Below are 922,746 nucleotides of genomic sequence, written 5' to 3' on the forward strand. Positions count from 1 at the left end.
CCACTGGGGGTACTTCTCCACCCACGGGTGGTCCGGGGAGCACTGCAACGCGAAGTCCAGGGCCACCTCCAGGCCCAACTCCCGTGCCCGGTCCACGAAGTGCTCGAAGTCGTCCAGGGTGCCGAGATCCGGGTGGACGGCGTCGTGGCCGCCCTCCGGGGAGCCGATCGCCCACGGCACGCCGACGTCGTCCGGGGTCGCGGTCAGGGTGTTGTTGCGGCCCTTTCGGTGCGTGGTCCCGATCGGGTGGATCGGCGGGAGGTACACCACGTCGAAGCCCATCTCCGCGATGGCCTCCAGACGCTTCTCCGCCGTCCGGAAGGTGCCGTGCGGCTGGTCGACCGTGCCCTCGGAGCGTGGGAAGAACTCGTACCAGGAGCCGTACAGCGCCCGCTGGCGCTCCACCAGCAGGGGGAGCGGGTCGGAGGCCGTGACCAGTTCGCGCAGGGGGTGGCGGGACAGCACCTCGGAGACCTCCGGGGCCAGGGCCGAGGCCAGCCGCCAGGCGGCCGGGCGGTCCTCGTCGCGCAGGGCCGTGACCACGTCCAGCACGGTGGCCCGGTGCTCCGCCGGGACCCCGGCCGCCGCACGCTCGTACAGCAGCGCGCCCTCCTCCAGCACCGCCTCGGTGTCGATGCCGGCCGGGATCTTGATCTCGGCGGTGTGGCGCCAGGTGGCGACCGGGTCGGACCACGCCTCCACCGAGTAGGTCCAGTTTCCGGGCCGGTCCGCGCTGACCGTGGCGCCCCAGCGGTCGGTGCCGGGGGCGAGTTCGCGCATCGGGGTGAAGGGGCCGGGGCGGCCCTCCGGGTCGCGCAGCACGACATCGGCGGCGACCGCGTCGTGCCCCTCGCGGAACACCGTGGCCGACACCTCGAAGACCTCGCCGGCCACCGCCTTCGCGGGCCTGCGCCCGCCCTGGACCACCGGCCGCACGTCCAGGACCGGGATACGGCCCGTCACGGGCCGGTCTCCTTCCGGCCCGGCGGTCCGGGGCGGGTCCGGGGGTGGCGCCTTGCGGGCCGGCCGGGCCGGTTTTCTGCCGGCCGCCTTGCCGGGGGTCACCGGTGCTGACGAGTGGTGCGTGGCGGGCATGACCGCTCCTGTCCGCGTCGACATGGGTGTGGGCCGGGTGTGCGGGCGACGGTTCCTGCTGCGGTGCTGTGGTGCCTGGTGCGTCGTACCGGGGGAGCCTTCCCACCCGGTTCGGGTGGGCAATCCGGAACTTTGGTTAACTACTCGCGCGTACAGCTGTGTACGAGCCCGGCCTTACGTCTCCCGGATTCCCGCCCGGCGTGCCTTGACTCCCCCCGGTACGGCGGGGTTCGGCCAAATCCCGGTGCTTCTCGGTGCCTCTCGGTGTCTCTTGGTGCTTCCCGGCGCTTGCGCCCCCCGCGCCCCTCGTCCGCGCTCCTTTCCCCTGCGTACCGGATGTGCCGTATTCGGGCCGCTTCACCCGGATGCGTCCTCGGTGACGCCTCGGTAACCACTACCGTCGACAATGACGACGAGACGTACAGCGCCGTGCGTCTCACCATGCGACGCGTCCGAGGTGGAATGTGAAGGCGATCCGTCGGTTCACCGTCCGTCCAGTTCTCCCCGAACCCCTCCGGCCGCTCAGCGACCTGGCGCGCAACCTGCGCTGGTCCTGGCATGCGGAGACGCGCGACCTGTTCCAGTCCGTCGACCCCGGGCACTGGGCCGCCGCCGAGGGCGACCCGGTGCGGCTGCTGGGCCGGGTGAGCCCCGCCCGGCTCGCCGAACTGGCGGAGGACCGGCGCTTCCTGCGCCGCCTGACCGCGGTCGCCGACGACCTGAACGACTACGTGACCGGCGACCGCTGGTACCAGCAGCAGGGCGACGGGCTGCCCGCGGCGGTCGCGTACTTCTCGCCCGAGTTCGGCATCACCGCGGCCCTGCCCCAGTACTCCGGCGGCCTCGGCATCCTGGCCGGCGACCACCTCAAGGCCGCCAGCGACCTGGGCGCCCCGCTGATCGGCGTCGGGCTGCTCTACCGGCACGGCTACTTCCGCCAGACCCTCTCGCGCGATGGCTGGCAGCAGGAGCACTACCCCGTCCTCGACCCCAACGAGCTGCCCCTCACCCAGCTCAAGGAGGACGACGGCACCCCCGCCCGCGTCTCCCTCGCCCTGCCCGGCGGCCGCGCCCTGCACGCCCGGATCTGGGTGGCGCAGGTGGGCCGGGTCCCGCTGCTGCTGCTCGACTCCGACGTGGAGGAGAACGACCCCGCCGAACGCGGCGTCACCGACCGGCTCTACGGCGGCGGCAGCGAACACCGGCTGCTCCAGGAGATGCTGCTCGGCATAGGAGGTGTCCGCGCGGTGCGCGCCTACTGCCGGCTCACCGGGCACGCCGAGCCGGAGGTGTTCCACACCAACGAGGGGCACGCCGGGTTCCTCGGTCTTGAGCGGATCGCCGAACTGGGCAGGCCGGACAAGGGGAGCCTGGACTTCGACGCCGCGCTGGAGACCGTACGGGCCGGGACGGTGTTCACCACGCACACCCCCGTGCCCGCGGGGATCGACCGCTTCGACCGGGAGCTGGTCGCCCGGCACTTCGGGCCCGACGCCGAGCTGTCCGGGCTCGACCCGCGCCGGGTGCTGGGGCTGGGCACGGAGACGTACCCCGGCGGCGAGCCGGGCCTGTTCAACATGGCCGTGATGGGCCTGCGCCTGGCCCAGCGGGCCAACGGGGTGTCCCTGCTGCACGGCCAGGTCAGCCGGGAGATGTTCGCCGGGCTCTGGCCGGGGTTCGACGCCGAGGAGGTGCCGATCACCTCGGTCACCAACGGCGTGCACGCCCCGACCTGGGTCGCCCCCGAGGTGCTGCGGCTCGGCTCCCGGCAGCTCGGTGTGCAGCGGGCCGAGGACGCGCTGACCGTCGGCGGCTCCGAGCGCTGGGACGCGGTCGCGGAGATCCCGGACCAGGAGATCTGGGAGCTGCGCCGCACCCTGCGCGAACAGCTCGTGCTGGAGGTACGGTCCCGGCTGCGCGCCTCCTGGCGGCAGCGCGGGGCGGCCGACGCCGAGCTGGGCTGGATCGACGGGGTGCTCGACCCGGACGTGCTCACCATCGGGTTCGCCCGGCGCGTGCCGTCGTACAAGCGGCTGACGCTGATGCTGCGGGACAAGGAGCGGCTGACCGAGCTGCTGCTGCATCCGCAGCGGCCGGTGCAGATCGTGGTGGCGGGCAAGGCGCACCCGGCGGACGACGGCGGCAAGAAGCTCGTCCAGGAACTGGTGCGGTTCGCGGACGACCCGCGCGTGCGGCACCGGATCGTGTTCCTGCCCGACTACGGCATGGGGATGGCGCAGAAGCTCTACCCCGGCTGCGACATCTGGCTGAACAACCCGCTGCGCCCGCTGGAAGCCTGCGGCACCTCCGGGATGAAGGCCGCGCTCAACGGCTGTCTCAACCTCTCGGTGCTGGACGGCTGGTGGGACGAGTGGTTCCAGCCCGACTTCGGCTGGGCCATCCCCACGGCGGACGGCGCGTCCACCGACCACGAGCGCCGGGACGACATCGAGGCCGCCGCGCTGTACGAACTGCTGGAGGGCCGGGTCACCGCCCGTTTCTACGAGCGCGGCCGGGCCTCGCTGCCCGACCGGTGGATCGAGATGGTCCGCCAGACCCTCACCCTGCTCGGCCCGAAGGTGCTGGCCGGCCGCATGGTCCGCGAGTACGTCGAGCGGCTCTACGCCCCGGCCGCCCAGGCCCACCGCGCCCTCGCCCCGGACACCGCGCGCGAACTGGCGGGCTGGAAGGCGCGGGTGCGTTCCGCCTGGCCGGGGGTGAGCGTGGACCACGTGGAGACCACCGCGCCCACCGCCACGGCGGAGCTGGGCTCCAGTGTCGTGCTCCGCGTGCGGGTGGGGCTCGGCGAGCTGACCCCGGACGACGTGGAGGTCCAGGTGGTGTCCGGCCGGGTCGACTCCGGCGACCGCATCACCGACGCGAGCACGGTCCCGCTGAAGCCGGTCGGCAACCCCGACCTGGAGGGCCGCTGGCTCTACGAGGGCCCCCTCTTCCTCGACCGCACCGGCCCCTTCGGCTACACCGTCCGCATCCTCCCCACCCACCGCCTCCTCGCCTCCACAGCGGAAACCGGCCTCGTGACCGCACCGCCGGAGGAGGCGGTGGAATCGGCGGGGGTGCTGTTGCGCTGAGGGTCCGCCGTCGGAGGGTGGGCCGTACCGTTCACCCTCCGACACTCTCCGACAGCCTCCGACGACGGAGACGGACTCGCAAGCCCTCATGTCCAGCTACTGGTTCGCGGCCGTCCGCCGGCTCTCCGTCGCCCTGGTCGCCGTGGTGCTCATCGTCGGCGGTGCCGCCGTCGTGCCGAGTACCGGGCGGGTCGAGGTGCCCAAACGGCCCGGGACCACGGCGTACGAGGTGACGGACACCGTGCTGCACACGCTCAAGGGGGTGCCCGCGCCCCGGGTGGGGGAGGTCGTGGAGTTCACGCACGGCAGGCTGGCCGTGCGGTACGGCGGGCCCGGTGGCATCGACGTGGCGCTGGGGGTCACCGTCACGACGGACCGGGACCGCGCCACCGTGGAGATGACGGCCGGCCCCGTCGGCGCCCGGAAGAAGCTGGACGGCGGGGGCTCCTGGAGCGTGCTGACCGCCGTCGAGCCCGCGGTGCGGGACGCGCCGGCCGCAGAGGTCTAGCTCTCGTCCTCGTCCGCGCACAGCCGCTTCAGGGTGGCGCCGCAGCGGCGGGCGTAGGCGTGCTGGAGGGCTCGGGCCACAGGGCCGGCGGTGCGGGTGTACCACTTGGCGGGGCGGCTGTAGGCGGCGACCGTGAGCCAGACGGTGCCGTCGCCGGTGCGCTCGACGACGAAGGCTTCCTCGCCGTCCTCCGGGTGGCCGGGCAGCGTGCCGTAGGCCCAGCCCGCGCGGCGGGGCTCGTCCGCGGTCCAGACGACCCGGCAGGGGGCCTTGATCAGGCCCGCGAGGCTGACCATGACCTCGGCTCCGGGGGCCGCGCGCTCGGCGGTGGTCTCGATGCCGACGCCCATCGCCCGGTGCATCTCCCAGGTGAGGACCGCCTCCGTGGCCCGGCGGAAGACACCCGGACCCTCGCCGATGCGGGTGCGGGAGAAGAGGTGGTGGAAGCCGGGCGGGCAGACGGCGAGATCGTCGCGGGTCGCGCCGACCGGCTCGTAGGTGAAGGGCGCCGAGGACATGGGCACCAGACTAGGGCGCCCCCCGGAAGATCACCTTCCCAGGGGGCGCCCAGTCTCAACTACTGATACTTCAGCTGACGTTGACGCCGGACCAGGCCGCTGCCACCGCGTTGTACTCGGCGCTGCCGGAGCCGTAGAGCGCGGAGGCCGCGTTCAGCGTCGCCGTGCGGGCCGCCTTGTAGTTGGTGGTGGAGGTCATGTACGTGGTCAGCGCCTTGTACCAGATCTGGAGCGCCTTGGCGCGCCCGATGCCGGTGACCGTGGAGCCGTTGTAGGTCGGGGAGTTGTACGAGACCCCGTTGATCGTCTTCGCGCCGCTGCCCTCGGACAGCAGGTAGAAGAAGTGGTTGGCGACGCCGGACGAGTAGTGCACGTCCTTGTTGCCGACCGAGGAGGACCAGTAGTCGGCCGAGCCGCCGTCCTTGCTGGGCTTGTCCATGTAGCGCAGCGGGGTGCCGTCGCCGTTGATGTCGATCTTCTCGCCGATGAGGTAGTCACCGGGGTCGGAGGCGTTGTTGGCGTAGAACTCCACGCCGGTGCCGAAGATGTCCGAGGTGGCCTCGTTCAGGCCGCCGGACTCGCCCGAGTAGTTCAGGCCGGCGGTGTTGGAGGTGACACCGTGGCTCATCTCGTGGCCCGCGACGTCCAGCGAGGTCAGCGGGTCGACGTTGCCGGAGCCGTCGCCGTAGGTCATGCAGAAGCAGGAGTCGTCCCAGAACGCGTTCACGTAGGCGTTGCCGTAGTGGACGCGGGAGTAGGCGCCGACGCCGTTGTTCTTGATGCCGTTGCGGCCGAACGTGTTCTTGTAGAAGTCCCAGGTCTCCGCCGCGCCGTAGGCGGCGTCGGCGGCCGCGGTCTGGTCGGAGGAGGAGCTGGAGGCGGTGCCGGTGCCGAAGACGTTGGTGGTGCTGGACACCAGGGTGCCCGTGCCGGACGTCTTGCGGGCCAGGTTGTAGGTCTTGTGGTTGCCCCGGGCGCTGTCGGTGAGCTGGTACGTCGAGCCCGACTGCACGGAGTTGAGGGTGACCGTGCCGGAGTACAGCGTCTTGCCGGTCGCGTTCTCGACGCCCTGGTACTCGAAGAGCTTCTTGCCGGTGGCGGCGTCGGTGATGACGTGCAGCTGGTTCGGGGTGCCGTCGTCCTGGAGGCCGCCGACGACCGTCTCGTAGGCGAGGACGGGCTTGCCGGAGCCGGCCCAGATGACCTTGCGGGCACCGTCCGAGGCGGACTTGGCGGAGCCGAGGGTCTTCGCGGCGCCGACGGCCTGCTTCTCCGCCTTGGCCGCGGTGATCTGCGGCTTCAGCGAGGCCACCTTGATGGCCGCCTTGGTGGCCTTGGTGACGCCCTCGGCCTTGCCGGACTTGGCGGTGTGCACCACGAGGTCGCCGCCGAGGACCGGCAGGCCCGCGTAGGTGCGCTCGTAACGGGTGTGCACGGTGCCGTCGACGTCCTTGACGACGTCTCTGACCACCAGCTTCTCCTTGGCGCCGAGACCTATGCGCTGGGCGGTCTCCGGGGCGTCGGACTGCGCCTGCTGGATCAGCGTGGTGCGTGCCGAGGCCGACAGCAGCGTCGGGGCACCGGCCAGGGTCTTGTTCTCGGCGCTCGCGCTGGAGGACATGCCCGTGGAGAGAAGGGCACCGGCGGCGACGGCGGTGGCGATGACGAGCGTGGTGCGCTTGTGACGCGCGTAGAGAGGGCTCACAGTAGCTCCTTGACGTGGGGGCGTCGGCCAGCGTGGGGTCACTGGCCGGGTGGTGCGTACTGAAGTCGCTGTGCTGCGGCGGGTGGGGAGAGCGTGGCACCAGGGACGCGTACATGTCATGACCCTGTGGTGATGTTGGCTGAAACACTGCGTCTTGATGTTGTTGCGGGCGTGTGAACGGGGGCCGTCCGGAGGGCTGTTCACCCTCCGGACGGCACCCGTTCACCGGCCGCGAGGGGCGGCGGAGGGTGGTCTACGGGAAGGTGACCTTCCATGAGTTGAGGGTGCCCTTGTCCTGCGCAGCCTGGTCCTGCACCTTCAATTTCCAGGTTCCGTCGGCGGGTTCGGCCGATGCATCGACGGTGTAGGTCTCGTCCACGTCGTCCCCGGAGTCCGAGGAACTGAAGTTCTTCAGCCGGTACGAGGTGCCCGACGGGCCGACCAGGTCGATCACCAGGTCACCCCGCCAGGTGTGGGTGATGTTCACGGCCACGCGCAAGTTGCTTGGCGCGTTTCCGCTCCTGCCGGTGACCGTGATGTCCGAGGTGATCGCGGGACCGTTGTCCGGGATCGCCACCGGCGTGGTGGATTCGTACGAGGTGCCCGTGTCGCCGCCGGGCCGGGTGCCGACCCCGACGCCCGCCCAGGCGTCCTGCACGGCCGCGTACTCGGCGCTCGTGGTGCCGTACAGCTCACCGGCGGCGGCCAGGGTGCCGGTGCGGGCGCCGGAGTAGTTGGTGGTGGAGGTCCACTTGGTGGTGAGCGCCCGGTACCAGATCTGGAGGGCCTTGTCCCGGCCGATGCCGGTGACCGGGAGACCGTCGGCGGTGGGGGAGTCGTAGGAGACCCCGTCGATCACCTTGGCGCCGCTGCCCTCGCTCAGCAGATAGAAGAAGTGGTTCGCCGGGCCGGACGAGTAGTGCACGTCCACCCCGCCGATACCGGAGTACCAACTGTCCTTGGACGCGCCGTCCTTGCTCGGCTTGTCCATGTAACGCAGCGGGGTGCCGTCGCCGTTGATGTCGATCTTCTCGCCGATGAGGTAGTCACCGGGGTCGGCGGCACTGTTGGCGAAGAACTCCACGCCGGTGCCGAAGATGTCGGAGGTCGCCTCGTTCAACCCGCCCGACTCACCGCTGTAGTTGAGCCCGGCCGTGTTGGAGGTGACGCCGTGGCTCATCTCGTGCCCGGCCACGTCCAGCGCGGTCAGCGGGTCCGCGTTGCCCGAGCCGTCGCCGTAGGTCATGCAGAAGCAGGAGTCGCTCCAGAAGGCGTTCACATACGAATTCCCGTAGTGCACACGGGAGTAGGCGCCCACCCCGTTGTTCTTGATACCGCTGCGGCCGAACGTGTCCTGGTAGAAGTCCCAGGTGACCGCCGCCCCGTAGTGCGCGTCCGCGCCCGCCGTCGCCGGGTCGGAGACGGTGCCGTTGCCCCAGGTGTCCGTGGACTGCGAGAACAGGGTGCCGGTGCCGGAGGTGCCCCGGTTGAGGTTGTACGTCTTGTGGCCGCCCCGGTCGCCGTCGGTCAGGGTGTACGTGGAGCCGGACTGGGTGGTGGTGAGCGGGACCTGGCCGCTGTACTGGGTGTTGCCGACGCCGGTGCGGACGCCCTGGTACTCGTAGAGCTTCTTGCCGGTGGTGGCGTCGGTGATGACGTGCAGCTCGTTCGGGGTGCCGTCGTCCTGGAGGCCGCCGACCACCGTCTCGTGGGCGAGGACCGGCTTGCCGGTGGCGGCCCAGATGACCGTGCGCACGCTGTCGGCGGCCGGCCTGGTGCCACCGAGCGCCTTGGCGCGGGCCACCGCCTGCCGCTCCGCCGTGGCCTTCGGTACGGCCGGGGTGAGACCGGTGACCTTCAGGGCGGCACCGGACGCCTTCACCACGCGCCTGGTCGCGCCCGAGGGTGCGGTGTCCACGATCAGGTCGCCGCCGAGCACGGGCAGGCCCGCGTAGGTGCGCTCGTAGCGGGTGTGCAGGGTGCCGTCGCCGTCCTTGACGACATCGCGGGCGACGAGCTTCTCCCGGGCGCCGAGCCCGATCGAGCGGGCCGTGTCGGTCCGGCCGGCGTCGGCGTCCCGGATCAGTCCGGCGCGCTGGGCGGCGGTGAGGCGTACGGAGGTGTGGGCGGGGTCGGCCTTGCCCGGCCGGGGTGCGGCCGAGGCCGCGGTCGCCGCGCCGGACTGGACGGCGGCGGCGATGAGCGCGGCGACACCGGCCAGGGCGACGGTGGCGGTACGGCGGCGCGGGGAGACACGTCTGAGGGCGGGGGTGCTGGAGGGGCTGCTGCTCAACACTGACTCCTTCTGCGTGGCCGCCGGTCGCGCGGCCGAGGGAGACCGGACGGGGGGATGGGGCGTCCGGGGCAGAACAGGGCGGTGCGGGGCGCGCGTCGGGGCGCGGGGTGGCGCGGGACGCGTGAGCGCTGTGCGGTCGCTGTGAGTCGGTCGTGGGAAGAGTGACAGGGGAGCGGGGGGCCTGTCAGGAGCGCGTCGGGAAGTTGGCCGGAAGGCGTGCCTCCCGTACCAACTCCCTTTTATTACACGCGTGTTGAGGATGTGTGTGGCGGGCTCTCAGGCCGCGTCGTCGTCCCCGTGCCAGGTGCGCCACAGCGCCGCGTACGCGCCGTTCGCCGCCACCAGTTCGTCGTGCGTGCCCAGTTCGGTGACGAGACCGTCCTCCATCACCGCGACCCGGTCCGCGTCGTGCGCGGTGTGCAGCCGGTGCGCGACGGCGATCACCGTGCGGCCCGCGAGCACCGCGGCCAGACCCCGCTCGGTGTGCCGGGCGGTGGCCGGGTCGAGCAGGGCGGTCGCCTCGTCCAGGATCAGTGTGTGCGGGTCGGCCAGCACCACGCGGGCCAGCGCGAGCTGCTGCGCCTGGGAGCCGTCGGTCACTGTGCCGCCCTGGCCGAGCCCGGTGTCGAGCCCCTCGGGCAGCTCCCGCACCCAGCCGTCCGCGCCCACGGCCGCCAGTGCCCGCCACAACTCCTCGTCCGATGCGCCGGGTTCGGCGATCAGCAGGTTGTCCCGGACCGAGCCGAGGAACACATGGTGCTCCTGGGTCACCAGCACCACCTGGCGGCGCAGCCGCGCGGGCGTCAGCTCCGCGACCGGCACCCCGCCCACCGTGACCGAGCCCGAGGCGGGGGCGTCGATGCCGGCCAGCAGCCGGCTCAGCGTGGTCTTGCCCGCGCCGGACGCCCCCACCACGGCCAGCCGCTCACCGGGCCGGACCGTCAGGTCCACCCCGCGCAGCACCTCACCGCCCCGCTCGTACGCGTACCGCACCCCGCGCACCTCGATCCGGTCGTCGGCCGGAGTCCGCGTGGTGTCCACCGGGGCGCGCGGGGCCTCGGCGATGCCCTCCACCCGGGCGAACGATGCCCCGCTGGACTGGAGTTGCTCCAGCCGGATGAGCACCATGTCCAGCGGGTCGGTGAACTGCCGCAGGTACAGCGCCCCGGCCACCACCGCGCCGAGCCCGATCAGCCCGCGCCCGTGCAGCCACCCCCCGACCAGCAGCACCCCGGCCACCGGGATCGTGTACGAGATCTCGACGGACGGGAAGAACACCGTCCGCAGGCCCAGCGTGCGGTAGCGGCTGCGCCGGGACCGCTCCAGCGCCTCCCGGCTCGCCGCCGTACGTGTCCTCTCCAGCCGGAACGCCTCCACCGTGCGGGCGCCCGCCGCCGTGGCCGCCACGATCTCCGCGACCGCCGAGGTCGCCGCGCCCTCGGCCAGATAGGCGTCCCGCGCCCGCCGCAGATACCAGCGCACCGCCAGCCACACCGGGGTCAGCCCGAGCAGCCCGAACAGGCCCAGCCACGGGCTGAGCGCGAACACCGCGCCCAGCACGAACAGCGCCTGCACCGCGTACACCAGCAGCTCCGGGCCGATGTCCCGCAGCGTGGTGCCGACCGTCGCCACGTCCGCCGTGCCGCGCGCCGTCAGGTCACCGGTGCCGGCCCGCTCGACCACCGAGGCGGGCAGCCCCAGCAGCCGTTCCACGAAGGTCTCGCGCACCCGCGCCAGCGTCCGCTCCCCGAACCGGTGCGCCACGTACCGCGCCCAGCGGGCCAGCACCAGCTGGGCCAGCGCGCACAGCAGAATCCACAGCGCGAGCCGGTCCACCGCACCTACCCCGCGCCCGGCACGTACGTCGTCCACGATCCGGCCGACCAGCCAGGGGCCGACGATGCCCGCACCGGCCGCCAGCGCGTTCAGCGCCAGCGCGCCCGCGAAGGCCCGCCCGTCGGCGCGCACCAGCCGCGCGGCCGCCCGCCGTACCGTGCCCCGGTCCGCGACCGGCAGCGCTCCCGTGTCCGTCGTCACCGTGAGACCTCCCCGTCGGTCAAGTCCCTTGCCACCAGCGCCCGGTAGCCCTTCTCGCGGTCCAGCAGCAGCCGGTGCGGGCCGCTCGCGGCCACCTTGCCGTCGACCAGGAACAGCACCGTGTCCGCCACGTCCAGCAGCAGCGGCGAGGTCGAGGTCACCACCGTCGTACGGCCCTCCCGCGCCTCGCGCAGCCGGTGCGCGACCGCCGACTCGGTGTGCGCGTCCAGCGCCGAGGTCGGCTCCACGGCGAGCAGCACCTCGGGGTCGGCCAGCAGCGCCCGCGCCAGCCGGACCCGCTGCCGCTGGCCCCCGGAGAGGCTGCGGCCCTGCCCGGACACCACCGTGTCCAGCCCCTCGGGCAGCCCCCGTACGACGTCCTCGGCGACCGCCGCCCGCACCGCGCGGCGCACCGCCGCCTCGTCCGCCTCGCGCCCGGCGGACACCGTGTCCAGCAGGGGCCCGGCGAACAGGTCGGCCTCGTTGTCCGCGACCAGCACCCGCGCGCGCACCTCGGCAAGCGGCACCGCGTCCAGGCGTACGCCGCCCCACAGCGCCTCGGTCGGCCCGTACCGGCCGAGCCGGTCGACGACGGCGGCGGTGTCGGCGGAGCGGGCCGCGACCAGCGCTGTCAGCCGGCCCGGCGCCACCCGGACGCCCGAGGCGGGGTCGTGCAGCTCGGCCGGGTGCTCCGGGGCGGTCAGCGTGCCGTCGTCCGGTTCGGGCGCCAGCCGGAGCAGGGCGACCACGCGGCGGGCGGCGACCACCGCGCGGTTCAGGTCGTAGTTCATCTCCACGAAGAAGGCGACCGGGCCGATCAGCACGGCCGCGTACCCGTACACCGACACCAGCTCGCCCACCGTGATCGCGCCCTCGGCGGCCAGCCGGGCCGCCAGCCAGGTCACCGCCGCCAGGAACAGCGTCGGCAGGCCGAGCCCGAGCGCCTGCACCCAGCTGGTCACCGCGCCCACCCGGTAGCCCTGCTCCCGCAGCCGCCCGGAGTCCTTGGCGAAGGCGTCCGCGAACAGCGACTTGCCGCCGAGGCCGCCCAGCACCCTGAGGCCGCCCGCGAGGTCGCCGATGCGCGCCGTGAGGATGCCCTGGCGCTCCCGGTACTCGGTCTCGGTGCCCTGGAGGCGCCGGGTCAGCGGGCCGGTGAGCAGCGCGATGACCGGCACGCCCAGCAGCACCACGGCGGCCACCGAGCCGGAGATCGTGAGGAGTTGCGCGGCCACCACCGAGTAGACGACGACCGAGCCGACGCCCGGCCCCATCACGGTCAGCGCCTGCGCCAGGGTCTGCACATCGCCCACCCCGACGGTGACGACCTCACCGGCCCCCACCCGGCGCGGCAGCGCGGCACCCAGCCGGGCCGCGTGCTCCACCACCAGCTTCACCGTGCGGAAGTTGGCGTCCATCCGGACCCGCGTCATGGTGCGGTGCCGCATGATGCTCAGCCACGCGCACCCCACCCCGGTCACGAACATCGCGCCGGTCCAGGCGGCCAGCACCCCGAGCCGTCCCGGCACCAGCCCGTCGTCCACCGCCCGCGAGAGCAGATACGGCTGGGCCGCCATCAGCACCAGCCACGCCGAGCCGAACACCGCGCCGGCCAGCGAGCGCCCCGGCTGGCGCAGCGCCAGCCACCACAGGTAGCGCCAGCCGCCGCGCGTATCAGGTATGCCGGGATCTCCGTACGCGTCGATCATCCTGCCCCCGTTCCACCGGCCGTCACTGAGCCAGACTGTCCCGCCACGCCTTGTGCAGCTCGGAGAACCTACCGGAACCGGCGGTCAGTAGGTCCGGGCGGCCGTCCTCCACGATCCGGCCGTGCTCCATCACCAGCACCCGGTCGGCGATCTCCACCGTGGACAGCCGGTGCGCGATCACCACCGCCGTACGGCCGCGCAGCACGGTCGTCATCGCCCGCTGCACCGCCCGTTCACCGGGCACGTCCAGCGAGCTGGTCGCCTCGTCCAGGATCAGCACCGCCGGGTCGGCGAGCAACGCCCGCGCGAACGCCACCAGTTGGCGCTGACCGGCGGAGATACGGCCACCGCGCTTGCGTACGTCGGTGTCGTAGCCGTCGGGCAGGGCGCTGATGAACTCGTGCGCGCCGATGGCCTTCGCCGCCTGCTCGATCTCCTCCCGGGTGGCCTCGGGGCGGCCGATGGCGATGTTGTCCGCGACCGTGCCGGAGAACAGGAACGCCTCCTGCGTCACCATCACCACCCCGCGCCGCAGCTCCGGCAGCGCCAGCTCGCGCAGGTCCACCCCGTCCAGCAGGACGGCGCCCTCGGTCGGGTCGTAGAAGCGGGCCAGCAGCTTGGCCAGCGTCGACTTGCCCGCGCCCGTGGAGCCGACCACGGCGACCGTCTGCCCGGCCGGCAGCGTCAGGCCGAAGCGGGGCAGCACCTCGCCGCCGGTGCGGTAGGCGAACCGCACCCCGTCGAAGACGACCTCGCGGCCGGGGAAGTCGCTTTTCAGTGCCGGGAGTTCGCGGGACTCGGCGGGCTCCGGGACGGACGGCACCTGGGCCAGCAGCCCGGCGATCTTCCCCAGCGAGGCGGCCGCCGACTGGTAGGAGTTGAGGAACATCCCCAGCCGGTCGATCGGGTCGTACAGCCGCCGCAGATACAGCACCGCCGCCGCCAGCACACCCAGCGCCAGGGTGCCGGAGGCCACCCGGTGGGCGCCCCACAGCACGATCCCGGCGACCGCCGTGTTGGCGACCAACCGGGAGCCGACCACGTACCGCGCCATCTCCAGCAGCGAGTCGCCGTTGCTGCGCTCGTGGTGCCGGTTGAGCGTGGCGAACTCGGCGTCGTTGGCCGCCTCGCGGCGGAACGCGCGCACCGGGCGGATGCCGTTCATCGTCTCCACGAACTTCACGATCAGCGCCGCGATCGCCGTGGAGCGGGCGGCGAACACCTGCTGCGCGCGCCGCTGATAGCGCCGCACCAGCAGGTACAGCGGCACGAACGAGGCGACCGCGACCGCGCCGAGCCCCAGGTCCAGCCAGAGCAGCAGGGCGGAGATGTACACGAAGGACAGCACCACCGTGACCAGCTCCTGGAGCCCCTCGTCGAGGAGTTCGCGCAGCGCCTCCACGTCCGTGGTGGAGCGGGAGATCAGCCGGCCGGAGGTGTAGCGCTCGTGGAAGTCGACGCTGAGCGCCTGCGCGTGCCGGAAGATCCGCCCGCGCAGGTCCAGCAGTACGTCCTGGTTCACCCACGCGGACGCCCGGATGAACGCGTACTGCAGCCCGCCGGACGCCAGCGCGCACAGGGCGTACCCCGCCGCCACCGCGAGCAGCGGCCCGTGGTCGTGCCGGCGCACGGCCGGTACGGCGGTGTCGATGGCGTACGCCACCAGCAGCGGGCCGGTCTGCGCCGCCGCCTGCTGGAGCAGCAGCAGGAGCACGGTGAGCGCCACCCGCGCCCGGTGCGGGGCGAGCAGCGAGCGCAGCAGGGCGGCGGTGGCGCCGGGCGGGACGGGCAGCACGTCCCGGTCGAAGGGGTCTTCGGCGGCCGGTGGGAGGCCGGGGAGGTCGTCGTCCGTGGTGGGGGCGGCGGACGTCGTGGTGGTCATCGGGGTTCCTCGGGTTCCTCGCGTGGGCCGCCGGACATCAGGTGGGCGTACTCGGCGTTGGTGCGCAGCAGTTCGTGATGGGTGCCCACCGCCGTGATCCGGCCTCCGGAGAGCAGGGCGACCCGGTCGGCCAGCAGCACGGTGGAGGGACGGTGGGCCACGATCAGCGCGGTGGTGTCGGCCAGCACCCGGCGCAGCGCCGCCTCCACGGCCGCCTCGGTGTGCACGTCGAGCGCGGACAGCGGGTCGTCCAGCACCAGGAACTCCGGCCGCCCCGCCACCGCGCGGGCCAGCGCGAGCCGCTGCCGCTGGCCCCCGGAGAGGCTCAGCCCCTGTTCGCCGACCCGGGTGTCCGGGCCCTCGGGCAGGGCGTGCGCGAAGTCGGCGTGCGCCACGGCGAGCGCCCGGTCCAGCTCCTCCCGGCCCGCGCCCGCACCGGCGCCCATGAGGACGTTCTCCGCCACGCTGGTGGAGAACAGGGTGGGCTCCTCGAAGGCGACGGCGACCCGGGTGCGCAGCTCCTCGCGGGGCAGGGCGGTGATGTCGACGCCGTTGAGCGTGATGCGGCCCGAGGTGGCGTCGTGCAGGCGGGGGACCAGCGAGGTCAGGGTGGTCTTGCCGCTGCCGGTCGCGCCGACCAGCGCCATCGACTCACCGGGGCGGATGTGCAGGTCGACCCCCTCCAGCACCGGGCGGGCGTCCGGGGCCGCGTCTGCGTGGCGGAAACCCACCCCCTCGAAGCGGAGGCCGGGCTCGCCGGGCCCGGGGACGGGCACGTCCCCGGCGTCGGCATGACCCTCCGGACGCTCGTCCAGCGCCTCGAAGTACCGTTCCGTGGCCGTCGCCGCCTCCTGGCACATCGCCAGCAGGAAGCCGATGGACTCCACCGGCCAGCGCAGCGCCAGCGCCGTGCTCAGGAACGCGACCAGCGTGCCCGCCGACAGCGAGCCGTCCCCCACCCGCAGCACGCCCAGCACCAGCGCGGCCCCGATCGCCACCTCGGGCAGCGCCACGATGACGGCCCAGATGACCGCCAGAATCCCTGCCTTGCGGACCTCGGTGTCCCGCAGCGCCAGCGCCGTACGCCGGAACGCGCGCGCCTGGCTGCGGTGGCGCCCGAAGCCCTTGACGACCCGGATGCCGAGCACGCTCTCCTCGACCAGCGTGGTCAGGTCGCCGACCTGGTCCTGCGCCTGCCGGGCCGCGTGCGCGTACCGCTGCTCCACGATCACGCAGACCCACAGCAGCGGCACGGCGGGCCCGAGCACGACCAGGCCGAGCACCCAGTCCTGCACCAGCATGATGCCGATACCAACGATGATCGTCACGCCGTTGACCAGCAGGAACGTCAGCGGGAAGGCGAGGAACATCCGCACCAGCATCAGATCGCCGGTGCCCCGCGAGAGTAACTGGCCCGAGGGCCAGCGGTCGTGGAAGGCCACCGGGAGCCGCTGGAGGCGCCGGTAGAGGTCGGCGCGCATGCCCGCCTCCACGCTCGCCAGCGGACGGGCCACCAGCCAGCGCCGCAGGCCGAACAGCAGCGCCTCCGCCACCCCGATCAGCAGCAGGTACAGCGCGCCCAGCCAGACCCCGGCCGGATCGCGCGCGGCCACCGGGCCGTCGACCATCCACTTCAGCACGAGCGGGATCAGCAGACCGAGGCAGGAGGCGACGACCGCGACGGCGGCGGCCGCGAACCAGCGTGCGCGCACCGGGCGTACGTAGGGCCACAGCCGCAGCAGGACACGGGCGGTGGAACGGCGCCGGGTGGGGGGAGAATTGGTGGACACCGGTGTCAGCCTACGGACCGCCCCCCGTCCCGCCCACCGAGTTTTCCGCCCCTCCGCGCGGCCGCCGACGGCGCCCCGCCCACCTCAGAGGACCCGCAGCAGCAGTACCGTCCGGGCCGGCACGGTGATGTCGGTGTCCGCGTCGAGCACCGTGCCCGGCGCCCGGAGCTGGTCCTCGCCGGAGGTGTCCACCACCACCTCGTACCCGGTCGCCCAGGGTGCCCCCGGAAGGGTGAAACCGGTCGGCTCGTGCCCGGCGTGCAGCACCGCGAGGAAGCTGTCGTCCACCACCGCCGCGCCCCGCTCGTCCCGCCCCGGGATGTCCCGGCCGGACAGATACATGCCCAGCGTGGCGGCGGGCGCGTACCAGTCGCGCTCGGTCATCTCCGCGCCCCGCGCGGTGAACCAGGCCAGGTCCCTGAGGCCGTCCGCCGAGTGCGCGCGGCCGGAGAAGAAGGCGCGGCGGCGCAGCACCGGGTGCGCGTGGCGCAGCGCGATCAGCCGGCAGGTCAGGTCGAACAGGGGCCGCCAGTCCGGGTCGTCCAGCAGCGACCAGTCGAGCCAGCTCAGTTCGCCGTCCTGGCAGTAGGCGTTGTTGTTGCCGCCCTGGGTGCGGCCCAGCTCGTCACCGGCGACCAGCATCGGCACCCCGGTGGACAGCAGCAGCGTGGTCAGCAGGTTCCGCAACTGCCTTCTGCGCAGGGCGCGTACCCCCTCGTCGTCCGTCTCGCCCTCGGCGCCGCAGTTCCAGGAGCGGTTGTCGTCGGTGCCGTCCCGGTTGTCCTCGCCGTTCGCCTCGTTGTGCTTGCCGTGGTACGAGACGAGGTCGCGCAGGGTGAACCCGTCGTGCGCGGTGACGAAGTTGACCGAGGCGTACGGGCGGCGGCCGCCCCAGGCGTACAGGTCGCTGGAGCCGGACAGCCGGTAGCCCATCTCCCGGACGTCGGGCAGCGCGTGCCGCCAGAAGTCGCGCACGGTGTCGCGGTAGCGGTCGTTCCACTCCGTCCACAGTGGCGGGAAGGCGCCCACCTGATAGCCGCCTGAGCCGATGTCCCACGGCTCGGCGATCAGCTTCACCCGGCGCAGCACCGGGTCCTGGGCGATGACGGCCAGAAAGGGCGAGAGCATGTCGACGTCGTGCATCGAGCGGGCCAGCGCCGCCGCCAGGTCGAAGCGGAAGCCGTCCACGCCCATCTCGGTCACCCAGTACCGCAGCGAGTCCGTGATCAGCCGGAGCACCTGGGGCTGCACCACGTGCAGGGTGTTGCCGCAGCCGGTGTAGTCGGCGTAGCGGCGGGCGTCGGGCTGGAGGCGGTAGTAGCCCCGGTTGTCGATGCCCTTCAGGGAGAGCGTGGGGCCGAGTTCGCCCGCCTCGGCGGTGTGGTTGTAGACCACGTCGAGGATCACCTCGATGCCGGCCGCGTGCAGCGCGCGCACCATCCGCTTGAACTCGCCGACCTGCTCACCCGTGGTGCCGGAGGCCGCGTAGGCCGCGTGCGGGGCGAAGTAGCCGATGGAGTTGTAGCCCCAGTAGTTCTTCAGGCCCCGGCGCAGCAGATGGTCCTCGTGCGCGAACTGGTGGACGGGGAGCAGTTCCACCGCCGTGACGCCCAGCTTCACCAGATGCTCGATCGCCGCCGGGTGCGTGAGACCCGCGTAGGTGCCGCGCAGCTCCTCGGGGATGCCCGGGTGCAGCTTGGTGAAGCCCTTGACGTGCAGCTCGTAGATGACCGAGTCCGCCCACGGCGTCTTGGGGCGGCGGTCGTCGGACCAGTCGTCGTCGTCATGGACCACCACGCCCTTGGGCACGAAGGGCGCCGAGTCCCGCTCGTCCCGCACGGTGTCCGCGTAAGCCTGCTCCGGCCAGTCCCGCACATGCCCGTACACCTCCGGCGGCAGCGCGAACTCGCCGTCCACCGCGCGGGCGTACGGGTCGAGCAGCAGCTTCGCCGGGTTCCAGCGGGCACCGGTCCACGGGTCCCAGCGGCCCTCCACCCGGTAGCCGTAGCGCCGGCCGGGCAGCACACCCGGCACGAAGCCGTGCCAGATCTCGTGCGTCAGCTCGGTCAGGCGGACCTGGGACTCCCGGCCCCGCTCGTCGAACAGGCACAGCCGCACCGCCTCGGCGCCGCCCGCCCACAGCGCGAAGTTGGTGCCCGCCACCCCGTCCGGGCCCGTGCGGAACCGGGCCCCCAGCGGGGTCGGCGTCCCCGGCCAGACGGGCGGCGCGGCGCGCCGGGCACCGCGCACCGGGGACGCCGACCCCGCTGGGGTCCCGCTCTGGGCGGCCGGTTCCCCGGCCCGTGCCCGCTGCTCGGCTGCGCTCGTCACCAGTCGGCCCCTCTTTCAGTGGCTCGGCCTTCCGGGGCACGGCCGCCCGCGCCGAACGGCCGACCGCACCCACGGGCTTTCCAGGGCCCCGGGCACGCTCGGCCGGCCGGTACGGCAGCGCCACGACGGCTCCGGCGTGGGCGCGGCGGCTCCCCTTCGCGTCGTCCTTCCCTCTGTTCTGCCCATCCACGGGGTCGCACTCACGTTTCCCCGGAGCGTGCCACGTCGTTGTGTCGGCGTGAGGCACCAACAAGGACGCGCGCGGCGCGCGCTGGCCGCACTGGCCACGGCACTTTCATGGGCGGGACTGCTGGCCGGGGCCGCCGGCTGCACCGCCGACGGCTCAGGGCCCCTCGGCATCGGCGGCCCGCCGGGCAGACCCACGGCGGTCGAGGACGCCATCCGGGTGACCCCGGACGACGGCGGTAAGGGGGTGCGCCCCGGCGAGCGGCTGCGGGTGAAGGTGCCCGACGGGCGGCTGGAGAAGGTCACGGTGACCCGCTCCCAGGACGCCCAGGACACCACCGTCGCCGGGCACATCGCGGGGGACGGCCGCACCTGGAAACCGGACGACGACAAGCTGGCCCTCGCCGCCCGCTACACCGTGGACGCGGTCGCCGTGGACGGCGACGGCCGCCGCTCGGCCCGGCACACCACCTTCACCACCTACGTCCCCGACCAGCGGTTCATCGGCTACGTCACCCCGGAGAACCGTGCCACGGTCGGCACCGGGATGATCGTCTCCCTCGCCTTCAACCGGGACATCACCGACCGGGCCGCCGTGGAGAGGGCCGTACGCGTCACCGCGAAGCCGGCCGTCGACATCCGCGCCCACTGGTTCGGCAAGAACCGGCTGGACTTCCGTCCCGAGCGCTACTGGAAGCCCGGCACCGAGGTCACCGTCGACCTCGCGCTGCGCGACGTGGAGGGGGCCCCCGGCGTCTACGGGCTCCAGCGCAAGACCATCGCCTTCACCGTCGGCCGCAGCCAGGTCTCCCTGGTCGACGCGGCCGCGCACACCATGGAGGTGCGCCGGGACGGCGAACTCCTGGCCACCGTGCCGATCACCGCGGGCGCCCCCAAGACGCCCACGTACAACGGCAAGATGGTGGTGATGGACATGCTGGAGGTGACCCGCATGAACAGCCAGACGGTCGGCTTCGGCGGGGAGTACGACATCCCGGACGTGCCGCACGCCATGAAGCTCACCGACTCCGGCACCTTCCTGCACGGCAACTACTGGTCGCCCGAGTCGCCCGGCGAGGTCAACGTCAGCCATGGATGCGTGGGGCTGCGGGACGTCAAGGGCGGCGGCGCGGACACCCCGGCGGGCTGGTTCTTCGACCGCAGCCTCGTCGGGGACGTCATCGAGGTCACCCACAGCAAGGACAAGACGGTCTCCCCGGACAACGGCCTCAGCGGGTGGAACATGGCATGGAAGCAGTGGAAGGCGGGCAGCGTGCTCAAGTGACCCGGTGAGCTGCGAAGTTCCGGGTCCCGGTGACTGGTTGAAGTTGCGACTGAACGGTGACATTCGACGGACACCGAGCCCGGAACCCGGCGGCTAGCATTCCCGGATGAGCGCGGGACGCGCCGGGGTGTGGACCTGTGACCAGGTCCGGGAGGGGAGAACGACTTGAACGTGCGGCCGATATCGGGGGCTTCGGCAGGAACTCGGCGCAGGGGTCGTAAGGGACTGGCGCTCATGGCGGGGGCGCTCGTGCTGTCGCTGGCCGCCTGCGGCGGCGGTGAGACGACCGGGAGCGGGTCGGACAACGCCAAGAACAAGCAGGCGGAGGACAAGCAGTCCTCGGCCTCCGTCACCATCGCGCCCAAGTCCGGCGCCAAGGCCGTGGACACCAGCGGCGCGCTGAACGTGAAGGTCGCCGGGGGCCGGCTGACCAGCGTGGTCGTCAAGGACAGCAAGGGCACCGAGGTCGACGGCAAGCTCGCCGCGGGCGGCGCCGCCTGGACGCCGTCCAAGCACCTGGCCGCCGCCACCAAGTACACGGTGCACGCGGTGGCCGAGGACTCGCGGGGCCGCAAGGCCGCCGAGGACTCCAGCTTCACCACGCTGACGCCCGAGAACACCTTCATGGGCACCTTCACCCCGGAGGACGGCTCCACCGTCGGCGTCGGGATGCCGTTCTCGCTGCGCTTCACGCGGGGCATCACCGACCCGGCCGCCGTGGAGAAGGCCATCCGGATCAAGACCGAGCCCGCGGTGGACGTCGCCGGCCACTGGTTCGGCAACGACCGCCTGGACTTCCGCCCGGAGAGCTACTGGAAGCCCGGCACCAAGGTCACCGTCGACCTCGACCTGGACGGCGTCGAGGGCCGCGACGGGGTGTACGGCAAGCAGCGCAAGACGGTGAAGTTCATCATCGGCCGCAGCCAGATCTCCTACGTCGACGCCAAGAAGCACACCATGAAGGTCGTGCGGGACGGCAAGACCCTGAAGACCCTCCCGGTCACCACCGGCAAGCCCGGTTACGAGACCTGGAACGGCAAGATGGTCATGACCGAGAAGCTCGCCGTGACCCGGATGAACGGCGAGACGGTCGGCTACGGCGGCGAGTACGACATCAAGGACGTGCCGCACGCCATCCGGCTCACCGACTCGGGCACCTTCATCCACGGCAACTACTGGGGCGGCGGCGCCTTCGGCAACTACAACGCCAGCCACGGCTGCGTGGGCCTGCGCGATGTGCGCGGCGGCTACGACGGCGGGGTCCCGGCGGCCTGGTTCTTCAACAAGTCCATGGTCGGTGACGTGGTGATCGTGAAGAACTCGCACGACCGCACGGTCGCCCCGGACAACGGCCTCAACGGCTGGAACATGAGCTGGGCCGACTGGCAGAAGTAGGCATTCCGCGAGGCGGGCCCGGTGCTGTGAGGAACGGCACCGGGCCCGTCGGCGTTAGTGGCCGTTAACCTGCTGCGCATGACCGTGAATCTCGAAGTAGCCGAAGGCGTCGGCACGATCCGCCTCGACCGGCCGCCGATGAACGCGCTGGACGTCGCCACCCAGGACCGGCTGAGGGAACTCGCCGAGGAGGCCACGCGCCGCGAGGACGTACGCGCCGTGGTGATCTACGGCGGCGAGAAGGTGTTCGCGGCGGGCGCGGACATCAAGGAGATGCAGGCGATGGACCACACCGCGATGGTCCTGCGCGCCCGCGGCCTCCAGGACGCCTTCACCGCCGTCGCCCGCATCCCCAAGCCCGTCGTCGCCGCCGTCACCGGGTACGCGCTCGGCGGGGGCTGCGAACTGGCGCTGTGCGCGGACTACCGGATCGCCGGGGAGAACGCCAAGCTGGGCCAGCCCGAGATCCTGCTCGGCCTGATCCCGGGCGCGGGCGGCACCCAGCGGCTGCCCCGGCTGATCGGCCCGTCCAAGGCGAAGGACCTCATCTTCACCGGCCGCATGGTCAAGGCCGACGAGGCCCTCGCCCTCGGCCTGGTGGACCGGGTCGTCCCGGCCGGCGAGGTGTACGAGCAGGCGCACGCCTGGGCCGCCCGGCTCGCCCAGGGGCCGGCGCTCGCGCTGCGCGCCGCGAAGGAAGCGGTCGACGCCGGTCTGGAGACCGACATCGAGACCGGGCTCACGGTGGAACGGAACTGGTTCGCCGGGCTGTTCGCCACCGAGGACCGCGAGCGGGGGATGCGCAGCTTCGTGGAGGAGGGGCCGGGGAAGGCCAAGTTCCTCTGAAAGGCGGCAAGTCGGCCCCCTGTGGCCCTTGCAATTGACGCGTCGTCTGATTCGGCTCTCCCGGCGGGCCGGTTTATGGCAGCCTTAACCGCACCTTAAGCCTGCCTCGCCGAGGGAGCCGCACGATTGCCCGGAACCGAGCCGTCGCCGCAGGTCGACCGGGCCACCGCCGACCCCGACCTGCCGTTGGCATATGCCGAGAGACTGGGGCAGACCGGGGGCGCATGGGGGGCGTATTCCTCCGGATCGGCCCCGGAGGGCCCCGGTGACGGCCATCATGGGGGCATGGCGGGGCTGGATGGCATCGATCAGCCACGGGGACAGAGCCGTGCCGGCGCGGCGCGATGGTCGCCCGCGGTCGAGGACGAACAAGGGCTCAGAGCGCTCGAGTTGTTCGGCAACCCCGCGGAGGCGGAGGTTCCGCTCCCGTCGCGCCCCGAGTCCGCCGCCACCGCGCGCAGGCTCGCCCAGATCGTCATCCTGCGGCACTGGGGTCTGACCCCCAAGCTCACCGAGGACGCGGTCCTACTCGTCTCCGAACTCGTGGGCAACGCCGTACGGCACACCGGCGCCCGCGTGTTCGGCTTACGGCTGCGGCGCCGGCGCGGCTGGGTCCGCGTGGAGGTGCGCGACCCCTCGCGGGGGCTGCCCTGTCTGATGCCGGTCCAGGCGATGGACGTCAGCGGGCGGGGGCTGTTCCTCGTCGACAAGCTCGCGGACCGCTGGGGCGTGGACCTGCTGCCCCGGGGCAAGACCACCTGGTTCGAGATGCGGGTCTCCGACCGCTAGACCCGGCCGACCTGGAGCCGGCGGACACGCCCCCGATGGGGTGACGATCCACCGTTCGCCCCGGCCGTACCGCCATCGTGCGGGGCATGATCACAACTCGCCTGCGCAGCACCGTCACCGCTGCCGCCCTCTCCCTCGGCGCCGTCCTCGCCACCACGGCCGCCACCCCCGCCGCCGCTCCCGCGGACCTCAAGTCCCGTGCCGCCGCACCCTCCTGTCCGCAGTTCCAGGACAAGGTGTACGCCGCCGCCGACCACCGCGTGGACGTCGACCGGATCACCCCGGACCCGGTGTGGCGCACCAGCTGCGGCACCCTCTACCGCAGCGACAGCCGTGGCCCGGCCGTCGTCTTCGAGGAGGGCTTCCTGCCCAAGGACACGGTGAACGGGCAGTACGACATCGAGAGTTACGTCCTCGTCAACCAGCCCTCGCCGTACGTCTCCACGACCTACGACCACGACCTGTACAAGACCTGGTACAAGTCGGGTTACAACTACTACATCGACGCCCCCGGCGGGGTGGACGTCAACAAGACCATCGGCGACACCCACAAGTGGGCCGACCAGGTCGAGGTCGCCTTCCCCGGGGGCATCCAGCGGCAGTACGTCATCGGTGTCTGCCCGGTCGACAAGACCACCAAGACCGAGATCATGAGCGACTGCCGGAGCAACCCGTACTACCGTCCCTGGCACTGAGCAGCAGCTCGGCGCCGACGGGCCGGTACCCCGCCGCGAGGAACGCCCGCGCGCTCCGGGCGTTCCCCGGCGAGACCTGAGCCCACACGGGTCCGCCCGCCAACTGCCGTGCCGCCACGGCCAGTCCACGTCCCAGCCCGGCACCCCCACCCGTCACCTCCAGCGCCACTTCCCACCGCCCGGCCACCCCGCGCCCGACGGCCAACAGCCCGCCGTCGACCGCCCACACGCGCACCGAGTCCCGTCGGCCCCGCGCGCGGACCACGCGGGGGTGCCCGGCGTCCGCGATCTCCCGCAAGGGCAGTGCGGGCGGCCCCGGCAGGGGAGCGCCGGCCCACAGCGAGTCGACGGTCTCCGCCGTGCGGCCGGTGCGGTCCATCAGGGCGGTGAGGAAGCGGGGGTGCATCGGGGCGGCGAGGGGGTCGCAGTCCACGGCGGCCAGGGTGGCGCGTACCCAGGCCGGGTCCTCGTCGGTGAGGACGAGGGTGTGCCCGGTGAACGCCAGGACCCCGGCGTCCCGCCGGCAGGGCTGGGGAAGGACGGTCACCGTGCCGTCCGGGGGCGGGAAGCGGTCGTGGGCCACCGCGTCGATCAGTTCCGGCAACGTCTCCATCGTGTCCGCCTCCCGGTCCGGGGCGACCGCCGCTCGGGTGGAGCGTTAATCTGACCAGCGGCAGCTTGCCGACACGGTATGAGAAGTACGAGCACAGAGGGGCGGATCGGTGGCGGACATCGAGGAAGCACGCAAGCAGTTCCAGCGGATCGACGCGGACGGCGACGGGTTCATCACCGCGGCCGAGTTCAAGTCCGCGCTCGCCCAGCAGGGGGACTTCAACGTCACCGAGACGGTCGCCGAGGCGGTCATCAAGACCCGTGACATCGACGGCGACAAGGTGCTGTCGTTCGACGAGTTCTGGGCCTACCTGAACAAGTGACGTACCCGGCAGGGGTGTCCGCGCCGCGCGGACACCCCTCCCGTCACCGGCCGGTCGCCCACTCCTTGAGCGCGGCCTTGCTGGAGAAGTCCGCCACGTTCTTGTCGTGCGGCTCCGCGGTGTACTGGTGGAACTTCCAGTCCGCCTTGATCCGGGGCTTGCCCGCGCTCACGTAATCGGCGATCCACAGGCCGTCGCCCGCGTACGACGTGGTGTCGATGTTCAGCCAGTAATCACGGTTGGTGTACAGCACCACCCGGTTGTCCGGCCGCAGACCGCGCAGCTTGCGGATGAAGCTGTCCTTCTCCGCGTTGCTCGCGTGCGTGCCGTCACCGGTCACCTCCCAGTCCACGGCCAGGATGTCGCCCGGCCGGTCGGGGGCGTGGCTGAGGAAGTACTCGGCCTGGTCGGTAAGGTTGCCCGGCCACAGGAAGTGGTAGAAGCCCGTGACCAGACCCGCGTCCCGCGCCGTCTTCGTCTGGGCCGCGAGTCTGGAGTTGGCGTACGAACGGCCCTCCGTCGCCTTGATGAAGGCGAACGAGAGTCCGTCGGTCTCGTACGACGAGGACTGATACGCGCTGACGTCGATGCCATGGAGCATGAAGGTCTTGTGCCCCCACGGCCCCCGCTCGGAACATCCCGCTCCGCACCCGATGGAGGAACCTTCATGCACCGCACCGTCCCGACCTCGGAGGGCCCGGTCAGCGTGCCGTCCCCCCACCACGAGTGGACCGTGCTGTTCTTCATCACCGAGCCCGGCATCGGCGAACGCGTGCCCGAACTCGGCGGCTGCACCACGGGGTTGTGCTCCGCGCGGGACGCGGCGGCGCGGTTCGCCCGTGCCGGGGCCCGCGTGCTCGGGGTCAGCGCGCACGCCCCCGGACACCTGGCTGAGTTCGCGGCCGGCCGCGCTCTCGGCTACCCCCTGATCGGGGACGAGGACCTCTCCCTCGGCCGCGAGCTGGGCGTCCCCGAGGTACGCGCCGAAGGCCGCGCGCTGTTCGAGCGGGCCGGGGTCGTCCTCGACCGCACCGGTGCCGTGCGGTCCCTGATCCACCCCGTCCATGACCCGGACCGGCACGCGGAGTCGGTGCTCGCCGAGCTGGACCGGCTCGCTAGCGCGACCTGAGCACGTACGCCGCCAGGCCGGCGGCCAGGGCGGCGGCGGCCAGGGCGTACAGCGGGCGCTTGTCGCGGTGCGGGGTCTGGCGGGGGGTGCGGGAGACGATCGGACGCGCGGGGGCCTCGCCCTGGACGACGTCGGCGACGACGACGGAGATGTTGTCCCGGCCGCCCGCCGCCAGGGCCAGCTCCACCAGCCGGTCGGCGGCCTCCTCGCGGCCGGACAGTCCGAGCGCGGCGGCGAGTTGGGCCTCGGGGACGAGGTCGGAGAGGCCGTCGGAGCAGAGCAGGAAGCGGTCGCCGGGCAGGGTCCGCAGGCGGAACAGGGTGGGGCTGAGCGACTCCCCGCCGACCAGCGCCTTGGTCACCATGGACCGCTGGGGATGCGCGAGCGCCTCGGCGGCGGTGATCCGGCCGTCGTCCAGCAGGGTCTGCACCAGGGAGTCGTCCCGGGTGAGCAGCACCAGCTCACCGTCGCGCATCAGATACGTACGGGAGTCCCCGACGTTGGCCACCACGAACTGGTCGCTGTCGGCCTCCATCAGCACCGCCGTGAGCGTGGTCCCCATCCCCTCCAGCTCGGGCGAGGTCCGCACCGCGTCGGCGATGGCACGGTTGCCGGCGAGTATCGCCCCGCGCAGCGCCTCCATGGGCTCCGCCCGCGTCCGCTCGGGACCCAGCTCGGCCATGTGCGAGATCACCACGGAGCTGGCCACCTCGCCCGCGGCGTGCCCGCCCATCCCGTCCGCCACCACCAGCAGATGCGGCGCCGCGTACACGGAGTCCTCATTGACTTCCCGGACCAGCCCCTTGTCACTGCGGACCGTGAACCGAAGACTCAGAGACATGCTTTCTCCTGGCAGGCGAACCCGCCCCGGCGAGGACGTCACCATCGCTGCGGGACGGAAAAACAGGGGGAGTTGGAACTACAGACACCATGCCCGGACACACCGCGCCGGACGCCTGTGACTTTCCCCCGCCCCGCCGGCTCTGTTTGCGGGCCCGTCCCGCCTGTGAAACGTTCGCCGATAGGCACTCCGTTCCCGATGATTGTGGCGCCGACATGACTACTCCGCGCGTTCCGCTGTCGATCCTCGACCTCGTCCCCGTGGCCTCCGGTACGGACACGGCCACCGCGCTGGACCAGTCCGTGGAGCTGGTGCGGCTGGCGGACACGCTCGGTTACCGCCGCTACTGGTACGCCGAGCACCACAACGTGGTCACCTTCGCGTCCTCCGCGACGTCCCTGCTCATCGGCCGGGCCGCCGAGCACAGCGAACGCATCCGGCTCGGCTCGGGCGGTGTCATGCTGCCCAACCACAGCCCGCTGATGGTCGCGGAGTACTACGGCACCCTCGCCGAGATGTACGGCGACCGCATCGACCTCGGCCTCGGCCGCGCACCCGGCACCGACCCGACCACGGCCGCCGCGCTGCGCCGGGGCGGGGCGGCCACCGACACGTTCGTCCAGGACGTCGTCGACCTGCACCGCTACCTCGGCCCCCGCGACGGCGAGGGACGAGGGGTGCGGGCGGTGCCGGGTGAGGGCACGCGGGTCCCGCTGTGGATGCTGGGCTCCAGCCTCGACGGCGCGGCCGTGGCCGCCTACCTCGGGCTGCCGTACGCCTTCGCCTCGCACTTCGCCCCGCAGATGCGGCACGAGGCGCTGGAGCTGTACCGCTCGAGCTTCTCCTCGGAGTTCGGCACCGCCGAGATCAGGCGGCCGTACGCGATGGTCGGCGTGAACGTCCTGGTCGCGCCGACCGACGAGGAGGCGCACTACCTGTTCACCACCGCCCAGCAGATGGCCGCCGGCATCTACACCGGCAGGCGCGGGCCGCTGCGGCCCCCGGCCCGGGACCTGGCGACCGTGATCGGCCCCGAGGTCGCCCGGTTCGTCGACGACTTCCAGCAGGTACGCGCGGTGGGCTCCCCGGAGACGGTGGTCTCCGAGCTGGAGGCGCTGGTGGCGGACCTGCGGGCCGACGAACTGATCATCACGACCTACACCTACGACCCAGCGCACCGGGCCCGCTCTTTCTCCCTGCTGGCCGAGGCATGGGGGCTGGACACGGCCTGAGGCCGCACGGCTCAGCTGCGCTCGCCCCGCTGCCAGTCGCGCCAGCGGATGCGGGGCTTCTCCAGCACCTTGCCGAGCGTGCCCCACTCGTCGCGGCCCAGCCGGGACAGCGGGCGCAGCCGCTCGATGTCCGGGAGCCCGTCCTTCGCGAGCGCCTCCTCGCTGACCACCGCGTGGACCACCCGGCCGAACACCACCGTGGAGTCGCCCAGCGTCAGCAGGCTGTGCAGCTCGCACTCCAGCGCCGCCGGGGAGGCCGCGACCCGGGGCGGCTTCACCCGCAGCGAGGGCTCGGGCTCCAGCCCCACCGCCCCGAACTCACTGACGTCGGACGGGAAGTCCGTCCCGGTGTCGTTGATCTCCTTGAACAGCCCCTCGGGCGCGAGGTTGACCACGAACTGCCCGGTCTCCTCCACGTTCCGCAGCGAGTCCTTGCGGGTCACCGAGGTGAACTGCACGATCGGCGGCTGCACACAGGACACCGAGAAGAACGAGTGCGGCGCCAGGTTCGGCCGGTCCGGACGGTCCTTCGGCACGGTGGACACCCACGCGATCGGCCGCGGCACCACCACCGAGGTGAGCAGCCGGTAGAACGCGTGCGGGGCCATGGCCGAGGGATCGAAGTCGGTACGCATGAGCCCCAGTATCCAGCCGTCAGGCGGCTAGCACTCGATGATGTTCACCGCGAGCCCGCCCCGCGCCGTCTCCTTGTACTTCACGGACATGTCCGCGCCCGTCTCCTTCATGGTCTTGATGACCTTGTCGAGGGAGACCTTGTGGGAGCCGTCGCCGCGCATGGCCATCTTGGCGGCGGTGACGGCCTTGACGGAGGCCATGCCGTTGCGCTCGATGCACGGGATCTGGACGAGGCCGCCGACGGGGTCGCAGGTCAGGCCCAGGTTGTGTTCCATGCCGATCTCGGCGGCGTTCTCCACCTGCTCGGGGGAGCCGCCGAGCACCTCGGCGAGCGCGCCCGCCGCCATGGAGCAGGCGGAGCCCACCTCGCCCTGGCAGCCGACCTCGGCGCCGGAGATGGAGGCGTTCTCCTTGAAGAGCATCCCTATCGCGCCGGCCGCCAGCAGGAAGCGGACCACGCCCTCCTCGTCCGCGCCGGGCACGAAGTCCATGTAGTAGTGCAGCACCGCCGGGATGATGCCGGCCGCGCCGTTGGTGGGCGCGGTGACCACGCGGCCGCCCGCCGCGTTCTCCTCGTTCACCGCCATCGCGTAGAGGGTGATCCACTCCATGGCGTGCGCCAGCGCGTTGCCCTCGGCGCGGAGCTGGCGGGCGGACATGGCGGCGCGGCGGCGGACCTTCAGGCCGCCCGGCAGGATGCCCTCGCGGGACATGCCCCGGGCCACGCACTCGCGCATCACCCGCCAGATCTCCAGCAGACCGGTGCGGATCTCGTCCTCGGTGCGCCAGGCCCGCTCGTTCTCCAGCATCAGCGCGGAGATCGACAGGCCGGTCTCCTTGGTGAGGCGGAGCAGCTCGTCACCGGTGCGGAAGGGGTACTTCAGCACCGTGTCGTCCAGCTTGATCCGGTCCGCGCCGACCGCTTCCTCGTCCACGACGAAGCCGCCGCCGACCGAGTAGTACGTCTTGGTCAGCAGCTCCGCGCCCGAGGCGTCGTACGCCCAGAGCGTCATGCCGTTGGCGTGGTACGGCAGGGTCTCGCGGCGGTGCAGGACCAGATCGTCGTCGTAGGAGAAGGGGATCTCGTGCTCGCCGAGCAGGCTGAGCCGGCCCGCCGCGCGGATCGCCTCGACGCGGGCGTCGGCGCCCTCCACGTCCACCGTGCGCGGGGAGGCGCCCTCCAGGCCGAGCAGCACCGCCTTGGGGGTGCCGTGGCCGTGGCCGGTGGCGCCGAGCGAGCCGTACAGCTCGCAGCGGACGGCGGCGACGGGGTCCAGCAGGCCCTCGTTGCGCAGCCGGCGGGCGAACATGCGCGCCGCGCGCATCGGGCCGACCGTGTGGGAGCTGGACGGGCCGATGCCGATCGAGAACAGGTCGAAGACCGAGACGGCCACGGTGACTCCTCAATACGAACAGGTACAAAAGGTGATGCGGACACAGCACGGGTGCCCCGCCCACCGGCAGGGGGCGGGGCACCCGGATGCTGACTACGGGGTACTACTCGCCCAGCGCCGGATACAGCGGGTGCTTGTCCGCCAGCACCCGCACCCGGGCCGCGAGCGCCGAGGCGTCGTAGGACGGCTTCAGCGTCTCGGCGATCACGTCCGCGACCTCGGCGAAGTCCTCGGCGGTGAAGCCGCGGGTGGCGAGGGCGGGCGTACCGACCCGCAGGCCCGAGGTGACCATCGGCGGGCGCGGGTCGTTCGGGACCGCGTTGCGGTTGACCGTGATGCCGACCTCGTGGAGCCGGTCCTCGGCCTGCTGCCCGTCCAGCTCCGACTCACGCAGGTCCACCAGGATCAGGTGCACGTCCGTGCCGCCGGAGAGCACGTTCACCCCGGCCTCGCGGGCGTCCGGCGCGGTCAGCCGCTCGGCGAGGATACGGGCACCCTCCACGGTACGACGCTGGCGCTCCTTGAAGCCCTCCGAGGCCGCGACCTTGAAGGAGACCGCCTTGGCGGCGATCACGTGCTCCAGCGGGCCGCCCTGGAAACCGGGGAAGACCGAGGAGTTCAGCTTCTTGGCGAAGTCCTTCTTGGCCAGGATGATGCCGCCGCGCGGGCCGCCGAGCGTCTTGTGCGTGGTGGAGGTCACCACGTCCGCGTGCTCGACCGGGTTCGGGTGCAGCCCCGCCGCGACCAGACCGGCGAAGTGCGCCATGTCCACCCACAGGTAGGCACCGGCCTCGTCCGCGATCCGCCGGAACTCGGCGAAGTCGAGCTGCCGGGGGTACGCCGACCAGCCCGCGATGATCACCTTCGGGCGGTGCTCCTTGGCGAGGCGCTCGACCTCGGCCATGTCGACCAGACCGGTCTCGCCGTCCACGTGGTACGCGACCACGTCGAACTGCTTGCCCGAGAAGTTCAGCCGCATCCCGTGGGTGAGGTGGCCGCCGTGCGCCAGGTCGAGCCCGAGGATGGTGTCGCCGGGCTGGGCCAGCGCGAACAGCGCCGCCTGGTTCGCGGAGGCGCCCGAGTGCGGCTGGACGTTGGCGTACTCGGCGCCGAACAGCTCCTTGAGCCGGTCGATGGCGATCTGCTCGGCCACGTCGACGTGCTCGCAGCCGCCGTAGTAGCGGCGGCCCGGGTAGCCCTCGGCATACTTGTTGGTCAGGACCGACCCCTGCGCCTCCATCACCGCGAGCGGTGCGAAGTTCTCGGAGGCGATCATCTCCAGGGTCGACTGCTGGCGGCGCAGCTCGGCGTCGACCGCGGCGGCGATCTCCGGGTCCAGCTCGTGCAGGGGCGTGTTCAGGACGTCAGTCATACGGCTTCCGGCTCCTCAGCCTGCGATGTAGGCGGTGTACTCGTCGGCGGTCAGCAGGTCGGCGGGCTGTCCGGCGACGCGCACCTTGAACAGCCAGCCCCCCTCGAAGGGCTCGGAGTTCACCAGCGACGGGTCGTCCACGACGTCCTGGTTGACCTCGGTGATCTCACCGGAGACGGGGGAGTACAGCTCGGAGACCGACTTGGTGGACTCCAGCTCGCCGCACGACTCGCCCGCGGTGACCTCGGCGCCGACCTCGGGAAGCTGCACGAAGACCACATCGCCGAGCGCGTTGGCCGCGTGCTCGGTGATGCCGACCGTCGACGCGCCGCCCTCGGCGGCCGACAGCCACTCGTGCTCCTTGCTGTAGCTCAACTGCTGCGGGTTGCTCATGACCTGAATTCTCCTGTACGCGAGGACGTGCTCGTCGGGGGAAAAGGGCTCGAACCGCTGAAGAGCGGGTGAAATGTGCGCAGGGTCACGCCCGGGACCGGCCGGACCCGGGGCCAGTGTCTACTTGGCGCGCTTGTAGAAGGGCAGCGCCACGACCTCGTACGGCTCGTGGCTGCCCCGAATGTCCACGCCCACACCGGTGCTGCCCGGGGCGGCGTGCGCGGCGTCGACGTAGGCGATGGCCAGCGGCCTGCCGAGGGTGGGCGAGGGGGCACCGGAGGTGACCTCGCCGATCACCTTGCCGTCCGCGACGACGGCGTACCCGGCGCGGGGCACCCGGCGGCCCTCGGCGATCAGGCCGACCAGGACGCGCGGCGGCTGGGCCTCGGCGCGCTCGGCGGCCTTGGTGAGCGCCTCGCGGCCGACGAAGTCGCCCTCCTTGCCGAACTTCACCACGCGGCCGAGACCGGCGTCGAACGGGGTCAGCTCGGTGGTCAGCTCGTGCCCGTACAGCGGCATGCCCGCCTCCAGGCGGAGGGTGTCCCGGCAGGACAGCCCGCACGGCACCAGACCGGCGTCGGCGCCTGCCGCCATCAGCGCCTCCCAGAGCTGCGGCGCGTGCTCGGGCTTCACGAACAGCTCGAAGCCGTCCTCGCCGGTGTAGCCGGTACGGGCGATCAGCGCGGGGACGCCCGCGACCGTGCCGGGCAGCCCGGCGTAGTACTTCAGACCGTCGAGGTCGGCGTCGGTGACGGCCTTGAGGATGCCGGGGGACTCCGGGCCCTGGACGGCGAGCAGCGCGTAGGCGTCGCGGTCGTCGCGGACCTCGGCGTCGAAGCCGGCCGCGCGCTCGGTCAGCGCGTCCAGCACGACCTGGGCGTTGGAGGCGTTGGCCACCACCATGTACTCGTGCTCGGCGAGCCGGTACACGATCAGGTCGTCCAGGATGCCGCCGTCGGCGCGGCAGATCATGGTGTAGCGGGCGCGGCCGACGCCGACCGAGGCGAGGTCGCCGACCAGGGCGTGGTTGAGCAGGGCGGCCGCGTCGGGGCCGGTCACCGTGATCTCACCCATGTGCGAGAGGTCGAACAGCCCGGCCCGGGTGCGCACCGCCTGGTGCTCGTCCCGCTCGGAGCCGTAGCGCAGGGGCATGTCCCAGCCGGCGAAGTCGGTCATCGTCGCGCCGAGCGAGCGGTGCAGGGCGTCGAGGGCGGTACGGCGCGGGGTGGGGGCGTCGGTGCTGCTCATCGGTCGTCTCCCAGGGCAACGGGGGATGGGGTGAGGAACGTTCCTCCCCATCTGTCATCGGAACCTGAGAGGTTCGCCATGACCGGCCCCCTGGGGGGTGTCACTGGCTTGCACCTTGGGTGGGGCCACTTGCGACAGCGGCCCGCTTTTCAGATGTGCCTCGCCCGCGCGGTAACGGTGCCTGAGAGATTCAAGGGAGGGACTTGCTCCTTCGGCGCCCCGGATGGGGACTCTCCCGCGCGGATTCAAACGGCCGGTATGCAGTTGGCGGCCACATCATCGCACGGGAGCGCCCGGCCCTGAAGGGGCCACCGGCTGTGACATGCCCGTAGCCGTTCCGGGACCCGTACGGCGACCTCCCGCATTACCTTCTCTTTACATTGGTTGGGCAGGGGATGACCCAGGCCCACTGGGGGAGGGACGATCACGGTGAACAGAACCACGGTGTACGCCACGACCACCGGCATCCCGGTGCGGCAGGGGCCCTGCGCGGGCTCCCGGGAGCAGGCGAAGCACCCCGCTCCGGTCGTCCGCGACCTGCGCGACCGCCCCGGCGGCGGCCCCCGCGCCCTGCGCTTCGGCTCCCGGGACCTCGCCGTCGTCACCGGGCTGCCCGGCAGCGGCAAGTCCACCCTGATGCGCCGTGCGGTCCCCGGCCGCCGCGTCGACTCCCAGGACGCCCGCGACCGCTGGGCCGCCCGGCTGCCCGCCGCACTGCCCTACGCGCTCTACCGCCCGCTGGTCCGCCTCGCCCACTACGCGGGGCTGCGCCGCGCGCTGGCCTCCGGCGAGGGCGTCGTGGTGCACGACTGCGGCACCCAGCCCTGGGTGCGCGCCTGGCTAGCCCGCGAGGCCCGCCGCAGGGGCGGCACCCTGCACCTGATCCTGCTCGACGTGCCCCCCGGCACCGCCCGGCACGGCCAGCGCGAGCGCGGCCGAGGCGTCTCCCGGTACGCCTTCCGCCGCCACCGCGGCACCACCGCCCGCCTGTTGGACGCCGTCGAGCGCGGCGAGAGCCCCGCCGGCTGCGGCTCGGTCGTCCTGCTGGACCGCGCCTCGGCGGACGGCATCGAGCGGATCGAGTTCGCCACGTGAGCGCTCGCGGGCGTACCGGATAGCCTTCTGCACCACAGCATGACTCCCAGCAGGCGGTAGGCACATGGACTTCCCGGCGGACCTTCCCGCGGACTTCCCGGCACAGGCACACCCCCACCCGCACGGCGGTTGGCCCGGCAACGAACTGGAGGAGGTCCTCTCGGCCTCCCTCGGCATACCCGCGGCCGGCGCCCGGGTCATCGAGGTGCTGGCCCGCGCCTTCGTCTGGATACCCCTGCCCAACGGCGGCGGCCCGCACAGCGGTCCGCTCGACCTGCCCACCGTCGAACTCGACGGCCAGGTGTACGTCCCGGTGTTCAGCTCCGAGGAGCAGTTCCGGCAGTCGCCCGGCGGACACCTCCCGCACACCGTCGCCCCCGCCGTGGAGTTCGCGCGCGGACTGCCGCCGCAGGCGGGCATCGTCATCAACCCCGGCGGCGTGGTCGGACTCCCGCTGCCGCCCGACGCGGTGGCCGCGCTGTGCCGGGCCGGGGGCTCCCCGCTGGACGGCCCGGCCTCCGGCGGCCGGGTGCGGCTCTTCGAGCCCGACTGGCAGGAGGACCCGGTGGACTTCCTGGCCGCCGCCTCCGCCGAGTTCGCCGCGACCGGCGCGGTCGTCAGCGCCCGGCGCTGCCTCGCCGTCATCGAGACCGCGGACCCGGTGCTCTTCGTCGGCGTCGAACTCGCCCACCTCGAGGGCGACGCGCGGGCGCTCCCGCTGGACGCCCTCGGCAAGGCACTCGGCCGCGCCCCGGCCCCCTGGCCCGTCAACCTCGTCCTCCTGGACGCCACCCAGGACCCGGTGGCCGACTGGCTGAGGATGAACGTGCGCCCCTTCTACCAGTTCGGTCACTGAGGCACCGAGGCTCGCGGGGCCCGCGCCGGTAGGCGCTTAAGCTGTCCCCACACGTGGGGAACTTGCAATGAAGGGGCGGTAGGACAGGTGAGCGCGAGCCCAAGCGGCAGCGTCGAGCACATGCTGCGCCAGGTCACTCCCGGACGCTACGACGCCTACGAGGCACTGCTCCGCGCCCTCGCCACCCCTTCGTCCGGCCAGATCTGGATGCTGCTGTGGCACGGCCAGTCCGGCTCCCCGGACGCGCAGTACGGGCGGATGGAGGTCGACGACTTCGGCTACGCGCCCTGCGTGACCTCCGCCCAGGAGCTCTCCGCCAGCGGCTGGAGCCGGTCCTACGAGGTGGTCGACAGCCTCGACGTCGCCCGCACCCTGTACCCGGAGCGGTACGGCCTCTGGCTCAACCCGCACGCCCCCGGCGGCGGCGTCGGCATCCCCTGGCTGGACCTGCGCCGCATCGCCACCGGCCTCGACCGCCAGCCCGCAGGACCCCTGCGGCTGTCCGAACCAGCCATCGAGGTACCGCAGTTCTACGCCGTGCTCGCGCAGAACGCCCACCGCACCCCGGCCCTGCGCTCCCTGCGCCGCGCCTGGGTCCAGCCCGCCCTCGGCGCCCCCTACCTCGCCCTCGGCCTCGACGTGTACGACTCGACCCCGGCCGCGGTGGACTCCGTCCGCGCGATGATGCAGCAGTCGGTCGGCGCGGTCCCCGAGGGCCTGCCCGTCTCCACGGTCGCCATGACCGACGACTTCGACCCCGTCGTCCTCTGGATGCGCGCCAACTCCCGCCCGTTCTACGACCGCGAGGCCCACGGGGCGGTGGCGCCGGTGGGCGGGGCGTACTGACCCCCGCTCCCGGCGGGCGTGTTCGCGCCCGCCACCGAGCAACACAAGGCGTGTGAAGCAAATGTGGTGGCCCGCGTCCGCCCGCGAGTGTGCACGGCACCTCTGCGCGCGTAGACGAGCGCCGCTACGAGACCATCCGCGTGGAATGGCCGGTGTGTCCCAACTGGCCACTATTCGATAATAGTTACCCGCGGATCGGATAACGGAATCCCCTGCAACGCATCACAGTTGCGCATACTTTCGCGGTCAGCTCTGGCGGGTGATCGCGACCAGGTTGAAGACTCCCGGTTCAGAGCACGAAGTGAAGACTTCGTGATCGAGGCAAAGCGACAAAGCCGCGATCAGCGGCAGGCACAGGCCGGTCACCACCGGCGAGAGGGGTCAGGTCACTGTGACCGCACCGATCGAGACCACCGGAGCCGAAGCCGAGGTACAGCCCGAGGCTGTGCTCGACGGCGCCGGCAAGGGACGGATCGAGGGTCGTTCTCTCGGGCAGATCGCCTGGTCCCGTTTCAAGAAGGACAAGGCGGCCGTCGCCGGAGGTGTCATCGTCATCCTCCTGGTCCTGATGGCGGTCCTCGCCCGGCCGATCCAGGCCGCCTTCGGGCTCGACCCCAACGCGTTCCACCAGGACCTGATCGACCCCAACACCTCTCTGCCCAAGGGTGCTTGGGGCGGTATGAGCCTCGACCACCCGCTCGGCGTGGACCCGAAGTTCGGCCGTGACACCGCCACCCGCATCCTCGAGGGCTCCTGGGTGTCGCTGGTGGTCGCCTTCGGCGCCACCATCCTGTCCAACGTGATCGGCGCGATCCTCGGTGTGGTCGCGGGCTACTACGGCGGCCGGGTCGACTCGGTCATCAGCCGCCTGATGGACACCTTCCTCGCCTTCCCGCTGCTTCTCTTCGCCATCGCGATCTCGGCCACCCTCCAGGGCGGCGCGTTCGGCCTCACCGGCCTGCCGCTGCACCTGAGCGTGCTGATCTTCGTCATCGGCTTCTTCAACTGGCCCTACCTGGGCCGGATCGTGCGCGGTCAGACCCTCGCCCTCCGGGAGCGCGAGTTCGTCGACGCCTCGCGCGGCATGGGCGCCAAGGGCCCGTACATCCTCTTCCGCGAGCTGATGCCGAACCTGGTCGGCCCGATCATCGTCTACTCGACGCTGCTGATCCCGACCAACATCCTCTTCGAGGCGTCCCTGAGCTTCCTCGGCGTCGGCATCCAGCCCCCGCAGGCATCCTGGGGCGGCATGCTCCGCGACGCGGTGAACTTCTACCAGGTCGATCCGCAGTACATGATCGTTCCCGGTCTCGCCATCTTCCTGACCGTCCTGGCGTTCAACCTGCTGGGCGACGGTCTCCGCGATGCTCTCGACCCGCGCAGCCGCTGACGTCTGCCGCGACGAGTCCACCCAGATTTCCGACAGTGAAGGGGAAAGCGCCCATCATGCGAAGGTCAGCGCTGGCCGCGATAGCGGCCATTGGCTCCGCGAGTCTGCTCGTTGCAGGCTGCAGCAAGGCCGATGACAACAAGAACGACGCCAAGTCGGCCGGGGCCAACGCCGCGACCAAGGGTGTCGTCAACGCCTCGGACAAGAAGGGCGGGACGGTCACCTACGAACTGTCCGACGTCCCGGACTCGTTCGACCCCGGCAACACGTACTACGCGTACATGTACAACCTCAGCCGGCTGTGGGCCCGCCCGCTCATGACCTTCGAGCCCGCGCCGGGCGAGAAGGGCAACACCCTGGTCCCCGACCTCGCGGCCGGCAAGGGCACCCCGAGCGACGGCGGCAAGACCTGGACGTACAAGCTCCGTGCGGGCCTGAAGTACCAGGACGGCACGCCGATCACCTCGAAGGACGTCAAGTACGCCGTCGAGCGCTCCAACTTCGCGCGTGACGTGCTCTCCCTCGGCCCGAACTACTTCCAGCAGCTCCTGGCCGGCGGCGACAAGTACAAGGGCCCCTACAAGGACAAGAGCGACAAGGGCCTGTCCTCCATCGCCACGCCGGACGACACCACGATCGTCTTCCACCTGAAGCAGGCGTTCCAGGAGTTCGACTACCTGGTCGCCGCGCCGCAGACCGCGCCGGTGCCGAAGGCCAAGGACAACGGCGTCGACTACGTCAAGAACATCGTCTCCTCGGGCTCCTACCAGTTCCAGAGCTACGACGACGGCAAGCAGGCCGTCCTCGTCCGCAACAAGAACTGGGACGCGAAGAACGACACCCTGCGCAAGCAGCTGCCGGACAAGATCGTCGTCAAGCTGAAGGTCAACTCCGAGACGATCGACAAGGACGTCCTCGCGGGCAACGCGATCGACCTCGCCGGCACCGGTGTCCAGTCCTCGACCCAGGCCCAGGTCCTCGCCGACCAGAACAAGAAGGCCGGCACGGACAACACCTTCGGTGGCCGTCTCGTCTACATGGCGATCAACACCAAGGTGAAGCCGTTCGACAAGGTCGAGTGCCGCAAGGCCGTGCAGTACGCGATCGACAAGGTCTCGGTGCAGACCGCCGAGGGCGGCCCGATCCGCGGTGAGATCGCCTCCACCGTCCTGCCGCCCGACATCACGGGCTACAAGAAGGCCGACACCTACGCCACCGCCGGCAACAAGGGCGACGTCGCGAAGGCCAAGGAGCAGCTCAAGGCCTGCGGCAAGTCGAGCATCTCGACCAACATCTCGGCCCGTTCCGACCGTCAGCCGGAGATCGACGCCGCCACGGCGATCATCAACTCGCTGAAGAAGGTCGGCATCAACGCCACCCTCAAGCAGTACCCGTCGGGCAAGTACTTCACCGACTACGCGGGCGTGCCGAAGTTCACCGAGAAGCAGAACATCGGCCTGGAGATGATGCAGTGGGGTGCCGACTGGCCCTCCGGCTACGGCTTCCTGCAGCAGATCCTGAACGGCAAGGCGATCAGCCAGTCCGGCAACACGAACCTGTCGCAGTACGACAACAAGGACGTCAACACGCTGCTGGGCAAGTCCATCGCGACCCAGAGCGAGTCCGAGCGCAACGCGCTGTACGCGCAGATCGACCAGAAGACCATGGATGACGCGGTCATCGTGCCGCTGACCTACTTCAAGGTCCTGCTGGCCCGCCCGGCCAACTACACCAACCTGGTCTCCACGGCTGCCTTCAGCGGTCAGTACGACTACCTCAACATCGGCTCCACCCAGAAGTAGCAGCCCCGGAAGGCAGGTGAAGGCATTGGTGCCCGCAGGTCATCCGACCCGCGGGCACCAGCGCCGGTCCCCGTGATCTCGTACATCCTCCGCCGGACGTTCGCGGCAGTGATCCTGCTGCTGGTCGTCTCCGCGGTCACCTTCGCCATCTTCTTCCTGCTGCCACGGCTGGCCGGACAGACAGCGGATCAGCTGGCGCAGCAGTACATCGGCAAGAGCCCGTCCAAGGCGGACATCGCCGCGGTCAAGCACAACCTCGGTCTGGATCAGCCGATCTACGCGCAGTACTGGCATTTCATCAAGGGGATCGTGTCCGGCGCGACCTACGACCTCGGCCCGACGACGGTGCACTGTGACGCGCCGTGCTTCGGTTACTCCTTCAAGAACCACCAGGCGGTGTGGCCCGAGCTGACCTCCCGCCTTCCGATCACCCTCTCGCTGGCGCTGGGCGCCGCCGTGCTGTGGCTGATCTCGGGTGTGATCGCCGGTGTCATCTCGGCACTGAAGCCCCGCTCGTTCCTCGACCGCACCTTCATGGGTGTGGCCCTGGCCGGCGTCTCGCTGCCCATGTTCTTCACGGGCAACCTCGCGATCCTGCTCTTCGTGTACCAGTGGCCGATCTTCGGCAGCACCTACGTCCCCTTCACCGAGAACCCCGGACAGTGGGCCAACACCCTGTTCCCCGCGTGGTGTTCGCTGGCGCTGCTGTACTCGGCCATCTATGCGCGCCTGACCCGGTCGGGCATGCTGGAGACGATGAACGAGGACTTCATCCGCACCGCCCGCGCCAAGGGCCTGCGGGAGAAGCGGGTCGTGTTCCGGCACGGCCTGCGTGCCGCCCTCACCCCGATCATCACGGTCTTCGGCATGGACATCGGTCTGCTGCTCGGCGGCGCGGTGATCACGGAGTCGGTGTTCTCGCTGCCCGGTATCGGCCAGTACGCGGTGCAGGGCATCACCGACAACGACCTGCCCAAGATCCTCGGCGTGACCATGCTCGCCGCCTTCTTCGTCGTGATCGCAAATCTCCTGGTGGACGTGGTGTACGCGGCCGCCGACCCGCGCGTGAGGCTCTCGTGACCGAACTTTCCAAGACCGGCGCCGCCGTGGGGGAGAAGGGTTCTCCCGGTTCCCCCGCCACGGCTTCCGAGGCGTTCCTGGAGGTCCGCGACCTCAAGGTGCACTTCCCGACCGACGACGGCCTCGTCAAGTCCGTCGACGGGCTCAACTTCTCGCTGGAGAAGGGCAAGACGCTCGCCGTCGTCGGCGAGTCCGGCTCCGGCAAGTCCGTCACCTCGCTGGCGATCATGGGCCTGCACCGGCTGGGCGCGCGCGGCAAGAACGTCCAGATGTCCGGCGAGATCCGTCTGGCCGGCCAGGAACTGGTCTCCGCCTCCCCGGACGAGGTGCGCAAGCTCCGCGGCCGCGAGATGGCGATGATCTTCCAGGACCCGCTGTCCGCGATGCACCCGTACTACACGATCGGCAACCAGATCGTGGAGGCGTACCGGGTCCACAACAAGGTGAGCCGCAAGGTGGCGCGCAAGCGGGCCATCGAGATGCTCGACCGGGTCGGCATCCCCGAGCCCGGCAAGCGGGTGGACAGCTACCCGCACGAGTTCTCCGGCGGTATGCGCCAGCGCGCCATGATCGCCATGGCCCTGGTCAACGACCCCGAGCTGCTCATCGCGGACGAGCCGACCACAGCGCTCGACGTGACCGTGCAGGCGCAGATCCTGGACCTGATCCGGGACCTGCAGAAGGAGTTCGGCTCCGCGGTCATGATGATCACCCACGACCTCGGTGTGGTCGCCGAGATCGCCGACGACGTGCTGGTGATGTACGGCGGCCGGTGCGTGGAGCGCGGCCCGGTCGACGAGATCTTCGACAAGCCGCAGCACCCCTACACCTGGGGTCTGCTCGGCTCGATGCCCCGCATCGACCGGGTGACCGAGGAACGGCTGATCCCTGTCAAGGGCCAGCCGCCGAGCCTCATCAACGTCCCCTCGGGCTGTGCGTTCAACCCGCGCTGCCCCTACGCGGACATCCCCAAGGGGAACGTCACCCGCACCGTGCGCCCCGAGCTGGAGCTGGTGGACGCCGGGCGGCACTGGACCGCCTGCCACCTCTCGGCCGAGGACCGCGAGCGGATCTGGACCGAAGAGATTGCGCCGAAGCTGTGACTGAGACCAACAAGACCGACGAGGCCGTGATCCCGCAGCAGGCGCCGGCCCCCGAGACCGGCGGGGACGACCGGGAGGTGCTGCTCCGCGTCGAGGGGCTGACCAAGCACTTCCCGATCAAGAAGGGCATCCTGCAGCGTCAGGTCGGTGCGGTGAAGGCCGTCGACGGCATCGACTTCGAGGTGCGCAAGGGCGAGACCCTGGGCGTGGTCGGCGAGTCGGGCTGCGGCAAGTCCACGATGGGCCGGGTCATCACCCGCCTCCAGGACCCGACCGGCGGCAAGATCACCTTCGACGGCCAGGACATCACCCGGCTGGGCACCGGCCGGATGCGTCCGCTCCGGCGCGACATCCAGATGATCTTCCAGGACCCGTACGGCTCCTTGAACCCCCGGCACACCATCGGCTCGATCGTCTCGGCGCCCTTCCGGCTCCAGGGCGTGGAGCCCGAGGGCGGGGTGAAGAAGGAGGTCCAGCGGCTGCTGGAGCTGGTCGGTCTGAGCCCCGAGCACTACAACCGCTACCCCCACGAGTTCTCCGGCGGCCAGCGTCAGCGCATCGGTATCGCCCGTGCGCTCGCGCTGAAGCCGAAGCTGGTCGTGGCGGACGAGCCGGTGTCCGCGCTGGACGTGTCGATCCAGGCCCAGGTCGTCAACCTCATGGACGACCTCCAGGAGGAACTGGGCCTGACGTACGTGATCATCGCGCACGACCTCTCGGTGGTCCGGCACGTGTCGGACCGGATCGCGGTGATGTACCTCGGCAAGATGGTCGAGATCGCGGACCGCACCTCGCTGTACGAGGCGCCGATGCACCCGTACACCAAGGCGCTGATGTCGGCCGTGCCGGTGCCGGACCCCAAGCGCCGGGGTGCCAAGAGCGAGCGCATCCTGCTCCGCGGTGACGTGCCCTCGCCGATCTCACCGCCGTCGGGCTGCCGGTTCCACACCCGGTGCTGGAAGGCGACGGAGATCTGCAAGACCACCGAGCCCCTGCTCCTGGAGCTGCGCCCGGGTCAGCGGGTCGCCTGTCACCACCCGGAGAACTTCGCCGACCAGGCCCCGCAGGACACCGTCCTGCTGACGGCCGCGAAGGAAGCCTCCGAGCTGGTGCCGGACGCGGTGCTGGAGGAGTCGGCGGAGACGTCGGCCGCCGTCGCGGCGGAGGTCGCGGAGACCGTCGCGCCCAAGGAGCCGGCGGCGCCGACGCCTGCGGCCACCGAGCCGGCCGAGCCGGTCGAGGCCGGGAAGGTCGAGGCCGGGAAGGTGGAGACGCCGACGGTCACCGAGCCGGTAGTGGCTGAGAAGCCCGCGACGCCTCCGGTCGCCGAGGTCGAGAAGCCCGCGGTCACAGAGGCTGCCGAGGCCGAGAAGCCGGTGACGCCTTCGGTCGCCGAGGTCGAGAAGCCCGCGGTCACAGAGGCCGCCGAGGTCGAGAAGACCGACACGGCCGCGAAGGTCGAGAAGACCGCCGAGGTCGACACCGCGAAGGCCGACGCGCCGGAGGCCGAGGACAAGTGAGCCGGCGGCCGCCGTTCGACCGGCGGCCGCCCCTCCCGCCTTGCTTCGCAAGGTCCGCACCCCGTGACAGGTCAGAATGTGCGGGTGCAGCTCGATCAGATCTTCAGTCCCTCCGTCCAGCACACGCTCGATGTCATCGGCATCTTCGTGTTCGCCATCTCCGGCGCCCTGCTGGCCGTCCGCAAGAACTTCGACGTCTTCGGCATGGCCGTGCTCGCCGAGGTGACCGCGCTGGGCGGAGGGCTCTTCCGTGACCTGATCATCGGGGCCGTCCCGCCGGCGGCCTTCACCGACCTCGGGTTCTTCGTCACCCCGCTGCTCGCCACGATCGTGGTCTTCTTCCTCCACCCGCACGTGGAGCGCATCCAGGCGGCGGTGCTCGTCTTCGACGCGGCCGGACTCGGCCTGTTCTGCGTCACCGGCACCACCAAGGCGTACAGCCACGGGCTCGGTCTGACCGCCTCCGCCACCCTGGGCCTGGCCACCGCCGTCGGCGGCGGTGTGCTGCGCGACGTGCTCGCCAACGAGGTGCCCTCGCTGCTGCGCTGGGACCGCGACCTGTACGCGGTGCCGGCGATCGCCGGCGCCACCATGGTGGTGCTGTGCATCCGCTTCGACGCGCTGACCTCCGTGACCAGCGGCCTCGCAGCGGCCTCGGCGTTCATCCTGCGGCTGCTGGCCATGAAGTTCCACTGGCGGGCGCCGCGCGCCTGGAACCGGCGCTCCACGGTCATGGAGGAGTGAGATCCACTGTTCACACCCGCGCAATCCAGAAAGCTACCGCTTAGTAATTAGCTGTTGTACCGTTCACCCATGCCAGAAGCAGCCTCCGCCCCCGCCACGCGAGCCGTGATCGGCGACAGCGAGTTCGACCGCGACACCGAGGTCGTCCGGCGCGCGCCCGGCGTCTACGACATCGACCTCTCGGCCGGCTGGACCATCATCAGCGCCGTCAACGGCGGCTATCTGCTGGCCGTGCTCGGCCGGGCCCTCGCGGACACCCTCCCGCATCCGGACCCGTTCACCGTCTCCGCGCACTACCTGACGGCGTCCCAGCCCGGCCCCGCGGTCATCCGCACCGAGACCGTGCGCACCGGCCGCACCCTCTCCACCGGCCAGGCGTCGCTGTTCCAGTACGACGCCGAGGGCAACGAGGTGGAGCGCATCCGCGTCCTCGCCTCGTACGGCGACCTCGCGGCGCTCCCCGACGACGTGCGGACGAGTGCGGTACCGCCCGCGATGCCGCCCCTGGAGCGCTGCCTCGGCCCCGCCGACGGTCCGGCGCCGGTGGACGGCAGTTCGGCCATCACCGAGCGGCTGATGCTGAAGCTGGACCCGGCCACCGTCGGCTGGGCGGTCGGCGCGCCCTCCGGCAAGGGGGAGATGCGGGCCTGGTTCGGGCTGGCCGACGGGCGGGACGCGGACCCCTTCTCGCTGCTGCTCGCGGTGGACGCGCTGCCGCCGACCGCGTTCGAGATCGGGCTGACCGGCTGGGTGCCGACCGTCGAACTGACCGTGCACGTACGGCACCGGCCCGCGCCGGGTCCGCTGCGGGTGTCCATCACCACGCGCAATCTGGCCGGCGGCTTCCTGGAGGAGGACGCCGAGGTCTGGGACAGCGAGGACCGGCTGGTCGCCCAGTCCCGCCAGCTGGCCCGGGTCCGCCTGGGCTGAACCGGCCCTCGCCTACGGCCCGGAGGGCGTCTCCTGGTCCAGCCAGTGCCTGCTGCCGAGCGTGATCAGGCGCAGTTGCCGGATGGCCAGGTGGGTCACCCGCTCCCACTCGCCCTGCGGGGCCTCCAGCGCCTCCAGGAAGAGCTGGGCTGTGATGAGCATCTGGTCGACGTAGAGATGCGCGAGCATCGTCAGGTCGTCGTCGCCCCAGCCCTCCGACTCGCGGTCCTCGGCCAGTTCGGCCTTCACCTCCTCGGTGAAGCGCGCGAGCTGGTCCCGGATCGCCTCGCGCACCGGCTGCACCCCGCCGTGCCGCTCGCGGGCGATGAAGCGGACGTGCGCCGGGAAGGCCCGTACGAGCTGGTCGATCAACTCGACCGCGCGGCCGATGCGTTCCTCCGAGTCGTTGGCCGCCGAGACCGTCGGGCCCACCATCGGGTGCAGGCTGCTCAGCGCCTCGTCGACCAGCGCCACGCCGAGTTCCGCGATCGAGGGGAAGTGCCGGTAGAACGCGGTCGGCGCCACCCCCACGGCACGGGTCACCTCGCGCAGCCCCAGACTGCTCAGGCTCTGCTCCTCCAGCAGCACCAGGGCCGCGTCCAGGAACGCCTGACGGGTCTTCTGCTTCTGGGCCTGCCGGATGCCGAGGGTGTGACTCATGTCATCCAGTTAACAACTGTTCTCCGGAATTGGAAAGCCGTGCGGAGGGTTAGACTCGGAGTCAGTGAACAAGTGTTACTACAACTGTTCACCGAGACGACCCTGAGGGGGGATCGAAACCATGCTGTTCCTCGTCGCCGCGCTCATGCTGCTCGGTGTCGCACTCGGCACCGTGGCGCACGTACCGGTGGGCGTCAGCTTCGCCGTCGCCGCCTTCATCGGTGTCTGGCTCGTGATCTTCGCCGTCCGTGAGCGCCACGGCCGACGCCGCACCCCCAGCCACTGACCCGCCCGCACCGACCATCAGGAGCTGAGCACCATGCATCTCACCGCACCTGCCACCGGTCAGGTCGAGGCGAAGCCCCGGCCGCGCGACGCCGACGGCATGGCCGTCGCGTCCTTCATCCTCGGACTGCTCGGACTGCTCGTCCTCAACCTCTTCCTGGGCCCGGTCGCCATCGTCCTCGCGGGTGTCTCGCTGTGGCGTGGCACGAGCCGCCGGGGCCGTGCCTACCTCGGCATGGCGCTGGGTGTGGCCGACCTCGTGGTCCTGTTCGCCGCCATGCAGTTCACCGACACGGTGTCCTGGAGCCTGTGAGCCACCCGCGCCGGGCCGATGGCGGCTCCGCGCGGCCCGTAGAATCGGCGTCACCATGGCTTACCTCGACCACGCGGCCACCACGCCGATGCTTCCCGAGGCCGCGCGGGAGCTGACCGACCGGCTCGGCGTCACCGGCAACGCGTCCTCCCTGCACGCCTCCGGCCGCAAGGCGCGCCGTACCGTCGAGGAGTCCCGCGAAGCCCTCGCCGACGCCCTCGGCGCCCGCCCCAGCGAGGTGGTCTTCACCTCCGGCGGCACCGAGGCCGACAACCTCGCCGTCAAGGGCCTGTACTGGGCCCGCCGCGCCGCCGACCCGAACCGGGTCCGGGTGCTGGCCAGCCCCGTCGAGCACCACGCGGTGCTGGACGCCGTGCACTGGCTGGGCGAGCACGAGGGCGCCACCGTCGAGTACCTCCCCGTCGACGCGTACGGCCGCGTCCACCCCGAGGTGCTGCGCGAGGCCATCGCCCGCAACCCCGACGATGTCGCTCTGGCCACCGTGATGTGGGCCAACAACGAGATCGGCACCCTGATGCCGGTCCGCGAACTGGCCGATGTCGCCGCCGAGTTCGGGGTGCCGCTGCATGCCGACGCGGTGCAGGCGTTCGGCCAGGTGCCGGTCGGCTTCGCCGGCTCCGGGCTCGCCGCGATGACCGTCTCCGGCCACAAGATCGGCGGCCCCTACGGCATCGGCGCCCTGCTGCTCGGCCGCGAGTACAGCCCCGTACCCGTGCTGCACGGCGGCGGCCAGGAGCGCCATGTCCGCTCCGGCACGCTGGACGTGCCCGCCATCGCCTCCTTCGCGGTCGCCGGACGCCTCGCCGCCGAACGGCAGGAGTGGTTCGCCCGCGAGATCGGCACCCTGCGCGACCGCCTGGTGGAGTCCGTACGGACCGCCGTCCCGGACGCGCTGCTCGGCGGCGACCCGGCGCCCGGCGGCCGGCTGCCCGCCAACGCGCACTTCACCTTCCCCGGCTGCGAGGGCGACTCCCTGCTCCTGCTGCTGGACGCCCAGGGCATCGAGTGCTCCACCGGCTCCGCCTGCACCGCGGGCGTCGCCCAGCCCAGCCACGTCCTCCTCGCCACCGGCACCGACCCCGACCTGGCACGTGGCACCCTGCGCTTCTCGCTGGGCCACACCTCCACCCAGGACGACGTGGACGCCGTGGCCAAGACCATCGGGCCCGCCGTGGAACGCGCCCGCGCGGCCGGACTCGTCTAGGACCTCTGGGCCGGGGTCTTCCCCAGCGTGGTACGGGCCCTGCGTGCCAGCCGTATGTACCGGTCCCAGTCCCAGTGCGGGCCGGGGTCCGTGTGGTCCGTGCCCGGCACCTCGACATGGCCGACGACGTGCTCCCGGTCCACCGGCATGCCGTACCGGGCGCATATCGCGGCCGTCAGCCGGGCCGAGGAGGCGTACATCGCGTCCGTGAAGGACTTCGGGTCGTCCACGAAGCCGACGTGCTCGATGCCGACACTGCGCTCGTTGAAGGACCGGTTGCCCGCGTGGAAGGCCACGTCCAGCTCGCGGATGAGCTGGGTGACGCGGCCGTCCGCGCGGACGATGTAGTGCGCCGCCGCCTGGTGCGCCGGATCCTGGAACACCTTCACCGCCGACGCGTAACCGCCCTGGGTGACGTGGACCACCACCCGGTCCACCGGGTAGTCGTCCGGGCGGTCCGCGTGCCGGTAGTTGGCCGGCGAGGCCGCCACCCAGCGGGCGCCCGCGAAGTCCACCGCGCCCGGCACCCGCTGCCGCTCCACCCCCGGCAGCCGCCAGTACAGCCGCGACAGCTCGTCGTGCGCCAGCAGCGCCGCCCCCGCGGCGGCCACCGCACCGCCGATGAGCAGCGCGCGCCGGCCCGGTCTGCGATCCCCGTCGTCCATCTCCACCCCGTACGCCCCGATTCCGCCGTACCCCTCCTGATCACCAACGCACACCCGGCGTCCCCGGTTCCCGTCGCCCCGTACCCTGGAAGGGCTATGACTGAGACCTCGCCGCGCCCCCTCCGCGTCCTCGCCGCCATGTCCGGTGGCGTGGACTCCGCCGTCGCCGCCGCGCGTGCCGCGGAAGCCGGTCACGACGTGACCGGTGTCCACCTCGCGCTCTCCGCGAACCCGCAATCGTTCCGGACCGGCGCGCGGGGCTGCTGCACCATCGAGGACTCCCGCGACGCCCGCCGCGCCGCCGACGTCATCGGCATCCCGTTCTACGTCTGGGACCTCGCCGACCGCTTCCGCGAGGACGTGGTGGAGGACTTCGTCGCCGAGTACGAGGCCGGCCGCACCCCCAACCCCTGCCTGCGCTGCAACGAGAAGATCAAGTTCGCCGCGCTGCTGGACAAGGCGCTCGCGCTCGGCTTCGACGCCGTCTGCACCGGCCACTACGCCAAGGTGCTGGTGGACGAGGACGGCAACCGCGAGCTGCACCGCGCCTCCGACATGGCCAAGGACCAGTCCTACGTGCTCGGCGTGCTGGACGACCGCCAGCTCGCGCACGCCCTGTTCCCGCTCGGGGACACCGTCACCACCAAGGACGAGATCCGCGCCGAGGCGGAGCGCCGGGGCCTGGCCGTCGCCAAGAAGCCCGACTCGCACGACATCTGCTTCATCGCCGACGGCGACACCCAGGGCTTCCTCGCCGACCGGCTCGGCAAGGCCGAGGGCGACATCGTGGACGAGGACGGCAACCGCCTCGGCACCCACGAGGGCGCCTACGGCTACACCATCGGCCAGCGCAAGGGCCTGCGTCTGGGCACCCCTGCCCCCGACGGCAAGCCGCGCTACGTCCTGGACATCTCCCCGGTCACCAACACCGTCACGGTCGGCCCGGCCGCCGCCCTCGACGTCACCGCGCTGACCGCGATCAAGCCCCGCTGGTGCGGCACCGCGCCCGAGGGCCCCGGCACCTACACCGCCCAGCTCCGCGCGCACGGCGGCGAGACCGAGGTCGACGCCGAGCTGGTCGACGGCGAACTCCGCGTCACCTTCACCGAGCCCGTCCGGGGCGTCGCCCCCGGCCAGGCGATCGTGCTGTACGACGGCACGCGCGTGGTCGGCTCGGCGACCATCGCCACCACCACGCGGGCCACGGCCGCCGCGGTCTGAGCCCGGCTCAGCCGGTGACGAAGTCGGCCAGTACCGGCGCGAGGAACGCCGGCTCGACCGCGTGCGTCTGCCCCTCCAGCACCGCGTACGCGCCGTCCGGCACCGCCTCCGCGACCGCCTGGGCGCCCGCCCGCAGCCACTCCGGGCTCAGGCTGCCCGCCGCCGACAGCACCGGCACCGGGACGTGGGAGAGCGGCTCCGCCGGGAGCAGCCCGTCGCCCATCAGGGCGGCGTCGTACGCCAGGCTCGGCGCGACCTGCTCCAGGCCGGGCCACATCGGGGACTGGCGGGCCCGCTGGATCATCTCCTCGCCCAGCCCGGTCAGCCGCAGGAACAGCTCCGCCGCCCCGCCCCGGTCGCCCGCCGCGAGGGCCACGTCCAGGGCGGCCGCGTAGGACAGCTGCCGTTCCGGGCCCTCGGGCAGGAAGTCGTTGAAGGGCACCTCGTAGACCGCCGCCCGGGTCACCGGCAGGCCGCTCGCGGCCGCCAGCAGCGCCAGCGCGCCGCCCGAGGACAGCCCGAAGAGGGCCGCCTCGCCGCCCACGGCCGCCATCAGCGCGGCCAGGTCCTCCACCTCGCGCTCGACCGCGTACGGCGCCGTGTCGCCGCTCGCACCCCGGCCCCGGCGGTCGTAGACGACGGCCCGGCAGCGGTCCGCGAGCGCCGCCGCCAGCGGCGCGAGCGTCAGCCCGGTGGACATCGCGCCACTGACCAGGATGACCGTGGGCCCCTCACCGGTCACGCGGTACGCGAGCGAGGTCCCGTCGACGGAAGTCGTCTTCTTGTCCATGTCCGTGGACACTGCCGTACGGGTGCCGGAGTCACCGGTCACGACACGGCGCGCCGCGCGGTCAGGCCACTTCGGGGGAGTAGAAGCAGTAGTGGTCCTTGATCCGGGCCACCTCCGGCTTCGGGTCCGGGTACGCCCACACCAGATCGGGCGCGTCCGGCAGCGACCAGTAGGACGCCGTGCCCTTGAAGGGGCAGTCGGTGTGGGTGTCCGAGGGAGTCAGCAGATCGAGCCGGACGTCCTTCGCGGGGAGGTAGTACCGGGGCGGACAGCCCGTCTCGTGCAGCACGAGGGGCCGGTCGGTCTCCGCGAGCACCTGGCCGTCGTGCACGACGCGCACGCGCTGCTCGCCCTCTTCGATGGTGATCGTGTGTCCGTGTGCCATACCCGGACAGCACGGGCGGGGGCGCGGATGTTCCCGCGTACCGTGGGCGGCATGAACATCTGCGTCTTCCTCTCCGCCGCCGACCTCGACGAGCGCTACACGCGCCCCGCGCGGGAGTTCGGGGAACTGCTCGGCAAGGGCGGCCACACGCTCGTCTGGGGCGGTTCGGACTCCGGCCTGATGAAGGTGGTCGCGGACGGCGTGCAGGAGGCCGGAGGCAGGCTTGTGGGCGTCTCCGTGGAGTTCCTGTCGGCGGTCGCCCGGCCCGGCGCGGACGAGATGGTGATCGCCGCCGACCTCGCCGAGCGCAAGCGGCTGCTGCTTCAGAAGGCCGACGCCGTGGTGATCATGGTCGGCGGCACCGGCACCCTGGACGAGGCCACCGAGATCCTGGAACTGAAGAAGCACGGCCGCACCACCAAGCCCGTGGTGCTGCTCAACACCGCCGGCTTCTACGACGGCCTGGAGCAGCAGTTCCGCCGCATGGAGGCCGAGGGCTTCCTGCCGCGCCCGCTGTCGGAGCTGATGCACTTCGCCGACGGGCCGGCCGCCGCCCTGGCCCACCTGGAGGAGTCCCTCGCCGCGGGCTGATGCGACCATGGCGGGCATGGCTACTCATGTGATCACCGGCGCCGGTTCCGGCATCGGCGCCGCCGTCGCCCGCAGGCTGCACGCGCGCGGGGACGACCTCGTGCTGCACGCGCGCGACGCGGGCCGCGCCAAGGAACTGGCTGCCGAGTTCCCCGGCGCCACCACCCTGGTGGGCGACCTCGCCGACCCCGACAAGCTGTCCTGGGCCTTCTCCCACCAGTCCCTGCCGGACCGGGTGGACTCGCTGCTGCACATCGCCGGGGTCGTCGACCTCGGCGACGTCGGGGACCTCACCCCCAAGTCCTGGCGCCACCAGCTGGGCGTCAACCTGATCGCGCCCGCCGAGCTGACCCGGCACTTCCTGCCCCAGCTCCGCACCGCCCGCGGCCAGGTGGTCTTCGTCAACTCCGGCGCCGGACTCAACGCGCACGCCGGCTGGTCCGCGTACGCCGCCTCCAAGCACGGGCTGAAGGCGCTCGCGGACTCGCTGCGCCAGGAGGAGCACGGCAACGGGGTCCGGGTCAGCTCGGTCTACCCCGGCCGCACCGCCAGCCCCATGCAGGCCAAGGTGCACCAGCAGGAGGGCAAGGAGTACGACCCCGCGCGGTTCATCGACCCCGAGTCGGTCGCGGACACGATCCTGCTCGCCCTGGACCTGCCCCGGGACGCCGAGATCAACGACCTGACCGTGCGCCCCGGCCGCTGACGCGCCCGTCCGCCGTACGGCATACCCTGCCGGGGTGAGTGAGAACACCCAGGTCACCTTCCCCGCGGCCACCGGCGTCGGCTCGATGCCCGGCGGGGACGCGCGCGAGACCGCCAAGACCGTCACCGGCAGCCTGGAGGACTTCCCGTACCTCGCCGAGCTGCCCGCGCGCGGCCCCGGCGCCGACATGATCGGCCGCACCGCCGGGATGCTGGTCGAGCTGTACGCGCGCGTGGAGCCCAGCGGCTGGCGGCTGTCCGACCGGCCCGGCCGCGACACCCGGCGCGCGCACGCGTGGCTGCGCCAGGACCTCGACGCCCTGGAGGAGTTCACCCAGGGCTACGAGGGCGACGTCAAGGTGCAGGCGGTCGGCCCCTGGACGCTCGCCGCCGCGCTGGAGCTGCGCAACGGCGAGGCGGTGCTGTCCGACCCCGGCGCCTGCCGCGACCTCACCGCCTCGCTCGCCGAGGGCCTGCGCCTGCACCTGGCCGACGTCCGCCGCCGCATCCCCGGCGCCCGCGTGGTGCTCCAGCTCGACGAGCCCTCCCTCACCGCCGTGCTGCGCGGCCAGATCCGCACCGCCAGCGGCTACCGCACCCACCGCGCCGTGGACCGGCAGGTCGTGGAGTCCGGGCTGCGCGAGGTGCTCGGCGCGAGCGGCCCCGGCCCCACCGTCGTCCACTCCTGCGCCCCCGACGTGCCGTTCGCGCTGCTGCGGCGCGCGGGCACCGACGCCGTCTCCTTCGACTTCGGCCTGCTCACCGAGCGTGACGACGACGCGATCGGGGAGGCCGTCGAGGGCGGCACCCGGCTGTTCGCCGGTGTCGTCCCCGGCACGGATGCCGCATTGTCAGACCCTGCCGGTAGCGTCATGGGTGTCAGGACGCTGTGGCGCAGGCTGGGGCTGCGGCCGGGGCTGCTCGCGGAGGCGGTCACGGTCACGCCCACGTGCGGTCTCGCGGGTGCTTCCCCCGCCTACGCCCGCCAGGCGCTCGCCCACTGCGTCCGGGCGGCGAGATCCCTCGCGGACAACCCTGAGTAACGGGAGGACACTACGGTGGCCGGCGACAAGCAAGCGGCGACGACGGCGGTGCCCGCCGAGGCGCGCGAGAGGCACGGGCGGCTCGCGGAGCAGGTCGAGGAACACCGCTTCCGGTACTACGTGAAGGACGCTCCCGTCGTCAGCGACGCGGAGTTCGACCAGCTGCTGAAGTCCCTGGAGGCCCTGGAGGAGGAGTTCCCGGAGCTGCGCACCCCGGACTCGCCCACCCAGAAGGTCGCCGGGTCCTACGAGACGGAGTTCACCGCGGTCGCGCACCGCGAGCGGATGCTGTCCCTGGACAACACCTTCAACGACGAGGAACTCGCCGCCTGGGCCGACCGCATCGCCCGCGAACTGGGCGACCAGACCTACCACTTCCTGTGCGAGCTGAAGGTCGACGGACTCGCCGTCAACCTCACCTACGAGCACGGCCGCCTCACCCGCGCCGCGACCAGGGGCGACGGCCGCACCGGTGAGGACATCACGCCCAACGTCCGCACCATCACCGACATCCCCGAGCGTCTGCACGGCGACAGGGTGCCCGACCTCGTGGAGATCCGCGGCGAGGTCTACTTCCCGATGGAAAAGTTCCTGGAGCTGAACGAGCGTCTGGTCGCCGCCGGGGACAAGCCCTTCGCCAACCCCCGTAACGCGGCCGCCGGTTCGCTCCGTCAGAAGGACCCCCGCGTCACCGCGAGCCGCCCGCTGCACATGGTCGTCCACGGCATCGGCGCCCACGAGGGCTTCGAGGGCCTGACCCGGCTCTCCGAGGCGTACGACCTGCTGAAGACCTGGGGCCTGCCCACCTCCCCGCACAACCGCGTGGTCGACGGCCTCGACGGCGTACGGGAGTTCATCGCGTACTACGGCGAGCACCGGCACTCCGTGGACCACGAGATCGACGGGGTCGTCGTCAAGCTCGACGAGATCCGCCTCCAGGGCCGGCTCGGCTCCACCGCGCGCGCCCCGCGCTGGGCCATCGCGTACAAGTACGCGCCGGAGGAGGTCAACACCAAGCTGATCGACATCAAGGTGGGCGTCGGCCGCACCGGCCGCGTCACCCCGTACGCCCAGGTCGAGCCGGTCACGGTGGCGGGCAGCGAGGTCGAGTTCGCCACCCTGCACAACCAGGAGGTCGTCAAGGCCAAGGGCGTGCTCATCGGGGACACCGTGGTGCTGCGCAAGGCCGGTGACGTCATCCCGGAGATCCTCGGGCCGGTCGCCGACCTCCGGGACGGCAGCGAGCGGGAGTTCGTGATGCCCAGCGAGTGCCCCGAGTGCGGGACGCCGCTGCGGCCCATGAAGGAGGGCGACATCGACCTCCGCTGCCCCAACGCCCGTGCCTGCCCGGCCCAGTTGCGGGAGCGGGTCGCCTATCTCGCGGGCCGCGAGTGCCTGGACATCGAGCACTTCGGCGGGGTCGCGGCCGCCGCGCTCACCCGGCCGCTGGAGCCCGCCGACCCGCCGCTGGTGGACGAGGGCGACCTGTTCGACCTCACGGTGGAGAAGCTGCTGCCCATCAAGGCGCATGTGCTGGACCCGGACAGCGGGCTGCCCAAGCGCGACCCGAAGACCGGCGAGGAGAAGGTCGTCACCGTCTTCGCCAACCAGAAGGGCGAGCCGAAGAAGAACACCCTCTCCCTGCTGGAGCACATCGAGGCCGCCAAGCAGCGCCCGCTGGCCCGGTTCATCAACGGCCTCTCCATCCGGCACGTCGGCCCCGTCGCCGCCCAGGCGCTCGCCCGCGAGTTCCGGTCGGTCGACCGCATCGAAGCGGCCACCGAGGAGGAGCTGGCCGCCACCGACGGAGTCGGCCCGATCATCGCGGCCGCGCTCAAGGAGTGGTTCGCCGAGGACTGGCACCGCGAGATCGTGCGCAAGTGGAAGGCGGCCGGGGTCCCGCTGGAGGAGGCCGCCGGGGACGAGGACGAGGGGCCCCGCCCGCTGGAGGGGATGACCGTCGTCGTCACCGGCACGCTGGAGAACTTCACCCGGGACGGCGCCAAGGACGCACTCCAGAGCCGGGGCGCGAAAGTGACCGGTTCCGTCTCCAAGAAGACCTCCTTCGTGGTCGTCGGCGACAACCCCGGCTCCAAGTACGACAAGGCGATGCAGCTCAAGGTGCCGGTGCTCGACGAGGACGGATTCACCGTCCTGCTGGAGCGCGGACCCGAGGCGGCGGCCGAAGTCGCGCTTCCGACCGGGGAGTAGCGGTTGAAGGCCACCCGTACGGCGCATATCAGATGCATACGGGTGGCCCGTACGCATTCGGGCGACCGTCCACGACCGCTGCCCCAGGAGGCCCTCCGCGGCCTACTGTTGAGGGGTGCGCCCGCCGTGCCCAGCCGCGGCCGGTGCATCCCCGTGCCCGACAGCCGGCACGGGGAAGGCTTTCCACCGCCGAGCCGCTGAGGGTCCTCGGGGCCAGGGTCGCGTGGCGTGGGCACCGCCGGCTGTGAGAGGGACGGGAATGGAACCGACCGAGAGCGCCGCCCCCGGCTCACGACTGCGCCTGCGCCGCCGCGCGGGCGCGTGGCGGGGGAACCGGTGGACCGGGCACGGCAAGGACCGCGCGGCACCCGACTCCCGCGCCGACGGCGTCGATCCGCACGCGGCGTTGGTGCTCGCCGCCGACCTCGGGCCGCCGCTGGGCGGCGGGCGGCGCGCGTGGATACCCACCCTGCCCGCCGCCCTCACCGGAGCGGCCGGGCTCGCCCTCGGCGCCGGGCTCTACGGCGCCTTCAGCGGCGGCCACGCGCTCTTCCCCGCCGGTACGGCCGGGTGGGCGCTGGCGCTGCTCACCGGCCTCGTCGTCGGCCATCTCGTGATGCTGGGCCGGGCCCGCTGGAGCGGCGGCACCGCGTCCGGCGCCGCCCTCACCCTGGCCACCCTGCTGCTGTACGGCTGGGTCCCGGCCGGGCTGGTCAGCCTCACCGTCGTCGTCCTTGTCGGCGCCGCCCGGCGCAACTGCCGCCGCGAGGGTCTGCTGCACGGCGCGGTGGACATCCTCGCCATCGGCGCCGGCGCCCTGGTCCTCGGCGCCTTCGGCCGGGTCGGTACCGTCGAGGAGCCCTGGCGGCCCGCCAGTTGGGGACTCGGCACCGTCCCCGAGGTGATGCTCGCGGCGGGCGCCTACCTCGTCGTCGGCCGGGGACTGCTCTGGTACCTGCACGCCCCGCGCGCGGGCGGGGTGCCCACCATCGCCCGGACCGCGCTGGTCCGGCAGGGCCTGGTCGCCGTCGCCCTGCTCGGCATCGCGCCGCTGGTGTGCGTGGTCGCCGACGCCCGGCCGGCGCTGCTGCCGCTGTTCGTCATCCCGCTGATCGCCCTGGACTCCACCCTGTGGATGGCGCGGGCCCGTGCGGAGGAGCAGTTGCGCGACCCGCTCACCGGGCTGCCCAACCGGCAGTGGCTGCTGGAGCGGATCTGGACCGCGCTGGACGACGCCGAACGCATCGGCGCGCGCTCGGCGTTGATGCTGATCGACCTCGACCGCTTCCGGTCGGTCAACGACACCCTGGGCCATCTCGCCGGTGACCGGCTGCTGTTGCAGATCGCCGACCGGCTGAAGAAGGCCCTGCCGGACGGGGCGGAGGCCGCGCGCCTCGGCGGGGACGAGTTCGCCGTCTTACTGCCGGTGGCCGACTCCACCACGTCGGCCACCCGCATCGCGCGCGCACTGGTCACCGCGCTCGGCTCACCGCTCGACCTGGACGGACTCACGCTCGTGCTGGAGGCCAGCGCGGGTGTCGCCGTCTTCCCCGACCACGCGCTGGACGCCGAGGGCATGCTGCGCCGCGCGGACGTGGCGATGTACCAGGCCAAGCGGGACCGCTCCGGCGTGGAGGCGTACGAGTCCAAGCGGGACTCCAACACCCCCGACCGGCTCGCCCTGCTGGGCGATCTGCGCCGGGCGCTGGACGCGCGCGAGGTCCAGCTGCACTACCAGCCCAAGGTCCGCTTCGACGGCCAGGTGGCCGGCCTGGAGGCCCTGGTGCGCTGGGTGCACCCGGAGCGGGGCAAGGTCCCGCCGGACGAGTTCATCGCGATAGCCGAGTCCTCCGGGCTGATGCCGCACCTCACCGAGTACGTGCTGGAGACCGCCCTCGCGCAGGTCGCCCGCTGGCGCGAGCAGGGGCTCCGGGTGCCGGTGGCGGTGAACGTCTCCCCCCGCGACGTGCACACCCCCGGCTTCGCCGGCTCCGTCGCCGCCCGGCTGGCCCGGCACGGGGTCCCGGCGGGGGCGCTCCAGCTGGAGATCACCGAGCACGTGTTGCTGGAGGACCCGCAGCGGGCCGCCGACACCCTGGCCGCGCTCGCCGGACACGGCGTGAAGATGTCCCTGGACGACTTCGGCACCGGCTACTCGTCCCTGGTCCACCTGCGGCGGCTGCCGGTCAGCGAACTGAAGATCGACCGTTCCTTCGTGGCCCGGCTCGCGGTGGACGCCGAGGACGCGGCGATCGTGCGCTGCACGGTCGACCTCGCGCACTCGCTCGGCCTGGTGGTCGTCGCCGAGGGCGTGGAGGACGACGAGACCTGGGAACACCTGCGCGACCTGCGCTGTGACGCCGTACAGGGGTGGCTGGTGGCCGCCGCGATGCCGCCCGAGGAGACCACGGCCTGGCTCCAGGCCCGCGGCTCCCGTGGCTGGCAGCGCCCCCGCGCGGCGCTCCCGGCGGGGGAGTAGCCCCCGGCTCCGGCCGGGGGAACGTTTCCCCTGACAGGCGCCCCGGGGAAACCGTTTAACGGTGACGGGCCCACGCCCCATAGGATTGGGGCTAGTCGTCCCCTTTCCGTCTGTCACGCGACGCCCGGCACGCACGCTCGCCGCGTTGCCGAATCGCCCACGTGGCTCCGCCACGAGGGCGCTCCGGCGCCTTGCGATCGCACGCACCGGACGCCGCGTGACCCGCCCTTCGGGCGGACGACGGAAAGAGGACGACCAGCCCCGGCCCAACCACACTCACTCACCCCAGAGGATCGCTGCATGCCTGGCATCACGCGCGAGGAGGTCGCCCACCTCGCCCGGCTGGCGCGTCTGGAGCTGAAGCCCGAAGAGCTCGACCACTTCGCCGGCCAGCTCGACGACATCATCGGCGCGGTCGCCCGCGTCAGCGAGGTCGCCGACCAAGACGTACCGCCGACCTCGCACCCGCTCCCGCTGACGAACGTCATGCGGGCGGACGAGGTCCGTCCCTCGCTCACCCCCGCGCAGGCGCTCTCCGGCGCCCCCGCCCAGGAGCAGCAGCGTTTCAAGGTGCCGCAGATCCTGGGGGAGGACTAAGAAGTCATGACCGACATCATCAAGCTCACGGCCGCCCAGACCGCCGAGAAGATCGCCTCCGGCGAGCTGACGGCCGTCGAGGTCGCCGAGGCACACCTGGCGCGCATCGAGGCCGTCGACGAGAAGGTGCACGCCTTCCTGCACGTCGACCGCGAGGGCGCCCTCGCCCAGGCGCGCGCCGTGGACGCCAAGCGAGCCCGTGGCGAGCAGCTCGGCCCGCTGGCCGGCGTCCCGCTCGCGCTGAAGGACATCTTCACCACCGAGGGCGTGCCGACCACGGTCGGCTCGAAGATCCTCGAGGGCTGGCTCCCGCCGTACGACGCGACGCTCACCAAGCGGCTCAAGGCCGCCGACGTGGTCATCCTCGGCAAGACCAACATGGACGAGTTCGCCATGGGGTCCTCCACCGAGAGCAGCGCCTACGGCCCGACCGGCAACCCGTGGGACCTCACCAAGATCCCCGGCGGCTCCGGAGGCGGCTCCGCCGCCGCGCTCGCCGCCTTCGAGGCCCCGCTCGCCATCGGCACCGACACCGGCGGCTCCATCCGCCAGCCGGCCGCCGTCACCGGCACCGTCGGCGTCAAGCCGACCTACGGCTCGGTCTCCCGCTACGGCATGGTCGCCTTCTCCTCCTCCCTGGACCAGGGCGGCCCCTGCGCCCGCACGGTGCTGGACACGGCGCTGCTGCACGAGGTCATCGCGGGCCACGACCCGCTGGACTCCACCTCCATCGACGCCCCCGTACCGCCGGTCGTCGAGGCCGCGCGCAACGGCTCGGTGGCGGGCATGCGGGTCGGCGTCGTCAAGCAGTTCCGGGGCGAGGGCTACCAGGCCGGTGTCCTCCAGCGCTTCGACGAGTCCGTCGAACTGCTCAAGGAGCTGGGCGCCGAGATCGTCGAGCTGGACTGCCCGTCCTTCGACCTGGCGCTGTCGGCGTACTACCTGATCGCGCCGTCCGAGTGCTCGTCCAACCTCGCCCGCTTCGACGGCCTGCGCTACGGCCGCCGCGTCGGCGACGACGGCACCCACTCGGCCGAGGAGGTCACCTCGCTCACCCGCGAGGCCGGCTTCGGCGACGAGGTCAAGCGCCGCATCATGCTCGGCACGTACGCCCTCTCCAGCGGCTACTACGACGCCTACTACGGCTCCGCGCAGAAGGTCCGCACCCTCATCACGCAGGACTTCGAGAAGGCGTTCGAGAAGGTCGACGTGATCGTCTCCCCGACGACGCCGACCACCGCCTTCCCGATCGGTGAGCGCGCCGACGACCCGATCGCGATGTACCTCGCGGACCTGTGCACCATCCCGACGAACCTCGCGGGCAACGCGGCCATGTCGCTGCCGTGCGGTCTCGCCCCGGAGGACAACCTCCCCGTCGGCCTCCAGATCATCGCCCCGGCGCTGAAGGACGACAGGCTGTACAAGGTCGGCGCCGCCGTCGAGGCCGCCTTCGTGGAAAGGTGGGGTCACCCGTTGATCGAGGAGGCACCGTCGCTGTGAGCGCACTGAACAAGGCCAAGGGCTTCAAGCAGTCGAGGTCCGGCACGTACCTGTCCATGGCCGGCACCGCGTTCAGCGCGGTCGGCGTGGCCAAGCAGATCAAGAAGGCGCGCTCCGAGCAGGACACCCTGCGCCTGGTCGACGCCGCCGTGTCCGCCGTCGCCATCGTCACCGGCCTCGCCATCCTCTACCGCGAGCTGAAGCGGCTGGGCGACGACGACGTCCTGCTGGGCTGAGAGGGAAGTTTTCACCGTGACCACCACGACCGACCTGGTGTCGTACGAGGACGCGCTGTCGTCGTACGACCCCGTCATGGGCCTTGAGGTCCATGTCGAACTCGGCACCCACACCAAGATGTTCTGCGGCTGTTCGACCGAGCTGGGCGCCGAGCCCAACTCGCAGACCTGCCCGGTCTGCCTCGGCCTGCCCGGCGCGCTCCCGGTCGTCAACGCGACCGGCGTCGAGTCCGCGATCAAGATCGGCCTCGCGCTGAACTGCTCGATCGCCGAATGGTGCCGCTTCGCCCGGAAGAACTACTTCTATCCGGACATGCCGAAGAACTTCCAGACCTCCCAGTACGACGAGCCGATCGCCTTCGACGGTTACCTCGACGTGCAGCTGGAGGACGGTGAGACCTTCCGCGTGGAGATCGAGCGCGCCCACATGGAGGAGGACACCGGCAAGTCGACGCACGTCGGCGGTGCCACCGGCCGTATCCACGGCGCGTCCCACTCGCTGCTGGACTACAACCGCGCGGGCATCCCGCTCATCGAGATCGTCACCAAGCCCATCGAGGGCGCGGGCGAGCGGGCCCCCGAGGTCGCGCGCGCCTACGTCCGCGAGCTGCGCGAGGTCATCCGGGCCCTCGGTGTCTCCGAGGCGCGGATGGAGATGGGCCAGATGCGCTGCGACGTGAACCTGTCGCTGCGCCCGCACGGCCGCGAGAAGTTCGGTACGCGCTCGGAGACGAAGAACGTCAACTCGCTGCGCTCGGTCGAGCGCGCCGCCCGTTTCGAGATCATGCGCCACGCGGCCGTGCTCGACGGCGGCGGCACGATCATCCAGGAGACCCGCCACTTCCACGAGGACACCGGGTCGACGACCTCGGGCCGCGTGAAGGAGGAGGCCGAGGACTACCGGTACTTCCCGGAGCCCGACCTCGTCCCGGTGGCGCCCTCGCGCGAGTGGGTCGAGAAGATCCGCGCCGCGCTGCCCGAGCTGCCGCTGGCCCGCCGTACCCGCCTGCTGGCGGAGTGGGGCATCTCGGCCACCGACATGCAGTCGATCACCAACGCCGGTGCGCTGGACCTGATCGTCGCCACCATCGACGCCGGTGCCGACGCGGCCTCCGCCCGCAAGTGGTGGATGGGCGAGCTGGCGCGCAGCGCCAACGAGTCCCAGAAGGCGCTGGACGAGCTGGCGATCACGCCGGTGCAGGTCGCGCGGGTCACCGAGCTGGTGAACTCCGGCGACCTGAACGACAAGCTGGCCCGCCAGGTCATCGAGGGCGTCCTCGCCGGTGAGGGCACGCCGGACGAGGTCGTGGAGAAGCGCGGCCTCAAGGTCGTCTCCGACGAGGGTGCGCTGACCACCGCCGTCGACGAGGCCATCGCCGGCAACCCGGCCATCGCGGACAAGATCCGCGGCGGCAAGGTGGCGGCGGCCGGCGCGCTGGTCGGCGCGGTCATGAAGGCCACCCGTGGCCAGGCCGACGCCGCCCGCGTCAAGGAGCTGATCCTGGACCGGCTGGGTGTGAGCGAGGGCTGAGTCCCGCGCCGAGACGTGGCCCCGGAGGTGCATCCTCCGGGGCCACGCCCGTTTTCCGGGGGTCGCGAGGAGGCACCCGGGGCGAAGGCGCTACGCTCGCCCGCCATGAGTGGACGTACCGATTCCGTCGCCGGACCCGCCGAGGCAGAGGCCGAGGAGGAGGCGGCGGAACTGGCGGAACGGGCGGAGCCCGTCGTCCAGGACGAAGCGGAGACCGACGGCCACGACGAGGCCCGCCGCGCCCGCTGGCTCGCCACCGGCACCGGCGCCCTCCTCACCCTCGCCGGGACCGCCGCCGCCCTGCTCCGCCTGACCGGCACCGCCCCCGCCCTGGTCCCCGCCGCGTACGCCACCGGCGCCGCCGTCTGCGCGGCCGCCGCCCTCCTCGGCACCCGGGGCCGCACCCGCCGGGCCCTCTGGCTGCTGATAGCCGGGACGATGATCATGGCCCTCGGCGACCAGTTCGACTGAGGCGTCCGCACCGGCACCGAGGGCTGGGCGGCGCCGGCCACCCGAGTGGCGCGCGGCCCGGGAAACCGCAGCGCACAGCGGGCGTTAAGACGCCTCTCAGACTCCGTCCGTACGGTGCCGGGCATGGCTACGAAGACAGCGGAAGGCGCCGGGACCGAGACCGGCGCACAGCACGACGAGACGGTGGCGGAGACCGCCGTGACCGAGGAAGCCCAGGCAGCCGAACAGCCGGAGAGCGGCGAGGAGACGGCCGCCGAGCCGCGCCGCGCGTCCGGGGTCGGCCAGGGCGCCGGTGCCGTGGTGTCCGCCGCGCTCGGCCTGGTCTCGCTCAACGGCGGCTGGGTCGGCACCGTCGCCTCGGCCCGCGCCCAGCTCATGGGCCAGCTCAAGACGTCCTCCCAGGCGGGGGTCGCCCAGCAGATCAAGGCGGTCTACGGCGACGCCTGGCACGCCACCGCCCTGTGGGCCGGCCTCTTCGCCGTGGCCGCGCTGGTCGTGGGCGTCGCGGTGCTCGCCCGCCCCGCGTTCGGCGCGCCGGGCCGGCCGCAGGCCCCGTGGATCAAGTCGGTCGCGTGGGGCGGTGTCGCGCTCGGCGTCATCGGCCTGCTGCTGGCCGCGCTGAAGTACTCCGACGCGCTGCTCGGTCTGCCCTCGGCGGGCTGACCCGCGCGCGAGCGGGGGCGGTGTGCCGCACCGCCCCCGTCAGCGGACCCGCAGCTCCAGCAGCCGGTCGTCGCCCTTCTTGGGGTCGCCCCGGCCGTCGGTGTTGCTGGTCAGCAGCCACAGCCGGTCCTGCCCGGCCGGGGCCACCGTGCGCAGCCGGCCGTACGTCCCGTCCAGGAACGCCTGCGGCGGGGCCGACGCCGAGGTGGAGCGCAACGGGACGCGCCACAGGCGCTCGCCCCGGAGGCCGGCCATCCAGATCACCCCGTCCACTTGGGCGATACCGCTCGGGGACGCGTCGTCGGTGTGCCACTGGGCCAGCGGATTCTGGAAGCGCGGATCGGAGCCCTTGCCCTCGGCGGCGGGCCAGCCGTAGTCGCCGCCCGGCTTGATCGCGTTCAGCTCGTCCCAGGTGTCCTGCCCGAACTCCGAGGCGAACAGCCGCTGTTGCCGGTCCCAGGCCAGACCCTGCACATTGCGGTGGCCGTAGGAGTACACCGGGGAGCGGCCGAGGGGGTTGCCCGGCGCGGGCTCGCCCTCCGGGGTGATCCGCAGGATCTTGCCGCCCAGCGACTTCTTGTCGGGGGCCAGCCCGCTGTCGCCGCTCTCGCCGGTACCGATGTACAGCATGCCGTCCGGGCCGAAGGCGATCCGGCCGCCGTTGTGGATGTGGCCCTTGGGGATGCCCTTGAACACCGTGTCCGGGGCGCCCAGTTGGTCACCGGGGGCGCGCTTCTCGTCGTACCGGACGCGGACCACACGGTTGTCGGAGGCGGAGGTGAAGCAGGCGTAGACCATGTGGTCCGAGGCGAAGCCGGGGGAGAGGGCGATGCCCAGCAGGCCGCCCTCGCCGGCGGGCTCGACCCCGGAGATCCGGCCGGTCACCGTCTTCTTGCCGGTCCTGGCGTCGATCCGGGTGAGGGTGGCGTCGTCGCGGGAGGAGACCAGCAGGTTCCCGTCGGGCAGCGGGGCCAGCCCCCACGGGCTCTTGAGCCCCTCGGCCACCGTCCGCAGCACCTTCACCGAGCCCTTGGCGGGCGGCGCGGTCTCCGACGGCACGCTGACCGTCACCGTGTTCTCGTCGGGCGATCCCCGCCCGTCACCCCCGCCCGAGGAGCAGCCCGCGCCCAGCAGCAGCGTGGTCGCGGCGAGTACGGCGGGCACGGTTCGGCTTCGCACGGTCAAGGTCCCTTCGAAGGGGTCGCACCGACACCGCTACCCCACCAGACGCACACCGTGCGCGTCAGCGGTTCCGCGACAGACCTAGTCCCACGATCCCAGCGCCGGAGGCAGTGCGGCCACCTCGGCGAGGTCCTCCGGGGTCAGCCGCAGCGCGGCCGCCGCCGCGTTCTCCCGGGCCCAGCGCTCCCGCTTGGTGCCGGGCAGCGCGATGACCTGCGGTCCCTGTGCCAGCACCCAGGCCAGCGCGACCTGTGCCGGGGTGACGTCCGCGCCGTGCCGGCGCGCGATACGCCGGAGCCCGGCCACGAGAGGCTGGTTGGACGCCATCATCTCGGCCGTGAAACGGGGGTGGCGGGCGCGCGGGTCGTCCGGTTCGAAACCCTCGCCCGGGGTGAGCGTCCCGGTGAGGAAACCATTCCCCAGGGGCATCGCCGCGAGGAAGCCGATGCCCCGCTCCGCACACCAGGGCAGCAGCGCGGTCAGCGCCTCCGGCGACCACACCGACAGCTCCGCCTGCACCGCGCTCACCGGGAACACCTGCTGCACCCGCTGCAACTGGCGCAGCGTGCCGTCGTACAGCCCGGACCCGGGGCGGCGGCCGCCGCGCGCGCCGACCGCGCACAGGCCGAGCGCCCGGACCTTCCCGGCCCGCACCAGCTCCGCCATCGCGCCCCAGGTCTCCTCGACCGGGACCTCGGGGTCGGCGCGGTGCAGCTGGTACAGGTCGATGACGTCGGTCTGCAGGCGGCGCAGCGAGGCGTCGCAGGCCCGCTTCACATAGCCGGGGCGCCCGTTGGCCACGATGTGCTGATCACCCACCAGCAGCCCGGCCTTGGTCGACACGAACGCGTCCGCGCGCCGCTCCCTCAGCACCCGGCCGAGCAGCAGCTCATTGGTGAACGGGCCGTACATGTCGGCGGTGTCCAGCAGGTCCGACCCGAGGTCCAGCGCCCGGTGCACGGCCCTGACCGACTCCTCGCCCCGCCGCCGCGACCCGCTGTACGCCCAGCTCATCGGCATGCACCCGAGCCCCACGGCCCCCACAGAGAGCGCCCCCGTGCCGATCCTCCTGCGCTCCACCTGCCGCGAACCTCCCTCGAAGAGACCCCCAACCTAACGTCTGGTCCCACCCGCCCTGAACTAGCCTCCTGACCATGACCCAAGACGTCTGGATGCCGATCCCGCCCGAGGAGATCAAGGGACTGCCCGAGGGGCTCGACTACTCGTTCTGGGACGGTGGGGCGTTCCCCGGTGACCCCGCCGACTGCGCGGTGTACGTGGTCCCGTACATGAAGCCGCTGGAGGTGCGGACGCGTCCGCTGGAGCGGATGACCGGCCTGCGCGTGATCCAGACCCTCACCGCGGGCGTGGACGACATCACCGCGAACCTCTCCCTGGTCGCCCCCGGCGTCCAGCTCTGCAACGCCCGGGGCGTCCACGACACCAGTACCGCCGAGCTGGCTCTCACCCTCACACTGGCCTCGCTGCGCGGGATCCCGGGGTTCGTGCGGGCGCAGGAAGAGGGGCGCTGGCAAGGGGAGTTCCGGCCCGCTCTGGCCGACCGGAACGTGCTCATCCTCGGCTACGGGGCGATCGGTTCGGCCATCGAGGACCGGCTCGCGCCCTTCGAGGTGGAGCGCGTGACCCGGGTGGCGCGCTCCGGGCGCACCACCGCGCGCGGGGTCGTGCATCCGCTCACAGAACTTCCCCAACTGCTCCCGGAAGCCGACGTGGTGATCCTCGCGACGCCCCTCACCGACGAGACACGGGGCCTGGTGGACGCCGCCTTCCTGGCCCGCATGAAGGACGGCGCCCTGCTGGTGAACATCGCGCGCGGGCCCGTGGTCGACACCGACGCCCTGCTCAGCGAGGTGGAGAGCGGGCGCCTGACCGCCGCGCTGGACGTCACCGACCCGGAACCGCTGCCGCCGGGGCACCCGTTGTGGCGGGCGCCGGGCGTACTGATCACCCCGCATGTGGGCGGCCCGAGTTCGGCGTTCCGGCCGCGCGCGGAGCGGCTCCTGGTGGACCAGTTGACCCGGTTCGTGAACCATGAGCCACTGCGCCACGTGGTCCTCACCACCGGGGCGTGAGCCGTGCGTCGGCACCCTCCGCGACCCTTCAAGCGCGGTGTGTGCCCGCATAGTCGCTGGTCGTCACGGAGAGTAGAGAAGCTATGTCCCTGAGTGACGATCCTGGTGTATCGTCCCGACAGGGGTGCGCCGCCGACCGATCGGCGCCGGGGACGAACATTTCAGCTCTGTGAGGGGGGCGACGGGCGATGCACGGCCTATGGACGAACGATCCGACGCGGCGGAGCCGCCGATGGCGACCCTGGCGTACGACCGCGCGCAGGCGCGAGCGGCCGATGAGCCGGCTCGCCCTGCACCCCCGGCCGGGCGCCCGGCGGAGGCATCCGCACCGGCCCCCGAGGGTCACTGGCGCGAGCCGCACCGGGAGGGCGCGGTGAGCGCGCCGCCGGTGACCACGACCGCGCTCGACGGGGCGCCCCGCGCGCCACAGCAGCCCGTCCGCACGCCCCCCACCCGGCCACCGGCAGCGGCCGGCGGCGGATCGCGGCTCACCCAGCAGCTCGCCCTCGCGGTGATCTGCGCGGCCTACGCGGTCGGCTCCGCCTTCGACTGGGGCAACGAACAACTCGCGCTGTTCATGGGCGACTTCGGGCTCAGCGCGGCGGCCGGCACCGCCGCCGTCTCCTGCTTCCTCTACGCCCGCACCCGCCGGGTCCGCTTCCGCCCCGCCTGGCTGCTCTTCGCCCTCTCCTCCGCGATGGCCGCCCTGGGCAACGCGGTCTGGGGGTGGTACGAGGTCGTCCTCGAACGCCCCGTGCCGAGCCCCAGCTACGCCGATCTGTTCTTCCTCTGCTTCGCGCCGCCCGCCATCGTGGGCCTGCTGGTCCTCGCCAAACGCCCGGTGAGCCGGGCCGGCTGGATCTGTCTCACGCTGGACGCCTGGCTCATCGGCGGCTCGCTGCTCACCCTCTCCTGGAGCCTGGCACTCGCCCAGACCGCCCGGATCGACGGCCCGAGCGTCGAGCACACCGCCCTCTCGCTGGCCTACCCGCTGCTGGACATCGTGCTGGTCAGCATGGTGCTCGCGCTGCACTTCCGGCGCAGCCCCGGCAACCGCACCGCCGTCAACACCGCGATCGGCGCCCTGGCGCTCACCGTGATGTGCGACGCGCTGTTCACCTCCCCGCTGCTGCACAGCAGTTACCGCTCCGGGCAGCTGCTGGACGCGGGCTGGTTCGCGGGCTCCCTGCTGCTCGCCTACGCCCCCTGGGCCGCACCCCGGGGGCGCGAGGGCGAGCGGGGCACGGCCGAGACCCGGGTCGTGCACGAGCACGTGCCGGGCCGGCGCGGCCCCTCCGCCGCGCAGGCGCACCCGCCCGGCACCGAGGGCCAGGGCCACCGGTACCCGTCCGGCAGGCCGCTCACCGGCTCGCTGGCCGCCCTCACCCCGTACCTCGCCGCCGCCGTCTGCACACTGGGCATCCTGTACAACGTGCTCAACGGACGCCGGCCCGACCACGTGGTGCTGATCACCGCGGGCGCCGTGGTGCTGGCCCTGGTGATCCGCCAGGGCATCATGCTGCTGGACAACATCACCCTCACCCAGGAACTGGCGCAGAAGGAGAACCACTTCCGCTCCCTGGTGCAGGGCTCCAGCGACGTCATCATGATCGCCGCCCCCAACGGCGTGCTGCGCTACGTCTCCCCGGCCGCCGCCGGGGTCTACGGCAGCAGCGCCGAGGCCCTGATCGGCACCGAACTGGCCGCGCTGATCCACCCCGAGGACCTGGGCTGCGTGGTGCACGAGGTGCGCCGCTTCCTGGCCGCCGACCCGCTGGCCGAACCCACCACCCGTATCGAGTGCCGCTTCCGCTCCGGCCGGGGAGGCTGGCTCAACGTGGAGTCCACCGTCAACCGGCACCACGGCGGGCTGATCTTCAACAGCCGGGACGTAACCGAGCGGGTCCGGCTCCAGGCCCAGCTCCAGCACAACGCCGAGCACGACCCGCTCACCGACCTGCCCAACCGCGCCCTGTTCACCCGGCGCGTCCAGCAGGCCCTGTCCGGGCGCCGGGCCACCGACCGGGGCGCCGCCCTGCGCGGCACCGCCGTGCTCTTCATCGACCTCGACGGCTTCAAGGCCGTCAACGACACCATCGGCCACCAGGCCGGGGACGAGCTGCTGATCCAGGCCGCGCGCCGCCTCCAGGACTCCGTACGGCAGGGGGACACCGCCTCCCGGCTCGGCGGGGACGAGTTCGCGGCCCTGATCACCGGCGACGGCACCCGCGACCGCGCCGCCCGCGAGCGGCACATCCTGGAGCTGGCCGACCGGCTGCGGCTCACCCTCTCCCAGCCGTACGCCATCGACGGCAACGATGTCCGGGTGAACGCCTCCATCGGCGTCGCCTTCGCCGAACCCGGCCTCGGCGCGGGCGAACTGCTGCGCAACGCCGACCTGGCGATGTACCGGGCCAAGGCCGGCGGCAAGGGCCGGGTGGAGCTGTACAAGCCGCAGATGCAGCAGGACGTGGTCCGCAAGGCCGAGCTGGCCGGGCGGCTGCGCGCCGCACTGCACGAGGGCGAGTTCGCGCTGCTGCACCAGCCGGTGGTGTGCCTCAACGGCGGCCGGATCGCCTCGGTCGCCACCCACGCGCGCTGGCGCTCCGCCCAGGGGGTGCTGTTCACCCCGGCCGAGTTCCTGCGGGTGGCCGAGGACGGCGACCGTACGGCCGAGCTGGAGCGCTGGATACTCCAGGAAGCCGTCGAGCAGGCCGCCGAGCGGGCGGCCGGCGGCCTCGTCGTCCCGGTGTCGGTACGGATGAGCGCCCGGCGGCTGCTGGACCGCTCACTGCCGCTCGGCTCCATCGAGGCGCTGCTGACCCGCCACGGACTGCCGCCCGGCGCGCTGATCATCGAACTGTCCGGCACCGACCCGAGGATCTCCCTGGACGAGCTGGAGCGCCGCCTGACCGGGCTCAGCCGCCTCGGGGTGCGGATCGCGCTCGACGGCTTCGGCTCCGGCCACGCGGCCATCACGGCGCTGCGCAGGCTCCCCGTGGACATCCTCAAGCTCGACCGGGGGCTGATCGAGGGCGTGGTGGAGTCCGCCCGGCTGCACAAGATCACCAGCGGGCTGCTGCGCATCGCGGGCGACCTCGGGCTCCAGACCGTCGCCGAGGGCGTGGACCTGCCGGAGCAGGTGGTCGCACTGCGCGCCATGGGCTGTACGCACGGCCAGGGCATGGCGTTCGCCGGGCCGGTGGACGAGTACCGGCTGCGCCGGGCGCTCGCCTCCGGCCGCTTCCCGCTGCCGCACGCGCCCGCCGAACCGGTCTTCGCGGGCAAGGGCGCCGGGCTCTACTCCGGGTCCATGTCCACCGTCTTCGGCGGGACGGCGCTCCGCTCACATGATGAGACGGCTGTCCCACCCACTTGACACACGGTGCGCGCCGGGGGGAGGGTCAATGCCATGCGCACCCGAATTCTCGTACTTGGAAAGCGCGTCGGCTGAGCTGGGGCTTCGTCGGACACCGTCCGGAAATCCCAGCACCCCTCACCGACGCGCCCCCCTCGCCTGCCTTACGGCACGGGGGGTTTTTTGTTGCACGAGTGACCCTCGTGCGGCCCCCCGCTCCGCACCCAGACCGCCCGAACCTCGCAAACCCTCAAGCTCGAGAAGAGAATGACGATGACCGAGCAGGCCACCGGGGCCCACCATCCGCAGCCGCGGCCCCGATCCGGAGGACAGCACTCCGCCCCCGTCGAGCACGTCACGGGAGCGCAGTCCCTCATCCGCTCGCTCGAGGAGGTCGGGGTCGACACCGTATTCGGCATTCCCGGGGGCACGATCCTTCCCGCGTACGACCCGCTGATGGACTCCCGGCGGGTGCGCCACGTGCTGGTCCGCCACGAGCAGGGCGCGGGTCACGCGGCCACCGGATACGCGCAGGCCACCGGCAAGGTCGGCGTCTGCATGGCGACTTCGGGCCCCGGCGCCACCAACCTGGTCACCCCGATCGCCGACGCCAACATGGACTCGGTGCCGCTGGTCGCGATCACCGGCCAGGTCGTCTCCAAGGCGATCGGCACGGACGCCTTCCAGGAGGCGGACATCGTCGGCATCTCCATGCCGATCACCAAGCACAGCTTCCTGGTGACCAGGGCCGAGGACATCCCGAGGACGATCGCCGAGGCGTTCCACATCGCCTCGACCGGCCGTCCGGGGCCGGTCCTGGTCGACATCCCCAAGGACATCCTCCAGGCCCGGACGACCTTCTCCTGGCCGCCCGTGACCGACCTGCCCGGCTACCGCCCGGTGACCAAGCCGCACGCCAAGCAGATCCGCGAGGCCGCCCGGCTCATCACCAGCGCCCGCCGGCCCGTCCTCTACGTCGGCGGCGGTGTGCTCAAGGCCGGCGCCACCGCCGAGCTGAAGGTGCTCGCCGAGCTGACCGGCGCCCCCGTCACCACCACCCTGATGGCGCTGGGCGCCTTCCCCGACAGCCACCCGCAGCACGTCGGCATGCCCGGCATGCACGGCTCGGTCACCGCCGTCACCGCGCTGCAGAAGGCCGACCTGATCGTCGCCCTCGGCGCCCGCTTCGACGACCGCGTCACCGGCAAGCTGGACAGCTTCGCGCCGTACGCCAAGATCGTGCACGCCGACATCGACCCGGCCGAGATCGGCAAGAACCGCGAGGCGGACGTGCCGATCGTGGGCGACGCCCGCGAGGTGCTCGCCGACCTGATCCAGGCCGTGCAGAAGGAGCACGACGAGGGCCACCGGGGCGACCACAGCGCCTGGTGGAGCGACCTGAACCGCTGGCGCGAGACCTACCCGCTCGGCTACGAGACCCCCGAGGACGGCTCGCTCTCCCCGCAGGCGGTCATCGAGCGCATCGGGCAGCTCGCCCCGGACGACACGATCTTCGCGGCGGGCGTCGGCCAGCACCAGATGTGGGCCGCCCACTTCATCCAGTACGAGAAGCCCGCGACCTGGCTCAACTCCGGCGGCGCCGGAACCATGGGGTACGCGGTCCCGGCCGCGATGGGCGCCAAGGCCGGACAGCCCGGCCGTACGGTCTGGGCGATCGACGGCGACGGCTGCTTCCAGATGACCAATCAGGAACTGACCACCTGCGCCCTGAACAACATCCCGATCAAGGTCGCCATCATCAACAACGGCGCCCTCGGCATGGTCCGCCAGTGGCAGACGCTGTTCTACAACCAGCGCTACTCCAACACCGTGCTCCACTCCGGTCCCGACGGACCCACCGGTCCCAGCGCCGGCACCCGCGTCCCCGACTTCGTGAAGCTGGCCGAGGCGATGGGCTGCCACTCGATCCGCTGCGAGCGCCCCGAGGACCTGGACAAGGTCATCGAGGAGGCCAACGCGATCAACGACCGCCCGGTCGTCGTCGACTTCATCGTCCACGAGGACGCGATGGTGTGGCCCATGGTCGCCGCCGGGACCTCCAACGACGAGGTCATGGCCGCGCGGGGCGTCCGTCCCGACTTCGGCGACGGCGACCAGGACTGACCGAGGACCCGAGCGAGAGAGACCGAGAGAGACCACGACATGTCCAAGCACACGCTCTCCGTCCTGGTGGAGAACACACCGGGCATCCTCGCCCGCATCGCCGCCCTCTTCTCCCGGCGCGGCTTCAACATCGACTCCCTCGCGGTGGGTGTCACCGAGCACGCCGACATCTCCCGCATCACCATCGTGGTGAACGTCGAGGACCTGCCGCTGGAGCAGGTGACCAAGCAGCTCAACAAGCTCGTCAACGTGCTGAAGATCGTCGAACTGGAACCCGGACAGGCCGTCCAGCGTGAACTCGTTCTGGTGAAGGTCCGCGCGGACAACGAGACCCGGTCGCAGATCGTGGAGATCGTCCAGCTGTTCCGCGCCAAGACCGTCGACGTCTCCCCGGAGGCCGTCACCATCGAGGCCACCGGCTCCGGCGACAAGCTGTCCGCGATGCTGAAGATGCTGGAGCCCTTCGGCATCAAGGAGCTGGTGCAGTCCGGCACCATCGCCATCGGACGCGGCGCCCGCTCCATCACCGACCGCTCCCTGCGCGCCCTCGACCGCAGCGCGTGACCCCCGGCCCGGCCGCCCTCTCGTGGCGACCGGATGCCGAGACCCCGAAACCTTCCGTCCCCCCACCGCAATACGGTGGGCGCAGCACCCGCACCTCAAGGAGAGAACCAGTGGCCGAGCTGTTCTACGACGCCGACGCCGACCTGTCCATCATCCAGGGCCGCAAGGTCGCGGTCATCGGCTACGGCAGCCAGGGCCACGCCCACGCCCTGTCGCTGCGGGACTCGGGCGTCGACGTCCGCGTCGGTCTGCCCGAGACCTCCAAGTCCCGTGCCAAGGCCGAGGAGCAGGGCCTGCGCGTGGTCACCGCGGCCGAGGCCGCCGCCGAGGCCGACGTCATCATGATCCTGGTCCCGGACCCGCTCCAGGGACAGATCTACGAGGAGTCCATCGCCCCGAACCTGAAGGACGGCGACGCGCTGTTCTTCGGCCACGGCTTCAACATCCGGTTCGGCTTCATCAAGCCCCCGGCCGAGGTCGACGTCTGCATGGTCGCCCCCAAGGGCCCGGGCCACCTGGTCCGCCGCCAGTACGAGGAGGGGCGCGGCGTGCCCTGCATCGTCGCGGTCGAGCAGGACCCCACCGGTAACGCCTTCCCGCTGGCCCTGTCGTACGCCAAGGCCATCGGCGGCACCCGGGCCGGCGTCATCAAGACGACCTTCACCGAGGAGACCGAGACCGACCTGTTCGGTGAGCAGGCCGTGCTCTGCGGCGGCACCGCCGCCCTGGTCAAGGCGGGCTTCGAGACGCTGACCGAGGCGGGCTACCAGCCGGAGATCGCCTACTTCGAGTGCCTGCACGAGCTGAAGCTGATCGTCGACCTCATGTACGAGGGCGGCCTGGAGAAGATGCGCTGGTCCATCTCCGAGACCGCCGAGTGGGGCGACTACGTCACCGGCCCGCGCATCATCACCGACGCCACCAAGGCCGAGATGAAGAAGGTCCTCGCCGAGATCCAGGACGGCTCCTTCGCCAAGAACTGGATGGACGAGTACCACGGCGGCCTGAAGAAGTACGACGAGTACAAGAAGCAGGACTCCGAGCACCTGCTGGAGACCACCGGCAAGAAGCTGCGCAAGCTGATGTCCTGGGTCGACGAAGAGGCGTGACCCTCTGAGGCGGCCGGCGGCGGCACCCCCTGGCGGGGTGCCGCCCGCCCGGCCGCCGCGCCACTACACTGCTGCACAACCAACGCGTCAGGCCCACAGTGTCGTGCGTCTTCCACGCGGCTAGCACCCCTCCACCGCCAGCGGCCGTCGGGACGGCCGTCCGCTATGGACTTGTGAGGACTCACGTGAGCTCGTACCCCAGTCGAAAAGCCACGGTACTCATCGCTGAAGAGCTGTCGCCCGCGACCGTGGACGCACTCGGGCCGGACTTCGAGATCCGGCACTGCAACGGAGCCGACCGCGCCGAACTGCTGCCCGCCATCGCCGACGTGGACGCCATCCTCGTCCGCTCCGCGACCAAGGTCGACGCCGAGGCGATCGCCGCGGCCAAGAGGCTGAAGGTCGTCGCACGGGCCGGCGTCGGCCTGGACAACGTCGACGTCTCCGCCGCCACCAAGGCCGGCGTGATGGTCGTCAACGCCCCCACCTCCAACATCGTCACCGCCGCCGAGCTGGCGTGCGGTCTGCTCGTGGCCAGCGCGCGCAACATTCCGCAGGCCAACACCGCCCTGAAGAACGGCGAGTGGAAGCGCAGCAAGTACACCGGCGTCGAGCTGGCCGAGAAGACCCTCGGCGTGGTCGGCCTCGGCCGCATCGGTGCCCTGGTCGCCCAGCGGATGTCCGCCTTCGGCATGAAGGTCGTCGCCTACGACCCCTACGTACAGCCCGCGCGGGCCGCGCAGATGGGCGTCAAGGTGCTGTCGCTGGACGAGCTGCTGGAGGTCTCCGACTTCATCACCGTCCACCTGCCCAAGACCCCCGAGACGCTCGGCCTGATCGGTGACGAGGCGCTGCGCAAGGTCAAGCCGACCGTGCGCATCGTCAACGCCGCGCGCGGCGGCATCGTCGACGAGGCCGCGCTGTACGCGGCGCTGAAGGAGGGCCGGGTCGCCGGCGCCGGGCTCGACGTGTACGCGAAGGAGCCGTGCACCGACTCCCCGCTGTTCGAGCTGGACCAGGTGGTCTGCACCCCGCACCTCGGTGCCTCCACCGACGAGGCCCAGGAGAAGGCCGGTATCGCGGTGGCCCGCTCGGTGCGGCTCGCCCTCGCCGGTGAGCTGGTGCCGGACGCGGTCAACGTCCAGGGCGGTGTCATCGCCGAGGACGTGAAGCCCGGTCTGCCGCTGGCCGAGCGCCTCGGCCGCATCTTCACCGCGCTCGCGGGCGAGGTCGCGGTCCGCCTCGACGTCGAGGTGTACGGCGAGATCACCCAGCACGATGTGAAGGTGCTCGAACTCTCCGCGCTCAAGGGCGTGTTCGAGGACGTGGTGGACGAGACCGTCTCCTACGTCAACGCCCCGCTGTTCGCGCAGGAGCGCGGTGTCGAGGTCCGCCTCACCACCAGCTCCGAGTCGGCCGACCACCGCAACGTGGTCACCGTGCGCGGCACCCTCGCGGGCGGCGAGGAGGTGTCGGTCTCCGGCACGCTGGCCGGCCCCAAGCACGTCCAGAAGATCGTCGCGGTCGGCGACTACGACGTGGACCTCGCGCTCACCGAGCACATGGTCGTCCTCAGCTACGAGGACCGTCCCGGTGTCGTCGGCACCGTCGGCCGGGTCCTCGGCGAGGCGGGCATCAACATCGCCGGTATGCAGGTGGCCCGTTCCACCGCCGGCGGCGAGGCGCTGGCCGTCCTGACGGTGGACGACACGGTCACCCCGGCCGCGCTGGCCGAGCTGGCCGAGGAGATCGGGGCGACCTCCGCCCGGTCGGTCAACCTGGACTAGGAAGCAGGACATACCGGAGCGCCGGGCGGCCCCCCTCGCGGGCCGCCCGGCGCTCCGGCGTTTCTACGGCCGCTTCGCGTCCCGTCCGCGCAGGGTCAGCGCGGCGCCGACCGCGGCCAGCACCAGCACGCCCGCCCCGGCGAGGGCCGCCGTGTGCATCCCGGCGGTGAACGCCTCCCGCGCCGAGTCCAGCAGCGCCTGACCGGACCGGCCGGGCAGCCGGGCCGCGCCGGCCAGCGCGCCGCCGAGCGTCTCGCGGGCCTCCGCCGGGGCGCCGGACGGCATCCGGTGCCGGTAGACGGCCGCGCCGACCGAGCCCAGGACCGCCATGCCGAGCGCGCCGCCGAACTCCGTGGCCGTCTCCAGCAGGGACGAGGCGGTGCCCGCGCGCTCCGCCGGGGCGCTGCCCATCGCCAGGTCGGTGAGCTGGGACAGCACCATCACCGCGCCGCAGGCCAGCACCCCGGCCCCGGCCAGGGCGAGCCAGAGCGAGTCGGTGCCGGTCAGCGCGAGCAGCCCGTACCCGGCGGCCGAGACCGCGAACCCGGCGGCGACCACTCGGCCCCGGTCCACGCCCCGGGCGACCAACGCGGCGGTGGAGGGCCCCGCGACCCCGATCAGCACCGAGGGCACCAGGCTCCACAGCGCCGCCGACAGCGGGCTCTTGCCCAGCACCGACTGGAGGTACTGCGTGGTGAAGATCGCCGAGCCCAGCATGCCGAAGGCGGACAGCAGGGTCAGCACCACGGCCGGGGTGAAGCCCCGGTTCCGCAGCAGCGCGGGCGGCACCAGCGGGCAGGCGGCGGTGCGCTGGCGGTGCACGAAGAGGGCGGCGAAGAGCAGGCCGACCGTCACCGACATCACGTACCGCACGTGCCAGCCCTCGGAGGGGATCTCCTTCAGGCCGTAGATCACCGGGAGCACGGCGGCCAGCGAGAGCGGGACGCTGATCCAGTCGAAGCGGCCGGAGGCGGGGTCGCGGGACTCGGGGAGCAGGAACGGGCCGAAGGCCAGCAGCAGGAGCATCGCGGGCAGGTTGACCAGGAACACCGAGCCCCACCAGAAGTGCTCCACCAGCACCCCGCTCATCACCGAGCCCAGCGCGATGCCGCCGGTCATCACCCCGGACCACAGTCCGATCGCCTTCGCCCGCTCGGCGGGGTCGGTGAACATCGTGCGCAGCAGCGCCATGGTGGACGGCATCAGGGTGGCGCCGCCGACGCCGAGGACCGCGCGGGCCGCGATCAGGGTGGTGGCGCTGTCGGCGTAGGCGGCGAGGACCGAGGCGGCGCCGAAGGCGGCGGCCCCCGCCAGCAGGAGCCGACGGCTGCCGACGCGGTCGCCGAGCGCGCCCATCGTCATCAGCAGGCCGGCCAGGACGAAGCCGTAGATGTCGAAGATCCAGAGCTGCTGGGTGCCGGTCGGGCGGAGGTCCGCGCTGATCGCCGGGGTGGCGAAGTACAGCACGGACACGTCCATCGAGACCAGCAGCAGCGGCAGCATCAGCACGCCCAGTGCGGTCCATTCGCGCCGACCGGCACGAACGGGGCTGTCCTGGAAGGGAGTCGGGGCGGTGGGCGTCGTGCTCTCCGGGTTCACCATGCCGAGGAATGTACGCACGTATTAAACGCCTGTCTAGAACGAATGTATAAGTCACTCGTATAGGACGTGTGTATAGGACGCTTGTATGGACCGGGGTACGCTGGCCGGCATGGGACACCGTGAGGATCTGCTCGAAGGCGCCAAGCGTTGCCTGCTGGCGAAGGGGTTCGCCCGTACCACCGCGCGCGACGTCGTGAAGGAGTCCGGCACCAACCTGGCCTCCATCGGCTACCACTACGGCTCCAAGGACGCCCTGCTCGCGCAGGCGTACGTGGCGCTGGTGGAGGAGGCGGGGGACACCTTCGGCGGGGCCGAGCCGGCGGGGGAGCCCGGCTCGCTGGAGCGCTTCCACTGGGTGTGGTCGAACGTCATCGCCGCGATGCGCGAGCCCGGTTCGGTCTTCCGGCTCAGCATGGAGGTCATGACCATCGAACTGCCCGAGGTGCGCGCCTACCTGGGCCGCGAGCAGCGCGAGGGCGGACGCGGCCTGGTCGCGCTGCTCACCGGCGTACCCGAGGACGAGGTCACCGACGAGAGCGCCGACACCCTCGGCGCCTTCTACCTCACCCTGATGACCGGCCTCATCGGCCAGTGGACCTTCGACCCGGAGACGGCCCCGGACGCGGACGCCCTCACGGCGGGACTGCGCCAGATCGTGGAGGGCGTCCGCAGGAGCTGACCGCTCAGCCCAGCCGCGCCCGCTTCAGGGCCATGTGGAGCAGCAGGCGGTCCTCGCCGTCGTCCAGGTCCAGGCCGGTCAGGCGTTCCACGCGGCCCAGGCGGTAGTAGAGGGTCTGGCGGTGGATGCCGAGTTCGGCCGCCGCCCGGCCGGCCTGGCCCGCGCAGTCGAGGTAGACCTCGGCGGTGCGCGCCAGCTCCTGGTGGGCGGGGGAGAGCAGCGGCGCAGCCACCGGGTCCTGCACCGACCTCGGCGGCAGCGCGGACAGCAGCCGGTACGGGCCGATGCCCCGCCACTCGGCCACCGGCGCGAACCTCGGCTCGGCCAGCGCGGCCCGCGCCGCCGCCGACGCCTCCTGCCACACCGTGCCCAACTCGGCCAGCCCGAGCCGGGGTTCACCCACGCCCACCCCGACAACGGCGCCCTCCGCCTCCTTGATCAGCCGCGCGGCCGCCACCAGCGCCGGGGCCGTCACCTCCGCGCTGCGCAGCCGCACCAGCACCGCGAGGCTCTGCGCGGTCGCGCCCCACGGCACCGTGCACAGCGCGGTGGCGTGCGGGACGGTACGCGCCGAGGGGGCGTCGTCGGGGTCGGCGGAGAACCAGGGGGCGACGCAGACCACGGTGTGCGGGCCGTCCGCGCGCGGGCCGAGAGCGGTGCGCAGGTCGGTGACGGCCATGTCCCGCTGCCAGCCGTCCTCCGCCGTGAGCACCGCCCGCAGCTCCCGGCCGAGCCCCGCCCCCGCCCGCGCCTCGTCGGCGAGCAGCGCACCGATCCGCCCGGTCACCGGCATGGCGGCGGCGAGCTGGGCGTCGGTCGGGCCGGGGTCGTCGTCCAGCAGCCAGACGTAGCCGAGCACGACACCCCGATGGCGTACCGGCAGGCAGATCCGGCCCCGGTAGACGCCCGCCTCCGGGGTGGGCGGGATGCGCACCGGGTCCGTCGCGCGGGTGATGCCGAAGCCCTCGAACCAGGCCCGGACCGCCGAGGTGGAGCGCCGGGTCAGGATCGAGCGGGCCCGCACCGGGTCCAGCGCGGTGGGGTCCAGCTCGCCCTCGCTGTCGTACGCGCCGAAGGCGATCAGCCCGAAGTCCCGGTTCTCCAGGGTCGCCGGGGCGCCCAGCAGCTCGGAGATCTCGTCCACCAGCTCCTGGTAGTCATCTCTGTAATCGGCCGCCACCCGGGCATTCTGCCGCATATCCGAGCCCGCTTCATACATCTGTCTGAGAATCGGTGATCGGATGCGTGGCGTCTGTCGATGGCTCACCATCGAAGAGATCCCTAGGTTTCACGGTGGTTCTCCGTGCCGTCCCCGAATCGTCGGGTCCCGGCCGTTTCGGTGCTTTTGTTGTGGAGGTGCCCCGTGCTGGGTCCCGTGATTCTCGCCGCCTCGCGCAGCGACCGGATGCGTCGCCTGATCTCGGCCGCCCCGGTGACCAAGCAGGTCGTCGACCGGTTCATCCCCGGCGAGACCGTGGACGACATCGTCCCGGTCATCGCGAAGCTGACCGCCAGGGGCCTCCAGCTCACCATGGACGTCGTCGGCGAGGACATCACCACCCCCGAGCAGGCCACCGCCGCCCGGGACGCCTACCTCGCGCTGGTCGACCACCTGAAGGACCTCGGCCTCGGCGAGCGGGTCGAGATGTCGGTGAAGCTCTCCATGTTCGGCCAGTCCCTCCCGTCGCCCACCACCGCCCTCAACGGAGGGCCTTCCGGGCCCGCAGCCGCATTCCAGGGCGGCCACGAGCTGGCCCTCGCCAACGTCCGCCCGGTCGTCGAGGCCGCCGCCGCCATCGGCACCACGGTCACCCTGGACGCCGAGGACCACACCACCCTCGACTCGATGTTCGCCATCCACGAGGAACTGCGGAAGGACTTCCCGCAGACCGGCTGTGTCATCCAGGCGTACCTGTTCCGCACCGAGGCCGACGCCCGCCGCCTGGCCGCCGCCGGCAGCCGGGTCCGGCTGGTCAAGGGCGCCTACAAGGAGCCCGCCGAGGTCGCGTACCAGCAGAAGCACGAGATCGACAAGGCGTACGTGCGCGTCCTGAAGACGCTGATGGAGGGCGACGGGTACCCGATGATCGGGTCCCACGACCCCCGCCTCATCTCCATCGCCCAGGAACTCGCGCACCGCGCCGGCCGTAAGCTCGACGAGTACGAGTTCCAGATGCTCTACGGCATCCGGAGCGACGAGCACCTGCGGCTGGCCGCCGAGGGACACCGCATGCGTGTCTACACCGCCTACGGCACCGACTGGTACGGCTACTTCATGCGCCGTCTCGCCGAGAAGCCGGCGAACCTCCAGTTCTTCGTACGCAGCATGATCACCAAGGGCTGAGCCCGAACAACCCGCTCAACGTAAAGGAGTTACGGTTCTCATGGACGCTGTGACCCAGGTCCCCACCCCCGTCAACGAGCCGGTGCACGGCTACGCCCCCGGCAGCCCCGAGCGGGTCCGCCTGGAGGCCAAGCTCAAGGAGCTGGCCGAGAACCCCGTCGACCTGCCGATGACCATCGGCGGCGAGAAGCGGATGGGCGGCGGCGAGCCCTTCCAGGTGGTCCAGCCGCACAACCACAAGGCCGTCCTCGGCACCCTGCGCAGCGCCACCCGCGAGGACGCCCAGGACGCGATCGACGCCGCCCTGGCCGCCGCCCCGGCCTGGCGCGCGATGTCCTTCGACGACCGTGCCGCGATCATCCTGCGCGCCGCCGAGCTGCTCTCCGGCCCCTGGCGCGAGACCATCGCCGCCTCCACCATGCTGGGCCAGTCCAAGACCGCCCAGCAGGCCGAGATCGACAGCCCCTGCGAGCTGGTCGACTTCTGGCGCTTCAACGTGCACTACGCCCGCCAGATCCTGGCCGAGCAGCCCCCGGCCAACTCCCCGGGCGTGTGGAACCGCATGGACCACCGCCCGCTGGAGGGCTTCGTCTACGCGATCACGCCGTTCAACTTCTCGGCCATCGCCGCCAACCTGCCCACCGCGCCCGCCCTCATGGGCAACGTGGTGGTCTGGAAGCCGTCCCCGACGCAGACCCACGCCGCCGTGCTGCTGATGCAGCTGCTGGAGGAGGCCGGGCTGCCCAAGGGCGTCATCAACCTGGTCACCGGCGACGGCATCGCGGTCTCCGAGGTCGCGCTGGAGCACCGTGACCTCGCGGGCATCCACTTCACCGGCTCGACCAAGACCTTCCAGTACCTGTGGAAGACGGTCGGCAACAACATCGAGAAGTACCGCGCCTACCCGCGCCTGGTCGGCGAGACCGGCGGCAAGGACTTCGTGGTCGCGCACCCCTCCGCCGACCGCGCCGTGCTCAAGACCGCGCTGACCCGCGGCTCCTTCGAGTACCAGGGCCAGAAGTGCTCGGCCACCTCCCGCGCCTACGTCCCGGCCTCCATCTGGAACTCCGGTTTCAAGGAGGAGTTCGCGGCCGAGATCGACGGCATCACCATGGGTGACGTCACCGACCTGTCGAACTTCATCGGCGCGGTCATCGACGAGCGCTCCTTCGCCAAGAACAAGGCCGCGATCGACCGCGCCGCCGAGGACCCCACCTGCACCATCGTCGCGGGCGGCTCCTACGACGACTCGGTGGGCTACTTCGTCCGCCCGACCGTCATCGAGTGCTCCGACCCCGACAACGAGGTCTTCCGCACCGAGTACTTCGGCCCGATCCTCGCCGTGCACGTCTACGAGGACGACCGTTACGACGAGATGCTGACCCAGATGGAGTCGGTCTCGGACTACGCGCTCACCGGCTCGGTCATTTCCAACGACCGCGCGGCGGCCGCGTACACGATGGAGAAGCTCCGCTACGCGGCGGGCAACTTCTACATCAACGACAAGTCCACCGGCGCCGTCGTCGGCCAGCAGCCCTTCGGCGGCGGCCGCGCCTCCGGCACGGACGACAAGGCCGGCGCCCCGCAGAACCTGATGCGCTGGACGCTGACCCGCGCCATCAAGGAGACGCTGGTCCCGCCGACCGAGTACGGCTACCCGCACATGGGCTGACCGCCCCCGGGCTGAGTGCCCTCACGATCCGGCCCGGCGAACCCGCCCCGAACGGGTTCGCCGGGCCGTCGTGCTGTCCGGCCGCTGCTAGCGTCCGCCCATGGACGACAGCTTCTCCGCATCCTGGTCGGCTCTGCCGGCGGCGGTCGCGGGCCTCGCCGACGACGACTTCGGCCGGCCCTCCGGCTGCGTGGGCTGGCTGGTCCGGGACCTGGTGTGCCACCTCGTCATCGACGCCCAGGACGTCCTGATCACCCTCGCCACCCCGGCCGGCACCGCGCCGACCCGCGACGCGGCGACGTACTGGACCGTCGGCCACACCCCGCCCACCGGCGACGACCCCCTGGACGCCCTCACCGTCCGGCTGGCGGCGGCCTACCAGGACCCGGCCCTGCTGCGGTTCCACCTGGACGACGTGGGCTCCGCCGCCGGCCGCGCGGCCCGCCTCGCCGACCCGGCCGCCCGCGTCGGCACCCAGGGCGAGGTCCTCACCGCCGGGGACTACCTCTCCGCGTACGTCCTGGAGTGGACCCTCCACCACCTGGACCTGACCGCCCACCTGCCGGACGCCCCGCCCCCGCCCCCGCCCCCGGAGACCCTGGCCGAGGCCCGCGCGCTGCTGGAGCGCGTGACCGGCGAGCACTTCCCCGCCGCACTGTCCGACCCGGACGCCCTCCTCGTCGCCACCGGCCGCCGGGCCCCGACGCCCGCCGAGCGGACCGCCCTCGGCCCCCTGGCCGCCCGCCTGCCGTTCGTCATCGGCTGAGCCCCCGCCGGAAAACCGCAGGTGAGGCGAGGCGCCGTCTCAGATAGTAGGAAGTCCGAGTAACCATGCAGACAGGCGCGGCCCGGTCCCTTAGCTTGGGATGAGCCGAACGAATCGCTCCATCCAGCGAACGGCGGTAGCGAGCCGCGCCCCGCGCAGGCAACCCCTGCGGCGTGTGCTCCCCGCCCCTTCCGGCGTCTCACAGCTCACCGCTGCCGTGCAACCACTCTGTCGAAGGAGTCGATTTCCCATGGCCGAGACGACCGTCCGCCGCCGCGTGCGCCACGCCTCCCGCTCGAACGACACCGACCGCGCCCAGGCCGCCGCCGCCCTCCAGCGCGCCCTCGACCGCCGGGACAACGGCGGCGAGACCGGCCACTGAGCCGTACCGGCCGCCACCGCTGTCCGTATCGCGGACAGTCCGTGTCATCACCTGGGACGCCGGAGTAGGGTGCCGACATGTCTCGCAGCATCGATCTCGCAGTGATCCCGGGTGACGGCATCGGCCAGGAGGTCGTGGCCGAAGGTCTCAAGGTCCTCTCCGCCGTCCTTCCTCAGGACGTGAAGCTGGAGACCAAGGAGTACGACTTCGGCGCCCGGCGCTACCGCGCCACGGGGGAGACCCTCACCGACGCCGACCTCGACTCCCTCAAGGCCCACGACGCCATCCTGCTCGGCGCCATCGGCGACCCGTCGGTGCCGTCCGGCGTGCTGGAGCGCGGCTTCCTGCTGAAGCTCCGGTTCGCCTTCGACCACCACGTCAACCTGCGCCCCTCCAAGCTGCTCCCCGGCGTCGCCACCCCGCTCGCCGGCCAGCCGGAGATCGACTTCGTGGTGGTCCGCGAGGGCACCGAGGGCCCCTACACGGGCAACGGCGGCACCATCCGCACCGGCACCGAGCACGAGGTCGCCACCGAGGTCTCGGTGAACACCGCCTACGGAGTCGAGCGTGTCGTCCGGGACGCCTTCGCCCGCGCCCAGGCCCGCCCGCGCAAGAAGCTCACCCTGGTCCACAAGAACAACGTGCTCACCTTCGCCGGGCACCTGTGGACCAACATCTTCAACAAGGTGGCCGAGGAATTCCCCGAGGTCACCACCGAGTACATCCACGTGGACGCGGCCACCATCTACCTGGTGACCGACCCCGCGCGCTTCGACGTGATCGTCACCGACAACCTCTTCGGCGACATCATCACCGACCTCGCCGCGGCCGTCTCCGGCGGCATCGGCGTGGCCGCGTCGGGCAACATCAACCCGGCCCGCACGTACCCGTCCATGTTCGAGCCGGTGCACGGCTCCGCCCCGGACATCGCCGGACAGGGCAAGGCCGACCCCACCGCCACGGTCCTCTCCGTCGCCCTGCTGCTGCGCCACCTCGGGTACGACACGGAGGCCGACCGCGTCGACACGGCCGTGGCCGCCGACCTCACCGAGCGCGTGGACCTGCCGCCGCGCACCACCGCCGAGATCGGCGACGCGCTCGTAGGCCGGGTAACCGGCTGACCCGCAAGGCCCCCTGAAAGGGCCGCCGGGTCGCCTCAGGCGCCCGGCGGCCCTTTGTCGTACCCGCGCCGGATGCCACCATCGAGCACCGGGTCGTATTCACCCCGATTCCTTCCGGGGCCCCCGCCGCGCGATAATCGAACGCGGAGCCGCGATATGAGGGAATGCCCGGACGGCGTGAGCGCGGCCCGCCACCACCGGTGCCGCGCCCTGCCGGGGGTGACCCGAGGCACCGGCCGCCCCGCCGGAACCGCCCGTCCCACGCCAGGAAGAGAAGGTCTGCCGCCCATGACGACGCCCACGATCGAGCTCAAGCCCTCCGCCCACCCGCTCGCCGCCGCGGAGCGCGAGGCGATCCTGACCAGCCCCGGCTTCGGCCGCAGCTTCACCGACCACATGGTGACGATCAAGTGGACCGAGGGCCGCGGCTGGCACGACGGCCAGCTCGTCCCGTACGCGCCGATCCCGCTCGACCCGGCCACCAACGTCCTGCACTACGCCCAGGAGATCTTCGAGGGCCTCAAGGCGTACCGGCAGCCCGACGGCACGGTCGCCACCTTCCGGCCCGAGCAGAACGCCCTGCGCTTCCAGCGTTCCGCGCACCGTCTGGGCATGCCCGAGCTGCCGGTGGAGACCTTCCTCGAGGCGTGCGACGCGCTGATCGCCCAGGACATCGACTGGGTGCCCGCGCACGGCGGCGAGGAGTCCCTCTACCTGCGCCCCTTCATGATCGGCACCGAGGTCGGCCTGGGCGTGAAGCCGTCCAACGAGTACCTCTTCCTCGTCATCGCCTCCCCGGCCGGCGCCTACTTCCCGGGCGGCGTGAAGCCGGTGTCCATCTGGGTCTCCGAGGAGCGCGTCCGCGCCGTCCCCGGCGGCATGGGCGACGCCAAGACCGGCGGCAACTACGCGGCCTCCCTGCTCGCCCAGGCCGAGGCGGCCGCCAGGGGCTGCGACCAGGTCTGCTACCTCGACGCCGTCGAGCACGAGTGGGTCGAGGAACTGGGCGGCATGAACCTGTTCTTCGTGTACGGCAACAAGATCGTCACCCCCACCCTGACCGGCTCCATCCTGGAGGGCGTCACCCGTGACTCCCTGCTGGCCGTCGCCCGCGACCTCGGTTACGAGGCCGAGGAGGGCCGCATCTCCCTCGACCAGTGGCAGCGCGACACCGAGAACGGCACCCTCACCGAGGTCTTCGCCTGCGGCACCGCCGCCGTGATCACCCCGGTCGGCACCGTCAAGCGGTCCGGCGCCGAGTGGCGGCAGAGCGACGGCGAGCCCGGTGAGGTCACCCTCCGCCTCCGCGAGGCCCTGCTCGACATCCAGCGCGGCAAGAGCGAGGACCGGCACGGCTGGATGCACCGCATCGGCTAGTCACCCTTCGGCGGGACCGCCCCGGAGGCTCCTGGGCGGTCCCTTTCCGGACCACGCGGGCCCGCATGGTGAGACACCCCGTGGGACGGCGGGGTTCTGTGCCAGACTTTCCCCGTGCTCTCGCTCACCATGATTATGGGCAGCAGGCGCGCCGGTCCGCAGTGACCACCTCGCACGACCACATGCGGGTGGCACCGTCGTCCTCGACCCGCGCGCAGACCTCTCGCACCCGCGAGGGGTTTTTTCGTTTTCCGGCCCAACCGCAGCCGGGGGCGGAGCGCGAGGGACCATGGGGGGAACGGTGGAGCCGGTCATTTCCGGTAAGACCGACATTCACAACAGGAGCCTTCAGACCATGACCGCAACCAGCGAGCTCGACGATTCGTTCCACGTCTTCGACACCACGCTGCGCGACGGCGCGCAGCGCGAGGGCATCAACCTCACCGTCGCGGACAAGCTGGCCATCGCACGGCACCTGGACGACTTCGGCGTGGGCTTCATCGAGGGCGGCTGGCCCGGCGCCAACCCGCGCGACACCGAGTTCTTCGCCCGCGCCCGCGAGGAGCTGCGCCTGAAGCACGCGGTACTCGTGGCCTTCGGCGCCACCCGCCGCCCCGGCGCCAAAGCCGCCGACGATCCGCAGGTCAGAGCGCTGCTGGAATCCGGCGCCCCCGTCGTCACGCTGGTCGCCAAGGCCCACGACCGGCATGTGGAGCTGGCGCTGCGCACCACCCTCGACGAGAACCTGGAGATGATCCGGGACACCGTCGCCCACCTGCGCGCCGAGGGCCGCCGGGTCTTCGTCGACTGCGAGCACTTCTTCGACGGCTACCGCGCCAACCCCGCCTATGCCAAGGCGGTCGTCCGCACCGCCTCCGAGGCCGGCGCCGACGTGGTCGTCCTGTGCGACACCAACGGCGGGATGCTCCCGGCGCAGATCAGCGCCGTGGTCGGCACCGTCCTCGCCGACACCGGCGCCCGGCTCGGCATCCACGCCCAGGACGACACCGGCTGCGCCGTCGCCAACACCCTCGCCGCCGTGGACGCGGGCGCCACCCACGTCCAGTGCACGGCCAACGGCTACGGCGAACGCGTCGGCAATGCCAACCTCTTCCCCGTGGTCGCCGCGCTGGAGCTGAAGTACGGCAAGAAGGTCCTGCCCGACGGCCATCTGCGCGAGACCACCCGGATCTCGCACGCCATCGCCGAGGTCGTCAACCTCACGCCCTCCACCCACCAGCCCTACGTGGGTGTCTCCGCCTTCGCCCACAAGGCCGGCCTGCACGCCTCCGCGATCAAGGTCGACCCGGACCTCTACCAGCACATCGACCCCGAGCGGGTCGGCAACACCATGCGGATGCTCGTCTCCGACATGGCCGGACGCGCCTCGATCGAGCTGAAGGGCCGGGAACTCGGCGTCGACCTCGGCGGCGACCGCGCCCTGGTCGGCCGGGTCGTCGAGCGCGTCAAGGAACGCGAGCTGAAGGGCTACACGTACGAGGCCGCCGACGCCTCCTTCGAGCTGCTGCTGCGCGCCGAGGCCCAGGGCGCTCCGCTGAAGTACTTCGAGGTGGAGTCCTGGCGGGCCATCACGGAGGACCGCCCCGACGGCACCCACGCCAACGAGGCCACGGTGAAGCTGTGGGCCAAGGGCGAGCGGATCGTCGCCACCGCCGAGGGCAACGGCCCGGTCAACGCCCTCGACCAGGCGCTCCGGGTCGCGCTGGAGAAGATCTACCCGCAGCTCGCCAAGCTGGAGCTGGTGGACTACAAGGTCCGCATCCTGGAGGGCGCCTCCGGCACCCGGTCCATCACCCGCGTGCTGATCTCCACCAGCGACGGCGCGGGGGAGTGGTCCACGGTCGGCGTGGCGGAGAACGTCATCGCCGCCTCCTGGCAGGCGCTGGAGGACGCCTGCACCTACGGGCTGCTGCGCGCGGGCGTCGAACCGGCCGAGTAGCGGGCGCCGGCGGCGGTCAGGGGGCGCGCCAGACGTTGTCGAACGCGTCCTCCTCGATCCGCCGCCGCTGCCGTACCCCCTCCAGCTCGGTCAGCGCCTCGCCGAGGGCGGCGAGGACGACCGCCACCCGGTCGTCCACCGTGTCGGCCTTGTCCTTCTCGGCATTCTCGGCGCTCTCGGCGTGCTCGGCCGTGGTGGCCGTCTCCTCGTGGTCCGGTTCCTCGATGCCGAGGGCGGCGGCGAGGCCCACCAGGAGCGGCTCGTGCCGGGCCCACCGGTCGGCCGCGTGCCGCCGGGCCTCGGAGTCGATCCGGTCCACCGAACGGTCGGCGCGCCGGAACAGCTGGCGCAGGCCCGAGCCCGAGGGCTCGGTGTGCTCCAGCTCGTCGCGGTAGGCGGCGGACAGCCCGTCCCCGCGCCGCCACAGCCAGTCCTCGGCGCTCTCGTACGGCTCCGTCCGGATCAGCGAGGCGGCCGCCTTGTCCAGCATCGGGTCGCCGGTGAGATGACCGGAGACGGGGACGACCTGCTCGTCCCGCAGGGTGACGACCTGGGCGAAGAGCAGGTCCAGCAGCTCCGCCGCGGCCAGCGCCAGCGACAGATCCCCCTGCTCCACGGGCCGGTCGGCGGGTACGTCCAGCGCGACGAACAGCAGATCCTGCGGTGTGGTCATCTCGGGCTCCCCGGTCACGGTCGGTACGGCGCGGGTACCACCATCGCCCGCGCCGGAAACCCGGGACCGCCCGCCTCGGCTACCTCAGCGTCCACTTCTGGTTGGCCGCCCCGGTGCACGACCATATCTGGGCCCGTGCCCCGTTCGCCGAGGAGTTGTCCGTGACGTCCAGGCACTTGTCCGCGGCGGTGTTCACCACGTCCCCGGTGGCCGTGTTGTACGACCAGCGCTGGGCGCCGGTGCCGTTGCAGTCGTAGAGCTGGACCTTGGCGCCGTTCGCGGTCGACGCGGAGACCACGTCCAGGCACTTGCCGAGCGCCCGGACCGAGCCGTCGGCGGCGACCGTCCACTGCTGGGCGGTGCTGCCGTTGCAGTCGTAGAGCTGGACCGCCGTGCCGTTGGCGCTCGAACCGCCCGCCACGTCCAGGCACTTGCCCGTGAGCCCGGCGAAGGCGCCGGTGCGGGAGCTGTCGCCGGACTGGCCGCCGGCCCAGGTGAAGGTGGCCGAGGTGCGCGCGGGCAGCGTGTAAGTGGCGTGCTGTGCGCCCCAGTTGATGGTCACCTGCTTGGCCGAGCCGGCCCCGTTGTACGCGATCAGCGCCTTGCTGCCGTCCGGGTTGCGCCAGGCCACGTTGGGCACGGCGGAGGACGCGGTGGAGGCGATGCGCTGGGCGCCGGGGCGGACGAACTTGGTGAGGTGGCCCATGTCGTAGTACTCGACGGTGTAGTCCACGCTCCCGCTGCGGCCGTCGCCGTTGTGCACGGTGACCAGGCCGGTGCAGGTACCGCAGCCGCCGTTGTGCGGGCCCATGTTCTGGTCCACCGCGAGGGACCACTTGGTCACCGACTTCGCCCAGTTGCGGGTGTAGTTGATGATGTCGGAGAGGTCCTCGCGCTGCTGGTCGGCGATCCAGGTGCCGCCGGAGTGCTCGGTGGCGAAGGCGTCCAGCGCGGGGTACTGGTTGTGTACGGCCGTCTGCTTGGTGACGTCACCGCCGTAGCCGTGCCAGGCGATGCCGCCGAAGTTGGGGTGGCTGCGCACGGCCGCGTCGTCCACGGTCTGGGCCGCGTAGGAGTCGTAGGTGTCCCAGTTCCAGTCGTGCGCGAGCACCTTGGTGGAGAGCCCGGCCTGCTGGAGCTTGGGCAGCAGCTCGCTCTTGGTGAAGTAGGCGAGCCCGCTGGCGTTCCAGCTCATCGAGGGGTAGCCCGAGCAGCAGGTCGGCTCGTTCTGCGCGGTGACGTAGGAGACGGGCACGCCCTGGTCCCGGTAGCCCTGGAGGTACTTCACGAAGTACGAGGCGTAGGCGCCGTAGTCCTCCGCCTTCAGCCAGCCGCCGTTGAGCGAGCCGCTGTCCTTCATCCACGCCGGGGCGGTCCAAGGGGACGCCATCACGGTGAGGTCCGGGTTGAGCTGGCGGGCCTGTTTGGTGAGCGGGAGGACGTCCGCCAGGTCGTGGGCCAGGGAGAACTTGGCGAGCGAGGGGTCGGTCTGGCCGGCCGGCACGTCGTCGTAGGTGTAGCCGGAGCGGGCCAGGTCGGAGGCGCCCATCGGGTTGCGCAGGAAGGACAGGCCGATGCCGTCCGTGGGGGAGAACAGCTTGCGCATGGTGGCGTCCCGGGTCGCCTGGGACAGGGCGCCGCTGCTGTTCATCAGCCAGGCGGCGGTGTCGGTGAAGGAGGCCCCGCCGCCGGTGAAGGTCTGGTAGCGGGTGTTCTCGTCCACCGTGATGTTCTCGCCGCCGCCTCCGGCGCCGGCCGAGAAGGCGAACGGCGTCTGCGGCTCCAGACCGCGTACGACATGCCGTCCGGCGGAGTCGTCGGTGGTGGTCAGCCAGGCCGTGACCGGCTCACCGGCCGCGTGCGCGGCGGGGGTGGCCAGCGTGGTGATCCCGGCCGTCGTCAGCAGCGCGGCCAGCAGCAGCCGGGCCGGACGCAGGGGTCGTCTCATGGGGCGCCGCCCTTCGAAGAGGTGGGGGGAGGGGGCAACAGCGGCGTGCGAGCCGTGAGTAAATGACGGCTCCGGGGCCGCGTCAAGGGGTCGCGCATTCAGAAGCCGAACGCACAACTCAGATGAATCTTGAGCGAGTTGACGCAGCGTCACGTCACGTGCGAAGGGTTGACGGGGATCAGGGGACCCCAGTTCACTCAAGCCGTGAGCTAAGTCATGAGTGATCCCAGAGCCGAGGGAAGGTCCATGCGCAGAACCGCCCTGCTCGTCTCCACCGCTCTGCTGACCGCACTGCTCCCGCTGGCCGGAGGCATCGCCACCGCCTCCGGCGCCGACGGTCCCGACCCGGCACCCGTGCCGGTCGACCGCTTCGAGGGCGAGGTGCCCTTCGCCGCCCAGCCCGCCGAGGGCATCTTCACCTGGGGCGGCGACAGCGACGACCCGCCCACCCTGGCGCTGACCGCCCGCCCGGATGCCCCCGAGGGCGCCAAGGTGCTGAGCGGAAGCTACGACATCAGCGGCTACGGCGGCTTCACCCACGACTACGCCGCCACCGCCCCCGCCCACGACTGGTCCGCCCACCGGGGCATCCGCCTGTGGTGGGAGGGACATAACAGCGGCAAGAAGATCACCTTCGAGATCAAGGACGGCGGTGCGCACGGCGAGGCGTCCGAGCTGTGGACGACCTCCTTCGCCGACGACTTCACCGGCTGGAAGCGGATCGAGCTGCCGTTCTCCGCGTTCACCTATCGCACGGACTACCAGCCCGTCGGCGGCATCGACCACGTCCTCGGCCTCACCCGGATGTGGGGCTACGCGGTCACGCTGCCCACCGGCGTCAAGGGCCGCTTCGCCATGGACGGCGTCGAGCTGTACGGCGCCGCCGACCCGGCGCTGCGCGCCTCCGTCACCACCGACGCGGCCGTCCGTCCGGTCGAGGAGGGCGGTACGGCGAGCGTCCGCGTCACCCTGGCCACCACCGACGCGGCTCCCGTCACCTCGCCGGTCACCGTCGCGTACGCCACCGGCGAGGGCACCGCCCGCCCCGGCAAGGACTACACCCCCGTCTCCGGCACCCTCACCTTCCCGGCCGGCACCCCCTCCGGGACCTCCCGGACGGTGAGGGTCACCACCCTGAAGGACCGCACCGCCGAGTCCGCCGAGACCATCCCGCTCGGGCTCACCGTCACCGGCGCCAAAGCCCCGGCGGAGAACCCGAAGATCGTCATCGACGCCCACGGACTGCCGTACCTGGACGGCAAGTTGCCGGTGCGCAAGCGGGTCGCCGACCTGCTCGGGCGGATGTCGCTCGCGGAGAAGGCCGGGCAGATGACCCAGGCCGAGCGCGGCGCGGTCTCCGACCAGAACGACATCGCCGCCTACGACCTGGGCTCACTGCTCTCCGGCGGCGGCTCCACGCCCACCCCGAACACCCCGGCCGCGTGGGCGAAGATGATCGACGGCTTCCAGCTGCGCGCCCAGGCCACCCGGTTCCAGATCCCGCTGATCTACGGCGTCGACGCGGTCCACGGCCACAACAACCTCACCGGCGCCACCGTCCTGCCGCACAACATCGGCATCGGCGCCACCCGCGACCCCGAACTCGCCCAGCGCGCGGGTGCGGTGACCGCCTCCGAGGTCCGCGCCACCGGCATTCCCTGGGACTTCGCGCCCTGCCTGTGCGTCAGCCGCGACGAACGCTGGGGCCGCTCCTACGAGTCCTTCGGTGAGGACCCGGCGCTGGTGAAGTCGATGGAGACCGTGATCCAGGGCCTCCAGGGCCGCGCCGACGGCCGCGACCTGGCCCGCGCCGACAAGGTGCTGGCCACCGCCAAGCACTTCGTCGCCGACGGCGGCACCGCCTACGGCTCCTCCACCACCGGCACCTACACCGTCGACCAGGGCGTCTCCACCCTCACCCGGCAGCAGCTGGAGGCCGTCCACCTCGCGCCCTACCAGGACGCGGTCGACCGGGGGGTGGGCACCGTGATGCCCTCGTACTCCTCGCTCGACGTGGTCGGCGACGGACGCGGCCCGGTCAAGATGCACGCCCGCGCCGACATGATCAACGGCGTGCTCAAGGGCCGCATGGGCTTCGACGGGTTCGTCATCAGCGACTGGAACGCCGTCGACCAGCTCCCCGGCGACTACCCGACCCAGGTCCGCACCTCGGTCAACGCGGGCGTCGACATGATGATGGTCCCCTATACCTATAAGGAGTTCACCGCGGCCCTGACCGCCGAGGTGAAGGCCGGCCGGATCAGCGAGCGGCGGATCGACGACGCCGTCTCCCGCATCCTCACCCAGAAGTTCCGCCTCGGACTCTTCGAGCACCCCTACGCCGACACCTCCGGCGCCGCCGCCATCGGCTCCCCGGCGCACCGGGCCGTCGCCCGCGAGGCCGTCGCCGAGTCCCAGGTGCTGCTGAAGAACTCCGGCGACCTGCTGCCGCTGCGCAAGAGCCAGAAGGTGTACGTCGCCGGGTCCAACGCCGACGACATCGGCAACCAGTCCGGCGGCTGGACCATCACCTGGCAGGGCTCCTCCGGCGACATCACCAAGGGCACCACCATCCTGGCCGGCATCCGCGAGGCCGGCGGGAAGGTCACCTACTCCAAGGACGCCTCCGCGCCGACGGCCGGGAACGACGTGGGCGTGGTCGTCGTGGGGGAGACCCCCTACGCCGAGGGTGTCGGGGACGTGGGCAACGGCCATGAGCTGACCCTGTCCGCCGCCGACCGGGCCACCGTGGACAAGGTGTGCGGCGCCATGAAGTGCGTGGTCCTCACCGTCTCCGGCCGCCCGCTGCTCATCGGCGACCGGCTCGGGAAGATCGACGCCCTGGTGGCGTCCTGGCTGCCGGGCACCGAGGGCGCCGGCGTGGCCGACGTGCTCTACGGCAAGCGGCCCTTCACCGGCCGGCTCCCCGTGACCTGGCCGCGCGGCGTGGCCCAGCTGCCGATCAACGTCGGCGACAAGGCGTACGACCCGCAGTACCCCTACGGATGGGGCCTGACCACACGGGCCGCGTCCAAGGCCAGTGCGCTGGCCACACTCGGCAAGGCGGCCGCCACCGCCGAGCGCCGGCACGACGACCGCCGGGGGCGTGACCTTGTGAACCAGGCCCGGCTGATCGTCCAGCAGAAGGTGGGCCAGCGGATCACGGCGGCCGTGTCGAAGCCCTTCGCCGAGGCCGACCACGCGCTGGTGACCGGACGGTACGGAGAGGCACTGATCAAGCTGCTCCAGGCGTACCGGGCGGCCCGCTGACCAGCACGACAAGTCCGTACATCTGACCGAACAGGGGAGGCTTCGGGTAGCGTCGGGAGCATGAAGGCCGTGCTCCCGCCCCGCGCCCGAAGCCTCCCCGCGCTCGTCCTCGCGGCGCTGGCGCTGGCCCTGGTGCCCCTGTTCGCGTTCGCACCCGCCGCCAGTGCCGTCACCAGCGCCTCCACCATCGGCCAGGCCCTGCGCAAGAGCCCGGTCTACGTCGACCCGGCCGCCTCCGGGCAGCTCTCCCGTGCCGACGCCGACGCCCTCGCCAAGAAGATCAAGGACGCCGGCAAGCCGGTGTTCGTCGTGGTCCTCCCCGCCGATTACCCGACCCGGAGCGTCCTGCGCGACGTGCGTGCGGCCACCGGCATCACCGGTCTGTACGGCATCCGGGTCGGCGACCGCTTCGCCGCCGGAGCCGACCCCTCGGTCATCTCCGCCACCGCCCGGCAGAACCTGGTCTCCAGCGTGCAGGGTGAGGGCGCCAAGGCCCAGCTCACCGACTTCACCGACCGCGCACTGGACACCGTGCGCGGCCACGCCCCCTCCACCTGGGGCTCCTCCGACAACGGCGGCGGGGTCTCCACCACCGCGCTGATCGTCGCCGGGGCGGTCGTGGTGGCGGGCGGCGCCGGGGTCTACACCCTCAGCCGTCGCAACCGCCGCCGCCGCGAGGCGGAGCAGCAGGCCGCGCTGGAGCGGCTGCGGGTCGTCGTGGACGAGGACATCACCGCCTTCGGCGAGGAACTCGACCGCCTCGACTTCCAGCCCGGCGAACCCGGCGCCGACGACGCGATGCGCACCGACTACGAGAACGCGCTCAACGCCTACGACGACGCCAAGCGCCGCATGGCCGAGGCCCGCAAGCCGGAGGACGTCCGCGGGGTCACCGAGGCGCTGGAGGACGGCCGGTACTCGCTGGCCGTGCTCGCCGCCCGCCGGGAGAAGCGGCCGCTGCCCGACCGGCGCCCGCCCTGCTTCTTCGACCCCCGGCACGGCCCCTCCGTCACCGACGCCGCCTGGACCCCGGCCGGCGGCAGCACCCGTGAGGTGCCGGTGTGCGCGGCCGACGCCAACCGGCTCGCCGACGGCCACGAACCGGCCGCGCGCGAGGTGGAGACCGAGTACGGCCGCCGCCCCTACTGGGACGCGGGTCCCGCCTACGGCCCCTGGGCGGGCGGCTACTTCGGCGGCGGCCTGCTGCCCGGCCTGCTCGCGGGCACCCTGCTCGGCGGCATGATGTCCACCCCGTCCTACGCGGCCGACTTCGGCGGCGGATACGGCGACTTCGGGGACCAGGGCGGTTTCCAGGGCGGCGACATGTCCGGTACCGACTTCGACCCCAGCGGGTTCGGCGACGGCTTCGGCGGCGGGGACTTCGGCGGGGGCGGCGACTTCGGGGGCGGCGGGGACTTCGGCGGCGGAGGCTTCTGAGCCCTGCGGAGTCCTGACGCGCGTGAGCGCCCCGTTCCCTCCCGTCAGGGAGGAGCGGGGCGCTCGTGCGTGGTGCGGCCGGACCGCCGTCGGCTCACGCGTTCTTGATGGCCGACACGTCGAAGTTGAGCTTGATCTTGTCGGAGATCAGCACGCCGCCCGTCTCCAGGGCCGCGTTCCAGGTCAGGCCCCACTCCGAGCGCAGCAGCTCGGCCTTGCCCTCGAAGCCGACGCGCTCGTTGCCGAACGGGTCGGTGGCCGCGCCGTTGAACTCCAGGTCGATGGTGATCGGCCGGGTCACGCCGAGGATGGAGAGGTCACCGGTGACGCGGTAGTCGTCGCCGCCGAGGGACTCCGCGCCCGTGGAGCGGAAGGTCATCGTCGGGAACTCGTCCGTCTTGAAGAAGTCGGCGGACTTCAGGTGGGTGTCGCGGTCGGCGTTGCCGGTGTCGATGCTGTCCATCACCACGTCGAGCGTCGCGGTGGACTTGGCCGGGTTCTCGCCGTCCAGGTGCAGCGCGCCGGTGAACTCCGTGAAGCTGCCCTTGACGTTGGTGACCATGGCGTGCCGCGCGGTGAAGCCGATCGAGGTGTGCGCGGGGTCGATGGTGTAGTCGCCGGTCAGCGTGGCGAGGCCGCTGCCCGCGGCGGCGGTGGTCTCGGGGGTGCTGTCCTTGCGGCCGAAGATACCCATGGTGTGCTCCTTGAGAGTCGTAGCGGGGAGTCGGCGAGGAGTCTGTTTAACGTTCAACAAACTCGACGTGTGCCACCGTAGACCCATTCAGTTCGGTTTTCAACCATCATCCGATGCGTGTTTTCAGTCTCGCGCGGAGTCACCGCCGACGCCCTCTGGCGGACGCGCGTAGAACTCAGGCACCATCTGTCTGCACCACCTGCACAGCCGCCCCACAGCAAGCACGGCCAACCGCAGGAAGGGTCAATTCATGAAGGTCCGCTCCGTCCTGACCGCGCTCGCCCTCGTCGTCGCCCCGGGCGTCGCCGTGGTCGGCACCGCATCCGACGCCTTCGCCGTCTCCAAGATCAGCCACGCCACCGCCACCCAGATGTTCCGCGACGTCGGCCTGACCTGGTCGTCCTCCGGCGGCTGCTCCGACCGGCAGAACTCCACCTGTACGTCGTTCGACCAGCTCAACCTCTCCACCGCCCAGGGGGCCCAGACCCTGAAGCGGTCCAGCGGCTGCGCGCTCAACATCACCGGCGGTACCGAGGTGGGCCACGCCTCCGGCACCTACTCGCACTACAACGGCTACAAGCTGGACTTCGGCAAGGTCTCCTGCATGACCTCGTACATCAAGAACAACTTCAGCTACATCGGGCTGCGCGGGGACGGTGCGCCGCAGTACCAGTCCGGGTCGGGCAACATCTACGCCGACGAGGGCAACCACTGGGACGTCCTCTACTACAACTGCGGCGGCTGCTGAGCCGACGCGCGCCGGACGGCGGAAGGTAGGGTGGCGAAGGCGCCCCGTTCCGCCGTCCGGGTGTCTCCGTGTCACTCCGGGGATGGCATGTCCCACCCAGGAATCCGAGGGGCTGTGACACCCCCCACTTTGTGGCAGCCCTACAAAGACGGCGCCCTCTGAGCAGTCGGAACGCCTGCATCGCGGCCCGGTTCTGTTCGGTCGTACCAGGAAAACGCTCCGGAGACTGTACGGAGTCGACGGCCTGGTTTTCGCGTGGTCCTTCGTATGGTCACTACATGACCGTTTTGGAAGAGACGACGGGTGAGCCGGCGGACGCGCGCGGGCGGGTCGCCGAGCTGCACGTGATCCGGGCGCAGGCCATGGCGGGCCCGAGCGAGAAGGCGACCGAGGCGCAGCACGCCAAGGGCAAGCTGACCGCCCGGGAGCGCATCGAGCTGCTGCTGGACCCGGGCTCCTTCCAGGAGGTCGAGCAGCTGCGCCGGCACCGCGCCACCGGCTTCGGCCTGGAGGCCAAGAAGCCGTACACCGACGGTGTCATCACCGGCTGGGGCACGGTGGAGGGCCGCACGGTCTTCGTCTACGCCCATGACTTCCGCATCTTCGGCGGCGCGCTGGGCGAGGCCCACGCCACCAAGATCCACAAGATCATGGACATGGCCATCGCGGCCGGTGCCCCGCTGGTCTCGCTCAACGACGGTGCCGGCGCCCGTATCCAGGAGGGCGTCTCCGCGCTCGCCGGGTACGGCGGCATCTTCCAGCGCAACACCAAGGCGTCCGGCGTCATCCCGCAGATCTCCGTGATGCTCGGCCCCTGCGCGGGCGGCGCGGCCTACAGCCCCGCCCTCACCGACTTCGTCTTCATGGTCCGCGAGACCTCGCAGATGTTCATCACCGGCCCGGACGTCGTCAAGGCGGTCACCGGCGAGGAGATCACCCAGAACGGCCTCGGTGGCGCCGACGTGCACGCCGAGACCTCCGGCGTCTGCCACTTCGCGTACGACGACGAGGAGACCTGCATCGCGGAGGTGCGCTACCTCCTCTCGCTGCTCCCGCAGAACAACCGCGAGAACCCGCCGCGCGTGGAGTCCTCCGACCCCGCCGACCGGCGCGGCGACGTGCTGCTCGACCTGGTCCCGGCCGACGGCAACCGGCCCTACGACATGACCAAGGTCATCGAGGAGCTCGTCGACGACGGCGACTACCTGGAGGTCCACGAGCGCTGGGCCCGCAACATCCTGTGCGCCCTGGGCCGCCTCGACGGCCAGGTGGTCGGCATCATCGCCAACCAGCCGCAGGTGCTGGCCGGCGTGCTGGACATCGAGGCGAGTGAAAAAGCTGCGCGCTTCGTGCAGATGTGTGACGCTTTCAATATCCCGATCATCACGCTGCTGGACGTGCCGGGCTTCCTCCCCGGTGTCGACCAGGAGCACGGCGGGATCATCCGGCACGGCGCGAAGCTGCTGTACGCCTACTGCAACGCGACCGTGCCGAGGATCTCGCTCATCCTGCGCAAGGCGTACGGCGGCGCCTACATCGTGATGGACAGCCAGTCCATCGGCGCCGACCTCACCTACGCCTGGCCCACCAACGAGATCGCCGTGATGGGCGCCGAGGGCGCGGCCAACGTCATCTTCCGCCGCCAGATCGCCGACGCCGAGGACCCCGAGGCGATGCGGCAGAAGATGGTCAAGGAGTACAAGGCCGAGCTGATGCACCCGTACTACGCGGCGGAGCGCGGCCTGGTCGACGACGTGATCGACCCCGCCGAGACCCGCGAGGTGCTGATCAGGTCCCTGGCGATGCTGCAGTCCAAGCACGCCGACCTGCCCTCCCGCAAGCACGGCAACCCCCCGCAGTGACCGAGACCCCGGAGACCACCGCCATGACCAGTGCCGACATCCGCGTCGAAAAGGGCCTCGCCGACCCCGAGGAAGTGGCCGCCATAACGGCCGTCCTCCTCGCCCGCGCCGCCGCCCGCCCCGCCGAGGCCCCGTCCCACCGCCCCCGCCCCCGCGCGGGCTGGCGCCGCCTGGAGCGAGAAGGCGGCTTCCGAGCCCCGCACAGCTGGCACTGAGCCCCACCACACCCCACAGGGCCCCGTCTCTCCCCTCGGAGAGGCGGGGCCTCGGCGTTCGTCCGTCAGCGGATGAGTACTCGGAGGTCCGGCGCCCGCAGCGGCTCCATGTCGGCAGGGAGAACGCAGTGGCTCAGGCCCACGATCCCTTGCCGGAGCGGGAACCGCTGGAGGCTGGACACGTCGATGTTGGCGAGATCCAGATAATTGAGCTCGGGCAGCGTAGCCAGAGTGTGGAATCCGGAGGGTAGGCACGGTTCGTCGGCGTTCAGATACACGTACTCAATGCACGGGTGATCGGCGACAAAGGAGATGTCTGTACCGGGCAACGCTCCGAACATGGACAGTGCGTGCAGCGTTGGGGCCAGAGGCAGACCTTCGAGGACAGGAATGTCTTCGAGAACGAACCTCAGACTGACGAGCCCGTTCATACGCTCCAGGATGGCTTGCCCCTTCAGGGGGCCGACGGACATGAGACTGAGTATGGACAGGGTGTCATGCGAGGCCAACGGGGAAAGATCAGCACCGCTCTGCACCTCCTCCACATCGAGTTCGGTGAGCGGGGGAAGCCGTTCCAACTCCATGAACTCCGCGAAGGGATAAGTGATCCTCAGCCTGGAGACCGGCAGCCGGGACGCCGCGCGCACCTGTCCGGAGTGCGAAATGCCGAGCACATGCTCCTCAAGGGGCAACGCTGAGAGGATCGCGTCGGCGTACGCGTCGGCATCGAAGTAACGCCACGCTGAAATCAGTGCCCTGGTGACCTCATGGCGCTCGTCGCCGGAGTACTCGGTCAGCAGTCCCAGCGCCTCGGGACCGCCGATCAGCGATGTCGTCCGGATCGTCTGGATGGCCTGATTGTCCGTCAACCCCGCAAGTGAGCGCGGTAGCTTGCGCAGCAGGCTCGTTCCTACCGCCGCCAGCCCGGCCGGGTCCGTGGTCCGGCGAGGCGGCAGCAGTGCGCGCACCGCCGCGTCCACGCGCCCCGCCAGCTCCTGGGACAGCTGCGGCACCGTCTCCTGGCAGGATGCCGCCAGCAGGCGCAGCTTTCGCGCGTACCGGGGTTCGGCGGTGGCCCGGTCCAGGATGCCTCCCAGCAGCTCCTCCCGCTGCGGCCGATTCGCGTGGCCCGCCGCCATGATGATCGTCTCGCGCCACAGGTCCAGGTGGGCTCGCTCGACCAGGTTGCCGATGCGGTCCTCTTCGGCGGCCTCCTCCGCCGCCAGGTACTCCTGGAAGGTGCGGTGGACGAAGTCCAGGCGGCCGAGGGTGGGGGAGCGGAGGATGCCGGAGCGGGCGCGGAGGCTTTCCAGGACCGCTCTGCCGTCCTCCTCGTCCAGGTGCCGCATCCCCGCCAGCTTCCGGCCGACGTGGACCGCGGCCTGGTCCAGGGAGATCTCGCTGCGGTTGTTGTCCGAGAGGCGCCACGCGAGGTCCCGCAGCAGGACCACCTTGTCGCCCAGGCTCAGCCCGCTGTCCACCGCGCTCGGCACATTCCGGTCCGCGTCCCGCTCGTGGACCAGCGTGTGGAGGGCGTTGCGGTACAGCTCCATACGGTCGCGCGGAAGCTGACTGCCCCGGTTGAGGTGCATCGCGCACAGCATGGCCGCCAGCAGCGGAGTCCCCGCCAGGGATTGGAGGTGCGGCCGGTCCTTCAGGCTGTTCAGCAACGACTGCTCGTACCGCGGAAGTTCGTCCACCGGGCACGGCAGCTCCTCGCCCAGCTCACGCACCGCCTGATGCCACTGCCGGACGAATGCCGCCAGGTCGGGCGGCGTCATCCGGTCCAGGTGCAGCGCGGTGAACTTCTCCCGGCGCAGCCAGTCCGCGCCCGCCGCCGCCGGACGCGAGGTCACCACCATCCGCACGTCGGGATACGCGGCCAGCAGCTTGCGCAGCCACTCCCTTACGCCTCGCCGCTCGGCGTCGAGGAGCTCGTCCACCCCGTCGATCAGCAGCAGCGCCCGCCCGTCGGTCAACTGGCGCTCCACCCACGCCTTCGGCATCACCCCGGTGATCTGCCCGGCCACCGAGTCGAGCATCGCCTCCGGCGCTGGCAGCGCCCGCCCGCTGTACTCCCGCAGCTTCACGAAGACCGGCGTCAGACCGTTCCAGCCGGCCAGCTCCCCGGTGAACGCGCCCCGCGCCGCCGTGACCGCCAGCCACTGCAGCAGCGTGGTCTTGCCGGACCCCGCCTCACCCCGGAGCAGCACTCGTGTAGGCCCGCCGAGCGCGGCCTCCACCCGCATCCCGGCGCCCTCGCCCCCGGAGTTCTCCCAGTCGCTCATGTCCGGCCGGAGCAGCGGCAGCGCACGCCGCGCCCCCTCGCGCCGCCCCCGTATCTCGTCCCCCGTCGCCCGCAGGCTGACGTACGCCACCGAGAGCCGCACTTGCGCCCCCGCCTGGTCCGAGGTGCGCCGGAACAGCTCCACCTCGTCCAGGGTCGTGCTGACCAGCTCCAGATACCGGCGCCGGAACTCGCCGTCCCGGTCCGTGCCCTCGGGTGCGAACAGCGACCGGTCGGGCAGCCGTTGCAGCACCCGCGCGATCTCCGCGCCCAACGACGTAGTCCGCGCCAGCAGTTCACTGAGCGCCCGCTCCTCGAAGACGGGCAGCCCCCGCACGATGCGCACGTAGTACTCGACGCACTCCGCGAACAGCATCTCGTACAGCCGGGTCTCCGCCTCGCCGAGGCCGACCGGCGGACGTGCCGCCCCCGTGAGCCGCCGCACGATCTCCGCGGGCCTCGCGTCCGCCGCCAGGATCGCCTCGTCGGAGAGGTCCGCCGCCGCGAAGGTGTCGCACACCGCGTCGATCGCGGCCTGGCGGCTGTTCTCCTCCATGCCGGGGAACTCGCGCTCCAGGAACGGGGCCAGCCGGTCGTAGACCGCGTCGGCCATCTCGTCGAACTGCCGCTCCACACCCCGCTGGAAGCGCAACCCGGACACCCGCACCCGGATCAGCTCGGACATGTCCATCCGGCGCTCCTGCTCACGGCGCTTGCCCCCGAGCCACATCTGGGCGGCCGCCTTCGCCACGGTCGAACCCAGCCGCAGCGCCGCTGTCTCCCCCACCATCGCATCCCCCTCCATGCCACAGGAGGACCAGTGTGGCAGCGGGGTACGACAAAGGGGCCCCTTCCGGTGTGGAAAGGGGCCCCTTGACGTGGAGCGGCTACCGCAGGCGGGCCATCAGCGCGTGTTCGACCAGGGTGATCAGGGCGCTCTTGGCGTCCGCGCGGTGGCGGGCGTCCGTGGTGATGATGGGGGCGTCCGGGCCGATCTGGAGGGCCTCGCGGACCTCGTCGGGGTTGTAGGGCTGGTTGCCGTCGAAGCCGTTGAGGGCGATGACGAACGGCAGGCCCGAGTTCTCGAAGTAGTCGACCGCGGGGAAGCAGTCGGCCAGGCGCCGGGTGTCGACCAGCACGATGGCGCCGATGGCACCGCGTACGAGGTCGTCCCACATGAACCAGAAGCGGTCCTGACCGGGCGTACCGAAGAGGTACAGGATCAGGTCCTGGTCCAGGGTGATGCGGCCGAAGTCCATGGCCACCGTGGTGGTGGTCTTGTCCCCGGTGTGGGTGAGGTCGTCGATGCCCGCCGACGCGGACGTCATGACGGCCTCGGTACGCAGCGGGTTGATCTCCGAGACGGCCCCCACGAACGTGGTCTTGCCCACGCCGAAGCCGCCCGCCACCACGATCTTCGCGGAGGTGGTGGAGCGGGAAGGACCGCCGCTAGAGCTTGCGAAGTCCACTGAGCACCCTTTCGAGCAGTGTCACGTCTGGCTGGCCGCCGGCGTTCTCGTCGCCGCCGGGCTGATGGATGGCGACCAGGCCCGCCTCCGCCAAGTCGGCGACGAGAATCCTGGCCACGCCGAGGGGGATCGTGAGCAGGGCCGAGATCTCGGCCACCGACTTGATCTCCCGGCACAGGTTGCAGATCCGCTGATGCTCGGGCAACTGCCCCTGCATCTGGTGCGGTGCTGCGGTGGTGTGCACCAGCGCCTCGATGGCGAGCTGGTAGCGCGGGCGGGTCCGGCCGCCGGTCATGGCGTACGGACGCACCAAGGGGTTGCTGGCGCCGGTCGAGGCGGCCGCGGGCTCCTGGCGCCGCGGCGGCTGTACCGGCTGGATGCGCGGGGCCGACGGCTGGTCGTACGGCGAAGGGCCGGGGCCCTGCGGCGCGTACGGCTGCCTGCGGTCCGGGACGGAGGGAAAGTCGTATCCGTTCGCCGAGCCGCCGTCCTGTCCCTGTGCGGGACCGTACGACCAGTTGCCCGAAGACGGACCGCCTGGGGGTGTTGCCACTTTCTCCTCCTCCGACTGTGCCGGGCACCATCGCTGTGGAGCCGCGTCCCAAGACCTTACGGCCCCGGGACGCGAACGCGCACCGTCCGCTTGTTAGTTGAGAAGGCTGCCCTGGAGTTCCGCCCGGAGATCCGGGGTCAGGACCGTGCCCGCACGGTCCACCAGAAGGGCCATCTCGTACCCGATGAGGCCGATGTCCGCCTCCGGGTGGGCCAGGACCGCGAGCGACGAACCGTCGGATACGGACATGATGAACAGGAATCCCCGCTCCATCTCCACAACCGTCTGGTTCACGCTGCCCCCCTCGAAGATGCGGGAGGCGCCTGCCGTCAGGGACGTCAGACCGGATGCGACGGCCGCGAGCTGGTCGGCGCGGTCGCGGGGGAAGCCTTCGGACATCGCCAGAAGGAGTCCGTCGGCGGAGACCACCACGGTGTGGGACACACCCGGAGTGTTGTCCACGAAGTTGGTGATCAACCAGTTAAGGTTCTGTGCCGCCTGGCTCATCGGGCTCACACTAACGCTCCTGGTCGTAGGTGCTGTCAGGCCCACCGTGCTGATGGTTGGTGGCCTGGCCGTTCGTTTCACTGCCTGCGCTGCGTCCGCGCTGGACGCCTCGACGCAGGTTGCTCAGCCTGCCCCGGACATCCTCCGGGGCGCGGGAGACCTGTGGGCCCCCCTGAGGGGTGCTCTCGGCGGTGCCCTCGACCAGATTGGCCTTGGGTACCCGCCGCGGCAGGCCGGAGGACGTGACCCCGCCCGCCTTGGGCTTGCGCAGCTGCGAAGCCTGCTGCCAGCGCTCGTCGTTCGCCGAGCGCCAGTCGTCGGGGCCGGTGCCCGCCGCGGCCGGAGCCTCCTGGCCGCCGTGCGACGCGCCGCCTGCTCCGGCGGAGCCGTTCAGCCCGCCCGAACCGTTCAGCCCGCCCGAACCGTTCAGTCCGCCCGAGCCGTTCGACCCGTTCGGGCCGTGCAGCCCGTTGGAGGCGAGGCCGCTGGAGCCCAGTCCGCCCGAACCGTTCACGTTCAGGCCGCCGGAGCCGCCCTGCGGGGCCGAGCCGCCCGCACCACCGCGGCGGGGCAGACCCGCGTTGGTGACACCGCCCGCGGCCGGACCGCCCGGCGCCGGACGCTCGAAGCCTCCGTGGCCGTTGGACCCCAGGTCACCGGGGTCGGCGGCCTGCTCCTGCTCCGGCTCGCCAGCGTACTGGGCGGGGTAGCCGTTCTGGAAACCGTTCTGCTGGGGCCAGTCGTCCTGGAAGGACTGCTGCCGGTTGTCGTACGAGCCGCCGAAGGCGTCACCGGCAGGCGTGTTCTGGCCCTGCTGGGGGTAACCCGACTGCGGGAAGCCACCGTTGGCGGAGAAACCGTCGTTCTGCGGGACGGAGCCGTCCTGCCCGAAGTACTGCTCGTCGTAGGCGGGCTGCTGCTGCTCCTGGTACGCCTGCTGGTCCTGGTAGGCGTCCGGCCGGCGCTGCTCGGGGAAGCCGGAGCCGTTCTCGGCGTAACCGCCGGGCGTCTGGCCGAAGCCGTCCTGGTAGCCAGGGCGGCCGCCCTCGGCGCCGTCCTGCTGGCCGGGGTGCGCCTGGGCCTCCAGGGCCGCCCGGCGCTCCTCGCGCTCCAGGGAACGGCCGACCGGGTCCAGACCGCGCAGGTCGTCGGGCACCTCGGTGTAGCGGCTGTCGTCGAAGCCCAGCTCCGCCGCCGTGCGCATCGGCTGGGCCGGCGCCTGCGGCTGGGGGCTGAAGCTCTCGCCGCCGAACTGCTGCTCCGGGATGATCTGCGAGACCGTGAACTCCTCGCGGTCCAGCTGCGTCTCGCCGCCACCACCGTGGGTGATCGCGTCGGGCAGCATGACCAGGGAGGTCGTACCGGCCTGCTCGCCCGAGGGGCGGAGCTGGACGCGGATGCCGTGCCGGTCGGACAGCCGGCCGACCACGAACAGACCCATGCGCTGCGAGATCGCGGCGTCCACGGTCGGCGGGTTGGCCAGCTTGTGGTTGATGTCCGCGAAGTCCTCGGCGGTGAGGCCGATGCCCTTGTCGTGGATCTCGATCATCACGCGGCCGTCGGGGAGACGGGTCGCGGTGACGCGGACCTTGGTCTGCGGGGAGGAGAACGTGGTGGCGTTCTCCAGCAGCTCGGCGAGCAGGTGCACGAGGTCGGTGACCGCGCGGCCGTGGATCTCGGCCTCCGGGACGCCGGACAGCTCGATGCGCTCGTACTGCTCCACCTCGGAGGAGGCGGCGCGCAGCACGTCGACCAGCGGGACCGGCTGGTCCCAGCGGCGGCCGGGCTCCTCGCCGGCGAGGACCAGCAGGTTCTCGCCGTTGCGGCGCATACGGGTGGCCAGGTGGTCCAGCTTGAAGAGGTTCTCGAGCTGGTCCGGGTCGGCCTCGTTGTTCTCCAGGTCGGTGATGAGGGTCAGCTGGCCCTCGATCAGCGACTGGTTGCGGCGCGACAGGTTGGTGAAGATCGCGTTGATGTTGCCCCGCAGCAGCGCCTGCTCGGAGGCGAGCCGCACCGCCTCGCGGTGGACCTGGTCGAAGGCGCGGGCGACCTCGCCGATCTCGTCCTTGGTGTGGATCGGGATCGGGGCGACCCGGGTGTCGACCCGGCCGGGGTCGGTACGGGAGAGCTGGTCGACCAGCATCGGCAGCCGCTGCTCGGCGATGCCGAAGGCGGCGTTGCGCAGCTGGCGCATCGCGCGGCTCATCTGACGGGCGACCGTACCGGCCAGGATGAAGGCCAGCAGCAGGACCAGGATGACGGCGACACCGGTGATGATCGCGGAGTTGCGCGCGTCGTCGGCGATGGCGGAGGCGTCGCTCACCGCGCGGCCGGCCATGTCGGACTCGATGGAGCGGTACGCCTTGAACTTCAGCGTGTTGACCGCCCACCAGTTGGCCGGGGTGATGCCCTGCACGGCGAGCTGCTGCCGCTCCACCGGGTCGGTCGAGCTGAGCTGGACCACCGCGGCGACCATCTTGGTCGGGTCCGACGGCGGCGCCTTGTAGGAGGGGTCCTTGGCCTTGGCCTCGGCGACCATCGCGGCACCCTGGTTCTGGATGTCGCGCTTCTCCTGCTCCAGCCGGTCGGCGTCGGCCTGGGTGCCACCGCCGATGTACTCACCGGAGGCGATGCCCTCCAGGTAGGCGTAGGAGGAGAGGGCCACGCGCTGGCTCGCCAGGTTCGGCGCGTCCGGGCCCGGCTTGATCAGCATGTGCATGCCGATCGCGCGCTCCAGGGACAGCGCCGACTTCGTCAGGGAGACCGCGTAGACGGTACGGCCGTAGGACGTGATGTTCCCGGTGCCCAGGCCCAGCTCGTTGGCGAACTCCATGAGCGGGTGGGCGACCTTGACGTAGCCCTCCTCGGTCTGGACGCCGGTGAACTTCGGGCCGTAGGCGCCCGCGCGCAGCGTCTGGAGGAAGGGCTCGGACTCGCGGAAGAGCTTGAGGCGGCGCTCCAGACCGGGCTTGGCCGGCATGTTCTGGGCCGCCCGGTTGAAGGCGGCGGCGGCCTGGTCGGTGTTCTTGCGGGCCGCGTCGACCGTCGCCTTGTCCTGCGCGGTGGCCGCCTTGCCCTTGAGCAGGGGAGCGGCGCTGCTGTCACGTTCGTTGTAGAGCGCGTCGGCGTAGGAGAGGGACGCCTGCACCAGGACCGCGGTGTTCTCCGCGTCCTGGGCGTCCTGCCAGGTGTCGATCGAGTGCTTCACCTGGAAGCCGCCCATGACGAGGGCGACCAGCACGGGTATGAGCAGGATCGCGTTCAGCCTGGTCGGCACACGCCAGTTGCGCGGGGAGAAGCGGCCCCCGCTGGACCCGGAAGCGGCCTCCGGCTCCGGTCCGGCCACCACGGGGGTGGGCGCCGCAGCGCGCGGCGGCGGGGTGAAGTTGCCCCGTGCCGACGGCTCGGGACCGTTCTTGCTTCGCCTCACTCGACCAACAACCTCTCGGCGGGTCGGCACCTGTCGTGCCGCAGTCTCTCAGAGCCCGGTTCCTCTTCGACCACTCAGTACGTCTTTGACCCCTGGGCAGTTCAGGCATTCCAGCATGTCGACCTGGGCAGTAACAAACGGAGGTGGCGCCGTTGTAAGCAGCAGATAAAACGGGTCATTACCGAGCGAGCCCCGCAAAAGGCAAGGGCTTTGTGAGCGCAGCGGTACCGGTCGACCGCGTCGCGTGGCGAACTACGGCATTTCCTCTGCCGAACTGTTATGAACACCGGAGCCGACCGTGTCAAAGGCCACAGCCGGCTCCGGGTGAGCTACGACAACTGCCTTACGGCAGATCGCACTTGGGCCCTACCGCAGGCGGGCCATCAGGGCGTGCTCGACCAGGGTGATCAGCGCGCTCTTGGCGTCCGAACGGTGCCGGGCGTCGGTCGTGATGATCGGCGCGTCGGGTCCGATCTGGAGGGCCTCGCGGACCTCGTCGGGGTTGTAGGGCTGCTGGCCGTCGAAGCCGTTGAGGGCGACGACGAACGGCAGACCCGAGTTCTCGAAGTAGTCCACGGCCGGGAAGCAGTCCGCGAGCCGGCGCGTGTCGACCAGCACCACCGCGCCGATGGCGCCGCGCACGAGGTCGTCCCACATGAACCAGAAGCGGTCCTGACCGGGCGTACCGAAGAGGTACAGGATCAGGTCCTGGTCGAGGGTGATGCGGCCGAAGTCCATGGCGACGGTGGTCGTCGTCTTGTCCCCGGTGTGGGTGAGGTCGTCGATGCCCGCGGACGCGGACGTCATGACGGCCTCGGTGCGCAGCGGGTTGATCTCCGAGACGGCGCCCACGAACGTGGTCTTGCCCACGCCGAAGCCGCCCGCCACCACGATCTTGGCGGAGGTCGTGGCCCGCCCCGAGTCAGAGCTTGCGAAGTCCACTGAGCACCCTTTCGAGCAGCGTCACATCGGGAGCGCCGCCGTTGTTCTCGTCGCCGCCCGGCTGGTGAACGGCGACCATGCCGGCCTCGGCGAGGTCGGCCACCAGAATGCGGGCCACGCCGAGGGGCATGGCCAGGAGCGCGGAGACCTCCGCGACCGACTTGACCTCCCGGCAGAGGTGGCAGATGCGCTGGTGCTCAGGGAGCATTCCCATCAGCGCTGCCGGGTCGGCCGTGGTGCTGATCAGCGCCTCGATGGCGAGCTGGTAGCGCGGCCGGGTCCGGCCACCGGTCATCGCGTAAGGACGTACCAGTGGCTGGTCGCCCTCGTCGCCGTACGGTTCCGCGTACGGATCATGAGAGGCGTTGGGCGGGGTCATGAATCCTCCGGGCGGGACAGCAAGTTGGTCAGTCGTGCCGTCTGACGGGGCCGGTGGGGGGATTGTGGCGGCCGGACGGTTGTTTCGTGTGCTGGGTGGTGCCGGGGTGGGTCAGTGGAGCAGACTGCCTTGTAGTTCGGCGCGCAGGTCCGGGGTGAGTACCGCACCCGCGCGGTCGACGAGCAGCGTCATCTCGTAGCCGACGAGGCCGATGTCGCACTCGGGGTGCGCGAGCACGGCGAGGGACGACCCGTCCGAGACGGACATGAGGAACAGGAAGCCGCGTTCCATCTCGACGACGGTCTGCGCCACGCTGCCACCCTCGAAGATCCGGGACGCCCCGGCCGTGAGAGAGGTCAGGCCGGACGCGACGGCCGCCAACTGGTCGGCTCGGTCCCTCGGGAAGCCCTCGGACATCGCCAGCAGAAGGCCGTCGGCGGAGACCACCACCGTGTGCGACACCCCTGGGGTGTTGTCCACGAAGTTGGTGATCAACCAGTTCAGGTTCTGTGCCGCCTGGCTCATCGGACTCAACTAACGCTCCTGCTGGTGAGTGGGGCTCGGGAAGCTGCCGGTCTGGCCGCCCCCGGCCTGACGGCCCTGAGCGATACCCCGACGGAGATTGGTCAGCCGGCCGCGTACGTCGTCAGGCGCACGGGAGACCTGCGGACCGCTGTGGTGCTGTTGCTGCTGTGCCGTGCCCGGGACGAGGTTCGCCTTGGGCACACGGCGCGGCAGACCGGAGGTGGTGACACCGCCCGCCGCGGGCTGCCGTACGCGCTCCGCCTGCCGGACGAGTTCGTCGTTCGGAGAGGTGCGCCAGGAGCCGGTGGTGGACGACGACTGCTGCGGGGCGGGCGCGGGGGCCTGCGCCTGCGGCTGCTGAGGGGCGGCCGGAGCGGACTCCGACTGCTGCTGCTGTTCCTGCTGGAACCAGTTGGTCTCCAGCGTGTCGTACAGCGGGGTACGGCCGTCACCGGAGTTGCCGGCCGGGGCCGGGGGCAGCGCCCAGTTGTCGGCCGGCGCCTGACGCGCCGGACGCTGCGGGGCGGCGGGCCGCTGCTGCTCGAACTGGCCGGTGTTCGCGGCCTGGTTCGGGTTCTGCGCGGCCTGCCCGCCGTTCTGGTGCTGCGCCTGCCGGGCGGGCAGCGCGTGCTGGCCGGTGTTGCCGGCCTGGTACGCGTCATAGCCCTGCTGGACCGGGAACTGGCCGGTGTGCTGCGGGGCCTGGGGATTCTGCTGGCCCTGCTGCTGACCCTGGGGGCCGCCGAACAGGTCGGGGCGGGTGTACTCGTCGCCGCCCTGCTGCCGTCCGTAGCCGCCCGCCTGCGGGGCGCCCGGCTGCTGGTACTGGCCCATGTTCTGCGGGTCGCCCGCACCCGGACGCTGGAACTGGCCCGTGTGCTGGGCCCCGTTGGCGCCGGGCCGGGCGAACTGCCCGGTGTGCTGCTGCTGGTCGCCCGCGCCGTAGAGGTCCTGGCGGGGGAAGCCGCCGGTCTGCGAGGGGTCCTGCGCGTCGATGCGGGGCATCTCGGCGGTGCCGCCCATGCCGTGGCGGTCGTCGATGCGCGGCATGCGCGCGGTCTGCGACGGGTCCTGCTCGTCATGGCCGCGCGGCACGTCCAGCGAGGCACGCGAGGCGGGGTTGCCGCCGGGCAGCTCGGCACGCGGGCCGCCACGCGGCGGCAGCTGCGGCTGACGTCCCTGCTCGGCACCGGCACCGGCGCCACCGCGCTGCTGCTGGGCCGGGCCGCGCCCGCCGAAGGGGTCCTGCTGCTGGCCGCCGGGGTTCGCGGTGTGCATGCCCTGCGGGGCACCCGGCGCCTGGCCGGCCGGGGCCGGACGGTTCTGCTGGCTCTGCTGGTTCTGCTGGCCGGGCTGGTTCTGCTGGAAGGCACCGGGACCCTGCGGGCCACGGGCGCCACCGGGACCGCCGGGGCGGCCGCCGTTCTGGCCGTTGCCGGGCAGCGCCGCACGCGGGCCCTGGCCCGCGCCGACCTGGCCGCGCTGGCCGGGGCCGCCGGCCAGGAGTCCACCGGCCGCCGGGGCGCCGCCGAGGGCACCGCCACCGCCACCGCCGTTGTTCCGGCGCGCCGCCGCGGCACCGGCCGCGGCCTGCGCGGCGGCGGGACCGCCGCCGGAGCCGCCGCCGGCCTTGCCCGGAGCGGGCTTCTTGCCGCCCTGGGCGACGTCGACGGGCAGCATGACCAGCGCGGTCGTACCACCGGAGTCGGACGGGCGGAGCTGGATGCGGATGCCGTGGCGCTGCGACAGCCGGCCGACCACGAACAGACCCATGCGGCGGGAGACCGACACGTCCACGGTGGGCGGCGCGGCGAGGCGCTCGTTGATCGCGGCGAGGTCCTCGGGGGAGAGGCCGATGCCGGTGTCGTGGATCTCGATCAGCACGCGGCCGTCGGGCAGCGCGTGACCGGTGACCTTGACCTTGGTCTGCGGGGAGGAGAACGAGGTGGCGTTCTCCAGCAGCTCGGCCAGGAGGTGCACGAGGTCGTTGACGACGCGGCCGGCGACCTCGGTGCCCGGCACCGACGCCAGCTCGATGCGCTCGTACTGCTCCACCTCGGAGGCGGCGGCGCGGAGCACGTCGACCAGCGGGACCGGGCGGGTCCAGCGGCGGCCGGGCTCCTCACCGGCGAGGACGAGGAGGTTCTCGCCGTTACGGCGCATGCGGGTCGCGAGGTGGTCGAGCTTGAACAGCGAGGAGAGCTGGTCCGGGTCGGCCTCGCGGGACTCCAGCTCGGAGATGAGCGAGAGCTGACGCTGGATCAGGCCCTGGGAGCGGCGCGAGAGGTTGGTGAACATCGCGTTGACGTTGCCTCGCAGCAGCGCCTGCTCGGCGGCGAGCCGGACCGCCTCGTGGTGCACCTCGTCGAAGGCCGCGGCCACCTGGCCGATCTCGTCCCGCGAGTGCACACCGACCGACTCCACGGACGTGTCGACGTCCTGCGGGTCGGACTCGGAGAGCTGCTTGACCAGCTCGGGCAGACGGTCCTGGGCGACCTTGGTGGCGGTGTCCTGGAGGCGGCGCAGCGAGCGGATCATGGACCGGGCCACGACGAACGCGCCGACCAGCGAGACGCCGAGCACGAGCAGGATCAGCACACCCGAGAGGATCGCCTCCTGCTCGGAGGTCGCCTTCAGCTGGCGGGCCTTCTGCTCCATGCTGTCGAGCAGCTCGTGCTCGATCTTCTTCATCTGCTGGATCTTGGTGGAGCTGTCGTCCATCCAGTCCAGGTACGAGCGGGCGGGCTGTCCGGCCACGCCGTCGCGGGAGTCGAAGACCCGCTTGGCGTAGAGGTCGGCCGCCTGGATCGTCGGGTTGTTCTCGTCGATGGGCTTGAGGATCTCCTCGGCGCCCTGGCTCGCGTAGACCTTGCGGAAGATGTTGAGCTCGGAGCTCTCGCTGTCGTACGCGGCCTCGCCGTAGAGGCGGTCGTTGGTCGACAGGTCGCCCTTGGTGGCGTTGCTGGCGGGCAGGGCGGCCGCGATGACGGCTCGCTGCACCGACGCGTACTCCTTGGCCGAGGAGAACGCGGCCAGGGCGCGGGTGCGCTGGATCATCTCCGGGTTGCTCGACGCCTCGGCCATGTCCTGGGAGAGGTCGATGAGCTGGCTGATCAGCCGGTGGTACGCCTCGACGGTCTGGGTCGAGTTGCCCTCGGAGGTGTACGCGTCCCGGCGGATCTTGCCGAGCGCGTCGAGCTGGGAGACCAGGCCGACCAGGGTGTCGCGGACGCCCTGGAGGTTGCCGTCCTTGCTCGCCGCGTCGATGTCCTCGGCGGAGTCCTCGAAGGTCTTCTTGGCGTTGTCCGTCTTGTCGCGGAAACCCTTGACCGTGTAGTCGGACGACTTGAGACCGTGCGTCAGGGGACCGGCGGACTGGTCGCGCTCCTCCTGGAGCGCGGCGGCCAGCTCGGTCGCGCGCTGGGTCATCTCGGTCAGCAGCTTCATGTTGTCGAGCTGCTTGATGTCGTCCATCGAGTCGCCGATGCGCAGACCACCGAGGGTGGTGGCCGCGACCACCGGCAGCGCGAGCAGCGACACCAGGCGCGTGGAGATGCGCCAGTTGCGCAGCGCCATACGGGAGCCGGTGCTGGGCGTGGTCTTGGTCGTCTTCGCGGCGGGCGCCGCCGCGGGCTTGGCGCCGGGCGCGCCGGCCGGGGCGGACGCGCCGGGGCGTCCCCCGCGCTCACCCTTGTCGCCGGACGGTGCCTTGCCGGCGCCCTGGGCGTGCTGGTGCGAGGAGCCGCCGGTCATGGGGGCAGTCCCGCCCTGCGGCTCCGGCTCGGCCGAACCGCTGCCATCCCTCTTGAAACGTCCCTGCACTAGCGTCGCAACCTCTGGACCAGGCGCCCCTCCGCGCGAACGGCGGGACACGGTGTCGGCGTCATGAAGGGCGCCCTGAATACGCCCCCCGTGTGGTCTTGAGTGACCGGCGCTGGATTCCCCCCTTGCTCACCGCCACTCGGCGCGGCGTCGCGCCCCCTGCGCCGGCTCGTTCCTGCGGCGGTCCGTGGCATTCCAGCACAGTGCCGGATCTCCAACAAGGGACGCACCCCGAGCTGTGACCTACGTGACGGCGCGTGATCCGGGGATCACGACCGGTGGAACCGGATCACCCGTATAGGCGGGCAATTCCGGCGAGTCGAGCGCCCGTACGGGAGGCTCGAACGGTGTCCCAGTCGCCATGATCAGGAGCGGAATGATGGGTTCGGATGAGCAATGTCCGTTTCATCGCACCCGGCCGCGGGTCTGAATTGACCTATTTATGTGGCTCGTAGTGAGCAAACTCACACGCCCATCACGGGTGGTTCACGTGAGTGACGGGGATTCGCATGTTTAGCCTGACGCTTTACAGGATGAGCTGCTCTGCCCATTCCCACCCGATCACGCCCCCCGATCCCGAGGCCACAGGACGACAACGGTGAAGACGACGATGATGTTCCAGACGACGGCGAACCCGCGACGCACGACGCTGGCGCACCTGGACGACGCCGGCGACCTGCGGATCGCCGAGCTGCCCGAGCACCCCACCGACCTCCCCGACCGGACCGCCAACCCCCGGCGCACCATTCTGATGGAGCTGCCCGCCTCCGCCGTGGTCGAGGCCGGCGTCTGAGCGCACCCGCTCCGCCCGAGCGCGGCCCGGCGGCCCGTCCACCGTGACGGCCCACCGGGCCGCGCTCGCTTTTCCGGTCCGGCGGCGTCCGGCGGATTTAACCGCGCGCACGCGATATCCGCCCCGGCTAATCCCGTCCCGCGCATTTCCCGCCCCCTCCGGTGGCATTCCCCGTAATACGCCCGCACCCCGGCCCCGTGCCCGGCGGACCGCGCCACCAACGGGCCGCCGCCCCGCCGGACGTCACCCCGAGCCTCCCCGGATATCCGGAATTAATCCGCCCCGGTTTCCGCGCCGTATAACCACCGCCCGCCGCACCGGCCGAACGCCGGACGCGCGGACCGGTTAACCTGGGACGTCAGTACGCCGGATCTCAGTGAGAGGCGCCAGAATCCCGTGCGCATCGCCAGGTTCTCCATCGACGGGAACGTAGCCTTCGGCGCGGTCGAGGGCGACAAGCAGGACGAGCTCGTCCTCGACATCATCAAGGGCATCCCCTTCGCCGACCACGAGCTGTCCGGCACCAAGGTGCCCCTCAGCAAGGTCAGGCTGCTCCCGCCGGTGCTCCCCAACAAGGTCGTGGCCTTCGGCCGCAACTACGCCGAGCACGCCAGGGAACTGGGCAGCGACGTGCCCGACGTCCCGTTCGCCTTCTTCAAGCCCTCCACCTCGGTGATCGGCCCCGGCGACGGCATCCAGTACCCGCCCTTCACCGAGGAACTGCACTACGAGGCCGAGCTGGCCGTGGTCATCGGCCGCATGTGCCGCGAGGTCCCGCGCGAGCGCGTCAAGGACGTCATCTTCGGCTACACCTGCGCCAACGACGTCACCGCCCGCGACGTGCAGCGCCGGGAGAAGCAGTGGGCCCGCGCCAAGGGCTTCGACTCCTCCTGCCCGCTCGGCCCCTGGGTGGAGACGGACATCGACCTCGCCCGCGCGAACGACCTCACCGTCCAGCTCACCCTCAACGGCGAGCAGCGCCAGCTCGGGCGCACCAGCGAGATGGTCCACCCCATCGAGGACCTGATCGTCAACATCTCCGAGGCCATGACGCTGCTCCCCGGCGACGTGATCCTCACCGGCACCCCCGCGGGCGTCGGCTCCATGAGCGTCGGCGACGAGGTCGCCGTCACCATCGAAGGCATCGGCACTCTCACCAACAAGGTTGTCAAGCGTGGCTAGCGCAGCAGGCTCCCCCGTACGCGTCCGTTTCTGTCCCTCGCCCACCGGTAACCCCCACGTGGGCCTGGTGCGCACCGCCCTGTTCAACTGGGCGTTCGCCCGCCACCACGAGGGCACCCTGGTCTTCCGGATCGAGGACACCGACGCGGCCCGCGACTCCGAGGAGTCCTACAACCAGCTCCTGGACTCCATGCGCTGGCTCGGCTTCGACTGGGACGAGGGCCCCGAGGTCGGCGGCCCGCACGCGCCGTACCGCCAGTCCGAGCGCATGGACATCTACAAGGACGTCGCGGCCAAGCTCCTGGACGGCGGCTACGCCTACCGCTGCTACTGCTCCCAGGACGAGCTGGACACCCGCCGTGAGGCCGCCCGCGCCGCCGGCAAGCCCTCGGGCTACGACGGCCACTGCCGCGAGCTGAGCGAGGCGCAGGTCGAGGAGTACACGGCCCAGGGCCGCGAGCCGATCGTCCGCTTCCGGATGCCGGACGAGGCGATCACCTTCGACGACCTGGTGCGCGGCGAGATCACTTATCTCCCGGAGAACGTCCCGGACTACGGCATCGTGCGCGCCAACGGCGCCCCGCTGTACACCCTGGTGAATCCGGTCGACGACGCGCTGATGGACATCACCCACGTCCTGCGCGGCGAGGACCTGCTCTCCTCCACCCCGCGCCAGATCGCCCTGTACAAGGCGCTGATGGAGCTGGGCATCGCGAAGCAGATCCCGGCCTTCGGTCACCTGCCGTACGTGATGGGCGAGGGCAACAAGAAGCTCTCCAAGCGCGACCCGCAGTCCTCGCTCAACCTCTACCGCGAGCGCGGCTTCCTGCCCGAGGGCCTGCTCAACTACCTGTCCCTGCTGGGCTGGTCGCTCTCGGCGGCCCAGGACATCTTCTCCATCGCGGAGATGGTGGCCGCCTTCGAGATCTCGGACGTGAACCCCAACCCGGCGCGCTTCGACCTGAAGAAGTGCGAGGCGATCAACGCCGACCACATCCGGCTGCTCGACGTGAAGGACTTCACCGAGCGATGCGACCCGTGGCTGAGGGCCCCCTTCGCCCCCTGGGCGCCGGAGGACTTCGACGAGGCCAAGTGGCAGGCGATCGCCCCGCACGCCCAGACCCGGCTCAAGGTGCTCTCCGAGATCACCGACAACGTCGACTTCCTCTTCCTGCCCGAGCCCGTCTTCGACGAGGCGAGCTGGACCAAGGCCATGAAGGAAGGCTCGGACGCGCTGCTGCGCACCGCCCGGGAGAAGCTGGAGTCCGCCGACTGGACCTCGGCCGAATCCCTCAAGGAGGCCGTGCTGGCCGCCGGCGAGGCCCACGGCCTCAAGCTCGGCAAGGCCCAGGCCCCGGTCCGTGTGGCCGTCACCGGCCGCACGGTCGGCCTTCCCCTGTTCGAGTCCCTGGAGGTGCTCGGCAAGGAGACGACGCTGGCCCGCATCGACGCGGCGCTGGAGCGGCTCGCGGCGTAACGAACGCCACACCGCCAGGGGCGGCATCCGGCCACCGGATGCCGCCCCTCGGCGTTCCGGCGCGCTGCCGCGGGGGCGGGTGCCCGTTACCGTCGCCCCATGAGCATCCGAGCCGTGGTCTGGGACGTGGACGACACCCTTTTCGACTACACCACCGCCGACCGTGAGGGCATGCGGGCGCACCTCCTGGCGGAGGGGCTGCTCGCCCGGTTCGACACGCCTGAGCAGGCCCTCGCGGCGTGGCGGTCGGCGACCGAGGCCCACTGGGCGCGGCACGCGGCGGGGGAGGCCACGTTCGAGGGGCAGCGGCTGGACCGCGTACGGGCGTTCCTGGGGGCGGAACTCAGCGACGCCGAAGCTGAGGAATGGTTTCTGCGCTACGTCGGGCACTACCAGGCGGCCTGGCAGGTCTTCCCGGACGTGCTCCCCGCCCTGGACGCCCTCCCGGAGCACCGGCACGCGGTGCTGTCCAACTCCAGCCTGACCGTCCAGGAGCACAAGCTGCGCGTCCTGGGCCTGCGGGACCGGTTCGAGTCCGTGCTCTGCGCCGTGGAGCTGGGGGTGTCCAAGCCGGCCGCCGGGGCCTTCCTGGCGGCCTGCGAGGGGCTGGGGCTGCCTCCGCACGAGGTGGCGTACGTCGGGGACCATCCGGAGATCGACGGGCGGGGCGCGGCGGAGGCCGGGATGCTGTCCGTGTGGATCGACCGGGGCGGCCCGCACGCGCGGACGGCCGGGACGGCGCCGGCGCACCGGATCACCAGCCTCGCCGAACTCCCGGCGCTGGTCCGCGCGGATACCCGTTTTGGAGCCCCGTCCACCTTCGGGTAATGTTCTTCCTGCGCCGAGGGGAACGGGCCGAAAGGCCGGGCCCCAGGCGCATCTGCTAGAACAAGATCCCCACTCGGGGCTTGCGTTCCAGTGGCCTATGGTGTAATTGGCAGCACGACTGATTCTGGTTCAGTTAGTCTTGGTTCGAGTCCAGGTAGGCCAGCTCGCAGAGCTCATCTGCACCCGCGGATCTTGTCCGCGAGCCCCCGTTGTGTAGCGGCCTAGCACGCTGCCCTCTCAAGGCAGTAGCGCCGGTTCGAATCCGGTCGGGGGTACTGGTTCCGATCACTCGGAATCGCTAGGGCCCCCGTTGTGTAGCGGCCTAGCACGCCGCCCTCTCAAGGCGGTAGCGCCGGTTCGAATCCGGTCGGGGGTACTGACTGGTCTAAACCATCATTGGTCTATGGTGTAATTGGCAGCACGACTGATTCTGGTTCAGTTAGTCTTGGTTCGAGTCCAGGTAGACCAGCTCGGACCTGCGGAAACGCAGTGTCCAGGCCCCCGTTGTGTAGCGGCCTAGCACGCCGCCCTCTCAAGGCGGTAGCGCCGGTTCGAATCCGGTCGGGGGTACAGAAAGAAGGCTCCTCGCGCAGGCGAGGGGCCTTCGCTGTTTTCTGGGGCCGCTCCCAACAGCCGTACGCCGAAGCCCCGTTGAGCGAGACAGATCGGGCGGGAGCGGGCCGCGGCGTTGGGGCCCGCTCCCGCCCGGGGGAAGCGTGGAAGCGTCGGGGGAGTGCTCAGCCGGAGCGGCGCAGCGCCTCGGACAGCCGGGAGGCCGCGTCGATCACCGCCTGGGCGTGCATCCGGCCGGGATGCCTGGTCAGCCGCTCGATCGGTCCGGAGACCGAGACGGCAGCCACCACACGGTTGGACGGCCCGCGCACCGGCGCCGAGACCGAGGCCACGCCCGGCTCCCGCTCGCCGATCGACTGTGCCCAGCCCCGGCGGCGCACCCCGGACAGCGCCGTCGCCGTGAAGCGTGCCCCCTGAAGACCCCGGTGCAGCCGCTCGGGCTCCTCCCAGGCCATGAGGATCTGCGCCGAGGAACCCGCCTTCATCGTGAGCGTCGAGCCCACCGGCACCGTGTCCCGCAGTCCGGACAGCCGCTCCGCGGCCGCCACGCAGATCCGCATGTCGCCCTGGCGCCGGTAGAGCTGCGCGCTCTCGCCCGTCACGTCCCGCAGATGCGTGAGCACCGGGCCGGCCGTCGCCAGCAGCCGGTCCTCGCCGGCCGCCGCGGCCAGCTCCGACAGCCTCGGGCCCAGGATGAACCGGCCCTGCATGTCCCGCGCCACCAGCCGGTGGTGCTCCAGAGCCACGGCCAGCCGGTGGGCCGTGGGTCGTGCCAGTCCGGTGGCCCCGACCAGACCCGCGAGGGTGGCCGGACCGGACTCCAGAGCGCTCAGGACAAGGGCCGCCTTGTCCAGAACGCCGACGCCGCTACTGTTGTCCATGCAGCGATACTCCCGTCTCACTCTGTGAAACGCAAGTTCAATTTTCTCCGGAACGCGCCACTCTGGAAGCACACGGCGGCCCGCGTACGGCGGGCGCGGTGCCGGGCGCCCGTACGACCGAGATCACGGCGCGGGCGTCCCTTCCTCAGGTTCTCTAGATGCGTCGGCGGAACCGTGGCCGGCCGGAGGGAAAGCGATGGGTAGGACACTCGCGGAGAAGGTCTGGGACGACCATGTCGTCCGGCGCGCCGAGGGCGAGCCCGACCTCCTCTACATCGATCTGCACCTGCTGCACGAGGTGACCAGCCCGCAGGCGTTCGACGGCCTGCGCAAGAGCGGCCGTACGGTCCGTCGCCTCGACCTGACCATCGCCACCGAGGACCACAACACCCCGACCCTCGACATCGACAAGCCGATCGCCGATCCGGTCTCCCGCGCCCAGCTGGAGACGCTGCGCGCGAACTGCGCCGAGTTCGGGGTGCGGCTGCACCCGCTGGGCGACGTCGAGCAGGGCGTGGTCCACGTGGTGGGCCCGCAGCTCGGACTGACCCAGCCCGGCACCACCGTGGTCTGCGGCGACTCCCACACCTCCACGCACGGCGCGTTCGGCGCGCTGGCGTTCGGTATCGGCACCTCGCAGGTCGAGCACGTGCTGGCCACCCAGACGCTGCCGATGGCCCGCCCGAGGACCATGGCGATCACCGTCGAGGGCGAACTGCCCGAGGGTGTCACCGCCAAGGACCTGATCCTGGCGATCATCGCCCGGATCGGCACCGGCGGCGGCCAGGGCTACATCCTGGAGTACCGGGGCTCCGCCATCGAGAAGCTGTCGATGGAGGCGCGGATGACCATCTGCAACATGTCCATCGAGGCCGGCGCCCGCGCGGGCATGATCGCCCCCGACGAGACCACCTTCGCCTATCTGAAGGACCGCCCGCACGCCCCCGAGGGCGCCGACTGGGACGCGGCCGTCGCGTACTGGGAGACGCTGCGCACCGACGACGACGCGGTCTTCGACGCCGAGGTCGTCATCGACGCCGCCGGACTCTCCCCGTTCGTCACCTGGGGCACCAACCCCGGCCAGGGAGCGCCGCTTTCGGCACACGTCCCCGACCCGGCTTCGTACGAAGACGCATCGGAGCGGTTCGCCGCCGAAAAGGCCCTGGAATACATGGGGTTGACCGCCGGGCAGCCGCTGCGCGACATCGCCGTGGACACCGTCTTCGTAGGCTCCTGCACCAACGGCCGCATCGAGGACCTGCGCTCCGTCGCCGAGATCCTCCGGGACCGCAAAATCGCCGACGGCGTACGGATGCTGGTCGTCCCCGGCTCCGCGCGGGTCGGCCTCCAGGCCGTCTCCGAGGGGCTGGACGTGGTCTTCAAGGAGGCCGGCGCCGAATGGCGGTACGCGGGCTGCTCGATGTGCCTGGGCATGAACCCCGACCAGCTCGCGCCGGGGGAGCGCTCCGCCTCCACCTCCAACCGCAACTTCGAGGGCAGGCAGGGCAAGGGCGGCCGCACCCACCTGGTGTCGCCGCAGGTCGCCGCCGCCACCGCCGTCCTCGGCCACCTCGGCTCGCCCGCCGACCTGTCCGACACCCCCGTGCCCGCTGGAGTGCGATAACGATGGAAGCCTTCACCACCCACACCGGCCGGGCCGTGCCGCTGCGCCGCAGCAACGTCGACACCGACCAGATCATCCCCGCCCACTGGCTCAAGAAGGTCACCCGCGACGGCTTCGAGGACGGTCTCTTCGAGGCGTGGCGCAAGGACGACACCTTCGTCCTCAACCGCCCCGAGCGGCAGGGCGCCACGGTCCTGGTCGCCGGCCCCGACTTCGGCACCGGCTCCTCCCGGGAGCACGCCGTCTGGGCGCTGCAGAACTACGGCTTCAAGGCCGTGATCTCCGCCCGCTTCGCCGACATCTTCCGGGGCAACTCGCTGAAGAACGGCCTGCTCACGGTGGTGCTGGAGCAGAAGGTCGTGGACGCGCTCTGGGAGCTGACCGAACGCGACCCCGAGGCCGCGGTCACGGTCGACCTCGAAGCCCGCGAGGTGCGCGCCGAGGGCATCACCGCCCCCTTCGAGCTGGACGAGAACTCCCGCTGGCGGCTGCTGAACGGCCTGGACGACATCTCCCTCACCCTGCGCCACGAGGACGACATCGCCGCCTTCGAGAGCGCCCGCCCGGCGCACAAGCCCCGCACGCTGACGAGCTGAGCAACCGCTCGCACGCATAAGGTTTCGGCCACCTCGACGGCCGCCGCGTACCCCCGATCGCCACGATTGGGGGTACGCGCATGTCCGGGTCCGGACGCCTCCGAGCGCACCCGTCCCGCCCGCCAACTCCCCCTCATCACAACGAAGTTGCAGGTCCGGGCGGTCTCCGGCGGCACCCCCTCGCCGAGCCCCGAAACGGCGCGCGGAGGCGGCAGTTGCCCCCTGCGCAGGCGACAACTCGCCCCAGATGGCACAATCTGTGCATGGAACACGACGGCCAACTCCAGCTCTATGCGGCGGTCGCGGATCAACTCAAACAAGCGCACGCAACCGTGCGCACACTGCAAGTCCCGGAGGGCGTACGGATGGCGCTGACCCGGAAGCTGCTGGTCATTACGGCCGCGGCCAAACACGATCTCGCCGGCGCGGCAACGCGTCTCGAACGATTCACCGCGGACCTCGAAGCGGGCCGGATGCCCGAAGAGGACCGCTGAATCCGTCCGGGACCGCCGAACCCGATGCGGCACAAGGGTGAGAAGCCCGTTTCGTGTTTGATTTGCGGTATATATCTGCCTAACGTGCGAAAAAGCTTGAACACTTTCGTTCTGGCGATGTCTCCGAAGGGGAAGACGTGAACAAGGCGCAGCTCGTAGAAGCGATTGCCGACAAGATGGGTGGCCGCCAGCAGGCCGCCGATGCTGTCGACGCGGTCCTGGACGCCATCGTCCGCGCCGTCGTCGCGGGGGACCGGGTCTCGGTCACCGGCTTCGGGTCCTTCGAGAAGGTGGACCGCCCCGCCCGCTACGCCCGTAACCCCCAGACGGGCGAGCGTGTTCGGGTCAAGAAGACCTCGGTCCCGCGCTTCCGCGCCGGCCAGGGCTTCAAGGACCTGGTGAGCGGTTCCAAGAAGCTTCCCCGTGGTGGCGAGGTCTCCGTGAAGAAGGCGCCCAAGGGCAGCCTGACCGGCGGCGCTTCCGCGACCGTGAAGAAGGCCGCGGCGAAGAAGGCCACCAAGGCCGCCGCGAAGAAGACCACCGCCAAGAAGGCGGCGCCGGCGAAGAAGACGACGGCCACCGCCAAGAAGGCCGCCGCGAAGAAGGCCCCGGCCAAGAAGGCCACCGGCACCACCGCGGCCGCCAAGAAGACCACCGCGAAGAAGGCTCCCGCGAAGAAGGTCACCGCCAAGAAGGCGCCCGCCAAGAAGTCGACGGCACGCAAGACCACCGCCAAGAAGACCACCGCCCGCTAGAGGCACGGCCTTCCACGGCACCCGGTCCCACCAGGGCTCACACGCGCCGGGCCGGACTCCCCAGGGGAGTCCGGCCCGCGGTGCGTTCCTGCGGTCGCTCAGCGCCCGTTCAGAAGGTCTGGAGGGTCACCAGGGTGATCCGCAGCCCCTCGCCCCGCCCCTCGGTCTCGATCCGCACCCGCTGACCGGGCCGCAGCAGCCGCAGCCCGCCCGCGTCGAAGGCGGCCGCGTCGAAGGGCACCGGGGTGCCGTCGTCGAGCAGCACCTGCCCGCTGCGGCTCTCGGGGTCGTAGGTGTAAGCGGTGGCCTGCATGTCCGCAGCCTACTGCCCGGCCAGCGGCACCGGAGCGGTCCACGAGGCGCACGCCGCCGCCGTGTACGGGCCCACGCCCAGCTCCAGCGCCACCCGCAGATCCTCGCCCGTGTCCACGTCCCGCCGTACCGATTCCACGCTCCCCGGCGCCAGTTCCGCCGCGCCCGAGGCGCGGTGCCGGGCGCGCGAGGCACCGCCGAAGGCCGGGGCCAGTTGCCGGCCGGGCGCCGCCGCGAGCAGGGTCGTGCCCAGGGCGGCCGCGTCGGCAAGGAAGGCGCGCGGGAATTCGGCGGCCGCCGTGAGCACCCGCGCCAGTTCGGCCGGGCGCAGGGCGGGCAGATCGGCGTTGAGCGCGGCCACGGCCGCCTCCGGGCGGGCAGCGCGCACCGCCGAGGCGCCATGCGCCAGCGCGGCGTTCAGCCCGCCCGCCGGCTCGTCCGGCACGATCCGGGCGCCGAGCGCGGCCAGCGCCCGCCCGGCCACCGGGTCGTCCGTGACGACCGCCACATCCGCGACCCCGGGACACTCCAGTGCGGCCGCCACCGTGTCCCGCGCGAACGCCAGCACCAGCCCGGGGCGGGCCCCTTCGGCAATCGCGTCCGCGAGCCTGCTTTTCGCCCGTGCCAAGGGCTTCAGGGGGATGACCAAGCTCCACTGCACCGGCGTACCGTCCCTCTCTGTCCGCGCTCATTGTCACCCGCTCCCACCAGGCGTACCGAGCCGCCCCGGGGTGTGGGGGAATGCTGTGAAGGCCAGTCCGGGGGCGGTCGCCCGGGACATGCGGGCGTACGGTGTTCTCGACAGACCGGCGGCCCGGAGTCACACTTGTGCGGCCCCCGGCCGAGGTGAAGGCCCTCAGAGGCCATGGAGGAAGGTGTCCGCGTGTCCCGCCGCAGAATCGGCTTCTGGTACCGCTTCGCCGCGGTGATCTGCAAACCGCCGCTGGCGGTTCTGATCAAGCGGGACTGGCGAGGAATGGAGCACATTCCGGCCGACGGCGGATTTATCACCGCGGTGAACCACAATTCCCACGTGGACCCCTTCGCGTACGCGCACTATCAGTACAACACCGGACGGGTTCCGCGATTCCTGGCGAAGAGCGGCCTTTTCAAGAAGGGATTCGTCGGCGCCGCGATGCGCGGTACCGGACAGATCCCCGTCTACCGCGAGAGCACCGACGCGCTGAGCGCATTCCGCGCCGCGATCGAGGCGGTGGAGAAGGGCGAGTGCGTCGCCTTCTACCCCGAGGGCACCCTGACCCGCGACCCCGACGGCTGGCCCATGACCGCCAAGACCGGTGCCGCCCGCGTCGCCCTGCAGACCAAGTGCCCGGTCGTGCCGGTCGCCCAGTGGGGCGTCAACGAACTCCTGCCGCCCTACGCGAAGAAGCCGCACCTCTTCCCGCGCAAGACCCACCATGTGCTGGCCGGCCCGCCGGTGGACCTCTCCCGGTTCTACGACCGGGAGATGACCGCCGATGTCCTCAGGGAGGCCACCGAGGTCATCATGGCGGCCGTCACCCGCCAGCTGGAGGAGATCCGCGGCGAGAAGGCCCCGGCCGTGCCCTACGACCCGCGCCGCGAGCGGATCGAGCAGCGCCGCCGCACCCGCGCCCAGTCCGCCCCGGCAGCCCAGTCCGCCGAGGCCAAGGTCCAGGACACCGTGCCCGCGCCCGCCGCCGAGGCCACGCCCACCGTCACCGAAGGGGGAAGCGGCAAGTGAGCACGCCTGTCCGGGTCGCCGTCATGGGCACCGGCTCCTGGGGCACGGCCTTCGCCGTGGTCCTCGCCGACGCCGGCTGCGAGGTCACCCTCTGGGCCCGCCGCGCCGAGGTGGCCGACGCGGTCAACTCCACGCGCACCAACCCCGGCTACCTGCCCGGCGTCGAGCTTCCGCCGGGCGTGCGCGCCACCTCCGACGCCGCCGAGGCCCTCGGGGACGCCGACTTCGTCGTGCTGGCGATCCCCTCGCAGACCCTGCGCGACAACCTCGCCGACTGGGCCCCGCTGCTCGCCCCGCACTCCGTGCTCGTCTCCCTGATGAAGGGCGTCGAACTCGGCTCCGCCATGCGGATGAGCGAGGTCATCGAGGACGTCGCCAAGGTCGGCCCCGAGCGGATCGCCGTGGTCACCGGGCCCAACCTGGCCCGTGAGATCGCCGCGCGGATGCCCGCCGCCGCCGTGGTCGCCTGCACCGACGAGGAGGTCGCCCGGCGGCTCCAGGCGGCCTGCCACACCCCGTACTTCCGGCCGTACACCAACACCGACGTCATCGGCTGCGAACTCGGCGGCGCGGTCAAGAACGTCATCGGTCTCGCCGTCGGCATCGCGGACGGCATGGGACTCGGCGACAACGCCAAGGGCTCGCTCATCACGCGCGGCCTCGCCGAGACCACCCGGCTCGGCATGGCGCTCGGCGCCGACCCGCTGACGTTCTCCGGACTCGCCGGGCTCGGGGACCTGGTGGCGACCTGCTCCTCACCGCTGTCCCGCAACCACACCTTCGGCACCAACCTCGGCAAGGGCATGACCCTCGAGGAGACCATCGCCGTCACCAAGCAGACCGCCGAGGGCGTCAAGTCCAGCGAGTCCGTGCTGGATCTGGCCCGCAGGCACGGTGTCGACATGCCGATCACCGAGACGGTCGTCGGAATCGTGCACGACGCCAAGCCGCCGGTGGTCGCTCTCAAGGAGCTCATGTCGCGCAGCGCGAAGCCCGAACGACGCTGAGCGAAAGCGCCGGGTCGACGCTGTCCGGGTGCCTTACCAACGGGTACTCTCAACGCGATATGAGCACCGAGAACCTCCCCCAGAACCCTGCAGCGCAGCCCCGTAAGCCGCGGGTGGCCGTCGTGTTCGGCGGCCGCTCCTCCGAACACGGGATCTCCACGGTCACCGCGGGTGCCGTGCTGGGCGCCATCGACCGGACCAAGTACGACGTCCTGCCGATCGGCATCACCCGTGACGGCCGCTGGGTGCTGACGGCCGACGAGCCGCAGCGGATGGCCATCACGGACCGCCGCACCCCGGAGGTGCTGGACGTGGCGGAGTCCACCGAGGGCGGAGTGGTGCTCCCGGTCGACCCGGCCAACCGCGAGGTCGTCTACAGCGAGCCCGGCGCGGTGCCCAAGGCGCTCGGCGAGGTCGACGTGGTCTTCCCGGTGCTGCACGGCCCCTTCGGGGAGGACGGCACCCTCCAGGGTCTGCTGGAGCTGTCCGGTGTGCCCTACGTCGGCTCGGGCGTGCTCGCCTCGGCCGTCGGCCAGGACAAGGACTACATGAAGCGGGTGTTCACCTCCTTCGGGCTCAAGGTCGGCCCGTACGTGGTGATCCGGCCCCGCGAGTGGCAGCAGGACCAGTCCGCCGCCCGCAAGCGGATCGTGGACTTCGCCGGTGAGCACGGCTGGCCGCTGTTCGTGAAGCCCGCCCGCGCCGGCTCCTCCATCGGCATCACCAAGGTCGACGGCCTCGCCGGGCTCGACGAGGCCATCGCCGAGGCCCAGCGCCACGACCCGAAGATCATCGTGGAGGCCGCGCTGACCGGCCGCGAGATCGAGTGCGGGGTCCTGGAGTTCGAGGACGGCCCGCGCGCCTCGGTCCCCGCCGAGATCCCGCCGCCGAGCGCGCACGCGTACTACGACTTCGACGCCAAGTACATCGACTCCACGCCCGGTGTCGTCCCGGCCCCGCTCACCGACGAGCAGACCGCCGAGCTCCAGCGGCTCGCGGTCGAGGCGTTCGACGCGGCGTCCTGCGAGGGCCTGGTCCGCGCGGACTTCTTCCTCACCGAGGACGGCGAGTTCGTCATCAACGAGATCAACACCCTGCCCGGCTTCACCCCCATCTCGATGTACCCCAAGATGTGGGAGGCGTCCGGCGTGGGTTACGCGGAGCTGGTGGACCGCCTGATCCAGGCGGCACTGCGCCGCCCGACCGGGCTGCGCTAGTCGCTCACCGCGTCACCGCATGGAGGCGATCCCCTCGGGGATCGCCTTCTTCACGGCCGGGGCCAGGTCGACCAGGACGGCCGTCGAGTCGTCCGGGCCGGACAGCTCCTCGGGCAGTGTGACCTCCACATAGGCGCGGCGGTTGGCGGTGGTGAAGCGGGAGGAACCGTCGTCCCGCTTCTCCATCAGCCAGTCCACGCCGTCCACCCCGCCGGCCAGCGCGGCGGGGTCGTGACCCTGGGCGACCTTGGGGTCGGTCATCTTCGGCGGCCGGACCACCCCGCAGCGCAGTATGATCGCCGGGCCCGACCAGCCCGCCGTATAGGCGGAAGCGGGCCGTGGGTCGTCGCGGTGCCGGCCGTCCACCTTCCCGGGCAGCGCCTCGTCCAGACGCCGGCACAGGGGGGCGGTGCGTGCGTCGGGACGGGGAGCCGCGGCCGTGGTGCCGTCGTCCGCCGTGGAACAGCCCGCGACCGCGATCAGCAGCGCGGGCGCGAGCAGGCCGAGGGGCCGGTGACGGAAGAAGTTCACCGGCCAAGCGTAGACGGGGGCTACAGATGCACGACCGGGCAGGTCAGGGTGCGTGTGATGCCGTCCACCTGCTGGACCTTGGCGACCACCATGCGACCCAGCTCGTCGACGGTGTCGGACTGCGCGCGGACGATGACGTCATAGGGACCCGTCACGTCCTCGGCCTGGATCACTCCGGGAATCTGGCCGATCGTGTCGGCGACGGTCGACGCCTTGCCGACCTCGGTCTGGATCAGGATGTACGCCTGTACCACGGAACCTCCAGGGCGGCCACGAGGATCATGTGGGGAAGAGGAACGCCACGGTATCGCGTCGCCGCTCTCCGAGGGGAGACCCTGGGGAACGGGGCACGCGCGCCGGGGTGCGGGCACGACGGAAGTTGACGGCCACCTCGACCGTATCGGGGACACTGATGACGCGCGACCGGGCACGGGACAGGTACAGAAGGGGCTTGCAGCCATGAAGGGCACAGTGGGTGAGCTTGGTGAGTTCGGGCTCATCCGGGAGCTGACCTCCCGTCTCACCACCACCCCGGCGGTCCGGGTCGGCCCCGGTGACGACGCCGCCGTGGTCGCCGCCCCGGACCGCCGGGTGGTGGCGAGCACCGACATCCTGCTGGAGGGCCGGCACTTCCGCCGTGACTGGTCCACGGCGTACGACGTGGGCCGCAAGGCCGCCGCCCAGAACCTCGCCGACATCGCCGCGATGGGCGCCGTGCCCACCGCGCTGCTGCTCGGCCTGGTCGTGCCCGCCGAACTTCCGGTGACCTGGCCGACCGAGATGATGGACGGCCTGCGCGACGAATGCCAGGTCGCGGGCGCCTCCGTGGTCGGCGGCGATGTCGTACGCGGGGACACGATCATGGTGTCGATCACCGCGCTCGGCGATCTGCGCAACCAGGAGCCGGTGACCCGCTCCGGCGCGCAGCCCGGCGACCTGGTCGCCGTCACGGGCTGGCTGGGCTGGTCCGCCGCCGGGTACGCGGTGCTCTCGCGAGGCTTCCGCTCGCCGCGTGCCTTCGTGGAGGCCCACCGCCGCCCCGAGCCGCCGTACCACGCGGGCCCGGCCGCCGCCGCGCTCGGCGCGACCGCGATGTGCGACGTCAGCGACGGACTGATCGCGGACCTCGGGCACATCGCGGACGCCAGCAAGGTGCGGATCGACATCCGCTCCGGCGCGATCGACATCCCCACCCAGATGAACGACATCGGCCAGGCGGTCGGGGTGGACCCGTTGCAGTGGGTGCTCACCGGGGGAGAGGACCACGCGATCGTGGCGACCTTCCCGCCCGACACCAAGCTCCCGGCCCGCTGGAAGGTGATCGGCGAGGTGCTCAACCCCTCGGCGCTGCCCCAGGTGACCGTGGACGGGGCGCCCTGGACCGCCACGGGCGGCTGGGACCACTTCGGGGACCCCGAGTGAGGCCCGCCGGGCAGGCGCCGCCGCGCGTCCTGACCGTGGCCGGCTCGGACTCCGGCGGCGGGGCGGGCATCCAGGCCGACCTGAAGACGATGCTGGCGCTGGGTGTGCACGGGATGAGCGTGATCACCGCCGTGACCGCGCAGAACTCGCTCGGGGTGCAGGGCGCCTGGGAGCTGCCGGTGGAGGCGGTGCGTGCGCAGTACCGCAGCGTGGTGGACGACATCGGCGTCCAGGCCGTGAAGACCGGGATGCTGGCCTCGGCGGAACTGGTCGAGGCGGTCGCGGAGTTGATCTCCACCACCGACGCCCCCGTGGTGGTGGACCCGGTGGGCGTCTCCAAGCACGGCGACCCCCTGCTCGCCGCCTCCGCGCTGGACTCGGTGCGCACCCGGCTCCTCCCGGTGGCGACCGTGGCCACCCCGAACCTGGACGAAGTGGTCCAACTCACAGGATTCGAGGTCGCCTCGGAGGCCGATCTGCGCCCGGCGGCGGAGGCCGTACTGGCCTACGGGCCCCGATGGGTGCTGATCAAGGGCGGGCATCTCCCCGGCGAGGCCGTGGACCTGCTCACCGACGGTGACCAGGAGTTCCGGCTGCGCGCCCCGCGCCACGACAACCGGCACACCCACGGCACCGGCTGCACGCTGGCCTCCGCCGTCGCCTCAGGGCTGGCGAAGGGCCTGCCCGTCCCGGAGGCGGTCACGGCGGCCAAGGAGTACGTCACCGGGGCGATCGCCCATGGATTCGCGCTGGGCGCCGGGATCGGGCCCGTCGACCACGGATGGCGCTCTTGAGGGGCAGGCGGGAACAGCAAAGAGCCGGTCCACCCGAGGGTGGACCGGCTCTTCACAGCAACCGACTATGGCCGCGCGCTTAGCGGTGCGTCAGCGCGAGACCTTGCCGGCCTTGATGCACGAGGTGCAAGCGTTCACGCGCTTCGGCGTCCCGCCGACCACAGTACGAACGCGCTGGATGTTCGGGTTCCAGCGACGGGGCGTACGGCGGTGCGAGTGCGAGATGTTGTTGCCGAAGCCCGGCCCCTTGCCGCAGACGTCGCAGTTGGCAGCCACGGGTCACTCCAAAGACTTCAGATGCACTTACGGTTGATCCCGGCATGCCGGGATCGAGATCAGGAAAACCTGAGATCTTTCAGTGGCGCTGCCGGGGGGAATGGCCCGACCGGGATCGGGCAACCGGAGCAGCATACAACGACTGCTTCCGTACAACGAAACTACCATGGCGGCCCGGCACCCGGTGCCCGGCCCTCCCGTGATGGACGCCGCCCCACGGTCTACGCTGCGTCCCACGTCCAGCCACAGGGAGGCGCAGGTGGCGCAGGTGCCGCAGACATTCCTCGATGCTCTCGCGGTGCGCACCTGGTGCGGTCTGGCGCTGCGCTCGCTGGGGCGGGCGCGCGAGGAGATCGACGCGATCAACGTCTATCCCGTCGCCGACGGGGACACCGGCACCAACCTCTATCTGACCCTGGAATCCGCGACGGCGGCCGTCGAAGCGGTGTTCGCCGGGCACGAGGAGGGCGGGCGCGAGCAGAGCGGTCCCTCCTTCGCGGACGCCCTGCGCGCGATGGCCCACGGCGCCCTGATCGGGGCGCGGGGCAACTCCGGCACGATCCTCGCCCAGCTCCTGCGGGGCATGTCCCAGGTGCTCACCGCGGGTGACGTGTCTCACGTCGACGGCACCGCGCTGCGCCGGGCGCTGCGCCGGGCCGCCGACGCAGCCCGCGAGGCCGTCGCCCACCCGGTCGAGGGCACCGTGCTCACCGTCGCGTCGGCCGCCGCCGACGCCGCCGACGGAGCCGAGGGCGACTGCGGGACCGTCGTCGTGGCCGCCTACGAGGGAGCGCGCGCCGCCCTGGCCGTCACCCCCCGGCAGCTGGCCGTGCTCGGCCGCGCCGGGGTCGTGGACGCGGGCGGGCGGGGCCTGGTGACCGTGCTGGCCTCGCTGGTGGAGGCGGTCACCGGGGAGGCGGTGCCCGAGCGGACCCATGACGGGTCCGCCGGGGCCGACGTCTGCCCGGACGTCCCGGAGCACGCGGGGGAGGGCGGGCCCGCCTACGAGGTCATCTACCTGCTGGAGGCCGGTGACGCGGCCGTGGCCCGGCTCCGGGAGCGGCTCGACGCCCTCGGTGACTCCCTGGTCGTGGTCGGCGGCGACGGGCTGTGGAACGTCCATGTGCACGTCGACGACGCCGGTGCCGCCGTGGAGGCGGGGGTCGAGGCCGGGCGGCCGTACCGGATCAGGATCACCCACTTCGCCCTCGACGACGTGCACACGGGCGGGGAGCGGCCGCCGCGCGAGCCGGTGCAGCGGGCCGTCGTCGCCGTGGTGCCCGGCGAGGGGCTGGCCGGGCTCTACGCGGAGGCCGGCGCCACCACCGTCCTCGCCCGCCCCGGTGAGCCGCCCGCCAGCGGCGAGCTGGCCCAGGCCCTCCGGCGCGCGCACGCCCGCGAGGTCGTCCTGCTGCCCAACGACGCCGAGCTGCGCCACACCGCCGCGGCTGCCGCCGAGCAGGTACGCGCCGAGGGCGTCCGGGTCGCCCTGATCCCGACCCGCTCGGCGGTCCAGGGCATCGCCGCGCTCGCCGTGCACGAACCGGAGCGCCGGTTCGACGAGGACGTGGTCCAGATGACCTCGGCCGCCGGAGCCACCCGGTACGCCGAGCTGCTCGTCGCCGAGCACCGGTCGTGGACCACGGCCGGGATCTGCCAGGCCGGGGACGTGCTCGGGCTGATCGACGGCGACGTGGCCGTGATCGGCCCCGACCTCACCGGCACCGCCGAGACCGTCCTCGACCGCATGCTCCAGGCGGGCGGCGAGCTGGTCACCCTGGTCGTCGGCGACGACGCCCCCGAAGCCGTCGCCGACCGCCTCGAAGCCCGCGTCCGCGAGTCCTACCTTGCCGTCGACACCGTGGTCTACCGGGGCGGCCGGCAGGGCGCGCCGCTGCTCATCGGCGTGGAGTGAGCGGCGAGGGTCAGTCCCCGTCCAGCAGACGGGACGCCGTCTCACGCCGGAGGCGGACCGTGTCGTCCGTGGCGTCGGCGCCCTCGTAGGCCGCGAGGACCGCGCGCGCGCGTGCCCGTGCCTCGGCCGTGCGGCCCAGCTCGGCCTCCAGCGCGGCGGCGGCCAGTTCGGCGCCGGTGCGGCCGTGCAGACCGTCCGCGCCGAGGCCGGCGAACAGCGCGGCCGACCGCTCCAGCTCCGCCAGCGCCTCCACCCGCTCCTCGGCCACCGCGGCCAGCAGCTCCCCGAACTGGCGGTGCGTGTGCGCGAGTTCGGTGGTCAGCCGGGCCTCCTCCAGCGGGTCGTCCGCCTCCGCCAGCGCCTCCCCGCACACCTCCACCGCCCGTACCATCAGCTCCCGCGCCCCCGGCACCCCCGCCGCCAGCCGGGGCGCCAGCCAGGCACGGGCCCGCAGCGCGCGCACGGTGAAGTACGGGTTGCCCAGCGCCTCCCACAGCTCGCCCGCCCGTACATAAGCCCGGTCCGCCTCCTCGGGCAGCTGCGCCTCGGCCAGGGACTCGCCGGCCAGGTGGGCCAGCGTGGCGTGGTCCTGCTGCTCCGGCCAGTGCTCGGCGATACCGGCCGCCAGCAGCCGGTGCTCGGCCGCCTGGCGGTGCTCGCCCAGCTCGCTCAGGCAGTCCCCGAGCCACCAGCGGGTCTGCACCAGCGCCCCGTCCCCGTGCACCTCGGCCGACAGCTCCGCGAGCGCCGACTCCAGCACCTCGGCCGCCTCCGTCCAGCGCCCCTGGCGCAGCAGCAGCCCGCCCAGCAGATGCCGGCCCCAGGCGCCGAAGGTGCCGCTCTCGCCCGCCTCATCGGCCCAGTGCGCGGCCTGGAGGGCGTGCCCGGCCGCCTCCTCGGTGCCGCCCCGCGCCCCGATCAGCTCGGCGAGCTGAAGGTGCAGCTGGGCCCGCCCGGTCGGCTCCAGATACGCCCCGCCGTGCTCCAGCGCCGCCCGCAGCGCCCGCTCTGCCTCGGCCGGCTCCCCGAGGTGCTGGGACAGCGCGCCCACCCGCGCCTCGTACTCCACGGCGAACCAGGGCAGCCCCGCGCCGGTGTACTCGGTCACCGCCCGCCGGAACAGCTCGGCCGCGCGGGGCAGGTCCCCGGCCAGCTCGGCCAGTTCCGCCAGCATGGCCCGCGCCTCGGCCCCGCGCGCCACCAGCCGTACGTCGTCCCCGGTGCGGCCGCCGACGAACGCCAGCACCTCCCGCGCGGCCCGCTCCGCCTCCCCGGCCGGGGCGCCCCCGTGCACGCACCGCATCAGTACCCGGGCCCGGCTGATCAGCACCCCCGCCGTCTGCCGGGGGCCGGTCGCCCCCTCCGCGTACCGCGCGAGCACCTCGTCGTACAGCCCGTCGACCGTCTCGCGCGCCGCCTCCGTCTCGCCGGTCAGGGCGCGTACGTACGCTCCACGCGCGCGTGCCGCCAGGGCCTCGCCGGGGTCGCCCGCCTCGGCGTACAGGGCGGCGGCCTTCTCGAAGAGCGGGATGCCGTCGGGGCCCTGGGCCATCGCCTCGTTGTCGGCCAGCTCGGCACGCGCGCGTGCGTCGAGCCCGGCGCCGTCGGCGGCCCGCGCGAGGGCCGCCCACGCCTCGGGGGCGTCCGGCTGAAGGGCCTCCGAGAGCCGCCGTGCCCGCGCCAGCAGCTCGGGCACGTCCGGCTCCTCGGCCGACGCCTCCTCGGCCGCCGGGGGCGGCGCTGGAGCCGTCCGGACGCCCAGCGGCAGGCGCTCGACCAGCGGCTTCGCCGACATCGTGGCGCGGGTCAGGTCACCGACGGACGAGCTGCCGTTGCGCGCGTCGAACCGCGCGGCCAGCGCCAGCGCCTCCCCGCGCGCGTGGACGGCCAGCTCCCGCGCGGTCCACGTCCGCCCGGCCGGACCCGGCACCTCCCGGGCGCCCTGCCCGAGCGCGGTCAGCCGGTCCATCAGCAGCGTCACCACGGCCAGGTACTCCAGCAGACTGCGCGGATGCCCGGTGTCCGTGAAGTACGCGGGCCGCTCCGCCAGCAGCTCCAGCCCGCGCCCCTCGTTCCCGCTCAGCGCGCAGAACTCCACATGCGCGGCGTACGCGTCCCGCATGCTCTCCATCGGCCGCACCAGTCGGATGCCCCGCAGATGATGGGCGCGCGCCTCCTCCACCCGGCCCAGCCGCAGCAGCGGCACCAGCGAGCGGGCCAGCACCCCGTGCGGCTCGTGCGCACAGGCGAACTCGCCCTCCAGCACCGGCGCCCACAGCTCCAGGGCCTCCGCGTCCCGGCCCGACCGCGCCTGCCAGCCGCCCTGCCCGCGCAGCTCGCAGGCGTGGCAGTCGGCCATGTCGTCCCGGTCGGCCGCCAGCCACGCCGTGTACGCCCGCTCCGCCCGCGCCCGGTCCCCGACGTGCGCGGCGATGCCGAACTCGGCCGCGCGCACGGCCCGTTCGGAGTACCCCGCGACCCGGTAGCGGCGCTCCATCTCACCGAGCCAGTTCTCCACCGACGCCAACGGGACGTGCGGCTGGGCCAGCATGCCCCCGGTCATCCACTTGAACGTCCAGTGCAGCGCGTGCGCCTCGTACGCGTCGAAGTCCTCCGGACGCTCGTCCCACATCCGCAGCAGCCGCGCGAACGGCACGAACACCCGGTCCTTCTCCGAGCTGTAGCTGTAGACCTTCACCTGATGGCCGAGCGCCTCGATCACCGCGAGCGGGATGTCCAGCTTCTCGGCCTCGGCGAGGAGTTCCTCCGCACGCGCGTTGCGTGCCGGGCCCTCCGGCCGCTCCGCGTTCTCCGCCATGGCCCGGCGCAGCGCCTCGAAGTCCATGATCCGGCTCATCGTCCCTCACCCTCCCCGAGCGTCGCCCGGTCCAGCAGCCCGGCGAACGCCCGGTTCACCAACGCCGAGTCGGCCGGCCGCAGCGGGCGGTGCGCCAGCAGCAGCGCCTGCCCGTACAGCGCCTCGGCCGCCGTGCCCGTCAGCTCCGGGTCGGTCAGCGAACCGACGCGCCGGATCAGCGGGTTGAGATGGTTCAGCACCAGCCGGGCGCGTGGCGCGGTGCCGCGCAGCGAGCCCAGGATGCCCGCCCACAGGTCGTCCGCCCGCTCCTCCGCCTCGGCCCGCGCCCGCTCGTGCCGCGCCGACCGGTCGTCCAGATGCAGCGCGGGCACCGACACCGGGTGGAAGGCACGCAGCACCACATCGCAGTCCAGCGGATCGAGCGCGGCCCGCGCGGCCGCCAGGAAGCCGGACAGCGCCAGCTCCGCCGCCGGGTCCACCGAGTCCAGGTGCGCGGTCACCGTGTCCGCGTCCAGCTCCGCCACCACCGTGCCCGGCCGCACCGACGGCAGCGCCTCCACCAGCTCGCTGTCGTAGGTGTAACCCCCGTTCACCACCCCGACGCCCTGCGCGGCGGCGATCGGCGCGACCTGCCGGAACTCCTCGACGCTCCGGGTGAAGTGCACCACCGGGTGCCGCCGCGCGAACTCCTCCAGCGACAGCTCCCCGTCACTGGTCTCGAACGGCAGCCACGGCAGCATGACCCGCAGCATCTCCGTGTCGTGCCGGGCCAGCGCCCGCACCCCGAGATGGTGCACCGCCAGGAACGCCGACAGCCGCTCCGGGTCACCCGCCGCGAGCCCCGTCAGCCAGTCCCGCACCCGCTCGCCCAGCGTCTCGCGCACCCCGGCCAGCGTCTCGTCCTCGTACAGCGCCTCGCGCGACGCGGTGGGCCGCAGGGTGTCCGTGTCCAGCACGCAGCGCACGAAGAACGCCCAGTCCGGCAGGAGCTGTTCGGCGCGCTCGGTGAGCAGCATGCCCTTCAGATGCACCCGGTGCGTGGCCCGCTGCGCCGGGCTCACCGCCGAGGGGAGCACGTACGCCACCCCGCGCACCCCGGCCAGCGGCACGTCCAGGGGGATCGCGTCCAGCGGGGTGAAGCCGAACAGCTCCCGGCAGTGCGCCTCCAGCCCCGCCCGCCGCTCCACCGGGCCCGGCCAGGGGCGGTCCCAGGGCGCCGGGAGATCGGTGACGGGCTCGTCGTCCACCCGTACGTCGTACGGCAGCAGCGAGCCGAAGTCCCGCGCCAGGGTGCGCACCCGCGCGGGCGCCAGCCACTCGCCGGCCCCCGGCCGCGCCACCAGGTGCACGGTCGTACCCGGCTCCGGGTGCGCCGCCTCGGGGAGGACGCGGACGGTGTACGAGCCGTCGTCGGCGGCCGTCCACTCCACCGGCGGGGCGCCGGGCGTACGGGCGCTGCGGCTGACCACGCGGATGCGCTCGGCGACCACGAAGCAGGCCAGCAGGCCGATGCCGAACCGGCCGAGGAACCCCGAGCGGGTCTCCTCCAGCCCCTCCGCCCGCTTGGAGCTGCGGCCGATGGTCGCCAGCAGGGTGTGCACGTCCGCCTCGGTGAGCCCGATCCCGCTGTCCTCCACCCTCAGCCCGCCCCGCCCGTCCGGGAAGAGCCGCACCCGCGCCGGGGCGCCGGGCTCCTCCGCCCTGCGGGCGGTGACGGCGTCCACGGCGTTCTGGAGCAGCTCGCGCAGATAGACCTTGGGGCTGGAGTACAGGTGCTGGGAGAGCAGGTCCACCAGACCGCGCAGGTCGACCTGGAAGGTGTGCGGAGGGGACGGCTCGAAGGCCGGGGATGACTGGGAGTTCTGGGAGTCCATCGTCACGGCGCCGGTGGAGGGAGCTTCGCGCGGCGCGGGGTCGGGCGGTCGGGTGCCGTGGGGGCGATGACCGCGGGGGGATGGCCGGAGGCGCGTCATCCTAGGCCCGAAGGCCCGAGCTGACCAGGGACTTCGGGGATATCGCCAGGACCGGGCGGAGCCACCTGTACGGCGATGTCGGTGGTGTGGTGTGCAATGGATCTCGTGCCCGCACTGCGAGAACCCCTGAAGAAGGTGCTCGGTCCCGCCACCGCGAAGGTGATGGCCGAGAACCTCGGCCTGCACACCGTCGGCGACCTCCTGCACCACTACCCCCGCCGGTACGAGGAGCGCGGCCAGCTCACCCACCTCGCCGACCTGCCCATGGACGAGCACGTCACCGTGGTCGCCCAGGTCGCCGACGCCCGGCTGCACAGCTTCGCCTCCTCGCGCGCCCCGCGCGGCAAGGGCCAGCGGCTGGAGGTCACCATCACCGACGGCAGCGGCCGACTCCAACTGGTCTTCTTCGGCAACGGCGTGCACAAGCCGCACAAGGAACTGCTGCCCGGCACCCGCGCGATGTTCTCCGGCAAGGTCTCCGTCTTCAACCGCCGCCTCCAACTCGCGCACCCCGCCTACGAATTGCTGGACAAGGACGCCGAGGACGGCGACGAGGCCGTGGAGAGCTGGGCCGGCTCCCTCATCCCGATCTACCCCGCCACCGCCAAGCTGGAGTCCTGGAAGATCGGCAAGGCGGTGCAGACCGTGCTGCCCAGCGTCCAGGAGGCCGTCGACCCGCTCCCCGGCTCGCTGCGCGAGGGACGCGGCCTGGTCGAGCTGCCCGAGGCCCTGATCAAGATCCACCGCCCCGCCACCAAGGCCGACATCGCCGACGCCCGCGCCCGCCTCAAGTGGGACGAGGCGTTCGTCCTGCAGGTCGCCCTCGCCCGCCGCCGCTACGCCGACACCCAGCTCCCCGCCGTCCCGCGCCGCCCCCTCGCCGACGGCCTCCTCACCGCCTTCGACGCCCGCCTCCCCTTCACCCTCACCGAAGGCCAGCAACGCGTCACCGCCGAGATCTTCGCCGACCTCGCCACCTCACACCCGATGCACCGGCTGCTCCAGGGAGAGGTGGGGTCGGGCAAGACGATGGTGGCGCTGCGGGCCATGCTCGCCGTCGTCGACGCCGGGGGGCAGGCGGCGATGCTCGCGCCGACCGAGGTGCTCGCCCAGCAGCATCACCGGTCCGTCACCGAGATGATGGGGGAGCTGGCCGAGGGGGGCATGCTGGGCGGGTCGGAGCACGGGACCAAGGTGGTGCTGCTGACCGGGTCGATGGGCGCGGCCGCGCGCAGGCAGGCGCTCCTGGACATCGTCACCGGTGAGGCGGGGATCGTCATCGGCACCCATGCCCTCATCGAGGACAAGGTCCAGTTCCACGACCTCGGCCTGGTCGTCGTGGACGAACAGCACCGCTTCGGCGTCGAGCAGCGCGACGCCCTGCGCGGCAAGGGCAAGCAGCCCCCGCACCTGCTCGTCATGACGGCCACCCCGATCCCGCGCACGGTCGCGATGACGGTCTTCGGCGACCTGGAGACCTCGGTCCTGGACCAGCTCCCGGCCGGCCGCTCCCCGATCGCCACCCATGTCGTCCCGGCCGCCGACAAGCCCCACTTCCTCGCCCGCGCCTGGGAACGCGTCCGCGAGGAGGTGGAGAACGGCCACCAGGCGTACGTCGTCTGCCCCCGCATCGGCGACGAGGACGAGAGCGCCGCCGAGAAGAAGGCCACCGAGGGCGACAAACGGCCCCCGCTCGCCGTCCTCGACATCGCCGACCAGCTCGCCCGGGGCCCGCTGAAGGGCCTCAAGGTCGAGGTGCTGCACGGCAGGATGCACCCCGACGACAAGGACGCCGTGATGCGCCGCTTCGCCGCCGGGGAGACGGACGTCCTGGTCGCCACCACGGTCATCGAGGTCGGCGTCAACGTCCCCAACGCCACCGCGATGGTCATCATGGACGCCGACCGCTTCGGCGTCTCCCAGCTCCACCAGCTGCGCGGCCGCGTCGGCCGTGGCTCCGCCCCCGGCCTCTGCCTGCTGGTCAGCGAGATGCCCGAGGCCAGCCCCGCCCGCCAGCGCCTGAACGCCGTCGCCTCCACCCTCGACGGCTTCGAACTCTCCCGCATCGACCTCGAACAACGCCGCGAGGGCGACGTCCTCGGCCAGGCCCAGTCCGGCGCCCGCACCAGCCTCCGCGTCCTGGAGGTCATCGAGGACGAGGAAATCATCGCGGAGGCAAGAGAAGAAGCGACGGCGGTGGTAGCGGCGGACCCGGAGCTGGCCCAGCTCCCGGGCCTACGCACAGCCCTGGAAGCCCTCTTGGACGAGGAGAGAGAGCAGTACCTGGAAAAGGGCTGAGGTGTGTGCCTTCAGGGGCGCGGGGCTGTGTCCATATGCGGCTCCGCCGCGTGGGCGCGACCAGCCCCAACGGACCCGCACCCGCCAACGCACCACAAGACCCCCCACCACCTGCGAAAATAAAAGAACGCCCCCGCAGAAGAAGGACCCCTCACATGACCCGCGTGATCGCCGGCACAGCAGGCGGACGGCGCCTCTCCGTGCCACCCGGCACAGGAACCCGGCCCACATCCGACCGCGCACGCGAAGCCCTCTTCTCCACCTGGCAGTCCCTCCTCGGCGCCCCCCTCAACGGCGAACGAGTCCTCGACCTCTACGCCGGCTCAGGCGCCGTCGGCCTGGAGGCACTGAGCCGCGGCGCCGCCCACGCCCTCCTCGTGGAGGCCGACGCCCGCGCCGCGCGAACCGTCCGCGACAACGTCCGCACCCTCGGCCTCCCCGGCGCCGAAGTGCGGGCGGGCAAAGCGGAACAAGTCATCCGTACCGCACCCCCCGCCACCCCCTACGACCTGGCCTTCCTCGACCCCCCGTACGCCGTCTCCGACGACGATCTCCGCGAGATCCTCCTCACACTCCGCTCCGGGGGCTGGCTGACCGAAGAAGCCCTCGTCACCGTGGAGCGCAGCACCCGAGGGGGCGAATTCCACTGGCCGGAGGGGTTCGAGCCGATCCGGTCCCGTCGTTACGGCGAGGGAACGTTTTGGTACGGTCGCGCCGCCTCACCGTGCGAAGACGCACGATGACCGGACCCGAGAGCGAGGGATCTCCCGTGCGCCGCGCCGTCTGTCCCGGATCGTTCGACCCGATCACCAACGGACATCTCGACATCATCGCCCGCGCCTCCCGCCTGTACGACGAGGTGTTCGTCGCGGTGATGATCAACACCTCCAAGAAGGGCCTGTTCGACGTGGACGAGCGGATCGGCCTGATCCGCGAGGTCACCGCCGAGTACGCCAACGTCCGCGTCGAGGCCCACCACGGCCTCCTCGTCGACTTCTGCAAGGACCGCGACATCCCCGCCATCGTCAAGGGCCTGCGCGCGGTGAGCGACTTCGACTACGAGCTGCAGATGGCCCAGATGAACAACGGCCTCACCGGCGTCGAGACGCTGTTCGTGCCCACCAACCCCACCTACAGCTTCCTCTCCTCCTCCCTGGTCAAGGAGGTCGCGGCCTGGGGCGGCGACGTCTCCCACCTGGTGCCCCCGCAGGTGCTCGCGGCGCTCGGCGACCGGCTCCGCAAGGACTGACGTCCCGGGGAGGCGACCGGGCGAGGTGACAACCCGTCACCCGGTGTCGGGCGGCCGCCCCATGGCCGTACAGTCGTCCCGTCCGTCTCCAACACAGCAGTAGAGAGTGGCGAGCCAGGTGGACGTCCAGAACAAGCTCGACGAGATCGTCTCGGCGGTCTCCGGTGCCCGGTCCATGCCGATGTCGGCCTCCTGCGTGGTCAACCGCGCGGAACTGCTCGCGCTGCTGGAAGAGGTCCGCCAGGCGCTGCCCGGCTCCCTCGAACAGGCCCAGGAGCTGATCGGGGGCCGCGAGCAGATGGTCGAGCAGGCCCGCCAGGAGGCCGAGCGGATCATCGAGACCGCGCACGCCGAGCGCGGCAGCCTGATCGCCGGCACCGAGGTCGCCCGCCACTCCCAGGCCGAGGCCGACCGCATCCTGGCCGAGGCCCGCGCCGAGGCCGAGCAGGTCCGCGCGGACGCCGACGACTACGTCGACTCCAAGCTCGCCAACTTCGAGGTCGTCCTCACCAAGACCCTCGGCTCGGTCGGCCGCGGCCGCGAGAAGCTGCTCGGCACCGGCCCCGGCCTGGACGAGCACGGCTACGAGGACGAGGACGCCCCCGAGCGCAGCCAGGACCCGGAGACCCTGCGCCACGACGCGGACGCCTACGTCGACGTCAAGCTCGGCGCCTTCGAGGCGGTGCTCGCCAAGACGCTGGAGGCCGTCCACCGCGGCCGGCAGAAGCTGCACGGCCGGATCGCCACCGACGACCTCGGCGCCCTCGCGGACGACACCACGACCTTCCAGCACTCCAGCGACGCCGACTACCTGGCCGACCTCGCCGCCCTCGCCGACACCCCGCCCACCCCGGCCCAGCGCACCCCGGCCCCGGCCCCGGCCCCGGAACCCTTCCAGGAACCGGCGTACGAGCAGCAGGAGGCGTACGGCTACCAGCAGCCCGACGCCTACCCGGCGGCCTACCCCGCGCAGCCCGGCTACGCCCCGCAGGAGGCGTACGGCTACCAGCAGGACCCGTACGCGGCCCCCAACGGCTACGCCCCGCAGGCAGAGGGCGCCTTCCACGGCTACGACGCCCAGCAGGCGCTGTACGACCCGAACCAGCAGCAGGGGCAGCAGCAGGGCCAGGCTCAGCAGGACTACGCCCTGGACGAGACCAGCCTCTTCGACACGGGCATGATCAGCGCGGAGCAGCTCCGCGCGTACGAACAGGGCCGCGGGCTGTAGTCGCGCGGGACCCGATTGGGCCCTGAGCGAAAGGTCCAGTATCCTGGCTGTTCGGTCGCGTGTATCCCCGCGATCAGCGCTGCCCGGAACACCGTCGGGCCGCGTCCCTCCTAACTCGGACCGAAAGCAGGAATGGCTTCCAACGCACGTCTCGACCACCGCAACCCTCTCGTGATCGACACCCACGAGCTGGGCCGGCGGCCTGGTGCGATGCAGCGCCTGACCCGTGAGGTCGACGCCCCCCGGGACCTCGGTATCGAGGGCGTCGTCGGAGTGCCGGAAGGCGCCCCGCTCGAGCTGGACCTCCGTCTGGAGTCGGTCATGGAAGGGGTGCTTGTCACAGGCACCGCCCGTGCATCGGCGAAGGGGGAGTGCGTAAGGTGTCTGGAGCCGGTCGGGCTGGAGCTCGAAGCGGACTTCCAGGAAATGTTCTCGTACCCTGACGCCGACGACCGTGGCCGCGTGATCGCGGAACCGGGCGACGACGCCGAGGACGACGAGGACAGGCAGTACATCGAGGACGGCTTGATCGACCTCGAACCTCTGCTGCGGGATGCGGTGGTGCTCGCACTGCCGATGCAGCCGGTGTGCCAGGACGACTGTCAGGGCCTGTGTTCCGCGTGCGGAGCACGGCTCACGGACGACCCGGACCACCATCACGACGCCGTCGACATTCGTTGGGCGGCATTGCAGGGACTCGCCGACACCATGTCGGACGGCGAGAAGGACGAGATGAGCGGCGACGTGCCTCGATCAGCACGTGCCGACGAGAAGCAGGAGAAGTAGCCGTGGCTGTTCCGAAGCGGAAGATGTCGCGCAGCAACACGCGCCACCGCCGGTCGCAGTGGAAGGCTGCGGTCCCCACCCTGGTTGCGTGCGAGCGCTGCCACGAGCCCAAGCAGCAGCACATCGCGTGCCCGTCTTGCGGCACCTACAACAAGCGCCAGGTCCTCGAGGTCTGAGCGGCCGGTGAGAGGCACTGTGTCCACTGCCAAGAAGGTGGAAGACGCCGAAGCCAACGCTTCCCGCCGACGCGGGAACGGCAAGGCGGAGAACATGGCCTCGTCCCACACGCTTCTGGAAGGGCGGCTCGGCTATCACGTCGAGTCCGCCCTTCTGGTGCGTGCGCTGACCCACCGTTCCTACGCGTACGAGAACGGCGGTCTGCCGACGAACGAGCGGCTGGAGTTCCTCGGGGACTCCGTGCTCGGTCTCGTCGTCACGGACACGCTGTACCGCATCCACCCCGACCTGCCCGAAGGCCAGCTGGCCAAGTTGCGGGCCGCGGTGGTCAACTCGCGTGCGCTGGCGGAGGTCGGCCGTGGCCTCGACCTGGGTTCCTTCATCCGGCTCGGCCGTGGTGAAGAGGGCACGGGCGGCCGGGACAAGGCGTCCATCCTCGCCGACACCCTGGAAGCGGTGATCGGCGCGGTCTATCTCGATCAGGGCCTCGACGCGGCGTCCGAGCTGGTCCACCGGCTCTTCGACCCGCTGATCGAGAAGTCCTCGAACCTCGGAGCCGGCCTGGACTGGAAGACCAGTCTCCAGGAGCTCACCGCGATGGAGGGGCTCGGCGTGCCCGAGTACCTGGTCACGGAGACCGGTCCCGACCACGAGAAGACCTTCACTGCTGCTGCCCGCGTCGGGGGCGTCTCGTACGGCACCGGCACCGGCCGCAGCAAGAAGGAGGCGGAGCAACAGGCCGCCGAGTCCGCCTGGCGGGCCATCAAGGCCGCCGCGGACGAGCGCGCCAAGACGGCGAAGGCCGTCGAGGCCGAGGCCGCCCCGGACGACGCACCGTCGTCCGCCACCGCCTGACCGAGCACATCCCGAGCGCCCGTCCCCGTCCGTCGGGGGCGGGCGCTCGGTTCTTTCCCAACGGTTTTCCACAGGGGGTTTTGGATGCCCGAGTTGCCCGAGGTCGAGGTCGTCCGGCGGGGTCTTGAGCGGTGGGTCGGCGGGCGTACCGTCGCCGAGGCCGAGGTGCTGCATCCGCGTGCGGTGCGGCGGCATCTCGCGGGGGCCGACGACTTCGCGCACCGGCTGAAGGGGCACCGGTTCGGGACGCCCAGCCGGCGCGGCAAGTACCTGTGGCTGCCGCTCGCCGACACCGGGCAGTCCGTCCTCGCCCACCTCGGGATGAGCGGCCAGCTGCTGGTGCAGCCGCACGCGGCGCCGGACGAGAAGCATCTGCGGGTACGGGTCCGGTTCGCCGACGAGCTGGGCACCGAGCTGCGTTTCGTGGACCAGCGCACCTTCGGCGGGCTCTCGCTGCACGACAACACCCCCGAGGGCCTGCCGGACGTGATCGCGCACATCGCCCGCGACCCGCTGGACCCGGTCTTCGACGACGAGGTGTTCCACCAGGCCCTGCGGCGCAAGCGCACCACGATCAAGCGGGCCCTGCTGGACCAGTCCCTGATCAGCGGCGTCGGCAACATCTACGCGGACGAGGCGCTCTGGCGCTCCCGCCTGCACTACGAGCGCCCCACGGCCACCTTCACCCGCCCGGTCACCGCCGAACTCCTCGGCCACGTACGGGACGTGATGAACGCGGCCCTGGACGTCGGCGGCACCAGCTTCGACAGCCTGTACGTCAACGTCAACGGCGAGTCCGGCTACTTCGACCGCTCCCTGGACGCCTACGGCCGCGAGGGCCTGCCCTGCCGCCGCTGCGGTACGCCGATGCTGCGGCGCCCGTGGATGAACCGGTCCAGCTACTTCTGCCCGAAGTGTCAGCGGGCGCCGCGCGTCTCGTCGTAGCGGGCGCGGGCGGCGAGGACCTCGTCCATGGCGCCCTCCACGCAGTCGATGAGGGCGAGCAGGCGCTCGGCGACCCGGCGGCCGAGGTCGGTGAGCTGGTAGTCCACGCGGGGCGGGTTGACCGGCTGCGCCTCCCGGTGCACCAGCCCGTCCCGCTCCAGCGCCTGGAGTGTCTGGGACAGCATCTTCTCGCTCACCCCGTCCACCCGCCGCCGCAACTCGTTGAACCGCAACGACCCCTCGTACAACGCCCCCAACGCGAGCCCACCCCACCGCCCGGTGACATGTTCCAACGTCCCCCGCGACGGACACGCCCTGGCGAACACGTCGAAACCACACTCCGCGCCCGGCTGCCCCTGAATACTCCCGCTCATGCGGCAAGGGTAGGCGAGCGGGACGCTAACCGCCAGGTTGCACTAACCTCTGGTTAGCGTTGGGTCCCCGCTATGAGAGATGCGGCAGACTGGCTCGACGAAGAGGACGGACGTACGCGATGTCGCGTTCGCCGGAGACCGTTGCCGTCAGCCGTTGGTGCGGAGATCACGCTCTCGAAGCATCCAGAAGGCCAAGAGCGCCACGGTGAATATCAGCACGAAGTTGACTGCGTCCACGATCATGGCGACGGAGTATGGCGCGTGCAGCAGGTGCGGCACCTTGGCGCCGATCGACTCCACGCCCATGAGCAGGGGGAGCCAGGCCGCGAAGAAGCGCCTGCTCCGGTCGGGACTTGCCCCCTTTCGGACCTTGGTCCGCTCCCACCACCAGCCGCCGAGACTCATGAGGACCAGCGCACACCCCAGCGCCAATACGGACCAGTCCATAAAGCCGAGCATCACATCAGTAGCCGAAGTCCTGGGTCCACCAAGGGCCGCCCGTGGCCATGTGGACTCCTACGCCGAGGGTTTTGAAGTCGCAGTTGAGGATGTTGGCGCGGTGGCCGGGGCTGTTCATCCAGGCTTCCATGACGGCGGCGGCGTCGGACTGGCCGCGGGCTATGTTCTCGCCGCCGAGGCCCGTTATGCCGGCCTTCGCGGCGCGGTCCCAGGGGGTGGCGCCGTCGGGGTCGGTGTGGTCGAAGAAGTCGCGGGCGGCCATGTCGCCGCTGAACGCCTCGGCCAGCCCGGTGAGGGCCGAGTTGGCCGCGACCGGGGTACAGCCGACCTTCGCCCGCTCGACGTTGACCAGTCGCAGCACCTCCGCCTCGGCCGCCGCCTGCGCGGACACGGTGACCGGAGCGGAGGCCTGGGGGGCCTTCGGCTCGGGGGCCGGGGCCTTGGTCTGGGACTCGCTCGGCTCCGGGTCGGGCTTGGGGTCGGCGGCCGGCTTGGAGGGGGCCGGTTTGGCGGGCGCCGGGGCCTGGGAGGTGGGGGCCGACGCCGGGGCGGACGGGGCCGGGGACGCCGGGGCGGTGCGCTGCCCGCCGCCCGTGGCGGGGGAGCCGGGGGTGCTCGGGGTGTCCGCGCTGCCGGAGGCACCGCCCTGCTCGCTGGCCGCGTTGCCCGGGGCGCCCACCGCCTGCACGGTCTCGCCAGGGCCGCTGCTGGTGCCGCCGAGCCGGTAGTTCTGCAGACCGGGCACCGCACCGGTGGCGACCGCCGCCGTGCCGAGGGCGACGGCGGCGGAGACACCCAGCAGGCCCGTACGCACCGGGGTCGCGGCCTTCTTGGCGCGCCGGTGGCCGCGCTGCTTCGAGCCGGCCGTCGCGGCGAAGTCGGCCTCCAGGGCGCGGCGCTCGTCGTCGGTGGCGTACAGATAGTCCGTGCTGCGGGCTGCGGTCGCCGCGTACGCCTGCGGCCGCTGGTACGACGCGGTGCCCCTGGGTTCGTACGACTCCGGCTCCGTGATCGTGGTGCCGGATCGTCGATGGCGTCCCATGCCCTGCCCCATTCCTCGTTCTCGCGGTCGGCCGACGCCGGGTTGCGGCGGTTTCCCCCCGGCCGATCCAACTCACTCGATCGAGTGAGTTTTAGATGAGAGTCATTGGACCGGGACGGTACCGCATGCCACTGGGGCAGGGTGTGCCTCGCGGGACATCCGGCGGTTAGGTTGCAGCCATGAGTGAGGAAGTACGGCTGGTGGCCTGGGTACGCGGACGGGTCCAGGGAGTGGGTTTCCGCTGGTTCACGCGTGCCAGGGCGCTGGAGATCGGCGGGCTGAGTGGTTTTGCTCTCAATCTGGCCGATGGACGGGTCCAAGTGGTCGCCGAGGGTCCCCGCGAGGGCTGCGAGGGGCTGCTCGACTGGCTCCAGGGTGACGACACGCCCGGACGTGTCGACGGCGTCACCGAGATCTGGGACACACCCCGGGGCGGATACGACAGCTTCGCCATCCGCTGACCCGGCACCCGCGAGACCCCTCGGAGCCCCCTCCGGAGGGGTCCCGCGCAGGGGCCCCGGGAGCGGAAAGAGGCTGGTGGTTGCCAAGAACGGCCGTACGTGGCAGGCTCCCGAGGTACACCTGATCGTCACGCCCCGAGGGCCCCGTACCAGCAGCCGCGCCGCCGTCCACCGGCCGCGCGCGACGGGTTCGCCCCCCAATACGGGGTGTGATCGTGTTGACCGTCAAACTTTTTGGTGAGACGCTGAAAGCCCCGCGCATCTTGGCTGTTTGGCATGGCGAACGGCAGTGCAACACCAGCGTGTGCCAGGCATGCCGGGTGCGAATCCCTCACGACCCAACCGCTTCGGTCGGTCACTCAGTGTGGAGGACCATCCATCATGGCAAAGGCGCTTCTCGGTTACGTCGGCGGCTCCGACCCGCGACTCCTCGCCGAGATGCGACGGCTCCAGCAGCGCGTACAGGATCTGGAGTCCGAGCTCACTCGGATTCAGTCGGAGAACGACGCGCTCACGGCTGCCGCTTCTCAGGACAGGATCATGGAGAGCATCGACGCACACCAGGCGGAGCCTGCGCTCACCTGATCACCGCATCGCTCCACGACAGCAGTCGCTTCAAGCAGACCCGGACGGCGAAGCCCGCACGTCCGAGTCCACAGGGACGCCTCGGCGTCCCTCAGTTCTTTCCCCCGCGCATCCTTTCAGGCTCTTCAACACTTGGTGTGCCCTTCGTGCACTTGGGCGAAACCGTGGGGTTGCGAGTGTTCATGGAGTGAGATACCACCTGCCCGGTAAAGTCCGGATGCGTGCATCTCAAGGCCCTGACCCTCCGCGGCTTCAAGTCGTTCGCCTCCGCGACCACGCTCCGCTTCGAGCCGGGCATCACGTGCGTCGTCGGCCCCAACGGCTCGGGCAAGTCCAACGTGGTGGACGCGCTGAGCTGGGTCATGGGCGAGCAGGGCGCCAAGTCGCTGCGCGGCGGCAAGATGGAGGACGTCATCTTCGCCGGTACCACCGGCCGTCCGCCGCTGGGCCGCGCCGAGGTGTCCCTCACCATCGACAACTCCGACCGCGCGCTGCCCATCGAGTACGCCGAGGTCACCATCACGCGGACGATGTTCCGCAACGGCGGCAGCGAGTACCGGATCAACGGCGACACCTGCCGCCTGCTGGACATCCAGGAACTCCTCTCCGACTCCGGCATCGGCCGCGAGATGCACGTCATCGTCGGCCAGGGCCGGCTCGACTCCGTCCTGCACGCCGACCCCATGGGCCGCCGTGCCTTCATCGAGGAGGCCGCCGGAGTCCTCAAGCACCGCAAGCGCAAGGAGAAGGCGCTGCGGAAGCTGGAGGCGATGAAGGCCAACCTCGCGCGCGTGCAGGACCTCACCGACGAACTCCGCCGCCAGCTCAAGCCTCTCGGCCGCCAGGCCGCCGTCGCCCGCCGCGCCGCCGTCATCCAGGCCGACCTGCGCGACGCCCGCCTCCGCCTCCTCGCCGACGACCTCGTACGGCTCCGCCAGGCACTCGGCGCCGAGATCGCCGACGAGGCCGCGCTGAAGGAACGCAAGGACACCGCCGAACGCGAACTCCGCCAGGCCCTCCAGCGGGAGGCCCAGCTGGAGGACGAGGTACGCCGGCTCGCGCCCCGCCTCCAGCGCGCCCAGCAGACCTTCTACGAGCTGTCCCAGCTGGCCGAGCGGGTACGCGGCACCGTCTCGCTCGCCGAGGCCCGCGTCCGCAGCGCCACCTCCGCGCCCCCCGAGGAACGGCGCGGCCGCGACCCCGAGGATCTGGAGCGCGAGGCCGCCCGGGTGCGCGAACAGGAGGCCGAGCTGGAAGCCGCCCTGGAGGCCGCCCGGCACGCCCTCGACGACACCGTGGCCCACCGCGCCGAGCTGGAGAGCGCGCTCACCGCCGAGGAACGGCGCCTCAAGGACGTCGCGCGGGCCATCGCCGACCGCCGCGAGGGACTCGCCCGGCTGTCCGGCAAGGTCGGTGCCGCCCGCTCCCGCGCCGCCTCCGCCCAGGCCGAGATCGACCGCCTCGCCGCCGGCCGCGACGAGGCCCAGGAACGCGCGGTCCACGCGCAGGAGGAGTACGAGACCCTCAAGGCCGAGGTCGAGGGCCTCGACGCGGACGACGCCGACCTCGCGGAACGGTACGAGGCGGCCCGGCTCCGGCTCGCCGACGCGGAGCACGCGCTCGCCGCCGCCCGCGACGCGGTCACCGGTGCCGAGCGCGAACGGGCCGCCCTGCGCGCCCGGCACGACGCCCTCGCCCTGGGCCTGCGCCGCAAGGACGGCACCGGCGCCCTCCTCGCCGCCCGCGACCGGCTCACCGGCATCCTCGGCCCCGCCGCCGAACTCCTCACCGTCACCCCCGGCCACGAAACGGCCCTCGCCGCAGCCCTCGCCACCTCCGCCGACGCCCTCGCCGTCACGACCCCCGCCGCGGCCGCCGAAGCGATCCGCCACCTCCACAAGGAGGATGCGGGCCGAGCGTCGCTGCTGGTGGCCGGAGGCCCGCCCCCCGTTCCCGGCACCACCGAACGCGGCGGCCTGATCGCGGGCCAGCGACGGCCGGACCTCGCCGTGGGCGCCGTCCGGCCGGGCGAGACTTCGGCTTCGGTCGAGCGCGATGCGGGCCTCCCCGGTCCCACCTTGGGCGAGGACGCGCGCGGGTTCGGGGACGGGTCGGGTGCGGTAGGAGAGAGGCTTGCTGCGGGGGGCGGCCGGTCGGCCGAGTCTTCGGCTTCGGTCGAGCGCGCCGCAGGCGTCCCCGCTCCCGCCTCCGGCGCGGCGGGGGACGGTGGCTCGGCCGGGTGGGACGCGGGTGGTTTCGGTGACGGGCCGCAGGACGGGTTGCCGGTCGGGTCTTCGGACCCCGTCGGTGGCTCCGTCGGGACTGCCCCCGCCGATCCCCGTACCCCGGCCCCCGCCCCCGGCGGCCACTCCTTCGCGGCCGATCTCGTGCGCGCGCCCGTCGAGCTGATGGGTGCCGTGCGGAGGTTGCTGCGGGGGGTCGTCGTGGTGGGGACGCTGGAGGAGGCGGAGGGGGTGGTGTACGCGCGGCCCGAGCTGGTGGCGGTGACCGCCGAGGGGGATCTGCTCGGTGCCCACTTCGCGCAGGGCGGTTCGGCCGGGGCGCCCAGTCTGCTGGAGGTGCAGGCGTCCGTGGACGAGGCGGCCGGCGCCCTGACGGAGCTGGCCGTGCGCTGCGAGGAGCTGGCGCGGGCGCACGAGGAGGCGGCCGGGACGCGGGCCGAGGTGGCGGCGCTCGTGGAGGAAGTGGGGGAGCGGCGGCGGGCCGCCGACCGGGAGAAGTCGCACGTCGCCCAGCAGCTCGGGCGGCTCGCCGGGCAGGCGCGCGGCGCCGCGGGGGAGGCCGAGCGGTCGGTGGCGGCCGCCGCGCGGGCGCAGGAGGCGCTGGAGCGGGCCGTCGCCGAGGCGGAGGAGCTGGCCGAGCGGCTGGCCGTCGCCGAGGAGATGCCGGCCGAGGAGGAGCCCGACACCTCCGTACGCGACCGCCTCTCCGCCGACGGGGCCAACGCGCGGCAGACCGAGATGGAGGCGCGCCTCCAGGTCCGTACGCACGAGGAGCGGGTCAAGGGGCTCGCCGGGCGGGCCGACTCGCTGGACCGGGCGGCCCGCGCGGAGCGCGAGGCACGCGCGCGTGCGGAGCGGCGGCGGGCCCGGCTGCGGCACGAGGCGGCGGTCGCCGGGGCGGTCGCGGACGGCGCCCGGCAGTTGCTGGCCCACATCGAGGTCTCCCTCGCCCGCTCCCGGCGCGAGCGCGACGCCGCCGAGGCCGCGAAGGGCGTCCGCGAACGCGAGCTGTCCGACGCACGCGGTACGGGACGTGAACTCAAGGCCGAACTGGACAAGTTGACGGACTCGGTGCACCGGGGCGAGGTGCTCGGCGCGGAGAAGCGGCTGCGGATCGAGCAGCTGGAGGCCAGGGCGCTGGACGAGCTCGGGGTCGAGCCGGAGGGGCTCGTCGCGGAGTACGGCCCGCTTCAGCCGGTGCCGCCCTCGCTCCCGGCGGACGGTGAGGAGCTGCCGGAGGACCCCGGGCACCCCCGTAACCAGCCGCGTCCTTTCCACCGTGCGGAGCAGGAGAAGCGGCTGAAGGCGGCCGAGCGGGCCTACCAGCAGCTCGGCAAGGTGAATCCGCTGGCGCTGGAGGAGTTTGCGGCGCTGGAAGAGCGGCACAAGTTCCTCAGTGAGCAACTGGAGGACCTGAAGAAGACGCGGACGGATCTGCTGCGGGTGGTGAAGGAGGTCGATGAGCGGGTCGAGCAGGTCTTCACCGAGGCGTTCCGGGACACCGCGCGCGAGTTCGAGGGCGTCTTCTCCCGGCTCTTCCCCGGCGGCGAGGGCCGGCTGGTGCTGACCGACCCGGACGACATGCTGGCCACCGGTGTGGACGTGGAGGCACGGCCGCCCGGGAAGAAGGTCAAGCGGCTGAGCCTGCTGTCCGGCGGGGAGCGGTCGCTGACGGCCGTCGCCATGCTGGTGGCGATCTTCAAGGCCCGCCCCAGCCCGTTCTACGTCATGGACGAGGTCGAGGCGGCCCTGGACGACACCAACCTCCAGCGGCTGATCGGGATCATGCGGGAGCTGCAGGAGAGTTCGCAGCTGGTGGTGATCACGCACCAGAAGCGCACGATGGAGGTGGCCGACGCGTTGTACGGCGTCTCGATGCAGGGTGACGGTGTGTCCAAGGTCATCTCGCAGCGGCTGCGCTAGCCGGCCTTTCAAGATCAAATAGGCGCGCGTTTACTTCTTGAACAACTTCAGCGCTTGCGTATCTCTTAAGTCACAGCCATCCAAGTATTGACTTCGGAACTTGAAGGCATAGTCTCTGCAGCGTTGCTTTTACCTTCAGGTGTAAGTGGCGCCAAGTTGTGCGCCACTGGAACCTGGAAGGGCTCGCCCCCACCCGGCAGCGTTGCCGTGGCCCGAGGAGTTACACGTGACCAGCACAGCGCAGGCACCCCAGCCAGGAGCCAGGTCGGCTCATCCCGAACATCTCGGGCACGTCATCTTCATCGCGGCCGCGGCCGCGATGGGTGGTTTCCTGTTCGGCTACGACAGCTCCGTGATCAACGGTGCCGTCGAGGCCATCCGGGACCGTTACGACGTGGGCTCGGCCGCCCTCGCCCAGGTCATCGCCATCGCGCTGATCGGCTGCGCCATCGGCGCCGCCACCGCCGGCCGCATAGCCGACCGGATCGGCCGTATCCGCTGCATGCAGATCGCCGCCGTCCTCTTCACCATCAGCGCGGTGGGCTCCGCCCTTCCGTTCGCGCTGTGGGACCTCGCCTTCTGGCGCATCATCGGCGGTTTCGCCATCGGTATGGCCTCGGTCATCGGCCCGGCCTACATCGCCGAGGTCGCCCCGCCGGCGTACCGCGGCCGGCTCGGTTCCTTCCAGCAGGCCGCGATCGTCATCGGCATCGCCATCTCCCAGCTGGTCAACTGGGGCCTGCTGAACGCCGCCGGCGGCGACCAGCGCGGCAAGCTGATGGGTCTCGAGGTCTGGCAGGTCATGCTGGGCGTCATGGTCATCCCGGCCGTCCTCTACGGCCTGCTCTCCTTCGCGATCCCCGAGTCCCCGCGCTTCCTGCTCTCCGTCGGCCGCCGCGAGCGCGCCCGCGAGATCCTGGCCGAGGTCGAGGGGAAGGGTGTCGACCTCGACGCGCGCGTGAACGAGATCGAGCACGCGATGAAGTCCGAGCACAAGTCGTCCTTCAAGGACCTGCTCGGCGGCAGCTTCTTCTTCAAGCCGATCGTCTGGGTCGGTATCGGCCTCTCGGTCTTCCAGCAGTTCGTCGGCATCAACGTCGCGTTCTACTACTCCTCCACGCTGTGGCAGTCGGTCGGTGTCGACCCGACGGACTCGTTCCTGTACTCCTTCACGACGTCGATCATCAACATCATCGGCACCGTGATCGCCATGATCTTCGTGGACCGGATCGGCCGTAAGCCGCTGGCCCTCATCGGCTCGGTCGGCATGGTCATCGGTCTCGCGCTGGAAGCCTGGGCGTTCTCGTACCACCTCGTCGACGGCAAGCTGCCCGCCACGCAGGGCTGGGTCGCGCTGGTCGCCGCCCACGTCTTCGTCCTCTTCTTCGCGCTCTCCTGGGGCGTCGTGGTCTGGGTCTTCCTCGGCGAGATGTTCCCGAACCGGATCCGCGCCGCCGCGCTCGGTGTCGCCGCGTCCGCGCAGTGGATCGCCAACTGGGCCATCACCGCGAGCTTCCCGTCGCTGGCCGACTGGAACCTCTCCGGTACGTACGTGATCTACACGGTCTTCGCCGCGCTCTCCATCCCGTTCGTCCTGAAGTTCGTCAAGGAGACGAAGGGCAAGACCCTGGAAGAGATGGGCTGACCGCCCCCCTGATCCGAGGAGAGGGGCCAAGTCCCCGCTGCCCCTCCCCTCGCACCCCCACCGCCCCCACCCCGGCCACTGCCGGGGGTGGGGGCGGTGTTGTGTCTCGCGCTCGTGTCTCGCGGCGCCGGGCAGAACGGCTCAGCCAGTCGCGCGCGGTGGAGGCGGTCAGCCCCCAGATCCCGTCGGAGAGCAGCTGCGGCAGGGCGCCGGCCAGGCCGAGCAGCAGCATCTGGATGCCGACGCGACCGGCCTCGCGGTCGGCGAACCGTGGCAGCACCGAGGTCGGGAAGACCACGCTCTTCGGGTTCGTCACCCCGGCCCGGACCGAACCCCCGACGCCCCCGGCGGACAACGGTGCGCCGAGGGCCGTCGTCACCGCCCGCCCGGAGCGCCTTCACCCCGAGGCGGACCAGACAGGCGGCGCCGGCCGGCTTGACGGCGTCGAACAGCGGCACCGACCTCGCGACCACGCCCCCGACTCCGATGCCGGGGCCGGCGAGGGGACCCGGGGGCTAACCGGCCAGAAATTCCTCCAGCACCGCGCTCAGCTCGGCGGGCGCGTCCAGCGCGACCAGATGGGCGGCCGAGGCGAACTCGGTCAGGGTGGCGCCGGTTATCTCCGCGGCGTAGCGGCGGGCGATGTCCTGGAAGTCGGCGACGTCGAGCTTGCCGACGCCCACCAGCACGGGGACGGAGACGGCGGCGAGATCGCCGGAGCCGGGGCCCTCGGAGTACCGGCCCACGGCGTCCTGGTTCACCAGCGACGTCCGCAGCGGGCCGCGGAGCTGGTCGGCCAGTCCGTCGGCCACGTCGTCCCAGCCGCGAGCCGGACCGCGCAGCCACATATCCAGATTGACCGCCACGGCCGCGTCGAAGTCGCCCGCCTCCAGGGCCGCCGTCTCGGCCTCGTCGTACGCGATCATCTCCGCGGACCAGGAGTAGCGCGGCCACGGCGCCGAGAACATCGCCAGTGAGCGCACCCGCTCCGGGTGGGCGAGTGTGAAGTCCAGGGCCACGCGACCGCCCCAGGACGCGCCCACGAGCCGTACCCGCTCGTGCCCGAGGTGGTCCAGGAGACGGCACAGGTCGTCGGCCTCGCGGAACGGCCCCGTCGGGAGCCCGGACGCGCCGAAGCCGCGCAGGTCGTACCGGATCACGGTGTGCCGGGCGGCGAGAGCGGGCACGACCGCGTCCCACATGCGGTGATCGGCGACACCGGCGTGCACGAGCACGACGGGCGGGCCGTCACCGGCGATGTCGTAGGAAAGATGGCCGAGATCATCATTGAGCGTGAGCATGCGCGGATGATCGCAGTGAACCGGGCGCGCGGGCCATCGGTATACGGGCGGAAGCCCCCTCCGGCACGGCTCGTCCGGAGGGGGCTTCGGAGGCTGTCGGTCAGACCGCGGCCGGGACGCGCTCCTCGGTGGGAGCCGCCTCGGGCTCGGCGGGCGCCGGCATCGCGGGCTTCGGCAGCAGCAGGTACAGCGCGGCCGAGATGACGATCGCCGCGATCCAGCCCAGGCCGTACTCGCCGACGGGGTTGTTCGTCGCGAGGGGGCCGGTGAACCAGTCCGAGGTGGTGAAGAGGAGGCCGGAGATCAGGCCGATGGCCCAGGAGGACACCGCGGCGGGGGAGAAGCCGCGCCGGTACCAGTAGGCGCTGGTGCGGGTCGTGTCGGCGAGGGCGCGGGGGTCGTACTCCTTGCGGCGGAGCATGTCCGCGCCGAAGACGCCGGTCCAGGCGGAGAAGGCGACCGCGAGCATGGAGAGGAAGGCGATGAAGGAGCCCATGAAGCTGGACGCCACCAGCATCAGCACCCCGCCCAGCGCCAGCGAGATCACCGCGTTGACGGAGACCGCCCAGTGGCGCGGAATCCGGAAGCCGAGGGTCTGTGCGGTGAAGCCGGCCGAGTACATGGACATCGAGTTGATCAGCAGCATGCCGATGACCGCGATCAGCAGATACGGCACGGCGAGCCACAGCGGCAGGATCGTGCCGAGGAAGGACACCGGGTCGGACGCCGAGGCCAGGTCGGGGGTGCCCACCGCCATCACCGCGCCCATGAGGACCAGGGGCAGTACGACGATGCCCGCCCCGCCGACCGTCTGCCCGACGATCGCCCGCGAGGACGCCGTACGCGGCAGATAGCGGGTGAAGTCCGGCGCGGACGGAATCCAGCTCACCCCGCCCGCGGCGATCATGCCGACCGCGGTGATCAGCGAAGCCGTCGACCCGGCGCCCCCGTGCATGACGCGCGACCAGTCGGTGTGCACGGCGAGATACCCCAGCACCAGCACCGAGAAGACGCCGAAGAGGTACGTCGCGTACTTGCTGCACTTCTGCACCGCGCTGATCCCCAGCCCGGAGATCACGAACGTGGCGATCACGAAGAGCAGCAGCGTCACCAGGTCCAGCACGCCGCTGGCCTTGATGCCCAGAGCGACGTCCAGGATGGTGAGCAGCGCGTACGCGCCGGTCACCGCGTTGATCGTCTCCCAGCCCCAGCGCGCGACCCAGATCAGCGACCCGGGCAGCAGGTTGCCGCGCTGGCCGAACACCGCCCGCGACAGCGCCATCCCCGGCGCGGCCCCCCGCTTGCCGGCGATCCCGATCAGCCCGACCAGACCGTAGGAGACGACGGGCGCGACGGCCGCGACGACGAGGGCCTGCCAGAAGTTCAGGTGGTACGCCACGATCAGGCTCGCGCCCATCGTGAGCAGCAGGACGCTGATGTTGGCCCCCACCCAGGTGGGGAAGAGCCCGCGGGTGCGCGCGGTGCGTTCATGATCGGGGACCGGCTCGATGCCACGGGTTTCCAGCGCGCCCTCGCGCGCGGCCGTCTTGCTCATGGAGGGGGAGTGTCCTAGCGGTGGGGGACGAGGACGACGGGCTCGACGCGCGGAGCGGAGCCGAAAGTCATCGTAGTTTAATCCGACTCCACCGCTCCTGTGGCATTTGTCTCCTGGGGGAAATGCCAGGGGCGCGGAAGCCCTTTCGTGGGATACACCATGGCCGATACTGGTCGGGTTATGGAAACCATCATCCTTGCTGTAGTCATCGCCGTGGTCGTGCTCGGCGCTCTCGGCGGGCTCCTCTACACCAGCAGGCTCAAGAAGCCGCTGCCGCCGCCCCCGCCGAGCAAGCCCGACCTGACCGCGCCCCCGGCCGAACCGCACGTAGGCGACGAGGCCGAGACCCCGCGCGACGAACAACGCCGGACCATCGAGGAGGTGGACCTGCCGGGCGGCGGCGCCCCCACCACCGTCGAGGAACCCCCCGCCGCCGAGACCGCTCCCGAGATCGAGATCCCGGAGCCCAGCGCCGGACGCCTCATCCGGCTGCGCACCCGCCTCTCCCGTTCCCAGAACGCCCTCGGCAAGGGCCTGCTCACGCTGCTCTCGCGCGAGCACCTGGACGAGGAGACCTGGGAGGAGATCGAGGACACCCTCCTCACCGCCGACGTCGGCGTCCAGCCGACCCAGGAACTGGTCGAGCGGCTGCGCGAGCGCGTCAAGGTGCTCGGCACCCGCACCCCCGAGGAACTGCGCGGCCTGCTCCGCGAGGAGCTGCTGAAGCTCGTCGGCACCGACATGGACCGCGAGGTCAAGACCGAGCCGGAGAGCCGTAAGCCCGGCATCGTGATGGTCGTCGGCGTCAACGGCACCGGCAAGACCACCACCACCGGCAAGCTCGCCCGTGTCCTGGTCGCCGACGGCCGCACCGTCGTCCTCGGCGCCGCCGACACCTTCCGCGCCGCCGCCGCCGACCAGCTCCAGACCTGGGGCGAGCGCGTCGGCGCCCACACCGTGCGTGGCCCGGAGGCCGGCGACCCCGCCTCCGTCGCCTTCGACTCGGTGAAGGAGGGCAAGGAGATGGGCGTCGACGTGGTGCTCATCGACACCGCCGGCCGCCTGCACACCAAGACCGGCCTCATGGACGAGCTGGGCAAGGTCAAGCGCGTCGTGGAGAAGCACGCCCCGCTGGACGAGGTGCTGCTGGTGCTCGACGCCACCACCGGCCAGAACGGCCTGGTGCAGGCCCGCGTCTTCTCCGAGGTCGTGGACATCACCGGCATCGTGCTCACCAAGCTCGACGGCACCGCCAAGGGCGGCATCGTCATCGCCGTGCAGAACGAGCTGGGCGTGCCCGTCAAGCTCATCGGCCTCGGCGAGGGCCCCGACGACCTGGCGCCGTTCGACCCGGAGGCGTTCGTCGACGCGCTCCTCGGTGACTGACCCCCGCCATCCCGACCACGACCACGGCGAAGCGCCCGCCCCCAGCAGAACCGGGGGACGGGCGCTTCGCCGTGAAGGGAGCCTGCGCTACGCCGGGGCGGCCGAGCGGTGCGCCACATAGGCCAGCGTGCCCAGCAGCAGCCGGGCCGCCGGCGGACGCGCCGCCCCGTCCAGCACCGGCGGCCGGAGCCAGCGCACCGGGCCGAGGCCGCCCCGGTCCGAGGGCGGGGCGGTGATGTACGTACCCGGGCCGAGGCCGCGCAGGTCCAGCGCCCCGGGGTCGTCCCAGCCCATGCGGTACAGCAGGTGGGGCAGCTCGGCGGCGGTGCCGGGGGAGACCAGGAAGTGCGCGCGGCCCTCCGGGGTCGCGGCGACCGGACCGAGGGGCAGCCCCATCCGCTCCAGCCGCACCAGCGCCCGGCGCCCCGCTGCCTCCGCCACCTCGATCACGTCGAACGCCCGGCCCACCGGCAGCATCACCGAGGCGCCCGGCACCTCGGCCCACGCCCGGCTCGCCTCGTCCAGCGTGGCGCCCGCGGGCACCCGGGGCGCGAAGTCCAGCGGATGCGCGCCCGGCTGGCGGCAGTCGGCACGCCCGCAGGAGCAGGCGCCGTGCGAGGCGCGCGCCCCCGGCACCACGTCCCAGCCCCACAGGCCGGTGAACTCGGCGGCCGTGGTGCATTCCGGCGTGCGGCCGCGCCGACGCGTGCCGGAGCGGATCTCCCGGATGCCGCCGATCGTGAAGCCCATGCCCCCTCCAACGGGTCAGCGCGCCGGTGGTTACGAAACGGAGCGAGAGGGATGCGGAACGTGACTCCTCGACTCCCGCTTTCCCTCACCTCTACCGGGACAAGGCGGCGCATCGCGGCACGAACGGTGGTGAACGGGACTTCGCGCGCCCCCACGCGCTTCCTTCCGCCCACTGTCGGTCGTCCGGTGTCAAGTGAAGCGCGCGGCGGTCATCGTGAGTTCATTCGAAGGGGTGGCGAATGGTGGCGTTTCAAGGATCGCCGTGGCTGGAAGGGTGATCGTGGGATTACTGTGAGTGTGCGAGTCCCGGGGGCACATGCACTCATGGGTATGCCGGAGGCAAGCCGTCAGCTCGTTCGAAGGGTGAGAACCACCGGACGAGCGGCCCCGTCCACCGGCATTCTGATAGGGCTTGGCGCATCCGGCGACAGGTGGATTCAGGGAATGGGGGCGTTCCAGTGGGCGGCAACGGCGGTGGCGGGACGAACGCTGACAAGCGCCCCAACGACCTGCTCGGCTCGTGGTTCGTGCGCAGCGGATGGTCCAAGGGGGAGCTGGCCCGCCAGGTGAACCGCCGGGCCCGGCAGCTCGGCGCCAACCACATCTCCACCGACACCTCCCGCGTCCGCCGCTGGCTGGACGGCGAGAACCCGCGCGAACCGATCCCGCGCATCCTCTCCGAGCTGTTCTCCGAGCGGTTCGGCTGCGTCGTCTCCGTCGAGGACCTCGGCCTGCGCGTCGCCCGCCAGTCGCCCTCCGCGTCCGGCGTCGACCTGCCCTGGACCGGCCCGCAGACCGTCGCCCTGCTCAGCGAGTTCTCCCGCAGCGACCTGATGCTCGCCCGGCGCGGCTTCCTCGGCACCTCCCTCGGCCTCTCGGCGGGCCCCGCGCTCATCGAGCCCATGCAGCGCTGGCTGGTGCCCACCCCCGCCGCGCAGGCCCCGCCCGAGCCCGACCCGCTGCACGAACCCCGCAGGCCCGGCCGGCTCTCCCGCCCCGAGCTGGAGCTGCTGGAGTCCACCACCAAGATGTTCCGCCAGTGGGACGCCCAGTGCGGCGGCGGCCTGCGCCGCAAGGCGGTCGTCGGCCAGCTGCACGAGGTCACCGACCTCCTCCAGGAACCCCAGCCCGAGGCCACCACCCGCAAGCTGTTCAAGGTCGCCGCCGAACTCGCCGAACTCGCCGGCTGGATGTCGTACGACGTGGGGCTCCAGCCCACCGCGCAGAAGTACTTCGTGCTCGCCCTGCACGCGGCCAAGGAGGCCGGGGACAAGCCGCTCGGCTCCTATGTGCTCTCCAGCATGAGCCGCCAGATGATCCACCTCGGCCGCCCCGACGACGCCCTCGAACTCATCCACCTCGCCCAGTACGGCAGCCGGGACTGCGCCAGTCCGCGCACCCAGTCCATGCTGTATGCGATGGAGGCCCGCGCCTACGCCAACATGGGCCAGCCCGGCAAGTGCAAGCGCGCCGTCCGCATGGCCGAGGACACCTTCGCCGACGCCGACGACTGGGACGACCCGGACCCCGACTGGATCCGCTTCTTCTCCGAGGCCGAACTGCACGGCGAGAACTCGCACTCCTTCCGCGACCTCGCCTATGTCGCCGGCCGCAGCCCCACCTACGCCTCGCTCGCCGAGCCGCTGATGGAGCGCGCCGTCGACCTGTTCGCCAAGGACGGCGAACACCAGCGGTCCTACGCGCTCAACCTGATCGGCATGGCCACCGTGCACCTGCTCCAGCGCGACCCCGAGCGGGGCAGCGCCTACGCCTCCCAGGCCATGGAGACCGCCCGCAAGGTCCGCTCGGAGCGGGTCAACACCCGTATCCGCAAGACGGTCGGCGCGGCCGTGCGGGACTTCGGGGACCTCTCCGCCGTCGTCGACCTCACCGAACAGCTCGCCGTCGACCTCCCGGAGAGCGCCGACGCGGGCTGAGAGGCCCGCACCACCTCATGCCCCGGCCGCGGCCGGTCCTCCCGAACTGCCCGACTCGGCTCCCCCATGCCAGGTCATCGAGAGGCCGGACGCGGCCGGCTCACGTATGCCCCCGCCCGCCTGTCGCTCCGGCGGACCCGGCGCCGGTTGCGCCACGATAACGACCGGTGTGCCCGGCAGCGGGCAGTTCATGGAGGCGTAACACACCAGGTGCCTTCGTCACCCCCGTGAAACAGGCGGGCGCCCCGGTCGAAACCGCGCTGCGTCAGTCTCTGGCGCATAACCGGCCCACCCCTCACTTGACCGGACCGCTCAGGCACCGCCCGCACGGGGCCGTACAACCGATGAGGAGACGCCGATGGCAGCAGCCATCACGCTTGCCGCGGAGGCACCCAGACTGTCCTCCGCGAACACAGGCTTCATGCTGATCTGTTCCGCCCTGGTGCTGCTCATGACACCGGGCTTGGCCTTCTTCTACGGAGGCATGGTCCGCGTCAAGAGCACCCTGAACATGCTGATGATGAGCTTCATCAGCATCGGGATCGTCACCCTCCTCTGGGTGCTCTACGGCTTCTCCCTGGCCTTCGGCTCCGGGTCGGCCTTCATCGGCTGGAACGCCGACTGGCTCGGACTGAGCCACATCGGGCTGACGGAACTCTGGCCGGGCTACACCATCCCGGTGTTCGTCTTCATGGTCTTCCAGATGATGTTCGCCATCATCACCCCGGCCCTGATCAGCGGAGCCCTCGCCGACCGGGTCAAGTTCTCGGCCTGGGCCCTGTTCGTCGCCCTGTGGGCCACGGTCGTCTACATCCCGGTCGCCCACTGGGTCTGGGCCTCCGACGGCTGGGCCTTCAAGCTCGGCGTGATCGACTTCGCGGGCGGCACCGCCGTCCACATCAACGCCGGTGCCGCCGCCCTCGGCGTCATCCTGGTCATCGGCAAGCGCGTCGGCTTCAAGAAGGACCCGATGCGCCCGCACAGCCTGCCGCTGGTCATGCTCGGCGCCGGACTGCTGTGGTTCGGCTGGTTCGGCTTCAACGCCGGCTCCTGGCTGGGCAACGACGACGGCGTGGGCGCGCTGATGTTCGTCAACACCCAGGTCGCCACCGCCGCCGCCATGCTGGCCTGGCTCGCCTACGAGAAGATCCGCCACGGCGCCTGCACCACCCTCGGCGCGGCCTCCGGCGCCGTCGCCGGACTCGTCGCGATCACCCCGTCGGGTGGCGCCGTCTCCCCGCTCGGCGCGATCGCCGTCGGCGTCATCGCCGGAGTCGCCTGCGCCGCCGCCGTCGGCCTGAAGTTCAAGTTCGGGTACGACGACTCCCTCGACGTCGTCGGCGTCCACATGGTCGGCGGCATCGTCGGCTCCCTGCTCATCGGCTTCTTCGCCACCGGCAAGGGCCAGTCCGACGCTGCCGGCGTCTTCTACGGCGACCACTCCTTCGACCAGCTCTGGAAGCAGTGCGCCGGCGTCTTCGCCGTCCTCGCCTACTCCCTGCTGGCCTCCGCCGTCCTCGCCTTCCTCCTCGACAAGACCCTCGGCATGCGGGTCCCCGAGGACGAGGAGGTCTCCGGCATCGACCAGTCCCAGCACGCCGAGACCGCGTACGACTTCAGCGGCACCGGTGGCGGAGTCGTCGGCGGCTCCACGGCCCAGGCGCTCGCCGCCGCGAAGATCAAGAAGGTGGACGCATGAGGCTCATCACGGCGGTCGTCAAGCCGCACCGGCTCGACGAGATCAAGGAGGCCCTCCAGGCGTTCGGTGTACACGGACTCACCGTCACCGAGGCCAGCGGTTACGGCCGCCAGCGCGGGCACACCGAGGTCTACCGGGGCGCCGAGTACACCGTCGACCTCGTCCCCAAGATCCGCATCGAGGTGCTCGCCGAGGACGAGGACGCCGAGCAGCTGATCGACGTCATCGTCAAGGCCGCCCGAACCGGCAAGATCGGGGACGGCAAGGTCTGGTCCCTGCCGGTCGAGACCGCCGTCCGCGTCCGCACCGGTGAGCGCGGCCCGGACGCGCTCTGAGCACGAGGAAAGACAGGAGTCGCTGGGTGACGCGCACGGATGACCGTAAAGAAGCCGACGACACGGGACCCAGCGGCTACGCGGCGGCCCGGCTGCACCTCCTCTCCGAGGGGGTGCAGTCCGGGCCGCCGCGCCGTACCGCCCTCGCCGGACTCACCGACGACTGGCTGACCGGCCTCTTCACCGCCGCCGCCCCCGCCGCCAAGGGCGTCTCCCTGGTCGCCGTCGGCGGCTACGGACGCGGTGAACTCTCCCCCCGCAGCGACCTCGACCTGCTGCTTCTGCACGACGGCGCGGACCCCGCCGCCGTCGCCGCCCTCGCCGACCGGCTCTGGTACCCCGTCTGGGACCTCGGCATCAGCCTCGACCACTCCGTACGCACCCCCGCCGAAGCCCGGAAGACCGCGGGCGAGGACCTCAAGGTCCAGCTCGGCCTGCTCGACGCCCGCCACCTCGCCGGCGACCTCGGCCTCACCGCCGGACTGCGCACCGCGATCCTCGCCGACTGGCGCAACCAGGCCCCCAAACGCCTCCCCGAACTCCAGGAACTCTGCGCCGAGCGCGCCGAACGCCACGGCGAACTCCGCTTCCTCCTCGAACCCGACCTCAAGGAGGCCCGCGGCGGACTCCGTGACGCCACAGCCCTGCGCGCCGTCGCCGCCTCCTGGCTCGCCGACGCGCCCCGCGAGGGCCTCGCCGACGCCCGCCGCCGCCTCCTCGACGCCCGCGACGCCCTCCACCTCGTCACCGGCCGCGCCACCGACCGCCTCGCCCTCCAGGAACAGGACCAGGTCGCCGCCGAAATCGGCCTCCTCGACGCCGACACCCTGCTCCGCCAGGTCTACGAGGCCGCCCGCGTGATCTCGTACGCCGGTGACGTCACCTGGCGCGAGGTCGGTCGCGTGCTGCGCGCCCGCGCGGTGCGGCCCCGGCTGCGCGCCATGCTCGGCGGCGGCAAGCCCGTCGCCGAACGCTCGCCCCTCGCCGAGGGCGTCGTCGAGCAGGACGGCGAGGCCGTCCTCGCCCGCACCGCACGGCCCGAACGCGACCCCGTGCTGCCCCTGCGCGCGGCGGCCGCCGCCGCGCAGGCCGCCCTCCCGCTCTCCCCGCACGCCGTACGGCGCATGGCCGCCACCGCGCGCCCCCTGCCCACGCCCTGGCCCGCCGAGGCGCGCGAGCAGCTGATCACCCTGCTCGGCTCCGGGCGCCCCACCGTCGACGTCTGGGAAGCGCTGGAGGCCGAGGGCCTGATCAGCAGGCTGCTCCCGGACTGGGAACGCGTCCGCTGCCGGCCCCAGCGCAACGCCGTCCACCTCTGGACCGTCGACCGGCACCTCATCGAGACCGCCGTCCGCGCCTCCGCCCTCACCCGCCGCGTCAGCCGCCCCGACCTGCTCCTCGTCGCGGCCCTGCTGCACGACATCGGCAAGGGCTGGCCCGGCGACCACTCGGTGGCAGGCGAGATCATCGCCAAGGACGTCGCCGCCCGGCTCGGCTTCGACCGCGCCGACGTCACCGTCCTCGCCACCCTCGTCCGGCACCACCTGCTGCTGGTCGAGACCGCCACTCGGCGCGACCTCGACGACCCCGCCACCGTCCGGGCCGTCGCCGACGCCGTCGGCAGCGAGAGCACCCTGGAACTCCTGCACGCCCTCACCGAGGCAGACGCCCTCGCCACCGGCCCCGCCGCGTGGTCCACCTGGCGCGCCTCCCTCGTCACCGACCTCGTCCGCCGCGCCGCCGCCGTGCTCGCGGGCGAGCACCCCGGTACCGAACCCGAGCCGGGCGCACCCACCGCCGAGCAGGAACGCCTCGCCATCGAGGCGCACCGCACCGGCGGACCCGTCTTCGCCCTGCGCGCCCAGGCCGAACCAGGCCCGCCGGAGGAATCCGCCGAGACGGGCGAGCCGCTCGGCGTCGAGCTGCTCATCGCCGTCCCCGACCAGCCCGGCGTCCTGCCCGCCCTGGCCGGGGTCCTCGCCCTGCACCGGCTCACCGTCCGCACGGGCGGGCTGCGCACGCTGCGGCTGCCCGACGACGTCGACGCCTCCGGCGACGGCTCCGTCCTGCTGCTGGACTGGCGGGTCGCCGCCGAGTACGGCTCGCTGCCACAGGCCACCCGGCTCCGCGCCGATCTCGTCCGCGCTCTCGACGGCTCCCTGGACATCGCGAGCCGCCTCGCCGAACGCGACGCCGCCTACCCCCGCCGCCGCGGCCGCACCGCCCCGCCCCCGCGCGTCACCGTCGCCCCCGCCGCCTCCCGCCACGCCACGGTCATGGAGGTCCGCGCCCAGGACGCCCCCGGCCTCCTCTTCCGCATCGGCACGGCCCTGGAGAAGGCGGCGGTCCGGGTACGGAGCATGCACGTCAGCACGCTGGGGGCCAACGCGGTCGACGCCTTCTACGTCACCAGCGGCACCGGCGCCCCCCTGCCCCCGGAGGACGCCACGGCGACGGCCCGCGCGCTGGAGGAGGCGCTGCGCGCCTGAGAGACAGGTGCCGGAACTCCCCGCCCGCCGGGTGCGACGGGCGGGGACGAATCGCTTGCGCGGCCGGATACCCTGGAGGGCAGCCCAAAACGACTCCAACCCCGAGGACCGACGCCGCCGTGTTCGATACTCTCTCCGACCGCCTGTCAGCGACTTTCAAGTCTCTCCGGGGCAAGGGTCTGCTGACCGAGGCGGACGTCGACGCCACGGCACGCGAGATCCGCATCGCGCTCCTCGAAGCGGACGTGGCCCTGCCTGTAGTCCGGTCGTTCATCAAGAACGTCAAGGAACGCGCGCTCGGCGCCGAGGTCTCCCGGGCGCTGAACCCGGCCCAGCAGGTGCTCAAGATCGTCAATGACGAGCTGGTCACCATCCTGGGCGGCGAGACCCGCCGCCTGCGCTTCGCCAAGCAGCCGCCGACCGTGATCATGCTGGCCGGTCTCCAGGGTGCCGGTAAGACCACGCTCGCGGGCAAGCTCGGCCGCTGGCTGAAGGAGCAGGGCCACTCCCCGCTCCTCGTCGCCTGCGACCTCCAGCGCCCCAACGCCGTCAACCAGCTCAGCGTCGTCGCCGAGCGCGCCGGTGTCGCGGTGTACGCCCCCGAGCCGGGCAACGGCGTCGGCGACCCGGTCAAGGTCGCCAAGGACTCCATCGAGTTCGCCAAGGCCAAGGTCCACGACATCGTGATCGTGGACACCGCCGGCCGCCTGGGCATCGACCAGGAGATGATGGCGCAGGCCGCGGACATCCGCGACGCCGTCTCCCCGGACGAGATCCTCTTCGTCGTCGACGCCATGATCGGCCAGGACGCGGTCAACACCGCCGAGGCGTTCCGCGACGGCGTCGGCTTCGACGGCGTGGTGCTCTCCAAGCTCGACGGTGACGCCCGTGGTGGTGCCGCCCTGTCGATCCGGCAGATCACCGGCAAGCCGATCATGTTCGCCTCCAACGGCGAGAAGCTGGACGAGTTCGACGCGTTCCACCCCGACCGGATGGCCTCCCGCATCCTCGACATGGGTGACCTGCTCACCCTGATCGAGCAGGCGGAGAAGACGTTCAGTCAGGAAGAGGCCGAGAAGATGGCCTCGAAGCTGGCGTCGAAGAAGGGCCAGGACTTCACCCTGGACGACTTCCTGTCCCAGATGGAGCAGGTCAGGAAGATGGGCAGCATCAGCAAGCTGCTCGGCATGCTCCCGGGCATGGGTCAGATCAAGGACCAGATCAACAACATCGACGAGCGGGACGTGGACCGCACGGCCGCCATCATCAAGTCGATGACCCCGGCCGAGCGCACCGACCCGAACATCATCAACGGCTCCCGCCGGGCCCGTATCGCCAAGGGTTCCGGTGTCGAGGTCAGCGCGGTGAAGAGCCTGGTCGAGCGGTTCTTCGAGGCGCGCAAGATGATGTCCCGCATGGCCCAGGGCGGCGGGATGCCGGGCATGCCGGGGATGCCGGGCATGGGCGGCGGCCCCGGCCGCACCAAGAAGCAGCCCAAGAAGGCCAAGGGCAAGCAGCGTTCGGGCAACCCGATGAAGCGCAAGCAGCAGGAGCTGGAGGAGGCCCAGCGCCGCGAGGCCGCCGCGCAGGGCGGCAACGCGCTCGGTCTGCCCCAGCAGGGCGGCCAGGACTTCGAACTCCCCGACGAGTTCAAGAAGTTCATGGGCTGACAAAGGTCGCTGACACCGGTCCCGTACGTGCCGAGGGCGCCCCTTCTCCGTGAGGGGGCGCCCTCGGCACGTCGGGGTGTGCCCGTTGGGGCCTGTCTTCCGGATCTTGCCGGGGTCGCGGGCCCTGGCACGCACATCTGCCGCGTTGTCGTCGGTCGCCGACACCCCCACGCTCGGCTGCGCTCGCGCGGGGGGACCCCCATCGCGTCGACGCCCTCCTCCGCCTTGCAGCTGCACGCACCAGACCCCGCTCGGGTCGGCCGAGAAGCACCCTCGGCCCGAGCCGGCCTGATCCGGAAGACACCCCCTAGGCCGTGTCCGGAAAGTGGCGCCTGGCTCGCGACGCCTGGCACGTTGCCCCAAGCTCTGCGAGCAGGGGGGACCCCCAGCGGCGTTGTCGGGATCGTCCTCGTACGCCCAGTACGAGGGCGACCCTCCGCCTTGCGGGCGCACGCACCAGACGCCGCGAGCCCTGCCCTCCGGGCAGACGGCGCCACTTTCCGGACACGACCTAGGTGTATTGATCACGAGCGTTGTTAACGCAGGCAGGGCTTGATCATGGCGAAGGCCCCCGTGTGTGGTGGAGGTGTCGAATCTTCACCGCACGGAGGCCTTCGTGTCCCACCGTAATGCCCGGCTGACCGTTCACGGCAGGCGACTGCTCGTCGAACGTGTCCGCTCCGGCCGTCCCGTCGCGCATGTCGCCGCCGAGATGGGCATCTCCCGTCCCACAGCCCACAAGTGGATCCGGCGCTGGCACTCAGAGGGCGAGAGCGGACTCCTCGACCGCTCCAGCCGTCCCCGCACGACACCGCACCGGACCGCAGCCGCCACCGAGGCGCAGGTCTGCAGGCTGCGACAAGAGCGCAAGCTGGGCCCGGCACGCATCGGGCCGGTCCTGGGCCTGCCCGCCTCCACCGTGCACCGCATCCTGCTCCGGCACGGCCTGAACCGCCTGGCGTTCATCGACCGCCCCACCGGGCAGGTCATCCGCCGCTACGAACGCGCCCGTCCCGGCGAGCTGGTCCACGTCGACGTCAAGAAGCTCGGCCGCATCCCCGACGGCGGCGGCCACAAGGTGCTGGGCCGGCAGGCCGGCCGGGCCCGGCGCAACAGCGTGGGCTTCGACTACATCCATTCCGCCGTCGACGATCACTCCCGCCTGGCCTACAGCGAGGTCCACGCGGACGAGAAGGCCCTCACCTGCGCCGACTTCCTACGGCGGGCCGCAGCCTTCTTCGCCGAGCACGGCATCACCCGCATCGAGCGGGTCCTGACCGACAACGCCTGGCCCTACCGCAAGAGCTTCGCCTGGCAACAGGCACTGGCCGACCTCGGCGCGGCCGGCAAACTCACCCGCATCTACCGGCCGCAGACCAACGGCAAGGTCGAACGCTTCAACCGCACCCTGCTCGACGAATGGGCCTACCAGCGGCTCTACACCACCAACACCGAACGCACCGAAGCTCTGACAGACTTCCTCCACACCTACAACCACCACCGCTGCCACACCGCACTCGGCGGCCACCCACCCATCAACCGTGTGAACAACCCTGCGGGTCAATACACCTAGGGCACGCGGGCGATCAGGTAGCGGAAGACGTTCGGCATCCAGACCGTGCCGTCCGGGCGCCGGTAGGGGTGCAGGGACTCGGTCAGTTCCTTGCCGACCTGCTTGCGGTCGGTCGCCGCGATCGCCGCGTCGAACAGCCCGGTCGACACCAGCCCGCGTACCGCGCTGTCGGTGTCGGCGTAGCCGAAGGGGCAGGCCACCCGGCCGGAGCCGTCGGGCCGCAGCCCCGCGCCCCGGGCGACCTCCTCCAAGTCGTCCCGGCGGGCCGGGCGCCAGGCGCCGCGCAGCGGTTCGGCCAGCTTGGCGGCGACCCGGAGCACGGTGGAGGTGGCGCACCGCTCGGGCGGGCCCCAGCCGGCCAGCACCACGGCGGCCCCGCGCGCGGCCAGCGGCAGCGCGGCGGCGAGGGTGTCACCGAGGTCACCGGAGTCGTCGAGGGCGCCGACCGTCTCGTAGGCGGTCACGAGGGTGTACGGGGATGAGTCGTCGTCGGCCGCGTCGGCGGGGGAGTCCCCCTGCACGAGCCGGGCGTCCAGGGGTCCGTCCGGGTCAAGGCGTTCCCGGGCGAGGGCGAGGTGTTCGGGGCGGGAGTCGACGCCGGTGACGGCCGCGCCCTTGGCCGCCGCCAGCAGCAGGGCGAGCCCGGAGCCGCAGGCCAGGCCCAGCAGGCGGGTGCCCGGTCCCACTTCGAGGCGCTCGTGGACGGTCTCGTGGAGCGGCAGAAGCATCCGCTCCTGGATCTCCGACCAGTCGCGCGCGCGTTTGCGGGGGTTCACGCGGGGTGGTGCGGAACCCGCGTGGGCCAGGTGCTCCCGCACGAGCGTAGGTGTCATAGGTAGCGCCCCAATCCGCCGGCTGTCCGTCGCTGTGCCCGGTCTGTGGCCCCCGTGTGCCGTGCGTGCGCACTTTCCACGTATGCCAGGTAACTCCCGGCTCGCCGAGTCGTCCAGTGGGTGTGGGGCCCTGCTTGCCGCCGGTTGGCGCGTGTGGCTCGAATTCACGCCCCCGCAACGCTGCCGCGCACCACCGGGTGCGGGGCGGCTCGGGGCACCCGGTAACGTGCGGGTTCCGGCGGTGGCAGTAGCCCCCCGGACGCCGGTGGCCGTACGTGTGGCTACGCACCGGCTTGTGGGGGCTTGCGAGGCTTCTCCGTGAAACGGCGGACCCGCCCTCGTCAGGACGCATCAGCGACAACTGACGGGTAGGTGCAAATTATTTGAGATGCCCCGGAATAGGAACACAGCGGTACCCCCGCTCGTTGTCATTACGTGAGCACGACACAGACACCACCTGTTCTCGCCGCGGAGCTGGCGCAGGCGTGGGCCGACATTCAGCGGTACCACCCCGAGCTGCCCGACCTCGCCGCACCGGAATCACTGATCGGGGAGTCGTCGTCCGCGTGCGGGCACGAGCTCTCCTTCGAGCGGCTGCTGCACGAGGCGGTGCACGGCATCGCCGCCTCCCGCGGGGTGCGTGACACCTCGCGGGCCGGCCGCTACCACAACCGCCGTTTCCTCGCCGTCGCCGAGGAGCTGGGCCTGGACCACCCCGAGGAGCCGCATCCCAGCAGCGGGTTCTCGCTGGTCACGCTCAACCCCGAGGCCAAGCGGCGCTACCGTCCGACCATCGACCGGCTGCAGCGGGCGCTGAAGGCGCACACGGTGGCCACCTCCGCCGACACCTCGCGCACCTTCCGGGGTCCGGCCGCCCGGCACGGCTCCTCCGGAGGCGGGGTCCGGGTCAAGGCGGTCTGCGACTGCGGGCGCAACGTCCGGGTGGTCCCCTCGGTCCTGGCGCAGGCGCCGATCATGTGCGGCGGCTGCGGCAAACCGTTCCGCATCCCGGAGGCCGTGGCGGCGGCGAGCTGACAAGACGGCTGCTCGTGGCAGCCGTACGGATCAGCTTTCCTCCGTCGTGCGGGTGGGCGCCGACGTGGCGCCGGGCCTCACTCAGGCATGCCCAGGATCGCCGACCCCGTCCCGGAGTGCCCCGCAGGGTGTGGCACAATGGCTAGCTGTACTCGACAGTCGCACAGGACCCCTCTCTCCTCCGGCTGACGCGTCCATCGGGCACTCGGGTACCGCAACCCCACGCGGCAACTCCGCCGTGCCCAACACGTCAATCCAGGAGAACTCACTCCCGTGGCAGTCAAGATCAAGCTGAAGCGTCTGGGCAAGATCCGTTCGCCTCACTACCGCATCGTCGTCGCCGACTCCCGTACCCGCCGTGACGGCCGGGCCATCGAGGAGATCGGCAAGTACCACCCGACGTACAACCCCTCGGTCATGGAGGTGGACGCCGACCGCGTCGCCTACTGGCTGGGTGTCGGTGCGCAGCCGACCGAGCCGGTGCTCGCCATTCTGAAGAAGACCGGCGACTGGCAGAAGTTCAAGGGCGAGCCGGCCCCCGCGCCGCTCCTCGTGGCCGCGCCGAAGGCCGAGCGTCCGTCGTTCGAGGGCCTCGGCTCCGACGACGACAACAAGGGTGAGGCCATCACCCAGAAGAAGAAGGCTGAGAAGAAGGACGAGGCGGCCGCTGAGTCCGCCGAGTCGACCGAGGCCTGAGCAGCATGCTCGAAGAGGCGCTTGAGCACCTCGTGAAGGGCATCGTCGACAACCCCGACGATGTGCAGGTCGCCTCGCGTGACCTGCGCCGCGGGCGCGTGCTGGAGGTCCGGGTGCATCCCGACGACCTCGGTAAGGTGATCGGCCGTAACGGCCGCACCGCGCGCGCTCTGCGTACCGTCGTGGGCGCCATCGGCGGCCGCGGTGTCCGTGTCGACCTCGTCGACGTGGACCACGTCCGCTGACGCTTCATAGCAACCGGCTCGGGCCGGGGAGGGCCACTGGGCCGTCCCCGGCCCGCAGTCGTATGACAGGAGATCTGTACTCGTGCAGTTGGTAGTCGCACGCATCGGCCGTGCTCATGGCATCAAGGGTGAGGTCACCGTCGAGGTGCGGACCGACGAGCCGGAGTCCCGGCTCGCGCCGGGCGCCGTCCTGGCCACCGACCCGGCGTCCAGTGGGCCGCTCACCATCGCCACCGGCCGCGTGCACAGCGGCCGTCTCCTCCTGCGTTTCGAGGGCGTCAACGACCGCACCGGCGCCGAGGCGCTGCGCAACACGCTGCTGATCGCCGACGTCGATCCGGAGGAGATGCCGGAGGACGAGGACGAGTACTACGACCATCAGCTCATCGACCTCGACGTGGTCACCGAGGACGGCACGGAGGTGGGCCGGATCACGGAGATCTCCCACCTGCCCTCCCAGGACCTCTTCATCGTGGAGCGCCCGGACGGCAGCGAGGTACTGATCCCGTTCGTGGAGGAGATCGTCAGCGAGATCGACCTGGACGAGCAGCGCGCGGTCATCACGCCGCCGCCCGGCCTGATCGACGACCGCGCCGAGATCGCTTCCGCGCGCGACGAGGACGAGGGCGCATGAGGCTCGACGTCGTCACGATCTTCCCGGAGTACCTGGAACCGCTGAACGTCTCCCTGGTCGGCAAGGCCCGCGCGCGCGGCCGGCTCGACGTGAACGTCCACGACCTGCGCTCCTGGACCTACGACCGGCACAACACGGTCGACGACACCCCCTACGGCGGCGGCCCCGGCATGGTCATGAAGACCGAGCCCTGGGGCGACGCCCTGGACAGCGCGCTGGCGGACGGCTACGAGGTGGGCGCGCACAGCCCCGCCCTGATCGTGCCGACCCCGAGCGGCCGTCCCTTCACCCAGGAACTCGCCGTCGAGCTGTCGGAACGCCCCTGGCTGGTCTTCACCCCGGCCCGCTACGAGGGCATCGACCGCCGGGTCATGGACGAGTACGCGACCCGGATGCCGGTCTACGAGGTGTCCATCGGGGACTACGTCCTCGCGGGCGGCGAGGCGGCCGTCCTGGTGATCACCGAGGCGGTGGCGCGGCTGCTGCCCGGCGTGCTCGGCAACGCCGAGTCGCACCGGGACGACTCCTTCGCGCCCGGCGCGATGGCCAACCTCCTGGAGGGCCCGGTCTACACCAAGCCGCCCGAGTGGCGGGGCCACGGCATCCCGGACGTGCTGCTCAGCGGCCACCATGGCAAGATCGCCCGCTGGCGGCGGGACGAGGCGATGCGCCGCACCACCGCCAACCGGCCCGACCTGATCGAGCGCTGCGACCCCGCGACGCTCGACAAGAAGGACCGGGAGATGCTCTCCATCCTGGGCTGGTCCCCGGACCCGGAGGGCCACTCGTCCGGGCGATTTTGGCGCAGGAGCGAGGGCGTGGAACAATAGGGCGCTGTTGTGCGTCCGTCCGGCGTGCGCCCCTGCCACAGGGGGACACGACGCCCGTTCCGACCCGCACGGCCGACCTCTTCGAACATCTAGTTCCGTTGATGACCTGTGGCATCAGCGAAGAAAGCAGACGAAATGTCTCACCTGCTCGACACCGTCGACTCCGCGTCGCTGCGCACCGACGTCCCGGCCTTCCGCCCGGGTGACACCGTCAACGTGCACGTCCGCGTCATCGAGGGCAACCGCTCGCGTGTGCAGCAGTTCAAGGGCGTCGTGATCCGCCGCCAGGGTGCGGGCGTCCGCGAGACCTTCACGGTCCGCAAGGTCTCCTTCTCCGTCGGCGTGGAGCGTACCTTCCCGGTGCACACCCCGATCGTCGAGAAGATCGAGCTCGTCACCCGCGGTGACGTGCGCCGCGCCAAGCTGTACTACCTCCGTGAGCTGCGCGGCAAGGCCGCGAAGATCAAGGAGAAGCGCGACAACTGAGCGCCTGTCCTTCAGTCCGACGGGGCCGGATAGCATCTGGCCCCGATGGACACCGAAGCACAGCCCGCCGAACGCGACCGTTCCCGCCCACCCGGTACACCGGGTACGCGGGGCCGGTCGCGTTTCGCGTTGGCCCCGCTCGCCGAGCGCGTGCCGGGCGGCCGGTTCACCCTGGCCCTCCTCACCTGCCTCGTCTTCCTGCTGCTCCTGAGCACGTTCGTGGTGCGGCCGTTCGAGATTCCGAGCGGTTCCATGGAGCCCGGATTGAGGGTCGGGGACCGCGTACTCGTAAACAAGTTGGCGTACCGTTTCGGTGCCCGTCCGCGCCGCGGTGACGTGGTGGTGTTCGACGGGACCGACTACTTCGGGCACGCCGACTACGTCAAGCGCGTTGTAGGGGTGGGAGGCGACCATGTGGTCTGCTGCGACAGGGAGGGGAGGACCGAGGTGAACGGCCGCCCGGTCGACGAGACGGGATTCCTCCACCCGGGGGACAGCCCGTCCGACGTGCCCTATGACGTGGTGGTGCCCGACGGCCGCCTCTTCCTGCTCGGTGACCACCGTGCCCGCTCCAGCGACTCCCGTGACCACCTCGGCTCGCCCGGCGGCGGCATGGTCCCGGTGAAGGACGTGGTGGGCCGCGCCGACTGGATCGCCTGGCCGTACGGCCACTGGACGCGCATCGAGCGCCCCCGCGCCTACGCGCACGTACCTGCCGCGGAGGCCGCGCATGGGTAACCGGGCTAGGCCGCGCGGAGTCACCGGCGCGGCCGCCGACAATCCGCTGCCCACCGGCGCCCGCCGCACGTCCCGGCCGAGCGCCGGCCGTTCGCGGGCGGAGCGGCGCAAGCTCCAGCGCAAGGTGAAGCGCAAACGCAGACGTTCGGCGGTACGGGAGATCCCGCTGCTGCTAGGGGTCGCGGTGCTGATCGCGCTGGTGCTGAAGACCTTCCTGGTGCAGGCGTTCGTGATCCCGTCGGGCTCGATGGAGCAGACGATCCGGATCGGCGACCGGGTCCTGGTCGACAAGTTCACCCCCTGGTTCGGCTCCCGGCCGGCCCGTGGTGACGTGGTGGTGTTCCACGATCCGGGCGGCTGGCTGACCGGCGAGGAGACGCCGAAGAAGAACGACCCGGTCGTGGTCAAGCAGGTGAAGGAGGGGCTGACCTTCATCGGCCTGCTCCCCTCGGACAACGAGAAGGACCTGATCAAGCGGGTCATCGGGGTCGGCGGCGACCGGGTGAAGTGCTGCGACGCCGAGGGCCGGGTCACGGTCAACGGCGTCCCGCTCACCGAGGGCGCCTACATCTATCCCGGCAACGCCCCCTCCGCGACCTCCTTCGACATCACGGTGCCCAAGGGCCGCCTGTGGGTGATGGGCGACCACCGGGGCAACTCGGCCGACTCCCGCTATCACCAGAACCTCGCCTACGGCGGGACCGTCTCCGAGGAGTCGGTCGTCGGCCGGGCGATGTTCATCGGCTGGCCCTTCGCGCACTGGACGCGCCTGGAGCAACCTAAAACCTTCGCAAGCGTCACCGACGCGGCGTCCGGGGCGAGTGCGGCCGGTGCCCCGTCGCATAGGGTTGCCCCCTACGATCCGAACGGACTGACCCAGCTCCCGACCCCTGCGGAACTCCCGCTCGTTATGGGAGTGGTGGGCCTGCACCGTGCATGGGGCAGGCGGCGGCACAGAGTAAGGAGTTGGCGTGGGGGATGTGGCGGTTGGCGCACGGTCGGGGCACGACGGCGAGGAGCACCGCGGGCACCCCGTGGGGTCCGACGCCTCGGCCCCGGACGGCGCCGTGCACTCCGGGAACGGCTTCGCGGCGGCCGGTGACGGCACCCCGCCCGGGCAGCCCCCCCGGACCGACGAGGGCGGCGGCAGCGGCGGTGCCGCGCGCCGGCCGGAGAAGCAGCGCTCGTTCTGGAAGGAACTGCCGATCCTGGTCGGCATCGCGCTGGTGCTGGCCCTGCTGATCAAGACGTTCCTGGTGCAGGCGTTCTCGATCCCCTCCGACTCGATGCAGAACACCCTCCAGCAGGGTGACCGCGTCCTGGTGGACAAGCTCACCCCCTGGTTCGGCTCGAAGCCCGAGCGCGGCGAGGTCGTCGTCTTCCACGACCCCGGCCAGTGGCTGGCGGGCGAGCCGACGCCGGAGCAGAACGCGGTGCAGAAGGGGCTGAGCTGGATCGGCCTGATGCCGTCCGCCGAGGAGAAGGACCTGATCAAGCGTGTGATCGGGGTCGGCGGCGACACGGTCGAGTGCGAGGGCAGCGCCCCGCTGAAGGTCAACGGCAAGGCGCTGGACGAGCCGTACGTCTACCCCGGCAACACGCCGTGCAGCGTGGACGACCAGGGCGGCCAGTTCAAGGTCAAGGTGCCCAAGGGCTACATCTGGGTGATGGGCGACCACCGCCAGAACTCGCGGGACTCGCGGTACAACCAGACCGACGAGAACCACGGCATGGTGCCGGTCAAGGACGTCGTGGGACGCGCGATCGTGAAGGCGTGGCCCATCAACCGCTGGGGCACCCTGCCGATCCCGGACACCTTCGACCAGCCGGGCCTGGACAAGCAGAGCTCCGCCGCCGCCTCGCTGCCGTACGCGCCGGGCGCCGGAGCGGTCGCGCTCGTGGTGCCGGTCGCGGTGTGGCGTCGCCGCAGGGCGGCTCGTCCCGCCGCCGCGGAGGCCGCGCGCGAGGCGTGAGCCACGCTGAGGTGTGAGTCGCGCTTTCACGCGCGAGGTACGGATGCCGCCGAGGGCGGTGTTTCCCGAAGACCCGGTGAAGAACCGGTCACCGGGGGACACCGCCCTCGCGGCTTTCCGGCCCGGTGTGCTACCAAAGGCGGATCGTGGCAGGCCGGGTGATCCCGGCGGAGGGGACCGGGAGACGACATGGCAAGTGCCCACGGCGTGGAGTCCGCGGGGTCCAGGGGTGGCCTCGGCGGGAAACTGTCCGGCGTGGCGGTGGCCCTGGGCCTGCTGCTCTTCCTGGCCGGCTTCGGCTGGGCCGCGGTGACCTACCGGCCCTACACGGTGCCGACCAGCTCGATGACCCCGACCATCGACGCCGGGGACCGGGTGCTGGCCCAGCGGGTCGACGGCGCGGACGTGCGCCGGGGTGACGTGGTGGTGTTCAGCGACAAGACCTGGGTGACCGGTGCCGACGTGGTCAAGCGGGTGGTCGCGGTCGGTGGGGACACCGTCGCCTGCTGCACCGACGGCAAGCTGAGCGTCAACGGCAAGCCGGTCGACGAGCCCTATCTGCCCAAGGGCACCCCGGCCGAGGTCAAGGGCTTCCCGACGGTGACCGTGCCCAAGGGCCGCCTCTTCCTGCTCGGCGACGAACGCCAGGGCTCGCTGGACTCCACCGCCCACCTCACCGACGCCGCCGAGGGCACGGTGAGCAGCGGTGCGGTGCACGCCCGCGTGGACTCCGTGGTCTGGCCGATGCGGGGCATGCTGGCCCGGCCGGCCGGGTTCGAGGCGCTGGGCACGCTGTCGGAGCCGGGTCCGCTGCCGCTGATCGAGGTGATGATCGTCGCCGGCGCGGTGCTGGTCCTGGGAGGTGCCGCCTACGGTCCGATCGCGGCGCGCGTGGGCCGTTCCCGCGCCCGGGGCAGCGCGGAGCCCGTCCATGCGGGATGAGGACACCTACACGGGCGGGCTGCGGAAGGTCGCCCGTGTGGTGCTGCTCGACCCCGCCGACCGCGTCCTGCTGCTGCACGGGCACGAGCCGGACAACCCGGCCGACGACTGGTGGTTCACCCCCGGCGGCGGGCTGGAGGGCGCCGAGACCCGTGAGGAGGCCGCGCTCCGCGAACTGGCCGAGGAGACCGGCATCACCGAGGTCGACCTGGGCCCGGTGCTGTGGCGCCGCCGGTGCTCCTTCCCGTTCGCCGGGCGCCGCTGGGACCAGGACGAGTGGTACTACCTGGCCCGTACGAGCCAGACGGCGACGGCCGCTCTGGGGCTGACCGAGCTGGAGCGGCGCAGCGTGTCCGGAGCGCGCTGGTGGACGTGCCGGGAACTAGAGCGGGCGCATGAGACGGTGTATCCGACCAGGCTCGCCGGGCTGCTGCGCACGCTGCTCGACGAGGGTCCCCCGGCCACACCCGTGACCCTCGACACGGAAATCGTCTGAGGGTTCGCCGGACTGGCGCACAATGGGGGGATCGCACGGCTGAAGGGGAAGCTGCCATGAGCGCCGAGGACCTCGAGAAGTACGAGACCGAGATGGAGCTGAAGCTCTACCGGGAGTACCGAGACGTCGTCGGTCTGTTCAAATACGTGATCGAGACGGAACGGCGCTTCTACCTCACCAACGACTACGAGATGCAGGTGCACTCGGTCCAGGGTGAGGTGTTCTTCGAGGTGTCGATGGCCGACGCCTGGGTGTGGGACATGTACCGCCCGGCACGGTTCGTCAAGCAGGTTCGGGTGTTGACGTTCAAGGACGTGAACATCGAGGAGCTGAACAAGAGCGATCTGGAGTTGCCGAGCGGGTGATTCCCGCTGGTGGCGGCTGGTCCCGGCTGGTGAGCGGGGGGTAGGTCACTCACACGGGTGGCGGAGATATCCACAAACCCGTCTCCGTCCACCAAGATCCACTTCTTCCTGCGCGCCCCGTCACCGTGGGTGCCGGAGGTGGTGCCGACATGGACAAGGCACGCAGTGGACTGGGCAGGTACGGCGAGGATCTGGCCGCGCGGCGGCTGACCGAGGCCGGGATGAGCATCCTGGAGCGCAACTGGCGCTGCGGACGCTCGGGAGAGATCGACATCGTGGCGTGGGACGGCGGCACGCTGGTCGTCTGCGAGGTGAAGACCCGGCGGGGCGGGGAGTTCCAGCACCCGATGGCCGCCGTCACGCCCGAGAAGGCCCGGCGGCTGCTGGACCTGGCCGAGCGATGGGCGCATACGCACGGCGGAGCGCCGCCGGACGGGGTCCGGGTCGATCTGGTCGGGGTGCTGCTGCCCCGGCGCGGGGCGCCCACCGTGGAGCATGCGCGGGGGGTGGCCTAGATGGGATTCGCCCGTACCTGCTCGGTGGCCCTGGTCGGAGTCGAGGGTGTCCTCGTCGAGGTCCAGGCCGACCTGGAGCCCGGAGTGGCCGCCTTCACCCTGGTGGGGCTGCCGGACAAGAGCCTGACGGAGAGCCGGGACCGGGTCCGGGCCGCCGTGGTGAACTCCGGCGGCGAGTGGCCGCAGAAGAAGCTCACCGTGGGACTGAGCCCCGCCTCGGTACCCAAGGCCGGCTCTGGATTTGATCTCGCGGTAGCGAGCGCCGTCCTCGGCGCGGCCGAACGCATCGACCCCCGGGTGCTCGCCGACATCGTCATGATCGGCGAACTCGGCCTCGACGGCCGGGTCCGCCCGGTCCGGGGCATCCTGCCCGCCGTGCTGGCCGCCGCCGACGCCGGGTACACCCAGGTCGTCGTCCCGGAGTGCGCCGCGGCCGAGGCCGCGCTGGTGCCCGGGGTGTCCGTACTGGGCGTACGCAGCCTGCGCCAGCTCATCGCCGTCCTCGCGGACGAGCCGGTGCCCGAGGAGGAGCCGGACGCGCCGGGGCGCCCCGATCCGCTCCTCGCCGGGCTCCGGATGCCCGGCACCGGCTCGGCCACCGGCATGCACAGCGCCGGGGCAGCCCAGCACGACCAGGGCCACGACCTGGCCGACGTGGTGGGCCAGACCTCGGCCCGCACCGCCGTGGAGGTGGCCGCGGCCGGCGGCCACCATCTCTTCCTGGAAGGCCCACCGGGCGCCGGCAAGACGATGCTCGCCGAACGGCTCCCCGCCGTACTGCCCCGGCTGACCCGGCAGGACTCCCTGGAGGTCACCGCCGTGCACTCGGTGGCCGGGCTGCTCCCACCGGGCAAGCCGCTCATCGACGTGGCGCCCTACTGCGCCCCGCACCACTCGGCCACCATGCAGTCCCTGGTCGGCGGCGGCCCCGGCATCGCCCGGCCCGGCGCCGTCTCCCTGGCCCACCGGGGCGTCCTCTTCCTGGACGAGGCGCCCGAGTTCCACAGCCAGACACTGGACGCGCTGCGCCAGCCGCTGGAGTCCGGGCACGTGGTGATCGCGCGCAGTGCTGGCGTGGTGCGGTTCCCGGCGCGGTTCCTGATGGTGCTCGCGGCCAACCCCTGCCCGTGCGGGCGTTTCTCCCAGCGCGACTCCCTGTGCGACTGCCCGCCCTCGGCGATCCGGCGCTACCAGTCCCGGCTCTCCGGCCCGCTGCTGGACCGGGTGGACCTGCGGGTCGAGGTCGATCCGGTGACCCGGGCCCAGCTGACCGACCCCGGTGCGCGCGGCGAGTCCACCGCGACCGTGGCCGACCGGGTGCGCGAGGCGCGGCAGCGGGCGGCGGCCCGGCTGGCCGGGACCCCGTGGGGCACCAACAGCGAGGTGTCAGGACGGGAGCTGCGCAGCCGCTTCCACGCCGTCACGGGGGCGATGGACGAGGCCGAGCGCAATCTGGAGCGGGGCGTGCTCACCGCGCGCGGTATCGACCGGGTGCTGCGGGTCGCGTGGACCGTCGCCGACCTCGTCGGACACGACCGCCCGGACGCCGGGGACGTGGCCCTCGCCCTGCAACTGCGCACCGGCGTCCCACGGGGCGTCCCCATGGCCATCGGAGCCCTGGCATGACGGGGGAGCGCCCGGAGGGGGAGCGGACCGGGCGGGTGTTCCTCACCCGGGTCATCGAGCCCGGGGACGACGTCGGCGGACGGTGGCTGCGGCTGTTCGGGGTGCCGGAGGTGGTGCGGCGGCTGAGGGAGGGCGGCGATCCCCTGCCGGGGGTGAGCGGCACCCGCTGGCGCGGACTGCTGGCACGGGCGGCGCGTGCCGATCCGGCGGCGGACCTGGCGGCCGCGCGGGAGACCGGGGCGCGGTTCGTGTGCCCGGGGGACGCGGAGTGGCCCGCCCAGCTCGACGACCTGGGCGACGGACGCCCGGTGGGCCTCTGGGTGCGCGGCCGGCCGGGGCTGCGGATGTGGGCGCTGCGGTCCGTGGCCGTCGTGGGCGCCCGCGCCTGCACCGAGTACGGCTCCCATGTGGCCGCCACTCTCGCCGCCGGGCTGGCCGAACAAGGGTGGGTGGTCGTCTCCGGCGGGGCCTACGGGGTCGACGGCGCCGCGCACCGGGGTGCCCTCGCGGCCGACGGGGCGACCGTCGCCGTGCTGGCCTCGGGGGTGGATCAGGCGTATCCGCGCGGACACGCCGCGCTGATCGACCGGATCGCCCAACAGGGTCTGGTGATCGGGGAGTTGCCGCCGGGAGATCATCCGACGTCCAGCCGCTTCATCGTCCGTAACCGGGTGATCGCGGCGCTCACCCGGGGCACGGTCGTGGTGGAGGCCGCCTGCCGCAGCGGCTCGCTGGTCACGGCCCGCGCCGCCCAGCGGCTCGGCAGGTTCACCATGGGTGTGCCCGGTCCGGTGACCAGCGGGCGCTCCGCCGGGGTGCACGAGCTGCTGCGCGGGGAGGCGGTGCTCGTCACCGACGCGGCGGACGTGATCGAACTCGTCGGAGGCATCGGTGAACTGGCCCCGCCCCGCCGCGGCCCGGTGCTCCCGCGCGACCTGCTCGACCCGGACGCGGCCACCGTCCTCGCCGCCCTGCCCGCCGCCCGCCCGGCCGGGCCCGAGGAGATCGCCCGTGAGGCCCGCACCACCCGCGAGGAGGCGGTCGCCCGGCTGTACGAGCTTCGAGCGCTTGGCTATGTCGAACGACACGACGACGGCTGGAAGTTGACACGCCAGGCGATGCTGCCGGTCGGGAAAGACCCGCAGCCGCCCTGACCGAGGGTGTTCGGCCGTCCGGGGGAATCCTCTACGCCCTTGGGATTTACCGGAGTTGACGCCCGTAACCGGTCACGCTGAGCGAACCGGGTGACGCGGGGGAGCGGGGTCGCACAGGGGTGCGCGCACGGGTGGCGCCCCACTGTTCGCACACCGCGACTCCTCAGTCACGCTACGCTCACGAAAGTTCGGGCGCGGACGGGCCGGCCCGCACCCTCTCGCGCGGCCCGCGCCCACCGACGACCCGGTATCCAGCACCTACCCCGCATCCCCCACCCACGGCACGGCAGTTCACGGCACTTCACGGCAGAACGGCACTAGGCGACGAATGCCCCAGCACACCTCCGGCTCCGACCGGGCGGCGGCCCCCCCAGCCGCCCGCGACGGCGGCAGCGTGCGGCCGCCCGCTCCCTCGACGCTCGACGAGCTGTGGCGGTCGTACAAGGCGACGGGGGACGAGCGCCTCCGGGAGCAGCTCATCCTGCATTACTCGCCGCTCGTGAAGTACGTGGCCGGCCGGGTGAGCGTCGGGCTGCCGCCCAACGTGGAGCAGGCCGACTTCGTCTCCTCCGGGGTGTTCGGGCTGATCGACGCGATCGAGAAGTTCGACATCGAGCGCGAGATCAAGTTCGAGACGTACGCGATCACCCGGATTCGCGGCGCCATGATCGACGAACTGCGGGCGCTGGACTGGATTCCCCGTTCGGTCCGGCAGAAGGCGCGCAACTACGAGCGGGCCTACGCGGCGCTGGAGGCCAAGCTGCGGCGGACCCCGAGCGAGCAGGAGGTCGCCACCGAGTTGGGCGTCGAGGTCGAGGAGCTGCACGCGGTCTTCAGCCAGTTGTCCCTGGCCAACGTGGTCGCGCTGGAGGAGCTGCTGCACGTCGGCGGTGAGGGCGGCGACCGGCTCAGCCTCATGGACACCCTGGAGGACACCGCCGCCGACAACCCCGTGGAGGTGGCCGAGGACCGGGAGCTGCGCCGCTTCCTGGCCCGGGCCATCAACACCCTGCCCGACCGTGAGAAGACCGTGGTCACGCTCTACTACTACGAGGGGCTGACCCTCGCCGAGATCGGCAACGTCCTCGGGGTCACCGAGAGCCGGGTCAGCCAGATCCACACCAAGTCGGTGCTCCAGCTCCGGGCCAAGCTGGCGAGCTTCGGACGCTGACTCCTGCCGTGTTCTCCGGCCGGTCCGTAAAGTGGGGGGCGTGCCAAGGATTCGAGCGGCCTCCGTGGCCGAGCACCGGTCGATGCAGCGAGCCGCCCTGCTGGACGCGGCCCGTTCCCTGCTGTCCGAGGGCGGGACGGACGCGCTGACCTTCCCCGCGCTCGCGGAGCGCACCGGTCTTGCCAGGTCGTCGGTGTACGAGTACTTCCGCTCGCGCGCCGCCGTGGTCGAGGAGCTGTGCGAGGTCGACTTCCCCGTCTGGGCGGCGGAGGTCGAGGCCGCGATGGCGGACGCGCCCACCGCCGAGGGCAAGGTCGAGGCGTATGTGCGCCGCCAGCTCGCCCTGGTCGGCGACCGACGCCACCGGGCCGTCGTGGCGATCTCCGCGAGCGAACTCGACGCGGGCGCGCGGGAGAAGATCCGCGCCGCGCACGGCGGGCTCGTGGCGATGATCGTCGAGGCGCTGGCCGGCCTCGGGCACGAGGAGCCCCGGCTCGCCGCGATGCTGCTCCAGGGCGTCGTCGACGCGGCCGTGCGCCGTATCGAACTCGGGGCGGCCGAACACCCCGACGCGATCACCGAGGCGGCGGTCGCCATGGCCCTGCGGGGCGTCCGGGGCTAGGCCGTGTCCGGAAAGTGGCGCCTGGCTCGCGGCGCCTGGCACGCTCCCCCAAGCTCTGCGAGCAGGGGGGACCCCCAGCGGCGTTGTCGGGATCGTCCTCGTACGCCCAGTACGAGGGCGACCCTCCGCCTTGCGAGCGCACGCACCAGACGCCGCGAGCCCTGCCCTCCGGGCAGACGGCGCCACTTTCCGGACACGACCTAGCCCGGCGGCACCGGGACCCCCAGTACCGGAAGCAGCCGGGACGGCCCCCTCTGCAGCAGCCACGGTGGCAGCAGGTCCAGCGGGTTCAGATAGGTCTCCCCGTCCAGCAGTCCCCAGTGCACACAAGCCTCGGGGCAGTGCGACCCGGTGCCCTCCACCGTCCCCACCACCTCCCCGGCCCGGACCTCCGCGCCCTGTTTCACCTCGGCCCGCACCGGCTCGTACGTCGTCCGCAGCGACGTGCCCGCCAGGGCCACCGCGACCACGCCCCGGCCCGCGACCCGTCCCGCGTACGACACCCGGCCCGCCGCCACCGCCCGCACCGGGGCGCCCGGCGCCGCCGCCAGGTCCACGCCCCGGTGCCCGGCGGCGTACACGGTGGCGGGCGGCTCCCAGCCCCGCAGCACCGCCGGACGCGTCCCCACCGGCCAGGTCCGGGGCGGCGCGGGCACCCGCTCACCAGGAGGCTTCTCCGGTGGTGGCGGCTCCGCCCACGCCAGGGGCGTGAGCACGGCGAAGGTCAACAGCATGGGCGGGACGGCCCAGTTGAGCAGGTGTCGCACCAGTGATCGCATGCGAGAACCCTGCCGTCCGCCGGCCGATCCTGGCGGGATCTGTGGACAACCTGCCGGTTGTGGACAGCGGCGTCACCCGGTGCCCTGGCCGTCACGTACACTTCTTCTGGCGATCCGGGTCACCGGGTCGACTTCGCACGCCCCGGTACGAAGCCCGTCACAGGGTTCGTACAAGCGCCCCTCGGTCCTTCGCGGCACGGCGCACCGCGGGCGTCAGGCGCGACCGCCGTCCGGCGGACGCGGCACAACCGAGAATCTCAAGGAGATGGCCATGGCCGTCGTCACGATGCGGGAGCTGCTGGAGAGCGGCGTCCACTTCGGTCACCAGACCCGTCGCTGGAACCCGAAGATGAAGCGCTTCATCTTCACCGAGCGCAACGGCATCTACATCATCGACCTGCTCCAGTCGCTGTCGTACATCGACCGCGCCTACGAGTTCGTCAAGGAGACCGTCGCCCACGGCGGCACGGTCATGTTCGTCGGCACGAAGAAGCAGGCGCAGGAGGCCATCGCCGAGCAGGCCACCCGCGTCGGCATGCCCTACGTCAACCAGCGCTGGCTGGGCGGCATGCTCACCAACTTCTCGACCGTCTACAAGCGTCTGCAGCGCCTCAAGGAGCTCGAGCAGATCGACTTCGACGACGTCGCCGCCTCCGGTCTGACCAAGAAGGAGCTGCTGGTCCTCTCCCGCGAGAAGGCCAAGCTCGAGAAGACCCTCGGTGGTATCCGCGAGATGTCCAAGGTGCCCAGCGCCGTCTGGATCGTGGACACCAAGAAGGAGCACATCGCGGTCGGCGAGGCCCGGAAGCTCAACATCCCGGTCGTCGCCATCCTCGACACCAACTGCGACCCCGACGAGGTCGACTACAAGATCCCGGGCAACGACGACGCGATCCGCTCCGTCACCCTGCTCACCCGCGTGATCGCCGACGCCGTCGCCGAGGGCCTCATCTCCCGCTCGCGCGTCGCCACCGGTGACAAGGGCGAGAAGGCCGCGGCCGAGCCGCTGGCCGAGTGGGAGCGCGACCTGCTCGAGGGTGAGAAGAAGGCCGACGAGGCCGCCGAGGCCGTCGAGATCGCCGCCGAGGCCCCCGCGCCCGACGCCCCGGTCTCCGAGGCCGTCGAAGAGGCTGCCGCCGAGGTCGAGGCCGAGGCCCCCAAGGCCGAGCAGGCCTGACACCGGCGCTGACGGCGGGGGCGGTATGAACCCCGGTCCCGCCTGTCATCCGTAGCCCGACACGAAGCCCGCGACCCGGCCACCCGCCGGTCGCGGGCCCGTGCGGATCTCCGATCTCCCAAGACTTCCAGAAAGACTCACTGACTCATGGCGAACTACACCGCCGCCGACGTCAAGAAGCTCCGTGAGCTCACCGGCGCCGGCATGATGGACTGCAAGAAGGCGCTGGACGAGGCCGAGGGCAACGTCGAGAAGGCCGTCGAGGCGCTGCGCATCAAGGGCCAGAAGGGCGTCGCCAAGCGCGAGGGCCGCTCCGCCGAGAACGGCGCCGTGGTCTCCATCATCGCCGACGACAACTCCGAGGGTGTCCTCGTCGAGCTGAAGTGCGAGACGGACTTCGTCGCCAAGGGTGACAAGTTCCAGGCCGTGGCCCACGCCATCGCCGAGCACGTCGCCAAGACCTCCCCGGCCGACATCGAGGCGCTCCTCGCCTCCGAGATCGAGCCCGGCAAGACCGTCCAGGCGTTCGTGGACGAGGCCAACGCCAACCTCGGCGAGAAGATCGTCCTGGACCGCTTCGCGCAGTTCACGGACGGCTACGTCACCGCGTACATGCACCGCACGATGCCCGACCTGCCCCCGCAGATCGGTGTCCTCGTCGAGCTGGACAAGCCCAACGCCGAGGTCGCCAAGGGCATCGCCCAGCACATCGCCGCGTTCGCGCCGAAGTACCTCTCCAAGGAGGACGTGCCGGCCGACGTCGTCGAGTCCGAGCGTCGCATCGCCGAGGAGACCACCCGCGCCGAGGGCAAGCCCGAGGCCGCGATCGCCAAGATCGTCGAGGGTCGCCTCAACGGCTTCTTCAAGGACGCCACGGTGCTCGGCCAGCCGTACGCCCTGGACAACAAGAAGTCCGTCCAGAAGGTGCTGGACGAGGCCGGTGTCACCCTGAAGCGCTTCTCGCGCATCAAGGTCGGCATCTGAGTCCGTACCGCGATCGACGCGCGACCCCGATAGGGTCGACAGCAGTCGTCCGCGCAGACCGCCGCCCGAGGCTGTGCGGCGGACGGCAGCAGATCTGACGAGGAGGCCATTGCCGCGCAAGGGAGCGAGAAGCGACCCACCGGCAATGGCCTTCTTCGTATGTGCAACACGTGAAAGAGGCGGGATCTCCATGACCACCAAGGCCCAGAAGAGCGACGACGGCAAAGTAAGCGGCCGGTTTCTGCTGAAGCTGTCCGGAGAGGCCTTCTCCGGCGGCGGTGGCCTCGGCGTCGACCCGGACGTGGTGCACAAGATCGCCCGTGAGATCGCCGCCGTCGTGCGTGACGGCGCCGAGATCGCGGTCGTGATCGGCGGCGGCAACTTCTTCCGCGGCGCGGAGCTGCAGCAGCGCGGCATGGACCGGGCCCGCTCCGACTACATGGGCATGCTCGGCACCGTGATGAACTGCCTCGCCCTCCAGGACTTCCTGGAGAAGGAGGGCATCGACAGCCGCGTGCAGACCGCCATCACCATGGGCCAGGTCGCCGAGCCGTACATCCCGCTGCGCGCCGTGCGCCACCTGGAGAAGGGCCGCGTGGTCATCTTCGGTGCCGGGATGGGCATGCCGTACTTCTCCACCGACACCACCGCCGCCCAGCGCGCCCTGGAGATCGACGCCGAGGCGCTGCTCATGGGCAAGAACGGGGTGGACGGGGTCTACGACGCCGACCCCAAGACCAACCCCGACGCCGTCAAGTTCGACGCGCTCGGCTACGGCGAGGTCATCACCCGCGACCTCAAGGTCGCCGACGCCACCGCCGTCACCCTGTGCCGGGACAACAGCCTGCCGATCCTCGTGTTCGAGCTGCTGGCCGAGGGCAATATCGCGCGGGCCGTCAAGGGTGAGAAGATCGGCACGCTCGTGGGTGACGAGGGCAGCCGGGACTGACCGGTGACCCCGCGCCACCGGCGCGACCCGTCCGGGGCAAGGACGGGACGCGCCCCGGCCGGGGGATGGACAATGTCCTGCCGGTCGGGAACCGTGCAGGAAGCAGACGCGACGCAGCCGGCCCGCCGCCCGAACGGGCATCGCGGCCGGGCCTTACTCAAGACACGCAGGAGCAAGTGGTGATCGAAGAGACCCTCCTCGAAGCCGAGGAGAAGATGGAGAAGGCCGTCGTGGTCGCCAAGGAGGACTTCGCCGCGATCCGCACCGGCCGTGCGCACCCCGCGATGTTCAACAAGATCGTGGCGGACTACTACGGTGCCCCGACGCCGATCAACCAGCTCGCCTCGTTCTCCGTGCCGGAGCCGCGCATGGCCGTGGTGACCCCGTTCGACAAGAGCGCGCTGCGCAACATCGAGCAGGCGATCCGGGACTCCGACCTGGGCGTCAACCCCAGCAACGACGGCAACATCATCCGTGTGGTGTTCCCCGAGCTGACCGAGGAGCGCCGCCGCGACTACATCAAGGTCGCCAAGCACAAGGCCGAGGACGCCAAGGTCTCGATCCGCTCCGTGCGCCGCAAGGCCAAGGACGCCATCGACAAGCTGATCAAGGACGGCGAGGTCGGCGAGGACGAGGGCCGCCGCGCCGAGAAGGAGCTCGACGACCTGACCGCCAAGTACGTGGCGCAGGTGGACGAGCTGCTCAAGCACAAGGAAGCGGAGCTGCTCGAAGTCTGATGAGCGACTCTTCCTGGGGGGCGCCGCCGCAGGCGGGGCAGGCCGGGTACTGGGGGCCCACCGCGGGTGGGCCACTCCAGGGGGCTGTCACGGCGGGTCCCGCATACGATGCGCCCGAGGCGCAGCAGACTCGCCCCATGCCCAGCGTGCCCGACGTACCCGCGTATGGCGGAGACCAGGACGACGACCCCATGCCCGACGCCCCTCAGCCGGTGCCCGTGCCGAAGAAGACCGCGGGCCGTGACCTGAGCGCGGCCATAGGCGTCGGCGTGGGGCTCGGCGTGGTCATCATCGCCTCGCTCTTCGTCGTCAAGGCCGTGTTCGTCGGTGTGGTCGCCGTCGCGGTGGTCGTCGGTCTGTGGGAGCTGACCAGCAGGCTCCAGGAGCGCAAGGGGATCAGGGCACCCCTGGTGCCGCTCGCGGTGGGCGGTGCGGCCATGGTGGTCGCCGGGTACGCGCGCGGTGCCGAGGGTGCCTGGGTCGCCATGGCGCTGACCGCGCTGGCGGTGCTGGTCTGGCGGATGACGCAGCCGCCGGAGGGCTACCTCAAGGACGTCACGGCCGGCGTCTTCGCCGCGTTCTACGTGCCGTTCCTGGCGACCTTCGTGGCGATGATGCTCACCGCCGACGACGGTGCCTGGCGGGTGCTGACGTTCCTGGTCCTCACCGTGGTCAGCGACACCGGCGCGTACGCGGTCGGCTGGCGCTTCGGCAAGAACAAGCTCGCTCCGCGCATCAGCCCCGGCAAGACGCGCGAGGGCCTGATGGGCGCGGTCGCCTTCGCCATGGTCGCGGGCGCGCTGTGCATGCAGTTCCTCATCGAGGACGGCGTCTGGTGGCAGGGCCTGATCCTCGGCCTCGCGGTCGCGGGCAGCGCCACGCTGGGCGACCTCGGCGAGTCCATGATCAAGCGCGACCTCGGCATCAAGGACATGGGCACCCTCCTCCCCGGCCACGGAGGAATCATGGACCGCCTGGACTCCTTGCTCCCGACGGCCCCTGTGGTCTGGCTGCTACTGGTGGCCTTCGTGGGCTCCTAGCCCGTATACGGCCCCGGGCCCCGCTCTCCCTCCGAGAGCGGGGCCCGCTGCGTCGTCCGGCCGGCGTCGGCGCGGCCGCCCGCGACCCCGACCCCCACGGCCCAGGCGACCCAGATCCGGCCGGACACCAGAAGGGGCGATCTCTGGTCCGTCGACGTGTGGTGACCACCCCCACCCCGCTCCGGCCAAGGCACCCCATGTCGATCTGAGACACTGGTACCACCATGCCCAAGCCCGGAGAACTTACTTTCGTTGCCCCCCGCGGAGCCAAGAAGCCGCCGCGGCATCTCGCTGATCTTTCGCCCGCTGAGCGGAAGGACGCTGTCGCGGAGGCGGGGGAGAAGCCGTTTCGTGCCAAGCAGCTGTCGCAGCACTACTTCGCGCGGTTCGCGCACGACCCGGAGGAGTGGACCGACATCCCCGCCGGTTCGCGCGCCAAGCTCCAGGAGGCGCTGTTCCCGGAGCTGATGTCGGTGGTCCGGCATCTGGCCACGGACCAGGGCACCACCCGTAAGACGCTGTGGAAGCTGTTCGACGGCACGCTCGTGGAGTCGGTGCTGATGCGGTACCCGGACCGGGTCACCATGTGCATCAGCAGCCAGGCCGGGTGCGGGATGAACTGCCCGTTCTGCGCGACCGGGCAGGCCGGGCTCGACCGGAACCTGTCCACCGCCGAGATCGTGCACCAGATCGTGGACGGTATGCGCGCGCTGAGGGACGGCGAGGTCCCCGGCGGGCCCGCGCGGCTCTCCAACATCGTCTTCATGGGCATGGGCGAGCCGCTCGCCAACTACAAGCGCGTGGTCGGCGCCATCCGGGCCCTCACCGACCCCGCCCCCGACGGCCTCGGGCTGTCCCAGCGCGGCATCACCGTGTCGACGGTCGGCCTCGTCCCCGCCATCCACCGCTTCGCCGACGAGGGCTTCAAGTGCCGGCTGGCGATCTCCCTGCACGCCCCCGACGACGAGCTGCGCGACACCCTCGTCCCCGTGAACACGCGGTGGAAGGTGCGCGAGGTGCTGGACGCCGGGTTCGAGTACGCGGAGAAGTCCGGCCGCCGGCTGTCCATCGAGTACGCGCTCATCCGGGACATCAACGACCAGGCGTGGCGCGGCGACCGGCTCGGCCGGATGCTCAAGGGCAGGCCCGTGCACGTCAACCTGATCCCGCTCAACCCCACCCCCGGCTCCAAGTGGACCGCCTCCCGGCCCGAGGACGAGAAGGCGTTCGTGGAGGCCATCGCCGCGCACGGCGTGCCGGTGACCGTCCGGGACACCCGCGGTCAGGAGATCGACGGGGCGTGTGGCCAGCTCGCGGCCACCGAGCGGTAACCTGGGCCGGTCAGTACAACGTCATACCAGTCATACATCTGCATATTCCGACAGGGGAGCGCCACAGCGCTGAGAGTGCGGCAACCAGGCCGCAGACCCTCTGAACCTCGCCCAGGTCATTCTGGGTAGGAAGTTCGGTCATCACTCAAGCTGTTGCGCCCTGCCCGGCCTCCCGCGCGGAGTCCGGGCAGGGCCGCGTCTCTTCCTGGCCCACCCAGGAGGACCACCAGTGCACACCAAGACCTTCGTGGCCGCGTCGGTCGGCCTCGGCCTGCTCACGCTCTCCGCGTGCGGGTCCACCGACACCAAGGGGAGCGCGGACACCAGGACCGTGACCCTCGTCAGCCACGACTCGTGGGCCGCGTCCAAGAACGTGATCGCGGACTTCGAGAAGCAGTCCGGCTACAAGGTGCGCGTCCTCAAGGACGGCGACGCCGGGCAGGCCGTCAACAAGGCGGTCCTCACCAAGGACAACCCCCAGGGCGACGTCTTCTTCGGCGTCGACAACACCCTGCTCTCCCGCGCCCTCGACAACGGCCTCTTCCAGCCGTACGCCGCCAAGGGCCTCGGCCAGGTCGACCCCGCCTTCCAGCTGGACGCGGACAAGCACCGCGTCACCCCGGTCGACCACGGCGACATCTGCGTCAACTACGACAAGGCGTACTTCACCGAGCACAAGCTGAAGCCGCCGCGCACCTTCGCCGACCTCGCGGACCCGAAGTACAAGAACCTCCTGGTCACCGAGAACGCCGCCACCTCCTCACCCGGCCTCGGCTTCCTGCTGGGCAGCGCCGCGCAATACGGCGACAAGGGCTGGGAGGGGTACTGGAAGAAGCTGAAGGCCAACGGCGTCAAGGTCGTCGACGGCTGGGAGCAGGCGTACTACCAGGAGTTCTCCGGCTCCTCCGAGGGCAGGAAGGCGGGCGGTGACCGGCCGCTCGTCGTGTCGTACGCCTCCTCGCCGCCCGCCGAGGTGATCTACGCCAAGAAGAAGCCGAAGACCGCCCCGACCGGCGTCTCGGACGGCACCTGCTTCCGGCAGGTCGAGTTCGCCGGCCTGCTGAACCACGCGAAGAACCCCAAGGGCGGCAAGGCGTTCCTCGACTTCCTGCTGTCGAAGCAGTTCCAGCAGGACATGCCGCTGAACATGTTCGTGTACCCGGTGATCAAGGACGCGAAGGTCCCCGCCGAGTTCACCGAGTACGGGCCCGCCGTGAAGGACCCGCAGACCATGGCGCCCGAGAAGATCGCCGCCAACCGCGACCAGTGGGTCAGCTCGTGGACGTCGCTCGTACTGAAGTGACGGAAGCAGCCGCAGCCGGCCGGCGCGGCCGCGGGAGCGTGGCGCGGCTCGGGCTCATGGCCCTGCCCGTCGCGTTCTTCGCGCTGTTCTTCGCGTGGCCCGTCGCCGCGATCACGGCGCGCGGGCTCAAGGCCGACGGCACCTGGCACCTCGGCCGGTTCGCCGAGGTGCTGGGCCGCTCCGACATCCGGCACGTGCTGTGGTTCACCACCTGGCAGGCGCTCGCCTCCACCGCGCTCACGCTGGTGATCGCGCTGCCGGCCGCCTGGGTCTTCGCCCGGCTGGAGTTCCCCGGCAAACAGGTGCTGCGGGCCGTGGTCACCGTGCCGTTCGTGCTGCCCACGGTGGTCGTCGGCACCGCGTTCCTCGCCCTGGTCGGCCACGGCGGACTGCTGGACGAGCTGTGGGGCGTCCGGCTGGACACCACGGTGTGGGCGATCCTGATCGCGCACGTCTTCTTCAACTACGCCGTCGTCGTCCGCACCGTCGGCGGGCTCTGGGGGCAGCTCGACCCCCGCCAGGAGGAGGCCGCCCGGATGCTCGGCGCCTCCCCGCTGCGCGCCTGGCGCCAGGTGACCCTGCCCGCGCTGGCGCCCGCCGTGGCCGCCGCCGCGCTGATGGTCTTCCTGTTCACCTTCACCTCCTTCGGCGTGGTCCAGATCCTCGGCGGGCCCACCTTCTCCACCCTGGAGGTGGAGATCTACCGCCAGACCTCCGAGGTCTTCGACCTCACCACGGCCGCCGTCCTCACCCTGGTCCAGTTCGCCGCGGTCGGCGCGATCCTCGCCGTGCACGCCTGGACCGTACGGCGGCGGGAGACCGCGCTGCGCCTGGTCGACGCCTCCGTCACCGCCCGCCGGCCGCGCGGCGCCGGCCAGTGGGCGGTGCTCGGCGGGGTGCTCGCCACCATCGCCGTCCTCCTGGTGCTGCCGCTCGGCGTGCTGGTCCGCCGCTCGCTGGACGCCCCCGGCCTCGGCTACTACCGGGCACTGACGGACGCCGACGGCGGTACGTTCCTGGTGGCGCCGCTCAACGCGGTGTGGACCTCGCTGGAGTACGCGGTCGCCGCCACCGGTATCGCCCTGGTGGTCGGCGCCCTGGCCGCCGCCGCGCTGGCCCGCCGGGACGCGGGCCGGCTGATGCGCGGGTTCGACGCGCTGCTGATGCTGCCGCTCGGTGTCTCCGCCGTGACGGTCGGCTTCGGCTTCCTGATCGCGCTGGACGAGCCCCCGCTGGACCTGCGCCAGTCCTGGTTCCTGGTCCCGCTCGCCCAGGCGCTGGTCGGCGCGCCCTTCGTCGTACGGACCATGCTGCCGGTGCTGCGGGCGGTGGACGGACGGCTCAGGGAGGCGGCGGCCGTGCTCGGGGCGTCGCCCTGGCGGGTGTGGCGGGAGGTCGATCTCCCGCTGGTGCGACGGGCGTTGCTGATCGCGGCCGGGTTCGCGTTCGCGGTGTCGCTCGGTGAGTTCGGGGCGACCGTGTTCATCGCCCGGCCCGACAACCCCACGCTGCCGGTCGCGGTGGCCCGGCTGCTGAGCCGGCCCGGAGAGCTGAACTACGGCCAGGCGATGGCCCTTTCGACGATTCTCATGGTGGTCTGCGCGGCCGCGCTGCTCGTGCTGGAGCGGCTGCGCACCGACCGGACGGGGGAGTTCTGATGCTGCTGAGCCTTGAGGAGGCGACCGTCCGTCTCGGCGGGCGGCCGGTGCTGGACACGGTGGACCTCGGGGTCGCCGAGCACGAGGTGGTGTGCGTGCTCGGGCCCAGCGGAAGCGGCAAGTCGACCCTGCTGCGCAGCGTGGCGGGACTCCAACCCCTGGACGGGGGGCGGGTGTTGCTTGACGGCCGCGACCAGGCGGGCGTGCCCGCGCACCGGCGCGGGGTCGGGCTGATGTTCCAGGACCATCAGCTCTTCCCGCAGCGGGACGTGGGCGGCAACGTCGCCTTCGGACTCCGCATGCACGGCATGCCGAAGGGTGAACGGGAGCTCCAGGTAAGGGAGTTGCTGGAGCTGGTCGGGCTGCCCGGGGCGGCCCGGCGGGCGGTGGCCGGACTTTCCGGCGGGGAGCAGCAGCGGGTGGCCCTCGCGCGGGCGCTCGCGCCCCGGCCGAGGCTGCTGATGCTGGACGAGCCGCTCGGACAGCTGGACCGCTCGCTGCGGGAGCGGCTGGTGGTCGAACTCCGCGAACTCTTCAGCCGGTTGGGCACCACCGTGCTGGCCGTCACCCACGACCAGGGCGAGGCGTTCGCGCTGGCCGACCGGGTGGTGGTGATGCGGGACGGGCGGATCGCGCAGTCCGGGACCCCGCTGGAGGTGTGGCGCAGGCCGGCCGACGCCTTCGTGGCCCGGTTCCTCGGCTTCGAGAACGTGGTCCCGGCGAGCGTGACCGGGGTGGCCGCCGACACCCCGTGGGGCAAGCTGCCCGTGCCCGAGGGGTCGCCGCAGGGTGCCGTGGAGCTGCTGGTGCGGCCCGCCGGGGTCCGGCTCGTGGCCGCCGGGGAGGGCCTCGCCTGCAGGGTGACCGCCCGCACCTTCAAGGGCACCCATGTGGCGCTCCGGCTCCAGCCTCGCGACGGCGGCCCGCATCTGGAGGCCGCCTGCCCGCTGCGCGAGGCACCGGAGACCGGCGACGCGACCGGCGTGGAGTTCGACGCGGCGGAGACCGTAGTGCTCGGCTGACCTGCGAAAAGACAGCGGCCCGCCCCCGTGCGAAACGGGGACGGGCCGCTGTCGGGGACGAATCCGAAGAGCGTCAGCTGCCGCTCTTCGCGCCACGACGGCGCATGCCGAAGTACACCGCGCCACCGCCGACCACGACGAGCGCACCGGCGACACCGGCGATCAGGCCGGTGTTGGAGTTCGCACCGGTCTCGGCGAGGTTGGAGTCACCGATCGCCGCGGAGGGGGCGTTGCTCGGCGCCTCGGAGACCGGGGCGGCCGCGCTGCTGCTCTCGCTCGCGGACGGGGTGGCGCTGTCCTCGGCGGGCGTCGACGCGGAGGCGGACGGCGCCGGGGACTCGGAGGCGGGCGGCGTGGGGGAGGGGGACTCCTCCTTCTTGCACGCCGTGGCCGGGGCGATCACGTTGGGCGTGATGCTCTTGTTGTCGATGAAGCGGGGCACGTTGACGTTGACGCGGTAGACCGCGCCGGGCGCCCAGTCCTCGTCGAAGACGATCGTGGCGCCTTCCTTGGTGCCGGTCACCACCTGCTCGCCGATCTTCTTCTCGTCGGCGCCGTTGTTCTCCAGGAACACCGAGACGGTGGCCTTCTGGCCGGAGAAGTCGCGGTCGGTGACGGTGATCTGGCCCTTCTCACCCTTGCACGTGGCCTCGGCCTTGAACTCGCTGATGTTGCACGCGAGCGCCTGGCCGGAGACACCGAGGACCAGGGCGGCCGACGCGGAGGCCAGGCCCAGGATGCGCACGGAGCGGCGCGCGTTACGGCGGGATATGGACAAGTCATGTCCTTTGCTGAGTGCAGAACTGCGGGGGGCAGGCGGGGAGTTGGAGCGGCGGACGGAGCGGAGCCCCAGCATCCCCACAAGACACACAGGTTTATAAGCGCGTCATAAACATGTCAATGCGTAGGCGGTCAACGGGCGTTGACTTTACCTTCTTATTGCTCAGCGAGACGTTTCAACGCGTCGGAAGCCAGCTCGATCCGGCCAACCAGGGCGATACGGGACTCCATCGGCCGTTCCCGTGCCAACGCGCGCAGCAGGGGCCAGGTGGGGAGCTTCTCGGTCCAGTGCTCCTCGTCCACCAGCACCATGGGCGTCGGATTGCCGCGCGAGCCGTAGTAGTTGGGCGTGGCGTTGTCGAAGATCTCCTGTACGGTCCCGGCCGCGCCCGGCAGGAACACCACCCCGGCGTTGGAGCGGGCCAGCAGGCCGTCCTCGCGCGTGGCGTTGGCGAAGTACTTGCCGAGGTGGGAGGCGAACGCGTTGGGCGGCTCGTGCCCGTAGAACCAGGTCGGGATGCCCACCGACTCGCCCCCGTCCGGCCAGCGTTCGCGGACCTCGAAGGCGGCATGTGCCCAGTCCGTCACGGACGGGGTGAACGAGGACGCCTTGGCCAGAATCCGCAGCGCCTCGGTCAGCATGCCGTCCTCGAACGGCGCCGCGTACGCGCCGAGGTTGGCCGCCTCCATCGCGCCCGGACCACCGCCCGTCGCCACCGTGAAGCCGGCGCGGGCCAGTTCGCGGCCGAGCCGGGCCGCGCCCGCGTACTCCTCGGTGCCACGGGCCATCGCGTGGCCGCCCATGACGCCCACCACCCTTGCGCCGATGAGGAGTTCGTCCAGCGCGTCGGAGACGGAGTCGTCGTGGATGGCCCGCAGCATCGAGGCGAGGATGTCGCCGTCGGACTTGGTCCGCTGGAACCACGCGTACGCCAGCGCGTCCGGCGTCGCCTCGTACCCGTCGGCCAGCGAGGCGAACAACTCCTCGGGTGTGTACGTGAATCCGCGGTACGGGTCGAAGGGCAGGCCCGGTACCGGCGGGAACACCAGGGCACCACGGGCGGCGACCTCGGCGGCCGCCTCGGCGTCCATCGGGCAGCCGAGGAAGACGGCGCCCTCGGTGTCCAGCCGCAGCAGGCCTTCCGTACGGCCGGTCAGGTCGACTGCCTGTACGCGGAACCGGGCGAGTGTCCCGTGCGCGGCGACGACGGCGTCGAACTCCGCCAGCGACTCGATCTCATGGTCCGGGGCGACCTCTTCGGGCCGGGCGGGTATCGGAGGCATCCGCACATGCTAGTGCCGGGCCCCTTCACCCCTCGATGGAGTACCGGGCCCGCAGCCGGCTGAAGGCGGTCGGGGTGGGCCGGTGCGGGAGGAAGTCCCGGATGCGCTCGGCGCAGGCGCGCGGGGAGGCGGTGCTCGTGTCGCACTCCAGGTCGTAGTCGCCGTGGGCGTGCACGAGGTCGTACTGCAGGGAGGCGAGGCCGGCCTCCCGGTCACCGCGCGCCCGCTCGCGCCGCTCCAGCTCGTCCAGCGGGCAGCGGACGCCGACGAAGAGGACGTCCTCGGGGCGCAGCACGGCCAGGCAGTCGGCCGGCCGCCACGGCTCGCTGAGCGCATATGGTCCACCACGAGATCGTTGCCCACCTCGGTCAAGAGGTGGGCGCACACACCGTCCAGTAGGCCGGGCAACTCCGGCCCGGTGTCATGCCGGCATGTTCACCCCTGGACGGCGGCCGGGTCCATCCACATGATCTCCCAGGTGTGGCCGTCGAGGTCGTCGAAGGCGCGGCCGTACATGAAGCCGTGGTCCTGGGTCTGGCCGTGCGAGGTGCCGCCCGCCGCGATGGCCTTCTCCACCAGCTCGTCGACCTTCTCCCGGCTCTCGGCGCTCAGGCAGAGCAGGGTCTCGCTGGAGGTGCGGGAGTCCACGATCGTCTTCTGGGTGAACTGGGAGTAGTGCGAGGGCGCCAGGAACATCGCCACGATGGTGTCGCTGATCATCACGCTGACCACTTCGTCCGTGCTGAACTGCTCGTTGATGCCGTATCCCAGGTCGCTGTAGAACTTCCGGGTGGCGGGCACGTCGGCGGTGGCCAGGTTCACGAAGATCATCTGCTGGTACATGTTCTGTCCCCTGCGATAGGTGTGCGACAAGCGTTCGCCGGTATAGACGACGGGCCGCCGGAAAACTCATCGGCGGCCCGTGAACTCGTCCCCGTCACTTCGTCGGCGGCAGCGCCGACAGGTAGGCGATCAGCAGGGTGAGCGGTACGAACAGGGCGATCAGCGCGGCGGCCCGCAGTGCGGCCGAGCCCCGCAGCATGGTGGCCGGGGCGCCGAGCCGGAGCAGTGCGGCCGTGGTGCCGGCGCGGGACTGGCGGGTCTCGATGGCCGACGTCAGCAGGGTGGCCAGGGCGCAGCCGCCCACCACCAGGGTGGCCACGGTGGACAGCGGACCGAACGCGGCGGCCGGCTGGTCGTACATCGCGGTCGTGGCGAGCGCCGCCGACGTCACCGCGCAGACCACCCCCAGCGGGCGCCCGATCCGCGTCGCCTCCGACATCAGCACCCGCCCCGCCAGCAGCCGCAGCGCGCCGGGCTGCGCCGACTGGAGCACCTTGCCGCACAGGTAGGTGAGGCCCGGCGCGGCCAGTACCAGCCCGAGGGCGGTGAGCAGCCAGCCGCCCAGCACCGCCGAGCCCTCCACGGGCAGCGCCAGCACGGACGCCGGGGCGGCCCGGTTCGCGTACGCCTGCACGGCGAGGCCCGCCGCCAGCGCGGCGACACCCCAGGGGAAGCCCGCCGGGGCCTCGCGGGGCGCCGGCGCGACGGTCAGCACGTCCGACCAGCCCTCGGCCTCGGTGTCCACCGGGGCTTCCGCGGAGGCGGGCGCCTCCGCCTTGTGCAGGATGGCGTGCCACCGGGCGCCGAAGGACGCCGTGCCCTTCACGGCCGGCCGGCGCGGGTCCCGGGGGCGCAGGCTGAGCGCCACCGCGCCCGACGCCGCCAGCGGCAGCACCGCCAGCAGGGTCAGCGTGGCCGGTACCGGGAGCGGCCGGTCGGCCGCGAGGAACTGGGCGCCCTTGCCGTCCAGTGGCAGCCCCGACAGGTCGCCGCGCAGATGCAGGAAGAACAGCAGGGCGACCGCGGAGCCCAGCGTGCAGGCGAGCAGCGTGGTCAGCGCGGAGACCACCATCAGCCGGCCCGGCCCGAGCCCCACCGCCGACAGCCCCGGCCGGGGCCGGGTGCCCGGGTCGGTACGGGCCACCGCGAGCGCCAGGTAGACCGTCGCGGCGAGCGGCACCACGCACCAGGCCAGGCGCAGCGCGGCCGCGCCCGGGGTCTGGGGGTGACCCATCGCGTAGCCGAGGGAGCCGAGCAGCAGGAAGCCGGTGCCCGCCGAGGCGGCCGCCACGAGCAGGCGGCGCAGCTGGACGGCGGGTCTGGCCGCGCGGGTCAGACGGAGAGCGAGCACGCCGCCCGGCCTTCCGTGTCCGGGGCGTCCGGGAGGTGCACGGTCTTCACCCGGCGCCCGTCCAGCAGCGAGACCGAGCGGTCGGCGAGGGCCGCCGTCTCCTGGTCGTGGGTGGCGAGGACCACCGTGATGCCGTGCGAGCGGGCCGCCGTGGTGAGGGTGCGCAGCACGTGCCCCCGGTCGGCGCGGTGCAGCGGCGCGGTCGGCTCGTCGGCGAACAGCACCGTCGGCCCGGGGGCCAGCGCGCGGGCGATGGCGACGCGCTGCCGCTCCGCCTGGAGCAGTTCGTGCGGGCGCTTCTTGGACTTGTCGCCCACGTCCAGCCGCTCCAGCCACTCCATCGCGGCCACCTTCGCCCGGCGGCGGCTGGTCCCGCGCAGCATCAGCGGCAGCGCCGCGTTCTCCCAGACGTTCAGCTCCGGCACCAGCGCCGGGGCCGGGTCGATCCAGCCGAACCGGTCGCGGCGCAGCTTCTCGCGTGCCAGCGGGCCCAGGGTGTGCACGGGGGAGCTGTTGAACCACACCTCGCCCCCGTCCACCCGGACCTGCCCGGACAGACAGCGCAGCAGGGTCGTTTTGCCACTGCCGCGCGGGCCGCCGACCGCGAGGATCTCGCTCTCCCGGACGCCCAGCGAGATGCCGGCGATGCCGGGGGAGCCGTCGGGATGCTTGAAGTGCAGGGAGCGTGCCCACAGCACGTCGTTGTCCGGCGGAGCCTCCATGGCGTACACCTCGGTTCTGATCCGTTTTCCCGTGTCCCTGTGCCCTGTTCGGGGGAACGAAGACCGGGCCGATCGGTCACTGGGCACGCTAGGCAGCACCGGGGAGGAGGCGGCACAGCACACGGCCCCGGGCCCCCGTTCTCACTCGAACGGGGGCCCGGGGCCGGGCAGCGGAGGGAGCGGAGCGGTCAGAGCTTCGCCCATGCCTCCGTCAGGGTCGCGCGCAGGATCTGCTCGATCTCGTCGAACGTCTCCTGGTTGGCGATCAGCGGCGGGGCCAGCTGGATCACCGGGTCACCGCGGTCGTCGGCGCGGCAGTACAGGCCGTTCTCGAACAGGGCCTTGGACAGGAAGCCGTAGAGGACGCGCTCGATCTCGTCGGCGTCGAAGGACTCCTTGGTGTTCTTGTCCTTCACCAGCTCGATGCCGTAGAAGAAGCCGTTGCCCCGGACGTCGCCGACGATGGGCAGGTCGTGCAGCTTCTGGAGGGTGCGCAGGAAGCCGCCCTCGTTGTCCAGCACGTGCTGGTTGAGGCCCTCGCGCTCGAACAGGTCGAGGTTGGCGAGGCCGACCGCGGCGGAGACCGGGTGGCCGCCGAAGGTGTAGCCGTGCAGGAAGACGTTGTCGCCCCGGTAGAAGGGCTCGGCGATGCGGTCGGAGACGATCGTCGCGCCGATCGGGGAGTAGCCCGAGGTCATGCCCTTGGCGCAGGTGATGATGTCAGGGACGTAGCCGAACTTGTCGCAGGCGAACATCGTGCCCAGCCGGCCGAAGGCGCAGATGACCTCGTCCGAGACGAGCAGTACGTCGTACTGGTCGCAGATCTCGCGCACCCGCTGGAAGTAGCCGGGCGGCGGCGGGAAGCAGCCGCCGGCGTTCTGCACCGGCTCCACGAAGACCGCGGCGACCGTGTCCGGGCCCTCGAAGAGGATCTGCTGCTCGATCTGGTCGGCGGCCCAGCGGCCGAACGCCTCCGGGTCCTCACCGTGGATCGGGGCGCGGTAGATGTTGGTGTTCGCCACCTTGTGCGCGCCCGGCACCAGCGGCTCGAACGGCGCCTTCAGCGCGGGCAGGCCGGTGATGGAAAGGGCGCCCTGCGGGGTGCCGTGGTAGGCCAGCGAGCGGGATATCACCTTGTGCTTGGCGGGCTTGCCGACCAGCTTGAAGTACTGCTTGGCCAGCTTCCACGCGGTCTCCACGGCCTCGCCGCCACCGGTGGTGAAGAAGACCTTGTTCAGGTCGCCGGGGGCGTACCCGGCCAGCCGCTCGGCCAGCTCGATCGCCTTCGGGTGGGCGTAGGACCACACCGGGAAGAAGGCCAGCTCCTGCGCCTGCTTCAGCGCGGTCTCGGCCAGTTCCACCCGGCCGTGCCCGGCCTGGACCACGAACAGGCCCGCCAGGCCGTCGAGGTACCGCTTGCCCTTGTCGTCGAAGACATGGGTGCCCTCGCCCCGCACGATGGTGGGGACGGGCGAGTTCTCGTACGACGACATGCGGGTGAAGTGCATCCACAGGTGGTCGTAGGCGGTGCGGCTGAGGTCCTTCTGGGTCATCGCGTTCCCCACATGTAGGTCTGCTTCTTGAGCTTGAGATAGACGAAGCTCTCGGTGGAGCGGACGCCGGGCAGGGCCCGGATACGCCGGTTGATCACGTCCAGCAGGTGATCGTCGTCCTCGCAGACGATCTCGGCGAGAACGTCGAAGGAGCCCGCGGTCATCACCACGTACTCGACCTCCGACATGGCGCTCAGCGCGTCCGCGACGCTCTCCACGTCGCCCTCCACGTGCACCCCGACCATCGCCTGGCGGCGGAAGCCCACGGTGAGCGGGTCGGTGACCGCCACGATCTGCATCACGCCCTGGTCGAGCAGCTTCTGCACCCGCTGGCGCACGGCCGCCTCGGAGAGGCCGACCGCCTTGCCGATCGCGGCGTAGGGCCTGCGGCCGTCCTCCTGGAGCTGCTCGATGATGGCGAGGGAGACGGCGTCCAACTGCGGGGTGCCGCTCCTGGACTCGCGGGCGGAGTCCCTGTGTTCTGTGCTTCGACTGGCCACGCCCTCACTGTGCACGACACCTCGACAGTTTCGCAAGGTTCGATCGATGAAATTCGTTGTTTACGAGCGCGCAGTGTGCGGATTTCGCAGGACGGGTGGCGGTGGGGGTGTTGAAAACGTGGGTGTCCCGACTAGGGTTGGGTTGTCTCAGCCACCGGACAGCCGTGCGGCACCTCCGGGGCGGGACAGCTCGAACCCTCGAACCAGATCAGGAGGCCGGCAGTGAGCACCGAGCCGCGTGGGCTGCGCAAACTCCGGAACTATGTCGCCGGTGAGTTCCGGGACGCCGCCGACGGACGGACCACCGAGGTGGTCAACCCCGCCACCGGTGAGGTGTACGCGACCGCGCCGCTGTCCGGGCAGGCGGACGTGGACGCCGCCATGGACGCGGCCGCCAAGGCGTTCCCGGCCTGGCGCGACAGCACCCCCGCCGAGCGGCAGAAGGCCCTGCTGAAGATCGCCGACGCGTTCGAGGAGCGGGCCGAGGAACTCATCGCGGCCGAGGTGGAGAACACGGGCAAGCCCGTCGGGCTCACCCGCTCCGAGGAGATCCCGCCGATGGTCGACCAGATCCGCTTCTTCGCGGGCGCGGCCCGGATGCTGGAGGGGCGCTCGGCCGGCGAGTACATGGACGGCCTGACCTCCATCATCCGCCGCGAGCCGATCGGTGTCTGCGCGCAGGTCGCGCCGTGGAACTACCCGATGATGATGGCCGTGTGGAAGTTCGCCCCGGCGCTCGCCGCGGGCAACACGGTCGTCCTCAAGCCCTCGGACACCACCCCCGCCTCCACCGTCCTCATCGCCGAGATCATCGGCTCGGTCCTCCCGGCCGGCGTCTTCAACGTCATCTGCGGCGACCGTGACACCGGCCGCATGATGGTCGAGCACCCCACCCCGGCCATGGCCTCCATCACCGGCTCGGTGCGCGCGGGCATGTCGGTCGCCGAGTCGGCCTCCAAGGATCTCAAGCGGGTCCACCTGGAACTGGGCGGCAAGGCGCCGGTCGTCGTCTTCGAGGACACCGACATCCCCAAGGCCGTCGAGGACATCTCGGTCGCGGGCTTCTTCAACGCCGGCCAGGACTGCACGGCCGCGACCCGCGTCCTCGTCCAGGAGTCCATCCACGACGAGTTCGTGGCCGCCCTCGCCAAGGCCGCGTCCGAGACGAAGACCGGGCAGCCGGACGACGAGGACGTGCTCTACGGCCCGCTGAACAACCCCAGCCAGCTCAAGCAGGTGGCCGGCTTCATCGAGCGGCTGCCCGCGCACGCCAAGGTCGAGTCCGGCGGCCACCAGGTCGGCGACAAGGGGTACTTCTACGCCCCGACCGTGGTCTCCGGCCTGAAGCAGGACGACGAGATCATCCAGAACGAGGTGTTCGGGCCGGTCATCACCGTCCAGTCCTTCACCGACGAGGACCAGGCCGTCGAGTGGGCCAACGGCGTCGACTACGCGCTGGCCTCCTCGGTGTGGACCAAGGACCACGGCCGCGCCATGCGCATGTCCAAGAAGCTGGACTTCGGCTGCGTGTGGATCAACACCCACATCCCGCTGGTCGCGGAGATGCCGCACGGCGGCTTCAAGAAGTCCGGCTACGGCAAGGACCTGTCGGCGTACGGCTTCGACGACTACACGCGGATCAAGCACGTCATGACGTCCCTGGAGTCCTGACCAGGTCCGATTGTCCGTGCGGGGTACGGGGCGGCACACTTTCGGGGTGCTTCACACCTCTGTTCGTGGTTCCGCCCCCTCCCGCCGGTCCGTGCTGCGGGCCCTCGGGGGCACCGCCGCGCTCGGCGCGCTCGCCGGGTGCGGGGTGCCCTCGGCTTACGTCCGTCCCGGCGACCGCTCCGCCCCCGACCGTTCCGCCGCCGACCACCGGCTGACCTGGTCGAACTGGCCGCTGTACATCGACACCGATGACGACGACCCGAACCGGCGGCCCACGCTGGACGCCTTCGAGAAGCGCACCGGGATCTCCGTCGACTACGTCGAGGAGATCAACGACAACGACGAGTTCTTCGGCAAGATCAGCCCCGCCCTGATGAACCACCGGCCCACCGGCCGGGACCTGATCGTCATCAGCGACTGGATGTGCGCGCGGTACGTCCGCCTCGGCTGGGTCCAGCGGATGGACCGCGCCGAGCAGCCGAACGTCGAGAAGTACCTGGACCCGCTGCTGCGCCGGCCCGCCTTCGACCCGGGCCGCATGTTCACCGTCCCCTGGCAGTCCGGCATCACCGGCATCGCGTACGACCGCCGCCGGCTCGGCCGCGAGATCCGGCACGTGAAGGACCTCTGGGCGAGCGACCTCAAGGGCCGGGTGACGCTGCTGTCCGGGCTTGACGAGGCGTTCGCGCTGCTGATGCAGGGCAACGGCGCGGACATCACCCGCTGGACGGCCGCCGACTTCCACACCATGTGCGACGAGGTGGAACGCGAGGTCCGCCGGGGCCAGATCCGCCGCTTCACCGGCAACGACTACACCAAGGACCTGATCAGCGGCGACGTCCTCGCCTGCCAGGCGTACTCCGGCGACGTCATCCAGCTCCAGGCCGACAACCCGCACATCCGCTTCGTCGTCCCCGAAGAGGGCGCCGAGCTGTGGTCGGACTCCCTGATGATCCCCGACCGGGCGGCCCACAAGGCCAACGCCGAGCGCCTGGTCGACTACTACTACACCCCGTCGGTGGCGGCCGAGCTGGCCACCTGGGTCAACTACGTCTGCCCGGTCCCCGCCGCCCGGCACATCCTGGCCGACAGCTCCGACAAGGACACCGCCGCCCTCGCCGCGAACCCCCTGATCTTCCCCGACGGCCCCGTGCGCGACCGCCTCGCCGTCGCCCGCGACATCAAGCCGGCGGAACGGCCGGAGTTCGCGCGGCGCTGGAACGCGATCGTGGGGTTGTAAGGGGGTCGCGCGGCGGCACCGGGGTCTGCTTCTCCGAGCCGGGCCGAATTCCGCCGAAAGCCGCCGTGACCGGGCGGCAGGGGTCTAGCGTGTCCTCCCTGCGATCAAGGGGGGGCATATGCGGACGACGTCGTTGCGCAAGGGGGAGAACGCGCCACTGCTGCCGGCGCCGGTACTGCTGTCGGTCGCGGTGCAGGGGCCCGCGACCGACGTCTCGGCGCTGCTGCTGGGGGCGGGGGGCAAGGTGCGGGGCGACCAGGACCTCGTCTTCTACAACCATCCGGCCCAGGACGGCGTATCGGTCGCGGGCTCCCTGGTGACGGCGGATCTCGGCCGCGTGCCCGCCGGCGTGGACCGGGTGGCCGTCGTCGTCAGCGTCGACCCGGGGCAGCCGGGCGGGGTCTTCACCCGCGCCCCCGTACTCACCGTCACCCAGCCGGGTTCCACCGAACTCACCTACACCGCACCGGACTTCAGCTCGGGGGAGACGGTCGTCGTCCTCGCCGAGCTGTACCGGCGCGACGGCGGCTGGAAGGTACGTGCCGTGGGCCAGGGGTACGCCTCCGGGCTTGCCGGTCTCGCCGCCGACTACGGCGTCGACGTGGAGCCGCCCGCGCCCGACCCCGTCCCGGCCCAGCGGACACGGGCACCCGGCGCCGTGGTCGACCTGGCGAAGGTCGAGCGGGTGGCGCCGGCCCTGGCCGCCCCGGCCCGCCAGGCGTCCCGCGCGCTGGCCGAGCGGGGCGTCGGGCAGCGCCGGGCGGCGGTGTACCTGCTGCTGGACCACGACTGGCACATGGAGGAGCTGTACGAGTCGTTCGCCGTACAGGCCTTCGCGGAACGGGTGCTGGCCCTCTCGGCCAACCTGGACGACGACGGCACCGTCCCCGTCCTCTTCTCCAGCGGGGACCAGCCGTTCCTGGAGGACATCCGGCTCGACAACTACCGTGGCCGCATCGACCAGTTGCACACCCAGGTCGACTGGGGATGGGGCAATGTCGCGGCGGCGATGCGGCACGCGGTCGGCCACTACCGGGAGTCCGGCGCGCGGGACCCGGCGTTCATGGTGACCCAGGTCGGCGACGAGCCCTGGGACAAGGCCGAGGTGCGGTCCCTCCTCCGGAACACCGCCTCCCTCGGCGTCTTCTGGCTCTTCGTCGGCTTCGGCCGCGGCAAGCTCGCCTTCTACAAGAACCTCAACGCCGCGACGGGGGCCCAGTTCCCCAACGTCGCGTTCTACGACGCCAGCAGGAATCCCGGGGCGGTACCGGACGAGCGGTTCTATGCGGGGCTGGTGGAGGGGTTCGCGACATGGATGCGGGGTTGAGGGACATCGTGCGGAGCCATGTGGGCTCCGAGGACGCTGTGGGTCATTTGCGGGAGTACTTCGGGCTGGACGGTGGCCGGCCTTACACGGGGGCGCGGTTCGAGGGTCTGGGGGGAGGGGGTGATCGGGTCGGGGTCGCGGATGTGGTGACGGCTGAGGATCTGGTGGCGGTGCAGATGTTGTCGGTGCGGGTGCCCGAGCGGGTCTCGCTCGACCTGCTCGAAGGCGACCTCGGTCAGCAGATGTCGAAGCTGTTGCGCGAGATACCGTGCGAGCTCGACATGGTGGACGCAGAAACCGGAGAACTGGAGAGCGGGTCCGCCGCCGAGTGGGCTTGGGATCTTCTCGATGCTCAGTACGGCGTCGGCTGGGTCATGGCCGGCAAACTGCTGGCCCGTAAGCGCCCCCGGCTGCTCCCCGTCTACGACAGGGTCGTGCGGTGTGTGCTCGGCACTCCGTCCTCCTTCTGGCTCGGTCTTCACCATGCGCTCCGAGTCGATGACCACGCCCTCCACCACGAGCTGCTCGACCTTCGGAAACGGGCGGGCATTCCCGAGACGGTCAGCGCCCTGCGCGTCTGCGACATCGTCCTCTGGATGGCCCACCACGAAGGTCATCGACCTCTGCGCTGCCCCGGCCATGGCACGCTTTCCCCATGACCACCTCCCCTGGAGACCCCCGCCGCCTGCGCGAGCTGGTGCTCCTGCGGCGGGTGCGGGACCGGATCGACCGGGAGTACGCGCGCCCGCTGGACGTGGAGGCGCTGGCCCGCGGGGTGAACATGTCGGCGGGGCATCTGAGCCGGCAGTTCCGGGCCGCGTACGGGGAGTCGCCGTACAGCTATCTCATGACCCGGCGGATCGAGCGGGCGATGGCACTGCTGCGGCGCGGGGACCTCAGCGTGACCGAGGTGTGCTTCGAGGTGGGGTGCTCGTCGCTGGGGACGTTCAGCACCCGGTTCAGCGAGCTGGTCGGGATGCCGCCGAGCGTGTACCGGATCGAGGCCGCGCGGGCGACGGAAGGGCTGCCGACCTGCGTGGTCAAGGTGGTCACCAGACCGGTCAGGAATCGAGAAGCGCGGTTTCCGGGCCACGGCTAGCGTGACGGCCATGGACATCAGCATTCACGCCAGCTTCCTCCCGCAGGACGACCCCGAGGCCGCCCTCGCCTTCTACCGCGACACCCTCGGCTTCGAGCTGCGCAACGACGTGGGCCACGACAAGATGCGCTGGCTCACCGTCGGCCCCAAGGGCCAGCCGGACACGAACATCGTGCTGAGCCCGCCCGCCATGGACCCCGGCATCACCGACGACGAGCGGCGCGTCATCACCGAGATGATGGCCAAGGGCACGTACGCGAGCCTGGTGCTGGCCACCCCTGACCTGGACGGTACCTTCGACCGGCTGGTGGCCGCCGGTGCCGACATCGTCCAGGAGCCCGCCGACCAGCCGTACGGCATCCGCGACTGCGCGGTGCGGGACCCCGCGGGCAACATGCTCCGCATCCAGGAACACCGCTGAGCGGTACGACGAGGGGCGGGCCGGTACGTGAAGAGGGAGACAGCATGAGCACGGGCACGGACGCGCACGCCGCCGACAGCCACGAGATGATCCGGGTGCACGGCGCGCGGGTGAACAACCTCAAGGACGTCAGCGTCGAGATCCCCAAGCGCCGGCTGACGGTGTTCACCGGTGTCTCCGGCTCCGGCAAGAGCTCGCTGGTGTTCGGCACGATCGCCGCCGAGTCGCAGCGGCTGATCAACGAGACGTACAGCGCGTTCGTCCAGGGCTTCATGCCGACGCTCGCCCGCCCCGAGGTCGACGTGCTCGACGGGCTGACCACCGCGATCATCGTGGACCAGCAGCGCCTGGGCGCCGACCCCCGATCCACCGTCGGCACGGCCACCGACGCCAACGCCATGCTGCGCATCCTGTTCAGCCGGCTCGCCGTGCCGCACATCGGCCCGCCCGGCGCGTACGCCTTCAACGTCGCGTCGGTGCAGGCCAGCGGGGCGATCAAGGTGGAGAAGGGGGCGCGCCGGGCGGAGAAGGTGACCTTCAGCCGTACCGGCGGGATGTGCCCGCGCTGCGAGGGCCGGGGCGCGGTCACCGACATCGACTTCACCCGGCTCTACGACGACTCCAAGTCGCTGCGCGAGGGCGCGCTCACCATCCCCGGGTACAGCGTGGACGGCTGGTACGGCCGTATCTACACCGGCTGCGGCTTCTTCGACCCGGACAAGCCGATCGCCAGGTTCACCAAGCGGGAGCTGCACGACCTGCTCCACAGGGAGCCCACCAAGATCAAGGTGGAGGGCGTCAACCTCACGTACGAGGGTCTGATCCCGAAGATCCAGAAGTCGTTCCTCGCCAAGGACGTCGACACGCTCCAGCCGCACGTGCGCGCCTTCGTGGAGCGGGCCGTCACCTTCACCGTCTGCCCCGAATGCGAGGGCACCCGGCTGAACGAGGGCGCCCGAACGTCGAAGATCGACGGCGTGAGCATCGCGGACGCCTGCGCGATGCAGATCACCGACCTGGCCGAGTGGGTACGCGGCCTGGACGACCCCTCGGTCGCCCCCCTGCTCACCGCGCTGGGCCACAGCCTCGACTCGTTCGTGGAGATCGGCCTCGGCTACCTCTCCCTGGACCGCCCCTCGGGCACGCTGTCCGGCGGTGAGGCGCAGCGGGTGAAGATGATCCGCCACCTCGGCTCCTCGCTCACCGACGTGACGTACGTCTTCGACGAGCCCACCACCGGACTGCACCCGCACGACATCCAGCGGATGAACGGCCTGCTGCTGCGGCTGCGCGACAAGGGCAACACCGTGCTGGTCGTGGAGCACAAGCCGGAGACGATCGCCATCGCCGACCATGTGGTGGACCTCGGTCCGGGCGCCGGTACGGGGGGCGGTGCCGTCTGCTTCGAGGGCACGGTCGAGGGGCTGCGGGCCTCGGACACCGTCACCGGGCGCCATCTGGACGACCGGGCCGCGCTGAAGAAGACCGTCCGCAAGGCCACCGGCGCGCTGGAGATCCGGGGCGCGGACGCCAACAACCTGCGCGGGGTCGACGTCGACATCCCGCTCGGGGTGCTGGTCGCGGTGACCGGGGTCGCCGGGTCCGGCAAGAGTTCGCTGGTGCACGGGTCGGTGCCCGAGGGGGAGGGGGTCGTCTCCGTCGACCAGGGGGCGATCAAGGGGTCCCGGCGGAGCAACCCGGCCACCTACACAGGGCTGTTGGACCCGATCCGCAAGGCGTTCGCCAAGGCCAACGGGGTCAAGCCCGCGCTGTTCAGCGCCAACTCCGAGGGTGCGTGCCCGACTTGCAACGGCGTCGGGGTCGTCTACACCGACCTCGCCATGATGGCGGGCGTCGCCACGACCTGCGAGGAGTGCGAGGGGCGGCGCTTCCAGGCCGCGGTGCTGGAGTACCGGCTCGGGGGCCGCGACATCAGCGAGGTGCTGGCGATGCCGGTCAGCGAGGCGGAGGCGTTCTTCGCGGAGGGCGAGGCTCGCATCCCGGCCGCGCACCGCATCCTGACCCGCCTCTCCGACGTGGGCCTCGGCTACCTTACCCTCGGCCAGCCGCTGACCACCCTCTCCGGCGGCGAACGCCAACGCCTCAAGCTGGCCACGCACATGGGGGACAAGGGCGGCATCTACGTCCTCGACGAGCCGACCGCCGGACTGCACCTCGCCGATGTCGCGCAACTCCTTGGTCTGCTCGACCGGTTGGTCGACTCCGGCAAGTCCGTCATCGTGGTGGAGCACCACCAGGCGGTGATGGCCCACGCGGACTGGATCATCGACCTGGGCCCCGGCGCGGGCCACGACGGCGGCCAGGTCGTCTTCGAGGGGACGCCGGCCGAGCTGGTGGCGGACCGGTCGACGCTCACCGGGCAGCACCTGGCGGAGTACGTGGGGGAGTGAGGCGTCACCGACCGGGGCGACAGGACCGTCGCCCCGGTCGGAGCAGGTCGCGCATCCGGACGATGACGTCGTCCACGTCTCCTCCGACCCGTGTCCGGCAGCGCCGGTGACTCATAGGGTCACCACGATCCAGACACTCAGAAGCAGCCCTCCGAGGGCGATGGCCGCGTGGAGCACCACCCAGAGCATCCAGATCTTGAGCTTGAGCACCTGAGGGAACTTCGCTCTGTGCACCGCCTGGTTGCCGGCGATGAGGTCGGGCAGCCCAAGTCCCGGGTGACGGACCCCGAGCTCGTGGCGCAGCCTGCCCGCAAGGCCGGAGTGGACGGCCCACCGCTCTCCGTACTTCGCGCTCGCCAACGCGCCGAACGTCCCCAACGCGCACAGGGGCACGGTCACGCCCAGCGAAGAGGCCCTGAGGCCGCCCTGCTGGGTGAGGAAGCCGAAAGCGGCGGCCGCCACGATGATCACGATGTTGGTGAGCGCTGCCCGCTGGTTCTCCATCTGCCGGGCTTCCTCGCGCTGTCCCTTCCACAGTTCGAGCAGGACGTCGGACTCGTTGGCCATACGCCATCCCTCCCCTGAGGACAGCAAACCTCGGCGGGGGCCTTCAGCCAAGGGGGCCTCTCGACGGGCGCTCACTGCTTGGACGTTCTGCCGGCCTGTGTCTACCCCGCCTGCTTTCGCAGCGCGGTCAGCGTGTCGATCCGGTTCGTCGTGATCGAGTCCGCGCCCAGGGACAGCAGCTTGCGCATCGAGCGGCCCGTGTCCGGGGTCCATACCGAGAGAAGGTAGCCCTCCTTGTGGACCCGGTGGGCCAGGTCGCGGTCGACGAGGGAGAAGCGGTAGTTGAGGTAGCGGGGGCGCAGGGCCGTGAGGACGGCCGGGCGGGGGCGGGCCGTGCTGGTCCAGGTGAGGGCCAGTTCGGCGGAGGGGGCCGCGGCGCGGAGGGTCAGGAGGGACTCGGCGCCTGCGGAGTAGTAGACCCGGTCCTCCGCGTCGGCCTCGCGGACCACGTCCAGGACGCGGTCCGCCGTGCGGGGGGTCACGCCGCCACACAGGTCCGCCATCACGCGGGTGCCCTCCGTGGCGGACAGGGCTTCCGCCAGGGTGGGGACGCCGCCCGCCGTCAGTTCCGTCACCTGGGCCGCCGTGAGGGATGACAGCGGGCGGTCGATCTCCCAGAGGCGCTTCAGCGAGGCGTCGTGCAGCAGGACGGGTACACCGTCGCGCGTCAGGCGTACGTCGATCTCGACCGCGTCCGCACCCCGATCGAGCGCGGAGCGCAGCGAGGCGAGGGTGTTCTCGCGGAAGCGGTAGGGGTCGCCCCGGTGTGCGACGGCGGTCCAGGTCTGCATGGGCGTCATTCTGGCAGCCGACGGTGCCTCAGCGGGCGAACCGGCCTGGTGGGCTGCGCCGCCAGGGCGCCGGGGTTGGTGCGAGGCCGCCCCGGCGCTGAAGCGGCGTCAGCCCGCCAGCCAGGATTCCGTGTACGCGTCGATCTCCGCCGCGATCCGCTCCTTGCCCGCCGCGTCCAGGAAGGACGCCTCGACCGCGTTCTTCGCCAGATCCGCGATGCCGCGCTCGTCCAGGTCGAGCAGGCGGGCCGCGATCGCGTACTCCTTGTTCAGGTCGGTACCGAACATCGGCGGGTCGTCGGAGTTGATCGTGACCAGGACGTCCGCGTCCACGAACTGCCTCAGCGGGTGCTCGTCCAGCGTCCGTACCGCGCGGGTGGCGATGTTCGAGGTCGGGCAGACCTCCAGGGCGATGCGGTGCTCGGCCAGGTGGGCGAGCAGCTTCGGGTCCTGGGCCGAGCTGGTGCCGTGGCCGATGCGTTCCGCGCCCAGCGCGGTCAGGGCGTCCCAGACCGTCTGCGGGCCCGTGGTCTCGCCCGCGTGCGGGACCGAGCGGAGGCCGGCGGCCCGCGCGCGGTCGAAGTACGGCTTGAACTGCGGGCGGGGGACGCCGATCTCCGGGCCGCCGAGGCCGAAGGAGATCAGGCCCTCGGGGCGGACGCGGTCGTCCGTCGCCAGCCGTGCCGTCTCCTCCGCCGCCTCCAGTCCGGCCTCGCCGGGGATGTCGAAGCACCAGCGCAGCACGGTCCCGAAGTCGGCCTCGGCGGACTTGCGGGCGTCCTCGATCGCGTCCATGAACGCCCGGTCCTCTATGCCGCGCCGCACCGAGGAGAACGGGGTGAGGGTCAGCTCGGCGTACCGCACCTGCTGCCGGGCCATGTCCCGCGCGATCTCGTACGTCAGCAGCCGGACGTCCTCCGGGGTGCGGATCAGGTCCACGACCGACAGGTACACCTGGATGAAGTGCGCGAAGTCGGTGAAGGAGAAGTACTCCGCCAGCGCCTCGGGGTCGGTGGGGACCTTGGAGTCGGCGTGCCGGGCGGCCAGTTCCGAGACGATGCGGGGGGAGGCGGAGCCCACGTGGTGCACGTGCAGTTCGGCCTTGGGCAGGCCGGCGATGAAGTCGTGCGGATCGCGGGCGGCGCTGCGCTCGGTCAAGGGAGCCTCCCCAGGCTGGTCGGACGGTGCGCAGACATCCTAGGACGGGAGTACGGGCGTACCGGTCGGACAGGGGCAGCTCCTTACGGCCCGTACGGCGCCTCTAACATGGGCTGACAAGCTACGTGGGGGGATGAGGACGTGACGGAGCAGAGGCAGCCCGACGGCGGACGAGGGGCGAGCGGTCAGGACCCGTGGGCACCGCCCCAGGGTCCCTCCCTCGACAAGAAGGACCGGACCCCGCCCTCGGTGCACGACCAGGCGACCATGGCCGCGATGCCCTCCGTCGGCTCCGGCCCCCAGCCAGGCCCCACCGTGCCCCCGCAGCACACCGGCCCCACCGTCCCGCCCCCGCCGATCGGCCCCAACGGCCCCGGCGTCCCGCCCTACACCCCGGCGCCCCCGGCCGGCTACGGCTACCCGACCCACCCCGGCCCCCAGGGCTACCCGGGCCCGCAGAGCTACCCCGGCTACCCCCAGCCCCCGGCCTACGGCTGGGGCGCCCCCATGGGACCGGTCCCGCAGAACAACGCCGGTACCGCCGCCCTGGTGCTCGGCATCCTCTCGATCGTCCTGTTCTGCCTCTACGGAGTCGCCTCGCTGATCCTCGGTGTCATCGCCGTGATCCTCGGTGTCCAGGGCCGCAGGCGTGCCGACCGGGGTGAGGCGACCAACCGGGGGCAGGCCCAGGCGGGCTTCGTGCTCGGCATCATCGGCATCATCGTGGGCGTGGTCACGCTGGCCCTCTTCATCGGCATCCTGGTGTTCGCCGCGCACAAGGAGGACAGCCGTCAGGACGACGAGCCCTTCGGCTCCTCCTACAACTCCGCGCCGCGACTCCCCGGCTCACCCGGCATCGGGACGCGACCGCTCCCCGCCTCACCCCGCATCTGACCGCAGCCGCTCCCGGGCCTCCATCAGCGCGAAGCCCAGCAGATTCGGCCCCCTCCACCGGGCCGGGTCCCAGGCGGCCTCGTCCCGGGCGCTGAGCCCGATCCCCCACATGCGGTCCACCGGGCTCGCCTCCACCAGCACCCGCTCACCCGTGCCCAGCAGGTACTCCCGCAGGCCGGGGTCGGCGGCGAACTTGTGCACGCTGCCCTCGACGACGATCCGGAACCGCTCCCGGCCCCATATCTTCTCGTCGAACCCCCGGACCAGCCGCCCCGCCTTCTTCGCCCCGGCCGGATGCCCCGCGGCCAGCACCAGCCGCTCGGCGTCCGGGTCGGCGAACAGGCGCGCCTTGGCGGCCATCATCCAGTGCTCGGCCGTCGCGTACCCGACCCCGTCCACCGTGAACGGCGCCGGCCACCACTGGCTCAGGCACCCCGCGCCCACGCTCCCGTCCCGCTGCGGGCGGTGCCCCCAGAAGTGCAGGTACTCCACGGGCTCCCCGGCCCGGACCGCGCCGATCAGCGCTTCCACCCCGTCGATCTTCCCCATGCATCGAAGTGTGGCAGCCGCCACTGACATTCCGTCCTGACCTAAATGCCCTGAGTAGACAGCTCGCCGACAGATTCCGTCGCGTAACCAAAAGGCAACAACGGAATCCCTTGTTGCGCTCCCACTCCTCTGTCAGGATCGGCACTCAAATCGAGCTGGAGCCACGCCACCCGGCCCCCCAAGGGGTGTCCGGCGGAGGAGAGCGACATGCACAAGCCGGGCACCGACACCCCGGAACGATTTCCCGCCCGCGACCGCTTCGCCGAGGGCGCGCAGTTCGTCGCGGGCCGCCCCGCGCCGGGCACCTCGGGCCGTACGCAGGCGGTGACCGACCCCGCGACCGGCGAGGAGGCGTACCGCTACGAACTCGCCGGGGAGAGCGACGTGGACGCGGCCGTGGCCGCCGCCCGCGCCGCCTTCCCCGGCTGGGCCGGGGCCACGCCGGGCGAGCGCTCCGACGCGCTGAACCGTTTCGCCTCCGTGCTCGCGGACCGCGCCGAGGACTTCGCCCGCGCCGAGTCGCTCCAGTGCGGCAAGCCGCTGAAGCTGACCCGCGAGTTCGACGTCCCCGGCACCATCGACAACACCGCCTTCTTCGCGGGCGCCGCCCGGCAGCTCCAGGGGCAGTCGGCGGGGGAGTACTCCGGGGACCACACCTCGTACGTCCGGCGCGAGCCCATCGGGGTGGTCGGGTCGATCGCGCCCTGGAACTACCCGCTCCAGATGGCCGCGTGGAAGGTGCTCCCGGCCGTCGCGGCGGGCAACACCATCGTGCTGAAGCCCGCCGAGCTGACCCCGCTCACCTCACTGCTGTTCGCACGGGCGGCCGTCGACGCGGGCATCCCGGACGGTGTGATCAACATCGTCAGCGGGACCGGGCCCGGCGCGGGGGAGCGGCTGGTCGGACACGGGGACGTGGCGATGACCTCGTTCACCGGGTCCACCGCCGTCGGCCGCAGGGTCGCGGAGATCGCCACGGCCACGGTCAAGCGGCTCCACCTGGAGCTGGGCGGCAAGGCGCCCTTCGTGGTGTTCGACGACGCCGACCTGGAGGCCGCCGCCAACGGCGCGGTCGCGGGCGCCCTGATCAACACCGGCCAGGACTGCACGGCCGCGACCCGCGCCTATGTGCAGCGCCCGCTGTACGAGGCGTTCGTGGAGCGGACCGCCGCGCTGATGGAGACCGTGCGGCTCGGCGACCCCTTCGCGCCCGGCACCGACCTCGGCCCGCTGGTCTCGCACGCCCACCGCGACCGCGTCGCCGGCTTCGTGGACCGGGCCCGCGCCTACGCGACCGTGGTCACCGGCGGCGAGGCCCCCGGCGGCGACCTCAAGAGGGGCGCCTACTACCGGCCGACCCTGGTCACCGGCGCCGCCCAGGACAGCGAGATCGTCCAGGCGGAGATCTTCGGTCCCGTCCTCGTCGTGCTCCCCTTCGACACCGACGACGAGGGCCTGCGGCTGGCCAACGACACCCCGTACGGGCTCGCCGCCTCCGCGTGGACCGGCAATGTCTACCGCGCCCAGCGGGCCACCCGCGAGCTGCGCGCCGGGTGCGTGTGGATCAACGACCACATCCCGATCATCAGCGAGATGCCGCACGGCGGATACAAGGCGTCCGGGTTCGGCAAGGACATGTCGGCGTACTCCTTCGAGGAGTACACGCAGGTCAAGCACGTCATGTTCGACAACACGGCAGCCGTCCGCAAGGACTGGCACCGCACGGTCTTCGGGGACCGCCCCTAGGGGGTGTCTTGTCGATCACGCCGGGCTCGCGACGCCTGGCACCGCACCTCGCCGCGTTGTCGTCGGTCCCCGATGCTCCGCATCGACTCCCTCCTCCGCCTTGCGATGCACGGCACCAGACGCCGCTCCCTCATCCGGCCTGACCGACAAGACACCCCCTAAGCGTCCCGTTCTCCGAAAGGGCACCACGCGTATGGATCAGTACGAGCCCGACCGCCTCACCCCGCCCCAGCTGGCCGCCGTGCGGCGCAGTCTGCGGAGCGGGCGGGCGGCCCTGACCCGCCGGTCGCTGCTGCGGGCGTCGGCCGGAGGCGTGCTCACGGCCGGCGCCCTGGGCGCGCTGAGCGCCTGCGGCATCCCGGCGGCCGGACGGACCCCGGGCGGCACCTCGGCGGACGACCGCTCGGCCCGGGAGAAGACGGTGAACTTCTCCAACTGGACCGAGTACATCGACGTGGACGACAGCGGCAAGCACCACCCCACGCTGGAGGCGTTCCGGAAGAAGACCGGGATCTCGGTCCGGTACACCGAGGACATCAACGACAACAACGAGTTCTTCGGCAAGATCAAGCCGCAGCTCGCCGCGGGCCAGGAGACCGGCCGCGACCTGATCGTCCTCACCGACTGGCTGGCCGCCCGGCTGATCCGGCTCGGCTGGGTGCAGAAGCTGGACCCGGCGAACCTCCCGCACGCCTTCGCCAATCTCTCGACCCAGTTCCGCACCCCCGACTGGGACCCCGGCCGCGCCTACTCCTACCCCTGGCAGGGCATCTCCACGGTCATCGCCTACAACAAGAAGGCGCTGGACGGCATCGAGGTGAGATCCGTCTCCGACCTGCTCGACAACCCCAAGCTGAAGGGCCGGGTCGGCTTCCTCTCCGAGATGCGGGACAGCGTCGGGATGACCCTGCTCGACATGGGCAAGGACCCGGCGGACTTCACCGACGACGACTACGACGCGGCGATCGCCCGTCTCCAGAAAGGCGTCGACAAGGGCCAGATACGCCGCTTCACCGGCAACGACTACACGTCCGACCTCGCCAAGGGCGACTTCGCGGCCTGTGTCGCGTGGGCCGGTGACGTGGTCCAGCTCAAGGCGGACAGCCCCGATGTGGACTTCGTCATTCCGGACAGCGGTTATGTGACGTCGACGGACAATATGCTGATCCCCAACAAGGCACGTCACAAGACGAACGCCGAGCGGCTGATCGACTTCTTCTACGAACCCGAGCAGGCCGCCGCGCTCGCCGCCTACATCAACTACGTCACTCCGGTCGAGAACGTGAAGCCCTGGCTTGCGAAGATCGACCGGGACGCGGCGGACAATCCGCTGATCGTCCCCGACAAGGCCATGCAGGCGAAGTCCCACGCCTTCCGCTCCCTGAGCCAGAAGGAAGAGACGGCCTACGAAGAGAAGTTCGCGAAGCTCACAGGGGCGTGACGAGGATGAAGACGACGACAGACGGCAGCGGCGACGTCCGCCTCTCCGGCATCGGCAAGACGTACGGCTCCTTCACCGCCGTGCACCCGCTGGACCTCACCGTGCCCCAGGGCTCCTTCTTCGCGCTGCTCGGCGCCTCCGGCTGCGGCAAGACCACCACCCTGCGCATGATCGCCGGGCTGGAGGAGCCGACCTGCGGGACCGTGCACCTCGGTGATCTCGACGTCACCGGGCTGCCCCCGTACAAGCGGCCGGTCAACACGGTGTTCCAGTCCTACGCGCTCTTCCCGCACCTCGACATCTTCGAGAACGTCGCCTTCGGTCTGCGCCGGCGCGGCATCAAGAGCGTGAAGAAGCAGGTGGAGGAGATGCTGGAGCTGGTCCAGCTCGGGGAGCAGGCGCGCAAGAAGCCGCACCAGCTCTCCGGCGGCCAGCAGCAGCGCGTCGCGGTCGCCCGCGCCCTGATCAACCACCCCAAGGTGCTGCTGCTGGACGAGCCCCTCGGCGCCCTCGACCTCAAGCTGCGCCGCCAGATGCAGCTGGAGCTCAAGCGCATCCAGACCGAGGTCGGCATCACCTTCGTCCATGTCACGCACGACCAGGAGGAGGCCATGACCATGGCCGACACGGTCGCCGTGATGAACGCGGGCCGCGTCGAGCAGCTCGGCTCGCCCGCCGAGCTGTACGAGAACCCGGGCACCACCTTCGTCGCCAACTTCCTCGGCACCTCCAACCTGATCGAGGCGGAGGTCGACTCCCGCGGCGGCGGTGACCTCGTGCTGCGTGCCGGGGACGGCAAGCTGCTGCTGCCCGAGGCGCGCTGTTCGGCGCCCGCCCCGGCCGGCGGCAAGCTGCTGGTCGGCATCCGCCCCGAGAAGATCGCGCTCACCCACGCCGACGACGCGGGCTCGGTCCCCGAGGGCCGCAACCGCCTCACCGGCACGGTCGCCGACGCCAGCTTCATCGGCGTCTCCACCCAGTACGTGATCGACAGCCCGGTGGCGGGCGCGCTCGCGGTGTACGCGCAGAACGTCGAGCGGGACACCCGGCTCGTGCCCGGCGCCGAGGTCGTCCTGCACTGGAACCCGGCGCACACGTTCGCGCTGGACGCGGCACAGGACATCGACGCCGGCACCGAGGAAGAGGCGGCCGTCTGATGCCGACCCTCGCCGAGGCGCCCCCGCCGCTCGCCCCGCCCGAGCCCGCGAAGCCGCCCCGCAAGCGCGGCCGCTTCACCCCGTACTGGCTGCTGCTGCCCGGCATCCTGTGGCTGGTCGTGTTCTTCGCGCTGCCGCTGGTCTACCAGGCGTCGACCTCGGTGCAGACCGGGTCGCTGGAACAGGGCTACAAGGTCACCTGGCACTTCGCCACCTACTGGCACGCGCTCGCCGAGTACTGGCCGCAGTTCGTCCGCTCGGTGCTCTACGCGGCCGCCGCGACCGTGCTCTGCCTGCTGCTGGGCTACCCGCTGGCGTATCTGATCGCGTTCCGCGCCGGGCGCTGGCGGAACCTGATCATGATCCTGGTGATCGCGCCGTTCTTCACCAGCTTCCTGATCCGCACCCTCGCCTGGAAGACGATCCTCGCGGACAACGGGCCCGTGGTGCACGCGCTGAACACCCTGCACGTGCTGGACGTGACCGGCTGGCTCGGCTGGACGGCCGGGGACCGGGTGCTGGCCACCCCGCTGGCGGTGGTGTGCGGGCTGACGTACAACTTCCTCCCCTTCATGATCCTGCCGCTGTACAGCTCGCTGGAGCGGATCGACGGGCGGCTGCACGAGGCGGCCGGGGACCTGTACGCCCGGCCCTGGACCACCTTCCGCAAGGTGACCTTCCCGCTGTCGATGCCCGGCGTGGTCTCCGGCACCCTGCTCACCTTCATCCCGGCGGCCGGCGACTACGTCAACGCCGAGCTGCTCGGCTCCACCGACACCCGCATGATCGGCAACGTCATCCAGACCCAGTTCCTGCGGGTGCTGGACTATCCGACGGCCGCCGCGCTCTCCTTCATCCTCATGGCCGCGATCCTGGCCATGGTCACGCTCTACATCCGCCGGGCCGGGACGGAGGACCTCGTCTGACATGGCCGTCTTCACCTGGCTCAAGCGCCGTCTCGTCGTCGTCGCGGGACTGCTGACGCTCGCCTACCTGCTGCTGCCGAACATCGTCGTGACGGTGTTCTCCTTCAACAAGCCCAAGGGCCGCTTCAACTACGAGTGGCAGCACTTCTCCACCGACGCCTGGCAGGACCCGTGCGGGGTCGCCGACATGTGCGGCTCGCTCGGGCTCAGCCTCCAGATCGCCCTGTGGGCCACCATCGGCGCCACCGCGCTCGGCACGATGATCGCGTTCGCCCTGGTCCGGTACCGGTTCCGGGCGCGCGGAGCGGTCAACTCGCTGATCTTCCTGCCGATGGCGATGCCCGAGGTCGTCATGGCCGCCTCGCTGCTCACCCTGTTCCTCAACATGGGCGCCCAGCTCGGCTTCTGGACGATCCTGATCGCCCACATCATGTTCTGTCTGAGCTTCGTCGTCACCGCGGTCAAGGCGCGCGTGATGTCGATGGACCCGCGCCTGGAGGAGGCCGCCCGCGATCTCTACGCGGGACCGGTGCAGACCTTCTGGCGGGTCACCCTGCCCATCGCGGCACCCGGGATCGCCGCGGGCGCGCTGCTGTCCTTCGCGCTCTCCTTCGACGATTTCATCATCACCAATTTCAACGCGGGCTCGACCGTCACCTTCCCCATGTTCGTCTGGGGCTCGGCACAGCGCGGAACGCCCGTTCAGATCAATGTCATCGGGACGGCCATGTTCCTCATCGCCGTACTGTTCGTGCTGGTCTCGATGCTCGTCACCCGTAGACGCGGTCACCAGAAGGCATAAAGCCCCGTAGGGAGTTGAAATCATGGCCCCTAGCGCCATGAGCCGTGGAAAAGACAACTGGGTCGCTTCCCTCTCCGAAGCCCAGCCGGTCCCCTACTGGCTGGAGGACCCCGGCAAGCCCCAGCCCGAGCCCGCCCTCACCGGCACCGAGACCTGCGACCTGCTCGTGGTCGGCGGCGGCTACAGCGGACTGTGGACCGCGCTCAACGCCAAGGAGCGCGACCCGGGCCGGGACGTGGTGCTGCTGGAGGGCCGCGAGGTGGGCTGGGCCGCCTCGGGCCGCAACGGCGGGTTCTGCGCCGCCTCCCTCACCCACGGCCTGGCCAACGGACTGGCCCGCTGGCCGGACGAGGTCGGCACGCTGCACGAACTCGGCGCCCGCAACCTGGACGGCATCGAGGACGCGCTCGCCCGGTACGGCATCGACTGCGACTTCGAGCGCACCGGCGAGATCGACGTGGCCACCGAGACCTACCAGGCGTGGGAACTGCGCGACTGGCACCGGGAACTCGAGGACAAGGGCCTCGCGGACGGCATGGAGTTCCTCGACCGGGACGCTCTGCGCGCCGAGGTCGGCTCGCCCACCTTCGAGGCCGGACTGTGGGACCGCAGAGGCGTGGCCCTGCTGCACCCCGCCAAGCTGGCCTGGGGCCTGAAGCGGGCCTGCCTCGCCCTGGGGGTCCGGGTGTACGAGCACACCCCGGCCCTGACCCTGAAGCAGTACGGCGCCGGGATGGAGGCCGGCACCCCGTACGGCACGGTCCGGGCCCGCAAGGTCGCGCTCGGCACCAACATCTTCCCCAGCCTCCTGCGCCGGGTCCGCTCCTACACGGTGCCGGTCTACGACTACGCGCTGACCACCGAGCCGCTCAGCGCCGGGCAGCTCGACTCGCTCGGCTGGAAGAACCGCCAGGGCCTCGGGGACGCGGCCAACCAGTTCCACTACTTCCGGCTGACCCCGGACAACCGGGTGCTGTGGGGCGGCTACGACGCGATCTACCCCTACGGCGGCCGGGTGCGCGCGGAGTACGACGACCGGCCGGAGACGTACGCCAAGCTGGCCGGGCACTTCTTCACCTGCTTCCCGCAGCTGGAGGGCGTCCGCTTCACCCACGCCTGGGGCGGCGCGATCGACACCTGCTCCCGCTTCTCGGCGTTCTTCGGCACCGGACATCAGGGCCGGGTCGCCTACGCGGCGGGCTACACGGGCCTCGGTGTGGGGGCCACCCGTTTCGGCGCCGACGTGATGCTGGATCTGCTGGACGGCGCGGACACCGAGCGCACCCGGCTGGAGATGGTCCGCAAGAAGCCGCTGCCGTTCCCGCCCGAGCCGTTCGCCTGGACCGGGATCGCGCTGACCCGCTGGTCGCTGGCGCGGGCCGACGCGCAGGGCGGCCGGCGGAACCTGTGGCTGCGGGCCATGGACCGGCTGGGACTCGGCTTCGACAGCTAGCCGCCCGGCCCGTGTGACCCAGGTCACTCGAAAGATCCCGGTGAACCCGCGTAATGCGGACCGCCCCACCTCCCTCTCCCTCGCAGACGCGCGTGTCCGCGAAGGAGAGGGAGGTCTTTTCATGACAGGGGCGAAGACTGCGGTGGAGTGGCTGGCGTCCGTGGCGCCGGACCCGGAAGCCTGCCGTTGGGAGTGGGAGCGCAGCCCGCTGGGGGTCGCGCTGCTGCCGGCCGGGAAAGCCTGGGACGTGCTCGTCCTGCCGGGGGAGCTGGGGTATCCGACGCTGGACGTGCTCACCCGGGTGCTCGATCAACTGGGCCCGGTGCTGGTCGACTTCGGGGACAACCGGGTGGGCTTCTTCGTGCCGCCGGGCACCGCCGCCCGCTGGCTGGGCACCGGCATCCGCACGGCCGGGTCCGGCACCTGGATCGTCGTACCGCACCCCGGTCGGGCCACCCAGGGGGTGCGCTGGCTGGTGCCGCCGGACGGGTCGGGCACGCTCACCGACCCGGCGCTGCTGGAGCTGGCGATGCACGAGGCGGCGGCCGCGCTGGCGAGCGAGGAGGACCGGCGCCGCTCGTGAGTGCTTGACAACTGAATTGGTCTGGACCAAGTTGGGTGCACCCTCGACCTCCAACTCCCCCATGCCTGGAGGCATTTGTGGACCGTTCCCGACCCCTGGTCGCATTCCTCACGGTCATGGCTCTCGCCGTGCCCGGCAGTGCCGCGCTCTCGTCGGCCGCCCGTGCGGCCGACGCGGACGCCGCGGTCAACGGCGGTTTCGAATCCGGGCTCTCCCCCTGGACCTGCACCGCCGGCACCACCGTCACCTCCCCGGTGCACAGCGGCTCCTCGGCGCTGCAAGCCACCCCGCAGGGCAGCGACAACGCCCAGTGCGCCCAGACGGTGTCCGTCAGACCCAACTCCCAGTACACGCTGGCCGGCTGGGTACGCGGCTCCTACGTCTACCTCGGCGCGAGCGGCACCGGCACCACCGACGTCTCCACCTGGACCCAGTCAGCGCCCGACTGGCAGAAGCTCGCCACCACCTTCACCACCGGCGCCAACACCACCAAGGTCACCCTCTACACCCACGGCTGGTACGGCACCGGCGCCTACTACGCCGACGACGTCTCCCTCGTGGGCCCCGGCGGCGGCACCACCACCCAGCCGCCCACCGTGCCGACCGGCCTGAAGACCGGCACCGTCACCGCCACCTCCGTCGGGCTGTCCTGGACCCCGGTCACGGGCGCGACCGGTTACGCGGTCTACCGGGACGGCGTCAAGGTCGCTTCGCCGACCGGCACTTCGGCCACCGTGAGCGGCCTGAACCCCTCGACCGCGTACTCCTTCCAGGTCACCGCCACCAACGACGCGGGGGAGTCCGCCCGCTCCGCCACGGTGACCGCGACCACCCCGGCCCGCAGCGACGGCGGGGGCTCCACGCAGCTGCCCGCGCACGCCCTGGTCGGCTATCTGCACGCCAGCTTCGCCAACGGCTCCGGGTACACGCGGATGGCCGACGTGCCCGACAGCTGGGACGTCATCGACCTGGCCTTCGGCGAGCCGACCGCGGTCACCTCGGGGGACATCCGGTTCAACCGCTGTCCCGTCTCGGAGTGCCCGAACGTGGAGAGCGACGCCGACTTCCAGGCGGCCATCAAGGCCAAGCAGGCCGCCGGCAAGAAGGTGCTGATCTCCATCGGCGGCCAGAACGGCCAGGTCCAGCTCACCACCACGGCCGCCCGTGACGCCTTCGTCTCCTCGGTCTCGAAGATCATCGACCAGTACGGTCTGGACGGCCTCGACATCGACTTCGAGGGCCACTCGCTCTCGCTGAACACCGGAGACACCGACTTCAAGAACCCGACCACCCCGGTGATCGTCAACCTGATCTCCGCGCTGAAGACCCTCAAGGCCAAGTACGGAACCAAGTTCGTGCTCACCATGGCCCCGGAGACGTTCTTCGTGCAGAACGGCTACCAGTTCTACGGCAGCGGCAAGTGGGGCGGGCAGGACCCGCGCTGCGGCGCCTACCTCCCGGTCATCCACGCCCTGCGCGACGACCTCACCCTGCTGCACGTCCAGGACTACAACTCGGGCCCGATCATGGGGCTGGACAACCAGTACCACTCCATGGGCGGCGCCGACTTCCACATCGCCATGACCGACATGCTGCTCACCGGCTTCCCGGTCGCCGGTGACGCGGGCAACGTCTTCCCGCCGCTGCGCCCCGACCAGGTCGCCATCGGCATGCCCGCCTCGGTCAACGCGGGCAACGGCTACGTCGCCCCGGCCGAGGTCACCAAGACCCTGGACTGCCTCACGAAGAAGACGAACTGCGGCTCGTACGCGACCCACGGAACGTGGCCCGCGCTACGGGGTCTGATGACCTGGTCGGTGAACTGGGACCGGTTCGCGGGCTGGGAGTTCCAGCGGACCTTCGACTCCTACTTCGGCTGAGCACCAGACCCAGGCAGGTCAGCAGCACCGCGCCCAGGCACCAGGACGCGAGCACGTCCAGGGGCCAGTGGAAGCCCCGCCGCACCAGCCCGTACGACACCGCGAGCACCAGCGCGGCCGGGACACCGGTCGCCGCCAGGCGTGCGGCGCGGGTGCGGCACCAGGGCAGCAGGAGCAGCGCCGAGGCGCCGTACGCCACGGCTGCCGTCGCGGTGTGGCCGGAGGGGAAGTAGCCGGTGGCCGGGGGCACCACGGGGGTCCCCGGCCGCGCGGTCCACAGCTTCAGCGGGACGACGATCGCCGGGAGCACCGCCATCAGGAGGGCGGCCGCGGCCGGCGGCAGCCACCAGTGGGGCGTCCCGGCGCTCCGGCCCCGCCAGGCCGCGTAGACGAGGGCGAGCACCAGCAGCGGGACGGCCACCGTGATGTTGCCGAGGTCGGAGAGGAGTTCGGAGAAACGGTCCGGGTGGACCAGGTCCCGGCTCAGCCGGGCGTCCAGCGCGAGCAGCGGGCCGTGTGCCAGCACCTGCCAGGTGAGCAGCGCGAACATCAGCGCCGGGAGGCACAGCAGGAGGACGGCCGGGGCGAGGCGGCGGGCGGGAGTGGACACCGGGCCAGCTTCGCATGCGCGCGTGCGGCGGGAAGCGAGTGGCGAGAAGGAGGTCGGCCGCCCCGGAACAGGGGGGGTGGTTCCGGGGCGGCCGACCGGACCGGGATGTCGCGCGCCCCGGGGGGTTTGGGGCGGCGACCGTCCGATCGGTGTGGAGATCCCGGAGCCCTCAGGCCCCGGTTGTGTGCGCGAGGGCACGACCAGGTCGAAGCTGGGGAGGCCCCGGCCTGAACTCGCCCGCAGTCCCCTGCGAGCGGGGTGTATCTCTCATCGGGACCGAACTTACGGCAGGCGGCGGCGGTCGGACAGACGCAATCGCGTCCTGTCATCCACCTCGCACACGTTCTTCACACGGCCTGCCGCAGTCGTCCGCTCAGATACGGGAGAAAGCCTGCTCGATGATGTCCAGGCCCTCGTTCAGCAGGTCCTCGCCGATGACCAGCGGCGGCAGGAAGCGCAGCACGTTGCCGTAGGTGCCACAGGTCAGGACCAGCAGGCCCTCCTGGTGGCACGCCTTGGCCAGCGCGGCGGCGGCCTCGGCGTTCGGCTCCTTGGTGTCGCGGTCCTTGACCAGCTCGATCGCGATCATCGCGCCGCGGCCCCGGATGTCACCGATGATGTCGAACTTCTCGGCCATGGTGGCCAGGCGGCCCTTCATGACCTGCTCGATGTGCTTGGCCTTGCCGTTGAGGTCCTGCTCCTTCATCGTCTCGATCGCGCCGAGCGCGGCGGCGCAGGCCACCGGGTTGCCGCCGTAGGTGCCGCCGAGGCCACCCGCGTGCGCGGCGTCCATGATCTCGGCGCGGCCCGTCACGGCGGCGAGCGGCAGACCGCCCGCGATGCCCTTGGCGGTGGTGATCAGGTCCGGGACGATGCCCTCGTCCTCGCACGCGAACCACTGGCCGGTGCGGCAGAAGCCGGACTGGATCTCGTCCGCGACGAAGACGATGCCGTTCTCGTTGGCGAACTTCACGATCTCCGGCAGGAAGCCCTTGGCCGGCTCGATGAAGCCGCCCTCGCCGAGCACCGGCTCGATGATGATCGCGGCCACGTTGTCCGCGCCGACCTGCTTGGTGATCTGGTCGATCGCCTGCTTGGCGGCCTCCGGACCCGCGTTCTCCGGGCCGGTGGGCCAGCGGTAGCCGTAGGCCACCGGCACCCGGTAGACCTCGGGCGCGAACGGGCCGAAGCCGTTCTTGTACGGCATGTTCTTCGCCGTCAGCGCCATCGTGAGGTTGGTGCGGCCGTGGTAGCCGTGGTCGAACACCACGACGGCCTGGCGCTTGGTGTGGGCGCGGGCGATCTTCACCGCGTTCTCGACCGCCTCGGCGCCCGAGTTGAACAGCGCCGACTTCTTCGCGTGGTCACCCGGGGTCAGCTCGGCGAGGGCCTCGGCGACCTCCACGTAGCCCTCGTAGGGGGTGACCATGAAACAGGTGTGGGTGAAGTCGGCGAGCTGGGCGCTCGCGCGGCGCACCACGGCCTCGGCGGAGGCGCCCACCGAGGTCACGGCGATGCCGGAGCCGAAGTCGATCAGGCTGTTGCCGTCGACGTCCTCGATCACGCCACCGCCCGCGCGCGTGACGAACACCGGCAGCGTGGACCCCACGCCCTGGGCGACGACCGCGGTGCGGCGGGCCTGAAGCTCCTGCGACTTCGGGCCGGGAATGGCGGTGACGACGCGGCGCTCCTGCGGAAGTGCGGTCATGCGGGGCTCCTGGGGGTGATTACGGACGCTTGTCTTCTTTTCTCGCAGGTTAGGACCGTTGCCGGGAGCCGGTCATGCTCCATGTGGGCGTTGTCCGGCATGGCGCTTGTCCGCCGTGGACATAGCAGTGGGTGACGGCCCCGGCCGACCGGTGCCGGACACCGGCCGCGTAACCGGTGAACTCCCCTTTCCAGGGCGTTAGATTGACTCGCTGACGGTGGACGGAGCGGCTGCTCAGGGGGCAACGGCGATGGAGAGCGACGGCATGCGGGACACACGCGGCACGGGGACCGGCCCGGTCCCACGCCCGGCAGTACCGCCCCAGGGGCCTGCCGTGCCGCCGCGTCCGCCCCGGGCGCCGGACGCCACCCCCGTGGGGGCGTCTCCCGGGTACCCACCGCAGTCCGGTCAGCCCGGTCAATCCGGTTCGCCGGTGGCCGACTGGCTGGACGACCCGCGCCCGGCCGCCGAGCCCGGCATCTGGCGCCACCGTTACCGGCTGCCCAAGGCCGCGCGCCAGGAACAGCGCCTCGCCCCCGTCACCGTCGTCGGCTTCCTCGTCCCGCTCGTGGCCGGACTGCTGCTCTGGTCGCTCTGGAAGCACGGCAGCATCCCCTACCAGTGGGCTGTTCTGCGGCTGCTCACCCCGAGCGACTGGTGGTGGGGCGGCACCACCAGCCCCAAGGGCTATCAGGGCGCCGAGGCCATCACGGTCGCGGGCGGGGTGTTCTTCGCGATCCTCGTCTACGCCATGGCCCGCCTCGGCAGCTGGGCCGACATCATCCGGCATCTCGTCACCGGCCGCCCTCAGCCCGGCCGGGCCCTGATCGCCGCCCTCGGCGCGCTCGCCACCCTCGTCCTCGTCTTTCCCAGCTCCTTCGGTCTCGGCTGGGACGCGCTGCCGGTGCAGGACCCTCTGTTCTCCCTCATCGTCCTGATCACCGGCGACTACACGGTCTTCGCCTCCCCGACGCTCACGTACGGTCTCTGCGTCCTCATCACCCTGCTGGTGCTGTGGCCGTTCGCGAGGGTCGGCGGCTGGTGGACCCTCGTGAAGGACGCGGTCGCCGCGCGGGAGCGGGCGAAGAGCGCGGACGACACCACGCGGCCGGTCACGGACCGCAAGCCCTCGCAGTGGCCCGACCTCCGCGAGGCCGGCCAGCACCAGGCCGCCGACGTGCTCACCGCCGCACTGCGCGCCGGGCAGATGAACGACGTGGACTGCGCCCGGATCGACGGCATGTGGACCGTGTCCCGCGCCGAGGCGCGCATCCCGTCGTTCACGGCCACCGTCCTGCGCGACGGCGCCGCCGCCTGGACCCACCCCTCGGGCCAGCGCGACCTGCCCGGCCGCGAGGGCCGGCACGACCTGCCGGCCGGACAGGTACGGATCGGCCGCTGGGCGCAGGGGGAACGCACTCCGCTCGCCTACGGCGGGGCGGGAGCCGCTCTCGGACCGGAGACCCTCGCCACCTCGCTGCTCGCCGTCGGGCCCTCGGGATCCGGCAAGACACGCCACCTCGTCCGGCCCGTCGTGGAGTCGCTGGGACTGCACGCCCTCGCGGGGCGCTGTGCGGTCGTGGTGGTCTGCGCGGCCGGGACGCAGCTCGGGCCCGACTCCGCCTACGACGTCGTCGTACGGCTCGGTGACCCGGCCTCCGTGTACGACCTCGACCCGTACGCGGAAACACAGGACCCGGACGAGGCGGCCACGCTGCTCGCGGAGGCCCTGGCCGGTGACCTAGGGACGCGGGGCGGGTCGCGTGCGGTCACGGCGCTCTCCCAGTTGCTCGGCCCGTACCGGGCCGCCTACGGCCGCTTCCCGACGCTGCCGGTGCTGCGGGAACTCCTGGAGGGTGAGCCCGCGGCCCTGAACGCGCTGCGCGCCGCCCTGGACTCGGAGGAGCACTCCGCGATGCGGCGCGAACTGGACGCGCGGGCCCGGCATGCGGGCGGTCGGGACGACCCGGGAACCCTGCTGGCGGACCGGCTTGCCGCGCTTGACCGCCCGGCGTTCGCGGGTTTCTTCGGCGCGGACGAGCGGCACGCCCGGCCCTTCTCGCTGCGGGCAGTCGTCAGCCACCCGGTGCGGGTACGCGTCGACCTTCCCGAGCGGGGTTATGAGGAGGCGGCGCGGATCGTCACGCGTCTGGTGCTCGCCCAGTTCGACGCCGTGGCGTCGGCAGGTGGCCGCTCACACTTCGCCTGCCTCGTCCTCGATGACGCGGCGGGCGCCGTGACGAGCGAGTCCGTCCGGCGCGTCCAGCGGCTTCGGTCCCGCAACGCGGGTGTGGTGCTCGCTCTGCGTACGGTGGGCGAGGTTCCTGAGGCGCTGCACGGCCCGCTGTACGCGGCAGTGGGCTGCCGCATGGCCTTCTCCGGAGTCACCACGTGGGACGGCGGCCGCTTCGCGGAGGCGTGGGGAACCCAGTGGGTGGAGACCAAGGACGTCGCGCAGCACACCGTGTTCGCCGACCAGCCGATGACGCGCCTGATCCACAGTCTGCGCAAGCTGGTGACCGGAAAGGCTGTGACGACGGAGGCGGTCACCGTCCGCCAGGTGGAACGTGAGCGCTGGTCCGCCTCCGAGCTCGCTCATGCCGTTCCGCCGGGTCACGCGGTCCTCTCGCTCACGACGGTACGCGGGGAGCACGCGCCGCCCCTGCTGGTGGACCTGCGGGGGTGAACGGAGGCCCGGCATCGTACGGTGAGGCAGAATCGGGGTGGGTCGTTCATACGTGGCGGCCAAGAGATGACTGCTCCCGGCCGGCGCGACGGCGCGCCGGCCGTCCCGACCTGAAGGTCCCATGCCGCCCACGCTCGCCTCGCTCGTCCACCACTCCGCGCTGAAGCTGACGGTCCGCGCGGGGGAGGACAAGCTCGACGTACCCGTGCGCTGGGCGCATGTCAGCGAGCTGGCCGACCCCGTGCCGTACATGGAGGGCGGGGAGCTGCTGCTGATCACCGCGCTCAAGCTCGACGCGGAGGACCCCGAGGCGATGCGGCGGTACGTGAAGCGGCTGGCCGGCGCGGGCGTCGTCGGCCTGGGCTTCGCGGTCGGCGTCAACTACGACGCGATCCCCGACGCGCTGGTGCAGGCCGCCCGGCAGGAGGGGCTGCCGCTGCTGGAGGTGCCCCGGCGCACCCCGTTCCTCGCCATCAGCAAGGCCGTCTCCGCCGCCATCGCCGCCGACCAGTACCGCGCCGTCACCGCCGGTTTCGCCGCGCAGCGCGAGCTGACCCGGCAGGCGCTCACCACCGGCCCGGAGGGCCTGCTCGCCGCGCTCGCCGTCCAGGTCGACGGCTGGGCCGCGCTGTACGACGCGTCCGGCGCGGTCGTCGCCGCCGCGCCCGAGTGGGCGGGCCGCCGGGCCGCCCGGCTCACCGCCGACGTCGAGCGGCTGCGGGAACGCCCCGCCCCCGCCTCCTCCGTGGTCGCCGCTCCGGACACCGAGGACCGGATCGAGCTGCACTCGCTCGGCACCGGCCGCCGCCCCCGCGCCGCGCTCGCCGTCGGCACCGCCGCCGCCCCCGGCACCGCCGAGCGCTACGCCGTGCACTCCGCGATCGCGCTGCTCACCCTCACCACCGAGCGCTCCCGCTCCCTGCACGCCGCCGAACAGCGGGTCGGCGCGGCGGTGCTGCGGATGCTGCTCGCGGGGGAGCCCGACCACGCCCGCGCGGTCGCCGGTGACCTGTACGGCGGTCTGCTGGACGCGCCGTTCCGGCTGCTCGTGGCCGAGGCCGCGCCGCGCCAGGGGACGGACGGCGATCCGCTGGACGCCCTCGCCGAGGCCGCCGAGTCCGCCGCCGCCCGCTCCGGCGAGGCCGTCCTGGTGGTGCCCGACCGGGAGCGGCTGGTGGTGCTGGCCACCGACGGCGGCGCGGCCGTCGCCGCCTGCACGGCGTACGCGGGCGCGCCGGAGGCCAAGGCCGACGAGGACGCGCTCGTCGTCGGCCTCTCCGCCCCGGCCGGCCCCATCGCGGCCGCCACCGCCTACCGCCAGGCCGAGCAGGCGCTCTCGGTGGCCCGGCGGCGCGGCCGGGTCCTGGTCGAGCACGAGCACGTCGCGGCCGGCTCGGTCCTCCCGCTGCTCGCCGACGACGCGGTACGGGCCTTCGCCGACGGCCTCCTTCGCGCCCTGCGCGACCACGACGCCACCGGACGCGGCGACCTCGTCGCCTCCCTGCGCGCCTGGCTCTCCCGCCACGGCCAATGGGACGCGGCCGCCGCCGACCTCGGCGTCCACCGCCACACCCTCCGCTACCGCATGCGCCGAGTAGAGGAAATCCTCGGCCGCTCCCTGGACGACCCGGACGTCCGAATGGAGCTGTGGCTGTCCCTGAAGGCAACGTCGGGGGAGTAGCCGCCCCCGAGGCTCGCGCCACCGAGCCCACTCCGGGCCCCGCGCCGGCCCCAGGCCCGCCCGCTTCGCACCCGCCTCCGGCCCACCCCGCGCCGGCCCCAGGCCCGCGCGCTCCACGCCCGCCTCCGGCCCACCCCGCGCCGGTCCCAGGCCCGCCCGCTCCGCGCCCGCCTCCGGCCCACCCCGCGCCGGTCCTAGGCCCGCGCGCTCCGCACCCGCCTCCGGCCCACCCCGCGCCGGTCCCAGGCCCGCCCGCTCCGCGCCCGCCTCCGGCCCACCCCGCGCCGGTCCTAGGCCCGCGCGCTCCGCACCCGCCTCCGGCCCACCCCGCGCCGGTCCCAGGCCCGCCCGCTCCGCACCCGCCTCCGGCCCACCCCGCGCCGGTCCCAGGCCCGCCCGCTCCGCGCCCGCCTCCGGCCCACCCCGCGCCGGTCCCAGGCCCGCCCGCTCCGCGCCCGCCTCCGGCCCACCCCGCCCGGCCGGGACCTGGGTCCGGCTCCGCCCCACCCCGCCCCGGCATCGCCCCGACTCCGGGTCTCGCGCTCACCCCGGGTCCTCCGCTGACTCCGCGACTCACGCTCACCCCGGCCCAAGCGCTCACCCCCCGTCCCGCGCCCACTCCCGACCCGGACGCGGGCCCACGCCGATCCCAGGCCCGCGCCCACCCCGCCGAACCGGCACATCGTCCGACCCGTTCCGTACGACTCGGACAAGCGCCCCCTGCGCCCGCCCGTCCTACCGTGGATCACGCAGAGACACACCCCCCGACGCGGAAGGGCCGGACCCGCACATGACCTCCACCCACGCCTTCTGGCTGGCCGGCCGCGAGGCCGCCGGCGAGGACAGCTTCGATGTCACCTCCCCGTGGGACGGCCGTGTCGTCGGCCGGGCGAGCGTGCCCAGTGACGCGCAGGTCGAAGAGGCCGTGGCCGCCGCGTACGCGGTGCGCGACGAGTTCGCCGCCGTCCCCGCGCACGTCCGCGCGACCGCACTCGACCACGTGGCCAAGCGGCTGACCGAGCGCACCGAGGAGATCGCCCAGCTGATCTCCGGCGAGAACGGCAAGCCCATCAAGTGGGCGCGCGGCGAGGTCGCCCGTGCCGTCTCCGTGTTCCGGCTCGCGGCCGAGGAGGCCCGGCGGTTCAACGGCGGCGAGGCCCAGCGGCTGGACACCGACGCGGGCGGCCAGGGCCGTATGGCGCTGATCCGCCGCTTCCCCAAGGGCGTCGTCCTCGGCATCGCGCCGTTCAACTTCCCGCTGAACCTGTGCGCGCACAAGGTCGCCCCGGCCATCGCCGCCGGTGTCCCGATCATCCTGAAGCCCGCCCCGGCCACCCCGCTGTCCGGCCTGGTCATCGGCGAGCTGCTGGCCGAGACCGACCTGCCTGCCGGGTCCTGGAGCGTCCTGCCGGTCGCCAACGACAAGATGCCCGCGCTGGTCCAGGACGAGCGCCTCCCGGTGATCTCCTTCACCGGCTCCGAGCAGGTCGGCTACGCGATCATGGACTCGGTGCCGCGCAAGCACTGCACGCTGGAGCTGGGCGGCAACGGCGCGGCCGTCGTCCTCGGCGACTGGGCGAGCGACGCCGACCTGGACTGGGCCGCGAACCGCATCGCCACCTTCTCCAACTACCAGGGCGGCCAGTCCTGCATCTCGGTGCAGCGGGTCATCGTGGACGGCGCCGTGTACGAGCGGCTGCTCCCGCGCATCGTCGCCGCCGTCGAGGCCCAGGTCACCGGTGACCCGGCGGACGACAAGACCGAGGTCGGCCCGCTGGTCAGCGAGGCCGCCGCGCAGCGCGTGGAGTCCTGGGTGAACGAGGCCGTCGAGCTGGGCGCCACCCTGCTCACCGGCGGCGAGCGGGACGGCGCCACCTACGCGCCGACCGTCCTCACCGACGTACCGGCCGGTGCCACCCTCGCCACCGAGGAGGTCTTCGGACCGGTCCTCACCGTCACCAAGGTCGACGGCGAGGCCGAGGCGTTCGCGGCCGTCAACGACTCCAAGTACGGCCTCCAGGCAGGCGTGTTCACCCACGACATCCAGGCCGCCTTCCGCGCCCACCGCGCCCTCGAGGTCGGCGGTGTCGTCATCGGCGACGTCCCCTCCTACCGCGCGGACCAGATGCCGTACGGCGGCGCCAAGCAGTCCGGCGTCGGCCGCGAGGGCGTCCGCTCCGCGATGGACGACTACACCTACGAGCGCGTCCTGGTCCTCACGGGCCTCGCACTCTGACCTGCCACGGACAGGTCACCACCGGAACGGCCGGAGCCCGCTGTGCGGGGGCTCCGGCCGTTCCTTTTGCGTGCGGTGATAAGCGCCGCCGATCGCGCGATCGGTTTCGCCTCTTAAGTCCGATAAACAACACCTATCGAGTCATTGATTGCGCTTTTGACTTTTTCGTGCGCGCGGGAGCACACTTCCCTCCGCATCGAGCCGCAATCGGAGCGGTCATTCGCGGAAAGTGAGAGGGCATCGTGCCGATACCCATGGAAGACGCCCTGGACGCGCAGGTCGCCACCGCCCGGAGCAAGGCGAAGCTGCTCCGTTCCCCCGGCCGCTATCTGGTCCTCTCGGCGCTCGCCGGGGCCTTCATCGGCATGGGCGTCGTCCTGATGGTCAGCGTGTCCGGCCCGCTCAGCGCCGCGCACTCGCCCTGGGTCAAGCTGGTCCAGGGCCTGGTCTTCGGTGTCGCGCTGACGCTGGTGATCTTCGCCGGCGGCGAGCTGGCCACCAGCAACATGATGACGATGGTCCAGGGCGCGGTCCGCCGGGCCCTGACGCCCCTCACCGCGCTCGCCGTGATCGTCGGCTCCCTCGTCGGCAACCTGATCGGCTCGGTCGCCCTCGCCGGACTGGTCCACGCCTCCGGAGTGCTGGGCGTCGCGCCCGCCCCCGGCGCCCCCGCCCCCGGCCTGGCCGCCCTGACCGGCATGCTCACCGCCAAGATGGCCGAGAGCGGCGAGGCGATGTTCTTCCGCGGTGTGCTCTGCAACTTCCTGGTCTGCCTGACCGTGTGGATGGGCATGCGGACCCGCTCGGACGCCGCCAGGATCCTGCTGATCTTCGCGGGCATCCTGGCCTTCGTCGCCTCCGGCTTCGAGCACGTCGTCGCCAACATGACGACCTTCTCGCTCGGCCTCTTCGAGGACGTCCCCGGCGTCACCGTGGGCGCCTTCGCCCACAACCTCCTCTTCGTCGGCCTCGGCAACCTCGTCGGCGGCGGCCTGCTGGTGGGCCTGGCCTACGCCGTCGCCGGCCGCCGCGGCACCCCGGCCGCGACCGGTGACGCCCCCGCCGAGGGCAGGAAGGCCCAGGTCCCGGCGCTCGAGACGGTCTGAGGCACCGCCGCTCCCTCGCACGTCCGTTCACCTGAACGGACGCGCAAGGGGTGGTGGGGCGCGCCCGATTCAGGTACCAACGATCCAGTAGCAACGGGTCGGTTACCCACGGTCCGCCAACATCCCTCTTCGCGGCGAGGTGAGCCTCATGTCCGCCCCCACCACTCAACGCACCAACGTCTCCGAGCGCGAGGCCCGGCAGGTGGCGGAGGCCGCCCGGGAGCAGAACTGGCGCAAGCCCAGCTTCGCCAAGGAGCTGTTCCTCGGGCGCTTCCGGCTCGACCTCATCCACCCCCACCCGCTCCCCGACGCGGAGAGCGTCCGGCGCGGCGAGACCTTCCTCGCCGAGCTGCGCGCCTTCTGCGAGACGGAGATCGACGCGGCCCGCATCGAGCGTGAGGCCCGTATCCCGGACGAGGTCGTGGCCGGCCTGAAGCGGCTCGGCGCCCTCGGCATGAAGATCGACACCAAGTACGGCGGCCTGGGCCTCTCCCAGCTCTACTACAACAAGGCCCTCGCCCTGGTCGGCTCGGTCAGCCCCGCCGTCGGCGCGCTGCTCTCCGCCCACCAGTCGATCGGCGTCCCGCAGCCGCTGAAGATCTTCGGCACCCAGGAGCAGAAGGACGCCTTCCTGCCCCGCTGCGCCACCGACGCCATCTCCGCCTTCCTGCTCACCGAGCCGGACGTCGGCTCCGACCCCGCCCGGCTGGCCACCTCGGCCGTGCCGGAAGGCGACGAGTACGTCCTGGACGGCGTGAAGCTGTGGACCACCAACGGGGTCGTCGCCGACCTGCTGGTCGTCATGGCCCGGGTGCCGAAGTCCGAGGGGCACCCCGGCGGGATCACCGCGTTCGTGGTGGAGGCCGACGCCGAGGGCATCACGGTGGAGCACCGCAACGCCTTCATGGGCCTGCGCGGCATCGAGAACGGCGTCACCCGCTTCCACCAGGTGCGGGTCCCGGCCGCCAACCGGATCGGCCCCGAGGGCGCCGGTCTGAAGATCGCGCTCACCACGCTGAACACCGGCCGGCTCTCGCTGCCCGCGATGTGCGCCGGGGCGGGCAAGTGGTGTCTGAAGATCGCCCGTCAGTGGGCCGCCGAGCGCGAGCAGTGGGGCAGGCCGGTCGCGCTGCACGAGGCCGTCGGCTCCAAGATCAGCTTCATCGCGGCCACCACCTTCGCGCTGGAGGCCGTCGTCGACCTCGCCTCCCAGATGGCCGACGAGGACCGCAACGACATCCGCATCGAGGCCGCGCTCGCCAAGCTGTACGGCTCGGAGATGGCCTGGCTGATGGCGGACGAGCTGGTCCAGATCCGGGGCGGCCGGGGCTACGAGACGGCCGAGTCGCTCGGCGCGCGCGGCGAGCGGGCCGTACCGGCCGAGCAGATGCTGCGGGACCTGCGGATCAACCGCATCTTCGAGGGCTCCACCGAGATCATGCACCTGCTGATCGCGCGTGAGGCCGTCGACGCCCACCTCTCGGTCGCCGGTGACCTCATCGATCCCGACAAGTCCCTCCAGGACAAGGCGAAGGCCGGTGCGGGCGCGGGCGTCTTCTACGCCAAGTGGCTGCCGAAGCTGGTCGCGGGCCCGGGGCAACTCCCGTCCTCGTACGCCGAGTTCAAGCACGGCATCGACCTGTCCGGGCATCTGCGGTTCGTCGAGCGGCATGCCCGCAAGCTGGCCCGCGCGACCTTCTACGGGATGTCCCGCTGGCAGGGTCGGATGGAGACCAAGCAGGGCTTCCTCGGCCGGATCGTGGACGTCGGCGCGGAACTGTTCGCCATGAGCGCGGCCTGCGTACGGGCCGAGCGGCTGCGGCGCGAGGGCGAGCACGGCCGTGAGGCGTACCAGCTCGCCGACGCCTTCTGCCGCCAGGCCCGCGTCCGCGTGGACGAGCTGTTCGCCCGTCTGTGGCACAACACCGACGGCGTCGACCGCAAGGTGGTCAAGGGCGTCCTCGGCGGTGCCTACGAGTGGCTGGAGGAGGGCGTCCTCGACCCCTCGGGCGACGGCGCCTGGATCGCGGACGCCACACCGGGGGCGAGCGAGCGCGTCAACGCCCGCCGCCCCTACGGCGGTTAGCAGTACTTGTCGCTGCCGTTCCGGGTCGTCCACGAGCAGGTGTCGACCTTGGAGCCGTTCGACTTGGTCAGGGTCGCCGTGTCGCTGGTGTTGTTCCAGACGTAGGCGCGGCGGCCCTGGTACTTGTCCGAGGTGGTGTCGCGGCCGCTGCCGGTGTGGATCTTCATGTACTTCCCGGCGCCGATCTTGACGTTCGGGAAGGAGTACTTGTGGTTCGAGGCGTCCTTCAGGACCCACCCCTTCAGCGAGAGCGCCGAGCGGCTGGTGTTCTTGAGCTGGACCCACTCGCCGTTGAGGCTGGAGTTGGACCGGGTGTCCTTGCCGGGGCTGTCGAAGTAGACCCGGTGGATCTGGACGGTGCCGGCCGCCTGGGCCGGGGTGCTCATGAGGGTGCCGGTGAGCAGGGCCGCGCCGGCGAGAGCGGGCAGGGCGGCGCGGAGGCGCACGGTACGCACGAAGAGATCCCCCCAAGGATGTCGTTCACAAAGACGCTGTACGGGCAAGAAGTTCACCCGTTCAACTGAATTGTTATCACAGGATCTTCACCCCGGATTCACAAAGGAAGAAACCTTCCCGCGACAGAGGGCCCCTTTCCGGCCACTCCGCCGGGGGACGCGCGGTCCGGGCCGCCGCCGGGTGCGGCCACAATGGGGGGATGACCGACAGCCCCGCCAGCCCCGCCCCGCTCGCCGACCCGCACCTCGTGTTCGACCCCGTCGCGGGCGACGGCCCGAAGGACGTGGTGATCCTCGGCTCCACCGGGTCCATCGGCACCCAGGCCATCGACCTGGTGCTGCGCAACCCCGACCGTTTCAAGGTCACCGCCCTCTCCGCGAACGGCGGCCGGGTGGACCTCCTGGCCGAGCAGGCGCGCAGGCTCGGGGTGCGCACCGTCGCGGTGGCCCGCGAGGAGGCCGCACCGGCGCTGCGCGAGGCCCTGGCCGGGCAGTACGGCACCGAGCCGCTCCCGGAGATCCTGGTGGGCCCGGACGCGGCCGCCCAGGTCGCCGCCTCCGACTGCCACACCGTGCTGAACGGCATCACCGGCTCCATCGGCCTCGCGCCGACGCTGGCCGCCCTGGAGGCCGGCCGCACCCTGGCCCTGGCCAACAAGGAGTCGCTGATCGTCGGCGGCCCGCTGGTCAAGGCGCTGGCCAAGCCCGGCCAGATCATCCCGGTGGACTCCGAGCACGCGGCCCTCTTCCAGGCCCTCGCCTCCGGCAACCGCGCCGACGTGCGCAAGCTGGTCGTCACCGCCTCGGGCGGGCCGTTCCGCGGCCGGACCAAGGCCGAGCTGGCGGACGTCACCGTCGCCGACGCCCTCGCGCACCCCACCTGGGCGATGGGCCCGGTGATCACGGTCAACTCCGCGACCCTGGTCAACAAGGGCCTGGAGGTCATCGAGGCCCACCTGCTCTACGACATTCCCTTCGACCGCATTGAGGTGGTCGTGCATCCGCAGTCGTATGTCCACTCGATGGTCGAGTTCACCGACGGTTCCACGATCGCCCAGGCGACGCCCCCCGACATGGGTGGGCCGATCGCCATCGGCCTGGGCTGGCCCGAGCGTGTCCCGGACGCCGCCCCGGCGTTCGACTGGAGCAAGGCGTCCACCTGGGAGTTCTTCCCGCTGGACGACGACGCCTTCCCCTCGGTGAACCTCGCCCGGCACGTGGGCCGGCTCGCGGGCACCGCCCCGGCGGTGTTCAATGCGGCCAACGAGGAGTGCGTCGAAGCCTTCCTGGGCGGCGCTCTGCCCTTCAACGGGATCATGGAGACCGTCATCCGGGTGGTCGAGGAACACGGCACCCCGGTCACGGGAACTTCGCTCACGGTGTCGGACGTCCTCGAAGCGGAGACCTGGGCCCGTGCCAGGGCCCGTGAACTGACCCACCGGACGGCTACCGCGGAGGCGCGTGCATGACGACCTTGATGTTCATCCTCGGCATAGTGGTCTTCGCGGTCGGTCTGCTGGTCTCGATCGCCTGGCACGAGCTGGGGCACCTGTCCACGGCCAAGCTCTTCGGCATCCGTGTCCCGCAGTACATGGTCGGATTCGGCCCGACCATCTGGTCACGGCACAAGGGCGAGACCGAGTACGGCATCAAGGCCGTCCCGCTGGGCGGCTACATCCGCATGATCGGCATGTTCCCGCCGGACGACGCGGGCCGGGTCTCCGCCCGCTCCACCTCCCCGTGGCGCGGCATGATCGAGGACGCCCGCTCGGCGGCGTACGAGGAGCTGAAGCCGGGCGACGAGACGCGGATGTTCTACACGCGCAAGCCGTGGAAGCGCGTCATCGTCATGTTCGCCGGGCCGTTCATGAACCTGATCCTGGCCGTCGGGCTCTTCCTCACCGTGCTGATGGGCTTCGGCGTCCAGCAGGAGACCAACACCGTCTCCTCGGTCTCCGCCTGCGTCATCGCGCAGAGCCAGAACCGCGACGACTGCAAGAAGTCCGACCCGGCCTCCCCGGCGGCCGCCGCCGGGATCAAGGCGGGCGACAAGATCGTCTCCTTCGACGGCAGGCCCACCGCGAAGTGGAACACGCTGTCCGACCTCATCCGGGACAGCGCGGGCCGCAATGTCCCGATCGTGGTCGAGCGGGACGGCAAGAAGGTCACGCTGCACGCCACCATCGCCACCAACCAGGTGGCGAAGAAGGACGCCAGCGGCACCTACGTCCAGGGTCAGTACGTGACGGCCGGCTTCCTCGGCTTCAGCCCGGCGCGCGGTGTGGTCAAGCTCGGCTTCGGCGACTCGGTGGTCTGGATGGGCGACCAGGTCGGCCACGCGGTCGAGTCCCTCGTCGACCTGCCCGGCAAGGTCCCGGCCCTGTGGAACGCCGCCTTCGGCGACGGCCCGCGCGAGCCGGACTCCCCGATGGGCATCGTCGGCGCGGCCCGCGTCACCGGTGAGATCGCCACGCTGGACATCCCGGCCTCCCAGCAGGTGGCCATGGCCGTCTTCGTGGTCGCCGGGTTCAACCTGTCGCTGTTCCTCTTCAACATGCTCCCGCTGCTCCCGCTCGACGGCGGGCACATCGCGGGCGCGCTGTGGGAGTCGCTGCGGCGCCAGGTGGCCCGGGTGCTGCGCCGTCCCGACCCCGGCCCGTTCGACGTGGCGAAGCTGATGCCGGTGGCCTATGTGGTGGCCGGGATCTTCGTCTGCTTCACCGTGCTCGTGCTCATCGCGGACGTGGTCAACCCGGTGCGGATCTCCTGACCTCGTACGACCAGGACGGTGGCCCGGAACCTGAGGTTCCGGGCCACCGCTCATTGGGTGGGTTTGCCGGGTGGGATGTGCTGGGGCCGGGCCCGGTGTCGTAATCTCAAAGCCTGGGTGCCCGCGGTTCACGGGACCGGATCTTGATCCACGACTTGGGGTTGCACAGCAGATGACTGCGATTTCTCTCGGCATGCCGTCCGTACCGACCAAGATCGCCGAGCGGCGCAAGAGCCGGCAGATCCAGGTCGGCACCGTCGCGGTCGGCGGCGATGCCCCCGTGTCGGTGCAGTCGATGACCACCACCCGCACCTCGGACATCGGGGCGACGCTCCAGCAGATCGCGGAGCTGACGGCGTCGGGCTGCCAGATCGTGCGGGTCGCCTGCCCGACCCAGGACGACGCGGACGCGCTGGCGACCATCGCGCGGAAGTCGCAAATTCCGGTGATCGCGGACATTCACTTCCAGCCGAAGTACGTGTTCGCCGCGATCGAGGCGGGCTGTGCGGCGGTCCGTGTGAACCCGGGCAACATCAAGCAGTTCGACGACAAGGTCCGGGAGATCGCCAAGGCGGCCAAGGACCACGGCACCCCGATCCGGATCGGCGTGAACGCGGGCTCGCTGGACCGCCGCCTGCTCCAGAAGTACGGCAAGGCCACCCCGGAGGCGCTGGTCGAGTCCGCCCTCTGGGAGGCGTCCCTCTTCGAGGAGCACGACTTCCGGGACATCAAGATCTCGGTGAAGCACAACGACCCGGTCGTGATGATCGAGGCGTACCGGCAGCTCGCCGCGCAGTGCGACTACCCCCTCCACCTCGGCGTGACCGAGGCGGGTCCGGCGTTCCAGGGCACGATCAAGTCCGCCGTCGCCTTCGGCGCGCTGCTCTCCGAGGGCATCGGTGACACCATCCGGGTCTCCCTGTCGGCGCCGCCGGTGGAGGAGGTCAAGGTCGGCAACCAGATCCTGGAGTCGCTCAACCTGAAGCAGCGCGGGCTGGAGATCGTGTCGTGTCCGTCGTGCGGGCGCGCGCAGGTGGACGTCTACAAGCTGGCCGAGGAAGTCACGGCGGGCCTGACCGGCATGGAGGTCCCGCTCCGCGTCGCCGTCATGGGCTGCGTCGTCAACGGCCCCGGCGAGGCCCGCGAGGCCGACCTCGGCGTGGCCTCCGGCAACGGCAAGGGGCAGATCTTCGTGAAGGGCGAGGTCATCAAGACCGTCCCCGAGTCGAAGATCGTGGAGACCCTCATCGAGGAGGCCATGAAGCTGGCCGAGAAGATGGAGGCCGAGGGCATCATGTCGGGCGAGCCGACGGTTGCCGTCGCGGGCTGACCCCGGTATCCGAGTCCCGTCACCCTTCGGTGGCGGGACTTTGCCGTACCTCCGCCCACACCGTCTTGCCGGGCTGCCTCGGCGCCACCCCCCACTTGTCCGCGAGCGCCTCGACCAGGATCAGCCCCCGTCCGGACTCCCCGCACGGCACCCGGATCTCGGGCAGCCGCTCGGTCAGCGTGTCCGAGACCTCCACGCGTACGACGCCCTCCTCTCCGGCGAGCCGCAGATGGAAGTCCCGGCCGGGTACGCGTCCGTGCCGTACGGCGTTGGCCGCCGGCTCGGCCGCGATCAGCGTGACGGCCTCATTGAGCCGGCCGTCGTACGGATGCCCCCACTCGTCCAGCCGGAGCGAGACCAGCCGCCGGGCGAGCCGTGCGCCCCTCGGGGTCGCGGTGAAGCGCATCGCGAATTCCTGGGCGGAGAATGGTCCAAGAGCAGCCACAGCACCGGCCAGGGCGGCGAATGCCTCGAAGCCGCCCTCCCGTGGCGGGGATCCAGCTACAGCAGCGGGGACGGCGGCCAGTGTGTCGAGATCGCCGCCTGCCCCGCCACCATCCACGTGCGCGACTCCAAGCAGAACCCCCTCACCGCCCTCACCCTCTCCCTGCCGACCATGGCATGGCGCGCGTTTCCGGGGCTTGTGCGGGGGTGAGGGGGTACGGCGGGCACGCCCCCGTGGGGACGCGCGGTTATAGTGCCAAGACCAGTGCAGACCCCAGGGTGAGGCCCCCGCACGTGTTGACCCAGACCACCTCACGGGTGCTCGAACCGAGCGACCTCGACGCAGCGCTCGCGGTCCTCGACCGCGAGCCCGTCGCCAACGCCTTCGTGACCGCCCGGGTCAAGGTGGCCGGACTCGACCCCTGGCGCCTCGGCGGCGAGATGTGGGGCTGGTACGAGGACGGCATGCTCACGTCCCTCTGCTACGCGGGCGCCAACCTCGTCCCCGTCTGCGCCACCCCGCGTGCGATCCGCGCCTTCGCCGACCGCGCACGCCGGGCCGGGCGCCGCTGCTCCTCCATCGTCGGCCCCGCCGGACCCACCTCGCAGCTGTGGCGCCTGCTGGAACCGCAGTGGGGCCCCGCCCGCGAGGTCCGCGCCCGCCAGCCCCTCATGATCACCGACCACATGCCCGAGGACATCCAGCCCGACCCCTACGTCCGGCGCGTCCGCAAGGACGAGATGGAAACGATCATGCCCGCGTGCGTGGCGATGTTCACCGAGGAGGTGGGCGTCTCGCCGATGGCCGGGGACGGCGGACTGCTCTACCAGGCCCGCGTCGCCGAACTGGTCGGCTCGGGCCGCTCATTCGCCCGTATCGACGGCGCCGGGAACGTGGTCTTCAAGGCCGAGATCGGTGCCGCCACCACCCAGGCGTGCCAGATCCAGGGCGTCTGGGTCGCCCCCGAGTACCGGGGCAAGGGCCTCGCCGCCCCCGGCATGGCCGCCGTACTGCGGTACGCGCTCGCCGACATCGCGCCCATCGCCAGCCTCTACGTCAACGACTTCAACACCGCCGCCCGTGCCACCTACCGCAGGGTCGGGTTCCAGGAGGTCGGCGAGTTCATGAGCATCCTCTTCTGACGGGCACTCCGGGCCGCCCCTGTACGCTCCCCGCATGGACCTCGTGATCGGCACCCTGGACCTCGAAGCGCACGTCGACGAGGCCCTCGCCGTCCAGGCCCTCGCCTTCGGCCTCGGCCCCGACGAGGTCGCCGTACGCCGTCAGATCGTCCAGCGCCACATGCACATGCCCGGCGCCCGCGCCCTCGGCGCCACCAGCCGGGGCGCGCTCGTCGGGTTCGTGTACGGGATGCCCAACTCCCGCGCCCACTGGTGGTCCACGATCGTGGAGCCGTACCTGCGCGCCGAGGGCAACGACGGCTGGCTCGACGACTCCTTCGTCATCACCGAGCTGCACGTCCACCCCGGCCACCAGAACCGGGGCGTCGGCCGCCGCCTGATCACCCGCATCACCGACAGCGCCGCCGAACCCCGCTCGATCCTCTCCGCGATCGACACCGACAGCCCCGCACGCGGCCTCTACCACGCCCTCGGCTACACCGACCTGGCCCGCCAGGTCCACTTCCCGAGCGCCCCCAAGCCGTACGCGGTGATGGGCGCCCCCCTCCCGCTGCGCCGCCGCTAGGGCCTGTCTTCCGGATCTTGCCGGAGTCGCGGGCCCTGGCACGCACATCTGCTGCGTTGTCGTCACTCGCCGACGCTCCGCGTCGACTCCCTCCTCCGCCTTGCATCTGCACGCACCAGACCCCGCTCGGGTCGGCCCGAAGGCGCCGTCGGCCCGAGCCGGCCAGATCCGGAAGACAGGCCCTAACCGATTTCCACCCGTGCGGGCGCCCCGGCTAACCTCCTAGCCATCACCTACATTTCCGGCAGGAGTACGAGAACAATGGCGAACGTACCGGTCCAGCGCATGTCCAAGTTGTTGGCGAAGACGCTGCGCGACGACCCGGCGGACGCCGAGGTCCTCAGCCACAAGCTCCTGGTCCGCGCCGGCTACGTCCGCCGCACCGCCGCCGGCATCTGGTCCTGGCTGCCGCTGGGCGCCAGGGTCCTCGCCAACGTCGAGCGGATCGTGCGCGAGGAGATGGACGCCATCGGCGCCCAGGAGGTCGTCCTCCCCGTCCTGCTCCCGCGCGAGCCCTACGAGGCCACCGGCCGCTGGAACGAGTACGGCGGCGAGCTGTTCCGCCTCCAGGACCGCAAGGGCGGCGACTACCTCCTCGGCCCGACCCACGAGGAGATCTTCACCCTGCTGGTGAAGGACCAGGCGTCCTCCTACAAGGACCTGCCGGTGATCCTGTACCAGATCCAGTCCAAGTTCCGGGACGAGGCGCGCCCCCGCGCGGGCATCCTGCGCGGCCGCGAGTTCCTGATGAAGGACTCGTACTCCTTCGACACCGAGGACGAGGGCCTGGCCTCCTCCTACGCCCTGCACCGCGCCGCCTACCAGCGGATCTACGAGCGCCTCGGCCTCGACTACCGCATCGTCGCGGCCACCGCCGGCGCCATGGGCGGCTCCCGGTCCGAGGAGTTCCTCGCCCCGGCCGAGGCCGGCGAGGACACCTTCGCCGACTGCCCCAACTGCGACTTCGCCGCCAACACCGAGGCCGTGCGCTACGAGCCCACCCCGGTCGACGGCTCGGCCGTGCCCGCGCTGGAGGAGATCCCCACCCCGGACACCCCGACCATCGAGACCCTCGCCGCCTCCCTCGGCGTCCCGGCCTCCGCCACCCTGAAGAACCTGCTGGTCAAGGTGGACGGCGAGATCGTCGCCGTCGGCGTGCCCGGTGACCGCGAGGTCGACATGGGCAAGGTCGAGGACCACTTCGCCCCGGCCGCCGTCGAGCTGGTCACCGCCGAGGACTTCGTCGGCCGCCCCGACCTGGTACGCGGCTACGTCGGCCCGCAGGGCCTCGGCGAGAAGGTCAAGTACATCGCCGACCCCCGCGTGGCCCCCGGCACCGGCTGGATCACCGGCGCCAACAAGGAGCACACGCACGCGAAGAACGTCGTCGCCGGGCGTGACTTCGAGGTGGACGAGTACGTGGACGTCGTCGTGGTCCAGGAGGGCGACCCCTGCCCCCAGTGCGGCGCCGGGCTGAAGCTGGACCGGGCCATCGAGATCGGCCACATCTTCCAGCTCGGCCGCAAGTACGCCGACGCCCTCAAGCTCGACGTGCTCGGCCAGAACGGCAAGCCCGTCCGCGTCACCATGGGCTCCTACGGCATCGGTGTCTCCCGCGCCGTCGCCGCCCTCGCCGAGCAGACCGCCGACGAGCACGGCCTGTGCTGGCCCAAGGAGATCGCCCCGGCCGACGTGCACGTGGTCGCCGCGGGCAAGGCGCTCCAGACCGAGCTGGCCCTCGACGTCGCCGAGAAGCTGTCCGCCGCGGGCGTCCGCGTCCTGGTCGACGACCGGGCCGGGGTCTCTCCGGGCGTGAAGTTCACCGACGCCGAGCTGATCGGTGTCCCGCAGATCCTGGTCGCCGGGCGGCGCTCCGCCGACGGTGTGCTGGAGCTGAAGGACCGCAAGACCGGTGAGCGCGAGGAGCTGACGGTCGAGGAGGCCATCGCCCGCCTCACCGCCTGAGCGGATATGTGAGAAGGCCCGGCCGCTCGGCCGGGCCTTCTTTGCTGTCCGCCAGGGGGTGTCTTGTCTATCACGCCGCTCCCTGATCCGGCCTGATCGGTACTTTCCGGACACGGCCTAGAGCCAGGTGGCGAATTCCAGCAGCAGGTCGGCGTCCTGTTCCCGGCCCACCCGGCGGGCCCGTACCCCGGACTCCACGGCGCGGAACAGCGTCCAGCCGCGCAGCCGCTCCTGGTCCACCTCCAGCGACTCCGCGAGCCGTTTGATCCGGCGCCGGGTCACCGAGGCGCCGGACGGCACCGCGATCAGGTCCTCCACCCGGTCCCGGACCAGTCGCGCCAGGTCGAACGCGGACTCGCCGACCACCGGGTCCGGGCCCACCGCCAGCCACGGCAGCCGCTCCCCGCCGAGCACCTTGCTCTGCCGGAACGTGCCGTGCAGCAGCCGGTGGTCCGGCGCCTCGGCCAGCAGCTCCTCGCGCACCGCGAGCGCCGCGTCCACCAGGGGCGCGGAGTCGGGGTCCTTCAGGGCGCTCGCGGCCATCGCCTCGGCCTGCCGTCCCGTACGCTCCGCCACCGTCTCGAACCGGTGCGCGCCCTCGCCGGCCGGCGGGTCCACCCACAGGCGGCGCAGCGTCCCGGCCGCCTCCAGCAGCGCCTTGGCCTCCGGCAGCGAGCGCACCGACACGTCCGGGTGCAGCCGCTCCAGCAGCAGCGCGCCCTCCGCCACGTCCTCGGGCCCGCCGTCCAGCAGCTGTACGGCACCCAGGCCGCCCCAGTGCGCCAGCGCGGCCCGCTCGCTCTCCGGCCGGGCCCGCGCGGGCGCCAGCTTCAGCACGGCGGGACCGCCGTCCGCGCGCCGCACCAGCAGCACCAGGCTGCTCCGGCCGCCCGGCACCTGCACCCGGTCCACGGTCAACTCACGCCCGGCGACAGCCCGTTCAGCCGCCTCCGGCAGCCCCGCCAGCCACTCGTCACCGGACGGCGCGGTCTCCCGGCTCGCCCGGACCAGTCGCCGGGGCGGTTCCAAAGCCATGCGCGAGTCGTTCCCCTTCTCCAACGTCCGTCTGCTGTTCGTCAACGGCACCCCCACATCCGAAGGCCCAGGGAAGGCTACGCCTTCCAGGTACCCGGTTCAGGCCGTGGGAGACGCGGAAGGCGCGGTGTCCGCTGCGCGAGCCGGGGTGCCGGTCAGGTCGTCGGGGACGCGGAGGGGGGCGAGTCCGTCGCGCCGGCGTGGCCCGTCGTGTCGGCGGTGCGTTCGGCGAGGCCGGGGAAGGCGGGGGCCCGGCCGGACCAGCGGGTCGCGCGTACCGCTGACTCGCGCAGGGAGGCGGTGGCTGTGGTGCGGCGGGGGCCGGTGGTGGCGCGGACGAGGTCGGCGTAGACCCCGGCGAGACGTTCCTCCAGCTGTGCGGCCAGGCGCAGTGCGGCCGAGGAGTCCGCCACCGAGAAGGGCAGCGCGTACGCCGGGCTCGCCGCGACCGGGTCTCCGCCCAGGTCGCGGACCGAGCGGGCCAGGGTGTCGCGGGCCGCGCGGTGGGCGTCGTACGCGGTGCGGGCCTCGCCCTGCCGGGGCGCGCCGATCCGGCCGCCGACCACCCCGTAGCCGTACACCGCCGCGTGCTCCGCCGCCAACGCGGCCTGGAGAGCGGTCAGTTCGGCCTGCTTCTGCTTGTCCGTCTTCTCGCCGTCGCTCACTTCGTTGCCTCCGTCAGCAGATACGCGTGCGCGGCCCCGGCCGCCGCCACCGATGCCATCAGCCGGGCCAGCTCGCCCGGCACCTCCAGCAGCGCCGCCGCGCGCCGGTCCGCCACGGTCCGCTCGGCGGACGCCAGCGAGGTCAGCGCCTCCTTGCGGTCGGCGGACGCGGAGGGCACGGGCGAGGGCGACTGCTGCGCGGTGGCGCTCTTCGTCGCCTTGGCGTCGGGCGTGCCGCCGAACGCGTCCCGGTGCGCGGCCACCGCGGCTCGCAGCGGGGACAGCCGGTCGGCGAGCGCCGGGTGCGCGTCGAGCACCGCGTCGTAGCGCGCCAGCAGCTCGGCGCTGTCCCGCGCCGCACGCGCGCGGGCGCGGGTGGCCGCCGAGGCCGCGCGCTCGGCGGGGCCCGCCCCGGAGGCGCAGCCCGTCAGCAGGGCGGTGGCGCCCGCCAGAGAGGCGAGCAGGGTTCTTCTGCGCGGCCCCGAGCGGGCGCGCGACGGAGGGGAGTACGGCACGGCAGACGTCCTCGGGGACTCGAACGGGGAGAGGCGGGGGAGACACGGCGGAGGGGCGGCGAAGATCAGGCGCGGGACGGACGAGGGCACCGGAGAGCGGGGCCCTTCGAACAGGCCGCCCACCCGTGATCACCGTACCCGCGCCCTGTCCCCGCACCACTCACCGGCACCGTTCCTCACCCCCGACCGCCCACCGGACGGACGCGCGCAGGGGGTGGTGACGCCGAGGGTGGACGGCAACACCCATCGCGACCGGATACCCTTTGACCAGACACGCGACCATCCCACAACAGCACACGCGGCCGAGGAGTCACCCGGATGAGCACCACCCAGAGCGAGAGGCTGCGAGAGCTGCTCGAACCGCTCGTCACCTCTGAGGGGCTGGATCTCGAGGAGATCGCCGTCGACTCCGTCGGACGCAAGCGTGTGCTGCGCGTGGTCGTCGACTCCGACACCGGGGCGGACCTGGACGCGATCGCCGATGTGAGCCGCGCGCTCTCGGCGAAGCTCGACGAGACCGACGCGATGGGCGACCAGGCGTACGACCTGGAGGTCGGCACCCCGGGCGCCGAGCGCCTCCTGACCGAACCCCGCCACTACCGGCGCGCCGTGGACCGGCTGGTCAAGTTCCAGCTCGCCGACGGCGAGGAACTCGTCGCGCGCATCCTGGGCGTCGACGACGAGGGTCTGGACCTGGAGGTCCCCGGTGTGAAGGGCCGCAAGGCCAAGGAGCGCCGGCTCGCCTTCCCGGAGATCGCCAAGGCGCGGGTGCAGGTCGAGTTCAACCGCAAGGACAAGAAGGACATGAAGGAAGAGGAGGAGGCGTAGCCGTGGACATCGACATGAGCGCCCTGCGGGGCTTGGTCAGGGAGAAGGAGATCTCCTTCGACCTGCTGGTCGAGGCGATCGAGTCGGCCCTCCTCATCGCGTACCACCGCACCGACGGCAGCCGCCGGCACGCGCGCGTGGAGCTGAACCGCCAGAGCGGTCACGTGACCGTGTGGGCGAAGGAGGACCCGGAGGACGTCGAGGAGGGGCAGGAGCGCCGCGAGTTCGACGACACCCCCTCCGGCTTCGGCCGGATCGCCGCCACCACCGCCAAGCAGGTCATCCTGCAGCGGCTGCGCGACGCGGAGGACGACGCCACGCTCGGCGAGTACGCCGGCCGTGAGGGCGACATCGTCACGGGCGTGGTCCAGCAGGGCCGTGACCCGAAGAACGTGCTGGTGGACATCGGCAAGCTGGAGGCCATCCTGCCAGTGCAGGAGCAGGTCCCGGGCGAGACCTACCAGCACGGCATGCGGCTGCGGTCCTACGTGGTCCGCGTCGCCAAGGGCGTACGCGGCCCCTCGGTCACGCTCTCGCGCACCCACCCCAACCTGGTGAAGAAGCTGTTCTCCCTGGAGGTGCCGGAGATCGCGGACGGCTCCGTGGAGATCGCCGCCATCGCCCGCGAGGCCGGCCACCGCACCAAGATCGCCGTACGGTCCACCCGTTCGGGTCTGAACGCCAAGGGCGCCTGCATCGGCCCGATGGGCGGCCGGGTGCGCAACGTGATGGGCGAGCTGAACGGCGAGAAGATCGACATCGTCGACTGGTCGGACGACCCGGCCGAGATGGTGGCGAACGCGCTGTCACCCGCCCGGGTGAGCAAGGTCGAGGTCGTGGACCTCGCCGCGCGCTCCGCGCGGGTCACCGTGCCGGACTACCAGCTCTCGCTGGCGATCGGCAAGGAGGGCCAGAACGCCCGCCTCGCCGCCCGCCTCACCGGCTGGCGCATCGACATCCGGCCGGACACCGAGCAGGTCGCCGACTAGCGGCCCGATTGGCGCCGACCGAACGTGACCGTTCACCACACTGCAACTGTTCGATCTCTGCCCCAAAGGGGTGAGGTCGGTACGGGGAGGTAGACTTAACCGTGTCTGGCCGGACGCACGACCGCGCATGCCCTGAACGCACCTGTGTGGGGTGCCGGAAGCGGGCGGCCAAGAACGATCTACTGCGGATCGTGATGATCGAGGACGCCTGCGTCCCCGATCCTCGCGGTACGCTGCCCGGCCGGGGTGCTTACGTACACCCGGCACCGGTCTGTCTGGACCAGGCGGTACGCCGCCGGGCGTTCACGCGGGCACTGCGCGCCCCGCGAGCGCTCGACACAAACGCGTTGCGCCGATACGTCGAGCAGGCAACTGTTGCCGAGCAGGCAACACCGTAAGAAGTGCCGTCCGGAACACCGTGGCGGCCTGGTACCTCGCGAGTCGAAAGCAGGTCGAGATTGCGATGAGCACTCGATGAGTACGCGATGAGTACGCCCATGAACTAGCGACGGTCCGGCATCACCCGGACCTCAAAGGAGCGAAGTGGCTAAGGTCCGGGTATACGAACTCGCCAAGGAGTTCGGTGTCGAGAGCAAGGTCGTCATGGCCAAGCTCCAAGAACTCGGTGAATTCGTCCGTTCGGCGTCTTCGACGATCGAAGCGCCTGTCGTACGCAAGCTGACCGACGCCTTCCAGGGCGGTGGCAACGGCAAGTCCGCCGGCAAGCCCGCCCCGCGCAAGGCGACCCCCAAGCCCGGCGCGCCCTCCCCGGCGCCGTCGGCACGTCCGGCCGCCCCCAAGCCGGGCGCCCCCAAGCCCGCCGCGCAGCAGCCCGCTGCCCCGGCGGCTCCCTCGGCTCCCGCGCCGGCCGCCTCCGGCCCGCGTCCGGTGCCGGGTCCCAAGCCCGCGCCGCGCCCGGCCCCGGCCGCCCCGGAGTTCACCGCTCCGCCGGCCGCCCAGGCCCCGCAGGCTCCCGCCGCGTCGCAGGGTCCCGCCACGCAGGCCCCGCGTCCCAGCGGTGCCCGTCCCGGCGCCCCCAAGCCCGGTGGCACCCGTCCGGCCGCTCCCGGCCAGGGCGGTCAGGGTCAGGGTCAGTCGGGCCGTCCCGGCCAGGGCGCCCCGCGCCCCGGTGGCCAGGGCCAGCGTCCCGGCGCCCGTCCGGCGGGTCCCCGTCCGGGCAACAACCCCTTCACGTCCGGTGGCTCCACCGGCATGGCGCGCCCGCAGGCGCCCCGTCCGCAGGGCGGTCCCCGTCCCGCAGGCGGTCCCGGTGCCCCCGGCGCCGGTCCCCGTCCGCAGGGTCCGGGCGCTCAGGGCGGCGGCCCGCGTCCGCAGGGTCCGGGCCGTCCCGGTCCCTCGCCCGCCGGCATGCCCCGCCCGCAGGGCGGCCCGCGTCCCGGCCCGGCCGGTCCGCGTCCCAACCCCGGCATGATGCCGCAGCGTCCCGCAGCGGGCCCGCGTCCCGGCGGCGGTGGCCCCGGTGGCCGCGGTCCCGGTGCCGGCGGTCGTCCCGGTGGCGGCGGCGGTCGTCCGGGCGGCGGCGGCTTCGCCGGTCGTCCGGGTGGCGGTGGCGGCGGTGGCTTCGCCGGCCGTCCCGGTGGTCCCGGTGGCGGTGGCGGCGGCTTCGCCGGCCGTCCCGGTGGTGGCGGCGGTGGCCGTCCCGGCTTCGGCGGTCGTCCCGGTGGTCCGGGTGGCCGTGGTGGCACGCAGGGCGCCTTCGGCCGTCCCGGCGGTCCCGCGCGTCGCGGTCGCAAGTCGAAGCGTCAGAGGCGCCAGGAGTACGAGGCCATGCAGGCCCCGTCGGTCGGCGGCGTGATGCTGCCTCGCGGCAACGGACAGACCGTCCGCCTGTCGCGCGGTGCGTCCCTCACCGACTTCGCGGAGAAGATCAACGCCAACCCGGCGTCGCTCGTCGCCGTGATGATGAACCTCGGCGAGATGGTCACTGCCACGCAGTCCGTCTCCGACGAGACGCTCCAGCTCCTCGCCGGCGAGATGAACTACGTCATCGAGATCGTCAGCCCGGAGGAGGAGGACCGCGAGCTGCTCGAGTCCTTCGACATCGAGTTCGGCGAGGACGAGGGTGGCGAGGAGTTCCTCGTCGCGCGTCCGCCGGTCGTGACCGTCATGGGTCACGTCGACCACGGTAAGACCCGACTGCTCGACACCATCCGCAAGACGAACGTCGTCGCGGGTGAGGCCGGCGGTATCACGCAGCACATCGGTGCGTACCAGGTCACGACCGAGGTCAACGACGAAGAGCGCAAGATCACCTTCATCGACACCCCGGGTCACGAGGCGTTCACCGCCATGCGTGCCCGTGGTGCGAAGTCGACCGACATCGCCATCCTGGTGGTCGCGGCCAACGACGGCGTCATGCCGCAGACGGTCGAGGCGCTGAACCACGCCAAGGCGGCCGACGTGCCGATCGTGGTCGCGGTCAACAAGATCGACGTCGAGGGTGCCGACCCGACCAAGGTGCGCGGTCAGCTCACCGAGTACGGTCTGGTGGCCGAGGAGTACGGCGGCGACACCATGTTCGTCGACATCTCCGCCAAGCAGGGCCTCAACATCGAGAGCCTGCTGGAGGCCGTGGTCCTGACCGCGGACGCCTCGCTCGACCTGCGGGCCAACCCGGAGCAGGACGCGCAGGGCATCGCGATCGAGTCCCACCTCGACCGCGGCCGCGGTGCCGTCGCGACCGTCCTGGTCCAGCGAGGCACCCTGCGGGTCGGCGACACCATGGTGGTCGGCGACGCGTACGGCCGTGTCCGCGCGATGCTCGACGACAAGGGCGAGAACGTGGAAGAGGCGGGTCCCTCGACCCCGGTCCTCGTCCTCGGTCTCACCAACGTCCCGGGCGCCGGCGACAACTTCCTCGTCGTCGACGAGGACCGTACGGCCCGGCAGATCGCGGAGAAGCGGGCGGCGCGCGAGCGCAACGCCAACTTCGCCCGGCGCGGTGTCCGGTTCTCCCTGGAGAACCTGGACGAGGCCCTCAAGGCCGGTCTGGTGCAGGAACTCAACCTCATCATCAAGGGCGACGCGTCCGGTTCGGTGGAGGCTCTCGAGTCCTCGCTGCTCCAGCTCGACGTCGGCGAAGAGGTCGACATCCGCATCCTGCACCGCGGTGTGGGTGCGGTCACCGAGTCCGACATCAACCTGGCGACCGGCTCCGACGCCATCGTCATCGGCTTCAACGTCCGCGCTGCGGGCCGCGCGGCGCAGATGGCGGAGCGCGAGGGTGTCGACGTCCGGTACTACTCGGTGATCTACCAGGCCATCGAGGAGATCGAGGCGGCCCTCAAGGGCATGCTCAAGCCGGAGTACGAGGAGGTCGAGCTCGGCACGGCGGAGATCCGCGAGGTCTTCAAGTCGTCCAAGCTGGGCAACATCGCCGGTGTCCTGGTCCGGTCGGGCGAGGTCAAGCGCAACACCAAGGCGCGCCTCCTCCGCGACGGCAAGGTCATCGCCGAGAACCTCAACATCTCCGGTCTGCGTCGCTTCAAGGACGACGTCACCGAGATCCGCGAAGGCTTCGAGGGTGGTATCAACCTCGGAAACTTCAACGACATCAAGGTCGACGACGTCATCGCGACGTACGAGATGCGCGAGAAGCCGCGAGCGTAACGCTGCGCTGTGCGTCGGCCGACGGGTCCTGTACCTGTCGGCCGACGCGCCGTCCCTGGGGGCTCCGCCCCCAGACCCCCGTTCAGGCATAGGCCGGGGGTCTGGGGGCGGAGCCCCCAGGTTGCGCGGAAACCCTGTCGAGCGGGCAGCTCGTACGGGGTACGGTGCTTAGACCACCGATCCCGGGCCGGCGGGTTAACCGGTTTCACATGTACGTGGGGACTCTGTCCTTCGACCTCCTCCTCGGCGACGTCCACTCGCTGAAGGAGAAGCGCTCCGTCGTCCGCCCGATCGTCGCCGAACTCCAGCGGAAGTACTCCGTGAGCGCGGCCGAGGTGGACCACATGGACCTGCACCGGCGGGCGCTCATCGGCCTCGCCACGGTGTCCGGCGACGCGGCGCACATCACCGACGTACTGGACCAGTGCGAACGGCTGGTCGCCGCCCGCCCGGAAGTGGAGCTGCTGTCCGTACGACGGCGCTTCCACGGCGACGACGACTGACCGAAGAAACGCGAAGAAACGCGAAGAACGCGAAGAAGAAAGAACGGGAGACGGACCAGTGGCCGACAACGCTCGGGCGAAAAGGCTGGCGGACCTCATCCGTGAGGTGGTGGCCCAGAAGCTGCAGCGGGGGATCAAGGACCCGCGGCTCGGCTCGCACGTCACCATCACGGACACGCGGGTCACGGGTGACCTGCGGGAGGCGACCGTCTTCTACACGGTCTACGGCGACGACGAGGAGCGGGCGGCCGTGGCCGCCGGCCTGGAGAGCGCCAAGGGCATCCTGCGCTCCGAGGTCGGCCGCGCGGCCGGGGTGAAGTTCACGCCGACGCTGACCTTCGTCGCGGACGCCCTGCCGGACACCGCCCGCAACATCGAGGACCTCCTCGACCGGGCCCGGCAGTCCGACGCCCAGGTGCGCGAGGCGTCCTCGGGCGCCGCGTACGCCGGTGGCGCGGACCCGTACCGCAAGCCGGAGTCCGACGACGAGACGGACGACGCCGCAGAATGACAGCCAAGCCCACCCCGCCCGACGGCCTTGTCATCGTGGACAAGCCGTCGGGCTTCACCTCGCACGACGTGGTCGCCAAGATGCGCGGGATCGCCCGGACCCGCCGCGTCGGCCACGCCGGCACCCTCGACCCCATGGCCACCGGGGTCCTCGTCCTCGGTCTGGAGCGCGCCACCAAGCTCCTCGGGCACCTCGCCCTGACCGAGAAGGAGTACCTGGGCACCGTCCGGCTCGGGCAGAACACCCTCACCGACGACGCCGAGGGCGAGATCTCCTCCTCCACGGACGCCTCCAAGGTGACCCGCGAGGCGATCGACGCCGGGATCGCCAAGCTCAGCGGCGACATCATGCAGGTGCCGTCCAAGGTCAGCGCCATCAAGATCGATGGCGTGCGCTCCTACAAGCGGGCCCGTGAGGGCGAGGACTTCGAGATCCCGGCCCGCCCGGTGACCGTCTCCTCCTTCACGGTGTACGACGTCCGGGACGCGGTCGCCGAGGACGGCACCCCCGTACTCGACCTCGTCGTCTCCGTGGTGTGCTCCTCCGGCACCTACATCCGCGCCCTCGCCCGCGACCTGGGCGCCGACCTGGGCGTCGGCGGCCACCTCACGGCGCTGCGCCGCACGCGGGTCGGCCCGTACAAGCTGGACTCCGCGCGGACCCTGGACCAGCTCCAGAGCGAGCTGACGGTGATGCCGGTCGCCGAGGCCGCCTCCGCCGCGTTCCCCCGCTGGGACGTGGACGCCAAGCGCGGCAGGCTGCTGCTCAACGGCGTCCGGCTGGAGATGCCCGAGGTGTACGCGGGCGCCGGTCCCGTCGCGGTGTTCGACCCCGAGGGCCGCTTCCTCGCCCTCGTCGAGGAGCAGAAGGGCAAGGCCAAGAGCCTCGCCGTCTTCGCCTGAGCGGGTCTTGTGCCCGTGGAGCGGCGGTCACGGGGTACGTGCCACATCCGCCGCTCCACGGTCCCCCCTCGGTTCCCCCACCCCTGACCTCTATCCACTCCGCACCGCGTATTCACCCGTCCGGCCGGGCGCTCGGAGTGAACCGGGGAGCGGAAGGGGGCGCTTTCTCCCCGCGCCCTGTTCCGGTGATCATCGCGCGCCTACCGTCGAGGTGAGACGCGGGTGCACGGCTGGGGAGGCAGGACCATGGCGGGAGAGGGGCCGCGAGCGGGGAGCGGCGTGGGGGACGGTACGGACGCCGTGGTGCGCATCCTCGACCTCTCCGGGCGCCCGCGCGGCGTCGGCTTCCTCGCCGACCACCGCGGCACCCTGCTCACCAGCCACGAGGCCGTCGAGGGCCTGGACCGGCTCGTGCTGCGCGCGGCCGACGACCGCACGCGCGTGGTCGACGCCGAGGCCGTCGTCCCCCTGCCCCGCCACGGCCTCGCCCTCGTCCGCACCGAGAACCTGGGCATCGCCCCGCTCCCGCTGACCGTCCGCGACCGGATCGAGGCGGGTACCTACGTACGGCTCGCCGCGGGCGGCTGGCGCGAGGCGCGGGTGCTCACCGCCGCCCCCGCCGCCTACCCGGCCGGTGGCGGCAGCCAGGTGCTGGGCGACGCGCTGGAACTCGCCCTCGGCACCGCCGCCCGCGACGCGCTCCGCCCCGGCGGCGGCACGACCGGCGGCCCCGTGCTCGACGCCCGTACCGGCGCGGTCCTCGGCGTCCTCGGCGCCACCCTGCGCTCCGCGGGCCGGGACTCCGGCTTCGCCGCCCCCGTACGCCCCGGCGGCGGGACGGACCCCGCGCTCACCGAACTGCTCGCCCGCAACGCGGCCACCGTCCCGGCCTACGGCACCGACCTCAACCTCGCCGGTGTCCTCCAGCTCTGCGCCGCCTCCGTCAGCCAGGACGGCCCGCCCGGCACCCTCACCGGGCTGCCCGGAATCGTGGAACGCCCTGCGGTGGAGCGGGAGTTGGCCGACTTCATGGCGGGCCCGCACCCCGTGCTCGCGCTCACCGGCGACCCCGGCAGCGGCCGTACGACCGAGCTGGCCGCGCTCACCGCACGGCGCCGCCGGGCTGACGCCCCGGCTCCCACGCTGTGGCTGCGCGGGGCCGACCTGCGCCCCACCGACGACTCCGTGGCCGACGCCGTCCGCCGCGCGCTGGAGCGGGCCGCGCCCGTCGCCGCCGCCTCCGGAGCGATCCGCACCGCCGACCTCGGCGACCTCGACCCCGAACCGCTCGCCGCGCTCGCCGCCCGCGAGGGACGCCCGCTGCTGCTCTGCCTCGACAATCCCGAGGAGATGCCGGCCACCCTGCTGACCGGCTGGGCCCGGGAGACCGACGCGTGGCTGCGCGCCACCGGGACCCGGCTGGTGCTGGCCTGCCGGGAGGAGTTCCGGGAACTCGTCGCCGACCGGTTCCCCGCGCGCCTGCCCCTGACCGGCCTCACCCGCCAGGAGGCCCGCACCGCCCGCTCCCGGTACGGCGTCCCCGACGGCGCCCTCACCGATGCCGACGCCCGGCACCCGCTCGCCCTGCGCCTGCTGTCCGAGCTGCCGGTCGACGCGCCCGTGCGCCCGCTGGACCGGCACGAGGTCTTCGCCGCCCACCTCGACCTGACATGCCTCCGCGTCGCCGAGCGCGTCGCCGCCGCCGACGGGCTGGACGACACCGCCGTACGGCGCCTCGCCACCCGGGTCGCCGGACAGGTGCACGAAGCCGCCCGGCGGTCCCTCGGGCACGGGCTGGGCCTGCTGGACCGGGAGGACTTCGCGGCCGTCTTCCCGCACGGGCGCGCCCCGGCCCGGCTCGGCGGCGGCACCGGGTGGGCGTCGGCCGTGCTGGACGAGGGGCTGCTCATCCGCTCCGGGGGCGGATACCGGTTCGCGCACCAGGAGTTCGCGGACTGGGTGCAGGGCACGCATCTCGACCTGGACGAGGCGCTGCACGTCCTGGTCCACCGCCCGCGCGCCGAGCGCCCGGCCGGGGTGATGCCGGTGCCGCACCACCGGATCGGGCCCGTCGTCCAGGCCCTGCTGCTCCTCGGGCGCCGCAGCGGACCCCGCCAACTCGCCTTCCGGCTGCGGGAGCTGGCCGACGCCCTCGATCTCGACCCCGGGTCCTGGTGGGCCGCCCGGCTGCTCTCCCGGACCCTGTCGCGCACCCCGGACGCGCTGCCCTATCGGGAGGAGCTGCGCTTCCTGGCCGACCGGATCGTGGCCTGGCGGCGCGCGGGGCAGGCGGTGCCGGAGGAGTTCGGGCCCGGCTTCTGGACCGCCCTCGCGCTGCCCGACGCCGAGCGGTTCGCCCTGCTGCGGCGGCTGGTGCCGGCCGACCCGGCGGTGGCCGAGGGGGCGGGGGAGCGGTACCTGGACGCGGCGGCCCGGCTGCTCGCCGCCGACCCGGCCGCGGCACAGCCGTACCTCACCCGCTGGTTCGAGGACGAGCGCCCGCTGCCCGCCACCCCGCACGCCACCGTGGCCACCGCCGCCCAGGCCCTCCTGCACACCCACCGCTACGGCGCGCTCGACCACCTCACCGAGGCCCTGATCGACAGCGGCCACCGCAGAGCCGTCGAACTCCTCGCCGTCCTCGCCGAGGACGAACCCTCAGCCGCCTGCCGCGCCGTCGTCCGCTGGGCCCGTGACGAGGACCCCGCCCGCCGGGCCACCGCCCTGGTCCTCGCCCGCCGCACCGCGCCCCACACCGGTACGGCCGCCGACCACACCCTGCTGCGCCGCGCCGCCCACGCCCTGCTGGCCCGCCCCGCCGACCGCGCCCTGCACGGTGGCGCACTGGCCCTGCTCACCGTCGACCCGGTCAGCCGCGACCAGCACCTGCCGAGGGCGCTGCGCCACTTCGCGGCCGGCGACCGCGGCCTGCCGCCCACCGCGCTCCTCCCCGCCCTGGCCACCCACCCCGACACCGTGCTCGACGCCTTCCGCGCCCGGCTGCGCGGCCCCGACCCCGCCCTCACCCTGCGCGCGCTGGCCGACGTCACCGACCCGGCGCTCGCCCGCCGTACCGCCGCCCTGGTCCGGGAGACGGTCGCGCCCCGCGCGGAGGCCGCTCCCTGCGTCGCCGAGTACGTCGACATGCGCCTCGGCCACGGACCCACCGCCCGTACCGAGCTGCTGCCGCTGCTCACCGGGCTGCTCGGCAAGGGCTTCGAGGCGGCCCGCGCCGCCCTGGCCGCCGTCCTCGTCGCCACCGGCACCCCGGCCACCACCCCGCTGCGCCGCGAACTCCTGGACCTGCTCCTCGCCCACGAACGGGACCCGGAGGTGCTGGTCGCGGTCCTGCGCGCGGCCGCCGCCCTCCTCGACGGCGACGACAGCGACGGCGCGGGGCCGGCCGTTGAGGAGGCCCGGGGGCTCGTCCACCGCACCGCCCGGCTGCTGGGCCGTAGCCCCGGGGGCGGCGAACACCGGCTGACCGGCCTGGTCCGCGAGCTGCCCGGCCTCGGCGCCCGGCTCGCCGGCTGGCTGGCGGAGGCGCCCGAGGAGTGGTCCGCCGTCGTCGGGCCCCGTGTCCGGCGCGCGATCGAGGAGCGTGCCGGGACACCCGTACCCGCGTGAGCAGGGGTTTTCGGCGTGCGCCCGGTCACAGGGGGCGTACCGATGCGGAGCCCGGTGACCCGGCATGGCACTCTTGGACCTGCACAAGAGTCAGACACGGACACGGGTTCGAGGAGCGGTCACAGTGCAGCGCTGGCGTGGCTTGGAGGACATCCCTCAGGACTGGGGGCGCAGCGTCGTCACCATCGGGTCCTACGACGGTGTCCACCGCGGCCACCAGTTGATCATCGAGCACGCAGTCGACCGCGCCCGCAAGCTGGGCGTCCCGGCCGTCGTGGTCACCTTCGACCCGCATCCCAGCGAGGTCGTGCGGCCCGGCAGCCACCCCCCGCTGCTCGCCCCGCACCCGCGCCGCTGCGAACTGATGGCGGACCTCGGGGTCGACGCGGTGCTCGTACTGCCCTTCACCACCGAGTTCTCGCAGCTCTCCCCGGCCGACTTCGTCGTCAAGGTGCTGGTCGACAAGCTGCACGCCAAGGCCGTCGTGGAGGGCCCGAACTTCCGCTTCGGGCACCGCGCGGCCGGCACGGTCGACTTCCTCGCCGAGCAGGGCCGGGTCTACGACTTCGAGGTGGAGATCGTCGATCTGTACGTCACCGGTGAGGCCGGCGGCGGCAAGCCGTTCTCGTCCACGCTGACCCGCAACCTGATCGCCGAGGGCGATGTCGCCGGGGCCCGCGAGATCCTGGGCCGCCCGCACCGGGTGGAGGGTGTGGTCGTCCGGGGCGCCCAGCGCGGCCGCGAACTCGGCTTCCCCACCGCCAACGTGGAGACCCTGCCGCACACCGCGATCCCCGCCGACGGCGTCTACGCCGGGTACCTGTACGCCCAGGGCGAGACGATGCCCGCCGCGATCTCGGTCGGCACCAACCCGCAGTTCGACGGCACCGAGCGCACGGTGGAGGCGTACGCGATCGACCGCGTCGGCCTCGACCTGTACGGGATGCACGTCGCCGTGGAGTTCCTCGCCTATGTGCGCGGCCAGGCCAAGTTCGAGTCGCTGGACGACCTGCTGGTGCAGATGGGCGCGGACGTGCAGCGGTGCCGGGAGATCGTGGCCGCGGACGCGTAGCGCTCGGTGGATGTGAAAGGGCGGCCGGTGCGCTGAGCACCGGCCGCCCTTCGTCGTGTGCGCCTACTGCTGCGGGGGCTGCGCCTGCGGCGGGCCGGGGTACGGGTACTGCTGCGCGCCGGGTTGCGGGGGGTACGGGTGACCCGGCTGCGGCTGCGGCTGCGGCTGTTGCGGCGGGTACGGGTACTGCTGCTGGCCCGGCACGAACGGCTGGGGCTGCTGCGGGTGCTGCTGCGGCGGGTACGGCTGGCCGGGAGCCTGCTGCCCCGGCATCGGCGGTGCGGCGACCGGCGGCGGGTTCCCGTCCCGGGTCCACAGCCCGTGCGCCTGCTGGTGCCGTACGAAGTCCTCCGCGACCATCGCCGCGAGCGTGAAGTACGCCTCGCGCACCTTCGGCCGCATCATGTCGAGGTTGACCTCGGCACCGGCCGACAGATGCTCGTCGAACGGCACCACGACCACTCCCCGGCAGCGCGTCTCGAAGTGCGACACTATGTCGTCGACCTTGATCATCTTGCCGGTCTCGCGGACCCCGGAGATGACGGTGATCGACCGGGAGACCAGATCGGCGTAGCCGTGCGCGGACAGCCAGTCCAGCGTGGTGCTGGCGCTGCTCGCGCCGTCCACCGAGGGCGTGGAGATGATGATGAGCTGGTCGGCGAGGTCCAGCACCCCGCGCATCGCGCTGTAGAGCAGGCCGGTGCCGGAGTCGGTAAGGATGACCGGGTACTGGCGGCCGAGCACGTCGATCGCGCGCCGGTAGTCCTCGTCGTTGAACGTGGTCGACACGGCCGGGTCCACGTCGTTGGCGATGATCTCCAGACCGGAGGGCGCCTGCGAGGTGAAGCGGCGGATGTCCATGTACGAGTGCAGATGCGGGATCGCCTGCACCAGGTCACGGATGGTCGCGCCGGTCTCCCGGCGCACCCGGCGGCCCAGCGTGCCGGCGTCCGGGTTGGCGTCGATGGCGAGGATCTTGTCCTGCCGCTCCGAGGCCAGTGTGGAACCCAGCGCGGTCGTCGTGGTCGTCTTGCCGACACCGCCCTTGAGGCTGATCACCGCTATCCGGTAGCAGGACAGCACCGGGGTACGGATCAGCTCCAGCTTGCGCTGCCGCTCCGCCTCCTCCTTCTTGCCGCCCAGCTTGAACCGGGACGCCGCCGCCGAGGGACGCCCGCTGCGCGTCTTCTGCCGCTTGTTGTTCAGCAGACGGTCGGAGGACAGCTCCACGGCCGCGGTGTAACCGAGCGGCGCGGCACCGGGGTGCGTGGGCTGCCGGTGGTCGTGCTGCACGGGCTGCGGCCATGCGGCACCGGCACGGGGGTCCACGGGCGCCTGACCCTCGGCCCCCTGCGGGAACCCGTAACCGGGCTGCGGGGCAGGGGGGTTGGGCTGCGGAGAGTCGGTCTGCTGCTGGGGGAAGCCGTAGCCGGGGGGCGGGGTGGGGACGGCCGGGGGCTGCTGCGGAGTGCCCTGCTGCGGGAAGCCGTAACCGGCGGGCGGGGCAGGGGGGTTGGGCGGCTGGGGGGAGTCGGCCTGCTGGCGGGGGAAGCCCGGGGTCGGGGCGGCCGGGGGCTGCTGGGGAGTGCCCTGCTGCGGGAAGCCGTAACCGGCGGGCGGAACAGGGGGGTTGGGCGTCTGCGGGGAGTCCGTCTGTTGCTGGGGGAAGCCGTGGCCCGGGGGCGGAGTGGTGGCTGCCGGGGGTTGCGGGAAGCCGTAACCGGCGGGCGCGGCAGGGCTGTTGGGAGGCTTCGGGGAGTCGGTCTGCTGGTGCGGGAAGGCGGGGCCGGGCGGCGGGGTGGGGGCCGTCGGCTGCTGTTGGGGCGAGCCGTAAGCGGGCTGCTGGGCTGGGGGGTTGGGCTGCGCGGGGAAGCCGTAGCCCGGCGCCGGGGGCGGCTGCGGGGCGTTCTGCTGCTGGGGCGGGAAGCCGTAACCGGGGGGCGGGGTCGGCTGGTTGGGGGCCGCCTGGTCCCACGCGGCCGGGGCGCCCTGCGGCGGGGCGGGCGGCTGCTGCGGGGGCGCGTGCGGCGGCTGACCCGGCATGGGACCGGCCTGCGCGGGCCACTGCGCCGCCGGGGCGGGCGCGGCGGGCTGGTACGACGGGGGCAGCGGGGGGACACCCTGCTGAGGGGCGGGCGGGGGAGTCCAGGCGGCGGCTTCGGAGGCGGGGGCCTCGGCGGCGGTGGGCTCGGCGGCCAGGGCGTTCTCGTGCTCGGCGTCGGCCTCCGGGGCCTCGGCCTCCTGCTCGGGCTCGTCCTCGGTGGGGTCGTCCTGGGCGGACTCCGGCTCGGCCGGGGCGTCCTCGTCCTCGGTCTCATCAGCGGCACTCGGCTCGTCGTCGCCGTCCTGGGCGGAGGCGGGGGCAGCACCGGCATCCGCGTCCGCGTCCGCGCCGACCGTACCCTCGGCGTCCTCGTCATCGGCGTCCGCCGCCCGGTCGTCGGCCGCCTCGCGCTCCGTGATCTCCCGCTTCAACGCGGCAGCTGAGAAGCGCATGGTCGCGCCCGACTCCAGATCCCCGTTCTCCGGCTCGGGTTCCGGTGCGGGCGAGGGGGTCTCCTCGGCCCGCTGCGCCTCGAATCCCGTCGGAAGCTGCGGCGGCACCGGCACCGGCACCGGAGCGCCGGCCGGCGGCGCGGGCGGAGCGGAGGGCGCGGGAGGGGCGTACGGCGCACCGGACGCCGGCGGCGCGGCCGGGAACGGCGGCACCGGAGCAGGCTCACCGGAACCGTGCGTGCCCCCACCGGCCGAACCGCCGGAGGCCGACGCGTTCTGCGTGTACCAGGCGGGCGGCGCGTAGTCGATGGTGAACTCGCCCGTGTTCTCGACGGCCGACTCCGCGTCGGGCTGGTCGTCGTCGGGTGTGGCCCAGCCCCCGCGCATACCGTCCCGATCGCTGCTCACAGTTCCTCCTGATGTGGTCGAGCACTTTCAACGCGTGCCGGGGCCGACCGGGCCGTACGACGGTCCGGTCCACCGGTGTTCCCCCCAGGGACGGCGCCCGTCCACAGGTTTCGGCATCGCGCCCGCTCCCAGCCTAATCACCACGAGCCTCACCCCGGCAGGCCCGGTTCACACCTGAAACGCTCACAACGCGAACAAAGCGGACGGGAAAGGTCGGTTCAGTCCATCCGGCGCGGGTTGCCCAGCAGCCCGACCTCCGCGTCGGTGGGCTGCGTCAGCACGTACTGCCGGTCCCGGTCGGTGCACCACAGGGTGACCCCGTCGGGCAGCCCCGGCAGCGACTCGACCTCGGTCCGCGACAGCCCCATGGTGCGCCCCAGCTCGGCCGCCTCGTCCGGCGAGACCCGCTGGATACCGGTGAGCCGCGCCTGGCGCAGCAACCGGGGCGCGACCGGGGAGAGATACGGCAGCAGCGTCACCACCGACTGCCAGGGCCCCGCCGCCACCCGCCCGCGCGGCGGCCGCATCCCGCAGTCCCGCACCACCAGCACCGGTGTGCCCGCGGACGCGCCCTGCGGAGGCACCCGGCCCACCTCGTACACCGACAGGCCGTTCTGCCCGCCGCCCATGGCGTGCACCATCTGCATCCACGCCTGCGGCCGGCCGGTCTCCACCGCGACCCGCGCCCCGGTGGCCGCCGTGCGCAGCGCCAGCACCTGCGCCGTCCACAGTCCGCCGATCAGCACCACGTCGTACGGGGTCGGCCGGTTGACGCCCAGCACCGCCGGACGCCCCTCGGTGTCCACACCGGCCACCACGCCGTCGTCGCCGATGGGCAGCGCGAGGGCGTCCAGTTCGGCGGCGGGCAGCAGGTGCCGGCCGTGCCGGGGGCCGAGCAGCCCGAACCCCTTCCGCAGCCGCTCCCCGGCCCGGCGCAACCCGCGCGGGGACGCCTCCGGAGCGGTGGTCGCCTGTGTGCTCGTCATCGCGCGCCTCCCAGCGGCAACGTGGCCAGCATGCCCGGCAGTTGCTCACGGTCCAGCCGGGCGAGCGCCGCCCCGGCGTGCCGGGCCGCGCCCTCCAGCGAGCGCCGCGCGGCCACGAGTTCGTCGTCACTGCGCCCCGTCACCCGCAGATGACCGGTCAGCGCGACCTCCTGCCGCTCCGCCCGCGCGAGCGTGAGACTGAACGTGGTGGCCAGCGCCGGGGTCGCCGTGACCAGCGCGACGAACTGCGGCAGCGTCTCGCCCCGCTCACCGCCCAGCCGGGGCCAGCGCCGTATCCAGTACGTGGTGTGCCGGCGGTTGTCGCAGCGCCAGCCGCGCCCGGACTCCTCGGTGCGCCGCTCGCGCCGCTCCCCGCGCCCGGCCTCGGCCGTGACCAGCGGGTTGGCGGAGGCGGAGGTGGCGAGCGCGCCGATCAGCTCCTCCTCGTCGAGGATGGTCGCCCGCATGCCCGCGCCCGTGAGCCGGCTCGCCAGATGGTCCGCGACCCGCGCCACGCACTTCTGCGCCCCCGCGAGCCCGCCCCCGCGCGCGGCCACCGCCTCCGCGCACAGCTCGGGGTCGAGCTTCAGCGCGATCCAGGTGATCCGGACCGCCGGAGCGCCCGTCTGCTCCTGAAGCGGCAGGTAGTTGGCGACGGCGACCGACTGCTGGGGGAGGTGCAGCGCGGGCGCGGGCTGGGTGTGCAGCACCACCTGGGCGGACTCCAGCCGGATGCCGTCGACCTCCAGCGCGTCCCGCACCAGGGCGAGGGGGAGCGGCTGGCGGTTGCGGTCCGCGCGCAGTGCCGTCGCGTCGGCCTCCACCTGGAGCACGGCGGTGAGGAACGTGCCGTCACCCACCAGACCTACCGGGCGCCGGTCGCGTCCCCCGTACGAGTAGGTCCGCAGCGCGGGCTCGCACTCGAGCGCGGGCACCAGGGCGGGCTCCGTGCCCGGCGGGACGGGGGTGTTCCGGGCGCGCTGTTGACGCGCCCTCAACGCCCGTGCGGTGACCAGCCATTCGGGGAGCGTGCGCCCCCGTCGGCGCACTACGGCCAGCAGCACCAGCGCCACCGCGACCAGCCCCGCGGGCATCAGCGCGAACGGCGAGATCATCCAGCCGACGACCAGGACGGCCACGGCCAGCTCCAGCAGTACGAGCCGTTGCAGGCGAAACGATCCGACCTGCCCACTCGTCGTACGGAAGTGGGTTCCGCCGGAGGCGGGCGGAGTCCCCGGCTCCGCCTGAGGGGCGCCCGGCTCCGGCTCGGGCGCGCGAGGAGCCCCGGCCCGCGCCCGGCCCCGCAAGCGCGACCGCGTAACGGAAGCCATCACCGAATCCCCCCGCATCACTCACAACTCACAGGTCCCGGTATCCCATTCGGGGCCCTCGAAGGCCCCGGTACCCTACCCGCGCCACCAGCACCGGCGGCCACCATGCATAGTAGAGGGCCGGTCTGACATCGCGGCGCGGGACCGGTGCCCGCCAGGGCGACAACGGGGAGAAGCAGGCACTTATGGCATCACGGCGGGATGAACTCAACGCCTACACGTTTGCGAAGAGGCGCACCCTCGCGGCCTTCCTCCAGCCGTCGCCGTCCGGGACCGAGGAAGGCGCCCCCAAGCCGCTGCGTGCCGTCGTACCGACCCTGGTCGCGGGCGCGTTGACGCTGGCCGTGTTCGGCGCCTGGGGCATGTTCCAGCCCACCGCCCCCTCCGGCTGGGACGAGCCCGGCACCCGGGTCATCGTCGGCAAGCAGTCCACCACCCGGTACGTCGTGCTCAAGACGGGCAGGACCACCCGCCTGCACCCGGTGCTGAACCTCGCCTCCGCCCGCCTGCTGATGAACGACGCCGGCTACCAGGTCATCCAGGTCAGCGACAAGATCCTCGACTCCGGCAAGCTGTCGCGCGGCCCCATCCTCGGCATCCCCTACGCCCCCGACCGGCTCCCCGCCGCCGACGACGCGGGCACCGCCAAGCGCTGGGCCGTGTGCGAACAGCCGGGCGGCAAGGGCGAGACCGTCCAGCAGGCCACCTTCGTCCTCGCCGCGCGCGACACCCCCAGGACGGACGGCGCGGGCCGCCTCCACGGCGGTGACGTGCTCTACGTCCGGACCCGCACCGGGGCCCGCTACCTCGTCGACGCCCACGGCACCGCGTACGCCCTCACCGGCACCGGGAACGACCCGCTGACCAACGCCCTCGTCGGCACCCGGCAGCCGCAGACCGTCACCAAGGAATGGCTCGCCACCCTCCACCAGGGCGCACCCATCCGCTTCCCCCGGCTCCCCGCCAACGTCGGCGCCCCCGCCGGGGTGCCCGGCCAGCTCTCCCCCCAGGAGAACCGGGTCGGAATGGTCCTGCGGACCGAGACCGGCGAGGGCACCAAGTACTACGTCGTGCTGCCCGGCAAGGTGCAGGCCGTCAGCGACTTCACCGCCTGGCTGCTCATCACCTCGCCCCAGACCGGCAGGCTGAACATGAACGGCGACGCGAGCACTGTCGGCCTCCAGGACTTCACCGCCGATCCCGCCCCGTTCGCCGAGCAGCCCGCCAACTGGCCCCAGCAGCGGGCCGGTCAGGTCAACGCCGTCGACTCCGGCTCCGGCCGCGACACCGTGTGCAGCGTGCTCCGCTCGGTCTCCGGGGACAACACCACCACCCTGAGCACCTGGGCCGGCCAGGACTACCCGGCCGAGATCACCGCCGACGGCACCAGCACCTACGTCACCCCCGGCACCGGCCTGCTCTACACCCAGAGCCAGGGCACCGCGACCACCGCGGGCGGCCTCTTCCTGGTCACCGACACCGGCCTGCGCTACGCCGTCCAGAACAACGGCGACAGCGACAGCCGCACCTCCGACATCGGCGCCCAGGCCAAGAAGTCCTCCGACGGTACCCCCGAGCCCAGCGAGGCCCAGGTCAAGCTCGGCTACGAGAACGTCCGGCCCGCCAAGGTGCCCGCCGACTGGTCCGAACTGCTCGCCAAGGGACCCCGCCTCGACACCAACGGCGCCCGCCAGCCGCAGGGTTCGTGAGCACGCACCTCCCACGCGACGACAACACGATGAGGAGCGCCGTAGGAGTGCTGCCCGCGAAGGCAACCCTGCTGACCGCCGCCGTACTGCTGACCACCCTCGGCACCGCCCCGCCCGCACCCGCCCTCCACCTGGACGGCAGCGGCGAGTGCACCTTCCCCGCCAAGACCGTCAAAGGCACCCCCTGGTCGCTCCAGCGTGTGCTGCTGGACGAGCTGTGGCGCGGCACCGACAAGGGCAAGGGCGTCCGGGTGGCCGTCATCGACACCGGCGTCGACACCAAGAACCCGCAGTTGGGACCGGCCGTCGACAAGGGCCTCGGCCGTGACTTCCTGACCAAGGGCAAGGGCGCCGACCCCACCGACGACCAGGTCGGCCACGGCACCAAGGTCGCCGGGATCATCGCGGCCCGCCCCCGCGCGGGCACCGGGTTCGTCGGGCTCGCCCCCAACGCCACCATCATCCCGATCCGGCAGAACGACGCGCGGAACAGCGGCGACTCCGACTCGATGGCCCAGGCGATCGACCACGCGGTGGCCAAGGGCGCCGGGGTCATCAACATCTCCCAGGACACCACCAAGCCGCTCTCCGGCACCTCCGCCCTCGCCGGGGCCGTCCGCCGGGCGCTCGCGCACGGGGTCGTGGTGGTCGCCTCCGCGGGCAACGACGGCCTGGACGGCAAGGTCAAGAACACCTACCCGGCAGCCTTCCCCGGTGTCCTCGCCGTCGCCTCCTCCGACCGCAACAACGAACGCGCCCCCTTCTCCCAGGCGGGCTCCTTCGTCGGCGTCGCCGCGCCCGGCGTGGACATCCTGTCCACCGTCCCCGGCGGCGGCCAGTGCACCGACAACGGCACCAGCTTCTCGGCGCCCTTCGTCGCGGGCGTCGCGGCCCTCCTCAAGGAGAAGCACCGCGACTGGAGCCCGGCCCAGATCGTCACCCGCATCGAGCAGACCGCCGAACGCTCGGTCAACGGCCACGACAACTTCGTCGGCTGGGGCGTGGTCGACCCGGTCCGGGCCGTCCAGGACTCCGACCTTGCGGCCGCACCGGCCAGCCCGACGCCCGACCCGGGTCTGTCGAAGGCTCCGGTGCCCGACGTGGCGCCCTTCTCGCTGGCCGAGTCGCCCGAGGAGCGCGACCGGCGCTACGCGACCTACGCGCTCGGCATCGCCGTCGTCCTCGTCGCGGTCATCGCGGGCACGGCCGTCGTCACGCGCGATCTGCGCCGCCGCCGGAAGCGTTGAGCGCAAGGGAGAAGGCGGGAGGAACTCGCCGTGGGGCCTCCCGCCTTCTCTCTGGCGCCCTACTCGGAAGCGGCCTTGCGCTCCTCCTCGGCCTCCTCGATGGCGATGAGGCCGCCGTTGCGCTCGGTGGGCGTCAGGTCGAACTCCCCGTCGCGGGCGCCGAGCACGAAGGCGTGCCACTCGGCGGCGGTGTAGCGCAGCACCGTCTCGGGTTCGAGCGAGGACCGCATGGCCACGGCTCCGTCGGGGAGATGGGCGATCTCCACCCGCTCCTCGTGCTCCTCGGCGCCGGGCGCGCAGTGCCAGGCGACGCCGGAGATGTCGAGGGCATACAGCTCGTCGCGCTCACGGTCCTTGCGCGCCTTCATCTCCTCAGCCGTCTCCGTCATGACGAGGCGACCCCTTTCCCACGTTTGAACGCTGTGTGCCGACAGTAGCCGTCACGGTACCGGTAGCCGGAACTCCCTTATGTTGACTTTGCAGTTGGAAGGGCCAGGAGGAATGACTAGAGTGGTTCCGGGTGCCACGACTGTGGTACCGCACGGGGGCGGTGCGACGCTGCGGCCACGCGGCGCGTGAACACGCAGCAGGGCTTGCCCGCCAGGAGGGCCGGGACGTTTGTTCCGGCGGACCCGTCGCGGTGGTGAAGGTCACCGTCGCAGCAAGAGGAGGGCAAGAACGTATGGCTTCGGGCGTTGACCTCAGCGCACACGCGCTCACCGGACTCGCGAACGACATCAGGGACTTCCACCACACGGTGAGCGAGCGCGTGACGTCCCTCAACCGGGTCGTCGACATGATCCAGGCCGGCTGGAAGGGCGCGGCGGGCAAGGAGTTCGACACCGTCCAGCAGGGTGTGAACAAGAACCTCAGGAAGCTCCAGGACGACCTCGTCGACCTGGAGGAGGCGATGCGGGCGAGCGTCGGCGGCTTCACCGACCAGGAGCAGGAGCGGATCTCCGACATCCGCAAGGTCGACAACTCCTACGAGGTCAAGAGCCGCATCACGGACCTCGCCTGATTTCCCGGCCGCACCCACGAGGGAGAAACGCATCATGAGCCACTCCGCAGACCGCACCGCAGTCAATTACGACACCGTCACCCAGGCCGCCAGCGACGTCCGCAACACGGCCAAGAACCTGTCCGAACAGCTCGAGACCCTCATGCGCCGCGTGAAGGCCGTCGCCGAGACCTGGGAGGGCGAGGCGAAGGTCGCCTACGCCGACATCCAGCGCGACAGCAGCGAGCAGATGGACCAGATGACCCACAAGCTCGCCCGCATCGCCAAGCTCCTCGACGACTCCGTCGTCGGCTACCAGGACACCGACCAGGGCAACGCGGCCCGCTTCCGCATGCTGATGGGCTGAACCGGGTTCGGTGAGGGGGCGCCACGCACGTGCGTGGCGCCCCTTCGCCGTTCCACTCGAACGAGCTACCTCAGCGGGGCCCGTAGACCCCGGAGACGGCCTTCGGCGCCCCCGCCGTTAGCCCGGTCCCCTGACATCCGAGCTGCTGGGCCACGCTCTGGGCGGCAGCGTTGGCGACGATCATCTGATTGTCAGCGGCTTCCTTGCCCGAGAGCTTGACCTTGCTCTCGCGCTCCAGCCGGGCGTTGACAATGATGTTCTTCTTCGGGTTCGCCATTCGGCAGTGGAAGTAGATCGAGGCCACTCGCTCTTCGGACGCCGCCGAGGCTCCCGTCCGGTAGTACGTCGACGTCTTCTCGGACTCGGAGTTCGCCTTCAGGATGACCATGGCCTCCCGGAAATAGATGGTGACGAACTGGTCCCCACCAGGCCGTCAGTCATTCACGGCGTCCTGCGTGCTGCCCAGGCGGACACCGAGGAGATGATCGAACGCGACCATGCTCGATTTTTCCTTACTTGGAATGCTTGTCGCTTTCCTCGATGTAAAGATGGGTCTTGAGGGTTTCCGTATAGTTCTTGTGCGTCCACACCGCGTCCTGCAAGAGGTTTTGGAGACGCGCACAAGCACCGAGCAGCGCCTCCGCCTGAGAACGTCACGAGTTCCACGCGAAGGACAACGCGGAGCCGGTCTTGAACCCGTTGTCGGTCAACTATGTCGAAGCGGTGCCAGTGGTGGCGCTGACGTGGAAGGCATCCGCTCGAGGTGGTGGCGAAGTGACGGTGCAGTCGGAGACACCCCCGCCCGCGTCGCACGCTGACACATGATTGAGCTGCATGCAGCTCTGCTGCCAGGCCACGGCGATGTTACGCGCCTGACTCCACATCGCGTCGAATGAAATGAAGTGTTTCTAGTCTTTCTTGAGCGGCAGGTACTTCATTGTTGCCGGGTCGGGGAACTTGATGTCGTTCTCGCATTTGAGTAGCTTCGCTACCTTCAGGGAGGAGCGGAATAGGGGGCGGAAGCGCGCTTCACTGCTCAAATCGAAGTCATTATGAAAAGTGCCGGTGACGGTGAGTGGGTGCAGCCTGTCCTTGGATGTGCACTCGAAGTAGACGTCGGCACCGCCTGCCTCGATCGTGGCTTGCATGCCATTCCCCAGCTTGTACGCTTTATAAGCACCGAAGCTACGGTTCTCATCCTCGGGGAATAGGGTTCTCATGCCTGGAGTGAACTTTATGGACAGAGCCCCCGCGTCGGAGTCGGGGGAATCCTTGTCATCCAGGATGCATGCGTAAGCTGCGTGATCCTCATTCAACATTGTCTTTACCGCAGAGGCGTGCGACCACGTTCCGCTAGCGACATGCAGATCATTGAAGTCATCGCTCTTCCGTGCTTCGTTGATCAACCCGTCGTCGAATACGCCCTCGCACGCATTTTTCAGTGCTGCCTCGCCGTGAGGTTTTTCGTTCCCGCCGCATCCTGCGCAGAGAACTACGACTAGTGCCGCACCTGCCGCGCGCAAACTGTATCGGCTCATCGGCTGCCTCCGTGCGTACGCTGCTGCCCGTTGGCGCCGCGGTCGTATGCGTTCAATACTTCTTCCGTCATGTCTTTTCCGTCATGCTGCTGCATGTAGAGCAGTGCAGGTTTCGTAGCCCGTAGAGTGCCGAGTTCGCTGAAACGCTGGGCCGTCATTCGGTTCTTGTCAGAAAGGTCCGCCTCCTTTTCCTTCGTCTCCCTGTCGATCTCTACCCCCCATTGAGTTTCCGCAGCACTGGCTGCTCCTTCGACCAAAGTGGGAACAACGAATGCTGCCGCTGCCGAGACCGCCGGCCCACCCACGGGGAGCAGGACGAGGCCAGTCGCCAGCCCTACTCCCTGACTGACGCCGAACTTCTTCCACTCCGCTGACTCGCCGAGCTTGTCGTTGATCTTTTCGGTAGCATCCTTGAACTGCTTGTCGACAGCCGAGATGCGTGCCTCGTCCAGCACGCCGTGAACGTAGCCACCGTTCATGATGACCTTCTGCGCATCTTCTGGCGCATCTCGATAGGCTTCCATGCCGCCCAGTGTGAATGCCTGCTGGGCGGACGAAAGAATCTTGTAGCCGTCCTCCTCTCGTGCGACGTTGTAAAGGAAGTTATTCGCGGTCGTGCTACGGAGATTGAGGTGATCGGTGCCGTCGTGGTGGAACAGTCGGTCGCGACCAAGAACTGAGCCTCGTCCGCCCTCGTCCATCGCAGACCAATTCAGGTCGTCCATGTAGCCGGCTCCCATGCGAGCCAGGCTGTCGCTGAGTCCAGGCTTGTGCTCGAGAAGATCGCTCTTCTCGCCAACAGAGCGCGCCACTTGCTCCATGATGTTCACTGTTTTGGCGTCCCTGTGCAGGGTTCCGTCCGAAGCGTCGTACGGAGTTCCCAGGGTCGCTGCTTCCAGGGCGTGCCCGAGTTCGTCGTACCCGTAACCCGCCTGATCCTTGGCAAAGGGATTGCCGTTAATCCATTCACGCTTCTCAAGCAGGTACTGCAGGTCGGGATCGACCTTCGTTTTGGCGTCCCACTCCTTCGAATAGAAAAGATCCTTCGCGGCGTCCGGGTTATGCCCCAGCGCCTCCATGTACCCCGCCATCGGGTCGACGCCCTGGTCGTTCTTGGAGTCGAAGTTGAGGTAGGGGGAAGGGTCGCCCTCGGCTCGCCACAGTTCGTTCGGCTTGTCGTCTTTGTGGGACTTTTCGTAGGCGATGAGTTTGTGGCCGTAGTCGTTGAGGAATTCGCGGTCGTAGGAGCCGTAGCGCATGAGGCTGCTCATGACCTGGAAGCCGAAGGGGCCCTTCTGGGTCGTGCCGCGGGCCATGTCGAGGTAGTCGATCTGGTGGGAGCCCTGGGCGAGGACGTCGCGTTTCCAGTGGTCCATGGCCGGGCTGTCGACGTGGGACGCGGTGGCGAGGGTGAAGCTCAGGGACTTCTGGATGTCGGCGGACGCCTTCGTCTGGGCATCGCCCGTCTGCACCCGGTCGGCGATCCGCGTCCAGAGTTCGAGCGTTCCCTTGCCGCCGAGGTGGGTGGCGAACTTCTCGGCGAAGTACGGATCGCCCTCGTGCTGGCTGAGCAGGGTGTTGATACGCCGCAGCTCGGCCGGATCGAGGGATTCCAGCGCGGACGCCATCCCCAGCTTGCTCCGCTTGCCGGTCAGCTTCTCCAGTTCCCGCAGGTCCCGGTCCGCCTGCTCGCGCCCCTTCTTGGCCGCGGCGATGCTGTCGTAGCTGTTCGGGTTGAAGCCCTTGCCACGGCCGTTGCGGTCCTGAGTGAGCGCCCAGTGCAACGTCTCGTCGGCCTCCGTTGCGGTGTCCAGCGCGGAGCGGATACCGCTGCGGTACGCCTGGAGCGACTCCTGGTAGCCCTTGTTCAGCGCGGCCAGGTTCTCGGTCGGGGTGTCCGCAGGCGGGTCGAAGTACACCTCACCGGACGGCTTGATCGAGAGGTACTTGTCGCTCTCGATGTCATGCGTGAGGTTCTTCAGCTTCCTCTGCGCGCCGGCGAGAACCTCGTGGGCGTCGTCCAGCAGCTTGTAGACGTCCTGCGCCTCGTCCGCCGCGGCGGTGATCTGCTTGCCGACGTACCGCACCTTGCCGAGCGCGGCGGTGGCGCCCGCGCCCTTCCAGTCCGAGCCCTCCAGGTCCTTCTCCACGGTGTTGGAGTACTGGGTGTGGACCTTCTTGAAGCCCTCGGGCAGCTTGCGCCACTTGTTCACCGCCTCGGACAACTCGGTGAAGTCGGCGTGGAGAAGGGTGTGATAGTCCAGCATGTGATCCCCGTTCGTGCCCGTTACTTCAGGCGTTCCCTGCTGTGGCGGGCCTTTTCCTGCTGCTCGCGCGCGGCGTACTCATTGGCGCTGGTGCGGAGGGCGCCGGCGACATCGTTCTTCAGCAGGTTCTCCACGTAGTCGACCTGGCCGCGCCACCTGGTCATGAACGTGGTGAACGCCGGGCCCGACTTGAAGCCCTTCAAACTGCCGGCCACCTGACCGGTCTCCTTGCTCGCGGCGTCGTCCGTCTTCACGAACTCGGTGCGGGCGGTGTCCGCGCTCTTCGCCCGGTGACGGAGGAAGCCGGCGTCCGCGACGAGCTTCTTGCCGTCCCCTCCCTCGCCCGGGTCCGTGGGGACGTGGTTCAACCGCATGCTGCTGTGCTGTCTGGCGGCCGCCGTGGTGCGCGCCTGACCCCACATCTCATCGAACGACATGTACGTCTTCTCTCTGCGCGGACGAGACGACTGAGGCGGTCGGTGACACCGGCCCGCTCACTGCCTCTGCTCCGGGTGGTGCTGCGGGTCCGCCGGGGGGTGGTTGTACGGGCCCTGGGCCGGGACGTACGGGGGATAGGCGGGAGGGGGCGGTGTCGCGGACGAGCGGCGGCGGGAGCGGAGTATGCCGGCGGTGACCACCGCGCCGATCAGCAGCGCGGCCGCTACGCCTACGCCGGTCCAGAGGAGGGCGTTTCCACCGTCACTCGACTTCGGCGCCGCCTTCTCGTGCTTGGCGGGAGCCGTGGGCTTGGGTGCCTCGGGGGAGGGGGACTTGGCGGCTGCTGCGGCCAGGTCGGGGAGGGGGTAGACGTCGGCTGGGCCGGGGTCCACGGGCTCGGTGAACGCGCGCCGGGGGCGTATAGCGCCGTAGCCGAGGAGGTCGGTCCTGTTCTCGCCGTTCGCGGGCTTGGCCAGCGTGCCCAGCATGACGCGCAGGACCTGGTTGTTGGTCCAGTCGGGGTGAGCCGACCATATGAGAGCGGCAGAGGCTGAGGCGATCGCGGTGGCGTCACTAGTACCTCGCGACTCGCAGAGCCGAGTCGCGGAAGTACAGGCGTGGAACATGTCCACGCCCGGAGCGACTATGTCGACCTCGGGTCCCCTTTGGGAAAACGCAGCCACCTTGACATCCCGATCCACCGCTCCGACTCCGACCACGCCAGGGGTTGAAGCCGGGTAAGAAGGCAGATTCTCCTTGTCGCCCCTGTTGCCGACCCCCGCGAAGAGCAGCTTCCCCTTGGACAAGGCGTATCGGACGGCAGCGGCCAGTTCGGGAGTGCCGACGTCGTGGCGATCACGTGAGTCGCTCAGCGCCAACGACATGTTGATGATCTGTGCCTTGGAGTCGGCGGCGTAGCGGATCGCCTGTGTCAACTTCTTCGAGTACTCCGTATTGGCATCCATCCGACCGACTACTTCTTGGCTGTCCAGCATCCGGATGGGCAGGATCTTTGCTCCCGGCGCGAGCCCGTACGAGGCGTTTGCCCCTCCGCGTGCTCCCGTGGCCGCGATTATCGCGGCCATCGACGTGCCGTGGCCCACGACGTCGGTGTGCTCGTCGCCGCGCAACGAGGAGAAGTCCTTCCCGTCCAGGACCTGGCCCTTGAGATCGGCGAGTGACCCGTCGACTCCGGAGTCAATGAGGGCAACCGTCATTCCGCGCCCTGTACTCGACTTCCAGATCTCGGGTGCGCGCATGGCATCGAGGTACCACTGCTGCGCCCGGATGGACTCCGCCTGCGCGGGACCTGTCGAGAGACCGACGAGTAGCAGGCCGAGAGCGGCCGCCGCCGTGGAGGTGACTCGACGGCGCTGCATGCCTCTGGTACGCATGTGCCTTCCTGGGGTTGATTGGGGCGGACTCAGTCGACAACGGGGGGCAGAGTCCGGCGCCCGTCTCTGGTCCAGGTCTCCTCGTCTTCCACGAGATAGTCCGGCCGCTTGTCGTGCTCCTGAGACTTGCGCGAGTCGGCGGGCCTGCCTGGGGCACCGGTGCGGCCGACCTGGGAGGTCTGTGCCTGGTTGCTGCCCTTGGCTGACGGGCGAACGAGTCCGGAGCCTCCCGAGGTGAAGGGACGACCGCCGGGCCGACCCGGCTGACCGGAACGCCCCCCGAGAACCCCTCCCGTCTCGGACGCGAGCCGACGGCCCGAGCCGCCCATGGCCCCTGCGGAGCGAGCTCCTTCCACGGAGCCGGGCGAGATGGCGCGACCGAGAGGGGTGCGCCCCTGCCCGTTCTCGCTTCCGATGACGGTTCCCCGTGGAATCCCGTTTGCCGACCGACCAGTTGCGCTGACCGGTCGGCCGCCGACGATGCCCGAGTCCCGAGGCATGCGTGTCATACCTTCGATCGGCTTCGCCAGACCGGGCACCTGCGGGAGCCGGCCGATGCCGGGCGTTCGGGACGGCAGCCCCGCTCCGGGGACGCGGCCACCTCCGGTGAAGGTCGACGGCAAGCCGACCGGCAGCCCCGGCGTCGCCACCTCACGCTGCGGCAGAGTCGGACCCACTGTCGTGGCGGGCGGCGCCGACGTGCGTGGGAGCGTATCGGCGCTGTCGATGTTCAGGGACACAGGCTCAGGGCGAACAGTGGTGTGGCCACTTGAACGTGTCGGCGCGTCGAGGACAGAGCCGGCGTGGTGTACGCCGGAAGACCGCGCGATTCCCCTGGAGCCGGCTGGAGAACTGGCCGCGTCTGAAGTGCGGTGCCCGGCGTACTCGGTGGACCTGCCGGGGACCACCCGCTCGTCACTGACCCACCACTCAGCATCTCCCGTTCGCCCCGACGCCGGCGCAAATGTAGGAGGCGTGATGCTGTTTATCTGCGCGGCTGAATGCTCATACGACTCCGCCAGCTTCCGCATCTGCTGGATGGCGTCCTGACGGGTCGCGTCGATATGGGTCTGGGCGGCGGTCGCGTCGGAATGGGCGGTCGCGGCTGCCTTACGGGCGTCAGGGTCGTTCCGCGCCCCCGGCAGCTTCGCCGCGTCGATCGTTTTGTGGGCGTCGGCCAGCACGGCCTTTGCCTTGGTCGTCTCCGATGTGGCCGGCATGGATGACTTCGCTTCGGCGATGGCCTGCGAGACCTCGCTCATCCACTGCGACGCCGCCCCCGCGTACTCGCCGAGCCGGAGGGTCGCGCTCGCGGTGTGGCCGCCCCAGTCCCTGAAGGAGTCGCCGGCCTTGCCCTGCCACTCCAGATCTTTGACGTGCTTCATCAGGTCGTCGCCGATCTTGCTGATCGTCGACGACGCCTTGTGCAGCTTGGAGGCGAGGTGGGCCGCCGACTCCCGGTCGGCGGAGTCGAGCATGGCCGCGAGCTGCTCATGCGTCATGGACTCGAAGTCCGTACGGCCGGGCTTCGGCTGCTTCTGCTCGCTCACGACAGTCCCTCCTTGGACTCTCCTGCGCCCGGCTTGGCCGCAGCCGAGCCCTTCGCGTGCCGCGCATAAGGATCCCGCGCCGAGTCGTAATACTTCTCCGCCTCCGCGTTCACCGCCCGCATCCGCGCCTTGATGTCCTCGTCGAGGTTCTCGTAGCCCACGCGGGAGGCGTGGACCGCGAGGCTCATGCTTTCGATCTGGGCGCTGAGTGCCTTGGAGAGGTTCTCCAACTCGTCGTGGACGATGGTGTACGAGTCGTGGAGGAACTGCGCCTCCTTGAAGGTGGACGCCCCGAGCCGGGCCCGCGGCAGCCGGTCCTCGCCGACCTTGCCCGGTGCCGCCTCCGACTTGTCCAGCTCGATCAGCAGCGCGTCGACCCGCTTCTTGAAGCTCTTCATGGCGTTGTGCTGGATGTCCAGCGCCATCGCCGGATTGACCCCCGCCAGGGTGTCGAAGCCGGTCCCCGTGTCAGGAACCTTGCCGCCCCCGTCCGAACTCACCTCGGCCGCCTCCCCGTTCTCCCCGTGTCATCCCCGTCCCTTCGCTCGTTCGAACGCAGGAACGGGGGGTGGTTTCCATCGATCACTCTAATGGCGTTGCGGAAGCAACCCCAGCTGAATAAGGGACGTTCCGCGCTTGCGGGAAACGAACACGCCACGCCCCGGCGGCATGGGACGCGCCCGTACCGTGCCGAGGATGTCGCCCTCGCTGGGGTCGCCCGAAAGGACGACGCCCTGTGCGCCGAGCTCCTTCACCCGCTGCATGAACGTCTCGTACATGGCCCGCGAGGCCCCCGCCTGGCTGCGGGCGATGATGAACTTCACGCCGACGTCCCGCGCGAACGGCAGATGCTCGACCAACTGACTCAGCGGGTTGCCGGAGTTGGTCGCCACCAGCTCGTAGTCGTCGATGATGACGAAGAGTTGCGGGCCGCTCCACCAGCTGCGGTCGCGCAACTGCTGCGGGGTGATGTCCGGCTTCGGCGCGCGCATCTCCATGAACTGCCGGATCGCGTCCATGTGGACCTGCATCGCCGAGGCCATCGGCGCGTACTCCAGCAGGTGCTCCTCGCCGACCGCCTCCAGCATGGTGCGCCGGTAGTCACCGACGACGATGCGGGCCTCCGCCGGGGTGTATCGCTCCGCGATCTGCTTGGCGATCAGCCGCAGCAGGTTGGTCTTGCCGGACTCGCTCTCCCCGAAGACCAGGAAGAACGGGTCGGTGTCCAGGTCGACGAAGACCGGCTCCAGGTTGGCCTCGTCGATGCCGATCGCGATGCCCGCCTGCGGGAACTCGAAGCCCTTGGGAAGCTGGCCGGCCGGCAGCTTGCGCGGCAGCAGCCGCACCGTCGGAGCGGCGGGGCCCTCCCAGCCGGCCTTGACCCGCTGGACCAACGCGGCCGTCGCCTCGGAGAGGTCGCCCGCCGACGAGGAACCGTCGACGCGGGGGAGCGCCGTCATGAAGTGCAGCTTCTCCGCGACCTGGCCGCGCCCCGGCACGCCCGCCGGGACGTTCACCGCCACCTTGCGGTCGAACTCGGAGTCCATCGGGTCACCCAGCCGCAGTTCGAGCCGGCTGAGGATCTGGTCCTTGAGGGCCGCGCGGACCTCCATGTAGCGCGACGCGGAGACGACGACATGGATGCCGTAGCCGAGACCCCGGCCCGCGATGTCGTTGACGACACCCTCCAGGCCCTCGTACTCCGTCTTGAAATTGCCCCAGCCGTCGATGACCAGGAACACGTCCCCCCATGCCTCGCCCGGCAGTTCACCCGCCGCGCGGCGCCTGCGGTAGGTGGCGACGGAGTCGATGCCGGCGGTGCGGAAGAACTGCTCGCGCCGGTTGAGGATGCCCGCGACCTCGGCGACCGTACGGCGCACCCGCTCCGGGTCCAGCCGGGACGCGACCCCGCCCACGTGCGGGAGGTCCGCCAGGGAGGAGAGACCGCCGCCACCGAAGTCCAGGCAGTAGAACTGCGTCTCCAGCGGGGTGTGGGTCAGCGCGAACGACGACACCAGTGAGCGCAGCAGCGTCGACTTGCCCGACTGAGGGCCGCCGACGACCATCATGTGGCCGGCCGCGCCGGAGAAGTCCCGGTACAGCACCTCGCGCTTCTGCTCGAAGGGCTTGTCGATCAGGCCCAGCGGCACGGTCAGCGCGCCCGCGCGCGGGTACTCCGGCGCGTGCAGACCCCGCTCGGGCGAGACCGACAGCGCGGGCAGCAGGTGGTCCAGCGCGGGCGCCTCGTCCAGCGGGGGCAGCCACACCTGGTGCGCGGGCACGCCCTGGCCGTCGAGGCGCTGCACGACCACGTCCAGCACCGTGTCCGCGAGCGCGTCGTCCTCCGCGCGCGCGGCCCGCGCCCGCTCCTCGGCCGGATCGGGCGCCGCGTACGCCATCGGCACCGGCAGCGCCGTGAACCGCGCGGGACGGCGCTCCACCGGCGCGCTGCCCTGGCTGACCTCGGCACCGCCCGCGCGGTACGTGCCCGAGACGTACGCCGCCTTGAAGCGGGTCATCTCGTCCGTACCGAACTTCAGATACCCGGAACCGGGCACCGACGGCAGGTGGTACGCGTCCGGCACCCCGAGCGCCGCCCGGGACTCGGCCGCGGAGAACGTCCGCAGACCGACCCGGTACGACAGATAGGTGTCCAGACCGCGCAGCCGCCCCTCCTCCAACCGCTGCGAGGCGAGCAGCAGATGCACGCCCAGGGAGCGGCCGATGCGGCCGATCTGGATGAACATGTCGATGAAGTCGGGCTTGGCGGTGAGGAGTTCGCTGAACTCGTCGATCACCAGGACCAGCGAGGCCAGCGGCTCCAGCGGGGCACCGGCCGCGCGCGCCTTCTCGTAGTCGTGGATGTTGGCGTAGTTGCCCGCCGCCCGCAGCAGCTCCTGACGGCGCTGGAGTTCGCCCCGGATCGCGTCGCCCATGCGGTCGACCAGGGTGAGGTCGTCGGAGAGGTTGGTGATCACGGCCGCGACGTGCGGCATCTGGGACATGCCCGCGAAAGTGGCGCCGCCCTTGAAGTCCGCGAGGACGAAGTTCAGCGTCTCCGAGGAGTGCGTGACCGCCAGGCCCAGCACCAGGGTGCGCAGCAGCTCCGACTTGCCGGAACCGGTCGCGCCCACGCACAGGCCGTGCGGGCCCATGCCGTCCTGCGCGGCCTCCTTCAGGTCCAGCATCACCGGCTGGCCGTCCTCGCCGACGCCGATCGGCACCCGCAGCCGCTCCGACATCGAGCGCGGCCGCCAGGTACGCCGCACGTCCACCGAGGCGGCGTCCCCGAGGCCGAGCAGATCGGTGAAGTCCAGGTTGGACAGCAGCGGTTCGTCGTCGTCCCCGCCGCCCATCCGCAACGGGGCGAGCTGCCGGGCCAGCGCCTCGGCGCCGGGCAGCGACAGCCCGTCCGGCGTGCCCTCGAAGGCCACGTCACCACCGGAGTCCAGCCGCAGCCGCTCCGGGCGCACCACGATGGAGAGGTCACCGCGCGGGATGTCCAGCTCGCCGGACACGACCTCCACGATCGTCACGCCCTGGAGGCCCTCGGCGGCCGCGAACACCGACGACGGCGGCACGATGCCGCCGTCGAGGACCACCAGGATGTGCGGCTGGTCCAGCAGCGGCTGCCCGCCCCGGCTGAACCGCGGCCGCTCCTCCAGTCGGCCGGCCAGCGACTGCTCCAGCTCACCGAGGTCGTCGCTGAACAGCCTGCGGGTGCCCGCGCCGTCGAACTGGCCCGGCAACTGGCAGTGCGGCAGCCACTTCGTCCAGTCCCAGCGCTCCGCCGCGCCCCGCGAGGCCACCACGGCCACGATCAGGTCGTCGGGGGAGTGCAGAGTCGTCGCCTGCGCGACCAGGGCGCGCGCGGCGGACTGCGCGCGCTCGGCGTCGCCGGAGACGGTCACGTGGTAGAAGGCGCGCAGCGACAGCGCGACCGGGAGGCCGTCCAACTGGCCGTGCACCGAAAGGAATCGCTGCATCGCGCCCGCGCACAGCGGCTCCAGCTCGTCCACCGGGGCGGTCTGCGGCGCCATCAGGGGAGTGGCCAGCTGCTGCGGGCCCAGGCCGATCCGGACCTGCCCGAAGTCCTCGTCCGCCACCCGCCGTTCCCACACCCGGCTGCCCTCGGCGACCAGCGACCACAACTGCTCGGGGGCGGGGTGCAGATAGAGCTGCGCGTCCCGCTGGCGCAGGGCGGTCTTGCGTACCGTGCGCCGCGTCTGGGCCAGGTAACGGAGGTAGTCGCGGCGAACGTCGGCCATTTGCCCTTGCGTACCGCGACGGTGCCGGACGATCTGCGAGACCACCATCGCGGCCGTGGACACGAGCATGACCACACCCATGATCCGCATGAACGGATGGGCGTTCGGGGATGCGAAGTAGAACACCACGGAGGAGCCCATGCCGAGGGTCGGCAGGACCTGCATCAGCATGCCCTCCTGCTGCCCGCGCGGCAGCTCGGGAGGAGCCTCCAATTGCACCTCTTCCGAAGCGACTTCGGGCGGCAGCGCACGAGGCGGGCGCTTGATGACGAGCTGGCTCACCGGAGCGTCAATCCTCCTGCGCGGACGATCGGTTGATCACCGGCACCCCCGTGGCGACGGTCGTCCTCCGCTTGCCGGCGATCCTACTGGTCACCACTGACACCGGGCCCCGGTAGGGTGACGCCCGCAGCGTGCGCATCCGCGAACAGGGGGTCTGTGAAGGTGACTACGACAGCGGCGACGGGATTCAGCAGGGTCACGGTCGTGGCACCCGACAGCCGCATCGACGTGGCGCTCCCGGTGGACATCGCCGTCGCCGACATCTACCCGGAGATACTGCGGCTGACCGGCCAGACCCAGGAGGTCGGCACCCCGGCCGGCTACCACCTGGTCCGCCGCGACGGCCGCGTCCTCGACAGCGCCCGCACCCTCGCCGACGAAGGCGTCCTGGACGGCGAGGTGCTGAGCCTGCGCCCCTTCGCCGAGTCCCTGCCGCCCGCCGTCTACGACGACGTCTCCGACGCCGTCGCCTCCGCCGTCGTCCGCGACCGGCACCTGTGGAGCGAGGACCTGCTGCGCGTCGCCGGACTCGCGGGCGGCGCCCTGCTGATCCTGCTGACCGGCTTCGTCCTCTGGTACGCCGACCCCGTCCGCCACGACATGCACGGCCTGCCCGGCGTCATCGCCGGCGGCCTCGGTGTGCTCCTCACCGCCTTCGCCGGAGTCCGCGCGCGGGTCTACGGCGACCGGGGCGCCGCCGTGGCCGTCGGCCTCGGCGCGCTGCCGCTGCTGATGATCGCCGGCTCCGGCGTCATCGGCGCACCGGCCGCGCAGGGGCCGGGCAAGCTCCAGTTCATGCTCGGCTGCGTGGCCGTACTGATCGCCTCGGTCGTCCTGGTGGCGCTCACCCCCGGCGGGGACGCCCCCTTCGTCGCCGCCTCCTTCCTGGCGGCCGTCGGCACCGTGGCCACCTTCGTGGCCCTGCTCACCGGCGCCTCCGCCACCGCGACCGCCGCCGTGTGCGCCCCCGTCGCCGTCGGCCTCGTCGCCTTCCTGCCCGGCCTCTCCGCCCGCTTCGCCCGGCTGCCCATCGGCTACGCCTCGCCGCACTCCGCCACCGACGACGCCTTCGACCCGGACACCGCGCAGGGCGCCGACGCCGAACCGCTCGACGCCGACCTCGTCGCCGCCCAGGCCCGGCGCGGCCACGAGATGCTGCTCGGCCTGGTCGGCGGCACGGCGGCCCTGGTCGTCGCCTCCGCCGCCGTCCTCGGCTTCTGCGACAACGTCTGGGGTCAGCTCCTCGCCCTCACCACCGGCCTCGCCATGCTGATCCGCGCGCGGCTGTTCCGCTACACCGCCCAGGTGTCCTGCGTGCTGGTCGCCGGCCTCGCCGCCATCGCCCTGCTGCTGCTCGGCCTCGCCCTGAACCCGCCGCACGCGGACCTCACCGACTTCGTGCTGCACCAGGACCGAGGCGCCCTCGACCTGCGCACCGCCTGGCTGACGGCGGCCGTCGCCGCGGGCGCCGTACTGATCACCGCGATCGGCCTGATCGTTCCCACCAAGGGCCTGTCCCCGTTCTGGGGCCGCTTCCTCGATCTCGCCGAGGGTGCCGTCCTGCTCGCCCTGGCCCCCCTGTGCCTCGCCACCCTCGGCGTCCTCGCGGACGTACGCTCGATGGTGGGCTAGGCCCCCTGAAGAAGGCCGGACAGGCGCAGTGAAGAGGCCCCGGACGGCCCTGGTACCCTGAGTGACGGCCGTTCGTGTACGCACCCCCGGAGCACCAGCCCCGGAGGCCGCGCTCAGCGAGTCCCCGCCTCCCGAGTAACGGAAGCTCCCCCGAGATTCAGACCGGGGGCACTCGGCGGCAACCACCATGAGGAGTACGCGTGTCTCTCGACGCCGCTACGAAGAAGCAGATCATCGCCGAGTTCGGCCAGAAGGAGGGCGACACCGGCTCCCCCGAGGTCCAGGTCGCCATGCTGTCGCGCCGGATCTCCGACCTGACCGAGCACCTCAAGGCCCACAAGCACGACCACCACTCCCGCCGTGGTCTGCTGATCCTGGTCGGCCAGCGTCGCCGCCTGCTGCAGTACCTGGCCAAGAAGGACATCCAGCGCTTCCGCGCCCTGGTCGACCGCCTCGGCATCCGCCGCGGTGCGGCCGGCGCCAAGTAAGTCGCCATGAGGGAGCGGTTCCCGGACCAGTTCGGGAGCCGCTCCCTTTTGCTTTTCCGCGGGTACGGACCCACCGTCCACCCCCGCCGCAGGTACGGAAACGTGCGGACTGTCACTCCCCCTTTGTAGGGTGTTGGCACAACGCATCACGTACGACACATAACGAGGAGACGCGCACCGCGCCGCCGCCGGTCCTCGGTAGTGGCCCCCAGGGGGGAAGAGAGCCCCTGGGTGCTTCGATCGAAGACCGGCCCGCACCAGACGGAGCGCTTCTCCCACCACCGTCCCTCCGCCACACGGGCGAGCGGGACGAAGACGAGGAGAGAACGCTAGTGGAGAACGAGACCCACTACGCCGAGGCCGTCATCGACAACGGTTCCTTCGGCACCCGCACCATCCGCTTCGAGACGGGCCGCCTGGCCAAGCAGGCCGCCGGCTCCGCCGTGGCGTACCTGGACGACGACACCATGGTGATGTCGGCCACCACCGCCTCCAAGGCCCCCAAGGACCAGCTCGACTTCTTCCCCCTCACGGTGGACGTCGAGGAGCGGATGTACGCGGCCGGCAAGATCCCCGGCAGCTTCTTCCGCCGTGAGGGCCGCCCCTCCGAGGACGCGATCCTCACCTGCCGCCTGATCGACCGCCCGCTGCGCCCGTCCTTCAAGAAGGGCCTGCGCAACGAGATCCAGGTCGTCGCCACGATCATGGCCCTCAACCCGGACCACCTGTACGACGTCGTGGCGATCAACGCCGCGTCCGCGTCGACGCAGCTCGCCGGCCTGCCCTTCTCCGGCCCGATCGGCGGCGTCCGCGTCGCGCTGATCCGCGGCCAGTGGGTCGCGTTCCCGACGCACACCGAGCTCGAGGACGCCGTCTTCGACATGGTGGTCGCCGGCCGCGTCCTGGAGGACGGCGACGTCGCGATCATGATGGTCGAGGCCGAGGCCACCGACCAGACGATCAAGCTGGTCGAGGGCGGCGCCGAGGCGCCCACCGAGGAGGTCGTGGCCGCCGGTCTCGAGGCCGCCAAGCCCTTCATCAAGGTCCTCTGCCGCGCGCAGGCCGACCTCGCCTCCAAGGCCGCCAAGCCCGAGGGCGAGTTCCCGATCTTCCTGGACTACCAGGACGACGTGTACCAGGCCCTGAAGAAGGCCGTGCAGCCCGAGCTGGCCCAGGCGCTCACCATCGCCGGCAAGCAGGAGCGCGAGGCCGAGCTTGACCGCGTCAAGGGTCTGGCCGCCGAGAAGCTCCTGCCGGAGTTCGAGGGCCGCGAGAAGGAGATCTCCGCCGCTTACCGCGCGCTGACCAAGCAGCTGGTCCGCGAGCGTGTGATCAAGGAGAAGAAGCGCATCGACGGCCGCGGCGTCACGGACATCCGTACGCTCGCCGCCGAGGTCGAGGCCATCCCGCGCGTGCACGGTTCGGCGCTGTTCGAGCGTGGCGAGACCCAGATCCTGGGCATCACCACCCTGAACATGCTCCGCATGGAGCAGCAGCTCGACACCCTCTCCCCGGTGACGCGCAAGCGCTACATGCACAACTACAACTTCCCGCCGTACTCCGTCGGCGAGACCGGCCGCGTCGGCTCCCCGAAGCGCCGCGAGATCGGCCACGGCGCCCTCGCCGAGCGCGCCCTCGTGCCGGTGCTGCCGACGCGCGAGGAGTTCCCCTACGCGATCCGCCAGGTGTCCGAGGCCCTCGGCTCCAACGGTTCGACGTCCATGGGCTCGGTCTGCGCCTCCACCATGTCGATGCTGAACGCCGGTGTGCCGCTCAAGGCCCCCGTCGCCGGTATCGCCATGGGCCTGATCTCCGAGCAGGCCGACGGCGAGACGCACTACGTCACCCTCACCGACATCCTCGGTGCGGAGGACGCCTTCGGCGACATGGACTTCAAGGTCGCCGGCACCAAGGACTTCGTGACCGCCCTCCAGCTCGACACCAAGCTGGACGGCATCCCGGCGTCTGTCCTGGCCGCGGCCCTCAAGCAGGCCCGCGACGCCCGTCTCCACATCCTCGACGTGATGATGGAGGCCATCGACCGGCCCGACGAGATGTCCCCGCACGCCCCGCGGATCATCACCGTCAAGATCCCGGTGGACAAGATCGGTGAGGTCATCGGCCCGAAGGGCAAGATGATCAACCAGATCCAGGAGGACACCGGCGCCGAGATCACGATCGAGGACGACGGCACCATCTACATCGGTGCCGCCGACGGCCCCTCCGCCGAGGCCGCCCGCGCCACGATCAACGGCATCGCCAACCCGACGATGCCCGAGGTCGGCGAGCGCTACCTGGGTACGGTCGTGAAGACCACCACCTTCGGCGCGTTCGTCTCCCTGCTCCCCGGCAAGGACGGTCTGCTGCACATCTCGCAGATCCGCAAGCTCGCCGGCGGCAAGCGCGTGGAGAACGTCGAGGACGTCCTCGGTGTGGGCCAGAAGGTCCAGGTCGAGATCGCCGAGATCGACTCCCGCGGCAAGCTCTCCCTCATCCCCGTGATCGAGGGCGAGGACGGCTCGGACGACAAGAAGGACGACGCCGACCAGTGACGTCCCGTAGCTTCAAGGCGACGGCCCGCACCTCCTCGGAGGCGCGGGCCGTCGCCCGTACCCAAACCCTCATCAAGGGCCAAGACGGCATCGGCACCGTCCGCCGGACCACCCTCCCCGGTGGCCTGCGCATCGTCACCGAGACCCTGCCCTCCGTGCGCTCGGCCACCTTCGGCATCTGGGCGCACGTCGGCTCCCGCGACGAGACCCCCGCGCTGAACGGCGCCACGCACTACCTGGAGCACCTGCTCTTCAAGGGCACCGACAAGCGCTCCGCCCTCGACATCTCCGCCGCCGTCGACGCCGTCGGCGGCGAGATGAACGCGTTCACGGCCAAGGAGTACACGTGCTACTACGCACGCGTACTCGACACCGACCTGCCGCTCGCCATCGACGTGGTGTGCGACATGCTGACCGGCTCGCTGATCCGCGAGGAGGACGTCGACGTCGAACGCGGCGCCATCCTCGAAGAGATCGCCATGACCGAGGACGACGCCGGCGACTGCGTGCACGACCTGTTCGCGCACACCATGTTCGGCGACAACGCGCTCGGCCGCCCGGTCCTCGGCACGGTCGACACCGTCAACGCCCTCACCGCCGACCGCATCCGCCGCTTCTACAAGAAGCACTACGACCCGACGCACCTCGTCGTCGCCGCCGCAGGCAACATCGACCACGCCACGGTCGTCCGCCAGGTCCGCGCCGCCTTCGAGAAGTCCGGCGCCCTGCGGGACAACGGTGCCCAGCCCATCGCCCCGCGCGAGGGCAGCCGCACCATCCGCACCGCGGGCCGTGTCGAACTGGTCGGCCGCAAGACCGAGCAGGCCCACGTCATCCTCGGCATGCCCGGCCTCGCCCGCACCGACGACCGCCGCTGGGCCATGAGCGTGCTCAACACCGCCCTCGGCGGCGGCATGTCCTCCCGGCTCTTCCAGGAGGTCCGCGAGAAGCGCGGCCTGGCCTACAGCGTGTACTCCTACACCTCCGGCTTCGCCGACTGCGGCCTCTTCGGGGTGTACGCGGGCTGCCGCCCGAGCCAGGTGCACGACGTGCTGAAGATCTGCCGCGACGAGCTGGACCAGGTCGCCGCGAACGGTCTCAGCGACGACGAGGTCAACCGGGCCATCGGCCAGCTGAAGGGCGGCACCGTCCTCGGCCTGGAGGACACCGGCGCGCTGATGAACCGTATCGGCAAGAGCGAGCTGTGCTGGGGCGACCACATGTCGGTGGACGACATGCTGGCCCGGATCACCGCGGTGACCCCGGACGAGGTCCGTTCCGTCGCCCGCGACATCCTGGGACAGCGCCCGTCGCTGTCGGTCATAGGCCCGCTGAAGGACAAGCAGGCCGCCCGGCTGAACGACGCGGTCGCCTGACCCCCCGGTCCCTCAACTGCGGTAAGGAAACGAAGAGATGAGCAAGCTGCGCGTGGCGGTCCTCGGCGGAGGCGGCCGTATCGGCTCCGAGGCGGTACGGGCCGTCGAGGCCGCCGAGGACATGGAGCTGGTGGCCTCCCTCGGCCGGGGCGACAAGCTGGAGACGCTGGTGGACGCCGGCGCCCAGGTCGCCGTCGACCTCACCACCCCGGCCTCGGTCATGGGCAACCTCGACTTCTGCGTGCGCCACGGCATCCACGCGGTCGTCGGCACCACCGGCTGGACCGACGAGCGCCTCGCGCAGCTGAAGGGCTGGCTCGGCCAGTCCCCGGAGGCGGGCGTGCTCATCGCCCCGAACTTCTCCATCGGCGCCGTCCTCACCATGAAGTTCGCGCAAGTAGCCGCACCGTACTTCGAGTCCGTCGAGGTCGTCGAGCTGCACCACCCGAACAAGGTGGACGCCCCCTCCGGCACCGCCACCCGCACCGCCCAGCTCATCGCCGAGGCCCGCCGCAAGGCCGGCACCGCCGAGGCCCCGGACGCCACGGCCACCGCGCTGGACGGCGCCCGGGGCGCGGACGTGGACGGGGTGCCCGTGCACGCGGTCCGGCTGCGCGGCCTCCTGGCCCACCAGGAGGTCCTCCTCGGCGGCGAGGGCGAGACCCTCACCCTCCGCCACGACTCGCTGCACCACAGCAGCTTCATGCCGGGCATCCTGCTCGGTGTGCGCCGGGTCGGGTCCGCTCCGGGCCTCACCTTCGGCCTCGAACACTTCCTGGACCTGGGCTGAGTACCCACACCTCATGCGCGCGAAGATCACCTACCTCGTCACGGCCGCCGTCCTGGTCTTCTACTTCGTCCTGGTCGGCAGCCGGGGCGTGATGCTCATCCAGTCCGGCACGCTCCTCACCGTCACCTTCGGCGTGGCCGTGCTGATCCTGCCGGTCATCGGCATCTGGTTCCTCTGGAAGAACACCCAGTTCGTCCGCCGGGCCAACCAGCTCGCCGCCGAACTGGAGGCCGAGGGCGGCCTGCCCGTCGACGAACTGCGCCGCACCCCGGACGGCCGGATCGACCGCGACTCGGCCGACGAGGTGTTCGCCCGGCGCCGGGCCGAGACCGAGGCCGCCCCGGACGACTGGCGGAGCTGGTTCCGGCTCGCCGTCGCCTATCACGACGCCCGCGACACCCCGCGCGCCCGTAAGACGATGCAGCGCGCCATCGCCCTGCACGACGGGCGGCACCTCCCCGCCTGACGGGCTCAGCCCCGCCGGTACTCCGCGGCCCACGCCTCGATCGTGTCCGAGGCCCGGTCGAACCCGGCGGGGCGGTTCAGGAAGTCCAGCGAGTGCGTGGTCAGCAGCGGGGGAGTGTCGTCGGGGGCGCGGTCGTTCCGGACCAGCGTCAGCGCCTGCCCCTGCACCGTGCGGGGCATGCCCAGCCAGCGCACCGGCTGCTGCGCGGTCCGCAGCGAGACCACACGCTCCCAGGGCACCGTGCGCGTCACCAGGAAGCAGACCTGGCGCAGGCCGCGCGGGCTGACCCACACGCCCATGCGCAGCACCCGCAGCGCGCAGACGACGATCGCCGCGGTGAGCACGAAGGTGATCCCGGCCGAGGTCGTGGTGCCGGTCAGGGCGGTGAGCACGGCCCCGAACAGCACGAACGAGGAGAGCAGCAGCCCCAGCGCCGCCCCGCCCACCCGCCACGGGCCGGGACGGTACGGGCGCCGCCAGCGGTCCCGGTCGTCGTAGGGCAGCGAGCTCTCGTCGGCCGCCTCGAAAGTGCGGTCGGCCGTCAGGAAGGGCAGGGGCACGGCTGTTCCTCGCAAGGTCCTCGCACGGGCTTGTGCCCGGTGAGGCTATCCGCCGGTGGCGGGACTCACCAGCCGTGGGCGGCCACTGGGGTCAGTGACCCTGCGCCGCCTGCGACTGACCGGCCGGCGGCGCGGACGGAGTGGACAGCGCGGGCATGCCCACCATCAGCGCGCCCACTATCCCGGCGACCAGGGTCAGCGCCAGCAGCGAACGCCCGGCCCGCTCGGCGCGCGAGGCGCGCTCACGGGGTGGGGGAGTGACATTGCCGCGGAACCTGTCGGCCTCGGCGACGAAGGCGAAGGGTACGGGCTCACGACGACGGAACATCTTGGGTGGGTCTCCTTCCGGGGGTCTGTGACCTCACCCCCTCAGACGACGGAGTGACCCGAAAGGTGCCCATGTCCGGAAAACCGCTGGATGCGATTTTTGAGGTGAGGTGTTGCTCTGACCGGTGCGCGTGCCCCGTATGGTGGCTGCAAACCGCAGAAGTGATGGAAGGACCTTTGTGACCACCCCCGAGCCGCTCACGCTCCGTAGCGACGTCACCGTCGAGCTGGTGAAATCCAGCGCCTCCGACAGCGACGTCCTCTTCGCCGCCCGTGTCTCCACCCTGGGCGAGCAGTCCCTGGACGAGCTCCAGAAGGACCCCGAGCGCTCCAAGGGCCTCATCAACTATCTGGTGCGAGACCGGCACGGCAGCCCGTTCGAGCACAACTCGATGACCTTCCTCATCAGCGCCCCGATCTTCGTCTTCCGCGAGTTCATGCGGCACCGCGTCGGCTGGTCCTACAACGAGGAATCGGGCCGCTACCGGGAGCTGCAGCCGGTCTTCTACGTCCCCGACACCTCCCGCAAGCTCGTCCAGGAGGGCCGTCCGGGCAAGTACGTCTTCGTCGAGGGCAGCCCCGCCCAGTACGACGCGGTGCGCGACACCCTGACGGAGTCCTACGAGCAGGCGTACTCCGCCTACCAGAAGCTGCTCGCCGAGGGCGTCGCCCGCGAGGTCGCCCGCGCGGCCCTCCCGGTGGGCCTGTACTCCTCGATGTACGCCACCTGCAACGCCCGCTCCCTGATGCACTTCCTGGGCCTGCGCACCCAGCACGAGCTGGCCAAGGTGCCGTCCTTCCCGCAGCGGGAGATCGAGATGGTGGGCGAGAAGATGGAGGCCGAGTGGGCCCGCCTGATGCCGCTCACCTACGCCGCCTTCAACGCCAACGGCCGGGTCGCCCCGTAACCCTGTTCCCCCGCGCGGAACGGATGTACGGATCAGCCAGCCGAAGTGTCCGTATTGCGGCATTTAGCGAAGTTCATCTAGCCTGATCAAACGGACCCGGCACTGCTTGAACCCCCGAGCAGGCAGTGCCGGGCTCCTTCTTGACCGAGAGCCGGCCGAGAGTTTGACCCGCGTTTGTCCTGACTTTCCCGACACCCCACGGGCAGACCATGGATCGAGTACCGAGTAGCGTGTCACCCATGGCTCCGACCTCGACTCCGCAGACCCCCTTCGGGCGGGTCCTCACCGCCATGGTCACGCCCTTCACGGCGGACGGCGCACTCGACCTCGACGGCGCGCAGCGGCTCGCCGCCCACCTGGTGGACGCAGGCAACGACGGCCTGATCGTCAACGGCACCACCGGCGAGTCACCCACCACCAGCGACGCGGAGAAATCGGACCTCGTACGAGCCGTCGTGGAAGCGGTCGGCGACCGCGCCCGCGTCGTGGCCGGAGTCGGCACCAACGACACCCACCACACCCTCGAACTGGCCCGCCAGGCCGAACGCGACGGCGCACACGGCCTGCTGGTCGTCACGCCGTACTACAACAAGCCCCCGCAGGAGGGTTTGTACCGCCACTTCACGGCCGTCGCCGACAACACCGGTCTCCCGGTGATGCTCTACGACATCCCCGGCCGCAGCGGCGTCCCGATCAGCACCGAGACCCTGGTCCGCCTCGCGGAGCACCCCCGGATCGTCGCCAACAAGGACGCCAAGGGCGACCTCGGCCGCGCGAGCTGGGCCATCGCCCGCTCCGGCCTCGCCTGGTACTCCGGCGACGACATGCTGAACCTCCCCCTGCTCTCCGTCGGCGCCGTCGGCTTCGTCTCCGTGGTCGGCCACCTCGTCGCCCCCGACCTGCGCGCCCTCGTGGACGCGTACACCTCGGGCGACGTCGTCAAGGCCGCCGAGATCCACCAGAAGCTGCTCCCGGTCTACACCGGCGTCTTCCGCACCCAGGGCGTCATGACCACCAAGGCCGCGCTCGCCCTGCTGGGTCTGCCCGCCGGTCCGCTGCGCGCCCCCATGGTCGAGTGCTCGCCGGAGGAGATCGCCCAGCTCAAGATCGATCTTGCTGCCGGCGGGGTACAGCTCTGACAACAGACTTCAGCACCATCCGAGCCACACAATCGCAGGACACAACAGCACAGCGGGCGCACCGGCGTCCCGCCCCCCTTACGACAACCGCACGCACTGAACGTCATGCGCGCCACGTGCCCACCGGTACGTGGCGCGTGTGGTCAGGAGAGTCTTTTGAGTCATCCGCACCCTGAACTGGCCCCGCCGCCGCCGCTCGCCAAGGGCGGCCTGCGCGTCACTCCTCTCGGCGGTCTCGGTGAGATCGGCCGGAACATGACGGTCTTCGAGTACGACGGCCGTCTGCTGATCGTCGACTGCGGCGTTCTCTTCCCCGAGGAGGAGCAGCCCGGAATCGACCTGATCCTGCCGGACTTCTCGTCCATCCGGGACCGCCTCGACGACATCGAGGGCATCGTCCTCACGCACGGCCACGAGGACCACATCGGCGCGGTCCCCTACCTGCTCCGCGAGAAGCCCGACATCCCGCTGATCGGCTCCAAGCTGACCCTCGCGCTGATCGAGGCCAAGCTCCAGGAGCACCGCATCCGCCCGTACACCCTGGAGGTGGAGGCGGGCGACCGTGAGCGGGTCGGCCCCTTCGACCTCGAGTTCGTCGCGGTCAACCACTCCATCCCGGACGCCCTCGCGGTCGCCATCCGCACCCCGGCCGGCATGGTCGTGCACACCGGCGACTTCAAGATGGACCAGCTCCCGCTGGACGGCCGGCTCACCGACCTGCACGCCTTCGCGCGGCTGAGCGAAGAGGGCATCGACCTCCTCCTCTCGGACTCGACGAACGCAGAGGTGCCCGGCTTCGTCCCGCCCGAGCGCGACATCTCCAACGTGCTGGACAACGTCTTCCAGGGCGCGCACAGCCGCATCATCGTGGCGAGCTTCGCCAGCCATGTGCACCGCATCCAGCAGATCCTGGACACCGCCCAGAAGTACGGCCGCAAGGTCGCCTTCGTCGGCCGCTCCATGGTCCGCAACATGGGCATCGCGCGGGACCTCGGCTACCTGAAGGTCCCGCCGGGCCTGGTCGTCGACGTCAAGCAGCTCGACGACCTGCCGGCCGACAAGGTCGTCCTGGTCTGCACGGGTTCCCAGGGTGAGCCGATGGCGGCCCTGTCCCGCATGGCCAACCGGGACCACCAGATCCGCATCGTCGAGGGCGACACGGTCATCCTGGCCTCGTCCCTCATCCCGGGCAACGAGAACGCGGTCTACCGCGTGATCAACGGCCTGACCCGCTGGGGCGCCAACGTCGTGCACAAGGGCAACGCCAAGGTGCACGTCTCGGGCCATGCGTCCGCGGGCGAGCTGCTGTACTTCTACAACATCTGCCGCCCGAAGAACCTCATGCCGGTCCACGGCGAATGGCGCCACCTGCGTGCCAACGCCGAACTGGGTGCCGCGACCGGCGTCCCGCACGACCGGATCGTCATCGCCGAGGACGGCGTCGTCGTCGACCTGGTCGAGGGCAAGGCGAAGATCGCGGGCAAGGTCCAGGCCGGTTACGTCTACGTCGACGGCCTCTCGGTCGGCGATGTGCGCGAGCCCGCGCTGAAGGACCGCAAGATCCTCGGCGACGAGGGCATCATCTCGGTCTTCGTGGTGATGGACGCGTCCACCGGCAAGATCACCGGTGGCCCGCACATCCAGGCCCGTGGCTCCGGTATCGACGACGGTGCCTTCGCGGAGGTGCTCCCGAAGATCACGGAGTCGCTGGAGCGGTCCGCCCAGGACGGAGTCGTGGAGCCCCACCAGCTCCAGCAGCTCATCCGCCGGACCCTCGGCAAGTGGGTCTCGGACACCTACCGCCGGCGCCCGATGATCCTCCCGGTCGTCGTCGAGGTCTGATCCACGACGCTCCGACCTGCACTGGGGCCCCTCGACACCGGTCGAGGGGCCCCAGTGCGTTGCAAGGGGAACACGCGCTCGAAAAAATCTTGACAGCACGGGTTGACACCCCCATGGCCGATCCGTATAGTTCTTGGTCTGCCCCGGAGCCGTAATGGTTCGGCGGCGGCACTCGTCGCGAGAGCGGCACTCCAACCTCCAGTACGACCATCCCCCTGGGACTGGCTTCGGCGCGTCCGAATTCAATTCGAATGGGAACCGGCGGCCCGATTAGGAACTGCCGGGGATGATCCGCTAAGGTTTGAGACGTCGGAACGGCCCAGCGGGCCAGGAAGACAACCCCCTCTGACTGGGAATCAGACACCGAAAGGATCTGATAGAGTCGGAACCGCCGGAAAGGGAAACGCGAAAGCGAAGAACTGGAAAGCACCGAGGAAATCGGATCGGAAAAAGATCTGATAGAGTCGGAAACACCGAAGGGAAGCCCGGAGGAAAGCCCGAGAGGGTAAGTACAAAGGAAGCGACCGTTCCTTGAGAACTCAACAGCGTGCTAAAAGTCAACGCCAGATATGTTGATAACCCCGTCTCCAGTCACTGACTGGGACGAGGTTCCTTTGAAAAAACACAGCGAGGACGCTGTGAACCATCGGACTATTCCTCCGATGGTTCCGCTCTCGTGTGTGTCGACCGGCTGTATTAATTTACTGGCCGAGTAAACATTCACGGAGAGTTTGATCCTGGCTCAGGACGAACGCTGGCGGCGTGCTTAACACATGCAAGTCGAACGATGAACCACTTCGGTGGGGATTAGTGGCGAACGGGTGAGTAACACGTGGGCAATCTGCCCTTCACTCTGGGACAAGCCCTGGAAACGGGGTCTAATACCGGATAACACTGCGGATCGCATGGTCTGCGGTTAAAAGCTCCGGCGGTGAAGGATGAGCCCGCGGCCTATCAGCTTGTTGGTGAGGTAATGGCTCACCAAGGCGACGACGGGTAGCCGGCCTGAGAGGGCGACCGGCCACACTGGGACTGAGACACGGCCCAGACTCCTACGGGAGGCAGCAGTGGGGAATATTGCACAATGGGCGAAAGCCTGATGCAGCGACGCCGCGTGAGGGATGACGGCCTTCGGGTTGTAAACCTCTTTCAGCAGGGAAGAAGCGAAAGTGACGGTACCTGCAGAAGAAGCGCCGGCTAACTACGTGCCAGCAGCCGCGGTAATACGTAGGGCGCAAGCGTTGTCCGGAATTATTGGGCGTAAAGAGCTCGTAGGCGGCTTGTCACGTCGATTGTGAAAGCCCGAGGCTTAACCTCGGGTCTGCAGTCGATACGGGCTAGCTAGAGTGTGGTAGGGGAGATCGGAATTCCTGGTGTAGCGGTGAAATGCGCAGATATCAGGAGGAACACCGGTGGCGAAGGCGGATCTCTGGGCCATTACTGACGCTGAGGAGCGAAAGCGTGGGGAGCGAACAGGATTAGATACCCTGGTAGTCCACGCCGTAAACGGTGGGCACTAGGTGTTGGCGACATTCCACGTCGTCGGTGCCGCAGCTAACGCATTAAGTGCCCCGCCTGGGGAGTACGGCCGCAAGGCTAAAACTCAAAGGAATTGACGGGGGCCCGCACAAGCAGCGGAGCATGTGGCTTAATTCGACGCAACGCGAAGAACCTTACCAAGGCTTGACATACACCGGAAAGCATCAGAGATGGTGCCCCCCTTGTGGTCGGTGTACAGGTGGTGCATGGCTGTCGTCAGCTCGTGTCGTGAGATGTTGGGTTAAGTCCCGCAACGAGCGCAACCCTTGTTCTGTGTTGCCAGCATGCCCTTCGGGGTGATGGGGACTCACAGGAGACTGCCGGGGTCAACTCGGAGGAAGGTGGGGACGACGTCAAGTCATCATGCCCCTTATGTCTTGGGCTGCACACGTGCTACAATGGCAGGTACAATGAGCTGCGAAACCGTGAGGTGGAGCGAATCTCAAAAAGCCTGTCTCAGTTCGGATTGGGGTCTGCAACTCGACCCCATGAAGTCGGAGTTGCTAGTAATCGCAGATCAGCATTGCTGCGGTGAATACGTTCCCGGGCCTTGTACACACCGCCCGTCACGTCACGAAAGTCGGTAACACCCGAAGCCGGTGGCCCAACCCCTTGTGGGAGGGAGCTGTCGAAGGTGGGACTGGCGATTGGGACGAAGTCGTAACAAGGTAGCCGTACCGGAAGGTGCGGCTGGATCACCTCCTTTCTAAGGAGCACTTCTTACCAACTTCGGTTGGTCAGGGGCCAGTACATCGGCGAATGTTCGATGCTGGTTGCTCATGGGTGGAACGTTGACTATTCGGCACACTTCACTGACTTTCTCCTAGTACTGCTTCGGCGTGGAACGGATGGAAGCGGAGAGGGGTGTCGGGCACGCTGTTGGGTGTCTGAGGGAATGAATCCCCTCATTCGCCGGCCCCAGTGCACTCGAACCGGTTGGTTCGGGGTGATGGGTGGCTGGTCGTTGTTTGAGAACTGCACAGTGGACGCGAGCATCTGTGGCCAAGTTTTTAAGGGCGCACGGTGGATGCCTTGGCACCAGGAACCGATGAAGGACGTGGGAGGCCACGATAGTCCCCGGGGAGCCGTCAACCAGGCTTTGATCCGGGGGTTTCCGAATGGGGAAACCCGGCAGTCGTCATGGGCTGTCACCCGCTGCTGAACACATAGGCAGTGTGGAGGGAACGAGGGGAAGTGAAACATCTCAGTACCCTCAGGAAGAGAAAACAACCGTGATTCCGGGAGTAGTGGCGAGCGAAACCGGATGAGGCCAAACCGTATACGTGTGAGACCCGGCAGGGGTTGCGTGTGCGGGGTTGTGGGATCTCTCTTCTGTCGTCTGCCGGCGACAGGACGAGTCAGAAACCGTTGATGTAGGCGAAGGACATGCGAAAGGTCCGGCGTAGAGGGTAAGACCCCCGTAGTCGAAACATCAGCGGCTCGTTTGAGAGACACCCAAGTAGCACGGGGCCCGAGAAATCCCGTGTGAATCTGGCGGGACCACCCGCTAAGCCTAAATATTCCCTGGTGACCGATAGCGGATAGTACCGTGAGGGAATGGTGAAAAGTACCGCGGGAGCGGAGTGAAATAGTACCTGAAACCGTGTGCCTACAAGCCGTGGGAGCGTCGCGCATTGAGTTTACTCAGTGCGTCGTGACTGCGTGCCTTTTGAAGAATGAGCCTGCGAGTTTGCGGTGTGTTGCGAGGTTAACCCGTGTGGGGAAGCCGTAGCGAAAGCGAGTCCGAATAGGGCGATTCAGTAGCGCGCTCAAGACCCGAAGCGGAGTGATCTAGCCATGGGCAGGTTGAAGCGGAGGTAAGACTTCGTGGAGGACCGAACCCACCAGGGTTGAAAACCTGGGGGATGACCTGTGGTTAGGGGTGAAAGGCCAATCAAACTCCGTGATAGCTGGTTCTCCCCGAAATGCATTTAGGTGCAGCGTCGTGTGTTTCTTGCCGGAGGTAGAGCACTGGATAGGCGATGGGCCCTACCGGGTTACTGACCTTAGCCAAACTCCGAATGCCGGTAAGTGAGAGCACGGCAGTGAGACTGTGGGGGATAAGCTCCATGGTCGAGAGGGAAACAGCCCAGAGCATCGACTAAGGCCCCTAAGCGTACGCTAAGTGGGAAAGGATGTGGAGTCGCAGAGACAACCAGGAGGTTGGCTTAGAAGCAGCCACCCTTGAAAGAGTGCGTAATAGCTCACTGGTCTAGTGATTCCGCGCCGACAATGTAGCGGGGCTCAAGCGTACCGCCGAAGTCGTGTCATTCATACAATAGGGCCAACGCCTGTATGGATGGGTAGGGGAGCGTCGTGTGCCGGGTGAAGCAGCCGCGGAAGCGAGTTGTGGACGGTTCACGAGTGAGAATGCAGGCATGAGTAGCGATACAAACGTGAGAAACGTTTGCGCCGATTGACTAAGGGTTCCTGGGTCAAGCTGATCTGCCCAGGGTAAGTCGGGACCTAAGGCGAGGCCGACAGGCGTAGTCGATGGATAACCGGTTGATATTCCGGTACCCGCTGTGAAGCGTCAAACATCGAGCATCGTGATGCTAAGGCCGTGAAGCCGTTCCGGACCCTTCGGGGAATGGAAAGTGGTGGAGCCGCCGGCCCAAGCGGTTAGTAGGTGAGTGATGGGGTGACGCAGGAAGGTAGTCCAGCCCAGGCGGTGGTTGTCCTGGGGTAAGGGTGTAGGACGCAAGGTAGGCAAATCCGCCTTGCACATAGTCTGAGACCTGATGCCGAGCCGATTGTGGTGAAGTGGATGATCCTATGCTGTCGAGAAAAGCCTCTAGCGAGTTTCATAGCGGCCCGTACCCTAAACCGACTCAGGTGGTCAGGTAGAGAATACCGAGGCGTTCGGGTGAACTATGGTTAAGGAACTCGGCAAAATGCCCCCGTAACTTCGGGAGAAGGGGGGCCATCACTGGTGATCGGATTTACTCCGTGAGCTGGGGGTGGCCGCAGAGACCAGCGAGAAGCGACTGTTTACTAAAAACACAGGTCCGTGCGAAGCCGTAAGGCGATGTATACGGACTGACGCCTGCCCGGTGCTGGAACGTTAAGGGGACCGGTTAGTCCTGTTTCGACAGGGCGAAGCTGAGAACTTAAGCGCCAGTAAACGGCGGTGGTAACTATAACCATCCTAAGGTAGCGAAATTCCTTGTCGGGTAAGTTCCGACCTGCACGAATGGCGTAACGACTTCTCGACTGTCTCAACCATAGGCCCGGTGAAATTGCACTACGAGTAAAGATGCTCGTTTCGCGCAGCAGGACGGAAAGACCCCGGGACCTTTACTACAGTTTGATATTGGTGTTCGGTTCGGCTTGTGTAGGATAGCTGGGAGACTTTGAAGCATGCACGCCAGTGTGTGTGGAGTCGTCGTTGAAATACCAGTCTGGTCGTGCTGGATGTCTAACCTGGGTCCGTGATCCGGATCAGGGACAGTGTCTGATGGGTAGTTTAACTGGGGCGGTTGCCTCCTAAAGAGTAACGGAGGCGCCCAAAGGTTCCCTCAGCCTGGTTGGCAATCAGGTGTTGAGTGTAAGTGCACAAGGGAGCTTGACTGTGAGACCGACGGGTCGAGCAGGGACGAAAGTCGGGACTAGTGATCCGGCGGTGGCTTGTGGAAGCGCCGTCGCTCAACGGATAAAAGGTACCCCGGGGATAACAGGCTGATCTTCCCCAAGAGTCCATATCGACGGGATGGTTTGGCACCTCGATGTCGGCTCGTCGCATCCTGGGGCTGGAGTCGGTCCCAAGGGTTGGGCTGTTCGCCCATTAAAGCGGTACGCGAGCTGGGTTTAGAACGTCGTGAGACAGTTCGGTCCCTATCCGCTGTGCGCGTAGGAATATTGAGAAGGGCTGTCCCTAGTACGAGAGGACCGGGACGGACGAACCTCTGGTGTGCCAGTTGTCCTGCCAAGGGCATGGCTGGTTGGCTACGTTCGGGAGGGATAACCGCTGAAAGCATCTAAGCGGGAAGCCTGCTTCGAGATGAGTATTCCCACCTCCTTGAGAGGGTAAGGCTCCCAGTAGACGACTGGGTTGATAGGCCAGATATGGAAGCCTGGTAACGGGTGGAGTTGACTGGTACTAATAGGCCGAGGGCTTGTCCTCAGTTGCTCGCGTCCACTGTGTTGGTTCTGAAACCACGAACAGCCTCATGTGCCACACATGACGGTTTGATTGTTTCATAGTGTTTCGGTGGTCATAGCGTGAGGGAAACGCCCGGTTACATTCCGAACCCGGAAGCTAAGCCTCACAGCGCCGATGGTACTGCAGGGGGGACCCTGTGGGAGAGTAGGACGCCGCCGAACTAAATTTGATAAAAGGGTTGGTCCCTGAACTTCGGTTCAGGGACCAACCCTTTTTTGTTGTCCTTAACCTGGTGTTCACGTCGTCCCCCGAACATGTGCCGCATGGGTACCGCAGCAATGCTCAGGGCCGCCGGCGTGGGAGCCGGGGACGAAGTCGTCGTACCTGCCTTCGGGAACGCCGAAGTCGCCGAGGCGGTCGCCCTGGTGGGCGCACAGCCGGTGTTCGCCGACATAGACCCGGTCACCTACTGCCTGGACGCGGACTCCGTCGCGGCCACCGTCACGGACCGGACCGCGGCCGTCGTCGTGGTCCACCGGTTCGGCCGGCGGGCCGATGTGCAGCCGCTGCGTGAACTGGGGAACCGGCGCGGGCTGTTGGTGCTGGAGCGGGGTGAAGCCGATGCTCCGGACGAGGAGTTGGTGCGGCGTCGGGAGCGGGCCGCCTATCTGGACGCCCGGCTCAGGGGAGTTGGGACACCGGACGGCGGCGAGGGGCACACCTACCAGCAGTACGTGGTGCGGGTGCCGGGCAACGGCCGGCCCGACCGGGACGCGTTCGCACGCGCCCTGCGGGCCAGGGGAGTCGCCTGCCGGATTCCGGTCCAGACCCCAGCGCACCGGCTGCCCGGCTTCCGGCGTTCCGGCTGGACGCTGCCGGAGACCGAGCGGGCCGCGGACGAGACGCTCGCGCTGCCTGTCGACCCGGCCCTGACGAAGCGGGAGATGCAGCGGATCGTCTCCGCCTGCAATGCCCTTGGCGGACTGCTCCAGCCCGCTTTCTGAACAAGCGGCGAACGGATTTGGGAAGCCGAGCCCGTTCAGGGTACGATCTTCTTGTTGCCGCGAGGGAAACCTCAAAAGCGACAAGGCCCCCATAGCTCAGTCGGCAGAGCGTCTCCATGGTAAGGAGAAGGTCAACGGTTCGATTCCGTTTGGGGGCTCAGCGATAAAGGCCCCACCCGTATCGGGTGGGGCCTTTCGCATGCCCGCACGCAGGCCCGCCCGGCGGGGCGGGCCAGGGGACTTCAGTCCTGCTGAAGTCCCGGAACCCGCATCGCCAGGATGGCCATGTCGTCCGAAGGCGCGTCGGAGGCGAACCGCTCCACCGCGCGCAGCACGCGCGCCGCGACCGCGCCGGCCGTGAGTCCCGTACAGGTCGTCAGGACGTCGGCGAGGCCGTCGTCGCCGAGCATGCGGGTGCCCTCGCGGCGTTCGGTGACGCCGTCCGTGACGCAGAGGAGGACGTCGCCGGGGTCGAGGGTGACCGTCTCCTCGTACAGCTCCAGGTCCTCGATGACGCCGAGGAGAGGCTGGGGTTCGGCGGCCGCGGTGACCGTGCCGTCCTGGCGCAGGCGCAGCGGGAGCGGGTGGCCGGCGCAGACCACCTTCAGCTCGGCGCCGCCGTTGTCCTGCGGGCGCAGCTCGCCGTAGAGCAGGGTCAGGAAGCGGCTGCGGTCGCCCTCGTCGAGGATGGCGGAGTTCAGGCGCTCCAGGACCGCCGGGCCGCTGAGGCCCTCGCGGGCGAGCAGGCGCAGGGCGTGCCGGGCGAGGCCGGTGACGGCGGCCGCGTTGGGGCCGGTGCCGCAGACGTCGCCGATGGCGAAGCCGTACGCGCCGTCGCCGATGGGGAAGAGGTCGTAGAAGTCGCCGCCGACCTCGTTGCCCTCGCCGGCCGCGCGGTAGATGACGTCGACCTCGACGCCGTCGATGGGCGGGAGGCCAGGGGGCAGGAGGCTGCGCTGGAGGGACTGGCTGATGGCCGTGCGCTCCGAGTACAGGCGGGCGTTGTCCAGGGCCAGGGCGGCCCGGCGGGACAGGTCCTCGGCCAGTTCCAGGATCTCCTGGCGGAAGTGTTCGTCGGTGGGCTTGCCGAGGGTCAGCATGCCGATGACGCGGTTGCGGGCCACCAGGGGCAGGACGACGGTCTCGCCGCCGACCGCCGAGGCCGTCGCCAGGGTCGGGCCGATGCTGGAGGCGAGCTGCTGGGTGGGGCCGCCGGAGAGGCCCAGGCTGCGCATGGAGCTGCGCAGGGCCGCCTGGTGGGCGACCTCGCCGGGCAGCGGCCAGACGCGGGCTCCGGGGGTCAGTACCGGGTCGGGCGGCGGGATCTTCGACAGCAAGGACTTGATGCCGTCGATGAACTCCTCGTCCTCGTGCAGCACATAGGACAGGTACGGGTCGGCGGACTGTTCGCTGATCGTGTAGACCGCGCACCAGGTGGCCAGGGTCGGCACGGTCATCTGGGCCATCAGGGCAAGGGTCTGGTCGCGGTCCAGGGTGCCGGCGAGCAGGTCGGACGCCTCGACCAGGAAGCTCAGTGAGCCTCTGCGCAGCCGCTCCAGCTCGCCGAGGCGGGCGGACTCCACAGCGAGCGCGATGCGGTCGGCGGCGAACTGCAGGCGCAGCGCCTCCTCGTTGGAGTAGCGGCCCGGTGCCTCGGCCGCGACGCCGAGGGAGCCGGTGAGGCGCCCTTCGACCTTGAGCGGCACGGTGACCACCGAGCGCATGCCGGTGCCCGCCAGGAGCGGCACGGCGGCGCTGGGGATGGCGTTCAGGTCGTCGTGGACGGCGGGCATGCGGGCGGAGCCGTAGCGGCCGGGGCCGGCCTCGACGGGGACGCGGGCGAAGCGCTGGCGGGTGGAGGGCAGGCCGGTGGAGGCGCGGACCTCTAGTTCGGTCTCGTCGTCGGTGGCGAGGAGCAGGAAGGCGGAGTCGCCGTCGAGCATGTCGCGGGCGCGCTCGACCGTGCGCTGGAGGAGTCCGTCCAGGTCGTCGGGGGCGGGGGAGCCGATGAAGACCTCGAAGGGGTCCGCGCTCGGGCCGTCGGAGCCGCCCTGGTCGCCGGTGGGGACGCGGGAGGGGGTCTGGAGGACGGCGCGCTCGTGGTCGCGGACCAGCAGGCAGACGGTGGAGGGCTCGCCGCCGGTGTCCCGGACGCGCAGGTGGGAGGCGTAGACGGGGGAGACGCGGCCGTCGGCGCCCCGGACTCCGTAGCTGCCCTCCCAGCGGGAGAGCTGGAGCGCCTCGGCGATGCCGGTGCCGGTGCCGGGGGTGTGCGGCCAGGCGGCGAGGTCGGTGAGGGGCTTGCCGACGACGTCGCTCGCCGGGTAGCCGAAGAGTTCCTCGGCGTCCTCGTTCCAGGCGCTGACGCAGCCCTTGCGGTCGATCTGGAGGACGGCCACCCGGACCCGGCTGTCGGCCAGCGGGAGCAGGTCGGGCGGGAGGGCCGGTCCGGCGGCGCGGGTGCCGACCGGGCGTTCGGGCAGGTCGAGCTGGAACCAGACGTTCTTGTGCGTGGGGGTGTACTCGACGCCCCAGCGGGTGGCGAGGGCCGCGCACAGTTGCAGGCCGCGGCCGCCCTCGCGGTCGGGGCTGCCCATGACGGCGTGCGCGCTCTGCAGCGGCACCTCGCGCTCGGGGTAGCGGTCGGAGACCTCGATGCGTACGCCCTGGTCGGTGCGCAGGCACAGGACCTCGGCCTCGGTGCCCGCGTGGACCACGGCGTTGGTGACCAGCTCGCTGGTGAGCACCACGGCGTCGTCGACGATGTCCGCGAACCCCCAGCCCTGGAGGGTGTCGCGGACGAAGGCGCGGGCGGTCGCGACCGAACGCCCGACGGGCTCGAAGCTGGCGGCCGCGCGGGCGGTGATCACGGAACTCCTTGCGTGGTCGTCGACGTGCGGGGCCGGCGGGCCGGCCGGTCCGGACCGCTGCTGCGGGGTCCGCTCGCCCTTCGGGCGTGGCTCCGGGGGAGGTCCCCCCGAGATCAGTCCGGTGGTCATCCTCTGCGGCCGCCCCTCCGATGCCCGTGTCCTTCTCGTGCCGCCGCCCAGGCCGGTCGGGCCGGTGCGGCTGGACAGCCGGATGCAAGGTTACTTACCTTCGCCGTCGCAGTGGATGCCGGTCGCCGGTGATTACCCCCCACGGTGTGCGAACCGTGTGCGAAGCTGCCGAACTGTTATGGCCTGGTTCGGCAGGGGTGAAACACTGGGCAGGATTTTGATGAAGGTCGGTTCGGGCTGCGTGCGTTCCGCGCACGAAGGGCAGCAGCCCCAGGACGCGGCCGGGCACGGCAGTGGCGGTCTACCCCTCCGGGAGGGACACAGTGGAGTCTGGCGCAGCGACGCGGGGCAATAAGACGCGCGCGAAGGGCCGGCCGTCCCCGCGCAGGAGCGGTGGCGTCACCGAGGTGGACACGGCCGCCCTGAACCGGTTGCTCTCCGCGCTGGAATCCATGCGCGACGGGAACTTCCGCAAGCGGCTCACGGTGTCCGGCGACGGTGTGATGTCGGAGATCGCGGCGGTCTTCAACGAGGTGGCCGACCGCAATCTGCACCTGACCGGTGAGCTGGCGCGGGTGCGGCGTACGGTCGGCCGGGAGGGCAAGCTCACCGAGCGGCTGGAGACGGGCGCCTGTGAGGGTTCCTGGGCGGCCGCGGTGGAGAACTCCAACGCGCTGGTCGACGATCTGGTGTGGCCGGTGTCCGAGGTCAGCAGGGTGCTGACGGCGGTCGCGGAGGGTGATCTGTCGCCGCGCATGGACCTGCGCACCGAGGCGCCGGACGGGACCGGGCATCCGCTGCGGGGCGAGTTCCTGAAGGTCGGCCGGACCGTCAACAACCTTGTCGACCAGCTCTCCACCTTCACCGACGAGGTCACGCGGGTGGCCATCGAGGTCGGCACCGACGGCAAGCTCGGCGGGCAGGCGAAGGTGCGGGGCATGTCGGGTTCCTGGAAGGACCTGACGGAGTCCGTCAACACGATGGCGAACCGGCTCACCGCGCAGGTGCGGGACATCGCACTGGTGACGACGGCGGTCGCGGGCGGTGATCTGTCGCGGAAGGTCACCGTGCAGGTGGCCGGCGAGATGCTGGAGCTGAAGAACACCGTCAACACGATGGTGGAGCAGCTCTCCTCGTTCTCCTCCGAGGTGACGCGGGTGGCCCGCGAGGTGGGCACCGAGGGCATCCTGGGCGGTCAGGCGCAGGTGCCGGGCGTGGCCGGGGTGTGGAAGGAGCTGACCGACTCCGTCAACACGATGGCCGGCAACCTGACCCTGCAGGTGCGCGGGATCTCCCAGGTGACGACGGCCGTGGCCAACGGTGACCTCTCGCAGAAGGTGACCGTGCCCGCGCGGGGCGAGGTGGCGCAGCTCGCCGAGACGATCAACCAGATGACCGAGACGCTGCGGATCTTCGCGGACGAGGTCACCCGGGTGGCCAACGAGGTCGGTGCCGAGGGCCGGCTCGGCGGGCAGGCGAACGTGCCGGGCGCGGCGGGTACCTGGAAGGACCTGACGGACTCCGTCAACACGGTGTTCCGGAACCTCACCACGCAGGTGCGGGACATCGCCGCCGTGACGACCGCCGTGGCCAGCGGTGACCTGTCGCAGAAGGTCACCGTCGACGTGGCGGGCGAGATGCTGGAGCTGAAGAACACGGTCAACGGGATGGTGGACCAGCTCTCGGCGTTCGGTGCCGAGGTGACGCGGGTCGCGCGGGAGATCGGTGTCGAGGGTGAGCTGGGCGGTCAGGCGCAGGTGTCCGGCGCGGCCGGCACCTGGAAGGACCTGACGGACTCGGTCAACACCGCGTTCCGCAACCTCACCGGTCAGGTGCGCAACATCGCCCAGGTGACGACGGCGGTGGCCAACGGCGATCTGTCGCAGAAGGTCACCGTGGACGTGTCCGGTGAGATGCTCCAGCTCAAGAACACCGTGAACACGATGGTGGACCAGCTCTCCAGCTTCGCCGACCAGGTGACGCGGATGGCCCGGGACGTGGGCACCGAGGGCCGGCTCGGCGGTCAGGCGCGGGTGGACGGGGTGTCGGGCACCTGGAAGGAGCTGACGGACTCCGTCAACTTCATGGCCGGGAACCTCACCTCCCAGGTGCGCAACATCGCCCAGGTGACGACGGCGGTGGCCAACGGCGACCTCTCGCAGAAGATCGACGTGGACGCGCGCGGCGAGATCCTGGAGCTGAAGAACACCATCAACACGATGGTGGACCAGCTCTCCGCCTTCGCCGACCAGGTGACCCGGGTGGCCCGGGACGTGGGCACCGAGGGCCGGCTCGGCGGTCAGGCGCAGGTGCCGGGCGTGGCCGGGGTGTGGCGGGACCTCACCGATTCGGTGAACGGCATGGCGGGGAACCTCACCGCCCAGGTCCGCAACATCGCCCAGGTCGCCACCGCGGTCGCGCGCGGTGACCTCTCCCAGAAGATCACCGTGGACGCGCGCGGGGAGATCCTGGAGCTGAAGAACACGCTGAACACGATGGTGGACCAGCTGTCGTCGTTCGCGCAGGAGGTCACCAGGGTGGCCCGTGAGGTGGGTACGGAGGGCATGCTCGGCGGCCAGGCCGAGGTGCAGGGTGTCTCCGGCACCTGGAAGGACCTCACCCAGTCGGTGAACTTCATGGCCAACAACCTGACGATCCAGGTGCGCAACATCGCCGAGGTCACGACGGCGGTGGCCAAGGGCGACCTGTCGAAGAAGATCACCGTCGACGCCAAGGGCGAGATCCTCGAACTGGTCACCACCGTCAACACGATGGTCGACCAGCTCTCCAGCTTCGCCGAGCAGGTGACCCGGGTGGCCCGTGAGGTGGGCACCGAGGGCATCCTGGGCGGGCAGGCGCACGTACCGGGTGTCACGGGCATCTGGAAGGACCTGAGCAACAACGTCAACCTGATGGCCAACAACCTGACCATGCAGGTGCGGAACATCTCGCAGGTGGCGTCGGCGGTGGCCAACGGTGACCTGACGCGGCAGGTCACCATCGAGGCGCGCGGTGAGGTGGCGCAGCTCGCCGACACCATCAACACGATGGTGAAGACGCTGAGTTCGTTCGCCGACCAGGTCACCAAGGTGGCCCGTGAGGTGGGTACGGACGGCATCCTGGGCGGCCAGGCGCACGTGCCCGGGGTGGCGGGCACCTGGAAGGACCTCACCGAGTCGGTGAACGGGATGGCGTCCAACCTGACCGGCCAGGTGCGCAACATCGCCATGGTCACGACGGCGATCGCCAAGGGCGACCTGACCAAGAAGATCGACATCGACGCGCGGGGCGAGATCCTGGAGCTGAAGACGACGATCAACACGATGGTCGACCAGCTCTCCAGCTTCGCCGAGGAGGTCACCCGCGTGGCCCGCGAGGTGGGCACCGAGGGCCAGCTCGGCGGCCAGGCACGGGTGCTGGACGTGGACGGCACCTGGCGGGATCTGACCGAGTCGGTGAACGAGATGGCCGGGAACCTGACCCGGCAGGTGCGTGCCATCGCCAAGGTGGCGACCGCGGTGACCCGTGGCGACCTGAACCTGAAGATCGACGTGGACGCGTCCGGGGAGATCCAGGAACTCCAGGACTACATCAACAAGATGATCGCCAACCTGCGTGACACCACGATCGCCAACAAGGAGCAGGACTGGCTCAAGGGCAACCTCGCCCGGATCTCGGCGCTGATGCAGGGCCGCCGGGACCTGGAGGACGTCGCCTCGCTGATCATGAGCGAGCTGACCCCGGTGGTGTCCGCGCAGCACGGCGCGTTCTTCCTGACCATGCCGCTGCTGGACGGCCAGGATCTCGCCGGGGACGGCGAGGAGAAGTACGAGCTGCGCATGCTCGGCTCCTACGGCTGCTCCACGGGCGCGATGCCGACCTCGTTCCGGCCCGGTGAGGGGCTGATCGGGACGGCCGCGCAGGAGAAGCGGACGATCCTGGTCAGGGATGTGCCGAGCGGCTATCTGAAGATCTCCTCGGGGCTGGGGGAGGCCCCGCCGGCGCAGGTCATCGTGCTGCCGGTGGTGTTCGAGGGCAATGTGCTCGGGGTGATCGAGCTGGCGTCGTTCACGCCGTTCACGCACATCCAGCGCGACTTCCTGAACCAGATCGCGGAGATGATCGCGACCAGCGTCAATACGATCTCCGTCAACACCAAGACCGAGCAGCTGCTCAAGCAGTCGCAGTTGCTGACCGAGCAGCTCCGGGAGCGGTCGGCGGAGCTGGAGAACCGGCAGAAGGCGCTGCAGTCCTCCAACGCCGAACTGGAGGAGAAGGCCGAGCTGCTGGCCCGGCAGAACCGGGACATCGAGGTGAAGAACACCGAGATCGAGGAGGCCCGGCAGGTCCTGGAGGAGCGCGCCGAGCAGCTCGCGGTGTCGATGCGCTACAAGAGCGAGTTCCTCGCCAACATGTCGCACGAGCTGCGTACGCCGCTCAACTCGCTGCTGATCCTGGCCAAGCTGCTCGCCGACAATGCGGAGAGCAACCTGTCCCCGAAGCAGGTCGAGTTCGCCGAGACCATCCACGGCGCCGGGTCCGACCTGCTCCAGCTCATCAACGACATCCTGGACCTGTCCAAGGTCGAGGCGGGCAAGATGGACGTCTCCCCGACGCGGATCGCGCTGGTCCAGCTGGTGGACTACGTGGAGGCGACCTTCCGCCCGCTGACCGCCGAGAAGGGCCTGGATCTTTCGGTGCGGGTCTCCCCGGAGCTGCCCGCCACCCTGCACACCGACGAACAGCGCCTGCTCCAGGTGCTGCGCAACCTGCTGTCCAACGCGGTGAAGTTCACCGACTCCGGCTCGGTGGAGCTGGTGATCCGGCCCGCCGGGGCGGACGTGCCCCAGGTCATCCGGGAGCAGTTGCTGGAGGCCGGGGCGCTCACCGACCCGGACGCCGATCTGATCGCGTTCTCGGTGACCGACACCGGTATCGGCATCGCGGCCAGCAAGATGCGGGTGATCTTCGAGGCGTTCAAGCAGGCCGACGGCACGACCAGCCGCAAGTACGGCGGCACCGGCCTCGGTCTGTCGATCTCGCGGGAGATCGCGCAACTGCTCGGCGGTGAGATCCACGCGCAGAGCGAGCCGGGACGCGGGTCCACGTTCACGCTGTACCTGCCGCTGCACCCCAGCCAGTTCCCGCCGCAGGGCTACCAGCAGTCCGTGCCCCCGCTGGAGGCCGGTGAGCTGGTCGCCTCGGAGGCGCATCTGTCGGCCAGGCTGACGGAGCCCCGGGCCGAGACGCCGGCCGAGGTGACGTCGTACCGGGAGACGCAGAACGGGCCCGCCGCGCTCTTCCGGCGGCGCCGCCGGAGCCTGCCGGAGGCCGAGGCGCGGCCGGAGCAGCCGATCACCGTGGAGCAGCCGGAGGACACCGAGCGGCCGGTGAGCGCGGTGCGGTTCGGCGGCGAGAAGGTGCTCATCGTCGACGACGACATCCGCAACGTCTTCGCGCTCACCAGCGTCCTGGAACAGCACGGCCTGTCGGTGCTGTACGCCGAGAACGGCCGCGAGGGCATCGAGGTCCTGGAGCAGCACGACGACGTGGCCGTGGTGCTGATGGACATCATGATGCCGGAGATGGACGGGTACGCAACCACGACGGCGATCCGCAGGATGCCGCAGTTCGCGGGGCTGCCGATCATCGCGCTGACGGCGAAGGCGATGAAGGGCGACCGGGAGAAGGCGCTGCAGTCCGGTGCCTCGGACTACGTCACCAAGCCGGTCGACCCGGACCATCTGCTGGGTGTCATGCGACAGTGGATGCGGCCGGAGTGACGGGTCGACAGGACCGGTCACGGGGGCGCGGTTCAAAGCGCGGGCCAGGTGTGGGAACCTCGGATTCCGGGAACCTTCCAGGCTCTGCCCGCGTTTGAACCGTGTGCACCGTGACATCGCGGTGACAGGGTGTGGCGACAGGCGGGGTGCGGCTACGATGACCGGCACAAGGACGGGCGGCGAAAGGGAGTCGTCCTCTGGGGCGGCGCCCGGTGTACCGCCGGGGCGAGGAGGGCGGGCCATGGTGCAGAAGGCCAAGATCCTCCTGGTCGATGACCGGCCGGAGAATCTGCTGGCGCTGGAGGCCATCCTCTCTGCGCTCGATCAGACGCTGGTGCGGGCATCGTCCGGGGAGGAAGCGCTCAAAGCACTGCTCACGGACGATTTCGCGGTCATCCTGCTGGATGTCCAGATGCCGGGTATGGACGGTTTCGAGACGGCCGCGCACATCAAGCGGCGGGAGCGGACCCGGGACATCCCGATCATCTTCCTCACCGCGATCAACCACGGCCCGCACCACACCTTCCGGGGTTACGCGGCGGGCGCGGTCGACTACATCTCCAAGCCGTTCGACCCGTGGGTGCTGCGCGCCAAGGTCTCGGTGTTCGTCGAGCTGTACATGAAGAACTGCCAGCTCCGGGAGCAGGCGGCGCTGCTGCGGCTCCAGTTGGAGGGCGGCCAGCAGGACACGGTCGACAACAAGGAGCCCGCCGGGCTGCTCGCGGAGCTGTCCGCGCGGCTCGCCGCCGTCGAGGAGCAGGCCGAGGCGCTCTCCAAGCAGCTGGACGACGAGTCCGCCGACGCGGCCGCGGTGGCCACGGCCGCGCATCTGGAGCGCAAACTCACCGGTCTGCGCCGGGCGCTGGACGCCCTGGAGCCCGGTGCGGACGGCTCCGCCCCTCTCCCGCCACCGAGTTGACGCCCCGCCGGATTTCCGCCACCCCATGAGCGGGCGTCAATTCGACGTCCTGCCAAGGGCGACACGAACGGGTGAAGCAGTGGGCACACGTGTCCGCTGTCGTCTCCCCCGGTAACCTCGGTCCCATGGCCTCACGTCCCTCCGCAGCCAAGAAGCCGCCCGCCAAGAAGGCGGCCGCTCCCGCGAAGGCTCCGGCGAGGAAGGCGGTCGCCAGGAAGGCCCCGGCCAAGAAGGCGCCGGCCCGCCGGGCTCCGGTCCGCAAGGCACCGCCCAAGCCCGCGCCGCGCCCGCCCGGTGGCCTGTACCGACTCGTCCGCGCCGTCTGGCTCGGCATGGCGCACGCCGTCGGCGCCGTGTTCCGGGGCATAGGGCAGGGCGCGCGCAACCTCGACCCGGCCCACCGCAAGGACGGCATCGCCCTGCTGCTGTTCGCCGTCGCGCTGATCGTCGCCGCCGGCACCTGGGCCGACCTGAGCGGACCCGTGGGCGACCTGGTGGAGATCCTGGTCACCGGCTCCTTCGGCCGCCTCGACCTGCTGGTGCCGATACTGTTCGCGGTCATCGCCGTCCGCTTCATCCGGCACCCCGAGCAGCCGGAGGCCAACGGCCGGATCGTCATCGGCCTGTCCGCGCTCGTCGTCGGCGTGCTCGGCCAGGTGCACATCGCCTGCGGCTCGCCCGCCCGGGACGACGGCATGCGGGCCATAAGGGACGCCGGCGGCCTCATCGGCTGGGCCGCCGCCACCCCGCTGACGTACACGATGAGCGAGGTGCTCGCCGTACCGCTGCTGGTGCTGCTGACCGTGTTCGGGCTGCTCGTGGTGACCGCCACCCCGGTCAACCACATCCCGCGCCGGCTGCGCGCCCTCGGCATCCGCCTGGGCGTGCTGCACGACTACGCGGCCGACCTGGACGACGTCGAGGGCGTCGAGGGCTACGATGAGCAGTGGCGCGACGAGCCGCCCGCGCGCCCCCGTACCCGCCGCGCGGGCCCGCAGGACCACGACCCCGGAACGGCCGAGGACGAGGCGCTCACCCGGCGCCGCCGCCCCCGCCGCTCCGCGCGCTCCGAGCCGCGCGAGATGGACGCGATCGACGTGGCCTCGGCGGCCAGCGCCGCGCTCGACGGCGCCGTGCAGCACGGCATGCCGCCGTCCCCGGTCGTCGCCGACCTCACCCAGGGCGTGAGCGTGGGGGACCGCGAGGAGACCACCCCGGTCCCCGTGCCCTCCCCGGCGCCGTCGTCCCGGCCGGTGCCGGGCAGGAAGAACACCGACTCGGGCGTCCTCGACCTCACCAAGGCGCCCCCGGAGCCGCCCCGCGAGATGCCCGCCCGCGCGGAGCAGCTCCAGCTCTCCGGGGACATCACCTACTCGCTGCCCTCGCTGGACCTGCTCACCCGGGGCGGCCCCGGCAAGGCGCGCAGCGCGGCCAACGACGCCGTCGTGGACTCCCTGCGCACGGTGTTCTCCGAGTTCAAGGTGGACGCGGCCGTCACCGGCTTCACCCGGGGTCCGACGGTCACCCGGTACGAGGTCCAGCTCGGCCCGGCCGTGAAGGTCGAGCGGATCACGGCGCTCGCCAAGAACATCGCGTACGCCGTCGCCAGCCCGGACGTGCGGATCATCAGCCCGATCCCCGGCAAGTCGGCCGTCGGCATCGAGATCCCCAACACCGACCGGGAGATGGTCAACCTCGGTGACGTGCTGCGGCTCGCGCAGTCCGCCGAGGACGACGATCCGATGCTGGTCGCCTTCGGCAAGGACGTCGAGGGCGGCTATGTGATGCACTCGCTGGCCAAGATGCCGCACATGCTGGTCGCCGGCGCCACCGGCTCCGGCAAGTCGTCCTGCATCAACTGCCTGATCACCTCGATCATGATGCGGGCGACCCCCGAGGACGTCCGGATGATCCTGGTCGACCCCAAGCGCGTCGAGCTGACCGCCTACGAGGGCATCCCGCACCTGATCACGCCGATCATCACCAACCCCAAGCGCGCCGCCGAGGCCCTGCAGTGGGTGGTGCGCGAGATGGACCTGCGCTACGACGACCTCGCCGCCTACGGCTTCCGGCACATCGACGACTTCAACCGCGCCGTGCGCGAGGGCAAGGTCACCCCGCCGCCGGGCAGCGAGCGCGAGCTCCAGCCGTACCCCTACCTGCTGGTGATCGTGGACGAGCTGGCCGACCTGATGATGGTCGCCCCGCGTGACGTCGAGGACGCGATCGTGCGCATCACCCAGCTCGCCCGCGCAGCCGGCATCCACCTGGTACTGGCCACCCAGCGGCCCTCGGTGGACGTGGTCACCGGTCTGATCAAGGCCAACGTGCCTTCCCGGCTGGCCTTCGCCACCTCCTCGCTGGCCGACTCCCGCGTCATCCTCGACCAGCCCGGCGCCGAGAAGCTGATCGGCAAGGGCGACGGGCTGTTCCTGCCCATGGGCGCCAGCAAGCCGACCCGGATGCAGGGCGCGTTCGTGACCGAGGAAGAGGTCGCGGTCGTCGTCCAGCACTGCAAGGACCAGATGGCGCCGGTCTTCCGGGAAGACGTCACCGTGGGCACCAAGCAGAAGAAGGAGATCGACGAGGACATCGGCGACGACCTCGACCTGCTCTGCCAGGCCGCCGAGCTGGTGGTCTCCACACAGTTCGGGTCGACGTCCATGCTCCAGCGCAAGCTGCGGGTCGGCTTCGCCAAGGCGGGCCGGCTGATGGACCTCATGGAGTCCCGGAACATCGTCGGACCGAGTGAGGGTTCCAAGGCTCGTGATGTTCTTGTGAAGCCTGACGAGCTGGACGGCGTGCTCGCCGTGATTCGCGGGGAGTCTGACGGATAGGGCTTCGGGCCACCCGGCGTGTCGGGACTGCGCCGGGTGGCGGCACCACCGTGATCCACCCGTTAAACATCGGCGGGCAACCGTTTCCCTTCGCAGTACGTCAAGTTGAGCGAGAGCAGGGGTACAGGTACCGGCCTGGGCCTCCCGCTCCCGTCCGCCGTCGGGCTGACCGGCCATCTCGATGGCGTACAAGTCCGTTCGCCCGCTTGCCCCACCCTTTCGTACCCCGCCTAGACTGAACGCTCAGCACAGGTGGCTCACACGCTCGAAAGGCGCCCCCGTGTCCATCGGCAGCAACTCCCCCGAAGACGAGCCCCCGTTCACCGACGACGCCCCCCGGGCCGACGGTCCTTCCGTCGGCACCGCCCTGCGCCAGGCCCGCGTCGCGGCCGGGCTGAGCGTGGCTGATGTCAGCAACGCCACCCGTATCCGCCTCGCCATGGTGCACGCCATCGAGGAGGACGACTTCTCCTCCTGCGGCGGCGACGTGTACGCGCGCGGCCACATCCGCAACCTGGCCAAGGCGGTCCACCTCGACCCCGTCCCGCTCATCGCGCGGTTCGACGCCGAGCACGGCGGCCGGCCCGCGCCCACCCCGGCGGCCCCCCTGTTCGAGGCGGAACGCATCCGTCCCGAGCGCCGGGGACCCAACTGGACCGCGGCCATGGTCGCGGCGATCGTCGTCGTCATCGGCTTCGTCGGCTTCACCGCCATCAAGTCCCAGACCGGCGGCGACACCGACACCCAGGCCGTCGAGGGCAACGCCACGCCGTCCGCCGGCAAGTCCGCCGCGCCCACTCCGAAGACGGGGCAGTCCGCCACGCCGAAGTCCGACCCGTCCGACAGCGCCATCGCGGCCGCCCCGCAGGACAAGGTGACCGTCCGGGTCACCGCGCCCAACGGGCGGAGCTGGATCTCCGCGAAGGACCACAACGGCCGCATGCTGTTCGACGGACTGCTCAACAAGGGCGAGTCCAAGACCTTCCAGGACAGCACCAAGATCAACCTGATTCTCGGTGACGCCGGGGCGATCGAGCTGTACGTCAACGGCAAGAAGATCGACGACGACTTCCGGCCCGGTGCCGTGGAGCGGCTCACGTACACCAAGGGCGATCCCGAGGTCGGGTGAAAGCCCTCCGGGCGCCAGAAGCGAGCGGACAGTGACGGGGTCGACGGGGTTGGTCAACAACGGCCAACCCCGTCGACATGGGGTGCGGGACAGACAAAGTAGTCTTGAGCCCATGCCTGAACGCCGTACCGTCGCACTAGTCACTCTCGGCTGCGCCCGTAACGAGGTGGACTCGGAGGAGCTCGCAGGCCGTTTGGAGGCGGACGGCTGGCAGCTCGTCGAGGACGCCGGGGACGCCGATGTCGCCGTGGTCAACACCTGTGGGTTCGTCGAAGCCGCCAAGAAGGACTCGGTCGACGCCCTTCTGGAGGCCAACGACCTCAAGGACCACGGCAGAACCCAGGCCGTCGTGGCGGTGGGCTGCATGGCCGAGCGGTACGGCAAGGAACTGGCCCAGGCGCTGCCCGAGGCCGACGGTGTGCTCGGCTTCGACGACTACGCCGACATCTCCGACCGCCTCCAGACCATCCTGTCCGGCGGGGTCCACGCCGCCCACACCCCGCGCGACCGCCGCAAGCTGCTGCCGATCAGCCCGGCCGAGCGCCAGGAGTCCGCGGCCGCCGTCGCCCTGCCCGGCCACGGCCCGACCGACCTCCCGGACGGCCTCGCGCCCGCCTCCGGTCCCCGCGCGCCCCTGCGCCGCCGGCTGGACGGCTCCCCGGTCGCCTCGGTCAAGCTCGCCTCCGGCTGCGACCGGCGCTGCTCCTTCTGCGCCATCCCGTCCTTCCGCGGCTCCTTCATCTCCCGCCGCCCCAGCGACGTCCTCAACGAGACGCGCTGGCTGGCCGAGCAGGGTGTGAAGGAGGTCATGCTCGTCTCCGAGAACAACACCTCCTACGGCAAGGACCTGGGCGACATCCGCCTGCTGGAGTCCCTGCTGCCCGAGCTGGCCGAGGTCGACGGCATCGAGCGGGTGCGGGTCAGCTACCTCCAGCCCGCCGAGATGCGTCCCGGCCTGATCGACGTGCTGACCTCCACCCCGAAGGTCGTTCCGTACTTCGACCTGTCCTTCCAGCACTCCGCGCCGAACGTGCTGCGCGCCATGCGCCGCTTCGGTGACACCGACCGCTTCCTGGAGCTGCTGGACACCATCCGGAACAAGGCCCCCGAGGCCGGCGTCCGCTCCAACTTCATCGTCGGCTTCCCCGGCGAGACCGAGGGCGACCTGGCCGAGCTGGAGCGCTTCCTGACCGGCGCCCGCCTGGACGCCATCGGCGTCTTCGGCTACTCCGACGAGGAGGGCACGGAGGCGGCGACCTACGACACCAAGCTCGACGAGGACGTGGTCGCGGAGCGCCTCGCCCACATCTCCCGGCTCGCCGAGGAACTCGTCTCGCAGCGCGCCGAGGAGCGGCTCGGGGAGACCGTGCGCGTCCTGGTGGAGTCCGTCGACGGCGAGGACGGGGTGTACGGCCGCGCCGCGCACCAGGCCCCGGAGACGGACGGCCAGGTGCTGCTCACGAGCGGCGAGGGCCTCGCCGTGGGACGTATGGTCGAGGCCAAGGTGGTCGGCACCGAGGGGGTCGATCTGGTGGCCGAGCCCCTCCCGGGCTCGTCGGTGTGCAGCGAGGAGACGGCCAGATGACCGGAGTCCCGGCATCCGCCTCGGGCGGCTCCTCCGGCGCGCGCGGCGCGACCGGACAGGCCGTCGACGGTGCTCCGGAGGTCTCCGACCCGGCCGTCGCGATGGAAGCGCGGCACCCGCGCGGCGGCAAGCTCGCCGCCGCGGCCGTCAACCAGGCCAGCGTCTGGAACGTCGCCAATCTGCTCACCATGCTCCGCCTGCTCCTGGTGCCGGGCTTCGTGGCGCTGATGCTGGCGGACGGCGGCTACGACCCCGCCTGGCGCTCGTTCGCCTGGGCGGCCTTCGCCGTTGCCATGATCACCGACCTCTTCGACGGGCACCTGGCGCGCACCTACAACCTGGTCACCGACTTCGGGAAGATCGCCGACCCGATAGCGGACAAGGCGATCATGGGCGCGGCGCTGATCTGCCTGTCCTACCTGGGCGATCTGCCCTGGTGGGTGACGGTGGTGATCCTGGGCCGGGAACTGGGCATCACCCTGCTGCGTTTCGTGGTCATTCGGTACGGCGTGATCCCAGCCAGCCGGGGCGGCAAGCTGAAGACGCTCACCCAGGGCATCGCCGTCGGCATGTACGTGCTCGCGCTGACCGGCTGGCTGGCCACCCTGCGGTTCTGGGTGATGGCCGCCGCGGTCCTCCTCACGGTCATCACCGGCCTCGACTATGTGAGACAGGCCATGGTGCTGCGCCGCCGGGGAATCGCGGAGCGGGCGGCGGCGTTGGAAGAGCGAGACGCGTGAACCCCACGGCCACCGAACTGGTGCGGCTACTCAGTGTGAACGGCGAGACGCTCGCCGTGGCCGAGTCGCTGACCGGTGGTCTGGTCGCCGCCGAGATCACCTCGGTCCCCGGCGCCTCCCGGGTGTTCCGGGGTTCGGTCACCGCCTACGCCACCGAGCTGAAGCACCGGCTGCTCGGCGTCGACGCCGCTCTGCTGGAGCGGTCGGGAGCGGTGGACCCGCAGGTCGCGGCCCAGATGGCGGCCGGTGTGCGGGAGGCGCTCGGCGCCGACTGGGGCATCGCCACCACCGGGGTGGCCGGCCCCAATCCGCAGGACGGCCAGCCGGTCGGCACGGTGTTCGTGGCCGTCGACGGCCCCCTCGGCAAGGGCTCGCCTTCCGCCTCCGGCGGAAAAGTGGAGGCCCTGCGGTTGAACGGCGGCCGTGCGGAAATTCGTATGGAGAGTGTACGGAGCGTACTCGCACTGCTTCTTACGGAGCTTGCGGGCGAACAGACCGGAAATGAGCGGGCACAGGATACGGAACGGAACGGGGGGTTTTGATGTTTGCAGCCCTGAGTGAACACGACATCGCTCCCCGCACGGCCGCGGCGCAAGGCGGTACGGTGGGGCGAGAAGGATGCGGCTACGCGGTCCGAGGAGGGAGCCACCGATGATTCTGCTCCGTCGCCTGCTGGGTGACGTGCTGCGTCGGCAGCGCCAGCGCCAGGGCCGTACTCTGCGCGAAGTCTCCTCGTCTGCCCGGGTCTCACTCGGCTATCTCTCCGAGGTGGAGCGGGGGCAGAAGGAGGCATCCTCCGAGCTGCTCTCCGCGATCTGCGACGCGCTGGACGTACGGATGTCGGAACTCATGCGTGAGGTGAGTGACGAACTCGCACTCGCCGAGCTGGCCCAGTCCGCCGCCGCCAACGACGGCGTACCGGCACCGGTCCGGCCGATGCTGGGTTCCGTCTCGGTGACCGGTGTGCCACCGGAACGGGTGACCATCAAGGCACCCGCCGAAGCGGTGGACGTGGTCGCCGCGTGACCTGCGCGCACGCGGCCTAGCGCCCGATACGTGTGAGCCCCGGCCGGGCCTCCCTGGATTTCTCAGGTGAGGCGCGGCCGGGGCTTTCTCATGCGCTTGTCCAGGTGCTTTGCGGAGGTTTGCTCCGTTTGCCCGGTCCGGGCACCCCGGTCATGGTGGGAGGGACCCAAGCCCGCCGAGGACCCGAGGACAGCGGATGTACGTGGTGAAGAGTTCCCTTCCCGAGGCCGAGCTGAAGACCGTCTCCGAGGCGCTGCAAGGGGCGCTCGTGGATCTGGTCGACCTCTCGCTGGTCGCCAAGCAGATCCACTGGAACGTGGTCGGGCCACGCTTCCGGTCCATCCACCTCCAGCTCGACGAGGTGGTCCTCTCCGCGCGCACCGCCTCCGACCTGGTGGCCGAACGCTCCTCCGCGCTGGGCGTGCCGCCGGACGGACGCGCGTCCACGGTCGCCTCCGGCACCGGCATCAAGGTCCCGCCGTCCGGCTGGATCAAGGACACGGACGCGGTCTCCGGCATGGTCGCCGCCCTCGGCGCGGTTATCGGCCGGATGCGGGAGCGGGTGAACGCCACCGGCGACGCCGACCCGGTGACCGAGGACATGTTCATCCAGATCACGGGCGACCTCGAGAAACACCATTGGATGTTTCAGGCCGAGAGCGCTTAGAAGCGCTTTGCGGGCGGGAGGGTTCCGGGCACGTCTGCCCGGCGCCGCTCCGGTGAGCCCTTTAGTGCGCCTTCCGCAGGTGGCAGGCGGTGTTCTAGCTTCTCCGGCTGGAGGTGGCGGGTCCATGAACGGGCGAATAGTGCGCTGGGGGGCAGGGCTGGGGTTCGGCGCGGTGTGGTGGTGGGCGGTGCTGCGGCTGACCCTGGGCGACGGGGCGGGGGTGCTGGAGGGGTCCGTGGTGCTCGGCGGGTGGGGGCTGGGGGTGCTGCCGGTGCACTGCGTCGCCAAGGACCGGGCCGAGGGGGCGGTGCGGACGGGGCGGTGGCGGGAGGCTTGGCGGGGCTCGGGGGAGGGCGGAGGCACCGGCGGAGGTGACGGTGGGGGCGCGGGAGCGGGTGCTGGGGCGGGCGCTGGGGTAACTCGTTCGGGTGAAGCGGGGGCGGGGTGAGCGGGGGGTGCTCCGGGTGGGTCCGGGGTCCGGGTTTGCGCGGCTCGGGTCAGCGCGCGGGGCGCGGGTAACGCTCCCGCCAGCGCTGGGCGGTGCCCGGTGCGGGGGTGGGGCCGCTCTGGCAGGTGGGGCACCAGTAGGTGGGGCGGTCCTGGACGCCGTCGCCCTGGTCGGCCACGCGTACCCGGGTGCGGCAGCGCAGGCAGGGGCGGGAGGCGCGGCCGTAGACGTACAGGTCGTTCCGGGGCAGGCCGGTGGTCTGGCGGACCGGGCGGGCCCGGTTGACCTCCAGCAGGCGCTGGGCGACGCCGGGGAGCTGGGCGGCGCGGTCCTCGGGGAGTGAGCCGACGGGGAGCCAGGGGGTCACGCCGAGCAGGAAGCACAGCTCGCTCTTGTAGACGTTGCCGATCCCGGCGAGGTTGCGCTGGTCGAGCAGGGCCTCGCCGAGGGGGCGCTCCGGGTCGGCGTACAGGTTGGCGAGGGCGCGCTTCGGGTCCCAGTCGGGGCCGAGGAGGTCGGGGCCCAGATGGCCTACGACGCGCTCCTCGTCCTCGGTGGGCAGCAGCTCCAGCACCGAGAGGCGGTACCCCACGGCCATGCGGTCCTCGGCGCCCAGGACGATTCGGATCTGGTGTCCGGCGCCGCCCCGCCAGCGTTCGCCGGTCCCGTACACCTTCCAGGCGCCCTCCATGCGCAGATGCGTGTGCAGGGTGATGCCGCCCTCGATCCGGGTGAGCAGGTGCTTGCCGCGCGGGGCTGTGTTCAGCACGGTGCGGCCGGTCAGGTCGACCGTCGCGTACTGCGGCACCCGGAAGTCGCTGTGGGTCAGCACCCTGCCCGCGAGCGCGTCGTGCAGCCGCTTCGCGGTCTGCCACACCGTGTCACCTTCGGGCATGCGTCCAGGGTGCCACGGCGCGCGGGCCTTCTCCGGGCGCCGGGCTCAGGCGCGCAGGCGCAGACCGCGCGGGGTCGCCACGAAGCCGGCGCCTTCCAGCAGGGGGCCCAGGGGCGAGGTCAGGGCCGCGGTGCCGTTGATCCGCTCCACGGTGACCGTGCCCAGGGAGCCCGCGCGGGCGGCCGCCGCCAGGGCCTCCGCCGCCGCGCGCAGGCGCGGGTCGTCGGCCGCCGTGGAGTCCGGGTCGGCGGGCCAGGCCAGCAGGGTCTTTCCGCCGCGCTCCATGTAGAGGGTCAGCTCGCCCTCCACCAGGACGACCAGCGAGCCCGCCTTGCGGCCCGGCTTGTGCCCGGCGCCGGTCGGGGGCTCCGGCCAGGGCAGGGCGGCGCCGTACGCGTTGGCGGGGTCGGCGGCGGCGAGGACCACCGCCTTGGAGTCGGGGGCGGTGTCCCGCACGCGCGGGCCGTAGCTCCGGCTCGCGGGGGAGCCGTAGCCCGAGCCGCCGCGCGGGCCGCCCTGGCCGGGGGAGGCGTACGGGTCGGGGATCGCCGCCGGGCCGAAGGGGCGCGGAACACCGCCGTCGTCCCCACCCTGGGGCGGCCACGCGAAGTCGCCCTCCAGGCTCGGGTGGCCGAAGCCTCCGGAGGAGGGGTCGGCGGCGTCGGACGCCGCGTGGACGTCACCGGGGAAGGGCGGGAGCGCGCCGTTGCCCGCAGGGGCCGGGGCGGGCACCACGCGCTCGCCCCGGTCGCGGGCGTTGGACACCGCGCGGAGCCGGTCCACGGCGCCGTCCATGGCGAACTGGGCCGCGCCGAGGCCCTCGACCACATAGCCGCGCCGGGCCTGGCCGCTCTCCTCGAACACCGACAGCACCCGGTACACCGCCGAGAAGCCGCCCTCGACGCCCTCCGCGCCCACCGCACCGCGCGTCACCACGCCATGCCGGTCCAGCAGGGCGCGGGCACGCGCGTGGGCGCGCACGGTGGCGTCCGGCTCGGGCACGGGCAGCAGCGACCAGCGGCCGCCCACGGTCGGCGGGCCCGAGCGACCGCCGGCGCGGGCGGCGGCGGTCAGGGAGCCGTAACGGCCGCGCGGGACATTGCGTTTGGCGCGGTGGGCCGTCGCCCCGGCCGTACGGCCCGAGCCCAGCAGGGCGCGCATCGGGGCCAGGGTGTCGTTGGTGAGCCGACCCGACCAGGCCAGGTCCCACAGGGCGTCGGCCAGGTGGGCGTCGCTCGCCTCGGGGTGCGTGGTGGCACGGACCTGGTCGGCGATCTGACGGAAGAACAGGCCGTACCCACCGGAGAGCGTGTCCAGGATCGACTGGTGGAGCGGGCTCAGCTCCAGGGGATGCGGGGCCGGCAGCAGCAGGGGGGCGGTGTCCGCGAGGTAGAGCGAGACCCAGCCGTCCTTGCCGGGCAGCGAGCCCGCCCCGGCCCACACGACCTCGCCCGCCGCGGTCAGTTCGTCCAGCATCGACGGCTTGTAGTCCGCCACGCGGGACGGCAGGACCAGCTTCTCCAGCGCGGACGCGGGCACCGAGGCGCCCTGCAACTGCTCGATGGCGCGCACCAGTCCGTCGGTGCCGCGCAGCGTGTGCCCCTTGCCGATGTGCTGCCACTGCGGGAGGAACTGCGCGAGCGCGGCGGGCGGCACCGGCTCCAGCTCGTGCCGCAGCGCGGCCAGCGAACGGCGGCGCAGCCTGCGCAGCACCGTGGCGTCGCACCACTCCTGGCCGATGCCCGCCGGATGGAACTCGCCCTGCACGACCCGGCCGCTCGCGGCCAGCCGCTGGAGGGCGCCCTCGGTGACCGCGACGCCCAGACCGAACCGCGCGGCGGCGGAGGCCGAGGTGAAGGGGCCGTGGGTACGGGCGTAGCGCGCGAGGAGGTCGCCGAGCGGGTCCTTCACCGGCTCGGTGAACGCCTCGGGGACGCCGACCGGCAGCGCGGTGCCCAGCGCGTCGCGCAGCCGTCCCGCGTCCTCGACGGCCGCCCAGTGGTCCTCACCCGCGACCCGCACCTTGATGACCCGCCGGGCGGCGGCCAGTTCACGCGCCCACTCCGGCTCGGCGCCCCGCTCGGCCAGCTCGGCGTCGGTCAGCGGGCCCAGCAGCCGGAGCAGGTCCGCGACGCTCTCCGGGTCCTTGGCGCGGCGGTCCTCGGTGAGCCACTGGAGTTCGCGCTCCAGCTCGGTCAGCACCTCGGCGTCGAGCAGCTCGCGCAGCTCCGCCTGGCCCAGCAGCTCGGCCAGCAGCCGGGAGTCCAGGGAGAGCGCGGCGGCACGGCGCTCGGCGAGCGGGGAGTCGCCCTCGTAGAGGAACTGGGCGACGTAACCGAACAGCAGGGAGCGGGCGAACGGGGAGGGCTCGGGGGTGGTGACCTCGACCAGGCTGACCTTGCGGGACTCGATGTCGCCCATCAGCTCGACCAGGCCGGGCACGTCGAACACGTCCTGGAGGCATTCGCGGATCGCCTCCAGGACGATCGGGAAGGACCCGAACTCGCTGGCCACCTCCAGCAGTTGCGCCGCACGCTGACGCTGCTGCCAGAGCGGGGTGCGCTTGCCGGGGTTGCGGCGCGGGAGCAGCAGCGCGCGGGCGGCGCACTCCCGGAAGCGGGAGGCGAACAGGGCCGAGCCGCCGACCTGGTCGGTGACGACCTGATCGACCTCGCCCTTGTCGAAGGTGACGTCCGCCGCGCCGACGGGGGCCTGCTCGCCGTCGTACTCCGTGCCGCCGGGGCTCTGGTCCATGAGGTCCAGGCCCATCAGGTCGGCGTCGGGCAGGCGCAGCACGATGCCGTCGTCGGCGTGCATGACCTGCGCGTCCATGCCGTACCGCTCGGAGAGGCGGGCGCCCAGCGCGAGGGCCCAGGGGGCGTGCACCTGGGCGCCGAAGGGGGAGTGGATCACGACCCGCCAGTCACCCAGCTCGTCCCGGAAGCGCTCCACGACGATGGTGCGGTCGTCCGGGACGTGCCCGCACGCCTCGCGCTGTTCGGCCAGGTAGGACAGGACGTTGTCCGCCGCCCACGCGTCCAGGCCCGCCGTGAGCAGGCGCAGCCGGGCGTCCTCCTCGGACAGCGCGCCGACCTCGCGCAGGAACGCGCCGAGCGCGCGGCCCAGTTCGAGCGGGCGGCCGAGCTGGTCGCCCTTCCAGAACGGCAGCCGGCCCGGCACCCCGGGCGCGGGGGAGACCAGCACCCGGTCGCGCGTGATGTCCTCGATGCGCCAGGAACTCGTGCCCAGCGTGAAGACGTCGCCCACGCGGGACTCGTACACCATCTCCTCGTCCAGCTCGCCGACCCGGCCGCCGCCCTTCTTGGGGTCGGAGCCGGCCAGGAACACGCCGAACAGGCCCCGGTCGGGGATGGTGCCGCCGGAGGTGACGGCGAGCCGCTGGGCGCCGGGGCGGCCGCTGATGGTGCCGGCCACGCGGTCCCACACCACGCGGGGGCGCAGTTCCGCGAAGGCGTCCGAGGGGTAGCGGCCCGCGAGCATGTCCAGGGTGGCGGTGAACGCGGACTCCGGGAGCGAGGCGAAGGGGGCCGCGCGGCGCACGGCGGCCAGCAGGTCGTCGAACTGCCAGGTGTCCAGCGCCGTCATGGCGACGATCTGCTGGGCCAGGACGTCCAGCGGGTTGGACGGCACCCGCAGCGACTCGATACCGCCCGAGCGCATCCGCTCGGTGACCACGGCCGCCTGCACCAGGTCACCCCGGTACTTGGGGAAGACCACGCCGGTGGAGACGGCGCCCACCTGGTGCCCGGCGCGGCCCACGCGCTGGAGGCCGGAGGCGACCGAGGGCGGGGACTCGACCTGGACGACCAGATCGACGGCGCCCATGTCGATGCCCAGCTCCAGGCTGGAGGTGGCCACCACGGCGGGCAGCCGCCCGGCCTTCAGGTCCTCCTCGACCAGCGACCGCTGCTCCTTGGAGACCGAGCCGTGGTGCGCGCGGGCGATCACCTGCGGGGCGCCCTGGGCCGCGCCCGAGCCGCCCATCAGCTCGGCCGGGGAATGGTTCTCGTCCAGCTTCTCGCCGGTGGCGCGCTCGTACGCGATTTCGTTGAGCCGGTTGCACAGCCGCTCCGCCAGGCGGCGGGAGTTGGCGAACACGATGGTCGAGCGGTGCGACTGCACCAGGTCGGCGATCTTCTCCTCGACATGCGGCCAGATCGAGGGCTTCTCCGCCTTGTCGTCGCCGTCGGCCGCGGGGGCGCCGCCCAGCTCGCCCATGTCCTCGACGGGCACGACCACGGAGAGGTCGAACTCCTTGCCCGACTCGGGCTGGACGATCTCCACCTTGCCCCGGGGCGAGAGATAGCGGGCCACCTCGTCCACCGGCCGCACGGTCGCCGACAGGCCGATCCGGCGGGCGGGCTTGGGCAGCAGCTCGTCCAGCCGCTCCAGGGACAGCGCGAGGTGCGCGCCGCGCTTGGTGCCCGCGACCGCGTGCACCTCGTCCAGGATCACGGTCTCGATGCCGGTGAGCGCGTCCCGCGCGGACGAGGTCAGCATCAGGAACAGCGACTCGGGGGTGGTGATCAGGATGTCCGGCGGGCGGGTGACCAGCGCGCGCCGCTCGGCGGGCGGGGTGTCGCCGGAGCGGATGCCGACCTTGACCTCGGGCTCGGGCAGGCCCAGGCGCACGGACTCCTGGCGGATGCCGGTCAGCGGGCTGCGGAGGTTGCGCTCCACGTCCACCGCGAGCGCCTTCAGCGGGGACACGTACAGCACCCGGCAGCGCTTCTTCGGGTCGGCCGGGGGCGGGGTGGAGGCCAGCTGGTCCAGGGCGGCGAGGAAGGCGGCCAGTGTCTTGCCGGAGCCGGTCGGCGCCACCACCAGCGCGTCCGACCCCTCGTTGATGGCCTTCCAGGCACCGGCCTGGGCCTCGGTGGGCGCGTGGAACGCCCCCGTGAACCACTCGCGGGTCGCGGGGGAGAAGCCTTCGAGGGCCGGGTGGGCGGAACTGACCATGCCTCCATCCTGCACCCGCCCACTGACAATCGGGCTGACCAGGGCAAACGGGACGGATCAGGGCGTGCCGCGACCGGCGGGCGTGGCCGACAATGGCCGTATGGCGGGTTCGGGCGAGCGGGCACGGCACTGGCGGTACGCGGAACTGCCCGGGGTCGACCTGCTCCGCGCCCGCTACATCCGCAAGACCTTCGTCCGCCACACCCACGAGAACTTCGTGATCGCGGCCATCGCGGACGGCGTCGAGGTCTTCCACCACCAGGGCGCCGACGTCTCCGTGGGCGCGGGCGCCCTCGCCCTGGTCAACCCCGACACCCCGCACACCGGCCGTGCGGGCGTCCCCGAGGGCTGGCGGTACGGCGCGGTCTACCCCTCGCCCGAGGTGGTGGCCCGGATAGCCGCAGAGACGACCACCATCCGGGGCACGCCCGGCTTCGCCGCGCCGATGGTGGACGACCCGTACACCGTCGGCCTCATCCACCAGGTGCTGCGCGCCGCCGAGGAGGGCAACGCGCTGGCCGCCGACACCCTGCTGAGCGTCGCGGTCACCCGGCTGCTGCGGCTCAACGGCGGCCCGCTGCCCGAGCGCCGCCCCCGCTCGGCCGGCGCCGGGATCGCCGCACGCGCGCGTGCCGTGCTGGAGGAGCGGATGACGGAGCCGCCCAGCCTGGAGCGGCTCGCCACCGACCTCGGCACCAGCCGCTTCGCCCTGCTGCGGGCCTTCCGCGACGCCTACGGCATGCCCCCGCACACCTGGCTCACCGACGCGCGCGTGCGCCGCGCCCGGCTCCTGCTGGACACCGGCACCGCGCCCGCCGAGGCCGCGGTGCTCGTCGGCTTCACCGACCAGCCTCACCTCAACCGCCACTTCGCCCACATCGTCGGCGTGCCTCCGGGCGCCTACCAGCGCGAACGCGAGAACCGCGAGACCCTGACCGGGCGCAACAACGTACAAGACTCCGCCGGTCGGGCGGCCGTAGCGTCCGGGGCGTGGCACAGCGACAGACAGCACTCGCGGACAGGGCCGCCGAAGACGTGGGAAAGCCGGACAGCGCCGTCGTACGGGACGCCCTCGGGGTCGGCGTCGCCGTAGGGCTCTCCGGCTTCGCCTTCGGCGTCACCTCGGCCGGCGGCGGACTCGGACTTCTCCAGACCTGCGCACTCAGCCTCCTGGTCTTCACCGGCGCCTCCCAGTTCGCCCTCGTAGGGGCGCTCGCGGCCGGCGGCAATCCGTTCACGGCCGCCGCGGGCGCGTTCTTCCTGGGCGTGCGCAACGCGTTCTACGGGCTGCGGCTCTCGCAGCTGCTGGCGCTCCCGCGCGCGGTGCGGCCGTTCGCCGCCCAATGGGTGATCGACGAGACCACCGCCGTCACCGTGGCCCAGCCCGACCGCCGCTCCGCGCGGCTCGGCTTCACCGTCACCGGGCTCAGCCTCTACGTGCTGTGGAACCTCACCACCCTGCTCGGCGCCCTCGGCGCGCGGGCCCTCGGGGACACCGACGCCTGGGGGCTGGACGCGGCCGGGCCCGCCGTCTTCCTGGCGCTGCTCGCGCCCATGCTGACCACGTTCACCGAACGGGCCGTCGCCGTCCTCGCGGTCGTCCTGGGCCTCGGCCTGCTGCCCGTCCTGCCCGCCGGGGCGCCCGTCCTGGTGGCGGCCCTGGCGGCGCCGCTCGCCCTGTTCGTCCAAGGTCTGCGGGCCCGCTCCGCCCGGCGGCCCGACGCCCCGGAGGAGGACCGTTGAACACCTGGCTCGCCATCGGCGTCACCGCGCTCGGCTGCTACGCCGTCAAGCTCGCCGGGCTGCTCGTCCCCGCGAGCGCCGTGGAACGGCCGCTGGTCAAGAAGCTCGCCGCGCTGCTGCCGGTCGCCCTGCTGGCCGCGCTGACCGCCCAGCAGACCTTCGCCGACGGCCACGCGCTCGTCCTGGACGCGCGGGCCGCGGGGGTGGCCGCGGCGGCCGTCGCGCTGCTGCTCCGGGCGCCGTTCCTGGTGGTCGTCGCGGTGGCCGTGGTGGTGACCGCCGGCGTACGCGCCCTGACCGGCTGAGCCGCCGGGTCAACCGACGTAGCGGCCGTACGCCCGGAGGGTGCGCAGCGCCTCGATCGTCACGCCGGCGCGCGCCTCCAGCGCCGGGGCGGGCGCCCATCGGCGCCATCGGACCGGCCAGCCGCCGTCCTCGTCCTGCTCGGCGGCGAGGAAGTCCAGCGACCGCGCCATCTCCTCGTCGGTGAACCACGCGCGCGCGAGCGAGTCGGGGGTGCGCGCGAAGTCGTGCGGGAAGTGGTGCTCACCGGGCGCGTAGCCGGGGGCGACGGGGTACGCGTCGAGCTGGTCCGGGTCCAGCGCCGCGAGCCGCCGCTCGCGCACCAGGCGGCCGAGCCGGTCGGCGGCCGCCTCCGCGCGGGCGCGGTCGGGAGCGGCGTCCAGGAAGGCCACGGCGGCCTCGACCTCGTAGGGATGCGACGCCTCCAGGGCGCCCACGGCCTGCCAGCAGAAGTCGGTGGCCCGGAACAGCCACGCGTGCCACACCTCGTTGCGGTGCAGCAGGCCCACCACCGGGCCCGTCGCCAGCAGCTCGCTCGGCGGGTCGTCGACCACCGGCACGAAGGGGGCCACCGGATAGCCGCGCTGGCTCGGACAGACCCCGGGCAGGGCGCCGTCGGCGGTGGACACCGAGGTCAGATAGCGGCACACCCGCTCCACCCGCTGCCCGCAGCACCGGCCGACCGCGTCCAGCACGTGCAGCGCGCGGGCGGTGTGCAGCGGCTGGCTCACCGGACCGCGCAGGTCGGGCTCCAGGGCGTGGCCGTAACCGCCGTCCTCGTTGCGATAGGCGTCCAGGGCCCGCTCCACCGGGTCCGCGCCGCCGTTCAGGAAGCGGTGCGCGAAGAGCCGTTGCTCCAGCACGCGCGCGGTGAGCCAGACGAAACGCTCCGCGCGGAGGAGCGGGGTGTGCGCCGGGCGCGCGTCGGGGAGTGAGGGACCACCTGATTCGGCCATGGACCAGACCGTAGGGCCCCCGGCCCCCACCGAGAACGGTCCCGGACACTCCCGCCCCCCGAGGCGGGATACTTGAGGCATGCGGTTGACGGTCTTCTGGCAGCGGACGGCCTGCCGACCTGCGGAGGTTCCGCGAGCCAGTGCTACGGCCAGCACTGATGTGCGAAATCGATAGCCGCCGCGTCTCAGCCTGTCCCGCGCTGAGACTCCCTGGATTGCATTCGAACTCCCCGGAGACCCCCCGGATCCCGCCCGGCGCGGTGGACCAGCGCAGGTGCTGCCATCCGCCAGAGAGCCGCGAAGACATCCGTGGGGCGAGCACATACGGCATGATCGGCCGTCGTGGAACCTGAAGTGACAGCAGCATGGATATCTGCCTTCGGAGCACTCGGCGGCGTCGCCTTCGGCACCGTCACCGCCATCGTCGCGGCCCGCATCCAAGCCAGACCCGCTCACCGGGCAGCCGAGGCAGCCCACGCACAGGCGGAGGCCGCCTACCGCGCCGCCCTTGACTCCGCTCGCGAGCAGATCAAGGGGGCGGCAGCCCAAAACACGGGCAGCGCGCGGCGCCAGGTATATGCGGCCTTCATCAACGAGGCACACAAGCTGCAGCTTGCCGTAGAGGTTTTCGACAAAGACTTTTACGGGGTAACCCACGATACGCGAGAGGCACGTGAAGCCCTCGACCGCGTGGAGAAAGCGGCTGCTCTTGTGTTCCTGGAAGGTCCACAGGAGGTTACCGATGCGGCCTGGGAGGTCTACAACGAAGGCAGCTCGGGCCTTGGTGACTACGAGTCCTCGGAGGCGGCACGTACCTCGTGGTCAGTGGTTGTCCGTGCCGGACTCGAAGAATCAGTTGCGACAGCTTTGGATCAAATACGCCACGGGGTGAGGGATCTGGTTTCTCATGCCTGGAGAGAGACAGCTGTCCATTGGGTAATGGAGGTGGCGCTGGGTTCGGAATCGCCATTCCCCCAGATGCCCACCCATTCGCGGTTGGGTGGTAGGACTGTTCCGTACTCGGTCGACCGAGAGGCGAGAATGGGAGGATACGGACTGGGTCGACTCGTGGCGCCCCGTGAGGGCACTTCCCCAGTGCCCTTCTACGAGACCGTCAGGCCGCAGTCCGACCTCGTGGCGCGCCTCCTCGCCAACGTCGAAACGCACCTGTGGTTCTGCGGCCCCCTGATTGAGGACGGTTCACTCACGCGCGAGCAGGCGTGTCAGATGCTCGAATACGCTCTACATGCCGAGCACGCGGTCTCTCCGGAGCGGGAGTTCTCCTGGACTGCAGGCGATGTGGCCAATGATCTCCTCAAGTTCGTCCAGCTTGCCCGTAATGTCCTTAACCCTCTGGAAGTAGATCAGGGGCGCTCCAGCGCCTGAGTCGGCTCGCCGATCAGTAATAGATGCACGAGCGCCGTGCCGCCAAGGTGTCCACCGTGTGAGATGGGCGGACTGGACCGCGTCGAGAAACCTCTTCGACCCCGCTGGGTGTATTTCGTGGGCGGTGTCAATCCAAACGCGCAGCGGAACTCTACTGCTCGGCGAGCCGGGCGTGCACGTGCTGTATCGGTTAGCTTCGTCAGGCTCACCGACGCCGAGCAGTGGCTCGCCCACGCTCCTGCAGCGACGGGACGGGACCGACCTCGCATGAGGCCTTCGAGCAGGTGAATCAGGTCCACGACGCCTTCGGCGTCTGCATGTACGTGAGGGCCGGCGACACGGAACTGCTGCGGTGTCTATGCCTCCGACACGCGGCTCAGGAGACGTCGCAGCTGTACCACCCAGACGACGACCGCAGCCAGAGCGATGGAGATCACCGCCATGCCCATGCCGGCCCGGATGCCGACCGACACGGTGATGCTGCTGGCGACCAGGGCGCCGAGCGGGACTCCCAGGCCAGACGAGAGCATGCGGCGGGTGGTATTGACCCTGCCCTGCAGCTCGGCGGGCGTGACCTCCTGGGAGTAGGTCATCGTGTTCACCAGTACGACCAGATAGGCAGTTCCCCATGCCGCCAGCGCCACCAGCGAGATCCGCCAGTCCGTGGTGAACACGACGAGGAGTCCGAGGAGCGCGCCGATCGGCAGCACCCCGAGGAGCAGCTGAAAGGCGTCGAAGTGTTCGCGCAGCCGGGGAAGCAGCAGGGAGCCGCCGATGCCGCCGGCGCTCCACGCCATGTAGAGCAGGCCGATACGCCCGTCGGAGCCGTGGATACCGAGGGCACGGTCCGCGAAGACGACCAGTTGACCGACGATGGCTCCGCCGGAAAACGACTGGAGCGTGCCGACCACCGTCATGGTCCGCAGCGTGCGGTGACCGGCCAGGAAACGGAGGCCCTCCGTCACCGACTCCCGGAAGCCGGGTCGCTTGCTGCCCGAATCGGCCGGGCGGGAGGCGACGTTGGTGACCGCCCTGATGAACAGGGCAGAGCACGCGAAGCTCAGGGCATCCAGGGCGAGCGTGCCCACGGGGCTCGTCAGCGCGATGAGAACGCCCGCGACGGCGTTGCCGGCGATGCGGACGACGGTCTCGGCGCCGTAGATCGCGCTGTTGGCCTGGGTGAGTTTGTCCTTGCCCACGATGTCGGGAACGAAGCCGTACACGCCGGCGTCGAAGAAGAGCGAGAGGCTGGAGGAGAGGAACGCGACCACTACGACCTGGGTGACCGTCAGGATGCCCAGGGCCCAGGCGGCCGGTATCGAAGCGAGACTCAAGGCGCTCAGGCAGTCGGTCACGATCATCAGGGTGCGTCGGTCCGTGCGGTCGGCGACGGCACCGGCGATCAGACCGAAAGCGAGATAGGGCAGTGTCCCGGCGGCCGCGACCAGGGAGACCAGGAGGGGGGAGCGACTCTCCTGGAAGACCAGGACGGGCAGCGCAACGGTGGTGATGGCGGATCCGAGGCCGGACACGGCACGGGAAAGCCAGAAGTTCCGGAACCCGCTGATCTGCCGCAGGGGCGAGGCTTGAATGGTCGACATGGTGTTGCCTGTTGGTCTTTCTGCTCGGTCTGATGAGAGAAGGTGCGGGAACAGCCGCCTCGGAGAGGCGGCGTGGGTCAGGAGGGGTCCTGTGTCAGGTGGGACAGGACCTCCGGCAGTGGGCCGGCATGGAACACGTGGAGGAACCGGCTTGCCCGGGTGAGCGCCACGTAGAGGTCGCTGAGGCCCCGGGTGGAGCCGTCCAGCATCCCCTGTGGGTCGGCCACGACCACCGAGTCGAACTCCAGCCCCTTGGCCTGGCGGACGCCGAGCACGACGACGTCCCTCTCCAGGTCGACGTCCGCGCCCCAGGAAGCGTCGGGGATCCTCGCGGAGACCGCGGCGGCGAGCCGTTCCAGGTCGGCGGTGGGTACGACGATCGCGGTGCGGCCGCCCGCCGCACGGCGGGCGGCACTGGCTGCGGCCTCGGCCAGTCCGGCGGGGAACTCCTCCGGCGTGGTGCCTGTGCAGCGCGGCGGTTCGGCGCCGTGCCGTACCGCACGTGCCGGCAGCAGTTCGGGCGAGATGGCCTTCAGTACTTGGCGGGACGCCTCCATGATCTCGCCGGGGGTGCGGTAGTTGACGGTGAGCTGCGACAGTCGCCAGCGCGTCCCGAAGAACGGTTCCAGAGCCTCTCGCCAGGACGTCGCTCCGGCCGCGTCACTCGACTGCGCCGCGTCACCGACGACGGTGAAGGAGCGGGTGGGGCAGCGGCGCACCAGGAGGCGCCAGGTCATCGGGGACAGATCCTGCGCCTCGTCGACGATGACATGGCCGAAGACCCAGGTTCGGTCGGCCGCTGCGCGCTCCGCGACGGTACGCAGGTCCGTCTGCGTGTGCCACCCGGCGAGCTGTTCGGCGGATACGAGGTCGGCGGCGTGCAGATGATCGTCCGCGTCGCGGGAGCCTCGCGCGATGTCCAGGACGCCTTGGGCGTAATCCCGTTGGGCGGCTCGGCGGGCGGCCTGCCGCTCGGTCTCGGCATGATCGTCGTATCCCAGTAGTTCGGCGGCTTCGTCCAGGAGGGGTACGTCGGACAGCGTCCAGGGCGCGCCCCGCTCCCGCACCAATAGGGCCCGGTCCTCCTCTTCCAGCTGAGGCGCGGCCTCGGCGAGGCGTGCGGGGTCGGCGTACAGGTCGTCCAGCAGCTGCTCCGGGGACAGGAGCGGCCATAGGGAGTCCAGCAGTCGTTGGGCGTCCCGGTCCCGGGGCAGTGCGTGCAGCCAATTGGCCTTGCGCTCGGTGAACTCGGCGGGTAGCTGTGCCCTGAAGTCGTAGGCCTTGGCGTCTTGTCCGAACACACCGGCCAGGTCTTCCTGCACAGCCAGATCGAGGGCCTGGACGTCCATCTCGCCGGCGAGGATCTCCTCGAAGCCGACCTCGATGTCGCCGATGACACGGGCCAGCCGGTCGGCCAGCTCCTCGAAAAGGATGTCGCGGAACTCCGGTCGGGCCAGGTTGTGCTGCCGGCCGCCCTCGGTGGCGCGGGCAGCCGCGTCGGCCAGGAAGTCCCGCGAGAGCCGGAAGTGTTCGCCGCCGATCAGCGCGTCGACCGACTCGGTGACGGCGGCCTGTCGCGCCCGTACGGCACGGTCGAGGACATCCGCCATGACCAGGCGCCCCTTGATCTCGGCGGAGGCCACCGGCTCCCCGGCCGACGCCGAGAGACCCGGATACAGGCTTCCGACGGAGGACAGCAGCACGCTGGTCTCGCCGAGACCGGGCAGCACTTGGCTGATGTACTCCAGGAAGACCGAGTTCGGGCCAACCACCAGGACGCCGCTTCGCTGCAGCCGTTCGTGGCTGTAGAGCAGGTAGGCGGCGCGGTGCAGTGCGACGACCGTCTTGCCGGTGCCGGGGCTGCCCTGGACCACCGTAACGCCCGCGTGCGGCGAGCGGATGATCTTGTCTTGCTCCGCCTGGAGAGTAGCGACCGCGTCGTGCATCCGGCCGGTCCTGCCATGCCGGAGGGCGGCCAACAGGGCGGCTTCGCCCGAGAGTTGGACGTCATCGGGCACACCCGCAGTGTCATCGAACAGTTCGTCGTCCACCCGCAGTACGCGACGGTTCCGTGTATGCAGGTGCCGACGTAGGCGTACGCCTTGCGCGGCCGCGGCCGTGGCGGTGTAGAAGGGGCGGGCGGCGGGGGCGCGCCAGTCGATGAGTAGGGGGTCATCGTCGCCAGCACCCGACACCCCAATACGGCCGATGTAAAGACGGTCGTCCTCGGCCCGGTCCAGTCGGCCGAAGCACAGTCTGTTCTCGGCGGCCTCCATCATGAGGAGTTTGCGGGCGAGCCGCTCGGCTACGACTCCGCGTTCCACTTGCCCCTGCGCCGTCCCGGACGACTCGCGCAGGGCGGTACGGAGATCACCTCTGATCTCCGTACACAGGGTGTCCAACCGATCGTGAAGCAGATCCAAGTAAGCCTGCTCGTGGGCATGTTCGGTTGACTGAGATGAAGGTGCGGTCATGGCAGACTCCGTGGCGAAGGGTCGGCGAGTGGCGTTGGCACGTGGGCTGGGTAGGGCGCAGTGAACTGCGGCGGGTGATGGGCAGGACCACCGTGTGTCGGGCGTGGAACAAAAAAATGGTCGACACCCGGTGGGTGTCGACCTGTAAAGACTGCGTTCTCGCGGGAAGATGACGTCCGCTGTACGAACTGGCTCTAGGCATGGATGCACTCAAGAGCCGAAGCTGATCATAGCAGGGGTGCGAGGGGCTTGTCGAGGTCGACCCTGTGGATCTTGGTCACGCCGTAACGGTGGGCGTGGTGAGGGCTCGGCGTGGTGGTACTGGTTTCCGGGCAGGCCGGCGCCGGGCGGTCCCGCCTGGCTTCGTATCCGTACTCTGGTGCAAGGCGCATCCTGCGGGCCAATCGCACCGGTTGGAGCCTACGGAGCGCAGGTCGCAGGAGCTTGTCAAACGGAAAATACTGCAGGGATCGAGCCTTTACCGGCCAGCATCACATCAAGCACGTCGCAAAGGCGACCGAGTTCCTCTGCAGAGTTGTAATAATGGGGCGAAATCCGCAGTAGGCTGCTAATGCCCCGATTTTCCATGTCGAGGCACGCGGAATTCTCAAGGCACACCCAGGTGTTGATCCCGGCACGGATCAAGTTGTCCCTGACCCACATTTCATCAAAATGATCAATGGAAACAGCAATGTTTCCGCTCCGGTCCCTACCTCGGTCCTCCACCCTGATATTCCGGATCCCACTAAGGTCCTTGCGCAACCCCTCAGCCAGAGATTGAACCCTGTTCGAAATCCGCTCTATGCCCCATTCGAGGGCGTACTCAACTGCCCTTCCGAGGCCGATTCGGGATACGCAGTTTGCTTCCCAGTTCTCGAATCGGCGAGCGCCTGGTGCCATTCGGTAACTTCCCGAAAGCCACTCCGCTCCATCGAGACCCAGTACGAAGGGGGTCAGCTTCTCTGCTACTTCCTGACGTGCATAGAGAAAGCCAGTCCCCCGTGGCCCCCGAAGAAACTTACGTCCGGCCCCCACCAGTAGATCGCAGTTTGCTTCATGGACATCCACAGTCAACTGGCCAACCGACTGACAAGCATCCACCAGGAAGAGAATCCCATTCTTCCGGGCGATACGCCCTATTTCTACCAGCGGATTGACCAGGCCGTCATGCATCGGTACGTGCGGCAGCGCAATGAGTCGCACGCGCTCATCCAAATAGTTTTCTATCCCCAGGTAATCAATGACGCCGTCGGAGTCGACCGGAAGTACTTCAACTGATACACCCATGCGCCGGCACATGTGTAGCAAGTTGATGTAGTTACTCCCATACTCCATCGACGAGACCAGGACTCGGTCCCCGGGATTCAGCGCTATGCTCGATACAGCCATGGCCCAGGCTCGGGAGGCGCTCTCAAAGATAGCGACCTCCTGGGGATTACAGTTGAGGAGCCCGGCAATTGCATCGTAGACGCCATTTATCGTCGCTTGTACCCGCTCCGCCGCCTCGTAGGCGCCTACCTCACTTTCCAACTCGAGGTGGCTCTTCATCGCGTGGACCACAGTCTGCGGCATAAGACCCGCGCCGGCATTATTCAGATGGATGACATGGTTGACGCCAGGTGTTTCGGCACGCGCCCTCTCGACATCAAAGCTAGCGTCAACTTGGTACATTCGGCGGCTCTCTCTACTAGTGACTCGTGATCCTATTCGTGGAAATGCTCGTTGAGTCTCATATTGATCTCGTCAATTGAAATCACCGCTGCGCAAAGGCTACGCTTCGATGGCCGTGGATACCCACGATGCCCTTCTGTCCAGGTGGGAGGTGACGTACCATGCACCCGCCAGGGCGATTACCGAATATGAAGGGGCTGAAAACAGGAAAGACTTCTTCCTCGAATGTAGCTTTGGCGGCACTGTCAGAGAAACTGATTCGGCAGGGGGTCGCCTCTACGTAATCTTGAGCGATGTAACCCTCGGTTGCCACCGCCGTGTCAACTGCACTTTCCCATAGTTTCGGCTCACAGTTTCGCCCAACGAACACATCCCGAGACATCATTCCGGCGGCCGGCTTGAGGATGAACTCTTCGCGATGCTCCACAAGCAACTCAGGGAGGGAATACGTTGCGCCCTTCCAGTGCGTCGGGCGGTCGCCTGCCACTCGAGTCCAAGGGATGTAACGATCGACTATTTCACGGTCGGAGTCCGTCATCCAAGGAAGGCCTTCCGAGAGCCATCCCAAGACCTTTTTGTTGGCGACGAGGTACGCGGTCTGAGTCGCGATGAGCAGGCATCCTCTATCGAGGGCCTCCTGAACAGGACTCAGATCTATTCCAAGATCACGCCAGTCCGGAACGGTGAAGTGTCGCAACCCCAGTTGATATCGGAGTGCTCCAGGCGAACCGATACCCTCCAGCAGCTCCTCGGGCTCGAAAAAGTCTGCCCGTATGCCTTTTTCTCTCAGTGAATCCACCTGTAGTCCGAAGTATCTGCCTGCGTCCCGTCCCTCCACGTCTCTGGCGGTTCCGACGACAGCGACCGCCGGCTCGACATCAAGCTCTTTTATAACCCGCTGGAACAGTGCATCGCGGACGGGCAGCGGATCAATACCACGAAATGGCGAGTGTTCCGGTCCGCCGAAAGCCGCATACCATGCTGCGGAATTGAGGGAGGTGTCAAGGACGCCACCGAACCCGGAACCGATATTAAATTCGAGGAATTTTGGTCCAGTGCTGGTTACTATGACATCCGGGCGAGTCATACACGTAGCAAACTTCTCTTCATGAGGCCCATCGGCGACCAGCGGATACATATTCTCGTCGGCGCCCAGCGCCGCTATTCGACCAGCCGCGGTGGGAGCGGACTCAAGAAGCGCTCTGCGCAGGAGTCGCAAGAGGGCAATCGCAGCGGTAAACAACTCGTCGTATGCGGCTCTTGTGAGAACCACCGGCTGCACAGCAATTTGCGACTTGCTCGCATAATGGCTGAAACCGCTTTTTTCCATTGCGCCTGTGACCTCCTCGACAACCTCCGGAAGTGGCCGCCGTGAATCGCGAGAAGGGGAGAAGCTGCTGTACCGGTGCCCGTCCATGTTGTACCTTCGTGTCTTGTATCAGTTTCCGGACTTTCGCTCTATCCATCCGAAAAATGCATCAGCGACCTGTGAGAGTTCAGGCTCGGGCATCATCGTGAACCCACCGTAAGCAGTGCACCATTCATTGAGCAGAGGACCCGACTCAGTCATGAGCCAGTCGATGCAAATCCATTCTGCGTGCAGGCTCGCTGCAATTTTTCTGCACGCGTCGATCACCTGTAGGTGATCTTCGTTTACTTCAATCGATCCCCCCTGGCTAACGCTTGCCAGGTAGCCATTGTGTTTGGGCCGCCGGCTCAGGGAAGACACCACCTCTCCGTCCGCCATGAAGACGCGCATGTCCGCATGATGCGGAATGAAAGGCTGGATTATGTATGCAGCACCAGTTTGTGCCGCGATATCGATCGCCGAGCTGAGTTGCTGGTCGGAATCGATCCGCAGTACGCCGGTACCGCTAGACATCTCTCGAGGCTTCAGAATGTAGGGACCGTCGCCAATGGCCTCCCGTACTTCTCTGATCGCTCGACGAGCGTACGCCCCGCGCGGAACCGAAATGGTTGCAGCAGTCGGAATGCCCAGCTTCGCTGCGTATTGCAGAATTCCGAGTTTGTCCCTCTCCAGATAGTCGGGCCCGTCGAAGGAACGGTTGAGCAGAACTGAGTCGCTCATGGCGATGGTCCGGTAGATGGCCTGCAGCGCTTGATGACTCTGCGAGTCTGGGCTCGTGTCTTCTACAATAAAACACTGCTTCTGGCTCAGTAGATCCTGCCCCTGATATCGAAGTACGGGTTTCCCGAGGCAGAGCGGAACAAGCTCCGATGCATTTACGGCGCGAAATTTGAATCCACGCGACTCGGATACTGCCGCATAGCGCTTCGTAATGCTCTGCTCAAACCCCGCCACCGCTGCCGGGTCTATGTCGTCGGATTGATAGATCCATGTGACCTGGGCGACCATTTTTATCCCTGTTTCTTTGCTCTACGCTTAATAAGCGTCGCAGTGAAGTCCTACGACAGAGGTGCGAGGAATTCATCGAGGTCGACGTGGCTGATCTTTTCGATACCTGGGACCTTCGCTGAGAAGTCGAGCCGCGCCGGCCGGTGATCGTCATGAAAGTAGACCGCCTCGAGCAGTCCGTCCGCAGTCTCGGCGAGGGTTGGGTTCGCGACGAGGTAGTCCCGAACAGCAGGGGTGTCCTGGCACACCTGAAGCCAGAGGCGCTTGTCGCCAAAGTGGTTCGGCGGCATGATCACCCGGGTGCTGAACCGGCGCTTCCACTGGAAGGTCCCCTTGCTCAAAAAGGGTTCGGTACCTTGGAAGTCGAGACACTTCACGCCGTTCTCCGCGGCCCAGCCGATGAGCAGGTGATAGATCGCCTTGAACGCGCCGCTCTCGTAATGCCGTTCGGCTCCGCCCTCCACGCCCAGCAGGCGCAGCGTGAGGACCTTCTGACGGGGCGCCCAGTGGCACAGGGCCCCGCCGACGGGCTTGCCGTTCTGCGTCAGCCGGAACAGTTTCCCGGTGCGGAAGAGGCACTCGTAGGCGGCGTTCCTGCCCTCGGTTCGCTCGCGGGTGCCGTGCCGCCGGAACATGGTGGGACGGTAGTGGTCGTCGTAGAAGGTGTTGAACCAGTCGGGCTCGCTGGTCACCTCCCATCCCCATTGGTGTCGGCGCATGCCGCTGTTGAACTGCGAACGCTCGCGCCTGGAGATGATTCGTCGCTCCGATTCCGGGTCGCCGTCGAAGTCGATGACGAAGTGCACGCGCATGGGTATGACCAGCGACGCCTCCTTCGGCATGCGGCGGGCCAGCGAGGCACTGGTGCCCACGATGCGGATGTCCGCCTCCGGCAGCGCCGCGGGATCGCGGAGCCGCGCCCCTGATACCAGGCTCGACGCCCGCACTGCCGGCGATTCCGCACCCTCTTCTCGGCGCAGCTCGGTGAACTCCAGGGTGTAGGCGAGACCTTCCCGCAGGCCTGTGTAGCCCACCGACAGGCCGGCGAGGTCCGAGCGGACGGACGGGAACACCGCGGTCCTGCGCGTGTCCCAGTTGTCCCGGAGGCGGGTCACGAACGGACTGCCGCTGTTGCGCCAGTGGTAGCCGACGTGCATGCGCGCCCGTTGCGGGAACGGGTCGCGCGAAGCGGGTTTCACTGCGGACAAGGGGAGGTCACCTCGGCGCTGACGGATGGCGGACTGGGAACCTGCGGAGAAGGCCGGTCGAGGTCACTGCTTGACGGCGGTGAGAACCAGCTGGTGCAGTGCCGCGACGTCCTCGACGCGGTGCGTGTCGTGGATGCCCACGCTGTCGAAGTCGGAAGCCGAGTAACTGCCCGAACCGTGCACCAAGATGTCCTGCTCGCCGATCAGGCCCCGGTCGATGCCATTGAGGACACCCGTCACAGCCATCACCAGCGACCATTCGCGCAGCGCCCGAGGGTCGGCGGGCAGGCGCATCTTCGCCTCGCCGAGGATGTTCCGGACTTGGGCATAGCGCTGGAGGCACTCAGCGAGCGAGACCACGAGCCCGCCTCCGCCCTGTCCCTGGATCAGCTCGTTCATGCGGGGAGAGGTCGGGGGGTTGCGGGTGTAGAAGGTGGGGTCGAGCGCTTCGTGCGGGTCGTATGTGAAGGCCGGGAAGTGCGGGTCCCGCTCCTGGGTGTAGAGCCCGGTCTCGGGCTGGAGGGAGTATGCCGGCATGTTCCCCGGGTCGGTCGAGCCGTCGTTGTACAGGCTCAGCACCATGTCCGGTGCGCCGAGGTGCTGGACGAGGAAGTACCGGGGGTCGGGCGTGCCGGCGCGGTCGGCCTCGGGCAGCCGGGTGCGGCCGTAGGCGTGTCCGAGAAGACCGTAGGCACTGGAGACGGCATGCGCGTGCAGTCTCGGCCGGTCAGCGGTCGCCGGGAAGAACTCGGCCTCCGACAGGGCTCGTACGATGTCAGCGGCCAGGTAGTTCTCCAGCTGGAGGGTGTACCACAGGTGGGTCTTGTGGTCTCTGGTCAGCTCTTCGCCGTGGGAGTCGACGAAACCCCGGGCGATGTCCTTCACGGCGCCGGGGGTGCGGTCGCGGCCCAGCACCGCGATCGGGTTGCGCGTGCGCAGGTAAGGATCGCTGTACAGCCCGGTGCGACGCAGCTTGGCGACGGAGCCCTCCGGGACGAGGACCACGATGTTGAGCTGGTCGGCGCCCACAAGGCCGCAGTTGACGGCCCGCAGCACCGCGTCCCGCAGCGCGATGGCCTTGTTCGCCGACGAGGGTGTGACTATGGTGATTCGCTCACCGGTGTCCTGGATGAAGCGCACGGCCCGGGCGACGATGACCAGCGAGGCGAAGGTCTTCGTCGTCATGGTGGCCGGGTTGCTCATCAGGTCGAGCAGTGCCAGGTTCCGGCCGTCGTAGGAAGGCAGCGGCGCGACGGACACATCGGAGACCGACAGAAATTCCTGAACGGCCGGCGTGAGGCGAGGCAGCTCGACGCCAGGCGTGAATTCGGTGGGATTACTGCTGGGAGTACTGCTCTGTCTACCACCGAGCAGGTCGCGGAGTGCCGCCTGGACCTGTTCGTAGTACCGGGACAGACTATTGTTCACGAACATGCTTAGCCCCCTTGAATGCCTCGTTAGCCAAGCGGCGGCACGGCTCGCCGGGGGATTGATTCATGGGAGCCGTACCGCACACGTAATTCTTGTCCGTCAGGGCTTGACGCCGATGTGGAACCCGTGCTCGTAGTCGAGTTCCGCAACGGTGCTGATGTTCTCGAAACCGGCCTCGGAGAGCCAGCTTTCGAAGTCCTCGGCCGGGTACGCCATACCGGTACCACTGGCAAGAATGTTGAAGTAGAGGCCGAGACGGGCGCCGTAAATGCCCTTGGTCTCATCCTCCGTGACGTTGTAGTCGTAGATGAAGATGCGTCCGCCGGAGGGCAGCACGTCGTACGCCTTCTTCAGCAGGGTGCCGATTTGCTCGGCGGAGAAGATGCCGAGGACGTGGCTGAAGAGCACCGCGTCGGCACCCTCGGGGAAGGGGGTGTCGAAGAAGTCACCGGTGACGAGATCGATCCGGTCGAGGAACTTCTGCGCCTCCTTGCCGTGGGCGAGCCCTGACACGCTCGGCTGGTCGAAGACGGTCGACCGCATCTGGGGGTAGCGGTCGAGCAGCCGCGCAGTGGTGGTGCTGTCGCCGCCGCCGATGTCCAGCAGATGCTTGACCGTGCCGAACTCCTCGCGCTCCACCAGATCATTGATCGAGGCCAGCGTGAAGGCGGCCATGGCCTTATGGAACACGCCCTCGAGCTCGGGGTTCCGGGTGAGCCGCTTGTACAGCGTGGACTCGTCGCCCGGGTAGCTCTCGAGCGCGGTGTTCGTACCCGCCTTCAGGGCCTTGGTCATCTGGCCGAAAGCGGGGTAGTAGATCTCCTTCCACCCGATGAGGGTGTGCGCCCAGCTGTCGGGCTCGTCGGAAGCCAGCAGGTCCTGAGCCACCGCGGAGTTGCGGTACTTGCCCTCGGACCTCTCCATCAGACCGGCCGCGCAGACGCCCTGGAGCAGGACCCGGAGCTGGTGCGACGGTACGCCTGTGAACTCGCGTATGGCTCCGAAATCGGAGCCCGGGTTCTCCGAAAGGAAGATGAAAATGCGCAGTTCCGCTGCGGTTGCGGCGGCATTGAACAGAGCCGGCGCATTCATGAGGAAGTCGAACTTCTGGTACTCCGGGCTATTCTTCTGCTGGCTTGGCATTACTTCCTGAGCCTCCGCGTCCCTGGAAACTGTGAGTTCCGGTCGATTCGGTACGTATCGGGCTGTCTCGTGCAGGAAAGCAGTTGGTGAGCCATGAAAGTATCGGCAGCCCCTGAGGAGCCAGTCAACAAGATCGCGATGTGACGCAGGTAACATTTGGGTAACTAAAAAATTTGATTGCGCCAGTTCGGAGGGTCATGTAAGCATGGCAACCGAATGCCAACTGCAACCAGTTTGTCCAGTTTACTCATTCATGTCGAGATATGTGTACGGGGATCGACAATGTCGCTGAATAGCTTTGATGAATGGTCGCCGCTCAGGGAAGTCATTGTCGGCTCGGCGAAAAACTATGTTTCGCATGAGCGTGAACTCTCTTTCGAGCTGTTTTTCCACGACAACATCGCCGGCGACAACGACGCTGCCCGGCTGGAGTGGTATTACCCGCGGCTCCGCTCGCGCGGCGAGGGCGAGGCCGCCGGCGGTACCCGGGTCCCGGTCAAGAGGCGTTACGTCGACGAGCTGAACGAGGACCTGCAGGGATTGGCCGACACCCTCGCCTCTCTCGGGGTCACGGTGCACCGCCCCACGGACGTCGCCCCGGAGACAGGCTCGGTGCACACTCCGGCCTGGTCCGCCTCGGTCGTGCCGCCGCTCAACATCCGCGACAACACCCTGATCGTCGGTGACGAGATCATCGAGACGTCGCCGATGATCCGGTCCCGGTACTTCGAGACCCAGTTGCTCAAGCCGGTCTTCCAGGAGTACTTCAGGCGCGGCGCTCGCTGGTCTGTCATGCCCAGGCCGTTGATGACCGACGCGTCCTTCGATCTGTCCTACGCGCGCTCCAGCTCGGCCGGCGGCCCTATGGAGCCGATCGAGGACCCGAAGCCGTCACGCTACGACGTCGGCCACGAGATGCTCTTCGACGCCGCGCAGTGTCTGCGCTTCGGCCGTGACATCGTGGCCAACGTCTCCACGCGCAACCACGAGCTGGGCGTCGACTGGCTGGAGCGGCACTTGGAGGGCCGCTTCCGCATCCACCGCGTCCACAAGCTCAGCGACAGCCACATCGACAGCATGGTGCTGGCGCTGCGCCCGGGAACGCTGCTGTGCCGTTCCGAGGCGGTGCTGGAATATCTGCCGGAGCCGCTGCGGAAGTGGGACGTCATCGTCCCGCCGACGCCGGAGAGCTACAACTTTCCGCAGTACGAGGACGACGACCTGATCCTCACCAGCCGGTACATCGACCTCAATGTGCTCTCGGTGAGCCCGGACACCGTACTGGTCAATGAGGCCTGTCCCGAGCTGATGCGTGAGCTGGAGCGGCATGGCTTCACCGCCGTCCCGGTCCGCCACCGCCACCGTCGGCTGTTCGGCGGCGGCTTCCACTGCTTCACCCTGGACACCGTGCGCGACGGCGGGATCGAGGACTACCTCGTCTGACCCTTCCGCAGCCCGCTCCCCACCTAAGGAGGTCTCACTTGTCCGCGGAACCGGTGCCCGCGCACCCCACCGAGCGTGGCCGACCGTTCGATCCGCCCCAGGAGCTGATGGAGTGGCAGGCCGGCGGGCCGTTGAGGAGCATGCGTTACCCCGACGGACATGTCGGCTGGGTGGTCACCAGCCACAAGCTGGCCCGCGCGATGCTCACCGACCCCCGGTTCAGCGCGCGTTCCGAGTTCAAGCGGGCGCCCGTGCACCGGCCGGGCACCGAGCCGTTCTTCGGCGTTCCGGCTGCCCCCGGATGGCTCGTCGACATGGACCCCCCGGAGCACACCCGGCTGCGGCAGCAGCTGGCGGGCCAGTTCACCGCGCGCCGGATGCGCGAGCTGCGGCCGCGACTGGCAGGGATCGTGGACGAGTTGCTGTCCGCCATGGAGTGCGGCGGGCCGGGTGCCGACCTCGTGGAGGCCTTCGCACTGCCCCTCGCCTCCCAGGTGATCTGCGAACTGCTCGGCGTCCCGTCCGGTGACCGCGCGGAGTTCCAGCGCAACAGCCGGACCCTGTTCAACCTCGGCTCGACCGCGGCGGACACCTCCGCGGCCCTGGACCGGCTGTACGCCACGATTCGCGAGATCGCCGCAGGTGGCGCGGAAGACGGCGAGACGCCCGGACTCCTTCAGGCGCTGGCCGAGGACGGGACCCTGGACGCGGAGGAGATCGCCGGGGTGGGCGTCCTGCTGCTGACCGCGGGACACGACTCGACCACGGGATCGCTTGCGCTGAGCGTGTTCGCGCTGCTGTCCCACCCTGACGAGCTCGCCCGGCTGACAGCCGATCCGTCCATCGTCGACAACGCCGTGGAGGAGCTGATCCGATATCTGACGGTATTTCATTTCGGAGTCCCGCGAACGCCGTTGGAAGACCTCGAGTTCGCGGGCCGGCGACTCAAGGCCGGTGACTCGATCACTGTCTCACTGTCTGCGGCCAACCGTGACCCGGACTGGTTCCAGGACGAGGCGGACCGGCTGGATCTCACGCGGCGCACCACCGGACATGTGGCCTTCGGCTACGGCATCCACCAGTGCCTCGGCCAGAATCTGGTCCGGATGGAGATGCGTACGGCGCTGCCCGCGCTCTTCCAACGGTTCTCCACGCTCGCCCTGGCCGTCCCAGCCGCGGACGTCCCGCTTTCCACCGACATGAGTGTGTACGGGGTGCACAGCCTGCCCGTCGTCTGGTGATCCACTACCCACAAGGGAGGACCAAAGTGCACGTGTCCGTGGACACGACTCTCTGTATCGGGTCGGGCCAGTGCGCCATGTCCCTGCCCGAAGTCTTCGACCAGGACCAGGCCGAGGGCCTGGTCGTCCTGCTTGACGCGAAACCGCCCCGCGAGTTGCACGACGACGTGGACGAAGCTGTCAACCGCTGCCCGGTGCAGGCGATCTCGACAACCGCCCCCTGACGCCCACCGTCCAGAAAGAAGCCTTCTGACATGCGACTGAACAGCTTTGACGACTTCACTCCGCTCAGGGAGATCATCGTCGGATCCGCAGACGGATACGTCGACCGGATCCTTGACCTCTCGTTCGACATGTTCATCAGCGATAACCTCTCGGGCACGCGTGGGTACTTCCCGAGCCTGTCGACGTGGCGCGAGAGCGAGGCTCGGTCCCGGCGCAACGACCCCGACCGCCTGGCCCTCAAGAAGCGCCTCCTCGACGAGCTCGTCGAGGACGTGGAGGGAGTGGCCCAGCAGCTCGAGGCTCTGTCGGTGAAGGTGCACCGCCCGGTCGAGCCGGCCCCCGACCTCACCAAGGTCACCACGCCGGCCTGGGACGCTACGGTGGTTCCGCCGCTCAACGTCCGCGACAACACACTCATCATGGGCGACGAGATCATCGAGACCCCGCCCACGCTGCGCGACCGGTACTTCGAGAACCAGTTCCTGAAGCCGGTGTTCATGGAGTACTTCAACCAGGGCGCGCGCTGGACGTCCATGCCCCGACCGGTGATGACGGACGCCTCGTTCGACCCGAACAACGAGAACGCCGCGCCCAACATCGAGGTGCCGGAGAACCCGCAGCCGTCTCCGTACGACGCGGGCGTGGAGCTGCTGATCGACGCCGCGAACTGCCTGCGGCTCGGCCGGGACCTGATCGTCAACATCTCCAATGCCAACCACGCCCTGGCTTGCGACTGGCTGGAGCGGCACCTCCAGGGCCGCTTCCGGGTGCACCGGATGCACAAGCTGACCCAGAGCCACATCGACAGCGTCGTCGTCCCCCTGCGGCCAGGCACCCTGCTGGTGCGCTCGGCGGACGTGGCGGACTTCCTGCCCGAACCACTGCGCAAGTGGGAGCTGATCGTGCCGCCGGCCCCGCAGATCAGTGACTACCCGCAGTACCCGGACGGCGACCCGATCCCGCCGAGCCCGTACATCGACCTCAACGTCCTCTCCATCGACGAGAACACCGTCATGGTCAACGACGCCTGCAAGACCCTCATCCGCACGCTCGAGGAGCACCACTTCACAGTGGTCCCGGTGCAGCACCGCCACCGTCGGCTCTTCGGCGGCGGCTTCCACTGCTTCACGCTCGACACAGTCCGCACCGGCGGCGCCGAAGACTACATCTGAGCCGCTCCAGCACGTCGTGAAGGTGCGTCCACTCGTGGCAAAGGGAGGCTGACGCATGCGCATAACCTCTGGCGGTCCGGCCGCGGAGAACGGTCCAGAACCAGATCTGTCCGACCCACACTTCTACGGCACCGGTGACCCGCACCCGGTATGGACGCGGTTGCGCGCCAAGGATCCCGTGCACCGGCAGTGTCCCTTCGGCGCGAAGCCGGAATTCTGGGCCGTCACGCGACACGCGGACGTGTCACGGGTGCTGGTCAGACACACCGAGTTCACGACATCGCGGGGCAACATCCTGACGACGCTCGGGCAGACCGACATCGCCGGCGGGAAAATGCTCGCGGTCACCGACCCGCCGGGGCACAAACGGCTCAAGGACCCGCTGGCCCCGCACGTGTCCCGGCAGGCGGTCCGCGACCACGAGCCCGCACTGCGGAAGTTCTCGCGGCGGCTGCTCTCCATCGGTGCCCGCGAAGAGACCTGGGACTTCGCGGCCCAGGCCGCGTACTACCCGATCGCCATCGCGGGTCTGCTGCTAGGGATCCCGGAGTCCTCCTGGGACCGGCTGAAGCACTTCACGTACGCGGCGGTGGCTGAGTCCGACCCGGATTACGCCCCGGCAGGTTCCTCGCGTTCCCAGGTGCTGAGCCGGGCGCACTCCGAGATCTTCCTCTACTTCGCCACCGAGGTGTCCCGGCCGGGACGGGCCGAGGCGGACGACCTGATCGGGGCGCTCCTGCGAGCCACGCCGGACGGTGAGCCGCTGAGCCGCGAGGAGGTCATCCTCAACGCCTACAGCCTCCTGATCGGTGCGACCGTCACCACGTCGCACGCGGCCAGCGGCGGCCTCCTGGCGCTGCTGGAGAACCCCGGCGAGTACGCCCGGTGGCGGGCCTCCGGGGACACGGCTTCCCTGGTTGAGGAGATCCTGCGCTGGACCTCGCCTGCCAACCACGCACTGCGCCACACCACCGACGAGGTGCGTCTGGGCGACGCCTGCATCGGCGCCGGACAGCCCGTCACCGCGTGGCTCGGCTCGGCCAACCGTGACGAGAGCGTGTTTCTGGAGCCGTTCCGCTTCGCGGTGGACCGGAAGCCGAACCGGCACATCGCGTTCGGCGTCGGGGCGCACCGCTGCATCGGCGCGCACGTGGCGAGGCTCGCCCTGACCGTGCTCTTCGAGGAGATCGCCGGAAACTTCGAGCGGATCGAACTCGCCGACGAGCCCCGCCACCTCCACTCCACGTTCATCGCGGGCATCAAGAGCCTGCCCGTTCGCACCGTCCTAGGGCCCGACGGGGTCGGCCTGCGAGACCTGAAGCCACTCGGCAACACCACTGAGGAAGCACTGTGACAACCCCGGCACACGCGATGACCGCGCCGAACGAGACCAATCCCGACCTCGGTTCGCACCCGTCCCACCACGTGGTCCGGTGCCTGCGGATCACGGGTGAGTTCGACGGCGAAGCCGCACGCGACGCCCTTCGCCCGGTCACGGTCCGTCCTGCGGCGTCTCACGACGCCCACGTCATGGCGGACGACAGTCCCGCGTCGCCGTCGGGCGCGACGCACGTCGACTTCGCCGAGTTGCGGGTGTCCGCCGACGAGGCGATCGAAGTGGCCGTAAGGGAAGCCGGCGCGCCGTTCGCGCTCCCGCACGGCCCCCTCCTGAGGATCCGCGTTCTGCGCGTCGCCGACCGTGAGTGCCTCCTGGTCGCTGTCGCCCACCGTTCGCTGCTGGACGCCGTCGGGCTGGACGCCTTCCTCATCGAGCACGCGCGCGCCTACAGCGCGGTCCGGCGGGGCGAATCCCTCGCCCACGCCGAGCCGCCGCAGCCGGCACGGCCCTCCGCCGGGCAAGCGGCTGCCGACCTCGCCTACTGGCAGGCGCAGCCGCCGCTCCCCGTGCTGGACCTGCCGACGGACCGGCCACGCCGCCTCCGGTCCGTCCGCAGCGGCGCGGTGGAGCGTTTCACCCTGCCGACCAGCCTGATGGGGAGCCTGAGCGAGCTGTCCGGGACCCCGGACGCCACCACCGCCGTATACGCGGCCGCCACTGTGCTCCTCTCCCGCCACACCGCGCAGCCGACGATCCCGCTCCTGGTGCCCGTGAGCCCGTTCCCGGCCGACCCGCACACGCGCGGTGGCCGGCCCGAGACCGATGTCGTGCTGACCCTGCGGCTGGACGGCGACCCGACGTTCCGTGAGCTGGTCGCTCAGACCGGTGCCGAGCTGGCCCGAGCACGAGCCCACTCCTCCGCCCTCCCGCCCGGCTCGCTCGCCGAGCTGGCCGGCGCGTGCGGGGACCCGGACCGCCAAGCGGCACCCGCGAAGTTCGCCGTCCGGAGACGGCCCGCCGGGCTGCCGGACTACGCGGAAGCCTCGTGCGACCCGGTCGGCCTGCACCTCGGCACGGCCGCCCGCGACCTGTCCTTCGCCCTCGACCTGCGCGACGACGAACTCCACGGGACGCTGGAGTACGACACCGACCTGTTCGCCCCGGTCACGGCGAAGCGGCTGGTGCGCCGCCTGGAGCACTTTCTCATCGCGGCCGCCCGGCAGCCCGACACCCGCGTCGCCGACCTGCCTGTGCTTCCGCCCGAGGAGCGCGAGCTGGTCATCTCTGTGTGGAACCGGACAGCGCGTGACTTCCCACGCGACCGCACCACCGCTGCCTTCTTCGAGGAGCAGGTACGACGGGACCCCTCGGCGATCGCCGTCGAGCACGAGGACGTGACGCTCACCTACGAGGAGCTCAACACACGGGCGAACCGTCTGGCCCACCAGCTGATCGGCCTGGGCGTGATTCCCGACCAGCCCGTCGGCCTGTGCCTGCCTCGGTCGGTCGACATGATCGTCTGCCTGCTCGGCATCCTCAAGGCAGGGGGCGCCTATCTCCCGCTCGATCCCGGCTACCCTGCCGAGCGGCTCGCCTACGTGGTCGATGACGCCGAGGCTCGCGTCGTGCTCACGGACAAAGAGCACGCGGCCGCGTTCGCCGGGACCGCGGCCCAGGTGCTCCTCCGCAACGAGTCGGAGTCCACGGGCGGGACGACCGAACCGCCCGTGACTGACCCGGAGGTTCCGGCCACGGCGGAACACCTCGCCTACGTCATCTACACCTCGGGTTCCACGGGCACCCCCAAAGGCGTCGCCGTCACGCACCGGGCTCTCGCCCGGCTCGTCAAGGGCGCAGACTACGTCGAGCTCGGCCCGGGAGAGGCCCATCTGCAACTCTCGCCGCTCTCCTTCGACGCGTCGCTGATCGAGCTGTGGGGATCGCTGCTCAACGGTGGCACGCTGGTGCTGCCGCCCTCCGGGCTTCCGTTTCCCGACCAGCTCAAGGCCGCACTCCAGCGCCACCGCATCACGACCCTCCTCCTCGTGTCACCCCAACTGCACGTGGCGGCCGAACAGTTCCCCGAGGAATTGGCGCGCGTCCGGCAGTTGCTCGTGGGCGGCGACGTGCTCTCGCCCGCCAGCGCGGCGTCCCTCTTGCCCTATCTGGACGACACCCGTTTCCTCCATGTCTACGGGCCGACGGAATGCACGCTCTTCGCGACCTGGAAGCCCATCGAGGCGGTCGACACCGGCCGTCCCACCATTCCCATCGGCCGGCCGATCGCCAACACCCAGGCATATGTCCTGGACGAGGATCTGAACCCGCTGCCCGCGGGAGTCGCCGGGCACCTCTGGCTCAGCGGCGACGGCCTGGCCCGCGAGTATCTGGGCCGCCCCGAGCTGACCCGGGAGTGCTTCCTGCCCGACCCGTTCGGCCCGCCGGGAAGCCGTATTTACCACACCGGTGACCTGGCACGCTGGCTCCCGGACGGCGACCTGGAGTTCCTTGGACGCAGCGACGACCAGGTCAAGATCCGCGGCTACCGCATAGAACTGGGCGAGATCGACGTCGCTCTCGCCGCGCACCCGGACATCCGGTCCGTGGCCACCGTCGCCCGTGACGACGCCCCCGGCGGACGGGCGCTGGCCGCCTATCTGGTGGGCGACCGGCACCCCGACGACGCTGAGCTGAGGGCACACCTCGGGTCCCGCATGCCCGCCTTCATGGTCCCGGCCGCCTTTGTCTGGCTCGACGCGATTCCCCTGACCGCGAATGGCAAGGTGGACCGCAAGGCCCTGCCCAAACCGGAGTTCGGTGGCGGAGGCGGCCTGGAGGACAGATCGCGCTCCTCGTTGGAGAAGCAGATCCTCGGCACGATCGCCGAGACCCTCGGGCTGCGCGCGGTGGGGGCCGAGGAGGACTTCTTCGATCTGGGCGGCAACTCTCTGCTGCTGGTCGACCTGTTCACCCACCTGGAAAAGCTGCTTCCGGACAGCGGGCTGAGCCTGCTGGACCTGCTGGAGAACCGCACGGGTGCCGGGATCGCCGCACTCATCGAGCGATCGCGAGAACGCGCGTGACCCACGGCACGACACCCTGGCTTCTCGGGCGTGTCGAGCCCGGTACCGAAGGCGAGCGCCTGTTCTGCTTTCCACACGCGGGAAGCGGCGCGAGCGCCTTCCGCCTCTGGCCGTCGCGGCTGCCCGCCTCGGTCCAGTGCTGCCCGGTTCAGCTCCCGGGCCGTGAGAACCGGGTCGCGGACCCCATGCCGGACACGATGGACGAACTGGCGGAGTGGACTGTCGAGGCCCTGCTGCCGATGCTGCGCCCGCCGTACGTCCTCTTCGGGCACAGCTTCGGCGGCCTGCTGGCGTACGCGGTGGCCCGGCACCTGCATGAGCGAGGACACCCGCTGCCGCGGGCGCTGCTGATCTCGGGCGCCCGCCCGCCGCACGTCGCGGCCGAGGAGTCGTACCACACGCTTCCGCACGACGAGCTCCTCAGCCATGTGCGCGCGACCAACGGCATCGCCGAACCCCTCTTGAAACACGAGGAATTCGTCCGTCTCCTCCTCAGTGTGCTGCGCAACGACCTGCGGATCGCCGCCGAGTACCGTCCCGCTGCCGACGTCCCACTGCGCTGCCCGATCCGGGTCTTCGCGGCGGACGACGACCCGGTGGTGGCGCCCTTGGTCATGGAGGGCTGGCGCGCTTATGCGGGCGGGGAGTTCGACGTCCGGCGGGGTCCTGGCGATCACTACGCGGTCTACGACGTGTCCGGCGGCCTTTTCGCCGAAGTCGCCCGCCATGGTCTGGCTGACCGCTGAGCGTGCGGGACAGGCGTGAGGCCCATCTCGCCGCGACGACAACGATGAGGAGACAACCCGGTATGGACACAGCCGTGTCAACCCGATCGCCCGAGGCGCCGCAGCTGTCCGGCGCGGTGGACAGCCGACTACCCGCGTCCCCCCTGTTCCGCGGTGGCGCCGCGGCGGACGCGCGCCTGCTGAGCACCTACACCGAAGGCTGCGCCGAATTGATTGCGGCTATGCCGCCCCGAGCCGAGCGCTCTGCCGCCGAGCGCGGCGACGCCGACCGGGTCGAGCAGGCCGCACGGCGTGCCCGAAACCAGTTCCTCAAGGTGCACGCCGGAGACCTCTACGACGAGCTCACCGACGGCCGCAACCGCCAGGTCCGCCTGGACGAACTGGCGTTCGCCGCGGCGGAGAACTACCCGGGCCTGGTCCCCACCCGCGCGCAGGTGTCCGCCGACCGGCAGCTGCCCCAGGCCGAGAAGTCGGACGGGGAAGTCGACCAGGGAATCCTCTTCGCGCACCTTCTCGACCGTCGTGAGACGGGCGAGCACCTCCTGCGGTCGATGTTGGCGCCGACTCAGCGCGCGCTCGATCTGCTCCCGGAATTCCGAAGGACCGGCCATGTGGACCTCGGCCAGGCGGTGATCCATCGCGACGGCTTCGTGGCCGTGGTGACCATCTGCAACCAGGACGTCCTCAACGCCGAGGACGACGCGGTGGTAGAGGCAATGGAGACGGCCGTCGACCTCGCCCTCCTCGACGACGCGGTGTCGGTGGGCATACTGCGCGGCAGCATCCTGTCCCATCCCCGGTACAGCGGCCGGCGCGCCTTCGGCGCCGGCATCAACCTCACCCACCTCTACACCGGGCAGATATCGTTCATCGACTTCATGCTCCGCCGTGAGCTGGGGTACATCCGCAAGCTGATCCACGGCCTGCACCACGGCCCGGCGGACGACCTGTTCCACCTCCCGGGCGGCAAGCCGTGGGTGGGTGCCGTCGACACCTTCGCCATCGGAGGTGCCACCCAGGTGGCGCTGGTCCTCGACCGGGTGGTCGCCGGGGCCGACGCCTACTTCTCGCTTCCCGCGCTTGCGGAGGGCATCATCCCCGGCGCGGCCAACCTGCGCCTCGGACGCGTGGTCGGGCGGCGCATGACGGAGCGGCTGGTCTTCTTCGGCGAGAAGGTCGCGGCGACCAGCCCCGAGGCCCGGGAGCTGTGCGACGAGGTCGTCGCGCCGGAAGCGGTCGATGGGGCCGTGGCAGCGTCGGCCGAGCGCCTCGCCGACCCCGCGGTTCCCGCCAACCGCCGCATGCTGCACCTGGCCGAGGAGTCCGACGACCTCTTCCGCACGTACATGAGCCGGTATGCGCTGGAGCAGTCGGCCCGGATGCACAGCCCCGACGTGGTGGCCAAGTTGAAGCGCACCTGGATCAACAGGAGGGCGGGCGGCGCGTCGTAGAGCGCGCGGTCCGGACGGGCCGGGGAAGTACCTGAGCCCGGCGTGGCCCGTCCGCAGGACAGTGCCCGGCCGCCCCTGAACCGTAGAGAAAGCGAGCATTCCCATGTCGATCACAGCCGACGGGTACCTCAACGGTACGCGGCCGGCGCCGGACGAACTGCTGCCCTCGGCCGTTCCGGTGCGGTTCGTCACCGAGGAGGGAACCGCGGCCGACGCGCCCTCGGAGTATGCCGCCTCCTCCGACGACAGGCTGGGTGAGGCATATCGCCGGATGGTCGTGGCACGGCGGTTCGACCAGCAGGCGAGTGCTCTGACCCGGCAGGGGCGGCTCGCCGTCTACCCGTCGAGCCGGGGGCAGGAAGCATGTCAGGTCGCCGGGGCCCTGGCGCTGCGGCAGCAGGACTGGCTCTTCCCCACCTACCGCGACACGGCGGCCGTGGTGTCGCGCGGTGTGGACCCGGTGGAGGTCCTGACCCTGCTGCGCGGTGACTGGCACTGCGGATACGACCCCGTGGCGACCCGGGTGGCGCCGCTGTGCACCCCGCTGGCCACGCAGTTGCTACACGCGGTCGGGATGGCGGACGCCCTGCGGCGCAGGGGCGAGGACGCCGTGGTGATGGCCTTCGTGGGGGACGGGGGAACGAGCGAGGGCGACTTCCACGAGGCGCTGAACTTCGCCGCGGTCTTCGGCGCCCCCGTGGTCTTCCTCATCCAGAACAACCAATACGCGATCTCCGTACCGCTCGCGGAGCAGACCGCGGCACCGGCTCTCGCGTACAAGGGAGTCGGATACGGGGTGCGCTCCGAACAGGTCGACGGCAACGATCTGGTGGCCGTGCTGGCAGTGCTGGACGAGGCAGTGGAACATGCGCGCTCCGGGCACGGCCCCTTCCTCGTCGAGGCCCACACCTATCGTCTGGACGGCCACACGAACGCCGACGACCCGGGCCGCTACCGAGACGAGGAAGAGGTACGCCGGTGGGCCGCCGCGGACCCGCTGCCCCGGCTCCAGGCGTGGCTGCGGACGCGCGGGACGCTGACCGATCAGGACATCGACGCAGCGCAGGCGGAAGCCGAGGCGCTGGCTGCGGACCTGCGGGCCAGGATCGAGCTGGACGGGCCGCCGGACGTGCTTGAGATGTTCGACCACGTCTATACCCACCCGACACCCCAGCTGAATGAGCAGCGGCGCTCGCTCGAGACCGAAGTAGAGGGCACGGAGGCCTGACGTGGGTACGGTGACGATGGCGCAGGCCCTCAACGCGGGGCTGCGGGATAGCCTGACCGAGGACGACCGCGTGCTGGTCTTCGGGGAGGACGTGGGCCGCCTCGGCGGAGTCTTCCGTATCACCGACGGACTACGGGACGAATTCGGTGAGCAGCGCTGCTTCGACACGCCGCTGGCCGAGTCAGGGCTCGTCGGATTCGCGGTCGGCTTGGCCATGGGCGGGTTCCGGCCCGTGGTGGAGCTCCAGTTCGACGCCTTCGCGTACCCGGCATTCGAGCAGATCGCCTCGCACGTGGCGAAGATGCGCAACCGCACCCGGGGTCGTGTGCCGCTACCCATGGTGATCCGCGTCCCTTACGGCGGAGGGATCGGCGGCGTCGAGCACCACAGCGACTCCAGCGAGGCGTACTACGCCCACACCCCCGGCCTGAAGGTGGTCACCCCGGCCACGGCCGAGGATGCCTACTGGCTCTTGCGGGACGCGGTGCGCGACCCGGACCCGGTGGTGTTCCTGGAACCGAAGAAGCTGTACTGGTCCAAGGAGGACGCCGGCCTGGCACGGCGAGGCGCTGCGCCGACCGGGCGGGCGGTGATCCGGCGCCCGGGCCTGGACGCCACCCTGCTCGCGTACGGCCCCTCGGTTCCGGTCGCGATCGACGCCGCGGTCGAGGCGGCACGGGACGGTATCGACGTCGAGGTGGTGGACCTGCGCACGCTCGTTCCTTTCGACGACGAGACGGTTACGGCGTCGGTACGGCGAACGGGGCGCTGCGTGGTGGTCCAGGAGGCGCACGGCTTTGCGGGCGTGGGTGCCGAGATCGTGGCGCGGGTGCAGGAGCGTTGCTTCCACTCGCTGGCGGCCCCGGTGATACGTGTCGCCGGCTTTGACGTCCCGTACCCGCCGCCGAAGCTGGAGCATGCGTACCTGCCGGGAGTGGACCGGGTGCTGGACGCGATCCACCGGCTGCAGTTCGACGACCAGCCCGACGTCCGGCACCTCGCACGGGAGGCCTCATGACAACCGTGCGCGAGGCCAGGGTGTTCCAACTGCCCGATCTCGGTGAGGGGCTGACCGAGGCGGAGATCGTCGCGTGGCGGGTGGCTCCGGGCGAACGCGTCGGAGTCGACCAGGTGGTCATCGAGGTCGAGACGGCCAAGGCTGTCGTCGAGGTGCCCGTGCCGTACGCCGGGACCGTCCTGGAATTGCACGCCGACATCGGTGCCGTGCTCCCCGTGGGAGCCCCGCTGATCTCCGTGAGCGGCGCCGCGGCCACCGAGCCGACTGCGGAACAGCACGGCGAAGACGCCCCGGGCGGGAGCGGCAACGTCCTTGTCGGCTACGGGACGAGTCCGGCCAGTGCCCGGCGCGGCCGTCGGGTCGGGGCATCGGCCGCATCGACGGTAACAACGTCCTCCCGGGACGAGGAGCGCGGCACCGATCCGGCGGCCGTGCCGTTGGTGATCTCCCCGCTGGTCCGCGTACTGGCACGGCGACACGGCGTGGACCTGAGCACGGTCGTACCGAGCGGGGCGCACGGAGTGATCCTGCGCCGTGACGTCGAGCAGGCCATGGCGGCGAACGCACGGCCCGCCGAACGGCGCGCGACGGAGGCGGGAGGGGCCGCTGCCGACGAGCGCGTACCGCTGCGGGGCCTGCGCAGGACCGTGGCGGACAAGCTGGCCCGCAGCAGCGCGATCCCGCACGCCACCACCTGGATCGACGTGGACGCCACCGTTCTGGTGGAGGCCAGAGAGGCCCTTCGGGCCGCCGATCCGACGCGGCGGATCGGATTGCTGGCATTGCTGGCCCGCTTCTGCGTCGCCGGGCTCCGCAAATACCCGGAGCTCAACTCGACGGTGGACGTCGAGCGCGGTGAGATTGTCCGCCTCTCCGCCATCCACCTGGGCTTCGCCGCGCAGACCGAACGCGGTCTGATGGTGCCCGTCGTGCGGGAAGCCCACCGGAAGACGACGGCCGAACTGGCCGGCGAACTCGCCACGCTGACCGGACTCGCACGCTCCGGCGGCCTACCGCCGACGGCTCTCACGGGCAGCACGTTCACGCTCAACAACTACGGCGTGTTCGGCGTCGACGGCTCGACGCCGCTCATCAACCACCCCGAGGCCGCGATCCTCGGCGTCGGCCGCATCGTCGACAAGCCCTGGGTGGTCGACGGCGCGCTCGCCGTGCGCAAGGTCACCCAGCTCTCCCTCACCTTCGATCACCGGGTCTGCGACGGAGGCGTCGCCGGCGGCTTCCTGCGTTACGTCGCGGACTGTGTGGAACGTCCCGCAGTGCTTCTGGCCGACGTCTGACCCGCCCTGCCACCGCCGCTTCCGACGTCCCAGGACAGGTCTCGGCGGCCTACCGACAAGAGGATTCGATCGTGATCTCATCGTTCCCACTGATGCGCACAGCCAGCCCGGTGCCCGATGACCAGCGTGCCGCGATCCTTGACGCACCCGGGTTCGGCCTGCACTTCACCGATCACATGGCCTTCGCCGACTGGACGGCGGAGGCCGGGTGGCACGATCGCAGGGTCCAGGCGCTCCAGCCGTTCTCCGTTCACCCCGGCGCGGCGGTGCTGCACTATGCCCAGGAAATCTTCGAGGGGTTGAAGGCGTACCGGCACGCTGACGGGAGCGTTTGGCTGTTCCGGCCCGAAATCAACGCACAACGCTTCAGGAGGTCCGCAGAGCGGATGAGGCTGCCGCAACTGCCGGAGCAGGACTTCCTCGCGAGTATCGAAGCACTCGTCCGAGCCGACAAGCCGTGGGTACCGGTGGCCGCGGGAGAGAGGAGTCTCTACCTCAGGCCGTTCATGTTCGCCGCAGAGGCCTTCCTCGGCGTGCGACCGTCCAGGCGGGTCGTGTACTCGGTCATCGCCTGTCCCTCGCAGCCGTATTTCGCCCCCGGTGGTGTGAGCCTGTGGGTGAGCACGTCCTACACCCGCGCGGCCGCCGGCGGCACTGGTGCCGCAAAGTGCGGGGGCAACTACGCCGCGAGCCTGGCGGCCCAGGCCGAGGCGGAGCGACACGGCTGCGATCAGGTTCTCTACCTGGACGGCGCGACTGAGGAGGCCTGCATCGAAGAGTCCGGCGCCATGAACCTCTTCCTCGTCACCGCCAGAGGCGAGCTGGTGACGCCGGCGCTCGGCACGATCCTCGCAGGGGTAACCCGGGACACCGTCCTGACACTGGCCTCCGAGTTGGGGCTGACGCCGGTCGAGCGGGCCGTTCCCCTCGCGGAACTGCGCGCCGGGCTCGCCGACGGGACTGTGACGGAGGTGTTCGCGGCGGGTACCGCTGCGGTCATCACGCCAGTCACGGGCATCAAGGCCGAAGGCTACGCGTTCACGATCGGCGGAGGGGAGCCCGGCAAGGTGACGTCGGCGCTTCGTGAGCTGATACTGAACATCCAGTACGGGCGGGTTGCCGACACACACGGCTGGCTGCGACATGTCGTCTGACGGTCGAAATCCGATGGCAGCGTTGGTGCTCATCGCGTTGGGGCTTCTCGCTTCGAACTTCGGAGTCTTGTGGGCCATGGACTACCGGGGGATGGTGACCCGCCTTCACCGTCTTCTGCGCGCGGAGCGCGAGCAGATGCCGCAGCGGCTGCGCCGGATGACACTGCCTCCGGCGCAGCCTGCCGCCCAACGCGTCACAGGAGCGCTACTCGCCGTCGTCGGTTTGGTCTTCGCCGTCACCGGCGTCTGGGCCCTCCTGTCGTAGCCGCGGACTCTGCAGAACCTCTGTCCAGCAAAATGCCTCCGCCAAGACCAGCTGTCGAGAGCTCCCAGCAAGCCCATAGTGGTGTACGGCCTCATGGTGGAAACGCACTCCACAACTCACCGTTCCGAGGCTTCTACCCCTACATCTCCTACGTCGGATCGACGCCGGCGTCCAGCTCGAAGCCGGCGAGTCGATGGTCTCCTCCGCCCGCTGGCTCGGGCACGCCGACCCTGGCTTTACTCTGCGTACATACACGCACTTCGTGCCCCACGCCGGCACGCGAGGCCGCGCCGCCATGGATGCTTGGTTCCGTGGGGAGGCGAACTCGCTGGAAACCCCCTGACGGTCACGCTCGGGTGCGAAAGGTGGGAAACATGCAGGTCATAGCGGTGGTGGAGTGGAACTCATGCGGTTGACGGTCTTCTGGCAGCGGATGGCTGAGCACTTCGGTGCGGGGTATGCCGATTCCTTCGCGCGCGATCACATCATGTCCGAGCTGGGCGGACGGACGGTGCACCAGGCGCTGGACGCCGGCTGGGACGCCAAGGACGTGTGGCGTGTGGTGTGCACGGTGATGGACGTGCCGGGGGACAAGCGCTGAGCCACGGTCGTCGCCCGTGCCGGGCGACGTCGGCCGAAAGGCGGGGGCGAAATACGCGGATCGCCGGTCCCCCGGTCGGCGGACGGTCCGGCGGGTGTGTTGACGGCCACATACCGAGTAGGTCACCCGGGCCCTCATACGGTCCGCGCTGTCGGTGGCGTGGGCGAGACTTGGCGCGTGGCACGCATCGACGACATCGAGCCGACCGACCCGCAGACGGCACCTCCGGCCGGGGCGGCGGCCACCGCTGAGGGCACGCCGCCGCGCGAGCCCGTGGCCGGTGCGCTCACCGGTGCCCGGATGCCGCGCTGGCTGCCGCGCGCCATGGTGCTCGCGCTCGCGCTGGTCGCCCTGTTCCAGCTGGGGAGCTGGGCCTTCCACGAGCTGACCGGGCTCCTCCTCAACATCCTGATCGCGTTCTTCCTGGCGCTCGCCATCGAGCCCGCCGTCAGCCGCATGTCCGCGCGCGGGATGCGCCGGGGGCTCGCCACCTTCCTGGTCTTCCTCGGCCTGGCCGTCGTCACGGCGGGCTTCTTCACCCTGCTCGGGTCGATGCTCGCGGGCCAGATCATCAAGATGATCGAGGGATTCCCCGAGTACCTCGACTCGGTCATCAACTGGGTCAACCAGACGTTCCACCTGGAGGTCCGCCGGGTCGACGTCCAGGAGGGCCTGCTCCACTCCGACTGGCTGCGCAAGTACGCGCAGAACAGCGCGGCCGGCGTCCTCGACGTGTCCGCGCAGGTGCTCGGCGGACTCTTCCAGCTCCTCACCGTCGGCCTGTTCTCGTTCTACTTCGCCGCCGACGGCCCCCGGCTGCGCCGCGCCCTGTGCTCGGTGCTGCCTCCCGCGCGGCAGGCCGAGGTGCTGCGCGCCTGGGAGATCGCCGTCGACAAGACCGGCGGCTACATCTACTCGCGCGGCCTGATGGCGCTCATCTCCGGCATCGCGCACTACATCCTGCTCCAGGCCCTCGGCGTGCCCTACGCGCCCGTGCTCGGCGTCTGGGTCGGCCTGGTCTCGCAGTTCATACCGACCATCGGCACCTACCTCGCGGGCGCGCTGCCGATGCTGATCGCGTTCACCGTGGCGCCCTGGTACGCGGTCTGGGTGCTGATCTTCGTCGTGGTCTACCAGCAGTTCGAGAACTACATGCTGCAGCCCAAGCTGACGTCCAAGACCGTCGACATCCACCCGGCCGTCGCCTTCGGCTCGGTCATCGTGGGCACCGCCCTGCTCGGCGCGGTGGGCGCCCTGATCGCCATCCCGGCGGTCGCCACGCTCCAGGCGTTCCTCGGGGCGTACGTCAAGCGGTACACCGTCACGGACGACCCGCGTGTGCACGGCCACCGACTGCGCCGGCAGGACCGCCCGGACACCTTCATCCGCCTCCGCCTGGGACGCCCACGGGCACCGGAGCCGGACTCCGAGGGCTAGAGACTCTCCCGCTTGGCGCGGCGATGGGCCGCCACGCGCTCGCGGGTGGCGCAGCGGCGTGAGCAGTAGCGGCGGGGCGGCCCGCTGCCCTGGGTGACGTAGACGTTGCCGCAGCTCGGGGAGGCGCAGGTGCCGCCCGGCGGCCGCCGGCGGTCCCAGAGCAGGACGGTCAGCGCCAGGCAGGACGAGGCGAGGAACCACTCGGCCCAGGGGGCGTCGTCCGCGCGGTCCAGGTGGGGGTGCCAGGGGGTGGTGCCGTCGTGCGAGGAGAGCCTGAGCCGGCCGGTGTGCGCGTGCAGCAGGCGGTTGAGGGTCGCGGCTGCCAACGCTGTGTTGGCCGTCTGGTGGTGGCGCCGGACGTGGTGATCCGGCTGGGCGCGCTGGTGCAGGCCGCCGGACTGGCGCTGGCGGCGACGGGGCGGCCGGCCGCGCTGATCGGGGCCGCGTTGCTGGTCGGCGCCGGGGAGGGGCCGCAGCTGACGGCGCTGTTCGCCGTGCGGCACCGGGAGTCCCCGGATCACCTGCGCGGTCAGGTCTTCGCCACGGGCGCCAGCCTGAAGATCACGGGCTTCGCCGTAGGGGCCGCTCTCGCGGGGCCGCTCGCGGCGCGTTCCTTGCCGGGGGCGCTGCTGCTGGGGGCCGGGGCTGCCGCTGTCGCGTGTGTCGGGGTAGGCGGGCTGGGTACCCGACCACGCCTGACCCGCCGGGGGACTGGAGATGCTTGACACAAAAATCGAACATCCATTCTCATGGAAGCTCAGGCGAGGCCGACGACAGGGATTTACGTACGGTTCGGGTAGGGATGTACCCCAGTTATCCACAGGCCGGACCGGCGTCGGGGCGCGTTGTCAGTGGCAGGCGTTAGCGTCTTTGACGTGAAGCGATCGACTCAAGCAAACCGGGTGGAACCCATGGCAGGAACCGACCGCGAGAAGGCGCTCGACGCCGCGCTCGCACAGATTGAACGACAATTCGGCAAGGGCGCAGTGATGCGCATGGGCGAGCGGTCGATGGAGCCCATCGAGGTCATCCCGACCGGCTCGACCGCCCTCGACGTGGCTCTCGGTGTCGGCGGTCTGCCGCGCGGCCGAGTCGTGGAGATCTACGGCCCGGAGTCCTCCGGTAAGACGACCCTCACCCTGCACGCCGTGGCCAACGCGCAGAAGGCCGGCGGCCAGGTCGCCTTCATCGACGCGGAGCACGCCCTCGACCCCGAGTACGCGAAGAAGCTCGGCGTCGACATCGACAACCTGATCCTCTCCCAGCCGGACAACGGCGAGCAGGCGCTGGAGATCGTGGACATGCTGGTCCGCTCCGGCGCCCTCGACCTCATCGTCATCGACTCCGTCGCCGCGCTCGTCCCGCGCGCGGAGATCGAGGGCGAGATGGGCGACAGTCACGTGGGTCTCCAGGCCCGTCTAATGAGCCAGGCCCTGCGGAAGATCACCAGCGCGCTCAACCAGTCCAAGACGACCGCGATCTTCATCAACCAGCTCCGCGAGAAGATCGGCGTCATGTTCGGCTCGCCGGAGACCACGACCGGTGGCCGCGCGCTGAAGTTCTACGCCTCGGTGCGTATCGACATCCGCCGCATCGAGACCCTGAAGGACGGCACGGACGCGGTCGGCAACCGCACTCGCTGCAAGGTCGTCAAGAACAAGGTCGCCCCGCCGTTCAAGCAGGCCGAGTTCGACATCCTCTACGGCCAGGGCATCAGCCGCGAGGGCGGTCTGATCGACATGGGCGTGGAGCACGGCTTCGTCCGCAAGGCCGGCGCCTGGTACACGTACGAGGGCGACCAGCTCGGTCAGGGCAAGGAGAACGCCCGCAACTTCCTCAAGGACAACCCCGACCTCGCCAACGAGATCGAGAAGAAGATTAAGGAGAAGCTGGGCGTCGGAGTGCGCCCCGAGAAGCCCGCCGCCGAGCCGGGCACCGACGCCGCCGCGGTCACCGCCCCGGGCGCCGACGCCAAGGCGGTCCCCGCCCCGGCCAAGGCCACCAAGCCCAAGGCCGCCGCAGCCAAGAGCTGACCCGTGACGCGACGAACCGACTGGGCCGAGTACGACCACTCCGCGTCCGGTGCCCCACGGGGGAGGGGCATCGGAGGCGACCCGGCCACGGCCGCGCCCGGTGACGACGCGGGCGGACCTGAGGACAGCCACCCGCCACGCCGGTCCGGGTGGGACGGCACACGCTCGGAGGGGTCCCACGGGGGCGGCTCCTCCCGGCGCGGCCGTCGTCGGCGCGGCTTCGGGGAGCCGGCCGGCACGGACGAGGACACCCCGCGCTCGTCGAGGGCCGGGCAAGGGGTGTCCTCCACGGAGGCGGACCCGGCCGAGAAGGCGCGGAACATCTGTCTGCGCCTGCTCACCGGAACCCCGCGCACCCGCAAGCAGCTCGCGGACGCCCTGCGCAAGCGGGAGATCCCGGACGAGGTCGCCGAGGAGGTGCTGTCACGGTTCGAGGAGGTCGGACTCATCAACGACGGTGCCTTCGCGGACGCATGGGTGGAGTCGCGGCACCACGGCCGGGGGTTGGCCCGCCGCGCCCTCGCCCGTGAACTGCGCACCAAGGGCGTCGACTCGGCGCTGATCGACGAGGCCGTGGGCCAGCTCGACTCCGAGCAGGAGGAGACGACCGCCCGCGAACTGGTGGACCGCAAGCTGCGCGCCACCCGTGGACTCGACCGGGACAAACGGCTTCGCCGCCTCGCCGGGATGCTCGCCCGCAAGGGGTATCCCGAGGGCATGGCCCTCCGCGTCGTCCGCCAGGCGCTGGAGGAAGAGGGCGAGGACACGGAGTTCCTGGCGGAGGACGGTTTCTGACGGGCGGACAGGATGGTCCGCTCCGGGCGCCTGACCCCGGGCGGACCTGGTCCTCAGGCTCCCGGCTCCACCGGAAGCCCCGCCGCGCGCCACGCCTGGAAGCCGCCCACCAGATCGGTCGCGCGACGCAGACCGAGCTGGTGCAGGGAAGCCGCCGCGAGGCTGGACGCGTAGCCCTCGTTGCAGATGATCACGACCCGCAGATCGTGCCCGGTGGCCTCCGGCACCCGGTGGCTGCCCTGCGGATCGAGCCGCCACTCCAGCTCGTTGCGCTCGATCACCAGGGCGCCGGGGATCAGCCCGTCCCGGTCGCGCAGGGCCGCGTACCGGATGTCGACCAGGAGGGCCCCGCCGTCGCGGGCCGCCTGGTGCGCCGCCCGTGGCTCGATGCGCCGGTAGCCGGAGCGGACCCGGTCCAGCAGCTCGTCGATCCCGACCGGACGCAGCGCGTCGCCGTCGCCGCTCACTGCCAGTCCTCCGGGCTCTCGACCTGCTCCAGCCGGAGCACCTGGCCGGTGCGGCTGTAGCGACGGATGCGCGGCAGCGGCGGGTAGTAGGCGTGGACCGAGACCGCGTGCCGGTCGGGGGAGTCGTTGAACACCTCGTGCACATGGTGCCGGCCGAAGGCGCGGCCCTGACCGGCGCCGAGGCGGCGTTCGCGGTCGACGTCCTCGGTGAGTTCCAGGGTCCGCCAGCCGTCCGTGGGCAGCCGGGCGGCCAGCGAGTTCTCGTGCAGCTCGCCGGAGGCGGTGAGGAAGGCGCCGACCGAGTCGGCGTGGTCGTGCCAGCCCGTGCCGGTGCCGGGCGGCCAGCCGATCAGCCACGCCTCGCTGCCCCCCGGACCCTCCAGCCGCAGCCAGGTGCGGCCCTCGGGGTCGAGCGGGAGGGAGGCGATCAGTTCCACGTCGGCGGCGGCGCGCCGGACGAAGTCGAGCAGGTCGACCTGGCTGGGAGCCGCGGATGGGGCGGGGGAGGTGAGGGGGGAGACAGACACGTGCACCGTCCTGAAGAGGGTTCGCCGAACGGGCGCGCGACGGCGCCCGGGAAAGGGATGCGAATTCAGCAGGACGGGCGACACACGCAGCCCGCGTAGCGGAGCAGGTCCATATGGACTCTCCGCCACAGGCGTACACGGGTGTCGGTCACGATCCGGAGTACAGCATGCCGCCGTACTCCGGTCAATCGGTCGTCATCATGTGGACAGCCAGGGGCGGCGCCCGAGGTCAGCGCGCCCCCGAACCGGCCTCCGCCTCTTCCTTCACGGCGTCCTCCAGCGGCACCGCGCCGCCGAGCGCGGCCTCCGCCGCCGCGTACAGATCGGCGGGGCGTACCCCGCTGAGCGCGGTGACCAGATGGCCGTCCGGACGGATCAGGAGCACGCTGTGCGCCGGGGCGCCGGGATAGTCCTCCGCGACCAGCAGCTCCGCCCGGTGCGGCAGCGCGGTCACCGCCGCCGCCAGCCGGGGCATGACCCCGGCGGACATCCAGTGCTTGCGGTCCCACACCCCCGTACCCGGCGCGATCAGGACGACGAGCAGCGCTCCCCGGCCCAGCCGGTCGCGCAGCCGTACGAAGGAGCCGTCCTCGGCGGTGACCCGCACATCGGTGACGGGGGCGCCCGGCGCGGTGTCGACCGGGATCTCGCCCTCCAGGTAGCGGGGCGCGAGCGGCGAGGTGGCGTACGCCCCCGGCTCGCCGAGCGCTCCCCGGCCCAGATGACCGTCCGTCATCAGGGTGTCCTGGTTGCGGGACGCGCCGGGGACGTAGCCGCGCAGTCCGCCGGTGCCGCGCAGTACCGGCAGCAGTTGGTCGGCGGCGCGCAGCCGGGCGGCGACCACCGCGCGCCGTTCGGCCTGGTAGCTGTCGAGCAGCGCCTCGTGCGCGCCGTGGTGCCAGGCGACGGCCAGCTTCCAGGCGAGGTTGTCGGCGTCCCGCAGCCCCTCGTCGAGGCCCTGTGTGCCGAGCGCGCCCAGCAGGTGGGCGGCGTCCCCGGCGAGGAACACCCGGCCGGAGCGCCAGCGGCGGGCGAGCCGGTGGTGGACGGCGTGCACCCCGGTGTCGAGGAGGTCGTAGGCCGGGACCGCGCCGCCGGTCCAGCCGGCCAGGGTCTTGCGGACGTTGCTCACCAGGAACTCGGGCGTGATCAGGTCCTTGCCGGCCGGCAGCAGCCAGTCCAGGCGCCAGGCGCTGTCCGGGAGCGGGCGGGCGCTGACCTCCGTGGAGGAGTGGCCGGACGACCGCCACGGCGGCATCCGGTGCAGCAACGCGCTGCCCTCCCAGGGGAGTTCGACACGCAGAGTGGCGACCGCGTGCCGCTCCACCGCTGTCCTGCCGGGAAAACGGATGTCCAGCAGCTTGCGGACGGTGGAGCGGGGGCCGTCGCAGCCGACCAGATGGCTGCCCCGCCACCAGGTGCCCCGGGGGCCTCGGGTGTGCGCGGTGACGCCGGAGCGTTCCTGTTCGAGGGAGTCGAGTCGGCTGTCCGGGGCGACCTCGATCAGCGGTTCGGCGTCGGCGGCCGCGCGCAGGGCGGCGGTGAGGACGTGCTGCTCGATGTGGAGCGGCGCGGGGTCACCGGCCGCGAAGGCGATCTCGCCCACCACCTGCCGGCGCCGCTGCGACCGCCAGCCGGTCCAGCGCAGCCCCAGGTCACCGGCCCGTACCCCGGTCAGCCGCGCCAGGAGAGCCGCGGTGTCCTCGCGCAGCACGACGGTGCGCGCCGGCCGGGGCTCGTCCTTGCCGCCGGTCTCGTCGAGGACGACGGACGGCACCTCCTGGCGGGCCAGCGCCAGGGCGAGCGTGAGCCCGACGGGCCCCGCTCCGACGATGATCACCGGGTCCACGGTGTGGCGCCCCCTGCCCATGACGATGCCTCGACGAACACGCGGGAACAGGAAGGTGAAGCGGGGTGCACGATCACAGAACGTATGCAACCCATTGGCAGAGTATGCGTCAAGTGACCGGGGCCCGTGGCGATCACCCCACCAGGATCGGGCACGGAGCCCAGGACCGCAATGGGGGGCCGGGACGGCGCGCGCACGCCGACCCGGCCCCCCAGGGGCTCATCTGAGCAGGTGTCAGGCGGACACCGCGCCGTGGGCGTCACCCGCGTTGAGGTCCTCGACCGTGCCGGCCCCGAGCACCGCGCCGGTGCCGCGCGTGCTGCGGCGCAGCCGGCCCTCCAGCCAGGAGGCGAAGGAGGTGAGCAGGAAGTTCAGCACGATGTAGAGGACCGCCACCACGGCGAAGCTCTGGATGACGTTGGCGTAGTTGGCCGCCAGGGTGCTGCGGGCGTTGAGCAGGTCGGGGAACTGGAGCATGACACCGCCGAGCGCCGTGTCCTTCACGATCACCACGAGCTGGCTGACGATGGCCGGGAGCATCGCGGTGACGGCCTGCGGCAGCAGGATGCCCGCCATCGTCTGGCCCTTGCGCAGCCCGATGGCGTACGCGGCCTCCGTCTGCCCCTTCGGCAGCGAGAGGATGCCCGCCCGGACGACCTCGGCGAGCACCGAGGCGTTGTACAGCACCAGGCCGGTGATGACGGCGTACAGCGGCCGGGAGTCGCTGGGGATGTCGGTGGAGCGGACGTAGAACTCACTGGCGAACAGCATCAGCAGCAGCACCGGGATGGCGCGGAAGAACTCCACGACCACACCGGCCGGTACGCGCACCCAGCGGTGGTCGGACATCCGGGCTATGCCGAATACCGCGCCGAGCGGCAGCGCGATCACCATGGACAGCGCGGCGGCCTTCAGGGTGTTGCCGAGGCCGGGCAGCAGATAGGTGGTCCATGCCTCGCTCGTGGTGAAGGGCTTCCACAGCGCCCCTGCCAGCTGGCCCTTGTCGTCCAGCTTCAGCACGGCCCACCACAGCACCAGCGCGAGCACGGCGAAGAAGACGACCGAGAGGACGACGTTGCGCGTCCGGGCGCGGGGGCCGGGCGTGTCGTAGAGGACGGAACTCATCGCTTCACCGCCAGTCGCTTGCCGAGCCAGCCCAGGAGGAGGCCGGTCGGCAGGGTCAGTACCACGAAGCCGAGGGCGAAGACGGTGCCGATGGCGAGGGTCTGGGCCTCGTTCTCGATCATCGACTTCATCAGGGTGGCGGCTTCGGCCACACCGATGGCGGCCGCCACCGTGGTGTTCTTGGTGAGGGCGATCAGGACGTTGGCCAGCGGGCCGATGACCGCGCGGAACGCCTGCGGGAGAACGATCAGCCGCAGTGTCTGCGAGAAGCTCAGCCCGATGGCGCGGGCTGCCTCGGCCTGCCCGAGCGGCACCGTGTTGATGCCGGAGCGGATCGCCTCGCACACGAACGCCGCCGTGTAGGCGATCAGCCCGAGCACCGCGAGCCGGAAGCCCTGGATCTTGAAGTCCTCGGCGCCCATGGTGACGCCGAAGATGTCGGCGAGGCCGAGCGAGGTGAACAGGATGATGATCGTCAGCGGGATGTTCCGCACGATGTTGACGTAGGCGGTGCCGAACCCGCGCATCAGCGGGACAGGGCTGACCCGCATGCCGGCCAGCAGGATGCCCCAGACGAGGGAGCCGACGCCGGAGAGAACGGTGAGCTGCACCGTCGTCCAGAACGCCCCCAGGACGTCGTAGCCTTCAAGAAAGTCGAACACGTTCTCCCGCGCTTCCGGGTGTGTGGCCTACGGGGTGGTCGGGGCGCGCCGCCGTCCGGGAAGCGGTGGACGGCGGCGCGGGCCGTGGGACCGTGCGGAGCCCGCCAGGTCCTCGCGTCGTGGTGCCAGGACTACTTGACGATGTCGCCGATCTTCGGGGCGGGCTCGTTCTTGTAGCGGGCCGGGCCGAAGTTGTCCTTCACGGCCTTGTCCCACGACTTGTCGGCGACCATCTTCTCGAGCGCCTTGTTGATCTTGTCGACGGTCGTGGAGTCGCCCTTCTTGACCCCGATGCCGTAGTTCTCGTTGCTGAGCTTCAGGCCGACGAGCTGGAACTGGCCCTTGTACTTGTCCTGCGCGGCGAAGCCCGCGAGGATCGAGTCGTCCGTGGTCAGCGCGTCCACGGCGCCGCTCTGGAGACCGGCGACGCACTCCGAGTAGCCGGACAGCGGGCGCAGGTTGGCCTTCGGGGCGATCGTCTTCTGGACGTTCTGCGCCGAGGTCGAACCGGTCACGGAACACAGTTTCTTGCTGTTGAGGTCCGTGCCCTTGGTGATGTTGGAGCCCTTCTTCACCAGCAGGTCCTGGTGGGCCAGCAGGTACGGGCCGGCGAAGTCCACCTTCTGCTTGCGCTCGTCCGTGATGGAGTAGGTGGCGGCGATGAACTTGACGTCGCCGCGCTGGAGGGCGTTCTCGCGGTCGGCGCTCTTGGTCTCGACCCACTCGATCTGGTTCGGCTGGTAGCCGAGCTGCTTGGCGACGTAGGTGGCCACGTCCACGTCGAAGCCGGAGAAGGAGCCGTCGGGCTGCTTCAGACCGAGACCCGGCTGGTCGAACTTGATGCCGATCTTGATCTTCTTGCCGCCCGAGGCGTCGTCCTTCTTGTCGCCACCGCACGCGGTGACGGACACGGCGAGCGCCAGCACGACGGCGGAGGCGGCGGTGACCTTGCGGAGCTTCATGGTGGACATCCTTTGCGTGATGCGTGACGGAGCGAACGTGAGGGAGAGCGCCAGGACGCTGGCCGCCGCGCGGACGGCTCCGGGCCGTCCGGAGATCCGGACGGCCGGGGCGGCACGGTCGGCGCGCGAGCCCGGTCGGCGGCTCAGTGGTGCAGGATCTTGGACAGGAAGTCCTTGGCCCGGTCGCTGCGCGGATTGCTGAAGAACTGCTCGGGGCTGGCCTGTTCGATGATCCGGCCGTCCGCCATGAAGACCACGCGGTTGGCGGCCGAGCGGGCGAAGCCCATCTCGTGGGTGACGACGACCATCGTCATGCCCTCGCGGGCCAACTGCTGCATGACTTCGAGGACTTCGTTGATCATCTCGGGGTCGAGGGCCGACGTGGGCTCGTCGAAGAGCATCACCTTCGGGCCCATCGCCAGCGCCCGCGCGATGGCCACGCGCTGCTGCTGGCCGCCGGACAACTGCGCCGGGTACTTGTCGGCCTGGCTGCCGACGCCGACCCGGTCGAGCAGGGCGCGCGCCTGCTCCTCGGCCTTCTTCTTGTCCGTCTTGCGGACCTTGAGCTGGCCCAGCATCACGTTCTCGAGCACGGTCTTGTGCGCGAAGAGGTTGAAGGACTGGAACACCATCCCGACGTCCGCCCGCAGCCGGGCCAGCGCCTTGCCCTCCTGGGGCAGCGGCTTGCCGTCGATGGTGATGCTGCCGGAGTCGATCGTCTCCAGCCGGTTGATGGTGCGGCACAGGGTCGACTTGCCGGACCCGGACGGGCCGATGACCACGACGACCTCGCCGCGGCCGATCGTCAGGTCGATCTCCTGGAGCACATGCAACGCGCCGAAGTGCTTGTTGACGCTCTTCAGGACGACCAGGTCGTCGGACGCGGCCACGTCTTCCTTGGCCACCGCTACTTCGGTCATCGCTCTCGGGCTCCGTCCTCCTCGGTTTCGGTGGACAGTAGTGACGACCCCGCACCGGCGTCATCACATCTGAGGTGAATCTGAGCATCACGATCCGATAGCAATCGGACACGTGTCGTAGCACTTGCGTTCTGTGCGCGTATCGGCCGGATAACGGAAGGCTTGGGCAACCGGAACGCTCTTGACGGCGTCGTCCTTCATCGGCGTCACTGCATGGTGCACACGCGCGCACCATCGGTACGCGCCCGAGAAGAACCCAGACCGTACGAACGCTGAACTGAAGGGGGCGGGGATGAGACTGCTGCTCGTCGAGGACGACAACCACGTCGCCGCTGCCCTCTCCGCGGTCCTCGCCCGGCACGGCTTCGACGTCACCCACGCCCGCAGCGGCGAGGAGGCGCTCCAGGCGCTCGTCCCCGAGGGCCCCGGCTTCGGCGTGATCCTGCTCGACCTCGGCCTGCCCGACCAGGACGGCTACGAGGTCTGCGGCAAGATCCGCAAGCGCACCGGCACCCCGGTCATCATGGTCACCGCCCGCTCCGACATCCGCTCCCGCATCCACGGGCTCAACCTGGGCGCCGACGACTACGTGGTGAAGCCGTACGACACCGGTGAACTCCTCGCCCGCATCCACGCGGTGAGCCGCCGCACCGTCCCCGAGGACGCCGTGCCCGGCGACGACGGCGCCGCCCTGCTGCTCGGCACGGTCCGCATCGAACTGCCCACCCGGCAGGTCAGCGTGGCCGGGACCACCGTGGCGCTCACCCGCAAGGAGTTCGACCTGCTCGCGCTGCTCGCCCAGCGGCCCGGGGTGGTGTTCCGGCGGGAGCAGATCATCAGCGAGGTGTGGCGCACCAGTTGGGAAGGGACCGGGCGCACGCTGGAGGTCCATGTGGCGTCGCTGCGCGCCAAGCTGCGCATGCCCGCGCTGATCGAGACCGTGCGCGGGGTCGGCTACCGGCTCGTCGCCCCGGCCGGATAGCGGGGCCGGGTGCGCACTCGGCTCCTGCCGCTGCTCATCGTGCTGATGGCGGCCGTGCTCCTCGCCCTCGGCGTACCGCTCGCCGTCAGCGTGGCCGCGGCCGAGCAGCAGCGCGTCATCGTGGACCGGATAGACGACACCGCGCGCTTCGCCGCGCTCGCCCAGTTCGTCACCGACACCCCGAGCGGCGGCCGCTCCACCGCCCCCGACGAGCGTCTCCAGACCCTCCGCCGCGAGCTGGACAGCTACCACGACGTCTACGACATCCGGGCCGGCGTCTTCTACAGCGACCGCTCCGCCATGGTCAACGCACCCGGCGACTGGCTCGTACCGCAGGAGGGGGCGGTCCGGGCGGCCTTCGAGGAGGCGCTGCTCAGCCGCCGCAGCCACGACCCCGGCCAGGTGTGGCCCTGGCAGCGGTCCCGGCTCGTGGTCGCCTCGCCGGTCATCCGGGACGGGGACGTGGTCGCCGTCGTCGTCACCGACTCGCCCACCGAGCAGATGCGGTGGCGGGTGCTGCGCGGCTGGGCGCTGATCGCGGCCGGGGAGATCGCGGCGATGCTGCTCGCGGTGGGCGCGGCGCTGCGGCTGACCGGCTGGGTGCTCAGACCGGTGCGCATCCTGGACGCCACCACCCACGACATCGCCACCGGACGCCTGAAGTCCCGGGTCGCGGTCGGCGGTGGGCCGCCCGAACTGCGGCGACTGGCACGCTCGTTCAACGAGATGGCGGACAACGTCGAGGACGTGCTGGAGCAGCAGCGCGCCTTTGTCGCGGATGCTTCCCATCAGTTGCGTAACCCCCTGTCGGCTCTGTTGCTGCGGATCGAACTGCTCTCTCTCGAACTCCCCGAGGGCAACGAGGAGATCGCCTCCGTGCGCACCGAGGGCAAGCGGCTGGCCCAGGTGCTGGACGACCTGCTCGACCTGGCCCTGGCCGAGCACGCCGAGGCCGAGTCCCGGCTGACCGACATCGGCGCGCTGGCCGAGGAACGGGTCGCCGCCTGGACACCGACCGCCGAAGCCAAGGGCGTCCGGCTGGTCGGTGACTGCCCGCCCACCACCGCCTGGGCCGACGCGATCTCCCTGTCCAGCGCGCTGGACGCGGTGATCGACAACGCGGTGAAGTTCACCCCCGAGCACGGCACGGTCCAGGTCGGTGTCCTCGCCGGCGGCGACACCACCACCGTCCAGGTCACCGACACCGGGCCGGGCCTGACCGACGAAGAACTCGAGCGCGTGGGCGACCGGTTCTGGCGCAGTGGCCGCCATCAGAACATCAAGGGCTCAGGGCTGGGCCTGTCCATCACCCGCGCCCTGCTCGCCGCGACGGGCTGCGCCATCTCCTACGGCCACCACGAGCCCGGGGGCCTGCGGGTCACCGTCACCCTGCCCCGGCACGCCCCCGTCCCCGGTCCCCGTCAGGGCTTGACGGAGCGGTAGTAGCGCCGGGCGCCGGTGTGCAGGGGGAGCGGGTCGGTGTAGATGGCGGTGCGCAGATCCACGCGCTGCGCGGAGTGCACGTGCTTGCCTATCTCGTCCCGGCTCTTGATCACGATGCGGGTTATCCACTCCGTGAGCCTCGGGTCCAGGTCCGAGCGCGTCATCAGCAGGTTGGACACGGCGATGGTGGCCACCGTGGAACCGCCCTGCACGAGCGGATACGCGGACTCGGGCATGTTGGTGGCGCGGTAGTAGCGCGCCGCCTCTCCCTCGGCGTGCAACCGGGAGACGAGCTTTCCCTCTATCGGTATGAACCGGAACCCCGACTTGTCCGCCAGCTCCGTCAGCCCCCCGGTGGGCAGCCCACCGGACCAGAAGAAGGCGTCGATGTCGTGGTCCGCCAGCATGTCCGGGCCGGTGTCGATCCCCGCGGACACCGGGACGATGTCCTTCTCCGGGTCGATCCCGGCGGCCTTCAGTACACCGTTCGCGATCAGCCGTACCCCGGAGTTGGGCAGCCCGGTGGCCACCCGCCTGTTCCGGAGGTCGGCGACGCTGTCGATCTTGGCGCCGGGCGCCACGATGAGCTGCACATAATCGTCGTAGAGCCGGGCCACGCCGCGCAGCCGGTGCTCGGCGGGGTGCGCCTGCTCGTACGTCTGTACCGCGTCGGCGGCCGCGATGGTGAAGTCGGCCTTGCCGGACGCCACCCGCTGCACGTTCTCCTGCGAGCCGGCGCTGCTCGTGAGCTTCACCGTCAGACCCGGCATGTCCTTCGCCAACTCGTTGCGCAGGCGGCGGCCGTACTCCTCGTACACCCCTCGGGTGCCGCCGGTGCTGAACACGATCGTCCCGCTCGGCGGCTTCTCGCCGAGCGGCGCCAGCCACCAGAGCAGCAGACCGAGCACCACGACTCCCACGCCCGACGCCCACAGCAAGCGGCGCCGGCCGGGCAGCCGGGCGGAGATCTCGGCGAACGGGAACACCTTGGACATGCGGGCGATCCTGCCAGGCCGGAAGCGGGCCGACCAGGGCTGTGGACAACCGGCCGGCCCGCTCTCCGACGGCCTGTGGACAACCGGCCGGGCTGTCGGAGGCGGCGGATACAGTCGCCGCATGAGCACTTCTCCCGCCCGTCTCGTCAGCGAGTTCCACCGCGCCTTCGGTCTCGACGCCCGCGCCATACCCACCGAGATCAGTCCCGAACTGGCCGCGCACCGACGGGAACTGCTCGCCGAGGAGGCCGCGGAGGTGGCCGAGGTCTCGGTCACCGGCCCGCTCGACCACCTCGCGCAGGAACTGGCGGACGTGGTCTACGTCGCCTACGGCACCGCCCTGGTCCACGGCATCGACCTGGACGAGGTCATCGCCGAGATCCACCGCGCCAACATGAGCAAGGTCGGGCCGTCCGGCGAGATCAGCCGCCGCGAGGACGGCAAGGTCCTGAAGGGCGACCACTACCGGGCGCCCGACGTGTCGGCGGTCCTGCGCCGCCAGGGATGGACCCCGGCCGAGGGCTGACGACCGGCTGTGTCCCCGGTCACGGGCCGCCGGGAGCGGGGCGGGAGCGGGGACCGAGGGCCTCCCCGGACCGCCTACCCTTGACCCATGACCATCAGCAGCGACCGGAGCCCGGCAGTGGACGTTCGAGAAGCCAAGACGTACGAGGTGCGCACCTACGGGTGCCAGATGAACGTCCACGACTCCGAGCGATTGTCCGGTCTGCTCGAGGACGCCGGTTACGTACGGGCGCCCGAGGGTTCCGACGGCGACGCCGACGTGGTCGTGTTCAACACCTGCGCCGTCCGCGAGAACGCGGACAACCGGCTCTACGGCAACCTCGGCCGGCTCGCGCCCCGGAAGGCTTCGCGGCCCGGGATGCAGATCGCGGTCGGCGGCTGCCTCGCGCAGAAGGACCGCGACACCATCGTGAAGCGCGCGCCCTGGGTCGACGTGGTCTTCGGCACGCACAACATCGGCAAGCTGCCCGTGCTGCTGGAGCGCGCCCGCGTCCAGGAGGAGGCGCAGGTCGAGATCGCCGAGTCGCTGGAGGCGTTCCCCTCCACCCTGCCGACCCGGCGCGAGAGCGCGTACGCGGCCTGGGTGTCGATCTCCGTCGGCTGCAACAACACCTGCACCTTCTGCATCGTCCCGGCGCTGCGCGGCAAGGAGAAGGACCGCCGGACCGGCGACATCCTCGCCGAGATCGAGGCGCTGGTCGCCGAGGGCGTCAGCGAGATCACGCTGCTCGGGCAGAACGTCAACGCCTACGGCTCCGACATCGGCGACCGCGAGGCGTTCAGCAAGCTGCTGCGGGCCTGCGGAAAGATCGAGGGCCTGGAGCGCGTCCGCTTCACCTCCCCGCACCCCCGCGACTTCACCGACGACGTGATCGCCGCCATGGCCGAGACGCCGAACGTGATGCCGCAGCTCCACATGCCGCTCCAGTCCGGCTCGGACACCGTGCTGAAGGCGATGCGCCGCTCGTACCGACAGGACCGCTACCTCGGCATCATCGAGAAGGTCCGCGCCGCCATCCCGCACGCGGCCATCACCACCGACATCATCGTGGGCTTCCCCGGCGAGACCGAGGAGGACTTCGAGCAGACCATGCAGGTGGCCCGCGAGGCCCGCTTCGCCCAGGCGTTCACCTTCCAGTACTCCAAGCGTCCCGGCACCCCCGCCGCGACCATGGACGGCCAGATCCCCAAGGAGGTCGTGCAGGCGCGCTACGAGCGTCTCGTCGCCCTCCAGGAGGAGATCTCCTGGGAGGAGAACAAGAAGCAGGTCGGCCGCACCCTGGAGCTGATGGTCGCCGAGGGCGAGGGCCGCAAGGACGGCGCCACCCACCGCCTCTCCGGCCGCGCCCCAGACAACCGCCTGGTCCACTTCACCAAGCCGGACGACGAGGTGCGTCCCGGCGACGTCGTCACCGTCGAGGTGACCTACGCGGCCCCGCACCACCTGCTCGCCGAGGGCCCCGTCCTCGCCGTGCGCCGCACGCGCGCGGGCGACGCCTGGGAGAAGCGCAACGCGGCCGAGACCGCCGAGAAGGCCGGCGTCATGCTCGGCCTGCCGAAGATCGGCGTCCCCGCGCCGCTTCCGGCCGCCACGAGCGGCTGCGGCTGCGACTGATCCTCGATCCGTCTCACCCCTGGTCCACGGTGCGCGCGGGCCGGGGTTGAGGCGGGTTACGCTGCCGATCATGCTTGTCGCAGCCGCCGTCTGCCCCTGCCCACCGCTGCTCGTCCCCGAGGTCGCCGCCGGTGCCGCGCCCGAACTGGACGCCGCCCGAGCCGCCTGCGCGGACGCGCTCGGTGTGCTCGCCGCCGCCCGCCCCGACCGCCTGCTGGTCATCGGCCCCGCCGAGCGAGGGGGACGCCACCCGCAGGGCACCCGGGGTTCCTTCCGGGGCTTCGGCGTCGGCCTCGACGTGACGCTCGGCCCCGGAGACGCGCCCGGTCCGGAGCTGCCCGCTTCCCTGGCCGTCGCCGCCTGGCTGCTGGAGCGGACCGGCTGGGCGGAGGTGCCGGTCGAGGGCGTGGCCGTGGACGCCGATCTCCCGGCCGGCCAGTGCGCCGCACTCGGCGCCGGGATCAGCGGCGGGAACGACCGGCTCGCCCTGCTCGTGATGGGCGACGGCAGCGCCTCCCGCACGCTCAAGGCCCCTGGCTACCTCGACGACCGCGCGGCCCCCTTCGACGCCGCGGCCGCCCGCGCCCTGGGCACCGCCGACCTCGCGGCCCTGGCCGCACTGGACGCGGGGCTCGCCCGCGAACTCCAGTCGTCCGGCCGCGCCCCCTGGCAGGTCCTCGCCGCCGCGGCCGAGGGCGCGGGCCTGGACGGCACCCTGCTGTACGACGAGGCGCCGTACGGCGTCGGCTATCTCGTCGCCGCCTGGAGCTAGCTCTTCGGCGGGGTGTGCGGCGGGGTCTGCGGGCCCTGTCCGGGCTTCTGACCCTCCTGGCCGAGGCGGTCCACCGCTTCCTTCGCCTTGTCCGTACCGGCGTGGATCTTGTCGGTGTACTTGCCCTTGGTCTGCTTGTCGACCACCTGCGCGGCCTTGTCGAGACCGTCCTGCACCTTGTCGCCGTGCTGCCGGGCCAGGTCCGTCACCTTGTCCTTGGCCGGGCCGAGCGCGGCCTTCACATTGTCGAACAGACCCATGATCCACCTTCCGGAACAACCCCGAATGCGCGTGATGCGGCGCTTGTGGGGCACGCTACCCCTCCCCCACGGGCGTCACACCACGCGATCACTCAGGCCACACCCGTAAACCCCGGCCCGTCCCGCCGCACGTCATCCACCGTCGGGCACCGGCGGGGCCGCGAGGTTTGCGAGACTGGTGCGGTGAGCAGTGCATCCCCCGCCCCCCGTGTCATCGCCGTCGTCGGCCCCACCGCGGCCGGAAAGTCCGACCTCGGTGTCTTCCTGGCCCAGCAGCTCGGCGGCGAGGTCATCAACGCCGACTCGATGCAGCTCTACCGGGGGATGGACATCGGCACCGCCAAGCTCACCCCCGAGGAACGCGGCGGAGTCCCGCACCACCTGCTCGACATCTGGGACGTGACGGTCGCCGCCTCCGTCGCCGAGTACCAGAAGCTGGCCCGCGCCCGCATCGACGCCCTGCTCGCCGAGGGCCGCTGGCCGATCCTGGTCGGCGGCTCCGGACTGTACGTACGCGGCGCCGTCGACCACCTGGAGTTCCCCGGCACCGACCCCGAGGTCCGGGCCCGCCTGGAGGACGAGCTGGCCCTGCGCGGCCCCGGCGCCCTGCACGCGCGCCTCGCCGCCGCCGACCCCGAGGCCGCCCGCGCCATCCTGCCCAGCAACGGGCGCCGCATCGTCCGCGCCCTGGAGGTCATCGAGATCACCGGGCGCCCCTTCACCGCCAACCTCCCCGGCCACGACTCGGTCTACGACACCCTCCAGATCGGCGTCGACGTCGCCCGCCCTGAGCTGGACGAGCGCATCGCGCGCCGGGTCGACGTCATGTGGGAGGCCGGGCTCGTGGACGAGGTGCGCGCGCTGGAGGCCCAGGGGCTGCGCGAGGGCCGTACCGCGTCCCGGGCGCTCGGGTACCAGCAGGTGCTCAACGCGTTCGCCGGGGAGTGCACCGAGGAGGAGGCGCGCGCGGAGACCGTGCGCACCACCAAGCGCTTCGCGCGCCGCCAGGACACCTGGTTCCGGCGGGACCCCAGGGTCCACTGGCTCAGCGGGGCCGCGGCGGACCGAGCGGAACTTCCGGGGCGGGCGCTGACGTTGGTCGAACGACCGGTCACAGCCTGATCACGTCCTGGCATCGGGATGCGCCACCGGTCGGCCCGGCCTCCGGCGCCGTGCCATCATCGAGCTTCGATCGACCAGTGAAGTCCTAGTTGGGAGGGCGCGTGGCGATGGAGGCCAGCCCTCGTGACACCGCAGCAGGCACCGAGCACCTCACCACCGACGGTGACGAGCCCGGCGTCGAGGACCGTCTGACCGACGACGGTCCCGACGACATCCCGCTCGTGGTCGTCGCCGACGGACCGACGCCCGAGGAGATGTTCGCGGGCGGCCCCGAGGTCGAGGTCGAACTGCGTCCCCAGCGGCGGCTGCGCATCTGGCAGCTCGCGCCCATCGTGGGCCTGGCCGCGCTCGGCTCGCTGATGTTCGCCTTCCCGCTCGCCTTCGACTTCGGCGACAGCGGCGCGGTCATCGCCATGCTGGGCCTGCTGATCTGCTCCTGCGCGGCCGGCTGGGGCATGATGGCCGCCCGCCGCGTCGGCTACACCTGGCCCGGCCTCCCCCCGCGCGGCTCCGGCCGCCGCGCCGACTGGCGCGTCGCCCTCACCTACGCCCTCCTCGTGGGCGTCGTCGCGGTCCTCGCCGTATGGCGGGTCGCCCGCCTGCGCTAGGGCCTGTCTTCCGGATCTGGCCGACTCGGGCCGAGGGTGCCTCTCGGCCGACCCGAGCGGGGTCTGGTGCGTGCAGCTGCAAGGCGGAGGAGGGAGTCGACGCGGCGCGTCGGCGACCGACGACAACGCCGCAGATGTGCGTGCCAGACCCCGCGACTCCGGCAAGATCCGGAAGACAGGCCCTAGGTGTATTGACTCGCAGCGTTGTTGACGCGGCTGATCGGTGGGTGGCCTCCGAGTGCGGTGTGGCAGCGGTGGTGGTTGTAGGTGTGGAGGAAGTCTGCCAGGGCGTCGGTGCGTTCGGTGTTGGTGGTGTAGGGCCGCTGGTAGGCCCATTCGTCGAGCAGGGTGCGGTTGAAGCGTTCGACCTTGCCGTTGGTCTGCGGCCGGTAGGGGCGAGTCAGCTTGCCGGCCGCACCGATCTCGGTGAGCACCTTTTTCCAGGCCAGGCCCTTGCGGTAGGCCCAGGCGTTGTCGGTCAGGACCCGCTCGATCCGGTCGATGCCCTGGGCGTGGAAGAAGGCGGCCGCGCGGGTCAGGAAGCCCGCGCAGGTCGCGGCTTTCTCGTCGGGGTGGATCTCGCTGTAGGCCAGGCGGGAGTGGTCGTCGACGGCGGAGTGGATGTAGTCGAAGCCCATGCCGCGGATCGGGCGGCCGGCCTCGCGGCCGTGGGTCTTGTGGCCGCCGCCGTCGGGGATCCGGCCCAGCTTCTTCACGTCCACGTGGATCAGCTCGCCGGGCCGGTCACGCTCGTAACGGCGGATGACGGTGCCGGTCGGCCGGTCGATCCAGGCCAACTGGTTGAGGCGGTGGCGGGTCAGGATCCGGTGCACGGTCGAGGTGGGAAGGCCCACGATCGGGCCGATCCGGGCCGGGCCCAGCTTGCGGCTCTGCCGCAGGTCGCAGACGCGGTCTTCCACCGCGGACGCGGTCCGGTGCGGCGTCGTGCGAGGTCGGCTGGAGCGGTCCTGCAGTCCCGCCTCGCCCTCGGTCCGCCACCGGCGGATCCATTTATGGGCGGTGGCGCGGGAGATACCCATCTCGGCGGCCACATGAGCGACCGGACGGCCTGAGCGGACACGTTCGACCAGCAGCCTCCTACCGAAGACGGTCAGCCGGGCATTACGGTGGGGCACGAAGACCTCCGTGCGGTGAGTTCCTAGACAGCTCCCACCACACCGGAGGTCTTCGCCATGTTCAAGACCACAGCCGTGTCAACAACGCTCGTGATCAATACACCTAGGCCCCGGCTGTCCTCGGACGGTGTCCCGCTCACCCCGTACGATCGAGGGATGAGCACGCGGATCGCATTCCTCAAGGGGCACGGCACCGAGAACGACTTCGTGATCGTGCCCGACCCCGAGAACGCCCTCGACCTGACGCCCGCCGCCGTCGCCGCGCTCTGCGACCGCCGGGCCGGCATCGGTGCCGACGGGGTGCTGCACGTGGTGCGCTCCGCCGCCCATCCCGAGGCCCGGGACATGGCCGGCGAGGCCGAGTGGTTCATGGACTACCGCAACGGGGACGGCTCGGTCGCCGAGATGTGCGGCAACGGGGTGCGTGTGTTCGCGCGCTACCTCCAGCACGCCGGACATGTGGGCGAAGGTGACCTGACCGTCGCCACGCGCGGAGGCGTGAAGCGGGTCCACATCGCCAAGCACGACTCCGGCGCCGGAGACGTCACCGTCGGCATGGGCCGGGCCCGGCTGCCCGAGGGCGAGGTCACGGTCGGTGTCGGCGCGCGGAGCTGGCCCGCGCGGAACGTGAACATGGGCAACCCGCACGCCGTCGCCTTCGTGGACGACCTCGCCCACGCCGGTGACCTGTACACCGCGCCGCCGGTCGGGCCGGAGGGCACCTACCCGGACGGCGTCAACGTGGAGTTCGTCGTCGACCGGGCCCCCGGGCACGTCGCCATGCGCGTGCACGAGCGCGGCTCCGGCGAGACCCGCTCGTGCGGCACGGGCGCGTGCGCCGTCGCCGTGGCCGCCGCCCGGCGCGACGGCGCCGACCCGGCCGCCACCGGCACCCCGGCGACGTACACCGTGGACGTGCCCGGCGGCCGGCTGGTCATCACCGAACGACCGGATGGTGAGATCGAGATGACCGGTCCCGCCGTGATCGTCGCCGAGGGCGAGATCGACGCCGAGTGGCTGGAAAGCGCGACCCGCTGACCTGGACGGACCGGCCCCCGGTGGCTCCGCGGGCCGGGGACCAGCCGTTCTCCGACAGCGAGGCCGTTCGAAACCGCGGCCGACTGGAGGGCACGTGGCGCAAACTCTAAACCTCCGTCCCGTCGCTCGAATGGGTGATCCGTTTCACGCTGGCCGAGAGGCGGTCGGTAGCACGTGATGGGGTCGATAGCATCAAGCACCGGCACGGACGGGGGAACGTCGCCAACCCTGAGCCGCGTATGCCCCTCGGGCCCCGTCCGCCGGTCCACGAGCCGGAGGTGCCCATGAGTGCGGAGGCCACGAACCCCGCGAGCCCAGGCCCGGTAGCGCCCACGGCGCCCACGGTGGCCCGCAGGAAGTCCCGGCCGCGGATCGACCTGCGCAGGCTGGGCCGGGCCGCGCTGCTCGGCCCCGCCGTCCGGAGCAAGCTGCCCGACGCCATCGGACACGTCGCCGAGGCCCACCGCGCCCACCACCCCGACGCCGACCTCGACCCGCTGCGCCGCGCCTACCTGCTGGCGGAGACCTCCCACCGGGGCCAGATGCGCAAGAGCGGCGAGCCGTACATCACCCACCCCCTCGCCGTCACCCTGATCCTCGCCGAACTGGGCGCCGAGACCACCACCCTGACCGCCTCCCTCCTGCACGACACCGTCGAGGACACCGAGGTGACGCTCGACCAGGTCGGCGAGGAGTTCGGGGAAGAGGTCCGCTACCTCGTCGACGGCGTCACCAAGCTGGAGAAGGTCGACTACGGCGCCGCCGCCGAGCCGGAGACCTTCCGCAAGATGCTCGTCGCCACCGGCAACGACGTGCGCGTGATGTCGATCAAACTCGCCGACCGGCTGCACAACATGCGCACCCTCGGCGTGATGCGCCCCGAGAAGCAGGCGCGGATCGCCAAGGTCACCCGCGACGTTCTCATCCCGCTCGCCGAACGCCTCGGTGTGCAGGCCCTCAAGACCGAGCTGGAAGACCTCGTCTTCGCCATCCTCCACCCCGAGGAATACGCACGCACCAGCGAACTCATCGCGGCGAACGCCGCAGGCGGGGACCCGCTCGCCGAGGTCGCCGACGAGGTGCGCGCGGTGCTGCGCGAGGCCGACATCCCGGCCGAAGTCCTCATCCGGCCCCGCCACTTTGTCTCCGTCCACCGCGTCTCCCGCAAGCGCGGCCCGCTGCGCGGCACCGACTTCGGCCGCCTGCTGGTGCTGGTGAACGAGGACGCGGACTGTTACGCCGTCCTCGGTGAACTGCACACCTGTCTCACCCCGGTGGTCTCGGAGTTCAAGGACTTCATCGCCGTACCGAAGTTCAACCTCTACCAGTCGCTGCACACCGCCGTGGCCCGGCCGGACGGCCAGGTCGTCGAGGTCCTCATCCGCACCCACCGCATGCACCAGGCCGCCGAGGCCGGGGTGATCGCGCTCGGCAACCCCTACACCCCGCCCGCCGAGGAGCAGACCGCCGGCCTCGACGGCGAGCGCGCCGACCCCACCCGCCCCGGCTGGCTCTCCCGCCTCCTCGAATGGCAGCGCGGCGCCTCCGACCCGGACACCTTCTGGTCCACCCTGCGCGACGACCTCGCCCAGGACCGCGAGATCACCGTGGTCCGGCCCGACGGCGGCACCCTGGGCCTCCCCGAGGGCGCCACCTGCGTCGACGCCGCCTACGCGCAGTACGGCGACGACGCCCACGCCTGCATCGGCGCCCGCGTCAACGGCCGCCTCGCCGCCCTCGGCACCGTGCTGCGCGACGGCGACACCGTGCAGCTCCTCATGGGCCAGGACCCTGCCTCCGAACCCTCCCGCGAATGGCTGGAGCACGCCCACACCCCGGCCGCGCGCATCGCCATCCAGCGCTGGCTCGCCGCCCATCCCGGCGCCGACGCCCGCCCCGCAGACACCACCGACACCACCGACACCACCGACGGCCCCGGCGGCAGCCGCCCCGTCGCCGGCGCCCCCGCCGCGCGCCCCCGGGGCGCCGACGTGCTGCTGGACCGGCCGGGCGGGCCGGTGCGCCTGGCCGGCTGCTGTACGCCCGTACCGCCGGACGACATCGTGGGCTTCGCCGTGCGCGGGGGAGCGGTGACCGTGCACCGGGTGGGGTGCTCCATGGTCGAGGACATGAAGGGCCGGGGGCGCGCGGAGATCGCCGTGCGCTGGGGGGACACCACCGCGTGCCGGGTCACCCTGGTCGCCGAATCGTTCAGCCGTCCCCATCTGCTCGCCGACCTCACCGAGGCGATCGCCGTGGAGGGCGCCGAGATCGTCTCCGCCACCGTGGAGTCCCCCAACCAGCAGCGGGTCCGCCACACCTACACGCTCCAGCTCCCCGACGCCGCCGAACTGCCGGCTCTGATGCGCGCGATGCGCGACGTGCCCGGCGTGTACGACGTCAGCCGGGCCCAGGCGCCCGCCGCCTGACCGACCCGAATGGGTGGGCCTGGCGCGCGCCGTCGCCACCCGGCGGCCGGGCGCTGGTAGCGGTGGGGCATGCTGCTCACTCGCCCCACGCGCCCGCACCCCGCACTCCGGTTCCTCCGGCGCCCGAAGGCGGCCCTGCTCGCCTCGGCCGTCACGGTCTGTCTCGTCGCCGCCGGAGCCCCCGCCGAACCGCTGGGCGTCGGCGACCGGATCTTCCCGGAGCTGGGCAACCCCGGCTACGACGTGGCCGCGTACGACCTCGCCCTCACCTACCCCGGCAGCAACGACAAGCCGCTGAAGGCCGTCACCACCATCGACGCCCGGCTCACCAGCTCCCTGAACCGGATCAACCTCGACTTCGCGCACGGCACCGTCGAGTCCGTCGACGTCGACGGCCGCAAGGCTGCCTTCACCAGCGCCGGCGAGGACCTCGTCGTCACCCCGGACCACGCGCTGCCGCTCGGCAGCGTCACCCGGATCACCGTGCGGCACACCAGCGACCCCCGCCCCGCCGACGACCAGGACGGCGGCTGGGTGCGGACCACCGACGGGCTCGCCATGGCCAACCAGGCCGACGCCGCGCACCTGGTCTTCCCGTGCAACGACCACCCGTCCGACAAGGCGATGTTCACCTTCCACGTCACCGCCCCGGACGGGTACACCGCCGTCGCCAACGGCCTGCCGACCGGCGCGGTCAAGGCGGGCGGCTCCACCACCTGGAGCTACCGCTCCCAGCACCCCATGGCCACCGAACTCGCCCAGGTGTCCATCGGCCGCTCCGCCGTCGTCCGGCGCACCGGACCGCACGGACTGCCGGTGCGCGACGTGGTGCCCGCCGCCGACAAGAAGGAACTGGAGCCCTGGCTCGCGAAGACGCCGGACCAGATCGCCTGGATGGAGAGCAAGATCGGCCCGTACCCGTTCGAGACCTACGGCGTGCTCATGGCGCAGGCCAGCACCGGGTTCGAGCTGGAGACGCAGACCCTGTCGCTGTTCGAGAAGGACATCTTCACCGAGCCCGCCTACCCCAAGTGGTACATCGAGTCGGTCATGGTGCACGAGCTGTCCCACCAGTGGTTCGGCGACAGCGTCAGCCCCCGCACCTGGTCCGACGTCTGGCTGAACGAGGGCCACGCCACCTGGTACGAGGCCCTCTACGCGGAGGAGAAGGGCGACCACCCGCTCCAGGACCGCATGAAGGCCGCGTACGGGGCGTCCGACCGCTGGCGCGCCGCCGGTGGCCCGCCCGCCAGGCCCAAGCCGCCGGCCCCCGGCCAGAAGATCGGCATCTTCCGTCCCAACATCTACGACGGCGCCGCCCTGGTCCTGTTCGCCCTGCGCCAGGAGATCGGCAAGGACGCCTTCGAGCGGCTGGAGAAGGTGTGGGTCCAGGAGAACCGGGACACCAGCGTCGGCACCGCCGACTTCGTCCGCCTCGCCTCCGCCATCGGCGGCCGTGACCTGACCGGCTTCTTCCAGGACTGGCTGTACGGCGAGAAGACCCCGCCCATGCCCGGCCACCCGGACTGGAAGCAGGTCCTGCCGCCCGCCGCCGCGGGCCCGGCCAGGAAGAGCTGACCCTCGGTGCCCGGGGGATAACCCGATGACGCGGTGCGCCGCGCCGTGCGACCATCGTCCGGTCGGCGCGGCGCGGCGCACGGGAATCTCCGGGGCCACGCGCGCGTTGTCCCTGTTACAACCCGGTATCTCGACGGCCCCTGGCCGCCGGACCGGTCCTCCCTCGACGTAAGCGACGTAAGGAACAAATGACCTCCTCTTCTTCCCCTTCACAGGACGCCAAGCGCCTGGCGCACGCCTATCCCGAAGGTCTTCGGGCCGATGCCCTGATGGAAGAGGACGTCGCCTGGAAGCACGACATCGACGGCGCGCGTGACGGCGACCAGTTCGACCGCTCCGAACGCGCGGCCCTGCGCCGCGTGGCGGGGCTGTCCACCGAGCTGGAGGACGTCACCGAGGTCGAGTACCGCCAGCTCCGCCTGGAGCGGGTCGTGCTCGTCGGGGTGTGGACCAGCGGCACCGCGCAGGACGCGGACAACTCCCTCGCGGAGCTGGCCGCCCTCGCGGAGACGGCGGGCGCCCTCGTGCTCGACGGCGTGATCCAGCGCCGCGACAAGCCCGACGCGGCCACCTACATCGGCTCCGGCAAGGCCCTGGAGCTGCGCGACGTGGTGATGGAGACCGGCGCGGACACCGTCATCTGCGACGGTGAGCTGAGCCCCGGCCAGCTCATCCAGCTGGAAGACGTCGTCAAGGTCAAGGTCATCGACCGCACGGCCCTGATCCTGGACATCTTCGCCCAGCACGCCAAGTCCCGTGAGGGCAAGGCGCAGGTCGCGCTCGCGCAGATGCAGTACATGCTGCCGCGACTGCGCGGCTGGGGTCAGTCGCTGTCCCGGCAGATGGGCGGTGGCCGCGGTGGCCTCGCCACCCGTGGTCCCGGTGAGACCAAGATCGAGACGGACCGGCGCCGCATCCGCGAGAAGATGGCGAAGATGCGCCGGGAGATCGCGGAGATGAAGACCGGCCGCGAGATCAAGCGCCAGGAGCGCCGCCGCAACAAGGTGCCCTCGGTCGCCATCGCCGGTTACACCAACGCGGGCAAGTCCTCCCTGCTCAACCGCCTCACGGGCGCCGGAGTCCTGGTGGAGAACGCCCTGTTCGCCACCCTGGACCCGACCGTCCGCCGCGCGGAGACCCCGAGCGGCCGGCTGTACACGCTGGCCGACACCGTGGGCTTCGTCCGGCACCTGCCGCACCACCTGGTCGAGGCGTTCCGCTCCACCATGGAGGAGGTCGGCGACTCCGACCTCATCCTGCACGTGGTGGACGGATCGCACCCGGTCCCGGAGGAGCAGCTCGCCGCCGTGCGTGAGGTGATCCGGGAGGTCGGCGCGACCGACGTGCCCGAGATCGTCGTCATCAACAAGGCGGACGCGGCCGACCCGCTGGTGCTCCAGCGGCTGCTGCGGGTCGAGAAGCGGTCCATCGCCGTCTCGGCGCGCACCGGTCAGGGCCTGGAGGAGCTGCTCGCCCTGATCGACGAGGAGCTGCCCCGCCCCTCGGTCGAGATCGAGGCGCTGGTGCCGTACACCCAGGGCAAGCTGGTCGCCCGCGCGCACACCGAGGGCGAGGTGCTCTCCGAGGAACACACCGCCGAGGGCACCCTGATCAAGGTCCGGGTGCACGCGGAGCTGGCGGCCGACCTGGCCCCGTACACGCCCACCGCGACCGCCTGACCGGCTCTTTTGCCGGAGCACGAAGAGGCCCGCCGCCCCCTCGCGAGAGGGAGCGGCGGGCCTTCGTCATGGGTGCGGGGCGGCTACCGGTTCGCGAACTTCGCGCTCACCGAGTCGTACACGCCCTTGGCGACCTCACCGAGCCGGGGACCGGCCAGCCAGCCCGAGGAGGCGGGGCCGATCGAGGTGTTGGAGACCAGCGCGGGCTTGCCGTTCGCGCCCTGCTCCACCCAGCCGCCGCCGGAGGAACCGCCGGTCATGGTGCAGCCGATGCGGTACATCGTCGGGTCCGCCTTGGCGATCGACAGCCGGCCCGGCTTGTCCTGGCACTGGTACAGCAACTGGCCGTTGTACGGCTCCGCCGCCGGGTAGCCGCTCGCGGTGACCGCGCTGACCTCGGTCGCGGCCGGCGCGGCGAAGTCCACCGGCAGCGCGCCGCCGACCGTCTCCTCCAGCGACTTGCCCCCGTTGCCCTGCTCCGGCGTCACATGGATCACCGCGAAGTCGTACGAGGCACCGTTGCCGCCCGTCTCGCCGCCCCCGTCGATCCACTGCTGCGAGGTCTTGGCCGCGTCGGCCCACCAGACACCGTACGGCGCGACCTGCGCGCGGGAGGCGCCCTCCATCTGGGAGGAGGACAGGCTCTGGTTGTTGTACGACGGCACGAAGGCGATGTTGCGGTACCAGCCGCCCTTCTTGCCCGCGTGCACGCAGTGGCCGGCCGTCCAGATCAGGTTGGACTTGCCGGGGTGCGCCGGGTCCTCGACCACGGTGGCCGAGCAGACCATCGTGCCCTTGGGGGAGTCGAAGAACACCTTGCCCGAAGTGGCCGCGTTGGTGTGGTACGGCGGGCGGACCGCCTTGGCCTGCACCGGCTGCGGCGTCGGGTCGGTCACGCCCTGGTCGCCGGAGAGGTCGTTGTTGTCGACCCGCTTGGCCGGGTCGTCGGCGCCCCGCATCCGGTCCTTGTCCCACAGACCGTTGATGATCGGGTTGATGAAGTCGTTGGCCTCGCGCAGCCAGTCGTCGCGGTCCCAGTTCTTCCAGGCGCCGCCCTTCCACTTGTCCATGTCGATGCCGTGCTGGCGGAGCTTGTCCTGGAGGTCCTGCGGGACCCGGACCTTCCCGTCCGAACCGTGGGCGCCGGAGGACGGGTTGCCGCCGGCGTTGTCGTCACCGTCTCCACCGCACGCGGTGGCGGTCAGCGCCAGCGCCGAGGCGAGCGCGACGGCCGCCAGCACGCGGGAGGTCCTGCGGGGCGTACCCCTTCCTCGGCGAGCGGTGGACGACGGCCGTATGGATCGCATGGTGGTGACTCTCCCTGTTGTGACGGAACGTGGCGCTTCGGCCCGGTACCGGCCCCCAACTCGCTGCGGAACGGCGCCGGTTCCCCGGACTTCCGGGACGGGACCACACACTATGCGTTCGCTGTAGGTGACTTCCGACGGAACCGCAACGGTTGCGTCACGGCAAGGATCTTGAGGCAACCCGTAACCAGGCGGCCGGTCGGCTGTTGGTAGCCGTGGGGGACCGCTGCCTGCGCCCGTCCCCGACGAGCAACTCGCCTCTGGACAGCGGGAGGACAGCGAGCCGTGGCCGTGACCGAGTCGGAGGCCGACAGCACCCACCGGGTGACTCCGGCCGTGCACGAGGGGATTCTCAGGCGCCAGTCGGCGCGCGAGTCCGCCGCGCGCACCTATGCCCGGGCCCTGCCCATCGTGCCCGTGCGGGCGCGTGGCCTCACCATCGAGGGCGCGGACGGCCGTCGTTACCTCGACTGCCTCTCCGGCGCCGGGGCGCTGGCGCTCGGGCACAACCACCCCGTGGTACTGGAGGCGATCCGCAAGGTCCTCGACTCCGGGGCGCCCCTCTCCGTGCTGGACCTGGCGACCCCGGTGAAGGACGCCTTCATCACCGAGCTGTTCCGCACCCTGCCGGCCGGGTTCGCCGACCGGGCCCGCGTGCAGTTCTGCGGCCCGGCCGGGACCGACGCCGTCGAGGCCGCGCTCAAGCTGGTCCGGGCCGCCACCGGTCGCAACGGCATCCTCGCCTTCACCGGCGCCTACCACGGCATGACCGCGGGCGCCCTGGCCGCGTCCGGCGGCGCCCCCGACCTCCAGGTGGGCCGCCTGCCCTATCCGCAGGACTACCGCTGCCCCTTCGGCGTCGGCGGCCCGCGCGGCGCCGAACTCGCCGCCCGCTGGACCGAGTCCGTCCTCGACGACCCCAAGTCGGGCGTGCCCCGGCCGGCCGGGATGATCCTCGAACCCGTGCAGGGCGAGGGCGGGGTGATCCCGGCGCCGGACGACTGGCTGCGCCGGCTGCGCCGGGTCACCGCCGACCGGTCGATCCCCCTGATCGCGGACGAGGTCCAGACCGGGGTCGGCCGTACCGGCGCCTTCTGGGCCGTGGACCACAGCGGGATCACCCCCGACGTGATGGTCCTGTCCAAGGCCATCGGCGGCAGCCTCCCGCTGGCCGTCGTCGTCTACCGCGAGGAACTCGACGTCTGGCAGCCCGGCGCCCACGCGGGCACCTTCCGCGGCAACCAGCTCGCCATGGCCGCGGGCACCGCCACCCTCGCCCACGTCCGCGAGAACGGCCTCGCCGAACGAGCCGCCACCCTCGGCGACCGCATGCTGAAGCAACTCCGCCAACTGCAGGACGAGTTCGCCTGTGTGGGAGACGTACGGGGGCGCGGGCTGATGATCGGGGTCGAGCTGGTCGACCCGGCGGGCGAGTCCGTACCGGAAGCGCGCCGCTCCGAGGCGGACGGCTGGGACTTCGCCCCGGCGCCCCACCCCGCCGACCCCGAACTCGCCGCCGCCGTCCAGCGCGAGTGCCTCGACCGGGGGCTCATCGTGGAACTCGGCGGCCGCCACAACAGCGTCGTACGGCTCCTGCCTCCGCTCACCATCAGCGACGAGCAGGCGTCGGCCGTACTGGACCGTCTCGCCGACGCGGTGACCGCCGCGAGCCGCGACCGCCGGCACACGGGCTAGCCACCGCCGGACCATCCCACCGCCGACGCGCACCATCCCCGCGCGTCGGCGGAGAGCGGCGAACCCGCCTCCAGGCATCGCCACCCTGCCGAACCCGCACACCAGCCGTCGTGCGTCGGCACCCCCTGCTCGCATCACCGCCCCGCCTCTCATCCGCCGTGCGGAACCCCTCCGCGACCGGACCCGCACCCGCTTCACCCCCGAGGACCTGTCATGAACGCCACCCCCGCACCCGACGGCCGTTCCGAGACCCCCGACGAACCGGCGGACCCCGGCAGCGCCCCCGTACCGCTCGCCGAGGCGGTGCCGCACCAGAAGCGGCGCACCCCGGCCGCCGGACGGCCCGGCGAGCCCGACGCCGACCCGCTGGAGGGCGCCGACCCGCACACCGCGGCCCAGGCGGCGGCGGTGGAGAACCTCCTGCGCTGCTGGGTACGCGAGACCGCCCTCACCGCACCGGACAACGGCACCCTGCACATCCCGCTCCCGGCCAGCGGCACCGCCCTCATCACCCCCGTCCGCCACTGGTCCCCGACCGGCTGGCACCGCTTCGGCCCGCCCCGGCTCGCCGCTGCCCCCGAGCACGCCCCCTCGGTCGACGCCGTCACCCTGGCCGCCCTCCTCACCCGCGAGCGCCCCGGCCGGGCGGACACCACCGAGCCGCACGGCACCGCTCCGGCGGACGGCGCCGAACTCGTCGCCCGGGTCGCCGACTCACAGCGCCGCACCGCCACCTTCCTGACCGACCGACGCGCCCACCCCGAGGACGGGCCCGACCTCTTCCTCAGCGCCGAACAGGCCCTCCTCCTCGGTCACCCCCTGCACCCCACCCCCAAGAGCCGCGAGGAACTCACAGACGCCGAAGCCCGGCAGTACGCACCGGAACTCCGTGGCTCCTTCCCCCTGCACTGGATGGCCGTCGCCCCCTCCCTGCTCGCCTCCGACTCGGCCTGGACCGAACGTGGCCGCGCCGTCCCCGCCGGTGGGCTCCTCCGTCAGCTCGCCGGAACCGACCTGCCCCTGCCCGACGGCTACAGCGCCCTGCCCCTGCACCCCTGGCAAGCCCGCGACGTACGCCACCGCGCCCCGGTCGCCGCTCTGCTGGACGCCGGCCTCCTGCGCGACCTCGGCCCCCTCGGTTCCCCCTGGCACCCCACCTCCTCCGTACGGACCGTGCACCGCTCGGACGCCCCGGCGATGCTCAAGCTGTCGCTCGGCCTGCGCATCACCAACTCCCGCCGGGAGAACCTGCGCAAGGAACTCCACCGGGGGGTCGAGGTGCACCGCCTGCTGCGCGCCGGGCTGGCGAAGCACTGGCAGGCCGTCCACCCCGGCTTCGACATCGTCCGCGACCCCGCCTGGCTCGCGGTGGACGGTCCGGACGGGCTGCCGGTGCCCGGCCTCGACGTGATGATCAGGCACAACCCCTTCGCTCCCACCGACGACATCGGCTGCGTCGCCGGACTCGTCTCCCCGCGCCCGGACTTCGAGCCGAGCGCGACGGCAGGGCCCAGGGGCCTCCGCTCCCGCCTGGCCCGGCTCGTCGGGCGGCTCGCCGCCCGCACCGGCCGTCCCGTGGGCGCGGTCGCCGCCGAGTGGTTCCTGCGCTACCTCGAACAGGCCGTCCGGCCCGTGCTCTGGCTGGACGGCGAGGCCGGGATCGCGCTGGAGGCGCACCAGCAGAACACCCTGCTCCGCCTCGACCAGGACGGCTGGCCCGCCGGCGGCCGCTACCGCGACAACCAGGGCTACTACTTCCGCGAGTCCCGCCGGGGCGAACTCGACGCCCTGCTGCCGGGCATCGGCGAGCGCAGCGACACCTTCGTCTCCGACGAGGTCACCGACGAACGCTTCGCCTACTACCTCGCCGTCAACAACGTGTTCGGCCTCATCGGCGCCTTCGGCTCCCAGCGCCTGGCCGACGAGCACCTCCTTCTCGCCGCGTTCCGCCGCTTCCTCACCGCCGCCGCCACCGGCCCCGCCGCCCTGAGCAGTTCCCTGCCGGGCAACCTGCTCGACTCACCCGTACTGCGCTGCAAGGCCAACCTGCTGACCCGGCTGCACGGCCTGGACGAACTCGTCGGACCCGTCGACACCCAGTCCGTCTACGTCACCATCGCCAACCCCCTCCATTCCTGAACCCCTTCTCACCCGCCCCCTGAGAGGAGCGCACGTGTCCGTCACCGAAACCGGCGCCGCCGAAGCCCTTCCCCTCCCGGCCGCCCCCGACCGCTCACCCGGCGCCGACACCGGGGCGAGCGCGCTCCTCTGGGACAACGAGGAGACACTGGATCTGCGCCTGCCTCCCGAATTCGCGGCGCTGCGAGCCGCGTTGCCCGGCCAGGCGGCATCACCACGCGACGCGGACCTGCTGGACGGCCTCCGCACCTGGGGCCCAACCCCCACGCCCGCGGGCACCTTTGAGCTGATCCCCGTCCACCCCGACCGCGATCTCCCCCTCATCCACGGGTGGATGAACGACCCCGCGGTCGCCCAGTACTGGGAACTGGCCGGAACACCGGACCTGACGGAGCGCCACCTCCGCGCCCAGCTGGACGGCGACGGACGCAGCGTGCCCTGCCTGGGCATGCTCGACGGCACCGCCATGAGCTACTGGGAGATCTACCGGGCCGACCTCGACCCGCTGGCCCGCTTCTACCAGGCGCGCCCGCACGACACGGGTATCCACCTGCTGATCGGGGACGCCGCGCACCGGGGGGGAGGGCTCGGCTCCGCCCTGCTCACGGCCGTGGCCGAGCTGGTCATGGAGCACCGCCGCACCTGCACACGCGTCGTCGCTGAACCTGACATGCGCAACACCCCCTCGGTGATCGCCTTCCGTAACGCCGGTTTCCAGTGCCGGGCGGAGATCGAGCTGCCCGGCAAGCGGGCCGCCCTCATGATCCGGGACCGGGTCCGGCCTGAACTCTCGTAGCACCACGTGACCGGGTGCTCACCTGTTGTACGTATGGCGGTTCCGGCGAGTTCCCGCTTTTCGGGAAAAAAGTTCAGGAGTTCGGACGTGTTCGCATCCCGCTCCGCCCGCCCCGGCGAGCGGGCACGATTGTCAGTGGGGGGCCGTAGGGTGGTCGGGCTATGACGAAGCCCTCACTCCCCGAACTCCTCCACGCCGCCGTCTCCGCCGTCGGCGGCACGGAGCGCCCCGGCCAGGTCACCATGGCCGAAGCGGTCGCCGAGGCGATCGACGACACCTCCCATCTGCTGGTCCAGGCCGGTACCGGCACCGGAAAGTCGCTCGGTTATCTCGTGCCCGCGCTCGCGCACGGGGAGCGGGTCGTCGTCGCCACCGCCACGCTCGCCCTCCAGCGCCAGCTCGTGGAGCGCGACCTGCCGCGCACGGTCGACGCCCTGCACCCGCTGCTGCGGCGCCGGCCCGAGTTCGCCATGCTCAAGGGCCGCTCCAACTATCTGTGTCTGCACCGGCTGCACGAGGGGATGCCGCAGGACGAGGAGGACGGCCTCTTCGACCAGTTCGAGGCGGCCGCCCCCACCAGCAAGCTCGGCCAGGACCTGCTCCGGCTGCGCGACTGGTCCGACGAGACGGAGAACGGCGACCGGGACGACCTCACACCGGGCGTCTCCGACCGGGCCTGGGCCCAGGTGTCGGTGTCGTCGCGCGAGTGCCTCGGCGCCTCGAAGTGCGCGTACGGGGCCGAGTGCTTCGCGGAGATGGCCCGGGAGCGCGCCAAGCTCGCGGACGTCGTGGTGACCAACCACGCGCTGCTGGCGATCGACGCCATCGAGGGTGCCCCGGTGCTGCCGCAGCACGAGGTGCTGATCGTGGACGAGGCGCACGACCTAGTCTCCCGGGTCACCGGCGCCGCCACCGGCGAACTCACCCCCGGCCAGGTCAACCGGGCGGTCCGCCGCTCGGCCAAGCTGGTCAACGAGAAGGCCGCCGACCAGCTCCAGACCGCCGCCGAGGGCTTCGAGCGGCTGATGGAGCTGGCCCTGCCGGGCCGCCTGGAGGAGATCCCCGAAGACCTCGGCTACGCCCTGGCCGCCCTCCGTGACGCGGCCCGCACGGTGATCACCGCGCTCGGCTCGACGCGCGACAAGTCCGTCCAGGACGAGGACGCCGTCCGCAAGCAGGCGGTCGCCTCCGTCGAGACGGTGTACGCCGTCGCCGAGCGGGTGCTGAACGGCTCGGAGTGGGACGTCGTCTGGTACGAGCGCCACGACCGCTTCGGCGCCTCCCTGCGGGTCGCCCCGATGTCGGTCTCCGGGCTGCTCCGGGAGAAACTCTTCACCGATCGCAGCGTGGTCCTGACCTCGGCGACCCTGAAGCTCGGCGGCGACTTCAACGGCGTCGGCGCCTCGCTGGGCCTGGCACCGGAGGGGACCGAGGGCGACGACCTGCCGCAGTGGAAGGGCATCGACGTCGGCTCGCCCTTCGACTACCGCAAGCAGGGCATCCTCTACATCGCCAAGCACCTCGCCCGCCCCGCCCGGGACGGCGACCGGGGCGACATGCTGGACGAGCTGACCGAGCTGATCCAGGCCGCCGGCGGCCGCACGCTGGGCCTGTTCTCCTCCATGCGCGCCGCACAGCTCGCGGCGGAGGAACTGCGGGTGCGCATCCCCGAGTTCCCCATCCTGCTCCAGGGCGAGGAGACGCTCGGCGAGCTGATCAAGAACTTCGCGGCCGACCCCCGCACGTGCCTGTTCGGCACGCTGTCGCTGTGGCAGGGCGTGGACGTGCCGGGGCCGAGCTGTCAGCTCGTGGTGATGGACAAGATCCCGTTCCCGCGCCCCGACGACCCGCTGATGAGCGCTCGCCAGAAGGCGGTGGAGGACGCGGGTGGCAACGGCTTCATGGCGGTGGCGGCCACCCATGCCGCGCTGCTGATGGCGCAGGGCGCCGGCCGGCTCGTCCGGGCGTCCGGGGACCGTGGCGTGGTCGCGGTCCTGGACCAGCGGCTGGCGACCGCCCGCTACGGGTCGTATCTGAAGGCGTCGCTGCCCGACTTCTGGACCACGACCGACCGCAATCAGGTGCGCAAGTCGCTCGCGGCGATCGACGCGATGGCGAAGCAGGCCGAGGGGGCCGAGGAGGAGTGAGCCGGAGCCGCAGGCAGGAGCGCTGCTGACGGCAATGGCAGGGCCCCGGAACCGGCGCAGGGGTTCCGGGGCCCGGTGCAGGGGGACGAGCCGGGGGCTTGTCCGGTGCGGGGCGTCACACGCGGCGGAGCACCGCGACGACCTTGCCGAGGATGGTGGCGTCGTCGCCGGGGATGGGCTCGTAGGCCGCGTTGTGCGGGAGGAGCCAGACATGGCCGTCCTCGCGCTTGAAGCGCTTGACCGTGGCCTCGCCGTCGAGCATGGCGGCCACGATGTCGCCGTTCTCCGCGACCGGCTGGCGGCGGACCGTGACCCAGTCGCCGTCACAGATCGCGGCCTCGATCATGGAGTCGCCGACGACCTTGAGGACGAACAGCTCACCGTCACCGACGAGCTGCCGGGGGAGAGGGAAGACGTCCTCGACGGACTCCTCGGCGAGGATCGGGCCACCGGCGGCGATGCGGCCGACCAGCGGGACGTACGACGCGGCGGGCTTGCCGGCGGTGTCCGTGGGCTGCACGCTGACCGCCTGGTCGGAGCCGCGGACCTCGTACGCGCGGGGCCGGTGCGGGTCGCGGCGCAGGAAGCCCTTGCGCTCGAGCGCCATGAGCTGGTGCGCGACCGAGGAGGTGCTGGAGAGGCCGACCGCCTGGCCGATCTCCCGCATGGACGGCGGGTATCCACGACGCTGCACGGAGTCCCGGATGACCTCGATCACCCGGCGCTGGCGGTCGGTGAGCCCCGAACTGTCCGCGCGAATGCCTGGAGGCCGGCCCGGCTGGGAGCGCTTGTGGCCCTCGGGCGTGGCTTCGTTCATCGCGTGCACCGGCTCCACCCGGCCCTGGGAGCGGTCCTGGGCGGTGATGGCGGCACTGTCTGCGGTCGTGGTCACGTCGGCCCCTCTCGATGGTCTCCCTGCTGCACAACGGTAGTAGCTTTCGAAAGGTTGCGCCAAACACACGTTCGAGTGAAAAAGTCCGATTCACCTGACGCGATCAAGTGTCCGGGTGTATGGCTCGCGCGGTGTCCAGCGGGCAAAAGCGCCCATTGTTGTACTCTTCACCGCCGGGGCGGATGGCCTCGCGGCCGTCGCCAGTGTGCCATTCGAACGGTGAACGACCGGTGGCCGGGTCCGTCCGCCGTGTGATCCCCGCCGTATCGCACCGAGGGCTCCGCGCGGCCTTCACGGTATCCCCGTGTCCCCGCCCGGCCGTGCGGGACGCTCGCGCGTGTCGCTCCGGCGCGCTCCAGGGCGGCTCCTGGCGCCTCTGTCCACAGCGACACGCGCGTCTGCCGCGAAATCTGGGTCATCCCTACATGTAGTGGTGAGGCGGCTACAGGGCCCCACAAGTTGTGGTTGATCTTGGACCCCGGGTCTTTCGGGCCTCCGCGATCGCCTATGCTTGGGGCTGCTTCGTGAGGCCCCTGAGGCCCGGCGAGGCCATCGAGTCTGCTGTGAGGAGGGTTGGAGAATCATGCACTGCCCCTTCTGCAGGCACCCCGACAGTCGGGTGGTCGACAGCCGTACGACCGACGACGGCACGTCGATCCGCAGGCGCCGCCAGTGCCCCGACTGCTCCCGTCGTTTCACGACCGTGGAGACGTGTTCGCTCATGGTGGTGAAGCGGTCCGGTGTCACCGAGCCGTTCAGCCGCACCAAGGTCATCAACGGTGTGCGCAAGGCGTGCCAGGGGCGTCCCGTGACCGAGGACGCGCTCGCCCAGCTCGGCCAGCGGGTCGAGGAGGCGGTGCGGGCCACCGGGAGTGCCGAGCTGACCACCCACGACGTGGGGCTGGCCATACTCGGCCCGCTGCAGGAACTCGACCTCGTCGCCTATCTGCGGTTCGCCTCGGTCTACCGGGCGTTCAACTCGCTGGAGGACTTCGAGGCCGCCATCGCCGAACTGCGCGAAGTGACGCCGGACCCCGCCGCGGACGACGGGCACGTCGAGGACGCGGCCGCGGGGAGCCAGGAAGACCAGAGCGGGACGGGACGGACCACCCAGGTCCCCGTGCCCGCGCGCGCCGCCGACTGACCGGCCGGCGCACCCAAGACCTGTCGCGGGGTCGCAGCTGAGGCTGCCCGCGGCACCAGACAGAACACATGCCCTGGGAACATCGGGGCATTTCAGGGCGTTTTCGCCCGTACATGGGAGGCGGCATGACAGAGACGGCGAGCGGTCCGGCGCGAGGTTCCCGCACCAAGGGCGCCAAGGCCGGCAAGGGGCTGCGCGTCGAGCGCGTCCACACCACCCCCGGCGTGCATCCGTACGACGAGGTGGCGTGGGAGCCCCGTGACGTCGTCATGACCAACTGGCGCGACGGCTCGATCAACTTCGAGCAGCGTGGCGTCGAGTTCCCCGACTTCTGGTCGGTGAACGCGGTCAACATCGTCACCAGCAAGTACTTCCGGGGCGCCGTGGGCACCCCGCAGCGCGAGACCGGGCTCAAGCAGCTCATCGACCGCATCGTGAAGACGTACCGCAAGGCCGGCGAGGACCACTCCTACTTCGCCTCGCCCGCCGATGCCGAGATCTTCGAGCACGAGCTGGCCTACGCCCTGCTGCACCAGATCTTCAGCTTCAACAGCCCGGTCTGGTTCAACGTCGGCACGCCGCAGCCCCAGCAGGTCTCCGCCTGCTTCATCCTGTCCGTCGACGACTCCATGGAGTCGATCCTCGACTGGTACAAGGAAGAGGGCATGATCTTCAAGGGCGGTTCGGGCGCCGGTCTGAACCTGTCCCGCATCCGCTCCTCCAAGGAGCTGCTCTCCTCCGGCGGCAACGCCTCCGGTCCCGTCTCCTTCATGCGGGGCGCCGACGCCTCCGCCGGAACCATCAAGTCCGGTGGCGCCACCCGCCGCGCGGCCAAGATGGTCGTCCTCGACGTCGATCACCCCGACATCGAGGACTTCATCCAGACGAAGGTCAGCGAGGAGGAGAAGATCCGCGTCCTGCGCGACGCGGGCTTCGACATGGACCTGGGCGGCGACGACATCACGTCCGTCCAGTACCAGAACGCCAACAACTCGGTCCGCGTGAACGACGAGTTCATGCGCGCGGTCGAGAACGGCACCGACTTCGGCCTGCGGGCCCGCATGACCGGTGAGGTCATCGAGGAGGTCGACGCCAAGGCGCTCTTCCGCAAGATTGCCGAGGCCGCCTGGGCCTGTGCCGACCCGGGCATCCAGTACGACGACATGATCAACAACTGGCACACCTGCCCCGAGTCCGGCCGCATCACCGCGTCGAACCCGTGCAGCGAGTACATGCACCTGGACAACACGTCCTGCAACCTCGCCTCGCTGAACCTGATGAAGTTCCTGAAGGACGACGGCAAGGGCAACCAGTCCTTCGAGACCGAGCGCTTCCAGAAGGTCGTCGAGCTGGTCATCACCGCGATGGACATCTCGATCTGCTTCGCGGACTTCCCGACCCAGAAGATCGGCGAGAACACCCGCGCCTTCCGTCAGCTCGGCATCGGCTACGCCAACCTCGGCGCCCTGCTGATGGCGACCGGCCACGCGTACGACTCCGACGGCGGCCGCGCCCTCGCCGGTGCCATCACCTCCCTGATGACCGGCACGGCCTACCGCCGCTCGGCCGAACTGGCCGCCGTGGTCGGCCCGTACGACGGCTACGCCCGTAACGCCGACGCCCACCGGCGCGTCATGAAGCAGCACGCCGACGCCAACGCCGTGGCCGTCCACATGGACGACCTGGACAACCCGGTGTGGGCCGCCGCCACCGAGGCGTGGCAGGACGTGGTGCGCCTGGGCGAGAAGAACGGTTTCCGTAACTCGCAGGCGTCCGTGCTCGCCCCGACCGGCACCATCGGTCTGGCGATGTCCTGCGACACCACCGGTGTCGAGCCGGACCTCGCGCTGGTGAAGTTCAAGAAGCTCGTCGGCGGCGGCTCGATGCAGATCGTCAACGGCACCGTGCCGCAGGCCCTGCGCCGCCTGGGCTACCAGGAGGAGCAGATCGAGGCGGTCGTCGCCCACATCGCCGAGAACGGCAATGTGATCGACGCCCCGGGTCTCAAGCCCGAGCACTACGAGGTGTTCGACTGCGCCATGGGCGAGCGCGCCATCTCCCCGATGGGCCACGTCCGCATGATGGCCGCGATCCAGCCCTGGATCTCCGGCGCCATCTCCAAGACGGTCAACATGCCGGAGACGGCGTCCGTCGAGGAGGTCGAGGAGATCTACTTCGAGGCGTGGAAGCTGGGCGTCAAGGCGCTCGCCATCTACCGTGACAACTGCAAGGTCGGCCAGCCCCTCTCCGCCAAGACGAAGGAGAAGGAGCAGGCCGAGGTCACCGAGAAGACCGAGGCGACGATCCGCGAGGCCGTCGAGAAGGTCATCGAGTACCGCCCGGTCCGCAGGCGTCTGCCCAAGGGCCGTCCCGGCATCACCACGTCCTTCACGGTCGGCGGCGCCGAGGGCTACATGACCGCCAACTCCTACCCGGACGACGGTCTCGGCGAGGTCTTCCTGAAGATGTCCAAGCAGGGCTCCACGCTCGCGGGCATGATGGACGCCTTCTCCATCGCCGTGTCGGTGGGCCTCCAGTACGGCGTGCCGCTGGAGACCTACGTCTCGAAGTTCACCAACATGCGCTTCGAGCCGGCCGGTATGACGGACGACCCGGACGTGCGGATGGCGCAGTCGATCGTCGACTACATCTTCCGCCGCCTGGCGCTGGACTTCCTGCCCTTCGAGACCCGCTCCGCGCTCGGCATCCACTCCGCCGAGGAGCGTCAGCGTCACCTGGAGACCGGTTCGTACGAGCCGTCCATCGAGGAGGACGAGGTCGACGTCGAGGGTCTGGCCCAGTCCGCCCCGCGCCACACCGAGCTGACGACGGTCGCCACGCCGAAGGCCGAGTCGGAGGCCGCCAGGCCGGCCCCCAAGCAGGCTCACACCAGCGCCGAGCTGGTCGAAATGCAGCTCGGCATCCAGGCCGACGCCCCGCTCTGCTTCTCCTGCGGCACCAAGATGCAGCGCGCCGGCTCCTGCTACATCTGCGAGGGCTGCGGCTCGACCAGCGGTTGCAGCTGATCAACGGCTGAGCCCGTGACACGGGCCCGGTGAAGGGGCGTCGGCCGATCGGCCGGCGCCCCTTTCGTGGCCGGAACGCTCACGTACGACGTTTGGAGCCCATCACGCGGGTAAAGGTCGCAGGGTCCTCGTCGAAGCCATGGACGCCCGGGTGGAAGGCCCATTCGCCGGAGGCGTCGCGGGTGAACTCGGCGACGACGGCCGCCGTGGCGTCCTGGGCGGTGGTGAAGTCGGCCTCGAAGTGGGTCGTGTAGCCCTCCGCGACGCGGACCGCCGGGCTCAGGACCGAGGCGAACGTGGTGCGGTTCTGGTTCTGCTGGATGACGACGCCGACCACCACGCGCGCGTAGCGGGCGTCCAGGCGGCCGAGTTCGAGCTTCATGACCTCGTCCCAGCCGAACCCCTTGCCGTCGGGGCTGTCCCGGTTGAGGAAGATCGTGCCGTCCGGGGAGCGGCTGTCGAAGTGCACCAGATAGGCCGGTTCCCCGTAAGCGTCCGCCGCCGTGAACGTCGCCGCGACGACATCCAGGTCGGAGGGCGGCCGCCCCGCCGGACTGGGGTCCCACTTGAGCGCGACCTCGACCTCGCGGATTCCCTTGCTGACCCCGGTCACCAGGTCTCCCCTTCCCCGTGAAGTTCCCCGTGAAGCGCCATCATCCCCAACTCCCTTGTCGCTGGGTCTTTTTCCCATCGTGTCACGCATGAGACGCCGGTGCGCGGACGAACTCCGCCAGAGCGTGACCGGCGCCACGCCGGGTGGCCTTACGATGGCGCGGTGCTGGTCAAGTGGATTCGCTGCACCGTGGTGGACCGTCGGGGGTTCGAGCGCGGGCAGCGGAAATGGGCGGGGCTTCTGGGGGAGCCGGGGTTTCGGGGACAGGGCGGAGGCTGGAGCCGGCACCGGCCGGGAGTGGCGCACATCTTCGCCTTCTGGGAGAGCCGCGCCTTCTACGACTCCTTCATGGCCCGCTCGTACGACCGGCTGGCCGCGTCCCAGTCCGGCACGTTCAAGGACTCCCAGGCCAGGCTGTTCGAGTACCGCTTCGACGTGAAGACCGGCTTCGAGCCCCGGTTCACCGACGCCGACCTGGTCCGCGTCGCCCTGTGCCGGGTCCACGAGGAGCGCGTCGAGCACTTCACGCTGATGCAGGAGAAGGTCTGGAACCCGGCGATGGCCGGCTCGCCCGGCATGATCCGGGGCATGTTCGGCGAGGGCGCCGAACACGACTTCCTGGTGCTGTCGATGTGGCGCGCGGCGGCCGAACACGGAAAGTACCGCACCGAACGCGTGGAGCGGCTGGCCCTGCGTGCCCAGACCGAGGCCGACATCGCCTCCCTCACCGGCGACATCGTGGAACTGGAGCCCTCCTGGACGGTCTGAGCCGGGCGAGCGGTGTGACCTACGCCGTATGCGGGCCGTACGAGTCCCCGGCCCCGCCCCGCTCCCCGTAGGGTTTCCGACATGGCACGACCACGGCGCATCGTCCTTGTCCGGCACGGGGAGTCAGTGGGCAACGTCGATGACTCCGTGTACGAGCGCGAGCCCGACCACGCCCTCGCGCTCACCGACCGGGGCCGGGAGCAGGCGGAGGAGAGCGGCAAGCACCTGCGGGAGATCTTCGGCGAGGAACGCGTGAGCGTCTACGTCTCCCCGTACCGCCGCACCCACGAGACCCTGGACGCCTTCCGGCTCGACCCGGACCTCATACGCGTGCGCGAGGAGCCCCGGCTGCGCGAGCAGGACTGGGGCAACTGGCAGGAACGCGACGACGTGAAGCTCCAGAAGGCGTACCGGGACGCGTACGGGCACTTCTTTTTCCGCTTCCCCCAGGGCGAGTCCGGCGCAGACGTGTACGACCGCGTCGGCGGCTTCCTGGAGAGCCTGTTCCGCAGTTTCGAGGAGCCCGACCACCCGCCGAACGTCCTGCTGGTGACGCACGGCCTGGCGATGCGGCTGTTCTGCATGCGGTGGTTCCACTGGACGGTGGCCGAATTCGAGTCCCTGTCCAATCCGGGCAACGCCGAGGTGCGCATGCTCGTTCTCGGGGAGGACGGCAAGTACGTCCTGGACAAGCCCTTCGAGCGCTGGCGGGACCCGGTCCCGCACTGGATCGACCGATAGGCTGGCGGGAAGATGACCTCTGAATCCTTCCCTCTTCCCGCCGGGCGCCTGGAGCGCGCCCTGGCCAGCCTGCGGGGCCTCGCGGTGGGCGACGCGCTCGGCTCCCAGTTCTTCGTCCCGGTCAACCACCCGCTGCTCAAGCGCCACGAACTGCCCGCCGGGCCCTGGCAGTGGACCGACGACACGGAGATGGCCTGCTCCGTCGTGTCGGTCCTGGCCGCGCACCGGATGGTCCACCAGGACGAACTGGCGCGGTCCTTCGCCGATCACCACGACTTCGACCGGGGCTACGGGCCGGCCGTGAACCGCCTGCTCCGGCTCGTCCGCGAGGGCGCCGACTGGCGCGAACTCGCCGCCCAGCTCTTCGACGGCCGGGGCTCCTGGGGCAACGGCGCCGCGATGCGCATCGCGCCCCTGGGCGCCTGGTACGCCGACGACCCCGAGCAGGCGACCCACCAGGCCGAGATCTCGGCCTACACCACCCACCAGCACCGCGAAGCGGTGGCCGGCGCCATGGCCGTGGCCGCCGCCGCCGCGCTGGCGGCCGCTCCGGGCGGCCCCCCGGCCCCCGAGGCGCTGCTGGACGGCGTGATCTCCCTGGTGCCCCGGAGCGCCGTGGGCGCCGGTCTGCGCCGCGCGCGGGACATGCTCGACTACGGGGACGCGGCCACCGTCGCGGCCGTCCTCGGCTGCGGGCGCCGGACCAGCGCGCACGACACCGTCCCGTTCGCCCTGTGGTCGGCCGCACGGGCCCTCGGTGACTTCGAGCACGCCTTCTGGACCACCGCGCAGGTCGGCGGCGACGTGGACACGACGTGCGCGATCGTCGGCGGCGTCCTGGCCTCAGGCGAGGCGGGAGCGCCGCCCGCGGCGTGGCTGGAGCGGACCGAGTCGCTGCCGGAGTGGGTGCCGGACCGCGTGTGACGCGTGTGATGTTTCCGGCGGGGAGGGGCCGGGGTGTCGGGGCGGTACGGGGGCGGCGTAGTCTGAGTGCGCCATGCCGTACGAACCACCCACTCATACCGTCGAGCGCTCCCTTCGCGCCACGACCGGGGCGAAGGTCATCGCCGGCGTCGACGAAGTGGGGCGGGGTGCCTGGGCCGGACCCGTCACCGTCTGCGCGGCGGTCACCGGACTGCGCCGCCCGCCCGAAGGGCTCACCGACTCCAAGCTCCTGACGGTCAAGCGCCGTGGGGAGCTGGACGGGATACTGCGGTCGTGGGTGACGGCCTTCGCCCTCGGTCACGCCTCCCCGGAGGAGATCGACGACCTGGGCATGACCGCCGCCCTGCGGCTGGCCGCCGTCCGTGCCCTGGAAGCCCTGCCGGTCCGCCCCGAGGCCGTCATCCTCGACGGCAAGCACGACTACCTCGGCGCTCCCTGGCGGGTGCGCACGGTGATCAAGGGCGACCAGTCCTGTGTGGCCGTCGCGGCCGCCTCGGTGATCGCCAAGGTGTACCGCGACAAAATGATGGCCGAACTCGGTGCCGGCCATGCAGACTTCGGATTCGCGGACAACGCCGGGTATCCGTCGCCGGTGCACAAGGCGGCACTGGAGGAGCGGGGCCCCACCCCGTACCACCGTCTGTCGTGGGCGTATCTTGATGCGCTGCCCCGGTGGCGGCACCTCAAGAAGGTCCGCAGCCTCGTGGACGGCGGCGTCCCGGTGATCGAGGGCCAGCTCGGCTTCGATTTCTGACGCTTCCGCCCGCCGCCGATGTGCCACCCGGCCGTCGGCGTCGTACCAACGTTTGATAAAAATCAGCTCATGCCTCTCCTTCCCGAGGAGCCTCAGATTCACGAGAGTGCCCAGGGTCCCGTCGCGACTCCGGCCAGCAGCCGCGTCGCACCGACCCCTCGTCCCGTACCCGGCCCCCGCCCCGCGGCTCCGGTCCGTCCCGGCCGGCCCGGCCCCCCGCGGCCCGCGCCGCCGGCGCAGCGCGCGCCGCGTGACGTGGCTCCGGCCAAGCCGAGCCCGTCGGGCCCGGCCGTTCCCGCCGCTCCCGCGGCCGGTCCTCAGATCCAGTTGATCCCGGCCTCGGCCGAGGGCGCGCTCGACGCCGCCGAGGAGGCGCTGGACCTGCTGCTCGACTCCGGCCGCGCCCCCGGCGATGTGCTGGTGCTCACCACGGGTGCCCGGCACCCGTGGGCCGAGCACGAGCTGTCCTTCGGCGAGGCGTCCTACTGGGCGCAGCAGGACGCCGGTGACGACGTCTTCTACGCCGACGGCGCCATGGCCGCCCGTGCCGCCACCCGGCCCGTGGTCATCGTCGCCGTCAACGGAGACGACGCCGACGCTGCCGCCACCGCCCTGCCGGTCGCCCACACGCGGGCCGGAACCCTGCTGATCGTCTGCGGTGACCCGCAGCGGATCAACGCGGTTCTGGGCGCCGGGGTCTGACCCCTCCGCACGACCGACGGCGCCGTGCGCGCCGGACAGCCGCTCTGCCACGACAAGGCAGCGGGCGGCTGCTCGGCCCGCACGGCGCCGCAGTGGTTTCCTTGGCCACGGCGCCGAAGTGACCGGCGCCGGAGCCCGGTTCGCTCAGCGGGCCGCGGCCCGGCGCATGACCTCCGAGACCGGCCCGCCGGTACGCGGCATCAGCGGCGGCGACTCGGACAGGGCGAAGGACTCCGGCGTGGAGTGCGCGTGCGGGTGGCGTCCGCCGCGTCCCTCGCCGAGCACCTGCCAGCCGTCGTGCGTCAGCGTGATGTACGCCCCGCAGCGCAGCCCGTGCAGCGTGCAGGCGTCGCGCAGCCCCCACATCCAGGCGCCGTCCTCCTCCGTCCAGCGTGCGTCCCCCTCGCGGCAGTACAGCAGCACGGCGGTGCGCACCGGGCAGCGGCGGCGCAGGTCGTGCGGGATGACCCGGCGCAACTGGTCCAGCAGCGCGTTGCGGAACATCCAGCCGTCCGCCGGGGCGGAGCGCCGGGTGAACGAGGCGCTGGCGAGCAGCCGTTCGTCCGGATCGAGGACGGCCACGATCGCGGTGGCCGGCCCGGGGCGGTGGCGGACGTGCAGGCCGCTGACGACCTCGCGCGGGTTGCGCAGCAGGGGGATTCCGGCGGCGGCCCACTCCGCGGGTTCGAGCAGGCGGCTGACGGAAGCGGCGGACGCGGACGTCGACAACGAGGCCGCCGAGGACGAGGCGAATCCGAAGGTCACGTTCCTCCCTTCGGCTACGCGCCCACACTGCGGGCGAGGTCGGAATTCGGGGGAGCGCGCACCGCAGTGAAGCCCAGCCGGAACACGGGCGAGCCGTGCGGGGAGCGGACTCCAATTCTTCCTGCCGAACTTCGATGCGGCAACGAGCAATTGAGGCCGCCGAGGCTTATCGGTTGGTCCGGGGCTTATATCCCTACCCACAGAGACCGGTGACGACGCCTGAGGCTGCCCGGGGACCCCGACGGCCCGGCTCGCCGGAGGAGGTTTCAGGCGCTGATGCGCGCAGAGGGCTCGCCCTCCTCGTCCCCGCCTTCGTCCGTCTCCGCCGGCCGCTGTGCCAGAAGGCGTTCGGCGCGGTCGGGGGCGAGGTCCAGAGTGGGCATGAGCTGGGGGAGGGTGACGCTGGGCAGGAGGTGTCTCAGCAGGACCGTCACCCGCTCGCTGAGGTCGGCGCGCTCGCACAGGATCTGCGACATCCACTGGATGCCGGTGAAGGAGCCCGCGAGCAGGTCGGCCGTCTCCGCCGGATCGACGTGCGGCAGCAACTCGCCGCGCTCCCGCGCCTCCACGAGCAACTGGGTCAGCCGGTTCGCCCAAGACTGGAAGGGCGTGCCATGGAACGGGTTGCTCCGATCCGGTCCCTCTCCCCACTGGTCCATCGCCAGCCCCACACTGGCCCGTGTCAACGGGTCGTGCCGCAGCTGGTGCGCGAACAGCAGCCCCTGATCGATGAGTTCCTGCATCTTGGTGCGCTGCGGGGGCAGCGGGCCCACTTCGAGCTGGGCCGCGATCACCCCGAGGGCCAGTTCCTCCTTGGAGGCGAAGTGGAAGTAGAGGCCACCCTTCGTGACCCCGGCGCGCGCGAGGATCTCGGTGATCGTGGCGGCGCTGTAACCGCGTTCGTCGAAGACGGCGGCCGCTGCCAGCAGGATCGTCTTGCGCGTCTGGATCGCGCGTGCTTGGCGTGCCATGGGCTGTCGCCCCTGTTTCTATGTCAGAGCTTGGTCAGGTTCGCACACGAAGAGAACCGGACTGTCAGTATTTTGTCGAGGGGGAACGAGCCTTGATCACACCGGACTCAAAGGGCAATCCATGTCTGAAGGCATAAGTTTCATAGCCGAACGCGCCGACATCGGCACCTCATCGGCCGTACGGACGGTCATGGCGCAGGCACCGGACCCCGCCGCACCGCCCGAAGACCAGACCGACCCGCTGGTTCTTGTACCCGAATCCGGCGACACCGGTCAACCTCCCGCACTGGGCCGCCGCGCCACCGGCGAACTCGTGCACCGGCTGGATGCCGACGACGCCTTTCCCGTGGAATGGACCAAGCTGGCGGACCACCGCTATCTGATAGCCGCCGACTGGCCCGCCGGCCACCGCTTCTTCGCCCCGCTCCCCGGTGGCGTCCAGGACCCGCTGCTGGTCACGGAGACCATGCGGCAGACCGCGATGATGCTGGCCCACGCCGAGTACGGCGTCCCGGCCGACCACCACTTCGTCATGTGGGACATGTCGTACGCCCTCGCCACGGCCGGCTTCGGCCTCGCGGACGCCTCCGGCCGCATCGACGTCCTGGTGGAGTGCTCGGAGGTCCAGATGCGGGCCAGGAGCCTGGCCGGGATGAGGGTGCGGCTCACCTTCGAACGCGGCGGAAGGCTGCTGGCCACGAGTACGGGCAGCCTGAGCGCCACCTCCGCGCGGGCCTACCGCAGGCTCCGTGGCGACAAGATGCCCGACGCCGCTGCCCCCGCACCGCTGCTGGACGGCATACCGGCCCAGCGGGTCGGCCGCCGTGACCCCAGGGACGTCGTCCTCGCGCCCTCCGAGGAGGGGCCCGGCTGGCGGCTCCGGCTGGACACCGCCAACCCCACCCTGTTCGCGCGGGCCAACGACCACGTCCCCGGCATGGTGCTGCTGGAGGCCGCCCGGCAGGCCGCCGTCGCGCTGGCTCCCGACGGCCGCTTCGTGCCCGCCTCGCTGGCGATCGCCTTCCACCGGTACGCCGAACTGAACGAGCCGTGTCTTGTCCTCGCCCGGCGTGAAACCTCCCGCGAGGGTGATGTCTCCGTCCACGTCGAAGGCGTCCAGAGCGGCGAGCCCGTCTTCACGGCCACCCTCGGTGACTCCCCGCAGGCGGTCCGGTGACCCGGCGCGTGCTCATCACCGGATCGAGCGGTTTCCTCGGCGGACACGTGCTGAGAGCCGCCCGCGCCGCCGAGGACGTACGGCTCCGGCTGCTCGTCCGCACCCCGCCGGCCGCGCCCCACCCGGGCGTCGAGTACGTGCACGGCGACCTCACCGACCCCGCGTCGCTGCGCGGTGTCTGCGCGGATGTCGACGCCGTCGTGCACTGCGCCGGGCTGATCGGCGGCGACGCGGAACTGCTCCACCGCGCCAACGACCTCGGCACCCGCGCCCTGGCCGACGAGGTGCGCAGGGCCGGAGTCACGCGGTTCGTCTACCTCAGCACCGCCGCCGTCCACGGACGCGGCCCCTTCCGCGACGCGCGGCCCGGCGATCCGCCCGTCGCCCCCGCCTCCGACACCAGCCGCACCCGCGCGGCCGCCGAGGAACACGTGCTCGCGACGGGCGGAACGGTTCTGCGCCCCCACCTCGTGTACGGCCGGGGCGACCGCTGGGTGATCCCCGGCATCCTGGCCCTGCTGCGCACCCTGGACGGCCTCCCGGACGGCTGGGCCGGAATCCAGTCGATGATCGACGCGGACACCCTGGGCCGGGTCGCCTTCGCGGCGGCCACGAGGGGCCCGGCGGACGGCGTGGGGCGCGTCCATTACGTCACCCATCCCGACCCCGTGCCGGGGGAGCTGCTGCTCTCCACCGTGGCGGAGACCTTCGGACTGTTCGCCGGGGACGCCCCGCGCGTCTCGGCCGAGACCGCGCGGGAGCGGGTGCTCGGCCACCCCGCCGCCCGCCACCACCTCGGCATGCTCGCCGTCGACCACTGGTTCACCGACGAGTCGCTGTGGAGCGGGCTCGGCGTCGAGCCGGGTGCCGGATTCGCCGTGCGCTTCCCGGAGTACGCCGACTGGTATCGCGGCCGGGCCGGGTTGCCGCCGCTAGAGGCCGGGCGCCGACCGGGGTTTGAACGGACGTACTGACGTAAGGCGGCGTTTCCCGGACCCCGGCCACGCGCGCGTAGGCCGGGATCCGGGTGGCGCGCGGCTCGGCCCACATCCGGGTGGCGCGCGGCGCGGCTCGGCCCACATCCGGACGTCCCTGGTAGGACCGGATCATGACGCCAGGAACCGGCCGCCACCTGCTCGCCACCAGCCTGCGCTCCCTCACGGTGCGCAACTTCCGGCTCTTCGCGGTGGGGCAGATCGCCTCCGCGACCGGCACCTGGACGATGGCCGTCGCCCAGGACTGGCTCGTACTGGAGCTGACCGGCGACTCCGGCGGAGCCCTCGCCACCGTCACCGCCCTCCAGTTCACCCCGGTGCTCCTGCTGACCCTCTACGGTGGCCGACTCGCGGACCGGTACGACAAACGCGCCCTCCTGACCGGCGCCAACATCGCCTCCGGAGTCTTCGCCCTGGCGCTCGGCCTGCTCGTGACGGCGGACGCGGCCCGGCTGTGGCACGTCTACGTGGCGGCCGCCGCGCTCGGCGTGGCCAACGCCGTGGAGGTACCGGCCCGGCTGTCCTTCATCACCGAACTCGTCGGCCCCGAACTGCTCCCCAACGCCTCGGCGCTGAGCGGCGCCTACTTCAACATCGCGCGCGTGCTGGGCCCTTCACTGGCCGGGCTGCTCATCCAGTGGTCGGGCACGGGGACCGTCATGCTGCTCAACGCCGTCAGCTACACGGCCACGGTCGCCGGACTGCGGGCCATGCGCCCGGCGGAGCTGCACCGCGAGCCCCGTACGGGCGCGCCCGCGCGTGTCACCGAGGGCCTGGCCCATCTGCGGACCCGGCCCGACCTGCTCACGACACTCGCCCTGGTCGCGGCGGTCGCCCTCTTCGGCCTCAACCTGCCCCTGACACTGCCGCTCATGGCCCGCGTCGTCTTCCACACCGAGGCCGCCTCCTTCGGCCTCCTCACGGCCGCGCTCGCCGGCGGCTCCCTGCTGGCCGCGCTGGTCGGCACCCTGCGCCGGACGCGCCCCTCGGCCCGGCTGGTGGCCACCTGGGGATGTGCCTTCGGGGCGCTGGAACTGATCACGGGATGGGCGCCGAACCTGCCCGTCGCGCTGGCGCTGCTGGTGCCGACCGGATTCGCCTCGCTGTACTTCGTCCAGGCGGCGAACCACCGCATCCAGCTGGGCGGCGACCCGGCGCACCGGGGCCGTGTGATGGCCCTCTACACCGTGATCCTGCAAGGCAGCACCCCGCTCGGCGCCCTCTTCGTCGCCGCCGCCACCCACACCCTCGGCGCCCGTGCGGGACTGTGGGCGGGAGGTCTCATCGCGCTGATCGCCGCCCTCGTGGCCTTGGCCGGGGCACGCGCGGACGCGCCGGTACCGGCCCCCGAGGAGGAGCGGGTCCGGCCGACGGGGAGCCGCCCGTAGGGCGAGTGGCCGGATGTCGGTGGGGTGCGGTTGCATGGGGGCATGAACGACCTGGAGCAGTTGCGTACCGAAGCCGACGCCGTCCTCGCCGAGCTGGTCGGCGCGCCGGAGGGTTCCGCGCGGCTGCGGGAGGACCAGTGGGAGGCGGTCAAGGCCCTGGTGGTGGACCGGCGCCGGGCCCTGGTCGTGCAGCGCACCGGCTGGGGCAAGTCGGCCGTGTACTTCGTGGCCACCGCCCTGCTCCGCCGTCGCGGCTCCGGCCCCACGGTGATCGTCTCGCCGCTGCTGGCGCTGATGCGCAACCAGGTCGAGTCGGCCGCACGGGCCGGTATCCAGGCCCGCACCATCAACTCGGCCAACCCCGAGGAGTGGGACGCGATCCACGAGGAGGTGGAGCGCGGCGAGGTCGACGTGCTGCTGGTGAGCCCGGAACGGCTCAACTCCGTCGACTTCCGCGACCGCATGCTGCCCAAGCTGGCGGCCACCACCGGTCTGCTGGTCGTGGACGAGGCCCACTGCATCTCCGACTGGGGGCACGACTTCCGCCCCGACTACCGCAGGCTGCGCACCATGCTCCAGGAGCTGGCGCCCGGAGTGCCCGTGCTCGCCACCACCGCCACGGCCAACGAGCGCGTCACGGCTGACGTGGCCGAGCAACTGGGCACCGGCGCCGGCGAGGCGCTCGTCCTGCGGGGGCGGCTGGACCGGGAGAGCCTGCGGCTCGGCGTGGTGCGGCTGCCGGACGCCGCGCACCGGCTGGCCTGGCTGGCCGAGCACCTTAACGATTTGCCGGGCTCCGGGATCATCTACACGCTGACCGTCTCGGCCGCCGAGGAGGTCACCGCCTACCTCCGCGCACGCGGCTTCGCCGTCGCCTCCTACACCGGCCGCACCGAGAACGCCGACCGCCAGCAGGCCGAGTCCGACCTGCTGGACAACCGGGTCAAGGCCCTGGTGGCGACCTCCGCGCTGGGGATGGGATTCGACAAGCCCGACCTGGGCTTCGTGGTCCACCTCGGCTCACCGTCCTCCCCGATCTCCTACTACCAGCAGGTGGGCCGCGCGGGCCGAGGCGTCGAGCACGCCGATGTGCTGCTGCTGCCGGGCAAGGAGGACGAGGCGATCTGGCGGTACTTCGCCGAGGTCGCCTTCCCGCCCGAGTCCCAGGTCCGCCAGACCCTGGCCGCCCTCGCCGACGCCGGACGCCCGCTGTCCGTACCCGCGCTGGAGTCGCTGGTGGACCTGCGGCGCACCCGGCTGGAACTGATGCTCAAGGTGCTCGACGTCGACGGCGCCGTGCACCGCGTGAAGGGCGGCTGGACGGCCACCGGCGCCGACTGGGTGTACGACGCCGAGCGGTACGCCTGGGTCGCCCGCCAGCGCGCTGCCGAACAGCAGGCCATGCGGGACTACGTCGGCACGGACGAGTGCCGGATGGCGTTCCTGCGCCGCCAGCTCGACGACGTGGAGATCACCCCGTGCGGGCGCTGCGACACCTGCGCGGGCGCCTGGATCGACACGGGCGTCTCCGCCGAGGCGCTGACGGCCGCCGCCGGTGAACTGGACCGGCCCGGCGTGGAGATCGAGCCGCGCCGCATGTGGCCCACGGGGATGCCCGCGCTGGGCATCGACCTCAAGGGTCGTATCCCGGCGAAGGAACAGTGCGCCACCGGGCGTGCCCTGGGCCGCCTCTCGGACATCGGCTGGGGCAACCGGCTCCGGCCGCTGCTCGCCGAGCAGACGCCTGACGGCCCGGTGCCGGAGGACGTGCTGAAGGCCGTGGTGGAGGTCCTCGCGGACTGGGCGCGCTCGTCCGGCGGGTGGGCGTCGAACACGCCGGACGCCATGGCCCGTCCGGTCGGTGTCGTCGCCATGCCCTCGCTGAGCCGGCCGCGACTCGTCGCCTCGCTCGCGGAGCGGGTGGCCGAGATCGGACGGCTGCCGTATCTGGGGGCGCTCGCGTACACGGGGGAGGCCGAGGCGCACCAGGCGCATCGCAGCAACTCCGCTCAGCGGCTCCAGGCGCTGGCTTCGGCGTTCACGGTGCCGGGGGAGCTGGCGGCGGCTCTGTCGGATACTCCAGGGCCTGTGCTGCTCGTGGATGACCGGACCGAGTCCGGGTGGAGTCTGGCGGTGGCGGCGCGGTTGTTGCGGCGGGCGGGGGCGGGGGAGGTTCTGCCGTTGGTGTTGGCTGCGGCGGGGTGAGAGTGGCTGTCCGCCCGGGGGCGGGCTCGTGGGGCGGGGGCGTGGGATTGTCGTGTCCCTGCTCCGAATTGTCCACAGGCTGGTTATCCACAGGGCCAGCGGGATTTCGTCATTCGCGGGATCGTCAGCGCATGACGAATCACGGCGAAACGACCGAACCCTTCGAAAACGGCGACATCACGGCGGGAATGTCCTTCGACGGGCAGCTCACGCCCGACACCCCGCTCGCTCTGCGCACCCCGGCCGAGCTGGCCGACGCGCTGCCCTACCTGCTGGGATACCGCCCGGAGGACAGCATGGTCCTGGTGAGTCTGCTCGACCGGGGAACCTTCGGCGGGCGGGCCCGCCTGGGCATTCCGGCCGGCACAGAGGACTGGCAGGCGGCGGCCCGGCAGATCGCCAGAGGGCTGGTGATCGGCACCCGACGGCGCGGCTCCCGGCCCGAGCGCATCGTGGCCTACGTCTGCCAGGAGCCACGGCCGGGGGAGACGGGGCGGGATGTGATGCTCCGGCTCGCCCCGCTCGCGCAGTTGCTGCGCACCGAGTGCGGCAGCCTCGACGTACCGGTGATCGAGGCGCTGTGCGTCTCGGACACCCGCTTCTGGTCCTACGTCTGCCCGGTGGAGAGCTGTTGCCCGCCCGAGGGCACGCCGATGGGCATGCCGGGCACCTCGGCCATGGCGGCCGCGGCCACCTACGCCGGCATCCAGGTACGGGGCTCGCTGCGGGAGCTGCACGCGAGGATGCAGCCCTGGGAGACCTCGGCCGCACTGGAACAGGAAGTCGCGCTGGACGCCGCCGGCATGTCCCTGGTGCCCCGCATCCTGGACGACGCGAGCCGCGCCGAGGTGGCCGAGGAGACGCTGGACCTGGCCGGACGGATCATCCGCCGGTTCGCCGAGGCCGCGCCGGTGTCCGGCATCCACCCGGCGGACGTCCGCGACGACACCCTCCTCGGCCACGACGAGGCGGCCGCCCTCATCCTCGGTCTTCAGGACCGGACGACCCGCGACCGGGCGGCCGCCTGGATGGAGGGCGACGAAGGCGCACCCGCCCTGCGGCTCTGGCGGGCACTGGCCCGCCGCTGCGTCGGCCCCTACCGCGAACACGCGGCGGCACCTCTGACCCTGGCCGGCTGGGTCGCCTGGTCGACCGGCGACGACATCGAGGCCCGGGAGGCCCTGGCCATGGCCCTCGGTGCCGACCCGCACTACCTCTTCGCCCAGCTCCTGCACCGGGCGTGCAACGAAGGCCTGGACCCGGAGTCCATCCGGCGGTGCCTCCGGCAGGAGCGTGCGGGGCGGCGGCCGGGGGAGGGGGCACCGTCCACGGAGCCGAACATTCCGGAGCAGAAATCCGGCTCCCAGCTTCCTCCGGACACCACCCTCCCGGCGCAGGATGCGACGGAGTCGGACCCAGCCACGCCGCCACGCCGTAAGCGTCGCCCCCGCTCCACCGGCCCCGGCGACACCGCTCCCGGTAACACTGGCCCTGGCAAGACCGGCCCCGGCAAGACCACCCCCGCTAAACCAGGCCCCTGCGCCCAGCGGCCGCAAGCCCAGACCCGGCGCCCGACCCGCTCACGCCCCACCCCCTCCGGAGCGGGCAAGACCTGCCACGACAGGGAGGACGGCTGAGCAGGCACCCCGGACCCCCTGATCCCACCCCCAACTCCCGGCGGATTCATCGATCCCCTTACGAACGGAGTGTTTATCGTCAGGGAGACGACTATGATCGCGGCATGCCCTACGACCCGTCAGCGTTCCCGCCCTTCGCCGTCACCGTGGACCTGGTCGTACTGACCGTGCGCCGCCACGCCCTGTGCGCGCTGGCGGTACGCCGGGGCGAGTCACCCTTCCAGGGGCGGTGGGCGCTCCCAGGCGGCTTCGTACGGGACGACGAGGACCTCGCCCAGGCGGCGGCGCGCGAGCTGGCGGAGGAGACGGGGCTCCGGGCCCACGATCCGGCGACACCGGCACAGGACAACGGCGCTCATCTGGAGCAGCTCGCCACGTACGGCGATCCGAAGCGTGACCCGCGTATGCGCGTGGTCAGCGTCGCTCACCTCGCCCTCGCGCCCGACCTCCCGGCGCCGCGCGCGGGCGGCGACGCGAGCAACGCGCGCTGGGCACCGGTGGAGGAACTGCTCCAGCAGGGAGGCTACGGCCGCGACGGCGAACCGATGGCGCCCCTGGCCTTCGATCACGCCCTGATCCTCTCGGACGGGGTGGAGCGGGCCCGCTCCAAGATCGAATACTCCTCGCTGGCCACGGCGTTCTGCCCGCCGGAATTCACCGTGGGTGAGCTGCGCCGGGTCTACGAGGCGGTCTGGGGCGTGGCACTCGACCCCCGCAACTTCCACCGCAAGGTCACCGGCACGCCCGGCTTCCTCGTCCCCGCCGGCGGCACCACCACACGCCAGGGCGGCCGGCCCGCGCAGCTTTTCCGGGCGGGCGGCGCCACTCTGCTCAACCCCCCGATGCTCCGCCCCGAGGTCTGAGGCCGGGCGTCGGACCGGCACGCGCAGGGCAGTTGGGGATCCCCGGCCTGCGCCCCCTCCTGCGGGACGCTCATCGGGCAAGTGAGCCATGCAGGTTGACCCTCCGCCGAACAACTGCCGGCCAGAAGGGGTGATACCTGGAAAACAGGACATAGCGCGCTATCTTCCGTCAGGTGATCCAGGCTGTCGGACTGACCAGTGACTCCCTCAAAGACCAGCCGCCCGCCGTCGAGGACGTCTCCTTCGAAGCGCGCGCCGGCCAGGTGACCGCCCTCCTCGGAGCGACGGGCGCGGGCAAGACGACGGTGCTCAGATTGATGCTCGAACTCCAGCGAGGGCGCGGCATCGCCTACTTCAGAGGGCGCCCCCTGCACTGTGTCGCCCACCCCTCGCGCGAAGTCGGCGTACTCCTCGGCGTTGTGCCGGGACACCCCTCACGCACGGTCCGCAACCACCTGCGCATGCTCTGCGCGGCGGCAGGCGTGCCGGCCCGGCGGGCCGACGAAGTGCTGGAAGAGGTCGGCCTCGTCAGCCTCCGTGAGGAACGGCTCGGCACGCTGTCCCTCGGCATGGACCGCCGGCTCGGCCTGGCCTGCGCCCTGCTGCCCGACCCGCACACCCTCGTGCTGGACGTACCGGCCGCCGGGCTCTCCGTACAGGAAGCACGTTGGCTGCACGCCACCCTGCGCGCGTACGCCGACCAGGGCGGTGCCGTGCTCCTCACGACCGCAGACCCCAAGGAGGCCGCCCGGCACGCCGATCACGTCGTCACCCTCGAAGGGGGCCGGGTCGCCGCCGACCTGGAGGCTGCGGAGTTCGCGCGTACCCGGCTCCGGCCGCGCGTCGCCGTACGCAGCCCCCACGCCGCCCGTCTGGCGAACCTGCTCACCAAGGAGGCCCGCACCGAACAGCGTTCTCTGGAGGTCGTCCGCGAGGAGGGCAACCGTCTCTCCGTGTACGGCAGCACGACCGCGGACGTCGGGGAGATCGCCTTCCGGAACGGCATCCTCATCCATCAACTCGCGGATGAGGTCGGTGACATGCGGCCGGAGTCACCAGAGGGAGATCAGCCGGTACCGACCGAAGCCGTCGCAGTCCCGGAGGGCGTCGCGGAGCCGGAGGAAGTCGAGATCGATGAAGCCCCCGAACCCCTCCCGCTCCCCATCGCCGTCCGCTCCGTGCACAGCCCCCTCCGTCCGCTGCGTTACGAACTCCGGCGCGCCACCGGGATCAGTACCGGGTTCGTCGTCTGCGGTGTCGCCCTCGTCGTGTCCGCGATCACCGCCGTGGTGCTGGCCCGTATCGGGCACACCCCGCAGGCGCGCCTGTTCGCCGCGTGGCCGCGCGAGGTGCCGTTGCCGCCGGTCGCCCTCGCGGCGGGGCTGCTCGGTGCGCTCGCGTTCGGGGGCGAGTTCCGGTATCCCGCGCTGGCGGCGGACCGGGGCACCGTTCCCCGTCGGCTGGGGCTGCTCACCGCGAAGCTTCTCGTCTCCGGAATCACCGCCGGAATGCTGGCCTTTCTCGCGCTGGGCTGTGACGCCGAGCTTCTCTATCTCGTATACGGGCGGGAATTGGTCCAGGTCCCGGGGGACTGGCTGCCACTGTGTGCGAGTTGGCTGGCGCTCGTGGTCGGCTGCGCGTGGGCCGGTGTGCTGGCGGCCGGGGTGTTCCGCTCCACGGCGGCGGGGCTGGCCGCGGTCCTCGCGGTGCCGGTGGCCGTCGTACCGCTCGTGCACCGGTTGTTCGAAGGCTCGTATGTGCGAGTCGCGGCCGGGATTCACGTGCGGATGCGGGAGGTTCTCCTGCTCCAGTGGCCCTTCGGAGGGGAGCGCTACCTGCTGGGACTTGCGCGCGTGATCGCCCAACCCGTGGGTGGCGCAATGACGTTGTCGCTCGCGGCCCTGCTGTGCGCGTACTTGATCACGACCCTGCGCGCCAGGGCGAGATGATCCCCTGAGGTGCGGTTTCCGAGCCGCTGTGCACACAACTCCCCACAGAAAGCCCGTTTATTTCCGATAAGGCGTCAATTGCGACGGGGTGAGCGATCACCCTTTCGTGTGCTTTTCACCAAAGCCCTCAAGGCAGTTGGAGGCAACGCCGACAAAAGATGCGTGAGTACCCTTGCGCACACCATGATGACCACCGCCCGCTCCGCCGACTCCGGCCTCGCCGGACCGGGCGAACTCGACCGCTACCCCTACGCCGAGGCCCCGATGGCCGACCGCGTGGCGGCGCCCGCCTGGGAGGGCGCCGATTCCGACCTGGGCCGCGTGGGCCGGCGCGCCGGGGGCAGCCGCGGGCGCGGACTGCACGGCCAGCTCGTCCAGCAGCTCGGTCAGATGATCGTCTCCGGCGACCTGGGTGCCGACCGCCCGCTGGTGCCCGAGGAGATCGGCCAGCGTTTCGAGGTCTCCCGCACCGTGGTGCGCGAGTCCCTCCGGGTCCTGGAGGCCAAGGGCCTCGTCAGTGCCCGGCCGAACGTGGGCACCCGCGTGCGCCCGGTGAGCGACTGGAACCTGCTCGACCCGGACATCATCGAATGGCGCGCCTTCGGCCCGCAGCGCGACGACCAGCGCCGCGAGCTGAACGAACTGCGCTGGACGATCGAGCCGCTCGCCGCCCGCCTCGCCGCCGGACACGGCCGTGAGGACGTGCAGCAGCGCCTCGTGGACCTGGTCGAGATCCTGAGCCACGCCCTCGCCCAGGGTGACGCGCTGACCTTCTCCCGCGCGGACGCCGAATTCCACGGGCTGCTCATCCAGGTCGCGGGCAACCGGATGCTGGACCACCTGTCCGGGATCGTCACCGCCGCCCTTCAGGTCTCCGGCGGCCCGGCCACGGGCTGCGAGCGGCCGACCGAGGCGTCCGTCGCGCAGCACGCGCGGATCGTGGACGGGCTCGGCAGCGGCGACGGCGCCGTGGCCGAGGGCGCGATGCGCCAGCTCCTCACCGTCCACCCCGAGGTGGAGCGCGTGGTCCCCGCGCCGCGCGAGCACTGACGGACAAGCGGACGGCGCGCCCGCTTGTGGCGCGCTCCAGTGATCGAGATGGCGGTACCGCGACCGGGTCCCGCCGTCGCCGGACTCGGCCGGACTCCCTGGATTCCGGCCGAGTCCGGCGGTACGACAGGCCGCCCGGACCGGCGAAGTGATCAGGACGGAGATCGGCAGCGGACCGCTTCGTTCACATCTGATCGCATTCGGCTCTCGGCAGGGTGTGACTCGGGCCACGCGGATTGGGCGTAACGCTCCCGGAAACAGCGCGATGACCTAAGAGGTGAACAGCCGCGAAGGGAATACGGACGCCTTGCCAGGCGCTGTGTCTCTCCCCGGCTCCGCCCGCGCCGTCGGCCCATCCCCAGGCCGGTGGTCGGCTCCTGTCCATGACGGACGGTGCCGGAAGCCGCTTTCTAACGTTCCGAGAGGTTGTTCGTGTCGGCCAGCACATCCCGTACGCTCCCGCCGGAGATCGCCGAGTCCGTCTCTGTCATGGCGCTCATTGAGCGGGGAAAGGCTGAGGGGCAGATCGCCGGCGACGATGTGCGTCGGGCCTTCGAAGCTGACCAGATTCCGGCCACTCAGTGGAAGAACGTACTGCGCAGCCTCAACCAGATCCTTGAGGAAGAGGGTGTGACGCTGATGGTCAGTGCCGCAGAGCCCAAGCGCACCCGCAAGAGCGTCGCAGCGAAGACCCCGGCCAAGCGCACCGCCACCAAGACGGTCGCGGCCAAGACGGTGACCACCCGCAGGGCCACGGCCGCCCCGGCCGCGTCCGCCGTCGCGGGCGAGGACACCGACGACGCCGCCTCCGCCACGAAGGCCACTGCCAAGAAGACCACCGCCAAGAAGACGGCGGCGAAGAAGACCACGGCGAAGAAGACGGCCGCCAAGAAGACCGGCGCCAAGAAGGACGACGCCGAGCTTCTCGAGGAAGAGGTCGTCGAGGAGACCAAGTCCTCCGACGAGCCCGAGGGCACCGAGGCCGCCGGCTTCGTGCTGTCCGACGAGGACGAGGACGACGCGCCCGCGCAGCAGGTCGCCGCGGCCGGCGCCACCGCCGACCCGGTCAAGGACTACCTGAAGCAGATCGGCAAGGTCCCCCTCCTCAACGCAGAGCAGGAAGTCGAGCTGGCCAAGCGCATCGAGGCCGGTCTGTTCGCCGAGGACAAGCTCGCCAACTCCGACAAGCTCGCCCCGAAGCTGAAGCGCGAGCTGGAGATCATCGCCGAGGACGGCCGCCGCGCCAAGAACCACCTGCTGGAGGCCAACCTCCGACTCGTGGTCTCCCTGGCCAAGCGCTACACCGGCCGCGGCATGCTCTTCCTGGACCTGATCCAGGAGGGCAACCTCGGTCTGATCCGCGCGGTCGAGAAGTTCGACTACACCAAGGGCTACAAGTTCTCCACGTACGCCACCTGGTGGATTCGTCAGGCGATCACCCGCGCGATGGCCGACCAGGCCCGCACCATCCGTATCCCGGTGCACATGGTCGAGGTCATCAACAAGCTCGCCCGTGTGCAGCGCCAGATGCTCCAGGACCTGGGCCGCGAGCCCACCCCGGAGGAGCTGGCCAAGGAACTCGACATGACCCCCGAGAAGGTCATCGAGGTCCAGAAGTACGGCCGCGAGCCCATCTCCCTGCACACCCCGCTGGGCGAGGACGGCGACAGCGAGTTCGGTGACCTCATCGAGGACTCCGAGGCCGTCGTCCCCGCCGACGCCGTCAGCTTCACGCTCCTCCAGGAGCAGCTCCACTCGGTGCTCGACACCCTGTCGGAGCGCGAGGCCGGTGTCGTCTCGATGCGCTTCGGCCTCACCGACGGCCAGCCGAAGACCCTCGACGAGATCGGCAAGGTCTACGGCGTGACGCGTGAGCGCATCCGCCAGATCGAGTCGAAGACCATGTCGAAGCTGCGCCACCCGTCGCGTTCGCAGGTGCTGCGCGACTACCTCGACTAGGTCGAGTCCGCTCGCACACCGAAGGCCCGGTTCCCCTCGTGGGGCCGGGCCTTCGTGCTGCGGGCCACCGTGTGCTGGATGACTCTGGGTGTTCCGGAACCACCCTGAGTGAGGAGTCCGCATGCGCCGTACCGTTGTCCGGGCACTGATCCGGCCGCTCTCCCTGGCGGCTGCGCTGACCGCGATACCCCTGATCGGCGCGGCTCCGGCCGTGGCCGACAGCGTCGTGGTGGGCGGCTTCCCGATAGACGTCTCCCAGGCCCCGTGGACGGTGGCGCTCTCCAGTCGTGACCGGTTCGGGGGTAGCCGTGCGGGCCAGTTCTGCGGCGGCGTGGCGATCGCGCCGACCACCGTCCTCACCGCCGCCCACTGTGTCGCCGACGACGTCATGGGCACGCCCCCGAACCGGGTGCGCGACCTCAAGGTCATCGCGGGCCGCACCGATCTGCTCGCCACCGACGGCCAGGAGACGGCCGTGCGGAACATCAAGGTGAACCCGCGATACGACCCCGCCACCAACGCCGGTGACTACGCCGTCCTCACCCTCGCCGAGCCCGTGCCGCAGAGCGCCGTCGTGCCCATGGCGGCGGCCGGTGACGAGGCGTACGCGGCCGGAACGGAGGCCCTGGTGTCGGGCTGGGGCGACACCAGCGGCGGCGGCGCTTATACGAACCGGCTGCGTGCCGCGCGGGTGCACGTGCTGGCCGACGACCTGTGCACGCGTGCCTATCCGGGCGGGCGGAACGGCACCTACGACGCCGCCTCCATGCTCTGCGCGGGAGAGGCCGCCGGAGGGCCGGACGCCTGCCAGGGCGACAGCGGCGGTCCGCTGGTCGCCGGGGGACGGCTGATCGGGCTGGTGTCGTGGGGGAGCGGGTGCGGTCAGGCGGGCAGTCCGGGTGTCTACACGCGGGTGTCCGAGGTGGTGCGCACGCTGGAGCCGGCCGAGGACGGGGCCGAGAAGGCCCCCAAGCGCTCCTGAGAGCGCCCGGGGTGCCCTTCCGGGCACGAGAACGGGCGGCTGCTCCGCTGGGGAAGCAGCCGCCCGTTCACCGGCCTATGCCGGGGCTGGCTCGTCGGGTGGGTGCGAGATTCAGCGCTCTTCGGTGGCAGAGGTGCCGGGAACGGCCGTGAGCCGCTCCGTCTCGTCCTGTATCTCAGCGGCGATCTTCTTGAGTTCCGGCTCGAACTTGCGCCCGTGGTGGGCGCAGAAGAGCAGTTCTCCGCCGCTCAGCAGGACGACGCGCAGGTATGCCTGGGCGCCGCAGCGGTCGCAGCGATCGGCGGCCGTCAGCGGGCTCGCGGGGGTCAGAACAGTAGTCACGTCGCCTCTTCTCTAGCTCGACGAGCTGTCGTACCAGGGTCAACATCCAACCAGGCCGAATTCGTTCCCGCTCGTGGCTTTCCGTCGAAAATTTCTTTCGGGATGGCTGGGTGTTGCCGGTTGGCGGCGAATGTGCCGTAGTGCGTGGTCTGGTGCGTACGGTTTCGCGCGGTCTTGGGGGTCGGTCCTCCCGGCTGGGTTGCCGGTTGTTGATGAGGACGTGCCCGGAGCCTAAATGGTTCATGCCTCGAAGGGAACGTGATGTGTGCTTCACTCCATCGAGGGATCGAACGTCCGTACGACCCTCGGCTAGTCTGAGTTCCCCGCCGAGGGTGGCGTTACACCGGCTCTACCAGGCATCGGTACCCTCTGAGCGGCGACCGAAGCCGGCCCCGTACCCACCAGGGGCCCATCTGAAATTCAGCGAGGAGCGAACCGCGTGACCGCCGATACGTCCGTGCCGTCCACAGCGCTGCTGGCAGGAGCAGACCGGGACGGCTCCAACTACACCGCGCGGCACCTCCTCGTCCTCGAGGGCCTCGAAGCCGTGCGCAAGCGTCCGGGCATGTACATCGGCTCGACCGACAGCCGCGGCCTGATGCACTGCCTCTGGGAGATCATCGACAACTCCGTGGACGAGGCCCTCGGCGGTTACTGCGACCGCATCGAGGTGATCCTCCACGACGACGGCTCGGTCGAGGTCCGGGACAACGGCCGCGGCATCCCCGTGGACGTCGAGCCCAAGACCGGCCTGTCCGGCGTCGAGGTCGTCATGACCAAGCTGCACGCCGGCGGCAAGTTCGGCGGCGGCTCCTACGCGGCCTCCGGCGGCCTGCACGGCGTCGGCGCCTCCGTGGTGAACGCGCTCTCCGCCCGGCTCGACGTCGAGGTGGACCGGAGCGGCAGCACCCACGCCATCAGCTTCCGCCGTGGTGTTCCGGGTGCCTTCGCCCGGGGTGGCGCGGAGGCCAAGTTCGAGGCCGGGACCGGCCTGGTCAAGACCAAGAAGATCCCGAAGAACCGCACCGGCACGCGCGTGCGCTACTGGGCCGACCGGCAGATCTTCCTCAAGGACGCCAAGCTCTCCCTGGACAACCTGCACCAGCGCGCCCGCCAGACCGCCTTCCTGGTGCCGGGCCTCACCATCGTCGTGCGCGACGAGATGGGCCTGGGCGACGGCGGCAGCAAGGGCGAGGAGTCCTTCCGCTTCGACGGCGGCATCAGCGAGTTCTGCGAGTACCTGGCCACCGACAAGCCGGTCTGCGACACGCTCCGCTTCTCGGGCCAGGGCACCTTCAAGGAGACCGTCCCGGTCCTCGACGACCATGGCCAGATGACGCCCACCGAGGTCACCCGGGAACTGGGTGTCGACGTGGCGATGCGCTGGGGCACCGGCTACGACACCAACCTCAAGTCCTTCGTCAACATCATCGCCACCCCCAAGGGCGGCACCCACGTGGCCGGCTTCGAGCAGGCGGTCACCAAGACGATGAACGAAGTACTGCGCGCCAAGAAGATGCTGCGCGTCGCAGAGGACGACGTGGTCAAGGACGACGCCCTGGAGGGCCTGACCGCGGTCGTCACCGTCCGCCTGGCCGAGCCGCAGTTCGAGGGCCAGACCAAGGAGGTGCTCGGCACCTCGGCGGCCCGCCGCATCGTCTCCACCGTGATCGCGCGGGAACTGAAGGCGTTCCTCACCTCCACCAAGCGGGACGACGCCGCACAGGCCCGCACGGTCATGGAGAAGGTGGTCGCCGCCGCCCGCACCCGCGTGGCCGCCCGCCAGCACAAGGACGCCCAGCGCCGCAAGACCGCCCTGGAGTCCTCGTCCCTGCCCGCCAAGCTCGCCGACTGCCGCAGCGACGACGTCGACCGCAGCGAGCTGTTCATCGTCGAGGGCGACTCCGCGCTCGGTACGGCCAAGCTGGCGCGCAACTCCGAGTTCCAGGCGCTGCTGCCCATCCGGGGCAAGATCCTCAACGTGCAGCGCTCGTCCGTGACCGACATGCTCAAGAACGTCGAGTGCGGCGCGATCATCCAGGTCATAGGAGCGGGCTCGGGCCGCACCTTCGACATCGACGCCGCCCGCTACGGCAAGATCATCATGATGACGGACGCCGATGTCGACGGCTCCCACATCCGCTGCCTGCTGCTCACGCTCTTCCAGCGCTACATGCGGCCCATGGTCGAGGCGGGCCGGGTCTTCGCCGCCGTGCCACCGCTGCACCGCATCGAGCTGATCCAGCCGAAGAAGGGCCAGGACAAGTACGTCTACACGTACTCCGACCGCGAGCTGCGGGACACGCTCATGGAGTTCCAGCGCAAGGGGGTCCGGTACAAGGACTCCATTCAGCGCTACAAGGGCCTCGGTGAGATGGACGCCGATCAGCTGGCCGAGACCACGATGGACCCGCGCCACCGCACCCTGCGCCGGATCAACCTCGCGGACCTCGAAGCCGCCGAACAGGTCTTCGACCTGCTGATGGGCAACGACGTGGCGCCGCGCAAGGAGTTCATCTCCAGCTCGGCGGCGACGCTGGACCGTTCGCGGATCGACGCGTAGCCGTGGGCACTCGGCTTTGACCGGGTGCGGGTGGGATGACGGGAGTACTGGCTTCGGCCGGTGCTCCCGTTTTCGTTGTGGTGCCGGTGCCGGTGCCGGTGCCTGCGTCTCTGCCCGGTCTGGTCGGGCCGGGGTGTGTCGGGGTGGGTCGGGTCCGGATCAGGGTTTCCCCCAAGACCTCTCCACCCGTGGGTGGAGAAGCCGGCCCTGCGGAGATCCACCCGCGATCCACCCCAGCTCCGATCCCGTGGCCTGCGGATTTCCGTAGTTTCGAGAGGGTCGGGAGCGACCGCCTCCGACACCCCCTCTCATACACGGAGGCTCGGATGTCCGGGTTCGTCGACGCGTTGGTGATCGTGGCCGTCGCCGTGCTGGTGATCGCCAGGCAGTTCCGCACCCACGCCGTCGATGCCGAGCGGCGCTGGTGGCTGGCGCCCGCGATTCTCGCGGTCCTGGCGCTGCGCGGGCCCGGCATAGTGGATGCCCACCACCGCGTCGAGTCGCTCGGACTGCTCGTCGCCGAAGTGGCCGTCGGTCTGGCCACCGGAGCGGGCTGGGCCTGGACCACCCGGATCTGGCGGACGCCGGACGGAGTCGTGTGGAGCCGCAGCAGCAAGGCCAGTGCCGCCGTGTGGGCGGGAGGGATAGCCCTGCGAGCCGGCCTCTTCGGCCTCGGGTACGCCCTCGGGGTCCGGCAGGACAGTGCCGCCCTGATGCTGGGCCTCGCCGCGACCCTGCTGGTCCGTGGCGCCATCACCACCAGGCGGGCACAGCTGCTGACCTCCTCGCCCGCCCCGCCGCCGACGTACGGTGACGGAACACCGTCGGCACCGGGCGCCCCGGCGGTACGGCCGCCCTGGAAGGAGCGGGTGTGAGCGAGAACCCCTGGACCCGCTGGCCCTCACGCGAGGCGCTGAGCAAAGTCGGCATCAGCCGCCCCCGGCGTCTGCTGGGCCGGGCCATCAGGGTGGTGCTGCTCGGGCTGCTGCTGTGGGCAGCACTCAGACAGAACGACGTACCCCTGTGGGGAGAGGCCGCCGCCGTGGCGGGCGTACTGCTGGCCTCCGGCGCGGCGTGGGGCTACTTCCGCACCACCTACGCGCACCGGCTGCTGCCCTCCCTGGCGCTGGTCTCCGTGCTCCTGGCTCTGGCGGTCGCCGCCCAGCTGACCGGTTTCGGGGGCCCCGCCCTGGTGCTCTGGTGCGGCTGCGGAATTCTCGCCCTGGAGCGGCTGCCCCTCGCGGCGGCGGTGCCGGTGACCTCGGTCGCCCTGGCCTCCTTCGCGATCTTCAACAAGGACGTGTGGCTCACCACCGCCTCCACCGTGGCCGGGCTGGCGCTGGCCGGCTACGTCGCGCGGCTGGACTCGGAGGCGCGGGGCAGCGCGCAGCGGCTGCTCGCCCAGGAGCGGGCCGCGCGGGAAGCGGAGGCGGAGTCGGCCGCGCTCAGCGAGCGGGCGCGGATAGCGCGGGAGATCCATGACGTGCTGGCCCACAGCCTCTCGGCGCAGATGGTGCACCTGGAGGCGGCCCGGCTGCTGCTGGAGCGCGACGCGAGCCGGGAGCAGGTGCTGGAGCGGGTGGTGGCCGCGCGGGGCATGGCCCGTGACGGACTCGCCGAGACCCGCCAGGCACTGTCGGCGCTCCGGGGTGAACTGACCCCGCTGGAAGAGTTCCTGACCGACCTCGTCAGCGTGACGGACGGGGGCGAGGTCACCGTCACGGGTGAGCGCCGGGCGCTGCCGGCCGAGGCGTCGCAGGCGGTGCGCCGGGTGGCGCAGGAGGCGATGACGAACGTCCGCAAGCACGCCCAGGGCGCGAAGGTGCGGGTCCGGCTCGACTACAGCGAGCATCAAGTGACCCTCGATGTGCGGGACAAGGGCGGACGTCCGGGCGAACTGGCCGCCTCCGGCGGCGGGTACGGTCTGCTGGGCATGCGGGAGCGCGCCGAACTGCTGGGCGGCTCGCTGGACGCCGGGCCGGACGAGGAGGGATTCGTGGTGACGTTGAAGGTGCCGGTATGACGGCGCCGGAGGGGGAGCTCAAGCCCGCGCGGGTGGTGGTGGCCGACGACCAGACGGTGGTGCGGGAAGGCATCGTGATGCTGCTCGGCCTGCTGCCCGGCCTCGAGGTGGTCGGCGCGGCCGGGGACGGCGAGGAGGCGGTGCGCCTGGTCGGTGAACTGGCGCCTGACGTGGTGCTGATGGACCTGCGGATGCCCCGCTGCGACGGGGTCGAGGCCACTCGCCGTATCCGGAGCGAGTACCCGGGCACCCAGGTGGTGGTGCTGACCACGTTCGCGGACGACGAGTCGCTGTTCGCCGCGCTGCGGGCCGGGGCGCGGGGATATCTGACCAAGGACGCGGGCGGGGAGGAGATCGTGCGCGCGGTGCAGAGCGTGCTGTCGGGGGAGGCGGCGCTGGCGCCGGGCATCCAACTCCGGCTGCTGGAGAAGCTGTCCCAGGCCGAGGTGCGGACGACCTCGGAGTCGGCGGAGCCGCCCGACGGGCTGACCACCCGCGAGAGCGAGGTGCTGGTGCTGATCGGCGAGGGGCTCAGCAACCAGGAGATCGCCCGCGCGTTGCACGTCTCCACCGCGACCGTGAAGACCCACATCAACAACCTCTTCGCCAAGACGGGCCTCAAGGACCGTGCGCAGGCGGTGCGTTACGCGTATGCGAAGGGTGTGGTCCGGCCGAGGGCGGAGTGACTCACCTGATGGGGTGAAGTGGTACGGGAAGGTGTGTCGCGGATCTTCCCGATCTGTCCATCCTTGGGTATGCAGTCAAGCAATGGTCGACACTTCGGTGCCGGGAACGGTCTCGGAAGTTCGGCCGACAACCAGGAAGAGCAGAGCGTGACTTCCCGCGACGTGCGGCAAGAGGACCCCTGGCACGACACGCTGGCCGCCGGCTGGGGTGAGCTGGACGGGGCGGGTATGCCCGCGCCGGCGGCCGTACCGCGTCCGCGCGGTGCCGCCGAGCGGGAGAGCGCGGAGGCTCGTGCCCGCGACGTGTATCTCGCGGTGCAGCAGAGCGAGGCGTTCCAGGAGGTGCGCAGCCGGTACCGGAGGTTCGTGGTGCCGGGAGCCGCCGCCTTCCTCGTCTGGTACGTGGGGTACGTGGTCACCGCGACGGCAGCGCCCGGTCTGATGGCGCGGCCCGTCATAGGGGCGGTGAACGTGGGGATGCTCGCCGGGCTGGGGCAGTTCGCCAGCACCTTCCTGCTCACCTGGGCCTACGCACGGCACGCGCGGCTGCGGCGTGACCGGCCCGCGATGGAGCTGCGCTGGGACACCCAGGAGCTGACCCGCGGCATCCAGGGAGGCTCCTCGTGACCAGCCACCACCAGATGCTGGCGCTGCTGCTGTTCAGCGCGTTCGTGGCCGTGACGCTCGGCATCACCACCTGGGTGAGCCGGCGCAGGCAGGGTTCGGCGGAGGAGTTCTACGCCGGGGGACGCCTCTTCACCCCGCTGGAGAACGGGTTCGCCATCTCCGGCGACTACCTCTCGGCGGCCTCCTTCCTCGGCGTGAGCGGACTCATCGCGCTGTACGGCTACGACGGGCTGCTGTACGGCGTCGGGTTCCTCGTGGCCTGGCTGGTCGTGCTGTTCGTCGCGGCCGAACTGGTCCGGAACTGCGGCCGGTTCACCCTCGCCGACGTGGTCGCCGCGCGGATGGCCGAGCGGCCGGTGCGGATCGCCACCGGCACCGCCTCGGTCACCGTCTCCGTCATGTATCTGGTCGCCCAGATGGTGGGCGCCGGAAGCCTGGTGGCGCTGCTGCTCGGCGGCTCCGGCGGGGCCGCGCAGGCGTGGACGGTCATCGGGGTCGGCGCGCTCATGGTGATCTACGTATCGCTGGGCGGGATGCGGGCGACGACCTGGATCCAGATCGTGAAGGCCGTCCTGATGCTGCTCGGGACGATCGTGATGACCGTGCTGGTCCTGGTGCGGTTCCACGGGGACGTCAACCAGTTGCTGCTGACGGCGGCCGAGCGCAGTGGGCACGGGGCGTCGTTCCTGGCGCCGGGGCTCAAGTACGGCGGTGACTGGACCGCGCGGATGGACTTCATCAGCCTCGGTCTGGCACTGGTGCTCGGCACCGCGGGCCTGCCGCACATCCTGTCCCGCTTCTACACCGTGCCGACCGCTCGGGCCGCGCGGCGTTCCACGGTGTGGTCGATCGGGCTGATCGGCAGTTTCTACCTGATGACGATCGTCCTCGGCTTCGGGGCGACCGCCGTGGTGGGCGCCGACGCGCTGCGCCGGTCCAACGCGGCCGGGAACACCGCGATCCCGCTGCTGGCGCTCGACCTGGGCGGCGGTGCCTCCTCCACCGGGGGAACCGTGCTGTTCGCCGTCGTGGCCGCCGTCGCCTTCGCCACCATCCTCGCGGTGGTCGCCGGGATCACCCTCGCCTCCTCGGCGTCGGTCGCCCACGATCTGTACGCGTCGCTGCGGCGCAGGCCCACCACCCCGCGTGGCGAGGTGGCGGTGGCGCGGATCTCTGCGGCCGCCATCGGTGTCGTGGCGATCGCGCTCGGGCTGCTGGCCCGGAACCTGAACGTGGCGTTCCTGGTCGGTCTCGCCTTCGCGGTGGCTGCCTCGGCGAACCTGCCGACGCTGCTGTACTCGCTGTTCTGGCGGAACTTCACCACGCGCGGGGCGGTCTGGGCCGTGTACGGCGGGCTGATCCCCGCGGTGATCCTGGTGCTGCTGTCGCCCGTGGTGTCGGGGAGCCCCGGCGCGCTCTTCCCCGGCGTCGACTTCCAGTACTTCCCGTTGCAGAACCCGGGCATCGTCTCCATCCCGCTCGGCTTCCTCGCGGGCTGGCTGGGCACGGTCACCTCGGACGAGGTGCCGGACGAGGCCAAGTACGCGGAGACCGAGGTGCGTTCGCTGACCGGAGCGGGAGCCGTATAAGCACGCCGGGCCTGGGCGGCGTCACAGCGTCACGGCGTCATGGCGGCACAGTGTCATGACGTCACGTCGTCACGGCGTCACCCAGGCGTACCGGTGCTCGGGCCGCCCGGTGTCCCCGTATCTGAGGGACAGCCGCAGGCGCCCCGCCTGCTCCAGGTGGCGGAGGTAGCGCTGGGCGGTGGAGCGGCTCAGCCCCGTGCGGGAGGCCACTTCGTGCGCCGACAAGGGCTGGTCCGCGCCGTGCAGGACTCCGCAGATGAGGTCCGAGGTCGGCTCCGTGTGGCCGCTCGGCAGCCCTGGGACCGACGGGGCGGGGGCCGTGCGCAGGGCGCCGAAGATGCGGTCGACCTGCTCCTGGCCGGTCACCCCGCCTCCGCCCACCCGGTCGACGGTGCGGCGCAGGGCGGCGTAGGAGTCGAGGCGGCCGCGCAGTGCGTTGAAGGTGAAGGGCTTCACCAGATAGTGCAGGGCGCCCAGGCGCATCGCCTGCTGGACGGTCGTCACATCGCTGGCCGCCGTGATCATGATGACGTCGGTGCCGTGGCCGTGCCGGCGCATCTGGTGGACGAGTTCGAGGCCGGTGCGGTCCGGCAGATAGTGGTCGAGCAGCACCAGGTCGATACCGCCGCGTTCGACGGCGGCCAGCGCCTGGGCGGCACTGTGGGCGCGGGCGGCCACCCGGAAGCCGGGAACCTTGCCCACGTACCTGGCGTTGATCTCGGCGACACGGAAATCGTCGTCCACGACCAGCACGTCAATCATCGGGCCTCTCCTTCAAGGCCGACGGGCGTTAAACCCGTGTTTCGGCTCCGCAGTTGTAGCGCGAGCAAAACGAGCACAACAGGTTCTTGCGAGCAAAAGAAGGGGTTGCGCGCACAAGACTGCTGCCGGAGCGGCGTCGCCCCTACCGTCCCGGTGCATGAGCGCAGACACCAGCCCCGCCATCGAGCTGAGGGGCGCGAGCAAGATCTTCAGAACCCCTTCCGGTGATCCGCACACCGCGGTGCGCGGTTTGGACCTCACCGTGGAGCGGGGCGAGTTCGTCGCCGTCGTCGGTCCGACCGGTTGCGGCAAGTCCACCACGCTGACCCTGGTCAGCGGGCTGGAGGAGCCCTCCGAGGGCGAGGTGCTGGTGGCCGGGCAGCCGGTCGACGGCGTCGGCGACCGGGTCGGCTTCGTCTTCCAGCAGGACGCCACCTTCCCCTGGCGCACGGTGCTGTCCAATGTGATGGCCGGCCCCCGCTTCCGGGGCGTGCCCAAGGCGGAGGCCAGGCAGAAGGCCCGTGAGTGGCTGGCCCGGGTCGGGCTCGCCGCGTTCGAGGACCGGTATCCGCACCAGCTCTCCGGCGGCCAGCGCAAGCGCGTCGCCCTCGCCGCGACCTTCGTCAACGACCCCGAGATCCTGCTGATGGACGAGCCGTTCTCCGCGCTCGACGTGCAGACGCGCGCCCTGATGTCGGACGAGCTGCTGGAGCTGTGGGAGGGCACCGGCTCGTCGGTCGTCTTCGTCACCCACGACCTGGAGGAGTCCATCGCGCTGGCCGACAAGGTCGTGGTGATGACCGCCGGGCCTGCGACCGTGAAGCAGGTGTTCACGATCGATCTGCCCCGGCCGCGCAAGGTGGAGTCCATCCGGCTGGAGCCCAAGTTCATCGAGATCTACCGCGAGATCTGGGAGTCCCTCGGTGAAGAGGTCCGCATCACCCGTGAGCGAGGTGCCGCCGATGTCGCCTGAGACCGTGACCCCGCCGCTCGCCGACCCCGCCAAGCCGCAGGCCCCGGCACCGTCCCGGTCGCGGGCCCAGGCCGCACGCAGGCGCCGGGTGATCGTGGTGGTGGCCCGCGTCCTGCTGCTGGTCGGCGTGCTCGGCCTGTGGGAGGGGCTGTCCCGCGCCGAGGTCATCGACCCGTTCAACTTCTCGATGCCGTCGGAGATCTGGGACCAGATCACGTCCTGGGTGCTGCACGGCACCGCGCTCGGATCCCTGGGCGAACAGATCTGGTACACGCTGTACGAGGCGCTGCTGGGCTGGGTCATCGGCGTGGTGGCCGGTGTCGTCCTGGGCATCTCGCTCGGCCGGGTCGCCTTCCTCGCCGACCTGTTCGGCCCCTACATCAAGGTGCTGAACTCCATCCCGAGGATCGTGCTCGCCCCGATCTTCCTGATCTGGTTCGGCCTCGGCCCCGCCTCCAAGGTCGCCTCGGCCGTGGTCCTCGTGTTCTTCCCGGTGTTCTTCAACGCCTTCCAGGGCGCCCGCGAGGTCAACCGCGATCTGGTCGCCAATGCCCGCATCCTGGGCGCCACCGACCGGCAGGTCACCCTCCAGGTGGTCATCCCCTCGGCCACCTCCTGGATCTTCACCAGCCTGCACGTCAGCTTCGGCTTCGCGCTCATCGGCGCCATCGTGGGCGAGTACATCGGTGCCACCCGGGGCATCGGCCTGCTCGTCGCCCAGTCGCAGGGCACTCTCAACTCCGCCGGTGTGTACGCCGCGATGGTGATCCTCGCGGTCGTGGCGCTCCTCGCCGAGGGGCTTCTCACCTTCGCCGAGCGCCGGGTCTTCCGCTGGAAGTCGTCCGACTCCGGTCACTGAACCACCGCCCCGCGCGCCGAACTCCCCGCACCCGCACAGTCCCAAGGACGTGACTCCTCATGCGCAAGCGCACCAGAATCGCCTCGCTCACCACCGCTTGTCTGCTCTCCCTCACCTCGCTCACCGCCTGCGCCAACGAAGTGGCCAGCCACGGTGGTTCGGGGGGAGGCGGCAAGGGCACCAAGGTCAAGATCATGGTCGGCGGTCTCGACAAGGTCATCTACATGCCCGCCATGCTCACCCAGCGGCTCGGCTACTTCGACGCCGAGGGCCTCAACGTGGAGCTGCTGACCGAGCCCGCCGGCGCCCAGGCGGAGACCGCGCTCGTCTCCGGCCAGGTCCAGGGCGCCGTCGGCTTCTACGACCACACCCTCGACCTCCAGGTGAAGGGCAAGTCGGTCGAGTCGGTCGTGCAGTTCTCGCACGCGCCCGGCGAGGTGGAGGTGGTGTCCGCGAAGAAGACGGGCGACATCCACTCGCCCGGCGACTTCAAGGGCCGCAAGCTCGGTGTCACCGGGCTCGGTTCGTCGACGGACTTCCTCACCAAGTACCTCGCGGTCAAGCACGGCGTCCAGGTGAACCAGTTCAGCCCGGTCGCGGTGGGCGCCGGGCCGACCTTCATCGCGGCGCTGCAGAAGGGCTCTATCGACGCGGGCATGACCACCGACCCGACCGTCGCCACGATCCTGGCCAAGAAGGCCGGGCGTGTGTTGATCGACATGCGTACGCCCGAGGGCTCGCAGGAGGCGCTCGGCGGGCCGTACCCCTCGTCAAGCCTGTACATGAACACGGACTGGGTCAACGGTCACCGGGACACCGTCCAGAAGCTCGTCAACGCGTTCGTCAAGACGCTCAACTGGATGTCCACCCACAGCGCCGAGCAGATCGCGGCCAAGATGCCGTCCGACTACTCCCAGGGCGACGAGAAGCTCTACGCGGCCGCCATCAAGAGCACCCTGCCGATGTTCACCAAGGACGGCATCATGCCGGCGCGGGGACCGGAGACCGTTGAGAAGGTGCTCAAGGCATTCAGTCCCAACATCAAGAACGCCGACGTCGACCTCGACAAGACGTACACCACCGAGTTCGCCGAGAAGGCCGCCCAGCAGGAGAAGGCCGCCAAGTAGGCGCCCGGGGGCGCGGGGTGCCTAGCTGTATTGATCACGAGCGTTGTTAACGCAGGCAGGGCTTGATCATGGCGAAGGCCCCCGTGTGTGGTGGAGGTGTCGAATCTTCACCGCACGGAGGCCTTCGTGTCCCACCGTAATGCCCGGCTGACCGTTCACGGCAGGCGACTGCTCGTCGAACGTGTCCGCTCCGGCCGTCCCGTCGCCCATGTCGCCGCCGAGATGGGCATCTCCCGTCCCACAGCCCACAAGTGGATCCGGCGCTGGCACTCAGAGGGCGAGAGCGGACTCCTCGACCGCTCCAGCCGTCCCCGCACGACACCGCACCGGACCGCAGCCGCCACCGAGGCGCAGGTCTGCAGGCTGCGACAAGAGCGCAAGCTGGGCCCGGCACGCATCGGGCCGGTCCTGGGCCTGCCCGCCTCCACCGTGCACCGCATCCTGCTCCGGCACGGCCTGAACCGCCTGGCGTTCATCGACCGCCCCACCGGGCAGGTCATCCGCCGCTACGAACGCGCCCGTCCCGGCGAGCTGGTCCACGTCGACGTCAAGAAGCTCGGCCGCATCCCCGACGGCGGCGGCCACAAGGTGCTGGGCCGGCAGGCCGGCCGGGCCCGGCGCAACAGCGTGGGCTTCGACTACATCCATTCCGCCGTCGACGATCACTCCCGCCTGGCCTACAGCGAGGTCCACGCGGACGAGAAGGCCCTCACCTGCGCCGACTTCCTACGGCGGGCCGCAGCCTTCTTCGCCGAGCACGGCATCACCCGCATCGAGCGGGTCCTGACCGACAACGCCTGGCCCTACCGCAAGAGCTTCGCCTGGCAACAGGCACTGGCCGACCTCGGCGCGGCCGGCAAACTCACCCGCATCTACCGGCCGCAGACCAACGGCAAGGTCGAACGCTTCAACCGCACCCTGCTCGACGAATGGGCCTACCAGCGGCCCTACACCACCAACACCGAACGCACCGAAGCTCTGACAGACTTCCTCCACACCTACAACCACCACCGCTGCCACACCGCACTCGGCGGCCACCCACCCATCAACCGTGTGAACAACCCTGCGGGTCAATACACCTAGAGCCCCCGCGCCTCCTCCGCCGCCGGGGCCACCGGATCGCCCAGCGCGTCCGGCAGCACCACCGTGAACTCCGCGCCACCGCCCGCCGCCGCGCCCACCGAGGCCGAGCCGCCCTGGCGTTCGGCCAGGCGCCGCACCAGCGACAGGCCGATGCCGCGCTTGCCGTGCGCGGGCGGCTCCTTGGTGGACCAGCCCTCCGTGAACACCGACTCCCGCTGCTCCTCGGGCACGCCCGGACCGGTGTCCCGTACCCGGAGGACCACGGTGCGGCCCTCGGGGCGCAACTCGGCCTCCACGCGCGCGTGCGGGGTGCCCGCGACGGCGTCGAGCGCGTTGTCCACCAGATTGCCCACCACGGTGACCAGGCCGCGCGGGTCGATCAGCCGGTCCGGCAGCCAGGTCTCCTCCGACAGCCTGAGCGCCACCCCGCGCTCGGCGGCGACGGTCGCCTTGCCCACCAGCAGCGCGGCCAGCAACGGGTCCTCGATCCGCTCCGTGACCTGCTCGGCCGTCGCCCGGTGCTCGCCGACCAGCTCTCCGATGAACTCCGCCGCGTCGTCGTACATCTCCAGCTCCAGCAGCCCGAGCAGGGTGTGCATGCGGTTGGCGTGCTCGTGGTCCTGGGCGCGCAGGGCGTCGATCAGGCCGTGTGTGGAGTCGAGTTCGCGGCCGAGGCGCTCCAGCTCGGTGCGGTCGCGCAGGGTGGCCACCGCGCCGCCGTCCTCGGTGGGCATCCGGTTGGCGACCAGGACGCGCCGGCCGCGCACGGTCAGCAGATCGGTGCCGGTCACCCGGCCGGCCAGGACGTCCGTCGTACGGCCCGCGCCGAGCGCCTCGTCCGGGGAGCGCCCCACGGCCTCGTCCCCGATGCCGAGCAACCGGCCCGCCTCGTCGTTGAGTAGCCGTATCCGGCCGCCGCGGTCGAGTGCGACCACGCCCTCCCGGATGCCGTGCAGCATCGCCTCGCGCTCCGCGAGCAGCGCCGAGATGTCGGAGAAGGCCAGGTCACGGGTCTGCCGGTGCACCCGGCGCGAGATCAGCCAGGCGGCCAGCGCACCCACCGCCAACGCGCCCCCGGCGTACGCCAGCAGGCCGGGGATCGCGCCGAGCAGCCCGGCGCGCACGCTGTCGTACGCGATGCCCACCGAGACCGCGCCGACGATCCGGTGCCCGGCGTCGTACAGCGGCACCTTGCCACGCGCGGAGCGGCCCAGGGTGCCCCGGTCGATCTCCATCACCTGGCGGCCGGACAGGGCGCGGCTGGGGTCGGTGGAGACGCGGCGGCCGACCTCCCGGGTGGTCGGGTGGGACCAGCGGGTGCCCCGCGCGTCCATCACCACGATGTACTCGGCGTGCGTGGCCCGCCTGATCCGCTCGGCCTCCCGCTGCACCGGCCCGTCGGCGGTGGGCCGGGTACGCAGGACGCCCTCGGCGATCGCCGGGTCCTGCGCGGTGGTCTGCGCGATGACCAGCGCCCGGCGCATCGCCTCCTGGTCCAGCTGTCCGCTGAGCGGCGCCAGGAAGAGCCCGGTCGCCAGGACCGCGACCCCGGCCGCGATCGTCACCTGGGTGAGCAGGACCTGCGCGAACGCCCGCCGGGGCAGACCGAGTCGCGGACGGCGGGCCGGGGGAGTGGGAGGCATGCCGAGACGGTACGCGGAACCGCGCGCGCCTCCCAGGGCGGGCGCCGTGTCAGCCCGTCAGGGCCGCCGTGTGCAGCGCCCTGATGCCGACGACGTCCATCCGCGCGGGGGTGCCCAGCACGTCCACCCCGCAGCTCTCCGGGCGCGGCGGCAGCGCGGCGGTCTGGGCCACGGTCACCTGCCAGCCCCGGCCGTCGGTGTGGCCGACGGTGACCTCCCAGCGCGGTGCGGCGCCCTCGGTCAGCACGACATGGAGCGCGTCCGCCGTGTACTCGGCCGTCGCCGCCCGTACGGCCAGTTCGGCGGCCTGGCCGGGGCGGTCCCAGGCGGAGCGGCCGCGGCAGTCCTCCAGCAGCACCTGCCCGTCCTGGGCGCGGTGCAGGGCCTCCTTGACCGTGTGCGCCTCCGCGCGGGCGTAGGCGTATCCGTACGGCAGCACGAGCACGGTCGGGGCGAAGCGATGACCACCCAGATGAGTGACCTCCCAGACGCCGGGCACGTCGGACGCGGTCAGCTCTGCGGCCAGCGGGCGGCCCAGCAGGGCGCAGCAGCGGTCGCGCTTGCCGTTGGTGCACACCAGCGCGAGCGGGTCACCGGTCTGCGGGCGTCCGCCGAGCACCGACGCGAAGGAGCGTGGGTCGCCCGCGCCCAGGGCGGCGAAGTCCAGGCCGAGGAGCCGGCGCGGGTCGCTGGTGGTGGTGCCGTACAGCCACACGTTTCCCGGAACGGTGTGGGCCACATACACCTGCCGTACGGGCGGTGTGCCGGGGTCGGCGTGGCGGCCGGGGCGTCTGATCAGCGCCACCCGTACGCCGGTGTCCTTGGCGGCGGCCTCCAGGGCGCGGCCCAGCGCGGGGTCCAGATGGCTGGCGGTCAGCGCTTTCGCGCCCCAGGGGCCCGGCTGTTCCAGCAGCAGCCACGTCGTCGCCGTGGCCGCCGTGCCGGAAACGGGCTCGTCGAGGTTCCGGGAGACGGTCGCACACCTACTCACACAGGTGAGCCTAACCTGACTTGTGGGTGGGTACGACTCAGGGTTCGGGCAACGGTCGCGGGGGTCGCGGGCCGACGTACTGGCCGCTCGGGCGCATGCGCAGCGGGCGTTCGCCGTACTCCTCCAGGGCGTGCGCGATCCAGCCCGCGGTCCTGGCCACGGCGAAGAGGGTCTCGCCCGCCGTGTCGGGCATGCCGTGGGAAGCGGTGAAGACGGCCAGGGCGAGGTCCACGTTGGCGTGCAGCGGGGTGTGCCGGGCGGTGGTGGCGACGATGTCCCGCGCCGCGAGCAGGGCGGGCTCCGCCGCCGGGAGTTGCTCCAGCAGCCCGAACAGCGCCTGCGCGCGCGGGTCCTCGCCGGGGTAGAGGCGGTGGCCCAGGCCGGGGACGCGGCGGCCGGCCCGGAGTTCGGCGGCGATCACGGGGCCCGCGGTGCCCTGGTCGAGGACTTCGAGCAGCAGCCGGTGGGCCAGGCCGCTGGCCGCGCCGTGCAGCGGGCCCTCCAGAGCGCCGAGCCCGGCCGACACCGCCGCGTAGGCGTGCGCGCGGGCCGAGGCGGCGACCCGGACCGCGAGGGTGGAGGCGGCCAGGTCGTGGTCGGCGAGGAGTCCGAGGGCGGTGTCCAGCACCCGAAGCGAGGCGTCGTCGGAGGGACGGCCGGTCAGCCTGCGCCACAGGCGGTGGGCCAGCGGGCCGTCGTCGGGATGGTCGCGGCGGGCCTTCGGGAGAGCACCGACGAGTGTCGGGATGAGTACGCGTCCCGCGCCGAGCACGGACTCCTCGGAGAGGTCGAAGCGCAGCGGGTCCTCGGCCGACGCGGCGATGGCCGCGGCGCGCAGACGGTCGGTGGGGGAGGTGTGCGCGGGCAGGGCGTTCACGGCGCGACGGGCGGCGTCCATGGTCGAGTCCGGCGCGGTGAAGGTGGCGTCGGGGACGAGCCGGCCGGTCCACAGCCACTCCGTGACCTCCTCGAACGAGTGATGCGCGGTCAGCTCCGTGGCGTCGACCCCACGGAAGTAGTACCGGCCCTCCTCGATCAAGGTGATGCCGGTCCGCACCGACAGGTCGACGCCGGAGGCCGAACTTGCCGCCGCCTCGCGCCTGTTGCGCCGGGCCAGGTCCGTCACCTCCTGTGCGTCGAAGGTGCTGGCGCGGCTGCCGGGTTCGCGTCTGCTGCTGAGCAGGCCCCGGCTCACGTAGGCGTAGACCGTCTCCGGCTTCACGCCGAGGAATTCGGCGGTCTCCTTGGTGGTCAGCCGCCCTTCGGGCCGGCTCGGGGCGAGTTCGTGAGCGCGCATGAGGGTCACGGTAGCCCTCTCTGGACAGATGGATGGTTGACATTGATTAAATCAACGTTGACAGGAAACTGGTCAAGCATGGACAGTCGGATCAAGTTCAGGGAGGAACATGATGTCCAGCAACAGGACCGCACCCCTCGTCCAGGTACCGCGCGGACTCGCCGGTGTCGTCGTCACCGACACCGAGATCGGCGACGTCCGGGGGACCGAGGGCTTCTACCACTACCGCCAGTACTCCGCCGTCGAACTCGCCCGCACCCGCGGCTTCGAGGACGTCTGGCACCTCCTGGTCCACGGCGACCTCCCCGACCCCGGCCGGCGGGCCGCCTTCACCGCCGAGGTCGCCGGATTGCGGCACCTCCCCGAGGAGGTCCGCGAGGCGCTGCCCGCCGTCGCCGCCGCGAGCCGCGCCGCCGGCCCGCTCGCCGGACTCCGTACGGCCCTGTCCCTGCTCGGCGCGGCCCGGGGCTTCCGGCCCGTGTACGACATCGACGCGGACCGGCGCCGTACGGACACCCTCGCCGCCTGTGCCGCCGTGCCCACGCTTCTCACTGCGCTTTACCGGCTCGGACAGGGACTTGAGCCGGTCGAGCCCCGCATTGATCTGTCGTACGCCGCCAACTACCTGTACATGTTGACCGGCGAGGAACCCGGAGCCCGACAGGCCCGTGCGGTCGAGCAATATCTCATCTCCACCATTGACCACGGTTTCAACGCGTCAACCTTCACCGCCCGCGTCATCGCCTCCACCGGCGCCGACGTGGCCGCCTGCCTGGTCGGCGCCCTCGGCGCGCTCTCCGGCCCCCTCCACGGCGGAGCGCCCAGCCGCGCCCTCGACACCCTCGACGCGATCGGCACCCCCGACCGGATCGACCCCTGGGTCCGCGAACGCGTCCTCGCCGGTGACCGGATCATGGGCTTCGGCCACGCCGTCTACCGGACCGAAGACCCCCGTTCCCGCATGCTCCGCGAGATCGCCCTCGGCTTCGGCGGCCCGCGTGTCGAGTTCGCGGTGGAGGTCGAGCGGCAGGTCGAGGCGATCCTCGCCGATCTCAAGCCGGGCCGTGAACTGCACACCAACGTGGAGTTCTACGCCGGAGTGGTCATGGAACTGTGCGGTCTGCCCAGGGAGATGTTCACCCCGACCTTCGCCGCCGGACGCGTCGTCGGCTGGAGCGCCAACATCCTGGAGCAGGCGGCCGACCCGAAGATCATCCGGCCTGTGGCCCGCTACGTCGGCCCCCGGGCACCCGTGCCCGTCCCGGCGGCGCCGACCCCGGTGCCCGCCCGTACCTGAGCCCCCTCGCCGCCCCCCCGCTGAGGCGCCCCCTCGTACCGCCACAGCTCCCCGCCCCCTTCGTATCCTGGTCGGACAGTCCGTCCACCGGACGCCACACGGCCGCACGCCGGGGGCGGCGCCCGGCGAGAACCGTGGGAAGGGTGCCACCCGTTGGCGAACAGCCGTAACGCGCAGATCCCGGTCGTCGTGCTGGCCGGGTTCCTGGGGTCCGGGAAGACGACGTTGCTCAACCATCTGCTGCACCGCAGCGGGGGCAGCCGGATCGGGGCCGTCGTCAATGACTTCGGGTCGATCGAGATCGACGCGATGGCCGTCGCCGGGGCGCTCGGCGACTCCACCGTGTCGCTCGGCAACGGCTGCCTGTGCTGCGCGGTCGACGCGAGCGAGCTGGACACCTACCTGGCCAGGCTCGCCGCCCCCGCCGCCGGGATCGACGTGATCGTCATCGAGGCCAGCGGGCTCGCCGAGCCACAGGAACTGGTGCGGATGGTGCTGGCCAGCGAGCAGCCGGAGATCAGGTACGGCGGGCTCGTGGAGGTGGTGGACGCCGCCGAGTTCGACGACACCCGCGCCCGGCACCCCGAGATCGACCGGCATCTCGCACTGGCCGACCTCGTCGTCGTCAACAAGCTCGACCGCGCACCCGACGCCGACCGCGTCCTCGCCCTGGTCCGCGAACTCACCGAGGGCGCCGTACTCCCCGCCACCTACGGCCGCGTCGACCCGGAGTTCCTCTTCGACTGCCGCCCCAGCGAGGAGCGCGTGGGCCAGCTGTCCTTCGACGACCTGCACAGCCACGGCGGCGAGCACGAGGGCGGCGGACATCTGCACTCCGCCTACGACACCCTGTCCCTCACCTCGGACGCCCCCATGGACCCCCGCGCCCTGATGCGCTTCCTGGACGCCCGCCCGGAGGGCCTGTACCGGATCAAGGGATACGTCGACTTCGGCGCCCACGACCCCGCGAACCGGTACGCCGTACACGCCGTCGGCCGCTTCCTGCGCTTTCTGCCCGAGCCCTGGCCGTCCGGCGCGGACCGGCTCACCCAGCTCGTCCTGATCGGCACCGGCATCGACGCCGACGCCCTGGCCAAGGAGCTGGACGCCTGCCGGGGCGGCGCCGAAGAGACCGCCGGGGACGACGATCAGGCCATGTGGGGCGTACTCCGCTACGTGCCGGGCTCCGAGGACGAACCCGGCACACCGTAGCGGCGGCTCATCCCAGCGCCCGGCACAACGCGGAGCCCTCCGCTAGACCACCGGCCCCGCCACCACCGACACCGTCTTCGCCAGCGACGTCCCCGACCCGTCGCGCCGCGGGTCCGGCTCCGGCAGTTCCACGGGCAGCCCGGTCTTCTGGGCCGCCCGTGCCGGGGCGGGACCCGCCCAGGCGAGCGCGAGGCAGTCCTCGCCCTTCAGGAACCGCTGGCAGCGCACCCCGCCGGTCGCCCGGCCCTTGCGCGGGAACTGGTCGAACGGGGTCAGCTTGGCCGTCGTCTGCACCGAGTCGTCCAGCGTGCCCCGCGAGCCCGCCACCGTGAACACCACCGCGTCCACGGCCGGGTCGACCGCCGTGAACGAGATCACCTTGGCGCCCTCGGTGAGCTTGATGCCCGCCACACCGCCCGCCGGACGGCCCTGCTGGCGGACCTGGGACGCCTGATAGCGCAGGAGCTGGGCGTCGTCGGAGATGAAGACCAGGTCCTCCTCGCCGGTGCGCAGCTCCACCGCGCCGACGATCCGGTCACCTTCCCGCAGGCTGATGACCTCCAACTCGTCCTTGTTGGACGGGTAGTCGGGCAACACCCGCTTGACGACGCCCTGCTCGGTGCCGATCGCGAGGCCGGGCGAGGTCTCGTCCAGCGTGGTCAGGCAGACCACGGTCTCGTCGCCCTCCAGGGACACGAACTCGGCCAGCGGCGCCCCGCCGGAGAGGTTCGGCGCGTTCGCGGTGTCCGGCAGCTGGGGCAGGTCGACCACGTTGATCCGCAGCAGGCGCCCGCTCGACGTCACCGCCCCGATCTCACCCCGCGCGGTCGCCGGCACCGAGGAGACGATCACGTCGTGCTTCACCCGGCCGCCCTCCCGCGAGAGCGGCTCGGCACCGGTCGTACGGGCCAGCAGCGCGGTCGAGGACAGCAGCACCCGGCACGGGTCGTCGGCCACCTGGAGCGGCACCGTGGCCACCTGGGAGGCCGCCGACTCCAGCAGGACCGTGCGCCGGTCGGAGCCGAACTTCTTGGCCACTTCGGCCAGTTCGCCCGACACCAGCTTGCGCAGCTCCGCGTCCGAGTCGAGGATGCGGGTCAGCTCCTCGATCTCCTGGTTGAGCCGGTCCTTCTCCGCCTCCAGCTCGATCCGGTCGTACTTGGTGAGGCGGCGCAGCGGCGTGTCGAGGATGTACTGGGTCTGGATGTCACTCAGGCCGTAGCGCTCCATCAGGCGCTCCTTGGCCTGCGCGGAGTTCTCGCTGGACCGGATGACCCGGATGACCTCGTCGATGTCGACGAGTGCGGTCAGCAGGCCCTCGACCAGGTGGAGGCGGTCGCGGCGCTTGGTGCGGCGGAACTCGCTGCGCCGGCGCACCACGTCGAAGCGGTGGTCGAGGTAGACCTCCAGCAGCTCCTTCAGGCCCAGCGTGAGCGGCTGGCCGTCCACCAGCGCCACGTTGTTGATGCCGAAGGACTCCTCCATGGGGGTCAGCTTGTAGAGCTGCTCCAGGATCGCCTCCGGCACGAAGCCGTTCTTGATCTCGATGACCAGGCGCAGGCCGTGCTCGCGGTCGGTGAGGTCCTTGACGTCAGCGATGCCCTGGATCTTCTTCGCGTTGACCAGGTCCTTGATCTTCGCGATGACCTTCTCCGGGCCGACCGCGAAGGGCAGTTCGGTGACGACCAGGCCCTTGCGGCGGGCGGTCACCGCCTCGATGGCCACGGTCGCGCGCATCTTGAAGGAGCCGCGGCCGGTCGCGTACGCGTCCCGGATGCCGTCCAGGCCGACGATCCGGCCGCCGGTGGGCAGGTCGGGGCCCGGGACGTGGCGCATCAGGGCGTCCAGGTCCGCGTTCGGGTGCCGGATCAGGTGGCGGGCGGCCGCGATGACCTCGCGCAGGTTGTGCGGCGCCATGTTCGTCGCCATGCCGACCGCGATACCGGAGGAGCCGTTGACCAGCAGGTTCGGGAAGGCGGCGGGGAGCGCGACCGGTTCCTGCTCCTGGCCGTCGTAGTTCGGCGCGAAGTCGACGGTGTCCTCGTCGATGGACTCCGTCATCAGGCTCGCGGCGGCGGCCATCCGGCACTCGGTGTACCGCATGGCGGCCGGCGGGTCGTCGTTGCCCAGGGAGCCGAAGTTGCCGTGTCCGTCGACCAGCGGGACGCGCATCGAGAAGGGCTGCGCCATGCGCACCAGCGCGTCGTAGATCGACGCGTCGCCGTGCGGGTGCAGCTTGCCCATGACCTCGCCGACCACGCGCGCGCACTTCACGTAGGCGCGCTCGGGGCGCAGGCCCATCTCGTTCATCTGGTAGACGATGCGGCGGTGCACCGGCTTCAGACCGTCCCGGGCGTCCGGCAGAGCACGCGAGTAGATGACCGAGTACGCGTATTCGAGGTAGGAGCCGCGCATCTCGTCCACGACGTCGATGTCGAGGATCTTCTCCTCGTACGAGTCGTCGGGCGGCGGGGTCTTGGTGCTGCGGCGGGCCATCGCTGCCGGCTCCTTGCTGAAGGCGTGGGACGGATCGGACGCGGACCATTGTGGACCGGGGCACTGACAACGCGGGCCGCGACCCGGTCCGTGCGGGTCCGTCCGCGGTGCTCGGCGGCCCGGCGCTCCACCGCCGTACGCCGGCCGGGAGCGCGCTCGCCATGAGCACGCCTGACGCAGGCTAGTCGATCCGCTGTGGGCGTACGTCGGGCGGGAACTCCGCCGGGCCCTCGCGCGGTTTGCATACAGTGGCAGGAACGGCAGGAAAACCGCGGTTTTACTCGACCGCCACCGCTTGCGAAGGGACGTACATGCCCATGGGTCACACGACCACCGCCCAGGCAGGCTCCGGGGGCCTGACAGCGACCGAACACCGCCTGGCCAACGGTCTGCGCGTGGTGCTCTCCGAGGACCACCTGACCCCGGTCGCGGCGGTCTGCCTCTGGTACGACGTCGGCTCCCGCCACGAGGTCGCGGGCCGCACCGGCCTCGCGCACCTCTTCGAGCACTTGATGTTCCAGGGGTCCGGCCAGGTCAAGGGCAACGGCCACTTCGAGCTGGTGCAGGGCGCCGGCGGCTCGCTCAACGGCACGACGAGCTTCGAACGCACCAACTACTTCGAGACGATGCCCGCCCACCAACTCGAACTCGCCCTGTGGCTCGAGGCCGACCGGATGGGCTCCCTGCTGGCCGCGCTGGACGACGAGTCGATGGAGAACCAGCGCGACGTCGTCAAGAACGAGCGCCGCCAGCGTTACGACAACGTCCCCTACGGCACCGCCTTCGAGAAGCTGACCGCGATGGCCTACCCCGAGGGCCACCCCTACCACCACACCCCGATCGGCTCCATGGCCGACCTGGACGCGGCCACGCTGGAGGACGCCCGCGCGTTCTTCCGCACCTACTACGCGCCCAACAACGCGGTGCTCTCCGTGGTCGGCGACATCGACCCCGAGCAGACGCTGGCCTGGATCGAGAAGTACTTCGGCTCCATCCCCGGCCACGACGGCAAGGCCGCCCCGCGCGACGGCTCGCTGCCCGAGGTCATGGGCGAGGAGCTGCGCGAGGTCGTCGTCGAGGAGGTCCCGGCGCGCGCCCTGATGGCCGCCTACCGGCTCCCGGAGGACGGCACGCGCGCGTCCGACGCGGCCGACCTCGCCCTCACCGTCCTCGGCGGCGGCGAGTCCTCCCGCATCTACAACCGCCTGGTGCGCCGCGACCGTACGGCCGTGGCCGCCGGGTTCGGGCTGCTCCGGCTGGCCGGCGCGCCCTCGCTGGGCTGGCTGGACGTGAAGACCTCCGGTGACGTCGAGGTGCCGGTCATCGAGGCCGCGATCGACGAGGAGCTGGCCCGCTTCGCCGAGGAGGGCCCGACCCCGGAGGAGATGGAGCGAGCCCAGGCCCAGCTGGAGCGCGAGTGGCTGGACCGCCTCGGCACGGTCGCGGGCCGCGCAGACGAACTGTGCCGGTACGCCGTCCTGTTCGGCGACCCGCAGCTCGCCCTGACCGCCGTCCAGCGCGTCCTGGAGGTGACCCCGGAGGAGGTGCGCGAGGTCGCGGCGGCCCGACTGCGCCCGGACAACCGCGCCGTGCTCGTCTACGAGCCGAAGACCCCGGAGGCGGTCGAGGACACCGGCCTGCCCGACGACCCGGAGCACGAGGCCACCGTAGAGGCCGGCAACGACGACGAGGAGACGGCCAAGTGACCGAGCTCGCCCCCATGGAGTTCCACCCCCAGCCGCAGGCCGGCGAGGCCAAGCCGTGGGCCTTCCCGGCCCCCGAGCGCTCCACGCTGGACAACGGCCTGACCGTGCTGCGCTGCCACCGCCCCGGCCAGCAGGTCGTCGCCGTCGAGGTACTGCTCGACGCCCCCCTGGACGCCGAGCCGGCCGGTCTCGACGGTGTCGCCACGATCATGGCGCGCGCCTTCTCCGAGGGCACCGACAAGGACTCCGCCGAGGAGTTCGCCGCCGAGCTGGAGCGGGCCGGCGCCACCCTGGACGCGCACGCCGACCACCCCGGTGTCCGGCTCAGCCTGGAGGTGCCCGCCTCCCGCCTGGAGAAGGGCCTCACCCTGCTCGCGGACGCCCTGCGCGCCCCCGCCTTCGCCGAGAGCGAGGTCGAGCGCCTGGTCCGCAACCGCCTGGACGAGATCCCGCACGAGCTGGCCAGCCCGGCCCGGCGCGCCGCGAAGGAGCTGTCCAAGGAGCTGTTCCCGGCCTCCGCGCGCATGTCCCGTCCGCGCCAGGGCACCGAGGAGACCGTCGAGAAGATCGACGCGGGCGCCGTCCGCGCCTTCTACGACCGCCATGTCCGTCCCGCCACCGCCACCGCGGTGGTCGTCGGCGACCTGGACGGCATCGACCTCGACGCGCTGCTCGCCGAGACCCTGGGCGCCTGGACCGGCACCCCCGGCCAGGCCCGCCCGGTACCGCCGGTGACCGCCGACGACACCGGCCGCGTGGTCATCGTCGACCGGCCCGGCGCCGTGCAGACCCAGCTCCTCATCGGCCGGATCGGTTCCGACCGGCACGACCGCGTGTGGCCGGCCCAGGTGCTCGGCACCTACTGCCTCGGCGGCACCCTCACCTCCCGCCTGGACCGCGTCCTGCGCGAGGAGAAGGGCTACACCTACGGCGTGCGCTCCTTCGGCCAGGTGCTGCGCTCCGCCCCGGACGGCACCGGCGCCTCGATGCTCGCCATCAGCGGCTCCGTGGACACCCCGAACACCGGCCCCGCCCTCGCGGACCTGTGGACGGTGCTGCACACGCTGGCCGCCGAGGGCTTGACCGACGCCGAGCGGGACGTGGCCGTGCAGAACCTCGTCGGTGTGGCCCCGCTGAAGTACGAGACGGCCGCCGCCGTCGCCGGCACCCTCGCGGACCAGGTCGAGCAGCACCTGCCGGACGACTTCCAGGCGGAGCTGTACCGCACGCTGGCGGCCACCGGCACCGTGGAGGCCACCGCCGCCGTGGTGAACGCCTTCCCGGCCGACCGGCTGGTCACGGTCCTGGTGGGCGACGCGGCCCAGATCAAGGAGCCCGTCGAGGCGCTCGGCATCGGCGAGGTGAAGGTGGTCTCGGCCGAGTAGTCGCATGTGAGTGGGCCCTGATGACACACAAGTCGTCGGGGCCCACACCTGTGTTCGGAAGTTGTATCGAACGCCGGTCACCAAATGTCCGGATTGGGGCGGAGGTTACCCCTCTGGTGTGTGGGATGCGCTACAAAAGTCCGGACCCGTTTGAAGATCTGCTCCCGTCCCCTTTAGCTTCATCCGGGCTGTTCGTCAGTCAGTGCGCCGCGCCCGCGGCACCGGACAGCCATCGCCGAGTCCCCCGTTGGGGGAGCCGGGGACCCACGCAGTCCCTGGGGTGAATCGGGCGCCCACGCCGAGGCGAGGGTGGCCGTAGGAGACCTTCCTGCTCCGAACCCGTCAGCTAACCCGGTAGGCGAGAGGGAAGGAAAGGAACAGCCTGCTCATGGCGTTCATGTGCGCCACCGGGAAGCACCGCAAGCCCGGCCGGGTCAAGCGCACCACCGCGACCGCGGCCGGTGTGGCGGCTCTCACCACCGGTGTCGTCGGCACCCTCGCGGCCGCTCCGGCGATCGCCGCGGACAACTCCGTCCAGGACACCGGTCTCACCCCCGTCATCGCCGTCAGCGACACCCTCGCTGACGAGATCGCCGCTCAGGCCACCGCCCAGAAGGTGACAGCCGAGCGCAAGGCCGCCGAGGAGGCCGCCGAGCGCGCCGCCGCCGAGCGGGCCCGCGAGGCCAAGGAGCGCGCCGCCCGCAAGGCCGAGCGCGAACGCCTCAACTCGTTCGTCATGCCGGTCACCGGCTCCTACGTCTCCACCGCCTACCAGTCCTCCAGCTCCCTGTGGTCGTCCGGTTCGCACACCGGAATCGACTTCCACGCCGCCAGCGGCACCGCGGTCCACGCGGCCGGCGCCGGCACCGTGGTCTCCACCGGCTGGGGCGGCGCGTACGGCAACGAGATCGTGATCAGGATGGCCGACGGGATGTACACCCAGTACGGCCACCTGTCGTCCATCGGCGTCACCGTGGGCCAGCGCGTCGTTCCGGGCCAGCAGATCGCCCTGTCCGGCGCCACCGGCAATGTCACCGGCCCGCATCTACACTTCGAGGCCCGCACCGGCCCCGACTACGGCTCCGACGTCGACCCCGTCGCCTACCTCCGCAAGCACGGCGTGAACGTCTGACCCTCCCGTCCCGCGAAAGCCCCGGCCCATGCGGCCGGGGCTTTTCGCTGCCCGCTTTCCTCCGGGCGCTGTCCAAAAAATAGCCATGGATTCCGGTACGCCATCGGAAAAGCTCGCGCATTGCCATAGAGTTCACGGAACAAGCGCGGTCGTCGGCGTTTCGCGGGCATTAAGGCGGAGGTGGGTCATGCGTATTCCGGCGCACTCGGTGTGCACGGCGATCCGGGACGACATCGTCGCCGGGGTCCACGAGCGCGGCGGCCGGCTCACCGAGGAGGTCCTCGCCCGCCGCTACGGCGTCTCCCGCGTCCCCGTCCGCGAGGCCCTGCGCACGCTGGAGGCCGAGGGGTTCGTGGTGACCCGGCGCCACGCGGGCGCCTGCGTGGCCGAGCCCACCGAGCAGGAGGCCGCCGACCTGCTGGAGATGCGCCTGCTGCTGGAGCCGCTCGGCGCCGCGCGGGCCGCCCAGCGCCGTACCGAGGCCCATCTGAAGGTGCTGCGCGGCCTGGTCAGGCTGGGTCAGGAGCGGGCCAGGCTCGGCAACAGCGACGACCTGCGCGCGCTGGACGGCTGGTTCCACGAGACGCTCGCCCAGGCGTGCGGCAGCCATGCGCTGACCTCGGCGCTCACCCAGCTCCGCCACAAGATCGCCTGGATGTACAGCGTGGACGGGCCGGCCAGCCCGCCGGAGACCTGGGCGGAGCACGGCGCGATCGTGGACGCGGTGGCGCGCGGCGACGGCGAGCGCGCGCGGGCGGTCACGGCGCTGCACGCCGAGCGCGCGACCCTCGCCCACCGGCTGCGCACCCCCGCCGCCGACCGCGCGCGGCACGCGCAACATGCTGTAAACACAGCGGGACTCCGGAATTAACACGGGCGCTGTATACAAAGAGGGATTTTCGCGTGCCGGGCAATTGTGCTGCCCTTTTCCGGCGTGCCGTCAATTACCGGCGGTGCGCTTTTCCTGGTGCCTGAACCATCCGTACGGAAACGCAAAAGCCGCGCCACCCCCGAAGGGGCGACGCGGCTCTCGCCGGGAATGCGGTCAGACCGTCTCGGGCAGCTCGTCCAGGCCCTCGGCGACCAGCTTGGCCAGGCGGTCCAGCGCGGCCTCCGCGCCGTCGGCGTCGGAGGAGAGGACGATCTCCTCGCCACCCTGGGCGCCCAGGCCCAGCACGGCCAGCATCGAGCCCGCGTTGACCGGGGTGCCGCCGGACTTGGCGATCGTGACCGGGACGCCTGTGGCCGTGGCGGCTCGGACGAAGATGGAAGCGGGGCGGGCGTGGAGGCCCTCGGCCCAGCCGACGTTGACGCGGCGCTCAGCCATGTGATGCTGCCCTTCAGTCTCTCAGGTTGTCTAGACCAGTTTCCCACACGGGGAAACGCGCGCTGCCTCGCGCCCCGCGCCCGCGCGAGCCGTACGCTGGGCCCCATGCAGACCCCGGCGGACCGGCAGGACCGGCACGAGTACCCCGCCCACTGGGAGGCGGACGTGGTGCTGCGCGACGGCGGTACCGCGCGCATCCGGCCCATCACCGCCGACGACGCCGACCGTCTCGTCAGCTTCTACGAGCAGGTGTCCGACGAGTCGAAGTACTACCGCTTCTTCGCGCCGTACCCGCGGCTCTCCGCCAAGGACGTGCACCGCTTCACGCACCACGACTTCGTGGACCGGGTGGGGCTCGCCGCCACTGTCGGCGGCGAGTTCATCGCCACCGTACGCTACGACCGCATCGGCGCCGACGGCATGGCCGCCTCCGCCCCGGCCGACGAGGCAGAGGTCGCCTTCCTGGTGCAGGACGCCCATCAGGGCCGGGGGGTCGCCTCCGCGCTGCTGGAGCACATCGCGGCCGTCGCCCGGGAGCGCGGCATCCGGCGCTTCGCCGCCGAGGTGCTGCCCGCCAACACCAAGATGATCAAGGTGTTCACCGACGCCGGGTACACCCAGAAGCGCAGCTTCGAGGACGGCGTGGTCCGGCTGGAGTTCGGGCTCGAACCCACCGACCGCTCGATGGCCGTGCAGCTCGCGCGGGAGCAGCGCGCGGAGGCGCATTCGGTGCGGCGGCTGCTCGCCCCCGGTTCCGTGGCCGTCATCGGCGTCGGCCGCGCGTCCGGCGGGGTCGGCCGCAGCGTCCTCGGCAACATCCGGGACGCGGGGTTCGCGGGCCCGCTGTACGCCGTCAACAACGCCTTCCCGGACGGCTGTCACGAGGTCGACGGGGTGCCCGCGTACCGCTCGGTCCGCGAGATCGAGGGTCCGGTGGACGTCGCCGTGGTCGCCGTGCCGGCCGACGCGGTGCCCTCGGTGGTCGCCGAGTGCGGGGAACACGGTGTGCAGGGGCTCGTCGTGCTGTCCGCCGGGTACGCCGAGAGCGGGCCCGAGGGGCGGGAGCGGCAGCGGGCGCTGGTCCGGCAGGCGCGGGCCTACGGCATGCGGATCATCGGCCCCAACGCCTTCGGCGTCATCAACACCGCCGAGGACGTACGGCTCAACGCCTCCCTCGCCCCCGAGATGCCCCGGCCGGGCCGGATCGGGATGTTCGCCCAGTCCGGGGCCATCGGCATAGCCCTCCTCTCCCGGCTGCACCGGCGCGGGGGAGGGGTCACCGGGGTCACGGGCGTCTCCACCTTCGTCTCCTCCGGCAACCGCGCCGACGTCTCCGGCAACGACCTCCTCCAGTACTGGTTCGACGACCCCGACACCGATGTCGTCCTCATGTACCTGGAGTCCATCGGCAACCCGCGCAAGTTCACCCGGCTCGCCCGGCGCACCGCCGCCGCCAAGCCGCTCGTCGTGGTGCAGGGCGCGGGGTCCGCCCCGCAGGGGCACGCCGTACGGGCCACCCGGCTCCCGCACGCCACGGTGTCCGCGCTGCTGCGGCAGGCCGGGGTGATCCGGGTCGACACCATCACCGAACTGGTCGACGCCGGGCTGCTGCTGGCCCGTCAGCCGCTGCCCGCCGGGCCGCGCGTCACCATCCTCGGCAACTCCGAGTCCCTCGGCATCCTCACCTACGACCGCTGCCTCGCGGAGGGGCTGCGGCCGTCCCGCCCGCTGGACCTGACCACCGGCGCCACCGCCGCCGACTTCCACCGGGCGCTCGCCCACGCCCTCGCGGACGACACCTGCGACGCCGTCGTGGTCACCGCCATCCCCGCCATCGGGGAGGGCTCGCCGGGCGACGCCGAGCTGGCGGAGGCGCTGCGCTCGGCCGCCGCCGCGGTCCCGGGGAAGCCGGTGCTGGTCGTGCACGTGGAGCTGGGCGGGCTGGCGGAGGCGCTGTCCGCCGCCACCAGCACCGCCCCGCGCGCGGGCGCGCCCGTGCTGCCTCCCGTACCGGTGCCGGACGGCGCCCCCGAGGAGGACGGCCCCCGGCTGATCCCGGCCTACCCCGCCGCCGAACGCGCGGTGCGCGCGCTGGCCGAGGCGGTCCGGTACGGGCAGTGGCGCCGGGAGGCCGCCGACCCGGGCAAGGTGCCGGAGTACGACGACATCGACGAGCGCAAGGCCGCCGAGATCATCGCCGGGCTGCTGGAACGGGGCGAGGGGTTCGCCGTCGGCCCCGAGGACACCCGCGAGCTGCTCGCCACCTACGGCATCCACGTCCGGCCCGCGCTGTTCGCGCCCACCCCGGACGCCGCCGCGTCCGCCGCCCACTGCCTCGGCTACCCGGTCGCCCTCAAGGCCACCGCACCCCACCTGCGGCACCGCGCCGACCTCGGCGGGGTCCGGCTCGACCTCACGGACGAGGAGCAACTGCGGCGCGCATACGGCGAGTTGACCGAGCTGTTCGGCCCGCCGGAGCAACTGCGGCCGGTGGTGCAGGCCATGGCACCCCGGGGCGTCGACACCGTCGTACGGGCGGTCATCGACCCGGCGGCCGGTGCCGTGCTGTCCTTCGGGCTGGCCGGGGCCGCCTCCCAGCTCCTGGACGACATGGCGCACCGGCTGGTCCCCGTCACCGACCGGGACGCCACCTCCCTGATCCGCTCCATCCGCACCGCCCCCCTCCTCTTCGGCTGGCGCGGCTCCACCCCCGTCGACACCCCCGCCCTGGAAGAACTCCTCCTCCGCGTCTCCCGCCTCGTCGACGACCACCCCGAGGTAACCGCCATCACCCTCGAACCCGTCGTCGTGGCCCCCCACGGCACCACCGTCCTCGACGCCACCATCCGCCTCGCCCCACCCCCGGCCCGCAACGACCAGGGCCCACGCACGCTGCCGACGTACTGAGCCGCTTCCGCCGGGCGGACAAAGGAGGTCCGGATGCGGGCCGGCCCGGTGTGCGGGTCGTCCCGACTGGCCCGGAGTGCACCTGGTCACGGATTAGGATGGACGCCATGGCCAAGACCAGTACGACGACCCAGGGGCTTCGCGCGGCGATCGAGCGCAGCGGCTACTACCCGGCCCTCGTGGCCGAGGCGGTGGAGGCCGCTGTCGGCGGCGAGGCCGTCAAGTCGTACCTGGTCCACCAGGAGACCACGTTCGACCAGAACGAGGTCCGCCGCCATGTCACCGTCCTCGTCCTGACCGCCAACCGCTTCCTCGTCAGCCACACCGACGAGCAGGCCGCCGACGGCACCTCCCCGACGCCGTACGCCACCACGTCCACCGAGTCCGTGAAGATCGGCCGGATCTCCTCCGTCGTGGTCAGCCGGGTGGTGGCCAACCCCGAGCAGTACACGCCGGGCACCCTGCCCCGCGAGGTCGTCCTCACCATCGGCTGGGGCGCGGTCAGCCGCCTCGACCTGGAGCCCGCCGCCTGCGGCGACCCGAACTGCGAGGCCGACCACGGCTACACCGGCAGCTCCACCGCCGACGACCTCAGCCTGCGGGTGAGCGAGGCCGGGGACGGCCCGGAGACCGTGCGCCAGGCGCTCGCCTTCGCGCAGTCCATCTCCGAGGCGACCGCGGACGTCACCCGCTGATGCAGCCCTCGCCCTGGGACGCCCTGGAACCCCTCGCCCTGTCCTCCGCCCCGCTGCCCGAGTACGGCCACGGCTCCCTCGCCGACCTGCTGCCCACCCTCGCGGCCGGCCTGGGCGTCCCCGGCATGACCCCGACGATCACCGAGCTGACCCCCGCCGACCGGGTCTGCGTCTTCCTCGTCGACGGCCTCGGCTGGGAGCTGCTGCGCGCCCACCCCGACGAGGCGCCGTTCCTGAACTCCCTGCTCGGTACCTCGCGCGGCGGCACCGGCCGCCCCCTCACCGCCGGTTACCCGGCGACCACCGCGACCTCGCTGGGCTCCGTCGGCACCGGACTGCCGCCCGGCGCGCACGGCCTGCCCGGCTACACCGTGCGCGACCCGGAGACCGGCGGGCTGATGAACCAGCTCCGCTGGCAGCCCTGGACCCCGCCGCACGCCTGGCAGCCGTACCCCACCGTGTTCGAGCTGGCCGACCGCGCCGGGGTGCACGCCGCCCAGGTGTCCTCGCCGCACTTCCAGCACACCCCGCTGACCAAGGTCGCCCTCAGCGGCGGCACCTTCGTCGGCAGTCTCGCGGGCGAGGAGCGCATGGACCTCGCCGCCGAGCAGCTCGCCGCCGGGGACCGCTCGCTGGTCTACACGTACTACGCCGAACTCGACGGCGCCGGACACCGCTACGGCGTCGGCTCCGACACCTGGCGCGGCCAGCTCATGTACGTCGACCGGCTCGCCCAGCGCCTGGCTGAACGGCTTCCCCCGCGCAGCGCGCTCTACGTCACCGCCGACCACGGCATGATCGACATCCCCTTCGACGAGGAGCACCGCATCGACTTCGACGAGGACTGGGAGCTGCGCGCCGGCGTCTCCCTCCTCGGCGGCGAGGGCCGCGCCCGGCACGTGTACGCGGTGCCCGGCGCGGCGAACGACGTGCTGACCTGCTGGCGCGAGGTCCTCGGCGACCGCTTCTGGATCGCCTCCCGCGACGAGGCGATCCAGGCCGGCTGGTTCGGCCCGCACGTCGACGAGCGGGTGTACCCGAGGATCGGTGACGTGGTCGCCGCCGCCTACGACGACGTGCTGATCACCGCCTCCGAGCGCGAGCCCAAGGAGTCGCTGATGGTCGGCAACCACGGCTCGATGACCCCCGCCGAGCAGCTCGTCCCCCTCCTCGAAGTCCGTTCCTGACCCCCCACCGACCCCCCACCGTCCACTCGCCGAAAGGTGCTCAACCCCTCATGTCCGAGCTGGTGTTCTTCTCCGGAACGATGGACTGCGGGAAGTCGACCCTGGCTCTGCAGATCGAGCACAACCGCTCGGCGCGAGGACTCCAGGGCCTGATCTTCACCCGGGACGACCGGGCCGGCGAGGGCAAGCTGTCCTCCCGCCTCGGCCTGGTCACCGACGCGGTCGAGGCGATGCCGGGCATGGACCTGTACGGCCATGTCGTCGCCCTGATGTCACGCGGCGGCAGGGTCGACTACGTGATCGTGGACGAGGCCCAGTTCCTCGGCCCCGAGCAGATCGACCAGCTCGCCCGGGTGGTGGACGACCTGGACCTCGACGTCTTCGCGTTCGGCATCACCACCGACTTCCGCACCAAGCTGTTCCCCGGCTCCCAGCGCCTGATCGAACTCGCGGACCGGATAGAGACGCTCCAGGTCGAGGCGATGTGCTGGTGCGGCGCCCGCGCCACGCACAACGCCCGTACGGTCGGCGGCGAGATGGTCGTGGAGGGCGAGCAGGTGGTGGTCGGCGACGTCAACCGCCCCGCCACCGCCGTCGGCTACGAGGTCCTGTGCCGCCGCCACCACCGCCGCCGGATGACCGCCGCCGGAGCCCAGGCCGGCGCCCTCTCCCCGGACGTCCTGCCGGTGACCTCCGCCTGAGCTATCCGCGCGGCCGGGGCACCGTCCCCACCCTGCGCGCCACGCCGAACCGGGCCCCCTGCGGGTCCGCCACCGTGGCGACTCTCCCGTACGGGCCGTCGTGGGCCGGTTCCAGCACCCGGCCGCCCAGCTCCAGCACCTGGCGGACCGTGGCGTCGGTGTCCGCCACCTCGAAGTGCGGCAGCCAGTGCGCGCCCAGGGCGCGGGGGAGGGCGTGGCCCATCCCGCGCAGGGCCACCACCGGACGGCCGCCGCTGCGCAGGGTGATGTGGTCCGGGGCCGACGGCGGCTCCGCCTCGTAGCCGAAGACCCGCGCGTAGAACGTCGTCACGCGCACCGCCGACACCGTCCGCAGCTCGGTCCACGCGGGCATGCCCGGCCCCCGGGCGCCCGCCGGGGCGGGGTGCGCCCAGGCGGTGCAGAAGCCGAAGACCGCGCCGGACGGGTCGGCGGCGACGGCCACCCGGCCGTTCTCACCCGCGTCCAGCGGGCCCACCGCCACCGTGCCGCCGGACAGCCGCACCCGCTCGGCGGTGAGGTCCACGTCGTCCGAGGCGAGATAGGGCGTCCAGGCGGCCGACAGCCCGGCGTCCGCCGGGAGTTGGTTGATGACGGCCACCTCCCGGCCGCCCAGCGACGCCCGTACCGGGCGGCCGAGCGGACCGGCCCGGAACTCCCAGCCGAGCACGGCCCCGTAGAACTCCTCGGCGGCGTCCGCCGCCCGCGTCATCAGGCTCACCCAGCACGGCGTGCCGGGCGCGTGGGGCGCTCGTGGGCCTGCCGACTCCGGTGCCTCGGTCATCGCTCACTCTCTCTCCGGTCCCTCATGGGGGCCGCGTCGCATCCGCTCCCCGCGGGCCCGTGCCGCCACCGGTACGTGGCGACGCGCGGTCCAGGCGGAAGGTCCGGTCGGCCGCCGTCCGCCGTGCCCTCCGGGCGATGACCGGCGCGTGCCGCCGAACGCACACTGTGTGCCCGATACCGTACGCCGTGTGATCGGGGCTGTCCGGCCGAGCAGAGTAGTGGCAGCTGGGCGTGGCGGCCACCCCGTGCGCGAGGATGGCGCCATGACAGTCATCATCACCGCCGCCGAACTGGCCCGGGACCTGGCCGGACCCACCCCGCCGACGCTGCTGGACCTGCGCTGGCAGCTGAGCGCGCCGGACGCGCCCGCCTTCGACGCCCGCGCCGCCTACGAGGCCGGGCACCTCCCCGGCGCGGTCTTCGTCGACTTGGACCGGGAACTGGCCGCGCCCCCCGGCCCGCGCGGCCGCCATCCCCTGCCGGACCTCGCGGAGTTCGGCGCCGCGATGCGCCGCGCGGGCGTCTCCGCGAGCACCCCGGTCGTCGTGTACGACGGCGGCCAGGGCTGGGCGGCCGCCCGCGCCTGGTGGCTGCTGCGGGCGACGGGTCACCCGGACGTGAGGGTGCTCGACGGCGGGTTGACGGCATGGGAGGGCCCGCTGTCCACGGAGGTACCGGCCCCGGCCCAGGGCGACTTCGCGCCCCTGCCGGAGGCGACCGGAGTGCTCGACGCGGACAGCGCGGCCGCGCTCGCGGAGTCCGGGGTGCTGCTCGACGCCCGCGCTGGGGAGCGGTACCGGGGCGAGGTGGAGCCCATCGACCGGGTCGGCGGGCACATCCCGGGCGCGTTGTCGGCCCCGACCATGGAGAACGTGGGCCCCGACGGCCGCTTCCTCCCCGCCGCCGACCTCCGCGACCGCTTCAAGGCCCTCGGTGTCTCGGGCGACGCCCCGGTCGGCGTCTACTGCGGCTCCGGTGTCTCCGCCGCCCACGAGGCGCTGGCCCTGGCCGTCGCGGGCATCCCGGCGGCGCTGTACGTGGGTTCGTGGTCGGAGTGGTCCAGCGACCCGTCCCGCCCGGTCGCGGTGGGCCCGGACCCGCGCTAGGAGGACGTGAGGGGGAGCGTGCGTACGCTCCCCCTCACGGTCCCGCTATTCCTGCTTCTTGCGCCGGGTGCCGAACACGATCTCGTCCCAGCTCGGTACGGCGGCCCGGCGGCCGGGGCGCACCCCGTCGGCCTCGGCCTGACGGTCCGTCGCGCCGGTCAGCCGGTCGCGGTGACTGGAGACGGCACGGGGCATCAGTACGTCCGCGTAGGCGGAACCGGCCGACGCGGCGGGCGCCGGAGGCTCCTCCTCCATGACCTCCTCGGCCGGCTCCTCCGGGGGCTCCGGCGGCCGCTCCGGCACCACCAGATCGCCCCGGAAGCTCGGCACGGCCTCCAACAGGCTGGTCAGGGAGTCGCGTTCACCCGTCGTCTCCTCGACGGGCTCGGACGGCTGCGCGGGCAGGCTGGGCCGCTCGCGGTCGCCCCGGTCCAGGGCGCGGTCCATGCCACGGTCACGCGGGAGCCGTGCGATGCGGGGGACGAACGGGAAGCTGGGCTCCGGCACCGCGAGGTCGTCGGACTCGCCGATCAGCGAGCGCGCCTCGTCGTCGACGGCCTGGACGAGCCGCCGGGGCGGGTCGTACGTCCAGCTCGCCGAGTGCGGTTCGCCCGCGACCAGATAGACGAGCAGGACCTCCCAGGTGCCGTCGTCGCGGCGCCAGGAGTCCCACTGCACGGTGTCCTTCTCCGCGCCCCGCAGCAACAGCCGCTCCTGCACGGCCTCGCCGAGCAACGGGCCGGAGTTCTCGCCGGGGCGGCGGACGGGGGTCTTGCGGGCGCGCTCGGCCATGAAGGCACGCTCGGCGAGCACCGGGCCCTCGAAGCGGCGGACCCGGTCGACGGGGATGCCGGCGAGCTGGGCGACCTCTTCCGCGGTGGCACCGGCTCGTATCCGCGCCTGGATGTCACGGGGGCGGAGGTGGCTCTCCACCTCGATCTCGATCTGGCCGAGGCGGGGGCGGTCGCCGCGCACGGCGGCGCGCAGCCGCTCGTCGATCGGAAGGGTGTACTCCGTCGCGTCGGCAGCCTTGAGCACCAGCCGTGTGCCGTCATTCGAGACGGCCACGACACGCAGTTCGGGCATGGGGACCTCCCGGATGGTGCCTGCCGACGTCACGTGCGTCGCTGCTTCCGCTAGTCGAGTGTGGCCTGCCCGAGCGCAACGTGCCACAACCTTGCCGAGTTGCCCGGCGTGTCGGGCGCGAGCCGAGCACCGCCGTTATGGCACGGTTACCTGTTCGCAACGCTGAGTGACGAACTCCATCACCCTGTGCAACTCTCCCCCTCCTGGCGGCCCTGCGGGGCTCCGGACATCCCGATGGGACACCGGTGCCCAGGGCTCGCAACAGTACTCCATTCGGGCCATGCGTGTTGTTCGGCGCGCCTGTCAACTTCTGTCGCGGGGTGCGACTTGGCCGCCCCTGGGCGGGTTCCGGACGTCACCAACGTGGCGAAGTTCACGCAATCCGGCGAAACGGAACTAATGGTTTCACCGGCACGTCCCTCACTCGTCACCTGTCGGCAGGAGCCGACGCCGAGCAAAGGGAAAGGCAGCGGGTTCCGGGTATGCGTAAAACGCCCGATGCGGGTCGGAAGCGGTTCGACCTGAACGTCCCCCAGGTCGCGGGCAGCGCGCTCGCGGCGGTCGTGGCGGCCAAGATGGCCTCCTACTTCGGGGTGTACGGCACGATCCTGGGCGCCGGGGTGGTCAGCATCGTCGCCACCTGCGGCGGCTCGGTCTTCCAGCAGTTCTTCCGGACCACGGGCGAACAGCTCCGCGAGGCCCGGGACACCACCCGGTCCCGTACCCCGGCCCTCGCCGGCCGGGCGGGGCAGGCGTCGGTGTCGCCGTCGGCGCCGGTGCCGGCGTCGGGGGAGTTCACCGACGGCACCGTCTACCGCGCGAAGGTCAAGAGCTGGAAGCGCCCGCTGCTCGCGGCCGCGCTGGTCTTCGGCGTCACCATGGGTGGCATCACCGTCTACGAGGCGGCGTCCGGCAGCAGCTTCAGCGGCGGCTCGGGCACCACGGTCAGCGACGCGGTCGGCGGGCGCGGCTCCTCCCACCACCAGCGCAGGGACGAGGCCCCCACGCCGGTGGACACGCCGTCCGGTACGACGGGCTCCACCGGGGAGACACCGTCCGAGGACGGCTCCGCCACCACCCGGCCGACGACGCCCGAGACCACCCGGACCCCGGGCGACGGATCGAGCGGCGTGCCCGGCGGCGAAACGGCCAGCCCGGCCCCCACCCCGAGCGGGAGCGCGACCGACCAGGCGCCCGCTACCCCAGAACCCTCCGCAAGTAGTCGTTCTGGAACAGCCGTTCCGGATCCAGCCGGTTCCGCAACGCCGTGAACTCGGTGAAGCGCGGATACACCCCTTCGAGGTACCCGGCGTCCCGCGTGTGCACCTTCCCCCAGTGCGGCCGCCCCTCGTGCGCGGTGAACACGCGCTCCGCCGCGCTGAAGTACGCCTGGTACGGGGTGCCCCGGAACATGTGGACCGCGATGTAGGCGCTGTCCCGGCCCGACGCGGTGGACAGGGCGATGTCGTCGGCCGGGGCGGTGCGCACCTCCACGGGGAAGCTGATCCGCAGCCCCGACCGCTCGATCACGGCCTTCAGCTCGCGCAGCGTCTCCGTCAGGGCCGCGCGCGGCACCGCGTACTCCATCTCCACGAACCGCACCCGGCGCGGCGAGGTGAACACCCGGTACGGGATGTCGGTGTACGACCGCGCCGACAGCGCCCGGCTGGAGACGCGGGCGATCGCCGGGACGGAGACGGGGGCGGCGCGCCCCGCCCACTGGACCGCCTGGAAGAGGCCGTTGGACAGGAACTCGTCCTCGAACCAGCCGGCCGCCCGCCCCACCGGCCGCGCGGGGCCCTCGCTGCGGTTGTTGCGCTTGGTGTTGGTACTGCCGGTGTGCGGGAACCAGTAGAACTCGAAGTGCTCGTTCTCCGCCCAGAGTTGGTCGAACTCCGCCAGCACCCGGTCGAGCGGCATCGGCTCCTCGCGCGCCGTCAGCAGGAACAGCGGCTCGACGGCGAGGGTCAGCGCGGTGACGACCCCCAGCGCCCCGAGGCCGATCCGGGCGGCGGCGAAGATCTCGGGGTTCTGCTCGGCGGAGCAGGTGAGCACCGAGCCGTCGGCGGTGACGAGTTCGAGCCCGGTGATCTGGGCCGCTATGGAGCCGGACTCCCGGCCGGTGCCGTGGGTGCCGGTGCTGGTGGCCCCGGCGACGGTCTGCTCCATGATGTCGCCCATGTTGGTGAGCGACAGGCCCTCGCGCGCCAGCGCCGCGTTGAGCCGCTTCAGCGGGGTGCCCGCCTCCACCGTGACGGTCATGGCGGCGCGGTCGATCGCGCGGATGCCGGTCAGCAGATCGGGGCGGATCAGCACCCCGTCCGTGGCGGCGACCGAGGTGAAGGAGTGCCCGGTGCCCACCGCCTTCACCCGCTGCCCGCGCTCGGCGGCCGCACGTATCTCGGCGGCCAGTTCCGCCACCGAGGCCGGCGTCACCTGCCGGGCGGGCCGGGCGGTGACATTGCCGCCCCAGTTACGCCAGGTTCCGTGCTTCCCGTTCGCCGTGCTGCTCAACGGTGCCTCCCCGCCCCGTGACCGGCCTGCGCAGCCGGCGGTACCCGAGGAAACCGACCACCACCGCGGCGGCCCCGGCGGCCACCGGGACCCCGTACCCGGCGCGCGCGCCGGCCGCGTCGATCACCCAGCCCGCCATGGCGGAGCCGAGCGCGACCCCGACCGCCAGACCGGTACCCACCCAGGTCATGCCCTCGGTGAGGTTCGCGCGAGGTACGTGCTTCTCGATGAGGGACATCGTCGTGATCATCGTCGGTGCGATGGACAGTCCCGCAACGAACAGTGCCGCGGCCAGAAGTGCCAGGTTTCCGACCAGTAGGAGTGGGATCATACTCATGGCCATCGCGCTCACGCCCAGCAGCCACCGGCGCTGCGCCGGACCCGAGAAGCGCAGCAGGCCGAAGACCAGGCCGGCGACGCACGAACCGGCCGCGTACAGCGCCAGGACCACGCTGGCCGCGCCCTTGTGGCCGCGCTCGTCGGCGAAGGCCACGGTGACCACGTCGATCGCGCCGAAGATCGTGCCCGTCGCCACGAAGGTCGCCACCAGCACCTGGAGCCCGGGGGAGCGCAGCGCGCTGCCGGTGGCGTGGTCCTCGCGCGGGTGCGGCACCGGCTCGGTGGCGCGCTGGGAGGTCAGCCAGAAGACGCCGACGGCCAGGAAGCAGGCCGCGAGCAGCGGGCCCGCCTCCGGGAACCAGGCGGTGGACAGGCCGATGGAGATGATCGGCCCGAAGATGAAGCAGACCTCGTCGACGACCGACTCGAACGAGTAGGCGGTGTGCAGCTTCGGGGTGCCGGCGTAGAGCGCGGCCCAGCGGGAGCGGATCATCGCGCCGAGGCTCGGCACCGCGCCGACCCCGGCCGCGGAGGCGAACAGCGTCCAGTCCGGCCGGCCGAAGTGCGCGGCGACCAGCAGCCCGGCACCGGCCGCGAGCGCCACCAGGGTCGCGGGGCGCAGTACCCGGCGCTGTCCGTGCCGGTCGACCAGGCGGGAGATCTGCGGGCCCAGCACGGCGGCGGAGAGCGCCATGGTGGCCGAGAGGGCGCCCGCGAGGCCGTAGCGGCCGGTGAGCTGGGAGATCATCGTGACCACGCCGATGCCCATCATCGACAGCGGCATCCGGCCGACGAGACCCGCGGCGGAGAAGCTCTTGGTGCCCGGTTCGGTGAACAGGGCGCGGTAGGGGCTGGGCACGCGGGGCTCCGTCTGGACAGCTCAGTAAGGCGCGAAGTGGGTGGATACAGCTTACAAGTTAGGTGACCCTAACGCAGCAGGTTTCCATCCCGATCGAAGCCCAGGACGAATCAGTGTGAAGACCTGCTTTTCCGGCGCACCCCCGTGCCGTTTCCCGCCTGTCAGTGGCGGGTGGCAGGATCGAGTCATGCCAGACGCGCTCGATGCCACCCCCTACGACGCCCTTCTCCTGCTCTCCTTCGGCGGCCCCGAGGGCCCGGACGACGTGGTCCCGTTCCTGGAGAACGTCACGCGCGGCCGAGGCATCCCCAAGGAACGCCTCAAGGAGGTCGGGCAGCACTACTTCCTGTTCGGCGGCGTCAGCCCGATCAACGAGCAGAACCGCGAGCTGCTGGACGCCCTCCGCAAGGACTTCGCCGGCCACGGTCTCGACCTGCCGGTCTACTGGGGCAACCGCAACTGGCAGCCGTACCTCACCGACACCCTGCGCGAGATGACCGCCGACGGCCGCCGCCGCGTGCTCGTCCTCGCCACCAGCGCCTACGCCTCCTACTCGGGCTGCCGCCAGTACCGGGAGAACCTGGCCGACGCGCTCGCCACGCTGGAGTCGGAGGGGCTGACGCCGCCGAAGGTCGACAAGCTCCGGCACTACTTCAACCACCCCGGCTTCGTGGAGCCCATGGTCGACGGCGTGCTGCGCTCGCTGGCCGACCTGCCCGACGAGGTGCGCGACGGCGCCCACATCGCCTTCACCACCCATTCCATCCCGCTCGCCGGCGCCGACACCTCCGGCCCCGTCGAGGCCCACGGGGACGGCGGCGCCTATGTCGCCCAGCACCTGGACGTGGCCCAGCTGGTCGCGGACGCCGTCCGTGAGCGCACCGGTGTCGACCACCCCTGGCAGCTCGTCTACCAGTCCCGCTCCGGCGCCCCGCACATCCCGTGGCTGGAGCCGGACATCTGCGACCACCTGGAGGAGCGGCACGCCGCCGGGGTCCCGGCCGTCGTCATGGCGCCCATCGGCTTCGTCTCCGACCACATGGAGGTCCTCTACGACCTCGACACCGAGGCCACCGCCAAGGCGGCGGAACTGGGCCTGCCGGTGCGCCGCTCGGCCACCGTGGGCGCCGACCCGCGCTTCGCCGCCGCCGTCCGTGACCTCGTCGTGGAGCGGTCCGGCGCCGAGCGCGGCCAGGAGGTCACGCCGTGCGTCCTGGGCCCGCTCGGGGCCAGCCACAACGTGTGCCCGGTCGGCTGCTGCCCGGCCCGCGCCCCCCGCCCGGCCGCCGCCGGCGCCGACAGCCCCTTCGCCTGAGGAGTCCCGTGACCGCCCCCCTCGATCCCCTCCACTCCGAACTGCTCCATCTCGCCCAGGAGGCCGCCCGGCAGGCGGGTGCGCTGCTGCGGGACGGGCGGCCGGCCGATCTCGCGGTGGCGGCGACCAAGTCCAGCCCGGTCGATGTCGTCACCGAGATGGACCTCGCCGCCGAGAAGCTGATCGTGGACCTGATCTCCGGGCGCCGTCCCGACGACGGGTTCCTCGGCGAGGAGGGCGCGAGCACCGAGGGCACCAGCGGGGTCCGCTGGGTGATCGACCCGCTCGACGGCACGGTCAACTACCTCTATGGGCTGCCGACCTGGGCCGTGTCCATCGCGGCCGAGGTGGACGGGGAGACCGTGGCCGGGGTGGTCGCGGCCCCGATGCGCGGTGAGACCTACCAGGCCGTGCTCGGCGGGGGCGCCTGGGCCACCGGCGCGTGGGAGGGCGAGCGCCCGCTGGTCTGCCGCCCGCCGGCCCCGCTGGACCAGGCGCTGGTCTCCACCGGCTTCAACTACGTCACCGAGGTCCGTGCCCGGCAGGCGGAGATCGCGGCCCGGCTGATCCCGCTGGTCCGCGACATCCGGCGCGGTGGCTCGGCGGCGATCGACCTGTGCGACCTGGCCTGCGGCCGGCTCGACGGGTACTACGAGCGCGGGCTCCACCCGTGGGACGTGGCCGCGGGGGACCTCATCGCGCGGGAGGCGGGCGCCGTGACCGGTGGGCGGCCAGGAGAGCACCCCTCGGCCGAGCTGACGCTCGCCGGTACCCCGGCCGTCTTCGAGCCCCTCCAGCGGCTGCTGGGGGACTTCGGCGCCTGGCAGGACTGACCCGGCCCTGGGCCCCGGCGCCGGTCAGGCGGGGGTGACCCCGACCTCGACGCCGTGTTCGGCGGCGAGGCGGCGCAGGTCGTCCAGCTCGCCCTGCTCCACCTCGACGAGGAAGTCGTCCCCCTCGTCACGCGCCCGCGTCAGATCGGACTCGGTCGCCTTTATGCGCTGCAGAAGTCCCGTGGTGAAAGCGTCCATGCTGCGCCCCCTCGTCCTGGGTCGTGGGTCGGGTGGCACGGGGTGTGCCAGGTTCAAGAAGGGGCGATCATCGCCGCGAGTGCCCAGCACTGCCCTGCTGGGCGGCGACGGTGCCGGACACCCGCGCCCGCTCCGCTGAGTGATCGCGGGGTGCCGCATGGTGCTGCGGCACATGCAGAGCGTGATCGCGGGGTGTAAAGCCGTCCTCCCCGCCCGCTTCCGCGCGGAAACCTCGCCGACGGGAGAAATTCCGGCATTCTCGTCCCGCCCCCTCCGTCACGTTCCTTTCCCGATCCCTTCTCGGTCCTTTCTCGCGGTCCCGCTCCCGGCTTACAGCCGACTTATGGCCGAAAAGGGCAGGATGGGGGCCCGATCCCACGGCAGTCTCCGCCCGCCCGCGCCCCGGCGCGGCCCACCCGGGCGGACTTCAGGAAGGACTAGCGACGTGCGTGTACTCGTCGTCGAGGACGAGCAGTTGCTCGCCGATGCGGTGGCCACCGGACTGCGCCGGGAGGCCATGGCCGTCGACGTCGTGTACGACGGGGCGGCCGCCCTGGAGCGCATCGGCGTCAACGACTACGACGTGGTCGTCCTCGACCGCGACCTCCCGCTCGTGCACGGCGACGACGTCTGCCGCCGCATCGTGGAGCTGGGGATGCCCACGCGCGTGCTGATGCTGACCGCCTCGGGCGACGTCAGCGACCGCGTCGAGGGCCTGGAGATCGGCGCCGACGACTACCTGCCGAAGCCGTTCGCCTTCAGCGAGCTGATCGCGCGCGTGCGCGCGCTGGGCCGGCGTACCAGCGTGCCCCTGCCGCCCGTCCTGGAGCGGGCCGGCATCAAGCTCGACCCCAACCGCCGCGAGGTCTTCCGCGACGGCAAGGAGGTCCAGCTCGCGCCGAAGGAGTTCGCGGTGCTGGAGGTCCTGATGCGCAGCGAGGGCGCGGTCGTCTCGGCCGAGCAGCTGCTGGAGAAGGCGTGGGACGAGAACACCGACCCCTTCACCAACGTGGTGCGGGTGACGGTGATGACGCTGCGCCGCAAACTCGGCGAGCCCCCGGTGATCGTGACGGTCCCCGGCTCCGGCTACCGGATCTGATCCGCCGTGGCCGCCACCCCCGCACCGCCCCAGACGCCCCCGAAGCCCACCTGGGACCCCCGCCCCCAGCCGCCCTTCCCCTGGCTGCGCCCGACCATCCGGATACGGCTCACCCTGCTCTACGGCGGCATGTTCCTGATCGCCGGCATCCTGCTGCTGTCGATCATCTATCTGCTGGCCGCGCAGGCGATCAGCACCGGCAACCAGCCGCTGTTCAAGATCGTCGGCTATCAGGACCTCCGGGTCTCCAGCAGCAACTGCCCGGCGATCAACAACACCACCAGCCTGTCGCTCCAGGACTTCAACACCGCGATCAGCCAGTGCGTGGACCATCAGCGCCAGGTGGCCCTGGACAACCTGCTGAGCCGCTCGCTGCTGGCCCTGCTGGGCCTCGCGGTGATCGCCTTCGCGTTCGGCTACGCGATGGCCGGCCGGGTGCTCTCCCCGCTGGGCCGGATCACCCGCACCGCCCGCCAGGTGGCCGGGTCGGACCTGTCCCGCCGGATCGAGCTGGACGGCCCGGACGACGAGCTGAAGGAGCTGGCCGACACCTTCGACGACATGCTGGAGCGCCTCCAGCGGGCCTTCACCGCCCAGCAGCGCTTCGTCGGCAACGCCTCGCACGAGCTGCGCACCCCGCTGGCGATCAACCGCACCCTGCTGGAGGTCCACCTCTCGGACCCGGACGCCCCGGTGGAGCTCCAGCAGCTCGGCAAGACCCTGCTGGCCACCAACGAGCGCAGCGAGCAGCTGGTGGAGGGCCTGCTGCTGCTCGCCCGCAGCGACAACCAGATCGTCGAGCGGGGACCGGTGGACCTCGCGGAGGTGGCCGGGCAGGCCATCGACCAGGTGCGCGGCGAGGCCGAGGCCCGGAGCGTGGAGATCCGCAGCGAGCTGGAGCCCGCCGTGGTGCGCGGCAACGGCGTGCTGCTGGAGCGCATCGCGCTCAACCTCGTGCAGAACGCGGTGCGCTACAACGTGGCCCCGGACGAGACGCAGCGCGAGGGCGAGGCGGCGGAGAGCGGCTGGGTGGAGGTCGCCACGGCGGTCGAGCACGGCCGCGCGGTGCTGACGGTAGTCAACACCGGTCCCGTGGTGCCCGCGTACGAGATCGACAATCTCTTCGAGCCCTTCCGGCGGCTGCGCACGGAGCGTACGGGCAGCGACAAGGGGGTCGGGCTCGGGCTGTCCATCGTGCGGTCCGTGGCGCGGGCGCACGGCGGGCACATCGCCGCTGTTCCGCGCGAGGGCGGGGGTCTGGTGATGCGGGTGACGCTGCCGTTGTGACCGCGCTTGTCACAGATCCGGACACTCGCGGAGGATGTTCGCTTCGCGCGGAATTTTCCGAGCACCGAAAGAGGTTTTCCCTGTGTGATCAATCACATGGGCGGATTTCCGGCCATGCACCCTCCGTGATCATGAAGGGGGCCGAAAAGCCGGGAAAATCCGGGTTTTCAAGGCTCCTGATCACGGGAAGTACACGGTGAGGCGCCTTTGAGGTGCGGCATTCGAACCGTGTACGGTCCTCACCGCCATCCAAGCCGATCACTCACGAGGGGCCGGGTTGGGTGTCGATTGAGTAACAGACCTTGATGTGAGGCAAAATCTCCGCCTCAGGTCGGGCACAAGTCCGGCCTCTCACGCGTTACGTGCGCTGAAGACACCGCAGACACCCAGAGGGGGAGAGCGACACATGGCAACCGATTACGACACTCCACGCAAGACCGACGACGACGTCGACTCGGACAGTCTCGAAGAGCTGAAGGCCCGCCGGAACGACAAGTCCACCTCCGCGGTGGACGTCGACGAGTTCGAGGCCGCTGAGGGCCTGGAACTCCCGGGCGCCGACCTCTCCAACGAGGAACTGGCCGTCCGCGTGCTGCCCAAGCAGCAGGACGAGTTCACCTGCATGAGCTGCTTCCTGGTCCACCACCGCAGCCAGTTGGCCCGTGAGAAGAACGGCCAGCCGATCTGCCGCGACTGCGACTAGGGGCGGGTCGGCCGTGACTGGCTCGACCCCTCCGCGGAAGCGCCGCTTCCACCTTCCGGGAGCGGACAAAGGGCTCTTCAAGAGCTCGCACGGCACACGTGACGAAGACGAGCGGGGCCCCGCCGGACCGGGGGCCTCGCTCGAACCGGCGTCAGAGAGCGACGCGGCACGGACGGGGGAGTCCCCCGGCCGCGCGGCGGCGATGCGCGCCCGCGCCGGCCTGCTGGCCCGCGAAGGCGCCCGCAGGGGAGGTACGCACGCCCGCGCGGGACTCGCCTACGTGGCCGACCGGGTCATCGACCTCGCCCCGCGCGTGCCCGTACGCGACCTGGCGACCCTGCGGCGGCAGTTCCCGGGCCTCGGGCCCGAGCAGCTCGCCGACAAACTGGTGGCCGGAGCGGCCGCCGGTACCTCCACGGTCGGCGCCGGCATCGGCGCCGCCGCCATGCTCCCCGTGCCACCCGCCATGCCCACGGAGCTGGCCGCCGAGATCACCGGGGTCGCCGCGATCGAGCTGAAGCTCATCGCCGAACTCCACGAGGTCTACGGCCTGCGCCCGCCCGGCGGCCTCCGCGTCCGCAGCACCGCGTACCTGGCCTCCTGGTCGGGGGAGCGCGGCATCGACGTGATGAAACCGGCGTCCGTCGACGTCGCCCTCAGCGGCCGGATGAAGCGCGAACTGCGCCAGCAGATCATGAAGCGCATGGTCCGCAACCTGCCCAACCTGATGCCGTTCATGGTCGGCGCCGCCGTCGGCGCGGTCATGAACCGCAAGGACACCAGGAAGCTCGCCGCACGCGTGCGTGCCGACCTGCGCAAGAGCCAGGTCCCCTGGGACGAGCTGGCCGACCTGCCGCCGCTGGAGGAGCCCGAGGACCCGCTGAGGATCACCGGATACCCGGAGGGCACCGGCAGCTGACGTACCGCCGGTACGGCGCGGCTCAGGCGGCCGGGGTCTTCGCGCCCGCGATGGCCGCCGCCAGCCTCTCCGGCTCCCGCGTCGACAGGTACAGGTACGGCGTCGGGTCCTCGGGGTCGGTCACCTCGACCCGCAGCGCCGTCGGGATGTAGGCGCGCAGCAGCAGGAACGCGCGCACGTCGGCCTTGTACGTGCGCCAGGCGCGGGCCTCCTCCGGGTCCAGCACCTCGGCCGCGCCGAGCGCCGACACCGGGATGCGGGCCTCGCCCGCGATCAGCGCGTCGCCCACCACACGGATTCGCGGGGAGCCGTACGCGCTGGCCATCACCGCCGCGACGGCCGTGCCGCCGACCAGGCCGCCGAGCAGCGGCAGGGTGCCGAAGGGCAGCAGGATCAGGGCGAAGGAGACGCCCACGAGCACGCTGATCAGCCACCACGAGCGCGGGGCGGTCAGGCGTTCTTCGTAGGGGGCGGCGGAGGGCTGCATGAGCCAAGCTTGGCACGGTGGACGGACATCCCGGACGCCGGGGCGGCGGCGTGGTGGCGGCCACAGGGCGGAACGGTAAGGTCTGCGCCTGTGAGTTCAGCCAGCCTCCAGCCCCCCGCCGACGCACAACCCCCCGTCCGGCATCCCGACGCCCCCGCGCCCGGTGAGCCGCTCGGTGCCCACTACGAACACTGTTTCGGCTGCGGCCCCGGCCAGCCGCACGGGCTGCACCTGGAGGCACGCGCGGGCGACGGCGTCTCGCTGACCGCCGAGTTCACCGTCCAGCCCGCCCACCAGGGCGCCCCCGGCCTCGCGCACGGCGGCGTGCTGGCCACCGCCCTGGACGAGACCCTCGGCTCGCTGAACTGGCTGCTGCGCACCATCGCCGTCACCGGCCGGCTGGAGACCGACTTCGTCGCCCCGGTGCCCGTCGGCACCGTGCTGCACCTTCAGGCCGAGGTCACCGCGGTCGCCGGACGCAAGATCTACTCCCGCGCGACCGGCCGCATCGGCGGTCCCGAGGGCCCCGTCGCCGTCCGCGCGGAGGCGCTGTTCGTCGAGGTGAAGGTCGACCACTTCACCGAGCACGGCCGCGAGCAGGAGATCCGGGCCGCCATGAGCGACCCGGACCAGATCCGGCGCTCCCGCGCCTTCGAGGTGAACCCGTGAGCGCCCCGCTGGACGTCTCCCTGCGCCGCATCGACCCCGACGTACCGCTTCCGGCGTACGAGCACCCCGGGGACGCCGGGGCCGATCTGCGCACCACCGAGCGTTGCGAACTGAAGCCCGGTGAGCGGGCCGTGCTGCCCACGGGCGTGGCCATCGCGCTGCCCGAGGGGTACGCGGCCTTCGTGCACCCCCGCTCCGGCCTCGCGGCCCGCTGCGGAGTGGCGCTTGTGAACGCCCCGGGGACGGTTGATGCCGGGTACCGTGGAGAGATCAAGGTGATCGTGGTGAATCTCGATCCGCGCGACACGGTGCGGTTCGAGCGCTTCGACCGGATTGCCCAACTGGTCGTCCAGCAGGTCGAGAGGGTCCGCTTCCGGGAGGTCGCGGAACTTCCCGGTTCGGTGAGGGCCGAGGGGGGCTTCGGGTCCACCGGAGGTCACGCCTCGGTGGACGGCTAGCGCGGCACGACGGTCCGGCCGCCGCGGGTGGCCGGGCGGGTGGGAATCGATACGCTTCGGTCGTATCCGACCGGGAAGGACAGTGACGTGTTCGGACGTCGCAACAAGAAGGGTGCCGCCGAGGACGCGGCCGGCGAGACCGAGCAGGTCGTCGACAGCGTCGGCACCGAGGCGGAACAGCAGACGCGGGCACGGCTCGAGCCCGAGCCGCGCCCCGACGGACCCTGGGACTCCACCGAGGTGCGCGACCCGGCCGAGGGCCGCGTCGACCTGGGCGGTCTGTTCGTACCCGGGGTAGACGGCATGGAACTGCGGGTCGAGGTCGCCGGTGACGCGATCGTCGCCGCCACCGTCGTCCTGCGCGACAGCGCGGTCCAGCTCCAGGCCTTCGCCGCTCCCAAGCGCGAGGGCATCTGGGGCGAGGTCCGCGACGAGATCGCGGGCGGCATCACCCAGCAGGGCGGCATCGTCGACGAGGTCGAGGGCCCCCTCGGCTGGGAGCTGCGGGCCCAGGTGCCGGTGCAGCTGCCCGACGGCACGGGCGGCTTCCAGGTCGTGCGGTTCATCGGCGTGGACGGCCCGCGCTGGTTCCTGCGCGGTGTGATCTCCGGCCAGGGCGCGGTGCAGCCGCAGGCGGCCGGGCTGCTGGAGCAGATCTTCCGGGACACCGTCGTGGTGCGGGGCGAGGGCCCGATGGCGCCCCGCGACCCGATCGTCCTCAAGCTGCCCAACGACGCCCAGATGGTCCCCGAGGGCGTCCAGCAGCAGGAGGAGGAGGGCTCCCGCTTCTCCGGCGGCATGGGCCAGCTCCAGCGCGGCCCGGAGATCACCGAGGTCCGCTGAGCACCTGGGTTCGCTGAGCACCTGGGTTCGCTGGGCACTGTGGTCCGCTGAGCCGAGAGACATCCGCGCAGGGCCGTACCCCCGGGGGTACGGCCCTGCGCGCGTACGTGCGCCCGAGGCGTCAGGGTTGCGTCAAAGCGTCCCGTCGCGCGGCCCCCCGTCCGCTTTGTCCGCACCGCCCGCCGTAAGGTCGACCCGGCGCAGACGGCAGTCACCGGAAAGACAATGGGGCCATGGCACGCGGCAAGCTTCGGATCTACCTCGGCGCGGCACCGGGCGTGGGCAAGACCTACGCCATGCTCGCCGAGGCGCACCGCCGGCTGGAGCGGGGTACCGACTGCGTGGTGGCGTACGTCGAGCACCACGGCCGCCCGCGCACCGAGACGCTGCTGCACGGCCTGGAGCAGGTGCCGCGCCGCCGGCTGGAGCACCGGGGCGGCTCCTTCGAGGAGATGGACGTCGACGCCGTACTGCGCCGGGCGCCCGCCGTCGCCCTGGTGGACGAACTCGCGCACACCAACGTCCCCGGCTCCCGCAACGCCAAGCGCTGGCAGGACGTGGAGGAACTCCTCGCCGCCGGGACCGACGTCGTCTCCACCGTCAACATCCAGCACCTGGAGTCCCTCGGCGACGTGGTCGAGTCGATCACCGGGGTCCGCCAGCGCGAGACGGTGCCGGACGAGGTGGTGCGCCGGGCCGACCAGATCGAGCTGGTCGACATGTCCCCGCAGGCCCTGCGCCGCCGCATGGCGCACGGCAACGTCTACCAGCCCGACAAGGTCGACGCGGCCCTGTCCAACTACTTCCGCCCCGGCAACCTCACCGCCCTGCGCGAGCTGGCGCTGCTGTGGGTGGCCGACCGGGTCGACGAGCATCTGAACGCCTACCGCAGCGAGCACCGGGTCTCCCGGATCTGGGGCTCCCGCGAGCGCATCGTCGTCGGCCTGACCGGCGGACCCGAGGGGCGCACCCTGATCCGCCGCGCCGCCCGGCTCGCCGAGAAGGGCGCCGGCGGCGAGGTGCTGGCGGTCTACATAGCCCGCAGCGACGGCCTCACCGCCGCCTCCCCGAAGGAACTCGCCCTTCAGCGCACCCTGGTGGAGGACCTCGGCGGCACCTTCCACCACGTGGTCGGCGACGACATACCCGCCGCCCTGCTGGCCTTCGCGCGCGGCGTCAACGCCACCCAGATCGTGCTCGGCTCCTCGCGCCGCAAGGCGTGGCAGTACGTCTTCGGACCCGGCGTCGGCGCCACCGTCGCACGTGAGTCCGGACCCGACCTCGACGTGCACATCGTCACCCACGGGGAGGTCGCCAAGGGGCGCGGACTGCCCGTGGCGCGCGGCTCGCGGCTCGGCCGGGGCCGGGTGGTCGCGGGCTGGGTGACCGCGCTCGCGGGCCCGGCCCTGCTGGCGCTGCTGCTCAACACGGTGGACCTCGGCCTCGCCAACGACATGCTGCTGTTCCTGGCGATCACGGTGGCCGCCGCCCTGCTCGGCGGACTGCTGCCCGCGCTCGCCTCGGCCGCGTTCGGCTCCCTGCTGCTGAACTTCTTCTACACCCCGCCCCTGCACCGCCTGACCGTCTCCGACCCGCGCAACATCGTCGCCATCGCGATCTTCTTCGGTGTCGGCATGGCGGTCGCCTCCGTGGTCGACCTCGCCGCCCGCCGCACCCACCAGGCGTCCCGGCTGCGGGCGGAGTCGGAGATCCTCTCCTTCCTCGCGGGCAACGTCCTGCGCGGCGAGACCAGCCTGGAGGCGCTGCTGGAACGCGTCCGGGAGACCTTCGCCATGGAGTCCGCCGCCCTGCTGGAGCGCGCGGGCGACGTGGAGCCCTGGACCTGCGCCGGCCGCGCCGGGGTCGGACCCCCGCTGGAGCGGCCCGAGGACGCCGACGTGGACATGCCGGTCGGCGACCACATGGCGCTCGCGCTCACCGGCCGGGTGCTGCCCGCCGAGGACCGCCGGGTGCTGGCCGCGTTCGCCGCGCAGGCCGCCGTCGTGCTCGACCGGCGCCGTCTGAAGGCCGAGGCCGACCGGGCGGGCGCGCTCGCCGAGGGCAACCGCATCCGCACCGCCCTGCTCGCCGCCGTCAGCCACGACCTGCGCACCCCGCTCGCCGGGATCAAGGCCGCCGTCTCCTCCCTGCGCTCGGACGACGTGGCCTGGTCCGAGGAGGACCGGGCCGAGCTGCTGGAGGGCATCGAGGAGGGCGCCGACCGGCTCGACCACCTGGTGGGCAACCTGCTCGACATGTCCCGCCTCCAGACCGGCACCGTCACCCCGCTGATCCGCGAGATCGACGTGGACGAGGTGGTGCCGATGGCGCTGGTCGGCGTCCCCGAGGACAGCGTCGCCCTGGACGTGCCCGAGACGCTGCCCATGGTCGCCGTCGACCCCGGCCTGCTGGAGCGCTCGGTCGCCAACCTGGTGGAGAACGCCGTCAAGTACAGCCCGCCCGGCCGGCGCGTCACCGTCTCCGCCAGCGCCCTGGTCGACCGGGTCGAGGTGCGGGTGGTGGACCGGGGGCCCGGCGTGCCGGACGAGGCGAAGGACCGTATCTTCGAGCCGTTCCAGCGGTACGGCGACGCCCCGCGCGGCGCCGGGGTCGGACTCGGCCTCGCGGTGGCCCGGGGCTTCGCCGAGGCCATGGACGGCACCCTGACCGCCGAGGACACCCCGGGCGGCGGACTCACCATGGTGCTCAGCCTCCGCGCCGCCCGGCCCGGCCCGCTCCACGCGGGGGAGGACACCGCAGAACAGGAAAGGCAGCCGCAATGACCAGGGTGCTGGTGGTCGACGACGAACCGCAGATCGTGCGGGCCCTCGTGATCAACCTCAGGGCGCGCTCGTACGACGTCGACTCGGCCCCCGACGGCCGCACCGCGCTCCAGCTCGCCGCCTCCCGCCACCCCGACGTGATCGTGCTGGACCTCGGCCTGCCCGACATGGACGGCGTGGAGGTGATCCGCGGGCTGCGCGGCTGGACCCGGGTGCCGATCCTGGTGCTGTCCGCCCGCCACTCCTCCGACGAGAAGGTCGAGGCGCTGGACGCGGGCGCCGACGACTACGTCACCAAGCCCTTCGGCATGGACGAACTGCTGGCCCGGCTGCGGGCCGCCGTGCGCCGGGCCGAGCCGGTCGGGCCGGGCGAGGACGAGCTGACCACCGTGGAGACGGAGGGCTTCACCGTCGACCTGGCCGCCAAGAAGGTCGACCGGGGCGGTAAGGACGTACGGCTCACCCCGACCGAGTGGCATCTGCTGGAGGTGCTGGTCCGCAACACCGGCCGGCTGGTCGGCCAGAAACAGCTGCTGCGCGAGGTCTGGGGGCCCTCCTACGGCACCGAGACCAACTATCTGCGGGTCTACATGGCCCAGCTCCGCCGCAAGCTGGAGGCGGACCCGGCCCACCCCCGGCACTTCATCACCGAGCCCGGCATGGGCTACCGCTTCGAGAAGTGAACCGGTGTTCGACCGGGGCCCTCTGGAGTACGGCCTCGGGGTCACACCCCGGTACGCTTCAGATATGAGTGGCGTTCCTCGATCCGAAAAGCCGGCAGGCCGGTTCCGCCGCATGCTGGACCGGCTCTCCACCTCGCAGGAGGACCTGGAGTCGGAGGAGCTGCGGGAGGACACCGAGACCGCGGGCTGCACCCGGATCGGCGACTGTCACGACCGGCAGATCGTCACGGTAACTGGTACCTTGCGCACGGTCACCCTGCGGCCGCGGGCGGGAGTCCCGGCGCTGGAGGCGGAGTTGTTCGACGGCACCGCCGCGCTGGACGTGGTGTGGCTCGGCCGGCGCTCCATCACGGGCATAGAACCGGGCCGCAAGCTGATCGCATCGGGCCGGATCTCGATGAGCCGGGGCCGCCGCGTGCTGTTCAACCCGAAATACGAACTGCGACCCCTCGGACGGGAGTAGCCGGTGACGTCCCTCGACAAGCCGACCCAAGACGCCGGACAGAGCCCGCCGGACGGCGGCCGCGAGGACGGCGGCCAGGTCCACGACTCCCGGGCGGTCACCGAGGCCGCGCTGTTCGAGGCGTTCGGCGGCGTCCGCGGCATGGTCGAGACGGTGCTGCCCGGCCTGATCTTCGTCACGATCTTCACGATCAACAAGGACCTGCACGTCTCCGCGATCGCCGCGCTGGCGGTCTCGGTGGTCATGCTGGTGGTCCGGCTGCTGCGCAAGGACACCGTCAAGCACGCCTTCAGCGGTGTCTTCGGGGTGGCCTTCGGCGTCGTGTTCGCCATGTTCACCGGCAACGCCAAGGACTTCTACCTGCCCGGCATGCTCTACACCCTGGGCCTGGCGCTGGCGTACATCATCACGACGCTCGCCGGGGTGCCGCTGATCGGTCTGATGCTGGGGCCGGTGTTCAAGGAGAACCTCTCCTGGCGCACCCGCAACCCCGGCCGCAAGAAGGCGTACACCAAGGCCAGTTGGGCCTGGGGCCTGATCCTGCTCGCCAAGTGCGCGATCCTCTTCCCGCTCTACTGGTGGGCCGACACCACCCAGCTCGGCTGGATTCTCGTCATCCTGAAGATCCCGCCCTTCCTGCTGGCGGTCTGGCTCACCTGGGTCTTCCTCGCCAAGGCGCCGCCGCCGATCGACGTGTTCGCCGAGATGGAGGCCGCCGAGAAGGCGGAGGAGGCGGAGAAGGCCGCGCGTGCGGGGAACGTGGCCGAGGCCGACGAGCCCGCAGCGGGACGGCGCCGCAGGGGCTGAGTGCTCACGACGAAGAGGGCGCCCCCGGAGAGATCCGGGGGCGCCCTCTTCACGTACCGCCTCAGGCGCTGTCGCGGCGGACCGACAGCAGGTCCTCCAGCTGCTCCTCGCGGGCCTGTGCGGCCACGAAGAGGAGCTCGTCGCCCGCCTCCAGGGAATCCTCCTTGGACGGCGTCAGCACGCGGGTGCCGCGGATGATGGTGACCAGGCTGGTGTCCTCGGGCCACTCCACGTCCCCGACCTGGGTGCCGGCCAGCGCCGACTCCTCCGGCAGGGTCAGCTCGACCAGGTTGGCGTCGCCGTGGCTGAAGCGCAGCAGCCGGACCAGATCGCCGACGCTCACCGCCTCCTCGACCAGGGCGGACATCAGACGCGGGGTGGAGACGGCCACGTCCACGCCCCAGGACTCGTTGAACAGCCACTCGTTCTTGGGGTTGTTCACCCGGGCGACGACGCGCGGGACGCCGTACTCCGTCTTGGCGAGCAGCGAGACGACCAGGTTGACCTTGTCGTCGCCGGTCGCGGCGATCACGACGTTGCAGCGCTGGAGCGCGGCCTCGTCCAGGGCGGTGATCTCACAGGCGTCGGCCAGCAGCCACTCCGCCTGCGGCACCCGCTCCACCGAGATGGCGGTGGGCGCCTTGTCGATCAGCAGGACCTCGTGGCCGTTCTCCAGCAGTTCCGCCGCGATCGAGCGGCCGACCGCGCCGGCTCCGGCAATGGCGACCCTCATCAGTGACCGGCCTCCTCTTCGGGGCCGTCGGCGAACGCGGCCTCGACCTTCTGGACCTCGTCCGTGCGCATCATCACGTGCACCAGGTCGCCCTCCTGGAGGACCGTCTGCGAGGTGGGCAGCACGGCCTCGCCCAGCCGGGTCAGGAACGCCACGCGGACGCCCGTCTCCTCCTGGAGCTTGCTGATCTTGTGGCCGACCCACTTCGCGGAGGCGTGCACCTCGGCGAGCTGGACCCCGCCGGTGGGATCACGCCACAGCGGCTCCGCGCCCGAGGGCAGCAGCCGGCGCAGCATCTGGTCGGCGGTCCAGCGGACCGTGGCGACGGTCGGGATGCCCAGGCGCTGGTACACCTCGGCACGGCGGGGGTCGTAGATCCGGGCGGCCACGTTCTCCACGCCGAACATCTCGCGGGCCACCCGGGCGGAGATGATGTTGGAGTTGTCACCGCTGGAGACCGCGGCGAAGGCGCCCGCCTCCTCGATGCCCGCCTCGCGCAGGGTGTCCTGGTCGAAGCCCACACCGGTGACCCGGCGGCCGCCGAACCCCGGTCCGAGCCTGCGGAAGGCGGTGGGGTCCCGGTCGATCACGGCGACCGTGTGTCCCTGTTGCTCCAGGGTCTGGGCGAGAGCGGAACCCACTCTGCCGCAGCCCATGATGACGATGTGCACGACCGTCCTTCCGGTGTCCAAAAGTTGCTGCTCGGCATCAGGGTCTCAGACCCGGGCCCAAAGCTGCACACGCGTGCGTCGTCCCGCCCCCGGTCAACCCGGCGTGAGGGCGTTCATCTGCGCTGCTCCGTGACCGCGGTCACCCCCGGCGTCCGGCGCCGAGTGATGCTGCGCACGCTGCATCCGGTGAGGACGGCGAGGCCGGCCAGGGCGAGCACGGCCCCGAGCAGCTCGGCGGCGGCGGGCATGGGACCTCCGAAGTGCGACGACGGGCCGGAGCTGTCATCTAGGCACGGGGGCGCGCGCACCCGGCACACCCCACTTCCGGGCGCCCCCGATTTCACTCGTGAGGCAGAACGTGGCCGCCGGTTGCGCGCCCGCCTGTTCGAAGCCTTACGATCCTCTCTCGTGTCCAAACTGACCGACGTGCCCAAACGGATTCTGATCGGGCGCGCTCTGCGCAGTGACCGGCTGGGCGAGACGTTCCTGCCGAAGCGCATCGCCCTCCCCGTCTTCGCCTCCGACCCGCTGTCCTCCGTCGCCTACGCGCCGGGGGAGGTTCTGCTGGTCCTCTCCATCGCGGGTGTGTCGGCGTATCACTTCAGCCCCTGGATCGCCGTCGCGGTCGTCGTGCTCATGTTCACGGTGGTCGCCTCCTACCGGCAGAACGTGCACGCCTACCCCAGCGGTGGCGGTGACTACGAGGTGGCGACCACCAACCTCGGCCCCCGCGCCGGGCTGACCGTCGCCAGCGCCCTGCTGGTCGACTACGTCCTCACCGTGGCCGTCTCGATCGCCTCCGGCATCGAGAACCTCGGCTCGGCCGTCCCGTTCGTGGTCGAGCACAAGGTGCTGTGCGCCTGCGCCGTGATCGTCCTGCTGACGCTGATGAACCTGCGCGGGGTGAAGGAGTCGGGCAAGCTCTTCGCCATCCCGACCTATGTGTTCGTCGGCGGCGTCTTCATCATGATCGCGTGGGGCGCCTTCCGCGGTCTGGTCCTCGGGGACACGATGCGCGCGCCGACGGCCGACTTCCACATCCGGGCCGAGCACCAGGGCCTCGCGGGCTTCGCGCTGGTCTTCCTGCTGCTACGGGCCTTCTCCTCCGGCTGTGCCGCGCTCACCGGCGTGGAGGCCATCTCCAACGGCGTCCCCGCCTTCCGCAAGCCCAAGTCGAAGAACGCGGCGACCACGCTCGCCATGATGGGCCTGCTCGCCGTCACCATGTTCTGCGGCATCATCGCGCTCGCCATGACCACCAAGGTCCGCATGGCCGAGCACCCGGCCAGCGACCTGCTGAGCCACGGCGTGCCCATCGGCTCCGGCTATGTGCAGAACCCGGTGATCTCCCAGGTCGCCGAGGCGGTGTTCGGCAAGGGCAGCTTCCTGTTCATCGTCCTCGCCGCCGCGACCGCGCTGGTCCTCTTCCTCGCGGCGAACACGGCGTACAACGGCTTCCCGCTGCTCGGCTCGATCCTGGCGCAGGACCGCTACCTGCCCCGCCAGCTGCACACCCGAGGCGACCGGCTGGCGTTCTCCAACGGCATCGTGCTGCTCTCCGGTACGGCGATGCTGCTGGTGGTGATCTACGGCGCCGACTCGACGCGGCTGATCCAGCTCTACATCGTCGGTGTGTTCGTGTCCTTCACGCTCAGCCAGACCGGCATGGTCCGGCACTGGAACCGGCACCTGGCCGCCGAGAAGGACCCGGCCGAGCGCAGCCGCATGATCCGTGCCCGCGCGATCAACACCTTCGGCGCCTTCTTCACCGGCCTGGTGCTGGTCGTCGTGCTGGTCACCAAGTTCACCCACGGCGCCTGGGTCGCGCTGCTGGGCATGTGCATCTTCTACGCGACGATGACCGCGATCCGTAAGCACTACGACCGGGTCGCGGACGAGATCTCCGCCGTGGACGGCCCCACCGACGACAGCCTGCGTCCCTCGCGGGTGCACTCCCTGGTGCTGGTCTCCAAGATCCACCGCCCCACGCTGCGCGCCCTGGCCTACGCGAAGCTGATGCGCTCCGACACCCTGGAGGCGCTCACCGTCAACGTCGACCCGGCGGAGACCAAGGCGCTGCGCGCGGAGTGGGAGCGGCGCGGGATCGACGTACCGCTGAAGGTGCTGGACTCGCCGTACCGCGAGATCACGCGGCCGATCATCGAGTACGTCAAGAACCTCCGCAAGGAGTCCCCGCGCGACGCGGTGTCGGTGATCATCCCGGAGTACGTGGTGGGTCACTGGTACGAGCATCTGCTGCACAACCAGAGCGCGCTGCGGCTCAAGGGCCGGCTGCTGTTCACGCCCGGTGTGATGGTCACCTCGGTGCCCTACCAGCTGGAGTCCTCCCAGGTGGCCCGGGACCGGGCCCGCAGGCGCCAGGACTGGAGCGCGCCGGGCGCGGTACGGCGGGGACCGGCCGAGCGGCACAAGGACGGGGCCGGGGCGAAGGAGTGACCGTGGGGGCTCCTGGGACCCCGTAGACTGGTCGGCTGTTGTCCGCGCGGGCCCAGGTTCGTCCGCCGCGCCCCTCCCCCCCCCCGATCTTGGAGTCACCCCACCATGCAGGCAGAACAGAAGAAGTCTCTGGTGGGCGAGGAGTACGAGGTCGAGGTCGGCCCCGTCGCCCACGGCGGCCACTGCATCGCCCGTACCGCCGAGGGCCAGGTGCTCTTCGTCCGGCACACGCTGCCGGGGGAGCGGATCGTGGCGCGGGTGACCGAGGGCGAGGAGGGCGCGCGCTTCCTGCGGGCCGACGCGGTGGAGATCCTGGACGCGTCCAAGGACCGTGTCGAGGCGCCGTGCCCGTTCGCGGGCCCCGGCAAGTGCGGCGGCTGCGACTGGCAGCACGCCAAGCCGGGCGCGCAGCGCCGCCTGAAGGGCGAGGTCATCGCCGAGCAGCTCCAGCGGCTCGCGGGCCTCACCCCGGAGGAGGCCGGCTGGGACGGCACGGTCATGCCGGCCGAGGGCGACAAGCTGCCCGCGGGCCAGGTCCCGCAGTGGCGCACGCGCATGCAGTACGCGGTCGACGCGGACGGCAACGCCGGTCTGCGCCGCCACCGCTCGCACGAGGTCGAGCCGGTCGACCACTGCATGATCGCCGCCGAGGGCGTCAGCGAGCTGGGCATCGAGGACCGGGACTGGTCGGGCATGGCCTCCGTCGACGCGATCGCCGCGACGGGCTCGCAGGACCGCATGGTCATCCTGGAGCCCCGCCCCGGCGCCCGGCTGCCGCTCGTCGAGCTGGACCGGCCCGCGTCCGTCATGCGCGTCGACGAGAAGGACGGCGGCGTCCACCGCGTCCACGGCCGCGCGTTCGTCCGCGAGCGCGCCGACGGCCGTACGTACCGCGTCGGCAGCGGCGGCTTCTGGCAGGTCCACCCGAAGGCGGCGGACACCCTGGTGACGGCCGTCATGCAGGGCCTCCTGCCCCGCAAGGGCGAGATGGCCCTCGACCTCTACTGCGGCGCCGGCCTCTTCGCCGGCGCCCTCGCCGACCGCCTCGGCGAGACCGGCGCGGTCCTCGGCATCGAGTCCGGCAAGCGGGCGGTGGAGGACGCGCGGCACAACCTGGCGGGCTTCCCCCGGGTGCGTGTCGAACAGGGCAAGGTCGAGTCCGTCCTCCCCCGCACCGGCATCACCGAGGTCGACCTCATCGTCCTGGACCCGCCCCGCGCCGGCGCCGGCAAGAAGACGGTGGAGCACCTCGCGTCACTGGGCGCGCGCCGCATCGCCTACGTGGCCTGCGATCCGGCTGCGCTGGCTCGGGATCTGGGGTACTTCCGGGAGGGGGGGTATCGGGTGCGGACTCTGCGGGCGTTTGATCTGTTTCCGATGACGCATCATGTGGAGTGCGTGGCGATTCTGGAGCCCGTTGCAAAGGGGCTTTGACCTGCAGTTTTCCTAGGTTGCTCAGGTGCGCCCGGGTACGCTCGACGTGTTCCCCGACATACACGACGTGGAACGTGTCCTGGTGTCGGGGGAGTGGGTTTGACCTGCGGCTTCGTGGGACGTCTCGCGAGGTGATGGACGCGTTCTCCTCGCCCATGGGGGCGTCTGGGAAACCGTCCTGACGCTCATTTGACGCTGTTTCCGACGGAGCGTCGCGGGCTTCCCACGACCAGCCCCACAGCAGCCACCGGTTGCCCGGCGCCCATAGCAGGGCGGGGGCCTAGCAGTCGGGGCCGTGGTCGACGAGCACCGGAGGGCCGGCCTCGAAGACGTCGCGTGTTCCTCACCTATGAGGGCCTCTCGTTCTCAGGCATGAGCCCGAACCAATGGACGCGAGTATCCGCGACAGGGCGAAGGAGTTGTCCGCTCCCGGGCCCGCCTTACGGGCGCCGGTCGGTTGGCTGGTGATCGACGAGGAGTGAGAGACAACGGCCACCCCCGGGGGGAACGTCAGCTGGGAGGTGACAGCAGACGGGCCGTCGTGACGTGGCGCAGGTGGAAGAGGACATCGTGGGAGTCCGCGAGGGCGATCCAGTGAGGCCGTTCTGGGTAGGACGTGCCGATGCTGCGGGTGGGCCGGGGTGTGCTCAGCCAGGTGCGCGCCGGGGCCGGGGAGGTGCGCAGGTCCAGGAAGAAGTCACCGGGGCGTACCCGGTTGAGGAAGCGTTCGGTGCTGTTCGCCGGCGGGGCCCCCACGGTGTGGAGGCGAGCCGTGCCGTCGGGGTCCGTCGCGTTGAAGGATCCCTCGCCGAAGGTCGTGGCGACGCTGAGGTAGTCCTTGCCCAGCCGGTCCCGCAGGAACGCGCCCTGCATGCGGGGGTACCGCGGGTCGGAGGTGCGGTAGGCGATGTGGCTGTTGTGCGCGGACAGCAGCACCTTGTGGCCCGTCCGGGCCGCCCACCAGGCGACGTTGTCCGCCATCAAGCCGTCCCGGTAGCCCATGGACCTCCTCAGCTGCCCGGGATCGTCGAAGTCGAACGCGTAGCCGCGCGCGGTCTGTGCCAGCGCCCGCGCGTGCTGGACCGCCCAGGCGTGGGCGTCTTCCGTCGTTGAGGAGGGAACCGGCCGGCGGGCGAGCAGGGACAGGGCCGTCTCCGCGCGGACGGCCATCGCCCTGCGCTCGGCCAGGGGCCGGGTCAGGTAGGTCTTCATGTAGGTGCCCGCCGACGTGGTGGGCCGCAGTCCCCGGTACAGCGCGGTGAGACGCGGCAGCAGGTCGGGCAGGTGCCGGGCCGTGTACCGGAGCACCTCGTCGTGGAGCTCCGGGCCCGCGTACGCGAAGTCGTCGCCCATGAACCGCAGTTGATCCCGCGGATGCCGGACGTTGTACGCGCGCATCCACTCGATGAGAGCCAGGTACTCGTCGGTGTTCCACCACGCGTACGTGTCCTGGAACTCCTCCCGCATGATGCGTCGCGGGTCGCCCTCGCCGGTCCGGACGTACGCGTCCAGCCGGAGGCCGCTGCTCCAGCTCGTCTCCAGCGCGAAGGTGCGGAAGCCCTTGTGCTCCACCAGATAGCGCAGCACACGGTGCTTGAGCGTGAAGAACTCGTGCGAGCTGTGCGTCGCTTCGCCGAGCCCCACCACCCGCGCGTCGCCCACCATGCGCCCCAGGGGCCGCAGATCGCCCAGGTCGCCGTGCGGGCCGGTGGTGCGCAGCGGGTGGGTGCCGCGCTCCGCGGCCCGCACCGCGCGCGTCTCTGGGGGTGGCGGGGTGCCGGAGCCCACGATGCCCGTGCAGAACAGCAGCCCTACCAGCAGGATGAGTACGGACCGGTTTCGCGTCATACGACCAGGTTCCGCTTCCGGCCGGCCTCAGGACATCCGACGCACCCCCGACTTCCATGCGCGCTGTCCCGACCTCGGGCATTCCGCTAAACCGGAAGAGACCGTGCCGGTTCCATGGCGATACGGGCCACCTCCTCGGCCGCCGGCACGAGGTAGAAGTGGTCGCCCCGCAGGACGGTGAGGCTGAAGGAACCCGAGGTGACCGCACGCCATCCTGCCGCCTCGTCGGGGGTGACCTGCGGATCCCGGTCACCGGTCAGGGCATGGACGGCGGCCCGCAGCACCGGCGCGTCGGTCCGGCGGCGGTAGTCGTCGATCAGGCGGTAGTCGTTGCTGATGGCGGGCAGGAGCAGCTCCCGCAGGTCGGGGTCGTTGAACACGGCCGCGTTCGTGCCGCCCAGGGACCTGACCGCCGCGACCACCTCGTCGTCCGTCCGCACCGCGGGCCCTCCGGAACCGTCGGGGGACCGGCCCGAGACGCACAGTCGGGTGACGTGCTCGGCCCCCGCCTGTTCGAGGCGCAGAAGCGTCTCGTACGCGACGGCCGCGCCCATGCTGTGTCCGAAGAACACGGTCGGCAGCGCCGGAAGAGTCAGCAGCTCCCCGGCGACGGCCGACACCAGCGGATCCATCGCCGGGACCAGCGGTTCGCGGAACCGGTTCTCGCGGCCCGGGTACTGGACGGCCAGGAGCTCCACCGAAGGGTCCACGTACTGCCCCCAGTCGCGGTAGAAGCTCGCCGCGCCGCCCGCGTGGGGAAAGCAGACCAGACGGCGTGCGGGGCGTTCGGGCCGGGTGTGACGGGTCAGGTACGGCGAGGGCGGGGGCAGGGGCATGTGAGAGTCCGATCTTCAGCAGGGGGGTGTCCGGGGTCAACGCCAGTCCATGGTCACCTCGAGGCCGCTGTAGCCCTGTACCAGGTTGGAACGCATCCAGCGCACGTCTCCCGCCAGTTCCACCCCTCGCGCTTCGGTGGCCAACTCACGGAGCAGGGCGTGCAGTTCGAGGCGGGCGAGTGCGGCGCCGAGGCAGTGGTGGGGGCCGTTGCCGAACCCCAGGTGCCGGTTGGGAGCACGGTTCGGGAGGAAGCGGTGCGGGTCGGGGAAGAGCCGCTCGTCGCGGTTGGCGGCGGACAGCCACGCCACGACGGGCTGCCCCTTGAGGATCTCCTGGCCGCCGATCTCGCAGTCCGCGGTGGCCACCCGCAGGACGTGCGCCGCCGGGGACGTCCAGCGGACGACCTCCTCCACGGCGGGCTTGGCGAGGTCCGGGTCGTCGTGCAGCGCGTCCAGAGTGCCGGGGAAGGCCTGGAAGGCGTGGAAGGCGCCGGTGATCGAGTGACGCGTGGTCTCGTTGCCGCCGATCAGCACGTTGTCGCAGTTGACGAGCACGTCGTCGACACTGAGCCGGCCGTCCTCCAATAGGGCGCTGACCAGGTCGGAACCGGGCTGCCGGCGACGCCGCTCGATCAGTTCGTGGAAGTAGAAGAGGATCTCCGTGTGCGCCTCGGCCGGTGTCATCCTGTCGAAGCTGCTCTCCTCGCCACCGAAGGCGTGGTTGGTCAGGTCGATCAGGTGTTCCCGCTCGCTCAGCGGCACACCGATGACCTCGCAGACGATGGCGGCGGGGAGCCGCGGGCCGACGCTCACGGCGATGTCGGTGGAGTCCTCGGAGCGCAGCCGGTCGATGACGTCCCGCACCTCCCGGTGCAGCACCGACTGGAGTTCGGGGGCGCGCAGCCGCGAGAGGAACGGCCCGATGAGCCGCTTCAGCGTGGCGTGCCAGTCGCCCTCGCTCACCACCAGCATTCTGCCGCCGGAGTTGTCGGGGTGTTCGGCGTCGAAGCCGATCATCATGCCGTGCTCGGACGTGAAGGGGGCCTTGGGGGAGAGGACGGAGGAGACGTCGCGGTGTGAGAAGACCGACCAGAAGCCGGACGGGGAGAGGCCCGGATCGCTCCAGACCTTCGCGTCCGCCTGGAGGTACTCCTGCCACATGGTGAAGCGGGCCTCGGAGGTGTAGAGATCGGGGTTGGCCAGATCACGGGGCATGGGAATGTCTCTGCCTGCCTGTCATGGAACGGGGGAGGAGGGGCCGCGGGCCGCGACCGCGGCGGACGATGCCGGGTCGGCGGGGTCGGCGGGGTCGGCGGTGTCGGCCGGGTCGGTGTCGGGCGGTTCGGACTCGTCCACCCGGAGTTCGGGTACGTGGCGCAGGGCCGGGCTCAGGGAGGTCAGCAGGGCGACGACCGCCATCACCGCGGCGCAGCCGAGCAGGCCGGCGAACCGCCCCGCCACGTCCAGCACGACGCCGCCCGCCAGGGGGGCGATCGCGCCGCCGCCACCGCTCGCGATGGCCGCGACGCTCACCACCCGCCCCCGGTGGCTGTCCGGTGTGAGCTTCAGCTGCCACGTGGTGAAGTACGCGTTCGCCGTCGGCGCCGCGAAGGCGATCGCCCCCAGCAGCACCCCCGGGGTCCAACTGCCCGGCAGCGTCGCGATCCCCGCCGTCAGCACGACGAACGCCCACAGCACGACATGGATGGGTCGGGCGCCGGTCAGGGCGCGCTGAAGCAGGGGGGCGGCGAGGGCGCCCAGCAGGCCGCCGACGCCGAGCAGCGCGGCCATCACCCCGATCAGCCCGGTGGCCATGCCGCTGGTCTGCGCGGAGGCGATGACGATGAAGTAGATGGTGCCGAAGAAGAAGTTCGTCGCCGTCGCGCAGACCAGGCCCACGCGCAGGAACGGGTGGGACGTGATCCAGCGGACCCCCTCCCACAGCCCCCGCCCGCCGATCACCGGCTGGTCGGCCGGGGTGCGGGCGGCCGGGGGCCGCCGCTTCAGGAACAGCAGCAGGACCAGCCCGACGAGGTGCGCCAGGCAGCCGGCGACGAACGGCAGGGCGTTCTTCACCGTCAGCAGGAACCCGCCGGCGGACGTGCCGGCGAGCTGGCCGGCGTAGGTGCGTGCCCCGTTCATCGCCACCGCGTCCGAGAGCCGTTCCTCCGCCACCAGGCTCGGGATCATCGCCTCCCCGGCCGCCATCGTCAGGGCGGTCGCCGCGCCGTTGACCAGGGCGAGGAGCACCAACGCCGGCAGCGACACGGCGTCCGCCCACAGCAGCAGGGCGAGCGCGCCGAACACGGTGACCAGTGCTGCCTGGCACCACAGCATCACGGTCCGGCGGTCGTACCGGTCGGCGACGGCTCCGGCGGGCAGCCCCGCCAGGAGCATCGCCGCCGCGTCGACGAATCCGATGATCCCCGCCTGCGAGGGTGAACCGGTCAGCGTCAGCACGATCAGCGGCAGGACGATCAGCGACGTGCTGTACGCGAACTCGCCGAGCGCCGAACTCACCCACAGCAGCGTGAATCCGCCACTCCGCCGCGACTTCTCGGGCCTCATCAGCCGAGGAGACGCGAACGCGACTTCGTCCGCACGTACGTGCGCCGCAGATCGCGGACGAGGCTGGTGCGCTTGAGCCAGCGATCGGTCCCGTCGTAGCGAGGGGTGAACGTGTCGCGGCCGTGGACGGCCCGGTGGTTGTCGACGAACACGGCGTCGCCGGGGCTCAGGACGACCCGCTCCGCAGCGGCGGCGAGCAGTTCGGCGGCCGTCTCCAGGGCGGCCTCGGCCTCCGTGTCGCCGGGCATCGCCTCGGTGAAGTCCGCGTCGATCCGCAGGTACGGCGACTCCTCGGGGCCGAAGAGCACCGACGCCACCTCGTGCGGGCGGTCCTCGAGCGCCGAGGGGTTCTCCGTGGTGTGCTGCGGCACCACGTGGTGGGAGTCGTCCGGGAAGAACCGGAAGCGGTCCTGGTGCAGCACCCGCCGCACCGGCTCGGGGAAGTCCACCGACTCCACCAGCGCCACCGTCGTGCCCACCGCATCGGGGTTGCGCAGACACATCAGAGCCACGTAGTCGCCGCGGCAGGAGTGGAAGACGTCCTCCGTGTGCAGGGTGAGCTGCTGCCGGCTGCTCGCGCTCGTCAGCGAGTTCTCCTGCCCCCTGGACGGGCAGACGTCATGGACGAGGCGTCCGTTCTGCTGGTTGACCCAGCCGAACGGCTCGCCGAGCACGGAGCCGACGAGCATCAGCACCAGCTCCTCGCGGATCGCGGACTCCTCCTTCTCCGCGACCTGCCAACTGGGCGGCGTGGGGACGAGGTCCTCGTCGACGGGCAGGTTTCCCAGCACGATCACGGCGTCCTCGGCGGCGCGGGAGGAGACGAGGAACCGACGCACTCCCACGGGGAGCCGCTCCGCCTCGGTACGGACACGGTCCGCGTACTCCAGCGGCGCCCAGACCGGGCGGGCGGCCAGGAACTCGTCCGCGACCGCGGCCACCTGGTCCTTCTCCTCATCACTCAGGACATAACGAGCCACAGCAAAGCCTTTCGATGTGTAGTCAGTTACCGGCCGCGGCGGCGATCTGCCGCAGGGCGGTGGCGAAGTCGTCCGCGAGCGCGCGGACGGTGGCGGGGGAGTGCGCGGACGGCGCGTACAGCCAGTCGACGCGCAACTCGCCGTCGCTGACGGCGGCGACGATGTCGATCAGGTGCGGGCGGCGCCCGCCGGGTGCCTGGTCGGCGCCGAGTGCGTCAAGCCGCCCCCGGATCAGCCCGTCGCCGTCGGCCGTGCCGTCCCACTGGCCCAGATAGTTGAAGCTGATCTTCGGGTGCGGGGCGGCGGCCAGGGCGGTGTGCGCGGCGCTGCCCGGTTCGGACAGGTAGCGCAGGGCTCCGAAACCGAGCCCACGCCCGGGCAGCCTGCGCAGGGTCTTCTTGATGGCCTTCAGCGCCGTCTCCCACGGGCCGTCGGCCACGTCGAGGGTGACGGGATAGATGGTGGTGAACCAGCCGACCGTGCGGGACAGGTCCACATCGTCGAACAGCTCCTCGCGGCCGTGACCTTCGAGGGCGATCGTCACCGGCGCGCCGGCCCAGTCCCGCAGGACACGGCCCAGCGCGGTCAGCAGCACGTCGTTGATCCGGGTGCGGAACGCGCCGGGCACGCGCTGCAGCAGCGCCTCGGTCACGGACCGGTCCAGCGTCGACGACTCGACGGCGACCTCGCCGTACGTGCTCGCCGCCGGCCCGTCGCACGGGATCTCCACGGAGGCGGACACAGCCTTGCGCCAGTACGCCGTCTCGTGGTCGAGGCCACCGGAGCGCACCAGTTCGGCCAGCCGTCGCGACCACGTCCGGTAGCTGATCGACTTGGCGCCCAGCGCGGCCGGGCGACCCGCGGCGAGCTCCTGGTACGCGGCGGCCAGGTCCTCCAGGACGATCCGCCACGACACCCCGTCCATCACCATGTGGTGCACGGCCAGGAACAAGCGGGGAGGTGCCACGTCCGGCATGCGCAGGAAGACACCCCGCACCACGGTGCCCGAACGGAGGTCCAGCGCCTGCTGCGCCTCCAGCGCGGCGTCGTCCAGTGCCTGCTCGATGTCCTTCACGGCCGTCAGGTCCCGGACACCGAGCAGCCCTTCGAGGCGCTCGCCGTACTCCTGGACCCAGCCGTCCGCGTCGTCCACCGCGTACCGCATGCGCAGGGCGTCGTGGTGGTCCACCACGGCTTCGAGGGCACGCCCCAGCACGACGGGGTCCGTGTCCGGGGCCAACGACAGGTGGACCGACATCGCGTAGTGGTCGGGATCCGACGGGTGCTCGGCCAGGAACCAACGCTGCACGGGCGTCAGTTCGACCCGGCCCGACCCCTCGGGCGCCTCGTCCCCGGCGACCCCGGCATCGGCTCCCGCACGCTCCACGGCGGACGCCAGCTCGGCGATGGTCTGGTGGACGAACATCAGCTTGGAGGTCAGGTGGAGGTCGGCCCGGCGGGCCTGGGAGATGACCTGAATGGAGAGGATGGAGTCGCCGCCGAGTTCGAAGAAGTTGTCGTGGATGCCGACCTTCTCCACGCCGAGGACATCGGCCCAGATCGCGGCGAGGGCCTCCTGGGTCTCGTTGTGGGGTGCTTCGTAGGCGGTGGCGACCTGTTCCGTCCTCGTGCCGGGATCGGGGAGTGCGCGGCGGTCGACTTTGCCGCTGGGGGTGAGGGGGAGTTTGTCGAGGGGGATGAAGGTGGCCGGGATCATGTAGTCGGGGAGTGTCTGGGCGAGGTGGGTGCGGAGTTCGGCGATGGGTAGTTCGGTGTGGGTGGTGGTGACGGTGTAGGCGGTGAGTCTGCGGTGGCCGTCGGTGTTTTCGTGGGTGGTGACGACGGTTTCGTGGATGTGGGGGTGGGTGAGGAGTGCGGTTTCGATTTCGCCGAGTTCGATGCGGAAGCCGCGGATTTTGACTTGGTCGTCGGCGCGGCCGAGGTGTTCGAGGGTGCCGTCGGTGCGCCAGCGGGCGATGTCGCCGGAGCGGTACATGCGTTCGCCGGGGTGGCCGTGGGGGTTGAGAGGGAATCGTTCGGCGGTGAGGGTGGGGCGGTTGAGGTAGCCGCGGGCGAGTCCGCCGCCGACGACGTGGATTTCGCCTGGGACGCCGGTGGGGACGGGTTGGCCGTGTTCGTCGAGGAGGTAGAGGCGGTATCCGGGCAGGGGGCGGCCTGCGGGGAGACGCTGTGCGGCGGTGAGGTGGTGGGCGGTGATGTCCTGGTAGGTGACATGGACGGTGGTCTCGGTGATGCCGTACATGTTGACCAGGCGGGTTGTGGGGATGGCGTACTGCTCGAACCAGGTCCGTACGTGCTTGGGTTCGAGTGCCTCACCACCGAAGATCACCCAGCGGAGATCCGGCAGAGCGGGCGCGGAGGACTGTGCGGCCTGCTCGACCAGTTCGCGGAACATGGACGGCGTCTGGTCGAGGACGGTGACGCGCTCGTCGCGGAGCAGGCTCCACATCGCCTCGGGGTTGCGTGCCGTGTCGTGGGGGACGATCACGGCTCGGCCGCCGGTCATGAGGGCGCCCCACAGTTCCCAGACGGAGAAGTCGAAGGCGTAGGAGTGGAACACCGTCCACACGTCGTCCGGCCTGAATCCGTACAGGTCTTGGGAGTTGGCCATCAGGTGCAGGACGTTGTGGTGCTCGATGGCCACGCCCTTCGGGCGGCCGGTCGACCCGGACGTGTAGATCACGTACGCCAGGTCGCTCGCGGAGACCCCGGTTGCCGGAGCCGTGGGAGGCCGGGTGGCGATGACTTCCTGGTCCGCGTCCACGTCGACGATGCGGATGCCGTCGGCCGGCAGGCCGCTGTTCAGTCCGCGGTGCGTGACCAGGATGGTGGCCTGGGAGTCTTCGAGCATGTAGGCCAGTCGGTCGGCCGGGTAGGCGGGGTCCAGGGGGACGTAGGCGGCACCGGACTTGAGGATGCCGAGCAGGCCCACGGCCATCTCGGTGCCGCGTTCGACGGACAGGGCGACCAGGTGTCCGGGCCCGGCTCCTAGCGAGACAAGGTGGTGGGCGAGGCGGTTGGCGGCCTCGTCCAGTTCGCGGTAGGTCATGTGCTCGCCCGCGCAGGAGACGGCCACCGCGTCCGGTGTGGCCGCGGCGCGTGCGGTGACCTGGTCGTGGATCGTGCCGTCCCAGGGCGCGACGCCCGGCGTCACCCCCCAGTCGTGCACCAGCCGCTCCCGCTCACCCGGGGCGAGCATCGGCAGCGCGGAGACCGGCAGACCGGGGTCGTCCACCATGCCGGTGAGCAGGGCGTCCAGATGCGCGGCCATCCGCTCGACCGTGTCGGCGTCGAACAGGTCGGGGTCATAGGCGAGGGCGTACGCCAGCTCGTCTCCCGCGTAGGCGATCAGGTTCAGCGGGAAGTTGGTGACATCGGCACCCTCCAGGCCGTGCAGCCGCACGCCGTCGGAGGGGCCGGTGTCGCCGTCCACGGGGAAGTTCTCGAACGCCACCAGGCTCTCGAAGAGGTTCGTGCCGCGCTCGACACGGCTCCATCCCTGGATCCGCGGCAGCGGCACGTACTCGTACTGGCGCGCCTCGACCTGGGCCTGCTGGACGCGGGCCAGCCACTCGCTGACCGGCGCGTCACCGTCGACGGACACGCGCACCGGCAGGGTGTTGATGAGCATGCCCACCATGGAGTCGACACCCGGCAGATCGGCCGGGCGACCCGACACGGTGGCGCCGAACACGACGTCCCGCTCCCCGGCGTACCGGGACAGCAGCAGCGCCCAGGCGCCCTGCACCACCGCGTTGACGGTGAGCCGATGACTCCGGGCGAACGCGTACAGGTGTCGCGAGACGTCCGCGGGGAGCCGCGTCACCATCCGCTCCGTGGACTGCGCACGGTGGCTCGCGGCGGGACGCCGGTCGTACGGCAGTGCCGTGGGTTCGGTGAACCCGTCCAGCAGCGTCCGCCAGTAGGCCTCCGCATCGGACAGGTCCTGGCCCTCCAGCCACTCCACGTATGCGCTGAACGGGCGCCGCACGGGCAGCAGCGGTTCCTCGCCGGCGGCCAGCGCCCGGTACGCGGTGGTCAGATCGTCGAGCATCTGGAACGTGCTCCAGCCGTCCAGCAGCACGTGGTGGGAGGTGCGCACCACCCGTACGGACGTGTCCGAGGTACGCGCGAGGGCGATCCGCGCCAGCGGGGCGATCGACAGGTCGATGCCGCGTTCCCGGTCGTCCGCCAGATACCGCTCCAGCGCCTCGTCCTGCTCGGCGGAGCCCAGTCCGCGCCAGTCGAGATGGACGATCGGTGTGTCCACGTGCCGGCGCACCACCATCAGCGGGCGGTCCACGCCCTCCCACACGACGGCACCGCGCAGGATCTCCAGGTGGTCCGTGACGTGCCGCCAGGCCCGCTCCAGCAGGACGGGGTCGGTGACACCGTCGAGGGCGAAGCTCATCTGCTCGAAGTAGGCGCCGGACCCGGGCTCGGCGAGCGTGTGGAAGAGCATGCCGCTCTGCATGGGGGTGAGCGGGAAGACGTCCTCGACGTCCCGGCCGTCGCCGGCGATCCGGTCCACGGCCGCCTGGTCGAGACCGGCGAGCGGGAAGTCCGACGGGGTCGCGCCGCCACTCGCCGGGTCCTGGCAGTGCTCCACCAGGGCACGCAGCGCGGCCATGTGCTCACCGGCCACACGCTCCACCGTCGACCGGTCGAAGACCTCACCGGAGAAGATCCAGGTGAAGCCGAGGCTGCCGTCCTCGACCATGCCGACGACATCGAGGAGGTACGGGCGGGGCTCGTCCGCCGCGTGGTCGTGGCCGAGGGCGGGCAGCCGGTCGCGGACCAGCCCGTCGCGCGCGGTCGTGCCGTCCCACTGACCGAGGTAGTTGAAACTGATGGGCGGGAGCCGGTCCGCGCGCAGTTCGTGGCCCGGCGTGCCCGGCAGGGACAGGAAGCGGAGCGCGTCGTAGCCGAGGCCGCGGCCCGGCACCGCCCGCAGCTGCTCCTTGACGGACTTGAGCGTCTCGCCCCAGTCGCGCCCGGAGGGAAGCGTCAGGGCGACGGGGAAGTGGGTGGTGAACCAGCCGACCGTACGCGACAGGTCCAGGTCGTCGAACAGTTCCTCGCGGCCGTGCCCCTCCAGTCCCAGGACCAGTCGGCTGGCACCCGTCCAGTCGGCCAGGACGCGACCGAGCGCCGTGACGAGCACGTCGTTGATCTGCGTGCGGTACACCGACGGGAGGCGGTGCAGCAACGCCCCGGTCTCCTCGCGGCCGAGGCGCACCTCGACGCTCTGCTCGGCGGCGGTCACATTGCGGCCGCCGGGGTGGTCCACGGGCAGCGCGGGTGCCCCGCCGGGGTCGACCGAGCGCCAGTGGTCGAGCTCGTGGTCGAGGGCGCCGGAGCGGACGTGCGCGGTCAGGCGGTCCGCCCACTGCTGGTAGCTGCTGGTCCGGTGGCCCAGGTCGGCCGGGCGTCCGTCGGCGAGCTGCGTGTACGCGGTGGACAGGTCCTCCAGGACGATCCGCCACGACACCCCGTCCATGACGATGTGGTGGACGGCGAGGAACAGCCGGGGCGCGGTGCCGTCACCGAAGCGGAACAGGACACCCTTCACCAGGGTGCCGCCGGGCAGGTCGAGGGCGTGCTGCGCTTGCAGGGCCGCGCTGTTCAGCACCTCTTCCGTGTCCTCGACGTTCCCGGGCGTCGAACGTCGTCCGCAGCGCTTCGTGACGGGCGACCAGGTCCCGGACGGCGCCGCGCAGCGCCTCCGCGTCGAGGGGGCCGCTGATCCGCACGGGCAGTGCCGAGTGGTAGTCGGCGCCGCCGGGCGCGAAGTCCTCCAGGAACCACAGACGTTGCTGGCCGAAGGAGAGCCGCAGATCGCCGTCTCGGGACACCGCCGGGACCAGTGGCGCGGCGGTGCCCGTGGCGGTCCCGCCCTGGCCGGCCAGCCGCCGGGCGAGCGCCTCGCGCAGTCGTTCGGGAAGAGCGGCTGTCCGGTCAGCGCGAGAGGACGGCGTGTTCATGTGGCGGAATCCCCCAGGGAGTTGCTGGTCGGCGGGTCGAGAAGGAGGCAGGCCCGTCCCGCCCCGCGCCGTCAGGTGGCTGCGGTGGGCGGGGCCGGGGAGGCCGGGGCTCAGGCGGTGGCGGAACGCAGGCGGCGCGGCCGCATGTCGGTCCAGTTCGCCTCGACGTAGGCGAGGCACTCCTCGCGGGGCCGGTCGGCGAGGACCGTCTCCCAGCCGGCCGGGACGGCCGTGCCGGTGGGCCACAGCGAGTACTGGCCCTCCTCGTTGACGAGGACGTCGTACGAACGGTCGGACTTCTCGAAGGGGTTGGACACGAGGGAACCTCTCGGGTGGAGGGTGGAGGGTGGAGGGTGGAAGGTGGAGGTGGGGAAACCCCGGGGAGCGGGGTGGTCAGGAAGTCCCGGCGGCCGCTTCCAGCTCGGCCAGGATCAGCTCCTCGACGCCGGCCGCGGTCTCGGCGACCGTCGGCCCCTCGAAGAGCGCCCGGGGTGACATCGCGGTGCCGAACAGGGCGTTGATCCGCGACACCGTGCGCAGGGCGAGCAGGGAATCGCCGCCGAGCTCGAAGAAGTCGTCCCGGGTCCCGACCCGTTCGGCCCCCAGCAGCTCCTGCCACACCTCGGCGATGAGCTCCTCGGTGGGAGTGGCCGGTGCCTGGTACTCCGTGCCGGTGGCGAGGCCGTGGTCCGGGGCCGGGAGTGCCCTGCGGTCGACCTTGCCGTTGGCGGTCAGCGGCAGCGCGTCCAGCGTGGTGAACAGGGCCGGGATCATGTGCTCGGGCAGCGACGACGCCAGGTGGGCGCGCAGCTCGGCGGCCGTGGGCGCCGGTGCTCCCGCTACGGGGACCACGTGACCCACGAGGACGGTACGGCCCGTCCCCGGGTCCGTGTGCGGGACGACGGCCGCGTCCCCGACCGCCGGATGCGTCACGAGCGTGGCCTCGACCTCGCCGGTCTCGACCCGGAATCCGCGGATCTTGACCTGGCCGTCGGTACGGCCGAGGAACTCCAGGGTGCCGTCGGTCCGCCACGCCACCAGGTCCCCGGACCGGTACATCCGGGTACCGGGGGCGCCGAAGGGGGCGGCGACGAACCGTTCCGCCGTCGGCCCCGGCCGCCCGAGGTAGCCCTGGGCCAGACCGTCGCCGACGATGTACAGCTCGCCCGGCACGCCGACCGGCACGGGGGTGAGCCCCTCGGACAGCACGTACACACGGGTGTTGGGCAGGGGACGGCCGAGGGGCACGGAGCCGCCGCCCGGGGAGCGGTGCACGTCGTGGGTGGTGGTGAACGTGGTGGCCTCGGTGGGGCCGTAGCCGTTGGTGAGCCGCAGCGCGGGGTGGGCGTTCAGGACGCGCACGCAGTGCTCCGGCGAGAGCCGGTCACCACCCGCGACGAGCTGCCGCAGCCCCGAGAACACGCCGATGTCGTCGTCGGTGACCTGGTGGAACAGGCCCGCGGTGAGCCACAGATGCGTGACAGCGTGCTCCTTGAGGAACCGGCCCAGCTCCGCCGTCGCCGGAAGCCCCTGCGGATGCACGGCCAGTCGCGCCCCGCGCAGCAGGGCCGCCCAGACCTCGAACGTCGACGCGTCGAAGGACAGGGAGGCGAACTGGGCGACCGTGTCACCCCGCCCGACGTCCGTGTACGGAGCCTCGTGCACCAGCCGGACCACGGCCCGGTGCGGGGTGAGCACGCCCTTCGGGGTGCCGGTCGAGCCGGAGGTGTACATCACGTACGCGACGTCGTCGGAGGCCGGGGAGGCGGACGGCGCCGTCGCCGGCCACGCGGCCACCGCCGAGGCGTCCCGGTCCAGGTCGACGGCCCTGGCCGCACCGGACGGCAGCCGGTCGCGCGTCCCCGCCTCGGTGACCAGGAGCTCCGCCCCGGCGTCGCCGATCATGTGGGCGAGCCGGCCGGCCGGGTATCCGGGATCCAGCGGCAGGTACGCGGCACCCGCCTTCAGGACGGCGAGCAGCGCGGTGACCGCGTTCGCGCCGCGCTCCAGAAGCAGGCCGACGAACGTGCCCGGGCCCGCGCCCAGGGACACGAGGTGGTGGGCGAGCCGGTTGGCCCGCTCGTCCAGCTCCCGGTAGGTCACCTCCTCGTCCCCGTACGTCAGGGCGACGGCGTCGGGGTGCGTCGCGGCCCGGGCGGCGAACAACTCGGGAAGCGACGTCTCGGGCTGGGCGTGGGAGGTGTCGTTCCAGGTGTGTACGGTCAGTTCGGCCTCGGCCGCCCCGAGCATCGGCAGCGCAGCCACCGGCGTGGCCGTGTCGGTGACGGGGAGCGCGGTCAGCACGGTCTCCAGGTGGCCGCAGAGCCGGGCCGCCGTGTCCGCGTCGTACAACTCCGCGTCGTACGCCAGGGTGTAGGCCAGCTCGTCACCGCCGTAGGCGATGAGGTTCAGCGGGTAGTTGGTCGCCTCGGTGCCGGTCAGACCGCGGACACGCAGCCCGTGCGCGGCGGCGGCCTCGTCGTCCATCGGGTAGTTCTCGAAGACGACCAGGGTGCGGAACAGATCCGCGCCGCGCTCCACTTCGCTGCACGCCTGGACGCGAGGCAGCGGCACGTACTCGTACTGGCGTGCCTCCACTTGGGCCCGCTGCACCTCGGCCAGCCAGTCGGTCACCGGCGCGGCTTCGTCGACGCGGACCCGCACCGGCAGGGTGTTGATCAGCATGCCGATCATCGACTCCGCGCCGGGCAGGTCGGCCGGGCGGCCCGAGACGGTGGCGCCGAACACGACGTCGTCCACCCCGGCGTGCCGGGCGAGCAACAGCGTCCAGGCGCCCTGGAGCACGGTGTTCACGGTGAGCCGGTGCCGCCGGGCGAAGGCGAACAGCTCGCGGGAGGCCTCCGGCGACAGACGGCGCGCGATCCGGGCGGTGGACCTCGTGCGGTGGCCGGGCGCGGAGTGCCGGACGGCGGGAAGCGGGGTCGGCGCCCCGAAACCGGCGAGGGTGTCCCGCCAGTACGCCTCGGCCTGCGCCAGGTCCTGCCGCTCCAGCCACTCCACGTACGCGCCGAACGGCCGGCGGGCGGGCAGTGCGGGCTCCCGGCCGGCAGCCAGGTCCGCGTACGCCCGGTAGGTCTGCGTGAGCAGGTCGTACGTGGACCAGCCGTCGAGCAGGACGTGGTGGAAGGCGCACACCAGCCGCACCGACGTGTCCGTCATCCGCACCAGGGTGAGCCGCATCAGCGGAGCAATGGTCAGGTCGACCGGCCGGGCGCGATCCTCGGCGAGGAGACGGCGCACGGCCTCGTCCCGCCCGTCGGCGGGCAGGGCACGCCAGTCGAGGTGGGTGACGGGCAGCTCGGCCCTGCGGCGGACCACCATCAACGGTCGCTGCACGTTCCGCCATTCCAGCGCGGTGCGCAGCATGCCGGTGTGGTCGGCGACGGTCTGCCAGGCGCGGGCGAGCAGTGCGGGGTCGGTGACGCCGTCGAGCTCGAAGGACATCTGCTCGGCGTAGGCGCCGGGGTCGGCGAGGGTGTGGAAGAGCATGCCGCTCTGCATGGGGGTGAGCGGGAAGACGTCCTCGACATCCCGGCCGTCGCCGGCGATCCGGTCCACAGCCGCCTGGTCGAGACCGGCGAGCGGGAAGTCCGACGGGGTCGCCCCGCCGGTGCCCGGTCGCAGGCAGTGCGCCACCACCTCGCGCAGCGCGGCGAGGAACGCGTCCGCGAGCCGCCGCACGGTGCTGGTGTGGTGCACGGAGGGCGCGTGGATCCAGTCGACGCGCAGTTCGCCGTCCCCGGTGGCGGCCACGACGTCGATGACGTGCGGCCGGGGCTGCTCGGGGGCCTGGTCGGCGCCGAGCGCGGCCAGGCGAGCCCGCACCAGGCCGGTGTCGCTGGTGGAGCCGTCCCATTGGCCGAGGTAGTTGAAGCTGATCTCGGGCTGCGGGGCGGTCGCGAGGGCGGCCTGCGCGGGGCTGCCCGGCTCGGAGAGGTGGCGCAGCGCCCCGTACCCGATGCCGCGACCCGGGACGGCCCGCAGCCGTTCCTTCGTCGACTTCAGGGCCTGCCCCCAGTCGCCGTCCGGGACGTCCAGCGTGACCGGGTGGATGGTGGTGAACCAGCCGACGGTCCGGGACAGGTCGACGTCGTCGAAGAGCTCCTCGCGGCCGTGCCCTTCGAGGGCGACGGTCACCGGCTCGCCCGCCCAGTCGCGCAGGACCCGGCCGAGCGCGGTGAGCAGCACGTCGTTGATCTGCGTGCGGTACGCGGCGGGGACCCGGTGCAGCAGCGCCTGCGTCTCGGCGCGGTCGAGCCGGACGGACGTCACCGCGGCCCGGCCGAAGGTGTCGGCCCCGTCGTCCCCCTGCCCGTCGCGCGGCAGCGGGCGCACCGCGGCGGCCGTCTCCCTCCAGTGGTCGAGCTCGTGGTCGAGGGCGCCGGAGCGGACGTGCGCGGTCAGGCGGTCCGCCCACTGCTGGTAGCTGCTGGTCCGGTGGCCCAGGTCGGCCGGGCGTTCGCCGGCGAGCTGCGTGTACGCGGTGGACAGGTCCTCCAGGACGATCCGCCACGACACCCCGTCCATCACCAGGTGGTGCACCGCCAGGAACAGACGCGGCAGCCGCGACGGGCCCAGGCGGAAGAACACACCCTTGACCAAGGTGCCGCTCTCCGGATTCAGGGAGCGCTGCGCGGTGAGGGCCGCCTCGTGCAGTTCTGCGTCCCGCTCCTCGGCGGCCACCGCGGACAGGTCCCGTACGGTCAGCCGCAGCGCCGTGGCGTCGGTGGCGCCGTACTCCTGGATCCAGGTGCAGCCGTCCCGGGTGAAGCGCATGCGCAGCGCGTCGTGGTGGGCGACGACCGCGCCGAGCGCCCGCTCCAGCAGCGCCGTGTCGGTGTCCGGGGCCAGCTCCACCTGAAGGGACATGCCGTAGTGGCCGGGGTTGACGGTGTGTTCGGTGAAGAACCAGTCCTGGATGGGCGTCAGCGCGACCCGCCCCGACACCTCGGCGGGTGCGTCCGCGGACGCCTCCCCGCTGGTGGTGATGGTGGTGGCGAGGGAGGCGATGGTCTGGTGGAGGAAGAGGAGGCGGGAGGTGAGGTGGAGTCCGTGCTGGCGGGCGCGGGAGACGGCTTGGATGGCGAGGATGGAGTCGCCGCCGAGGTCGAAGAAGTTGTCGTGGATGCCGATGTGTTCGATGCCGAGGATGTCGGTCCAGATGGTGGTGAGGGTTTCCTCGGTGGGGTTGCGGGGTGGGGTGTGGTCGGTGTCGGTGTGTGTGGTGGAGGGGTCGGGTGTGGGCAGGGCGCGGCGGTCGACCTTGCCGCTGGGGGTCAGGGGGAGTCGGGGCAGGGGTACGTAGAGGGCGGGCACCATGTAGTCGGGCAGGGAACCCGACAGATGGGAGCGCAGCTCGCCGGGGGACAGGGTGCGGTCGGCCACCAGGTAGGCGACCAGGCGCCCGCGGCCGGCCTCGTCGCGATGGACGACGACCACCGCGTCGCGCACCTCCGGGTGGCGGCCCAGGGCCGTCTCGATCTCGCCCAGTTCGATACGGAAGCCACGCAGCTTCACCTGGTCGTCGGCGCGGCCCAGGTACTCCAGGCTGCCGTCCGCCCGCCACTGGGCCACGTCGCCCGAGCGGTACATCCGGTCGCCCGGCTCACCGTGGGGGTCGGCCGTGAACCGCTCCGCGGTCAGGCCCGGCCGCCCGTGGTAACCGCGCGCCAGATGAGGGCCGGCGATGTACAGCTCGCCCGGCACGCCGACGGGCACCGGCTGGAGCGCCGCGTCGAGCAGCCGTACCCGGGTGTTGGGCAGCGGCGTCCCGATCGGGGGAACGGCCCCGCCGGTGAGCGGTGCGCTCATGGTCGCGACGACGGTCGACTCGGTCGGACCGTACGCGTTGACCATCCGTCGGCCGGGTGCCCAGCGGGACACCAGGTCGCCGGTGCTGGCCTCGCCGCCGACGACGAGGGTGCGCAGCCCGTCGAGCCCTTCGGGCGTCAGGGTGGCCACGGCGGAGGGCGCCAGCAGCGTGTGGGTGATGCGGCGCTCCCGCAGGAAGGTCTGCAGCGCCTCGCCGACGAGCGGACCGTGCGGCGGTAGGACGAGCGTGGCGCCCGCGGGGAGGGCCATGAGGACCTCCATGACGGCGCCGTCGAAGGACGACGAGGCGAACTGCAGGACCCTGCTGTCCTCGTCGACTCCCAGCCGCTCGATCTCGGCCGAGGCCAGATTGCCGATGCCGCGGTGCGGGACGAGGACGCCCTTGGGGGTGCCGGTGGAGCCCGACGTGTAGATGACGTAGGCGAGGTCGTCGGGGCCCAGGCCGGGCTCGGGCGCCGTGGCGGGCAGTGCGGCGAGTACGTCGTCCTCCCGGGTGAGGTCCACGATCCGCGCGCCGGTGTCCGGCAGGCGCCGCACCAGCTCGGTGCGGGTGACGACGAGGCCGGCACCGGAGTCCTGGAGCATGAACGCGAGCCGGTCGGCCGGGTAGCCGGGGTCGAGCGGCAGGTAGGCGGCGCCGGCCTTCATGATGCCGAGGAGGCCGACGACCGTTTCCACGCCCCGCTCGAGGCACAGCCCGACGAACGTGCCGGGACCGGCGCCGAGGGACACAAGGTGGTGGGCGAGCCGGTTGGCCCGCTCGTCCAGCTCCCGGTACGTGAGGACGGTGTGGGTGTCCTCCACGGCGGGCGCGTCGGGGCGGCGCCGTGCGGATGCGGTGACCAGTTCGGGGAACGAGCCGGTCGGCGTGGGGCGCACCGGGCCGTTCCAGCCGGTGACGACCTGCTCGTACTCGGCCTCCGTCAGCATCGGCAGGGTGGCGAGGGGCCGGTCGGGCTCGGCCGTGGCGGCGCGCAGCAGCGTCGTCAGGTGCCCGGCGAAACGGGCGATGGTCGCCTCGTCGAACAGGGCCGTGCCGTAACCCACCCGGGTGGTCAGGCCGTCGTCGGTCTCGAAGAACTCGACGGTCAGGTCGAACGCCGCGGCCTCCCGGGGCACCGGGTGGCCGGCGGTGCGCAGACCGGGCATGCGCACGGGCTCGGCCGGCGCGTTCTGCAGGACCACCATGGCCTGGACGAGCGGGGTGCGGCTGGTGTCACGGGTGGCACCGGAGACGTCCACCAGGCGCTCGAAGGGCACGTCCTGATGGGCGAACGCCTCCAGGACGGTCTCCTTGAGGCCCGTCAGGAGCCGCGCGTACGACATCTCGGGGTCGACGCGGGAGCGCAGGACCACCGTGTTGACCAGGAAGCCGACGAGGTGCTCCGTGCCGCGGTGGTCGCGGCCGGCGGAGGCGGTGCCGACGGCGATGTCCTCCTGGCCCGACCAGCGGGCGAAGACGGTCTTCACCGCGGCGGTCAGGGCCATGAAGAGGGTCGCGCCGTGCCGTTGGGCGAGCTCCCGGAGGGCGGTGGTGGTGCCGTCGGGAACGCGGAAGGTGTACTCGGCGCCCGCCGAGGAGCGCACGGGCGGCCGCGGCCGGTCGGTGGGCAGTTCGAGCGGGGTGATGCCGTCGAGACGGCCACGCCACCACTCGAGCTGCCGGTCGAGGAGACCGCCGTCCTCGATGCGACCGCGCTGCCACGCGGCGAAGTCCGGGTACTGGACGGTGACTTCGGGCAGGCGGGGTGCGCGGCCCTCGACACGGGCGGTGTACAGCTCGCCCAGTTCGCGGGTGACGACGCCCATGGACCAGCCGTCCGTGACGATGTGGTGCATCCCCAGGACACACACGTGCTCGTCCTCGGCGAGACGCGCGAGCAGCACGCGGACCAGGGGCCCGGCCGTCAGGTCGTACGGGCGGTTCGTCTCCGCGCGGACGAGGTCCCGCAGCCGCTCCTCGCGCGGCCGCTCCGCGAGGCCGGTCAGGTCCTCGGTGCGCCACTCGGGCGCCGACCGCGGGTGGACCACCTGGACGCCGCGTCCGCCGACGACACCGAACGTGGTGCGCAGCGACTCGTGCCGGTCCGTCAGGTCCTGTACGGCCGCCCGCAGCGCGGCGGTGTCGGGGGTGCCGGTGAGGCGCAGCCCCGTCGCCGTGTGGTACTCGGCGCTGTCGGGGTCGAAGTCCGCCAGGAACCAGAGGCGTTGCTGCCCGTACGACATGGGCAGGGCGCCCTCGCGCGGGGCGACGGGGATGGCCGGGTCCTCGGCGGTCTCGTCGGGGGTGAGGGACGCGACGAGACCGGCGATCGTCGGAGTGTCGAAGAGGATGCGCGGCGGCAGGGTGGTGCCGAGCGCGGCGCGCATCCGGGAGACGGCCCGGACGGCGAGGATGGAGTTGCCGCCCAGGGCGAAGAAGTCGTCGTGGACGCCGATGTCCTCGACGCCGAGCACCTCGCGCCAGACTCCGGCGAGTGTCTCCTCGACGGCGTCGCGCGGAGCGGTCCGGTCCGCGCCGGCGCTCTCCTGGACGGAACCCGGCGCGGGCAGGGCCTTGCGGTCGACCTTGCCGTTCGGCGTCAGCGGGAGGGTGTCGAGCACCACGACGGCCGACGGCACCATGTGCTCGGGCAGGCCTTCGGCGAGGTGGGCGCGCAGCTCCCCGGCGGACGGGCGGCGTGTTCCGGAGGGTGACACGTAGGCCAGCAGGTTGGTGTTGTGGGTGACGACCACGGCCTGGGCGACGTCGGGGTGGAGCGCGAGGGTGCTCTCGATCTCGCCCAGCTCGATGCGGAAGCCGCGCACCTTGACCTGGTCGTCGGCTCGGCCCAGGTACTCCAGGGTGCCGTCGGTGTTCCAGCGCGCCACGTCACCGGAGCGGTACATGCGCTCTCCGGGCTCGCCGTAGGGGTTGGCGACGAAGCGCTCCGCGGTGAGGCCGGGCCGCCCGTGGTAGCCGCGGGCCAGTCCGACGCCCGCGATGTACAGCTCGCCGCGCACACCGGCGGGGACCGGGCGCAGGGCGTCGTCGAGGACGTACACACGGAAGTTGGCGATGGGCGTGCCGATGGGCGGGACGGTCGCGCCGCCGAGCGGGGCGCTCATGGTGGCGCAGACGGTCGTCTCGGTCGGGCCGTAGGCGTTGACCATGCGCCGGCCGCGGGACCAGCGGCCGACCAGGTCGGCGGTGCTCGCCTCGCCGGCGACGACGAGGGTGGCGTCGGCGGGCAGCCCGCGGCCCTCGGGGAGCACGGCGACGGTGGCCGGGGTCAGGGTGGCATGGGTGACGCCGTGCTCGGCGGCGTAGGACGCGAGCGGCTCGCCGGGGGCGAGGGTCTCCTTGGAGCCCATGACCAGCGCGGCGCCGGTCAGCAGGCCCATGCAGACCTCCCAGAACGCCGCGTCGAAGCTGGCGGAGGCGAACTGCAGGACCCGGCTGCCGGGGACCACGTCGAAGGCGTGGGCCTGCACGGCCGCCAGGTTGCCGATGCCGCGGTGCGAGACGAGGACGCCCTTGGGTCGGCCGGTGGAGCCGGAGGTGTAGATGGCGTACGCGAGGTCCTCGGGGGCGACCACCGTCTCGGGGGCGGTGGCCGGGTGGGCGTCGAGGGCGGCCCGGTCGTCGGTGAGGTCGACGAGGGTGGCGCCCGTGTCGGGCAGCCGGTCGCGCAGCTCGCGCTGGGTCACCACGAGACGGGCACCGGAATCCCGGAGCATGTAGGCGAGCCGGTCGGCCGGATACGACGGGTCGAGCGGCAGGTAGGCGGCGCCGGCCTTCATGATGCCGAGCAGACCGGCGGCCATGGCGGCGGTCCGCTCGACGCACAGGCCGACCAGTTGGTCGCGCCCGGCGCCGAGTGCTGTCAGGTGGTGGGCGATGCGGTTGGCCCGCTCGTCCAGTTCGCGGTAGGTGACGGAGCCGTGTTCGTCGATGACGGCGACGGCGTCCGGGCGGGCGGCGACCTGGGCGGCGTACAACTCGGGGAAGGTGCCGGCCGGCACCTCGCGGGCGGTGTCGTTCCAGACGTGGACGACCTGCTCGAACTCCCCGTCGGTGAGCAGGGGCAACGTGGTGAGGGGCAGGTCGGGGCGTTCGGCGGCGCCGGTCAGCAGGACTGCCAGATGGCCCGCGAGGCGAGCCGCCGTGGCCGCGTCGAACAGGGCGGTGCTGTACCGGACCCGCAGGAGCCGCTCGGCTGCGGAGATCTCGAAGGACAGGTCCAGCGGGTCGAAGTCGTGCCGGTCCGGGGCGAGTTCGTTGAGGTCGGCGACCATGGCCTGGACGTACGGGGTGATGCTGGTGTCGCGCGCGGGGGACAGCGCGTCGACGAGGTCGGAGAAGGGGACGTCGTGGGCGAGGGCCTCGTCCAGCGCGCGACGGGTGTCGCGCAGCAGGACGGTGAAGGGAGCGGAGGCGTCGACGTCGGTGCGCACGACGACGGTGTGACCGGTGCGCGGGGAGACCGAGCCGAGGGCGATGTCCTCCTGCCCGGAGTAGCGGGAGAGCAGAGCGGTGACGGCGGCCGCGAGGACGGCCGTGCCGCTGGTGGCGTGGCGCTCGGCCAGTTCCGTCACGGCCCGGGCGGCGGAGCCGGGCAGTTCGCTGGTGTGCGAGGCGGTGGTGGTCGCGCGGACGACCGCTCGGGGCCGGTCGGCCGGGAGCTCCAGGGGCGGGACGCCGTCCAGACGGGCCCGCCAGAACTCGATCCGGTCGGGGACTGCCGGGTTCACCGGCACGTCGGCGCGAGCCACGTGTGTACCTCCAGAAAAGGGCGGCTTCCGGGCATGGGTGGGCCAGGACTGGGGGCGAGGAAGCCGGAAAATCGAAAAAGACGGAGTGGAGAGAGGCCGTCGCGGCGCCGACCGGAGCGTGGTGAGGGGCGGCCGGGGCGGGTCCGCTGCGGGCGAGGCGGGGTTACGCGGCCGGCGTCCGCCGGGCGGAGCGTCCGCCGAGTTGCATGAGAACCACGTCGCCGGTGGCGGGCGCGGTGACGAACCGGCCCGTGTAGGGGGCGGTGTCGGTGTCCGTGCGCCGGGCGGTGAAGGTCAGGTCGCCGTGCAGCGCGAGGTCGGCGGTGAGTCCGGTGGCGTCGGTCAGGCGCAGGGCGGAGCCGTCGCCGCGGGTGCGGACGGCGAAGCGTGTGTCGCCGTTGCGATAGTCACCGGTGAAGCGGTCGGGTCCCGTCGTCACGGCGGGCGCGGTGGAGGCCGCGGGGCGATGGTCGCCCACGGGTATGCCGTGTTCCCTCAGCGTGTCGACGAGGTCGGCCCACAGCAGGGTGCCGGTGGTCGCGTTGGTGGTCAACGCGACGGCGGTGCCGGTGGCCGGGTGGAAGCGCAGATGGGCGGTGCCGCCGTCGGCGGTGCCGTCGTGGCCGAGCCACGTGCCGTCGGGGGAGGCGTAGTGGGCGAGGCCGAGGCCCCAGCCGTCGGCCATCCCGAAGGCGTCGGCGAGGGGGTCCCGGGCCGCCATCTCGGCACGGTCCGTGGCCGGGAGCAGGGTGTCGGCGCCGGGGTGGGTGCCCAGGTGCAGGGCGGCGAGTGCGACCAGGTCGTCGGCGCTCCCGGCGAGGCCGCTCGCTGGTGCCCAGCCGGCCGGTACGTACGGGTCGACGGGGTGCGCGGCGCGCTCACGGCCGGGCCGTACGGCGTGGCCGTCGGCGAGGGTGCGCAGACCCCCCGCGAAGCCGCCGCTCAGGAACACCGGGTCGATGCCGAGCGGTCGTAAGAGTAAATTCTCCACGACCGCCTGCCATTTCATGTCACCGGCGGTCTCGATGACACGTCCGACGACGTTGTATCCGGTGTTCGAATACGAGAAAAAGTGACCGGGTTCGTGCAGGGGCGACGTGGCCGCGACGCTTGCCGTGTAGCGCGCCAGGGAGGATTCCCGTGCGTCGTCGAGTTCATGGTCGGCGACCAGTCCGGCGGTGTGACTGAGGAGGTGTCTCAGGGTGACGGCGGAAAACCTGTCGTCCTCCGCCCCGTCGAACTCCGCCAGATATTCGGCGACCGGGTCGTCCCATTCGAGATCTCCCTGGGCGACGAGCTGGGCGGTGACGGTCGCCGTGAATGCCTTGGTCACCGAACCCAGGGCGAAAGCGGTGTCCGCCGTCACCTGCCGGGTTGTTCCGACGCGCGTCACACCCGTGGTCACGGACATGGATTCCCCGGCCCGGTGGATGGTCAGCTGCGCGCCGGGAACCGAGTGGTCGTGCGTGAGCCTGCGCAGTCGGTCTGCCGCAAGAGGCGCTTCCACATCTCCCCCTTGATGAACGTCATGGGTACGGCTACCCGCACCGTGGGGGGTGCGGGTAGCCGTACCCCCTCATCCTCGATGACCTGTTCAAAGAAAGGCAAGGAGTTTCGATTTAAGGAAAAAGTGCAGGTCAGAGGGAGTGAGTTGACCAGGGGAGAGTGGCGGTCACCGTTGTCGGCCCACCAGGGGGACTCGTGACGTCCAACTGCCCGTTGAGGGCGGCGGCCCGGTCCTCCAGGCCGCGAAGACCCGTCCCGTCGGTCGTCGAGGCGCCGCCCGTGCCGTCGTCCGTCACCGAGACGATCAGCTGGTTGTCGCGCTCCTCCAGTTCGACGTGAATACGGGTGGCGGACGCGTGCTTGACCGTGTTCGCCAGGCATTCCGCGACGATGTAGTACGCGGTGGACTCCACGCTCACATCGGGACGCCGATCGAGAGTGCTGGATACCGCGACGGGCACGTGAAAACGCTCGGTCAGCGCGGTGACGGCCGCGTCGAGACCGCGATCGCTCAGAATGGGCGGCTGAATTCCGTGGACCAGGTCCCGGATCTCATCGAGTGCCCTGCCGATTTCCTGGTGTGTTTCGTCGATGAGCGCAGTCAGGTACTCCACGTTGTTGCGCCGCCGGCGTTTCGCCTGCGAAAGGCGCATGAGCAGAACCGCCAGCCGCGCCTGTGCACCGTCGTGCAAATCCCTTTCCAGGCGACGGTAATCGGCGTCGTTGACCCGGAGGGCCGCGATGCGCTGGCGCTCGGCCGCTTGTTCCCGGAGCCGCGCCTCGGCCGCGTCGATACGGCTGAGGACGCGCCGCACCATCCGGGCCCGCAGCTTGCCCATCCACAACAGCACGCCCAGCAGCACCGAGAAGAGCGCCACGGACGCGACGGCGACCGACACGCGCGTGACCGCCCCGGACACCGGCAGCATCAGGCCGGGCCCGAACGCGAGCTGCTCGGGCGGCCCGAGGGGCAGGGCGATGACGAACGCGATCACCGGGAACGCCAGCGTCGCCAGCGGCAGCAGCCAGACCGTGCCGAGCAGCAGCAGTCCGAGGTAGCCGATGTCGTCCCAGCCCGCCTCGGCGGACCGGCGCTCGCGCTGCACCTCCCGGTCCGCCTCCGTGAACCGGTGCGCCGGATCACCGGGGTCGCCGACGACCGAGTGGGCGAGCAGACGCTCCAGGTCGGCGACGGCCCGCAGCAGCGGCAGGCTGAACGACATGCCGTCGCGCAGGGCCGCCATCCGGACCGGAAGCTGCCGCAGCACCTCGCCCAAGGCGTGTTCGGTGCCCCTCGTCCGCCGCCGTGCCGCCGGCACGGCCCGCCGGACCGCCGCCCCCGCGCCGCGCACGGCGACGACGACCGCCGTCGGAAGGCCGACGAGCAGGAGCCACGAGACGGCGCGCAGGGCCAGCGAGGCCGCCAGGAGGGGGGCCAGCAGCAGACCGACCAGACTGCCCACGGAGAGGTAGATCAGGCCGGCGGCCACACGGTGGGAAGTCGGGAATGTCATGGGACTACGGACCATGGTGCGTCAGCCGGCTCAGTCCTTCAGCCTTTCCAGGCCCCGCAGATAGTCCAGTACGGCCAGCACCCGGCGATGGTTCTCACCCGAGTTGGGAATCCGCAACTTGCCGAGGATCGAGGTGACATGCTTTTCCACCGCGCGTTCGGATATGCCGAGGCGGTTCACGATTCCGCTGTTGGTCAGCCCCGTCGCCATGAGTTCGAGCACCTGGCGTTCGCGCGGCGTCAGTAACTCGGTGGCGCGTTTCTCGCGTGGACTTCCGACGAACTGCTTGAAGATGTCGGAGTCGAGGACGGTTTCCCCGCACCGCACCCGGTGCAGGGCGGCAAGGAATTCCTCGAAGTCCCCGACGCGCTGCTTCAGCAGGTACCCCGTCCCCGTCGGCGCGTTCCGGACCAGCTCCTCGGCGTAGGTGGGCTCCACGTACTGGGAAAGGAGCAACACCGCTGTGTCCGTGCCGAGTTTCTGTATCTCCAGGGCGGCGCGTATGCCCTCGTCCGTGAATGTGGGGGGCATGCGGACATCCATGATGACGACGTGCGGCCGGGTGGTCCGGACGACTTCCAGCACCCCCGTGGCGTTGCTCAGCGAAGCGACCACGTCGATTCCTTCGTCCGCCAGCAGTCTCGCCATCCCGGCTCGCAGGAGCGCGGAATCCTCGGCGATCGCGACGCGCATGGAGACTCCTGCTCGTTAGATCGTGCCGACCGACCACCGGGGCATGACGCCGCCCGATGGCGAAAGGGAATTGGAGCCGTGGGGGGCCATCAGCATAGGGGCGGCACGGTGGGTGACGCTACGCCGAACAAGGTTCGACCACGGGCCGGCCGGGTCTACCGGCGCGAAGCGACCATCGTCACGCCGGATTGCCGCAGCAAACGACCGGTCGCGGCCAGACTCACCACCACGCCCGCGAGCACGCACGCCGCCGTGAGTGCCGAGAGCATCCCCCACTCGACGCTCAGCGGCGCCTCGCCGCCGAACACCGTGAGCGCTCCCCGGTAGGCCCGTGCCCCCATCGCGACCACTCCCGCTGCGGTCAGCACGCCCAGCGCGGAGGTCGACAGCGTCTCCCACAGAGCCATGCGGCGCACCTGCCCCGCACTGACCCCGAGCATCCGCATGCCCGCGATCTCCCCTCCGCGCCGGCTGTACGACATCACCAGCGTGCCCGCCACGGCGATCAGCGCGTACAGCGACGCGGGCACCGTCAGCACACCCAGCACCAGCCGGTTGAGCCGGTCCTGGTCGGTCGCGGCCTCGCCGAACCACTGGGCCGACGGCACCACCCTGATCCGCTCGGCGCCCACCCGCGCGGTCAGTTCGGCGGCCACCGCCCGCGCCGAGCCCGTGGCCTCGTCGTCGAGCAGCACGGCGGCACGCGACGGGTCCGCGGCCGCATCCCGCGCACCGCCCGGCAGCAGGAGCGGGGGCACGGCCGACCCGCCGTCCAGCACCGCCACCACGCGGGCCTTGACCGGCCGGCCGCCGAACAGCCCGTAGGTCACCGTCGATCCCGCGCGATGCCCGTACCACTCGGCGAACTCCCGTGACACGGCGACCGTGCCGGGCCGCAGCGCTTGCAGCGTTCCGTCGACCACGGAGATCCGGTGTGTGCGGGCCAGGGCGGCCGGGTTCTCGACCGCCGCCTGCTCCTTCCACACCGAGTCCGGGCCCGCCACCGCCACCTCCAGCGCGGCGGGCGCCGAGACGGCCGCCACCCGTGGGTCGGCACGAAGCGCCCTCACGTCGTCCGCGCTCAGCGAATCGCCCCGGGCGGGCTCCACGACGAGTTGGGCGACGGTACGCGCGCGGTCGTCCGCCTCCGTCGCCGCGCCGGTGGTCGACAGCACCGTCGTGAAGGCGCCGACCACCGAGAGGATCGCCAGCACCGGTCCCACCAGCGACGCCGTACGCCGCCGCGACGTACGCACCGACTCCGCGGCCAGACGCCCGGCCACCGGGTCGGCCCAGCGCAGCGGCAGCGCCATCAGCCGCAGCAGCGGCGGCAGATACACCGGTCCCAGCAACGTGGCGGCGACCGCCAGCGCCATCGTGCCGAACAAGGCCAGCGGAGTCGCCGCCTCCGTCCCGGCGCCGGGGGCCAGCGCCAGCATCACCGCGCCGGTCACCAGCATCAGCACGCCCGTCACCGCGCGGCCCGCCGTCATGGTCCGGGCATCCAGGTCCGCCTCGTGCAGCGCCTCCGTCGGGCGGACCCGGGCGGCCCGCCGCGAGGCGGCCAGCGTTCCCAGCACGGCCATGAACAGGCCGCCGGCCGCCGCGAACACGAGCGGCCAGAGCAACGGTCCCTGCCGCAAATCAACGGGCGAGAGGCCCGTTCCGTTGAGCGCCTCCACGGCGACCGGCGCGGCCACGACGACGGCCGTGCACCCCGCGAGCGCGGCGGGCACCGCCACCGCCAGTGACTCGCCCAGCACCATCCGGCGCACCTGCGGCCCGCCCGCGCCCACCATGCGCAGCAACCCCATGTCCCGGCGGCGCAGGGCGATACCGAACGCGCAGGTGCCGGTGATGACGAAGACCGTCACGAACGCGGACACCACCCCCGCCATCGCCAGCACGCTCTGCACCCCACCGAGATCCAGGTCACCGCTGGACAGCGTGTGAGCGGCACCGGTGCCGTCCTCGAGCGTCACCGACGGGTTCCCGGCCCGCGGCGACGTCGGCACCGCCCAGGTCGCGGCAAGCGCCGACGCGGACGTGCCGATCAGTGCCACGCCGAGAGCGAGAGCGACGAACGTCCCGGCGAACAGGGCCCAGTAATGCCGCACCGAGTACAGGGAGATCCGCCACATCACCGCTCCCACATGCTCAGCCGGGCGGCGACCGCGTCCGCCGTGGGGTGATCGAGCCGCCCCACGACCTTGCCGTCGGAGAGGAACACCACCCGGTCCGCGCACGCCGCGACTGCGGGGTCGTGGGCCACCATGACCACCGTGCGCCCCGCCCGGTCGACCACGGCGCGCAGCAGATCCATGATCTGCCGGCCGCTGTGCCGGTCCAGGGAACCGGTCGGCTCGTCGGCGAAGACGATCTCCGGCTCGGCCACCAGCGTCCGCGCGATCGCGACCCGCTGCTGCTGGCCGCCGGACAACTGCGCCGGCCGGCGGTCGGCCTTGTCCGCCAGACCCACCTCGCGCAGCGCCTCCATGACCCGGTCCCGCTTCACCGACCGGCGCCGCAGTCGCAGCGGCAGGGCCACGTTCTCGTACGCGGTCAGCATCGGCAGCAGATTGAATTGCTGGAAGACGAAGCCGATCCGGCCGCGGCGCACCGCCGTGAGCTCCCGCTCGTCGCAGACGGCGAGGTCCGTGTCTCCGAGGAGGACCTTGCCGCTGTCGGGCCGGTCCAGACCGGCCGCGCAGTTCAGCAGCGTCGTCTTGCCGGACCCGGACGGCCCCATCACAGCGGTCAGCGCCCGTTGCGAAAAGCCGAGACTGACCTCGCGCAGCACCGGCACGCTGCCTGCGGCACCCGGGTAGCTCTTGGAGACGGCGGCCAGTTGGACGGCCGGCAGTTGGATGTCGGTGAGCAGGGACATGCCTCCAGTCCAGCAGCACGGGCCGCCCGGGTCAGTGGAGCTGCAAGGAGTCCTGGGGGGCGGGTTTTCCCTACCATCCGCCGAGGCCGGCGGCCCATTAGAGTGACCGGCGGACCCGCCCGCGCACGGCCCCGGAGGATACGCACCATGACCGTCGCCGTCTGGGAGGCCCTGCGAGAACGCCCCCTGCGTTTCGCCCTCTCCACCTGGCCGCTGCGGTGCTGGGCGTTCCTGCTGAGCGGCACGGTCGTGGGCTTCTTCGCCCTGCTCCTTCTGACGGTCCTCCTCTTCGTGGGGGTGGGACTGTCCGTCGTGGGCGTCGGGTTGCTCGTCCTCATGGGAGTCGCCGTGCTCGGCATTCCCGTCGCCGCGCTGGAACGGCACCGGTTACGGCTCGTCGAACCTGAACCGCTCCTCGACCCCCACGGTTCGCTTCCCGGCACGGGCGCCTGGCCCTGGCTGCGCACCCGGCTGCGCGAGCGGGCCACCTGGCGGGAACTGGGATACACCCTCGCCCTGGGCGTTGTCTTCACGGCCACGGGGATCGGCTTCGCCGCCCTGCTGGGCCTGTCGGTGCTGCTGACGGCGACACCGGTCATCGTGTGGGCGATCGCACCCGACACCGTGATGCTGGTGCCCGGCCGGCCCATCTCCGACCCCGTCGCGGCCCTGCCCGGCAGCGCCGCGGGACTGCTCGGACTGTTCGTCTCCGCCTACGTCGGCGGACTTCTCGCCGGCGCGCAGGTGTGGGTCGCCCAGTCCCTGCTGTCGGCGCGGGACGAGGACTTGAGCACTCGGGTCATCGAACTCACCCGTTCCCGCGTTCGGTTGGTCGACGCGTTCGAAGCGGAGCGACGACGCATCGAACGCGATCTGCACGACGGCGCGCAGCAGCAACTCGTGGCGCTCAGCATGACGTTGGGACTGGCGGAACTGGAGCTGCGTGGCCAGGACTCGCCGGCCACCCCCCTCATCGCCCGCGCCCGAGGCGAGGCCCGCCAGGCACTGGACCAGCTGCGTTCCCTGGTGCGGGGCATCCACCCCCAGGTCCTCACCGACCACGGACTGCCGGCCGCCGTGTCCGAACTGGCCCTGCGCAACCCGATCCCGGTGACCGTGGAGATGCACCTGCCGGACCGGTTGCCGTCGGCGGTCGAGACGACGGCCTACTTCACCGTCACCGAGGCGCTGACGAACGCCTCCAAGCACAGCGGCGCCGACCAGGTCAGCGTCGTCGGCCGGCTGCACGACGACAAACTGGTCCTGCTCATCACCGACAACGGGCACGGCGGCGCGGACCCGGCAGCCGGAGCCGGTCTGCAAGGATTGGCGGACCGTGTGGCCATTCTCAAAGGGAGACTCGTCGTGACCAGTCCCGTCGGCGGACCGACCCAACTGCGGGTGGAGGTGCCGTGCTCCGCGTAGTGCTCGCCGAGGACGCCGTCCTGCTGCGTGCCGGTCTGGTGGAGCTGCTGTCCCGAGTCGGACACGAGGTGACCGCCGCCGTGGGGGACGCCGCAGAACTGGCGCGCGCCGTGGACGCCGACCGGCCGGACGTGGTCATCACCGATGTGCGGATGCCGCCCGGCTTCCGCGACGAAGGGCTGAAGGCGGCACTGGAACTGCGCAGCCGGCACCCGGGCCTGCCGGTCGTGGTGCTGTCGCAGTACGTGGCCACGGCCTACGCGACCCAGTTGTTCAGCGGCGCTTCGTCGGCCGAGGGCGGACTCGGTTACCTGCTGAAGGACCGCGTCGGGGAGGTCACCGACTTCCTCGACGCGCTGGACCGCGTGGCCGGCGGGCAGACCGTGATCGACCCGGAGGTGGTCCGGGTGCTGCTCCAGCAACGGACCGCCGACGAACCGCTGCAGCGCCTCACGCCCCGCGAGCGGGAGGTGCTGGCCCTCATGGCGGAGGGGCTCAACAACCAGGCGATCGCGCAGCGGCTCACCATCACGGAGGCGTCGGTGGTCAAGCACTCGAGCAACATCTTCATGAAGCTGGATCTCGACCCGGCCGAGGGCAACCGGCGAGTCCTGGCGGTCCTCGCCCACCTCCGCCGGGAGGCCCCGCAGGTCTGACCGGGCACCGACGGCTGCCCGGGGGAGGCCCCGCAGGTCTGACCGGGGCGCCGACTGCTGCCGGGGAGGGGGAGGCCCGGAGCCGTGTCAGCCCTCCCCGTCGCCCCGGCCGGACACGGCCGCCTCGAGGTCGGCGCCCGGGGAGAGCAGTCGCGTCAGCCGCTGCGCCGACGCGTCCCAGGACCACTGTGACGTCACCCACGCCCGGCCGGACTCGCTCATCGCCGCGGCCCTCTCGGGGGTGCGCAGGATGCCGGACACGGCGCGGGCCACGGCCCCCGTGTCCGCGCCGTCCACGACGGTGCCCGTCACCCCGTCGACGACCGCGTCCGGCGCGCCCCCCGAGTCCCCGGCGACCACGGGCAGCCCGCTGGCCGCCGCCTCCAGGAACACGATGCCGAGCCCCTCCGCCTCGAGCCCTGCCTTGCGGGTCCGGCACGGCATGGCGAACACGTCCGCCGCCGCGTAGTACGGGGCCGTCGCCTCGTGGTCCAGCCCGCCGACGAACACCACGTGTCCGTCGGCGTGCCGGCGCGCGAGCTTGCGCAGCCGCTCCTCCTCCGGGCCGCTGCCCACGATCACCAGCACCGCCTCCGGCACGGCCCGCCGTATGGCGGGCAGCGCCCGTATCAGCATGTCCTGGCCCTTGCGCCGGACCAGCCGGGAGACGCACAGAACGACCTTGCGGCCCACGATGCCGTGCCGCTCCCGGATCTCCCGGGCCCGGCCGGAGACGGGCAGGAACGCCGCCGCGTCCACGCCCGGAACCAGCCGTACCAGTGCGGCCCGCGGCCCCAGCGCCGGCGCGATGCGGCGCCGGGTGTACTCGCCGAGGTACGTCACGGCGTCCACGTGGTCCCCGATGCGCCGCATCACCCGCCTGGCGCCCGGTGTGCGCGCCCACCAGATCTCGTGACCGTGCGTCGTGGCGACCATCCGCCGTATCCCACCGCGCCGCAGTGCCGGCGCCATCGCCGCGAGCGGCGCGGCGGCCCCGAACCAGACCCGGTCGCAGCCGTGCCGCCGGGCGATCTCCAGCGTGCGGCGGGTCACCCTGGGGGTGGGCAGCAGCATACGGCTGGGGTCCCGGACAACCGGGAACGGCAGAGTGGCGTCGTACGCGGCGGCACCCGGCTCGCCGGACGTGTAGACGACCACGTCGTTGCCCGGGACGCGGGTCGCCATGGCGTGGACGAAGGTCTCGATGCCGCCTTGGCGGGGCGGGAAGTCGTTGGTGACGATCAGGGTGGTGCCCATGGTGGTCGCTGCCTTAGGGAAGGGGGTGGTCAGGCGGTGAAGAGGTAGTTGCGGCAGTCGTCGGTGACGTGGGCGACGGGGACCCAGTGGCCGTGCCGCCGGCGATGGGCCTGGTAGCCGAAGCCGCGCAAGTGCCGCAGGACGTCTGCCGGATGCACGCCGTACTTCGCCAGGTGACGGCGCTCGATCTCCAGCAGCAGCGTGGGCCGGTGGCGGCGCAGCGTGGCCGAGCCGCCTTTCAGAACCGCGAGTTCGGTTCCTTCGACGTCGGCCTTGACGAACGCCAGCCGCTCCAGACCGCTCTCGCGGGCCAGTTGATCGAGGGTGCGGACGGGCGCCGGCACGGTGCGGGAGACGCGGAACTCGGCATTGGGGCCGGGCCCGTGAGCGCCGTCGGTGAGGTAGGCCCGGCCGTGTACGGGCAGCCCTCGCCGTATGGGCAGGCTGAGCCTGCCGCGCCCGCACCGGTCACCCAGGGCGGCGCGGTGCACGGTCACGTTGCGGGCGCCCAGGAGCCGCGCGGTGACCCGCAGCCAGCGACAGGGGCCGGGCAGCGGCTCGACGCTGTGCACCCGGCCGGACGGCCCGGCCAGAGCTGCCAGCACCCAGGTGTAGAGCCCGTACTCGGCTCCCGCGTCCACGCACACCGACCCCGTCGGCACGAACGCCCGCAGACCCGCCACCTCGTCCTCGACGAACGGGAACCGGTGGGCGCTCCACCGCAGGGTGGCCGCCACCGCCGCGGTGCGACGGGCCCTCACCGGGCACCTCGCGCGGCGGGAACCGGGGCCGGGCGCGCAGGACGGGAGGTCCGTACGACGAGGTCGTGCGCGGGCCCCTTCCGGTGGGCGCCGCCCACCAGCCGGGCGAGCACGGCCAGGGTGACCGGCAGGGCGAGATACCCGAAGCGCCCGGCCGGCGCGAGGAGGAACGCGACGCACAGGCCGACGGCAAGCCGGTCGGCGGCCGACACGAGGTCGTGCGGAGGCCGGACCAGGAGGGACACGAAGACGGCCAGCCCACCGGCCAGCAGCAATGCGACCGCCGCGTACCAGCCGACCGGCCCGAGGTCGGCGAGCAACCGGCCCGGCAGCGGACTGGCCGCCGGGGTCTCGAACGGCCCACGCCCGATCGGGAAGGCGAACACCTGCTGCACCAGGGGTCCTGGCGACAGCAGCGCGCTCGGCAGAACGAGCAGGACCGTGCCCCCCACCGCCACGACCGCCGCGCGCACGGCCGCCCGGATGCCCCCGTGGTGGGCGAGCAGCGTCACGGCGACCGCGACGGCGGGCCAGGCTGTCCACTTGAGAGAGCAGGCGGCGGCGAGCGCCAGCCCGGCGGACACCGGCCGCCGCCGCGCCGCGAACGCCAGCGCGAGGAACAGCAGCCCGGTCAGCGGCAGATCCACGCCACTGACGCAGAGCGGAAGCGCCACGGCCGGCGAGGCGAGGAACGCGCCGACCGCGTAGCCGCGCGACGCGCCGCCGCCCACCGCCGAGGTGTCATCGACCGGGCGCCGCATCGCGCGCAGGGCGGCCCACAGACAGCCGAGGAACGCCGCGGCGCACCATAGTCGGGCGTCACCCAGCAGCCCGGGCAGGGGGCCGCTCTCGCCCAGCACCGCGCGCGGCAGCCCGAACACGGCCATGCCCGGCAGGTACGGGGTGACCTCGCCCACCGTGTGCGGGTCGGGCAGGTACGGCGTGGCCTGGCGCAAGGTCAGCAACCCGGAGCGCTCGATCACGCCGACCTCGCTCTGGGCCGTGCCGGTCAGCACCAAGAGCACGAAGGGCACGACGACGGCCCCGCAGAGCGCCAGGCAGACCGAGACGGCGCGGCCTCGCGGGCGCGCCGACAGCGCGGCGACTGCCGCGCAGAGGTAACCCAGGCAGGCGCTCATGCCCCACACACGGTGCGGCTCGGGTGCCATGATGAACAGAAAGACAGCGGCCCACGCGGCTGCCACGAGCCAGCCGCCGCACCACAATTTCCGCTTGTCCGCAGGAAGTTGAGCCCGATGAATCAGCACTCGTCCATTGCATCTGCGGCGTCGGGTCAGGTCATGACGGTCAGGTCGAGACCTGACGGTCGGGTTTTCCCCACCAACGGGCGTCCCGTCGCACTGGTGGGGGAGGCAAGTTCAGCCCTGGTCCGGCTGCTGTCGCGTGAGTTCGGCGGCGACCTCGTCGACCGTCGGATGGTCGATCATGCTGACCACACGACCGCCGACGAGGAAGACGGCCCGGTCCGCGCAGGCCGCGGCCGCCGGATTGCAGGTGCCCATGACGACGGTGTGTCCGGCCTGCTCCACCAGGGCGCGCAGTAAATCCATGATCCGGCGCCCATCGGCGTGATCGAGCGCGTCCGTCGGTTCGTCGATGAACAGGATCCTGGGGCCCGCCGGCAGGGTTCTGGCGATCGCGACGCGCCTGAGCTGCTCGGCGGAGAGCTCGGCCGGGTACCGCCCGGCCTCTTCCTCGAGGCCCACACGGCGCAGCGCGTCCACGGCGGCCGCCCGTCGGGCTCTGCGGCCGGTGGCGGACGACGCCTGGGCCACGATCTGACAGGTGGTGAGCGCCGGGTCCATCTCGGGCTGCCGCGGGACGAAAAGCCCCTGAAGCTCGGTGAGCTCCTGATCGTCCATGGCCTCCAGCTCCCGGGAGCCCTTGAACACCTTGCCCTGGTGCGGGCGTTCCAGACCCGAGGCGCACCGCAGAAGGGCGCTCTTGCCTGCACCGGAAGGGCCCACGATCGCGGTGAGGGTTCGCTCCGGGAAGCCGACACTGGCCTCGAGGAGTGCCCCTCCACGGCCGGCGGCACTGCGGTGGTCCACGCACACCCTGACCAGCTGGACAGCAGGGAGACGGACATCGGTTATCTGCGACATATCGGGCTGCCCTCGTCGAAGTCGGGATCCGGGGATTCCAGTGCAACAGGGCGGTCGGGGGTAGACAGTAGACCTGGCAGGAAAGTTCGGGGGTAGGTTTCCCCCACCAGCTGCCCTGTCTCAAAGTGATCAGCAGGGGGTGGGCGGGTTCTAGGCTCGGATACGTCTTGTGATCTCGAGGGGGCCAGAACAGCTGTGACTGAAGGACGAGTTGTTGTCGTGACCGGTGGAGGCTCGGGCATCGGGGAGGCCACCGCCCGGCTGTTGCGCGAAGGAGGCCACCGTGTGGTCGTCTCGGGCCGGCGGAGCGAGCCGTTGCGCCGTCTCGAACAGGAGATCGGGGTGCTTGCGCACCCCTCCGACGCGAGGGATCCGGAGGCCGCCGACGGTCTCGTCGAGGCGGCCCTCGGCGCGTACGGACGACTCGACGGACTCGTGCTCAACGCCGGCATCGGGCGCGGCGGGTCCGTGGGCGACCTCTCGTTGGACGACTGGGACGAGGTGATGCGCACCAACGTCACCGGTCCGCTGCTGCTTCTGCGCGCCGCGATCCCGCACCTGCTTCAGGCGAGGGGGGCGGTGGTCGCCGTCGCTTCGGTGTCCGCCCTGCGCAACGGTACGAGCAACGCCCCGTACGCCACATCCAAGGCGGCTCTGCTCCAGCTCTGCCGTTCCGTCGCCGTTGACTACGGGCGTCAGGGGGTGCGGGCCAACATCGTGTGTCCGAGCTGGGTGAGGAGCGAGATGGCCGACCGCCGCATGGCGCGCTTCGCCGCCGAGGCGGACTTGCGGGGTGAGGGCATGGACGGCGCCTATGAGGAGGTGACCGGGCTTCTTCCGCTGGGTCGTCCGGGTGAGCCGCGTGAGATCGCGGAGACCATCAGCTGGCTTCTGTCCCCGGCGGCGTCCTATGTGAACGGCGCCGTGCTCACCGTCGACGGCGGGGCAACGGCCCTGGATCCCGGGACCCTGGCGTTCGACTTTCATGTCGCGCCCCGCCACGACGAGACGTCCGGCACTTCTCGGTAGCGGCCCGGAGGTGCGGCTGGCGTGCCGCACGCCCGTCACTCGCGGTGGGTCGGTGCCACCGCGTCGACAGGCTCGTTGTGCCAGGGCAGCGCGTCCGTCATCGACGGCCACATCCGGGCGATCCCCAAAAGTGTCGCGGGGCTGCCGTGCTCCACGCCGGGCAGCGGACGGGGGACGGAGGGGGGCGCACCGGCGAGCTTGGCCCGTCGGGCCTGGCCCAGCGTTCCGGCCAGTGCGGCGGCGGCGAGCCAATGGTCCGGCGCCCCTTTCCGCCGGGCATGCCGCTGCGCCTCTTCATAGGCGCCGGGCTGGACGAACCGCTGCAGATCCAGGAGCGCGTCATAGGTCTCGATCGTCTGCCTGTGAGCCTGCAGCGCCAGCGGGGAACGCGGTCGCAGGACCTCCTGGAGCCTGGTCCGCTGGGGGCTGGTGAGCGCTACCTGGGGTACTGCCAGAACAAGATCGCGCCATAGTGGCCACAGACGCCAGGTGACGCGCAGGGCGCTCCATGACCGGACGAGGGTGGTCGCGGTGGGGACCAGTAGCGATGCCGCCCTGATGCAGCCGTGGACACCGATGAGCAGGGACAGGTAGGGGAGCATGGCGGAGGTGCCGCCGTAGAGGTGCCAGAGGTAGCCGCACCAGAAGACGAGCGCGAGGACGCTTCCGGCGGCGAACAGCCGCAGTGACCAGACGAGATCGCGATCCTCGGTGCGCAGGCTGTACGACCAGCAGACCACGAGCGCGACGGCGTCACCGGCCAGGTGGGCCACGATGAGGATCCACCAGTAGGGGAACGCCGGGTCGGCCGGCCCCTGGACGGATGTGACAGTCTCGTGCGGGTGGCCGGCTTGCAGTAGGTCAAGGGCGACCAGCGCGCCCATCACCGTTGTCAGCCCCGCAGCCACGGTGAGGCGCAGGCGGCGAACCCGGGTGGAGTCGACCATGAAGAGAAGGACCAGCCCTGCGCTGAGGACGCCGATCAGGTTCCGGGTCAGGGCGACCGTGTGAAGTTCCATGCCGGTGTGCGTGAGCCGGCCGACGACCTCGGGCTGGAAGAGCGTGATGGCGACGGCCGTGGCCAGGACTGTGTGCCACAGTCCCCGCTGGTGCGGCTGGCGCAGCGCGGGCCGGGCGCGCAGGACGAGGGCGAACCACATGGAGGCGGTGCTGAAGAGCCCTACTCGGGTGGCCAGTTCAGAGACCGACATTGTCTGTCACTCCCAGGAACGCGCCGAGACGGCCGAGAGAGCCGGCCACCGGACCGGTCTTCTCGGCGCTCTGTATCAGGCTGGCGATCATCTCGGCTTCCTGTTCCTCGGCGGTCGTGTAACTGGTCCGAGCCATCAACCGCTTTACGAGATGGGGCTGCAGGCCGCCGAGAAGCCGGCCCGTCAGCTCGTCGCCCGGGTCCGTAATGCCCCGATGGTGGTCGCACAGGACGTGGCCGATCTCGTGCAGGATGATGTGTTCGCGGTGCAGGGGTGCGGTCCGGGCCTCGTAGAAGACGTAGTCGGCGTCGTCGGTGCCCAGCCAGAGGCCGCAGGCTCCGGTGATCGCCGCCTGCTCGGGCAGTTCCTTCAGAACGAGCGGTCGGCCTCTGAGTTCCTCCACCCGCTCACAGATCGCGTCGAGAGAAAGGGACCGGTGCACCCCGAGATCATGCAGGATCGCCGCACACTTCCGCTGTAACTTGGCATACTCCCCCGTTCGTCGCATCTGCTCTCACCCCCGTCCCGGGTGACAGAAACGCGAAAGACGCCTGAACGCTTGCATGAGCGGGCTTCGTCCCTCTTGCTCTCACTGGTCGTGGCTGCCCCGACTCTCCACACGGATTCACCGGCCGGGACGCTGGTGTCCTCCTGCGGAGTCGGACTCGCCGGACATCGCGTTCACGAGTGCGAGAAGGGCGTCGAGCCCTGCCTCCGACAACTCGTCGGCACGAAAGGCAAGTGTGCGTACCTTGCTGTTGCCCAGGGCGGCGGCGAACTCCATCTGGCGCCTCACTTTCTCGGAGACCTCCTCGTCGGTGAAGTAGTCCGGCGTGACGCCGAAATACTCTGCCAGCACCCGGAGGTGGTCGCGTGTCACGTTGCGCTTCCGCCCCGTCGCCAGCTCCCATAGGTACGTGGCCGAGAACGTCCGCCCCGTGCTTTGGCGGATCTCCTCCGCGATCTTGCTGTAGGGAGGACGGTTGCCCCGGTAGTAGGCGTTGACGATGTCTTCGAGCCGTCGAGCCAGGGATGACGGGCCCGCCGTGCTGTTGTCGCCGTTGCTGCTGCTGGCCAAGTCTTCAACTCCCGGGCGCGATAACACGTCTGTGTCCAGCGGACAGGGTAGGACACCCAACTTATCTGCTGAATCGCTGCGTTGCCCACTCTCTCCAGGCGCGCGACCGGTTTTGGGCTCAAAATCTCCCCTGTTCCGCTCGCGGAAAAGTGTGCGGAGTCGGTGCTGGCCGACGACATCAACGGAGGCTCCAGCGGATCGGTTGACACTATTTCATCCGCTGAGTACGGTCCCTGAGTGCTTGCGTCGCACCAGGGGGAATCGCGGGGATGATAGCCGTACCGGAGCCGACGGGATCCGACGCAGATCCGCGAGCCGACCTCGTCACGTGTGCAGAAGTCCCGAGGGCCTGCCGTGCCCGACCATCGGCAGTGTCCGACGTCTCCTCGCCGGTTCGGCACAGCGCACACACGAGGGGCCGAGCCGTCCGGCCGAATGGTCCGCAGCCGGTGTCCGTGGAAAGGCATGACGCACGAACCGCTCGAGCCGAGTTGAGGAGACAGCGCATTGGTCTACATGCATCTCACGGTAAAAGACCTTTCTCGCATCCGCTTTGTCGGCTCCCTCGGACTGGATCTCGAAGCCCGGTTCGCCGAGCTCAGATACGCGGACACGCGACCGGACGAGTTCGCGGACTGGCGGATGAAGGTGCGGAGAAGACTCCGCCAGGCGAGCACGTCCGGTGGGCCGGGCACCGGCTTCCTGCGACGCGCGCCGGGAGCGCCGCCCCACGCCGACACGAGGCGGTTCAGCTCGGTGGCCGTGGTGCCTTTTTGGGGGCGAATACGGAACCACCTGGAACAGGAACGTGAAGCGCGTGGCCGCGCTGTCCTCTCCGGTGGTGTGGAAAGCCTCCTCAACGAGTTGCACCCCTCCATCAGCTGGCACGCCCCCCTACTCCACGTGGACGACGAGCAGGAAGGCCAGCGAGCCGACCCGCTCGGGGAGGGCCTGGTCATTGCTCCATCGCTGTTCGCGCTGGGGCCGATGGTCCTCGATGCGGAGACGGGCGGCCAGGACGCCCCCGTCCTCGTCTACAACGTCAGTCCCACCACCGACACCGCCGCCGGACTCTGGCAACAGGAGGAGGACCGGACCGCTGCTCTGAGTGATCTCCTCGGGCACACCCGCGCGAACGTCCTCGAATCCTTGCGGTCGCCCATGTCCATCAGCGAGATATCCCGCCGTCTCGACCTCTCCCACCCCTCCGTCAGCAGGCATCTGGGTGTCCTGCGCAGGTCCGGGATGGTCGCTCCCGAACGCCGGGACAACCTGACCCTGCACCGACTGACACACCTCGGCGAGACGGTGCTCGGCCGGAGGGACTGAGCGGCCCGGTAACGGCCGGGGAGCCCGGCCGTTCGCGGCCTCACGGTGCCCGCGGGCCCGTTTCCGCAAGGGCTTCCGCCTCGTGGGTGCGTCGGGGGCCGGCGGTGAAGCTCGCGCGTGCCCGTCGCCGTACCGGCCGGTCCTGGCACAGGCGGATCTGACGATCCCCAGGGGACGGCCGACGGCCGTCATCGGACCGTCCGGCGCCGGAAGACCACCCTCCTGTCACTGATCGCCGGTGCCCCGCGCATGAGCTCGGGAACCGTGCGACGGCGGTGGCTCGCCGGGGCAGGTCGTCCGGGCATTCCTGCAGCCGGTCCAGGAAAGCGTGGGCCGCCCGGCGGCCACCCACGGTGCTGGTGCCCGAGGGCGGCCGAAGTGGCCGGGGCGGGGCGAACGGTGGCGGGAGAGGTCGCGTCCGTGACGCTCACATGACGCTCCGGCCCGGGCTGGGCCGGGCCGGAGCCAGAGGGAGCCACTCTTACCTGCGGTTTTCTCCGACCAGGGGATTCGGACATGTTTCCGATGACGCATCACGTGGAGTGCGTGGCGATTCTGGAGCCTGCTGCAAAGGGCATCTGACCTGCGGTTGTGTTCTGGTGTCGGAGTAGTGGGGGGATGTGCACTGAGTGAACGCTCCTCGCGTTCACTCAGGGGCCGCTGCTCCAGTCCAGCGCGAAGGTGCGGAAGCCCTTGTGCTCCACCAGGTAGCGCAGCACGCGGTGCTTGAGCGTCAAGAACTCGTGGGAATTGTGCGTTGCCCCGCCCAGCCCCACCACCCTCGCGTCGCCCACCGTACGACCCAGGGGCCGCAGGTCGCTCAGGTCGCCGCGTGGGCCGGTGGTGCGCAGCGGGTGGGTGCCGCGATCCGCGGCCGCCACCGCGCGTATTTCGGGCGGTGGCGGGACACCGGGGCCGACGATGCCCGTGCAGAACGGCGGCACTGCCGACCGGGGTGAGTACGGACCGGATGCGTGCCATAGGCCCAGGCCCCGCTCCCGCCGGCCTCAAGGCATCCGACGGGCCTCCGACTTCGGTGCGCGTTGTCCCGGCTCGGGTACCCCGCTATGCGGGAAGTGTCTGTGCCGGTTCCATGGAGATACGGGCCACCTCCTCGGCCGCCGGTACGAGGTAGAAGTGGTCGCCCCGCAGCACGGTGAGGTTGAAGGGGCCCGAGGTGAGAGCGCGCCATCCTGCCGCCTCGTCGGGGGTGACCTGTGGATCCCGGTCACCGGTCAGGGCATGGACGGCGGTCCGCAGCACCGGCGCGTCGGGCCGCCGGCGGTAGTCGTTGATCAGGCGGTAGTCGTTGCGAATGGCGGGCAGAACCAGCTCCCGCAGGTCGGGGTCGTCGAACACGGCCGCGTTCGTGCCACCCAGGGAGCTGACGGCCGCGATGACCTCATCGTCCGTCCGCACCGCGGGCCCTGGGCCACCGTCGGGGGACCGGCCCGAGACGCACAGGCGGGTGACGTCGTGCGCGGCCCCCGCCTGTTCGATGCGCAGGAGCGTCTCGTAGGCGATGGCCGCGCCCATGCTGTGTCCGAAGAGCACGGTGGGCAACGACGGCAGGGTCAGCAGTTCCCCGGCGATGGCCGATACCAGCGGATCCATCGCCGGGACCAGCGGTTCGCGGAACCGGTTCTCGCGCCCCGGGTACTGGACGGCCAGGAGCTCCACCGAGGGGTCCACGTACTGACCCCAGGGACGGTAGAAGTTCGCCACGCCGCCCGCGTGGGGAAAGCAGACCAGCCGGCGTGCGGGGCGCTCGGGCCGGGTGTGGCGGGTCAGGTACGGCGAGGGCGGGGACAGGGGCATGTCAGGTTTCCGATCTTCAGCAGGGGAGTGACTCGCCCGGCGGGGTGAGGCTGTCGCCGGGTCCGGTGGGCGCCCGTGTCGGTGTGCGACGCGGGCACCGGGGATCAGCGCCAGTCCATGGTCACATCGAGGCCGCTGTAGCTCGCCGGCGATGCCCCCCGCCTAGCGGGCGAACCGGTGCCGGCGGCACCACCCTCCTGGAACGACGTCCACAACTCGCGGGCGGTGCGAGCAGTGCCGCAGGGCAGCGGTGCTCTGTCCCCCGAGCTGCGAAGGTCGGGGTTCGTGAGGGGTCCTGGCGAAGAGCCAGGAAGTGGATCTTCTCCCGAGATGTGCAAGCTCGCTGGTCAGAGGGGGTGCGCTGGTGCTCGCCGAGGAGTTTCGGTGGCTCTGGACTCCCGCTCCGTCCCCGGTCCCGGAGGTGCGGTCACCTCGCCGGGTGCGCCGGCGCCCCGAGAGGCCGCCCGGCCTGTGCCCCGAACGGCTACCCCGATCGGGATGCCTTCCGGCTCTCCGTTGTAGCCGGTCGAACGATCTACCGCCTCCTTCCCCGGCACGGTGAAGATTGAACGCCCGATCGGACGACGTCGTGACAGTTGGCAAGGTAAAAGGAAGGTCCCATGAGCCTGCCGCAGCATTGGTGGAGCGCAAGTCGGAGTTATGTCTCGGAGATCCTCTCGCTGTTCGCGGCCACGCCGGACCGGGATTTCGTTCATTGGCGCGGCAAGGCGTTCTCCGGTGGTGAAATGGTCCGGTCCGTCACGGACGCGTTCCTTGCGCTGCGCGACCGCGGAGTGGGCAAGGGGGATGTGGTGGCGATATTCGTCGCACCCAACAGCCCCGAGATGCTCACCGTGCGCTACGCGACCCATCTGCTCGGCGGCGCCGTGTGTTATCTGCGAACCACCAATCCGGGTACCAGGACGACGGTACTTCCGCTGGATCACCAGATGCAGATCCTGCGCGAGACCGATGCGGTGACCCTCTATGCCGACGAGGAGTGCTCGGAGCGCGCGACCGAGCTGGCCGAGGCCGGTGGGCTTCCTCTGACGCGCGTTCAGGACGGGGGGCGCGGGGAGGCCGGCCCGGCCGAGGGCATGGTTGCCCCGGAGCTCGCGTCATGGGATCCGCAGGCGCTGGCCTTCATCGGCTTCACGAGTGGCAGCACCGGCCGGCCCAAGGGCATCCGGCTGTCGGGCCGCGCGTGGGAAGCCACGGTGCGCGCGTGGATGGATGTCGGTCGTGAATACGACTGTGCGTCGATCCTGGTGACGACCCCGCTGAGTCACGGCGTCGCCGCGATGGTGGACGCGGTCTTCGCGCTGGACGGAGCGCTCCATCTCCATGAGAGCTTCGATGCCGAGAAGTTCGTCGACGCCGTCTCCGCCGAGAAGCAGATCTCGTGGACGTTCATGGCGACGAACCACGTGTTCCAGGTCATGGACCATCTGGCCGGGCGCGGAATTCGTGACACTGCCGATCTGGAAGCCGCGGGCCTTTCCTCGCTGAAGCGGATCGTCTATGGCGGCAGCCCTGCGGCACCCGCGCGCATCGCACAGGCTTTTCAGCTGTTCGGCCCTGCCATGGCGCAGGGTTACGCCACGAGTGAGAGCGGCCGGATCACGATCCTGACTCCTCTGGAGCACGGCGACCCGGAACTCGCGGCCACGGTCGGCCGGCCCTTTCCCGAGGTGGAGGTCGCCGTCTGCAACTCCAGTACCGGCGCGCAGTTGGCGCCGGGGGAGATCGGCGAGGTCCGTGTCCGCTCGCCTCAGATGATGGACGGCTACAACCGCAACCCGGAACTGACCGCACAGGTCATTCGGGACGGCTGGTATTTCACCGGTGATATCGGGCGCCTCGATGAGCGGGGCTATCTGACTCTCCTGGGGCGGGTGGCCCACGTCATCAAGGTCGGCGGCGTCAAGGTGCATCCCATCGTTCTCGAGGCGGAGATCCTCTCCCACCCCGGAGTTCTGCACGCGGCCGTCTACGGCGTGCAGGACGAGGACGGAAGCGATCACATCCACGCCGCCGTCGAATGCGACCCGGCCGCGGTGGTCGACGTGGAGGACATCCGTACTCGGATCGCCGAGAGGCTCTCTCCGATTCACGTGCCCGAGAAAGTACACGTCCTGAGCGCTCTGCCGATGAACAGCAACGGCAAGCCCGACAAGGTGCTTCTGAAGTCCCAGTATTCCTAGACCGTGCAACCTTCGGTTCGCAGTTCAATTCGACCACTACGTCGAGAAGGCGAGTGCATGAACGTTCACCTGGCATCATATCTGAGCGGTACCACCGCAGGCGATCTCGCTGGAAGCAAGCGGGAGTTCCTGGAGATCGGCCGGCGTTCCGGTGATTACCCCATGGCCACTGCGCGGCGCGACGGGGTGGATTCGGAAGTAAGCGTCTGGTGCAGCAACGACTATCTGGGCATGGGTCAGAACAGCCAGGCCATCGCCGCCATGCACGCCGCGATAGACACCCATGGTGTGGGCTCGGGAGGTTCCCGGAACATCGGCGGGACCAACCACTACCACGTCCTTCTCGAAAATGAGCTGGCGGATCTGCACGGCAAGGAGTCCGCTCTCCTCTTCACCTCGGGATACACCGCCAACGAGGGCTCCCTCAGCGTGCTGGCGGGGCTGCCCGAGGACACCGTCGTGTTCTCCGACGCGAAGAACCACGCCTCGATCATCGACGGCCTCCGGCACAGCGGCGCGAAGAAGCACATCTTCAGGCACAACGACGTCGCCCACCTGGAAGAACTGATCGCGGCTGCTCCCGCCGACTGCCCGAAGCTCATCGTCGTGGAATCGGTCTATTCCATGTCGGGCAACGTCGCGCCGCTCGCCGAGATCGCCGACATCGCGGACAAGTACGGTGCCACCACCTTCATCGACGAGGTCCACGCGGTCGGCATGTACGGACCGCAGGGCGCCGGAATCGCCGCGCGGGAAGGCATCGCCGACCGGTTCACGGTCGTGATGGGCACCTTGGCGAAGGGGTACGGGACGGTCGGCGGCTACATCGCGGGCCCGGCGGCCCTCGTGGACGCGGTGCGGACCTACTCGCGCTCGTTCGTCTTCACCACCTCCCCGCCGCCGGCGGTCGCGGCTGCCGCGCTGGCGTCGGTCCAGTACCTGCGGTCCTCCGAGACCGAGCGGGAGGCCCTCGCGTCGAACACGCGACTGCTGCACAGCCTTCTGATCGAGGCCGACATCCCGTTCGTCTCGACGGACTCCCACATCGTCGCGGCCTTCGTCGGTGAGGACGAACTGTGCAAGCGGGCGTCCCGGCTGCTGTTCGAGCAGCACGGGATCTACGTCCAGTCCATCAACGCCCCCAGCGTGCCCGCGGGCGAGGAGATCCTGCGGATCGCTCCGTCCGCCGTGCACGAGCAGAAGGATGTCGAGACCTTCGCCGACGCCCTGCACGGGATCTGGAAGGAACTGGAGATCCCGACCGCGAGTGCACGGGAGTGGGCCACGTCCGCTCTCCGCGGCGCCCGCACCGCCGGATGACCATGTCTGTCGCGGGCGTACTCGCCGGCGCGGCGGCGCGGCGACCCGACCACCCGGCCGTGATCCAGGGCTCCGAGCGTGTCACCTATGGGTGGCTGTGGGACCAGGCACGTCGCTACGCCGCCGTACTGCGGGCCGGCGGGGTACGGCCGGGAGACGCGGTCGCCGTGCTCCTGGCCGACACCCCACGGTTCCCCGTCGTGTACTTCGGCGTGCTGGCGGCCGGCGCCGTCGTGGTCCCGCTGAACGTCATGTCGACCCCCTCGGAGATCGGTCAGGTGCTGACCGATGCCGACGCCCGTCTCCTGGTGTGCGACGCCTCCCTGCTCGCCCGGGCGAGGGAGGCGTCGGAGCCGCTCGGCACGGTGCTCCTCACCGTCGGGCCGGGCCCCGGGGGCACGGTCGACCTGGAGAGCGCGGCACAGGACACGGCGCCCATCGACGACGCCGCGGTGCGCGAAGCCGACGACGTCGCGGTCGTGTTCTACACGTCCGGCACGACGGGTGAGCCGAAGGGGGTGATGCTCACTCACCGGAACATCCTGCACAACGTCGAGAGGATGGTCGCCACTCCGTACATGTTCCGCAGTGACGACGTGTTGCTCGGCTGCCTGCCGCTGTCCCACGGCTTCGGTCAGATCTGCGGCATGCTGACCGGCTTCCGCGCCGGTATCTCGATCGTCCTGATGCCGAGGTTCTCCGGGCCGGAGGCGCTCGCGCTGATGACGGAACACCGGTGCACGGTGTTCATGGGCGTACCGACCATGTACGTCAAGCTGCTCGACGCGGTGGCGCGGGGTGAGCAGGCCCCTCGGCTCGACCGCGTGTACAGCGGGGGATCGGCGCTCCCGGTGAAGACCCTCGAAGAGGTCCGGAGCACGTTCGGATGTCCTGTGTACGAGGGCTACGGGATGACCGAGACCTCGTGCAGCGTGGCTTATCACTATCCGGGCGTGACGTTCCGCCCCGGAACGGTCGGTGTTCCCATCACCGGCGTCACGGTCGGTATAGCCCGGCCGAACACCGACGGGATCGATCTCCTGCCGGCCGGCGAGGTGGGCGAGATCGTGGTGCGCGGTCCGAACGTCATGGCCGGATATCTCGGTCGCCCGGACATCACCGCCGAGGTCCTGACCGACGGCTGGTTCCTCACCGGTGATCTCGGGATGCTGGACGGAGACGGTTACCTCTCGGTCGTGGGCCGGAAGAAGGACCTGATTCTCCGCGGTGGCTACAACGTCCATCCGCGCGAGATCGAGGAGATTCTCGGCGGGCATCCGGCCGTCGCGCAGGTGGCGGTCATCGGTGTCCCGCACCCGGAACTCGGTGAAGAGGTCTGGGCGGTCGTCGTGCCCGCCCGGCCGGAGGAAGTCACCGCCGGAACGGATGCCGAGATCATCGAATGGGGCAGACAGCGCCTTTCCGCTTACAAATACCCACGGCGCGTCGAGTTCACCGACGCCCTCCCGTTGGGGTCCAGCGGAAAAGTCCTCAAACGGGTGCTGGTCGCGTCCTACGAGACGGCCGGCGCGTCATTGCAGACGAAATAGCAGCACATCGGCACAGCACCCGCGGCACGGCTGCGGGTGCTGTGCCCCTGCTCAGGAATCGTACGGATCAATAGGTAGGGCGTACTCGACCATGGTGGAATTCCAAGCTGACACGTCGATATCGGCCGAGGCGATCGCCGTCGTCGGTATGTCCTGCCGACTGCCGCACGCGGAGAACCCCGCGCAACTGTGGCGGCTGCTGCGCGAGGGCCGCAGTGCGATCGGCGCGCCCCCGGCCGGGCGCCCCGGACTGCCCTCCCGGCCGGGAGGCTATCTGGAGGACGTGAGCGGCTTCGACGCGGGCTTCTTCGGCGTCAGCCCGCGCGAGGCGGCGTCGATGGACCCGCAGCAGCGGCTGATGCTCGAGCTGGCCTGGGAGGCGCTGGAGGACGCCAGGATCGTCCCGTCCGCGCTCGCCGACAGCCCGACCGGTGTCTTCGTCGGTGTCATCGCCGACGACTACGCCGCGCTCACGCGTCAGCAAGGGGACGACGCCGTCACCCGCCACACCCTGACCGGTCTCAACCGTGGTGTCATCGCCAACCGGATCTCCTACACCCTGGGTCTGCACGGACCGAGCGCGGCCGTGGACACCGGCCAGTCCTCCTCACTGGTCGCCGTGCACCTGGCGGCCGAGAGCCTGCGCCGCGGCGAGTCCACCATGGCCCTGGCCGGCGGGGTCAGCCTCAACCTGGTGCCGGACAGCACCACCAGCGCCGAGCGGCTCGGCGCCCTGTCACCGGACGGCCTCAGCTTCACGTTCGACGCGAGGGCGAACGGATACGTACGCGGTGAGGGTGGCGCGTTCGTCCTGCTCAAGCCACTGCGCGCCGCCGTGGCGGACGGAGACCCGGTCTACTGCGTGCTGCGCGGCAGCGCGATGAACAACGACGGGACCACCGAGGGCCTCACCGCGCCCAGTTCGGCCGGCCAGCAGGAGGTCCTGCGGCAGGCGTACCGGCGGGCCGGCGTGGCCGCCGAGCAGGTCCAGTACGTCGAACTGCACGGCACGGGCACCAGAGTGGGCGACCCGATCGAGGCGTCGGCTCTGGGCGCGGTACTCGGCGACGGCCGCGCGGAAGAAGCCGCACTGCGGGTCGGATCGGTCAAGACGAACGTCGGGCACCTGGAGGGTGCCGCCGGCATCGTCGGCCTGCTGAAGGCGGCGCTCTGCATCCGTCACCGCGAGCTCGTGCCGAGCCTCAATTTCGAGACCCCGAACCCCGACATCCCCTTCGACACGCTGAAGCTGGCCGTGCAGCGCGGCGTGGAGGCGTGGCCGCGGCCGGACGAACCGCTCTACGGGGGTGTCAGCTCGTTCGGCGTGGGCGGTACGAACTGCCACGTCGTGCTCTCGGACTGGCGCACCGGGCCTGCGGAGGATGCGCCTGCCGCCGCGTCCGGCACGGGTGTGGTGCCGTGGGTGCTGTCGGGCAGGTCGGCCGAAGCCGTGGCCGGCCAGGCCGGGCGGCTCGTGTCGTACCTGGAGGAGCGGCCGGAGCTGGACGCCGCGGCGGTGGGCCGCTCGCTCGCGACGTCGCGTGCCCGCTTCGACCACCGTGCGGTGGTCGTGGGGCAGACCCCCGACGAACTGCTGGCGGGTGTGCGGGCGTTGGCCGAGGGCCTGCCCGCGGCCGGTGTGGTGACGGGCCGTGCGGTGCCGGGAGGCCCCGGCAGGACGGTGTTCGTGTTTCCGGGTCAGGGGTCGCAGTGGCGGGGTATGGCGGTGGGGCTGGTGGAGGTGTCGCCGGTGTTCGCTGCTCGTCTGGGGGAGTGTGAGCGGGCGTTGGTGCCGTTCACGGGGTGGTCTTTGCTGGATGTGTTGCGGGGTGTGGAGGGTGCGCCTGGTCTGGATCGGGTGGATGTGGTGCAGCCGGCGTTGTGGGCGGTGATGGTGTCGTTGGCGGCGTTGTGGCGTTCGGTGGGTGTGGAGCCGGATGCGGTGGTGGGGCATTCGCAGGGTGAGATCGCGGCTGCGGTGGTGTCGGGGGCGTTGTCGCTGGAGGACGCGGCGAAGGTCGTGGCGTTGCGCAGTCGGGCGATCGTGCGGCTGGCGGGTTCGGGTGGGATGGTGTCGGTGGCCTTGCCCGCGGGTGAGGTGGGTGAGCTCGTCGCGCGGAGGGACGGCGCGATCGACATCGCCGCGCACAACGGCCCGCGGAGCACGGTCGTCTCCGGCGACCCGGAGGCCCTGGCCGACCTCGTCGAGCGCGGTGCGGCCGAGGGGTACCGTGCCCGCACCATCAAGGTCGACTACGCCTCCCACTCCGCCCACGTCGACCTGCTGAGGGACGAGCTGCGGGAACTGCTGGCCGATGTCACGCCGCGTGCGGGTGACATCCCGTTCTTCTCCACCGTCACCGGGCAGCAGCTGGACGGCACGGAGCTCGACGGCTCGTACTGGTTCAGCAACCTGCGCCGGACCGTCCGGCTGGAGGAAGCCACCCGCGCTCTGCTCGACGAGGGGCATCACGTCTTCATCGAGGTCAGCACCCACCCGGTGCTCACCTCGGCCCTCAGTGACACGGCCGAGGAGGCCGGAGCCGGCGCCGTCGTCGTCGGATCGCTGCGCCGCGACGACGGGGGGCAGGACCGTTTCCTGACCTCGGTCGCGGAGGCGCACGCCAACGGCGTGGAGGTCGACTGGGAGCGTCTGCTGCCGGGTCCGGGTCTGGTGGATCTGCCCACGTACGCCTTCCAGCGTGAGGACTACTGGCTGGACGGCCCGGCGGCCGGGCCGGCCCCGGTCCGGACCGCCGTGGCACGGCGGAGCGGCCGGAAGAGGTCCGCGCCGCGCGGCGACGTCCTGGAGCTGGTGCGTGCGCACGCGGCGGCGGTGCTCGGCCACGGCTCGGCCCGAGACGTCGACATCGACACGACCTTCAAGGACCTCGGCTTCGACTCCGTCTCGTCCGTCGAGCTCCGGGACGCGCTGAACAGGGCCACCGGGCTGTCGCTGCCCACCGGCCTCCTCTTCGACCACCCGACCCCGGCCGTACTCGCCGCACACCTCGGCGCTCAGCTCCCGGACCTGGCCGAGGACCCGGACGGGGAGCTGTACGAGGACCTGTACGAAGACCAGGAGCAGGGCCTGGACGACGACGCCTGCGAGGCCGTGGCGGTCGACGAGCCGATCGCGATCGTGGGCATGGCGTGCCGGCTGCCGGGCGGGGTCGCCTCCCCCGCGGACCTGTGGAAGCTGGTCAGCGACGAGGTCGACGCGATCGGCACATTCCCGGCCAATCGGGGCTGGGACCTCGACGCGCTCTTCACCGACGATCCGGACAGCTCCGGCACGACCTATGCCACCCAGGGCGGCTTCCTGCACGACGCGGACCGGTTCGACGCCGAGTTCTTCGGCATCAGCCCCCGGGAGGCGGCGGCGATGGAGCCCCAGCAGCGGCTGCTGCTGGAGACGGCCTGGGAGGCCCTGGAGCAGGCGGGCATCGACCCCGCCGCGCTGCGCGGCAGCCGAACCGGTGTGTACGTGGGCGCCACGGCGCAGGAGTACGGACCGAGGCTGCACGAGCCCTCCGGCGGACACGACGGCTACCTGCTGACGGGCAACACCGCCAGTGTGGCCTCGGGCCGGCTGGCCTACACCTTCGGTCTTGAAGGCCCGGCAGTGACGGTCGACACCGCCTGCTCGTCCTCACTCGTCGCACTCCACCTCGCCGCGCGGTCGCTGCGCCAGGGCGAGTCCTCCATGGCGCTCGCCGGCGGTGTGTCCGTCATGGCCACGCCCGGCATGTTCGTGGAGTTCTCCCGGCAGCGCGGGCTGTCGCCGGACGGGCGGTGCAAGGCGTTCTCGTCGTCGGCGGACGGTACCGGCTGGGCCGAGGGCGTGGGCCTGCTGGTACTGGAGCGGTTGTCGGACGCGGAACGCAACGGGCACCGGGTGCTCGCGGTGATCCGTGGTTCCGCCGTGAACCAGGACGGGGCGAGCAACGGCCTGGCGGCCCCGAACGGGCCCGCGCAGGAGGGGGTCATCCGGGCCGCGCTGGCCGACGCCCGCCTGTCCGCGTCCGAAGTGGACGCGGTGGAGGCGCACGGCACGGGCACCAGGCTCGGCGACCCGATCGAGGCGCAGGCGCTCCTGGCCACCTACGGCCAGGACCGCGAGGAGCCGCTCCGCCTCGGCTCGCTGAAGTCGAACGTCGGTCACACGCAGGCCGCGGCGGGTGTCGCGGGCGTGATCAAGATGGTCATGGCCATGCGGCACGGGGTGCTCCCGGCGACGCTGCACGTGGACGAGGCGACCCCGCACGTCGACTGGTCGGCCGGCGCGGTGGAGCTTCTGACGCGGGCCGAGCGGTGGCCGGAGCGCGGTCGCCCGCGCCGGGCAGCCGTCTCGTCGTTCGGAATCAGCGGTACCAACGCACACCTCATCGTCGAGCAGGTGACGGAGACCGAAGCCCCGCCTGCGGAGCCGTCGGTGCCGGGACCGGTGCCGTGGGTGGTGTCGGGCAGGTCGCGGGCCGCTCTGTCGGAGCAGGCGCAGCGGCTGGTGTCGTTCCTGGAGGAACGGCCGGAGCTGGACGCCGCAGCAGTGGGCCGTGCGCTTGCCGTGTCACGTGCCCGATTCGCCCACCGCGCGGTGGTCGTGGGGGAGACCCGCGAGGAACTCCTCGGTGCCCTGAGGGCGTTGACTCCGGGTGAGACCGCGTCGGCGGGCCCGGTGGCGTTCCTGTTCTCGGGGCAGGGCAGTCAGCGGGTGGGCATGGGCCGTGAGCTGTACGCGGCGGAGCCGGTGTTCGCGGCCGCGTTCGACGAGGTCGCGGAGGCGCTGGACGTCCACCTGGACCGTTCGCTCGCCGAAGTGATCGAGGGCGAGCCGGAGCTGCTTCGGCGGACCCTCTACACCCAGCCGGCGTTGTTCGCGCTGGAGGTGGCCCTGTTCCGTCTGCTGACCCGTTACGGGGTGACCCCGGACTACCTGGTGGGTCATTCGGTGGGCGAGCTGGCGGCGGCCCATGTGGCGGGTGTGCTGTCGCTCCAGGACGCCGCGCGTCTGGTGTGCGCGCGGGCGCGTCTGATGGAGGGTGTCGCCGAGGGCGGGGCGATGGCCGCCCTGAACGCGGGGGAGGCGCGCGTCGCCGGGTGGCTGGAGGGCCGCTCCGGGGTGGAGGTGGCCGGGGTCAACAGCCCTGCCGCCACCGTGATCTCCGGTGACGAGCCGGCCGTGCTCGACGTCCTGGAGCTGGCGCGCGGGGAGGGCGTGCGGGCCACACGGCTGAAGGTGAGCCACGCCTTCCACTCCGCGCACCTGGACGGCATGCTGGCGGAGCTCACCGAGATCGCCCGGACCCTGACCCATTCGGCTCCCCGGATCCCGGTCGTCTCGAATGTCACCGGTGAGGTGGTCGAGGAGTTCACTCCCGAGTACTGGGCCGTGCAGGCCCGTTCGGCGGTCCGTTTCGCCGACGGCGTCGCCACGCTGGCCGGTCTCGGCGTGACGGCGTTCGTGGAGCTGGGCCCCGACGGGACACTGTCGGCTCTGACGGGCGAGTGCCTGGACGGCGCCGAGGGCGTCGTCACGGTTCCGGTGCTGCGCAAGGACCGCCCCGAGAAGCGTTCCCTGCTCACCGCCCTGGGCGCTGTGCACGCAAACGGCGCGGGTGTGGATTGGGAGCGCTTCCTGCCGGGCTCCGGTGTGGCGGAGCTGCCGACGTACGCCTTCCAGCGTGAACGCTTCTGGCTGGACGCGCCGCGCTACGGTGACGCGGCGGGTCTGGGTCTGACGGCTGTGGATCACCCGCTGCTGGCTGCGGTGATCACGGAGCCGGACGGTGACGCCGTCCAGTTCTCGGCTTCGGTCTCGTCGTCCTCGCACCCGTGGCTGGCCGATCACGCGATCGGGGGGACGGTCCTCGTGCCGGGGACGGTCTTCCTGGAGCTCGCGGGCGCCGCGGCCGAACAGCTGGGATACGCCGGCGTCGAGGAGCTCACCCTCCAGGCCCCCCTGGCTCTCCCGGGCACGACGGGTGCTCAGCTGCGGCTGACCGTCGACCGGGCCGACGTGCGCGGCGACCGCCGGTTCACCGTGTACGCACGGATCGGTGAGGAGCAGTGGACCGCCCACGCGGCCGGCCTGCTCACCTCCGCCGTCCCCTCACCGGGTGTCTCCCTGGAGACATGGCCCCCGGCAGGCGCCACGCCCGTCCCGCTCGACGGCGTCTACGACCGCCTCGGCGACCTGGGCTACGGCTACGGGCCGGCCTTCCAGGGGCTGCGTGCCGCCTGGCGCGCCGGTGACGACCTGTTCGCCGAGGCCGTCCTGCCCGAGCAGCTCCACCCGGGAGCCGCGCGCTTCGGGGTGCACCCCGCCCTGCTCGACGCGGTCCTGCACCCGCTCGTGCTGGAGGCCGCGGCCTCGGCGCAGGACGACACCACGATCCGACTGCCGTTCTCGTTCGCGGGCTTCGCGGCGCACGCGGTCGGCGCCACGGTGGTGCGTGTCCACTGGACCCGGACCGGCCAGGACACGGCCCGTCTCGCTCTCGCCGACGGTGCCGGCGCTCCGGTGGCGACCATCGAGTCGGTCACCCTGCGGCCGGTCGCCCGCGACCGGATCGTCGTCGCCGGCCCGGCCGCGGAGTCCCTGTACCGGGTGGCCTGGGAGCCCGTCCCGGCGCCCGAGCCGGTCGCCGGACGGCAGTGGGTCCGGCTGGGCGAGGCGCCCTACGCCGATCTCGCCGCCCTCGGCGCCGCGCTCGACGCCGGATCCGATGTGCCGGAGTTCGTGGTGATCGGCGAGCGGGAACTCGTCCACGACGGCATCGGTGACGTACTCGACCGGACCCACTCCACCGCCTCGCGTGGGCTGGAGACGGTACAGGAGTGGCTGACCGCCCCGCGCTTCGCGGACAGCCGCCTCGTGCTCGTCGTCCCGGACGGCGCGTTGCACACGGCCCCGCTCGTGGGCCTGATCCGTACCGCGCAGACCGAGCAGCCCGGCCGGCTGGTCCTCGCCCACGTCGACGAGGGCGGGGCGGAACTGCTGCCCACCGTGCTGGCGTCGGGTGAGCCCGAGGTGGCGGTGCGGGGCGGCGCGCTGTTCGTGCCGCGCCTGACGCGTGCCGAGGGCGTCGCGGCGGGGGTGGCGGAGGGTCTCGACCCGGAGGGCACGGTCCTGGTGACCGGTGCTCTGGGCACGCTGGGCCGGCTGGTGACGCGCCACCTGGTGACGCGTCACGGTGCCCGGCACCTGCTGCTGGTGTCGCGTCGCGGGGATGGGACGCCGGGGGCCGCCGAGTTCGTGGCGGAGCTGGCGGAGGCGGGCGCGCAGGCGCGCGTGGCGGCCTGTGACGTGTCGGACCTCGGCGCGCTGGCCGGACTGCTGGACGAGGTCGCGGCCGAGCGTCCGCTGACCGCCGTGGTGCACACGGCGGGTGTCCTGGACGACACGACGGTCGCCTCGCTGTCGGCCGGTCAGCTGGAGCGCGTGATGCGTCCGAAGGTGGACGCGGCCTGGAACCTCCACCGCCTCACTGAGTCCCACGGCCTCGCCTCGTTCGTGATGTTCTCGTCCATCGCGGGTCTCATGGGTAACGCCGGCCAGGCCAACTACGCCGCCGCGAACACGTTCCTCGACGCCCTCGCACAGCACCGCCGCGCCCGGAACCTGCCCGCCACCTCCCTCGCGTGGAGCCTGTGGGACAGCGCCGACGGCATGGCCGCTACCCTCGCCGACGCCGATGTCGCGCGGTGGAAGCGGAGCGGGATCGTCCCGCTGACCCCGGAACTGGGCCTCGACCTCTTCGACGCGGCGCTCGCCTCGGCGGAGCCGCTGCTCGTCCCCGCCGAACTCGACCTGCGCGCCCTGCGGGCCCGTGCGGTCGAGAACACGCTTCCCGAGCTGTTCACCGGCCTGGTCCGCGTCCGCCGCCGGCAGGCGGCCACCGCCGGCGCAGGCTCGTCCTGGGCCGGGCGGCTGAACGCGCTGGGCGCGGAGGAGCGGGCCCAGGCCGTGCTCCGGACCGTACGGGAGACCGTGGGGCTGGTCCTCGGGCACGGGGCCGACGCCGGCATCGACCCGGTCAAGGCGTTCATGGACATCGGCTTCGACTCCCTCACGGGTGTCGAACTGCGCAACCGGCTCGGCGCGGTGACCGGGCTGCGACTGCCCACCACGCTCGTGTTCGACCACCCGTCGCCCCGGGCGGTGGCGGACTTCCTGCTGGACCGGCTCGACGCGACCGGGACGGCCGTCGTCCCGTCGGTGGCCGCCCACGCCCGGGGAACGGACGAGCCGATCGCCGTGGTCGGTATGGGATGCCGCTATCCGGGCGGAGTCTCCTCGCCGGAGGACCTGTGGCGGCTCGTCGCGGAGGGCCGGGACGCGATCGGCGAGTTCCCGGCCGACCGAGGATGGGACGTGGAGAGCCTCTACGACCCGGACCCCGACAAGACCGGCACGTCGTACACCCGCAAGGGCGGATTCCTCTACGGATCCGCCGACTTCGACGCCGAGTTCTTCGGCCTGAGTCCGCGTGAGGCGGTCGCGACCGACCCGCAGCAGCGGGTGCTGCTGGAGGTCGCCTGGGAGGCGCTGGAGCGTGCGGGAGTCGACCCCGCCTCGCTGCGCGGCTCCTCGACCGGGGTCTACGCGGGTGTGATGTACAACGACTACGGGTCGCGGCTGGGACGTGCGCCGGAGGGCTTCGAGGGGCATCTGCTGACGGGCACGATCTCCAGTGTCCTGTCGGGCCGGGTGGCCTACACGTTCGGCCTGGAAGGTCCGGCGGTGACGCTGGACACGGCGTGTTCGTCCTCCCTGGTGGCGGTGCACCTGGCCGCCCAGGCGCTGCGCCAGGGCGAGTGCGCGATGGCACTCGCCGGCGGCGTCACCGTGATGTCCACGCCGACGACCTTCGTCGAGTTCTCGCGTCAGCGCGGTCTGTCGCCGGACGGGACCTGCAAGTCGTTCGCGGCGTCGGCGGACGGTACGGGCTGGGGCGAGGGCGCGGGCATGCTCGTGCTGGAGCGGCTGTCGGACGCCCAGCGGCTCGGGCACACCGTGCTGGGAGTGATCCGGGGTTCCGCGGTCAACCAGGACGGTGCGAGCAACGGCCTCACCGCCCCCAACGGGCCCTCGCAGGAACGCGTCATCCGCCAGGCCCTCGCCAACGCCCGTCTCGCTCCGCACGAGGTGGACGCGGTCGAGGCGCACGGCACCGGCACCCGGCTCGGTGACCCGATCGAGGCCAACGCGCTGCTCGCCACCTACGGCCAGGAACGCGAGGAGCCCCTGCGGCTGGGTTCGGTCAAGTCGAACATCGGTCACACGCAGGCCGCCGCGGGTGTCGCGGGCATCATCAAGATGCTGATGGCGATGCGCCACGGGGAGCTCGCGCCGACGCTGCACGTGGACGAGCCCACACCCCACGTCGACTGGTCGGCGGGTGCGGTGGAGCTGGTCACCGAGCGCCGGCCGTGGCCGGAGGTGGCGCGTCCGCGCCGCGCGGCCGTGTCCTCGTTCGGTATCAGCGGTACGAACGCCCATGTGGTCCTGGAGCAGGGCCCCGAGCCCGCCGCGGCCGCCGAGCCGGTGGTGGCGGGGCTTCCGCTGGTGGTCTCGGCGAGGAGCGAGGCGGCCCTGGCGGCACGCGCCGGCCAGGTGCGTGAGCTGATGGCCCCGGAGACCGTCGACCCGGCCCGGGTGGCCTCGGCTCTCGCCACCCGGGCCCCGCACCTCCCCTTCCGGGCGGCGGTCTCCGGCGCCGGACGCGACGAACTGCTCGCCGGTCTCGACGCGCTGGCCTCGGGCGGGCCCGCGCCGAACCTGGTGCGGGGCACCGTCACCGGTCCGGACAGGACGGTGTTCGTGTTTCCGGGTCAGGGGTCGCAGTGGCGGGGTATGGCGGTGGGGCTGGTGGAGGTGTCGCCGGTGTTCGCTGCTCGTCTGGGGGAGTGTGAGCGGGCGTTGGTGCCGTTCACGGGGTGGTCTTTGCTGGATGTGTTGCGGGGTGTGGAGGGTGCGCCTGGTCTGGATCGGGTGGATGTGGTGCAGCCGGCGTTGTGGGCGGTGATGGTGTCGTTGGCGGCGTTGTGGCGTTCGGTGGGTGTGGAGCCGGATGCGGTGGTGGGGCATTCGCAGGGTGAGATCGCGGCTGCGGTGGTGTCGGGGGCGTTGTCGCTGGAGGATGCGGCGAAGGTCGTGGCGTTGCGCAGTCGGGCGATCGTGCGGCTGGCGGGTTCGGGTGGGATGGTGTCGGTGGCCTTGCCCGCGGGTGAGGTGGGTGAGCTCGTCGCGCGGTGGGACGGCGCGATCGACATCGCCGCGCACAACGGCCCGCGTTCCGTGGTGGTCGCCGGAGAGGTGACCGCCCTGGAGGAGCTGGTCGCCCACTGCAAGGCCAACGGCCTGCGCGCCAAGCGCATCCCGGTCGACTACGCCTCCCACTCCGCACACGTGGACAGCGTGCGGGACGAGCTGCTCGACGCTCTGTCCTCGCTCACGCCGCGAGCCGTCGACGTGCCCTTCCTCTCGACCGTCACCGGGCAGCCGCTGGACGGCACGGAGCTCGACGGCTCGTACTGGTTCAGCAACCTGCGCCGGACCGTCCGGCTGGAGGAGGCCACCCGGACCCTGCTCGCACAGGGCCACCGCGTGTTCATCGAGGCCAGCGCCCACCCGGTGCTGACCGTCGCGCTCCAGGAGACGATCGACGACACGCCGTACGACAGTGCCGTCACCGTGCCCTCGCTCCACCGCGACGAGGGCGGGATCGACGACTTCCTCGCCTCCGCCGCGCAGGCCCACGTCTTCGGCGCCCCGGTCGACTGGACCGCGGTCGTCGGCGGGCCCGGCGCGGTCGTCGACCTGCCGACCTACCCCTTCCAGCGCCGGCGCCACTGGCTGGAGGGCCCGGCGTCCGCCGGGGACGCGGGCGGGCTCGGCATGGCCGCCGAGCGGCACCCGCTCATCGGCGCCGCGCTCTGGACGGCCGACCAGGACAAACTGGTCCTCAGCGGCAGGATCTCCCTGAGCACGCAGCCCTGGCTCGCGGACCACGCCGTGGCCGGCACCGTGCTGCTCCCCGGTACCGCCTTCGTGGACCTCGCCGTCCGGGCGGGTGACCACACCGGCCTCGACGAGCTCGACGAGCTGACTCTCCAGGCCCCCCTGGTGCTGGCCGGCCGCGGCGGAGTCCAGCTCCAGGTCGTGGTCGACGCCCCGGACGAGGAGGGCCGGCGCGCGCTGTCCGTGCACTCCCGCCCGGAGCCCGAGCCCGACGCCGCCGCCGTCCAGCCGTGGACCCTGCACGCCACCGGCGTACTGGGCCACGCGAAGGAAGGTCCGGCCGTACAGGCCGGCACGCCGTGGCCCCCGGCCGGCGCCGAACCGGTCGACCTGACGGCGGCCTACGACACGCTCGCCGAGCGGGGCTTCCAGTACGGGCCCGCCTTCCAGGGCCTGCGGGCGCTGTGGCGCGCCGGCCGGGAGATGTTCGCCGAGGTCGCGCTGCCGGAGGGCGTCGCTCCGGGCGAGTTCGGGATCCACCCGGCCCTCCTCGACGCCGCCCTGCACCCGCTGGCGCTCGCGGAGAACGGCCGTCTGGCGCTGCCGTTCTCCTGGACCGGCGTCCGGCTGTACGCGGTGGACGCCGGCGTGGTGCGCGTACGGATCACCCCGGAGGGCTCGGGCGCCGCTCTCTCCCTCACGGACGCGAGCGGTGCGCCGGTCGCGTCGGTGAGGACGCTCGGCCTGCGGGCCGTGGACCCCGCGCGGATCGCCGGCTCGGGCGCGCCCCGCCGGCCGCTGCTCCAGGTGGAGTGGACGACCGCCCCGGAGGCCGCCCCGGCCACCGGGTGGGCCGTCGTCGGCGCCTCCGGTCCCGGTCTGCCGGCCCCTCTGGGCAGCTACCCGGACCTCGCCGGCACGGTCGGTGCCCCGCCGCTCGTGCTGGTCCCGTTCTCCGGTGAGGACGGCCCCGGCGCCGTGGCCCACCGGGCTCTGCGGCTGGCCCAGGAGTGGCTCGCCGAGGAGCGGTTCGCCGACTCGCGCCTAATCTTCGTGACCCGCGACGCGACCACCGCCCGTACGGAGTCCGGACTCGGCTCCGCTCCCGTCTGGGGGCTGGTGCGGACCGCCATGGCCGAGCACCCCGGCCGGTTCGGGCTGCTGGACCTGACGGACCGGGACGTCTCCGAGGTCGAGCTCGGCCGCGCGCTGGCCGTACCGGACGCGCAGGTGAGCCTGCGCGACGGGGCGCTGCTCGTACCCCGGCTGGTCACCTCGCCCACGGCCGGCGACGACACCGTGCCCGCCCTGGACCCCGCGGGCACCGTGCTCGTCACGGGCGCCACCGGCACCCTGGGCCGGCTGTTCGCCCGCCACCTCGTCACCGCCCACGGCGTACGGCACCTGCTGCTGGTGAGCCGCCGTGGCCGGGACGCGGCAGGCATGCCGGAGCTGGAGGCCGAACTCGCCGCCCACGGAGCCGCGGTGTCCGTGGTCGCCTGCGACACCGCCGACCGCACGGCGGTCGCCGCGCTGCTGGACGCGATCCCCTCGGAGCACCCGCTCACCGCAGTCCTGCACACTGCCGGTGTCCTCGACGACGGCACACTGCACGCCCTCACTGCCCGGCAGCTCGACGACGTACTGCGTCCCAAGGTCGACGCCGCCCGGCACCTGCACGAGCTGACGGCCGGCCTGGACCTGGACGCGTTCGTCCTGTTCTCCTCGCTCGCCGGTACGGTCGGCACGGCGGGGCAGGCCAACTACGCCGCGGCCAACACCTACCTGGACGCCCTGGCGCACCACCGTCAGGCCCTCGGCCTGCCCGGTACGTCGCTGGCCTGGGGTCTGTGGGCCGAGGGCAGCGGGATGACCGGTCACCTGACCGACGCCGACCTCGCCCGCATGGCCCGGGGCGGCATCGCCCCACTCGGCAGCGAACAGGGGCTCGCGCTGTTCGACGCGGCCCTCGCGACCCGCCGCCCGGTGCTCGTCCCGGCGCTGCTCGACCACACCGGACTGCGGGCCCGGCGCGAGGACGGCACCCTGCCCGCGATCTTCGACGGCCTGGTGCGCCCGGCGCGGCGCACCGCCGCCGGCGGGCGGGCGGGCGGGAACTCCCTCCGGGAACGCCTGGCGCCCCTGGCCCCCCAGGACCAGGACCGCGCGGTGCTGGAGCTGGTCCGCGGCGTGGTGGCCTCCGTGCTGGGGCACACCGACGCCGGCCAGGTCGCGCCCGACCGGGCCTTCAACGAGCTGGGCTTCGACTCGCTCAAGGCGGTGGAACTGCGCAACCGGCTGAACGCGGCCACAGGTCTGAAGCTGCCCGCGACGCTGGTGTTCGACCACCCGAGTACGGGCGAACTGGCCGTATACCTGCGGACCGAGCTGCTCGGGCGGGCCGCCGCACAGGCCGAGGCCGAACCGGCCGTCGGCGCCTCCGACGAGCCGATCGCGATCGTCGCGATGGCCTGCCGCTATCCGGGCGAGGTCAGCTCGCCGGAGGACCTGTGGGCGCTGCTGTCCGACGAGCGGGACGCCATCGGCCCGTTCCCGGACGACCGCGGCTGGGACCTGGACGGCCTGTACGACGCGGACCCCGACCACACGGGCACCTCGTACACCCGGCACGGCGGATTCCTCTACGACGCACCGCAGTTCGACCCCGAGTTCTTCGGGGTGAGCGCCCGTGAGGCCGCCGCCATCGACCCGCAGCAGCGTCTGCTGCTGGAGATCTGCTGGGAGGCATTCGAACGCGCCGGCATCGACCCGGCCTCGCTCAAGGGCAGCCGGACCGGGGTGTTCGCCGGTGTCATGGCCAACGACTACGCGGCACGCCTGAAGGACGCTCCCGAGGCACTGGAGGGGTATCTGGCGGTCGGCAGCACGGTCAGTGTCGCCTCCGGCCGGGTCGCCTACACCTTCGGCCTCCAGGGACCGGCGATCACCGTCGACACCGCCTGCTCCTCCTCCCTCGTCTCCCTCCACCTCGCCGCGCAGGCGCTGCGCAACGGTGAGTGCCGGCTGGCCCTGGCCGGCGGGGTGACCGTCCTCGCCGCGCCCACCCTGTTCGTGGAGTTCAGCAGGCAGCGCGGCCTGGCACCGGACGGCCGGTGCAAGTCCTTCTCCGCCCGTGCGGACGGCGCGGCCTGGGCCGAAGGCGCCGGAATCCTCCTGCTGGAACGGCTCTCCGACGCCCGGCGCAACGGCCGCCGGGTCCTCGGCGTGATCCGGGGAACCGCCGTCAACCAGGACGGTGCGAGCAACGGCCTCACCGCACCCAACGGCTCCTCGCAGGAGCGGGTGATCCGCCAGGCCCTGACCAGCGCGGGCCTGACCACCGCGGACGTCGACGCACTGGAGGCCCACGGCACCGGCACCACGCTGGGCGACCCGATCGAGGCCCGCGCCGTACTCGCCACGTACGGGCAGGAGCGTACGGCGCCCCTCCTGATGGGCTCCCTGAAATCCAACATCGGACACTCCCAGGCCGCCGCCGGCGTGGCCGGGGTCATCAAGATGGTCATGGCGATGGAGCACGGGGTGCTCCCCAGGAGCCTCCACATCGACGAGCCCAGCCCGCACGTGGACTGGTCCGCCGGGGCGGTCGAACTGCTCACCGAGACGGTGCCGTGGCCCGAGTCCGGCCGGTCGCGCCGGGCAGGCGTGTCCTCCTTCGGCATCAGCGGTACCAACGCCCACGTCATCGTGGAGCAGCCGCCGGCCGAGGGGGCAGCCCCGCCCGCCGCACCGATGCCGGTCGTGCCCCTGCTGCTGTCCGCGCACAACGACGCGGCTCTGCTCGCGCAGGCGGACCGGGTGGGCGCTGCCCTCGCCGGCGCCGCGCGTGGTGGAGACCTGGCGTCGGCGGGCCGGACCCTGGCTCTCGGACGGGCCGGACTGCCGCATCGCGCCGTCGTGGTGGCCTCCACCGCCACCGAAGCGGTCGACGGATGCGCGGCACCGGCCGTGCGGGGCACCCCCGTCGACGGCCGTACGGCCTTCCTCTTCACCGGCCAGGGCAGCCAGCGACTCGGCATGGGACGGGAGCTGTACACCGCCTACCCCGCCTACGCCGCAGCGCTGGACGCCGTGTGCGAGGCGCTCGACCCGTGGCTGGAGAAGCCGCTGCTCGACGTCCTCTTCGGCACGGACCCGGCGCCGCTGGACCGGACCGGCTTCACGCAGGCCGCCCTCTTCGCCACCGAGGTCGCGCTCTTCCGGCTCCTCGAAGGCTGGGGCGTGCGACCGGACTTCGTCGCCGGGCACTCCGTCGGTGAGCTGGCCGCCGCGCACGTCGCCGGCGTCCTCTCCCTGGCGGACGCGGCGCAGCTCGTCGCGGCCCGCGGCCGGCTGATGCAGGCGCTGCCCGGCGGCGGCGCGATGCTCGCCGTGGAGGCCGAGGAGCGGGAGGTGCTGCCGCTGCTCGCCGGGCGGGAGGACCTCCTGGACATCGCCGCCGTCAACGGCCCCACCTCCGTGGTGCTCTCGGGCGACGAGGAGGCCGTGGAGGCCGTCGGAGCCGAACTCTCCGCCCAGGGACGCAGGACCAAGCGGCTCCGCGTCAGCCACGCCTTCCACTCGCCGCACATGGACGCGATGCTGGACGAATTCCAGATGGTCGCGAAGGGGCTCACCTTCGCCGCGCCCGCCATCCCGGTCATCTCCACCCTGACGGGGCAGCTCGCCGACGCCGAGGAGCTGACCACGTACGAGTACTGGGTCCGGCACGCCCGCCGCCCCGTGCGCTTCCTGGACGCGGCCCGCGCCCTGGAGGCCGAAGGCGTACGGACCTTCCTCGAGCTCGGCCCGGACGGTGTGCTCAGCGCCATGGGTCAGGACTTCCTCGACGCGGGATCGCTCCTGGTCCCGGTGATGCGCGGTGGGCGCCCCGAGCCGCACACAGCCGTCACCGCCCTGGCCCACGCACACGTGCGGGGGGTGCCGGTGGACTGGCGCGCCCTGTTCGGCGAGGCCACGGGACCGGCGGCGGAGCTGCCGACCTACCCCTTCCAGCGCAGGCGCCACTGGCTCATGGAGGGGCCCGGCGGCGATGTCACCTCGGCCGGGCTCGACGCCGCACGGCATCCGCTGCTCGGGGCCGCGGTCCCGCTCGCCGACTCCGACGGTGTCCTGTTCACCGGCCGGATATCGGCCCGCAGCCACCCCTGGTTCGCCGACCACGCCGTCGCCGGCACCCTGCTGGTCCCCGGCACGGCCCTGGTCGAGCTCGCGCTCCACGCGGGCGCCGCAGTCGGCTGCGAGCGGCTGGAGGAACTCGCCCTCCAGGCGCCCCTGGTCCTCCCCGACGAGGGGGCGCTCCAGCTCCAGATCACCGTCGGCGGCCCCGACGGGGACGGCCGCAGGCCCGTCGCCGTCCACTCGCGCGGGGACCAGGAAGGCGACGTCTGGGACCGCCACGCCACCGGAACAGTGGTGGCCGCCGTACCCGGCACCCTGGGCCCCGACCTCGTCCAGTGGCCCCCGGCCGGCGCCGAACCCCAGCCGGTCGAGGACCTGTACGACCGCCTCGCCGACCGGGGCTACGGCTACGGACCGGCCTTCCAGGGCCTCCGGGCGGCATGGCGCTCGGGCGAGGACCTCTACGCCGAGGTTCATCTGCCCGTCGACCTCGATGAGGGATTCGCCCTGCACCCGGCCCTGTTCGACGCCGCGCTGCACGCACTGCTCCTGGAGGAGCCTGCCGCACTACGGCTGCCCTTCTCCTTCGGCGGCGTCCAGCTGACCGGGACCGCGACCGGCACCCTGCGGGTCAAGCTGTCACCCGGCGCGGACGGAACGGTCGCCGTCGCCGTGGCCGACGGGACGGGCGCGCCGGTCGCCGACGTGGCCTCGCTCGCCGTGCGGGCCCTGCCGGCAGGGACCTCGCCGACCCGCCCCTCGGAGCCGCTCGGGTACGCGGTGGAGCGGACCGCTGTGGAACTCGCCACCGGTGGTGACATGAGCCTCGCGGTCCTCGGCGGGACCACCCTCGGACTCGCCGCCCGGCACCACGCCGACCTCGCCGGCCTGGCGGCCGCGACGGCGGACGGCGCGCCCGTACCCGACGTGGTCGTCCTTCCGGTACGCCCGGCCACCCCGCAGGAGACCGGCCGGGTCACCGAGGAGACGCTGACGGTCCTGCGGCAGTGGCTCGCCACCGACCCGGCGGCCGGAGCGCGGCTCGCCGTGGTCAGCACCGGGGAACTGGCGCACAGCGCGCTCTCCGGGCTGATGCGGACCGCGGCGTCGGAACATCCGGGACGGTTCCAGCACGTGATCACGGACGGCCGCCCGGTCGGCGGCGACCTGCTCGCGGCGGCCCTGGCCGACCCTCGGCCGCAGATCGAACTGCGCGGAGGGCTGGCCTGCGTAACCCGGCTCGCCAAGGTCCCGAACCCGGCGCCGGACAACGGCGCCCGGTTCGACCCGGAGCACACGGTGCTGGTCACCGGGGGCACCGGCGCCCTCGGGGCCCAGGTCGCCCGGCACCTGGTCACCGCCCACGGCGCCCGTCGCCTGCTGCTCACCAGCCGGCGAGGCGGGGCGCGGAACCTGGTCGCCGAACTGACGGCGCTCGGCGCGGACGTACGCGTCGCGGCATGCGACGCGGCCGACCGCGACGCGCTGGCCGCGCTGCTCGCTTCGATCCCGGACGAGCACCCGCTCACCGCGGTCGTGCACGCGGCCGGAGTCGTGGAGGACGCCATGCTGGAGGCCACGACCCCGGATCGCCTCTCCCGGGTCCTGCGGCCGAAGGTGACAGCCGCCTGGAACCTGCACGAGCTGACCGCGGGGCTGGAGCTGACGCACTTCGTCCTCTTCTCGTCCGTCGCCGGTCTGGTGGGCAACGCCGGACAGGCCGGCTACGCCGCCGGCAACACCTTCCTGGACGCGCTCGCCGGACACCGGCGCGCCGAGGGCCTGCCCGCCGTGTCCCTCGCCTGGGGAATGTGGCAGGACGGCATGGCGAACGACCTCGACGGTGCCGACCGGGCCAGGCTCGCGCGCAACGGGATCCTGCCGATGCCGGCCGGCCGGGCGCTCGCCGCTCTCGACACGGCCCTGGCCGGAGCCGAGGCGCCACCGGTGCTCGCACCGGTGGCCCTCGACCTCGCGGCCCTGCGGAGCCTCGGCGACGCTCTGCCCGAGCTGTACCGGGGCCTGGTACGCACCGGCGCCCGCACCGGCCGGCGAGCCTCCGCCCCGGCGGAGATCCCCCTCGCGCAACGGCTCTCGGGCCTGGACGCGGAGGAGCAGCGGCAGCGGTTGCTCGACCTGGTCAGGGAGCAGGTCGGTATCGTGCTGGCCCACCCGGCCCCGCGGACGATCGACGTCCAGCGCGGACTGCTGGACCTGGGCTTCGACTCCCTGACCGTGGTCGAACTGCGCAACCGGCTGAACACCGTCACCGGAATGCGGTTGCCCAGCACGCTCGTCTTCGACCACCCGACCGTTCAGGCTCTCGCCGAACACCTGCGGGGCGAGCTGGCCGGCGAAGCGGCGGACCCGGTCCAGGCGGCCCTGGACGCCCTCGAGGCCGCGCTCTCGGCCGCCGGACCCTCCGACGGCGACGGCGACGGCCCGGCGGGAACGTACGCCACGCGACTGCGCGGTCTGCTCCGGACGGTGGACGGCGGCCCCGACGGCTCCGACGGCGCCGACATCGCCCTGGCGACCGACGACGAACTCTTCGCAGCACTTGACAACGAACTCGGCAGGTAGACATGGACAACGAGCAGAAACTTCGCGACTACCTCAAGCGGGCGACGGTCGATCTGCGGGAGAGCCGGCAGCGGGTGCAGGATCTGGAGGAGCGCGCACACGAGCCGATCGCGATCGTGGGCATGGCCTGCCGGCTGCCGGGCGGTGTCGCCTCCCCGGAGGATTTGTGGGAGCTGCTGAGCGCCGGACGTGACGCGGTCGGTCCCTTCCCGGACGGCCGTGGCTGGGACCTGGAGAACCTGTACCACCCGGACCCCGACCACCTCGGCACCTCGTACGCCCGCGAAGGCGGCTTCCTGTACGACGCGGACCGGTTCGACGCCGAGTTCTTCGGCATCAGCCCCCGCGAGGCGGCGGCGATGGACCCCCAGCAGCGGTTGCTGCTGGAGACCAGCTGGGAGGCCTTCGAGCACGCGGGCATCGCCCCGACGACGCTGCGGGGCACCCGTACCGGGGTGTACATGGGCGTCATGTACGACGACTACGGCTCCCGCCCCCACACCCCCGAGGGCTTCGAGGGCTACATGCTGACCGGGAGCGCGGGCAGCGTCGCGTCGGGCCGGCTGGCCTACACCTTCGGCCTGGAGGCGCCGGCGGTGACGGTCGACACCGCGTGTTCCTCCTCGCTCGTCGCGCTGCACCTCGCCGCGCAGGCGCTGCGCCAGGGTGAGTGCTCGATGGCGCTCGCCGGCGGTGTGACCGTGATGGCGACCCCCGGCACGTTCGTGGAGTTCTCCCGGCAGCGCGGGCTGGCGCCGGACGGGCGGTGCAGGGCCTTCTCGTCGTCGGCGGACGGCACGGGCTGGGCCGAGGGCGTGGGCGTGCTGGTGCTGGAGAAGCTGTCCGACGCGGAGCGCGCCGGGCACCGGGTGCTGGCGGTGATGCGGGGCTCGGCGGTGAACCAGGACGGTGCGAGCAGCCAGCTGACCGCACCGAACGGGCCGTCGCAGGAGCGGGTCGTGCGGGCCGCGCTGGCCGACGCGCGGCTGTCGGCGTCCGAGGTGGACGCCGTGGAGGCGCACGGTACGGGTACACGGCTCGGCGATCCGATCGAGGCGCGGGCGCTCATGGCCGCGTACGGCCAGGCCCGGGGGGACGACAACCCGCTGTGGCTGGGTTCCGTGAAGTCGAACATCGGTCACACGCAGGCCGCGGCGGGTGTCGCGGGCGTGATCAAGATGGTCATGGCGATGCGCGAGGGGGTCATGCCCCCGACGCTGCACGTGGACGAGCCGACCCCCGAGGTCGACTGGTCGGCGGGCACCGTACGGCTGCTGACGCGGACTCAGCGGTGGCCGGAGCTCGGCCGTCCGCGCCGGGCGGGTGTGTCGTCCTTCGGCATCAGCGGGACCAACGCCCACGTGATCCTCGAAGAGGCGCCACGCGCCCGTGCCACCGGAGCGGCGGACGACGCACAGCGGCCGGCGCCGGACCGGCCGGCGCTGCCGGCGCCGTGGCTGCTGTCCGCCAAGTCGGAAGCCGCGCTCCGGGCGCAGGCGGGCCGGCTGCGGGACTGGCTCGCCGCGCACCCCGAGGCGGACGACGCTGATGTCGCCGCCGCCCTGCTCACCGGGCGCGCTCACCTGGCGCGGCGCGGCGCGGTGCTGGGCGCCGACCGGACCGCTCTGCTCGCCGGCCTCACGGCCCTGGCCGAGGGCGTGGAGTCCCCGCAGCTCGTGTCGGGTGCCGCCGCCACCGGCAGGACGGCGTTCCTGTTCACCGGTCAGGGTGCGCAACGTGTCGGCATGGGCGAGGGGCTGGCCGCCGCGTTCCCCGTGTTCGCCGCCGCCCTCGACGACATCTGCGCGGAGTTCGACGCCCTGCTCGGGGTGTCGCTGCGCGAGGTCATGTCCGGCCGGGCCGACGACGCCGGGCACGGCGCCCCGCTCGACCGGACGGAGTACACCCAGCCCGCGCTGTTCGCGTTCGAGGTGGCGATGTACCGCCTCCTGGAGTCGTTCGGCGTGACACCGGACGTGGTGGTCGGGCATTCGATCGGTGAGCTGGCCGCGGCCTATGTGGCCGGGGTGTGGTCGCGGGCCGACGCGTGTCGGCTCGTCGCCGCCCGCGGCCGGCTGATGGGCGCGCTGCCGACCGGCGGCGCGATGCTCGCCGCCGCGGTGCCGGAGGAGCGGGCGCGGCACCTGCTCGCGACCGCGCCGGTCTCGCTGGCGGCCGTGAACGGGCCCACGGCCGTGGTGTTCTCGGGCGGTGCGGCGGCGATCGCCGCCCTGGAGGAGCGGCTGAAGGACGAGGGCGTCAGGACGAGCCGGCTGACGGTCAGTCACGCCTTCCACTCGTCGCTGATGGAGCCGATGCTCGCCGCGTACGAGGAGGTCGCCGGGTCCGTCGCGTACCGGCAGCCCCGCATGGACGTGTGCTCCACGGTGTCCGGTGCGCCGGCCGGTCCCGAGCTGCTGACGCCGCAGTACTGGGTGCGGCAGGTGCGCGAGGCCGTGCGGTTCGCCCCGGCGGTGCGGTCGCTCGCCGACGCCGGGGTGAGCCGGTTCGTCGAGGTCGGCCCGGACGCGGTGCTGGCGGCGCTGACCCGCCACACGCTGGACGAGGAGGTGGCGCAGCGCTCCCTGGTCGAGGCGGCGTCACGGCGGAGCGTCGACGAGGCCGGCCAGTTCCTTCGGCTGCTCGGCGCCGCCCATTGCTCGGGCGTCACCGTCGACTGGTCGCCGCTGTCACCGGCAGGGCCGGTCACCCACCTCGACCTGCCGGTGTATGCCTTCCAGCACCGCCGCTACTGGGTGCAGCCCGAGGACGGCGCGCTCGGTGACCTGGGCCGCGCCGGCCTGTCCACGCTCGACCATCCGATGCTGCGCGTCGCCGCGCCGCTCGCCGGGCGTGACGCATGGCTCTTCAGCGGCAGGCTCTCCACCACCGACCAGCCGTGGACCGCTGACCACACGGCGTTCGGTTCGATGCTGCTGCCCGGCACCGGGTTCGTGGAGCTCGCGTCGGCGGCGGGCAGTCGCTTGGACCTGCCCGTCGTGGACGAACTCGTCCTGGAGGCACCGCTGGTGTTCGAAGGCACTGCCGCCGTGGACGTTCAGGTGTCGGTGACCGAGCCCGACGACACCGGCCGACGGCGCCTGTCGGTCCACTCGCGTGCCGCCACCGGCACCGAGCCGTCCCACCCGGGCGAGCCGGACTGGACGCTGCACGCCACCGGCGTCCTCGCTCCCGCCGACGGTGTGACACCGGCCTGGACCGACCCCGACTGGCCGCCGGCCGACGGTGAGCCGATCGACGGAACGCGGCTGTACGACCGGCTCGCCGACCTGGGATTCGGCTACGGTCCGAGCTTCCAGGGCGTGCGCGCCGCCTGGAGCAGCGGTGACGACGTCTTCGCCGAGGTGTCCCTGGACGGGACGACGGCGGGCCGGGCGGCGGCCTTCGCGGTCCATCCGGCGCTGCTGGACGCGATCTTCCACGCCGCCATCGACGTACTCGCCGACGACCTCCCCGACGGCAGGCTGCCGCTTCCGTTCTCCTTCGGGGGCGTCCGCGTCTTCCGGCGCGGCGCGAGCGCGGTCCGCGCACGCATCAGCCGGTCGGGTTCCGAGAAAGTGCGCATCGACGCCTGCGACGCGACCGGCGCCGCCGTGCTGTCGATCGACGCCGTGCTCGCCCGCCCCGCGGACGCGCGCGCTCTCGCCGGGGCCCGCGCCCCGCTCCACACGATCGCCTGGACGCCGGTCACGGCGCCCGAGGTGCCGGACCGGCCCCTGGTGGCCCTGGGAAGGCCCGTCGAGGGTTGCGCGAAGACGTTCGAGGATGTCGCGGCGTTCGTGGCAGGCGGGAACCCCACCGGTGCGGCCGCCGTCTGGTCGCCCGGGACGACGGCGGCGGACGGCGCCGACGTCCCGGCGACCGTTCGCGCCGCCGTGCACGGCGCCCTCGCGGTGCTGCGTGACTGGCTCGCCGAACCGGGCTGCGCCGACTCGACGCTGATCGTGCTGACCCGCAACGGGGCGGGTCTGCCCGGTGAGACGCCGGATCTCGCGGCGGCGGCCGTCCGTGGCCTGGTGCGCAGCGCGCAGGCGGAACATCCGGGGCGCATCGTGAGCGTGGACCTCTCTGACGACGACCTCGCGGACCCGCACCGGCGGATCGCCGCCGCAACCGCCATGGACGAACCCCAGCTCGCGATCCGTGCCGGCGCCGCGATGGCACCGAGGCTGGTCCGTGCGGCCACCGCCGCGCCGGCCGGCGAGCCCTTCGGTGACGGCACGGTCCTGATCACCGGCGGCGCCGGCGGACTGGGCGCGGTCACCGCACGCCACCTGGTCACCCGGCACGGGGTGCGTCGGCTGCTGCTCGTCTCGCGCCGGGGCTCCGCCGCGCCGGGGGTCGCGGAGCTGGTCGGCGAACTGACCGCGCTGGGCGCCCACGTACGCGTCGCCGCCTGCGATGTCAGCAGGCGCTCCGATGTGGCGGCGCTGCTGGAATCCGTACCCGCGGACGAACCGGTGACCGCTGTCGTGCACACCGCAGGCGTGGTCGACGACGGCACCGTCGAGACCCTGACCGCGGAGCAGGTGGACCGGGTGCTCGCCCCGAAGGCCGATGCCGCCTGGCATCTGCACGAGCTCACCCGCGACATGGACCTGGCGGCGTTCGTGCTGTTCTCCTCCGCCGGGCCGCTGCTCGGCGGACAGGGCCAGGGCAACTACGCGGCGGCGAACGCGACGATGGACGCCCTTGCCCAGCTGCGCCGCAGTGCCGGTCTGCCCGCACACTCGCTGGCCTGGGGGCTGTGGAAGCGCGGCATGGCCGAGGCGCTGAACGAGGCGGGCGCCGAACACCTGGCCCGTCAGATCCGCACGCGTCTGGGTCTGTCCCCGATCGAGCCGGACACCGGCATGCTGATGCTCGACGAAGCGCTGACCACCGGCGAACCGATGCTGATGACCGCGCTGCTCGACACGCAGGCGCTCACCGCGCTGGGCCGGCTCGGCACGCTGCCCGCCGTGCTGCGCGGTCTGATCCACGTGCCGCCGCGCGACCGGACCGCCGACAGCCCGTTGCGCCGACGGTTGCTGGACGCCCCCGCCGATCGATGGGAGGCGCTGATCCGCGACGAGGTCCGCGCGATCGCCGCCGGGGTGCTCGGCCACGAGTCGGCCGACGCCGTCGACCCCGAGACGCCCTTCACGGAACTGGGCTTCGACTCGCTCGGCGGAGTCGAGTTCCGCAACAAGGTGACCGCCGCCACCGGTGTCCCGCTTCCGTCCACGCTGGTGTTCGACTACCCGACCACCGCCGCCGTCGCGGACTTCCTGCGTACCCGGGTCGACAGCGCGGCGCCGGCGAGGTCGCGCCCCGCCACGGCCACCGCCAGGGCCAGGGCCGACGAGCCGATCGCGATCGTCGGCATGAGCTGCCGGTACCCCGGCGGCGTGGAGAACGCCGACCAGCTCTGGGACCTGATCGCCGGGCGCGTCGACGCGATCGGCCCGATGCCCGACGACCGCGGCTGGGACATCGACCACCTGTACGACACCGTCCCCGGCACGCCCGGCGAGACGTACACACGGGAAGGCGGATTCCTGCGCGCCGCCGGTGATTTCGATGCCGCCTTCTTCGGCATCGGCCCCCGTGAGGCAGCGGCGATGGACCCGCAGCAGCGGCTGCTGCTCGAAGCGTCCTGGGAAGCGCTTGAGGACGCCGGTATCGACCCGGCCTCCCTGCGCGGCAGCGACACCGGGGTGTACGCCGGCGTCATGTACCAGGACTACGGCCACACGGCGCGCGAGGCCGCCGACGGTGCCGCGGAAGGCTATCTAGCGACCGGATCGGGCGGCAGCGTCGTGTCCGGCCGGGTGTCCTATGCCCTTGGTCTGGAAGGACCCGCGGTGACGGTGGACACGGCGTGCTCGTCGTCGCTGGTGGCCCTGCACCTGGCGGTGCAGGCACTGTGCGCCGGGGAGACGTCGCTGGTCCTGGCCAGCGGGGTGACGGTCATGTCCACCCCGATGCTGTTCCAGGAGTTCTCCCGGCAGCGGGCCCTGTCACCGGACGGGCGCTGCAAGGCGTTCTCGAGCGCCGCGGACGGTGTCGCGTGGGCCGAGGGCGTCGGCGTGCTCGCCCTGGAGCGGTTGTCCGACGCACAGCGCAACGGGCGCCCCGTGCTGGCCGTGATCCGCGGCAGCGCGGTCAACCAGGACGGCGCGAGCAACGGCCTGACCGCACCGAACGGACCCTCTCAGGAGCGGGTGATCGCCCAGGCGCTGGCCAGGGCAGGGGTGTCGGCGGCCGAGGTGGACGCCGTGGAGGCGCACGGTACCGGCACCACGCTGGGTGACCCGATCGAGGCACAGGCGCTGATCAACGCCTACGGCCAGGACCGGGCCGAGCCGCTGCGGATCGGGTCGCTGAAGTCGAACATCGGGCACGCGCAGGCCGCTGCCGGTGTCGGCGGTGTGATCAAGATGGTCCAGGCGCTGCGGCACGAGACGCTGCCGCCCACCCTGCACGTCGACGAGCCGTCACCGCACGTGGAGTGGCCGGCGGACGCGGTACGGATCCTGACCGAGGCCGAGCCGTGGCCCGCCGGCAATCGCCCGCGCCGGGCGGGGGTGTCGTCGTTCGGGATCAGCGGGACCAATGCGCACGTGATCCTGGAGGAGGCGCCCCCGGCCCCGCCCCGGCCGGTCGATCCACCCCGCCCGCCGGCCGTGCCGCTGCTGTTGTCCGCGCGGACACCCGCCGCGCTGCGGTCCCAGGCGCGCCGTCTGCACGACGCGCTGAGCGAACGTCCGGAGCTCGACCTCACCGATGTCGCGGTGACGCTGGCACTGCACCGCGCGCGGTTCGACCGGCGCGCGGCCGCCGTGGGCCAGGACCGGGAGACACTGCTCGCCGCCCTGGCGCGCCTGGCGGCCGACGAGCCGGGACCGGGCATCGCCGACGACGCCGGCCGGACCGGGACGACCGCGTTCCTGTTCACCGGCCAGGGCGCCCAGCGGACCGGGATGGGCGCCGGCCTGTACCAGGCGTTCCCCGCCTTCGCGGCGGCGCTCGACGAGGTGTGCGCGGAGTTCGACGCCCACCTGGAGCACTCGCTGCGGGACGTGATGTTCGGCGCGGCCGACGAGACGCTGCTCGACCGCACCGAGTACACCCAGCCCGCGCTGTTCGCGTTCGAGGTGGCGATGTACCGCCTCGTCGAGTCGCTGGGCGTGACGCCGGACGTGGTCGCCGGGCACTCGATCGGCGAGCTGGCCGCGGCCCACGTGGCCGGTGTGTGGTCGTTGCCGGACGCGTGCACCCTCGTCGCGGCCCGGGGCCGTTTGATGGGGGCGCTGCCGGCGGGCGGGAGCATGCTGGCCGCCGCGGTGCCGGAAGGGCGGGCCCTGGAGCTGCTGGCGGCGGCCGACGCCGGTCCGGCAGTCGGCGCGGTCTCCCTGGCCGCGGTGAACGCCCCCGACGCGGTGGTCCTCTCCGGAGACGCCGACGCGGTCTCGGCGGTCGAGTCGAGGCTCGTGGCCGAAGGCGTCAGGACCAGCAGGCTGCGGGTGAGCCACGCGTTCCACTCCGCCCTGATGGACCCGATGCTGGCCGAGTTCGCGGAGATCGCCGCCGGCCTGACGTACCGTGAGCCGCGCGTCCCTCTGTGCTCCACGGTCACCGGCGCGTTGGCCGGCGCAGAGGTGGGCACGCCCGAGTACTGGGTACGGCAGGTGCGCGAGGCGGTGCGCTTCGCCCCGGCGGTGCGGTCCCTGCTCGACTCGGGCGTGAGCCTGTTCGTCGAGCTCGGCCCGGACGCGGTGCTGACGGCCATGACCCGCGCCACCGCGGCGGCCGACGTCGCGGCCCCCGCCTCGGTGGTCGCGGCGTCCCGCCGCACCGTCGACGAACCCGGACAGCTGGTCGCCGCGCTGGCCACCGCGCACTGCGCGGGCCGGCCGGTGCGGTGGTCCGACTACTTCGGAGCGCGACCGCAGGCACGGATCACCCTGCCCGCCTATCCCTTCCAGCACGAACGCTTCTGGCTGCTGCCCGCGGAGGCCGCAGCGCCGCTCGCCGGCGCCGACTCGGCCGGCCATCCGCTGCTGCACACCCAGATGCAGCTCGCCGGCAAGGACGAATGGCTGTTCACCGGCAGGCTCTCGCTGCGCACGCACCCCTGGCTCGCCGACCACACGGTCCTGGGCGCGGTCATGATGCCAGGGGCCGGATTCGTGGAACTGGCCCTGGCGGCCGGCGCCCGGCTCGGTGTGCCACGGCTGGCTGAACTGGTCCTCGCGGCGCCGCTGGTCCTCCCGGCCGACGGCACCGCGGACCTCCAGCTCACCGTGGGCGAACCCGACGCGGCCGGGCACCGGACCGTGACCGCCCATGCCCGCGTCGCCGACGCCTGGGTGCCGCACGCCCATGGCCTGCTCACGCCCGCCGCACCGGTCCCGGCACCGGACTGGTCCCGCGCGTGGCCTCCGGCGGCGGGCGAGCCGGTCGACGCGGAGCAGGTGTACCGCGCGCTCGCCGACCTCGGCTTCGGGTACGGCCCGGTGTTCCAGGGTGTTCGCGCCGCCTGGATCCGTGGGGAGGAGGTCTTCGCCGACCTGGCGCTCGACCCCGACAGCGCGGCGCGCGCCACCGACTTCGGGCTGCACCCGGCACTGCTGGACGCGGTGCTCCACGCGGCGGTCGGACCTCTCGTCGAGGGCGGGCCCGACGGCCGGCCGCCCCTCCCTTTCGCCTTCGACGGTGTCCAGGTGGCACAGTCCGGCGTGGGCGCCCTGCGCGTCCGTGTCGCCCGCATCGCACCGGACACCCTGCGCGTGGACGCGGCCGACGCGACCGGTGCCCTCGTGCTGAGCGTGGAATCGGTGCGGTCCCGCCCGATCGAGCCGCAGGCGCTGGCCGAGCTGCGCGGCGCGGCACCGCTGTTCGACGTGGAATGGGTCGCCGTGCCCGCCGTCCCGGAGGCGGACGCGGGGCGCGTCGTCGTACTGGGTGACCCGGAGGCCGTCGACGCCCCGGCGCCCGTGACGAGCTGTGCCGATCCGGCCGGGCTCGCGGGACTGGGGGACGTTCCCGACACGGTGGTGTGGCAGGCGCCCCGCGGGACAGGAGCGGGCGCGGCGGACGTCCACACCGGCGTCCTGACGACGCTCGCCCTGTTGCAGAACTGGACGGGCGCCGCTCACCCCGGTCGGCTCGTGATCGTGACCCGCACGGCCGCGGGGCTGCCCGGCGAGGAGCCCGATCTGGCCGGGGCCGCCGTGGCGGGCCTCGTGCGCAGCGCACAGGCCGAGCATCCGGGCCGTTTCCTGCTCATCGACCACGACGGCGACGCCCTGCCGCTCGCCTCGCTCGCCGACGCCGTGGCACAGGACGAACCGCACCTGGCCGTGCGCGGGGGACGGCTCCTGGCACCGCGACTGCGGTCGCTGCCCGCCACCGGAGCGGACGCGCCGCCGTCGTTCGACCGGGGCACCGTGCTCATCACCGGCGGCACCGGCGGCATCGGTGCGATCGTCGCCCGGCATCTTGTCACGGCGCACGGCGCACGGCGGCTGCTGCTGGTGTCGCGACGCGGCGCAGCCGCCGACGGCGCCGCCGAACTGACCGCCGAGCTGACCGGCCACGGCGCCCACGTCGAGGTCGTGGCGTGCGACGTCACCGAACGCGCCGCTGTCCAGGACCTGTTGGCCGGCATCGGTGCCGACGCGCCGCTGACCGCAGTCATCCACGCGGCGGGCGTCCTGGACGACGGCACACTCGACACCCTGACCGCCGAGCGGACGACACGGGTGCTGGCGCCGAAGATCGACGCGGCATGGCATCTGCACGAGCTGACGCGCGATCTGGATCTGTCGGCGTTCGTGCTCTTCTCGTCCGCGGCCCCGCTGCTCGGCGGACAAGGACAGGGCAACTACGCCGCCGCGAACAGCGCGCTCGACGCCCTGGCACGCCTGCGGCGCGGTGCGGGCCTGCCCGCGCACTCCCTGGCCTGGGGGCTGTGGACCGTCGGCATGGCAGGGACGCTCAGCGGGGACGGTGCCGAGCAGTACGCCCGCCAGATCCGGGCCAGGCTGGGCCTGGTCCCGATCGACCCGGATTCCGGGATGGCGCTGTTCGACCACGCGCTGGAGACCGACCGGGCGACACCGATGACGGCGCTGCTGGACACGGCGGCGTTCACCGCCCTGGCACGCGGCGGCACCCTGCCCGCGGTGCTGCGCGGCATGATCCGGGCCCCCCGGGTCACCGCTAGCGCCGGTGTCAGCCTGGCGCGGCAGCTGGCCGCCCTGCCCGACGCCGAGCTCGGCGCCGCGGTCCTGCGCGAGGTACGCCACGTCGCGGCCGCGGTCCTCGGCCACCTCTCCGGTGACGCGATCGACCCGGACGCGCCGTTCACCGAGCTGGGGTTCGACTCCCTCGGTGCCGTCGAGTTCCGGAACCGGCTGGCACAGCTGACCGAGCTGACGTTGCCGTCGACGCTGATCTTCGACCACCCGACCGCCGCCGACGTGGCGAAGCTGGTGCGGTCGCGGATCGAGGAGTCCGGAACCGGCGTGGCCGAGCAGGTACCGGCCGGCGTGCGCGGCACGATCACCGAGCTGGTGTCGGCGGCGCATCGCCGCGGTGAGCTGGCGGCGGCGATGCCGCTGCTGACCGCGAGCGCCGCCCTGATGCCCCTGTACTCCGCCGACGAGGCCGCCACCCGGGGCCCGGCCGCGCAGCTCCTGGCGCGCGGCGACACGGCACCGGCACTGGTCTGCATCCCCTCGTTCCTCGCGGGATCGGGTTCCCACCAGTTCGCGCGCCTCGCCCGTGAACTGGGCGGCGAGCGGCGGGTCAGCGCGCTGCGGCTGCCCGGCACGCGCGCGGGTGACGACCTGCCACCGACCTGGACGGCGGCGATCGAGAGCCTCGCCGCGAGCGTCGCGGCGGAGCTCGGCCGAGGCCCGGTGGCGCTCATCGGCTATTCGGCCGGTGGCGCGATCGCCCATGCGGTCGCCCGGCGGATCGAGGACGACGGCGGCACACTGGCGGGCGTCGCGATGATCGACACCTACTCCCCGGACGACATCGAACTCAACCGCCACGTGCTCACCGACGCGCTGGGGCAGATCCTGTCCCGGAACAACGCCCTGACCCCCGTGGACGACCACGGCCTGCTCGCCATGGGCGGCTACGCGCGCATCTACCCCGATCGCGAGGCCGAACCGATCGCCGCACCCACCCTGAATCTGCGGGCCACCCTGACGCTGAGCACCTTCGGAGACAGCGATCCGGTCCCGGCCTGGCAGCACCGTGGACCGATCGAGCACATCGAGGCGGATCACTTCTCGATCATCGAGGAGCGGGCGCCGGAGACCGCCGCGCATCTGCGGCGCTGGCTGGACTCACTCGGCGGCCGGTGAGGGCCGGACCGTCGGAACGGAGGAACGGAGGCGCCTGACAGCTCTGCCCGAGCCTGAGCCCGAGCACGCCGCCCGCGCGGCGAGCTCGGGCTCGTCCGTCCGCCGCGGGGGCGCCGCGCGACAGTTCAGGTCCCCGAAGGCAAAGAATTGCCTCGGCCGCAACCACCGAGGAAGGTGAATTCTTCCGGCCCGGCAATTCAGCGGAGGCAGAAAACTATTCGATCCGCAAATTCTGCGGAGGCACAGGATGGAGCTTTCTGCAAATCCGTCGGAGGCATAGAGGTCGCCCGATTGCAACCGTGTCGGCGCGAAAACATGAGCTTGACAGTGTTGTAGGGCCTGTTTATAGTCGCGTCGTTCAAACTCCCGCCGATCGATATTCGAAGGTGGTCATGACCGCGCCTCCGACATTGCCGAAATCCAGGCAACGGTTAATTCTCGCCGTACTCATGGTGTGTTCGCTGCTGATCTGGCTGGACAACACCGTTCTCAGTATCACTCTGGAGACCCTTGCCGACCCGGTCCAGGGACTGGGTGCCAGCCCGGCCGAGCTGCAATGGGCCACCGGCGCCTACACCCTGGTCTTCGCGACCCTGATGTTCACCGCCGGCGCGATGGGCGACAGCTTCGGCCACCGGAATGTGCTCGCCATCGGCCTGGTGATCTTCGCCGGGGCCTCGATCTGGGCGGCGTACGCGGGCGACGCGGGCCAGCTGATCGCCGCGCGGGCCGCGATGGGAGTCGGCGCCGCACTGATCATGCCGGCCAACTTCGCCATTCTGCTGTGGACCTTCACCGGCGCCGGGCGGGCAACCGCGATCGCCATTTCCTCGACATCCACCGGTGTCGGAATGGCGGCGGGCCCGGTGCTGGCGGGACTTCTGCTCGGCCATTTCTGGTGGGGTTCGGTCTTCCTCGTCAACGTCCCGATCATCGTGGTGGCACTGACCGGGATCGTCTTCCTGGTCCCCAATTTCCGCAGCCCCTCCGTGCGGCCGATGGACCCGGCCGGGATCCTGCTGTCCATCACCGGACTCGCGGCGCTGACCTACGGCGTGATCCGTGCGGGGCAGGTGGACGACTGGAGCCGTTGGGACGTCTGGGCACCGACCGCGGCCGGGATCGCCCTGCTGGTCGTCTTCGTGCTCGTCGAATTGCGGACCGAGGCACCGAGTTTCGATCCCCGGCTGCTCGCCCAGCGGATGTTCGGCGGTGGCAACGCGTCCATGGCGTTGCTGTTCTTCTCCGTCGCCGCCATCACCTTCTACAACGCGTTCTACATGCAGGGCGCGCTGGGCTACTCACCGATGAAGGCCGGTCTGGCCAATGTCCCGACGGCCGTCGGCGCCGTCGTGGGCGCGCCCCTGGGCGCCCGTCTCGTCCGCCGGTGGTCACTGCGCCCCGTCGCCGTGCCGGCGCTCACGGTGGCGGCGCTCACCATGGGCGCGGTCGGATTCCTCGATCTGCACACCCCGCTCCTCTGGATCGCTCTCCTGCTGCTGGCGCAGGGCCTCTCCGTCGGCATGGTGATGGCCCCGGTGACCGGCGCACTGCTCAGCAGCCTTCCGCTGGAGCGGTCCGGTGCCGGGTCGGCCGTCACCAACACGGCGCGGCAGGTCGGCAGCGTGATCGGGATCGCGGTGGGCGGCACGATCATGTCGATCGCGTACCGGGACGCGATCGAACCCTCGCTGGGATCCGTCCCGGAGGCGGTGCGGGACAACTCCCGGGTCTCCGCCGAACAGGCCCGCCATGTCGCCGCCACGATCGATCAGCCCGCTCTCGCACGGGCCGCCGATCGGGCGTTCATCCACGCCATGCACGTCGGTGCGGTCTGGATCATGCTCATCACGCTCGTCGCGGTGGTCGTGCTGATGATCGCCCTGCCCGCTGCCGGGAAGAAGAACCCGGCACCGGAGCCGGAGTACGAAGGGGCCCGCAGCGCCGAGCCTCATTCCACCGCCTGACGGGGTGGACGCGGACGGGAACCCGGACCGGAACGGGCGAGTCCACCGGTCCGTCGCCCGGCGGAGCGGTCCGATTCCCGGCGGAAGATCTCAACCCCGTATGTCTCGCCCGACCCGAAGGAGTCCCCGGTTGTCGACCATGAATGATCCCGCTGTGCGTGCGGTGGAAGCGGAGCGGGATTACGTCTCCTCCTTGTACGCGTTGCTCACCGAGCGGCTTTCCGAGGCCCGCGAGAGCCGGGCGAGCGTGCTGAGGGCCAAGGCGGAGAGTGCGGGGGAGGCATACGAGAGGGAGATCGCCGCCGAGCGGCTGTCCAAGGAGATCGGCCGGCTGGAGGGCGCCGAGAAGGGGCTGGTCTTCGGGCGCATCGACTGGACGGACGGCACGGCCCTGCGCATCGGGCGCATCGGACTGCAGACGGAGGAGGACGATCTGCCTCTGCTCGTGGACTGGCGTGCGAACGCGGCACGTCCTTTCTACGAGGCGACGCCGGTCCACCCGATGGATCTGCGGCGGCGCCGGCACCTGCGTCTGGAGGAGCGCACGGTCATCTCGGTGAGCGACGAGCTCCTGGACGGGACCGCTCCCACCGACGACGACGTCGTGGGGGACGGTCCGCTGACCGAGGCTCTGTCGGCACGGCGTACGGGCATGATGCAGGCGGCCGTCGCGACGCTCCAGGCCGAGCAGGACGAGATCGTCCGCTCCGCCCACCGCGGGGTGACCGTGGTCCAGGGCGGCCCCGGCACGGGAAAGACCGTGGTCGCCCTGCACCGGGCGGCCTACGTCCTGTACGCGTTCCCGCGCGCCGCCGAGGAGGGCGTCCTCGTGGTGGGGCCGAACGCCCGGTTCCTCGAGTACATCTCCCAGGTACTCCCCTCGCTGGGCGAGAACGACGTCGTCCTGGCGACCTGCCAGGAACTGGCCGGGGTCTCCACGGACGCGGTGGACCCGTTCGACAGGGCGCGGCTCAAGGGCGGTGCCGACCTCGCCGACGCGCTGGCCGGTCTGCTGCGCGTCCACCAGGCTCCGGCCGGCGATTTCACCGTGCGGGTCGGACAGGAACGGGTCCATGTCTCCGGCGAGGAGGTCGCCATGGCACGTGAGGCCGCAGTCCGAGCCGTACCGGGGCACAACCCCGCGCGCCAGGCGTTCAAGGAACTCCTGGTCGACACCGTCACCGACGCGATGCAACGGGACATGAGCGAGGTCCTCGAACAGATCGACGTCGATGCCGAGAGGATGACGGGCATCAACCTCGACCGGTTCACGGGCGTCGCTCAGCGCCGTGCCGAAGGCGCGGACGACCCGGGGCCGGTCCACGAGCTGGACCTGGACGCCATCCGGGCCGATCTCCTCGACGACGAGGGCGTCGACCGGGCGGTCGAGACGTTGTGGCCACGGCTGGTACCGGCCGACCTCGTGAAGGCGCTCCTGACGGATGCCGACGCTCTCGCCGAGTACCTGCCCCGCCTGACCGCCCAGGAGCGGTCCCTTCTGCTGCGAGGCCCGGACGACCCGTGGACCGATGCGGACGTGGCCTTGCTGGACGAGGCGGCGAGCCTGGTCGACGGCCCCCCGGAACGGACGTACGGGCACGTCGTCGTCGACGAGGCGCAGGAACTGACCGCCATGCAGTGGCGGATGATCGTCCGCCGCTGCCCGGCGAGGGCGATGACTCTGGTGGGGGACTTCGCCCAGGCGGGCCCGGTCGCGACCGCATGCGACTGGAAGGAAGCGCTGAGCCCTCACGTCGGACCTCGGTTCAAGCTCTACAACCTGACCGTCAGCTATCGCACCACGCGGGAAATCCTGGAGAGCGTCCGGGACCTGCTCGCGCGGATCGCCCCCGACCAGAAGCCCACACGGTCACTGCGGAGCGGTGAGAGCCCTCGCACCGTGACCACCTCCCCGCACGAGTTGGCCGCCGCCACCGTCCAGGAACTGCGCGCCCAGAGCACCACGCATCCGGGCGAGCTCCTGGGAGTGATCTGCGCGGACGGCAGGGTGAGCGAACTGACGGCCCGGGGCATCGCTCACCACGCACGCGTCGTGCCCGCGTCCGAAGCACGCGGCCTCGAATTCGACGGGGTCGTCGTCGTGGACCCCGAGGAGATCATCACGGCCCGTCCCGGCGGCGAGAGGGACCTGTACGTGGCTCTGACCCGCGCGACCAAGCGTCTCTGCACCGTCACCGTCCAGCCCGCCTGAACACGCGGCGCCCGCGGTGACACCGCGGGCGCCGCCGACGCGGGGCGATCACCGCCCCGCCCCCGCCGGGCCGCTCGCCGCCTTCCCGCGCGCGCCCGGCCGCCCACGGTGCGGTCCGAGCCCGAGACCGAATCCGCGCCCGAAGCCTTCAGCCCGGCTGTCCACGGGCATTCCGCCGGCCACACCCGACAGGCCCCCATGACGCACGACGTCCGAGCCGTCGAGGCCGCCCCCACCCTCTCCCGGTGCACCGCACGCCCCCCCGGAATCGTCGGGATGAACCCGGCATAGGCGCATAAGCGATCGGGCCGGGACCATCGAACGCGGCAAACAGCCCCCGCAGCCCCGAGGTCCTGTGTGAATTTTTTACTTGAAGTTTCTCTCCGGAGATGCCCTCGTGATCGAACGGGGCTGATCACTGTGGGGTAGACAGTCGGCGTCACTCCGTGCCATGCTCACGTATCAGGAAGTAAACCTTCCGGATTGCGGCATAATTAAACGGGGGAAGTGACATGGGCAACGGGGGAATCGTTGACATGGACAGCGTGAAGAGCAGGTTATTCTGGCAACCGATATCGAGTGACAGGAAGTGCGAGAACTACAGCATTCGGATAGATGACATGGCGCCTGACGTACGTGACGGACGAGTTTCCATGCGCACCGAACGGCTTTGGTCGCGTACCGCTATAGCGTTGATCATCGAAGACGAAATCCGTCGATACAGTATCGAGGGAATGCTTGGTTCACTCGACATCCAGTTGACCGTCCAATCCGTGACGAATGCCGAAGATCTCTCGTCCCTCTCCAGCGGCTGGCTGGTCATCTCGGACAGCGCTGCCCTGGAGTCCGTACCCGACGAGATCTCCGAAAGGCTGCGCAGGCACGACACGCCCGTACTGATCCTGGTGGACCCGTCGGACGTGGTCGAGCAGTCCTGGGCCGATCACGCGAACGGCTTCCTGGACTGGGCCGACCTCTGCCCCGAGTCCCTGCGTGCGGCGATCGTCGATGTGCAGGCCAGACGCTTCCATGTGTCCGCGACCCTGGCCCGACGGTCCGTGACGGCGTCCGACCAGGTCGGGGACGGAAACACCTCGAAGTGCGCGTCGGCGATATCCCTGACGGCACGTGAACATCAGGTGCTGCGCCTGATCGCCGAGGGGCTCAGCAACCGGCAGGTCGCCCGTTCGCTGAATGTCTCCGAACACGGGGTCAAGCGCACGGTCGGCATCATTCTGGCCAAGCTCAACTGCCCGAACCGGACTCTGGCGGTCGTCCGGGCCATGGAGTCGGGGCTGCTCGTCATGTGAGAGGCCGACCGCTCGGCGAGAATCTGCCCCTCCGGCACAGCTGACGAGCGCGTGCACGGTGAGCGGGAGATGTGGTGAGGGACGCACTTCGCGCAGCGATCATCAGCGACCCGAGGATCACGGGTCTTCGGTTCACGTGATCGCTGAACTGATCGCACAGCTCGGCCTGTTGTGGCACGAACAGCACCAGGCCGAGCTTGCGGGCCCGTGAAGCAGGGCGGTTGTCCCGCTTTCCCGCGTTTCTGCGGGCGTTGACGCTCGCTCGCCGCGTGCCGGCGAAAGATGCGCGACACACCTGTTCGGCGGTGGATTCCTCGACTCGTGGCGTCCGTCGGCTCCCATAAGGGCATGTCGACGACAACTCTCCGCCGCGTACGGCGTGAACTCCGGCGCTCCCCCGTCCGTGCCGCGCTCGCCGTCTGTACGGCCGCTGCTCTGACCGGTGCCTGCTTTGCGACGGCCAGTCCGGGGGCCCTGGCGGCGGAGGGGGACGTGGCCACCAGTGTCCTGGCCGACCTCACCGTCTCCGACGTGCCCGAGGCCGGACTCAGCGGCTTCAGCGGTACGTTCGGCACGGCTGGTTCGCCGCCGAACGGGGGGCTGGACCAGGGGGATCTCTCCGACCCGTCCGGAGTGCTGGACCGCCTGACCGTACGAGGTCAGGCGGTGGCCAGGACGAACGCCGAGCCGACGCGGAACTGGGCGCAGGCGCAGGCGTCCGGGTTCACCTTGTCGCTGAACCAGCGGGACTTCCTCAGCGTGGGCTCCCTGGACGCCTACGCCGAGTGCCTCCCCGCGCCGATCGGCCCGCTGGCGCTCGCCTACGCGCGCACCGACTCCGACACCATCGGTGTCCTGGGCCGCCAGGTACCCACTGGCACGACCCAACTCGACGTCACCGGAGCGGAATTGGGCGCCGACGGCGTCAGCACCGCGACCCTCACCGTCCGGTACGACCGTATCGAGGACCCGGCCGGCGGCGGCTACCGGCCGCAGACCTCCGCCCGGGCCGGTCTGGACGTCACCATCTCCGGCGTCCTGCGCGACGAGGACGGGCAGGTCGTCTACGACGGGCCTCTCGTCGATGTCGAGCTGGGGCACGTCGATGTCACCTGCGACAGCCCCACCTCGCCGCCGGTGACCACGCCCCCGGCCACCACCACGCCTCCGGTGACGGTGCCGCCCACCACGATTCCGCCGGTCACCGTGCCGCCCAGCACCGTCCCTCCGGTCACCGTGCCCCCCGTCACCGTCCCTCCGGTGACCGATCCCCCCGTCACCCTCCCCCCGGTGACGATCCCGCCGGTCACGGTCCCTCCCGTCACCGTCCCGCCGGTCACGGTTCCCCCGGTCACCGTTCCGCCGACCACACCTCCGGCCACGCAGTCCCCGACCCCCACCCCGACGAAGCCCGCACCCAGCCACGAGCCGGGCTACGGCTACGGCGGCTGACACACGAGGGTGACCGGCCGCACCGCACCCGGGATCACGCCGTGAGGCGTGCGCCGTCGCACCCGGTGACCGACAGGGCGGTGCCGGACACCATCCGGGCCGCGTCGGAGGCGAGGTAGACGACGGCCGGGGCGACGGCGTCCGAGCCGATCCACGGCACGCCGAGAGGGCGTCTGGCGGCCAGGCCCGGCACGACGGCGTTGACGGTGATTCCGTACTGGCCCGGGTCGAGCGACGCCGCGAGCGCGACCGCGGCCGACCGCCCGATGCCCCGGGCGGCGCCGGTCACCACCGCCACCCGGCCGGACAGATCGAAGGGACTGGTCGAGGCGCGGTATGTGGTCATGGGGCGAAGTCTGACGGAGGAGGCGGGGCGGATCGGCCGACCGGTCGGAACCGGGCACGGTGTCACTCGGCCGCCGCGCCCCTCGGGCGGTACTCCATCAGCAGACGGCTTCCCAGGGTGCCGGTCACGCGGAAGCCCGTCTTGTGCCACGCCCTGACGGCACGAGGGTCGGACGACTCCGGGTCGACGGTCACCCGGTCCCAGCCCAGGACGGTGTGGAGGTGCCGGACCAGCGCACGCGCGGCGTCGGGACCGAGGCCCCGGCCCTGGGCGCTCGGGTGGAGGACCAGGTCGATGCCGCCTTCGCGGGGGCCTGTGGAGACGTACTGCGCGTAACCCACGGGGACGGCGTCCCTGAGGACCAGCAGGGACACGACCGCAGGGCGGCGTCGGCCGGTGTACTTCGCGGACACTTCCTCGCGCGTGAGCGGCCGTCCGCCCCAGTGGCGGACGAACGCGGGGTCGGCGAACCAGTCGGCGAGCAGCGGCAGATGCTGTTCGGTGGCGGGGATGAGGACGGTCGTCTCGCCCGCGATCCCACCCTCCGGCATGTCCGGCATGAACGCCCTTCCCCAGGTGTGCCCGGCCGGTTCAGTGTCCAGGGACGTGGACGGTACGGGCAAGGGAATCGGGTTGCTCCAGGTTCCGCCGAGGCGTATGCCGGCGTGCCGGAGGCGATGCGAGTGATTGATGTGGTGTTGAGCCTGACCGTGCGGGAGCTGACGCACGCGGATCTCGCATCGTGCGGCTGGGCGGGGACCCCGCTCCATCTGGCTGGCGTGGAGCGGCAGTTGGAGCGGGTGCGGTCCGGCGAGGTCGACTATCTGGCCGTCTGCGCACGCAATGACGTTCCGATCGCCAAGGGGGGCGTCGACTACCTGGTCGAGCACGGGGTGGGCACGCTGTGGCAACTGGCCGTCCATCCCGCACTGCAGTCCTGCGGTATCGGCACCGTTCTCGTCTCGGCAGCGGAACAGCGCATCAAGGACCGCGGACTGCGATACGCGGAACTGAGCGTCGAGGACGACAATCCGCGTGCCCGCGCGCTCTACCAACGCCTCGGTTACGTCGCCCGCGACCGTCGGCCGGACGCGTGGGACGAGCAGACCTCCGACGGAACCCCGCGTCGTCACGAAACCATGTGCACGGTGATGCGCAAAGACCTGTCGTAGCGGGCGAGGGGCCGTGCGGCGACCGGGGTGGGAGTCGTCGCCGCCCGGCTCGAGATGCGGCCCCCGAGCCGCGCTGCCTATCCTTGCCAAGGACCGGGCGGAGCTGCCCGGGGCGTGGTCGTGCAGGCCCCCGCTCAGCAGAGAGGGCTTGCCCCGCAAGCCGCCTTCGCGGCGCTCACACCTCCATGGGAGGGAGTGCGATGAGGCTCATCCACATGCACACGGTCAGGTTCACCGGCGCGGCGCTGGCCGCCATCCCGCTCGCGCTCGGTGCTCTCACATCCCAGAGCAGCGCACAGGAACCGTCACCCAGCCCCTCGGGAACGTTCGGATCGGGCTGCTCGGCGCTCTCCCAGAAGGCCGACACGGCCAAGGACAAGGTCGTGGATGCCGCGGCCGCGTACCCGCAGCTGAGCCAGCTGGTCTCGGCGGCGGTGCGGGCGCACCTCACCGACACCCTGAACGGCAAGTCCGACATCACCGTCTTCGCGCCCGACAACGACGCCTTCAAGAAGGTGACCGCGTCCCAGCTCTCCTCCCTGCTCAGCAACGAGGGGCAGCTGAAGAAGGTGCTCAGCTACCACGTCGTGGACAAGAAGATCACGCCGGACCAGCTGTCCAACGGCTCCTTCACCACGGTGGAGGGCGGCAAGCTGACCACGTCCGGCTCGGGCAGCGACTTCAAGGTCAACGGCAAGGCGAGCATCGTCTGCGGCAACATCAAGGCCGCGAACGCCACCATCTACGTCGTGGACTCGGTCCTCCAGCCTCCGTCCTGACCCGCCCGGGTCCTCCGCTTCACCCGGCGAGGCACGGCGCCGCCCGCACGCGCGGCCGCCGTGCCTCGCCCTGTCACTGAACTCGGTCACCGAACGAGGGACTTGATCGGGCCGAGGCCACCGTGGCTATGGTGGTGGCGGGCCAGGGACTTGGGGGAAGCGGTGGCGTTCGACCAGGAGTGGGCAGAGCTGCGGGCGGCGGCGTCCGAGCGAAGTGCAGTACTGCTGAACAGCGTTCCGGCCGAGGACGGCGGGGGCGGCTACGGCCTGGTGGTCAACCGGGACGACCTCGGCGCCATCGGCAACGACGCGTACGACCTGCTGGGACGGCTGGGTAAGGACGGCGACGTCGCCCGTGCCTCCACGTTCGACGCGGCTACGGCGCTGACCAACCACGACTTCGCGAGCGGTGCGGCCGTGCTGAAGGTGCACGACTTCTGGCAGACGCATCTGAGGACGCTGCTGGACGCCTGCGGGCAGATCTCCAACCACCTCGACTACAGCAAGGCCCGGCACGCCAAGGACGAGGTGAAGATCGTGGGAGAACTGGCGCAGATCTCCGCGCTCACGGACGACATGAAATAGGGCTCGGGGGAGCGCACGGCATGCTGAAGTACGAGGACATCATCGACGCCCCGCTGGGGAAGCTGAAGGCCGCCGCCGACGACTGGTCGGAGATGGCGGGGAAGCTGGACAAGCTCGCCACGGACGCCGCCGACGGGATGAAGGCGAAGGCGGACAAGGCCGACTGGGAGGGCGTCAACGCGGGCGTCACCAAGGCGTTCATCGGCAAGACGGTCAAGGAGTTCGCGGACGCCGCGGCCGAGGCCAAGGGCGTGAAGCTGATCCTGGAAGACGGCTACGCGGCCATCAAGCAGGCCCACGACGACCTGGTCGGCATCCGGGACCACGAGGGGCCCGCGGCCGGCATCCGCGTGGACGGCAAGGGCAAGGTCACTGCGCGGAAGCCGTTGTCCGAACTTCGCATGGCGCGGCACGACCCCGACTACATCGACCTCATCGGGCAGGAGAGGAAGAACATCGAGTCGTGGCAGAAGAGGATCGACCTCATCGTCGACAACTGCAACGACACCGACCTCGCCCTCAAGAACGCCCTTGAGGCCAACGTCACCGACCGCAAGGACTTCAGCCCTCCCACGTACACCAAGCTGGACCAGGAGGAGGCCGCCCGCGCCGCCGCTCTCGCGGCCAAGGGCCGGGACCTCACCCATGCCGAACTCCAGCAGCTCAACGAGCTGTTGAAGGACAACAGTGCGTCGAAGGAATTCGCCAAGGACTTCTACGGCACGCTCGGCCCCGAGAAGTCGCTCGCCTTCTTCGGCCAGCTCTCCACGGACACGTACGACTACAGCAAGGTCGATCCGGAGCGCCTCAAGGACGTCCAGGAACTCCAGAAGAACCTCGGCCTCAACCTCGCCACCGCCTCCCACGACAAGGACTTCACCAACAAGTGGGGCCCGGAGCTACGCAAGTTGGGCCCCGAGCGCATCCCGCTGGCCAAGCACGACTACGGCGGCCCGTTCGGCTACCAACTGCTCGGCGGGATCATGCGGAACGGCAACTACGACGCCCGGTTCCTCAACCCGATAGCGGAGCATGTGGCTCAACTGCACGCCAAGGAACCCTACTTGTTCGCTGAGAACAAACAGGTGAACGGCTGGTTGAAGAACCAGTTCAACCCCTCCGGCGTGAACGGAGCCGGATACGACCCCGCCACCGCCATGCTCGAAGCCCTCGGCAACAGCCCTGACGCGGCAAAGCACTTCTTCGCCGACCCACCGACGGCGTACAACGAGGACGGCACGGTGAATCACGGTGCCACGGCCGCTCTCGGGAAGGACAAGGACGGCCACGCGATCGACAACTACCTCGACTTCTTCAGCGACGAGAAGTGGAAGTCCTTCCCCGACACCAACTCGACGGACCCGGACGAGTACAAGGCGTCGCTCAACCAGATGCCCGACGCCCTCGGCCACGCCCTGGAGGCGGCGACCCTCGGCTACCCGGCCGGGCGCCCGGACGGCCATGTGGTGCGGGACGCGGACAACGCCGCGATCATGCAGAAGGTCATGGAGAAGTACGGCTCCGACCCCGAGCTGCTGAAGAAGCACCACGAGGCGATGGCCGACAGCCTCGGCACCATGGGCGCCGGCTACATCGACGACATCAACTGGGCGCTGGACAAGAACGATTCGCAGAGCGTGTTCGCGCCGGGCAGGAATCCGGACGGACACGTCGACTTCGCGGACACGGCGGACGGGAACGGGCGGAGCGTCGTACGGGGCTTCCTCAGCACCCTGGGGCAGCATCCGGACGCCTACGCGACCGTCTCCGCCGCCGAGCAGGTCTACACCCGCAGCGCCCTCGAAGAGACCGTCGGCCCGGACGGGAAGATCAGCGAGGGCGCCGCCAGGGCGACCGTGCGCACGGGCGCCGAGGTACAGGGCATGCTCGACCAGTCCCGCGCCGACCAGGTCGAGGCGACCAACCTCAAAACCCACGAGGACTACGAGAAGGCGGTCGCCAGCCGGGCGGGCTGGGTCGAGTTCGGAGCAACGGCGGGGCTCGCGGCGGGGGTTGCCTTCCTTCCCGCGACCGCGGCGGTGGGCGCGGCCGCGGTACTCATCCCGCTCGCGACAGACACGGCCAGCGGGGCTGTGGAACAGGTCATCGGGCAGGCGGTGGGTGACGTGGCGGACAACTCGGTGGATGAGCACAAGGAGAAGCTGGAGGATCTTAGCCGGACCGAGAAGACGAAGATCTACTCAGCCGGCGAGAGCATGGCCGAGGCTCCCGCGGGGGAGTTCCTGGATCTCCACGGTGTGGACAGGGACAGCCAATTCAGGGAGGACCTGCTCGAATCGATGCTGATCGGCTATGGCGTCGGCAATGATCGGGCGAGGCAGCAGGGCAACGACCCGGAGACCGGCTGATGCACGTGAGGATACGGACAGTGTTCAATCGAAGGCCGGTACTGCTCGCGGTGGCCGTGGTCGGCTCGTTGCTCATCGGGGCCACCGGTTGTAGCGGTGACAAGGACAAGGACGGCCTTCCGAAGGACTATAAAGTCGTGGCCGGGACGCAACTATGCGGTGGCCATGCCATATCTGACGACGCTGCCAAGGCGTTGAGGACGATCACGGGGTCGTCCCGGTTCGAGGCATCGGATGAGAAGTACACCGTCGCGCAGGCCGCGACGGAGCTTGCCTCCGTGTTCCCCTCCACCAGCGTCGGCAGAGAGGACGCCTGCCGCATCTTCACGGCCATCGGTACGCCGAATTTTCAGCTCAGGATCACTTGGAGCCTGGACGACAGTGCCCCCACAGGTGCGCCTGCTTCGAAGTTCACCGTGCTGAAGATGGGGGAGCGCACCGATGCGGCGACGGAAAAGGCTTACGTCTTCTTCGCGTGCCGGAGCCCCAAGTTGCTCGGCTCGCCGAGTGCGGCCCACATCGCAATCGGAGTGGAGTACTGGGGCATGCCGAAGGACCCGCAGGACAACATCAAGGCGCTCAAAAACGCCTACGCCACCGTCGCCCACTCCTTCTCCCTCGCCATAGCCAAAGAACTCCGCTGCGACAAGAACGGCGGCCTCCCCCCGAAGCCCGTGCTGGACCCCGCCTAACCGTCTTACGCCGCCATCTTCTGGTTGTACGACGTGCCGGTCGTCGGGTGCTGGGACTCCGCGTACTCGGCGGACACCGTGGCCCGGATCTTCTTGCGGAGGGCGGTCGGGCGGATGCCGTGGCTCTCGTTGTGGGCGATCTGGAGGGCGCGGCGGCGGTTGGTCTCGTCGATGGCGCGGGTCATGGAGGGGGTGAGGCGGTTGGCGTACATGTGCACCTCGCCGCTGACGTTGCGCGCCGCGCGGCCGATCATCTGGATCAGCGCGGTGTCGTTGCGGAAGATCCCGTCCTGGTCGGCGTCGAGGATGGCGACCAGTGAGACCTCCGGCAGGTCGAGCCCCTCGCGCAGGAGGTTGATGCCGACGAGCACGTCGTACTCGCCCCGGCGCAGGTCGGCGAGGAGCTGGACGCGGCGCAGGGTGGTCACGCCGGAGTGCAGGTAGCGGACGCGGACTCCCTCGGCGTCGAGGTAGTCGGTCAGCTCCTCCGACATCCGCTTGGTCAGCGTCGTCACCAGGGTCCGCTCGCCCCGGGCGGACCGCTCACGGATCTCCGCGAGCAGGTCGTCCATCTGGCCGGCGGTCGGCTTGACCGTCACTTCGGGGTCGAGCAGCCCGGTCGGCCGGATGATCTGCTCGACGACCGCGCCCCGCGCGGAGGTCAGCTCGAACCGGCCCGGCGTCGCGGACAGGTAGACCCGCTGCGGGCAGCGCGCGGCGAACTCCGACCACGTCAGCGGACGGTTGTCCATCGCGGACGGCAGCCGGAAACCGTGCTCGACCAGGGTGTTCTTGCGCGCGGCGTCGCCGTGGCTCATACCGGAGAGCTGCGGCACCGTGACGTGCGACTCGTCGATGACGACGAGCATGTCCTCGGGGAAGTAGTCCAGCAGCGTGGACGGCGGTGCGCCGGGGGCGCGGCCGTCCAGGTGCCGGGAGTAGTTCTCCATCCCGGAGGCGACCTGGGTGTGCCGGATCAGCTCGATGTCGTACTCCGTACGCGTCTGCAGACGGTCGGCCTCCAGCAGCTTCCCGGCCCGGGTCAGCTCCGCGACGCGCTCCTTCAGCTCGGCCTGGATGGAGTCGGCCGCCGTGCGCATCCGCTCGGGGCCCGCGAAGTAGTGGGTGGCGGGGAAGACGCGGGTACGGTCGATGACCTCGCGCACCTCGCCGGTCTCCGGGTCGACGACGGTCAGCCGCTCGACCGAGTCGCCGAACATCTCCACCCTGAGCATCGTGTTCTCGTACGCGGGGTGGATGTCGATGGTGTCGCCGCGCACGCGGAAGCGGCCCGCGGCCGGCTCGCCGTCCGTGCGGGTGTACTGGATGTCGACCAGGGCCGCGAGCAACTCCTCCCGGTCGACGGTGTCGCCCACCGCGAGCTGGAAGGAACGGTCGAGGTAGGACTGCGGCGTGCCGAGGCCGTAGATGCACGACACGGACGCCACGACGATCACGTCCCGGCGGCTGAGCAGCGACCAGGTCGCCGAGTGGCGCAGCCGGTCGACCTCCTTGTTGGAGACCGACTCCTTTGCGAAGTAGGTGTCGGTGCTCGGGGCGTACGACTCGGGGCGGTAGTGGTCGTAGAAGGAGACGAAGTACTCGACCGCGTTGTGCGGGAACAGCTCGCGCAGCTCGTTGGCGAGCTGGCCGGCGAGGGTCTTGTTCGGCGCGAGTACGAGGGTCGGCCGCTGCAGCTTCTCGATCAGCCAGGCGGTGGTCGCGGACTTGCCGGTGCCCGTGGCGCCCAGCAGGACCACGTCGCTCTCTCCGGCGCGGAGGTGCTTCTCCAGCCCGGCGATCGCCTGCGGCTGGTCTCCGGACGGGGTGTGCGGGGACACGACCTGAAACGGCCGACCGGTCCGTATGACCTGGTCGGCGGTGTGCTCGGCAAGGGTGATGCGCCGGTTCTCGGACGGGAATGCCATGCGTTCGCTCCTGAACTCTATGTAACCGCACAGAAGCGGACAAAAGCTATTTAGGCTCCGTCCAGTTTGCGTGTAGCACCCAATATTGTCAACGTCTAATAGCTTTACGGTCGACTTGTATGATAAGGCACCCGAGCGCCGGGCCGGGGGTTCAGGGCGCGGCCAGCCGGTCCACCAGCAGCTCCAGCCTCCGCGTCGCGTCCTCCGACGGCAGTCGTCCCGCGCGGGTCAAGGTGGCGAGGCCGTGCAGGGCGGCCCAGAACGTCTCCGTGAACAGGCCCGGGTCGACGCCGTCACCGGCGACGTTGGTGAGGCACTCCAGCAGGGCGGCGAAGGCGTCCTTCAGGGCTTCCGGGGTGTCCTCGTGGGCGAAGGCCAGGCCGCCGTCGAGGCGGAACATGGCGTCGTAGACGGCCGGGTTGCGCTCTGCGAAGTCGAGGTAGGCGCGGGCGAGGGCGGTGACGCGGGGGCGGGGGGCGTCGGGGGCGGCGGCGGTCGCGGCGCGCAGGGTCAGGGCCATCTCGGCGGCGCCCTCCAGGGCGACCGCGCCGATGATCTCGCGCTTGCCCCGGAAGTGGCTGTAGAGCACCGGCTGGCTGTACTCGATGCGCTCGGCGAGCCGGCGCGTGGTGACCGCGTCCCAGCCCTGCTGTTCGGCGAGTTCACGGGCCGTCGCCACGATGAGGCGTTCACGGACCGCCCGTTCACGTTCCTTACGTTCCTGTACGGACATATTTCGATTCTAGCACTGCTAGACAATCGAGCGCTGGCAGTACTAGCGTTGAATCAATCGCTAGCAGTGCTAGAAAACGGGAGGGTCCATCATGCTCACCGCACTCGAGGTCTTCACCACCGTCGTCGTCGGTCTGATGGTGGGGGTGGAGTTCTCCGTCGCCTTCGTCATCAACCCGATCCTCGGCGCGCTCCCCGGCGACAACGGCCTGCGCGGCCGCATCCACGGCGCCCGGATGCTCGGTGCCGTGATGCCCTTCTGGTACATCGGCTCGCTCGTCCTCGCCGGGGTGTGGGCCGTGGCCGGATGGGATGACCAGGGCGCCGGCCTCGTCGTCATCGCCGCCGGACTGCTCATGCTGAGCGTGCTCATGTCGATCCTGCTGCTCGTCCCGATCAACAACCGCACCAAGGCGTGGACCACCGAGAGCCTGCCCGCGGACTGGAAGGAGCAGATGGGCCGTTGGGACCGCTTCCACTACGCCCGCGTCGGCGTCCTCATCGGTGCCTTCGCCCTGCTGGCCACCGCGCTCGCCTGACGGCCGGGATTGCGCGCGGCAGGCTCCGCCGGGCGGGCCGAGAGTCGGGGTGTGGCGAGAAGTCGTTCGCCGGTTCGAGAAGATGTCCCCATGACAGAAAGCAACCTGGCCGCCGAGGCCGCGCAGCGCCTCGTGGCCGGTGACCGTGCCGCCGCCCTCTCCCTCTACCTGCGGGCCTGGAACCGTCCGGACGACGAGGTGGCGGAGAGGATCTTCGACCTCGTCTCCGAGTGGGGCGACATCGACGCCGCGCTGAAGACCGTCGAGGCCGAGGCGCGCGGCGGCAACCCTGCCGCCTACGAGGCTCTCGCCGAGCTGCTGGTCGAACTGGACCGTCCCAAGGAGGCGTTGGCGGCACTCCGGTCGGCGGCGGACCGGGGCCGGGACGTCACCCTGATGATCGCCTCGGTCCTGGCCGACGAGCTGGGGGACCGTGAACAGGCCGAGGAGTACTACCGGCAGGCGCTGGTCGACGACAACCCCCGTGCCCTCAACGACTACGGCGCCTTCCTCAGCGAGGACGACGAACGACTGGACGAGGCAACCGACTTGCTCCGCCGGGCCATCGAGCGCGGCGACACCATGGCGGCCGGCAACCTCGGCCGGCTCCTCGCGGACGAGGAGAAGTACGAGGACGCGCTGCCCTGGCTGAAGCAGGCGCTGGACGCCGGGCACCGTTCCGTACTGGCCGTGCTCGGCGAGACCGAACACGCCCTCGGCGACCTGGAGTCGGCCCGCACCCACCTCCGCGAGGCCCTCGCCGAGGAGGTCACCGGCGCCCACTTCGCCTACGCCCTCCATCTGGCCGACACCGGCGCCCCCGAGGAGGCCGTACGCCACTACGAGGCCGCCGCCAAGGAGGACGGCGAGACCAACGCCCACCTCAACCTCGCCCTGCTCCACGAGGAGTTGGAGCAGTGGTCCCGCGCCGACCACCACTACCGCGAGGCCCTCGCCCACAACGACGAGACGGCCTACGTCTACTACGCCCAGTTCCTCGCGGACCGGAACCGGGCCGCCCAGATCCCCGCGTTGCTGAAGGCGGCGGAGGAACTCGACCTGGATGAGGAGGACTTGACCGAGCTGCGGACGCTCGCCGAGGAGCAGTCGTAGTCCTGAGCGCGAACACCGCCGGGGTCCACCAAAGGGCCTCGGCGGTACGGGAGTTCACGCAGACCGTGCCCCCAGCACCCGCAGCGCCAGCTCCCCCCACCGCAGGTTCTCCTCCTCGAACGCGATGCCCCGTAGCAGCGTGAGGTACGGCCCCACCCGCTCTGCCTCCGCGAGGTGCTCCTCCTCCGTCCGGCCGGCCAGCAGCCGTTCGCGCAGGCGCTCGTAGCGCGCGAGTTTGTCGCGGGACCAGTCCATGTGGGCGGTGATGTCGGCCTGGACGGGGGCCGGGTCGGCGATGTCGGCGCACTGGACCTTGACCAGGAGGCCGTCGCGGATGGCGGTGGGGCGGGTGATGGGGTCGGCGAGGTGGGCGCGGAGGGCGCCGAGGCCGGCGTCGGTGAGGGAGAAGAGGCGTTTGTCGGGGCGGCGTTCCTGGCGGACCACGCGCGCGGTGACGAGGCCCTCGCGCTCCATCCGGTCCAGCTCGCGGTAGAGCTGCTGGGGCGTCGCCGTCCAGAAGTTGGCCACCGAGGCGTTGAAGCCCTTGGCCAGGTCGTAGCCGGACGCCTCGCCCTCCAGGAGGGTGGCCATCACCGCATTGCGCAGGGTCACGTTCTCACCCTACTCTCCAAGACACCTATTCAACTTGTTGAGTAAGGAGCACTCCGTGCATCCCTTCCGCGCCGCCGTGGAGAACCGAGACACCGACGCCGTCGAGGCCCTCCTCGCCGAGAACGTCGTCTTCACCAGTCCCGTCGCCTTCAAGCCGTACGCGGGCAAGCCGATCACCGCCGCGATCCTGCGGGGCGTCCTGCGGGTGTTCGAGGACTTCCGGTACGTGAAGGAGATCGCCGACCCGGACGGCCGGGACCACGCCTTCGTCTTCACGGCCACAGTCGACGGCCGGGAGATCCAGGGCTGCGACTTCCTGCACTTCGACGAGGAGGGGCGGATCGACGACTTCACCGTCATGGTCCGCCCCCTCTCGGCGGCTCAGGCGCTGTCCGAGGCGATGGGCGCGCAGTTCGAGCGCATCAGCCGGGAGGCGGCCGGCGCCTGAGCGGAGCCTCGTCAGCCCAGCCGCTTGAGGACTTCCTCGGCCAGCGGCGCGGAAGAGGCCGGGTTCTGCCCCGTGAGCAGGTTCCGGTCGACCACGACCTTCGGCGCCCAGGGCTCTCCGACCTGCACGTCCAGGCCCGCCTCGCCGAGCCGGGTCTGCAGCAGCCACTTGGCCTTGTCGGCGAAACCGGCCTGCGTCTCCTCGTCGTTGGAGAAGCCGGTGACCTGATAGCCCGCGAAGGCGTTGGTGCCGTCCGGCCGGGTCGCGGCGAGGAGGGCCGCCGGGGCGTGGCAGACGACGGCGAGCGGCTTGCCGGAGTCGAGGGCGTCGACCAGCAGTCGGCCGGAGGTGGCGTCCACGGCGAGGTCCTCCATGGGGCCGTGGCCGCCGGGGTAGAAGACGGCGTCGTAGTCGTCGAGGTTCACGTCCTCCAGCTTGACCGGCTGCTTGAACTCGGGCGCGGCCTCCAGCGCGGCGGCGATCCGGTCGGCGCCCTCCTGGCCGCCGTTGACCTCCGGCGCGAGGCTGCCCTGGTCGACGGTGGGCACGACCCCACCCGGCGTGGCCACGACCACCTCGTCACCGGCCTTCTTGAACGCCTCGTACGGCGCGACGGCCTCCTCGGCCCAGAAGCCGGTCGGGTGCAGCGTGCCGTCGGCCAGCGTCCAGTGGTCGGCGCCGGTCACCACGAAAAGGATCTTCGACATGAGGTCTCTCCAAGCACTCTGAGGTCGGGGAGCAGCGGCTCCCCGCTCGACTGTAGACGGGTGCCCGCCGCGTCACCGATGAAGCGCACCGGTCTGACCTGCGGCAACGTCTACTCCACCCCGGCTCCCCGGAACGTCCGCCGGTATGCCAGCGGGGTCACCCCGATCGCCGCGTGCAGATGCTCGCGCAGCGAGGTCCCGGTGGCGAAGCCGACCTGCGCGGCGAGATCGTCCACGGCGAGGTCGGTGGTCTCCAGCAGATGCCGGGCGCGGGCGACGCGCTGCTGGATGAGCCAGCGCCCGGGACTCGTCCCGACCTCCTCGCCGAACCGCCGCGCGAAGGTGCGCCGGCTCATCCGGGCGTGCCCGGCCAACTCGGTCAGCGACAGCGGCTCGTGCAGGCGCTCCAGCGCCCACGCACGGGTGGCCGAGGTGCCGCTGGCCTGCTCCTCGGGCACCGGCTGCTGGATGTACTGCGCCTGCCCGCCGTCCCGCCACGGCGGTACGACGCAGGCGCGGGCCACGTCGTTGGCGACGGCCGCGCCGTGGTCCCGGCGTACGACGTGCAGGCAGACGTCGACCCCGGAGGCCGCGCCCGCCGAGGTGAGGAGGTCGCCGTCGTCCACGAACAGCACGTCCGGGTCGAGGTCCACCGCCGGGAACCAGGCGCGGAAGGTGTCCGCGAGGGCCCAGTGGGTGGTGGCGCGGCGGCCGTCGAGCCGGCCGGCGGCGGCCAGCACGAAGGCGCCGGTGCAGATGGAGACGATGCGGGTGCCGGGGGGTACGGCAGCGAGCGCGGCCTCCAGTTTCGGGGGCAGACCGCGGCGGACCAGGGAGACGTCGAACGGCACGAGGACGACCGTGTCCGCCGTCGCCAGCGCCTCGGGCCCGTGCCCGACCGTGACCGAGAAGTCGGAGTTGGTGGTGACCGGCCCGCCGTCGGCCGAGCAGGTCAGCACCTCGTAGCGGCCCCCCGCCGAACCGAAGACGCGGCTGGGAATGCCCAGCTCGAAGGCGTAGACCCCGTCCAGGGCGAGGACGACGACGCGGTGCGGAGTGGTCATGGCACGATCCCGTTGAAAGATGGCATTCATGCCATGGTACGTCGGCCCGGTCCGGGTGAACCTGGACGTATGACGAACCACACCACCATGCACGCCATCAGCCAGGACGAGTACGGCACCCCCGACGTCCTCAAGGAGACCGAGCTGCCCCGCCCGAAGCCGGGCCCGAGCGAGATCCTGGTCTCGGTCCGCGCCTCCGGACTCAACCCGACCGACTGGAAGCACCGCACCGGGGGCATGTTCCTCGACCGGCTCCCGCTCGTGCTCGGCTGGGACGTCTCCGGCGTCGTCGAGGAGGTCGGCTACGGCGTGACCCTCTTCAAGCCCGGCGACGAGGTCTTCGGCATGCTGCCCTACCCGTACGGCGTCGGCGCCCACGCGGAGTACGTGAAGGGCCCGGCCCGCGCCTTCGCCCACAAGCCGGAGTCGATCGACCACGTCCAGGCGGGCGCGCTGCCGCTGGCCGCGCTCACCGCGTACCAGGCGCTGGTGGACACCGCCCGAGTACGCCCCGGCCAGCGGGTGTTGGTGCACGCCGCCGCAGGAGGTGTCGGCCACCTCGCCGTACAGATCGCCAAGTCCCTCGGCGCGTACGTCATCGGTACCGCGAGCGAGCCCAAGCACGAGTTCCTGCGGTCGCTCGGCGCGGACGAGGTGATCGACTACCGCTCCGTCGACTTCCGGGACGCCGTGGGCGACGTGGACGTGGTGCTGGACACCATCTCCGGTGAGACGCGCGTACGTTCGCTGGAGGTGCTGCGGCCCGGCGGCGTGCTCGTCTCCCTGCTGCCCGGCACCGACCCCGAGGAGCCCGCCAAGGCCCAGGCCCGTGGCGTACGGGTGGAGACGCTGCTCGTGGAGGCGGACCAGGCGGGGATGCGGGCGGTCGCCGAGCTGGCGGCGTCCGGGGCGCTGCGGGCGCATGTCGAGGGCGTGTATCCGCTGGCGGAGGCTGCGAAGGCCCACGCGGTGGGGGAGACCGGGCGAGTCACCGGAAAGCTGGTGCTGACCGTCGGTTCCTGACGGGATGCGGCTGAGCCCTGTCGCTCCGCTCGGGGGGAGGGGCAGGGCTCTTCGCGCGTACAGATGTCAGATGTACCGGTCCGCGGCGAGGAAGTCGGCCCAGGCGGTGGGGGAGAGCTGGAGGGTGGGGCCGGTGGGGGCTTTGGAGTCGCGGAGGTGGACGGTGTCGGGGGTGAGGGCGACTTCTACGCACTGGCCGCCTTCAGCTCCGCTGTAGCTGCTCTTGAACCAGGCGCGGGACTCGGCGTTGTTCATAGCTCTCCCAGCAACTTCTCGATGAACTCCAGCGACTCTCCCGGGTTGAGAGCCTGCGAACGGATGATCCCATAGCGCGCGGAGGCGAGACCCGCCTGTTCGGGATCGGTCTCCAACTTGCTGGTCGCCTGGGCCTCCACGTACAGGAATCGCTTTCCGTCCCTGCGCATGACGACGGTGAAGGGTCCGTCGAAGCCCGCGTTGTCGTCGAGAGCTGTCGGCATCACCTGGAGCTCGACGTTGCGCCGGCTGCCCGCCAGGAGCAAGTGCTCCAACTGGCCTTGCAGCACGGCCTTGCCGCCGTAGGTATGACGTAGAACCGACTCGTCCATGATGAAGCTCAGCAGTGTCGTGGTGCGCCGGTCCAGGATCTCCTGTCGAGCGAGACGGGCGGTCACGCGCTGCTCGACCGTCTCCGGATCGAGGGCCGGGCGCCGCATCTCCAGAAGTACCCGCATGTATTCCTCGGTCTGAAGGAGGCCGTTGACGACAAGGGTGTCGTACATCTGCAGTTCCATCGCCTGCTTCTCCAGTTGGGCCATGCCCTGGAAGAAGGCGGGGTACTGCGCCTTTTCCACCTCCTCCTTCCAGACCGTCAACAAGCCGCCCGCGTCCAGCACTTCTTCGGCTCGGTCGATCGCGCGTGGCGGTGGAATCCGCCTCCCCTGCTCGAAAGATGCGATCGTCGCGGCCGAGTAACCGAGCCGCCTGCCAAGCTCCTCGCGGTCCATGCCGGCCCGTAGCCGGAGGGTCTTCACCGTCTGTCCGAACGCCGCGACAACCCCCTGCGCGGACTTGTCCGCCGTACGCGGCCCCGCCGTGTTGCTCGTACCGGCGCCGGCACCGCGCGTACAACGGGGTCGCGTCAGTGCGTCACCACTGGTCACGCTACGTCACCGGGGGGACCGTGGTGCCCATGATGAGCAGCCTCGGCGGTCCCACGGACCACTTGGTCACCGACTTCGCCATGCGCTTCACGTCGACCCCGCGCGGTGCACGCCTCGCGCGTCGCCTGGTGGGCGTCCGCCTTGAGGAATGGGGCATCCCGTACGGCACGGACGCCCATGACGACATCGTCCTGATCACAGCGGAGCTGACCGCGAACGCGGTACGGCACGGGCACGTGGCGGGACGCGACTTCAACGTCCGGCTGACCCTGGCGGGGCGTACGGCGCGGATCGAGGTCTCCGACACGCGGGGAGAGCGGGTGCCGCCCCGGCCGGGGGAGTTGGGGGAACCTGGTCTGTCTGACGGCGGGAGGGGGCTGCTGCTGGTGTCCCGGCTGGCGTCGGCGTGGGACTGGCATGTGCGGGGGGAGGGGCCGGGGAAGGTGGTCTGGGCGGAGTGCGAGGTGGCCGCTGACCTCGAACGGCCTCGCGCTCACCAGGGCCGGATGTAGGTTCTGGTCATGACCGGTGACTGGCGGAGGGACCGGATCGGGACCGCGCTGCGGGGCGAGAACCCGACCGTGCTGCGGCGGCTGACGGCGGGGTTCGCCGTGATCGGGGACGTGCAGTTCCTGCCCGGCTACTCGGTTCTGCTCGTCGACGAGCCGGACGTACAGCGCCTGTCGGACCTGCCGAGGGCGAAGCGGCTGTCCTTCCTGTCGGACATGGACCGGCTCGGCGAAGCGGTCGAACGAGCCTGTCGCCGGCTGGACCCGGCCTTCCGGAGGGTCAACCTGGAGATCCTGGGGAACACGGACCCGTTCCTGCACGCCCATGTCTGGCCGAGGTTCGCATGGGAGCCGGCCGAGCTGGTGGGCAAGCCGGTGTGGCTCTATCCGCCTGACCGCTGGAGCGGCGAACGCTTCCGGCTCGGTCCACGGCACGACGGGCTGCGAGATGCGATCGGTGGGGAACTGGACGGGCTGCGACCGGGCCTCCCGAGCGGCACATGAACGGCACCGTCTCAGCCCCGGCCCCCTCCCAGCCGTACCGGCACCTCCCGGTGACCGTTGCTGATCAGTGACGGTACCGGCTGCAACTCCCCGGCGGGTGCCGCCAGTTCCAGCCCCGGGAATCGCGCGAACAGCATCCGCAGCACCGTCCCCACCTCCAGCCGGGCCAGCGGAGCGCCCAGGCAGAAGTGGATGCCGTGCCCGAAGGCCAGGTGGTCCTTGGCGGGGCGGGTGGCGTCGAAGGTGTCGGCGGAGGGGCCGTGCCAGGACGGGTGGCGGTTGGCGGCCGCGTAGGAGGCGAGGATCGGGTCGCCCGCCAGGATGCGGCGGCCGTCCGGGAGGGGGATGTCGCGGACCGCGTAGCGGAGGGGGAGGTGCTTCACCGCGGGCTCGTGGCGCAGGGTCTCCTCGACCACGTCGGCCCAGCTCGCGCGGCCCGCGCGGACGTGGGCGAGCTGGGCGGGGTCCGTGAGGAGGGTGGTGATCGCCTGGTCGATGACGTTCACCGTCGTCTCGTAGCCCGCGCTGATCACCAGGAGCAGGGTGTCGCGCAACTCCTCGTGGGTCAGGGCGTCGCCCGCGCCCTCCTCGTCGCGGGCCATGATGAGCGCGGAGGTCAGATCGTCGGCCGGAGTCACCCGCTTCGCCTCGATCAGCGCGTCCAGCCACTTGTACAGCGCCCGCGTGTTCTGGGTCGCCTGCTCCACGGTCAGCGTCGTGTCGAAGACGCCGTCCACGGCCGCGCGGAACTCCGGCGTGTGCACGTCCGGTACGCCCATCAGCCTGCTGATCACCGTGATGGGCAGCGGGTAGGCGAGGCGCTCGCGCAGGTCGACCACCTCGTCACCCGGGCGCTCGGCCAGCGCGTCCAGCAGGTCCGCCACGAGCGACTCGATCACCGGCTGGAGCGCCGCGATCCGACGGGCGCTGAACGCCGGGGCGACCATGCGGCGCAGCCTGCGGTGGTCGCCGCCGTACGCCGTGAACATGTTGGTCACCGCCACCCACAGCGCCAGCGGCCACGTCGGTGCCGTCTCGGCGAAGGCCGGCCAGTGGGCGCGGGGGTCCTTCGAGACGTCCGGGCTGGTCAGGAGGGCTTTCAGCAGGTCCGGGTCGCTCACCGACCAGGCTGTGACCCCGAGGATGTCCACCTGGGTGGCCGGACCCCGGGCACGCAGCGCCCGCTGCTCGGCGTGGTGGTCGGCGCCGGTGGGATCGAGGACCAGGGGCGGCTGCTGCTCGGGCACGTCAGCTCCTTGGCGAGAGGAGAACGGCATGTTCAACGGTAGAAGCGGTCCATCCGGTTGACCAGGCCGCCTCACCGGGGCCGCACCGGCTCACCGGGGCCGCATCATCTCACCGGGTCCGCACCCGCCTCACCAGGGCAGTACCCCCGCCCCCTCCTGGAACGTCCCGCTCACCTCCCCCTCGCATGCCAGCCGCACGATCACCTCCGCCCCCTCCGCCACGCTCCGCGTCCCCGTGTTGTGGTTCAGGTCCGTCGCCGTGAAGCCCGGATCCGCCGCGTTGATCCGCAGGTTCGGGAACGCCTTCGCGTACTGCACGGTCAGCATGTTCAGCGCGGCCTTGGAGGCGGGGTAGGAGAGGTCGGGGTAGAAGTGCTCCGGCGCGGCCGGGTCGGCGAGGGCGCGGGTGAGGGCCAGCCCGCTGCTGACGTTCACGACGACCGGCGCGGGGGAGCGCAGGAGGAGGGGGAGGAAGGCTTGCAGGACGCGTACCGGGCCGAAGACGTTCGTCTCGAAGACCTCCCGTATGTCGTCCGCCGTGACCGCCGCCGGGTCGACGAAGCCGCCGTCCGGGCGGCGCGGCTCGATGCCGGCGTTGTTGACCAGCACGTCCAGGCCGCCCGCCGCGCCCAGCGTGCGGACCGCCGCGAATACGGACGCGTCGTCGGTCACGTCGAGCTGTACGAACGTCGCGCCCAGCTCCTCGGCCGCCCGCCGGCCCCGCTCCTCGTCGCGGGCGCCCACGTACACGGTGTGGCCCTCGGCCAGCAGGCGGCGGGCGGTCTCGAAGCCGAGGCCCTTGTTGGCTCCGGTGATCAGTGTGTTCGTCATGGTTCCAGCCTCCGCCGGGCGCGCGCCCGCAGCCAGAGGACCGGTTTTCCTGGGACCGGCGGTACCAGGCGGGCGCCCGCCGCGCGCGGCACACTGGACCGTATGGCGAGCGCGGAACTCGGGACGGCGATCCACCGCTGGCGGGACCGGCTCCCGCCCGGCGAGGCGGGGCTGCCCCAGGGCGGCCGCAGACGGGCCTCCGGGCTACGGCGGGAGGAGCTGGCCCAGCTCGCCGGGATCTCCGTCGACTACGTGACCCGGCTGGAGCAGGGCCGCGCCACCAACCCCTCCTCCCAGGTCGTGGAGGCGCTCACCCGCGCGTTGCGCCTGTCGGCGGCCGAGCGCGACCATCTGTACCGGCTCGCCGGACTCGCCCCGCCCGCCCCGACGAGCGTGCCGACCTTCATCCCGCCCAGCGTGCACCGGCTGCTGGACCGCCTCGGCCGCACCCCGGTCGCCGTCTACGACGCCACCTGGACCCTGCTCACCGCCAACCCGCCCTACGCGGCCCTCATGGGCGACTCCACCCGCTGGAAGGGGCGCCAACTCAACGGCGTCTGGCGGCACTTCGCCGGTCCCGGCTCCGGGGTACGGCACGCCCCCCAGTCCCTGGCCGCCTTCGAGTCCGCCCTCGTCGCCGATCTCCGCGCGGCCGCCGGACGGTACCCGCACGACCGCGCCCTGGCCGAGTTGATCGCCGAACTGCGCGCCCACAGCGTCCGGTTCACGGAGCTGTGGGACAGCGGCACGGTCGGTGTCCACGACGCGGCACGCAAGACCATCGACCACCCGGTGGTCGGCCCGCTCACCCTGGACTGCGACATCCTCTCCGTCGCGGGCAGCGACCTGCGGGTCATGGTCTACACCGCCGAACCCGGCACCGAGGACGCCGAACGCCTCGCCCTGCTCATGGTGTTGGGAACGCAGGAGGTGGCCGTCTGAGTCCCACCGGGTACCCGTAACCGCATCCCGCCGAACGGAAGGGAAGCACCATGGCCCCCACAACACGCCCTCACTCCGGACGACTTCGCGCCTGGCTGACCCTCGCCACCGACAACTGGCTCTCCCGCGGCTACCTCGCGGCTGCCGGCTCCGCGATCGGCTTCTTCCTCTACGCCGTCTACCTCTCCCCGGACCCCGGCTTCGCCGCCATCTGGCCCTTCGCCGCCACCCTCCCGCTCAGCGCCATCGCCTTCCTCACCCCCACCCCCGAACTGGACCCCGCAACCAACTGGCTCACCCCCCTCCTCTTCACCACCTGGGTATCCCTGTGCGCGCTGGTCAACGCGGGACTGCTGGGCATGGCGGCACGCGCGTTCCGGACCCGGTCCGCCGCTTAGCCCATCGCCAGCGGATACCGGTGGACCGGGGGCAGTCCCGGTAGGAGGCCCGGCCACACCGTGTCGATGACGTGTGCGCTCGGGGTGAACAGGGGGCGGGGGAGTGTCGCCGGGTCGTGCCATTCCCAGTGGGCGATCAACTCCGGCTCGCGGACGGTCGGTTCGCCCTTGTAGGCGGTGACGCGGACCGCGGCCGTCACGCGGGGGATGCCGTGTACCGAGTCCATCAGGAGGGCCAGGAGGCGTGCGTCCTCCGGGTCGGCCCGTAGGCCGGTCTCCTCGGCCAGCTCTCGTACGGCGGCCTCGGCGAAGCCCTCGCCGGCGTCGTTCTTGCCGCCCGGCAGCTCCCAGACGCCGCGCTTCTTGGACCAGCCCAGCAGCACCCGGCCCGCCGCGTCGGTCACGGCGACCCCGGCGCCGGTGAGCGCGTGCGGCGAGGGCCGTCCCTTGTCGGCGTAGGTCATGTCCTGTTCCCCTTCCGATGGGGCGGAAGGGCCCGTCACTCCTGCTTCCGCCATGCCTGGACCCCCAGTCTGCCCGTCGTGCCGAGGTCCAGTTCCGGGGTCAGCGTCACCGGCGCGGCGCCCGGCCTGGCGCGTACACGCAGGTAGGGGGCGTTCACGGCGCCGTCGACGGCCTGCACGGTGTTGCGCCAGACGATGCCGGACAGGGCGCGCTCGCCGGGTCGCAGGGTGAGGGGGCGGGCCACGTCGGGCGGCCCGCCGAGCTGGGCGACCTCGGCGGAGGGCAGTATCTTCACCCCGTCGACCCGCTCGTGCTCGGCGTCGATGATCTCCAGCTCCGGCCGCCCGTCCACCGCGTACGGCTTCGTACCGCAGTTCTCCAGATGCAGCCCCACCACGCGCAGCCCCATCGCCGCGTCCGCCTCGTCGGCGTACACCCGCACCCCGGACGCGGGGCACGGACCGCCGGGGGCCGGGGCCTCGGCGCTCGGGATGCTGCGGACGGACAGCAGCGACACGCTGGTGCCGCCCGCCGCGTCCCCGTAGCTCCGGCTCATCGCCACCCGGCCGTGCACGGTCCTGCCATACCCCACCGGGCCCACGACCCGGCTCGCCCCGGTGTACCCGTTCGCGTCGAACAGGACGGTGTACGTCATGTCCCGCGCGCCCGGGTTGGTCACCTCGAACTCCGCCGTCAGGGAACCCGCCCGGCAGGCACCGTCCTCGTCGATCGCACCGGCGTACACCCGGGTGATCCGCACCCCGTCCCGGGAGGTCCCCGTGCTGGACGGCACCGGGGTGGGCGTGCCCGGCGGGCGTGGGGCGTCGGCGGTGGACGTGGGACGGGCGCGGGGCACCTCGCCGTAGCGCGGGGCCTTCGAGGGGCACAAGGACTCCGCCCGCACCCCGCCGCCGCCCGCACCCGGCTCGGCCGTACCGCACCCGGCGAGGGCCAGAAGGCCGAGCACTCCCACACCTGCGAATGATCTGCGCATCCGGCGAGTTGACCAGGAGCGGCCCCCACCGGCTGTGGTGGAAGCCACTCCTCCGGTCACAGGGCTGTCACAGCGTCCCGTCCCGCTTCCCGAACGCGCGCAGAATCCGTTCCGCCGCCAGGGTCGCCGTCAACGAGCCGTCCCTGACCTCCTGTTCGAGATCCGGCGCGAGACGCCTGACCTCGGGGTCCGCGTGCAACCGGCCCAGCAGCTCGTCGCGGACCATCGCCCAGGTCCAACCCACCTGCTGTTCACGCCTCTTTGCGGTCAGTCGCCCGGTGGAGTCCAGCAGGGTGCGGTGCTGCTCCAGCCGTTCCCACACGGTGTCCAGACCGCTCCCCTCCCGCGCGCTGCAGTGCAGCACGGGCGGCGTCCAGAAGGCGTCCTTGCCGTGCATCAGCCGTAGCGCGCCCGCGAGTTCACGGGCGGCCGCCCGCGCGTCCTTCTCGTGCGGACCGTCCGCCTTGTTGACGGCGATCACGTCGGCCAGCTCCAGCACGCCCTTCTTGATGCCCTGGAGCTGGTCACCGGTACGGGCCAGGGTGAGCAGCAGGAAGGAGTCCACCATGTCGGCGACCGCCGTCTCCGACTGGCCGACGCCGACCGTCTCCACCAGGATCACGTCGTACCCGGCCGCCTCCATGACCACGATGGACTCGCGGGTCGCCTTCGCCACCCCGCCCAGCGTGCCCGCGCTGGGGGAGGGGCGGACGAACGCGTGCTGGTCCACCGCGAGGCGCTCCATCCGGGTCTTGTCGCCCAGGATCGAGCCACCGGTACGCGTCGAGGACGGGTCCACCGCGAGCACGGCCACCCGGTGACCCGCCTCGGTCAGCATGGTGCCGAACGCGTCGATGAACGTGGACTTGCCCACGCCCGGCACCCCGCTCACCCCGATCCGCCGCGCCCGCCCGCTGTGCGGCAGCAGCGCGGTCAGCAACTCCTGGGCCAGCGCCCGGTGTTGCGGGCGGGTGGACTCGACCAGAGTGATCGCGCGGGCCACCAGGGCACGCTTGCCGTCCAGCACGCCCTTCACATAGGTGTCGAGATCGATCGCGGCCATGCCGGGCTCAGAGGTCGTGACCGAGATCGGCGGCGAGCCGCTTCACCAGGTCGTGCGCCGCGTCCGGGATGACCGTGCCGGGCGGGAACACCGCCGTCGCGCCCATCTCCAGCAGCGTCGGCACGTCCTGCGGCGGGATCACCCCGCCCACCACGACCATGATGTCCGCGCGCCCCTCCTCGGCCAGTTTCTCCCGCAGCGCCGGGACCAGCGTGAGGTGCCCCGCGGCCAGCGAGGACACCCCGACCACGTGCACGTCCGCCTCCACCGCCTGCCGGGCGACCTCGTCCGGTGTCTGGAACAGCGGGCCGACGTCGACGTCGAAACCGAGGTCGGCGAACGCGGTGGCGATCACCTTCTGGCCCCGGTCGTGCCCGTCCTGGCCCATCTTGGCGACCAGGATGCGCGGCCGGCGCCCCTCGGCCTCCTCGAAGGCGTCCACCAGGGCACGGGTGCGGTCCACCGACGGGGACTCGCCTGCTTCGTTGCGGTACACCCCGGAGATGGTACGGATCTGGCTCGCGTGCCGGCCGTACACCTTCTCCAGCGCGTCCGAGATCTCGCCCACCGTCGCCTTGGCGCGAGCCGCGTTCACCGCCAGCTCCAGCAGGTTGCCCTCGCCGTCCGCCGCCCGGGTCAGCGCGTCCAGCGCGTCCCGGCACGCGGTGTCGTCCCGCTCCGCGCGCAGCCGCCGCAGCTTCTCGATCTGCTGGGCGCGCACCGAGGAGTTGTCGACCTTGAGCACGTCGATCTGCTCGTCGGTGTCCACCCGGTACTTGTTGACGCCGATCACCGGCTGCCGCCCGGAGTCGATACGGGCCTGGGTGCGCGCCGCCGCCTCCTCCACCCGGAGCTTGGGGATGCCCGCGTCGATGGCCTGCGCCATGCCGCCCGCCGCCTCGACCTCCTGGATGTGCTGCCACGCCTTGCGCGCGAGGTCGTACGTCAGCCGCTCCACGTACGCGCTGCCGCCCCACGGGTCGATGACCCGGGTGGTGCCCGACTCCTGCTGGATCAGCAGCTGGGTGTTGCGGGCGATGCGCGCGGAGAAGTCGGTGGGCAACGCCAGCGCCTCGTCGAGGGCGTTGGTGTGCAGCGACTGAGTGTGGCCCTGGGTCGCGGCCATCGCCTCCACACAGGTGCGCGTGACGTTGTTGAACACGTCCTGCGCGGTCAGTGACCAGCCCGAGGTCTGCGAATGGGTTCGCAAAGAAAGGGACTTGGCGTTCTGCGGGTCGAACTGCCTGACCAGCTTGGCCCACAGCAGCCGGGCCGCACGCAGCTTGGCGACCTCCATGAAGAAGTTCATGCCGATCGCCCAGAAGAACGACAGCCGGGGCGCGAACGCGTCCACGTCCAGCCCCGCCTCCCGGCCCGCCCGGATGTACTCCACGCCGTCCGCGAGGGTGTACGCCAGCTCCAAGTCGGCCGTGGCGCCCGCCTCCTGGATGTGGTAGCCCGAGATGGAGATCGAGTTGTAGCGCGGCATCCGCTGCGAGGTGTACGCGAAGATGTCGGAGATGATCCGCATCGACGGCTTAGGCGGATAGATGTAGGTGTTGCGGACCATGAACTCCTTGAGGATGTCGTTCTGAATGGTCCCGGCCAGCTTCTCCGGCGGTACGCCCTGCTCCTCCGCCGCCACGATGTACAGCGCCAGCACCGGCAGCACGGCGCCGTTCATCGTCATCGACACGGTCATCCGGTCCAGCGGGATGCCGTCGAACAACTGACGCATGTCCAGGATCGAGTCGATGGCCACGCCCGCCATGCCGACGTCGCCCGTCACGCGCGGGTGGTCACTGTCGTAACCCCGGTGCGTGGGCAGGTCGAAGGCGACCGACAGACCCTTCTGGCCGGCGGCCAGGTTGCGCCGGTAGAACGCGTTGGACTCCTCGGCCGTGGAGAAACCCGCGTACTGCCGGATCGTCCAGGGCTGGTTGACGTACATCGTCGGGTACGGCCCGCGCAGATACGGCGCCATGCCCGGGTACGTGTTCAGGAAGTCCAGGCCCTCCAGGTCACGGCCGGTGTACAGCCCCTTGACCTCGATGCCCTCGGGTGTCTCCCACAGCGGCTCCGCGCCCCCGGTGTCCCGCTTGACGGCGGCGCGCCACTCCTCGGCGCCACCGTCGACGGTGGGGGTGCCCAGCTCGATGCCGGAGAAGTCGGGGATTCCCATCAGGACACTCCCATGCGGTCGAGAGTCGCGGCCAGGACGGCGACGGCGTCGCAGCCCGCGAAGACATAACTGTCGACGCCCGCATACTCGGCGGGGCGGCCCGCCAGGTGGATCTGGTGGGCGCCTGCCGCGCGCAGCGCCTCGGCGGCCTGTGCGGCCTCCTCGGCGTAGCGGGCGTCGCTGGAGCAGAGGACCGCCTCGGTGGCGCCGCTCTCCTCGAAGTTCCCGACGGTGACCGGCTCGATGCCGCCCGCCTGGAAGAGGTTGGCGGCGAAGGAGGCGCGGGCGGTGTGCTCGGCGGCCGGGCCGAGCGTGGCGAGGAAGATCCGGGGGCGGGCGCCGGTCGCGGCCAGATGGGCGTCGGAGCGGGCCCGCAGCGCCTCGTACGCCTCGTCCCGGCGCACGCGCGGCAGACCGCCGGACGGGGGCTCAGGGGCGGGCTCGCGGTGCACCGGCTTCTCGTCCAGGAAGGGGAACTCGCTGACCCCGGTGATGGGTTCGCGGCGCTTGGCGAGCTTCGCGGACCGCTCCGCCCAGGTACGCGCGAGGTCGTCACGGAGCCGGCCGGAGCGCAACACGGCGGCCTGACCGCCGTCCTGCTCGATGGACCGGAAGAACTCCCATGCGGCGTGCGCCAGTTCGTCGGTCAGCCGCTCCACGTACCAGGAACCGCCCGCCGGGTCGACGACCCGCGCCAGGTGCGACTCCTCGACCAGGATCGTGGAGGTGTTGCGGGCGATACGGCGGGCGAACGCGTCGGGCAGGCCCAGCGCGTGGTCGAACGGCAGCACCGTCACGGAGTCGGCACCGCCCACCCCGGCGGCCAGCGTGGCGACCGTCGTCCGCAGCATGTTCACCCACGGGTCGCGCCGGGACATCATCACCGGCGAGGTCACCGCGTGCTGCACCTGCGCGCCCGCGCCCGGCGCCCCGCACACCTCGGCGACCCGCGCCCAAAGACGGCGCGCCGCACGGAGCTTGGCGATGGTGAGGAACTGGTCGGCGGTCGCCGCGTACCGGAACTCGATCTGCGCGACGGCCTGTTCGGCGCTCACCCCGGCCCGGGTCAGCTCCCGCAGATACGCCACGGCGGTGGCGAGGGAGGCGCCCAGCTCCTGCGCGGCCGAGCCGCCCGCCTCGTGGTACGGCAGCGCGTCCACGGTCAGCGTGCGCAGCCCCGGGTACGCGGCGGCGCGGGCCGCGAGCGCGGCGACGGGGGCGAAGTCCAGCGGGGTGCCGGTGCGGGCCTCGTACCCCAGCGGGTCGGCGCCCAGGGTGCCGCGTACGTCCTCGGGGGCGACGCCCCGCTCCTCGTACAGCCTCAGCAGCGCGTCCGCGGCCGCCTCGGTGTCGGCGCCCGCGTCCAGGGCCACGGGGGCGAGGTCCAGGTAGACGCCGTCGAGCGCGCGGCCGAGGTCCGCGACCGGGATGCCGCCCTCGCCGAGCACCAGCCAGAGGGAGGTGACGCCGTTCTCCAGGTCGGCCAGTACCGAGCCGTCGGAGAGCGCCGCGTGCCGCTGCCGTATGTCCCAGCCGCCGGGGGTGTTGCCGACCGGGCGGCCGCCGCGGGTGAACGGCGCGAAGCCGGGCAGGCCGGGGTCGGGCGCGGCGTCGCGCGGGGTGTACAGCGGCCGGGTGCGCAGCCCGTCCTCGAGCGTGGTGGACAGGGCGTCCTCGACCGCCGCGCCGGAGACTTCCTTGCCGGACTTGCGCAGTACACCCTCGACCAGGCGTTGCCACTGCTCATGCGTCGCGTCAGGGAACTCGGCGGCCAGTGAGAGCCCGTCGTCAGGCAGGACCGTCATGCTCGGATGTTAGGACAGGGTGCTCAGGTGACAGCAGAACGATGGCCTGTGACGTTCCCCTCGTTGCGATGGTGATCCGGACCTCCCGGGGCCCCTACCGGCGCCCTGGGCACGGCAGATGGGCCGGGCGCCGGATCAGGGCTGTGTCGCACAGTGTGTCGTTGTTGGGCTGAACGGGTGACTTGGCGTAAGAATTGGCTGGTGCAGGCATCGAAAGCGAGTCAGGTCAGGGGGAGCCGGTGAGCCGTTACGACGTCACCGATGAACAGTGGGAAGGGCTCGCCCAGGTCGTGCCGCTGCGGGGCCGGGACGCATGGCCGTCCGCGGTCGGCCACCGGACGCTCCCGGACGCGGACACCGAGACGCGCCGCCGGTTCGTCGTCCTGCGGGTCAACATCTTCGCGGACGCCCGCGATGTCGCCGAGACCCTGATGGCGGGGGTGCCGGTGCTGCTGGACCTGTCCGGCGCGGAGGGCGATGTCGCCAAGCGGGTGCTGGACTTCAGTACCGGCGTGGTGTTCGGGCTGGCCAGCGGGATGCACCGGGTGGACCGCAACGTCTTCCTGCTGACGCCGCCGGGGACCGAGGTCAGCGGGCTGATGGGCATGGAGGCGTCGGGCTGAGGGCGCGCGCTCATAGGCTCGTAGGACGGTTCGGCCGAGCGGGTGGTGCGCCGGGGGCCGGTGCGGTCGCCCGATCGTAGGAAGGTCCGGGGAGAAAACGGTTCGCCCCGCGAGGGCGGTCCTACGGTCCGCTCATGTCGGTCACCTCCCTCCCCACACCCCCTCCGGCCCGGTTCCCCGAGGGGTACGACGTGCGCGCCCGGATCACCGAGCTGCGGCTGTCCGCGTTCGCCGGGCACCGCCGGGCCTCGTTCCCGCTGGGCGCCGTCACCCTGTTCGCCGGGCCCAGCGGCTCCGGCAAGTCCACCGCACTCGCCGCCTACGAGGCGCTCGCGCGGCTGGGCGGCGGGGCCCCTCTCGCGGAGGTGTTCCCCGATCCGTCGGCCTGGGTGCCGGACCGGGCCCGGCCGGACGCCGAGGGGCGGCGCGGGTTCCGGATCGGCTGCACGGCCGACGGTGCCGGGGGTCCGGTCCAGCTCGACGTGGCCGTGCAGGCCGAGCCCCGGCTGCGCGTCGTGGGCGAGCGGCTGAGCGCGGGCGGGGTGGTGCTGCTGGAGACCGCGCTGCGCGATCCGGGACGCCCCACCGTGCAGGCCGCCTGGCACACGGCGGGCGCCGCACCGGTGACCCGCGCGCCGCTCCCCGACGACGTACTGGGTACGACGCTGCTGCCGCTGCGGGTGGCCGGGAAGACGGACGGGCAGCGCCGGGTGCTGGCCGCCGCCGAGCAGATGGTGGTCGCGCTGCGCTCGGTCTTCCCCTGCGACCCCGCGCCGGCCCGCATGCGGCTCCCGGTGCCGACCGGTTCGGGCCGACTGCTGCCGGGCTGCGACAACCTGGCCGACGTGCTGAGCCGTACCCGCACCGAATGCGGGCGCAGACACGCCCAGTTGGTCGAGGTGGTGCGCGCCGGGTGCGCGGGCCCGGTGACCGACCTCGCCGCCGAGCGGCTGCGCGACGGCACGGTACGGGCGCTGCTGGACCGGGGCGACGGCCACCGCACCGAGCTGGCCCGGCTGGGCGAGGGGGAGCTGCGGTACGTCGCGCTGGCCCTGGTCCTGCTGACCGGGCCGGGGGTGCTGGAGGTGGACGCGCCAGGGGAGGTGCCGGACGCGCTGCGCACCCTCACCGTGCTGGCGGACGGCTTCGACCGCTGCCTCGACCCCGGCCAGCGGTCCCAACTCCTCGCCACAGCGGCCCGGATGGGGGAGCGGGGGCACATCCGCTGCGCGGGCGCGATCAGCGATCCGGGCTGGGCGGCGGGGACACCGGGCGTCACGGTGGTACACCTGAGGCCGTGACCGAACACCCCGATCTGGCCGGACTCCAGCGCAGGCTCACCGAGTTCGCCGCCGCCCGCCACTGGCAGCCCTTCCACACCCCCAAGAACCTCGCCTCCGCCCTCAGCGTGGAAGCGGCCGAACTCGTCGAGATCTTCCAGTGGCTGACCCCCGAGCAGTCCGCCGCCGTCATGTCCGACCCGACCGACGCCCACCGCGTCACCGACGAGGTCGCCGACGTCCTCGCCTACCTCCTCCAGTTCTGCGAGGCCCTGGACATCGACCCACTGGCGGCACTGGCGGCGAAGATCGAGCGGAACGAGGGGCGGTTCCCGGTGCCGGGAGCGGAGGACGCCACCTGACCGATCGTCCGGACTCCCGTACTCCGCTATCACTCTATGGAGTCAACTTCCCGGTGGATTCCGAATTGTTGTCCACAGATTTCCGGCTTCCTCTGGCTTTTCGCACCAAGTGGCGTCACTCTGGGTAGTGAAGACGTGTGTGCGGTCGAACGGACGGACGGGGACGGGGCGGCGGATGGACGCGTTACGGCTCATCGAGGTCAGCAGAGAGGCGTTGGTGGCGGGTGCCGACGCCGCGGGGACTCTGAGGGAGGTGTGGCAGGCGCAGGCACTGTCGCAGGCGATCGGCAGCAGGCTGGCGGTGTCGGGGCCGCCGGAGCTGCGGGGGGAGGCGCTGGGGCTGATGGAGCTGGCGGGGCGGGGGTGCGGGGTGCTGGACCCGCCCGAGCTGGACACCGGCGACCTGCTGGCCGCCCGGCTCACCGAGCTGGCCGACGCCCGCCGGACCCTGCTGGGCCTGTGCGGGCTGCTCGGCGAGGTGGGCATGGCCCTGGTCGCCACAGCCAGCGCGGCCTCCGACGAGGCGGTCTACTGGCAGTGCATGGAGGCCATCGACGCGGCGGACGAGTCCCGCGACCGGGTCCTGGAGATGCTGCGCAAGCTGGCGGCCCGGGAGGAGCTGCTGCCGGAGGGGGAGCGGGGCTGAGCGCTGGCCCGCACCGCCGTGCCGGGAGGCCGGGGCCGCGCCCGGCGTGGTGCCGATGCGGCCCGTCGGGGTGAGGGCGGGCAGGATGGAGGTATGGACCTTCGTATCTTCACCGAGCCCCAGCAGGGGGCCACCTACGACACCTTGCTCACCGTGGCGAAGGCCACCGAGGATCTCGGCTTCGACGCCTTCTTCCGGTCGGATCATTACGTGCGCATGGGCGGCGGGAGCGGCCTGCCCGGCCCCACCGACGCCTGGATCACGCTCGCCGGACTCGCCCGCGAGACCAGCCGTATCCGGCTCGGCACCCTGATGACCGCTGGCACCTTCCGGCTGCCCGGCGTGCTCGCCATCCAGGTCGCGCAGGTCGACCAGATGTCCGGCGGCCGGGTCGAGCTGGGCCTCGGCGCCGGCTGGTTCGAGGAGGAGCACAAGAAGTACGGCATCCCCTTCCCGAAGGAGAAGTTCGCCCGCCTGGAGGAGCAGCTGGAGGTCGTCACCGGCCTGTGGGCCACCGAGGCCGGCAAGACCTACGACTTCCACGGCAGCTACTACGACCTCACCGAGTCCCCCGCGCTCCCCAAGCCCGCCCAGCACAAGATCCCGGTGCTCATCGGCGGCCACGGCGCCAAGCGCACCCCGCGCCTCGCGGCCCGTTACGCCGACGAGTTCAACATCCCGTTCGCGTCCCTGGAGGACACCGAGCGCCAGTTCGGCCGGGTCCGCGCCGCCGCCGAGGAGGCCGGCCGCGCGCCCGACTCCCTGGTGTACTCCAACGCCCTGGTCGCCTGCGTCGGCCGGGACGACGCCGAGGTGGCCCGCCGTGCCGCCGTCATCGGCCGCGAGGTCGACGAGCTGAAGGCCAACGGCCTGGCCGGCACCCCGGCCGAGGTGGTCGAGAAGATCGGCCGGTTCCAGGAGGTCGGCTCCGAGCGGATCTACCTCCAGATGCTCGACCTCGACGACCTGGACCAGCTTGAGCTGATCTCCGCCGAGGTCATGCCCCAGCTCTCCTGACCCGCGCCACCGGGGCCCGCCGCCCACCCCGAGGCGGGCCCCGGACCGCGAAAACCGGTGGTCAACACCCCCCGAGACCGCGAGACTCGGACATGTGTTCCTGACGATCTCCACACGCGGCACCGCCGCCACCCCGGCCACCGACCTCGGGTTCCTGCTGCACAAGAACCCCGGCAACGCGCAGACGTTCAGCACGTCCCACGGGACCGCGCACGTCTTCTACCCCGAGGCGGAGGTCGAGCGCTGCACGGCCGCGCTGCTGCTGGAGGTCGATCCCATCGCGCTGATCCGGCGCGGCAAGGGCAAGGGCCGGGGCGGCGCCCCCGACGCGGCCCTCGGCCAGTACGTCAACGACCGTCCGTACGCGGCCTCCTCGCTCCTCGCCGTGGCGCTCAGCACCGTCTTCTCCACCGCCCTGCGCGGGGTGTGCAACGCCCGCCCGGAGCGCGCCGCCGCCCCGCTGCCGCTGCGTATCGAGGTGCCCGCCGTCGCCGCGAAGGGCGGCCCGGACCTGGTGCGCGCCCTGTTCGCCCCGCTCGGCTGGGACGTCAGCGCCGAACCGGTCCCGCTGGACCCGGAGTTCCCCGACTGGGGCGACTCACGCTACGTGCGCCTGGTGCTGGAGTCGGAGCGGCTCACCCTCGCCGAGGCGCTGCGCCACCTCTACGTCCTGCTCCCGGTGCTGGACGACGCCAAGCACTACTGGGTCTCCCCGGACGAGGTCGACAAGCTGCTGCGCGCCGGCGAGGGCTGGCTGTCCGGCCACCCCGAGCACCGGCTGATCACCAACCGCTACCTCTCCCGCCGCTGGTCGCTGACCCGGCAGGCGATGGAGCGCCTGGAGCTGGTGCGCCTGGCCGAGACCGACGACAGCGAGGTCGAGGACATCGACAACGCCGTCGGGGCGGAGTCCGAGGCCGAGCCCCGGCCCACCCCGCTCGCCGTCCAGCGCCGGGAGGCCGTCCTCACCGGGCTCCGCGAGGCGGGCGCCGCCCGCGTGCTCGACCTCGGCTGCGGCGAGGGCCACCTGGTACGGGAGCTGCTGCGGGACCCCCGCTTCACCGAGATCACCGGCGTCGACGTGTCCGCGCGTGCCCTCGCCATCGCCGCCCGCCGCCTCAAGCTGGACCGCATGGGCGAACGGCAGGCGTCCCGCGTGCGGCTGCTCCAGGGCTCGCTCACCTACACCGACAAGCGGCTCACCGGCTATGACGCGGCCGTGCTCAGCGAGGTGATCGAGCACCTCGACCTGCCCCGGCTGCCCGCGCTGGAGTACGCCGTGTTCGGCGCGGCCCGCCCGCGCACCGTCCTGGTGACCACGCCGAACGTCGAGTACAACGTCCGCTGGGAGACCCTGCCCGCCGGGCACGTCCGGCACGGTGACCACCGCTTCGAGTGGACCCGCGCGGAGTTCGCCGCCTGGGCGGCCGCCGTCGCCGAACGGTACGGCTACAGCGTCGAGTTCCGCCCGGTCGGCCCCGACGACCCCGAGGTCGGCCCGCCCACCCAGCTGGCCGTCTTCCACCGCGACACCACCGAGCAGGACAAGAAGGAGGCGAAGGCCGCATGAGCGAGACCAGCACGGGACGGGTGCTGCCCGTCACCGACCTCTCCCTCGTCGTCCTCGTCGGCGCCACCGGCTCCGGCAAGTCGACCTTCGCCCGCAAGCACTTCGCGCCCACCGAGGTGATCTCCTCCGACTTCTGCCGTGGCCTGGTCGCCGACGACGAGAACGACCAGAGCGCGACCGGCGACGCCTTCGACGTCCTGCACTACATCGCGGGCAAGCGCCTCGCGGCCGGCCGCCGTACCGTCGTCGACGCCACCAGCGTCCAGCCGGACGCCCGGCGGCAGTTGATCGAGCTGGCCAGGAAGTACGACGTGCTGCCCATCGCCATCGTGCTGGACGTGCCCGAGGAGGTGTGCGCCGAGCGCAACGCGGCCCGCGCCGACCGCGCGGGCATGCCCCGCCGGGTGATCCAGCGGCACACCCGCGAACTCCGGCGCTCGCTCAAGCACTTGGAGCGCGAAGGCTTCCGCAAGGTGCATGTGCTGCGCGGGGTCGCCGAGGCCGAGGGCGCCACGATCGTCACCGAGAAGCGGTACAACGACCTCACCCACCTCACCGGCCCGTTCGACATCGTCGGCGACATCCACGGCTGCTCCGCCGAACTGGAGTCGCTGCTGGCCAAGTTGGGCTACACCGACGGCGTCCACCCCGAGGGCCGTACCGCCGTGTTCGTCGGCGACCTGGTCGACCGGGGTCCGGACAGCCCCGCCGTGCTGCGGCGCGTGATGGGCATGGTCGCGGCCGGGACCGCGCTGTGCGTGCCCGGCAACCACGAGAACAAGTTCGGCCGCTACCTGGGGGGCCGCACGGTCCAGCACACCCACGGCCTCGCCGAGACCGTCGCCCAGATGGAGGGCGAGAGCGAGGAGTTCAAGGCGGAGGTGCGCCGCTTCGTCGACGGGCTGGTCAGCCACTACGTGCTCGACGGCGGCCGGCTCGTGGTCTGCCACGCCGGTCTGCCGGAGAAGTACCACGGCCGCACCTCCGGCCGGGTCCGCTCGCACGCCCTGTACGGCGAGACCACCGGCGAGACCGACGAGTTCGGGCTGCCCGTGCGCTACCCGTGGGCCGAGGACTACCGGGGCCGCGCCGCCGTGGTGTACGGGCACACTCCGGTGCCCGAAGCCACATGGCTCAACAACACCATCTGCCTCGACACCGGCGCCGTCTTCGGCGGCAAGCTGACCGCGCTGCGCTGGCCGGAGCGCGAGATCGTCGACGTACCCGCCGAGCGGACCTGGTACGAGCCGGTCCGGCCGCTGCGCGTCGACGCGCCCGGCGGCCAGGACGGGCGGCCGCTGGACCTGGCCGACGTCACCGGCCGGCGCGGGATCGAGACGCGGTACCTGGGCCGGGTCGCGGTGCGTGAGGAGAACGCGGCCGCCGCGCTGGAGGTGATGAGCCGCTTCGCCGTCGACCCGCGCCTGCTGCCGTACCTGCCGCCCACCATGGCGCCGACGCCCACCTCGCGGGAGGACGGCTACCTGGAGCACCCGGCCGAGGCGTTCGCGCAGTACGCGCGGGACGGGGTCGGGCGGGTCGTGTGCGAGGAGAAGCACATGGGCTCGCGCGCCGTGGCGCTCGTCTGCCGGGACGCGGCGACCGCCGCCCAGCGGTTCGGCGTGCCGGAGGGGCCCACGGGCGCGCTCTACACCCGTACCGGACGGCCGTTCTTCGACGACGGCGCGGTGACCGAGGAGATCCTCGAACGGCTCCGCACGGCGGTCACCGAGGCGGACCTGTGGGAGCGGCTCGACACCGACTGGCTGCTGCTGGACGCCGAGTTGATGCCGTGGTCGCTGAAGTCCGAGGGGCTGCTGCGCCGCCAGTACGCCGCCGTGGGCGCCGCCTCCGGCGCCGTGTTCCCGCCCGCGCTCGCCGCGCTGGAGGCGGCCGGGGCCCGTGGCGCCGACGTGTCCGCGCTGCTGGCCCGGCAGCGCGAACGGGCCGTCGACGCGGCCGCGTTCACCGACGCCTACCGCCGCTACTGCTGGCCCACCGACGGCCTGGACGGCGTCCGCCTCGCCCCCTTCCAGGTGCTGGCGGTACGCGGCCGCAGCCTCGCCGGACTCCCGCACGACGAACAACTCGCCCTGCTGGACCGCCTGGTGGAGCACGACGCCTTCGGCCTGCTCCAGACCACCCGGCGCCTGTACGTCGACACCGGCGACCCGGAGTCGGTCCGCGCGGGCATCGACTGGTGGCTGGAGATGACCGGCCGGGGCGGCGAGGGCATGGTCGTCAAGCCGCTCGGCGCGCTCGTCCGCGACGGACAGGGCCGGCCGGTGCAGCCGGGCGTCAAGTGCCGGGGCCGCGAGTACCTGCGGATCATCTACGGTCCCGAGTACACGCGCCCGGACAACCTGGCCAAGCTGCGCAACCGGTTCCTCAACCACAAGCGGTCGCTGGCGGTCCGCGAGTACGCCCTCGGCCTGGAGGCCCTGGACCGCCTCGCCGACGGCGAGCCGCTGTGGCGGGTGCACGAAGCGGTGTTCGGCGTGCTCGCGCTGGAGTCGGAGCCGGTGGACCCCCGCCTGTAGGCGGTTCCGGCAGCGGGACTTCAGCCCACCAGCCGCAGTCGCCGCCCGCACACCCCCACCCGCACCGTCTGCCCCCAGGTCAGCTGGAGCGCGTCGGACTCGATGCCGTCGCCGAACGCGATCAGGCGGTCGGACTCCACGGTGAGCGTGAGGGACGCCGAGGCGGTGAGGCCGCCCCCGACCAGGCTCGTCCCGGTGGCGGGGGACGGCCACGCCTCGCGGACGAACCACAGCAGCCGGTCCTCGGTCGGCGCGGGCAGGGGCAGGGTGCCGCCCCGCTCCTGCCACACCGACCGGAGCCAGCCGGTGGCCCCGGTTCCGGTGCCCACCAGGACCCCGGAGGAAGCCTGGGCCTCGACGGCACCCCTGTCGCCGTCGAGACCCAGGCGGTATCGGGCGGTCTGGTGGCCCGGCGCGCCGAGATAGATCTCGTTCAGCGCCACCAGCCGCTGCGTGTCGTCGGTGACCGCCTCGACCATGGTCAGCTCCTCCGCCGCGCCCCCGGCCGAGGCCAGCAGGGCGGCGGCGTCGGCCGGGCGGTGCCGGACCAGCACACCGGGGTTGCGCCCCGGGTCGGTGTCGATGCCGATCACCGGCTGGCCGTCCAGGTACTTGGCGGCATTCGCCACCAGCCCGTCCTGGCCCACCACCACGACCACGTCCTCGGGCGCGAACAGGAAGCGGTCCAGGTCGGCCCGCTCCAGCAGCGCCTGGCGCCAGTTCAGCGGGACGGCGGCGGTCACCTCGGCCAGCGCGCGGCGCGCGCGGCGGTGGCGTTCGGCGACCTCCTCGATGTCCCGGCCGCGCGAGGAGAGGAAGAACGCGGCCTGCCCGTGCGTACCGTGCCGGGCCACCAGCTCCTCGTACTCCGTGGTGCGGTGGACCAGCACGGCGCGCGGGGCGAGGCTCACCGGGTGCCGTCCGGTGTCTCGCCGGTCAGCCGGGCGAGCAGCCCAGTCAGCACGTCGGGGGAGACGGTCACGCTGTCGACGCGCGGCAGGTTCTCCGCGAGCCGGGCCGCGGTGAGCGCCCGCAGCGCCTCGGCGCCGTCGACGCCGGCCTCGGTGTGCACCCGCAGCCAGGCGGCCCGCTCCGCCGCCCGTGCCTCGCCGGTCTCGCGGGCCGCCTCCGCCTCGGCGCGGGCGATCCGTACCGTCCGCTCCGCCTCGGCCTCGGCCAGCCGGGCCGTCCGGATGGCCTCCGCCTCCGCCAGCTTCACCGACCGGGCCGCCTCGGCCTGGGCGCGTACCGCGTCGGCGGCGGCCTCCTCCTCCGCCTCGCGGCGGGCGTTGGTGCCCCGCTGCTCAACCAGCCGCTCCTCGCGGCGGGCCAGCTCGATGCGGCTGGCCAGCTCGTTCTCCGCGATCGCCCGCTCCCGCTCGACCGCGACCGCCCGGCGTTCATAGGTCGCGCGGTCGGCCTCCTGCTGGACCTGCTCGCGGGCCGGGGTGCGCAGCGCCCGCTCCACCTCCGGCTCGGGGCGCAGCGCCATCACGCGCACCGCGACCACCTCGATGCCGGTGGCCGGCAGCCTGGGCTCGGCGCCGAGCCCGGCGGTGACCCGTTCCCGCACTGCCGCCGCGCCGTCCACCAGCGCCACCGCGAGCGGCGTACGGGCGAGCACGTCCAGCGCGTGCTGCTGGGCCGTCTCGGTGAGCAGGGTGCCGAGCTGCTCCAGCGGGGCGCCGCGCCAGACACCGGTGTCGGGGTCGATGGAGAAGTCCAGGCGGGCGGCGGCGGTGGCCGGGTCCGCGATCCGGTAGGTCACCGTCGCGGTGACCGCCACGTCCTGGAAGTCGTGCGTACGGGCGTGGAAGGTCATCGCCAGTTCCCGGTCGTCCACCGGCACCTCGGACAGCGCGGCGGTCAGCGGCCGGAACCAGAAGCTGAGCCCCGGCCCGTCGTGCACCAGCGTGCTGGAGCGGTGGAGCCGGATGTGCGCCGTGGGCACACCGCGCAGGTGGCGCCAGCCGAGGCGCCGGGTGATGTCGGCCATGGGAGTCCCTCACTTCTCGTCACGAGGACGATAAGCGGGACGACCTGTTCTCGTCAACAGGACGAAAAGAGGGAGTGCCGAGAGACGCGTGAACGCGCCCCCCGGCGGCCAGGATGAAGGCATGGCATTCCACGTCGACTCCGAGGCCGGGCGGCTGCGCCGGGTGATCCTGCACAGACCGGACCTCGAACTCAAGCGCCTCACCCCCAGCAACAAGGACGCCCTGCTCTTCGACGACGTGCTGTGGGTGCGCCGGGCGCGCGCCGAGCACGACGGCTTCGCCGACGTCCTGCGCGACCGGGGGGTCGAGGTGCACCTCTTCGGCGACCTGCTCACCGAGACCCTCGCCGTCCCGGAGGCCCGCACCCTGGTGCTGGACCGCGTCTTCGACGAGAAGGAGTACGGCCCCCTCGCCACCGACCATCTGCGCACCGCCTTCGACGCGATGGCCCCCGGCGAGCTGGCCGAGGCGCTGGTCGGCGGCATGACGAAGCGGGAGTTCCTGACCGGCCACCCCGAGCCGGCCTCGGTCCGCTTCCACGTCATGGAGCTGGACGACTTCCTGCTGGGCCCGCTGCCCAACCACCTCTTCACCCGCGACACCTCGGCGTGGATCTACGACGGCGTCTCCATCAACGCCATGCGCCGGCCAGCCCGGCAGCGCGAGACCGTGCACTTCGAGGCGATCTACCGGCACCACCCCCTCTTCGAGAAGGAGGGCTTCAACATCTGGTCGCGCGGCCAGGCCGACCACCCCTCCACCATCGAGGGCGGCGACGTCCTGGTGATCGGCAACGGCGCCGTGCTGATCGGGATGAGCGAGCGCACCACCCCGCAGGCGGTCGAGATGCTCGCGCACAAGCTGTTCGCGGCGGGCTCCGCGCAGACCATCGTGGCGCTGGACATGCCCAAGCGGCGTGCCTTCATGCATCTCGACACCGTGATGACCATGGTCGACGGCGACACCTTCACCCAGTACGCCGGGCTCGGCATGCTGCGCTCGTACACCATCGAGCCCGGTGTCGGGGAGCGCGAGCTGAAGGTCACCGACCATCCGCCGGAGCACATGCACCGGGCCATCGCCGCCGCTCTCGGCCTCGGTGAGATCCGGGTGCTCACCGCCACCCAGGACGTGCACGCCGCAGAGCGCGAGCAGTGGGACGACGGCTGCAACGTGCTCGCGGTCGAGCCCGGAGTCGTCGTCGCCTACGAGCGCAACGCCACCACCAACACCCATCTGCGCAAGCAGGGCATCGAGGTCATAGAGATCCCGGGCAGCGAGCTGGGCCGGGGCAGGGGTGGGCCGCGCTGCATGAGCTGCCCGGTCGAGCGGGACCCCGTATAGACCGCACGTGAACCGGGCGCCGAGTGACTCCGCGCATAATCATGCCGGGGGGTGAATAGAAATGCCGAGGCTCGTATAGAATTACCGGAGTCAGTGCACCGCGTACCCCTGGAGCGCCCCCATGGCGACAGTCCCGACCGCCCTCACCGGCCGCCACTTCCTCAAGGAGCTGGACTTCACGGCCGAGGAGTTCCGCGGGCTGCTCGCGCTGGCCGCCGAGCTGAAGGCGGCCAAGCGGGCCAGGGCCGAGACGCGGTACCTGACCGGCCTCAACATCGCCCTGATCTTCGAGAAGACCTCCACGCGCACCCGCTGCGCCTTCGAGGTCGCCGCCGCCGACCAGGGCGCCGGCACCACCTACCTCGACCCGGCCGGCTCCCAGATCGGGCACAAGGAGTCCGTCAAGGACACCGCCCGCGTGCTGGGCCGGATGTACGACGCCATCGAGTACCGGGGGCACGGCCAGGGCGTCGTCGAGGAGCTGGCCGCGTACGCGGGCGTGCCCGTCTACAACGGGCTCACCGACGAGTGGCACCCCACCCAGATGCTCGCCGACCTGCTCACCATGACCGAGCACAGCGACAAGCCGCTGGAGACCATCGCCTTCGCCTACCTCGGCGACGCCCGCTACAACATGGGCAACTCCTACCTGGTCACCGGCGCCCTGCTCGGCATGGACGTCCGCATCGTCGCCCCCCGGCTGCTCTGGCCGGACGAGACCATCGTCGCGCTGGCCCGCCGGCTCGCCGACGTCTCCGGCGCCCGCGTCACCCTCACCGAGGACGTGAAGGAGGGCGTGCGCGGCGCCGACTTCGTCGCCACCGACGTCTGGGTGTCCATGGGGGAGCCCCAGCAGGTCTGGGACGAGCGCATCGGCCTGCTCGGCCCGTACGCCGTGACCATGGACGTGCTGCGCGCCACCGGCAACCCGGACGTGCGCTTCCTGCACTGCCTGCCCGCCTTCCACGACCTCGGCACCAAGGTCGGCCGCGAGATCCACGAACGGTACGGACTGACCGAGCTGGAAGTCAGCGACGAGGTCTTCGAGTCCGAGCACTCGGTGGTCTTCGACGAGGCGGAGAACCGCATGCACACCATCAAGGCCGTGCTCGTCGCCACCCTCGCGACCCCCGAGGGCGATACGTCACAAACCCTTGCGTGACCCACCTCACCTGGCCTTATCCTGACCGACGGCCTGGCCGCCATCCCCGTGCCGCGCCGACGCAGCGGCCGTACCCGGGCCGTCCGCACCACCAGAAACGAGCACCACCCGCATGCCCGCTCCCCGCATCAAGTCCCCGCAGCTGCTCGTCGCCGAATCCGGCGCCGACCGCGAGGGCCACGGTCTGAAGCGCACCATGGGCCTCTTCCAGCTCATCTGCTTCGGTGTCGGCGCCATCGTCGGCACCGGCATCTTCGTCGGGCTCTCCGACTCCGTCGCGCAGGCCGGACCCGCCGTGGTCGTCTCCTTCGTCCTCGCCGCGATCACCTGTGTGTTCACCGCCTTCTCCTTCGCGGAGCTGGGCGGCGCGATACCGGTCTCCGGCTCCTCGTACTCCTTCGCCTACGCCGGTCTCGGCGAGTCCACCGCCTTCCTGGTCGGCTGGTGCCTGCTGCTGGAGTACGGCATCTCCATCTCGGCCGTCGCGGTCGGCTGGAGCCAGTACGTCAACGAACTCCTGCACAGCCTCACCGGCTGGCAGCTCCCCACCGCGCTGTCCGCCGGCCCCGCCGACGGCGGTGTGGTCAACATGCCCGCCGTGATCGTCATCGCCATGGCCGCCGTGCTGCTGATGCGCGGCGTGCGCGAGAGCGCGCGGGCCACCGCCGCGATGGCCGCCGTGAAGCTCGTCATCCTGCTCGCGTTCTGCGCCATCGGCTACAGCGCGTTCAAGCACGGCAACCTCACCCCGTTCTCCCCGGCGGGCCTGGGCGGCATCGGCGCGGGCACCACCGCGGCCTTCTTCTCGTACATCGGCTTCGACGCGATCACCACGGCCGGTGAGGAGGCGAAGAACCCGCGCCGGGACATCCCGGTGGCGATCCTCGTCTGCATGGGCCTGGTCACCCTGCTGTACTGCGCCGTCGCGGTCGCCGCGATCGGCGCCATCGGCGCCCACCAGGTCGGCGGCCGGCCCGCCGCGCTGTCGTACGTGGTCAACATGGTCACCGGCTCCAGCATCGGCGGCGGTGTCATCGCCTTCGGCGCGGTCGTCGCCATCGCCTCCGTGGTGCTCGCCGTGATGTACGGCCAGACCCGCATCCTGCTGTCGATGTCCCGTGACGGTCTGATCCCGCGCGTCTTCGAGAAGGTGTCCCCGAAGACCTCCACCCCGGTGGCGGGCACGCTCATCGTCGCGGCCGTCTTCGCCGTCCCGGCGGCCTTCGCCCCGCTCGACTCCGTGGTGAACCTCTGCACCATCGGCACGCTCGCCATCATGGCCGTCGTCAACATCGCGGTGATGGCGCTGCGCCGCCGCGAGCCGGGCCTGAGCCGCAGCTTCCGGGTGCCGCTGTACCCCGTCGCCCCGCTGCTCGGCGTCGCCTTCTGCCTCTACCTGATGTACGAGACGGGCTGGCAGACCTGGGTGCAGTTCGCGGTCTTCCTCGCGGTGGGCTTCGGCGTGTACCGCGCCTACGGGCGCCGGCACTCCACGCTGGGCCGCGCCGAGGCGGCCGGGGTCACGCCGAACGCTGGGCGGGAACGACAGGCAGTCTGAACCAGACCGCCTTGCCCGACGAGGTGGGGCGGTGACCGCAGGACGAACTGAGGGCGCGGATCAGCAACAGGCCGCGCCCTCCCTCCTGCCAGGGGTCGGGCTCCTCGATCACCGGCCGGGTGAGATGGCCGGGCGGCTCCGGGTCGGGATCGTGCACCTCGACCTGGCAGCCGGTCGGCCGCAGCTCCACCACCAGCTCGATCGGGCCGCTGCCCGCGGTGTGCTCCACCGCGTTCGCCACCAGCTCGGCGGTCAGCAGCTCCGCGGTGTCGCAGTCGGCCAGGTGCCCCACCTCGGCGAGCGCCGACCGCACCAGGGCACGCGCCACCGGCACCGCCGCTGCGGTGTGCGGCAGCGCGATGCGCCAGGAGGCCGATTCGGTGGGGCGTTCGTGCACGGCGAGTCCGTTCATGGAGCAGGCTGTCCTGCCTTCGACTGTAGGAAATGGTACGGGTCCGGCCATCGAAACCGTCGGCGGGCGGTGGCCGCGACCATGGGTCCCGATACCCGCCCGCGCACCGCGCCGAACGCCCCACCACCCCCATCCGTAGCTGCTGTTACGTCCCTGTCGATCACCGGTGACACCGGTGACGGGACCGTCGCGCGCGCCGGGCCGCCACCCCCGCCGAGTGACCACAGTCACAGCCCGGGGCGCCCGTTCCGGCCGTCCGGTGCCATGGAGCGAGCGACCGGTCACCGGCCGCCGCGCTCACACCCCGACGAACGCCGCGCCCGCGTCCCGCAGCCGCTCGTGCAGCGCCCGGAACACCCGCGCCGAGCGCGCCCCCGGCCAGTCGGCGGGCAGCAGCCGGGCCGGCAGACCGGGGTCGGTGCCGGGCAGCCTGCGCCAGGAGTCCAGGGCCAGCAGATAGTCCCGGTAGGCGTCCTCGGCCGGGGTGTCCGGCCGGTCCTCCCAGGCGCGCAGCACCGGCGCGTGCGCCGCGAGGAACCGCTCGTGCTCCCCGGCGATGGCCGGCAGGTCCCACCAGCGGCCGACCGCCTCCACGGTCGGGGCGAACCCCAGATGATCGCCCCGGAAGAGATCCACATAGCCGTCCAGACCCAGCCGCTCCAGCGTGTGCCGGGCCTCCTCGTGCAGCCGGGCCGGGGCTATCCACACCCCCGGAGCCGCCGCGCCGAAGCCCAGCGCGGCCAGCCGGGACCGCAGCACATGCCGCTTCTGCCGCTCCGACTCGGGCACCGAGAACACCGCGAGCACCCACCCCGCGTCCTCGGCGGGCGCGCCGGCGTGGATACGGCGGTCGTCCGCGACCAGCAGCCGGTGCGCCTCCGCCGACAGCTCGTACCCCGCCGCGCCCCCGGCGGTGCGGGCCGGCAGCAGCAGGCCGCGCCGCTTCAGCCGGGACACCGAGGAGCGCACCGAGGGCGCGTCCACCCCGACCGCGGCCAGCAGCCGGATCAGCTCGGCGACGGGCACCGGGCCCGGTACGGACCGGCCGTAGGCGCCGTACAGCGTGACGATGAGGGACCTGGGGGCGTGCTGCTCGGACACGTTGATCATTTTAGGTCTTCGGCATACCTGCTGGTCACCATTGGTGCGCGGGCCCGGAGCGGTGGAGGCGGGGACGACTGCGTGCGGCCCATTGACGCGCCACCGATGGGGTGACGGTCGCGTGCCGCGCGGGGTGGCGCCGGTACCTGTGGGAGTCCCCACACCCCACACCGGGAGGCATCCGATGCCCGTACGTCCCGTCCTCGCCGCCACCCTCGGCGGCGCCGCCCTGTTGTGCGCCCTCGCCGCTCCGGCCGCCGCGGCCCCCGGCGAGAGCGTCACCGTCGACTCCACCGCCCGCCTCGCCGCCGACGGCACCGTGACGCTGTCCGGCACCTACCGCTGTCTGCCCGGCACCGGGCCGGTCTTCGTCAGCTCCTCCGTCAGCCAGGCCGACCCGCGCGTCCGGCACGGCATCGGAGGCAGCGCAGCCCGCTGCGACGGCGTCGAGCACCGGTGGGCGAACTCCGGGAAGGTCTCCGCGGAGACGCTCACGGCGGGCGCGGCCCATGTCCAGGCCAACGTGATGGAGCTGCGGCCGAGCGGGCTGGTGCCGCTGCCCGTGTTCCACGCCACCCGGGACCGGGACATCAAGCTCGTCCGGAGCTGACCTCCTGCGGCGGCGACACCCCCTAGGGCGGAGGCATCCGCCCGGTGTGCCGCCGCCACTCCGTCCTGGCCGCGTCCAGCTCGGTGCGGGCCTCGGCCAGGCGGGCGTTGTCCTTGTGACGGGCCCGGACCTCGGCGTGCCGCTCGCGTGCCCGGTCCACCGCCTCGGTGTCCTGCTCCAGCAGCTCGCGGTCGTGCTGGGCCTGCTTCAGCTGCTCCGGCAGGGTGGCGCGGAAAGTGTTCTCCCTGGCCACCGCGGACTGCACCGCGTCGGCGAAGTCCCGCACCCGGTCCTCGGTGAACCCCGTCGCCTTCTCGCCCTCGCCGGTGCTGCGCGGGTACTTGGTCCGCTCGGGGGTGCCGTCGGCCTCCAGGACGTAGAGGTAGTAGGCGCTGTCGCCGGAGTCGATCCGGACCCGGCGGTCGGCCAGGTGCAGGGTGCGGGTGGCGCCGTTGGCGGTGCGCTTCACCAACACGTGCTCGTACAGCGTGAGTTCGCCCAGCGCGTCGAGCCGCTTGCCCCGGCCGGGCTTCTCCAGCGCGGCGACCCGCCGCGCGGCGGCACGCAGCTCCTCCTCGCGCTTCTGCTCCTGCCGGGCCACCTCGGCCCGCGCGTCGGACTCCTCCGAGCGCGCTATCTGCTCCAGGCTGCGTACGTTCGCCCGCGCCTGGGCCAGCGGGCGCCGGTCCTCGGCGTGCCTGGGCAGGACCGCGAGGGCGAGGCTGCCCGGGAACTTCCGCGCCCGGACGTGCACCGCCCAGCCGGCCAGCGCCGCCGCCAGCAGCACCACGATCACGTACGCCATGCGCCCCCCAAAGGCTGCCGTCACCGTCCGCTGTCTGTTACTGCTCAGCGGACGATGACGGCAAACTGGCCCAGGGAGCGCGGCGGTCGGGCGCCGTACGGATCGAGCCGCCGCTCAGCCGAAGGCGTTCCGCAGCGCGGGCAGCAGCGTCTTCTCCGACCAGTCGATGAAGGCCGGCTGGGTCGGGCCGCCGATCTGCACCAGGGCCACCTCGGTGAACCCGGCCTCCGCGTAGGGGCGTACGGCCTCCACGAAGGCTTCCGGGTCGTCGCCGCAGGGGATCGCGGAGGCCACGTCGTCCTCGGTGACGAACTGGGTCGTCTGCTCGAAGGAATCCGGGCCCGGCAGCTCGGAGTTGACCTTCCAGCCCAGGCCGAACCAGCGGAACTGGTCGTGGGCGCGCCGGATCGCGGCGTCCCGGTCGGGGTCGAAGCAGACCGGGAGCTGGCCCACGCTGGGCCTGCCCGTGCCACCGTGCCGCTCGAACGACTCCAGCAGGTCCTTCTTCGGCTCCGTGGCGATGACCAGATCGGCGAGGTGCCCGGCCAGCGCGCAGGACTGCTCGCCGGAGACGGCGATGCCGATGGGCGGCGGCGGCTCGGGCACGTCCCACAACTTGGCCGACTCCACGTCGTAGTGCTTGCCGTGGTAGGTGACGTGGCCGCCCTCGAACAGGGCGTGGATGATCTCCACCGCCTCTTCCAGCATCTCGTGCCGCACGTCCACCGCGGGCCAGCCCTGGCCCACCACATGCTCGTTGAGGTTCTCCCCGGAGCCCAGCCCGAGCCGGAAGCGGCCCCCGGACAGCAGTTGCAGGGTCGCCGCCTTCTGCGCCACCACCGCCGGGTGATAGCGGAAGGTCGGGCAGGTCACGTACGTCATCAGCGGAATCCGCGAGGTGGCCTGCGCGGCCGCGCCGAGGACGCTCCACGCGTACGGCGCGTGGCCCTGCGAGCGCAGCCACGGGAAGTAGTGGTCCGACGTCACGGAGAAGTCGAACCCCGCCTCCTCGGCCCGCACGACATGCTCCACCAGCTCACGCGGCCCGGCCTGCTCGGTCATCATCGTGTACCCGATTCGCACCATGAGCGCCGAGTCCCCCATATCGGCAACGGAAAACCGTGCCCCGAGGACGCCCGGAACCCCGCCTCCCCGCAGGCAGCCGGCCGCCGGACGAGACCCCCGCGTCCGTGATCACACCGTGGCGGTCGCCGGGTCGCTCGTGCTGGGGGCGCCCGTCTCGACGTGTCCGGCGAAGCGGCGTACGAAGGCGGAGTCGGTGCTCGCGGTGACCGTCACGTCGTACCAGCGGTTCCCCGCGGCCACGCCCCAGCCCTTGACGACGCGGGAGGCGCCGGGCTCGACGGTGTACGTGTAGTGCTGGGCCGGGGCGTAGGCGTCGGTGGCGGTGAAGGTGACGGCGGCGCTGCCCGCGTTGGCGAAGGTGAGGGTGACCTGTCCGGCGGAGTTGTCGTGCCGGGCGGTGACCTCGGGGCCGACGGCGGAGTTGGTGCCGGCCTGGCGGCGCAGGAAGCCGTTGAGGCCGGACACGGAGAAGTCGTAACGGGTGCCCGGCAGCGCCCAGCTGTCGGTCAGGCTCTTGCCCGCCTCGACGGTGTACGGCCAGGGGCCGTCGGTGCGGGTGGCCGAGGTGACGTGGAACGCGGCCCCGGCGGCACCCAGCGCGGCGAACGTGAACTGCATCCGCCCGCCGACCCCCTTGGTGTCCACGGCCAGGTCGTACGGCAGCGCCCGCGCGCTCCGCGTCCCGCGCTCCTGCTTGGGCAGCGCGCCGGCGGCCGGGGGCTTGGGCACGTAGTTGCCGGGGTTGGCGTGGTTCGGCGGCCGGTACCCGCTGGTGTCGGGCAGGCCGGGCGCGGCGGAGTTGCCCCGGGAGAAGTCGAAGGCCGAGGTGAGGTCACCGCACACCGCGCGCCGCCAGGGTGAGACATGGGGGTTGCGCACCCCGAACCGCTTCTCGATGAACTGCACGATCGAGGTGTGGTCGAAGGTCTGCGAACAGACCCAACCCCCGGTGCTCCAGGGCGAGATGACCAGCATGGGCACGCGCGGGCCGAGCCCGTACGGCCCTGCCGCGTACCCGGCCGAGCCGCCGTACAGCTCGCTCGTCACATCGGCGGTGGACAGCCCGCGCGCGGCGGAGGAGGGCGGGAAGGGCGGGACGACGTGGTCGAAGAAGCCGTCGTTCTCGTCGTAGGTCAGCAGCAGCGCGGTACGGCTCCAGACGTCCGGGTTGGAGGTGAGCGCGTCCAGGACCTGGGAGATGTACCAGGCGCCGTAGTTGGCGGGCCAGTTGGGGTGCTCGCTGAAGGCTTCGGGGGCGGCGATCCAGGAGACCTGGGGGAGGGTTCCGGCGGTCACGTCGGCGCGCAGGCGGTCGAAGTAGCCGTCGCCGCTCGTCGCCCTGGTGCCGGTGCGGGCCCGGTCGTAGAGGGGGTCGCCGGGCTTGGCGTCGCGGTACTGGTTGAAGAACAGCAGTGAGTTGTCACCGTAGTTGCCGATGAACGCGTCGCCGGTCCAGCCCCAGCCGCCCGCCGCGTCCAGCCCGGTGCCGGTGTCCTGGTACACCTTCCAGGAAACGCCCGCCTGCTGGAGGATCTCCGGGAACGTGGTCCAGGAATACCCGGTTTCCTCATTCCCGAGCACCGGCCCGCCGCCCTTGCCGTCGTTACCGGAATAACCGGTGTACATGTAGTAACGGTTCGGGTCGGTGGAACTCAGCATCGAGCAGTGGTACGCGTCGCAGACGGTGAACGCGTCCGCCAGCGCGTAATGGTACGGAATGTCCGCACGGGTCAGGTAAGCCATCGTCGTCGTGGACTTGGCGGGAATCCACTTGTCGTAGAGACCCCCGTCGAACGCCGCGTGCGTGCCCGCCCAGCTGTGGTCCAGATCCTGGATGAACTGCATCCCGAGCCGGTCGGCGTCCGGCCGGAACGGCAGCGTCTCGCGCCCCGACCCGTCGGCCTGGTGGAACACGCTCTTCCCCGACGGCAGCCCGAGCGGCCGTGGGTCCCCGAACCCCCGCACCCCCCGCAGCGTGCCGAAGTAGTGGTCGAACGACCGGTTCTCCTGCATCAGCACGACGACATGCTCGACATCGGCGAGCGTCCCCGTCCCCACCGCGGGCCCGATGCTCGCGGCCCGCGCGATCCCCTCGGACAACCGCGTGGCAGCCGCGCTCCCCGCGGCAATCTGCAAAAACCTGCGACGACTGACATCGGGCACGGAATATTCTCCTCGAATTCACATACCGTTCTCGGGCGGGGGTTTTGCGAATTGCCGCGAGCGCTGAACAGTGCAACGCAGCCCTTCTCGCATTGTCAATGGGTGCCCCCGAATTGACGTCTCTTTCAGCTCTCCCACGACTTCCTGGAACCCACCTGCTCCATACGCCGGATCTCCCGCTCCGCCGCGTCCAGATGCATGAGCTGCACGGCCTGCTGACCGAGATCCATCCGTCTCCGGAACGGGTCCTGGGACCGCGGTTGCAGCGCCCTGCCGTCCTGACCTTGCTGGAGCGGTTCGGCTCACCGGCAAAGATGCGCAAGGCGGGCCGTCAGCGGCTGGTCACGCTGCTGCGGCCGAAAGCGGCTGGTCGAGGAGATCTTCGCCGCCCTGGCCGACCCGACATCGCGGGCCTACGACGACAAGAAGATCGCCCAGGGACGGCACCACACCCATGCCCTGCTCTGCCTCGCGGGACGACGGGCCGATGTCCTGTTCGCGATGGTCCGCGACGGCACCTCCTACGAACCGCAGCCGTCGACCCAGTCACCTGACCTGCGGGTCCGTGAGGAGAACGACTCGATCGGCCTTGACATCGAAGCCAAGCACCGGATGGCCGTAGTCGCCCTCCGCGTCCATCAGCACCGGCTTGCCCAGCCGCTGTCCGACCTCCCGAAGGAACCCGCAGAGCACCTCGAGTCGCTCCTGGCCCTGCAACTCCCGCAGGTCGATGTCGAAGTCGACTTCATCGGCAGCATGGAAACGGAAGACCGCCAACACATCGGCAGTCGGCCAGACCCGCAGGTCAGGGCAACTCCACACAGCAAAAATCCCTCCCGAGGGGAGGGATTTTTGAAGGCGGCGCTCAGATGTCCCGGAAGATCTCGATCTGCGCCCCGATCGAATTCAACCGCTCCGCCAGATCCTCGTACCCCCGGTTGATGACGTACACGTTGCGGAGGACCGACGTGCCCTCGGCGGCCATCATGGCGAGCAGGACGACGACGGCGGGGCGGAGGGCGGGGGGGCACATCATCTCGGCGGCGCGCCAGCGGGTGGGGCCTTCGACCAACACGCGGTGCGGGTCGAGGAGTTGGAGGCGGCCGCCGAGGCGGTTGAGGTCGGTGAGGTAGATGGCGCGGTTGTCGTAGACCCAGTCGTGGATGAGGGTCTGGCCCTGGGCGACGGCGGCGATGGCCGCGAAGAAGGGGACGTTGTCGATGTTGAGACCGGGGAACGGCATCGGGTGGATCTTGTCGATCGGCGCCTCCAGCTTGGAGGGGCGGACCGTGAGGTCGACCAGGCGGGTGCGGCCGTTGTCCGCGAAGTACTCGCGGCTGCGGTCGTGGTCGAGCCCCATCTCCTCCAGGACCGCCAGCTCGATCTCCAGGAACTCGATCGGCACCCGGCGCACCGTCAGCTCCGACTCCGTCACCACGGCCGCCGCGACCAGGCTCATCGCCTCGACCGGGTCCTCCGAGGGGGAGTAGTCGACATCGATGTCGATGTTCGGCACGCCGTGCACGGTGAGCGTGGTGGTGCCGATGCCCTCGACCCGTACGCCCAGGGCCTCCAGGAAGAAGCAGAGGTCCTGGACCATGTAGTTCGAGGACGCGTTGCGGATGACGGTCACGCCGTCGTGGCGGGCCGCCGCCAGCAGCGCGTTCTCCGTCACGGTGTCGCCGCGCTCGGTCAGTACGATCGGGCGGTCCGGGCGGACCGTGCGGTCCACCACGGCGTGGTACTGGCCCTCGGTCGCCGCGATGTCCAGGCCGAACCGGCGCAGCGCGATCATGTGCGGCTCGATCGTGCGGGTACCGAGGTCGCAGCCGCCCGCGTACGGCAGCATGAAGCGGTCCATACGGTGCAGCAGCGGGCCGAGGAACATGATGATCGAGCGGGTGCGGACGGCCGCCTCCGCGTCGATCGCGTCCATCTCCAGCTCGGCCGGCGGGACCAGCTCCAGGTCCACGCCGTCGTTGATCCAGCGGGTGCGCACGCCGATGGAGTTCAGGACCTCCAGCAGGCGGTACACCTCCTCGATCCGCGCGACCCGGCGCAGCACCGTACGCCCCTTGTTGAGCAGGGACGCGCACAGCAGTGCCACGCACGCGTTCTTGCTCGTCTTGACGTCGATGGCGCCGGACAGCCGGCGGCCGCCGACGACCCGCAGGTGCATCGGACCCGCGTAGCCCAGCGACACGATCTCGCTGTCCAGGGCTTCACCGATCCGGGCGATCATCTCAAGGCTGATGTTCTGGTTGCCGCGCTCGATGCGGTTGACCGCGCTCTGGCTGGTGCCGAGCGCGTCCGCGAGCTGCGCCTGAGTCCAGCCACGGTGCTGCCGGGCGTCACGGATGAGCTTGCCGATGCGTACGAGGTAGTCGTCTGACATGAGGTTGAGGCTATCTCAGATATGAGATCGCGCCTCCCGGGGGGTCCGTTCGGGTGACGCGAGGTCAGCGGCCCCCCGGTGGCGGTCAGCGCTTCTTGGTCGTGGTCTTGCGCCAGCCGAACGGGCCGGGCAGGTCCATCGAGGTCGTACGGCGTCCGGTGCTGCTGTGGGTGTGACGGGGGCCGTGCTTGCCACCGCCGGTCGTGATGGACCAGGAGTGACGGTTGATGTTCAGCCGCACGCCGGGAAGGATGCGGAAGCTCTTGCGGAACGTCAGACCCATGGCTGTCTCCTTAAGACTGTCGGCGCCTCTGAGGGGCGCTCAACTCGGATACCCCCATATGGCTTACTGAGGCCGCCCCTCACCGCTCTCGCCTGCGCTCTTTCCGGCGCAGTGCCCGGCGCTGCCTCCCCGGGAGGGTTTGCGCCAGTTCGCCCACTTCGCACAGCACGTGGCCCTCGCCGGCCCGGCACCACCACACGGCCCGCTCGTCCGCTCCGGCGTGCGCGTGCACCCCGGTGCGATGCTCCAGGCACACCGGCCACACCTGCCACAGCACGCCCAGGACTGTCTCCTGGGCCGCCTCGGCCACGCCGGCGGCGTCGGGGTCCTGCACGCTGTCGTGCCAACGGTCGTCGGGCAGCGCCGCGTGGTACTGGTCCGGGATGTCCTCGTCGTCCGACGGCGTGCACATCAGCCGCATCGGCCCGGCCTCCGGCAGCGTCGCCGCCAGGTCCCGGTTGACGGCGCCGAGCGCGGCCGCGAGGTCGGGGCGGGCATCCAGGTCGACGGGGTACGCGCCGTAGACGGAGTCCAGCCGGTGCGAGAAGTCGCTCATCCGGTGATCGTCCCAGCAGCGAGCCCCTGCACGCCTCCCGGTTCCGGGTGTGGCGGGGGCGCCACGGAAAGTGCGCCGAGACAGGATCAGACGGTGAGGACGAGCTTGCCCTGGAGGTGGCCGGTGTCGAGCAGCCGGTGTGCGTCGGTGACGTGGTCGAAGGGGAACGTCTTGTGCACGTGGGCCCGGAGCCTGCCCTGTTCGACGAGTTCTACGAGACCGCGCAGGGCGGTCGGATCGGGTGCGACCGCGATGCCGCTGAAGCGCATGCCGGCCGCCTGGTACCTGGCGATGAGGGCCGAATCCTCCTCGGCGACCGCCGTCACCAGGTGACCGCCGGGGCGGAGTACGTCGAGCGACCGCTCGACGGTGTCGCCGCCGATCGTGTCGAGCACGACGTCGACGTCGCGGACCGCCCCGGTGAAGTCGACCGCCGTGTAGTCGATCACCTCGTCGGCGCCGAACCCCTCGACGAACCTCCGCTTGCCTTCGCCGGCGGTGGTGATCACGTACGCGCCGAGCGCCTTCGCGATCTGGATCGCGACGTGGCCGACCCCGCCACCACCGCCGTGGACCAGGACGCGGTCGCCCTCCTTCACGCCGGCGATGTCGACGAGGCCCTGCCACGCCGTGAGCCCGACGACCGGCAGCGCCGACGCCTCGACGTGCGAGAGCGACGCCGGCTTGCGTGCCAGGTGCAACGCCGGCGCCGCCACGAACTCGGCGTACGCGTTCGCCGCCCGGGGGAACAGCGGCATTCCGAACACCTCGTCGCCGGGCTTGAACTGCCATGTCTTCGGCGCTTCCTCGACCACGCCGCTGATGTCCCAGCCCAGAACGAACGGCGGCCGGCCGATCAGCGGGAACTCGCCGGCGCGCAGGCGCGCCTCCAGCGGGTTCAATCCGATCGCCTTGACGCGGACGAGGACCTCGGTCGGAAGGGGCTGGGGCTCGGGCGCGTCCACGATGGTGAGCACCTCGGGGCCGCCGAGCGTCTGCTGGGTGATGACTCGCATGACTCTCCTGGCTCTGGAACTGGAAGGGGAGGAGACCCAGGCTAGGAATCCGACAGGAACCAGCAGGTACCTTCGGCGCGAGTACCTTTGGCGCCATGAGCGGTTTCGACTCCGGGGATTGCTTTCTCGCCGACTGCCCGGCGCGTCTCGCGGTCGAGCTGATCGCCGACAAGTGGACGGTGGTCGTGCTCTACGGCCTCAGCAGGGGCCCGGTGCGCCATGGCCGGCTGATCGAGCTGATCGGCGGCGTCTCCCGCAAGGTGCTCACCCAGACGCTTCGACGGCTCCAGGCGCACGGACTCGTCCGCCGCCATGCCTACGCCGAGGTGCCGCCCCGCGTCGAGTACGAGCTCACCCCGCTCGGGGCGACACTGATCGGTCCGATCCACACGCTGACCGAGTGGGCGAGGGCGAACGGCGACGCGGTGCTCGACGCGCTGGACGCCGGCCCCGAGGGCGAGACAGGTCACCCCCTGTCCGGGCATGACCATCCAGCCCCCATGTACTAGAGTTATCTCGACATCGAGATATCTGCCGAGGCGCACCGCGGCAGTCACGCCGGTAAGGGTTACCTAACTTAGCCTTACCTTAGCGGATCGCTGGACCGGCGTGGCGGCAGGATGCGGTGGAACGCGCACATCAATGAAGGAGACTGTCGTGTCGGCGAACAGCTTCGACGCCCGCAGCACGCTGCAGGTGGGCGACGAGTCGTACGAGATCTTCCGGCTGGACAAGGTCGAGGGCTCGGCCCGCCTGCCGTACAGCCTGAAGGTCCTGCTGGAGAACCTGCTCCGCACGGAGGACGGCGCGAACATCACCGCCGACCACATCCGTGCCCTCGGCGGCTGGGACTCGCAGGCCCAGCCCAGCCAGGAGATCCAGTTCACGCCGGCCCGCGTGATCATGCAGGACTTCACCGGCGTCCCCTGTGTCGTGGACCTCGCGACCATGCGTGAGGCCGTCGCGGCGCTCGGCGGCGACCCGGCGAAGATCAACCCGCTCTCCCCGGCCGAGATGGTCATCGACCACTCCGTCATCGCCGACAAGTTCGGCACCAACGACGCGTTCAAGCAGAACGTCGACCTGGAGTACGGCCGCAACAAGGAGCGCTACCAGTTCCTGCGCTGGGGTCAGACCGCGTTCGACGACTTCAAGGTCGTCCCGCCGGGCACCGGCATCGTCCACCAGGTAAACATCGAGCACCTGGCCCGCGTCGTCATGGTCCGTGACGGCAAGGCGTACCCCGACACCCTGGTCGGCACCGACTCGCACACCACCATGGTCAACGGCCTCGGTGTGCTGGGCTGGGGCGTCGGCGGCATCGAGGCCGAGGCCGCGATGCTCGGCCAGCCGGTCTCCATGCTGATCCCGCGCGTCGTCGGCTTCAAGCTCACCGGTGAGCTCACGCCCGGCACCACCGCCACCGACCTCGTGCTCACCATCACCGAGATGCTGCGTCAGCACGGTGTGGTCGGCAAGTTCGTCGAGTTCTACGGCGAGGGTGTGGCCGCCACCTCCCTGGCCAACCGCGCCACCATCGGCAACATGTCGCCGGAGTTCGGCTCCACCGCGGCGATCTTCCCGATCGACGACGAGACGCTGAAGTACCTGCGTCTGACCGGCCGCAGCGACCAGCAGGTCGCGCTGGTCGAGGCGTACGCCAAGGAGCAGGGCCTCTGGCTGGACCCGAAGGCCGAGCCCGACTTCTCCGAGAAGCTGGAGCTGGACCTCTCCACGGTCGTCCCCTCCATCGCCGGCCCGAAGCGCCCGCAGGACCGCATCGTCCTCGCGAACGCCGCCGAGCAGTTCAAGTCGGACGTCCTCAACTACGTCGACGTCGTGGACGAGGCGGGCAAGGAGTCCTTCCCGGCCTCCGACTCCCCGGCCGTCGCCCCCAACGGCACCCCGTCGAACCCGGTCACCGTGACCGCCCCCGACGGCACCACCTACGAGCTGGACCACGGTGCGGTGACGGTCGCGGCCATCACCTCCTGCACCAACACCTCCAACCCGTACGTCATGGTCGCCGCGGCGCTCGTCGCCAAGAAGGCCGTGGAGAAGGGCCTGACCCGCAAGCCGTGGGTCAAGACCACCCTCGCCCCGGGCTCCAAGGTCGTCACCGACTACTTCGAGAAGGCGGGCCTGACCCCCTACCTCGACAAGGTCGGCTTCAACCTCGTCGGCTACGGCTGCACCACCTGCATCGGCAACTCCGGCCCGCTGCCGGAGGAGGTCTCCAAGGCCGTCAACGACCACGACCTCGCGGTCACCTCGGTCCTCTCGGGCAACCGCAACTTCGAGGGCCGGATCAACCCCGACGTCAAGATGAACTACCTGGCCTCCCCGCCGCTGGTGGTCGCGTACGCCCTCGCCGGCTCCATGAAGGTGGACATCACCAAGGACGCCCTGGGCATCGACCAGGACGGCAACCCGGTCTTCCTCAAGGACATCTGGCCCTCCGAGGCCGAGGTCAACGAGGTCGTGGCGAACGCCATCGGCGAGGACATGTTCGCCAAGTCCTACGAGGACGTCTTCGCGGGCGACGCCCAGTGGCAGGCCCTGTCGATCCCGACCGGCAACACCTTCGAGTGGGACGCCGAGTCGACCTACGTCCGCAAGCCCCCTTACTTCGAGGGCATGCAGACGGAGCCGTCCCCGGTCAGCGACATCACCGGTGCCCGCGTGCTGGCCAAGCTGGGCGACTCGGTCACCACCGACCACATCTCGCCGGCCGGCGCCATCAAGGCCGACACCCCGGCGGGCAAGTACCTCACCGAGCACGGTGTGGAGCGTCGTGACTTCAACTCCTACGGCTCGCGCCGTGGCAACCACGAGGTCATGATCCGCGGCACCTTCGCCAACATCCGCCTGCGCAACCAGATCGCGCCGGGCACCGAGGGCGGCTACACCCGCGACTTCACCGTCGAGGGCGCGCCGGTCTCCTTCATCTACGACGCCTCGCGCAACTACATCGACCAGGGCATCCCGCTGGTCGTGCTGGCGGGCAAGGAGTACGGCTCCGGCTCGTCCCGCGACTGGGCCGCCAAGGGCACCGCGCTCCTCGGCGTCAAGGCCGTCATCGCCGAGTCCTACGAGCGCATCCACCGCTCGAACCTCATCGGCATGGGCGTCCTCCCGCTCCAGTTCCCGGAGGGCGCCACCGCGGCCTCCCTCGGCCTGACCGGCGAGGAGACCTTCTCCTTCACCGGCGTCGAGGAGCTGAACAACGGCACCACCCCGCGCACGGTCAAGGTCACCACCGACACCGGCGTGGAGTTCGACGCGGTCGTCCGCATCGACACTCCCGGCGAGGCGGACTACTACCGCAACGGCGGCATCATGCAGTACGTGCTGCGCAGCCTGATCCGCAAGTAGGCAGCAGGGCAACGCAGTCGAGGGCCGCATCCCCGGTGACGGGGGTGCGGCCCTTCGCCGTGCTCGGGGAGGTGAGCGCGGGGGTGCTCCGGGCGGAGCCGGGGGGACGGGGTGCCCGCCCGGAGCTGACAGGGGTCGTGCGCGGTGCGGGTGGCTTGGCCTGCGGTGGGGCGCGACAACGTTGTCTGGTGGGTCCGTCGCTGACTCTACCGGTCCAACGGACAACGATGTCAAGGTACTTGAGCCATTGGAGCGGCCCTCTTCCGTGAGGCCGTGGACACGCGTTACTGTCCCTGCGGCTTGTGCGACCCGTGGTGCGCGACCCGTCCGCAAGGAGGAAGGGCCGCGTGATGCGTTTCAGTCCCATGTCCCTGCTGCTGGCCGCCGCGCTCGCGGTGGGCGGCGCCACCCCCGCCCTCGCGGCGGGCACCGCACCACCCGGCCTGGTGAACGACCCGACGCCGTACGTCGATCCGCTGATCGGCAGCAGCAACGGCGGCGACACCTACCCCGGCGCCGTGGTGCCCTTCGGCATGCTCTCCTGGAGCCCCGAGACCACCAGGGGCGACGCCACCCGCACCACCGCGCCCGGCGGCTACCACTACGACGCCACCCGCACCCGCGGCTTCAGCCTCACCCACATGTCCGGCACCGGCTGCGCGGGCGGCAGCGGGGACATCCCCTTCTTCCCGTACGCCGGTGACGTCGCCTCCTCCCCGGCGAGCGACACCAAGGACGCCGTCTACGCCTCCGACTTCAAGCACACCGACGAGACCGCCGAGCCCGGCCACTACAAGGTGGGCCTGGCCTCCGGAGTCACCGCCGACCTCGCCGCGACCGCCCGCACCGGCTCGGCCCGCTTCTCCTACCCGGCCGGCAAGCCCGCCTCGCTACTGGTGCGCACCGCCAACTCCGAGGTGGGATCGGAGGATTCGACGGTCAGCATCGACCCCGAGAGCCACACGATCACCGGCTCGGTCACCTCCGGCAACTTCTGCGGCTACCTCGACCCCGAGGGCCAACGCTCGTATTACACGCTGTACTTCACCGCCCACTTCGACCGCGCCTTCAAGGCCACCGGCACCTGGCAGGACGACAAGCTCACCCCCGGCTCCACCAGCGCCTCCGGCGGCACCGGCGGCTTCTCCCACGGCGGCCGGCCCGTCGCCGGCAAAGGCGCGGGCGGCTATGTCGAGTTCGCGCCCGGCGAGGGCCCGGTGAACGTCAAGGTCGGTATCTCGTACGTCAGTCAGGACGCCGCCGAGGCCAACCTCCGCGCGGAGAACGGCCCGCACCGCTCCTTCGACGCGGTACGGGGGACGCGGCCCGCGCCGCCTGGCGGGAGCGGCTCGGCGCGATCCGGGTCGGCGGGGGCACCGACGCCGAGCGCACCACCTTCTACACCGCGCTCTACCACGCCCTGTTCCACCCCAACGTGATCAGCGACGCCGACGGCCGCTACCGGGGCAGCGACGGCAAGGTGCACCGGGTGGGCCCCGGCCACCGCGCCCAGTACGGCACCTTCTCCGGCTGGGACGTCTACCGCGACCAGGTCCAGCTGCTCACCCTGCTCGACCCGCGCACCGGCTCGGACGTCGCGCAGTCGCTCTACGAGCTGAGCAAGCAGAACGGCGGCACCTGGGACCGCTGGCTGCACAACGCGGGCGGCACCCACGTCATGAACGGCGACCCCTCGCCCAGCGCCCTCGCCGGCATCCACGCCTTCGGCGGTACCGGGTTCGACCTCAAGGGCGCCCTGAAGTCCCTGGTCAAGGCGGCCACCGTGCCCACCGAGCAGGATCTCTCGGCGGCCGGGAAGCCGGTGCTCTCCGTCGGCCAGCGGCCCTCGCTCGACAAGTACCTGAAGCTGCACTACATGCCCAGCGTCTCCAACGCCTGGGGCGGAGCCGCCGAGACGCTGGAGATGTCCACCGCCGACTTCTCCCTCTCCCAACTCGCTTCGGCCGCGGGGGAGAAGCGGACCGAGAAGCAGTTCGCCGAGCGCGCCCAGTGGTGGCAGAACAACTTCAACATCGCGGCCGACTCCACCGGCGGCTACATCGCCAACCGCAAGGCGGACGGCAGTTGGGTCACCGGCTTCACCCCGGACACCGGCAACGGGTTCGTGGAGGGCAGCGCCGCCCAGTACACCTGGATGGTCCAGCACAACCCGGCCGGGCTGTTCGCCGCGCTGGGCGGCGCCGACAAGGCGCTGGCCCGGCTGGACTCCTTCTTCCACACCGCCGACGGCAAGTGGGCCTTCACCGGCCAGGGCGGCGCCAAGTCCGAGATGGACAACGAGCCCTCGATCAACGTGCCGTACCTGTACGCCTACGCGGGCGCCCCGTACAAGACGCAGGAGACGGTGCGGGCGGCGATGGGGCAGCTCTGGTCCACCGGGCCCGGCGGCATCCCCGGCAACGACGACCTGGGCGCGATGTCGGCCTGGTACGTCTTCTCCGCCATGGGCATGTACCCGCAGGTGCCCTCGCGCTCCGAACTGGTCCTCGCCTCACCGCTGTTCGAGCGGGTGGAGATCAACCGGCCGCAGGGCGACGACATCTCGATCCGCGCGGACGGCGCGGCCACCGACGCGCCCTACGTCCAGTCCCTGAAGGTCAACGGACGCTCCAGTGACCGGGCTTGGCTACCCGCGTCCTTCGTGCGGGACGGCGGCCGGCTCGACTACCGGCTGGGCACCACCCCGAACCGCGCCTGGGGCGCCAAGACCCCGCCGCCCTCCTTCCGGCAGGGCGAGCAGCCGTACCAGATCGGCGTCGGCCCGACCACCGCGACCCTCGCGCCGGGCGACAGCACCGCGATCGACGTACGCGCGCTGTCGCTGAACGGCGGCACCGGTCCCGAGGTCCGCTTCAAGGTCGAGAGCTCCGCCGGAGTGACGGCCACTCCCGCCGAGGGCACGGTCACCGGCGGCGCCCAGCGAATCACCCTGAGCGCGGCCGAGGACGCTACCCAGGGCTTCTACACCGCCAAGGTCACGGTGACCTCGGGCGACACCTCCTACGTGCAGCCCGTCTCCCTGACCGTCGCCGCCCCCGGCACCCTGCTGGCCGCCTACGACAACACCGGCGTCTCCGACGACACCGGCGACCACGACGAGGCGGACTACGACGGCGGCGGCTGGAGCTACTCGAAGCAGGCCCTCGCCGCGGCGGGCCTCACCCCGGGCAAGCAGGCCACCACCGGTGACCTCGCCTTCACCTGGCCCGACTCGCCCGCCGGCCGCCCGGACAACGCCTCCGCCCACGGCCAGACCGTCGAACTGAAGGACGGGACGACCGGGTTGGCCTTCATCGGCAGCGCCGTCAACGGCAACCAGTCCGCCAAGGCGACCGTCACCTACACCGACGGCAGCACCGCCACCACCGACCTCGCCTTCACCGACTGGACCGTCGGCGGCGGGGGCGGCACCGTGCAGTACGGCAACGAGGTCGTGGCCAAGGCCGCTTACCGCAATGTCGCGGGGGCCGACAAGGACCCGGTCGCCACCTATGTGTTCGCCACCAAGCCGTTCGCCGCGCCGGACGGGAAGGAGATCAGGAGCGTGAAGCTGCCGGACGACGGCGACCTGCACGTGTTCGCGCTCGCCGTCAAGTGATCCGGGGCGGTTCCGTCTTCCAGGTGCGATGGGGCGCGGTGCGGCGGCAGTAGCATCGTTGCACGCACCCAAACCGACACCGACAAGGCGGAACCGCCCGATGGCCGACGAGGCTTACCTCTTCCTGCTCCCCGACCGTCACCCGAGCCTCGGCGCGGCCATGGCCGCCGTCGCCCCGCTGGAATGCGACCAGACCCCGGCCGTGCGGGGCTGGATCTCCGCCCACGATGTCGCCCCGTCCTCCGAGCAGTTGAGGATTCTGCCCGCCGGGTCGGAGATCCTCATCCCCGAGGAGGCCGAGCGGCTGCCGATCCCGCTGACGCCGGAGGAGGAGGTCCGGGTCCAGCAGGAGTGCGCGCCCCAGTCGGTCACCGACATGGAGCGGGAGCTGCTGGACTTCCGGGACGCCACCCAGGGCTGGGAGACCCTGGTGCACCGGGCGCTGACCGCCGGGGTCCCGGCCCCGCGCATCGCCCGCCTGACCGGGCTCGACCCGCAGGAGATCGGCCGGCTGACCGGCGTGTGACGCGGCTCAGCGGGGGGTGCTGTCCGGCTCGGGACTCGGGCCGGTCAGCTCGGGCTCCAGGCCCTCCGCGACATGCGTGGGCCGCCGGCCGGTGTCGGACCGCCACGCCTCGAAGGCCCAGGTGGTCAGGACGACGACGGCCAGCCCGAGCAGCCACCCGCCCAGCACGTCGCTGAACCAGTGCACGCCCAGCGCGACCCGGGTGAAGCCGACGCCCAGCACCGACACCACCGCCACCGCCCAGCAGGCGATCCGGGCCCGGCGCGGCACCATCGGCAGCAGCACCAGCAGGAACACCGCGAACGAGGTGGTGGCGGTCATCGCGTGCCCGGACGGGAACGAGTAGCCCGGGGCGTGCGCCACCGGGTCCTGCAGCACCGGCCGCGCCCGTTCGACCAGCGTCTTCACCCCGAGTCCGATCAGGCCCCCGGCCACCGCCGTCACCGCCGCCCACGCGGCCAGCCGCCGGGCACCGCGCCACAGCAGCCAGCCGGTCAGCAGGGCCACGCCCACGCGCAGGGTGAGCGGGTCCCAGACGTAGTTGGACAGCACGCGCAGGGTGCTGGTCCAGGCCGGGTGGTCCACGGCGACGCCGTGCAGCCCGTTCGCCGCGTCGCGGTCGAGGTCGCGCAGCGGGCGCCAGCGGCCCTCCACCAGGACCAGCAGCAGCGCGAACGGCACGGCGGCGGCCGCGGCGACCCCGGCCGCCGCCAGCAGCCGGATGCCGAACCGCCGGTCGGAGGGCCGCAGGGTGGTGGTTTTCATCGGGATCAGACCCCCGGGTCGGGTTGGATCGGTTCGGGCCGCCGCCCGCGCGCCGCCTCCAGCTGGGCCGCGAAGGAGAGCCCGAGGAACAGGGCGAGCGAGGTCAGGTAGGCCCACAGCAGCAGGGACATGAAGGCGCTCAGCGGACCGTAGACGGTGTCGAAGGAGCCGCTCAGGTCCAGGTACAGGGTGAGTACCCAGGTCAGCGTCATCCACAGCACCAGATACACGGCCGCGCCGAAGGCCAGCCAGGTGTAGCCCGGCTGTTTGCGGCGCGGTGAGCGGCGGAAGATCGCGCTGGCGGAGATCAGGGCGAGCAGCAGCCCGAAGGGCCAGCGCAGGATGTTCCACACCATCTGCGCGTTCGCGCCCAGCCCGTAGACCGAGCCCGCGGCGGAGGCGAGGTCGTCACCCGCGACCATCACCACGAAGCCCAGGCCGAGCGGAAAGCCCGCGGAGAGCGCCATGACCAGCCCGCGCGAGTACTTGAGGTGGAAGGGCCGGTCGCGCTCGTTGCCGTAGATGCGGTTGGCGCCGCGCTCTATCTGGCACATCGCCGTGGTGACGTTGACGATCGAGAAGATCGCGCCGAACCAGAGGGCGACCTGGGAGCCGTCGCCCGCCTTGCGGCGGCTGCGGTCGAGCGCGTCGTCGACCACCTCGGCGCTGGGACCCTCGGCGATGCGGTGGATGGTCAGCTCGGCCATCCTGCCGATGTCCTCGGTGTGCAGGCTGGTGGAGAGGCCGACGAAGGCGATGGCCAGCGGTATCACGGAGAGCACGGTCTGCAGGGCGAGCGCGCGGGAGTGGCTGAAGCCGTCGGCGTACCGGAAGCGGAGGAAGGCGTCGCGCAGCAGGGACCAGCCGCCGTAGCGGCGCAGGGTCACCCACGCCTCGTCGGCGGAGAGTTCGTCCCCGGTCATGTCCCGGGTCTCCGGGACCTTGGTCGCGCTGCCCACGTCAGCTCTCCCGGTTCGGGACCAGCACGGTCAGCGCGCCCGGCACGACCTCCACCGAGAGCCGGGTCCCGGTGCCGACCGGGTCGCCGTCGATCTCCCGGGGCTCGGGGGCGTCGAAGGTGAACTCGGCCCGCCGGAAGGTACGGAACTCCGGCTGCCCGTCACCCTGTTCGCCGTCCCCCTTGCGGCGCAGCAGCGCGCTCACCGTGCGCAGCCAGCCGCCGGCGCCCTGCGGGTCGAGGATGAGCAGGTCCAGCGCGCCGTCGTCGGGGCGGGCGTCCGGGATCAGGCGCAGACCGCCCTGGAGTTCGCCGGTGTTGCCGACGAGCACCATGCGGGCCGTACGGCGCAGCGGCCGGCCGCCGTCCAGACGGACGCTCAGGCTCATGCGGGGGCCGCGCATCGCCTTGGGGGCGGCCAGGACGTACGCGGGCCAGCCCAGCATCGCCTTGGCCCGGTCGTGCTCCTCGGCGTACGTCATCATCGCGGCGTCCAGGCCGACGCCGGACATCACCGCGAAGTGGGTGGCGGGGAGGCCGTCGCCCTCGACGCGGGCGAGGTCGATGACACGGGGCGCGCCGCCGAGGGCCGCGTCGAGCGCCTCGGCCGGGGTGAGCGGGAGGCCGAGGTTGCGGGCCAGGAGGTTGCCGGTGCCGAACGGCACGACGGCCAGCGGGACCCCGCTGCCGGCCAGCCGGTCGGCGGCCGCGCGGACCGTGCCGTCGCCGCCGCAGACCACGACCAGCGCGGCACCCTCGTCCAGCGCTTGGGCGGTCTGGCCGCCGCCGGGGTCGGCGGCGGTCGTCTCGATGAACACCGGCTCGTGGTGGTCGTGCTGGGCGAGGACCCGGCGCAGCTCGTCACGGGCGCTCTCGTCGACGGTGGTGGGGTTGACGATCACCGCGACCCGGCCCGGCAGCCGCTCGGCGAGGGCGGCCCTCGGGACCTCGGGCAGGGCGGCGGGCGCCGACACCCGGCCGTCGCGGAGCAGGGCGTGCCCGACGATCAGCAGGGACAGCGCGCCGTTGATCATGCCGCCCGCCACGTCGGTCGGGTGGTGCATGCCCCGGTACAGCCGGGAGAGGGCCACGAGGACCGGCAGCAGGAGCAGCAGCGCGGCGAGCACGCGCCGCCAGGGGCTGCGTACGCGGGACAGCACGAGGACGGCGAGGCCGCCGTAGACCGCGGTGGCCGCGCCGGTGTGGCCGGAGGTGTAGCTGGAGGTCGGCAGGGAGCCGTCGAGCCGGTGCACATCGGGGCGCTGGCGGTCCACCGCGATGGTGATGACCAGGAACACCAGCGACTGGAGCGCGACCCCGAGCGCCAGGAACGACACCTGACGCCACATCGGCAGCCGGGGTATGAAGATCAGCGCCAGGCAGGCCGCCAGCGTCACCCCGATCACGGTGCCCGTGTTGCCCAGCTCGGACCCGATCGAGGACAGCGTGGTCAGGGTGGAGGTACGCAGCCGCTCCAGGCCCCGGTTGACGCCGTCCTCGGCCGTCATCGGCCACACGTGCTTGGCGGGGCCGGTGATCAGGAAGCCGATGCCGATCATCAGGACGGCCTGGCAGACGGCCAGCGCCCCGATGGAGGCGGCCGCCCGTGCCACTCCGCGTGGCAGCGTGCGGGGGCGCCCGGTGGAAGTCGTCCTGACGGGGCGGGTCCCGTCCTCGGGCAGGCCCGCTGATCTCTCCGGTACGGCGGTCGGCATCGGTGCAACTCCTCGGCTGGGTCGGCGGGGCCGGGCCGGACCGCACGGGCCCGACCCACCGGCTAATGCCCCCTGAACGGCCAAGCAGACGGCACCGGCCACCAGGAACACGAGGAAGGGACGGCCCCGGCCCGGGACCGCCCCTCCACCCGTCGATCCGGAGCCGTCAGGCCAGCAGTTCCACCTCCGCCAGCGTCGACTCCCCGTCCAGCACCAACCGGTACTTGGTGTAGGCACCCGGTGCGGTCACGCTGAACGCCCGTGTCTGGCGGTCCCAGGCGAAGGACTCACCGGAGCGCTTGTCCAGCGTCTGCCAGGCCGTCCCGTCGGTGGAGCCCTGGAGGGTCCAGCCGGTGGGCGCCTTCGTACGGTCCGCCGACGAGGTCAGCGTGTACTGCACCGCCTTGGTGGCGTCCCCGTCCGAACCGGTGGGCAGGTCCACCGAGGTGACCGCCGCGCTCGTCGCCGAGGTGTTGTCGAACAGCGCGCCGTCGCCCTTGAGCACGTCCGCGCGCGGGGTCGGCACCTTGTCGTCCTCGGTGACCGACACCGGGGCGGCGTCCTTGCCCGAACCCCACGACGACGGCCTCGGACCCATCGAGAAGTCCAGGACCCCGCCCTTGGAGAGCAGCGAGTGGGGGAGCGAAGTGGAGTTCCAGGAACGGCCGTTGAAGCGGACACCCTGGATGTACACATTGCGGTCGCTGTTGTTCGGTGCCTTGATCACCAGATCCCGCCCGTTCTCCAGGTGGACAGTGGCCTTCTTGAACTGCGGCGAGCCGATGGCGTACTCCCCGCTGCCCATGACCAGCGGGTAGAAGCCGAGCGAGGAGAAGAGGTACCAGGCCGACTGCTCGCCGTTGTCCTCGTCGCCGTGGTAGCCCTGCCCGATCTCGCTGCCCGTGTAGAGGCGGGACAGCACCTCGCGCACGTTCTTCTGCGCCTTCCAGGGCTCGCCGGCCGCGTCGTACATGTAATTCACGTGGTGGGCGACCTGGTTGGAGTGGCCGTACTGGCCCATCCGGACGTCCCGCGCCTCGGTCATCTCGTGGATGACACCGCCGTAGGAGCCGGTGAACTCCGGGGACGCGGTCTCCGGGGTGGCGAAGTACTCGTCCAGCTTGTCGCCGAGGGCCTTGCGGCCGCCGTACAGGTTGGCCAGGCCCCGGCTGTCCTGCGGGGCGGTGAAGGCGTAGCCCCAGCCGTCGGTCTCCGTGTAGTCGTATCCCCAGACGCGGGGGTCGTACTTGGCGGAGTCCAGGCGCCAGTCGCCCTTGGCGTCGCGGCCCTGGAAGAAGCCGGCCTTCGCGTCGAAGAGGTTCACGTAGTCGCGGGCCCGGTTGAGGAAGTAGGCCGACTCCTCCTTGTACCGCTTCTCACCGGTCTTCTTGTAGAGGGCCTCGCCCATCTTGGCGATGCCGTAGTCGTTGACATAGCCCTCCATGGCCCAGGAGAAGCCCTCGCCTGTGTCCGTGCTCGTGTAGCCGAGGAAGGGCGAGGTGGCCATGCCCTTGCGGCCGACGCCCGAACTCGGCGGTACCACGGTCGCGTTCTTCACCGCCGCGTCGTACGCCGCCTTCGCGTCGAACTTCACGCCCTTGACGTAGGCGTCCGCGAACGCCACGTCCGAGGAGGTGCCAGTCATCAGGTCGGCGTAGCCGGGGGAGGACCAGCGGGAGGTCCAGCCGCCGTCCTTGTACTGCTGCACGAACCCGTCGACCATCTCGCCCGCCTGGGACGGCGTCAGGAACGAGTAGGCGGGCCAGGTGGTGCGGTACGTGTCCCAGAAACCGTTGTTGACGTACACCTTGCCGTCGACGATCTTGGCGCCGGTGTGCGTCGGGGTGTCCGGGCTCGGCATCGGGGAGAACGGCGAGGCGTACTGGTCCTTCCCCCCGACCTTCTCGAAGCCCGAGTTCGGGTAGAGGTAGAGCCGGTACATGCTGGAGTACAGCGTGGTGAGCTGCTCCGGGGTGGCGCCCTCCACCTCGACCCTGCCGAGGATCTTGTCCCAGGCACGCTGGGCGCGCGCCTTGACGGTGTCGAAGGAGGTGCCGTCCGGGATCTCCTGGCGCAGGTTGTCCTTCGCCTGGTCCAGGCTGATCAGCGAGGTCGCCAGGCGCAGGGTCACCGTGCGGTCGGCGCCCGCGGCGAACCGCAGATAGCCCTTGACCCCGCTGGAGGAACCCTCGGTCACCGGCTTGTCGAAGGTGCCGTAGACGAACAGCCGGGTCGCGCCCGTGGACAGCCCCGACTTCACGTCGGAGTAGCCGGAGACGATCCCGTGCTCCTTGTCCAGTGTGAGGCCCGCCTGCTCGGTGACGTTGTCGAACAGCACGCTCGCGTCGTCGCCGGGGTAGCTGAAGCGCAGCACGGCCGCGTGGTCGGTCGGGGTCATCTCGGCCTTGAGGCCGTTCTCGAACTTCACCCCGTAGTAGTACGGCCGGGCCGTCTCGTTCTCGTGCCGGAAGGCCAGCTCACGGGCCTCGCGGCCAGTGTCCGGGGTGCCCTTGGCGGCCGACGGCATCAGCTGGAAGGTCTGCCGGTCGCCCATCCACGGACTCGGCTCATGGCTCGCGCTGAACGCCTGCACGGTCGGCAGGTTGTCCTCGTTGTTGGCCCGCGCGTACTCGTACAGCCAGCTCAGCGAGGACGCGTTGGTCACCGGGGTCCAGAAGTTGAACCCGTGCGGCATCGCGGCGGCCGGGAAGTTGTTGCCGCGCGAGAAGCTGCCGCTGGAGTTGGTGCCGCGCGTGGTCAGCGCGTAGTCCGACAGATGCGCCTTGGGCCGCTCGGGCGCCACCCGCTTCAGCGCCACGTCGTCCACCCAGCCGCGGAACTTCGCCGGGCCCTTGGGGGAGTCGTAGGCGACGAGAATCCGGTCGACGGTCTTGCCGGCCGCCACCTCGCCGATCCGGGACGCCACGTCGTTCCACTGGTTGACGTACAGCACCTTGGCGTCGCCCTGGCCGCGCGGGGTCAGCGGGAACCCGTGCTGGTCGCTCGCGCCGAGCTGGCTGAGATAGGTGCCGTCGGTGAAGGCCAGGTCCACGCTGACGTTGGTGGCGTCGTAGTCCCGGTCGCCGTCGGCCATCGACGGGAAGAGGCGGTACGACAGCCGGGTGTCGCGGGCCACCTTCACATCGACGTCGAAGACCTTGTTGTACGAGTAACCCCGGCCGTCGGCGGTGTGCCGTCCGGCGTAGCGCAGGGCGTGGGTGCCGGTGAAGCCCGCCCGCGCCTTGGCGGTGGGGGAGCCGCTGGGGCCCTTGTCGACGAGGCTCAGCATGTCCTGCGGCGCCGGTCCGTCACCGCCGCCGGTGGAGAACTGCACGTCGGCCAGCTGGAGCGCGTCCGAGGCGCCGTTGTTCTTCGTCACCTCCAGGCGGAGGTGCTGATACTCGGCCGGTTCGGTGAGCTGGTACGACTTGGTCCCGAACCGGTCCGGGAAGGTCTCGCCGGTCCGGGTGTCGAGGGTCTTCCAGTCCTTGCCGTCCGTGGAGCCCTGGAGCTGCCAGTCCTTGGGGTCGCGCTCGGCGTGGTCGTTGGCCGAGGTGAGCGCGTAGGCGGCGAGCTTCACCGGCTGGTCCAGGTCGAACTCCACCCAGCCGGTGGGTGCGAACGTCAGCCATTTGCTTCCGGGATCGACATCGGTGAGGTTCTCCTTCACCTCGCCCGCGCCGGTGTTCTCACCGCTCGCCCGCAGATCGGTGACGTGGTCGGTGACATTGCCCGGAATGCCGTTGCTGTAGCCGCCGTCCACGCCCGAGGAGCGCTTGGCGCCGCCCGGCCCGGTCTCGACGGTGTTCAGCCAGTCCGGCGCCGGATCGCCGGACTCGAACGAGGACGCGAACTCCGTGGCGGCGCCAGGAGTCCGGGCCGGCACGGCGACCGCCGCTCCCTGCGCGCCGACGCCCATGACAAAGGCGGTCGTCAGGACGACCGCCGGAGTCCATCTGTGCCGAGATCTCCGCTGCATCTACGGATTCCCCTCCCGCGCTTACTGCCGGACAACGTTGTCAACTTGCTGCGCAGGAACCAGTAGGTGGTCAAGTGGCCGGTGATGTCAAGGGTGTTGGCTGCGGCATTCAGGGGGCTATATCGGTAATTCATCCGGCAGGGTGTGCGGAGCCCGGCGATATTTCCAGCAGGTCTCAACTCGGAAAAGACCGGCGGCCGACCTTGCATTCGATCTTGCCCCCTTGGCGGGAAGTGGACTATACCTGTCGGCGTTTCCTGCACGAGCCAGCACAACCCGACCGCGGTGCCGGGGGGAGATCCGGTTCACCGCCTGAGTCCTGGAGAAGGCGAGGACTTGAGCATGGGTTCCACCGGACAGCATGGCAGCGAGGGCGTCGGCCGTCGTGAACTGATCAAGCGCAGCGCGGCGATCGGCCTGGTGGCCGCCCCCGGAATGGGGCTGCTGTCGGCCTGCGCGAGCAGCGGCGGCGACGGGCAGGACAAGGCGAAGGCGGGCAAGAAGACCGCGAAGAACCCGCTGGGCGTCAACGACACCGCGAAGCTGGACTTCGTCCTCTTCGACGGCGGCTTCGGCAAGGAGTACGCCGAGGACGCGGTGAAGCTGTACGAGAAGGACTTCCCCAAGGCGCAGGTGAAGTTCTCCGCCACCCAGAAGATCCAGTCCACCCTCCAGCCCCGCTTCAACCAGGGCAACCCGCCGGACCTCATCGACAACTCCGGCGCCGAGCAGATGGACATGGGCGTCCTGGTCGGCAAGAAGCAGCTCGCCGACCTCACCCCGCTGCTGGACGCGCCGTCCTACGACGATCCCTCCAAGAAGGTCCGCGACACCCTGCGGCCGGGCATCGTGGAGATGGGCCAGTTCGACGGCGACCCGGTGTGGATCCTCAACTACGCCTACACCGTGTACGGCGTCTGGTACTCCCAGAAGGCCCTGGACGGGCTCGACGAGAAGTACCCGGAGACCTGGGACGACATGCTCAAGGTCTGCGCCAAGGCCAAGAAGAAGGGCATCGCGGGCTGGACCTACGCGGGCAAGTACCCGTACTACCTGCCCTTCTCGCTCTACCCGATGATCGCCAAGGTCGGCGGCCGCGAGGTGCTGGACGCGATCGACAACCTGGAGCCCAACGCCTGGAAGCACCCGGCCGTCAAGGCGTGTTTCGAGGCGTACTACGAGCTGTTCCAGAAGGGCTACATCCTGCGCGGCACGCCCGGCCTCGACCACATCCAGTCGCAGACCGCCTGGGCCAAGGGCAAGGCGCTGTTCATCCCCAACGGCTCCTGGGTGGAGAACGAGTCGGCCAACGTGATCCCGGCCGACTTCGACCTGGCGGTGTCCGCGCCGACCGGCATCGACAGCTCCGACAAGATGCCCTTCGGTACCATCTGGGCCTCCGGCGGCGAGCCCTTCGTCGTCCCGGCCAAGGCGGCCAACCCCGAGGGCGGCATGGAGCAGCTGCGCGTCATGCTCTCCGAGGCGTCCTCGCGGAACTTCACCTCCAAGGTGAAGTCGCTCTCCGCGCTGAACGGCGGCATCGACGGCATCGAGCTGACCCCCGGTCTGAAGTCGGGCGTGGCGGCGCTGGACAAGGCCGGGGACAACGTGGTGAACCCGCGCATCCCGGACTGGTACGTCCAGCTGGAGAAGGAGAAGATCGGCGTCGGCGGCCTGGGCGAGATGATGGCCGGCCGGCTCACCCCGGCCGAGACGGTCAAGAAGATCCAGGGCTTCGCCGACGAGGCCGCCAAGGACACCTCCATCAAGCACTACAAGCACAAGTAACACCCCCTCACGGGTTCGTCACCAGCGGCAGCACATGTCCCAGTACGTGTCCAGGAACGGGGTCGTCCGGCAATGCAGCACGGCAAGTACGGGTTCATCACGGGGTTCCTCGCGGCCCCGCTCGGGCTCTACGCACTCTTTGTGATCTGGCCGTTCATCCAGTCCATCTACTACTCGTTCACGGACTGGACCGGCCTGAGCCCCGAATTCAGCATGGTCGGTGTCGACAACTACACCCGGATGCTGCACGACGACATCTTCTGGAAGTCGTTGACGCACAGCCTGCTCTTCGCCCTGCTTCTGCCGCTGGTGACACTCGGCATGGCCCTGTTCTTCGCTTTCATGATCAATGTGGGCGGCCGGCACCGAAAAGGCGGTCCGGTGGTCACCGGAGTGCGCGGTTCCGGCTTCTACAAGATCGTCTATTTCTTTCCGCAGGTGCTCTCGATCGCCATCGTGGCCCTGCTGTTCGCCTTCGCCTACAACCCGGACAGCGGCGCGATCAACTCGTTCCTGCGCGGTATCGGCCTCGACTCGCTCCAGCCGCTCTGGCTCGGTGATCCGAGTCTTGCCCTGTGGTGCGTGATGGCGGTGCTGGTCTGGTCCACCACCGGCTTCTTCGTGGTGCTGTTCAGCGCCGGCATGGCCTCGATCCCGGCCGAGCTGTACGAGGCGGCGCTGCTGGACGGAGCCGGCCGCGCGACCACCTTCTTCCGGGTCACCCTGCCGCTGCTGTGGGACACCGTGCAGTCCGGCTGGGTCTACATGGGCATCCTCGCGCTCGGCGCCGAGTCGTTCGCGGTCGTGCAGATCATGACGACCGGCCCCGGCGGCCCCGACTACTCGACCACGGTGCTGGTCCTGTACGTGTACCAGAAGGCGTTCCGGGACGGTCAGGCCGCCTACGCCACCACCATCGGCGTCGCCCTGCTGGTCGTCACGCTCGCGTTCGCCGCGATCGTGATGCGGCTGGGCCGCCGCGAGCGGCTGGAGTACTGAGCCCATGACAACCACCGACGCTCCCGTCCCGCCCCCCGCGCCCGTCGTCAAGACCGGCCCGGCCGTCCCGCCCGGCTCCGGCGCCCGCCGCCGCTCCGACGGCTCCGTCCTGAACGTCTTCTCGCACGGCGTGCTGGTCATCTGGGCGGTGATGGTCGTCCTGCCGCTGGTGTGGGCGGTGATGACCTCGTTCAAGGACGACAGCTCCATCTTCGGCTCGCCCTGGGCGCTGCCGGACAGGCTGCACTTCGACAACTGGTCCCGCGCCTGGTCCCAGGCCCATATGAGCGACTACTTCCTCAACACCGTTCTGGTGGTGGGGGGTTCGCTGATCGGCACCCTGGTGCTCGGCTCGATGGCGGCCTATGTGCTGGCCCGCTTCGACTTCCCGGGCAACCGCTTCATCTACTACCTGTTCGTCGGCGGCATGAGCTTCCCGATCATGCTCGCGCTGGTCCCGTTGTTCTACGTCGTGAACAACATGGGGATGCTGAACACGATCCACGGACTGATCCTGGTCTACATCGCCTACTCGCTGCCGTTCACGGTCTTCTTCCTGACCGCTTTCTTCCGCACTCTGCCCACCTCGGTGGCGGAAGCGGCCTTCGTGGACGGCGCCTCGCACACCCGGACCTTCTTCCAGATCATGCTGCCGATGGCCAAGCCCGGCCTGATCAGCGTGGGCATCTTCAACTTCCTCGGCCAGTGGAACCAGTACATGCTGCCGACGGTGCTCAACACCGACCCGGACAAGAAGGTGCTCACCCAGGGACTCGTCCAACTCGCCGTCAGCCAGGGCTACAAGGGCGACTGGTCCGGCCTCTTCGCGGGGCTGGTGATGGCGATGCTGCCGGTGCTGGCCGCGTACATCGTCTTCCAGCGGCAGGTGGTCGCGGGGCTGACCGCGGGCGCGCTGAAGTAACCCGTACCGCTTCCAACCGGCCCCGGTGCGTCCCACCGGGGCCGGCGCACGTCCGGACACCTGCGGTCACTTTGCGATCGTTACCGGTCACCCCGCGCGAACCCCGCCGTCAGCCCCTGAAGCCACTCCTGGTCACAGCCTCGTCACGCGTTGAAACCCACTCGGAGGAGGGACGGCGGATCGGGGCGGGAGCCAGCTATTTCCGTCAAGGACTTGACTGCGGTTACCCCTTCAGCAGAGCTTGGAGTTCATAACTTGTAAGTGGCCCGGTTCCGCAGATGTGACCTGGGCCACGGGCGGCGATGGGGCCGCCCGCCGATGTCGGGAGTGGATGGGTCGATGGAGACTCCGGGGTCGCAGTCGTCGCTGCACCGAGCCAACCTGGAACGAGTCGTACGGGCGGTGCGGCTGGCCGGGTCGCTCACGCAGGCGGAGATCGCCCGTACGACCGGCCTGTCCGCCGCGACGGTCTCCAACATCGTGCGCGAGCTGAAGGACGGCGGGACCGTCGAGGTCACGCCCACCTCGGCGGGCGGCCGCCGGGCCCGCAGCGTCTCGCTCAGCGGGGACGCCGGGATAGTGATCGGCGTCGACTTCGGCCACACCCACCTGCGTGTGGCCATCGGCAACCTGGCCCACCAGGTGCTCGCCGAGGAGTCCGAGCCGCTGGACGTGGACGCCTCCTCGACGCAGGGCTTCGACCGCGCCGAGGAGCTGATCGACCGGCTGATCGAGGCCACCGGCGTGGACCGGGGCAAGGTGGCCGGGGTCGGCCTCGGCGTACCGGGCCCCATCGACGTGGAGTCGGGCACCCTGGGCTCCACCTCGATCCTGCCCGGCTGGGGCGGCACCCGGCCCGCCGAGGAGCTGCGCGAACGGCTCGGCGTGCCCGTGCACGTGGACAACGACGCCAACCTGGGCGCCCTCGGCGAGCTGGTCTGGGGCAGCGGCAAGGGCGTGCGCGACCTGGCCTACATCAAGGTGGCCAGCGGGGTCGGGGCGGGCCTGGTGATCAACGGCCAGATCTACCGGGGGCCCGGCGGGACGGCCGGGGAGATCGGGCACATCACCCTGGACGAGGGGGGCCCGGTGTGCCGCTGCGGCAACCGCGGCTGCCTGGAGACCTTCACCGCCGCGCGGTACGTCCTGCCACTGCTCCAGCCGAGCCACGGCAGCGCCCTGACCATGGAGGGCGTGGTCCGGCTGGCCCGGGACGGGGACCCCGGCTGCCGTCGCGTCATCGCCGACGTGGGCCGGCACATCGGCAGCGGCGTGGCCAACCTGTGCAACCTGCTGAACCCCAGCCGGGTCGTCCTGGGCGGCGATCTCGCCGAGGCCGGGGAACTGGTGCTGGCCCCCATCCGGGAGTCCGTGGGACGCTATGCGATCCCCAGTGCGGGGCGTCAACTGTCCGTGCTTCCAGGGGCACTTGGTGGCCGTGCCGAGGTGCTCGGGGCACTCGCGCTGGCACTGAGCGAAATGGGCGATTCGACCCTGCTCGACGGCTCCGCCACGGCCTCGCTGCCCGTGGTCGCTCCTGCCTTCACTTAGATAACGGATGGCACCGTTGCCATCTCGTTAAGGATTTACTTCTTGACGCCGAACGCGTGGCCGAGTTGACTTCCAGCCACCTCGGCCGCAACGACGCGGCCTCGTCAGGGAGGTTTCTGAAGTGAACACGCGTATGCGTCGTGCGGCCTTCGCCGTTGCTGCTGGTGCCATGGCCGTTTCGCTGGCCGCCTGTGGCAGTGCCAAGGAGTCCAGTGGCGGTGCCGACAAGTCCGCCGACAGCAAGAAGAAGGGCGACGCGATCACGGTCGGCCTGCTCCTTCCGGAGAACCAGACCGCGCGTTACGAGAAGTTCGACCGTCCGCTCATCGAGAAGAAGGTCTCGGAGCTGACGAACGGCAAGGGCAAGGTCGTCTACGCCAACGCCAAGCAGGATGCGACCCAGCAGAACCAGCAGGTCGACACCATGATCACCAACAAGGTGGACGTCCTGATCATCGACGCGGTGGACGCCGCTGCGATCAAGAACTCGGTGCAGAAGGCCAAGGACGCCGGCATCCCGGTCGTCGCCTACGACCGCCTGGCGCAGGGCCCGATCGACGCCTACACCTCGTTCGACAACGAGACCGTCGGCAAGACGCAGGGCGAGGCCCTCCTGAAGGCCCTGGGCTCCAAGGCCAAGTCCGGCAAGATCGTCATGATGAACGGCTCCTCCACGGACCCGAACGCCGCGCAGTTCAAGAAGGGCGCGCACGACGTCCTCGACGGCAAGGTGAACGTCGGCAAGGAGTACGACACCAAGGAGTGGAAGCCGGAGAACGCCAACTCCAACATGGAGGGCGCCATCTCGGCCCTGGGCAAGAAGAACATCGTCGGCGTCTACTCCGCCAACGACGGCATGGCCGGCGGTATCATCACCGCCCTCAAGTCCGCGGGCATCGCCAACGTCCCGGTCACCGGCCAGGACGCCGAGCTCGCCGGTGTGCAGCGCATCGTCTCCGGTGCCCAGTACATGAGCGTCTACAAGCCGTACGCCCCGGAGGCCGACGCCGCCGCGGAGATGGCCGTCAACCTGGCGCAGGGCAAGTCGCTCGACTCCGTCGCCAAGGACAAGGTCGACAGCCCCACCACCAAGGGTGTTCCGTCCATCCTGGTCGCCGTCACCTCGCTGACCAAGGACAACATCAAGGACACCGTCATCAAGGACGGCGTCTACACGGTGTCGGACATCTGCACCGCCCAGTACAAGGCCGCCTGCGACAAGGCCGGCCTGAAGTAACCGACGGACCCCTTCCCCCGCCGGCCGGATACCCGCCGGCGGGGCGGCAAGGGCCGCTCAAGGCTCCTCCGGCGCCCCGCGCACTACACAGCCCCGCAAGCTCGGCGCGGGGCGCCGGACGGAATTCCCCCAAACTTCTGCACAACCTCCCGCCGGGTCAGGCGGCGAAGGAGATGGTTCACGTGTCCGCTACGCCCGTGCTGGCGTTGCGCGGAGTCTCCAAGCGATTCGGTGCCGTCCAGGCGCTCACCGATGTCACGCTGGAGGTCCACGCCGGTGAGGTGGTCGCCCTGGTGGGCGACAACGGTGCCGGAAAGTCCACGCTGGTCAAGACGATCGCCGGCGTGCACCCCATCGATGAGGGTGTCATCGAATGGGACGGCAAATCCGTCCAGGTCAACAAGCCGCACGACGCCCAGAACCTGGGCATCGCGACGGTGTACCAGGACCTCGCGCTGTGCGACAACATCGATGTCGTCGGCAACCTCTACCTGGGCCGGGAGATCCGCCGCGCGGGCGTCCTGGACGAGGTCGAGATGGAGCGGCGCTCGCGTGAGCTGCTGGACCAGCTCTCGATCCGCATCCCCAGCGTCCGTATCCCGATCGCCTCGCTCTCCGGCGGTCAGCGCCAGGTCGTGGCCATCGCCCGCTCCATGCTCGGCGAGCCCAAGCTGGTGATCCTCGACGAGCCGACCGCCGCGCTCGGCGTCGAGCAGACCGCCCAGGTCCTCGACCTGGTCGAGCGGCTGCGGGAGCGCGGCCACGCCGTGATCCTGATCAGCCACAACATGGCCGACGTCAAGGCGGTCGCCGACAAGGTGGCCGTGCTGCGCCTGGGCCGCAACAACGGCGTCTTCGAGGTCAAGTCGACCTCGCAGGAAGAGATCATCTCCGCCATCACCGGCGCCTCGGACAATGCCGTCACCCGTCGTGCGGCGCGCACCAATGGGGAGATCAAGAAGTGAGCATCGAGAAGACCTCCACCCCCGCGGGTGACGCCGCCGCGGTGAACCCGGAGGCCGCCCCCGGCGCCGGTGTCGCCGTCGACCCCCGGCTGCTCGTCCGCGAGCAGGGACTCGCGGGCTACGTGGGCGAGTTCAAGCGCAAGATGAAGGCCGGCGACCTGGGCTCGATGCCCGTCGTGGTCGGACTCATCGTCATCTGGATCATCTTCCAGAGCCTGAACTCCAACTTCCTCACCGCGGGCAACCTCTCCGACATCTCCGTCGCCATGGTCGGCACGGGCATGATCGCCGTCGGTATCGTGTTCGTCCTGCTGCTCGGCGAGATCGACCTCTCGGTCGGCTCCCTCTCCGGTGTCGCGGGCGCGACCTTCGCGGTCCTGAACATCACCCACGGCATGAACGAGGTGCTGGCCTTCGTGCTGGCGATCCTCACGGGCACCGTCGCCGGCGCCATCCAGGGCTTCTTCTTCGCCAAGATCGGTGTGCCGGCCTTCGCCGTCACCCTGGCGGGACTGCTGTTCTGGAACGGCCTGATGCTCAAGGTGCTGGGCGACAACGGCACGATCAACCTGAACAGCGACGGCCTGGTCGCCAACCTGACCAGCTACTACTTCTCCGACGTGGCCGCCGCCTACGGCCTGGCCGCCGTGGTGACGGTGCTGTTCTTCGTCAGCTCCTTCCTCGGCAACAAGCGCCGTGACGCCGCCGGGGTGCCGTCGAAGCCGCTGAGCGAGATCATCCTGCGCACGGTCCTGCTGGGCCTGGTCTCCTTCGCCGTGGCGATCGTGTTCAACCAGTACAAGGGTCTGCCGCTGGCGGTCGTGATCTTCGTCGCGGTCCTCTTCGTCACCGACTTCGTGCTGCGCCGCACGGCCTACGGCCGCAAGGTGTTCGCGCTCGGCGGCAGCGTCGAGGCGTCCCGCCGTGCCGGTATCAACGTGGACCTGGTCCGCATCTCGGTGTTCGCCATCTCCGGCACCTTCGCGGCGCTGGGCGGTCTGTTCATCGCCTCCAAGATCGCCTCCGCCAACCAGGGCGCGGGCGGCGGTGACCTCCTGATGAACGCCATCGCGGCGGCCGTCATCGGCGGTACCTCCCTCTTCGGCGGCCGCGGCCGCACCTGGAACGCGCTCCTCGGTGTGCTGGTCATCGTCTCGATCCAGTACGGCCTGGCCCTCCAGGGCATCCCCTCCCCGGTGCAGTACATGATCACCGGTGGCGTCCTGCTGGCGACCGTCGTCATCGACGCGGTGACCCGCAAGACCCAGAAGTCGGCCGGTCGCGCGTAAGCTCGGCAGGCTTCGCGGAGCCCGGCGCGATGGAGCGCCGGGCTCCTGCGTTTTCCCTGGTCGCATCCCCGCTCGTGGGGGGTGCGGCCGTTCGTATGACCCGTGGGAGAACCCAGGGGGCACCGCCCGGCCGTCGGCCGCCGGGGCGGAACATTAGACTCATCAAGCCCGGCAACAGCTCGATCAGCTCATACTTGCAAGGAGGCACGGGTGCCGCTGCTGACCCGCATCACGGGACCGCGCGATCTGGACCGGCTCAGCCTGGAGGAGCTGAACCAGCTTGCTGAGGAGATCCGGACCTTCCTCGTGGAGGCCGTGTCCAAGACCGGCGGTCACCTCGGCCCGAACCTCGGTGTGGTGGAGCTGACCCTCGCCCTGCACCGGGTCTTCCACTCGCCCGCCGACAAGGTGCTGTGGGACACCGGCCACCAGTCCTACGTCCACAAGCTCCTCACCGGGCGCCAGGACTTCTCCCGCCTGAAGATGAAGGGCGGCCTCTCCGGCTACCCGGCGCAGAGCGAGTCCGAGCACGACGTCATCGAGAACAGCCACGCCTCCACGGTGCTGGGCTGGGCCGACGGCATCGCCAAGGCCAACGAGCTGAAGAAGTCCGACGACCGCGTGGTCGCGGTCATCGGCGACGGCGCGCTGACCGGCGGCATGGCCTGGGAGGCACTGAACAACATCGCCGAGGCCAAGGACCGCCCGCTCGTCATCGTCGTCAACGACAACGAGCGCTCCTACGCGCCCACCATCGGCGGCATGGCCAACCACCTGGCCACCCTGCGCACCAGCGACGGCTACGAGCGCTTCCTCGCCCGTACCAAGGACCTGCTGGACCGCACCCCGGTCGTCGGCCGCCCGCTCTACGACACCCTGCACGGCGCCAAGAAGGGCCTGAAGGACTTCATCGCCCCGCAGGGCATGTTCGAGGACCTCGGCCTGAAGTACGTCGGCCCGATCGACGGCCACGACATCGAGGCGCTGGAGTCGGCGCTGGCGCGCGCCAAGCGGTTCGGCGGCCCGGTCATCGTGCACTGCCTCACCGAGAAGGGCCGCGGTTACCAGCCCGCCCTCCAGGACGAGGCCGACCGCTTCCACGCGGTGGGCAAGATCCACCCCGACACCGGCCTGCCCATCGCCTCCTCCGGCGCCGACTGGACCTCCGTCTTCGGCGAGGAGATGGTGAAGCTCGGCGAGGAGCGCGAGGACATCGTCGCGATCACCGCGGCCATGCTCCAGCCGGTCGGCCTGGACAAGTTCGCCAAGCGCTTCCCCGAGCGCGTCTACGACGTCGGCATCGCCGAGCAGCACGGCGCGGTCTCCGCGGCCGGCCTCGCGCACGGCGGGGTGCACCCGGTCTTCGCGGTGTACGCCACCTTCCTCAACCGCGCCTTCGACCAGGTCCTGATGGACGTCGCCCTGCACAAGTGCGGCGTGACCTTCGTGCTGGACCGCGCCGGTGTCACCGGCACCGACGGCGCCTCCCACAACGGCATGTGGGACATGTCGATCCTCCAGGTCGTGCCCGGCCTCCGGCTCGCCGCCCCGCGCGACGCCGACCAGGTCCGCGCCCAGCTGCGCGAGGCCGTCGCCGTCGAGGACGCGCCGACCGTGGTCCGCTTCTCCAAGGGCGCCGTCGGCCCCGCCGTACCGGCCGTGCGCCGGGTGGGCGGCATGGACGTGCTGCGCGAGCCGGGCACCGAGCGCCCGGACGTGCTGCTGGTGTCGGTCGGCGCGCTCGCCCCGATGTGCCTGGAGATCGCCGGCCTGCTCGACAAGCAGGGCATCTCCACCACCGTGGTCGACCCCCGCTGGGTCAAGCCGGTGGACGAGGCGATGGCCCCGCTGGCCGAACGGCACCGGGTCGTCGTCACCGTCGAGGACAACAGCCGCGTCGGCGGTGTCGGCTCCGCGATCGCCCAGGCGCTGCGCGACGCGGGCGTGGACATGCCGCTGCGCGACTTCGGCATCCCGCCCCGCTTCCTCGACCACGCCTCGCGCGCCGAGGTCATGGCCGAGATCGGGCTCACCGCCCCCGACATCGCCCGCCAGGTCACCGGTCTGGTCGCGAAGATCGACGGCCGCTTCGGGCAGGACACGGACGCCACGGACGCCATGGACTCGGTGGAGTCCGCGCGCGAGTAGTACCCGAACGCCACGCTCCCGGGCCGGTTCTGCTGCCTTCTCAGGTGGCGGAACCGGCCCGGTTGCGTGAACCTGCCATTGCCGGGGCACACGCACCCCGACCCTCTCGATCATGTCGAGGACGACAAGCGTGGGAGGTAGGTACGTGAGTACGCTCTTCCGTACGAAGAACGTCGAGCAGTCCATCCGGGACACCGAGGAACCGGAGCATTCGCTCAAGAAGTCCCTCTCCGCCCTCGACCTGACCGTGTTCGGTGTCGGTGTCATCATCGGCACCGGCATTTTCGTGCTGACCGGCCAGGTGGCCAAGAACAGCGCGGGCCCGGCGGTGGCCATCTCCTTCGTCGTCGCCGGTGTGGTCTGCGGCCTGGCGGCGCTCTGCTACGCAGAGTTCGCCTCGACGGTCCCGGTCGCGGGGTCGGCGTACACCTTCTCGTACGCCTCGCTCGGTGAACTGCCCGCCTGGACCATCGGGTGGGACCTGGTGCTGGAGTTCGCGCTCGGCACGGCGGTGGTGGCGGTCGGCTGGTCCGGGTACATCCGGTCGCTGTTCGACAGCTGGGGCTGGCACCTGCCGGCGTACCTGTCCGGGCGGGACGGCGCGAGCGGGTTCGGCTTCGACATCCTGGCGGCGGCCCTGGTGCTGCTGCTCACCTGCGTGCTGGTCGTCGGCATGAAGCTGTCCGCGCGGATCACCTCGGCGGTCGTCGCGATCAAGGTGATCGTCGTCCTCATCGTGATCGTGGCGGGCGCGTTCTTCGTGACCGGCGACAACTACAAGCCGTTCATCCCGCCGTCCCAGCCGCAGGAGGCGGGCGGCGACCTCAAGGCGCCGCTGATCCAGCTGATGTTCGGCTGGGCCCCGGCCAACTTCGGTGTGCTGGGCATCTTCACCGCCGCCTCGGTGGTGTTCTTCGCGTTCATCGGCTTCGACATCGTCGCCACCGCCGCCGAGGAGACCCGCAACCCGCAGCGGGACATGCCGCGCGGCATCCTGGGCTCGCTGTTCATCTGCACGGTGCTGTACGTGGCGGTGTCCCTGGTCGTCACCGGCATGCAGAAGTACACCAAGCTGTCGGTGGAGGCGCCGCTCGCGGACGCCTTCAAATCGCTCGGGCATCCCTGGTTCGCGGGCATCATCAGCTTCGGCGCCGCCGTCGGCCTGACCACGGTGTGCATGATCCTGCTGCTCGGCCAGACCCGGGTGTTCTTCGCCATGAGCCGCGACGGACTGCTGCCCCGCTTCTTCTCCCGCGTCCACCCGCGCTTCCGCACCCCGCACCGGCCGACCATCCTGCTGGGCGTGATCATCGCGATCATCGCGGGCTTCACCAGCCTCAGCGAACTGGCCGAACTGGTGAACATCGGCACCCTGTTCGCGTTCATCGTGGTGGCGATCAGCGTGATCATCCTGCGCCGGACCCGCCCCGACCTGCCGCGCGCCTTCCGCACCCCGCTGGTTCCGGCGCTGCCGATCGTGTCGGTGTGCGCCTCGCTGTGGCTGATGCTGAACCTGCCCGCCGAGACCTGGCTGCGGTTCGCCATCTGGATGCTGATCGGCTTCGTCGTGTACTTCCTCTACGGCCGTACGCACAGCCGCCTGGCCCGCGGGGAGGACCAGCCGGCCGAGACCCCGAAGGCGACCTGAGCCACGCGCCGGTCCGCGCTGCGGGACCCTCAGCCGAGGGCCGTACGCGGGCCGGCGACGTCGGCGCCCAGCGCGCCCACCCGGCGCCGCAGCTCACGGTCGGCGGTCACCACGAGGCGGTCCCGGTCGGCGGACCCGGCGACCAGCTCCACGATCCAGTCGTCGCCGCTGCCCGGCGCGGACTCCACCCGCACCCCCGGCACCGACTCCACCCCGCGCGCCGCGCCCTCCACCACCAGCACGATCTCCGCCGGGTCGGTCCGCCCCGGCAGCCCGTCACTGGCGAGCCGGTCCCGCAGCCGCTCCGCGGCCCCCTTGCGGTCCTTCCACCAGCCGTCCGGCCGCGAGCCCATCACATTGGCACAGTCCACGATCGCCAGCAGAGGATCGTCCTGACCCGGAACACCGTGTACGTCGTCCATGGGGCCAGGGTCCCACGGGAGCCGCCCGGGGGCGCGGTCCGGAGCCCGGAGCAGGCAGCTTATGGTGATGCGGTGAACGGCGACTGGCTCATACGCGGCCGCGACGGCCGGCTCGGTGTCTACCACCCCACGGACGACGGAGTCCTCTCGCGGGCGGAACACCGGCCGGGCGGCGGCTGGACCGCCCCGCGCAGGGTGGGCGGCGAACAGAAACTCCGTCCCGGCCTCGGTGTGGGCCAGGGCGCCGACGGCTATGCCCACCTCGTGTCCTGGCACCCGGCGGCGGGCGGTGAGGCGGTCCTGACGCACTCCACGCACTACCGCCCCGACCTCACCGCCATGGACTGGACCCCGCTCGGCCACCCCAACCGCACGGGGCCCGCCACCTCCGACCCGGCGGTGGCGGTGGACCACCAGGGCCGGGCCCATGTCTTCGTGGTCAACGGCGGCCAGGGCCTGAGCATGGTCGCCCAGCGGGAGAAGGGCGGCTGGGCCCCCTGGCGCGATCTGAACGGCTCACGCGTCCAGAACGGCCTGGCCGCGGTGACGGGGGAGACCGGCCTGGTCGGGGTCTACGGGGCGGTGCCCGGCGGCATCGTGCACTGGACCCAGGAGAAGCCGGGCAAGCAGATCACCATCACCGAGTCGCTGGAGGCGCGGGTCCGCCCCGGCACCCTGGCCGCGCTCGCCACCTCCGAGCAGAGCACGACCGTGTTCTGGACCGACACCGAGGGCATGCTCTGCGCCTGGCGTCCCGGCCGGCCGCCCGTGGCGCTGCTGCCCGCGGCCGGACCCGGCCCGGTGAGCGCGGTGCGCTGCCGGCTCGACGGCCACGACTGCACCGTGCTGGCGCAGCGCGCGGCGAGCGGCCGGGTGGCCGTCGCCGCGTATCCCACGGAGGCGGAGTCGGCGGGCGCCTGGTGGGCCGAGTCCGGCCCGGTGCTGCCCGAGGACGCGCGGGTGTTCCTCGCGGGCGGCGCGGACTCCGGCCGGCTGACCGCGGCCGCGCTCTCCCCGTCGACCGGGCGGCTCGTCCTCACCCACCGCAAGGACGAGCCGGGGCTCGCGCTGGAGCCGTGGCGGGACGTCTGATCCCCGCCCCGCCCCGGTTGGGGTCCTGGGTGTCGTACACGGGGCGGTGACCGCGCCTGGGAAGGCCAGGTGAAGGGTCCGTGGGGAACTGGTGAGCGAGCGGCCTATGATGTTGCGGGTTTTCCATCGGGATGTCCGTATCGGCGATACGGCACGCTGCGGGAGGGTGCACACGCCATGCGGAGAAGGCCGGCGGGTACCGCCGCTCGCGGCACCCTCACGGGCGGGTCGGGGCGGACCGCGACCGGTGCGGCCAGGGGGCGCTGGCTCACCCTCGGCCGGGACGGGAGGCTCAGCCTCTACGCACCGGCCCGCGACGGTCTCCTGCGCTGGACGGAGACGACGCCCGGCGGCCCCGGCTGGTCCGGGCCGCACCACGCGGCCGTCGCCGGGCTGACCCACCTGTCGGTCACGCAGGGCGCCAACGGCTATGTGCACTTCCTCGGCCGTCGGGAGCGGGCCGCCGCCGACGGCGCGCGGAACGTCGACATCGTGCACGCCACCCAGTACCAGACGGGCCTCGCGGTCACCGACTGGCGCTCGCTGGGCAGCCCGCACCCGGACCGGGCGGAGAGCGCGCGGCTCGGGCCGCCGTGCGGCGCGGTCGCCTCCGACGGCACCGTCCACGTCTTCGTACGCGGGGCGCGCGGCGGGCTGCTGCTGCGACGCGAGGACTCGAAGGGCCAATGGCGCGGCTGGGAGGACCTGGGCGGCGCCGGAGTCGACGCCCTGCCCGCCACGGTGGCGTTGAGCGGGGGCCGGATCGAGGTGTGCGCCGCGGCGGAGACCGGGGCGTTCGTCTGGCTCCAGTCGCGTCCCGGCGGTGACTTCTCCGCGCCACGCGGGTTCTCGCTCCGCCCGCGCCCGGGCACCGTGTCGGCGCTGGAGACGTCGCCGGACCGCGCCGCGTTCCTCTGGACGGACGCGGAGAGCGGCGAGGCGCATGCCTGGCGGCCGGGCGGCTCACCTGTGGGGCTCGGCGGCGCGGGGGCGGACCAGCCGTACGCGGCGGTCCGCACCTCGCTGGACGGGGGTGACTGGACGGTGCTGGCCACCCGCGACGCCACGGGGTCGGCGGTGCTCGGCATGGGGATGACCGGGCAGGAGGCAGACGGCTTCTGGTGGCACGCTCTGGCCGCCTCCTGCCAGGGCGCGCCCACGCTGGCGCTGGACGGCCGGGGCCGGGTGGCCGTGGCGCTGGTCGGCGCCGACGGGGTGCCGATGGTGGCCCGTCAGGAGGACGGCCGGGCCGGGCTCGTCCTCACCGACTGGCAACGGCTGTGAGTACCCGCGTGCCGGCTCAGCCGCCGGTGGCAGGGGACTTCTTGGCCGACTCCGGGATCTCGGAGTCGCTCCGTATCGCCTTCCACAGCTCGCCCGCCTGAGGCATCGCGGCCACCACTCGGTTGGGGTCGATCCGGTCGTAGGCGACCGGCAGCATGATGGTCTCCATGTTCGCCGGGTCGACACCGTTGAGGCTGCGGCCGAACTCCGCCAGCTTGGTCAGCGACGCCAGCTGGGAGTCGGTGGTGAGCGCGGCGGTCAGCTTGTCGGCGATCGTGTACGCCTTCGTGGGGCTGCCCATCAGGTCCTGCTTCTTCACCTCGCTGAGCAGGGCGAGCATGAACTGCTGCTGGAGGCCGATGCGTCCGAGGTCGCTGCCGTCGCCTATGCCGTGCCGGGTGCGGACGAACTGGAGGGACTGGGTGCCGTCGAGGCGGTGGGTGCCCGCCGTCAGGTTCAGGCCGCTGGAGGAGTCGTGGATGTCCTGCGGGACGGTCACCGTGACTCCGCCGATCGCGTCGACCAGGCCCTTGAAGCCGGCGAAGTCGATCTCCATGTAGTGGTCCATGCGGACGCCGGACATCTGCTCGACGGTCTTCACCACACAGGCCGGACCGACCTGCGAGTAGATGGAGTTGAACATCACGCGGTTCGCGCCGGGCACCTTCCCGCCGTCGGCCTTCGTGCACTCGGGCCGGGTCACCAGCGTGTCGCGGGGGATGCTCACCGCGACGGCCCTGGTGCGGCCCTCCGGTATGTGCATCACCAGCGCGGTGTCGGAACGGGCACCGGACACATGGCCGGTGTGGAGCGCGGCGTTGGCGCCGTCCCGTGAGTCGGAACCCAGTATCAGGAGGTTTTGCCCCGAGGTGGGCAGCTTCTGAGGCCGGTCGTCACCGATGGCCTTGTCGAGGTCGACGCCCTTGATGTTGCGGTCCAGGCCGCTGTAGAGCCAATAGCCGGTGCCGCCCGCGGCGAGCAGCAGGACCAGCAGGATCAGCAGTACGACGCGTCCGCGGCGCTTTCTGGGCCTGGGTGACGTGCTGTCACCCGGTGGCGTCTGGGCAGGGCGGGGCTCGGTGGCATACGTCATCGGTGTGTCGGGTCCTCTCCGGACAGGCTCCGCGAGTGCGGAGTCGTAGGGCCCGGTGGGGGGAGGCCGGCCCAGCGATCTTTGTGAAGCGGTATGTGAAGCGGTAGGGGAGAACTATAAGCAACTCCTGTCGGTCATTTGAGGGCAGAGAGCGTCCGCGACCAGGCAAGGATGACGTAAGGCTCGTCTTGACCTTGGTTAAGATTCACATAAGATGTGTTGAAACTGTGAGCGGCGACGGCCAAAAGTTCGCCTCATGTTCGCAGATCCGTGTGACGCCCAGGGTGCCTGGGGCTGTCCGGGCGTGCCGATAGACGGGGTGGACGTCCAACGTGGCGGGGCACGCCCTTCGTTGGACGGCATGTGCGGGTAGGAGCATGAGTTGGCGGATCGTCCGCGTCTGAGCATCGTGGTTCCCTTTCAGGACGTGGAGGTCTACCTCACCGAGTGCCTGGAGTCGATCGCGCGCCAGTCGTTCCGTGACTTCGAGGTGATCCTCGTCGACGACGGCTCCTCCGACCGCTCGGCGTGGATCGCCGCCGGCTTCTGCGCGGCCGATCCCCGCTTCCGCCTCGTCCGCCAGCACTCGCACGGCCCGGGTCACGCGCGCAACACCGGCCTTCGCGCGATGCATCCGCGCGGTGAGTTCCTGGCCTTCGTCGACGGCGACGACGTGATACCCGAGTACGCCTACGAACTGCTGGTGCGCACGCTGGAGGAGTCCGGTTCGGACTTCGTCTCGGGCAACGTGCAGATGATGAACTCCACCAAGAAGTGGCAGTCCCCGCTGCACCGTTCTCCCATGCAGAAGTCCCGGCGCGGCACCCACATCACGAAGTTCGACGCGCTCATCTACGACCGCACCGTGTGGAACAAGGTGTTCCGCCGCGGCTTCTGGGACGACCAGCGCATCACGTTCCCCGAGGGCGTCATGTACGAGGACTCCTGGGTCAACATGTACGCGCACTTCCGCGCGGCCAAGGTCGACGTCCTCACCGACATCGTCTACTTCTGGCGTCGCCGCGACGGCGGTGCGGCCCCGTCCATCACGCAGCGGTACACCGAACTCTCCAACCTGCACGACCGGGTGACCGCCGTGATGGCGGTCAGCCGTTTCCTCACCGACGAGCGGTCCAACGCCGGCAAGGACAGCAAGCGCAAGTACGACACCGCCTGCCTGAAGTCCGACCTGATGCTGCATCTGAAGATGCTTCCGGACGCGGACGAGGAGTATCAGCAGGCGTTCATGACGTGGGCCAACTGGTTCCTCGACCAGGCCGACCCCACCATCATCGACGAACTGCCCGCCGAGGCACGGGTGAAGTGGCTCCTGGTCCGCGACTGGCGGCTGTCCGAACTGCTCGAAGTGGTCCAGTTCGAACGCAAGGGCGGCCCCATCCCCGTCCAGCGCCGCTTCCGCCGCTATCTGAAGTACCCCTTCCTCGGCGACCGGGGAGTCGGCCTCGACAGGAAGGCGTACCGGCTCGACCAGGAGTTCTCCCTCGCCGGGACACTCAGCGCGGCGCGGTGGAGCCCGGACGGCGACGAACTGAACCTCACCGGCACCGCGTACGTCCGTTTCCTCAACGTCCACAAGAAGCACATGTCGGTCAAGGCCATCGCGCTGCGCAACAAGAAGCAGGGCCGCATGGTCGTCACTCCGGCGCGCACGACCTACGCCCCGCAGGCCACCGAACACTCCAAGCAGAATCGTTACTGCTACGACTGGGCGGGTTTTGAGACCCGTATCGACACCTCCCGGCTGAAGAGCAAGGGGGAGTGGGTGGAAGGCACCTGGGACGTGGCCGCCGGTGTCCTCAGCCGGGGGCTGTTCCGCTACCGGGGCATCAGCCGCGGAAGCGTGGGCACGGGCGCCAACCCGCCCCACCGGTACGTCGACAAGAACACGCGGGTGCTGCCCGTCTTCCTCCAGGGCAAGCTCAAGCTGCGCGTGGAAGTCGTGCGCTGCCGCATCACCAGCCACCGGATAGCGGGCGACCAGCTCGAACTGCGCGGTGTCTATCTCGGTCCGACGGTGCCGGAGTGGGGAAAGCTCCGGGTCGCCAGCATGAACGGCGCCGGGCGCCACGACGCGTGGGCCCACTTCACCCCCGGCGGCGAGGGCTGGAGCGGCTTCACCGTCCGCATACCGCTGCGGGTGCTGGTGCCCGGCTCTCGCGCCGACGTGGCGGCCGGTCAGGAAGCGCCCCAGTCCTGGAACATGGGCAGCAACGGCTGGAAGACCACCTTCCACGTCGAGGGCCGCAAGATGACCATCTATCCGGTGATGGCCGACGACACCGCCGACGGCCACTACCGCATGCCCGCCGCGCTTCAGACTCCGGAGGGCGACCGGGAGATCGTCGTCCACCGCAACGGCTCCGGGTACCTCGTCCTCTTCGAGCGCGCCACGCTGCCCACCGTCACTCACGCCGCCTGGCGCCCCGACGGCGCACTGGAGATCGCCGGCCGGTACGGTGCCGCCGACCGGCTCTCGGCCCAGGAGTACCGCGACGCCCACCTGGTGGTGCGCTCCCGTGCCCACGGGGCCGAACGCGCGGTCCCGCTGACCTGGGACGGCAAGCGCTTCAGCTCCGTCCTCACCCCCGCCGCGATGCGGACCCTGGCCGGCGACATCCCCCTCGCCGCCGGGCGCTGGGACTTCTTCCTGCGCCGTCAGGACCCCTCGACCGTCTCCCGCGAGGACCGGCTCGAAGACCTGATGTGCAAGATCGAGCAGAGTCTCATCGACGACTTCCCGCAGGACCGCGAGGAGAACGAGCGCCGCTACGAGCTGCAGGCCGAGGCGTACGACCGCCTCTCCCTGCTGGTGCACTCCGCGATGCCCGACCATGCCCGCGGCCCCTACCGGCAGAAGCTGCTGCGTACCCATGCGTATCCCGAGGCCCGCCGGAAGCCGGTGCGCCCCGCGATCCTCTTCGACGCGTTCAAGGGCACCCAGTACTCCGACAGTCCGCGTGCCCTGCACGAGGAACTGGTACGTCGTCACTCCGACCTGGAGCACCTCTTCGTCGTCCGGGACGATCAGGTCCAGGTGCCGCCCACGGCCACTCCGGTCCGCATGTGGTCGCCGGAGTGGTACGAGGCCCTGGCCACCAGCCGCTACGTCGTGGCCAACAACCACCTGCCCGACTGGTTCCAGAAGCGGGAAGGCCAGGTCGTCGTACAGACCTGGCACGGCACACCGCTGAAGAAGATCGGCCATGACATCGAGGCCATCCACTTCGCCGACCAGAGTTACCTGGAGCGCGTGGCGAAGGAGGTGCTGAACTGGGACATGCTGGTCTCGCCCAACACCTTCTCCACCCCGATCCTCCAGCGCGCCTTCGGATTCGAGGGCGAGATGGTCGAGTGCGGTTACCCCCGCAACGACGTGCTGCGCCGGTCCGGCACCGAGGGCCGGCGGGAGGAGATCCGCCGCAGGATCGGCCTGCCCGGGGGCAAGCGGGTCGTCATGTACGCCCCGACCTGGCGCGACGACCAGTTCTACGCACCCGGCAAGTACAAGCTCGACTTCCGGATCGATCTCGCGGACGCCCGCGCGCGGCTCGGCGAGGACCACGTGCTCCTTGTCCGTCGCCACCCCAATGTGGTGGACCCCGTGCCGAGCGCCGGGGACGGTTTCGTCTTCGACGTCTCCGACTACCCGGACATGGCCGACCTGTCGCTGATCACCGACGTGATGATCACCGACTACTCGTCCCTGATGTTCGACTACGTCAACACGGGCCGCCCCATCCTGTTCTTCACCTACGACCTGGACCACTACCGGGACACCCTGCGCGGCTTCTACTTCGACTTCGAGCAGAGCGCCCCCGGCCCGCTGCTGCGCTCCTCGGAGGAACTGGTCGGCGCCATCCGGGAGATCGACCACATCCAGGAGAGCTACGCCGACCGGTACCGCCGCTTCCGGCGCGACTTCTGCGATCTGGACGACGGCTACGCGGCGGCCCGCCTCGCCGACCGCATGCTCATCGCGGGCGGCGACCTGGCGCCCGCGCAGGCATGGGCCCCGGCGGTGGGCACGTCGGCCGCGCGGCCTCTCGCGTCCTTCGGGGCCGGGCAGGTGACGGAGAACCTGGTGAACGCGATACCGGCTCCCGCTCCCGCCGCGTTCGGCGGCCGCGTCGACGTGTCGGCGATGCTTCCGGGGCAGAGCCGGGTGACCGAGAACGTGGTTGTGTGAACACGTCGCCGCCGTCCACGGCCGCATCGGCGCGCCCTCGCCGAGTCCGTCCGGTGCGGGTTCCTCAGCCGGTGCGTACGCGCATCACCAACGCGTAATGGTCCGAGGCGTTCAGGTCCCGGACCGTGCACCGCGACCGCTCCAGCCCGGTGAACAGATAGTCCAGCTTGTGCCCCGAGGCATGGGTGGGCCGCGCGGCCCGCGAGGTGGCCGACGTCTGGGCGCACTCTCGCTGGACGGTGTACGGCCCGGCCGGCCAGACCCAGGAGGCGGGGCTGCGGGGGCCCGGCGGATTAACGTTCAGATCACCCCCGTACACCGTGCGACGCGAGGGCACGGCCGCGGCCAGCGCCTTCAGCTGGTCGTCCCGGAATTCCCAGCCGGGGTGCGCCGCGTCGCTGTGCGCGGGACTCAGATGGGCGTCGCACACCCGTATGCCGGGCGTCTTCACCGTGGCGCAGAGGATGCCCCGCGTCACGCCCACCGTGGGCTGCTGCGCGGGCACCGAGGCGACGGAGACCAGCGGATACCCGGCGAGTATCGCGTAACCGGCCTCACCCTGTGCCGCCCCGGCGCAGCGCACGGGTGCGGTGCGGCCGACGGCGTCACGCGAGAGATACGGCCGGAACGCCGTGTGCCAGGAAGTGCCCAGGGTCCGGCGGACGGCGGCCACGTCGCCGGCGCACGCCTCCTGCAGCAGGACCACGCGGGCCCCGTCGTCCGTGACGAGTCCGGTCAGCGCTCGCCGCTTCCGTTCCGGGCTTCCCGTGGCGGCGCAGTGCCACTGCCGGATCCCGCACATGTTCCAGGTCGCCACGGTGAGTGTCCCGGGAGCAGGGGAGTGCGGGGACCGCAGCGTCAGGGCCGCCGTCACGCCGGCGGCGAGGGCGGCCACGATCGCCGTCGCCGCCAGGGCGCGCCGTCTGCCGTGCCGTTGCCGAAGGAGCCGTGGCCGGGCCGGGAGCGAGAACACCCCGGCATCATCACCGGCCGCCCCGCAGAACGCCAAAACCTTGCCCCGCGCACAGCCAGCCATCCGATCGAAGTGGAACCGCACCATGTCTGAAGCCCCGGCCAAGCGCCGCCAGGTGATCAAGGGGATCGACGCGTCCGGCCCCTACCCGGTCGAGTACCGGTTCGCGCACGCCCCGGACGCCGAACGCCATCTGATGGTCGTACTCGCCGGTCTGGACGACCCGGACGGATACGGCTGGGCGACCGGCCAACTGGACGACCTGCCGGTGAACGTCCTGTGGATCCGGGACCGGTTCGACGGCGGCAGCACCTCCTACCTGTGCCGGGAGATGGACTTCGGGGTCGAGAAGTCCGTGGCCGGCGTCGTCGCGCGGGTGACGGAATCGCTCGGGCTGCACCGCTTTGAGGTCACGCTCTGGGGCAGCGCCCGTGGCGGCAGCGCGGCACTCCACCTCGGGCTGAAGCACGGATACGGCAACATCGTCGCCGTCGGCCCGGAGTTCGCGCTCGGCTCGACCGTGCGCGAGCGGCGCCCGGCCGTGGCCCGGCACCAGCTGGGTGAGCCGACGACCGACGACGACGCCCGTACCCTCGACTCCCTCCTGCCCGACCTGCTGGCCTCCGGCGTGAATCCGCAGGCGAACATCTATGTGGTGGTCCCGACGGACGGCCAGCCGGACGCCGAGCGCGAGCTGTGCCTCGGACTGCTGCGCCGGTACCGGAACGCCGACCTCGTCCAGAAGACGTTCCCCCTGCTGAGCCTCGCCCAGATGCTCGTCGCGGGCCTCGTCCCGCGCCTGACCGTGGCTCCCCTGGCCCAGCAGCCGCCCCGCTCCGGCCCGCGCGGCATCGGCAGCTACCTCAAGTCCACTTCCGTGGTGCAGAGTTCGTTCGCCGCGCCGGTCGTGCTCTCACCCGGCCCGGACGACCTGCTGGCGGCCACCGGCGTGCGCCTCGTCGGCCGGGCGCCCGGAGCGGTCCGGGTCAGCCTGTGGGAGAACGGCACGTACCTGGCGTCGGCGCCCGTGACGGTGGACGGCGACTGGAGCTGGGCCCGGCGGACCTGGACACCGGGCGAGCACAACGTGCGCCTCTTCGCCGTCGACGCACACGGCTATCAGTCCCCGCGCACCGAAGCGCAGTTCACGGTGTCCGACCACCTCACGCCGGGAGTCGTTCCCGCCGGGCCCGGCGTGGCCGCCCCGCCGGTCGTGCAGCGCCCGGAGCCCTATCTCCAGGTGCCCGCCGCCCGCGTCGGGTTCACCGGGTTCGCCACCGGCGCGGGCCGGGTCGGTTTCCGGGAGAACGGAGCCGTCCTCGGGGAGTGCGCGGTCGCTGCCGACGGAGCCTGGTCCTGGGTACCGGAAGGCCCCTGGACCGAGGGACCGCACACCGTCGAAGTCTTCTCCATCGGCGCCGCTGGCACCGAGTCCCGGCCCGCCGCCGTCACCTTCGCCGCCACCGAGTCCTGAGCCCCGACCGCAGCACACCACAGAGCGGAACCCTCCCCATGTCCCCAGCAGCACCCGCCGGGCGCAAGCAGTACACCGGCATCGAGTCCTCCGGGACCTTTCCGGTCGAATACCGGTTCACGCCCGCCGCCAAGGGCAATCGGCACCTCGTCGTCGTCTTCGCCAACTTCGCCGCGCCCCAGGACTACGGCTGGTCCAACGGGGTCTTCGACAAGCTGCGCGCCAACGTCCTCTGGATTCGTGACAAGTTCGACGACCACCGCAGCTACTACCTGTGCAGGGACATGGACTTCTCGCTGGAGCGGTCCGTCCTCGCGCTGATCTCCAACGTCATGCGCGCCCTCGAACTCACCCCCGACTCCGTGACTCTGTGGGGGAGTTCCAAGGGCGGCAGCGCCGCACTGCACTTCGGTCTGAAGTACGGCTTCCGCAACATCGTGGCCATCGCCCCCCAGTTCGCCATCGGCACCTACGTCCGGGACGTCCACCCCGGTGTCGCCCGGTTCATGCTCGGTGAGAGCGTGCCGGAGGAGAACGTGCGCGCCCTGGACGCGCTGATCCCCGACCTGCTGCGCGCCGGCGCGAACCACACGGCCAACATCTACGTCGTGTCCGCCGCCCAGGACGACCAGTACCCCACCCAGATCGAGCCCTACCTGGGCCTGCTCCGGAACTACGCCAACTTCAACCTGGTCTTCAGCGACTCTCCCCACATCGCTGACCACACCCAGGTCGCGGGGCGCAACGTCCCGCTCCTGATGGGCCTCGTCAACTTCCTGATCGACGGCATCGCCCCGCGCCTGGGCCTCGTGCGCAACGGTTTCGAGGAACCCGACCGCGACACCTCGGTGCTCTCCTCCTATCTCTCCGCCACCGCCATGGTGCGCGGCGCGGAGTTCCCGCCACCCGTCGTGCTCGCCCCCTCCCCGGACGAGCAACTGCACCAGGAAGCCGTCCACTTCAGTGGTCACGCCCCCGGTGCGGCACGGGTGAGCGTCTGGGAGCACGGCAAGTACATCGGCCAGTGCGACGTCGGGCCCGACGGAAGCTGGTCCTGGGAACTGGGACGTGCCTGGAGCCTGGGCAAGCACCCGGTGAAGCTCTACGCGGTCGACGCCTACGGCTACCAGTCGAAGCGGATCGAGCTGACGTTCACCGCGGTCGGCGGCCCCGCCGCTGCGCGTCCCGCCCAGCCTGCGGCGGCGAGCGGACCCCCACTGGCGACGACAGGACCGGGGGCGGCCGCGCCGATGGTGCTTGAGCCCATCGCACACGAGCAGGTCATGGACGCCCAGGTGGTCTTCACCGGCCTGGCGACCGGTGCGGCGCGCGTCGGGTTCCGTCTGAACGGCATGCCGCTGGGCGTCACGGAGGTGGCCCAGGACGGTGGCTGGACCTGGGACGCGGGCTGGGCGTGGGACGCGGGCACCCATGTCGTCGATGTCGTCGCCATGAACCAGGCCGGCGTCGAGTCCCCGGCGACCACGGTCCCCTTCACCGTCATGCCCGTCCCGGCCCCCGCCGCCTACTACGGCGGGACCTACTGACCCCCTGCGCGCGAAGGGGCAGGAAGGCGGCACGCGAAGAGGGCCCCCGCGCCATGGCGCCGGGGCCCTCCTGTCGTACCGCGCAAGGGTGTTACGCGGGCACGCTCGCCACGCCCTGCTCCAGGAACGGCTTGCCGTTCACCCGCTCGGAGACGCCCTCACGGTCCAGGTACGGCGTGATGCCGCCCAGGTGGAAGGGCCAGCCGGCGCCGGTGATGAGGCAGAGGTCGATGTCCTGGGCCTCGGCGACGACGCCCTCGTCCAGCATGAGGCCGATCTCCTGGGCCACGGCGTCCAGGACGCGTTCGCGGACCTGCTCCTCGGTCAGGACGGAGTCGCCCTGCTTGAGCAGCGCGGCGACCTCGGGGTCCAGCTCCGGCTTGCCGCTGTCGTAGACGTAGAAGCCGCGCTTGCCGGCCTCGACGACCGCCTTCAGGTTCGGGGAGACCGTGAAGCGGTCCGGGAAGGCCCGGTTGAGGGTCTCCGAGACGTGCAGGCCGATCGCCGGGCCGACCAGCTCCAGCAGCACCAGCGGGGACATCGGCAGGCCGAGCGGCTCGATGGCCTTCTCCGCGACCTCGACCGGGGTGCCCTCGTCGATGACGTTCTGGATCTCGCCCATGAAGCGGGTCAGGATGCGGTTGACGACGAACGCCGGGGCGTCCTTCACCAGCACCGCGGTCTTCTTCAGCTTCTTGGCCACGCCGAACGCCGTCGCCAGCGAGGCGTCGTCGGTCTGCTCGCCGCGCACGATCTCCAGCAGCGGCAGGATCGCGACCGGGTTGAAGAAGTGGAAGCCGACGACCCGCTCGGGGTGCTTCAGCTTGGACGCCATCTCCGACACCGACAGCGAGGAGGTGTTGGTGGCGAGGATCGCGTGCGCCGGGGCGACCGCCTCGACCTCCGCGAACACCTTCTGCTTGACGCCCATCTCCTCGAAGACGGCCTCGATGACGAAGTCGGCGTCCGCGAAGCCCTCGGCCTTGTCCAGGACACCGGTGACCAGCGCCTTGAGGCGGTTGGCCTTGTCCTGGTTGATCCGGCCCTTGCCGAGCAGCTTGTCGATCTCGGCGTGGACGTAGCCCACACCCTTGTCGACGCGCTCCTGGTCGATGTCGGTCAGCACGACCGGCACCTCAAGGCGGCGCAGGAAGAGCAGCGCGAGCTGGGAGGCCATCAGACCGGCGCCGACGACGCCGACCTTGGTGACCGGACGCGCCAGCGACTTGTCGGGGGCGCCCGCGGGACGCTTGCCGCGCTTCTGCACCAGGTTGAACGCGTAGATGCCGGACCGCAGTTCGCCGCCCATGATCAGGTCGGCGAGCGCCTGGTCCTCGGCGTCGAAGCCCTTCTGCAGGTCGCCGTCCTTGGCGCCCTCGATGATCTCCAGCGCGCGGTAGGCGGCCGGGGCCGCGCCGTGCACCTTGGAGTCCGCGACGAAGCGGCCCTTCGCGACGGCCTGGTCCCACGCCTCGCCCCGGTCGATCGCCGGACGCTCGACGGTGACGTCGCCCTTGAGGACCTGAGCGGTCCACAGCAGCGACTGCTCCAGGAAGTCGGCACCCTCGAACAGCGCGTCGGCGATGCCGAGTTCGAAGACCTGCTTGCCCTTGAGCTGGCGGTTCTGGTTGAGGCTGTTCTCGATGATGACCTGGACGGCCTTCTCGGCGCCGATCAGGTTCGGCAGCAGGGCGCAGCCGCCCCAGCCGGGCACCAGGCCGAGGAAGACCTCGGGCAGCGAGAACGCCGGGATCGCCTTGGAGACGGTCCGGTAGGAGCAGTGCAGGCCGACCTCGACGCCGCCGCCCATCGCCGCGCCGTTGTAGTAGGCGAAGGTCGGGACCGCGAGGCCGGAGAGGCGCTTGAAGACCTCGTGGCCGCCCTTGCCGATGGCGAGCGCGTCCTCGTGCCGCTTCAGCAGCTCGACGCCCTTGAGGTCGGCGCCGACCGCGAAGATGAACGGTTTGCCGGTGATGCCGACACCGACGATGTCACCGGCGGCGGCCTCCTTCTCGACCTGGTCGATCGCGGCGTTCAGGTTCGCCAGCGAGGCCGGGCCGAAGGTGGTCGGCTTGGTGTGGTCGAAGCCGTTGTCCAACGTGATCAGCGCGAACTTGCCCGCGTTGAAAGGCAGTTCGAAGTGCCGTACGTGGGCCTGGGTGACGACCTCGCCGGGGAACAGCTCGGCGGCACCCTTCAGCAGCTCGGTGGTGTCGCTCACTTGTCCCCCTCGAAGTTCGGGTTCTCCCAGATGACCGTCGCGCCCATGCCGAAGCCGACGCACATGGTGGTCAGGCCGTAGCGGACGTCCGGGTTCTCCTCGAACTGGCGGGCGAGCTGGGTCATCAGCCGCACACCGGAGGAGGCCAGCGGGTGGCCGAACGCGATCGCGCCGCCGTACTGGTTGACGCGGTTGTCGTCGTCGGCGATGCCGTAGTGCTCCAGGAACGCGAGGACCTGGACGGCGAACGCCTCGTTGATCTCGAACAGGCCGATGTCGGAGATCGACAGGCCGGCCTTGGCGAGGGCCTTCTCGGTGGCCGGGATCGGGCCGTAGCCCATCACCTCGGGCTCGACGCCGGCGAAGGCGTAGGAGACCAGGCGCATCTTGACCGGCAGGCCGTTCTCGCGCGCGAACTCCTCGGACGCGATGAGGGAGGCGGTGGCGCCGTCGTTCAGACCGGCCGCGTTGCCCGCGGTGACCCGGCCGTGCACGCGGAACGGCGTCTTGAGGCCGCTCAGGTTCTCCAGCGTGGTGCCGGGGCGCATCGGCTCGTCGGCGGTGACCAGGCCCCAGCCCGTCTCACCGGCCTCCTCGTTGGTGCGGCGCACCGAGATCGGCACCAGGTCCTGCTGGATCTGGCCGTTGGCGTACGCCTTGGCGGCCTTCTCCTGCGAGCGGACCGCGTACTCGTCGGCGCGCTGCTTGGTGATGGTCGGGTAGCGGTCGTGCAGGTTCTCGGCGGTCATGCCCATGAACAGCGCCGACTCGTCGACCAGCTTCTCGGAGACGAAGCGCGGGTTGGGGTCCACGCCCTCGCCCATGGGGTGGCGGCCCATGTGCTCGACACCGCCCGCGATGGCGATGTCGTACGCGCCGAAGGCGACCGAGCCGGAGACGGCGGTCACGGCGGTCAGCGCGCCCGCGCACATGCGGTCGATGGAGTAGCCGGGCACCGACTGCGGCAGGCCCGCGAGGATGCCCGCGGTACGGCCGAGGGTCAGGCCCTGGTCACCGATCTGGGTGGTCGCGGCGATGGCGACCTCGTCGATCTTCTTCGGGTCCAGACCGGGGTTGCGGCGCAGCAGCTCCCGGATCGCCTTCACGACGAGGTCGTCGGCGCGAGTCTCGTGATAGATGCCCTTCGGGCCCGCCTTGCCGAACGGGGTGCGGACGCCGTCGACGAAGACGACGTCCCTGACGGTACGAGGCACGATGGCTCTCCTCCAGGGTGCGGGACGCTGAGCGCTTGCTCAACCCCATGCTACTTATGAGTAACGTAGCTGCACAGTCCCACCCCGGCTAGCGGTGAACGTCACACCGTGACCCCGCCCGACCGGACGGATTGTGGCCTGAAATCGACTGCTCCGGGTCCTATTCGGGAGCGGCCGTCAGCACCGCGACCAGTACCGGGGTCACCTGCTCCACCTGCCAGGCCCGCGCGCCGTGGCCGGTGAGCGCGGCGGCGACGGTCCGCTCGTCGGCCGGCACCGGGGGCTCCCAGCAGATCCGGCGCACGGTGTCGGGGGAGATCAGGTTCTCCTGCGGCATCTCCAGCCGCTCGGCCAGCGCCGACACCCCGGCACGGGCGGCCGACAGCCGGGCCGCGGCCACCGGGTCCTTGTCCGACCAGGCGCGCGGCGGCGGCGGACCGGTCAGCTGCTGGCCCTGCTGCGGCAGCGCGGACTCCGGCAGCGCCTTGGCCCGGTCGACGGCGGCCTGCCACTGTTCGAGCTGACGGCGGCCCACACGATGGCCGAAACCGTTCAGCGCGGCCAGCGCGTGCACATTGGCCGGCACCGCGAGCGCGGCCTCCACGATCGCCGCGTCACCGAGCACCTTGCCGGGCGAGACGTCCCGGCGCCGCGCGATCCGGTCCCGCGTCTCCCACAGCTCCTTGACCACGGCGAGCTGCCGCCGCCTGCGCACCTTGTGCATCCCGGAGGTGCGGCGCCAGGGGTCCTTGCGGGGCTCGGCGGGCGGGGCCGCCGCGATGGCGGCGAACTCCTCCAGCGCCCACTCCAGCTTGCCCTGCCGCTCGAGCTCCTTCTCCAGGGCGTCGCGCAGGTCGACCAGCAGCTCCACGTCGAGCGCCGCGTAGCGCAGCCAGGGCTCGGGCAGCGGGCGGGTCGACCAGTCGACGGCGGAGTGGCCCTTCTCCAGCACGAAGCCGAGCACGTTCTCCACCATCGCGCCGAGTCCGACGCGGGGGAATCCGGCGAGCCGCCCGGCCAGCTCGGTGTCGAACAGGCTGGTGGGCACCATGCCTATCTCGCGCAGGCACGGAAGGTCCTGGGTGGCGGCGTGCAGCACCCATTCGACGCCGGACAGCGCCTCGCCCAGGCCGGAGAGGTCGGGGCAGGCGACGGGGTCGATCAGCGCGGAGCCCGCGCCCTCGCGGCGCAGCTGCACCAGGTAGGCCCGCTGGCCGTACCGGTAGCCGGACGCGCGCTCGGCGTCCACGGCCACCGGGCCGGTGCCGGCCGCGAACGCGGCGACGACCTCGGCGAGCGCGGCGGCGTCCGCGACGACCGGCGGAATCCCCTCGCGGGGTTCGAGCAGGGGGGTGGGCGCCGCCGCCTCAGCAGGCCCCGCGTCGGGGGGCGTGCCCCCGTTGATGCGCCGGGAACTGTCTGCTGCGGTCTCTTGGGCGTCCGTCACATGCCAAGGGTATCCGCATGCCCGCGCCGCTGGCCTGCACGTTCGACCGACATCCCCGCTGACCGGCCAAAACGCGCCGCGCGCGGGCGTACACCGCCCGCCGTACGGCGCACACCACCCCGCGCGCACGCCGGTGCCCGCCGACGGAACGTTCCGCCGACGGGCACCGGGGGTCAGGAGGGCGTGGGGTGGGGGGCGGAAAAGGGCGAAAAGGGGGCTAGTGGATGATCCCGGTGCGCAGGGCCACCGCGACCATGCCGGCGCGGTCGCCCGTGCCGAGCTTGCGCGCGATGCGGGCCAGGTGGCTCTTGACGGTCAGCGCGGACAGGCCCATGGAGACGCCGATCGCCTTGTTCGACTGGCCCTCCGCGACGAGGCGGAGCACCTCGACCTCACGGCCGGACAGTTCGCGGTAGCCGCCGGGGTGGCTGGGGGCGCCCGGCGGACGCCGGTGCCCCATTCTGGCCGCGGCGGAGCCGATGGGGGCGGCGCCGGGGCGGGTGGGCAGGCCGATGTTGGTACGGGTGCCGGTGACGACGTAGCCCTTCACGCCCCCGGCGAGGGCGTTGCGGACGGCGCCGATGTCGTCGGCGGCGGACAGGGCGAGGCCGTTGGGCCAGCCCGCGGCGCGGGTCTCGGACAGCAGGGTGAGCCCGGAGCCGTCGGGCAGGTGGACGTCTGCGACACAGATGTCGCGGGGGTTGCCGATGCGGGGACGAGCCTCCGCGACGGACGAGGCCTCGATCACGTCGCGCACACCGAGGGCCCACAGATGGCGGGTGACGGTGGAACGGACGCGGGGGTCGGCCACGACCACCATGGCGGTCGGCTTGTTCGGGCGGTAGGCGACCAGGCTTGCGGGCTGCTCGAGGAGAACGGACACCAGGCCTCCTGGGTGGGGGGACGGGGCCGGCTTGTGGGGAAGAAGCCGGGAGGAACCGTGCTTTCAAGGTCACAGTCGTCTTCGGCAGCAAACCCGTCCGCCTTTAGAGAATGATCACGATCTAGTGAGTCACAATCTGTGCAATTCGGACACGCGATCGATCATCCGAAGATCGAATCGGCTTCAGGGTGAGGCGATTCGAGTACGGAAAGTGGCCGTATCGACAAAGTGATGGTTCGGGAAGTGATCACAAAGCAGCGCCCCGCCGATCTTGGCGGGGCGCTGAGCGGATGATCGGCCCGGAAGGGCTAGCGGGACTGCGGACCCCTGCGCTGCGGCAGGGTCACCACCGAGCCGTCGCCCGGCGCGGCCGGGGGCAGCCCGCCGACCTGGGCCAGCAGATCGCACCACGAGGCGAGGTGCGCGGCGGTGTCCGGAACGCCGCCCAGCCCTTCGAGCGGCGTCCAGGAGGCGCGGATCTCGATCTGTGAGGCGGCCGGCCGCTCCGACAGCCCGCCGAAGTAGTGGGAGCCGGCCCGGGTGACGGTGCCGCTCGGCTCGCCGTAGGTCAGCCCGCGCGACTGGAGCGCGCCGGTCAGCCAGGACCAGCACACCTCCGGCAGCAGCGGGTCGGCCGCCATCTCGGGCTCCAGCTCCGCCCGTACCAGCGTCACCAGGCGGAAGGTGCCGTGCCAGGCGTCGTGCCCGGCCGGGTCGTGCAGCAGCACCAGCCGGCCGTCGGCCAGCTCCTGCTCGCCGTCGAGCACGACGGCCTCCAGCGCGTACGCGTACGGCGCCAGCCGCTGCGGGGCGGGTGTCGGCTCCACCTCCACCTGCGGCCGCAGCCGCGCGTTCCGCAGCGCCTCCACCGCGCTGCCGAAGGCAGGGGGGACCTCTGGCACCCCGGCTCCTCTCTCCTTCGCCTGCGTGTCCTTCACGTCGTCCATTCCGCCGGTGCCGTCCGACGATCGTCCCTGAGCCGCAGCCATGCGGGGAAGAGTAAGGGGAAGCGGGCCTTCGTGCAGGGCATGACACCCCCCGAGGGCGGCGGCACTTCTGTCATCCGGACCGTGCGAGACTTGCCGACGTGAGTGCCAACGCGATCCCCACGGGCCAGCAGCCGACAGCGACGTACGACAGCGCCTTCCTCAAGGCGTGCAGGCGTGAGCCCGTGCCGCATACCCCGGTGTGGTTCATGCGCCAGGCCGGCCGGTCCCTGCCGGAGTACCGCAAGGTGCGCGAGGGCATCCCGATGCTGGAGTCCTGCACGCGTCCCGAGCTGGTCACCGAGATCACCCTCCAGCCGGTGCGCCGGCACGACGTGGACGCGGCGGTCTTCTACAGCGACATCGTCGTCCCGCTCAAGGCCATCGGCATCGACCTGGACATCAAGCCCGGTGTCGGCCCGGTCGTCGCCGAGCCGGTGCGCACCCGCGCCGACCTCGCCCGGCTGCGCGACCTCACCCCGGAGGACGTCTCCTACGTCACCGAGGCGGTCCGCATGCTCACCGGTGAGCTGGGGTCCACCCCGCTGATCGGTTTCGCCGGCGCTCCCTTCACCCTCGCCAGCTACCTCGTCGAGGGCGGCCCCTCGCGCACGTACGAGAACGCCAAGGCGATGATGTACGGCGACCCCGAGCTGTGGGCCGACCTGCTGGACCGCCTCGCGGACATCACGGCCGCGTTCCTGAAGGTGCAGATCGAGGCCGGTGCCTCGGCGGTGCAGCTCTTCGACTCCTGGGCGGGCGCGCTGGCCCCCGCCGACTACCGCGCCTCGGTGATGCCGGCCTCCGCGAAGGTCTTCGACGCCGTCGCGGGCTACGGCGTGCCGCGCATCCACTTCGGTGTCGGCACCGGTGAGCTGCTGAAGCTCATGGGCGACGCGGGCGCGGACGTCGTCGGCGTCGACTGGCGGGTCCCGCTGGACGAGGCCGCGCGCCGGGTCGGCCCCGGCAAGGCGCTCCAGGGCAACCTCGACCCGACGGTGCTGTTCACCGACCGCAAGACGGTGGAGGCCAAGGCGCAGGAGGTGCTGGACGCGGCCGCCGACCTGGAGGGGCACGTCTTCAACCTCGGCCACGGCGTCATGCCGAACATCGAGCCGGACGCGCTGACCCACCTGGTCGACTACGTCCACTCCGCGAGCGCCCGCTGACCCGCTCTCACCACGCCTGACGGTGCCGCGCCCGCCTGCCGAACAGCAGGCGGCCCGGCTCCGGCGGGGGCGGGGTGCCGGCCTTCAGCGGCCAGGCGAGCAGCATCCCGGCCACGAAGCCGACGACATGCGCCGCGTACGCCACCGTGCCGGAGCCGGCCTCGACGCCGCGCCCCGAGGAGTACACGGCCTGGAGGCCGAACCAGAAGCCCAGCACGATCCACGCGGGCAGCCGGAGCGGCAGGAAGATCAGGAACGGGACCAGCACCCACACCCTGGCCTTCGGATACAGCACCAGATAGGCGCCGAGCACCCCCGCGATCGCGCCGGACGCCCCGATCAGCGGGTCACCGGAGTCGGCGTTCAGCAGGGCGAAGCCGTAGCTCGCCGCGTAGCCGCAGACGAGGTAGAACAGCGCGAAGCGGACGTGGCCCATGCGGTCCTCGACGTTGTTGCCGAAGATCAGCAGGAACAGCATGTTCCCCAGCAGGTGCAGCCAGCCCCCGTGCAGGAACATCGCCGTGACGACCGACAGCGCCGGCGACTTGTCGTACCCCGGCACCCCCATCACACACCCTGGCCCGGCCACCCCCGTTCCCACCTGCCCGGTCGGCACCAGCCTCGGCAGCTGATGATGGATCATCTCCCGCGGAATCGCCGCGTAATGATCCATGAACGCGTGCAGCTGACACAGCTGCGCCACATGACTCTCCCCACCGGCCGCCCCCTCCGCCCCGGGCGTCAGCAGAAACACCAGCACACTGGCGGCGATGAGCGCATACGTCACATATGGCGTACGACGCGCGGGATTGACGTCATGGACAGGTATGACCACACAGGATTAGTGCCCCGGCAACCGCATAAGAATCCGTGAACGCCGCCGGGCGGTACCTTGCCGCCATGTGCATCTCGACCGGCGCCGCCGACTTCTCCGGGACGATCGTGTACTGCGGGCGGCGGGACCACCCCGAACACGGTCTGATCCATGTGCTCGGCTACCAGAACACCGCCGTGAACCTGGCGGAGGGGCCGAACGCCATGGTGCTGCACCTGCCCGCCGCCGGGCGGCTCACGGAGCGGCACTTCCTCTCCGCCGGACGCAGCGCGGACGTGCTGCGACGGATGGTCGACGCGGTCGAGTCCGCCGCCGTCCGGGACGAGGGGATCGCGTGGATGGGTGCGGAGACCGCGCCCGTCCAGGTCTTCGAGCACGACGTGTACACGGTCCTGCTCGCGGACGACCCGACCGCCCTACCGGCCGCGCTGGACCGGGTGCCCGCACATCGACGGCCCCGGCTCGACCCGGAGTTGCCGCGGTTCTACGCCGAGCACTTTCCCGGCCACACCTTCGCCGTGTGCTGCTTCGACAACGCCGACGCCCGGCGGGCCAAGCCGCTGCTGCTCTGGTACCCGCCGCTCGACCCGGACCGGCTGACCGTGCCCGCGCTGGACTGTCACACCGGCGGGGCGCCGGATCTGGACGCGGTCGTGCCGGTGGACCACTGGGTGCTGTTCTCCAGTGATCAGGCACCCGACGGCTGGGGTGTGCCCGTCGGGTACCCGGCGGACATGCGGCACCGGCTGCGGGCGTTCCTGCCCGGCGCCGTGATGGGACGGGGGTACGGCGACGGGCCGGCGTTGCGCAACGGGGACTTCTCCATCGGGCACCGAGAGCTGCTCGATGGGGACCTCGACCGCGTCGAACGGCTGACGCCCGCACCGCGCTAGCCGGTCTCGCGGAGCTTCTTCACCGCCTTGCGGGCCGCTACCAGGATCGGGTCCCAGACGGGGGAGAAGGGTGGGGCGTAGCCGAGGTCGAGGGCGGTCATCTGTTCCACGGTCATGGCGGCGGTGAGCGCCACGGCGGCGATGTCGACGCGTTTGCCGGCGCCCTCGCCGCCGACGATCTGGACGCCGAGGAGGCGGCCGGTGTTGCGTTCGGCGATCATCTTGACGGTCATGGGGGAGGCTTCGGGGTAGTAGCCGGCGCGGCTGGTCGACTCGATGACGACCGCCTCGTACTGAAGGCCGGCCCGGCGGGCGTCGCGTTCGCGCAGGCCGGTGCGGGCGATCTCCAGCTCGCAGACCTTGCTGACGGCGGTGCCGACGACACCGGGGAAGGTGGCGTAACCGCCGCCCACGTTGGTGCCGATGACCTGCCCGTGCTTGTTGGCGTGGGTGCCGAGCGGGATGTACTGCTCCTGCCCGGAGACCAGGTTCAGCACCTCCACGCAGTCACCGCCCGCCCAGATGTCCGTATGGCCGCGCACCCGCATGGCGAGGTCGGTGAGGAGGCCGCCGTGCGCGCCCAGCGGGAGGCCCGCCTCGCGGGCGAGGCCGGTCACCGGCTCCACGCCGATGCCCATCACCACCACGTCCGCCGGATACTCCGCGTCCTTCGTGACCACCGCCCGCACCCGGCCGTCCCCACCGGTGCGCAGGCCGGTCACCTCGGTGTCGTCCACCATGGTGATCCCCATGCCCTCCATGGCCCGCCGCACCAGCCGGCCCATGTCGGGATCGAGCGTCGCCATCGGCTCCGCGCCCCGGTTGACCACCGTCACCTCGAAGCCCCGCCGGAGCAGCGCCTCGGCCATCTCCACGCCGATGTACCCCGCGCCGACGACCACCGCGCGCCGGCCCCCGGTACGGGCCAGCGTGTCGATCAGCGCCTGCCCGTCGTCCAGCGTCTGCACCCCGTGCACCCCGGCCGCGCCCGCCCCCGGCATGTCCGGCCGGATCGGCCGCGCCCCGGTGGCGATGACCAGCTTGTCGTACGAGGTCCAGTACTCGGTGCCGGACTCCAGGTCGTGCGCCCGCACCCGGCGCCCGGACACGTCGATCTCCGTCACCTCGGTGCGCAGCCGGAGGTCGATGTGCCGCTCCCGGTGCTCCTTTGGGGTACGCGCGACGAGCTGGTCCCGCTCCTCGACGGCGCCGCCCACCCAGTAGGGGATGCCGCACGCCGAGTACGAGGTGAAGTGGGTGCGTTCGAACGCCACGATCTCCAGCTCGTCCGGTTTCCGCAGCCGACGGGCCTGCGACGCCGCGGCCATTCCCGCGGCGTCGCCGCCGATCACGACCAGCCGCTCGGGCCCTTCACGCTTGTCCATACGAACAAACTACGGGGCGAGCACTGCTGACACCGCGTCACTTGTGCTCGCCGGACACCGGCGCGCCGCCCTCCGACACCGGCCGCGCCTGCGGCAGCGAGCCCGATACGGGCGCGGGGGCCGGGCGGCGCGGGAGCCGGGGGCGGACCACCCGGCGCCACAGGAACACCAGCAGCGCGACCAGCGCCGCGAACGGCAGCACCGCGCCCACCACCAGCGCGATCCAGCGCAGCATCGTCAGAAACGCGTGCCAGCCGCCCGACAGCGCGTCCAGGAACCCGGGTGTGTCGTCCCCGGCGCCCGGCTGCGCGCCCTTCCCCGCGAGCGACAGGGTGATGGTCGCCAGGCCCGTACGGTCCTTCAGCGACGCCTGCTGGGCCAGCAGCGCCTCCAGGTCGGCCTCCCGGCTGCTCAGCTCGCCCTCCAGCGCGACCACGTCGGTCAGCTTCTCCGCCCGGTCCATCAGCTCCCGGACCCGGGCGACGCTGGCTCGCTGCGACTTGACCCGGCTGTCCACGTCCACCACCTGATCGGTGACGTCCTGCGCCCGCGCGGTGCGCCGCAGCAGCTTGCCGGTGCCCTGGAGCGAGCCGAGCACCTCCTCGTACCGCTCCGAGGGAACCCGCAGGACGACCCGGGTGCGCTCGCCGCCGTCGTCGTCCCGGTCGGTGCTCTCCTCGCCGACGTAACCGCCCGCGTCCTCGGTGACCTGCCGTGCCTTGGCCAGCGCGCCGGGCACGTCCCGGACCTCGACCTCCAGGGAGGCGGTACGGATGACGCTCGGCGCGAGCCGGGGCGCGCGGCGGGCGGACCTGCCGTCCTCGGCCGCGCCGCCGCCCGCGCCGGAAGCGGCGCGCGGGGCGTCCGCGTAGGACGACTTGGAGTCGCCGCCCGACTCGCTGCACCCCGCGAGCGCGAGTGAGGCGGCGAGCAGGGCCCCCGCCAGGACCCGGACCTGTGTACGCATGTCGGTTACCCCCCGATGAGATGCGGTGCTGTCCCTCCTTAGACGGCCCGGCCTGCGGGAACGGCCGCGTTCTCCGGTCCCGATGCGGTCACGGTCCGGTGACGTACCGGGCACCGGGACGCCCCGCGCGGTCTGAGAGAGTGGGGGCATGAGCGCAGCGAGCACGGGTCATGTCGTCGTCATCGGAGCCGGTGTCGCCGGACTGGCCGCCGCCCACCGGGCGCTCGCGCGCGGCGCCCGGGTGACCGTGCTGGAGGCCACCGACCGGGTCGGCGGCAAGCTGCTGCCCGGCGAGATCGCGGGCCTCAGGGTCGACCTCGGCGCCGAGTCGATGCTCGCCCGCCGCCCCGAAGCGGTGGGCCTCGCCCGTGAGGTGGGCCTCGGCGACCGCCTCCAGCCCCCCACCACCGCGACCGCCTCGATCTGGACCCGGGACGCCCTGCGCCCCATGCCCAAGGGCCATGTCATGGGCGTACCCGGCACCGCCGCCGCCCTCGCCGGCCTGCTCTCCGCCGAAGGACTCGCCCGGATCGAGCGGGACGCCGGACTGCCGCCCACCGAGGTCGGTGACGACGTGGCCGTGGGCGAGTACGTCGCCGCCCGGATGGGCCGCGAGGTCGTCGACCGGCTGGTGGAACCCCTGCTCGGCGGGGTGTACGCGGGCGACGCCTACCGGCTCTCGCTGCGCTCGGCCGTCCCCCAGCTCTACCAGGCCGCCCGCACCCACGACACCCTCACCGCCGCCGTCCGGTCCCTCCAGGCGAAGGCCGCCGAGGCGGGGCAGACCGGCCCGGTCTTCCTCGGCATCGAGGGCGGCGTCGGCACCCTCCCGCTCGCCGTCGCCGACGCGGTACGGGCACGCGGCGGCGAGATCCTCACCCGCACCCCGGTGAGCGAGCTGCGCCGGGACGGCACCGGCTGGCGGGTCACGGCGGGCGACCGCACGCTGCACGCGGACGCGGTCGTGGTCGCCGTACCCGCCCCCGCCGCGTCGGCGCTGCTGCGCGCCGAGGCCCCGGCGGCCGCCACCGAGCTGGCCGGAGTCGAGTACGCCTCCATGGCCCTGATCACCCTCGCCTACCGCCGCGCCGACGCGGCCCTGCCCGAGGGCAGCGGGTTCCTGGTGCCGCCGGTGGACGGCCGCACCATCAAGGCCGCGACCTTCGCCTCCCAGAAGTGGGGCTGGGTCGGCGCCGAGGACCCGGAGCTGTTCGTCGTACGCACCTCGGTCGGCCGGCACCACGAGACCGAGATCCTCCAGCGCGACGACACCGGCCTCGTCCAGGTCGCGCGGCACGACCTGCGGGCCGCGACCGGACTGGACGCCGAGCCCGTCGCCACCCGCGTCACCCGCTGGACCGACGGCCTGCCGCAGTACCCGGTCGGCCACCACGCGCGGGTGGCCCGCGTCCGCGAGCACATTGCCAAGCTCCCCGGCCTCGCGGTGTGCGGCGCGCAGTACGACGGCGTGGGCATCCCGGCCTGTATCGCCAGTGCCTACGCGGCCGTCGACCAGCTCGGCGGCGACCTCGCCGGGGTGCGCGAGCTGACGGCCAACCCGGTGCAGAGCCTGCACGGCGGAGCGGGAGAATAGGGGGCATGAGTGACGACGCCCCCACCACCGAGCCCGGCCGCATCCCGAACAAGGGCAAGCTGGCCAAGGACCTCAACGAGGTCATCCGCTACACCCTGTGGTCCGTCTTCCGGCTGAAGGACGTGCTGCCGGAGGACCGCGCGGGCTACGCCGACGAGGTCCAGGAGCTGTTCGACCAGCTCGCCGCGAAGGACGTCACGGTCCGCGGCACCTACGACGTCTCCGGCCTGCGCGCCGACGCCGACCTGATGATCTGGTGGCACGCCGAGACCGCCGACCAGCTCCAGGAGGCGTACAACCTCTTCCGGCGCACCAGGCTGGGCCGCGCGCTCGACCCGGTGTGGTCGAACATGGCGCTGCACCGCCCGGCCGAGTTCAACCGCTCGCACATCCCGGCGTTCCTCGCCGACGAGACGCCCCGCAACTACGTGAGCGTCTACCCCTTCGTGCGCTCCTACGACTGGTACCTGCTGCCCGACGAGGACCGCCGCCGCATGCTCGCCGACCACGGCAAGATGGCCCGCGGCTACCCGGACGTGCGCGCCAACACGGTCGCCTCCTTCTCGCTGGGCGACTACGAGTGGATGCTCGCCTTCGAGGCCGACGAGCTGTACCGCATCGTCGACCTCATGCGTCACCTGCGTGCCTCCGAGGCCCGGATGCACGTCCGCGAGGAGGTGCCCTTCTACACCGGCCGCCGGAAGTCGGTGGCCGAGCTGGTCGCCGGGCTCGCCTAAGGGCGGCTAGGCGCCCTTGCCCTTCAGCGCGTCCCGGTCCGGGGTGCCGCGTCCGGTCGGCTCGGTGGGGCGCGGCTCCGGGCGCGGGTCGCAGGCGGCGCGCCGGCCCGGCAGGCGGCCTTCCAGCAGGTAAGCGTCCAGGTGGGCGTTGACACACGTGTTGGGTCCGCCGCCGATGCCGTGCGTGCCCGCGTCCCGCTCGGTGACCAGCGTGGACCCGGCCAGCCGCCGGTTCAGCTCCAGTGCTCCGCCGTACGGGGTGGCCGCGTCCCGCTCGGCCGCGAGGATGAGGACCGGCGGGGTCTCACCGGGCCCGGTGCGCACGTCGAGCGGGACCTGGCGGCGCGCGGACCAGTAGGCGCACGGCAGGTTCACCCAGGCGTTGTCCCAGGTCTCGAAGGGGGCCGTGCGGGCGAGGCGGGTGTTGTCGCGGTCCCAGACCCGGAAGTCGGTCGGCCAGGGCGCGTCGTTGCACTCCACGGCCGTGTACACCGCGCTGCCGTTCTCCGCCTCGGTGGCCGTCTCGGGGCTGGGCGCGCCCAGCCGGACCAGCGGTTTGGCGTCGCCTTTCAGATAGGCGGCCAGGGCGGCGGCCCGGCTCGGCCAGTAGTCGTCGTAGTACCCGGCCATCAGGAACGTGTTCTGCAGCTGGCCCGGCCCGACCTTGCCGTCCGCCGGGTGCGCCTCCAGCCGGTCGCTCGCGGTGTCGTAGGAGCGCTGGACGGCGGCCGGGGTGGTGCCGAGGCCGTACACGTCGTCGTGCCGGGCCACCCAGGTGCGGAAGTCGGCCCAGCGGTCCTCGAACGCGGCCGACTGGTCCAGGTTCTCGCGGTACCAGACCTTCGCCGGGTCCGGGTCCACCGCCGAGTCCAGCACCATCCGCCGCAGATGACCGGGGAACAGGGTAGCGTACAGCGCGCCCACATAGGTGCCGTACGAAGCGCCCATGAAGGTCAGCCGGGACTCGCCGAGCGCGGCCCGCAGCACGTCCAGGTCACGGGCGTTGTTGAGCGAGTTGAAGAACTCCAGCCCGCCGCCCGACCGTTCCGCGCACCCGCGCGCGTACGCCTTCGCCCGCGCGATCCGCTCCCGCTTGTACGCCTCGCCGGGGTGGACCGGGGCGAGAGAGGGCGCCTTGAAGAACTCCTCCGGCTTCTCACAGGACAGCGGGGCCGAGGGCGCCACCCCGCGCGGGGCGTAGCCCACGAGGTCGTACGCGGAGGCGATGCGCCGCCACTGAGGGACCACGCCGATCATCGGGAAGTTCAGGCTGGACGCGCCGGGGCCGCCGGGGTTGTAGACGAGGGCGCCCTGCCGGGGCACCTTGTGCTTGCTGTTGGCCGGGTCGCGCCCGGTGGCCGGCATCCGGCTGACGGTCAGCTCGATCTGCTTCCCACCCGGGCGGGCGTAGTCCAGCGGGACGCGTACGGTGGCGCAGCGCATCCCGGCCGGGGACTCGTCGGGGCAGGCGCCGAAGTCGAGGCCGGCCGCGCGGGCCTTGGCGGCGGCGACGGCGGTGCCGCGCAGCTCGGCCGCGCCCGGTGCGCCGGGCGCGCCGTCGGCCGGGGGCACGGCGAGCCCGGTCAGCAGCAAGGAACCGGCGGCCGAGTACAGGGCGGCAGCTCTCATCGGACATCCCTTCGATGCGCGGCGGCGATGGCACGGCTGCCATGGTCCGACGGCGACGAAAAGGATGTTTCGGAAGGTTCCGAGGGGAAGGCAAGCACCGGCACGCGGGTGTCGGCGTCAGTGCTCCCCGTGCGCCCCCGGCGCATCGCGGTGGGTGAACGCGGCCCGCAGCTCGGGCTCGTTCAGCGCGCGCACGCCCCGCGTCGCGAGCCGCATGAGGAAGGAGCCCTCCTCGCCGTCCCCGGCCGGACGCCGGGCCACCTCCCCGAGGAGCCGCTGCCCGGCGGGAGAGGCCCAGCGCGGGTACGGGTGCACCTCGACGCGGGCGATGGCCAGGCAGCTCAGGGTGAGGACGAGGGGCAGCGCGAACCACATCGCGATCTGGGAGCGCGGCAGGTCCACGGGGGTCGGCATGAGCAGCGCGGCCGCGCCCAGCGCGAGCACGGCCACGGCGGCGGCCCGCACCTGGCGCACCCCGGCGGCCACCGTCGTCCCGGTGTCGTAGGGGACCGCCAGCCCGGCCCCGATCAGCCGGTCGGCGAGCCGCTGCACCGCCTCCGCACCGGCCGCGGCCGCCCGCACGGGGGCGATCCGGGACTGTCCCCGGGGGCCGATCGCGCCGATGACGGAACGTTCCATCTCGTCCCGTCCACGTGGGTCCACCACGGTGGCCCAGCCGGTGTGCGCGAGCAGCAGCCGGCGCTGCCGGGCCATCCGGACCATGGCGAGGTCGGCGACGCGCGAGGGGCCGCCGGACAGGAACGCCGTCTCGTACAGCGTCAGATCGCGGGAGCCGCCGTCCGCCCGCGCCACGCGGTCCGCGGCGGCCGCGCGGACGGCGGCGAGGCAGAGCCGGGTGCAGGCGAGGGCGGCGAAGGCCCAGGCCGGAAGCAGGAGGAGGACCCAGAACATGAGGTTTTTCTATGCCAACGTCCTCTGAAAAACCATGGCTTGTTCACTATCCGGACAGAGCGTTAGCGGTATGTGACGTTCCGTTTTTCCCTCAGGCCGGGGAGGTGGTCAGCGCCGCCCCGACAGCACCCGCCTGGCCAGCCGGGCGGCCGGACCGGGCGTACGGGGTGCCGGACCCGCGCGATCGAGCCACCACTCCCGCAGCCTCCGGCGCGCCCGCGCGTCCACCGGGCGTCCCGTCTTGAGGAGCTGGGCGGCGAACTCCAGCGCGTCCTGCCGGTAGCCGCCGCGCATCGGCCGGGTGCGCGCGTAGTCGAGGAACGTCTCCCGGTACCCGGCACCCAGGATCGCGGGCAGCTCGGGCGCCACCTTGGCCACCACGTCCGCCCGCTTCGCCGCCAGCGACCGCGCCTGTACGCCCATCCGCCCCCGGTCGAACCCCTCGGGCAACGGCGTCCCGGCCACCAGCGCCGACAGCACGGCCGTCTGCGCGACGGCCACCCGCTGCCGGGCCTCGGCACAGGCGTCCGGCGGTACGGGGAGAGTCCTGGCGCCCTTGGCCCGTGCGATGCCGCCGCCCTTGCGCACCGCCTCCCCGATGTCGGCCAACTGCCGCTCCAGCTCGGCCGGTTCGGGGAAGTTCTCGTCCCGTTCCAGCAGGACGCCGGGCGGTGCGGCGCGGGAGGCGAGGTCGGTCAGGATGTCCAGCACCACAGGCGGTACGGGGTGCGCGTGGCTGTCGTGCCAGACACCGTCCCGCTCGAAACCGCCCGCCACATGCACATAGGCCAGCGCCTCCAGCGGGAGCCGGTCCAGCGCCTCGGCGGGGTCCTCGCCCCGGTTGACGTGGTTGGTGTGCAGGTTGGCCACGTCGATCAGCAGCCGTACGCCGGTCCGCTCCACCAGCTCGGCCAGGAACTCGCCCTCGCTCATCTCCTCGCCGGGCCAGGAGAACAGGGCGGCGATGTTCTCCAGCGCCAGCGGCACCGGCAGCGCCTCCTGCGCGATCGCCACGTTCTCGCACAGCACGTCGAGGGCGTCCCGGGTACGCGGTACCGGGAGCAGATGGCCCGCCTCCAGCGGCGCCGACGCGGTGAGCGACCCGCCCGCGCGGACGAACGCGATGTGCTCGGTGACCAGCGGCGACCCCAGCGCCTCGGCCCGCTCCGCCAGCGCCCGCAGCCGCCCCTCGTCCGGCCGCTCCGCGCCGCCGAGCCCCAGGGAGACCCCGTGCGGGACCACCGTCACCCCGCGCTCGCGCAGCCGCGTCAGCGGCTCCGGCAGATGGCCGGGGCAGACGTTCTCCGCCACGACCTCCACCCAGTCGATCCCGGCCATCCCCGCCACGGCGTCCGCGATCTCCGGCCGCCACCCGATCCCCGTCCCGAGCCGCATCCCCGTCCCCCTCCTCCGTCTGCCGGGGGTATGGCCCCGGCGGGCGCGCGTGAACCGCCCGCGCGGGGGTTCAGAGCAATATTTGAGGTTGGCGGTCAGCGCAGCGCCGGGTGGTCGGCGACGACCGTGGCCGAGCCGGGCGCGATCTCCGTGAAGCCCGCGTCGCGGACCAACGGCAGCCCACCGGTGGTGAGTTCGCGCCAGTGGGACGGGGTGGCGGTGCGCACGGTGAGGGGGTGACCGGCGGCGCGCCAGGCGCCGCGGGCCGCGTCGGGCAGGGCCCACCAGGCGAGCTGGGCGCCGTGGCCGACCTGGGCCATCTCCTTGCCGGCCGACATCTCCAGCTCCGGGTTGAGCCAGAGCACGGGGGCGGTGAGGTCCGGTTCGGCGGGGGACTCGGGGTCGTCCAGTTCGGTGCCGGAGACCTGGAGCTTGGCCAGCTCCTTGGGCCAGCCGTCCAGCGGGATCGGCGGGAAGACCCGCACCTCGGCGGCGGCGCCGGTCACCGTGATGCCGGGCAGCTCCGTGGCGCGGCGCCACTCCGCGCCGCGCGCCCGCCGGACCACCTTGCGGATGCGGGCGTCCTCCCAGTCCCGTACCGCCTCGGCCCATTCGCCGTCGCCGCGCGCCCGCTCGTCCCCGAGCAGGACGAGCACGGCGCGTGCGGCGGTCTCCAGCGCGTCGGTGCGGGCGGGCGGCGCGCTCTTCTCGATCCGTACGACGAGGGGCAGCACGAACTGCGGGGCCTCGTCGCGCGGGGTGGGCTCGGTCCGGAAGGGGCTGTCGCCGGGTGCGGCGGGAACGTGGGTCACGTGAGCCAACCCTACGAGCAGTCCGGCGCCGGTCAGCGCGGGGTGCCGGACTCCCGGATCAGCTCCGAGACCTTCACGAACCGGTAGCCCTTCTTGCGCAGCTCCGGCACCACCGAGCGGACGACCTTCTCGGTCGTCGGGGCGGCGCTGCGGGTGCAGTGCATGACGACCACCGAACCGGGCTTCACCCCGTCCAGCACCTGGCGCACCACCGCGTCGGCGTCCGTGGCGAAGGCGTCGCCGCTGATTACGTCCCACTGGACGGCCGTGACACCGGCGCCGCTGATCGCGCGCAGCGTGTCCCGGTCGTAGCAGCCGCCGGGGAAGCGGAAGTACGGCATGGGGCGCGGCACGCCCGCCTTACGCAGGGCGGTGTAGGTGCGCTGGACCTCGGTCAGCTTGGCGTCCGGGGCGACGGTCGGCAGGCCGTAGCAGTCACCGGTGAAGGCGTAGTGGCTGTAGGAGTGGTTGGCCACCTCGAACTGGGCGTCGTGCCCGAGGGAGCGGGCCTGGTCCGGGTACTCCTCGGCCCAGCGGCCGGTCATGAAGACGGTCGCCGGGACCTTCAGCGTGCGCAGGGCGCTGATCAGGCCGGGGTTGTCGAAGCGCTCACCGGCGGCGGCGCGGGGCCCCTCGTCGGCGGTCATGTCGGCGTCGAAGGTCAGCGCGACGGTCTTGCCCTTGTCGCGCGGGCCGTGCTCGAACACGGGGGTGAGCCCGCCCGGACCCGCCGCCATGGTGGGGGTGACGGAAGGGGAGGCGGAGGCGGAGGGGTGAGGCTCCGCGTGCGCCGGGCGCGCGGGCTTGGCGGGGTGTGCGGTACCGCAGGCGGCGAGGGCCGCGCCGAGGACGCAGACGGCGGTGAGACGGCGTGCGAGTGGAATCACCGTATGAAAATAGGGCTGTCTAGCTGTTCATATGTTCATCCACCCATCGACGCGGCGAGGCGGTCACCCGCGCGGCGGTCCGGTCCGGCAGCCGCTTTTGCCGCTCTTTACGGTTGCTCGGGCCGCCCCTCGCCATGGGTGACCCGCTCCGGGGGCTGGTCGAGGACGGCGCCCAGGTCCGGCGGTCCGGTCAGGGCGTCCAGGTAGGGGGAGGCGGGCTCCTCCACCGGGGCGATCTCCGGCACGGGCTCCTCGGACGTCCCGGACGTCCCGGGCGGCTCGGGGGCCTCGGGCTTCCCGGGCTTCCCGGCCCTGTGGTCCGTGGGCTGTCCGTCGCGGGCGCCCCGCTCCAGGAAGTGCAGCAGCTCCACCGGGATGGGCAGGACCAGGGTCGAGTTCTTCTCGGCGGAGACCGCCATCACGGTCTGGAGCAGCCGGAGCTGGAGGGCGGTCGGGGTGTCCGCCATCTGCTGCGCGGCCTGGGCGAGCTTCTTGGACGCCTGGTACTCGGCGTCGGCGTTGATGATGCGGGCCCGGCGCTCCCGGTCGGCCTCGGCCTGGCGGGCCATCGACCGCTTCATGGTGTCGGGCAGGGACACGTCCTTGATCTCGACCCGGTCGATCTGGACGCCCCAGCCCACGGCCGGGCTGTCGATCATCAGCTCCAGGCCCTCGTTGAGCTTCTCGCGGTTGGACAGCAGGTCGTCCAGATCGCTCTTGCCGATGATCGACCGGAGCGAGGTCTGCGCCATCTGCGAGACGGCGAACCGGTAGTCCTCCACCCGCACCAGCGCGTCCGTCGGCTCGACCACCCGGAAGTACACCACCGCGTCCACCCGCACGGTGACGTTGTCCCGCGTGATGCCCTCCTGGGCCGGGATCGGCAGCGTGACGATCTGCATGTTCATTTTGTGCAGCCGGTCCACGAACGGGATGATCAGCGTCAGTCCGGGCGACCGCGGCTCACCCGTGATCCGGCCCAGCCGGAAGAGGATGCCCCGTTCGTACTGCTTGATGACGCGCATCGCCGCTGCCAGGCAGATGAGTCCCAGCCCGCCGATCACCGCTACGAGTGTGATCACGAGGTCCAACATGGTCGCCCCCCTCACCGAGAGGTCCGGTTAATTCCTTACTCAACAGTACGTCCCGTATGCGGGAAAAAAGAGGGGGCCGGGGAGGCGGGATCGCTCCCGTCATCCCGGCCCCCTGATCCGTGGCCGTCGCGGCTCAGCCCGCCGGTGTCCCGGCGCGCTCGCCCGTCCCGGCCCCCGACGTCAGCCGTACCGGTTCCGTACCCTCCGCGCTGTGCCGCCCGGCCCAGTTCTCCAGGGCGGTGCGGCAGGCGTGGTCCAGGTGCAGCAGGCCGGAGAGGTCCAGCCGGACCGGGCGGTCCTTGGGCAGCGCCTCCAGGCTGTCCAGTATTTTCGGCAGTCGGAGGAAGGTCGCGTTGCCCGAGAGGTGGGCGTCCACCGGCCCGGCGCCCTTGTCCATGACGGTGACCTTGATGTGCGACGCCTCCCAGGCGGTCTTCACGATCGCCAGCGCCAGCCCGATCAGCACGCCCTCGAACATGCCGACCGCCACGATGGACACCGCCGTCACCGCGAGGATCAGCGCCTCGCCCCGCTGCTCGCGCCACAGCTCCGCCAGCGACTTGACCGGCACCAGCTTCGCCCCCGAGTAGATCAGGACGCCCGCCAGCGAGGGCAGCGGGATGTGGGCGAGGGCGCCCGGCAGCAGTGCCGCGAACAGCAGCAGCCAGACCCCGTGCAGCACCCGGGACGCCTTGGTCCGGGCGCCCGCCTGCACATTGGCCGCGCTGCGCACGATCACCGCCGTCAGCGGCAGCGCGCCCAGCAGCCCGCACACCGTGTTGCCGATGCCCTGGGCGGTCAGCTCACGGTCGTACTCGGTGCGCGGGCCGTCGTGCAGCCGGTCCACGGCCGCCGCGCTGAACAGCGACTCGGCGGACGCGATCAGGGTGAACGCGACGATCGTGCCGAGCACCGCCACATCCGCGAACCCGGCGAAGGCGCTCAGCGGCGGCGGCTGGACGGCGCCCAGCAGCCCCCGCACCTCCACCATCGCCACCTTCGTGCCGAACACCGGCACGGCGAGCGTGGCCAGCCCGACCGCGGCGAGCGGACCGGGCACCGTACGCACCCGCGCCGGGAGGTGCTTCCACCCCACCATGACGGCGACGGTGCCCGCGCACAGCGCCAGCGAGGCCAGCGCCCGGCCGTCGCCGACCGCGCCCACGAGACCGCGCGGCAGGCCGAGCATCTTGTCCAGCCCGGCGTCCGGCGCCTTGGCGGCCATCGCCGGGTACAGCTGACCGGCCACCAGGACCAGGCCGATTCCGGCCAGCATGCCCTCCACGACGGCCAGGGATATGGCCCGGAAGTACCGGCCGAGCCGCAGCACTCCCATCGCGACCTGGAGCAGCCCGGTGGCGAGCACGATCGCGCCCAGCGCCGGCAGCCCGAACTCCTTGACAGCCTCGAAGACCAGCACGGTGAGCCCGGCCGCCGGACCGGACACCTGGAGGCTGCTGCCGCGCAGCACCCCGGTGACGAGACCGCCCACGATGCCGGTGACCAGCCCCAGTTCGGCCGGGACCCCGGAGGCGACGGCCACGCCCACGCACAGCGGCAGCGCGACCAGGAAGACGACGAGGGACGCGGCGAAGTCCCGCCGCAGATGCGGGGCGCGGGATATGAGCCCTCGCCCGGACACCGGCGCGCTCACAGGGCTTCGAAGGTGTCGGTGGCGGCCCGGTGCGCGCGTACGGCCCCGGTGTGGACCTCGTAGTACCAGGCGTGCAGGGTGAGCGTGCCCTCCGCCGTCCGGCGCTCGACGCAGGGGTACGAGCGCAGGCGCAGCAGCTGGGTCAGCGCGTGGCACTGCACGCCCTCGGCGACCTCGGGGTCCTCGGCCGCGCCGGCCGGGCGCGGGGCGGCGTGCGCCAGCCAGTCGCGCACGGCGGGTACGGCGGTCAGGTCGTCGCCGCGCACCAGCGCGCCGACCGCCCCGCAGTGCGAGTGGCCGCAGACGACGATGTCGCGGACGCCGAGCACCTCGACGGCGTACTCGATGGTGGCGGCCTCGCTGGTGGGGTGCTCGGAGGTGTGCGGCGGGACGATGTTGCCCGCGGTGCGCAGCTCGAACAGCTCGCCGGGGCGGGCGCCCGTGATCAGGGCCGGGACGACCCGTGAGTCGGAGCAGGTGATGAACAGGACCTGGGGAGACTGGCCTTCGGCGAGGCGGGCGAACTCCTCGGAGCGCCGGCCGAACGTGCGGGCGTGGTCGATGAGGGGCTGCATGATGTCTGGACTCCTCCTGGCGCGCGTGGACGGCGCGTCGGGCTTGCACGACTGTGGTGGGGGGAGCGAGCCCGCCCGTCAGCAGCGGAAGACCTGAAGGACTGCCGGGGAATGGGCTCCGGAGGATCTCGTGACGCCGGCGCCGGCAGCGCCGGACCGCGCGGGCGGTACGGGCTCGGCCGGCCGCCGGGATATGAGCGGGCGCTCCGGCGCGAAGGTGGGCGCGGCGCCGCGCTGGCGGTGCCGGTCGGTATGGGCGGCGACCGGCGGAGTCCGGTGGCGGCGGGGTTCGCGGACGGTGTCCGCGCCTTCGCCCGCGGGCGGGGCGACGAGGATGATCCCCGGCGCGTCATTGGCCTTTGCCTCACCGAGCGTATGTGCGGTGGCGAAGGGTCCGGAGGGCGCGAAGAGCTGGAGGGTGATCACCGCGACCGCGAGCAGGGCGAGCACCGCGCCGAGCGTCCTGCCTCGGGACATGCGCACCCCCCTGCGGAATCCCACGTCTCTTGTACGCGCCAAGCATTGGTCAATGGATGGTCAAGAAACACGTTAACCCGGCGGGATGCTTTGCAGGGTTAACGGCGGGTTACGTGCCGCAGGAAGCGTGAAAAAAGCGGGTCAAGCGGCTGAAATCAGCTCTTGACCCGCAGAAGTTGAGGGGATATCAGAAACAGGGCGGCCGGACTGTTACCCGGTCTGTCACTCCGTCACCAGCGGCTTGGCGTCGCGTGCCAGCGCGGTGAGCCGGGAGATCGCGCGGAAGTACTTCTTGCGGTACCCGCCGTTCAGCATCTCCTCACTGAACAGCCGGTCGAAGGGCAGCCCCGAGGCCAGCACCGGGACCTCGCGGTCGTAGAGCCGGTCGGCCAGCACCACCAGGCGCAGCGCCGTCGACTGGTCCGGCACCGGCCGCACGTCGGTGAGGCAGACCGCGCGCACCTCGTCGGTCAGCGCGCCGTACCGGCTCGGGTGCACCTTCGCCAGGTGCTCCAGGAGCTGCGGGAAGGCGTCCAGCGAGGCGCCCTCGGTGCCGTGTGCGGCCCTGGTCACCTGCTCGTCGGTGTACGGCGCGGGCGCCTCCGGCAGACCGCGGTGGCGGTAGTCCTCGCCGTCGATGCGCAGGGCGCGGAAGTGGGCGGACAGGCCCTGGATCTCGCGCAGGAAGTCGGCCGCCGCGAACCGGCCCTCGCCCAGCTTGCCGGGCAGCGTGTTGGAGGTGGCGGCCAGCGCCACGCCCGCCTCGACCAGCTTGCCGAGCAGGCTGGAGACCAGCACCGTGTCGCCGGGGTCGTCCAGCTCGAACTCGTCGATGCACAGCAGGGCGTGGCCGGACAGCGTGCGGACCGTCTGCTGGAAGCCGAGGGCGCCCACCAGGTTGGTCAGCTCCACGAAGGTGCCGAACGCCTTGCGGGAGGGCTCGGCCGGGGTGGCGTGCCAGAGCGAGGCGAGCAGGTGGGTCTTGCCGACGCCGTAGCCGCCGTCCAGGTAGACGCCGCGCGGGCCGGCCGGGGCCTTGGCCTTCGCGCGGCCGAAGCCGAACAGGCCCCGCTTGCCCTCGCCGGGCAGGGCGCCGCCGAGTCCCGCCGCGAAGCCCTCCAGCACGCCCACGGCGTCGGTCTGGCTGGGCTGGTTCGGGTCCGGGATGTACGTGGCGAAGCGCACCGAGTCGAAGCGGGGCGGCGGCACCATCTCGGCGACCAGCCGGTCGGCCGGGACGTGCGGCGCGCGTGCGCACAGGGACAGCGGACCGGCGTCGGTCAGCGGGGTGGAGCCGGGGGCTGCGGTGGAGGACACGGTTACCCATGCTAATCGCCATGTCACACTGCACGAATGCGACGCCTGTTCCCTGTGACCCACGAAACAGCAGCTCGGGACCGTGACCGGGGTGAGTTGACCGGCGAGTGGAGTCTCGCCGAACTGGCCGCCGCCTACGCCTATCCCGTCTCCCGCGACGGAGGGCCCCGCACCTGGCTGCGGGCCAACATGGTCTCCACCCTGGACGGCGCGGCCCAGCACGACGGGCGCTCCCAGCCCATCTCCTGCCCGGCCGACATGCGCGTCTTCGGCACGCTGCGGGCGCTCGCGGACGTCGTGCTGGTCGGTGCGGAAACGGTTCGCCAGGAGGGGTACCGGCCCGCTCGCGCCCGTGCCGAGTTCGCGGCGGCGCGGGAGGCGGCCGGGCAGGGTCCGGCTCCGGCGGTCGCGGTGGTGTCGGGCGGCCTCGACCTGGACTTCTCGCTCCCGCTGTACACCTCGCCGCTGGTCCCGACGGTCGTCCTGACCGGTACGGACGCGCCCGCCGACCGGGTGGCCGCCGCTGAGCGGGCCGGGGTGCGGGTGGTCGTCGCGGGGGAGGGGCGCCGGGTCGATCCGGCACGGGCCGTGGCGGCGCTCGCCGGGCTCGGGTACGTCCGTCAGCTCACCGAGGGCGGTCCCCGGCTGCTGGGGCAACTGGTCGCGGCGGACGTGCTGGACGAGCTGTGTCTGACGCTGTCGCCCATGCTCACGGCGGGGGACGCGCAGCGGATCGCCGGTGGGCCAGGGGTTTCGGTGCCGCGCCGGTTCGCGCTCGCGTTGCTGCTGGAGGAGTACGGATTTCTGTTCGGGCGGTACCGCCGACCCTGAAAACAGCGGAATCTACCGTTCCGTTTACCTTCCGGGGGGCACACTTAGTCCCGGTACTCCCCGTGCGGTAACGGGGCAGGATGGTTTCCGCAGGGCCTTTTCGGGCCAACGGAGGACAGAGGGTCACGAGGACCCTCGAGGGAGAAGAGGCGGCTGGTGTTCACAAGCGTTCTGATGATCGAGAAAGCCCTGACGTCGGCCGACGTGGAGTTCGTGACGACCTTGCACGGTGACGAGCCGGTCTTCTTCCATGTGCTGCTCCAGCCGCGCGGTGACCAGGCGGACCGGCTGCTGCGGGCCATCGACGACATCGCCCTCGGCGAGCTGGACGAGGCCGTGCACGAGGGGGAGACGCCCGAGGGCACGGATGCGCGGAGCGTGGGGGAGAAGGCCCTGGAGGTCTCCCTGACGGCGCTGCGTGCCGCCGGGAGCCGGGCCGAGGGGAGGCTCGTCGAGAACCACCCGCTGGAGGCCCTCAAGTCCCTCGTCGCGGAGGTCCACGCCGACGAGGTCATCGTCCTCACCGACCCCCACTACGTCGAGGAGTTCTTCCACCGCGACTGGGCCTCCCGAGCCCGCCACAAGGTCGGCGTCCCGGTCCTCAAGCTCTTCAGCCACAGCAAGGCGTAGCCCTACGGGGTCTCGGCGACTGGTCCGGCACCGGGTAGCGCGGGGGCATCCGGTGCGGGGCCGTCCCGGCTTCGACGGTCGGCGGCGCGTTCGGTGTTCCGGAGCGCGAGCCGCACACTGCCGTCCCGGGGCCGGCTGGGCCACGCCCCGCGCTCGCCGCCGCACGCGGGCCGTGGCGATCGTCGTCTCGTGTCCGCCCGGTGCCCTCCGCCTCGCCAGCGGCCCGGAGCCGCTCCCGGTCGGCACGCCCGCCGACCGGCGCGCCACCCGCCGGGGTGGGGGGTGGGTCGGATCTGCGCATAGGGTGGGCATCCTCTGGCTCGCTCGTATATGGGAGAAGAACGCATGGCACCCGGCCTTCCTATCGCCATGGACCGACCGCACTTCATCGGGATCGGGGGGGCCGGGATGTCGGGGATCGCCAAGATCCTGGCTCAGCGTGGGGCTCGGGTGGCGGGGAGTGACGCCAAGGAGTCCGCGACCGCCGAGGCGCTGCGGGCGCACGGCGCGACCGTGCACATCGGACACGCCGCCGGGCACCTCGCGGACGACGCCAGCTGTGTCGTCGTCTCCTCCGCGATCCGGCAGGACAACCCCGAGCTGGCCCGCGCCGCCGAGCTGGGCATCCCCGTGGTGCACCGCTCCGACGCGCTCGCCGCGCTGATGGAGGGCCTGCGGCCGATCGCGGTGGCCGGTACGCACGGCAAGACCACCACCACCTCGATGCTCGCGGTCTCCCTGACCGAGCTGGGCGCCCGCCCGTCGTACGCGATCGGCGGCGACCTGGACGCCCCCGGTTCCAACGCCCTGCACGGCGAGGGCGAGATCTTCGTGGCCGAGGCGGACGAAAGCGACCGCAGCTTCCACAAGTACGCCCCCGAGGTCGCCATCGTCCTCAACGTCGAGCTGGACCACCACGCCAACTACGCCTCGATGGACGAGATCTACGAGTCCTTCGAGACCTTCGCGGGCAAGATCGTCCCCGGCGGCACCCTGGTGATCTCCGCCGACCACGAGGGCGCCCGCGAGCTGACCCGCCGGGTGACCGGTGTGAAGACGGTGACGTACGGCGAGGCCGAGGACGCCGACGTACGGGTCCTGAAGATCGTGCCCCAGGGCCTCAAGAGCGAGGTCACCGCCGTACTGGACGGCCGTGAGCTGACCTTCGCCGTCTCCGTCCCCGGCCGCCACTACGCGCTCAACGCCGTCGCCGCGCTCGCCGCGGGCGTCGCCCTCGGCCTGCCCGCCGACGAGCTGGCCCCCGCCCTCGCCGCGTACACCGGCGTCAAGCGGCGCCTCCAGCTCAAGGGTGAGGAGGCGGGCGTGCAGGTGATCGACTCCTACGCCCACCACCCCACCGAGATGACCGCCGACCTGGAGGCCATGCGCGGCGCCGCCGGGGACGACCGCCGCATCCTCGTCGTCTTCCAGCCGCACCTGTTCTCCCGCACCCAGGAGCTGGGCAAGGAGATGGGCCAGGCCCTCGCCCTCGCCGACGCCTCCGTGGTGCTCGACATCTATCCGGCCCGCGAGGACCCGATCCCCGGCATCACCAGCGCGCTGATCATCGAGGCCGCCCGCGCGGCCGGCGCGGATGTCACCGCCGTGCACGACAAGGCGGACATCCCCGAGGTCGTCGCGGGAATGGCGAAGCCCGGTGATCTTGTTCTCACCATGGGCGCGGGTGACGTCACCGACCTGGGCCCGCTGATCCTGGACCGCCTGTCGCAGAAGTAAAGGGGCTGATCCTCATGGCGTACGACGTCGAGAAGACGGACGAGCAGTGGCGGGCGGAGCTGAGCCCGGCCGAGTACACGGTGCTGCGCCAGGCCGGCACCGAACCCGCCTTCACCGGTGAGTACACGGACACCAAGACCGAGGGTGTCTACTCCTGCCGGGCCTGCGGCGCCGACCTGTTCACCTCGGACACCAAGTTCGCCTCGCACTGCGGCTGGCCGTCCTTCTTCGACCCGAAGGACACCGACGCGGTCGAGCTGATCGCGGACCGTTCGCACGGGATGGTCCGCACCGAGGTCCGCTGCTCCAACTGCGGCTCCCACCTCGGGCACGTCTTCGAGGGCGAGGGCTACCCCACGCCCACCGACCAGCGGTACTGCATCAACAGCATCTCGCTGCGCCTCAAGCCCGAGGAGGGCTGACGCCCGTCCCCGACGACGCCCACCCGCCGGAAGCGGCGGGTGGGCATCGTCGTATGAGCGCAGCGGTATGAGCAGGGTCACATGATCGGATGAATGGATCGGCCGTGGCTGGGTAGCAGCCTCCCGATTCATGGGACCGTCCGGCCGTGGCACGACCACGGGTGTGCGCGCCCGCGCCCGGTCCGGCCGCCCTTTCGCGCTCTCCGGGTGGCGTGGTTCGTGCCGACTGGACTCGGCCGGAACGGTCCAGGCACTCCTGCCAACCGAAGGGCGCGCGGCGTTTTGATACGGATAGATTCAGTCAGCAAGCGATACCCGGACGGCACGGTCGCGGTCGACCGGCTGTCGCTGGACATACCGGACCGCGCGATCACCGTCCTCGTCGGCCCCTCCGGCTGCGGCAAGACGACCACCCTGCGGATGATCAACCGGATGGTGGAGCCGAGCGAGGGCAGCATCCTCCTCGACGGCGCCGACATCCGGCAGCAGCCCGTCAACTCCCTGCGCCGTTCCATGGGTTACGTCATCCAGAACGCCGGGCTGTTCCAGCACCGCACCATCATCGACAACATCATCACCGTGCCCCGCCTCCTGGGCTGGAGCAAGGCCAAGGCCCGCGAGCGCGCGGCCGAGCTGATGGAGCGGGTCGGGCTGGACGCCTCGCTCGCCAAGCGGTACCCGTACCAGCTCTCCGGCGGCCAGCAGCAGCGCGTCGGCGTGGCGCGGGCGCTCGCCGCCGACCCGCCGGTCCTCCTCATGGACGAGCCGTTCTCCGCAGTCGACCCGGTGGTCCGCAAGGGACTCCAGGACGAACTGCTGCGCATCCAGGACGAGCTGGGCAAGACCATCGTCTTCGTCACCCATGACATCGACGAGGCGGTGAAGCTCGGCACCATGGTCGCCGTGCTGCGCACCGGCGGGCACCTCGCCCAGTTCGCGCCGCCCGCCGAACTGCTCACCGCGCCCGCCGACCCCTTCGTGGAGGACTTCCTCGGCGCCGACCGGGGCATCCGCCGGCTGTCCTTCTTCCCGTCCGACGGGCTGGAGCTGGAGACCGGGCCGATCGTCCCCGTGGACGCCGACGCCACCCGGCTCACCCCGCACGGCAGCACCCCGTACCTGCTCGTCACCGACGCCGACGGCCGTCCGCTCGGCTGGGGCGAGCCGGGCGCGCTGACCGCGGGCGCCGTCGACGCCGGCCGGCTGCTGTCGCACGGCAGGCCGTTCCGGCCGGGCAAGGACTCGCTGCGCACCGCGCTCGACGGCGCCGTGCTCTCGCCGACCGGCTGGGCCGTGGCCGTCGACGGCGAGGGGCGCGCGGTCGGCGTGGTCTCGCAGGCGGCGATCGGAGAGGCCATCCGCACCGCGCACACCGAGGACCGTCCGGAGGTGACGGCGGCCGGATGAACGGCTTCTTCGACCTCCCCAGCGACCTCCAGCACAGCTACTTCGGCCTGATCGGCCTGCATCTGCGCGAGGCGCTGCTGCCGGTGCTGGCCGGGCTCCTGCTCTCGCTGCCCGTCGCCCAGCTCTGCGCCCGCTTCCGCTGGCTGTACCCGCCGGTCCTCGGCGTCACCACGGTGCTGTACGCGATCCCGTCGCTGGCGTTCTTCGTCATCCTCATCGACTACACCGGCCAGAGCGAGATGACGGTGATGATCCCGCTCGCCGTCTACAGCCTGGTGGTGCTCGTCCCGGCCATCGTGGACGGCGTCCGCTCGGTGCCCCCGGAGACCCTGGCCGCCGCCGAGGCGATGGGCCTCGGCGCCGTGCGGCGTTATCTCCAGGTGCAGTTGCCCATCGCCGTGCCCGCCATCATCGCGGGCCTGAGGGTCGCCACCGTGTCCAGCATCTCGCTGGTCAGCGTCGGCATGCTCATCGGCAACCAGGGCGCGCTCGGCAACATGCTGAACGACGCCAACCTCTACCACCGGCCGGAACTCGCGGTGAACTCCGTGGTGACGACGGCCGTGCTGGCGATCCTCGTCGACGCGGCGCTGGTGCTCACCCGCAACCTGCTGACCCCGTGGATGCCGAAGAAGGGTGCCGCCCGGTGAACGTCCTGGACTTCGCGCACTCCTTCTTCGCCGACCCCGCCCGCTGGCACGGCTACGACGGTGTCCCCACCCGCCTGCTGGAGCACGTGGGTTACTCCCTGGAGGCCCTCGCCATCGCCGCGCTCATCGCGCTGCCGGTGGGCCTGATCGCCGGGCATCTGCGGCGCGGCGGCAACGCCCTGTCGATGGTCGCCACGGCCGGCCGGGCGCTGCCCAGCTTCGGTCTGCTGGTGCTGCTGTTCATCTGGTTCGGCTTCGGCACGCTGCCCGTGATGGTGCCGCTCGTCGTGCTCGCCGTACCGCCGATCCTCGTCACCACCTACGAGGCGATCCAGACCGTCGACCCGTCCCCGGTGGACGCGGCGCGCGGGATGGGCATGACCGAGCCGCGCATCCTGTTCCAGGTCGAACTCCCGGTCGCGCTCCCGGTGATCCTCGGCGGACTGCGCACCGCGGCCGTCCAGATCGTCTCCACGGCGACCATCGCCGCGTACGTCAGCTTCGGCGGACTCGGCCGGTACATCATCGACGGGCTCTACCAGAAGGACTACGAGAAGGTGGTCGGCGGCGCCACGCTGGTCGCCGGACTCGCCCTGGTGACGCTCGTGGTGTTCTGGGCGCTGTCGAAGCTCACCGTCTCGCCGGGAGTGCGGCGCAGTGGGTGACGGCTTCGGCGGAGGCGTTCATGCTCCCGACACAAACGTGCGCGATCGAGGCCAATCGGTGACCTCGCTTCCCTTGACTGACAAATCACGAACTGGCTTGGATCTACAGGTGACTTACAACAACCGCATCAGCAAGTCCATCCGGGGGAACCGAGGGGCGGCGCTGGTCGCCCTCGCGGCGGCGACGACGCTGCTTGCGGGCTGTGGCTCCTCCGACGACGGCACGTCCGACAACCCACTGGCCGGAGGCGGGGCGAGCGGTGACACCGTCGTCGTCGGCTCCAACAACTTCGCCGAGAGCATCCTGCTCGCCGACATCTACGGCGAGGCCCTCAAGGCCAAGGGCGTCAAGGTCAAGTACCAGCCCAACATCGGCAGCCGCGAGACCACCTACGGCCTGCTGAAGAACGGCTCCGTGACGCTGCTGCCCGAGTACAACGGCGCGCTGCTGGCCTACCTCGACCAGAAGGCGGCCCCCAAGTCGACCGAGGAGACCACCAAGGCCATCGAGGCCAAGCTGGACTCCAAGCTGACCCTGCTGGACCCCTCCCCGGCGGAGGACAAGGACTCGGTCACGGTCAACGCGGCCACCGCCAAGAAGTACAACCTGACCGCCAAGTCCTCCATCGGTGACCTCAAGGGCATCGCCAAGGACCTGGTCATCGGCGGCTCCCCGGAGTTCCAGACCCGCCACCAGGGCCTGAGCGGCCTGAAGTCGATGTACGGCCTGGAGTTCAAGTCCTTCAAGTCCCTGGACGCGGGCGGCCCGCTCACCCAGTCGGCGCTGAAGAAGGACTCCGTGCAGGCCGCGGACCTCTTCACCACCGACCCGGTGATCGCCAAGGAGAAGTTCGTCGTCCTGAGCGACCCGAAGAACCTCTTCGGCTTCCAGAACGTGCAGCCCCTCGTGCGCAAGAACGCGGTGCCGAAGAAGGGCGTCGACGCGCTCAACGCCGTCTCCGCCAAGCTCGACACCAAGGCCCTGCTCGACCTGGACACCCAGGTGCAGGTCCAGCACAAGGACCCGCTGGACGTCGCCCAGGCGTGGCTGAAGGCCAACGGCCTCGGCTGACCCCCGCCGCACCGCACCACCCCGCACCACCCGGACCGCCCGGCCGACGCATCCCGTCGCCGGGCGGTCCGCGTGTGCGCCCACGGCCCCCAGGGGGTGTCTTGTCGGTCAGGTCGGGCTCGCGACGCCTGGCACCGCGCCTCGCCGCGTTGTCGTCGGTCGCAGATGCTCCGCATCGACTCCCTCCTCCGCCTTGCGATGCACGGCACCGGACGCCGCTCCCTGATCCGGCCTGACCGACAAGACACCCCCTAGACTGACTGGTCGGACAACGACCGGACAGCCGAGACCAGGCGAGGAGGAGAGCAGTGGCGACAAGGCCCGGCGACCCCTCCCCGGAGGTCCTCACCGAGGCGGCGGCCGCCTTCGGGCTGCTCGCCTCCCCGGCCCGGCTGCACCTGGTGTGGGCACTGGCGCAGGGCGAGAGCGATGTCACCGGGCTCGCCGAACGGGTCGGCGGCGCGCTCCCCGCCGTCAGCCAGCACCTCACCAAGCTCAAGCTCGCCGGGCTGGTCCGCTCCCGCCGCGAGGGACGCCGCCAGGTCTACTTCGTCGACGCCGACGAACAGGCCGCGCTGGTGGACGTCGTCCACCTGCTGGTCGGCCGGCTCACCGAACAGACGGCTCCCACCGCCCCGGTGCGCGGCCTGCGCGGACTGTGACCGAAGTGCCGGACACCTCGCTGCGGCTCCTGCGGCGCCTGGAGACCGGCCCGCGCGGACTGACCGACACCGAGGCCGCCGCCCGGCTGGCCGAGCACGGCGAGAACACCCCGGCCGCCGCCCCGCCCGCCCTGTCCTGGCCACGCCGCTCCGTACGGGCCCTGCGGGACCCGTTCACCTCCGTGCTGCTCACCCTCGGGCTGGTGTCCGCGTTCGTCGCGTCCTGGGGCACCGCCTCGGTGATCCTCGCCCTGGTCGCCGTGAGCTGCGCGCTGCGCGCCGCCGGGGAACGCCGGGCCGACCGCTCCCTGGCCGCGCTGCGCGGCCTGGTCACCGGCACCGCGACCGTGCTGCGCCGCACCGGCCGCGCGGACGAGCCGCGCGCCCGCGAGGTGCCGGTCGCGGACCTCGTACCGGGTGACATCGTCCGGCTCGGCCCCGGCGATCTCGTGCCGGCCGACGTACGGCTGCTGCGCGCGCGGGGGCTGACCGTCCGGCAGGACACGCTCACCGGGGAGTCGGCGCCCGTCGCCAAGGAGGCGGCCGAGGTGCCGGGGGAGTCCGCCGAGTCCCATCTGTGCTTCCAGGGCAGCCAGGTCGTCTCGGGCAGTGCCGGCGCTGTGGTGGTGGCGACCGGGGCGCGCACCCGGTTCGGCGCCGCCCAACGGGTCCCCGTCCAGCGCGGTCCGAGCGCCTTCGACCGGTCCGTGCACGGCATCTCCTGGGTGCTGGTCCGGTTCATGCTGCTCACCCCGCCGCTCGTGCTCATGGCGAGCGCCGCCGTGCACGGCCGGGTCCTGCAGACGCTGCCGTTCGCCGTCGCGGTGGCCGTGGGGCTCACCCCCGAGATGCTCCCGGTGATCGTCACCACCTGTCTGGCACGCGGCGCGTCCCGGCTGGCCGACGCCCACCGGGTCGTCGTACGGCGGCTGCCCGCGCTGCACGACCTCGGCGCGGTCGACGTGCTCTGCCTGGACAAGACCGGCACCCTCACCCAGGACCGGCCCGTCCTCGCCGCCGCGCTCGGACCGGACGGCCGGGACGACCCCGAGGTGCTGCGCTGGGCCGCCGTCGCCGCCTGGTGGGGGCTCACCCTCTCCGAACTCCCGGCCCCCGACGCCCTGGACGAGGCCCTGCTCACCGCCGCCGGACCGGTGGGGGAGGAGTACGACGGGGTCGCCGCGCTCCCCTTCGACCCCGCGCACCGGCTGGCCGGCGCCGTGGTCACCGGTGCCCTCGGCCGGCATGTGCTGATCACCAAGGGCGCCGCCGAGACCGTGCTGGAACAGTGCGACCTGACCGAGGGCGAACGGGAGCGGCTGCTCGGGCTCGCCACGCGGCACGCGGAGTCCGGGCTGCGCGTCCTCGCCGTCGCCACCGCCGAACTCCCCGCCCGCACCCGGCCCTACGGTGCCCGGGACGCCCGCGACCTCACCTTCCGGGGGCTGCTGACCTTCCGCGACGACCTGGCGCCCGGCGCCGCCGACGCCCTGCGCACCCTGACCGGGCTCGGCGTCGAGGTGCGCGTCCTGACCGGCGACCACCCCGCCACCGCCGTACGCGCCTGCCGGGACCTGGGGCTGACGGTGGGGGAGGTGCGCACCGGGAGCGCACCGGAGGCGGCCGGGACACCCGGCACCGTCACGGTGGTGGCCCGGTGCACGGCCGAGGACAAGGCGCGTGTGGTGGCCGGACTCCGGGCCGCCGGGCTCACGGTCGGGTTCCTCGGGGACGGTGTCAACGACGTGCCCGCGATGCTCGCCGCCGACGTGGGCGTGGCACCGCGCGGAGCCGTCGACGTGGCCCGCGAGAGCGCGGACGTGGTGCTCGGCGAGAAGGACCTCGGCGCGCTCGGACACGCGGTGCTCGCGGGACGGCACAGCAGCGCCAACATCGCCTCCTACCTGCGCGTCACCCTGTCCTCCAACCTCGGCAACGTCTTCGCCATGCTCGCCGCCGGACTGCTCCTGCCCTTCCTGCCGATGCTCCCGGCCCAGGTCCTCGCGCAGAACCTCTGCTTCGACGCCTCCCAGCTCGCCTTCGCCGACGACCGCCCCGACCCCGAGGCGCTGCGCCGGCCGACCAGGCTGCGGCCGCCCGCCTTCCTGCGCTTCCTCACCGGCTTCGGCCTGCTCAACGCGGTCGCGGACCTCGCCACCTTCGGCGTGCTCACGCTCGCCCCCCGGGGCGGCGCCGGGCTGAGCGACGAGGCGCTGTTCCACTCGGCCTGGTTCACCGAGAACCTGCTCGCCCAGGCGCTCGCGATGCTGCTCCTGCGCTCGGGGCGCCGGATCGCGGGCGGCCGCCCCGGCCCGGTCGGCTGGGCCTCGGCCGTGCTCGCCGGTGCCGGGCTGCTGCTGCCCGCCACCCCGCTGGGCGCGGTCCTCGGGCTGACCGCGCTGCCCGCCGACCGCTACCTGCTGCTGGCCGCCGTGCTCGTGCCGTACGCCCTCGCGCTGATCGTGGCGCGGGTGCGCCACGACCGGCGTCAGCCGTAGGTGAGGTTCGCGCAGGGGTTGTCGTCCGCCGAACGCGCCCCGTTGGCCACCTCGCTGGGCACCGAGGCCGATGTCGAGGAGGGCGTCGGGTCGGTCGCGTACGCCTGGCCGAGGACCACGTTGATCCGGGACGCGCCGATCTGCTCCAGCTGGGCGCCGGGGAAGACCTTGGCCACGGTCTGGGCGCGGTCCGCCATGCCGGGGCCGTACTGGACGACCGTCGCCAGATGGTTCTGGGAGAGCGCGGTCGCCGTACCGGTGACGGTGAAGCCGGACGCGGTGAGCGTGGCCGAGCCCTTGGCGGCGAGCCCGGTGACCGTAGTGCCGTTGTAGACCGCCACGGCGATGCCCTTGCCGGAGACCGGGGCGGGGGAGTGGGTGGCCGGGCCCGGCTTCTTCGGCGCGTGGCCCTTCCCGCCGCTGGCGTCGGCGCCGTCGAGCGTACGGTCCGCCCGCAGCGTGGCCCACAGCTCACCGGCGTCCGGCTCCACGATCGCCACCCGCGCGCCCGCGTACCGCCAGGGCACGGTGACGAACTTGGTGTTGTGCAGGTCGACGTCCTTCAGCGACATGGCGAACGACAGCAGCTTGTCGGCGCTGCCGAGGCCGGGGTCGACGGTCATCGAGCGGGTCGCCGCGTCGGCCAGCGGCAGCAGCTTGGTCGGGGTGAACCCCTTGTCCTTGACCTCCTTCAGCAGGCTGCCGACGAACGCCTGCTGCCGCTTGATGCGTCCTATGTCGGAGCCGTCCCCGATGCCGTGCCGCAGGCGGACGTAGTCCAGCGCCTGCTGGCCCGAGACCCGCTGCTCGCCGTGCCGGAAGAGGAGCGCGCCCTGGGTGGTCCGGTTGGGGTTGAGGTCCTTCTGGTACACGTCGTTGGGCAGGCAGACCTTCACCCCGCCGACGACCTGGGTGAGCGCGGCGAAGCCCTTGAAGTCCACGACCACCGTGTGGTCCACGCGGAGTCCGGTGAGCTGCTCCACGGTGTTCTGGGTGCAGGCCGGGTTGCCCTTGTCGGTCTCGCCGACCGAGAAGGCCGCGTTGAACATGGTGTTGGGCTGGGCCTGGGTCCAGCCGCCGGTGGGCAGCTTGCAGGGCGGGATCGTCACCAGGGTGTCGCGCGGTATCGACACGGCCAGCGCGTGCTTGTGGTCGGCGTATATGTGCAGCAGCAGCGTGGTGTCGGAGCGGCCGATGCCGTCCTTGTCGCCGCCGCCCAGCGCCGCGTTGCCGTCGGTACGCGCGTCGGAGCCGATCACCAGGACGTTCTCACCCTTGGACGAGCCCGCCGGGCGGTTGTCCGAGAGACCGCCCGCGTCGAAGGTCTGGATGTTGCCGTTGAGCTTCAGGTACACCCAGCCGGCCCCGGCGCCGCCGAGGACCACCAGCGACAGGCAGACCAGGAGCGCCACCCGTGCCCGGCGCGCACGGCGGCGCCGCCGGTCCCGTGCGCCGGACCGGGTGCCGCCGCCCGGGTCGCCGGAACCGCCCTCACCCTCCGGGGACCCCCGGCCGCCGCCGCGTCGCCGTGACGGTTGCGTCCCCCGGCTGCTCGTGATGCTCATCGCCCGCCCTCTTGTGCCTCTCCCTGGGTTGTACAGTTGCGCAATGTAGCAATCATCGCTGAGCGGACCGGAGGCGCGGGAGCCCCTGGCCGTCAGGAACCGCGTGAGAAAGGGAGGGCGACCATGCTCCGCAACGGACTGGAACCCTGGCATCTGCTGGTCGTGGCGATCGTCTTCATCGTGCTGTTCGGCTCCAAGAAGCTGCCGGACACCGCCCGCTCGCTGGGCAAGTCCCTGCGCATCCTCAAGAGCGAGGCGAAGGCGATGAAGGACGAGAACAATGTCCCCGCCGCCCACACGCCGGTCGCCCCGGCCGCCGGTGTCACCGCCGAGACCGCCATGGCTCCGGCCGAGGCCCCCGTCTCTCCCTGACCCGCCGCCCTCCTTTCTCGTGCCCGCTGTCCGGTGAACTGGGCACACCGGGGGAGAAGTTCCCCGTATCACCTGAAAGAGGGAGAATCCGGCGGCGAGGTGCCGCCGGGCTCCGAGGGGGCCGGGGTTCAGGCGCGGGCGCGTTCCCTGCGCCGCTGCCTTCGGGACACGCGGGCCTCCTGGTCGGGCAGCCAGCCGAAGGCGAGGCAACTGCCGACGACGCCGAGGAGCAGGCCGATGAAGAAGCCGCCCAGGTTCGACGTGAGCCAGCTGCCCAGCGAGACCAGGACGCCGACGATCGAGTAGAACAGCCGCTGCGCCGGGTTGAAGAGGACCAGCAGTCCGAGCAGCAGCATCAGGGTCGGCAGCAGATAGCCGGCCAGCCCCTGCATGCCGATGTGCATGACGACCTTCAGCGACGCCTTCTCGGTGAGCAGGATCTCGGCCCCGCCCAGCGCGAGCAGCAGCCCGCCCCAGAACGGCCGGCGTCCCCGCCAGTCACGGAAGGCCGCCCGCGTCTTCGGGCGCCCGGGTTCCGCCATCGGCTCAGCAGCCCGAGTCGCTGAAGCCCAGCTTCAGACCGGGCAGCTTGAACACGCCCGCGGTGGTCGCGTAGTTGGTCTGGCGCAGGTTGGCGATGTGCACGGTGTCGGCCTGCTGCGAGAAGACGCCGATCGGGCCCTTGGCGTTGGCCTTGTCCAGGGTGCTGGCGTCGTTGCCGATCTCGATGCGGTCGAAGGAGGCGTCACCCGACAGCTCGGTGGAGTCGGTGGTGAGATCGGTCGCCGTCACCTTCTTGGCGCCCTGGCCCGCCTTGATCAGCAGGTTGGTGCCGCCCAGGTCGACGCTCTGGCACAGCTTGGTGAGGGTGGCGTTCTTGATCGCGGAGGTGACGACGAGCACCTGGCCGCCGGTGTCACCCGCGTTCGGGCTGCCGTCCGCCATGTTGTCCAGGCCGCCGAACTGCTCGAAGCCGGTGCCGGTCAGATCGGTCGCCGTGACGGTGAACGGCATGCCGGAGATGGCGAACTGCACGCCCAGCGCGCCCTCGGCTGTCAGGATCGCGAGGCCGGCCGCGACGAGGGTCGCGGGGATCGCCAGGACGGCGGCCCGGCGGTACCGGACGCGCCCGCGCCGTACGCCGCCGGCCGGTTCGGGCGTGGCGGGGGTGGGGTCGGTGGACGAGAGGTCCGGGGACTCCGGGGACGAGGCCATGTCTGCTCCCATGGGCGTAGATCCATGCGGGTTTCAGGTGGCGCGTTGTCCTGGCGCGGACAAGGGCGACCGCGCGGGCCGCCCCGCCGTCCGGTGTGGACATGAGGATTCCGGCCGGTTACGCGACGGTAGCCTTCTCGAAAGTTACCGCCGGTTACATTGAAGGGTCAAGGGAGTTGTGAAAAGTGGGTGCCGGCCCTGTGCGGACGGTGCCTCTGACCTCCAACTCCCGTACGCCTTATTGACGATGGCGTCACTTACGGTCTACAACTCTGCCTGATCTCCTCGGGACCGTGGCGCCGGGCCCGGGTCGCGGCACGCGCCGGTTCCCGGCTTCTCCGGGCGGCCGTCCCGTATACGAAATCCCGCACCTCGCATCGCATCCCGGCGCACCCCTGCTCTCCGCCCCCACCTCGGAAGAGAGGCACCCGCATGCGCACCTTCCTCGCCCTTGCCGGAACCGTCACCGCGCTCACCGTGGCGGCCGCCGTCCCCGCGTCCGCGTCCGCCGACGCCAGTGCCGTCCTGACCACGGGCGCCGCCGGCGGCATTGCCGTGGCCGTCGGCGACACCCTCACCGCACCGCTCGCCACCGGCACCTCCGCCACCCTGTACTCCAGCGCGACCGGCACCAGCGGTGTCACCTGCAAGGCGTCCCAGTTCACGGCCAAGGCCACCGCCAACCCGGCGGCCCCCGGGACCGCCACCGAGTCGGTCACCGGGCACACCTTCGACAGCTCGACCTGTACCAGCAACGTCACCGGCGTCACCGGGGTCAGCGGCATCACCGTCGACAACCTGCCCTACACCGCCTCGGTCTCCTCCGACGGCACCCTCTCCGTCGCCCCGGCCAGCGGCTCGACCATCCAGACCACGGTCAAGCTGCGCACCCTGCTCGGCTCGGTCACCTGCGTCTACCAGGCGCCGAAGCTCACCGGGAAGGCGAGCAACACCGACAGCAGCATCACCTTCACCAACCAGCAGTTCACCAAGGTGTCCGGCTCGTCGCTGTGCTTCGCCAGCGGCTACTTCACCGCCAAGTACGCCCCGGTCACCGACGCTGGCGCGCGGGTGTTCGTCAACTGACCCTCGTTTGAAGGCTCGTTCAGCGCCGGCGCAGGCGCGGGACGAGGGCGGCGGCCGCGGTGACCACCAGCACCGCGGCCGCACCGCCCGCCAGCAACGGAGCCGAGGGACCCGACGTCGTGCGGGTCGCCTCGGCCACCGGCCTGCCGTCGTCCGGCACGGCGGCGTACGAGGCGTCCTTGCGCGGCACGGGAGTCGAAGCCTCCGCCGAGGGGGACGCCGACGCCGGGTGCGAGGGGTGCGCGGAGGGCGTCGCCGGCTTCGCGTCCGGTTTCTTGGTGGCCGTGGGCCGCGCGCTGTTCTTGCCGGCCGCCGCAGCGCTCTTGCCCGCGAACACCACGTCGGAGCACGAGTAGTAGGTGTCCGGCGTGCTGGTGTTCTGCCAGACCGTGTACAGCATCTGACGCCCCGTCCGGTCGGCGGGCAGCGTCGCCTGAAGGTGGTACGCCCCGTTGCTCAGCGGCGGGTTCTTGAACTCGGCGAACGGGCGGTCCGGCAGGTCGGACCACTTCAGCGGCTTCGCCGGGTCGTAGCCGGGCTTGGTCAAGTACAGCCGGAACGAACCCTCGTGGGCGATCGTCGAGGCGTACGTGAGGGTCATCCGGGCGCCCGGAGTCAGCCGGGTGGCGGGCCAGTCCGTGCGGGCCAGGTCGAGCCCCCGGTAGGCGGGCAGGTTCCCGCTGCACAGCTTGCCGTCCGGAATCACCTGCCGGTCACGCCCGTTGACGCCGGGCACCCGCAGGTTGTCCCACGCCGTGAAGGGGGCCCCGTTGGCCGCGATCGCGGCGCGGCACGCGGCCGACCCGTTGGCGCTGCCACCCCGGGGCGAGCAGGCGTAGACCCGGCTGACCGGATCGGTGGGGGCGCCGTGCGCCTGTGCGGTGCCCGCCGTCCACGGCAACAGCAGGAGCGGGGTCGCGGCGGCGGCCGCCAGAGTGCTCAGGCGGGCGGTCATCCGAGTCATCCGGGACGTCTCCTCGGCGGGGCGGTGAAGGGGGTTCACGTCCCCAATACGGTTGACGGCACTGGGGTGTTCACGCCCACCGACGACCGAAGAAGTCAATTCACAGACCGCATCGGCTGTTTTTGCCGTCCCCTTCCCGGCCCGGAAATCTTCGCGTAAGCGACGCAGTGCACGCGGAAGGCCCCGGAGCCGGATATAAGCGGAAGGCCCAGTTCACCCCGGTCGAACAGGGGAGGAAGTGTGGAAGAGCACGGAATCTCCATGCGTCCCGCGTGACTCCCGTCGCGCCTGGGTGAGTTATCGTATGCGAGGGGTCAAAACAAACCGCGTGTCCCGTTCGTGCAGGAGAGGGGTCGGCCGATGGCGAGGCAGTTGCGCGCTGAACAGACCCGGACGACGATCATCACGGCCGCGGCCGACCTGTTCGACCGGCAAGGGTATGAATCCACCAGTCTGAGCGACATCGTCGGACACGCGAACGTCACCAAGGGCGCGCTGTACTTCCACTTCGCCGCCAAGGAGGACCTGGCCCACGCCATCCTCGAACTCCAGTCGGTGGCCGCCCGGCAGGTGGTGACCGAGGTCGAGAGCCGGGGCTGCTCCTCGCTGGAGGCGCTGATGCGCGCCACGTTCGCGCTCGCCCGCCTCGCCGTGCACGACCCGGTGCCCCGCGCCGGACTCCGCCTGGTCACCACCAACCTGCCCATGCGGCCACCGCTGCGGCACCCCTTCACCGAGTGGCTGGAGTTCACCTCCCGCAAGCTGCACGGCGCGGTCCGGGACTGCGATGTGCACGCCGAACTGGACGCCGGGATCGTCGCCCACTCCCTGGTCTGCTTCTTCGTCGGCACCCGGGTCGCCGGGCGCACCCTGGAACCGCCCGCGCGGCTGCCCCGCAGGGTCGCCGAGATGTGGTACCTGATGCTCCGCAGCCTGGTCCCGGTGCACCGCCGCCCCCGCTACCTCGCCCTCGCCGCGCAACTGGAGCGGGAAGCCAGGACCGGCTGACCTGCGGGGTACGGTGACGGCATGTCCGACGCCGCCCCCACCGCGCCCGTCATCCGCGCCGACGCACCCGGCTCCTTCCCGCACCGCACGCTGGCCGAACGGCACCCCGCGATCATTCGTCAGGTCCGCGCCGGCCTCCCCTACGAGCCCCCGCAGCGGCGCGCCCTGGACGCCCTGCTGGAGAACTGCACCGAGGGCGTGATCGAACCCCTTCCCGCCGACGCCCCCGACCGCGCCCGCTGGGTGAGCTGGGGCATGGACACCTACGCGGGGCAGTCCTGGTTCGACGTGCCGTGGCTGTGGGCCGAGAGCTACTTCTACCGCCTCCTGCTCGACGCCGTCGGCTTCTTCGGCCCCGGCGCCTGGCATGGTGTCGACCCGTTCCGCCCCTCCAAGACCGGCGAACTCGACTCCGCCGAGACCGGCGCCGAGCTGTCCGCGCTCGACCAACTCCGGGACCGCCCGGCCGACGAACGCAATTGCGCGCTGTTGAGCGGCTCTTTGTGGGGCAACCGCGCCGACCTCAGCTTCCAGCTGTCCTCGGAGGGCGGTGAGCAGGGCGAAGCGGCCCCCGGACTGGTCGCCGACGACAGCGACCTCCTCTGGACACTGCTCCCGCCCGGCGGCACCGGCACCCTGTGCCTGGTCGCGGACAACGCCGGCCGCGAACTCGTCCCCGACCTGCTGCTGATCGCCGCGCTCCTCACCGAGCCCCGCGTCGGCCGCGCGGTCCTGCACCTCAAACCGACCCCGTACTACGTCTCCGACGCCACCACCGCCGACGTCATCGACGCGCTGCACCGCCTGCGCGCGGCCGGCGGTCTGGCGGCCGAGTACGGCGACACGCTCTGGTCGGCCCTGGGCGACGGCCGCCTGGTCCTGCACGCCCACCCCTTCTCCTGCTCGCCGCTGCCCTACGCCGACATGCCGGACGACCTCCGCGCCGACTTCGCGGCGGCCGCCCTCACCCTGTTCAAGGGCGACCTCAACTACCGCCGCCTGGTGGGCGACCGCTACTGGCCCGCCATCACGCCCTTCGACGAGGTGACCGCCTACTTCCCCGGCCCGGTGGCCGCGCTGCGCACCCTCAAGTCCGAGGTGATCACCGGGCTCTCCCCGGCCACCGAGGCCGCGCTGGACAAGGCGGAGGGGAAGAAGTGGCTCACCAGCGGCACCCACGCCCTCATCCAGGTCAACCCGTCAGCCGGCCCGGACGGGCAGTGACGCGACCCCGTCGGTGACGCCGGAGCCGGAGGACAGCACCGGCCCGGCGAGCCGCAGCTCCGGCAGCGCGCGCAGCACCTCCTCGTGGAGGACGCGCAATTGCAGTCGGGCGAAGTCGGCGCCCAGACAGAGGTGCGGGCCCGCGCCGAGCGAGAGGTGTGGGTTGGGTGTGCGGGCCAGGTCCAGCCGGGCGGGGTCGGTGAAGACCCGGTCGTCCCGGTGGGCGGCCGTGAGCGAGACGATCACCGTGTCACCGCGCCGGATGCGCCGGCCGGAGAGTTCGGTGTCCGTGGCGGCGGTGCGACGGAGGCTGAGCAGGGGCGGCCGCAGTCGGAGCAACTCCTCTATCGCGGCGCCGAGTTCCGCCGTTCCGTCGCGCAGGCTCCGGTACACCTCGGGGTGTTCCGCCAGCAGCGCGAGTCCGCCCGCCGCCGCGTCGCGCATGGGGGCCAGGCCGGTGGTCAGGAGGAGGGGGACGAGCATCCGAAGCTCGTCCGAGGTGAGTCGGGCGTTGTGGGCGAGCGCCGTGACAAGGTCGTCGTCCGGGTAGCGGCGGCGGTGGACGATCAGGTGAGGGGCGTACCCGGCCATGTCGTCCAGGGCCCGCGGGCCGGTCCAGCCGGCCAGGCGGCGCCGGTCGGCGTGCGGGATGCCCAGCAGGTCGGCCAGGTTGAGCGCGGTGTACGGGTCGGACACGGCGCCGGCGAGGTCGAGGACGCCGTCGGAGGCGCGGGCCGTGTCCAGGGCCCGGGTGAGCAGGGTGCGGGCGCGCTCGCGGGCGGTCTCGGTGAAGCGCCGGACGCGCTCGGGGGTGAGGGCGCGTGCCGCGTGGTCTCTGAGGCGGGTGTGCTGGGGCGGGTCCTGGTGGGACAGCAGCCGTCTCAGGAGCGGGAGTTCACCGGGTCCGGGGAGGGAGGAGTACGTCGTCGGGTCTTCGAGTACGCGAAGGGCGTCGGCGTGCCGGGTCACCGCCCAGAAACCGGCGCCGGGCGGGTCGTCCGCCGTGCCGGGCTCGTCCTGCCAGGACACCGGGGCGGGGGCGTGCGGTAATCGGTGCCGGGGAGGCGGGGTGGGGATCATGGCCCATACCGTGGCCCCGGCCCGGGGGACGGACAAGGGGAGTGACGGCCTCCGGTGCCCGGCTGTCCGGATGTCGTCGGCCGGGCCGGAAAACGGGCCCCGGGCAGGGGGGTGGCTGTGACGGTCAACGCCACACCAGGCGGTGCGAGTTCCCGGTTTCGGTACCGGTTCACGCGATGGTGTGATCATCCCCGTCGCGGCGGATGACCCATTTGCCCGCCGGGTAGCCCCCCGCCATGACGCAGCCGTTCGAACTCCCGCACTTCTACATGCCGTATCCCGCGCGGCTCAACCCGCATCTCGACGACGCCCGTTCCCACTCCACCGCGTGGGCGCGTGAGATGGGCATGCTGGAGGGGTCGGGCATCTGGGACCAGGCCGATCTGGAGGCCCATGACTACGGCCTGCTGTGCGCCTACACCCACCCCGACTGCGACGGACCGGCGCTCTCGCTGATCACCGACTGGTACGTGTGGGTGTTCTTCTTCGACGACCACTTCCTCGACATGTTCAAGCGCACCCCGGACCGCGTGGCCGGCAAGGCCCACCTGGACCGGCTCCCGCTGTTCATGCCGCTCGACCCGGGCGCGCCCGTCCCCGAGCCGGAGAACCCGGTCGAGGCGGGCCTCGCCGACCTGTGGGCGCGCACGGTCCCGGCGATGTCGGCGGACTGGCGGCGCCGCTTCGCCGTGGCGACCGAGCACCTGTTGAACGAGTCGATGTGGGAGCTGTCCAACATCAACGAGGGCCGTATCGCCAACCCGGTCGAGTACATCGAGATGCGCCGCAAGGTGGGCGGCGCCCCCTGGTCGGCGGGGCTGGTGGAGTACGCGACGGCGGAGGTGCCCGCGTCGGTCGCGGAGTCCCGGCCGCTGCGGGTGCTGATGGAGACCTTCTCCGACGCCGTCCACCTGCGCAACGACCTGTTCTCCTACCAGCGCGAGGTGGAGGAGGAGGGCGAGAACAGCAACGGCGTGCTCGTGCTGGAGCGGTTCTTCGGCTGCGCCACCCAGGAGGCCGCCGAGACCGTCAACGACGTCCTCACCTCCCGGCTGCACCAGTTCGAGCACACCGCGCTCACCGAGGTGCCCGCCGTCGCGCTGGAGAAGGGGCTGCGGCCCGACGAGGTCGCGGCGGTCGCCGCCTACACCAAGGGACTCCAGGACTGGCAGTCCGGCGGCCACGAGTGGCACTTGCGCTCCAGCCGCTACATGAACCAGGGCGCCCGCTCCGAGACGCCCTGGCGGGTGCCGAGCGGCCCCGGCACCTCCGCCGCCGACGTGCGCGCCCTGCTCGCCTCGGCGGGCGCCGAACGCCTGCGCGCGTACACCCACGTCCCGTACCAGAAGGTCGGCCCGTCGCTGCTGCCCGACTTCCACATGCCCTTCCCGCTGGAGCTGAGCCCGCACGTCGACGCCTCCCGGCGGAACCTCCTCACGTGGTGCCACACCATGGGCATCCTCGGCGAAGGGGTCTGGGACGAGGACAAGCTCGCCGCGTACGACCTCGCGCTGTGCTCCGCCGGACTCGATCCCGACGCCACCCCCGAGGCGCTCGACCTGAGCGCGCAGTGGCTCGCCTGGGGGACGTACGGCGACGACTACTACCCCCTGGTGTACGGCCACCGCCGCGACCTGGCCGCCGCCCGGCTGACCACGGCCCGGCTCTCGCAGTGCATGTCCGTGGCCGGGGAACCGGGGATCGTCCCGGTCAACGCCATGGAGCGCGGGCTCGTCGACCTGTGGACCCGGACCACCGCGCCGATGAGCGCCGAACAGCGGCAGACCCTGAAGGCCGCCGTCGACGTGATGACCGAGAGCTGGGTGTGGGAGCTGTCCAACCAGCTCCAGCACCGGGTCCCCGATCCCGTCGACTACCTGGAGATGCGCCGCGCCACCTTCGGCTCCGACCTCACCCTGAGCATGTGCCGGATGGGCCAGGGCCCGGCCGTCCCGCCCGAGGTGTACCGCACCGGGCCGGTGCGCTCACTGGAGAACGCGGCCATCGACTACGCCTGCCTGCTCAACGACGTGTTCTCGTACCAGAAGGAGATCGAGTACGAGGGCGAGATCCACAACGCGATCCTCGTCGTGCAGAACTTCTTCGGCGTCGACTACCCGGCCGCGCTCGCCGTCGTGCACGATCTGATGACCCAGCGCATGCAGCAGTTCGAGCATGTCATCGCGCACGAACTGCCCGTGCTCTACGACGACTTCCAGCTCTCCGAAGAGGCGCGCGCGGCGATGGACCACTATGTCCTCGACCTCCAGAACTGGCTCGCGGGCATCCTCAACTGGCATCGGGAGGTGGACCGTTACAAGGCCGAGTGGCTGGCCGGCCGCGCCCATGGCTTCGTACCCGGCCAGACACCGGGACGGCTCCAACCGGCCGGCTGACGGCACCCCGCGGCCCCCGGGCGACCACGGGAAACCCGGTGGTCGCCCCCTGTCCCGCGCGTCATGATGGCCGTACGCCCACGACCACACCCGGAGGCCCGGATGACCGGCAGCACGCCCGCGATCTTCACCGCCGAGGACTACCGCGCCCGGATGGCGCGCGCGGCCGGCGCCGCCGCCGAGGCGGGGCTCGGGGGGCTGCTCGTGGCGCCGGGACCGGATCTCGTCTGGCTCACCGGGTACGCGCCTCCGGTCACCGAGCGGCTCACCCTGCTCGTCCTCGTGCCCGGCCGCGAACCCGTGCTCGTGGTGCCCGCGCTGGAGGCGCCCGACGCCGAGCGGGCCGTCGGCGCCCCCGCGCTCACCCTGCTGAAGTGGACCGACGGCGAGGACCCGCACTCCCTCACCGCCGAGCTGCTCGACCCCAAGGGCGGCGTCGGCGTCAGCGACAACGCGTGGGCGCTGCATCTGCTCGCCCTCCAGCGGGTCCTGCCGGACCTCAGGTGCGCCGCGCTCACCGACGCGCTGCCCATGCTGCGTGCCGTCAAGGACGCGGCCGAGCTGGAACTGCTCGCCGCCGCCGGGGCCGCGGCCGACGCCGCCTTCGAGGAGATCCGCCTGCTGCCCTTCGCCGGGCGGCGCGAGGACGAGGTGGGGCGCGACCTCGCCGATCTGCTGCGCCGCTTCGGCCACTCCCAGGTGGACTTCACCATCGTCGGCTCCGGTCCCAACGGCGCCAACCCGCACCACGAGGTCGGGGAGCGGGTCATCCAGCGGGGCGACATGGTCGTGCTCGACTTCGGCGGGCTCAAGGACGGCTACGGCTCCGACACCACACGCACGGTCCACGTGGGCGAGCCGACCGAGGAGGAGCGCCGGGTGCACGACGTGGTGCGGGCCGCGCAGGAGGCCGGGTTCCGGGCCGTCCGGCCGGGCGCCACCTGCCAGGACGTCGACCGTGCCGCCCGCGCGGTGATCGAGGACGCGGGGTACGGGCCGTACTTCATCCACCGCACCGGGCACGGCATCGGCGTCACCACCCACGAGCCGCCGTACATGATCGAGGGCGAGGAACAGCCGCTCGTGCCCGGCATGTGCTTCTCGGTCGAACCCGGCATCTACCTGCCCGGCCGGTTCGGGGTCCGGATCGAGGACATCGTGACGGTGACGGAGGACGGTGGACGCCGCCTGAACAACACCACCCGTGAGATGGTCGTGGTGGACTGACCAGACCCAGGCGGCGACCTCCGCGACGACCCTCCCGAACGGCGAGACACGACCCATGACCCGGCCCCCGACCCCCACCCCGGACACCGTGCGCGCACTGGTCCGCTCGCTGCTCAGGAGCGGTCCGGCCAACGGGCCCGAGGTACGGCCCGTCGCGCCGGAGCACCCGTACACCTGGTGGGTCGGGACCCGGTACGTGCTGCGGCTCGCGCCCGACCGCGAGGCGTCCGTGCGGCTGCGGCGCGAGACGCGGCTGCGGGATCTGGTGCGGCCGCACGTGCCCGTCGTCGTGCCGTCGGGGGTGGCGCACGGCGACTGGACGCCCGGACTCGCCTGCACGCTCGACGCGAGGCTGCCGGGCGACTACGGCGGCGGGCTCGAGGTGTCCGCGCTCGGGGAGGCCGACCTCGCGGGGCTGTTCACCGGGCTGCGCGCGGTCCCGGTGCGGCAGGCCGAGACGCTCGGGGTGCCGCGTGCGGCTCCGCGCTCGCTGGGGGCGCTGCGCCGTATCGCCGCCCACGCGGCCGAACGTCTCGCCGCCGCCGACGAGTTCGACGCGGGGCGGCTGCGCCAGCTCACGCCGTCCGGGGCCGCGCAGCTCGCCGCGCAGGCGGGCTCGGCCGTCCTCACCCACCACCGGCTCACCGACGACCACGTCATGATCAGCGCCGACGGCCGGGTCCGCGCGGTCCTGGACTGGACCGGCGCGGCCCTCGGCGACCCGGCCGAGGACATCGCCGCCCTCGCCACCTCGGTCGGCGCCCCCGCCGCCGTCCGCGCCGCCACCCTCGCCGGGTACGGCCCCCGCCCCTGCCTCCGCGGCCTCTGGCTCGCCCGCTGCGACACCGTGATCGCCCTGACCGAACACCTGGACACCCCGTCGGCGGGACCCCTGCACGCGGCCCTCCTCCGGGCCTGGGAGCCGATCATGCTGGAGCGGGTGACGGAGCTGAAGGACGAGGAGTAGGGGGCTCGGCGGGGCTCGGGCGCGCGGCGTGTGAGCCCGTGCCTAGGTCCGAACCCGCGCCTCAAGCTCGGGCTCCGAGCCCGGCCCGCGGCCCCGCGCCCGTGCCACGAGCCCGCGCCTCAAGCTCGGGCTCCGAGCCCCGGCCCGCGCCCTGCGTCCAAGGCCCGGACCGTGTCTCAGGCCCGCGCCCCGGGACCAAGCCCTGAGCGCAAGCCCGCGCCTGGCGTCCCGGGCCCAAGCCCGCGCTCCGGGCCCACGCCCGCGCCCTGCCTCCCGGACGCAAGCCCGCGTCCTGCCCGACCAAGGCGCGCCCAGGGCGCGGGCACCCCACGCTGCCGGGCCCGCCCCCAGCAGACCCCGCCACGGCCGGCCCAACCCGCCAAGCCGGCGGCAGCCTATGGCTGGGACAGCACCACGCAGGACTCGCCCGGTACCTGGAGCATCCCGTCCGGGCCCGGTGGCTGCACCGAGTCGTCCCAGGCGGCCAGGATCTCCAGGTGGCCGGTGCCCAGCGGGATGGCGGCCGGCTCCTTGCCGAGGTTGACCGCGACGCGGATGTCACCCCGGCGGAAGGCCAGCCAGTGGGCGGACTCGTCGTAGGCGACCTTGGTGTCCGCGAGGTCGGGCACGGTGAGGTCGGGGCGGCCGTGGCGCAGGGCGATGAGGCGGCGGTACCAGGCGAGGACGCGGGCGTGGGGATCGCGCTCCGGCTCGGACCAGTCGAGGCAGGAGCGGTCGCGGGTGGCGGGGTCCTGCGGGTCGGGCACGTCCTCCTCGGCCCAGCCGTGGGAGGCGAACTCCCGCCGCCTGCCCCGCCGTACGGCCTCCGCCAGCTCGGGGTCGGTGTGGTCGGTGAAGTACTGCCAGGGCGTGCCGGCCGCCCACTCCTCGCCCATGAACAGCATCGGGGTGAGCGGCGAGGTCAGGGTGAGCGTGGCGGCGCAGGCCAGCAGGCCGGGGGAGAGGGTGGCGGCGAGGCGGTCGCCCTGGGCGCGGTTGCCGATCTGGTCGTGGGTCTGGCTGTACCCCAGCAGCCGGTGCCCGCTCAGCCGGGCCCGGTCCAGCGGCCGGCCGTGGGCCCGGCCCCGGAAACTGGAGAAGGTGCCGTCGTGGAAGTAGCCGCCGGTCAGGGTCTTGGCCAGCGCGGCGAGCGGGGCGCGGGCGAAGTCGGCGTAGTAGCCCTGGGACTCGTCGGTCAGGGCGGTGTGCAGGGCGTGGTGGAAGTCGTCGTTCCACTGGGCGTGCAGGCCGAGGCCGTGCTCGGTGCGCGGGGTGATCATCCGGGGGTCGTTGAGGTCGGACTCCGCGATCAGGAACAGCGGGCGCCCCACCTCCTCGCCCAGCGCGTCCACCGACTCCGACAGTTCCTCCAGGAAGTGCCGGGCACGGTCGTCGTGCAGGGCGTGCACCGCGTCCAGCCGGAGCCCGTCGAGGCGGAAGTCCCTCAGCCAGGCCAGGGCGCTGTCCCGGAAGTAGGCGCGCACCTCGTCCGAGCCGGGCGCGTCCAGGTTCACCGCCGCGCCCCACGGGGTCTGGTGGGTCTCCGTGAAGTACGGCCCGAAAGCCGGGAGTTGGTTGCCGGAGGGGCCGAGGTGGTTGTGCACCACGTCCAGCACGACACTGAGGCCCAGCTCGTGCGCCCGGTCCACGAACCGCTTCAGCGCCTCCGGCCCGCCGTACGGCTCGTGCACCGCCCACGGCGCGACCCCGTCGTACCCCCAGCCGTGCCGGCCGGGGAAGGAGGACAGCGGCATCAACTCCACGTGGGTGATGCCCAGTTCCTTCAGATGGCCGAGCCGGCCGGCGGCCGCGTCCAGCGTGCCCTCGGGGGTGTACGTGCCCACGTGCAGCTCGTACAGCACCGCCCCCGGCAGCCCGCGCCCCGGCCAGTCGGCCCGCCAGGCGTACCGGTCCTGGTCGACGACCGCGCTCAGTCCGTCCGGGCCGTCCGGCAGGCGGCGCGAGCGCGGGTCGGGCAGGACGGGCCCGTCGTCCAGCGCGAAGCCGTACCGCGCGCCGTCCGCCGCGTCGGCCTCGGCCGTCCACCAGCCCGGCCGCTGCGGATCGGGTTCCATCGTCCGCGTGGCGCCCTCGCAGCTGAGCGCGACCCGGTCTGCCTGTGGTGCCCACACCTCGAACTTCACGGACGGTTCCCCTTCGTCTGCTCACCGTGATGCAGTCGGTCCATCGTGCCGCGAATTCGATCAATCCGCTTTCGAATCGGGGCTTTCCACCCGGGTGTCGCGGAACTGGGCGGCCGTGGGCGTCGGTTGCCTCTTCTGGACACCTCGGGGTGCGCTGCCCGACAATCACGCATGTGACGTCGTCCTTCGAATTCCCCGTGTATCCCGTACGGGTCTCCGACGCGGAACGCGACAAGGCGCTGCGGGTACTGCGGGACGGCGTCGCCCTGGGCAAGCTGTCGCACGACACGTTCGTGCACCGCATGGAGCTGGCCCTCGCCGCGCGCAGCCCCCGCGAACTCGCCGTGCTCACCGCCGACCTCAAGGACGGCAACCGGCTGAGCCGCGCCCTGTTCGGCACCGTGGAGGCCGTGTCCGGCTTCGGCGTCCGGCTGGGCCGGGCCTGGCGTGCCGAGCGGCTGCCCAAGCTGCTGCTGCCCCACCCGACGCACGGCCACCCGCTGCGCATCGGCCGCGACCCGGCCAGCGGACTCCGGCTCAACCACGACACCGTGTCCCGGGTGCACGCCGAACTCCGGTACCAGGGCGGCATGTGGGTGCTGCGGGACCTCGGCTCGACCAACGGCACCACCGTGAACGGGCGCCGGGTGCTGGGTGCCGTGGCGGTGCGCGAGGGGGACCTCGTCGGCTTCGGCACGGTGTCCTACCGGCTCGCGGTGGACTGACGCACCGGGCCCGAACCGGTGTGCCGTCATGGCTGCCGTTCGGGTGAGCCGGACTGGCGCGGCCCGGCCGACGTGCCGATGCACCGGTCATGAACCGTCTGACACGTACGGCGGCGCTCGCCGCCACCCTCATGGTCACCTGTCTGCTCGCCCCCGGCACCACGGCCCACGCGGCGTCCGTCGACTGGCTCTCCCTCACCGTCACCCGGCCCGGCACCGACGGCGCCGGCAGCCGCGCCGCCCTGCTGCTCTGCGACCCGCCGCAGGGCCACCCCAAGGCCGCCGAAGCATGCGCGGAACTCACGGCAGTGGAGGGTGACTTCAGCCGCCTGGGCGACAAGGACACCCTCTGCACGCTGGTCTACGCACCGGTCCGCGCCCGCGCCCACGGCAGCTGGCACGGCAAGCCCGTCTCCTACGACCGGACGTTCGGCAACGCCTGCGAGCTGCACGCGGAGACGGGTGACGTGTTCGCCCTGGAGGGCTGACGGCGTGGCCGGGTGGCGGCCCCGCGTTCTCCCGCCACCCGGCCCGCCCGGCCGCTCAGACCGCGCTCACCGATTCGTCGACCCGCTCCAGCAGCCCCACCGGCAGCGCGGAGAACAGGTCCTCCGCGCGCACCTCGCCCGTGAACTCGCGGTCCGGGGCGAGGACGTCCCGCCAGCGGCCGGGCGGCAGCGCGAGGTGGGTGTCGTGCCAGCCGCCCGCCTCCGCCAGGTGCACCGAGAGCCGGGTCACCGCCGTGATCACCTCGCCGGAGCGGGAGAACGCCAGCACATGCTCGGCCGACGGTCCCTCGGCGAGCAGCGGGGCGTAGGCCCCCTCCCGGCCGAAGACCTCCGGCCGGCGCGCCCGGAGCCGCAGCGCGGCCGTGGTCAGCGCCTCCTTCTCGCCCGGCGCGGCCGGCGGGAAGGGCACCGGACGCCGGTTGTCGGGGTCCACCAGCGCCCGGTACTCGCTCTCCGTGCCCTGGTACAGGTCGGGCACGCCCGGCATCGTCAGGTGGACCAGCGCGGTGCCCAGCACGTTGGCCCGGATGTGCGGCTCCAGCTCCTTGCGGAAGGCGGCCACCCGCTCACCGGGCGGCCCGCAGGGCCCGGCGGCGACGAACGCGGCCACCGCGTCCTCGTACGGCCGCTCCTGCTCGGTCCAGCTCGTGTACATGCCCGCCTCGCGGACGTGCTTCAGCAACGCCTCGCGTACCCGCTCCTCCTCGGCCGGGCCGAGTCCGAAGACCGTCTGCCAGGCGGCCCAGGCCAGCTGGCCGTCGGGGACGACCTCCGGCTCCCGGCTCACCTCGGTGAGCAGCTTGGCCCAGCGGCCGGGGCACTCGGTGAGCACGTTCAGCGCCGCCCGGACGTCCGCGCTGCGCTTGGTGTCGTGCGTGGTGACCACCGTGCCGGTGTCCGGCCAGTGGCTCGCCAGCCGGGCGCAGTAGGCGTGGAACTCCGCCGGGGAGACCCCCACCCGGCCCGGATCGCCGCCCACCTCGGTCGCCGACAGCAGCGGGACGTAGCGGTAGAACGCCGTGTCCTCCACCGACTTGGCCCGCAGCGCCGACGCCGTCTGCGCGAACCGGGCGCGGAACTCGCTGAGTTCGGGCAGTGTGCCGTCGTCCGGACCGGTCAGCAGTCCGCGTACCAGATCGACCGCGTCGGCCTCCTCCGTCACCGCGAACGCCCGCCGTGCCTCGGCCGCCGCCTCCTCGGTGACGACGGAGGCGGCGTCCTCGGAGGTGTACGGGCGGTAGACCGGCATCCGGACCAGCAGCTCCTCCAGGGCCGTGCGCAGCGCCCAGGGCGCCCGGTCGCGCAGCGCCAGGTCCAAGGAGGCCGCGCACAGCCGGACGGCCGAGCGGGTCAGCCGGTCGGCCTCGGCGGCCAGCTCATGGGTGAGCACCTTGTACGCGGCCCGGCGCACGGTGGCGCCCCAGTCGCCGCCCCGGTCGAGCTGCGGCGCCGCGAAGGCCCGGTAATGCGCTTCGAGTTCGGCGGCACCGGCCGGACCGGTGAACACCCCGTCGATGCGGCGCAGGGCGTCGTAGCCGGTGGTGCCGGCGACGGGCCAGGAATCGGGAAGCTCCTCCTCGTCGGCGAGGATCTTCTCCACCACCGTCCAGCGGCCCCCGGTCGCCTCGTCCAGCCGGGCCAGATAGGCGTCGGGGTCGGCGAGGCCGTCCGGGTGATCGATGCGCAGGCCCTCGATCACGTCCTCGGCCAGCAGCTGGAGGATCTTGCCATGGGTGGCGTCGAAGACCTCGGGGTCCTCCACCCGCACCCCGATCAGCTCGGAGATGCTGAAGAAGCGCCGGTAGTTCAGCTCGGTGCGGGCCAGCCGCCACCACACCGGGCGGTACCACTGGGCGTCCAGCAGCTCTGGCAGCGGCAGGCCCTCGGTGCCGGAGCGCACCGGGAACAGGTGGTCGTGGTAGCGCAGCAGCTCGCCGTCGGCCACCAGATGCTCCCGCTCGGCGGCGACGGGCCCGCCGAGCACCGGCAGCAGCACCTGGCCGCCGCGCGAGGCCCAGTCGATGTCGAACCAGCGCGCGTACGGCGACTCGGGGCCCTCCCTGAGCACCTCCCACAGGGCGCGGTTGTAGCGGGGGGCCATCGCCATGTGGTTGGGCACGATGTCCACCACCAGCCCGAGCCCGTGCTCCCGCGCGGTGCGGGACAGCGACCTGAGCCCGTCCTCGCCGCCCAGCTCCGCGCGCACCCGGGTGTGGTCCACCACGTCGTAGCCGTGCGTGGAGCCGGGGACGGCCTCCAGCACGGGGGACAGATGCAGGTGCGAGACGCCCAGCGACGCCAGATAGGGCACGGCCGCCTCGGCAGCGGCGAAGGGGAACGAGGGCTGGAGCTGTAGGCGGTAGGTGGCCGTGGGCACCCCTGGTCCGGGTCGCACTGAAGTCATGCAGAGCTACGTACCCCGCGAGCCACCGTTCGTGTCATCCGCCGCGCATCCGGCCCAGGTCGGCCCACCTGAACCGGACAGCCGGGGACACGGCGGGCTTGCCGTGTCCCCGGCCGGGGCGCGCTACGCCGGGCGCTGGAGCACGGTCAGGCTGCGGTCCGGCAGGCTGAGCCGGTCACCGGCCGCCACCTTCGGACCCTGGCCCGGCGGCACCCCCTCGGGCCGGGCGGTGTCCACGACCACCTGCCACTGCCTGCCGTGGTCCACCGGCACCAGGAAGTCCAGCGGCTCGTGCGAGGCGTTGAACATCAGCAGGAACGAGTCGTCCGCGATGTGCTCCCCGCGCGGGCCGGGCTCGGAGATGGCGTTGCCGTTCAGGAACACCGCCAGCGCGGAGGCGGGCGCCGAGTCCCAGTCGGCCTGCGCCATCTGCTCGCCCTCCGGGGTGAACCAGGCGACGTCCGACAGCTCGTCCTGGGTGCCCTCCACCGGGCGCCCGTGCAGGAAGCGGCGGCGCCGGAACACCGGGTGCTCGCTGCGCAGGTCCACCATCGCGCGGGTGAACTCCAGCAGCGCGGCCCGCTCGTCGCCGTCGGCGCCCGCGGCCTCCACGGCCGCCTCCTCGTCGGGGTCCGGCCAGTCCACCCAGGAGATCTCGTTGTCCTGGCAGTAGGCGTTGTTGTTGCCGCGCTGGGTGCGGGCGAACTCGTCGCCGTGGCTGATCATCGGCACCCCCTGGGACAGCATCAGGGTGGCGATGAAGTTGCGCATCTGCCGGCCGCGCAGCTCGCGCACGTCCGCGTCGTCGGTGTCGCCCTCCACCCCGCAGTTCCAGGACCGGTTGTGGCTCTCGCCGTCCCGGTTCTCCTCGCCGTTGGCGTCGTTGTGCTTGTCGTTGTACGCGACGAGGTCGTGCAGGGTGAAACCGTCGTGGCAGGTGACGAAGTTGATCGAGGCCAGCGGACGGCGGCCGTCGTCCTGGTAGAGGTCGGAGGACCCGGTGAGCCGGGACGCGAACTCCGCCAGCGCGCGCGGCTCCCCGCGCCACAGGTCCCGCACGGTGTCCCGGTACTTGCCGTTCCACTCGGTCCACAGCGGCGGGAAGTTGCCCACCTGATAGCCGCCCTCGCCCACGTCCCACGGCTCGGCGATCAGCTTCACCTGGGAGACCACCGGGTCCTGCTGGACCAGGTCGAAGAACGACGACAGCCGGTCCACCTCGTGGAACTGCCGGGCCAGCGTGGCCGCGAGGTCGAAGCGGAACCCGTCTACATGCATCTCGGTCACCCAGTACCGCAGCGAGTCCATGATGAGCTGCAGCACGTGCGGCGAGCGCATCAGCAGGCTGTTGCCGGTGCCGGTGGTGTCCATGTAGTAGCGCGGATCGTCGGTCAGCCGGTAGTACGACGGGTTGTCGATGCCCTTGAACGACAGGGTGGGGCCCAGGTGGTTGCCCTCGGCGGTGTGGTTGTAGACCACGTCGAGGATGACCTCGATCCCCGCCTCGTGCAGCGCCCGCACCGCCGACTTGAACTCCAGCACCTGCTGGCCCCGGTCGCCCCAGGAGGCGTACGCGTTGTGCGGGGCGAAGAAGCCGATGGTGTTGTAGCCCCAGTAGTTGTTCAGGCCCATGTCGACCAGGCGGTGGTCGTTGACGAACTGGTGCACCGGCATCAGCTCCAGCGCGGTCACCCCGAGCCGGGTCAGATGCTCGATGACGGCCGGGTGGGCGAGCCCGGCGTAGGTGCCGCGCAGCTCGTCCGGCAGCCCCGGGTGACGCATCGTCAGGCCCTTCACATGAGCCTCGTAGATCACCGTGCGGTGGTAGTCGGTGCGCGGCGGACGGTCGTCGCCCCAGTCGAAATAGGGGTTGATCACCACCGAACTCATGGTGTGCGGCGCGGAGTCCAGGTCGTTGCGCTGATCGGGGGCGCCGAAGTGGTAGCCGTACACCTCCTCGCCCCACTGCACCGACCCGCTGACCGCCTTCGCGTACGGGTCGAGCAGCAGCTTCGCGGAGTTGCAGCGCAGCCCCCGCTCGGGCGCGAAGGGGCCGTGCACCCGGAACCCGTACCGCTGGCCCGGCATCACGCCGGGCAGGTACGCGTGCCGGACGAACGCGTCGCTCTCGCGCAGTTCCACCGCCGTCTCGGAGCCGTCGTCGTGCAGCAGACACAGCTCCACTCGGTCCGCGGCTTCGGTGAAGACCGCGAAGTTGGTACCGGCACCGTCATAGGTGGCGCCGAGGGGATACGCCTCTCCAGGCCAGACCTGCATGCGCTCGACTCTTCCAGGTGCGGGGCCCCGGTGGGGGCGCGTTGGCGGCGAGTCTCCCCGAAAGTGAGGGCACGGTACGTCTCGCGCCCTTTGCTGCCGGCCGACCCGTGGTCATGGATCACCTCTACCCCCACCCGAAGGAGGGAAGCCGCGCCGGGCCGACGAGCCCGGACCGATCCGGGCCGGGCGGGCCGCTTCGGGCGGGCGCCGCCCGGCGCACACCCTGCTCACCAGCGGCGCCCCACCCCGGGACCGGTTCGCGCCGCTATGACTCCGCTCACTCCCCGCGCTCCCGGACGCCCGGAACGGCCACTGACCGCAGGCAAGTTGAGAAACCGACCTGTCCATCCGGCTGCACCGCCGACCGCTCCCGGAGTACCCTTCCTTGATCGTTGGGACGGGGAAGGTCCGGGGGACGGAAGGCGGTGCAGGGTGGGCTCGGGAGGGCTGGAGCTGCCCCCTGGTGGCGAGGGTCACGAGGGGAGCGGTTCCACGGACGTCCCGCCCGGCGCGGTGTCCCTGGCGCGTCCGATGGGCGCGGGGTCGATCGGACCGGAACTGGACTGGGACGCGGGCGCCTGGCTGGAGGTGCGCACCCGGGCCCAGCGGGCGGGCCGCGCCTACATCTGGCTCAACCTCGTCGAGCAGCGGCTGCGCGCCGTCGTGGCCGCCGTGCTGCGCCCCGTCTACGAACCCGTGCACGGTGACGACTGGGTGGTGGCCGCCGCCGGACCGGCCGGCCAGGAGTGGGTGCAGCGGGCCGTCGCGGTGCGCGAAGTCAGCCGCCGCAAGGGCTACTTGCTCGACCCGGCCGACGACAACGTGCTGAGTTTCCTGACGTTGCCGCAACTGCGCGAGCTGATGGTGCAGCACTGGCCGTGCTTCGAGCCGTACTTCGACGAGCGCCGGGACCTCGAACTCGCCCTGGACGAGCTGGAGGTGACCCGCAATGTCGTCTCCCGCAACCGGGCGCTGTCCGAGGCGGTGCTGAACCAGGCCGAGCGCGCCTCCGCCCGGCTGCTGGACCTGCTGGGCGCCGCCGGTGACGTGCCCTCGGCGGGCCGGCTCCCGGTGGACGCGGTCGAGGACCTCATCGGCGACCGGTACGCGGACGTGGTCGCGGTGCACTCCGACCGGGTGCGGCTGATGGGTCAGTTCCCGGCCGAGGACCTGTTCGGCGGGGCCCGCCGGCTGGACGCCATCGGCATCGGGCTCAACCTGCTGGTGCAGAACTTCTCCGGCCGCCGCCTGGTCCGGCTCGCGGAGTCCGGGTGCCGCGTCCGGCTGCTCTTCCTCAACCCGGCCTCCAGCGCGATCAAGCGCCGGGAGCGCGAACTCGGCATGAAACGAGGCGAGTTGGCACGCTCGGTCGAGATGAACATCCTGCACATGCGCCGGGTCCGCTCCCGGCTGCGCGACCCCGGCGCCTTCGAGATCCAGGTCTACGACGAGACCCCGCGCTTCACCGCCTACCTGGTGGACGGCGACGGCGCGGACGGCATCGCCGTGGTGCAGTCCTATCTGCGCGGGGCGCGCGGCATGGAGTCGCCGGTCCTGGTGCTGCGCGGCGGCAGCCGGGTGGTCACGTCGGACCAGTCGGGCGATTCCGGACTCTTCCCCACCTATCGGGAGGAGTTCGAGCTGGCCTGGGCGGACTCGCGTCCGGTGTCCTGAGGGCGGTCGGCGGCGGGCGGCCGGGGGCGTTGTCAGTGCCCCGTGTCATGGTGGAGCCACTGGGGGAACGCACCACCAAGAAGGGGGGCCGCCCATGGGCTGGCACCGGGAGCCGCTGATCGGCTTCGACCTGGAGACGACCGGGACCGATCCGCTGCAGTCGCGCATCGTCACGGGCGCCGTGCTGGAGGTCAGGGCCGGCGAGCCCGTGGGACGCCGGGAATGGCTGGCCGACCCGGGCGTGGAGATACCGGCCGACGCGGTCGCCGTGCACGGCATCAGCAACGAACGCGCGGCGGCCGAGGGCCGCCCGGCCGACCAGGTCGCCGACGCCCTCGCCGACGCGCTGGTCTCCGCCTGGGACGCGGGTATGCCGGTCGTCGCGTACAACGCCGCCTTCGACCTGACCCTGCTCTCCGCCGAACTGCACCGCCACGGACTGCCGTCGCTGGCCGAGCGGCTGGGCGGGCGCGTGCCGGCCCCGGTCGTCGACCCGTACACCATCGACCGCCGGGTCGACCGCTACCGCCGGGGCAAGCGCAATCTGGAGGCGGTCTGCGCGGAGTACGGGGTGGTGCTCGACGCGGCGCACGACGCCTCGGCGGACGCGCTGGCCGCCGCCCGGCTCGCCACCGCGATCGCCGAGCGGTACCCGAAGATAGCCGGGCTCGGCCTGGCGGAGCTGCACCGCAGCCAGGTCCGGTGGTACGCGGAATGGGCCGCCGACTTCGAGGCGTTCCTGCGCCGCAAGGGCGAGGCGGACGCGGTGATCGACCGGGTCTGGCCGGTGCGCGAGCTGACGGACGCCGTCGCGCGGTAGCCCGTGCCGGGTGCGCTCAGAAGGGGTACCAGCGCACCGACTCGTCCCCGTCCCGCAGCGACGCCACCCGGCGCTCGAACTCCGCGAGCGCCTTGGGGTTGGCCGGGGCGTGCTGGGCGACCCAGGCGCAGCTCGCCGTCTCGCGGGCGCCTCGCAGCACCGAGCAGCCGTCCCACTCGCGCACGTCCCAGCCGTAGGCCGAGGTGAAGGCGTCGTACGCCTCGGCGGGCAGGCCGTAGCGGTCGCGGGAGAGGGCCATCACCACGAGGTCGTGCTCGCGCAGGTCGGCGGAGAAGGTCTCCAGGTCCACCAGGACCGGGCCGTCCGGGCCGATGTGCACATTGCGGGGCAGCGCGTCCCCGTGGATCGGGCCGGGCGTCAGACGGGGGGTCAGCGCGGCGGCGGCCGAGGCGAAGCCGTCGCGGCGGGCGCGCAGACAGGCCGCGTCCTCGGGGTCGATCGCGTCACCCGCGAGCCGCAGCCAGCGCTCCACCCCGCCCAGCAGCTCGCGGGGCGGCAGCGGCACCGGGGGAGCGGGCAGCGCGTGCACCAGCCGCAGCAGCTCGGCCAGGTCGCGGGGTTCGGCGGGGCGCACGGCGTCGGGCAGCCGGTGCCAGACGGTCACCGGGTGGCCGTCGACCAGCAGCGGTTCGGGCTCGGCCGCGCGCACGGCGGGGACCCCGGACTCGGCCAGCCAGCCGGCCACGGCCAGCTCGCGGCGGGCCCGGTCGAGCAGTTCGGCGTCCCGGCCGACCTTCACGACCAGATCCCCGGCGGCGAACACGGCGTTCTCGCCCAGGGCGAGGAGGCGCGCGTCCGTCACCGGGGGCAGCACCTTCGCCCCGGCCAGTACCGCCCGCGCCCGTGCCTCGTCCATCGTCCGCCTCCGTGTCGTGTGCCGTGTCCCGGCCAGTCTCGCATTCGCACAGGTCGGACGGTGTGCGGTCCCTTGACGGAGCGCGCTGCGTTCACGACCATGAACACGCCAACCAGGCCAGGCAAAGGGGCTGATTCCATGACAACGCCGGTGACATCGCCGGTCGAGGCGCGGCGCCCGCCCGTGCGCACCGGCGGCCGCGACCACGCCGTCTGGTTCCTGGTGCTGCCCGCCCTGATCCCGATCCTCGTGCTCAGCGTGGGCCCGCTGCTCTACGGCGTCCTGCTGTCCTTCACCGACGCCCAGTCCGGCCGCACCGCCCCGACCCGCTGGATCGGCGCGCTGAACTTCCAGGACCTGCTGCACGACACCCTGTTCTGGGAGTCGTTCCGGATCGGCCTGCTGTGGGCGATCGGCGTGACCGTCCCCCAGTTCCTGCTGGCGCTCGGCCTCGCCCTGCTGCTCGACCAGGACCTGAGACTGCGCTGGCTCGCCCGCGCCCTCGCCATCGTGCCCTGGGCCATGCCCGAGGTGGTCGTCGGCATCATGTGGCGGCTGGTCTACAACCCGGACGCCGGCATCCTCAACGAGACGCTGCGCGACCTCGGTCTCGGTGACGGACGGGACTGGCTGAGCGGTCTCGCCACCGCGCTGCCCGCCGTCGTCGTCGTCGGGATCTGGGCCGGGATGCCCCAGACCACGGTCGCCCTGCTGGCCGGGCTGCAGAACACCCCGCGCGAACTCCACGAGGCGGCCGCCGTGGACGGCGCCGGCGCCTGGCGGCGGTTCCGCGCGGTCACCTGGCCCGCGCTCCGGCCCGTCGCCCTCTCCATCACCGCGCTCAACCTGATCTGGAACTTCAACTCCTTCGCCCTGGTGTACGTGCTCACCAGCGGCGGACCCGGCGGAAAGACCCGGCTGCCCATGCTGTTCGCCTACGAAGAGGCTTTCCGCTACGGCCAGTTCGGCTACGCCGCCGCGATGGGCTGCGTGATGGTCGCCGTCATCGCGATCGTGCTCGCGGTGTTCCTCGCGGGCCGGCTGAAGGGAGGCGAGGACGCGTGAGGACCCGGCCCTCGGCCCGCGCGGGGCAGTACGCCGCCCTGCTGGCCTATCTGATCTTCCTGGCGTTCCCGTTCCTCTGGCTGCTGTCCACCGCGTTCAAGCCGCCGCGCGAACTCGGCAGCCTGCATCCCACCTGGATTCCGCGCCACCCCACCCTCGCCAACTTCCGGCAGGCGTTCGACGAGCAGCCCCTCCTGCACGCCGCCCTCAACTCCCTGCTGGCGGCGCTCGGCGCGGCCGTGATCGCCGTACTGATCGCCACCCCGATGGCCTACGTCATGGCCCGGCACCGCACCCGGCTGGCGCGGGCGGCGAGCGGGTGGGTGGTGGTCAGCCAGGCGTTCCCGTTCGTGCTGATCATCATCCCGCTGTTCCTGGTGCTGAAGCGGCTGCGGCTCATCGACTCCCTCGCCGGGCTGACCGTGGTCTACGTCGTGTGGTCGCTGCCCTTCGCGCTGTGGATGCTCGTCGGGTACGTACGGGCGGTCCCCGTCGAGCTGGAGGAGGCGGCCGCCGTCGACGGGGCCGGGCGACTGCGGACGCTGATATCGGTGACGGCGCCGCTGCTCGCGCCGGGCATCGCGGCCACCGCGCTGTTCGCGTTCATCACGGCGTGGAACGAGTTCTTCTTCGCGCTCGTGCTGCTCAAGAGCCCCGGCAACCAGACCCTGCCGGTCGTGCTGACCCATTTCATCGGCGCGGAGGGCGTCGCCGACCTCGGCCCGCTGGCCGCGGCCGCCTTCCTCGCCACCCTGCCCTCCCTCGTGGTGTTCGCCCTGCTCCAGCGGCGGATCACCGGGGGCCTGATCGCCGGAGCGGTGAAGAGCTGATGCGGACCAGGATCACCATGGCGGTCGCCGCCCTCCTGCTGCTCCTCGCGGGCTGCTCCTCCGGCGGCCGGCAGCACGGCGGGCCCGTCACCCTGCGCTTCCAGTCCCTCGCCTGGCAGCAGGAGTCGGTCGCCGCCAACAAGGAACTCGTGCGGGAGTGGAACGCCGCCCACCCGGACGTCCAGGTCGAGTACGTGCAGGGCGACTGGGACAGCGTGCACGACCAGTTGCTCACCTCCTTCGAGGGCGGTGAGGCCCCCGACGTCATCCACGACGCCTCCGACGACCTGGCCGACTTCGCCTACGGCGGCGACCTCGCCGACCTGAGCGGCCTGCTGCCCGCCCGCCTCAAGTCGTACATCCCCGCGCGGAGTTGGCGGGCGACCACCTTCGGCAAGGGCGTCTACGGCGTGCCCTTCCTCCAGGAACCCCGCGTGCTGATCGCCAACTCCGCCTGGCTGCGGACGGCGAAGGTGCGCATCCCGACCCCCCGACACCCGTGGAGCTGGGCCGAGTTCCGCGAGATCACCGCGCGGCTCAGCGGCGACGGCAAGTACGGAGTCGCCTGGCCGCTGAAGGAGCCCGTGTCCGTCACCCTCAACCTCGGGCTCTCGGCGGGCGGCACGCTCTTCCAGCGAGGGAGTGACGGCAAGGTGAGCGTGCGGTTCGGAGCCGGGGACGCCGTCGTACCGCGCACCGTGCGCGACCAGATCGCCCGCGACCGCAGCGCGCCCGCCTCGACGCTCGGCAGCGGGGGCTCGGACACCCTGCCCGGCTTCTTCGGCGGCCGGTACGCCATGGTCCCGCTGGGCTTCTCCTACCGCCAGCAGATCGAGCAGCAGGCGCCCAAGGGCTTCAAGTGGGAGGTGCTGCCCGCCCCGGCCGGCGCCGACGGTCTCACCCAGGGCGTCAGCCCGCAGACCCTCTCCGTCTCCCAGGACTGCCCGCACAAGAAGGAGGCCGCCCAGTTCATCGACTTCCTGCTGCGGCCCAAGAACATGGTCCGCCTGGCCCTCGGCGACTGGATGCTGCCCACCGGCACCGACGCCCTCGCCGACCCCGCCCTGCACACCGCCGACCACGGCTGGGCCACCGGCACCGCCCTGGCGGCCCACCTGCGCCCGGCGCCCGCCCAGTCGGTGCGCGGCTACCCGGAGTGGAAGGACAAGATCGCCACCCCGGCCTTCCAGGAGTACTACAGCGGCGCCATCGGCCTCGCCGCGCTGCGCGAACGGCTGGAGCAGGACGGCAATCTGGTCCTCGCCCGCTACCAGCGCTGAGCGGATGGGGGGGAAATTCGCTGGAGCGGGCCACCGGGCGCCGCCTAGCCTCACGGTCATGACCCCCCACCGCCCCGCCCACATCGCCATGTTCTCCATCGCCCAGCACGGCCATGTGAACCCCAGCCTGGAGGTGATCAGGGAACTCGTCGCACGCGGCCACCGCGTCACCTACGCCATTCCGCCGCTCTTCGCCGAGAAGGTCGCCGCCACGGGCGCCGTGCCCGTGCCCTACACCTCCACCCTGCCCGGACCCGACGCCGACCCCTCCGCCTGGGGGACCACGCTGCTGGACAACGTCGAGCCGTTCCTCGCCGACGCCATGCAGGCGCTGCCCCAGCTCATCACGGCGTACGAGGGCGACGAGCCCGATCTGGTCCTGCACGACATCGCCTCCTACCCCGCCCGCGTCCTGGCCCACCGCTGGGGCGTGCCCGCCGTCTCGCTCTCCCCGAACCTCGTCGCCTGGGACGGGTACGAGGAGGAGGTCGCGGAGCCCATGTGGGCCGAGCCGCTGAAGACCGAGCGCGGCCAGGCGTACTACGCCCGGTTCGCGGGCTGGCTCGCGGAGAACGGCATCACCCGGCACCCGGACCCGTTCGCCGGCCGCCCCGCCCGCTCGCTCGTCCTCATCCCCAAGGCGCTCCAGCCGCACGCCGACCGGGTCGACGAGCGCGTGTACAGCTTCGTCGGCGCCTGCCAGGGCGACCGCGCCGACCAGGGCACCTGGAGTCGGCCCGAGGGCGCGGAGAGGGTCGTCCTCGTCTCCCTCGGCTCCGCCTTCACCAAGCGGGCCGCCTTCTACGCCGAGTGCGTACGCGCCTTCGGTGACCTGCCCGGGTGGCACCTCGTCCTCCAGATCGGGCGGCACGTGGACCCGGCCGAACTCGGCGAACTGCCCGCCAATGTCGAAGTGCACTCCTGGGTACCGCAGTTGGCGGTGCTCAGGCAGGCCGACCTGTTCGTCACACACGCGGGGGCGGGCGGCAGTCAGGAGGGGCTGGCCACCGCCACCCCGATGATCGCCGTCCCGCAGGCCGTCGACCAGTTCGGCAACGCCGACATGCTCCAGGCGCTCGGCGTGGCCCGCACCCTGGTCACCGAGGACGCCACCGCCGACCGCCTCCGCGAGACCGCCCTCGCCCTGGCCGACGACCCCGAGGTGGCCGCCCGGCTGAAGGAGATCCAGGCCGGCATGGTGGGCGAAGGGGGCACCACGCGCGCCGCCGACCTGATCGAGGCGGAGCTGCCGGGGCACTGACCTCGGTGGAGAAACATGGGTGAACCAGTCACAAGATCGTGCAGGAGTTGCTCAGCGCCCGCTCGATCCGACAGAGTTTGCCGCAACGGGCGTACCGTCCGGTACGGCCGTCGTGCCCGCCCCCACGGGGCACGACGGCCGTTCTATCGTGGGCCGATGACGACGACGTACGCGGCGCTGCTGCGCGGGATCAACGTGGGCGGCAACAGGAAGCTTCCCATGGCCGACCTGCGAACTCTTCTGTCCGAGCTGGGCCATGACGATGTGCGCACCCATCTCCAGAGCGGGCAGGCCGTGTTCACCGCCTCGCAGGGTGACGAGGGCGTCCTGGCCGGGGAGTTGAGCGCGGCCATCGAGACGCGGTTCGGCTTCGCGGTCGACGTGATCGTGCGGGACCACGCCTATCTGACGGCGGTCGCGGAAGCCTGCCCGTTCCCCGCCGACGCGCTGGAGCCCAAGCAGCTGCACGTCACCTACTTCTCCGGTCCGGTGGACCCCGAGCGCTTCGCCGGGATCGACACCGCCGCCCGCCTCCCCGAGGAGTTCCGCCTCGGCGACCGGTGCCTGTACCTCTACGCACCCGACGGGCTCGGCCGCTCCAAGCTCGCCGAGGAGCTGGGGCGCCCGCGCGTCACCAAGGGCCTGATCGCCACCACCCGGAACTGGAACACCGTACGGAAACTGGTCGAGCTGACCGGCTGACGGCGCCCTCTACCGGATCGCCGGGGAATGTCAACCCCCCTTCACTCCAAAGGGGTTGATTGCTGGTGCCGTCGGCTGCTTCGTGGGTAACGTCGCCGACCGAGCCGACCCGGCACGCTTCCCTCGCCGCAGCCCGGCCCCCGTAAGGCCCCCGGATCAGGAGTGAGGACGACAGACGTGAACGCGTACAACCACCCCGGCAGCACCTCCGGCCGCCCGGTACCCGGCGGTGACGGGACCGACCTGGAGACCCTGATCCAGCTCGCGGACGGGCTCGTCGCCGCCCTGCACGCCGAGTACCCGGTGCTCCTGGAGCACGGCGAGATCATCCAGGCCGAGCTGGCCCTCGCGGCCGACGACGGCTTCCCGCCCAACCGCGGCCGCATCCGCCACCAGCTCGACGACCTCTGCATCGGCGCCGCAGCCGGCACCGGCACCCTGGAGTACACCCGCCGCCTGACGACCGCGCTCAAGCTCTAGGGTCTGTCGTTTGGATCAGGTCGGCCGAGAGTGACTGCGCCTCTCGGCATGATCCAAACGACAGGCCCTAGGTGTATTGACTCGCAGCGTTGTTGACGCGGGTGATGGGTGGGTGGCCTCCGAGTGCGGTGTGGCAGCGGTGGTGGTTGTAGGTGTGGAGGAAGTCTGCCAGGGCTTCGGTCCGTTCGGTGTTCGAGGTGTAGGGCCGCAGGTAGGCCCATTCGTCGAGCAGGGTGCGGTTGAACCGTTCGACCTTGCCGTTGGTCTGGGGCCGGTAGGGCCGGGTCAGTTTGCCGGTCGCGCCGATCTCGGTGAGCACCTTTTTCCAGGCCAGGCCCTTGCGGTAGGCCCAGGCGTTGTCGGTCAGGACCCGCTCGATCCGGGTGATGCCCTGGGCGTGGAAGAAGGCGGCCGCGCGGGTCAGGAAGGCCGCGCAGGTCGCGGCTTTCTCGTCGGGGTGGATCTCGCTGTAGGCCAGGCGGGAGTGGTCGTCGACGGCGGAGTGGACGTAGTCGAAGCCCATGCCGCGAATGGGGCGGCCGGCCTCGCGGCCGTGGGTCTTGTGGCCGCCGCCGTCGGGGATCCGGCCCAGCTTCTTCACGTCCACGTGGATCAGCTCGCCGGGCCGCTCACGCTCGTAACGGCGGATCACGGTGCCGGTCGGCCGGTCGATCCAGGCCAGCCGGTTGAGGCGGTGGCGGGTCAGGATCCGGTGCACGGTCGAGGTGGGCAGGCCCACGATCGGGCCGATCCGGGCCGGGCCGAGTTTGCGGCTCTGCCGCAGGTCGCAGACGCGGTCTTCCACCGCGGACGCGGTCCGGTGCGGCGTCGTGCGAGGTCGGCTGGAGCGGTCCTGCAGTCCCGCCTCACCCTCGGTCCGCCACCGGCGGATCCACTTATGGGCGGTGGCACGGGAGATACCCATCTCGGCGGCCACATGAGCGACCGGACGGCCTGAGCGGACACGCTCGACCAGCAGCCTCCTACCGAAGACGGTCAGCCGGGCATTACGGTGGGGCACGAAGACCTCCGTGCGGTGAGTTCCTAGACAGCTCCCACCACACCGGAGGTCTTCGCCATGTTCAAGACCCCAGCCGTGTCAACAACGCTCGTGATCAATACACCTAGGGGGTGTCCGGAAAGTGGCGCCGTCTGCCCGGAGGGCAGGGCTCGCGGCGTCTGGTGCGTGCGCTCGCAAGGCGGAGGGTCGTCCTCGTGCTGGGCGTACGAGGATGATCCCGACAACGCCGCGAGGGCACGTGCCAGGCGTCGCGAGCCAGGCGGGACTTTCCGGACACGGCCTAGGCGCCCACGGCCACTGGGACCGATCGCAGCGCCTCGGTGTAGCGGTCGACCAGTACCCGCGCCACCTCCGGCGCGGGCCCCAGAACGTCCGCCAGGACGTCCGCGTCGGCCGCGCCCCGGGCGATCCGGTCGGGGAGGAAGCCCGGTGCCAGCACGTAGGGTGCGACGGCGATCCGCTCGCACCCCTCGGCGCGCAGTTCGCGTACGGCGTCCTCGGTGCGGGGGAGGCGGGCGGAGGCGAACGCGGGTCGCACGGCGCACCAACCGGTGCGCCACCACTCCCGCGCGATGTCGGCGATCACCGCGATCGCCTCCGCGTCGGAGGACCCCGCCGAGGCCAGCACGACCCCGGTCGAGGACTTGTCGGCAGGGTCGAGCCCCGCCTCGTACAGGCGCCGTTCCAGCGCCGAGACCAGCAGCGGGGAGGGGCCGAGCACCTCCGCCTGCCGGACGCGCATCCCGCGCGGTGCCTCCCGCAGCACGGCCGGGATGTCGGCCTTGGCGTGGAAGGCGCGGGTCAGCAGCAGCGGCTGGGCCACCACCTCGCGCACCCCCTCGGCGGCGAGCGAGTCGAGCACGCCGCCGACCGAGGGCACGTTGAAGTCGAGGAAGCCGGTCACCACCCGGAGGTCCGGCCGCATCGACCGCACCCGCGCGACCAGGGCGTGCACGGTCGCGGCGTGCCGGGGGTCACGGCTGCCGTGGGCGACGATCAGGAGAACGGGTTCGTGGAACATGGGAGTTCAGCTTTTCACCAGCAGGCCCCGGCTGCGCAGCACCCACCGCTCCAGCGGACTGAAGATCAGCAGGTCGACCGCGATGCCGACGAACAGGATCAGCAGGATGGCCTCGAACACCATCGCCATGTCGAGGGCGTTGCGGCCGTTCTCCAGCAACTGGCCGAGACCGACGCCCAGATCGGGGAAGGACGCGATGATCTCGGCCGCCATCAGCGAGCGCCAGGAGAACGCCCAGCCCTGTTTCATCCCGGCCACATAGCCGGGCAGCGCGGCGGGCAGCGTGATGTGCCAGACCCCGCGCAGCCCGCCGGCGCCCATGGTGCGGCCCGCCCGCAGGAACAGCGGTGGCACCTGATCGATGCCGGAGACCAGGCCGTTGGCGATGGAGGGCACCGCGCCGAGCAGGATCACCGCGTACATCATCGAGTTGTTCAGCCCCAGCCAGATCACCGCCGGGGGCACCCAGGCCACCGAGGGCAGCGACTGGAGGCCGGACAGGATCGCGCCGATGGCCGCGCGCACGAACTTCACCCGCGCCACCAGCAGCCCCAGCGGGGTGCCGATGAGCAGCGCCAGGCAGAAGCCGAGCAGGCCGCGCGAGACGCTGGTCCAGATGTAGCCGAGGAGCTTGCCCGCCAGCCAGTCCCGCTGGACCGCCTCCCACACCGCCTTCGGCGCGGGCAGCTTGGTGGGGTCGGAGACGACCCCGAAGGACACCAGGCCCTGCCAGACCAGCAGCACCACCAGTACGGCGGTGACCGGCGGCAGCACCTTGGTGACCAGGGTCTGCCGCAGCGGCACCCGGGCGCCGCGCGGGGTCTCCAGGGCGTCGAGCCCCGCCTCCACGCTCCCCGTGCCGGGAGCCGGTGTCGTCTCAGTGCTGGCCATGGCGGCGGATCTCCCCTCGCAGCGCCTCGGTGATCTCCAGGGACAGTTCCGCCACCGGGGCGTCCTCGATACGGCGGGGCTGCGGAATGTCCACCGCCCACTCGTGGGCGACCTTGCCCGGCCGGGAGGACAGCAGCACGACCCGCTGGGCCAGCCGTACCGCCTCGCGCACGTTGTGCGTCACGAAGAGCACGGACAGGCCCGTCTCGGTCCAGACGCGGGTCAGTTCGTCGTGCAGCACGTCGCGGGTGATGGCGTCGAGGGCCGCGAACGGCTCGTCCATCAGCAGCAGTCCGCTCTCCTGCGCCAGCGCGCGGGCCAGCGCCACCCGCTGCCGCATACCGCCGGAGAGTTCGTGTACCCGCTTGCCGTACGCGCCCTTCAGCCGGACCAGTTCGAGCAGCGACTCGGTCTTGTCGCGGCGCTCGCCCTTGGGCACGCCCCGCAGGCGCAGGGCGAGTTCGATGTTCTTGCCCGCGGTCAGCCACGGGAAGAGGGCGTGCTCCTGGAACATCAGGGCCGGGCGGCCATCGGTGTCGATGGACCCGGCGCTGGGCCGGTCCAGGCCCGCCACCAGATTGAGCAGGGTCGACTTGCCGCAGCCCGAGGCCCCCAGGAGGGTGACGAACTCGCCGGGCGCGACATCGAGGCTGATGTCGTCCAGCACGAGCTGCTGCCCGCCGGGTCCCGGGAAGGACTTCGAGACGTGGTCGAGGCGGGCGGCGTAATCGACCGCCGGGCCGGCCTCGGCGAGGGTGGTGGCCATGGTCGTCACCTCCTGGGGACTCATCGGTTGGCGTCGGTCAGTCGGTGCCGAGCCCGGCAGCGTCGACCTTGGCGGCGCCTTCGGCGCCGAGGACCTTGTTGAGCAGGGTCAGGTCGTAGATGCCCTTGAGGTCCGGCTTGGCCAGCAGGCCCGCCTTGACCGCGTGATCGGCCTCGGTGTTCAGGGTGGCGGCCAGCGGGTCGTCCGTGGTCTGGATCGACTTCCACGCCGGGTCCAGCACGGCCGGGGGCAGCGACTTGCCGGAGTCGGCCTCCAGCTGCTTGTTCGCCGAGTCCTTCGCCGCGTCCGGGTTCGCCTTGATCCACTTGTTGGTGCGCACCGACGCCCGCAGGACCGCCTCGACGGCCTTCGGGTGGGCCTTGAGGAACTTCTGCGACACGATGATGTTGGTGATCACGAACTTCTTGTCCGGCCACAGGTCGGACTCGTCCAGCAGCACCTTGCCGCCCTCGGCGACCAGCTTGGACGCGGTCGGCTCCGGCACCCACGCGCCGTCCACGGAACCGGCCTTGAAGGCGTCCGGGGTCACCTTGTTGTCGCTGCGGACCACGGTGACGTCGCCCTTGCCGCTCTGCGCGTCGACCTTGTAGCCCTGCTCCGCCGCCCAGTTGAGGAAGGCGACGTCCTGGGTGTTGCCGAGCTGGGGCGTGGCGATCCGCTTGCCCTTGACGTCCTTCAGTGACTTGATCTTCTCGGGGTTCACGACCAGCTTGACCCCGCCGGACGCCGAACCGCCGATGATCTTCAGGCTGCGGCCGCCGGACTTGGTGTAGCCGTTGATCGCGGGGGAGGGGCCGATCCAGCCGATGTCGATGGAGCCGGAGTTGAGCGCCTCGATCTCGGAGGGGCCCGCGTTGAAGGTGGCGTAGTCGGCCTTGGTGGCGCCTAGTTCCTTCTGGAACAGGCCCTGCTGACGGCCGACCAGCGCGGTCGCGTGGGTGAGGTTGCCGAAGTAGCCGATCTTCACGGAGTCCAGGCCGTCGATCTTCTTGGCCCCGGAGGCGACCTTCTGGTTGGCGGCGTCGTCCTTGGCCTCGGACCCGTAACCGCAGGCCGCGAGGGCCAGCAGCGGGAGTACGGCGAGGACGGTGAGACCGCGGCGCGGCAGCGGCGAACTGATGGCAGGCACGGGAGGCGTTTCCTCTCGTCGGCCCGGGGTCACGGCGGTCAGGCCGTGGCCGGGAGGTCGATGGGTCTTCGTCGTCGCAACCGGGACGTCGTCGGGTGGGAGGAGGGGCTTGCGTGGGGGAGCAGGGCGCGCGAGCGGTGCGCGTACGTCAGCGCGCACATCGTGCGACCCCGCCCTGCCCGGAGCCGAGCGCGCCGCTGCCGATGCGGCCGCCCTCCTTGGCGAACGTCGAGAAGACCTCGGTGGCCCGCATGGTCAGAAGTCCCACCCGTCGTCGTCGCCGTCCGTCACCGGCTCGGGCGCGGCGAAGGACTCGCCGACCATGCCCGCGCTGAGGGTGGTGCCGTCGCCGGGGTCGATCAGGATGAAGGAGCCGGTGCGCCGCGAGTCGGCGTAGGAGTCGGCCGGGAGCGGCTCGGCGGTACGGATCTTCACCCGGCCGATGTCGTTGGCGGCGAGCGTCCCCGGATGCGGGTGCAGGGACAGGTCGGCCAGGGTGAGCCGGGACGGGATGTCCTTGACGATCGCCTTGACCGTGCGGGTCCCGTGCTTGAGCAGCACCCGGTGGCCCACGGTCAGCGGCTGGTCGGCGACATGGCACACGGTCGCCTCCACGTCCTGCGTGGTCGCGGGCGCGTCCTTGCTGGGCACGATCAGGTCGCCGCGCGAGACGTCCACGTCGTCCGCGAGCAGCACGGTCACCGACTGGGTGGTCCACGCGACGTCCACCGGCTCGCCCAGCAGGTCGATCCCGGCGATGGTGGAGGTACGGCCGGACGGCAGCACCGTGACCTCCTCGCCGACCCGGAAGGTGCCGGCCGCGATCTGCCCGGCGTAGCCCCGGTAGTCGGGAAGTTCGGCGGTCTGCGGGCGGATCACGTACTGCACCGGGAGCCGGGCGTGGCAGTGCGCCAGGTCGTGGCTGACCGGCACCGTCTCCAGGTGCTCCAGCACGGTCGGGCCGCCGTACCAGTCCATCCGGGCGGAGGCGTCGACCACGTTGTCCCCGGCGAGCGCCGAGATCGGGATCGCGGTGACCTCCGGGACGCCCAGCTCGGTCGCGTACGCCGTGAACTCCTCGGCGATGGCGGCGAAGACGCGCTCCTCGTAGCCGACCAGGTCCATCTTGTTGACGGCGAGGACGACGTGCGGGACGCGGAGGAGGGCGGCGATGGCCGCGTGGCGTCGGGTCTGTTCGACCACGCCGTTGCGGGCGTCGACGAGGACCACGGTCAGTTCGGCGGTGGAGGCGCCGGTGACCATGTTCCGGGTGTACTGCACATGCCCCGGTGTGTCGGCCAGGATGAAGCGGCGGCGCGGGGTGGCGAAGTAGCGGTAGGCCACGTCGATGGTGATGCCCTGTTCCCGCTCGGCGCGCAGGCCGTCGGTGAGCAGCGCCAGGTCCGGCGCCTCCTGGCCCCGGCTCGCGGACGCCCGCTCCACGGCCTCCAGTTGGTCCACCAGGACCGACTTGGAGTCGTGCAACAGCCGTCCCACCAGAGTGGACTTGCCGTCGTCGACGGAGCCGGCGGTGGCGAACCGGAGCAGGGTGGTGGCCGACAGCGCTTCGGTGGTGATGGTGCTCATGGTCAGAAGTACCCCTCGCGCTTGCGGTCTTCCATGGCGGCTTCGGAGAGTTTGTCGTCGGCGCGGGTGGCGCCCCGTTCGGTCAGGCGGGACGCGGCGATCTCGGTGATGACCGCTTCCAGGGTGGTGGCGTCGGAGTCGACGGCACCCGTGCAGGACATGTCACCCACCGTGCGGTAACGCACCAGCCGGGTCTGGACCGGCTCGGTGTCCTTCGGCCCGCCCCACTCACCTGCGGTCAGCCACATGCCGCTGCGGGAGAACACCTCCCGCTCGTGCGCGAAGTAGATCTCCGGCAGGTCGATGCCCTCGCGGGCGATGTACTGCCACACGTCCAGCTCGGTCCAGTTCGACAGCGGGAACACCCGCACGTGCTCGCCGGGGGCGTGGCGGCCGTTGTACAGGTTCCACAGCTCCGGGCGCTGGCGGCGGGGGTCCCACTGGGAGAACTCGTCCCGCAGGGAGAACACCCGCTCCTTCGCTCGGGCCTTCTCCTCATCCCGCCGGCCCCCGCCGAACACCGCGTCGAAACGCTCGCTCTGGATCTTCTCCGTCAGCGGCAGCGTCTGCAACGGGTTCCGGGTCCCGTCGGGACGTTCCCGGAGCACACCCCGGTCGATGTACTCCTGAACGGAGGCCACATGGAGGCGCAGCCCATGTGCAGCCACCACACGGTCCCGGTACTCCAGCACCTCGGGAAAGTTGTGTCCCGTGTCCACATGAAGCAGGGAGAACGGCACCGCCGCCGGAGCGAACGCCTTCAGCGCGAGGTGCAGCATGACGATCGAGTCCTTGCCCCCGGAGAACAGGATCACCGGGTTCTCGAACTCCCCCGCCACCTCACGGAAGATATGCACCGCCTCCGACTCCAGAGCGTCCAGGTGGGAGAGGGCGTACGGGCTGTCCGTGCCCTCGCCGCCCCCCGTCACCTTGGCGACAGTCGTCATGCCAGTCCCCTCTCGCCGAGCAGGGCGTGCACCGCGGCCGCCGACTGCGTGACGCTCTGCCCCTGCGTCTCGATCCGGAGGTCCGGCGCGGCCGGCTCCTCGTACGGGTCGTCCACCCCGGTCAGGCCGGTCAGCTCGCCCGCCGCCTGCCGGGCGTACAGCCCCTTCACGTCCCGCTCGCCGCACACCTCGACCGGGGTCGCCACATGGACCTCCAGGTACGGGGTGCCGTTCGCGGTGTGCCGCTTGCGCACCGCCTCACGGCTGTCGGCGTAGGGCGCGATCACCGGGACCAGCGCCAACACGCCGTTGCGGGCCAGGAGTTCGGCCACGAAGCCGATGCGCTGGACGTTGGTGTGCCGGTCCTCGCGGGCGAAGCCGAGCCCGGCGGAGAGGAACTCGCGGATCTCGTCGCCGTCGAGCACCTCCACGCGCCGCCCCTCGGCGCGCAGGCGGCCGGCCAGTTCGGTGGCGATGGTGGTCTTGCCGGCGCTCGGCAGACCAGTGAGCCAGACGGTGGCCCCGGTCGTCACGTGTCCTCGCTCCTCGTATCGATCGGTCGTCATCCGTGCAGCCCGCATTCGATCTTGCCCCGCCCGGCCCAGCGGCCGGCCCGCGCGTCCTCGCCCTCCAGCACCCGCCGGGTGCAGGGGGCGCAGCCCACCGAGGCGTAGCCGTCCATCAGCAACGGGTTTGTCAGCACGCCGTGTTCGGCGACGTAGGCGTCCACGTCGTCCTGGGTCCAGCGGGCGATGGGGGAGACCTTGACCTTGCGGCGCCGGGCGTCCCAGCCGACGACCGGGGTGTTCGCCCGCGTCGGCGACTCGTCCCGGCGCAGTCCGGTCGCCCATGCCTGATACTCCGTCAGGCCCGCTTCCAGCGGCCGGACCTTGCGCAGGGCGCAGCACAGGTCGGGGTCGCGGTCGTGCAGCCGGGGCCCGTGCTCCGCGTCCTGCTCGGCCACCGTCCGCTCGGGGGTGAGCGTGACGACGTTGACGTCCATCACGGCGTCGACGGCGTCCCGGGTGCCGATGGTCTCCGGGAAGTGGTAGCCGGTGTCGAGGAACACCACGTCCACGCCGGGCCGCACCCGCGAGGCCAGATGGGCCACCACGGCGTCCTCCATGGAGGAGGTCACGCAGAACCTCTCGCCGAAGGTGTCCACCGCCCAGCGCAGCACCTCCAGCGCGGGCGCGTCCTCCAGCTCACGGCCCGCACGCTCGGCCAGGTCCCGCAACTCGTCCTCGGTACGCTCCTCTTGAGCGGTCGTCATATCCGGTCGTCCCCTCCGTCGTCGCCCCGCTTCAGCCCCCGGGCGAGCAGCCCGAGGAACTTCAGCTGAAAGGCGCGATTGCAGGCTCCGCATTCCCAGGCGCCGTGGCCCTCCTCGCTCGGGCGCAGGTCCTCGTCCCCGCAGTAGGGGCAGTGGAACGGTGCGGCACGCTCGCTCACGACAGCGCCTCCTCACTGGCCCGCGCGGCCCACACGGCGAACCGCTCGCCGTCGGCGCGCTCGGCCTCGAAGCGGCGCAGGACGCGCTCGACGTAGTCGGGCAGCTCCTTCGACGTCACCTTCAGACCGCGCACCTTGCGGCCGAAGCCCGCCTCCAGGCCGAGCGCGCCGCCCAGGTGCACCTGGTAGCCCTCGACCTGGTTGCCGTCCTCGTCCACGACCAGCTGGCCCTTGAGACCGATGTCCGCCACCTGGATGCGGGCGCAGGCGTTCGGGCAGCCGTTGAGGTTGATGGTGATCGGCTCGTCGAACTCCGGCAGGCGGCGCTCCAGTTCGTCGATGAGGGCGCTGCCGCGCGCCTTGGTCTCGACGATGGCCAGCTTGCAGAACTCGATGCCGGTGCAGGCCATCGTGCCCCGCCGGAACGACGAGGGGGTGACCCGGAGGTCCAGTGCCTCAAGTCCGGCGACCAGGGAGTCGACCCGGTCGCCCTCGACGTCCAGCACGATCATCTTCTGCTCGGTGGTGGTGCGGACCCGGCCCGAGCCGTGCTCCTCGGCGACCCCGGCGATCTTCGCCAGCGTGGTGCCGTCGACCCGGCCGACGCGCGGGGCGAACCCGACGTAGAAGCGGCCGTCGCGCTGGCGGTGGACGCCGACGTGGTCGCGCCAGCGCTCCACCGGCTGCTCGGGCGCCGGGCCGTCGAGCAGCTTGCGGCCGAGGTACTCGTCCTCCAGCACCTGCCGGAACTTCTCCGGGCCCCAGTCCGCGACCAGGAACTTCAGCCGGGCGCGGTTGCGGAGCCTGCGGTAGCCGTAGTCACGGAAGATCGAGATGACGCCCTCGTGGACGTCGGCCACCTCGTCGAGCGGGACCCAGGCGCCCAGCCGGACGCCGATCTTCGGGTTGGTGGACAGGCCGCCGCCCACCCACAGGTCGAACCCCGGCCCGTGCTCGGGGTGTTCGACGCCGACGAGCGCGATGTCGTTGATCTCGTGCGCCACGTCCAGCAGGGGCGAGCCGGAGATCGCGGACTTGAACTTGCGGGGCAGGTTGGAGAACGCCTTGTTGCCGATGACCCGGCGCTGGATCTCCTCGATGGCGGGGGTGCCGTCGATGATCTCGTCCTCGGCGATGCCCGCGACCGGCGAGCCGAGGATCACGCGCGGGGTGTCGCCGCACGCCTCGGTGGTGGACAGCCCGACGTCCTCCAGGCGCCGCCAGATCTCGGGCACGTCCTCGATCCTGATCCAGTGCAGCTGGATGTTCTGCCGGTCGGTGATGTCGGCGGTGCCGCGCGCGAACTCCTGCGACACCTCGCCGATCACCCGCAGCTGGGCGGTGGTCAGCCGGCCGCCGTCGATGCGGACGCGCAGCATGAAGTACTTGTCGTCCAGCTCCTCCGGTTCCAGAACCGCGGTCTTGCCGCCGTCGATACCGGGCTTGCGCTGGGTGTACAGACCCCACCAGCGCATGCGGCCGCGCAGGTCGTTGGGGTCGATGGAGTCGAAGCCCCGCTTGGAGTAGATCGTCTCAATGCGTGTCCGCACATTGAGACCGTCGTCGTCCTTCTTGAACTGTTCGTTGCCGTTGAGCGGGGTGTGGTGTCCCGCCGCCCACTGGCCCTCACCACGGTGACGGCTCACCTTGCGGCGGGGCGCTGCGGCAGCGGGGTCCTGGGGACTGGGGGCCATGGTTCTACGTCCTTAGAAACAGGCGGCGAATCTGAGACAGGGGGAAAATCGGCTCTGGCCTGCGCGCATGGGCGCACACGGACAGCCGTGCGCGGCGCTGCGCTGAACGGGGGGTGAAGAAGGGGCCGGCGGTGCTGTAGTGCTCAGCTCGCCCGACACATGGCGCTGGACATGCGGCCGAGGTCGACGTGGCGTCGACTCACCAGGGCGATTCCAGTTCCAGACATGACGGCAGCGTGTCACGCGCGTCTCCGGGCAGTCCACCATTGTCCGTCATCCGGACGGATCTATTCTGAATGGCGAGACAACTCCGGGTGGCAGGACCTGGGCGGGCGCCGCTCAGTCGCCCAGGAACGCACCCGGCCACGGTCCGGGCGTCGGGAGGTCCGCCTCCAGCTCCACCTTGGTGTCGAACAGGGTGAAGCCGCGCCGCAGATAGTTGTCCAGCGCGTACGGGCCGTCCTTGCTGCACGTGTGAAGCCACACCCGCTTCACCGGGGTGAGATCCGGCCACCGGGTCGCCAGGTCCCAGGCGCGGGCCGTACCGAACGACAGCAGATGCCCGCCGATCCGGCGCCCCCGGAACGCGGGCAGCAGCCCGAAGTAGGCGATCTCCACCACGCCCTCCCCGGTCGCCTCCAGCTCGACGTACCCGGCGGGCGTCCCCCGCTCGTACGCCACCCAGGTCTCCACACCGGGCCGCGCCAGGTACTCCCGCCACCGGGCGTGCGTCCAGCCGAGCCGGTCGGTCCAGCGGATGTCACCGCCGACCGAGGCGTACAGGAACCGGCTGAACTCGGGGGACGGCGCCTCGGCCCGTACGATCCGCACCGCGTCGTCCTCGGGGGCCGTGGCGGGCAGGAGGTCGGACGGCGAGGTCTGTTCCAGGGACCAGGTGGTGACAGGGACGCTGCTCATGGGCTCAGGGAATCATCCCGCCCACCGGACTGTCGATCGCCGGCGGCGGGATCACCAACGGGATCGCGGCTCAGTCCAGCGAGCGTTCCAGCGAGGTCAGCGGCACCGCGAACAGCATCCGGTCCGACAGCGACCATACCTCGCCGGTCTCCTGCCAGTACGACAGCGCCACCGCCGACTCGGTCCAGCAGTGGTGCGAGCCGTCCGCGCCGCAGCGGGCCCCCTTCGCGCCGTCCGCGTCCTGCCGCCACAGCCCGCCCCGGCCGTCCTCGGAGCCCGGCAGCTGGCCGGTGTACCAGGACGAGCCCGCCGCCCCGGCCTGCCGGTACGACAGCACACCCCGCACCCCGCGCGCCTTGGTACGGAACATCTCGACGGCGTCGGTGTGCCCGGCGGAGTCGGTGGCGAGCAGACCGGCCCGGTCCGGCGCGGAGCTGAACGCGTACCGCCACAGCCGGGCGCGGCGGGCGCCGTCCGGGGAGGTGCGCTCGGCCGCGACCAGGCTTACCGGGGCGGTACTGCGGTCCAGCGCCAGCGGGCCGGGACAGGGCGGCCGGCCGCCCTCGCAGCGGCCGTCGGTGTAGCGGTAGGAACCCACGGCGGGCAGGACGTACCGGTACCCGGCGGCCGACCAGCCGTGCGGCACCCGGCCGACGGCGGGCTCGTTGGTGGTGGTGCGCTGGATACGGTCCAGGTCGTAGACGTAGAGCGCCTCGGCGCCGCCGTCGGAGGCGGTCACCAGCAGCTTGCCGTGGTTCCAGACCATGCCGGAGACGCCCGAGGTCAGCGGCCGGTAGTCCCGGCCGCCGTCGACCGGCAGCACCAGCAGGACCCAGCGGTAGACCGGGCGGGCGGGGTCGTCGAGGTCGGTGAAGGCGACGCGGGTCAGGCCGCGTTCGGCCGCGCGGCCGGTGTCGGTGGCGTGCGTCCAGCCGGTCAGCACCACCCGGTGGCTGCCCCAGACGCCGTCCTCGTCGGCGTCGCCGGAGGTGGTCACGGCGGCGGGACGCCAGGCGGTGTCGGCGGTGTCGGCCGGGTCCCAGCAGTAGGAACGGGTGGCCTCGGGGGTCAGGGGCAGGGAGGAGCGGTCGTCGTCCGTGCAGTCGGCGCCCGCCCGCATCCGGCGGTCGGCGTCGCCCAGCACGGTGTCCACGCCGACCGGGCGGCCCATGGCGGCGGACAGCCGGTTGAGCACGGCGGCGGGTTCCAGGCGTTCCTGGAGGCGCAGCGGGGCGGTGTCGGAGGCGGAGGTGAGCGGCTTGAGCGCGCCGGGGTTCCCGGCGACCTCGGCCTGGGAGGTGCTGATCAGGGTGGCCGCCGCGGTGAGCGCCAGCCCGGTCCCCGTGAGGGCCGCGCGCAACGCCACGCCCCGTCTGCGCCTGCGGTGTCTGCCGCGCTGCTTCATGTCTCCTCCCGAGGCGGGCCAACTGCGCCCGGCGATCGTCTTGTTGATCACCCGGCACGGGGCGGACCCGCCTCGGATGCTACGGCAGCACGGGGTGCGACGGGGCCAAGAGGCCGCAAATACACGGAAGGTGCCCGCCCTGCGGCAGGAGGCGCCCGGCGTGAAAGGGGGCGCTCGACGCGCCCCCCGTGCCGTCCGGCGCACCGCCGTCCCCGGCGCCGCGCGGCAGCTCACGGGGCCGTCCGACACCCTCCGCGCACGGCCGGGGACAAGTTGCAACCCCCCACCCCTCTGGTGAACCGGGAGGGACAGCAGGAGACTTGACTCCTGCGCCGCCCCGGGGCGGCGTTCGCGCCCCTCGCGGGCCCGTGTCGTGGGGGCGGTGCCGAGTCGGCGCGGCACCACCCCCGCGGCGCCGCACCCCGCGCCGGACCGTCACTCGGGCGTGCCCCCGCGAGGTGAGTGGCGCGCGGTGCGGCGGATACCGTTAGGACGTGCAGTCAGCAAGCGAATCCCCCAAGCGGCCCCACGGTCGCCTCCACCGGGCCAAGGCGCTCTACCGGAACGTCTCCAAGCGGAGGACGGCCTGGCTGCTGCTGACGGACACGGTCAATTCCTGCATGGAGTACCGCATCCTCGGCCTCGCCGCCGAGGCCGCGTTCTTCACGCTGCTGTCCGTGCCCCCGCTGCTGCTCAGCCTCATCGGCCTGCTCGGCTACGTCGACGACTGGACCGGCGCCGACACCATCCACAGCCTGGAGACCAACCTCCTCGAAGCCTCCCGCACCGTCCTGTCCGACAAGGGCGTCAAGGAGATCGCCGAGCCGATCCTCAACGACGTGATGAAGGGCGGCCGGCCCGACGTCATCTCCATCGGCTTCCTGTTCGCCCTCTGGTCGGGCTCGCGCGCGGTGAACGTCTTCATCGACACCATCACCGTGATGTACGGCCTCGACGGGGTCCGGGGCATCGTCAAGACCCGGATCATGGCGTTCCTGCTGTTCGTGGTGGCCCTGCTGATCGGCTCGGTGGCGCTGCCCCTGATGGTGGCCGGTCCGGACGCGGTGGTCGGGGTGCTGCCGTGGTCGGCGACGGTCGTCCAAGTGCTGTACTGGCCGGTCGTCATCGTGCTCTCCATCGTCTTCCTGACCACGCTCTACCACGTCTCCGTGCCCGTCCGCTCGCCCTGGATCGAGGACGTGCCCGGCGCGCTGGTCGCCCTCGCCATGTGGGTGGTGGGCAGCCTCCTGCTGCGCGTCTACCTCACCCACACCATCGAGGGCGCCACCATCTACGGCTCCCTCGCCGCCGCCGTCGCGGTGCTGCTGTGGATCGGCGTGTCCGCCTTCGCCGTGCTGGTCGGCGCCGCCGTCAACGCCGCCATCGACCGGGTCTGGCCCGCCGCCGCGACCGCCGCCGCCCGCGAGGCCAACGAGCGCCAGCGGGAGGCCCAGGTCGCGGACTACGTCGCCTGGGCGGCCGGGCTGCGCGACGCCGACCCGGAGGACCCGGACATGCCGTCCGAGTTCCCCGAGCGCTGGTCCCGTTTCCTGCCCCCGGAGGACATCACCGGCCGGCTGCGCGGCCACACCAGGAACGGCCACCAGCCGCCCAAGGGCTCCCGGGACGACTGACCGTACGGGCGGTCGGTGCGCCGGAATAGATCCACTCCGGGCGGTGCTCTGGGAGACAGATGTGGTGCGTGCCGCCCCGGCGGCCGCACCGGCGACGAAGGGCTGGTGGGCGATGTCGGCTGACCGGACTGACCGGACTGACCGGACGGGCCCGGTGGCCCGCACTCCGTACGGCGCGGTACGCGGCCGGTACGAGCACGGGAACGCGGTGTTCCGGGGCATCCCCTACGCCGCACCCCCCTTCGGTCTCCGCCGCTTCCGCGCCCCCGAGCCGCCCGAGCCCTGGGACGGCGTGCGCGACGCCGGAGCCTTCGGGCCGACCCCGCCGAAACCGCCGTACTCCGAGGCGTTCGCCCAGTACCTCTCCGACCCCTCGGTCCCCGGCGACGCCTGTCTCAACCTCAACGTCTGGACCCCCGAGCCCGGCCCCGGCGCCCGCCTCCCGGTGCTGGTCTGGCTGCACGGCGGCGCTCTGACCAGGGGTTCCTCGGCGGTCCCGGTGTACGACGGGCGGGCCTTCGCCCGCGACGGCGTCGTCCTCGTCTCGGTCAACTACCGGCTCGGCGTCGAGGGCTACGGCCTCTTCCCCGACGCCCCCGCCAACCTGGGCCTGCGCGACCAGCTCGCCGCGCTGGCCTGGGTGCACGAGTCCATCGCGGCCTTCGGCGGCGACCCCGGCAACGTCACCCTGGCCGGGCAGTCGGCCGGGGCCATCAGCACGGGCGTGCTCATCGCGGCCCCGCAGGCGCGCGGGCTGGTCCGGCGCGCGGTGCTCCAGAGCGGGGCGCCGGAGGTCTCGGACCGGGAGAAGGTCCGGCGCATGGTCCGCCGGATGGCGGCCCGGCTGAAGGTCCCCGCGACCGCCGCCGCCTTCGCCGGCGTCGACCGCGACCTGCTGCTGCGCACCCAGGCCGAGGCCGGCCGGCGCAGCAGCCCCGTCCTGGGCGGGCCCGGCTTCGGCATCGTCGTCGACGGCGACCTCGTCCCCACCGACCCGCTGGCCGCCCTCAGCGACGGCGGCGCGGCACCCGGCGTCGACCTGCTGATGGGCTGGACCCGCGACGAGTACCGGCTCTGGCTGGTGCCCGGCGGCCTGGTCGAACACGTCGACCGGCTCGGCGCGGTCGCTCTGGCCGGCGCGATGGCCCGCTGCCACGTCGGCTCCGAGGTCCCGCGCGGCTACCGCGCCCTGCGGCCCTCCGCGGGCGCCGCCGAACTGGTCGGCCAGATGGTCACCGACCACATGCTGCGGCTTCCGCTGCACCGCCTGGCCGACGCCCGCCCGTCCCGCTCTCACGTGTACGAGTTCGCCTGGCCGTCGCTCCGCCCCGCCCTCGGCGCCTGCCACTCCCTGGAACTCGGCTTCGTCTTCGACACCGGCGAGGTCGAGGAGGCCGTGAGGCTGGCCGGCGAGGGCGCCCCCCAGTCCCTGGCCGACACCATGCACGCCTCCTGGGTCGACTTCGCCACCAAGGGCGACCCCGGCTGGCCGTCCTGGGACGCGACCCACCCCACCCGTGTCTTCGACACCACCGGCCCCCACCTCGCCCACGGCCCCCGGGACGCGGAACTCGCCCTCTGGACCCGCCCCTTCGTCCCCCGCCCGGCCTCCTCCCCGGACCGGCTCGCGGCGGTACGGCGCCTGCGCAGGTCCCCGGTACTGCGCAGGCGCTGACCGGACGGTCAGACGCGGCCCAGTGACCGGGCGATCGCGGTGATCGTCTCCGGGCCGACCCGGCAGCAGCCGCCCACGAGGCGGGCGCCTGTGGCCGAGAGGGTGGGATCGAGGGTGGGGGAGTCGTCCCAGGTACGGGTCCGGGCGTTCCAGGTCTCGCCGCTGTTGGGGTAGGCGACCACCGGCTTGCCCGTCACCCGCGCCGCCGTCTCCACGGCCCGGGGCACGTCCTCGGGGGCGCAGCAGTTCACGCCGACCGCGACGATCTCCTCGGCGTCGGAGGCCAGGGCGAACGCCTCCTCCAGGGGCTGGCCGGCCCGGGTGCGGTCGCCGTCGACGCTGTAGGAGAGCCAGGCGGGGACGCCCAGGCCGCGTACCGCGCGCAGCAGGGCTTCCGCCTCGTCGGTGTCCGGGATCGTCTCCAGGGCCAGGATGTCGGGGGCGGCCCCGGCGAGGACCTCCAGGCGGGGGCGGTGGAAGCGTTCCAGCTCGGTGCGGGTCAGGCCATAGCGGCCCCGGTACTCGGAGCCGTCCGCGAGCATCGCGCCGTACGGGCCCGCCGAGGCGGCCACCCACAGGGGGCGCGTAGTCCTGGCGCGCCGGGCGGCCTCGCGGGCCAGCTCCACGCTGGACGCCATCAGGCGCGCGGCCTGCGCCCGGCCGATGCCGCGCCCCGCGAAGCCCTCGAACGTCGCCTGGTAGCTAGCCGTGATCGCCACGTCGGCGCCGGCCCTGTAGTAGGCGAGGTGGGCCTCGGTGATCGCCTCCGGGGCCTCCGCGAGCAGTCGCGCGGACCACAGCTCGTCGCTCAGGTCGTACCCGGCCGACGCCAGCTGGTTGGAGAGCCCGCCGTCCAGGACGAGCGGCGGGCCCTCGGTGAGGGCGGTGGCCAGGTCGGTGCTCATCCCTCGACGCTAATCGAGGTGAGCGCCTCGGCGAGCCGGTCCGCGAACTCCTCCGGGTGCTCCAGGGTGCCGAGGTGGCCGCCGGGGAGTTCCAGCAGGGCGCCTTCGGCGAGGAACTCGGCCGTGCGGTGAGGGAGTTGGTCACGCGAGTCGGCTCCCGCCGCGAGCGTCAGCAGGGCGGGCGCGGGGGTGGGTACGTACGCGGTGAAGGGGTGCAGGACATGCGCGAGGAAGACGCCCATCGGGGTCGCGTCCGGGCCCTCGGCGGGCGGGCGCCCCGGGCCGTCCAGCGCGGCGAGCAGCTCCCGGCGCCGGTCCGCCCCGTCCGGCAGGACCAGCGCGCACGGCGGCTCGTGCGCGACCACGTGCGCCAGGCGCTCCGGGTGCCGCGCGGCCAGCGCGAGCGCCGCGATCCCGCCCGAGCTGGTCCCGAAGACGTACCCCCGCTCACCGGGCGGCAGCACGGCGGCCAGCACCCGGTCCGCGCCGTCGGCCCAGTCCTCCGGCCGCTGGTCCGGCACCGGCTGCCCGAGCCGCCCGTGCGCCAGGCCCAGCGGGTCGTACGTCACCACGGTGAACCGGTGCGCCAGCCGCGCGACCAGCGGGCCCAGCCCCATGGGATGCCCTGCGCCGCCCGGCAGGAGGAGCAGCACCGGGCCGGTGCCGGTGACGTCGAAGTCGGGGGTCGTCATGCGCTCTCCCTCGGCCAGTGTTCGAGGGCCCGGTGCAGCGCCTCGACCCCCTTGTCCCACGAGGCGTCCACCGCGCGGCCGGCGCCGAAGCCGCCCGCCGACTCCAGTACGCAGTAGCCGTGGAAGGTGCTGCGCAGCAGGCGTACGGCGTCCGTGAGGTCGGGCTCGGTCAGGCCGTAGGCCCGGAGCATCCCGTAGGTGATCTCGGCGGTGCGGCGCAGGGCGGGGGAGTCCGCGATCAGGGACTGGTCGATGCGGATCTGGGTGGCGGCGTACCGGCCGGGGTGCTCCAGGGCGTAGGCGCGGTACGCGTTCGCGAAGGCGGTCAGCGCGTCCCGGCCCGCGCGTCCGGCGACCGCCGCCGCGATGCGGTCGATCAGCTCGCCGCCCGCGTGCAGCGCCAGCCGGGTGCGCAGGTCGTTCAGGTTCCGGACGTGCGAGTACAGGCTCGCGTCCTTCACCCCGAAGCGCCGGGCCAGCGCGGAGAGGGTGACGTGCTCGAAGCCGGCCTCGTCCGCGAGTTCGGCGGCGGCCGCGACCAGCCGGTCCGCCGTGATCCCCGCACGCGCCATGGACCCACCTCCTTGGATGCCACCTTGGGTTTCCAGGCTGCATCCTAGAGGCTCTAGGAAAGAATCTCCCGCACGAACTCGTTGGCGAACTTGCCCGCCGGGTCCAGCTCGGCCGCGAGCGCCCGGAAGTCGGCCAGCCTCGGGAGCCGCTCCTTCACGACCGCCGACGGCATCTCGAACACCTTCCCCCAGTGCGGCCGGGCGTCCAGCGTGCCGAGGGCGGCCTCCACCGCGCGGACCACGGGGAGCACGGCCGCCGCGTCCTCGATCCAGGTGAAGTGCAGCGCCACCGAGTCACGCCCGTACGCCGGGCTCAGCCACTGCGTGTCGGCCGCGACCGTACGGACCTCGCAGGTCAGCACCACCTCGGCGAGCGCCTCCCGGATCGCGTCCAGGGCACGCAGCGCGACGAGGGCGTCCGCCCTCGGCAGCAGGTACTCCGACTGGAGCTCCGAGCCGCTGCTCGGTGTGAACTCGGCCCGGAAATGCGGCAGTCGCTCATGCCAGGGCCCCGGCACGCCCCCCTGCTCGGTGCAGTTGACGGCGGGCATCCCCGGCACCGGATGCATCGCCCCGGCCGCCGGCTCTGCCCACGGGAAGTCGACCGGCGCCTGGTCGGTGCGCCGCTTCAGCCACACCTGCCGGAACCCCGGCGCCCGCCAGTCGGTGAACAGGCTCACGCTGTACGCCGAGGCCGCGACCGTCTCGTACTCCAGCCCGTCCAGGGGGAGTTCGGTGAAGACGTGCTGCTCGACCTCGTACGCCGGTTCCAGGTCGAGGGTGAGTGCGGTGACCACGCCGAGCGCGCCCAGCGAGGTGACGGCGCCGTCGAAACGGGCGTCGCCCCGGGCGATCCGCAGGGTGCCGCCGTCCGCCGTGATCAGCTCCACCTCGCGTACCGCCGAGGCGAGCGGCCCGTTGCCCACGCCGGAGCCGTGGGTGCCCGTCGCGACCGACCCGGCGACCGAGATGTGCGGCAGGGACGCCATGTTGGCGAGCGCCAGCCCCTGCGCGTGCACCGTACGGGCCAGCTCCGCGTACCGGACCCCGCCCCCGACTCGTACCGTCCGGGCCGTCGTGTCCACGTCGATCACCGGCGGCAGCCCGGCCACCGACAGCAGGACGCCCCCGGCGCCGGGGTCCGCGATCCGGTTGAAGGAGTGCCCGCTGCCCAGCACCCGCACCCGCGCGCTGTCCGCCACCAGCGCCCGCAGCGCGTCCGGTGAGGCGGGCCGGTGGAACTCGTCGGCCGTGTACGTGATGTTCCGCGCCCAGTTGGTGACCGCCCGCGCCGACCTGGTCATCCCTGCCGTCCCTCCCGAGAGTGCCTTGTGCCCAGACCCTCTCATCACTGCCGCGACCTGCGAAGACCCGGACGGTGGGGCAACACGTCGCGTGGCTCACAGCACCCCGGGAGGGCTTGCCGGGAAGTGGGGGCATACGGTGTGAGATGTACGTGTGAGCCGGGACCTTAGCCGGAGGAGACAGGGATGGGCAGCCGCACCGCGCTGGTCGAGGATCTGATGGAGCGGTTCCCGCATGTGCCACGGGAAGCCGTCTTCAAGGAGGACCTGCTCCGGGGCGGAGTCGCCTTCGACGCCTCGGCCCTCAGCGACAACGAGAACGGCGAGGTGAAGCCGAAGTCCTACTTCATCTTCTCCTTCGACCACGGCACCCTGCCCGAGCTGGGCGAGGCCGCGCTCCGCAGGCCCCCGGAGGAGATCATCCTCACCGGCGGCCCCTACGACCTGCGCCGCACGGTCGTCTCCGTACGGGTGAACCCCGCCTCCCCCTACCGGGTCGCCGCCGACGAGCACGGCCAGCTCGGCCTCTACCTCGACGGCAAGCGGATCTCCGACGTCGGCGTGCCGCCGATGCCCGAGTACTACCGGCACAAGCTCTCCAACGGGAAGTCGGTCATGGAGGTGGCCCCCACCATTCAGTGGGGCTACCTGATCTACCTGACCGCCTTCCGCGTGTGCCAGTACTTCGGCGCCAAGGAGGAGTGCCAGTACTGCGACATCAACCACAACTGGCGCCAGCACAAGGCGGCGGGCCGGCCCTACACGGGCGTGAAGGACGTCGACGAGGTCCTTGAGGCGCTGGAGATCATCGACAAGTACGACACCGCCAAGATCTCCACCGCGTACACCCTCACGGGCGGCGCGATCACGACCAAGGTCCAGGGGCTGGACGAGGCCGACTTCTACGGGCGGTACGCCAAGGCCATCGAGGAGCACTTCCCGGGCCGCTGGATCGGCAAGGTCGTCGCCCAGGCGCTGCCCAAGGCGGACGTCCAGCGCTTCAAGGACTACGGCGTGCAGATCTACCACCCCAACTTCGAGGTGTGGGACGAGTACCTGTTCAAGATGTACTGCCCCGGCAAGGAGCGGTACGTCGGCCGGGACGAGTGGCACAAGCGCATCCTGGACTCCGCCGACGTGTTCGGCGCGCGCAACGTGATCCCCAACTTCGTGGCGGGCGTGGAGATGGCCGAGCCCTTCGGCTTCACCACCGTCGACGAGGCCATCGCCTCCACCACCGAGGGGCTGCGCTTCTTCATGTCGCACGGCATCACGCCGCGCTTCACCACCTGGTGCCCCGAGCCCACCACCCCGCTCGGCAAGGCCAACCCGCAGGGCGCGCCGCTGGAGTACCACATCCGGCTGCTGGAGGCGTACCGCAACACCATGGACGACTTCGGCCTCTCCTACCCGCCCGGCTACGGCCCGCCCGGCCCCGGCAACGCGGTCTTCTCCGTCAGCTCCTTCATGGACAGCCTGTCCGCCGAGGAGCGGGTGGAGGTCTGAACCGGCCCTGCCGGTCCGGGAGTCTGAACCGCTGAGCGCCCGCCTCCGTATCCCCTGACGGAGTGGCGGGCGCGCGGTGACCGGACCGGTCACGCCGGGCGACGAGGCGCTCACCCGATCCGCCGGGTCCGCTTGTCAGCCCGGCGGCGGCGTGAAAGGCTCCTGCCTCCGCGAGGCCCCAACTCCACCCTCGCTGTGGTGAGTTGCCCCTCGCTCGTGGACGCTGGAGACCGATGCCCGATCTGCCGCCACCTCAGGACGCCGCCGAGGCGGCGCTGTTCGCCGAGTGCTGGGACGCGGTCCTCTCCTACGCCGACCTGTGCACGGCCGGAGCGGGAACGGCGCACCAACTGGCCGACGAAGCCTTCACCTTGGGGATGCGTGAGCTGCGGGCCGCGCAGGGTGCCGTACGCGGCCGTACCGCCCGGCTGCCGGTCATCCCCCAACTCCTCACCGCCGTACGGGAGACGGCGGCGAACTGGGAGAGCGAGGGCAAGGGACACCAACTCGACCCCGACCTCCGCCTCTGGCTCAACTCCGAGGCGGCCGCCCGTTACCCGGGTCCTCCGCTGGGCCGGCCCATCGCGCTGCGGGGTCTGCGTGACATGCCCGAGGCCGACGCCACGCTGCTCTGGCTCGCCGAGGTGGAGTCGCTCCCGCTGCCCAGCGTCGCCCGCCGGCTGGGCCTGGACCCGCTGACCACGGGCGCCGAACTCGACCAGGTCCGCGTGCTGTTCCACGACCGCTGCCACCGCGCCCACCGTGACGCCCCGCTGGACGCCGAGTGCCGCAGCTACGCCCGTCTGCTGGACGCCGTCACCCGCTCGCCCGGCGCCGAGACCCCCGAGGACCTCTCCCGCCACCTCGCCACCTGCGTCCCGTGCGCCGAGGCCGCCGCCTGTCTGCGCCTGCACGGCGGAGGCATCCCGGCCGCGCTCGCCGGCGGTGTCATCGGCTGGGGCGCCCTCGCCTACCTGGAACGCCGCCGCCGCGCCGCCGAGGTCCGCCTCGGCGTGGGCGCACCCTCGGGACCGGGGGCGCGTACGGACGACGAGGCGGCGCGCGGCCGCGTCCTGCGCGGCAGCCTCCTCGCGGCGGCGGGCCTGCTGTCGGCGGTGGCCCTCGGCGTCTCCCTGATGCCCTTCGGCACCCCGGACGACGCCGACGCATCCGCCCGCGACGACCAGAAACCGGTCGCCGCCCCCGACACCCCGCACCCCGCCCCCACCCCGTCCCCCTCCCGCTCGGCGGCCCCGGCGACGACCCGGACGATCCCGGTACCGGCGTCCCCGATCCCGAGCCCTACCCGGACCCGCAAACCTCCGCCGCCGTCCCCCAAGCCCTCGGCGACCCCCACCCCGAGCACCCCCACCACCTGCCAGGTCGCCTACCGCCTGGACGACGAGTGGAGCACCGGCTTCCAGGCGACCCTGCGCATCACCACCGACGCCCCCCTCACCGGCTGGCGACTCGCCTGGACCTTCCCCGACGGCCAGCGCATCGGCCAGACCTGGGACGCGACCCCCCACCAGGACGGCGCCCGGGTCACGGCGGACGCCAAGGACTACAACCGGTCGGTCGCCGCCCACGGGACGGTCGAGTTCGGGTTCGTGGGCAGCTCACAGGGGGCCAACGGCACACCGGACGCGTTCACCCTCAACGGAACTCCCTGCGCGAACGGTTGACCGAAGCCGCGGGGGATGATGGCCGACATGACGGCTGACCGTGCTGAACTGCACGAACTGCTCCGCCGCGCCGGTCTTGAACTCGTCGGAACCGGACGGGTCTTTGACGCGCGCCCCCCGATGACCGCCTGGCGCCCGGTGATCGCCGCGAGCACGGAACCCACGCTCGCCGTACCGGACGACCACGCCGATCTGGTCGCGGAGTTGAACCGGCAGTGGCACCGGCTCGCCGTCGAGCACGGCGTGTTCGACGCGGACGGGGAGTTCCTGATCAGCGTCGGCAACCAGGGCTGCGCTTGCTGGACCCGAGTGCGGCTGGGGGAGCAGTGGGATCTGGCCGGTCACCTCGGCCCCCGCCCGGGGCAGCCGGAGTTCGTGACGATGTCGCCGGAAGGGGAGAGCGTCCTGGGCCTCACCTGCGAGGAGTACGAGGTCTGGTTCGTGGCCGTCGCCCCGTTCGGGGAATGGCCGGAGGCGTGGGCCCGGGGGTGGGCGGCGGAAAGACCGGAGGAGCGGGAGGCCGGCTGGGACACCGTCCTGCGGCGGAAGAAGGGCTCGGCGAGGCATCCGTGATCCGCCTGCTCGACGATCCCCACTGGTCCGTACGGAACACCGCGGCCGTCAACCCACGCCTGTCCACACGCCTCCTGACCACCCGCCTGTACGACCGCACCACCGCAGACATCACCGCCGCCAACCCCGCCCTCCCGGAGACCGTCATGCACCACCTCCTGGACCGGGCTCCCCATGCCGCGAAAATCGATGGCGGCTCGACAGGCGCCGCTCTACAGTGAGAACCGCTTCGCGCGGCGGTGGTTCGCCGGAGCCTCAGGCCGAGTGAGGAAAGGGAGGTGTGACCGATGGCTGTCTCTGTGATGGGTCTTGCCCGCGACCAGAAGTTCATCCACTCCACCTCCGTGGCCACCGGCTGATCCGATCGCGCCGCAGGCGCTCGCCGGGGTCACCCTTGTGAAGGGTCTCCCTTGCAACTCTCCTCCTCTCATGCCCTGTTGACCCTCGGCTGGGACTCCCACTGGGAAGCCGAGTTCGCCCCCTACGCCCGTCAGGGTCTGCTCCCCGGGCGAGTCGTCCGGGTCGACCGGGGGCAGTGTGACGTCCTCACCGCGGACGGGGTCGTCCGCGCGGACACCGCGTTCGTGACGCCCAACGACCCGATGCGGGTGCTGTGCACGGGGGACTGGGCCGCGGTCGACCCCGAGGGCGGCAGCCCCCGGTACGTCCGCGCCTACCTCCCCCGCCGGACGGCGTTCGTGCGGTCCACCTCGTCCAAGCGGTCCGACGGGCAGATCCTGGCGGCCAACGTCGATCACGCCGTCGTCGCCGTGTCGCTCGCCGTCGAGCTGGACCTCGGGCGGGTCGAACGGTTCCTCGCGCTGGCGTGGGAGTCCGGGGCGCAGCCGGTGGTCGTCCTGTCCAAGGCCGACCTCGTGCCGGACCCCGTGACGCTCGCGCACCTCGTGCAGGACGTCGAGACCGCCGCGCCCGGTGTGGCCGTGCTGACGGTCAGCGCGCTGCACGGCGACGGGCTGGACGAGCTCCGGGCGCTGACCGGCAACGGCACCGCCGTGCTGCTCGGGCAGTCCGGCGCGGGCAAGTCCACGCTGGCCAACGCGCTCGTCGGTACGGACGTCATGGACGTACGGGCCGCGCGGGACGTGGACGGCAAGGGACGGCACACCACGACCACCCGCAACCTGCTGCCGCTGCCCGGCGGGGGTGTGCTCATCGACACCCCCGGCCTGCGCGGCGTCGGCCTGTACGACGCGGAGACCGGGGTCGGCCAGGTGTTCTCCGAGATCGAGGAACTGGCGGCGCGCTGCCGGTTCCACGACTGCTCCCACAGCTCGGAGCCCGGCTGCGCGGTCGCCGCCGCCGTCGACTCCGGCGAACTGCCGGTCCGGCGGCTGGAGAGCTACCGCAAGCTGGTCCGCGAGAACCAGTGGATCGTCGCCAAGACCGACGCCCGCCTGCGCGCCGAGATCCGCAAGGACTGGAAGCGCAAGGGGGCCGAGGGCCGGGCCGCGATGCGGGCCAAGCGGGGGCACTGGTCCTAGCGACCCCTGAGGGAGGGGGCCGGGCTGCATGTCCGTTTTCCGCTGGCCCGGCCCCCCTCCCACGTCCGACACTGGACGCATGACGGACGATGACAGCAGGTACGAGGCGGTGCGCAGCCGCGACGGGCGGTTCGACGGCGTCTTCTTCTTCGCCGTCCGGACCACCGGCATCTACTGCCGCCCGAGCTGCCCGGCGGTGACACCGAAGCGGTGCAACGTCCGGTTCTTCCGCACGGCGGCCGCCGCCCAGGGCGCGGGCTTCCGGGCCTGCCGCCGCTGCCGCCCGGACGCCGTACCGGGGTCGGCCGAGTGGAACGTCCGCGCGGACGTCGTCGGCCGGGCCATGCGGCTCATCGCCGACGGCGTCGTCGACCGCGAAGGCGTCACCGGCCTCGCCGCCCGCCTCGGTTACAGCCCCCGGCAGGTGCAGCGCCAGCTCACCGGCGAGGTCGGCGCCGGACCCGTCGCCCTCGCCCGCGCCCAGCGCGCCCACACCGCGCGGACCCTGCTGCGGACGACCGAACTCCCAGTCACCGACATCGCGTTCGCGTCCGGCTTCCGCAGCATCCGCCAGTTCAACGACACCATCCGCGAGGTCTACGCCCACACCCCCACCGAGGTACGGAACGCCGCCCCGCGCTCCCGCCGGGCCACTCCCGGCACCGGCATCCCGCTGCGCCTGGCCCACCGGGGCCCCTATCAGGCCGGCGCCGTCTTCGACCTGCTCGCCCGCGAGGCCGTACCCGGCGTGGAGGAGGTGACCGGCACCCCGGGCGCACGGGTCCACCGGCGCACCCTGCGGCTGCCGTACGGCACCGGTGTCGCCGTCGTCCACGAGCGCGCCCACACCCCCGAGCCGCGCGGCGGCACCCGGCCCGGCGGCTGGCTCGACGCCCGGCTGCTGCTCACCGACCCCCGCGACCTCACCACCGCCGTGCACCGGCTGCGCCGGCTGTACGACCTGGACGCCGACCCCTACGCCGTCGACGCCCGCCTCGGCGCCGACCCCCGGCTCGCCCCGCTCGTCGCCGCCCGGCCCGGCCTGCGCTCACCCGGCGCGGTCGACCCGCTGGAGATCGCCGCGCGTGTCCTGACCGGGACACCGGAAGCCCTCGAACGGCTCGTCCTGCGGTACGGCAAGGCGCTCGACGCGCCCAGCGGCACCCTGACCCACCTCTTCCCCGAGCCCGCCGTCCTCGCCGGGTCGGAGGCCGGGACGCCGATCGGTACGCTCGCCGCCGCCCTCGCCGACGGCCGCCTGCGCCTGGACCCCGGCGCCGACCGGGACGAGGCCCGGCGCGCGCTGGCCGGGCTGCCCGGCATCACCCCGGCCGCCGTCGCCGCCCTCCGGGCGCGCGTGCTCGGCGACCCGGACGTCACCCCACCCGGTACGGACCTGCCCGAAGCCTGGCGGCCCTGGCGGTCCTACGCCGTACTCCACCTACGGGTCGCCGAGGAGCTGACCGACTGATGGCGATCATGGACAACCCCTACTGGACCGAACTGGCCTCCCCGGTCGGCCCCCTGCTGCTCACCGCCGACGCCGACGGCGCCCTGACCTCGGTCTCCGTACCCGGCCAGAAGGGCGGACGGACCGTCCAGGAGGGCTGGCGGCACGACGCCGGGCCCTTCCGGGAAGCCACCGAGCAGCTCACCGCGTACTTCGCCGGAGACCTCAAGGAGTTCGACCTGCCGGTCCGCGCCCAGGGCACCGAGTTCCGCGAGCGGGTGTGGGCCGCCCTGGACGCCGTCCCCTACGGGTCCACCACCACCTACGGCGCGATCGCGGCCCGGCTCGGCGCGCCCCGCGCCGCGATCCGCGCGGTCGGCGGCGCGCTCGGCGCCAACCCCCTGCTCGTCGTCCGCGCCTGCCACCGCGTCATCGGCGCCGACGGCACGATGACCGGGTACGCGGGCGGGCTGGAACGGAAGATGTGGCTGCTGCGGCTGGAGGGGGTGCTGGGGGATGCGTAGCCCCTGCCCGTCGCCGGCTGCTCGGCGCGTGGGCGGCTGCGGGCCGTCGTGGCCGGTCGCGCAGTTCCCCGCGCCCCTGGGTAACCGCAGCACAAGTCGGGCAGGGATGCGGGTGCGCTGACCGGACCCACCCGACCGGCTGGGCCGAGCGGGTGGGCGTGCGGTGCGGGTGCTCCGCGCCCGGCTCGCCCGTGTGGCACCGTCGCCTGCGGTGGCCCGGACAGCCGGACGGGCCCGGTGCGAAAGGGCGGACATTGGGCTACGTCGTACGGTTCCTCGCGGCCCTGCTGCTCGTCCTCACCCCGGCCCCCGCATGGGCCGCCGGAGGACAGCAGCCCTGGACCGGCACCTGGGAGGCCGCCCCCTCCGGCACCGCCCCCGCCCTGCCCGGCGCCGCGATCCGCAACATCGTCCACCTCAGCGTCGGCGGCCACGAGCTGCGGGTGCGGGTCACCAACCGGCTCGGCACCACCCCGCTCCACCTCGGCGCGGTCACCGTCGCCCTCCGGCAGGGCCAGGGCCCGGACGCCGTACCCGGCACCCTGCGCACCGCCACCTTCCACCGCGCGACCAGCGCCACGGTCCCGCCCGGCCGGGACCTCCTCACCGACCCGGTCCGGCTCACCGTCCCGGCCGCCGCCGACCTCCTGGTCACCGTCCTCACCCCGGACGACTCAGGCCCCGCCACCCAGCACGGCACCGCCCTCCAGACCAGCTGGGTCGCCCTGGTCGGTGCCGGGCACGCGGCCGACGAGGACGGGTCGGCGTACCGCACCCCCATCAGCAACTGGTACTACCTCGCCGGGGTCGACGTACGCGGCGCGGCCACCGCCGGCGTCGTCGCCTTCGGCGACTCGCTCACCGACGGCCACGGCTCCACCCACGACGCCAACCACCGCTGGCCCGACCTGCTGGCCGAACGCCACCGCCGGCTCGGCGTCCTCAACGCGGGCATCGGCGGCAACCGCCTGCTGCGCGACGGCACCGGCCCCGGCGCACTCGCCCGGCTCGACGCGGACGCGCTGGACCGCGCCGGGGCCCGTTTCCTCGTCGTCTTCGAGGGCGTCAACGACATCAACGGCAGCCCCACCGCCGACGATGTCAGCGCCTACGCCGACGCCTACCGCACCCTCGTCGCCCGCGCCCACGCCCGGCACCTGCGGGTCGTGGGCGTCACCCTCACCCCGTACGCCGGCTACCCGGCCCACACGGCGGCCCGCGAGAAGGTGCGGCAGGGGGTCAACGAGTTCATCCGTACCGGCCACGCCTTCGACGCGGTCTGCGACGCGGACGCGGCGCTTCGCGATCCGGCCGACCCGGCGCGGCTGCTGCCCCGCTACGACCCCGGCGACCACCTGCACTTCGACGACGACGGGATGCGGGCGGTCGCCGACTGCGTCAGCCGCGTCCTGCTGTGAACGGGTTCAGCCCCACAGCACCGCGCCCAGCCACGCGGCGGCAATCAGCAGGCAGGCGAAGAGTTCCGTGAACACGCTGGAGCCGCCCGAGCGCATCGCCGTACGCAGCGCGGCCATCGCCTCGCCGTGGCGGCCCAGGCGGAGCCGTTCGCCGAGGTAGATCCCGCCCATGAAGCCGGGCAGCGCGCCCACCACCGGCAGCAGCACGAAGCCGACCAGCGTGCCGACCCCCGCGTACACCGCCATCCGGGGCGTCGCGCCGCTCGCGCGCAGCCGGCGTGCGGGCAGCGTCCAGCGGACGGCCTGCGCCAGCAGCAGGACGACGGTCGCGCCGACCAGGAGCGCCCAGGCCAGGCCCGACGGGTTCGTCAGCGCCCACCACAGGACCCCGGCCCACACCAGCCACGAACCCGGCACCCCGGGCACCAGCACTCCGCACAGGCCGAGCGCGATCACCAGGCCGACCAGCAGGAGTTCCCACGCTCCCATCTGCCCAGCGTGCCCGAGCCCGGACGGAACCGCAGATCTCGTACGGCCGTTCGCCCTGTCCCTCGACGCGCAGGCGAGGAGGGCCGGATTTCGCCGATGCCCCGTTTCCGCGCGCCCCGCGTGGTGACAATTACCGGCATGAGTCAGCAGGGGGGCGGGCCCACTCGCCAGGACGACGACTGGTGGGGGCAGCTCTACGACGAGACGGCCGAGGACACCGGACCGGCACCGGGCCCGGATTCCCTGGACGACCGCTACGCCTCGGCGAAACGCACGACGGTGTCCGGCGACCGGGGTGGTCCGCAGGGGGGTTCACCGCCCCTTCCGTCCCGGAGAACCGACGGCCCGGCTCCCGAGGAGCGCCCGCCGTTCCCGGCGCAGCGGGAGGCGGAGGCGCCCGCTCCGGGTTACGGCGCTCAGCCGGGGGCCGCCCCGCCGCCTCCCGTGCCGCATGAACCGGCCGTCCCCCCGGTGCCGGATGCCCCGGCACCGCCGGCCGCGCCCCCTGCCCCCGACCCCCGGCGGGCGAAGCCCACGGACGCCCCGGCAGGACGCACCCCGGCCGCGCCGGCAACCCCGGCGCCCCGGACCGGCCAACCCCCCGCCGTCCCGCCCATGCCCGGCTGGCCCGCGCCCGCCGCGGTGGAGCCCGGCGCTCCCCGGGGCCCGGTCGTGACCGGCGTGGCGCACTTCACCCCCGCCGCGCCCCCCGCCCCCGACTACGTCGGCTCGCGGCCGCCCACCTACGCGCCGGAGCCCACCGCGCTGCCCGTCGCCGACCCCGAGGCACTCGGGGAGCTGGTGTCGGACACCGTGCTGGAGGGGGCGCGGTACGGGGCGTGCACCTTGCGGGCGGTGTCGCTGCGGGGGGACTCCGCGCGGTACCGGGGGGAGGCGCGGCGGGACGCGCTGCTGGTGGCGCGGTTCGGCGCGGGGGAGCAGGCGCTGGTGCTGGTGGCGATGGCCACCGGCGCGCGGGCCGCGCCCGGCGCGCACCGGGCGGCCGCCGAGGCGTGCCGGTGGATCGGACAGGCGGTGGGCCGCAGCCACGAACGGCTGGTCGAGGACCTGCGGGCCGACCGGCGCGGCGACCTCAAGTCCGGGCTGAACCGCCTCACCGACCGCACCCTCGGCAAACTCCGCGCCGCCTCCGGCGAGCCCACCGCGAGCCTGCGCTGCCTGCTGCTGCCCGCCGACCCGGACTGCCGCACCCGCGTGTTCTTCGGCGCGGGCGAGGGCGGGCTGTTCCGGCTGCGGGACGGCGAGTGGCGGTCCGTCGAACCGGCCGCACCGCCCGCACCGGGGGAGGAGCCGCCGGACGGCGACCGTCTCACGATGGACCTCGGCATCCCGGTCCCGCCGAGCCCGTACGAGCCCGCCGAGCCGCCGCGGGCGCCGTTCCGGTTCCGGGCCGCCATAGCCCGGCCGGGTGATGTGCTGATGATGTGCACCTCCGGCCTCGCGGACCCGCTGCACGGCGAGGCGTCCCTGCGGGCGTTCCTGGGCCGCCGCTGGTCGCGCGCCGCCGCGCCGGGTCTCGCCGGGTTCCTGGCGGACGTCCAGACGAGGGTGAAGGGGTACGCCGACGACCGTACGGCCGCCGCCGTTTGGGAGGCGTAACCGGGACCCCTGTGACTTGATGGATGCGCAGGGGCGTATCCCGGGACCGCGAAGGGGCGGACGACCGTCATGGCCAAACAGAACGTCGCCGAGCAGTTCGTCGACATCCTCGCCCGTGCCGGCGTGCGCCGTATGTACGGCGTCGTCGGCGACAGTCTCAACCCGGTCGTGGACGCCGTGCGCCGCAACGCCGCGATCGACTGGGTGCACGTACGGCACGAGGAGGTCGCCGCCTTCGCGGCCGGCGCCGAGGCGCAGATCACCGGCAAACTGACGGCGTGCGCGGGCTCCTGCGGCCCCGGCAACCTGCACCTGATCAACGGCCTGTACGACGCCCACCGCTCGATGGCGCCCGTACTCGCGCTCGCCTCCCACATCCCGTCCAGCGAGATCGGCCTCTCCTACTTCCAGGAGACGCACCCCGAGCGGCTGTTCGCGGAGTGCAGCCACTACAGCGAGATGATCTCCAACCCGCAGCAGATGCCCCGGCTGCTCCAGACCGCGATCCAGCACGCGATCGGCCAGCGCGGTGTCAGCGTGGTCACCCTGCCCGGCGATGTCGCCGACCAGCCCGCGCCCGACCGGTCCTTCGAGAGCGCCCTGGTCACCTCCCGGCCCACGATCCGCCCCGGCGACGCCGAGATCGACCGCCTGGTGGAGATGATCGACCAGGCCGACAAGGTCACCCTGTTCTGCGGCGCGGGCACGGCGGGCGCCCACGCCGAGGTCATGGAGTTCGCGGGCCGGGTCAAGTCCCCGGTGGGGCACGCTCTGCGAGGGAAAGAGTGGATTCAATACGACAATCCATTTGATGTTGGGATGAGCGGGCTGCTCGGGTACGGCGCGGCCTACGAGGCCACCCACGAGTGCGAGCTGCTGGTCCTGGTCGGCACCGACTTCCCGTACAACGCGTTCCTGCCGGACGATGTGAAGATCGCGCAGATCGACGTACGGCCCGAGGTCATCGGCCGGCGTTCGCGGCTGGACCTCGCGGTGTGGGGTGACGTCCGCGAGACGCTGCGGTGTCTGATCCCCCGGGTGCGGGAGAAGACGGACCGGCGCTTCCTGGACAAGATGCTGAAGAAGCACGCCGACGCGCTGGAGGGCGTGGTCAAGGCGTACACCCGCAAGGTGGACAAGCACGTCCCCATCCACCCGGAGTACGTGGCGTCAGTGCTGGACGAACTGGCCGACGACGACGCGGTCTTCACCGTCGACACCGGCATGAACAACGTCTGGGCCGCCCGCTACATCCAGCCCAACGGCCGCCGCAGGATCATCGGTTCGTTCTCGCACGGCTCGATGGCCAATGCCATGCCGATGGCCATCGGCGCCCAGCTGGTCGACCGGAACCGGCAGGTCGTCTCCATGTCCGGTGACGGCGGATTCACCATGCTGATGGGCGACTTCCTGACCCTGGTGCAGCAGGATCTGCCGGTCAAGATCGTGCTGTTCAACAACTCCGCGCTCGGCATGGTCGAGTTGGAGATGCTGGTGGCGGGCCTGCCCTCCTACGGGACCACCGACGTGAACCCCGACTTCGCCGAAGTAGCCCGTGCCTGTGGGGTGTTCGGGGTACGGGTGGAGAAGCCCAAGCAGCTCGCCGGGGCGCTGAAGGACGCGTTCAAGCACAAGGGGCCGGCCCTGGTGGACGTCGTCACCGACCCCAACGCCCTCTCGATCCCGCCGAAGATCAAGGCCGACATGGTCACCGGGTTCGCGCTGTCCGCCTCGAAGATCGTGCTGGACGGCGGGGTCGGCCGGATGCTCCAGATGGCCCGTTCCAACCTCCGCAACGTGCCCCGGCCCTGAACTCGGCCCCACAAGCGGCTGTTTCCGGTCAGTTTCACCGCGAGTGACCGATCGGGGGCGCTGGGTGTGCGGATGGGCCCGCAGGAGCCCTCAGACGGCTCCTGCGGTGTCTTCCGGCCGCCTCGGCGCTTTCCGTACACCTGTCGAGGCGGCCGGTGGACGGCCCGTACGGCCGCCGCGCGTGGCCGAAGACCCGGCGGTCGGGCGACGGCCATGACTGGCCGTTGGTCCACTGGGCAACCATCCGTCGTGGACGCGGTCGACCAGGAGGGGGAGGGCCGGCGACGTGTGGGCGGGGGTCATGACGAGGCAGGCGCGAGAGGGCGGTCCCATGACGGTGGGGGCCACCCCGGCGGACACGGGGGACGGCGAGACCGGCGGCACACGTGAGGCGCACCGGCTCAGACGCGAGCTGGCGCGGGCCGACCTCGCGGCGGTGCCCGCGGCGCGGCGCGAACTGCGCGCCCTGTTACGGCACTGGGACCGGCCCGACCGGTCCGACATAGCGGAACTGCTCACCAGCGAACTCGTCACCAACGCCCTGGTGCACACCGACGACGACGCGGTCCTCACCGTCGTCGTCTCCCAGCGCGGACTCCGCGTGGAGGTACGGGACTTCATGGCCCGGGGCCCCCTGATGCGCACCCCCACCCCGGACGAGGACACCGGCGGCCGGGGCCTGATCCTGGTGCGTTCCCTCGCGGACGCCTGGGGGGTACGGGCCCACGCGGTGGGCAAGTCGGTCTGGTTCGAACTGGGTTCGGCGGCCGCTTAGGCCCCGGGCGGAGACGACGACGGGGTGGGGACGCGCTCCTGACGAATCGCGTCCCCACCCCGTCGCCGCTCGGGCTCAGCCGAACTGCTGCTCCAGGTCCTTCAGTTTGCGCTCCAGCGAGTCGAGCCGCGGCAGCGCCATCGTGTCGTCCTCCGCGGTGAGGTCGACGGTGACCGGTTCCTTGCGGACCGACTGCAGCGAGGGCCGGGAGCGGGCGGTCAGCTTCTCCCCCGCTATGGCCGGCTCCCCGGTCGCCGACGCGGGGGCGCGGTCCATCTGCACCTCCACCGTCCGCGCGGGCGTCCGGCTGACGAAGCTCCGGGCGCCCCGGCTGAGCGCCTTCAGCTGGGCCCGTTCGACCCGTTGCTGGTCGCGCCGGCGCTGACGGGCCTCGGTCTTCTCCCGCTTGTCGTCGCGCACCTCCTCGACCGCCTCGTCCAGGCTGCGCACGCCCTCCAGGAGCATGAGCGACCAGGCCCCGTAGGTCTCGCGCGGCGCCCGCAGCCAGCGGACGATACGGATCTGGGGCAACGGGCGCGGTACCAGGCCCTGTTCGCGCAGGGCCGCCCGGCGGGTCTGCTTCAGCGCCCGGTCGAACAGCACCGCCGCCGACAGGGACATGCCGGAGAAGAACTGCGGCGCCCCGTCGTGGCCGATCCCCCGGGGCGCGTGCACCCAGTTGAACCAGGCCGCGGCGGCGGCGAACATCCACACCAGCATCCGGGAACCCAGCGCGGCGTCGCCGTGGCTGGCCTCGCGCACGGCGAGGACCGAGCAGAACATGGCCGCGCCGTCCAGGCCGAACGGCACCAGGTACTGCCAGCCGCCGGTGAGGCCGAGGTTCTGCTCACCGAAGCCGACCAGACCGTGGAAGGAGAGGGCCGCCGCCACCGCGGCGCAGCAGAACAGCAGGACGTACGAGGCGGTGCCGTAGACCGCCTCCTTGCGCCTGCGGCGCTCCTCGCTGCGTTCCCAGGAGTCGTCCGTACCCGCCTTCTCCCCGGAGGAGCGCTTGCCGCGCGCGAGCACCGCGATCGCCGCCGGCACGCCCAGGAGCAGCACGGCGCCCGGAAGCAGCCAGTTCAGCGATATGTCGGTCATTCGCATCAGGGGTCCCTTGCCTTGAAAAGAGGGCGCCTTGGGATAGGGCGTATCGCCCGTCATAGTGACCCATTCCCGGCGCCCGGCCGGGGATTTCGAGGCAACGGTCCTTCAAAGGGGAGCGAGGGCGGCGAGATGGCGCCGTTCTACTCGAACTGTGTGCTGCGGACGGGTGGTTGAGTTCGATTTCCGCCGCTCGAACGAGTGGTTCCGGCCCGCTCAGGCCGCCACGGCCGCCGTCAGCTTGGCTACGCGGTCGCTGTCGCAGGTGCGGGGGCAGGTGGCGCAGGTGTCCTCGGGGCGCAGCGTGTAGAACATGCAGCAGCTCACCCGGTCGCGGGTGGCCAGCGGGGCGCCGTCCGGACCTGCCAGCTCACGGAACGCGGCCGAGCCGGCGTACGGGCGGGTGGTGCCCGGCAGCAGCAGCTCCAGCTCGCGCATCGCGCGCCGCTCCTCGCCCTCGCCGAAGAGGGAGGCGAGGTACCACAGGCCCTCGACGATCTCGTCCGTCGCCATGCCCCACAGCGCGCGGCCGCGCCGCCGCATGCGCGGGCCGAAGCCGCCCAGCACGGGTTCGAGGTGCTCGGCGACGGCCGCGCGCACCTCGGCGCGCAGCGCCTCCTCGTCGGCCACCACGACCGCCTCCGGCAGCCCGGCCGCCGGGTCGTCCGGCAGACAGGCGAAGGTGCCCGGCCTTACCGTCATCCGGCCCTCGGTGCGGTGGTAGGCGACATGGGCGGCGGGCAGCCGGGGGACCCGGCGGTGCAGGAACCAGGGGACGGTGATCAGGAGGCAGGCGGGCCAGGCGTAGCGGTGCAGGCCGAAGCTCGCGATGACGTCCGGGCGGGCGCGCTGTCCGTAGTCCCGCAGCACCTGGGCGTCGTCCCAGGCGAGGAAGGAGTCGAGCTGGGCGCCGCCTGCCGCGAGGCCGTCGGCGGTGACCCAGCCGTCGCCCACGGGCAGGGGGTGCGCCGGGTCCTCCATGACCGTCACGCTCAGTCCGGGACAGACCTCGCCGAGCCGGGCGTACGCTGCGGTGAGCGGCGAGGCCGTAGCGAGCATGGCGGGACCACCGATCCTTCGAACACGGGGGCGGGCGAGGAGGTAAGGCTAACCTTACCCATCTTTCCGGGAATTTGAAGTGCCGCGTCCTGCGCCTAAGGTGCTTGACGGACATGTGACGGTCCGTCGTCCGTGTCCGGGGGCCGGGCCCCGGCCGCCGAACAGCCCGAGGAGGACCCGTGAAGCACGGCCTGCACGACGTCTCCGCCACCGGGCTGCCCTGGCACGCCGCCCAGCCCGCCGAGCGGGTCCCGGCCCAGTCCCGCGAGCGGGCCGAGGGCGCACCGGGGGTACGGGGCGAGCACATCCACGCCGAGCCGCCGCTGCCCCGGCCGCGCGCGGTGGTGCAGCGGGCCTCGGTGCGCGGGCAGATCCTGGACGCGCTGCGCTCCGCGCTGTCCACCGGGGAACTGTGCCCCGGCGAGGTCTATTCGGCGCCGGTGCTCGGTGAGCGCTTCGGGGTCTCCGCCACGCCGGTCCGTGAGGCCATGCAGCAACTCGCGCTGGAGGGCGCCGTCGAGGTCGTCCCCAACCGGGGCTTCCGGGTCGTGCGACGCGGGGCCCGTGAGCTGGCCGAGCTGGCGGAGGTACGGGCGCTGCTCGAAGTCCCCGTCCTGCTGCGGCTGGCCGGCACCGTCCCGGCGGCCCGCTTCGCCGAGCTGCGCCCCCTCGCCGAGGACACCGCCCGCGCGGCCGGCGCCGGCTGCCCGGCCCGCTACGCCGAGGCCGACCGTGCCTTCCATCGCGCGCTCCTCGCCCTCGCGGGCAACGAACAGCTCCTCCGCATCGCCGAGGACCTCCACCGCCGCGCCCAGTGGCCGCTTGCCACCACCCCGCCCCGCCAGCACCGCGCGGTCCTCCTCCGCGACGCCGCCCAGCACACCGCGCTGCTGGACGCGCTGGCCTCCGGCGATGTGGACCTGGTGGGCGACCTGGTGACGGAGCACTTCGCGCAGCGGGACTAGGCCGTAGCCGCCCCCGGTGCCGGTGGGCTGAGGTGTTCGGCGAGCCACGTAGGGAGCCCGCCCAGTAGGCGGAACAGGCGGCCGGCCTCCTCGCGCAGGCGGGTCGCCTCGGGTTCGGGTTCCGTTTCGGCGAGGGAGACCAGGGCCGGGGCGGTGCCGATGAGGTAGCCGAGGTCCTCGCGCAGCCGGAGGGACTCGGCGAAGCCGTGCCGTGCCTCGGCCAGTTCGCCTTCGCGCAGGGCCAGTTGGGCGAGGTGGCGCCAGGTGCAGGAGAGCAGCAGCGGGTCGGATTGGGCGGTGGCGCCCGCGTGGGCCCGGCGGTAGGCGGCGCGGGCGGCCTGCGGGGAGTGGGTCAGGTTCTCGGCGAGCAGCCCCCGGCGGAAGTCCAGCAGGGCCCGGCCCGGAGCCCCCGGCGGGATCAGCGCGGCGGCCCGGCCCAGCGCGGCCCGCGCCTCGTCGGCCCGGTCCCGTACCCGGTGGAGCGTGGAGGTGTAGGCGAGCCGGCCCCGCTCGCAGGCGGCCGCCCCGCGCTCCTCGTCGCTGTGGGCCCGCGCCTCTGCGGTGCGCAGCGCGTCCTCGGCCGCCTCCCAGCCCCGCTCGGTGTACAGGCACCGCTCCACCAGCAGCGCGGCCCGCTGGAGGGTGGCCCGGGGGGTGTCCGTGGGCAGAAGGGCGACCGCGTCGGCCCAGCAGGCCCGGGAGCGCAGCCGCCACACCGCGGTCTGGAGCGGATCGTCATCGGCGGTCGTTCCGTCACCAGACATGGCGGGATGCGCCACGTTGCCCTCCCCGAGCACGCCGTCGAGCTGTTGAGTGCGTGCATTCCAGCACCGATCACCGGGCCGGGCCAAGAGGGTGGGTGAAACTTTTCACAAAGTTGCGGACCGGGGGCCGAACGGCCGTCCCGTGGCGCCGGAAGATCGAATTCGCTCCCCGACGCCGACCACCGCTGATCACGGCCGTGGGGCGGGCCTCAGCTCATCCGCAGGGCGAGGAAGAAGTCGAGCTTGTCCTCCAGCCGGGACAGGTCCCGGCCCGTCAGCTGCTCGATCCGTCCCACCCGGTACCGCAGGGTGTTGACGTGCAGATGCAGCCGGCTCGCGCACCGGGTCCAGGAGCCGTCGCTGTCGAGGAACGCCTCCAGGGTCGGGATCAGCTCGGCCCGGTGGCGCCGGTCGTACTCGGTGAGCGGGTCCAGCAGCCGGGCGGTGAAGGCGCGCCGTACGTCGTCCGGGACGAAGGGCAGCAGCAGGACGTGCGAGGCCAGCTCCTGGTGGCCCGCCGCGCACACCCGGCCGGGCCGGGCCGCGGCGACCCGGCGGGCGTGCCGGGCCTCCTCCAGCGCCCCGCGCAGCCCCTCCGCCGAGTGCACGGCCGCGGACACGCCGAGGGTGAGCCGGCCGTCGCCCTCCAGCCCCGCCGACAGCGCCTCGCGCACCGAGCGCAGCAGGGCGTCGGCCTGGAGGCCGGCCTCGGAGCCGTCGTGCTCGGCGGCGACGGCGGGCAGCGGCACCAGCGCCACGGCCTCGTCGCCGGTGTGCGCGACGGCGACCCGGTCGGCCGGCTCCGGGCCGGTGGCCAGCGGGTCGACGAGGACCTCCTCCAGCAGCGACTGGGCGACCGGCCCGCTCGCGACCGCGCCGTCCTCCCACTCGATCCGGGCCACGACGACCTGCCAGTGCGGCGCGGCCCCGAGCCCCGGCAGCAGCACCGGCGCGGCGACCCGGAGGCGCGCCGCGATCTCGGCGGGCGCGGCCCCGCTCTGCACCAGCTCCAGCACCTCCTGGGCGAGCCGGCGCCGTACCGTACGGGCGGCGTCGCGCCGGTCCCGTTCGACGGCGATGAGCTGGGTGACGCCCCGGAGCAGGTCGAGCCGCTCCTCGGGCCAGTCGGCGGCGTCCGCCTCGACGGCCAGCAGCCAGTCCGACAGCACCGTCTCCCGCACGTCCGGCACCGCCTGCGGCGCGCGGCCGGAGGCGCGGACCGGGAAGAGGGAGTACGTGACGCCGTCGAGCTGCACCCGGTGCGGCCCGCGCCGGCCGGTGCGTACGGCGGCGAGGTGCTCGGCGGCGAGGCGGGCGCAGGTCTCCGGCGGCAGCGCCGGGCCCGCGACCTTGGACCCGGCGATCAGCCGGCCGGTGGGGGAGAGCACCCAGGCGCGCAGGTCGAGGTCGCTGCCGAGCAGGTCGAGGACCACGTCGGGTCCGCCGCCCGCCGGGCCGGAGGTCATCATGCGCCGGTGCCGGTCCACCACGGCGGCGAGATCACCGGCCCGCTCGCCGGAGACCTGGCGCACCACGTGCTCGGTGATGGTGGCGAAGGCCACCGACTCGTCCACGGCCAGCAGCGGCATCCGGTGCTGGGCGCAGGCCACCACCAGATCCTCGGGTATGTCCCCCAGCTCGGCCTCTCCGGCCGCCAGGGCGGTGACCCCGGCCTGCACCAGGAGGCGGACGAACGGCTCGGAGTCACCGGCGTCCCGGCGCCAGGCCAGGCCGGTGAGGACCAGCTCGCCGCCGGAGAGGTACCGGCTCGGGTCGCGCAGGTCGGTCGTCATGACCCCGCGGACCGTACGGTCCAGCTCGTCCTCGCCGCCGAGCAGCCGCAGCCCCAGCGCATCGGTGTCCAGCAGTGCGCGCAGCCGCATCTCGTCGCCGCCGTTCTGTGTCGAAACTCTTCTTGATCTGGTTGAGTGACGGAGGCGGGGGCGCGCGGGCCGTGCCCCGCGCCCGCGGTGTCTCCTGTGTTTCCGGAGGAAAACGGAGGGGTTGCCGAGGGCCTTCGTTCATACGAATCTACAAGATGACCGCCGTGGCCAGCCAACTCCTTCGGGTTTTCGGTGACTGACACGGTTGGAAGAAGCACCGGTGTACTGACTTCACGACCCCCGTGTCATGAGACGGAAGAAGAGAACCGGGCCATGGATTTCCTTCGCCCCGCAAGCTGGCAGGAGGCGCTCGCCGCGAAGGCCGAGCACCCCACCGCCGTGCCGATCGCCGGGGGCACCGATGTGATGGTGGAGATCAACTTCGATCACCGCCGCCCCACCCACCTCCTCGACCTCACCCGGATCGGCGAGCTGACCGAGTGGGAGACCGGCGCGGACTCGGTGCGCCTGGGCGCCTCCGTCCCGTACGCCCGGATCATGCGGCACCTGCGCGCCGAGCTGCCCGGACTCGCGCTCGCCGCGCACACCGTGGCCTCCCCGCAGATCCGCAACCGGGGCGGGGTCGGCGGCAACCTCGGCACCGCCTCGCCCGCCGGTGACGCCCACCCGGCGCTGCTCGCGGCCGGGGCGGAGGTGGAGGCCGAGTCGGCGGCGCGCGGCACCCGGCTCATCCCGATCGACGCCTTCTACACCGGGGTCAAGCGCAACGCCCTGGAGCCCGACGAGCTGATCCGCGCCGTCCATGTCGCCAGGGCGGACGGCCCCCAGCAGTACTCCAAGGTCGGCACCCGCAACGCCATGGTCATCGCGGTGTGCGCCTTCGGTCTCGCCCTGCACCCCGAGACCCGTACCGTCCGCACCGGCATCGGCTCCGCGGCGCCCACGCCGATCCGGGCGGAGGTGGCCGAGCAGTTCCTCAACTCGGTTCTGGAAGAAAGCGGTTGCTGGGAGAGCGGGCAGATCCTCGCCCCCTCGGCCGTGAAGCAGTTCGCCGGCCTGTGCGCCGAGGCCTGCAACCCCATCGACGACGTGCGCGGCACCGCCGACTACCGGCGCCACGCGATCGGCGTGCTGGCCCGCCGCACGCTGATGTGGGCCTGGGAGTCCTACCGGGGCGGGCCCCGGGCCACCGAAGGAGCCGCGTGATGCGCGTCAGTCTGACCGTCAACGGACGCCCGCAGCAGGCCGACGACGTCTGGGAGGGCGAGTCCCTGCTCTACGTGCTGCGTGAGCGGCTCGGCCTGCCGGGCGCCAAGAACGCCTGCGAACAGGGCGAGTGCGGCTCCTGCACCGTCCGCCTCGACGGCGAGCTGGTCTGCTCCTGCCTGGTCGCGGCGGGCCAGGCCGAGGGCCGCGAGGTCGTGACCGTGGAGGGCCTGGCCGACCACGCCGAACGGCGCCGCACCACCGCGCCCGGCGTCGGTCTGGACGAGGCCCGCCGCTGGCAGCCGCTGCCGGGAGACGGTGTCCAACTCGCGCCCATCCAGCAGGCGTTCATCGACGCCGGCGCCGTCCAGTGCGGCTTCTGCACCCCTGGGCTGCTGGTCGCCGCCGACGAACTGCTGGAGGAGAATCCGGAGCCCACCGACGCCGACATCCGCGAGGCGCTCTCCGGCAACCTGTGCCGCTGCACCGGCTACGAGAAGATCATGGACGCGGTCCGACTGGCGGCCGCCCGGCAGGCAGAGGAGGTCTGACATGCCCGCACCCGGACCGGCCGGCGTCCCCACGAAGATCACCCAGGGCGCCCAGACGGCGGGCGGCATCGGCGAGTCGACGCTCCGTCCCGACGGCATCCTCAAGGTCACCGGCGAGTTCGCCTACTCCTCCGACCTGTGGCACGAGGACATGCTCTGGGGCCACCTGCTGCGCTCCACCGTCGCCCACGCCGAGATCGTGTCCATCGACGTCTCCGAGGCCCTGGCCCTGCCCGGCGTGCACGCCGTCCTGACCTACGACGACCTGCCCGCCGACGTCCGCACCTACGGCCTGGAGATCCAGGACACCCCGGTACTCGCCCACGGCAAGGTCCGCCACCACGGCGAACCCGTCGCCGCGGTCGCCGCCGACCACCCCGAGACCGCCCGCCGGGCCGCCGCCAGGATCCGCGTCGAGTACCGCGAACTACCGGTCGTCACGGACGAGTTCTCCGCCACCGCCCCCGACGCGGTCCTGGTCCACGAGGGCCGCACCGACCATCACGCGCCCTACGTGACCCACCCCAACATCCTGCACCGCCAGCCCATCGTGCGCGGTGACGCGGCCGCGGCCGCCGCGCGGGCCGACGTGATCGTGCGCGGCGAGTACACCTTCGGCATGCAGGACCAGGCGTTCCTCGGCCCCGAATCCGGGCTCGCGGTGCCCGAGGAGGATGGCGGGGTCCACCTCTACATCGCCACCCAGTGGCTCCACTCCGACCTGCGCCAGATCGCCCCCGTCCTCGGCCTCCCCGAGGACAAGGTGCGCATGACGCTGGCCGGGGTCGGCGGCGCTTTCGGCGGCCGCGAGGACCTGTCGATGCAGATCCACGCCTGCCTGCTGGCCCTGCGCACCGGCCGCCCGGTGAAGATCGTCTATGACCGGTTCGAGTCCTTCTTCGGCCATGTCCACCGCCACCCCGCCAAGCTGACCTACGAGCACGGCGCGACCCGGGACGGCCTGCTCACCCATGTGAAGTGCCGGATCGTCCTGGACGGCGGCGCCTACGCCTCCGCCTCCCCGGCCGTCGTCGGCAACGCCGCCTCCCTCGGCATCGGCCCGTACAACGTCGACGACGTCGACATCGAGGCCGTCGCGCTCTACACCAACAACCCGCCCTGCGGGGCGATGCGCGGCTTCGGCGCGGTCCAGGCGTGCTTCGCCTACGAGGCCCAGATGGACAAGCTGGCGAGGGAACTCGGCCTCGATCCGGTCGAGTTCAGACAGCGCAACGCCATGGAACAGGGCAGCACCCTGCCCACCGGACAGGTGGTGGACTCGCCCGCGCCGGTCGCCGAACTCCTGCGCCGGGTCAAGGCGATGCCCATGCCGCCGGAGCGTCAGTGGGAGTCCAGCGAGGGCGCCGACGTACGGCAGTTGCCCGGCGGCCTCTCCAACACCACCCACGGCGAAGGGGTGGTGCGCGGGGTCGGGTACGCGGTGGGCATCAAGAACGTCGGTTTCTCCGAGGGGTTCGACGACTACTCCACCGCCCGCGTCCGCATGGAGGTGGTCGGCGGGGAACCGGTCGCCGTCGTGCACACCGCGATGGCGGAGGTCGGCCAGGGCGGGGTCACCGTGCACGCGCAGATCGCCCGTACCGAACTCGGCGTCGAGAAGGTCACCATCCAGCCCGCCGACACCCGTGTGGGCAGCGCCGGTTCGACCTCCGCCTCCCGGCAGACCTACGTCACCGGCGGCGCCGTCCGCAACGCCTGCGCGCTGTTGCGGGAGCGGGTGCTGGAGATCGGGCGCCGCAAGTTCGGTACGTACCACCCCGCTTGGGCCACCGCCGAACTCCTGCTGGAGCGCGGCAAGGTGGTCACCGACGGGGGTGAGGTGCTGGCCGACCTCGCGGACGTGCTGGAGGGGGAGAGCGTCGAGATCGAGCGGGAGTGGCGGCACCGGCCGACCCAGCCCTTCGACCGGCGCACCGGACAGGGCAACGGCCATGTGCAGTACTCCTTCGCCGCGCACCGCGCCGTCGTCGAGGTCGACACCGAACTCGGCCTCGTCAAGGTGGTCGAGCTGGCCTGTGCCCAGGACGTCGGCAAGGCCCTCAACCCGCTCTCCGTGCTCGGCCAGATCCAGGGCGGCACCGTACAGGGGCTCGGGGTCGCGGTGATGGAGGAGATCCTGGTGGACCCGGTGACGGCGAAGGTGCGCAACCCGTCCTTCACCGACTATCTGATCCCGACCATCCTCGACACCCCGACCATCCCGGTCGACGTCCTCGAACTCGCCGACCACCACGCGCCCTACGGGCTAAGGGGCGTCGGCGAGGCCCCCACCCTGTCGTCGACCCCGGCGGTGCTCGCCGCCATCCGCGCCGCGACCGGACTCGAACTGAACCGCACCCCGGTCCGGCCCGAGCACCTCACCGGCACGGCATGAGAGCGACGCGTCAGGAGGTCACCGGATGCTGGACATCGCCGAGGAACTGAACGCGTGGGCCGCCGAGGGCCGTGACTTCGCGGTCGCCACCGTGGTCGCCGTCACCGGCAGCGCCCCGCGCAGCCCCGGCGCCGCCCTCGCGGTCGACGCCGGGGGCTCAGTCATCGGCTCGGTCTCCGGCGGCTGTGTGGAGGGCGCGGTGTACGAGCTGTGCCAACAGGCGCTCGCGGACGGCCGGCCCGTGCTGGAACGCTTCGGGTACGACGACGAGGACGGCCTCGGCGTCGGGCTGACCTGCGGCGGCACCATCGACGTGCTGGTGGTCCCGGTCCACGCGGGCAGCCCCCACCGCCCGGTGCTCGCCACCGCGCTGGCCGCCGCCGCCGGCGGCCGGGCCGTCGCGCTCGCCCGGATCACCGCGGGTCCGCCCGAACTCCTCGGCGGCGCCCTGCTCGTGGACGCGGACGGCACCCCGCAGGGCGGCTTCGGCGGCCACCCGGACCTGGACCGTACGATCGCCGCCGAGGCCGCCGCCTTCCTGGACGCGGGCCGCACCGGCACCGTCGAGGTGGGCGCGCGCGGCGCGCGCTGCGGGAGCCCGGTCACCGCGCTGATCGAGTCCGCCGTGCCGCCGCCCCGCATGATCGTGTTCGGCGCCGTCGACTTCGCGGCCGCGCTGGTCCGGGTCGGCAAGTTCCTCGGCCACCACGTCACGGTGTGCGACGCCCGCCCGGTGTTCACCACCCGCGCCCGGTTCCCCGAGGCCGACGAGGTGGTCGTCGACTGGCCGCACCGCTATCTGGAGCGCACCCCTACCGACGCCCGCACGGTGCTGTGCGTCCTCACCCACGACCCCAAGTTCGACGTACCGCTGCTCCGGCTGGCCCTCGGTCTGCCCGTCGCCTACATCGGCGCGATGGGCTCCCGGCGCACCCACCTCGACCGGCTGGACCGGCTGCGCGAGGCGGGCGTCACGGACCGCCAACTCGCCCGGCTGCGCTCGCCGATCGGCCTCGACCTCGGCGCCCGCACGCCGGAGGAGACGGCGCTGTCCATCGCGGCGGAGATCGTCGCCTCCCGACGCGGCGGTACCGGCCTCTCCCTCACCGGCGCCCACACCCCGATCCACCACGACCTCCCCCTCCGGGTGGGCTCACCGGCCTGAGCGCGCGGAAAACGACTTACGGGCCCCGCGGCAGACGTGCTTGCATGACGGCATGCTTCCCGCCGACCGGTTCCTGGCCTTCGCCGCGCTGTCCCTGCTGCTGATCGTGGTGCCGGGCCCGAGCGTGCTGTTCGTCGTCGGCCGGGCGCTCGCCCACGGGCGCCGGGCGGCCCTCACCACGGTCGCCGGGAACACGCTGGGCGCCTATGTGCTCGTCGCGGCGGTGGCGCTCGGCGTCGGGTCGGTCGTGGAGCGCTCGGTCCTCGCCTTCACCGTGCTGAAGCTCGCGGGCGCCGCCTATCTCGTGTACCTGGGGATCGCCGCGTGGCGGCGGCGCGGCTCGCTGCGGGCCGCGTTCAGCGCGGAGGCCCCGGCGCACAGCGGCCCGCGCACGCTGATGGACGGGTTCGCGGTCGGCGTGGCCAACCCCAAGACGATCGTGTTCTTCGCCGCCGTCCTGCCCCAGTTCACCGACCCGGCCCGGGGACGGGTGCCCCTCCAGATGCTGCTGCTCGGGCTGGTGTTCAACGCCATCGCGCTCGTCTGCGACAGCGTCTGGGGCCTTGCCGCCTCGGCCGCGCGGGACTGGTTCGCCCGCTCCCCGCGCCGGCTCGCGGCGGTCGGCGGCGCGGGCGGACTCGCCATGGTCGGGCTCGGGGTGACGGTCGCGGTCACGGGCCGTACGGACTGACGGCTCTCGCGCCCCTCGCGCCCCATGGCCCCCACGCGCCGGAGGCTCACTCCCGCCTGAGCAGCCCGTTCAGTACGCGGCCGAACATCCACTGCGCGGCGCTCGTCACCGCGCCGTCGACGGCGTGTGGGAGGAAGGAGACGCGGAGTTCCTCCCGCCAGACCACGCGGGCCCGGCCGCCGGGGCCCGGACGTACCTCGATCTCCGCCCAGCCGAGCACCACCCGGCCGCGTTTCTCCAGCCGGCAGAACCCGGGTTCGTCGTCCAGCTGAGGGCGCCACACGGTGATGTCCATCGGGTCGTCGAATTGCAGCGGGCCGACCCCCGTACGGGCGAGGATGCGGCTGCCCACGCCGGTCGGCGGGGGTGTCACCACCGTCATCCGGGTGAGTGGCACCAGATCCCCGTGCCGGGGCCAGTCGGTGATCCGGCGCCACGCCTCGGCGAGCGAGAGGGGGACCGTGCGTTCGAGCGTGAAGAGAGACACGCCACGATCGTAGGGAATCGCCGTCGGCCACCTGAGGGTTCACCCCGGCGGGTCACCTGCCCGGCGGATGGACCGGAGTGTCACCGGCGCACGCGGAAGAGCACGCGCCCATGGGTACGCCCCCGGGGGAGTCCCCTGGGGGCGTTGGATAGGGAGGCGCTGCGGGCCGCTCGTGGTGGCTCGCAGCGCCCCCCTGGTCAGGCACCCGAGCAGGCTCGGGAAGTCTTCCGGGTCACGAGTTGACCTGCGCGGTCACCAGGCTGGAGAAGGTGGTCAGCCGGGTGTAGACACCCGGGTAACCGGCCTCCGCGCAGCCCTCGCCCCAGGAAGTGATCCCTGCCAGGACGCCCCCGATGATCAGGGGACCGCCGCTGTCGCCCTGGCAGGTGTCGACGCCACCGGAGGTGAGTCCGGCGCAGACCATGTCGGACTGGACGAAGTCCGAACCGTAGGAGCTACGGCAGCTGGAGTCGGACACGGTGGGCACCGTCGCCGTCCGCAGCTGGTTGGAGGAGCCGCCGTTCTCCGAGGTGGTGCCCCAGCCGAGGATGCGGGCTGTGGTGCCGGCCGCGTAGACACTCGTCTGGGAGGAGGAGACGTAGGACACGGGGGTGTACGGCATCGACGTCGACAGGGTCAGCACGGCCACGTCGTCGCCGCGGGTGGCGTCGGTGTAGTCCGGGTTGATCCAGATCTTGCTGACGCGGCTCACCGTGCCGTTGGTGCCGTTCAGATAGGTGCGGCCACCGACCACCCGGACGCTGCTCGTCGACTCGCCGACCATGCAGTGGGCCGCCGTGACCACCTTCTTGGCGGACACCAGGGTGCCGCCGCAGAACTGGCTGCCGGAGGCGTCGGTGATCTGCATGACGTACGGGTACGCCGTCGTGGTCGTGGTCGTGCCGCCCACGATCGGCTGGGGCGCGGCGCTCGCCGCGGGGGCGGCCACGAGCGCGGTCGCCGCGGCGGCGGCGGTGGCCAGCACGGTCACGGCGGTCTTTCTGACACCTCTGAGCCCGAACATGAGTCTCCTCAGTGGGGGTTGCCGGTGGGGGTCGCACGGGTGTGGGGGGTGGTGCACGGGGGCGGGGCACCCCCGGCTCCGGTGGAGCGGAGAGGGGCGAGGTCCGAACCCGTGTGCCCGGCGAGCGGCACGCCCCTCACGCTAGGACCCGGAACTCCCGCCTCCCAATGAGGGAACCCCCTAGGGGGTGGGGGGAGGGAAAACCCTCGGTCCGGCTCAGTTAACCGGGGGCACCGTCACTTCGCGCGTCGGCCCGCGGCCAATCGGACGATGTCCACCCGTGAGCGGATGCCCAGCTTCCGGTAGACCCGGGTCAGGGTGGCCTCCACTGTCTTCACGCTCACGAACAGCCGTGCGGCTATCTCCCGGTTGGTGGCGCCCTCCATCACCAGCGCGGCCACCTGACGCTCCATCGCGGCCAGCCCCGCCAGCGCGTCCAGCGCCTCGGGCGCGTCCGGCACCGCCGCCGGCGGCACGGGCTCCGGCGCGCTGCGGGCCTCGTCCACCTGGCCCAGCCACGGCAGCGCCCGGCAGCGCCGGAACAGCCGGGTCGCCTCGTCGTACGCCGTGCCCTTCCTGCGGGCCCCCTCCGGGGAGCGGGCGCGTAGCTGGGCCAGCGCGAACGCGGCGCGGGCCGCCTCCAGACCGTAGCCCAGCTCGGTGAGCCGGTCCTGAGCGGACGTCAGCCGGGTCAGCGCGCCCTCTCGGTCGCCGCGCGCCGCCCGAACCAGGGCCTCCGCCCGGTCCAGGACCGCCAGCACGCTCGCCCGGCCCAGGCGCTCGGCGTGCTCCCGGCTGGTGTCGATGAGGTCCTGCGCCTCGGCGGGTTCGCCGATCCGGACCAGCGCCTCCGCGAGATCCCCCTGCCAGCGGCCGCGCGCCGGGTCGGTGATCCCGAGGTCCTGCTCCAGACGGCGTACCCGGCGCAGCGCGCGCACGGTGCCGGCCGCGTCCCCGGCCACCAGCTGGGCGTAGCCGAGGGCGGCGAGTGCCCGGGAGAGGTACATCTGGTCGCCGTCCTGCTCGGCGTGCGCCACCGCCTCCCGGGCCAGCGACAGCGCCCGGCCCACGTCCCCGCCGGACGCCTCGGCCAGCGAGGTCAGCATGGCGGAGGCCGTCTCGCCGATCCCCGAGTCCCGGGCCAGCCTGAGGGCCTCGCGGGCCAGCTCCAGGGCGCGCCCGCAGTTCCCGGCGTGCAGCTCGGTCTCCGCGAGCCCGCGCAGGAAGTGCACCTCGCTCTCCACCGAGCCGCGCCGCCGCACCTCGCCCAGCAGCGCGGTCACCGTGCCGCGCGCCTCGGCCAGCCGGTCGCCCATGACCAGCCAGCGGAACCGCGCGCTGCCCGCCCCGTTGTGATGGCACGCCACCGACGCGTCCTGCGGCTCGCGCAGCGCCCGCTTGATGGTGCGGGGCGCCTCCGGATGGCCCATCAGGGTCTCCGTCTGCGCCTGGAAGGCCAGCGCCAGCAGCTCGGTGCGCCGGTCCCCGCCGTGCTCGGCCAGCGCGGCCGCGTGCGCGGCGGCGGTACGGGCCTCGGTGAAGTCGCCCTGCACGATCAGCGCCCGCCAGGCGAGCTGGTAGTTGACCAGGGCCAGCAGCCGGGGGTCCTGCCCGGCGTCGGCGAGCGCCTGCGGGAAGACGGCGTCCACCTCGGCCATGGTGTGCCCGGCGGTGTCGATGACCACGATCCAGGCCCGCACCCGCTCGGCGGCCACGGCGGTACGGCTCAGCACCTCGCGCGCGATGTCCCGGGCGAGGTCGACCTCGCCGGCCGTGATCGCGTCCTCGGCGGCGGTCAGCCGCCGCTCCTCGGCGCCGGGCACGCCGTCGGCCGGGGTGCGGCGCGCGGCCAGCAGCCCCAGCTGGGCGGCGACGGAGGGCGCGCCCCGGTCGCGGGCCAGGGTCGCGGCCCCGGCGAGCCGCGCCGCCACCTCCGGGTCGGTGCCGGTGGTGGCCAGCGCCAGGTGCCGGGCCCGCTCGATCGGGTCGGAGGCCGCGGTGGACAGCGCCGCGTGCGCGGCCCGCCGCTCCGGCGCGGGTGCCTCGGCGTACAGGGCGGCGGAGATCAGGGGGTGCGCGAACCGTACGGCCGGGGCCTCCGGCTCGGTGGCGAGCAGGCCGAGTTCGGCGGCCTGGGCGCACTCCGCCTCGGCGTTCTCCCGGCCGGCCGCGTGCAGCAGGGCCGGGGTGGGACGGGCGCCCGCGCTGGCCACCAGCAGGGTGCGGCGGGCCTCCACCGAGAGCATGTCCAGCCGGCTGAGCACCAGGGCGCGCAGCGAGGTCGGCACCGGCAGCGGCTCGCCGGGCCGGGGCGGGGTCGGGCTGTCGGCGAGCGCGCGGCTCAGCTCCAGGGCGAACAGCGGGTTGCCGCCGCTGGTGCGGTGGATCTCGCGCACCGTGGAGCGGGGGAGCGGGCCGTGGCCCCGGTGGTCCAGCAGCCGGGCCACCTGGGTGCGGTTGAGGGGGCCGAGGCGGACGGCGGCGGTGTCCGGGGGACAGGCGCGCAGATGACGGTCGTACTCCTGGCTCTCCGGGCCCTCGGTGCGTACCGCGCACAGCAGTTGCACCGGGGTGCCGTCCAGGCGGCGGGCGGCGAAGCCGAGGAGTTCGGCGCTGGCCGGGTCGAGCCACTGGAGGTCGTCGGCGACCAGCAGCACCGGGCCGCGCGCGGCGAGGGCGCGCAGGGCGGAGAGCACCGCCAGGCGCAGGGCGAGGCCGTCCCGCTGGAGGCTGGACTCGCCCCGGCCGGTGAGCGCCGACTCCAGCGCGGTCAGCTGGGCGGAGGGGATGTGCGGCGCGATCTCGTCCAGGACCAGCCCGAGGAGGTCGGCCAGGGCGAGGAAGGGCAGATGCGATTCGGACTCGGTGGCCGAGCAGCGCAACACGGTGTGCGCGGTGGCGCCGTATTCCTCGGCCAATGCCCGCAGGAAGGTCGATTTCCCTATTCCGGCCGGGCCGTGCACCAGCACGCTGCCGCCCGAGCCGAGCTGTTCCTTCGCGTCGGCGAACAGTTCCTCGCGGCCGATGAGCAGGTCGGGGCGGCATCGGGCAGGCTCCTGGAAGTCCCGTCGCACGGTTCGCCCGCTCCCCTCGTGTGTCGTGTCCGGGCCAAATTCTAGGCAACGGAGCCCGAAATTCGGCGAGAAGTCGTGGTGAGGGAAATAACAGCCCGTCAAGCAACCCGCAATTCAAAGCGGGCCTATGTGAATGGCATGTTTCGTCGGCGGTTGCCGGGGACCGGACTGTCCGGTTCCGGCCCCTAGGGGAGGACCCCGGCCCGGCGAGCCGCCGTCACCGCCTCCCCCCGGGTGTGCGCGCCCAGCTTGCGCATCGCGGCGCGCAGATAGCCCTTCACCGTCTCCGGGCGCAGGCCCAGCCGGTCGGCGACGGCCGCGTTGGTGGCGCCGGTCGCCACCCAGGTCAGCACGTCCAGCTCGCGCGGGGCCAGCGCGGGGCGCCCCTGCGGGGCGGGCGCGGTCAGCAGGGCGCAGGCCGCCAGCAGTTCGGCCCGCAGCTGCGGGTCCGCGATGCGCGGGGCCAGCGCCCGCAGCGCCGCGTGCGCCTCCCGTACGTGCTCCCGGCCCGGCCCCGGCCCCGGCTCCGGTACGGCGGGCCGGAGCGCGGCCAGCAGTCCCCGCGCCTCGTCCCGTACCGCGAGCGCCCGCTCGACCTCCCGGGCCGCCGCCACCGCCCCGCCGAGCGCCCGGTCGCCCAGGGGCTGGGCGGTGCGCAGCGCGCCGTACAGCACCCCGCGCACCCGGTGCCGTACCACCAGCGGCACCGCGAGCACCGAGCGCAGGCCCTCGGCGGCCACCGGGGCGTCGTACTCGTGGCTGATCCGGCGGGAACCGGCGTAGTCCGGCACCGCGCAGGCCCGGCCCAGCGCCACCGCCCGGCCGCCGAGCCCGGTGCCCGAGGTCACCACCAGCGAGCGCAGCGCGGCCGTCGCGGTGCCGCTCAGCTCGCTGATCCGGATCTGCGCCGCGCCGGGGCCGACCGCTCCGCCGAACGCGACCGGCAGTCCTGTCGCACGCCGCAGCCCGGCCAGCGCACCCCGAATCTCCGCCGTCGCCACGGCATCTGCTGCCACCTTCTCGCTCCTTCGTGCCGCCACCCCCGTTCGGGGGTGGTGAGACCCGCATCACGGATTAGACGATGGGGGAGAGCCGCCCGGCAATGGTCCGGGACGCGGGAGTGCGCCGGCGGTGGACGACCGCGGCAGCGAGGAGGACACGGATGACGACCCCGACGGAGCTGTTCCGCAGCGCCCGAGATTTCCTGCTGGAGCACCGGGAGGACTACCAGGGTGCCTACGACGGCTTCCGCTGGCCCGGGTTCGAGCACTTCAACTGGGCGCTGGACTGGTTCGACGTGATCGCGGAGGGCAACGACCGCACCGCCCTGCACATCGTGGAGGAGGACGGCGCCGAGACCCGGCTCTCCTTCGCCGAACTCTCCGACCGCTCCGACCGGGTGGCCAACCACCTCAAGGCGCTCGGCGTCGGCGCCGGGGACCGGGTGCTCGTCATGCTCGGCAATCAGGCCGAGTTGTGGGAGACCATGCTCGCCGCGATGAAGCTGCGCGCCGTGGTCATCCCGGCCACCCCGCTGCTCGGCCCCGCCGACCTGCGCGACCGGGTCGACCGGGGCGAGGTCGCGCACGTCATCGCGCGCGCCGAGGACACCGCCAAGTTCGACGAGGTCCCCGGCACCTACACCCGGATCTCCGTCGGCGGCCTGCCCGAGGAGGCGTGGGAGCCGTACGAGGACGCCTACGCGGTCCCCGCCGGGTTCCTGCCCGACGGGCCGACCCTCGCCGACGACCCGCTGATGCTGTACTTCACCTCCGGGACGACCGCCCGCCCCAAGCTGGTCGAGCACACCCACACCTCGTACCCGGTGGGCCATCTCGCCACCCTGTACTGGATCGGGCTGAAGCCGGGCGACGTGCACCTCAACATCTCCTCGCCCGGCTGGGCCAAGCACGCCTGGTCCAACCTGTTCGCACCCTGGAACGCCGAGGCGACCGTCTTCGTCGTCAACTACTCCCGCTTCGACGCGGCCCGGCTCATGACCGAGATGGACCGGGCCCGGGTGACCACGTTCTGCGCGCCGCCCACCGTGTGGCGGATGCTGATCCAGGCCGACCTGACCCAGCTCGCCACCCCGCCCCGCGAGGCCGTCGCCGCCGGGGAACCGCTCAACCCCGAGGTGGTCGAGCAGGTGCGGCGGGCCTGGGGCGTGACCGTGCGGGACGGGTTCGGGCAGACCGAGACGGCCGTGCAGATCTCCAACAGCCCCGGCCAGGAACTGCGTCCGGGCTCCATGGGCCGGCCGAGCCCCGGCTACCGCGTCGAACTCCTCGACCCGGTCACCGGCGCGCCCGGCGCCACCGAGGGCGAGATCGCGCTCGACCTCTCCGCGCGGCCCACCGGCCTGATGACCGGCTACCACGGCGACCCCGAGCGCACCGCCGAGGCGATGGCCGACGGCTACTACCGCACCGGCGACATCGGCTCCCGCGACGAAGACGGATATGTCTTCTACACGGGGCGAAGTGATGATGTATTCAAGGCCAGTGACTACAAGATCAGCCCCTTCGAGTTGGAGAGCGCGCTGCTGGAGCACGAGGCGGTGGCCGAGGCGGCCGTCGTCCCCGCGCCCGACGAACTCCGGCTCGCGGTACCGAAGGCGTACGTGGTGCTCGCCGAGGGCTGGGAGCCCGGACCCGGTACCGCGAAGGCGCTCTTCGAGCACTCCCGGGAGGTCCTCGCGCCCTACAAGCGGCTGCGCAGGCTGGAGTTCGGGCCGCTGCCCAAGACGGTGTCCGGCAAGATCCGCCGTATCGAGCTGCGCGAGGCCACGGCCGCGGGCTCGGCGGACGAGTACCGCGAGGAGGACTTCCGGTGACCCTCTCCTACGCGCACGGCACCGGCGACACCGCCCTGCTCGGCGACACCATCGGCGCCAACCTGGCTCGTACGGCGGCCACTTGGCCGGACCGTGAGGCCCTGGTCGACGTGCCCGCCGGGCGCCGCTGGACCTACGCCGAGTTCGCCGCCGACGTCGGGCGGCTGGCCTGCGCGCTGCTCGCCTCCGGGGTGGCCAAGGGCGACCGGGTGGGCGTCTGGGCGGTCAACCGGGCGGAGTGGGTGCTCGTCCAGTACGCCACCGCGCGGGTCGGCGCGGTCATGGTCAACGTCAACCCGGCCTACCGCACCCACGAGGTGGAGTACGTGCTCCGGCAGGCCGGCGTCTCCCTGCTGTTCGCCTCCATCGAGCACAAGGGGAGCGACTACCGGGCGATGGTGGACGAAGTCCGGCCCTCCGTGCCTGAGTTGAGGCGGACGGTGTACTTCGGCGATCCGAGCTGGGAGGAGTTCGCCGCGCTCGGGGCGGAGGTCCCGACGGAGGAACTGAACTCCCGCGAAGCCGAGTTGTCCTGCGACGACCCGATCAACATCCAGTACACCTCGGGCACCACCGGCTTCCCCAAGGGTGCCACCCTCTCCCACCACAACATCCTCAACAACGGCTACTTCGTAGGGGAGTTGGTCGCCTACACCGAGCAGGACCGGATCTGCGTACCCGTCCCGTTCTACCACTGCTTCGGCATGGTGATGGGAAATCTCGCGGCCACTTCTCACGGCGCCTGCATCGTCATCCCGGCCCCGTCCTTCGAGCCCCGGGCCACCCTGGAGGCGGTCCAGCGGGAGCGGTGCACCTCGCTGTACGGCGTACCCACCATGTTCATCGCGGAGCTGAACCTCCCCGGCTTCGCGGAGTACGACCTCTCCACCCTGCGCACCGGCATCATGGCGGGCTCGCCCTGCCCGGTGGAGGTGATGAAGCGGGTGGTCGCCGAGATGCACATGGCCGAGGTGTCCATCTGCTACGGCATGACCGAGACCTCCCCGGTCTCCCTCCAGACCCGCGTGGACGACGACCTGGAGCACCGCACCGGCACTGTCGGCCGCGTCCTGCCGCACCTTGAGGTCAAGGTGACCGACCCCGCCACCGGCATCACCCTGCCGCGCGGCGAGGCCGGCGAGCTGTGCACCCGTGGCTACAGCGTCATGCTCGGCTACTGGGAGGAGCCGGAGAAGACCGCCGAGGCCATCGACACCGGCCGCTGGATGCACACCGGCGACCTCGCCGTGATGCGCGAGGACGGCTATGTGGAGATCGTCGGCCGCATCAAGGACATGATCATCCGGGGCGGCGAGAACATCTACCCGCGCGAGATCGAGGAGTTCCTCTACGCCCACCCCAAGATCCGGGACGTCCAGGTGGTCGGCGTACCGCACGAGCGCTACGGCGAGGAGGTGCTCGCCTGTGTCATCCCGCTCGACGCGGCCGACCCGCTCACGCTGGACGAACTGCGCGCCTTCTGCCGGGACCGGCTGGCCCACTACAAGATCCCGAGCCGGCTCCAGCTCCTCGACGCCTTCCCGATGACGGTGTCCGGCAAGGTCCGCAAGATCGAGCTGCGCCGCACGCACGGCTCCTGAACACGCTTGCGAGGCGCGGTCGCCCCCGTGGCCTTCCAGCCCGAGACCGCGCCCCACAAGCCCCCCGTCCGCAAGGCCCGCCACCCCCGTCCCGGCGGGACCTCACCCCCTCAATCTGCCCTCGTTCGACGGCGGTTGAAGCCTCCGGCCCGGTCTTCAGAGGTTGATTTGAGGTTCGGTCCCCCACCTCGTCCCGAGGCGTTGTCAGTGGGCCGTGCCACGCTCCGGGCATGGGATTCTTCGATGACCTCGTGCTTCCCGACGAGCCCTCCGCCGAGGAGCGCTCCGTCGTGGCCCGGCTGCGCCCGCCCGGCCAGGACGAGGGCAGGTACACGCCGCCCGTCGACCGCTTCGTGCCGGTCCTGCTGTCCCAGCCGGTGCCCGCCGGGGAGGGACCGGAGACGCGGGTGATGCTGACCGGGTGGTCGGTGTGGCCGGGGTCGGTCACCCTGCACCTGGCGGTGTTCCGGCGGACCCGCCGTCAGGGCGGCTCCGACAGCGGGCAGTCCGGACTCCGGGTGGGCCTGCTGCTCTCCGACGGCCGCCGGGTGACCTCGCTGGACGGCACCACCACCCGCCGTGTCCCGCTCACCGGGGCGGACGGAGAGGAGCGCGCGGCACAGCTGGACCAGGCGGTCGGTCTGATCCCGCTCGACCCGGGGCTGCACCACTCCCACCGGTCTCTGTTCAAGACCGACGTGGACCTGTACCTCCCCGAACTGCCTCCGGCCGGTGAGGCGACGGTCGTCGTGGAGTGGCCGGACGAGGAGATCGCCGAGACCCGCGTCCCGGTCGACGCGGACGCGCTCCGGACGGCGGCCGGGCACGCGGTGGAGGTGTGGCCCGGTCTCGAAGCACCGGAACCGGACGAAGGGCCGCGCACGATCATCCACATGGAGGTGGGCGGCCCCCCGAGATTCCTCGCCCCGCCGCTCACCCAGCGGCAGACCGAGACGCTCCGCCGCGAGGAGGAGGCCCGGCAGCGCTGCGTACCCCGGCCCGACTGGGACGGCATGCGGTCCGACGACTGGGCGGACCCGGCGCTGATCGAGGCCCGGCTCGGCGCGGGAGCGCCACCGGAAGGCCACGTCGGCTGGAGCGGCGGTACTCCGCTGCACCTGACGGCGGAACAGGGCTGCGCCGACGGGATCTTGGCGCTCCTCGCGCACGGCGCGGACGTGGACGCACGCGACGACTTCGGGCACACCCCGCTCTGGTACGCCGTGCACCGCACGAAGGAGGCGGCCGTCCGCGCCCTGATCGACGCCGGGGCGGACGTATGGACGCCCCAGGAGGCGCCCTGGTCGCCGGGCCGGCTGTTGCTGACCACTCCGCTCGCCCCGCTCGTGAGTTCCCTGCCGGGCGCCGAGGAACTGCCCGCCGAGGAGGTCGCGGCCCTGCGTGCCGCCGACGCGCTCATCGCCGCCTTCGGCGACCACCCGCTGTGGACCGAGGGGCTCGGGATCTGCTTCGTACGGGACCTCACCGAGGACGAGGTGATCCGGCGGCTCGGCGCCGACCCGGCCCGCTGCCCGCGCACCGGTCTGGAGGACGCGCCCTTCGACACGGACGACTTCGACGAGACCCTGCGCCACGTCGGTGTGCGTGCCGTCGAGGGCGCGCAGGGCGGCTGCGTGATCACCCAGGACGGGTATCAGACCAGCGATCCGGAGCTGCTGAGCGCGATATCGGCGGGCACCACGGCCTACGGCCTGTACTTCAACCCCAAGGGAGGCACATTCGGATCGCTGGCCCGCGACGGCGAGATAGTGGGGAGCGAGGAGATCGGCATGTGGGGGCACGGCCTGGACCCGGATGCCTTCTGGACCTTCCGCTTCTGGCAGCGCGACCCCGGCTTCCCCTTCGGCGCCGACGCCTTCGCCTACGCCTGTGCGGCCGCCGGTCTCGTCATCGACGACGGCCGGGAGGCCGTCGACCGGCACGCCCCGCGCCGCTGGGTGGAGCTGCCGCCGGAGCTGCGCTGAGGCTCACAGCTCGTGTTCCGACAACCCCGGCCAGTCGTCCGGGCCGCCGCCGAGCCAGTCGATCAGGTCGCTCTCCTCGACCTCGATGCGGTCGAGGTCGGCGAGGCGGAGGATCTCGATCACGTCGTCCAGGTGGGAGGCGAGGCCGAGGGTGACGTCGCCCTCGGTGACCCGGCGGGAGCCGTCGAGCGCCGGGGGGTGGACCACGATGTGCGGGAACCGCGTCGGATCGGCCATGGGTTCAGCGTCCTGCGGATCGGGCGGCGCCGCTACTCGGCGAGGGGGCCGAGAATTCGCCCAGGTTTCACCGGCCTCCGGCCCCTGCCCTCTTCCCCCCGTCCCGGCCGGGCTTCTAGCCTCGCGGCGCCCGATGTCTCCCACGGAAAGGCAGACCCGACGCATGCGCCACGCCCTCCTACGCGCCGCGAGACGGCTCGGCACCACGACGGCCGTCACGGCCGTCACCACCGCGCTCGCCGTGGCCGCCCCCTTCCCGGCCGTCGCGGCGAGCGGCCCGGAGCGGCTGTCGTCGCTGGTGGACCCGCTGATCGGCTCCGCGAACGGCGGCAACACCTTCCCCGGCGCCACCCTGCCCCAGGGCATGATCGCCTGGTCGCCCACCAGCACCGCCGGGGACCAGACCAGCACCGGCGCGGCCAACGGGTACGCCTACAACACCACCCGGATACGCGGCCTGAGCCTCACCCATGTCAACGGCGCCGGCTGCCACCCCGGCGCGGCCGGGGACGTGCCGATCATGCCGTTCACCGGGGACATCACGTCCTCCCCGTCCGCCGACACCAAGGACGCCGTCTACGCGGCCGACTTCTCCCACGCGGACGAGAAGGCCGTACCCGGCCGGTACACCCTGGGCCTCGCCTCCGGCGCCTCCGCCGACCTCGCGGTGAGCAGGCGGGCCGGGGTCGCCGACTTCAGCTTCCCGGCCGGCAGCCCGGCGAACCTGCTGTTCCGCGTCTCCAACTCGCTGAACGGCAGCGAGGACGCGCACATCGACATCGACGCCGCCCACCGCAAGGTGACCGGCTGGGTGCTGACCGGCGCGTTCTGCGGCCGCCGCGCCAACGGCGGGACCAACAACCGCAAGACCTACTACCGGCTGCACTTCAGCGCCACCTTCGACCGCGCCTTCGCCGCCACCGGCACCTGGCACGACGGCACCCTGTCACCCGGCTCCACCACGGCCTCCGGCGGCGAGGGCTACGCCACGGGCGCCGACCGCGCCGGACGCGGCTCCGGCGGCTGGGTCGGCTTCGACACGGCGTCTGACAACGATGTCCACATGCGGCTCGGCATCTCCTACGTCAGCCTCGCGGGCGCCGAGGCCAACCTCCGCCACGAGATACCGGCACGGGCGAGCGTGGCCGACGCGGCCGCCGCCGGGGCGCGGGCCTGGGACCGCGAGCTGAGCACCGTACGCACCGAGGGCGGGAGCCCGGCACGGCGTACCGCGTTCTACACCGCGCTCTACCACTCCCTCATGCAGCCCAACCTGATCAGCGACACCGACGGGCGCTACCGGGGCATGGACCAGGCCGTGCACCGGTTGGCGCGCGGGCAGCGGGCGCAGTACAGCAACTTCTCCGGCTGGGACCAGTACCGGGCGCAGATCCAGCTGCTCGCGCTGCTGCGGCCCACGGTGGCGGGCGACTTCGCGCAGTCGCTGTACAACTTCGCCCGGCAGAACGGCGGCGTCTGGGACCGCTGGGTGCACATCAGCGGCGCCACCCACGTGATGACCGGCGACCCCTCCGCCGCCACCCTGGCAACCTTCTACGCCATGGGGGTACGGAACTTCGACTACCGGGGCGCCTACGCCTCCCTGGTCCGCCAGGCCACCGTCCCCACCCCGGACGACCTCTCCGACGCGGGCTGCCCCGGCCAGTGCGAGGGTCAACGCCCCAACTTGGCGCAGTACTTGGTGTCCCACTACGCACCCCAGGACGCCTGCCACTGCTGGGGAGGCGCGGCGGAGACCCTGGAGGACGCGGTCGCGGACTTCTCCCTGGCCCAGTGGGCGCGCGGGCTCGGCCGGGACGAGGACGCGAAGGTCTTCACCGACCGCGCGGCCTACTGGCGCAACGTCTTCAACCCCGCCACCGGCTACGTACAGGCCCGCAAGCTCGACGGAACCTGGGTCACGCCGTTCAACCCCGCGAGCGACCTCGGGTTCGCGCAGGGCACCAGCGCCACCTACACGTGGATGGTGCCGCACGACGTACAGGGGCTCGCCGACGCGATGGGCGGCCGGAGCGCGGCCGCGACCCGGCTCGACGGCTTCTTCCACAACCCGGACGGCTCCTGGTCCGTACGCGGCGGCGACCCCCTGCGCTACGACCCCACCAACGAGCCCGGTATCCACGCCCCCTGGCTCTACAACGCGCTCGGACAGCCCTGGAAGACCCAGGCGACGGTCCGCCAGATCCTCGACACCGTCTACGGCACCGGCCCCACCGGCCTCCCCGGCAACGACGACCTCGGCACCATGTCCGCCTGGTACGTCTTCTCCGCCCTCGGCATCTACCCGCAGACCCCCGGCAGCGCCACCCTGCTGCTCGGCGCCCCGGTGTTCCCGAAGGCGACCGTGGACCGGCCGGGCCGGACCGACCTCGTCATCACCGCCCCCGAGGCCGACGACACCCACGCCTACATCGGCGCCGTACGCCGTGACGGGCACCCGGTGACCCGTTCCTGGCTCACCCCGGCCGAGGCGCGCGCCGGCGGCCGGCTCGACTACACCCTGACCACCGCACCCGACACCGGCTGGGGGACGGGAGACCTGCCGGAGTGATCCCCCCGGCCTCGCGGGGAGCGCCCCCGCGGGGCCCGGCCGGGGCTAAGGTCGTACGACCGAGAGCTGGGGGCAGAGTTGAGACTGCGAGTGGAGTTCACCACCGAACCCTTCGACCTGGACGTCCCGCCCGCGCACGCGGTCGCGGCCCGCGAGGTCGTCGAGGGCGGCGGTCTGGACACCGTGGACGTGGGTCCGTTCGGCACGATGGCCGAGGGTGGCGCGGAAGGGGTGCTCAGTGCCGTGGACGCGCTGCTGCGGCGGAGCCTGGAGGCCGGGGCGACCCGGATATCGCTCCAGGTCAACGTGGTCGGGGAGGGGCGGTAGGTGACCGCAGAGGAACCCTTCCTCGCCGCCGTGCGCCCCCTCGTGGACGCCATGGGCGGCGAACTCCTCCCGCCGGGCGACGCGGGCCCGGACGACGTGGTGCTGGCCTGGGAGGGCGCCGACGTGGTCGCCGTACGGCTGCCGCAGCTCGCGGAGTCCCTGGACCACATCCTCACCGCGCTGGAGCGCCGGGAGGGGCGGCCGCTGGCCGAGCTGGACCGGAAGGCCAAGCAGGAGATCGTCCGGACGCTGGAGGCGCGCGGCGCCTTCGCCGTACGGCACGGCGTGGAGACCGTGGCGGGGGCGCTCGGCGTCAGCCGCTTCACCATCTACAACTACCTCAACCGGGAGAAGGGCCGCTGAGCCCGCCTGGTAACCCAGAATTTTCAACAAAGTGTTGACGTGCCGTCGCGCTGAGGCGTTAGCTGACGGCACCCCGTCCGGCACGACGGCCCTCGCGGCCACGGAGGCGCCCGTGACATCGCCCGCCACCCCCCTGGGCCTGGCCCGGTTCAACGCCCTCGGGGACGAGGCCGCGCTCGCCGCCCTCCACGAGGTGTGCGCCTCCACCGCCTGGGCCCGCCTGCTGCTCGTCGCCCGCCCGTACGCCACGCCGGACGACCTGTACCTCGCCGCCGACGCGGCCCTCGCCGGACTCGGCGCCGACGACCTGGCCGAGGCGATGGCCGGCCACCCCCCGATCGGCCGCCCCAAGCCCGGCGACCCGGCCTCCACCCGGGAGCAGCGCGGCATGGCGGACGCCTCCGAGGCCCTGCGCGCCGAGATGCTCGAACTGAACCTCGCCTACCAGGACCGCTTCGGCCATGTCTTCCTGATCTGCGCCACCGGCCTGACCGGCGAGCAGATGCGCGACGCGCTGACCGAGCGGCTCGGCAACACGCCGGAGCGGGAACGGGAGACCGCCCGCGCCGAACTGGGCAGGATCAACCGCATCCGCCTGGCCCGACTCGTCGCCTGAAGGACGCCCGCACCATGACCGAAACCGCCTCCGTGTCCACGCACATCCTGGACACCTCGCTCGGCCGCCCCGCGCCGGGCGTCACCGTCCGCCTCTCGGCCCGCACCGGCGCCGGCTGGCGCCCGCTCGGCGAGGGGACCACCGACGCCGACGGCCGCTGCCGGGACCTGCCGGCCCCGCCGGAGGACACCGCGCGGGTGCGGCTCGACTTCGCCGTGGAGCCGTACCTGGGCGAGCGAGGGGACGCGTTCTTCCCGGAGGTGACCGTCACCTTCGCCGTACGGGCCGGGGAGCACTACCACGTCCCGCTGCTGCTCAGCCCGTTCGGCTACTCCGTATACCGAGGGAGCTAGCTTTCATGGCAGAAACGTCCCGCCCGGCCGGGCCCGCGGTCCTGGCGCAGAACCAGTACGGCAAGGCCGAGAACCGGGTCGTCCGGATCACGCGCGACGGCGCCACCCACCACATCAAGGACCTCAACGTCTCGGTCACCCTCAGCGGCGACATGGACGACGTCCACTACTCCGGCTCCAACGCCCACGTCCTGCCGACCGACACCACCAAGAACACGGTGTACGCCTTCGCCCAGCGGTACGGCATCGAGTCCGCCGAGCAGTTCGGCATCCACCTCGCCCGGCACTTCGTCACCTCCCAGGAGGCGATCCGCACGGCCCGCGTCCGGATCGAGGAGTACGCCTGGGACCGGATCGGCGCGGAGGACGGCGGCCACTCCTTCGTCCGCAAGGGCCAGGAGGTCCGGCACACCCAGGTCTTCCACGACGGCACCTCCTGGCAGGTCGTCTCAGGGCTTGGGGACCTGGTGGTGCTGAACTCCACCGACTCCGAGTTCTGGGGCTACGCCAAGGACGAGTACACCACCCTCCCCGAGGCGTACGACCGTGTGCTGGCCACCGAGGTCAACACCCGCTGGCGGTACGGCTGGACCGGCGAGGGCGACGCCCCCGACTGGAACGCGTCCTACGCCGAGACCCGCCGCCACCTGCTGGAAGCCTTCGCCGGGACCTACTCGTACTCCCTCCAGCAGACCTTGTACGAGATGGGCGCGCGGGTGATCGGGGAGCGCCCCGAGGTCGACGAGATCCGGCTCTCCCTGCCGAACAAGCACCACTTCCTGGCCGACCTCGCGCCCTTCGGGCTGACCAACGACAACGAGGTGTACCTCGCCGCCGACCGGCCCTACGGCCTGATCGAGGCGACCGTCCTCCGCGAGGGCCGCGAGGCGGCGATCCCGGTGGACCTCACCAACCTCTGAGCAACCTCCGAGCAACCTCTGCGAGACCTCCGAGAGCGAAGGACGAACCGTGGCACCAGCCGAGCGCATCGTCATCGAGAACTGCGCGATCGCCACCGTGGACGCCGACGACACCGAGTACGCCACGGGACACCTCGTCCTCGCGGGCGACCGGATCGAGTCGGTCGGCGCGGGTCCGGCGCCCGAGGGGCTCACCGGAGTCACCCGGCGGATCGACGCCACCGGGCATCTGGCCACCCCCGGCCTGGTCAACACCCACCACCACTTCTACCAGTGGCTCACCCGGGGCCTGGCCACCGACCACAACCTCTTCGACTGGCTGACCGCGCTCTACCCGACCTGGGCGCGCATCGACGAGGACATGGTGTCGGCGGGCGCGCGGGGCTCTCTGGCGATGATGGCCCGGGGCGGGGTCACCACCGCCATGGACCACCACTACGTCTACCCGCGCGGCACCGGCGACCTGTCCGGCGCCATCGTGCGCGCCGCCCGCGACACCGGCGTCCGCTTCACCCTGGCCCGTGGCTCGATGGACCGGGGCGAGTCGGACGGCGGGCTGCCTCCGGACTTCGCGGTGGAGAGCCTGGACGAGGCGCTGGCGGCCACCGAGGCCACCGTCCGTGAGCACCACGACGCCTCCTTCGGCGCGCTGACCCAGGTCGCGGTCGCGCCCTGCTCGCCCTTCTCCGTCTCCACCGAACTGATGAAGCAGGGCGCGGAGCTGGCCCGGCGGCTGGGGGTGCGGCTGCACACCCACGGCTCGGAGACGGTGGAGGAGGAGAAGTTCTGCCACGAGCTGTTCGGGATGGGCCCGACCGAGTACTTCGAGTCCACCGGCTGGCTGGGCGAGGACGTGTGGATGGCGCACTGCGTCCACATGAACGACTCCGACATCGCCGCCTTCGCCCGCACCGGCACCGGCGTCGCCCACTGTCCGTCGTCCAACGCCCGGCTGGCGGCGGGGATCGCGCGGGTGCCGGACCTGCTGAGGGCGGGCGTGCCGGTCGGCCTGGGCGTGGACGGCACGGCCTCCAACGAGTCCGGCGAACTCCACACCGAGCTGCGCAACGCGCTCCTCGTCGCCCGTCTCGGCCCGCACCGGGAAGCCGCGCTCACCACCCGCCAGGCCCTCCGCCTCGGCACCTACGGCGGCGCCCAAGTCCTGGGCCGGGCGGCCGAGATCGGCTCCCTGGAGCCCGGCAAGCTCGCCGACCTGGTCCTCTGGCGCATGGACACCCTGGCCCACGCCTCCGTGGCCGACCCGGTGGCCGCCCTGGTGCTCGGCGCCCCGGCCCCGGTGACGGCCTCCTTCGTGGGCGGCCGGCAGATCGTGGCGGACGGGGGGCTGCTGCACGTGGACGAGGACGCGCTCGCCCGTACGACCCGCGAGCAGGCGCGGCGGCTCGCGCGGAGCTGAACCGAAGTCTCACACCCGGCGCGGGGAAGCCAGGACGTGGCGGGCTCTGGTGCGGGCCTCGGTGTACTCGCCGCACTGCCAGCCCGCCGCCTCCAGGGTGGCCGCGTACTCCGTGAGTGCCGGGCCGTACACCGCGACCGCCTCCGGCTGCGGGGTGGCGCGGACGCGGTAGCCGGGGGTGCCGGCGTGCTCCGGCCGGTGGCAGGCCGCCTCCAGGGCGAGGGCGGCGGCGCGGACCAGGTGGGTGCGTTCCCAGCCGCAGGGGCGGTCGGTGGCGCTGTCGGGGTTGGTCATGCGGCGCAGCTCCAGCAGGCCCTGCCAGGCGTCGCGCACCTCGCGTGCCCGGGAGGGGCCGGGAGATATCTCCTCCGCGCCGCCGACCCGGGCGGCGAAGACACCGGCGGGCTCGGCGGCGGGGGCGGGAGCGGGCTCCGGTCCGGCATCGCGCAGGCGGTGGCCGGCCGGGGTGAGGAAGTGGTCGTGGGGCGGGCGGGGGTGCCGGAAGGCGAGGCCGAGCCGGACCAGCGCGGCGAGCTGGGCGTCCGTGCCCCGCAGCCGTCCGGTGCCGGGGTCGGCGTCCTCGATGACGCGCCGCTGGGCGGCGGTGGGCGGTCGTGCCACGGCGGTGCTCCTTCCGGACCGTCTGCTCGTCCTCGAAGCGTACGGCCGGGCACTGACAGCGCCCCGCCGAGCTACTGCCGGTACCCGCTCAGGAAGCGCCCGATCCGGCCGATGGCCGCCTCCAGGTCGTCCGCGTAGGGCAGCGTGAGGATGCGGAAGTGGTCGGGGGTGGGCCAGTTGAAGCCGGTGCCCTGCACGACCTGGATCTTCTCGCGCAGCAGCAGGTCGAGGACGAACTTCTCGTCGTCGTGGATCTTGTGCACCTTGGGGTCGAGGCGCGGAAAGGCGTACAGCGCGCCCTTGGGGCGGACGCAGGAGACGCCGGGGATCTCGTTCAGCTTCTCCCAGGCCACGTTCCGCTGCTCGTACAGCCGGCCGCCGGGCGCGGTGAGTTCGTGGATGGACTGGCGGCCGCCGAGCGCGGCCTGGATGGCGTACTGGGCGGGCGCGTTGGGGCACAGCCGCATGGAGGCCAGCATGGTCAGGCCCTCCAGATAGCTCTTGGCGTGCTGCTTGGGCCCGGTGATCACCAGCCAGCCGGAGCGGAACCCCGCCACCCGGTAGGTCTTGGAGAGACCGCAGAAGGTGAGGACGACCAGATCGGGGGCGAGGGCGGCGGCCGAGTGGTGGACGGCGTCGTCGTAGAGGATCTGGTCGTAGATCTCGTCCGCGAACACCATCAGGCCGTGTCGGCGGGCCAGGCCGAGGATGCCCTCGACGATCTCCTTCGGGTACACCGCGCCGGTCGGGTTGTTGGGGTTGATGATGACGACGGCCTTGGTGCGGTCGGTGATCTTCGACGCCATGTCGGCCAGGTCGGGCGCCCAGTCGGACTGCTCGTCGCAGAGGTAATGAACAGCTCGACCGCCGGCCAGCGTGGTGACAGCCGTCCACAGCGGGAAGTCCGGGGCCGGGATGAGGACTTCGTCGCCGTCCTCCACCAGCGCCTGTACGGCCATGGAGACCAGCTCGGAGACGCCGTTGCCCAGGAACACGTCGTCGACGTCCACCTCCAGGCCGAGGTTCTGGTAGCGCTGGGCCACCGCCCGGCGGGCCGAGAGGACGCCGCGCGAGTCGGTGTAGCCGTGGGCGCGGGGGAGCATCCGGATCATGTCCTGGGTGATCTCCTCCGGCGCCTCGAACCCGAAGAGCGCCGGGTTGCCGGTGTTCAGGCGCAGCACACTGTGCCCCGCCTCCTCCAGCGCGTCCGCGTGCTGGATCACCGGACCGCGGATCTCGTAGCAGACCTCGCTGAGCTTGTTCGACTGCCGGAACTCCATGCGCCGCGACCCCTCCGGTAACTGGTGTTGCTTGGTTTTACCAAGTAGGAGCTTGGAAAGTCCAACAACTTGTCTAGACTGCGTCGCATGCCACCTCGCCGACGCTACGACCAGTACTGCTCCGCGGCCCGCGCCCTCGACCTCGTCGGGGACCGCTGGACCCTGCTGATCGTCCGGGAGTTGCTGGCCGGACCCCGCCGCTACACCGACCTGCACGCGGACCTCCCCGGCGTGAGCACGGACGTACTCGCCTCCCGGCTCAAGGACATGGAGCGCGACGGCCTCACCGCCCGCCGGCGACTGCCCCCGCCCGGCGCCGCCTACGTCTACGAACTCACCGAGCGCGGACGGGACTTGCTGCCCGTGCTGCACGCCCTGGGGGAGTGGGGAAGCCCCGAGCTGGCCGAGCTGCGGCCCACCGACGCGGTACGGGCCCACTGGTCGGCACTGCCGTTGCTGGCGGCGCTGGGTGCGGCGGGGGCGGGTGCGGGGGTGGTGGAAGTCAGCGCGGAGGAAGGCGAGTTCCATCTGTACGTCGGCGCGGAGGACGGGCCGGTGTACGGGCACGGGCCGGCTCCGGTCGCGGTGGACGCCCGGCTGGTGATGGACGCGGCGACCTGTGCGGAGGTGTGCCGGGGCGAGGTGGGGATCGCGGACGCGGTGCGGGCGGGGCGGGTCACGGTGACCGGTGACGGGGCCCTCGCCAAGGCGCTGCGGGAATGACGTGCGGGAATGACGTGCGGACATGACGAAGGCCCGCCGGATCGGCGGGCCTTCGTCCGGGTCAGGCGCCCGGTGGGACGTACGCGGGACGGCCTCGGCCCCGGGTCAGCGCGTAACCGCCGATGCCCGCGAGCGCGGCCAGCACTCCGCCGACGGCGGTCCACACCCAGCGGCTGGACCACCAGTGCGAGGACCAGCCGTCCTCCGGCTCGATCGCGGAGAGCACGGCCGACTTCGAACCGGCCTTCTCCGCCTCGGGCTTGACCGCGATACCGGGGACGAGCGGCTTGCCCAGCGAGCCGTCCACGGCCGCCGCGCCGCCGATGTCCTTGGAGTCCGCCCGGACTTCGGCCCGCACCGGCAGACCGAGGTCGGCGGAGCCGAGGTTCAGCACCGTCAGCCGCACGTAATAGGTGCCGGGCAGCGGGTCGTTGGCCCACGGCTCGGACCACGCGCGCACCGTGCGCAGCACACAGGCCAGTTCGACCGAGGCCGTGCCCTGCTCGGCGGTGCGGGTGGCCGCGCCGTACTGGCAGGACTGGTGGCGGCGCAGGCCGTCGTAGACGTCGAGCTGCCAGGTCTGCGCGGCGTGCGTGTCGGGCAGCTTCACCGTCGCCTTGACGGTCGGGCGCTGCCCGGTGTCGGCCGGGAACGACCAGTACAGGTAGTCACCGGTGGACGCGGAGGCGGTGGCGGTCTGCCCCTGGTCCATCTCGGCCGCCGTACGGAACGACGTGCCCGCCTGGGTGGGGGCCTTGCCGTCCGCCGAGGCGCTCGGGGAGGGGGAGGAGTCGGCCGCGGCGGGGGCGGCGGCCAGGCCCAGCATCAGCAGGGCGGCGCTCAGCACACGTGTCGCACGCATCAGTTCGTCCTCCAGACCGCGACCCGCCAGCGGGACAGCCAGCCCCACAGCAGACCCGCGACGAAACCGGTCAGCACCAGCGCGGCCAGCAGCCACCAGCCCCGGCCGAGGCCGAAGGAGGCCACGTCGGAGGAGGCCGAGGGTCCGTCCACCACGTCGACCGTCAGCTCCAGCGGCATACCCGGCGTGGTCTTCACGCCGGCGCCGGCCGAGAAGGAGTTGGTCACCTGGAGACACACCGTCTCCGGGGTCGTGTCGTCGTCATCGGCCTCGGGCCTGGGGTAGCGCAGACCGGTGGAGATGGCGTCGGTACGGCCCGTTCCGGCGCCCTCGCCGCGAACGATCTCGCGGCCCTGCTGGGTCACCGCCCGCAGCAGCACACCGTAGTCGGGGTTCGTCGCGCGGTCGTCGGCGACGCTCACCGAGGCACGCAGTTCCTGGCCCGGCTGGACGTCGACCTTGTACCAGCGCTGCTTGCCGAACTCCTCGCGGTCCGTGTACAGACCGGACTTGAGCGCGGGGGCCCCGGCACAGGCGTCGGTGCCCTCGGTGGCCACCGGCGTCACCACCGGATCGGCGGCCCGCTCGACCAACTGGGCGACCCGGTCCGTCAGTTCCTCCTTGTGCTGCACGGAGGTGTACGTGCCGCCGGTCGCGTCGGCGATGCAGCTCAGCTGGTCCCGGGTCTTGGCGTCCGGCACCAGGCCCAGGGTGTCGATGGTCAGGCCGATGCCCTTGGCGGCTATCTCGCGGGCCACCTCACACGGGTCCAGCGGCTGGCAGGTGTCCTCGCCGTCGCTGATCAGGACGATCCGGCGGTTGCCGTCACCGTTCCCGAAGTCGGCGGCCGCCTTCAGCAGCGCCGGGCCGATCGGGGTCCAGCCGGTCGGTGCCAGGGTGGCCACGGCGGTCTTCGCGTCGGTGCGGTCCAGCGGGCCCACCGGGTAGAGCTGCTGGGTGTCCTTGCAGCCCTCCTTGCGGTCGTTGCCGCGGTAGTTGGCGCCGAGTGTGCGGATGCCCAGCTCCACCTCCTCGGGCGTCGCGTCGAGCACCTCGTTGAACGCCTGCTTGGCCGCCGCCATCCGGGTCCCGCCGTCGATGTCCCGGGTCCGCATGGAACCGCTGACATCCAGGACGAGTTCGACCTTCGGAGCGGGCTGCGGCTCGGTCTCGTCCGCTGCGGCCCCGCCGGGACACGCGATCCCGGCCGCCAGGGCTGCGAGCAGGGCGCAGACGCCCGCCGCCAGCCGTTGTCTTCTGATCATCGGCGGATCTTATTGACCGTTCGTGTCGGGCTCCAAAACGAACGGGCTGGGAAGCTCCGTCCACAGGTCGCCCGGGGTCTCCGGAGACAGCCTCATCAAGGTCAACGCCTTGACGGGCAGCGGATTTTCACACAGCGCGACCAGGTCGGGCGTACGGGGCAGATCCGGCAGCGCGGCCCGCAGCGCGGCACCCAGCGCCGGGCCCGAACCGGCGGTCGCCGCGAGCGCGCCGCCGATCAGCGAGCCGAACAGCTTGCGCCGCAGGGCGAGTTCGTCATCCGTGACCAGACGTCCCGTCAACTCGGGTGCCGATATGCCGTGTCGGGCCAGCCGGGCCGGGCTCACCCGGATGTCGGCGAGGTCGCGGTAGATCAGCCGCAGCGGGGTGTCGTCCGGCGCGAGCACCACCAGGAGGTTCTGACCGTGCGCCTCCAGCGCCACACCGAGATCCAGCAGCCGGAGCCCCGCCGTGAGCGCGAGCCGGGTGAACGCGGTCAGCCAGCCGGGCGATCCGGGCAGCGCGGTGGTGGCCAGCGCGGCCACCGGCAGCACCCGCTCGCCCGGAGCCAGATACGCCTCCGGCGACTCGCGCAGCAGCACCGCCAGATCCGGCGAGTGGGCCGTGGCCGCGCCGATCGTGTGCGTGACCTCCAGCAGCCCGTCCATCCGCCCGACCAGCTCCGCCGCCAGCACCGACAGCGCGGCCGACGCCCGTACCGAGTACGCGGAGATGTCCCGCACCGAGGAGGTCAGCCGGGCGCTCAGCGCGGTCTTCACATGCGGTCCGCCGGGCAGCGCCAGCGTGCGCAGCGACATCAGCGGATGCGCCGGACGCCACGGCTCGGCGGTCCGCTTCAGCACATGCGCCGCCTGCCAGGGATGCACCGGCAGCAACAGGCTCTTGCCGGAACGGAGTTCGGCCGGCCACTCGCCCGACACCAGACACTCGCCCGACGGCACCGCCACCGTGCCCAGCTCCACCACCGGCCGGTGCTCAGGCCCGTACGCCAACTGGTCCGCCACCGAGAAGCCGGGCCGGGAACGGCAGTTGGGGTGGAAGGGGTGCCCGTCCACCACCCGCTGCTCCCACTCCCAGTCCCGCTCCGGCCACTCGGCATCCGGCTCCGCCGCGTCGGCCCGGGACAGCGCCAGCGAGGCCACGCTGTTCGCCAACTCGGCGGCGAACGCGACCGCGTGCGGCACCGCGAGGTCCGTCATCAGCCGCGCGGGGTCCGCGTACCGCTCCCGGTCGAGGCGCACCTCGGTGACACGGTCGCCGGTCGCGTACGGGTCCGAGGGCGGGCCGTGCAGCGCGCGGCCGTCCGCCAGCCGTACCGTCACCCCGTTCGGCCCCGGCGTCCGGGACGCGACCCAGGGCAGCGGTTCGTGCGCCAGCGCCCGCCACAGCCGGGTCAGCACCGCCGCACGGGCTCCCGGCAGCGCGGCCGTGCAGCGGTCGCGCAGCGCGGGCCGTACGGCGGCCAGCTCCTCGGCGACCTCGGCCTCGGCGGTGGGGGAGTGGTACACGGTCGGCTCCTCGGGGACTGGCAGCTCAGGGCACGATTGTCGGATACCGCAGACTGACAGAGCACGGTCGGCCCACCGGACCGGCCACAGCACGACGAGAACGAGTGGAACGCGTGGACCTCAACCCCCCGACCGACGCCGCCCGGCGCGCCGACGCCTACGCCTCGGCGCCGCTGCTCAACTGCCTGCTGCGCGAGGTGGCCCGGCCGGTCCCGGAGAACGGGGACCGGCCCGCGTACCGGCTGCCCGGCACCGGCCGGCTGCTCCGGGTGCGCCCCGGCCGCCGCCCGGCCGGCCCCGAGGTGCGCGCGGACGGCGTCTGGCACCCGTTGACCCACGCCGAACTGGTCAAACTCGTCTCCGAGGAACTGCGCGCCCACACCGGGCTCCCCAACGACGACCTGCCCGCCGAGATGCTGGACAGCCGCGACACCGTGGCCGCCCTGCTCGCCGCCCGCGCCCGTACCCTCGCCCCCGAGGACCCGTATCTGCGCTCCGAGCAGTCGCTGATCACCGGCCACCCCCACCACCCCGCGCCCAAGGCGCGCGGCGGCGGCCCGGTCGCGGCCTGGCTGCCGTACGCGCCCGAGGCGCACGCCCGGTTCCCGCTGGTGCTGCTCGGCCTCCGCGAGGACCAGGCCGTCGACGAGGGCGACACCTCCGCCCTGGACGCCCTCGGTACCGCCCCGCCCGGCTACCGGCTGCTGCCCGCCCACCCCTGGCAGCTCGACCTCCTCGCCCGCGGCCTCGCCCCCGCCTTCGCCGACCGGCGCCTGATCCGGCTCGGCACCACCGAGTCCGTCGTCCGGCCCACGGCTGCCGTGCGCACGGTGTACGAGCCGGGCCGCGACCTGTTCCTCAAGTTCAGCCTGGACGTGCGGATCACGAACGACATCCGCCGGCTGTGGCGCCACGACCTGGAGAAGCTCGACCGCACCGACACCGCGGCCCGCGAAGCCTTCACCGCGATGGGACCGCCCGCGGCCTGGCTGAGCGACCGGGGCTACCGCACGGCGGCCTTCGCGTACGAGGAACTCGCCGTCCTGGTCCGCGACGGCCTGCGTGGCCACCTCCTGCCCGGCGCCACGCCCCTGCTCGCGGCCGGGCTCGCCGAGGGCTTCGACGGCAGCCCGCTCGCCGCCACGACCGATCCGGCCGCCTGGTGGGCCGCGTATCTGCGCCAGGTGGTCCCGCCCGCGCTCCGCGCCTTCGACGAGTACGGGGTCGTACTGGAGGCCCACCTCCAGAACACCCTGGTCGGCGTCGACGCCGCCGGCCTGCCCGTACAGGCGCTGTTCCGGGACGCCGAGGGCGCCAAGCTGCTCTCCGACGTGAGCCGGGAGGCCGGGTGGGAGCGGCTGGTGTACTGCCTGCTCGTCAACCACCTCGGCGAGATCGCCGCCGCCCTCGCCGAGGCCCACCCCGGCCTCGACCCCTGGCCGGCCGTCCGCGCCGAGCTGTCCCGGCACCCGCTCCCGGAGATACCGGCCCTGCTCACCGCGCCCGCCCTGCCCGGCAAGACCAACCTGCTGCTCCGCTGGACCGGCGCGGACGGCGCGGAAGCCCGCTACCTGCCGCTGCCGAACCCGCTGCGCGAGGACCTTCACGGAATCACGACTTCGTGACGCCGGTGGCGTCGGGCGACGGACACGCCTCCGGCCCGCCGCGAGAGCCCGCTCGAACTGCCAGGTCGCGCCGCGTTCAGCGAAACGGATTGGCGGGCGGGAGTGAAGAACCCGGCTGGCGCCCTGTCCGTGCCATTGGATTCTCCGCGAGGAGACGGGAGTCGAATTCAAGAAGTGTTTTCTGAGAAAAGGACCATGAATATGCAGCACGTGCCTTCCTCCATCGAGACCCGCGAGATCGGCGAGGCGGAGCTCGACGGTGTGGCCGGCGGTCTGAACATCGGCAACATCGGTGGCCTCAACGTTGCTCCGGCCACCGGCCTGGACCTGGGCGGCGTCGACCTCGGTGGCATCGCGGCCGGTGTCTCCGCGCCGCTGCAGACGTCGCTGGGCGGCGTCGCCGCCGGCCTCTGAGCCACCTGTCTCCGGTTTTGACGACCGGATGATTTCGAGCGCCTCTTTTCGTGCCGCATGGCATGGAGAGAGGCGCTCTGTCGTCGCGCGTACGGCCGGTTGAAATGTTTGGCGTATTCCGCGCTCTTTGTTAGCCTTCATTTAAGGGACAGATGGGCGGCGCCGCCAGTGAAATTTACTGGCGGCGCCTGTCTGTGTAGTCCCTGTGTTTCTGTGCGGACTGCCGGTCGACGAAGACGAACCGGTGCTTCGCGCCGGCGCCTACGGCCCGCTTCCGCTGCCTGGACTCCAGCCTGGCCTGATGCCGTTCGTGCCACAACGGGCCCAGCTCGGCCACGAGTTCTGCGATCACGTCGGCCGACAGGCCGTGATCCTCCGGTCGCTGATGATCGCTGCACGAGACGTGTTGCCCACCACACGACCATGATTGACGATCAGGAGCTTGACGCCTCACCGCCTACCGTGCACGAGCCCGTAAGGGCTGTCCCGCTATTCGCGCGTCCACACCCCTCGTGTGGTCCGGCAGCACTGACTGGGCGGCCGACTGGCCAGATCGGGCACCAGGAATCCGGTTGGGCACGCTCACGGACGGTGCGTACCCTGTCCGACCATGTGCTACCACGCGTTCAACGGCGCCTTCCGGCACTACGTGTGCGTCGCGTGCCGACTCTCCTTCAAAGGCAGCACCTGGCCGATCCGGAAGCGCATCTGTCCTGGCTGTCGTGAACAGCTCGTCTTCGCCGGCTACGACTTCGCCGCGCCCCGGCGACGCGACACGAAGGCATGGTCCGTCGTTGCGACCGTGCTCGCGGAGGGGCTGACCTACGATCACCGCCCTGGCTGCGGCTGCTCGCCGCTTCCCTCTTTCCGGCCCCGGACTCGAGCTCAGGTGAGTGTCCGGCGCCGTGCAGCCGAGCGCCTGGGCCTGCCTCTGTCGGTGACCCTCGCTCGCCGCGACGCCTTCACCGCGGAGAGCCGCGACGAGCAACAGCCCTCTCCGTAGAGGATCCTGCTGTGGCTGGAGTGATCACGGCAGCGGAACCGTCCTGGACATCCCCGTTCACTGGGCTGCGTTTGGGTGATTTTCGAAAGCCGGTCACGCTTTGCGCCGAGAGGGCGCCGATCGGACTCGCCGAGGGCGTCCCTGGTCACTGCCGCTGGAGGACCGGGTGCTCCTGGTCGCTGCATACTGGCGGACCAACCTGACGCTGCGGCAGCTCGCCCCGCTGTTCGGCATCTCCACGTCATCCGCCGACCGCATCATCGACCACATTGGGCCACTGCTGGCACTCAAGCAGCGGCAGCGCTTCCACCCCGACACCGTGCTCATTGTCGACGGCACGTTGGTTCCTACTCGGGGTCACAGCATCGCCGAGCAGTCCAAGAACTACAGGTACTCGACCAACCACCAAGTGGTCGTCGACGCTGACACACGACTGGTCGTCGCGGTCGGACGACCAGTGCCGGGCAACCGCAACGACTGCAAGGCGTGGGCAGATTCGGGTGCGAGGGCAGATGTCGGCAATACCACGACCATCGCCGACGGCGGCTACCAGGGCACTGGCCTGGTGATCCCGCATCGCCGGCCCGCCGGCGGCAAACTGTGCGGATGGAAGCATGAGCACAACCACTCCCACAAACAGGTCGGGGCCCGCGTCGAGCACGTCTTCGCCCGCATGAAGACCTGGAAGATCCTTCGTGACTGCCGGCTCAAGGGCGACGGCGTCCACTACGCGATCCTGGGTATCGCCCACCTGCACAACCTTCGCCAGGCCCACTGATCGAACGGGCGCCCGGCTGCCAGGAGCGCACAAGATCAATTGCGGGACAGCCCTTAGGGGCGCTGAGCTGCGGTGATGCGTAATACCCATGGCTGACCTGTGGCGATGGTTCTTTCTGCGCCTTTCATGGGCGCGCCGTCTTATGCGGTCGATCCTCCCCGGGCGCTCCCCGGCGGCCCGGACACTCCCCAGAAGTGTCGACGTACCGGGCAGCGGCGATAAACGGAATCGCCGCTGCCCGGTACACATTGGGTAACTGAAGTTGCGACTGGGCGAGGCACCCGGGTTCTGTCCGGCGGATCACTGACGGATCCAGAGCCAGAGCCGGATCGGAGCGGCGGCGACCGCGCCGTGGAAGACGTAGGCCCGCCTGTCGTAACGAGTCGCCACTGCGCGGGAGTTCTCGAGCCGGTTGATGGTCCGCTCGACCTCATTGCGGCGCCGGTAGTGGTCGCGGTCGCAGCCGGTGGGCCTGCCGCCTGCGCTACCTCTGCGGCGGTGGTTGGACCGCTGGTCCTTCGGCTCCGGGAGCGTGTGCCGGATGCGGCGTCTTCGCAGGCGAGGTGGATCTTGCAGGTCAGACCGCCCCGGGACCGTCCGAGTCCCTCGTCGGGGCGGTGGTGCCGGGGTGTCGTCCTTTTTCCGGGACCCGCGGACGGGCTTTGCGGGCGCCGGCTGCGTGCTGATGGGCCGGCAGGACGTCGAGTCGACGCCGACCCGTCGACCTGGTGGCTCTTGCATGAGCCATCAGGTCGGCAAGCCTGTCAGCGACCCGTGAGCCAGGCCACCAGGAGGCTGGTGGCTCTGTCACGGAACTACGAAGAGTATGTGGGCGACGTGCTATTGGCGCCGCTTTCGAGCTACGACGATGGGGATCACTACGCAGGCCACCGCAATGAGGAATAGTACGACCCCAAGGGGGCCTCCTGGGGTTACGCCTCGATGCGCGAGTTCCATGACCAAATCCTTTCTGTGCGTACGCCGGTGCTCTACCGGCGCTGCGATCGCAAGGAGAGCCATACGGCGATGCACAGAGCGTCCACTACCAGTGCCACGAGTAGCGGGGCGAACGCGGCACCCCAACCGCCCTTGGTCCACAGGATCGCGGAAATCACGTAGAGAATCAGCGTGCTGATGATCACCATGACGCCGTTGCGCTTGATCGCCTTGTCGGACCCGTACAGGCCCTCGAAGAATCTCGCCATATCTCTTTCCGAAGGTCGTGGGTGGCCGCGCATCACGCGGCCACCCGGTTGACGGGTATGTCCGTACTACAGGTTGCTTTCGACGGTGCTCGCGTTCCAGTCACCCACTGCCGTGCTCGCGTATGCACATCCGACCTCGACGGCAACTGCCCCTGCGCCGGCGGTCGGTGCTCCGGCGAATCCGGCTACGAACTGGCACGCGGACTCGACGGCGATACCGGCAGCCAGACCGGCGGCTTGTCCCCACAGGGCGTCGGTGTCGCCCTTCACCCCGCTGGAGACAGCGTCGGACACCTCGCTGGCGTCGTCCACTGCGTCGGTCACGCTGTACAGCCCACTGGGGTCGATGCGGTTGACGGGGTCGCCCTCGGCGTAGAGGTAGGGGTTCTGTTCCTGGCCGGAGGGGTCGGGCTGGGTGAAGCGGCCGAGGTTGGCGTCGTAGTAGCGGGCCTGGAGGTGGTAGAGGCCGGTGGGGTCCTGGTAGTTGCCGGCGAAGCGGTAGGGCTGGGCCACCGGTTCGCTGGACTGGGCCAGGATGCGGACGCCGCGGGGGCTGTAGGTGTAGCTGTCGACCTTGTTGCCGTCGATGTCGGCGAGGCCAATCACCGAGCCGAGCGCGTCGGTGAGGTAGTAGTAGTTCTTGCCCCCGGTCGTCATGGAGTTGAGGGTGCCCCCGGGTTCCCGGTTGAAGCCCATGTCGGTTCCGGCGGTGGTCTTCGCGGACAGTCCGAGAGGGCCGTTGTGGAAGAGGGTGTCGCCGAGCTTGACGCGTTCGCTCTGGTCGGTGGAGCCGTACTGGCCCGCGTACGCCTTGCCGTTGACCGTGATCGACGACATCTGGGAGTGGTCGGTCCAGGTCTCGGCGGTGCGGGTGTAGTCGCTGGTGGAGTCGGCGGCGGTCTCGTTGCCGATCTGGTCGTAGGACCAGGTGCCGGTGCTGCCGGACTTGCCGGTGACTTCCTGGGCGTCGTTGTAGGTGTAGGTGGTGCCGCGCGGGCAGCCGGGGTCGATGCCCTGGCTGGTGAGGTTCCCGGCGAGGTCGTAGCAGTACTGCCAGGAGTCGGTGATGCTGCCGGCCTTCTCCTCCTTGGCGTAGGAGAAGTGACCCGCGCCGTCATAGGAGTAAGTGCGCTTCAGGCCGGTGACGTTGTCGGTCTGGGTGCGGATCTTGCTGCCGTCGGTGGCGCCGTTGGTGCCGTACCCGTAGGTGTAGGCCAGGTCGACCAGGGTGCCCTGGTCGGAGGTCACCCTGATGGCCTTGGGACGGCCGGAGTTGTCGACGTCGACCTTCTGCACCGTGCCACCGGGGTACGTGGTGGTCTTGCGCACGTCGTTGTTGTTGTAGTCGTACGTGGTGCTGCGGCCTTGGGGGTCGGTGAGCTGCTTGAGCTTGTTGACCTCGTTCCAGGTGTAGTCGGTCTTGCCGGCCGGGTCCTGGTAGTAGTCGACGTTGCCCGCCGGGGTGTAGGCGAGCAACGTCTGGGACCCGTCCTGGAGGTGGCGGACGGTCTCACGCTGCAGCGGGTCGAACTCGTAGGAGATGGTGCCGGTGGCGTCAGTGCGCTGGGTGAGGTTGCCGTCGCCGTCGTAGGTGTAGCTCACCTGCGCGTGGTTGGTGGAGTCCACCGTGCGGATGCGGTCGCGGTTGTCGTAGGCGTACGTGACGGTGATGCCGCGGGCGTCGGTGACGGTCTTGGTGCGGCCCAGGGCGTCGTAGGTGTACGTCGTCTTGTCCAGCGGGGCCGGCGGCGTGACGCGGTCCAGGTTGCCCTGGGCGTCGTAGTGGAAGCCGGTCGTCACGGTCTTGGACGACGTCATCTTCGTCTTCGCGGAGCAGCGCTGGCCCTCGAAGCCGCCGCAGGTGGCCGTGGCGGGGTTGTAGTCGTAGGTGACGTTGCCGCCGCCGGTGCCGGTCTGGGCGACGGAGGTGGTGTTGCCGACGCCGTCGTAGCCGAAGGTGGTCTTCTCGCCGTCGGCGTTGGTGGAGTCGGAGGGGTGGTCGCCGCCGGCGATGGTCTGCCAGTGGTTCGTCGTGAGGGCGCCGGTGGGCGTCTTCGCGGTCTCCAAGTTGTTGCGGGAGTTGAAGCCGTAGTCGGTGACGTTGCCCGGAGTGGTGCCGGAGCCCATGGCGTCGGTGGCGGTGTCGATGTTGTGGTTGGCGTCGAACTTGGTGGACCGCTTGTGCTGGAGGGCGTCGGTGACGTCGGTGACCTGGCCGTCGCCGTCGTGCTTGTAGGCGGTGGCGTGGAGTTCGGGGTCCTTGGCCGTCGTGGTGCCCGCGGCCGTGGCCGACGCCGCGCTGTAGGAGTACGTCCAGGTCGGACCGGTGTCGCCGGAGCCGTTGAAGCCGGTGGCCCGCAGCATGGAGGTGACCCGGTTGACGTCGTCGTAGCTGAAGACCGTCACCCGCCCCTGAGCCGTGGTGATCTTGCTGATCCGGTTCGACGAGTCGTAGCCGAAGGTGACCGTCTTGCCCTCGGTGTCCGTGGTGCCGGTGAGGTTGCCGGCGGCATCCACGGCGTAGGAGGCGGTGCGGCCGGTGCTGTCCTTGGCCTGCCAGACGGTGGCGCCGGCCTTGGTCAGGTCGATCCAGCGCCCCGAGCGGGTCTCGGTGAGCTTGAATCCGCCGCCGGTGTGCTGGGTGACCGTGAGCGTGCCGTGATTGCGGTCGGTGACCTTGGTGAGCTTTCCGCTCGCGTCGTAGGTCTCCTTGGCGCCCGACTTCCACTTGCTCAGCGTGTAGGTGCCGTCGGTGTTCTTCTTGAGGTCCTGCGAGTAACCCGTCGGCGTGGTGAAGGAGCCGTCGCCGTTCTTCTTGAACCGGACGGTCGCGCCCGAGGCGTCGTAGAGGATCACCTCGCTGGAGAAGACCGAGAGGTAACGCTCGTACTGCTGCCACCACCGCTGGGACACCTGGCCGTACGGCGCGTCCAGGGAGTTGTACGTCCGCGCCAGGCGCAGCTGCTGACCCACCCCGGCGATGTCGAAGTCGGTCGCCGTCAGCATCAGGTTGCCGGTCGAGTAGTCGATCCGCGCCGTCAGCGCGTCGGTGATGGCGAAACTGGTGGAGCGGTGCCAGGGGACATCGCCCTGACCCTCGGGGACGAAGTTCATCACCGACGTCTGTGCCGCCGACGCGGGTGCCTTCGCGTGGGCGTGCTGTTGGCGCAGCCACGGGAGATACGCCGCGTCGCTCGGTGTCTTCGACGGCTTCGACTTCACCGGCCGGTTCGCGCCGACCTTCACGACCGGCATCGTGAAGCGCGGGCCGTGCTTGCCCCACGCAGAGGCGGGCCTGCCGTCCGCCGCGACCGCCGCCGTGGCCGGCAGGACAGCCGCCGCCAGTGCCGCGGCCGTCACCGCGGCCAGCGCCCCCACCGGTGATCTCCTCCGAGCACGCCGAGAAGGCGCGCTCCAAGCACGCTCAAGCATGATTCCCCCCACGGGAAGACAGAACCAGCAGCCTCACTGGCCACCGGACCCGCAGACGCTTTCACAGGAATCACACAAACGTCCGGGAGGTGCCCACGAACCGTTCATCCATGCGGGGGAGGAATCCGCCGCTCCTCTTTAAGCAGCCGATCAACATCAAATGTGGATGGATAGGGGCATCGACACTCGCGTACGCCGATGCTGAAGCAGATACATGCGGCGCACAAATGACTGAAAGCGGCCGGACTTCTGAGCAGTTGCAAGTCGGGTCGGGTGCTGCTCGTCAACGCGCCCGTAAGGCTTTTGGTCCTGGTCTGCGCCGCGCTGCGGGTGCGCGAAAGCCAGGGCCTTCCGGACTCCCCTGCTTGCTGCCCTCGTGGCAGTGGAGGCGCGCACGGCGGCGCCAGTGAGTCCCTTCCAGCCTGGCTGTGAGACCGAGGGATTGCGCTGCGGGGACAGCGAAGGCTCAGGTTGATGGGCCGTCAACTAGGTTCTGTTCGACGGATCATGTGACCTTCTGGCCGGTCGCTCGTTGGCTCGGGCGCGGGTCGGGGGGACCTGGCGAATTGCGAGTGGTCGCTTTTGGGGCCGCATCTGCCACCCTCCGGTGGCCGGGGCAGCCGGAGGAACGGCCACCGCACGGTGGCCGACGGCACCTGGTTCCGGGTCAGGGCCAGTGCCCCGTGGCGTGATCTGCCGGAACGCTACGGCTCGTGGAAGACCGTCTACGAACGGCATCGCCGCTGGTCGGCGTCGGCCTGGGACCGACTGGTCGATGCTCGGCGTCGACTTGACGTCCTGCCGGGCCCATCAGCACGCAGCCGGCACCCGCAAAGCCCGTCCGGGTCCCAAAAAAAGGACGACGCCCCGGCACCACCGCCCCGACGAGGGACTCGGACGGTCCCGGGGCGGTCTGACCTGCAAGATCCACCTCGTCTGGGGTGCGGACTCCGCCAAGGCGAGAAGTTCGCTCTCCCTTTTGCTGACCACGCGGTTCGGCAACGCCATCGCCGTGAACACGTGGAACACCCACACCTGGAAGCCTGCGTTGGCCAAGGCCGGGATCATCCCGCCGCACGCCGAGGGGGCGAAGAAGTGGCAATGGGAGGCAGCGCCCAAGGACGGCTTCCAGGTGCTGCGGCACACTTACGCATCCATCATGCTGGAGGCGGGAGAGTCTGTCGTGACCGTGGCTCGGCGGGCTCGAGCACTCCTCGCCGGCAATCACCCTCGGTTACTATGCTCACTTCATGCCTGAGGCCGGGAGCAAGGGGCGGACGGCAATCGACGGACTGCTAGGGAGGCAGGGAGATCCGCATGGCATTCGAAACTCCCCAGATCCTCCCCAGGGCTGATGGCCGACCATCTCCCCTCCCCGACATCCTCAGGGCTTGCCGTGGATTGCAAGGTTGAAAAGAGGGGTGGCCAAAGAAAGTGCTGAGAGAGGTGACCGCAACCCGCTACATCGAGCCCTTGCGCACCGGCGGCTCCGTACCCGCCGTCGTCGAAGCCGACGACCTGGGGACCTATGTCGTGAAGTTCACCGGCTCCGCGCAGGGCCGCAAGGCGCTCGTCGCCGAGGTGATCGTCGGGGAGCTGGCCCGCGCCCTGGGCCTGCGCTTCCCCGAGCTGGTGCTCGTGCACTTCGACCCCGCCGTGGCCGCCGACGAGCCGCACCAGGAGGTCCGCGACCTGCACGACGCCAGCGCTGGGGTCAACCTGGGCATGGACTATCTGCCGGGCGCCCGCGACCTCACCCCCGAGATCGCCCGGCACTTCCCCGTGGACCCGCTGGAGGCGGGCCGGATCGTCTGGCTGGACGCGCTCACCGCCAACGTGGACCGCACCGTCCACAGCTCCAACCTCATGGTCTGGCCGACCTTCGGCGTCGCGCCCCCGCGCCTGTGGCTCATCGACCACGGCGCGGCCCTCGTCTTCCACCACCGCTGGGACACAACGAACCCCGGCCGGAAATACGACTTCCGGCATCACGCGCTCGGCCAGTACGGGCCCGACGTGCGCGCCGCCGACGCAGAGCTGGCCCCGAAGGTCACCGAGGAGCTGCTGCGCGGCATCCTCGCCGAGGTGCCCGACGCCTGGCTCGCCGACGACCCCGCCTTCGCCGGTCCGGACGAGGCCCGCGCCGCCTACGTCGGCCATCTGCTGGCCCGCGCCCGGCTCTCCGCCGAGTGGCTGCCCACCGACTTCCCCGACCGGGCGGAACTCGCCGCCGAGGAGGCCGCGCGTGCCGAGCGGTCCCAGCGGGGCCGGCCGGACTGGCTCAAGCGCGTCCCCGACCTGCACGGACGCCCGGCGGCGGAACAGGACTGGTCGGTACACCTGGGATGAAGGGAACGTCGTGAGTCACCGAGTCGAGATCGAGTACTGCACCCAGTGCCGCTGGCTGCCCCGCGCGGCCTGGCTGGCGCAGGAGCTGCTCACCACCTTCGAGACCGAGCTGGAGGCCCTCGCGCTCAAGCCGGGCACCGGTGGCGTCTTCGTCGTACGGGTGGACGGCGAGCCGGTCTGGGACCGCCGTGAGCAGGGCTTTCCCGAGCCCACGGCGGTCAAGCGGCTGGTACGCGACCGGGTCACGCCGGAGCGGTCCCTCGGACACTCCGAGAAGCTGGGGCAGTCCGAGAGGCTCGGGCAGTCCGAGGAATGAGCGCGCTCAGCCGGTGAGGTGGCGGTAGGCCGGAAGCGTCAGGAAGTCGGCGTACTCCTCGTCCAGCGCCACCGTCAGCAGCAGGTCGTGCGCCTCCTGCCAGTGCCCGGCCGTGAACGCCTCGTCGCCGATCTCCGCCCGCACCGCCTCCAGTTCGGCCGCCGCCAGCCGGCGGGCCAGCTCGGGGGTGGCGCGCTCGCCGTTCTCGAACTCGACGCCCGCGTTGATCCACTGCCAGATCTGCGAGCGGGAGATCTCGGCGGTGGCCGCGTCCTCCATCAGGTTGAAGATGGCCACCGCGCCGAGCCCGCGCAGCCACGCCTCGATGTAACGGATGCCGACCTGCACCGCGTTGACCAGCCCGGCGTACGTCGGCTTCGCGTCCAGCGAGGCGATGTCGATCAGGTCGGCCGCCTCCACGCGCACGTCCTCGCGCAGCCGGTCCTTCTGGTGCGGGCGGTCGCCGAGCACCTTGTCGAAGGACTCCATGGCGATCGGCACCAGGTCCGGGTGGGCCACCCAGGAGCCGTCGAAGCCGTCGGCCGCCTCACGGTCCTTGTCCGCCCGCACCTTCTCGAACGCCACCTTGTTGACCTCGGCGTCCTTGCGGGACGGGATGAACGCCGCCATCCCGCCGATCGCGTGCGCGCCCCGCTTGTGGCAGGTGCGGACGAGGAGTTCGGTGTACGCGCGCATGAACGGCGCGGTCATCGTGACCAGATTGCGGTCCGGCAGCACGAACTCCGGTCCGCCGTCACGGAAGTTCTTCACGATGGAGAACAGGTAGTCCCAGCGGCCCGCGTTCAACCCGGAGGCGTGGTCGCGGAGTTCGTAGAGGATCTCCTCCATCTCGTACGCGGCCGTGATCGTCTCGATCAGTACGGTGGCGCGTACGGAGCCCTGAGGGATGCCGAGTTGGTCCTGCGCGAAGACGAACACGTCGTTCCACAGGCGGGCTTCGAGGTGGGACTCGGTCTTCGGCAGGTAGAAGTACGGGCCCTTGCCCAGCTCCAGCAGGCGGGCGGCGTTGTGGAAGAAGTACAGGCCGAAGTCGACCAGGGCGCCGGGGATCGGCTCCCCGTCGGCCCCCTTGAGGTGCCGCTCGTCCAGGTGCCAGCCGCGCGGCCGCATCACGACCGTCGCCAGCTCCTCCTGCGGGCGCAGCGCGTACGACTTGCCGGTGCGGGCGTCGGTGAAGTCGGCGCGGCCGGCGTAGGCGTCGGTCAGGTTCAGCTGGCCCAGGATCACGTTCTCCCAGGTGGGGGAGGAGGCGTCCTCGAAGTCGGCGAGCCAGACCCGGGCACCGGAGTTGAGCGCGTTGACCGTCATCTTCCGGTCGGTCGGCCCGGTGATCTCCACCCGGCGGTCCTGCAGCGCGGGCGGCGCGGGGGCCACCCGCCAGGACTCGTCGGCCCGGATCTCCGCCGTCCCGGGCAAAAAGTCCAGCGTGCCGGTGCGGGCGATCTCGGCGCGGCGCTCGGCCCTGCGGGCCAGGAGTTCGTTCCGGCGCGGGGTGAACCGGCGGTGCAGCTCCGCGAGGAAGTCCAGCGCCGGTCCGGTGAGGACCTCCTCCTGCCGGGGGAGCGGCTCGGCGTCGACGACGACCGGCGGGGACGCGGGTGCGGACATGAGCGGTCACTTCCTCCGTGGCGGGCTGGTCGGACTGGGCAGCGTAATTTCCTGATCGCCGAACCTCAATGGGCCCCGCCGGGGCGCAGCCTGCCGAGGTCGGCGCCGGTGTCGATGTCGTACGGGTCGGCCACGTCCCCGCATTCCACGAGGCGGATCTCGGCGGAGTGCTGTTTCAGGTAGGCGCGGGCCCCCTGATCACCCCGGGCGGCCTCGACCACTCCCGGCCAGTGGGCGGCGCCGAGGAGCACCGGGTGGCCGCGCCTGCCGTCGTACGCCGCCGACACGAGGGCGGTCTCGTCGGTGAAGGCGTCCAGCACCCGCGCGTACGCCTCGGGCCCGATACCCGGCTGATCGACGAGGCTCACGAGAGCGGCGCGCGCATCCGTACCCCCGAGGGAGTGCAGCCCGGCCCGCAGGGAGGACCCCATCCCTTCGCCCCAGCCGGGGTTGTCCACGAGCACACATCCGCTCAACTCGGCGTGTACCCGCACCTCTTCGGCCCCCGCCCCGAGCACCACATGCACCCGGTCACATCCGGCCTCCCGCAGACCACGGGCGGCCCGCTCGACCAACAGCACCCCGCCATGCCGCAACAGAGCTTTCGGCCGCCCGCCCAGCCTCCGCCCACCTCCGGCGGCCAGCAGGAGCCCGGCGACTTGGAGGTGGCGGAGGGCTCGGTCGGGTGTCATGGGACCAGGATGCCGGGATGTGGGCCGGTGCGGGGGCATCTGGCGACCTTCGGCGTCCGTCGACCCGCCCCTATGACGTGCGACAACACCCCTGGCGGAACCCTCTGAACACCCCCTCGTCCGCTAAGGCCCCGCGGCTCCAGTGGCTGGCACCCTTGACTCGTGGCGGAGCGGGCGACGAGACTCCTTCAACAGAACGTTGAAGTCCGTTACGTGGGCGTTAATACCGTTTCTCGGGTGTGAACGGCGGAGAGGGGTTCGGGTGTCCGAGGACGTCGAGCTGGCGCTGCGGTCCAGGCGGGTCGTCACCCCGGAGGGGGTGCGGGCCGCGACGGTAACCGTCGCCGACGGGACGATCACGGCTGTCCTGCCGTACGAGGCGGGGGTTCTGGCCGTCGAGCTGGGGGACGACGCGCTGCTGCCCGGCCTGGTCGACACGCACGTGCACGTCAATGACCCCGGCCGGGCCGAGTGGGAGGGGTTCTGGACGGCGACCCGGGCGGCGGCGGCCGGGGGGATCACCACGCTCGTCGACATGCCGCTGAACTCGCTGCCGCCGACCACCACGGTGGACCATCTGCGGATCAAGAAGGAGGCGGCGCAGGGCCGGACCCACGTCGACGTCGGCTTCTGGGGCGGCGCGCTGCCCGGTAACGTCAAGGATCTGCGCCCGCTGCACGAGGCCGGGGTGTTCGGCTTCAAGGCGTTCCTCTCGCCGTCCGGCGTGGACGAGTTCCCGCATCTGGACCAGGCCCAACTGGGCGCCTCCCTGGGCGAGATCGCCGAGTTCGACGGGCTGCTGATCGTGCACGCCGAGGACCCGGCCCACCTCACGGACGCCCCCGCAGGTCCGGCCTACGCGGGCTTCCTCGCCTCCCGCCCGCACGCGGCCGAGACCGACGCCATCGCCCGACTTCTGCGACAGGCACGCAGGTTGAACGCCCGCGTCCACATCCTCCACCTCTCCTCCGCCGCCGCCCTCCCGCTCATCGCCGCCGCACGCGCCGACGGAGTCCGCGTCACCGTGGAGACCTGCCCGCACTACCTCACCCTGAGCGCCGAGGAAGTCCCGGACGGAGCGAGCGAGTTCAAGTGCTGCCCGCCCATCCGCGAGGCCGCCAACCGGGACCTGCTCTGGCAGGCGCTCGCGGACGGCACGATCGACTGTGTCGTCACCGACCATTCGCCCTCCACCGCCGACCTCAAGACACCGGACTTCGCCACCGCCTGGGGCGGCATCTCCGGCCTCCAGCTCAGCCTCCCGGCGATCTGGACCGAGGCCCGCGCACGCGGGCACCAACTGACCGACGTCACCCGGTGGATGTCCGCCCGTACGGCCGCCCTCGCCGGTCTCGACCGGAAGGGCGCCATCGCACCGGGCCGCGACGCCGACTTCGCCGTCCTCGCCCCGGAGGGCACCTTCACCGTCGACCCGGCCCGCCTCCACCACCGCAACCCGGTCACCGCGTACGCCGGAAAGACCCTGCACGGCGTGGTGAAGTCCACCTGGCTGCGAGGCCAACGGGTCTACAGCGAGGGCGAGTTCACCGATCCGAAGGGCCGCCTGCTCACCCGTGACGGCTGAGCCCCGCAACCCCCTGTCGAAAGGACCCCCGATCACCGTGACGGCGCAGCAACCCTCCACCCCGCCCCGCTTCACCGGCGACGCGGCTCCCTACGGCGGCGGCGACCCCTACGCCGACTACCGCACCGCCGACTTCCCCTTCACCCACCACCCCGACCTCGCCGACCGGCGCCTGGGGGCCGGGGTGATCGCCGCGAACGACGAGTTCTTCGCCGACCGGGAGAACCTGCTGCTGCCCCACCGCGCCGAGTTCGAGCCCGGCCGCTTCGGCCACAAGGGCAAGATCATGGACGGCTGGGAGACCCGGCGCCGACGCGGCCCGAGCGCCGAGGAGCCCTGGCCGTGCGCCGACGACCACGACTGGGCGCTGATCCGCCTCGGCACGCCCGGGGTGCTCCGGGGAATCGTCGTCGACACCGCCCACTTCCGGGGCAACCACCCGCAGGCCGTCTCGGTCGAGGCCACGTCGGCGCCCGGCAACCCGTCCCCCGAGGACCTGCTCGGCGACGACGTGAAGTGGACGACCCTGGTCCCGGTCACCCCGGTCGGCGGCCACGCGGCGAACGGCTTCGTGGTCTCCGCGCCCCAGCGCTTCACCCACCTCCGCCTCAAGCAGCACCCGGACGGCGGAGTCGCCCGGCTGCGCGCGTACGGCGAGATCGTCCCGGACCCGGAGTGGCTGGCCACGCTGGGCACCTTCGACGTGGCCGCGCTGGAGAACGGGGGCCGCGCCGAGGACGCCTCCGACCGCTTCTACTCCCCGGCAGCCAACACCGTACGGCCGGGCCGCTCCCAGCGTATGGACGACGGCTGGGAGACCCGGCGCCGCCGCGACCGGGGGCACGACTGGATCACGTACCGGCTGACCGAGCAGGCGCTGGTGCGGGCGGTGGAGATCGACACGGCGTATCTGAAGGGGAACAGCGCGGGCTGGGCGTCGGTGTCGGTGCGGGACGGTGAGAGCGGGGAGTGGACCGAGATCCTGCCGCGCACCCGGCTCCAGCCGGACACCAACCACCGCTTCCCGCTCCCGGCCCCGGCCGTCGGCACGCACGCGCGCGTGGACATCCATCCGGACGGCGGGATCTCCCGGCTGCGCCTCTTCGGCTCCCTCACCGAGGCCGGGGCGGGCCGGCTGGCCGCGCGGTACCGGGAGCTGAACGGCTGAGGCGCGCCGGGGGGGACCGATGAGTTGCGGTCCCGCGCGGGGTCTGCACCGTTGACAGCACGACCCCGCACCCGGAAGAAGGCACCTCATGGGCAAGCTCGTCTCCACCGTCTTCGTCTCGCTCGACGGCGTCTACCAGGCCCCCGGCGGCCCCGAGGAGGACACCAGCGGCGGCTTCGGCCAGGGCGGCTGGACCTTCCCGTACGCCGACGACGACTTCGGCGGCTTCGTCGGCGAGAGCTTCGGCCGGGCCGGTGTCTTCCTGCTCGGCCGCCACACCTACGACATCTTCGCGGGCTACTGGCCGAAGGTGACCGACCCCGGGAACCCGGTGGCGGCCAAGCTGAACGCGCTGCCGAAGTACGTCGTCTCCGCGACCGTTGCGAACCCCGGGTGGGCCGGGACGACCGTGCTCTCCGGCGACCTCGCCAAGGAGGTCCGGACGCTGAAGGAGCGCACCGAGGGCGAGGTCCAGATCCACGGCAGCGGGGCGCTGGTCCGCTCGCTGGTGAACCTCGGTCTGATCGACACCCTGCACCTGCTGACCTTCCCCGTCGTGCTGGGCGAGGGGCGCCGGCTCTTCGTGGAGGGTGCCGTCCCCACCCGCTTCCGGCACGCGGGCGGCACGGTCACCGGCAAGGGGGTCTCCATCCAGTCGTACGACCTGGACGGCCGCCCCGAGTACGGGTCTTTCTAGGCGGGCGTCGGGATGTCAACAGGAGCCCGAACGGCTCCTGTCGGGGCAGGTTAACTCCGCGAGAACTCATCGGACCTGCCGGGAAAATCCACATCTCCGTCATTGACATGGACGCGTCTACGCGCGTCATCATGAACCCATGAGATTCCCCCCACGCACCACTCGCATCGGCGCTGCGGCGGCCCTCCTCTCCGCCCTCCTCGTCGGCGGAACCGTCTCCGCCACCACGGCGGACGCGGCCACCGCCTCGGTCGGCAGCATCTGTTACGGCTCCCTGCCGTCGCAGGCGCACGACACCCTCGACCTCATCGCCCAGGGCGGCCCGTACCCGTACTCCCAGGACGGCGTCGTCTTCCAGAACCGCGAGGGCGTCCTGCCGAGCCAGTCCTCCGGGTACTACCACGAGTACACGGTGAAGACCCCCGGCGAGTCCACTCGCGGTGCCCGCCGCATCGTCACGGGTGAGCGGACCCAGGAGGACTACTACACCTCCGACCACTACGCCACGTTCAACCTCATCAACTACGGCTGCTGACCACTCCGTTCGACCCGCCCCGCGACTCTTCCCCCCACTGCAGGGGTCGCGGGGCGGGGGTGTGTCCGGGGGCGGCTCAGACGCAGGAGGACTGCACCCGGTCCGGAACCTCCGCCAGGGCGACCGCCCTTCGCTCGCGCCGCGAGATCTCGCACGCCTCCGCGATGCGCAGGGCCTGCAACGCCTGCCGGCCGTCGCAGGGGTTGGGGCGTTCGCCGCGGACCACGTCGACGAAGGCGCAGAGCTCCGACTCGTAGGCGGTGCCGAAGCGTTCGAGGAAGCCGGGCCAGGGCTTGTCGGCCGGGGGCGGGCCGGTCGGTTCGGTGGAGGCGATGGGGGTGCGGTCGTCCAACCCGACGACGACCGTGTCGAGTTCGCCGGACAGCTCCATGCGGACGTCGTAACCTGCGCCGTTGAGGCGGGTCGCGGTGGCCGTGGCCAGCGTGCCGTCGTCCAGGGTGAGCAGGGCCGCGCCGGTGTCGACGTCGCCGGCCTCGCGGAACATCGGGGGGCCGGCGTCGGAGCCGGTGGCGTACACGTCGGTCACCTCGCGGCCGGTGACCCAGCGCAGGATGTCGAAGTCGTGGATCAGGGTGTCCCGGAACAGCCCGCCGGACAGCGGCAGCCACTCGCGCGGCGGCGGGGACTGGTCGGAGGTCAGGGCGCGCACGGTGTGCAGCCGGCCGAGCCGGCCCGAGCGCACCGCCTCACGGGCGCCGACGTACCCCGCGTCGAAGCGCCGCTGGAAGCCCATCTGGAGCACGGTTCCCGCCGCCGCCACCTCGGCGAGGGCGTGCAGCGTGCCGGGCAGGTCGAGCGCGATGGGCTTCTCGCAGAACACCGGCAGCCCGGAGCGGGCCGCGCGGCCGATCAGCTCCGCGTGCGCGGCCGTCGCCGTGGTGATCACCACCGCGTCCACGCCCCAGTGGAAGACCTCGTCCACGCCCGGGGCCGCCGTCTCACCGAGCCGGTGCGCCAGCTCCTGCGCGCGTAACGGATCGGAGTCCGTCAGGATCAGCGATCCGACCTCCCGGTGGCGGCTCAGTGTGTTGGCGTGGATGGCCCCGATGCGGCCTGTCCCGATGACCCCGATGCGCATGAGGACACATTGAGGGGGAACAACGTGCACCTGTCAATCAAAATGTCAGGACAACCGGACTTCACGACTTCCCGTCATCCGGGCACCGGACTACGCTCGGGCCCGTGCCGAAACCTGATGTGGACCCCACCGCGCCGCTCGGCCTCCGCGTGGACCGAAGCTCCCCGGTGCCGCTGTACTTCCAGCTCGCCCAGCAGCTGGAGGCCGCCATCGAGCGCGGCGCCCTCACCCCCGGCAGCCTGCTCGGCAACGAGATCGAGCTGGCCGCGCGGCTCGGCCTGTCCCGTCCCACCGTCCGCCAGGCCATCCAGTCCCTCGTCGACAAGGGGCTGCTGGTGCGCCGCCGGGGCGTCGGCACCCAGGTCGTGCACAGCCAGGTCAAGCGCCCGCTGGAACTGAGCAGCCTCTACGACGACCTGGAGGCGGCCGGACAGCGACCCGCCACCAAGGTCCTGGTCAACACGGTCGTCCCGGCCACCGCCGAGATCGCCGCCGCGCTCGGCGTCACCGAGGGCAACGACGTGCACCGCGTCGAGCGGCTGCGCCTCGCGCACGGCGAGCCGATGGCGTACCTCGTCAACCATCTGCCGCTCGGCCTGCTGGACCTCGACACCGCCCGGCTGGAGGCCACCGGCCTGTACCGGCTGATGCGCGCGGCCGGCATCACCCTGCACAGCGCCCGCCAGTCGATCGGCGCCCGTGGCGCCACCCCGGCCGAGGCCGACCGGCTCGCCGAGGCCGAGGGCGCCCCCCTGCTCACCATGAGGCGCGTCACGTTCGACGACACCGGCCGCGCGGTCGAGCAGGGCGACCACACCTACCGTCCGGCCCGGTATTCCTTCGAGTTCCAGCTCCTCGTACGCCCCTGAGCCGTCCCCGGCCGCGTCACATTGTCCGGACAAATGACCTGTCAGGTCTGCCCCGGACAGGTAACGAGCGTCCCGCGTGTTCGATACTGAAGTGTTTGCGCCAGAACACGGCGCCTCGGAACACGGCACCTCAGAACACGGCAACACGGCAAGAAGGGGCACGGCCTCGTGGCACGGTTTCAGAACCGGGTAGGCATGACGGTGGCAGGAGCGTTCGCACTGCTCGCCTGCGTCTCGCTGACCGCCTGCAGCAGCACCGGCGGCAAGAAGGCCGAGGACGCCCGCAAGGCCGCCACGGCCCAGGGCAGGGCAGCGGTGTCCACCCCCCGCTGGACCATCGCGATGATCACCCACTCCGGAGACGGCGACACCTTCTGGGACATCGTGCAGAGCGGCGCCAAGCAGGCGGCGGTCAAGGACAACATCAACTTCCTGTACTCGCACGACGACGAGGCCCAGCAGCAGGCGCAGCTCGTGGACGCCGCGATCGACAAGAAGGTCGACGGGATCATAGTCAGCCTGGCCAAGCCCGACGCCCTCAAGGCGGCCGTGGCCCGCGCCCGCAAGGCCGGCATCCCGGTGGTCACGGTCAACTCCGGCTCGGCGCAGTCCAAGGCGTTCGGCGCGCTCAGTCACATCGGCCAGGACGAGACCATCGCCGGTGAGGCCGTCGGCGAGGAACTGAACAAGCGCGGCCGCAAGAACGCCCTGTGCGTCCTGCACGAGCAGGGCAACGTCGGCCACGAGCAGCGCTGCGACGGCGTGGAGAAGACCTTCAAGGGCAAGGTCCGCAAGCTCTACGTCAACGGCACCAACATGCCCGACGTCCAGTCGGCCGTGGGCGCCAAGCTCCAGGCCGACCGGGACGTGGACGCCGTCGTCACCCTGGGCGCCCCCTACGCCGACACCGTGGTGAAGGCCAAGGAGGACGCCGGCAGCAAGGCCGAGGTCGACACCTTCGACCTCAACGCCAAGGTCGCCGCCGAGCTGAAGGACGGCACCCTCGGCTTCGCCGTCGACCAGCAGCCCTACCTCCAGGGCTACGAGGCGGTCGACCTGCTGTGGCTGTACAAGTACAACGGCGACGTCCTCGGCGGCGGCAAGCCGGTCCTGACCGGCCCGCAGATCATCACCAAGGACCAGGCGGGCGCGCTCGCGGCGTACACCGATCGGGGCACCCGATGAGCACCACCACCGACACCCGGCCGACCGGCGGCCCGGCGCCGGGCGGCGAGCGGTCCCGCGACGAGCGGCTGACGCACACCTCCCCGCTGCGCAAGCTGCTCTCCCGGCCCGAACTGGGCTCGGTCGTCGGCGCCCTCGCGGTCCTGGTCTTCTTCGCGGTCGCCGCCGACGGCTTCCTGCGCCCGGCCAGCATCAGCACGGTGCTGTACGCCTCCTCGACCATCGGCATCATGGCCGTACCCGTGGCCCTGCTGATGATCGGCGGCGAGTTCGACCTCTCGGCCGGCGTCATGGTCACGTCGTCCGCGCTGATCTCCTCGATGTTCAGCTACCAGATGACGGCCAACATCTGGGTCGGCGCGGGCGTGTCCCTGCTGGCCACCCTGGCCGTCGGCGCGTTCAACGGGTTCGTGCTGACCCGCACCAAGCTGCCCAGCTTCATCGTCACGCTGGGCACCTTCCTGATGCTCACCGGCATGAACCTGGGCTTCACCAAGCTGATCGACGGCACCGTCTCCACCAAGTCGATCGGTGACATGGAGGGCTTCCCGAGCGCGCACGCCGTGTTCGCCTCGACCCTCAGTCTCGGCGGGGTCGACCTCAAGGTCACCGTGCTGTGGTGGCTCGGCCTGGTCGCGCTCGCCTCCTGGGTGCTGCTGCGCACCCGCGTGGGCAACTGGATCTTCGCGGTCGGCGGCAACGAGGACGCGGCCCGCGCGGTCGGCGTCCCCGTCGCCAAGACCAAGATCGGCCTCTACATGGGTGTCGCGTTCGGCGCCTGGGTGTCCGGGCAGCACCTGCTGTTCTCGTTCGACACCGTCCAGTCCGGCGAGGGCGTCGGCAACGAGCTGATCTACATCATCGCGGCCGTCATCGGCGGCTGCCTGATCACCGGCGGCTACGGCAGCGCCGTCGGCTCGGCGGTCGGCGCGCTGCTGTTCGGCATGACCAGCAAGGGCATCGTCTTCGCCGAGTGGAACCCGGACTGGTTCAAGTTCTTCCTCGGAGCCATGCTCCTCCTGGCGACCCTGCTCAACACCTGGGTCCGCAAGCGCGCGGAGGCCACGAAATGACCGACACCGAAGAGCGCGTGCCCCTGGTCGAGCTGACCGACGTCAGCAAGCGCTACGGCAACGTCCGCGCCCTGGAGGGCGTCTCCCTCCAGGTGCACGCCGGGGAGATCACCTGCGTCCTCGGCGACAACGGCGCCGGCAAGTCCACCCTGATCAAGACCATCGCGGGGCTCCACCAGCACGACGGCGGCACCCTCCTCATCGAGGGCGAGGAGACCCGGCTCGCCTCCCCGCGCGACGCCCTGGACCGGGGCATCGCCACGGTCTACCAGGACCTCGCCGTCGTCTCCCTGATGCCGGTCTGGCGCAACTTCTTCCTCGGCTCCGAGCCCCGCAAGGGCAAGGGCCCCTTCGCGCGCCTGGACACCGACCTGATGCGCCGCACCACCCGCGAGGAACTGCTGCGCATGGGCATCGACCTGCGCGACGTCGACCAGCCCATCGGCACCCTCTCCGGCGGTGAGCGCCAGTGCGTGGCCATCGCCCGTGCCGTGCACTTCGGCGCCAAGGTGCTCGTGCTGGACGAGCCCACCGCCGCACTGGGCGTCAAGCAGTCCGGTGTGGTCCTCAAATATGTGGCCGCGGCACGTGATGCCGGGCTGGGTGTCGTGCTGATCACCCACAACCCGCACCACGCGCATCTCGTCGGCGACCGCTTCGTACTGCTGCGGCGCGGCGCCATGGTGGGCAACCACACACGCGACGAGATCACCCTGGACGAACTGACCAAGCAGATGGCGGGCGGAGCGGACCTGGACGCTCTGCACCACGAGCTGAAGCGCGGCTGACGGGCGCGGAGCCGCGGGGGATTCGCGGCTTCCCGCCCCCGACAGCACCGCGCCCGGCGTGAGCGTGAGGCACAATCGAGCCCGATGAGCACCTACCGCGACCTCGCCGCCCCCATCGGCTCCCGCCGCGCCCCCGTCCTGCGCACGGTGGGCACCCGGGAACGCCGCTCCCACCTGACCGCGCCCCGCGTGCCCACGGTGGGCATCGACATCGGCGGCACCAAGGTCATGGCGGGCGTCGTGGACGCCGACGGCAACATCCTGGAGAAGCTCCGCGCGGAGACCCCGGACAAGTCCAAGAGCCCCCAGGTCGTCGAGGACACCATCGCCGAGCTGGTGCTCGACCTCTCCGACCGGCACGACGTGCACGCCGTCGGCATCGGGGCCGCCGGCTGGGTCGACGCCGACCGCAACCGCGTGCTGTTCGCCCCCCACCTGTCCTGGCGCAACGAGCCGCTGCGCGACCGCCTCGCCGCCCGGCTGTCCGTGCCCGTGCTGGTGGACAACGACGCCAACACCGCGGCCTGGGCCGAGTGGCGCTTCGGCGCCGGGCGCGGCGAGGACCACCTCGTCATGATCACCCTCGGCACCGGCATCGGGGGCGCCATCCTGGAGGACGGCCAGGTCAAGCGGGGCAAGTTCGGCGTCGCGGGCGAGTTCGGCCATATGCAGGTCGTGCCCGGCGGACACCGGTGCCCGTGCGGCAACCGGGGCTGCTGGGAGCAGTACAGCTCCGGCAACGCCCTGGTCCGCGAGGCGCGGGAGCTGGCCGCCGCCGACTCCCCGGTCGCCTACGGGATCATCGAGCACGTCAAGGGCAGCATCGGCGACATCACCGGCCCGATGATCACCGAGCTGGCCCGCGAGGGCGACGCGATGTGCATCGAGCTGCTCCAGGACATCGGCCAGTGGCTCGGCGTCGGCATCGCCAACCTCGCCGCCGCCCTCGACCCGTCCTGCTTCGTCATCGGTGGCGGGGTCAGCGCGGCCGACGACCTGCTCATCGGCCCCGCGCGGGACGCCTTCAAGCGCCACCTCACCGGCCGCGGCTACCGCCCCGAGGCCCGCATCACCCGCGCCCAGCTCGGCCCCGAGGCCGGCATGGTCGGCGCGGCCGACCTGGCCCGGCTGGTCGCCCGCCGCTTCCGCCGCGCCAAGCGCCGCCGCGTGGAGCGCTACGAACGCTTCGAGCGGTACACCCAGGGCCGCCGGGACCGGGACACCGCATGACCACCTCGCTTCCGCACCAGGCGGCCGCCCCGGCCACGCCGCACCCGGCGGGGGAGGACCCGCGGCACCGCGTCAGGCGCCGCGCCCTCACCCTGCTGATCATCGTGCTGCTCATCGGCGTACCGGCCGGCTATCTGGTGATCTCCGCCAACCAGAGCCGGGACAGCGGCAAGGACAAGGAAGCGAAGTACTCCGCCACCGGCCTCACCCCCGGCTGGCCCTCCAAGGTGCAGCGCCGTCTCTACCAGGTGCCCGTACCGCACCCTGCCGACCGGCTCGCGTACTACGAGACGAACAACTGGAAGACCAGCCGCCTGTACGTGCAGTTCCGCACCAACGGCGCGGGTCTGGACAGCTTCCTCGGCACCCTCGGCATCCACCGGGACCAGCTGAAGCAGGGTGCCGTCACCATCGGCGCCCGCGACCGCCAGGTCTCCGGCTGGAACCTCACCGGCCCCGGCGTCTGGTCCGGCTACACCCACAAGCAGAAGAACCCGGCCCCCACCCAGGACGTGGTCGTGAACATGTCCGACCCGGTCTACCCGACGGTGTACGTGGTCAGCCGCACGGTGCCCTGACCTGCTGAGGAACGCGTTGTCAGACCCCGCCCGTACAGTCGGAGACGGCTCATCCGACAGGGACGGGAGGTGACAGGACACGTGAGTGACGGCACGGCCACGGCGACAGCGCGCGCGGGCACCGGGAACACCGGGAACACGGTCCCGGCCCGCCTCGCCTGCGTGTTCCTGCCCGCGCCCCTCCCGCGCGAGGCCCGCGTCGCCTTCTGGGACCCCGACGGCGAGCCCCTCCTGGACGCCACCGACGAGCTGACCGTCGTACGGCCGCACGGCACGGGTGTACGGCGCCGTCAGGTGCCCGCGCTCACCCTGCCCCTCGCCGACGCCCTGCCCCTGCTGGTCCGCGCCCGGCACGATCCGGCCGCCCATCCCGCCACGGCCTGCTGGGGAGCCGCCGCGCTGCACGCCCTGCGGCTGACCGCGCGGGGCCGCCTGCTGCCCGGCCTCACCCCGAGCGGGCACGACGCCTGGCGCGCCGGACCGCTGGAGCCCGACGACATCGCGCACCTGCGCGCGGTGGCCGCCGCGCTGCCGCCCGAGGGCCACGCCGTCCCGCTGCCCGGTCCCGGACCGCTGACTCTGCCCGAGCCCGAGGCCCTGGTCCGCGCCTTCCTGGACGCCGTCGCGGACACCCTGCCCCGCACCCCCGCCGCCCGGCATACCAGCGGACGCCCCTTCGCCGCCCGCCAACCCCAGCCGCTGCCCGGCGCCCAGGACTGGGCGGCCGAGGTCGCCGCGGGCATGGACGCGGGCGTACGGATCTCGCTGCGCCTGGACCTGTCCGGGTACAGCGTCTTCGACACCGGCGACGACCAGCGGGCGCGGGCGGCCGGCGCCGCCGTCGTCCAGGTCCACAGCCTGGCCGACCCCACGCTCGTCGCCGACGCGGCGGCCGTGTGGGCCGGGGACGCGGACGCCCTCGGGCCCCGCGCGCACGTGGACGCCGCCCTCGCCGTCCGGCGCGCCGCGCGCGTGTGGGGGCCGCTGGACCGGCTCGCCGAGCAGGACGTGCCCGACGTACTCGCCCTGTCCGAGGAGGAGGTCACCGACCTGCTCGGCGTGGCCGCGAGCCGGCTCGCCGCCGCCGGGGTGGCCGTGCACTGGCCCCGCGACCTCGCGAGCGACCTCGCCGCCACCGCCGAGGTCCGCACCGCGCCCGGCTCCGCGACCGACGGCACCGGGTTCTTCGAGAGCGAGGAACTGCTCGCCTTCCGCTGGCAGCTGGCGCTCGGCGGCGACCCGCTCACCGAGGCCGAGATGGACGCCCTCGCCGAGGCCCACCGCCCGGTCGTCCGGCTGCGCGACCGCTGGGTCCTGGTCGACCCGGTCCTGGTCCGCAAGGCCCGCAAGCGCGAACTCGGCCTGCTCGACCCCGTCGACGCGCTCGCCGTCGCCCTCACCGGCACCGCCGAGGTCGACGGAGAGACCGTGGAGGCCGTCCCGACCGGCGCCCTCGCGGCGCTGCGCGACCGGCTCACCGCGGGGCTCGCCCCGGCCGAGCCGCCCGCCGGGCTCGACGCGACCCTGCGCGACTACCAGCTGCGCGGCCTCGCCTGGCTCGACCTGATGACCTCCCTCGGCCTCGGCGGCTGCCTCGCCGACGACATGGGTCTCGGCAAGACGATCACCCTCATCGCCCTGCACCTCAAGCGCGCCCGCACCGAGCCGACCCTCGTGGTCTGCCCCGCCTCCCTGCTGGGCAACTGGCAGCGAGAGATCAACCGCTTCGCGCCCGGCGTCCCGGTCCGCCGCTTCCACGGCGCCGACCGCACCCTCGACGGCCTCACCGGCGGCTTCGTCCTCACCACCTACGGCACCATGCGCTCCGCCGCCGCCCAGCTCGCCGAGCACCCCTGGGGCATGGTCGTGGCGGACGAGGCCCAGCATGTGAAGAACCCCTACTCCGCCACCGCGAAGGCGCTGCGCACGATCCGGACCCCCGCGCGCGTGGCGCTCACCGGCACCCCGGTGGAGAACAACCTCTCCGAGCTGTGGGCCTTGCTCGACTGGACCACGCCCGGCCTGCTCGGCCCCCTGAAGTCCTTCCGCGCCCGGCACGCGCGTGCCGTGGAGAACGGTGAGGACGCCGAGGCGGTGGAGCGGCTGGCGCGGCTCGTGCGGCCGTTCATGCTGCGCCGCAAGAAGTCCGACCCCGGCATCGTCCCCGAACTCCCGCCCAAGACCGAGACCGACCACCCGGTCCCGCTCAGCCGCGAACAGGCCGCGCTGTACGAGGCCGTGGTGCGCGAGTCGATGCTCGCCATCGAGGACGCGGACGGCATCGCCCGCCGGGGCCTGGTCCTCAAGCTGCTCGGCGCCCTCAAGCAGATCTGCGACCACCCGGCGCTCTACCTCAAGGAGGAGCCCGCCCACCCCGACCGGCTCTCCGCCCGCTCCGGCAAACTCGCCCTGCTGGACGAGCTGCTGGACACCGTGCTCGCCGAGGACGGCTCGGTCCTGGTCTTCACCCAGTACGTCGGCATGGCCCGGCTCATCACCGCCCACCTGGCCGACCGCGCGATCCCGGTCGACCTGCTGCACGGTGGCACTCCGGTGCCCGAGCGGGAGCGGATGGTGGACCGGTTCCAGTCCGGCGAGATCCCGGTCCTGGTGCTCTCCCTCAAGGCGGCGGGCACCGGGCTGAACCTCACCCGCGCGGGGCACGTCGTGCACTTCGACCGCTGGTGGAACCCGGCCGTCGAGGAACAGGCCACCGACCGCGCCTACCGCATCGGACAGACCCAGCCCGTCCAGGTCCACCGCCTGGTCACCGAGGGCACGGTGGAGGACCGTATCGCCGAGATGCTCACCGCCAAGCGCGCGCTGGCCGACGCGATCCTCGGCTCCGGCGAGGCGGCCCTGACCGAGCTGACCGACCGCGAACTGACCGACCTCGTGTCCCTGCGGAGGCCGGAATGAGTGCCGAGGAGCGGACCCCGGCGGAGGAGGCCCGCGAGGCGCTGCGCGCGGCTCGGGCGGGGGGCTCCGGTGCGGCTGAGCCCGACGCGGCCCGGGACGCCGCCGAGGCGGAAGCGGTCGAGAGGGGTGCCGCGTCGGCGGCGGCGCGGGAGGAGGAGCAGCGGCCCGGTGACGCCGCTCGGGCCGCGCTGGGGGGCCGGCTGAGCGAGGAAGCCGAGGTGCCGGAGGCCGGGGGCCGGCCCGGCCCGACGGCTGCCGAGCCCGGCGCCCGGCCCGGTGAGGTGGCCCGGGCCGCGCTGCGGGCCGCTGTGGCGGCTCGGCGTGACGGGGAGGCGGCCTCGGCCCCGGAGGAGGACGACCCCGACGAGCCGGCCGCGCTCGCAGCCCCCCGGCCCACCCCGGCTGGCTCCCGCCCCGGAGACGCGGCCCGGGAGGCACTCCGCGCCGCCCGCCGGGAGGCCGGCCGAGGCGACCGGCGCCCCCGGAAGACCGCCCCGCGCCCCGCACCCGCCGCATCCGCCGAGGGCCGCTCCCCCCACGCCCAAGTCGCCCGCGACATGCGGAACTTCCTCAGCACCGCCTTCCGCATGCCCGACCTGGCCGACGACCCCGAGGCCGAAGCCGCGCCGCGCACCGACGCTCCGGAAGCCCCCGCCGAGCACACCCCCACCCCGCCCGCGCCCTCCCGTACCCCCGACCACCCCGCCCCGCCGCACCACCCCTCCTCCATGGCCACCCCCCACCGCGACAGCGAACTCCGCCGCACCTTCCCCCTGTTCGCCCCGCGCCCCGAGCCGCAGGACTTCGCCACCACCTGGTGGGGGCAGGCGTGGGTCGACGCCCTGGAGAACACCGCGCTGGACGCCAACCGGCTGGCCCGGGGGCGCGGTTACGCGGACGCGGGTCATGTCGACGCGATCACGTTGACACCGGGACTGGTGCTGGCGTACGTGCGGGGGAGCCGACCGCGCCCGTACCGGGTGCAGCTGCGGCTGCGGACGCTCGTCGAGGACGACTGGGAGCGGCTCCTGGAGGCGGCGGTGGACAGCCCGGCCGACATCGCCGCCCTGCTCGACAAGGAGCTGCCGCACACCCTGGCCGACCGGGGCGTACCCCTGCTGCCCGGCCCCGGTGACCTGATCCCGCAGTGCAGTTGCCCCGACTCCGGCCGCCCCTGCAAGCACGCGGCCGCGCTCTGCTACCAGACGGCCAGGCTGCTGGACGCCGACCCGTTCGTGCTGCTCCTGCTGCGGGGCCGGGGCGAGCGGGAGCTGCTGGACGCGCTGTCCCGGCGCAGCGCGGCGAGCGCGGCCCGCGCCGCACGCGAGCGGGGCCCGGCCGCGCTGCCCGGTGTACGCGCGTCGGAGACGCTCACCGGGCGCCCGCTGCCCCCGCTCCCGGCCCCGCTGCCCGCGCCCGCGCACCCCGAGGCGCCTCCGGCGTACCCGGCGGCGCCGGGCGGACCCGACCCGTTCGCGCTGGACCAGCTGGCCACCGACGCCGCCGCCCGCGCGCACGCGCTGCTCACCACCGGGCGTGACCCGGTGGGCGGGCTGACACTGTGGCAGGACGCGGTGCGCCTCGCCGCCGCCCGTCCCGGCTCCGGCCTGACCGCCGCCACCCGCAGCCTGTACGCCACCCTGGCCACCGCCGTGGACCGCACCCCCGCCGAGCTGGCCCGCGCGGTCGCCGCCTGGCGGCAGGGCGGCCTCGCGGGGCTGACCGTGCTGGAGGAGCCCTGGGACCCGCCCGCGGGCCGCTTCGACCGGGCCCGCCCGCTGCTGCTCGCCGCCGACCTGCCCGCCTTCCGCCCCTGGCGCAACCACCTCACCCACCCGGCGGGCCACGCCCAACTCCGCCTGGGCCGGGACGGCTTGTGGTACGCGTACGAGTCGGAGCCCGGCCACGACGACTGGTGGCCACGCGGCGCACCCGACCTCGACCCCGTCTCCGCCCTCACCACCCTGGACATACCGGACTCGCTCTGAGCGCCTTGTGGCGGCCGTGAAGACCGTGTGAGAGTTCCCCGGGCTTTCCGGGGAGCCCCGCGCCACGCACCGGGACCCCCGGCCCGGCGAGGGCGTCCGGGCGGTTAGCGTGGTGCGGTGAGTGAGAAGAAGACCCCCACCCTTCAGTACCGGTTCGACGGCCCGGAAGACGCCCCCGTGCTCATCCTGGGGCCCTCACTGGGCACCACCTGGCACATGTTCGACCGCCAGGTGCCGGAACTGGTCAAGCAGTGGCGGGTCCTGCGTTTCGATCTGCCGGGCCACGGCGGCGCCCCCGCCCACCCCGCCGGATCGGTCGCGGAGCTGGCCACGCGTCTGCTGGCCACCCTGGACAGCCTCGGCGTGCAGCGTTTCGGCTACGCGGGCTGCGCGCTCGGCGGCGCCGTCGGCATCGAGCTGGCCCTGCGCCACCCCGAGCGGCTCGCCTCGCTCGCGCTGGTCGCCGCCTCGCCCCGGTTCGGCACGCCGGACGAGTTCCGTCAGCGTGGCGTGATCGTACGGACGAACGGGCTCGACCCGATCGCGCGAAGCGCGCCCGACCGCTGGTTCACCGGGGGCTTCGCCGCCGCGCAGCCCGCGATCACCGAGTGGGCGGTGCAGATGGTCCGCACCACCGACCCGGGCTGCTACATCGCCGCCTGCGAGGCGCTCGCCGCCTTCGACGTGCGCCCGGAGCTGGGCCGTATCGGGGTGCCCACGCTGGTGCTGGTCGGCTCCGAAGACCAGGTCACCGGCCCGGCCGAGGCCCGGACGCTGGTCGCCGGCATCCGGGACGCCCGGCTCGCGGTAGTGCCCGGCGCCTCCCATCTGGTGCCGGTCGAGCAGCCCGCCGCCGTCACCGATCTGCTGGTCCGGCACTTCTCCACCGCCTGGCAACAGCCCTTCGACACCGGCCAGACCGCCCTCCCGGCCGCCGCCGCGCCGGTCACGGCCCCGGCCCCGGCCGCCCCCGCGCCGGTCGCCATGCCCACCCCCGCCCCGGCCCCCGTGCCCGCGCCCGCCGCGCCCCCGCGCACCGCGCCGGTCGCCGAGATCGCGGCCACCGCCGAGCCCCCACAGCCGGTCGCGCCGCCGGACCGCTACGAGACCGGGCTCAAGATCCGCCGCGAGGTGCTGGGCGACGCCCATGTCGAGGGCGTGCTCGCGCGGGCCGACGAGTTCTCCGGCGACTTCGAGGAGCTGGTCACCCGCTACGCCTGGGGCGAGGTCTGGGACCGCCCGGCCCTGGACCGCAGGTCCCGCAGCTGCGTCACCCTGACCGCGCTGGTCGCGGGCGGGCACCTGGAGGACCTGGCCGTCCACACCCGCGCCGCGCTCCGCAACGGCCTCACCCCGCAGGAGATCAAGGAGGTGCTGCTCCAGGCCGCCGTCTACTGCGGTGTCCCGGCGGCGAACAGCGCCTTCCGCGTGGCCCAGCGGGTCATCCGCGAGGAGACCACGCCCGCCGAGTGAGGCCGCGTCGTGCCACGGGCGGGACGATGGAGACGAAAGCGGACCGACGACCAGGACGGGAAGTCATGAAGTTCACCAAGAAGTCCCACTCCTGCGTCCGCCTGGAGAAGGACGGCCGGACGCTCGTCATCGACCCCGGCGGCTTCAGCGAGCCGGACGCGGCCCTCGGCGCGGACGCCGTCCTCGTCACCCACGAGCACCCGGACCACTTCGACGAGGGGCGGCTGCGCACCGCGCTGGAGGCGAACCCGGAGGCGGAGATCTGGACCCTGAAGTCGGTCGCGGACCAGCTCGCCGCCGCCTTCCCCGGCCGGGTGCACACCGTCGGCCACGGCGACACCTTCACCGCCGCCGGCTTCGACGTGCAGGTCCACGGCGAACTGCACGCCGTGATCCACCCGGACATCCCGCGCATCACCAACGTCGGCTACCTGATCGACGGCGGCAAGGTCTTCCACCCCGGCGACGCCCTCACCGTCCCCGACCGGCCCGTGGAGACCCTGATGCTCCCGGTGATGGCACCGTGGAACAAGATCTCCGAGGTGATCGAGTACGTCCGCGAGGTCGAGCCCCGCCGGGCCTACGACATCCACGACGCCCTCCTCACCGACCTCGCCCGCCCGATCTACGACCGCCAGATCGGTGACCTCGCCGACGCCGAGCACCTGCGCCTGGCACCGGGGGCCTCCGCCGAGCTGTGAAGCCTGAGCTGCGAGGCCGAGCTGTGAGCCCGGTTGTCGGACCCGGCGGGTAGGTTGTGGAACATGCGCATCGCCACCTGGAACGTGAACTCGATCACCGCCCGTCTCCCCAGGCTGCTGGCCTGGCTGGAGAGCAGCGGCACCGACGTGCTCTGCCTCCAGGAGGCCAAGGTCGCCGAGGCGCAGTTCCCCGTCGAGGCCCTGCGCGAGCTGGGCTACGAGTCGGCGGTCCACGCCACCGGCCGGTGGAACGGCGTGGCGGTGCTCTCCCGCGTCGGCCTGGAGGACGTGGTCAAGGGCCTGCCCGGCGACCCCGGCTACGAGGGCGCCGAGGAGCCCCGCGCCGTCTCGGCCACCTGCGGCCCGGTCCGCGTCTGGTCGGTGTACGTGCCCAACGGCCGCGAGGTCGACCACCCGCACTACGCGTACAAGCTCCAGTGGCTGGACGCCCTGAAGACGGCCGTCGCCGGGGACGCGGCGGGCGGCCGTCCCTTCGCCGTCCTCGGTGACTACAACATCGCCCCGGCCGACGACGACGTGTACGACCGCGCCGCCTTCGAGGGCGCCACCCATGTCACCCCCGCCGAGCGCGCCGCCCTGGCCGCGCTGCGCGAGACCGGCCTGAGCGACGTGGTGCCCCGCCCGCTGAAGTACGACCACCCCTACACGTACTGGGACTACCGCCAGCTCTGCTTCCCCAAGAACCGCGGCATGCGCATCGACCTGGTGTACGGCAACGGCCCGTTCTCCGGCGCGGTCAAGGACGCCTACGTCGACCGCGAGGAGCGCAAGGGCAAGGGCGCGTCGGATCACGCGCCGGTGGTGGTCGACCTCGACGTCTGATGCCACGCTGGGGTCCATGAAGATCCCGTTCCTGGGCCCCCGGCACGGCAAGAGCGGTGACGCGGCGCTCCCGGCCGACCCCGAGGCCATCGCCGCGCTGCTCTCCGAGTGCGCACTGCTGCGTTCCCAGGCGGACCGGGCGGGCGTCCGCCTGGACGACACCCCGGCCTCCCTGGAGGCCCTGGACCAGATGGTCCCGCTCTGGCGCGACGACCCCGAGACGCTGCCCTGGCTGGGCAACGACGCCGGGCTCTACCTCGGCACCGTGGTCGTGCGCACCGTGCCCGGCGCCGTCTGGCGCATCAGACGGGACGGAGAGCCCGTTCTGCGGCTCGCCTCGGGCCGGGAGGTCGAGGTCATGGGGCCCGGCCGGCAGTGGGTCGGCAGCGGCGTCCCCGAACTGTCCCAGCTCTACGCGGAGATCGCCGAACCCTGAGCCCGGTATGTCCAGCTCCCATGCAACTGGGGCGTAAATACGGCTAATGCTCCGGGGTGCGTGTCGTCCGCCCGGTCCGGCGCGGTCTGGATAGTTTCGGCCACTACGACTCGGCGAGAGTGAGTAGGGCTGCGGATGGCCGTCGATCCGTTGATCGAACTGCGTGACGTCAACAAACACTTCGGGGAGCTGCATGTCCTCCAGGACATCGACCTGACCGTCGGCAAGGGGGAGGTGGTCGTGGTCATCGGCCCCTCCGGGTCGGGGAAGTCGACGCTGTGCCGGGCCATCAACCGGCTGGAGACCATCGAGTCCGGCACCATCACGCTCGACGGGCAGCCGCTCCCCGAGGAGGGGCGGGCGCTGGCCCGGCTGCGGGCCGAAGTGGGCATGGTCTTCCAGTCGTTCAACCTCTTCGCGCACAAGACGGTGCTGGAGAACGTCTCCCTCGCGCAGACCAAGGTGCGCGGCCGCAAGAAGGCCGACGCCGACCGCCGCTCCCGTGAACTCCTCGACCGGGTCGGCCTGTCGGCCCACGCCGACAAGTACCCCGCGCAGCTCTCCGGCGGCCAGCAGCAGCGGGTGGCCATCGCCCGCGCCCTCGCCATGGACCCCAAGGCGCTGCTCTTCGACGAGCCCACCTCCGCGCTCGACCCCGAGATGATCAACGAGGTGCTGGAGGTCATGCAGCAGCTCGCCCGCGAGGGCATGACCATGATCGTCGTCACCCATGAGATGGGCTTCGCCCGGTCCGCCGCCAACCGCGTCGTCTTCATGGCCGACGGCCGGATCGTGGAGGACCGCAGCCCCGAGGAGTTCTTCACCGCCCCGCGCAGCGAGCGCGCCAAGGACTTCCTCTCCAAGATCCTCAAGCACTGACCGGGGGAGTGCGACCCATGTCCCGCCACACCCGCGCGCCCCGCGCCATCGCCCTGCTCGCCACCCTGCTGGCCTCGCTCGCCCCGCTGGCCGCGTGCGGCAAGGACGGCAGCCCGCCCGTCAAGGGCCCCGCCCCCGAGCAGCTCCCGCACTACGCGGTGGACCGGAACTTCAGCCTGCCCGGCTCCCCGACCTGGAACCGGGCCAAGAAGCGCGGCCACTTCGTCGTCGGCGCCAAGGAGGACCAGCCCTACCTCGGCGAGAAGGACCCGGCGACCGGCCGGTACTCCGGCTTCGACATCGAGATCGCCAAGATGCTCTCCGCCTCCCTCGGCTTCCCCGGCGACAGCGTCCGCTTCCGCACCATCGCCTCCGCCAACCGCGAGACGGCCCTGCAGAACGGCCAGATCGACTACTACGTCGGCACCTACACCATCAACGCCAACCGCAAGAAGCTGGTCGGCTTCGCGGGCCCCTACTACATGGCCGGCCAGTCCCTGCTGGTGCGCAAGGACACCGACGACATCCACGGGCCCGAGGACCTCGCCGGCAAACGCGTCTGCTCGGCGGCCGGTTCGACCCCGTACCAGCGCATCAAGGACGACTACCCGAAGGCCGTCCTGGTCGCCTACGACACCTACTCGGTGTGTGTCGACAACCTGCTCACCTACCAGGTCGACGCGGTCACCACCGACGACGCCATCCTGATCGGCTACGCGGCCAAGGCGCCCGACGAACTCAAGGTCGTCGGCAAGCCGTTCTCCAAGGAGCCGTACGGCATCGGTGTTCCGCTGGGCGACAACGCCCTGCGCTTCGCCCTGGACACCGCCCTCGCCGCCCGTGAGAAGAACGGCGACTGGAAGAGGGCGTACGACGCCACGCTCGGCCTGTCCGGCGTGCCCGCGCCGAAGCCGCCGCCCATCGACCGCTACCCGGCGAGCTGACCGAGGACGCCATGAACGTACTGACAGACAACCTCTCCCTGTACTGGGAGGGATTCCTCGGCACGGTCGAACTGACCGTCTACGCCTCGCTGCTGGCCCTCGCGCTCGGCTTTCTGATGGCGTCCTTCCGGGTCGCGCCGGTCGCCTCGCTCCGGGTCTTCGGCACGGTGTGGGTGACCGTACTGCGCAACACCCCGCTCACCCTGCTGTTCTTCGCGGTGCTGCTCGGACTGCCCCGGTTCGGACTCGTACTGCCCTTCCAGGCGTTCGCGGTCCTCGCGCTCGGCTGCTACACCTCCGCGTTCATCTGCGAGGCGCTGCGCTCCGGCATCAACACCGTGCCGAAGGGCCAGGGGGAGGCCGCCCGCAGCCTCGGCATGACCTTCTCGCAGACGCTCGGCGTGATCGTGCTCCCGCAGGCGTTCCGCTCGGTGATCCCGCCCGTCGGCTCCACCCTGATCGCGCTGGCCAAGAACTCCGCCATCGCCGGCGCCTTCAGCGTCACCGAACTGCTGGGCACCTACAAGACGTTGAGCGAGCTGGGCTACAACATCATCTGGACCTTCGTCTGGATCGCGGTCGGCTACCTGATCATCACGCTCGCCATCAGCGCCCTGTTCAACCTGCTGGAACGCAAGTGGGGAGTGGCCCGATGACGACCGAGACCACCGCGCTCTACGACGTCCCCGGACCCACCACCCGGCGGCGGCACGCGCTGTACGCGGTGCTGTCCACCGCCGTGCTGCTGGGCCTGGTCGCCTGGGTGCTCTATCTGCTGTTCTCCACCGGCCAGTTCACCGCCACCAAGTGGATGCCCTTCGAGTACAAGGGCATCCAGGAACTGCTGCTGCGTGGCCTCGGCAACACCCTCAAGGCGTTCGCCCTGGCCGCCGTGCTCTCCCTCGCCCTCGGCATCGTGCTCGCCGCCGGACGGCTCTCCGACCACGCGCCGGTGCGCTGGCTGGCCACGGTCGTGGTGGAGTTCTTCCGCGCGATGCCCGTACTGGTGATGATCTTCTTCATCTTCGTGGCGCTCAAGGTGCAGCCGCTGCCCGCGCTCGTCGCCGGGCTCGCCCTCTACAACGGCTCGGTGCTCGCCGAGGTCTTCCGTTCCGGTGTCAACGCGGTCGAACGGGGGCAGGGTGAGGCCGCGTTCGCTCTCGGCATGAGAAAAACCCAGGTCATGTCCTACGTGCTCGTACCGCAGGCGGTACGCGCCATGTTGCCTGCGATCATCAGCCAGTTGGTGGTCGCGCTGAAGGACACCTCGCTGGGCTTCCTCATCACCTACGAGGAGTTCCTCCACGCCGGGAAGCTCATCGCCTCGAACCTCGACTACGATTTGCCGTTCATCCCCGTAGTGATGGTGATCTCGCCGATCTACATCGGGATGTGCATGCTGCTCTCGTGGTTCGCCGTCTGGGTGTCCCGCCGGGAGCAGCGCAGTCCCAAGACCGAGGCCGTGGCTGTCGCCGCGCCCGGCCCTGGGGCGCCGCTGCCGGGTGGGGAGCCACCCACGGCTCCGAAGCCGTGACGAAGGCGGCGGTTCACACGGGCCATGCTCGTCCGGCGGCGGCCGGAGATCACTGCTCGCGCAGGGGGACCGACACGTACGACGGGTCGTTCTCGGGCGAGGAGAAGGTCAGCCGCGCGCCGGACGGGTTGTGCTCGATGTAGAGCGGATCGACCGTGTCGGCCACCAGGGCCAGCCGGTGCCCGGCCGGGACGTCGTAGGCCGTGGAGAACAGGTCCAGGTCCACCCCGAACGGCTGCCCCGGCGTACGGCCGTGCCAGGTCAGGGGCGCGTGGGTGACCAGCTTGCCGATGCCGAGCGGGCCCACGTCGTACAGGTAGGCCACGAAGGTGCCGCTCTCGGCGGTCGGGGTGAGCGTGGTGTGCAGCCTGGCGGTGCCGCGCACCCGCTGGGGCGCCGCGTACCGCTCCGACTGCCAGACGGCCGCCCAGCGGCGCGGGAGCAGCGGGATGGAGGCCAGTGGGGGCAGCTTGGTGACCTGGTCCAGGAGGCCGGAGAGCAGGACGGTCCCGCCGTCCGCGCCGGAGTCGACGTCGGCGTGGATGGTGGTGCTGCCCGCCAGCGCGATCTTGCGGTCGGTGGCGGCGACCGACTTCCAGTCCGGGTAGCCCTCGTAGCCGGCCCCGGTGCGTGACTCCAGCTGGACGGGCTGCTCGCGGTCGACGCCGTTGTCCACGCCCCTCAGGTAGTGGTCGAACCAGCGGCCGGTGTCCTTCCACACGTCGTTGGGCAGCCCGAACAGGCCGGTCAGCTCGGGGGTCGCGTGGTCGCCGGGGCGCAGCTGGAGGCGCTTGGGGCCGGCCAGCTTCTCGTAGAAGCTCGCGTACTGGTTGGCCGGGAAGATGGAGTCGCTCCAGGCGTTGGCGAGCATCACGGCGGGCTTGCTCGCGTTGAGCCGGTCCAGGTACGTCGCGGCGGAGCGGCGCTCGCCCCAGTCGATGAGGTTCTGCTCCTGGGAGAGGTCGGAGGCGTAGAAGCGGTCGAAGATCTGCCGCAGCTCGGGGCCGCGCCGCCCGGTGATCGCGCCCGCGCCGTCCAGCAGGGCGGCGGCCTGGACGTGCTGGGTGCGCCCGGAGTAGATCGAGCCGATCAGGTCGGCCCAGCCGCTGAGCGCCGCCACGGCCCTGATCCGCTTGTCGTGGGCGGCGGCGAGCAGGCTGATGCCGGCGCCGTAGGAGACGCCCGCCATGCCGATGCGGTCGGAATCGGCGGGGGTGTTGGCCAGCGCCCAGTCGATCACCTTGGAGGCGTCGGCCAGGTCGGGCGCCCCGGCCACCTCGATCTCGCCGCCGGACTGCCAGAAGCCGCGCACGTTGTAGGAGAGCACCACATAGCCGGAGTCGGCGAGCTTCCGCGCCTGGGCGAGGTACTCGGCCTGCGGGAAGCCCCAGCTGGTGGGCAGCACCAGCAGCGGATGGCTGCCGGTGCCGGCCGGGGTGACGACGTTCGCCTTCAGTACGGTCCCCCCGTCACCGGGAATGTCGACGAACCGTACGGCGGGAGCCGCCTGGGCCACGGGCGCCAGCCCGACGACGGCGCCGGCCACCAGCGCCGCCGAGACGGTGCCTACGGCGCAGGTGCGCAGGGGGTTACGAGCGGGGGCCATGGTCACTCCTGACGCGTGCCAGTGCGGAAGTGACCCGACAGTAGGGGGTGGTTCTCACCTCAAGTAACCCGTCGGTAAGTTACGTACGGGTAACAATAGTTGAAGAGGGTTGCGTGCTACGAGGCAGGCGTCGCCGGGGCCGGTGTCTCCTCGGGCTCCGGGAACGGGGCCTGCGCGGACCGGGTGACATCGGCGACCACCTCGACCAGATCGGGGCCGTACGCCTGGGAGTTGACCACCTTCAGCAGCAGCACGAACGAGCCCGACCCGTGCTTGCGGGCCAACCGCTCGTGGTTGCGGGCCAGATAGCGGGTCGCCGCCTGGTTGGTGATCGCCCGCTGCCCGCAGAACAGGAACACCGGCCGCGTCTGCCGCCCCGCCGCGACCTTGGCCAGCAGCACGTACTCGGTGGTGCCGGGCTCCATCCGGTAGGTCTCCGTACCGATGCGGAACGCGCCCCGGTTCGGGCCCTTCTCCTTCTCGGTGTTCATCCGCACGCCCGGCAGCATCGCCGACATGTGCGCCAGCATCCGCCGGTTGGAGGCCGGGCCGCCCACGCAGAACTCGGTGCGCTCGCCGAAGCCCTGGTGGGAGACGTCCTGTGTCATCAACTGCATGTTCGCGCCGCAGTCCTTGATGAGCGCGGACAGCTCCAGCAGCGCGAACACGTCGAACCGGTGCACCGCCGGCTCGGTCGCCCCCGGGTCCCGGTTGACGACGAACAGCGTCTCGGAGTTGTCCGGCAGCCCGAAGAACACCTGCTTGCGCCGCAGCTTGCGCCGCCACAGATAGGTACGGGCCAGCCATCCGAGCGCGGCACTGATGCCGGCGGCTATGACGCCCAGGGCGATGTTGCGCACGTCGTCGTTCATGCCGCGGGATGCTAGCGGGTCCGGCGCCGGACGGGGCGGCCCCGCCCGGGTGGTGGTCCCGCCACCACCCTCCGCGCCCCGGCCGGGCGACCAGCCGTGGTGGTGGGAGCGGTCGTGGTGGTGCGGGCACTCCTCGCCGCCGGAGCCGGGTGACCGGCGTCCCTCGTGCGGGCCGTCCTCGGCGGGGAGAGTCGGGAGGCATGACGGACATGACCGAGCTGTACGCTTCCCTGTTCACCGGGTTCAGCGGCGCGACCCACCGGGTTCGGGCCCGCCAGTACGTGGACGGCCTGCTGGGGGTCGACGGGCGCAAGACCGTGGCGCACATCGCCGCGGCCGTGGGCGGCCCCGAGGACGAGCAGCGGCTGCGGAGGTTCGTGTCCGGCGGCGCCTGGCGCTGGGGTCCGGTACGGCGGGCGCTGGCCCAGGCCGTCACCTCACGGGCCGGCGAGGGTGCCGGAGCCTGGGTGGTGGGACCCGTGTCCATCCCCAAGACCGGCGACCGGAGCGTGGGGGTGACCCGGCACTGGTCTCGCGAGCGGGGACGGGTGCTGGTCGGCCAACTGGCCTTCGGCGCCTGGTTCACCACCGGCGGCTCCCTCGTACCGGTCAGCTGGCGGCTGGTGCGGGGCGGCGACGAGGCCGGACGCGCGGCCGCGGTCGCCGAACTGGTCACCGAGGTCACCGATTGGACCGGCGGACGGCGGCCCGTCGTCGTCGACCCGGGGGTGCTGCCCGTGGCCGACCCCGCCCGGCAGCCCTGGGCGCGCTGCCCCTTGACGGTCCGCGTCCGCCCCGAGGTGCGGCTGGCCGTGAAACGGCGGCCGGTCACCGGCAGCGCCGAAGTCGCCCCGGCGGCCCAGGTGTTCAGGTCGGCCGGCCTGCGCTCCGCGTCGGACGGGGGAGTGGCGACCGTGCCCGCCGCCCTGGCGACGGGCGGCCTGGGACCGTCGACCGCGGTGGGGGTGTGGCCGGCCGGGCACGCCGTCGGCCGGCCCGAGGAGGTCTGGCTCAGTGACCTGCCCGCCGAACGGCCCGCCGTGCTCGGCGCCCTGGTCCGGCTCCCGGAGCGGGTGGCCGGCGGCTGGCGCACACGCGGCGCGGCCGTGGGTCTCGCGGACTACGAGGGCCGGTCGCTGGCGGGCTGGCACCGGCACATGACGCTCGCCTCGTGCGCGTACGCCGTCCAGGAACTGGCGGGGGACCGGGCGCAGGCGCGGCGGCCCGCCGTGTGCGCCGCCTGAGCGGCGCCGGGACTCAGCGCTCGCCGGCCGGCTGCCGGGCTGCCGTGCGGACCACCGGGCCGAAGTCGTCCGGCGCGGGAACCTCGGGACCGGACCGCAGGGCCCGGCGGGTGCGGTGCAGCCGCAGCGCCAGCTGGAGGTCGAGCGCCCGGTCGGGGTCCGACCAGCCGGGGCCGAGAACCTCGGCGACGCGCTCCAGGCGCCGGTACACCGTGTTGGCGTGCACGTGCAGCGTCTCCGCCGCGACGCTCGGACTGCCGCCCGCCGCGAAGTACTCCTCCAGGGTCCGGGTCAGCTCCGTCAGCCGCAGCCGGTCGTACTCCAGGAGCGGGCCGATCGTCGCGGTGACGAACGAGGTCGCGTCCGGGGCGTCGGAGAGCAGCAGCCCGAGGAAGCCCAGGTCCCCGGCGGCCGCCGCGCTGCCCGCACGGTCCAGCGCGAGCAGCGCGTCCAGGCACCGTGTCGCCTCGCGGTGCGCGTCGCGCACGTCGCCGAGACCGGTGATGCGGCCGCTCGCGCCCACCGTGACCGGATGCCCCAGCGCGCCCGTCATCTCGTCCTTGACGCGCCGGGCGCACCAGCCGTCGTCGCCGTCGTCGAACTGTCCGGTGAGCGGCAGCAGCAGGGAGACACACCCGTCCCGGATGCTCCGCAGACCGCCCGTGCGGCGGGCGTACGCGGCGGCCCAGCCGGCCGCCCGGCCCAGACTGCCACCCTCCGGCCGGCCGACCAGCACCATCATCGGCCGCGGGGTGGCGAGCCCTAATCGGGCCGCGCGATGCGCGAGTTGCTCCACGGGACGCCCGGGCGTCGCCAGCAGGTCCTCGAACAGCTCGTCGCGGAAGGGGCTGGCGATGGCCTCCTCCCCGCGCTGCATCTGCAACAGCACCGCCAGCGGCTGCGCCACCAGCTGCCCCTTCCAGCGGGCGGCGTCGTCCAGCGGCCACCGCGCGTGCATCAGCAGTACCGCGAGTTCCTCGTCCCCGGCGGTCAGCGGGATGACCCACAGCTCCGGGTACGCGGAGCCGTCCGGCGCCGCCGACCGCACCGGCACCGGGCCGTCCTGCTCGCCCCGGTAGGACTCGCCCAGGGCGCGCCGTACCTGCTCCTCGGCCACCTCCGGCGGGTCCCCGGCGGCGCCGATCCGGCGCTGGTCGGCGTCGCGCACCTCCAGCGCGCAGTCGAGGGCCGACGCGGCGGCGGCGAGGACCTCCTGGAGCCCGGCGCCGCGCAGCGCCAGATCGGTGAGCCGGGTGTGCAGCCGCCCGAAGCGGCGGAACTCGCCCAGCTCGGCGAGGTAGGAGCCGCGCTGCTCCAGCGTGCGGGCCTTCTCGATGGCGACGGCCGCGAGGTCGCTGAGCGAGGTCATCAGGGAGACGTCGCTGATGCTGAAGTGACGGACGTTGCGGTCGGCGGCGTACAGCGTGCCGAAGGTCTCGCTGCCGTGGGTGAGCGGGGAGGCGATGATGCCGCGCAACCCCTCGGAGCGCACGATGTCGTCCAGCACGGGGGAGTGCCGCATCCGGTCGTCCGCCAGGTAGTCCGACGACCAGATCGGCACGCCGCCCACGTTGGACTCCCAGCCGAGCCCGGCGTCACCCGGCACCCGGTACCCGAGGGTGAGCGCGGAGGCGTGGCCGTCTGAGGTGCGCACATAGCCCGCGCCGCTGTCCCGGTCGCGGAAGCTGATGTAGGACATGTCGACGCCGAAGAGCATGCGGGTGCGCCGGACGATCATCTTCAGCAGAGTGTCCAGCTCGTGCGGGGCGGTGAGGTCGCGCGCGGTGTCGATCAGCGCCGCCAGCTCGGCCTCCCGCTGCTGACGCCGGGCGAACAACGAGTGCACGTGCAGGGCGAGTTCGCGTGCGCGGTCCAGCTCCGCCGCCGTGGCGGGGTCCGCGTCGGCCGCCGCGTGCCGTACGAGATCGCCCATCCGGTCCGGCGACGCCTCCGCCGCCAGGAGTTCGAGCAGGTCCAGTGCCACGCGCGAGGCGCTCCCCGCCGCTGCCTGACGCTCCATCGGTGTGCCTCTCCCCCGGGTTCCGGCGCCGGTCACGCACCCCGGCTCGGTCCCCCTGCGCCTGCCCGGAGGGTCCGGGAAAGCCACTGGATGTGGCGCAGGTCACACTTCGAGGGGTGGTGGTCCGGCCACCGGTGACGGGCCCGGAAGTGTCGTCGGACTCCCTTCCGGACGCGTCGCCCCGGCGGTGAGGGTGGAACGGTGGGGCACCACGAGGTCTCCGCACCACGCGCCGCGACACGAGCGCCCGCTCCCGGAAGGACGAGGATGTTCATGGGCAGCACCGCGCACGACGACACCGCCCGGTCACCCGCCACGCTCCTGACCGACGCCCGCCACGGCCGCGCGACGACGGACGTGCGGGAGATACGCAGCTACGAGAAGTCGCTGGAACGCAGCCGCGTCTCCCTCCACCGCCCGGACCGCCCGAGCGAGTTCACCCTGCTCGGCCGCCGCTGGGACCTGCTCGACCATGTCTTCGCGCCGCCCTACTCGCCGTCCACCCGCACCGCGGCCGGGCTCCTCGGCCTGGACTCCGCCGCGCCGTCGGGGACGGCCGCCCCGCTCGCCCCCGACGCGCCCGCCTTCCTCGAGGTCGGGTCGGGCGCCGGGGTCATCGCCGTACAGGCGGCGCTGGCCGGAAACCGCGTGTCCGCCGTCGACGTCAACGAGCACGCCGTGCGCAACACCGCGCTGAACGCGGCCCGGCACGGCGTCGCGGACCGTCTGGAAGCGGTGCACGGGGACCTCCTCGCCCCCTTCGCCGGACGCCTCTTCGACCGGATCTTCTGGAGCTCCAACTACGTCCTGGCGCCCGAGGAGTACGTCTTCCACACCGACCACGAGCGCGCCTACGTCGACCCCGGATACCGCGCCCACCGCCGCTACCTCACCGAGGCCGTGCACCACCTCGCCCCGGGCGGCCGGGCCCTGCTGCACTTCTGCGACCGGGGCCAGCTCGACCTGCTGACCCGCATCGCCGCGGAACAGGGCCGCGCCCTCACGACCCTGGCCGGACGGACGGTCCTGGAGGGCGAGTCCGCCGTACGGCACATGCTTCTGGAGATCACCGCCGCCGAATGACGCCAGGACCCGGCTAGCGCCGGGGCATCCGGTCCCGGACGGCCTCCAGGAAGGCGGCCCGTTCGCGGTCGTGGGCCTGCCGTGCGTGCCGGGTCAGGGTCTCCGCCAGGCAGCCGAGGTGGACGCCGTGCCGGCGCAGCGCGTTCAGGTCGCGCCGGACGTCCGGCGCGCGGGACGCGAGGCTGTCGCCGAGCGGCACCGGCCCGAGGGCGGTCCCGACGGCGGTCTCCGGGGAGACCACGTGGGCGGTGCGCCAGCCCACGATCTCCCGCACCTGCGCGGGGGTCGCGGTGTGCCAGGCCAGGCGGTGGGGCAGCGCCCCGGCCGAGCGCAGCGCGCGCCAGCGCTCACCGCCCAGCCGCCGGTCGAGATGGCCGTGCACGGCACGGGCGAGCGTGAGGCCGGCGAACCCCGGCACCGGACGCGCCCCCGCCACGCGGGCCAGCGCGTCGTCCACGGCCGCGTCGACCTCGCCCACCGCCACACACGGCACGCAGACCGAGCGGGCCGGGTCGCGGCCGTCGCGCACCGCGTCCTCCAGCCCGCTCAGATGGGCGTCCAGCACCTCCGCGAACCGCTCCTCGGAGCAGACCAGGGTCGCGGAGGTCCCCACGCCCTCGCGCGCGCAGACCCGGAGCACGTCCAGCCCGCTCCGGGTCGCCGCCACGTCGACGAGGAGGTTGCGCCGGTCCACGTCCGCCGCGAGCCCAAGGGCCTCCGACGCGGAGCCGTCCGCGCCGTCGGTGCGGACCCAGCCGTCCAGCCCGCCCGCCCTGGCGTGCACCGGTGCCAGCACCCGGCACGCCCACCGGGCGTCCGAGCGGAGCAGCTCCCGCCCGACCCGCTCCGGTGTGCAGCCGCCCCGCGCCAGGGCGTCCACCTGCGGCTGGTACGAGGTGCCGGTCCGGCGCAGCTCGTCCGTCATCGCGGCCAGCGACAGCACCGCGCCGCTGACCAGGCCGCCGCGCACCCACGCCCGCAGGGTGCCGTCGAGGAGGTGACGCCGGCTCACCCGGTCGAGCCAGAGCGCCACGCCCTCCGCGCTCAGCGCCCGCAGCGCCCCGCTGTCGTGCGGGGCACAGGGGAGGGCGGGGCCGGGATCGCGGGGCTTCGACGACATCGCTTCTCCCCCTTCACCCGGCGCGGACCCGGGTCAGATGGGGCGCGAGCGCCAGCGCGACGGGCTCGCCGTAGGTGGCGGTGATCCGGCCGAGGAGGCCGGCGGTGTCGATCCCGTACTCCTGCGGCCCCTTGGTCTCCAGTACGAGGGTGGCGAGGCCGCAGCCCAGCGCGGCGGCGGCCTCGGGGTCCACGCCCCAGCCGGTGGCGACGAGGAAGCCCGCCCGGAAGGCGTCCCCGACCCCGGTGGGGTCGACGGCCTGCCGGGCCGGCACGGCGGGGCGCTGGGCCGCGGGCTCCCCGGCCCGTTCGACGCGGACGCCCTCGGCGCCGAGCGTGGTGAGCCAGGTGCCCACCCGTGCCAGCACCTCGTCGTGCGGCCAGCCGGTGCGTTCCACGAGCAGTGCGGCCTCGTACTCGTTGGTGAACAAGTACGCGGCGCCGTCCACGAGTTCGCGTGCCTCGCCGTCGGTGAGGCGGGCCAGCTGCTGCGAGGGGTCGGCGGCGAAGGGGACGCCGGCCGCCCGGCACGCGCGGGTGTGGCGCAGCATGGCCTCGGGCGCGTCGGGGCCGATGAGCACGAGCCCGAAGGGGCCGTGCCGGCGGACGGCCGCCAGGAGGTCGATGTCGGCCGCCTCCGCCATCGCACCGGCGTAGAAGACGGCGATCTGGTTCTGGTCGGTGTCCGTGGTGCACATGAAGCGGGCCGTGTGCCGGGTCGCGGAGACGTGCACGGCGGCGGTGTCGACGCCGCCTTCCTTGAGCCGGACCTCGTAGTCGGCGAAGTCGGCGCCGACCGCCCCGACCAGCAGCGGACTCTCGCCCAGCCGTCCGAGGCCCAGCGCGATGTTGGCCCCCACACCCCCGCGCCGTACCTCCAGGTCGTCCACCAGGAAGGACAGCGAGACGTGATCGACCTGCTGGGCGAGGATCTGGTCCCGGAACCGGCCCGGGAACACGGCGAGGTGATCGGTGGCGATGGAACCGGACACGGCGATGCGCACGGTGTGACTCCCGGGTGTGGGGGGACGGCTGGGCGGCTCGGTGCGGCGGGGTTTCAGACGTCCGCCGCCGTACGCAGGGCGTCGACGCGGTCGGTGCGTTCCCAGGTGAAGTCGGGGAGCTCACGGCCGAAGTGCCCGTAGGCCGCGGTCTGGGCGTAGATGGGCCGCAGCAGGTCCAGGTCCCGGATGACGGCGGCCGGGCGCAGGTCGAAGACCTCCCGGATCGCCTTCTCGATGGCGGCCTGCGGCACGGTGGCGGTGCCGAAGGTCTCCACGAACAGGCCGACCGGCTCGGCCCTGCCGATGGCGTAGGCGACCTGGACCTCGCACCGCCGGGCCAGCCGTGCCGCGACGACGTTCTTGGCGACCCAGCGCATGGCGTAGGCGGCCGAACGGTCCACCTTGGAGGGGTCCTTGCCGGAGAAGGCGCCCCCGCCGTGCCGGGCGTACCCGCCGTAGGTGTCGATGATGATCTTCCGGCCGGTCAGACCGGCGTCGCCCATCGGCCCGCCGACCTCGAACCGGCCGGTCGGGTTCACCAGCAGCCGGTACCCGTCCGTCGCCAGGGCCAGCCCCGACTCGGCCAGCTCCTTGAGGACGTGGTCCACCACATGGGTGCGGATGTCGGGGGTCAGCAGCGCGTCGAGGTCCACGTCGGCGGCGTGCTGGGAGGAGACCACGACGGTGTCCAGCCGGGCCGGGCGGCTGCCCTCGTACTCGATGGTGACCTGCGTCTTGCCGTCGGGACGCAGGTAGGGGAGGGTGCCGTTCTTGCGGACCTCGGTGAGGCGGCGGGCGAGCCGGTGGGCGAGGTGGATGGGCAGCGGCATCAGCTCGGGCGTCTCGTCGGAGGCGTAACCGAACATCAGGCCCTGGTCGCCGGCGCCCTGCCGGTCCAGTTCGCCCTCGCCGCCCTCCACACGCGACTCGTAGGCGGTGTCGACACCCTGGGCGATGTCGGGGGACTGGGCGCCGATCGCCACCGACACCCCGCAGGACGCGCCGTCGAAGCCCTTGGCCGAGGAGTCGTAGCCGATCTCCAGCACCTTGTCCCGCACCAGCTGGGCGATGGGCGCGTAGGCGCTGGTGCTGACCTCGCCCGCCACGTGCACCAGACCGGTGGTGAGCATCGTCTCCACGGCCACCCGGGCGGTGGGGTCCTGGGCGAGGAGCGCGTCGAGGATGGTGTCGCTGATCTGGTCGGCGATCTTGTCGGGGTGTCCCTCCGTGACCGACTCGGAGGTGAAGAGGCGACGGGACATGGGTTCCTGCCTTTCGCTCGTACGGGGATCAGGGGGTCTCTCTCAGGGGGCGCCGGTCCGGGCCAGGGCGAGGCCCCTGGTCTCGGGCGCGGCACGCAGCGAGACGGCCGCGCCGAACAGCGAGACCGCCGCGCCGCACAGCATCACCGCGCCGACGCCCCACGACGTCAGGGCGGTCGGCACCAGGAAGGTGCCGACGGCACCGCCGATACGGCTGCACGCGGCGGCGAAACCGATACCGGTGGCGCGGATCTCGGTCGGGAAGACCTCGCTCGGGTAGACCGCCTGGAGCGTGCTGCCGGCGGCATGGCTCAGCGCGAAGGCGGCGAAGCACACGGCGGTCAGGGCCACCGGGGCGCCCGGGGCCACGCCCAGCACCAGCAGGGCGGCGGTGGCCACGAAGAACGGGACGACGAGCAGCGGGCGGCGGCCGACCCGGTCGAGCAGCAGCACACCGCACAGACAGCCCACCAGGAGGAAGGTGTTGAGCACCACCTCCGTCGCGCCCCCGGTCGTCCCGAGCGAGGACAGCACCTGCGGCGCGAAGGTGGAGATGGCGAAGAACGGGGTGACCTGGCACAGCCAGAAGGTGCCGGTGAACAGGGCGCGCCCGCGATAGGCGGCGGAGAACAGGCCGGGCCGGTCAGAGGAGGCTTGTACGTCGTCCCCGAGTTCCGCGAGGGTGTGCCCGAGCCACCGGCGGCAGACGGCGTCCGCCTCCCGGTGCCGCCCCCGCGCGGCGAGCCAGCGGGGCGACTCGGGGGTGCCGAGCCGGGCCAGCAGCACCACCACGGACGGGACCGCGCTGGTGGCGAGGATCAGCCGCCAGACGTGCGGCCCCTCCAGGCCGGCCGCCATGGCCAGACCGGTCAGGGTGGCCAGGACGTACCCGACGTACCAGTAGGCGATCAGCGAGCCGAGCAGCCGTCCCCGGCGGGCGGGGGGTGCGAACTCCGCCACCAGGGCACCGGCGATGGCGTAGTCGGCGCCGACCGCCATGCCCATCACCAGCCGGACCAGGAAGAGTTCGGTGCCGGAGCCGACGGTCAGCTGGAGCAGCGAGCCGGCGACGAACACCAACAGGTCGATGAGGTACATGCGCTGGCGGCCGACGCGGTCGGTGAGCCGGCCGAAGGCGAGGCCGCCGAGGAAGATGCCGATCAGCGAGGAGGCGCCGATCAGGCCGGTGGCGGTGGTGCCGAGGGCCAGGTCGTCGCGGGCCAGCGGCAGCGCGGCGCCCACCACGCCCAGCACCCAGCCGTCGCAGACCTCGCCGCCGCCCGCGCACACCGCGATACGGGTCTGGAAGCGGCGTACGGTCCGGGCGTCGGGACCGGTGACCGGGGGCGCCGTGGTCGTGGTCACCGGCCCGCCACCAGGTCCAGCGAGAGCCGCAGGTCGCGCGGCGCGGTGACGTCCAGCGTGCGGTCCTCCGCGAGCACCGCGGTCTGCAGGCTGCGCAGCTTGTGGGACGGCTCGATGCCGAGGTCCTCCACCAGCCGGCGGTTGAGCCCCTGGTACACGTCGAGGGCGTGGGCGGTGCGGCCGGACCGGTAGAGGGCCAGCATGTACTGGGCGTGCAGGTTCTCGTGGGTGGGGTGCCGGGAGACGAGGTCCCCCAGCTCGGAGATGAGCTGGTGGTGCATGCCCAGGCGCAGCTCCGCGTCCAGGCACTGCTCCAGGGCCGTCATCCGGATGCCTTCCAGGCGGGTGACATGGGCCTGGAGGTGCATCCCGGTCTCGACGTCGGCCAGGGTGGCGCCGCGCCACAGCCGCAGGGCGCCGCGCAGCGCGTGCGAGATCTCCCGCGCGTCGTCACCGGCCCGCGCGCCGCGCGCCTGGGCCAGCTGCTCGTCCAGGGTGTGCACGTCCAGACAACCGGCCGACAGATTGAGGACGTAGCCCTGGTGGTGGGTCTCCAGGACCCGCTTGGCGGCCTCGGTGCTCCCGATGCCGGGCAGCGCGGCCAGCGCCTGGCGGATGCGGAACACCCGTGTGTGCAGGCTCTGTACGGCGCTGCGCGGGGAGTCCTCGCCCCACAGTTCCTGCACGCAGGTGTTCAGCGTGACGAGAGAACCCTCGTTCAGCACCAGCAGGGCGAGGAGTTGTCGTGTCTTGGGGGCCGACGGCAGCCGGTCCGCGCCCTGCGCGGGGGACGCCGGGGTCGTCGCGGTGTCGAGGTCGGCGGTGAGCGGGCCGAGAACTCCGAACTTCATGCACGTTCCTCTCGTATGAAGGACGGGGGAGCCGGGGGAGGTCCCGCCTTCTCCACCGTAGGAACGTGCCGCGCCGACCGCCCACGATCGGCGGCCGGTTGACCGGGACTCCGTCACTGCTGGCCGTCCTGTCCCGGTACGCGGTGAAATCGGCCCCTCTGTACGGCCGGTAGCGGAGCTTCAGCCGATCGTAAGGACCGGCTGCTGTGCTGAAGTCATGGAACAGCGACTGGTCATTTTCGACTGCGACGGAGTGCTGGTCGACAGCGAGACGCTCAGCGCCGAAGTCCTGCGCACCATGACGGCGCCCGAACTGGCCCTCACCTCCGCCGAAGCGCTCCGCCTGCTGCGCGGACGCAAGGTGGCCCTCTGGGTCGAGGAGCTCGGCGAACGCCTCGGACGCCCACTGGGCGAGGAGTTCATCGCGGCGTTCCGCCGCCGCACCCTGGAAGCCTTCACGGGCGGACTGCTGCCGGTGCCCGGCGTGCGCGAGCTGCTGGCCGGCCTGTCCGTGCCCTACTGCACCGCCTCCAGCGCCCCCCGGGAGAAGATCACCCACGCCCTGTCCGTCACCGGCCTGCTGCCCCACTTCGAGGGCCGTATCTTCAGCGCCTACGAAGTGGGCTCCTGGAAACCGGAGCCGGACCTCTTCCTGCACGCCGCGCACCGGCTCGGCACCCCGCCACAGGACTGCGCCGTGGTGGAGGACTCCCTGGTCGGTGTCCAGGCGGCGGTCGCCGCCCGGATGACCGTCTTCGGCTACGCCCCGCCCGGCAGCGGCACCGCCGCCGAACTGGCCGGGGCCGGGGCGCACGTCTTCACCTCCATGGCGCGGCTGCCCGCCCTGCTCGGACACCGCCTCGCCACCACACCGCCGACGCCCGCCGTCTAGGCCCCGCCCGGCGCCCGCTCACCGTGCCCGTCAGCTTCCCCGAGGGAAGCGGAACGGAAGGTACTGCTCACGATGTCGATCGTCCTCGAAGAGATGCAGCGTCTCAGTCCGGCCGCCGAGATCTGGTGGGACTCCTCGCCGCTGGACTTCCCCCGCTGGCGCGACCAGTTCCTCGCCGGCGCCCCCGACCGGGCGTCCCGCGAACGCTGGGAGGGCCGGCTGCGCACCTTCCTGTGTCCCGACGACCCCGACGTCTCGCTCGTGCGCGGCGTCACCACCAACCCCTCGCTCGTCGCCCGGAGCGTGCTGGCCACCCCGGGCCCCTGGGAGGAGTGGATCGACCGGACGGTACGCGCACAGCCGCTGCCCGACCTCGACCACACCTTCCACCTCGTCTACGAGGAGGCGCTGCGCCGCGCGGCCCGCGCCATGCGCCCCATGTGGGAGGCGACCGGCGGCCGCTACGGCTGGGTCTCCGGACAGCTCGACCCGCGCCTGATGTTCCACGCCGGGGCCATGACCGAACAGGGCCTGAGAATCGCGCGGATCGCGCCCAACCTGATGGTGAAGGTGCCCGGCTCGGCCGCCGGCTACCAGACCATCCGCACCCTGGTCGGCCACGGCATCTCCGTCAACAACACGCTCTCGTACACCGTCCCGCAGTTCCTCGCCTGCGTGGACGCCGTGAACGGCGGACTGCGGGACGCGGCCCGCCGGGGCGTGGACACCACCCGCTGGCGCGCGGTCTTCACCCACATGATCGGCCGGTTCGGCGCCAACACCGACCTGCTGCACGAGGCGGCGGCCCGTGACGTCGAACTGACGGCCACGGACCTGCGCTGGGGCGAGATCGCCGTCCTCAAGCGCGTCCACCGGCTCATCGCCGAGCACGGCCACCCGGTCAAGCCGCTGCTCTCCAGCCTGGAGACCGACGACCCGGCCCAGGGCTTCGGCGGCCTCAGCATGCACCTGGAACACAGCGCCGGCGGCTCCGTCGCCTACACCTGCAAGCCGCAGTTCGTCGGGGACGTCGTACGGCGCGAGGCGGAGCTGCCCCGGCTGGACGCCCGGGCGATCCACGCCGACGTGCCCGGGCAGGTCCTGGACAAGCTGATGTGGCTGCCCTCCTTCCAGCGCGGCTACCTCCCCGACGGCATGTCCGCCGACCAGTTCGCCCACTACGGCGCGTTCACCGCCACCTACGCCGAGGTCCTCGGCAACACCCGGCGCCTGCTGGACTTCGTCGCCCGCCGCTTCCAGGCCCTCTCCAGCCGGGCCCGCCCGCTCAGCCTGTCCGGGCACCCCCGGTGACCGCACGCCCGGCGCCGTCCCGTCCACGTCTGTCCAGGAGGCAGGAGCCCGTGCACCCGTCGATCGCACTGTGGAGCCACCCGCGCTCCCTGTCCACGGCCGTCGAACGCTCCTTCATCGAACGCGGCGACTTCACCGTCTTCCACGAGGAGTTCGCCTACGTCTTCTTCATGCACGAGGAGCGGGCCGCCATCCCGCACAAGAACCCGCAGGACGGCCACCCCCTCACCTACCCGGACGTGCGGCGGATGATGGAGGACGCGCGCGCCGAACGCCCCGTGTTCCACAAGGACTTCCCCTACCACTGCCTCGACCACCTGCTCGCCGACCCCGAGTACCTGCGCGGCCAGACGCACACCTTCCTGGTCCGCGACCCGGAAGAGGCCGTGCTCTCGCACGCCACCGTCCACCCCGGGGTCACCCGCGAGGTCCTCGGCTACGAGCCGCTGGCCCGGCTCTTCGACGCGGTGCGCGAACTGACCGGCGAGACCCCGGTCGTCATCAACGCGGCCGACCTCGCCGCCGACGCCGAGGGGACCCTGTCCGCCTACTGCGCGGCCATCGGCGTGCCCTTCCGGCCCGAGGCCCTGCGCTGGTCCAGCGGCGAGCGCGGCGAGTGGGCCACCTGGAGTGGCTGGCACACCGACGTCGCGGCCAGCACCGGCATCGGCGCCCCCGCCCGCAAGTACCGCGTGAGCTACGACGAGGCGCCCCACCTGCGCGAGTTCGTCCAGTACTGCAAGCCGTTCTACGACCACATCGACCAGTACCGGCTCCGGCCGGAGAAGGAGGCCGTGGCATGACTACCGACGCCCTCACGCCCGAGACCCGCACGATCATCGTCACCGGCGGCGCCAGCGGCGTCGGCAAGGCCCTGGTGGGCCGACTGCTCGACGCCGGGCACACCGTGGTGACCTGCGACATCGACGAGGCCGGCCTGAAGGACCTGGCCGCCGCGCACGCCGGCCGCCCGCTTGAGACGCATGTCCGGGACGTGGCCTCGCACGAGGACTGCGACGCCTTCATGGACGACGTCATCGCCGCCCACCCCGAGGTGGACGGCCTGGTCAACAACGCCGGTCTCTACCTGGGACAGCCGGTGTGGGAGTACGACGACGCCACCATCGAGCGGGTCATCGCGGTCAACGTCAAGGGACCCGTCTGGCTCTCCCGCCGCTTCGCCGGCCATCTGCTGCCCGAGAAGCGGCGCGGCGCCATCGTCAACCTGGCGTCCGTCGCGGGCGAGGTCGGCAGCTCCGACGCGCTGTACGGCACCGTGAAGGCCGGGGTCATCGGCCTGACCAAGTCCAACGCCATGAACTTCGCCCCGTACATCCGGGTCAACGTGGTCTCGCCCGGCCTCATCGTCGACACGGCCATCGCGGACCGCATACCCGACTACCGCTACGCCGAGTACAAGCGCCAGGAGCAGCTCGACGGCGACATCCGCCCCGAGTACGTCGCCGACGTCTGCGTCTACCTGCTGTCCGACGCCTCGCGCACCCTGACCGGCGCGCTCCTGCGCTCGGACAACGGCTGCTACCCCCGCTGACCGGCCCCCCAAGGGCCCAGGAAGGAGACACCGTGACGACCAAGCCCCTCATCATGCTCGTCGGCGTGGGCGACCTGTCCGCGAGGGTCCTCAACATGCTGCTGGCCGACCCCGCCACCGACCGCGTGGTGCTCGCCGGCCGCGACCCCGAGGCGCTGCGCCGGCGGGCCAACCTCGCCCGCTTCACCGCCACCAACATCAGCCGGCCGCCCACGCCCCCGACGGCCGTCGCCATGGACCTGTGGGACGTGGACGCGACCAGCGCCACGCTCGCCGAGGTACGCCCCGACATCATCGTGATGGGCGCCTCCCTCCAGTCCTGGCGGGTGATCACCCAGTTGCCCAAGCCGGTCTTCGAGGAGCTGGACGAGGCCCAGTTCGGCCCCTGGCTGCCGATGCACCTCACCCTCAACCACCTCCTGATGCGCGCGGTGCACGCCTCCGGCACCGGCGCCAAGGTCGTCAACGCGGCCTTCCCCGACGCCGTGGGACCCGTACTCCAGCGGGTGGGACTCGCCCCGACGGTGGGCGCGGGCAACGTCGCCAACATCGTGCCGGCCCTCACCCACGGCGCCGCCATGCTGCTCGACGCCGACCCCGGCGACGTGGAGGTGCGGCTCACCAGCCAGCACTACTTCAGCCACTACGTGCCCCGCTTCGGCGACGCCGGCCGGGGCGCCTACGACCTGGACGTCCGGCTGACCGGCGGCGAAGCCCGGGACATCGACCACGGTGAGCTGTTCCGCCTGCTGGACGGCCCGCTCAAACGGATCGGCGGCATCGAGGGCCAGCTCCTCACCGCGTCCTCCGTGGTGCGCGTGGTGCACGGCCTGGCCACCGACAGCGGCGTACGCGCCCACGCCCCGGCCCCCGGCGGACTCCCCGGCGGCTACCCGGTGCGTGTGTACCGGCACGGCGCCGTGCTCGACCTGCCCGCCCACCTCGACGAGGCCACCGCCGTCGCCCTCAACGAGGACTGCCAGCGCGCCGACGGCATCGACCGCATCGACGACGACGGGACGGTGCACTTCGCCGAGCGCGAGATGGCCGTCATGCGCCGCCTGCTCGGCTACGACTGCCCGAGCATGAAGCTCGACGAGTCCGCCGAGTGGGCTCGTGAACTCGGCGCGAAGTACGCCGCGTTCGCCGCCCGGCACGGCGTCTGACGCCCCCGCCCCGCACCCGGACCCGACCCTGCCCCTGGAGAGCTCCCATGACCACAGCACGGACGATCCACCCGGTTCAGGAGGGCGCCGCACAGTACGGCGCGTCCCTGGTCGACCGCTGGGACGACCTGATCGACTGGAATCGGCGCCGCGACGGCGAACAGGGCTTCTTCGTCGAGATCCTGGGCGGCGCCGAGGCCCACCGCGTCCTCGACACGGCCGCGGGCACCGGCTACCACTCGGTGATGCTCGCCGCCCACGGCTTCGACGTGACGGCCGTCGACGGCAGCGCGGCGATGGTCGAGCGCACCCGGCGCAACGCCGCCGCCCACGGCCACGACTTCCCCGTGCTGTGCTCCGACTGGCGCGAGCTGTCCGGCCGCCTGGAAGGCACCTACGACGCGGTGGTCTGCCTGGGCAGTTCCTTCCCGCACCTGTTCGACGAGGCCGACCGCCGGGCCGTACTCGCCCAGTTCTACGCGGCCCTGAAGCCCGGCGGGATCTTCATCGTCGACCACCGCAACTTCGACTCCGTGCGCCGGCAGCGCTACACGAGCAGCGGCAACTACTACTACTGCGGCAGCGGCGTCAGCGTCTCGGTCGACCACGCCGACGACCGGCTGTGCCGCTTCCGCTACGACTTCCCCGACGGCGACGTGCACCACCTGGAGGTCTACCCGATCCTGTCGGCCGAGCTGGACGGCCTGCTGCGCGACACGGGCTTCGAATCGGTCCAGGACTTCGGCGACTTCAAGCAGGACTTCGACCTCGACGAGGCCGACTTCCTGATCCACGTCGCCCGCAAGGCGTGACAAGGCGTAAGGAGAACCACGTGACGAGCACCGTCACCGAACCACGGCGGGGGCCGGAGCGGAACCGCACCGTCGCCGCGTTCGTCATCACCATCCTGCTCACCAGCTTCGTGGCCGCGACCTACGGCTTCGGGTTCTACCTGTTCGCGCAGATCGTCACCGACATGCGCGACGACCTGGGCTTCGGCTACACCGTGGTCGGCACGGTCACCGCCGCCGGCCAGCTGGGCTTCCTCGCGTTCGCGCTGCTGGGCACCTGGGTGTCGACCCGGCTCGGCGGAGGCACCGTCACCATCGGCTCGGCCGTGCTGTGCGGAATCTGCCTCGTGCTGATCCCGATGACGGACAGCATCGTGCTCATCGGCGTCCTGCTGACCATCCTCGGCGGCACCGCCGCCTCCGTGTACGTCCCCCTGGTGGAGATCGTCGGCCGGGTCGTCGACTACCGGCACCGCGGCAAGGTGCTCGGGCTGATCTCCAGCGGCACCAGCTACGGCGTCTTCGTCAACAGCCTCCTCGTGCCGTCCTTCGTCGGCTCCGGCAACTGGCGCGGCCTGTGGTACTGCGTGGGCCTGGGCACCCTGGCCGTCACGGCGGTCGCCGCCTACGCCTTCAAGCGGTACGGCCTGTTCTACAGCCCCGCCGAGAACCAGGCCGACAACCAGGCAGGGGAGCACGAGGACGCCGCGGCCGACACCACCAGCGCGCGGGCCGGCTGGCGCATGGTGCTGGTCCGCTGGGTGGTCATCGTCTGGATCATCAAGTTCCTCAACGGGTTCGCCTGCATGCCGTTCCAGAACTACCTCTCGCCCTACCTGCGCGAAGGACTCGGCTTCGACATCCACTTCGCCGCCCAGGTCTGGGGCACCATCGCCGTCATCGGCATGGGCGCCGGCTTCGCCGTCGGCTGGCTCTCGGACCGCATCGGCGTGCGCCGCTCGATGCTGCTCTGCTACGCCATGTTCTTCACCTCGGCGCTGCTGCTCGTCCTGGCCCCGGTCGGCTACGTGCCCATGGTCTCCGGCGTCCTCTTCGCGCTGGCCTTCTACCCGATCTACGGACTGGTGCCGGCCTACGTCTCCAAGTCCGCATCCGGAGCGGCCGCCACCGTCATCTTCGGCGTCACCAACGTCACCCAGGGCCTCGGCGGCATCGTCGGCAACTACACCGCCGGGTTCCTGAAGAACGTCACCGGCGACTTCATGTGGTACTACGCCGTGATCGCGGCGGCCACGGTCGTGCTGGGCGCCCTCGTGCTGCAACTGCCCCACGAGGGCTCCGCCGCGAGCTTCGTCGGCCGCCGTGCCCCGAGGTCCGTATCCGACAAGGAAACCAGTCATGCCTGACACCCTGTCCGCGACCCCCGAGACCCCGCCCGCCCCCGGCCACCACACCAGCCACGGCTACTGCGCCTGCTGGCCCGGCGCGACCGTGTGGCTGACTGGCCTGCCCAGCGCGGGCAAGACCACCATCGCGCACGAGCTGGCCGAACGGCTGCGCGGCGCCGGACGCCGGGTGGAGGTGCTCGACGGGGACGAGATCCGCTCCTTCCTCTCCGCCGGCCTCGGCTTCTCCCGCGCCGACCGCGACACCAACGTCCAGCGCATCGGGCTGGTCGCGGAGACCCTGGCCCGCAACGGCATCGTCGCCCTGGTCCCGGTCATCGCCCCCTACGCCGACAGCCGGGAGCGGGTCCGCGCACGCCATCGGCGCTCCGACACCGCCTATCTGGAGGTCCATGTGGCGACTCCGGTCGAGGTATGCGCGGAACGGGACGTGAAGGGCCTGTACGCCCGGCAGGCCGCCGGTGAACTCTCCGGCCTGACCGGGGTGGACGACCCCTACGAGACACCGGCCGCCCCCGACCTGCGCATCGAGTCGCACACCCAGACCGTGCCGGAGTCGGCGGCCTCCCTCCACACGCTGCTCCAGGAAAGGGGACTGGCATGACACAGGCCGCGACCCGCAGCACGGCCCAGGAGACCCCGTACGCCCTCTCCCACTTGGACGCTCTGGAGTCGGAGGCGGTGCATATCTTCCGTGAGGTGGCGGGGGAGTTCGAGAACCCGGTGATCCTGTTCTCCGGGGGCAAGGACTCGATCGTCATGCTGCACCTCGCGCTGAAGGCGTTCGCTCCGGCGGCGGTGCCGTTCTCCCTGCTTCATGTGGACACGGGACACAACTTTCCCGAGGTGCTGGAGTACCGGGACCGTGTGGTGGCTGCACATGGGCTGCGCCTCCATGTGGCCTCCGTTCAGGAGTACATCGACCGGGGTGTGCTCCGGGAACGTCCCGACGGGACCCGGAACCCGTTGCAGACGCTGCCGCTGACGGAGAAGATCCAGAGCGAGCGTTTCGACGCGGTGTTCGGCGGGGGCCGGCGGGATGAGGAGAAGGCCCGAGCGAAGGAGCGGGTGTTCTCCCTGCGGGACGAGTTCTCCCAGTGGGACCCGCGCCGTCAGCGCCCGGAGCTGTGGAACCTGTACAACGGCCGCCACGCCCCCGGCGAGCACGTGCGGGTGTTCCCGCTGTCGAACTGGACCGAGCTGGACGTGTGGCAGTACATCGCCCGCGAGGGCATCGACCTGCCGGAGATCTACTTCGCGCACGAGCGGGAGGTGTTCTCCCGCAGCGGCATGTGGCTGACCGCCGGTGAGTGGGGCGGGCCGAAGGACACCGAGCCGGTCCAGATCCGGCTGGTGCGTTACCGCACGGTGGGTGACATGTCCTGCACGGGTGCCGTCGACTCCGACGCCACCACCCTGGAAGCGGTCATCACCGAGATCGCCGCGTCCCGCCTGACCGAACGGGGCGCCACCCGCGCCGACGACAAACTCTCCGAAGCCGCCATGGAAGACCGCAAGCGGGAAGGGTACTTCTGACCATGACCCCGAGCACCGGTACCGGCACGAGCACCACCCTGAGCACGACCGCGACCGACACTCTGCGCTTCGCCACGGCCGGCTCCGTCGACGACGGCAAGTCGACGCTCGTCGGACGCCTCCTGCACGACTCCAAGTCCGTCCTCGCCGACCAGTTGGAGGCCGTCGAACACGCCTCCCGCGCCCGTGGCCAGCAGAGCACCGACCTGGCCCTGCTCACCGACGGCCTGCGCGCCGAGCGCGAACAGGGCATCACCATCGACGTGGCCTACCGCTACTTCGCCACCCCGCGCCGCCGCTTCATCCTGGCCGACACCCCCGGCCACGAGCAGTACACCCGGAACATGGTCACCGGCGCCTCCACCGCCGAACTGACCGTGATCCTGGTCGACGCCCGCAACGGGGTGGTCGAGCAGACCCGACGCCACGCGGCCATCGCCGCCCTGCTCCGCGTCCCGCACGTCGTGCTCGCCGTCAACAAGATGGACCTGGCCGGCTACTCCGAGGAGGTGTTCGCCGCCATCACCGACGAGTTCGCCCGGTACGCCGCGAAACTCGGCATCGCCGAACTCACCGCCATCCCGGTCTCCGCGCTCGCCGGGGACAACGTGGTCGAACCCTCCGCGCACATGGACTGGTACGGCGGCCCCACCGTCCTGGACCACCTGGAGAACGTCCCCACGGCCGGCCGCCCCGAAGGCGCACCGGGCCGTTTCCCGGTCCAGTACGTCACCCGCCCGCAGACGCCCGAACTCCCCGACTACCGCGGCTACGCGGGCCAGATCGCCTCCGGCTCGCTGTACGTAGGGCAGCCCGTGTCGGTGCTCCCCTCGGGGCGGACCTCCACCATCGCCGGGATCGACGTGCTCGGAAGGCGGGCGGACAGCGCGTTCGCACCGCAGTCCGTGACCGTGTCCCTCGCCGACGACGTGGACGTGGCCCGCGGTGACCTCATCGCGCCCACGGCCGACCTGCCACCGATGACGCGCGAGGTCACCGCGACCGTGTGCCATGTCGCGGACCAGCCGCTGGTGCCGGGCCGACGGGTCCTGCTCAAGCACGGGACCCGTACCGTCACGGCGATCGTCAAGGACATCCCCTCCCGGCTCACCCTCGACGACCTGTCCCAGCACGCCGGCCCCGGCCGGCTCACCGCCAACGACATCGGCCGGGTCGTCGTCCGCACCGCCGAACCCGTCGCCCTCGACGGCTACGCGGCCTCCCGGCGCACCGGCTCTTTCCTGCTCATCGACCCGGCGGACGGCACCACGCTCAGCGCCGGGATGGCGGACTGAGGGCCCCGGGCCCGGTCAGCGGAGCCGGCCGAGGAAGCCGAGCAGGGCGCCGGTGAGTTCGGCGGGCGCGTCCTCCTGGACCAGATGCCCGGCCCCCGCGATGGGCTCCAGCCGGGCGCCGGGGATGCGGGCGGCCAGCTCGCGGCCCTTGACCGGCGGGATCCAGGTGTCCTCCTGGCCCCAGCACACCAGGGCCGGGACGGTGATCTCGCCGTACCGGTCCTGGATCTCGTCGGTGTAGCGCTGGTCGGCCTGGGCGATCTGCCGGTAGAACGCCGCCTGCCCCTCGGTGTCGAGCCACGGCTGTACGAGCCGGTCCAGGACCGCCGGGTGCAGTCCGGGACCGCTGGCCGAGCCGACGTACTCCCGCACCAGCGCGCCGTGCAGGGCGGGCGGCAGTTCCTCGAAGACCTCGGCGTTGGCGCCGACGAGCCGGAAGAAGGGAGAGCCCCAGGGAGCCAGCGCCACGGGGTCGACAAGCGCCAGCGCCCGGTAGCGGGCGCCGTGCAGCAGGTGGGCGCGCAGGGCGACGCAGCCGCCGAAGTCGTGGGCGATCACCGTCGGTTCGGCCAGGTCCCACAGGGAGAGGAGTTCGGTGAAGACCTCGCCCTGGGCGGCCAGGGACACGTCCTGCCCCTTGAACTTCTCCGACTGGCCGTAGCCGGGCATGTCCCAGACGAACACCTGGTGGTGCCGGGCGAGCGTCCGGGCGATGTCACGCCACACATAGGAGGAGAAGGGGGTGCCGTGCAGCAGCACGACGGGTTCCTGTCCGGGCTGCCCGAGGCTGTTCCAGCGCACGGTCCCCGCCGTGCTGCGATAGGTCTGGTCGAGCTGCCATTCACGCATGTGCTTCGTCCCTGTCGTCGCTGTCCGAACCATGGATGATCAAGCCATCTCCCCGAGCCTGCAACACGGGCGCGTCCATATGAGTCAGCCCGGCACAGCGAGTCGGAATCGGCATGCGGTGCCCCGGGCACCGAGGCATACTGTCGGGGGCCTCGGGGATCTGGTTACGCTGCGCGGACTGTGCTCTCGGGAGGTTCGGATGGGTCGTCCTGGTACGCGGAAGCCGGCGATGCTGGTGGCTCTGGCCGCCGTCGCCTCGATGGGCGCCGCCGCGCCGCCCCCGGCAGCACCGGGCGGGCCCGGCGGGAAGGTGCCCGTGGCGGTCGGCTACGGAGGCGCGGTCTCCAGCGTCGACGCCGACGCCAGCGCGGCCGGCATCGAGGTGCTGCGCAACGGCGGCAACGCGGTCGACGCCGCCGTGGCCACCGCCGCCGCGCTGGGCGTCACCGAGCCGTACTCGGCGGGCGTGGGCGGAGGCGGCTACTTCGTCTACTACGACGCCAAGTCCCGTACCGTGCACACCATCGACGGCCGCGAGACCGCCCCGCTCAGCGCCCGCTCCGACCTGTTCCTGGAGAACGGCAAGCCGCTGGCCTTCGCGGATGCCGTCACCAGCGGACTGAGCGTCGGCACTCCGGGCACCCCCGCCACCTGGCAGACGGCACTGCGCAGTTGGGGCACCAGCAGCCTCGCCCGTGTGCTGCGGCCGGCCGAGCGGATCGCCCGCGACGGCTTCACCGTGGACGACACCTTCCGCTCGCAGACCGCCGCCAACGAGACCCGGTTCCGTTACTTCCCGGACACCGCCAGGCTGTTCCTGCCCGGGGGCAGGCTTCCCGAGGTCGGCTCGACCCTCAGGAACCCCGATCTGGCCAAGACCTACCAGGAGTTGGGCCGCAAGGGCGCCGACGCGGTCTACCGGGGCGACCTCGGCCGGGACATTCTCGCAGCCGTCAACAAGCCCCCGGTGGACCCCGCTTCGGGCTGGAACGCCCGCCCCGGCAAGCTGACCGCCAAGGACCTGTCGGCCTACCGCGCCAAGCTCCAGCGGCCCACCGACACCTCGTACCGGGGCTTGAAGGTGTACTCCATCGCGCCCTCCTCCTCCGGCGGTACCACCGTGGGTGAGGCGCTCAACATCCTGGAGAAGAGCGACCTTTCCAAGGCGAGCGAGACCCAGTATCTGCACCGGTACATCGAGGCGAGCCGGATCGCGTTCGCCGACCGGGGCCGCTGGGTCGGGGATCCCGCCTTCGAGGACGTGCCCACCCAGCAGCTGCTCTCGCAGCGGTTCGCCGACTCGCGGGCCTGCCTGATCAAGCCCGACGCCGTCCTGACCAGCCCGCTCGCCCCCGGCGATCCCCGCCACCCGGCCGCCTGCGCCAACAAGGGCAAGACCGCGCCGACCACGTACGAGGGCGAGAACACCACCCACCTCACCGTCTCCGACAAGTGGGGCAACGTCGTCTCCTACACGCTCACCATCGAGCAGACCGGCGGCAGCGGCATCACCGTGCCCGGCCGGGGCTTCCTGCTCAACAACGAGCTGACCGACTTCTCCTTCGCCCCCGCGAGCCCCGGCGTCCCCGACCCCAACCTGCCCGGCCCCGGCAAGCGCCCGCGCTCCTCGATCTCCCCGACGATCGTCCTGGACCGGCACGACAAGCCCGTCGTGGCGCTCGGTTCGCCCGGCGGTGCCACCATCATCACCACCGTCCTCCAGACCCTCACCGAGTTCGTCGACCGGGGACTCCCGCTGGTCGACGCCATCGCCGCACCCCGCGCCAGCCAGCGCAACGCCGCCCAGACCGAACTCGAACCCGCCCTGTACGACAGCGCGTTGCGCGAGCGGCTGGAACAGCTCGGGCACAGCTTCAAGCTCAACCCCGAGATCGGCGCCGCCACCGGCGTCCAGCGGCTGCCGAACGGGAAGTGGCTGGCCGCCGCCGAGACGACCCGGCGCGGCGGCGGCTCCGCGATGGTGGTGAACCCGACGGGCTGACGGGACTCAGGCGCCCTCGCGCCGCGCCTCGGCCGGCTGGGCCTCCTGGCCCTGGACCCGGAAGTCCAGCCGCCCGTCCGCCACATCGACCGTCACCTCGCCGCCCTCGGCCACCGTGCCCTTCAGCAGCAGCCGCGACAGCTGGTTGTCCACCTCGCGCTGGATCGTGCGGCGCAGCGGGCGGGCGCCGTACTCCGGCTGATGGCCTCGCTCGGCCAGCCAGTCCACGGCCGCGTCGGTGAAGTCCACGCTCACCCCCCGGGCGCTGGTGAGTTCGCGGGTGCCGTTGAGCAACAGGTCGGTGATCCGGCGCAGTTGCTCGGGGGTGAGCTGGCGGAACACCACGATCTCGTCGATCCGGTTGAGGAACTCCGGCCGGAAGTGCTCCCGCAGCGGCCGCAGGATCTGCTCCCGCCGCGCCTCCTCGTCCGCGTCCGCGCCGCCCGGCCCGAACCCGATCCCCGCGCCGCGCCGGGTGATGACGTCCGAACCCAGGTTGCTGGTCATCACGATGACCGTGTTGGTGAAGTCCACCGTCCGCCCCTGGGCGTCGGTCAGCCGGCCGTCGTCCAGCACCTGGAGCAGGATGTTGAAGACATCCGGGTGCGCCTTCTCCACCTCGTCCAGCAGCAGCAGTGAGTACGGGTTGCGGCGCACCACCTCGGTGAGCTGGCCCGCCTCCTCGTGGCCGACGTAACCGGGCGGCGCCCCGACCAGCCGGGAGACGGTGTGCCGCTCCTGGTACTCGCTCATGTCGAGCCGCACCATGCGGTCCTCGCTGCCGAACAGCGACTCGGCCAGCGCGCGGGCCAGTTCGGTCTTGCCGACCCCGGTCGGACCGAGGAACAGGAAGCTGCCGATCGGCCGGTCCGGGCTGGACAGCCCCGCGCGGGAACGCAGTACGGCGTCCGCGACCACGTTGACCGCCTCGTCCTGGCCGACCACCCGCTCGTGCAGATGCTGCTCCAGGCCGAGCAGGCGCTCCTTCTCCTCCTGGGTCAGCCGGCTCACCGGCACCCCGGTCTGCCGGGACACCACCTCGGCGATGGCCTCCGCCGTCACCTCCAGGTTCTGCCCCTCGACGGCCTCCCCGTCGTCCGCCGCCTCCGAGATCCGCCGCTGGATGTCCGCGATCCGGTCCCTCAACTGCGTGGCCTGCTCGTACTGTTCGTCCGCCACCGCCTGGTCCTTGTCCCGGACCAGCTGCTCGGCCTCGCGCTCCAGCGCCCGTACGTCCGCGCCCTTGGTCCGGGCGCCGAGCCGTACCCGCGCGCCCGCCTGGTCGATCAGGTCGATGGCCTTGTCGGGCAGTCGCCGGTCGGTGAGATAGCGGTCGGACAGCTCCACGGCAGCCGCCAGCGCCTCGTCCGAGTAGCGGACCTGGTGGTGGGCCTCGTAGCGGTCGCGCAGCCCGCGCAGGATCTCCAGCGCGTCCTCCACGGACGGCTCGGGCACCTGGATGGGCTGGAAGCGGCGGGCCAGCGCGGCGTCCTTCTCGATCCGCCGGAACTCCTCCAGCGTGGTCGCGCCGACGATGTGCAGCTCGCCGCGGGCCAGGGCGGGCTTGAGGATGTTGCCCGCGTCCATCGCGCCGCCCTCGCCGCCGGTGCCCGCGCCCACCACGGTGTGCAGCTCGTCGATGAAGACGACCAGCTTGTCCGAGTGCGCGCGGATCTCCTGCACGATGTTGTTCAGGCGCTCCTCGAAATCGCCCCGGTAGCGGGTGCCGGCCACCACAGCGGTCAGGTCCAGCGCCACCACCCGGCGCTCCTCCAGGCCCTCGGGCACGTCCCCGTCCGCGATGCGCTGCGCCAGCCCCTCGACCACGGCGGTCTTGCCGACGCCCGCGTCACCGATCAGCACCGGGTTGTTCTTGCCGCGCCGGGACAGCACCTCGATGGTCTGCTCGATCTCCTTCTCCCTGCCGATCACCGGGTCGATCCGGTTCTCGCGGGCCAGCTCGGTCAGGTCGCGCCCGTACTTGTCCAGCGTCGGTGTGGTCGTGGGCCGGGGGCGGTCCTGGCGGCCCTGGGCGGTCTCCGGCGCCTCGGGCGGTGCGGGTTCCGCCTTGAACCGGGCCGCGTGCAGGATGTGCCCGGCGGCCGAGTCCGGGTTCATGGCGAGGGCGCTCAGCACGTGCTCGGGGCCGATGTACCCGGCGCCGCTGGCCCGTGCCATCTCGTGCGCCTCCATCAGCGCCCGCTTGACGGCCGGGGTCAGGGAGAGCGCGGTCGGCGGCACCTTGCCCGGCGGGTGCTGCACGGGTCCGGCACGGCCGTCGATCTCGGTGGCCATCGAGTCCGGGTTCGCCCCGGACCGGCTGAGCAGGCTGCGGGTGGGCTCGCTGGACAGGGCGGCGCGCAGCAGGTGCTGGGTGTCCAGATCCCGGCTGCCGTGCTCCGCCGCGTACTGCGCGGCCCCCTTGACCAGCTCGCGCGCGGGCTGGCTCAGCAGGCGGCCGATGTCCACCTGGCGGGGGCCGCCGGGCTGGCCCGGATTCCCGGTGCCGCCGAAGAAGCGGGAGAAGAACTCCCCGAAGGGGTCGCCCTCGGGGCCGATGTAGCCGCTGGTCATCGTTTCCGTCCTTCGCAGACGACGCGTGCGGAGCGGCCGGGTACCCCGGATCGGCCGCTCTTGAAACGATGGCACGCCCCGGGGGGAAGGGCACCCGCAGCCGGTCCCGCGTTACGAGCCCGCGCCCTGCCGTACCGGCTCGCGGGCCGTCAGGACGCGCGGACCCGCGTCCGTGATCGCCACAGTGTGCTCGGCGTGGGCCGCGCGGGAGCCGTCGTCGCTGCGCAGGGTCCAGCCGTCGGGGTCGGGATGGTAGCCGTCCCGGCCGCCCGCGATCAGCATCGGTTCGATCGCCAGGACCATCCCGTGGCGCAGCGGCATGCCCCGCCCGGGGCGGCCCTCGTTCGGTACGCCGGGGTCCTCGTGCATCTCGCGTCCGATGCCGTGGCCGCCGAAGTCGGCGGGGATGCCGTATCCGGCGGCGCGGCACACGGTGCCGATGGCGTGGGCGATGTCGCCGATGCGGTTGCCGACGACCGCCGCCTCGATGCCGGCCGCCAGCGCCCGCTCGGCGGTGTCGATCAGGGTCAGGTCCTCGGGGCGCGGGCGGCCGACCACGAAGCTGATCGCAGAGTCACCGGCCCAGCCGTCCAGCAGGGCGCCGCAGTCCACGGAGAGGAGGTCGCCGTCCCGCAGGCGGTAAGCGGTCGGGATGCCGTGCACGATCGCGTCGTTCACCGAGGCGCAGATCACCGCCGGGAAGGGGGTCGGCGCGAAGGAGGGCCGGTAGCCGAGGAAGGGCGAGGTCGCGCCCGCCTCGCGTAGGACCGCGCGGGCGACCTCGTCCAGTTCCCGCAGGCTCACGCCCACGCCGGCGGCTTCCCGTACCGCCGTCAGGGCACGGCCGACGACCTGGCCGGCCGCGTGCATGGACTCGATGGAGGCGTCCGTCTTGAGTTCAACCATGCCAATTACTATACCGGTATTAGAATGGGTGCCATGGTGCGCACCCCCCTGACCCCCGAAGAGCGCGAGCGCGGCGAACAGCTCGGTCGGCTGCTGCGCGAGGCGCGCGGTCCGCGGAGCATGACCGAGGTCGCCGCGGTCGCCGGAATCTCCGCCGAGACCCTCCGCAAGATCGAGACCGGCCGGGCGCCGACCCCCGCCTTCTTCACCGTGGCGGCGCTCGCGCGGGCCCTCGGCCTCTCCATGGACGAGCTGATCGTCCGCTGCGCGCCGGTCCCGGTCTGAGCCGTTCCGCAAACCGTGCGTAGCAGGCCCGTAACACGGCTGGTGTTGCCTGGCTCCCGCAGTGCTGGCCGACGGGCGGGAGCCGGTAAGTGGCGGAACAACTCACGGCGGTGGCGGGGGAGTTCGGGTCCTACCTGGACGGCCTCCTGTCCCGCCTCGACCAGAACGCGGGCTGGTGCGGGGTCTTCTGGCACCGTGACCCGGACGGCATGCGTGCCTGCCGCGAGGGGCGCGAGGTGCCGCCGTGGGACGTGGTCGACGCGCTGCTGCGGGACCTCGCGGCGACGTACGGCTCCGTGGCCGCCCTCGCCGAGCGCGAGCGTGCCCGCGTGCTGCACACGGCGGCCCTCACCGCGTACGACGCCCGCCCCGGCGTCCACGACACCCTGACCCGGCGCCTCCGCGCCACCCTCCGCGAGCGCCACGACGCCGATGAACGCGAGGCCGCGCTGACCCACCGCCTCGCCGGGGCGAGGACGGAGGCCGAGGAGGAGGCCCTCCGCGTCGACCTGGCCTGGGCGCGGGACGCCCGGCACCGGGCGACGGCGCGGTGTGCGGAGCTGCGGGACCGGCTGGCGCGGATCGACCGCCCGGGGGCGCCGGAGGTGAGGGTGCCGGTCCAGGGGGCGGCCGGCGGTACCTCTCGCGCGTCCATGTCCGACTTCGCGCCGAACGGCCCCGCCGAAGGCCACCCGGCCGCCGAACCCGCCGCCAAGCCCCGCAAGCGCCGCCGTGGCAGCGCCCGTTTCGCGGGCCTGGACGACGAGATTCCCGCCCCCCTGACCTTCCCCGGCGCCCCGCAGGCCACCTCCGACCTCCGGGGCGCCCGTTTCGCGGGAGCCGAGGACGAGGCCGGGGCCGAGGGTGAGGGACAGGAGGCGGTCGGCTTCGTGCCCCACCCCGACGACCACCGCGCCGTGGCCGGAGCCGTCGCGCGCCTCGCCGCCCTCCGTGCCGCAGGCCGCGGCGGTGAGGCGTACACGCTCCTGGCGGAAGCCGCCCGCTGGCCCGCCGTGCGCCTCCCCCTCCTCGCCGACGCCCTCGCCCACGCCGACTGGACCACCCTCCGCTGGGAGGCGGCGGCCCTGCCCCCGGAGCAACTGGTCGTGGCGGCAGCCGCGTTGACGGCAGCCGGACGCCCCGAGGATGCCGACCGCCTGCTCCGCGAGGGCGCCGCCCGCCCGCCGGAGGACACCGGCGCCGCAGTGGCGCGACTCCAGGAAGTGGGCCGCACCCGCGACGCCCGTACCCTCCTCGACGCCTGCCTCCGCACCCGCACCCCCGAGGACGCGGCCCGCCTCGCCGCCCCCGACCCCGACCGCCTCACCCCCCCTCCTCCTCGACGCGGCCCGGCACGTCTCCGAGGACCACCACCGGGACCTCCTCCACGCACTCCGCGCCGCCGGGATCACCCCCTGACCGGCACCCCGCTCACCCGCAGGGGTGTGAATCGGGGCCGAATCAGCGGGTTGCCGACGATGGTCTTGGCAAGGGCGTCCAAGAGGCTTACTTTCGTCCCTCTACGGCCCGTTTCTACGGGCGTAGAGGCTCGGACGCCGCGTCGAAGGAGCAGCTCATGGCCAACGTCGTACGTGCCGCACTGGTTCAGGCCACCTGGACCGGCGACACCGAGTCCATGATCGAGAAGCACGAGGAGTACGCCCGCGAGGCCGCGCGCCAGGGCGCGAGGATCATCGGGTTCCAGGAGGTGTTCAACGCCCCCTACTTCTGCCAGGTGCAGGAGCCCGAGCACTACCGCTGGGCGGAACCGGTCCCGGACGGCCCGACCGTGACCCGGATGCGGGAACTGGCCCGCGAGACCGGCATGGTGATCGTCGTCCCGGTCTTCGAGGTCGACGGCTCCGGGTTCTACTACAACACCGCCGCCGTGATCGACGCCGACGGCAGCTACCTCGGCAAGTACCGCAAGCACCACATCCCGCAGGTCAAGGGCTTCTGGGAGAAGTACTACTTCAAACCCGGCAACCTCGGCTGGCCCGTCTTCGACACGGCGGTCGGCAAGGTCGGCGTCTACATCTGCTACGACCGCCACTTCCCCGAGGGCTGGCGCCAACTGGGACTCAATGGCGCCCAGTTGGTCTACAACCCGTCCGCCACCCACCGTGGACTCTCCTCCCACCTCTGGCAGTTGGAGCAGCCGGCGGCGGCCGTCGCCAACGAGTACTTCGTCGCCGCCATCAACCGGGTCGGCCAGGAGGAGTACGGCGACAACGACTTCTACGGCACGTCGTACTTCGTGGACCCGCGCGGCCAGTTCGTCGGCGAGGTCGGGGACGACAAGACCGAGGAACTCCTCGTCCGGGACCTGGACTTCGACCTCATCGACGAGGTCAGGCAGCAGTGGGCGTTCTACCGCGACCGCCGCCCCGACGCCTACGAGGGGCTGGTGAACCCGTGAACGACCTCTACGCCCGCCACCGCAAGGTCATGCCGGACTGGCTCGCGCTCTACTACGACGACCCGCTGGAGATCACCCACGGCGAGGGCCGGCACGTCTGGGACGCCCAGGGCAACCGCTACCTGGACTTCTTCGGCGGCATCCTCACCACCATGACCGCGCACGCGCTCCCCGAGGTCACCAAGGCGGTGACCGAGCAGGCCGGGCGGATCATCCACTCCTCGACCCTCTACCTCGACCGCCCGATGGTCGAACTGGCCGAGCGCGTCGCCATGGTGAGCGGCATCCCGGACGCGCGGGTCTTCTTCACCACCTCCGGCACCGAGGCCAACGACACGGCGATGCTGCTCGCCACCACCTACCGCCAGGGCAACACGGTCGTGGCGATGCGCAACAGCTACCACGGCCGGTCCTTCGGCGCGGTCGGCATCACCGGCAACCGCACCTGGTCCCCGACCTCCCTCTCCCCGCTCCAGACCCTGTACGTGCACGGCGGCGTCCGCACCCGCGGCCCCTACGCCGACCTGGACGACCGCGCCTTCATCGACGCCTGCGTGGCCGACCTGCGCGACCTCCTCGGCCAGACCCGGCCCCCGGTCGCGCTGATCGCCGAACCCATCCAGGGCGTCGGCGGGTTCACCTCCCCGCCGGACGGGCTGTACGCGGCGTTCAAGGAAGTCCTCGACGAGCACGGCGTCCTGTGGATCTCCGACGAGGTCCAGACCGGCTGGGGCCGTACCGGCGAGCACTTCTGGGGCTGGCAGGCGCACGACCGGAACGGCCCGCCGGACATCGTCACCTTCGCCAAGGGCATCGGCAACGGCATGTCCATCGGCGGGGTGATCGCCCGCGCCGAGATCATGAACTGCGTCGACGCCAACAGCATCTCCACCTTCGGCGGCACCCAGATCACCATGGCCGCCGGGCTCGCCAACCTCGGCTACCACCTCGAACACGACCTCCAGGGCAACGCCCGCCGGGTCGGCGGCCTGCTCATCGAGCTGCTGCGCGGGGTCACCGCCGGGCTGCCCGGCGTCCGCGAGGTGCGCGGCCGGGGGCTGATGATCGGCATCGAGCTGGTGAAGCCGGGCACCGACGAGGCCGACCCGGCCGCGGCCGCCGCCGTCCTGGAAGCGGCCCGCCGCAGCGGCCTGCTCATCGGCAAGGGCGGCGGCTACAACACCAGCGCCCTGCGCGTCGCCCCGCCGCTGACGCTCACCGTCGCGGAGGCCGAGGAAGGCGCGGCGATCCTCGGGAACGCGCTGAGGGGCACCTACGGGGACGCGCCGGGGAGCACGTACTAGGAACGAGGTACCGCCGATGACCATGACCTCGGATTTCCGGCACGCGTCCCGGCCGGAGGAACCGGCCCTGTCCGTCCGGCAGGTGCTCACGCTGGAGCGGGTGCTCGCCGGGGAGCCCGAGGTGGTGGCCGGGGCCGACGGGCTCGACCGGGCGGTGCGCTGGGTGCACGTGGCCGAGGCCGCCGACGTAGGCGTGATGCTCACCGGCGGCGAGATGGTGCTCACCACCGGGGTGCTGCTCGCGGGGGACGAGGCCAAGCAGGCCGCGTACATCCAGTCGCTGCACCGGGCGGAGGCCGCCGCCGTGGTCCTCGGGCTCGGCCGTGCCTTCCCCACGCCGCCCGAGGTGATGCGCCGGGCCGCCGAGCGGTGCGGGCTGCCACTGGTGGTGCTGCACCGGCCCTTCCCGTTCGCCGAACTGACCGAGGAGGTCCAATCCCGGCTGGTACGGGCCAAGTTCGCCGCCGTCAGCCTCTCCGAGTCCGTCCGGACGAGCCTCACCGCGCTGATCACCTCCGGCGCCCCGCTGCAACGCCTGCTGGACGAGGTCGCACAGCACTCCGGGTGCCCGGTCGTCCTCACCAACCTCGCGCACCGGGTCCTCGCCACGGCGGGGGAGCGGCCCGCCGTGGACGACGTGCTGCGCGACTGGGAGCGCATCGCCCGGCAGGCCGGAGGCAGCGAGGGCGACGGCTGGGTCCGCGCCGAGCTGGGCGGGCGCGGGGAATGCTGGGGCCGGCTGCTGCTGTGCGGCTACCGGGGCGACTCCGCCACCGGGCGCCTGCTCGCGGACCGGGCCGCCGAGGCGCTGGTGCTGCACCGGATGCTCGGCGGCGCCTCCGGCCGCACCTGGGAGGAGCAGTCCGCGCACGGTCTGCTGACCGACCTCGCCTCCGGGACCGTACCGGCCCGGCACCTGCTCCCCAGGGCGCGGGCGGCCGGACTCCCCGTCAACCGGCGGACGTTCGTGCCGCTGGTCGTGCCCGGTGCCGAACCCGAGCTGCTGGACCGGGTGCTGCGCACGCTGGGCCTGACCGGGCTGGTCGCGGAGCTGGCTGACGGGGCGAGTGCCGTACTGCTCAGCCTCGCCCGCGACCAGGACGCCGAGGCGCTCACCGGCCGTCTCGCCGCCCGGCTGCGCACCCCCGAGCTGCCGGACGCCGTGGTCGCCGCCGCCGACCCGCGCACCTGCTGGGACGACGTGCCCGCCGGGCTGCGCGAGGCCCGGCACGTCGCGGACGCGGTCGCCGGGGCCGCCCTGGACCGGCCGGCCGTGGTCCGGCTGCGGGACGTGCATCTGCGCGGGCTGATCCGGCTGCTGCGCGACGACCCCCAGGTACAGTCCTTCGCCGAACGCGAGCTGGACGGCCTGCTGTGCGGCGGCGAGGGCGAGCTGCTGGACGTACTGCGTACCTACCTGGCGACCGGCCGCAACAAGTCCCGCACCGCCCAGCTCCACCACGTCTCCCGGCCCGCGCTGTACCGCCGCCTGGAGGCCATACAGGCGCGGCTCGGGATCGACCTGGACGACTTCGAACAGGCGGCCTCCGTGCACATCGCACTCCTCGCGCACGACGCGCAACAGGGCTGAAACATGCCACGACCTGCGAAAACGGCGGTGAAACATGGTTACGGCACAACGTGACACGGTGCCACGCCCGCACCCCGCAGACGTGACACCGTGCCACTCAAACCGGCCGCCCGGCCTTCCTAGGCTCCAGGAGCGGGCGTCGGAAGCCCCCGCACACCGAGCGACCCGGAGGTCCCGATGAGCCGAGTGATCCGCGCCGCCCTCTTCCAGACGGCCTGGACGGGCGACAAGGAATCCATGATCCAGGTGCACGAGCAGGCGGCCCGCGACGCCGCCGCCCAGGGCGCCCAAGTCCTCTGCTTCCAGGAGCTGTTCTACGGCCCCTACTTCTGCCAGGTCCAGGACAAGGCGTTCTATGAGTACGCCGAGCAGATCCCCGAGGGCCCCACCGTCCGCCGCTTCCAGGCGCTGGCGAAGGAACTGGGCATCGTCCTGGTGCTGCCGATGTACGAGGAGGAGCAGCCCGGCGTCCTCTACAACACCGCCGCCGTGATCGACGCGGACGGCTCCTACCTCGGCAAGTACCGCAAGACCCACATCCCGCAAGTCCAGGGGTTCTGGGAGAAGTTCTACTTCCGTCCCGGCAACAGCGGCTGGCCCGTCTTCGACACCGCCGTCGGCCGGATCGGCGTCTACATCTGCTACGACCGCCACTTCCCGGAAGGCTGGCGGGCGTTGGGCCTGGCCGGCGCCGAGATCGTCTTCAACCCCTCGGCCACCTCGCGCGGACTCTCCCGCTACCTCTGGCAGTTGGAGCAGCCGGCGGCGGCCGTGGCCAACGAGTACTTCGTCGGCGCGATCAACCGGGTTGGCGTGGAGGACCTGGGCGACAACGACTTCTACGGCACCACGTACTTCGTCGACCCCGAGGCCCAGTTCGTCGGCGAGGTCGCCGGCGACAAGGAGACCGAACTCGTCGTCCGCGACCTCGACATGGCCAAGCTCCGCGAGGTCCGCGACCGCTGGCAGTTCTACAGGGACCGCGAGCCGAACGCGTACGGCCCGCTGACCGCGCCCTGAAGGGGCGCGGGACCGCATCGATATGCGGCTGCCGCCGCGTGAGCGCGACAAGCCACGAACCACCCGCAGCGGACCACCAGGAGAGGACCCCATGTCCCGCCGCACGCTGATCCGGAACGGACTCGTCATCACCGCCTCCGACGAGATCCACGCCGACGTACTCATCGAGGACGGCCGAATCGCCGCTCTGGCCGCCACAGGCACTGCCGCCGCCGAGGCGTTCACCGCGGACCGGACCATCGACGCCACCGGAAAGTACGTCATCCCCGGCGGCGTGGACGGCCACACCCACATGGAGATGCCGTTCGGCGGCACCTACGCCGCCGACACCTTCGAGACCGGCACCCGGGCCGCGGCCTGGGGCGGCACGACCACCATCGTGGACTTCGCCATCCAGAACGTCGGCGGCACCCTGCGCGAGGGCCTGGACGCCTGGCACCAGAAGGCCGAGGGCAACTGCGCCATCGACTACGGCTTCCACATGATCGTCTCCGATGTGAACCAGGAGACGCTCAAGGAGATGGACCTGCTGGTCGAGGAGGGGGTGACCTCGTTCAAGCAGTTCATGGCCTACCCGGGCGTCTTCTACTCGGACGACGGCCAGATCCTCCGCGCGATGCAGCGCGCCGCCGGGAATGGCGGGCTGATCATGATGCACGCCGAGAACGGCATCGCCATCGACGTCCTGGTCGAGCAGGCCCTCGCGCGCGGCGAGACCGACCCCCGCTACCACGGCGAGGTCCGCAAGGCCCTGCTGGAGGCCGAGGCCACCCACCGCGCGATCAAGCTGGCCCAGGTCGCCGGCGCCCCCCTGTACGTGGTGCACGTCTCGGCGCAGGAGGCGGTGGCCGAGCTGACGCGGGCCCGCGACGAGGGGCTGAACGTCTTCGGCGAGACCTGCCCGCAGTACCTCTTCCTGTCCACCGACAACCTCGCCGAGCCGGACTTCGAGGGCGCCAAGTACGTGTGCAGCACCCCGCTGCGTACCCGCGACCACCAGGCCGCACTCTGGCGGGGCCTGCGCACCAACGATCTCCAGGTGGTCTCCACCGATCACTGCCCGTTCTGCTTCTCGGGCCAGAAGGAGCTGGGCCGGGGCGACTTCTCCAAGATCCCCAACGGGATGCCGGGCGTGGAGAACCGCATGGACCTCCTCCACCAGGCCGTGGTCGACGGCCACATCTCGCGCCGCCGCTGGATCGAGATCGCCTGCGCGACCCCGGCCCGCATGTTCGGCATGTACCCGAAGAAGGGCACCATCGCCCCCGGCGCGGACGCCGACGTGGTGATCTACGACCCGCACGCCGAGCAGGTCATCTCGGCCGAGACGCACCACATGAACGTCGACTACTCGGCGTACGAGGGCAAGCGGATCACCGGCCGGGTCGAGACGGTCCTCTCGCGCGGCGTCCCCGTGATCACCGAGCGGGAGTACACCGGCCGCGCCGGGCACGGCGTGTACACCCCGCGCTCCACCTGTCAGTACCTCAACTAGGAGTGGTGCCCATGGACTTCGGTCTCGTACTCCAGACCGACCCGCCCGCCTCCCGCGTCGTCGACCTGATGCGGCGGGCCGAGCGCAACGGCTTCACCTACGGCTGGACCTTCGACTCGGCCGTGCTCTGGCAGGAGCCGTTCGTCATCTACAGCCAGATCCTGGCCCAGACCGACCGGCTCACCGTCGGCCCGATGGTCACCAACCCGGGCACCCGCACCTGGGAGGTCACCGCGTCCACCTTCGCCACCCTCAACGACATGTACGGTAACCGCACGGTGTGCGGCATCGGGCGCGGGGACTCCGCGATGCGCGTCGCGGGCCGCAAGCCCAACACCCTGGCCCGGATCAGCGAGGCCATGAAGGTCATCCGCGCCCTCGGCCGGGGCGAGGAGACCGACCTCGGCGGCACCCCGATCCGCCTGCCCTGGGTGAAGCCGGGCGCCGAACTCCCCGTCTGGATGGCCGCGTACGGGCCCAAGGCGCTGAAGATGACCGGCGAGGAGGCCGACGGGTTCATCCTCCAGCTCGCCGACCTCTACCTCACCGAGTTCATGGTCAAGGCCGTCAAGGACGCCGCCGTCGCCGCCGGCCGCGACCCCGACGAGGTCACCATCTGCGTGGCCGCCCCCGCCTACGTCACCGACGACGACTCGCCCGAGGCGCTCGCCCACGCCCGCGAACAGTGCCGCTGGTTCGGCGGCATGGTCGGCAACCACGTGGCCGACCTCGTGTCCCGCTACGGCGAGCACTCCGCGCAGATCCCCGACGAACTGACCGACTACATCAAGGCCCGCGAGGGCTACGACTACGCCCACCACGGACGCAGCGGCAACCCCGACACCCAGTTCGTGCCCGACGAGATCGTGGACCGCTTCTGCCTGATCGGCCCGGTCAAGGACCACATCGAGAAGCTGAACGCGCTCCGGGCCCTGGGCGTCGACCAGTTCGCGGTGTACGACATGCACGACGCGCAGGAGGCCACCATCGACGCCTACGGCTCGAAGGTGATCCCCGCCGTCAACGCCTGAGCACGGCAGGCGAATCGAACTCCCCCTTCCCGCGCCCCGCGCGCGGAAGGGGGCCAGGACGCCCGTACGGAACCCTTACGGCGCACCCCCCCCCGCACGGCCTGTCCCGACCCTCCCATCCGATTGGCCTGCACCATGACCGAAACCGCACCCACGGCCATACCACCCTCCGCCCAAGTCACCCTCACCGACGGCCGGGTGGAGATCGCCCCCGGCGCCCCCGCGCCCAGCGGCCCCTACGCCAACGAGGACCTGCTTCCCGTACCGGCCGCCAAGCGGACCTGGACGACGTACAACTTCTCCGCGCTGTGGGTCGGCATGGCCCACAACACCGCCTCCTGGACGCTGGCTTCGGGCCTGATCGCGGTCGGCATGGACTGGAAACAGGCCGTGTTCACCATCGCGCTGGCCAACCTGATCGTGCTGGTGCCGATGCTGCTCACCGGGCACGCCGGACCCAAGTACGGCATCCCCTTCCCGGTGTTCGCCCGCGCCTCCTTCGGGGTGCGCGGCGCCAACCTGCCCGCCGTCGTACGGGCGTTGGTGGCGTGTGGCTGGTTCGGCATCCAGACCTGGATCGGCGGCGAGGCCATCTTCTTCCTGGCCGGCAAGCTGATCGGCGACAGCTGGTCCGGCGCCGCGCACATCGGCGGCTACGCCTGGACCATGTGGCTCTCCTTCGCCATCTTCTGGGCGCTCCAAGTGGCCATCATCCTGCGGGGCATGGAGACCATCCGCCGCTTCGAGAACTGGGCCGCGCCCTTCGTGATCGTCGGCGCGTTCGTGATGCTGTGGTGGATGAGCGACCAGGCCGGGGGAGTCGGCCCGCTCTTCGACCAGCCGTCCAAGCTGGGCTGGGGCGGCGACTTCTGGAAGCTGTTCTGGCCCTCCCTGATGGGCATGATCGGCTTCTGGTCCACCCTCTCCCTGAACATCCCCGACTTCACCCGCTACGGCCGCAGCCAGCGCGCCCAGACCCTCGGCCAGGCGTTCGGCCTGCCCACGACCATGACCCTGTTCGCGTTCCTGTCGGTGCTGGTCACCTCGGGTTCGCAGGCGGTGTACGGCGAGCCGGTCTGGGACCCGGTCCAGCTCGCCGCCAAGACCGACAACGTGGTGGGCCTGATCTACGCCCTGGTCACCGTGCTGGTGGCGACCCTCTCCGTGAACATCGCGGCCAACCTGGTCTCCCCGGCCTTCGACTTCTCCAACGTCGCCCCGCGCAAGGTGAGTTTCCGCACCGGCGCACTGATCACCGCCGTCCTCGCGGTGCTGATCTTCCCGTGGCGGCTCTACTCCGACCCGCAGGGCTACATCTTCACCTGGCTCGGTCTGGTCGGCGGTCTGCTCGGTACGGTCGCGGGCATCCTGGTCGCCGACTACTGGTTCCTGCGCCGCACCCGGCTCGACCTGGCCGACCTGTACCGGGCGGGCGGACGGTACTGGTACGCGGGCGGCTGGAACTGGCGGGCGGTGGCCGCCTTCGTGGTGGGCGGCGTCCTCGCCGTCGGCGGCGCCGACTTCCATCCGCTGATCGACGGCCGCCCGATCCCGGCCCTGCGCCCGCTGGCCGACTACGGCTGGGCGGTCGGCCTCGGCACGTCCATGGTGCTGTACGTGGTGCTGACGCTGGCCAGCGGCAGGAGGAGGCCGGCTGCCGCCTGACGACGGAGAGAGCCCCGGCGGTCGACCGACTGCCGGGGCTCTGCCGTTACTCGGCTACTTGGCGCCGCCGCGCAGCGAGGCCACCGCGTCCTTGGCCGCCTTGATGGCACCCTTGTTGATCTCGGCGGTCTCCGGCGCCTTCTTGCTCTCGAAGTCACTGCCGCTGTACGTGACGACCACCAGCGCGTTGGCGGCACGGGCCAGCACCACGCCCTCGCGGGTCTGCTGCTTGTCCTCGGTGTTCAGGTTCACGACGGAGTAGCCGCCGTCACCGAGCCCCGGCACGGGCCCGCCGCCGCTCTTCTCGGCGACCCGCTGCTGGTACTCCTTCTTTGCCGCGTCGTCGGAGGCGGCCACCTCGTAGGAGACGTCCAGCCAGCGGTAGTCGTAGCCCTTGAGCGCGTTCCACGAACAGGTGCGGCGCAGCGCGGAGTCGGTGGACGGTATCTCCTTGCCGGCCGTCTTCGCCCCGGGCACCAGGGACTTGACGGTGGCCACGGGCACCCCGGTGCAGGGCGCGGGCGCGGCGTCGTACGTCTTCACGGCGGGCGCGGCGGAGGACGGACCCGGAGCGGCTGAGGCGCCGGAGGACGCCTGACTCGCGGGCGTGGGACCGGAGTTGGCGGTGGCGGCGGGACCCGAGCTGAGGGCCCAGCCCGCGACGGCCAGCACGACGACCGGCGACAGTCGAGCGGTGAGGGCGAGCGGCAGAGGCAGAGGACTCACGGCGCACTTCTCGTGGGAGAGGGGGTGACGGAAGGGGTCCGCAGGGACGGGGGGACGCCAGTCTCACACGAGGGGTCCGCACCACGGAAGCCCGAACTCGCTGCGTACTCACGCCGTGACGCGGCCCGGACGCCGAGGAGGCGCATACCGCTCATATCCCCGCCGTCCCCACGCCGGGGACAGAGGGCGTGTGATTGGCATGGACCTGTTGTGGAGGTGCCGCTAGGCTCTGCCCCGCACTGATGAGAGCGCTCTCAGAAATCGGCTGTTCCACCCCCACCTCGTTGGAACGACGAAGGGCAACTCCCCATGAGACGCAAGAAAGTCATGCGCGCCGCCGCAGCCGCACTCCTCGTGCTCGGCGGCCTCTCCGCGGCGGGCACCCTCCCCGCCGCCGCGCAGAACGCCGGCGAAGCCCCCGCCTCCAAGAGCCTGCTGACCGCGATGCAGCACGACTTCGGGCTCACCAAGTCCCAGGCCGAGGCCCGCCTCAAGGCCGAACGCGCGGCCACCGGCCTCGACCCGAAGGCCCGCGCCACCGCCGGTGCCGCCTACGGCGGGTCCTGGTTCGACGCCAAGAGCAACCGGCTGACCGTGGCCGTGACCGACGACGCCTCCGCGAGCGTCCGCCAGAAGCTCCGGGACGCCGGGGTCACCGTACGCACGGCGGAGCGCAGCGCCCGCGAGCTGAACGCGGCCAAGGCGCGCGTCGACCGCCTCAAGGCGCCCAGGTCCGTGACCAGTTGGCACGCCGACCCGAGCACCGGGTCCGTCGTGATCGACGTCGTCCGCACCAAGGCCGCGGACAACGATGTCCAGCGCTTCCTGGCGAGCGCCCGCAAGGCGGGTCCCGTCACCGTGAACAAGGTCGCCGGGTCCGCGAGCACCCTGGCGGCCGGCACGGTCGGCGGCGACCCGTACTACACGGGCAACGTCCGCTGTTCCATCGGCTTCTCGGTGTACGGCGGCTTCGTCACCGCCGGGCACTGCGGCCAGCCTTCCGCCGCCGTGTACGGCTGGGACCAGTCCTACGTCGGCAACTTCCAGGGCTCGTCGTTCCCCGACAACGACTACGCCTGGGTCAACGTGGGCAGCGGCTGGTGGACCGTACCGGTCGTGCTCGGCTGGGGCACCACCTCCGACCAGCTGGTGCGCGGCTCCAACGTGGCGCCTCCCGGCACCTCCATCTGCCGCTCCGGCTCCACCAGCCACTGGCACTGCGGCAGCGTCCTCGCGCTGAACGAGACCGTCAACTACAGCCAGGGCGCGGTGCACCAGCTCACCAAGACCAACGTGTGCGCCGAACCCGGTGACTCAGGCGGCTCGTTCATCAGCGGCGACCAGGCCCAGGGCGTCACCTCCGGCGGCTGGGGCAACTGCTCCAGCGGCGGCGAGACCTGGTTCCAGCCGATCAACGAGATCCTGAGCCGGTACGGGCTGACTCTGCACACGGCCTGATTTCCGCTCTCGCACGACGGCCCCGCGGGCGTGCTCGCTCGCGGGGCCCTCTCATGTGCCGGCTCGTGACGGCCTCTTGCGGGCGGCCCCCCCCTTGCGTCGGCCTCGGCCGAACAAGTTTCATCCTGCATGGGTCACCGGGCGGGAAAGAGCCGGTGCGCAGAGGAGTCCGTGCAGAGAAGAGGCCGTATGTTCACCACCCGTCCCACCCTCCAGGGCACCTTCGGCATGGTGTCCAGCACCCACTGGCTGGCCTCCCAGTCGGCCATGGCGGTGCTGGAGGACGGCGGCAACGCCTTCGACGCGGCCGTGGCCGGCGCGTTCGTGCTGCACGTCGTCGAGCCCCACCTGAACGGCCCGGCGGGCGAGGTCCCGATCCTGCTCGCCCCGGTGGGCGGCGAGGTCCAGGTGCTGTGCGGGCAGGGCGTCGCCCCGGCGGGCGCCACCGTCGCGCACTACCGGGGCCTCGGACTGGACCTCGTCCCCGGCACCGGCCCCCTCGCGGCCGCCGTCCCCGGGGCCTTCGACGCCTGGTTGCTGCTTCTGCGCGACCACGGAACCAAACCTCTGGACGAGGTGCTGAAGTACGCCATCGGCTACGCCGAGCACGGCCACCCGCCGGTCGAGAACGTCACCGCGACCGTGGAGAGCGTCCGCGAGCTGTTCGAGACCGAGTGGACCGGCTCGGCCGAGGTGTACCTGCCCGGCGGCCACGCACCCCGCCCCGGCGAGCCGCTGCACAACCCCGCCCTCGCCGCCACCTGGAAGCGCCTGCTGGCCGAGACCTCGGGCACGGGGGACCGGGAGGCCCGTATCGACGCCGCCCGCGCGGTGTGGCGTACGGGCTTCATCGCCGAGGCACTGCTCCGCCAGTCCCGCCGCCCCACGCTGGACTCCAGCGGCTCGCGCAACACCGGCACCCTCACCGAGGCCGACCTCGCGGACTGGACGGCGACCTACGAGGCTCCGGCCACGTACGACTGGAACGGCTGGACCCTCTGCAAGGCCGGCGCCTGGAGCCAGGGCCCGGTCCTCCTCCAGCAGCTCGCCCTCCTCCCGGCCGACCTCCCGGGGTACGGCAGCGCCGACTACGTCCACCTGCTGATCGAGGGCTGCAAGCTCGCCATGGCCGACCGCGAGGCGTGGTACGGCGACGCGGACGAGGTGCCGCTCACCGAGCTGCTGTCGGCGGAGTACAACACCGGGCGGCGGGAGCTGATCGGCGCCGACGCCTCCTGGGAGCTGCGGCCGGGGAGCCCCGGGGGGCGTACGCCCCGGCTGCCGAGGCTCGCCCACGCGCGCGTGCCGGGCGACGCCCTGGGGGTCGGGGAGCCGACCGTGGCCATGGCCGCCGAGCCCAGTGTGAGCGCCGACGGCACCACGCGCGGGGACACCTGCCATCTCGACGTGGTCGACCGCTGGGGCAACATGATCGCCGCCACGCCCAGCGGCGGCTGGCTCCAGTCCAACCCGGTCGTGCCCGAACTGGGCTTCCCGCTCGGCACCCGGCTTCAGATGACCTGGCTGGAGGAGGGCCTGCCGAACACCCTGACGCCGGGCCGCCGCCCCCGTACGACCCTCTCGCCGTCGCTCGCCCTGCGGGACGGCGTGCCGGTACTGGCCTTCGGCACGCCCGGCGGCGACCAGCAGGACCAGTGGCAGACCCACTTCTTCCTGGCGGCGGCCCTGAGCGCCCCGGTGCGGGGCGGTCTGGACCTCCAGGGCGCCATCGACGCCCCGAACTGGCACAACGACGGCTTCCCCAGTTCGTTCTACCCGCGCGGCTGGCGGGCGGGCAGCGTGACGGTGGAGTCCCGGATGCCTCAGGAGGTCGTCGCCGAGCTGCGGCGCCGGGGGCACGACGTGACCGTGGGTGCCGCCTGGTCGGAGGGGCGGCTGTGCGCGGTGGCCCGCGATCCGGCCACCGGGGTGCTGTCCGGCGCCGCGAATCCGCGGGGGATGCAGGGGTACGCGGTGGGCCGCTGAGCGGGCGGGCCTCACGCGAGCGAGCCGCAGGTCAGCGGCCCGCTCACCTGCGGGTCGGGAAGTTGTCCACAGCCGGGAGGGGGATGTCGCCGGACCGTGGTCTCATGGACACATGATCGACGACACCGGAACCATCGAGGAGTTTCTCGCCCACCACTCCGCCGACGTGGAGGAGGCGATCCGCAAGGCCGCGGCCACCGAGATCCTGCCCCGCTTCCGCCGCCTGGCCGAGCACGAGGTGGACCAGAAGAGCGGGCCGCACGACCTGGTGACCGACGCCGACCGGCTGGCCGAGCGGCGCCTCACCGAGGAGCTGAGCGCCCTGCTGCCCGGCTCGGTCGTGGTCGGCGAGGAGGCGGTGCACGCGAACCCGTCGTCGTACGACGCCGTCCGGGGCGACGCACCGGTGTGGATCATCGACCCGGTGGACGGCACCCGCCAGTTCGTGCACGGCAACGACGGCTTCTGCACCCTGGTCGCGCTCGCCCACCGGGGCACCGTGCTGGCCTCCTGGACGTACGCGCCGGTCCGGGACCAGTTCGCCACGGCCGTGCGCGGCAAGGGCGCGTTCCTGGACGGGGAGCGCCTCTTCGCCGGGCCGCCCGAGCCGGGCCGGGACCTCAAGGTCGCCGTCTCGCACCCGGACTACACCACCGAGGACCAGAAGCGCGCGCTGCGGGCCCTGTGGACCGACGGGGTCGCCCCGCGCTCCTGCGGCTCGGCGGGTCTGGAGTACCTGGCGATCGCTCGGGGCGAGACCGACGCCGTGGCGTTCTCCTGGGAGGCCGCCTGGGACCACGCGGCGGGCCTGCTGCTGGTGGAGGAGGCGGGCGGCGCCCACCTCACGCTCACCGGAGAGCCGTTCCGGATAACCGGGGGCAACGCGCTGCCGTTCACCGCCGCCCGCGACGCCACCACGGCCCGCCGGGTGGGGGAGCTGCTGCGCACGGGGTGAGAGGAGCGGCCGGGGCCGCCGAGAGCGCCCCGGCCTATGCTGATCCGAGTTGCCATCGGCTGACGAGGGGGTCGGAAGGTGCCGTCGATGCTGGACGCGGTCGTGGTGGGGGCGGGGCCGAACGGGCTGACCGCGGCCGTGGAGCTGGCCCGCCGGGGCTTCTCCGTGGCCGTCTTCGAGGCGCGGTCCACCGTGGGCGGCGGGGCCCGCACCGAGGAACTCACGCTGCCCGGCTTCCGGCACGACCCCTGCTCGGCCGCGCATCCCCTGGGCGTCAACTCGCCCGCGTTCCGCGCGATGCCGCTGGAGCGGTACGGGCTGCGGTGGCTGCACCCCGAGCTGCCGATGGCGCACCCGTTCCTGGACGGCAGCGCGGCGGTGCTGGCCCGCTCGGTCGCGGAGACGGCCGCGTCCTTCGGCCCGCGCGACGCGGGCGCGTACCGCAGGCTGATCACGCCGTTCCTGCACCGCTGGGACACCCTGCTGCGGGACTTCATGTCCCTGCCGCTGACCGCGCTGCCCCGCGACCCGGTCACCCTGGCCCGCTTCGGCCTGGCCGGCCTGCCGCCCGCGACGGCCCTGATGAGCCGCTTCCACGACGAGCGCTTCAAGGCCCTGTTCTCCGGCCTGGTCGCCCATACGATCGCCCCGCTGAACGGCTTCGCCACCAGCGCCATCGGCCTGGTCTTCGCCCTGGCCGCGCACGCGCGGGGCTGGCCGGTCCCGCTGGGCGGCTCCCAGTCGATCTCGGACGCGCTGACGGCGTACCTGCTCGACCTCGGCGGCGCGGTGCACACCGACTACGAGGTCAAGCGCCTGGACGACCTCCCCCCGGCCCGCGCCTACATCTTCGACACCTCACCCACCGCCCTGGCCCGCATCGCCGGCTTCGGCAGCTACTACGACGGCTACCGCTACGGCCCCAGCGTCTTCAAGATCGACTACGCCCTGGACGGCCCGGTTCCCTGGACCGCCCCCGAGGCCCGCACGGCCGGCACGGTCCAACTGGGCGCCAACCGCACCGAGATCGCCCGAGCCCTGCGCGCCGCGTCCCGCGAGGACCGCGCCCCGGACCCCCCGTTCCTGATCACCGTCCAGCCCAGCGTGGCCGACCCCACCCGCGCCCCGGAGGGCAAGCAGGTCTTCTGGGTCTACGGCCACGTCCCCAACAACTGGCAGGGCGATCTGACGGACGGGATCGAACGCCAACTGGAGCGCTTCGCCCCGGGTTTCCGCGACCGAGTCCTGGCCCGAGCCACAGCCGGCCCACCCGAGCTGGCGGCCCGCAACGCCAACTACGTCGGCGGCGACATCGCCTGCGGCGCGGTCGACGGCCTCCAGCTTTTGTTGCGCCCCCGCCCGACTGTGTTCCCGTATCGCACCCCGCATCCCGCCGTCTTCCTCTGCTCCTCCGCGACCCCGCCCGGCGCCGGGGTACACGGCATGTCCGGCCACAACGCGGCCAAGGACGTCTGGAGAAGGCTGAGGCGACGATGACCACGATCAGGCTTGTCCAGGGCGACATCACCGAGCAGCGCGTAGACGCCATCGTCAACGCGGCGAACTCGTCCTTGCTGGGCGGGGGAGGGGTGGACGGCGCGATCCACCGCCGGGGCGGCCCGGCGATCCTCGCGGCCTGCCGCGCCCTCCGCGCCTCCCGCCTCGGCGGGGGCCTCCCCACGGGCGAGGCGGTCGCCACGACGGCGGGGGATCTCCCGGCATCGTGGGTCATCCACACGGTGGGTCCTGTTTGGCAGGGACCCGGCTCCGACCCGGCGCCGCTGGCGTCCTGCTACCGGGAGTCGCTGCGGGTGGCGGACGAGCTGGAGGCACGGACGGTCGCGTTCCCCGCGATCTCGACGGGCGTCTACCGGTGGCCGGTGGAGGAGGCGGTGCGGGTCGCGGTGGCGACGGTGCGGACTGCTGAGACGGGGGTGGAGGAGGTGCGGTTCGTGTTGTTCGACGGGGGGACGTTCGGGGTATTTGCGGGGGTGGTGGGGTGAGGGGGGGGCATGTCTGATGGGCCAAGCGCTTAGAAGGCGCTGGCCGTGATCACCGAGGCGCATCCTCTTGCCTGGTGTTGCCCGCGAGCCGAGCGTGAGTCTTCGGCGTCTGCGACACGTATCCACGGAGAGGGAGGCAAGGCCCACCGGCTACGGCCACCCTTGCCGGGTATCCGCTTGAGCATGCTTGCTCTGGTCTACAACTCGTACAACGCCACCACCACGGTGTGGGCCTTCGGAGTCGCCAGTCTCGTCGTGCTGGCGGTCGGTTGGTACTTTCGACGTCGGAGGTAGGTCCGACACCCGCTTCAGCGCACCCCGACACCACGCCGGATACGCTCCGTCGTAGAAAAGCAAGAGGCGAGCCACAAGGCCTCCGGCATGTTCAGGGTCACGCCACTGATGACTGGGATAGGCGAGTTCCGCCTCAACTCCTCGGGGAAGCCCTCGCCGAAATCGAGCCGCTGAGCCCATGCGCCAGGCAGGAGCAACCCGCTAGTCGTGATCGGGATCGGATCCCAGTCGAGGTCGCTGTGCAGAAGCGTCGCGTGCGACTCTCCAGGGCGCTGCCAGAAGATCAGCTGCTCATCGAACTCATTGACCCAGTGCAGGACGTGGTCTGAGCGATCGAACACGACGCCTGCCATCTCACCGAGATGACTCAGGACAGCGTTCCGCCCTCGATTGTCCCGGACAACCTGATGGTGCGGGGCCGGCGGCCCTTCTGACCTCCAACACGGAGTTGCTTCGTAGCGTTCGCCCAGTACAACCTCTCTGTTTCTGGATCGAAAACGACACAGAACACGGGTACGTTGCCGTTTGCCCAAGTTTCGGAGTGCCGACGCACGGGCACTGCGTAGCCGTACGACCGTCTCCATGAGACGTCACCCTTCACCTGAACCGTGTGCAGGAGAGTGCGCAGAGCGTTAACCGCCGCCTGTTCCATCCGCCGCCCACTCGGAATTACCGTCATATCCCGCCCCCGTCCGCATGGTTGTCCGCCTACCGTGCCATGCGGGTCTGACACTGGGACGTTGGCAGAGCTACTTGCTGGGGGCTCCCATCTGTGCGTGGGAAGCTTGGGTTCGGGTGATCTCTGTGGCGGAAGAGGAAGGCGAGCGGCCGACCGATCCGCATGGACCGGCAAGCCCGGGAACGCGATCGGTCTGCGACCTGCGTCGATGCCGTAGTGGATCTGCGGGCCGCACTCAACGACATCGAAGCAGGGTATGTAACCGCCCGAAAGGAAGACCGGAGCGGATGGCGGACTGGAACGCGGGCAAAGCGGAGATCGAGCGGACCCAAGTCGCTTGTCTCCATGCCTCGCTCAAGCCCGCGAACAGCATCGAGGATTCGAAGGCACTGTGGCAGCAGTACGACACCGAGCAGAACGCCGCGCAGGACCCCGAGCGGCACACACCCCCTCGCTCGACGTCGTCCCAGCCATACGCACGTGGACCCTCGCGAACGATTTCAGACCTGACTCAGTGATGACGAAACGGCCGGCCCTCGAAGGCGTTGCCCTCGCCGCCCGAGGTCTGGCGTCAGCAAGGGCACGCTGGCCGAGTTGTCCGGGGCGTCCGACACGGCATGCGAGTCGGACAGCCGGAGCGGTGATGCCGGCACTTCGGTTCTGTTTCGCTGAGTTGCGATCGGGCTGCGTCGCCCCCGCGCCCCCGCCTCAGGCGATCATCCCCCCACCATCCACAAACACAGTCGTCCCCGTCGCGTACCCGTTCCCCGCCAAGAAGAGCACCGCCTCCGCCACATCCGAAGCCTCTCCCACCCGCCCCAGCGGCAGCCGCTGTACGGCGGAGGAGTACATCGTGTCCCGGGCCGCAGCGTCGAGCCCGTCCCACAGCGGCGTACGGAGGAGCCCCGGCGAGACCGCGTTCACCCGAAGCGGCGCGGTCTCAAGGGCCAGCCCCCGCACCAGCGCCTCCAGCGCGGCGTTGATCGCGCTCTGGAGGGCGGAGGCGCGGCCGGGGCGTTGGGAGAGGTAGCCGGAGACGAGGGTGAGGGAGCGGGTGGGGCGGAGGGCGCGGGCGATGCGGTACGCGCCCCAGAACTTGCTGTCCATCGCGGCGTACGCCTCCTCCAGCGGGAGGGTGTCGACGCGGCCCATCGGGGTTTCGCCCGCCGTGACCACCACGTGGTCGAAGGCACCCGCCGTGGCGGCGAACTTGGCCACCTCGTCGTCGGAGCGGATGTCGAGGGTCTGGCCGGTGACCGGGCCGGCGAGGCCGGAGAGGGCCGTCACCGCCTCGTCGATCCGCTGGGGGTTGCGGGAGACGATGACCGTGTCCGCGCCCTGGGCCGCGAACTCGCGGGCGGAGGCCAGGCCGACCCCCGAGGTGCCGCCGACGACAAGGACGCGCTGGTCCGCGTATGCGCTCATGGCTGTTTCCGTTCCTAGCGATTGGTCTGGTCGCCGGATCGCGTCCGGGCGAAGCTCGCGCGGTCCAGCCCGGTCACCTGGACGGAGATGTCGCAGGCCGTCTCGCGCAGGGTGGCCGGGAAGAACTCGGCCAGTACCGCGAGCGCCGCCTCGCTGATCGCCGCGCGGGCCTCGACGGACTTTCCCGCGAACGTCCGGATGTCGAGGTTCACGAAGGACTGCTCGTAGCTGCCGTCCCCGATGAGGAACCGGTCCATCGGGACCGTGCGGCTCTTGAAGTCCTGGAGGCGGAAACCGCCCGCCTCCGCAAGGGTGTTGTGGAGTCTGCCGAACACGGTCGCCGGGTCCATGGCGTCCCGGACGTTGCCGGAGTATTCGAGTACGAGGTGAGGCATGTCGCTCCCAGCTCCCAAGTGGTCAGTGGGCCTCGGCCGGCTGCAGGTCGACAGGTGCGGCCACCGGCCGGGGCTTGCGCGGGCCGAACGTGCTCAGGCCGGCGCTGACCGCGAGCGCGACCACCGCGGCGATCAGGGACGCCCGCAGCCCGGTCAGGAAGTGCCCGGAGGACGCCTGGCCCACGAGCAGCCCCATCACGGCGACGCCGATGAGCCCGCCCAACTGCCGTGAGGCGTTGAGGACTCCGGAGGCGATGCCCGCGTTGGCGGGGTCCACCGAGCCGAGCATGGCGTTGGTCATGGACGGCACCACGAGTCCGATGCCGAAACCGGCGACCACGAACTGCACCGCCATCCGCACGTACGCGTCCGAGCCGACGACCGGGATCGTGGCCAGGTAGCCGACGGCGGCCAGGAGGTTGCCGGTGATCAGCACCGAGCGGGCGCCGTACTTCTTGACCAGCGGGCCGCAGGACAGGTTGGCGATCATGATGGCGGCCGTCATCGGCAGGAACGCCAGGCCCGCGGTGATCGGCGAGTAGTCCCAGACCTGCTGGAAGAAGAGGCTGAAGACGAAGATCAGGCCGTAGAAGGCGAAGTTGAGCAGCACGCCGATGAGCGAGGTCGCCGAGAACGCGTGCCGGCGGAAGAGGTGTAGCGGCAGCATCGGGTCGTGCGTACGGCGCTCGGCGGCGAAGAAGCCGGCCAGCGCGAGCACGAAGACGACCAGGCAGGTCAGCACGGTGGCCGAGGTCCAGCCCCGCGCGTTGGCCTCCACGATCGCGCCGGTCAGCGCGCCCAGGCCGACGACGGCGAGCAGCTGGCCCGGCAGGTCCAGCGAGCGGGCCACGGAGACGTCACGGGCGGGCGCCGGGCGGGCGTAGGCCCGGACCAGGACGATGCCGAGCGCCGCGATCGGGACGTTGACGAAGAAGATCGAGCGCCAGCCCAGCGCGTCCACCAGCAGACCGCCGACCACCGGGCCGAGGGCCAGCGCGAGACCGCCCGCCGCCGCCCACAGGCTCACCGCGCGGGTGCGCTCGTGGGGGTCGGGGAAGTTGGTGTTCACGATCGACAGCGACGACGGCACGATCATCGCCGCGCCCACGCCCTGGAGGACCCGGGCGGCGATCAGCGCGACCAGCGTGGGGGCGGCGCCGCAGATCAGCGAGGTGACGGCGAAGAGCGCGAAGCCCCACATGAAGATCTGCTTGGGGTCGTAGCGGTCACCCATGGCGCCGGCGGTCAGCAGGAAGGCCGCGAAGGTGAGGGTGTAGCCGTTGATCACCCACTCCAGGCCCGAGAGGCTGCCGCCGAACTCGGTGCCGAGGGCCTTGGTGGCGACGTTCACGACGCTGACGTCGAGGATGACGACGACGAAACCGAGGCACGCGGCGAACAGCGTCAGTCCTGGCCTGGTCTTGTGCGATGAGGTCTGGGGCACGGGTCTTCCTTCCGGCGGCGGGAGAGGGCGACGAGAGGTGCGGGAGCGGGGCGGGGCGCCACTGGCTCAGGTAGAGTGTTCGCTGTTGAACGAACAATCGGAGTGTACGCAGATCATCGAACACTCTGCAATCCGCATCCGCCCGAAGCCCGGCGGGTACGGAGAGAGCGCGACGGGACGGAGCGATCAGCCATGGCGGCACAGACCCCTCGGCGGCAGGACGCGGCGAGCCACCGCACCCCGCCGGCCCACACGCCCCCGGAGGATGTCGCGCTGGAGACGGCCCTGCTCGCCCTCGCCGACCCCGTACGTCAGACATTGGTGAGGGAGTTGGCCGAGGCGGGGGACTGGGAGCGGGCCTGCGGCACCTTCGACGTACCGGTCACCAAGGCGACGCTGAGCCGTCACTTCACCGTGCTGCGCGAGGCCGGCCTCCTGGAGCAGCGGGATGCCGGGCCCAGGCGCCTCAACCGGCTCCGCAAGCCGGAGTTCGACGCCCGGTTCCCCGGCCTGCTGGATCTGGTGCTCGGGCAGGGAAGTGCCGCTCAGCGCGCCTGAGTCGGGGTGGGCGGGAGGCGTCGCTCAGGCGTCCGGTGCCGTACCTCTCCGTGCCGAGGTGACGTCCCCCGCCGTACGGGGTGCCGGGATCGCCGGGGCCGGCCGGGCGTTCGCGCGGGCCCGGCGGTCGTCGGACTTGGTGCACAACTGCCGTACGGCGTAGGCGAATCGCTCGCGGGAGGGTGGGTCGGACGGGCCGAGGAGATGTTCCTTGAGTTTGGCGCGGTCGGCCGTGTGGTGGTCCTGGCGCGGGTCGCGCACCGCGTCCAGCAGGTATCGCACGGTCGCCGCGTCCGGGGTGAGCACGGTGCCGGCCGACACCGTGGGGAAGGCCGCCCGGAACTCGTCCTCGGGCAGGCCCGAGGTGTTGGCCACCGCGTACGGCTTCTCGCTGCTCAGCCAGTCGGAGACCACGCTGGACACATCGCTGATCAGCAGGTCGGCCGCGTTGAAGCAGGCGTAGAGCGCCGGACGGGGGCCCGTCACGATCCGGTGCTCCCACTCGGGGGACGACGCCCAGTACGCCCGCTCCCAGGCGGCCGTGGCCCGCGCGATCCGGGACGCGCCGTCGCCGGCCGGGGTGCCCTGGAGCATCATCCGCTCCAGCTCGTCCGCCGCGCCGCGGAGGGCCGTCGAGGTGAGGCGGTCCAACTCGGCTTCCCGGCGGAGCAGTTCGACCTGGGCCTCCGGACCCGGCCGGGGGCCTGAGCGCTTCGCGTTGGCCTCGTGGATCAGGGCCCGGATGCGCTCGTCGGCCGCGCCCGCGCGCTGGTCCACCGAGCCGGTCATCGGGTGCGGCTTGTAAAGGACGCGCACCCGGGGGTCGTTGAGCAGCTGCCCGACGATGTGCTCACCCGCCAGGACGACCGAGGTGTTGCCCGGATTGCCGTCCCAGCCCTCCCAGGTCGGCGCGTACAGCACGGTGGTGTACTTCCCGGCGGGCGGGCCCGAGTACGGTCGGATCGGGGCCAGTTGGGGGCGGCCGACCTCCACCACGTCCTTGTCCTCCACGCCGACGTCCGCGAGCGCGTACCGTTCCCGCGCGGCCGGACCCGCCACCCACACCTCGTCGTACGCCTTGGCGTAGGGGTTGCAGGAGGACAGCTTGTCGCTCTCGCCGTGGTTGATGAACGCGTGCTTGATGGCCGGGATGCGCAACACCTGCGACGTCTTGCCGGAGTTGGCCGGGTGCAGCATCGCCTTCAGCGTCGAGTTCTCCAGCGCGAACAGCGTGGTCACCTTCGGCAGGCAGAGCACCGGTACGTCCGTCGCGTCGATCTTCTGCACCATGAACCGCTCGCGCAGCACGATCAGCGGCCGCTCCAGCCCGGCCAGCGTGGAGAGCCACATGTTGGCCTGGTAGGCGGAGGAGGCGCCGCCGGAGAAGTACATCGCCACGGTGGGGCGGTACTCGGCCAGCCAGTCGTCCAGCCACTCCATGACCTGCGCGTCGCTCGCGGGCCGCTTCTCCGGCAGCAGCCAGCCGGCCAGCCGGGCGACGCCCATGCCGATCATGGTGAGCGAGGCGGCGAGTCCGATCGCGCCCCAACGGCCGTGCGCGGTGAGGGCGGTGGCCAGGAGGCCCGCCGTCGCCGGGACGGAGAACGCCAGCAGGCGCTGCCCGGCCTGGCGGGCCAGGACGCGGGGCGGGGCGGCGGTCGGGTTCAGTGCCGAGACGTCGATGTTGCGGGTGACGACCGGCAGGGTCCGGGCGCGGCGCACCAGCAGGGAGACCGCCTGGCAGGCGAAGTGCAGGACGTAGAACGCGCTCAGCGCGCCGAGCAGCGGGGGCATCTCCCGCTCCGGGTCGATCCCGTTGATCCGCAGCAGCGCCACCACGATCAGCATGTCCCGCAGCAACTGCCGTACGGTCACGTCCAGTCGGATGCGGCTCAGCGGGGACAGCAGGGCCGGGCGCCGGTGCAGCAGGCAGGCGTCGAGTGCGAGTCCGGCCGCGCCGGAGGTCACGAGGAGCGGGGCGTTCGGCAGCAGCGCGCCGGCCAACTGCGTGGCGAACAGCAGGAAAAGGCTGAATATCGCGCACAGTGCGGGGAGTTGGGTCCAGATTCTCGGGAGGAGTCCGGCAAGGGACACGGTGGGAGCTCCTGCTGTTCGTACGACGGGACACGCGGCACCGGAAACGACCCCGGCCACCCGTGCCCGCCCCGGCCCCACGCACAGCCAACGACCGGCCCTACCCCCGGTCACGTACCGCCGTGCTTTCGCATCCGCCCGGCCCTCCCGGCCGGCGGGACCTGCGGCCCGGCCCGCCCCGGCGCCATGGCATCATCGGCCGGGGTTCCGGCGGAGAAAGGGTCGCGCACGGTGATGGAGAGGGTTCTCGGGGTGTCCGGGACGCTGCTCGACGGTGTCTCCCTGGAGATGACCGGGAAGGACGTGCCCCGGCTGGAGGAGGCGCGGGACGCGCTGGACGGCGGGACCCGGATCAACGTCACCTACCTCGCCGGCGAGGACGCCGGGATGCGGCTCGCGGCCGCGCGGGCGGTGCGGGGGCACGGGTTCGTGCCGGTGCCGCACCTGTCGGCCCGGCGGCTGCCCTCCCGCGCCGAGCTGGAACGTTTCCTCGCCGGGCTCGCCGAGGCGGACGCCATCGAGAACGTCTTCGTGGTCGGCGGCGACCCCGCCCGCCCCGAGGGCCCGTACGAGGACGCGCTCTCCGTGATCCGCAGCGGGCTGCTCCAGCGGCACGGGACACGGCACGTCGGCATCTGCGGTTACCCGGAGGGGCACCCGGCGATCGGCGACGACGCGCTGTGGTCCGCGCTCACCGGCAAGGCGGCCGCGCTCGCGGAGGCGGGGCTCGGCGGCGAGGTCATCACCCAGTTCGGCTTCGACGCCGACGCCGTCCTCAGCTGGCTGGAGGCCCTGCGCGCACGCGGGGTGCACCTCCCGGTACGGGTCGGCGTACCCGGCCCGGCGGGCGTGCGGCGGCTGCTCGGGTACGCGACGCGGTTCGGGGTCGGCACGGGAGCCACGGTCGCCCGCAAGTACGGTCTCTCGCTGACCAACCTCATGGGCACGGCCGGTCCCGAGCGCCTCCTCGACGACCTGGCCGGCGGCTACGACCCGGCCCGCCACGGCACCGTCAGGCTGCACTTCTACACCTTCGGCGGGCTCCGGACGACCGCCGAGTGGATCACCCGGTACCGGACGGGACGTAGCTGACCCCGTCCGAGGTGCATGTCGGAAACTCGCCAGCCTCCGGGGCCGTACTGCCCGATGCTTGAGGCATGCGGAACCCGACCATCAGCACCCAGGACCCCTCCTTCGACTCCCTCGACCGGGAACACCGCGTGCACGCCGTCCAGTCCAAGGACGCCCGGTTCGACGGCTGGTTCTTCACCGCCGTGCTCACCACCCGCATCTACTGCCGCCCGAGCTGCCCGGTCGTGCCGCCCAAGGCCGAGAACATGACGTTCTACCCGAGCGCCGCCGCCTGCCAGCGCGCCGGGTTCCGCGCCTGCAAGCGCTGCCGGCCCGACGCCACCCCCGGCTCCCCGGAGTGGAACCACCGCGCCGACCTGGTCGCCCGCGCCATGCGGCTCATCGCCGACGGGGTCGTGGACCGGGAGGGCGTACCCGGACTCGCCGCCCGGCTCGGCTACTCCGCCCGGCAGATCGAGCGCCAGCTCCTCGCCGAACTCGGCGCCGGGCCCCTCTCCCTGGCCCGCGCCCAGCGCGCCCAGACCGCGCGGCTGCTGATCGAGACCACCGCGCTGCCCATGGCGGAGGTCGCCTTCGCCGCCGGGTTCTCCTCCATCCGCACCTTCAACGACACCGTCCGCGAGGTCTTCGCCCTCGCCCCGACCGACCTGCGCGCCCGCGCACCCCACGCCCGAGCCGCCGGAACCGCGGGCACGCTCGCCCTCCGGCTGCCGTTCCGCGCCCCGCTGAACCCCGGCAACCTCTTCGGCCACCTCGCCGCCACCGCCGTACCCGGCGTGGAGGAGTGGCGGGACGGCGCGTACCGGCGCACGCTGCGGCTGCCGTACGGGCACGGGATCGTCGCCCTCGCCCCCGGGGACACCCACGTCGGCTGCCGGATCGCCCTCAGCGACCTGCGCGACCTCACCGTGGCCATCAGCCGGTGCCGCAGGCTGCTCGACCTGGACGCCGACCCCGTCGCCGTCGACGAGCGGCTGCGTGCCGACCCGCTGTTCGCCCCGCTGGTGGACGCCGGGCCGGGGCGCCGGGTGCCACGCACGGTCGACGAGGCCGAGTTCGCCGTACGCGCCGTGCTCGGGCAGCAGGTGTCCACCGCCGCCGCCCGTACCCACGCGGCCCGGCTGGTCACCGCGCACGGCAAGCCGCTGGACGACCCCGAGGGCGGGCTCACCCACCTCTTCCCCGACCCCGACGCGCTGGCCGCCGTGGACCCGGAGACGCTCGCCATGCCGCGCAGCCGCCGCGCCACGCTGACCACGCTGATCGCCGCGCTCGCGGACGGCACCCTGAACCTGGGGGTCGAGGCCGACCGGGCCGGGACCCGCGCCCGGCTGCTGGAGCTGCCCGGCTTCGGCCCCTGGACCGCCGACATCATCGCCATGCGCGCCCTCGGCGACCCCGACGCCTTCCTCCCGACCGACCTCGGCGTCCGGCGCGCCGCCGAGTCCCTGGGGCTGCCCGCGACCCCGGCCGCGCTCACCGCCCGCGCGGAGGCGTGGCGCCCCTGGCGGGCGTACGCCGTGCAGTACCTGTGGGCGACCGACAGCCACCCGATCAACTTCCTCCCGGCCTGAAGGACTTCCCGTGCGACACCACACCGTGACCGACAGTCCCTACGGGCCGCTGACCCTCGTCGCGGACGCCGACGGCGCCCTGTGCGGCCTGTACATGACCGACCAGCGGCACCGCCCGGCCGACGACACGTTCGGCGCGCGTGACGACAGCCTGCGCGTCTTCGGCGAGACCCAGGAGCAGTTGGCCGCCTACTTCGCCGGGGAGATCCGGCGCTTCACCGTCCCGCTCGGCCTGCACGGAACCCCGTTCCAGCGCCGGGTGTGGGACCAGCTCACCGAGATCCCCTACGGGGAGACCCGGAGCTACGGACAGCTCGCCCTCGCCCTCGGCACCCCCGGCGCCTCCCGCGCGGTCGGCCTCGCCAACGGCCGCAACCCGGTCGGCATCATCGTCCCCTGCCACCGCGTCGTCGGCTCCGACGGCAGCCTCACGGGCTACGGCGGCGGCCTGGACCGCAAGCGACGCCTGCTGGCCTTCGAACGCGGCTCGGAGCGGGCGGAGGAGGGGGTGCTGTTCTAGCCTTCGGCCACCAGGCTCCGCAGCAGCTTCGGCAGCGCCGTGCCGATCGGCTCGCGCACCACCTCGTCCGCGAGGTCGTCGTACGGGGTCGGCTCGGCGTTGACGATGATCAGCCGGGCGCCGTGGTCCGACGCGACCCCGGCAAGCCCGGCGGCGGGGTGCACCTGGAGGCTGCTGCCCACGGCCACGAAGACCGAGCACGCCTTGCTGATCGCCAGCGCCTCGCCGAGGACCACCTGGTCGAGGTTCTCGCCGAACATCACCGTCGCCGACTTCAGGATGCCGCCGCAGGCCAGGCACGGCGGGTCGTCCTCGCCCGCCTCGACCCGCGCGAGCGCGTCCGCCATAGAGCCGCGCGCCTCGCACCGCGTGCACAGCACGCCGTGCGCGCTTCCGTGCAGCTCCAGCACCTTGCGGCCGGGCATCCCGGCCCGCTGGTGCAGTCCGTCCACGTTCTGGGTGAGGACCCGTACGGGAACCCCTGAGCGCTCCAGCTCGGCGACGGCCAGATGCGCCGCGTTCGGCTCGGCGCGCAGGGTGTGCTGGGAGCGGCGCAGCTGCCAGGAGCGCCGGCGGATCTCGGGGTCGCCCATGTAGTACCCGTAGGTGACGAGCTTCTCCGCCTCCGGGTCCCGGCGCCACAGCCCGTCGGGCCCCCGGTAGTCGGGGATGCCGGAGTCGGTGGAGATTCCCGCGCCGCTGAGCACGGCGACCAGAGGCTTGCTCATGCCCCCGAGGCTAGGCCGCTCCCACCGCCCCCGGCCAACGAAATACCCCTCACCCCCCTAGGCCGTGTCCGGAAAGTGGCGCCTGGCTCGCGACGCCTGGCACGCGCCCTCGCGGCGTTGTCGGGATCGCCCTCGTACGCCCAGTACGAGGACGACCCTCCGCCTTGCGAGCGCACGCACCAGACGCCGCGAGCCCTGCCCTCCGGGCAGACAGCGCCACTTTCCGGACACGACCTAGATGTATTGACCCGCAGCGTTGTTGACGCGGCTGATCGGTGGGTGGCCTCCGAGTGCGGTGTGGCAGCGGTGGTGGTTGTAGGTGTGGAGGAAGTCTGCCAGGGCGTCGGTGCGTTCGGTGTTGGTGGTGTAGAGCCGCTGGTAGGCCCATTCGTCGAGCAGGGTGCGGTTGAAGCGTTCGACCTTGCCGTTGGTCTGCGGCCGGTAGATGCGGGTGAGTTTGCCGGCCGCGCCGAGGTCGGCCAGTGCCTGTTGCCAGGCGAAGCTCTTGCGGTAGGGCCAGGCGTTGTCGGTCAGGACCCGCTCGATGCGGGTGATGCCGTGCTCGGCGAAGAAGGCTGCGGCCCGCCGTAGGAAGTCGGCGCAGGTGAGGGCCTTCTCGTCCGCGTGGACCTCGCTGTAGGCCAGGCGGGAGTGATCGTCGACGGCGGAATGGATGTAGTCGAAGCCCACGCTGTTGCGCCGGGCCCGGCCGGCCTGCCGGCCCAGCACCTTGTGGCCGCCGCCGTCGGGGATGCGGCCGAGCTTCTTGACGTCGACGTGGACCAGCTCGCCGGGACGGGCGCGTTCGTAGCGGCGGATGACCTGCCCGGTGGGGCGGTCGATGAACGCCAGGCGGTTCAGGCCGTGCCGGAGCAGGATGCGGTGCACGGTGGAGGCGGGCAGGCCCAGGACCGGCCCGATGCGTGCCGGGCCCAGCTTGCGCTCTTGTCGCAGCCTGCAGACCTGCGCCTCGGTGGCGGCTGCGGTCCGGTGCGGTGTCGTGCGGGGACGGCTGGAGCGGTCGAGGAGTCCGCTCTCGCCCTCTGAGTGCCAGCGCCGGATCCACTTGTGGGCTGTGGGACGGGAGATGCCCATCTCGGCGGCGACATGCGCGACGGGACGGCCGGAGCGGACACGTTCGACGAGCAGTCGCCTGCCGTGAACGGTCAGCCGGGCATTACGGTGGGACACGAAGGCCTCCGTGCGGTGAAGATTCGACACCTCCACCACACACGGGGGCCTTCGCCATGATCAAGCCCTGCCTGCGTTAACAACGCTCGTGATCAATACACCTAGAGCCCACCGCACCCCCGCGACGACCCCCAGCACCAGCGCGGGCACCACCCACCCCCACCCCAGCACCCGCCACCCCGGCCGCCCCGACCCCCATCGCAGACGCCAGCACGATCCCCGCGTACGCGTCGTCGTCCCATGCCCCGGAGGGGCGGATGGTGAGGGCCGTCCAGCAGAAGTAGGCGGAGACGAGGGTCAGCAGGACGACGGGCACGGCGTACACCGTGGCGAGCCAGCGGCGGTCGTCGTCCTCGGGGGAAGGGCCGGTCATCGTCAGAGCGCCCGGTGGCCGTTCTCCAGTTCTGCCGGGCCGTTCCCGTCCTCCAGGGCGTCCAGGGCGGCGAGGACGCGGCGGCCGAGGGGTGGGGGGAGGTGGTCGGGGAGGTCGGTGCGGGGGACGAGGCGCCAGGAGAGGAGTTCCTCCTCCTGGAGGCGGATGGCCTTGAGGTCGGCGTCGGTGAGGGTGCCGCCGTCGTAGAGGTAGGCGACCATCGGGATGTGGCCGGGGACCGGCACCCAGTCCACGGCCAGCAGACGGCCCGGCGCGCGGTCCAGGCCGATCTCCTCCAGCGTCTCGCGGCGCGCGCCCAGGCGGGGCGTCTCGCCGTCGTCGGACTCGATCGTGCCGCCCGGCAGCCCCCACCCCGCCCGGTAGTTCGGCTCGACCAGCAGCACCCGCCCCTCCGCGTCCCGGAACAGCGTCGCGGCGGCGGACAGAACCCGCGGCAGGCCCGCGATGTACGTGGCGAAGTCGTCAGAGGTGGTCATCCAGGCAGGGTAACCAAGCGCGTGGATCACACCCCCTAGGGTGGACGCCGCGCCGACCCGCAGGGGTCGGTGGAGCGGGTGGTGAGGGGACGTGGAGTGAGGGACGGTGTCGGTCGCGGGGTGCTCGTCGCCCCGGACAAGTTCAAGGGGTCGCTGACGGCGGCGGAGGTGGCCGCGCACGTGGCGGCCGGGCTGCGGAGGGCCGTACCCGGCGTCGCGGTCGAGACGCTGCCGGTGGCCGACGGCGGGGACGGGACCGTGGACGCGGCCGTCGCCGCCGGGTTCGAGCGCCGGGAGGTGACGGTCGCCGGGCCGCTCGGGCATCCGGTGACCGCCGCGTTCGCGGTACGCGGGGACACGGCGGTCGTGGAGATGGCCGAGGCGAGCGGACTGCGCCGGCTCCCGGCCGGGACCTTCGCCCCGCTCACCGCGTCCACCCACGGCTCCGGCGAGCTGCTGCGGGCCGCGCTGGACACGGGCGCCCGGACCGTCGTCCTCGGCGTCGGCGGCAGCGCCACGACGGACGGCGGGGCCGGGATGCTCACGGCACTCGGCGCGCGGTTCCTGGACGAGCGGGGGGAGCCGGTCGGACCGGGCGGCGGCGGACTCGCCGACCTCGCCGAGGCCGACCTGACCGGGCTCGACCCCCGCCTCGCCTCGGTCGAGCTGATCCTCGCCAGTGACGTGGACAACCCGCTCACCGGCCCGCACGGCGCCGCCGCCGTCTACGGCCCGCAGAAGGGCGCCTCCCCGGCCGAGGTGACCCTCCTCGACGACGCCCTCACCCGCTTCGCCGCCGTCCTGGCCCCCGGCCTCGCGGACCGGCCCGGCGCGGGCGCGGCGGGCGGTGTCGGCTACGCGGCCCTCCTCCTCGGCGCCCGTTTCCGCGCCGGGATCGAGGTCATGCTGGAGGTACTGGGCTTCGCCGGGGCTCTCGCCCGCGCCGGCCTCGTCATCACGGGCGAGGGCGCCCTGGACGAGCAGACCCTCCACGGCAAGGCCCCGGCCGGGGTGGCCGCGGCCGCCCGCGCGGCGGGCAAGGAGGTCGTCGCGGTGTGCGGCCGCCTGACCCTGCCCCCCGAGACCCTCCACCGGGCCGGCATCACGGCCGCCTACCCCCTGACCGCCCTGGAACCCGACCCCGCGACCTGTATGGCCCAGGCCGGCCCCCTGCTGGAACACGTCGCCTCCCGCATCGCGGAACGGCATCTGACCTGACAGCTGGAGCAAGGCAAAGGGGCCCCGGACCGGTGAAGGTCCAGGGCCCCTGAGGCGAGCGATCCGCTACGGGAGCTGCGCCGCCCGCGCCTCGCGGCGGTTGTCGCGGAAGTTGTTCACCCGGCGGGCCGTGGCGAACAGCGGGATGACCGCGCCCATGACGAGCTGGAGCGCGCAGCCCGTCTGGAGCAGGAGCTGTCCACCGGGGGCGTCGAAGGCCCAGGCGGCCAGCAGCCCCATGGAGAGGACGATCCAGCCGAGCATGGCGCCGGCGAGGCGGCCACGCGGCTTCGGGTACTCCACCCGGCTCACCATCAGCCAGGCGGTGCCCACGATGGCCAGCAGGGTCGCCGGGAACGGCAGCTCCAGCAGCACGATGGAGACGACCGTCAGCGCGCCGAACGGCGAGGGCATGCCCTGGAACATGCCGTCCTTCAGCGTCACGCAGGAGAACCGCGCGAGCCTCAGTACGACGGCGAGCAGCACCACGATCGCCCCGAGCGCCGCCACCCGCTGGTGCGCGTCGTCCGCGACCATGCCGTAGACCAGGACGAAGTACGCCGGGGCCAGGCCGAAGCTGATCAGGTCGGAGAGGTTGTCCAGCTCCGCGCCCATCGGGGAGGAGCGCAGCTTGCGCGCCACCAGCCCGTCGAAGAGGTCGAACACCGCCGCGCAGAGCATCAGGATGACCGCCGTGGCCGCGCTGTGGCGGGCCATGCCGGATTCCTGGCTGCCGGTGAGGTGCGGGATGAGGATGCCGGTGGTGGTGAAGTACACCGCCATGAAGCCGCAGGTCGCGTTGCCGAGCGTGAGCGTGTCCGCTATCGACAGGCGCATAGAGAGGGGCATCTCCTCCTCGTCGCCCGCCTCGTCTGCCTCGGGCACCCAGCCCGCCTGTGTCTCTGGATCAATCACGGTCAATGCGAGTCACCCCAGCCACGGTCTTCTGACCGACCTCGACGTCGACCTCCACGCCCTCGGGCAGGTAGAGGTCGACACGCGAGCCGAAGCGGATCAGACCGATGCGGTCCCCCTGCTCGACCTTCGTGCCCTCAGGGATGTACGGCACGATGCGACGGGCCACAGCGCCCGCGATCTGGATCATCTCGATGTCGCCGAGTTCGGTGTCGAAATGCCAGACTACGCGCTCGTTGTTCTCGCTCTCCTTGTTGAAAGCCGGAACAAAGCCGCCGGGGATGTGCTCGACCGACGTCACGGTGCCCGCCAGGGGCGCCCGGTTGACGTGGACGTTGAGCGGGCTCATGAAGATGGCTACGCGGGTGCGGCCGTCCTTCCAGGGCATGATGCTCTGGACCACGCCGTCGGCGGGCGAGATGACGCGACCCTCGGTGATCTCGCGCTCCGGGTCGCGGAAGAACCACAGCATGCCCGCCGCGAGAGCGGTGGCGGGCACGGCGACGGCCTTGGCGACGCCCGAGCGGCGGGCCCGTGCCAGGCTGAGGGCCGCGGTGGCGACGGTCGGGAGGAGCCACGGCGATGCTCCGCGCGCGAGGCGTACGCCGCCGGCTCGGCTGTCGCTGGGTGCAGAGGTTTGGCTGTGGGGCATGGATGACCTTCGTAGCGGATGATGCCGCGCAATGACGGGGGACGGCGGCTTTCCGGGGATCGTACCGGGCGCGGGCCGCAACTGGGCAAGCCAGGAAGCCGAGTCGGCGGCCGAAGACCGTCGACGGGGTGTGATCTTCTTCTCGGCGATAACACCCCGTCTCCGGACAATCAGCCCTGGAATCGATACTCTTCGAGCAGGCGGCGACCGATGATCATTTTCTGGATCTCGGCGGTACCCTCACCGATCAGCAGCATCGGCGCCTCGCGGTACAGACGCTCGATCTCGTACTCCTTGGAGAAGCCGTAGCCGCCGTGGATGCGGAAGGCGTCCTCGACGACCTCCTTGCAGTACTCGGAGGCCAGGTACTTGGCCATTCCGGCCTCCAGGTCGTTTCGCTCCCCGGAGTCCTTTTTGCGCGCGGCGTTCACCATCATCGCATGGGCGGCCTCGACCTTGGTGGCCATTTCGGCCAGCTTGAACTGAATCGCCTGGTGCTGGGCGATCTGCCTGCCGAAGGTGTGCCGCTGCTGGGCGTACTGGACGCCCAGCTCGAAGGCTCGCTGCGCGACACCGCAGCCACGCGCCGCGACGTTGACGCGGCCGACCTCGACGCCGTCCATCATCTGGTAGAAGCCCCGGCCGGTGACGCCGCCGAGCACCCGGTCGGCCGGAACGCGCAGGCCGTCCATGATCAGCTCGGTGGTGTCGACGCCCTTGTACCCCATCTTGTCGATCTTGCCGGGGATGGTGAGACCGGGGCGGACCTCGCCGAAGCCGGGCTCCTTCTCCACCAGGAAGGTCGTCATGGACTTGTGGGGCGCGGTGCCCTCGGGGTGTCCTTCGTCACTCCGGACCAGAACGGCGACCAACGACGACGTCCCGCCGTTCGTCAGCCACATCTTCTGGCCGTTCAGGACGTACTCCTCGCCGTCCTTCACCGCCTTGGACGTGATGGCCGACACGTCCGAGCCGAGCGCCGGCTCCGACATCGAGAACGCGCCCCGGATGTCGCCCGCCGCCATGCGCGGCAGGAAGTGGTCCTTCTGCTCCTGCGTGCCGTGCTGCTTGAGCATGTACGCCACGATGAAGTGCGTGTTGATGATCCCGGAGACCGACATCCAGCCGCGGGCGATCTCCTCCACGCACAGCGCGTAGGTGAGCAGCGACTCGCCCAGGCCCCCGTACTCCTCGGGGATCATCAGACCGAAGAGGCCGAGTTCCTTCAGGCCGTCCACGATCTGTTGCGGGTACTCGTCGCGGTGCTCCAGCTCGGTGGCGACCGGGATGATCTCCTTGTCCACGAAGTCGCGGACGGTGGAGAGGATCTCCCGCTGGATGTCCGTCAGACCGGCGGTCTGGGCGAGGCGCGCCATCTACTTCACCTGCTCCTTGAGCTCCGGGCGGCCCGGCTGCTCGCCGCCGCGCTCCTTGATGTACGTCTCGGTCGGCACCATGACCTTGCGGCGGAAGACGCACACCAGGGTGCCGTCCTGCTTGTAGCCCTTGGTCTCCACGTGCACGATCCCGCGGTCGTTCTTCGACTTGGACGGCCACTTGTCGAGCACGGTCGTCTCGCCGTAGATGGTGTCGCCGTGGAAGGTCGGCGCCACGTGCTTCAGCGACTCGATCTCCAGGTTGGCGATCGCCTTGCCGGACACGTCCGGCACCGACATGCCGAGCAGCAGCGAGTAGATGTAGTTTCCGACCACCACGTTCTTGCCGAAGTCCGTGGTGCTCTCGGCGTAGTTCGCGTCCATGTGGAGCGGGTGGTGGTTCATGGTGAGGAGGCAGAAGAGGTGGTCGTCGTACTCGGTGACCGTCTTGCCGGGCCAGTGCTTGTAGACCGCCCCGACCTCGAACTCCTCGTAGGTGCGCCCGAACTGCATGCTCACGCCTCCGGAATCTCGAACTTGGACGTGCGCCGCATGCCGGCCGCGCGGCCCTTGCCCGCGACGACCAGGGCCATCTTGCGGCTGGCCTCGTCGATCATCTCGTCGCCGAGCATCGCCGAACCCTTCTTGCCGCCCGCCTCGGAGGTGCAGTACTCGTAGGCGTCCAGGATCAGCTCGGCGTGGTCGTAGTCCTCCTGCGAGGGGGAGAAGACCTCGTTGGCGGCGTCCACCTGGCCCGGGTGCAGCACCCACTTGCCGTCGAAGCCGAGCGCGGCGGCACGGCCGGCGACCTCGCGGAAGCCGTCCACGTTGCGGATCTGGAGGTAGGGGCCGTCGATCGCCTGGAGGTCGTTGGCGCGGGCGGCCATCAGGATCTTCATCAGGATGTAGTGGTAGGCGTCCGCCGGGTAGCCGGGCGGCTGCTCACCCACGACGAGCGTCTTCATGTTGATCGACGCCATGAAGTCGGCCGGTCCGAAGATGATCGTCTCAATACGTTGACTGGCAGACGCGATCTCATTGACGTTGTTGAGACCCTGGGCGTTCTCGATCTGGGCCTCGATGCCGATGCGGCCGACCTCGAAGCCCATCGTCTTCTCGATCTGCGTCAACAGCAGATCGAGAGCGACCACCTGCTGGGCGTTCTGCACCTTGGGCAGCATGATGCAGTCAAGGTTCGGGCCGGCGCCCTCGACCACCGTCACGACGTCGCGGTACGTCCACTCGGTCGTCCAGTCGTTGACCCGTACGACCCGTGTCTTGCCCGTCCAGTCACCCTCGTTGAGGAACTTGACGATGGTGTGCCGCGCCTCCGGCTTGGCGAGCGGCGCGCAGGCGTCCTCCAGGTCCAGGAAGACCTGGTCGGCGGGCAGCCCCTGCGCCTTCTCCAGGAAGCGCGGGTTGCTCCCCGGCACCGCCAGACAGGAGCGGCGCGGACGCAGACGGTTGACAGTCATGCGGGGACCTCCAGGGGGTCGAGCTTGTTCGCTGTGCGGATCTCGTCGACGATACGGCCGATGATTCCGGTGATGTCGAAGTCCTTCGGGGTGAACACGGCGGCCACGCCGGCCGACTTCAGCAGTTCGGCGTCGGCGTTCGGGATGATCCCGCCCGCGATCACCGGGATGTCGTGCGCCCCGGCCTCGCGCAGCCGGTCCAGTACGTCCGGCACCAACTGGGCGTGCGAGCCGGACAGGATGGACAGGCCGACCGCGTGCACGTCCTCCGCGAGGGCGGCGTCCACGATCTGCTCCGGGGTCAGCCGGATGCCCTGGTAGACCACCTCGAACCCGGCGTCACGGGCGCGCACCGCGATCTGCTCGGCGCCGTTGGAGTGCCCGTCCAGGCCCGGCTTGCCCACCAGGAAGCGCAGCTTGCCCACGCCCAGGTCGCGCGCGGTGGCGTCCACCCGGGCGCGCACCCCGGCCATCGCGGACCCGGCCTCGGCCGGCACCGCCACCGGGGCGGAGGAGACGCCGGTCGGCGCCCGGTACTCGCCGAACACCTCGCGCAGCGCCCCCGCCCACTCGCCGGTCGTGACCCCGGCGCGGGCGCACTCCAGGGTGGCCTCCATGAGGTTGGCGGTGCCCTTGGCGGCCTCCTTCAGCTTCTCCAGCGCCTTGCAGGGGCGCGGGTGGTTGAAGGGCGGCTGGTAGCGGGTGTCCCGCCAGGTGCCCAGGGCCTCGATCACCCGGTTCTCCACGGCCGGGTCGACCGTCTGGATCGCGGTGTCCAGGTCGGCGGTGAGCGGGTTCGGCTCGGTGGTCTCGAAGATGTTGACGCCGATGATCTTCTCGTCGCCGGACTCGATCCGGGCCCGCCGCTCGGCGTGCGAGGTCACCAACTGGGCCTTGAGATAACCGGATTCGACGGCGGCCATCGCGCCGCCCATCTCCTCGATCCGGGCCATCTCGGCGAAGGAGTCGTCCACCAGGGCGGACACCTTCTCCTCGATGACGTGGCTGCCGGCGAAGATGTCCTCGTACTCCAGCAGGTCGCTCTCGTGCGCCAGCACCTGCTGGATGCGCAGCGACCACTGCTGGTCCCAGGGGCGGGGCAGGCCCAGCGCCTCGTTCCAGGCGGGCAGCTGCACGGCACGCGCGCGTGCGTCCTTCGACAGCGTCACGGCCAGCATCTCCAGCACGATCCGCTGGACGTTGTTCTCCGGCTGCGCCTCGGTCAGGCCGAGCGAGTTGACCTGGACGCCGTAGCGGAACCGGCGCTGCTTGGGGTTCTCGATGCCGTACCGCTCGCGGGTGACCCGGTCCCAGATGCGGCCGAAGGCGCGCATCTTGCACATCTCCTCGACGAAGCGGACGCCCGCGTTGACGAAGAAGGAGATCCGGGCGACCACGTCGCCCATGCGCTCCTGGGGCACCTGGCCGGAGTCGCGCACCGCGTCCAGCACCGCGATGGCGGTGGACATGGCGTACGCGATCTCCTGGACCGGCGTGGCGCCGGCCTCCTGGAGGTGGTAGCTGCAGATGTTGATCGGGTTCCACTTGGGGATGTGGGACACCGTGTACGCGATCATGTCCGTCGTCAGCCGGAGCGAGGGTCCCGGCGGGAAGACGTGCGTCCCGCGCGAGAGGTACTCCTTGACGATGTCGTTCTGGGTCGTGCCCTGGAGCCGGGTGATGTCGACACCCTGCTCCTCGGCGACGACCTGGTAGAGCGCCAGCAGCCACATGGCGGTCGCGTTGATCGTCATCGAGGTGTTCATCTGGTCCAGCGGGATGTCCTGGAACAGCCTGCGCATGTCACCCAGATGCGAGACGGGCACGCCGACCCGGCCGACCTCGCCGCGGGCGAGGATGTGGTCGGCGTCGTAGCCGGTCTGGGTGGGCAGGTCGAACGCCACCGACAGACCGGTCTGGCCCTTGGCGAGGTTGCGCCGGTACAGCTCGTTGGACGCCTCCGCCGTCGAGTGCCCGGCGTAGGTCCGCATGAGCCACGGACGGTCCTTCTGACGCGCCTGGGGCGCCTGACGCTCTGTCACGGTTCGCTCCTCAGACGTTCCGGAAGCGGTTGATCGCGTCGATGTGCTCGGCGCGCAGCTCGGCGTCGCGGACGCCGAGGCCCTCCTCGGGGGCCAGGCACAGCACGCCGACCTTGCCCTGGTGGAGGTTGCGGTGCACGTCGTACGCGGCCTGGCCGGTGTCCTCCAGGGAGTACACCTTGGACAGCGTCGGGTGGATCTTGCCCTTGGCGATCAGGCGGTTGGCCTCCCACGCCTCGCGGTAGTTGGCGAAGTGGGAGCCGATGATGCGCTTGAGGGACATCCACAGGTAGCGGTTGTCGTACTCGTGCATGTAGCCCGAGGTCGAGGCGCAGGTGGTGATGGTGCCGCCCTTGCGGGTGACGAAGACGGACGCGCCGAAGGTCTCGCGGCCGGGGTGCTCGAAGACGATGTCGATGTCCTCGCCGCCGGTCAGCTCGCGGATGCGCTTGCCGAAGCGCTTCCACTCCTTGGGGTCCTGGGTCTGCTCGTCCTTCCAGAACTTGTAGCCCTCGGCGTTGCGGTCGATGATCGCCTCGGCACCCATCGAGCGGCAGATGTCGGCCTTCTGGTCGCTGGAGACGACACAGATCGGGTTGGCGCCGCCCGCGAGCGCGAACTGGGTGGCGTACGAGCCGAGTCCGCCGCTGGCGCCCCAGATCAGCACGTTGTCGCCCTGCTTCATCCCGGCGCCGTTCTTGGAGACGAGCTGGCGGTAGGCGGTGGAGTTGACCAGGCCGGGGGCGGCGGCCTCCTCCCAGCTCAGGTGGCCGGGCTTCGGCATCAGCTGGTTGGACTTGACGAGGGCTATCTCCGCCAGGCCGCCGAAGTTGGTCTCGAAGCCCCAGATGCGCTGCTCGGGGTCGAGCATCGTGTCGTTGTGGCCGTCGGAGGACTCCATCTCGACGGACAGACAGTGCGCGACGACCTCGTCACCGGGCTTCCAGGCGTTCACGCCGGGGCCGGTGCGCAGGACGACGCCCGCGAGGTCGGAGCCGATGATGTGGTACGGCAGGTCGTGCCGCTTGGCCAGCTCGTTGGTGCGGCCGTAGCGCTCCAGGAACCCGAAGGTGGACAGTGGCTCGAAGATCGAGGTCCACACCGAGTTGTAGTTCACCGAGGAGGCCATGACGGCCACCAGGGCCTCGCCGGGGCCCAGCTCGGGCAGCGGCACCTCGTCGAGGTGGGTGGACTTGCGGGGGTCCTTGTCGCGGGTCTCGAGGCCCGCGAACATCTCCGTCTCGTCCTTGTGCACGGTGATCGCGCGGTACGACTCGGGCAGCGGGATGGCGGCGAAGTCGGCGGACGTGGCGTCCGACTGGATCGCGGCGAGGATGTCCTTCACGGTCACGGTATTGCCTCCGGCGGTGAGCGCCCTGAGGGAGGGGCGCTGGGGTTTCGTCGGTGCTTGAAGTGCGCTCTGGGGTGCGAGGGGGGTGCCGTCGGTTGGGCGGCGGATGCTTCGGCGGCGCTTTGTGGCGCGGGAGGTTGCCTGTGACGCAGGCGTCCGGACGCGCGAGCCGGGTGGCTTGCGGGGACAGCCGGCGCGCGGGATTTCGCTACGCGCCGGCCGTCCGGACACTCTCAACGTATGACACCGCGTGTCAGGCGGCAAGGCACTGAGTGCCAGAACTTCCTCTCACATGAAATCTTTACGTAACAAATGAGCGATGATCGATCGAACGGGCTCCGAGAGGCGACAGAAAACGGGCCCGGACATGCAAAACGGCCACCCCGAGGGGTGGCCGTCGTCACAGCGGGAGACGCGGGCTCAGCGCTCCTTGAGCGCCTGCTCGATGGTCCGCATGACCTCGTCCAGGGGCGCGTCGGTGCGGGCGACCGTGACCAGCACCTCGCCCTGCGCGGAGACCGTCGCCGGAGCGGGCGTGGCGGCCGTGCTCCGGCCGGCCCCGATGCCGGTGCCGAAGGTCCGGCGGACGATCGCGAAAGCGTGGTCGAGCTGCGCCTCCACGTCGCCCTGGCCGTCCGCCCGCAGCCACCGCCGCAGCACATGGTTGTGCGCGGTGACCACGGCGGACGCGGCGACCTCGGCCAGCAGCGGATCGTCGTTGGCGTCGTCGGCGTGCGCCCGCTCGTCGAAGTGGCCCAGCAGATAGCGGGTGAACAGCCGCTCGTAGCGGGCCACCGAGGCGATCTCCGCCTCGCGCAGCGTCGGCACCTCGCGGGTCAGCCGGTAGCGCGCCACCGAGATCTCCGGCTGGGCCGCGTACATCCGCATGACTTCCTTGATCCCGCGGCACACCGTGTCGAGCGGATGCTCGTGCGCCGGGGCCGCGTTGAGCACCGCCTCGGCCCGGATCAGGGTGTCGTCGTGGTCGGGGAAGATCGCCTCTTCCTTGGAGCGGAAGTGGCGGAAGAACGTGCGCCGGGCGACCCCGGCCGCCGCCGCGATCTCGTCCACCGTGGTCGCCTCGTACCCCTTGGACGCGAAGAGTTCCATCGCGGCCGCCGCCAGTTCCCGGCGCATCTTCAGCCGCTGGGCGGCGGCGCGGCCGCCCGCGGCGCTCTCCGGGGCGTCGGAGGCGGCGGATGTACGTGAGGACCTGACGGGCTGGGACATGACCCGAACGTACTGCATGGACGCCGTGCCACGCGCGGGTGCCGGGAGGCCCTCGTCCCCGGAGCGGGCGGTGGCCCGGCCGGGCGGGGCGAGGCCGCCCGGTTCGAGCAGCCCGCCCCACTCCGGCCCGTCCCGGAAACCGTCGGCGTCAGCGGCGGGCATACTCGCGGAAGCCCCGGCCGGTCTTGCGGCCCAGGCAGCCCGCCGCCACCAGGTGCTCCAGCAGCGGCGCCGGGGCGAGGCCCGGGTCGCGGAACTCGCGGTGCAGCACCTTCTCGATGGCCAGCGAGACGTCCAGCCCGACCACGTCCAGCAGTTCGAACGGGCCCATCGGGTAGCCGCCGCCCAGCCGCATTGCCGCGTCGATGTCGTCGAGGGTCGCGTAGTGCTCCTCGACCATCTTGACCGCGTTGTTCAGGTACGGGAACAGCAGCGCGTTCACGATGAAGCCGGCCCGGTCGCCGCAGTCCACCGGGTGCTTGCCGAGGCGGGCGCAGACCTCACGGACGGTGGCGTGGGTGTCGTCGGCGGTGAGCACCGTGCGCACCACCTCCACCAGCTTCATCGCCGGGGCCGGGTTGAAGAAGTGCATGCCGATCACGTCCTGCGGGCGCGAGGTGGCGCGGGCGCAGGCGACGACGGGCAGCGAGGAGGTGGTGGTGGCCAGGACCGCGCCCGGCTTGCAGACCTTGTCCAGCGCCTGGAAGAGCTGCCGCTTGACGTCCAGGTCCTCCGCGACCGCCTCCACGGCGAGGTCGACGTCGGCGAACGCCTCGTAGCCGCCCGCCGGGGTGATCCGCTCCAGCATCCCGGCCGCCGACTCGGCGGTCAGGCGGCCCTTGGCGACCGAGCGGTCCAGCGACTTGCCGACGCGCGCCTTGGCGGCCTGCGCCTTCTCCTCGCTGCGGGCGGCCAGGACCACCTCGAAACCGGCCTTGGCGAACACCTCCGCGATGCCCGACGCCATCGTGCCGGACCCGGCGACGCCCACCGAGCGCACCGTACGGCCCGCCGTCGCCGAGTCGCCGGGCGCCGGGGTGAGGGCGTCCGGGACGGTCTCGGCGCTGCCCGGGGCCGCGTAGGTGTAGAAGCCGCGGCCCGCCTTGCGGCCGGTCAGGCCCGCCTGGCTGAGCTGCTTCAGGATCGGGGCCGGGGCGTGCAGGCGGTCGCGGGACTCGGCGTACATCGCCTCCAGGACCCGGCGGGCGGTGTCCACGCCGATCAGGTCCAGCAGGGCGAGCGGGCCCATCGGCAGGCCGCAGCCCAGCCGCATCGCGGCGTCGATGTCCTCGCGGGAGGCGTAGCGCGCCTCGTACATCGCGGCGGCCTGGTTCAAGTAGCCGAACAGCAGGCCGTCCGCGACGAATCCGGGACGGTCGCCCACCGCGACCGGCTCCTTGCCCAGCTCCAGCGCGAGGTCGGTGACGGCGGTGACGGCCTGGGGCGCGGTCAGCACCGAGGAGACGACCTCCACCAGCTTCATCGCCTGCACCGGGTTGAAGAAGTGCAGGCCGAGGACGCGCTCGGGGCGCTGCGAGCCGGCGGCGAGCCGGGTGACGGAGAGCGCGTTGGTGCCGGTGGCCAGGATCGCCTCCGGCCGCACCACGCGGTCGAGTTCGGCGAAGATCTGCTGCTTGATCTCGTACGACTCCGGGGCCACCTCGATCACGAGGTCGGCGTCGGCGGCCGCGGCGAGGTCGGTTCCGGTGGTGACCCGGTCCAGCAGGGCCGCGCGCTCGGGCTCGGTGAGCCGGCCGCGTTCGACGGCGCGGGCGGTGGACTGCTCCAGCGCCCGGACGCAGGTGGCGGCCTGGGCCGCGTCGATGTCGATGCCGACGACCTGGCGGCCGGCGCGGGCCAAGACCTCGGTGAGACCGGTGCCCATGGTGCCGAGGCCGACCACGGCGATCGTCCGCAGCGGGGAGGGAGGGGTGTGGGACAGGGGAGTGGCCATCGCGGAACTCCAGGAAGAGTGGTGACGACGAGGAACGCGGCGCACGCGTCGAGGACGCGTGCCGCAGCGTGGGATGCGGGTGTTGCCGGGCCGCGAAGCGCACACGCCCGGTGCCGTCGTGGCGGGCGCGCACACGCCCATGACGGTCCGACTTGCCGACCGGCCCTGTCCCGGAGCCGGGTCGTGCTCTCGACGGTTGCGTCACCAGACCGTCGCCAGCCGAAGCGCGAGTGGGTAACTCGCTCGTCTGAGCTTAACCAGTGAGTAACGAGCGCGCCAGTGCCCGGTGCCAACTCGGCTTTGTGATGTACCTCCCTTCCGTGTCATCGCGCGCCTACGCTGGGTGTGTGGACGAAGAGTTGCGAGTGCTCACCGAACGCTTACGGCGTGAGTCGCGGGGCGGAGCCGCCTACGAGAGGCTGGTGGGCACCGGGGATCACGACGAGCTGGCCGGTGTCCTCACCGCCCCCGGACAGCCCTTGTGGGCACGCGAGTTGGCCGCCTACCGGCTGGGAGTCGCCGGGGACCGGCGGGCGTTCGAGTCGTTGGTGCTGTTGCTCAATCACCGGGACCCGCCCCGGTGTGCGGCGGCGGCCGAGGCGCTGGCGATGCTGGGGGACCCGCGGACCGCGCGGGCGGCGGCCGCGCTGGCCACCAACGAACTCCGGGTCGCGTACGCCCTCCAGCCGGTGCGGCTGCTCGTACGGTTGCGGGCTCCCGAGTCGGTTCCGGCGCTCATCACCACCCTCGAACGCCGGCTCCGGCCCCACGACCCCTACCGCCGGGTGGCCCTCGCCTGCGTAGAGGGCCTCGGCACCCTGGCCGACCCCCGCGCGAAACGAGTACTGACCGAGTCCCTCGCCCACCCGGCCCTGGCCGAGGCCGCGGTGACGGCACTGGGACTCATCCCGCGTCAGCAGCGGCGGAGTTGAGATCTGGCGTACCGCACCTCGGGGACCGATGTGCCGTCCTCGGCGCCGTCCGGGCTGAAGCCCGCCCGCTCGTAGAAGCGGCGGGCGCGGGTGTTGTCGCGCAGGACCCAGAGCAGCATGCGCGGCTGGGCGGCGCTGCGGGCGAGAGCCTCGGTGAGGAGGGCCCGGCCGACGCCGGTACCGATATGGGCGGGGTCGGCGTAGAGGGCGTACAACTCCGCGTCAGCCGTGCGGGTTTCGCCGTCCCGGTAGGGGCCCACCGAGGCCCAGCCGACGACTTGGCCCGCGCGCTCGGCGACCAGCTGGGTGGTGGGGTCGTCGGTGCGCGTGAAGTGGGCGCGGCGGCGCTCGGCGTCCGCCTCGACGCTCAGCCCGTCCAGTTCCGCCTGGGGCATCAGACCCCGGTAGGCGTGCCGCCAGCCCGTCACGCGGATCTCGGCCACGCGGTCGCAGTCGGAGAGGGCCATCGGGCGGATGGTGAGGGTGTCCATGGCGGGAGCGTAGGGAGGGGCGGCGGCCGGCGTCCCCCGGTTTTCCGGTGCCCGCCGAAGGGGCGGGCACCGGTGGGGGGTTCAGTGGTGGAAGCCCAGGAGGCCGTGGAGGGTTGAGCCCTTGGAGGAGGCGGGGGCCGTTTTGGCGTCCAGGGGTTTGGGGGCGGGGGATTTTTCGCAGACCGCGTCCACCTCGCCCCGGCCGCGGGGGACCGTGCCGTCGGTGAGGTAGGTGGTGAGGTGGTCGTCCAGGCAGGAGTTGCCGGTCAGGGTGATGCCGTGGTTGCCGCCGCCCTGCTCGACGACCAGGCTGGAGTGGGCCAGGAGGCGGTGGGTCATCAGGCCGCCCGAGTACGGGGTCGCCGCGTCGTCCGTGGCCTGGAAGAGCAGGGCCGGGGGCAGCTTGCCGTTGGCGATGTTGACCGGTTCGCGCGGAGGTGTGGGCCAGAAGGCGCAGGGCGCGTTGTACCAGGCGTTGTTCCAGGTCATGAAGGGCGACTTGCGGTGGGCCGCCCAGGTGTCCCGCGACCAGCGGCGCCAGTCGCGCGGCCAGGGCGCGTCCCGGCACTGGACGGCCGCGTAGACGCTGTAGTTGTTGTCCCCGCCCGCGTCGACGGCGGCGAAGTTCTCGTACGCCTGCTCCAGCGGCCCGGTGTCCTTGTCGTGCACCCAGGAGGCCAGCGCCTCGGCGAGGTAGGGCCAGTAGCCGTCGTAGTAGCCGCCCGGCATGTAGGTGTCCTCCAGCTCGGCGGCGCCCACCTTGCCGTCCGCCGGGTCCTTCGCCAGCGCGGCCCGCATCGCGTACCAGTCGGCCTCGATCCGTGCGGGGTCGGTGCCGAGGCCGTACGCCTCGTCGTGCGCGGCGATCCACGCCATCAGGGCCTTGTGGCGGGCGTCGAAGGCGTGGTCCTGGGTGAGGTTGTCCTCGTACCAGACGCCGGTCGGGTCGACGATCGAGTCCAGCACCAGCCGGTGCACCCGCGCCGGGAAGAGCTTGGCGTAGACCGCGCCCAGGTAGGTGCCGTAGGAGTAGCCGAGGTAGCTGAGGCGGTCGGCGCCCAGGGCCGCGCGGACCGAGTCCAGGTCACGGGCGGCGGAGGCGGTGTCGATGTACGGCAGCACGTCCGCGTGCGCCTTGCCGCAGGCGGCAGCGAAGGACCGCACCCGCTCCAGGTTCCGCCGCTCCAGCTCGGGCGTGGCCGGGACGGTGTCCGGGCGTACCGGCTTGAAGTGGTCCGGGACGCAGTTCAGCGCCGGGGTGCTCTTGCCGACACCGCGCGGGTCGAAGCCGATGACGTCGTACTGCGCGGCCACCTTCGCGGGCAGCGCGGAGGCGATGTACCCGGCGAGGGTGAGCCCGCTGCCGCCGGGGCCGCCGGGGTTGACCAGCAGCGGGCCCTGGGAGACCGGCGCGGTGTGCGGGACACGGGACAGGGCGAGCGAGATCTGCCGCCCGGCCGGCCGCGCGTGGTCCAGCGGGACCTTCAGGGAGGCGCACTGGAGGGTCGGGTAGTCGCCGGTGCCGCAGTCCTTCCAGGTCAGGCCCGGCGCGGCGGGGGCGGCCTGGACGGGCAGGGCGGTGGCCGAGGCCGCCAGCAGGACGGCCGTCGCGCCCAGTACGGCTGCGCGTGTTCTCATGCGTGGCAACTCCACGGGACGGAGGATGGCGCGGACCGCGAGGGCCGCGGTCCTCGCGGCATCGTCCCCGCAATCCCCGTCCCCTTCGGGCCGTCCGCCCGTACTTGACCCGAACGGGTCGCCGGATGCCCTCGAACGCGCTCACATCAGGGTGAGCTGCGTCGGCTCCTGTTCCGCCGGCCGCTCGTCGGTCCGGGCCGGGCGGACGCGCCGGGTGACGCCCGCGCGGGTCGGCCCGATGCCGTACTCCCGGGCCAGCTCGTGCACCTGGCGGGTGACCCGGCGCTGGTACCAGGTGGGGGCGTACGCGCCGCCCGCGTACAGCCGCTGGTAGCGGGTCACCAGGTGCGGGTGGTGTTCGCCGAGCCAGCTCATGAACCACTCCCGCGCGCCGGGCCGGAGATGCAGCACCAGCGGAGTCACCGAGGTGGCCCCGGACTCCGCGATGGCGCGGACGGTGTCGCGCAGTTGACCTGGCTGGTCGCTGAGGAAGGGGATCACCGGGGCCATCAGCACCGCGCAGCCGATGCCGTGCTCGCCCAGCGTGCGCACCACGTCCAGCCGCCGCTCGGGCGCCGGGGTGCCCGGCTCCACCGTGCGCCAGAGGCCCGTGTCGGTGAAGCCCACGGAGACCGAGATGCCGACGTCGGTGACCTCGGCCGCGCGCACCAGCCGGTCCAGGTCGCGCAGGATCAGGGTGCCCTTGGTGAGGATGGAGAAGGGGTTGGCCCGCTCGGTGAGGGCGTCGATGATCCCCGGCATCAGCCTGTACCGGCCCTCCGCGCGCTGGTAGCAGTCCACGTTGGTGCCCATCGCCACGTGCTCCCCGCCCCAGCGCGGCGAGGCCAGCTGGCGGCGCAGCACCTCGGGGGCGTTGACCTTGACCACGATCTGGGAGTCGAAGCCGAGCCCGGTGTCCAGGTCCAGGTAGCTGTGCGTCTTGCGGGCGAAGCAGTACACACAGGCGTGCGAACAGCCCCGATAGGGGTTCACCGTCCATTCGAACGGCATCCGGGACGCCCCCGGCACCCGGTTCAGGATCGACCGCGCCCGCACCTCGTGAAAAGTGATTCCGGCGAATTCCGGTGTGTCGAAAGTTCGCGTCACCACGGCGTCCGCGCCGAACAGCGCGCCGTCGGGGGTCCGGCCGTGACCACCGGACTCGTCGGTCAGGTTCTCCCAGCGCATGACGCCTCCTCGGTAGCTCGTTCCCCACAATAGAACATCTGTTCCCATGATCGGGCGAACCCCGATTTGGAGCGGGGATGCCGGGGTGGTTGGCTGATCCGGAAGGCTGGAAACTCAGGTCGTGGAGGAGAGCGATGGCGCAGGTAGAGGCCACTACGGAACGAGTCGTCGCGGCGAACGCCGACAGGGTGTTCGACGCGCTGACCGACTACCGGACCACCCGCCCGAAGCTGCTCCCCGAGCACTTCAGCGAGTACGAGGTCCGCGAGGGCGGCGACGGCGCGGGCACTCTCGTCCACTGGAAGCTCCAGGCCACCAGCAAGCGTGTGCGCGACTGCCTGATGGAGGTCAGCGAGCCGACCCCGGGTGAGCTGGTCGAGAAGGACCGCAACTCCACCATGGTCACCACCTGGCGCGTCACCCCCGCCGACGAGGGCCGTTCCCGTGTCGTGGTCACCACCACCTGGAAGGGCGCCGGCGGCATCGGCGGCTTCTTCGAGCGCACCTTCGCCCCCAAGGGTCTGGGCCGCATCTACGACTCGGTGCTCGACAGGCTCGCCGCCCAGGTCGAGGGCTGATCTCTCCAAACACCAGCGGGTGCGGGGGCGTTGCTCCCCGCACCCGCTTCCCTCACCGGTTCGAGTGATCTCCGCCGAGACCGGATTCATGCCGTAACTCGCCGTATGTGTTCGCAGTTGTCGCGTAACGCGGGATGTGCGACAGGTGTGAGCGAGGGGAGCGGTACGTGGGCGGAACGACGCTGGTGTGCGAGGAGCCGGTCACCGAGGCGGTGCCGGCTCCGGTCGAACACCTGGACCCACCACCCGCACCCGCACCCGAACTCGGCACGCGCCAGGTGCGGTTGGTCTTCGTCGGGCTGATGCTCGCGTTGCTGCTGGCCGCGCTGGACCAGATGATCGTGGCCACCGCGCTGCCGAAGATCGTCGGCGAGCTGCACGGCCTGGACAAGATGTCCTGGGCGATCACCGCCTATCTGCTGACCTCCACCATCGGCCTGCCGCTCTACGGCAAGCTCGGCGATCTCTTCGGCCGCAAGGGCGTCTTCCAGTTCGCCATCCTGGTCTTCGTGGTCGGCTCCGCCCTCGCCGGGCGCGCGCAGAGCATGGACCAGATGATCGCCTTCCGCGCGGTGCAGGGCATCGGGGCGGGCGGCCTGATGATCGGCGTCCAGGCGATCATCGCCGACATCGTGCCGCCCCGGCAGCGCGGCCGGTACATGGGCCTGATCGGCGCCGCCTTCGGCCTCGCCTCCGTCGCCGGACCGCTGCTCGGCGGCTACTTCACCGACCACCTCTCCTGGCGCTGGTGCTTCTACATCAACGTCCCCTTCGGCCTGGTCACCCTCGCCGTGGTCGCCGCCGTGCTGAAGCTGCCCCGGCCGAGGAAGCGGGCCCGGCTGGACGTGCCCGGCGCGCTGCTGCTGGCCGCCGCCTCGACCTGCCTGGTCCTGCTGACCAGTTGGGGCGGTACCGAGTACGCCTGGGGCTCCAGGGAGATCATCGGCCTCGGCGCGGGCGCGGTCGCCGCCGTGATCCTCTTCGTCGCCGCCGAGCGCTTCGCCGCCGAACCCCTCATCCCGCTGCGACTGTTCCGGGACTCCGTCTTCAACATCACCGGCCTGGTCGGTCTGGTGATCGGCGTCGCCCTGTTCGGCGCGGCCAGCTATCTGCCGACCTTCCTCCAGATGGTCGACGGCGCCAGCGCCACCGAGTCCGGCCTGCTGATGCTGCCCATGATGGCGGGCATCGTCGGCGCCTCCATCGTCGGCGGCCAGCTCATCAGCCGCACCGGCCGCTACAAGCTCTACCCGGTGATCGGCGCCGCGCTCGCCGCGCTCGGCATGTGGCTGCTCTCCCGGCTGGAGGTCGACACCCCCCGGCTGTCGTACAGCGTCTGGATGGCCGTCCTCGGCACCGGCATCGGCCTGGTCATGCCCGTGCTGGTGCTCGCCGTGCAGAACTCCGTACGCCCCGCCGACCTCGGCACCGCCACCAGCGCCAACAACTACTTCCGGCAGATCGGCGGCAGCGTAGGCGCCGCCATCTTCGGCACCCTCTTCGCCGACCGGCTCACCGACGCGCTGCGCGAGGACCTCCCGCCGGACGCCTCCGCCGCGCTCCCCGACCCCGAGGCGATCACCCCGCAGCTCGTGCACGCGCTGCCCCCGGCGCTGCGGGACGCCTACATCCACGCCTACGCCGACGCCATGCCCCGGATCTTCCTGTACCTGGTGCCGGTGCTCGTCCTCGGCCTGATCATCGCCTTCTTCCTCAAGGAGAAACCCCTGGTGTCCCAGCACGCCCCCACCGCCACCGACCCGGACACCGTCCCGGGCATCCCCGTACCGCCCCAGACCCGTGTGCCGCACACCGCCGGGATCGCGGTCTGCGGCACCGTCCAGCACCCGGACGGCACCGTGGTGCCCCGCGCCGCGCTCACCCTCATCGACGTCGGCGGGGTGCAGATCGGCCGGGGCGCCAGCGGCGACGACGGCCGCTACGCGCTGGCCACGCCCGGCGCCGGCTCCTACGTGCTCATCGCGGCGGCCGGCGGCCACCAGCCGCAGGCCGTCTCCGTCACCGTCGGCGAACGACCCGTCGAGCTGGACGTGGTCCTCGGCGGCGCCGGGCGCCTCGCGGGGGCCGTGCTCACCGCCGACGGCAGCCCCGTACGCGACGCCACCGTCACGCTCACCAACGTGCACGGCGAGGTCGTCGCCGCCACCCGCAGCGGGCGTGAGGGCGGCTACGTCATCGGCGAGCTGGTCGCTGGGGAGTACACCCTCGCCGCCAGCGCCCCCGCCTTCCGTCCGGCGGCCCTCCCGGTCACCGTCCAGGCGTCCCGCGAGACCCGGCAGGACGTCGAACTCGCGGGCGGAGCCGTACTGAAGGGCACGGTGCGGGCCGGGGGAGGGCGTGCCGTGGAGGACGCCCGGGTGACCCTGCTCGACGCGGCCGGGAACGTCGTCGACACCCTCACCACGGGCGCCGACGGCACCTTCCGCTTCGTCGACCTCTCCTCCGGCGAGTACACCGTCATCGCGGCCGGCTACCCGCCGGTCGCCACGGTCCTCCAGGTCGCGGGCGGCGGCCGCACCGAACGTGACCTGCAACTGGGGCACGAGGACTGAGGGTTACCAGCCCTCTCGACCCGGGCGGGATCTCCGGGGACGGAATTCGCGGTTTGCCACACACGGCGACGTGACTCCCCCGTACGGTAGTGGCGGGCGGTATTGATCGTTCGCGTACAGCCGTGGGGAGAGAGGGCCTGGGCCATGGACCGTGGCAGCGAGCGGGACGCGTCTCCCGGCCGCGGTGCGGAGCACCCCGCGGCGGGCCGGATTCCGCTGGCCGTGGTGATCGTCGACCACGCGGGCCTGGTGTCCCACTGGAGCAGCGGCGCCGGGCGGATGTTCGGCGCCGGCCGGGACGCGGCCGTCGGACAGCCCGTCGCGGACCTGTTGCCCGTCTCCGGCGCCCTGCCGGACGACCTCCCGGACGGCACGTCCGACGACGGGGACGGTTCCGACCTGGAGACCTCCCTCGGCGTCCACACCGGCTACCCCACCGCGGGCCGCGCCCGGCTCACCCCGGCCGGACGCGGGGACGACGAGCGGATCGACGTGCTGTGGTGGGCCTACCCGCTGGTCGGGCCGGGCCCCTCCCGGCTGCTGGTGCTCGCCGCCGACGCCACCCGGCTGCGCGAGGAGCGCGGCCACCCGGACGAGAGCACCGAGCGCATCGCGCCCGGCTTCGCCCGCCACACCGAACTGCCCACCGCCGCCGACCTGGAGCGCAGGCTCCCCGAGATCCTGCCCAACATGGGCCCGGGACTCAGCGCCCGCATCGTCTCCCAGGTCCTTGAACTCGGCTACCCGGTAATGGAGTTCAGTCAGTACGAGCGGGTCCCCGTCACCCCGTACTGGGGGGTGCCCCGGCGCCCCGGCCGCTCCGACAGCGTTGTCCCGCACCCCCGCAGCGAGCCCCTGATCCCGGCCGACGCCCTGGCCGACCTGGAGTACGCGGCCGTACGCGAGCGGCTGGAGTTCCTCAACGAGGTCAGCTCCGCCATCGGCACCTCCCTCGACCTCGGGGAGACCATCCGCGAGGTCACCAGCGCGGCCGTACCCCGGTTCGCGGACTTCGCCGGCACCCACCTGCGCTCCGCCGTCCTCGCGGGCGAGGGCTTCCCCGACGGGCCGCCCGACGCCAGCACCCTGATGCACCGGGTCTGGGTCGAGCACAACGACGAACCCGGCCGCTGGGACGACACCGTGCCGGTCGGCGAGGCGTTCGCCTTCCCCGAGCACACGCCGTTCTACCAGTGCATGGTCACCGGCGAACCGGTGCTCATCCCCAGGATCAGCGACGAACTGGGCAACCGGATCTCCGGCGAGTTCGAGAAGCGGGACCTCAGGCCGCTGATCAACGGCCGCTCCCTGCTGATCGTCCCGCTCAAGGCCCGCAATGTCGTCCTCGGCTTCATGGTGTTGCTGCGCCGCGCCGACCGGCTGCCCTTCGACGGCATGGACCGCACCACCGGCGCCGAACTCGCCGCCCGCGCCGGGCTGGTGCTCGACAACGCGCGCATGTACACGTACCAGGAGAACGTCGCCGAGACCCTCCAGGACAGCATGCTGCCGCAGGTCACCCCGCGCATGGCCGGATGCGACGTGGCGACCCGCTATCTCCCCGGCACCCTGCTCGGCCGGATCGGCGGCGACTGGTTCGACACCGTCAAACTGCCCGGCTCGCGCACCGCGCTGGTCGTCGGCGACGTGATGGGTCATGGGCTCAACTCGGCAGCGATGATGGGCCAGTTGCGCACCGCCGTCCAGACCATGGCCGCGCTGGAGACCCCGCCCGCCCAACTGTTGCGCAACCTGGACGACTTGGCCCGCAGGCTCGGCGAGAACTACCTCGCCACCTGTCTCTACGCCGTCTACGACCCGATCCGGGGCGAGTTGCAGATCGCCAACGCCGGGCACATCCCGCCCGTACTGGTCCGCGCGGCGGACGGCGGCAGCGAACTGCTCGAACTGCCCACCGGCGCGCCCGTCGGGGTCGGCGGAGTGCCCTTCGAGGCCATCACGGTACGGGTCGCGCCCGGCGACCGGCTCGTTCTGTGCACGGACGGCCTGGTCGAGGTGCGCGGCTCCGACATCGGGGAGGGGCTGGCCGCGCTCTGCGAGTCCGCCGCGCACCCGGCCGCCTCCATGGACGCCGCCTGCGACACCATCATCCGCGCCCTCAACACGCGGGGCGGCCGCAAGGACGACGTGGCCCTGCTGATGGCCCGGCTCAACGGCATCCCCGACGAGCACGTGGCCCAGTGGCAGCTGGAGTCCGCCCCGCGCGAGGTCTCCCGCGCCCGGCGCCTGGTCCACGAGCGCCTGCTGGAGTGGGGGCTGCCCGAGGCGGTGGACACCGCGCTGCTGCTGGTCAGCGAGGTCGTCACCAACGCGGTACGGCACGGCGGCCACGGCCCCGTCGGGCTGCGCGTGGTCCGCGCCGGTGATCTGCTGTTCGAGGTCACGGACGAGGAACCGGAGCTGCCGGACATGCGCACCGCCGGGCCGGACGACGAGGCGGGCCGGGGCCTTGGCGTGGTCAGCCGGCTGGCGAAGGAGTGGGGCGCCACCACGAGCGGGCGCCGCAAGACGGTGTGGTTCGAGCAGGCGCTGATCCCGTAAAAGTGCCCTTGGACCTCTTGCCGGGGGGCAGTAGGCGCGATATCCCGATCATGGCACCGACTCTGGGGAGATCGCAGTGAACGTTTCCGACGGCTACCGCTCCAACTGGGAGAGTTTCTGGCGTGAGACCTCCGACGAGGAGGGTGACGCGATCTGGGACTCCGACCCCGCGCTGACCGCCGGGCCGCACAGCGATCTCCTGCTGCCGCACGCCGAGGCCGGCCGCGTCATCGTGGACCTGGGCTGCGGCAACGGCACCCAGACCCGCTACCTCGCCACCCGGTTCGCCCGCGCGGTCGGCGTCGACCTCTCGGACGCCGCGATCGACCACGCCCGCCGGGCCACGGCCGGGGCCGCCGCCGAGTTCGAGCAGCTGGACCTGACCGACACCGACGCCGTGCGCGACCTGCACGACCGGCTCGGGGACAGCAACGTCTACATGCGCGCCGTCATCCACCAGAGCGAGCCCGCCGCCCGGCCCCTGGTCGCCGCCGCCGTGGCCGAGCTGCTCGGTGAGGCGGGCCGGGCCTTCGTCGTGGAACTGACCTCCGCGTCCCGTGACGTCCTGAAGCGGGCGGCCGACGGCCCCGCCGGGCCGCCGCCGAAGCTCCGCCGCGTCTTCCACCACGACCTCAAGCCGGCGGACGCCGGGGACGAGGAGATCCCCCGCCTGCTGGCCGAGGCGGGACTGAAGATCCTGGCCACCGGCGAGACGGTCCTGCCGCAGACCGAGCACTTCCCGGACGGCACCCGTATCGACCTGCCGGCCCGGTGGTTCGTGCTGGCGCGCGAGTGAGAACAGCCCGTGCCGGGCGGCGGCCGGGGACCGGGTCGTAGCCGCCGCCGGGCCGGGCGCGTAACCTGCGCGGCATGAAGATCCTCATCAGTGCCGACATGGAAGGCGCCACCGGGGTCACCTGGCCCGCCGACGTGCTGCCGGGGACGCCGCAGTGGGAGCGGTGCCGGGGGATGTTCACCTCCGACGTGAACGCCGCCGCCCAGGGCTTCTTCGACGGCGGCGCCGACCAGGTGCTCGTGAACGAGGCCCACTGGACCATGCGCAACCTGCTGCTGGAGAACCTGGACGAGCGGGTCGAGATGCTGACCGGACGGCACAAGGCGCTGTCCATGGTGGAGGGCGTCCAGCACGGCGACGTCGACGGCGTCGCCTTCCTCGGCTACCACACGGGGGCCGGCATGGAGGGCGTCCTCGCCCACACCTACCTCGCCAACCAGATCACCGGCGTCTGGCTCAACGACGAACGCGCCAGCGAGGGCCTGCTCAACGCGCGGGTCGTCGCGGAGTACGGGGTGCCCGTGGTGCTGGTCACCGGGGACGACCTGACCTGCGAGGACGCGCTCGGCTACGCACCCGAGGCGCTGAAGGTCGCGGTCAAGGACCATGTCTCGCGGTACGCGGCCGTCTGCCGTACCCCGGGCCGCACCGCCGCCGACATCCGCGCGGCGGCCAAGGAGGCGGCGCGGCTCGCGGTGCGCCAGGAGCCGTCGGAGCAGGGGCCGTTCACGGTCGCCGTGGAGTTCGACGCCGAGCATCTGGCGATGGCCGCCACTGTGGTGCCCGGGGTCGCGCGGATCGGGGAGCGCAAGGTGGCGTACACCAACGGCACGATGTACGAGGCGATTCGCACGTTCAAGGCGGTCACCACGATCGCCTCGGCCGCCGTGGAGGAGCAGTATGGCTGACCAGCAAGCGCTGGACGAGGTGGTCGAGTTCACCTCCGAGCTGATCCGGATCGACACCACCAACCGGGGCGGCGGCGACTGCCGGGAGCGGCCCGCCGCCGAGTACGCGGCCGAGCGGCTCGCCGGTGCCGGGCTCGAACCGCTGGTGCTGGAGCGGACACCGGGGCGCGGCAACGTCGTCGCCCGGGTGCCGGGCACCGACCCGTCCGCCGACGCGCTGCTGGTCCACGGACACTTGGACGTGGTGCCCGCCGAAGCCGCCGACTGGAGCGTGCACCCCTTCTCCGGCGAGGTCCGCGACGGTGTGGTCTGGGGGCGCGGCGCGGTCGACATGAAGAACATGGACGCGATGATCCTGGCCGTGCTGCGCGGCTGGGCCCGGCAGGGCGTACGGCCGCGCCGGGACCTCGTCATCGCCTTCACCGCCGACGAGGAGGCCAGCGCCGAGGACGGCTCCGGCTTCCTCGCCGACCGGCACCCCGAGCTGTTCGAGGGCTGTACGGAGGCCATCGGGGAGTCCGGCGCCTTCACCTTCCACGACGGCACCGGGCGCGAGATCTACCCCGTCGCGGCGGGGGAGCGGGGCACCGGCTGGCTGCGGCTCAGCGCGGGCGGCCGTGCCGGGCACGGCTCCAAGGTGAACCGGGAGAACGCGGTGACCCGGCTTGCCGCCGCCGTCACCCGGATCGGCGAGCACCAGTGGCCGCTGCGCATCACCCCGACCGTACGGGCCGCGCTCACGGAACTCGCGGAACTGTACGGTCTGGAAGCCGACTTCGACGACATGGAACTGCTGCTGGACAAGCTCGGCCCGGCCGCCAAGCTGGTCGAGTCCACCGTCCGCAACAGCGCCACCCCGACGATGCTGGAAGCCGGTTACAAGGTCAACGTCATCCCCGGCGAGGCCCACGCGCACATCGACGGGCGCTTCCTGCCGGGCGGCGAGGAGGAGTTCGAGTCCACGTTGGACCGGCTCACCGGACCGGACGTCGACTGGGAGTACGTGCACCGCGAGGTCGCCCTCCAAGCCCCGCTGGACGCAGCGCTGTTCGGCAAGATGCGTGCGGCCGTCGAGGAGTTCGCGCCGGGCGCGCACGTCGTCCCGTACTGCATGTCCGGCGGTACCGACGCCAAGCAGTTCTCCCGGCTCGGCATCGCGGGCTACGGGTTCGCACCGCTGCGGCTGCCCGAAGGCTTCGACTACCAGGCGCTGTTCCACGGGGTGGACGAACGGGTGCCGGTGGAGGCGCTCCAGTTCGGCGTCCGCGTCCTCGACCGCTTCCTGCGGACGGCCTGACGACATGGGGGAAGAGATGCACGTCCTGCCGTACGGCTCCTGGCCGTCGCCCATCGACCCGGCGCTCGCCGCCGCGCACGACGGACACCCCGAGTGGGTGGGGTTCGTCGGGGACGAGGTCTGGTGGACCGAGCCCCGGCCCGCCGAGGGCGGCCGCCGCGCCCTGGTGCGCCGCACGGCCGCCGGCGCCGAGGAGCCGGTGCTGCCGCCGCCGTGGAACGTGCGCAACCGCGTCCACGAGTACGGCGGCCGCCCCTGGACCGCGGCCCCCGGCACCGACCGCCCCCTGGTCGTCTTCACCCACTTCGCCGACCAGCGGCTCTACCGCTACGAGCCCGGCGGCGACCCGGTCCCGCTCACCCCGCTGTCCCAGGTGGGCGGCGGACTGCGCTGGGCCGAGCCGGAGTTGGACACAGAGCGCGGCGAAGTCCGCTGCGTGCTGGAGGAGTTCACCGGCGAGGGCAGCGGTGACGTACGGCGGGTGCTGGCCGCCGTACCGCTGGACGGGTCGGCCGCCGAGGACCGGTCGGCCGTACGCGAACTCAGCGAGGAACGGCACCGGTTCGTCACCGGCGCCCGCGTCTCCCCGGACGGGACCCGGGCCGCCTGGCTCGCCTGGGACCATCCGCGCATGCCCTGGGACGGCACCGAGCTGCTCGTCGCGGAGATCGGCGAGGACGGCCGGTTCCGGGAGGCGCGCACCGTCGCCGGGGGCGAGGACGAGGCGATCGCGCAGGTGGAGTGGGCGCCGGACGGGCGGCTGCTGTACGCGAGCGACCGGGGCGGCTGGTGGAACCTGTACCGGGACGGCGTCCCGCTGTGCCCGCGCCAGGAGGAGTTCGGCGGGCCGCTGTGGAAGCCCGGCCTGCGCTGGTTCGTACCCTTGGCCGACGGGCTGCTCGCGGTGCTGCACGGGCGCGGCTCGGCCGTGCTCGGGATACTCGACCCGGAGACCGGTGAGATCGCCGACGCGGCCGGTCCCTGGACCGAGTTCGACTCCTCCCTCGCCGCCCACGGCAGCCGGGTCGCGGCCATCGGCGCGAGTCCGCGCACCGGTTACGAGGTGATCGAGCTGGACACCGGCACCGGCCGCGCCCGCACGGTCGGCGCCCACCACCGGGACCCCGTCGACCCCGCGTACTACCCCGAGCCCGAGGTCCGCACCTTCACCGGACCCGGCGGCCGCGAGGTGCACGCGCACGTCTATCCGCCCCGGCACCCCGAAGTCACCGGACCCGAGGGTGAGTTGCCACCGTATGTGATCTGGGCGCACGGCGGCCCGACCAGCCGGGTCCCGCTGGTGCTGGACATGGCCATCGCCGCCTTCACCTCGCGCGGCATCGGCGTCGCCGAGGTCAACTACGGCGGCTCCACCGGGTACGGGCGTGAGTACCGGGAGCGGCTGCGGCACCAGTGGGGCGTGGTCGACGTGGAGGACTGCGCGACGGTCGCCCTCGCGCTGGCCGAGGAGGGCACGGCCGACCGGGACCGGCTGGCGATCCGGGGCGGCAGCGCGGGCGGCTGGACCACCGCGGCCTCCCTGACCGGCACCGACGTCTACGCCTGCGGCACGATCAGCTATCCCATTCTCGACCTCACCACCTGGGGCCCCGGCCGCACCCACGACTTCGAGTCCCGCTACCTGGAGTCCCTGGTCGGTCCCGTGGCCGAGGTCCCCGACCGCTACACCGAACGCTCGCCCACCCACCGTGCCGACCGGCTCTCCGCCCCCTTCCTGCTCCTCCAGGGGCTGGACGACGTGATCTGCGCCCCCGAGCAGTGCGAGCACTTCCTCGAGAGCGTCGCGGGCCGGGGTGTCCCGCACGCCTACCTGACCTTCGCCGGAGAAGGCCACGGCTTCCGCCGCGCCGACACCATGGTCCGCGCGACGCAGGCCGAACTGTCCCTGTACGCCCAGGTGTTCGGCTTCGACCTGCCCGGCGTCCCGAAACTGGAGCTCGGCACGTGAAGCAACTTGAGCGTCCCACCCGTCTCGCCCCCGGCGCCCGCGTGGCCGTGGTGGCGCCCAGCGGGCCGGTACCCGGGGAACGGCTGCGCGCCGGTCTCGACGTGCTGCGCGGCTGGGGCCTCGAACCGGTCGCCGCACCCCATGTGCTCGACCGGCACAGCCAGTTCGGCTACCTCGCGGGAACCGACGCCGACCGCGCCGAGGACCTTCAGCGGGCCTGGTGCGACCCCAAAATCGACGCGGTGCTCTGCGCGCGCGGCGGCTACGGCGCCCAGCGGATGGCCGAGTTGCTCGACTGGGAGGCGATGCGCGCGGCCGGCCCGAAGGTGTTCGTCGGCTTCAGCGACATCACCGCCCTGCACGAGGCGTTCGCCACCCGTCTGGACCTCGTCACCCTGCACGGCCCGATGGCCGCCGGGGTCGACTTCCTCGGCAGCGAGCGCGCCCGCGACCACCTGCACGCGACCCTCTTCACCCCGGAGAAGATCCAGCGGATCGCCACCGACGGCAAGCCCCTCGTCCCCGGCCGCGCCCGGGGCACCACCCTCGGCGGCTGCCTCTCCCTCCTCGCGGCGGAACTCGGCACCCCGCACGCCCGCCCCTCCGCCGCGGGCGGCCTGCTCTGCCTGGAGGACGTGGGGGAGGAGACGTACCGGCTGGACCGCTACCTCACCCAGCTGCTGCGCGCCGGCTGGCTGGACGGCGTCCGTGGCGTGCTCCTCGGCTCCTGGCAGGACTGCGACCCCTACGACTCCCTCCGCCCGATGCTCGCCGACCGGCTGGCCCCGCTGGGCGTCCCGGTCCTGGAGGGCGCCGGGTTCGGGCACTGCCCGGACGCCCTGACGATCCCCTTCGGCCTTCCGGCCGAACTGGACGCGGACGCGGGCACGTTGACACTGGAGGAGCCCGCGCTGCGGTGACTTCCGGCCGGCGGCCGGGCGTAGGCTGGCCGGATGCCGCACACCGCACCCCACTACCTCGCCCAGGGCCCCCGGGTGGCCGTCCGCCGGTTCCGGATGGAGGACGGCGGTGAGTTCACCGCGCGGTCCAGGGAGAGCAAGGACCTGCACCGGCCGTGGCTGGTGATGCCGGACAACGACGAGGCGTACGCCGCCTACGCCGGGCGGCTGCTCGGCGACGCCGCGCGGGCCGGGTTCCTGGTGTGCGAGCGGGACAGCTGGGACATCGCCGGGTTCATCAACATCAACAACATCGTCCGGGGCGGCTTCCAGTGCGGGGCGCTCGGCTACGGGGCGTTCGCGCACGCGGCCGGGCGGGGGCTGATGCGGGAGGGCCTTGAGCTGGTGATCGGATACGCCTTCGGGCCGCTCGGGCTGCACCGGCTGGAGATCAACGTGCAGCCCGGCAACACCGCGTCCATCGCGCTCGCGCGCGGCGCCGGGTTCCGGCTGGAGGGCTTCTCGCCCGCCATGATCCAGGTCGACGGGGAGTGGCGCGACCACGAGCGCTGGGCGCTCACCGCGGAGATGCGCGGCTGAGGCTCAGGCCCCCGACTGGTCGGCGTACTCGAAGATCGTGCCGTCCGGGTGCATCACCAGCAGGTTCCGGCCCACCGGCGTCGGCACCGGACCTGCGATGATCTGCGCGCCCAGGTCCGCGAGCAGCCGGTGCGCCTCCTCGACGTCCTTCACGGCGATCGTGGCCGTCACCTTGCGCAGCACCTCCAGCTCCGCCTCCGGCCCGCTCATCAGCAGGAACGACCCGATCGCGGCCACTTCCACCCCGCCGCGCTCGAAACGCAGGGCGGTGCCGCCCGCCAGCCGCTCGTAGAACGGGACCGCGGTCTCGAGGTCGTCGACACAGATGCGCAGTGTGGCGCCAAGAATCTCCATTCCCAGAAGCCTAGTTGGGGCCGGGAGGTGCGCACAGGGCGTCGTCGTGCTTCGGGGGGCGTGCGCGGCGGCCGGGTGACGTGAAGGTGGTTTGGGTGCCGTCACCCCGGTTACGCGGAAGACCTCGGACGAGCCGCACCACCGGGGCGCCCGCGGCCGGTCACACAGCGTGACGGGCCGGGGCCCTCGGGGGCCGGGCAGCCCGCCCGGTGTGCCGAGGACCGTCCGAGTCGCCTCGGACTCGCGGAAAGGAGACCCATGAACAACGACGAACTCGCCGAACTCGGTCAGCAGTTGCGGGTGGACAGCGTCCGGGCCGCGGACGCCGCGGCATCCGGACACCCCACCTCCTCGATGTCCGCGGCCGATCTGATGGCCGTGCTGCTCGCCAACCATCTGCGCTACGACTTCGAACGCCCCGACCATCCGGCGAACGACCGCTTCATCCTCTCCAAGGGACACGCGTCCCCGCTGATGTACTCCGTCTTCAAGGCGGCCGGCGCCATCGACGACGCCGAACTGCTCACCTTCCGCAAGCTCGGCAGCCGTCTGGAGGGCCACCCGACCCCGCGCCGGCTGCCCTGGGTGGAGACGGCCACCGGCTCCCTCGGCCAGGGCTTCCCGGTCGGCGTCGGCATCGCGCTGGCGGGCAAGCGGCTGGACCACTCCGACTACCGCGTCTGGGTGGTGTGCGGCGACAGCGAGATGGCCGAGGGCTCGGTCTGGGAGGCCGCCGAGGCCGCCGCGTACGACAAGCTGGACAACCTCACCGTCATCGTGGACGTCAACCGGCTCGGCCAGCGCGGCCAGACCCGGCACGGCCATGACCTGGACGCCTACGCCCGCCGCTTCCAGGCGTTCGGCTGGCACACCGTGGAGATCGACGGCCACGACGTCGCCGCCATCGACCGCGCCTACAGCGAGGCCGAGTCCACCAAGGACCGCCCCACCGCGATCATCGCCCGCACCCTCAAGGGCAAGGGCGTCGCCGCCGTGGAGGACAAGGAGGGCAAGCACGGCAAGCCGCTGCCCGACGCCGCGGAGGCCATCGAGGAGCTGGGCGGTCCCCGCGACATCCGCGTCCACGTCAGCGAGCCGCCGGCCGCGACCCCGGAGAAGGTCGCCCACGAGCCGCTGAGCCTGCCCCGCTTCGACAAGGGCGAGGAGGTCGCCACCCGCGACGCCTTCGGCAAGGCGCTGGCCGCGCTCGGCACCGCGCGCGGCGACGTCGTCGCCCTGGACGGCGAGGTCGGCGACTCCACCCGTACCGGCGTCTTCGCCGAGGAGCACCCCGAGCGCTTCTTCGAGTCCTTCATCGCCGAGCAGCAGATGGTCGCCTCGGCGGTCGGGATGTCGGCACGCGGCTGGCTGCCGTACGCGTCCACCTTCGCGGCCTTCTTCAGCCGCGCCTACGATTTCGTGCGCATGGCCTCCATCAGCGACGCCGGCATCAACCTGGTCGGCTCGCACGCGGGCGTGGCCATCGGGCAGGACGGCCCCTCGCAGATGGGCGTGGAGGACCTGGCGATGTTCCGGTCCGTCTACGGCTCCACCGTGCTCTACCCCTGCGACGCCAACCAGACCGCCCGCCTGGTCGCGGCCATGGCCGACCTGGACGGCATCCGCTACCTGCGCACCTCGCGCGGTGAGAGCCCGGTCATCTACGACGCCGACGAGGAGTTCCCCGTGGGCGGCAGCAAGGTGCTGCGCTCCAGCGAGGAGGACCGGCTCACCGTCGTCGCGGCCGGGGTCACCGTGCAGGAGGCGCTGACGGCCGCCGACAAACTCGCTGAGGAGGGCATCAAGGTGCGGGTCATCGACCTGTACTCGGTCAAGCCCGTCGACGTGGAGACGCTGCGCAAGGCCGCCGACGACACCGGCTGCCTGGTCACGGTCGAGGACCACCACGAGGAGGGCGGCATCGGCGACGCGGTCGTGGAAGCCTTCACCGACGGACGTCCCGTACCGCGCCTGGTCCGTCTCGCGGTGCGGATGATGCCGGGTTCCGCCGCGCCCGACGAGCAGCTGCACGCGGCCGGCATCGACGCCGCGAACATCGCGGCCACCGCCCGGCTGCTGGTGGGCGAGGCCGTGGTGAGCTAGGGTCTGCCGTTTGGATCAGGCCGGATCAGGGAGCGGGGTCCGGTGCCGTGGATCGCAAGGCGGAGGAGGGAGTCATGGCGGAGCCATGGCGAGTGACGACAACGCGGCGAGGCGCGGTGCCGGGGCACGCGAGCCCGGCCTGATCCAAACGAGAGGCCCTAGGGGGTGTCTTGTCGATCATCGGTCGAGCCAGATGAGGGTGCTGGCGAGGGTGATGGCGGCGAGGTAGCGGTCGGGGCGTTTGTCGTAGCGGGTGGCGATGCCGCGCCATTGTTTGAGGCGGTGGAAGCAGCGTTCGACCACGTTGCGTCGCCGATAGGCGGCCCTGTCGAATCCGCAGGGCCGTTCCCGGCGCCGTCTGCGGCCGGCGAGTTGGTCGATGCGTTCGGGGATCGTGGCCTTGATCCCGCGTCGGCGCAGGTAGGCCCGGAAGGCGCGGGCGGAGTAGCCCTTGTCCGCGACGACGTGGTCGGGGCGGGTCCGTGATCTTCCCGGCCCGGGTCCGGCGACGCGGATCGCGTCGATGACGGCTTCGGCCTGGGTGCAGTCGTTGCGGTTGCCGCCGGTGAGCAGGAAAGCCAGCGGCCTGCCCAGGCCGTCGCAGGCAAGGTGGACTTTGCTGGTCAGCCCGCCGCGGGAGCGTCCAAGGCCTCGTTCTTCGAGCCCCCTTTGGCGGCGGTGTGCTGGTGGGCACGGACGGTCGTGGAGTCGATCGCGACCAGCCAGTCCACCTCCGCCCGTGACTGGGCGGCGGCCAGGAGGCGGTCGAAAGTGCCGTCGCCAGCCCAGCGGGCGAAGCGTCCGTGCACGGTCTGCCACGGGCCGAACCGCTCGGGCAGGTCCCTCCAGGGCAGACCGGTACGGAACTTGAACACGATGCCCTCAAGGACCTGACGGTGATCCCGCCAACGGCCTCGCGCCCGGCCCGCAGGCGGCAACAACGGTTCAATCACCGCCCAGGCGGCATCAGAAATCTCCCCATCCCTCACACCCAGACCAACGATCCGATGATCGGAAAGACACCCCCTAGGTGTATTGATCACGAGCGTTGTTAACGCAGGCAGGGCTTGATCATGGCGAAGGCCCCCGTGTGTGGTGGAGGTGTCGAATCTTCACCGCACGGAGGCCTTCGTGTCCCACCGTAATGCCCGGCTGACCGTTCACGGCAGGCGACTGCTCGTCGAACGTGTCCGCTCCGGCCGTCCCGTCGCGCATGTCGCCGCCGAGATGGGCATCTCCCGTCCCACAGCCCACAAGTGGATCCGGCGCTGGCACTCAGAGGGCGAGAGCGGACTCCTCGACCGCTCCAGCCGTCCCCGCACGACACCGCACCGGACCGCAGCCGCCACCGAGGCGCAGGTCTGCAGGCTGCGACAAGAGCGCAAGCTGGGCCCGGCACGCATCGGGCCGGTCCTGGGCCTGCCCGCCTCCACCGTGCACCGCATCCTGCTCCGGCACGGCCTGAACCGCCTGGCGTTCATCGACCGCCCCACCGGGCAGGTCATCCGCCGCTACGAACGCGCCCGTCCCGGCGAGCTGGTCCACGTCGACGTCAAGAAGCTCGGCCGCATCCCCGACGGCGGCGGCCACAAGGTGCTGGGCCGGCAGGCCGGCCGGGCCCGGCGCAACAGCGTGGGCTTCGACTACATCCATTCCGCCGTCGACGATCACTCCCGCCTGGCCTACAGCGAGGTCCACGCGGACGAGAAGGCCCTCACCTGCGCCGACTTCCTACGGCGGGCCGCAGCCTTCTTCGCCGAGCACGGCATCACCCGCATCGAGCGGGTCCTGACCGACAACGCCTGGCCCTACCGCAAGAGCTTCGCCTGGCAACAGGCACTGGCCGACCTCGGCGCGGCCGGCAAACTCACCCGCATCTACCGGCCGCAGACCAACGGCAAGGTCGAACGCTTCAACCGCACCCTGCTCGACGAATGGGCCTACCAGCGGCCCTACACCACCAACACCGAACGCACCGAAGCTCTGACAGACTTCCTCCACACCTACAACCACCACCGCTGCCACACCGCACTCGGCGGCCACCCACCCATCAACCGTGTGAACAACCCTGCGGGTCAATACACCTAGGGCCGTACTCCGTCATGGCGGGCGTCGCTCGGGTGTCGCCCGCCGTGGTGTTCGGACGGGTGTTCAGGCGGGCTTGCGGCACAGGATCTCGCCGTGCAGGACGGCGAACCAGCCGTCCTCCCGCCGCCCCCACTCCCGCCAGGCGTCGGACACCGCGCGCAGCTCCTCCGGCGTGGCGTGGCCGCCCTCCACCGCGCGGCCCGCGTACGCGGAGGCGAGCGTACGGTCCGCCCACAGGCCGCTCCACCAGGCACGTTCCTCGGGGGTGGCGTACGTCCAGGTACCGGAGGTGGCGGTGATGTCGCTCAGCCCGGCCGCCAGCGCCCAGCTCCGCAGCCGCCGGCCGGCATCCGGTTCGCCGCCGTTGGCCCGCGCGACGCGCCGGTACAGGTCCAGCCAGTCGTCCAGGCCGGGTACGGCCGGGTACCAGGTCATGGCCGCGTAGTCCGCGTCGCGCACCGCGATCAGCCCGCCCGGCCGGGTTACCCGGGCCATCTCGCGCAGCGCGCCCACCGGGTCGCCCACGTGCTGGAGCACCTGATGGGCGTGGACCACGTCGAAGGTGCCGTCGGGGTGGCCGAGGGCGTGCACGTCGGCCACCTCGAAGTCCACGTTCGTCAGACCCCGTTCCTCGGCCGTGGCGCGGGCCTGCTCCAGGATGGCCGGGGCGCGGTCGGCGCCGGTCACCCGGCCGTCGGGGACCAGCGCGGCGAGGTCGGCGGTGATGGTGCCGGGGCCGCATCCGATGTCGAGGACGCGCATGCCCGGTTCGAGTGAACCGAGCAGGTACGCGGCCGAGTTGGCGGCCGTGCGCCAGGTGTGCGAACGCAGCACCGACTCGTGGTGGCCATGGGTGTAGACGGCGGTCTCGCGTGTCTCCGGCATGACGTCACGGTACGCCCGCGAACCGGATGCTGAGACCGCCGTTCCGCGATACGGACTGACGCCCCATCAGGAGGGGTTCGGGCGCGGGCTGTACGCCGTGAGGATCTCCGGCAGCTTCTCCACCGTCACCGTGCCGGACACCGAGGTGACCTCGCCGTCGTACGCCAGCGGGGTGCCCGGCGCGAGGCCAGACAGGCGCAGCCGGCCGAGCTGGACCGCCGCATGGCCCTGGGACCGGCTGAGCGGGCCCGCCACGGCGGCCGCCAGCAGGCGGAGCGTCGGCCAGCCGTTGCCGTGCACCACCCGCACGTCCAGCGGGCCGTCCGACAGCTCCGTACGGCGTCCGGCGCCCAGGCCGCTGCGGCGGTAGACGCCGTTGCCGATGAACAGCATCCACAGCGGGTGCTGCTTGCCGGCCGCCTGGACCACCAGCGGATGCCGGTCGGCGCGCAGCACCTTCACCGCGCCCAGCACCCCCGCCGCCCAGCCGCCGATCCGGGGCGACCAGTGCTCGCGCTCGCGCACCAGCTCCGGGTAGACGCCCAGGCTCAGGGTGTTCAGGAAGACGCTGGAGCGGTCGTCGGCGGTGAACTTGCCGACGTCCACCTGGACCGCCTCGCCCGCGCGGACGGCGGCGGCAAGCCCGGCGGCGTCCTCCACCCCGAGGTCGTACGCGAAGTGGTTCAGGGTGCCGCCGGGCAGCACCGCCAGCGGCAGACTGTGCAGCAGCGCGACCTCGGCGCCCGCGTTCACCGTGCCGTCGCCGCCGCACACCCCGAGCACCCGGGCCCGTGCCGCCGCCTTGTCCAGCTCGGCCCGGACCTCCTCCGGCTCGCACTCCACGATCTCCGCCTGCGGCAGCGCGTCGTGCAGCGCCCGCACCCGGTCGGCGGTGCCCGAGGCGCGGTTGGCGACCATCACCAGGCCCTCGCCGTCCGGCAGGGCGGGGGCGTCCGCGCGCGGCCGGGCCACCGGGCGGGCCGCCGCCCGGGTCGGCACCAGCTTGCGCACCACGAACGCCGCGCCGACGCCGAGCGCCGCACCGGCCAGCACGTCGCTCGGGAAGTGCGCGCCGGTGTACACCCGGGAGGTCGCCACCGAGAACGCCACCGGCGCCACCACCGCGCCCCACGCCGGGGACTCCAGCGCGACCCCGGCCGCGAAGGCGGCGGCCGACGCGGAGTGGCCGGACGGGAAGGAGGTGGTGATCGGCTGCCGCTTGAGCTGCCGGGACAGCGGCACCGGGTCCAGCACCGGCCGGGTGCGGCGCACCGACCGCTTGCCCAGGGTGTTGACGGTCAGCGAGGCCAGGCTCAGCGACGCCAGCCCCCGCACCGCCGCCCGGCGCGCCCTCGGGGTGCGGGTCGCGGCGATCGCCCCGGCCGCAGCGAACCACAGCACACCGTGGTTGGCGCTGCGGCTCAGGCGGGGCAGCACCTTCTGGGCGCCGGGCCAGTTCCGCCGGGCGGCCACCTCGAAGAGCCGGGCGTCGGCCGCGAGGAGCCGGCGCAGGACGTTGCGGCCGGTGGCCGGGACAGCGGTGAGGTCGACATCTGCGCTCATGTTCGACCCCCTACCCCGAAGCGCGCCATTCGTGTGCCGCCGCCCGGGTACGGGCACGGTGCCGCGCGCGGAGGCCGGGGGAGCGGGATCTTCGTACAGTGGACCTCAGGGCCAGTGGAGCTCGGGACCAGTGGACCTCACCACCTCGGACACGACGAGCGGGGGCACCACCATGACCGGAGTCGACCCCAGCCGACTGGACGACCAGCAGCTCATGAAAGAGCTGGAGACGATCCACCGCACACGCCACGACACCCTGCTGTACGGCTCGAACGACGCCCTGCGCGCCCACAACGAGCGCATGGCCCAGCTGGAGGGCGAGTACCTGCGCCGCAATCCGCGCCGCCTGGTCAGCGCGGGCCGCACCCGCGAGGGCGCCCGAGAACGGGGTTGCGCGGAGTCCGGCGAGTGACGCCGGGGGCGGCTTCGCGGGCCGGTGTCACCCGTTGGGTGCCGTCCGTGTCCCGCGAATGGGGTCCGGCGGCGGGCGGGGCGGCGCCCGGGGGGCTCTGATGGCAGCGAGGGCACAAACGCGTGCCCCGACCGCCGTACCGCCGAGGAGCCCGCCCCATGCGCCGCACCGTACGCGCCCTCTCCACCGCCGCCGCCCTGGCCGGCGCCATGCTCGTCATAGCCGGACCCGCACCCGCCTCCGCCGAGTCGGGCGCGCCCTGCGAGGACCCCGCCGCCTCCGCCCCCAAGTCGCCCGGTAAGTCCTACGACGCCCCGCTGCCCGGAGCGCCGTACCTCAGCGCGGCGCCCACCGGCCCGGCGCGGAGCGGCGGCACCGAGGACTGCGCGGAAGGCGGGGCCGGAAAGGCCGGGCAAGGCGGCGACGCCTGGGAGGACGAGGACGGCCAGGACTGGGACTCCGGGCCCGCGAAGGGCGACCCGCCCACCGTGGAGCACGGTGTGCAGGCCGGGGCCGGCGGCACCTTCTCCGACTCGGTGCCCGCCCTCGCCGCGGGCGGCGCGCTGATCGCCGCGGCGGCCGCCGGAGCCGGGTACCGGCTGTACGGCCGCAGACGCCCGGCCGGGCGCTGACGGCGGGCAGCGGAGGCCGCTGTGACCGGGACGACGCCGGACCCGAGCCATGCCGGGCCGTCCGGCGGGTACACACCTTCCCGAGGGCACCACCGGCAGACACCCCGCGCACCCGTCACACGGCACGAGAGAACCGAGAGAGCGGGGACACAGGGGATTCGGCACACGGACCGTGCGGAGGCGGAGATGCGGCGGAGGGAACCCGAGGGCCACGGCCCGGTCCGCTACGGCCCCCCGTTCCCCGCCGACGGTCTGCCCGTCCTCCCGGAACTCGCCGCGCGTCTCGCCGCCGCCGAACACCACGGCGAGGCCCAGCCCGCCGGCGGCGACCCCGCCCTGCTGGAGGCCGCCTGCGGCTACTGGACCCGGCGCTCCCTGCCCTGCACCCCCCACCACGTCACCCTCGCCCCCGGCGCGCCCCCGCTGCTGCTGGCGCTGACCGCCGCGCTCGCCGGAGACCACGGCGACCTGCTGGCCCCCCGCCCGCGCGCCGCCTGGTGGGCGCCCGTCGCCCGGCTGCTCGGCCGCCGCCTCTTCCCGGTCCCGGCCCCGGCCGACAGCGGCGGCATACCCGACCCGTACGCCCTGCTGGAGACCGTCCGCCGGGTCCGCGCCGAGGGCGGCGACCCCCGGCTGCTGGTGCTCTCCGTCGCGGACGACCCCACCGCCGCCGTCCCCCAGCCCGAGCTGCTGCACGAGACCGTGGAGGCGGCCGCCGCCGAGGGGCTGCACGTGATCAGCGACGAGACCTGGCGCGACACCCCGCACGATCCCCACGACACGGTCCTGGTCAGCCCGGCCGGGATGCTGCCCGACCATGTCACCGTCGTCGCCGACCTCGCCGGATCGCTGCTCCCGGCCGGCTGGCCCGCCGCCGTCGCCCGCTTCCCGGACACCGCAGCCGGGGAGGAGGCCCACGCCCGGATGCTGGACGTGCTCACCGCGCTCGGCGCCCGTCTCGCCGCCCCCGTCGCGGCCGCCGCCCGGTACGCGCTGGACGAACCCGAGCCGGTCACCGCCCGCCGCGAGGCCACCACCGCCCTGCACGCCCGGCTGGCCGCCGCCGCGCACCGCACGGTCCTCGCGGGCGGCGCGCTCGCCCTGCCCCCGCAGGCCGGCCGCCATCTCTACGCCGACCTCGGCCCGCTGAGCGAACCCCTCGCCGCGCGCGGCGTACGGGACGCGCAGGACCTGGAGGACTTCCTCACCGCCCGGCTCGGCATGCCCGCGCCGGGCGGCCACCGCTTCGGCGACGACCTCGGCGCCCTGCGCGTACGGCTGTCCACCGCCTCCCTGCTGGGCGGCGGCGACGAGGAGCGCGAGGCCGCGCTAGCCTCGCCCGACCCGACCGAACTGCCGTACACGCGGGACGCGTTGCGCTCCCTGCGGGCGGTCCTCGACGAACTCCGTGACGACTCCGTGCGATGGGAGACTCCTCGATGACGCAGCAGACGCATGAGTCCGGGTCCACCGTCACCACGGCCGCCACCCCCGCGCCGGACACCCCCAAACCCGTGGACGCGGCGCCCGAGGCGGTCGTCCGTGCCCCGCTCGCGCCCGCGTCACCGCCACTGGCCGAACCCCGCCCGCTGGGCGAACACCGGGTGTGGCCGCGCACGTTCCACGACCGGCTCACCGCGCCGCTTCCCGGCTGGCGCGCCATGGCCCGCTTCGCCCGCGAGGGCGCCGTACGCCCCGACCCCGAGGGACTCGTCGACATCCCCCGACTCCCGTACGAGCCCGGTCCGTTGCCCCGGGTCGGCGCCGACGCCCTCGCCGTCACCTGGGCCGGGCACGCCAGTTGGGTGGTGCGGATCGGCGGGCTGACCGTGCTCACCGACCCGGTGTGGTCGCGCCGCATCCTCGGCACCCCGGCCCGCGTCACCCCGGTCGGCGTCTCCTGGGACAGCCTCCCGCCCGTCGACGCGGTCGTGATCAGCCACAACCACTACGACCACCTGGACGCCCCCACCCTGAGCCGACTCCCGCGCGAGACGCCGGTGTTCGTGCCCGCCGGGCTCGGACGCTGGTTCCGGCGGCGGAGGTTCACCCGCGTCACCGAGCTGGACTGGTGGGAGGGCGCCCGACTCTCCGGTGTGCGCTTCGACTTCGTGCCCGCGCACCACTGGTCCAAGCGAACTCTCACCGACACCTGCCACAGCCTGTGGGGCGGCTGGGTGATGACCGCGACGGACGGGCAGCGCCTCTACTTCGCGGGCGACACCGGCTACGGCCACTGGTTCGGGCGGATAGGCCGCCGCTACCCCGGCATCGACCTCGCCCTGATGCCCATCGGCGCCTACGACCCGCGCTGGTGGCTCAGCGACGTCCACTGCGACCCGGAGGAGGCCGTGCGGGCCACCCTCGACCTCGGCGCCCGCCGGATGGCGCCCATGCACTGGGGGACGTTCGTGCTCTCCGCCGAGCCCGTCATGGAGCCCCTCACCCGGGTCCGCGCGGCCTGGGAACAGGCGGGCCTCGCCCGCACCGACCTGTGGGACCTGCCCGTCGGCGCCTCCCGCGTCCTGGAGTCCGACCCCCGTACTACCGCTCCTCGCCCCGCACCCGGCGCACCAGCCCCGGAGCCGCGCTGACCAGCACGGTCAGCAGCACCACCGCCAGCACCCCCTCCCACGGCCGGGCGAACAGCGAACCCCCGAGCACGCCGATGACCTGATACGTCAGCGCCCACGCCAGGCACGCCGGCAGGTTGCCCCGCGCGAAGCGCCGCAACGGCCACTCGGCCAGCAGGCACGCCAGCATCACCGGAATCCGGCCGGCGGGTATCAGCCGGGACAGCACCAGCACCGACGTCCCGTGCTCGGCGAGCTTCTCCCGCGCCTGGTTCAGCCGCTCCTCCGGCGCCCGCGACCGCAGCGCCTCCAGCCAGCGCGACCCGCTCTGCGAACCCAGCCCGCGCCGCCCCAGCCAGTACAGCGCCGCGTCCCCCAGGAAGGCCGCCAGCGACGCCGTCACGAAGACCAGCGCCAGCGAGAACGGCGCCGACCGGTGCAGCGCCACCACCGTCGCCGAACTGACCAGCGCCCCCGTCGGCACCACGGGTATCAGCGCCCCGACCAGCACCAGCAGGAACAGCGACGGATAGCCGTACGCCTGGCTCGTCGACTCCAGCGGCGCACCCGTCGTCGCGGCGGCGGCCAGCACCGCCGCGCCCCCCACATACCTCACCGGCCGGCCTCCAGCCGTACGCCCTCGCCGTGCCCCAGCCGGCACACGGTCACCTTCGGTGCCGCCTCGGCCGCCAGGCGCACGAACTCCTCGCCCGGCGCGTGGAACTCGTGCGGGCGCACCGCGTCCATCCCGATCGGCCAGTACGTGCCGTAGTGCACCGGCACCGCCCAGCCCGGCGCCAGCCGGGCCAGCGCCCGCGCCGCCCGGCCCGCGTCCAGATGCCCCTCACCGAGGTTCGGACCCCAGCCGCCCACCGGCAGCAGCGCCACGTCCACCGGACCGACCTCCTCGGCCATCGCGTCGAACAGCGCGGTGTCCCCGGCGAAGTAGGTGCGCGCCTCGCCCTCCACGACATAGCCCAGCGCGGGCGCGCGGTGCGGACCGAACGGCAGCCGCCGTCCGTCGTGCAGCGCGGGCACCACCCGCACCCGCAGCTCCCCGAGCCGCACCTCGTCGCCGGGCACCACCTCGGTGAGGTCCAGCCCCCGCAGCCGGCGCAGTCCGGGCACCGCGCGTAGCGCGCCCCGAGGCACCAGCACCCGCGTGCCCGGTGCCAGCTGAGCCAGCGACGGCAGATGCAGATGGTCGGCGTGCAGATGCGAGACGAGCACGGCGTCGGCGCGGCGGGCCCCGGCGGGCGGCGGCGCGCCCCGGCGGCGGCGCAGATGCGCCAGCCGGGAGGCGAACAGGGGATCGGTGAGCACCCGGGTGTCCGAATCCTCGATCGTGCAGGTGGCGTGACCCCACCAGGTGACCTCCACCGGCACTACCCTCACCTCCGCGCGCGACTCCCCCGAAGCCTACGGGCAGCGGTAGGGTCGGCGGCGAAACCCGGAGGTGAGGGGACGCCATGGGACCGTTACGGGGTGCCTCGGCCGCGCCTGCGGCGGTACGGATCACCGCCATCGCCAGCCTGACCCCGCTGGAGGAGCTGGAGGCCGACCCCTTCCTGGTCGACTCCCGCAGCCAGCACGCCATGTGCGCCCGCTGGGCCGCCGAGCAGGGCTTCGTGGTCACCCGCGAACTCCTCGTCGGCGGCCTGCGCTTCGACCACGACGCCCTCTGGGACGGCGTACGCCCCGGCGTGGACGTCTTCGTCGCCCCCAGCAGGCGCGTGCTGGAACGCGCGCTGTCCTCGGCGGAGGAGTTCACCGCCGAGTGCGCCCGGCGCGGCGTCCACGTGGAGACGGTCGGCAGCGCCGAACCCGCCTACGACGCCCGGATGAAGGCACGCGTGCACCGGCGGCTCTCCATGCCCACGGCCGGGTACGACGGCAAATGAGCCGCCCCGGCGTCCCCGGCCGGTATGACAAGGTGGGGGGAAGGCCCCGCGGGGCGGGCCGGAACGTGAGGTGCGCGGGGCGTGGGGTGGCGACGGGTTGCCGGTCAGATCGGCCGGAGCGTCACGGTGTGGGCGGTCTCCACCCTCACCATGCTCCTGCTCGCCGGACTCCTCCCCGACTTCCGGCTCCAGTCGCCCGACGGTGACAGCGCCACCCGTATCGCCGTCACCGCCGCCTGCGGCGCGGGGGCGTTCGGTCTGCTGTCGGCGCTTCTCTGGCCGGTGCTGGTGCGGACGCTGCTGCTGGTGCCCGCGCTCTTCCTCGGCCTGCTGGTCTTCTTCCTCAACGGCTCCCTGCTGCTGCTCGCGCTGCGCGTCAACCCCTCCGGGCGGGGCGAGGTGGCGCCCGAGACCGCCGTCATCGTCGCCGCCGTGATGTCCGCGGTCGCCTCCGCGACCGGCGGCGCGCTCGCCGTACGCGACGACGACGCCTACCGGCGCCGGCTGCTGCGGCTGGCCGGCCGGCGCCGAAGAGCCGCCCTGCCCTGCGCGAGCACCCCCGGCCTGGTCTGCGTCCAGCTCGACGGCGTCGGCCACGACGTGCTCACCGCCGCCGTCCGCGACGGCCTGATGCCCACCGTCGCCCGCTGGCTCGCCGCCGACGGCGTCATCCCGCCCACCCACCGGCTCACCGCCTGGCGCACCGACTGGTCCAGCCAGACCGGCGCCAGCCAGCTCGGCATCCTGCACGGCAGCACCTGGGACGTGCCCGCCTTCCGCTGGTACGAGAAGGAGCGCGGCGAGGTCATGGTCTGCAACCGGCCCGCCTCCGCCGCCGAGTTGCAGCGCCGCGCCACCGTCCGCACCGGCGAGGCGGGACTCCTCGCCGTCGACGGCGCCAGCCGGGGCAACCTGTTCAGCGGCGGCGCGGGGGAGCAGGCCCTCGTCCTGTCCATCGCCACCCGCCGCCGGGGCCGGGAGAACCGTTCCCGCGCCGGGTACTTCGCCTACTTCTCCGACCCCGCCAACGCGGTGCGCACCGCGCTGTCCTTCTTCGCCGAGATCGGCCGCGAGATCGGCCAGTCCACCCGCGCCCGGTTCGCCGGAACCCACCCGCGCGTCGGCCGGGGCGGCCTCTACCCGTTCGTCCGCGCCTTCGCCACCGTCGTCGAACGGGACGTGGTCGTCGCCGCCGTGATGGGCGACCTGCTCGCCGGCCGCACCGCCGTCTACGCCGACCTCGTCGCCTACGACGAGGTCGCCCACCACTCAGGACCGGACAGCCGCGACGCCCGCCAGGTCCTCAAGCGCCTCGACCGCTCCCTCGCGCTGATCGAGAAGGCCGCCGAGCACGCCCCGCGCCCCTACCGCCTGGTCGTCCTCTCCGACCACGGGCAGAGCCCCGGCGAGACCTTCCGCTCCCGCTACGGCCTCACCCTCGCCGACCTCGTCCGCGCCGGCAGCGGACTCCCCGTGCCGCGCGGCGCCGGGCGCACCCCGAGCGGCGCCGAGGCCCGCGCCGCCGTACGCGCCGCCCTGGGCCGGGGCGACGGTGTCCCCGTGGCCGGGGAGGACGGCTCCGAGCCCGTCGTGCTCGCCTCCGGCAACCTCGGCCTGGTCTCCTTCCCCGACGTCCCGCACCGGATGACCAAGGAGGAGATCGACGCCCGCCACCCGGCGCTGCTCCCCACCCTCGCCAACCATCCCGGCATCGGCTTCCTGCTGGTCCGCAGCGCCGAGCACGACGGGGTGGTCCTCGGCCCCTGCGGCACCGAGATCCCGCTGGCCGAACTGGACGAACGGCCGGGACCGCTGGCCCGCTTCGGCCCCGGCGCCGTCGACGCGGTACGCCGGACGCACGCCTTCCCGCACACCGCCGACATCATGGTCAACTCCTGGCACGACCCGGCCACCGGGCAGATCCACGCCTTCGAGGAGCAGATCGGCTCCCACGGCGGCCTCGGCGGCGCCCAGTCCCGCCCGTTCCTGCTCTCCCCGCTCCCCCTCTCCATGCCCGGCGAGGACGGCGAGGCGCTGACCGGCGCCGAGCGCGTGCACGGCGTACTGCGCCGCTGGCTCGGCGAGTTGAACGGCCCCGAGGTGCCGCTCGACGCCGACCCCGAGCCCCGGGCGGCCTGAGCCGGCGGACGGGTCCTGACGCTGCGGCGACCCTTGATGTGATCGGATGGGGTCACGGGGGTACGGGGCAACAGGACCCGGAACACCCAAACACCCGCGAAAGGAACCACCGTGGCTACCACGCGCACCGCACACACGGACTGGGAAGGCGAACTGCTGTCGGGCAGCGGCACCGTCACGTTCGACTCCTCCGGCATCGGCTCCCAGCCGGTGTCGTGGCCGTCGCGCGCCGAGAAGGCGAACGGCCGCACCAGCCCGGAGGAGCTGATCGCCGCCGCGCACTCCAGCTGCTTCTCCATGGCCCTGTCGCACGGCCTTACCGGCGCCGGTACCCCGCCCACCCGGCTGGAGACCAGGGCCGACGTCACCTTCCAGCCCGGCGAGGGCATCACCGGCATCCACCTCACCGTGCGCGGCGAGGTCCCCGGTCTGGACGCGGAGGGCTTCCAGGCGGCCGCCGAGGACGCCAAGAAGAACTGCCCGGTCAGCCAGGCCCTGACCGGCACCGAGATCACCCTCACGGCCGAGCTGGCCTGAAGCCCGCCGGCTTTCCGGTGCCGCGTCCCGCACGTCATGGGCGCGGCACCGGTCACAGGCTCTCGCGGAACTCCCGCAGCAGCTTCTGGGTGCGCTGCGCGGAGGCGGCCAGCGCCGTCATGTGGTCCAGCACCTCCAGGTGCGCGGCCACCTCCTCGCGCGAGTCGAGGTAGAGCGCGCCGGTCAGATACTCGGTGAACACCATGTCCGGCAGCTCCCGTTCGGCGAACCGGAACAGGGTGAAGGGGGCGTACGCCCCCGGGTGCGGGCCGGCCGCGAACTCCGCGAGCTGGATGGTGATGCCGTCCCGGTCGGCGTACTCCAGCAGCCGGTCCAGCTGGTCGCGCATCACCTCGGACCGCGTGCTCACCGGGCGGCGCAGCACCGTCTCGTCCATCACGAACCACAGGTGCGGGGCGTCCTCCCGCTCCAGCAGCCGCTGCCGCTCCAGGCGCAGCGCCACATGCCGCTCCACCGTCTCCGCGCCGTGCTGCCCTATGGGCCCGGCCTCCAGCACCGCCCGCGCGTACGCCTCGGTCTGGAGCAGGCCGGGGATGAAGTGGGGCTCGTAGGACCGGATCAGGCGGGCGGCGCCCTCCAGGCTGACGTACAGGCTGAACCAGTCCGGCAGCACGTCGTGGAAGCGCTGCCACCAGTCCGGCTGGTTGGCCTCCTCGGCCAGCCGCACGAACGCGGCGGCCTCCTCCTCGCCCACCCCGTACGCGGCCAGCAGCGCCTGCACGTACGGGATCTTCAGCGCGACCTCGGCCGTCTCCATCCGCCGCACGGTCGCCGAGGCCACCCGCAGCACCCGCGCCGCCTCGTCCCGGCTCAGCCCGGCCGACTCCCGCAGCTCCTGCAACCGCCGCCCGAGCACCACCTGCCCCACCGTGGGAGCGGCCCGCCGCTCACTCACCCCGGCCCCCTCCCCACTGATCCGTACAGCCAGTCTGCCACGCGGGGGTCCTGCGCACAGGAGGGATCAATCAGCCACTGGGGGGCGGGAGTTGGCCGAGTAGGCGCGGAATCCGCGGGCACACGAACCCCGTGCTCGACTACGACAAGGAAGCCGAGTCCTATGACCAACTTCGTGGCGGGGAGCCCCGTGCTCGGGCCGCTGCCGATGCCGTGCTCGGGCTGGTTCCGGAGGGTGGGGGGCGGCTGCTGGACAACGGGTGCGGTACCGGGATCGTCACGCGGCAACTGATCGAGGCGCGGCCGGGGTTGCGGGTGACGGGGGTCGATCTCACGTCGGCGATGGCGGGGAGGGCGGCTGTTCGGGTGCCCGGTGCCGTGGTGCGGGGGGACAGCCGGCGACTGCCCTTTCCGGACGGGGTGTTCGACGTCGTCACCAGTGTGTGGCTGCTGCATCTGATGGACGATCCCGCCGATCTGCGGGCCGTGCTCGGGGAGTGCGCGCGGGTGTTGCGGCCTGGCGGGACCTATGTGACAACCGTCGACAAGGCGAGGGCGCACGACGTGGGCAGTGACATCGACGCCGTGCTCGGGCCGCGCCCCCGGCGGCCCGCCTCCGACGACCCGGCCAAGGTGGACGCGTACGCCGCCGGGGCCGGGCTGGTCAGGACCGGGCAGGCGCGGTTCACCGGGGTCGGGCAGGGGCGCAGCCCGCGCCGGACGATCAAGGACCTCCGGCGCGGGTGGTTCACCCTGCTGCCGCCCGGCGAGCCGCGTACCGAGGAGTTCGCCGCGCGGCTGGCCCGCCTGCCCGACCAGGACCGTCCCCGCGCGGACCCCGTCTTCACCCTGCACGCGTACCGGCGGTCCGGGTAGGGGCCCGCCCGCACTGACCGGCCGCACCCGGCCGGCCATACCGCCCGCCCATGCCCCCGACCGCACCCACCCGGTCCAGCCGCGCGGCTCCGAGGCTTGCCGTATCGGCAACAGTTCTTGCCGTCGGCCACCGCCCCGTCGCACGCTGGGCGCAGCCGGAGCAGAGCCGGGGAAGAGAGGCCGACCAGCATGGCGCACGACCACCACAAACCCGCCGGGCACGGGCACGGACACGGGCACGGGCATCAGACCGACATCGACTGGGCCGAGATGGGCCCGGTACTGGAGTCCCAGGCGGAGCTGCTCGCGCCCGCCTACCGCGAGGCGATGGCCTGGCTCGCCGAGGAGACCCCCGAGCCGGGCCTGATCGTGGACGCGGGCAGCGGCCCCGGCGTCGTCGCCTGCCTGTTCGCCGAGGAGTTCCCCGGCGCCCGGGTCACCGCCGTCGACGGCAGTGGACCCCTGCTGGAGCGCGCCCGCGCCCGCGCCGCCCGCCTCGGCGTGGACGGCCGCTTCTCCACCGTCACCGGTGAACTCCCGGAAGCACTGGACGAGTTGGAGTTCCCGGCCGACCTGCTGTGGGCCAGCCGCAGCCTGCACCACCTCGGGGACCAGCGGGCCGCGCTCGCCGCGTTCGTGGAGCGGCTCGCCCCCGGCGGCACCCTCGCCCTCCTGGAGGGCGGTCTCCCCGCCCGCTACCTGCCCCGCGACATCGGCATCGGCCGCCCCGGACTCCAGTCCCGGCTCAACGCGGCCGAGGAGGAGTGGTTCAGCCGGATGCGCGCCGAACTGCCCGGCGCCGTCGCCGAGCCCGAGGACTGGCCCGCCCTGCTCACCTCGGCCGGCCTGAAGCCCACCCGCACCCGTACCTTCCTGCTGGACCTGCCCGCCCCCGCCGACGAGGCCGCCCGCGACTACGCCGCCGCCTACTTCACCCGGCTGCGCGACGGCCTCGGCGACGTCCTGGACGCCGACGACCGGGCCACCGTGGACCGCCTCCTCGACCGCGCCGACCCGGAGAGCCTGTACCAGCGGGCCGACCTGTTCGTGCTGGACGCGTACACCGTCTACACGGCCGTACGCCCCCGCTGAGTCAGTTCGCCGCGAGGAGTTGCCGGGCCAGCCGGTCCCCGAGCGCGACCGCCGCGTCATGGCTCTCGACCGGGGACACCCGCGCCTCCTTGAACAGGATGTACGTCACCCCGGACTCGGCGCCCCCGGTCGCCGGGTCCGGGTCGATGCCGAGCGCCTCGGCGGTCGCGTACGACGCCTCGCCGATGATCTCCTTCGGGCCGGTGTCCCCGACGACGGCGTACTCCACCCGGTCGCCGTGGATGACGGCGACCACTGCGCCGCCCGCGATGCCGGCCGCCGCGGGGTCCCACAGGGCGCTGTTGCCGGGCACCACCACGTACGGTAGCGTGTCGGCGCGCAGCGGCCTGCCGTCGGACTGGTGGTAGGCGGTGTCGTCCTGGTACCAGGGGTCGCGGTCCTCGTTGCAGTTCGCGGTGCGCTGCCCGTCGCAGTCCACGTCCAGGTCCGCCTGCCAGAACACCGCGCCCTCCAGCCCGCACACCGGGACGGTCGCGGGGCTCTCGGCGTCGGTGCGGTACAGACCTGCGGAGACCCGGTCGCAGGTCCGTACCTTGGCCAGCAGGTCGGCCGCGGGGATCGTGCCCTCCCGGGCCCGCCTCGGCGTGTCACCCTGCGCGGCGGCCAGGGCCGTGGCGCAGAGCAGGACGGTCCCGGCGGCGGTGGCGAGACCCAGGGGACGAAGACGCACGGCGCGGAGCCCTTCCCGGCGAGGCGGCACGCGGCGCCGCCCGCCCCGGGGACGGGACGGGCGGCCCGGTGGCGCGGAGGTGTCAGACCATGTCGAACGTGGCCGGGTCGGGACCCAGCCGCTTGTTCTCGTCCAGCGCGCTGATGGCGGCGAGGTCCTCGTCGTCCAGGCTGAAGTCGAACACCTCGATGTTCTCCTTGATCCGCGACGGCGTCACGGACTTCGGGATGACGATGTTGCCCAGCTGGATGTGCCAGCGGAGCACGACCTGCGCGGGCGTACGCCCGTGCTTCTGGGCGATGGCGACGATCGCCGGGACCTCCAGCAGGCCCTTGCCCTGGCCGAGCGGCGACCACGCCTCGGTCGCGATGCCGTGCTCGGCGTTGAACTCCCGCGCCGCGCGCTGCTGGAGCTGCGGGTGCAGCTCGATCTGGTCGACCGCCGGGACGACGGACGTCTCCGCGATCAGCCGCTGAAGGTGCTCGGGCAGGAAGTTGGACACTCCGATCGCGCGGATGCGGCCGTCGGAGTACAGCTTCTCGAACGCCTTGTAGGTGTCGAGGTAGTTGTCCCGCGCGGGCAGCGGCC

The 922,746-nt window shown here is 71.7% G+C and carries 746 protein-coding genes, 6 tRNA genes, 3 rRNA genes, 14 pseudogenes and 3 riboswitches (2 of these 772 cut by a window edge); of the genes and pseudogenes, 471 read left to right on the forward strand and 298 right to left on the reverse strand.

Annotation, left to right across the window (positions count from 1 at the left end):
• Nucleotides 1–1,095: the 5' portion of an alpha-1,4-glucan--maltose-1-phosphate maltosyltransferase gene (locus D0Z67_RS20355; RefSeq protein WP_131589677.1), read on the reverse strand. It extends 1,014 nt beyond the left edge of the window; 1,095 of the gene's 2,109 nt are visible here — the first part of the coding sequence; it begins with the start codon at nucleotides 1,093–1,095; the stop codon falls past the left edge of the window.
• A gap of 464 nt (nucleotides 1,096–1,559) precedes the next feature.
• Between D0Z67_RS20355 and D0Z67_RS20360 the strand changes: the two genes are divergently transcribed.
• Together D0Z67_RS20360 and D0Z67_RS20365 are read left to right on the forward strand one after the other, a co-directional pair.
• Nucleotides 1,560–4,187: a glycosyltransferase family 1 protein gene (locus D0Z67_RS20360; protein ID WP_031181693.1), complete on the forward strand. Its 2,628-nt coding sequence runs from the start codon at nucleotides 1,560–1,562 to the stop codon at nucleotides 4,185–4,187.
• A gap of 88 nt (nucleotides 4,188–4,275) precedes the next feature.
• Nucleotides 4,276–4,695: a hypothetical protein gene (locus tag D0Z67_RS20365; protein WP_031181694.1), complete on the forward strand. Its 420-nt coding sequence runs from the start codon at nucleotides 4,276–4,278 to the stop codon at nucleotides 4,693–4,695.
• Here D0Z67_RS20365 and D0Z67_RS20370 read toward each other — a convergent pair.
• The 8 genes from D0Z67_RS20370 to glgX (D0Z67_RS20405) all read right to left on the reverse strand — a co-directional run bounded on the left by D0Z67_RS20370 (nucleotide 4,692) and on the right by glgX (D0Z67_RS20405) (nucleotide 18,963).
• Complete coding sequence (locus D0Z67_RS20370; protein ID WP_031181695.1) at nucleotides 4,692–5,213, reverse strand: DUF1990 domain-containing protein; 522 nt, start codon at nucleotides 5,211–5,213, stop codon at nucleotides 4,692–4,694. The two genes, D0Z67_RS20365 and D0Z67_RS20370, sit on opposite strands and share 4 nt — an antisense overlap.
• 70 nt (nucleotides 5,214–5,283) lie before the next feature.
• The gene (locus tag D0Z67_RS20375; protein WP_031181696.1) at nucleotides 5,284–6,918 is read right to left on the reverse strand and encodes a M4 family metallopeptidase; all 1,635 of its coding nucleotides are present in this window, start codon (nucleotides 6,916–6,918) and stop codon (nucleotides 5,284–5,286) included.
• 253 nt (nucleotides 6,919–7,171) lie between these two features.
• Nucleotides 7,172–9,214, reverse strand: a complete 2,043-nt coding sequence (locus D0Z67_RS20380) for a M4 family metallopeptidase (protein ID WP_107059593.1) — start codon at nucleotides 9,212–9,214, stop codon at nucleotides 7,172–7,174.
• 276 nt (nucleotides 9,215–9,490) lie between these two features.
• Nucleotides 9,491–11,251, reverse strand: a complete 1,761-nt coding sequence (locus D0Z67_RS20385) for an ABC transporter ATP-binding protein (RefSeq protein WP_031181698.1) — start codon at nucleotides 11,249–11,251, stop codon at nucleotides 9,491–9,493.
• Nucleotides 11,248–12,960 (reverse strand): ABC transporter transmembrane domain-containing protein, encoded by a 1,713-nt coding sequence (locus D0Z67_RS20390; protein WP_031181699.1) that lies wholly within the window; start codon nucleotides 12,958–12,960, stop codon nucleotides 11,248–11,250. The genes D0Z67_RS20385 and D0Z67_RS20390 overlap by 4 nt, the downstream gene beginning before the upstream one ends.
• 22 nt (nucleotides 12,961–12,982) lie before the next feature.
• Nucleotides 12,983–14,842, reverse strand: a complete 1,860-nt coding sequence (locus D0Z67_RS20395; protein ID WP_031181700.1) for an ABC transporter ATP-binding protein — start codon at nucleotides 14,840–14,842, stop codon at nucleotides 12,983–12,985.
• On the reverse strand, nucleotides 14,839–16,632 hold the full coding sequence (locus D0Z67_RS20400; protein WP_031181701.1) for an ABC transporter ATP-binding protein: 1,794 nt from the start codon (nucleotides 16,630–16,632) through the stop codon (nucleotides 14,839–14,841). The genes D0Z67_RS20395 and D0Z67_RS20400 overlap by 4 nt, the downstream gene beginning before the upstream one ends.
• 84 nt (nucleotides 16,633–16,716) lie before the next feature.
• Complete coding sequence (glgX, locus tag D0Z67_RS20405; RefSeq protein ID WP_031181702.1) at nucleotides 16,717–18,963, reverse strand: glycogen debranching protein GlgX; 2,247 nt, start codon at nucleotides 18,961–18,963, stop codon at nucleotides 16,717–16,719.
• A 238-nt stretch (nucleotides 18,964–19,201) separates the two neighbouring features.
• Here glgX (D0Z67_RS20405) and D0Z67_RS20410 point away from each other — a divergent pair, with 238 nt between their 5' ends.
• The 5 genes from D0Z67_RS20410 to D0Z67_RS20430 all read left to right on the forward strand — a co-directional run bounded on the left by D0Z67_RS20410 (nucleotide 19,202) and on the right by D0Z67_RS20430 (nucleotide 24,159).
• The gene (locus D0Z67_RS20410; RefSeq protein ID WP_031181703.1) at nucleotides 19,202–20,434 is read left to right on the forward strand and encodes a L,D-transpeptidase; all 1,233 of its coding nucleotides are present in this window, start codon (nucleotides 19,202–19,204) and stop codon (nucleotides 20,432–20,434) included.
• A 165-nt stretch (nucleotides 20,435–20,599) separates the two neighbouring features.
• Complete coding sequence (locus tag D0Z67_RS20415) at nucleotides 20,600–21,829, forward strand: L,D-transpeptidase (protein WP_199812193.1); 1,230 nt, start codon at nucleotides 20,600–20,602, stop codon at nucleotides 21,827–21,829.
• Between the two features lie 78 nt (nucleotides 21,830–21,907).
• Nucleotides 21,908–22,675 (forward strand): enoyl-CoA hydratase/isomerase family protein, encoded by a 768-nt coding sequence (locus D0Z67_RS20420; RefSeq protein WP_031181705.1) that lies wholly within the window; start codon nucleotides 21,908–21,910, stop codon nucleotides 22,673–22,675.
• Between the two features lie 285 nt (nucleotides 22,676–22,960).
• Nucleotides 22,961–23,464 (forward strand): ATP-binding protein, encoded by a 504-nt coding sequence (locus tag D0Z67_RS20425; protein WP_031181706.1) that lies wholly within the window; start codon nucleotides 22,961–22,963, stop codon nucleotides 23,462–23,464.
• A gap of 86 nt (nucleotides 23,465–23,550) precedes the next feature.
• The gene (locus tag D0Z67_RS20430) at nucleotides 23,551–24,159 is read left to right on the forward strand and encodes an ADP-ribosyltransferase (RefSeq protein ID WP_031181707.1); all 609 of its coding nucleotides are present in this window, start codon (nucleotides 23,551–23,553) and stop codon (nucleotides 24,157–24,159) included.
• Here D0Z67_RS20430 and D0Z67_RS20435 read toward each other — a convergent pair.
• A complete protein-coding gene (locus D0Z67_RS20435; RefSeq protein ID WP_031181708.1) occupies nucleotides 24,113–24,772 on the reverse strand; it encodes a hypothetical protein in 660 nt (219 codons plus the stop codon). The two genes, D0Z67_RS20430 and D0Z67_RS20435, sit on opposite strands and share 47 nt — an antisense overlap.
• Before the next feature lie 109 nt (nucleotides 24,773–24,881).
• Between D0Z67_RS20435 and D0Z67_RS20440 the strand changes: the two genes are divergently transcribed.
• Nucleotides 24,882–25,094 carry an EF-hand domain-containing protein gene (locus D0Z67_RS20440; RefSeq protein WP_031181709.1) on the forward strand — a complete coding sequence of 71 codons (213 nt, stop codon included), beginning with the start codon at nucleotides 24,882–24,884 and terminating at the stop codon, nucleotides 25,092–25,094.
• 43 nt (nucleotides 25,095–25,137) lie between these two features.
• On the opposite strand, the gene D0Z67_RS20445 is transcribed toward D0Z67_RS20440, so the two are convergent.
• Nucleotides 25,138–25,695, reverse strand: coding sequence for a GH25 family lysozyme (locus tag D0Z67_RS20445; protein WP_031181710.1), 558 nt, complete (start codon nucleotides 25,693–25,695; stop codon nucleotides 25,138–25,140).
• A 66-nt stretch (nucleotides 25,696–25,761) separates the two neighbouring features.
• Between D0Z67_RS20445 and D0Z67_RS20450 the strand changes: the two genes are divergently transcribed.
• Nucleotides 25,762–26,223 (forward strand): redoxin domain-containing protein, encoded by a 462-nt coding sequence (locus tag D0Z67_RS20450; protein ID WP_031181711.1) that lies wholly within the window; start codon nucleotides 25,762–25,764, stop codon nucleotides 26,221–26,223.
• Here D0Z67_RS20450 and D0Z67_RS20455 read toward each other — a convergent pair.
• Nucleotides 26,210–27,064: a PP2C family protein-serine/threonine phosphatase gene (locus tag D0Z67_RS20455; protein WP_051887796.1), complete on the reverse strand. Its 855-nt coding sequence runs from the start codon at nucleotides 27,062–27,064 to the stop codon at nucleotides 26,210–26,212. The two genes, D0Z67_RS20450 and D0Z67_RS20455, sit on opposite strands and share 14 nt — an antisense overlap.
• A gap of 215 nt (nucleotides 27,065–27,279) precedes the next feature.
• Here D0Z67_RS20455 and D0Z67_RS20460 point away from each other — a divergent pair, with 215 nt between their 5' ends.
• On the forward strand, nucleotides 27,280–28,296 hold the full coding sequence (locus tag D0Z67_RS20460) for an LLM class flavin-dependent oxidoreductase (RefSeq protein WP_031181713.1): 1,017 nt from the start codon (nucleotides 27,280–27,282) through the stop codon (nucleotides 28,294–28,296).
• A gap of 11 nt (nucleotides 28,297–28,307) precedes the next feature.
• On the opposite strand, the gene D0Z67_RS20465 is transcribed toward D0Z67_RS20460, so the two are convergent.
• The 5 genes from D0Z67_RS20465 to gcvT all read right to left on the reverse strand — a co-directional run bounded on the left by D0Z67_RS20465 (nucleotide 28,308) and on the right by gcvT (nucleotide 33,339).
• Nucleotides 28,308–28,931 carry a flavin reductase family protein gene (locus tag D0Z67_RS20465; RefSeq protein WP_031181714.1) on the reverse strand — a complete coding sequence of 208 codons (624 nt, stop codon included), beginning with the start codon at nucleotides 28,929–28,931 and terminating at the stop codon, nucleotides 28,308–28,310.
• Between the two features lie 27 nt (nucleotides 28,932–28,958).
• Nucleotides 28,959–30,326 carry an L-serine ammonia-lyase gene (locus D0Z67_RS20470; RefSeq protein WP_031181715.1) on the reverse strand — a complete coding sequence of 456 codons (1,368 nt, stop codon included), beginning with the start codon at nucleotides 30,324–30,326 and terminating at the stop codon, nucleotides 28,959–28,961.
• 103 nt (nucleotides 30,327–30,429) lie between these two features.
• The gene (glyA, locus tag D0Z67_RS20475; RefSeq protein ID WP_031181716.1) at nucleotides 30,430–31,698 is read right to left on the reverse strand and encodes a serine hydroxymethyltransferase; all 1,269 of its coding nucleotides are present in this window, start codon (nucleotides 31,696–31,698) and stop codon (nucleotides 30,430–30,432) included.
• Between the two features lie 15 nt (nucleotides 31,699–31,713).
• Complete coding sequence (gcvH, locus tag D0Z67_RS20480) at nucleotides 31,714–32,091, reverse strand: glycine cleavage system protein GcvH (protein WP_031181717.1); 378 nt, start codon at nucleotides 32,089–32,091, stop codon at nucleotides 31,714–31,716.
• Between the two features lie 120 nt (nucleotides 32,092–32,211).
• Nucleotides 32,212–33,339: a glycine cleavage system aminomethyltransferase GcvT gene (gene gcvT / locus D0Z67_RS20485; RefSeq protein WP_031181718.1), complete on the reverse strand. Its 1,128-nt coding sequence runs from the start codon at nucleotides 33,337–33,339 to the stop codon at nucleotides 32,212–32,214.
• Between the two features lie 41 nt (nucleotides 33,340–33,380).
• A riboswitch (glycine riboswitch) is annotated at nucleotides 33,381–33,498 on the reverse strand.
• Nucleotides 33,499–33,587, reverse strand: a riboswitch (glycine riboswitch).
• A 181-nt stretch (nucleotides 33,588–33,768) separates the two neighbouring features.
• Between gcvT and D0Z67_RS20490 the strand changes: the two genes are divergently transcribed.
• From D0Z67_RS20490 to D0Z67_RS20535, 10 genes are all read left to right on the forward strand, one after another.
• Nucleotides 33,769–34,434 carry an AAA family ATPase gene (locus D0Z67_RS20490; RefSeq protein WP_031181719.1) on the forward strand — a complete coding sequence of 222 codons (666 nt, stop codon included), beginning with the start codon at nucleotides 33,769–33,771 and terminating at the stop codon, nucleotides 34,432–34,434.
• Nucleotides 34,435–34,498: 64 nt separating this feature from the next.
• A complete protein-coding gene (locus D0Z67_RS20495) occupies nucleotides 34,499–35,290 on the forward strand; it encodes an enhanced serine sensitivity protein SseB (RefSeq protein WP_031181720.1) in 792 nt (263 codons plus the stop codon).
• A 120-nt stretch (nucleotides 35,291–35,410) separates the two neighbouring features.
• Complete coding sequence (locus tag D0Z67_RS20500; RefSeq protein ID WP_199812198.1) at nucleotides 35,411–36,136, forward strand: enhanced serine sensitivity protein SseB C-terminal domain-containing protein; 726 nt, start codon at nucleotides 35,411–35,413, stop codon at nucleotides 36,134–36,136.
• A gap of 391 nt (nucleotides 36,137–36,527) precedes the next feature.
• Nucleotides 36,528–37,526 carry an ABC transporter permease gene (locus D0Z67_RS20505; protein WP_030808264.1) on the forward strand — a complete coding sequence of 333 codons (999 nt, stop codon included), beginning with the start codon at nucleotides 36,528–36,530 and terminating at the stop codon, nucleotides 37,524–37,526.
• Nucleotides 37,527–37,582: 56 nt separating this feature from the next.
• Entirely contained in the window at nucleotides 37,583–39,328 is a 1,746-nt protein-coding gene (locus D0Z67_RS20510; RefSeq protein ID WP_031181722.1) for an ABC transporter substrate-binding protein, read from the forward strand.
• Between the two features lie 72 nt (nucleotides 39,329–39,400).
• The gene (locus D0Z67_RS20515) at nucleotides 39,401–40,408 is read left to right on the forward strand and encodes an ABC transporter permease (protein ID WP_030808270.1); all 1,008 of its coding nucleotides are present in this window, start codon (nucleotides 39,401–39,403) and stop codon (nucleotides 40,406–40,408) included.
• Nucleotides 40,405–41,511 (forward strand): ABC transporter ATP-binding protein, encoded by a 1,107-nt coding sequence (locus D0Z67_RS20520; RefSeq protein WP_031181723.1) that lies wholly within the window; start codon nucleotides 40,405–40,407, stop codon nucleotides 41,509–41,511. Before D0Z67_RS20515 ends, D0Z67_RS20520 begins: the two co-directional genes overlap by 4 nt.
• Nucleotides 41,508–43,031: an ABC transporter ATP-binding protein gene (locus D0Z67_RS20525; protein ID WP_037775308.1), complete on the forward strand. Its 1,524-nt coding sequence runs from the start codon at nucleotides 41,508–41,510 to the stop codon at nucleotides 43,029–43,031. Before D0Z67_RS20520 ends, D0Z67_RS20525 begins: the two co-directional genes overlap by 4 nt.
• 84 nt (nucleotides 43,032–43,115) lie before the next feature.
• On the forward strand, nucleotides 43,116–43,775 hold the full coding sequence (locus D0Z67_RS20530) for a trimeric intracellular cation channel family protein (protein ID WP_031181725.1): 660 nt from the start codon (nucleotides 43,116–43,118) through the stop codon (nucleotides 43,773–43,775).
• A gap of 69 nt (nucleotides 43,776–43,844) precedes the next feature.
• Nucleotides 43,845–44,705: a thioesterase family protein gene (locus D0Z67_RS20535; RefSeq protein ID WP_031181726.1), complete on the forward strand. Its 861-nt coding sequence runs from the start codon at nucleotides 43,845–43,847 to the stop codon at nucleotides 44,703–44,705.
• Between the two features lie 12 nt (nucleotides 44,706–44,717).
• On the opposite strand, the gene D0Z67_RS20540 is transcribed toward D0Z67_RS20535, so the two are convergent.
• Nucleotides 44,718–45,365, reverse strand: coding sequence for a TetR family transcriptional regulator (locus tag D0Z67_RS20540; RefSeq protein ID WP_031181727.1), 648 nt, complete (start codon nucleotides 45,363–45,365; stop codon nucleotides 44,718–44,720).
• Between the two features lie 121 nt (nucleotides 45,366–45,486).
• Here D0Z67_RS20540 and D0Z67_RS29735 point away from each other — a divergent pair, with 121 nt between their 5' ends.
• Genes D0Z67_RS29735 through D0Z67_RS20550 form a run of 3 tightly spaced genes read left to right on the forward strand, consistent with a single transcriptional unit; the run spans nucleotide 45,487 to nucleotide 47,188 of the window.
• Nucleotides 45,487–45,651 carry a hypothetical protein gene (locus D0Z67_RS29735; protein ID WP_031181728.1) on the forward strand — a complete coding sequence of 55 codons (165 nt, stop codon included), beginning with the start codon at nucleotides 45,487–45,489 and terminating at the stop codon, nucleotides 45,649–45,651.
• 33 nt (nucleotides 45,652–45,684) lie between these two features.
• Entirely contained in the window at nucleotides 45,685–45,963 is a 279-nt protein-coding gene (locus D0Z67_RS20545; RefSeq protein ID WP_031181729.1) for a hypothetical protein, read from the forward strand.
• A 55-nt stretch (nucleotides 45,964–46,018) separates the two neighbouring features.
• Complete coding sequence (locus tag D0Z67_RS20550; RefSeq protein ID WP_031181730.1) at nucleotides 46,019–47,188, forward strand: cysteine desulfurase family protein; 1,170 nt, start codon at nucleotides 46,019–46,021, stop codon at nucleotides 47,186–47,188.
• Here D0Z67_RS20550 and D0Z67_RS20555 read toward each other — a convergent pair.
• A complete protein-coding gene (locus D0Z67_RS20555) occupies nucleotides 47,185–47,853 on the reverse strand; it encodes an N-acetylmuramoyl-L-alanine amidase (RefSeq protein ID WP_031181731.1) in 669 nt (222 codons plus the stop codon). The genes D0Z67_RS20550 and D0Z67_RS20555 overlap by 4 nt on opposite strands.
• Before the next feature lie 96 nt (nucleotides 47,854–47,949).
• On the opposite strand from D0Z67_RS20555, the gene mnmA reads away from it, so the two are divergent.
• On the forward strand, nucleotides 47,950–49,074 hold the full coding sequence (gene mnmA / locus D0Z67_RS20560; RefSeq protein ID WP_031181732.1) for a tRNA 2-thiouridine(34) synthase MnmA: 1,125 nt from the start codon (nucleotides 47,950–47,952) through the stop codon (nucleotides 49,072–49,074).
• A 7-nt stretch (nucleotides 49,075–49,081) separates the two neighbouring features.
• Here mnmA and D0Z67_RS20565 read toward each other — a convergent pair whose 3' ends face one another.
• Both D0Z67_RS20565 and D0Z67_RS20570 read right to left on the reverse strand, forming a co-directional pair.
• Nucleotides 49,082–49,864, reverse strand: a complete 783-nt coding sequence (locus D0Z67_RS20565) for an alpha/beta fold hydrolase (protein WP_031181733.1) — start codon at nucleotides 49,862–49,864, stop codon at nucleotides 49,082–49,084.
• A 61-nt stretch (nucleotides 49,865–49,925) separates the two neighbouring features.
• Nucleotides 49,926–50,249 carry a DUF427 domain-containing protein gene (locus D0Z67_RS20570; RefSeq protein ID WP_031181734.1) on the reverse strand — a complete coding sequence of 108 codons (324 nt, stop codon included), beginning with the start codon at nucleotides 50,247–50,249 and terminating at the stop codon, nucleotides 49,926–49,928.
• A 51-nt stretch (nucleotides 50,250–50,300) separates the two neighbouring features.
• Between D0Z67_RS20570 and D0Z67_RS20575 the strand changes: the two genes are divergently transcribed.
• From D0Z67_RS20575 to D0Z67_RS20625, 11 genes and pseudogenes are all read left to right on the forward strand, one after another.
• On the forward strand, nucleotides 50,301–50,840 hold the full coding sequence (locus D0Z67_RS20575; RefSeq protein ID WP_031181735.1) for an LOG family protein: 540 nt from the start codon (nucleotides 50,301–50,303) through the stop codon (nucleotides 50,838–50,840).
• Between the two features lie 16 nt (nucleotides 50,841–50,856).
• Nucleotides 50,857–51,546: an SDR family oxidoreductase gene (locus D0Z67_RS20580; protein ID WP_199812194.1), complete on the forward strand. Its 690-nt coding sequence runs from the start codon at nucleotides 50,857–50,859 to the stop codon at nucleotides 51,544–51,546.
• A gap of 34 nt (nucleotides 51,547–51,580) precedes the next feature.
• On the forward strand, nucleotides 51,581–52,588 hold the full coding sequence (locus D0Z67_RS20585) for a methionine synthase (RefSeq protein WP_031181737.1): 1,008 nt from the start codon (nucleotides 51,581–51,583) through the stop codon (nucleotides 52,586–52,588).
• Nucleotides 52,589–52,603: 15 nt separating this feature from the next.
• Nucleotides 52,604–54,799, forward strand: a complete 2,196-nt coding sequence (gene ligA / locus D0Z67_RS20590) for an NAD-dependent DNA ligase LigA (RefSeq protein WP_031181738.1) — start codon at nucleotides 52,604–52,606, stop codon at nucleotides 54,797–54,799.
• Between the two features lie 463 nt (nucleotides 54,800–55,262).
• A pseudogene (locus D0Z67_RS20595) lies at nucleotides 55,263–57,278 on the forward strand (putative bifunctional diguanylate cyclase/phosphodiesterase); the annotation flags it as partial.
• Between the two features lie 300 nt (nucleotides 57,279–57,578).
• On the forward strand, nucleotides 57,579–57,875 hold the full coding sequence (gene gatC / locus D0Z67_RS20600) for an Asp-tRNA(Asn)/Glu-tRNA(Gln) amidotransferase subunit GatC (protein ID WP_018544665.1): 297 nt from the start codon (nucleotides 57,579–57,581) through the stop codon (nucleotides 57,873–57,875).
• Between the two features lie 6 nt (nucleotides 57,876–57,881).
• The gene (gatA, locus tag D0Z67_RS20605) at nucleotides 57,882–59,375 is read left to right on the forward strand and encodes an Asp-tRNA(Asn)/Glu-tRNA(Gln) amidotransferase subunit GatA (RefSeq protein ID WP_031181740.1); all 1,494 of its coding nucleotides are present in this window, start codon (nucleotides 57,882–57,884) and stop codon (nucleotides 59,373–59,375) included.
• Nucleotides 59,372–59,611 (forward strand): hypothetical protein, encoded by a 240-nt coding sequence (locus D0Z67_RS20610; RefSeq protein WP_031181741.1) that lies wholly within the window; start codon nucleotides 59,372–59,374, stop codon nucleotides 59,609–59,611. The genes gatA and D0Z67_RS20610 overlap by 4 nt, the downstream gene beginning before the upstream one ends.
• A gap of 16 nt (nucleotides 59,612–59,627) precedes the next feature.
• Complete coding sequence (gene gatB, locus D0Z67_RS20615; protein ID WP_031181742.1) at nucleotides 59,628–61,142, forward strand: Asp-tRNA(Asn)/Glu-tRNA(Gln) amidotransferase subunit GatB; 1,515 nt, start codon at nucleotides 59,628–59,630, stop codon at nucleotides 61,140–61,142.
• 105 nt (nucleotides 61,143–61,247) lie between these two features.
• Nucleotides 61,248–61,613 carry a hypothetical protein gene (locus D0Z67_RS20620; protein ID WP_031181743.1) on the forward strand — a complete coding sequence of 122 codons (366 nt, stop codon included), beginning with the start codon at nucleotides 61,248–61,250 and terminating at the stop codon, nucleotides 61,611–61,613.
• A 123-nt stretch (nucleotides 61,614–61,736) separates the two neighbouring features.
• Complete coding sequence (locus tag D0Z67_RS20625) at nucleotides 61,737–62,276, forward strand: hypothetical protein (RefSeq protein WP_031181744.1); 540 nt, start codon at nucleotides 61,737–61,739, stop codon at nucleotides 62,274–62,276.
• A gap of 39 nt (nucleotides 62,277–62,315) precedes the next feature.
• On the opposite strand, the gene D0Z67_RS20630 is transcribed toward D0Z67_RS20625, so the two are convergent.
• On the reverse strand, nucleotides 62,316–63,455 hold the full coding sequence (locus D0Z67_RS20630) for a PQQ-dependent sugar dehydrogenase (RefSeq protein WP_382847593.1): 1,140 nt from the start codon (nucleotides 63,453–63,455) through the stop codon (nucleotides 62,316–62,318).
• 84 nt (nucleotides 63,456–63,539) lie between these two features.
• Nucleotides 63,540–64,538, reverse strand: coding sequence for an aldo/keto reductase (locus tag D0Z67_RS20635; RefSeq protein WP_031181746.1), 999 nt, complete (start codon nucleotides 64,536–64,538; stop codon nucleotides 63,540–63,542).
• 74 nt (nucleotides 64,539–64,612) lie between these two features.
• Here D0Z67_RS20635 and D0Z67_RS20640 point away from each other — a divergent pair, with 74 nt between their 5' ends.
• The 6 genes from D0Z67_RS20640 to serA all read left to right on the forward strand — a co-directional run bounded on the left by D0Z67_RS20640 (nucleotide 64,613) and on the right by serA (nucleotide 74,493).
• Nucleotides 64,613–65,551, forward strand: coding sequence for a 2-hydroxyacid dehydrogenase (locus tag D0Z67_RS20640; RefSeq protein ID WP_031181747.1), 939 nt, complete (start codon nucleotides 64,613–64,615; stop codon nucleotides 65,549–65,551).
• A 373-nt stretch (nucleotides 65,552–65,924) separates the two neighbouring features.
• The gene (locus tag D0Z67_RS20650) at nucleotides 65,925–68,930 is read left to right on the forward strand and encodes a putative bifunctional diguanylate cyclase/phosphodiesterase (RefSeq protein WP_165507354.1); all 3,006 of its coding nucleotides are present in this window, start codon (nucleotides 65,925–65,927) and stop codon (nucleotides 68,928–68,930) included.
• Between the two features lie 252 nt (nucleotides 68,931–69,182).
• Entirely contained in the window at nucleotides 69,183–71,033 is a 1,851-nt protein-coding gene (locus tag D0Z67_RS20655) for an acetolactate synthase large subunit (protein WP_031181748.1), read from the forward strand.
• Nucleotides 71,034–71,072: 39 nt separating this feature from the next.
• The gene (gene ilvN, locus D0Z67_RS20660) at nucleotides 71,073–71,597 is read left to right on the forward strand and encodes an acetolactate synthase small subunit (protein ID WP_031181749.1); all 525 of its coding nucleotides are present in this window, start codon (nucleotides 71,073–71,075) and stop codon (nucleotides 71,595–71,597) included.
• 110 nt (nucleotides 71,598–71,707) lie between these two features.
• Complete coding sequence (gene ilvC, locus D0Z67_RS20665) at nucleotides 71,708–72,706, forward strand: ketol-acid reductoisomerase (protein WP_031181750.1); 999 nt, start codon at nucleotides 71,708–71,710, stop codon at nucleotides 72,704–72,706.
• 185 nt (nucleotides 72,707–72,891) lie between these two features.
• Complete coding sequence (gene serA / locus D0Z67_RS20670) at nucleotides 72,892–74,493, forward strand: phosphoglycerate dehydrogenase (RefSeq protein WP_031181751.1); 1,602 nt, start codon at nucleotides 72,892–72,894, stop codon at nucleotides 74,491–74,493.
• Between the two features lie 63 nt (nucleotides 74,494–74,556).
• Here the strand turns inward: serA and D0Z67_RS20675 are convergent, their stop codons facing one another.
• On the reverse strand, nucleotides 74,557–76,095 hold the full coding sequence (locus tag D0Z67_RS20675) for an MFS transporter (RefSeq protein WP_031181752.1): 1,539 nt from the start codon (nucleotides 76,093–76,095) through the stop codon (nucleotides 74,557–74,559).
• 109 nt (nucleotides 76,096–76,204) lie between these two features.
• Between D0Z67_RS20675 and D0Z67_RS20680 the strand changes: the two genes are divergently transcribed.
• The gene (locus D0Z67_RS20680) at nucleotides 76,205–76,774 is read left to right on the forward strand and encodes a TetR/AcrR family transcriptional regulator (RefSeq protein ID WP_031181753.1); all 570 of its coding nucleotides are present in this window, start codon (nucleotides 76,205–76,207) and stop codon (nucleotides 76,772–76,774) included.
• 4 nt (nucleotides 76,775–76,778) lie between these two features.
• Here the strand turns inward: D0Z67_RS20680 and D0Z67_RS20685 are convergent, their stop codons facing one another.
• Entirely contained in the window at nucleotides 76,779–77,972 is a 1,194-nt protein-coding gene (locus tag D0Z67_RS20685) for a PucR family transcriptional regulator (protein WP_199812195.1), read from the reverse strand.
• 165 nt (nucleotides 77,973–78,137) lie between these two features.
• On the opposite strand from D0Z67_RS20685, the gene D0Z67_RS20690 reads away from it, so the two are divergent.
• The 7 genes from D0Z67_RS20690 to cimA all read left to right on the forward strand — a co-directional run bounded on the left by D0Z67_RS20690 (nucleotide 78,138) and on the right by cimA (nucleotide 86,396).
• Complete coding sequence (locus tag D0Z67_RS20690; RefSeq protein WP_031181755.1) at nucleotides 78,138–79,118, forward strand: proline dehydrogenase family protein; 981 nt, start codon at nucleotides 78,138–78,140, stop codon at nucleotides 79,116–79,118.
• 40 nt (nucleotides 79,119–79,158) lie between these two features.
• On the forward strand, nucleotides 79,159–80,790 hold the full coding sequence (pruA, locus tag D0Z67_RS20695; RefSeq protein WP_031181756.1) for an L-glutamate gamma-semialdehyde dehydrogenase: 1,632 nt from the start codon (nucleotides 79,159–79,161) through the stop codon (nucleotides 80,788–80,790).
• 100 nt (nucleotides 80,791–80,890) lie between these two features.
• A complete protein-coding gene (locus tag D0Z67_RS20700; RefSeq protein WP_031181757.1) occupies nucleotides 80,891–81,556 on the forward strand; it encodes a maleylpyruvate isomerase N-terminal domain-containing protein in 666 nt (221 codons plus the stop codon).
• A gap of 250 nt (nucleotides 81,557–81,806) precedes the next feature.
• Nucleotides 81,807–81,938 carry a hypothetical protein gene (locus D0Z67_RS30425; RefSeq protein WP_086690483.1) on the forward strand — a complete coding sequence of 44 codons (132 nt, stop codon included), beginning with the start codon at nucleotides 81,807–81,809 and terminating at the stop codon, nucleotides 81,936–81,938.
• A 77-nt stretch (nucleotides 81,939–82,015) separates the two neighbouring features.
• Nucleotides 82,016–83,059: a 3-isopropylmalate dehydrogenase gene (locus D0Z67_RS20710; protein WP_031181758.1), complete on the forward strand. Its 1,044-nt coding sequence runs from the start codon at nucleotides 82,016–82,018 to the stop codon at nucleotides 83,057–83,059.
• A 288-nt stretch (nucleotides 83,060–83,347) separates the two neighbouring features.
• Nucleotides 83,348–84,436: a branched-chain amino acid aminotransferase gene (locus D0Z67_RS20715; RefSeq protein ID WP_031181759.1), complete on the forward strand. Its 1,089-nt coding sequence runs from the start codon at nucleotides 83,348–83,350 to the stop codon at nucleotides 84,434–84,436.
• Nucleotides 84,437–84,791: 355 nt separating this feature from the next.
• Entirely contained in the window at nucleotides 84,792–86,396 is a 1,605-nt protein-coding gene (cimA, locus tag D0Z67_RS20720; RefSeq protein ID WP_031181760.1) for a citramalate synthase, read from the forward strand.
• A 16-nt stretch (nucleotides 86,397–86,412) separates the two neighbouring features.
• On the opposite strand, the gene D0Z67_RS20725 is transcribed toward cimA, so the two are convergent.
• Together D0Z67_RS20725 and D0Z67_RS20730 are read right to left on the reverse strand one after the other, a co-directional pair.
• Complete coding sequence (locus tag D0Z67_RS20725; protein WP_031181761.1) at nucleotides 86,413–87,069, reverse strand: GPP34 family phosphoprotein; 657 nt, start codon at nucleotides 87,067–87,069, stop codon at nucleotides 86,413–86,415.
• A gap of 79 nt (nucleotides 87,070–87,148) precedes the next feature.
• On the reverse strand, nucleotides 87,149–89,017 hold the full coding sequence (locus D0Z67_RS20730) for a ricin-type beta-trefoil lectin domain protein (protein ID WP_031181762.1): 1,869 nt from the start codon (nucleotides 89,015–89,017) through the stop codon (nucleotides 87,149–87,151).
• Between the two features lie 246 nt (nucleotides 89,018–89,263).
• Between D0Z67_RS20730 and D0Z67_RS20735 the strand changes: the two genes are divergently transcribed.
• Both D0Z67_RS20735 and D0Z67_RS20740 read left to right on the forward strand, forming a co-directional pair.
• Complete coding sequence (locus tag D0Z67_RS20735) at nucleotides 89,264–92,287, forward strand: glycoside hydrolase family 3 protein (RefSeq protein ID WP_031181763.1); 3,024 nt, start codon at nucleotides 89,264–89,266, stop codon at nucleotides 92,285–92,287.
• A 60-nt stretch (nucleotides 92,288–92,347) separates the two neighbouring features.
• Complete coding sequence (locus D0Z67_RS20740; protein ID WP_031181764.1) at nucleotides 92,348–93,724, forward strand: hypothetical protein; 1,377 nt, start codon at nucleotides 92,348–92,350, stop codon at nucleotides 93,722–93,724.
• Between the two features lie 94 nt (nucleotides 93,725–93,818).
• On the opposite strand, the gene D0Z67_RS20745 is transcribed toward D0Z67_RS20740, so the two are convergent.
• On the reverse strand, nucleotides 93,819–94,418 hold the full coding sequence (locus tag D0Z67_RS20745; protein ID WP_031181765.1) for a YceI family protein: 600 nt from the start codon (nucleotides 94,416–94,418) through the stop codon (nucleotides 93,819–93,821).
• A gap of 250 nt (nucleotides 94,419–94,668) precedes the next feature.
• Between D0Z67_RS20745 and D0Z67_RS20750 the strand changes: the two genes are divergently transcribed.
• The 3 genes from D0Z67_RS20750 (at nucleotide 94,669) to D0Z67_RS20760 (ending at nucleotide 97,243) form a co-directional block, all read left to right on the forward strand.
• Nucleotides 94,669–95,166 (forward strand): hypothetical protein, encoded by a 498-nt coding sequence (locus tag D0Z67_RS20750; RefSeq protein WP_031181766.1) that lies wholly within the window; start codon nucleotides 94,669–94,671, stop codon nucleotides 95,164–95,166.
• Between the two features lie 278 nt (nucleotides 95,167–95,444).
• The gene (locus D0Z67_RS20755) at nucleotides 95,445–97,028 is read left to right on the forward strand and encodes an acyl-CoA carboxylase subunit beta (protein WP_031181767.1); all 1,584 of its coding nucleotides are present in this window, start codon (nucleotides 95,445–95,447) and stop codon (nucleotides 97,026–97,028) included.
• Between the two features lie 23 nt (nucleotides 97,029–97,051).
• A complete protein-coding gene (locus D0Z67_RS20760; protein ID WP_031181768.1) occupies nucleotides 97,052–97,243 on the forward strand; it encodes an acyl-CoA carboxylase subunit epsilon in 192 nt (63 codons plus the stop codon).
• Nucleotides 97,244–97,308: 65 nt separating this feature from the next.
• Here the strand turns inward: D0Z67_RS20760 and D0Z67_RS20765 are convergent, their stop codons facing one another.
• The 9 genes from D0Z67_RS20765 to D0Z67_RS20805 form a co-directional block, all read right to left on the reverse strand.
• Nucleotides 97,309–100,320, reverse strand: a complete 3,012-nt coding sequence (locus tag D0Z67_RS20765; protein WP_031181769.1) for an NACHT domain-containing protein — start codon at nucleotides 100,318–100,320, stop codon at nucleotides 97,309–97,311.
• Between the two features lie 97 nt (nucleotides 100,321–100,417).
• A complete protein-coding gene (locus D0Z67_RS20770) occupies nucleotides 100,418–100,999 on the reverse strand; it encodes a GTP-binding protein (RefSeq protein ID WP_030793786.1) in 582 nt (193 codons plus the stop codon).
• Nucleotides 100,980–101,552: a DUF742 domain-containing protein gene (locus D0Z67_RS20775; protein WP_031181770.1), complete on the reverse strand. Its 573-nt coding sequence runs from the start codon at nucleotides 101,550–101,552 to the stop codon at nucleotides 100,980–100,982. The genes D0Z67_RS20770 and D0Z67_RS20775 overlap by 20 nt, the downstream gene beginning before the upstream one ends.
• 93 nt (nucleotides 101,553–101,645) lie before the next feature.
• Nucleotides 101,646–102,059 carry a roadblock/LC7 domain-containing protein gene (locus D0Z67_RS20780; RefSeq protein ID WP_005479603.1) on the reverse strand — a complete coding sequence of 138 codons (414 nt, stop codon included), beginning with the start codon at nucleotides 102,057–102,059 and terminating at the stop codon, nucleotides 101,646–101,648.
• 10 nt (nucleotides 102,060–102,069) lie between these two features.
• The gene (locus tag D0Z67_RS20785; RefSeq protein WP_031181771.1) at nucleotides 102,070–105,489 is read right to left on the reverse strand and encodes a sensor histidine kinase; all 3,420 of its coding nucleotides are present in this window, start codon (nucleotides 105,487–105,489) and stop codon (nucleotides 102,070–102,072) included.
• A gap of 366 nt (nucleotides 105,490–105,855) precedes the next feature.
• The gene (locus D0Z67_RS20790) at nucleotides 105,856–106,431 is read right to left on the reverse strand and encodes a GTP-binding protein (protein WP_030808427.1); all 576 of its coding nucleotides are present in this window, start codon (nucleotides 106,429–106,431) and stop codon (nucleotides 105,856–105,858) included.
• Nucleotides 106,412–106,810 (reverse strand): DUF742 domain-containing protein, encoded by a 399-nt coding sequence (locus D0Z67_RS20795; protein WP_030808431.1) that lies wholly within the window; start codon nucleotides 106,808–106,810, stop codon nucleotides 106,412–106,414. The genes D0Z67_RS20790 and D0Z67_RS20795 overlap by 20 nt, the downstream gene beginning before the upstream one ends.
• Before the next feature lie 111 nt (nucleotides 106,811–106,921).
• Nucleotides 106,922–107,335, reverse strand: a complete 414-nt coding sequence (locus D0Z67_RS20800) for a roadblock/LC7 domain-containing protein (protein WP_020128762.1) — start codon at nucleotides 107,333–107,335, stop codon at nucleotides 106,922–106,924.
• Between the two features lie 9 nt (nucleotides 107,336–107,344).
• Nucleotides 107,345–111,157: a sensor histidine kinase gene (locus tag D0Z67_RS20805; RefSeq protein WP_031181772.1), complete on the reverse strand. Its 3,813-nt coding sequence runs from the start codon at nucleotides 111,155–111,157 to the stop codon at nucleotides 107,345–107,347.
• Nucleotides 111,158–111,755: 598 nt separating this feature from the next.
• Here D0Z67_RS20805 and D0Z67_RS20810 point away from each other — a divergent pair.
• The 9 genes from D0Z67_RS20810 (at nucleotide 111,756) to D0Z67_RS20850 (ending at nucleotide 116,007) form a co-directional block, all read left to right on the forward strand.
• The gene (locus tag D0Z67_RS20810; protein ID WP_031181773.1) at nucleotides 111,756–111,950 is read left to right on the forward strand and encodes a hypothetical protein; all 195 of its coding nucleotides are present in this window, start codon (nucleotides 111,756–111,758) and stop codon (nucleotides 111,948–111,950) included.
• Nucleotides 111,951–112,346: 396 nt separating this feature from the next.
• Nucleotides 112,347–113,132, forward strand: a complete 786-nt coding sequence (locus D0Z67_RS20815) for a fumarylacetoacetate hydrolase family protein (protein ID WP_031181774.1) — start codon at nucleotides 112,347–112,349, stop codon at nucleotides 113,130–113,132.
• Nucleotides 113,125–114,609 carry a glutamate--tRNA ligase gene (gltX, locus tag D0Z67_RS20820; RefSeq protein WP_078873391.1) on the forward strand — a complete coding sequence of 495 codons (1,485 nt, stop codon included), beginning with the start codon at nucleotides 113,125–113,127 and terminating at the stop codon, nucleotides 114,607–114,609. The genes D0Z67_RS20815 and gltX overlap by 8 nt, the downstream gene beginning before the upstream one ends.
• Nucleotides 114,610–114,708: 99 nt before the next feature.
• A complete protein-coding gene (locus D0Z67_RS20825; protein ID WP_031181776.1) occupies nucleotides 114,709–115,437 on the forward strand; it encodes an HAD family hydrolase in 729 nt (242 codons plus the stop codon).
• 91 nt (nucleotides 115,438–115,528) lie between these two features.
• A tRNA-Gln gene (locus D0Z67_RS20830) sits at nucleotides 115,529–115,600 on the forward strand.
• 39 nt (nucleotides 115,601–115,639) lie between these two features.
• Nucleotides 115,640–115,712 (forward strand) — tRNA-Glu (locus D0Z67_RS20835).
• A 28-nt stretch (nucleotides 115,713–115,740) separates the two neighbouring features.
• Nucleotides 115,741–115,813: transfer RNA gene (locus tag D0Z67_RS20840), tRNA-Glu, on the forward strand.
• Between the two features lie 21 nt (nucleotides 115,814–115,834).
• Nucleotides 115,835–115,906: transfer RNA gene (locus D0Z67_RS20845), tRNA-Gln, on the forward strand.
• A 28-nt stretch (nucleotides 115,907–115,934) separates the two neighbouring features.
• Nucleotides 115,935–116,007: transfer RNA gene (locus tag D0Z67_RS20850), tRNA-Glu, on the forward strand.
• A gap of 167 nt (nucleotides 116,008–116,174) precedes the next feature.
• On the opposite strand, the gene ndgR is transcribed toward D0Z67_RS20850, so the two are convergent.
• The gene (gene ndgR / locus D0Z67_RS20855) at nucleotides 116,175–116,891 is read right to left on the reverse strand and encodes an IclR family transcriptional regulator NdgR (protein ID WP_030808445.1); all 717 of its coding nucleotides are present in this window, start codon (nucleotides 116,889–116,891) and stop codon (nucleotides 116,175–116,177) included.
• A gap of 196 nt (nucleotides 116,892–117,087) precedes the next feature.
• On the opposite strand from ndgR, the gene leuC reads away from it, so the two are divergent.
• From leuC to D0Z67_RS20875, 4 genes are all read left to right on the forward strand, one after another.
• Nucleotides 117,088–118,515 carry a 3-isopropylmalate dehydratase large subunit gene (leuC, locus tag D0Z67_RS20860; protein ID WP_031181777.1) on the forward strand — a complete coding sequence of 476 codons (1,428 nt, stop codon included), beginning with the start codon at nucleotides 117,088–117,090 and terminating at the stop codon, nucleotides 118,513–118,515.
• Between the two features lie 2 nt (nucleotides 118,516–118,517).
• Nucleotides 118,518–119,111 (forward strand): 3-isopropylmalate dehydratase small subunit, encoded by a 594-nt coding sequence (leuD, locus tag D0Z67_RS20865; RefSeq protein ID WP_031181778.1) that lies wholly within the window; start codon nucleotides 118,518–118,520, stop codon nucleotides 119,109–119,111.
• Between the two features lie 263 nt (nucleotides 119,112–119,374).
• Nucleotides 119,375–119,605, forward strand: coding sequence for an SCO5555 family protein (locus D0Z67_RS20870; RefSeq protein ID WP_030808451.1), 231 nt, complete (start codon nucleotides 119,375–119,377; stop codon nucleotides 119,603–119,605).
• 137 nt (nucleotides 119,606–119,742) lie between these two features.
• Nucleotides 119,743–120,360, forward strand: a complete 618-nt coding sequence (locus D0Z67_RS20875; protein WP_031181779.1) for an HU family DNA-binding protein — start codon at nucleotides 119,743–119,745, stop codon at nucleotides 120,358–120,360.
• Between the two features lie 109 nt (nucleotides 120,361–120,469).
• Here D0Z67_RS20875 and D0Z67_RS20880 read toward each other — a convergent pair whose 3' ends face one another.
• Complete coding sequence (locus D0Z67_RS20880; protein WP_031181780.1) at nucleotides 120,470–120,673, reverse strand: hypothetical protein; 204 nt, start codon at nucleotides 120,671–120,673, stop codon at nucleotides 120,470–120,472.
• A gap of 9 nt (nucleotides 120,674–120,682) precedes the next feature.
• Nucleotides 120,683–121,333 carry a 2-phospho-L-lactate guanylyltransferase gene (gene cofC / locus D0Z67_RS20885; protein ID WP_031181781.1) on the reverse strand — a complete coding sequence of 217 codons (651 nt, stop codon included), beginning with the start codon at nucleotides 121,331–121,333 and terminating at the stop codon, nucleotides 120,683–120,685.
• A 222-nt stretch (nucleotides 121,334–121,555) separates the two neighbouring features.
• Here cofC and D0Z67_RS20890 point away from each other — a divergent pair, with 222 nt between their 5' ends.
• From D0Z67_RS20890 to D0Z67_RS20900, 3 genes are read left to right on the forward strand one after another with little or no spacing between them, the layout of a single operon-like run.
• Nucleotides 121,556–122,395 carry a lysophospholipid acyltransferase family protein gene (locus D0Z67_RS20890; protein ID WP_031181782.1) on the forward strand — a complete coding sequence of 280 codons (840 nt, stop codon included), beginning with the start codon at nucleotides 121,556–121,558 and terminating at the stop codon, nucleotides 122,393–122,395.
• On the forward strand, nucleotides 122,392–123,402 hold the full coding sequence (locus D0Z67_RS20895) for an NAD(P)H-dependent glycerol-3-phosphate dehydrogenase (protein ID WP_031181783.1): 1,011 nt from the start codon (nucleotides 122,392–122,394) through the stop codon (nucleotides 123,400–123,402). Before D0Z67_RS20890 ends, D0Z67_RS20895 begins: the two co-directional genes overlap by 4 nt.
• Nucleotides 123,403–123,461: 59 nt before the next feature.
• Complete coding sequence (locus D0Z67_RS20900; RefSeq protein ID WP_031181784.1) at nucleotides 123,462–124,619, forward strand: D-alanine--D-alanine ligase family protein; 1,158 nt, start codon at nucleotides 123,462–123,464, stop codon at nucleotides 124,617–124,619.
• A gap of 12 nt (nucleotides 124,620–124,631) precedes the next feature.
• Here D0Z67_RS20900 and D0Z67_RS20905 read toward each other — a convergent pair whose 3' ends face one another.
• Both D0Z67_RS20905 and D0Z67_RS20910 read right to left on the reverse strand, forming a co-directional pair.
• Entirely contained in the window at nucleotides 124,632–125,150 is a 519-nt protein-coding gene (locus tag D0Z67_RS20905) for a DUF3515 domain-containing protein (RefSeq protein ID WP_031181785.1), read from the reverse strand.
• A 20-nt stretch (nucleotides 125,151–125,170) separates the two neighbouring features.
• Nucleotides 125,171–125,404 (reverse strand): Lrp/AsnC ligand binding domain-containing protein, encoded by a 234-nt coding sequence (locus tag D0Z67_RS20910; protein ID WP_031181786.1) that lies wholly within the window; start codon nucleotides 125,402–125,404, stop codon nucleotides 125,171–125,173.
• A gap of 205 nt (nucleotides 125,405–125,609) precedes the next feature.
• On the opposite strand from D0Z67_RS20910, the gene D0Z67_RS20915 reads away from it, so the two are divergent.
• On the forward strand, nucleotides 125,610–126,572 hold the full coding sequence (locus D0Z67_RS20915) for a thiamine-phosphate kinase (RefSeq protein ID WP_031181787.1): 963 nt from the start codon (nucleotides 125,610–125,612) through the stop codon (nucleotides 126,570–126,572).
• Nucleotides 126,569–127,366: a bifunctional hydroxymethylpyrimidine kinase/phosphomethylpyrimidine kinase gene (gene thiD, locus D0Z67_RS20920; RefSeq protein ID WP_031181788.1), complete on the forward strand. Its 798-nt coding sequence runs from the start codon at nucleotides 126,569–126,571 to the stop codon at nucleotides 127,364–127,366. Before D0Z67_RS20915 ends, thiD begins: the two co-directional genes overlap by 4 nt.
• A 90-nt stretch (nucleotides 127,367–127,456) precedes the next feature.
• Here the strand turns inward: thiD and rpmB are convergent, their stop codons facing one another.
• On the reverse strand, nucleotides 127,457–127,642 hold the full coding sequence (gene rpmB / locus D0Z67_RS20925) for a 50S ribosomal protein L28 (protein ID WP_004924906.1): 186 nt from the start codon (nucleotides 127,640–127,642) through the stop codon (nucleotides 127,457–127,459).
• Between the two features lie 259 nt (nucleotides 127,643–127,901).
• Here rpmB and D0Z67_RS20930 point away from each other — a divergent pair, with 259 nt between their 5' ends.
• Nucleotides 127,902–129,557 (forward strand): DAK2 domain-containing protein, encoded by a 1,656-nt coding sequence (locus tag D0Z67_RS20930; protein ID WP_031181789.1) that lies wholly within the window; start codon nucleotides 127,902–127,904, stop codon nucleotides 129,555–129,557.
• A gap of 10 nt (nucleotides 129,558–129,567) precedes the next feature.
• On the opposite strand, the gene D0Z67_RS20935 is transcribed toward D0Z67_RS20930, so the two are convergent.
• Together D0Z67_RS20935 and D0Z67_RS20940 are read right to left on the reverse strand one after the other, a co-directional pair.
• Nucleotides 129,568–132,414 (reverse strand): ATP-binding protein, encoded by a 2,847-nt coding sequence (locus tag D0Z67_RS20935; RefSeq protein WP_031181790.1) that lies wholly within the window; start codon nucleotides 132,412–132,414, stop codon nucleotides 129,568–129,570.
• Nucleotides 132,411–134,249 (reverse strand): HSP90 family protein, encoded by a 1,839-nt coding sequence (locus D0Z67_RS20940; RefSeq protein WP_031181791.1) that lies wholly within the window; start codon nucleotides 134,247–134,249, stop codon nucleotides 132,411–132,413. The genes D0Z67_RS20935 and D0Z67_RS20940 overlap by 4 nt, the downstream gene beginning before the upstream one ends.
• 195 nt (nucleotides 134,250–134,444) lie before the next feature.
• Here D0Z67_RS20940 and recG point away from each other — a divergent pair, with 195 nt between their 5' ends.
• From recG to mutM, 8 genes are all read left to right on the forward strand, one after another.
• Nucleotides 134,445–136,646: an ATP-dependent DNA helicase RecG gene (gene recG, locus D0Z67_RS20945; protein WP_031181792.1), complete on the forward strand. Its 2,202-nt coding sequence runs from the start codon at nucleotides 134,445–134,447 to the stop codon at nucleotides 136,644–136,646.
• A 155-nt stretch (nucleotides 136,647–136,801) separates the two neighbouring features.
• Entirely contained in the window at nucleotides 136,802–137,389 is a 588-nt protein-coding gene (gene rsmD, locus D0Z67_RS20950; protein ID WP_031181793.1) for a 16S rRNA (guanine(966)-N(2))-methyltransferase RsmD, read from the forward strand.
• Between the two features lie 26 nt (nucleotides 137,390–137,415).
• The gene (coaD, locus tag D0Z67_RS20955; RefSeq protein WP_030808495.1) at nucleotides 137,416–137,895 is read left to right on the forward strand and encodes a pantetheine-phosphate adenylyltransferase; all 480 of its coding nucleotides are present in this window, start codon (nucleotides 137,416–137,418) and stop codon (nucleotides 137,893–137,895) included.
• A 118-nt stretch (nucleotides 137,896–138,013) separates the two neighbouring features.
• Entirely contained in the window at nucleotides 138,014–139,123 is a 1,110-nt protein-coding gene (locus tag D0Z67_RS20960; protein ID WP_031181794.1) for a hypothetical protein, read from the forward strand.
• 132 nt (nucleotides 139,124–139,255) lie between these two features.
• Complete coding sequence (locus D0Z67_RS20965; protein WP_031181795.1) at nucleotides 139,256–139,909, forward strand: YceD family protein; 654 nt, start codon at nucleotides 139,256–139,258, stop codon at nucleotides 139,907–139,909.
• A gap of 2 nt (nucleotides 139,910–139,911) precedes the next feature.
• The gene (gene rpmF, locus D0Z67_RS20970) at nucleotides 139,912–140,085 is read left to right on the forward strand and encodes a 50S ribosomal protein L32 (protein ID WP_003951102.1); all 174 of its coding nucleotides are present in this window, start codon (nucleotides 139,912–139,914) and stop codon (nucleotides 140,083–140,085) included.
• 7 nt (nucleotides 140,086–140,092) lie between these two features.
• Nucleotides 140,093–140,941 (forward strand): ribonuclease III, encoded by an 849-nt coding sequence (rnc, locus tag D0Z67_RS20975; RefSeq protein WP_199812196.1) that lies wholly within the window; start codon nucleotides 140,093–140,095, stop codon nucleotides 140,939–140,941.
• 84 nt (nucleotides 140,942–141,025) lie between these two features.
• Complete coding sequence (mutM, locus tag D0Z67_RS20980; RefSeq protein WP_031181797.1) at nucleotides 141,026–141,886, forward strand: bifunctional DNA-formamidopyrimidine glycosylase/DNA-(apurinic or apyrimidinic site) lyase; 861 nt, start codon at nucleotides 141,026–141,028, stop codon at nucleotides 141,884–141,886.
• Here mutM and D0Z67_RS20985 read toward each other — a convergent pair.
• From D0Z67_RS20985 to D0Z67_RS20995, 3 genes are all read right to left on the reverse strand, one after another.
• Nucleotides 141,859–142,260 carry a winged helix-turn-helix transcriptional regulator gene (locus tag D0Z67_RS20985; protein ID WP_037775297.1) on the reverse strand — a complete coding sequence of 134 codons (402 nt, stop codon included), beginning with the start codon at nucleotides 142,258–142,260 and terminating at the stop codon, nucleotides 141,859–141,861. The two genes, mutM and D0Z67_RS20985, sit on opposite strands and share 28 nt — an antisense overlap.
• A gap of 147 nt (nucleotides 142,261–142,407) precedes the next feature.
• Nucleotides 142,408–142,707, reverse strand: coding sequence for a hypothetical protein (locus D0Z67_RS20990; protein WP_131589679.1), 300 nt, complete (start codon nucleotides 142,705–142,707; stop codon nucleotides 142,408–142,410).
• Between the two features lie 16 nt (nucleotides 142,708–142,723).
• Nucleotides 142,724–143,761 carry a CAP domain-containing protein gene (locus D0Z67_RS20995; RefSeq protein ID WP_031181800.1) on the reverse strand — a complete coding sequence of 346 codons (1,038 nt, stop codon included), beginning with the start codon at nucleotides 143,759–143,761 and terminating at the stop codon, nucleotides 142,724–142,726.
• Nucleotides 143,762–143,940: 179 nt separating this feature from the next.
• Here D0Z67_RS20995 and D0Z67_RS21000 point away from each other — a divergent pair, with 179 nt between their 5' ends.
• From D0Z67_RS21000 to D0Z67_RS21020, 4 genes are all read left to right on the forward strand, one after another.
• A complete protein-coding gene (locus tag D0Z67_RS21000) occupies nucleotides 143,941–144,222 on the forward strand; it encodes an acylphosphatase (RefSeq protein ID WP_078873393.1) in 282 nt (93 codons plus the stop codon).
• Between the two features lie 381 nt (nucleotides 144,223–144,603).
• Nucleotides 144,604–144,807: a hypothetical protein gene (locus D0Z67_RS21010; RefSeq protein ID WP_030808525.1), complete on the forward strand. Its 204-nt coding sequence runs from the start codon at nucleotides 144,604–144,606 to the stop codon at nucleotides 144,805–144,807.
• Between the two features lie 221 nt (nucleotides 144,808–145,028).
• Complete coding sequence (locus D0Z67_RS21015; protein WP_031181802.1) at nucleotides 145,029–148,973, forward strand: AAA family ATPase; 3,945 nt, start codon at nucleotides 145,029–145,031, stop codon at nucleotides 148,971–148,973.
• Nucleotides 148,974–149,199: 226 nt separating this feature from the next.
• On the forward strand, nucleotides 149,200–150,618 hold the full coding sequence (locus D0Z67_RS21020; RefSeq protein ID WP_031181803.1) for a sugar porter family MFS transporter: 1,419 nt from the start codon (nucleotides 149,200–149,202) through the stop codon (nucleotides 150,616–150,618).
• Nucleotides 150,619–151,133: 515 nt separating this feature from the next.
• Here D0Z67_RS21020 and D0Z67_RS21025 read toward each other — a convergent pair.
• Together D0Z67_RS21025 and D0Z67_RS21030 are read right to left on the reverse strand one after the other, a co-directional pair.
• Nucleotides 151,134–151,919, reverse strand: a complete 786-nt coding sequence (locus D0Z67_RS21025) for an alpha/beta fold hydrolase (RefSeq protein WP_031181804.1) — start codon at nucleotides 151,917–151,919, stop codon at nucleotides 151,134–151,136.
• Between the two features lie 100 nt (nucleotides 151,920–152,019).
• Complete coding sequence (locus D0Z67_RS21030; protein WP_031181805.1) at nucleotides 152,020–153,474, reverse strand: cytosine permease; 1,455 nt, start codon at nucleotides 153,472–153,474, stop codon at nucleotides 152,020–152,022.
• Nucleotides 153,475–153,654: 180 nt separating this feature from the next.
• Between D0Z67_RS21030 and ftsY the strand changes: the two genes are divergently transcribed.
• A complete protein-coding gene (gene ftsY, locus D0Z67_RS21035; protein ID WP_031181806.1) occupies nucleotides 153,655–154,860 on the forward strand; it encodes a signal recognition particle-docking protein FtsY in 1,206 nt (401 codons plus the stop codon).
• Nucleotides 154,861–154,947: 87 nt separating this feature from the next.
• Here the strand turns inward: ftsY and D0Z67_RS21040 are convergent, their stop codons facing one another.
• Nucleotides 154,948–155,610, reverse strand: a complete 663-nt coding sequence (locus D0Z67_RS21040; RefSeq protein ID WP_031181807.1) for a bifunctional DNA primase/polymerase — start codon at nucleotides 155,608–155,610, stop codon at nucleotides 154,948–154,950.
• Between the two features lie 458 nt (nucleotides 155,611–156,068).
• On the opposite strand from D0Z67_RS21040, the gene nsdA reads away from it, so the two are divergent.
• The 6 genes from nsdA (at nucleotide 156,069) to D0Z67_RS21070 (ending at nucleotide 165,313) form a co-directional block, all read left to right on the forward strand.
• The gene (nsdA, locus tag D0Z67_RS21045) at nucleotides 156,069–157,547 is read left to right on the forward strand and encodes a transcriptional repressor NsdA (protein WP_031181808.1); all 1,479 of its coding nucleotides are present in this window, start codon (nucleotides 156,069–156,071) and stop codon (nucleotides 157,545–157,547) included.
• Nucleotides 157,548–157,905: 358 nt separating this feature from the next.
• Nucleotides 157,906–159,246, forward strand: coding sequence for an ammonium transporter (locus D0Z67_RS21050; RefSeq protein ID WP_031181809.1), 1,341 nt, complete (start codon nucleotides 157,906–157,908; stop codon nucleotides 159,244–159,246).
• Entirely contained in the window at nucleotides 159,243–159,581 is a 339-nt protein-coding gene (locus D0Z67_RS21055; protein ID WP_031181810.1) for a P-II family nitrogen regulator, read from the forward strand. The genes D0Z67_RS21050 and D0Z67_RS21055 overlap by 4 nt, the downstream gene beginning before the upstream one ends.
• A 26-nt stretch (nucleotides 159,582–159,607) precedes the next feature.
• A complete protein-coding gene (locus D0Z67_RS21060; protein WP_031181811.1) occupies nucleotides 159,608–162,070 on the forward strand; it encodes a [protein-PII] uridylyltransferase in 2,463 nt (820 codons plus the stop codon).
• Between the two features lie 119 nt (nucleotides 162,071–162,189).
• Entirely contained in the window at nucleotides 162,190–163,740 is a 1,551-nt protein-coding gene (gene ffh / locus D0Z67_RS21065; protein WP_031181812.1) for a signal recognition particle protein, read from the forward strand.
• Between the two features lie 616 nt (nucleotides 163,741–164,356).
• A complete protein-coding gene (locus D0Z67_RS21070) occupies nucleotides 164,357–165,313 on the forward strand; it encodes an IS481 family transposase (RefSeq protein WP_131589680.1) in 957 nt (318 codons plus the stop codon).
• On the opposite strand, the gene D0Z67_RS21075 is transcribed toward D0Z67_RS21070, so the two are convergent.
• Nucleotides 165,310–166,146: a methyltransferase domain-containing protein gene (locus D0Z67_RS21075; RefSeq protein ID WP_078873665.1), complete on the reverse strand. Its 837-nt coding sequence runs from the start codon at nucleotides 166,144–166,146 to the stop codon at nucleotides 165,310–165,312. The genes D0Z67_RS21070 and D0Z67_RS21075 overlap by 4 nt on opposite strands.
• A 435-nt stretch (nucleotides 166,147–166,581) precedes the next feature.
• Between D0Z67_RS21075 and D0Z67_RS21080 the strand changes: the two genes are divergently transcribed.
• The 17 genes from D0Z67_RS21080 to D0Z67_RS21160 all read left to right on the forward strand — a co-directional run bounded on the left by D0Z67_RS21080 (nucleotide 166,582) and on the right by D0Z67_RS21160 (nucleotide 179,674).
• Nucleotides 166,582–167,181 carry a hypothetical protein gene (locus D0Z67_RS21080; RefSeq protein WP_030808564.1) on the forward strand — a complete coding sequence of 200 codons (600 nt, stop codon included), beginning with the start codon at nucleotides 166,582–166,584 and terminating at the stop codon, nucleotides 167,179–167,181.
• A 273-nt stretch (nucleotides 167,182–167,454) separates the two neighbouring features.
• A complete protein-coding gene (gene rpsP / locus D0Z67_RS21085; RefSeq protein WP_031183689.1) occupies nucleotides 167,455–167,877 on the forward strand; it encodes a 30S ribosomal protein S16 in 423 nt (140 codons plus the stop codon).
• Between the two features lie 5 nt (nucleotides 167,878–167,882).
• On the forward strand, nucleotides 167,883–168,122 hold the full coding sequence (locus D0Z67_RS21090) for an RNA-binding protein (RefSeq protein ID WP_005479813.1): 240 nt from the start codon (nucleotides 167,883–167,885) through the stop codon (nucleotides 168,120–168,122).
• An 82-nt stretch (nucleotides 168,123–168,204) separates the two neighbouring features.
• Nucleotides 168,205–168,756, forward strand: coding sequence for a ribosome maturation factor RimM (gene rimM / locus D0Z67_RS21095; protein WP_031183690.1), 552 nt, complete (start codon nucleotides 168,205–168,207; stop codon nucleotides 168,754–168,756).
• Nucleotides 168,753–169,586, forward strand: a complete 834-nt coding sequence (trmD, locus tag D0Z67_RS21100; RefSeq protein WP_031183691.1) for a tRNA (guanosine(37)-N1)-methyltransferase TrmD — start codon at nucleotides 168,753–168,755, stop codon at nucleotides 169,584–169,586. Before rimM ends, trmD begins: the two co-directional genes overlap by 4 nt.
• 135 nt (nucleotides 169,587–169,721) lie before the next feature.
• Complete coding sequence (gene rplS, locus D0Z67_RS21105; protein ID WP_007493339.1) at nucleotides 169,722–170,072, forward strand: 50S ribosomal protein L19; 351 nt, start codon at nucleotides 169,722–169,724, stop codon at nucleotides 170,070–170,072.
• Between the two features lie 45 nt (nucleotides 170,073–170,117).
• A complete protein-coding gene (lepB, locus tag D0Z67_RS21110; protein ID WP_031183692.1) occupies nucleotides 170,118–170,810 on the forward strand; it encodes a signal peptidase I in 693 nt (230 codons plus the stop codon).
• Entirely contained in the window at nucleotides 170,803–171,912 is a 1,110-nt protein-coding gene (lepB, locus tag D0Z67_RS21115) for a signal peptidase I (RefSeq protein ID WP_031183693.1), read from the forward strand. The genes lepB (D0Z67_RS21110) and lepB (D0Z67_RS21115) overlap by 8 nt, the downstream gene beginning before the upstream one ends.
• Nucleotides 171,878–172,783: a signal peptidase I gene (gene lepB / locus D0Z67_RS21120; RefSeq protein ID WP_234312917.1), complete on the forward strand. Its 906-nt coding sequence runs from the start codon at nucleotides 171,878–171,880 to the stop codon at nucleotides 172,781–172,783. Before lepB (D0Z67_RS21115) ends, lepB (D0Z67_RS21120) begins: the two co-directional genes overlap by 35 nt.
• A gap of 189 nt (nucleotides 172,784–172,972) precedes the next feature.
• The gene (lepB, locus tag D0Z67_RS21125; RefSeq protein WP_031183695.1) at nucleotides 172,973–173,725 is read left to right on the forward strand and encodes a signal peptidase I; all 753 of its coding nucleotides are present in this window, start codon (nucleotides 172,973–172,975) and stop codon (nucleotides 173,723–173,725) included.
• Nucleotides 173,715–174,221, forward strand: a complete 507-nt coding sequence (locus tag D0Z67_RS21130; protein ID WP_031183696.1) for an NUDIX hydrolase — start codon at nucleotides 173,715–173,717, stop codon at nucleotides 174,219–174,221. The genes lepB (D0Z67_RS21125) and D0Z67_RS21130 overlap by 11 nt, the downstream gene beginning before the upstream one ends.
• A 56-nt stretch (nucleotides 174,222–174,277) precedes the next feature.
• Nucleotides 174,278–174,586 carry a DUF2469 domain-containing protein gene (locus tag D0Z67_RS21135; protein WP_003993268.1) on the forward strand — a complete coding sequence of 103 codons (309 nt, stop codon included), beginning with the start codon at nucleotides 174,278–174,280 and terminating at the stop codon, nucleotides 174,584–174,586.
• A 149-nt stretch (nucleotides 174,587–174,735) separates the two neighbouring features.
• On the forward strand, nucleotides 174,736–175,101 hold the full coding sequence (locus D0Z67_RS21140; RefSeq protein ID WP_031183697.1) for a YraN family protein: 366 nt from the start codon (nucleotides 174,736–174,738) through the stop codon (nucleotides 175,099–175,101).
• The gene (locus D0Z67_RS21145) at nucleotides 175,102–176,727 is read left to right on the forward strand and encodes a YifB family Mg chelatase-like AAA ATPase (RefSeq protein WP_031183698.1); all 1,626 of its coding nucleotides are present in this window, start codon (nucleotides 175,102–175,104) and stop codon (nucleotides 176,725–176,727) included. It abuts the gene before it with no gap.
• A complete protein-coding gene (gene dprA / locus D0Z67_RS21150) occupies nucleotides 176,724–177,881 on the forward strand; it encodes a DNA-processing protein DprA (RefSeq protein ID WP_031183699.1) in 1,158 nt (385 codons plus the stop codon). Before D0Z67_RS21145 ends, dprA begins: the two co-directional genes overlap by 4 nt.
• A 328-nt stretch (nucleotides 177,882–178,209) precedes the next feature.
• A complete protein-coding gene (gene whiG / locus D0Z67_RS21155; RefSeq protein ID WP_031183700.1) occupies nucleotides 178,210–179,052 on the forward strand; it encodes an RNA polymerase sigma factor WhiG in 843 nt (280 codons plus the stop codon).
• A gap of 64 nt (nucleotides 179,053–179,116) precedes the next feature.
• On the forward strand, nucleotides 179,117–179,674 hold the full coding sequence (locus D0Z67_RS21160; RefSeq protein ID WP_031183701.1) for a TetR/AcrR family transcriptional regulator: 558 nt from the start codon (nucleotides 179,117–179,119) through the stop codon (nucleotides 179,672–179,674).
• A 200-nt stretch (nucleotides 179,675–179,874) separates the two neighbouring features.
• On the opposite strand, the gene D0Z67_RS21165 is transcribed toward D0Z67_RS21160, so the two are convergent.
• Entirely contained in the window at nucleotides 179,875–180,453 is a 579-nt protein-coding gene (locus tag D0Z67_RS21165; protein WP_244942371.1) for a M23 family metallopeptidase, read from the reverse strand.
• A gap of 271 nt (nucleotides 180,454–180,724) precedes the next feature.
• Between D0Z67_RS21165 and rpsB the strand changes: the two genes are divergently transcribed.
• The 9 genes from rpsB to D0Z67_RS21210 all read left to right on the forward strand — a co-directional run bounded on the left by rpsB (nucleotide 180,725) and on the right by D0Z67_RS21210 (nucleotide 190,654).
• Nucleotides 180,725–181,630, forward strand: a complete 906-nt coding sequence (gene rpsB / locus D0Z67_RS21170; RefSeq protein WP_031183702.1) for a 30S ribosomal protein S2 — start codon at nucleotides 180,725–180,727, stop codon at nucleotides 181,628–181,630.
• Between the two features lie 147 nt (nucleotides 181,631–181,777).
• Nucleotides 181,778–182,614, forward strand: coding sequence for a translation elongation factor Ts (tsf, locus tag D0Z67_RS21175; RefSeq protein ID WP_031183703.1), 837 nt, complete (start codon nucleotides 181,778–181,780; stop codon nucleotides 182,612–182,614).
• A gap of 190 nt (nucleotides 182,615–182,804) precedes the next feature.
• Entirely contained in the window at nucleotides 182,805–183,563 is a 759-nt protein-coding gene (gene pyrH, locus D0Z67_RS21180) for a UMP kinase (protein ID WP_031183704.1), read from the forward strand.
• Nucleotides 183,564–183,742: 179 nt separating this feature from the next.
• Nucleotides 183,743–184,300 (forward strand): ribosome recycling factor, encoded by a 558-nt coding sequence (gene frr, locus D0Z67_RS21185; RefSeq protein WP_026248385.1) that lies wholly within the window; start codon nucleotides 183,743–183,745, stop codon nucleotides 184,298–184,300.
• Nucleotides 184,300–185,340: a phosphatidate cytidylyltransferase gene (locus D0Z67_RS21190; RefSeq protein WP_078873667.1), complete on the forward strand. Its 1,041-nt coding sequence runs from the start codon at nucleotides 184,300–184,302 to the stop codon at nucleotides 185,338–185,340. The genes frr and D0Z67_RS21190 overlap by 1 nt, the downstream gene beginning before the upstream one ends.
• Before the next feature lie 224 nt (nucleotides 185,341–185,564).
• Nucleotides 185,565–186,671, forward strand: coding sequence for a dual-specificity RNA methyltransferase RlmN (rlmN, locus tag D0Z67_RS21195; RefSeq protein WP_031183706.1), 1,107 nt, complete (start codon nucleotides 185,565–185,567; stop codon nucleotides 186,669–186,671).
• A gap of 229 nt (nucleotides 186,672–186,900) precedes the next feature.
• Complete coding sequence (locus D0Z67_RS21200) at nucleotides 186,901–187,974, forward strand: thiamine ABC transporter substrate-binding protein (protein ID WP_031183707.1); 1,074 nt, start codon at nucleotides 186,901–186,903, stop codon at nucleotides 187,972–187,974.
• A 56-nt stretch (nucleotides 187,975–188,030) separates the two neighbouring features.
• Nucleotides 188,031–189,632 carry an ABC transporter permease gene (locus D0Z67_RS21205; RefSeq protein WP_031183708.1) on the forward strand — a complete coding sequence of 534 codons (1,602 nt, stop codon included), beginning with the start codon at nucleotides 188,031–188,033 and terminating at the stop codon, nucleotides 189,630–189,632.
• Complete coding sequence (locus D0Z67_RS21210; protein WP_031183709.1) at nucleotides 189,632–190,654, forward strand: ABC transporter ATP-binding protein; 1,023 nt, start codon at nucleotides 189,632–189,634, stop codon at nucleotides 190,652–190,654. The genes D0Z67_RS21205 and D0Z67_RS21210 overlap by 1 nt, the downstream gene beginning before the upstream one ends.
• A gap of 73 nt (nucleotides 190,655–190,727) precedes the next feature.
• Here D0Z67_RS21210 and D0Z67_RS21215 read toward each other — a convergent pair whose 3' ends face one another.
• The 8 genes and pseudogenes from D0Z67_RS21215 to D0Z67_RS21250 all read right to left on the reverse strand — a co-directional run bounded on the left by D0Z67_RS21215 (nucleotide 190,728) and on the right by D0Z67_RS21250 (nucleotide 197,702).
• Nucleotides 190,728–191,432 carry an LAETG motif-containing sortase-dependent surface protein gene (locus D0Z67_RS21215; RefSeq protein WP_031183710.1) on the reverse strand — a complete coding sequence of 235 codons (705 nt, stop codon included), beginning with the start codon at nucleotides 191,430–191,432 and terminating at the stop codon, nucleotides 190,728–190,730.
• A gap of 158 nt (nucleotides 191,433–191,590) precedes the next feature.
• The gene (locus tag D0Z67_RS21220) at nucleotides 191,591–192,718 is read right to left on the reverse strand and encodes an LOG family protein (protein WP_031183711.1); all 1,128 of its coding nucleotides are present in this window, start codon (nucleotides 192,716–192,718) and stop codon (nucleotides 191,591–191,593) included.
• A 25-nt stretch (nucleotides 192,719–192,743) separates the two neighbouring features.
• A pseudogene (locus D0Z67_RS21225) lies at nucleotides 192,744–193,090 on the reverse strand (phosphotransferase-like protein); the annotation flags it as partial.
• A gap of 63 nt (nucleotides 193,091–193,153) precedes the next feature.
• On the reverse strand, nucleotides 193,154–193,561 hold the full coding sequence (locus D0Z67_RS21230; RefSeq protein WP_031183712.1) for a VOC family protein: 408 nt from the start codon (nucleotides 193,559–193,561) through the stop codon (nucleotides 193,154–193,156).
• A 94-nt stretch (nucleotides 193,562–193,655) separates the two neighbouring features.
• Nucleotides 193,656–194,912 carry a hypothetical protein gene (locus D0Z67_RS21235; protein WP_031183713.1) on the reverse strand — a complete coding sequence of 419 codons (1,257 nt, stop codon included), beginning with the start codon at nucleotides 194,910–194,912 and terminating at the stop codon, nucleotides 193,656–193,658.
• Nucleotides 194,894–195,634 carry an ABC transporter ATP-binding protein gene (locus tag D0Z67_RS21240; RefSeq protein ID WP_031183714.1) on the reverse strand — a complete coding sequence of 247 codons (741 nt, stop codon included), beginning with the start codon at nucleotides 195,632–195,634 and terminating at the stop codon, nucleotides 194,894–194,896. Before D0Z67_RS21240 ends, D0Z67_RS21235 begins: the two co-directional genes overlap by 19 nt.
• 188 nt (nucleotides 195,635–195,822) lie before the next feature.
• A complete protein-coding gene (locus D0Z67_RS21245; RefSeq protein WP_031183715.1) occupies nucleotides 195,823–197,187 on the reverse strand; it encodes an aspartate aminotransferase family protein in 1,365 nt (454 codons plus the stop codon).
• The gene (locus D0Z67_RS21250; RefSeq protein WP_030808661.1) at nucleotides 197,184–197,702 is read right to left on the reverse strand and encodes an Lrp/AsnC family transcriptional regulator; all 519 of its coding nucleotides are present in this window, start codon (nucleotides 197,700–197,702) and stop codon (nucleotides 197,184–197,186) included. The genes D0Z67_RS21245 and D0Z67_RS21250 overlap by 4 nt, the downstream gene beginning before the upstream one ends.
• A gap of 207 nt (nucleotides 197,703–197,909) precedes the next feature.
• On the opposite strand from D0Z67_RS21250, the gene D0Z67_RS21255 reads away from it, so the two are divergent.
• From D0Z67_RS21255 to D0Z67_RS21285, 7 genes are all read left to right on the forward strand, one after another.
• The gene (locus D0Z67_RS21255) at nucleotides 197,910–199,358 is read left to right on the forward strand and encodes a gamma-aminobutyraldehyde dehydrogenase (RefSeq protein WP_031183716.1); all 1,449 of its coding nucleotides are present in this window, start codon (nucleotides 197,910–197,912) and stop codon (nucleotides 199,356–199,358) included.
• Between the two features lie 46 nt (nucleotides 199,359–199,404).
• Nucleotides 199,405–200,598, forward strand: a complete 1,194-nt coding sequence (locus D0Z67_RS21260; RefSeq protein ID WP_031183717.1) for an extracellular solute-binding protein — start codon at nucleotides 199,405–199,407, stop codon at nucleotides 200,596–200,598.
• 118 nt (nucleotides 200,599–200,716) lie between these two features.
• Nucleotides 200,717–201,925 carry a VWA domain-containing protein gene (locus D0Z67_RS21265; RefSeq protein WP_031183718.1) on the forward strand — a complete coding sequence of 403 codons (1,209 nt, stop codon included), beginning with the start codon at nucleotides 200,717–200,719 and terminating at the stop codon, nucleotides 201,923–201,925.
• Nucleotides 201,922–202,584, forward strand: a complete 663-nt coding sequence (locus D0Z67_RS21270) for a DUF6308 family protein (RefSeq protein WP_234312919.1) — start codon at nucleotides 201,922–201,924, stop codon at nucleotides 202,582–202,584. Before D0Z67_RS21265 ends, D0Z67_RS21270 begins: the two co-directional genes overlap by 4 nt.
• Nucleotides 202,581–203,024, forward strand: coding sequence for a helix-turn-helix transcriptional regulator (locus D0Z67_RS21275; RefSeq protein ID WP_031183720.1), 444 nt, complete (start codon nucleotides 202,581–202,583; stop codon nucleotides 203,022–203,024). The genes D0Z67_RS21270 and D0Z67_RS21275 overlap by 4 nt, the downstream gene beginning before the upstream one ends.
• Before the next feature lie 10 nt (nucleotides 203,025–203,034).
• Nucleotides 203,035–203,445, forward strand: a complete 411-nt coding sequence (locus tag D0Z67_RS21280) for a VOC family protein (RefSeq protein ID WP_031183721.1) — start codon at nucleotides 203,035–203,037, stop codon at nucleotides 203,443–203,445.
• Nucleotides 203,446–203,489: 44 nt separating this feature from the next.
• The gene (locus tag D0Z67_RS21285; RefSeq protein WP_031183722.1) at nucleotides 203,490–205,856 is read left to right on the forward strand and encodes an ATP-binding cassette domain-containing protein; all 2,367 of its coding nucleotides are present in this window, start codon (nucleotides 203,490–203,492) and stop codon (nucleotides 205,854–205,856) included.
• 111 nt (nucleotides 205,857–205,967) lie between these two features.
• On the opposite strand, the gene D0Z67_RS21290 is transcribed toward D0Z67_RS21285, so the two are convergent.
• From D0Z67_RS21290 to D0Z67_RS21300, 3 genes are all read right to left on the reverse strand, one after another.
• Nucleotides 205,968–206,423, reverse strand: coding sequence for a hypothetical protein (locus tag D0Z67_RS21290; RefSeq protein WP_031183723.1), 456 nt, complete (start codon nucleotides 206,421–206,423; stop codon nucleotides 205,968–205,970).
• A gap of 101 nt (nucleotides 206,424–206,524) precedes the next feature.
• Nucleotides 206,525–207,214: a glycerophosphodiester phosphodiesterase gene (locus D0Z67_RS21295; protein ID WP_037776121.1), complete on the reverse strand. Its 690-nt coding sequence runs from the start codon at nucleotides 207,212–207,214 to the stop codon at nucleotides 206,525–206,527.
• A gap of 108 nt (nucleotides 207,215–207,322) precedes the next feature.
• Complete coding sequence (locus D0Z67_RS21300) at nucleotides 207,323–208,372, reverse strand: adenosine deaminase (RefSeq protein ID WP_031183725.1); 1,050 nt, start codon at nucleotides 208,370–208,372, stop codon at nucleotides 207,323–207,325.
• A gap of 141 nt (nucleotides 208,373–208,513) precedes the next feature.
• Here D0Z67_RS21300 and D0Z67_RS21305 point away from each other — a divergent pair, with 141 nt between their 5' ends.
• Complete coding sequence (locus D0Z67_RS21305) at nucleotides 208,514–209,266, forward strand: DUF4190 domain-containing protein (protein WP_051888157.1); 753 nt, start codon at nucleotides 208,514–208,516, stop codon at nucleotides 209,264–209,266.
• Here D0Z67_RS21305 and D0Z67_RS21310 read toward each other — a convergent pair.
• Nucleotides 209,252–209,845 carry an NADAR family protein gene (locus tag D0Z67_RS21310; RefSeq protein ID WP_037776123.1) on the reverse strand — a complete coding sequence of 198 codons (594 nt, stop codon included), beginning with the start codon at nucleotides 209,843–209,845 and terminating at the stop codon, nucleotides 209,252–209,254. The genes D0Z67_RS21305 and D0Z67_RS21310 overlap by 15 nt on opposite strands.
• Nucleotides 209,846–210,022: 177 nt before the next feature.
• Here D0Z67_RS21310 and D0Z67_RS21315 point away from each other — a divergent pair, with 177 nt between their 5' ends.
• From D0Z67_RS21315 to D0Z67_RS21350, 8 genes are all read left to right on the forward strand, one after another.
• Nucleotides 210,023–211,561, forward strand: a complete 1,539-nt coding sequence (locus D0Z67_RS21315; RefSeq protein ID WP_031183728.1) for a gamma-aminobutyraldehyde dehydrogenase — start codon at nucleotides 210,023–210,025, stop codon at nucleotides 211,559–211,561.
• 193 nt (nucleotides 211,562–211,754) lie between these two features.
• Entirely contained in the window at nucleotides 211,755–213,002 is a 1,248-nt protein-coding gene (locus D0Z67_RS21320; RefSeq protein WP_131589681.1) for a polyamine ABC transporter substrate-binding protein, read from the forward strand.
• Nucleotides 212,999–214,159 (forward strand): ABC transporter ATP-binding protein, encoded by a 1,161-nt coding sequence (locus tag D0Z67_RS21325; RefSeq protein WP_031183730.1) that lies wholly within the window; start codon nucleotides 212,999–213,001, stop codon nucleotides 214,157–214,159. The genes D0Z67_RS21320 and D0Z67_RS21325 overlap by 4 nt, the downstream gene beginning before the upstream one ends.
• Nucleotides 214,159–215,085 (forward strand): ABC transporter permease, encoded by a 927-nt coding sequence (locus D0Z67_RS21330; RefSeq protein ID WP_031183731.1) that lies wholly within the window; start codon nucleotides 214,159–214,161, stop codon nucleotides 215,083–215,085. The genes D0Z67_RS21325 and D0Z67_RS21330 overlap by 1 nt, the downstream gene beginning before the upstream one ends.
• Nucleotide 215,086: 1 nt before the next feature.
• Nucleotides 215,087–215,887 (forward strand): ABC transporter permease, encoded by an 801-nt coding sequence (locus D0Z67_RS21335; RefSeq protein ID WP_031183732.1) that lies wholly within the window; start codon nucleotides 215,087–215,089, stop codon nucleotides 215,885–215,887.
• Nucleotides 215,888–215,909: 22 nt separating this feature from the next.
• Nucleotides 215,910–217,340, forward strand: coding sequence for an NAD(P)/FAD-dependent oxidoreductase (locus tag D0Z67_RS21340; RefSeq protein ID WP_031183733.1), 1,431 nt, complete (start codon nucleotides 215,910–215,912; stop codon nucleotides 217,338–217,340).
• A 121-nt stretch (nucleotides 217,341–217,461) separates the two neighbouring features.
• Nucleotides 217,462–217,923 (forward strand): hypothetical protein, encoded by a 462-nt coding sequence (locus D0Z67_RS21345; protein WP_031183734.1) that lies wholly within the window; start codon nucleotides 217,462–217,464, stop codon nucleotides 217,921–217,923.
• A gap of 116 nt (nucleotides 217,924–218,039) precedes the next feature.
• Nucleotides 218,040–219,803 carry a chitinase gene (locus tag D0Z67_RS21350; RefSeq protein ID WP_107059662.1) on the forward strand — a complete coding sequence of 588 codons (1,764 nt, stop codon included), beginning with the start codon at nucleotides 218,040–218,042 and terminating at the stop codon, nucleotides 219,801–219,803.
• On the opposite strand, the pseudogene D0Z67_RS30505 reads toward D0Z67_RS21350, so the two are convergent.
• Nucleotides 219,745–220,353 (reverse strand): annotated as a pseudogene (locus tag D0Z67_RS30505) (phosphatase PAP2 family protein); the annotation flags it as partial. The gene D0Z67_RS21350 and the pseudogene D0Z67_RS30505 sit on opposite strands and share 59 nt — an antisense overlap.
• A 433-nt stretch (nucleotides 220,354–220,786) precedes the next feature.
• Nucleotides 220,787–222,121, reverse strand: coding sequence for a 4-aminobutyrate--2-oxoglutarate transaminase (gabT, locus tag D0Z67_RS21360; RefSeq protein WP_031183736.1), 1,335 nt, complete (start codon nucleotides 222,119–222,121; stop codon nucleotides 220,787–220,789).
• 250 nt (nucleotides 222,122–222,371) lie between these two features.
• Here gabT and D0Z67_RS21365 point away from each other — a divergent pair, with 250 nt between their 5' ends.
• The 5 genes from D0Z67_RS21365 to D0Z67_RS21385 all read left to right on the forward strand — a co-directional run bounded on the left by D0Z67_RS21365 (nucleotide 222,372) and on the right by D0Z67_RS21385 (nucleotide 231,916).
• Nucleotides 222,372–224,807 (forward strand): ATP/GTP-binding protein, encoded by a 2,436-nt coding sequence (locus tag D0Z67_RS21365; RefSeq protein WP_031183737.1) that lies wholly within the window; start codon nucleotides 222,372–222,374, stop codon nucleotides 224,805–224,807.
• 121 nt (nucleotides 224,808–224,928) lie between these two features.
• Nucleotides 224,929–226,488: a PucR family transcriptional regulator gene (locus D0Z67_RS21370; protein ID WP_031183738.1), complete on the forward strand. Its 1,560-nt coding sequence runs from the start codon at nucleotides 224,929–224,931 to the stop codon at nucleotides 226,486–226,488.
• A gap of 790 nt (nucleotides 226,489–227,278) precedes the next feature.
• Entirely contained in the window at nucleotides 227,279–228,724 is a 1,446-nt protein-coding gene (locus D0Z67_RS21375; protein WP_031183739.1) for an aldehyde dehydrogenase family protein, read from the forward strand.
• A gap of 254 nt (nucleotides 228,725–228,978) precedes the next feature.
• Complete coding sequence (locus D0Z67_RS21380) at nucleotides 228,979–229,830, forward strand: formate/nitrite transporter family protein (protein WP_234312920.1); 852 nt, start codon at nucleotides 228,979–228,981, stop codon at nucleotides 229,828–229,830.
• 148 nt (nucleotides 229,831–229,978) lie between these two features.
• A complete protein-coding gene (locus D0Z67_RS21385) occupies nucleotides 229,979–231,916 on the forward strand; it encodes an acyl-CoA dehydrogenase family protein (protein WP_031183741.1) in 1,938 nt (645 codons plus the stop codon).
• Here the strand turns inward: D0Z67_RS21385 and D0Z67_RS21390 are convergent.
• On the reverse strand, nucleotides 231,913–232,371 hold the full coding sequence (locus D0Z67_RS21390) for a lamin tail domain-containing protein (protein ID WP_031183742.1): 459 nt from the start codon (nucleotides 232,369–232,371) through the stop codon (nucleotides 231,913–231,915). The two genes, D0Z67_RS21385 and D0Z67_RS21390, sit on opposite strands and share 4 nt — an antisense overlap.
• 200 nt (nucleotides 232,372–232,571) lie before the next feature.
• On the opposite strand from D0Z67_RS21390, the gene dxr reads away from it, so the two are divergent.
• From dxr to ispG, 3 genes are all read left to right on the forward strand, one after another.
• Nucleotides 232,572–233,840 (forward strand): 1-deoxy-D-xylulose-5-phosphate reductoisomerase, encoded by a 1,269-nt coding sequence (gene dxr / locus D0Z67_RS21395; protein WP_031183743.1) that lies wholly within the window; start codon nucleotides 232,572–232,574, stop codon nucleotides 233,838–233,840.
• Entirely contained in the window at nucleotides 233,837–235,141 is a 1,305-nt protein-coding gene (locus tag D0Z67_RS21400; RefSeq protein WP_031183744.1) for a M50 family metallopeptidase, read from the forward strand. Before dxr ends, D0Z67_RS21400 begins: the two co-directional genes overlap by 4 nt.
• Nucleotides 235,142–235,313: 172 nt before the next feature.
• Nucleotides 235,314–236,471 (forward strand): flavodoxin-dependent (E)-4-hydroxy-3-methylbut-2-enyl-diphosphate synthase, encoded by a 1,158-nt coding sequence (gene ispG, locus D0Z67_RS21405; protein ID WP_131589682.1) that lies wholly within the window; start codon nucleotides 235,314–235,316, stop codon nucleotides 236,469–236,471.
• 19 nt (nucleotides 236,472–236,490) lie between these two features.
• Here the strand turns inward: ispG and D0Z67_RS21410 are convergent, their stop codons facing one another.
• Complete coding sequence (locus tag D0Z67_RS21410; protein WP_037776025.1) at nucleotides 236,491–236,877, reverse strand: ATP-binding protein; 387 nt, start codon at nucleotides 236,875–236,877, stop codon at nucleotides 236,491–236,493.
• Between D0Z67_RS21410 and D0Z67_RS21415 the strand changes: the two genes are divergently transcribed.
• The 4 genes from D0Z67_RS21415 to D0Z67_RS21435 all read left to right on the forward strand — a co-directional run bounded on the left by D0Z67_RS21415 (nucleotide 236,800) and on the right by D0Z67_RS21435 (nucleotide 240,588).
• Nucleotides 236,800–237,126 (forward strand): DUF397 domain-containing protein, encoded by a 327-nt coding sequence (locus tag D0Z67_RS21415; RefSeq protein WP_078873654.1) that lies wholly within the window; start codon nucleotides 236,800–236,802, stop codon nucleotides 237,124–237,126. The two genes, D0Z67_RS21410 and D0Z67_RS21415, sit on opposite strands and share 78 nt — an antisense overlap.
• Nucleotides 237,127–237,209: 83 nt before the next feature.
• Nucleotides 237,210–238,058 (forward strand): GNAT family N-acetyltransferase, encoded by an 849-nt coding sequence (locus tag D0Z67_RS21420; RefSeq protein WP_031183506.1) that lies wholly within the window; start codon nucleotides 237,210–237,212, stop codon nucleotides 238,056–238,058.
• A gap of 34 nt (nucleotides 238,059–238,092) precedes the next feature.
• A complete protein-coding gene (locus D0Z67_RS21425; protein ID WP_031183505.1) occupies nucleotides 238,093–238,623 on the forward strand; it encodes a GNAT family N-acetyltransferase in 531 nt (176 codons plus the stop codon).
• Nucleotides 238,624–238,884: 261 nt separating this feature from the next.
• On the forward strand, nucleotides 238,885–240,588 hold the full coding sequence (locus D0Z67_RS21435; protein WP_031183504.1) for a proline--tRNA ligase: 1,704 nt from the start codon (nucleotides 238,885–238,887) through the stop codon (nucleotides 240,586–240,588).
• Between the two features lie 117 nt (nucleotides 240,589–240,705).
• On the opposite strand, the gene D0Z67_RS21440 is transcribed toward D0Z67_RS21435, so the two are convergent.
• From D0Z67_RS21440 to D0Z67_RS21450, 3 genes are all read right to left on the reverse strand, one after another.
• Nucleotides 240,706–241,623 (reverse strand): aminoglycoside phosphotransferase family protein, encoded by a 918-nt coding sequence (locus D0Z67_RS21440; RefSeq protein WP_031183503.1) that lies wholly within the window; start codon nucleotides 241,621–241,623, stop codon nucleotides 240,706–240,708.
• 155 nt (nucleotides 241,624–241,778) lie between these two features.
• On the reverse strand, nucleotides 241,779–242,288 hold the full coding sequence (locus tag D0Z67_RS21445) for a ferritin-like domain-containing protein (protein ID WP_031183502.1): 510 nt from the start codon (nucleotides 242,286–242,288) through the stop codon (nucleotides 241,779–241,781).
• A complete protein-coding gene (locus tag D0Z67_RS21450; RefSeq protein ID WP_031183501.1) occupies nucleotides 242,285–242,803 on the reverse strand; it encodes a hypothetical protein in 519 nt (172 codons plus the stop codon). The genes D0Z67_RS21445 and D0Z67_RS21450 overlap by 4 nt, the downstream gene beginning before the upstream one ends.
• A 318-nt stretch (nucleotides 242,804–243,121) precedes the next feature.
• Between D0Z67_RS21450 and rimP the strand changes: the two genes are divergently transcribed.
• The 9 genes from rimP to D0Z67_RS21500 all read left to right on the forward strand — a co-directional run bounded on the left by rimP (nucleotide 243,122) and on the right by D0Z67_RS21500 (nucleotide 254,865).
• A complete protein-coding gene (gene rimP / locus D0Z67_RS21460; RefSeq protein WP_031183500.1) occupies nucleotides 243,122–243,631 on the forward strand; it encodes a ribosome maturation factor RimP in 510 nt (169 codons plus the stop codon).
• A 2-nt stretch (nucleotides 243,632–243,633) separates the two neighbouring features.
• Entirely contained in the window at nucleotides 243,634–244,620 is a 987-nt protein-coding gene (gene nusA, locus D0Z67_RS21465; RefSeq protein WP_031183499.1) for a transcription termination factor NusA, read from the forward strand.
• A 101-nt stretch (nucleotides 244,621–244,721) separates the two neighbouring features.
• Nucleotides 244,722–245,018: a YlxR family protein gene (locus D0Z67_RS21470; RefSeq protein ID WP_078873652.1), complete on the forward strand. Its 297-nt coding sequence runs from the start codon at nucleotides 244,722–244,724 to the stop codon at nucleotides 245,016–245,018.
• A 145-nt stretch (nucleotides 245,019–245,163) separates the two neighbouring features.
• Nucleotides 245,164–248,250 (forward strand): translation initiation factor IF-2, encoded by a 3,087-nt coding sequence (gene infB / locus D0Z67_RS21475; protein ID WP_078873650.1) that lies wholly within the window; start codon nucleotides 245,164–245,166, stop codon nucleotides 248,248–248,250.
• A 209-nt stretch (nucleotides 248,251–248,459) separates the two neighbouring features.
• A complete protein-coding gene (locus D0Z67_RS21480; protein WP_031183496.1) occupies nucleotides 248,460–248,753 on the forward strand; it encodes a DUF503 domain-containing protein in 294 nt (97 codons plus the stop codon).
• Nucleotides 248,754–248,811: 58 nt separating this feature from the next.
• Nucleotides 248,812–249,264 carry a 30S ribosome-binding factor RbfA gene (gene rbfA / locus D0Z67_RS21485; protein WP_031183495.1) on the forward strand — a complete coding sequence of 151 codons (453 nt, stop codon included), beginning with the start codon at nucleotides 248,812–248,814 and terminating at the stop codon, nucleotides 249,262–249,264.
• Nucleotides 249,261–250,166, forward strand: a complete 906-nt coding sequence (truB, locus tag D0Z67_RS21490) for a tRNA pseudouridine(55) synthase TruB (RefSeq protein WP_031183494.1) — start codon at nucleotides 249,261–249,263, stop codon at nucleotides 250,164–250,166. The genes rbfA and truB overlap by 4 nt, the downstream gene beginning before the upstream one ends.
• Nucleotides 250,167–250,412: 246 nt before the next feature.
• Entirely contained in the window at nucleotides 250,413–253,793 is a 3,381-nt protein-coding gene (locus D0Z67_RS21495) for a trypsin-like peptidase domain-containing protein (protein ID WP_031183493.1), read from the forward strand.
• A 124-nt stretch (nucleotides 253,794–253,917) separates the two neighbouring features.
• Complete coding sequence (locus D0Z67_RS21500) at nucleotides 253,918–254,865, forward strand: bifunctional riboflavin kinase/FAD synthetase (RefSeq protein ID WP_031183492.1); 948 nt, start codon at nucleotides 253,918–253,920, stop codon at nucleotides 254,863–254,865.
• Nucleotides 254,866–254,928: 63 nt separating this feature from the next.
• Here D0Z67_RS21500 and D0Z67_RS21505 read toward each other — a convergent pair whose 3' ends face one another.
• From D0Z67_RS21505 to eccE, 3 genes are all read right to left on the reverse strand, one after another.
• Nucleotides 254,929–257,769, reverse strand: a complete 2,841-nt coding sequence (locus D0Z67_RS21505; RefSeq protein WP_031183491.1) for an SCO5717 family growth-regulating ATPase — start codon at nucleotides 257,767–257,769, stop codon at nucleotides 254,929–254,931.
• A gap of 218 nt (nucleotides 257,770–257,987) precedes the next feature.
• Nucleotides 257,988–258,755, reverse strand: coding sequence for a hypothetical protein (locus D0Z67_RS21510; protein ID WP_031183490.1), 768 nt, complete (start codon nucleotides 258,753–258,755; stop codon nucleotides 257,988–257,990).
• On the reverse strand, nucleotides 258,752–260,086 hold the full coding sequence (gene eccE, locus D0Z67_RS21515; protein ID WP_078873648.1) for a type VII secretion protein EccE: 1,335 nt from the start codon (nucleotides 260,084–260,086) through the stop codon (nucleotides 258,752–258,754). The genes D0Z67_RS21510 and eccE overlap by 4 nt, the downstream gene beginning before the upstream one ends.
• 185 nt (nucleotides 260,087–260,271) lie before the next feature.
• Between eccE and eccB the strand changes: the two genes are divergently transcribed.
• Both eccB and mycP (D0Z67_RS21525) read left to right on the forward strand, forming a co-directional pair.
• On the forward strand, nucleotides 260,272–261,795 hold the full coding sequence (gene eccB, locus D0Z67_RS21520; protein WP_031183488.1) for a type VII secretion protein EccB: 1,524 nt from the start codon (nucleotides 260,272–260,274) through the stop codon (nucleotides 261,793–261,795).
• Between the two features lie 29 nt (nucleotides 261,796–261,824).
• Complete coding sequence (mycP, locus tag D0Z67_RS21525) at nucleotides 261,825–263,042, forward strand: type VII secretion-associated serine protease mycosin (protein ID WP_031183487.1); 1,218 nt, start codon at nucleotides 261,825–261,827, stop codon at nucleotides 263,040–263,042.
• A gap of 59 nt (nucleotides 263,043–263,101) precedes the next feature.
• On the opposite strand, the gene D0Z67_RS21530 is transcribed toward mycP (D0Z67_RS21525), so the two are convergent.
• Nucleotides 263,102–263,431 carry a DUF397 domain-containing protein gene (locus tag D0Z67_RS21530; RefSeq protein WP_031183486.1) on the reverse strand — a complete coding sequence of 110 codons (330 nt, stop codon included), beginning with the start codon at nucleotides 263,429–263,431 and terminating at the stop codon, nucleotides 263,102–263,104.
• 293 nt (nucleotides 263,432–263,724) lie between these two features.
• On the opposite strand from D0Z67_RS21530, the gene D0Z67_RS21535 reads away from it, so the two are divergent.
• Nucleotides 263,725–264,063, forward strand: a complete 339-nt coding sequence (locus D0Z67_RS21535; protein ID WP_031183485.1) for a WXG100 family type VII secretion target — start codon at nucleotides 263,725–263,727, stop codon at nucleotides 264,061–264,063.
• Between the two features lie 34 nt (nucleotides 264,064–264,097).
• Nucleotides 264,098–264,409 carry a WXG100 family type VII secretion target gene (locus D0Z67_RS21540; protein ID WP_031183484.1) on the forward strand — a complete coding sequence of 104 codons (312 nt, stop codon included), beginning with the start codon at nucleotides 264,098–264,100 and terminating at the stop codon, nucleotides 264,407–264,409.
• A 70-nt stretch (nucleotides 264,410–264,479) separates the two neighbouring features.
• Here the strand turns inward: D0Z67_RS21540 and D0Z67_RS21545 are convergent, their stop codons facing one another.
• The 8 genes from D0Z67_RS21545 to D0Z67_RS21580 form a co-directional block, all read right to left on the reverse strand.
• The gene (locus D0Z67_RS21545; protein ID WP_031183483.1) at nucleotides 264,480–264,797 is read right to left on the reverse strand and encodes a hypothetical protein; all 318 of its coding nucleotides are present in this window, start codon (nucleotides 264,795–264,797) and stop codon (nucleotides 264,480–264,482) included.
• A gap of 520 nt (nucleotides 264,798–265,317) precedes the next feature.
• Nucleotides 265,318–265,947, reverse strand: a complete 630-nt coding sequence (locus D0Z67_RS21550) for a hypothetical protein (RefSeq protein ID WP_131589683.1) — start codon at nucleotides 265,945–265,947, stop codon at nucleotides 265,318–265,320.
• Nucleotides 265,944–268,214, reverse strand: a complete 2,271-nt coding sequence (locus D0Z67_RS21555) for a DUF6571 family protein (protein ID WP_031183481.1) — start codon at nucleotides 268,212–268,214, stop codon at nucleotides 265,944–265,946. Before D0Z67_RS21555 ends, D0Z67_RS21550 begins: the two co-directional genes overlap by 4 nt.
• 20 nt (nucleotides 268,215–268,234) lie before the next feature.
• Nucleotides 268,235–268,651, reverse strand: coding sequence for a hypothetical protein (locus tag D0Z67_RS21560; protein WP_031183480.1), 417 nt, complete (start codon nucleotides 268,649–268,651; stop codon nucleotides 268,235–268,237).
• A gap of 57 nt (nucleotides 268,652–268,708) precedes the next feature.
• Nucleotides 268,709–270,046 carry a type VII secretion-associated serine protease mycosin gene (mycP, locus tag D0Z67_RS21565; RefSeq protein ID WP_037776020.1) on the reverse strand — a complete coding sequence of 446 codons (1,338 nt, stop codon included), beginning with the start codon at nucleotides 270,044–270,046 and terminating at the stop codon, nucleotides 268,709–268,711.
• Between the two features lie 29 nt (nucleotides 270,047–270,075).
• Nucleotides 270,076–271,596, reverse strand: coding sequence for a WXG100 family type VII secretion target (locus tag D0Z67_RS21570; RefSeq protein ID WP_031183478.1), 1,521 nt, complete (start codon nucleotides 271,594–271,596; stop codon nucleotides 270,076–270,078).
• The gene (locus D0Z67_RS21575) at nucleotides 271,593–272,096 is read right to left on the reverse strand and encodes a hypothetical protein (protein ID WP_037776017.1); all 504 of its coding nucleotides are present in this window, start codon (nucleotides 272,094–272,096) and stop codon (nucleotides 271,593–271,595) included. Before D0Z67_RS21575 ends, D0Z67_RS21570 begins: the two co-directional genes overlap by 4 nt.
• Nucleotides 272,097–272,183: 87 nt before the next feature.
• Nucleotides 272,184–276,146, reverse strand: coding sequence for a type VII secretion protein EccC (locus tag D0Z67_RS21580; protein ID WP_031183476.1), 3,963 nt, complete (start codon nucleotides 276,144–276,146; stop codon nucleotides 272,184–272,186).
• 162 nt (nucleotides 276,147–276,308) lie between these two features.
• On the opposite strand from D0Z67_RS21580, the gene eccD reads away from it, so the two are divergent.
• The 6 genes from eccD to D0Z67_RS21610 all read left to right on the forward strand — a co-directional run bounded on the left by eccD (nucleotide 276,309) and on the right by D0Z67_RS21610 (nucleotide 283,450).
• Nucleotides 276,309–277,778: a type VII secretion integral membrane protein EccD gene (eccD, locus tag D0Z67_RS21585; protein ID WP_031183475.1), complete on the forward strand. Its 1,470-nt coding sequence runs from the start codon at nucleotides 276,309–276,311 to the stop codon at nucleotides 277,776–277,778.
• Between the two features lie 200 nt (nucleotides 277,779–277,978).
• Nucleotides 277,979–278,266 (forward strand): 30S ribosomal protein S15, encoded by a 288-nt coding sequence (rpsO, locus tag D0Z67_RS21590; protein WP_030816847.1) that lies wholly within the window; start codon nucleotides 277,979–277,981, stop codon nucleotides 278,264–278,266.
• 332 nt (nucleotides 278,267–278,598) lie between these two features.
• Nucleotides 278,599–280,818 carry a polyribonucleotide nucleotidyltransferase gene (locus tag D0Z67_RS21595; protein ID WP_031183474.1) on the forward strand — a complete coding sequence of 740 codons (2,220 nt, stop codon included), beginning with the start codon at nucleotides 278,599–278,601 and terminating at the stop codon, nucleotides 280,816–280,818.
• On the forward strand, nucleotides 280,815–282,194 hold the full coding sequence (locus D0Z67_RS21600) for a M16 family metallopeptidase (protein WP_031183473.1): 1,380 nt from the start codon (nucleotides 280,815–280,817) through the stop codon (nucleotides 282,192–282,194). The genes D0Z67_RS21595 and D0Z67_RS21600 overlap by 4 nt, the downstream gene beginning before the upstream one ends.
• 37 nt (nucleotides 282,195–282,231) lie before the next feature.
• Nucleotides 282,232–282,984, forward strand: coding sequence for a 4-hydroxy-tetrahydrodipicolinate reductase (gene dapB / locus D0Z67_RS21605; RefSeq protein ID WP_031183472.1), 753 nt, complete (start codon nucleotides 282,232–282,234; stop codon nucleotides 282,982–282,984).
• A 13-nt stretch (nucleotides 282,985–282,997) separates the two neighbouring features.
• A complete protein-coding gene (locus D0Z67_RS21610; RefSeq protein WP_031183471.1) occupies nucleotides 282,998–283,450 on the forward strand; it encodes a tetratricopeptide repeat protein in 453 nt (150 codons plus the stop codon).
• A 5-nt stretch (nucleotides 283,451–283,455) separates the two neighbouring features.
• On the opposite strand, the gene D0Z67_RS21615 is transcribed toward D0Z67_RS21610, so the two are convergent.
• Together D0Z67_RS21615 and D0Z67_RS21620 are read right to left on the reverse strand one after the other, a co-directional pair.
• Nucleotides 283,456–284,010, reverse strand: coding sequence for a hypothetical protein (locus tag D0Z67_RS21615; RefSeq protein WP_031183470.1), 555 nt, complete (start codon nucleotides 284,008–284,010; stop codon nucleotides 283,456–283,458).
• Between the two features lie 91 nt (nucleotides 284,011–284,101).
• Nucleotides 284,102–284,338: a hypothetical protein gene (locus D0Z67_RS21620; protein ID WP_031183469.1), complete on the reverse strand. Its 237-nt coding sequence runs from the start codon at nucleotides 284,336–284,338 to the stop codon at nucleotides 284,102–284,104.
• A 139-nt stretch (nucleotides 284,339–284,477) separates the two neighbouring features.
• Here D0Z67_RS21620 and thyX point away from each other — a divergent pair, with 139 nt between their 5' ends.
• The 8 genes from thyX (at nucleotide 284,478) to D0Z67_RS21665 (ending at nucleotide 295,029) form a co-directional block, all read left to right on the forward strand.
• Nucleotides 284,478–285,245 carry an FAD-dependent thymidylate synthase gene (gene thyX / locus D0Z67_RS21625; RefSeq protein ID WP_051888121.1) on the forward strand — a complete coding sequence of 256 codons (768 nt, stop codon included), beginning with the start codon at nucleotides 284,478–284,480 and terminating at the stop codon, nucleotides 285,243–285,245.
• 239 nt (nucleotides 285,246–285,484) lie between these two features.
• Nucleotides 285,485–286,384 (forward strand): 4-hydroxy-tetrahydrodipicolinate synthase, encoded by a 900-nt coding sequence (gene dapA / locus D0Z67_RS21630; RefSeq protein WP_030816863.1) that lies wholly within the window; start codon nucleotides 285,485–285,487, stop codon nucleotides 286,382–286,384.
• Between the two features lie 156 nt (nucleotides 286,385–286,540).
• Nucleotides 286,541–288,226 (forward strand): ribonuclease J, encoded by a 1,686-nt coding sequence (locus tag D0Z67_RS21635; protein WP_031183467.1) that lies wholly within the window; start codon nucleotides 286,541–286,543, stop codon nucleotides 288,224–288,226.
• A gap of 719 nt (nucleotides 288,227–288,945) precedes the next feature.
• Nucleotides 288,946–290,471 (forward strand): 16S ribosomal RNA (locus tag D0Z67_RS21645).
• A 294-nt stretch (nucleotides 290,472–290,765) separates the two neighbouring features.
• A 23S ribosomal RNA gene (locus D0Z67_RS21650) occupies nucleotides 290,766–293,888 on the forward strand.
• A gap of 83 nt (nucleotides 293,889–293,971) precedes the next feature.
• A 5S ribosomal RNA gene (gene rrf, locus D0Z67_RS21655) occupies nucleotides 293,972–294,088 on the forward strand.
• The 16S, 23S and 5S rRNA genes sit together here, the layout of an rRNA operon.
• 117 nt (nucleotides 294,089–294,205) lie before the next feature.
• On the forward strand, nucleotides 294,206–294,871 hold the full coding sequence (locus D0Z67_RS21660) for a DegT/DnrJ/EryC1/StrS family aminotransferase (protein WP_031183045.1): 666 nt from the start codon (nucleotides 294,206–294,208) through the stop codon (nucleotides 294,869–294,871).
• 85 nt (nucleotides 294,872–294,956) lie between these two features.
• A tRNA-Thr gene (locus tag D0Z67_RS21665) sits at nucleotides 294,957–295,029 on the forward strand.
• 84 nt (nucleotides 295,030–295,113) lie between these two features.
• Here D0Z67_RS21665 and D0Z67_RS21670 read toward each other — a convergent pair.
• Entirely contained in the window at nucleotides 295,114–297,870 is a 2,757-nt protein-coding gene (locus D0Z67_RS21670) for a SpoIIE family protein phosphatase (protein WP_037775788.1), read from the reverse strand.
• A 323-nt stretch (nucleotides 297,871–298,193) separates the two neighbouring features.
• On the opposite strand from D0Z67_RS21670, the gene D0Z67_RS21680 reads away from it, so the two are divergent.
• From D0Z67_RS21680 to D0Z67_RS21725, 10 genes are all read left to right on the forward strand, one after another.
• Complete coding sequence (locus D0Z67_RS21680; RefSeq protein WP_107059634.1) at nucleotides 298,194–303,653, forward strand: HAMP domain-containing protein; 5,460 nt, start codon at nucleotides 298,194–298,196, stop codon at nucleotides 303,651–303,653.
• A 241-nt stretch (nucleotides 303,654–303,894) separates the two neighbouring features.
• Nucleotides 303,895–304,572, forward strand: coding sequence for a response regulator (locus tag D0Z67_RS21685; RefSeq protein WP_031183048.1), 678 nt, complete (start codon nucleotides 303,895–303,897; stop codon nucleotides 304,570–304,572).
• 125 nt (nucleotides 304,573–304,697) lie between these two features.
• Complete coding sequence (locus D0Z67_RS21690) at nucleotides 304,698–307,409, forward strand: DNA translocase FtsK (RefSeq protein WP_031183049.1); 2,712 nt, start codon at nucleotides 304,698–304,700, stop codon at nucleotides 307,407–307,409.
• Nucleotides 307,410–307,689: 280 nt separating this feature from the next.
• A complete protein-coding gene (locus tag D0Z67_RS21695; protein ID WP_031183050.1) occupies nucleotides 307,690–308,538 on the forward strand; it encodes a helix-turn-helix domain-containing protein in 849 nt (282 codons plus the stop codon).
• A 112-nt stretch (nucleotides 308,539–308,650) separates the two neighbouring features.
• Nucleotides 308,651–310,123: a 30S ribosomal protein S12 methylthiotransferase RimO gene (rimO, locus tag D0Z67_RS21700; RefSeq protein WP_078873564.1), complete on the forward strand. Its 1,473-nt coding sequence runs from the start codon at nucleotides 308,651–308,653 to the stop codon at nucleotides 310,121–310,123.
• Complete coding sequence (pgsA, locus tag D0Z67_RS21705; protein ID WP_031183052.1) at nucleotides 310,120–310,863, forward strand: CDP-diacylglycerol--glycerol-3-phosphate 3-phosphatidyltransferase; 744 nt, start codon at nucleotides 310,120–310,122, stop codon at nucleotides 310,861–310,863. The genes rimO and pgsA overlap by 4 nt, the downstream gene beginning before the upstream one ends.
• On the forward strand, nucleotides 310,860–311,405 hold the full coding sequence (locus tag D0Z67_RS21710; RefSeq protein WP_031183053.1) for a CinA family protein: 546 nt from the start codon (nucleotides 310,860–310,862) through the stop codon (nucleotides 311,403–311,405). The genes pgsA and D0Z67_RS21710 overlap by 4 nt, the downstream gene beginning before the upstream one ends.
• 109 nt (nucleotides 311,406–311,514) lie before the next feature.
• The gene (locus D0Z67_RS21715) at nucleotides 311,515–311,889 is read left to right on the forward strand and encodes a helix-turn-helix domain-containing protein (RefSeq protein ID WP_031183054.1); all 375 of its coding nucleotides are present in this window, start codon (nucleotides 311,515–311,517) and stop codon (nucleotides 311,887–311,889) included.
• 196 nt (nucleotides 311,890–312,085) lie between these two features.
• The gene (locus tag D0Z67_RS21720) at nucleotides 312,086–312,556 is read left to right on the forward strand and encodes a Dps family protein (protein ID WP_031183055.1); all 471 of its coding nucleotides are present in this window, start codon (nucleotides 312,086–312,088) and stop codon (nucleotides 312,554–312,556) included.
• Between the two features lie 124 nt (nucleotides 312,557–312,680).
• Complete coding sequence (locus tag D0Z67_RS21725) at nucleotides 312,681–313,004, forward strand: hypothetical protein (RefSeq protein ID WP_234312891.1); 324 nt, start codon at nucleotides 312,681–312,683, stop codon at nucleotides 313,002–313,004.
• Nucleotides 313,005–313,053: 49 nt separating this feature from the next.
• Here the strand turns inward: D0Z67_RS21725 and D0Z67_RS21730 are convergent, their stop codons facing one another.
• Both D0Z67_RS21730 and D0Z67_RS21735 read right to left on the reverse strand, forming a co-directional pair.
• Nucleotides 313,054–313,899: a DNA-formamidopyrimidine glycosylase family protein gene (locus tag D0Z67_RS21730; protein WP_031183057.1), complete on the reverse strand. Its 846-nt coding sequence runs from the start codon at nucleotides 313,897–313,899 to the stop codon at nucleotides 313,054–313,056.
• Nucleotides 313,900–313,944: 45 nt separating this feature from the next.
• Nucleotides 313,945–318,879, reverse strand: coding sequence for an ATP-dependent helicase (locus tag D0Z67_RS21735; RefSeq protein ID WP_031183058.1), 4,935 nt, complete (start codon nucleotides 318,877–318,879; stop codon nucleotides 313,945–313,947).
• Between the two features lie 100 nt (nucleotides 318,880–318,979).
• Between D0Z67_RS21735 and D0Z67_RS21740 the strand changes: the two genes are divergently transcribed.
• The 3 genes from D0Z67_RS21740 to D0Z67_RS21750 are packed head-to-tail and all read left to right on the forward strand — an operon-like array spanning nucleotide 318,980 to nucleotide 320,927.
• Nucleotides 318,980–319,972, forward strand: a complete 993-nt coding sequence (locus D0Z67_RS21740; RefSeq protein WP_037775791.1) for an AraC family transcriptional regulator — start codon at nucleotides 318,980–318,982, stop codon at nucleotides 319,970–319,972.
• Entirely contained in the window at nucleotides 319,870–320,622 is a 753-nt protein-coding gene (locus D0Z67_RS21745) for an AzlC family ABC transporter permease (protein WP_031183060.1), read from the forward strand. The genes D0Z67_RS21740 and D0Z67_RS21745 overlap by 103 nt, the downstream gene beginning before the upstream one ends.
• Complete coding sequence (locus D0Z67_RS21750) at nucleotides 320,619–320,927, forward strand: AzlD domain-containing protein (RefSeq protein ID WP_030803336.1); 309 nt, start codon at nucleotides 320,619–320,621, stop codon at nucleotides 320,925–320,927. Before D0Z67_RS21745 ends, D0Z67_RS21750 begins: the two co-directional genes overlap by 4 nt.
• Before the next feature lie 9 nt (nucleotides 320,928–320,936).
• On the opposite strand, the gene D0Z67_RS21755 is transcribed toward D0Z67_RS21750, so the two are convergent.
• Nucleotides 320,937–321,881, reverse strand: coding sequence for a prenyltransferase/squalene oxidase repeat-containing protein (locus tag D0Z67_RS21755; RefSeq protein WP_031183061.1), 945 nt, complete (start codon nucleotides 321,879–321,881; stop codon nucleotides 320,937–320,939).
• Nucleotides 321,882–322,223: 342 nt separating this feature from the next.
• On the opposite strand from D0Z67_RS21755, the gene D0Z67_RS21760 reads away from it, so the two are divergent.
• Nucleotides 322,224–323,267, forward strand: a complete 1,044-nt coding sequence (locus D0Z67_RS21760; RefSeq protein ID WP_131589684.1) for a hypothetical protein — start codon at nucleotides 322,224–322,226, stop codon at nucleotides 323,265–323,267.
• A 356-nt stretch (nucleotides 323,268–323,623) separates the two neighbouring features.
• On the opposite strand, the gene D0Z67_RS21765 is transcribed toward D0Z67_RS21760, so the two are convergent.
• From D0Z67_RS21765 to D0Z67_RS21800, 8 genes are all read right to left on the reverse strand, one after another.
• The gene (locus D0Z67_RS21765) at nucleotides 323,624–324,868 is read right to left on the reverse strand and encodes an MFS transporter (RefSeq protein ID WP_031183063.1); all 1,245 of its coding nucleotides are present in this window, start codon (nucleotides 324,866–324,868) and stop codon (nucleotides 323,624–323,626) included.
• A gap of 77 nt (nucleotides 324,869–324,945) precedes the next feature.
• Entirely contained in the window at nucleotides 324,946–327,192 is a 2,247-nt protein-coding gene (locus D0Z67_RS21770) for a HelD family protein (RefSeq protein ID WP_234312892.1), read from the reverse strand.
• A 597-nt stretch (nucleotides 327,193–327,789) separates the two neighbouring features.
• A complete protein-coding gene (locus D0Z67_RS21775; RefSeq protein ID WP_078873566.1) occupies nucleotides 327,790–329,013 on the reverse strand; it encodes an aminotransferase class V-fold PLP-dependent enzyme in 1,224 nt (407 codons plus the stop codon).
• A gap of 82 nt (nucleotides 329,014–329,095) precedes the next feature.
• A complete protein-coding gene (locus D0Z67_RS21780) occupies nucleotides 329,096–330,430 on the reverse strand; it encodes a hypothetical protein (RefSeq protein ID WP_207391737.1) in 1,335 nt (444 codons plus the stop codon).
• A 21-nt stretch (nucleotides 330,431–330,451) separates the two neighbouring features.
• A complete protein-coding gene (locus D0Z67_RS21785; protein WP_078873568.1) occupies nucleotides 330,452–331,390 on the reverse strand; it encodes an ATP-grasp domain-containing protein in 939 nt (312 codons plus the stop codon).
• Between the two features lie 50 nt (nucleotides 331,391–331,440).
• Nucleotides 331,441–332,598, reverse strand: coding sequence for a hypothetical protein (locus tag D0Z67_RS21790; RefSeq protein WP_131589686.1), 1,158 nt, complete (start codon nucleotides 332,596–332,598; stop codon nucleotides 331,441–331,443).
• 63 nt (nucleotides 332,599–332,661) lie between these two features.
• Nucleotides 332,662–334,032, reverse strand: coding sequence for a DUF6002 family protein (locus D0Z67_RS21795; protein ID WP_131589687.1), 1,371 nt, complete (start codon nucleotides 334,030–334,032; stop codon nucleotides 332,662–332,664).
• Between the two features lie 96 nt (nucleotides 334,033–334,128).
• Entirely contained in the window at nucleotides 334,129–335,172 is a 1,044-nt protein-coding gene (locus D0Z67_RS21800) for a methyltransferase (protein ID WP_031183068.1), read from the reverse strand.
• 216 nt (nucleotides 335,173–335,388) lie between these two features.
• Between D0Z67_RS21800 and D0Z67_RS21805 the strand changes: the two genes are divergently transcribed.
• The 15 genes from D0Z67_RS21805 to D0Z67_RS21875 all read left to right on the forward strand — a co-directional run bounded on the left by D0Z67_RS21805 (nucleotide 335,389) and on the right by D0Z67_RS21875 (nucleotide 352,873).
• Entirely contained in the window at nucleotides 335,389–336,615 is a 1,227-nt protein-coding gene (locus tag D0Z67_RS21805; protein WP_244942372.1) for a glycine amidinotransferase, read from the forward strand.
• A gap of 38 nt (nucleotides 336,616–336,653) precedes the next feature.
• Nucleotides 336,654–337,856 (forward strand): cytochrome P450, encoded by a 1,203-nt coding sequence (locus tag D0Z67_RS21810; RefSeq protein WP_037775793.1) that lies wholly within the window; start codon nucleotides 336,654–336,656, stop codon nucleotides 337,854–337,856.
• A gap of 32 nt (nucleotides 337,857–337,888) precedes the next feature.
• Complete coding sequence (locus D0Z67_RS21815) at nucleotides 337,889–338,080, forward strand: ferredoxin (RefSeq protein ID WP_338058806.1); 192 nt, start codon at nucleotides 337,889–337,891, stop codon at nucleotides 338,078–338,080.
• 30 nt (nucleotides 338,081–338,110) lie between these two features.
• The gene (locus D0Z67_RS21820; RefSeq protein ID WP_031183072.1) at nucleotides 338,111–339,253 is read left to right on the forward strand and encodes a glycine amidinotransferase; all 1,143 of its coding nucleotides are present in this window, start codon (nucleotides 338,111–338,113) and stop codon (nucleotides 339,251–339,253) included.
• 250 nt (nucleotides 339,254–339,503) lie between these two features.
• Nucleotides 339,504–340,607: a cytochrome P450 gene (locus D0Z67_RS21825; RefSeq protein ID WP_158713906.1), complete on the forward strand. Its 1,104-nt coding sequence runs from the start codon at nucleotides 339,504–339,506 to the stop codon at nucleotides 340,605–340,607.
• Nucleotides 340,604–343,675 (forward strand): non-ribosomal peptide synthetase, encoded by a 3,072-nt coding sequence (locus tag D0Z67_RS21830; protein ID WP_131589688.1) that lies wholly within the window; start codon nucleotides 340,604–340,606, stop codon nucleotides 343,673–343,675. The genes D0Z67_RS21825 and D0Z67_RS21830 overlap by 4 nt, the downstream gene beginning before the upstream one ends.
• Nucleotides 343,672–344,421, forward strand: coding sequence for a thioesterase II family protein (locus tag D0Z67_RS21835; RefSeq protein ID WP_051888024.1), 750 nt, complete (start codon nucleotides 343,672–343,674; stop codon nucleotides 344,419–344,421). Before D0Z67_RS21830 ends, D0Z67_RS21835 begins: the two co-directional genes overlap by 4 nt.
• 221 nt (nucleotides 344,422–344,642) lie before the next feature.
• On the forward strand, nucleotides 344,643–345,872 hold the full coding sequence (locus tag D0Z67_RS21840; protein ID WP_107059635.1) for an enoyl-CoA hydratase/isomerase family protein: 1,230 nt from the start codon (nucleotides 344,643–344,645) through the stop codon (nucleotides 345,870–345,872).
• A gap of 103 nt (nucleotides 345,873–345,975) precedes the next feature.
• Nucleotides 345,976–347,100 carry a pyruvate dehydrogenase (acetyl-transferring) E1 component subunit alpha gene (gene pdhA / locus D0Z67_RS21845; protein ID WP_037775796.1) on the forward strand — a complete coding sequence of 375 codons (1,125 nt, stop codon included), beginning with the start codon at nucleotides 345,976–345,978 and terminating at the stop codon, nucleotides 347,098–347,100.
• A gap of 1 nt (nucleotide 347,101) precedes the next feature.
• Complete coding sequence (locus D0Z67_RS21850) at nucleotides 347,102–348,118, forward strand: alpha-ketoacid dehydrogenase subunit beta (RefSeq protein ID WP_037775798.1); 1,017 nt, start codon at nucleotides 347,102–347,104, stop codon at nucleotides 348,116–348,118.
• Nucleotides 348,115–349,416 (forward strand): dihydrolipoamide acetyltransferase family protein, encoded by a 1,302-nt coding sequence (locus tag D0Z67_RS21855; RefSeq protein ID WP_031183079.1) that lies wholly within the window; start codon nucleotides 348,115–348,117, stop codon nucleotides 349,414–349,416. Before D0Z67_RS21850 ends, D0Z67_RS21855 begins: the two co-directional genes overlap by 4 nt.
• Before the next feature lie 71 nt (nucleotides 349,417–349,487).
• Nucleotides 349,488–350,570 (forward strand): branched-chain amino acid aminotransferase, encoded by a 1,083-nt coding sequence (locus tag D0Z67_RS21860; RefSeq protein ID WP_031183080.1) that lies wholly within the window; start codon nucleotides 349,488–349,490, stop codon nucleotides 350,568–350,570.
• 13 nt (nucleotides 350,571–350,583) lie between these two features.
• Nucleotides 350,584–350,835, forward strand: coding sequence for a hypothetical protein (locus tag D0Z67_RS21865; RefSeq protein WP_031183081.1), 252 nt, complete (start codon nucleotides 350,584–350,586; stop codon nucleotides 350,833–350,835).
• Nucleotides 350,836–351,241: 406 nt separating this feature from the next.
• Complete coding sequence (locus D0Z67_RS21870) at nucleotides 351,242–351,436, forward strand: DUF3046 domain-containing protein (RefSeq protein WP_031183082.1); 195 nt, start codon at nucleotides 351,242–351,244, stop codon at nucleotides 351,434–351,436.
• A 300-nt stretch (nucleotides 351,437–351,736) separates the two neighbouring features.
• Nucleotides 351,737–352,873 (forward strand): AI-2E family transporter, encoded by a 1,137-nt coding sequence (locus tag D0Z67_RS21875; protein ID WP_051888028.1) that lies wholly within the window; start codon nucleotides 351,737–351,739, stop codon nucleotides 352,871–352,873.
• Here D0Z67_RS21875 and D0Z67_RS21880 read toward each other — a convergent pair.
• Nucleotides 352,870–353,601 (reverse strand): CGNR zinc finger domain-containing protein, encoded by a 732-nt coding sequence (locus tag D0Z67_RS21880; protein WP_234312893.1) that lies wholly within the window; start codon nucleotides 353,599–353,601, stop codon nucleotides 352,870–352,872. The two genes, D0Z67_RS21875 and D0Z67_RS21880, sit on opposite strands and share 4 nt — an antisense overlap.
• Before the next feature lie 183 nt (nucleotides 353,602–353,784).
• Between D0Z67_RS21880 and recA the strand changes: the two genes are divergently transcribed.
• Nucleotides 353,785–354,906 (forward strand): recombinase RecA, encoded by a 1,122-nt coding sequence (recA, locus tag D0Z67_RS21885; RefSeq protein ID WP_031183086.1) that lies wholly within the window; start codon nucleotides 353,785–353,787, stop codon nucleotides 354,904–354,906.
• Nucleotides 354,907–354,909: 3 nt separating this feature from the next.
• The gene (gene recX / locus D0Z67_RS21890; protein WP_031183087.1) at nucleotides 354,910–355,701 is read left to right on the forward strand and encodes a recombination regulator RecX; all 792 of its coding nucleotides are present in this window, start codon (nucleotides 354,910–354,912) and stop codon (nucleotides 355,699–355,701) included.
• Between the two features lie 53 nt (nucleotides 355,702–355,754).
• On the opposite strand, the gene D0Z67_RS21895 is transcribed toward recX, so the two are convergent.
• The 8 genes from D0Z67_RS21895 to D0Z67_RS21925 all read right to left on the reverse strand — a co-directional run bounded on the left by D0Z67_RS21895 (nucleotide 355,755) and on the right by D0Z67_RS21925 (nucleotide 362,213).
• Nucleotides 355,755–356,168 (reverse strand): rhodanese-like domain-containing protein, encoded by a 414-nt coding sequence (locus D0Z67_RS21895; RefSeq protein ID WP_420824441.1) that lies wholly within the window; start codon nucleotides 356,166–356,168, stop codon nucleotides 355,755–355,757.
• A complete protein-coding gene (locus tag D0Z67_RS21900; protein ID WP_031183088.1) occupies nucleotides 356,165–356,695 on the reverse strand; it encodes a cupin domain-containing protein in 531 nt (176 codons plus the stop codon). The genes D0Z67_RS21895 and D0Z67_RS21900 overlap by 4 nt, the downstream gene beginning before the upstream one ends.
• Nucleotides 356,696–356,760: 65 nt before the next feature.
• The gene (locus D0Z67_RS30590; protein ID WP_311314449.1) at nucleotides 356,761–356,808 is read right to left on the reverse strand and encodes a hypothetical protein; all 48 of its coding nucleotides are present in this window, start codon (nucleotides 356,806–356,808) and stop codon (nucleotides 356,761–356,763) included.
• Between the two features lie 116 nt (nucleotides 356,809–356,924).
• Complete coding sequence (locus tag D0Z67_RS21905; protein ID WP_031183089.1) at nucleotides 356,925–358,544, reverse strand: FAD-dependent monooxygenase; 1,620 nt, start codon at nucleotides 358,542–358,544, stop codon at nucleotides 356,925–356,927.
• Between the two features lie 234 nt (nucleotides 358,545–358,778).
• Nucleotides 358,779–359,669, reverse strand: a complete 891-nt coding sequence (locus tag D0Z67_RS21910) for an amino acid ABC transporter permease (RefSeq protein WP_031183090.1) — start codon at nucleotides 359,667–359,669, stop codon at nucleotides 358,779–358,781.
• Complete coding sequence (locus tag D0Z67_RS21915; RefSeq protein WP_031183091.1) at nucleotides 359,666–360,331, reverse strand: amino acid ABC transporter permease; 666 nt, start codon at nucleotides 360,329–360,331, stop codon at nucleotides 359,666–359,668. Before D0Z67_RS21915 ends, D0Z67_RS21910 begins: the two co-directional genes overlap by 4 nt.
• Nucleotides 360,332–360,462: 131 nt before the next feature.
• On the reverse strand, nucleotides 360,463–361,293 hold the full coding sequence (locus D0Z67_RS21920) for a glutamate ABC transporter substrate-binding protein (protein WP_031183092.1): 831 nt from the start codon (nucleotides 361,291–361,293) through the stop codon (nucleotides 360,463–360,465).
• Nucleotides 361,294–361,436: 143 nt separating this feature from the next.
• Nucleotides 361,437–362,213: an amino acid ABC transporter ATP-binding protein gene (locus tag D0Z67_RS21925; RefSeq protein ID WP_031183093.1), complete on the reverse strand. Its 777-nt coding sequence runs from the start codon at nucleotides 362,211–362,213 to the stop codon at nucleotides 361,437–361,439.
• A 292-nt stretch (nucleotides 362,214–362,505) separates the two neighbouring features.
• Between D0Z67_RS21925 and D0Z67_RS21930 the strand changes: the two genes are divergently transcribed.
• Nucleotides 362,506–363,195, forward strand: coding sequence for a response regulator transcription factor (locus tag D0Z67_RS21930; RefSeq protein ID WP_031183094.1), 690 nt, complete (start codon nucleotides 362,506–362,508; stop codon nucleotides 363,193–363,195).
• 9 nt (nucleotides 363,196–363,204) lie between these two features.
• Complete coding sequence (locus tag D0Z67_RS21935; protein ID WP_031183095.1) at nucleotides 363,205–364,638, forward strand: sensor histidine kinase; 1,434 nt, start codon at nucleotides 363,205–363,207, stop codon at nucleotides 364,636–364,638.
• On the opposite strand, the gene D0Z67_RS21940 is transcribed toward D0Z67_RS21935, so the two are convergent.
• Nucleotides 364,617–365,633, reverse strand: a complete 1,017-nt coding sequence (locus D0Z67_RS21940) for a TAXI family TRAP transporter solute-binding subunit (protein ID WP_031183096.1) — start codon at nucleotides 365,631–365,633, stop codon at nucleotides 364,617–364,619. The two genes, D0Z67_RS21935 and D0Z67_RS21940, sit on opposite strands and share 22 nt — an antisense overlap.
• A gap of 121 nt (nucleotides 365,634–365,754) precedes the next feature.
• Here D0Z67_RS21940 and D0Z67_RS21945 point away from each other — a divergent pair, with 121 nt between their 5' ends.
• From D0Z67_RS21945 to D0Z67_RS21955, 3 genes are all read left to right on the forward strand, one after another.
• Nucleotides 365,755–366,159, forward strand: a complete 405-nt coding sequence (locus D0Z67_RS21945; protein WP_031183097.1) for a pyrophosphohydrolase domain-containing protein — start codon at nucleotides 365,755–365,757, stop codon at nucleotides 366,157–366,159.
• 87 nt (nucleotides 366,160–366,246) lie between these two features.
• The gene (gene miaB, locus D0Z67_RS21950; protein ID WP_031183098.1) at nucleotides 366,247–367,773 is read left to right on the forward strand and encodes a tRNA (N6-isopentenyl adenosine(37)-C2)-methylthiotransferase MiaB; all 1,527 of its coding nucleotides are present in this window, start codon (nucleotides 366,247–366,249) and stop codon (nucleotides 367,771–367,773) included.
• A gap of 70 nt (nucleotides 367,774–367,843) precedes the next feature.
• Nucleotides 367,844–368,545, forward strand: coding sequence for a class III extradiol ring-cleavage dioxygenase family protein (locus tag D0Z67_RS21955; RefSeq protein ID WP_031183099.1), 702 nt, complete (start codon nucleotides 367,844–367,846; stop codon nucleotides 368,543–368,545).
• Here the strand turns inward: D0Z67_RS21955 and D0Z67_RS21960 are convergent.
• Complete coding sequence (locus tag D0Z67_RS21960; protein ID WP_031183100.1) at nucleotides 368,542–368,805, reverse strand: antitoxin; 264 nt, start codon at nucleotides 368,803–368,805, stop codon at nucleotides 368,542–368,544. The genes D0Z67_RS21955 and D0Z67_RS21960 overlap by 4 nt on opposite strands.
• Before the next feature lie 183 nt (nucleotides 368,806–368,988).
• Here D0Z67_RS21960 and miaA point away from each other — a divergent pair, with 183 nt between their 5' ends.
• A complete protein-coding gene (gene miaA, locus D0Z67_RS21965; protein WP_031183101.1) occupies nucleotides 368,989–369,927 on the forward strand; it encodes a tRNA (adenosine(37)-N6)-dimethylallyltransferase MiaA in 939 nt (312 codons plus the stop codon).
• Between the two features lie 107 nt (nucleotides 369,928–370,034).
• On the forward strand, nucleotides 370,035–370,535 hold the full coding sequence (locus D0Z67_RS21970) for a hypothetical protein (RefSeq protein WP_031183102.1): 501 nt from the start codon (nucleotides 370,035–370,037) through the stop codon (nucleotides 370,533–370,535).
• 182 nt (nucleotides 370,536–370,717) lie between these two features.
• Here D0Z67_RS21970 and D0Z67_RS21980 read toward each other — a convergent pair whose 3' ends face one another.
• Entirely contained in the window at nucleotides 370,718–371,671 is a 954-nt protein-coding gene (locus tag D0Z67_RS21980; protein WP_131589689.1) for an IS481 family transposase, read from the reverse strand.
• A 156-nt stretch (nucleotides 371,672–371,827) separates the two neighbouring features.
• On the opposite strand from D0Z67_RS21980, the gene dapF reads away from it, so the two are divergent.
• The 4 genes from dapF (at nucleotide 371,828) to hflX (ending at nucleotide 378,395) form a co-directional block, all read left to right on the forward strand.
• Complete coding sequence (gene dapF / locus D0Z67_RS21985; protein ID WP_031183509.1) at nucleotides 371,828–372,709, forward strand: diaminopimelate epimerase; 882 nt, start codon at nucleotides 371,828–371,830, stop codon at nucleotides 372,707–372,709.
• Between the two features lie 284 nt (nucleotides 372,710–372,993).
• A complete protein-coding gene (locus tag D0Z67_RS21990; protein WP_031183510.1) occupies nucleotides 372,994–375,138 on the forward strand; it encodes a RelA/SpoT family protein in 2,145 nt (714 codons plus the stop codon).
• A gap of 69 nt (nucleotides 375,139–375,207) precedes the next feature.
• Nucleotides 375,208–376,716 (forward strand): M1 family metallopeptidase, encoded by a 1,509-nt coding sequence (locus D0Z67_RS21995; protein ID WP_031183511.1) that lies wholly within the window; start codon nucleotides 375,208–375,210, stop codon nucleotides 376,714–376,716.
• A 188-nt stretch (nucleotides 376,717–376,904) separates the two neighbouring features.
• Complete coding sequence (hflX, locus tag D0Z67_RS22000) at nucleotides 376,905–378,395, forward strand: GTPase HflX (RefSeq protein ID WP_031183512.1); 1,491 nt, start codon at nucleotides 376,905–376,907, stop codon at nucleotides 378,393–378,395.
• A gap of 83 nt (nucleotides 378,396–378,478) precedes the next feature.
• Here hflX and D0Z67_RS22005 read toward each other — a convergent pair whose 3' ends face one another.
• Entirely contained in the window at nucleotides 378,479–379,702 is a 1,224-nt protein-coding gene (locus tag D0Z67_RS22005) for a trypsin-like serine peptidase (RefSeq protein WP_031183513.1), read from the reverse strand.
• A gap of 285 nt (nucleotides 379,703–379,987) precedes the next feature.
• Between D0Z67_RS22005 and D0Z67_RS22010 the strand changes: the two genes are divergently transcribed.
• The 4 genes and pseudogenes from D0Z67_RS22010 to D0Z67_RS22025 all read left to right on the forward strand — a co-directional run bounded on the left by D0Z67_RS22010 (nucleotide 379,988) and on the right by D0Z67_RS22025 (nucleotide 386,479).
• The gene (locus D0Z67_RS22010; RefSeq protein WP_031183514.1) at nucleotides 379,988–381,397 is read left to right on the forward strand and encodes a diaminobutyrate--2-oxoglutarate transaminase family protein; all 1,410 of its coding nucleotides are present in this window, start codon (nucleotides 379,988–379,990) and stop codon (nucleotides 381,395–381,397) included.
• A 213-nt stretch (nucleotides 381,398–381,610) separates the two neighbouring features.
• A pseudogene (locus D0Z67_RS22015) lies at nucleotides 381,611–383,536 on the forward strand (IucA/IucC family protein); the annotation flags it as partial.
• Nucleotides 383,537–383,570: 34 nt separating this feature from the next.
• On the forward strand, nucleotides 383,571–384,332 hold the full coding sequence (locus tag D0Z67_RS22020) for a GNAT family N-acetyltransferase (protein WP_107059654.1): 762 nt from the start codon (nucleotides 383,571–383,573) through the stop codon (nucleotides 384,330–384,332).
• Between the two features lie 161 nt (nucleotides 384,333–384,493).
• Nucleotides 384,494–386,479: an ATP-dependent DNA helicase gene (locus D0Z67_RS22025; RefSeq protein WP_031183517.1), complete on the forward strand. Its 1,986-nt coding sequence runs from the start codon at nucleotides 384,494–384,496 to the stop codon at nucleotides 386,477–386,479.
• Nucleotides 386,480–386,594: 115 nt separating this feature from the next.
• Here the strand turns inward: D0Z67_RS22025 and lexA are convergent, their stop codons facing one another.
• A complete protein-coding gene (gene lexA / locus D0Z67_RS22030) occupies nucleotides 386,595–387,371 on the reverse strand; it encodes a transcriptional repressor LexA (protein WP_031183518.1) in 777 nt (258 codons plus the stop codon).
• Between the two features lie 583 nt (nucleotides 387,372–387,954).
• On the opposite strand from lexA, the gene nrdR reads away from it, so the two are divergent.
• Together nrdR and D0Z67_RS22040 are read left to right on the forward strand one after the other, a co-directional pair.
• Nucleotides 387,955–388,515 carry a transcriptional regulator NrdR gene (gene nrdR, locus D0Z67_RS22035; RefSeq protein WP_031183519.1) on the forward strand — a complete coding sequence of 187 codons (561 nt, stop codon included), beginning with the start codon at nucleotides 387,955–387,957 and terminating at the stop codon, nucleotides 388,513–388,515.
• A 125-nt stretch (nucleotides 388,516–388,640) separates the two neighbouring features.
• A complete protein-coding gene (locus D0Z67_RS22040) occupies nucleotides 388,641–391,541 on the forward strand; it encodes a vitamin B12-dependent ribonucleotide reductase (RefSeq protein WP_031183520.1) in 2,901 nt (966 codons plus the stop codon).
• A gap of 79 nt (nucleotides 391,542–391,620) precedes the next feature.
• On the opposite strand, the gene D0Z67_RS22045 is transcribed toward D0Z67_RS22040, so the two are convergent.
• A complete protein-coding gene (locus tag D0Z67_RS22045; RefSeq protein ID WP_031183521.1) occupies nucleotides 391,621–392,154 on the reverse strand; it encodes a TerD family protein in 534 nt (177 codons plus the stop codon).
• A 162-nt stretch (nucleotides 392,155–392,316) separates the two neighbouring features.
• On the opposite strand from D0Z67_RS22045, the gene D0Z67_RS22050 reads away from it, so the two are divergent.
• The 5 genes from D0Z67_RS22050 to D0Z67_RS22070 all read left to right on the forward strand — a co-directional run bounded on the left by D0Z67_RS22050 (nucleotide 392,317) and on the right by D0Z67_RS22070 (nucleotide 396,064).
• Nucleotides 392,317–392,922 (forward strand): YdbC family protein, encoded by a 606-nt coding sequence (locus D0Z67_RS22050; protein WP_037776035.1) that lies wholly within the window; start codon nucleotides 392,317–392,319, stop codon nucleotides 392,920–392,922.
• An 81-nt stretch (nucleotides 392,923–393,003) separates the two neighbouring features.
• Nucleotides 393,004–393,663: a histidine phosphatase family protein gene (locus tag D0Z67_RS22055; RefSeq protein WP_031183523.1), complete on the forward strand. Its 660-nt coding sequence runs from the start codon at nucleotides 393,004–393,006 to the stop codon at nucleotides 393,661–393,663.
• A 12-nt stretch (nucleotides 393,664–393,675) separates the two neighbouring features.
• Complete coding sequence (locus D0Z67_RS22060) at nucleotides 393,676–394,587, forward strand: ADP-ribosylglycohydrolase family protein (RefSeq protein WP_031183524.1); 912 nt, start codon at nucleotides 393,676–393,678, stop codon at nucleotides 394,585–394,587.
• Nucleotides 394,588–394,660: 73 nt separating this feature from the next.
• Nucleotides 394,661–395,362: a ribonuclease HII gene (locus D0Z67_RS22065; protein WP_031183525.1), complete on the forward strand. Its 702-nt coding sequence runs from the start codon at nucleotides 394,661–394,663 to the stop codon at nucleotides 395,360–395,362.
• 69 nt (nucleotides 395,363–395,431) lie between these two features.
• Nucleotides 395,432–396,064, forward strand: coding sequence for a hypothetical protein (locus tag D0Z67_RS22070; RefSeq protein ID WP_078873656.1), 633 nt, complete (start codon nucleotides 395,432–395,434; stop codon nucleotides 396,062–396,064).
• A gap of 144 nt (nucleotides 396,065–396,208) precedes the next feature.
• Here D0Z67_RS22070 and D0Z67_RS22075 read toward each other — a convergent pair whose 3' ends face one another.
• Nucleotides 396,209–396,829, reverse strand: a complete 621-nt coding sequence (locus tag D0Z67_RS22075) for a hypothetical protein (protein ID WP_031183527.1) — start codon at nucleotides 396,827–396,829, stop codon at nucleotides 396,209–396,211.
• A 266-nt stretch (nucleotides 396,830–397,095) separates the two neighbouring features.
• Nucleotides 397,096–397,800, reverse strand: a complete 705-nt coding sequence (locus tag D0Z67_RS22080) for a ScbR family autoregulator-binding transcription factor (RefSeq protein ID WP_031183528.1) — start codon at nucleotides 397,798–397,800, stop codon at nucleotides 397,096–397,098.
• A 121-nt stretch (nucleotides 397,801–397,921) separates the two neighbouring features.
• Between D0Z67_RS22080 and D0Z67_RS22085 the strand changes: the two genes are divergently transcribed.
• The 10 genes from D0Z67_RS22085 to D0Z67_RS22130 all read left to right on the forward strand — a co-directional run bounded on the left by D0Z67_RS22085 (nucleotide 397,922) and on the right by D0Z67_RS22130 (nucleotide 412,005).
• Nucleotides 397,922–398,977, forward strand: coding sequence for a ScbA/BarX family gamma-butyrolactone biosynthesis protein (locus D0Z67_RS22085; RefSeq protein WP_234312914.1), 1,056 nt, complete (start codon nucleotides 397,922–397,924; stop codon nucleotides 398,975–398,977).
• Nucleotides 398,974–399,951 (forward strand): NAD-dependent epimerase/dehydratase family protein, encoded by a 978-nt coding sequence (locus D0Z67_RS22090; RefSeq protein ID WP_051888129.1) that lies wholly within the window; start codon nucleotides 398,974–398,976, stop codon nucleotides 399,949–399,951. The genes D0Z67_RS22085 and D0Z67_RS22090 overlap by 4 nt, the downstream gene beginning before the upstream one ends.
• 134 nt (nucleotides 399,952–400,085) lie before the next feature.
• Nucleotides 400,086–401,360, forward strand: a complete 1,275-nt coding sequence (locus D0Z67_RS22095; RefSeq protein ID WP_051888132.1) for an MFS transporter — start codon at nucleotides 400,086–400,088, stop codon at nucleotides 401,358–401,360.
• 42 nt (nucleotides 401,361–401,402) lie between these two features.
• Nucleotides 401,403–403,565 carry a RecQ family ATP-dependent DNA helicase gene (locus tag D0Z67_RS22100; protein WP_031183532.1) on the forward strand — a complete coding sequence of 721 codons (2,163 nt, stop codon included), beginning with the start codon at nucleotides 401,403–401,405 and terminating at the stop codon, nucleotides 403,563–403,565.
• Between the two features lie 131 nt (nucleotides 403,566–403,696).
• Nucleotides 403,697–405,202 (forward strand): DUF4192 domain-containing protein, encoded by a 1,506-nt coding sequence (locus D0Z67_RS22105; protein WP_078873659.1) that lies wholly within the window; start codon nucleotides 403,697–403,699, stop codon nucleotides 405,200–405,202.
• Between the two features lie 104 nt (nucleotides 405,203–405,306).
• Complete coding sequence (locus D0Z67_RS22110; protein WP_031183534.1) at nucleotides 405,307–406,065, forward strand: NUDIX hydrolase; 759 nt, start codon at nucleotides 405,307–405,309, stop codon at nucleotides 406,063–406,065.
• A gap of 173 nt (nucleotides 406,066–406,238) precedes the next feature.
• The gene (locus D0Z67_RS22115) at nucleotides 406,239–408,014 is read left to right on the forward strand and encodes an ABC transporter ATP-binding protein (protein WP_031183535.1); all 1,776 of its coding nucleotides are present in this window, start codon (nucleotides 406,239–406,241) and stop codon (nucleotides 408,012–408,014) included.
• 162 nt (nucleotides 408,015–408,176) lie between these two features.
• Nucleotides 408,177–409,064: a FadR/GntR family transcriptional regulator gene (locus D0Z67_RS22120; RefSeq protein WP_031183536.1), complete on the forward strand. Its 888-nt coding sequence runs from the start codon at nucleotides 408,177–408,179 to the stop codon at nucleotides 409,062–409,064.
• Between the two features lie 432 nt (nucleotides 409,065–409,496).
• Nucleotides 409,497–411,023 carry an RNA polymerase sigma factor gene (locus D0Z67_RS22125; RefSeq protein ID WP_031183537.1) on the forward strand — a complete coding sequence of 509 codons (1,527 nt, stop codon included), beginning with the start codon at nucleotides 409,497–409,499 and terminating at the stop codon, nucleotides 411,021–411,023.
• 121 nt (nucleotides 411,024–411,144) lie between these two features.
• Entirely contained in the window at nucleotides 411,145–412,005 is an 861-nt protein-coding gene (locus D0Z67_RS22130; RefSeq protein ID WP_031183538.1) for a serine protease, read from the forward strand.
• A gap of 111 nt (nucleotides 412,006–412,116) precedes the next feature.
• Here the strand turns inward: D0Z67_RS22130 and D0Z67_RS22135 are convergent, their stop codons facing one another.
• Nucleotides 412,117–412,347 (reverse strand): DUF7455 domain-containing protein, encoded by a 231-nt coding sequence (locus tag D0Z67_RS22135; RefSeq protein ID WP_031183539.1) that lies wholly within the window; start codon nucleotides 412,345–412,347, stop codon nucleotides 412,117–412,119.
• A gap of 439 nt (nucleotides 412,348–412,786) precedes the next feature.
• Between D0Z67_RS22135 and D0Z67_RS22140 the strand changes: the two genes are divergently transcribed.
• From D0Z67_RS22140 to D0Z67_RS22165, 6 genes are all read left to right on the forward strand, one after another.
• The gene (locus D0Z67_RS22140) at nucleotides 412,787–414,910 is read left to right on the forward strand and encodes a DNA gyrase/topoisomerase IV subunit B (protein ID WP_031183540.1); all 2,124 of its coding nucleotides are present in this window, start codon (nucleotides 412,787–412,789) and stop codon (nucleotides 414,908–414,910) included.
• Nucleotides 414,911–415,236: 326 nt separating this feature from the next.
• Nucleotides 415,237–415,785 (forward strand): DUF1453 family protein, encoded by a 549-nt coding sequence (locus D0Z67_RS22145; protein ID WP_031183541.1) that lies wholly within the window; start codon nucleotides 415,237–415,239, stop codon nucleotides 415,783–415,785.
• On the forward strand, nucleotides 415,782–416,933 hold the full coding sequence (locus tag D0Z67_RS22150) for a sensor histidine kinase (protein ID WP_031183542.1): 1,152 nt from the start codon (nucleotides 415,782–415,784) through the stop codon (nucleotides 416,931–416,933). The genes D0Z67_RS22145 and D0Z67_RS22150 overlap by 4 nt, the downstream gene beginning before the upstream one ends.
• Nucleotides 416,930–417,619: a response regulator transcription factor gene (locus D0Z67_RS22155; RefSeq protein ID WP_031183543.1), complete on the forward strand. Its 690-nt coding sequence runs from the start codon at nucleotides 416,930–416,932 to the stop codon at nucleotides 417,617–417,619. Before D0Z67_RS22150 ends, D0Z67_RS22155 begins: the two co-directional genes overlap by 4 nt.
• A 69-nt stretch (nucleotides 417,620–417,688) precedes the next feature.
• Entirely contained in the window at nucleotides 417,689–418,246 is a 558-nt protein-coding gene (locus D0Z67_RS22160) for a DUF485 domain-containing protein (RefSeq protein WP_078873660.1), read from the forward strand.
• Entirely contained in the window at nucleotides 418,243–419,835 is a 1,593-nt protein-coding gene (locus D0Z67_RS22165; RefSeq protein WP_031183545.1) for a solute symporter family protein, read from the forward strand. Before D0Z67_RS22160 ends, D0Z67_RS22165 begins: the two co-directional genes overlap by 4 nt.
• Before the next feature lie 69 nt (nucleotides 419,836–419,904).
• On the opposite strand, the gene D0Z67_RS22170 is transcribed toward D0Z67_RS22165, so the two are convergent.
• Nucleotides 419,905–420,597 carry a response regulator gene (locus tag D0Z67_RS22170; protein WP_031183546.1) on the reverse strand — a complete coding sequence of 231 codons (693 nt, stop codon included), beginning with the start codon at nucleotides 420,595–420,597 and terminating at the stop codon, nucleotides 419,905–419,907.
• Between the two features lie 157 nt (nucleotides 420,598–420,754).
• Between D0Z67_RS22170 and D0Z67_RS22175 the strand changes: the two genes are divergently transcribed.
• From D0Z67_RS22175 to D0Z67_RS22190, 4 genes are all read left to right on the forward strand, one after another.
• Nucleotides 420,755–421,570, forward strand: coding sequence for an ABC transporter ATP-binding protein (locus D0Z67_RS22175; RefSeq protein WP_031183547.1), 816 nt, complete (start codon nucleotides 420,755–420,757; stop codon nucleotides 421,568–421,570).
• Complete coding sequence (locus D0Z67_RS22180; protein ID WP_031183548.1) at nucleotides 421,560–422,429, forward strand: ABC transporter permease; 870 nt, start codon at nucleotides 421,560–421,562, stop codon at nucleotides 422,427–422,429. Before D0Z67_RS22175 ends, D0Z67_RS22180 begins: the two co-directional genes overlap by 11 nt.
• Before the next feature lie 59 nt (nucleotides 422,430–422,488).
• Nucleotides 422,489–423,556, forward strand: coding sequence for an ABC transporter substrate-binding protein (locus D0Z67_RS22185; RefSeq protein WP_031183549.1), 1,068 nt, complete (start codon nucleotides 422,489–422,491; stop codon nucleotides 423,554–423,556).
• A gap of 126 nt (nucleotides 423,557–423,682) precedes the next feature.
• The gene (locus D0Z67_RS22190) at nucleotides 423,683–424,639 is read left to right on the forward strand and encodes an IS481 family transposase (protein WP_131589622.1); all 957 of its coding nucleotides are present in this window, start codon (nucleotides 423,683–423,685) and stop codon (nucleotides 424,637–424,639) included.
• On the opposite strand, the gene D0Z67_RS22195 is transcribed toward D0Z67_RS22190, so the two are convergent.
• From D0Z67_RS22195 to D0Z67_RS22205, 3 genes are read right to left on the reverse strand one after another with little or no spacing between them, the layout of a single operon-like run.
• Complete coding sequence (locus D0Z67_RS22195; protein WP_051888118.1) at nucleotides 424,636–426,282, reverse strand: ATP-binding protein; 1,647 nt, start codon at nucleotides 426,280–426,282, stop codon at nucleotides 424,636–424,638. The two genes, D0Z67_RS22190 and D0Z67_RS22195, sit on opposite strands and share 4 nt — an antisense overlap.
• 49 nt (nucleotides 426,283–426,331) lie before the next feature.
• Entirely contained in the window at nucleotides 426,332–427,273 is a 942-nt protein-coding gene (locus D0Z67_RS22200; RefSeq protein WP_031183465.1) for a sucrase ferredoxin, read from the reverse strand.
• Between the two features lie 37 nt (nucleotides 427,274–427,310).
• Nucleotides 427,311–428,570, reverse strand: a complete 1,260-nt coding sequence (locus D0Z67_RS22205) for a citrate synthase (protein ID WP_031183464.1) — start codon at nucleotides 428,568–428,570, stop codon at nucleotides 427,311–427,313.
• A gap of 112 nt (nucleotides 428,571–428,682) precedes the next feature.
• Between D0Z67_RS22205 and D0Z67_RS22210 the strand changes: the two genes are divergently transcribed.
• On the forward strand, nucleotides 428,683–429,867 hold the full coding sequence (locus D0Z67_RS22210) for a citrate synthase/methylcitrate synthase (protein WP_031183463.1): 1,185 nt from the start codon (nucleotides 428,683–428,685) through the stop codon (nucleotides 429,865–429,867).
• Between the two features lie 153 nt (nucleotides 429,868–430,020).
• Complete coding sequence (locus D0Z67_RS22215) at nucleotides 430,021–431,079, forward strand: CobW family GTP-binding protein (RefSeq protein ID WP_031183462.1); 1,059 nt, start codon at nucleotides 430,021–430,023, stop codon at nucleotides 431,077–431,079.
• A 42-nt stretch (nucleotides 431,080–431,121) separates the two neighbouring features.
• On the opposite strand, the gene D0Z67_RS22220 is transcribed toward D0Z67_RS22215, so the two are convergent.
• The gene (locus D0Z67_RS22220; protein WP_031183461.1) at nucleotides 431,122–433,575 is read right to left on the reverse strand and encodes a DNA gyrase/topoisomerase IV subunit A; all 2,454 of its coding nucleotides are present in this window, start codon (nucleotides 433,573–433,575) and stop codon (nucleotides 431,122–431,124) included.
• Nucleotides 433,576–433,886: 311 nt separating this feature from the next.
• On the opposite strand from D0Z67_RS22220, the gene D0Z67_RS22225 reads away from it, so the two are divergent.
• The 4 genes from D0Z67_RS22225 to D0Z67_RS22240 all read left to right on the forward strand — a co-directional run bounded on the left by D0Z67_RS22225 (nucleotide 433,887) and on the right by D0Z67_RS22240 (nucleotide 438,669).
• Entirely contained in the window at nucleotides 433,887–435,281 is a 1,395-nt protein-coding gene (locus tag D0Z67_RS22225) for a M16 family metallopeptidase (RefSeq protein WP_031183460.1), read from the forward strand.
• Nucleotides 435,278–436,666, forward strand: a complete 1,389-nt coding sequence (locus D0Z67_RS22230; protein WP_031183459.1) for a M16 family metallopeptidase — start codon at nucleotides 435,278–435,280, stop codon at nucleotides 436,664–436,666. Before D0Z67_RS22225 ends, D0Z67_RS22230 begins: the two co-directional genes overlap by 4 nt.
• Before the next feature lie 223 nt (nucleotides 436,667–436,889).
• Nucleotides 436,890–437,042, forward strand: a riboswitch (cyclic di-AMP (ydaO/yuaA leader).
• A 12-nt stretch (nucleotides 437,043–437,054) separates the two neighbouring features.
• Nucleotides 437,055–437,798: a M23 family metallopeptidase gene (locus tag D0Z67_RS22235; RefSeq protein ID WP_031183458.1), complete on the forward strand. Its 744-nt coding sequence runs from the start codon at nucleotides 437,055–437,057 to the stop codon at nucleotides 437,796–437,798.
• Nucleotides 437,799–437,985: 187 nt separating this feature from the next.
• A complete protein-coding gene (locus tag D0Z67_RS22240) occupies nucleotides 437,986–438,669 on the forward strand; it encodes a GntR family transcriptional regulator (RefSeq protein WP_031183457.1) in 684 nt (227 codons plus the stop codon).
• A 174-nt stretch (nucleotides 438,670–438,843) separates the two neighbouring features.
• On the opposite strand, the gene D0Z67_RS22245 is transcribed toward D0Z67_RS22240, so the two are convergent.
• A complete protein-coding gene (locus D0Z67_RS22245; RefSeq protein ID WP_031183456.1) occupies nucleotides 438,844–439,125 on the reverse strand; it encodes an HPr family phosphocarrier protein in 282 nt (93 codons plus the stop codon).
• Between the two features lie 105 nt (nucleotides 439,126–439,230).
• On the opposite strand from D0Z67_RS22245, the gene D0Z67_RS22250 reads away from it, so the two are divergent.
• From D0Z67_RS22250 to D0Z67_RS22265, 4 genes are all read left to right on the forward strand, one after another.
• Complete coding sequence (locus D0Z67_RS22250; RefSeq protein WP_031183455.1) at nucleotides 439,231–442,032, forward strand: bifunctional acetate--CoA ligase family protein/GNAT family N-acetyltransferase; 2,802 nt, start codon at nucleotides 439,231–439,233, stop codon at nucleotides 442,030–442,032.
• A 98-nt stretch (nucleotides 442,033–442,130) separates the two neighbouring features.
• Nucleotides 442,131–442,727 (forward strand): DUF5998 family protein, encoded by a 597-nt coding sequence (locus D0Z67_RS22255; RefSeq protein ID WP_031183454.1) that lies wholly within the window; start codon nucleotides 442,131–442,133, stop codon nucleotides 442,725–442,727.
• Entirely contained in the window at nucleotides 442,727–443,914 is a 1,188-nt protein-coding gene (locus D0Z67_RS22260) for an alkaline phosphatase family protein (RefSeq protein ID WP_031183453.1), read from the forward strand. The genes D0Z67_RS22255 and D0Z67_RS22260 overlap by 1 nt, the downstream gene beginning before the upstream one ends.
• Nucleotides 443,915–443,964: 50 nt before the next feature.
• Nucleotides 443,965–444,615, forward strand: a complete 651-nt coding sequence (locus D0Z67_RS22265) for a thymidine kinase (protein WP_031183452.1) — start codon at nucleotides 443,965–443,967, stop codon at nucleotides 444,613–444,615.
• Between the two features lies 1 nt (nucleotide 444,616).
• Here D0Z67_RS22265 and D0Z67_RS22270 read toward each other — a convergent pair whose 3' ends face one another.
• Nucleotides 444,617–445,417, reverse strand: coding sequence for a VOC family protein (locus D0Z67_RS22270; protein WP_031183451.1), 801 nt, complete (start codon nucleotides 445,415–445,417; stop codon nucleotides 444,617–444,619).
• Between the two features lie 265 nt (nucleotides 445,418–445,682).
• Here D0Z67_RS22270 and D0Z67_RS22275 point away from each other — a divergent pair, with 265 nt between their 5' ends.
• Nucleotides 445,683–446,525, forward strand: a complete 843-nt coding sequence (locus D0Z67_RS22275; RefSeq protein ID WP_031183450.1) for a sulfurtransferase — start codon at nucleotides 445,683–445,685, stop codon at nucleotides 446,523–446,525.
• Between the two features lie 45 nt (nucleotides 446,526–446,570).
• Here the strand turns inward: D0Z67_RS22275 and sepH are convergent, their stop codons facing one another.
• Entirely contained in the window at nucleotides 446,571–447,611 is a 1,041-nt protein-coding gene (sepH, locus tag D0Z67_RS22280) for a septation protein SepH (RefSeq protein ID WP_031183449.1), read from the reverse strand.
• 482 nt (nucleotides 447,612–448,093) lie between these two features.
• On the opposite strand from sepH, the gene D0Z67_RS22285 reads away from it, so the two are divergent.
• A complete protein-coding gene (locus D0Z67_RS22285; RefSeq protein ID WP_078873646.1) occupies nucleotides 448,094–448,882 on the forward strand; it encodes a hypothetical protein in 789 nt (262 codons plus the stop codon).
• Here the strand turns inward: D0Z67_RS22285 and D0Z67_RS22290 are convergent.
• Complete coding sequence (locus D0Z67_RS22290) at nucleotides 448,809–450,125, reverse strand: D-arabinono-1,4-lactone oxidase (protein WP_031183446.1); 1,317 nt, start codon at nucleotides 450,123–450,125, stop codon at nucleotides 448,809–448,811. The genes D0Z67_RS22285 and D0Z67_RS22290 overlap by 74 nt on opposite strands.
• Entirely contained in the window at nucleotides 450,085–451,323 is a 1,239-nt protein-coding gene (locus tag D0Z67_RS22295) for an MFS transporter (protein WP_031183445.1), read from the reverse strand. Before D0Z67_RS22295 ends, D0Z67_RS22290 begins: the two co-directional genes overlap by 41 nt.
• Nucleotides 451,324–451,510: 187 nt before the next feature.
• On the opposite strand from D0Z67_RS22295, the gene D0Z67_RS22300 reads away from it, so the two are divergent.
• Together D0Z67_RS22300 and D0Z67_RS22305 are read left to right on the forward strand one after the other, a co-directional pair.
• Nucleotides 451,511–452,638, forward strand: coding sequence for a ferrochelatase (locus tag D0Z67_RS22300; RefSeq protein ID WP_031183444.1), 1,128 nt, complete (start codon nucleotides 451,511–451,513; stop codon nucleotides 452,636–452,638).
• Between the two features lie 8 nt (nucleotides 452,639–452,646).
• The gene (locus D0Z67_RS22305; RefSeq protein WP_031183443.1) at nucleotides 452,647–453,471 is read left to right on the forward strand and encodes an inositol monophosphatase family protein; all 825 of its coding nucleotides are present in this window, start codon (nucleotides 452,647–452,649) and stop codon (nucleotides 453,469–453,471) included.
• Between the two features lie 24 nt (nucleotides 453,472–453,495).
• On the opposite strand, the gene D0Z67_RS29740 is transcribed toward D0Z67_RS22305, so the two are convergent.
• A complete protein-coding gene (locus tag D0Z67_RS29740; RefSeq protein WP_165425622.1) occupies nucleotides 453,496–453,669 on the reverse strand; it encodes a hypothetical protein in 174 nt (57 codons plus the stop codon).
• A gap of 445 nt (nucleotides 453,670–454,114) precedes the next feature.
• Here D0Z67_RS29740 and D0Z67_RS22310 point away from each other — a divergent pair, with 445 nt between their 5' ends.
• The 4 genes from D0Z67_RS22310 (at nucleotide 454,115) to D0Z67_RS22325 (ending at nucleotide 457,677) form a co-directional block, all read left to right on the forward strand.
• Nucleotides 454,115–454,768 (forward strand): response regulator transcription factor, encoded by a 654-nt coding sequence (locus D0Z67_RS22310; RefSeq protein WP_007387794.1) that lies wholly within the window; start codon nucleotides 454,115–454,117, stop codon nucleotides 454,766–454,768.
• Nucleotides 454,769–454,774: 6 nt separating this feature from the next.
• A complete protein-coding gene (locus D0Z67_RS22315) occupies nucleotides 454,775–456,055 on the forward strand; it encodes a sensor histidine kinase (protein ID WP_031183442.1) in 1,281 nt (426 codons plus the stop codon).
• A 406-nt stretch (nucleotides 456,056–456,461) separates the two neighbouring features.
• Nucleotides 456,462–456,758: a DUF4193 domain-containing protein gene (locus tag D0Z67_RS22320; RefSeq protein WP_005481602.1), complete on the forward strand. Its 297-nt coding sequence runs from the start codon at nucleotides 456,462–456,464 to the stop codon at nucleotides 456,756–456,758.
• 13 nt (nucleotides 456,759–456,771) lie between these two features.
• Nucleotides 456,772–457,677, forward strand: coding sequence for a hypothetical protein (locus D0Z67_RS22325; RefSeq protein ID WP_031183441.1), 906 nt, complete (start codon nucleotides 456,772–456,774; stop codon nucleotides 457,675–457,677).
• Nucleotides 457,678–457,699: 22 nt separating this feature from the next.
• On the opposite strand, the gene D0Z67_RS22330 is transcribed toward D0Z67_RS22325, so the two are convergent.
• Complete coding sequence (locus D0Z67_RS22330; protein WP_031183440.1) at nucleotides 457,700–458,164, reverse strand: DUF3093 domain-containing protein; 465 nt, start codon at nucleotides 458,162–458,164, stop codon at nucleotides 457,700–457,702.
• 90 nt (nucleotides 458,165–458,254) lie between these two features.
• Between D0Z67_RS22330 and D0Z67_RS22335 the strand changes: the two genes are divergently transcribed.
• From D0Z67_RS22335 to D0Z67_RS22365, 7 genes and pseudogenes are all read left to right on the forward strand, one after another.
• Nucleotides 458,255–458,833, forward strand: a complete 579-nt coding sequence (locus D0Z67_RS22335; protein WP_031183439.1) for a PaaI family thioesterase — start codon at nucleotides 458,255–458,257, stop codon at nucleotides 458,831–458,833.
• Nucleotides 458,834–458,841: 8 nt separating this feature from the next.
• Nucleotides 458,842–459,377 (forward strand): annotated as a pseudogene (gene dut, locus D0Z67_RS22340) (dUTP diphosphatase).
• A 1-nt stretch (nucleotide 459,378) separates the two neighbouring features.
• Nucleotides 459,379–460,134, forward strand: coding sequence for a DUF3710 domain-containing protein (locus tag D0Z67_RS22345; protein ID WP_031183438.1), 756 nt, complete (start codon nucleotides 459,379–459,381; stop codon nucleotides 460,132–460,134).
• A 233-nt stretch (nucleotides 460,135–460,367) separates the two neighbouring features.
• Nucleotides 460,368–462,917, forward strand: a complete 2,550-nt coding sequence (locus D0Z67_RS22350; protein WP_031183437.1) for a sensor histidine kinase — start codon at nucleotides 460,368–460,370, stop codon at nucleotides 462,915–462,917.
• Nucleotides 462,914–463,600, forward strand: a complete 687-nt coding sequence (locus D0Z67_RS22355) for a response regulator (protein ID WP_031183436.1) — start codon at nucleotides 462,914–462,916, stop codon at nucleotides 463,598–463,600. Before D0Z67_RS22350 ends, D0Z67_RS22355 begins: the two co-directional genes overlap by 4 nt.
• Before the next feature lie 64 nt (nucleotides 463,601–463,664).
• Complete coding sequence (locus D0Z67_RS22360) at nucleotides 463,665–464,063, forward strand: OB-fold nucleic acid binding domain-containing protein (protein WP_078858303.1); 399 nt, start codon at nucleotides 463,665–463,667, stop codon at nucleotides 464,061–464,063.
• A gap of 3 nt (nucleotides 464,064–464,066) precedes the next feature.
• On the forward strand, nucleotides 464,067–464,870 hold the full coding sequence (locus D0Z67_RS22365; RefSeq protein ID WP_031183435.1) for a DUF3159 domain-containing protein: 804 nt from the start codon (nucleotides 464,067–464,069) through the stop codon (nucleotides 464,868–464,870).
• Between the two features lie 61 nt (nucleotides 464,871–464,931).
• Here D0Z67_RS22365 and D0Z67_RS22370 read toward each other — a convergent pair whose 3' ends face one another.
• From D0Z67_RS22370 to D0Z67_RS30430, 3 genes are all read right to left on the reverse strand, one after another.
• Nucleotides 464,932–465,603: a potassium channel family protein gene (locus D0Z67_RS22370; RefSeq protein WP_030803048.1), complete on the reverse strand. Its 672-nt coding sequence runs from the start codon at nucleotides 465,601–465,603 to the stop codon at nucleotides 464,932–464,934.
• Nucleotides 465,603–466,274 carry a potassium channel family protein gene (locus tag D0Z67_RS22375; protein ID WP_031183434.1) on the reverse strand — a complete coding sequence of 224 codons (672 nt, stop codon included), beginning with the start codon at nucleotides 466,272–466,274 and terminating at the stop codon, nucleotides 465,603–465,605. The genes D0Z67_RS22370 and D0Z67_RS22375 overlap by 1 nt, the downstream gene beginning before the upstream one ends.
• Before the next feature lie 113 nt (nucleotides 466,275–466,387).
• Nucleotides 466,388–466,522 carry a hypothetical protein gene (locus tag D0Z67_RS30430; RefSeq protein WP_267974118.1) on the reverse strand — a complete coding sequence of 45 codons (135 nt, stop codon included), beginning with the start codon at nucleotides 466,520–466,522 and terminating at the stop codon, nucleotides 466,388–466,390.
• Nucleotides 466,523–466,682: 160 nt separating this feature from the next.
• Between D0Z67_RS30430 and D0Z67_RS22380 the strand changes: the two genes are divergently transcribed.
• On the forward strand, nucleotides 466,683–468,731 hold the full coding sequence (locus D0Z67_RS22380; RefSeq protein WP_031183433.1) for an APC family permease: 2,049 nt from the start codon (nucleotides 466,683–466,685) through the stop codon (nucleotides 468,729–468,731).
• Between the two features lie 105 nt (nucleotides 468,732–468,836).
• On the forward strand, nucleotides 468,837–470,165 hold the full coding sequence (locus tag D0Z67_RS22385; protein ID WP_031183432.1) for a class I SAM-dependent RNA methyltransferase: 1,329 nt from the start codon (nucleotides 468,837–468,839) through the stop codon (nucleotides 470,163–470,165).
• 510 nt (nucleotides 470,166–470,675) lie between these two features.
• Here the strand turns inward: D0Z67_RS22385 and D0Z67_RS22390 are convergent.
• From D0Z67_RS22390 to D0Z67_RS22450, 14 genes are all read right to left on the reverse strand, one after another.
• The gene (locus D0Z67_RS22390; protein ID WP_031183431.1) at nucleotides 470,676–472,013 is read right to left on the reverse strand and encodes an erythromycin esterase family protein; all 1,338 of its coding nucleotides are present in this window, start codon (nucleotides 472,011–472,013) and stop codon (nucleotides 470,676–470,678) included.
• Nucleotides 472,014–472,099: 86 nt separating this feature from the next.
• Nucleotides 472,100–472,849: a thioesterase II family protein gene (locus D0Z67_RS22395; protein WP_031183430.1), complete on the reverse strand. Its 750-nt coding sequence runs from the start codon at nucleotides 472,847–472,849 to the stop codon at nucleotides 472,100–472,102.
• Between the two features lie 36 nt (nucleotides 472,850–472,885).
• A complete protein-coding gene (locus D0Z67_RS22400) occupies nucleotides 472,886–474,064 on the reverse strand; it encodes a cytochrome P450 (RefSeq protein ID WP_031183429.1) in 1,179 nt (392 codons plus the stop codon).
• 21 nt (nucleotides 474,065–474,085) lie between these two features.
• Nucleotides 474,086–475,417, reverse strand: a complete 1,332-nt coding sequence (locus tag D0Z67_RS22405) for an MFS transporter (RefSeq protein ID WP_078873644.1) — start codon at nucleotides 475,415–475,417, stop codon at nucleotides 474,086–474,088.
• The gene (locus D0Z67_RS22410) at nucleotides 475,417–476,397 is read right to left on the reverse strand and encodes a TauD/TfdA family dioxygenase (protein ID WP_234312912.1); all 981 of its coding nucleotides are present in this window, start codon (nucleotides 476,395–476,397) and stop codon (nucleotides 475,417–475,419) included. The genes D0Z67_RS22405 and D0Z67_RS22410 overlap by 1 nt, the downstream gene beginning before the upstream one ends.
• A gap of 22 nt (nucleotides 476,398–476,419) precedes the next feature.
• Nucleotides 476,420–482,050, reverse strand: coding sequence for a non-ribosomal peptide synthetase (locus D0Z67_RS22415; RefSeq protein ID WP_275938819.1), 5,631 nt, complete (start codon nucleotides 482,048–482,050; stop codon nucleotides 476,420–476,422).
• The gene (locus D0Z67_RS30435) at nucleotides 481,962–482,402 is read right to left on the reverse strand and encodes a condensation domain-containing protein (protein ID WP_267974117.1); all 441 of its coding nucleotides are present in this window, start codon (nucleotides 482,400–482,402) and stop codon (nucleotides 481,962–481,964) included. Before D0Z67_RS30435 ends, D0Z67_RS22415 begins: the two co-directional genes overlap by 89 nt.
• 110 nt (nucleotides 482,403–482,512) lie before the next feature.
• Entirely contained in the window at nucleotides 482,513–482,719 is a 207-nt protein-coding gene (locus D0Z67_RS22420; RefSeq protein WP_031183426.1) for an MbtH family protein, read from the reverse strand.
• Nucleotides 482,720–482,795: 76 nt separating this feature from the next.
• Nucleotides 482,796–493,010, reverse strand: a complete 10,215-nt coding sequence (locus D0Z67_RS22425; RefSeq protein ID WP_131589691.1) for a non-ribosomal peptide synthetase — start codon at nucleotides 493,008–493,010, stop codon at nucleotides 482,796–482,798.
• Nucleotides 493,011–493,173: 163 nt separating this feature from the next.
• Nucleotides 493,174–494,517 carry a serine hydrolase domain-containing protein gene (locus D0Z67_RS22430; RefSeq protein WP_031183424.1) on the reverse strand — a complete coding sequence of 448 codons (1,344 nt, stop codon included), beginning with the start codon at nucleotides 494,515–494,517 and terminating at the stop codon, nucleotides 493,174–493,176.
• Between the two features lie 130 nt (nucleotides 494,518–494,647).
• Nucleotides 494,648–496,006 (reverse strand): sensor histidine kinase, encoded by a 1,359-nt coding sequence (locus D0Z67_RS22435; protein ID WP_234312911.1) that lies wholly within the window; start codon nucleotides 496,004–496,006, stop codon nucleotides 494,648–494,650.
• A gap of 54 nt (nucleotides 496,007–496,060) precedes the next feature.
• Complete coding sequence (locus tag D0Z67_RS22440; protein WP_031183422.1) at nucleotides 496,061–496,723, reverse strand: response regulator transcription factor; 663 nt, start codon at nucleotides 496,721–496,723, stop codon at nucleotides 496,061–496,063.
• 155 nt (nucleotides 496,724–496,878) lie between these two features.
• Complete coding sequence (locus tag D0Z67_RS22445; RefSeq protein WP_031183421.1) at nucleotides 496,879–498,864, reverse strand: FtsX-like permease family protein; 1,986 nt, start codon at nucleotides 498,862–498,864, stop codon at nucleotides 496,879–496,881.
• Complete coding sequence (locus D0Z67_RS22450) at nucleotides 498,864–499,610, reverse strand: ABC transporter ATP-binding protein (RefSeq protein ID WP_031183420.1); 747 nt, start codon at nucleotides 499,608–499,610, stop codon at nucleotides 498,864–498,866. Before D0Z67_RS22450 ends, D0Z67_RS22445 begins: the two co-directional genes overlap by 1 nt.
• A gap of 147 nt (nucleotides 499,611–499,757) precedes the next feature.
• On the opposite strand from D0Z67_RS22450, the gene D0Z67_RS22455 reads away from it, so the two are divergent.
• On the forward strand, nucleotides 499,758–501,035 hold the full coding sequence (locus tag D0Z67_RS22455) for a sensor histidine kinase (RefSeq protein WP_031183419.1): 1,278 nt from the start codon (nucleotides 499,758–499,760) through the stop codon (nucleotides 501,033–501,035).
• Complete coding sequence (locus D0Z67_RS22460) at nucleotides 501,023–501,691, forward strand: LuxR C-terminal-related transcriptional regulator (protein WP_031183418.1); 669 nt, start codon at nucleotides 501,023–501,025, stop codon at nucleotides 501,689–501,691. Before D0Z67_RS22455 ends, D0Z67_RS22460 begins: the two co-directional genes overlap by 13 nt.
• A gap of 87 nt (nucleotides 501,692–501,778) precedes the next feature.
• On the opposite strand, the gene D0Z67_RS22465 is transcribed toward D0Z67_RS22460, so the two are convergent.
• The 4 genes from D0Z67_RS22465 to D0Z67_RS22480 form a co-directional block, all read right to left on the reverse strand.
• Nucleotides 501,779–502,948, reverse strand: a complete 1,170-nt coding sequence (locus tag D0Z67_RS22465) for a glycosyltransferase family 4 protein (protein WP_031183417.1) — start codon at nucleotides 502,946–502,948, stop codon at nucleotides 501,779–501,781.
• Between the two features lie 29 nt (nucleotides 502,949–502,977).
• Nucleotides 502,978–503,709: an FkbM family methyltransferase gene (locus D0Z67_RS22470; protein ID WP_031183416.1), complete on the reverse strand. Its 732-nt coding sequence runs from the start codon at nucleotides 503,707–503,709 to the stop codon at nucleotides 502,978–502,980.
• Nucleotides 503,706–504,848 carry a glycosyltransferase 87 family protein gene (locus tag D0Z67_RS22475; RefSeq protein WP_234312910.1) on the reverse strand — a complete coding sequence of 381 codons (1,143 nt, stop codon included), beginning with the start codon at nucleotides 504,846–504,848 and terminating at the stop codon, nucleotides 503,706–503,708. Before D0Z67_RS22475 ends, D0Z67_RS22470 begins: the two co-directional genes overlap by 4 nt.
• A 240-nt stretch (nucleotides 504,849–505,088) precedes the next feature.
• Nucleotides 505,089–505,781 (reverse strand): ATP-binding cassette domain-containing protein, encoded by a 693-nt coding sequence (locus D0Z67_RS22480; RefSeq protein WP_234312909.1) that lies wholly within the window; start codon nucleotides 505,779–505,781, stop codon nucleotides 505,089–505,091.
• Between the two features lie 249 nt (nucleotides 505,782–506,030).
• Between D0Z67_RS22480 and D0Z67_RS22485 the strand changes: the two genes are divergently transcribed.
• Complete coding sequence (locus D0Z67_RS22485; protein ID WP_031183413.1) at nucleotides 506,031–506,864, forward strand: SDR family NAD(P)-dependent oxidoreductase; 834 nt, start codon at nucleotides 506,031–506,033, stop codon at nucleotides 506,862–506,864.
• Between the two features lie 35 nt (nucleotides 506,865–506,899).
• Here D0Z67_RS22485 and D0Z67_RS22490 read toward each other — a convergent pair whose 3' ends face one another.
• The 3 genes from D0Z67_RS22490 to D0Z67_RS22500 all read right to left on the reverse strand — a co-directional run bounded on the left by D0Z67_RS22490 (nucleotide 506,900) and on the right by D0Z67_RS22500 (nucleotide 509,153).
• Entirely contained in the window at nucleotides 506,900–508,075 is a 1,176-nt protein-coding gene (locus tag D0Z67_RS22490; protein WP_051888112.1) for an MAB_1171c family putative transporter, read from the reverse strand.
• Nucleotides 508,062–508,583, reverse strand: a complete 522-nt coding sequence (locus D0Z67_RS22495; protein WP_031183411.1) for a regulator component — start codon at nucleotides 508,581–508,583, stop codon at nucleotides 508,062–508,064. Before D0Z67_RS22495 ends, D0Z67_RS22490 begins: the two co-directional genes overlap by 14 nt.
• 117 nt (nucleotides 508,584–508,700) lie before the next feature.
• A complete protein-coding gene (locus tag D0Z67_RS22500) occupies nucleotides 508,701–509,153 on the reverse strand; it encodes a hypothetical protein (RefSeq protein WP_051888106.1) in 453 nt (150 codons plus the stop codon).
• Nucleotides 509,154–509,996: 843 nt separating this feature from the next.
• Between D0Z67_RS22500 and D0Z67_RS29745 the strand changes: the two genes are divergently transcribed.
• Nucleotides 509,997–510,482, forward strand: coding sequence for a winged helix-turn-helix domain-containing protein (locus D0Z67_RS29745; protein ID WP_165507355.1), 486 nt, complete (start codon nucleotides 509,997–509,999; stop codon nucleotides 510,480–510,482).
• Nucleotides 510,483–511,132: 650 nt separating this feature from the next.
• Here D0Z67_RS29745 and D0Z67_RS22510 read toward each other — a convergent pair.
• Together D0Z67_RS22510 and D0Z67_RS22515 are read right to left on the reverse strand one after the other, a co-directional pair.
• Nucleotides 511,133–511,363 carry a hypothetical protein gene (locus tag D0Z67_RS22510; protein ID WP_031183408.1) on the reverse strand — a complete coding sequence of 77 codons (231 nt, stop codon included), beginning with the start codon at nucleotides 511,361–511,363 and terminating at the stop codon, nucleotides 511,133–511,135.
• 184 nt (nucleotides 511,364–511,547) lie between these two features.
• Entirely contained in the window at nucleotides 511,548–512,300 is a 753-nt protein-coding gene (locus D0Z67_RS22515; protein ID WP_031183407.1) for a thioesterase II family protein, read from the reverse strand.
• Nucleotides 512,301–512,920: 620 nt separating this feature from the next.
• Here D0Z67_RS22515 and D0Z67_RS22520 point away from each other — a divergent pair.
• From D0Z67_RS22520 to D0Z67_RS29750, 9 genes and pseudogenes are all read left to right on the forward strand, one after another.
• On the forward strand, nucleotides 512,921–514,504 hold the full coding sequence (locus D0Z67_RS22520; RefSeq protein WP_031183406.1) for a class I adenylate-forming enzyme family protein: 1,584 nt from the start codon (nucleotides 512,921–512,923) through the stop codon (nucleotides 514,502–514,504).
• Nucleotides 514,505–514,561: 57 nt separating this feature from the next.
• The gene (hemA, locus tag D0Z67_RS22525; RefSeq protein WP_031183405.1) at nucleotides 514,562–515,824 is read left to right on the forward strand and encodes a 5-aminolevulinate synthase; all 1,263 of its coding nucleotides are present in this window, start codon (nucleotides 514,562–514,564) and stop codon (nucleotides 515,822–515,824) included.
• Entirely contained in the window at nucleotides 515,821–517,374 is a 1,554-nt protein-coding gene (locus D0Z67_RS22530; RefSeq protein ID WP_031183404.1) for a long-chain-fatty-acid--CoA ligase, read from the forward strand. Before hemA ends, D0Z67_RS22530 begins: the two co-directional genes overlap by 4 nt.
• A 91-nt stretch (nucleotides 517,375–517,465) precedes the next feature.
• Nucleotides 517,466–536,065 carry a type I polyketide synthase gene (locus D0Z67_RS22535; protein WP_131589693.1) on the forward strand — a complete coding sequence of 6,200 codons (18,600 nt, stop codon included), beginning with the start codon at nucleotides 517,466–517,468 and terminating at the stop codon, nucleotides 536,063–536,065.
• A 20-nt stretch (nucleotides 536,066–536,085) separates the two neighbouring features.
• Nucleotides 536,086–547,452: pseudogene (locus D0Z67_RS22540) on the forward strand (type I polyketide synthase); the annotation flags it as partial.
• A gap of 299 nt (nucleotides 547,453–547,751) precedes the next feature.
• Nucleotides 547,752–549,419: an MFS transporter gene (locus tag D0Z67_RS22545; protein WP_244942373.1), complete on the forward strand. Its 1,668-nt coding sequence runs from the start codon at nucleotides 547,752–547,754 to the stop codon at nucleotides 549,417–549,419.
• Nucleotides 549,420–549,558: 139 nt separating this feature from the next.
• Complete coding sequence (locus D0Z67_RS22550) at nucleotides 549,559–551,631, forward strand: HelD family protein (protein ID WP_165507356.1); 2,073 nt, start codon at nucleotides 549,559–549,561, stop codon at nucleotides 551,629–551,631.
• Nucleotides 551,632–552,404: 773 nt separating this feature from the next.
• Nucleotides 552,405–552,941 (forward strand): helix-turn-helix transcriptional regulator, encoded by a 537-nt coding sequence (locus tag D0Z67_RS22555; RefSeq protein ID WP_158713894.1) that lies wholly within the window; start codon nucleotides 552,405–552,407, stop codon nucleotides 552,939–552,941.
• 348 nt (nucleotides 552,942–553,289) lie between these two features.
• Entirely contained in the window at nucleotides 553,290–554,393 is a 1,104-nt protein-coding gene (locus tag D0Z67_RS29750) for a hypothetical protein (protein WP_031181557.1), read from the forward strand.
• 34 nt (nucleotides 554,394–554,427) lie between these two features.
• Here D0Z67_RS29750 and D0Z67_RS22565 read toward each other — a convergent pair whose 3' ends face one another.
• Both D0Z67_RS22565 and D0Z67_RS22570 read right to left on the reverse strand, forming a co-directional pair.
• Nucleotides 554,428–554,739 carry an SDR family oxidoreductase gene (locus tag D0Z67_RS22565; RefSeq protein WP_031181558.1) on the reverse strand — a complete coding sequence of 104 codons (312 nt, stop codon included), beginning with the start codon at nucleotides 554,737–554,739 and terminating at the stop codon, nucleotides 554,428–554,430.
• Nucleotides 554,740–554,801: 62 nt separating this feature from the next.
• Nucleotides 554,802–555,299, reverse strand: coding sequence for a GNAT family N-acetyltransferase (locus D0Z67_RS22570; RefSeq protein ID WP_031181559.1), 498 nt, complete (start codon nucleotides 555,297–555,299; stop codon nucleotides 554,802–554,804).
• 117 nt (nucleotides 555,300–555,416) lie between these two features.
• Here D0Z67_RS22570 and D0Z67_RS22575 point away from each other — a divergent pair, with 117 nt between their 5' ends.
• The 5 genes from D0Z67_RS22575 to D0Z67_RS22595 all read left to right on the forward strand — a co-directional run bounded on the left by D0Z67_RS22575 (nucleotide 555,417) and on the right by D0Z67_RS22595 (nucleotide 560,336).
• On the forward strand, nucleotides 555,417–555,911 hold the full coding sequence (locus D0Z67_RS22575) for a GNAT family N-acetyltransferase (protein WP_199812190.1): 495 nt from the start codon (nucleotides 555,417–555,419) through the stop codon (nucleotides 555,909–555,911).
• A gap of 200 nt (nucleotides 555,912–556,111) precedes the next feature.
• Nucleotides 556,112–556,690: a fasciclin domain-containing protein gene (locus tag D0Z67_RS22580; RefSeq protein ID WP_051887772.1), complete on the forward strand. Its 579-nt coding sequence runs from the start codon at nucleotides 556,112–556,114 to the stop codon at nucleotides 556,688–556,690.
• Nucleotides 556,691–556,852: 162 nt separating this feature from the next.
• The gene (locus tag D0Z67_RS22585; protein WP_031181562.1) at nucleotides 556,853–557,275 is read left to right on the forward strand and encodes a hypothetical protein; all 423 of its coding nucleotides are present in this window, start codon (nucleotides 556,853–556,855) and stop codon (nucleotides 557,273–557,275) included.
• Between the two features lie 20 nt (nucleotides 557,276–557,295).
• A complete protein-coding gene (locus D0Z67_RS22590) occupies nucleotides 557,296–559,644 on the forward strand; it encodes a hypothetical protein (RefSeq protein WP_031181563.1) in 2,349 nt (782 codons plus the stop codon).
• Complete coding sequence (locus D0Z67_RS22595) at nucleotides 559,644–560,336, forward strand: hypothetical protein (RefSeq protein WP_234312789.1); 693 nt, start codon at nucleotides 559,644–559,646, stop codon at nucleotides 560,334–560,336. Before D0Z67_RS22590 ends, D0Z67_RS22595 begins: the two co-directional genes overlap by 1 nt.
• A gap of 5 nt (nucleotides 560,337–560,341) precedes the next feature.
• On the opposite strand, the gene uvrB is transcribed toward D0Z67_RS22595, so the two are convergent.
• Nucleotides 560,342–562,264, reverse strand: a complete 1,923-nt coding sequence (gene uvrB / locus D0Z67_RS22600; protein ID WP_051887774.1) for an excinuclease ABC subunit UvrB — start codon at nucleotides 562,262–562,264, stop codon at nucleotides 560,342–560,344.
• A gap of 151 nt (nucleotides 562,265–562,415) precedes the next feature.
• The gene (locus D0Z67_RS22605; RefSeq protein ID WP_031181566.1) at nucleotides 562,416–562,997 is read right to left on the reverse strand and encodes a TetR/AcrR family transcriptional regulator; all 582 of its coding nucleotides are present in this window, start codon (nucleotides 562,995–562,997) and stop codon (nucleotides 562,416–562,418) included.
• Between the two features lie 91 nt (nucleotides 562,998–563,088).
• Here D0Z67_RS22605 and D0Z67_RS22610 point away from each other — a divergent pair, with 91 nt between their 5' ends.
• Nucleotides 563,089–563,535, forward strand: coding sequence for an anthrone oxygenase family protein (locus tag D0Z67_RS22610; RefSeq protein WP_031181567.1), 447 nt, complete (start codon nucleotides 563,089–563,091; stop codon nucleotides 563,533–563,535).
• A 90-nt stretch (nucleotides 563,536–563,625) separates the two neighbouring features.
• Nucleotides 563,626–564,648, forward strand: coding sequence for a tetratricopeptide repeat protein (locus D0Z67_RS22615; protein ID WP_031181568.1), 1,023 nt, complete (start codon nucleotides 563,626–563,628; stop codon nucleotides 564,646–564,648).
• Between the two features lie 54 nt (nucleotides 564,649–564,702).
• Here the strand turns inward: D0Z67_RS22615 and D0Z67_RS22620 are convergent, their stop codons facing one another.
• Nucleotides 564,703–565,260 (reverse strand): PadR family transcriptional regulator, encoded by a 558-nt coding sequence (locus tag D0Z67_RS22620; protein ID WP_031181569.1) that lies wholly within the window; start codon nucleotides 565,258–565,260, stop codon nucleotides 564,703–564,705.
• A gap of 55 nt (nucleotides 565,261–565,315) precedes the next feature.
• On the opposite strand from D0Z67_RS22620, the gene D0Z67_RS22625 reads away from it, so the two are divergent.
• Entirely contained in the window at nucleotides 565,316–565,708 is a 393-nt protein-coding gene (locus D0Z67_RS22625; RefSeq protein ID WP_031181570.1) for a nuclear transport factor 2 family protein, read from the forward strand.
• Between the two features lie 11 nt (nucleotides 565,709–565,719).
• Here D0Z67_RS22625 and D0Z67_RS22630 read toward each other — a convergent pair whose 3' ends face one another.
• Both D0Z67_RS22630 and D0Z67_RS22635 read right to left on the reverse strand, forming a co-directional pair.
• Nucleotides 565,720–566,415: a type 1 glutamine amidotransferase domain-containing protein gene (locus tag D0Z67_RS22630; protein ID WP_031181571.1), complete on the reverse strand. Its 696-nt coding sequence runs from the start codon at nucleotides 566,413–566,415 to the stop codon at nucleotides 565,720–565,722.
• A 110-nt stretch (nucleotides 566,416–566,525) separates the two neighbouring features.
• Nucleotides 566,526–567,479, reverse strand: a complete 954-nt coding sequence (locus tag D0Z67_RS22635; protein ID WP_031181572.1) for a GlxA family transcriptional regulator — start codon at nucleotides 567,477–567,479, stop codon at nucleotides 566,526–566,528.
• 87 nt (nucleotides 567,480–567,566) lie between these two features.
• On the opposite strand from D0Z67_RS22635, the gene D0Z67_RS22640 reads away from it, so the two are divergent.
• The gene (locus D0Z67_RS22640; RefSeq protein ID WP_031181573.1) at nucleotides 567,567–568,502 is read left to right on the forward strand and encodes an NADP-dependent oxidoreductase; all 936 of its coding nucleotides are present in this window, start codon (nucleotides 567,567–567,569) and stop codon (nucleotides 568,500–568,502) included.
• A 66-nt stretch (nucleotides 568,503–568,568) separates the two neighbouring features.
• Here D0Z67_RS22640 and D0Z67_RS22645 read toward each other — a convergent pair whose 3' ends face one another.
• Nucleotides 568,569–568,757, reverse strand: a complete 189-nt coding sequence (locus D0Z67_RS22645) for a DUF397 domain-containing protein (RefSeq protein WP_031181574.1) — start codon at nucleotides 568,755–568,757, stop codon at nucleotides 568,569–568,571.
• Entirely contained in the window at nucleotides 568,754–569,626 is an 873-nt protein-coding gene (locus tag D0Z67_RS22650) for a helix-turn-helix domain-containing protein (RefSeq protein ID WP_031181575.1), read from the reverse strand. Before D0Z67_RS22650 ends, D0Z67_RS22645 begins: the two co-directional genes overlap by 4 nt.
• Before the next feature lie 47 nt (nucleotides 569,627–569,673).
• Here D0Z67_RS22650 and D0Z67_RS22655 point away from each other — a divergent pair, with 47 nt between their 5' ends.
• Nucleotides 569,674–570,156 (forward strand): ATP-binding protein, encoded by a 483-nt coding sequence (locus D0Z67_RS22655; protein WP_234312792.1) that lies wholly within the window; start codon nucleotides 569,674–569,676, stop codon nucleotides 570,154–570,156.
• A gap of 9 nt (nucleotides 570,157–570,165) precedes the next feature.
• The gene (locus D0Z67_RS22660; RefSeq protein WP_031181576.1) at nucleotides 570,166–570,657 is read left to right on the forward strand and encodes a diadenosine tetraphosphate hydrolase; all 492 of its coding nucleotides are present in this window, start codon (nucleotides 570,166–570,168) and stop codon (nucleotides 570,655–570,657) included.
• Between the two features lie 11 nt (nucleotides 570,658–570,668).
• On the opposite strand, the gene D0Z67_RS22665 is transcribed toward D0Z67_RS22660, so the two are convergent.
• Nucleotides 570,669–571,934, reverse strand: a complete 1,266-nt coding sequence (locus D0Z67_RS22665; protein WP_051887776.1) for a cytochrome P450 family protein — start codon at nucleotides 571,932–571,934, stop codon at nucleotides 570,669–570,671.
• Nucleotides 571,935–572,033: 99 nt separating this feature from the next.
• The gene (locus D0Z67_RS22670) at nucleotides 572,034–572,735 is read right to left on the reverse strand and encodes an SDR family NAD(P)-dependent oxidoreductase (RefSeq protein ID WP_031181578.1); all 702 of its coding nucleotides are present in this window, start codon (nucleotides 572,733–572,735) and stop codon (nucleotides 572,034–572,036) included.
• Between the two features lie 102 nt (nucleotides 572,736–572,837).
• Between D0Z67_RS22670 and D0Z67_RS22675 the strand changes: the two genes are divergently transcribed.
• On the forward strand, nucleotides 572,838–573,677 hold the full coding sequence (locus tag D0Z67_RS22675; RefSeq protein WP_031181579.1) for a helix-turn-helix transcriptional regulator: 840 nt from the start codon (nucleotides 572,838–572,840) through the stop codon (nucleotides 573,675–573,677).
• Between the two features lie 50 nt (nucleotides 573,678–573,727).
• Nucleotides 573,728–574,075, forward strand: a complete 348-nt coding sequence (locus D0Z67_RS22680; RefSeq protein ID WP_051887778.1) for an SCO4225 family membrane protein — start codon at nucleotides 573,728–573,730, stop codon at nucleotides 574,073–574,075.
• Here the strand turns inward: D0Z67_RS22680 and D0Z67_RS22685 are convergent.
• From D0Z67_RS22685 to D0Z67_RS22705, 5 genes are all read right to left on the reverse strand, one after another.
• On the reverse strand, nucleotides 574,072–574,539 hold the full coding sequence (locus tag D0Z67_RS22685) for a nucleotide triphosphate diphosphatase NUDT15 (RefSeq protein ID WP_037775216.1): 468 nt from the start codon (nucleotides 574,537–574,539) through the stop codon (nucleotides 574,072–574,074). The two genes, D0Z67_RS22680 and D0Z67_RS22685, sit on opposite strands and share 4 nt — an antisense overlap.
• A 35-nt stretch (nucleotides 574,540–574,574) precedes the next feature.
• Entirely contained in the window at nucleotides 574,575–575,507 is a 933-nt protein-coding gene (locus D0Z67_RS22690; protein ID WP_234312794.1) for a DUF4232 domain-containing protein, read from the reverse strand.
• 94 nt (nucleotides 575,508–575,601) lie between these two features.
• Entirely contained in the window at nucleotides 575,602–576,597 is a 996-nt protein-coding gene (meaB, locus tag D0Z67_RS22695) for a methylmalonyl Co-A mutase-associated GTPase MeaB (RefSeq protein ID WP_031181582.1), read from the reverse strand.
• 7 nt (nucleotides 576,598–576,604) lie between these two features.
• The gene (gene scpA, locus D0Z67_RS22700; protein WP_031181583.1) at nucleotides 576,605–578,779 is read right to left on the reverse strand and encodes a methylmalonyl-CoA mutase; all 2,175 of its coding nucleotides are present in this window, start codon (nucleotides 578,777–578,779) and stop codon (nucleotides 576,605–576,607) included.
• A complete protein-coding gene (locus D0Z67_RS22705) occupies nucleotides 578,779–580,584 on the reverse strand; it encodes a methylmalonyl-CoA mutase family protein (protein ID WP_031181584.1) in 1,806 nt (601 codons plus the stop codon). The genes scpA and D0Z67_RS22705 overlap by 1 nt, the downstream gene beginning before the upstream one ends.
• Before the next feature lie 239 nt (nucleotides 580,585–580,823).
• Here D0Z67_RS22705 and D0Z67_RS22710 point away from each other — a divergent pair, with 239 nt between their 5' ends.
• The 7 genes from D0Z67_RS22710 to D0Z67_RS22740 all read left to right on the forward strand — a co-directional run bounded on the left by D0Z67_RS22710 (nucleotide 580,824) and on the right by D0Z67_RS22740 (nucleotide 588,622).
• Nucleotides 580,824–581,207, forward strand: coding sequence for a cell division protein SepF (locus D0Z67_RS22710; RefSeq protein WP_031181585.1), 384 nt, complete (start codon nucleotides 580,824–580,826; stop codon nucleotides 581,205–581,207).
• Between the two features lie 134 nt (nucleotides 581,208–581,341).
• Entirely contained in the window at nucleotides 581,342–582,508 is a 1,167-nt protein-coding gene (locus tag D0Z67_RS22715) for an AAA family ATPase (RefSeq protein ID WP_031181586.1), read from the forward strand.
• Complete coding sequence (locus D0Z67_RS22720; RefSeq protein ID WP_031181587.1) at nucleotides 582,505–582,849, forward strand: nucleotide pyrophosphohydrolase; 345 nt, start codon at nucleotides 582,505–582,507, stop codon at nucleotides 582,847–582,849. Before D0Z67_RS22715 ends, D0Z67_RS22720 begins: the two co-directional genes overlap by 4 nt.
• Nucleotides 582,850–583,024: 175 nt before the next feature.
• Nucleotides 583,025–583,495: a DUF6099 family protein gene (locus D0Z67_RS22725; protein ID WP_031181588.1), complete on the forward strand. Its 471-nt coding sequence runs from the start codon at nucleotides 583,025–583,027 to the stop codon at nucleotides 583,493–583,495.
• 93 nt (nucleotides 583,496–583,588) lie between these two features.
• The gene (locus D0Z67_RS22730; protein WP_031181589.1) at nucleotides 583,589–584,512 is read left to right on the forward strand and encodes an LLM class F420-dependent oxidoreductase; all 924 of its coding nucleotides are present in this window, start codon (nucleotides 583,589–583,591) and stop codon (nucleotides 584,510–584,512) included.
• A gap of 94 nt (nucleotides 584,513–584,606) precedes the next feature.
• Nucleotides 584,607–586,082: a 3' terminal RNA ribose 2'-O-methyltransferase Hen1 gene (locus tag D0Z67_RS22735; protein WP_031181590.1), complete on the forward strand. Its 1,476-nt coding sequence runs from the start codon at nucleotides 584,607–584,609 to the stop codon at nucleotides 586,080–586,082.
• Nucleotides 586,079–588,622, forward strand: a complete 2,544-nt coding sequence (locus D0Z67_RS22740) for a polynucleotide kinase-phosphatase (RefSeq protein ID WP_031181591.1) — start codon at nucleotides 586,079–586,081, stop codon at nucleotides 588,620–588,622. Before D0Z67_RS22735 ends, D0Z67_RS22740 begins: the two co-directional genes overlap by 4 nt.
• Nucleotides 588,623–588,642: 20 nt before the next feature.
• Here D0Z67_RS22740 and D0Z67_RS22745 read toward each other — a convergent pair whose 3' ends face one another.
• Nucleotides 588,643–589,533 (reverse strand): NAD(+)/NADH kinase, encoded by an 891-nt coding sequence (locus D0Z67_RS22745; protein ID WP_031181592.1) that lies wholly within the window; start codon nucleotides 589,531–589,533, stop codon nucleotides 588,643–588,645.
• Entirely contained in the window at nucleotides 589,530–590,618 is a 1,089-nt protein-coding gene (locus tag D0Z67_RS22750; RefSeq protein ID WP_031181593.1) for an SPFH domain-containing protein, read from the reverse strand. The genes D0Z67_RS22745 and D0Z67_RS22750 overlap by 4 nt, the downstream gene beginning before the upstream one ends.
• 121 nt (nucleotides 590,619–590,739) lie before the next feature.
• Between D0Z67_RS22750 and D0Z67_RS22755 the strand changes: the two genes are divergently transcribed.
• The 3 genes from D0Z67_RS22755 (at nucleotide 590,740) to D0Z67_RS22765 (ending at nucleotide 594,683) form a co-directional block, all read left to right on the forward strand.
• The gene (locus tag D0Z67_RS22755; RefSeq protein ID WP_031181594.1) at nucleotides 590,740–591,963 is read left to right on the forward strand and encodes an arginine deiminase; all 1,224 of its coding nucleotides are present in this window, start codon (nucleotides 590,740–590,742) and stop codon (nucleotides 591,961–591,963) included.
• Nucleotides 591,964–592,084: 121 nt separating this feature from the next.
• Nucleotides 592,085–593,125 (forward strand): ornithine carbamoyltransferase, encoded by a 1,041-nt coding sequence (gene argF, locus D0Z67_RS22760; RefSeq protein ID WP_031181595.1) that lies wholly within the window; start codon nucleotides 592,085–592,087, stop codon nucleotides 593,123–593,125.
• Nucleotides 593,126–593,237: 112 nt separating this feature from the next.
• Nucleotides 593,238–594,683, forward strand: a complete 1,446-nt coding sequence (locus D0Z67_RS22765) for an amino acid permease (protein WP_031181596.1) — start codon at nucleotides 593,238–593,240, stop codon at nucleotides 594,681–594,683.
• On the opposite strand, the gene D0Z67_RS22770 is transcribed toward D0Z67_RS22765, so the two are convergent.
• On the reverse strand, nucleotides 594,646–595,095 hold the full coding sequence (locus D0Z67_RS22770) for an ATP-binding protein (RefSeq protein ID WP_031181597.1): 450 nt from the start codon (nucleotides 595,093–595,095) through the stop codon (nucleotides 594,646–594,648). The two genes, D0Z67_RS22765 and D0Z67_RS22770, sit on opposite strands and share 38 nt — an antisense overlap.
• A gap of 297 nt (nucleotides 595,096–595,392) precedes the next feature.
• Nucleotides 595,393–596,205 carry a PaaX family transcriptional regulator gene (locus tag D0Z67_RS22775; RefSeq protein ID WP_031181598.1) on the reverse strand — a complete coding sequence of 271 codons (813 nt, stop codon included), beginning with the start codon at nucleotides 596,203–596,205 and terminating at the stop codon, nucleotides 595,393–595,395.
• Between the two features lie 175 nt (nucleotides 596,206–596,380).
• Here D0Z67_RS22775 and D0Z67_RS22780 point away from each other — a divergent pair, with 175 nt between their 5' ends.
• On the forward strand, nucleotides 596,381–596,806 hold the full coding sequence (locus D0Z67_RS22780) for a DUF6299 family protein (RefSeq protein ID WP_031181599.1): 426 nt from the start codon (nucleotides 596,381–596,383) through the stop codon (nucleotides 596,804–596,806).
• Nucleotides 596,807–596,828: 22 nt separating this feature from the next.
• Here D0Z67_RS22780 and D0Z67_RS22785 read toward each other — a convergent pair whose 3' ends face one another.
• From D0Z67_RS22785 to D0Z67_RS22795, 3 genes are all read right to left on the reverse strand, one after another.
• Nucleotides 596,829–597,611 carry a hypothetical protein gene (locus D0Z67_RS22785; protein WP_031181600.1) on the reverse strand — a complete coding sequence of 261 codons (783 nt, stop codon included), beginning with the start codon at nucleotides 597,609–597,611 and terminating at the stop codon, nucleotides 596,829–596,831.
• Nucleotides 597,612–597,725: 114 nt separating this feature from the next.
• Nucleotides 597,726–598,697: an LLM class F420-dependent oxidoreductase gene (locus D0Z67_RS22790; RefSeq protein ID WP_031181601.1), complete on the reverse strand. Its 972-nt coding sequence runs from the start codon at nucleotides 598,695–598,697 to the stop codon at nucleotides 597,726–597,728.
• Nucleotides 598,698–598,805: 108 nt separating this feature from the next.
• Nucleotides 598,806–600,860, reverse strand: coding sequence for a phosphocholine-specific phospholipase C (locus D0Z67_RS22795; RefSeq protein ID WP_031181602.1), 2,055 nt, complete (start codon nucleotides 600,858–600,860; stop codon nucleotides 598,806–598,808).
• Nucleotides 600,861–601,057: 197 nt separating this feature from the next.
• Here D0Z67_RS22795 and D0Z67_RS30595 point away from each other — a divergent pair.
• A pseudogene (locus D0Z67_RS30595) lies at nucleotides 601,058–601,225 on the forward strand (IS110 family transposase); the annotation flags it as partial.
• 181 nt (nucleotides 601,226–601,406) lie between these two features.
• Here the strand turns inward: D0Z67_RS30595 and D0Z67_RS22805 are convergent.
• The 5 genes and pseudogenes from D0Z67_RS22805 to D0Z67_RS22825 all read right to left on the reverse strand — a co-directional run.
• Nucleotides 601,407–601,673: pseudogene (locus tag D0Z67_RS22805) on the reverse strand (hypothetical protein); the annotation flags it as partial.
• Between the two features lie 52 nt (nucleotides 601,674–601,725).
• Nucleotides 601,726–603,255, reverse strand: coding sequence for a helix-turn-helix domain-containing protein (locus D0Z67_RS22810; protein ID WP_031181604.1), 1,530 nt, complete (start codon nucleotides 603,253–603,255; stop codon nucleotides 601,726–601,728).
• A gap of 85 nt (nucleotides 603,256–603,340) precedes the next feature.
• Nucleotides 603,341–603,538, reverse strand: coding sequence for a DUF4236 domain-containing protein (locus tag D0Z67_RS22815; RefSeq protein WP_031181605.1), 198 nt, complete (start codon nucleotides 603,536–603,538; stop codon nucleotides 603,341–603,343).
• A gap of 79 nt (nucleotides 603,539–603,617) precedes the next feature.
• Complete coding sequence (locus tag D0Z67_RS22820) at nucleotides 603,618–604,094, reverse strand: hypothetical protein (RefSeq protein ID WP_051887781.1); 477 nt, start codon at nucleotides 604,092–604,094, stop codon at nucleotides 603,618–603,620.
• Nucleotides 604,095–604,180: 86 nt separating this feature from the next.
• Nucleotides 604,181–605,110, reverse strand: a complete 930-nt coding sequence (locus D0Z67_RS22825) for an NADP-dependent oxidoreductase (protein WP_031181607.1) — start codon at nucleotides 605,108–605,110, stop codon at nucleotides 604,181–604,183.
• A 95-nt stretch (nucleotides 605,111–605,205) separates the two neighbouring features.
• On the opposite strand from D0Z67_RS22825, the gene D0Z67_RS22830 reads away from it, so the two are divergent.
• From D0Z67_RS22830 to D0Z67_RS22845, 4 genes and pseudogenes are all read left to right on the forward strand, one after another.
• On the forward strand, nucleotides 605,206–605,619 hold the full coding sequence (locus D0Z67_RS22830; RefSeq protein ID WP_051887782.1) for a winged helix-turn-helix transcriptional regulator: 414 nt from the start codon (nucleotides 605,206–605,208) through the stop codon (nucleotides 605,617–605,619).
• A gap of 148 nt (nucleotides 605,620–605,767) precedes the next feature.
• Entirely contained in the window at nucleotides 605,768–608,485 is a 2,718-nt protein-coding gene (gene acnA, locus D0Z67_RS22835; RefSeq protein WP_031181609.1) for an aconitate hydratase AcnA, read from the forward strand.
• Nucleotides 608,486–608,835: 350 nt separating this feature from the next.
• Nucleotides 608,836–612,104: pseudogene (locus D0Z67_RS22840) on the forward strand (GH92 family glycosyl hydrolase).
• Between the two features lie 100 nt (nucleotides 612,105–612,204).
• Complete coding sequence (locus tag D0Z67_RS22845) at nucleotides 612,205–612,630, forward strand: DUF6003 family protein (protein WP_031181610.1); 426 nt, start codon at nucleotides 612,205–612,207, stop codon at nucleotides 612,628–612,630.
• Nucleotides 612,631–612,636: 6 nt separating this feature from the next.
• Here the strand turns inward: D0Z67_RS22845 and D0Z67_RS22850 are convergent, their stop codons facing one another.
• From D0Z67_RS22850 to D0Z67_RS22865, 4 genes are all read right to left on the reverse strand, one after another.
• Entirely contained in the window at nucleotides 612,637–613,395 is a 759-nt protein-coding gene (locus D0Z67_RS22850) for a phosphatase PAP2 family protein (protein WP_031181611.1), read from the reverse strand.
• Nucleotides 613,396–613,400: 5 nt separating this feature from the next.
• Nucleotides 613,401–614,354: a YihY/virulence factor BrkB family protein gene (locus D0Z67_RS22855; protein WP_031181612.1), complete on the reverse strand. Its 954-nt coding sequence runs from the start codon at nucleotides 614,352–614,354 to the stop codon at nucleotides 613,401–613,403.
• Between the two features lies 1 nt (nucleotide 614,355).
• Entirely contained in the window at nucleotides 614,356–616,068 is a 1,713-nt protein-coding gene (locus tag D0Z67_RS22860; RefSeq protein WP_031181613.1) for a bifunctional phosphatase PAP2/diacylglycerol kinase family protein, read from the reverse strand.
• Between the two features lie 166 nt (nucleotides 616,069–616,234).
• On the reverse strand, nucleotides 616,235–620,047 hold the full coding sequence (locus D0Z67_RS22865; protein WP_199812188.1) for a GH92 family glycosyl hydrolase: 3,813 nt from the start codon (nucleotides 620,045–620,047) through the stop codon (nucleotides 616,235–616,237).
• Nucleotides 620,048–620,389: 342 nt separating this feature from the next.
• Here D0Z67_RS22865 and ngcE point away from each other — a divergent pair, with 342 nt between their 5' ends.
• The 9 genes from ngcE to D0Z67_RS22910 all read left to right on the forward strand — a co-directional run bounded on the left by ngcE (nucleotide 620,390) and on the right by D0Z67_RS22910 (nucleotide 632,594).
• The gene (gene ngcE / locus D0Z67_RS22870) at nucleotides 620,390–621,835 is read left to right on the forward strand and encodes an N-acetylglucosamine/diacetylchitobiose ABC transporter substrate-binding protein (protein ID WP_031181615.1); all 1,446 of its coding nucleotides are present in this window, start codon (nucleotides 620,390–620,392) and stop codon (nucleotides 621,833–621,835) included.
• Nucleotides 621,836–621,907: 72 nt separating this feature from the next.
• Nucleotides 621,908–622,834: a carbohydrate ABC transporter permease gene (locus D0Z67_RS22875; RefSeq protein ID WP_031181616.1), complete on the forward strand. Its 927-nt coding sequence runs from the start codon at nucleotides 621,908–621,910 to the stop codon at nucleotides 622,832–622,834.
• A 4-nt stretch (nucleotides 622,835–622,838) separates the two neighbouring features.
• Nucleotides 622,839–623,756 (forward strand): carbohydrate ABC transporter permease, encoded by a 918-nt coding sequence (locus D0Z67_RS22880; protein WP_031181617.1) that lies wholly within the window; start codon nucleotides 622,839–622,841, stop codon nucleotides 623,754–623,756.
• A 339-nt stretch (nucleotides 623,757–624,095) separates the two neighbouring features.
• Entirely contained in the window at nucleotides 624,096–625,307 is a 1,212-nt protein-coding gene (locus D0Z67_RS22885) for an ROK family transcriptional regulator (RefSeq protein WP_031181618.1), read from the forward strand.
• A gap of 133 nt (nucleotides 625,308–625,440) precedes the next feature.
• Nucleotides 625,441–626,544, forward strand: coding sequence for a sugar ABC transporter substrate-binding protein (locus tag D0Z67_RS22890; RefSeq protein WP_031181619.1), 1,104 nt, complete (start codon nucleotides 625,441–625,443; stop codon nucleotides 626,542–626,544).
• Nucleotides 626,545–626,717: 173 nt separating this feature from the next.
• Nucleotides 626,718–627,509 carry an ATP-binding cassette domain-containing protein gene (locus D0Z67_RS22895; protein ID WP_031181620.1) on the forward strand — a complete coding sequence of 264 codons (792 nt, stop codon included), beginning with the start codon at nucleotides 626,718–626,720 and terminating at the stop codon, nucleotides 627,507–627,509.
• Nucleotides 627,506–628,798 carry a sugar ABC transporter permease gene (locus tag D0Z67_RS22900; protein WP_031181621.1) on the forward strand — a complete coding sequence of 431 codons (1,293 nt, stop codon included), beginning with the start codon at nucleotides 627,506–627,508 and terminating at the stop codon, nucleotides 628,796–628,798. Before D0Z67_RS22895 ends, D0Z67_RS22900 begins: the two co-directional genes overlap by 4 nt.
• A 210-nt stretch (nucleotides 628,799–629,008) precedes the next feature.
• Complete coding sequence (dxs, locus tag D0Z67_RS22905) at nucleotides 629,009–630,946, forward strand: 1-deoxy-D-xylulose-5-phosphate synthase (RefSeq protein ID WP_031181622.1); 1,938 nt, start codon at nucleotides 629,009–629,011, stop codon at nucleotides 630,944–630,946.
• 145 nt (nucleotides 630,947–631,091) lie between these two features.
• The gene (locus tag D0Z67_RS22910; RefSeq protein WP_031181623.1) at nucleotides 631,092–632,594 is read left to right on the forward strand and encodes an amino acid permease; all 1,503 of its coding nucleotides are present in this window, start codon (nucleotides 631,092–631,094) and stop codon (nucleotides 632,592–632,594) included.
• 29 nt (nucleotides 632,595–632,623) lie between these two features.
• Here the strand turns inward: D0Z67_RS22910 and D0Z67_RS22915 are convergent, their stop codons facing one another.
• Nucleotides 632,624–633,016, reverse strand: coding sequence for a PIN domain-containing protein (locus D0Z67_RS22915; protein WP_030802734.1), 393 nt, complete (start codon nucleotides 633,014–633,016; stop codon nucleotides 632,624–632,626).
• A 72-nt stretch (nucleotides 633,017–633,088) separates the two neighbouring features.
• Here D0Z67_RS22915 and D0Z67_RS22920 point away from each other — a divergent pair, with 72 nt between their 5' ends.
• Nucleotides 633,089–634,108 carry a PLL family lectin gene (locus D0Z67_RS22920; RefSeq protein WP_031181624.1) on the forward strand — a complete coding sequence of 340 codons (1,020 nt, stop codon included), beginning with the start codon at nucleotides 633,089–633,091 and terminating at the stop codon, nucleotides 634,106–634,108.
• Between the two features lie 177 nt (nucleotides 634,109–634,285).
• The gene (locus tag D0Z67_RS22925; RefSeq protein ID WP_031181625.1) at nucleotides 634,286–635,392 is read left to right on the forward strand and encodes a PLL family lectin; all 1,107 of its coding nucleotides are present in this window, start codon (nucleotides 634,286–634,288) and stop codon (nucleotides 635,390–635,392) included.
• A gap of 16 nt (nucleotides 635,393–635,408) precedes the next feature.
• Here D0Z67_RS22925 and D0Z67_RS22930 read toward each other — a convergent pair whose 3' ends face one another.
• Entirely contained in the window at nucleotides 635,409–636,485 is a 1,077-nt protein-coding gene (locus tag D0Z67_RS22930) for an LCP family protein (RefSeq protein ID WP_031181626.1), read from the reverse strand.
• 382 nt (nucleotides 636,486–636,867) lie between these two features.
• Here D0Z67_RS22930 and D0Z67_RS22935 point away from each other — a divergent pair, with 382 nt between their 5' ends.
• On the forward strand, nucleotides 636,868–640,692 hold the full coding sequence (locus D0Z67_RS22935) for a bifunctional glycosyltransferase/CDP-glycerol:glycerophosphate glycerophosphotransferase (protein WP_078873375.1): 3,825 nt from the start codon (nucleotides 636,868–636,870) through the stop codon (nucleotides 640,690–640,692).
• 64 nt (nucleotides 640,693–640,756) lie between these two features.
• Here the strand turns inward: D0Z67_RS22935 and D0Z67_RS22940 are convergent, their stop codons facing one another.
• Nucleotides 640,757–641,665, reverse strand: a complete 909-nt coding sequence (locus D0Z67_RS22940) for an endonuclease/exonuclease/phosphatase family protein (protein ID WP_051887785.1) — start codon at nucleotides 641,663–641,665, stop codon at nucleotides 640,757–640,759.
• An 85-nt stretch (nucleotides 641,666–641,750) separates the two neighbouring features.
• Between D0Z67_RS22940 and D0Z67_RS22945 the strand changes: the two genes are divergently transcribed.
• Both D0Z67_RS22945 and D0Z67_RS22950 read left to right on the forward strand, forming a co-directional pair.
• Entirely contained in the window at nucleotides 641,751–643,139 is a 1,389-nt protein-coding gene (locus tag D0Z67_RS22945; RefSeq protein ID WP_031181629.1) for an Ig-like domain-containing protein, read from the forward strand.
• A gap of 38 nt (nucleotides 643,140–643,177) precedes the next feature.
• Nucleotides 643,178–644,686 carry a hypothetical protein gene (locus D0Z67_RS22950; RefSeq protein ID WP_031181630.1) on the forward strand — a complete coding sequence of 503 codons (1,509 nt, stop codon included), beginning with the start codon at nucleotides 643,178–643,180 and terminating at the stop codon, nucleotides 644,684–644,686.
• Between the two features lie 91 nt (nucleotides 644,687–644,777).
• Here D0Z67_RS22950 and D0Z67_RS22955 read toward each other — a convergent pair whose 3' ends face one another.
• The 5 genes from D0Z67_RS22955 to D0Z67_RS22975 form a co-directional block, all read right to left on the reverse strand.
• Nucleotides 644,778–646,907: a 3-hydroxyacyl-CoA dehydrogenase NAD-binding domain-containing protein gene (locus D0Z67_RS22955; protein WP_031181631.1), complete on the reverse strand. Its 2,130-nt coding sequence runs from the start codon at nucleotides 646,905–646,907 to the stop codon at nucleotides 644,778–644,780.
• Entirely contained in the window at nucleotides 646,904–648,121 is a 1,218-nt protein-coding gene (locus D0Z67_RS22960) for a thiolase family protein (RefSeq protein ID WP_031181632.1), read from the reverse strand. The genes D0Z67_RS22955 and D0Z67_RS22960 overlap by 4 nt, the downstream gene beginning before the upstream one ends.
• A 160-nt stretch (nucleotides 648,122–648,281) precedes the next feature.
• A complete protein-coding gene (locus D0Z67_RS22965; RefSeq protein ID WP_031181633.1) occupies nucleotides 648,282–649,568 on the reverse strand; it encodes an HRDC domain-containing protein in 1,287 nt (428 codons plus the stop codon).
• 217 nt (nucleotides 649,569–649,785) lie between these two features.
• Complete coding sequence (locus D0Z67_RS22970; protein WP_031181634.1) at nucleotides 649,786–650,451, reverse strand: response regulator transcription factor; 666 nt, start codon at nucleotides 650,449–650,451, stop codon at nucleotides 649,786–649,788.
• A gap of 308 nt (nucleotides 650,452–650,759) precedes the next feature.
• Nucleotides 650,760–651,440, reverse strand: coding sequence for a DUF3000 domain-containing protein (locus D0Z67_RS22975; RefSeq protein WP_107059587.1), 681 nt, complete (start codon nucleotides 651,438–651,440; stop codon nucleotides 650,760–650,762).
• Nucleotides 651,441–651,538: 98 nt separating this feature from the next.
• Here D0Z67_RS22975 and hemE point away from each other — a divergent pair, with 98 nt between their 5' ends.
• Complete coding sequence (gene hemE / locus D0Z67_RS22980; RefSeq protein WP_031181636.1) at nucleotides 651,539–652,606, forward strand: uroporphyrinogen decarboxylase; 1,068 nt, start codon at nucleotides 651,539–651,541, stop codon at nucleotides 652,604–652,606.
• A gap of 7 nt (nucleotides 652,607–652,613) precedes the next feature.
• On the opposite strand, the gene D0Z67_RS22985 is transcribed toward hemE, so the two are convergent.
• On the reverse strand, nucleotides 652,614–653,441 hold the full coding sequence (locus D0Z67_RS22985) for a rhomboid family intramembrane serine protease (RefSeq protein ID WP_031181637.1): 828 nt from the start codon (nucleotides 653,439–653,441) through the stop codon (nucleotides 652,614–652,616).
• 65 nt (nucleotides 653,442–653,506) lie between these two features.
• On the opposite strand from D0Z67_RS22985, the gene D0Z67_RS22990 reads away from it, so the two are divergent.
• Nucleotides 653,507–654,334 carry a hypothetical protein gene (locus D0Z67_RS22990; RefSeq protein WP_031181638.1) on the forward strand — a complete coding sequence of 276 codons (828 nt, stop codon included), beginning with the start codon at nucleotides 653,507–653,509 and terminating at the stop codon, nucleotides 654,332–654,334.
• Here the strand turns inward: D0Z67_RS22990 and D0Z67_RS22995 are convergent.
• Both D0Z67_RS22995 and D0Z67_RS23000 read right to left on the reverse strand, forming a co-directional pair.
• Nucleotides 654,331–655,719 carry an FAD-dependent oxidoreductase gene (locus D0Z67_RS22995; protein WP_031181639.1) on the reverse strand — a complete coding sequence of 463 codons (1,389 nt, stop codon included), beginning with the start codon at nucleotides 655,717–655,719 and terminating at the stop codon, nucleotides 654,331–654,333. The genes D0Z67_RS22990 and D0Z67_RS22995 overlap by 4 nt on opposite strands.
• Nucleotides 655,720–655,756: 37 nt before the next feature.
• Nucleotides 655,757–656,686: a DUF4349 domain-containing protein gene (locus D0Z67_RS23000; protein WP_031181640.1), complete on the reverse strand. Its 930-nt coding sequence runs from the start codon at nucleotides 656,684–656,686 to the stop codon at nucleotides 655,757–655,759.
• Between the two features lie 148 nt (nucleotides 656,687–656,834).
• Here D0Z67_RS23000 and hemG point away from each other — a divergent pair, with 148 nt between their 5' ends.
• Both hemG and hemQ read left to right on the forward strand, forming a co-directional pair.
• Complete coding sequence (hemG, locus tag D0Z67_RS23005; protein WP_031181641.1) at nucleotides 656,835–658,280, forward strand: protoporphyrinogen oxidase; 1,446 nt, start codon at nucleotides 656,835–656,837, stop codon at nucleotides 658,278–658,280.
• Between the two features lie 5 nt (nucleotides 658,281–658,285).
• Nucleotides 658,286–659,017 carry a hydrogen peroxide-dependent heme synthase gene (gene hemQ / locus D0Z67_RS23010; RefSeq protein ID WP_031181642.1) on the forward strand — a complete coding sequence of 244 codons (732 nt, stop codon included), beginning with the start codon at nucleotides 658,286–658,288 and terminating at the stop codon, nucleotides 659,015–659,017.
• 6 nt (nucleotides 659,018–659,023) lie between these two features.
• On the opposite strand, the gene D0Z67_RS23015 is transcribed toward hemQ, so the two are convergent.
• From D0Z67_RS23015 to zapE, 10 genes are all read right to left on the reverse strand, one after another.
• Nucleotides 659,024–660,646 (reverse strand): alpha/beta hydrolase, encoded by a 1,623-nt coding sequence (locus D0Z67_RS23015; RefSeq protein ID WP_031181643.1) that lies wholly within the window; start codon nucleotides 660,644–660,646, stop codon nucleotides 659,024–659,026.
• Nucleotides 660,647–660,763: 117 nt separating this feature from the next.
• On the reverse strand, nucleotides 660,764–661,558 hold the full coding sequence (locus D0Z67_RS23020) for a TIGR04222 domain-containing membrane protein (RefSeq protein WP_031181644.1): 795 nt from the start codon (nucleotides 661,556–661,558) through the stop codon (nucleotides 660,764–660,766).
• 108 nt (nucleotides 661,559–661,666) lie between these two features.
• Nucleotides 661,667–662,953 (reverse strand): MbnB/TglH/ChrH family RiPP precursor modification enzyme, encoded by a 1,287-nt coding sequence (locus D0Z67_RS23025; RefSeq protein ID WP_031181645.1) that lies wholly within the window; start codon nucleotides 662,951–662,953, stop codon nucleotides 661,667–661,669.
• 95 nt (nucleotides 662,954–663,048) lie between these two features.
• Entirely contained in the window at nucleotides 663,049–663,765 is a 717-nt protein-coding gene (locus tag D0Z67_RS23030; RefSeq protein WP_031181646.1) for a peptidyl-tRNA hydrolase, read from the reverse strand.
• A gap of 32 nt (nucleotides 663,766–663,797) precedes the next feature.
• Complete coding sequence (locus tag D0Z67_RS23035) at nucleotides 663,798–664,652, reverse strand: polysaccharide deacetylase family protein (RefSeq protein ID WP_031181647.1); 855 nt, start codon at nucleotides 664,650–664,652, stop codon at nucleotides 663,798–663,800.
• Nucleotides 664,653–664,759: 107 nt separating this feature from the next.
• On the reverse strand, nucleotides 664,760–665,746 hold the full coding sequence (locus D0Z67_RS23040; RefSeq protein ID WP_078873377.1) for a slipin family protein: 987 nt from the start codon (nucleotides 665,744–665,746) through the stop codon (nucleotides 664,760–664,762).
• A gap of 133 nt (nucleotides 665,747–665,879) precedes the next feature.
• The gene (locus D0Z67_RS23045) at nucleotides 665,880–667,388 is read right to left on the reverse strand and encodes a SulP family inorganic anion transporter (RefSeq protein ID WP_037775225.1); all 1,509 of its coding nucleotides are present in this window, start codon (nucleotides 667,386–667,388) and stop codon (nucleotides 665,880–665,882) included.
• Nucleotides 667,389–667,396: 8 nt separating this feature from the next.
• Nucleotides 667,397–667,975 (reverse strand): carbonic anhydrase, encoded by a 579-nt coding sequence (locus D0Z67_RS23050; protein WP_031181650.1) that lies wholly within the window; start codon nucleotides 667,973–667,975, stop codon nucleotides 667,397–667,399.
• Between the two features lie 78 nt (nucleotides 667,976–668,053).
• Nucleotides 668,054–668,452: a hypothetical protein gene (locus D0Z67_RS23055; RefSeq protein ID WP_031181651.1), complete on the reverse strand. Its 399-nt coding sequence runs from the start codon at nucleotides 668,450–668,452 to the stop codon at nucleotides 668,054–668,056.
• A 222-nt stretch (nucleotides 668,453–668,674) separates the two neighbouring features.
• Nucleotides 668,675–669,769 (reverse strand): cell division protein ZapE, encoded by a 1,095-nt coding sequence (zapE, locus tag D0Z67_RS23060; protein ID WP_031181652.1) that lies wholly within the window; start codon nucleotides 669,767–669,769, stop codon nucleotides 668,675–668,677.
• Nucleotides 669,770–669,805: 36 nt separating this feature from the next.
• On the opposite strand from zapE, the gene D0Z67_RS23065 reads away from it, so the two are divergent.
• The 10 genes from D0Z67_RS23065 (at nucleotide 669,806) to mgtA (ending at nucleotide 680,343) form a co-directional block, all read left to right on the forward strand.
• Nucleotides 669,806–670,600 carry a pyrimidine reductase family protein gene (locus D0Z67_RS23065; protein WP_031181653.1) on the forward strand — a complete coding sequence of 265 codons (795 nt, stop codon included), beginning with the start codon at nucleotides 669,806–669,808 and terminating at the stop codon, nucleotides 670,598–670,600.
• 174 nt (nucleotides 670,601–670,774) lie between these two features.
• Nucleotides 670,775–671,230 carry a hypothetical protein gene (locus tag D0Z67_RS23070; RefSeq protein ID WP_031181654.1) on the forward strand — a complete coding sequence of 152 codons (456 nt, stop codon included), beginning with the start codon at nucleotides 670,775–670,777 and terminating at the stop codon, nucleotides 671,228–671,230.
• A 345-nt stretch (nucleotides 671,231–671,575) separates the two neighbouring features.
• Nucleotides 671,576–672,967 (forward strand): UDP-N-acetylmuramate--L-alanine ligase, encoded by a 1,392-nt coding sequence (gene murC, locus D0Z67_RS23075; RefSeq protein WP_031181655.1) that lies wholly within the window; start codon nucleotides 671,576–671,578, stop codon nucleotides 672,965–672,967.
• Nucleotides 672,968–672,981: 14 nt separating this feature from the next.
• Entirely contained in the window at nucleotides 672,982–673,389 is a 408-nt protein-coding gene (gene msrB, locus D0Z67_RS23080) for a peptide-methionine (R)-S-oxide reductase MsrB (protein WP_031181656.1), read from the forward strand.
• Nucleotides 673,390–673,671: 282 nt separating this feature from the next.
• Nucleotides 673,672–674,796 carry an ABC transporter ATP-binding protein gene (locus tag D0Z67_RS23085; protein ID WP_031181657.1) on the forward strand — a complete coding sequence of 375 codons (1,125 nt, stop codon included), beginning with the start codon at nucleotides 673,672–673,674 and terminating at the stop codon, nucleotides 674,794–674,796.
• Nucleotides 674,793–675,446 (forward strand): ABC transporter permease, encoded by a 654-nt coding sequence (locus D0Z67_RS23090; RefSeq protein WP_031181658.1) that lies wholly within the window; start codon nucleotides 674,793–674,795, stop codon nucleotides 675,444–675,446. The genes D0Z67_RS23085 and D0Z67_RS23090 overlap by 4 nt, the downstream gene beginning before the upstream one ends.
• Nucleotides 675,443–676,111 (forward strand): ABC transporter permease, encoded by a 669-nt coding sequence (locus D0Z67_RS23095; protein WP_031181659.1) that lies wholly within the window; start codon nucleotides 675,443–675,445, stop codon nucleotides 676,109–676,111. Before D0Z67_RS23090 ends, D0Z67_RS23095 begins: the two co-directional genes overlap by 4 nt.
• Before the next feature lie 109 nt (nucleotides 676,112–676,220).
• Nucleotides 676,221–677,183 (forward strand): ABC transporter substrate-binding protein, encoded by a 963-nt coding sequence (locus D0Z67_RS23100; RefSeq protein ID WP_031181660.1) that lies wholly within the window; start codon nucleotides 676,221–676,223, stop codon nucleotides 677,181–677,183.
• A gap of 308 nt (nucleotides 677,184–677,491) precedes the next feature.
• Nucleotides 677,492–677,845 (forward strand): ArsR/SmtB family transcription factor, encoded by a 354-nt coding sequence (locus D0Z67_RS23105; RefSeq protein WP_031181661.1) that lies wholly within the window; start codon nucleotides 677,492–677,494, stop codon nucleotides 677,843–677,845.
• 5 nt (nucleotides 677,846–677,850) lie between these two features.
• Nucleotides 677,851–680,343 (forward strand): magnesium-translocating P-type ATPase, encoded by a 2,493-nt coding sequence (gene mgtA / locus D0Z67_RS23110; protein WP_031181662.1) that lies wholly within the window; start codon nucleotides 677,851–677,853, stop codon nucleotides 680,341–680,343.
• Here mgtA and D0Z67_RS23115 read toward each other — a convergent pair.
• A complete protein-coding gene (locus D0Z67_RS23115; protein ID WP_031181663.1) occupies nucleotides 680,334–681,908 on the reverse strand; it encodes an LCP family protein in 1,575 nt (524 codons plus the stop codon). The two genes, mgtA and D0Z67_RS23115, sit on opposite strands and share 10 nt — an antisense overlap.
• A 123-nt stretch (nucleotides 681,909–682,031) precedes the next feature.
• On the opposite strand from D0Z67_RS23115, the gene tatA reads away from it, so the two are divergent.
• Nucleotides 682,032–682,280 (forward strand): Sec-independent protein translocase subunit TatA, encoded by a 249-nt coding sequence (gene tatA / locus D0Z67_RS23120; RefSeq protein WP_031181664.1) that lies wholly within the window; start codon nucleotides 682,032–682,034, stop codon nucleotides 682,278–682,280.
• 128 nt (nucleotides 682,281–682,408) lie between these two features.
• Here tatA and D0Z67_RS23125 read toward each other — a convergent pair whose 3' ends face one another.
• Both D0Z67_RS23125 and D0Z67_RS23130 read right to left on the reverse strand, forming a co-directional pair.
• The gene (locus D0Z67_RS23125; RefSeq protein WP_031181665.1) at nucleotides 682,409–682,822 is read right to left on the reverse strand and encodes a DUF6114 domain-containing protein; all 414 of its coding nucleotides are present in this window, start codon (nucleotides 682,820–682,822) and stop codon (nucleotides 682,409–682,411) included.
• Nucleotides 682,823–682,826: 4 nt separating this feature from the next.
• On the reverse strand, nucleotides 682,827–683,495 hold the full coding sequence (locus D0Z67_RS23130) for a DUF6230 family protein (protein WP_031181666.1): 669 nt from the start codon (nucleotides 683,493–683,495) through the stop codon (nucleotides 682,827–682,829).
• Nucleotides 683,496–683,927: 432 nt separating this feature from the next.
• Between D0Z67_RS23130 and D0Z67_RS23135 the strand changes: the two genes are divergently transcribed.
• A complete protein-coding gene (locus D0Z67_RS23135) occupies nucleotides 683,928–684,581 on the forward strand; it encodes a hypothetical protein (protein ID WP_031181667.1) in 654 nt (217 codons plus the stop codon).
• 19 nt (nucleotides 684,582–684,600) lie between these two features.
• On the opposite strand, the gene D0Z67_RS23140 is transcribed toward D0Z67_RS23135, so the two are convergent.
• On the reverse strand, nucleotides 684,601–685,545 hold the full coding sequence (locus tag D0Z67_RS23140; RefSeq protein ID WP_031181668.1) for a lytic polysaccharide monooxygenase auxiliary activity family 9 protein: 945 nt from the start codon (nucleotides 685,543–685,545) through the stop codon (nucleotides 684,601–684,603).
• Nucleotides 685,546–685,905: 360 nt separating this feature from the next.
• Between D0Z67_RS23140 and D0Z67_RS23145 the strand changes: the two genes are divergently transcribed.
• Entirely contained in the window at nucleotides 685,906–686,553 is a 648-nt protein-coding gene (locus D0Z67_RS23145) for a ScbR family autoregulator-binding transcription factor (RefSeq protein ID WP_031181669.1), read from the forward strand.
• A gap of 21 nt (nucleotides 686,554–686,574) precedes the next feature.
• The gene (locus D0Z67_RS23150; protein ID WP_031181670.1) at nucleotides 686,575–687,777 is read left to right on the forward strand and encodes a damage-control phosphatase ARMT1 family protein; all 1,203 of its coding nucleotides are present in this window, start codon (nucleotides 686,575–686,577) and stop codon (nucleotides 687,775–687,777) included.
• Here D0Z67_RS23150 and D0Z67_RS23155 read toward each other — a convergent pair.
• On the reverse strand, nucleotides 687,754–688,857 hold the full coding sequence (locus D0Z67_RS23155; RefSeq protein ID WP_107059588.1) for a cytochrome P450: 1,104 nt from the start codon (nucleotides 688,855–688,857) through the stop codon (nucleotides 687,754–687,756). The genes D0Z67_RS23150 and D0Z67_RS23155 overlap by 24 nt on opposite strands.
• Before the next feature lie 236 nt (nucleotides 688,858–689,093).
• On the opposite strand from D0Z67_RS23155, the gene cyc2 reads away from it, so the two are divergent.
• The 3 genes from cyc2 to D0Z67_RS23170 all read left to right on the forward strand — a co-directional run bounded on the left by cyc2 (nucleotide 689,094) and on the right by D0Z67_RS23170 (nucleotide 693,447).
• Complete coding sequence (cyc2, locus tag D0Z67_RS23160) at nucleotides 689,094–691,253, forward strand: germacradienol/geosmin synthase Cyc2 (protein ID WP_031181672.1); 2,160 nt, start codon at nucleotides 689,094–689,096, stop codon at nucleotides 691,251–691,253.
• A gap of 102 nt (nucleotides 691,254–691,355) precedes the next feature.
• Nucleotides 691,356–692,480 (forward strand): aminopeptidase P family protein, encoded by a 1,125-nt coding sequence (locus tag D0Z67_RS23165; RefSeq protein WP_031181673.1) that lies wholly within the window; start codon nucleotides 691,356–691,358, stop codon nucleotides 692,478–692,480.
• A gap of 55 nt (nucleotides 692,481–692,535) precedes the next feature.
• Nucleotides 692,536–693,447: an aminoglycoside phosphotransferase family protein gene (locus D0Z67_RS23170; RefSeq protein WP_031181674.1), complete on the forward strand. Its 912-nt coding sequence runs from the start codon at nucleotides 692,536–692,538 to the stop codon at nucleotides 693,445–693,447.
• A gap of 395 nt (nucleotides 693,448–693,842) precedes the next feature.
• On the opposite strand, the gene treZ is transcribed toward D0Z67_RS23170, so the two are convergent.
• Nucleotides 693,843–695,591 carry a malto-oligosyltrehalose trehalohydrolase gene (gene treZ, locus D0Z67_RS23175; RefSeq protein ID WP_031181675.1) on the reverse strand — a complete coding sequence of 583 codons (1,749 nt, stop codon included), beginning with the start codon at nucleotides 695,589–695,591 and terminating at the stop codon, nucleotides 693,843–693,845.
• Between the two features lie 173 nt (nucleotides 695,592–695,764).
• On the opposite strand from treZ, the gene D0Z67_RS23180 reads away from it, so the two are divergent.
• Nucleotides 695,765–696,316, forward strand: a complete 552-nt coding sequence (locus D0Z67_RS23180) for a DUF1707 and FHA domain-containing protein (protein WP_031181676.1) — start codon at nucleotides 695,765–695,767, stop codon at nucleotides 696,314–696,316.
• An 89-nt stretch (nucleotides 696,317–696,405) separates the two neighbouring features.
• On the forward strand, nucleotides 696,406–696,804 hold the full coding sequence (locus D0Z67_RS23185; protein ID WP_031181677.1) for an SSI family serine proteinase inhibitor: 399 nt from the start codon (nucleotides 696,406–696,408) through the stop codon (nucleotides 696,802–696,804).
• Between the two features lie 55 nt (nucleotides 696,805–696,859).
• Here D0Z67_RS23185 and treY read toward each other — a convergent pair whose 3' ends face one another.
• Both treY and glgX (D0Z67_RS23195) read right to left on the reverse strand, forming a co-directional pair.
• The gene (treY, locus tag D0Z67_RS23190; protein ID WP_031181678.1) at nucleotides 696,860–699,202 is read right to left on the reverse strand and encodes a malto-oligosyltrehalose synthase; all 2,343 of its coding nucleotides are present in this window, start codon (nucleotides 699,200–699,202) and stop codon (nucleotides 696,860–696,862) included.
• 150 nt (nucleotides 699,203–699,352) lie between these two features.
• Nucleotides 699,353–701,506, reverse strand: coding sequence for a glycogen debranching protein GlgX (gene glgX / locus D0Z67_RS23195; RefSeq protein WP_031181679.1), 2,154 nt, complete (start codon nucleotides 701,504–701,506; stop codon nucleotides 699,353–699,355).
• Nucleotides 701,507–701,938: 432 nt separating this feature from the next.
• On the opposite strand from glgX (D0Z67_RS23195), the gene D0Z67_RS23200 reads away from it, so the two are divergent.
• Nucleotides 701,939–703,180, forward strand: coding sequence for an SAV2148 family HEPN domain-containing protein (locus tag D0Z67_RS23200; RefSeq protein WP_031181680.1), 1,242 nt, complete (start codon nucleotides 701,939–701,941; stop codon nucleotides 703,178–703,180).
• 94 nt (nucleotides 703,181–703,274) lie between these two features.
• Nucleotides 703,275–704,000: an exonuclease domain-containing protein gene (locus tag D0Z67_RS23205; protein ID WP_031181681.1), complete on the forward strand. Its 726-nt coding sequence runs from the start codon at nucleotides 703,275–703,277 to the stop codon at nucleotides 703,998–704,000.
• Nucleotides 704,001–704,016: 16 nt separating this feature from the next.
• Here the strand turns inward: D0Z67_RS23205 and D0Z67_RS23210 are convergent, their stop codons facing one another.
• On the reverse strand, nucleotides 704,017–704,877 hold the full coding sequence (locus D0Z67_RS23210; protein WP_031181682.1) for a phosphotransferase enzyme family protein: 861 nt from the start codon (nucleotides 704,875–704,877) through the stop codon (nucleotides 704,017–704,019).
• A 138-nt stretch (nucleotides 704,878–705,015) separates the two neighbouring features.
• Here D0Z67_RS23210 and D0Z67_RS23215 point away from each other — a divergent pair, with 138 nt between their 5' ends.
• The 6 genes from D0Z67_RS23215 (at nucleotide 705,016) to D0Z67_RS23240 (ending at nucleotide 710,495) form a co-directional block, all read left to right on the forward strand.
• On the forward strand, nucleotides 705,016–705,942 hold the full coding sequence (locus D0Z67_RS23215; RefSeq protein WP_031181683.1) for a carbohydrate ABC transporter permease: 927 nt from the start codon (nucleotides 705,016–705,018) through the stop codon (nucleotides 705,940–705,942).
• Nucleotides 705,939–706,772 (forward strand): carbohydrate ABC transporter permease, encoded by an 834-nt coding sequence (locus tag D0Z67_RS23220; RefSeq protein WP_031181684.1) that lies wholly within the window; start codon nucleotides 705,939–705,941, stop codon nucleotides 706,770–706,772. The genes D0Z67_RS23215 and D0Z67_RS23220 overlap by 4 nt, the downstream gene beginning before the upstream one ends.
• Complete coding sequence (locus tag D0Z67_RS23225) at nucleotides 706,772–708,052, forward strand: ABC transporter substrate-binding protein (RefSeq protein WP_031181685.1); 1,281 nt, start codon at nucleotides 706,772–706,774, stop codon at nucleotides 708,050–708,052. The genes D0Z67_RS23220 and D0Z67_RS23225 overlap by 1 nt, the downstream gene beginning before the upstream one ends.
• 58 nt (nucleotides 708,053–708,110) lie before the next feature.
• Nucleotides 708,111–709,313, forward strand: coding sequence for a macrolide-inactivating glycosyltransferase (gene mgt, locus D0Z67_RS23230; RefSeq protein WP_031181686.1), 1,203 nt, complete (start codon nucleotides 708,111–708,113; stop codon nucleotides 709,311–709,313).
• Nucleotides 709,314–709,469: 156 nt separating this feature from the next.
• Nucleotides 709,470–710,015 carry a DUF1697 domain-containing protein gene (locus tag D0Z67_RS23235; RefSeq protein ID WP_031181687.1) on the forward strand — a complete coding sequence of 182 codons (546 nt, stop codon included), beginning with the start codon at nucleotides 709,470–709,472 and terminating at the stop codon, nucleotides 710,013–710,015.
• Between the two features lie 177 nt (nucleotides 710,016–710,192).
• Nucleotides 710,193–710,495, forward strand: a complete 303-nt coding sequence (locus D0Z67_RS23240) for a hypothetical protein (RefSeq protein ID WP_051887791.1) — start codon at nucleotides 710,193–710,195, stop codon at nucleotides 710,493–710,495.
• A gap of 67 nt (nucleotides 710,496–710,562) precedes the next feature.
• Here the strand turns inward: D0Z67_RS23240 and D0Z67_RS23245 are convergent, their stop codons facing one another.
• From D0Z67_RS23245 to D0Z67_RS23315, 14 genes are all read right to left on the reverse strand, one after another.
• Nucleotides 710,563–711,516 (reverse strand): IS481 family transposase, encoded by a 954-nt coding sequence (locus D0Z67_RS23245; RefSeq protein ID WP_131589696.1) that lies wholly within the window; start codon nucleotides 711,514–711,516, stop codon nucleotides 710,563–710,565.
• Between the two features lie 280 nt (nucleotides 711,517–711,796).
• Nucleotides 711,797–712,537 (reverse strand): sirohydrochlorin chelatase, encoded by a 741-nt coding sequence (locus D0Z67_RS23255; protein ID WP_031183893.1) that lies wholly within the window; start codon nucleotides 712,535–712,537, stop codon nucleotides 711,797–711,799.
• A gap of 6 nt (nucleotides 712,538–712,543) precedes the next feature.
• On the reverse strand, nucleotides 712,544–713,428 hold the full coding sequence (locus tag D0Z67_RS23260; RefSeq protein ID WP_031183892.1) for an ABC transporter permease: 885 nt from the start codon (nucleotides 713,426–713,428) through the stop codon (nucleotides 712,544–712,546).
• The gene (locus tag D0Z67_RS23265) at nucleotides 713,415–714,218 is read right to left on the reverse strand and encodes an ABC transporter ATP-binding protein (RefSeq protein WP_078873698.1); all 804 of its coding nucleotides are present in this window, start codon (nucleotides 714,216–714,218) and stop codon (nucleotides 713,415–713,417) included. The genes D0Z67_RS23260 and D0Z67_RS23265 overlap by 14 nt, the downstream gene beginning before the upstream one ends.
• Nucleotides 714,219–714,231: 13 nt before the next feature.
• Nucleotides 714,232–715,344, reverse strand: a complete 1,113-nt coding sequence (locus D0Z67_RS23270; protein ID WP_031183890.1) for an aliphatic sulfonate ABC transporter substrate-binding protein — start codon at nucleotides 715,342–715,344, stop codon at nucleotides 714,232–714,234.
• Nucleotides 715,345–715,599: 255 nt separating this feature from the next.
• Nucleotides 715,600–716,931 carry a sulfate adenylyltransferase subunit 1 gene (locus tag D0Z67_RS23280; protein WP_031183888.1) on the reverse strand — a complete coding sequence of 444 codons (1,332 nt, stop codon included), beginning with the start codon at nucleotides 716,929–716,931 and terminating at the stop codon, nucleotides 715,600–715,602.
• A 2-nt stretch (nucleotides 716,932–716,933) separates the two neighbouring features.
• Complete coding sequence (cysD, locus tag D0Z67_RS23285; RefSeq protein ID WP_131589698.1) at nucleotides 716,934–717,878, reverse strand: sulfate adenylyltransferase subunit CysD; 945 nt, start codon at nucleotides 717,876–717,878, stop codon at nucleotides 716,934–716,936.
• Entirely contained in the window at nucleotides 717,875–718,459 is a 585-nt protein-coding gene (gene cysC, locus D0Z67_RS23290; RefSeq protein ID WP_199812215.1) for an adenylyl-sulfate kinase, read from the reverse strand. Before cysC (D0Z67_RS23290) ends, cysD (D0Z67_RS23285) begins: the two co-directional genes overlap by 4 nt.
• Nucleotides 718,441–719,151, reverse strand: a complete 711-nt coding sequence (locus D0Z67_RS23295; protein ID WP_031182471.1) for a phosphoadenylyl-sulfate reductase — start codon at nucleotides 719,149–719,151, stop codon at nucleotides 718,441–718,443. Before D0Z67_RS23295 ends, cysC (D0Z67_RS23290) begins: the two co-directional genes overlap by 19 nt.
• Entirely contained in the window at nucleotides 719,148–719,330 is a 183-nt protein-coding gene (locus D0Z67_RS23300; protein WP_030802517.1) for a hypothetical protein, read from the reverse strand. The genes D0Z67_RS23295 and D0Z67_RS23300 overlap by 4 nt, the downstream gene beginning before the upstream one ends.
• Entirely contained in the window at nucleotides 719,327–721,024 is a 1,698-nt protein-coding gene (locus tag D0Z67_RS23305; protein ID WP_031182472.1) for a nitrite/sulfite reductase, read from the reverse strand. Before D0Z67_RS23305 ends, D0Z67_RS23300 begins: the two co-directional genes overlap by 4 nt.
• 143 nt (nucleotides 721,025–721,167) lie before the next feature.
• Nucleotides 721,168–721,251, reverse strand: coding sequence for a putative leader peptide (locus D0Z67_RS30600; RefSeq protein ID WP_350748019.1), 84 nt, complete (start codon nucleotides 721,249–721,251; stop codon nucleotides 721,168–721,170).
• 112 nt (nucleotides 721,252–721,363) lie between these two features.
• Entirely contained in the window at nucleotides 721,364–721,942 is a 579-nt protein-coding gene (locus D0Z67_RS23310; protein ID WP_031182473.1) for a GNAT family N-acetyltransferase, read from the reverse strand.
• A gap of 70 nt (nucleotides 721,943–722,012) precedes the next feature.
• On the reverse strand, nucleotides 722,013–723,347 hold the full coding sequence (locus tag D0Z67_RS23315) for a hypothetical protein (RefSeq protein ID WP_031182474.1): 1,335 nt from the start codon (nucleotides 723,345–723,347) through the stop codon (nucleotides 722,013–722,015).
• Between the two features lie 494 nt (nucleotides 723,348–723,841).
• Here D0Z67_RS23315 and D0Z67_RS23320 point away from each other — a divergent pair, with 494 nt between their 5' ends.
• Together D0Z67_RS23320 and D0Z67_RS23325 are read left to right on the forward strand one after the other, a co-directional pair.
• Entirely contained in the window at nucleotides 723,842–724,981 is a 1,140-nt protein-coding gene (locus tag D0Z67_RS23320) for a YihY/virulence factor BrkB family protein (protein WP_031182475.1), read from the forward strand.
• Nucleotides 724,982–725,093: 112 nt separating this feature from the next.
• A complete protein-coding gene (locus D0Z67_RS23325; RefSeq protein WP_031182476.1) occupies nucleotides 725,094–726,656 on the forward strand; it encodes a carboxylesterase/lipase family protein in 1,563 nt (520 codons plus the stop codon).
• An 8-nt stretch (nucleotides 726,657–726,664) separates the two neighbouring features.
• On the opposite strand, the gene mmuM is transcribed toward D0Z67_RS23325, so the two are convergent.
• The 4 genes from mmuM to D0Z67_RS23345 are packed head-to-tail and all read right to left on the reverse strand — an operon-like array spanning nucleotide 726,665 to nucleotide 730,129.
• The gene (gene mmuM, locus D0Z67_RS23330) at nucleotides 726,665–727,561 is read right to left on the reverse strand and encodes a homocysteine S-methyltransferase (RefSeq protein ID WP_031182477.1); all 897 of its coding nucleotides are present in this window, start codon (nucleotides 727,559–727,561) and stop codon (nucleotides 726,665–726,667) included.
• Complete coding sequence (locus tag D0Z67_RS23335; RefSeq protein WP_031182478.1) at nucleotides 727,558–728,253, reverse strand: alpha/beta fold hydrolase; 696 nt, start codon at nucleotides 728,251–728,253, stop codon at nucleotides 727,558–727,560. Before D0Z67_RS23335 ends, mmuM begins: the two co-directional genes overlap by 4 nt.
• Entirely contained in the window at nucleotides 728,250–728,825 is a 576-nt protein-coding gene (locus tag D0Z67_RS23340; RefSeq protein ID WP_031182479.1) for a TetR/AcrR family transcriptional regulator, read from the reverse strand. Before D0Z67_RS23340 ends, D0Z67_RS23335 begins: the two co-directional genes overlap by 4 nt.
• Before the next feature lie 53 nt (nucleotides 728,826–728,878).
• On the reverse strand, nucleotides 728,879–730,129 hold the full coding sequence (locus tag D0Z67_RS23345; RefSeq protein ID WP_031182480.1) for an FAD-binding protein: 1,251 nt from the start codon (nucleotides 730,127–730,129) through the stop codon (nucleotides 728,879–728,881).
• 186 nt (nucleotides 730,130–730,315) lie between these two features.
• Between D0Z67_RS23345 and D0Z67_RS23350 the strand changes: the two genes are divergently transcribed.
• From D0Z67_RS23350 to D0Z67_RS23385, 8 genes are all read left to right on the forward strand, one after another.
• Nucleotides 730,316–731,635 carry a radical SAM protein gene (locus tag D0Z67_RS23350; protein WP_031182481.1) on the forward strand — a complete coding sequence of 440 codons (1,320 nt, stop codon included), beginning with the start codon at nucleotides 730,316–730,318 and terminating at the stop codon, nucleotides 731,633–731,635.
• 233 nt (nucleotides 731,636–731,868) lie between these two features.
• A complete protein-coding gene (locus D0Z67_RS23355) occupies nucleotides 731,869–733,320 on the forward strand; it encodes a cellulose-binding domain-containing protein (protein ID WP_031182482.1) in 1,452 nt (483 codons plus the stop codon).
• Between the two features lie 27 nt (nucleotides 733,321–733,347).
• Nucleotides 733,348–733,893 carry a hypothetical protein gene (locus D0Z67_RS23360; RefSeq protein WP_131589699.1) on the forward strand — a complete coding sequence of 182 codons (546 nt, stop codon included), beginning with the start codon at nucleotides 733,348–733,350 and terminating at the stop codon, nucleotides 733,891–733,893.
• Nucleotides 733,890–734,114 (forward strand): hypothetical protein, encoded by a 225-nt coding sequence (locus D0Z67_RS23365; protein ID WP_031182484.1) that lies wholly within the window; start codon nucleotides 733,890–733,892, stop codon nucleotides 734,112–734,114. The genes D0Z67_RS23360 and D0Z67_RS23365 overlap by 4 nt, the downstream gene beginning before the upstream one ends.
• Nucleotides 734,115–734,330: 216 nt before the next feature.
• Entirely contained in the window at nucleotides 734,331–735,395 is a 1,065-nt protein-coding gene (gene rsgA, locus D0Z67_RS23370; protein WP_234312851.1) for a ribosome small subunit-dependent GTPase A, read from the forward strand.
• A 79-nt stretch (nucleotides 735,396–735,474) separates the two neighbouring features.
• A complete protein-coding gene (locus D0Z67_RS23375) occupies nucleotides 735,475–736,866 on the forward strand; it encodes a DNA-3-methyladenine glycosylase 2 family protein (RefSeq protein ID WP_031182486.1) in 1,392 nt (463 codons plus the stop codon).
• Between the two features lie 8 nt (nucleotides 736,867–736,874).
• The gene (locus D0Z67_RS23380; protein ID WP_031182487.1) at nucleotides 736,875–737,369 is read left to right on the forward strand and encodes a methylated-DNA--[protein]-cysteine S-methyltransferase; all 495 of its coding nucleotides are present in this window, start codon (nucleotides 736,875–736,877) and stop codon (nucleotides 737,367–737,369) included.
• Nucleotides 737,370–737,623: 254 nt separating this feature from the next.
• Nucleotides 737,624–738,787, forward strand: coding sequence for an SGNH/GDSL hydrolase family protein (locus tag D0Z67_RS23385; RefSeq protein WP_031182488.1), 1,164 nt, complete (start codon nucleotides 737,624–737,626; stop codon nucleotides 738,785–738,787).
• Between the two features lie 6 nt (nucleotides 738,788–738,793).
• Here D0Z67_RS23385 and D0Z67_RS23390 read toward each other — a convergent pair whose 3' ends face one another.
• Entirely contained in the window at nucleotides 738,794–739,276 is a 483-nt protein-coding gene (locus D0Z67_RS23390) for a DUF456 domain-containing protein (protein WP_031182489.1), read from the reverse strand.
• A gap of 138 nt (nucleotides 739,277–739,414) precedes the next feature.
• On the opposite strand from D0Z67_RS23390, the gene D0Z67_RS23395 reads away from it, so the two are divergent.
• The 3 genes from D0Z67_RS23395 to D0Z67_RS23405 all read left to right on the forward strand — a co-directional run bounded on the left by D0Z67_RS23395 (nucleotide 739,415) and on the right by D0Z67_RS23405 (nucleotide 743,483).
• Nucleotides 739,415–740,896 carry a protein phosphatase 2C domain-containing protein gene (locus D0Z67_RS23395; protein ID WP_037775502.1) on the forward strand — a complete coding sequence of 494 codons (1,482 nt, stop codon included), beginning with the start codon at nucleotides 739,415–739,417 and terminating at the stop codon, nucleotides 740,894–740,896.
• A 69-nt stretch (nucleotides 740,897–740,965) separates the two neighbouring features.
• Nucleotides 740,966–742,708, forward strand: a complete 1,743-nt coding sequence (locus D0Z67_RS23400; RefSeq protein WP_031182491.1) for a pyruvate dehydrogenase — start codon at nucleotides 740,966–740,968, stop codon at nucleotides 742,706–742,708.
• Nucleotides 742,709–743,039: 331 nt separating this feature from the next.
• The gene (locus tag D0Z67_RS23405; RefSeq protein ID WP_031182492.1) at nucleotides 743,040–743,483 is read left to right on the forward strand and encodes an ATP-binding protein; all 444 of its coding nucleotides are present in this window, start codon (nucleotides 743,040–743,042) and stop codon (nucleotides 743,481–743,483) included.
• A gap of 75 nt (nucleotides 743,484–743,558) precedes the next feature.
• On the opposite strand, the gene D0Z67_RS23410 is transcribed toward D0Z67_RS23405, so the two are convergent.
• Together D0Z67_RS23410 and D0Z67_RS23415 are read right to left on the reverse strand one after the other, a co-directional pair.
• Nucleotides 743,559–744,590: a DUF2637 domain-containing protein gene (locus D0Z67_RS23410; protein WP_031182493.1), complete on the reverse strand. Its 1,032-nt coding sequence runs from the start codon at nucleotides 744,588–744,590 to the stop codon at nucleotides 743,559–743,561.
• A 213-nt stretch (nucleotides 744,591–744,803) separates the two neighbouring features.
• Nucleotides 744,804–745,646 (reverse strand): (2Fe-2S)-binding protein, encoded by an 843-nt coding sequence (locus D0Z67_RS23415; protein WP_031182494.1) that lies wholly within the window; start codon nucleotides 745,644–745,646, stop codon nucleotides 744,804–744,806.
• A 179-nt stretch (nucleotides 745,647–745,825) separates the two neighbouring features.
• Between D0Z67_RS23415 and D0Z67_RS23420 the strand changes: the two genes are divergently transcribed.
• Nucleotides 745,826–746,611: a GntR family transcriptional regulator gene (locus D0Z67_RS23420; protein ID WP_031182495.1), complete on the forward strand. Its 786-nt coding sequence runs from the start codon at nucleotides 745,826–745,828 to the stop codon at nucleotides 746,609–746,611.
• Here D0Z67_RS23420 and D0Z67_RS23425 read toward each other — a convergent pair.
• Complete coding sequence (locus D0Z67_RS23425) at nucleotides 746,608–747,375, reverse strand: hypothetical protein (protein ID WP_031182496.1); 768 nt, start codon at nucleotides 747,373–747,375, stop codon at nucleotides 746,608–746,610. The two genes, D0Z67_RS23420 and D0Z67_RS23425, sit on opposite strands and share 4 nt — an antisense overlap.
• Nucleotides 747,376–747,584: 209 nt before the next feature.
• On the reverse strand, nucleotides 747,585–749,258 hold the full coding sequence (locus D0Z67_RS23430) for a PucR family transcriptional regulator (protein WP_031182497.1): 1,674 nt from the start codon (nucleotides 749,256–749,258) through the stop codon (nucleotides 747,585–747,587).
• 273 nt (nucleotides 749,259–749,531) lie between these two features.
• Here D0Z67_RS23430 and D0Z67_RS23435 point away from each other — a divergent pair, with 273 nt between their 5' ends.
• The 5 genes from D0Z67_RS23435 to D0Z67_RS23455 are packed head-to-tail and all read left to right on the forward strand — an operon-like array spanning nucleotide 749,532 to nucleotide 755,227.
• A complete protein-coding gene (locus tag D0Z67_RS23435) occupies nucleotides 749,532–750,425 on the forward strand; it encodes an FAD binding domain-containing protein (protein WP_031182498.1) in 894 nt (297 codons plus the stop codon).
• The gene (locus D0Z67_RS23440; protein WP_031182499.1) at nucleotides 750,425–750,976 is read left to right on the forward strand and encodes a (2Fe-2S)-binding protein; all 552 of its coding nucleotides are present in this window, start codon (nucleotides 750,425–750,427) and stop codon (nucleotides 750,974–750,976) included. The genes D0Z67_RS23435 and D0Z67_RS23440 overlap by 1 nt, the downstream gene beginning before the upstream one ends.
• A gap of 1 nt (nucleotide 750,977) precedes the next feature.
• Nucleotides 750,978–753,371 carry a xanthine dehydrogenase family protein molybdopterin-binding subunit gene (locus D0Z67_RS23445; RefSeq protein WP_031182500.1) on the forward strand — a complete coding sequence of 798 codons (2,394 nt, stop codon included), beginning with the start codon at nucleotides 750,978–750,980 and terminating at the stop codon, nucleotides 753,369–753,371.
• 25 nt (nucleotides 753,372–753,396) lie between these two features.
• The gene (locus D0Z67_RS23450; RefSeq protein ID WP_031182501.1) at nucleotides 753,397–754,536 is read left to right on the forward strand and encodes an XdhC family protein; all 1,140 of its coding nucleotides are present in this window, start codon (nucleotides 753,397–753,399) and stop codon (nucleotides 754,534–754,536) included.
• Between the two features lie 52 nt (nucleotides 754,537–754,588).
• Nucleotides 754,589–755,227, forward strand: a complete 639-nt coding sequence (locus tag D0Z67_RS23455) for a LysE family translocator (protein WP_031182502.1) — start codon at nucleotides 754,589–754,591, stop codon at nucleotides 755,225–755,227.
• A gap of 46 nt (nucleotides 755,228–755,273) precedes the next feature.
• On the opposite strand, the gene D0Z67_RS23460 is transcribed toward D0Z67_RS23455, so the two are convergent.
• The 4 genes from D0Z67_RS23460 to D0Z67_RS23475 all read right to left on the reverse strand — a co-directional run bounded on the left by D0Z67_RS23460 (nucleotide 755,274) and on the right by D0Z67_RS23475 (nucleotide 760,828).
• On the reverse strand, nucleotides 755,274–755,714 hold the full coding sequence (locus D0Z67_RS23460; RefSeq protein WP_031182503.1) for an SRPBCC family protein: 441 nt from the start codon (nucleotides 755,712–755,714) through the stop codon (nucleotides 755,274–755,276).
• A 232-nt stretch (nucleotides 755,715–755,946) separates the two neighbouring features.
• Nucleotides 755,947–756,738 carry a S1 family peptidase gene (locus tag D0Z67_RS23465; protein WP_031182504.1) on the reverse strand — a complete coding sequence of 264 codons (792 nt, stop codon included), beginning with the start codon at nucleotides 756,736–756,738 and terminating at the stop codon, nucleotides 755,947–755,949.
• A 236-nt stretch (nucleotides 756,739–756,974) separates the two neighbouring features.
• Entirely contained in the window at nucleotides 756,975–759,812 is a 2,838-nt protein-coding gene (locus D0Z67_RS23470; RefSeq protein ID WP_031182505.1) for an ATP-binding protein, read from the reverse strand.
• A 185-nt stretch (nucleotides 759,813–759,997) separates the two neighbouring features.
• Nucleotides 759,998–760,828, reverse strand: coding sequence for a LuxR C-terminal-related transcriptional regulator (locus tag D0Z67_RS23475; protein ID WP_031182506.1), 831 nt, complete (start codon nucleotides 760,826–760,828; stop codon nucleotides 759,998–760,000).
• 146 nt (nucleotides 760,829–760,974) lie between these two features.
• On the opposite strand from D0Z67_RS23475, the gene D0Z67_RS23480 reads away from it, so the two are divergent.
• The 3 genes from D0Z67_RS23480 to D0Z67_RS23490 all read left to right on the forward strand — a co-directional run bounded on the left by D0Z67_RS23480 (nucleotide 760,975) and on the right by D0Z67_RS23490 (nucleotide 766,234).
• Nucleotides 760,975–762,648 (forward strand): AMP-binding protein, encoded by a 1,674-nt coding sequence (locus D0Z67_RS23480; RefSeq protein ID WP_031182507.1) that lies wholly within the window; start codon nucleotides 760,975–760,977, stop codon nucleotides 762,646–762,648.
• Nucleotides 762,645–764,249 (forward strand): AMP-binding protein, encoded by a 1,605-nt coding sequence (locus tag D0Z67_RS23485; protein ID WP_031182508.1) that lies wholly within the window; start codon nucleotides 762,645–762,647, stop codon nucleotides 764,247–764,249. The genes D0Z67_RS23480 and D0Z67_RS23485 overlap by 4 nt, the downstream gene beginning before the upstream one ends.
• Before the next feature lie 230 nt (nucleotides 764,250–764,479).
• Nucleotides 764,480–766,234, forward strand: coding sequence for an ankyrin repeat domain-containing protein (locus tag D0Z67_RS23490; protein WP_031182509.1), 1,755 nt, complete (start codon nucleotides 764,480–764,482; stop codon nucleotides 766,232–766,234).
• A 3-nt stretch (nucleotides 766,235–766,237) separates the two neighbouring features.
• Here D0Z67_RS23490 and D0Z67_RS23495 read toward each other — a convergent pair whose 3' ends face one another.
• Complete coding sequence (locus tag D0Z67_RS23495) at nucleotides 766,238–766,471, reverse strand: hypothetical protein (RefSeq protein WP_031182510.1); 234 nt, start codon at nucleotides 766,469–766,471, stop codon at nucleotides 766,238–766,240.
• A gap of 163 nt (nucleotides 766,472–766,634) precedes the next feature.
• On the opposite strand from D0Z67_RS23495, the gene D0Z67_RS23500 reads away from it, so the two are divergent.
• From D0Z67_RS23500 to D0Z67_RS23530, 7 genes are all read left to right on the forward strand, one after another.
• Entirely contained in the window at nucleotides 766,635–769,043 is a 2,409-nt protein-coding gene (locus D0Z67_RS23500; RefSeq protein ID WP_031182511.1) for a GH92 family glycosyl hydrolase, read from the forward strand.
• 78 nt (nucleotides 769,044–769,121) lie between these two features.
• Nucleotides 769,122–769,370 (forward strand): hypothetical protein, encoded by a 249-nt coding sequence (locus tag D0Z67_RS23505; RefSeq protein ID WP_037775507.1) that lies wholly within the window; start codon nucleotides 769,122–769,124, stop codon nucleotides 769,368–769,370.
• A 51-nt stretch (nucleotides 769,371–769,421) separates the two neighbouring features.
• Nucleotides 769,422–769,733 (forward strand): helix-turn-helix domain-containing protein, encoded by a 312-nt coding sequence (locus D0Z67_RS23510; protein WP_199812216.1) that lies wholly within the window; start codon nucleotides 769,422–769,424, stop codon nucleotides 769,731–769,733.
• 112 nt (nucleotides 769,734–769,845) lie between these two features.
• On the forward strand, nucleotides 769,846–770,349 hold the full coding sequence (gene uraD, locus D0Z67_RS23515; protein ID WP_031182514.1) for a 2-oxo-4-hydroxy-4-carboxy-5-ureidoimidazoline decarboxylase: 504 nt from the start codon (nucleotides 769,846–769,848) through the stop codon (nucleotides 770,347–770,349).
• A gap of 14 nt (nucleotides 770,350–770,363) precedes the next feature.
• Nucleotides 770,364–770,702 (forward strand): hydroxyisourate hydrolase, encoded by a 339-nt coding sequence (gene uraH / locus D0Z67_RS23520; protein WP_031182515.1) that lies wholly within the window; start codon nucleotides 770,364–770,366, stop codon nucleotides 770,700–770,702.
• A 5-nt stretch (nucleotides 770,703–770,707) separates the two neighbouring features.
• On the forward strand, nucleotides 770,708–771,622 hold the full coding sequence (gene pucL / locus D0Z67_RS23525) for a factor-independent urate hydroxylase (RefSeq protein WP_031182516.1): 915 nt from the start codon (nucleotides 770,708–770,710) through the stop codon (nucleotides 771,620–771,622).
• A gap of 49 nt (nucleotides 771,623–771,671) precedes the next feature.
• Complete coding sequence (locus D0Z67_RS23530; protein WP_031182517.1) at nucleotides 771,672–773,039, forward strand: 8-oxoguanine deaminase; 1,368 nt, start codon at nucleotides 771,672–771,674, stop codon at nucleotides 773,037–773,039.
• 9 nt (nucleotides 773,040–773,048) lie between these two features.
• Here the strand turns inward: D0Z67_RS23530 and D0Z67_RS23535 are convergent, their stop codons facing one another.
• Together D0Z67_RS23535 and D0Z67_RS23540 are read right to left on the reverse strand one after the other, a co-directional pair.
• Nucleotides 773,049–773,660: a hypothetical protein gene (locus D0Z67_RS23535; protein ID WP_031182518.1), complete on the reverse strand. Its 612-nt coding sequence runs from the start codon at nucleotides 773,658–773,660 to the stop codon at nucleotides 773,049–773,051.
• A gap of 71 nt (nucleotides 773,661–773,731) precedes the next feature.
• Nucleotides 773,732–774,940, reverse strand: coding sequence for a pyridoxal phosphate-dependent aminotransferase (locus D0Z67_RS23540; RefSeq protein WP_031182519.1), 1,209 nt, complete (start codon nucleotides 774,938–774,940; stop codon nucleotides 773,732–773,734).
• A gap of 87 nt (nucleotides 774,941–775,027) precedes the next feature.
• Here D0Z67_RS23540 and D0Z67_RS23545 point away from each other — a divergent pair, with 87 nt between their 5' ends.
• Nucleotides 775,028–775,663: a winged helix-turn-helix transcriptional regulator gene (locus D0Z67_RS23545; protein WP_031182520.1), complete on the forward strand. Its 636-nt coding sequence runs from the start codon at nucleotides 775,028–775,030 to the stop codon at nucleotides 775,661–775,663.
• Between the two features lie 61 nt (nucleotides 775,664–775,724).
• Here the strand turns inward: D0Z67_RS23545 and D0Z67_RS23550 are convergent, their stop codons facing one another.
• The 3 genes from D0Z67_RS23550 to D0Z67_RS23560 are packed head-to-tail and all read right to left on the reverse strand — an operon-like array spanning nucleotide 775,725 to nucleotide 779,317.
• On the reverse strand, nucleotides 775,725–776,525 hold the full coding sequence (locus tag D0Z67_RS23550; protein ID WP_031182521.1) for a hypothetical protein: 801 nt from the start codon (nucleotides 776,523–776,525) through the stop codon (nucleotides 775,725–775,727).
• The gene (locus D0Z67_RS23555) at nucleotides 776,525–777,790 is read right to left on the reverse strand and encodes a VWA domain-containing protein (RefSeq protein ID WP_031182522.1); all 1,266 of its coding nucleotides are present in this window, start codon (nucleotides 777,788–777,790) and stop codon (nucleotides 776,525–776,527) included. Before D0Z67_RS23555 ends, D0Z67_RS23550 begins: the two co-directional genes overlap by 1 nt.
• Before the next feature lie 9 nt (nucleotides 777,791–777,799).
• Nucleotides 777,800–779,317, reverse strand: coding sequence for an IucA/IucC family protein (locus D0Z67_RS23560; RefSeq protein WP_031182523.1), 1,518 nt, complete (start codon nucleotides 779,315–779,317; stop codon nucleotides 777,800–777,802).
• A gap of 104 nt (nucleotides 779,318–779,421) precedes the next feature.
• Between D0Z67_RS23560 and D0Z67_RS23565 the strand changes: the two genes are divergently transcribed.
• From D0Z67_RS23565 to D0Z67_RS23585, 4 genes and pseudogenes are all read left to right on the forward strand, one after another.
• On the forward strand, nucleotides 779,422–780,942 hold the full coding sequence (locus tag D0Z67_RS23565) for an IucA/IucC family protein (RefSeq protein WP_031182524.1): 1,521 nt from the start codon (nucleotides 779,422–779,424) through the stop codon (nucleotides 780,940–780,942).
• Between the two features lie 201 nt (nucleotides 780,943–781,143).
• Nucleotides 781,144–781,356 (forward strand): hypothetical protein, encoded by a 213-nt coding sequence (locus tag D0Z67_RS23570; protein ID WP_031182525.1) that lies wholly within the window; start codon nucleotides 781,144–781,146, stop codon nucleotides 781,354–781,356.
• A 610-nt stretch (nucleotides 781,357–781,966) separates the two neighbouring features.
• Nucleotides 781,967–782,359 carry a hypothetical protein gene (locus D0Z67_RS23580; RefSeq protein ID WP_165507357.1) on the forward strand — a complete coding sequence of 131 codons (393 nt, stop codon included), beginning with the start codon at nucleotides 781,967–781,969 and terminating at the stop codon, nucleotides 782,357–782,359.
• 11 nt (nucleotides 782,360–782,370) lie between these two features.
• Nucleotides 782,371–783,137, forward strand: a pseudogene (locus D0Z67_RS23585) (transposase).
• Nucleotides 783,138–783,437: 300 nt separating this feature from the next.
• Here the strand turns inward: D0Z67_RS23585 and D0Z67_RS30605 are convergent.
• The 3 genes and pseudogenes from D0Z67_RS30605 to D0Z67_RS23600 form a co-directional block, all read right to left on the reverse strand.
• Nucleotides 783,438–783,854 (reverse strand): annotated as a pseudogene (locus tag D0Z67_RS30605) (transposase family protein); the annotation flags it as partial.
• Nucleotides 783,855–784,126: 272 nt separating this feature from the next.
• Nucleotides 784,127–784,342, reverse strand: coding sequence for a hypothetical protein (locus tag D0Z67_RS23595; protein ID WP_031182527.1), 216 nt, complete (start codon nucleotides 784,340–784,342; stop codon nucleotides 784,127–784,129).
• Nucleotides 784,343–784,408: 66 nt separating this feature from the next.
• The gene (locus D0Z67_RS23600) at nucleotides 784,409–787,597 is read right to left on the reverse strand and encodes an RHS repeat-associated core domain-containing protein (protein ID WP_051887900.1); all 3,189 of its coding nucleotides are present in this window, start codon (nucleotides 787,595–787,597) and stop codon (nucleotides 784,409–784,411) included.
• Nucleotides 787,598–788,332: 735 nt separating this feature from the next.
• Here D0Z67_RS23600 and D0Z67_RS23605 point away from each other — a divergent pair.
• From D0Z67_RS23605 to D0Z67_RS23620, 3 genes and pseudogenes are all read left to right on the forward strand, one after another.
• A pseudogene (locus D0Z67_RS23605) lies at nucleotides 788,333–788,780 on the forward strand (transposase); the annotation flags it as partial.
• A 428-nt stretch (nucleotides 788,781–789,208) separates the two neighbouring features.
• The gene (locus D0Z67_RS23615) at nucleotides 789,209–790,123 is read left to right on the forward strand and encodes a HipA family kinase (protein WP_031182530.1); all 915 of its coding nucleotides are present in this window, start codon (nucleotides 789,209–789,211) and stop codon (nucleotides 790,121–790,123) included.
• A gap of 10 nt (nucleotides 790,124–790,133) precedes the next feature.
• The gene (locus D0Z67_RS23620; RefSeq protein ID WP_037775510.1) at nucleotides 790,134–790,439 is read left to right on the forward strand and encodes an Rdx family protein; all 306 of its coding nucleotides are present in this window, start codon (nucleotides 790,134–790,136) and stop codon (nucleotides 790,437–790,439) included.
• A gap of 6 nt (nucleotides 790,440–790,445) precedes the next feature.
• Here the strand turns inward: D0Z67_RS23620 and aceB are convergent, their stop codons facing one another.
• The gene (aceB, locus tag D0Z67_RS23625) at nucleotides 790,446–792,068 is read right to left on the reverse strand and encodes a malate synthase A (protein ID WP_031182532.1); all 1,623 of its coding nucleotides are present in this window, start codon (nucleotides 792,066–792,068) and stop codon (nucleotides 790,446–790,448) included.
• Nucleotides 792,069–792,133: 65 nt separating this feature from the next.
• Nucleotides 792,134–792,760, reverse strand: coding sequence for a nucleotidyltransferase family protein (locus tag D0Z67_RS23630; protein ID WP_031182533.1), 627 nt, complete (start codon nucleotides 792,758–792,760; stop codon nucleotides 792,134–792,136).
• Between the two features lie 262 nt (nucleotides 792,761–793,022).
• Between D0Z67_RS23630 and allB the strand changes: the two genes are divergently transcribed.
• The 4 genes from allB to D0Z67_RS23650 all read left to right on the forward strand — a co-directional run bounded on the left by allB (nucleotide 793,023) and on the right by D0Z67_RS23650 (nucleotide 796,745).
• Complete coding sequence (allB, locus tag D0Z67_RS23635; protein ID WP_031182534.1) at nucleotides 793,023–794,345, forward strand: allantoinase AllB; 1,323 nt, start codon at nucleotides 793,023–793,025, stop codon at nucleotides 794,343–794,345.
• Nucleotides 794,346–794,376: 31 nt separating this feature from the next.
• Complete coding sequence (gene alc / locus D0Z67_RS23640) at nucleotides 794,377–795,513, forward strand: allantoicase (RefSeq protein ID WP_199812217.1); 1,137 nt, start codon at nucleotides 794,377–794,379, stop codon at nucleotides 795,511–795,513.
• A gap of 88 nt (nucleotides 795,514–795,601) precedes the next feature.
• Nucleotides 795,602–796,210 (forward strand): dihydrofolate reductase family protein, encoded by a 609-nt coding sequence (locus D0Z67_RS23645; protein WP_031182536.1) that lies wholly within the window; start codon nucleotides 795,602–795,604, stop codon nucleotides 796,208–796,210.
• Nucleotides 796,211–796,349: 139 nt separating this feature from the next.
• Nucleotides 796,350–796,745, forward strand: a complete 396-nt coding sequence (locus D0Z67_RS23650; RefSeq protein WP_031182537.1) for a ribonuclease domain-containing protein — start codon at nucleotides 796,350–796,352, stop codon at nucleotides 796,743–796,745.
• A 76-nt stretch (nucleotides 796,746–796,821) separates the two neighbouring features.
• On the opposite strand, the gene D0Z67_RS23655 is transcribed toward D0Z67_RS23650, so the two are convergent.
• On the reverse strand, nucleotides 796,822–797,844 hold the full coding sequence (locus tag D0Z67_RS23655; RefSeq protein WP_031182538.1) for a Gfo/Idh/MocA family protein: 1,023 nt from the start codon (nucleotides 797,842–797,844) through the stop codon (nucleotides 796,822–796,824).
• 119 nt (nucleotides 797,845–797,963) lie between these two features.
• Between D0Z67_RS23655 and D0Z67_RS23660 the strand changes: the two genes are divergently transcribed.
• The 16 genes from D0Z67_RS23660 (at nucleotide 797,964) to D0Z67_RS23735 (ending at nucleotide 815,284) form a co-directional block, all read left to right on the forward strand.
• Complete coding sequence (locus tag D0Z67_RS23660) at nucleotides 797,964–798,713, forward strand: GntR family transcriptional regulator (protein WP_031182539.1); 750 nt, start codon at nucleotides 797,964–797,966, stop codon at nucleotides 798,711–798,713.
• Between the two features lie 168 nt (nucleotides 798,714–798,881).
• Nucleotides 798,882–799,898, forward strand: coding sequence for a sugar ABC transporter substrate-binding protein (locus tag D0Z67_RS23665; protein ID WP_031182540.1), 1,017 nt, complete (start codon nucleotides 798,882–798,884; stop codon nucleotides 799,896–799,898).
• Nucleotides 799,895–800,971, forward strand: a complete 1,077-nt coding sequence (locus D0Z67_RS23670) for an ABC transporter permease (protein WP_031182541.1) — start codon at nucleotides 799,895–799,897, stop codon at nucleotides 800,969–800,971. The genes D0Z67_RS23665 and D0Z67_RS23670 overlap by 4 nt, the downstream gene beginning before the upstream one ends.
• Nucleotides 800,968–801,759 (forward strand): ATP-binding cassette domain-containing protein, encoded by a 792-nt coding sequence (locus D0Z67_RS23675; protein WP_031182542.1) that lies wholly within the window; start codon nucleotides 800,968–800,970, stop codon nucleotides 801,757–801,759. The genes D0Z67_RS23670 and D0Z67_RS23675 overlap by 4 nt, the downstream gene beginning before the upstream one ends.
• Nucleotides 801,760–801,843: 84 nt before the next feature.
• Nucleotides 801,844–802,989 carry an ROK family glucokinase gene (locus D0Z67_RS23680; protein ID WP_031182543.1) on the forward strand — a complete coding sequence of 382 codons (1,146 nt, stop codon included), beginning with the start codon at nucleotides 801,844–801,846 and terminating at the stop codon, nucleotides 802,987–802,989.
• On the forward strand, nucleotides 802,986–803,567 hold the full coding sequence (locus tag D0Z67_RS23685) for a hypothetical protein (protein WP_031182544.1): 582 nt from the start codon (nucleotides 802,986–802,988) through the stop codon (nucleotides 803,565–803,567). Before D0Z67_RS23680 ends, D0Z67_RS23685 begins: the two co-directional genes overlap by 4 nt.
• Nucleotides 803,568–803,648: 81 nt before the next feature.
• Nucleotides 803,649–806,486, forward strand: coding sequence for a DEAD/DEAH box helicase (locus tag D0Z67_RS23690; RefSeq protein WP_031182545.1), 2,838 nt, complete (start codon nucleotides 803,649–803,651; stop codon nucleotides 806,484–806,486).
• Nucleotides 806,483–808,474 carry an SWIM zinc finger family protein gene (locus D0Z67_RS23695; protein ID WP_037775513.1) on the forward strand — a complete coding sequence of 664 codons (1,992 nt, stop codon included), beginning with the start codon at nucleotides 806,483–806,485 and terminating at the stop codon, nucleotides 808,472–808,474. The genes D0Z67_RS23690 and D0Z67_RS23695 overlap by 4 nt, the downstream gene beginning before the upstream one ends.
• 117 nt (nucleotides 808,475–808,591) lie before the next feature.
• Complete coding sequence (gene pcaDC / locus D0Z67_RS23700; protein ID WP_031182547.1) at nucleotides 808,592–809,947, forward strand: bifunctional 3-oxoadipate enol-lactonase/4-carboxymuconolactone decarboxylase PcaDC; 1,356 nt, start codon at nucleotides 808,592–808,594, stop codon at nucleotides 809,945–809,947.
• A 65-nt stretch (nucleotides 809,948–810,012) separates the two neighbouring features.
• Nucleotides 810,013–810,648, forward strand: a complete 636-nt coding sequence (locus D0Z67_RS23705) for an MBL fold metallo-hydrolase (RefSeq protein WP_031182548.1) — start codon at nucleotides 810,013–810,015, stop codon at nucleotides 810,646–810,648.
• A 63-nt stretch (nucleotides 810,649–810,711) separates the two neighbouring features.
• Nucleotides 810,712–811,491, forward strand: a complete 780-nt coding sequence (locus D0Z67_RS23710; RefSeq protein ID WP_031182549.1) for an exodeoxyribonuclease III — start codon at nucleotides 810,712–810,714, stop codon at nucleotides 811,489–811,491.
• A gap of 16 nt (nucleotides 811,492–811,507) precedes the next feature.
• Nucleotides 811,508–811,927 (forward strand): DUF6278 family protein, encoded by a 420-nt coding sequence (locus tag D0Z67_RS23715; protein WP_031182550.1) that lies wholly within the window; start codon nucleotides 811,508–811,510, stop codon nucleotides 811,925–811,927.
• 135 nt (nucleotides 811,928–812,062) lie between these two features.
• On the forward strand, nucleotides 812,063–812,806 hold the full coding sequence (locus D0Z67_RS23720) for an amino acid ABC transporter ATP-binding protein (protein WP_031182551.1): 744 nt from the start codon (nucleotides 812,063–812,065) through the stop codon (nucleotides 812,804–812,806).
• Between the two features lie 17 nt (nucleotides 812,807–812,823).
• A complete protein-coding gene (locus tag D0Z67_RS23725) occupies nucleotides 812,824–813,750 on the forward strand; it encodes a glutamate ABC transporter substrate-binding protein (protein ID WP_031182552.1) in 927 nt (308 codons plus the stop codon).
• Between the two features lie 11 nt (nucleotides 813,751–813,761).
• On the forward strand, nucleotides 813,762–814,406 hold the full coding sequence (locus D0Z67_RS23730; RefSeq protein WP_031182553.1) for an amino acid ABC transporter permease: 645 nt from the start codon (nucleotides 813,762–813,764) through the stop codon (nucleotides 814,404–814,406).
• On the forward strand, nucleotides 814,403–815,284 hold the full coding sequence (locus tag D0Z67_RS23735) for an amino acid ABC transporter permease (protein WP_031182554.1): 882 nt from the start codon (nucleotides 814,403–814,405) through the stop codon (nucleotides 815,282–815,284). Before D0Z67_RS23730 ends, D0Z67_RS23735 begins: the two co-directional genes overlap by 4 nt.
• Nucleotides 815,285–815,333: 49 nt before the next feature.
• Here the strand turns inward: D0Z67_RS23735 and D0Z67_RS23740 are convergent, their stop codons facing one another.
• Nucleotides 815,334–816,890, reverse strand: a complete 1,557-nt coding sequence (locus tag D0Z67_RS23740; RefSeq protein ID WP_031182555.1) for an alpha/beta fold hydrolase — start codon at nucleotides 816,888–816,890, stop codon at nucleotides 815,334–815,336.
• 116 nt (nucleotides 816,891–817,006) lie between these two features.
• On the reverse strand, nucleotides 817,007–817,762 hold the full coding sequence (locus tag D0Z67_RS23745; protein ID WP_031182556.1) for a hypothetical protein: 756 nt from the start codon (nucleotides 817,760–817,762) through the stop codon (nucleotides 817,007–817,009).
• A gap of 200 nt (nucleotides 817,763–817,962) precedes the next feature.
• On the opposite strand from D0Z67_RS23745, the gene D0Z67_RS23750 reads away from it, so the two are divergent.
• Complete coding sequence (locus D0Z67_RS23750; protein ID WP_051887889.1) at nucleotides 817,963–819,006, forward strand: IS701 family transposase; 1,044 nt, start codon at nucleotides 817,963–817,965, stop codon at nucleotides 819,004–819,006.
• A 13-nt stretch (nucleotides 819,007–819,019) separates the two neighbouring features.
• On the opposite strand, the gene D0Z67_RS23755 is transcribed toward D0Z67_RS23750, so the two are convergent.
• Nucleotides 819,020–821,026: a helix-turn-helix domain-containing protein gene (locus D0Z67_RS23755; RefSeq protein ID WP_078873475.1), complete on the reverse strand. Its 2,007-nt coding sequence runs from the start codon at nucleotides 821,024–821,026 to the stop codon at nucleotides 819,020–819,022.
• A 273-nt stretch (nucleotides 821,027–821,299) separates the two neighbouring features.
• Between D0Z67_RS23755 and D0Z67_RS23760 the strand changes: the two genes are divergently transcribed.
• Entirely contained in the window at nucleotides 821,300–822,109 is an 810-nt protein-coding gene (locus D0Z67_RS23760; RefSeq protein WP_078873485.1) for a methyltransferase domain-containing protein, read from the forward strand.
• A gap of 13 nt (nucleotides 822,110–822,122) precedes the next feature.
• Here D0Z67_RS23760 and D0Z67_RS23765 read toward each other — a convergent pair whose 3' ends face one another.
• From D0Z67_RS23765 to D0Z67_RS23785, 5 genes are read right to left on the reverse strand one after another with little or no spacing between them, the layout of a single operon-like run.
• Nucleotides 822,123–823,229: a transaldolase family protein gene (locus D0Z67_RS23765; protein WP_031182560.1), complete on the reverse strand. Its 1,107-nt coding sequence runs from the start codon at nucleotides 823,227–823,229 to the stop codon at nucleotides 822,123–822,125.
• Between the two features lie 13 nt (nucleotides 823,230–823,242).
• Nucleotides 823,243–824,232 (reverse strand): carbohydrate kinase family protein, encoded by a 990-nt coding sequence (locus D0Z67_RS23770; RefSeq protein ID WP_031182561.1) that lies wholly within the window; start codon nucleotides 824,230–824,232, stop codon nucleotides 823,243–823,245.
• 53 nt (nucleotides 824,233–824,285) lie between these two features.
• Nucleotides 824,286–825,494, reverse strand: a complete 1,209-nt coding sequence (gene metK / locus D0Z67_RS23775) for a methionine adenosyltransferase (RefSeq protein ID WP_031182562.1) — start codon at nucleotides 825,492–825,494, stop codon at nucleotides 824,286–824,288.
• A gap of 42 nt (nucleotides 825,495–825,536) precedes the next feature.
• On the reverse strand, nucleotides 825,537–826,859 hold the full coding sequence (locus D0Z67_RS23780) for an MFS transporter (protein WP_051887891.1): 1,323 nt from the start codon (nucleotides 826,857–826,859) through the stop codon (nucleotides 825,537–825,539).
• Nucleotides 826,856–827,710 carry an AfsR/SARP family transcriptional regulator gene (locus D0Z67_RS23785; RefSeq protein ID WP_031182564.1) on the reverse strand — a complete coding sequence of 285 codons (855 nt, stop codon included), beginning with the start codon at nucleotides 827,708–827,710 and terminating at the stop codon, nucleotides 826,856–826,858. Before D0Z67_RS23785 ends, D0Z67_RS23780 begins: the two co-directional genes overlap by 4 nt.
• Before the next feature lie 217 nt (nucleotides 827,711–827,927).
• Here D0Z67_RS23785 and D0Z67_RS23790 point away from each other — a divergent pair, with 217 nt between their 5' ends.
• The 10 genes from D0Z67_RS23790 to D0Z67_RS23835 all read left to right on the forward strand — a co-directional run bounded on the left by D0Z67_RS23790 (nucleotide 827,928) and on the right by D0Z67_RS23835 (nucleotide 837,620).
• On the forward strand, nucleotides 827,928–828,602 hold the full coding sequence (locus D0Z67_RS23790) for an HAD family hydrolase (protein WP_051887892.1): 675 nt from the start codon (nucleotides 827,928–827,930) through the stop codon (nucleotides 828,600–828,602).
• Nucleotides 828,603–828,674: 72 nt separating this feature from the next.
• Complete coding sequence (locus D0Z67_RS23795; RefSeq protein WP_031182566.1) at nucleotides 828,675–829,913, forward strand: transaldolase family protein; 1,239 nt, start codon at nucleotides 828,675–828,677, stop codon at nucleotides 829,911–829,913.
• A gap of 50 nt (nucleotides 829,914–829,963) precedes the next feature.
• Nucleotides 829,964–830,716, forward strand: a complete 753-nt coding sequence (locus D0Z67_RS23800; protein WP_051887893.1) for a sulfotransferase-like domain-containing protein — start codon at nucleotides 829,964–829,966, stop codon at nucleotides 830,714–830,716.
• Nucleotides 830,713–831,465 carry an SDR family NAD(P)-dependent oxidoreductase gene (locus tag D0Z67_RS23805; RefSeq protein ID WP_031182568.1) on the forward strand — a complete coding sequence of 251 codons (753 nt, stop codon included), beginning with the start codon at nucleotides 830,713–830,715 and terminating at the stop codon, nucleotides 831,463–831,465. Before D0Z67_RS23800 ends, D0Z67_RS23805 begins: the two co-directional genes overlap by 4 nt.
• 32 nt (nucleotides 831,466–831,497) lie before the next feature.
• Nucleotides 831,498–832,631 carry a hypothetical protein gene (locus tag D0Z67_RS23810; protein WP_051887895.1) on the forward strand — a complete coding sequence of 378 codons (1,134 nt, stop codon included), beginning with the start codon at nucleotides 831,498–831,500 and terminating at the stop codon, nucleotides 832,629–832,631.
• Between the two features lie 47 nt (nucleotides 832,632–832,678).
• Entirely contained in the window at nucleotides 832,679–833,443 is a 765-nt protein-coding gene (locus D0Z67_RS23815) for a class I SAM-dependent methyltransferase (RefSeq protein WP_051887897.1), read from the forward strand.
• A gap of 20 nt (nucleotides 833,444–833,463) precedes the next feature.
• Nucleotides 833,464–834,789, forward strand: a complete 1,326-nt coding sequence (locus D0Z67_RS23820; protein ID WP_051887898.1) for an MFS transporter — start codon at nucleotides 833,464–833,466, stop codon at nucleotides 834,787–834,789.
• Nucleotides 834,782–835,393 (forward strand): adenylyl-sulfate kinase, encoded by a 612-nt coding sequence (gene cysC, locus D0Z67_RS23825; RefSeq protein WP_078873479.1) that lies wholly within the window; start codon nucleotides 834,782–834,784, stop codon nucleotides 835,391–835,393. The genes D0Z67_RS23820 and cysC (D0Z67_RS23825) overlap by 8 nt, the downstream gene beginning before the upstream one ends.
• Nucleotides 835,390–836,325 (forward strand): sulfate adenylyltransferase subunit CysD, encoded by a 936-nt coding sequence (cysD, locus tag D0Z67_RS23830; RefSeq protein WP_131589700.1) that lies wholly within the window; start codon nucleotides 835,390–835,392, stop codon nucleotides 836,323–836,325. Before cysC (D0Z67_RS23825) ends, cysD (D0Z67_RS23830) begins: the two co-directional genes overlap by 4 nt.
• 2 nt (nucleotides 836,326–836,327) lie before the next feature.
• Nucleotides 836,328–837,620: a sulfate adenylyltransferase subunit 1 gene (locus tag D0Z67_RS23835; RefSeq protein WP_031183633.1), complete on the forward strand. Its 1,293-nt coding sequence runs from the start codon at nucleotides 836,328–836,330 to the stop codon at nucleotides 837,618–837,620.
• 15 nt (nucleotides 837,621–837,635) lie between these two features.
• Here D0Z67_RS23835 and D0Z67_RS23840 read toward each other — a convergent pair whose 3' ends face one another.
• A complete protein-coding gene (locus D0Z67_RS23840; RefSeq protein ID WP_031183632.1) occupies nucleotides 837,636–838,469 on the reverse strand; it encodes an alpha/beta fold hydrolase in 834 nt (277 codons plus the stop codon).
• Nucleotides 838,470–838,668: 199 nt separating this feature from the next.
• Here D0Z67_RS23840 and ggt point away from each other — a divergent pair, with 199 nt between their 5' ends.
• Nucleotides 838,669–840,471 (forward strand): gamma-glutamyltransferase, encoded by a 1,803-nt coding sequence (gene ggt / locus D0Z67_RS23845; protein WP_031183631.1) that lies wholly within the window; start codon nucleotides 838,669–838,671, stop codon nucleotides 840,469–840,471.
• Nucleotides 840,472–840,477: 6 nt separating this feature from the next.
• On the opposite strand, the gene D0Z67_RS23850 is transcribed toward ggt, so the two are convergent.
• Nucleotides 840,478–843,045 carry an ATP-dependent Clp protease ATP-binding subunit gene (locus tag D0Z67_RS23850; protein WP_031183630.1) on the reverse strand — a complete coding sequence of 856 codons (2,568 nt, stop codon included), beginning with the start codon at nucleotides 843,043–843,045 and terminating at the stop codon, nucleotides 840,478–840,480.
• A gap of 111 nt (nucleotides 843,046–843,156) precedes the next feature.
• Complete coding sequence (gene map / locus D0Z67_RS23855) at nucleotides 843,157–843,951, reverse strand: type I methionyl aminopeptidase (protein ID WP_031183629.1); 795 nt, start codon at nucleotides 843,949–843,951, stop codon at nucleotides 843,157–843,159.
• A gap of 33 nt (nucleotides 843,952–843,984) precedes the next feature.
• On the opposite strand from map, the gene D0Z67_RS23860 reads away from it, so the two are divergent.
• The 9 genes from D0Z67_RS23860 to D0Z67_RS23900 all read left to right on the forward strand — a co-directional run bounded on the left by D0Z67_RS23860 (nucleotide 843,985) and on the right by D0Z67_RS23900 (nucleotide 854,761).
• Entirely contained in the window at nucleotides 843,985–844,236 is a 252-nt protein-coding gene (locus D0Z67_RS23860) for a helix-turn-helix domain-containing protein (protein WP_031183628.1), read from the forward strand.
• A gap of 89 nt (nucleotides 844,237–844,325) precedes the next feature.
• A complete protein-coding gene (locus D0Z67_RS23865; RefSeq protein WP_338058807.1) occupies nucleotides 844,326–845,876 on the forward strand; it encodes a hypothetical protein in 1,551 nt (516 codons plus the stop codon).
• Nucleotides 845,813–846,655, forward strand: a complete 843-nt coding sequence (locus D0Z67_RS23870; RefSeq protein ID WP_031183627.1) for a nitrilase-related carbon-nitrogen hydrolase — start codon at nucleotides 845,813–845,815, stop codon at nucleotides 846,653–846,655. The genes D0Z67_RS23865 and D0Z67_RS23870 overlap by 64 nt, the downstream gene beginning before the upstream one ends.
• Entirely contained in the window at nucleotides 846,652–847,959 is a 1,308-nt protein-coding gene (locus tag D0Z67_RS23875) for an aspartate aminotransferase family protein (protein ID WP_031183626.1), read from the forward strand. The genes D0Z67_RS23870 and D0Z67_RS23875 overlap by 4 nt, the downstream gene beginning before the upstream one ends.
• A gap of 16 nt (nucleotides 847,960–847,975) precedes the next feature.
• Nucleotides 847,976–849,550: a PucR family transcriptional regulator gene (locus D0Z67_RS23880; protein WP_031183625.1), complete on the forward strand. Its 1,575-nt coding sequence runs from the start codon at nucleotides 847,976–847,978 to the stop codon at nucleotides 849,548–849,550.
• A gap of 177 nt (nucleotides 849,551–849,727) precedes the next feature.
• On the forward strand, nucleotides 849,728–850,570 hold the full coding sequence (locus D0Z67_RS23885; RefSeq protein WP_031183624.1) for a nitrilase-related carbon-nitrogen hydrolase: 843 nt from the start codon (nucleotides 849,728–849,730) through the stop codon (nucleotides 850,568–850,570).
• Between the two features lie 91 nt (nucleotides 850,571–850,661).
• Complete coding sequence (gene hydA / locus D0Z67_RS23890; protein WP_031183623.1) at nucleotides 850,662–852,065, forward strand: dihydropyrimidinase; 1,404 nt, start codon at nucleotides 850,662–850,664, stop codon at nucleotides 852,063–852,065.
• A gap of 11 nt (nucleotides 852,066–852,076) precedes the next feature.
• Nucleotides 852,077–853,096 carry a TIGR03842 family LLM class F420-dependent oxidoreductase gene (locus tag D0Z67_RS23895; RefSeq protein WP_031183622.1) on the forward strand — a complete coding sequence of 340 codons (1,020 nt, stop codon included), beginning with the start codon at nucleotides 852,077–852,079 and terminating at the stop codon, nucleotides 853,094–853,096.
• Nucleotides 853,097–853,231: 135 nt separating this feature from the next.
• Nucleotides 853,232–854,761, forward strand: a complete 1,530-nt coding sequence (locus D0Z67_RS23900) for an NCS1 family nucleobase:cation symporter-1 (RefSeq protein ID WP_031183621.1) — start codon at nucleotides 853,232–853,234, stop codon at nucleotides 854,759–854,761.
• Between the two features lie 54 nt (nucleotides 854,762–854,815).
• Here the strand turns inward: D0Z67_RS23900 and D0Z67_RS23905 are convergent, their stop codons facing one another.
• Nucleotides 854,816–855,487, reverse strand: a complete 672-nt coding sequence (locus D0Z67_RS23905; protein WP_031183620.1) for a hypothetical protein — start codon at nucleotides 855,485–855,487, stop codon at nucleotides 854,816–854,818.
• A gap of 309 nt (nucleotides 855,488–855,796) precedes the next feature.
• Between D0Z67_RS23905 and D0Z67_RS23910 the strand changes: the two genes are divergently transcribed.
• The 5 genes from D0Z67_RS23910 to D0Z67_RS23930 all read left to right on the forward strand — a co-directional run bounded on the left by D0Z67_RS23910 (nucleotide 855,797) and on the right by D0Z67_RS23930 (nucleotide 861,889).
• Complete coding sequence (locus D0Z67_RS23910) at nucleotides 855,797–856,945, forward strand: S1 family peptidase (RefSeq protein ID WP_031183619.1); 1,149 nt, start codon at nucleotides 855,797–855,799, stop codon at nucleotides 856,943–856,945.
• Nucleotides 856,946–857,134: 189 nt separating this feature from the next.
• Nucleotides 857,135–858,931 (forward strand): gamma-glutamyltransferase family protein, encoded by a 1,797-nt coding sequence (locus tag D0Z67_RS23915; protein WP_031183618.1) that lies wholly within the window; start codon nucleotides 857,135–857,137, stop codon nucleotides 858,929–858,931.
• A gap of 112 nt (nucleotides 858,932–859,043) precedes the next feature.
• A complete protein-coding gene (locus D0Z67_RS23920) occupies nucleotides 859,044–859,886 on the forward strand; it encodes an inositol monophosphatase family protein (RefSeq protein ID WP_031183617.1) in 843 nt (280 codons plus the stop codon).
• A 78-nt stretch (nucleotides 859,887–859,964) separates the two neighbouring features.
• On the forward strand, nucleotides 859,965–861,383 hold the full coding sequence (locus D0Z67_RS23925; RefSeq protein ID WP_031183616.1) for a phytoene desaturase family protein: 1,419 nt from the start codon (nucleotides 859,965–859,967) through the stop codon (nucleotides 861,381–861,383).
• Nucleotides 861,380–861,889 (forward strand): O-acetyl-ADP-ribose deacetylase, encoded by a 510-nt coding sequence (locus D0Z67_RS23930; protein ID WP_031183615.1) that lies wholly within the window; start codon nucleotides 861,380–861,382, stop codon nucleotides 861,887–861,889. The genes D0Z67_RS23925 and D0Z67_RS23930 overlap by 4 nt, the downstream gene beginning before the upstream one ends.
• Before the next feature lie 308 nt (nucleotides 861,890–862,197).
• Here the strand turns inward: D0Z67_RS23930 and D0Z67_RS23935 are convergent, their stop codons facing one another.
• Together D0Z67_RS23935 and D0Z67_RS30610 are read right to left on the reverse strand one after the other, a co-directional pair.
• On the reverse strand, nucleotides 862,198–862,536 hold the full coding sequence (locus D0Z67_RS23935; protein ID WP_031183614.1) for a hypothetical protein: 339 nt from the start codon (nucleotides 862,534–862,536) through the stop codon (nucleotides 862,198–862,200).
• 14 nt (nucleotides 862,537–862,550) lie between these two features.
• Nucleotides 862,551–862,862, reverse strand: a complete 312-nt coding sequence (locus D0Z67_RS30610; protein WP_078873662.1) for a DUF4365 domain-containing protein — start codon at nucleotides 862,860–862,862, stop codon at nucleotides 862,551–862,553.
• Between the two features lie 287 nt (nucleotides 862,863–863,149).
• Between D0Z67_RS30610 and D0Z67_RS23945 the strand changes: the two genes are divergently transcribed.
• Nucleotides 863,150–863,380, forward strand: coding sequence for a hypothetical protein (locus D0Z67_RS23945; protein ID WP_031183613.1), 231 nt, complete (start codon nucleotides 863,150–863,152; stop codon nucleotides 863,378–863,380).
• 190 nt (nucleotides 863,381–863,570) lie between these two features.
• Here the strand turns inward: D0Z67_RS23945 and D0Z67_RS23950 are convergent, their stop codons facing one another.
• From D0Z67_RS23950 to D0Z67_RS23960, 3 genes are read right to left on the reverse strand one after another with little or no spacing between them, the layout of a single operon-like run.
• Entirely contained in the window at nucleotides 863,571–864,287 is a 717-nt protein-coding gene (locus D0Z67_RS23950; RefSeq protein WP_031183612.1) for an SDR family oxidoreductase, read from the reverse strand.
• 14 nt (nucleotides 864,288–864,301) lie between these two features.
• Nucleotides 864,302–864,682 (reverse strand): 5-carboxymethyl-2-hydroxymuconate Delta-isomerase, encoded by a 381-nt coding sequence (locus tag D0Z67_RS23955; protein ID WP_031183611.1) that lies wholly within the window; start codon nucleotides 864,680–864,682, stop codon nucleotides 864,302–864,304.
• A 22-nt stretch (nucleotides 864,683–864,704) separates the two neighbouring features.
• Nucleotides 864,705–866,126 carry an MFS transporter gene (locus D0Z67_RS23960; protein ID WP_051888144.1) on the reverse strand — a complete coding sequence of 474 codons (1,422 nt, stop codon included), beginning with the start codon at nucleotides 866,124–866,126 and terminating at the stop codon, nucleotides 864,705–864,707.
• A gap of 192 nt (nucleotides 866,127–866,318) precedes the next feature.
• On the opposite strand from D0Z67_RS23960, the gene D0Z67_RS23965 reads away from it, so the two are divergent.
• On the forward strand, nucleotides 866,319–866,684 hold the full coding sequence (locus D0Z67_RS23965) for an ArsR/SmtB family transcription factor (RefSeq protein WP_031183609.1): 366 nt from the start codon (nucleotides 866,319–866,321) through the stop codon (nucleotides 866,682–866,684).
• Nucleotides 866,685–866,708: 24 nt separating this feature from the next.
• Here D0Z67_RS23965 and D0Z67_RS23970 read toward each other — a convergent pair whose 3' ends face one another.
• A complete protein-coding gene (locus D0Z67_RS23970; RefSeq protein ID WP_037776078.1) occupies nucleotides 866,709–868,778 on the reverse strand; it encodes a hypothetical protein in 2,070 nt (689 codons plus the stop codon).
• 234 nt (nucleotides 868,779–869,012) lie between these two features.
• Between D0Z67_RS23970 and D0Z67_RS23975 the strand changes: the two genes are divergently transcribed.
• The 3 genes from D0Z67_RS23975 to D0Z67_RS23985 all read left to right on the forward strand — a co-directional run bounded on the left by D0Z67_RS23975 (nucleotide 869,013) and on the right by D0Z67_RS23985 (nucleotide 871,964).
• Entirely contained in the window at nucleotides 869,013–869,870 is an 858-nt protein-coding gene (locus D0Z67_RS23975; RefSeq protein ID WP_031183607.1) for a methylenetetrahydrofolate reductase, read from the forward strand.
• Nucleotides 869,871–869,935: 65 nt separating this feature from the next.
• The gene (locus D0Z67_RS23980) at nucleotides 869,936–871,444 is read left to right on the forward strand and encodes a DNA-3-methyladenine glycosylase 2 family protein (RefSeq protein WP_051888143.1); all 1,509 of its coding nucleotides are present in this window, start codon (nucleotides 869,936–869,938) and stop codon (nucleotides 871,442–871,444) included.
• Nucleotides 871,445–871,454: 10 nt separating this feature from the next.
• The gene (locus D0Z67_RS23985) at nucleotides 871,455–871,964 is read left to right on the forward strand and encodes a methylated-DNA--[protein]-cysteine S-methyltransferase (protein ID WP_031183605.1); all 510 of its coding nucleotides are present in this window, start codon (nucleotides 871,455–871,457) and stop codon (nucleotides 871,962–871,964) included.
• Here the strand turns inward: D0Z67_RS23985 and D0Z67_RS23990 are convergent.
• The 4 genes from D0Z67_RS23990 to D0Z67_RS24010 all read right to left on the reverse strand — a co-directional run bounded on the left by D0Z67_RS23990 (nucleotide 871,961) and on the right by D0Z67_RS24010 (nucleotide 874,753).
• Nucleotides 871,961–872,692 carry an SIR2 family NAD-dependent protein deacylase gene (locus D0Z67_RS23990; RefSeq protein WP_131589701.1) on the reverse strand — a complete coding sequence of 244 codons (732 nt, stop codon included), beginning with the start codon at nucleotides 872,690–872,692 and terminating at the stop codon, nucleotides 871,961–871,963. The genes D0Z67_RS23985 and D0Z67_RS23990 overlap by 4 nt on opposite strands.
• Nucleotides 872,693–872,926: 234 nt before the next feature.
• Nucleotides 872,927–873,883 carry an IS481 family transposase gene (locus D0Z67_RS24000; RefSeq protein WP_131589702.1) on the reverse strand — a complete coding sequence of 319 codons (957 nt, stop codon included), beginning with the start codon at nucleotides 873,881–873,883 and terminating at the stop codon, nucleotides 872,927–872,929.
• Between the two features lie 76 nt (nucleotides 873,884–873,959).
• On the reverse strand, nucleotides 873,960–874,256 hold the full coding sequence (locus D0Z67_RS29955; RefSeq protein ID WP_158713910.1) for a hypothetical protein: 297 nt from the start codon (nucleotides 874,254–874,256) through the stop codon (nucleotides 873,960–873,962).
• Nucleotides 874,257–874,258: 2 nt separating this feature from the next.
• Nucleotides 874,259–874,753 (reverse strand): NUDIX domain-containing protein, encoded by a 495-nt coding sequence (locus tag D0Z67_RS24010; protein ID WP_031183663.1) that lies wholly within the window; start codon nucleotides 874,751–874,753, stop codon nucleotides 874,259–874,261.
• A 120-nt stretch (nucleotides 874,754–874,873) separates the two neighbouring features.
• Here D0Z67_RS24010 and D0Z67_RS24015 point away from each other — a divergent pair, with 120 nt between their 5' ends.
• Complete coding sequence (locus D0Z67_RS24015; protein ID WP_031183664.1) at nucleotides 874,874–875,971, forward strand: glycerate kinase; 1,098 nt, start codon at nucleotides 874,874–874,876, stop codon at nucleotides 875,969–875,971.
• A gap of 66 nt (nucleotides 875,972–876,037) precedes the next feature.
• Here D0Z67_RS24015 and pssA read toward each other — a convergent pair whose 3' ends face one another.
• The 9 genes from pssA to D0Z67_RS24060 all read right to left on the reverse strand — a co-directional run bounded on the left by pssA (nucleotide 876,038) and on the right by D0Z67_RS24060 (nucleotide 886,966).
• Entirely contained in the window at nucleotides 876,038–876,892 is an 855-nt protein-coding gene (pssA, locus tag D0Z67_RS24020) for a CDP-diacylglycerol--serine O-phosphatidyltransferase (RefSeq protein ID WP_078858459.1), read from the reverse strand.
• Complete coding sequence (locus D0Z67_RS24025) at nucleotides 876,879–877,538, reverse strand: phosphatidylserine decarboxylase (protein ID WP_031183665.1); 660 nt, start codon at nucleotides 877,536–877,538, stop codon at nucleotides 876,879–876,881. The genes pssA and D0Z67_RS24025 overlap by 14 nt, the downstream gene beginning before the upstream one ends.
• A 170-nt stretch (nucleotides 877,539–877,708) precedes the next feature.
• Nucleotides 877,709–878,914, reverse strand: coding sequence for an acyl-CoA dehydrogenase family protein (locus D0Z67_RS24030; RefSeq protein WP_031183666.1), 1,206 nt, complete (start codon nucleotides 878,912–878,914; stop codon nucleotides 877,709–877,711).
• Nucleotides 878,915–879,427 carry a MaoC family dehydratase gene (locus tag D0Z67_RS24035; protein ID WP_030809541.1) on the reverse strand — a complete coding sequence of 171 codons (513 nt, stop codon included), beginning with the start codon at nucleotides 879,425–879,427 and terminating at the stop codon, nucleotides 878,915–878,917.
• 2 nt (nucleotides 879,428–879,429) lie between these two features.
• Nucleotides 879,430–880,389 carry an HpcH/HpaI aldolase/citrate lyase family protein gene (locus D0Z67_RS24040; protein WP_031183667.1) on the reverse strand — a complete coding sequence of 320 codons (960 nt, stop codon included), beginning with the start codon at nucleotides 880,387–880,389 and terminating at the stop codon, nucleotides 879,430–879,432.
• Entirely contained in the window at nucleotides 880,386–882,431 is a 2,046-nt protein-coding gene (locus tag D0Z67_RS24045) for a protein meaA (RefSeq protein WP_078873663.1), read from the reverse strand. Before D0Z67_RS24045 ends, D0Z67_RS24040 begins: the two co-directional genes overlap by 4 nt.
• A gap of 10 nt (nucleotides 882,432–882,441) precedes the next feature.
• Entirely contained in the window at nucleotides 882,442–883,782 is a 1,341-nt protein-coding gene (ccrA, locus tag D0Z67_RS24050) for a crotonyl-CoA carboxylase/reductase (protein WP_037776106.1), read from the reverse strand.
• Between the two features lie 420 nt (nucleotides 883,783–884,202).
• Nucleotides 884,203–885,012 (reverse strand): TetR family transcriptional regulator, encoded by an 810-nt coding sequence (locus tag D0Z67_RS24055; protein ID WP_031183670.1) that lies wholly within the window; start codon nucleotides 885,010–885,012, stop codon nucleotides 884,203–884,205.
• A gap of 148 nt (nucleotides 885,013–885,160) precedes the next feature.
• Nucleotides 885,161–886,966: a 3-hydroxyacyl-CoA dehydrogenase family protein gene (locus D0Z67_RS24060; RefSeq protein WP_031183671.1), complete on the reverse strand. Its 1,806-nt coding sequence runs from the start codon at nucleotides 886,964–886,966 to the stop codon at nucleotides 885,161–885,163.
• 347 nt (nucleotides 886,967–887,313) lie between these two features.
• On the opposite strand from D0Z67_RS24060, the gene D0Z67_RS24065 reads away from it, so the two are divergent.
• Nucleotides 887,314–887,898 (forward strand): adenylosuccinate lyase, encoded by a 585-nt coding sequence (locus D0Z67_RS24065; protein WP_031183672.1) that lies wholly within the window; start codon nucleotides 887,314–887,316, stop codon nucleotides 887,896–887,898.
• Here the strand turns inward: D0Z67_RS24065 and D0Z67_RS24070 are convergent.
• The 3 genes from D0Z67_RS24070 to D0Z67_RS24080 all read right to left on the reverse strand — a co-directional run bounded on the left by D0Z67_RS24070 (nucleotide 887,880) and on the right by D0Z67_RS24080 (nucleotide 891,215).
• The gene (locus tag D0Z67_RS24070; protein ID WP_031183673.1) at nucleotides 887,880–888,389 is read right to left on the reverse strand and encodes a GNAT family N-acetyltransferase; all 510 of its coding nucleotides are present in this window, start codon (nucleotides 888,387–888,389) and stop codon (nucleotides 887,880–887,882) included. The two genes, D0Z67_RS24065 and D0Z67_RS24070, sit on opposite strands and share 19 nt — an antisense overlap.
• An 81-nt stretch (nucleotides 888,390–888,470) precedes the next feature.
• Complete coding sequence (locus D0Z67_RS24075) at nucleotides 888,471–890,027, reverse strand: alpha/beta hydrolase (RefSeq protein ID WP_031183674.1); 1,557 nt, start codon at nucleotides 890,025–890,027, stop codon at nucleotides 888,471–888,473.
• Between the two features lie 141 nt (nucleotides 890,028–890,168).
• Nucleotides 890,169–891,215 carry an Rv2578c family radical SAM protein gene (locus D0Z67_RS24080; RefSeq protein ID WP_031183675.1) on the reverse strand — a complete coding sequence of 349 codons (1,047 nt, stop codon included), beginning with the start codon at nucleotides 891,213–891,215 and terminating at the stop codon, nucleotides 890,169–890,171.
• A gap of 134 nt (nucleotides 891,216–891,349) precedes the next feature.
• On the opposite strand from D0Z67_RS24080, the gene D0Z67_RS24085 reads away from it, so the two are divergent.
• The 9 genes from D0Z67_RS24085 to D0Z67_RS24125 all read left to right on the forward strand — a co-directional run bounded on the left by D0Z67_RS24085 (nucleotide 891,350) and on the right by D0Z67_RS24125 (nucleotide 903,397).
• Nucleotides 891,350–891,793, forward strand: a complete 444-nt coding sequence (locus tag D0Z67_RS24085; protein WP_031183676.1) for an SRPBCC family protein — start codon at nucleotides 891,350–891,352, stop codon at nucleotides 891,791–891,793.
• 167 nt (nucleotides 891,794–891,960) lie between these two features.
• Entirely contained in the window at nucleotides 891,961–894,366 is a 2,406-nt protein-coding gene (locus D0Z67_RS24090; protein WP_031183677.1) for an MFS transporter, read from the forward strand.
• Between the two features lie 144 nt (nucleotides 894,367–894,510).
• Nucleotides 894,511–896,928, forward strand: a complete 2,418-nt coding sequence (locus D0Z67_RS24095) for an ATP-binding SpoIIE family protein phosphatase (protein ID WP_031183678.1) — start codon at nucleotides 894,511–894,513, stop codon at nucleotides 896,926–896,928.
• Nucleotides 896,929–897,004: 76 nt separating this feature from the next.
• The gene (locus D0Z67_RS24100) at nucleotides 897,005–897,724 is read left to right on the forward strand and encodes a class I SAM-dependent methyltransferase (protein ID WP_031183679.1); all 720 of its coding nucleotides are present in this window, start codon (nucleotides 897,005–897,007) and stop codon (nucleotides 897,722–897,724) included.
• Nucleotides 897,725–897,798: 74 nt separating this feature from the next.
• A complete protein-coding gene (locus tag D0Z67_RS24105) occupies nucleotides 897,799–898,632 on the forward strand; it encodes a M55 family metallopeptidase (protein ID WP_031183680.1) in 834 nt (277 codons plus the stop codon).
• Nucleotides 898,625–899,929, forward strand: a complete 1,305-nt coding sequence (locus tag D0Z67_RS24110) for a M20/M25/M40 family metallo-hydrolase (RefSeq protein ID WP_031183681.1) — start codon at nucleotides 898,625–898,627, stop codon at nucleotides 899,927–899,929. Before D0Z67_RS24105 ends, D0Z67_RS24110 begins: the two co-directional genes overlap by 8 nt.
• A gap of 4 nt (nucleotides 899,930–899,933) precedes the next feature.
• Nucleotides 899,934–901,898: an LpqB family beta-propeller domain-containing protein gene (locus D0Z67_RS24115; protein WP_031183682.1), complete on the forward strand. Its 1,965-nt coding sequence runs from the start codon at nucleotides 899,934–899,936 to the stop codon at nucleotides 901,896–901,898.
• On the forward strand, nucleotides 901,895–902,818 hold the full coding sequence (locus tag D0Z67_RS24120; RefSeq protein ID WP_031183683.1) for a S66 peptidase family protein: 924 nt from the start codon (nucleotides 901,895–901,897) through the stop codon (nucleotides 902,816–902,818). Before D0Z67_RS24115 ends, D0Z67_RS24120 begins: the two co-directional genes overlap by 4 nt.
• A 33-nt stretch (nucleotides 902,819–902,851) precedes the next feature.
• Nucleotides 902,852–903,397: a GNAT family N-acetyltransferase gene (locus tag D0Z67_RS24125; protein ID WP_031183684.1), complete on the forward strand. Its 546-nt coding sequence runs from the start codon at nucleotides 902,852–902,854 to the stop codon at nucleotides 903,395–903,397.
• Nucleotides 903,398–903,400: 3 nt separating this feature from the next.
• Here D0Z67_RS24125 and D0Z67_RS24130 read toward each other — a convergent pair whose 3' ends face one another.
• Nucleotides 903,401–903,751, reverse strand: coding sequence for a VOC family protein (locus D0Z67_RS24130; RefSeq protein WP_031183685.1), 351 nt, complete (start codon nucleotides 903,749–903,751; stop codon nucleotides 903,401–903,403).
• Between the two features lie 258 nt (nucleotides 903,752–904,009).
• On the opposite strand from D0Z67_RS24130, the gene D0Z67_RS24135 reads away from it, so the two are divergent.
• Nucleotides 904,010–905,854 (forward strand): transketolase, encoded by a 1,845-nt coding sequence (locus D0Z67_RS24135; RefSeq protein ID WP_031183686.1) that lies wholly within the window; start codon nucleotides 904,010–904,012, stop codon nucleotides 905,852–905,854.
• 177 nt (nucleotides 905,855–906,031) lie between these two features.
• Here the strand turns inward: D0Z67_RS24135 and D0Z67_RS24140 are convergent.
• Nucleotides 906,032–906,843, reverse strand: a pseudogene (locus D0Z67_RS24140) (IS5 family transposase).
• 142 nt (nucleotides 906,844–906,985) lie between these two features.
• Between D0Z67_RS24140 and D0Z67_RS24145 the strand changes: the two are divergent.
• Complete coding sequence (locus D0Z67_RS24145; RefSeq protein ID WP_131589622.1) at nucleotides 906,986–907,942, forward strand: IS481 family transposase; 957 nt, start codon at nucleotides 906,986–906,988, stop codon at nucleotides 907,940–907,942.
• A gap of 63 nt (nucleotides 907,943–908,005) precedes the next feature.
• On the opposite strand, the gene D0Z67_RS24150 is transcribed toward D0Z67_RS24145, so the two are convergent.
• Both D0Z67_RS24150 and D0Z67_RS24155 read right to left on the reverse strand, forming a co-directional pair.
• Complete coding sequence (locus D0Z67_RS24150; RefSeq protein ID WP_031183766.1) at nucleotides 908,006–908,827, reverse strand: class I SAM-dependent methyltransferase; 822 nt, start codon at nucleotides 908,825–908,827, stop codon at nucleotides 908,006–908,008.
• A 66-nt stretch (nucleotides 908,828–908,893) separates the two neighbouring features.
• Nucleotides 908,894–910,390 (reverse strand): bifunctional phosphatase PAP2/diacylglycerol kinase family protein, encoded by a 1,497-nt coding sequence (locus D0Z67_RS24155; RefSeq protein ID WP_031183767.1) that lies wholly within the window; start codon nucleotides 910,388–910,390, stop codon nucleotides 908,894–908,896.
• Between the two features lie 114 nt (nucleotides 910,391–910,504).
• Here D0Z67_RS24155 and D0Z67_RS24160 point away from each other — a divergent pair.
• From D0Z67_RS24160 to D0Z67_RS24175, 4 genes and pseudogenes are all read left to right on the forward strand, one after another.
• Nucleotides 910,505–910,802: pseudogene (locus D0Z67_RS24160) on the forward strand (DUF6158 family protein).
• A 158-nt stretch (nucleotides 910,803–910,960) separates the two neighbouring features.
• Nucleotides 910,961–911,434 carry a hypothetical protein gene (locus tag D0Z67_RS24165; protein WP_031183769.1) on the forward strand — a complete coding sequence of 158 codons (474 nt, stop codon included), beginning with the start codon at nucleotides 910,961–910,963 and terminating at the stop codon, nucleotides 911,432–911,434.
• Between the two features lie 186 nt (nucleotides 911,435–911,620).
• Nucleotides 911,621–912,877, forward strand: coding sequence for an aminotransferase class I/II-fold pyridoxal phosphate-dependent enzyme (locus tag D0Z67_RS24170; RefSeq protein ID WP_031183770.1), 1,257 nt, complete (start codon nucleotides 911,621–911,623; stop codon nucleotides 912,875–912,877).
• Entirely contained in the window at nucleotides 912,874–914,028 is a 1,155-nt protein-coding gene (locus D0Z67_RS24175; protein WP_051888163.1) for an MBL fold metallo-hydrolase, read from the forward strand. Before D0Z67_RS24170 ends, D0Z67_RS24175 begins: the two co-directional genes overlap by 4 nt.
• Here the strand turns inward: D0Z67_RS24175 and D0Z67_RS24180 are convergent.
• On the reverse strand, nucleotides 913,979–914,623 hold the full coding sequence (locus D0Z67_RS24180) for a DedA family protein (RefSeq protein ID WP_234312922.1): 645 nt from the start codon (nucleotides 914,621–914,623) through the stop codon (nucleotides 913,979–913,981). The genes D0Z67_RS24175 and D0Z67_RS24180 overlap by 50 nt on opposite strands.
• The gene (locus D0Z67_RS24185; protein ID WP_031183773.1) at nucleotides 914,620–915,393 is read right to left on the reverse strand and encodes an MBL fold metallo-hydrolase; all 774 of its coding nucleotides are present in this window, start codon (nucleotides 915,391–915,393) and stop codon (nucleotides 914,620–914,622) included. Before D0Z67_RS24185 ends, D0Z67_RS24180 begins: the two co-directional genes overlap by 4 nt.
• A gap of 83 nt (nucleotides 915,394–915,476) precedes the next feature.
• On the opposite strand from D0Z67_RS24185, the gene D0Z67_RS24190 reads away from it, so the two are divergent.
• From D0Z67_RS24190 to D0Z67_RS24200, 3 genes are all read left to right on the forward strand, one after another.
• Entirely contained in the window at nucleotides 915,477–915,908 is a 432-nt protein-coding gene (locus tag D0Z67_RS24190) for a hypothetical protein (RefSeq protein WP_031183774.1), read from the forward strand.
• 81 nt (nucleotides 915,909–915,989) lie between these two features.
• The gene (locus D0Z67_RS24195) at nucleotides 915,990–918,047 is read left to right on the forward strand and encodes a phage holin family protein (protein ID WP_037776149.1); all 2,058 of its coding nucleotides are present in this window, start codon (nucleotides 915,990–915,992) and stop codon (nucleotides 918,045–918,047) included.
• Between the two features lie 111 nt (nucleotides 918,048–918,158).
• On the forward strand, nucleotides 918,159–918,584 hold the full coding sequence (locus D0Z67_RS24200; RefSeq protein WP_031183776.1) for an OsmC family protein: 426 nt from the start codon (nucleotides 918,159–918,161) through the stop codon (nucleotides 918,582–918,584).
• A gap of 52 nt (nucleotides 918,585–918,636) precedes the next feature.
• Here the strand turns inward: D0Z67_RS24200 and D0Z67_RS24205 are convergent, their stop codons facing one another.
• Complete coding sequence (locus D0Z67_RS24205; protein WP_031183777.1) at nucleotides 918,637–919,500, reverse strand: helix-turn-helix domain-containing protein; 864 nt, start codon at nucleotides 919,498–919,500, stop codon at nucleotides 918,637–918,639.
• 131 nt (nucleotides 919,501–919,631) lie between these two features.
• Here D0Z67_RS24205 and D0Z67_RS24210 point away from each other — a divergent pair, with 131 nt between their 5' ends.
• Both D0Z67_RS24210 and D0Z67_RS24215 read left to right on the forward strand, forming a co-directional pair.
• The gene (locus D0Z67_RS24210; RefSeq protein WP_031183778.1) at nucleotides 919,632–920,375 is read left to right on the forward strand and encodes a class I SAM-dependent methyltransferase; all 744 of its coding nucleotides are present in this window, start codon (nucleotides 919,632–919,634) and stop codon (nucleotides 920,373–920,375) included.
• A gap of 189 nt (nucleotides 920,376–920,564) precedes the next feature.
• Nucleotides 920,565–921,467: a class I SAM-dependent methyltransferase gene (locus tag D0Z67_RS24215; RefSeq protein ID WP_031183779.1), complete on the forward strand. Its 903-nt coding sequence runs from the start codon at nucleotides 920,565–920,567 to the stop codon at nucleotides 921,465–921,467.
• Between the two features lies 1 nt (nucleotide 921,468).
• Here D0Z67_RS24215 and D0Z67_RS24220 read toward each other — a convergent pair whose 3' ends face one another.
• Nucleotides 921,469–922,158, reverse strand: coding sequence for a glycoside hydrolase family 75 protein (locus tag D0Z67_RS24220; protein ID WP_031183780.1), 690 nt, complete (start codon nucleotides 922,156–922,158; stop codon nucleotides 921,469–921,471).
• An 82-nt stretch (nucleotides 922,159–922,240) separates the two neighbouring features.
• A protein-coding gene (locus D0Z67_RS24225; protein WP_031183781.1) for an aldo/keto reductase crosses the window boundary here: on the reverse strand, nucleotides 922,241–922,746 show its 3' portion. 331 nt of this gene lie beyond the right edge of the window; 506 of the gene's 837 nt are visible here — the last part of the coding sequence; its start codon lies off the right edge, out of view — the gene reads right to left on this strand; it ends in the stop codon at nucleotides 922,241–922,243.

Origin of the sequence: Streptomyces seoulensis, from assembly GCF_004328625.1 — a bacterium.
Lineage (GTDB): Bacteria > Actinomycetota > Actinomycetes > Streptomycetales > Streptomycetaceae > Streptomyces > Streptomyces seoulensis.

Coding starts and splice junctions, on each gene's coding strand:
- D0Z67_RS20365 (WP_031181694.1), top strand. CDS start 4,276: ATGTCCAGCTACTGGTTCGCGGCCGTCCGCCGGCTCTCCGTCGCCCTG.
- D0Z67_RS20370 (WP_031181695.1), bottom strand. CDS start 5,213: ATGTCCTCGGCGCCCTTCACCTACGAGCCGGTCGGCGCGACCCGCGAC.
- D0Z67_RS20390 (WP_031181699.1), bottom strand. CDS start 12,960: ATGATCGACGCGTACGGAGATCCCGGCATACCTGATACGCGCGGCGGC.
- D0Z67_RS20395 (WP_031181700.1), bottom strand. CDS start 14,842: ATGACCACCACGACGTCCGCCGCCCCCACCACGGACGACGACCTCCCC.
- D0Z67_RS20420 (WP_031181705.1), top strand. CDS start 21,908: ATGACCGTGAATCTCGAAGTAGCCGAAGGCGTCGGCACGATCCGCCTC.
- D0Z67_RS20425 (WP_031181706.1), top strand. CDS start 22,961: ATGGCGGGGCTGGATGGCATCGATCAGCCACGGGGACAGAGCCGTGCC.
- D0Z67_RS20430 (WP_031181707.1), top strand. CDS start 23,551: ATGATCACAACTCGCCTGCGCAGCACCGTCACCGCTGCCGCCCTCTCC.
- D0Z67_RS20435 (WP_031181708.1), bottom strand. CDS start 24,772: ATGGAGACGTTGCCGGAACTGATCGACGCGGTGGCCCACGACCGCTTC.
- D0Z67_RS20445 (WP_031181710.1), bottom strand. CDS start 25,695: ATGCTCCATGGCATCGACGTCAGCGCGTATCAGTCCTCGTCGTACGAG.
- D0Z67_RS20450 (WP_031181711.1), top strand. CDS start 25,762: ATGCACCGCACCGTCCCGACCTCGGAGGGCCCGGTCAGCGTGCCGTCC.
- D0Z67_RS20455 (WP_051887796.1), bottom strand. CDS start 27,064: ATGTCTCTGAGTCTTCGGTTCACGGTCCGCAGTGACAAGGGGCTGGTC.
- D0Z67_RS20460 (WP_031181713.1), top strand. CDS start 27,280: ATGACTACTCCGCGCGTTCCGCTGTCGATCCTCGACCTCGTCCCCGTG.
- D0Z67_RS20465 (WP_031181714.1), bottom strand. CDS start 28,931: ATGCGTACCGACTTCGATCCCTCGGCCATGGCCCCGCACGCGTTCTAC.
- glyA (WP_031181716.1), bottom strand. CDS start 31,698: ATGACTGACGTCCTGAACACGCCCCTGCACGAGCTGGACCCGGAGATC.
- gcvH (WP_031181717.1), bottom strand. CDS start 32,091: ATGAGCAACCCGCAGCAGTTGAGCTACAGCAAGGAGCACGAGTGGCTG.
- gcvT (WP_031181718.1), bottom strand. CDS start 33,339: ATGAGCAGCACCGACGCCCCCACCCCGCGCCGTACCGCCCTCGACGCC.
- D0Z67_RS20495 (WP_031181720.1), top strand. CDS start 34,499: ATGGACTTCCCGGCGGACCTTCCCGCGGACTTCCCGGCACAGGCACAC.
- D0Z67_RS20500 (WP_199812198.1), top strand. CDS start 35,411: ATGCTGCGCCAGGTCACTCCCGGACGCTACGACGCCTACGAGGCACTG.
- D0Z67_RS20510 (WP_031181722.1), top strand. CDS start 37,583: ATGCGAAGGTCAGCGCTGGCCGCGATAGCGGCCATTGGCTCCGCGAGT.
- D0Z67_RS20535 (WP_031181726.1), top strand. CDS start 43,845: ATGCCAGAAGCAGCCTCCGCCCCCGCCACGCGAGCCGTGATCGGCGAC.
- D0Z67_RS20540 (WP_031181727.1), bottom strand. CDS start 45,365: ATGAGTCACACCCTCGGCATCCGGCAGGCCCAGAAGCAGAAGACCCGT.
- D0Z67_RS29735 (WP_031181728.1), top strand. CDS start 45,487: ATGCTGTTCCTCGTCGCCGCGCTCATGCTGCTCGGTGTCGCACTCGGC.
- D0Z67_RS20545 (WP_031181729.1), top strand. CDS start 45,685: ATGCATCTCACCGCACCTGCCACCGGTCAGGTCGAGGCGAAGCCCCGG.
- D0Z67_RS20550 (WP_031181730.1), top strand. CDS start 46,019: ATGGCTTACCTCGACCACGCGGCCACCACGCCGATGCTTCCCGAGGCC.
- D0Z67_RS20555 (WP_031181731.1), bottom strand. CDS start 47,853: ATGGACGACGGGGATCGCAGACCGGGCCGGCGCGCGCTGCTCATCGGC.
- mnmA (WP_031181732.1), top strand. CDS start 47,950: ATGACTGAGACCTCGCCGCGCCCCCTCCGCGTCCTCGCCGCCATGTCC.
- D0Z67_RS20565 (WP_031181733.1), bottom strand. CDS start 49,864: ATGGACAAGAAGACGACTTCCGTCGACGGGACCTCGCTCGCGTACCGC.
- D0Z67_RS20570 (WP_031181734.1), bottom strand. CDS start 50,249: ATGGCACACGGACACACGATCACCATCGAAGAGGGCGAGCAGCGCGTG.
- D0Z67_RS20575 (WP_031181735.1), top strand. CDS start 50,301: ATGAACATCTGCGTCTTCCTCTCCGCCGCCGACCTCGACGAGCGCTAC.
- D0Z67_RS20580 (WP_199812194.1), top strand. CDS start 50,857: ATGGCTACTCATGTGATCACCGGCGCCGGTTCCGGCATCGGCGCCGCC.
- gatC (WP_018544665.1), top strand. CDS start 57,579: ATGCCTGGCATCACGCGCGAGGAGGTCGCCCACCTCGCCCGGCTGGCG.
- gatA (WP_031181740.1), top strand. CDS start 57,882: ATGACCGACATCATCAAGCTCACGGCCGCCCAGACCGCCGAGAAGATC.
- D0Z67_RS20620 (WP_031181743.1), top strand. CDS start 61,248: ATGAGTGGACGTACCGATTCCGTCGCCGGACCCGCCGAGGCAGAGGCC.
- D0Z67_RS20625 (WP_031181744.1), top strand. CDS start 61,737: ATGGCTACGAAGACAGCGGAAGGCGCCGGGACCGAGACCGGCGCACAG.
- D0Z67_RS20640 (WP_031181747.1), top strand. CDS start 64,613: ATGACCCAAGACGTCTGGATGCCGATCCCGCCCGAGGAGATCAAGGGA.
- D0Z67_RS20655 (WP_031181748.1), top strand. CDS start 69,183: ATGACCGAGCAGGCCACCGGGGCCCACCATCCGCAGCCGCGGCCCCGA.
- ilvN (WP_031181749.1), top strand. CDS start 71,073: ATGTCCAAGCACACGCTCTCCGTCCTGGTGGAGAACACACCGGGCATC.
- D0Z67_RS20675 (WP_031181752.1), bottom strand. CDS start 76,095: ATGGTGAACCCGGAGAGCACGACGCCCACCGCCCCGACTCCCTTCCAG.
- D0Z67_RS20680 (WP_031181753.1), top strand. CDS start 76,205: ATGGGACACCGTGAGGATCTGCTCGAAGGCGCCAAGCGTTGCCTGCTG.
- D0Z67_RS20685 (WP_199812195.1), bottom strand. CDS start 77,972: ATGCGGCAGAATGCCCGGGTGGCGGCCGATTACAGAGATGACTACCAG.
- pruA (WP_031181756.1), top strand. CDS start 79,159: ATGGACGCTGTGACCCAGGTCCCCACCCCCGTCAACGAGCCGGTGCAC.
- D0Z67_RS20700 (WP_031181757.1), top strand. CDS start 80,891: ATGGACGACAGCTTCTCCGCATCCTGGTCGGCTCTGCCGGCGGCGGTC.
- D0Z67_RS30425 (WP_086690483.1), top strand. CDS start 81,807: ATGGCCGAGACGACCGTCCGCCGCCGCGTGCGCCACGCCTCCCGCTCG.
- D0Z67_RS20710 (WP_031181758.1), top strand. CDS start 82,016: ATGTCTCGCAGCATCGATCTCGCAGTGATCCCGGGTGACGGCATCGGC.
- D0Z67_RS20715 (WP_031181759.1), top strand. CDS start 83,348: ATGACGACGCCCACGATCGAGCTCAAGCCCTCCGCCCACCCGCTCGCC.
- cimA (WP_031181760.1), top strand. CDS start 84,792: ATGACCGCAACCAGCGAGCTCGACGATTCGTTCCACGTCTTCGACACC.
- D0Z67_RS20725 (WP_031181761.1), bottom strand. CDS start 87,069: ATGACCACACCGCAGGATCTGCTGTTCGTCGCGCTGGACGTACCCGCC.
- D0Z67_RS20730 (WP_031181762.1), bottom strand. CDS start 89,017: ATGAGACGACCCCTGCGTCCGGCCCGGCTGCTGCTGGCCGCGCTGCTG.
- D0Z67_RS20735 (WP_031181763.1), top strand. CDS start 89,264: ATGCGCAGAACCGCCCTGCTCGTCTCCACCGCTCTGCTGACCGCACTG.
- D0Z67_RS20740 (WP_031181764.1), top strand. CDS start 92,348: ATGAAGGCCGTGCTCCCGCCCCGCGCCCGAAGCCTCCCCGCGCTCGTC.
- D0Z67_RS20745 (WP_031181765.1), bottom strand. CDS start 94,418: ATGGGTATCTTCGGCCGCAAGGACAGCACCCCCGAGACCACCGCCGCC.
- D0Z67_RS20750 (WP_031181766.1), top strand. CDS start 94,669: ATGAAGGTCCGCTCCGTCCTGACCGCGCTCGCCCTCGTCGTCGCCCCG.
- D0Z67_RS20755 (WP_031181767.1), top strand. CDS start 95,445: ATGACCGTTTTGGAAGAGACGACGGGTGAGCCGGCGGACGCGCGCGGG.
- D0Z67_RS20760 (WP_031181768.1), top strand. CDS start 97,052: ATGACCAGTGCCGACATCCGCGTCGAAAAGGGCCTCGCCGACCCCGAG.
- D0Z67_RS20765 (WP_031181769.1), bottom strand. CDS start 100,320: ATGGTGGGGGAGACAGCGGCGCTGCGGCTGGGTTCGACCGTGGCGAAG.
- D0Z67_RS20780 (WP_005479603.1), bottom strand. CDS start 102,059: ATGAGCCAGGCGGCACAGAACCTTAACTGGTTGATCACCAACTTCGTG.
- D0Z67_RS20795 (WP_030808431.1), bottom strand. CDS start 106,810: ATGACCCCGCCCAACGCCTCTCATGATCCGTACGCGGAACCGTACGGC.
- D0Z67_RS20800 (WP_020128762.1), bottom strand. CDS start 107,335: ATGAGCCAGGCGGCACAGAACCTGAACTGGTTGATCACCAACTTCGTG.
- D0Z67_RS20825 (WP_031181776.1), top strand. CDS start 114,709: ATGAGCATCCGAGCCGTGGTCTGGGACGTGGACGACACCCTTTTCGAC.
- ndgR (WP_030808445.1), bottom strand. CDS start 116,891: ATGGACAACAGTAGCGGCGTCGGCGTTCTGGACAAGGCGGCCCTTGTC.
- leuC (WP_031181777.1), top strand. CDS start 117,088: ATGGGTAGGACACTCGCGGAGAAGGTCTGGGACGACCATGTCGTCCGG.
- leuD (WP_031181778.1), top strand. CDS start 118,518: ATGGAAGCCTTCACCACCCACACCGGCCGGGCCGTGCCGCTGCGCCGC.
- D0Z67_RS20870 (WP_030808451.1), top strand. CDS start 119,375: ATGGAACACGACGGCCAACTCCAGCTCTATGCGGCGGTCGCGGATCAA.
- D0Z67_RS20880 (WP_031181780.1), bottom strand. CDS start 120,673: ATGCAGGCCACCGCTTACACCTACGACCCCGAGAGCCGCAGCGGGCAG.
- D0Z67_RS20900 (WP_031181784.1), top strand. CDS start 123,462: ATGAGCACCGAGAACCTCCCCCAGAACCCTGCAGCGCAGCCCCGTAAG.
- D0Z67_RS20915 (WP_031181787.1), top strand. CDS start 125,610: ATGAAGGGCACAGTGGGTGAGCTTGGTGAGTTCGGGCTCATCCGGGAG.
- D0Z67_RS20935 (WP_031181790.1), bottom strand. CDS start 132,414: ATGAGCCGGATCATGGACTTCGAGGCGCTGCGCCGGGCCATGGCGGAG.
- D0Z67_RS20940 (WP_031181791.1), bottom strand. CDS start 134,249: ATGGACTCCCAGAACTCCCAGTCATCCCCGGCCTTCGAGCCGTCCCCT.
- recG (WP_031181792.1), top strand. CDS start 134,445: ATGGATCTCGTGCCCGCACTGCGAGAACCCCTGAAGAAGGTGCTCGGT.
- rsmD (WP_031181793.1), top strand. CDS start 136,802: ATGACCCGCGTGATCGCCGGCACAGCAGGCGGACGGCGCCTCTCCGTG.
- D0Z67_RS20965 (WP_031181795.1), top strand. CDS start 139,256: ATGGCTTCCAACGCACGTCTCGACCACCGCAACCCTCTCGTGATCGAC.
- mutM (WP_031181797.1), top strand. CDS start 141,026: ATGCCCGAGTTGCCCGAGGTCGAGGTCGTCCGGCGGGGTCTTGAGCGG.
- D0Z67_RS20985 (WP_037775297.1), bottom strand. CDS start 142,260: ATGAGCGGGAGTATTCAGGGGCAGCCGGGCGCGGAGTGTGGTTTCGAC.
- D0Z67_RS20990 (WP_131589679.1), bottom strand. CDS start 142,707: ATGGACTGGTCCGTATTGGCGCTGGGGTGTGCGCTGGTCCTCATGAGT.
- D0Z67_RS20995 (WP_031181800.1), bottom strand. CDS start 143,761: ATGGGACGCCATCGACGATCCGGCACCACGATCACGGAGCCGGAGTCG.
- D0Z67_RS21000 (WP_078873393.1), top strand. CDS start 143,941: ATGAGTGAGGAAGTACGGCTGGTGGCCTGGGTACGCGGACGGGTCCAG.
- D0Z67_RS21010 (WP_030808525.1), top strand. CDS start 144,604: ATGGCAAAGGCGCTTCTCGGTTACGTCGGCGGCTCCGACCCGCGACTC.
- D0Z67_RS21025 (WP_031181804.1), bottom strand. CDS start 151,919: ATGCTCACGCTCAATGATGATCTCGGCCATCTTTCCTACGACATCGCC.
- D0Z67_RS21030 (WP_031181805.1), bottom strand. CDS start 153,474: ATGAGCAAGACGGCCGCGCGCGAGGGCGCGCTGGAAACCCGTGGCATC.
- ftsY (WP_031181806.1), top strand. CDS start 153,655: ATGGAAACCATCATCCTTGCTGTAGTCATCGCCGTGGTCGTGCTCGGC.
- D0Z67_RS21040 (WP_031181807.1), bottom strand. CDS start 155,610: ATGGGCTTCACGATCGGCGGCATCCGGGAGATCCGCTCCGGCACGCGT.
- D0Z67_RS21050 (WP_031181809.1), top strand. CDS start 157,906: ATGGCAGCAGCCATCACGCTTGCCGCGGAGGCACCCAGACTGTCCTCC.
- D0Z67_RS21055 (WP_031181810.1), top strand. CDS start 159,243: ATGAGGCTCATCACGGCGGTCGTCAAGCCGCACCGGCTCGACGAGATC.
- D0Z67_RS21075 (WP_078873665.1), bottom strand. CDS start 166,146: ATGACACCTACGCTCGTGCGGGAGCACCTGGCCCACGCGGGTTCCGCA.
- D0Z67_RS21090 (WP_005479813.1), top strand. CDS start 167,883: ATGCTCGAAGAGGCGCTTGAGCACCTCGTGAAGGGCATCGTCGACAAC.
- trmD (WP_031183691.1), top strand. CDS start 168,753: ATGAGGCTCGACGTCGTCACGATCTTCCCGGAGTACCTGGAACCGCTG.
- rplS (WP_007493339.1), top strand. CDS start 169,722: ATGTCTCACCTGCTCGACACCGTCGACTCCGCGTCGCTGCGCACCGAC.
- lepB (WP_031183692.1), top strand. CDS start 170,118: ATGGACACCGAAGCACAGCCCGCCGAACGCGACCGTTCCCGCCCACCC.
- lepB (WP_031183693.1), top strand. CDS start 170,803: ATGGGTAACCGGGCTAGGCCGCGCGGAGTCACCGGCGCGGCCGCCGAC.
- lepB (WP_031183695.1), top strand. CDS start 172,973: ATGGCAAGTGCCCACGGCGTGGAGTCCGCGGGGTCCAGGGGTGGCCTC.
- D0Z67_RS21130 (WP_031183696.1), top strand. CDS start 173,715: ATGCGGGATGAGGACACCTACACGGGCGGGCTGCGGAAGGTCGCCCGT.
- D0Z67_RS21135 (WP_003993268.1), top strand. CDS start 174,278: ATGAGCGCCGAGGACCTCGAGAAGTACGAGACCGAGATGGAGCTGAAG.
- D0Z67_RS21140 (WP_031183697.1), top strand. CDS start 174,736: ATGGACAAGGCACGCAGTGGACTGGGCAGGTACGGCGAGGATCTGGCC.
- D0Z67_RS21145 (WP_031183698.1), top strand. CDS start 175,102: ATGGGATTCGCCCGTACCTGCTCGGTGGCCCTGGTCGGAGTCGAGGGT.
- dprA (WP_031183699.1), top strand. CDS start 176,724: ATGACGGGGGAGCGCCCGGAGGGGGAGCGGACCGGGCGGGTGTTCCTC.
- whiG (WP_031183700.1), top strand. CDS start 178,210: ATGCCCCAGCACACCTCCGGCTCCGACCGGGCGGCGGCCCCCCCAGCC.
- D0Z67_RS21165 (WP_244942371.1), bottom strand. CDS start 180,453: ATGCGATCACTGGTGCGACACCTGCTCAACTGGGCCGTCCCGCCCATG.
- rpsB (WP_031183702.1), top strand. CDS start 180,725: ATGGCCGTCGTCACGATGCGGGAGCTGCTGGAGAGCGGCGTCCACTTC.
- tsf (WP_031183703.1), top strand. CDS start 181,778: ATGGCGAACTACACCGCCGCCGACGTCAAGAAGCTCCGTGAGCTCACC.
- pyrH (WP_031183704.1), top strand. CDS start 182,805: ATGACCACCAAGGCCCAGAAGAGCGACGACGGCAAAGTAAGCGGCCGG.
- D0Z67_RS21190 (WP_078873667.1), top strand. CDS start 184,300: ATGAGCGACTCTTCCTGGGGGGCGCCGCCGCAGGCGGGGCAGGCCGGG.
- rlmN (WP_031183706.1), top strand. CDS start 185,565: ATGCCCAAGCCCGGAGAACTTACTTTCGTTGCCCCCCGCGGAGCCAAG.
- D0Z67_RS21205 (WP_031183708.1), top strand. CDS start 188,031: ATGGCCCTGCCCGTCGCGTTCTTCGCGCTGTTCTTCGCGTGGCCCGTC.
- D0Z67_RS21210 (WP_031183709.1), top strand. CDS start 189,632: ATGCTGCTGAGCCTTGAGGAGGCGACCGTCCGTCTCGGCGGGCGGCCG.
- D0Z67_RS21220 (WP_031183711.1), bottom strand. CDS start 192,718: ATGCCTCCGATACCCGCCCGGCCCGAAGAGGTCGCCCCGGACCATGAG.
- D0Z67_RS21230 (WP_031183712.1), bottom strand. CDS start 193,561: ATGTACCAGCAGATGATCTTCGTGAACCTGGCCACCGCCGACGTGCCC.
- D0Z67_RS21240 (WP_031183714.1), bottom strand. CDS start 195,634: ATGGAGGCTCCGCCGGACAACGACGTGCTGTGGGCACGCTCCCTGCAC.
- D0Z67_RS21245 (WP_031183715.1), bottom strand. CDS start 197,187: ATGACCCAGAAGGACCTCAGCCGCACCGCCTACGACCACCTGTGGATG.
- D0Z67_RS21265 (WP_031183718.1), top strand. CDS start 200,717: ATGCGGACGACGTCGTTGCGCAAGGGGGAGAACGCGCCACTGCTGCCG.
- D0Z67_RS21275 (WP_031183720.1), top strand. CDS start 202,581: ATGACCACCTCCCCTGGAGACCCCCGCCGCCTGCGCGAGCTGGTGCTC.
- D0Z67_RS21280 (WP_031183721.1), top strand. CDS start 203,035: ATGGACATCAGCATTCACGCCAGCTTCCTCCCGCAGGACGACCCCGAG.
- D0Z67_RS21285 (WP_031183722.1), top strand. CDS start 203,490: ATGAGCACGGGCACGGACGCGCACGCCGCCGACAGCCACGAGATGATC.
- D0Z67_RS21290 (WP_031183723.1), bottom strand. CDS start 206,423: ATGGCCAACGAGTCCGACGTCCTGCTCGAACTGTGGAAGGGACAGCGC.
- D0Z67_RS21295 (WP_037776121.1), bottom strand. CDS start 207,214: ATGCAGACCTGGACCGCCGTCGCACACCGGGGCGACCCCTACCGCTTC.
- D0Z67_RS21310 (WP_037776123.1), bottom strand. CDS start 209,845: ATGTCAGTGGCGGCTGCCACACTTCGATGCATGGGGAAGATCGACGGG.
- D0Z67_RS21315 (WP_031183728.1), top strand. CDS start 210,023: ATGCACAAGCCGGGCACCGACACCCCGGAACGATTTCCCGCCCGCGAC.
- D0Z67_RS21320 (WP_131589681.1), top strand. CDS start 211,755: ATGGATCAGTACGAGCCCGACCGCCTCACCCCGCCCCAGCTGGCCGCC.
- D0Z67_RS21330 (WP_031183731.1), top strand. CDS start 214,159: ATGCCGACCCTCGCCGAGGCGCCCCCGCCGCTCGCCCCGCCCGAGCCC.
- D0Z67_RS21335 (WP_031183732.1), top strand. CDS start 215,087: ATGGCCGTCTTCACCTGGCTCAAGCGCCGTCTCGTCGTCGTCGCGGGA.
- D0Z67_RS21340 (WP_031183733.1), top strand. CDS start 215,910: ATGGCCCCTAGCGCCATGAGCCGTGGAAAAGACAACTGGGTCGCTTCC.
- D0Z67_RS21345 (WP_031183734.1), top strand. CDS start 217,462: ATGACAGGGGCGAAGACTGCGGTGGAGTGGCTGGCGTCCGTGGCGCCG.
- D0Z67_RS21350 (WP_107059662.1), top strand. CDS start 218,040: ATGGCTCTCGCCGTGCCCGGCAGTGCCGCGCTCTCGTCGGCCGCCCGT.
- gabT (WP_031183736.1), bottom strand. CDS start 222,121: ATGACCGCACTTCCGCAGGAGCGCCGCGTCGTCACCGCCATTCCCGGC.
- D0Z67_RS21365 (WP_031183737.1), top strand. CDS start 222,372: ATGGAGAGCGACGGCATGCGGGACACACGCGGCACGGGGACCGGCCCG.
- D0Z67_RS21370 (WP_031183738.1), top strand. CDS start 224,929: ATGCCGCCCACGCTCGCCTCGCTCGTCCACCACTCCGCGCTGAAGCTG.
- D0Z67_RS21375 (WP_031183739.1), top strand. CDS start 227,279: ATGACCTCCACCCACGCCTTCTGGCTGGCCGGCCGCGAGGCCGCCGGC.
- D0Z67_RS21380 (WP_234312920.1), top strand. CDS start 228,979: ATGGAAGACGCCCTGGACGCGCAGGTCGCCACCGCCCGGAGCAAGGCG.
- D0Z67_RS21385 (WP_031183741.1), top strand. CDS start 229,979: ATGTCCGCCCCCACCACTCAACGCACCAACGTCTCCGAGCGCGAGGCC.
- dxr (WP_031183743.1), top strand. CDS start 232,572: ATGACCGACAGCCCCGCCAGCCCCGCCCCGCTCGCCGACCCGCACCTC.
- D0Z67_RS21400 (WP_031183744.1), top strand. CDS start 233,837: ATGACGACCTTGATGTTCATCCTCGGCATAGTGGTCTTCGCGGTCGGT.
- ispG (WP_131589682.1), top strand. CDS start 235,314: ATGACTGCGATTTCTCTCGGCATGCCGTCCGTACCGACCAAGATCGCC.
- D0Z67_RS21415 (WP_078873654.1), top strand. CDS start 236,800: ATGCCCCCACTCGTCCAGCCGGAGCGAGACCAGCCGCCGGGCGAGCCG.
- D0Z67_RS21410 (WP_037776025.1), bottom strand. CDS start 236,877: ATGCGCTTCACCGCGACCCCGAGGGGCGCACGGCTCGCCCGGCGGCTG.
- D0Z67_RS21425 (WP_031183505.1), top strand. CDS start 238,093: ATGGACCTCGTGATCGGCACCCTGGACCTCGAAGCGCACGTCGACGAG.
- D0Z67_RS21435 (WP_031183504.1), top strand. CDS start 238,885: ATGGCGAACGTACCGGTCCAGCGCATGTCCAAGTTGTTGGCGAAGACG.
- D0Z67_RS21440 (WP_031183503.1), bottom strand. CDS start 241,623: ATGGCTTTGGAACCGCCCCGGCGACTGGTCCGGGCGAGCCGGGAGACC.
- rimP (WP_031183500.1), top strand. CDS start 243,122: ATGAGCACCACCCAGAGCGAGAGGCTGCGAGAGCTGCTCGAACCGCTC.
- D0Z67_RS21480 (WP_031183496.1), top strand. CDS start 248,460: ATGTACGTGGGGACTCTGTCCTTCGACCTCCTCCTCGGCGACGTCCAC.
- truB (WP_031183494.1), top strand. CDS start 249,261: ATGACAGCCAAGCCCACCCCGCCCGACGGCCTTGTCATCGTGGACAAG.
- D0Z67_RS21495 (WP_031183493.1), top strand. CDS start 250,413: ATGGCGGGAGAGGGGCCGCGAGCGGGGAGCGGCGTGGGGGACGGTACG.
- D0Z67_RS21510 (WP_031183490.1), bottom strand. CDS start 258,755: ATGACGAGCACACAGGCGACCACCGCTCCGGAGGCGTCCCCGCGCGGG.
- eccE (WP_078873648.1), bottom strand. CDS start 260,086: ATGGCTTCCGTTACGCGGTCGCGCTTGCGGGGCCGGGCGCGGGCCGGG.
- eccB (WP_031183488.1), top strand. CDS start 260,272: ATGGCATCACGGCGGGATGAACTCAACGCCTACACGTTTGCGAAGAGG.
- mycP (WP_031183487.1), top strand. CDS start 261,825: ATGAGGAGCGCCGTAGGAGTGCTGCCCGCGAAGGCAACCCTGCTGACC.
- D0Z67_RS21530 (WP_031183486.1), bottom strand. CDS start 263,431: ATGACGGAGACGGCTGAGGAGATGAAGGCGCGCAAGGACCGTGAGCGC.
- D0Z67_RS21535 (WP_031183485.1), top strand. CDS start 263,725: ATGGCTTCGGGCGTTGACCTCAGCGCACACGCGCTCACCGGACTCGCG.
- D0Z67_RS21540 (WP_031183484.1), top strand. CDS start 264,098: ATGAGCCACTCCGCAGACCGCACCGCAGTCAATTACGACACCGTCACC.
- D0Z67_RS21545 (WP_031183483.1), bottom strand. CDS start 264,797: ATGGTCATCCTGAAGGCGAACTCCGAGTCCGAGAAGACGTCGACGTAC.
- D0Z67_RS21550 (WP_131589683.1), bottom strand. CDS start 265,947: ATGAGCCGATACAGTTTGCGCGCGGCAGGTGCGGCACTAGTCGTAGTT.
- D0Z67_RS21555 (WP_031183481.1), bottom strand. CDS start 268,214: ATGCTGGACTATCACACCCTTCTCCACGCCGACTTCACCGAGTTGTCC.
- D0Z67_RS21560 (WP_031183480.1), bottom strand. CDS start 268,651: ATGTCGTTCGATGAGATGTGGGGTCAGGCGCGCACCACGGCGGCCGCC.
- mycP (WP_037776020.1), bottom strand. CDS start 270,046: ATGCGTACCAGAGGCATGCAGCGCCGTCGAGTCACCTCCACGGCGGCG.
- dapB (WP_031183472.1), top strand. CDS start 282,232: ATGAGCAAGCTGCGCGTGGCGGTCCTCGGCGGAGGCGGCCGTATCGGC.
- D0Z67_RS21610 (WP_031183471.1), top strand. CDS start 282,998: ATGCGCGCGAAGATCACCTACCTCGTCACGGCCGCCGTCCTGGTCTTC.
- D0Z67_RS21620 (WP_031183469.1), bottom strand. CDS start 284,338: ATGTTCCGTCGTCGTGAGCCCGTACCCTTCGCCTTCGTCGCCGAGGCC.
- thyX (WP_051888121.1), top strand. CDS start 284,478: ATGGTGGCTGCAAACCGCAGAAGTGATGGAAGGACCTTTGTGACCACC.
- dapA (WP_030816863.1), top strand. CDS start 285,485: ATGGCTCCGACCTCGACTCCGCAGACCCCCTTCGGGCGGGTCCTCACC.
- D0Z67_RS21660 (WP_031183045.1), top strand. CDS start 294,206: ATGCTCAGGGCCGCCGGCGTGGGAGCCGGGGACGAAGTCGTCGTACCT.
- D0Z67_RS21670 (WP_037775788.1), bottom strand. CDS start 297,870: ATGACCACCGGACTGATCTCGGGGGGACCTCCCCCGGAGCCACGCCCG.
- D0Z67_RS21685 (WP_031183048.1), top strand. CDS start 303,895: ATGGTGCAGAAGGCCAAGATCCTCCTGGTCGATGACCGGCCGGAGAAT.
- D0Z67_RS21690 (WP_031183049.1), top strand. CDS start 304,698: ATGGCCTCACGTCCCTCCGCAGCCAAGAAGCCGCCCGCCAAGAAGGCG.
- rimO (WP_078873564.1), top strand. CDS start 308,651: ATGCCTGAACGCCGTACCGTCGCACTAGTCACTCTCGGCTGCGCCCGT.
- pgsA (WP_031183052.1), top strand. CDS start 310,120: ATGACCGGAGTCCCGGCATCCGCCTCGGGCGGCTCCTCCGGCGCGCGC.
- D0Z67_RS21715 (WP_031183054.1), top strand. CDS start 311,515: ATGATTCTGCTCCGTCGCCTGCTGGGTGACGTGCTGCGTCGGCAGCGC.
- D0Z67_RS21720 (WP_031183055.1), top strand. CDS start 312,086: ATGTACGTGGTGAAGAGTTCCCTTCCCGAGGCCGAGCTGAAGACCGTC.
- D0Z67_RS21725 (WP_234312891.1), top strand. CDS start 312,681: ATGAACGGGCGAATAGTGCGCTGGGGGGCAGGGCTGGGGTTCGGCGCG.
- D0Z67_RS21730 (WP_031183057.1), bottom strand. CDS start 313,899: ATGCCCGAAGGTGACACGGTGTGGCAGACCGCGAAGCGGCTGCACGAC.
- D0Z67_RS21735 (WP_031183058.1), bottom strand. CDS start 318,879: ATGGTCAGTTCCGCCCACCCGGCCCTCGAAGGCTTCTCCCCCGCGACC.
- D0Z67_RS21740 (WP_037775791.1), top strand. CDS start 318,980: ATGGCGGGTTCGGGCGAGCGGGCACGGCACTGGCGGTACGCGGAACTG.
- D0Z67_RS21755 (WP_031183061.1), bottom strand. CDS start 321,881: ATGGCCGAATCAGGTGGTCCCTCACTCCCCGACGCGCGCCCGGCGCAC.
- D0Z67_RS21765 (WP_031183063.1), bottom strand. CDS start 324,868: ATGTCGACCATTCAAGCCTCGCCCCTGCGGCAGATCAGCGGGTTCCGG.
- D0Z67_RS21775 (WP_078873566.1), bottom strand. CDS start 329,013: ATGTACCAAGTTGACGCTAGCTTTGATGTCGAGAGGGCGCGTGCCGAA.
- D0Z67_RS21780 (WP_207391737.1), bottom strand. CDS start 330,430: ATGGACGGGCACCGGTACAGCAGCTTCTCCCCTTCTCGCGATTCACGG.
- D0Z67_RS21785 (WP_078873568.1), bottom strand. CDS start 331,390: ATGGTCGCCCAGGTCACATGGATCTATCAATCCGACGACATAGACCCG.
- D0Z67_RS21795 (WP_131589687.1), bottom strand. CDS start 334,032: ATGTTCGTGAACAATAGTCTGTCCCGGTACTACGAACAGGTCCAGGCG.
- D0Z67_RS21800 (WP_031183068.1), bottom strand. CDS start 335,172: ATGCCAAGCCAGCAGAAGAATAGCCCGGAGTACCAGAAGTTCGACTTC.
- D0Z67_RS21805 (WP_244942372.1), top strand. CDS start 335,389: ATGCCAACTGCAACCAGTTTGTCCAGTTTACTCATTCATGTCGAGATA.
- D0Z67_RS21820 (WP_031183072.1), top strand. CDS start 338,111: ATGCGACTGAACAGCTTTGACGACTTCACTCCGCTCAGGGAGATCATC.
- D0Z67_RS21840 (WP_107059635.1), top strand. CDS start 344,643: ATGCCGCCCCGAGCCGAGCGCTCTGCCGCCGAGCGCGGCGACGCCGAC.
- pdhA (WP_037775796.1), top strand. CDS start 345,976: ATGTCGATCACAGCCGACGGGTACCTCAACGGTACGCGGCCGGCGCCG.
- D0Z67_RS21855 (WP_031183079.1), top strand. CDS start 348,115: ATGACAACCGTGCGCGAGGCCAGGGTGTTCCAACTGCCCGATCTCGGT.
- D0Z67_RS21865 (WP_031183081.1), top strand. CDS start 350,584: ATGGCAGCGTTGGTGCTCATCGCGTTGGGGCTTCTCGCTTCGAACTTC.
- D0Z67_RS21870 (WP_031183082.1), top strand. CDS start 351,242: ATGCGGTTGACGGTCTTCTGGCAGCGGATGGCTGAGCACTTCGGTGCG.
- D0Z67_RS21875 (WP_051888028.1), top strand. CDS start 351,737: ATGCCGCGCTGGCTGCCGCGCGCCATGGTGCTCGCGCTCGCGCTGGTC.
- recA (WP_031183086.1), top strand. CDS start 353,785: ATGGCAGGAACCGACCGCGAGAAGGCGCTCGACGCCGCGCTCGCACAG.
- D0Z67_RS21910 (WP_031183090.1), bottom strand. CDS start 359,669: ATGAGTTCCGTCCTCTACGACACGCCCGGCCCCCGCGCCCGGACGCGC.
- D0Z67_RS21920 (WP_031183092.1), bottom strand. CDS start 361,293: ATGAAGCTCCGCAAGGTCACCGCCGCCTCCGCCGTCGTGCTGGCGCTC.
- D0Z67_RS21925 (WP_031183093.1), bottom strand. CDS start 362,213: ATGACCGAAGTAGCGGTGGCCAAGGAAGACGTGGCCGCGTCCGACGAC.
- D0Z67_RS21930 (WP_031183094.1), top strand. CDS start 362,506: ATGAGACTGCTGCTCGTCGAGGACGACAACCACGTCGCCGCTGCCCTC.
- D0Z67_RS21940 (WP_031183096.1), bottom strand. CDS start 365,633: ATGTCCAAGGTGTTCCCGTTCGCCGAGATCTCCGCCCGGCTGCCCGGC.
- D0Z67_RS21945 (WP_031183097.1), top strand. CDS start 365,755: ATGAGCACTTCTCCCGCCCGTCTCGTCAGCGAGTTCCACCGCGCCTTC.
- miaB (WP_031183098.1), top strand. CDS start 366,247: ATGACCATCAGCAGCGACCGGAGCCCGGCAGTGGACGTTCGAGAAGCC.
- D0Z67_RS21955 (WP_031183099.1), top strand. CDS start 367,844: ATGCTTGTCGCAGCCGCCGTCTGCCCCTGCCCACCGCTGCTCGTCCCC.
- D0Z67_RS21960 (WP_031183100.1), bottom strand. CDS start 368,805: ATGGGTCTGTTCGACAATGTGAAGGCCGCGCTCGGCCCGGCCAAGGAC.
- D0Z67_RS21970 (WP_031183102.1), top strand. CDS start 370,035: ATGGAGGCCAGCCCTCGTGACACCGCAGCAGGCACCGAGCACCTCACC.
- dapF (WP_031183509.1), top strand. CDS start 371,828: ATGAGCACGCGGATCGCATTCCTCAAGGGGCACGGCACCGAGAACGAC.
- D0Z67_RS21990 (WP_031183510.1), top strand. CDS start 372,994: ATGAGTGCGGAGGCCACGAACCCCGCGAGCCCAGGCCCGGTAGCGCCC.
- D0Z67_RS21995 (WP_031183511.1), top strand. CDS start 375,208: ATGCTGCTCACTCGCCCCACGCGCCCGCACCCCGCACTCCGGTTCCTC.
- hflX (WP_031183512.1), top strand. CDS start 376,905: ATGACCTCCTCTTCTTCCCCTTCACAGGACGCCAAGCGCCTGGCGCAC.
- D0Z67_RS22005 (WP_031183513.1), bottom strand. CDS start 379,702: ATGCGATCCATACGGCCGTCGTCCACCGCTCGCCGAGGAAGGGGTACG.
- D0Z67_RS22025 (WP_031183517.1), top strand. CDS start 384,494: ATGACGAAGCCCTCACTCCCCGAACTCCTCCACGCCGCCGTCTCCGCC.
- nrdR (WP_031183519.1), top strand. CDS start 387,955: ATGCACTGCCCCTTCTGCAGGCACCCCGACAGTCGGGTGGTCGACAGC.
- D0Z67_RS22040 (WP_031183520.1), top strand. CDS start 388,641: ATGACAGAGACGGCGAGCGGTCCGGCGCGAGGTTCCCGCACCAAGGGC.
- D0Z67_RS22055 (WP_031183523.1), top strand. CDS start 393,004: ATGGCACGACCACGGCGCATCGTCCTTGTCCGGCACGGGGAGTCAGTG.
- D0Z67_RS22060 (WP_031183524.1), top strand. CDS start 393,676: ATGACCTCTGAATCCTTCCCTCTTCCCGCCGGGCGCCTGGAGCGCGCC.
- D0Z67_RS22065 (WP_031183525.1), top strand. CDS start 394,661: ATGCCGTACGAACCACCCACTCATACCGTCGAGCGCTCCCTTCGCGCC.
- D0Z67_RS22070 (WP_078873656.1), top strand. CDS start 395,432: ATGCCTCTCCTTCCCGAGGAGCCTCAGATTCACGAGAGTGCCCAGGGT.
- D0Z67_RS22080 (WP_031183528.1), bottom strand. CDS start 397,800: ATGGCACGCCAAGCACGCGCGATCCAGACGCGCAAGACGATCCTGCTG.
- D0Z67_RS22085 (WP_234312914.1), top strand. CDS start 397,922: ATGTCTGAAGGCATAAGTTTCATAGCCGAACGCGCCGACATCGGCACC.
- D0Z67_RS22095 (WP_051888132.1), top strand. CDS start 400,086: ATGACGCCAGGAACCGGCCGCCACCTGCTCGCCACCAGCCTGCGCTCC.
- D0Z67_RS22100 (WP_031183532.1), top strand. CDS start 401,403: ATGAACGACCTGGAGCAGTTGCGTACCGAAGCCGACGCCGTCCTCGCC.
- D0Z67_RS22105 (WP_078873659.1), top strand. CDS start 403,697: ATGACGAATCACGGCGAAACGACCGAACCCTTCGAAAACGGCGACATC.
- D0Z67_RS22110 (WP_031183534.1), top strand. CDS start 405,307: ATGCCCTACGACCCGTCAGCGTTCCCGCCCTTCGCCGTCACCGTGGAC.
- D0Z67_RS22130 (WP_031183538.1), top strand. CDS start 411,145: ATGCGCCGTACCGTTGTCCGGGCACTGATCCGGCCGCTCTCCCTGGCG.
- D0Z67_RS22145 (WP_031183541.1), top strand. CDS start 415,237: ATGTCCGGGTTCGTCGACGCGTTGGTGATCGTGGCCGTCGCCGTGCTG.
- D0Z67_RS22155 (WP_031183543.1), top strand. CDS start 416,930: ATGACGGCGCCGGAGGGGGAGCTCAAGCCCGCGCGGGTGGTGGTGGCC.
- D0Z67_RS22160 (WP_078873660.1), top strand. CDS start 417,689: ATGCAGTCAAGCAATGGTCGACACTTCGGTGCCGGGAACGGTCTCGGA.
- D0Z67_RS22170 (WP_031183546.1), bottom strand. CDS start 420,597: ATGATTGACGTGCTGGTCGTGGACGACGATTTCCGTGTCGCCGAGATC.
- D0Z67_RS22175 (WP_031183547.1), top strand. CDS start 420,755: ATGAGCGCAGACACCAGCCCCGCCATCGAGCTGAGGGGCGCGAGCAAG.
- D0Z67_RS22180 (WP_031183548.1), top strand. CDS start 421,560: ATGTCGCCTGAGACCGTGACCCCGCCGCTCGCCGACCCCGCCAAGCCG.
- D0Z67_RS22185 (WP_031183549.1), top strand. CDS start 422,489: ATGCGCAAGCGCACCAGAATCGCCTCGCTCACCACCGCTTGTCTGCTC.
- D0Z67_RS22195 (WP_051888118.1), bottom strand. CDS start 426,282: ATGCCTCCCACTCCCCCGGCCCGCCGTCCGCGACTCGGTCTGCCCCGG.
- D0Z67_RS22205 (WP_031183464.1), bottom strand. CDS start 428,570: ATGCGCGCTCACGAACTCGCCCCGAGCCGGCCCGAAGGGCGGCTGACC.
- D0Z67_RS22210 (WP_031183463.1), top strand. CDS start 428,683: ATGTCCAGCAACAGGACCGCACCCCTCGTCCAGGTACCGCGCGGACTC.
- D0Z67_RS22220 (WP_031183461.1), bottom strand. CDS start 433,575: ATGGCCCGCCGCAGCACCAAGACCCCGCCGCCCGACGACTCGTACGAG.
- D0Z67_RS22225 (WP_031183460.1), top strand. CDS start 433,887: ATGCCCATGGGTCACACGACCACCGCCCAGGCAGGCTCCGGGGGCCTG.
- D0Z67_RS22235 (WP_031183458.1), top strand. CDS start 437,055: ATGGCGTTCATGTGCGCCACCGGGAAGCACCGCAAGCCCGGCCGGGTC.
- D0Z67_RS22240 (WP_031183457.1), top strand. CDS start 437,986: ATGCGTATTCCGGCGCACTCGGTGTGCACGGCGATCCGGGACGACATC.
- D0Z67_RS22245 (WP_031183456.1), bottom strand. CDS start 439,125: ATGGCTGAGCGCCGCGTCAACGTCGGCTGGGCCGAGGGCCTCCACGCC.
- D0Z67_RS22250 (WP_031183455.1), top strand. CDS start 439,231: ATGCAGACCCCGGCGGACCGGCAGGACCGGCACGAGTACCCCGCCCAC.
- D0Z67_RS22255 (WP_031183454.1), top strand. CDS start 442,131: ATGGACGCCATGGCCAAGACCAGTACGACGACCCAGGGGCTTCGCGCG.
- D0Z67_RS22260 (WP_031183453.1), top strand. CDS start 442,727: ATGCAGCCCTCGCCCTGGGACGCCCTGGAACCCCTCGCCCTGTCCTCC.
- D0Z67_RS22265 (WP_031183452.1), top strand. CDS start 443,965: ATGTCCGAGCTGGTGTTCTTCTCCGGAACGATGGACTGCGGGAAGTCG.
- D0Z67_RS22270 (WP_031183451.1), bottom strand. CDS start 445,417: ATGACCGAGGCACCGGAGTCGGCAGGCCCACGAGCGCCCCACGCGCCC.
- D0Z67_RS22275 (WP_031183450.1), top strand. CDS start 445,683: ATGACAGTCATCATCACCGCCGCCGAACTGGCCCGGGACCTGGCCGGA.
- sepH (WP_031183449.1), bottom strand. CDS start 447,611: ATGCCCGAACTGCGTGTCGTGGCCGTCTCGAATGACGGCACACGGCTG.
- D0Z67_RS22285 (WP_078873646.1), top strand. CDS start 448,094: ATGCGTAAAACGCCCGATGCGGGTCGGAAGCGGTTCGACCTGAACGTC.
- D0Z67_RS22300 (WP_031183444.1), top strand. CDS start 451,511: ATGCCAGACGCGCTCGATGCCACCCCCTACGACGCCCTTCTCCTGCTC.
- D0Z67_RS29740 (WP_165425622.1), bottom strand. CDS start 453,669: ATGGACGCTTTCACCACGGGACTTCTGCAGCGCATAAAGGCGACCGAG.
- D0Z67_RS22320 (WP_005481602.1), top strand. CDS start 456,462: ATGGCAACCGATTACGACACTCCACGCAAGACCGACGACGACGTCGAC.
- D0Z67_RS22330 (WP_031183440.1), bottom strand. CDS start 458,164: ATGCAGCCCTCCGCCGCCCCCTACGAAGAACGCCTGACCGCCCCGCGC.
- D0Z67_RS22350 (WP_031183437.1), top strand. CDS start 460,368: ATGGCACGCGGCAAGCTTCGGATCTACCTCGGCGCGGCACCGGGCGTG.
- D0Z67_RS22355 (WP_031183436.1), top strand. CDS start 462,914: ATGACCAGGGTGCTGGTGGTCGACGACGAACCGCAGATCGTGCGGGCC.
- D0Z67_RS22360 (WP_078858303.1), top strand. CDS start 463,665: ATGAGTGGCGTTCCTCGATCCGAAAAGCCGGCAGGCCGGTTCCGCCGC.
- D0Z67_RS22370 (WP_030803048.1), bottom strand. CDS start 465,603: ATGAGGGTCGCCATTGCCGGAGCCGGCGCGGTCGGCCGCTCGATCGCG.
- D0Z67_RS30430 (WP_267974118.1), bottom strand. CDS start 466,522: ATGCCCGCCGCCGCCGAGCTGCTCGGGGCCGTGCTCGCCCTGGCCGGC.
- D0Z67_RS22385 (WP_031183432.1), top strand. CDS start 468,837: ATGCAGGCAGAACAGAAGAAGTCTCTGGTGGGCGAGGAGTACGAGGTC.
- D0Z67_RS22390 (WP_031183431.1), bottom strand. CDS start 472,013: ATGACGCGAAACCGGTCCGTACTCATCCTGCTGGTAGGGCTGCTGTTC.
- D0Z67_RS22395 (WP_031183430.1), bottom strand. CDS start 472,849: ATGCCCCTGCCCCCGCCCTCGCCGTACCTGACCCGTCACACCCGGCCC.
- D0Z67_RS22400 (WP_031183429.1), bottom strand. CDS start 474,064: ATGCCCCGTGATCTGGCCAACCCCGATCTCTACACCTCCGAGGCCCGC.
- D0Z67_RS22405 (WP_078873644.1), bottom strand. CDS start 475,417: ATGAGGCCCGAGAAGTCGCGGCGGAGTGGCGGATTCACGCTGCTGTGG.
- D0Z67_RS30435 (WP_267974117.1), bottom strand. CDS start 482,402: ATGAACACGCCGTCCTCTCGCGCTGACCGGACAGCCGCTCTTCCCGAA.
- D0Z67_RS22440 (WP_031183422.1), bottom strand. CDS start 496,723: ATGCGCGTCGCGATCGCCGAGGATTCCGCGCTCCTGCGAGCCGGGATG.
- D0Z67_RS22445 (WP_031183421.1), bottom strand. CDS start 498,864: ATGTGGCGGATCTCCCTGTACTCGGTGCGGCATTACTGGGCCCTGTTC.
- D0Z67_RS22450 (WP_031183420.1), bottom strand. CDS start 499,610: ATGTCCCTGCTCACCGACATCCAACTGCCGGCCGTCCAACTGGCCGCC.
- D0Z67_RS22455 (WP_031183419.1), top strand. CDS start 499,758: ATGACCGTCGCCGTCTGGGAGGCCCTGCGAGAACGCCCCCTGCGTTTC.
- D0Z67_RS22465 (WP_031183417.1), bottom strand. CDS start 502,948: ATGGGCACCACCCTGATCGTCACCAACGACTTCCCGCCCCGCCAAGGC.
- D0Z67_RS22475 (WP_234312910.1), bottom strand. CDS start 504,848: ATGAGCGCCTGCCTGGGTTACCTCTGCGCGGCAGTCGCCGCGCTGTCG.
- D0Z67_RS22490 (WP_051888112.1), bottom strand. CDS start 508,075: ATGTCGGTCTCTGAACTGGCCACCCGAGTAGGGCTCTTCAGCACCGCC.
- D0Z67_RS22495 (WP_031183411.1), bottom strand. CDS start 508,583: ATGCGACGAACGGGGGAGTATGCCAAGTTACAGCGGAAGTGTGCGGCG.
- D0Z67_RS22515 (WP_031183407.1), bottom strand. CDS start 512,300: ATGCCCCTGTCCCCGCCCTCGCCGTACCTGACCCGCCACACCCGGCCC.
- D0Z67_RS22520 (WP_031183406.1), top strand. CDS start 512,921: ATGAGCCTGCCGCAGCATTGGTGGAGCGCAAGTCGGAGTTATGTCTCG.
- hemA (WP_031183405.1), top strand. CDS start 514,562: ATGAACGTTCACCTGGCATCATATCTGAGCGGTACCACCGCAGGCGAT.
- D0Z67_RS22530 (WP_031183404.1), top strand. CDS start 515,821: ATGACCATGTCTGTCGCGGGCGTACTCGCCGGCGCGGCGGCGCGGCGA.
- D0Z67_RS22535 (WP_131589693.1), top strand. CDS start 517,466: ATGGTGGAATTCCAAGCTGACACGTCGATATCGGCCGAGGCGATCGCC.
- D0Z67_RS22550 (WP_165507356.1), top strand. CDS start 549,559: ATGAATGATCCCGCTGTGCGTGCGGTGGAAGCGGAGCGGGATTACGTC.
- D0Z67_RS29750 (WP_031181557.1), top strand. CDS start 553,290: ATGTCGACGACAACTCTCCGCCGCGTACGGCGTGAACTCCGGCGCTCC.
- D0Z67_RS22565 (WP_031181558.1), bottom strand. CDS start 554,739: ATGACCACATACCGCGCCTCGACCAGTCCCTTCGATCTGTCCGGCCGG.
- D0Z67_RS22570 (WP_031181559.1), bottom strand. CDS start 555,299: ATGCCGGACATGCCGGAGGGTGGGATCGCGGGCGAGACGACCGTCCTC.
- D0Z67_RS22575 (WP_199812190.1), top strand. CDS start 555,417: ATGCGAGTGATTGATGTGGTGTTGAGCCTGACCGTGCGGGAGCTGACG.
- D0Z67_RS22580 (WP_051887772.1), top strand. CDS start 556,112: ATGAGGCTCATCCACATGCACACGGTCAGGTTCACCGGCGCGGCGCTG.
- D0Z67_RS22590 (WP_031181563.1), top strand. CDS start 557,296: ATGCTGAAGTACGAGGACATCATCGACGCCCCGCTGGGGAAGCTGAAG.
- D0Z67_RS22595 (WP_234312789.1), top strand. CDS start 559,644: ATGCACGTGAGGATACGGACAGTGTTCAATCGAAGGCCGGTACTGCTC.
- uvrB (WP_051887774.1), bottom strand. CDS start 562,264: ATGGCATTCCCGTCCGAGAACCGGCGCATCACCCTTGCCGAGCACACC.
- D0Z67_RS22605 (WP_031181566.1), bottom strand. CDS start 562,997: ATGTCCGTACAGGAACGTAAGGAACGTGAACGGGCGGTCCGTGAACGC.
- D0Z67_RS22610 (WP_031181567.1), top strand. CDS start 563,089: ATGCTCACCGCACTCGAGGTCTTCACCACCGTCGTCGTCGGTCTGATG.
- D0Z67_RS22615 (WP_031181568.1), top strand. CDS start 563,626: ATGACAGAAAGCAACCTGGCCGCCGAGGCCGCGCAGCGCCTCGTGGCC.
- D0Z67_RS22630 (WP_031181571.1), bottom strand. CDS start 566,415: ATGTCGAAGATCCTTTTCGTGGTGACCGGCGCCGACCACTGGACGCTG.
- D0Z67_RS22635 (WP_031181572.1), bottom strand. CDS start 567,479: ATGACCACTCCGCACCGCGTCGTCGTCCTCGCCCTGGACGGGGTCTAC.
- D0Z67_RS22640 (WP_031181573.1), top strand. CDS start 567,567: ATGCACGCCATCAGCCAGGACGAGTACGGCACCCCCGACGTCCTCAAG.
- D0Z67_RS22645 (WP_031181574.1), bottom strand. CDS start 568,757: ATGAACAACGCCGAGTCCCGCGCCTGGTTCAAGAGCAGCTACAGCGGA.
- D0Z67_RS22655 (WP_234312792.1), top strand. CDS start 569,674: ATGATGAGCAGCCTCGGCGGTCCCACGGACCACTTGGTCACCGACTTC.
- D0Z67_RS22660 (WP_031181576.1), top strand. CDS start 570,166: ATGACCGGTGACTGGCGGAGGGACCGGATCGGGACCGCGCTGCGGGGC.
- D0Z67_RS22665 (WP_051887776.1), bottom strand. CDS start 571,934: ATGCCGTTCTCCTCTCGCCAAGGAGCTGACGTGCCCGAGCAGCAGCCG.
- D0Z67_RS22670 (WP_031181578.1), bottom strand. CDS start 572,735: ATGACGAACACACTGATCACCGGAGCCAACAAGGGCCTCGGCTTCGAG.
- D0Z67_RS22675 (WP_031181579.1), top strand. CDS start 572,838: ATGGCGAGCGCGGAACTCGGGACGGCGATCCACCGCTGGCGGGACCGG.
- D0Z67_RS22680 (WP_051887778.1), top strand. CDS start 573,728: ATGGCCCCCACAACACGCCCTCACTCCGGACGACTTCGCGCCTGGCTG.
- D0Z67_RS22685 (WP_037775216.1), bottom strand. CDS start 574,539: ATGACCTACGCCGACAAGGGACGGCCCTCGCCGCACGCGCTCACCGGC.
- meaB (WP_031181582.1), bottom strand. CDS start 576,597: ATGGCCGCGATCGATCTCGACACCTATGTGAAGGGCGTGCTGGACGGC.
- scpA (WP_031181583.1), bottom strand. CDS start 578,779: ATGGGAATCCCCGACTTCTCCGGCATCGAGCTGGGCACCCCCACCGTC.
- D0Z67_RS22705 (WP_031181584.1), bottom strand. CDS start 580,584: ATGACGGTCCTGCCTGACGACGGGCTCTCACTGGCCGCCGAGTTCCCT.
- D0Z67_RS22715 (WP_031181586.1), top strand. CDS start 581,342: ATGTCGGTCACCTCCCTCCCCACACCCCCTCCGGCCCGGTTCCCCGAG.
- D0Z67_RS22725 (WP_031181588.1), top strand. CDS start 583,025: ATGGACGCGTTACGGCTCATCGAGGTCAGCAGAGAGGCGTTGGTGGCG.
- D0Z67_RS22730 (WP_031181589.1), top strand. CDS start 583,589: ATGGACCTTCGTATCTTCACCGAGCCCCAGCAGGGGGCCACCTACGAC.
- D0Z67_RS22740 (WP_031181591.1), top strand. CDS start 586,079: ATGAGCGAGACCAGCACGGGACGGGTGCTGCCCGTCACCGACCTCTCC.
- D0Z67_RS22750 (WP_031181593.1), bottom strand. CDS start 590,618: ATGGCCGACATCACCCGGCGCCTCGGCTGGCGCCACCTGCGCGGTGTG.
- D0Z67_RS22755 (WP_031181594.1), top strand. CDS start 590,740: ATGGCATTCCACGTCGACTCCGAGGCCGGGCGGCTGCGCCGGGTGATC.
- argF (WP_031181595.1), top strand. CDS start 592,085: ATGGCGACAGTCCCGACCGCCCTCACCGGCCGCCACTTCCTCAAGGAG.
- D0Z67_RS22765 (WP_031181596.1), top strand. CDS start 593,238: ATGCCCGCTCCCCGCATCAAGTCCCCGCAGCTGCTCGTCGCCGAATCC.
- D0Z67_RS22770 (WP_031181597.1), bottom strand. CDS start 595,095: ATGAACGGACTCGCCGTGCACGAACGCCCCACCGAATCGGCCTCCTGG.
- D0Z67_RS22775 (WP_031181598.1), bottom strand. CDS start 596,205: ATGATCAACGTGTCCGAGCAGCACGCCCCCAGGTCCCTCATCGTCACG.
- D0Z67_RS22780 (WP_031181599.1), top strand. CDS start 596,381: ATGCCCGTACGTCCCGTCCTCGCCGCCACCCTCGGCGGCGCCGCCCTG.
- D0Z67_RS22785 (WP_031181600.1), bottom strand. CDS start 597,611: ATGGCGTACGTGATCGTGGTGCTGCTGGCGGCGGCGCTGGCCGGCTGG.
- D0Z67_RS22790 (WP_031181601.1), bottom strand. CDS start 598,697: ATGGTGCGAATCGGGTACACGATGATGACCGAGCAGGCCGGGCCGCGT.
- D0Z67_RS22810 (WP_031181604.1), bottom strand. CDS start 603,255: ATGTCAGACGACTACCTCGTACGCATCGGCAAGCTCATCCGTGACGCC.
- D0Z67_RS22815 (WP_031181605.1), bottom strand. CDS start 603,538: ATGGGTCTGACGTTCCGCAAGAGCTTCCGCATCCTTCCCGGCGTGCGG.
- D0Z67_RS22820 (WP_051887781.1), bottom strand. CDS start 604,094: ATGAGCGACTTCTCGCACCGGCTGGACTCCGTCTACGGCGCGTACCCC.
- D0Z67_RS22825 (WP_031181607.1), bottom strand. CDS start 605,110: ATGCGAGTCATCACCCAGCAGACGCTCGGCGGCCCCGAGGTGCTCACC.
- D0Z67_RS22830 (WP_051887782.1), top strand. CDS start 605,206: ATGAGCGGTTTCGACTCCGGGGATTGCTTTCTCGCCGACTGCCCGGCG.
- D0Z67_RS22845 (WP_031181610.1), top strand. CDS start 612,205: ATGGCCGACGAGGCTTACCTCTTCCTGCTCCCCGACCGTCACCCGAGC.
- D0Z67_RS22850 (WP_031181611.1), bottom strand. CDS start 613,395: ATGAAAACCACCACCCTGCGGCCCTCCGACCGGCGGTTCGGCATCCGG.
- D0Z67_RS22860 (WP_031181613.1), bottom strand. CDS start 616,068: ATGCCGACCGCCGTACCGGAGAGATCAGCGGGCCTGCCCGAGGACGGG.
- D0Z67_RS22865 (WP_199812188.1), bottom strand. CDS start 620,047: ATGCAGCGGAGATCTCGGCACAGATGGACTCCGGCGGTCGTCCTGACG.
- ngcE (WP_031181615.1), top strand. CDS start 620,390: ATGGGTTCCACCGGACAGCATGGCAGCGAGGGCGTCGGCCGTCGTGAA.
- D0Z67_RS22875 (WP_031181616.1), top strand. CDS start 621,908: ATGCAGCACGGCAAGTACGGGTTCATCACGGGGTTCCTCGCGGCCCCG.
- D0Z67_RS22880 (WP_031181617.1), top strand. CDS start 622,839: ATGACAACCACCGACGCTCCCGTCCCGCCCCCCGCGCCCGTCGTCAAG.
- D0Z67_RS22885 (WP_031181618.1), top strand. CDS start 624,096: ATGGAGACTCCGGGGTCGCAGTCGTCGCTGCACCGAGCCAACCTGGAA.
- D0Z67_RS22890 (WP_031181619.1), top strand. CDS start 625,441: ATGCGTCGTGCGGCCTTCGCCGTTGCTGCTGGTGCCATGGCCGTTTCG.
- D0Z67_RS22895 (WP_031181620.1), top strand. CDS start 626,718: ATGGTTCACGTGTCCGCTACGCCCGTGCTGGCGTTGCGCGGAGTCTCC.
- D0Z67_RS22915 (WP_030802734.1), bottom strand. CDS start 633,016: ATGGACGACGTACACGGTGTTCCGGGTCAGGACGATCCTCTGCTGGCG.
- D0Z67_RS22925 (WP_031181625.1), top strand. CDS start 634,286: ATGCGGAGAAGGCCGGCGGGTACCGCCGCTCGCGGCACCCTCACGGGC.
- D0Z67_RS22930 (WP_031181626.1), bottom strand. CDS start 636,485: ATGACGTATGCCACCGAGCCCCGCCCTGCCCAGACGCCACCGGGTGAC.
- D0Z67_RS22945 (WP_031181629.1), top strand. CDS start 641,751: ATGTCTGAAGCCCCGGCCAAGCGCCGCCAGGTGATCAAGGGGATCGAC.
- D0Z67_RS22950 (WP_031181630.1), top strand. CDS start 643,178: ATGTCCCCAGCAGCACCCGCCGGGCGCAAGCAGTACACCGGCATCGAG.
- D0Z67_RS22975 (WP_107059587.1), bottom strand. CDS start 651,440: ATGGCTGCGGCTCAGGGACGATCGTCGGACGGCACCGGCGGAATGGAC.
- D0Z67_RS22990 (WP_031181638.1), top strand. CDS start 653,507: ATGTGCATCTCGACCGGCGCCGCCGACTTCTCCGGGACGATCGTGTAC.
- D0Z67_RS22995 (WP_031181639.1), bottom strand. CDS start 655,719: ATGGACAAGCGTGAAGGGCCCGAGCGGCTGGTCGTGATCGGCGGCGAC.
- D0Z67_RS23000 (WP_031181640.1), bottom strand. CDS start 656,686: ATGCGTACACAGGTCCGGGTCCTGGCGGGGGCCCTGCTCGCCGCCTCA.
- hemG (WP_031181641.1), top strand. CDS start 656,835: ATGAGCGCAGCGAGCACGGGTCATGTCGTCGTCATCGGAGCCGGTGTC.
- hemQ (WP_031181642.1), top strand. CDS start 658,286: ATGAGTGACGACGCCCCCACCACCGAGCCCGGCCGCATCCCGAACAAG.
- D0Z67_RS23015 (WP_031181643.1), bottom strand. CDS start 660,646: ATGAGAGCTGCCGCCCTGTACTCGGCCGCCGGTTCCTTGCTGCTGACC.
- D0Z67_RS23020 (WP_031181644.1), bottom strand. CDS start 661,558: ATGTTCTGGGTCCTCCTCCTGCTTCCGGCCTGGGCCTTCGCCGCCCTC.
- D0Z67_RS23025 (WP_031181645.1), bottom strand. CDS start 662,953: ATGCGGCTCGGGACGGGGATCGGGTGGCGGCCGGAGATCGCGGACGCC.
- D0Z67_RS23040 (WP_078873377.1), bottom strand. CDS start 665,746: ATGTTGGACCTCGTGATCACACTCGTAGCGGTGATCGGCGGGCTGGGA.
- D0Z67_RS23050 (WP_031181650.1), bottom strand. CDS start 667,975: ATGCAGCCCCTCATCGACCACGCCCGCACGTTCGGCCGGCGCTCCGAG.
- D0Z67_RS23055 (WP_031181651.1), bottom strand. CDS start 668,452: ATGTCCCGAGGCAGGACGCTCGGCGCGGTGCTCGCCCTGCTCGCGGTC.
- D0Z67_RS23065 (WP_031181653.1), top strand. CDS start 669,806: ATGCGACGCCTGTTCCCTGTGACCCACGAAACAGCAGCTCGGGACCGT.
- D0Z67_RS23070 (WP_031181654.1), top strand. CDS start 670,775: ATGATCGAGAAAGCCCTGACGTCGGCCGACGTGGAGTTCGTGACGACC.
- murC (WP_031181655.1), top strand. CDS start 671,576: ATGGCACCCGGCCTTCCTATCGCCATGGACCGACCGCACTTCATCGGG.
- msrB (WP_031181656.1), top strand. CDS start 672,982: ATGGCGTACGACGTCGAGAAGACGGACGAGCAGTGGCGGGCGGAGCTG.
- D0Z67_RS23090 (WP_031181658.1), top strand. CDS start 674,793: ATGAACGGCTTCTTCGACCTCCCCAGCGACCTCCAGCACAGCTACTTC.
- D0Z67_RS23115 (WP_031181663.1), bottom strand. CDS start 681,908: ATGAGCATCACGAGCAGCCGGGGGACGCAACCGTCACGGCGACGCGGC.
- tatA (WP_031181664.1), top strand. CDS start 682,032: ATGCTCCGCAACGGACTGGAACCCTGGCATCTGCTGGTCGTGGCGATC.
- D0Z67_RS23125 (WP_031181665.1), bottom strand. CDS start 682,822: ATGGCGGAACCCGGGCGCCCGAAGACGCGGGCGGCCTTCCGTGACTGG.
- D0Z67_RS23130 (WP_031181666.1), bottom strand. CDS start 683,495: ATGGCCTCGTCCCCGGAGTCCCCGGACCTCTCGTCCACCGACCCCACC.
- D0Z67_RS23135 (WP_031181667.1), top strand. CDS start 683,928: ATGCGCACCTTCCTCGCCCTTGCCGGAACCGTCACCGCGCTCACCGTG.
- D0Z67_RS23140 (WP_031181668.1), bottom strand. CDS start 685,545: ATGACTCGGATGACCGCCCGCCTGAGCACTCTGGCGGCCGCCGCCGCG.
- D0Z67_RS23145 (WP_031181669.1), top strand. CDS start 685,906: ATGGCGAGGCAGTTGCGCGCTGAACAGACCCGGACGACGATCATCACG.
- D0Z67_RS23150 (WP_031181670.1), top strand. CDS start 686,575: ATGTCCGACGCCGCCCCCACCGCGCCCGTCATCCGCGCCGACGCACCC.
- D0Z67_RS23155 (WP_107059588.1), bottom strand. CDS start 688,857: ATGATCCCCACCCCGCCTCCCCGGCACCGATTACCGCACGCCCCCGCC.
- cyc2 (WP_031181672.1), top strand. CDS start 689,094: ATGACGCAGCCGTTCGAACTCCCGCACTTCTACATGCCGTATCCCGCG.
- D0Z67_RS23165 (WP_031181673.1), top strand. CDS start 691,356: ATGACCGGCAGCACGCCCGCGATCTTCACCGCCGAGGACTACCGCGCC.
- D0Z67_RS23170 (WP_031181674.1), top strand. CDS start 692,536: ATGACCCGGCCCCCGACCCCCACCCCGGACACCGTGCGCGCACTGGTC.
- D0Z67_RS23185 (WP_031181677.1), top strand. CDS start 696,406: ATGAACCGTCTGACACGTACGGCGGCGCTCGCCGCCACCCTCATGGTC.
- glgX (WP_031181679.1), bottom strand. CDS start 701,506: ATGCAGGTCTGGCCTGGAGAGGCGTATCCCCTCGGCGCCACCTATGAC.
- D0Z67_RS23205 (WP_031181681.1), top strand. CDS start 703,275: ATGGGCTGGCACCGGGAGCCGCTGATCGGCTTCGACCTGGAGACGACC.
- D0Z67_RS23210 (WP_031181682.1), bottom strand. CDS start 704,877: ATGGACGAGGCACGGGCGCGGGCGGTACTGGCCGGGGCGAAGGTGCTG.
- D0Z67_RS23215 (WP_031181683.1), top strand. CDS start 705,016: ATGACAACGCCGGTGACATCGCCGGTCGAGGCGCGGCGCCCGCCCGTG.
- D0Z67_RS23225 (WP_031181685.1), top strand. CDS start 706,772: ATGCGGACCAGGATCACCATGGCGGTCGCCGCCCTCCTGCTGCTCCTC.
- mgt (WP_031181686.1), top strand. CDS start 708,111: ATGACCCCCCACCGCCCCGCCCACATCGCCATGTTCTCCATCGCCCAG.
- D0Z67_RS23235 (WP_031181687.1), top strand. CDS start 709,470: ATGACGACGACGTACGCGGCGCTGCTGCGCGGGATCAACGTGGGCGGC.
- D0Z67_RS23255 (WP_031183893.1), bottom strand. CDS start 712,537: ATGTTCCACGAACCCGTTCTCCTGATCGTCGCCCACGGCAGCCGTGAC.
- D0Z67_RS23260 (WP_031183892.1), bottom strand. CDS start 713,428: ATGGCCAGCACTGAGACGACACCGGCTCCCGGCACGGGGAGCGTGGAG.
- D0Z67_RS23265 (WP_078873698.1), bottom strand. CDS start 714,218: ATGAGTCCCCAGGAGGTGACGACCATGGCCACCACCCTCGCCGAGGCC.
- D0Z67_RS23280 (WP_031183888.1), bottom strand. CDS start 716,931: ATGAGCACCATCACCACCGAAGCGCTGTCGGCCACCACCCTGCTCCGG.
- cysD (WP_131589698.1), bottom strand. CDS start 717,878: ATGACGACTGTCGCCAAGGTGACGGGGGGCGGCGAGGGCACGGACAGC.
- cysC (WP_199812215.1), bottom strand. CDS start 718,459: ATGCGGGCTGCACGGATGACGACCGATCGATACGAGGAGCGAGGACAC.
- D0Z67_RS23295 (WP_031182471.1), bottom strand. CDS start 719,151: ATGACGACCGCTCAAGAGGAGCGTACCGAGGACGAGTTGCGGGACCTG.
- D0Z67_RS23305 (WP_031182472.1), bottom strand. CDS start 721,024: ATGGCCCCCAGTCCCCAGGACCCCGCTGCCGCAGCGCCCCGCCGCAAG.
- D0Z67_RS30600 (WP_350748019.1), bottom strand. CDS start 721,251: ATGTCTGGAACTGGAATCGCCCTGGTGAGTCGACGCCACGTCGACCTC.
- D0Z67_RS23310 (WP_031182473.1), bottom strand. CDS start 721,942: ATGAGCAGCGTCCCTGTCACCACCTGGTCCCTGGAACAGACCTCGCCG.
- D0Z67_RS23315 (WP_031182474.1), bottom strand. CDS start 723,347: ATGAAGCAGCGCGGCAGACACCGCAGGCGCAGACGGGGCGTGGCGTTG.
- D0Z67_RS23325 (WP_031182476.1), top strand. CDS start 725,094: ATGTCGGCTGACCGGACTGACCGGACTGACCGGACGGGCCCGGTGGCC.
- mmuM (WP_031182477.1), bottom strand. CDS start 727,561: ATGAGCACCGACCTGGCCACCGCCCTCACCGAGGGCCCGCCGCTCGTC.
- D0Z67_RS23335 (WP_031182478.1), bottom strand. CDS start 728,253: ATGACGACCCCCGACTTCGACGTCACCGGCACCGGCCCGGTGCTGCTC.
- D0Z67_RS23340 (WP_031182479.1), bottom strand. CDS start 728,825: ATGGCGCGTGCGGGGATCACGGCGGACCGGCTGGTCGCGGCCGCCGCC.
- D0Z67_RS23345 (WP_031182480.1), bottom strand. CDS start 730,129: ATGACCAGGTCGGCGCGGGCGGTCACCAACTGGGCGCGGAACATCACG.
- D0Z67_RS23350 (WP_031182481.1), top strand. CDS start 730,316: ATGGGCAGCCGCACCGCGCTGGTCGAGGATCTGATGGAGCGGTTCCCG.
- D0Z67_RS23355 (WP_031182482.1), top strand. CDS start 731,869: ATGCCCGATCTGCCGCCACCTCAGGACGCCGCCGAGGCGGCGCTGTTC.
- D0Z67_RS23360 (WP_131589699.1), top strand. CDS start 733,348: ATGACGGCTGACCGTGCTGAACTGCACGAACTGCTCCGCCGCGCCGGT.
- D0Z67_RS23375 (WP_031182486.1), top strand. CDS start 735,475: ATGACGGACGATGACAGCAGGTACGAGGCGGTGCGCAGCCGCGACGGG.
- D0Z67_RS23380 (WP_031182487.1), top strand. CDS start 736,875: ATGGACAACCCCTACTGGACCGAACTGGCCTCCCCGGTCGGCCCCCTG.
- D0Z67_RS23390 (WP_031182489.1), bottom strand. CDS start 739,276: ATGGGAGCGTGGGAACTCCTGCTGGTCGGCCTGGTGATCGCGCTCGGC.
- D0Z67_RS23395 (WP_037775502.1), top strand. CDS start 739,415: ATGAGTCAGCAGGGGGGCGGGCCCACTCGCCAGGACGACGACTGGTGG.
- D0Z67_RS23400 (WP_031182491.1), top strand. CDS start 740,966: ATGGCCAAACAGAACGTCGCCGAGCAGTTCGTCGACATCCTCGCCCGT.
- D0Z67_RS23405 (WP_031182492.1), top strand. CDS start 743,040: ATGACGGTGGGGGCCACCCCGGCGGACACGGGGGACGGCGAGACCGGC.
- D0Z67_RS23410 (WP_031182493.1), bottom strand. CDS start 744,590: ATGCGAATGACCGACATATCGCTGAACTGGCTGCTTCCGGGCGCCGTG.
- D0Z67_RS23415 (WP_031182494.1), bottom strand. CDS start 745,646: ATGCTCGCTACGGCCTCGCCGCTCACCGCAGCGTACGCCCGGCTCGGC.
- D0Z67_RS23425 (WP_031182496.1), bottom strand. CDS start 747,375: ATGTCTGGTGACGGAACGACCGCCGATGACGATCCGCTCCAGACCGCG.
- D0Z67_RS23430 (WP_031182497.1), bottom strand. CDS start 749,258: ATGCGGCTGCGCGCACTGCTGGACACCGATGCGCTGGGGCTGCGGCTG.
- D0Z67_RS23435 (WP_031182498.1), top strand. CDS start 749,532: ATGGATTTCCTTCGCCCCGCAAGCTGGCAGGAGGCGCTCGCCGCGAAG.
- D0Z67_RS23440 (WP_031182499.1), top strand. CDS start 750,425: ATGCGCGTCAGTCTGACCGTCAACGGACGCCCGCAGCAGGCCGACGAC.
- D0Z67_RS23445 (WP_031182500.1), top strand. CDS start 750,978: ATGCCCGCACCCGGACCGGCCGGCGTCCCCACGAAGATCACCCAGGGC.
- D0Z67_RS23450 (WP_031182501.1), top strand. CDS start 753,397: ATGCTGGACATCGCCGAGGAACTGAACGCGTGGGCCGCCGAGGGCCGT.
- D0Z67_RS23455 (WP_031182502.1), top strand. CDS start 754,589: ATGCTTCCCGCCGACCGGTTCCTGGCCTTCGCCGCGCTGTCCCTGCTG.
- D0Z67_RS23465 (WP_031182504.1), bottom strand. CDS start 756,738: ATGTTCGGGCTCAGAGGTGTCAGAAAGACCGCCGTGACCGTGCTGGCC.
- D0Z67_RS23480 (WP_031182507.1), top strand. CDS start 760,975: ATGACGACCCCGACGGAGCTGTTCCGCAGCGCCCGAGATTTCCTGCTG.
- D0Z67_RS23490 (WP_031182509.1), top strand. CDS start 764,480: ATGGGATTCTTCGATGACCTCGTGCTTCCCGACGAGCCCTCCGCCGAG.
- D0Z67_RS23495 (WP_031182510.1), bottom strand. CDS start 766,471: ATGGCCGATCCGACGCGGTTCCCGCACATCGTGGTCCACCCCCCGGCG.
- D0Z67_RS23500 (WP_031182511.1), top strand. CDS start 766,635: ATGCGCCACGCCCTCCTACGCGCCGCGAGACGGCTCGGCACCACGACG.
- D0Z67_RS23510 (WP_199812216.1), top strand. CDS start 769,422: ATGGGCGGCGAACTCCTCCCGCCGGGCGACGCGGGCCCGGACGACGTG.
- uraH (WP_031182515.1), top strand. CDS start 770,364: ATGACCGAAACCGCCTCCGTGTCCACGCACATCCTGGACACCTCGCTC.
- pucL (WP_031182516.1), top strand. CDS start 770,708: ATGGCAGAAACGTCCCGCCCGGCCGGGCCCGCGGTCCTGGCGCAGAAC.
- D0Z67_RS23540 (WP_031182519.1), bottom strand. CDS start 774,940: ATGGAGTTCCGGCAGTCGAACAAGCTCAGCGAGGTCTGCTACGAGATC.
- D0Z67_RS23545 (WP_031182520.1), top strand. CDS start 775,028: ATGCCACCTCGCCGACGCTACGACCAGTACTGCTCCGCGGCCCGCGCC.
- D0Z67_RS23550 (WP_031182521.1), bottom strand. CDS start 776,525: ATGCGTGCGACACGTGTGCTGAGCGCCGCCCTGCTGATGCTGGGCCTG.
- D0Z67_RS23555 (WP_031182522.1), bottom strand. CDS start 777,790: ATGATCAGAAGACAACGGCTGGCGGCGGGCGTCTGCGCCCTGCTCGCA.
- D0Z67_RS23570 (WP_031182525.1), top strand. CDS start 781,144: ATGCAGCACGTGCCTTCCTCCATCGAGACCCGCGAGATCGGCGAGGCG.
- D0Z67_RS23580 (WP_165507357.1), top strand. CDS start 781,967: ATGTGCTACCACGCGTTCAACGGCGCCTTCCGGCACTACGTGTGCGTC.
- D0Z67_RS23595 (WP_031182527.1), bottom strand. CDS start 784,342: ATGGCGAGATTCTTCGAGGGCCTGTACGGGTCCGACAAGGCGATCAAG.
- D0Z67_RS23600 (WP_051887900.1), bottom strand. CDS start 787,597: ATGCCGGTCGTGAAGGTCGGCGCGAACCGGCCGGTGAAGTCGAAGCCG.
- aceB (WP_031182532.1), bottom strand. CDS start 792,068: ATGTCCGCACCCGCGTCCCCGCCGGTCGTCGTCGACGCCGAGCCGCTC.
- D0Z67_RS23630 (WP_031182533.1), bottom strand. CDS start 792,760: ATGACACCCGACCGAGCCCTCCGCCACCTCCAAGTCGCCGGGCTCCTG.
- D0Z67_RS23645 (WP_031182536.1), top strand. CDS start 795,602: ATGGGCAAGCTCGTCTCCACCGTCTTCGTCTCGCTCGACGGCGTCTAC.
- D0Z67_RS23650 (WP_031182537.1), top strand. CDS start 796,350: ATGAGATTCCCCCCACGCACCACTCGCATCGGCGCTGCGGCGGCCCTC.
- D0Z67_RS23655 (WP_031182538.1), bottom strand. CDS start 797,844: ATGCGCATCGGGGTCATCGGGACAGGCCGCATCGGGGCCATCCACGCC.
- D0Z67_RS23670 (WP_031182541.1), top strand. CDS start 799,895: ATGAGCACCACCACCGACACCCGGCCGACCGGCGGCCCGGCGCCGGGC.
- D0Z67_RS23675 (WP_031182542.1), top strand. CDS start 800,968: ATGACCGACACCGAAGAGCGCGTGCCCCTGGTCGAGCTGACCGACGTC.
- D0Z67_RS23680 (WP_031182543.1), top strand. CDS start 801,844: ATGAGCACCTACCGCGACCTCGCCGCCCCCATCGGCTCCCGCCGCGCC.
- D0Z67_RS23685 (WP_031182544.1), top strand. CDS start 802,986: ATGACCACCTCGCTTCCGCACCAGGCGGCCGCCCCGGCCACGCCGCAC.
- D0Z67_RS23695 (WP_037775513.1), top strand. CDS start 806,483: ATGAGTGCCGAGGAGCGGACCCCGGCGGAGGAGGCCCGCGAGGCGCTG.
- D0Z67_RS23705 (WP_031182548.1), top strand. CDS start 810,013: ATGAAGTTCACCAAGAAGTCCCACTCCTGCGTCCGCCTGGAGAAGGAC.
- D0Z67_RS23710 (WP_031182549.1), top strand. CDS start 810,712: ATGCGCATCGCCACCTGGAACGTGAACTCGATCACCGCCCGTCTCCCC.
- D0Z67_RS23715 (WP_031182550.1), top strand. CDS start 811,508: ATGAAGATCCCGTTCCTGGGCCCCCGGCACGGCAAGAGCGGTGACGCG.
- D0Z67_RS23720 (WP_031182551.1), top strand. CDS start 812,063: ATGGCCGTCGATCCGTTGATCGAACTGCGTGACGTCAACAAACACTTC.
- D0Z67_RS23725 (WP_031182552.1), top strand. CDS start 812,824: ATGTCCCGCCACACCCGCGCGCCCCGCGCCATCGCCCTGCTCGCCACC.
- D0Z67_RS23730 (WP_031182553.1), top strand. CDS start 813,762: ATGAACGTACTGACAGACAACCTCTCCCTGTACTGGGAGGGATTCCTC.
- D0Z67_RS23735 (WP_031182554.1), top strand. CDS start 814,403: ATGACGACCGAGACCACCGCGCTCTACGACGTCCCCGGACCCACCACC.
- D0Z67_RS23740 (WP_031182555.1), bottom strand. CDS start 816,890: ATGGCCCCCGCTCGTAACCCCCTGCGCACCTGCGCCGTAGGCACCGTC.
- D0Z67_RS23745 (WP_031182556.1), bottom strand. CDS start 817,762: ATGAACGACGACGTGCGCAACATCGCCCTGGGCGTCATAGCCGCCGGC.
- D0Z67_RS23750 (WP_051887889.1), top strand. CDS start 817,963: ATGACGGACATGACCGAGCTGTACGCTTCCCTGTTCACCGGGTTCAGC.
- D0Z67_RS23755 (WP_078873475.1), bottom strand. CDS start 821,026: ATGGAGCGTCAGGCAGCGGCGGGGAGCGCCTCGCGCGTGGCACTGGAC.
- D0Z67_RS23760 (WP_078873485.1), top strand. CDS start 821,300: ATGGGCAGCACCGCGCACGACGACACCGCCCGGTCACCCGCCACGCTC.
- D0Z67_RS23765 (WP_031182560.1), bottom strand. CDS start 823,229: ATGTCGTCGAAGCCCCGCGATCCCGGCCCCGCCCTCCCCTGTGCCCCG.
- metK (WP_031182562.1), bottom strand. CDS start 825,494: ATGTCCCGTCGCCTCTTCACCTCCGAGTCGGTCACGGAGGGACACCCC.
- D0Z67_RS23785 (WP_031182564.1), bottom strand. CDS start 827,710: ATGAAGTTCGGAGTTCTCGGCCCGCTCACCGCCGACCTCGACACCGCG.
- D0Z67_RS23790 (WP_051887892.1), top strand. CDS start 827,928: ATGGAACAGCGACTGGTCATTTTCGACTGCGACGGAGTGCTGGTCGAC.
- D0Z67_RS23795 (WP_031182566.1), top strand. CDS start 828,675: ATGTCGATCGTCCTCGAAGAGATGCAGCGTCTCAGTCCGGCCGCCGAG.
- D0Z67_RS23805 (WP_031182568.1), top strand. CDS start 830,713: ATGACTACCGACGCCCTCACGCCCGAGACCCGCACGATCATCGTCACC.
- D0Z67_RS23815 (WP_051887897.1), top strand. CDS start 832,679: ATGACCACAGCACGGACGATCCACCCGGTTCAGGAGGGCGCCGCACAG.
- cysC (WP_078873479.1), top strand. CDS start 834,782: ATGCCTGACACCCTGTCCGCGACCCCCGAGACCCCGCCCGCCCCCGGC.
- cysD (WP_131589700.1), top strand. CDS start 835,390: ATGACACAGGCCGCGACCCGCAGCACGGCCCAGGAGACCCCGTACGCC.
- D0Z67_RS23835 (WP_031183633.1), top strand. CDS start 836,328: ATGACCCCGAGCACCGGTACCGGCACGAGCACCACCCTGAGCACGACC.
- D0Z67_RS23840 (WP_031183632.1), bottom strand. CDS start 838,469: ATGCGTGAATGGCAGCTCGACCAGACCTATCGCAGCACGGCGGGGACC.
- ggt (WP_031183631.1), top strand. CDS start 838,669: ATGGGTCGTCCTGGTACGCGGAAGCCGGCGATGCTGGTGGCTCTGGCC.
- D0Z67_RS23850 (WP_031183630.1), bottom strand. CDS start 843,045: ATGACCAGCGGCTACATCGGCCCCGAGGGCGACCCCTTCGGGGAGTTC.
- map (WP_031183629.1), bottom strand. CDS start 843,951: ATGGTTGAACTCAAGACGGACGCCTCCATCGAGTCCATGCACGCGGCC.
- D0Z67_RS23860 (WP_031183628.1), top strand. CDS start 843,985: ATGGTGCGCACCCCCCTGACCCCCGAAGAGCGCGAGCGCGGCGAACAG.
- D0Z67_RS23870 (WP_031183627.1), top strand. CDS start 845,813: ATGGCCAACGTCGTACGTGCCGCACTGGTTCAGGCCACCTGGACCGGC.
- D0Z67_RS23880 (WP_031183625.1), top strand. CDS start 847,976: ATGACCATGACCTCGGATTTCCGGCACGCGTCCCGGCCGGAGGAACCG.
- D0Z67_RS23885 (WP_031183624.1), top strand. CDS start 849,728: ATGAGCCGAGTGATCCGCGCCGCCCTCTTCCAGACGGCCTGGACGGGC.
- hydA (WP_031183623.1), top strand. CDS start 850,662: ATGTCCCGCCGCACGCTGATCCGGAACGGACTCGTCATCACCGCCTCC.
- D0Z67_RS23895 (WP_031183622.1), top strand. CDS start 852,077: ATGGACTTCGGTCTCGTACTCCAGACCGACCCGCCCGCCTCCCGCGTC.
- D0Z67_RS23900 (WP_031183621.1), top strand. CDS start 853,232: ATGACCGAAACCGCACCCACGGCCATACCACCCTCCGCCCAAGTCACC.
- D0Z67_RS23910 (WP_031183619.1), top strand. CDS start 855,797: ATGAGACGCAAGAAAGTCATGCGCGCCGCCGCAGCCGCACTCCTCGTG.
- D0Z67_RS23915 (WP_031183618.1), top strand. CDS start 857,135: ATGTTCACCACCCGTCCCACCCTCCAGGGCACCTTCGGCATGGTGTCC.
- D0Z67_RS23920 (WP_031183617.1), top strand. CDS start 859,044: ATGATCGACGACACCGGAACCATCGAGGAGTTTCTCGCCCACCACTCC.
- D0Z67_RS23930 (WP_031183615.1), top strand. CDS start 861,380: ATGACCACGATCAGGCTTGTCCAGGGCGACATCACCGAGCAGCGCGTA.
- D0Z67_RS23935 (WP_031183614.1), bottom strand. CDS start 862,536: ATGGCAGGCGTCGTGTTCGATCGCTCAGACCACGTCCTGCACTGGGTC.
- D0Z67_RS30610 (WP_078873662.1), bottom strand. CDS start 862,862: ATGACGGTAATTCCGAGTGGGCGGCGGATGGAACAGGCGGCGGTTAAC.
- D0Z67_RS23945 (WP_031183613.1), top strand. CDS start 863,150: ATGGCGGACTGGAACGCGGGCAAAGCGGAGATCGAGCGGACCCAAGTC.
- D0Z67_RS23950 (WP_031183612.1), bottom strand. CDS start 864,287: ATGAGCGCATACGCGGACCAGCGCGTCCTTGTCGTCGGCGGCACCTCG.
- D0Z67_RS23955 (WP_031183611.1), bottom strand. CDS start 864,682: ATGCCTCACCTCGTACTCGAATACTCCGGCAACGTCCGGGACGCCATG.
- D0Z67_RS23965 (WP_031183609.1), top strand. CDS start 866,319: ATGGCGGCACAGACCCCTCGGCGGCAGGACGCGGCGAGCCACCGCACC.
- D0Z67_RS23975 (WP_031183607.1), top strand. CDS start 869,013: ATGGAGAGGGTTCTCGGGGTGTCCGGGACGCTGCTCGACGGTGTCTCC.
- D0Z67_RS23980 (WP_051888143.1), top strand. CDS start 869,936: ATGCGGAACCCGACCATCAGCACCCAGGACCCCTCCTTCGACTCCCTC.
- D0Z67_RS23990 (WP_131589701.1), bottom strand. CDS start 872,692: ATGAGCAAGCCTCTGGTCGCCGTGCTCAGCGGCGCGGGAATCTCCACC.
- D0Z67_RS29955 (WP_158713910.1), bottom strand. CDS start 874,256: ATGACCGGCCCTTCCCCCGAGGACGACGACCGCCGCTGGCTCGCCACG.
- D0Z67_RS24010 (WP_031183663.1), bottom strand. CDS start 874,753: ATGACCACCTCTGACGACTTCGCCACGTACATCGCGGGCCTGCCGCGG.
- D0Z67_RS24025 (WP_031183665.1), bottom strand. CDS start 877,538: ATGCCCCACAGCCAAACCTCTGCACCCAGCGACAGCCGAGCCGGCGGC.
- D0Z67_RS24030 (WP_031183666.1), bottom strand. CDS start 878,914: ATGGCGCGCCTCGCCCAGACCGCCGGTCTGACGGACATCCAGCGGGAG.
- D0Z67_RS24035 (WP_030809541.1), bottom strand. CDS start 879,427: ATGCAGTTCGGGCGCACCTACGAGGAGTTCGAGGTCGGGGCGGTCTAC.
- D0Z67_RS24040 (WP_031183667.1), bottom strand. CDS start 880,389: ATGACTGTCAACCGTCTGCGTCCGCGCCGCTCCTGTCTGGCGGTGCCG.
- D0Z67_RS24055 (WP_031183670.1), bottom strand. CDS start 885,012: ATGTCCCAGCCCGTCAGGTCCTCACGTACATCCGCCGCCTCCGACGCC.
- D0Z67_RS24060 (WP_031183671.1), bottom strand. CDS start 886,966: ATGGCCACTCCCCTGTCCCACACCCCTCCCTCCCCGCTGCGGACGATC.
- D0Z67_RS24070 (WP_031183673.1), bottom strand. CDS start 888,389: ATGGACACCCTCACCATCCGCCCGATGGCCCTCTCCGACTGCGACCGC.
- D0Z67_RS24075 (WP_031183674.1), bottom strand. CDS start 890,027: ATGAGAACACGCGCAGCCGTACTGGGCGCGACGGCCGTCCTGCTGGCG.
- D0Z67_RS24080 (WP_031183675.1), bottom strand. CDS start 891,215: ATGCGCTGGGAGAACCTGACCGACGAGTCCGGTGGTCACGGCCGGACC.
- D0Z67_RS24085 (WP_031183676.1), top strand. CDS start 891,350: ATGGCGCAGGTAGAGGCCACTACGGAACGAGTCGTCGCGGCGAACGCC.
- D0Z67_RS24095 (WP_031183678.1), top strand. CDS start 894,511: ATGGACCGTGGCAGCGAGCGGGACGCGTCTCCCGGCCGCGGTGCGGAG.
- D0Z67_RS24105 (WP_031183680.1), top strand. CDS start 897,799: ATGAAGATCCTCATCAGTGCCGACATGGAAGGCGCCACCGGGGTCACC.
- D0Z67_RS24110 (WP_031183681.1), top strand. CDS start 898,625: ATGGCTGACCAGCAAGCGCTGGACGAGGTGGTCGAGTTCACCTCCGAG.
- D0Z67_RS24115 (WP_031183682.1), top strand. CDS start 899,934: ATGGGGGAAGAGATGCACGTCCTGCCGTACGGCTCCTGGCCGTCGCCC.
- D0Z67_RS24125 (WP_031183684.1), top strand. CDS start 902,852: ATGCCGCACACCGCACCCCACTACCTCGCCCAGGGCCCCCGGGTGGCC.
- D0Z67_RS24130 (WP_031183685.1), bottom strand. CDS start 903,751: ATGGAGATTCTTGGCGCCACACTGCGCATCTGTGTCGACGACCTCGAG.
- D0Z67_RS24135 (WP_031183686.1), top strand. CDS start 904,010: ATGAACAACGACGAACTCGCCGAACTCGGTCAGCAGTTGCGGGTGGAC.
- D0Z67_RS24150 (WP_031183766.1), bottom strand. CDS start 908,827: ATGCCGGAGACACGCGAGACCGCCGTCTACACCCATGGCCACCACGAG.
- D0Z67_RS24155 (WP_031183767.1), bottom strand. CDS start 910,390: ATGAGCGCAGATGTCGACCTCACCGCTGTCCCGGCCACCGGCCGCAAC.
- D0Z67_RS24165 (WP_031183769.1), top strand. CDS start 910,961: ATGCGCCGCACCGTACGCGCCCTCTCCACCGCCGCCGCCCTGGCCGGC.
- D0Z67_RS24170 (WP_031183770.1), top strand. CDS start 911,621: ATGCGGCGGAGGGAACCCGAGGGCCACGGCCCGGTCCGCTACGGCCCC.
- D0Z67_RS24175 (WP_051888163.1), top strand. CDS start 912,874: ATGACGCAGCAGACGCATGAGTCCGGGTCCACCGTCACCACGGCCGCC.
- D0Z67_RS24190 (WP_031183774.1), top strand. CDS start 915,477: ATGGGACCGTTACGGGGTGCCTCGGCCGCGCCTGCGGCGGTACGGATC.
- D0Z67_RS24215 (WP_031183779.1), top strand. CDS start 920,565: ATGGCGCACGACCACCACAAACCCGCCGGGCACGGGCACGGACACGGG.